This is a genomic window from Agrobacterium sp. LMR679 (assembly GCF_027157905.1).
Taxonomy (GTDB): Bacteria; Pseudomonadota; Alphaproteobacteria; order Rhizobiales; family Rhizobiaceae; genus Agrobacterium; species Agrobacterium leguminum.
The window spans coordinates 1,724,216-2,628,796 of record NZ_JAPVOJ010000002.1; the positions used below are offsets into that span (position 1 = coordinate 1,724,216).

At 60.6% G+C, this 904,581-nt stretch carries 864 protein-coding genes, 10 tRNA genes, 21 pseudogenes, 2 riboswitches and 1 other annotated feature (2 of these 898 only partly in view); of the genes and pseudogenes, 498 read left to right on the plus strand and 397 right to left on the minus strand.

Annotated elements, in window-relative coordinates:
• From O3W47_RS19025 to O3W47_RS19080, 12 genes and pseudogenes are all read left to right on the plus strand, one after another.
• Window positions 1-307 carry the final stretch of a tRNA1(Val) (adenine(37)-N6)-methyltransferase gene (locus O3W47_RS19025; RefSeq protein WP_137002925.1) on the plus strand. The gene continues 494 nt to the left of window position 1, outside the view, so the window shows 307 of its 801 coding nt (coding positions 495-801); its start codon lies beyond the left edge, outside the window; it ends in the stop codon at window positions 305-307.
• Window positions 308-398: 91 nt separating this feature from the next.
• Window positions 399-1,265: a S49 family peptidase gene (locus O3W47_RS19030; RefSeq protein WP_020813605.1), complete on the plus strand. Its 867-nt coding sequence runs from the start codon at window positions 399-401 to the stop codon at window positions 1,263-1,265.
• Window positions 1,266-1,285: 20 nt separating this feature from the next.
• Entirely contained in the window at window positions 1,286-1,480 is a 195-nt protein-coding gene (locus O3W47_RS19035) for an NfeD family protein (protein ID WP_020813606.1), read from the plus strand.
• A 52-nt stretch (window positions 1,481-1,532) separates the two neighbouring features.
• Window positions 1,533-1,763 carry an AbrB/MazE/SpoVT family DNA-binding domain-containing protein gene (locus O3W47_RS19040; protein ID WP_137452344.1) on the plus strand — a complete coding sequence of 77 codons (231 nt, stop codon included), beginning with the start codon at window positions 1,533-1,535 and terminating at the stop codon, window positions 1,761-1,763.
• Window positions 1,760-2,176: a PIN domain-containing protein gene (locus O3W47_RS19045; protein ID WP_137452343.1), complete on the plus strand. Its 417-nt coding sequence runs from the start codon at window positions 1,760-1,762 to the stop codon at window positions 2,174-2,176. The genes O3W47_RS19040 and O3W47_RS19045 overlap by 4 nt, the downstream gene beginning before the upstream one ends.
• An 80-nt stretch (window positions 2,177-2,256) precedes the next feature.
• The gene (locus O3W47_RS19050) at window positions 2,257-3,219 is read left to right on the plus strand and encodes a glycine--tRNA ligase subunit alpha (protein ID WP_020813609.1); all 963 of its coding nucleotides are present in this window, start codon (window positions 2,257-2,259) and stop codon (window positions 3,217-3,219) included.
• A 110-nt stretch (window positions 3,220-3,329) separates the two neighbouring features.
• Window positions 3,330-3,710 carry a hypothetical protein gene (locus O3W47_RS19055; RefSeq protein ID WP_269314376.1) on the plus strand — a complete coding sequence of 127 codons (381 nt, stop codon included), beginning with the start codon at window positions 3,330-3,332 and terminating at the stop codon, window positions 3,708-3,710.
• Between the two features lie 119 nt (window positions 3,711-3,829).
• Window positions 3,830-4,381, plus strand: coding sequence for a LemA family protein (locus O3W47_RS19060; RefSeq protein WP_269314377.1), 552 nt, complete (start codon window positions 3,830-3,832; stop codon window positions 4,379-4,381).
• Between the two features lie 87 nt (window positions 4,382-4,468).
• Window positions 4,469-5,746 (plus strand): 3-phosphoshikimate 1-carboxyvinyltransferase, encoded by a 1,278-nt coding sequence (locus tag O3W47_RS19065; RefSeq protein WP_269314378.1) that lies wholly within the window; start codon window positions 4,469-4,471, stop codon window positions 5,744-5,746.
• Window positions 5,747-5,767: 21 nt separating this feature from the next.
• Window positions 5,768-7,705, plus strand: coding sequence for a DUF2207 domain-containing protein (locus O3W47_RS19070; RefSeq protein WP_269314379.1), 1,938 nt, complete (start codon window positions 5,768-5,770; stop codon window positions 7,703-7,705).
• A 125-nt stretch (window positions 7,706-7,830) separates the two neighbouring features.
• Complete coding sequence (gene glyS / locus O3W47_RS19075) at window positions 7,831-9,984, plus strand: glycine--tRNA ligase subunit beta (protein WP_269314380.1); 2,154 nt, start codon at window positions 7,831-7,833, stop codon at window positions 9,982-9,984.
• 229 nt (window positions 9,985-10,213) lie between these two features.
• A pseudogene (locus O3W47_RS19080) lies at window positions 10,214-10,709 on the plus strand (DUF523 domain-containing protein).
• Here O3W47_RS19080 and O3W47_RS19085 read toward each other — a convergent pair.
• The 4 genes from O3W47_RS19085 to purD all read right to left on the minus strand — a co-directional run bounded on the left by O3W47_RS19085 (window position 10,668) and on the right by purD (window position 14,957).
• Window positions 10,668-10,850, minus strand: a complete 183-nt coding sequence (locus O3W47_RS19085; protein ID WP_269314889.1) for a hypothetical protein — start codon at window positions 10,848-10,850, stop codon at window positions 10,668-10,670. The pseudogene O3W47_RS19080 and the gene O3W47_RS19085 sit on opposite strands and share 42 nt — an antisense overlap.
• An 18-nt stretch (window positions 10,851-10,868) precedes the next feature.
• The gene (locus O3W47_RS19090) at window positions 10,869-12,692 is read right to left on the minus strand and encodes a methyl-accepting chemotaxis protein (RefSeq protein ID WP_269314381.1); all 1,824 of its coding nucleotides are present in this window, start codon (window positions 12,690-12,692) and stop codon (window positions 10,869-10,871) included.
• Window positions 12,693-13,018: 326 nt separating this feature from the next.
• Window positions 13,019-13,528, minus strand: a complete 510-nt coding sequence (locus tag O3W47_RS19095) for a plant virulence effector HPE1-like domain-containing protein (RefSeq protein ID WP_137452338.1) — start codon at window positions 13,526-13,528, stop codon at window positions 13,019-13,021.
• Between the two features lie 157 nt (window positions 13,529-13,685).
• A complete protein-coding gene (purD, locus tag O3W47_RS19100) occupies window positions 13,686-14,957 on the minus strand; it encodes a phosphoribosylamine--glycine ligase (RefSeq protein WP_137452337.1) in 1,272 nt (423 codons plus the stop codon).
• Window positions 14,958-15,170: 213 nt separating this feature from the next.
• Between purD and O3W47_RS19105 the strand changes: the two are divergent.
• The 4 genes and pseudogenes from O3W47_RS19105 (at window position 15,171) to ubiA (ending at window position 21,047) form a co-directional block, all read left to right on the plus strand.
• A pseudogene (locus O3W47_RS19105) lies at window positions 15,171-17,488 on the plus strand (Tex family protein).
• A 168-nt stretch (window positions 17,489-17,656) separates the two neighbouring features.
• Entirely contained in the window at window positions 17,657-18,913 is a 1,257-nt protein-coding gene (locus tag O3W47_RS19110) for an SAM-dependent methyltransferase (RefSeq protein ID WP_269314382.1), read from the plus strand.
• Between the two features lie 258 nt (window positions 18,914-19,171).
• Window positions 19,172-19,972, plus strand: a complete 801-nt coding sequence (locus O3W47_RS19115; RefSeq protein ID WP_031234593.1) for a MipA/OmpV family protein — start codon at window positions 19,172-19,174, stop codon at window positions 19,970-19,972.
• Between the two features lie 121 nt (window positions 19,973-20,093).
• Complete coding sequence (ubiA, locus tag O3W47_RS19120; protein WP_269314383.1) at window positions 20,094-21,047, plus strand: 4-hydroxybenzoate octaprenyltransferase; 954 nt, start codon at window positions 20,094-20,096, stop codon at window positions 21,045-21,047.
• A 78-nt stretch (window positions 21,048-21,125) separates the two neighbouring features.
• Here the strand turns inward: ubiA and O3W47_RS19125 are convergent, their stop codons facing one another.
• Window positions 21,126-21,692, minus strand: coding sequence for a DUF6101 family protein (locus tag O3W47_RS19125; RefSeq protein WP_003503226.1), 567 nt, complete (start codon window positions 21,690-21,692; stop codon window positions 21,126-21,128).
• A gap of 366 nt (window positions 21,693-22,058) precedes the next feature.
• Here O3W47_RS19125 and O3W47_RS19130 point away from each other — a divergent pair, with 366 nt between their 5' ends.
• Window positions 22,059-24,497, plus strand: coding sequence for a DUF1217 domain-containing protein (locus O3W47_RS19130; protein ID WP_269314384.1), 2,439 nt, complete (start codon window positions 22,059-22,061; stop codon window positions 24,495-24,497).
• Window positions 24,498-24,604: 107 nt separating this feature from the next.
• On the opposite strand, the gene O3W47_RS19135 is transcribed toward O3W47_RS19130, so the two are convergent.
• Complete coding sequence (locus tag O3W47_RS19135) at window positions 24,605-25,555, minus strand: LysR substrate-binding domain-containing protein (protein ID WP_080817741.1); 951 nt, start codon at window positions 25,553-25,555, stop codon at window positions 24,605-24,607.
• A 203-nt stretch (window positions 25,556-25,758) separates the two neighbouring features.
• Between O3W47_RS19135 and O3W47_RS19140 the strand changes: the two genes are divergently transcribed.
• Complete coding sequence (locus O3W47_RS19140; protein WP_127756322.1) at window positions 25,759-26,052, plus strand: DUF1127 domain-containing protein; 294 nt, start codon at window positions 25,759-25,761, stop codon at window positions 26,050-26,052.
• 212 nt (window positions 26,053-26,264) lie between these two features.
• Here the strand turns inward: O3W47_RS19140 and O3W47_RS19145 are convergent, their stop codons facing one another.
• The 7 genes and pseudogenes from O3W47_RS19145 to O3W47_RS19175 all read right to left on the minus strand — a co-directional run bounded on the left by O3W47_RS19145 (window position 26,265) and on the right by O3W47_RS19175 (window position 33,885).
• Complete coding sequence (locus O3W47_RS19145) at window positions 26,265-27,638, minus strand: glutamate--cysteine ligase (protein WP_127756321.1); 1,374 nt, start codon at window positions 27,636-27,638, stop codon at window positions 26,265-26,267.
• A 118-nt stretch (window positions 27,639-27,756) separates the two neighbouring features.
• Window positions 27,757-28,494 (minus strand): 16S rRNA (uracil(1498)-N(3))-methyltransferase, encoded by a 738-nt coding sequence (locus tag O3W47_RS19150; protein ID WP_269314385.1) that lies wholly within the window; start codon window positions 28,492-28,494, stop codon window positions 27,757-27,759.
• A gap of 17 nt (window positions 28,495-28,511) precedes the next feature.
• Complete coding sequence (locus O3W47_RS19155) at window positions 28,512-30,017, minus strand: inorganic phosphate transporter (RefSeq protein WP_080817734.1); 1,506 nt, start codon at window positions 30,015-30,017, stop codon at window positions 28,512-28,514.
• Between the two features lie 162 nt (window positions 30,018-30,179).
• Window positions 30,180-30,619, minus strand: a pseudogene (locus tag O3W47_RS19160) (NUDIX hydrolase).
• Window positions 30,620-30,918: 299 nt separating this feature from the next.
• Window positions 30,919-31,665 (minus strand): HAD family hydrolase, encoded by a 747-nt coding sequence (locus tag O3W47_RS19165; RefSeq protein WP_269314386.1) that lies wholly within the window; start codon window positions 31,663-31,665, stop codon window positions 30,919-30,921.
• Window positions 31,662-33,008: a glycosyltransferase family 4 protein gene (locus O3W47_RS19170; RefSeq protein ID WP_269314387.1), complete on the minus strand. Its 1,347-nt coding sequence runs from the start codon at window positions 33,006-33,008 to the stop codon at window positions 31,662-31,664. The genes O3W47_RS19165 and O3W47_RS19170 overlap by 4 nt, the downstream gene beginning before the upstream one ends.
• Before the next feature lie 103 nt (window positions 33,009-33,111).
• Window positions 33,112-33,885 carry a FadR/GntR family transcriptional regulator gene (locus O3W47_RS19175; protein ID WP_269314388.1) on the minus strand — a complete coding sequence of 258 codons (774 nt, stop codon included), beginning with the start codon at window positions 33,883-33,885 and terminating at the stop codon, window positions 33,112-33,114.
• Between the two features lie 295 nt (window positions 33,886-34,180).
• Here O3W47_RS19175 and O3W47_RS19180 point away from each other — a divergent pair, with 295 nt between their 5' ends.
• Entirely contained in the window at window positions 34,181-35,455 is a 1,275-nt protein-coding gene (locus O3W47_RS19180) for a DUF3422 family protein (protein ID WP_080817722.1), read from the plus strand.
• A gap of 179 nt (window positions 35,456-35,634) precedes the next feature.
• Here O3W47_RS19180 and O3W47_RS19185 read toward each other — a convergent pair whose 3' ends face one another.
• Window positions 35,635-36,534 carry a LysR family transcriptional regulator gene (locus O3W47_RS19185; RefSeq protein ID WP_137002943.1) on the minus strand — a complete coding sequence of 300 codons (900 nt, stop codon included), beginning with the start codon at window positions 36,532-36,534 and terminating at the stop codon, window positions 35,635-35,637.
• 110 nt (window positions 36,535-36,644) lie between these two features.
• Here O3W47_RS19185 and O3W47_RS19190 point away from each other — a divergent pair.
• From O3W47_RS19190 to glcF, 3 genes and pseudogenes are all read left to right on the plus strand, one after another.
• Window positions 36,645-38,069 (plus strand): annotated as a pseudogene (locus tag O3W47_RS19190) (FAD-binding oxidoreductase); the annotation flags it as partial.
• A 246-nt stretch (window positions 38,070-38,315) separates the two neighbouring features.
• Complete coding sequence (gene glcE, locus O3W47_RS19195; protein WP_269314389.1) at window positions 38,316-39,530, plus strand: glycolate oxidase subunit GlcE; 1,215 nt, start codon at window positions 38,316-38,318, stop codon at window positions 39,528-39,530.
• 3 nt (window positions 39,531-39,533) lie between these two features.
• Window positions 39,534-40,835, plus strand: a complete 1,302-nt coding sequence (glcF, locus tag O3W47_RS19200) for a glycolate oxidase subunit GlcF (protein WP_269314390.1) — start codon at window positions 39,534-39,536, stop codon at window positions 40,833-40,835.
• Between the two features lie 225 nt (window positions 40,836-41,060).
• On the opposite strand, the gene O3W47_RS19205 is transcribed toward glcF, so the two are convergent.
• Both O3W47_RS19205 and O3W47_RS19210 read right to left on the minus strand, forming a co-directional pair.
• Window positions 41,061-41,720, minus strand: a complete 660-nt coding sequence (locus tag O3W47_RS19205; protein WP_269314391.1) for an outer membrane beta-barrel protein — start codon at window positions 41,718-41,720, stop codon at window positions 41,061-41,063.
• Between the two features lie 263 nt (window positions 41,721-41,983).
• Window positions 41,984-42,760, minus strand: coding sequence for a L,D-transpeptidase (locus O3W47_RS19210; protein ID WP_262534847.1), 777 nt, complete (start codon window positions 42,758-42,760; stop codon window positions 41,984-41,986).
• A gap of 236 nt (window positions 42,761-42,996) precedes the next feature.
• Here O3W47_RS19210 and O3W47_RS19215 point away from each other — a divergent pair, with 236 nt between their 5' ends.
• Together O3W47_RS19215 and O3W47_RS19220 are read left to right on the plus strand one after the other, a co-directional pair.
• Window positions 42,997-43,626, plus strand: a complete 630-nt coding sequence (locus O3W47_RS19215) for a DNA-3-methyladenine glycosylase I (RefSeq protein WP_137452320.1) — start codon at window positions 42,997-42,999, stop codon at window positions 43,624-43,626.
• Complete coding sequence (locus O3W47_RS19220; RefSeq protein ID WP_137452319.1) at window positions 43,623-44,066, plus strand: hypothetical protein; 444 nt, start codon at window positions 43,623-43,625, stop codon at window positions 44,064-44,066. Before O3W47_RS19215 ends, O3W47_RS19220 begins: the two co-directional genes overlap by 4 nt.
• Window positions 44,067-44,081: 15 nt before the next feature.
• On the opposite strand, the gene O3W47_RS19225 is transcribed toward O3W47_RS19220, so the two are convergent.
• Window positions 44,082-45,125, minus strand: coding sequence for a YeiH family protein (locus O3W47_RS19225; RefSeq protein WP_137452318.1), 1,044 nt, complete (start codon window positions 45,123-45,125; stop codon window positions 44,082-44,084).
• Between the two features lie 81 nt (window positions 45,126-45,206).
• Between O3W47_RS19225 and O3W47_RS19230 the strand changes: the two genes are divergently transcribed.
• Window positions 45,207-46,124: a LysR substrate-binding domain-containing protein gene (locus tag O3W47_RS19230; protein ID WP_020812649.1), complete on the plus strand. Its 918-nt coding sequence runs from the start codon at window positions 45,207-45,209 to the stop codon at window positions 46,122-46,124.
• 51 nt (window positions 46,125-46,175) lie between these two features.
• Here O3W47_RS19230 and copM read toward each other — a convergent pair whose 3' ends face one another.
• The 5 genes from copM to relB all read right to left on the minus strand — a co-directional run bounded on the left by copM (window position 46,176) and on the right by relB (window position 48,300).
• On the minus strand, window positions 46,176-46,550 hold the full coding sequence (gene copM, locus O3W47_RS19235) for a CopM family metallochaperone (protein WP_127756309.1): 375 nt from the start codon (window positions 46,548-46,550) through the stop codon (window positions 46,176-46,178).
• 58 nt (window positions 46,551-46,608) lie between these two features.
• Window positions 46,609-46,911 carry a hypothetical protein gene (locus O3W47_RS19240; protein ID WP_233284723.1) on the minus strand — a complete coding sequence of 101 codons (303 nt, stop codon included), beginning with the start codon at window positions 46,909-46,911 and terminating at the stop codon, window positions 46,609-46,611.
• 137 nt (window positions 46,912-47,048) lie between these two features.
• On the minus strand, window positions 47,049-47,813 hold the full coding sequence (locus tag O3W47_RS19245; RefSeq protein ID WP_127756307.1) for a hypothetical protein: 765 nt from the start codon (window positions 47,811-47,813) through the stop codon (window positions 47,049-47,051).
• 6 nt (window positions 47,814-47,819) lie between these two features.
• Window positions 47,820-48,089 carry a type II toxin-antitoxin system RelE family toxin gene (locus tag O3W47_RS19250; RefSeq protein WP_111781272.1) on the minus strand — a complete coding sequence of 90 codons (270 nt, stop codon included), beginning with the start codon at window positions 48,087-48,089 and terminating at the stop codon, window positions 47,820-47,822.
• On the minus strand, window positions 48,073-48,300 hold the full coding sequence (gene relB / locus O3W47_RS19255; RefSeq protein WP_013635548.1) for a type II toxin-antitoxin system RelB family antitoxin: 228 nt from the start codon (window positions 48,298-48,300) through the stop codon (window positions 48,073-48,075). Before relB ends, O3W47_RS19250 begins: the two co-directional genes overlap by 17 nt.
• 156 nt (window positions 48,301-48,456) lie before the next feature.
• Here relB and hisS point away from each other — a divergent pair, with 156 nt between their 5' ends.
• The 4 genes from hisS to hisG are packed head-to-tail and all read left to right on the plus strand — an operon-like array spanning window position 48,457 to window position 52,186.
• On the plus strand, window positions 48,457-49,980 hold the full coding sequence (gene hisS, locus O3W47_RS19260) for a histidine--tRNA ligase (protein ID WP_269314392.1): 1,524 nt from the start codon (window positions 48,457-48,459) through the stop codon (window positions 49,978-49,980).
• Window positions 49,981-49,984: 4 nt separating this feature from the next.
• Window positions 49,985-50,353: a VOC family protein gene (locus O3W47_RS19265; RefSeq protein ID WP_269314393.1), complete on the plus strand. Its 369-nt coding sequence runs from the start codon at window positions 49,985-49,987 to the stop codon at window positions 50,351-50,353.
• 16 nt (window positions 50,354-50,369) lie between these two features.
• Entirely contained in the window at window positions 50,370-51,497 is a 1,128-nt protein-coding gene (locus O3W47_RS19270) for an ATP phosphoribosyltransferase regulatory subunit (protein WP_137452312.1), read from the plus strand.
• Complete coding sequence (gene hisG, locus O3W47_RS19275) at window positions 51,494-52,186, plus strand: ATP phosphoribosyltransferase (protein ID WP_065654370.1); 693 nt, start codon at window positions 51,494-51,496, stop codon at window positions 52,184-52,186. Before O3W47_RS19270 ends, hisG begins: the two co-directional genes overlap by 4 nt.
• 62 nt (window positions 52,187-52,248) lie before the next feature.
• On the opposite strand, the gene O3W47_RS19280 is transcribed toward hisG, so the two are convergent.
• From O3W47_RS19280 to groES, 4 genes are all read right to left on the minus strand, one after another.
• On the minus strand, window positions 52,249-52,695 hold the full coding sequence (locus tag O3W47_RS19280) for a DoxX family protein (protein WP_127756301.1): 447 nt from the start codon (window positions 52,693-52,695) through the stop codon (window positions 52,249-52,251).
• Between the two features lie 151 nt (window positions 52,696-52,846).
• Window positions 52,847-53,281 carry a hypothetical protein gene (locus tag O3W47_RS19285; RefSeq protein ID WP_080817653.1) on the minus strand — a complete coding sequence of 145 codons (435 nt, stop codon included), beginning with the start codon at window positions 53,279-53,281 and terminating at the stop codon, window positions 52,847-52,849.
• 845 nt (window positions 53,282-54,126) lie between these two features.
• The gene (gene groL, locus O3W47_RS19290; RefSeq protein ID WP_063947704.1) at window positions 54,127-55,761 is read right to left on the minus strand and encodes a chaperonin GroEL; all 1,635 of its coding nucleotides are present in this window, start codon (window positions 55,759-55,761) and stop codon (window positions 54,127-54,129) included.
• Between the two features lie 74 nt (window positions 55,762-55,835).
• Window positions 55,836-56,132: a co-chaperone GroES gene (gene groES, locus O3W47_RS19295; RefSeq protein ID WP_003522946.1), complete on the minus strand. Its 297-nt coding sequence runs from the start codon at window positions 56,130-56,132 to the stop codon at window positions 55,836-55,838.
• A 369-nt stretch (window positions 56,133-56,501) separates the two neighbouring features.
• On the opposite strand from groES, the gene O3W47_RS19300 reads away from it, so the two are divergent.
• The 4 genes from O3W47_RS19300 (at window position 56,502) to O3W47_RS19315 (ending at window position 62,361) form a co-directional block, all read left to right on the plus strand.
• Window positions 56,502-57,350: a TIGR01459 family HAD-type hydrolase gene (locus O3W47_RS19300; protein WP_080817642.1), complete on the plus strand. Its 849-nt coding sequence runs from the start codon at window positions 56,502-56,504 to the stop codon at window positions 57,348-57,350.
• Between the two features lie 47 nt (window positions 57,351-57,397).
• Window positions 57,398-58,378, plus strand: coding sequence for a bifunctional riboflavin kinase/FAD synthetase (locus O3W47_RS19305; RefSeq protein ID WP_269314394.1), 981 nt, complete (start codon window positions 57,398-57,400; stop codon window positions 58,376-58,378).
• Window positions 58,379-58,658: 280 nt separating this feature from the next.
• Window positions 58,659-61,562, plus strand: coding sequence for an isoleucine--tRNA ligase (ileS, locus tag O3W47_RS19310; protein WP_269314395.1), 2,904 nt, complete (start codon window positions 58,659-58,661; stop codon window positions 61,560-61,562).
• Window positions 61,563-61,716: 154 nt separating this feature from the next.
• Window positions 61,717-62,361 (plus strand): hypothetical protein, encoded by a 645-nt coding sequence (locus O3W47_RS19315; protein ID WP_269314396.1) that lies wholly within the window; start codon window positions 61,717-61,719, stop codon window positions 62,359-62,361.
• A gap of 50 nt (window positions 62,362-62,411) precedes the next feature.
• Here O3W47_RS19315 and O3W47_RS19320 read toward each other — a convergent pair whose 3' ends face one another.
• Window positions 62,412-62,870 (minus strand): nucleoside deaminase, encoded by a 459-nt coding sequence (locus O3W47_RS19320; protein ID WP_137452309.1) that lies wholly within the window; start codon window positions 62,868-62,870, stop codon window positions 62,412-62,414.
• 71 nt (window positions 62,871-62,941) lie between these two features.
• On the opposite strand from O3W47_RS19320, the gene O3W47_RS19325 reads away from it, so the two are divergent.
• The 3 genes from O3W47_RS19325 to O3W47_RS19335 all read left to right on the plus strand — a co-directional run bounded on the left by O3W47_RS19325 (window position 62,942) and on the right by O3W47_RS19335 (window position 66,516).
• Entirely contained in the window at window positions 62,942-64,864 is a 1,923-nt protein-coding gene (locus O3W47_RS19325; protein WP_269314397.1) for a pseudouridine synthase, read from the plus strand.
• The gene (rsmD, locus tag O3W47_RS19330) at window positions 64,845-65,402 is read left to right on the plus strand and encodes a 16S rRNA (guanine(966)-N(2))-methyltransferase RsmD (RefSeq protein ID WP_269314398.1); all 558 of its coding nucleotides are present in this window, start codon (window positions 64,845-64,847) and stop codon (window positions 65,400-65,402) included. Before O3W47_RS19325 ends, rsmD begins: the two co-directional genes overlap by 20 nt.
• 187 nt (window positions 65,403-65,589) lie before the next feature.
• Complete coding sequence (locus O3W47_RS19335; RefSeq protein WP_269314399.1) at window positions 65,590-66,516, plus strand: patatin-like phospholipase family protein; 927 nt, start codon at window positions 65,590-65,592, stop codon at window positions 66,514-66,516.
• Between the two features lie 176 nt (window positions 66,517-66,692).
• On the opposite strand, the gene O3W47_RS19340 is transcribed toward O3W47_RS19335, so the two are convergent.
• On the minus strand, window positions 66,693-68,522 hold the full coding sequence (locus O3W47_RS19340) for a monovalent cation:proton antiporter-2 (CPA2) family protein (RefSeq protein WP_269314400.1): 1,830 nt from the start codon (window positions 68,520-68,522) through the stop codon (window positions 66,693-66,695).
• Between the two features lie 116 nt (window positions 68,523-68,638).
• Here O3W47_RS19340 and O3W47_RS19345 point away from each other — a divergent pair, with 116 nt between their 5' ends.
• The 6 genes from O3W47_RS19345 (at window position 68,639) to lpxK (ending at window position 74,652) form a co-directional block, all read left to right on the plus strand.
• Window positions 68,639-69,985 (plus strand): TldD/PmbA family protein, encoded by a 1,347-nt coding sequence (locus O3W47_RS19345; protein ID WP_269314401.1) that lies wholly within the window; start codon window positions 68,639-68,641, stop codon window positions 69,983-69,985.
• Window positions 69,986-70,078: 93 nt separating this feature from the next.
• Window positions 70,079-70,885: a 3'(2'),5'-bisphosphate nucleotidase CysQ gene (locus O3W47_RS19350; protein ID WP_269314402.1), complete on the plus strand. Its 807-nt coding sequence runs from the start codon at window positions 70,079-70,081 to the stop codon at window positions 70,883-70,885.
• A gap of 61 nt (window positions 70,886-70,946) precedes the next feature.
• On the plus strand, window positions 70,947-71,186 hold the full coding sequence (locus tag O3W47_RS19355; RefSeq protein WP_003521023.1) for a DUF4170 domain-containing protein: 240 nt from the start codon (window positions 70,947-70,949) through the stop codon (window positions 71,184-71,186).
• A gap of 216 nt (window positions 71,187-71,402) precedes the next feature.
• Window positions 71,403-72,725 (plus strand): lipid IV(A) 3-deoxy-D-manno-octulosonic acid transferase, encoded by a 1,323-nt coding sequence (waaA, locus tag O3W47_RS19360; RefSeq protein WP_003521024.1) that lies wholly within the window; start codon window positions 71,403-71,405, stop codon window positions 72,723-72,725.
• Window positions 72,719-73,456 carry an HAD family hydrolase gene (locus O3W47_RS19365; protein WP_269314403.1) on the plus strand — a complete coding sequence of 246 codons (738 nt, stop codon included), beginning with the start codon at window positions 72,719-72,721 and terminating at the stop codon, window positions 73,454-73,456. The genes waaA and O3W47_RS19365 overlap by 7 nt, the downstream gene beginning before the upstream one ends.
• Before the next feature lie 149 nt (window positions 73,457-73,605).
• Window positions 73,606-74,652 carry a tetraacyldisaccharide 4'-kinase gene (gene lpxK, locus O3W47_RS19370; protein ID WP_269314404.1) on the plus strand — a complete coding sequence of 349 codons (1,047 nt, stop codon included), beginning with the start codon at window positions 73,606-73,608 and terminating at the stop codon, window positions 74,650-74,652.
• Between the two features lie 193 nt (window positions 74,653-74,845).
• Here the strand turns inward: lpxK and O3W47_RS19375 are convergent, their stop codons facing one another.
• Together O3W47_RS19375 and mutL are read right to left on the minus strand one after the other, a co-directional pair.
• On the minus strand, window positions 74,846-75,067 hold the full coding sequence (locus O3W47_RS19375; RefSeq protein ID WP_269314405.1) for a DUF2093 domain-containing protein: 222 nt from the start codon (window positions 75,065-75,067) through the stop codon (window positions 74,846-74,848).
• Window positions 75,068-75,206: 139 nt separating this feature from the next.
• Complete coding sequence (gene mutL, locus O3W47_RS19380; RefSeq protein WP_269314859.1) at window positions 75,207-77,039, minus strand: DNA mismatch repair endonuclease MutL; 1,833 nt, start codon at window positions 77,037-77,039, stop codon at window positions 75,207-75,209.
• A gap of 409 nt (window positions 77,040-77,448) precedes the next feature.
• On the opposite strand from mutL, the gene O3W47_RS19385 reads away from it, so the two are divergent.
• Both O3W47_RS19385 and O3W47_RS19390 read left to right on the plus strand, forming a co-directional pair.
• Window positions 77,449-79,068, plus strand: a complete 1,620-nt coding sequence (locus tag O3W47_RS19385) for a response regulator (RefSeq protein WP_331283568.1) — start codon at window positions 77,449-77,451, stop codon at window positions 79,066-79,068.
• A gap of 86 nt (window positions 79,069-79,154) precedes the next feature.
• Entirely contained in the window at window positions 79,155-80,507 is a 1,353-nt protein-coding gene (locus tag O3W47_RS19390; protein WP_269314407.1) for a putative bifunctional diguanylate cyclase/phosphodiesterase, read from the plus strand.
• Between the two features lie 267 nt (window positions 80,508-80,774).
• Here O3W47_RS19390 and O3W47_RS19395 read toward each other — a convergent pair whose 3' ends face one another.
• From O3W47_RS19395 to O3W47_RS19410, 4 genes are read right to left on the minus strand one after another with little or no spacing between them, the layout of a single operon-like run.
• Entirely contained in the window at window positions 80,775-81,662 is an 888-nt protein-coding gene (locus tag O3W47_RS19395) for an SMP-30/gluconolactonase/LRE family protein (protein WP_269314408.1), read from the minus strand.
• Between the two features lie 4 nt (window positions 81,663-81,666).
• Complete coding sequence (locus O3W47_RS19400; RefSeq protein ID WP_003521032.1) at window positions 81,667-82,296, minus strand: 2-dehydro-3-deoxy-6-phosphogalactonate aldolase; 630 nt, start codon at window positions 82,294-82,296, stop codon at window positions 81,667-81,669.
• Window positions 82,297-82,311: 15 nt separating this feature from the next.
• The gene (locus tag O3W47_RS19405) at window positions 82,312-83,226 is read right to left on the minus strand and encodes a 2-dehydro-3-deoxygalactonokinase (RefSeq protein ID WP_262534867.1); all 915 of its coding nucleotides are present in this window, start codon (window positions 83,224-83,226) and stop codon (window positions 82,312-82,314) included.
• Complete coding sequence (locus O3W47_RS19410; RefSeq protein WP_269314409.1) at window positions 83,226-84,008, minus strand: SDR family NAD(P)-dependent oxidoreductase; 783 nt, start codon at window positions 84,006-84,008, stop codon at window positions 83,226-83,228. The genes O3W47_RS19405 and O3W47_RS19410 overlap by 1 nt, the downstream gene beginning before the upstream one ends.
• A gap of 71 nt (window positions 84,009-84,079) precedes the next feature.
• Here O3W47_RS19410 and O3W47_RS19415 point away from each other — a divergent pair, with 71 nt between their 5' ends.
• From O3W47_RS19415 to O3W47_RS19470, 12 genes are all read left to right on the plus strand, one after another.
• A complete protein-coding gene (locus O3W47_RS19415; RefSeq protein WP_269314410.1) occupies window positions 84,080-84,949 on the plus strand; it encodes an IclR family transcriptional regulator in 870 nt (289 codons plus the stop codon).
• Window positions 84,950-85,160: 211 nt separating this feature from the next.
• Window positions 85,161-85,901 carry a helix-turn-helix transcriptional regulator gene (locus O3W47_RS19420; protein WP_080817594.1) on the plus strand — a complete coding sequence of 247 codons (741 nt, stop codon included), beginning with the start codon at window positions 85,161-85,163 and terminating at the stop codon, window positions 85,899-85,901.
• 78 nt (window positions 85,902-85,979) lie between these two features.
• On the plus strand, window positions 85,980-87,203 hold the full coding sequence (locus tag O3W47_RS19425; protein ID WP_269314411.1) for a CmpA/NrtA family ABC transporter substrate-binding protein: 1,224 nt from the start codon (window positions 85,980-85,982) through the stop codon (window positions 87,201-87,203).
• 119 nt (window positions 87,204-87,322) lie between these two features.
• A complete protein-coding gene (locus tag O3W47_RS19430) occupies window positions 87,323-88,456 on the plus strand; it encodes an Mrp/NBP35 family ATP-binding protein (RefSeq protein ID WP_269314412.1) in 1,134 nt (377 codons plus the stop codon).
• Between the two features lie 340 nt (window positions 88,457-88,796).
• Window positions 88,797-89,774, plus strand: coding sequence for a magnesium transporter CorA family protein (locus O3W47_RS19435; protein ID WP_003521041.1), 978 nt, complete (start codon window positions 88,797-88,799; stop codon window positions 89,772-89,774).
• Between the two features lie 15 nt (window positions 89,775-89,789).
• A complete protein-coding gene (locus O3W47_RS19440) occupies window positions 89,790-91,709 on the plus strand; it encodes a potassium transporter Kup (protein WP_269314413.1) in 1,920 nt (639 codons plus the stop codon).
• Window positions 91,710-92,075: 366 nt separating this feature from the next.
• Window positions 92,076-93,239: a cell wall hydrolase gene (locus tag O3W47_RS19445; protein WP_162936715.1), complete on the plus strand. Its 1,164-nt coding sequence runs from the start codon at window positions 92,076-92,078 to the stop codon at window positions 93,237-93,239.
• Window positions 93,240-93,509: 270 nt separating this feature from the next.
• Window positions 93,510-93,875, plus strand: a complete 366-nt coding sequence (locus O3W47_RS19450; protein WP_269314414.1) for an AtpZ/AtpI family protein — start codon at window positions 93,510-93,512, stop codon at window positions 93,873-93,875.
• A gap of 60 nt (window positions 93,876-93,935) precedes the next feature.
• Window positions 93,936-94,685 carry a F0F1 ATP synthase subunit A gene (locus tag O3W47_RS19455; RefSeq protein WP_003521045.1) on the plus strand — a complete coding sequence of 250 codons (750 nt, stop codon included), beginning with the start codon at window positions 93,936-93,938 and terminating at the stop codon, window positions 94,683-94,685.
• A 72-nt stretch (window positions 94,686-94,757) separates the two neighbouring features.
• Window positions 94,758-94,985 (plus strand): F0F1 ATP synthase subunit C, encoded by a 228-nt coding sequence (locus O3W47_RS19460; RefSeq protein ID WP_003494147.1) that lies wholly within the window; start codon window positions 94,758-94,760, stop codon window positions 94,983-94,985.
• 79 nt (window positions 94,986-95,064) lie between these two features.
• The gene (locus O3W47_RS19465; protein WP_059760786.1) at window positions 95,065-95,706 is read left to right on the plus strand and encodes a F0F1 ATP synthase subunit B; all 642 of its coding nucleotides are present in this window, start codon (window positions 95,065-95,067) and stop codon (window positions 95,704-95,706) included.
• Between the two features lies 1 nt (window position 95,707).
• Window positions 95,708-96,193 (plus strand): F0F1 ATP synthase subunit B, encoded by a 486-nt coding sequence (locus tag O3W47_RS19470; RefSeq protein ID WP_020810758.1) that lies wholly within the window; start codon window positions 95,708-95,710, stop codon window positions 96,191-96,193.
• Between the two features lie 331 nt (window positions 96,194-96,524).
• Here O3W47_RS19470 and O3W47_RS19475 read toward each other — a convergent pair whose 3' ends face one another.
• The 3 genes from O3W47_RS19475 to O3W47_RS19485 all read right to left on the minus strand — a co-directional run bounded on the left by O3W47_RS19475 (window position 96,525) and on the right by O3W47_RS19485 (window position 99,930).
• Window positions 96,525-97,700: a peptidase S41 gene (locus O3W47_RS19475; RefSeq protein ID WP_269314415.1), complete on the minus strand. Its 1,176-nt coding sequence runs from the start codon at window positions 97,698-97,700 to the stop codon at window positions 96,525-96,527.
• A gap of 82 nt (window positions 97,701-97,782) precedes the next feature.
• Entirely contained in the window at window positions 97,783-98,436 is a 654-nt protein-coding gene (locus tag O3W47_RS19480; RefSeq protein WP_269314860.1) for a ribonuclease HII, read from the minus strand.
• A gap of 336 nt (window positions 98,437-98,772) precedes the next feature.
• Window positions 98,773-99,930: a PA0069 family radical SAM protein gene (locus O3W47_RS19485; protein ID WP_003521053.1), complete on the minus strand. Its 1,158-nt coding sequence runs from the start codon at window positions 99,928-99,930 to the stop codon at window positions 98,773-98,775.
• Window positions 99,931-100,220: 290 nt separating this feature from the next.
• On the opposite strand from O3W47_RS19485, the gene O3W47_RS19490 reads away from it, so the two are divergent.
• Window positions 100,221-100,739 carry a hypothetical protein gene (locus O3W47_RS19490; protein WP_003521054.1) on the plus strand — a complete coding sequence of 173 codons (519 nt, stop codon included), beginning with the start codon at window positions 100,221-100,223 and terminating at the stop codon, window positions 100,737-100,739.
• Between the two features lie 13 nt (window positions 100,740-100,752).
• Here O3W47_RS19490 and O3W47_RS19495 read toward each other — a convergent pair whose 3' ends face one another.
• Genes O3W47_RS19495 through O3W47_RS19505 form a run of 3 tightly spaced genes read right to left on the minus strand, consistent with a single transcriptional unit; the run spans window position 100,753 to window position 103,876 of the window.
• Window positions 100,753-102,186, minus strand: coding sequence for an FAD-binding oxidoreductase (locus tag O3W47_RS19495; protein WP_269314416.1), 1,434 nt, complete (start codon window positions 102,184-102,186; stop codon window positions 100,753-100,755).
• 50 nt (window positions 102,187-102,236) lie between these two features.
• Window positions 102,237-103,214, minus strand: a complete 978-nt coding sequence (locus O3W47_RS19500; RefSeq protein WP_269314417.1) for an L-threonylcarbamoyladenylate synthase — start codon at window positions 103,212-103,214, stop codon at window positions 102,237-102,239.
• A gap of 53 nt (window positions 103,215-103,267) precedes the next feature.
• On the minus strand, window positions 103,268-103,876 hold the full coding sequence (locus O3W47_RS19505; protein ID WP_035262032.1) for a DUF6656 family protein: 609 nt from the start codon (window positions 103,874-103,876) through the stop codon (window positions 103,268-103,270).
• 332 nt (window positions 103,877-104,208) lie between these two features.
• Here O3W47_RS19505 and O3W47_RS19510 point away from each other — a divergent pair, with 332 nt between their 5' ends.
• From O3W47_RS19510 to O3W47_RS19525, 4 genes are all read left to right on the plus strand, one after another.
• Entirely contained in the window at window positions 104,209-105,453 is a 1,245-nt protein-coding gene (locus O3W47_RS19510; RefSeq protein WP_078051484.1) for an aromatic ring-hydroxylating oxygenase subunit alpha, read from the plus strand.
• 7 nt (window positions 105,454-105,460) lie between these two features.
• Window positions 105,461-106,543 carry a hybrid-cluster NAD(P)-dependent oxidoreductase gene (locus O3W47_RS19515; RefSeq protein WP_035237666.1) on the plus strand — a complete coding sequence of 361 codons (1,083 nt, stop codon included), beginning with the start codon at window positions 105,461-105,463 and terminating at the stop codon, window positions 106,541-106,543.
• A gap of 186 nt (window positions 106,544-106,729) precedes the next feature.
• Window positions 106,730-107,194, plus strand: coding sequence for a BA14K family protein (locus tag O3W47_RS19520; RefSeq protein WP_080817564.1), 465 nt, complete (start codon window positions 106,730-106,732; stop codon window positions 107,192-107,194).
• A gap of 223 nt (window positions 107,195-107,417) precedes the next feature.
• Window positions 107,418-107,933 carry a BA14K family protein gene (locus O3W47_RS19525; RefSeq protein WP_269314418.1) on the plus strand — a complete coding sequence of 172 codons (516 nt, stop codon included), beginning with the start codon at window positions 107,418-107,420 and terminating at the stop codon, window positions 107,931-107,933.
• Between the two features lie 57 nt (window positions 107,934-107,990).
• Here O3W47_RS19525 and O3W47_RS19530 read toward each other — a convergent pair whose 3' ends face one another.
• A complete protein-coding gene (locus tag O3W47_RS19530; protein WP_269314419.1) occupies window positions 107,991-108,986 on the minus strand; it encodes a transporter in 996 nt (331 codons plus the stop codon).
• A 220-nt stretch (window positions 108,987-109,206) separates the two neighbouring features.
• Between O3W47_RS19530 and O3W47_RS19535 the strand changes: the two genes are divergently transcribed.
• The 3 genes from O3W47_RS19535 to O3W47_RS19545 all read left to right on the plus strand — a co-directional run bounded on the left by O3W47_RS19535 (window position 109,207) and on the right by O3W47_RS19545 (window position 112,173).
• On the plus strand, window positions 109,207-110,991 hold the full coding sequence (locus O3W47_RS19535; protein ID WP_269314420.1) for an acyl-CoA dehydrogenase: 1,785 nt from the start codon (window positions 109,207-109,209) through the stop codon (window positions 110,989-110,991).
• A 10-nt stretch (window positions 110,992-111,001) separates the two neighbouring features.
• Window positions 111,002-111,760 (plus strand): crotonase/enoyl-CoA hydratase family protein, encoded by a 759-nt coding sequence (locus O3W47_RS19540; RefSeq protein WP_269314421.1) that lies wholly within the window; start codon window positions 111,002-111,004, stop codon window positions 111,758-111,760.
• 89 nt (window positions 111,761-111,849) lie between these two features.
• Window positions 111,850-112,173 (plus strand): hypothetical protein, encoded by a 324-nt coding sequence (locus O3W47_RS19545; protein WP_065654334.1) that lies wholly within the window; start codon window positions 111,850-111,852, stop codon window positions 112,171-112,173.
• On the opposite strand, the gene O3W47_RS19550 is transcribed toward O3W47_RS19545, so the two are convergent.
• Window positions 112,174-113,424 carry a class I SAM-dependent RNA methyltransferase gene (locus O3W47_RS19550; protein WP_269314422.1) on the minus strand — a complete coding sequence of 417 codons (1,251 nt, stop codon included), beginning with the start codon at window positions 113,422-113,424 and terminating at the stop codon, window positions 112,174-112,176.
• The gene (locus tag O3W47_RS19555) at window positions 113,421-114,173 is read right to left on the minus strand and encodes a TlyA family RNA methyltransferase (RefSeq protein ID WP_080817532.1); all 753 of its coding nucleotides are present in this window, start codon (window positions 114,171-114,173) and stop codon (window positions 113,421-113,423) included. The genes O3W47_RS19550 and O3W47_RS19555 overlap by 4 nt, the downstream gene beginning before the upstream one ends.
• Before the next feature lie 268 nt (window positions 114,174-114,441).
• Here O3W47_RS19555 and O3W47_RS19560 point away from each other — a divergent pair, with 268 nt between their 5' ends.
• Window positions 114,442-116,463, plus strand: coding sequence for a methyl-accepting chemotaxis protein (locus O3W47_RS19560; RefSeq protein ID WP_269314423.1), 2,022 nt, complete (start codon window positions 114,442-114,444; stop codon window positions 116,461-116,463).
• Window positions 116,464-116,645: 182 nt separating this feature from the next.
• Here the strand turns inward: O3W47_RS19560 and O3W47_RS19565 are convergent, their stop codons facing one another.
• Window positions 116,646-117,608, minus strand: a complete 963-nt coding sequence (locus O3W47_RS19565) for a nucleoside recognition domain-containing protein (RefSeq protein WP_269314424.1) — start codon at window positions 117,606-117,608, stop codon at window positions 116,646-116,648.
• Window positions 117,609-117,727: 119 nt separating this feature from the next.
• On the opposite strand from O3W47_RS19565, the gene O3W47_RS19570 reads away from it, so the two are divergent.
• Both O3W47_RS19570 and O3W47_RS19575 read left to right on the plus strand, forming a co-directional pair.
• A complete protein-coding gene (locus O3W47_RS19570; protein ID WP_137004298.1) occupies window positions 117,728-118,180 on the plus strand; it encodes an Lrp/AsnC family transcriptional regulator in 453 nt (150 codons plus the stop codon).
• A gap of 75 nt (window positions 118,181-118,255) precedes the next feature.
• Complete coding sequence (locus tag O3W47_RS19575; RefSeq protein ID WP_269314425.1) at window positions 118,256-118,627, plus strand: nuclear transport factor 2 family protein; 372 nt, start codon at window positions 118,256-118,258, stop codon at window positions 118,625-118,627.
• A 45-nt stretch (window positions 118,628-118,672) separates the two neighbouring features.
• Here O3W47_RS19575 and O3W47_RS19580 read toward each other — a convergent pair whose 3' ends face one another.
• Window positions 118,673-118,981, minus strand: coding sequence for a putative quinol monooxygenase (locus O3W47_RS19580; RefSeq protein ID WP_269314426.1), 309 nt, complete (start codon window positions 118,979-118,981; stop codon window positions 118,673-118,675).
• Window positions 118,982-118,986: 5 nt separating this feature from the next.
• Complete coding sequence (locus O3W47_RS19585; protein WP_269314427.1) at window positions 118,987-119,781, minus strand: helix-turn-helix domain-containing protein; 795 nt, start codon at window positions 119,779-119,781, stop codon at window positions 118,987-118,989.
• A gap of 107 nt (window positions 119,782-119,888) precedes the next feature.
• On the opposite strand from O3W47_RS19585, the gene O3W47_RS19590 reads away from it, so the two are divergent.
• The gene (locus O3W47_RS19590; RefSeq protein ID WP_065115026.1) at window positions 119,889-120,251 is read left to right on the plus strand and encodes a nuclear transport factor 2 family protein; all 363 of its coding nucleotides are present in this window, start codon (window positions 119,889-119,891) and stop codon (window positions 120,249-120,251) included.
• Window positions 120,252-120,293: 42 nt separating this feature from the next.
• Here O3W47_RS19590 and dxs read toward each other — a convergent pair whose 3' ends face one another.
• The 7 genes and pseudogenes from dxs to O3W47_RS19625 form a co-directional block, all read right to left on the minus strand.
• Window positions 120,294-122,213: a 1-deoxy-D-xylulose-5-phosphate synthase gene (gene dxs / locus O3W47_RS19595; protein WP_262534887.1), complete on the minus strand. Its 1,920-nt coding sequence runs from the start codon at window positions 122,211-122,213 to the stop codon at window positions 120,294-120,296.
• 99 nt (window positions 122,214-122,312) lie between these two features.
• Complete coding sequence (locus tag O3W47_RS19600; protein WP_269314428.1) at window positions 122,313-123,236, minus strand: pirin family protein; 924 nt, start codon at window positions 123,234-123,236, stop codon at window positions 122,313-122,315.
• 259 nt (window positions 123,237-123,495) lie between these two features.
• A complete protein-coding gene (locus O3W47_RS19605; protein ID WP_003503059.1) occupies window positions 123,496-123,750 on the minus strand; it encodes an exodeoxyribonuclease VII small subunit in 255 nt (84 codons plus the stop codon).
• A 2-nt stretch (window positions 123,751-123,752) separates the two neighbouring features.
• Window positions 123,753-124,688 (minus strand): histone deacetylase family protein, encoded by a 936-nt coding sequence (locus O3W47_RS19610; RefSeq protein WP_137452279.1) that lies wholly within the window; start codon window positions 124,686-124,688, stop codon window positions 123,753-123,755.
• A 25-nt stretch (window positions 124,689-124,713) separates the two neighbouring features.
• Window positions 124,714-125,278 (minus strand): annotated as a pseudogene (locus O3W47_RS19615) (biotin transporter BioY).
• Between the two features lie 5 nt (window positions 125,279-125,283).
• Window positions 125,284-125,916 (minus strand): energy-coupling factor transporter transmembrane component T family protein, encoded by a 633-nt coding sequence (locus O3W47_RS19620; protein ID WP_174022358.1) that lies wholly within the window; start codon window positions 125,914-125,916, stop codon window positions 125,284-125,286.
• Window positions 125,913-126,593, minus strand: a complete 681-nt coding sequence (locus tag O3W47_RS19625; RefSeq protein WP_137452276.1) for an energy-coupling factor ABC transporter ATP-binding protein — start codon at window positions 126,591-126,593, stop codon at window positions 125,913-125,915. The genes O3W47_RS19620 and O3W47_RS19625 overlap by 4 nt, the downstream gene beginning before the upstream one ends.
• A gap of 112 nt (window positions 126,594-126,705) precedes the next feature.
• On the opposite strand from O3W47_RS19625, the gene O3W47_RS19630 reads away from it, so the two are divergent.
• Entirely contained in the window at window positions 126,706-127,902 is a 1,197-nt protein-coding gene (locus O3W47_RS19630; protein ID WP_137452275.1) for a winged helix-turn-helix domain-containing protein, read from the plus strand.
• 261 nt (window positions 127,903-128,163) lie between these two features.
• Here the strand turns inward: O3W47_RS19630 and ribB are convergent, their stop codons facing one another.
• The 3 genes from ribB to O3W47_RS19645 all read right to left on the minus strand — a co-directional run bounded on the left by ribB (window position 128,164) and on the right by O3W47_RS19645 (window position 130,844).
• Window positions 128,164-129,264 (minus strand): 3,4-dihydroxy-2-butanone-4-phosphate synthase, encoded by a 1,101-nt coding sequence (gene ribB / locus O3W47_RS19635; protein ID WP_137002995.1) that lies wholly within the window; start codon window positions 129,262-129,264, stop codon window positions 128,164-128,166.
• Window positions 129,265-129,354: 90 nt separating this feature from the next.
• Window positions 129,355-130,449: a chorismate synthase gene (gene aroC, locus O3W47_RS19640; protein ID WP_137452274.1), complete on the minus strand. Its 1,095-nt coding sequence runs from the start codon at window positions 130,447-130,449 to the stop codon at window positions 129,355-129,357.
• 5 nt (window positions 130,450-130,454) lie between these two features.
• Window positions 130,455-130,844, minus strand: a complete 390-nt coding sequence (locus O3W47_RS19645; RefSeq protein WP_170985760.1) for a hypothetical protein — start codon at window positions 130,842-130,844, stop codon at window positions 130,455-130,457.
• Between the two features lie 40 nt (window positions 130,845-130,884).
• Here O3W47_RS19645 and O3W47_RS19650 point away from each other — a divergent pair, with 40 nt between their 5' ends.
• Entirely contained in the window at window positions 130,885-131,145 is a 261-nt protein-coding gene (locus tag O3W47_RS19650) for a DUF1344 domain-containing protein (RefSeq protein ID WP_162520615.1), read from the plus strand.
• Window positions 131,146-131,406: 261 nt separating this feature from the next.
• On the opposite strand, the gene O3W47_RS19655 is transcribed toward O3W47_RS19650, so the two are convergent.
• The 4 genes from O3W47_RS19655 to O3W47_RS19670 all read right to left on the minus strand — a co-directional run bounded on the left by O3W47_RS19655 (window position 131,407) and on the right by O3W47_RS19670 (window position 134,733).
• Window positions 131,407-132,000: a histidine phosphatase family protein gene (locus tag O3W47_RS19655; RefSeq protein WP_080817496.1), complete on the minus strand. Its 594-nt coding sequence runs from the start codon at window positions 131,998-132,000 to the stop codon at window positions 131,407-131,409.
• A gap of 30 nt (window positions 132,001-132,030) precedes the next feature.
• Entirely contained in the window at window positions 132,031-132,849 is an 819-nt protein-coding gene (fabI, locus tag O3W47_RS19660) for an enoyl-ACP reductase FabI (protein ID WP_003521090.1), read from the minus strand.
• A 131-nt stretch (window positions 132,850-132,980) separates the two neighbouring features.
• The gene (locus tag O3W47_RS19665; protein WP_269314429.1) at window positions 132,981-134,072 is read right to left on the minus strand and encodes a DnaJ C-terminal domain-containing protein; all 1,092 of its coding nucleotides are present in this window, start codon (window positions 134,070-134,072) and stop codon (window positions 132,981-132,983) included.
• A 211-nt stretch (window positions 134,073-134,283) separates the two neighbouring features.
• Window positions 134,284-134,733 carry an RT0821/Lpp0805 family surface protein gene (locus tag O3W47_RS19670; protein ID WP_127756408.1) on the minus strand — a complete coding sequence of 150 codons (450 nt, stop codon included), beginning with the start codon at window positions 134,731-134,733 and terminating at the stop codon, window positions 134,284-134,286.
• A 56-nt stretch (window positions 134,734-134,789) separates the two neighbouring features.
• Between O3W47_RS19670 and pdxH the strand changes: the two genes are divergently transcribed.
• On the plus strand, window positions 134,790-135,410 hold the full coding sequence (pdxH, locus tag O3W47_RS19675) for a pyridoxamine 5'-phosphate oxidase (protein WP_269314430.1): 621 nt from the start codon (window positions 134,790-134,792) through the stop codon (window positions 135,408-135,410).
• A gap of 31 nt (window positions 135,411-135,441) precedes the next feature.
• On the opposite strand, the gene O3W47_RS19680 is transcribed toward pdxH, so the two are convergent.
• Window positions 135,442-136,221: a sulfite exporter TauE/SafE family protein gene (locus tag O3W47_RS19680; protein WP_269314431.1), complete on the minus strand. Its 780-nt coding sequence runs from the start codon at window positions 136,219-136,221 to the stop codon at window positions 135,442-135,444.
• Between the two features lie 154 nt (window positions 136,222-136,375).
• Here O3W47_RS19680 and O3W47_RS19685 point away from each other — a divergent pair, with 154 nt between their 5' ends.
• The gene (locus tag O3W47_RS19685; protein WP_065654313.1) at window positions 136,376-136,684 is read left to right on the plus strand and encodes a MazG nucleotide pyrophosphohydrolase domain-containing protein; all 309 of its coding nucleotides are present in this window, start codon (window positions 136,376-136,378) and stop codon (window positions 136,682-136,684) included.
• Here the strand turns inward: O3W47_RS19685 and O3W47_RS19690 are convergent.
• The 4 genes from O3W47_RS19690 to O3W47_RS19705 all read right to left on the minus strand — a co-directional run bounded on the left by O3W47_RS19690 (window position 136,673) and on the right by O3W47_RS19705 (window position 140,013).
• Window positions 136,673-137,347, minus strand: a complete 675-nt coding sequence (locus tag O3W47_RS19690; RefSeq protein ID WP_269314432.1) for an HAD family hydrolase — start codon at window positions 137,345-137,347, stop codon at window positions 136,673-136,675. The genes O3W47_RS19685 and O3W47_RS19690 overlap by 12 nt on opposite strands.
• A 3-nt stretch (window positions 137,348-137,350) precedes the next feature.
• Window positions 137,351-137,788, minus strand: coding sequence for a bleomycin resistance protein (locus O3W47_RS19695; protein ID WP_269314433.1), 438 nt, complete (start codon window positions 137,786-137,788; stop codon window positions 137,351-137,353).
• A gap of 202 nt (window positions 137,789-137,990) precedes the next feature.
• Window positions 137,991-139,406, minus strand: coding sequence for a metalloprotease TldD (gene tldD / locus O3W47_RS19700; RefSeq protein ID WP_127756251.1), 1,416 nt, complete (start codon window positions 139,404-139,406; stop codon window positions 137,991-137,993).
• An 82-nt stretch (window positions 139,407-139,488) separates the two neighbouring features.
• Window positions 139,489-140,013, minus strand: coding sequence for an invasion associated locus B family protein (locus O3W47_RS19705; protein ID WP_003521101.1), 525 nt, complete (start codon window positions 140,011-140,013; stop codon window positions 139,489-139,491).
• Between the two features lie 443 nt (window positions 140,014-140,456).
• On the opposite strand from O3W47_RS19705, the gene coxB reads away from it, so the two are divergent.
• The 12 genes from coxB to O3W47_RS19765 all read left to right on the plus strand — a co-directional run bounded on the left by coxB (window position 140,457) and on the right by O3W47_RS19765 (window position 150,538).
• The gene (gene coxB / locus O3W47_RS19710) at window positions 140,457-141,320 is read left to right on the plus strand and encodes a cytochrome c oxidase subunit II (protein WP_080817491.1); all 864 of its coding nucleotides are present in this window, start codon (window positions 140,457-140,459) and stop codon (window positions 141,318-141,320) included.
• 16 nt (window positions 141,321-141,336) lie between these two features.
• Window positions 141,337-143,037, plus strand: coding sequence for a cytochrome c oxidase subunit I (gene ctaD, locus O3W47_RS19715; protein WP_003521103.1), 1,701 nt, complete (start codon window positions 141,337-141,339; stop codon window positions 143,035-143,037).
• A 386-nt stretch (window positions 143,038-143,423) separates the two neighbouring features.
• The gene (cyoE, locus tag O3W47_RS19720) at window positions 143,424-144,377 is read left to right on the plus strand and encodes a heme o synthase (RefSeq protein ID WP_003521104.1); all 954 of its coding nucleotides are present in this window, start codon (window positions 143,424-143,426) and stop codon (window positions 144,375-144,377) included.
• On the plus strand, window positions 144,377-144,508 hold the full coding sequence (locus tag O3W47_RS19725) for a hypothetical protein (RefSeq protein WP_269314434.1): 132 nt from the start codon (window positions 144,377-144,379) through the stop codon (window positions 144,506-144,508). The genes cyoE and O3W47_RS19725 overlap by 1 nt, the downstream gene beginning before the upstream one ends.
• A 29-nt stretch (window positions 144,509-144,537) precedes the next feature.
• The gene (locus O3W47_RS19730; RefSeq protein ID WP_003521106.1) at window positions 144,538-145,155 is read left to right on the plus strand and encodes a cytochrome c oxidase assembly protein; all 618 of its coding nucleotides are present in this window, start codon (window positions 144,538-144,540) and stop codon (window positions 145,153-145,155) included.
• Window positions 145,156-145,216: 61 nt separating this feature from the next.
• Window positions 145,217-146,092, plus strand: a complete 876-nt coding sequence (locus tag O3W47_RS19735; protein WP_080817490.1) for a cytochrome c oxidase subunit 3 — start codon at window positions 145,217-145,219, stop codon at window positions 146,090-146,092.
• Window positions 146,093-146,340: 248 nt separating this feature from the next.
• The gene (locus O3W47_RS19740) at window positions 146,341-146,727 is read left to right on the plus strand and encodes a DUF983 domain-containing protein (protein ID WP_003521108.1); all 387 of its coding nucleotides are present in this window, start codon (window positions 146,341-146,343) and stop codon (window positions 146,725-146,727) included.
• A 10-nt stretch (window positions 146,728-146,737) separates the two neighbouring features.
• Window positions 146,738-147,472, plus strand: a complete 735-nt coding sequence (locus tag O3W47_RS19745; protein WP_269314861.1) for an SURF1 family protein — start codon at window positions 146,738-146,740, stop codon at window positions 147,470-147,472.
• Between the two features lie 77 nt (window positions 147,473-147,549).
• The gene (ispH, locus tag O3W47_RS19750) at window positions 147,550-148,596 is read left to right on the plus strand and encodes a 4-hydroxy-3-methylbut-2-enyl diphosphate reductase (protein WP_003521111.1); all 1,047 of its coding nucleotides are present in this window, start codon (window positions 147,550-147,552) and stop codon (window positions 148,594-148,596) included.
• A 92-nt stretch (window positions 148,597-148,688) separates the two neighbouring features.
• Window positions 148,689-149,657 (plus strand): homoserine kinase, encoded by a 969-nt coding sequence (locus tag O3W47_RS19755; RefSeq protein ID WP_125144717.1) that lies wholly within the window; start codon window positions 148,689-148,691, stop codon window positions 149,655-149,657.
• On the plus strand, window positions 149,654-150,094 hold the full coding sequence (gene rnhA, locus O3W47_RS19760; RefSeq protein WP_065654308.1) for a ribonuclease HI: 441 nt from the start codon (window positions 149,654-149,656) through the stop codon (window positions 150,092-150,094). The genes O3W47_RS19755 and rnhA overlap by 4 nt, the downstream gene beginning before the upstream one ends.
• Before the next feature lie 135 nt (window positions 150,095-150,229).
• Window positions 150,230-150,538: a Dabb family protein gene (locus O3W47_RS19765; protein WP_269314435.1), complete on the plus strand. Its 309-nt coding sequence runs from the start codon at window positions 150,230-150,232 to the stop codon at window positions 150,536-150,538.
• A gap of 147 nt (window positions 150,539-150,685) precedes the next feature.
• Here O3W47_RS19765 and O3W47_RS19770 read toward each other — a convergent pair whose 3' ends face one another.
• Both O3W47_RS19770 and O3W47_RS19775 read right to left on the minus strand, forming a co-directional pair.
• Window positions 150,686-151,171, minus strand: coding sequence for a peroxiredoxin (locus tag O3W47_RS19770; protein WP_003521115.1), 486 nt, complete (start codon window positions 151,169-151,171; stop codon window positions 150,686-150,688).
• Between the two features lie 199 nt (window positions 151,172-151,370).
• Window positions 151,371-152,219 carry a protein-disulfide reductase DsbD domain-containing protein gene (locus tag O3W47_RS19775; protein WP_137003003.1) on the minus strand — a complete coding sequence of 283 codons (849 nt, stop codon included), beginning with the start codon at window positions 152,217-152,219 and terminating at the stop codon, window positions 151,371-151,373.
• Between the two features lie 160 nt (window positions 152,220-152,379).
• Here O3W47_RS19775 and O3W47_RS19780 point away from each other — a divergent pair, with 160 nt between their 5' ends.
• From O3W47_RS19780 to O3W47_RS19790, 3 genes are all read left to right on the plus strand, one after another.
• Window positions 152,380-152,985: a YqgE/AlgH family protein gene (locus O3W47_RS19780; protein ID WP_003521117.1), complete on the plus strand. Its 606-nt coding sequence runs from the start codon at window positions 152,380-152,382 to the stop codon at window positions 152,983-152,985.
• Window positions 152,986-153,093: 108 nt separating this feature from the next.
• The gene (locus O3W47_RS19785; protein ID WP_003521119.1) at window positions 153,094-153,285 is read left to right on the plus strand and encodes a CsbD family protein; all 192 of its coding nucleotides are present in this window, start codon (window positions 153,094-153,096) and stop codon (window positions 153,283-153,285) included.
• A gap of 433 nt (window positions 153,286-153,718) precedes the next feature.
• Window positions 153,719-154,825, plus strand: a complete 1,107-nt coding sequence (locus O3W47_RS19790) for a zinc-binding metallopeptidase family protein (protein ID WP_269314436.1) — start codon at window positions 153,719-153,721, stop codon at window positions 154,823-154,825.
• A gap of 252 nt (window positions 154,826-155,077) precedes the next feature.
• On the opposite strand, the gene O3W47_RS19795 is transcribed toward O3W47_RS19790, so the two are convergent.
• The 4 genes from O3W47_RS19795 to thrC all read right to left on the minus strand — a co-directional run bounded on the left by O3W47_RS19795 (window position 155,078) and on the right by thrC (window position 161,400).
• The gene (locus tag O3W47_RS19795; protein ID WP_269314437.1) at window positions 155,078-157,993 is read right to left on the minus strand and encodes a sensor domain-containing phosphodiesterase; all 2,916 of its coding nucleotides are present in this window, start codon (window positions 157,991-157,993) and stop codon (window positions 155,078-155,080) included.
• Window positions 157,990-158,589 carry a GNAT family N-acetyltransferase gene (locus tag O3W47_RS19800; RefSeq protein ID WP_269314438.1) on the minus strand — a complete coding sequence of 200 codons (600 nt, stop codon included), beginning with the start codon at window positions 158,587-158,589 and terminating at the stop codon, window positions 157,990-157,992. The genes O3W47_RS19795 and O3W47_RS19800 overlap by 4 nt, the downstream gene beginning before the upstream one ends.
• A gap of 93 nt (window positions 158,590-158,682) precedes the next feature.
• Complete coding sequence (locus O3W47_RS19805; protein ID WP_003520499.1) at window positions 158,683-159,981, minus strand: M16 family metallopeptidase; 1,299 nt, start codon at window positions 159,979-159,981, stop codon at window positions 158,683-158,685.
• A 21-nt stretch (window positions 159,982-160,002) separates the two neighbouring features.
• Window positions 160,003-161,400, minus strand: coding sequence for a threonine synthase (gene thrC, locus O3W47_RS19810; RefSeq protein WP_003520498.1), 1,398 nt, complete (start codon window positions 161,398-161,400; stop codon window positions 160,003-160,005).
• Window positions 161,401-161,665: 265 nt separating this feature from the next.
• On the opposite strand from thrC, the gene O3W47_RS19815 reads away from it, so the two are divergent.
• Window positions 161,666-162,205, plus strand: coding sequence for a PilZ domain-containing protein (locus O3W47_RS19815; protein ID WP_162936788.1), 540 nt, complete (start codon window positions 161,666-161,668; stop codon window positions 162,203-162,205).
• 197 nt (window positions 162,206-162,402) lie between these two features.
• Here O3W47_RS19815 and O3W47_RS19820 read toward each other — a convergent pair whose 3' ends face one another.
• Window positions 162,403-163,092, minus strand: a complete 690-nt coding sequence (locus O3W47_RS19820; RefSeq protein ID WP_137452263.1) for an HAD family hydrolase — start codon at window positions 163,090-163,092, stop codon at window positions 162,403-162,405.
• A gap of 222 nt (window positions 163,093-163,314) precedes the next feature.
• Between O3W47_RS19820 and O3W47_RS19825 the strand changes: the two genes are divergently transcribed.
• Together O3W47_RS19825 and O3W47_RS19830 are read left to right on the plus strand one after the other, a co-directional pair.
• Complete coding sequence (locus O3W47_RS19825) at window positions 163,315-163,995, plus strand: GntR family transcriptional regulator (RefSeq protein ID WP_137452262.1); 681 nt, start codon at window positions 163,315-163,317, stop codon at window positions 163,993-163,995.
• A 45-nt stretch (window positions 163,996-164,040) separates the two neighbouring features.
• The gene (locus tag O3W47_RS19830; RefSeq protein ID WP_269314862.1) at window positions 164,041-164,502 is read left to right on the plus strand and encodes a DUF1284 domain-containing protein; all 462 of its coding nucleotides are present in this window, start codon (window positions 164,041-164,043) and stop codon (window positions 164,500-164,502) included.
• Here O3W47_RS19830 and O3W47_RS19835 read toward each other — a convergent pair.
• Window positions 164,462-165,562, minus strand: a complete 1,101-nt coding sequence (locus O3W47_RS19835; RefSeq protein WP_269314439.1) for a hypothetical protein — start codon at window positions 165,560-165,562, stop codon at window positions 164,462-164,464. The genes O3W47_RS19830 and O3W47_RS19835 overlap by 41 nt on opposite strands.
• Before the next feature lie 237 nt (window positions 165,563-165,799).
• Here O3W47_RS19835 and O3W47_RS19840 point away from each other — a divergent pair, with 237 nt between their 5' ends.
• The 3 genes from O3W47_RS19840 to O3W47_RS19850 all read left to right on the plus strand — a co-directional run bounded on the left by O3W47_RS19840 (window position 165,800) and on the right by O3W47_RS19850 (window position 167,865).
• Entirely contained in the window at window positions 165,800-166,945 is a 1,146-nt protein-coding gene (locus tag O3W47_RS19840; RefSeq protein WP_127756241.1) for a site-specific DNA-methyltransferase, read from the plus strand.
• 375 nt (window positions 166,946-167,320) lie between these two features.
• Window positions 167,321-167,572 carry a type II toxin-antitoxin system ParD family antitoxin gene (locus O3W47_RS19845; protein WP_127756240.1) on the plus strand — a complete coding sequence of 84 codons (252 nt, stop codon included), beginning with the start codon at window positions 167,321-167,323 and terminating at the stop codon, window positions 167,570-167,572.
• Between the two features lie 2 nt (window positions 167,573-167,574).
• Window positions 167,575-167,865, plus strand: coding sequence for a type II toxin-antitoxin system RelE/ParE family toxin (locus tag O3W47_RS19850; protein ID WP_162936787.1), 291 nt, complete (start codon window positions 167,575-167,577; stop codon window positions 167,863-167,865).
• Between the two features lie 37 nt (window positions 167,866-167,902).
• Here O3W47_RS19850 and O3W47_RS19855 read toward each other — a convergent pair whose 3' ends face one another.
• Window positions 167,903-168,514 (minus strand): HAD family hydrolase, encoded by a 612-nt coding sequence (locus tag O3W47_RS19855; RefSeq protein WP_137452258.1) that lies wholly within the window; start codon window positions 168,512-168,514, stop codon window positions 167,903-167,905.
• A 46-nt stretch (window positions 168,515-168,560) separates the two neighbouring features.
• Complete coding sequence (gene mutY, locus O3W47_RS19860) at window positions 168,561-169,706, minus strand: A/G-specific adenine glycosylase (RefSeq protein ID WP_269314440.1); 1,146 nt, start codon at window positions 169,704-169,706, stop codon at window positions 168,561-168,563.
• Between mutY and O3W47_RS19865 the strand changes: the two genes are divergently transcribed.
• The 5 genes from O3W47_RS19865 to O3W47_RS19885 all read left to right on the plus strand — a co-directional run bounded on the left by O3W47_RS19865 (window position 169,619) and on the right by O3W47_RS19885 (window position 175,208).
• Window positions 169,619-169,855 (plus strand): hypothetical protein, encoded by a 237-nt coding sequence (locus O3W47_RS19865; RefSeq protein ID WP_269314890.1) that lies wholly within the window; start codon window positions 169,619-169,621, stop codon window positions 169,853-169,855. The genes mutY and O3W47_RS19865 overlap by 88 nt on opposite strands.
• Window positions 169,833-170,297 (plus strand): hypothetical protein, encoded by a 465-nt coding sequence (locus tag O3W47_RS19870; protein WP_269314441.1) that lies wholly within the window; start codon window positions 169,833-169,835, stop codon window positions 170,295-170,297. Before O3W47_RS19865 ends, O3W47_RS19870 begins: the two co-directional genes overlap by 23 nt.
• A 27-nt stretch (window positions 170,298-170,324) precedes the next feature.
• Complete coding sequence (locus tag O3W47_RS19875) at window positions 170,325-170,846, plus strand: DUF721 domain-containing protein (protein ID WP_127756237.1); 522 nt, start codon at window positions 170,325-170,327, stop codon at window positions 170,844-170,846.
• A 129-nt stretch (window positions 170,847-170,975) separates the two neighbouring features.
• Window positions 170,976-171,656 carry a DsbA family protein gene (locus tag O3W47_RS19880; RefSeq protein WP_072494057.1) on the plus strand — a complete coding sequence of 227 codons (681 nt, stop codon included), beginning with the start codon at window positions 170,976-170,978 and terminating at the stop codon, window positions 171,654-171,656.
• Between the two features lie 84 nt (window positions 171,657-171,740).
• Window positions 171,741-175,208: a chromosome segregation SMC family protein gene (locus O3W47_RS19885; RefSeq protein ID WP_269314442.1), complete on the plus strand. Its 3,468-nt coding sequence runs from the start codon at window positions 171,741-171,743 to the stop codon at window positions 175,206-175,208.
• Between the two features lie 424 nt (window positions 175,209-175,632).
• Here the strand turns inward: O3W47_RS19885 and O3W47_RS19890 are convergent, their stop codons facing one another.
• Window positions 175,633-176,610, minus strand: coding sequence for a VOC family protein (locus O3W47_RS19890; RefSeq protein WP_269314443.1), 978 nt, complete (start codon window positions 176,608-176,610; stop codon window positions 175,633-175,635).
• A gap of 228 nt (window positions 176,611-176,838) precedes the next feature.
• Here O3W47_RS19890 and ppdK point away from each other — a divergent pair, with 228 nt between their 5' ends.
• Window positions 176,839-179,565 carry a pyruvate, phosphate dikinase gene (ppdK, locus tag O3W47_RS19895; protein WP_269314444.1) on the plus strand — a complete coding sequence of 909 codons (2,727 nt, stop codon included), beginning with the start codon at window positions 176,839-176,841 and terminating at the stop codon, window positions 179,563-179,565.
• Here ppdK and O3W47_RS19900 read toward each other — a convergent pair.
• The 3 genes from O3W47_RS19900 to O3W47_RS19910 form a co-directional block, all read right to left on the minus strand.
• Window positions 179,543-179,815, minus strand: coding sequence for a hypothetical protein (locus tag O3W47_RS19900; protein ID WP_035260597.1), 273 nt, complete (start codon window positions 179,813-179,815; stop codon window positions 179,543-179,545). The genes ppdK and O3W47_RS19900 overlap by 23 nt on opposite strands.
• 191 nt (window positions 179,816-180,006) lie before the next feature.
• Complete coding sequence (locus tag O3W47_RS19905; protein ID WP_137452254.1) at window positions 180,007-180,405, minus strand: hypothetical protein; 399 nt, start codon at window positions 180,403-180,405, stop codon at window positions 180,007-180,009.
• A 152-nt stretch (window positions 180,406-180,557) separates the two neighbouring features.
• Window positions 180,558-181,922: a dicarboxylate/amino acid:cation symporter gene (locus O3W47_RS19910; RefSeq protein WP_269314445.1), complete on the minus strand. Its 1,365-nt coding sequence runs from the start codon at window positions 181,920-181,922 to the stop codon at window positions 180,558-180,560.
• Window positions 181,923-182,441: 519 nt separating this feature from the next.
• Between O3W47_RS19910 and O3W47_RS19915 the strand changes: the two genes are divergently transcribed.
• Complete coding sequence (locus O3W47_RS19915; RefSeq protein WP_269314446.1) at window positions 182,442-183,362, plus strand: DUF1499 domain-containing protein; 921 nt, start codon at window positions 182,442-182,444, stop codon at window positions 183,360-183,362.
• A gap of 203 nt (window positions 183,363-183,565) precedes the next feature.
• Here the strand turns inward: O3W47_RS19915 and O3W47_RS19920 are convergent, their stop codons facing one another.
• Window positions 183,566-184,474: an MBL fold metallo-hydrolase gene (locus O3W47_RS19920; protein ID WP_269314447.1), complete on the minus strand. Its 909-nt coding sequence runs from the start codon at window positions 184,472-184,474 to the stop codon at window positions 183,566-183,568.
• A gap of 202 nt (window positions 184,475-184,676) precedes the next feature.
• On the opposite strand from O3W47_RS19920, the gene O3W47_RS19925 reads away from it, so the two are divergent.
• Window positions 184,677-184,751: transfer RNA gene (locus tag O3W47_RS19925), tRNA-Gln, on the plus strand.
• 12 nt (window positions 184,752-184,763) lie between these two features.
• Here O3W47_RS19925 and O3W47_RS19930 read toward each other — a convergent pair.
• From O3W47_RS19930 to O3W47_RS19945, 4 genes are all read right to left on the minus strand, one after another.
• Window positions 184,764-185,075: a type II toxin-antitoxin system RelE/ParE family toxin gene (locus O3W47_RS19930; RefSeq protein ID WP_080817464.1), complete on the minus strand. Its 312-nt coding sequence runs from the start codon at window positions 185,073-185,075 to the stop codon at window positions 184,764-184,766.
• A complete protein-coding gene (locus tag O3W47_RS19935; RefSeq protein ID WP_035259884.1) occupies window positions 185,065-185,346 on the minus strand; it encodes a type II toxin-antitoxin system ParD family antitoxin in 282 nt (93 codons plus the stop codon). The genes O3W47_RS19930 and O3W47_RS19935 overlap by 11 nt, the downstream gene beginning before the upstream one ends.
• 182 nt (window positions 185,347-185,528) lie before the next feature.
• Window positions 185,529-187,262: a malate dehydrogenase (quinone) gene (gene mqo, locus O3W47_RS19940; protein WP_065654289.1), complete on the minus strand. Its 1,734-nt coding sequence runs from the start codon at window positions 187,260-187,262 to the stop codon at window positions 185,529-185,531.
• Window positions 187,263-187,650: 388 nt separating this feature from the next.
• Window positions 187,651-188,073: a hypothetical protein gene (locus tag O3W47_RS19945; protein ID WP_003520473.1), complete on the minus strand. Its 423-nt coding sequence runs from the start codon at window positions 188,071-188,073 to the stop codon at window positions 187,651-187,653.
• Window positions 188,074-188,337: 264 nt separating this feature from the next.
• Between O3W47_RS19945 and O3W47_RS19950 the strand changes: the two genes are divergently transcribed.
• Window positions 188,338-188,414, plus strand: a tRNA-Pro gene (locus tag O3W47_RS19950).
• Between the two features lie 848 nt (window positions 188,415-189,262).
• Here O3W47_RS19950 and cysN read toward each other — a convergent pair.
• The 3 genes and pseudogenes from cysN to O3W47_RS19965 all read right to left on the minus strand — a co-directional run bounded on the left by cysN (window position 189,263) and on the right by O3W47_RS19965 (window position 192,509).
• A pseudogene (gene cysN / locus O3W47_RS19955) lies at window positions 189,263-190,746 on the minus strand (sulfate adenylyltransferase subunit CysN).
• A complete protein-coding gene (cysD, locus tag O3W47_RS19960) occupies window positions 190,746-191,699 on the minus strand; it encodes a sulfate adenylyltransferase subunit CysD (RefSeq protein ID WP_003520470.1) in 954 nt (317 codons plus the stop codon). Before cysD ends, cysN begins: the two are co-directional and overlap by 1 nt.
• 27 nt (window positions 191,700-191,726) lie before the next feature.
• Window positions 191,727-192,509 carry a phosphoadenylyl-sulfate reductase gene (locus O3W47_RS19965; RefSeq protein WP_269314448.1) on the minus strand — a complete coding sequence of 261 codons (783 nt, stop codon included), beginning with the start codon at window positions 192,507-192,509 and terminating at the stop codon, window positions 191,727-191,729.
• A 206-nt stretch (window positions 192,510-192,715) separates the two neighbouring features.
• On the opposite strand from O3W47_RS19965, the gene O3W47_RS19970 reads away from it, so the two are divergent.
• From O3W47_RS19970 to O3W47_RS19990, 5 genes are all read left to right on the plus strand, one after another.
• Window positions 192,716-193,156, plus strand: a complete 441-nt coding sequence (locus tag O3W47_RS19970; RefSeq protein ID WP_003520468.1) for an RrF2 family transcriptional regulator — start codon at window positions 192,716-192,718, stop codon at window positions 193,154-193,156.
• Window positions 193,157-193,614: 458 nt separating this feature from the next.
• Window positions 193,615-194,640 (plus strand): sulfate ABC transporter substrate-binding protein, encoded by a 1,026-nt coding sequence (locus O3W47_RS19975; RefSeq protein ID WP_035262358.1) that lies wholly within the window; start codon window positions 193,615-193,617, stop codon window positions 194,638-194,640.
• 198 nt (window positions 194,641-194,838) lie between these two features.
• A complete protein-coding gene (gene cysT, locus O3W47_RS19980) occupies window positions 194,839-195,696 on the plus strand; it encodes a sulfate ABC transporter permease subunit CysT (protein WP_269314449.1) in 858 nt (285 codons plus the stop codon).
• Window positions 195,689-196,561: a sulfate ABC transporter permease subunit CysW gene (gene cysW, locus O3W47_RS19985; RefSeq protein ID WP_269314450.1), complete on the plus strand. Its 873-nt coding sequence runs from the start codon at window positions 195,689-195,691 to the stop codon at window positions 196,559-196,561. Before cysT ends, cysW begins: the two co-directional genes overlap by 8 nt.
• A gap of 11 nt (window positions 196,562-196,572) precedes the next feature.
• On the plus strand, window positions 196,573-197,613 hold the full coding sequence (locus O3W47_RS19990) for a sulfate/molybdate ABC transporter ATP-binding protein (protein WP_003520463.1): 1,041 nt from the start codon (window positions 196,573-196,575) through the stop codon (window positions 197,611-197,613).
• A gap of 519 nt (window positions 197,614-198,132) precedes the next feature.
• Here the strand turns inward: O3W47_RS19990 and O3W47_RS19995 are convergent.
• The 5 genes from O3W47_RS19995 to O3W47_RS20015 form a co-directional block, all read right to left on the minus strand.
• Window positions 198,133-198,498 (minus strand): HVO_A0114 family putative DNA-binding protein, encoded by a 366-nt coding sequence (locus O3W47_RS19995; protein WP_269314451.1) that lies wholly within the window; start codon window positions 198,496-198,498, stop codon window positions 198,133-198,135.
• Window positions 198,495-198,776 carry a toxin-antitoxin system TumE family protein gene (locus O3W47_RS20000; protein ID WP_269314452.1) on the minus strand — a complete coding sequence of 94 codons (282 nt, stop codon included), beginning with the start codon at window positions 198,774-198,776 and terminating at the stop codon, window positions 198,495-198,497. The genes O3W47_RS19995 and O3W47_RS20000 overlap by 4 nt, the downstream gene beginning before the upstream one ends.
• 62 nt (window positions 198,777-198,838) lie before the next feature.
• Complete coding sequence (locus O3W47_RS20005) at window positions 198,839-199,852, minus strand: NAD(P)H-quinone oxidoreductase (RefSeq protein ID WP_269314863.1); 1,014 nt, start codon at window positions 199,850-199,852, stop codon at window positions 198,839-198,841.
• 88 nt (window positions 199,853-199,940) lie between these two features.
• Entirely contained in the window at window positions 199,941-201,743 is a 1,803-nt protein-coding gene (locus O3W47_RS20010) for a GGDEF domain-containing protein (protein ID WP_020812512.1), read from the minus strand.
• Window positions 201,744-201,926: 183 nt separating this feature from the next.
• Entirely contained in the window at window positions 201,927-202,163 is a 237-nt protein-coding gene (locus O3W47_RS20015) for a ribbon-helix-helix domain-containing protein (RefSeq protein WP_035236784.1), read from the minus strand.
• A gap of 363 nt (window positions 202,164-202,526) precedes the next feature.
• Between O3W47_RS20015 and betI the strand changes: the two genes are divergently transcribed.
• The 3 genes from betI (at window position 202,527) to betA (ending at window position 206,517) form a co-directional block, all read left to right on the plus strand.
• Complete coding sequence (betI, locus tag O3W47_RS20020) at window positions 202,527-203,147, plus strand: transcriptional regulator BetI (protein WP_065115089.1); 621 nt, start codon at window positions 202,527-202,529, stop codon at window positions 203,145-203,147.
• A 12-nt stretch (window positions 203,148-203,159) separates the two neighbouring features.
• Window positions 203,160-204,641, plus strand: coding sequence for a betaine-aldehyde dehydrogenase (betB, locus tag O3W47_RS20025; protein WP_269314453.1), 1,482 nt, complete (start codon window positions 203,160-203,162; stop codon window positions 204,639-204,641).
• A gap of 226 nt (window positions 204,642-204,867) precedes the next feature.
• Window positions 204,868-206,517 (plus strand): choline dehydrogenase, encoded by a 1,650-nt coding sequence (betA, locus tag O3W47_RS20030; protein WP_269314454.1) that lies wholly within the window; start codon window positions 204,868-204,870, stop codon window positions 206,515-206,517.
• Window positions 206,518-206,520: 3 nt separating this feature from the next.
• On the opposite strand, the gene O3W47_RS20035 is transcribed toward betA, so the two are convergent.
• Together O3W47_RS20035 and O3W47_RS20040 are read right to left on the minus strand one after the other, a co-directional pair.
• A complete protein-coding gene (locus tag O3W47_RS20035) occupies window positions 206,521-206,820 on the minus strand; it encodes a type II toxin-antitoxin system RelE/ParE family toxin (protein WP_078051124.1) in 300 nt (99 codons plus the stop codon).
• The gene (locus O3W47_RS20040) at window positions 206,817-207,089 is read right to left on the minus strand and encodes a YlcI/YnfO family protein (RefSeq protein ID WP_127756223.1); all 273 of its coding nucleotides are present in this window, start codon (window positions 207,087-207,089) and stop codon (window positions 206,817-206,819) included. The genes O3W47_RS20035 and O3W47_RS20040 overlap by 4 nt, the downstream gene beginning before the upstream one ends.
• Window positions 207,090-207,239: 150 nt before the next feature.
• Between O3W47_RS20040 and O3W47_RS20045 the strand changes: the two genes are divergently transcribed.
• The gene (locus O3W47_RS20045) at window positions 207,240-208,583 is read left to right on the plus strand and encodes a chloride channel protein (protein ID WP_269314455.1); all 1,344 of its coding nucleotides are present in this window, start codon (window positions 207,240-207,242) and stop codon (window positions 208,581-208,583) included.
• Window positions 208,584-208,587: 4 nt separating this feature from the next.
• On the opposite strand, the gene O3W47_RS20050 is transcribed toward O3W47_RS20045, so the two are convergent.
• On the minus strand, window positions 208,588-209,340 hold the full coding sequence (locus O3W47_RS20050; protein ID WP_162936708.1) for a DUF3750 domain-containing protein: 753 nt from the start codon (window positions 209,338-209,340) through the stop codon (window positions 208,588-208,590).
• Between the two features lie 73 nt (window positions 209,341-209,413).
• Here O3W47_RS20050 and O3W47_RS20055 point away from each other — a divergent pair, with 73 nt between their 5' ends.
• Complete coding sequence (locus O3W47_RS20055; protein WP_269314456.1) at window positions 209,414-210,412, plus strand: asparaginase; 999 nt, start codon at window positions 209,414-209,416, stop codon at window positions 210,410-210,412.
• A 134-nt stretch (window positions 210,413-210,546) separates the two neighbouring features.
• The gene (locus O3W47_RS20060; protein ID WP_269314457.1) at window positions 210,547-211,167 is read left to right on the plus strand and encodes a glutathione S-transferase family protein; all 621 of its coding nucleotides are present in this window, start codon (window positions 210,547-210,549) and stop codon (window positions 211,165-211,167) included.
• 150 nt (window positions 211,168-211,317) lie between these two features.
• Here O3W47_RS20060 and O3W47_RS20065 read toward each other — a convergent pair whose 3' ends face one another.
• Window positions 211,318-211,977 (minus strand): glutathione S-transferase family protein, encoded by a 660-nt coding sequence (locus tag O3W47_RS20065; protein ID WP_269314458.1) that lies wholly within the window; start codon window positions 211,975-211,977, stop codon window positions 211,318-211,320.
• A gap of 82 nt (window positions 211,978-212,059) precedes the next feature.
• The gene (locus O3W47_RS20070) at window positions 212,060-212,575 is read right to left on the minus strand and encodes a MarR family winged helix-turn-helix transcriptional regulator (RefSeq protein ID WP_003522221.1); all 516 of its coding nucleotides are present in this window, start codon (window positions 212,573-212,575) and stop codon (window positions 212,060-212,062) included.
• 141 nt (window positions 212,576-212,716) lie between these two features.
• Here O3W47_RS20070 and O3W47_RS20075 point away from each other — a divergent pair, with 141 nt between their 5' ends.
• The 4 genes from O3W47_RS20075 to O3W47_RS20090 all read left to right on the plus strand — a co-directional run bounded on the left by O3W47_RS20075 (window position 212,717) and on the right by O3W47_RS20090 (window position 218,336).
• Entirely contained in the window at window positions 212,717-214,246 is a 1,530-nt protein-coding gene (locus O3W47_RS20075) for an MDR family MFS transporter (RefSeq protein WP_269314459.1), read from the plus strand.
• A gap of 308 nt (window positions 214,247-214,554) precedes the next feature.
• On the plus strand, window positions 214,555-215,571 hold the full coding sequence (locus O3W47_RS20080) for a ligase-associated DNA damage response exonuclease (RefSeq protein ID WP_269314460.1): 1,017 nt from the start codon (window positions 214,555-214,557) through the stop codon (window positions 215,569-215,571).
• A gap of 1 nt (window position 215,572) precedes the next feature.
• Window positions 215,573-217,198 (plus strand): cisplatin damage response ATP-dependent DNA ligase, encoded by a 1,626-nt coding sequence (locus tag O3W47_RS20085; protein ID WP_269314461.1) that lies wholly within the window; start codon window positions 215,573-215,575, stop codon window positions 217,196-217,198.
• A gap of 172 nt (window positions 217,199-217,370) precedes the next feature.
• Window positions 217,371-218,336, plus strand: a complete 966-nt coding sequence (locus O3W47_RS20090) for an alpha/beta hydrolase family protein (protein ID WP_269314462.1) — start codon at window positions 217,371-217,373, stop codon at window positions 218,334-218,336.
• 85 nt (window positions 218,337-218,421) lie between these two features.
• Here O3W47_RS20090 and O3W47_RS20095 read toward each other — a convergent pair whose 3' ends face one another.
• A complete protein-coding gene (locus O3W47_RS20095) occupies window positions 218,422-219,204 on the minus strand; it encodes a glycosyltransferase family 32 protein (protein WP_020812494.1) in 783 nt (260 codons plus the stop codon).
• Between the two features lie 153 nt (window positions 219,205-219,357).
• Window positions 219,358-222,088, minus strand: a pseudogene (locus O3W47_RS20100) (heavy metal translocating P-type ATPase).
• Window positions 222,089-222,255: 167 nt separating this feature from the next.
• Between O3W47_RS20100 and O3W47_RS20105 the strand changes: the two are divergent.
• Window positions 222,256-223,164, plus strand: coding sequence for a L,D-transpeptidase (locus O3W47_RS20105; protein WP_137003037.1), 909 nt, complete (start codon window positions 222,256-222,258; stop codon window positions 223,162-223,164).
• A gap of 155 nt (window positions 223,165-223,319) precedes the next feature.
• Complete coding sequence (locus O3W47_RS20110) at window positions 223,320-224,045, plus strand: L,D-transpeptidase (protein WP_065654265.1); 726 nt, start codon at window positions 223,320-223,322, stop codon at window positions 224,043-224,045.
• 197 nt (window positions 224,046-224,242) lie between these two features.
• On the opposite strand, the gene O3W47_RS20115 is transcribed toward O3W47_RS20110, so the two are convergent.
• Window positions 224,243-224,701 carry a MarR family winged helix-turn-helix transcriptional regulator gene (locus O3W47_RS20115; RefSeq protein WP_020009598.1) on the minus strand — a complete coding sequence of 153 codons (459 nt, stop codon included), beginning with the start codon at window positions 224,699-224,701 and terminating at the stop codon, window positions 224,243-224,245.
• A 192-nt stretch (window positions 224,702-224,893) separates the two neighbouring features.
• On the opposite strand from O3W47_RS20115, the gene O3W47_RS20120 reads away from it, so the two are divergent.
• The 3 genes from O3W47_RS20120 (at window position 224,894) to O3W47_RS20130 (ending at window position 226,529) form a co-directional block, all read left to right on the plus strand.
• Window positions 224,894-225,316: an organic hydroperoxide resistance protein gene (locus O3W47_RS20120; protein ID WP_003509379.1), complete on the plus strand. Its 423-nt coding sequence runs from the start codon at window positions 224,894-224,896 to the stop codon at window positions 225,314-225,316.
• Between the two features lie 108 nt (window positions 225,317-225,424).
• The gene (locus O3W47_RS20125; protein ID WP_003522231.1) at window positions 225,425-225,808 is read left to right on the plus strand and encodes an MbcA/ParS/Xre antitoxin family protein; all 384 of its coding nucleotides are present in this window, start codon (window positions 225,425-225,427) and stop codon (window positions 225,806-225,808) included.
• Window positions 225,768-226,529: an RES family NAD+ phosphorylase gene (locus O3W47_RS20130; protein ID WP_059754004.1), complete on the plus strand. Its 762-nt coding sequence runs from the start codon at window positions 225,768-225,770 to the stop codon at window positions 226,527-226,529. Before O3W47_RS20125 ends, O3W47_RS20130 begins: the two co-directional genes overlap by 41 nt.
• Before the next feature lie 23 nt (window positions 226,530-226,552).
• Here the strand turns inward: O3W47_RS20130 and O3W47_RS20135 are convergent, their stop codons facing one another.
• The 3 genes from O3W47_RS20135 to O3W47_RS20145 form a co-directional block, all read right to left on the minus strand.
• Window positions 226,553-228,067 (minus strand): ABC-F family ATP-binding cassette domain-containing protein, encoded by a 1,515-nt coding sequence (locus O3W47_RS20135; protein WP_269314463.1) that lies wholly within the window; start codon window positions 228,065-228,067, stop codon window positions 226,553-226,555.
• 384 nt (window positions 228,068-228,451) lie between these two features.
• On the minus strand, window positions 228,452-228,874 hold the full coding sequence (locus O3W47_RS20140) for a YciI family protein (RefSeq protein WP_080818783.1): 423 nt from the start codon (window positions 228,872-228,874) through the stop codon (window positions 228,452-228,454).
• Between the two features lie 102 nt (window positions 228,875-228,976).
• Window positions 228,977-229,423 (minus strand): MarR family winged helix-turn-helix transcriptional regulator, encoded by a 447-nt coding sequence (locus O3W47_RS20145; protein ID WP_269314464.1) that lies wholly within the window; start codon window positions 229,421-229,423, stop codon window positions 228,977-228,979.
• A 149-nt stretch (window positions 229,424-229,572) separates the two neighbouring features.
• Here O3W47_RS20145 and O3W47_RS20150 point away from each other — a divergent pair, with 149 nt between their 5' ends.
• From O3W47_RS20150 to O3W47_RS20160, 3 genes are all read left to right on the plus strand, one after another.
• Complete coding sequence (locus O3W47_RS20150; protein ID WP_262534933.1) at window positions 229,573-230,301, plus strand: DUF899 domain-containing protein; 729 nt, start codon at window positions 229,573-229,575, stop codon at window positions 230,299-230,301.
• Window positions 230,302-230,328: 27 nt separating this feature from the next.
• Entirely contained in the window at window positions 230,329-230,823 is a 495-nt protein-coding gene (locus O3W47_RS20155; RefSeq protein WP_080817446.1) for a DUF1579 domain-containing protein, read from the plus strand.
• Window positions 230,824-230,922: 99 nt separating this feature from the next.
• On the plus strand, window positions 230,923-231,702 hold the full coding sequence (locus O3W47_RS20160; protein WP_137452236.1) for a VOC family protein: 780 nt from the start codon (window positions 230,923-230,925) through the stop codon (window positions 231,700-231,702).
• A 40-nt stretch (window positions 231,703-231,742) separates the two neighbouring features.
• Here the strand turns inward: O3W47_RS20160 and O3W47_RS20165 are convergent, their stop codons facing one another.
• The gene (locus O3W47_RS20165) at window positions 231,743-232,639 is read right to left on the minus strand and encodes a LysR family transcriptional regulator (protein WP_269314465.1); all 897 of its coding nucleotides are present in this window, start codon (window positions 232,637-232,639) and stop codon (window positions 231,743-231,745) included.
• A 121-nt stretch (window positions 232,640-232,760) separates the two neighbouring features.
• On the opposite strand from O3W47_RS20165, the gene O3W47_RS20170 reads away from it, so the two are divergent.
• Window positions 232,761-233,483 (plus strand): SDR family oxidoreductase, encoded by a 723-nt coding sequence (locus O3W47_RS20170; RefSeq protein WP_137003041.1) that lies wholly within the window; start codon window positions 232,761-232,763, stop codon window positions 233,481-233,483.
• A gap of 12 nt (window positions 233,484-233,495) precedes the next feature.
• Complete coding sequence (locus O3W47_RS20175) at window positions 233,496-233,846, plus strand: Atu4866 domain-containing protein (protein WP_127756208.1); 351 nt, start codon at window positions 233,496-233,498, stop codon at window positions 233,844-233,846.
• Between the two features lie 56 nt (window positions 233,847-233,902).
• Here the strand turns inward: O3W47_RS20175 and O3W47_RS20180 are convergent, their stop codons facing one another.
• A complete protein-coding gene (locus O3W47_RS20180; protein WP_127756207.1) occupies window positions 233,903-235,474 on the minus strand; it encodes a helicase HerA-like C-terminal domain-containing protein in 1,572 nt (523 codons plus the stop codon).
• Between the two features lie 314 nt (window positions 235,475-235,788).
• On the opposite strand from O3W47_RS20180, the gene O3W47_RS20185 reads away from it, so the two are divergent.
• Window positions 235,789-236,181: a DUF937 domain-containing protein gene (locus tag O3W47_RS20185; RefSeq protein ID WP_080817440.1), complete on the plus strand. Its 393-nt coding sequence runs from the start codon at window positions 235,789-235,791 to the stop codon at window positions 236,179-236,181.
• Between the two features lie 7 nt (window positions 236,182-236,188).
• On the opposite strand, the gene O3W47_RS20190 is transcribed toward O3W47_RS20185, so the two are convergent.
• Entirely contained in the window at window positions 236,189-236,620 is a 432-nt protein-coding gene (locus O3W47_RS20190; protein ID WP_269314864.1) for a winged helix-turn-helix transcriptional regulator, read from the minus strand.
• Between the two features lie 103 nt (window positions 236,621-236,723).
• Between O3W47_RS20190 and O3W47_RS20195 the strand changes: the two genes are divergently transcribed.
• The 3 genes from O3W47_RS20195 (at window position 236,724) to O3W47_RS20205 (ending at window position 239,263) form a co-directional block, all read left to right on the plus strand.
• On the plus strand, window positions 236,724-237,482 hold the full coding sequence (locus tag O3W47_RS20195; protein ID WP_080817438.1) for an SDR family oxidoreductase: 759 nt from the start codon (window positions 236,724-236,726) through the stop codon (window positions 237,480-237,482).
• A 70-nt stretch (window positions 237,483-237,552) separates the two neighbouring features.
• A complete protein-coding gene (locus O3W47_RS20200) occupies window positions 237,553-238,359 on the plus strand; it encodes an AraC family transcriptional regulator (RefSeq protein WP_269314466.1) in 807 nt (268 codons plus the stop codon).
• A gap of 292 nt (window positions 238,360-238,651) precedes the next feature.
• Window positions 238,652-239,263 carry a LysE family translocator gene (locus O3W47_RS20205; protein ID WP_269314467.1) on the plus strand — a complete coding sequence of 204 codons (612 nt, stop codon included), beginning with the start codon at window positions 238,652-238,654 and terminating at the stop codon, window positions 239,261-239,263.
• 24 nt (window positions 239,264-239,287) lie between these two features.
• Here the strand turns inward: O3W47_RS20205 and O3W47_RS20210 are convergent, their stop codons facing one another.
• Together O3W47_RS20210 and O3W47_RS20215 are read right to left on the minus strand one after the other, a co-directional pair.
• On the minus strand, window positions 239,288-240,115 hold the full coding sequence (locus tag O3W47_RS20210; protein WP_262534940.1) for an aldo/keto reductase: 828 nt from the start codon (window positions 240,113-240,115) through the stop codon (window positions 239,288-239,290).
• A gap of 112 nt (window positions 240,116-240,227) precedes the next feature.
• Window positions 240,228-241,154 carry a bestrophin family protein gene (locus tag O3W47_RS20215; RefSeq protein WP_269314468.1) on the minus strand — a complete coding sequence of 309 codons (927 nt, stop codon included), beginning with the start codon at window positions 241,152-241,154 and terminating at the stop codon, window positions 240,228-240,230.
• Window positions 241,155-241,341: 187 nt separating this feature from the next.
• Here O3W47_RS20215 and O3W47_RS20220 point away from each other — a divergent pair, with 187 nt between their 5' ends.
• Both O3W47_RS20220 and O3W47_RS20225 read left to right on the plus strand, forming a co-directional pair.
• On the plus strand, window positions 241,342-242,049 hold the full coding sequence (locus O3W47_RS20220) for a helix-turn-helix transcriptional regulator (RefSeq protein WP_059753971.1): 708 nt from the start codon (window positions 241,342-241,344) through the stop codon (window positions 242,047-242,049).
• Between the two features lie 48 nt (window positions 242,050-242,097).
• Window positions 242,098-242,466, plus strand: a complete 369-nt coding sequence (locus O3W47_RS20225; protein WP_137003048.1) for a VOC family protein — start codon at window positions 242,098-242,100, stop codon at window positions 242,464-242,466.
• Between the two features lie 2 nt (window positions 242,467-242,468).
• Here the strand turns inward: O3W47_RS20225 and tam are convergent, their stop codons facing one another.
• Window positions 242,469-243,239 (minus strand): trans-aconitate 2-methyltransferase, encoded by a 771-nt coding sequence (gene tam / locus O3W47_RS20230; RefSeq protein WP_269314469.1) that lies wholly within the window; start codon window positions 243,237-243,239, stop codon window positions 242,469-242,471.
• 338 nt (window positions 243,240-243,577) lie between these two features.
• Here tam and O3W47_RS20235 point away from each other — a divergent pair, with 338 nt between their 5' ends.
• Both O3W47_RS20235 and O3W47_RS20240 read left to right on the plus strand, forming a co-directional pair.
• Window positions 243,578-244,459, plus strand: coding sequence for a branched-chain amino acid aminotransferase (locus O3W47_RS20235; protein ID WP_059753963.1), 882 nt, complete (start codon window positions 243,578-243,580; stop codon window positions 244,457-244,459).
• Between the two features lie 171 nt (window positions 244,460-244,630).
• Complete coding sequence (locus tag O3W47_RS20240; RefSeq protein WP_269314470.1) at window positions 244,631-246,988, plus strand: methyl-accepting chemotaxis protein; 2,358 nt, start codon at window positions 244,631-244,633, stop codon at window positions 246,986-246,988.
• A 408-nt stretch (window positions 246,989-247,396) separates the two neighbouring features.
• On the opposite strand, the gene O3W47_RS20245 is transcribed toward O3W47_RS20240, so the two are convergent.
• Window positions 247,397-248,284 carry a LysR family transcriptional regulator gene (locus tag O3W47_RS20245; protein WP_269314471.1) on the minus strand — a complete coding sequence of 296 codons (888 nt, stop codon included), beginning with the start codon at window positions 248,282-248,284 and terminating at the stop codon, window positions 247,397-247,399.
• A 96-nt stretch (window positions 248,285-248,380) separates the two neighbouring features.
• Here O3W47_RS20245 and O3W47_RS20250 point away from each other — a divergent pair, with 96 nt between their 5' ends.
• Window positions 248,381-248,923: a GNAT family N-acetyltransferase gene (locus tag O3W47_RS20250; RefSeq protein ID WP_137003052.1), complete on the plus strand. Its 543-nt coding sequence runs from the start codon at window positions 248,381-248,383 to the stop codon at window positions 248,921-248,923.
• Between the two features lie 4 nt (window positions 248,924-248,927).
• On the opposite strand, the gene O3W47_RS20255 is transcribed toward O3W47_RS20250, so the two are convergent.
• Entirely contained in the window at window positions 248,928-249,266 is a 339-nt protein-coding gene (locus O3W47_RS20255) for a hypothetical protein (RefSeq protein ID WP_269314865.1), read from the minus strand.
• Between the two features lie 245 nt (window positions 249,267-249,511).
• On the opposite strand from O3W47_RS20255, the gene O3W47_RS20260 reads away from it, so the two are divergent.
• Both O3W47_RS20260 and O3W47_RS20265 read left to right on the plus strand, forming a co-directional pair.
• Window positions 249,512-250,114: a superoxide dismutase gene (locus O3W47_RS20260; protein ID WP_080817427.1), complete on the plus strand. Its 603-nt coding sequence runs from the start codon at window positions 249,512-249,514 to the stop codon at window positions 250,112-250,114.
• A gap of 129 nt (window positions 250,115-250,243) precedes the next feature.
• Window positions 250,244-251,113, plus strand: a complete 870-nt coding sequence (locus O3W47_RS20265; protein WP_269314472.1) for a metallophosphoesterase — start codon at window positions 250,244-250,246, stop codon at window positions 251,111-251,113.
• Window positions 251,114-251,291: 178 nt separating this feature from the next.
• Here O3W47_RS20265 and O3W47_RS20270 read toward each other — a convergent pair whose 3' ends face one another.
• Window positions 251,292-251,993: a helix-turn-helix transcriptional regulator gene (locus O3W47_RS20270; protein WP_262534946.1), complete on the minus strand. Its 702-nt coding sequence runs from the start codon at window positions 251,991-251,993 to the stop codon at window positions 251,292-251,294.
• A 133-nt stretch (window positions 251,994-252,126) separates the two neighbouring features.
• On the opposite strand from O3W47_RS20270, the gene O3W47_RS20275 reads away from it, so the two are divergent.
• The 6 genes from O3W47_RS20275 to O3W47_RS20300 all read left to right on the plus strand — a co-directional run bounded on the left by O3W47_RS20275 (window position 252,127) and on the right by O3W47_RS20300 (window position 256,127).
• Window positions 252,127-252,756: a LysE family translocator gene (locus tag O3W47_RS20275; RefSeq protein WP_269314473.1), complete on the plus strand. Its 630-nt coding sequence runs from the start codon at window positions 252,127-252,129 to the stop codon at window positions 252,754-252,756.
• Between the two features lie 118 nt (window positions 252,757-252,874).
• Window positions 252,875-253,309: a c-type cytochrome gene (locus O3W47_RS20280; RefSeq protein WP_262534947.1), complete on the plus strand. Its 435-nt coding sequence runs from the start codon at window positions 252,875-252,877 to the stop codon at window positions 253,307-253,309.
• A gap of 90 nt (window positions 253,310-253,399) precedes the next feature.
• Window positions 253,400-254,320 carry a c-type cytochrome gene (locus O3W47_RS20285; RefSeq protein WP_262534948.1) on the plus strand — a complete coding sequence of 307 codons (921 nt, stop codon included), beginning with the start codon at window positions 253,400-253,402 and terminating at the stop codon, window positions 254,318-254,320.
• Between the two features lie 185 nt (window positions 254,321-254,505).
• Window positions 254,506-254,742: riboswitch (cobalamin riboswitch) on the plus strand.
• A gap of 161 nt (window positions 254,743-254,903) precedes the next feature.
• On the plus strand, window positions 254,904-255,086 hold the full coding sequence (locus O3W47_RS20290) for a CbtB domain-containing protein (protein ID WP_003522264.1): 183 nt from the start codon (window positions 254,904-254,906) through the stop codon (window positions 255,084-255,086).
• 11 nt (window positions 255,087-255,097) lie between these two features.
• Window positions 255,098-255,808 carry a CbtA family protein gene (locus O3W47_RS20295; RefSeq protein ID WP_269314474.1) on the plus strand — a complete coding sequence of 237 codons (711 nt, stop codon included), beginning with the start codon at window positions 255,098-255,100 and terminating at the stop codon, window positions 255,806-255,808.
• 4 nt (window positions 255,809-255,812) lie between these two features.
• The gene (locus O3W47_RS20300; protein ID WP_269314475.1) at window positions 255,813-256,127 is read left to right on the plus strand and encodes a hypothetical protein; all 315 of its coding nucleotides are present in this window, start codon (window positions 255,813-255,815) and stop codon (window positions 256,125-256,127) included.
• Window positions 256,128-256,205: 78 nt separating this feature from the next.
• Here O3W47_RS20300 and O3W47_RS20305 read toward each other — a convergent pair whose 3' ends face one another.
• The 4 genes from O3W47_RS20305 to O3W47_RS20320 form a co-directional block, all read right to left on the minus strand.
• Window positions 256,206-256,772, minus strand: coding sequence for a type 1 glutamine amidotransferase family protein (locus O3W47_RS20305; protein ID WP_269314476.1), 567 nt, complete (start codon window positions 256,770-256,772; stop codon window positions 256,206-256,208).
• 21 nt (window positions 256,773-256,793) lie between these two features.
• Window positions 256,794-257,282 (minus strand): GNAT family N-acetyltransferase, encoded by a 489-nt coding sequence (locus tag O3W47_RS20310; protein WP_003509304.1) that lies wholly within the window; start codon window positions 257,280-257,282, stop codon window positions 256,794-256,796.
• 204 nt (window positions 257,283-257,486) lie between these two features.
• Window positions 257,487-257,900 (minus strand): MerR family transcriptional regulator, encoded by a 414-nt coding sequence (locus O3W47_RS20315; protein WP_003522268.1) that lies wholly within the window; start codon window positions 257,898-257,900, stop codon window positions 257,487-257,489.
• Window positions 257,901-258,012: 112 nt separating this feature from the next.
• Window positions 258,013-258,375 (minus strand): hypothetical protein, encoded by a 363-nt coding sequence (locus O3W47_RS20320; RefSeq protein WP_269314477.1) that lies wholly within the window; start codon window positions 258,373-258,375, stop codon window positions 258,013-258,015.
• Between the two features lie 127 nt (window positions 258,376-258,502).
• On the opposite strand from O3W47_RS20320, the gene dmeR reads away from it, so the two are divergent.
• Together dmeR and dmeF are read left to right on the plus strand one after the other, a co-directional pair.
• Window positions 258,503-258,775 carry a Ni(II)/Co(II)-sensing transcriptional repressor DmeR gene (gene dmeR, locus O3W47_RS20325; protein WP_003509296.1) on the plus strand — a complete coding sequence of 91 codons (273 nt, stop codon included), beginning with the start codon at window positions 258,503-258,505 and terminating at the stop codon, window positions 258,773-258,775.
• Between the two features lie 20 nt (window positions 258,776-258,795).
• Window positions 258,796-259,815 carry a CDF family Co(II)/Ni(II) efflux transporter DmeF gene (dmeF, locus tag O3W47_RS20330; protein ID WP_269314478.1) on the plus strand — a complete coding sequence of 340 codons (1,020 nt, stop codon included), beginning with the start codon at window positions 258,796-258,798 and terminating at the stop codon, window positions 259,813-259,815.
• Between the two features lie 10 nt (window positions 259,816-259,825).
• On the opposite strand, the gene O3W47_RS20335 is transcribed toward dmeF, so the two are convergent.
• The 5 genes and pseudogenes from O3W47_RS20335 to O3W47_RS20355 all read right to left on the minus strand — a co-directional run bounded on the left by O3W47_RS20335 (window position 259,826) and on the right by O3W47_RS20355 (window position 266,338).
• Window positions 259,826-260,113: a hypothetical protein gene (locus tag O3W47_RS20335; RefSeq protein ID WP_080817417.1), complete on the minus strand. Its 288-nt coding sequence runs from the start codon at window positions 260,111-260,113 to the stop codon at window positions 259,826-259,828.
• 375 nt (window positions 260,114-260,488) lie between these two features.
• Window positions 260,489-261,594: pseudogene (locus O3W47_RS20340) on the minus strand (quaternary amine ABC transporter ATP-binding protein).
• Window positions 261,587-262,495: an ABC transporter permease gene (locus O3W47_RS20345; RefSeq protein WP_065115145.1), complete on the minus strand. Its 909-nt coding sequence runs from the start codon at window positions 262,493-262,495 to the stop codon at window positions 261,587-261,589. Before O3W47_RS20345 ends, O3W47_RS20340 begins: the two are co-directional and overlap by 8 nt.
• Before the next feature lie 237 nt (window positions 262,496-262,732).
• Window positions 262,733-263,743, minus strand: coding sequence for an ABC transporter substrate-binding protein (locus O3W47_RS20350; protein WP_174022218.1), 1,011 nt, complete (start codon window positions 263,741-263,743; stop codon window positions 262,733-262,735).
• Window positions 263,744-264,238: 495 nt separating this feature from the next.
• On the minus strand, window positions 264,239-266,338 hold the full coding sequence (locus tag O3W47_RS20355; RefSeq protein WP_269314479.1) for a S9 family peptidase: 2,100 nt from the start codon (window positions 266,336-266,338) through the stop codon (window positions 264,239-264,241).
• Window positions 266,339-266,574: 236 nt separating this feature from the next.
• Here O3W47_RS20355 and O3W47_RS20360 point away from each other — a divergent pair, with 236 nt between their 5' ends.
• From O3W47_RS20360 to O3W47_RS20375, 4 genes are all read left to right on the plus strand, one after another.
• Window positions 266,575-266,976: a DUF930 domain-containing protein gene (locus O3W47_RS20360; RefSeq protein ID WP_003494410.1), complete on the plus strand. Its 402-nt coding sequence runs from the start codon at window positions 266,575-266,577 to the stop codon at window positions 266,974-266,976.
• 105 nt (window positions 266,977-267,081) lie between these two features.
• Window positions 267,082-267,990, plus strand: a complete 909-nt coding sequence (locus O3W47_RS20365; RefSeq protein ID WP_269314480.1) for a dihydrodipicolinate synthase family protein — start codon at window positions 267,082-267,084, stop codon at window positions 267,988-267,990.
• 53 nt (window positions 267,991-268,043) lie between these two features.
• On the plus strand, window positions 268,044-268,769 hold the full coding sequence (locus O3W47_RS20370; protein WP_269314481.1) for a polysaccharide deacetylase family protein: 726 nt from the start codon (window positions 268,044-268,046) through the stop codon (window positions 268,767-268,769).
• Window positions 268,770-269,024: 255 nt separating this feature from the next.
• Window positions 269,025-270,104, plus strand: coding sequence for a bifunctional transcriptional activator/DNA repair enzyme AdaA (locus tag O3W47_RS20375; RefSeq protein WP_269314482.1), 1,080 nt, complete (start codon window positions 269,025-269,027; stop codon window positions 270,102-270,104).
• A gap of 247 nt (window positions 270,105-270,351) precedes the next feature.
• Here the strand turns inward: O3W47_RS20375 and O3W47_RS20380 are convergent.
• A pseudogene (locus tag O3W47_RS20380) lies at window positions 270,352-271,550 on the minus strand (AI-2E family transporter).
• Between the two features lie 86 nt (window positions 271,551-271,636).
• Entirely contained in the window at window positions 271,637-272,497 is an 861-nt protein-coding gene (locus O3W47_RS20385; RefSeq protein WP_080818781.1) for a VOC family protein, read from the minus strand.
• On the opposite strand from O3W47_RS20385, the gene O3W47_RS20390 reads away from it, so the two are divergent.
• The 5 genes from O3W47_RS20390 (at window position 272,480) to O3W47_RS20410 (ending at window position 275,211) form a co-directional block, all read left to right on the plus strand.
• Window positions 272,480-272,728: a hypothetical protein gene (locus tag O3W47_RS20390; RefSeq protein ID WP_003522283.1), complete on the plus strand. Its 249-nt coding sequence runs from the start codon at window positions 272,480-272,482 to the stop codon at window positions 272,726-272,728. The genes O3W47_RS20385 and O3W47_RS20390 overlap by 18 nt on opposite strands.
• 47 nt (window positions 272,729-272,775) lie before the next feature.
• Complete coding sequence (locus O3W47_RS20395; RefSeq protein WP_003522284.1) at window positions 272,776-273,186, plus strand: universal stress protein; 411 nt, start codon at window positions 272,776-272,778, stop codon at window positions 273,184-273,186.
• Window positions 273,187-273,306: 120 nt separating this feature from the next.
• Window positions 273,307-273,627 carry a TraR/DksA family transcriptional regulator gene (locus O3W47_RS20400; RefSeq protein WP_035260908.1) on the plus strand — a complete coding sequence of 107 codons (321 nt, stop codon included), beginning with the start codon at window positions 273,307-273,309 and terminating at the stop codon, window positions 273,625-273,627.
• A gap of 300 nt (window positions 273,628-273,927) precedes the next feature.
• Window positions 273,928-274,596, plus strand: a complete 669-nt coding sequence (gene trhA / locus O3W47_RS20405; protein ID WP_080817408.1) for a PAQR family membrane homeostasis protein TrhA — start codon at window positions 273,928-273,930, stop codon at window positions 274,594-274,596.
• A gap of 117 nt (window positions 274,597-274,713) precedes the next feature.
• The gene (locus tag O3W47_RS20410; RefSeq protein ID WP_269314484.1) at window positions 274,714-275,211 is read left to right on the plus strand and encodes a GNAT family N-acetyltransferase; all 498 of its coding nucleotides are present in this window, start codon (window positions 274,714-274,716) and stop codon (window positions 275,209-275,211) included.
• A 184-nt stretch (window positions 275,212-275,395) separates the two neighbouring features.
• Here O3W47_RS20410 and msrB read toward each other — a convergent pair whose 3' ends face one another.
• The gene (gene msrB, locus O3W47_RS20415) at window positions 275,396-275,803 is read right to left on the minus strand and encodes a peptide-methionine (R)-S-oxide reductase MsrB (RefSeq protein WP_137003087.1); all 408 of its coding nucleotides are present in this window, start codon (window positions 275,801-275,803) and stop codon (window positions 275,396-275,398) included.
• 200 nt (window positions 275,804-276,003) lie between these two features.
• Here msrB and O3W47_RS20420 point away from each other — a divergent pair, with 200 nt between their 5' ends.
• The 10 genes from O3W47_RS20420 to O3W47_RS20465 all read left to right on the plus strand — a co-directional run bounded on the left by O3W47_RS20420 (window position 276,004) and on the right by O3W47_RS20465 (window position 284,447).
• Complete coding sequence (locus O3W47_RS20420) at window positions 276,004-278,373, plus strand: putative monovalent cation/H+ antiporter subunit A (RefSeq protein WP_269314485.1); 2,370 nt, start codon at window positions 276,004-276,006, stop codon at window positions 278,371-278,373.
• Window positions 278,370-278,789: a Na+/H+ antiporter subunit B gene (locus O3W47_RS20425; protein ID WP_059753875.1), complete on the plus strand. Its 420-nt coding sequence runs from the start codon at window positions 278,370-278,372 to the stop codon at window positions 278,787-278,789. Before O3W47_RS20420 ends, O3W47_RS20425 begins: the two co-directional genes overlap by 4 nt.
• Window positions 278,789-279,166 carry a Na+/H+ antiporter subunit C gene (locus O3W47_RS20430; protein WP_003509263.1) on the plus strand — a complete coding sequence of 126 codons (378 nt, stop codon included), beginning with the start codon at window positions 278,789-278,791 and terminating at the stop codon, window positions 279,164-279,166. The genes O3W47_RS20425 and O3W47_RS20430 overlap by 1 nt, the downstream gene beginning before the upstream one ends.
• A 19-nt stretch (window positions 279,167-279,185) precedes the next feature.
• Window positions 279,186-280,763 (plus strand): Na+/H+ antiporter subunit D, encoded by a 1,578-nt coding sequence (locus O3W47_RS20435; protein WP_269314486.1) that lies wholly within the window; start codon window positions 279,186-279,188, stop codon window positions 280,761-280,763.
• Entirely contained in the window at window positions 280,760-281,239 is a 480-nt protein-coding gene (locus tag O3W47_RS20440) for a Na+/H+ antiporter subunit E (protein ID WP_137003092.1), read from the plus strand. The genes O3W47_RS20435 and O3W47_RS20440 overlap by 4 nt, the downstream gene beginning before the upstream one ends.
• Window positions 281,236-281,622 (plus strand): cation:proton antiporter, encoded by a 387-nt coding sequence (locus O3W47_RS20445; protein WP_080817403.1) that lies wholly within the window; start codon window positions 281,236-281,238, stop codon window positions 281,620-281,622. The genes O3W47_RS20440 and O3W47_RS20445 overlap by 4 nt, the downstream gene beginning before the upstream one ends.
• Window positions 281,619-281,951 carry a monovalent cation/H(+) antiporter subunit G gene (gene mnhG, locus O3W47_RS20450; protein ID WP_059753870.1) on the plus strand — a complete coding sequence of 111 codons (333 nt, stop codon included), beginning with the start codon at window positions 281,619-281,621 and terminating at the stop codon, window positions 281,949-281,951. Before O3W47_RS20445 ends, mnhG begins: the two co-directional genes overlap by 4 nt.
• A gap of 433 nt (window positions 281,952-282,384) precedes the next feature.
• Complete coding sequence (ros, locus tag O3W47_RS20455; protein WP_003509257.1) at window positions 282,385-282,813, plus strand: MucR family transcriptional regulator Ros; 429 nt, start codon at window positions 282,385-282,387, stop codon at window positions 282,811-282,813.
• A 391-nt stretch (window positions 282,814-283,204) separates the two neighbouring features.
• The gene (locus O3W47_RS20460) at window positions 283,205-283,627 is read left to right on the plus strand and encodes a helix-turn-helix domain-containing protein (protein ID WP_269314487.1); all 423 of its coding nucleotides are present in this window, start codon (window positions 283,205-283,207) and stop codon (window positions 283,625-283,627) included.
• A complete protein-coding gene (locus tag O3W47_RS20465) occupies window positions 283,620-284,447 on the plus strand; it encodes a DUF6456 domain-containing protein (RefSeq protein WP_269314488.1) in 828 nt (275 codons plus the stop codon). Before O3W47_RS20460 ends, O3W47_RS20465 begins: the two co-directional genes overlap by 8 nt.
• A gap of 3 nt (window positions 284,448-284,450) precedes the next feature.
• Here O3W47_RS20465 and O3W47_RS20470 read toward each other — a convergent pair whose 3' ends face one another.
• Together O3W47_RS20470 and O3W47_RS20475 are read right to left on the minus strand one after the other, a co-directional pair.
• Window positions 284,451-284,867, minus strand: coding sequence for a SufE family protein (locus tag O3W47_RS20470; protein WP_080817400.1), 417 nt, complete (start codon window positions 284,865-284,867; stop codon window positions 284,451-284,453).
• Window positions 284,868-285,048: 181 nt separating this feature from the next.
• Entirely contained in the window at window positions 285,049-285,474 is a 426-nt protein-coding gene (locus O3W47_RS20475; RefSeq protein ID WP_269314489.1) for a DUF5330 domain-containing protein, read from the minus strand.
• Window positions 285,475-285,962: 488 nt separating this feature from the next.
• On the opposite strand from O3W47_RS20475, the gene O3W47_RS20480 reads away from it, so the two are divergent.
• The 3 genes from O3W47_RS20480 (at window position 285,963) to O3W47_RS20490 (ending at window position 288,979) form a co-directional block, all read left to right on the plus strand.
• A complete protein-coding gene (locus tag O3W47_RS20480) occupies window positions 285,963-287,495 on the plus strand; it encodes a sensor histidine kinase (RefSeq protein WP_269314490.1) in 1,533 nt (510 codons plus the stop codon).
• Window positions 287,467-288,366, plus strand: coding sequence for a peptidoglycan-binding domain-containing protein (locus O3W47_RS20485; RefSeq protein ID WP_269314491.1), 900 nt, complete (start codon window positions 287,467-287,469; stop codon window positions 288,364-288,366). Before O3W47_RS20480 ends, O3W47_RS20485 begins: the two co-directional genes overlap by 29 nt.
• 259 nt (window positions 288,367-288,625) lie before the next feature.
• Window positions 288,626-288,979, plus strand: a complete 354-nt coding sequence (locus O3W47_RS20490; protein WP_269314492.1) for a DUF1491 family protein — start codon at window positions 288,626-288,628, stop codon at window positions 288,977-288,979.
• Between the two features lie 56 nt (window positions 288,980-289,035).
• Here O3W47_RS20490 and O3W47_RS20495 read toward each other — a convergent pair whose 3' ends face one another.
• Window positions 289,036-289,971, minus strand: coding sequence for a DUF2336 domain-containing protein (locus tag O3W47_RS20495; RefSeq protein ID WP_269314866.1), 936 nt, complete (start codon window positions 289,969-289,971; stop codon window positions 289,036-289,038).
• A 561-nt stretch (window positions 289,972-290,532) separates the two neighbouring features.
• Here O3W47_RS20495 and O3W47_RS20500 point away from each other — a divergent pair.
• The gene (locus tag O3W47_RS20500; RefSeq protein ID WP_035261156.1) at window positions 290,533-290,721 is read left to right on the plus strand and encodes a hypothetical protein; all 189 of its coding nucleotides are present in this window, start codon (window positions 290,533-290,535) and stop codon (window positions 290,719-290,721) included.
• Window positions 290,722-290,740: 19 nt separating this feature from the next.
• Here O3W47_RS20500 and O3W47_RS20505 read toward each other — a convergent pair whose 3' ends face one another.
• Entirely contained in the window at window positions 290,741-291,289 is a 549-nt protein-coding gene (locus tag O3W47_RS20505; RefSeq protein ID WP_080817394.1) for a DUF1254 domain-containing protein, read from the minus strand.
• On the minus strand, window positions 291,282-291,869 hold the full coding sequence (locus tag O3W47_RS20510) for a DUF1214 domain-containing protein (protein WP_003522305.1): 588 nt from the start codon (window positions 291,867-291,869) through the stop codon (window positions 291,282-291,284). The genes O3W47_RS20505 and O3W47_RS20510 overlap by 8 nt, the downstream gene beginning before the upstream one ends.
• A gap of 111 nt (window positions 291,870-291,980) precedes the next feature.
• On the opposite strand from O3W47_RS20510, the gene O3W47_RS20515 reads away from it, so the two are divergent.
• Window positions 291,981-293,369 (plus strand): M20 family metallopeptidase, encoded by a 1,389-nt coding sequence (locus tag O3W47_RS20515; RefSeq protein WP_269314493.1) that lies wholly within the window; start codon window positions 291,981-291,983, stop codon window positions 293,367-293,369.
• Here the strand turns inward: O3W47_RS20515 and O3W47_RS20520 are convergent.
• Window positions 293,366-293,974 (minus strand): LysE/ArgO family amino acid transporter, encoded by a 609-nt coding sequence (locus O3W47_RS20520; RefSeq protein WP_269314494.1) that lies wholly within the window; start codon window positions 293,972-293,974, stop codon window positions 293,366-293,368. The two genes, O3W47_RS20515 and O3W47_RS20520, sit on opposite strands and share 4 nt — an antisense overlap.
• A 377-nt stretch (window positions 293,975-294,351) precedes the next feature.
• On the opposite strand from O3W47_RS20520, the gene O3W47_RS20525 reads away from it, so the two are divergent.
• Window positions 294,352-295,251 (plus strand): LysR family transcriptional regulator ArgP, encoded by a 900-nt coding sequence (locus O3W47_RS20525; RefSeq protein WP_269314495.1) that lies wholly within the window; start codon window positions 294,352-294,354, stop codon window positions 295,249-295,251.
• Between the two features lie 228 nt (window positions 295,252-295,479).
• On the opposite strand, the gene O3W47_RS20530 is transcribed toward O3W47_RS20525, so the two are convergent.
• On the minus strand, window positions 295,480-297,672 hold the full coding sequence (locus O3W47_RS20530) for a transglycosylase domain-containing protein (RefSeq protein WP_269314496.1): 2,193 nt from the start codon (window positions 297,670-297,672) through the stop codon (window positions 295,480-295,482).
• A 267-nt stretch (window positions 297,673-297,939) separates the two neighbouring features.
• Between O3W47_RS20530 and O3W47_RS20535 the strand changes: the two genes are divergently transcribed.
• The 9 genes from O3W47_RS20535 to O3W47_RS20575 all read left to right on the plus strand — a co-directional run bounded on the left by O3W47_RS20535 (window position 297,940) and on the right by O3W47_RS20575 (window position 304,416).
• Entirely contained in the window at window positions 297,940-298,419 is a 480-nt protein-coding gene (locus tag O3W47_RS20535) for a YcgN family cysteine cluster protein (protein ID WP_065654208.1), read from the plus strand.
• A gap of 170 nt (window positions 298,420-298,589) precedes the next feature.
• Complete coding sequence (blaOXA, locus tag O3W47_RS20540) at window positions 298,590-299,414, plus strand: class D beta-lactamase (RefSeq protein ID WP_080817388.1); 825 nt, start codon at window positions 298,590-298,592, stop codon at window positions 299,412-299,414.
• A 358-nt stretch (window positions 299,415-299,772) separates the two neighbouring features.
• Window positions 299,773-302,355 (plus strand): heavy metal translocating P-type ATPase, encoded by a 2,583-nt coding sequence (locus O3W47_RS20545; RefSeq protein WP_269314497.1) that lies wholly within the window; start codon window positions 299,773-299,775, stop codon window positions 302,353-302,355.
• Window positions 302,352-302,774 carry a Cu(I)-responsive transcriptional regulator gene (gene cueR, locus O3W47_RS20550; RefSeq protein WP_127758198.1) on the plus strand — a complete coding sequence of 141 codons (423 nt, stop codon included), beginning with the start codon at window positions 302,352-302,354 and terminating at the stop codon, window positions 302,772-302,774. Before O3W47_RS20545 ends, cueR (O3W47_RS20550) begins: the two co-directional genes overlap by 4 nt.
• A 53-nt stretch (window positions 302,775-302,827) precedes the next feature.
• Window positions 302,828-303,028, plus strand: coding sequence for a heavy-metal-associated domain-containing protein (locus tag O3W47_RS20555; protein ID WP_137452188.1), 201 nt, complete (start codon window positions 302,828-302,830; stop codon window positions 303,026-303,028).
• 68 nt (window positions 303,029-303,096) lie between these two features.
• Entirely contained in the window at window positions 303,097-303,363 is a 267-nt protein-coding gene (locus O3W47_RS20560) for an AbrB/MazE/SpoVT family DNA-binding domain-containing protein (RefSeq protein WP_059753836.1), read from the plus strand.
• Window positions 303,363-303,722, plus strand: a complete 360-nt coding sequence (locus tag O3W47_RS20565; RefSeq protein ID WP_137003111.1) for a type II toxin-antitoxin system PemK/MazF family toxin — start codon at window positions 303,363-303,365, stop codon at window positions 303,720-303,722. The genes O3W47_RS20560 and O3W47_RS20565 overlap by 1 nt, the downstream gene beginning before the upstream one ends.
• A gap of 69 nt (window positions 303,723-303,791) precedes the next feature.
• Window positions 303,792-304,061: a ribbon-helix-helix domain-containing protein gene (locus tag O3W47_RS20570; RefSeq protein WP_262534972.1), complete on the plus strand. Its 270-nt coding sequence runs from the start codon at window positions 303,792-303,794 to the stop codon at window positions 304,059-304,061.
• A complete protein-coding gene (locus O3W47_RS20575) occupies window positions 304,051-304,416 on the plus strand; it encodes a type II toxin-antitoxin system RelE/ParE family toxin (protein WP_262534973.1) in 366 nt (121 codons plus the stop codon). The genes O3W47_RS20570 and O3W47_RS20575 overlap by 11 nt, the downstream gene beginning before the upstream one ends.
• On the opposite strand, the gene O3W47_RS20580 is transcribed toward O3W47_RS20575, so the two are convergent.
• Complete coding sequence (locus O3W47_RS20580) at window positions 304,413-304,661, minus strand: hypothetical protein (RefSeq protein WP_137003116.1); 249 nt, start codon at window positions 304,659-304,661, stop codon at window positions 304,413-304,415. The genes O3W47_RS20575 and O3W47_RS20580 overlap by 4 nt on opposite strands.
• A 191-nt stretch (window positions 304,662-304,852) precedes the next feature.
• On the opposite strand from O3W47_RS20580, the gene O3W47_RS20585 reads away from it, so the two are divergent.
• Complete coding sequence (locus O3W47_RS20585; protein WP_269314867.1) at window positions 304,853-306,241, plus strand: MFS transporter; 1,389 nt, start codon at window positions 304,853-304,855, stop codon at window positions 306,239-306,241.
• A 76-nt stretch (window positions 306,242-306,317) separates the two neighbouring features.
• Here O3W47_RS20585 and O3W47_RS20590 read toward each other — a convergent pair whose 3' ends face one another.
• Together O3W47_RS20590 and O3W47_RS20595 are read right to left on the minus strand one after the other, a co-directional pair.
• On the minus strand, window positions 306,318-306,491 hold the full coding sequence (locus O3W47_RS20590) for a hypothetical protein (protein ID WP_078051557.1): 174 nt from the start codon (window positions 306,489-306,491) through the stop codon (window positions 306,318-306,320).
• A gap of 68 nt (window positions 306,492-306,559) precedes the next feature.
• The gene (locus tag O3W47_RS20595) at window positions 306,560-308,275 is read right to left on the minus strand and encodes a glycoside hydrolase family 32 protein (RefSeq protein WP_269314498.1); all 1,716 of its coding nucleotides are present in this window, start codon (window positions 308,273-308,275) and stop codon (window positions 306,560-306,562) included.
• 168 nt (window positions 308,276-308,443) lie between these two features.
• Between O3W47_RS20595 and O3W47_RS20600 the strand changes: the two genes are divergently transcribed.
• Together O3W47_RS20600 and O3W47_RS20605 are read left to right on the plus strand one after the other, a co-directional pair.
• Window positions 308,444-309,904, plus strand: coding sequence for a protein adenylyltransferase SelO (locus tag O3W47_RS20600; RefSeq protein ID WP_269314868.1), 1,461 nt, complete (start codon window positions 308,444-308,446; stop codon window positions 309,902-309,904).
• A 91-nt stretch (window positions 309,905-309,995) separates the two neighbouring features.
• Window positions 309,996-310,457 (plus strand): hypothetical protein, encoded by a 462-nt coding sequence (locus tag O3W47_RS20605; protein WP_269314499.1) that lies wholly within the window; start codon window positions 309,996-309,998, stop codon window positions 310,455-310,457.
• Window positions 310,458-310,596: 139 nt separating this feature from the next.
• On the opposite strand, the gene O3W47_RS20610 is transcribed toward O3W47_RS20605, so the two are convergent.
• Window positions 310,597-311,697 (minus strand): saccharopine dehydrogenase family protein, encoded by a 1,101-nt coding sequence (locus tag O3W47_RS20610; RefSeq protein WP_269314500.1) that lies wholly within the window; start codon window positions 311,695-311,697, stop codon window positions 310,597-310,599.
• Between the two features lie 144 nt (window positions 311,698-311,841).
• On the opposite strand from O3W47_RS20610, the gene O3W47_RS20615 reads away from it, so the two are divergent.
• Window positions 311,842-312,273, plus strand: a complete 432-nt coding sequence (locus O3W47_RS20615; RefSeq protein WP_052817598.1) for an Lrp/AsnC family transcriptional regulator — start codon at window positions 311,842-311,844, stop codon at window positions 312,271-312,273.
• Window positions 312,274-312,505: 232 nt separating this feature from the next.
• On the opposite strand, the gene O3W47_RS20620 is transcribed toward O3W47_RS20615, so the two are convergent.
• Window positions 312,506-312,874: a winged helix-turn-helix transcriptional regulator gene (locus tag O3W47_RS20620; protein ID WP_003509204.1), complete on the minus strand. Its 369-nt coding sequence runs from the start codon at window positions 312,872-312,874 to the stop codon at window positions 312,506-312,508.
• Between the two features lie 142 nt (window positions 312,875-313,016).
• On the opposite strand from O3W47_RS20620, the gene O3W47_RS20625 reads away from it, so the two are divergent.
• A complete protein-coding gene (locus O3W47_RS20625) occupies window positions 313,017-313,856 on the plus strand; it encodes an SDR family oxidoreductase (RefSeq protein WP_269314501.1) in 840 nt (279 codons plus the stop codon).
• Between the two features lie 23 nt (window positions 313,857-313,879).
• Here the strand turns inward: O3W47_RS20625 and O3W47_RS20630 are convergent, their stop codons facing one another.
• Window positions 313,880-315,520: an alpha/beta hydrolase gene (locus O3W47_RS20630; RefSeq protein ID WP_269314869.1), complete on the minus strand. Its 1,641-nt coding sequence runs from the start codon at window positions 315,518-315,520 to the stop codon at window positions 313,880-313,882.
• Window positions 315,521-315,948: 428 nt separating this feature from the next.
• Here O3W47_RS20630 and O3W47_RS20635 point away from each other — a divergent pair, with 428 nt between their 5' ends.
• The 11 genes from O3W47_RS20635 to O3W47_RS20685 all read left to right on the plus strand — a co-directional run bounded on the left by O3W47_RS20635 (window position 315,949) and on the right by O3W47_RS20685 (window position 324,664).
• Complete coding sequence (locus O3W47_RS20635) at window positions 315,949-316,476, plus strand: hypothetical protein (RefSeq protein WP_137452177.1); 528 nt, start codon at window positions 315,949-315,951, stop codon at window positions 316,474-316,476.
• Window positions 316,473-317,732, plus strand: coding sequence for a DNA-packaging protein (locus tag O3W47_RS20640; RefSeq protein ID WP_170985751.1), 1,260 nt, complete (start codon window positions 316,473-316,475; stop codon window positions 317,730-317,732). Before O3W47_RS20635 ends, O3W47_RS20640 begins: the two co-directional genes overlap by 4 nt.
• A gap of 588 nt (window positions 317,733-318,320) precedes the next feature.
• Window positions 318,321-318,959 carry a hypothetical protein gene (locus O3W47_RS20645; protein WP_137452176.1) on the plus strand — a complete coding sequence of 213 codons (639 nt, stop codon included), beginning with the start codon at window positions 318,321-318,323 and terminating at the stop codon, window positions 318,957-318,959.
• 43 nt (window positions 318,960-319,002) lie between these two features.
• The gene (locus tag O3W47_RS20650) at window positions 319,003-319,326 is read left to right on the plus strand and encodes a Dabb family protein (RefSeq protein WP_236774931.1); all 324 of its coding nucleotides are present in this window, start codon (window positions 319,003-319,005) and stop codon (window positions 319,324-319,326) included.
• A gap of 254 nt (window positions 319,327-319,580) precedes the next feature.
• Window positions 319,581-320,747, plus strand: a complete 1,167-nt coding sequence (locus O3W47_RS20655) for a phage portal protein (RefSeq protein WP_174023962.1) — start codon at window positions 319,581-319,583, stop codon at window positions 320,745-320,747.
• A gap of 196 nt (window positions 320,748-320,943) precedes the next feature.
• Complete coding sequence (locus tag O3W47_RS20660; protein ID WP_020808622.1) at window positions 320,944-321,264, plus strand: DUF6107 family protein; 321 nt, start codon at window positions 320,944-320,946, stop codon at window positions 321,262-321,264.
• Window positions 321,265-321,292: 28 nt separating this feature from the next.
• Window positions 321,293-321,865, plus strand: a complete 573-nt coding sequence (locus O3W47_RS20665) for an HK97 family phage prohead protease (protein ID WP_269314502.1) — start codon at window positions 321,293-321,295, stop codon at window positions 321,863-321,865.
• A 30-nt stretch (window positions 321,866-321,895) separates the two neighbouring features.
• Entirely contained in the window at window positions 321,896-323,164 is a 1,269-nt protein-coding gene (locus O3W47_RS20670) for a phage major capsid protein (protein ID WP_137003130.1), read from the plus strand.
• A 199-nt stretch (window positions 323,165-323,363) separates the two neighbouring features.
• Window positions 323,364-323,933, plus strand: a complete 570-nt coding sequence (locus tag O3W47_RS20675; RefSeq protein ID WP_127758214.1) for a head-tail connector protein — start codon at window positions 323,364-323,366, stop codon at window positions 323,931-323,933.
• A 3-nt stretch (window positions 323,934-323,936) separates the two neighbouring features.
• On the plus strand, window positions 323,937-324,272 hold the full coding sequence (locus tag O3W47_RS20680; RefSeq protein ID WP_127758215.1) for a phage head closure protein: 336 nt from the start codon (window positions 323,937-323,939) through the stop codon (window positions 324,270-324,272).
• Window positions 324,269-324,664, plus strand: a complete 396-nt coding sequence (locus O3W47_RS20685; RefSeq protein WP_127758216.1) for a DUF3168 domain-containing protein — start codon at window positions 324,269-324,271, stop codon at window positions 324,662-324,664. Before O3W47_RS20680 ends, O3W47_RS20685 begins: the two co-directional genes overlap by 4 nt.
• 7 nt (window positions 324,665-324,671) lie before the next feature.
• Here O3W47_RS20685 and O3W47_RS20690 read toward each other — a convergent pair whose 3' ends face one another.
• The gene (locus O3W47_RS20690) at window positions 324,672-325,871 is read right to left on the minus strand and encodes an MFS transporter (RefSeq protein ID WP_269314503.1); all 1,200 of its coding nucleotides are present in this window, start codon (window positions 325,869-325,871) and stop codon (window positions 324,672-324,674) included.
• A gap of 90 nt (window positions 325,872-325,961) precedes the next feature.
• Here O3W47_RS20690 and O3W47_RS20695 point away from each other — a divergent pair, with 90 nt between their 5' ends.
• The 22 genes and pseudogenes from O3W47_RS20695 to O3W47_RS20800 all read left to right on the plus strand — a co-directional run bounded on the left by O3W47_RS20695 (window position 325,962) and on the right by O3W47_RS20800 (window position 347,842).
• Window positions 325,962-326,369: a phage major tail protein, TP901-1 family gene (locus O3W47_RS20695; RefSeq protein ID WP_142846187.1), complete on the plus strand. Its 408-nt coding sequence runs from the start codon at window positions 325,962-325,964 to the stop codon at window positions 326,367-326,369.
• Window positions 326,369-326,728: a gene transfer agent family protein gene (locus O3W47_RS20700; RefSeq protein ID WP_269314504.1), complete on the plus strand. Its 360-nt coding sequence runs from the start codon at window positions 326,369-326,371 to the stop codon at window positions 326,726-326,728. The genes O3W47_RS20695 and O3W47_RS20700 overlap by 1 nt, the downstream gene beginning before the upstream one ends.
• The gene (locus tag O3W47_RS20705) at window positions 326,725-326,934 is read left to right on the plus strand and encodes a rcc01693 family protein (RefSeq protein WP_080856124.1); all 210 of its coding nucleotides are present in this window, start codon (window positions 326,725-326,727) and stop codon (window positions 326,932-326,934) included. Before O3W47_RS20700 ends, O3W47_RS20705 begins: the two co-directional genes overlap by 4 nt.
• Window positions 326,935-327,004: 70 nt before the next feature.
• Window positions 327,005-327,586: a phage tail tape measure protein gene (locus O3W47_RS20710; RefSeq protein WP_125144628.1), complete on the plus strand. Its 582-nt coding sequence runs from the start codon at window positions 327,005-327,007 to the stop codon at window positions 327,584-327,586.
• 56 nt (window positions 327,587-327,642) lie between these two features.
• Window positions 327,643-328,282, plus strand: a pseudogene (locus O3W47_RS20715) (phage distal tail protein, Rcc01695 family).
• The gene (locus tag O3W47_RS20720; RefSeq protein ID WP_269314505.1) at window positions 328,279-329,163 is read left to right on the plus strand and encodes a DUF2163 domain-containing protein; all 885 of its coding nucleotides are present in this window, start codon (window positions 328,279-328,281) and stop codon (window positions 329,161-329,163) included. Before O3W47_RS20715 ends, O3W47_RS20720 begins: the two are co-directional and overlap by 4 nt.
• A complete protein-coding gene (locus tag O3W47_RS20725; protein WP_142778920.1) occupies window positions 329,160-329,594 on the plus strand; it encodes a C40 family peptidase in 435 nt (144 codons plus the stop codon). Before O3W47_RS20720 ends, O3W47_RS20725 begins: the two co-directional genes overlap by 4 nt.
• A gap of 15 nt (window positions 329,595-329,609) precedes the next feature.
• Window positions 329,610-333,410, plus strand: coding sequence for a baseplate multidomain protein megatron (locus O3W47_RS20730; RefSeq protein ID WP_269314506.1), 3,801 nt, complete (start codon window positions 329,610-329,612; stop codon window positions 333,408-333,410).
• Between the two features lie 34 nt (window positions 333,411-333,444).
• Window positions 333,445-333,651, plus strand: a complete 207-nt coding sequence (locus O3W47_RS20735; RefSeq protein ID WP_035262738.1) for a hypothetical protein — start codon at window positions 333,445-333,447, stop codon at window positions 333,649-333,651.
• Window positions 333,652-333,787: 136 nt separating this feature from the next.
• Window positions 333,788-334,042: a hypothetical protein gene (locus tag O3W47_RS20740; RefSeq protein WP_003497070.1), complete on the plus strand. Its 255-nt coding sequence runs from the start codon at window positions 333,788-333,790 to the stop codon at window positions 334,040-334,042.
• Window positions 334,043-334,136: 94 nt separating this feature from the next.
• Complete coding sequence (locus tag O3W47_RS20745) at window positions 334,137-334,808, plus strand: response regulator transcription factor (protein WP_003509815.1); 672 nt, start codon at window positions 334,137-334,139, stop codon at window positions 334,806-334,808.
• Window positions 334,798-336,198 (plus strand): sensor histidine kinase, encoded by a 1,401-nt coding sequence (locus tag O3W47_RS20750; protein WP_269314507.1) that lies wholly within the window; start codon window positions 334,798-334,800, stop codon window positions 336,196-336,198. The genes O3W47_RS20745 and O3W47_RS20750 overlap by 11 nt, the downstream gene beginning before the upstream one ends.
• Window positions 336,199-336,303: 105 nt before the next feature.
• Window positions 336,304-336,732 carry a hypothetical protein gene (locus O3W47_RS20755; RefSeq protein WP_080818775.1) on the plus strand — a complete coding sequence of 143 codons (429 nt, stop codon included), beginning with the start codon at window positions 336,304-336,306 and terminating at the stop codon, window positions 336,730-336,732.
• 161 nt (window positions 336,733-336,893) lie between these two features.
• Window positions 336,894-338,057, plus strand: a complete 1,164-nt coding sequence (ccmI, locus tag O3W47_RS20760; protein ID WP_269314508.1) for a c-type cytochrome biogenesis protein CcmI — start codon at window positions 336,894-336,896, stop codon at window positions 338,055-338,057.
• A complete protein-coding gene (gene ccmE, locus O3W47_RS20765; RefSeq protein WP_080817359.1) occupies window positions 338,054-338,566 on the plus strand; it encodes a cytochrome c maturation protein CcmE in 513 nt (170 codons plus the stop codon). Before ccmI ends, ccmE begins: the two co-directional genes overlap by 4 nt.
• A complete protein-coding gene (locus tag O3W47_RS20770; protein WP_137452160.1) occupies window positions 338,563-340,554 on the plus strand; it encodes a heme lyase CcmF/NrfE family subunit in 1,992 nt (663 codons plus the stop codon). The genes ccmE and O3W47_RS20770 overlap by 4 nt, the downstream gene beginning before the upstream one ends.
• Before the next feature lie 125 nt (window positions 340,555-340,679).
• Window positions 340,680-341,147: a cytochrome c-type biogenesis protein gene (locus O3W47_RS20775; RefSeq protein WP_269314509.1), complete on the plus strand. Its 468-nt coding sequence runs from the start codon at window positions 340,680-340,682 to the stop codon at window positions 341,145-341,147.
• Between the two features lie 158 nt (window positions 341,148-341,305).
• Window positions 341,306-342,874, plus strand: a complete 1,569-nt coding sequence (locus tag O3W47_RS20780) for a Do family serine endopeptidase (RefSeq protein WP_269314510.1) — start codon at window positions 341,306-341,308, stop codon at window positions 342,872-342,874.
• A gap of 301 nt (window positions 342,875-343,175) precedes the next feature.
• Complete coding sequence (locus O3W47_RS20785) at window positions 343,176-343,934, plus strand: response regulator transcription factor (RefSeq protein ID WP_269314511.1); 759 nt, start codon at window positions 343,176-343,178, stop codon at window positions 343,932-343,934.
• Window positions 343,935-343,943: 9 nt separating this feature from the next.
• Window positions 343,944-345,353, plus strand: a complete 1,410-nt coding sequence (locus O3W47_RS20790) for a sensor histidine kinase (RefSeq protein ID WP_269314870.1) — start codon at window positions 343,944-343,946, stop codon at window positions 345,351-345,353.
• Window positions 345,354-345,633: 280 nt separating this feature from the next.
• Entirely contained in the window at window positions 345,634-346,059 is a 426-nt protein-coding gene (locus tag O3W47_RS20795; RefSeq protein ID WP_174023931.1) for a thiol-disulfide oxidoreductase DCC family protein, read from the plus strand.
• A gap of 61 nt (window positions 346,060-346,120) precedes the next feature.
• Window positions 346,121-347,842 (plus strand): SDR family oxidoreductase, encoded by a 1,722-nt coding sequence (locus O3W47_RS20800; protein ID WP_269314512.1) that lies wholly within the window; start codon window positions 346,121-346,123, stop codon window positions 347,840-347,842.
• A gap of 75 nt (window positions 347,843-347,917) precedes the next feature.
• Here O3W47_RS20800 and O3W47_RS20805 read toward each other — a convergent pair whose 3' ends face one another.
• The gene (locus O3W47_RS20805; RefSeq protein WP_269314513.1) at window positions 347,918-348,781 is read right to left on the minus strand and encodes a MipA/OmpV family protein; all 864 of its coding nucleotides are present in this window, start codon (window positions 348,779-348,781) and stop codon (window positions 347,918-347,920) included.
• A gap of 287 nt (window positions 348,782-349,068) precedes the next feature.
• On the opposite strand from O3W47_RS20805, the gene O3W47_RS20810 reads away from it, so the two are divergent.
• On the plus strand, window positions 349,069-352,038 hold the full coding sequence (locus tag O3W47_RS20810) for a bifunctional [glutamine synthetase] adenylyltransferase/[glutamine synthetase]-adenylyl-L-tyrosine phosphorylase (RefSeq protein ID WP_269314514.1): 2,970 nt from the start codon (window positions 349,069-349,071) through the stop codon (window positions 352,036-352,038).
• A 212-nt stretch (window positions 352,039-352,250) separates the two neighbouring features.
• Here the strand turns inward: O3W47_RS20810 and O3W47_RS20815 are convergent, their stop codons facing one another.
• From O3W47_RS20815 to pepN, 3 genes are all read right to left on the minus strand, one after another.
• Window positions 352,251-354,587 carry a PAS domain-containing sensor histidine kinase gene (locus O3W47_RS20815; RefSeq protein WP_174023923.1) on the minus strand — a complete coding sequence of 779 codons (2,337 nt, stop codon included), beginning with the start codon at window positions 354,585-354,587 and terminating at the stop codon, window positions 352,251-352,253.
• A gap of 237 nt (window positions 354,588-354,824) precedes the next feature.
• Window positions 354,825-355,145 (minus strand): carboxymuconolactone decarboxylase family protein, encoded by a 321-nt coding sequence (locus tag O3W47_RS20820; protein ID WP_080856146.1) that lies wholly within the window; start codon window positions 355,143-355,145, stop codon window positions 354,825-354,827.
• Window positions 355,146-355,273: 128 nt separating this feature from the next.
• Window positions 355,274-357,922 (minus strand): aminopeptidase N, encoded by a 2,649-nt coding sequence (pepN, locus tag O3W47_RS20825; RefSeq protein WP_269314515.1) that lies wholly within the window; start codon window positions 357,920-357,922, stop codon window positions 355,274-355,276.
• Window positions 357,923-358,362: 440 nt separating this feature from the next.
• Between pepN and O3W47_RS20830 the strand changes: the two genes are divergently transcribed.
• Window positions 358,363-359,298: a DMT family transporter gene (locus O3W47_RS20830; protein WP_269314516.1), complete on the plus strand. Its 936-nt coding sequence runs from the start codon at window positions 358,363-358,365 to the stop codon at window positions 359,296-359,298.
• A gap of 432 nt (window positions 359,299-359,730) precedes the next feature.
• On the opposite strand, the gene O3W47_RS20835 is transcribed toward O3W47_RS20830, so the two are convergent.
• The 3 genes from O3W47_RS20835 to O3W47_RS20845 form a co-directional block, all read right to left on the minus strand.
• On the minus strand, window positions 359,731-359,922 hold the full coding sequence (locus O3W47_RS20835) for a hypothetical protein (protein ID WP_003509784.1): 192 nt from the start codon (window positions 359,920-359,922) through the stop codon (window positions 359,731-359,733).
• Between the two features lie 151 nt (window positions 359,923-360,073).
• Window positions 360,074-360,973, minus strand: coding sequence for a uracil-DNA glycosylase (locus tag O3W47_RS20840; protein WP_269314519.1), 900 nt, complete (start codon window positions 360,971-360,973; stop codon window positions 360,074-360,076).
• A 43-nt stretch (window positions 360,974-361,016) separates the two neighbouring features.
• On the minus strand, window positions 361,017-362,315 hold the full coding sequence (locus tag O3W47_RS20845; RefSeq protein WP_269314520.1) for an Hsp70 family protein: 1,299 nt from the start codon (window positions 362,313-362,315) through the stop codon (window positions 361,017-361,019).
• Between the two features lie 407 nt (window positions 362,316-362,722).
• Here O3W47_RS20845 and O3W47_RS20850 point away from each other — a divergent pair, with 407 nt between their 5' ends.
• The gene (locus O3W47_RS20850) at window positions 362,723-363,700 is read left to right on the plus strand and encodes a sensor domain-containing diguanylate cyclase (RefSeq protein ID WP_269314521.1); all 978 of its coding nucleotides are present in this window, start codon (window positions 362,723-362,725) and stop codon (window positions 363,698-363,700) included.
• An 18-nt stretch (window positions 363,701-363,718) separates the two neighbouring features.
• Here O3W47_RS20850 and O3W47_RS20855 read toward each other — a convergent pair whose 3' ends face one another.
• A complete protein-coding gene (locus O3W47_RS20855; RefSeq protein WP_142846221.1) occupies window positions 363,719-364,507 on the minus strand; it encodes an SDR family oxidoreductase in 789 nt (262 codons plus the stop codon).
• Between the two features lie 182 nt (window positions 364,508-364,689).
• Between O3W47_RS20855 and O3W47_RS20860 the strand changes: the two genes are divergently transcribed.
• On the plus strand, window positions 364,690-365,610 hold the full coding sequence (locus O3W47_RS20860) for a cation diffusion facilitator family transporter (RefSeq protein WP_269314522.1): 921 nt from the start codon (window positions 364,690-364,692) through the stop codon (window positions 365,608-365,610).
• Window positions 365,611-365,668: 58 nt separating this feature from the next.
• Here O3W47_RS20860 and O3W47_RS20865 read toward each other — a convergent pair whose 3' ends face one another.
• Window positions 365,669-366,481: a hypothetical protein gene (locus O3W47_RS20865; protein ID WP_269314523.1), complete on the minus strand. Its 813-nt coding sequence runs from the start codon at window positions 366,479-366,481 to the stop codon at window positions 365,669-365,671.
• 253 nt (window positions 366,482-366,734) lie between these two features.
• On the opposite strand from O3W47_RS20865, the gene O3W47_RS20870 reads away from it, so the two are divergent.
• From O3W47_RS20870 to O3W47_RS20880, 3 genes are all read left to right on the plus strand, one after another.
• On the plus strand, window positions 366,735-367,448 hold the full coding sequence (locus tag O3W47_RS20870) for a DNA helicase (protein ID WP_127758288.1): 714 nt from the start codon (window positions 366,735-366,737) through the stop codon (window positions 367,446-367,448).
• A gap of 449 nt (window positions 367,449-367,897) precedes the next feature.
• Window positions 367,898-369,562: an electron transfer flavoprotein-ubiquinone oxidoreductase gene (locus O3W47_RS20875; RefSeq protein ID WP_269314524.1), complete on the plus strand. Its 1,665-nt coding sequence runs from the start codon at window positions 367,898-367,900 to the stop codon at window positions 369,560-369,562.
• Window positions 369,563-369,993: 431 nt separating this feature from the next.
• A complete protein-coding gene (locus tag O3W47_RS20880; RefSeq protein WP_059753741.1) occupies window positions 369,994-370,734 on the plus strand; it encodes a pentapeptide repeat-containing protein in 741 nt (246 codons plus the stop codon).
• Between the two features lie 87 nt (window positions 370,735-370,821).
• On the opposite strand, the gene O3W47_RS20885 is transcribed toward O3W47_RS20880, so the two are convergent.
• Complete coding sequence (locus O3W47_RS20885; protein ID WP_269314525.1) at window positions 370,822-371,838, minus strand: zinc-binding alcohol dehydrogenase family protein; 1,017 nt, start codon at window positions 371,836-371,838, stop codon at window positions 370,822-370,824.
• A gap of 103 nt (window positions 371,839-371,941) precedes the next feature.
• Between O3W47_RS20885 and O3W47_RS20890 the strand changes: the two genes are divergently transcribed.
• Window positions 371,942-372,331 (plus strand): winged helix-turn-helix transcriptional regulator, encoded by a 390-nt coding sequence (locus O3W47_RS20890; RefSeq protein ID WP_078054238.1) that lies wholly within the window; start codon window positions 371,942-371,944, stop codon window positions 372,329-372,331.
• Window positions 372,332-372,451: 120 nt separating this feature from the next.
• A complete protein-coding gene (locus O3W47_RS20895) occupies window positions 372,452-373,288 on the plus strand; it encodes an undecaprenyl-diphosphate phosphatase (protein ID WP_080817340.1) in 837 nt (278 codons plus the stop codon).
• A 227-nt stretch (window positions 373,289-373,515) separates the two neighbouring features.
• Here the strand turns inward: O3W47_RS20895 and mgtE are convergent.
• Together mgtE and O3W47_RS20905 are read right to left on the minus strand one after the other, a co-directional pair.
• Window positions 373,516-374,890: pseudogene (gene mgtE, locus O3W47_RS20900) on the minus strand (magnesium transporter).
• Window positions 374,891-375,138: 248 nt separating this feature from the next.
• Window positions 375,139-376,383 (minus strand): MFS transporter, encoded by a 1,245-nt coding sequence (locus tag O3W47_RS20905; protein ID WP_269314526.1) that lies wholly within the window; start codon window positions 376,381-376,383, stop codon window positions 375,139-375,141.
• A gap of 235 nt (window positions 376,384-376,618) precedes the next feature.
• On the opposite strand from O3W47_RS20905, the gene O3W47_RS20910 reads away from it, so the two are divergent.
• From O3W47_RS20910 to O3W47_RS20920, 3 genes are all read left to right on the plus strand, one after another.
• A complete protein-coding gene (locus O3W47_RS20910) occupies window positions 376,619-377,536 on the plus strand; it encodes a diacylglycerol/lipid kinase family protein (RefSeq protein ID WP_080817338.1) in 918 nt (305 codons plus the stop codon).
• A 274-nt stretch (window positions 377,537-377,810) separates the two neighbouring features.
• Window positions 377,811-379,187, plus strand: a complete 1,377-nt coding sequence (locus O3W47_RS20915) for an aspartate aminotransferase family protein (RefSeq protein WP_269314527.1) — start codon at window positions 377,811-377,813, stop codon at window positions 379,185-379,187.
• 59 nt (window positions 379,188-379,246) lie between these two features.
• Window positions 379,247-379,717, plus strand: coding sequence for an OsmC family protein (locus O3W47_RS20920; RefSeq protein WP_080817336.1), 471 nt, complete (start codon window positions 379,247-379,249; stop codon window positions 379,715-379,717).
• 3 nt (window positions 379,718-379,720) lie between these two features.
• On the opposite strand, the gene vapC (O3W47_RS20925) is transcribed toward O3W47_RS20920, so the two are convergent.
• The 7 genes from vapC (O3W47_RS20925) to O3W47_RS20955 all read right to left on the minus strand — a co-directional run bounded on the left by vapC (O3W47_RS20925) (window position 379,721) and on the right by O3W47_RS20955 (window position 383,640).
• Window positions 379,721-380,110: a type II toxin-antitoxin system VapC family toxin gene (gene vapC, locus O3W47_RS20925; protein WP_269314528.1), complete on the minus strand. Its 390-nt coding sequence runs from the start codon at window positions 380,108-380,110 to the stop codon at window positions 379,721-379,723.
• A complete protein-coding gene (locus O3W47_RS20930) occupies window positions 380,107-380,337 on the minus strand; it encodes a type II toxin-antitoxin system VapB family antitoxin (protein WP_080818769.1) in 231 nt (76 codons plus the stop codon). The genes vapC (O3W47_RS20925) and O3W47_RS20930 overlap by 4 nt, the downstream gene beginning before the upstream one ends.
• Window positions 380,338-380,403: 66 nt before the next feature.
• The gene (amn, locus tag O3W47_RS20935; protein ID WP_080817335.1) at window positions 380,404-381,909 is read right to left on the minus strand and encodes an AMP nucleosidase; all 1,506 of its coding nucleotides are present in this window, start codon (window positions 381,907-381,909) and stop codon (window positions 380,404-380,406) included.
• A gap of 105 nt (window positions 381,910-382,014) precedes the next feature.
• The gene (locus O3W47_RS20940; RefSeq protein WP_003509979.1) at window positions 382,015-382,188 is read right to left on the minus strand and encodes a hypothetical protein; all 174 of its coding nucleotides are present in this window, start codon (window positions 382,186-382,188) and stop codon (window positions 382,015-382,017) included.
• A 10-nt stretch (window positions 382,189-382,198) separates the two neighbouring features.
• Entirely contained in the window at window positions 382,199-382,381 is a 183-nt protein-coding gene (locus tag O3W47_RS20945; RefSeq protein WP_020809511.1) for a hypothetical protein, read from the minus strand.
• An 87-nt stretch (window positions 382,382-382,468) separates the two neighbouring features.
• Entirely contained in the window at window positions 382,469-383,140 is a 672-nt protein-coding gene (locus O3W47_RS20950) for a hypothetical protein (RefSeq protein WP_269314529.1), read from the minus strand.
• Between the two features lie 161 nt (window positions 383,141-383,301).
• Window positions 383,302-383,640, minus strand: a complete 339-nt coding sequence (locus tag O3W47_RS20955) for a DUF2147 domain-containing protein (protein ID WP_080817333.1) — start codon at window positions 383,638-383,640, stop codon at window positions 383,302-383,304.
• Window positions 383,641-384,239: 599 nt separating this feature from the next.
• Between O3W47_RS20955 and O3W47_RS20960 the strand changes: the two genes are divergently transcribed.
• Window positions 384,240-384,503, plus strand: a complete 264-nt coding sequence (locus tag O3W47_RS20960) for an SEL1-like repeat protein (RefSeq protein WP_003524109.1) — start codon at window positions 384,240-384,242, stop codon at window positions 384,501-384,503.
• A 436-nt stretch (window positions 384,504-384,939) separates the two neighbouring features.
• Here the strand turns inward: O3W47_RS20960 and O3W47_RS20965 are convergent, their stop codons facing one another.
• Both O3W47_RS20965 and O3W47_RS20970 read right to left on the minus strand, forming a co-directional pair.
• The gene (locus O3W47_RS20965) at window positions 384,940-386,052 is read right to left on the minus strand and encodes a pyridoxal phosphate-dependent aminotransferase (protein WP_269314530.1); all 1,113 of its coding nucleotides are present in this window, start codon (window positions 386,050-386,052) and stop codon (window positions 384,940-384,942) included.
• A 157-nt stretch (window positions 386,053-386,209) separates the two neighbouring features.
• The gene (locus tag O3W47_RS20970) at window positions 386,210-386,557 is read right to left on the minus strand and encodes a hypothetical protein (protein ID WP_035240153.1); all 348 of its coding nucleotides are present in this window, start codon (window positions 386,555-386,557) and stop codon (window positions 386,210-386,212) included.
• Between the two features lie 306 nt (window positions 386,558-386,863).
• Between O3W47_RS20970 and O3W47_RS20975 the strand changes: the two genes are divergently transcribed.
• On the plus strand, window positions 386,864-388,081 hold the full coding sequence (locus tag O3W47_RS20975; RefSeq protein ID WP_269314531.1) for an NAD(P)/FAD-dependent oxidoreductase: 1,218 nt from the start codon (window positions 386,864-386,866) through the stop codon (window positions 388,079-388,081).
• A 7-nt stretch (window positions 388,082-388,088) separates the two neighbouring features.
• Window positions 388,089-388,889 carry an aldolase/citrate lyase family protein gene (locus O3W47_RS20980; RefSeq protein ID WP_080852413.1) on the plus strand — a complete coding sequence of 267 codons (801 nt, stop codon included), beginning with the start codon at window positions 388,089-388,091 and terminating at the stop codon, window positions 388,887-388,889.
• A gap of 1 nt (window position 388,890) precedes the next feature.
• Here O3W47_RS20980 and O3W47_RS20985 read toward each other — a convergent pair whose 3' ends face one another.
• Entirely contained in the window at window positions 388,891-389,067 is a 177-nt protein-coding gene (locus O3W47_RS20985) for a hypothetical protein (RefSeq protein WP_162936695.1), read from the minus strand.
• A gap of 89 nt (window positions 389,068-389,156) precedes the next feature.
• Complete coding sequence (locus tag O3W47_RS20990; RefSeq protein ID WP_127758297.1) at window positions 389,157-389,498, minus strand: hypothetical protein; 342 nt, start codon at window positions 389,496-389,498, stop codon at window positions 389,157-389,159.
• 162 nt (window positions 389,499-389,660) lie between these two features.
• Between O3W47_RS20990 and O3W47_RS20995 the strand changes: the two genes are divergently transcribed.
• From O3W47_RS20995 to O3W47_RS21010, 4 genes are all read left to right on the plus strand, one after another.
• Window positions 389,661-389,751 (plus strand) — tRNA-Ser (locus O3W47_RS20995).
• 363 nt (window positions 389,752-390,114) lie between these two features.
• The gene (locus tag O3W47_RS21000) at window positions 390,115-390,423 is read left to right on the plus strand and encodes a hypothetical protein (RefSeq protein ID WP_269314532.1); all 309 of its coding nucleotides are present in this window, start codon (window positions 390,115-390,117) and stop codon (window positions 390,421-390,423) included.
• Between the two features lie 688 nt (window positions 390,424-391,111).
• A complete protein-coding gene (locus tag O3W47_RS21005; RefSeq protein WP_127758299.1) occupies window positions 391,112-392,179 on the plus strand; it encodes a porin in 1,068 nt (355 codons plus the stop codon).
• A 604-nt stretch (window positions 392,180-392,783) separates the two neighbouring features.
• A complete protein-coding gene (locus tag O3W47_RS21010) occupies window positions 392,784-393,848 on the plus strand; it encodes a porin (protein ID WP_269314533.1) in 1,065 nt (354 codons plus the stop codon).
• A gap of 174 nt (window positions 393,849-394,022) precedes the next feature.
• On the opposite strand, the gene O3W47_RS21015 is transcribed toward O3W47_RS21010, so the two are convergent.
• Window positions 394,023-396,095, minus strand: coding sequence for a lytic transglycosylase domain-containing protein (locus tag O3W47_RS21015; protein ID WP_269314534.1), 2,073 nt, complete (start codon window positions 396,093-396,095; stop codon window positions 394,023-394,025).
• 362 nt (window positions 396,096-396,457) lie between these two features.
• Between O3W47_RS21015 and dapA the strand changes: the two genes are divergently transcribed.
• Complete coding sequence (gene dapA / locus O3W47_RS21020) at window positions 396,458-397,342, plus strand: 4-hydroxy-tetrahydrodipicolinate synthase (protein ID WP_003524121.1); 885 nt, start codon at window positions 396,458-396,460, stop codon at window positions 397,340-397,342.
• A 161-nt stretch (window positions 397,343-397,503) separates the two neighbouring features.
• On the plus strand, window positions 397,504-397,986 hold the full coding sequence (gene smpB, locus O3W47_RS21025; RefSeq protein WP_003524122.1) for an SsrA-binding protein SmpB: 483 nt from the start codon (window positions 397,504-397,506) through the stop codon (window positions 397,984-397,986).
• Between the two features lie 193 nt (window positions 397,987-398,179).
• Here smpB and O3W47_RS21030 read toward each other — a convergent pair whose 3' ends face one another.
• Window positions 398,180-399,679, minus strand: coding sequence for a globin-coupled sensor protein (locus tag O3W47_RS21030; protein WP_269314535.1), 1,500 nt, complete (start codon window positions 399,677-399,679; stop codon window positions 398,180-398,182).
• Window positions 399,680-399,896: 217 nt separating this feature from the next.
• Window positions 399,897-400,466: a LabA-like NYN domain-containing protein gene (locus O3W47_RS21035; protein WP_003521125.1), complete on the minus strand. Its 570-nt coding sequence runs from the start codon at window positions 400,464-400,466 to the stop codon at window positions 399,897-399,899.
• Between the two features lie 392 nt (window positions 400,467-400,858).
• Here O3W47_RS21035 and rpoZ point away from each other — a divergent pair, with 392 nt between their 5' ends.
• From rpoZ to recO, 11 genes and pseudogenes are all read left to right on the plus strand, one after another.
• On the plus strand, window positions 400,859-401,248 hold the full coding sequence (gene rpoZ / locus O3W47_RS21040; protein ID WP_003521126.1) for a DNA-directed RNA polymerase subunit omega: 390 nt from the start codon (window positions 400,859-400,861) through the stop codon (window positions 401,246-401,248).
• A 132-nt stretch (window positions 401,249-401,380) separates the two neighbouring features.
• Complete coding sequence (locus tag O3W47_RS21045; RefSeq protein WP_003521127.1) at window positions 401,381-403,615, plus strand: RelA/SpoT family protein; 2,235 nt, start codon at window positions 401,381-401,383, stop codon at window positions 403,613-403,615.
• Between the two features lie 197 nt (window positions 403,616-403,812).
• Window positions 403,813-403,959, plus strand: coding sequence for a DUF3563 domain-containing protein (locus tag O3W47_RS21050; RefSeq protein ID WP_162180472.1), 147 nt, complete (start codon window positions 403,813-403,815; stop codon window positions 403,957-403,959).
• Between the two features lie 442 nt (window positions 403,960-404,401).
• Window positions 404,402-405,070 (plus strand): DUF2062 domain-containing protein, encoded by a 669-nt coding sequence (locus O3W47_RS21055; RefSeq protein ID WP_269314536.1) that lies wholly within the window; start codon window positions 404,402-404,404, stop codon window positions 405,068-405,070.
• Between the two features lie 16 nt (window positions 405,071-405,086).
• Window positions 405,087-405,491, plus strand: coding sequence for a holo-ACP synthase (gene acpS / locus O3W47_RS21060; RefSeq protein ID WP_003521129.1), 405 nt, complete (start codon window positions 405,087-405,089; stop codon window positions 405,489-405,491).
• A gap of 208 nt (window positions 405,492-405,699) precedes the next feature.
• A complete protein-coding gene (gene lepB, locus O3W47_RS21065) occupies window positions 405,700-406,446 on the plus strand; it encodes a signal peptidase I (RefSeq protein ID WP_003496938.1) in 747 nt (248 codons plus the stop codon).
• On the plus strand, window positions 406,443-407,162 hold the full coding sequence (gene rnc, locus O3W47_RS21070) for a ribonuclease III (protein ID WP_078054122.1): 720 nt from the start codon (window positions 406,443-406,445) through the stop codon (window positions 407,160-407,162). Before lepB ends, rnc begins: the two co-directional genes overlap by 4 nt.
• A gap of 77 nt (window positions 407,163-407,239) precedes the next feature.
• Window positions 407,240-408,190 (plus strand): GTPase Era, encoded by a 951-nt coding sequence (gene era / locus O3W47_RS21075; protein ID WP_162936692.1) that lies wholly within the window; start codon window positions 407,240-407,242, stop codon window positions 408,188-408,190.
• Between the two features lie 343 nt (window positions 408,191-408,533).
• Window positions 408,534-409,285, plus strand: a pseudogene (locus O3W47_RS21080) (Crp/Fnr family transcriptional regulator).
• Between the two features lie 138 nt (window positions 409,286-409,423).
• A complete protein-coding gene (locus O3W47_RS21085) occupies window positions 409,424-409,801 on the plus strand; it encodes a response regulator (RefSeq protein WP_080817320.1) in 378 nt (125 codons plus the stop codon).
• Between the two features lie 69 nt (window positions 409,802-409,870).
• A complete protein-coding gene (gene recO / locus O3W47_RS21090; protein ID WP_269314537.1) occupies window positions 409,871-410,650 on the plus strand; it encodes a DNA repair protein RecO in 780 nt (259 codons plus the stop codon).
• Here the strand turns inward: recO and O3W47_RS21095 are convergent, their stop codons facing one another.
• Window positions 410,651-411,865, minus strand: coding sequence for an MFS transporter (locus O3W47_RS21095; protein WP_162934057.1), 1,215 nt, complete (start codon window positions 411,863-411,865; stop codon window positions 410,651-410,653). It lies immediately after the preceding gene.
• 182 nt (window positions 411,866-412,047) lie between these two features.
• Here O3W47_RS21095 and O3W47_RS21100 point away from each other — a divergent pair, with 182 nt between their 5' ends.
• The gene (locus O3W47_RS21100) at window positions 412,048-412,782 is read left to right on the plus strand and encodes a class I SAM-dependent methyltransferase (protein WP_269314539.1); all 735 of its coding nucleotides are present in this window, start codon (window positions 412,048-412,050) and stop codon (window positions 412,780-412,782) included.
• A 120-nt stretch (window positions 412,783-412,902) separates the two neighbouring features.
• Here the strand turns inward: O3W47_RS21100 and O3W47_RS21105 are convergent, their stop codons facing one another.
• The 4 genes from O3W47_RS21105 to O3W47_RS21120 form a co-directional block, all read right to left on the minus strand.
• Window positions 412,903-413,745 carry an MOSC domain-containing protein gene (locus O3W47_RS21105; protein WP_269314540.1) on the minus strand — a complete coding sequence of 281 codons (843 nt, stop codon included), beginning with the start codon at window positions 413,743-413,745 and terminating at the stop codon, window positions 412,903-412,905.
• Between the two features lie 11 nt (window positions 413,746-413,756).
• Entirely contained in the window at window positions 413,757-414,401 is a 645-nt protein-coding gene (locus tag O3W47_RS21110; protein WP_269314541.1) for an HD domain-containing protein, read from the minus strand.
• Complete coding sequence (locus tag O3W47_RS21115; RefSeq protein ID WP_269314542.1) at window positions 414,398-417,169, minus strand: DUF2339 domain-containing protein; 2,772 nt, start codon at window positions 417,167-417,169, stop codon at window positions 414,398-414,400. The genes O3W47_RS21110 and O3W47_RS21115 overlap by 4 nt, the downstream gene beginning before the upstream one ends.
• Before the next feature lie 195 nt (window positions 417,170-417,364).
• Complete coding sequence (locus O3W47_RS21120) at window positions 417,365-418,924, minus strand: VOC family protein (RefSeq protein ID WP_269314543.1); 1,560 nt, start codon at window positions 418,922-418,924, stop codon at window positions 417,365-417,367.
• A 290-nt stretch (window positions 418,925-419,214) separates the two neighbouring features.
• Between O3W47_RS21120 and O3W47_RS21125 the strand changes: the two are divergent.
• The 3 genes and pseudogenes from O3W47_RS21125 to O3W47_RS21135 all read left to right on the plus strand — a co-directional run bounded on the left by O3W47_RS21125 (window position 419,215) and on the right by O3W47_RS21135 (window position 422,069).
• A pseudogene (locus O3W47_RS21125) lies at window positions 419,215-420,257 on the plus strand (ABC transporter substrate-binding protein).
• A gap of 208 nt (window positions 420,258-420,465) precedes the next feature.
• Window positions 420,466-421,254, plus strand: coding sequence for an ABC transporter ATP-binding protein (locus O3W47_RS21130; RefSeq protein ID WP_162936689.1), 789 nt, complete (start codon window positions 420,466-420,468; stop codon window positions 421,252-421,254).
• Complete coding sequence (locus O3W47_RS21135; RefSeq protein WP_003520664.1) at window positions 421,251-422,069, plus strand: ABC transporter permease; 819 nt, start codon at window positions 421,251-421,253, stop codon at window positions 422,067-422,069. The genes O3W47_RS21130 and O3W47_RS21135 overlap by 4 nt, the downstream gene beginning before the upstream one ends.
• A gap of 52 nt (window positions 422,070-422,121) precedes the next feature.
• Here O3W47_RS21135 and O3W47_RS21140 read toward each other — a convergent pair whose 3' ends face one another.
• The 9 genes from O3W47_RS21140 to O3W47_RS21180 all read right to left on the minus strand — a co-directional run bounded on the left by O3W47_RS21140 (window position 422,122) and on the right by O3W47_RS21180 (window position 428,096).
• On the minus strand, window positions 422,122-422,808 hold the full coding sequence (locus tag O3W47_RS21140; RefSeq protein WP_127757634.1) for a metal-binding protein ZinT: 687 nt from the start codon (window positions 422,806-422,808) through the stop codon (window positions 422,122-422,124).
• A 166-nt stretch (window positions 422,809-422,974) separates the two neighbouring features.
• On the minus strand, window positions 422,975-423,796 hold the full coding sequence (locus O3W47_RS21145; RefSeq protein ID WP_078054114.1) for a mechanosensitive ion channel family protein: 822 nt from the start codon (window positions 423,794-423,796) through the stop codon (window positions 422,975-422,977).
• A gap of 75 nt (window positions 423,797-423,871) precedes the next feature.
• Window positions 423,872-424,390, minus strand: coding sequence for a tyrosine phosphatase family protein (locus tag O3W47_RS21150; RefSeq protein WP_269314544.1), 519 nt, complete (start codon window positions 424,388-424,390; stop codon window positions 423,872-423,874).
• Window positions 424,387-425,010 carry a YfbR-like 5'-deoxynucleotidase gene (locus O3W47_RS21155; protein WP_162690384.1) on the minus strand — a complete coding sequence of 208 codons (624 nt, stop codon included), beginning with the start codon at window positions 425,008-425,010 and terminating at the stop codon, window positions 424,387-424,389. Before O3W47_RS21155 ends, O3W47_RS21150 begins: the two co-directional genes overlap by 4 nt.
• Window positions 425,011-425,012: 2 nt before the next feature.
• A complete protein-coding gene (ygfZ, locus tag O3W47_RS21160) occupies window positions 425,013-425,861 on the minus strand; it encodes a CAF17-like 4Fe-4S cluster assembly/insertion protein YgfZ (protein WP_269314545.1) in 849 nt (282 codons plus the stop codon).
• A gap of 122 nt (window positions 425,862-425,983) precedes the next feature.
• Window positions 425,984-426,751 carry a hypothetical protein gene (locus O3W47_RS21165; protein ID WP_269314546.1) on the minus strand — a complete coding sequence of 256 codons (768 nt, stop codon included), beginning with the start codon at window positions 426,749-426,751 and terminating at the stop codon, window positions 425,984-425,986.
• Window positions 426,752-426,765: 14 nt separating this feature from the next.
• Window positions 426,766-427,023 (minus strand): hypothetical protein, encoded by a 258-nt coding sequence (locus O3W47_RS21170; RefSeq protein WP_003501987.1) that lies wholly within the window; start codon window positions 427,021-427,023, stop codon window positions 426,766-426,768.
• 105 nt (window positions 427,024-427,128) lie between these two features.
• Window positions 427,129-427,566 carry a TIGR02301 family protein gene (locus tag O3W47_RS21175; RefSeq protein WP_080817307.1) on the minus strand — a complete coding sequence of 146 codons (438 nt, stop codon included), beginning with the start codon at window positions 427,564-427,566 and terminating at the stop codon, window positions 427,129-427,131.
• 113 nt (window positions 427,567-427,679) lie between these two features.
• A complete protein-coding gene (locus O3W47_RS21180) occupies window positions 427,680-428,096 on the minus strand; it encodes an NUDIX hydrolase (RefSeq protein ID WP_003520673.1) in 417 nt (138 codons plus the stop codon).
• A 132-nt stretch (window positions 428,097-428,228) separates the two neighbouring features.
• On the opposite strand from O3W47_RS21180, the gene O3W47_RS21185 reads away from it, so the two are divergent.
• Window positions 428,229-428,552: a YnfA family protein gene (locus O3W47_RS21185; RefSeq protein WP_137452125.1), complete on the plus strand. Its 324-nt coding sequence runs from the start codon at window positions 428,229-428,231 to the stop codon at window positions 428,550-428,552.
• 10 nt (window positions 428,553-428,562) lie between these two features.
• Complete coding sequence (locus O3W47_RS21190) at window positions 428,563-429,324, plus strand: SOS response-associated peptidase (RefSeq protein ID WP_020811514.1); 762 nt, start codon at window positions 428,563-428,565, stop codon at window positions 429,322-429,324.
• A gap of 15 nt (window positions 429,325-429,339) precedes the next feature.
• Here the strand turns inward: O3W47_RS21190 and O3W47_RS21195 are convergent, their stop codons facing one another.
• The 6 genes from O3W47_RS21195 to O3W47_RS21220 all read right to left on the minus strand — a co-directional run bounded on the left by O3W47_RS21195 (window position 429,340) and on the right by O3W47_RS21220 (window position 437,183).
• A complete protein-coding gene (locus O3W47_RS21195) occupies window positions 429,340-430,632 on the minus strand; it encodes a GGDEF domain-containing response regulator (protein WP_137452124.1) in 1,293 nt (430 codons plus the stop codon).
• 388 nt (window positions 430,633-431,020) lie between these two features.
• Window positions 431,021-431,152 carry a hypothetical protein gene (locus O3W47_RS21200; protein WP_003496883.1) on the minus strand — a complete coding sequence of 44 codons (132 nt, stop codon included), beginning with the start codon at window positions 431,150-431,152 and terminating at the stop codon, window positions 431,021-431,023.
• A 172-nt stretch (window positions 431,153-431,324) separates the two neighbouring features.
• Window positions 431,325-432,194 carry a CDP-diacylglycerol--serine O-phosphatidyltransferase gene (pssA, locus tag O3W47_RS21205; protein WP_035237101.1) on the minus strand — a complete coding sequence of 290 codons (870 nt, stop codon included), beginning with the start codon at window positions 432,192-432,194 and terminating at the stop codon, window positions 431,325-431,327.
• 22 nt (window positions 432,195-432,216) lie between these two features.
• Window positions 432,217-432,915: a phosphatidylserine decarboxylase gene (locus tag O3W47_RS21210; protein ID WP_003520681.1), complete on the minus strand. Its 699-nt coding sequence runs from the start codon at window positions 432,913-432,915 to the stop codon at window positions 432,217-432,219.
• 264 nt (window positions 432,916-433,179) lie between these two features.
• Window positions 433,180-435,066 (minus strand): ABCB family ABC transporter ATP-binding protein/permease, encoded by a 1,887-nt coding sequence (locus O3W47_RS21215; RefSeq protein ID WP_269314547.1) that lies wholly within the window; start codon window positions 435,064-435,066, stop codon window positions 433,180-433,182.
• Window positions 435,067-435,176: 110 nt separating this feature from the next.
• Window positions 435,177-437,183: a LysM peptidoglycan-binding domain-containing protein gene (locus O3W47_RS21220; RefSeq protein ID WP_269314548.1), complete on the minus strand. Its 2,007-nt coding sequence runs from the start codon at window positions 437,181-437,183 to the stop codon at window positions 435,177-435,179.
• 156 nt (window positions 437,184-437,339) lie between these two features.
• Here O3W47_RS21220 and O3W47_RS21225 point away from each other — a divergent pair, with 156 nt between their 5' ends.
• Window positions 437,340-437,960: a TIGR00730 family Rossman fold protein gene (locus O3W47_RS21225; RefSeq protein WP_080817300.1), complete on the plus strand. Its 621-nt coding sequence runs from the start codon at window positions 437,340-437,342 to the stop codon at window positions 437,958-437,960.
• Between the two features lie 188 nt (window positions 437,961-438,148).
• Window positions 438,149-439,909: a peptidoglycan D,D-transpeptidase FtsI family protein gene (locus O3W47_RS21230; RefSeq protein ID WP_080817299.1), complete on the plus strand. Its 1,761-nt coding sequence runs from the start codon at window positions 438,149-438,151 to the stop codon at window positions 439,907-439,909.
• Between the two features lie 54 nt (window positions 439,910-439,963).
• On the opposite strand, the gene rarD is transcribed toward O3W47_RS21230, so the two are convergent.
• The 14 genes from rarD to alr form a co-directional block, all read right to left on the minus strand.
• Complete coding sequence (gene rarD, locus O3W47_RS21235) at window positions 439,964-440,872, minus strand: EamA family transporter RarD (protein WP_080817298.1); 909 nt, start codon at window positions 440,870-440,872, stop codon at window positions 439,964-439,966.
• Between the two features lie 216 nt (window positions 440,873-441,088).
• Window positions 441,089-442,045, minus strand: coding sequence for a prolyl aminopeptidase (gene pip, locus O3W47_RS21240; protein ID WP_137003231.1), 957 nt, complete (start codon window positions 442,043-442,045; stop codon window positions 441,089-441,091).
• On the minus strand, window positions 442,042-442,527 hold the full coding sequence (locus O3W47_RS21245; protein WP_269314549.1) for a GFA family protein: 486 nt from the start codon (window positions 442,525-442,527) through the stop codon (window positions 442,042-442,044). The genes pip and O3W47_RS21245 overlap by 4 nt, the downstream gene beginning before the upstream one ends.
• Complete coding sequence (locus O3W47_RS21250; RefSeq protein ID WP_137003234.1) at window positions 442,524-442,988, minus strand: GFA family protein; 465 nt, start codon at window positions 442,986-442,988, stop codon at window positions 442,524-442,526. Before O3W47_RS21250 ends, O3W47_RS21245 begins: the two co-directional genes overlap by 4 nt.
• On the minus strand, window positions 442,988-443,461 hold the full coding sequence (locus O3W47_RS21255; RefSeq protein WP_137003236.1) for a GFA family protein: 474 nt from the start codon (window positions 443,459-443,461) through the stop codon (window positions 442,988-442,990). Before O3W47_RS21255 ends, O3W47_RS21250 begins: the two co-directional genes overlap by 1 nt.
• Window positions 443,458-443,826 carry an endonuclease domain-containing protein gene (locus O3W47_RS21260; protein WP_269314550.1) on the minus strand — a complete coding sequence of 123 codons (369 nt, stop codon included), beginning with the start codon at window positions 443,824-443,826 and terminating at the stop codon, window positions 443,458-443,460. The genes O3W47_RS21255 and O3W47_RS21260 overlap by 4 nt, the downstream gene beginning before the upstream one ends.
• 249 nt (window positions 443,827-444,075) lie before the next feature.
• Window positions 444,076-445,461 (minus strand): cysteine--tRNA ligase, encoded by a 1,386-nt coding sequence (gene cysS, locus O3W47_RS21265; protein ID WP_269314551.1) that lies wholly within the window; start codon window positions 445,459-445,461, stop codon window positions 444,076-444,078.
• A gap of 217 nt (window positions 445,462-445,678) precedes the next feature.
• Window positions 445,679-446,437, minus strand: coding sequence for an SDR family NAD(P)-dependent oxidoreductase (locus O3W47_RS21270; RefSeq protein ID WP_262535071.1), 759 nt, complete (start codon window positions 446,435-446,437; stop codon window positions 445,679-445,681).
• A 145-nt stretch (window positions 446,438-446,582) separates the two neighbouring features.
• The gene (purF, locus tag O3W47_RS21275) at window positions 446,583-448,091 is read right to left on the minus strand and encodes an amidophosphoribosyltransferase (protein ID WP_269314552.1); all 1,509 of its coding nucleotides are present in this window, start codon (window positions 448,089-448,091) and stop codon (window positions 446,583-446,585) included.
• A gap of 139 nt (window positions 448,092-448,230) precedes the next feature.
• On the minus strand, window positions 448,231-448,818 hold the full coding sequence (locus O3W47_RS21280; protein ID WP_035261832.1) for a CvpA family protein: 588 nt from the start codon (window positions 448,816-448,818) through the stop codon (window positions 448,231-448,233).
• Between the two features lie 89 nt (window positions 448,819-448,907).
• Complete coding sequence (gene radA / locus O3W47_RS21285) at window positions 448,908-450,314, minus strand: DNA repair protein RadA (protein ID WP_003520708.1); 1,407 nt, start codon at window positions 450,312-450,314, stop codon at window positions 448,908-448,910.
• A gap of 6 nt (window positions 450,315-450,320) precedes the next feature.
• The gene (locus O3W47_RS21290) at window positions 450,321-450,662 is read right to left on the minus strand and encodes a type II toxin-antitoxin system RelE/ParE family toxin (RefSeq protein WP_236774926.1); all 342 of its coding nucleotides are present in this window, start codon (window positions 450,660-450,662) and stop codon (window positions 450,321-450,323) included.
• Window positions 450,628-450,897, minus strand: coding sequence for a type II toxin-antitoxin system ParD family antitoxin (locus O3W47_RS21295; RefSeq protein WP_127757618.1), 270 nt, complete (start codon window positions 450,895-450,897; stop codon window positions 450,628-450,630). Before O3W47_RS21295 ends, O3W47_RS21290 begins: the two co-directional genes overlap by 35 nt.
• Before the next feature lie 65 nt (window positions 450,898-450,962).
• A complete protein-coding gene (alr, locus tag O3W47_RS21300; protein WP_127757617.1) occupies window positions 450,963-452,138 on the minus strand; it encodes an alanine racemase in 1,176 nt (391 codons plus the stop codon).
• 86 nt (window positions 452,139-452,224) lie between these two features.
• Between alr and O3W47_RS21305 the strand changes: the two genes are divergently transcribed.
• From O3W47_RS21305 to O3W47_RS21320, 4 genes are all read left to right on the plus strand, one after another.
• Window positions 452,225-453,082 carry an AraC family transcriptional regulator gene (locus O3W47_RS21305; protein WP_167857034.1) on the plus strand — a complete coding sequence of 286 codons (858 nt, stop codon included), beginning with the start codon at window positions 452,225-452,227 and terminating at the stop codon, window positions 453,080-453,082.
• Window positions 453,083-453,219: 137 nt separating this feature from the next.
• Window positions 453,220-453,924: an AzlC family ABC transporter permease gene (locus O3W47_RS21310; protein ID WP_127757616.1), complete on the plus strand. Its 705-nt coding sequence runs from the start codon at window positions 453,220-453,222 to the stop codon at window positions 453,922-453,924.
• A complete protein-coding gene (locus tag O3W47_RS21315; RefSeq protein ID WP_127757615.1) occupies window positions 453,921-454,223 on the plus strand; it encodes an AzlD family protein in 303 nt (100 codons plus the stop codon). Before O3W47_RS21310 ends, O3W47_RS21315 begins: the two co-directional genes overlap by 4 nt.
• Window positions 454,224-454,411: 188 nt before the next feature.
• On the plus strand, window positions 454,412-456,106 hold the full coding sequence (locus tag O3W47_RS21320) for an ABC transporter ATP-binding protein (protein ID WP_174023862.1): 1,695 nt from the start codon (window positions 454,412-454,414) through the stop codon (window positions 456,104-456,106).
• 66 nt (window positions 456,107-456,172) lie between these two features.
• Here the strand turns inward: O3W47_RS21320 and O3W47_RS21325 are convergent, their stop codons facing one another.
• On the minus strand, window positions 456,173-457,669 hold the full coding sequence (locus tag O3W47_RS21325; protein WP_003520716.1) for a replicative DNA helicase: 1,497 nt from the start codon (window positions 457,667-457,669) through the stop codon (window positions 456,173-456,175).
• Window positions 457,670-457,981: 312 nt separating this feature from the next.
• Between O3W47_RS21325 and O3W47_RS21330 the strand changes: the two genes are divergently transcribed.
• Genes O3W47_RS21330 through O3W47_RS21340 form a run of 3 tightly spaced genes read left to right on the plus strand, consistent with a single transcriptional unit; the run spans window position 457,982 to window position 461,269 of the window.
• On the plus strand, window positions 457,982-458,437 hold the full coding sequence (locus O3W47_RS21330) for a MarR family winged helix-turn-helix transcriptional regulator (protein WP_003520717.1): 456 nt from the start codon (window positions 457,982-457,984) through the stop codon (window positions 458,435-458,437).
• The gene (locus O3W47_RS21335; RefSeq protein WP_269314553.1) at window positions 458,434-460,182 is read left to right on the plus strand and encodes an MFS transporter; all 1,749 of its coding nucleotides are present in this window, start codon (window positions 458,434-458,436) and stop codon (window positions 460,180-460,182) included. Before O3W47_RS21330 ends, O3W47_RS21335 begins: the two co-directional genes overlap by 4 nt.
• 19 nt (window positions 460,183-460,201) lie before the next feature.
• On the plus strand, window positions 460,202-461,269 hold the full coding sequence (locus tag O3W47_RS21340) for an HlyD family secretion protein (RefSeq protein WP_269314554.1): 1,068 nt from the start codon (window positions 460,202-460,204) through the stop codon (window positions 461,267-461,269).
• A gap of 252 nt (window positions 461,270-461,521) precedes the next feature.
• Here the strand turns inward: O3W47_RS21340 and rplI are convergent, their stop codons facing one another.
• The 5 genes from rplI to O3W47_RS21365 all read right to left on the minus strand — a co-directional run bounded on the left by rplI (window position 461,522) and on the right by O3W47_RS21365 (window position 465,338).
• Window positions 461,522-462,097 carry a 50S ribosomal protein L9 gene (rplI, locus tag O3W47_RS21345; RefSeq protein WP_003520720.1) on the minus strand — a complete coding sequence of 192 codons (576 nt, stop codon included), beginning with the start codon at window positions 462,095-462,097 and terminating at the stop codon, window positions 461,522-461,524.
• A gap of 14 nt (window positions 462,098-462,111) precedes the next feature.
• A complete protein-coding gene (locus tag O3W47_RS21350; protein WP_080852341.1) occupies window positions 462,112-463,086 on the minus strand; it encodes a DUF2232 domain-containing protein in 975 nt (324 codons plus the stop codon).
• A 189-nt stretch (window positions 463,087-463,275) separates the two neighbouring features.
• Entirely contained in the window at window positions 463,276-463,524 is a 249-nt protein-coding gene (gene rpsR, locus O3W47_RS21355; protein ID WP_003502063.1) for a 30S ribosomal protein S18, read from the minus strand.
• Window positions 463,525-463,540: 16 nt separating this feature from the next.
• The gene (rpsF, locus tag O3W47_RS21360; protein WP_269314555.1) at window positions 463,541-464,002 is read right to left on the minus strand and encodes a 30S ribosomal protein S6; all 462 of its coding nucleotides are present in this window, start codon (window positions 464,000-464,002) and stop codon (window positions 463,541-463,543) included.
• A gap of 292 nt (window positions 464,003-464,294) precedes the next feature.
• The gene (locus tag O3W47_RS21365; RefSeq protein ID WP_269314556.1) at window positions 464,295-465,338 is read right to left on the minus strand and encodes an aldo/keto reductase; all 1,044 of its coding nucleotides are present in this window, start codon (window positions 465,336-465,338) and stop codon (window positions 464,295-464,297) included.
• A gap of 224 nt (window positions 465,339-465,562) precedes the next feature.
• On the opposite strand from O3W47_RS21365, the gene fabD reads away from it, so the two are divergent.
• From fabD to vapC (O3W47_RS21410), 9 genes are all read left to right on the plus strand, one after another.
• Entirely contained in the window at window positions 465,563-466,507 is a 945-nt protein-coding gene (gene fabD, locus O3W47_RS21370; RefSeq protein WP_137003252.1) for an ACP S-malonyltransferase, read from the plus strand.
• Window positions 466,508-466,589: 82 nt separating this feature from the next.
• On the plus strand, window positions 466,590-467,327 hold the full coding sequence (gene fabG / locus O3W47_RS21375; protein WP_003520726.1) for a 3-oxoacyl-[acyl-carrier-protein] reductase: 738 nt from the start codon (window positions 466,590-466,592) through the stop codon (window positions 467,325-467,327).
• Between the two features lie 350 nt (window positions 467,328-467,677).
• A complete protein-coding gene (locus tag O3W47_RS21380; RefSeq protein WP_003502080.1) occupies window positions 467,678-467,914 on the plus strand; it encodes an acyl carrier protein in 237 nt (78 codons plus the stop codon).
• Between the two features lie 249 nt (window positions 467,915-468,163).
• A complete protein-coding gene (fabF, locus tag O3W47_RS21385; protein WP_003520727.1) occupies window positions 468,164-469,426 on the plus strand; it encodes a beta-ketoacyl-ACP synthase II in 1,263 nt (420 codons plus the stop codon).
• Between the two features lie 329 nt (window positions 469,427-469,755).
• A complete protein-coding gene (mltG, locus tag O3W47_RS21390; protein ID WP_269314557.1) occupies window positions 469,756-470,976 on the plus strand; it encodes an endolytic transglycosylase MltG in 1,221 nt (406 codons plus the stop codon).
• Between the two features lie 68 nt (window positions 470,977-471,044).
• Complete coding sequence (locus O3W47_RS21395; RefSeq protein ID WP_125145877.1) at window positions 471,045-471,932, plus strand: YicC/YloC family endoribonuclease; 888 nt, start codon at window positions 471,045-471,047, stop codon at window positions 471,930-471,932.
• Between the two features lie 5 nt (window positions 471,933-471,937).
• Window positions 471,938-472,600 carry a guanylate kinase gene (gmk, locus tag O3W47_RS21400; RefSeq protein ID WP_080817281.1) on the plus strand — a complete coding sequence of 221 codons (663 nt, stop codon included), beginning with the start codon at window positions 471,938-471,940 and terminating at the stop codon, window positions 472,598-472,600.
• A gap of 93 nt (window positions 472,601-472,693) precedes the next feature.
• Window positions 472,694-472,927, plus strand: a complete 234-nt coding sequence (vapB, locus tag O3W47_RS21405) for a type II toxin-antitoxin system VapB family antitoxin (RefSeq protein ID WP_031233980.1) — start codon at window positions 472,694-472,696, stop codon at window positions 472,925-472,927.
• A complete protein-coding gene (gene vapC, locus O3W47_RS21410; RefSeq protein ID WP_269314558.1) occupies window positions 472,927-473,325 on the plus strand; it encodes a type II toxin-antitoxin system tRNA(fMet)-specific endonuclease VapC in 399 nt (132 codons plus the stop codon). The genes vapB and vapC (O3W47_RS21410) overlap by 1 nt, the downstream gene beginning before the upstream one ends.
• A 32-nt stretch (window positions 473,326-473,357) precedes the next feature.
• Here the strand turns inward: vapC (O3W47_RS21410) and O3W47_RS21415 are convergent, their stop codons facing one another.
• From O3W47_RS21415 to O3W47_RS21445, 7 genes are all read right to left on the minus strand, one after another.
• Entirely contained in the window at window positions 473,358-474,008 is a 651-nt protein-coding gene (locus O3W47_RS21415) for an alpha/beta hydrolase (RefSeq protein WP_269314559.1), read from the minus strand.
• A gap of 73 nt (window positions 474,009-474,081) precedes the next feature.
• Entirely contained in the window at window positions 474,082-474,912 is an 831-nt protein-coding gene (gene rsmA, locus O3W47_RS21420) for a 16S rRNA (adenine(1518)-N(6)/adenine(1519)-N(6))-dimethyltransferase RsmA (RefSeq protein ID WP_020810685.1), read from the minus strand.
• Window positions 474,912-475,934 (minus strand): 4-hydroxythreonine-4-phosphate dehydrogenase PdxA, encoded by a 1,023-nt coding sequence (gene pdxA / locus O3W47_RS21425; RefSeq protein WP_269314560.1) that lies wholly within the window; start codon window positions 475,932-475,934, stop codon window positions 474,912-474,914. Before pdxA ends, rsmA begins: the two co-directional genes overlap by 1 nt.
• Window positions 475,935-475,960: 26 nt before the next feature.
• A complete protein-coding gene (locus O3W47_RS21430) occupies window positions 475,961-476,908 on the minus strand; it encodes a SurA N-terminal domain-containing protein (protein ID WP_003520739.1) in 948 nt (315 codons plus the stop codon).
• A 297-nt stretch (window positions 476,909-477,205) separates the two neighbouring features.
• Window positions 477,206-479,587, minus strand: coding sequence for an LPS-assembly protein LptD (locus tag O3W47_RS21435; RefSeq protein WP_065654082.1), 2,382 nt, complete (start codon window positions 479,585-479,587; stop codon window positions 477,206-477,208).
• The gene (gene lptG, locus O3W47_RS21440; RefSeq protein ID WP_003520741.1) at window positions 479,587-480,675 is read right to left on the minus strand and encodes an LPS export ABC transporter permease LptG; all 1,089 of its coding nucleotides are present in this window, start codon (window positions 480,673-480,675) and stop codon (window positions 479,587-479,589) included. The genes O3W47_RS21435 and lptG overlap by 1 nt, the downstream gene beginning before the upstream one ends.
• Window positions 480,672-481,841 carry an LptF/LptG family permease gene (locus O3W47_RS21445; protein WP_269314561.1) on the minus strand — a complete coding sequence of 390 codons (1,170 nt, stop codon included), beginning with the start codon at window positions 481,839-481,841 and terminating at the stop codon, window positions 480,672-480,674. Before O3W47_RS21445 ends, lptG begins: the two co-directional genes overlap by 4 nt.
• Window positions 481,842-482,139: 298 nt before the next feature.
• On the opposite strand from O3W47_RS21445, the gene O3W47_RS21450 reads away from it, so the two are divergent.
• The 3 genes from O3W47_RS21450 to O3W47_RS21460 all read left to right on the plus strand — a co-directional run bounded on the left by O3W47_RS21450 (window position 482,140) and on the right by O3W47_RS21460 (window position 485,336).
• Window positions 482,140-483,633 (plus strand): leucyl aminopeptidase, encoded by a 1,494-nt coding sequence (locus O3W47_RS21450; RefSeq protein WP_269314871.1) that lies wholly within the window; start codon window positions 482,140-482,142, stop codon window positions 483,631-483,633.
• A gap of 25 nt (window positions 483,634-483,658) precedes the next feature.
• A complete protein-coding gene (locus tag O3W47_RS21455; protein WP_003520745.1) occupies window positions 483,659-484,108 on the plus strand; it encodes a DNA polymerase III subunit chi in 450 nt (149 codons plus the stop codon).
• Between the two features lie 199 nt (window positions 484,109-484,307).
• Window positions 484,308-485,336, plus strand: a complete 1,029-nt coding sequence (locus O3W47_RS21460) for a sensor domain-containing diguanylate cyclase (protein ID WP_080818757.1) — start codon at window positions 484,308-484,310, stop codon at window positions 485,334-485,336.
• 31 nt (window positions 485,337-485,367) lie between these two features.
• On the opposite strand, the gene O3W47_RS21465 is transcribed toward O3W47_RS21460, so the two are convergent.
• Complete coding sequence (locus tag O3W47_RS21465; protein ID WP_269314562.1) at window positions 485,368-486,294, minus strand: Gfo/Idh/MocA family protein; 927 nt, start codon at window positions 486,292-486,294, stop codon at window positions 485,368-485,370.
• Between the two features lie 744 nt (window positions 486,295-487,038).
• Between O3W47_RS21465 and O3W47_RS21470 the strand changes: the two genes are divergently transcribed.
• The 4 genes and pseudogenes from O3W47_RS21470 (at window position 487,039) to O3W47_RS21485 (ending at window position 491,960) form a co-directional block, all read left to right on the plus strand.
• On the plus strand, window positions 487,039-488,979 hold the full coding sequence (locus O3W47_RS21470) for an EAL domain-containing protein (protein WP_080818756.1): 1,941 nt from the start codon (window positions 487,039-487,041) through the stop codon (window positions 488,977-488,979).
• A gap of 96 nt (window positions 488,980-489,075) precedes the next feature.
• Window positions 489,076-490,783, plus strand: a pseudogene (locus O3W47_RS21475) (sensor histidine kinase).
• A complete protein-coding gene (locus O3W47_RS21480; protein WP_080817271.1) occupies window positions 490,780-491,388 on the plus strand; it encodes a response regulator transcription factor in 609 nt (202 codons plus the stop codon). Before O3W47_RS21475 ends, O3W47_RS21480 begins: the two are co-directional and overlap by 4 nt.
• Before the next feature lie 89 nt (window positions 491,389-491,477).
• On the plus strand, window positions 491,478-491,960 hold the full coding sequence (locus O3W47_RS21485; RefSeq protein WP_080817270.1) for a GlcG/HbpS family heme-binding protein: 483 nt from the start codon (window positions 491,478-491,480) through the stop codon (window positions 491,958-491,960).
• A 141-nt stretch (window positions 491,961-492,101) separates the two neighbouring features.
• On the opposite strand, the gene abc-f is transcribed toward O3W47_RS21485, so the two are convergent.
• Complete coding sequence (gene abc-f, locus O3W47_RS21490) at window positions 492,102-493,985, minus strand: ribosomal protection-like ABC-F family protein (RefSeq protein WP_269314872.1); 1,884 nt, start codon at window positions 493,983-493,985, stop codon at window positions 492,102-492,104.
• A 69-nt stretch (window positions 493,986-494,054) separates the two neighbouring features.
• Window positions 494,055-495,101 carry a GGDEF domain-containing protein gene (locus tag O3W47_RS21495; RefSeq protein WP_164865481.1) on the minus strand — a complete coding sequence of 349 codons (1,047 nt, stop codon included), beginning with the start codon at window positions 495,099-495,101 and terminating at the stop codon, window positions 494,055-494,057.
• A gap of 258 nt (window positions 495,102-495,359) precedes the next feature.
• On the opposite strand from O3W47_RS21495, the gene O3W47_RS21500 reads away from it, so the two are divergent.
• Complete coding sequence (locus O3W47_RS21500; protein WP_020813408.1) at window positions 495,360-496,055, plus strand: glutathione S-transferase family protein; 696 nt, start codon at window positions 495,360-495,362, stop codon at window positions 496,053-496,055.
• Window positions 496,056-496,158: 103 nt separating this feature from the next.
• Window positions 496,159-496,581, plus strand: a complete 423-nt coding sequence (gene ndk / locus O3W47_RS21505; protein WP_003496769.1) for a nucleoside-diphosphate kinase — start codon at window positions 496,159-496,161, stop codon at window positions 496,579-496,581.
• 98 nt (window positions 496,582-496,679) lie between these two features.
• Here the strand turns inward: ndk and O3W47_RS21510 are convergent, their stop codons facing one another.
• Together O3W47_RS21510 and O3W47_RS21515 are read right to left on the minus strand one after the other, a co-directional pair.
• Window positions 496,680-497,192: a lipoprotein gene (locus O3W47_RS21510; RefSeq protein WP_269314563.1), complete on the minus strand. Its 513-nt coding sequence runs from the start codon at window positions 497,190-497,192 to the stop codon at window positions 496,680-496,682.
• The gene (locus tag O3W47_RS21515; RefSeq protein ID WP_269314564.1) at window positions 497,189-497,749 is read right to left on the minus strand and encodes a CGNR zinc finger domain-containing protein; all 561 of its coding nucleotides are present in this window, start codon (window positions 497,747-497,749) and stop codon (window positions 497,189-497,191) included. The genes O3W47_RS21510 and O3W47_RS21515 overlap by 4 nt, the downstream gene beginning before the upstream one ends.
• A 52-nt stretch (window positions 497,750-497,801) precedes the next feature.
• Between O3W47_RS21515 and O3W47_RS21520 the strand changes: the two genes are divergently transcribed.
• A complete protein-coding gene (locus O3W47_RS21520) occupies window positions 497,802-498,698 on the plus strand; it encodes a branched-chain amino acid ABC transporter permease (protein WP_269314565.1) in 897 nt (298 codons plus the stop codon).
• A gap of 9 nt (window positions 498,699-498,707) precedes the next feature.
• On the opposite strand, the gene O3W47_RS21525 is transcribed toward O3W47_RS21520, so the two are convergent.
• From O3W47_RS21525 to O3W47_RS21545, 5 genes are all read right to left on the minus strand, one after another.
• Window positions 498,708-499,163, minus strand: coding sequence for a molybdenum cofactor biosynthesis protein MoaE (locus O3W47_RS21525; protein ID WP_137003271.1), 456 nt, complete (start codon window positions 499,161-499,163; stop codon window positions 498,708-498,710).
• A 4-nt stretch (window positions 499,164-499,167) separates the two neighbouring features.
• Window positions 499,168-499,422, minus strand: a complete 255-nt coding sequence (gene moaD / locus O3W47_RS21530; RefSeq protein WP_078054084.1) for a molybdopterin converting factor subunit 1 — start codon at window positions 499,420-499,422, stop codon at window positions 499,168-499,170.
• Window positions 499,422-500,009, minus strand: coding sequence for a CDP-diacylglycerol--glycerol-3-phosphate 3-phosphatidyltransferase (pgsA, locus tag O3W47_RS21535; RefSeq protein WP_003520759.1), 588 nt, complete (start codon window positions 500,007-500,009; stop codon window positions 499,422-499,424). The genes moaD and pgsA overlap by 1 nt, the downstream gene beginning before the upstream one ends.
• 103 nt (window positions 500,010-500,112) lie before the next feature.
• A complete protein-coding gene (uvrC, locus tag O3W47_RS21540; RefSeq protein ID WP_269314566.1) occupies window positions 500,113-502,164 on the minus strand; it encodes an excinuclease ABC subunit UvrC in 2,052 nt (683 codons plus the stop codon).
• A complete protein-coding gene (locus O3W47_RS21545; protein WP_080817265.1) occupies window positions 502,161-502,949 on the minus strand; it encodes an SDR family oxidoreductase in 789 nt (262 codons plus the stop codon). The genes uvrC and O3W47_RS21545 overlap by 4 nt, the downstream gene beginning before the upstream one ends.
• Window positions 502,950-503,298: 349 nt before the next feature.
• Between O3W47_RS21545 and O3W47_RS21550 the strand changes: the two genes are divergently transcribed.
• Window positions 503,299-503,955, plus strand: coding sequence for an outer membrane protein (locus O3W47_RS21550; RefSeq protein ID WP_035261664.1), 657 nt, complete (start codon window positions 503,299-503,301; stop codon window positions 503,953-503,955).
• Window positions 503,956-504,071: 116 nt separating this feature from the next.
• On the opposite strand, the gene O3W47_RS21555 is transcribed toward O3W47_RS21550, so the two are convergent.
• Together O3W47_RS21555 and O3W47_RS21560 are read right to left on the minus strand one after the other, a co-directional pair.
• Window positions 504,072-504,668, minus strand: coding sequence for a glutathione S-transferase (locus O3W47_RS21555; RefSeq protein ID WP_080817264.1), 597 nt, complete (start codon window positions 504,666-504,668; stop codon window positions 504,072-504,074).
• A 112-nt stretch (window positions 504,669-504,780) separates the two neighbouring features.
• Window positions 504,781-505,554 carry a ribonuclease T2 family protein gene (locus O3W47_RS21560; RefSeq protein WP_269314567.1) on the minus strand — a complete coding sequence of 258 codons (774 nt, stop codon included), beginning with the start codon at window positions 505,552-505,554 and terminating at the stop codon, window positions 504,781-504,783.
• A gap of 207 nt (window positions 505,555-505,761) precedes the next feature.
• Between O3W47_RS21560 and O3W47_RS21565 the strand changes: the two genes are divergently transcribed.
• Entirely contained in the window at window positions 505,762-506,709 is a 948-nt protein-coding gene (locus O3W47_RS21565; protein WP_003520764.1) for a lysylphosphatidylglycerol synthase domain-containing protein, read from the plus strand.
• 5 nt (window positions 506,710-506,714) lie between these two features.
• Here O3W47_RS21565 and O3W47_RS21570 read toward each other — a convergent pair whose 3' ends face one another.
• Window positions 506,715-507,578: a 23S rRNA (adenine(2030)-N(6))-methyltransferase RlmJ gene (locus O3W47_RS21570; RefSeq protein ID WP_269314568.1), complete on the minus strand. Its 864-nt coding sequence runs from the start codon at window positions 507,576-507,578 to the stop codon at window positions 506,715-506,717.
• A gap of 41 nt (window positions 507,579-507,619) precedes the next feature.
• Between O3W47_RS21570 and O3W47_RS21575 the strand changes: the two genes are divergently transcribed.
• A complete protein-coding gene (locus O3W47_RS21575) occupies window positions 507,620-509,842 on the plus strand; it encodes a molybdopterin-containing oxidoreductase family protein (RefSeq protein WP_269314569.1) in 2,223 nt (740 codons plus the stop codon).
• 55 nt (window positions 509,843-509,897) lie between these two features.
• Window positions 509,898-510,521 carry an NUDIX domain-containing protein gene (locus O3W47_RS21580; protein ID WP_269314570.1) on the plus strand — a complete coding sequence of 208 codons (624 nt, stop codon included), beginning with the start codon at window positions 509,898-509,900 and terminating at the stop codon, window positions 510,519-510,521.
• A gap of 277 nt (window positions 510,522-510,798) precedes the next feature.
• On the opposite strand, the gene O3W47_RS21585 is transcribed toward O3W47_RS21580, so the two are convergent.
• The 4 genes from O3W47_RS21585 to O3W47_RS21600 form a co-directional block, all read right to left on the minus strand.
• Entirely contained in the window at window positions 510,799-511,734 is a 936-nt protein-coding gene (locus O3W47_RS21585; RefSeq protein WP_269314571.1) for an omptin family outer membrane protease, read from the minus strand.
• 131 nt (window positions 511,735-511,865) lie between these two features.
• Window positions 511,866-512,540, minus strand: coding sequence for a phosphoribosylglycinamide formyltransferase (purN, locus tag O3W47_RS21590; RefSeq protein ID WP_269314572.1), 675 nt, complete (start codon window positions 512,538-512,540; stop codon window positions 511,866-511,868).
• Entirely contained in the window at window positions 512,537-513,610 is a 1,074-nt protein-coding gene (purM, locus tag O3W47_RS21595; protein ID WP_269314573.1) for a phosphoribosylformylglycinamidine cyclo-ligase, read from the minus strand. Before purM ends, purN begins: the two co-directional genes overlap by 4 nt.
• 123 nt (window positions 513,611-513,733) lie before the next feature.
• Window positions 513,734-514,528, minus strand: coding sequence for a class I SAM-dependent DNA methyltransferase (locus O3W47_RS21600; protein WP_020811533.1), 795 nt, complete (start codon window positions 514,526-514,528; stop codon window positions 513,734-513,736).
• 243 nt (window positions 514,529-514,771) lie between these two features.
• Here O3W47_RS21600 and O3W47_RS21605 point away from each other — a divergent pair, with 243 nt between their 5' ends.
• From O3W47_RS21605 to ppx, 4 genes are read left to right on the plus strand one after another with little or no spacing between them, the layout of a single operon-like run.
• Window positions 514,772-515,929, plus strand: coding sequence for an AI-2E family transporter (locus tag O3W47_RS21605; protein WP_080818751.1), 1,158 nt, complete (start codon window positions 514,772-514,774; stop codon window positions 515,927-515,929).
• Window positions 515,930-515,931: 2 nt separating this feature from the next.
• Window positions 515,932-516,660 (plus strand): DnaA regulatory inactivator HdaA, encoded by a 729-nt coding sequence (hdaA, locus tag O3W47_RS21610; RefSeq protein WP_269314574.1) that lies wholly within the window; start codon window positions 515,932-515,934, stop codon window positions 516,658-516,660.
• Window positions 516,657-518,960 carry an RNA degradosome polyphosphate kinase gene (locus O3W47_RS21615; protein WP_400155516.1) on the plus strand — a complete coding sequence of 768 codons (2,304 nt, stop codon included), beginning with the start codon at window positions 516,657-516,659 and terminating at the stop codon, window positions 518,958-518,960. Before hdaA ends, O3W47_RS21615 begins: the two co-directional genes overlap by 4 nt.
• Window positions 518,957-520,480: an exopolyphosphatase gene (gene ppx / locus O3W47_RS21620; RefSeq protein WP_127757583.1), complete on the plus strand. Its 1,524-nt coding sequence runs from the start codon at window positions 518,957-518,959 to the stop codon at window positions 520,478-520,480. Before O3W47_RS21615 ends, ppx begins: the two co-directional genes overlap by 4 nt.
• 45 nt (window positions 520,481-520,525) lie before the next feature.
• Here ppx and O3W47_RS21625 read toward each other — a convergent pair whose 3' ends face one another.
• The 8 genes from O3W47_RS21625 to O3W47_RS21660 form a co-directional block, all read right to left on the minus strand.
• Window positions 520,526-521,158, minus strand: coding sequence for a DapH/DapD/GlmU-related protein (locus tag O3W47_RS21625; RefSeq protein WP_269314575.1), 633 nt, complete (start codon window positions 521,156-521,158; stop codon window positions 520,526-520,528).
• A gap of 155 nt (window positions 521,159-521,313) precedes the next feature.
• Window positions 521,314-521,661, minus strand: a complete 348-nt coding sequence (locus O3W47_RS21630; RefSeq protein WP_269314576.1) for a hypothetical protein — start codon at window positions 521,659-521,661, stop codon at window positions 521,314-521,316.
• A 174-nt stretch (window positions 521,662-521,835) separates the two neighbouring features.
• Window positions 521,836-522,183, minus strand: a complete 348-nt coding sequence (locus tag O3W47_RS21635; protein ID WP_020808978.1) for a YunG family protein — start codon at window positions 522,181-522,183, stop codon at window positions 521,836-521,838.
• 240 nt (window positions 522,184-522,423) lie between these two features.
• Window positions 522,424-523,782 carry an esterase-like activity of phytase family protein gene (locus O3W47_RS21640; protein ID WP_269314577.1) on the minus strand — a complete coding sequence of 453 codons (1,359 nt, stop codon included), beginning with the start codon at window positions 523,780-523,782 and terminating at the stop codon, window positions 522,424-522,426.
• Window positions 523,783-523,935: 153 nt separating this feature from the next.
• A complete protein-coding gene (locus tag O3W47_RS21645) occupies window positions 523,936-524,964 on the minus strand; it encodes an adenylate/guanylate cyclase domain-containing protein (protein ID WP_080817252.1) in 1,029 nt (342 codons plus the stop codon).
• A 207-nt stretch (window positions 524,965-525,171) separates the two neighbouring features.
• Window positions 525,172-525,777 carry a hypothetical protein gene (locus O3W47_RS21650; protein ID WP_269314578.1) on the minus strand — a complete coding sequence of 202 codons (606 nt, stop codon included), beginning with the start codon at window positions 525,775-525,777 and terminating at the stop codon, window positions 525,172-525,174.
• Window positions 525,778-525,859: 82 nt separating this feature from the next.
• Window positions 525,860-527,020, minus strand: coding sequence for a ribonuclease D (rnd, locus tag O3W47_RS21655; RefSeq protein WP_125145899.1), 1,161 nt, complete (start codon window positions 527,018-527,020; stop codon window positions 525,860-525,862).
• 82 nt (window positions 527,021-527,102) lie between these two features.
• Complete coding sequence (locus O3W47_RS21660) at window positions 527,103-528,374, minus strand: MFS transporter (protein WP_269314579.1); 1,272 nt, start codon at window positions 528,372-528,374, stop codon at window positions 527,103-527,105.
• Between the two features lie 191 nt (window positions 528,375-528,565).
• On the opposite strand from O3W47_RS21660, the gene aspS reads away from it, so the two are divergent.
• From aspS to O3W47_RS21680, 4 genes are all read left to right on the plus strand, one after another.
• Window positions 528,566-530,353 carry an aspartate--tRNA ligase gene (aspS, locus tag O3W47_RS21665; RefSeq protein WP_137452090.1) on the plus strand — a complete coding sequence of 596 codons (1,788 nt, stop codon included), beginning with the start codon at window positions 528,566-528,568 and terminating at the stop codon, window positions 530,351-530,353.
• 256 nt (window positions 530,354-530,609) lie between these two features.
• A complete protein-coding gene (gene creD / locus O3W47_RS21670) occupies window positions 530,610-532,055 on the plus strand; it encodes a cell envelope integrity protein CreD (RefSeq protein WP_269314580.1) in 1,446 nt (481 codons plus the stop codon).
• Between the two features lie 311 nt (window positions 532,056-532,366).
• Complete coding sequence (locus O3W47_RS21675) at window positions 532,367-534,472, plus strand: methyl-accepting chemotaxis protein (protein ID WP_269314581.1); 2,106 nt, start codon at window positions 532,367-532,369, stop codon at window positions 534,470-534,472.
• Window positions 534,473-534,550: 78 nt separating this feature from the next.
• Window positions 534,551-534,606 (plus strand) — a sequence feature (sul1 is cis-regulatory element that is thought to sense ions involved in sulfur or methionine metabolism; They are found in Alphaproteobacteria).
• Between the two features lie 74 nt (window positions 534,607-534,680).
• Window positions 534,681-536,162, plus strand: coding sequence for a SulP family inorganic anion transporter (locus O3W47_RS21680; protein WP_127757575.1), 1,482 nt, complete (start codon window positions 534,681-534,683; stop codon window positions 536,160-536,162).
• A 42-nt stretch (window positions 536,163-536,204) separates the two neighbouring features.
• Here the strand turns inward: O3W47_RS21680 and O3W47_RS21685 are convergent, their stop codons facing one another.
• Window positions 536,205-537,395, minus strand: a complete 1,191-nt coding sequence (locus tag O3W47_RS21685) for a hypothetical protein (RefSeq protein ID WP_127757574.1) — start codon at window positions 537,393-537,395, stop codon at window positions 536,205-536,207.
• A gap of 229 nt (window positions 537,396-537,624) precedes the next feature.
• Between O3W47_RS21685 and parC the strand changes: the two genes are divergently transcribed.
• Window positions 537,625-539,877 (plus strand): DNA topoisomerase IV subunit A, encoded by a 2,253-nt coding sequence (parC, locus tag O3W47_RS21690; RefSeq protein ID WP_269314582.1) that lies wholly within the window; start codon window positions 537,625-537,627, stop codon window positions 539,875-539,877.
• Window positions 539,878-539,943: 66 nt separating this feature from the next.
• Here parC and O3W47_RS21695 read toward each other — a convergent pair whose 3' ends face one another.
• The 5 genes from O3W47_RS21695 to hemB all read right to left on the minus strand — a co-directional run bounded on the left by O3W47_RS21695 (window position 539,944) and on the right by hemB (window position 543,158).
• Window positions 539,944-540,333 (minus strand): type II toxin-antitoxin system death-on-curing family toxin, encoded by a 390-nt coding sequence (locus tag O3W47_RS21695; RefSeq protein WP_059752524.1) that lies wholly within the window; start codon window positions 540,331-540,333, stop codon window positions 539,944-539,946.
• Complete coding sequence (locus O3W47_RS21700; RefSeq protein WP_059752528.1) at window positions 540,330-540,551, minus strand: AbrB/MazE/SpoVT family DNA-binding domain-containing protein; 222 nt, start codon at window positions 540,549-540,551, stop codon at window positions 540,330-540,332. The genes O3W47_RS21695 and O3W47_RS21700 overlap by 4 nt, the downstream gene beginning before the upstream one ends.
• 99 nt (window positions 540,552-540,650) lie before the next feature.
• Window positions 540,651-541,409 carry an arginyltransferase gene (locus O3W47_RS21705; RefSeq protein ID WP_003520795.1) on the minus strand — a complete coding sequence of 253 codons (759 nt, stop codon included), beginning with the start codon at window positions 541,407-541,409 and terminating at the stop codon, window positions 540,651-540,653.
• Window positions 541,410-541,587: 178 nt separating this feature from the next.
• Window positions 541,588-542,046, minus strand: coding sequence for an RDD family protein (locus O3W47_RS21710; RefSeq protein ID WP_269314583.1), 459 nt, complete (start codon window positions 542,044-542,046; stop codon window positions 541,588-541,590).
• Window positions 542,047-542,144: 98 nt separating this feature from the next.
• On the minus strand, window positions 542,145-543,158 hold the full coding sequence (gene hemB / locus O3W47_RS21715) for a porphobilinogen synthase (protein WP_269314584.1): 1,014 nt from the start codon (window positions 543,156-543,158) through the stop codon (window positions 542,145-542,147).
• A 174-nt stretch (window positions 543,159-543,332) separates the two neighbouring features.
• On the opposite strand from hemB, the gene O3W47_RS21720 reads away from it, so the two are divergent.
• From O3W47_RS21720 to O3W47_RS21775, 12 genes and pseudogenes are all read left to right on the plus strand, one after another.
• Window positions 543,333-543,770, plus strand: a complete 438-nt coding sequence (locus O3W47_RS21720) for a DUF6163 family protein (protein WP_003496683.1) — start codon at window positions 543,333-543,335, stop codon at window positions 543,768-543,770.
• A gap of 234 nt (window positions 543,771-544,004) precedes the next feature.
• Entirely contained in the window at window positions 544,005-544,514 is a 510-nt protein-coding gene (ldtR, locus tag O3W47_RS21725) for a transcriptional regulator LdtR (protein ID WP_269314873.1), read from the plus strand.
• Between the two features lie 366 nt (window positions 544,515-544,880).
• Window positions 544,881-546,212, plus strand: a complete 1,332-nt coding sequence (locus O3W47_RS21730) for a L,D-transpeptidase family protein (protein ID WP_269314585.1) — start codon at window positions 544,881-544,883, stop codon at window positions 546,210-546,212.
• A 389-nt stretch (window positions 546,213-546,601) separates the two neighbouring features.
• A complete protein-coding gene (gene glyA / locus O3W47_RS21735) occupies window positions 546,602-547,891 on the plus strand; it encodes a serine hydroxymethyltransferase (protein WP_269314586.1) in 1,290 nt (429 codons plus the stop codon).
• Window positions 547,892-547,905: 14 nt separating this feature from the next.
• A complete protein-coding gene (gene nrdR / locus O3W47_RS21740) occupies window positions 547,906-548,385 on the plus strand; it encodes a transcriptional regulator NrdR (protein WP_003496675.1) in 480 nt (159 codons plus the stop codon).
• Window positions 548,386-548,387: 2 nt separating this feature from the next.
• Window positions 548,388-549,628, plus strand: a pseudogene (ribD, locus tag O3W47_RS21745) (bifunctional diaminohydroxyphosphoribosylaminopyrimidine deaminase/5-amino-6-(5-phosphoribosylamino)uracil reductase RibD).
• Entirely contained in the window at window positions 549,628-550,239 is a 612-nt protein-coding gene (locus tag O3W47_RS21750; protein WP_137452080.1) for a riboflavin synthase, read from the plus strand. Before ribD ends, O3W47_RS21750 begins: the two are co-directional and overlap by 1 nt.
• A 284-nt stretch (window positions 550,240-550,523) precedes the next feature.
• Entirely contained in the window at window positions 550,524-551,156 is a 633-nt protein-coding gene (locus tag O3W47_RS21755; RefSeq protein WP_137452079.1) for a LysE family translocator, read from the plus strand.
• Between the two features lie 131 nt (window positions 551,157-551,287).
• A complete protein-coding gene (locus O3W47_RS21760; RefSeq protein ID WP_003520804.1) occupies window positions 551,288-551,767 on the plus strand; it encodes a 6,7-dimethyl-8-ribityllumazine synthase in 480 nt (159 codons plus the stop codon).
• A 4-nt stretch (window positions 551,768-551,771) separates the two neighbouring features.
• Window positions 551,772-552,269: a transcription antitermination factor NusB gene (gene nusB / locus O3W47_RS21765; protein WP_004441180.1), complete on the plus strand. Its 498-nt coding sequence runs from the start codon at window positions 551,772-551,774 to the stop codon at window positions 552,267-552,269.
• A 21-nt stretch (window positions 552,270-552,290) separates the two neighbouring features.
• The gene (locus O3W47_RS21770) at window positions 552,291-553,514 is read left to right on the plus strand and encodes an MFS transporter (RefSeq protein ID WP_174023809.1); all 1,224 of its coding nucleotides are present in this window, start codon (window positions 552,291-552,293) and stop codon (window positions 553,512-553,514) included.
• A gap of 218 nt (window positions 553,515-553,732) precedes the next feature.
• Complete coding sequence (locus tag O3W47_RS21775) at window positions 553,733-555,871, plus strand: sodium-translocating pyrophosphatase (protein ID WP_127757565.1); 2,139 nt, start codon at window positions 553,733-553,735, stop codon at window positions 555,869-555,871.
• 76 nt (window positions 555,872-555,947) lie between these two features.
• Here O3W47_RS21775 and O3W47_RS21780 read toward each other — a convergent pair whose 3' ends face one another.
• Window positions 555,948-556,478 (minus strand): outer membrane protein assembly factor BamE, encoded by a 531-nt coding sequence (locus O3W47_RS21780; protein WP_269314587.1) that lies wholly within the window; start codon window positions 556,476-556,478, stop codon window positions 555,948-555,950.
• A gap of 271 nt (window positions 556,479-556,749) precedes the next feature.
• Here O3W47_RS21780 and O3W47_RS21785 point away from each other — a divergent pair, with 271 nt between their 5' ends.
• The 8 genes from O3W47_RS21785 to O3W47_RS21820 all read left to right on the plus strand — a co-directional run bounded on the left by O3W47_RS21785 (window position 556,750) and on the right by O3W47_RS21820 (window position 562,499).
• The gene (locus tag O3W47_RS21785; protein WP_269314588.1) at window positions 556,750-557,289 is read left to right on the plus strand and encodes a ubiquinol-cytochrome C chaperone family protein; all 540 of its coding nucleotides are present in this window, start codon (window positions 556,750-556,752) and stop codon (window positions 557,287-557,289) included.
• An 8-nt stretch (window positions 557,290-557,297) separates the two neighbouring features.
• Window positions 557,298-557,861 (plus strand): YceD family protein, encoded by a 564-nt coding sequence (locus O3W47_RS21790; RefSeq protein WP_080818748.1) that lies wholly within the window; start codon window positions 557,298-557,300, stop codon window positions 557,859-557,861.
• Window positions 557,862-557,959: 98 nt separating this feature from the next.
• Window positions 557,960-559,021, plus strand: a complete 1,062-nt coding sequence (gene plsX / locus O3W47_RS21795) for a phosphate acyltransferase PlsX (RefSeq protein WP_080817235.1) — start codon at window positions 557,960-557,962, stop codon at window positions 559,019-559,021.
• 4 nt (window positions 559,022-559,025) lie between these two features.
• Window positions 559,026-559,997 (plus strand): beta-ketoacyl-ACP synthase III, encoded by a 972-nt coding sequence (locus O3W47_RS21800; RefSeq protein WP_080817234.1) that lies wholly within the window; start codon window positions 559,026-559,028, stop codon window positions 559,995-559,997.
• 244 nt (window positions 559,998-560,241) lie between these two features.
• Window positions 560,242-560,580 carry an integration host factor subunit alpha gene (locus tag O3W47_RS21805; RefSeq protein WP_003502236.1) on the plus strand — a complete coding sequence of 113 codons (339 nt, stop codon included), beginning with the start codon at window positions 560,242-560,244 and terminating at the stop codon, window positions 560,578-560,580.
• Window positions 560,581-560,854: 274 nt separating this feature from the next.
• Window positions 560,855-561,388 carry a MerR family transcriptional regulator gene (locus O3W47_RS21810; protein ID WP_003520813.1) on the plus strand — a complete coding sequence of 178 codons (534 nt, stop codon included), beginning with the start codon at window positions 560,855-560,857 and terminating at the stop codon, window positions 561,386-561,388.
• Between the two features lie 163 nt (window positions 561,389-561,551).
• Window positions 561,552-562,280, plus strand: a complete 729-nt coding sequence (locus O3W47_RS21815) for a nuclease (protein WP_269314589.1) — start codon at window positions 561,552-561,554, stop codon at window positions 562,278-562,280.
• 133 nt (window positions 562,281-562,413) lie between these two features.
• A tRNA-Leu gene (locus tag O3W47_RS21820) sits at window positions 562,414-562,499 on the plus strand.
• A gap of 10 nt (window positions 562,500-562,509) precedes the next feature.
• Here O3W47_RS21820 and O3W47_RS21825 read toward each other — a convergent pair.
• Window positions 562,510-563,040 (minus strand): DUF4142 domain-containing protein, encoded by a 531-nt coding sequence (locus O3W47_RS21825; protein ID WP_080856223.1) that lies wholly within the window; start codon window positions 563,038-563,040, stop codon window positions 562,510-562,512.
• Between the two features lie 253 nt (window positions 563,041-563,293).
• On the opposite strand from O3W47_RS21825, the gene O3W47_RS21830 reads away from it, so the two are divergent.
• From O3W47_RS21830 to O3W47_RS21865, 8 genes are all read left to right on the plus strand, one after another.
• Window positions 563,294-565,798: a heavy metal translocating P-type ATPase gene (locus tag O3W47_RS21830; RefSeq protein ID WP_269314590.1), complete on the plus strand. Its 2,505-nt coding sequence runs from the start codon at window positions 563,294-563,296 to the stop codon at window positions 565,796-565,798.
• Window positions 565,799-565,810: 12 nt separating this feature from the next.
• On the plus strand, window positions 565,811-566,821 hold the full coding sequence (locus O3W47_RS21835) for a 2Fe-2S iron-sulfur cluster-binding protein (protein WP_269314874.1): 1,011 nt from the start codon (window positions 565,811-565,813) through the stop codon (window positions 566,819-566,821).
• A gap of 11 nt (window positions 566,822-566,832) precedes the next feature.
• Complete coding sequence (gene cueR / locus O3W47_RS21840) at window positions 566,833-567,321, plus strand: Cu(I)-responsive transcriptional regulator (RefSeq protein WP_065654034.1); 489 nt, start codon at window positions 566,833-566,835, stop codon at window positions 567,319-567,321.
• Between the two features lie 72 nt (window positions 567,322-567,393).
• On the plus strand, window positions 567,394-568,338 hold the full coding sequence (locus tag O3W47_RS21845) for an ABC transporter permease (RefSeq protein WP_269314591.1): 945 nt from the start codon (window positions 567,394-567,396) through the stop codon (window positions 568,336-568,338).
• On the plus strand, window positions 568,328-569,233 hold the full coding sequence (locus O3W47_RS21850) for an ABC transporter permease (protein WP_003520821.1): 906 nt from the start codon (window positions 568,328-568,330) through the stop codon (window positions 569,231-569,233). The genes O3W47_RS21845 and O3W47_RS21850 overlap by 11 nt, the downstream gene beginning before the upstream one ends.
• Window positions 569,234-569,372: 139 nt before the next feature.
• Window positions 569,373-570,470, plus strand: coding sequence for an ABC transporter ATP-binding protein (locus O3W47_RS21855; RefSeq protein ID WP_269314592.1), 1,098 nt, complete (start codon window positions 569,373-569,375; stop codon window positions 570,468-570,470).
• Window positions 570,471-570,482: 12 nt separating this feature from the next.
• Window positions 570,483-571,493, plus strand: coding sequence for an ABC transporter ATP-binding protein (locus tag O3W47_RS21860; RefSeq protein ID WP_080817228.1), 1,011 nt, complete (start codon window positions 570,483-570,485; stop codon window positions 571,491-571,493).
• A 230-nt stretch (window positions 571,494-571,723) separates the two neighbouring features.
• The gene (locus tag O3W47_RS21865; RefSeq protein WP_269314593.1) at window positions 571,724-573,217 is read left to right on the plus strand and encodes an ABC transporter substrate-binding protein; all 1,494 of its coding nucleotides are present in this window, start codon (window positions 571,724-571,726) and stop codon (window positions 573,215-573,217) included.
• A gap of 393 nt (window positions 573,218-573,610) precedes the next feature.
• On the opposite strand, the gene O3W47_RS21870 is transcribed toward O3W47_RS21865, so the two are convergent.
• On the minus strand, window positions 573,611-573,865 hold the full coding sequence (locus O3W47_RS21870; protein ID WP_127756169.1) for a heavy-metal-associated domain-containing protein: 255 nt from the start codon (window positions 573,863-573,865) through the stop codon (window positions 573,611-573,613).
• A 106-nt stretch (window positions 573,866-573,971) separates the two neighbouring features.
• Window positions 573,972-575,429 (minus strand): TrkH family potassium uptake protein, encoded by a 1,458-nt coding sequence (locus O3W47_RS21875; RefSeq protein WP_065654029.1) that lies wholly within the window; start codon window positions 575,427-575,429, stop codon window positions 573,972-573,974.
• A gap of 80 nt (window positions 575,430-575,509) precedes the next feature.
• Here O3W47_RS21875 and ilvA point away from each other — a divergent pair, with 80 nt between their 5' ends.
• From ilvA to O3W47_RS21890, 3 genes are all read left to right on the plus strand, one after another.
• The gene (gene ilvA / locus O3W47_RS21880; RefSeq protein WP_065654028.1) at window positions 575,510-576,784 is read left to right on the plus strand and encodes a threonine ammonia-lyase; all 1,275 of its coding nucleotides are present in this window, start codon (window positions 575,510-575,512) and stop codon (window positions 576,782-576,784) included.
• Between the two features lie 73 nt (window positions 576,785-576,857).
• Window positions 576,858-577,169: an HlyU family transcriptional regulator gene (locus O3W47_RS21885; protein ID WP_020811123.1), complete on the plus strand. Its 312-nt coding sequence runs from the start codon at window positions 576,858-576,860 to the stop codon at window positions 577,167-577,169.
• Window positions 577,170-577,286: 117 nt separating this feature from the next.
• A complete protein-coding gene (locus O3W47_RS21890; protein ID WP_269314594.1) occupies window positions 577,287-578,552 on the plus strand; it encodes a GGDEF domain-containing protein in 1,266 nt (421 codons plus the stop codon).
• 43 nt (window positions 578,553-578,595) lie between these two features.
• Here the strand turns inward: O3W47_RS21890 and O3W47_RS21895 are convergent, their stop codons facing one another.
• The gene (locus O3W47_RS21895; RefSeq protein WP_003521585.1) at window positions 578,596-579,213 is read right to left on the minus strand and encodes an FMN-dependent NADH-azoreductase; all 618 of its coding nucleotides are present in this window, start codon (window positions 579,211-579,213) and stop codon (window positions 578,596-578,598) included.
• Window positions 579,214-579,362: 149 nt separating this feature from the next.
• On the opposite strand from O3W47_RS21895, the gene O3W47_RS21900 reads away from it, so the two are divergent.
• Both O3W47_RS21900 and O3W47_RS21905 read left to right on the plus strand, forming a co-directional pair.
• Window positions 579,363-580,331, plus strand: coding sequence for a LysR family transcriptional regulator (locus tag O3W47_RS21900; RefSeq protein WP_080852258.1), 969 nt, complete (start codon window positions 579,363-579,365; stop codon window positions 580,329-580,331).
• Between the two features lie 272 nt (window positions 580,332-580,603).
• Entirely contained in the window at window positions 580,604-581,146 is a 543-nt protein-coding gene (locus O3W47_RS21905; protein WP_269314595.1) for a DUF2087 domain-containing protein, read from the plus strand.
• A gap of 174 nt (window positions 581,147-581,320) precedes the next feature.
• Here O3W47_RS21905 and O3W47_RS21910 read toward each other — a convergent pair whose 3' ends face one another.
• The 3 genes from O3W47_RS21910 to O3W47_RS21920 form a co-directional block, all read right to left on the minus strand.
• Complete coding sequence (locus tag O3W47_RS21910) at window positions 581,321-583,309, minus strand: bifunctional 2',3'-cyclic-nucleotide 2'-phosphodiesterase/3'-nucleotidase (protein WP_059752563.1); 1,989 nt, start codon at window positions 583,307-583,309, stop codon at window positions 581,321-581,323.
• A 207-nt stretch (window positions 583,310-583,516) separates the two neighbouring features.
• Window positions 583,517-583,852 carry a PilZ domain-containing protein gene (locus tag O3W47_RS21915; protein ID WP_003502271.1) on the minus strand — a complete coding sequence of 112 codons (336 nt, stop codon included), beginning with the start codon at window positions 583,850-583,852 and terminating at the stop codon, window positions 583,517-583,519.
• 97 nt (window positions 583,853-583,949) lie between these two features.
• Window positions 583,950-584,417, minus strand: a complete 468-nt coding sequence (locus O3W47_RS21920) for a DUF1203 domain-containing protein (protein ID WP_269314596.1) — start codon at window positions 584,415-584,417, stop codon at window positions 583,950-583,952.
• A gap of 164 nt (window positions 584,418-584,581) precedes the next feature.
• Between O3W47_RS21920 and O3W47_RS21925 the strand changes: the two genes are divergently transcribed.
• Complete coding sequence (locus tag O3W47_RS21925; protein WP_269314597.1) at window positions 584,582-585,469, plus strand: DUF4344 domain-containing metallopeptidase; 888 nt, start codon at window positions 584,582-584,584, stop codon at window positions 585,467-585,469.
• 291 nt (window positions 585,470-585,760) lie between these two features.
• On the opposite strand, the gene sseA is transcribed toward O3W47_RS21925, so the two are convergent.
• The 4 genes from sseA to O3W47_RS21945 form a co-directional block, all read right to left on the minus strand.
• Window positions 585,761-587,182 carry a 3-mercaptopyruvate sulfurtransferase gene (gene sseA, locus O3W47_RS21930; protein ID WP_137003330.1) on the minus strand — a complete coding sequence of 474 codons (1,422 nt, stop codon included), beginning with the start codon at window positions 587,180-587,182 and terminating at the stop codon, window positions 585,761-585,763.
• A gap of 16 nt (window positions 587,183-587,198) precedes the next feature.
• Window positions 587,199-587,936, minus strand: a complete 738-nt coding sequence (locus O3W47_RS21935; RefSeq protein ID WP_269314598.1) for an alanyl-tRNA editing protein — start codon at window positions 587,934-587,936, stop codon at window positions 587,199-587,201.
• A 12-nt stretch (window positions 587,937-587,948) separates the two neighbouring features.
• Complete coding sequence (locus O3W47_RS21940; RefSeq protein ID WP_020810800.1) at window positions 587,949-588,986, minus strand: cysteine synthase A; 1,038 nt, start codon at window positions 588,984-588,986, stop codon at window positions 587,949-587,951.
• A gap of 122 nt (window positions 588,987-589,108) precedes the next feature.
• On the minus strand, window positions 589,109-590,548 hold the full coding sequence (locus O3W47_RS21945) for a cryptochrome/photolyase family protein (protein ID WP_269314599.1): 1,440 nt from the start codon (window positions 590,546-590,548) through the stop codon (window positions 589,109-589,111).
• Window positions 590,549-590,737: 189 nt separating this feature from the next.
• Between O3W47_RS21945 and O3W47_RS21950 the strand changes: the two genes are divergently transcribed.
• From O3W47_RS21950 to O3W47_RS21960, 3 genes are all read left to right on the plus strand, one after another.
• Window positions 590,738-591,007 (plus strand): DUF982 domain-containing protein, encoded by a 270-nt coding sequence (locus O3W47_RS21950; protein WP_162936678.1) that lies wholly within the window; start codon window positions 590,738-590,740, stop codon window positions 591,005-591,007.
• Between the two features lie 135 nt (window positions 591,008-591,142).
• Entirely contained in the window at window positions 591,143-591,700 is a 558-nt protein-coding gene (locus tag O3W47_RS21955) for a methylated-DNA--[protein]-cysteine S-methyltransferase (RefSeq protein WP_078054041.1), read from the plus strand.
• Window positions 591,701-591,813: 113 nt separating this feature from the next.
• The gene (locus O3W47_RS21960; RefSeq protein WP_080817213.1) at window positions 591,814-592,257 is read left to right on the plus strand and encodes a TIGR02594 family protein; all 444 of its coding nucleotides are present in this window, start codon (window positions 591,814-591,816) and stop codon (window positions 592,255-592,257) included.
• Between the two features lie 69 nt (window positions 592,258-592,326).
• On the opposite strand, the gene O3W47_RS21965 is transcribed toward O3W47_RS21960, so the two are convergent.
• Window positions 592,327-592,566, minus strand: a complete 240-nt coding sequence (locus tag O3W47_RS21965) for a hypothetical protein (RefSeq protein WP_080817212.1) — start codon at window positions 592,564-592,566, stop codon at window positions 592,327-592,329.
• 170 nt (window positions 592,567-592,736) lie between these two features.
• Between O3W47_RS21965 and O3W47_RS21970 the strand changes: the two genes are divergently transcribed.
• On the plus strand, window positions 592,737-593,126 hold the full coding sequence (locus tag O3W47_RS21970) for a DUF2934 domain-containing protein (protein ID WP_137003339.1): 390 nt from the start codon (window positions 592,737-592,739) through the stop codon (window positions 593,124-593,126).
• A gap of 101 nt (window positions 593,127-593,227) precedes the next feature.
• On the opposite strand, the gene O3W47_RS21975 is transcribed toward O3W47_RS21970, so the two are convergent.
• A tRNA-Asn gene (locus O3W47_RS21975) sits at window positions 593,228-593,302 on the minus strand.
• A 176-nt stretch (window positions 593,303-593,478) separates the two neighbouring features.
• Here O3W47_RS21975 and O3W47_RS21980 point away from each other — a divergent pair.
• The gene (locus O3W47_RS21980) at window positions 593,479-593,757 is read left to right on the plus strand and encodes a hypothetical protein (RefSeq protein ID WP_080817210.1); all 279 of its coding nucleotides are present in this window, start codon (window positions 593,479-593,481) and stop codon (window positions 593,755-593,757) included.
• Window positions 593,758-593,760: 3 nt separating this feature from the next.
• On the opposite strand, the gene O3W47_RS21985 is transcribed toward O3W47_RS21980, so the two are convergent.
• On the minus strand, window positions 593,761-594,405 hold the full coding sequence (locus O3W47_RS21985) for an exopolysaccharide biosynthesis protein (RefSeq protein ID WP_003521567.1): 645 nt from the start codon (window positions 594,403-594,405) through the stop codon (window positions 593,761-593,763).
• 511 nt (window positions 594,406-594,916) lie between these two features.
• Between O3W47_RS21985 and O3W47_RS21990 the strand changes: the two genes are divergently transcribed.
• Both O3W47_RS21990 and O3W47_RS21995 read left to right on the plus strand, forming a co-directional pair.
• On the plus strand, window positions 594,917-595,504 hold the full coding sequence (locus tag O3W47_RS21990; RefSeq protein ID WP_269314600.1) for a YqaA family protein: 588 nt from the start codon (window positions 594,917-594,919) through the stop codon (window positions 595,502-595,504).
• 138 nt (window positions 595,505-595,642) lie between these two features.
• Entirely contained in the window at window positions 595,643-596,197 is a 555-nt protein-coding gene (locus O3W47_RS21995) for a dual specificity protein phosphatase family protein (RefSeq protein WP_162936677.1), read from the plus strand.
• A 202-nt stretch (window positions 596,198-596,399) separates the two neighbouring features.
• Here O3W47_RS21995 and O3W47_RS22000 read toward each other — a convergent pair whose 3' ends face one another.
• From O3W47_RS22000 to O3W47_RS22010, 3 genes are all read right to left on the minus strand, one after another.
• Window positions 596,400-596,603, minus strand: coding sequence for a hypothetical protein (locus tag O3W47_RS22000; protein WP_080817208.1), 204 nt, complete (start codon window positions 596,601-596,603; stop codon window positions 596,400-596,402).
• 103 nt (window positions 596,604-596,706) lie between these two features.
• A complete protein-coding gene (locus O3W47_RS22005; protein ID WP_020811146.1) occupies window positions 596,707-596,967 on the minus strand; it encodes a hypothetical protein in 261 nt (86 codons plus the stop codon).
• A gap of 137 nt (window positions 596,968-597,104) precedes the next feature.
• Window positions 597,105-597,181: transfer RNA gene (locus tag O3W47_RS22010), tRNA-Pro, on the minus strand.
• Window positions 597,182-597,399: 218 nt separating this feature from the next.
• Here O3W47_RS22010 and O3W47_RS22015 point away from each other — a divergent pair.
• Complete coding sequence (locus O3W47_RS22015) at window positions 597,400-597,936, plus strand: DUF1269 domain-containing protein (protein WP_003521556.1); 537 nt, start codon at window positions 597,400-597,402, stop codon at window positions 597,934-597,936.
• Window positions 597,937-598,007: 71 nt separating this feature from the next.
• Here the strand turns inward: O3W47_RS22015 and O3W47_RS22020 are convergent, their stop codons facing one another.
• The 6 genes from O3W47_RS22020 to uppC form a co-directional block, all read right to left on the minus strand.
• Entirely contained in the window at window positions 598,008-598,661 is a 654-nt protein-coding gene (locus tag O3W47_RS22020; protein WP_269314601.1) for a hypothetical protein, read from the minus strand.
• Window positions 598,662-598,833: 172 nt separating this feature from the next.
• Window positions 598,834-598,983: a hypothetical protein gene (locus O3W47_RS22025; RefSeq protein WP_003521552.1), complete on the minus strand. Its 150-nt coding sequence runs from the start codon at window positions 598,981-598,983 to the stop codon at window positions 598,834-598,836.
• A gap of 79 nt (window positions 598,984-599,062) precedes the next feature.
• The gene (gene uppF / locus O3W47_RS22030; RefSeq protein WP_174024986.1) at window positions 599,063-600,304 is read right to left on the minus strand and encodes a polysaccharide biosynthesis O-antigen ligase family protein UppF; all 1,242 of its coding nucleotides are present in this window, start codon (window positions 600,302-600,304) and stop codon (window positions 599,063-599,065) included.
• Entirely contained in the window at window positions 600,301-601,854 is a 1,554-nt protein-coding gene (gene uppE, locus O3W47_RS22035; RefSeq protein WP_080852228.1) for a polysaccharide biosynthesis glycosyltransferase UppE, read from the minus strand. The genes uppF and uppE overlap by 4 nt, the downstream gene beginning before the upstream one ends.
• 224 nt (window positions 601,855-602,078) lie before the next feature.
• A complete protein-coding gene (gene uppD, locus O3W47_RS22040) occupies window positions 602,079-603,221 on the minus strand; it encodes a polysaccharide biosynthesis type 4 glycosyltransferase UppD (protein WP_174024981.1) in 1,143 nt (380 codons plus the stop codon).
• A gap of 16 nt (window positions 603,222-603,237) precedes the next feature.
• Entirely contained in the window at window positions 603,238-603,810 is a 573-nt protein-coding gene (uppC, locus tag O3W47_RS22045; protein ID WP_003502309.1) for a polysaccharide export protein UppC, read from the minus strand.
• A gap of 210 nt (window positions 603,811-604,020) precedes the next feature.
• Between uppC and uppB the strand changes: the two genes are divergently transcribed.
• A complete protein-coding gene (uppB, locus tag O3W47_RS22050) occupies window positions 604,021-606,291 on the plus strand; it encodes a polysaccharide biosynthesis protein UppB (RefSeq protein ID WP_269314602.1) in 2,271 nt (756 codons plus the stop codon).
• 18 nt (window positions 606,292-606,309) lie between these two features.
• On the opposite strand, the gene uppA is transcribed toward uppB, so the two are convergent.
• Both uppA and O3W47_RS22060 read right to left on the minus strand, forming a co-directional pair.
• Window positions 606,310-607,536, minus strand: a complete 1,227-nt coding sequence (gene uppA, locus O3W47_RS22055) for a polysaccharide biosynthesis GNAT family N-acetyltransferase UppA (RefSeq protein ID WP_080817203.1) — start codon at window positions 607,534-607,536, stop codon at window positions 606,310-606,312.
• A gap of 97 nt (window positions 607,537-607,633) precedes the next feature.
• Entirely contained in the window at window positions 607,634-607,846 is a 213-nt protein-coding gene (locus O3W47_RS22060) for a DUF2842 domain-containing protein (protein ID WP_020811154.1), read from the minus strand.
• 143 nt (window positions 607,847-607,989) lie between these two features.
• Here O3W47_RS22060 and O3W47_RS22065 point away from each other — a divergent pair, with 143 nt between their 5' ends.
• Window positions 607,990-609,093 carry a COX15/CtaA family protein gene (locus tag O3W47_RS22065; protein WP_269314875.1) on the plus strand — a complete coding sequence of 368 codons (1,104 nt, stop codon included), beginning with the start codon at window positions 607,990-607,992 and terminating at the stop codon, window positions 609,091-609,093.
• Between the two features lie 6 nt (window positions 609,094-609,099).
• On the opposite strand, the gene O3W47_RS22070 is transcribed toward O3W47_RS22065, so the two are convergent.
• The 6 genes from O3W47_RS22070 to O3W47_RS22095 all read right to left on the minus strand — a co-directional run bounded on the left by O3W47_RS22070 (window position 609,100) and on the right by O3W47_RS22095 (window position 614,068).
• Window positions 609,100-609,945: an aminoglycoside phosphotransferase family protein gene (locus tag O3W47_RS22070; protein WP_269314603.1), complete on the minus strand. Its 846-nt coding sequence runs from the start codon at window positions 609,943-609,945 to the stop codon at window positions 609,100-609,102.
• A gap of 10 nt (window positions 609,946-609,955) precedes the next feature.
• On the minus strand, window positions 609,956-610,888 hold the full coding sequence (gene argC / locus O3W47_RS22075; RefSeq protein WP_035217708.1) for an N-acetyl-gamma-glutamyl-phosphate reductase: 933 nt from the start codon (window positions 610,886-610,888) through the stop codon (window positions 609,956-609,958).
• A 70-nt stretch (window positions 610,889-610,958) separates the two neighbouring features.
• A complete protein-coding gene (gene speB / locus O3W47_RS22080; protein ID WP_269314604.1) occupies window positions 610,959-611,912 on the minus strand; it encodes an agmatinase in 954 nt (317 codons plus the stop codon).
• A gap of 131 nt (window positions 611,913-612,043) precedes the next feature.
• A complete protein-coding gene (rpsI, locus tag O3W47_RS22085) occupies window positions 612,044-612,511 on the minus strand; it encodes a 30S ribosomal protein S9 (protein ID WP_003521540.1) in 468 nt (155 codons plus the stop codon).
• A 2-nt stretch (window positions 612,512-612,513) separates the two neighbouring features.
• A complete protein-coding gene (gene rplM / locus O3W47_RS22090; protein WP_004441288.1) occupies window positions 612,514-612,978 on the minus strand; it encodes a 50S ribosomal protein L13 in 465 nt (154 codons plus the stop codon).
• A gap of 253 nt (window positions 612,979-613,231) precedes the next feature.
• Entirely contained in the window at window positions 613,232-614,068 is an 837-nt protein-coding gene (locus O3W47_RS22095; RefSeq protein ID WP_080856254.1) for an EamA family transporter, read from the minus strand.
• Window positions 614,069-614,974: 906 nt separating this feature from the next.
• Here O3W47_RS22095 and O3W47_RS22100 point away from each other — a divergent pair.
• From O3W47_RS22100 to O3W47_RS22115, 4 genes are all read left to right on the plus strand, one after another.
• A complete protein-coding gene (locus O3W47_RS22100; protein ID WP_080817198.1) occupies window positions 614,975-615,409 on the plus strand; it encodes a CoA-binding protein in 435 nt (144 codons plus the stop codon).
• Window positions 615,410-615,483: 74 nt separating this feature from the next.
• Window positions 615,484-616,767, plus strand: a complete 1,284-nt coding sequence (locus O3W47_RS22105) for an O-acetylhomoserine aminocarboxypropyltransferase (protein WP_269314605.1) — start codon at window positions 615,484-615,486, stop codon at window positions 616,765-616,767.
• A 146-nt stretch (window positions 616,768-616,913) separates the two neighbouring features.
• Window positions 616,914-617,426 (plus strand): hypothetical protein, encoded by a 513-nt coding sequence (locus O3W47_RS22110; protein WP_269314606.1) that lies wholly within the window; start codon window positions 616,914-616,916, stop codon window positions 617,424-617,426.
• Between the two features lie 114 nt (window positions 617,427-617,540).
• The gene (locus O3W47_RS22115; RefSeq protein ID WP_080817196.1) at window positions 617,541-617,882 is read left to right on the plus strand and encodes a cupin domain-containing protein; all 342 of its coding nucleotides are present in this window, start codon (window positions 617,541-617,543) and stop codon (window positions 617,880-617,882) included.
• A gap of 7 nt (window positions 617,883-617,889) precedes the next feature.
• Here O3W47_RS22115 and O3W47_RS22120 read toward each other — a convergent pair whose 3' ends face one another.
• From O3W47_RS22120 to O3W47_RS22135, 4 genes and pseudogenes are all read right to left on the minus strand, one after another.
• Complete coding sequence (locus tag O3W47_RS22120; protein ID WP_269314607.1) at window positions 617,890-618,210, minus strand: type II toxin-antitoxin system VapC family toxin; 321 nt, start codon at window positions 618,208-618,210, stop codon at window positions 617,890-617,892.
• Between the two features lie 39 nt (window positions 618,211-618,249).
• The gene (locus O3W47_RS22125; protein WP_137452053.1) at window positions 618,250-618,501 is read right to left on the minus strand and encodes a hypothetical protein; all 252 of its coding nucleotides are present in this window, start codon (window positions 618,499-618,501) and stop codon (window positions 618,250-618,252) included.
• A gap of 65 nt (window positions 618,502-618,566) precedes the next feature.
• A pseudogene (locus O3W47_RS22130) lies at window positions 618,567-619,819 on the minus strand (cytochrome P450).
• 83 nt (window positions 619,820-619,902) lie between these two features.
• A complete protein-coding gene (locus tag O3W47_RS22135; protein ID WP_065653992.1) occupies window positions 619,903-621,150 on the minus strand; it encodes a GGDEF domain-containing protein in 1,248 nt (415 codons plus the stop codon).
• Window positions 621,151-621,602: 452 nt separating this feature from the next.
• On the opposite strand from O3W47_RS22135, the gene clpP reads away from it, so the two are divergent.
• The 5 genes from clpP to O3W47_RS22160 all read left to right on the plus strand — a co-directional run bounded on the left by clpP (window position 621,603) and on the right by O3W47_RS22160 (window position 629,755).
• Window positions 621,603-622,235 (plus strand): ATP-dependent Clp endopeptidase proteolytic subunit ClpP, encoded by a 633-nt coding sequence (clpP, locus tag O3W47_RS22140; protein WP_003521529.1) that lies wholly within the window; start codon window positions 621,603-621,605, stop codon window positions 622,233-622,235.
• A 293-nt stretch (window positions 622,236-622,528) separates the two neighbouring features.
• Window positions 622,529-623,806: an ATP-dependent Clp protease ATP-binding subunit ClpX gene (gene clpX / locus O3W47_RS22145; protein ID WP_059752638.1), complete on the plus strand. Its 1,278-nt coding sequence runs from the start codon at window positions 622,529-622,531 to the stop codon at window positions 623,804-623,806.
• A gap of 415 nt (window positions 623,807-624,221) precedes the next feature.
• Window positions 624,222-626,639: an endopeptidase La gene (gene lon, locus O3W47_RS22150; RefSeq protein WP_003521527.1), complete on the plus strand. Its 2,418-nt coding sequence runs from the start codon at window positions 624,222-624,224 to the stop codon at window positions 626,637-626,639.
• Between the two features lie 288 nt (window positions 626,640-626,927).
• Complete coding sequence (gene hupB, locus O3W47_RS22155) at window positions 626,928-627,203, plus strand: DNA-binding protein HupB (protein WP_003502360.1); 276 nt, start codon at window positions 626,928-626,930, stop codon at window positions 627,201-627,203.
• A 353-nt stretch (window positions 627,204-627,556) separates the two neighbouring features.
• A complete protein-coding gene (locus O3W47_RS22160) occupies window positions 627,557-629,755 on the plus strand; it encodes an esterase-like activity of phytase family protein (protein ID WP_269314608.1) in 2,199 nt (732 codons plus the stop codon).
• 206 nt (window positions 629,756-629,961) lie between these two features.
• On the opposite strand, the gene O3W47_RS22165 is transcribed toward O3W47_RS22160, so the two are convergent.
• Window positions 629,962-630,087: a hypothetical protein gene (locus tag O3W47_RS22165; RefSeq protein ID WP_256364472.1), complete on the minus strand. Its 126-nt coding sequence runs from the start codon at window positions 630,085-630,087 to the stop codon at window positions 629,962-629,964.
• Between the two features lie 330 nt (window positions 630,088-630,417).
• Window positions 630,418-630,493: transfer RNA gene (locus O3W47_RS22170), tRNA-Val, on the minus strand.
• A 445-nt stretch (window positions 630,494-630,938) separates the two neighbouring features.
• Here O3W47_RS22170 and O3W47_RS22175 point away from each other — a divergent pair.
• From O3W47_RS22175 to dnaE, 25 genes are all read left to right on the plus strand, one after another.
• A tRNA-Asp gene (locus O3W47_RS22175) sits at window positions 630,939-631,015 on the plus strand.
• 39 nt (window positions 631,016-631,054) lie between these two features.
• Window positions 631,055-631,131, plus strand: a tRNA-Asp gene (locus tag O3W47_RS22180).
• Between the two features lie 436 nt (window positions 631,132-631,567).
• Entirely contained in the window at window positions 631,568-631,933 is a 366-nt protein-coding gene (locus tag O3W47_RS22185) for an NADH-quinone oxidoreductase subunit A (RefSeq protein WP_035259670.1), read from the plus strand.
• Window positions 631,924-632,508, plus strand: coding sequence for a NuoB/complex I 20 kDa subunit family protein (locus O3W47_RS22190; protein ID WP_003521524.1), 585 nt, complete (start codon window positions 631,924-631,926; stop codon window positions 632,506-632,508). The genes O3W47_RS22185 and O3W47_RS22190 overlap by 10 nt, the downstream gene beginning before the upstream one ends.
• Before the next feature lie 20 nt (window positions 632,509-632,528).
• Window positions 632,529-633,131, plus strand: coding sequence for an NADH-quinone oxidoreductase subunit C (locus tag O3W47_RS22195; RefSeq protein WP_003496465.1), 603 nt, complete (start codon window positions 632,529-632,531; stop codon window positions 633,129-633,131).
• Window positions 633,128-633,556, plus strand: a complete 429-nt coding sequence (locus O3W47_RS22200; RefSeq protein WP_080817176.1) for a GFA family protein — start codon at window positions 633,128-633,130, stop codon at window positions 633,554-633,556. The genes O3W47_RS22195 and O3W47_RS22200 overlap by 4 nt, the downstream gene beginning before the upstream one ends.
• A gap of 1 nt (window position 633,557) precedes the next feature.
• Window positions 633,558-634,748, plus strand: coding sequence for an NADH-quinone oxidoreductase subunit D (locus O3W47_RS22205; RefSeq protein WP_269314609.1), 1,191 nt, complete (start codon window positions 633,558-633,560; stop codon window positions 634,746-634,748).
• Window positions 634,748-635,008 carry a hypothetical protein gene (locus O3W47_RS22210; RefSeq protein WP_003521522.1) on the plus strand — a complete coding sequence of 87 codons (261 nt, stop codon included), beginning with the start codon at window positions 634,748-634,750 and terminating at the stop codon, window positions 635,006-635,008. Before O3W47_RS22205 ends, O3W47_RS22210 begins: the two co-directional genes overlap by 1 nt.
• 16 nt (window positions 635,009-635,024) lie before the next feature.
• Window positions 635,025-636,122 (plus strand): NADH-quinone oxidoreductase subunit E, encoded by a 1,098-nt coding sequence (locus O3W47_RS22215; RefSeq protein WP_174024963.1) that lies wholly within the window; start codon window positions 635,025-635,027, stop codon window positions 636,120-636,122.
• Between the two features lie 10 nt (window positions 636,123-636,132).
• A complete protein-coding gene (nuoF, locus tag O3W47_RS22220) occupies window positions 636,133-637,437 on the plus strand; it encodes an NADH-quinone oxidoreductase subunit NuoF (RefSeq protein ID WP_020012329.1) in 1,305 nt (434 codons plus the stop codon).
• Window positions 637,438-637,586: 149 nt separating this feature from the next.
• A complete protein-coding gene (gene nuoG, locus O3W47_RS22225) occupies window positions 637,587-639,668 on the plus strand; it encodes an NADH-quinone oxidoreductase subunit NuoG (RefSeq protein WP_269314610.1) in 2,082 nt (693 codons plus the stop codon).
• 13 nt (window positions 639,669-639,681) lie between these two features.
• The gene (gene nuoH / locus O3W47_RS22230; protein WP_003521518.1) at window positions 639,682-640,728 is read left to right on the plus strand and encodes an NADH-quinone oxidoreductase subunit NuoH; all 1,047 of its coding nucleotides are present in this window, start codon (window positions 639,682-639,684) and stop codon (window positions 640,726-640,728) included.
• A gap of 36 nt (window positions 640,729-640,764) precedes the next feature.
• On the plus strand, window positions 640,765-641,256 hold the full coding sequence (gene nuoI, locus O3W47_RS22235; RefSeq protein WP_003496449.1) for an NADH-quinone oxidoreductase subunit NuoI: 492 nt from the start codon (window positions 640,765-640,767) through the stop codon (window positions 641,254-641,256).
• Between the two features lie 136 nt (window positions 641,257-641,392).
• Entirely contained in the window at window positions 641,393-642,007 is a 615-nt protein-coding gene (locus tag O3W47_RS22240; RefSeq protein ID WP_003521517.1) for an NADH-quinone oxidoreductase subunit J, read from the plus strand.
• Window positions 642,008-642,035: 28 nt separating this feature from the next.
• The gene (gene nuoK, locus O3W47_RS22245) at window positions 642,036-642,344 is read left to right on the plus strand and encodes an NADH-quinone oxidoreductase subunit NuoK (protein WP_003521516.1); all 309 of its coding nucleotides are present in this window, start codon (window positions 642,036-642,038) and stop codon (window positions 642,342-642,344) included.
• 7 nt (window positions 642,345-642,351) lie between these two features.
• Entirely contained in the window at window positions 642,352-644,349 is a 1,998-nt protein-coding gene (gene nuoL / locus O3W47_RS22250) for an NADH-quinone oxidoreductase subunit L (RefSeq protein ID WP_269314611.1), read from the plus strand.
• The gene (locus O3W47_RS22255) at window positions 644,349-645,860 is read left to right on the plus strand and encodes an NADH-quinone oxidoreductase subunit M (protein ID WP_080817171.1); all 1,512 of its coding nucleotides are present in this window, start codon (window positions 644,349-644,351) and stop codon (window positions 645,858-645,860) included. Before nuoL ends, O3W47_RS22255 begins: the two co-directional genes overlap by 1 nt.
• Before the next feature lie 18 nt (window positions 645,861-645,878).
• On the plus strand, window positions 645,879-647,321 hold the full coding sequence (gene nuoN, locus O3W47_RS22260) for an NADH-quinone oxidoreductase subunit NuoN (protein WP_003521512.1): 1,443 nt from the start codon (window positions 645,879-645,881) through the stop codon (window positions 647,319-647,321).
• 26 nt (window positions 647,322-647,347) lie between these two features.
• Window positions 647,348-648,088 carry a biotin--[acetyl-CoA-carboxylase] ligase gene (locus tag O3W47_RS22265; RefSeq protein ID WP_161987840.1) on the plus strand — a complete coding sequence of 247 codons (741 nt, stop codon included), beginning with the start codon at window positions 647,348-647,350 and terminating at the stop codon, window positions 648,086-648,088.
• Window positions 648,089-648,291: 203 nt separating this feature from the next.
• Window positions 648,292-649,959, plus strand: a complete 1,668-nt coding sequence (locus O3W47_RS22270) for a ribonuclease J (protein WP_127756135.1) — start codon at window positions 648,292-648,294, stop codon at window positions 649,957-649,959.
• Between the two features lie 132 nt (window positions 649,960-650,091).
• Window positions 650,092-650,397, plus strand: a complete 306-nt coding sequence (locus O3W47_RS22275) for a DUF1467 family protein (protein WP_162936669.1) — start codon at window positions 650,092-650,094, stop codon at window positions 650,395-650,397.
• Window positions 650,398-651,052: 655 nt separating this feature from the next.
• Window positions 651,053-652,375 (plus strand): proline--tRNA ligase, encoded by a 1,323-nt coding sequence (proS, locus tag O3W47_RS22280; RefSeq protein WP_269314612.1) that lies wholly within the window; start codon window positions 651,053-651,055, stop codon window positions 652,373-652,375.
• Between the two features lie 124 nt (window positions 652,376-652,499).
• Window positions 652,500-653,807, plus strand: a complete 1,308-nt coding sequence (locus O3W47_RS22285; protein WP_003521507.1) for a lipoprotein-releasing ABC transporter permease subunit — start codon at window positions 652,500-652,502, stop codon at window positions 653,805-653,807.
• Window positions 653,808-653,822: 15 nt separating this feature from the next.
• The gene (locus tag O3W47_RS22290; RefSeq protein ID WP_003521506.1) at window positions 653,823-654,506 is read left to right on the plus strand and encodes an ABC transporter ATP-binding protein; all 684 of its coding nucleotides are present in this window, start codon (window positions 653,823-653,825) and stop codon (window positions 654,504-654,506) included.
• A 434-nt stretch (window positions 654,507-654,940) separates the two neighbouring features.
• A complete protein-coding gene (gene dnaE / locus O3W47_RS22295) occupies window positions 654,941-658,441 on the plus strand; it encodes a DNA polymerase III subunit alpha (RefSeq protein WP_269314613.1) in 3,501 nt (1,166 codons plus the stop codon).
• 22 nt (window positions 658,442-658,463) lie between these two features.
• Here the strand turns inward: dnaE and O3W47_RS22300 are convergent, their stop codons facing one another.
• From O3W47_RS22300 to O3W47_RS22310, 3 genes are all read right to left on the minus strand, one after another.
• Window positions 658,464-659,702 (minus strand): L,D-transpeptidase family protein, encoded by a 1,239-nt coding sequence (locus tag O3W47_RS22300; protein WP_269314614.1) that lies wholly within the window; start codon window positions 659,700-659,702, stop codon window positions 658,464-658,466.
• A 169-nt stretch (window positions 659,703-659,871) separates the two neighbouring features.
• Window positions 659,872-661,155 carry a DNA polymerase IV gene (locus O3W47_RS22305; RefSeq protein ID WP_127756132.1) on the minus strand — a complete coding sequence of 428 codons (1,284 nt, stop codon included), beginning with the start codon at window positions 661,153-661,155 and terminating at the stop codon, window positions 659,872-659,874.
• Window positions 661,156-661,225: 70 nt separating this feature from the next.
• Window positions 661,226-661,534 carry a DUF3572 domain-containing protein gene (locus O3W47_RS22310; protein ID WP_003521499.1) on the minus strand — a complete coding sequence of 103 codons (309 nt, stop codon included), beginning with the start codon at window positions 661,532-661,534 and terminating at the stop codon, window positions 661,226-661,228.
• A 131-nt stretch (window positions 661,535-661,665) separates the two neighbouring features.
• On the opposite strand from O3W47_RS22310, the gene O3W47_RS22315 reads away from it, so the two are divergent.
• Window positions 661,666-662,037 carry a response regulator gene (locus tag O3W47_RS22315; RefSeq protein WP_003521498.1) on the plus strand — a complete coding sequence of 124 codons (372 nt, stop codon included), beginning with the start codon at window positions 661,666-661,668 and terminating at the stop codon, window positions 662,035-662,037.
• Between the two features lie 18 nt (window positions 662,038-662,055).
• The gene (locus tag O3W47_RS22320) at window positions 662,056-663,426 is read left to right on the plus strand and encodes a PleD family two-component system response regulator (protein WP_269314615.1); all 1,371 of its coding nucleotides are present in this window, start codon (window positions 662,056-662,058) and stop codon (window positions 663,424-663,426) included.
• Window positions 663,427-664,322: 896 nt separating this feature from the next.
• Here O3W47_RS22320 and rpmG read toward each other — a convergent pair.
• The 6 genes and pseudogenes from rpmG to topA all read right to left on the minus strand — a co-directional run bounded on the left by rpmG (window position 664,323) and on the right by topA (window position 671,975).
• On the minus strand, window positions 664,323-664,490 hold the full coding sequence (rpmG, locus tag O3W47_RS22325) for a 50S ribosomal protein L33 (protein ID WP_003496403.1): 168 nt from the start codon (window positions 664,488-664,490) through the stop codon (window positions 664,323-664,325).
• Window positions 664,491-664,579: 89 nt separating this feature from the next.
• The gene (locus tag O3W47_RS22330; RefSeq protein ID WP_269314876.1) at window positions 664,580-665,746 is read right to left on the minus strand and encodes an MFS transporter; all 1,167 of its coding nucleotides are present in this window, start codon (window positions 665,744-665,746) and stop codon (window positions 664,580-664,582) included.
• 17 nt (window positions 665,747-665,763) lie between these two features.
• A pseudogene (locus O3W47_RS22335) lies at window positions 665,764-666,389 on the minus strand (NUDIX hydrolase).
• Window positions 666,390-666,451: 62 nt separating this feature from the next.
• Window positions 666,452-666,895: a DUF983 domain-containing protein gene (locus O3W47_RS22340; RefSeq protein WP_059752697.1), complete on the minus strand. Its 444-nt coding sequence runs from the start codon at window positions 666,893-666,895 to the stop codon at window positions 666,452-666,454.
• A gap of 44 nt (window positions 666,896-666,939) precedes the next feature.
• Window positions 666,940-669,294, minus strand: coding sequence for a ribonuclease R (rnr, locus tag O3W47_RS22345; protein ID WP_269314616.1), 2,355 nt, complete (start codon window positions 669,292-669,294; stop codon window positions 666,940-666,942).
• On the minus strand, window positions 669,291-671,975 hold the full coding sequence (gene topA / locus O3W47_RS22350) for a type I DNA topoisomerase (RefSeq protein ID WP_137003385.1): 2,685 nt from the start codon (window positions 671,973-671,975) through the stop codon (window positions 669,291-669,293). Before topA ends, rnr begins: the two co-directional genes overlap by 4 nt.
• A 258-nt stretch (window positions 671,976-672,233) precedes the next feature.
• Here topA and O3W47_RS22355 point away from each other — a divergent pair, with 258 nt between their 5' ends.
• Window positions 672,234-672,467 (plus strand): hypothetical protein, encoded by a 234-nt coding sequence (locus O3W47_RS22355; RefSeq protein WP_003521491.1) that lies wholly within the window; start codon window positions 672,234-672,236, stop codon window positions 672,465-672,467.
• On the opposite strand, the gene dprA is transcribed toward O3W47_RS22355, so the two are convergent.
• The 5 genes from dprA to O3W47_RS22380 all read right to left on the minus strand — a co-directional run bounded on the left by dprA (window position 672,420) and on the right by O3W47_RS22380 (window position 677,149).
• Window positions 672,420-673,562, minus strand: coding sequence for a DNA-processing protein DprA (gene dprA / locus O3W47_RS22360; protein WP_137452041.1), 1,143 nt, complete (start codon window positions 673,560-673,562; stop codon window positions 672,420-672,422). The genes O3W47_RS22355 and dprA overlap by 48 nt on opposite strands.
• 20 nt (window positions 673,563-673,582) lie before the next feature.
• The gene (plsY, locus tag O3W47_RS22365) at window positions 673,583-674,200 is read right to left on the minus strand and encodes a glycerol-3-phosphate 1-O-acyltransferase PlsY (protein WP_020808929.1); all 618 of its coding nucleotides are present in this window, start codon (window positions 674,198-674,200) and stop codon (window positions 673,583-673,585) included.
• 48 nt (window positions 674,201-674,248) lie between these two features.
• On the minus strand, window positions 674,249-675,541 hold the full coding sequence (locus O3W47_RS22370; protein WP_137452040.1) for a dihydroorotase: 1,293 nt from the start codon (window positions 675,539-675,541) through the stop codon (window positions 674,249-674,251).
• Window positions 675,538-676,479: an aspartate carbamoyltransferase catalytic subunit gene (locus O3W47_RS22375; protein ID WP_003521487.1), complete on the minus strand. Its 942-nt coding sequence runs from the start codon at window positions 676,477-676,479 to the stop codon at window positions 675,538-675,540. The genes O3W47_RS22370 and O3W47_RS22375 overlap by 4 nt, the downstream gene beginning before the upstream one ends.
• Before the next feature lie 238 nt (window positions 676,480-676,717).
• The gene (locus O3W47_RS22380; RefSeq protein WP_080818742.1) at window positions 676,718-677,149 is read right to left on the minus strand and encodes a DUF6841 family protein; all 432 of its coding nucleotides are present in this window, start codon (window positions 677,147-677,149) and stop codon (window positions 676,718-676,720) included.
• 324 nt (window positions 677,150-677,473) lie between these two features.
• Here O3W47_RS22380 and O3W47_RS22385 point away from each other — a divergent pair, with 324 nt between their 5' ends.
• Both O3W47_RS22385 and O3W47_RS22390 read left to right on the plus strand, forming a co-directional pair.
• Window positions 677,474-679,126: an acyl-CoA dehydrogenase family protein gene (locus O3W47_RS22385; RefSeq protein WP_020808932.1), complete on the plus strand. Its 1,653-nt coding sequence runs from the start codon at window positions 677,474-677,476 to the stop codon at window positions 679,124-679,126.
• Window positions 679,127-679,263: 137 nt separating this feature from the next.
• Window positions 679,264-679,875, plus strand: a complete 612-nt coding sequence (locus O3W47_RS22390) for a GNAT family N-acetyltransferase (RefSeq protein ID WP_080817156.1) — start codon at window positions 679,264-679,266, stop codon at window positions 679,873-679,875.
• 1 nt (window position 679,876) lies between these two features.
• Here the strand turns inward: O3W47_RS22390 and O3W47_RS22395 are convergent, their stop codons facing one another.
• Window positions 679,877-680,299, minus strand: a complete 423-nt coding sequence (locus O3W47_RS22395) for a type II toxin-antitoxin system PemK/MazF family toxin (RefSeq protein WP_137452039.1) — start codon at window positions 680,297-680,299, stop codon at window positions 679,877-679,879.
• Window positions 680,299-680,574 (minus strand): type II toxin-antitoxin system prevent-host-death family antitoxin, encoded by a 276-nt coding sequence (locus tag O3W47_RS22400; RefSeq protein WP_137452038.1) that lies wholly within the window; start codon window positions 680,572-680,574, stop codon window positions 680,299-680,301. The genes O3W47_RS22395 and O3W47_RS22400 overlap by 1 nt, the downstream gene beginning before the upstream one ends.
• Before the next feature lie 186 nt (window positions 680,575-680,760).
• Here O3W47_RS22400 and O3W47_RS22405 point away from each other — a divergent pair, with 186 nt between their 5' ends.
• The 3 genes from O3W47_RS22405 (at window position 680,761) to O3W47_RS22415 (ending at window position 682,128) form a co-directional block, all read left to right on the plus strand.
• Window positions 680,761-681,405 (plus strand): TetR/AcrR family transcriptional regulator, encoded by a 645-nt coding sequence (locus O3W47_RS22405; RefSeq protein ID WP_137452037.1) that lies wholly within the window; start codon window positions 680,761-680,763, stop codon window positions 681,403-681,405.
• Window positions 681,406-681,682: 277 nt separating this feature from the next.
• A complete protein-coding gene (locus O3W47_RS22410) occupies window positions 681,683-681,814 on the plus strand; it encodes a hypothetical protein (protein ID WP_269314891.1) in 132 nt (43 codons plus the stop codon).
• On the plus strand, window positions 681,811-682,128 hold the full coding sequence (locus tag O3W47_RS22415) for a DUF6105 family protein (protein WP_137452036.1): 318 nt from the start codon (window positions 681,811-681,813) through the stop codon (window positions 682,126-682,128). Before O3W47_RS22410 ends, O3W47_RS22415 begins: the two co-directional genes overlap by 4 nt.
• On the opposite strand, the gene ruvX is transcribed toward O3W47_RS22415, so the two are convergent.
• Both ruvX and O3W47_RS22425 read right to left on the minus strand, forming a co-directional pair.
• Complete coding sequence (gene ruvX, locus O3W47_RS22420; RefSeq protein WP_003521476.1) at window positions 682,080-682,559, minus strand: Holliday junction resolvase RuvX; 480 nt, start codon at window positions 682,557-682,559, stop codon at window positions 682,080-682,082. The genes O3W47_RS22415 and ruvX overlap by 49 nt on opposite strands.
• Window positions 682,560-682,573: 14 nt before the next feature.
• Window positions 682,574-682,876, minus strand: coding sequence for an alkylphosphonate utilization protein (locus O3W47_RS22425; protein WP_080817152.1), 303 nt, complete (start codon window positions 682,874-682,876; stop codon window positions 682,574-682,576).
• 84 nt (window positions 682,877-682,960) lie between these two features.
• Here O3W47_RS22425 and O3W47_RS22430 point away from each other — a divergent pair, with 84 nt between their 5' ends.
• The 4 genes from O3W47_RS22430 to O3W47_RS22445 all read left to right on the plus strand — a co-directional run bounded on the left by O3W47_RS22430 (window position 682,961) and on the right by O3W47_RS22445 (window position 686,101).
• Window positions 682,961-683,665, plus strand: coding sequence for a metal-dependent hydrolase (locus tag O3W47_RS22430; protein WP_127756118.1), 705 nt, complete (start codon window positions 682,961-682,963; stop codon window positions 683,663-683,665).
• A gap of 124 nt (window positions 683,666-683,789) precedes the next feature.
• Window positions 683,790-684,077: an Asp-tRNA(Asn)/Glu-tRNA(Gln) amidotransferase subunit GatC gene (gatC, locus tag O3W47_RS22435; RefSeq protein WP_003521472.1), complete on the plus strand. Its 288-nt coding sequence runs from the start codon at window positions 683,790-683,792 to the stop codon at window positions 684,075-684,077.
• A 54-nt stretch (window positions 684,078-684,131) separates the two neighbouring features.
• Entirely contained in the window at window positions 684,132-685,613 is a 1,482-nt protein-coding gene (gene gatA / locus O3W47_RS22440) for an Asp-tRNA(Asn)/Glu-tRNA(Gln) amidotransferase subunit GatA (protein WP_003521471.1), read from the plus strand.
• Entirely contained in the window at window positions 685,604-686,101 is a 498-nt protein-coding gene (locus O3W47_RS22445; RefSeq protein ID WP_269314617.1) for a GNAT family N-acetyltransferase, read from the plus strand. Before gatA ends, O3W47_RS22445 begins: the two co-directional genes overlap by 10 nt.
• 69 nt (window positions 686,102-686,170) lie before the next feature.
• Here the strand turns inward: O3W47_RS22445 and O3W47_RS22450 are convergent, their stop codons facing one another.
• Window positions 686,171-686,428: a YjhX family toxin gene (locus tag O3W47_RS22450; RefSeq protein ID WP_003521470.1), complete on the minus strand. Its 258-nt coding sequence runs from the start codon at window positions 686,426-686,428 to the stop codon at window positions 686,171-686,173.
• A 274-nt stretch (window positions 686,429-686,702) separates the two neighbouring features.
• Here O3W47_RS22450 and O3W47_RS22455 point away from each other — a divergent pair, with 274 nt between their 5' ends.
• On the plus strand, window positions 686,703-687,212 hold the full coding sequence (locus O3W47_RS22455) for a GNAT family N-acetyltransferase (protein ID WP_262535175.1): 510 nt from the start codon (window positions 686,703-686,705) through the stop codon (window positions 687,210-687,212).
• On the opposite strand, the gene O3W47_RS22460 is transcribed toward O3W47_RS22455, so the two are convergent.
• Window positions 687,209-687,526 carry a DUF1294 domain-containing protein gene (locus O3W47_RS22460; protein ID WP_269314618.1) on the minus strand — a complete coding sequence of 106 codons (318 nt, stop codon included), beginning with the start codon at window positions 687,524-687,526 and terminating at the stop codon, window positions 687,209-687,211. The genes O3W47_RS22455 and O3W47_RS22460 overlap by 4 nt on opposite strands.
• Window positions 687,527-687,677: 151 nt before the next feature.
• Here O3W47_RS22460 and gatB point away from each other — a divergent pair, with 151 nt between their 5' ends.
• The 5 genes from gatB (at window position 687,678) to O3W47_RS22485 (ending at window position 691,436) form a co-directional block, all read left to right on the plus strand.
• The gene (gene gatB, locus O3W47_RS22465) at window positions 687,678-689,183 is read left to right on the plus strand and encodes an Asp-tRNA(Asn)/Glu-tRNA(Gln) amidotransferase subunit GatB (RefSeq protein ID WP_003521466.1); all 1,506 of its coding nucleotides are present in this window, start codon (window positions 687,678-687,680) and stop codon (window positions 689,181-689,183) included.
• A 207-nt stretch (window positions 689,184-689,390) separates the two neighbouring features.
• Entirely contained in the window at window positions 689,391-689,888 is a 498-nt protein-coding gene (locus tag O3W47_RS22470) for a GNAT family N-acetyltransferase (RefSeq protein ID WP_003521465.1), read from the plus strand.
• Window positions 689,885-690,358, plus strand: coding sequence for a GNAT family N-acetyltransferase (locus O3W47_RS22475; RefSeq protein ID WP_269314619.1), 474 nt, complete (start codon window positions 689,885-689,887; stop codon window positions 690,356-690,358). The genes O3W47_RS22470 and O3W47_RS22475 overlap by 4 nt, the downstream gene beginning before the upstream one ends.
• 109 nt (window positions 690,359-690,467) lie before the next feature.
• Window positions 690,468-690,866, plus strand: a complete 399-nt coding sequence (locus O3W47_RS22480) for an NADH:ubiquinone oxidoreductase subunit NDUFA12 (RefSeq protein ID WP_003521463.1) — start codon at window positions 690,468-690,470, stop codon at window positions 690,864-690,866.
• 132 nt (window positions 690,867-690,998) lie between these two features.
• Window positions 690,999-691,436 carry a DUF2155 domain-containing protein gene (locus O3W47_RS22485; protein WP_003521462.1) on the plus strand — a complete coding sequence of 146 codons (438 nt, stop codon included), beginning with the start codon at window positions 690,999-691,001 and terminating at the stop codon, window positions 691,434-691,436.
• A 17-nt stretch (window positions 691,437-691,453) separates the two neighbouring features.
• Here O3W47_RS22485 and O3W47_RS22490 read toward each other — a convergent pair whose 3' ends face one another.
• The 6 genes from O3W47_RS22490 to O3W47_RS22515 form a co-directional block, all read right to left on the minus strand.
• On the minus strand, window positions 691,454-691,897 hold the full coding sequence (locus O3W47_RS22490) for a hypothetical protein (protein WP_269314620.1): 444 nt from the start codon (window positions 691,895-691,897) through the stop codon (window positions 691,454-691,456).
• A gap of 79 nt (window positions 691,898-691,976) precedes the next feature.
• Entirely contained in the window at window positions 691,977-692,621 is a 645-nt protein-coding gene (gene aat / locus O3W47_RS22495) for a leucyl/phenylalanyl-tRNA--protein transferase (protein WP_269314621.1), read from the minus strand.
• 6 nt (window positions 692,622-692,627) lie between these two features.
• A complete protein-coding gene (gene accC / locus O3W47_RS22500; RefSeq protein WP_174024939.1) occupies window positions 692,628-693,974 on the minus strand; it encodes an acetyl-CoA carboxylase biotin carboxylase subunit in 1,347 nt (448 codons plus the stop codon).
• 12 nt (window positions 693,975-693,986) lie between these two features.
• Window positions 693,987-694,478 carry an acetyl-CoA carboxylase biotin carboxyl carrier protein gene (gene accB / locus O3W47_RS22505; RefSeq protein ID WP_137003401.1) on the minus strand — a complete coding sequence of 164 codons (492 nt, stop codon included), beginning with the start codon at window positions 694,476-694,478 and terminating at the stop codon, window positions 693,987-693,989.
• Between the two features lie 25 nt (window positions 694,479-694,503).
• Window positions 694,504-694,941, minus strand: a complete 438-nt coding sequence (aroQ, locus tag O3W47_RS22510; protein ID WP_077982408.1) for a type II 3-dehydroquinate dehydratase — start codon at window positions 694,939-694,941, stop codon at window positions 694,504-694,506.
• Window positions 694,942-695,066: 125 nt separating this feature from the next.
• Window positions 695,067-695,834, minus strand: a complete 768-nt coding sequence (locus O3W47_RS22515) for a DsbA family protein (protein ID WP_003521455.1) — start codon at window positions 695,832-695,834, stop codon at window positions 695,067-695,069.
• 173 nt (window positions 695,835-696,007) lie between these two features.
• On the opposite strand from O3W47_RS22515, the gene O3W47_RS22520 reads away from it, so the two are divergent.
• Window positions 696,008-697,165 (plus strand): pyridoxal phosphate-dependent aminotransferase, encoded by a 1,158-nt coding sequence (locus tag O3W47_RS22520; RefSeq protein WP_170985876.1) that lies wholly within the window; start codon window positions 696,008-696,010, stop codon window positions 697,163-697,165.
• Between the two features lie 38 nt (window positions 697,166-697,203).
• Here O3W47_RS22520 and O3W47_RS22525 read toward each other — a convergent pair whose 3' ends face one another.
• A complete protein-coding gene (locus O3W47_RS22525) occupies window positions 697,204-697,887 on the minus strand; it encodes an ArsR/SmtB family transcription factor (protein WP_059752744.1) in 684 nt (227 codons plus the stop codon).
• 74 nt (window positions 697,888-697,961) lie between these two features.
• On the opposite strand from O3W47_RS22525, the gene O3W47_RS22530 reads away from it, so the two are divergent.
• The 3 genes from O3W47_RS22530 (at window position 697,962) to O3W47_RS22540 (ending at window position 699,478) form a co-directional block, all read left to right on the plus strand.
• Window positions 697,962-698,288 carry an NIPSNAP family protein gene (locus tag O3W47_RS22530; protein WP_269314622.1) on the plus strand — a complete coding sequence of 109 codons (327 nt, stop codon included), beginning with the start codon at window positions 697,962-697,964 and terminating at the stop codon, window positions 698,286-698,288.
• The gene (locus tag O3W47_RS22535) at window positions 698,285-698,650 is read left to right on the plus strand and encodes an antibiotic biosynthesis monooxygenase family protein (RefSeq protein WP_269314623.1); all 366 of its coding nucleotides are present in this window, start codon (window positions 698,285-698,287) and stop codon (window positions 698,648-698,650) included. Before O3W47_RS22530 ends, O3W47_RS22535 begins: the two co-directional genes overlap by 4 nt.
• Window positions 698,651-698,773: 123 nt before the next feature.
• Window positions 698,774-699,478 carry an SDR family oxidoreductase gene (locus tag O3W47_RS22540; RefSeq protein ID WP_262535185.1) on the plus strand — a complete coding sequence of 235 codons (705 nt, stop codon included), beginning with the start codon at window positions 698,774-698,776 and terminating at the stop codon, window positions 699,476-699,478.
• Between the two features lie 149 nt (window positions 699,479-699,627).
• Here the strand turns inward: O3W47_RS22540 and O3W47_RS22545 are convergent, their stop codons facing one another.
• The gene (locus tag O3W47_RS22545; protein ID WP_269314624.1) at window positions 699,628-702,522 is read right to left on the minus strand and encodes an Rne/Rng family ribonuclease; all 2,895 of its coding nucleotides are present in this window, start codon (window positions 702,520-702,522) and stop codon (window positions 699,628-699,630) included.
• A 645-nt stretch (window positions 702,523-703,167) separates the two neighbouring features.
• Here O3W47_RS22545 and O3W47_RS22550 point away from each other — a divergent pair.
• The 4 genes from O3W47_RS22550 (at window position 703,168) to O3W47_RS22565 (ending at window position 708,977) form a co-directional block, all read left to right on the plus strand.
• Entirely contained in the window at window positions 703,168-704,427 is a 1,260-nt protein-coding gene (locus tag O3W47_RS22550) for an N-acetylmuramoyl-L-alanine amidase (protein WP_080817139.1), read from the plus strand.
• Window positions 704,428-704,755: 328 nt separating this feature from the next.
• The gene (locus O3W47_RS22555; RefSeq protein WP_080817138.1) at window positions 704,756-707,203 is read left to right on the plus strand and encodes a penicillin-binding protein 1A; all 2,448 of its coding nucleotides are present in this window, start codon (window positions 704,756-704,758) and stop codon (window positions 707,201-707,203) included.
• 98 nt (window positions 707,204-707,301) lie between these two features.
• Window positions 707,302-708,433, plus strand: a protein-coding gene (prfB, locus tag O3W47_RS22560; protein WP_161987956.1) for a peptide chain release factor 2 whose coding sequence is annotated in 2 segments (ribosomal slippage) — window positions 707,302-707,370 and window positions 707,372-708,433 — 1,131 coding nt in all. Because the reading frame shifts where the segments join, the coding sequence is not laid out codon by codon here.
• Window positions 708,434-708,506: 73 nt separating this feature from the next.
• Window positions 708,507-708,977, plus strand: a complete 471-nt coding sequence (locus O3W47_RS22565) for a cysteine hydrolase family protein (protein ID WP_269314625.1) — start codon at window positions 708,507-708,509, stop codon at window positions 708,975-708,977.
• 27 nt (window positions 708,978-709,004) lie between these two features.
• On the opposite strand, the gene O3W47_RS22570 is transcribed toward O3W47_RS22565, so the two are convergent.
• Window positions 709,005-709,505 carry a hypothetical protein gene (locus O3W47_RS22570; RefSeq protein ID WP_262535188.1) on the minus strand — a complete coding sequence of 167 codons (501 nt, stop codon included), beginning with the start codon at window positions 709,503-709,505 and terminating at the stop codon, window positions 709,005-709,007.
• 21 nt (window positions 709,506-709,526) lie between these two features.
• Window positions 709,527-710,300 carry an NAD kinase gene (locus O3W47_RS22575; protein ID WP_020810264.1) on the minus strand — a complete coding sequence of 258 codons (774 nt, stop codon included), beginning with the start codon at window positions 710,298-710,300 and terminating at the stop codon, window positions 709,527-709,529.
• A gap of 304 nt (window positions 710,301-710,604) precedes the next feature.
• Between O3W47_RS22575 and O3W47_RS22580 the strand changes: the two genes are divergently transcribed.
• Complete coding sequence (locus O3W47_RS22580; protein ID WP_080817136.1) at window positions 710,605-711,522, plus strand: PhzF family phenazine biosynthesis protein; 918 nt, start codon at window positions 710,605-710,607, stop codon at window positions 711,520-711,522.
• A gap of 93 nt (window positions 711,523-711,615) precedes the next feature.
• Here O3W47_RS22580 and O3W47_RS25400 read toward each other — a convergent pair whose 3' ends face one another.
• A complete protein-coding gene (locus tag O3W47_RS25400; RefSeq protein ID WP_442864629.1) occupies window positions 711,616-711,957 on the minus strand; it encodes a hypothetical protein in 342 nt (113 codons plus the stop codon).
• A complete protein-coding gene (locus O3W47_RS22585; RefSeq protein WP_442864630.1) occupies window positions 711,942-717,968 on the minus strand; it encodes a hypothetical protein in 6,027 nt (2,008 codons plus the stop codon). The genes O3W47_RS25400 and O3W47_RS22585 overlap by 16 nt, the downstream gene beginning before the upstream one ends.
• Window positions 717,969-718,447: 479 nt before the next feature.
• On the opposite strand from O3W47_RS22585, the gene O3W47_RS22590 reads away from it, so the two are divergent.
• Both O3W47_RS22590 and O3W47_RS22595 read left to right on the plus strand, forming a co-directional pair.
• Window positions 718,448-718,816 (plus strand): Hpt domain-containing protein, encoded by a 369-nt coding sequence (locus O3W47_RS22590; RefSeq protein WP_127756104.1) that lies wholly within the window; start codon window positions 718,448-718,450, stop codon window positions 718,814-718,816.
• A gap of 130 nt (window positions 718,817-718,946) precedes the next feature.
• Window positions 718,947-719,267 (plus strand): 2Fe-2S iron-sulfur cluster-binding protein, encoded by a 321-nt coding sequence (locus O3W47_RS22595; protein WP_003502527.1) that lies wholly within the window; start codon window positions 718,947-718,949, stop codon window positions 719,265-719,267.
• 303 nt (window positions 719,268-719,570) lie between these two features.
• On the opposite strand, the gene O3W47_RS22600 is transcribed toward O3W47_RS22595, so the two are convergent.
• A complete protein-coding gene (locus tag O3W47_RS22600) occupies window positions 719,571-720,197 on the minus strand; it encodes a DUF922 domain-containing Zn-dependent protease (protein ID WP_080817134.1) in 627 nt (208 codons plus the stop codon).
• Between the two features lie 179 nt (window positions 720,198-720,376).
• On the opposite strand from O3W47_RS22600, the gene folP reads away from it, so the two are divergent.
• The 3 genes from folP (at window position 720,377) to folK (ending at window position 722,126) form a co-directional block, all read left to right on the plus strand.
• The gene (folP, locus tag O3W47_RS22605) at window positions 720,377-721,162 is read left to right on the plus strand and encodes a dihydropteroate synthase (protein WP_269314626.1); all 786 of its coding nucleotides are present in this window, start codon (window positions 720,377-720,379) and stop codon (window positions 721,160-721,162) included.
• Window positions 721,163-721,240: 78 nt separating this feature from the next.
• On the plus strand, window positions 721,241-721,606 hold the full coding sequence (gene folB / locus O3W47_RS22610; protein ID WP_003502532.1) for a dihydroneopterin aldolase: 366 nt from the start codon (window positions 721,241-721,243) through the stop codon (window positions 721,604-721,606).
• Window positions 721,607-721,610: 4 nt separating this feature from the next.
• Complete coding sequence (folK, locus tag O3W47_RS22615) at window positions 721,611-722,126, plus strand: 2-amino-4-hydroxy-6-hydroxymethyldihydropteridine diphosphokinase (protein WP_269314877.1); 516 nt, start codon at window positions 721,611-721,613, stop codon at window positions 722,124-722,126.
• Window positions 722,127-722,140: 14 nt separating this feature from the next.
• Here the strand turns inward: folK and O3W47_RS22620 are convergent, their stop codons facing one another.
• From O3W47_RS22620 to O3W47_RS22635, 4 genes are all read right to left on the minus strand, one after another.
• Complete coding sequence (locus O3W47_RS22620; RefSeq protein ID WP_003521427.1) at window positions 722,141-722,701, minus strand: hypothetical protein; 561 nt, start codon at window positions 722,699-722,701, stop codon at window positions 722,141-722,143.
• Between the two features lie 129 nt (window positions 722,702-722,830).
• Window positions 722,831-723,910: a YcjF family protein gene (locus O3W47_RS22625; protein WP_020810822.1), complete on the minus strand. Its 1,080-nt coding sequence runs from the start codon at window positions 723,908-723,910 to the stop codon at window positions 722,831-722,833.
• Window positions 723,907-725,385, minus strand: a complete 1,479-nt coding sequence (locus O3W47_RS22630; protein WP_269314627.1) for a YcjX family protein — start codon at window positions 725,383-725,385, stop codon at window positions 723,907-723,909. The genes O3W47_RS22625 and O3W47_RS22630 overlap by 4 nt, the downstream gene beginning before the upstream one ends.
• Before the next feature lie 127 nt (window positions 725,386-725,512).
• On the minus strand, window positions 725,513-725,989 hold the full coding sequence (locus O3W47_RS22635) for a SixA phosphatase family protein (RefSeq protein WP_269314878.1): 477 nt from the start codon (window positions 725,987-725,989) through the stop codon (window positions 725,513-725,515).
• Window positions 725,990-726,291: 302 nt separating this feature from the next.
• Between O3W47_RS22635 and dksA the strand changes: the two genes are divergently transcribed.
• Window positions 726,292-726,711, plus strand: a complete 420-nt coding sequence (gene dksA, locus O3W47_RS22640) for an RNA polymerase-binding protein DksA (protein ID WP_003496274.1) — start codon at window positions 726,292-726,294, stop codon at window positions 726,709-726,711.
• Between the two features lie 109 nt (window positions 726,712-726,820).
• Here the strand turns inward: dksA and O3W47_RS22645 are convergent, their stop codons facing one another.
• The gene (locus tag O3W47_RS22645) at window positions 726,821-728,071 is read right to left on the minus strand and encodes a flagellar biosynthetic protein FliO (RefSeq protein WP_269314628.1); all 1,251 of its coding nucleotides are present in this window, start codon (window positions 728,069-728,071) and stop codon (window positions 726,821-726,823) included.
• Window positions 728,072-728,306: 235 nt separating this feature from the next.
• Between O3W47_RS22645 and O3W47_RS22650 the strand changes: the two genes are divergently transcribed.
• From O3W47_RS22650 to O3W47_RS22675, 6 genes are all read left to right on the plus strand, one after another.
• Entirely contained in the window at window positions 728,307-728,585 is a 279-nt protein-coding gene (locus O3W47_RS22650; RefSeq protein WP_269314629.1) for a hypothetical protein, read from the plus strand.
• Window positions 728,586-728,759: 174 nt separating this feature from the next.
• Window positions 728,760-731,345 (plus strand): cell cycle histidine kinase CckA, encoded by a 2,586-nt coding sequence (gene cckA, locus O3W47_RS22655; protein WP_262535195.1) that lies wholly within the window; start codon window positions 728,760-728,762, stop codon window positions 731,343-731,345.
• A gap of 283 nt (window positions 731,346-731,628) precedes the next feature.
• Window positions 731,629-731,985, plus strand: coding sequence for an ATP-dependent Clp protease adapter ClpS (gene clpS, locus O3W47_RS22660; protein WP_003502541.1), 357 nt, complete (start codon window positions 731,629-731,631; stop codon window positions 731,983-731,985).
• Window positions 731,986-731,995: 10 nt separating this feature from the next.
• A complete protein-coding gene (clpA, locus tag O3W47_RS22665; protein ID WP_269314630.1) occupies window positions 731,996-734,509 on the plus strand; it encodes an ATP-dependent Clp protease ATP-binding subunit ClpA in 2,514 nt (837 codons plus the stop codon).
• A 170-nt stretch (window positions 734,510-734,679) separates the two neighbouring features.
• On the plus strand, window positions 734,680-735,438 hold the full coding sequence (locus O3W47_RS22670; protein ID WP_003521418.1) for an AzlC family ABC transporter permease: 759 nt from the start codon (window positions 734,680-734,682) through the stop codon (window positions 735,436-735,438).
• A complete protein-coding gene (locus O3W47_RS22675) occupies window positions 735,435-735,779 on the plus strand; it encodes an AzlD domain-containing protein (protein WP_164865316.1) in 345 nt (114 codons plus the stop codon). The genes O3W47_RS22670 and O3W47_RS22675 overlap by 4 nt, the downstream gene beginning before the upstream one ends.
• Before the next feature lie 16 nt (window positions 735,780-735,795).
• On the opposite strand, the gene O3W47_RS22680 is transcribed toward O3W47_RS22675, so the two are convergent.
• Window positions 735,796-736,659: a LysR substrate-binding domain-containing protein gene (locus O3W47_RS22680; protein WP_269314631.1), complete on the minus strand. Its 864-nt coding sequence runs from the start codon at window positions 736,657-736,659 to the stop codon at window positions 735,796-735,798.
• Between the two features lie 110 nt (window positions 736,660-736,769).
• On the opposite strand from O3W47_RS22680, the gene O3W47_RS22685 reads away from it, so the two are divergent.
• Window positions 736,770-737,621 carry an urea carboxylase-associated family protein gene (locus O3W47_RS22685; protein ID WP_137452015.1) on the plus strand — a complete coding sequence of 284 codons (852 nt, stop codon included), beginning with the start codon at window positions 736,770-736,772 and terminating at the stop codon, window positions 737,619-737,621.
• A 177-nt stretch (window positions 737,622-737,798) separates the two neighbouring features.
• Here the strand turns inward: O3W47_RS22685 and O3W47_RS22690 are convergent, their stop codons facing one another.
• The 4 genes from O3W47_RS22690 to O3W47_RS22705 are packed head-to-tail and all read right to left on the minus strand — an operon-like array spanning window position 737,799 to window position 740,650.
• Window positions 737,799-738,230, minus strand: coding sequence for an HIT family protein (locus O3W47_RS22690; protein ID WP_080818737.1), 432 nt, complete (start codon window positions 738,228-738,230; stop codon window positions 737,799-737,801).
• 22 nt (window positions 738,231-738,252) lie between these two features.
• A complete protein-coding gene (locus tag O3W47_RS22695) occupies window positions 738,253-739,446 on the minus strand; it encodes a GNAT family N-acetyltransferase (protein WP_080817124.1) in 1,194 nt (397 codons plus the stop codon).
• Window positions 739,443-740,183, minus strand: coding sequence for a glycerophosphodiester phosphodiesterase (locus O3W47_RS22700; protein ID WP_269314632.1), 741 nt, complete (start codon window positions 740,181-740,183; stop codon window positions 739,443-739,445). Before O3W47_RS22700 ends, O3W47_RS22695 begins: the two co-directional genes overlap by 4 nt.
• The gene (locus tag O3W47_RS22705) at window positions 740,180-740,650 is read right to left on the minus strand and encodes a RidA family protein (protein ID WP_269314633.1); all 471 of its coding nucleotides are present in this window, start codon (window positions 740,648-740,650) and stop codon (window positions 740,180-740,182) included. The genes O3W47_RS22700 and O3W47_RS22705 overlap by 4 nt, the downstream gene beginning before the upstream one ends.
• A gap of 116 nt (window positions 740,651-740,766) precedes the next feature.
• Between O3W47_RS22705 and O3W47_RS22710 the strand changes: the two genes are divergently transcribed.
• The 19 genes and pseudogenes from O3W47_RS22710 (at window position 740,767) to O3W47_RS22800 (ending at window position 758,874) form a co-directional block, all read left to right on the plus strand.
• On the plus strand, window positions 740,767-741,609 hold the full coding sequence (locus O3W47_RS22710) for a cell envelope integrity EipB family protein (protein ID WP_080817122.1): 843 nt from the start codon (window positions 740,767-740,769) through the stop codon (window positions 741,607-741,609).
• Between the two features lie 192 nt (window positions 741,610-741,801).
• Window positions 741,802-742,569, plus strand: a complete 768-nt coding sequence (gene rpsB, locus O3W47_RS22715) for a 30S ribosomal protein S2 (RefSeq protein WP_003496241.1) — start codon at window positions 741,802-741,804, stop codon at window positions 742,567-742,569.
• 359 nt (window positions 742,570-742,928) lie between these two features.
• Window positions 742,929-743,855 carry a translation elongation factor Ts gene (gene tsf, locus O3W47_RS22720; protein WP_003521408.1) on the plus strand — a complete coding sequence of 309 codons (927 nt, stop codon included), beginning with the start codon at window positions 742,929-742,931 and terminating at the stop codon, window positions 743,853-743,855.
• Between the two features lie 97 nt (window positions 743,856-743,952).
• The gene (gene pyrH, locus O3W47_RS22725) at window positions 743,953-744,675 is read left to right on the plus strand and encodes a UMP kinase (RefSeq protein ID WP_003502561.1); all 723 of its coding nucleotides are present in this window, start codon (window positions 743,953-743,955) and stop codon (window positions 744,673-744,675) included.
• A gap of 63 nt (window positions 744,676-744,738) precedes the next feature.
• Window positions 744,739-745,296 carry a ribosome recycling factor gene (gene frr / locus O3W47_RS22730; RefSeq protein ID WP_003521407.1) on the plus strand — a complete coding sequence of 186 codons (558 nt, stop codon included), beginning with the start codon at window positions 744,739-744,741 and terminating at the stop codon, window positions 745,294-745,296.
• Window positions 745,297-745,361: 65 nt separating this feature from the next.
• Complete coding sequence (locus O3W47_RS22735) at window positions 745,362-746,105, plus strand: isoprenyl transferase (protein WP_127756093.1); 744 nt, start codon at window positions 745,362-745,364, stop codon at window positions 746,103-746,105.
• Window positions 746,105-746,938 (plus strand): phosphatidate cytidylyltransferase, encoded by an 834-nt coding sequence (locus O3W47_RS22740; RefSeq protein ID WP_269314634.1) that lies wholly within the window; start codon window positions 746,105-746,107, stop codon window positions 746,936-746,938. Before O3W47_RS22735 ends, O3W47_RS22740 begins: the two co-directional genes overlap by 1 nt.
• Before the next feature lie 49 nt (window positions 746,939-746,987).
• Entirely contained in the window at window positions 746,988-748,109 is a 1,122-nt protein-coding gene (rseP, locus tag O3W47_RS22745; protein WP_269314879.1) for an RIP metalloprotease RseP, read from the plus strand.
• Between the two features lie 199 nt (window positions 748,110-748,308).
• Window positions 748,309-750,633 (plus strand): outer membrane protein assembly factor BamA, encoded by a 2,325-nt coding sequence (gene bamA, locus O3W47_RS22750; RefSeq protein ID WP_080817119.1) that lies wholly within the window; start codon window positions 748,309-748,311, stop codon window positions 750,631-750,633.
• 49 nt (window positions 750,634-750,682) lie between these two features.
• Complete coding sequence (gene lpxD, locus O3W47_RS22755; protein WP_003521402.1) at window positions 750,683-751,750, plus strand: UDP-3-O-(3-hydroxymyristoyl)glucosamine N-acyltransferase; 1,068 nt, start codon at window positions 750,683-750,685, stop codon at window positions 751,748-751,750.
• On the plus strand, window positions 751,743-752,210 hold the full coding sequence (gene fabZ / locus O3W47_RS22760) for a 3-hydroxyacyl-ACP dehydratase FabZ (protein WP_003521400.1): 468 nt from the start codon (window positions 751,743-751,745) through the stop codon (window positions 752,208-752,210). The genes lpxD and fabZ overlap by 8 nt, the downstream gene beginning before the upstream one ends.
• Window positions 752,207-753,022 carry an acyl-ACP--UDP-N-acetylglucosamine O-acyltransferase gene (gene lpxA, locus O3W47_RS22765; RefSeq protein ID WP_080817118.1) on the plus strand — a complete coding sequence of 272 codons (816 nt, stop codon included), beginning with the start codon at window positions 752,207-752,209 and terminating at the stop codon, window positions 753,020-753,022. Before fabZ ends, lpxA begins: the two co-directional genes overlap by 4 nt.
• A gap of 3 nt (window positions 753,023-753,025) precedes the next feature.
• Window positions 753,026-753,897, plus strand: a pseudogene (locus tag O3W47_RS22770) (LpxI family protein).
• Window positions 753,898-753,901: 4 nt separating this feature from the next.
• Window positions 753,902-755,086, plus strand: coding sequence for a lipid-A-disaccharide synthase (gene lpxB, locus O3W47_RS22775; protein WP_269314635.1), 1,185 nt, complete (start codon window positions 753,902-753,904; stop codon window positions 755,084-755,086).
• Window positions 755,087-755,249: 163 nt separating this feature from the next.
• Window positions 755,250-755,960 carry a GntR family transcriptional regulator gene (locus O3W47_RS22780; protein WP_269314636.1) on the plus strand — a complete coding sequence of 237 codons (711 nt, stop codon included), beginning with the start codon at window positions 755,250-755,252 and terminating at the stop codon, window positions 755,958-755,960.
• A 6-nt stretch (window positions 755,961-755,966) separates the two neighbouring features.
• Window positions 755,967-756,752 (plus strand): transporter substrate-binding domain-containing protein, encoded by a 786-nt coding sequence (locus O3W47_RS22785; protein ID WP_269314637.1) that lies wholly within the window; start codon window positions 755,967-755,969, stop codon window positions 756,750-756,752.
• 82 nt (window positions 756,753-756,834) lie between these two features.
• On the plus strand, window positions 756,835-757,506 hold the full coding sequence (locus O3W47_RS22790) for an amino acid ABC transporter permease (RefSeq protein WP_269314638.1): 672 nt from the start codon (window positions 756,835-756,837) through the stop codon (window positions 757,504-757,506).
• Entirely contained in the window at window positions 757,503-758,162 is a 660-nt protein-coding gene (locus O3W47_RS22795) for an amino acid ABC transporter permease (protein ID WP_059752809.1), read from the plus strand. The genes O3W47_RS22790 and O3W47_RS22795 overlap by 4 nt, the downstream gene beginning before the upstream one ends.
• The gene (locus O3W47_RS22800) at window positions 758,140-758,874 is read left to right on the plus strand and encodes an amino acid ABC transporter ATP-binding protein (RefSeq protein WP_269314639.1); all 735 of its coding nucleotides are present in this window, start codon (window positions 758,140-758,142) and stop codon (window positions 758,872-758,874) included. Before O3W47_RS22795 ends, O3W47_RS22800 begins: the two co-directional genes overlap by 23 nt.
• A 76-nt stretch (window positions 758,875-758,950) precedes the next feature.
• Here the strand turns inward: O3W47_RS22800 and gltA are convergent, their stop codons facing one another.
• Window positions 758,951-760,240: a citrate synthase gene (gltA, locus tag O3W47_RS22805; protein ID WP_003502585.1), complete on the minus strand. Its 1,290-nt coding sequence runs from the start codon at window positions 760,238-760,240 to the stop codon at window positions 758,951-758,953.
• Window positions 760,241-760,547: 307 nt separating this feature from the next.
• Here gltA and O3W47_RS22810 point away from each other — a divergent pair, with 307 nt between their 5' ends.
• Window positions 760,548-762,977, plus strand: a complete 2,430-nt coding sequence (locus O3W47_RS22810; protein WP_269314880.1) for a ComEC/Rec2 family competence protein — start codon at window positions 760,548-760,550, stop codon at window positions 762,975-762,977.
• Window positions 762,978-762,997: 20 nt separating this feature from the next.
• Here O3W47_RS22810 and O3W47_RS22815 read toward each other — a convergent pair whose 3' ends face one another.
• Both O3W47_RS22815 and lexA read right to left on the minus strand, forming a co-directional pair.
• The gene (locus O3W47_RS22815) at window positions 762,998-763,675 is read right to left on the minus strand and encodes a glutathione S-transferase family protein (RefSeq protein ID WP_127756086.1); all 678 of its coding nucleotides are present in this window, start codon (window positions 763,673-763,675) and stop codon (window positions 762,998-763,000) included.
• Window positions 763,676-764,115: 440 nt separating this feature from the next.
• Complete coding sequence (gene lexA, locus O3W47_RS22820) at window positions 764,116-764,838, minus strand: transcriptional repressor LexA (RefSeq protein ID WP_080817110.1); 723 nt, start codon at window positions 764,836-764,838, stop codon at window positions 764,116-764,118.
• 350 nt (window positions 764,839-765,188) lie between these two features.
• Here lexA and O3W47_RS22825 point away from each other — a divergent pair, with 350 nt between their 5' ends.
• The 11 genes from O3W47_RS22825 to lipA all read left to right on the plus strand — a co-directional run bounded on the left by O3W47_RS22825 (window position 765,189) and on the right by lipA (window position 776,587).
• Window positions 765,189-766,070, plus strand: coding sequence for a VOC family protein (locus tag O3W47_RS22825; RefSeq protein ID WP_269314640.1), 882 nt, complete (start codon window positions 765,189-765,191; stop codon window positions 766,068-766,070).
• Window positions 766,070-766,915 (plus strand): 3-deoxy-8-phosphooctulonate synthase, encoded by an 846-nt coding sequence (gene kdsA, locus O3W47_RS22830; RefSeq protein ID WP_078053958.1) that lies wholly within the window; start codon window positions 766,070-766,072, stop codon window positions 766,913-766,915. The genes O3W47_RS22825 and kdsA overlap by 1 nt, the downstream gene beginning before the upstream one ends.
• Window positions 766,916-767,064: 149 nt before the next feature.
• Window positions 767,065-768,339: a phosphopyruvate hydratase gene (gene eno / locus O3W47_RS22835; RefSeq protein ID WP_059752841.1), complete on the plus strand. Its 1,275-nt coding sequence runs from the start codon at window positions 767,065-767,067 to the stop codon at window positions 768,337-768,339.
• A gap of 340 nt (window positions 768,340-768,679) precedes the next feature.
• Window positions 768,680-768,997, plus strand: a complete 318-nt coding sequence (locus O3W47_RS22840) for an FtsB family cell division protein (protein WP_003502598.1) — start codon at window positions 768,680-768,682, stop codon at window positions 768,995-768,997.
• Window positions 768,998-769,150: 153 nt separating this feature from the next.
• On the plus strand, window positions 769,151-770,194 hold the full coding sequence (pdhA, locus tag O3W47_RS22845; protein ID WP_077982350.1) for a pyruvate dehydrogenase (acetyl-transferring) E1 component subunit alpha: 1,044 nt from the start codon (window positions 769,151-769,153) through the stop codon (window positions 770,192-770,194).
• Between the two features lie 17 nt (window positions 770,195-770,211).
• Window positions 770,212-771,633, plus strand: a complete 1,422-nt coding sequence (locus O3W47_RS22850) for a pyruvate dehydrogenase complex E1 component subunit beta (RefSeq protein WP_080817107.1) — start codon at window positions 770,212-770,214, stop codon at window positions 771,631-771,633.
• A gap of 14 nt (window positions 771,634-771,647) precedes the next feature.
• Complete coding sequence (locus O3W47_RS22855) at window positions 771,648-773,006, plus strand: pyruvate dehydrogenase complex dihydrolipoamide acetyltransferase (RefSeq protein WP_269314641.1); 1,359 nt, start codon at window positions 771,648-771,650, stop codon at window positions 773,004-773,006.
• A gap of 12 nt (window positions 773,007-773,018) precedes the next feature.
• Window positions 773,019-773,663: an SGNH/GDSL hydrolase family protein gene (locus O3W47_RS22860; RefSeq protein ID WP_080817105.1), complete on the plus strand. Its 645-nt coding sequence runs from the start codon at window positions 773,019-773,021 to the stop codon at window positions 773,661-773,663.
• 57 nt (window positions 773,664-773,720) lie between these two features.
• Entirely contained in the window at window positions 773,721-775,166 is a 1,446-nt protein-coding gene (gene lpdA, locus O3W47_RS22865; RefSeq protein ID WP_269314642.1) for a dihydrolipoyl dehydrogenase, read from the plus strand.
• Between the two features lie 96 nt (window positions 775,167-775,262).
• Window positions 775,263-775,511: a GlsB/YeaQ/YmgE family stress response membrane protein gene (locus O3W47_RS22870; RefSeq protein ID WP_003521362.1), complete on the plus strand. Its 249-nt coding sequence runs from the start codon at window positions 775,263-775,265 to the stop codon at window positions 775,509-775,511.
• Between the two features lie 104 nt (window positions 775,512-775,615).
• Window positions 775,616-776,587, plus strand: coding sequence for a lipoyl synthase (gene lipA / locus O3W47_RS22875; RefSeq protein ID WP_269314643.1), 972 nt, complete (start codon window positions 775,616-775,618; stop codon window positions 776,585-776,587).
• Window positions 776,588-776,788: 201 nt separating this feature from the next.
• Here the strand turns inward: lipA and O3W47_RS22880 are convergent, their stop codons facing one another.
• The 3 genes from O3W47_RS22880 to O3W47_RS22890 all read right to left on the minus strand — a co-directional run bounded on the left by O3W47_RS22880 (window position 776,789) and on the right by O3W47_RS22890 (window position 778,851).
• Entirely contained in the window at window positions 776,789-777,718 is a 930-nt protein-coding gene (locus tag O3W47_RS22880) for a DMT family transporter (RefSeq protein WP_269314644.1), read from the minus strand.
• 93 nt (window positions 777,719-777,811) lie between these two features.
• Window positions 777,812-778,546, minus strand: a complete 735-nt coding sequence (locus tag O3W47_RS22885) for a helix-turn-helix transcriptional regulator (RefSeq protein ID WP_269314645.1) — start codon at window positions 778,544-778,546, stop codon at window positions 777,812-777,814.
• A 128-nt stretch (window positions 778,547-778,674) separates the two neighbouring features.
• A complete protein-coding gene (locus O3W47_RS22890; RefSeq protein WP_269314646.1) occupies window positions 778,675-778,851 on the minus strand; it encodes a hypothetical protein in 177 nt (58 codons plus the stop codon).
• A 239-nt stretch (window positions 778,852-779,090) separates the two neighbouring features.
• Here O3W47_RS22890 and O3W47_RS22895 point away from each other — a divergent pair, with 239 nt between their 5' ends.
• Together O3W47_RS22895 and O3W47_RS22900 are read left to right on the plus strand one after the other, a co-directional pair.
• Entirely contained in the window at window positions 779,091-779,660 is a 570-nt protein-coding gene (locus tag O3W47_RS22895) for an AAA family ATPase (protein WP_262535220.1), read from the plus strand.
• 9 nt (window positions 779,661-779,669) lie between these two features.
• Complete coding sequence (locus tag O3W47_RS22900) at window positions 779,670-780,125, plus strand: type II toxin-antitoxin system RatA family toxin (protein ID WP_269314647.1); 456 nt, start codon at window positions 779,670-779,672, stop codon at window positions 780,123-780,125.
• On the opposite strand, the gene O3W47_RS22905 is transcribed toward O3W47_RS22900, so the two are convergent.
• Both O3W47_RS22905 and O3W47_RS22910 read right to left on the minus strand, forming a co-directional pair.
• Window positions 780,107-780,616, minus strand: coding sequence for a CinA family protein (locus O3W47_RS22905; RefSeq protein WP_269314648.1), 510 nt, complete (start codon window positions 780,614-780,616; stop codon window positions 780,107-780,109). The genes O3W47_RS22900 and O3W47_RS22905 overlap by 19 nt on opposite strands.
• Window positions 780,613-781,800, minus strand: a complete 1,188-nt coding sequence (locus tag O3W47_RS22910) for a bifunctional 2-C-methyl-D-erythritol 4-phosphate cytidylyltransferase/2-C-methyl-D-erythritol 2,4-cyclodiphosphate synthase (protein ID WP_269314649.1) — start codon at window positions 781,798-781,800, stop codon at window positions 780,613-780,615. The genes O3W47_RS22905 and O3W47_RS22910 overlap by 4 nt, the downstream gene beginning before the upstream one ends.
• A gap of 276 nt (window positions 781,801-782,076) precedes the next feature.
• Between O3W47_RS22910 and dusB the strand changes: the two genes are divergently transcribed.
• The 8 genes from dusB to hflX all read left to right on the plus strand — a co-directional run bounded on the left by dusB (window position 782,077) and on the right by hflX (window position 792,833).
• Window positions 782,077-783,093 carry a tRNA dihydrouridine synthase DusB gene (gene dusB, locus O3W47_RS22915; protein WP_127756074.1) on the plus strand — a complete coding sequence of 339 codons (1,017 nt, stop codon included), beginning with the start codon at window positions 782,077-782,079 and terminating at the stop codon, window positions 783,091-783,093.
• Window positions 783,090-784,238: a two-component system sensor histidine kinase NtrB gene (locus O3W47_RS22920; protein ID WP_269314650.1), complete on the plus strand. Its 1,149-nt coding sequence runs from the start codon at window positions 783,090-783,092 to the stop codon at window positions 784,236-784,238. The genes dusB and O3W47_RS22920 overlap by 4 nt, the downstream gene beginning before the upstream one ends.
• Window positions 784,235-785,686 carry a nitrogen regulation protein NR(I) gene (gene ntrC / locus O3W47_RS22925; protein WP_003521350.1) on the plus strand — a complete coding sequence of 484 codons (1,452 nt, stop codon included), beginning with the start codon at window positions 784,235-784,237 and terminating at the stop codon, window positions 785,684-785,686. Before O3W47_RS22920 ends, ntrC begins: the two co-directional genes overlap by 4 nt.
• A gap of 150 nt (window positions 785,687-785,836) precedes the next feature.
• Complete coding sequence (locus O3W47_RS22930) at window positions 785,837-788,098, plus strand: sensor histidine kinase NtrY-like (protein ID WP_269314651.1); 2,262 nt, start codon at window positions 785,837-785,839, stop codon at window positions 788,096-788,098.
• Complete coding sequence (gene ntrX / locus O3W47_RS22935; protein ID WP_003521348.1) at window positions 788,088-789,452, plus strand: nitrogen assimilation response regulator NtrX; 1,365 nt, start codon at window positions 788,088-788,090, stop codon at window positions 789,450-789,452. The genes O3W47_RS22930 and ntrX overlap by 11 nt, the downstream gene beginning before the upstream one ends.
• Window positions 789,453-789,500: 48 nt before the next feature.
• The gene (gene trkA, locus O3W47_RS22940; RefSeq protein ID WP_127756071.1) at window positions 789,501-790,877 is read left to right on the plus strand and encodes a Trk system potassium transporter TrkA; all 1,377 of its coding nucleotides are present in this window, start codon (window positions 789,501-789,503) and stop codon (window positions 790,875-790,877) included.
• 184 nt (window positions 790,878-791,061) lie between these two features.
• Entirely contained in the window at window positions 791,062-791,304 is a 243-nt protein-coding gene (hfq, locus tag O3W47_RS22945; protein WP_003496145.1) for an RNA chaperone Hfq, read from the plus strand.
• Window positions 791,305-791,396: 92 nt separating this feature from the next.
• Window positions 791,397-792,833: a GTPase HflX gene (gene hflX / locus O3W47_RS22950; RefSeq protein WP_269314652.1), complete on the plus strand. Its 1,437-nt coding sequence runs from the start codon at window positions 791,397-791,399 to the stop codon at window positions 792,831-792,833.
• A 160-nt stretch (window positions 792,834-792,993) separates the two neighbouring features.
• Here hflX and mazG read toward each other — a convergent pair whose 3' ends face one another.
• On the minus strand, window positions 792,994-793,839 hold the full coding sequence (mazG, locus tag O3W47_RS22955) for a nucleoside triphosphate pyrophosphohydrolase (protein ID WP_269314653.1): 846 nt from the start codon (window positions 793,837-793,839) through the stop codon (window positions 792,994-792,996).
• Window positions 793,840-793,916: 77 nt separating this feature from the next.
• On the minus strand, window positions 793,917-794,549 hold the full coding sequence (locus tag O3W47_RS22960) for a deaminase (protein WP_442864631.1): 633 nt from the start codon (window positions 794,547-794,549) through the stop codon (window positions 793,917-793,919).
• Between the two features lie 218 nt (window positions 794,550-794,767).
• Between O3W47_RS22960 and cysG the strand changes: the two genes are divergently transcribed.
• From cysG to O3W47_RS22990, 6 genes are all read left to right on the plus strand, one after another.
• The gene (cysG, locus tag O3W47_RS22965) at window positions 794,768-796,231 is read left to right on the plus strand and encodes a siroheme synthase CysG (RefSeq protein WP_269314655.1); all 1,464 of its coding nucleotides are present in this window, start codon (window positions 794,768-794,770) and stop codon (window positions 796,229-796,231) included.
• Window positions 796,224-796,538 (plus strand): DUF2849 domain-containing protein, encoded by a 315-nt coding sequence (locus O3W47_RS22970; RefSeq protein ID WP_003521341.1) that lies wholly within the window; start codon window positions 796,224-796,226, stop codon window positions 796,536-796,538. Before cysG ends, O3W47_RS22970 begins: the two co-directional genes overlap by 8 nt.
• A gap of 8 nt (window positions 796,539-796,546) precedes the next feature.
• Window positions 796,547-798,217, plus strand: a complete 1,671-nt coding sequence (locus tag O3W47_RS22975) for a nitrite/sulfite reductase (RefSeq protein ID WP_003521340.1) — start codon at window positions 796,547-796,549, stop codon at window positions 798,215-798,217.
• Between the two features lie 10 nt (window positions 798,218-798,227).
• Window positions 798,228-798,734 (plus strand): DUF934 domain-containing protein, encoded by a 507-nt coding sequence (locus tag O3W47_RS22980; protein WP_080817093.1) that lies wholly within the window; start codon window positions 798,228-798,230, stop codon window positions 798,732-798,734.
• Window positions 798,735-798,880: 146 nt separating this feature from the next.
• Window positions 798,881-799,693 (plus strand): ferredoxin--NADP reductase, encoded by an 813-nt coding sequence (locus O3W47_RS22985; RefSeq protein ID WP_080817092.1) that lies wholly within the window; start codon window positions 798,881-798,883, stop codon window positions 799,691-799,693.
• Window positions 799,694-799,872: 179 nt separating this feature from the next.
• The gene (locus O3W47_RS22990; RefSeq protein WP_120947584.1) at window positions 799,873-800,364 is read left to right on the plus strand and encodes a hypothetical protein; all 492 of its coding nucleotides are present in this window, start codon (window positions 799,873-799,875) and stop codon (window positions 800,362-800,364) included.
• Between the two features lie 28 nt (window positions 800,365-800,392).
• Here the strand turns inward: O3W47_RS22990 and O3W47_RS22995 are convergent, their stop codons facing one another.
• From O3W47_RS22995 to O3W47_RS23015, 5 genes are all read right to left on the minus strand, one after another.
• Entirely contained in the window at window positions 800,393-801,196 is an 804-nt protein-coding gene (locus tag O3W47_RS22995; protein WP_269314656.1) for an endonuclease/exonuclease/phosphatase family protein, read from the minus strand.
• A 154-nt stretch (window positions 801,197-801,350) separates the two neighbouring features.
• Complete coding sequence (gcvP, locus tag O3W47_RS23000) at window positions 801,351-804,215, minus strand: aminomethyl-transferring glycine dehydrogenase (RefSeq protein WP_269314657.1); 2,865 nt, start codon at window positions 804,213-804,215, stop codon at window positions 801,351-801,353.
• Entirely contained in the window at window positions 804,215-804,577 is a 363-nt protein-coding gene (gene gcvH / locus O3W47_RS23005) for a glycine cleavage system protein GcvH (RefSeq protein WP_046800190.1), read from the minus strand. Before gcvH ends, gcvP begins: the two co-directional genes overlap by 1 nt.
• A 28-nt stretch (window positions 804,578-804,605) precedes the next feature.
• On the minus strand, window positions 804,606-805,745 hold the full coding sequence (gcvT, locus tag O3W47_RS23010) for a glycine cleavage system aminomethyltransferase GcvT (RefSeq protein WP_269314658.1): 1,140 nt from the start codon (window positions 805,743-805,745) through the stop codon (window positions 804,606-804,608).
• A gap of 154 nt (window positions 805,746-805,899) precedes the next feature.
• A riboswitch (glycine riboswitch) is annotated at window positions 805,900-805,987 on the minus strand.
• A 124-nt stretch (window positions 805,988-806,111) separates the two neighbouring features.
• On the minus strand, window positions 806,112-806,297 hold the full coding sequence (locus O3W47_RS23015; RefSeq protein ID WP_065655407.1) for a DUF3008 family protein: 186 nt from the start codon (window positions 806,295-806,297) through the stop codon (window positions 806,112-806,114).
• 174 nt (window positions 806,298-806,471) lie between these two features.
• Here O3W47_RS23015 and O3W47_RS23020 point away from each other — a divergent pair, with 174 nt between their 5' ends.
• Both O3W47_RS23020 and O3W47_RS23025 read left to right on the plus strand, forming a co-directional pair.
• Window positions 806,472-806,852: a hypothetical protein gene (locus O3W47_RS23020; protein WP_269314659.1), complete on the plus strand. Its 381-nt coding sequence runs from the start codon at window positions 806,472-806,474 to the stop codon at window positions 806,850-806,852.
• An 87-nt stretch (window positions 806,853-806,939) separates the two neighbouring features.
• Window positions 806,940-807,912: pseudogene (locus O3W47_RS23025) on the plus strand (copper chaperone PCu(A)C).
• Window positions 807,913-808,149: 237 nt separating this feature from the next.
• Here O3W47_RS23025 and O3W47_RS23030 read toward each other — a convergent pair.
• A complete protein-coding gene (locus O3W47_RS23030) occupies window positions 808,150-808,452 on the minus strand; it encodes a hypothetical protein (protein ID WP_035239747.1) in 303 nt (100 codons plus the stop codon).
• A 204-nt stretch (window positions 808,453-808,656) separates the two neighbouring features.
• Between O3W47_RS23030 and crcB the strand changes: the two genes are divergently transcribed.
• The 6 genes from crcB (at window position 808,657) to O3W47_RS23060 (ending at window position 812,774) form a co-directional block, all read left to right on the plus strand.
• Window positions 808,657-809,034, plus strand: a complete 378-nt coding sequence (crcB, locus tag O3W47_RS23035) for a fluoride efflux transporter CrcB (RefSeq protein ID WP_269314660.1) — start codon at window positions 808,657-808,659, stop codon at window positions 809,032-809,034.
• 66 nt (window positions 809,035-809,100) lie between these two features.
• Entirely contained in the window at window positions 809,101-810,090 is a 990-nt protein-coding gene (locus tag O3W47_RS23040) for an RluA family pseudouridine synthase (RefSeq protein ID WP_269314661.1), read from the plus strand.
• Between the two features lie 6 nt (window positions 810,091-810,096).
• Window positions 810,097-810,765 carry an HAD family hydrolase gene (locus O3W47_RS23045; protein WP_269314662.1) on the plus strand — a complete coding sequence of 223 codons (669 nt, stop codon included), beginning with the start codon at window positions 810,097-810,099 and terminating at the stop codon, window positions 810,763-810,765.
• A gap of 29 nt (window positions 810,766-810,794) precedes the next feature.
• The gene (locus tag O3W47_RS23050) at window positions 810,795-811,589 is read left to right on the plus strand and encodes an ATP12 family chaperone protein (RefSeq protein ID WP_269314663.1); all 795 of its coding nucleotides are present in this window, start codon (window positions 810,795-810,797) and stop codon (window positions 811,587-811,589) included.
• Between the two features lie 60 nt (window positions 811,590-811,649).
• Window positions 811,650-812,138: a hypothetical protein gene (locus O3W47_RS23055; protein WP_080817084.1), complete on the plus strand. Its 489-nt coding sequence runs from the start codon at window positions 811,650-811,652 to the stop codon at window positions 812,136-812,138.
• Between the two features lie 246 nt (window positions 812,139-812,384).
• On the plus strand, window positions 812,385-812,774 hold the full coding sequence (locus O3W47_RS23060; RefSeq protein ID WP_080817083.1) for a RidA family protein: 390 nt from the start codon (window positions 812,385-812,387) through the stop codon (window positions 812,772-812,774).
• 60 nt (window positions 812,775-812,834) lie between these two features.
• Here O3W47_RS23060 and fghA read toward each other — a convergent pair whose 3' ends face one another.
• From fghA to O3W47_RS23075, 3 genes are read right to left on the minus strand one after another with little or no spacing between them, the layout of a single operon-like run.
• Complete coding sequence (gene fghA / locus O3W47_RS23065; RefSeq protein ID WP_137451986.1) at window positions 812,835-813,668, minus strand: S-formylglutathione hydrolase; 834 nt, start codon at window positions 813,666-813,668, stop codon at window positions 812,835-812,837.
• 28 nt (window positions 813,669-813,696) lie between these two features.
• Window positions 813,697-814,356 (minus strand): DUF1345 domain-containing protein, encoded by a 660-nt coding sequence (locus O3W47_RS23070; protein WP_127756056.1) that lies wholly within the window; start codon window positions 814,354-814,356, stop codon window positions 813,697-813,699.
• Between the two features lie 25 nt (window positions 814,357-814,381).
• Entirely contained in the window at window positions 814,382-814,837 is a 456-nt protein-coding gene (locus O3W47_RS23075; RefSeq protein ID WP_003502698.1) for a YaiI/YqxD family protein, read from the minus strand.
• A 167-nt stretch (window positions 814,838-815,004) separates the two neighbouring features.
• Between O3W47_RS23075 and O3W47_RS23080 the strand changes: the two genes are divergently transcribed.
• Together O3W47_RS23080 and O3W47_RS23085 are read left to right on the plus strand one after the other, a co-directional pair.
• Window positions 815,005-815,457 (plus strand): DUF5680 domain-containing protein, encoded by a 453-nt coding sequence (locus O3W47_RS23080; protein ID WP_174024872.1) that lies wholly within the window; start codon window positions 815,005-815,007, stop codon window positions 815,455-815,457.
• A gap of 31 nt (window positions 815,458-815,488) precedes the next feature.
• Window positions 815,489-816,292: a hypothetical protein gene (locus O3W47_RS23085; RefSeq protein WP_269314664.1), complete on the plus strand. Its 804-nt coding sequence runs from the start codon at window positions 815,489-815,491 to the stop codon at window positions 816,290-816,292.
• Between the two features lie 65 nt (window positions 816,293-816,357).
• Here the strand turns inward: O3W47_RS23085 and O3W47_RS23090 are convergent, their stop codons facing one another.
• Window positions 816,358-817,014 (minus strand): peroxiredoxin, encoded by a 657-nt coding sequence (locus O3W47_RS23090; RefSeq protein WP_269314665.1) that lies wholly within the window; start codon window positions 817,012-817,014, stop codon window positions 816,358-816,360.
• A gap of 245 nt (window positions 817,015-817,259) precedes the next feature.
• On the opposite strand from O3W47_RS23090, the gene O3W47_RS23095 reads away from it, so the two are divergent.
• Entirely contained in the window at window positions 817,260-818,471 is a 1,212-nt protein-coding gene (locus O3W47_RS23095) for an MFS transporter (protein WP_269314666.1), read from the plus strand.
• Window positions 818,472-818,577: 106 nt separating this feature from the next.
• The gene (locus O3W47_RS23100; RefSeq protein ID WP_269314667.1) at window positions 818,578-819,228 is read left to right on the plus strand and encodes a glutathione S-transferase family protein; all 651 of its coding nucleotides are present in this window, start codon (window positions 818,578-818,580) and stop codon (window positions 819,226-819,228) included.
• Window positions 819,229-819,270: 42 nt separating this feature from the next.
• Here the strand turns inward: O3W47_RS23100 and O3W47_RS23105 are convergent, their stop codons facing one another.
• Window positions 819,271-819,708 (minus strand): GNAT family N-acetyltransferase, encoded by a 438-nt coding sequence (locus O3W47_RS23105; protein WP_080817076.1) that lies wholly within the window; start codon window positions 819,706-819,708, stop codon window positions 819,271-819,273.
• A gap of 148 nt (window positions 819,709-819,856) precedes the next feature.
• Window positions 819,857-819,997 (minus strand): DUF1127 domain-containing protein, encoded by a 141-nt coding sequence (locus O3W47_RS23110; protein WP_080853169.1) that lies wholly within the window; start codon window positions 819,995-819,997, stop codon window positions 819,857-819,859.
• 298 nt (window positions 819,998-820,295) lie between these two features.
• On the opposite strand from O3W47_RS23110, the gene O3W47_RS23115 reads away from it, so the two are divergent.
• The 11 genes from O3W47_RS23115 (at window position 820,296) to O3W47_RS23165 (ending at window position 832,942) form a co-directional block, all read left to right on the plus strand.
• The gene (locus O3W47_RS23115; protein ID WP_269314668.1) at window positions 820,296-821,486 is read left to right on the plus strand and encodes an ABC transporter substrate-binding protein; all 1,191 of its coding nucleotides are present in this window, start codon (window positions 820,296-820,298) and stop codon (window positions 821,484-821,486) included.
• 21 nt (window positions 821,487-821,507) lie between these two features.
• Window positions 821,508-822,380, plus strand: a complete 873-nt coding sequence (locus O3W47_RS23120; RefSeq protein ID WP_035217353.1) for a branched-chain amino acid ABC transporter permease — start codon at window positions 821,508-821,510, stop codon at window positions 822,378-822,380.
• A 143-nt stretch (window positions 822,381-822,523) separates the two neighbouring features.
• The gene (locus tag O3W47_RS23125) at window positions 822,524-823,510 is read left to right on the plus strand and encodes a branched-chain amino acid ABC transporter permease (RefSeq protein WP_080817073.1); all 987 of its coding nucleotides are present in this window, start codon (window positions 822,524-822,526) and stop codon (window positions 823,508-823,510) included.
• A complete protein-coding gene (locus O3W47_RS23130; protein ID WP_080817072.1) occupies window positions 823,507-824,280 on the plus strand; it encodes an ABC transporter ATP-binding protein in 774 nt (257 codons plus the stop codon). Before O3W47_RS23125 ends, O3W47_RS23130 begins: the two co-directional genes overlap by 4 nt.
• Window positions 824,270-825,013, plus strand: a complete 744-nt coding sequence (locus O3W47_RS23135) for a branched-chain amino acid ABC transporter ATP-binding protein (RefSeq protein ID WP_003523645.1) — start codon at window positions 824,270-824,272, stop codon at window positions 825,011-825,013. Before O3W47_RS23130 ends, O3W47_RS23135 begins: the two co-directional genes overlap by 11 nt.
• Before the next feature lie 36 nt (window positions 825,014-825,049).
• Entirely contained in the window at window positions 825,050-826,258 is a 1,209-nt protein-coding gene (locus O3W47_RS23140) for an aspartate transaminase (protein WP_269314669.1), read from the plus strand.
• 321 nt (window positions 826,259-826,579) lie between these two features.
• Entirely contained in the window at window positions 826,580-827,518 is a 939-nt protein-coding gene (gene nac / locus O3W47_RS23145; RefSeq protein ID WP_269314670.1) for a nitrogen assimilation transcriptional regulator NAC, read from the plus strand.
• Between the two features lie 145 nt (window positions 827,519-827,663).
• Window positions 827,664-829,727, plus strand: coding sequence for a hydantoinase/oxoprolinase family protein (locus O3W47_RS23150; protein WP_269314671.1), 2,064 nt, complete (start codon window positions 827,664-827,666; stop codon window positions 829,725-829,727).
• An 11-nt stretch (window positions 829,728-829,738) separates the two neighbouring features.
• Window positions 829,739-831,415 carry a hydantoinase B/oxoprolinase family protein gene (locus O3W47_RS23155; RefSeq protein ID WP_269314672.1) on the plus strand — a complete coding sequence of 559 codons (1,677 nt, stop codon included), beginning with the start codon at window positions 829,739-829,741 and terminating at the stop codon, window positions 831,413-831,415.
• Window positions 831,416-831,424: 9 nt separating this feature from the next.
• A complete protein-coding gene (locus O3W47_RS23160; RefSeq protein ID WP_080817066.1) occupies window positions 831,425-832,231 on the plus strand; it encodes an SDR family oxidoreductase in 807 nt (268 codons plus the stop codon).
• A 12-nt stretch (window positions 832,232-832,243) separates the two neighbouring features.
• Entirely contained in the window at window positions 832,244-832,942 is a 699-nt protein-coding gene (locus O3W47_RS23165; RefSeq protein ID WP_137451972.1) for an HpcH/HpaI aldolase family protein, read from the plus strand.
• Between the two features lie 73 nt (window positions 832,943-833,015).
• Here O3W47_RS23165 and O3W47_RS23170 read toward each other — a convergent pair whose 3' ends face one another.
• From O3W47_RS23170 to O3W47_RS23370, 41 genes and pseudogenes are all read right to left on the minus strand, one after another.
• Entirely contained in the window at window positions 833,016-833,645 is a 630-nt protein-coding gene (locus O3W47_RS23170; RefSeq protein ID WP_080817064.1) for a DUF1062 domain-containing protein, read from the minus strand.
• 467 nt (window positions 833,646-834,112) lie between these two features.
• Window positions 834,113-834,757, minus strand: a complete 645-nt coding sequence (locus O3W47_RS23175) for a cytochrome b (protein ID WP_269314674.1) — start codon at window positions 834,755-834,757, stop codon at window positions 834,113-834,115.
• Window positions 834,758-834,760: 3 nt separating this feature from the next.
• Entirely contained in the window at window positions 834,761-835,540 is a 780-nt protein-coding gene (locus O3W47_RS23180) for an anti-sigma factor family protein (RefSeq protein WP_269314675.1), read from the minus strand.
• Window positions 835,537-836,043: a sigma-70 family RNA polymerase sigma factor gene (locus O3W47_RS23185; RefSeq protein ID WP_269314676.1), complete on the minus strand. Its 507-nt coding sequence runs from the start codon at window positions 836,041-836,043 to the stop codon at window positions 835,537-835,539. The genes O3W47_RS23180 and O3W47_RS23185 overlap by 4 nt, the downstream gene beginning before the upstream one ends.
• A 5-nt stretch (window positions 836,044-836,048) precedes the next feature.
• Window positions 836,049-836,438: a COG4315 family predicted lipoprotein gene (locus tag O3W47_RS23190; RefSeq protein ID WP_269314677.1), complete on the minus strand. Its 390-nt coding sequence runs from the start codon at window positions 836,436-836,438 to the stop codon at window positions 836,049-836,051.
• Between the two features lie 111 nt (window positions 836,439-836,549).
• A complete protein-coding gene (locus O3W47_RS23195) occupies window positions 836,550-837,116 on the minus strand; it encodes a YceI family protein (RefSeq protein WP_269314678.1) in 567 nt (188 codons plus the stop codon).
• 691 nt (window positions 837,117-837,807) lie between these two features.
• Window positions 837,808-838,884: a rolling circle replication-associated protein gene (locus O3W47_RS23200; RefSeq protein WP_269314679.1), complete on the minus strand. Its 1,077-nt coding sequence runs from the start codon at window positions 838,882-838,884 to the stop codon at window positions 837,808-837,810.
• A gap of 169 nt (window positions 838,885-839,053) precedes the next feature.
• Window positions 839,054-839,548 carry a M15 family metallopeptidase gene (locus O3W47_RS23205; protein WP_162695763.1) on the minus strand — a complete coding sequence of 165 codons (495 nt, stop codon included), beginning with the start codon at window positions 839,546-839,548 and terminating at the stop codon, window positions 839,054-839,056.
• A complete protein-coding gene (locus O3W47_RS23210) occupies window positions 839,514-840,155 on the minus strand; it encodes a hypothetical protein (protein ID WP_269314680.1) in 642 nt (213 codons plus the stop codon). The genes O3W47_RS23205 and O3W47_RS23210 overlap by 35 nt, the downstream gene beginning before the upstream one ends.
• Before the next feature lie 3 nt (window positions 840,156-840,158).
• Entirely contained in the window at window positions 840,159-841,580 is a 1,422-nt protein-coding gene (locus O3W47_RS23215) for a hypothetical protein (RefSeq protein ID WP_269314681.1), read from the minus strand.
• 414 nt (window positions 841,581-841,994) lie between these two features.
• Window positions 841,995-842,567 carry a hypothetical protein gene (locus O3W47_RS23220; RefSeq protein ID WP_269314682.1) on the minus strand — a complete coding sequence of 191 codons (573 nt, stop codon included), beginning with the start codon at window positions 842,565-842,567 and terminating at the stop codon, window positions 841,995-841,997.
• 50 nt (window positions 842,568-842,617) lie between these two features.
• A complete protein-coding gene (locus tag O3W47_RS23225; protein ID WP_269314683.1) occupies window positions 842,618-842,902 on the minus strand; it encodes a hypothetical protein in 285 nt (94 codons plus the stop codon).
• Between the two features lie 107 nt (window positions 842,903-843,009).
• Window positions 843,010-843,207 (minus strand): hypothetical protein, encoded by a 198-nt coding sequence (locus tag O3W47_RS23230; RefSeq protein ID WP_153775524.1) that lies wholly within the window; start codon window positions 843,205-843,207, stop codon window positions 843,010-843,012.
• A 145-nt stretch (window positions 843,208-843,352) separates the two neighbouring features.
• Window positions 843,353-844,081 carry an arsenical resistance protein ArsH gene (gene arsH, locus O3W47_RS23235; RefSeq protein WP_269314881.1) on the minus strand — a complete coding sequence of 243 codons (729 nt, stop codon included), beginning with the start codon at window positions 844,079-844,081 and terminating at the stop codon, window positions 843,353-843,355.
• Window positions 844,056-844,478 carry an arsenate reductase (glutaredoxin) gene (gene arsC / locus O3W47_RS23240; protein ID WP_269314684.1) on the minus strand — a complete coding sequence of 141 codons (423 nt, stop codon included), beginning with the start codon at window positions 844,476-844,478 and terminating at the stop codon, window positions 844,056-844,058. Before arsC ends, arsH begins: the two co-directional genes overlap by 26 nt.
• Before the next feature lie 2 nt (window positions 844,479-844,480).
• On the minus strand, window positions 844,481-844,840 hold the full coding sequence (locus O3W47_RS23245; protein ID WP_269314685.1) for an ArsR/SmtB family transcription factor: 360 nt from the start codon (window positions 844,838-844,840) through the stop codon (window positions 844,481-844,483).
• A 101-nt stretch (window positions 844,841-844,941) separates the two neighbouring features.
• Complete coding sequence (locus tag O3W47_RS23250) at window positions 844,942-846,171, minus strand: thioester reductase domain-containing protein (RefSeq protein WP_174024854.1); 1,230 nt, start codon at window positions 846,169-846,171, stop codon at window positions 844,942-844,944.
• A gap of 13 nt (window positions 846,172-846,184) precedes the next feature.
• Complete coding sequence (locus tag O3W47_RS23255; RefSeq protein WP_269314686.1) at window positions 846,185-846,952, minus strand: SDR family NAD(P)-dependent oxidoreductase; 768 nt, start codon at window positions 846,950-846,952, stop codon at window positions 846,185-846,187.
• A complete protein-coding gene (locus tag O3W47_RS23260) occupies window positions 846,949-848,313 on the minus strand; it encodes an aspartate aminotransferase family protein (RefSeq protein WP_205529895.1) in 1,365 nt (454 codons plus the stop codon). The genes O3W47_RS23255 and O3W47_RS23260 overlap by 4 nt, the downstream gene beginning before the upstream one ends.
• A gap of 26 nt (window positions 848,314-848,339) precedes the next feature.
• Window positions 848,340-849,824, minus strand: a complete 1,485-nt coding sequence (locus tag O3W47_RS23265; protein ID WP_269314687.1) for a PfaD family polyunsaturated fatty acid/polyketide biosynthesis protein — start codon at window positions 849,822-849,824, stop codon at window positions 848,340-848,342.
• A 175-nt stretch (window positions 849,825-849,999) separates the two neighbouring features.
• The gene (locus O3W47_RS23270) at window positions 850,000-850,854 is read right to left on the minus strand and encodes a hypothetical protein (RefSeq protein WP_269314688.1); all 855 of its coding nucleotides are present in this window, start codon (window positions 850,852-850,854) and stop codon (window positions 850,000-850,002) included.
• The gene (locus O3W47_RS23275; RefSeq protein ID WP_269314689.1) at window positions 850,760-852,844 is read right to left on the minus strand and encodes a beta-ketoacyl synthase N-terminal-like domain-containing protein; all 2,085 of its coding nucleotides are present in this window, start codon (window positions 852,842-852,844) and stop codon (window positions 850,760-850,762) included. Before O3W47_RS23275 ends, O3W47_RS23270 begins: the two co-directional genes overlap by 95 nt.
• 163 nt (window positions 852,845-853,007) lie before the next feature.
• A pseudogene (locus O3W47_RS23280) lies at window positions 853,008-854,165 on the minus strand (polyketide synthase); the annotation flags it as partial.
• A 143-nt stretch (window positions 854,166-854,308) separates the two neighbouring features.
• Complete coding sequence (locus O3W47_RS23285) at window positions 854,309-855,220, minus strand: polyketide synthase dehydratase domain-containing protein (protein WP_269314690.1); 912 nt, start codon at window positions 855,218-855,220, stop codon at window positions 854,309-854,311.
• Complete coding sequence (locus O3W47_RS23290; protein ID WP_269314691.1) at window positions 855,196-856,767, minus strand: SDR family NAD(P)-dependent oxidoreductase; 1,572 nt, start codon at window positions 856,765-856,767, stop codon at window positions 855,196-855,198. The genes O3W47_RS23285 and O3W47_RS23290 overlap by 25 nt, the downstream gene beginning before the upstream one ends.
• Entirely contained in the window at window positions 856,707-861,395 is a 4,689-nt protein-coding gene (locus O3W47_RS23295) for a type I polyketide synthase (RefSeq protein WP_269314692.1), read from the minus strand. The genes O3W47_RS23290 and O3W47_RS23295 overlap by 61 nt, the downstream gene beginning before the upstream one ends.
• Before the next feature lie 390 nt (window positions 861,396-861,785).
• Window positions 861,786-862,460: a TetR/AcrR family transcriptional regulator gene (locus O3W47_RS23300; RefSeq protein ID WP_269314693.1), complete on the minus strand. Its 675-nt coding sequence runs from the start codon at window positions 862,458-862,460 to the stop codon at window positions 861,786-861,788.
• A gap of 136 nt (window positions 862,461-862,596) precedes the next feature.
• On the minus strand, window positions 862,597-863,376 hold the full coding sequence (locus O3W47_RS23305; RefSeq protein WP_269314694.1) for an amidohydrolase: 780 nt from the start codon (window positions 863,374-863,376) through the stop codon (window positions 862,597-862,599).
• A gap of 24 nt (window positions 863,377-863,400) precedes the next feature.
• Window positions 863,401-864,165, minus strand: coding sequence for a 4'-phosphopantetheinyl transferase family protein (locus O3W47_RS23310; protein WP_269314695.1), 765 nt, complete (start codon window positions 864,163-864,165; stop codon window positions 863,401-863,403).
• Window positions 864,165-865,013: an efflux RND transporter permease subunit gene (locus tag O3W47_RS23315; protein ID WP_269314696.1), complete on the minus strand. Its 849-nt coding sequence runs from the start codon at window positions 865,011-865,013 to the stop codon at window positions 864,165-864,167. Before O3W47_RS23315 ends, O3W47_RS23310 begins: the two co-directional genes overlap by 1 nt.
• Window positions 864,974-867,286 carry an efflux RND transporter permease subunit gene (locus O3W47_RS23320; RefSeq protein ID WP_269314697.1) on the minus strand — a complete coding sequence of 771 codons (2,313 nt, stop codon included), beginning with the start codon at window positions 867,284-867,286 and terminating at the stop codon, window positions 864,974-864,976. Before O3W47_RS23320 ends, O3W47_RS23315 begins: the two co-directional genes overlap by 40 nt.
• Before the next feature lie 100 nt (window positions 867,287-867,386).
• Window positions 867,387-868,361 carry an efflux RND transporter periplasmic adaptor subunit gene (locus O3W47_RS23325; protein ID WP_269314698.1) on the minus strand — a complete coding sequence of 325 codons (975 nt, stop codon included), beginning with the start codon at window positions 868,359-868,361 and terminating at the stop codon, window positions 867,387-867,389.
• Between the two features lie 268 nt (window positions 868,362-868,629).
• Window positions 868,630-869,931 (minus strand): MFS transporter, encoded by a 1,302-nt coding sequence (locus O3W47_RS23330; RefSeq protein ID WP_269314699.1) that lies wholly within the window; start codon window positions 869,929-869,931, stop codon window positions 868,630-868,632.
• Between the two features lie 496 nt (window positions 869,932-870,427).
• On the minus strand, window positions 870,428-872,209 hold the full coding sequence (locus O3W47_RS23335) for a chloride channel protein (RefSeq protein WP_080817044.1): 1,782 nt from the start codon (window positions 872,207-872,209) through the stop codon (window positions 870,428-870,430).
• Between the two features lie 21 nt (window positions 872,210-872,230).
• On the minus strand, window positions 872,231-873,055 hold the full coding sequence (locus tag O3W47_RS23340; protein WP_262535277.1) for an MBL fold metallo-hydrolase: 825 nt from the start codon (window positions 873,053-873,055) through the stop codon (window positions 872,231-872,233).
• A gap of 2 nt (window positions 873,056-873,057) precedes the next feature.
• On the minus strand, window positions 873,058-873,840 hold the full coding sequence (locus O3W47_RS23345) for a TatD family hydrolase (RefSeq protein WP_137451957.1): 783 nt from the start codon (window positions 873,838-873,840) through the stop codon (window positions 873,058-873,060).
• An 11-nt stretch (window positions 873,841-873,851) separates the two neighbouring features.
• Window positions 873,852-875,402, minus strand: a complete 1,551-nt coding sequence (gene metG / locus O3W47_RS23350; RefSeq protein WP_262535280.1) for a methionine--tRNA ligase — start codon at window positions 875,400-875,402, stop codon at window positions 873,852-873,854.
• 303 nt (window positions 875,403-875,705) lie between these two features.
• On the minus strand, window positions 875,706-876,731 hold the full coding sequence (locus O3W47_RS23355) for a DNA polymerase III subunit delta' (protein WP_137003524.1): 1,026 nt from the start codon (window positions 876,729-876,731) through the stop codon (window positions 875,706-875,708).
• Window positions 876,724-877,398, minus strand: a complete 675-nt coding sequence (gene tmk, locus O3W47_RS23360; RefSeq protein ID WP_269314700.1) for a dTMP kinase — start codon at window positions 877,396-877,398, stop codon at window positions 876,724-876,726. Before tmk ends, O3W47_RS23355 begins: the two co-directional genes overlap by 8 nt.
• Before the next feature lie 137 nt (window positions 877,399-877,535).
• Complete coding sequence (locus tag O3W47_RS23365; RefSeq protein WP_137451954.1) at window positions 877,536-878,708, minus strand: D-alanyl-D-alanine carboxypeptidase family protein; 1,173 nt, start codon at window positions 878,706-878,708, stop codon at window positions 877,536-877,538.
• Window positions 878,709-878,783: 75 nt separating this feature from the next.
• A complete protein-coding gene (locus O3W47_RS23370; protein ID WP_121490272.1) occupies window positions 878,784-879,872 on the minus strand; it encodes a septal ring lytic transglycosylase RlpA family protein in 1,089 nt (362 codons plus the stop codon).
• A gap of 318 nt (window positions 879,873-880,190) precedes the next feature.
• Between O3W47_RS23370 and O3W47_RS23375 the strand changes: the two genes are divergently transcribed.
• Complete coding sequence (locus tag O3W47_RS23375) at window positions 880,191-880,529, plus strand: hypothetical protein (RefSeq protein WP_080817038.1); 339 nt, start codon at window positions 880,191-880,193, stop codon at window positions 880,527-880,529.
• Between the two features lie 132 nt (window positions 880,530-880,661).
• Here the strand turns inward: O3W47_RS23375 and O3W47_RS23380 are convergent.
• From O3W47_RS23380 to O3W47_RS23395, 4 genes are all read right to left on the minus strand, one after another.
• Window positions 880,662-880,751 (minus strand) — tRNA-Ser (locus O3W47_RS23380).
• Window positions 880,752-880,838: 87 nt separating this feature from the next.
• Entirely contained in the window at window positions 880,839-880,991 is a 153-nt protein-coding gene (locus O3W47_RS23385) for a hypothetical protein (protein WP_164865308.1), read from the minus strand.
• Between the two features lie 339 nt (window positions 880,992-881,330).
• The gene (locus O3W47_RS23390; protein ID WP_035261278.1) at window positions 881,331-881,558 is read right to left on the minus strand and encodes a hypothetical protein; all 228 of its coding nucleotides are present in this window, start codon (window positions 881,556-881,558) and stop codon (window positions 881,331-881,333) included.
• 15 nt (window positions 881,559-881,573) lie between these two features.
• Window positions 881,574-881,837, minus strand: a complete 264-nt coding sequence (locus tag O3W47_RS23395) for a hypothetical protein (RefSeq protein ID WP_035261275.1) — start codon at window positions 881,835-881,837, stop codon at window positions 881,574-881,576.
• A gap of 137 nt (window positions 881,838-881,974) precedes the next feature.
• Here O3W47_RS23395 and O3W47_RS23400 point away from each other — a divergent pair, with 137 nt between their 5' ends.
• From O3W47_RS23400 to O3W47_RS23410, 3 genes are all read left to right on the plus strand, one after another.
• Entirely contained in the window at window positions 881,975-882,694 is a 720-nt protein-coding gene (locus tag O3W47_RS23400) for a hypothetical protein (RefSeq protein WP_269314701.1), read from the plus strand.
• 138 nt (window positions 882,695-882,832) lie between these two features.
• Window positions 882,833-884,326 carry a D-alanyl-D-alanine carboxypeptidase family protein gene (locus tag O3W47_RS23405; protein ID WP_269314702.1) on the plus strand — a complete coding sequence of 498 codons (1,494 nt, stop codon included), beginning with the start codon at window positions 882,833-882,835 and terminating at the stop codon, window positions 884,324-884,326.
• Between the two features lie 83 nt (window positions 884,327-884,409).
• A complete protein-coding gene (locus O3W47_RS23410) occupies window positions 884,410-884,670 on the plus strand; it encodes a hypothetical protein (RefSeq protein ID WP_003502750.1) in 261 nt (86 codons plus the stop codon).
• Between the two features lie 96 nt (window positions 884,671-884,766).
• On the opposite strand, the gene gyrA is transcribed toward O3W47_RS23410, so the two are convergent.
• On the minus strand, window positions 884,767-887,559 hold the full coding sequence (gene gyrA / locus O3W47_RS23415) for a DNA gyrase subunit A (protein ID WP_269314703.1): 2,793 nt from the start codon (window positions 887,557-887,559) through the stop codon (window positions 884,767-884,769).
• A 217-nt stretch (window positions 887,560-887,776) separates the two neighbouring features.
• Between gyrA and O3W47_RS23420 the strand changes: the two genes are divergently transcribed.
• Window positions 887,777-888,406, plus strand: coding sequence for a MarC family protein (locus tag O3W47_RS23420; RefSeq protein ID WP_174024834.1), 630 nt, complete (start codon window positions 887,777-887,779; stop codon window positions 888,404-888,406).
• Window positions 888,407-888,538: 132 nt separating this feature from the next.
• Window positions 888,539-889,687 carry an HPP family protein gene (locus O3W47_RS23425; RefSeq protein ID WP_269314704.1) on the plus strand — a complete coding sequence of 383 codons (1,149 nt, stop codon included), beginning with the start codon at window positions 888,539-888,541 and terminating at the stop codon, window positions 889,685-889,687.
• 70 nt (window positions 889,688-889,757) lie between these two features.
• Here O3W47_RS23425 and O3W47_RS23430 read toward each other — a convergent pair whose 3' ends face one another.
• Complete coding sequence (locus O3W47_RS23430; protein WP_269314705.1) at window positions 889,758-890,333, minus strand: single-stranded DNA-binding protein; 576 nt, start codon at window positions 890,331-890,333, stop codon at window positions 889,758-889,760.
• Between the two features lie 264 nt (window positions 890,334-890,597).
• Here O3W47_RS23430 and uvrA point away from each other — a divergent pair, with 264 nt between their 5' ends.
• Window positions 890,598-893,519 (plus strand): excinuclease ABC subunit UvrA, encoded by a 2,922-nt coding sequence (gene uvrA, locus O3W47_RS23435; protein ID WP_020809937.1) that lies wholly within the window; start codon window positions 890,598-890,600, stop codon window positions 893,517-893,519.
• 56 nt (window positions 893,520-893,575) lie between these two features.
• A complete protein-coding gene (locus O3W47_RS23440; RefSeq protein WP_137451949.1) occupies window positions 893,576-894,376 on the plus strand; it encodes a DUF72 domain-containing protein in 801 nt (266 codons plus the stop codon).
• Window positions 894,377-894,382: 6 nt separating this feature from the next.
• Here O3W47_RS23440 and dusA read toward each other — a convergent pair whose 3' ends face one another.
• Complete coding sequence (gene dusA / locus O3W47_RS23445; protein WP_269314706.1) at window positions 894,383-895,393, minus strand: tRNA dihydrouridine(20/20a) synthase DusA; 1,011 nt, start codon at window positions 895,391-895,393, stop codon at window positions 894,383-894,385.
• Between the two features lie 137 nt (window positions 895,394-895,530).
• Here dusA and O3W47_RS23450 point away from each other — a divergent pair, with 137 nt between their 5' ends.
• Window positions 895,531-896,220 carry a fumarylacetoacetate hydrolase family protein gene (locus O3W47_RS23450; protein ID WP_174024828.1) on the plus strand — a complete coding sequence of 230 codons (690 nt, stop codon included), beginning with the start codon at window positions 895,531-895,533 and terminating at the stop codon, window positions 896,218-896,220.
• Between the two features lie 33 nt (window positions 896,221-896,253).
• Window positions 896,254-896,787 carry a gamma carbonic anhydrase family protein gene (locus O3W47_RS23455; protein ID WP_080816990.1) on the plus strand — a complete coding sequence of 178 codons (534 nt, stop codon included), beginning with the start codon at window positions 896,254-896,256 and terminating at the stop codon, window positions 896,785-896,787.
• Between the two features lie 36 nt (window positions 896,788-896,823).
• On the opposite strand, the gene zur is transcribed toward O3W47_RS23455, so the two are convergent.
• From zur to znuC, 3 genes are read right to left on the minus strand one after another with little or no spacing between them, the layout of a single operon-like run.
• Entirely contained in the window at window positions 896,824-897,237 is a 414-nt protein-coding gene (gene zur, locus O3W47_RS23460) for a zinc uptake transcriptional repressor Zur (RefSeq protein WP_020809932.1), read from the minus strand.
• Window positions 897,234-898,052, minus strand: a complete 819-nt coding sequence (znuB, locus tag O3W47_RS23465; RefSeq protein WP_137451945.1) for a zinc ABC transporter permease subunit ZnuB — start codon at window positions 898,050-898,052, stop codon at window positions 897,234-897,236. Before znuB ends, zur begins: the two co-directional genes overlap by 4 nt.
• Window positions 898,045-898,959, minus strand: coding sequence for a zinc ABC transporter ATP-binding protein ZnuC (gene znuC / locus O3W47_RS23470; protein ID WP_269314707.1), 915 nt, complete (start codon window positions 898,957-898,959; stop codon window positions 898,045-898,047). The genes znuB and znuC overlap by 8 nt, the downstream gene beginning before the upstream one ends.
• Window positions 898,960-899,063: 104 nt before the next feature.
• Here znuC and znuA point away from each other — a divergent pair, with 104 nt between their 5' ends.
• Window positions 899,064-900,056, plus strand: a complete 993-nt coding sequence (gene znuA / locus O3W47_RS23475) for a zinc ABC transporter substrate-binding protein ZnuA (protein ID WP_269314708.1) — start codon at window positions 899,064-899,066, stop codon at window positions 900,054-900,056.
• Between the two features lie 189 nt (window positions 900,057-900,245).
• On the opposite strand, the gene O3W47_RS23480 is transcribed toward znuA, so the two are convergent.
• Window positions 900,246-901,298 (minus strand): LacI family transcriptional regulator, encoded by a 1,053-nt coding sequence (locus tag O3W47_RS23480; RefSeq protein ID WP_170985721.1) that lies wholly within the window; start codon window positions 901,296-901,298, stop codon window positions 900,246-900,248.
• A gap of 489 nt (window positions 901,299-901,787) precedes the next feature.
• Between O3W47_RS23480 and O3W47_RS23485 the strand changes: the two are divergent.
• Both O3W47_RS23485 and mgrA read left to right on the plus strand, forming a co-directional pair.
• Window positions 901,788-904,287, plus strand: a pseudogene (locus O3W47_RS23485) (beta-mannosidase).
• A gap of 103 nt (window positions 904,288-904,390) precedes the next feature.
• Window positions 904,391-904,581 carry the 5' end (the start) of an L-glyceraldehyde 3-phosphate reductase gene (mgrA, locus tag O3W47_RS23490; protein ID WP_127756005.1) on the plus strand. Its footprint extends 841 nt past the window's final position, so 191 of the gene's 1,032 nt are visible here — the first part of the coding sequence; its start codon is at window positions 904,391-904,393; the stop codon falls past the right edge of the window.

The window sequence follows — 904,581 nt, forward strand, 5'->3', positions numbered from 1 at the left end:
CGCGATCATGGTGCCGGGCGGGCAGCTTTCCCTGATTTCAAGGCCGCAATCGGTGGCGGAGATCATCGCCGCCTGTGGCAGCCGTTTCGGCGGCATCGAAATCACCCTCATTCATCCGCGCCCTGGCGAGGACGCGGTGCGCATGCTCGTCACCGCCATCAAGGGTTCGCGGGCGCGGCTGTCGTTCCGCGCGCCGCTCATCATGCATGAGACCGGCAGCCATGCCTTCACCCCCTTCGTGGATGACCTGAACAATGGCCGCGCCGCCTATTCGCGTAATGTAAGGGCAATCCGGACCGCATCATAAATATCGCCGTTCCGCCGGCCGCAAACCATTGTGTTTTCCGGGGCGATACATACATCCGTGACGAACGGATAAATGCTGCGAGGATTGAGTAGTGGGTTTTCTGAAGTATCTGGTGCCGAAACGCTTTCGTAAAAAAGAGCTCGTCATCCCGGTGGTGCGCATGCACGGTGCGATCATGGCCGGCGGCAACCAGTTCCGCCCCGCCCTCAATCTCGCCTCCTATGCGCCGCTTCTGGAAAAGGCCTTCGCCGTCAAGGATGCCCCGGCCGTCGCCATTTCGCTCAACTCGCCCGGCGGTTCGCCGGTGCAGGCGCGGATGATCTATAACCGCATCCGCCAGCTCGCCGAGGAAAAGGAAAAGAAGGTCCTGATCTTCGTGGAAGACGTTGCAGCCTCCGGCGGCTACATGATCGCGCTTGCCGGTGATGAAATCATCGCGGATCCCACCTCCATCGTCGGTTCCATCGGCGTCGTTTCCGGCGGTTTCGGTTTTCCGGAAATGCTGAAGAAGATCGGCGTGGAGCGCCGTGTCTATACGGCCGGCGAGAACAAGGTCATCCTCGATCCCTTCCAGCCGGAAAAGGAAGGCGATATCGATTACCTGAAGTCGCTTCAGGTCGAAATCCACAATGTTTTCATTGATATGGTCAAGATGCGTCGCGGCTCGAAACTGAAGGGCGACGAGGCGATCTTCTCCGGCCTGTTCTGGACCGGCATGCGCGGCCTCGACCTCGGCCTGATCGACGGGCTGGGCGACATGCGCGAGGTTCTGCGCCGCCGTTACGGTGAGAAGGTCAAGCTCCAGCTCGTCAGCGGCGGGCGCACTCTATTCGGCAAAAAGGTGCCGGGCGTCAATGCTGCTCTGGACGTGAATGCCGAAAGGCTGGCCGCAGGCGCCGTCTCGGGGCTTGCGGAGGTCGCCGAAGAAAAGGCATTGTGGTCGCGTTTCGGTCTATGATGTCTCGGGAATAAAGCCTTATGGCGCAGCTCATTACAATTCTTCTTCTGGTGGTGGGATCCGTCATCCTTTACCGCCGCTTCGTCCGCGATGCGGAAAAGCTTTCCGCGAAATCGAAACAGCGCGAGAAGGAGCGCGAGACCGGCGCCATCGGCACGCTGATCAAGGACCCGGAAACCGGCGAATACCGCGTGAAGCGCGAGGATGAGACATAATTTTTCTGTAACGCAGAATTTGCTATAGTCGCTCTCGAGTAAGGAGGCTGTCATGCGTGTCACGAAATGGGGCGATAGTCTTGCGGTCCGCATTCCGGCGGATGTCGCGGAAGCCTTGCACATCAAGGAAGGCGATGAGGTGGATGTTTCTGTACCCGTACAGGAACCGTCTGCTTCCATTTCGCAGGAGGAGCGCGAAAAGATACTATTGTATATTCGCGCTCAGCGATGGCAGCTGCCGCCGGGCTGGAAATTTGACCGCGAAGAGGCAAATGAGCGTTGAGCCATTTGCCCTTTCTCGATACGAATATCTTCATCTACGCCTTTCTGGATGACGAACGGTCATCCAAGGCCCAAGAGATCGTTTCGAAACCTTATGTGACGAGCGTTCAGGCATTTAATGAATTTGCGAGTGTTGTCCGGCGGAAGTGGCCACAAAAATGGGGCGAAATCCACAGATCGCTGGATGGTCTCCGCCGAATGGCCGTGACGGTCGTCGAACTCGATGTGCAGTTAAATGCGAGCGCTATTGATCTTGTCGATCAATATAACTTCGCCTTCTATGACGCATTGATGGTAGCAGCAGCTCTGGAGGCTGAAAGCACCGTCTTCCTCTCGGAAGACATGCATGACGGTCTTGCCGTTGACGGACGGATGAAGATCGTCAACCCGTTCACTGCCCGTCTCCACGCATAAAACCTTGACCCTCAGGCCATGCCGTGGCACGTGTCCGCATCCGAAGTAAGTCAATGCTTACTTGTCCTCCTAACGCCGCGATGACTGCAATGACCGATGTTCCCGACCATATGAACCCGAAGCGTTCCTTTCAGGCGCTGATCCTGACGCTGCACAATTACTGGGCCGACAAGGGCTGCGCGGTGCTGCAGCCCTACGATATGGAAGTGGGCGCTGGTACGTTTCATCCGGCGACGACGCTGCGCGCGCTTGGTCCCAAGCCGTGGAAGGCCGCTTATGTGCAGCCCTCGCGCCGCCCGTCCGACGGCCGTTACGGTGAAAACCCCAACCGCCTGCAGCATTATTACCAGTATCAGGTCATCCTGAAGCCCAACCCTTCGAACCTCCAGGAACTCTATCTCGGTTCGCTGAAGGCGATCGGCCTCGATCCGCTGCTGCACGATGTGCGCTTCGTCGAAGATGACTGGGAAAGCCCGACGCTCGGCGCCTGGGGTCTCGGCTGGGAATGCTGGTGCGACGGCATGGAAGTCTCGCAGTTCACCTACTTCCAGCAGGTCTGCGGCATCGAATGCTCGCCGGTCGCGGGCGAACTGACCTATGGTCTGGAGCGTCTTGCCATGTATGTTCAGGGCGTCGACAATGTCTATGACCTGAATTTCAACGGCCGCGAGGGCGAAGAGAAGATTTCTTATGGCGACGTCTTCCTGCAGGCCGAGCAGGAATATTCCCGTCACAACTTCGAATTTGCCGATACGGCCATGCTGCATCGCCATTTCATCGACGCCGAAAAGGAATGCCAGGCGCTTCTCGCCGCCGGTGCGCCCGGTGATAACGACAATCAGCGCCTGCACAAATGCGTGTTCCCGGCCTATGACCAGTGCATCAAGGCAAGCCACGTCTTCAACCTTCTGGATGCGCGCGGCGTAATTTCGGTCACGGAACGCCAGAGCTATATCCTGCGCGTGCGCACGCTGGCGAAAGCCTGCGGCGAAGCCTTCCTGCTGACGGATGCGGGCGGGCTGAACTGGAACAGGGCCGCCTGATTTTTGAAGGCAGATTTAAGCCGAAGCTTCTAATGAATTTGAAAGGCCGTTCTTGACGGCCTTTTATTTTGTGTTGATTGGTTATGTGAAACATCGTGGTGGATTTGATTATGAATATTAGAAGTTTAGGTTTTTTTCCTGCATTGATGCTTACATGTTTCCTCGGCAACGCCGCAGCTGCCGAAACGACTGAATGGATGAGCGGCAATGATGCCTTTCGCCGAGCAGACAAGCTGCGTAGTTTCGGAATGATCGTCACCCGCATGGATTGCAAGGACAGCGGCCAACGGACGCTCGATGTCGGTAGCGCGCTTGTCCGCATGCACTACACGCAGAACTCGAAAATGCTCGACTGGAGAATAGACGGCTGGAATCATTTGGGTGAGAACAAGGACTATTGGGCCGAGCGCGGCTACAGGCTTGCCTCGCACACCGTTTTTGTAAGGAAAACATCCGGTCTGAGATTATACTGCACCGTTTACAATAAATGACGCGCAGCACTGGTCGCGGTTTTGTCCCCCTGGCAAAAACCGACAGAATGAGCGAAGCCTCATGACTTTGCGGCGATGAGCGGCTATCGTGCGCGCATCGAAGCTGGGAATCGCAATTCATGTTCATCACGCTGGCAATCATCGCGGCAATCGCGCTTTATGTCGTCTTCATCTATAACGGCCTCGTCAAGGCGCGGCAGATGAAGGAAGAGGCGTGGTCGGGCATCGACGTGCAGCTGAAACGCCGCGCCGATCTCATCCCCAACCTCATCGAGACCGTGAAGGGTTACGCGGTGCATGAAAAGAGCACCTTCGAGGAGGTGATCGCCATGCGCAACCGGGCGCAGGCTGTGCCGGCGGGCGATGTCGAGGGTCGCGCTCAGGCGGAAGGGCTGCTGTCGCAGGCGCTCGGTAAGCTTTTCGCGCTTGCCGAAGCCTATCCCGATCTCAAGGCCAATACGAATTTTCTGGAATTGCAGCGCTCGCTCGAAACCATCGAAGGCGAGCTCCAGATGTCGCGCCGTTATTACAATGGCGCTGCCCGCGATCTCAACGTCAAGGTGGAAAGCTTTCCATCCAATCTGGTCGCAGGCCAGTTCGGCTTCGCCAAGGCGCCCTATTTCGAGATCGAGAACCCGGCCGACCGCGCCGTGCCGACAGTGAAATTCTAAGGGCACTGTTCCCCCGGCGGCTTAAGACCTCCCGTTCAAATTCCGATAATCCGGCTCTTCGCCGCATTCTTTGACAAGACGACAATCATGATCGAACTGACCATCACCCCGCCCGACCATCCGCTTTCCGGCAAGGTCGAGCCGCCCGGCTCCAAATCCATCACCAACCGCGCGCTTCTGCTCGCCGGCCTTGCCAAAGGCAAAAGCCGTCTGACCGGTGCGCTGAAGAGCGACGACACGCTTTATATGGCCGAAGCCCTGCGCGAGATGGGCGTCAAGGTAACCGAGCCTGATGCCACCACCTTCGTGGTGGAAGGCACGGGCGTTTTGCAACAGCCGGAAAAGCCGCTTTTCCTCGGCAATGCCGGCACCGCCACGCGCTTCCTCACCGCCGCTGCCGCACTTGTCGATGGCGCGGTCATCATCGATGGTGACGAGCATATGCGCAAACGCCCGATCATGCCGCTGGTGGAAGCCCTGCGCTCCCTCGGTGTCGAGGCGGAAGCGCCGACCGGCTGCCCGCCCGTCACCGTCTGCGGCAAGGGCACAGGGTTCCCGAAGGGCAGCGTCACCATCGACGCCAACCTTTCCAGCCAATATGTGTCCGCACTTCTGATGGCGGCCGCCTGCGGCGACAAGCCGGTCGATATCATCCTCAAGGGCGAGGAAATCGGCGCGAAGGGCTATATCGACCTCACCACATCGGCCATGGAAGCCTTCGGTGCGAAGATTGAGCGGGTCAGCAACGCCATCTGGCGCGTGCATCCGACGGGCTATACGGCGACTGATTTCCACATCGAACCGGATGCTTCCGCCGCCACCTATCTCTGGGGTGCGGAACTGCTGACCGGCGGCGCAATCGATATCGGCACGCCCGCCGATAAATTCACCCAGCCGGATGCCAAGGCCTACGACGTCATGGCCAAGTTTCCGCACCTGCCCGCCGAAATCGACGGTTCGCAGATGCAGGACGCCATTCCGACCATCGCGGTCCTCGCTGCCTTCAACGAGACGCCGGTGCGTTTCGTCGGCATCGCCAATCTGCGCGTCAAGGAATGCGACCGTATCCGTGCCGTCTCGCTCGGCCTCAACGAAATCCGCAATGGTCTGGCGCATGAAGAGGGCGACGACCTGATCGTGCATTCCGATCCGGCTCTTGCGGGCCAGACGGTCAAGGCCTCAATCGATACTTTTGCCGACCACCGCATCGCGATGAGCTTTGCGCTGGCAGCGCTGAAGGTCGGCGGCATTGCCATCCAGAATCCGGCCTGCGTCGGCAAGACCTATCCCGGTTACTGGAAGGCGCTCGCTTCGCTCGGCGTCGACTATACCGAAAAGGAAAGCGCTGCCGAGCCGCAGCACTGAGCCATTGAGGAGGGACCGCCCGTGAAGACCATCGCCGCAAGACTTCTCGCGCTGTTCGTCTTCCTGGGCGCGGCCTTCCCGGCCTTCGCGGAGGAATTCATCCGCTCCTACCATTCCGTCGTCGAGGTGGCGGCGGATGGCAAGCTGGCGGTGACGGAAACCATCACCGCGCGCGCGGAAGGGCAGAACATCAAGCGCGGCATCTTCCGCGATTTCCCGCTTTATGCGCTCGATGCGAATAACCGCCGTACCAAGGTGGATTTCAACGTCGTTTCGGTGGAGCGCGATGGCGCGCCGGAAAACTGGCGCACCGAGAATATCGATGGCGGCATCCGCATCTATACCGGCAGCGCCAACCGGTTTCTGCCGACCGGCGAGCATATCTTCCAGATCACCTACACCACCGCCCGGCAAATCCGCTATTTCAGCGATTACGACGAGCTGACCTGGAATGTCACCGGCAATGGCTGGCAATTCCCGATGGGCGAGATTTCCGCGACCATCACTTTGCCGCAGGGTGTCAGGGCCACCGACACCGCCGTCTTCACCGGTCCTCTGGGTGCGAAGGGCAAGGATGCGCGCATTCTGAACGAAGGCAACGAGGTGTTCTTCGCCTCCACCCGCCCGTTTATGGTTGGCGAGGGCATGACGGTCGCCGTCAAGCTGCCCAAGGGCGCGATTGCCGCGCCTGACACCTCGCAGGAGGCGGGCTGGTGGCTGCGGGATAATCTCGCCATTCTGCTTTCGGGTGGCGGGCTTTTCGCCGTGCTGCTTTATTACCTGCGGGCCTGGTTCGCCGTCGGCCGCGATCCGGCGAAGGGCGTGGTCGTGCCGCGCTGGGATGCGCCGGAGGGGCTTTCGCCGGCTCTGGTCAACTATGTCGATAACAGGGGTTTTTCGGGCGCCGGCTGGACGGCGCTTTCTGCCTCGGCCCTTGATCTTGCGGTGAAGGGTTATGTCGTTCTGGAGGATTTGAAGAACGCCATCGTCATTCGCCGTACCGAAAAGGCAACCGCTGTCGATCTGCCGACCGGCCAGAAGACGCTGCTTGCCTCCATCGGCGGTCCGGGCGAGACTTTGACCATCGACAAGGCCCATGGGGCGGAGGTGGAAAAGGTCGGAAAACAGTTCCGCGCGGCGATAGAGAAAGAACATCGCGGCAAATATTACCGCAGCAATGCCGGTTATACCGTCTTCGGCATCTTCCTCAGCATCGCCCTCATCGTCGCGACGTTGATCTTCGGCGATCTGGATGAAAGCGCCATTGCCGCCGTGCTGGTCTTTGGCTTTTTCGCCTTCTTCTTCAGCATCCTGTCGATCGGCATCGGCCGGCAATTCTCCCGCGGCGCGCCGCTGCGCAAGCGCATTGGCGGCATCGTCATGCTGGCTTTTGCCGGTTTCGTGGCATTTTCCGCCATTGGCGGCATTGCCACACAAATCCTGCTGGATGTGACGCATGACACCAAGTCGCTGGCACTGGCGGCGATTGGCGGCATCGTGCTCACCAATGCGCTGTTCCTGTTCCTGATGGGCGCGCCGACGCCGCTCGGCCGCAAGCTGATGGATGGCATTGAAGGCCTCCGAACCTATCTGACGCTGGCGGAAAAAGACCGGATGAACATGGCCGGCGCGCCCGCCATGTCGCCGCAGCATTTCGAGACATTGCTGCCCTATGCCGTGGCGCTCGGCGTCGAAAAACCGTGGAGCCGCACCTTCGAGGCCTGGCTTGCAACGGCCGCTGCCGGTGCCGCTGCTGCAAGTTATGCGCCCGGCTGGTATGCGGGCAGCAATTACGGCAGCTTTGGCGACAGGATCGGCGGCTTTTCCACCTCCATGGCCAATACCATTGCCTCCACCATTCCCCAGCCCGTCAGTTCTTCCGGCTCCAGCTTTTCGGGCGGTGGCGGCGGCGGTTTTTCCGGCTCCGGTGGCGGCGGCGGTGGCGGCGGCGGCTGGTAACGCCCGCCGGCGGTAATTTAACCGAATGCCTTGGTGACTTTTGCCGCGTTGCTTGCTAAGCCGACCTGTCGTTTTTCACGGCATACATCGTCCGACAAAAGATACAAAGATAAAGTCCTGATCCCATGCCCGATCTTCTGCTTGAACTTCGCTCCGAGGAAATCCCCGCCCGCATGCAGCGCAAGGCGGCGGGCGATCTGAAGAAACTCGTCACCGATGCCTTGGTGGAGAGAGGGCTGACCTATGAGGGCGCGCGCGAATATTGGACGCCGCGCCGCCTGACGCTGGATATTCGCGGCCTCAACGCCCGCTCCGCCGATGTGCGTGAGGAAAAGAAGGGCCCGCGCACCGACGCCAATGAAAAGGCCATCGAGGGCTTTCTGCGCGGCGCCGGCCTCAACGACATTTCGGAAGCGCAGGTCGTTTCCGACCCGAAGAAGGGCGATTTCTACGTCGCCGTCATCAACAAGCCCGGCCGCCCGGCGGAAGAGATCATCGCCGAGGTGATGCCCGGCATCATCCGCTCCTTCCCCTGGCCGAAATCCATGCGCTCCGGCCCGGCCTCCATGCCGAAGGGTTCCAGCTATGCCGGTATCGAAGGCAAGGGCTCGGAAAGCCTGCGCTGGGTGCGGCCGCTGCAATCCATCGTCTGCCTGTTCGGCCCCGAACATGACGAAACCCAGGTCATTCCTTTCGTGATTGACGGCATCGTCGCCGGCAACGTCACCTATGGCCACCGTTTCCATGCGCCGGGCCCGATTACCGTGCGCCGTTTCGAGGATTATGTCTCGAGCCTCGAAAAGGCGAAGGTCATTCTCAATGCCGAGCGCCGCAAGGATATCATCCTGCACGACGCCAAGGATCTCGCTTTCGCTAACGGTCTCGAACTGGTGGAAGATGAAGGCCTGCTGGAAGAAGTCTCCGGCCTCGTCGAATGGCCGCAGGTGTTGATGGGCACCTTCGAGGAAGATTACCTGCAGATCCCGGCGGAAATCATCCGCCTCACCATCAAAACCAACCAGAAATGTTTCGTCACCCGCAATCAGGGTGCGGAAGAAGGTCTTTCCAACCGTTTCATCCTGATCTCGAACATCGAGGCAAGCGATGGCGGCAAGGAAATCATCCATGGCAATGGCAAGGTCGTTCGCGCCCGCCTGTCGGATGCCCGCCACTTCTGGAACCGCGATCAGGGCGATCTGCCCGACCTGGAAACGCTGAAAGATTCGGCTGCGAAATTCGGCCTCGATCTCAAGAAGCCGCTCGACCAGCGCATGGCCAAGCTCGATGCGCTCAATGTCACCTTCCATGCCAAGCTCGGCACACAGGGTGAGCGCGTGGCCCGTATTCGCGAACTGGCGAAGGCGCTGGCCCCGGTTGTGGGCGCCGATGCCGATCTGGTGGACCGCGCCGTGGTGCTGGCCAAGGCCGACCTGCGCACCGAAGCCGTCGGTGAATTCCCAGAGCTTCAGGGCCTGATGGGCCGTAAATATGCGACGCTGCAGGGCGAAAACGAAAGTGTGGCCGCCGCCATCGAAGATCATTACAAGCCGCAGGGCCCCTCCGACCGCCTGCCGGCCGACAAGGTGGCGATCACGGTCGCTCTGGCCGACAAGCTCGATACACTCGTCGGTTTCTGGGCCATCGACGAGAAGCCGACAGGTTCGAAGGATCCCTTCGCGCTGCGCCGTGCGGCGCTGGGCGTGGTGCGCATTCTGCTTGAGAAAAACGTGCGGCTTCCATTGCTGAGCGTTGCGAAGGACCCGGACCTTCTATCCTTCTTCCATGATCGCCTGAAGGTCTATCTGCGCGATCTCGGCGCGCGTTACGATCTGATCGACGCCGTCCTGACGCCGGAATCCGACGATCTGTTGATGATCGCCCGCCGTGTCGAGGCGCTCACCGCCTTCATCACCGGCGAAGATGGCCGCAACCTTCTGGCAGGCGCCAAGCGCGCCACCCAGCTTCTGGCTGCCGAGGAAAAGAAGGGTACCGTGGTCGCCGATGGCGTTTCGGAAGAGCTGCTGAAGCTCGATGCCGAAAAGGCGCTTTATGCGGCGATCAAGACGGCTTCTGCCGACGCTGCGAAGGCCGTTGCGGGTGAGGATTTCCGCTCCGCCATGCAGGCGCTGTCGACGCTGCGCGCGCCTGTCGATAAGTTCTTCGAGGATGTGCTTGTCAATGACGAGGATGCAGCCATCCGTGCCAACCGTCTGGCGCTGCTGAAGGCCATCCGCGAAGCGACTGGAACGGTTGCGGATTTCTCGAAGATCACGGGGTGAGGGGCGTTGGGGTAGCCGTACATGTCAGTGTGCGCGGTTCACCCCCCTCTGTCCTGCCGGACATCTCCCCTCAAGGGGGAGATCGAATTGTGGCAGCCTCTCGATCACCTCTAGTGTCGCGAATTTTTGCGGGGAGCCTTCCTCTTGCCGATCTCCCCCTTGAGGGGGAGATGCCCGGCAGGGCAGAGGGGGGTATTTTCGGCTTCCACGCTTGCCGGGATCGTTTTAGATTGATCGACATGCCCCCAAAATCCTCATCAGCGCCTGCCTCCTCGGCCAACCTGTCCGTTACGACGGCAGAGGCAAACCCTTCTCGCACCCGGCGATAGACCGCTGGCGGCAGGAGGGCATGCTGGTGACGATCTGTCCGGAGATGGCGGGAGGCATGCCCGTGCCGCGCCCGCCGGCGGAAATCGAAAATGGCGCCTCCGGTCTCGATGTGCTGGAGGGCCGCGCCCGCGTGCTGGAAGTGACCGGCGGCGACGTCACGGCGCAATTTATCGCCCGGCGCGGAAAGGGCGCTGGCCTTCGCCAGGGCCAGTGGCTGCACATACGCGCTTCTGATCGACGGTAGCCCGTCCTGTGGGTCGGTTGCGATCTATGACGGTTCGTTTTCTGGCGTTAAACACGCGGGCAATGGGGTTACGGCGGCACTGCTTGAAAAAGCCGGCATCGCCGTATTTTCACCTGCCGATATCGACCGGCTGGATGCGCTGACCCGTTAGAGTTTTTTCGCTTTTCTTCGAATCGCGAAAACACTCTAACTCTTTGTTTTGGCGCATTTCCGGACGGAAAACCGGGGTCCACTTTTCCTGGAAATGCTCTAAAAGAAAAGCGCCGGAGTTTCCCCCGGCGCCTGTATTCATCGATAGCTCTCGGGCGCATCACCCCGCCATGCGCATCTCATGCGCCATCGCATGCAGCTGGTGGCCGGAAGAGACGCGGAAACCGCGGATGAGGTTCAGCAGTTCCTCGGTGTCGACGGCCAGCGCTTCCGCCGAAGCGGTGGTTTCTTCCGCCATCGCCGCATTGTGCTGGGTGGCGACATCGAGTTGGTTGAGCGACGAGGAGATCGAGCGCAATGTCGTATCCTGTTCGGCGGCCGAATGGGCGATCTTGCTGACGATTTCGTTGGCGGATTTGATCTGGTCCGAAATCCGTTTCAGCGCATCGCCGGCCTCGCCGACAAGGCGCACGCCGTTTTCCACCTGGGCGGAAGAGCGGGCGATCTGGTCCTTGATCTCCTTGGCGGCGGCCGCGGATTTCTGCGCCAGTTCGCGCACTTCCTGCGCCACCACGGCGAAACCCTTGCCGGCCTCACCCGCACGCGCCGCTTCCACACCGGCATTCAGCGCCAGAAGGTTGGTCTGGAAGGCGATGTCGTCGATCACGCCGATGATGTTGGAAATCTGGTCGGAAGACTGTTCGATACCACTCATCGCGGTAATCGCTTCTTCCACCACCCGGTCGCTGCGGATGGCTTCGGAGCTGACGGTGGTGACGCGCTTGGCGGCGTCGGCCGCCCCTTCCGCCGTCTGGCGCACCGCAACCGTCAATTCATCGAGCGCGGCCGAGGTTTCTTCCAGATTGGCAGCCTGCCGTTCGGTGCGCTGCGAAAGCTCGTTGGAGGCCTTGCGGATTTCCTCCTTGGAGCCACCGATGTCGATGCTCTTGGAGTTCACCTTGGCCATGGCGGCGTCGAGATGGATCAGGGCCTCGTTGAAATTGTCGCGCAGCGCCGCATAGCGATTGCCGAGATCGCCGCAACGCACGGTCAGATCGCCGCCCGCCAGCTTTTCCAGCGCCTCGCCGATGGTGGTGACGACACGCGCCTGCAACTCCGCCTCGTCGCGCTGCATGTCGAGATTGTTCTGGCGCTCCGCATTGAGCTGCCGCTGCTGTTCTTCCTCACGGCGCTGCATGGCATGGCGCTCGCGCACCTTGTCCTGAAGCGAGGCGGTGGCCTTCGCCATCATGCCCACCTCGTTGGTCAGGCCGGTATGTGGAATGGCGAGCGAGACGTTTTCATTGGCCACTTCACCAAGCGCACGGTGAATATCGCCAAGCGGCTTCGAGATACCACGGATGACGTAGAAGGCTGCGGCAAGCGCCAGCACGAAGATCAGCGCGCCGATCGACAGCGCCTTCATCACATCGCCGCGAACCTGCGCGTTCAGATCATCGATGTAAACGCCGGTCACGACGACCACCTGCCAGGGCTCAAAGGCAAGGGCATAGGAGCTCTTGGCGTAGTCATTGCCTTCCATGCCGGGCTTCGGACCGTAAAAATCCGTCTGGCCGCCGCCGTTGCGGCCAAGCCGCACCAGCTCGTCACGATAGGCGAAACCCTTGCTGTCCGGCTTGCCCTTGAAGCTTTCGCCAACGCGCTTGGCGTCGGGATGGAACTTCATCGTCACGTCGTAGTCGTAACCAAACAGATAGCCGTCCGGCGTGAAGCGCATGGCGCTGACGGTGGCGTAAGCCTGTTTCATGGCCTCGTCGCGCGAAAGCGTTCCGGCCTTTTCCTTGTCGTGGAAGGATTGCAAGATGGAGATCGCCGATTGCACCTGCGTCCGCAGCATGCCGTAGCGTTCCTCATAGATCGCGTCGGTGGCGGATTTCAGCTGGTAAAACGTCGCCACGGCGAAGGCGGCCATCAGGGCCACCACGAGAACGATCAACTGGCGGGAAATGGAAAGGTTCTTCATGGGCGCTCACAAGCGTTTGGGATCGCGCGCCTGAAAACGCCGCGCGGTACCGATGTTTCGGAGAAGGGAGAGGCGCATGATGCGCGATAAAAGGGCCCAAAAGCGCGTGTCCGCGCCGTGGCCTCATTCTGTGCTGCATCGCACTATAGACGCACTTAGCGGCTAAAAATTTGAATAAATATTTAATTAGCGAAAGCTTTATCAGGCCCGACAGGCAGAATAAGCGGGAGAAAAAGCAACATTCCCCGCATGGTTGCGGCGCCATTTCCGGAATGCAGCGATGACGCGATTATTTGACCTTCGTCATGAAATGCGTCATCGGCCGGTCAATTGCCGCGCAATTGGAAATCCGGGAACTGGGGGGCATCGATCACCGAGGCGCTGGCCGGTTCGGCTGCGTTTTCGGTGGAAATTTCCTTGACGGCTGCCGTGGTCGTCGTCACGTCGATGCCGGCCGATGTCGAAACCGTCTCAGCGGGATGTGCCACGGGTTCTGCGTCGTCATAGGTCGCGATGGCCGTGCTCGGGGTTTCCGCCATCCATGCGGGATTGGTGCTGACGAAGGTGACGGGCGCGCCGCCAAGCCAGGCTTCGGTGCGCAGCAGGGTGCGCTTGCCGTCGACTTCGCGCATTTCCGTGTGCTGCGTGCCCGGCTCAATGGAGGGAACGGCATAACCCTGCGCCACGGCTTTGCCCTTCATGGGCTTGCAGTCCGCGCAATCGCGACGAATGAAGCTGCCGTTGGCGACATGCACGCCGTTTATATATTCGATGGAAGACGCCATCGCCGACCCGCCGGTCAGCGCGACAATCGCTGTCAGAAAAAGACGACGCATCGAAAAACCCCCGAAATGACGGCGCGGCCTCGTGATCGAGACACGGTGCGCCATTCAATGTTCCGGCAAGTATTACCGATGTTTCGTTTCCATCGGGTCAGCAAACTTGGTAAAAATTGAACGAAATATTCGCGTCCAATCCCGTTTGCCTTAAGGATCAGGCCTTTTCTCGGGCGACGGCCTGCCAGCCGATATCGCGGCGGCAGAAGCCGTTTTCCCACTCCACCTTGTCGGCCAACGCATAGGCGCGGGACTGCGCTTCCGTGACGGTCTTTCCAAGGGCGGTAACGTTCAGCACGCGTCCGCCCGTCGCCACCAGCCCGCCGTCCTTCAGCGCGGTTCCGGCATGGAACACCTTCGCCTCTTCGCTGGCCTCGGGAATATGGGCGATCGGCGTGTTCTTGTTGTAAGCGCCGGGATAACCCTTCGAGGCGAGAACGACAGTCAGCGCCGCATCGTCGCGCCATTCCGCCTCAACCTTGTCCAGCGTGCCGGTGGCGGTGGCATAGAGGATCGGCAGCAGATCGCTTTTCAGGCGCATCATCAGCACTTGGCATTCGGGATCGCCGAAACGCACGTTATATTCGATGAGTTCAGGGCCCTTGGCGGTAATCATCAACCCGGCGAAGAACACGCCGGAGAAGGGATTGCCATCCTTGGCCATGCCCGAAATCGTCGGCTCGATGATCTCCTTCATGGTGCGCTCCACCATGGCCGATGTCATGACAGGGGCGGGGGAATAGGCACCCATGCCGCCGGTATTCGGACCGGTATCGCCATCGCCGACGCGCTTGTGATCCTGCGCGGTGGCGAGCGCCAGCGCGGTCTTGCCATCGGAAAGGCAGAAGAAGCTCGCTTCCTCGCCGTCGAGAAAGGCCTCCACCACCACTTCGGCGCCGGCCGCGCCGAAAGCGCCGTCGAAGCAGTCGTCAATCGCGGCAAGCGCTTCCGCTTCCGTCATGGCCACGGTCACGCCCTTGCCGGCGGCAAGCCCGTCCGCCTTGATGACGATGGGTGCGCCCTGCGCACGAACATAGTCCTTGGCCGGCTCTGCGGATTTGAAACGCTGGTAAGCGCCGGTCGGAATATCGTAGCGCGCGCAGAGATCCTTGGTGAAGCCCTTGGAACCCTCAAGCTGGGCGGCGGCTTTCGAGGGGCCGAAAGTGGCGATGCCGGCGGCACGCAGGTCATCCGCAAGACCGGCAACCAGCGGCGCTTCCGGGCCGACCACGACGAAGTCGATTGCCTTTTCCTTCGCAAAGGCGATGACGGCTGCGTGGTCTTCCACATCAAGCGCCACCAGCGTCGCATGGTCGGCGATGCCGGGATTGCCAGGGGCGGCATAAAGCTCATCGAGCAGGGGAGACTGGGCAATTTTCCACGCCAGCGCATGTTCGCGTCCGCCGGAACCGATCAACAGAACTTTCATGGTCAATACCCCTGCAAATTCGCCAGTAACCTTGTGTCAGGGGCGTTAAGGGCAGGGGGGCGAAAGGTCAAGGAGAAAGCGCCGCAAATGCCCGTCTTTCCCTTGAACGCCGCCTTTCCTGTGGAATCGTTGCCGCCTCTTGTTGTCACGCCACAATCAGACATTATGTTCGCCGCTCCAGACGTGAAAGCAGAGAACCCCCAAGAGTCCCCTATGACCGCAGACAATGCCCGCCTCGCCTCGCTCATCGCCACCGAAATCAACGCCCGCGCCGATCAGGTAAAGGCGGCGGTGGCCCTGCTGGACGAGGGTGCGACCGTTCCCTTCATCGCCCGTTACCGCAAGGAAGTGACGGGAGGGCTGGACGACACCCAGCTTCGCACGCTTTCGGAACGTCTCGTTTATCTGCGCGAACTCAATGCGCGGCGCGCCTCCATTGTCGATTCCATCACCGGTCAGGGCAAGATGACCGATGAATTGATGGTCAAGATCATGCAGGCGGGCACCAAGGCGGAGCTGGAAGATCTCTACCTGCCCTACAAGCCGAAGCGCCGCACCCGCGCGGAAATCGCCCGCGAACGCGGTCTCGGCCCGCTGGCAGATGCCATCTGGGAAAACCGCGCCGCCGATCCGGCGAAGCTGGCGGAAGCTTATGTTCAGGGCGAGGTGGCCGATGTGAAGGCGGCACTGGAGGGCGCTCGCGACATCGTGGCGGAAACCATGACGGAAAATGCCGATCTTCTCGGCCGCCTGCGCGATTACATGCGCCAGAACGCCACCTTCCGCGCCAAGGTCGTGGATGGCAAGCAGGCATCGGGTGAGAAATTCTCCGACTATTTCGATCATTTCGAGCGCTGGGCGACGGTGCCGGGCCACCGGGCGCTGGCCATGCTGCGCGGCTGGAACGAGGAAGTGCTGACGCTGACAATCGATGTCGATGCGGACGATCCCTCACCGGTCAAGCCCGCACAGCGCACCATCGCCGCCGCCTTCGATATCCGCAATGCCGGCCCCGCCGATCAATGGCTGATGGAAGTGGCTGGCTGGACGTGGCGGGTGAAGCTTTCCATGTCGCTCTCGCTCGATCTGATGCGCGAATTGCGCGAGCGCGCCGAAGAAGAGGCGATCCATGTTTTCGCCCGCAATCTCAAGGATCTGCTGCTGGCAGCCCCTGCCGGCTCCCGCGCCACCATGGGGCTCGATCCGGGCATCCGCACCGGCGTCAAGGTGGCTGTGGTGGATGGCACCGGCAAATTGCTTGATACCACGACGGTCTATCCCTTCCCGCCTAAGAACGATGTGCGCGGCACGCAGGCGGAACTTGCTGTCCTCATCCGCAAGCACAATGTTGAGCTGATCGCTATCGGCAATGGCACCGGCAGCCGCGAGACGGAAAAGCTGGTCGCCGATCTTCTGGCGCAGATGCCGGCTTCGGGGCAAAGCCCACCAAGGTCATCGTCTCGGAGGCGGGCGCTTCGGTCTATTCCGCCTCGGAACGGGCCGCCGCCGAATTCCCCAATCTCGATGTCTCGCTGCGCGGCGCGGTCTCCATCGCCCGCCGCCTTCAGGATCCGCTGGCGGAACTGGTGAAGATCGAGCCGAAATCCATCGGTGTCGGCCAGTACCAGCATGACGTCGATCAGGGCCGTCTCAGCCGTTCGCTCGATGCTGTCGTGGAAGATGCGGTGAACGCCGTCGGCGTCGATCTCAATACCGCCTCTTCGCCGCTTCTGGCGCGGGTGTCCGGTCTTGGCAGTTCGATTGCCGATGCCATCGTCGCCCATCGCGACCAGACCGGCCCCTTCGCCAGCCGCAAGGAATTGCTGAAGGTGCCGCGCCTCGGCCAGCGCACCTTCGAGCAATGCGCCGGCTTCCTGCGCATCCCGAACGGCAAGGAGCCGCTGGATGCTTCCTCGGTTCACCCGGAAGCCTATGGCGTGGCGAAGAAGATCGTCGCCGCCTGCGGCCGCGATCTGCGCTCGCTGATGGGCGACAGCGCCGCGTTGAAGGCGCTCGATCCGAAGAAGTTCATCGATGAGCAATTCGGCCTGCCGACCGTAAAAGACATCATCGCCGAACTGGAAAAGCCCGGCCGCGACCCGCGCCCGAGCTTCAAGACCGCGACCTTCGCCGAGGGTGTGGACGAGATCACCGATCTGAAACCGGGAATGCTGCTGGAAGGCACCGTCACCAATGTCGCCGCCTTCGGCGCTTTCGTGGATATCGGCGTGCATCAGGACGGGCTGGTGCATGTCTCGCAGCTCGCCGACCGTTTCGTGAAAGACCCGCATGAGGTCGTCAAGGCGGGCGATGTGGTCAAGGTGCGGGTCGTGGAAGTGGATGTGAAGCGCAAGCGCATCGGTCTCACCATGCGCAAGGATGGCGGCGAGGCAGCGCCGCAGCCGATGCGCGAGAAGGGCAATGCCAGCGCCATGCGGCATGCGACAGCCAAGCCGAAAGAGCGCAACGAGGGGTCGCAAACCGGTGGTGCGCTGGCCGCCGCTCTGGCTGAAGCCATGAAGCGACGCTGACCTGCGGTTGAAATGATTTTTTACCAAAAAGCCCCGCCATATACCCTGGAGGGGCTTTTTGCTTGATGAAATCGTTCAATTTTTTTGAAATAAGACTATCTTGAAACTTGTGCCGAAAGGAATACGGTCAGGAAAATTGATAAGTGAGACTTAGCAATTGGGGGTGCCATGGCGTCGTCTCTGCATGTTCTTCTCGAAAAGATAATCAAGACCGGTGATCTCACCGTCAACAGCCCGGGCGGCAGCCGCACATTCGGCAACGGCGCGGGAAAAAAGGTGGTTCTGAACTTCACCGACGAAGCCGCCATGCAGGAGATCGCCGCTGATCCGGCGCTGAAGCTGGCTGAAATGTATATGGAAGGCCGGGCGAAGGTCGCGGAAGGCGACATCTACGATTTTCTGGCGCTGGTCAAAGGCAATACGCTAAGCGAGGCCCTGTCCTTCGGCATGATCTGGCGCGGCATGGCGCGCATCATCGCCGCCCGCATCAAGATGCATCTGCCGGTCAACCACAACAAGAGCAACGTTGCCCATCATTACGATCTGAGCGCCAAGCTGTTCGATCTCTTCCTCGATGAGGACTGGCAATATTCCTGCGCCTATTTCAATCCGCCCGGCATCAGCCTCTATGAAGCGCAGGTTGCCAAAAAACGGCACATTGCCGCCAAGCTGAGGACCGAGCCGGGTCAGAGCGTGCTGGAAATCGGCTCCGGCTGGGGCGGCATGGCGATGTATATTGCCGAAAGCGCCGGTGCGGATGTGACCGGCATCACGCTCAGCGAAGAACAGCTGCGCGTTTCCCGCGACCGCGCCGCCAAACGGGGCCTTGCGGCCAATGTCCGTTTCGAATTGCAGGACTACCGCTACCTGCCGGCTTCGAAAAAATACGATCGCATCGTCTCCGTCGGCATGTTCGAACATGTCGGGCCGACCCATTATCGCGATTATTTCGACAAGGTGGCGGAGGTGCTGGACGACAGGGGTGTGATGGTGCTGCATTCCATCGGCCAGCCCTATCCGGCGCTCGCGACCAATCCCTTCATCGAAAAATATATTTTCCCCGGCGGTTATATTCCCTCGCTTGCCGAGGTGCTGCCGGCCATCGAAAAATCGCGGCTGCTGGTGAAGGATATCGAAATCCTGCCCATGCATTATGCCCATACGCTTCGCCACTGGCGCGAACGTTTCGTGGCGCGCAGGGCCGAAGCGGTGGCGCTTTATGACGAACGCTTCTTCCGCATGTGGGAGTTTTATCTGGCGGGTTCGGAAATGGCCTTTACCCACGAAAACTTCCACATTTTCCAGATTCAGATCGCCAAGGATCGCGATGCCGTGCCGCATAGTCGCGACTACATTGCGCGGAACGAGGCGAAGCTGCTGGAATTCGAAAAGACGCGCGCGCCGCTGGAGAAGGTGACATTCTGACCACGGCCGAATGACGAACGTTTCCGCACACGCGGCGTCATCCTCGGGCTTTCTTGTCCGAGGATCTATCCACGTTGCGTAAAGTCCTTCGGTCGCAGATGCTCGGGACAGGCCCGAGCATGACGGAGGTGAGGTTTTGAGGCCTTATCGCCACCCTCCGCAGGAGGCGAATTTCAACCCGCGCTGGTTAATGAAATGGAAAGACAATCCCTCTAATTCTACGGACACCTGTCTGTATTGCGTTTCTGGGGTTCTTTCATGTTCAAGCCATCAGCGGCAGCCGCCGCCTGTGTCCTGTCGCTTTTTGCCGTGGGCAATGCCCATGCAGAAGGCTGGTTTTCCGGCGACTGGTATCTGAAGCTCGGCGGCGCGGGTTTCACCGCACCGAAATATCAGGGCGACAACAAGAATGAATTCGGCTTCTCGCCCATCATTTCGCTCGGCCGCCAGGGCCAGGGCGCGCGTTTCACCTCGCGTAACGACAGCGCCTCGATTTCGCTTCTGGACAACGGCCCGATCAGCATGGGTCTTGCCGGAAAGCTGGTGTCCCCGCGCGACGAGGGCGACTCGTCCGATCTGAAGGGCATGACCCGCATCAAGCGCGGCGGCGAGCTCGGCGGTTTCGCCGAGGCCTATCCGACCGACTGGCTGCGCGTTCGCGGCGAAGTCCGTCAGGGCATTCGCAGCCATAGCGGCGTGGTCGGCGATGTTGCCGTCGATGCCTTCACCGATATCGCCCCCGGCATCCAGATTTCCGCCGGTCCGCGCGCGACATGGGTGAGCAGCAAATACAATGAGCGTTATTACGGCGTAAGTGCCGCACAGACGGCTGCCGGCGCGCCATCGCCCTATAGCCCGGGCGGCGGCCTGCATTCCGCCGGCATCGGCGCCGCCATCACCTGGAAAGTCACCGAAAACGCCGAGGTCGGCTCGTTTGCGGAATATCGCCGCCTGACCGGTGACGCCGCCGACAGTTCGCTGGTGCGCGAACGCGGCTCGAAGAACCAGTTCATCATCGGCGTTCAGGCGAGCTACAAGTTCAATTTCTCGCTGCCCTGATAAATAGCGGCGATACGGTCCTGCAAAGCCCCGTGGCGAAACCGCTGCGGGGCTTTTCCGCGTGTGCGGCCGGGTGCTGAAATCCATTCCGATTTTCCCGCCGATGCTGTAGAACCATCCCATGGTTCACCACAGCGATTTTTCAGATCGCGTCTCCGACGCGCCATCCAATAACTGGGTCTATCGGATTTTGCCGAGGCCCCTCTGGCCCTATGCGCAGCTGGCACGGTGGGATCGCCCCATCGGCTGGCAATTGCTGATGTGGCCATGTTTCTGGTCCGCAGCCCTTGCGGCAAATGTCGCGATGACGAGCGGCGGCTTTTCCTGGGCGACGCTGATCTGGCATCTGGTGCTGTTCTTCGTCGGATCGGTGGCGATGCGCGGCGCGGGTTGCACCTATAATGATCTGGCCGACCACAAGATCGACATGGCCGTGGCGCGCACCCGTTCGCGGCCGCTGCCTTCCGGCCGCGTGAGCCGGTCGCAGGCCAAGTTCTTCATCGTCCTGCAGGCGCTAGCGGGGCTTGTCGTGCTCCTGCAGTTCAACAGTTTCGCAATCGCCACCGGCATATTCTCGCTGATCTTCGTGGCGATCTATCCCTTCGCCAAGCGCTTCACCAACTGGCCGCAATTTTTCCTCGGCCTTGCCTTTTCCTGGGGTGCGCCGATGGGCTGGGCGGGACAGTTCGGATCGATCGCCTGGCCGGCTGTCCTGCTTTATGTCGGCTCCATCGCCTGGACGATCGGTTATGATACAATCTACGCCCATCAGGACAAGGAAGACGACACCGCCGTGGGCATCGGTTCAACCGCCCTGCTGTTTGGTGAGAACACACATCGCTGGCTGGTTTTCCTTTATGGCACAGCCCTTGTCATGATGTTCCTGTCGTTCTGGGTCGCGGGTGTTAACGTCATTGCCTATAGTGGCCTTGCCGCTGCGGCCATCATGCTGTTCCGGCAGGTCTGGGTGCTCGATATCGATGATGTCGATCAGTGCCTCGTGCTGTTCAAATCCAACAACCGCGTCGGCGTGCTGATTTTCGCGGGCCTCATCCTGCCGCTCCTGCTGGCGTAAGCCTGCGAAAACACGGAATGAAAAAGCCCGGCCGCGTCATCCGCGCCGGGCTTTTTTGATTTGTCTGGCTGAAGATTATCAGCTGCGGGCGATGATTTCCTTGCCCTCGATCTTCATGCTCATGCCCAGCGAACCGGTGGAGCGGCGAACGAGGAAGCGCGGGCGACGCTCCGCGAAATAGGAATGGCGGCGGCGCGGGCGGGTATTCTGGGTGCGCACCTTGCCGAGATGTTCTTCCAGCGGACGGGCGACGCCATCGGCTTCCACCATCAGCATGGGAATACGGTAGGCCTCGGACCAGCTGCGCCAGTCGGCGGCGATGTCGCAGAGATCGTGGGCAACGAGAAGCGGAACGCAGAGGTCCGGATCGTCGTGGTGCAGCTCCAGCGTCACCGTTACCTGTCCATCGCCATGGTCGATGGCACGGGCGGCAACGCCCTTGAAGGCACGGGCTGGCAAAGCGAAGGACAAAGGCAGGCCGGAAGAGGACAGAACCTTTCTCAGAACGGCGCCCCGTTCATCGAGAGTGACGGCGACATCGGTCGCGCCATTGCCTTTTCCATAGGTGACCTGTTGCGGAAAACGTGCCGGGTCGAGTCTGAGAGTGGCGACGGCCCAGTCGGGCTTCAGAACGGTCTTGGTCATGTTTATTCTACCCTTGTTTTACCTGAGAGCCGGTTTCCGGTCTTCTCATCGGGACTTTTCGTCCTCTGATGTCGGGAGAATATCCGCCGCATGTTCGAGACTGCTTAAAAATCGCGGTTAAGAAAACTTTGCATTCCCAAATGGTTAGCAAAACACACTGTGGCATGGTTTCGCTTAGGTAAAAGAGATCGGGACAATGCGGTTTTTATCCCGGACGAAATTGTGCTCTTTCAAGCTCCGGGCAAGGCGTCTCCCGCATAGTCAGGCAAAGGCTTGCCGTGCGTCCCGATGGAGGCGCGATGGGTGGATTGAAAACCGGAGCATTCGGCGTCTGAAGCGACGCGCGGGTCTCCAGGGGGCATTCGGATGGTATCGACTTATCTCAGCTACGACCTCATCAACCGCGATATGAAGGCAAGCCTGTCGCGTGTGTCGCAGCAGGGGCTCATCGAGCGGCAGACGACATATTACAAGGAAAACATCGGCAATGTGAAAAGCGTCGATGAGTTCCTCGACGATTACCAGCTCTATTCCTATGCCATGGATGCCTTCGGTCTCGGCGAGATGACCTATGCCAAGGCCTTCATGAAAAAGGTGCTGGAAAGCGATCTGAACGACCAGAACAGCTTCGCCAACAAGCTCACCGATGAGCGGTATAGGGAATTCGCGGCAGCCTTCAACTTCACCACATCGACGAAGACCGTTCAGACGGAAGCGCAGCTCGACAAGATGATCGGGCTTTACGATACGTCGATAACCGATCTCGATGACAGCCTCGCGGAAGAGACCCGTTATTACAAGGCGATTGTCGGCACGGTGACCAATGTCGACCAGCTGCTGCGCAACGACCGCACCCGCGCCTATATCTTTCAGGTCTTCGGCATCGATGAGAAGACCTATTCCTATGCCCATATCAAGGGATTGATGACGAGCGACATCAACGATCCCGACAGCTACATCAACCAGAAATACGGCACGGCCTATAATGACGCGGTCGAAAAACTGACGATGAAGGGCAATATCGAACTGCACGCGCAGGTCACCGCCCGGATTACCGCAATCGACACCGAACTCGCCGGCACCGGTTTGACGGCGGAGGAGCGCACGCAACTGGAGGCGGAAAAAGTGACGCGCCAGGACCAGCTGACGCAGCTTGAGGCGGTGTTGCCGCCACAGGATGAGTGGGAAGCGAAGCTCGCCGCCATCAAGGCCGAGCAGACGACGCTCACCAGCACCGTCACGCAATATAACAAGATGGCGCAGCTCGCCACCGCCTTCGAGTTCAAGAACGACGGCACGGTGACCGCCGGTCAGGCGCAGACGGCGGATAATCTAAAGGCCCTGACGGATGCCTATATCGGCAGCGCCCCGCGCGTGACGCCAACCGTCGCCACACTGAACCGGGATTATTTCGAATCGAAGATCGGTTCGATCAAGACCGTAACGGAACTGACCTCGGATACCCGGCTTCTCAACTATATCAGGACCGCATTCGACCTTAACGACCTCACAGTCGTCACGGCAACGATCCAGAATATCCTGACCAGCGATCTGAGCGATCCGAACAACTACATCGCGACCGTCGGCAAGAACGACAAGCGTTATATCGCCTTGAGAAATGCCTTCAATTTCCAGACCGACGGAACGCTGGCAGACGGCACGACACCCCAGACGACGGCACAGACCGCGACCACCACCAGCGGTTATATGACCTATTATAACGACAAGGATGACGCCGCCGACGAGAAGGCGCTGAAGCTGTTCAAGAGCGATATAGCCAGCGTCACATCCGTCAAGGATTTCATCGACAGCAGCGCGGTCTATACCTATGCGCTGAAAGCCGTCGGCCTCGATCCGACCAAGGTGAATTCCGCCGATATCCGCAAGGTCCTCACCAGCGATCTGCAGGATAAAAAGAGCTTCGTCTACACGCTCAAAGACGAGCGTTATGTCAAGCTGGCGGAGCTGTTCAACTTCGCCTCCGATGGTAGCGTCGGTACACCGGTTCTGGCGCAGTCGGAAATCGAGATGCAGACCATGTCGGCCGACTACATCAAGAAAAAATCGGCGTTCGGCACGGAAAAGGACAAGGAAACGGCGACGAAGGAATCGGAATATTTCACGGCCGAGATGCAGAAGATCAAAACGCTCAAGGAATTCCTGAGCAATGATCGCCTGACGAAGTTCGCGATGGAGTCGCTCGGCATCGATCCCGAAAGCGTGACCAAGGAACAGCTCGAAAAGGCCTTCACCTCGAAGCTCGATGACAAGGACAGCTACGTCAACAAGGAGATGGACCCGGTCTTCCGCCGCCTCGTCACCGCCTTCAATTTCAATACCGACGGCACGCTTCTTCACGAGGACCGCAGCCTGATCCAGACGCGGCGCGGCCTTTACGAGACGCTGGACAATTATCTCACCCAGACGCTGGAAACGCAGGCGGGCGAAGAAAATGCCGGTGTGCGCCTGGCGCTCTATTTCAAGCGCATGGCGGCCGGAACGACGTCCTATTACTCGATCCTCGCCGACACGGCGCTCCAGAGCTTCATCAACACCACCTTCGGGATTCCGGACGAACTCGCCAATGCCGAGGTCGATACGCAGGTGACGATGATGAAGAAATATTTCGACATCGAGGACTTTCAGGATCCGGAAAAGGTCAAGAAGCTGGTCGCCCGTTTCACCATCATGTACGACAATCAGCAGAACACCACCGATCCGATCATGACGCTCTTCAACGGCAGCGGTTCGGTGGGCATAAGCGCCGATACGCTGCTGGCGGTTGCCACGCTGCGCGCGCGGTAACAGAGAAAGCGCGGAGGAGCGACGGGAGGATCTGGGTTAGACGGCTTGCGGCCGATGACAAAGCCTCCCGCATACGCGACGCCATCCCTGGGATTTATACTATCCTCTTACCACCCCGGCAGCATGTGCCCGGCGCGCAGGCGCGGCATCTTGGGGTAGGTCTTCACATCGCTGTCCATTTCGTCGGCAACGCTCATCGGCGAGATATTGTCGAGGCAGGCGGTTATGTGATCGGTGATGGCGTTCACCAGCGAGGGGGAGAGGCCCGGCCGTTTCATAAGGCCGATCTGCACCGGCGGCAGGGGCGGGAAGCCGTCCGCGGCGGTCAGAACCTTCATGCCGGTGCGCAGCGCCGATTCCGGCAGCACCGAGACGGCCATGCCCGCCAGTACGGCGGCGGCGACCACGGTGGAAGACCAGCTCGTGAACAGAACCTGATAATCCCGCCCATCGGCATCGAGCGCCGAACAGGCAAGCTGGCGCCAGTGGCAATCGCGCCGCCCGACGGCGAGCGGCACGGGTGCATCGTCCTTCAGCGGATGATTGGCGGAGGCGACCCAGCAGAGCGGTTCGGTGCGCACCACATCCGAGGAGCGCGCGCGCGGATTATGGGTGACGAGCGCGATATCCAGCTCGCCGCGCGCCATTTTTTCGGCAAGGCTGACCGAAGGTTCACAGACGATATAAAGCTCGACATTGGGATGGGTCTTGGCGAAGCGCCCGATGATCTCCGGCATGTAGCGGTCGGCATAGTCATCGGGCGTGCCGATGCGCAGCGTGCCTTCCAGCCGGTTGTCGTCGAAGGCGGCGATCGCCTCATTATTGAGGCGGATAATGCGGCGGGCGTAATTCATCAGCTTTTCGCCCTCCGCCGTCAGGCGGTTGCCACGCCCGTCCTTGGCGAAAAGCTGCTTGCCGATCCGTTCTTCCAGCCGTCGCATCTGCATGGAAACGGCGGATTGCGTCTTGAAAACGCGGTCTGCGGCCTTGGTGAAGCTGCCCGTATCGACGATGGCGATGAAGGTATGCAGCTGGTCTATGTCGAGAGGTGCGGACATGGATGGCCATCCATCAGAATGATTGATGTCTCACATTAGAAACATTCGTTGGACTGATCAATAGTCTTGCGACATTTTGACACCCAGCAAATCAATATCAACCCCGGGCCGGCGAAACGTCAGGCCCCCAACCCGAGGCAGCTTCTCGCGCGTGGTGCGCCGGGGGCGGTGCCGCATCGTGCCGTTACGAAAGGATAAGTGTCATGCGCACGGCAGAACGGAGAATGGAACTGGAACTCGCAACCTCGCGGCAGAACGATACGCTTCGTCGTGTCGCTGTCCTCTTTGCTTTCCGCGTCAAAACGTTCTTGCAGCGCATCTACAATCGTATCGTGGCCAATGGCCTCACGGAACTCGATGACCGCCTTCTGGCCGATATCGGTCTGGCGCGCTCGGATGTGAGGGATGCGCTCAATACCGGCCTGCTCGAGGATCCGACCGCCCATCTGACCCGCGCCGCACGCAACCGCGCGGTGACCCGGTTCAAGACCGTTTAAAGCATTTCCAGGAAAAACGGGCCCCGGTTTTCCGTCCGGAAATGCACCAAAACGTTCCAGAATGTTCGGGCAATTCCGGCAGACCTCCAGCCGCCGGAATTGCCTTCGAACGGAAAAGTTTTCCCCGCAGGGTGATTTGCCAATAGCCCTGCCTTTGCCCGGTGTCAGGCCCCTCGGCCGCGCCGGGCTTTTTTAATGGCGTCGCAATTTTCTCAATACTGATATTCTTCGAATACCGGCAGCACGGAGCCGCCCCAGCGACCGTTGTAAAGCGCAAGCAGGTCTTCGGCGAGCGTAGTCTTCTTGGCCAGAACTTCATCCAGCGACGACAGGAACACGGTTTCGTCCTGCCCTTCGCCGTTCAGGCGCTTGCGGTTTTTGAGGCCGGTGCGGGAAATGTCGAGCACCTCGCGGGCGAGACCGAGAAGCGGCTTGCCGGCGATCTCGGCGGAAAGACCCCTGGCCGGAACGGCATCGCGAAGGGCGATGACCTCATCGAAACTCCAGCCGGCGGTCAGCGCATCGGCAGCGGTCAGCGCCTCGTCATCGTAAAGAAGGCCGACCCAGAAAGCGGGAAGGGCGCAGATGCGCCTCCACGGGCCGCCATCCGCACCGCGCATTTCCAGAAAGCGCTTCAGGCGCACGTCGGGGAACAGGGTGGAAAGATGGTTCGTCCAATCGCCCATGGTCGGCTGCCAGTCGGCGATTTCACCCTTCAGCGCACCGTTCATGAACTGGCGGAAAGTGACATGGGTGCAATCATGATATTTGCCGTCGCGCACGATGAAATACATCGGCACGTCGAGCGCCCATTCCACATAGTCCTTGAAGCCGAAATCATCGCTGAAGGTGAAGGGCAGCACGCCCGAGCGGCGGTTGTCGGTGTCGCGCCAGATATCGCCGCGCCAGGAAAGAAGACCGTTCGGCTTGCCTTCGGTGAAGGGCGAGGAGGCGAAGAGCGCTGTCGCCAGCGATTGCAGCTTCATGGAAACGCGCATCTTCCGGCGCATGTCCGCTTCGGAGGAGAAATCGAGATTAACCTGAATGGTGCAGGTGCGGTACATCATGTCGAGCCCCTTGGTCCCGACCTTCGGCATATAGCGCGTCATGATCGCGTAACGCGATTTCGGCATGCGCGGCGTTTCGTCGTAGCTCCACAGCGGGCTGCCGCCAATGCCGAGGAAACGGATGCCCATCGGCTCAGCCACTTCGCGCAGCGTCGCCAGATGCTGGTTGGATTCCTTGCAGGTCTGGTGCAGGTTTTCGAGCGGCGCGCCCGATAACTCGAACTGGCCGCCCGGCTCGATGGAGATGGCACCCATGCCGTGCTGCTCGCCAAGGCCGATGATGTTTCCGCCGTCCATGATCGGCTCCCAGCCGAGCTTTTCCTGCATGCCCTTCAAAAGCGCTGAAATGCTGGCTTCGCCGAAATAGGGAACGGGACTGTTATCCTCGCGGAAAAACGCGAATTTTTCATGTTCGGTGCCGATGCGGAAGTCGGCTTCAGCTTTGCAACCGCCCGCCAGATAATCTGTAAGCTCCGTGACGGAGGAGAGGGGGGTCTGGTCGGTCGTGTCGCGTGCCATGGCTTACCTTGTTATGACGTCTCTGTTGCGGCGAGGCATATGATTGGCAGATAGGGCCGGATCGTATCCGGAGGCAAATGAATTTCTTTTAAAGATGCATCAAGCGCAATGGGGCCATTCAATTCCAGTCGCCGATCGCCGCCTGAATGACCGCGAGCGCGGCGACGGCGGCCGTATCGGCCCTCAGGATACGCGGCCCCAGCGGAATGGGGGTAACGAAGGCAAGGCCGCGCAGAAGCTCCCTTTCTTCCTCGGAAAACCCGCCTTCCGGGCCGACCAGCAGGGCAAGTTTGCGCTCCGTGACGGCTTGCAGGATCGGCAGCGGATTTTGCCCCGCATCGCCCTCGTCGCAATAGATGATGCGCCGGTCGTGGGGCCAGCTCTCGAGCATGTCCTTCAGTTTCACCGGCTCGGCCACCTCGGGCAGAGACAGTATGCCGCACTGCTCGGCGGCTTCGATGGCGTTGGCGCGCAGTTTTTCGGTATTGTGGATCTTGCCCTGAACATGCTGCGTCATCACCGGCTGCAACAGGCCGGCGCCCATCTCCACCGCCTTCTGCACCAGATAATCCATGCGCCCGACTTTCAGCGGCGCGAAAAGATAATGCAGGTCCGGGGTGTTCGGCTGGGGCCGTGTCTGCTCGAGGGGGACGAGCACGATCTTCTTGCGGCTCGGAAAGGCAAGTTTCGCTTTCCATTCGCCGTCGCGACCGTTGAACAGCAGAATTTCCGCACCGTCGGTCATGCGCAGCACATTGGCGAGATAGTTGAACTGCTCGGCTGTCGCCTCCTGCGCGACGCCTTCGGCAAGGCTGGCTTCGATATACAGGCGTTGCATCCGGAAATTGGCGCGCATGGGATTCTGTTTCAGGTTCAGAGAAAGAGGGAGGACATGAGCCAGTAGAGCAGCGCCGCAAGCGTTGCGCTGGAAGGAACGGTGACCAGCCAGGCGGCGATGATCGTCATGAAGTGCGAGCGGCGGACGAGATAACGGCGGCGTATCTCGGAAGGATTGTCGGCATATCTTTCAGACCGGCGGGGCCTGCCGTCACCAGCCTGAACGAGCTCCTGCCGCCGCCGCGACGATTGGGTGTACCATTCGCGGAAGAAACCGACGCCGAACACTGCACCGATTGCCGTGTGGGTGGTGCTGACCGGCAGGCCGAAGCGTGAGGCAACGAGCACGGTGAGCGCCGTGGCCACGGAAACGCAGAAGGCGCGCATCGGATTGAGTTTGGTGATCTGCTCACCGACGAGGCGGATGAGGCGCGGGCCATAAAGAAGAATACCGCAGGAAAGCCCGAAGGCGCCGACCAGCATTACCCACATCGGTGCACGGGCGGAGGTGCTCACCGCCTCGTCATGCAGGGCCCGCACGATGGCCACGACGGGCCCGATGGCGTTCGAAACGTCATTCGCCCCATGAGCGAAGGACATCAGGCCGGCGGCGAGAACCAGCGGCCACTGGAACAGGATTCGAAGCGACTGGTTGCGGTTTTCCAATCCTTCCGATTGTTTGCGGATGATCGGCACGCAGAGCCGCCAGACCACGAGCCCGGTCACCAGCCCGGTGAGGCTGGCATGGCCAAGCGACACATGCATCAGCTGCCGCAATCCGACCCAGATGAGATAGGCCATGAAGACGCCCGCCATCAAACCGATGAGAACCGGAACCCACAGCCGGGCGGAGGTGAGCTTGTCCTCGCGGTAAATGATGAATTCCTTGATGAAAGCAAGGATGGCGACGGCGATGATGGCGCTGATGAAGGGCGCCAGTACCCATGCGAAGGCAATGCTGCCGAGCGAAAACCAGTCGACCGCCTTCGCCCCATAGGCGGCCATTCCCGCGCCCGCAACCCCGCCCACCACCGTATGGGTGGTGGAAATCGGCGCTCTCGTCCAGGTCGAGATATTGACGAGAAGGCCGGCGGCGAGAAGCGCCGAGAGCATCGCCCATGAAAAGGCGGTCCTGTCGGGAATGGTCTCGATGTTGATGATGCCGCTGGAAATGGTCTCGACGACGTTGCCGCCGGTGATCAGCGCGCCGGCAATCTCGCAGATGGCGGCGATGATGAGGGCGGCGGCAAGCGGCATGGCCTTGGCCCCAACCGCCGGGCCGACATTGTTCGTGACGTCGTTCGCGCCGATATTGATCGCCATATAGGCGCCGATGGCGACGGCGGCGATGATGATGACCGAGCCCGCGGTGCCGGTGACGAAGACGCCGGCGAAGATGGCCGCCAGGACAACGAACATGAACCCCGCGCCAAGGCCGGCAAGCTGCTGCGTGACATGCAGCGTCGCCTCTTCGACACGGGTAATTTTGTCGAGATCCTTGTCGAGCGTCGGTTTCATATTCGATGGCGGCTTGATTGCCATTCAGACCTCGTTTGCCAGCATTCCCTTTCGTCCGGCAGTGTCGCAGGTTGAAGGCAATTTTACAGAAAGACTGTTACATCTCGCACATCTTTCCAAAAGGAAAGACGATAAAAGCCATGTTGGAAAAACAAACTGCACATTGTCACGTTCGGGGCGGGCGCGCTATTTCGAATGCGTCATCCGCTTGTCGAAAGCGAGCATCAGCGCTTTCAGTTCCGGCTCGTTGACCCGCGTGGTCGCCTCCTGGGGGCTGACCCATTCCAGCCGTCTCGAGTCCCTTTCGGGAAAGCTTTCCTGCATTTCGGAAACTTCGAGCAGATGCACCTGAACGCGGCACGGCACATTGATGCCGCTGTTCAGTTTTTTTCATATTCATAATAACCGAAGGGAGCCTTCTCCACCGTGCCTTTGACGCCGGCTTCCTCATAAGCTTCCTGTTCGGCCACCGCATGGGCCTTCTTGTTGGCCATCGGCCAGCCCTTGGGAATGACCCACCGTCCCGTATCCCTGCTGGTCAGCAGCAGGACTTCCGGCTCCGGATGCTTTTTGGACAATCGATAGCACAGCGCCGCATATTGCTGTCGCGGCGGTCTGCGCAACATCAAGCCAACGTCTGTCGCCAATCGATTCAAAATCTTCAATCCGGATTGATCCTTCTTTGCCGGGTAGTGATAATTGCTAATATAGAGATGCCGTAAGTTCCGCCAATCCCCCTTCACCTATAACCCACTACTGTCTTCACGCTGATGAAGCCTGCGGGCAAAGATGGACATGGTGGATATGCGAACAAAGCTTCGACCGGGTGGTTCCCCGGCCGGACAGCCGATGCGGTAATACTCTCTCCGCCCGCCTTCAAGCATACTGAATGCAAAGCCGCTATGAATTGTAGCCGGGGCTGGTTTTAGTCCGGAGTTAATCCCCAGTGCCGGAGACCTTCGACCACACCGTCCGCTTCCTTCGCAGCCGAGTGAAAGAAGCGCATATCATGATATGCCAGCGAGACGAGCTCCGGCAGGGCATTGCCCACGATCACGCCGCGAATATTCTTTAGCTCAAACATCGCCCGATCGTTGCCAGTATCGCCCGCAACCACTGATTCGTCGAGGCCGATGCGTAGTTGTCCACATAGCCATGTCAGCGCTGCGCCCTTGTCGGCGGCTTTCGGCAAGATGTCGAGGTCGCGGTCGCTGGAATAGACGATACGGGCATCGATATCCGCCGCCACAAGCGCGGCCTCAATCTCTTCGAGCGCGGCGTCATCGGCGTCATGCAGGAACCAGCTCGATTTCAAGCCGTGCTGGTAACGCTCTTCCTGCATCGTCACACCGGGAATTCCGGCCATGACCTCGGCAATCTTCTGGGGGTCGAAACCGGTGCCCAGGGACTGTGTATAGGCGCTTGCCAGCCCGCTTCGCTTTTTGGCATGCAGCATGGTGCCGACTCCGCCGATGATGTAGTCGGGCTGCGGCAGCGGCACCTCTTCGAGAAGCGCAAGCTGGTCGTCGATCAGCCGGCCGCTGTTGAAAACGAGAAGAGGACGTTGACCGTCCGGCAACGAATGCCAGAAATCGCGGAACCGGCGCGTGGCGTCGTTATCGCCGACGACGGTTCCGTCGAGATCGGTGGAAAAAAGGCGAAGCGGTCTCAATCGCCGTCGTTCCATGGTTCGGCCCAATCGGCTTCTTCCAGAACCGGCATCATGGTCCTGCCCTCCACAAGGGCGAGAAGCTGCTGGGCAATGCCGGTCCATGTGAACAGGCTGCGCGCCTTGTGCGCCCCCATGCGGGAAAGCCGCCCGTAAAGCCGCTCATGCTTGAACGGCTTCATCATGGTGATGCCAAGGTCTTCCTTGTCGAAAGGATCGGCAAACAGCGCATGGCGGCCATAGCTCACGGCCCGGAACAACCCGCCATGGATGGTGACGACGGTGGGCGTGCCGCTCGCCATCGCCTCGATCGCGGTCATGCCGAAGGGCTCGTAACGGCTGGAAAGCACGAAAAGATCGGCGGCGCGATAGATGTCCGGCAGGTCTTCATCCGCGACATAACCGGAAAACGCCACCCTGCCTTCGAGACCGAGCGCTTTCACCCGCTCCTTCAACTGGTTGAGGATCGTGGTTTCCTGCTCGTCCATATTCTCGCCGCCGACGGCCAGATGCAGCCGGGCTTCCGGTTCGCGCTCGGCAAGCACGGAAAAACCGTCGATCAGCAGGTCATAACCCTTGTTGGTCGCAAGCCGTCCAAGCGCCAGCACCGTCTTGCCCTCGAAACCGAAACGCTGCCGGATCATCTGCCGCGTCGCATCGGAAACCGGGAAGAAACGGTTGTCGTCATAACCCGGCGGGATCATGTGGATGTGCTTGCGCTTCAGACCGTAATCCTCGATCAGCACGTCCAGCTGCACCGGTGTTGTGGCGATCACCATGTCGCAGCTGCGGTAGATGATCAGCTCATGCTGGATACGTTCCCGGAAGTTGAATTCCAGTTCGAACGTATCGGCCTTTTCCGGATAGTCGGTTTCCATCTGGCGCTTTTTCCAGATGCCGAGCGAATGCGGCGTGTGCAGATGCGGGATTTTCAGCGCTTCGGATAGCCGCTGCCCGGCGACGCCGGCATCCCAGTAATGGCTGTTGATGAAAGAATAGTTCAGGTCGTTTTTCTTGATGAAACGCAGCGCATTTTCGCACCATTCCATCAGGTGGCGGTGCAGATATTCCTTGGGAATGAAATCCCGTCCGCCGCAGGGAATGCGCACCACGCGGACGCGCTCATCGACCTCATCGAATTCCGGCTGGTCTTCGAAGCGGCGGGTATAAAGATCGACGGTATAACCGAGCTGGCCGAGTTTGCGTGCAAGCTCAAGCACATAAACCACCTGTCCACCGGTATCGGCCGCGCCCAGTGGCGGGTGCGCGGCGACATAGCCATGCGTCGATATGAGAGCTATCCGCGGATAGCGTTCAGTTTCGCTCGTGGTCGTCATGGGTCCCATCTTGGTAAATTTTTCCAATTAACCCGATAAAAAGACCAAAGAGCACAAAAGGTTCCATCAAAACCTGAATAAAAGAGATGCCGTATTGCGCCGGATGTCGTTTTCAGGGGCCGCGCTGCTGCTGCCTCAGACGCGAAATCCGGTCCCATTCCCGCGCCTGGTGCGCCTTGGATGTCGTCTCCACGATGAAGTCGATATGGGCCTCCGCCGCCGCCCTTGCCGCGGCCGCATCGCCGGCGACAATCGCATCGTGGATGGCGATATGTTGCCTCAACACCTCGTCATGGGCGCCCGCGACAGTGAAGATGAGATGGCGATTGTAAAAGATGTCGTCGCTCAGAAGCCGGTAGCAGGAGCGCAACGTGTGCATCAGCACGATATTATGCGCCGCCTCGCCAATGGCGTTGTGAAATTCCACATCGCCCGCAAGCTCCTCTTCGAAACGGCCCGCCTCATGCGCTTCCCGCATTCTGTCCACGATGGCGGCGAGGTTGCGCCTGTCCGGCTCCGTCGCTCGCTGCGCGGCAAGTTCGGCGGTCATGCCTTCGATATAGCGGCGATATTCGAGGAAATCCCGCGTCGCCCGGCTGTGGCGGGTAATCAGCGCGCTCAAGGGATCGGAAAAGACCGGGCCGACAATATCGGCGACATAGGTGCCGCCGCCATGCCGGCTCACCAGAAGGCCACGGGTTTCAAGTTCCTTCAGCGCTTCCCGCAGGATAGGCCGCGAGACATCGAGGCGTTGCGCCAGTTCGCGCTCGCCGGGCAGCCTGTCGCCATCGCGCAATATGCCGTCGAGGATCAGTTCCTCGAAACGTAAGATCACCTCCTGCGATGTGCGGCTGTGCTCGATGCGCGCAAAAAGCGTTTCGTCCATCGCAGAAGTCTCCGGCGAAATCCGCCCCGTATTTCGATGGGGGCAAATTATCAGCGAAGCATCGCACTGGTCAAATATTCTATCCAGTTCCGCGCGAGTGGCGTCTTGTGTACCTGCGGCAACTCGGCATCTGCCTTTCCAAACTGGCTTTTGTTAAAGCAGGCTTGGGGCAGGGTGACGATGGCGGATTTTTGTCGTCAGATGGATCAAAACAATTACATCGGCTTCGATTGCGATGTTTTCATTGTGATCGATGTTTTAGAAATCCGGGATAGGAAGCGGGGACGAAATCGCAATGGCCAAGGGTAGATTTGCTTTCGCAAGCGCGCCGGAAAGATCGCTGGCGCTCGGGGAGGTTCATGCGCGGCCGACGGTGCTTCTCGCACCCTCGCGCATCATCGTCCAGCTCGCCTTCATGATGGATGGCGGTTCGGCCGTGCATCACTCGGTCATCGCGGAAATGTCGCGCAGCCGGGGTGTTGCGCCGCCGGAGCGCGATGCCCGCCACCATGCCATGCCCTGGGGGCAGGGGACCTTGCGCTGGGAGCGGCATACCGAATTTTCGACCTGGTTTTGGGATGGCCCCGCGCCGGAAAAATTCGGCGGCGAGATTGCCGGCGATCCCTTCGGCGACGGCTTTTCGCCGCCCGGCTCGCTGATCTCGGGCGTGCGGCTGGAAATCCGCCCGGAAAATGGCGTGGCGTCTCAGGCAGAGACGATCTTCGAGCCGACCAGCCTCTGTCACAGCGATGTGCGCGACGGTCAGGCGGCGATCCTCACCGATTTCCGGCAGGATCGCGACGGGCTGACGCAGATATTGGTGATCGACCGGGGCCTTACCGATTACAGCCGTGGCGCGCTGGTGCAGCGGCTTCTCGATATCGAGACCTATCGCACCCTTGCCATGCTCGGCCTGCCGATGGCGCAGACGCTTTCGCCCGAAATCCGCCGCATCGAGGATGGCCTGACCGGTATCACCCAGCGCATGAAAAACGGTGCGCGCGACGAGGCCGATGCGCTGCTGGCGGAAATGACCCGGCTTGCGGCCGAACTGGAGGCCAATGCCGCGCTCAGCCTCTATCGTTTCGGCGCCAGCCGCGCCTATGACGGCATCGTGCGCGAACGTATCCGGGCGCTTGCGGAAACCCCGGTGCAGGGCCACGAAACCATGGGCAGCTTTCTGGAACGGCGCATGGCGCCGGCCATGCGCACCTGTCAGTCGGTGGAGGAGCGGCAGGCCAATCTGTCGCGCAAGCTCTATCGCGCCACGGCGCTCGTCCGAAGCTGGATCGATGTGGAACTGGAGCGGCAGAATACGGTGTTGCTGAACACCATGAACAAGCGCGCCGCCATGCAGCTTCGCCTGCAGCAGACGGTCGAAGGCCTCTCGGTCGCCGCCATTTCCTATTATGTCGTCGGCCTCATCGGTTATCTAACCAAGGCGATCAGCCATGATGTGCTGCCGCTGGACCCCGCGGTGGTCACCGGCATCTCAGTTCCCTTCGCGGTTCTCGGCGTCTGGTGGGTGGTGCGCCGCATCCGCCGCTCCCATGCCGAGGGCGGGCACTGAGGGCCAAGTTTCCCTCATTCCTGTTCCCCGGAACGAGCCCGAGGATGTCACAGGAATCCAGCCGACGCGCGTCCGCGTGGCGGGAAGGACTCCTTTCAGCCCAAGGACTTGGGCTGGCTGGATCCCTGTGACAGGCACAGGGATGAGGGAGGATAGGTGGTGCCGACGCGACGCCTGCCTCAACCCTGCTCCCAATAGGGTGAAGGCCCATAGAGCCCGGCCAGATAATCGATGAACAGTCGAACCTTCGCAGGCAGGAACTGCCGGCTCGGATAAACCGCCGAGAGCGTGACGTTTCGGGATCCCTCATAACCCGGTAGAACCTGCACCAGCTTGCCGCTGCGCAATTCATGGCCGATATCCCAGGTGGAGCGCAGCGCAATGCCGAGCCCTGATATCACCGCCTCGCGGATCACCTCGCTGGAATTGGTGATTAGCATCCCTTCCGGGCGAATGCTCATCGCGCCGCCCGGTCCTTCCAGCCGCCAGACATCGTTATTATGGGCCGGCAGGCAGCGGTGCTTTTTCAGATCCTCGATTGTCGCGGGCATACCATGGGCCGCAACATATTCCGCCGAAGCGCAGAGCACGCGGCGCACTGGCGCCAGCCTGCGGGCCACGAGGCTGGAGGAATTGAGATCGGCGATACGGATGGCCAGATCGTAACCACCCTCGATGATGTCGATGAATTCGTCGCTCAGCACCAGATTGACCGAAAGATCAGGATGCCGCTCCATGAAACCCTTCAGATGCGGCGCGATATGCATGCGCCCGAAGGAGGTCGGCGCGGAAATCTTCAGCGTGCCGTTGACCGTATTGGCGCGGCCGGACACGAAATCCTCGGCCTCCTCCAGCCCTTCCAGCACGGCAAGCACCCGCTCGTAAAAGCCCTGTCCCGCTTCGGTCAGCGAGATTTGCCGTGTGGTGCGCTGGAAAAGCCGCGCGCCGAGCTTTTCTTCCAGCCGCTTGATGCGCTTGGAAATGACGGCGGGCGAATAACCAAGCTCCCTTGCGGCCAGCGACATGCTGCCGGAGGCGGCAACGCTTGCGAAGACTTCCAGATCGCCCAGATTCGTCATAGTTGTCCTCGATTGTTTCCAGAATGGAAAAAATCCATAACATTTGATTGCGCCGTTTCAAAGTGGTAAAGAAAGAATACCAGTTGGGAAAATGGCAGGGAGGAGGCGCGGTGACGCAGCCGATCAAGTTTCTGGAGCCGCGCGCGAAAGTCGTCGCCGGCCGCGCCCGCATCATAGCGGACCTCAAGGATATTCTGCCGGCGGACTGTCTTGTGCACGAACCGCGCGAACTTGTGCCTTTTGAAACCGACGCCTTCGTCTCCTATCGCCGCCTGCCGCTGGCCGTGGCGTTGCCGAAAACGACGGAAGAGGTGGCGGCGGTAATGAAATATTGCCACCACTACGGCATTCCCGTCGTGCCGCGCGGGGCTGGCACCTCGCTCTCCGGCGGCGCGATCCCGCAGGAGGATGCGGTGGTGATCGGCCTTTCCAAGATGGCCTCGATCCTCGAACTGGATTTTTATAACCGTACGGCGCGGGTGCAGGCGGGCGTCACCAATCTTTCCATTTCCGATGCGGCCGGCGCGGAAGGTTTCTTCTATGCGCCGGACCCCAGCTCGCAGCTTGCCTGCACCATCGGCGGCAATATCGGCATGAATTCCGGCGGCGCGCATTGCCTGAAATACGGCGTCACCACCAATAATCTGCTCGGTGTGAAAATGGTGCTGGTGGATGGCACGGTGCTGGAACTGGGCGGCAAGCACCTCGATGCTGCCGGCTACGATCTGCTCGCCCTCGTCTGCGGCTCGGAAGGCCAGCTCGGTATCGTGACGGAAGCGACAGTGCGGCTGATCGCCAGGCCGGAAGGTGCGCGACCGGTACTGTTCGGCTTCGAGACGTCGGAGGAGGCTGGCTCCTGCGTGGCCGATATCATCGGCGCGGGTATCATCCCGGTCGCCATCGAATTCATGGACAAGCCGGCCATCGAAATCTGCGAGGCCTTCGCCAAGGCGGGTTATCCGCTGGATGTCGGCGCGCTGCTGATCGTCGAGGTCGAAGGCTCCGAGGCGGAAATGGACGCCATGCTGGCCGACATCGTGGCGATTGCCCGAAAACATGGCGTGAAGACGGTGAAGGAATGCCAGTCGGCCATGGAAGCGGCGGCGATCTGGAAAGGCCGCAAATCCGCCTTCGGCGCAACCGGCCGCATCGCGGATTACATCTGCATGGACGGCACCGTGCCGCTCTCCCAGCTTTCCTACGTGTTGAAAAAGACGAGCGAAATCACCGACCGCCTCGGCCTTCGCGTCGCCAATGTCTTCCATGCCGGCGATGGCAACATGCATCCGCTCATCCTGTTCAACGCCAATGATCCGGAGGATGCGGCCCGCGCGGAAGAGGCAGGCAATGAAATATTGAAGCTCTGCGTCGATGCCGGCGGCTGTTTGACCGGCGAACATGGTGTGGGCATCGAAAAACGCGATCTGATGCGCCACCAGTATGGTGAGGCCGATCTTGCCCAGCAGATGGCGGTGCGGGCGGCTTTCGATGAGGGCTGGCTGATGAACCCTTCGAAGGTGTTTCCGCTGGAGGGAGGGGATGATGGGTGTGAATTTTGTGACGATGGTGGGTGTGGCTTACCCCCTCTGCCCTCCCGGGCATCTCCCCCTCAAGGGGGAGATCGACTCGCGGCGACCTCCCGCTCAATTCTCGAACGGTGCAATTGAAACGATGTGCCAGCCTCTTGCCGATCTCCCCCTTGAGGGGGAGATGCCCGGCAGGGCAGAGGGGGGTATCCCTCGCGCAAACGTCGCTATCCCATGCCCGGAGCCCGCCGCCCCATGCTGACCCCCTACGCAGAAACCCAGGTCGCCGACATCATCCGCGATCACGCCGCGCGTAAAAGCGCGCTGAAAATCATCGGCGGCAACACCCGCTCCGGTTTCGGCAATGCTGTCGCAGCAGATGAAGCACTCTCCTCCCGCGCGATGAACGGCATTGTCTCCTACCTGCCCGCCGAAATGGTCATGACCGTCAAGGCCGGAACCCCGCTCGCCACCGTCGAAGCGGCTCTCGCTGAAAACCGCCAGATGATGGCCTTCGAGCCGATGGATCACCGCCCGATCATGGGCACCGAAGGTGAACCGACCATCGGCGGCGTCTTCGCCGCCAATGTTTCCGGCCCCCGCCGTTATGTGGCCGGTGCGGCCCGCGACAGCCTGCTCGGCATACGTTTCGTCAACGGCAGCGGTGAGGTCATCAAGGCCGGCGGCCGGGTGATGAAGAATGTCACCGGGCTCGATCTGTCGAAGTTCCTCGCCGGATCGTTCGGCACACTCGGTTTCCTCACCGAAGTCACCTTCCGTGTCCTGCCGAAACCGCCTGCGGAAAAAACCGTGGTCGTTTCCGGTCTCGACGATGAAGCGGCGACGCGCATCATGGCGGCGGCAATGGCGATGAGCGTGGAGGTTTCCGGCGCGGCGCATCTGCCGGAAAGCGTTCGTTCCCGTTTCATCGATGGCGGATTGCCGGATGGCCCGGCGACCATCCTGCGGCTGGAAGGGCTTTCCGCCTCGGTGGAGGCGCGCACGGCCAAACTCCTTTCCGTCATGGATCGGGTCGGGCCGTGGGCGCTGCTGGAGGGCGAGGAGAGCGGGCTTTTGTGGCGTCAGGTGCGGGATGTCGCGCCCTATGCCGGACAGGCGGCGAAGCCCTTGTGGAAAGTATCGGTCGCGCCTTCGGTGGGTCATCAGCTTGTCGCGGCGCTGCGCATGGAAGCGGGCATCGACGCCTTTTACGACTGGCAGGGCGGCCTTGTCTGGATGCAGATGGAGGCGGACCCCGAGGCGGATTTGCTGCGCGGCGCGATCCGGGCGCTCGGCGGCGGCCACGCAACGTTGGTGAGGGCGAGCGATGCGGCGCGCGCCACGGTCGCTGCCTTCGAACCCCGCCCGGCGGCGGAAGCCATCCTGTCGTCGCGCATCAGGGAAAAGCTCGATCCGGCGGGCATCTTCAATCCCGGCAAGATGGCCGTGACGATGGAAAGGGCCGTCTGAACCATGCAAACATCCTTCACGCCCGAACAGCTGGCCGATCCGCATGTGGCGGAATCCGAAAAAATCCTGCGCAAATGTGTGCATTGCGGTTTCTGCACGGCCACCTGTCCCACCTATGTCACGCTCGGCAACGAGCTGGACAGCCCGCGCGGCCGCATCTACCTCATCAAGGACATGCTGGAAAACAGCCGCCCGGCCGACCGCGAAGTCGTCACCCATATCGACCGCTGTCTTTCCTGCCTTGCCTGCACCACCACCTGTCCCTCCGGCGTGGATTACATGCATCTGGTGGATCATGCCCGCGCCCATATCGAACAGACATACAAGCGCCCCTTCATGGATAGGCTGATCCGCAATCTTCTGGTTGCCGTCCTGCCTCATCCAGCCCGTTTCCGGCTGGCCCTGCATCTGGCCCGGCTGGCGCGGCCTTTCTCCGGCCTGCTTGCCAAAGTTCCGGCGCTGAAGCCGCTGCAATCCATGCTCGCTCTCGCTCCCGCCGCCGTGCCCGCGGCCTCCGCGTCAACCCGTCCGGGAGAGCGGCCGGCCGAAGGCGAGAAGCGTGGGCGCGTCGCCATCCTCACCGGCTGCGCCCAGCCGGTGCTCGATCCCGGTATCAACGAGGCGACGTTGCGCCTGCTGGCACGGCTCGGCATCGAGGTCGTGGTGCCGAAGGGGGAGGGCTGCTGCGGTTCGCTGGTGCATCATATGGGCCGGGAGGAAGAGGCGCTCGCCTCGGCAAGGCGCAATGTCGATGTCTGGACGCGTGAGATGGAGAGCGGCGGTCTCGACGCCATCATCATCACCGCTTCCGGCTGCGGCACCACCATCAAGGATTACGGCCACATGCTGCGGCTCGATCCGGCCTATGCCGAAAAAGCCGCGCGGGTCTCGGCGCTCGCAAAGGACATCACCGAATATCTCGCCACCCTCAATCTGCCGCAAGGGCAAAATCAGGGTCTCACGGTCGCCTATCATTCGGCCTGCTCCATGCAGCATGGCCAGAAGATCACGCTTGCGCCGAAACAACTCCTGAAGGCGGCGGGTTTTACCGTTCGCGATCCGGCGGAAGGGCATCTCTGCTGCGGCTCGGCCGGAACCTACAACATCCTGCAGCCGGAGATTTCCGCCATGCTCAAGGCGCGCAAGGTGAAGAATATCGAGGCCACCCGGGCGGATGTCATCGCCACCGGAAATATCGGCTGCATCACGCAGATCGGAACCGCCACGGATATGCCGATCCTGCACACGGTGGAGCTGCTGGACTGGGCCTATGGCGGGCCGAAACCGGCGAGGCTTTCGGTTTAGAAACGTCCCGTGGTACTTTCGACTGCGCAGTACCCGAGGCAGCTTTCGCGCACGCACTTTCGGCATCCGTCATGCCGGGCTTGACCCGGCATCCAGCCGGCGCGCGTCGGCGCGACGAGAAGAGTCTTTCCAGCCCAATGACTTGGGCTGACTGGATTCCGGCTCATGGCCGGAATGACGAAGAAAGAGAGCGTCGTCCACGCGGCACGCTCTGGGCCATATCTTTTAGAACTTATAAGCCACACCGAAATTCACCGCATTGGTGATGATATCGGTCTTCAACGAGCCGCCATTGTCGATATCGACGTCGACGAAGGAATAGGTGCCCTTATATTCCACGAAGGTCGACCAATTGTCGGTGATGCGGTAGCTGAGGCCGGCCTGCGCCTGCAGGGTTGCGCCGCCGAACTGGTATTCGAAGGTCCTGCCTGACGGGCGATATACTTCCACATGCGGCACGTTGATGCCGACGCCGGCGCCCACGTAAGGGGTGATCGGCAGCGATTCCAGCGGAAAACGGTAGAGCGCGTTGAGCGTCAGCAGGTTCAGGCCGTCGGTGAATTCGAAATGCGACCAGCCCGAGCGGGCAAGCGTCTGGTCGTCGGCATAGACCTTGTCATGGGTGAAATCGAGCGAAATACCGAAATTCCGCAGCTGGCCCTCATCGAACCAGTAGGTGCCGCGCACGCCCCAGTAAGGCGGGTTGGAAAACGACTTGCCTTCCCATCCGGCCCGGAAATCCGGCCCGTCGGAAACCTTCACATCGCTGTGCGGCGCGCTTTGCCAGCCGCCATAACCGGAAATTTCAAATTCGCCCGCGATTGCGGCAGAGAAGGAAACGCCGCTGAACAGCAGGGCGCAAACAAATAAAGTATGGCGCGGCATGAAGTGAATCCAGATTGATATCAGTAATTCACCAAAGCGTTTTTTGATAACATTTGAATGACAGAAACGAAAAACGGGCGGCCGATTGACCACCCGTTTTAAGGCCGTTCCATCATCCCCCTGAGAGAGGTTCGGCTCCTGGCGTCCCCCGCCAAGTTTCATTCCATTGAATTGAGCCGGATTGTACCGCCGCAAGGCGGCAATTCAAGCGGATACGCCGCCACACCGGCCCTGAAGCGGCCGGAAAGGCTGAACCGTTGCTGTCATATCACAATGACCTTGGTTCCGACGTTGACGCGCTCGTAAAGATCGGTGACATCCTCGTTGCGCATGCGGATGCAGCCGGAGGAATTGTTGCTGCCGATCGTCCACGGCTGGTTGGTGCCGTGGATGCGATAAAGCGTCGAGCCGAGATACATGGCGCGCGCGCCCATCGGATTGGCCGGGCCGCCTTCCATGAAGGCCGGCAGGTAGTGTCCCTTCCTCGCCTCGCGGCTGATCATTTCCTTCGGCGGGGTCCAGCTCGGCCATTCCGCCTTGCGGGTCACCTTGTGGGTGCCGGCCCATTCGAAACCGGGCTTGCCGACGCCGACGCCATACCGCCGGGCCTTGCCATCCGCGAGAACGAGATAAAGGAAACGGTTCGGCGTATCGATGACGATGGTGCCGGGGTTTTCATTGGTCGGGTAGGTGACGATCTGCGGCAGGAATTGCGGCGCGATCTGGGTGCGCACCGGCGCATTGGGGCGGACGGCGGCATTCTGCACCCGTGCCGGGCGCTGCGATGTGACGCCGGAGCTGGGGCGCTGCGGCATCGCGGCCTGGCGCTGCTGGAAGAACGGCTGGCGTGCGGCAGGCGCGCGCGGATAAACCACGGGCCGCACATTGCCGCGACCGCCGAGCTGGGTGACCCAGGGGGCGGAAAGATCCGGGCTGACGACGACGGGCGGGCGCTCGCGATAACGCTCATTGGCCATGGCGGCCGGGGCGGTAAAGGTGGAAACGAGGCTCAGCGCCAGAAAAACGGACTTCATCGTCATCGGGTGGACTCTCTCTGCGGGATGTCGCAACTATGGATTTGCGGGACTGTTCGCCCGCTTTGCCGGACACGTTCGCACCTCGACGCCAGCGAATCGTAAATGGCTGTTCATTAAAAAGCGCTTGATTAGGAAAAGCTGGATTTAAGGTTAGCACCCGGTTTTGAAACGTGGTGAATGAGTGGTAAGTGCGCGGTCTGAACCGGTCACGGGCGGGAGCGGAGAAGGGTGGTTGCGGAATGAGTGAAGCGGGACTTGAAACGGGCGCGGATGGCCTTGTGCGGTGTTTCTGGCAGCAGGGGCTTGCGGATTACAGCCGATATCACGACGAGGAATGGGGTTATCCCGTCACCGATGATCGCCGCCTTTTCGAGAAGATCTGTCTGGAAGGTTTCCAGTCCGGCCTTTCCTGGCTGACGGTTCTGCGCAAGCGCGAGGCGTTCCGTCTTGCCTTCGCCAATTTCGAATTCGAAAAAGTGGCGGAATTCGGTGAGGCCGATATTGAGCGCTGCCTTGCCGACAAGGGCATCATCCGCCATCGCGGCAAAATCGTCTCGACCATCAACAATGCCCGCCGCGCCATGGAGCTGCGCGATGAATTCGGTTCGCTCGCCCGTTATTTCTGGGGTTTCGAACCGGCCGCCGCAGAAAGGCCGCAAAGGCTGGACTATGCGACGTTAAGGGCCAACCCCACCAGCGCCGCCTCCATCCGTCTTTCCAAGGACCTGAAGAAGCGGGGCTGGAGTTTCGTCGGCCCGACGACCGTCTATGCATTCATGCAGGCCATGGGTATGGTCAACGACCATATCGAAGGCTGTCATTGCCGCCAGCCGATAGAGGCCAAGCGGCGGGAGTTTGTACGTCCATGAAGATAACCTCCCTTCTTCTGGCTCTCACCATGACTGTCACCGCCGTGCCGCATGCCTCCTTCGCGGAAGGCCGCAATGTCGACGGTATCTGGCTCGATGACGGCGAAAGGCTGAAGGAAGTGGCGCTGCCGCCGGCGGGGCCGCTGAAGCTTGACGGCTGGACGCGGCGCGGGCGCGGCGATGTCTATCGCCTGAAGGTAAAGGCCGGGCAGACGGTGAAGATCGAGCTTGCCGCCTCCAGCGAATTCGTGCTGATGGCGGTCTTCGATTTTTCAACGCCGGATGAGGACGCGATCTTCTTCAGCGATTCCGAAGGCAAGGTCGCAACCCTGACGCCGAAGGCGGATACGGAGTGGCTGATCCGCCCGACGCTCATCCTGGGATCGCCACGCCGCGGTCTCGGCGCGCATTACACGCTGACGGTCAGCACCGGGACATAACAGCCCACCCTTTGCTTAGGCCGCCTGGGTCAGCACAATCAGGCCGAAACTCAGAACACCAAGCAGCACGAGCGACAGGCTGGCGGCGACGATGACCTTGCCGCCGGCATGGCGAAGGCTGCGAATATCGACCGAAAGGCCCAGCGCCGCCATCGACATGATGGTGAGGATATTGGAAAGCGAGGCGACAGGGCCGATCAGAACCTCGGGAATGAGGCCGAAGGACCGGGCCATGATCATCAGCACGAAGGCGATGATGAACCACGGAACCATCTGCTGCAATCTCAGGCGTTCCGTGCCGGACTGGCCATGGATGACGGAGAGGGCGGCGATGACCGGCCCCAGCATCAGCACGCGGATGAGCTTGACGATGGTGCCGGTCTGCACGGCAATCGCACCGAGCGGGGCGGTTGCGGCCAGAACCTGCGGCACGGCATAAACCGTCAGGCCGGCGAAAATACCATATTGGGTGGCGTCGAGACCCAGAAGCTGCGGCAGAAACGGCATCAGCAGCACGGCCGCGACGCCGAGAACGGCGGTAAACGCAATCGAGGCGGCGACATCTTCCGGCTTGGCGCCGATGGCGGGCGCGGCGGCGGCGATGGCGGAGTTGCCGCAGATGGAATTGCCGCAGGCGATCAGCGTCGCAAGCTTGGGCGGCAGACCGAGCATCCGCCCGGCGGCATAGCTGACGACCAGCGACAGCGCGACGATCAGCGCAATGCCGCCGATCAGCAAACCGCCGGCGCCCTTGAGGATGGAAAGGCTCAGAGATGCACCAAGAAGCGCCACCGCGATTTCGAGCAGGGTCTTGGCGCTGAATTTGATGCCGGCCGAGGCGACGGCGGGCAGCGATACCACCGAACGCAGCAGCGTACCGATCAGAATGGCGAGCACGAGATCGCCGAGCCATGCGTGGCCTGCAAGCCGCACCTGAAAGCGCTCCGCCAGAATGGCGGCGCAGCTGACGGCCGCGCAGATGAGAATGCCCGGCAGAAGCGGGGTAAGCCAGCGGAGCGAAAACTGAAAGGGATGGGTAAGGGTGCGATGGTGTGCCATGGCCAGACAATGCCGTAGCCGCCTGTTTTATTCTATCAAATAATATGGCATATATTATTCGATAAAATCGAATGAAAAGCCATGACCTTCGAACAGCTTCGCATCTTCATCGCCGTAGCCGAACGCGAGCACCTCACGAGGGCCGCCGAAGCCATCGGCCTGACCGCCTCCGCCGTCAGTTCCGCCATCAAGAATCTCGAGGCCTTTTATAATGTCGAGCTGTTCCATCGCGTCGGCCGCAACATTGAACTTACCGAAAGCGGCCGGGTATTTCTGGGCGAAGCGAAGGCGACGCTGGCGCGTGTGCGTAATGCGGAATTGATTCTCTCCGAAATGGGCGGGCTGACGCGCGGCGAAATCACCGTTTGCGCCAGCCAGACGATTGCAAGCTACTGGCTGCCGCCGATCCTGATGCAGTTCAAAAAACTTTATCCGGGCGTGACCGTGCGGCTCGATATCGGCAATACGAAAACGGTGACCCAGGCCGTGCTCGACGGTCTGGCGGAGGTCGGTTTCATCGAAGGCAGGATCGACGAGCCGGCCTTGATGGTGCAGCCCGTCGTCTCCGACAAGCTGCTGGTCGTCACCGGTTCGGCCCATCCTTTCGCCGATGGCCGTTATCTCACTGCGCTCGATATGCTCTACGGCACTTCATGGGTTCTGCGTGAACAGGGTTCCGGCACCCGCTCCGCCTTCGAGGCGGCGGTGCGGCAGATGGGGGTGGACCCGGGCGAGCTTTCCGTCATGCTCGAACTGCCCTCCAACGAGGCGGTGGTGATGGCGGCGCGCTCCGGCGGCGCGGCCACGGCGGTTTCCGCCTCCGTCGCCTCGCTGTTTCTGCGGCAGGGATTGCTTGTCCGAGCCGGCATCGATCTGCCTGCCCGAAACTTCGCTTTGCTGCGCCACAAGGAACGCCATACCAGCCGGGCGGCCATGGAACTGGAGCGCCTTAGCCGTGCGGCTTCGGAGGACTATAAGGCCGGTCTCGCGGGGTTGTAACCTTGTGGGGGGGAGCGCCAGCCGGCGCTCCCCGTTTGACAATTGCATCAATCACTTGCCCTTGGACTTCAGCCAGGCCTTCATCATGGCGATCTCGCCTTCCTGCGCCTTGATGACCTCTTCGGCCAGCTTGCGGATTTCCGGGTCCTTGCCGTATTCGAGCTGGACCCTGGCCATATCGATTGCGCCCTGATGGTGCGGGATCATGCCGCGCACGAAATCGACATCGGCATCGCCGCTATAATCGATGGCCATATCGCCATGCATTTTCTTGCTGGCTTCCATGAACGCCTTGGTGGAAGCGCTGTCGCTCATGGTGCCTTTTGACATATCGTGTCCGGCATGGCCGCCCGCTTCCTGTGCGAAAAGCGGCACGGCGAAGACGGTTGCGAAAGCAGCGGCGAGAGTGATGGTCTTGATAGACATGGATTATCCTTCCTGTGTCTGGCGGATTTTTCGAAGATGGGTCTGAAAAAATCTGGGGTCAGGCGCGGGGAGGCGGCAGCGGCGGCGCGAAGGCCTTGCCGTCAAAGACGATGCCGCGTTGCGGCTTGGGATAGGCGAATGCCACCCGGCCGCTATCGGCGAAGATCGTTCGGGGAACCACGATCAGGCAGGCAGCGCAGGAGCCGGGATGTGCGGCATCGCCACCATGCGGGCAGCAACCGCCCGTGCCGGCTCCATGAGCCCCATTCTCCGCATGCGCTTTAGACCCGTCATCGCGATCAGCGGCTCTATGCGAATGGGCATCGTCATGTTTCATCGGCGACTGTGAGGAAGCTGCCATGCCCGTAGCCGTCGGCATGCTCATCGCCATCTGCGCCGGCATTGCGCCGTATAACAGGCAGGCAAGGAACATCAATGTGCGGACCACCTGGGACATGGTGTGAATTTACCGCCGCAATTATGGAATAAGCATGACGATCAGGTCAGTTCACGCGCGATGACGTGATGCACGATGCGGTAATCCCTGCTTTCCTCGCCAAACGGGGCAAGCGGCCATTCCCATGCGGCGGCGGGGGCAGGAAGCTCGATGCCATGCAGCAGGTCTTCGTGCTGGTGCAGGTTGCCGTCCTTGCCGATGATGTCGAAGGAGGTGTCCGTTATCAGGCAGGCCTTGCAGGGCAGGCCAGCCAGCGCTTCCAGATGGGTGTGAATGAGCTTCGGCAGAAGGTCGTCCGGGGTATCTGCGATCTTTTCCCGCTCCAGCCGGTAGCGTGCGCCGGTGCCGATCTGTGACAGGAGATTGGCCGATACCACGAGATCGAGATAGGGCACCCGCCGCAGGAAATCGAGCGGTTCCGCCGGCCGGCCGGCGAGAACATCGTCAAAGCCGGAAAGATCGCGGTTGGCGATGCGGACATTCTTTTTGGCATTGAGGCGCAGCTTCACCTGCACGCTGGCAAGATGCACCAGATCGACCAGCACGACGGTATCGAACATCGCCACCAGCGCATCATAGGGCACATCGCGCAACAGGCCAGACCCCAGTACGACGGCCGTTCGCCGCTGCTTCAGCTTTCTCGCCGATTGCAGAACGAATTGCCGGCTGTTGTTTTCATGCTCCGCCCAGGCTTTGGCGCAGCGGTTGGCGCGCGCCCACAGGTTGACGGAATAGCGGATATGCGGCCGGAATTCTTTCGGCGTGACCGCGCGCGTGGCGGCATATTGCAGGGCTTCGAGGATCATGAATGCCTATCGGTAGATTTCACGGCGATGGCCGATTTCGACCACCAGCACGACGAGCTTGTGATCCTGTATATCGCAGATGATGCGGTAATCGCCCACCCGGTAGCGCCAGAAATTTCCGAGCTCGGAGCCTTGCAGGGCGGCGCCGGTCTGCCGTGGATCATCCAGTGCCGCCAGTCGTTCATGGAGAAAGCTACGGATACGCCGGCGCGTTTCCGGATTTATCTTGCGCATCTCTTTCTGGACAAGCGTGTGATATTCAATTGTCCAGATCACGCCAGAACTCCTCGGCGCTTACAACCTTCGATTCTCCACGCTGAATGCGCCGCGTTGCCTCTTCAGCAAGATAGAGATCCTCCATATCCTCGATATGTTTCTCGATCGCCTCGCGGATGTAATAAGCGGATGTGCGGCCGGTGCGCTCGGACAGCGCTTTCAGCCGCTCATAGGTTTCATCAGGCAGGCGTATGGCCGTCTGTTTGCTCATGGGTCGCGTCCTTCCCGATCCGAATTGGGATACATGTATCCCATATAGCCCGCTTGGCCGCAGCGGCCAGTAAAACCGGAGCCTTTGCGGCTTGCCGCACCGGGCTTCATCCTCTAATACACCGGCTTGATTTCAGGAAAATATCGGATCGGCCCCATGAGCGAAAAAGCAAAAAAGCCTCAGAAACTGAAAGCCCGCCTGCCGCGCGGCTTCGTGGATCGCTCGGTTGCCGATATTCATGCCACCAATGAGATGATCGAGAAGATCCGCAGGGTCTATGAGCTTTATGGCTTCGATCCGGTGGAAACCCCGCTGTTCGAATATACCGATGCGCTCGGCAAGTTTCTGCCGGATAGCGACCGGCCGAACGAAGGCGTGTTTTCGCTGCAGGACGATGACGACCAGTGGGTGAGCCTGCGCTACGATCTGACCGCGCCGCTCGCCCGTCATGTCGCGGAAAATTTCAACGAAATCCAGCTGCCCTACCGTACCTATCGCGCCGGTTACGTGTTCCGCAATGAAAAGCCCGGCCCCGGCCGCTTCCGGCAGTTCATGCAGTTCGATGCCGATACCGTGGGCGCCGCCGGCGTGCAGGCAGATGCCGAAATGTGCATGATGATGGCCGATACGCTGGAAGCGCTCGGAATTCAGCGCGGCGACTATGTCATTCGCGTCAACAACCGCAAGGTGCTCGACGGCGTCATGGAAGCCATCGGTCTCGGCGGCGAGGACAATGCCGGCCGTCGTCTCAACGTGCTGCGCGCCATCGACAAGCTCGACAAGTTCGGTCCTGAAGGCGTGAAGCTGCTGCTCGGCCCCGGCCGCAAGGATGAATCCGGCGATTTCACCAAGGGTGCTGGTCTTGGCGAGGAGCAGATCGAAAAGGTGCTGTTTTTCGTCGGCATCAAGGATTATGCGGCAAGCGCCGACGATCTGGCCAAACTGGTCGCGGGCACCTCGAAAGGCGAGGAAGGCGTTGAGGAACTGAACATCATCGGCGCTCTGGTCACCAGTGCCGGTTACGATGCGACGCGCATCAAGATCGACCCCTCGGTCGTTCGCGGCCTCGAATATTACACCGGCCCGGTCTATGAAGCCGAGCTGAGCTTCGACGTCACCAATGAAAAGGGCGAAAAAGTCGTATTCGGCTCTGTCGGCGGCGGCGGCCGTTATGACGGCCTCGTTTCGCGCTTCATGGGCCAGCCGGTTCCGGCCACGGGCTTCTCCATCGGCGTTTCGCGCCTGATGACGGCTTTGAAGAACCTCGGCAAGCTCGGTCAGGTCAAGCCGCTTGCACCGGTTCTGATCACCGTCATGGACGGCGATGTGGAAAGCATGGGCCGTTACCAGCGCTTCACGCAGGCGCTGCGCGCCGAGGGCATCCGCGCTGAGATGTACCAGGGCAACTGGAAGAAATTCGGCAACCAGCTGAAATATGCCGACCGTCTCGGCTCCCCCATCGCCATCATCCAGGGCGGTGATGAGCGTGCCGAAGGTGTGGTGCAGATCAAGGATCTGATCGAAGGCAAGCGCCTTTCCGGCGAGATCGAGGACAATGCCAGCTGGCGCGAGGCGCGTGTGGCGCAGGTCAGCGTACCGGAGGCCGATCTGGTGGCGAAGGTTCGCGAGATTCTGGAGCATCAGGCAGAGGACGTTCGCCGCGCCGCCGAAGGGCGCTGAAGCCATGGCGATCCTTGCGCTCGGCCATGTTCAACTGGCGATGCCGGCTGGCCGCGAAGATGAGGCGCGCGCTTTCTATGGCGGCCTGCTCGGCTTTGCGGAGCAGGCAAAACCCGCCAATCTGGCCGCGCGCGGCGGGTGCTGGTTCAGCCGGGGTTCGATAAAACTGCATCTCGGCGTCGAGCAGGATTTTCGCCCGGCGAAGAAAGCCCATCCGGCCTTTCTGGTCGATGATATGGCAACCTTGCGAAAAACACTTGAAACAGCAGGCTGCCATGTGGTTGAGGATGAGCCGCTGGAAGGGTATCACCGGTTTTATGTCCATGATCCCTTCGGAAACCGCATCGAAATGATGCAGCCGCTCGAACCGTGACGAAAAGTACCGCTCCATGCCCCTGATCGACATGCCGGAATTTTCCGGAGAGCTACTGGAAGAATTCGCCGCGCGCCGCACGAGCCGTGTGAACACGCCGGTCATCCAGCCCGCCGAACCGTTTCTGGATATGGCTGGCGAGGATTTGCGCCGCCGTATCTTCATGACGGAGAGCGAAACGGGTGAGAGCCTGTGCCTGCGCCCCGAATTCACCATCCCGGTCTGCCTGCGCCATATCGAGACGGCGACCGGCACGCCGAAGCGTTATTCCTATCTCGGCGAAGTCTTCCGCCAGCGCCGCGAGGGTGCCAACGAGTTTTATCAGGCCGGCATCGAGGATCTCGGCGATACCGATATCGCCGCCGCCGATGCTCGTGCCGTCATTGACGCCACCGGCATTCTGCAGCGCCTGCTGCCGGGCCGGGCGCTTGCCGTCACGCTGGGCGACCAGCAGGTGTTCGAGGCGGTGGTTGCCGCCCTTGGCCTGCCGCTTGGCTGGCAGAAGCGGCTGGTGCAGGCCTTCGGCGATATGGCGCAGCTCGACGCGCTGCTGGAAAGCCTTGTGCATCCCAAGCCGATGACCGGGCTGGATGCCCGCGTCGCTGGCCTGCTGGCGACGGGCGACGAGACAGTGCTGGTCGATTATCTCGATACGGTGATGCAGGAGACCGGCTATTCCACCAATGCTAGCCGCTCGCCGCAGGAAATCGCCCGCCGCCTGCGGGAAAAACTGGCGCTTGCCGCCACGCGCCTGCCGGATGAAAGCTTCGCGCTGCTCAAGCAGTTCCTGGCCCTGAAGGCGCCCCTGCCGCAGGCCTCGCAGGTTCTTGCCGATTTTGCCGCAAAGGCGAAGCTGAAACTGGACGGCGCACTTTCGGCCTTCGATAAACGCGTCGCAGCGCTTGCCAATGCCGGTGTCGATCTCGAAACCGTCACCTATGGCGCGGCCTTCGGTCGTCCGCTCGATTATTATACCGGCCTTGTCTTCGAGGTGGTGGAAGCGGGTGGAGACAGCGTTCTGGCCGGCGGCGGCCGTTTCGACCGGCTGCTGACCCTGCTCGGCGCACAGGAAAAAATCCCGGCCGTGGGCTTTTCGCTCTGGCTGGATCGCATCGAAGCGGTGCGCGGGAGCAACAGGCCATGATCACCATCGCATTGCCCTCCAAGGGCCGGATGAAGGAAGATGCCTCCGCCGTTCTGGAACGCGCCGGGCTGAAAGTCGCGGCTGTCGGCAATGACCGCTCCTATCGCGGCCGCATCGAAGGACGCGACGATATCGAAATCGCCTATCTGTCGGCTTCCGAGATCGCCCGCGAGATCGGCGCCGGCACAGTGGATTTCGGCGTGACGGGTGAGGACCTTGTGCGCGAGGGACTGACCAATGCCGATGCGCAGGTTGAATTCTGCGCCCGCCTCGGTTTCGGCCATGCCGACGTCGTGGTCGCGGTGCCGGAAATCTGGCTGGATGTGGACAGCATGGCCGATCTTGGCGATGTCGCTTCGGAATTCCGCGCCCGTCATGGCCGCAGGCTCGCCATCGCCACCAAATATTGGCGGCTGACGCAGCAGTTCTTTTCGCGCCAGCACGGCATTCAGCTTTATCGTATCGTCGAAAGCCTTGGCGCGACCGAGGGTGCGCCGGCCGCAGGGCAGGCGGATATCATCGTCGATATCACCTCAACCGGCTCGACGCTGAAGGCCAACCACCTGAAAATCCTCTCCGATGGCATCATTGTCCGTTCGGAAGCCTGCTTTGTGCGCGCTCGCAAGCCGGAGCATGACGGCGACGCGGCGGTTCAGGAAATCGCCTCGCGCATCAGGGCTGCGGTCTGACGACGTAAACAAAAAGCCGCCGGAGCGATCCGGCGGCTTTTTTATTGGTCGATCTGTCTGGCTCAGGCGTGGGCCACAGCCGTGCCGCGCTTAGCGTCGACGGAATAGGCGCCGGGGCCGAAGGCGGCAAGCAGGATGTAAGCGCCGGCAAGGGTGATGTTCTTCACCATCATGATGCCGTTCAGTGTGTTGATCCAGCCAAGAGCCGGCTCAGGCCAGCCGGGAACGGCAACGGTACCGCTGTGGAAAACCAGACCGGTGAAGACGCAGAAGACGGCAAGCGCCCAGGCAGCGATTTTGGTCTGGAAACCAGCGAGAATGGCAAGACCGGCAACGAGTTCGAACAGGCCTGCGATATAGGCAAGCGCGGTTGCGGCGGGCAGGCCGGCGCCCGTGATCATGCCGGCCGTACCGGCCGGATCGACGAGCTTGCTGAAGCCCGACGTGATGAAGATGAAAGAAAGCAGAATACGGGCGATGAGAACGAGAACGTTCTGGCTGCTGGACATGGATATCTCCGGTAAATAATCGGCGTGTCGCCGGTTGAACTGCAATGTCTGAAGATATCAATGACCGAAAATCATTCGCGCCGAAAGATGAACAATAGGAGACGAATTGTCTTCATATGGTGAACGAACATCCTGGGTCCGTTGGCTATGTTCAGGCGGCGAAGCGAATATCCTCAAGGCGCGGAAACAGGAAAAGCCCTGATATGCGCCCTTGCTGCCCGTCTTCGAAGCCGGAAGATTCACCCATGCAGATGACCGGCTGGCGCATCGCCGGCAAGATGGAGAGGCCGGTTGAAAAACAGAAACGTGAGGGTGCAGTGGAGACCTGCTCGAAAAGTTCCAGAACGCGGGCGTGGTCAGCGCGGTCGTAACAGCGGACAAGGCTGAGCAACCCGCACTCGCCCGGCGGCAGGCCATGCATGAACGACGCGTGTTCGCCGAGCCGGATGACGCCACTGGAAAGATCGCTGCTCCACTCCTCCGACATGAAGAAATGCGACAGGGTCCGGGGATCGGGCGTGGTCGTCAGCGCCGCAGGCAGAGCATCGTTGCGTCTTGATATTTCAAACAAATCGCGCCCCCGCATGAACACGTGCCAGCGCCGCCACTTCAAGCGCCACTGCCAGGTTGAACCTTTACCGCCACCCGCAGTCGAACGTGTTTGCCAGGCATCGAAACCCCTTCGATGCTGGCCGCCCCGTCGCGGAACCCTTACGGGGGGTGACTTATAGTTTATTTTCCCCTACCTACAACAACCAGCCAGTGAGAAAATCAAAAATATTATGTATTTCTTCTTCAAAATCGCGAGACTTGCGAAAAAGCACAACTAGATAGCGCACTTATAAGCCGGTCTGAGTGGAAGCCGGCCCCGTATTGGGTGGTGATTCGCTCTTGAACGTGCCCCATTATTGCATAGGGCCGCAAAAAATAGCCGGATAAAATCATGCCTGTTCCAAAACGGGACAATACACGAACCCTTCCGCTTTCGGCCTTCAGAATTGTGCAACCTGTTGATTTCATGAAGCATCTCTCGCGAGAGCGCTGACGTCATCCTTGGGCCTGTCCCACTGCCGTCCGATTTAAATTCCGGACGGGCGGCAGCCTTTTTAAACGTAATGGAGGGTCAACATTCCCTCGACGTCAACCTCGGCCCTGTGCCGAGGATCTAATCACGTCGAATAAAATCAATCGGTTGCAGATCCTCGGGACAAGCCCGAGGATGACGTCGGCATGATTGGCTTCGGCACGGCATGCCCGAAATAATAGAACCAATGACACCTGACTTCTTCGAGAAATTTAAACCGGACAGCAGTGGGCCTATCCCAAGGACGAGGCCGATAAGATGCGCCGCCTTCCGTCAATCACGCATGGGCGGCAAAGAAAAAGGGCGGTCCGAAGACCGCCCTTTCCTTATTCCGGTGACAGGACTGATTAGAAGTCCATGCCGCCCATGCCGCCGCCCGGCATTGCCGGCATCGGAGCGTCCTTCTTCGGAAGCTCGGCGATCATGGCTTCGGTGGTGATCAGCAGCGAAGCAACCGAAGCTGCGTTCTGCAGAGCCGTACGAACAACCTTGACCGGGTCGACGATGCCGAGCTGGATCAGGTCGCCATATTCGCCGGTCTGGGCGTTGTAGCCGTAGTTGTCTTCGTTCTTCTCGAGGATCTTGCCGACAACGATGGAAGCTTCGTCACCTGCGTTGTCTGCGATCTGGCGAACCAGAGCCTGCAGGGCGCGGCGGATGATGTTGATACCGGCTTCCTGGTCGTCGTTTTCACCCTTTGCGGTGATCTTCGTGGACGAACGCAGCAGGGCAACGCCGCCGCCCGGTACGATGCCTTCCTGAACGGCAGCGCGCGTCGCGTTGAGAGCGTCGTCGATGCGGTCCTTCTTTTCCTTCACTTCGACTTCCGTCGAACCGCCGACGCGGATAACGGCAACGCCGCCAGCGAGCTTGGCAAGACGTTCCTGCAGCTTTTCGCGGTCGTAGTCGGAGGTGGTTTCTTCGATCTGGGCCTTGATCTGGGCAACACGGCCTTCGATGTCGGACTTCTGGCCGGCGCCGTCAACGATCGTGGTGTTTTCCTTGGAGATCGAAACCTTCTTCGACTTGCCGAGCATGTCGAGGGTAACGTTTTCGAGCTTGATGCCGAGGTCTTCGGAAATGACGGTACCACCGGTCAGGATGGCGATGTCTTCCAGCATGGCCTTGCGGCGGTCGCCGAAGCCCGGAGCCTTGACGGCAGCGATCTTGAGGCCGCCACGCAGCTTGTTGACGACGAGCGTTGCAAGAGCTTCGCCTTCGACGTCTTCAGCGATGATGACGAGCGGCTTGCCGGTCTGAACGACAGCTTCGAGAACCGGCAGCATGGCCTGGAGGTTCGAGAGCTTCTTTTCGTGCAGGAGGATGTATGCGTCTTCGAGGTCCGCAACCATCTTTTCCGGGTTGGTCACGAAGTAGGGCGACAGGTAGCCGCGGTCGAACTGCATGCCTTCGACGACTTCGAGTTCGGTTTCAGCGGTCTTGGCTTCTTCAACGGTGATGACGCCTTCGTTGCCGACCTTCTGCATTGCTTCAGCAATGTCGAGACCGATCTGACGCTCGCCGTTTGCGGAGATCGTGCCGACCTGCGCAACTTCTTCAGACGTGTTGATCTTCTTGGCCTTGGCCTGAAGGTCCTTGACGACTTCAGCAACGGCCAGATCGATACCGCGCTTCAGGTCCATCGGGTTCATGCCGGCAGCAACCGCCTTGGAACCTTCGCGAACGATGGCCTGGGCCAGAACGGTCGCGGTGGTGGTGCCGTCACCGGCGATGTCGTTGGTCTTGGAGGCAACTTCGCGAACGAGCTGTGCGCCCATGTTCTCGAACTTGTCTTCCAGTTCGATTTCCTTGGCGACGGAAACGCCGTCCTTGGTGATGCGCGGAGCGCCGAAGGACTTGTCGATAACGACGTTACGACCCTTCGGGCCGAGGGTTACCTTCACTGCATCAGCAAGAACGTCGACGCCCTTGAGCATCTTTTCGCGTGCTGTGCGGCCGAATTTTACTTCTTTGGCTGCCATGTTCAAAACTCCTGGTTTCGAATGGCCGGAACGGGTCCGGCTTGAAATTTAAGGAAAGGATGGGTTGGCCGAAATCAGCCGATGATGCCCATGATGTCGGCTTCCTTCATGATCAGAAGGTCTTCGCCGTTGAGCTTGACTTCGGTGCCCGACCACTTGCCGAACAGAACGCGGTCACCAGCCTTGACGTCGAGAGCGACGACCTTGCCGGACTCATCGCGTGCGCCGGAACCGACGGCGACGATTTCGCCTTCCTGCGGCTTTTCCTTGGCGGTATCGGGAATGATGATGCCGCCCTTGGTCTTGGCTTCGGATTCAACGCGACGAACGACGACGCGATCGTGAAGCGGGCGGAAATTGGTGCTTGTCATTGCCTAATCCCTCGATCAAATGACTTCATGAACCTTCGCAGGCTCGCGTGATGGGTGTTAGCACTCTTCTTGTTTGAGTGCCAGCGGAACCGAGATAAGGAGGGCTTCTTCCTGAGTCAAGAACGCCCTGTCTGAAAAATTTCATGGCTTATGGTTATCAGCGTTCCATGACAGAAATTTCCCATGCGCGGACAGGCGCGGCGACGTCGTTCTTTTCGCGCGTTGCGGCCGCATCGCATCTAAGGGGCATTTGTGTTCATGCTGCGTCAGGCGGGCCAAAGACCGGTCTGGCAGCGCTTTTTTCCTTGCCATCGGCGTCCCGCTTTGCGATGTGACGCTCACCCTCTTCTCGCATCCGGAAAGCATCTCATGGCCCATCGCATTCTCACTCTCGGCGAAATTACGGCTGGGTTCGACGTTATTCTTTCGGATGTCTGGGGCGTGCTGCACAATGGCGTCAGCGCCTTTCCGGATGCGGCGGTTGCCCTGCGGGAAGCGCGCAACGCCGGCAAGACGGTGGTGCTGATCACCAATTCGCCGCGCCCCGCTCCCGGCGTCATCGCCCAGCTTCGCGTTCTCGGCGTGCCGGATGAGGCCTATGACCGTATCATCACGTCCGGCGACGTCACCCGCGGCCTGATCGCGGAAGGTCCGAAAAAGGTCTTCCTGCTCGGCCCGGAACGGGACATGCCGCTGCTGGAAGGTCTCGATGTCGAATGTGTCGGCGAGGCGGAAACGGAATCCGTGGTCTGCACCGGCTTCTTCGACGACGAGACGGAAACGCCCGAAGACTATACCGAAATGCTCAAGGGCTTCATTGCCCGCAACGTGCCGATGATCTGCGCCAATCCCGATCTGGTGGTGGAGCGCGGCGAGCGCATCATTCCCTGCGCCGGCGCCATGGCCGCCTATTACGAACAGCTCGGCGGCGAGGTCCGCATTGCCGGCAAGCCGCATGCGCCGATCTATGAAGCCTGCCTTGCGGCGGCCAAGGAGGTGCGCGGCGCCTTCGCCAAGGATCGCGTGCTCGCCATCGGCGACGGCATGCCGACGGATGTGAAGGGCGCGATTGCGAGCGGCCTCAACCTTCTTTATATCAGCGGCGGCATTCACGCCGCCGAATATACGCTGAACGGCCAGACGGACGAGGCGCTTCTCAACGCCTATCTCAAGGGGCAGGGCGCGGCTCCCGGCTGGTGGATGCCCCGTCTCGCCTGAGGACGTCTTGCCTGAGGAATAGCTGGCGCAGGAATGGATCGATTGCCATGACCGTTTTTCACCGCAATGAAAAAAAGGAGCCGCTGCCGGAAGCTCTTCGCGGCGGCGTCATCGCCATCGGCAATTTCGACGGCGTGCATCGCGGCCACCGGGCTGTGCTGGATCGTGCTCTGGAACTGGCGGAAGCCCGTGGCGTTCCCGCGCTGGTGCTGACCTTCGAGCCGCATCCCCGTTCTGTCTTCCGTCCCGATACGCCGGTCTTTCGCCTCACGCCCGCGCCCGTGAAGGCGCGCATCCTTGAGGCCATCGGTTTCCGCTCCGTCATCGAATATCCCTTCGACCGGGAATTTTCGCAGCGCTCGGCGGAGGAATTCGTCCAGTCCATTCTGGTCGACTGGCTTCACGCGAGCGCCGTCGTCACCGGCTTCGATTTCCATTTCGGCAAGGGCCGCGAGGGCGGCCCGGCATTTCTGATGGAGGCCGGCAAGCGCCATGGCTTCGACGTGACGCTGGTGGATGCCTTCCGCGACGAAGGCGCGGATGTCGTCTCCTCCAGCCGGATCCGCTCGCTTCTGTGCGAAGGCGATGTGGCGGGCGCCGCAGGCCTGCTCGGTTATCGCTTCACGGTGGAAAGCGAAGTCATCGGCGGCCAGAAGCTCGGTCGCACGCTGGGTTATCCCACCGCCAACATGGCGCTGGCGCCGGAAACGGAACTGAAGGCGGGCATCTATGCCGTGCGGTTCCGCCGCCCGGACGGTTCGATCCGCGATGGCGTCGCAAGCTTCGGTTACCGCCCGACCGTTACCGAAAACGGTGCGGCGCTGCTCGAAACATTCGTCTTCGATTTTTCCGGCGATCTTTATGGCGAGGTCTGTTCGGTCTCTTTCTTCGGGCACCTGCGCGATGAATTAAAATTCGACGGCCTCGATCCGCTCGTCGCCCAGATCAGGCGCGATGAAGAAGAGGCAAGGGCAATGCTGTCAGGCGTGCGGCCGCTGAGCGAACTGGACGCCAAGATCGCCTTTTGAGCTGAAAGGGTCGACAGACCCTTATTCCGGCCCTGTTTGCTGTCGCTTTTCTCTTCCTTTTTACTGGAAAACCGCATAAACAATCCGCCATGTCCCAATACCGGTTGATGTTTAAAACTCAGATTGGCCGAATTATTGGCCCGGCTTTCCGCCCGCTCTGACGAGCCGGAAGGTCCGGGATTTTGGCGCTTGTCATGACATTTGTCATGGCGCTTTCCGTATTTGCCCTGTTTTGAATTGAGACGGCGCGACCGCCACGGCGCGCAACAACGGTACGATTATGAGCGACACCGCAGAAAAACTCGACTATTCCGCCACCCTCTATCTGCCGCAGACGGATTTTCCGATGCGCGCCGGCCTGCCGCAAAAAGAACCGGAAACGGTGAAGCGCTGGCAGGAGATGGGCCTTTACAAACGCCTGCGCGCCTCCGCCGCCGGCCGCGAAAAATTCGTGCTGCATGACGGCCCACCCTATGCCAACGGCAATATCCACATCGGCCACGCGCTGAACAAGATCCTGAAAGACGTCATCACCCGCTCGTTCCAGATGCGCGGTTACGACGCCAATTACGTGCCGGGCTGGGATTGCCACGGCCTGCCGATCGAATGGAAGATCGAGGAAGCCTATCGCGCCAGGGGCAAGAACAAGGACGAGGTTCCGGTCAACGAATTCCGCAAGGAATGCCGTGACTTCGCGGCCGGCTGGATCAAGGTTCAGTCGGAAGAGTTCAAACGCCTCGGCATCGAGGGCGACTTTGAAAACCCCTACACCACGATGAACTTCCACGCAGAAGCCCGCATCGCCGGCGAACTCCTGAAGATCGCCCGCACCGGCCAGCTTTATCGCGGCTCGAAGCCCATCATGTGGTCGGTGGTCGAGCGCACTGCGCTGGCGGAAGCCGAAGTCGAATATGCCGATGTCGAGAGCGACATGATCTGGGTGAAGTTCCCGGTTGTGCAGGCGGCTCCTGTTCTTTCCGGCGCTTCCGTCGTCATCTGGACGACCACGCCGTGGACCATCCCCGGCAACCGCGCCATCGCGTTTTCTTCGCGGGTCGAATACGGCCTGTTCGAAGTCGAAAGCACCCAGAACGATTTCGGCCCGCAGCCGGGCGAAAAGCTGATCTTCGCCAAGAAGCTCGCCGATGAGGCCGCAGCCAAGGCGAAGCTGACCTTCAAGCTCGTTCGCGATGTCAAAACCGAAGAACTGGCCGCCATCACCTGCGCCCATCCTTTGGCGTCGCTCGGCTACGATTTCCCGGTTCCGCTTCTCGAAGGCGATCACGTCACCGACGATGCCGGTACGGGTTTCGTGCACACCGCGCCGAGCCATGGCCGTGAGGACTTTGATGTCTGGACCGCGCATCAGCGTGAGCTGGAAGCGCGCGGCGTTTCGTCGGCCATCCCGTTCCCGGTTGGCGATGACGGTTTCTACACCGAAGACGCCCCCGGTTTCGGCCCGTCTGCCGAAGGCGGCGCTGCCCGCGTCATGGACGACAACGGCAAGAAGGGCGATGCCAACGACCGCGTCATCAAGGCGCTGATCGCGGAAAACAACCTGTTTGCCCGTGGCCGCCTGAAGCACAGCTATCCGCATAGCTGGCGCTCCAAGAAGCCGGTCATCTTCCGCAACACGCCGCAATGGTTCGTCTATATGGACAAGGAACTGGGCGACGGCACGACGCTGCGTTCGCGTTCGCTGAACGCCATCGATGAGACGCGTTTCGTTCCGGCCTCCGGCCAGAACCGCCTGCGCGCCATGATCGAAGGCCGGCCCGACTGGGTTCTGTCGCGCCAGCGCAGCTGGGGCGTGCCGATCGCCGTCTTCGCCGATGAGAAGGGTGAAGTCCTGATCGATGAGGCCGTCAACGCCCGCATCATCGAGGCCTTCGAGGCCGAAGGTGCGGATGCCTGGTTCGCCGAAGGCGCCAAGGAACGTTTCCTCGGCAATGACCACGACCATGCCCGTTGGCAGCAGGTCATGGACATTCTCGACGTCTGGTTCGACAGCGGCTGCACCCACACCTTCACGCTGGAAGACCGCCCGGACATGAAGTGGCCGGCGGACGTCTATCTCGAAGGTTCCGACCAGCATCGCGGCTGGTTCCATTCGTCGCTGCTGGAAAGCTGCGCGACGCGTGGCCGTGCGCCTTACAACGCCGTTGTCACCCATGGTTTCACCATGGATGAGAAGGGCGAGAAGATGTCCAAGTCCAAGGGCAACGTGGTCTCGCCACAGGAAGTCATGAAGGACGCCGGCGCCGATATCCTGCGCCTGTGGGTCATGACAACGGACTACTGGGATGACCAGCGCCTCGGCAAGGCCATCATCCAGACCAATGTCGATGCCTATCGCAAGCTGCGTAACACCATCCGCTGGATGCTCGGCACGCTCGCCCATTATGAGGGCGAGGAGATCGCCTATGACGATCTGCCGGAGCTGGAGAAGCTGGTGCTGCACCGCCTGTCCGAACTGGATGGCGTCGTGCGTGAAGGTTATGACGGCTTCGAGTTCAAGAAGATCGCCCGCGCGCTGGTGGATTTCGCCAATGTCGAGCTTTCGGCCTTCTATTTCGATATCCGCAAGGACACGCTTTATTGCGACGCGCCGTCTTCGCTGAAGCGCCGGGCGGCCCTGTCGGTCATCGCCAAACTGTTCGATTGCCTCGTCTCGTGGCTCGCGCCCATGCTGCCCTTCACCACCGAAGAGGCGTGGCTTTCGCGCTACCCGGATGCGGAATCGGTGCATCTCGTCCAGTTCCCGGAAATCCCGGCGGAATGGAAGAACGATGCGCTGGAAGCGAAGTGGGAAAAAATCCGCAAGGTCCGCACGGTCGTCACCGGCGCGCTGGAAGTGGAACGCCGTGAAAAGCGTATCGGCTCCTCGCTGGAAGCTGCCCCTGTCGTCCACATCGCCGACGCCGATCTTCTGGCGGCGCTGAAGGGGCAGGATTTCGCCGAAATCTGCATCACTTCGGCCATCTCGGTGGTGGGCGATGAAGGCCCGGCCGATGGCTTCCGCCTGCCGGAAGTGGCGAAGGTCGTGGTCGAGCAGAAGCTGGCGGAAGGCACAAAATGCGCCCGTTCCTGGCGCATCACCACCGATGTCGGCTCCGATCCGGCCTATCCGGAGGTTTCCGCCCGTGATGCGGCCGCGCTGCGAGAGCTTGCAGCCCTCGGATGATCCGATGCGCGATGAAAATGACCGGATGAATTGCGCTTTGCCTCTTCATCCGGTACACCTGCCTGAAAATGGCCGGATTTGCACGGCAATGCGGGCTGCCGCCTGCCGAAAGACGATGTCTGGCGAAGTGGGACGGACGGCTGGAAGGGTTTCAATGAAGACGATGCAGGGTAATGCGCAGGGTTTGGGCATGTTTCGCACGGTTGTTGGCGTCACGACGATAGGCGTGCTGCTGGGCGCCTGCACGAGCCCGACCTACGGTACGGGCAAGACGGCGGCGGAACAGCTTGTCGACGATCTCGGCAACGCGACCTCGATCACCGGCAACGATCAGGAAAAGCGCAACCTGAAATACAGCCCGCGCCCCGGCCTCGTCGTTCCCGCCCAGGCCCGTGCCGAACAGCTGGCAGAGCCGCAGCAGAACATGGCAAGCCGCGAAAACAATCCGCAATGGGTCGAATCGCCGGAAGAAACCCGCGAACGCCTGCGCGAAGAGGCGGATGCCAACAAGAACAACCCGCATTATCGCTCGCCGCTGCTGGCAGGCAACGGCACCGCCGGCCAGATGACCGAAACCCAGAAATGGGAAGCCTTCCGCAAGGCCAAGGCCGAAGCCCAGGGCGGCTCCGTCGTCAACGCCCAGCGCAAGTTCCTCACCGATCCGCCGGCCGAATATCGCAGCGTCCCGCAGGATCAGCTGACCGATCTCGGCGAGCCGGAACAGAAGAAGGAAAAGCGCCGCAAGAAAGAAGCGGCCGTGGCAAACACCGGCAAGAGCTGGTGGAACCCCTTCCAGTAATAACGAATGGCTGATGGCCTGCGGGAAAGCTTGCGCCTCCCGCCGGTCGCTCAATCGTCTAGACGTTTCTCGCGGAAAAATTGCCGCAGGATTTCCGCACTTTCGCTTTCCGCCAGTCCCGAATAGACATCCGGCGCATGGTGGCATGTCGGCTGGCTGAAGAAACGCACGCCACTCTCCACTGCGCCGCCCTTCGGGTCTCGCGCGCCGTAATAGAGCCGGCGGATACGGGCGAATGAAATCGCCGCCGCGCACATGGTGCAGGGCTCCAGTGTCACGTAGAGATCGGCGCCGGGCAGGCGTTCCTGCTCCAGCGCTTCGCAGGCCATGCGGATCACGGCGATTTCGGCGTGAGCCGTCACATCGTTCAATTCACGGGTGCGATTGCCGGAACGGGCGATGACGCGGCCGTCCAGAACCAGTACGGCGCCGATCGGAACCTCCTGCCGCTCAGCCGCGGCACGGGCTTCCGAAAGCGCCAGTTCCATGAAATGCGTCCTTTCGGCCATTGCGTTTCAATTTCCTCTTAACCCTTGTGCTTGGACCTGATAGGACAGCCCAAACAACAGGCAAACAGCAAATGACTTTTAAAGACAAGCCGAAGCGTGACGGCGGCAAGACATTTAGCCGCGACAGGAAGCCGAAAGGCCCCGGCAAGCCCGCCGCAGAGCGCGAAAAGAAACCGACCGAGGCAAAGGTCGCCCCGGTGCCGGAAACCGTTGGCGCTTCCAAGCCCGAGCGCATTTCCAAGATCATGGCGCGCGCCGGTGTGGCCTCGCGCCGCGATGTCGAGCGCATGATCATGGAAGGCCGCGTGTCGCTGAACGGCGTCAGGCTGGATACGCCGGTGGTGAACGCCACGCTGTCCGACAAGATCGAAGTCGACGGCATGCCGATTCGCGGCGCTGAGCGCACGCGCCTGTGGCTTTACCACAAGCCCGCCGGTCTGGTGACGACCAATTCCGACCCGGAAGGCCGCCCGACCGTTTTCGACAATCTACCGGGTGAACTGCCGCGTGTGCTCTCCATCGGCCGCCTTGATATCAATACCGAAGGCCTGCTGCTGCTCACCAATGATGGCGGTCTTTCCCGCGTGCTGGAACTGCCGACCACCGGCTGGCTGCGCCGCTACCGCGTGCGCGCCCATGGCGAGGTCGATCAGGCCGCGCTCGACAAGCTGAAGGAAGGCATTGCCGTCGACGGCGTGCTCTACGGTGCAATCGATGCCACGCTCGACCGCACCCAGGGCCACAATGTCTGGATCAGCATGGGTCTGCGTGAAGGCAAGAACCGCGAGATCAAGAACGTGCTCGGCGCGCTCGGTCTCGAGGTCAACCGCCTGATCCGCGTTTCCTACGGTCCGTTCCAGCTCGGCGATCTCGCTGAAGGCAAGGTACTGGAAGTGCGCGGCCGCATGCTGCGCGACCAGCTCGGCCCGCGTCTGATCGAACAGGCCGGCGCCAATTTCGACGCGCCGATCTACAATGCGCCCGTTGAGGATGAAGAAGACGACACGCCGAAGCGGCCCGTGAAATCCGAATGGGCGAAGAGCGATGCGCCGGAAGGCAAGCCGCGCTTCGAAAAGAGCGGCAAGCCCGAGGATCGTCGTGAAAAGGCGCTCGGCCGTCTCGATACCAAGCGCGGCGACAAGCCGCCCGGCAAGTTCGGCTCCAAGCCCGCCGGGAAATTTGGCGCCAAGGGCCGCAGCGAGGATGAGGGCGACGACCGCCGCCCCCGCCAGCCCGCCGGCACCAGCCGCACGGCCAATGTCTGGATGGCGCCCGGTGCAAGGCCCACCCGTGACGGCAAGGAACGCAAGTCTTCCGCCCGCGCGGAAGCTGAAAACCTCTTCAAGAAGCCTTCCGCCCAGGATGAAGCGCGACGCAACGTCGTGCGGCATGCCGATGCAGAGGGCGAGTGGATCCGCTCAGATTCCCCCCGCGAAGAAGAAGCTGGTCGCGGACGCGGCGACCGTCCGCGTGGCGAAAAGAGCTTTGGTGATCGTGGTGGACGCGGCGGAAAGCCGTTCGGCGACCGGCCATTCCGCGACAAGCCGCGTGAAGAAGGTGATCGCCCGCGTGGCGACCGTCCGCGCGGTGAAAAGAGCTTCGGTGACCGCCCGGCACGCGGCGGCAAACCGTTCGGCGACCGGCCGTTCCGTGACAAGCCGCGCGAAGAGGGTGACCGCCCGCGCAGCGACAGCCCACGTGGCGAAAAACCTTTCGGTGACCGTCCGTTCCGCGACAGGCCCCGCGAAGACGGTGACCGCCCGCGCGGCGAGCGCCCTGCGGCAGACAAGCCCCGTGGCGGCAAGCCGGCCGGTAAACCCGGCTTCGGCAAGCCATCTTTCGGAAAATCGGGCGAGCGTAGCGAACGTTCGGGTTTCTCAGGCAAGAGCAAAGGCCCCGGTGGTCCCGGCGGCGGCAAGCCGGGCGGCAAAGGCCCGGGTGGCAAACCTTCTGGAGGCAGGGGAATGACACGTAATGCGGATCGTAGGCGGTGAGTTCCGCGGCCGGAGTTTGGCCGCGCCGAAATCGAATTCCATTCGTCCGACCATCGACAGGACGCGGGAAAGCCTCTTCAATATTCTAAGCCATGCCTATTCGGAAAGTCTGGATGGCACGCGCGTTCTGGACGTTTTCGCCGGAACCGGTGCGGTCGGTCTGGAGGCGCTTTCGCGCGGCTGTCGCGTGGCGCTCTTCGTCGAAAACGGCGTGGAGGGCAGGGGGCTGCTCTGGGAAAATATCGATGCGCTGGGTCTGCATGGCCGCGCCCGCATTTTGCGGCGTGACGCCACCAAGCTCGGCGGCGTCAACAATATCGAGCCCTTCGATCTTCTCTTCGCCGATCCGCCCTATGGCTATGGCCATGGCGAGAAGGCTTTCGCGGCCGCCCATGGCGGCGGCTGGCTGAACCCCGGCGCGCTCGCCATTCTCGAAGAGCGCGGCGATGTGACGGTCAAGGTCGATCCGGTTTTCAAGCCGCTCGAAAGCCGCATCTTCGGCGATACGAAAATGCATTTCTACCGTTACGAGCCCTAAAGCATTTCCAGCAAAAGTGGAGCCCGGTTTTCCGTCCGGAAATGCGACATAACAAAGAGTTAGAGTGTTTTCGCGATTCGAAGAAAAGCGAAAATGCTCTAACAGGAGCGTTTCCCGTCACGCCACGGTCTTGTCTTGTTTGCGCAATAGGCAGAGTCTTTGCCGTGGAAAGAATTTGGGTATTCGCATGGAGCAGGGTGTAAACGAGAGCATAACGATTGTCCGCGCCGGGGAAGAGGTTCTCGAAGGCGACGGCTCGAGTGGCCACGAGCCGACTTTCGGACTGGCGCTTGGCGGCGGCGGCGCACGCGGCATCTGCCACATCAACGTCATCGAGGCGCTGGACGAACTCGGCATCCGGCCCGTTGCGATTTCCGGTTCGTCCATCGGCTCCATCATCGGCGCGGGCATGGCGGCCGGCATGACCGGCCGGGAAATCCGTGAATACACGCTTGAACTGATGGGACGAAAAGGCTCGGTCGCCAACCGGCTCTGGAGCCTCGGCCCGGCATCGATGCGCCATGCGGTGGACGGTTTTCGCCTCGGGCAGTTCAACCTCGAACTCATCCTGCACGCCCTGATGCCGCAGGCTCTGCCGAAGGATTTTTCCGAGCTTGCCATTCCGCTCAAAGTGATAGCCACGGATTATTACGCCCAGACCGAAGTGGTGGTGGAACGCGGCGAGATCATCCAGGCGCTGGCCGCATCTGCCGCCATTCCCGCATTGTTCATGCCGGTGCGTATCGATGGCCGCATCATGATCGACGGCGGCATTTTTAATCCGGTGCCCTATGAGCATCTGCTCGATCACGCCGATATCGTCATCGGCGTCGATGTCGTCGGCGGCCCGGAAGGTGACGGAACCACAATGCCGAACCGGCTGGACAGCCTGTTCGGCGCCAGCCAGCTGATGATGCAGGCGGCGATTGCCCTGAAACTGAGGTTACGTCCGCCGCATATTTTCCTGCGCCCGCCCGTGCACCGTTTCGGTGTGCTGGATTTCCTGAAGTCCGAAGAGGTGCTGAACGCATCGGCCGGCATCAAGGACGATCTGAAGCGGCAGATCGACATGCAGGTGGAGCTGTTTCACCGCGGGCAGGGTGTGGAGGCGTGACAAGTGAGGCGAGTTTTCTTCTCCCCGAGGGGGAGAAGGTGGCCCGAAGGGCCGGATGAGGGGGGTACCCTCTCCGAATATCGCTACTCTTGCCCCCTCATCCCGCTGCCGCGGACTTCTCCCCGGCGGGGAGAAGAAACAAGTGGCGCTCTCCCAGTCACTAAGTTGAACTCAATTCAAAGCGAAACTTCTGTCTCGCTGTCCTCCGCATCCTCTTCTTCTTCCCACTTTTCCGCCTTGGTCTTCGGCTTCATCAGCGGTTCGGGCTTCACCTCGCGCACCGGCTTGTTGTGCAGCATCTGCCGGCCGGCGGCGAGGCCTTCCACGGCCTGCAGTTGAAGCCGCTCCTCGTCGCGTTCGCGAATGTCGTCAGCAATCGCCAGCGCCCTCTCGCCGTCCATATCCAGCCCCTCCAGAATGCGCCTGCCAAACAGGAGGCCCGATTCCAGCGTTTCGCGGATTTCATATTCCACGCCCTTTTTCCTGAGGTCGAGGGAATGCACGCGGTCATAGGAGCGGGCATAGATGCGCACGCTCGGAAATTCCGACTGGATCATGTCGATGATACGGTCGGTCACCTCCTTCTTGTGGGTGCAGACCGCAACGAGATCGGCCCGCTCGATGCCGGCGGCGATCAGCACGTCCTTGCGGGTGCCATCGCCGAAAAAGATGCGGAAGCCGAAACGGGCTGCCTGCCGCACGCGGTCGGCCGAGCTGTCGATGACGGTCACGTCGCGCCCGCCGGCGAGAAGGATCTGCGAGGCGATCTGGCCGAAGCGGGAAAAGCCGATCATCAGCACATCCGCGCCTGCCCCGTCGAAATCCTCTTCCAGCTTGTCCTCTTCCGCATCTTCCGCCGTCAGCCGGCGTGAAATCACCGCCAGAAGCGGCGTCAGCGCCATGGAGAGCGTGACGACGGCAACGAGGATCGAGGCCGTCGCCTGCGGAAACAGCCCGGAGGCGGCAGCCGTGGTGAAGAGCACGAAGCCGAATTCGCCGCCCTGCGCCAGAAGCAGCGCGATGCGGCTCGATGCATAACGCGACGAGCCGGCGATGCGGCAAAGGCCATAGATCAGCGCCGCCTTCACCGCCATCATCGCCGGCACGGCGATCAGGATGAGCAGAATATGCTCATAGACGATATGAATATGCAGCGACATGCCGACCGCCATGAAGAACAGCGCCAGAAACAGACCACGAAACGGCTCGATATCGGCTTCCAGCTCGTGTCGGTAGGAGGATTCCGACAGCATCAGCCCCGCCAGCAGCGCCCCCATGCCCATCGACAAGCCCACCGCCTCCATGATGGCGGCGGCGCCGATGACGACGAAGAGGGCGGCGGCGATCATCACTTCCCTCGCACCGGTGCGGGCGATGATCTGGAACATCGGCGTCAGAAGATACCGCCCGGCCAGCACCATGCCGGCCACGGCAACGACGGAGGCGATGAGATCGGACACCATCGAATCCGTCGGCACATCCGGCCGGTTGGAAAGAATGGTGACGAGGGCGAGAAGCGGCACGATGGCGAGGTCCTGAAACAGCAGGATCGAGAAGGACCGGTTGCCGTGCCGCGTATTCATGTCGCCGTCATCGGCAAGGATTTGCAGCGCAAAGGCGGTGGAGGAAAGCGCAAGGCCGAAACCGGCGATGAGGCTGCCGCGCCAGTCGATCAGCCCCGCCCACCAGGCAATCGCCGCCAGAACGCTGCCCGTCACCAGCACCTGCGCCATCCCCAGCCCTAAAATATCGCGCCGCATCTGCCAGATGCGCGACGGCTTCAGTTCCAGCCCGATGATGAAGAGCAGGAAAACGACGCCCAGTTCCGAGACGTTGAAGATGTCCTTCGCATCCGTGACCAGATGCAGGAACGGCCCGATGATGATGCCCGCCACCAGATAACCGAGCACGGTGCCGAGCCCCAGCTTGCGGAAAACCGAGGCCGCGATGACCGCGCCGGCCAGAAGCAGCAGGGGTTCGGAAAAGAGAGCGTCGTGCTCGGTCATGCGGGCGGACTTTCGAATAGGGTGGCGACAATACCGTCCGAATGGAGAAAGCGGCGTTTCGCCCTTGATGCGGGGTTCCTGGCACAATAAATGGAACAGGAATGAAAGGCCAACTCATGTCCTCAGAAATAGATTCTTCCAAACTTCTCGATCGCGCCAGCCAGCTTGTCGATCTTGCCCGCGCCGCCGGTGCGGATGAGGCGGATGCCGTTGTCGTGCGCTCCCGCTCGCAATCGGTCGGCGTGCGGCTCGGCAAGGTGGAAAGCACCGAATCCTCCGAAAGCGACGATTTTTCCCTGCGCGTCTTCGTTGGCCGCCGGGTGGCGAGCGTTTCGGCCAATCCGGGCTTCGACCTGAAGACCTTGGCGGAACGGGCCGTGGCCATGGCGAAGGTCTCGCCGGAAGACCCCTTTGCCTGCCTTGCGGACAAGGAACGGCTGGCTACTTCCTATGACGATCTAGAGCTTTTCGACGCGACGGAAGTGTCGGCCGATCAGCTGCGTGAGGCAGCCCTTGCTTCGGAAGAGGCAGCACTCGGCGTCAAGGGCGTCAGCAATTCCTCAGGCGCCGGCGCATCGAGCGGCATGGGCGGCCTCGTGCTTGCCACATCCCACGGTTTTTCCGGCAGCTATATGGGCAGCCGTTTCAGCCGCTCCGTCAGCGTCATTGCCGGCGAAGGCACGAAGATGGAGCGCGACTACGATTTCGACAGCCGCCTTTATTATGCCGATCTCGATGCCGCCGAAGAAATCGGCCGGCGCGCCGGTGAAAAAGTCGTGCGCCGCGTCGGCCCGCGTCAGGTCGATACCGGCAGCAACATCACCGTGGTTTTCGATCCGCGCATCGCCCGCGGCTTTGTCGGTGCGATTGCCGGCGCCATCAACGGCGCGTCGGTTGCCCGCAAGACCAGCTTCCTGCGCGACAAGATGGGCCAGCAGGTTCTGAAAAAGGGCCTTTATCTCACCGACGATCCGCAGATCGTGCGCGGCCCGTCCTCCCGTCCCTTCGATGGCGAGGGCGTGCGCGGCGGGAAGATGACGATGATCGAGGACGGAGTTCTCAAGCACTGGTTCCTGTCCACCTCGGCGGCGCGGGAACTCGGCCTTGAAACCAACGGTCGCGGCGTGCGCGGCGGCACGGCGGTTTCACCGGCCTCCACCAATCTGGCGCTCGAGCCGGGCGATCTCTCGCCGGAGGACCTGCTGAGACAGGTCGGAACCGGCTTTTACGTCACCGAGCTGATCGGTCACGGCGCCAATATGATCACGGGTGAATATAGCTGCGGGGCGAGCGGTTTCTGGATCGAGAACGGCGAAAAGACCTTCGCGGTTTCCGAGGTCACCATCGCCTCGAACCTGAAGGACATGTTCATGCGGGTTACGCCGGCCAATGATATCGATCGTAAATACGGCGTCGCCGCCCCGACGCTCGCCATTGAAGGCATGACGATCGCGGGCAAGTGAGACGGCCCGCGGGTTGTTTTCGCCAGCACTTTGTGTGCAAGTGCGAAAAGAAAAACGGGCGCGCCGTGTGAGGCGCGCGGAAAAGACGGCAAAATGAACGATATGGCTGAGGCCCGCTGGGCCTCCGATCTGAGGCTGGTGCTTGAAGCCGCCCGCAAGGCGGGCGAGACGGCCCTCGGTTTCTTCCGCAAGGATCCCGAGGTCTGGTGGAAGAATGGCGGGCTTTCGCCGGTCAGCGCGGCCGACTACGCCGCCAATGAAATTCTCGAAACCATCCTGCGCTCCGCCCGGCCGGATTACGGCTGGCTTTCCGAAGAGACGGATGACGATACGGACAGGCTTTCCCGTTCCACCGTCTTCGTCGTCGATCCCATCGATGGCACCCGCGCCTTCATCGGCGGCCGGGATACCTGGTGCGTCAGCGTCGCGGTGGTGCATGAAGGGCGGCCGGTGGTCGCGGCCCTTGTCGCCCCGGTGCTTGCCGAGGAGTTCACCGCATTTGAAGGCGGCGAAGCGCTGAAAAACGGGACGCCGGTTTTTGCCGCGCGCGAAAACGCCGGCATCTTCCATCTGGCGGCGCCCGAAGACGTGATCACGCATCTGCCGGAAGAGGTGCGGGGCACCGTCAAGCGCATTCCGCACGTGCCCTCGCTCGCCTACCGGCTGGCCATGGTGGCGGATGGCCGCATCGACGGAACGCTGGTCAAGGCCAACTCGCACGAGTGGGATCTCGCCGCCGCCGACCTCATTCTGGAGAAGGCCGGCGGCCGGCTGGTCGGGCTCGATGGAAAACCTCTGATGTATAATCGCCGGCAGGTGAACCACCCCGCATTGTGCGCCGCAGCAGATTATGCGCTGCCTGCACTTTTGAAAGCGTTTTCACATCTGTCTGACAGTTGACGTTTGCCGGGAAATCCCGCAGATGAATGCCTCTCTCAGAGTTTAAGAAAGAGACAAAGACATGACGGAATCTGGCAAACAGAAACAGCTGCTGCACCTCGTATTCGGCGGCGAACTGGAAAACCTTCAGGATGTTCAGTTCCGGGATTTGAAGGCGCTCGATATCGTCGGTATCTATCCGGACTATGCTTCCGCGCTCACCGCATGGAAGTCCAAGGCGCAGATGACTGTCGATAACGCCCATATGCGTTATTTTATCGTGCATATGCACCGTCTTCTCAATCCGGACGACAAAATTTGAGTCCTTTTGCCCTTGCGTTGTAATACTATTGGGTGAAAGCGAGTTTTCCCGTGATTCCTGCGCGAGCGGCGCAGGCCGGGAATACCGGGGCGAGAAAATGTGATCGCGCTTTCGTTTCCGATGACAAAAAATGACGCAATTTGAGAAGAAGTAGGCGGCGATAACAACCAAAAACAGGGGAAGGGCATTGCGCGGAATGATCAAGGGCAGAATGTCATGAGCAGCCGTATCGCACGTTTCGCTCTTTCCGGTTACCGCATTGCCGGTATCGCCGCTTACCCGTTCGCGAAGCCCTATCTTTCCTATCGGGCGGCGAAGGGCAAGGAAGACAAGCGCCGTCGGCTCGAACGTTTCGGTTATGCCAGCGCCGAGCGCCCGCGCGGGCCGCTGGTCTGGTTCCATGCCGCAAGCGTCGGCGAAACGCTGGCGCTTATTCCGCTGATCCGCGAAATCCGCAAGCGCGATATCTTCGTGCTTTTGACCACCGGCACCGTCACATCGGCCGAACTGACCCGCACGCGGCTCGGCGACGATGTGATCCACCAATATGTGCCGCTCGATATCAAGATCGCGGTCAACCGTTTCCTGACCTACTGGGCGCCGGATGCCGCCATCACCGCTGAATCGGAAATCTGGCCGGTGACGATGATGGAGCTGGAACGCCGGCACATTCCGCAGATCCGGGTCAATGCACGTCTCTCCGACCGTTCCTTCGACCGCTGGAAAGCCCGGCATGACATTGCTGAATCGCTGTTTTCCAAGCTGGCGCTGGTGGTTGCGCAATCCGATCTCGATGCCGAACGTTTCCGCGATCTCGGCTCCTGGCCGGTGGTGATTTCAGGCAACCTCAAGGGCGACACCGACCCGCCGCCCTGCGACGAGGCGCTGCTGGAGAGCTATCGCAAGCAGGTCGGCAATCGCAAGACATGGGCCGCCATCTCCACTTTCGACGGCGAAGAGAAGGCTGCCGCCACCGTGCATGCGGCGATCAAGTCGCGCAATGGGCAACTGACCATCATCGTACCGCGCCATCCCGAGCGCGGCGACGATGTCGAGGCGATGCTGAAGGGCATGAATCTTTCGGTCGCCCGCCGCAGCAGGAATGACGTGATCACCCCGGAAACCGATATTTTCCTCGGCGATTCCATCGGCGAAATGGGGCTTTACCTGCGGCTGACCGAGCTTGCCTTCGTTGGCCGCTCCCTGACTGCCGAGGGCGGGCAGAACCCGCTGGAACCGGCGATGCTCGGCTGCGCCGTCCTGTCTGGCGCGCATGTGCAGAATTTCCGCGAGGCCTATCAGAAACTGATCCGTGCCGGCGGCGGTCGCATCATCCGCGATGTGGAGATGCTGGCCAAGGCGGTGCATTATCTGCTGGTCAACGACAATGAGCGTTACAAGATGATCGATGCGGGCAACCGGGTCATTCAGGATATGCGCGGCGCGCTGTCCTCCACCGTCAAGGCGCTGGAACCCTATATCAATCCGCTTACCGTTTCCGCCAAGCTGCAACCGCGGAGCGCCATCGGTTCATGGTAGCGGATATCGAACTCAACGCGGCGCAATCGATCGCCGCAGTCCTTTTCGACAAGGACGGCACGCTTCTGGGTTATGACGCCAGCTGGGGTCCGGTGAACCGCGAGCTTGCGGCGATTGCCGCCAAGGGCGATCCCGTTCTTGCCGACCGGCTTCTTTCCGTCTGCGGCATGGACCCCGTTACCGGTCATGTGGTACCGGACAGCCTTCTGGCCGCCGGCAATACGGCGGAAATCGCCACGGGTCTGGTCGCCGCCGGCTCGCCCTGCGATGTCGGGGAACTGACGGCGCGCCTCGACCGACTGTTCACCGAGGCGGCGGATAAATCCGTGCCCGTCACCGATCTCAAGGCGTTTTTCGCAAGGCTGAAGGCGCGCGGCTACAAGCTCGGCATCGCCTCCAGCGATAACGAAAACTCCATCCGCCAGACGGCCATCCGCTTCGGTTTCGAAAAGGACGTCGATTTTGTCGCGGGATATGACAGCGGTTACGGCACCAAGCCGCAGCCCGGCATGGTTCTCGGTTTCTGCGAGGCAATAGGCTTCCCGCCGGAACGCGTGGCGGTGGTCGGCGACAATAACCACGATCTGCATATGGCGAAGAATGCCGGAGCCGGTCTGCGCATCGCCGTTCTGACGGGAACAGGCTCACGCGAAAGCCTCGGCGCGGATGCCGATTTTTGTTTCGACGACATCACCGCGCTTGAAGCGCTTTTGCCGGAACGGGCTCTCTGAACCCGGTGGAATTTCCGCCGGGCCGGGTGCGGCTCCATCAAACCCGTTTATTCCATTTTTGCAAATTACGGTTTTTTCTGGCAAACAACCTCCTGACATGTGACGGGCGAACGGAATGCCGTGGGCGACGCGGCCGGGAGCGGGAATAGATGGTTTCTGAAGCGCCGCCGTTCTGGTGGCAGAAAGCGGGATGGCAGGCGTGGCTCCTGTCTCCTTTCTCGCTTCTTTACGGCAAGATCGCCGGCCGGCGAATGCGAACGGCGAAGAGGGCGAGCGTTGCCGTTCCGGTTATCTGCATCGGCAACTTCACCGTGGGCGGCGCCGGCAAGACACCGACGGCGATGGCAATTGCGAGAGCCGCCGTCGCAAAGGGCCTGAGACCCGGATTTCTCAGCCGCGGTTACGGCGGCACGCTCGACGTCACCACCCTTGTCGATCCCGGACAGCACCGCTCGGCCGATGTCGGCGACGAGCCGTTGCTCCTGGCGCGGGAGGCGGTCACGGTCATTTCCCGCAAGCGCGTGGAAGGCGCACACCGGCTGGTGAAGGAAGGCGTCGATCTCATCATCATGGATGACGGTTTCCAGAGCGCACGCCTGACGCTGGACTACGCGCTTGTCGTCATCGATACGATGCGCGGCATCGGCAATGGCCATCTTGTGCCGGGCGGTCCGGTGAGGGCGCCGCTTGCCGAACAGATGCGGCATATGACCGGGCTCCTGAAGGTCGGCAATGGCCATGCGGCCGATGCCCTGGTCCGGCAGGCGGCAAAGGCCGCCAAACCCGTCTTTGTGGCGGCGATCACGCCGCAGGAGCCACAGGATTTCAGGGGAAGGCGCGTGCTGGCCTATGCGGGCATCGCCGACCCGGCCAAGTTCTATCGAACCGTCGAGGCGCTCGGCGGCGACATCGTGCTGCAGCGCTCTTTCCCGGATCATCACCACTTCAGCGACGACGAGATCGCCGATCTTCTGCAGGACGCCGGTAAAGACAACCTGCAGCTGGTGACGACGGCCAAGGACGCCGTGCGGCTCAACGGGCACCACGGCCGGGCGGAAGAATTGCTGTGGAACAGTTTGGTGATCGAAATCGACATGGTGTTCGACGACCCCAACGCGGCCGCGACGATCATCGATACGGCGGTGAGGAACTGCCGTGCGCGCCTGCTGCGGGACAATGCGCGGACGTCGCTCTAGAGTACTGAAGAAGATAAACCGCCGTGCACCCACTTCCCCTCATTCCTGTGCTTGTCACAGGAATCCAGTCGACGCGCGTCTGCGCGGCGGGGAGAGTTCTTTCAGCCCAAGGACTTGGGCTGGCTGGATCCCTGTGACAAGCACAGGGATGAGGGGAGGCACACGCGCTATACTCAACGCGCCGCTTCCCAACTCATGCCGGCAAATTGCCAGCCTTCTTTTCGGCCTCCAGCGAAGCCGCCGCATCCACATAGGCCTCCTGCCGCGCCACGTTCCAGTAGCGCAGTTCATCGAGCGGAATGCTTTTGCCGGTAATGGCGCAGATGACGTGCGAGCCGGTCTGGACGATGCGGAAGTCACCGTCGAGATATTCGATGACGGCGAGGCGGTTGCCGCCTCCTTCAAATCTGTTCATCCGTTTTCGTCTCCTGCTCTGTCCCGTCAGGGCACCCAGTCCGAAACGGCGCAGCGTTTTCCTGAACAATTGGGTGCTCCAATATCTCAAATTTATATAGCCCGGCGCGGCGTAAGGCCAGTCCCGCCTGCTTGCGGCGTCAGCTACGGCCGAAGAGCCGTTCTATATCGGAAAGTTTCAATTCGATATAGGTCGGCCGGCCGTGATTGCACTGGCCGGAACCCGGCGTGTTTTCCATTTGCCGCAGAAGCGCGTTCATCTCCTCCGGCCGCATGCGCCGGCCGGAACGCACGGAGCCGTGGCAGGCCATGGTGGCCGCGACATATTCCAGCTTGTTGGCAAGCGTGGAGGCCGCGTCCCATTCGGCGATCTCGTCGGCAAGCTGGCGCACCAGCCCCTGCACGTTGACCTCGCCCAGCATGGCCGGTGTTTCCCGGACGGCGACCGCGCCCGGCCCGAAACGCTCGATGACGAGCCCCAGCGCATCGAAACCGGCGGCATGATCCATCAGCCGGTCGCAATCCTCTTCCGGCAGGTCGATGATTTCGGGGATGAGCAACACCTGCGAAGGCGGCCGCCTGGAATGCAGCGCATTGCGCATCTGTTCGAACACCAGCCGCTCATGCGCGGCATGCTGGTCGACGATGACGAGGCCGTTTTCCGTCTGCGCGATGATGTAGTTCTCGTGCAGCTGCGCCCGCGCGGCTCCGAGAGGATAAAGCACAGGTTCCGGCGAGGGGCTTGCGGCGGTCTCGTCAGTGTACCGAGGTTCGGCCCGCGCCGTCGGCATGGTGATGTCGGAAAAGCGTGACTGCACGGCCTCCGCAAATTGCATGTCCCCTGAAACCGCAAGCGGCCGCGAGGGCGAGGTGGCGGCGGACCATGGCGCGGGGGCTGCCATGGAAGGCGAGGGCCGGAGGCCGGACGGGCTGTAGCCGGGGCGGAAGGCGTTCATCATCTGGCTCGCACCCGTCGTTGCGGCCCTGTCGCCGTCACGCGTCAGCGCCTGCCGGATCGCGCCGACGATCAGCCCGCGAATGAGGCCGGGATCGCGGAAACGCACGTCGGATTTTGCCGGGTGCACGTTCACATCCACAAAGGCGGGATCGAGCGTGATGGACAGCACCGCGACCGGATATCGCCCATGCGGCACGGTTTCGGCATAGGCGCCGCGAATGGCGGATAAAAGCAGCTTGTCCTGCACCGGGCGGCCGTTGACGAAAACATATTGATGCGCCGAGTTACCGCGATTGAAGGTCGGCACACCGGCAAAACCGGTGAGCGTCACATCCTCGCGCCCGGCATCGATCTCGATGGCGTTGTCCTTGAACTCGGCACCGAGGATTTGCGCCATGCGGGCGAGATGATCGTCGCCCGTCGAAGGGATTTCGAGCGTCGAGCGGTCGGTGCCGGAGAGCACGAAACGAATATGCGGAAAGGCGATTGCCATCCGTTTGACGACCTCGGTGATGGCCGCCGCCTCGGCGCGTTCCGTCTTCAGGAATTTCAGCCGCGCCGGCGTGGCGAAGAACAGGTCGCGCACCTCGACGATGGTGCCGGCATTCGAGGCGGCGGGCCGCACATCGGACACCTTGCCGCCGGTGACGGAAATCACCGAACCCTGTTCCGCGCCCTGTTGGCGGCTGGTGATTGTCAGCTTGGCGACCGAGCCGATGGAGGGCAGCGCCTCGCCGCGAAACCCGAGCGTGCGGATATCATCAAGCGTATCGGAAATCTTCGAGGTGCAGTGACGCCTGACCGCCAGCTCCAGATCGGCAGGCGACATGCCGCAGCCGTTGTCGGTGATCCGCACCAGCCCCTTGCCGCCGCCCGCCGTGGCGATCTCGATCCGGGTCGCGCCGGCGTCGATGGCGTTTTCCACCAGTTCCTTCGTGGCGCTGGAGGGTCTTTCGATGACCTCGCCGGCGGCGATCTGATTGATGAGGGTTTCTGAAAGCTGCTTGATGGCCATGATCGTCATTTTCGCGGATTCGCCGTGGCTTCGAAAGCAAAAAACTCGAACTGCGGAAATTTGCACATGTTTTGCGGCCTGTCCGGCATTCGATCATTTCCGTCAACTTGGCGTTAAGCGTTAATCCGCCTTTAATCGGCCTTGATTATGGTGAGGCGGCTTGAAATGACCGCAGGAACGGGGCCGCCTTCGCCGGGCGGTGTGTGACGTCGACTATGGGTGAGCGTCATCTTCCCCTCAAGACTGCTTCAAGTTGCAAACCCTGATGTCTCTTTTTCGGAATTTTTCGTTTCATCCCGGCATCTGCCCTGGACGATTCCACTAGAAACATAAGCCTGACCCCTGAAAAACAGGCGGGAGTTTGCAGTTGAGTGATTTGGCGTCCTCTGGCGCGGGCGTTCATACGGTGATGCTTGATGCCCTTTGCGACGCGCTTGGCGCGGCGATCGTCGTTTACGACCGGAACGATCACATTATTTTCGCAAGCCGGAAACTCTTGAGCTTTTTTCCGCTGGAAGAGGCCGTCATCGGCCCGGGCGCGCGGCTGCGCGACTATCTGAGCGCGCTTTACGATTGTTATCTGCTCGAGGCGGAAAGCCTCTCCGCCAATGCCCGCCCGCTCGGCCGGGAGGAGTGGATCGGCGAGCGGCTGGCGCTGCACTGGAAGGAAAGATCGGAAAAAACCGAACGGCTGAAGGGCGAACGTTTCCTGCGCTTCGTCATGAACCGCCTGCCGTCCGGCCTCGGCATCAGCGTGGTTGCCGATATTTCCGAACAGAAGAAGCGCGAAGAGCAATGGCGCATTGACCTCGAGCGCGTGCAGCTCATCGAGGATATTCTCGACAATCTGCCGTTTCCCGTCTTCGTCAAGGACCGGAACATGGCCTATGCCGCCGTCAACAAATCCGCCTGCGCCCTCGTCGAAACCAGCCCCGAGAGCATTCTCGGCCGCACCGTTTTCGATCTCCACTCGCGCAAGGTCGCCGGACGGATCGATATTGCCGATCGTATGGTGCTGGATAGCGGCACGCCGAGCGTCATTCCCGAAAGGGTGCGGCGGCTGAGCGGCGAAGAGGTGCTGACCATCACCCGCAAGCAGCGTGTGGGCAGGCCCGGCCGATATTTCCTGGTGACGACGATGGAGGACGTGACCGCTCTCGCCACCATCGATGCCAACGGCATGCCCGTCATTCCCTCGCTGGAACATGTCCCTTTTGTCGCCTCCACTTACGGCAGGGATGAGGAAACGGACAATCGCGGCGGGGTTTTAAAGAGCAAGGCGGTGCTGATCGTCTCTGAAAACGGACGCTTTGCGCAAGCCGCCGGTCGCCGGCTGACAGCGGGCGGCATGGACCATGCCGCGGTGACGAGCGAGGACGAGCAGCGTGCCTTCATCGATGTCGCGGCTTCCGCCGGCGTGAGTATCGATGTGGTCGTTGTCGACGCCCAGATGAGCGTCGCCTGCCTCGATATTGCCGCCGCGCATGATCTGCCCGTCGTCACCATCGAGGAAGAGGAGATTGACGCTTCGCTGCTGCATTATCTTGCGGCCGGGCTGCAATCGTCCCCGAAGGAGAAAACCGCTGACGAGGACTGGGAGATCATGACGGAGGACCTGCCTGAAATCCTCAAGACCGGCGGTGTCTGCGATATACTTCTCGTCGAGGATAACAGGGTCAACCAGATCGTCTTTTCGCAGATACTCGAGGGTCTCGGGCTTTCCTGGCGGCTTGCCACTTCGGGCGAGGAAGCCCTGCGTCTCTTTGCCGAACAGCCGCCTTCCGCCGTCCTGCTCGACACGACGCTGGGCGATATCGACGGCTTCGAAGTCGCGCGCCGCATGCGCGGCCTTTGCGGCGAAAAGCACATTCCCATCGTCGGTGTCATCACCCACGCTTTCGAGGGCGATCTCGATAAATGCCGGGCGTCCGGCATGGACGACATGCTGCTGAAGCCCGTCAGCCCGGATATGGTCGAGGCGGTTTTCCTGCGGCTTTTCGGCAAGGATGTCCTGCGGCTGCAGGCATGACGTAGCCTTTGTCAGGAGGCTATGGCTTTTTTAATACTTGCCCTGCATTGTGAGCGCGGTCGACACAGGATTCACGAGATGCAGGAATGAAACGGGCAGAGCCGCAAACGTTGCAGGTCAGCCAGAACGAGCTGCAGGCGATGGCCTACAGCGACCCGCTGACGGGGCTCGGCAACCGCTACCGTCTGCGGGACAAGATTCGCATGCTTGCCAGCGAGCGCTCCAGCGATCCCGCGCCCTTCACGGTCGGCATCGCCAATATAGACGGCTTCAAACCCATCAACGATCTGTTCGGCGTGCAGGCGGGCGATGAAATCCTCTGCCAGGTCGCGCACCGGCTGAAGGCCTGCATTCCCGATGGCGCGGTCGTGACGCGCCATGACGGCGACGAATTCGCCTTCGTGCTGCCGCTGGTGTTCGAGCGCACGGGCGCCGAGCGCATCGGCAACATGATCAAGGACGTGCTTTCTGCCCCTTACGATCTCGGCGACCGCAATGTCCGCCTGTCCTCCTCCTTCGGTTTTGCCATCTATCCCTTCGCCGGCGATGAATTCGAGGATTTGCTGAAAAGCGCCGAGACGGCGCTCTATCGCTCCAAGAGACGTGGCCGCGGCCAGATCACGATCTATTCGCGCGAAATCGCGCAGGAAATGAAGCGGGCCACGCAACTGGAACAGGCGCTCAGAAACGCCATCATCACCGATGCCATCGATGTGCATTTCCAGCCCATCGTCAGGCTGGAAGAGGCCAAGGTCATCGGTTTCGAGGCGCTGGCCCGCTGGAACGATCCGGACCTCGGTTTCGTATCGCCCGCCGTTTTCGTGCCGCTTGCCGAAGAGCGCGGTTTCATCGATGCGCTGTCGGAAGCTCTGCTCCGAAAGGCGGCGGAGGCAGCCCTGTTCTGGCCGCGTGAGCTTTTCCTGTCCTTCAACCTCTCTTCCGCGCAATTGATGGACCCCAGCACGGCGGACAATATTCTCTCCATCCTCTCGCGTGTCGGTCTCGATCCGCACCGGCTGGAGCTTGAAATCACCGAAACGGCTGTGATGACTTCCGCAGATACTGCCCAGCGCATCATCAGCGAATTGCAGAGCGCCGGCGTTCGCATTTCGCTGGATGATTTCGGCACCGGCCAGTCGAGCCTCGGCCGCCTGCGCGATTTCACCTTCGACAAGGTAAAGATCGACCGCGCCTTCGTCTCGCGCATCAGCAGCGACCGCCCTTCCGAACATATCATCAAGGCCATCGTCGCCATGTGCGAAGGGCTCGATCTCGAAGTCGTGGCGGAAGGGATCGAAGAACGGGCGGAAGAGGAAAAGCTGCGCGCGCTCGGCTGCGCCATGGGGCAGGGCTATTTCTACGGCCGCCCCGCCGATGCCGCCGCGACCCAGCGGTATCTGCACGAGAACTATCGCGAGATATTGTCGGATATTTCCTGAGGCGGTACGGCTTGGTCGTGACGCTTGTTGGAGAAAACACTATCTCAGCCAAGCTTGTGCGCGCCGGCGCATCCCCGCCCCCTCATTCCTGTGCTTGTCACAGGAATCCAGCCGACGCGCGTCTGCGCGGCGAAACGACTCCTTCCAGCCCAAGGACTTGGGCTGGCTAGATTCCTGTGACAAGCACAGGAATGAGGGAGGTCGTTTCGGGAGCAGCCCTTGCCAGAAGGCGCTCCGCGTTTTGTTGCGGGCGGCCTACGCCGCGCTTCACAACCGATAAAGCGGCTCGAACCGGCCCTTCACCTCGACCCCCAGCTCGAACGTCAACCCATGCTGCGGATTGGCGGCAATGGCGTCATCATCGAGATGTTCGCGTGCCGAGGTGACGAGAAGGCGCGATGCGTCGGGGCCGATGAAGGCCGGGCAGGTCGTCTGTCCGCCCGGCACCTCATATCGGGCGATGTGATTGCCGTCGGTATCGTAACGATCCACGGCACCCACGCCCCAGCGGGCGTTCCAGATATGCCCTTCGGCATCGCAGACCGACCCGTCGATGCCGCCTTTGACACCGGTGGAATCGATGAAGACTTCAGCCTTGCCTGCGGGAAGGCCGGTCTCGGCATCGAGCGGCACCCGCATCAGCTTGTTCACCTTGGTATCGACGTAATATCCCGTCGCGCCATCGGGCGAGAAGCAGATCGAATTCGGAATGCTGATCTCGGCAAACAGCTTCGTCACGGTGCCCTTCGCGACATGATAGATGCTGCCCGCGCCGGTCTCCGCCTTACGGCCCATGGTGCCGATCCACAACGCGCCGGAGGGGTGCATGCGCCCGTCATTGGAGCGGTTGCCGGGCAAGTCCTTTTCCAGCTCCGCATGCAGCGTCAGCACACCGGTTGCCGTGTCGCGCAGGAAAAGCCCGTCATCGGAGGCGATCAGCTGCTTGCTGTCGCTGACCTTGGCGAGCGCACTACCCATGAAGGGCAAAGCGTGCACGGTCTTGCGGCCGGAGGCGAGATGCAGCTCATGCAGTTCCCGCTCAAGAATATTGAACCACCAGGCGGTGCCGGTCGCAGGGTCGAAGGTCGGGCCTTCGCCGAGCAGCATCGGCGTCTCGTCCAGAACACGTCCGGCAAAGGGAAAAACAGTCGCCAAGCTCTTATCCTCCGATGGCTGCATCATAGGCTGAAAGTGTGACAGTGGCGCGTTCGCGCACCTCCGCCGCCGTCATGCCCGGCTTGTAAAGGCTGGTGCCAAGGCCGAAAGCCACGATACCGGCCGAGGTATATTCGGCAAAATTCTTGTCCGAGACGCCGCCGACGGCGGCGATCACCAGATCCTTCGGCAGGATCGTCCGGATCGCATTGATGCCGGCGGGGCCGATGATGCTGGCGGGGAAGAATTTCAGCCCCGTCGCGCCGGCCTTTGCGGCCACCAGCGCCTCGGTGGGGGTCAGAACACCCGGCATCGTCACCATGCCCTTGACGCGCGCGGCAACGATCACATCGGCATCGGCATTGGGGCTCACCATCAGCTTGCCGCCGGCCGCATCCAGCGAGGCCACGTCTTCCACGCTGAGCACGGTGCCCGCGCCGATCAGGCAATCGGCGGGCGCCATCTTCGCGGCGATCTCGATGGAACGGAACGGATCGGGCGAATTGAGCGGAATTTCAATCGCGCGGAAGCCGGTTTCGATCAGCGCGCCGACGACGCCTTCGGTTTCCTCGGGTTTCAGACCGCGCAGGATGGCGATCAGCGGATATTTGATGGAAGGGAAGGGAATACGCATGGTCGATCTTTCTTCTTATGGCCAGATGGCATTTGCAGCGGCCAGCAGTCCGCGCCGCACGGCCTCGTCTGCATCGATGACCGTATAGTGGATATCAAGGGCGGTGAAGGCGCCTTCGTAAAGCGCGCCGAGCGCACCCGAACCGATCAGCACCACCGGCGTCTCGCGCCGGGCGGTGGAATGCGCGCCGGCGATTTCCAGCCCGATCATGATGCCGGAGAGCTTGGCCTTGGCGTCGGTGGCGGTGAGGCCGTGCAGCAATTGGCCGGAGCGAAGGGTGAAAAAGCGATTGGTCGCAAGCTGCGGATTGGCATAGATGTCGCGCACCGCCGCCGTAAAAGCCGCATGTTCGCCGGTAAAGGCTTCGGCCTCGGCCACCGCATGGGAAAGGATCGTCTGTTTCGAGACGACTTCGAAGAGTTCGCCGGTCATGAAAGTGGCAAAGCCGGTCACGCCGCCATCCTTCACGGTCACCCATTTGGAATGCGTGCCGGGCATGCAGACGAGCTTTTCACCGGCCTCCGAGGAGGCGAGAGCGCCGAGCAACTGCGTTTCCTCGCCGCGCATCACGTCGGGCGCGTTTTGATCCCGCTGCGCCAGCCCCGGCAGAATCCGCACATCCCGCACCTGGCCCGGCACGCGAACCGCGCCGTCGAGAACCGCCGAAAGCGATGCCGGCACGTCGATATAACCCGCCTCGACCCAACCCTGCCGCGCGCCTGCCATGCCGCAGACGAGAACCGGCAAACCTTCCGGCGCGCCGATGGCGTCGAGATGCGATTGCAGCACATCGGCGAAACCGGTCCGCATGGCGGTGGTCATGCCTTCCGTGCTTCTGCGTTCCGCCAGCACCGCGCCCGATCGGCTCATGAGCCAGAGCCGGAAACTGGTCGTACCCCAGTCGACGGCGATGAAAGCGGGTTCAGACATTATAGGAGGCCTCCGTCTACGATTATGGATTGCGCCGTAATGGCGCTCGATGCCGATGATGCGAGAAACAGGCACGGCCCCGCCAGATCGGCGGCGACGAGCGTGCGCTTCAGACATTGCCGCGCGGTGGTGGCGGCAATGCCCTCATCCGTCAGCCATAGTTCCTTCTGCCGCTCCGTCACGATCATGCCGGGCAGCAGCGTGTTGACGCGGATATTTTCCGGCCCCAGCCGTCCGGCAAGGCTTTTCGTCAGCCCGATGATGCCGGCCTTGGCCGCCGCATAGGAGGGTAGTTCGCCCATGTTGAGCAGAAACGAGATGGACGAGAAATTGACGATGGACGCATCTTTCGCCTGCCGCAGATAGGGCAGGGATGCCTGAACCGTGAAGAACATCTGCTTGAGATTGACCGCCTGATTGGCGTCCCAATAGGCTTCCGTCACCGTGTCTATGTCGTGGCGGTCGTCCCAGGCGGCGTTGTTGACCAGCACCTTGATGCCGCCGGTGGCGGAAGCCGCGGCCGCCACCGTTTTTCCGATCGCCGCAATATCGCGAAGGTCGGTCTTGAAGAAGTGGACCGGATGCGGCGCCGTCGTTGCAAGCCGCTTGACGAGCGCCAGGCTCGGCTCTTCGGCGATATCGATGAACGAAACCTTCGCGCCCTGCATCGCAAGGGCTTCCACCAGCGATGCCCCGATGCCGGAACCGCCGCCGGTGACGAGCACGCCCGCATCCTTGAGGTCCGGAAATTGGGCTTGCGTCATCGGCGTCATCTCGTCCATGAAAGGCTTGATTGTTCCATTATTTGGAACTAGATTTTACTAAATGGAATTATTCTCTTGGCGTCACGCTTATGTCAAGGCAGATGATGGTGGATGTTGCCATGCCCGATAATAAAAAGCCCAATGGGCGAAAGCCTGATGCGGTTCCGGTGACGCAACGGAAAACCGGAGTTGAGACGGGCACGCTCGGCAAGGCCGTCTCGCTGCTGGAGCTGATCGCCTTTGCTGAAAAACCGATGCGCTTTACCGATGTGGTCGAAGCCTGCGGCCAGCCGCGGGGCACGGTTCACCGCCAGCTCGCCCATCTTGTCGCCGAAGGCCTTGTCGATCACGCTGCCGATCAGACCTATGCCGTGGGACTGAGGTTGCTGCAACTGGCCGCGAAAGCCTGGAGCGGCAACGACCTGCGCAGCGTCGCGGCCCCCCATCTGGCGGCGCTGCAGGAGATGACGCAGGAGTCGGTACATCTCGCCGTGCTGAACGGCAGGCAGGTCACCTATCTCGACAAGATGGAGGGCCGGCATACATTACGCATGCATTCGCAGGTCGGCAAAACCTCGCCAGCCTATTGCACCGGGGTGGGCAAGGCGGCGCTGTCGTTGCTCTCTGCCGACGATCTGGCGCAGCTGGCTGGGGAACTGGATTTTCATCGCTTCACGGAAAGCACGGTCACGACGCCGGAAGCGCTGATGGCGGAGGTGGCGACCATTCGCGACAACGGCTACGGGTTCGACCTTCAGGAGCACGAGATCGGAATTCACTGTGTCGCCGCGCCGGTCCGGGCGCCTGGGCGCAATTTTCGCGCGGCGATTTCCGTCACCGGCCCGGCCTATCGCGTGGATGTGGAACAGCTCCGCAAATGGGGGCCGCTCGTGCGCGAGACCGCCGACAGGATTTCCGACGATCTTGCCTGCAGATTATCCCCGGTTGCGGATGGTTGAAGAAAACAGGGCGCGCAGTCCCTGGATTTTCCCGTGCAGAAAGGCCGGCCATGCACCCATTCAGATGCGTTCGATATTATTTTCGACTATTCTGAATTAAGTTTTCAACTTTTGTTTGCATGAATCGTTTTGGTGAGTAACATCCGCAACAATTTCCGGGCAAGGGCGGGCCTTTGCGGCGGCATTTTCTCATTCTCGAAGAACAGCTTTGATGCAGAAAACAGAGACGGCCGCCGTTCAGTCGATTGGTGTTGATTGCGTTCGCGAGATCGCCGATCTCAACACGCAATTCGATATATTCCGGTTTTTGAAACGGCTGACGGAGGCCTGGGAATTCAGGGCTTTCATGGTGCTCGACCTGTCTTCGGAAGTGGCGAGCGAACTGTCGCAATATACGATCATCACCAGCTGGCCGGCCGAGCTTCTGCAGCGTTACGATGAAGAGGGCATGCTGCAGACCAGCCGGGTGATGGCGCAGTTGAAAAAATCGACCGTCCCCTTTTCCGTCTCCATGGATTTTCTGGTCAGGGGCGACGGAGAAATCGCCAAAAAAACCGTGATCAACCTTTTCGAACGATTCGAGATGATCAATTCGGTCTGGTTCCCCGTTCACGACATCACCATGCGGCGCGGCGCGGTATCTTTTTCCGGCAACAAGACTGCTGTGCCCGCCAGCCGGCTTGCGGAGCTTTTTTACATTTCCAGCCATGTCTTTGCCCGGCTATCTGAAATCCGTCGCCTCGATCTCAGGGTTCCCGAAACCCTGAGCGAGCGGGAGATCGACTGCCTGAACTGGACCGCCGCCGGCAAGACCAGCGCCGAAATCGCCGAAATCATGATGCTGTCGGAACATACCATCAATCATTACCTGAACCGTGCGACGAAAAAACTCGACACGGTCAACCGCACCCAGGCCGTCGCAAAAGCGCTGCGGGTCGGCCTGATAAAATAGCGAAATCTTAATTTTATCATTGTGATAAACCGCTTCCTGGGCGATCCTCTTTTCGAATCACCGGAAAGGAGAAATCGTTTGCCGGAACGGCATAAGGTAAAAGCAGGATTTTCTCCGACTATCGATTGCGCCGTGCTGATAGCCGCTGCCGAAAAAGGCTTTGCTGCCGATGAAGGCATAGAACTCGAACTTTTCCGAAAACAGTCCGCCCGCGCCGTGCTTGCGACGCTCGGCGAGGATGGCGTTCACGTCGCACATCTGCCCGCCCCGGTTCCGGTCGGCTCCGCTGTCGGCCTGGACGATCTGCCGGCCGATATTGTCGGCGTTTTCACGCTTTCCCTCGGTGGATCGGCGACGACCGTTTCCCACGGATTTTATGACGAGCTCTACCGCGAAGGGCTGAAGCTGCCGGACCCGGCGGCTTTTGGACGCGCCATGGCCCGTGTCTGCGCCGCGCGCCGGGCGGCGGGCGGAAATCCGCCGGTCTTTGCGGTCGAGGATATCGTCTCCACGCCGTTTTATGCGCTGCGTTACCTGCTCGGAAGCTGCGGCGTGCTGCTCGGCCGCGATATGGAAATCGTCGAGGCCCTGCCGAAGGCGATGCCGGGGCTCCTGGAAAGCGGCAAGGTCGATGCGCTCTGTACCGCCGAACCGGCGGGCAGCGCCGTGGTGCTCGGCGGCGCCGGCCGGATCGTCACCACCGGGGCGTTGATCTGGCACAACGCGCCGGAAAAGATACTGGCCGCGAAGAAGCGGTGGACGGAGGACAACCCAGCCCTTCTCGAAGGGCTGCTGCGCGCCCTTTACCGCGCTGGCGAATGGTGCGCCAATGCCGCCAATATCGAGGAACTTGCGGGCATTCTCGCCGCCCCTCAATATATGGATGAGAACGGCGAATTCCTGCTGCCGGCGCTGACGGGCTATATTTCCACCTCGCAGCGGGACATGCAGCGCTTTCAGGAGTTTTTCGTGACCAGCGCCAAGGCCGCCAATTTCCCATGGCAGAGCCAGGCCCTGTGGTTCTTCAGCCAGATGTTGCGCTGGGGCGAGGTTTCCGCCGATTGCCGGTTCGATCCCGCAGTGGTGGAGGCGGCCCGCAACGCCTACCGGCCGGATATTTTCCGCAAGGCGATGAAGCCGCTTTTCGTGCCGGTGCCGGGTGCTAATCTGAAACTCGAGGGCACGCTGCGCGAGCCTGTTCATGTCGGCGCATCGCGCACGGGTCTGGTGCTCGGCCCCGACTGTTTTTTCGACGGCCATGTTTTCGATCCGGAAACGCTGGCGATGGACGACGAAATCTGAAACCGCAGCGTTAAATCGTCGCGAATGCCTGACTGTCGCGCTTTGGCATTGGCGAAGCGCTCCGGCTTGTCTATGGATGGCACGCAATACCCGGTCGGATGATGAAGCGGAGCAGGAATATGGCAGAGGTCAGCAGGAGCCAGGTGGAAAAGGCGCTGGAAACGGTGATCTATCCCGGTAGCGGCAAGAGCATCGTCGCACTCGGCATGGTCTCGGAAATCTTCATCGCCGATGCGAAGGCCTATTTTTCGATCACTGTCCCGGCCGACAAGGCTGCGGAGATGGAGCCGTTGCGGCTTGCCGCCGAACGGGCGGCCAAAAGTGTGGAAGGCATCGTCGGCGCGGTCGTGGCGCTGACGGCCGACCGCAAGCCCGGCCAGCAGCAACCCGCACCCGCCGCGCGCCCCGCCGCCGCAACCGGCCGGCCGGCCCAACAGCCCGGCTCCTCAAAGGTGGGCGTTCCGGGTGTGCGGGCCATCATCGCCGTGGCCTCGGGCAAGGGCGGAGTGGGCAAGTCGACCACCGCGGTCAATCTGGCGCTCGGCCTCCAGTCGCTCGGCCTCAAGGTCGGTATGCTCGATGCCGATATTTACGGCCCTTCGCTGCCGCGACTGCTGAAAATTTCCGGCCGCCCGCAGCAGCAGGAAGACCGCATCATCCTTCCCATGGAAAATTACGGGCTGAAGGTCATGTCCATGGGCTTTCTGGTGGATGAGGAAGCCGCGATGATCTGGCGCGGGCCGATGGTGCAGTCCGCCCTCATGCAGATGCTGCGCGAGGTGGCCTGGGGCGAACTGGATGTGCTGGTGCTGGACATGCCGCCCGGCACCGGCGATGCGCAGCTTACCATCGCCCAGCAGGTGCCGCTCGCCGGCGCCGTCATCGTTTCCACGCCGCAGGATCTGGCGCTGATCGATGCGCGCAAGGGCATCACCATGTTCCGCAAGGTGGAGGTTCCGTTGCTCGGCGTCATCGAGAATATGAGCTATTTCATCGCGCCCGATACCGGCGCGCGTTACGATATTTTCGGCCATGGCGGCGCGAAGGCCGAAGCCGAGCGGATCGGCGTGCCCTTCCTCGGCGAAGTGCCGCTCACCATCTCCATCCGCGAAATGTCGGATGCCGGAACGCCGGTCGTCGCTGCCGAGCCCAATGGCCCGCAGGCCGCGATCTATCGCGATATTGCCGAAAAAGTCTGGGCGCGCATCGGTGCGGGCGAGAGAAAAGCGGCGCCGAAGATCGTTTTCGAGTAGCGCGGCAATCATGAACGGAAAATCGGGCAGGTCTCTGCCCGCTTTGAATAATCTTTTGAAAACAGAAGATTAATCGCCAGTATCGCGCAGGCTTTCCGGATTTGAACTCCAGAAATGCTTCGCCTGCAATGCTGTCGAGAAAAAATATTGCTTGATTGCATCTCGCTTTGGGCGCATACGCCTGCGCCGTTTGGCTCTTGGTCCATCGGGCTGGCGAGATTGTGAAAATCCCGCTCGTTCCGACGTTCCCTGAAGTGTCGTCCAAGGGTTTGCCGAGCGCAAACAGGATATGTTAAGCAGCGTTGCGGCTGAAGCCTGCAATGTGGAGCGGAGAAACGGATTGATAAAAGCCTATCGCGCCAATTGCGAGGCGATCAGCCTGTCGTCAGACGACGGCTCCGGACAGATTCCCGACGACATCGTCTGGATCGATCTCGTCAATCCGGACAGGGCGGAAGAGCAGCATGTGGAAAAGCTGCTGGGGCTCGATCTGCCCACCCGCGAGGATCTGAAGGATATCGAACCCTCCAGCCGGCTTTATATGGAAGACGGCAATGTCTTCATGACCGCGTCCCTGGTGTGGAAGGCGGATTCGGACGATCCCCGTCTCACAGACGTCGCCTTCATCCTTGCCGGCAAGCGTCTGGTGACGATCCGTTACGCCGAGCCGAAATCCTTCCATCTCTTCATTGCCGCCATCACCCGCGTTCCGCACGAGATGCGCAGCGGCGCGGCGCTGCTCCTGAAGCTGCTGGAAACCATCGTCGACCGCACGGCGGAAATCCTCGAAAACTCGGTTACGGGGATCGACAATCTCGCCGCCGACATTCTCGGCAGCCAGGCTCGTTCCAAACGCAAGGCGCCGCGCTATCTAGAAGACCGCCTCGGCAACATCGCCGCCTATCACCGGCTGATATCGAAGGTCCGCGTGAGCCTTGCATCTCTGGCGCGTCTTCAGACCTTTCTGTCCACCAGCGATCAGGTTCGCGAGGACAAGGGCGCGCGGGAGCAGGGCAAGTCGATCGGGCGCGATATTCAGTCGCTGAACGAACATGCCTCCTTCGTTTCCGGCAATCTGACCTTCCTGCTGGACGCCTCGCTTGGTATCATCAACATCGAGCAGAACAGCATCATCAAGATTTTTTCCATTGCTTCGGTGGTGTTCCTGCCGCCGACGCTGGTGGCCTCTGTTTATGGAATGAACTTTCAGCTCATGCCGGAGTTGAACTGGACATTCGGTTACCCACTCGCGCTCATCGTCATGCTGATGTCCGCCATCATCCCGTTTCTCTTTTTTCGTTGGAAGGGCTGGCTCTGAGGAGCCAGGATCATCATGTCCCAGATCGCTGACAAGGATGTTGCCGAGAAACCGGATGCGGATGACGAGCACAGGAACAAGGGGCTTTATGCCGCGATCCTTGGTTCCATCGGCGTCGTCTATGGCGATATCGGCACCAGCCCGCTCTACGCCTTCCGCGAGGCGCTGCGGCCCATCGCCTATGACGGCGTGACGCAGGAAGAAGTCATCGGCCTCACATCGCTGATGATCTGGTCTTTGACGATCATCGTCACCTTCAAATACATTACCCTGCTGCTGCGCGCCGACAATGACGGCGAGGGCGGCACGCTGTCGCTGCTGGCGCTGCTGATGAAGACGGCGGGCACCCACCGCAGCGTCCTCATCGTGCTCGGCCTCATCGGTGCGGCGCTGTTTCTGGGCGATGCCATGATTACGCCGGCGCTTTCGGTGCTTTCGGCGGTGGAGGGCCTGAAGCTCGTCACGCCGGAAATGGACGCCTTCATCATCCCGATTTCCGTCGGCATTCTCATCGGCCTCTTCGCCATCCAGTCCCACGGCACGGGCACGGTGGCGAAATTCTTCGGGCCGATCACCGCCGTCTGGTTCATCGTCATGGGTCTGGCCGGTCTCCTCCATATCGCCGATGATTTCAGCATCCTCTTCGCCTTCAACCCGTGGCATGCGGTGGAGTTTCTGGCCAGTGAAGGCTTCTACGGCATCGTCGTGCTCGGCGCGGTCTTCCTGACGATCACCGGGGCGGAAGCGCTTTACGCCGATCTCGGCCATTTCGGCCGCCGTCCCATCCAGTGGGCGTGGTTCTGTCTGGTTTTCCCGGCATTGACGCTGAACTATCTCGGGCAGGGCGCGTTGGTGCTGAAAGACCCGGCGGCGATGTCCAATCCCTTCTATCTGATGTTCCCGCAATGGGCGATCCTGCCGGCCGTCATTCTGGCGACCGCCGCCACCATCATCGCCAGCCAGGCGGTCATAACCGGCGCGTTTTCGCTCGTGCGTCAGGCGATCCATCTCGGTTATCTGCCGCGCATGGAAATCCTCTTCACCTCGGAAACCAATACCGGGCAGATTTACCTGCCGGCCGTCAACACCATCCTGCTGTTCGGCGTCGTCGCTCTCGTGCTCACCTTCAAGAGTTCCGATGCGCTGGCCACCGCTTATGGTATCTCGGTTACCGGCGCGATGGTCGTCACCAGCCTGATGTTCTTCGAATTCGTGCGCAAGCGCTGGCAATGGTCGGTCTGGCTGGCAATTGCCGTGCTGGCCCCGCTTCTGGCGCTGGAGCTGATCTTCCTCGGCGCGAACCTGCTGAAGATTCACGATGGCGGTTATGTGCCGGTGCTGCTGGCAATCGCCTTCACCGTCATCATGACCACCTGGCAGCGCGGTTCGAGAATCCTCTTCGCCAAGACCCGCCGCATCGATGTGCCACTGAAGGCTTTCATCGCCTCGGTGGAAAAGGAAAGCGCCCATGCGCCGGTGCGCGTGCCCGGCACGGCCATCTTCCTAACCGGCGATCCGGAAACGGCGCCGGCGGCCCTGCTGCATAACCTCAAGCACAATCACGTCCTTCACGACAAGAACGTCATCCTGACGATCCGCACCGAAGACCAGCCGCGCGTTCACCCCGAAGATCGTTATACGCTGACGAAGATGAGCGACCGTTTCGCCGTGGTCGAACTGCATTTCGGCTTCATGGAAACCCAGAACGTCACCCAGGCGCTGGGGTATCTGAGGCGCACCGGCTACAAGTTCGATATCATGTCGACCTCGTTTTATCTCGGCCGCCGCAAGCTGGTGCCGGATCCGAAATCGGGCATGCCGGGCTGGCAGAACCGCCTGTTCATCGCGCTCGCCGAAACCGCCGCCGATCCGTCCGATTATTTCCGCCTGCCGGCCAACCGCGTGGTGGAACTGGGTTCGCACGTCGTCGTCTGATGAAGTGGGCATGCCCTTAATGTAGCTGGGCGATCTCCTTCTTTCCGCCCTACCGGCCTTGAGCCGGTATCCAGCCAGCCCAATTCCCTGGGCTGAAAGAGTTTTTATGCCGCGCCGACGCGCGTCGGCTGGATTCCGGCTCGAGGCCGGAATGACGGATGTGGAGATGCCGTGCGGGACAGTTATGATCGGCACATGCGAACTCGACTCCACGCCACGCGCATTAGAATGTGGTTACACATTAACGTGAAGCCGCGTCCGCGCGCGGCGTTAACCAAGCATCAAGGTTAATAAGAGATTCTCGAACACCTGTAGCAAATATGGTTGTCGGTGTTCGGAGTGCTGGTTTTGCGTTCGAAAAGAGTAATGCGTCGTCGGTCCCCCGTGTCCCTTCAGGGGTGGGCGTCCAAATGGACCTCGCCCGTCGTCTTCGGCCTTGCCGCCTGGCTCGTTTTTCCCTCCCTCGCTGCGCGCGCGGACCTGGCCTCGCTTCTGGCCGGTCTGGACAATGGCGGCGAGCAATGGCGCATGGTGCTGACGGCCTCTCCGGCGGGCTCGGTGCACAATGCCTCGCTCACCTTCAACGATGCGGCAGGGGAGGCGGCGCTGCAAGGCGGCGGCATGACCCTGCCCAATGGCAGCAAGGTCGCCTTCGTCACCAACAAGAAGGGCGAGGCAACGACGCCCGACAGCGAGCGCGTCAACCGCGCCGCCAAGAAGGGCCGCATCGTCGCCACCGAAATCATGCAGCCGCCCAAGGCCTTCACCGCCGGTTCCGTTCTGCAGCGCACCAGCATGCTGGATATCGAGCCGCTGAAGCGCAAGGATCGCACCGCTTTCGTCAAGCCGAAGCGCGGCAAGGATGTGGAACTCGCCTCCTTCTATTTCCGCCGCGAGGAAAAGAAGGCGGACAGAAGCGTCTCGCCGATGCTGGCCGAGCTCATCACCAATCGCACGCCGGATATTCTCGCCACGGCCTATGCGCCGGCCGAACCGGATTTCGCCCGCGAGTCGCCCTTCGACGCCATTCTCAAAAAGCCCGAGGCCGGCCGTTTCGTGCCGCAGATCGCCGAGGACGACCACGCCTGGGCGGCCACCCCGCTGCCCGCCGCCGTGTTCTCCGCAGCCGAACAGCAATGCCTCGCCTCCGGCATCTATTTCGAGGCGCGCGGAGAATCGGTGAAGGGGCAGGCGGCGGTGGCGCAGGTCATCCTCAACCGCGTGCGCAATCCCGCTTATCCGAAAACCATTTGCGGCGTCGTCTATCAAAACAAGGACTGGCGCAACCGCTGCCAGTTTTCCTTCGCCTGCGACAATATCAAGGACCGCGTGAATTCCGAACGCCACTGGAAAATGGCGCGCGAAGTGGCCATGGCCACCACCGCCGGCAAAATCTGGTTGAAGGAAGTGGGTTCGGCAACCCATTATCACGCCGTTTATGTGCGTCCCGCCTGGGGCCGCACCATGAAGAAGGTCGGCAGAATCGGATTGCACGTCTTTTACCGTACCTATGGTGGCGGCTGGAGCTGATACCACCGCCGATTTATCGCATTTTGCGTGTCAAAAATGCCGATTCCCTGGTGAAACATCGCCGCCAAACTGCGATTTGATGTCAAGCTGTTGTTTTTGCATGATTAATTTGTGTCAAAACAACCGCTCGCAGTGCCTTGACTAGAGAAGCCCCTAAAACTATGTTGCGCGCGACTTCAGAGCGGGCTGGAACAGGCTTAATCCGTCACCGTTTACAACTCCAAAGGGTTCTGGCATGGCTGGAACGGAGAGAACGGGTGGGATTTTAAGATGACTGGCAACCGTGACGATAGTCTGGACGAGCGCCGCAAGCGCCTTGCTGACGAGTTGGCCAAGGTGAAGGCGGAGGATGAGGCGGAAGTGAGGGCGGAGACCAACGCTGCGGAAAGCCGGAAGGGCTTTGCGATGGCGGTTAAGCTCTCATCGGAGTTCATCTCGGCCATCGTGGTCGGCGCTATGCTGGGTTATCTTCTGGACTATTTTGCCGGCACGACGCCGTGGGGGATGATCGTTCTTCTTCTTCTCGGTTTCTGCGCAGGCGTATTGAATGTGTTGCGCTCGACCGGCGCGGTGGCCAGGCCGCCGCTGCTGGAGAAGGCGGACAGGCGAGACGAGGGTGGAAAAGGCGGCGTTTAAGCTGTTTTTTCTTGCAGTTGAGATGCCGCGACAGGCGGCGACAGGTAAAGAGGGCAGCCGGTGGCAAACGATCCGACCCATCAGTTCTTGGTGCAGCCGATCATTCCGATCGAAATTGGCGGCGTCGATTTTTCCTTCACCAATGCGTCGCTCTTCATGGTCGCGACCGTGGCTGCCGCTTCCGGTTTCCTTTATTTCGCAACGTCGAACCGCGGTCTGATCCCGACCCGCATGCAGTCCGTTGCTGAAATGTCCTATGAATTCATCGCCTCCATGCTGCGCGAAGGCGCCGGCAAGAAGGGCATGGTGTTCTTCCCCTTCGTATTCTCGCTGTTCATGTTCGTGCTGACGGCCAATCTTCTCGGCATGTTCCCGTATTTCTTCACGGTCACCAGCCAGATCATCGTCACCTTCGCGCTCGCCTGCCTCGTCATCGGTACGGTCCTGGTTTACGGTTTCTGGAAGCATGGCCTGCATTTCTTCGGCATCTTCGCGCCCTCGGGCGTGCCCAAGGCGCTTTTGCCGCTTGTGGCCTCGATTGAAATGATCTCGTTCCTGTCGCGCCCGATCAGCCTTTCGGTTCGTCTTTTCGCGAACATGCTGGCCGGCCACATCACGCTCAAGGTTTTCGCAGGCTTCGTCGCCTCCATGAGCGCGCTCGGCGCGCTCGGTGTCGGCGGTGCTGTCCTGCCTCTCATCATGACGGTCGCCATGACCGCTCTCGAATTTCTCGTTGCCTTCCTGCAGGCTTATGTCTTCGCGGTACTGACTTGCATGTACCTGAACGACGCCGTGCATGGTGGTCACTGAGAAGTAAAGTCGCTGGCCCCGGCAACGGGCGTCAAAAACAGCCGCAACAACCAATATCTCAAGGAGTCTCACATGGAAGCGGAAGCAGCAAAGTACATCGGCGCAGGTCTCGCATGCCTCGGCATGGCTGGTACGTCCCTCGCACTCGGCCGTATCTTCGGTGATTACCTGTCCGGCGCACTGCGCAACCCCTCTGCTGCCGACAGCCAGTTCGGCCGTCTGGTATTCGGCTTCGCCGTTACGGAAGCTCTGGGCATCTTCTCGCTGCTCGTTGCTCTCCTTCTCCTGTTCGCTGTTTAATATCGGCATCAGGTCTGGATCACGGCCCGCAAATGGCGTGCCGTGATCCTTCGCATTTGCAGTACCCCTGGAGGTGAGCATGTTCGTGACCGAGGCTTATGCCCAGTCAGCACCGACCGTAGGTGAAACGCATACGGAAACTCCGGCTGTCGGCCAGCCGCAACCGGAAGCCACGCACACGGAAACCGGTGTGGCGCACGGCGCCGAACACGGCGCTTCCGGCGTATTCCCGCCGTTCGACCAGTCTACTTATGCATCGCAGGTTCTCTGGCTGGCGATCACGTTCGGCCTTTTCTACCTGCTCATGCAGAAGGTCATCGTTCCGCGCGTCGGCGGCATTCTCGAAAACCGCCATGGACGCATCGCACAGGATCTCGATGAAGCGGCACGGCTGAAAAGTGAAGCCGACGCTGCCGTCGAAACCTATGAAAAAGAACTCGCGGCAGCCCGCGCCAAGGCAGGCTCCATCGGCGCTGCGGCCCGTGACGCCGCAAAGGCGAAGGCCGATGCCGACCGCGCCGCTATCGAAGCCGGTCTTGCCGAAAAGCTCGCCGCCGCCGAAAAGCGCATTGCCGGCATCAAGGAACAGGCATTCGCCGATGTCGGCGCAATCGCCGAAGAAACCGCGACCGCGATTGTCGACCAGCTGGTCGGCGCCAAGGTCAAGGACACGGACGTCAAGGCAGCGATTGCCGCCGCTTCGAACGTGAAGGGAGCCTGATATGGCATTTGATGCATCATTTTTCGCTCTCGTCGGTCTCGTTCTCTTCTTCGTTCTGGTCGCCTATCTCAAGGTTCCCGGCATGCTCGCCAAGTCTCTGGACGAGCGCGCCCAGAACATCCAGGACGAGCTGGCCGAAGCCAAGCGCCTGCGCGAAGAGGCTCAGCATCTGCTGGCCGAATATCAGCGCAAGCGTAAGGAAGCCGAGGCGGAAGCCGCAGGTATCGTTGCCGCCGCCGAGCGCGAGGCCGCAGCCCTGACGGAAGAAGCCAAGCAGAAGACGGAAGAATTCGTCGCCCGCCGCACGGCCCTTTCGGAACAGAAGATCAAGCAGGCCGAAGACGACGCCATCGGCGCCGTCCGCGCCGCCGCCGTGGATATCGCCATTGCCGCTTCCGAGAAGCTCATTGCCGAAAAGACCACCGCCGCCGCAAAGGCTAAGCTTTTCACCGCCACGATCGGCGAAGTGAAGTCGAAGCTGAACTGAGATTTATCTCGGTATTGTTCAAAACCCCTCCGGCGCAAGCCGTGAGGGGTTTTTCGTTTGAGGTGGTGAAGCTGGTTCCGGATGTGGTGAAGCCTGAACTGTGGAAATGCGGCATTCGCTCCAGCAGGCCTCCCTCGGAGGTGGCGGTGATCGGCTTTAGTGTTTTTGATGCGGAATGTCGGATTGCGCTTCCGCTTTGCGCCAGAAGCGGATGGATGAAGTGTGCGTCGCCTGATTGCCGCGGCGCCGAAAGCGAAAGCGGCCATTCCATACCTGGCGCAGCATTTTCCGAGGTTCGACCGTCAGCAGTGTGGGCTGAGCCGCCGCTCGTCTAATCGTTCAGACTCTTTAGAACTTGTTGATAGAACGCGCCTTGTGCATTCTCAGCAGTAGACCTTACGACCCCTTCCCAATCCAAATTCAGTTTTCCTGCCGGGACCATTTGCTGCGCGATTTCAGCCGGTGTGGTTTCGTTGCTGGTTCCGTTCTCCCAGTCGTGAAAGGCTGATGAGTATCGAACGACCGCTCCGCTAGTCGGCAAATCGAGCAACCCTCCCTCGGCAAAAAAATTCAACCCGTCGCCCATTTCTTCCCCGATGAGTTTGAGCCTATGTCCCAAACGATGTTTGAGGATGGCTACAAACACTATCGCTGCGGAAAACGTGAATTTGTCGACAAGCACAGCAACCTGCCTGCCTGCGTTTTCAGAGATGGCGTCGATCAAGGGCATCGTTTGAAGGAAGTCGCCACCCGTGTTTCCGCGAACGTCAATCAAGAGTTTTTTGTTCGGGCAGGTGCTTACATGCTCCGCTGCACCGGAGATGGCTTTCGGCAGCGCAGTTTCGCCTGGGTCGAAGAAACTTGGCAATGATATTGAAAGCCCAAGCCCCTGCCAGTCCTTGATCTTCACAAATCTCTCGGGCTTCCAGGCCGGATCAGCCTTGCCATGCTCGTTTCTCGGGTAGAGCATCGATGCAGGAACCGTATGCCCGTTCTCCACTTTCAAATCGGTTATCCGCCCATTCTCGTCTTTCACGCGATATTCAGTCGTATTCTCTTTTGAAGAAAAACCGAGGTGGGCCAATGCATACGGCCATGCGAGAAGAATCGGACCGATGACCCGTTTCCTCTGGCGCGTTCCCGCCAGAAATTTCTCTGCGGAGGCTTCAATTTGTCCCAAAGGTGTGCCGTTGACTGCTATCAGCTCTCCTCTTGGCGCAGTTGTTTCCAGTGCCGCGTCAGTTAACTGCACCACCGTCCCGACGCTCACAAACCTCAGCGGGAGCACCGCGATGGAATCGTTCGGGATCAGCCGTGTGTGTCCGTTGTCGGGAAGTGCGAGCAGGCGCATTGCGGAGAACAGAAAGGCCTCTTTGGAGCCCTCCACAGCGTATCGTCGAGTGTCACAAATGCAGCTGTCCATCGTCGCCTGCTCGATCCGCCGAAAGCTGGGATCGGTTGGCAGGACAATTTCCAGAATTTTCTCGAGGTCTTGCGTCAGGGACATGATTTACGGTGCGCATAGTTGCTCGTCGATGTCCAGATTGGGCCGATAGCGGAGGTTCTGGTTGGAACTCCAATACTTGTCATCACTCCCGCTTCAGTGGCCTGAAACTCATCCGGTGCAGAGCGCAAGGCCCGTGGCTTTCGATGGCGCGCAGGTGGGCTGGTGTGCCGTAACCGGCATGGCCTTCAAAGCCGTAGGATGTGTGCACCACACCCGCGCGTTCCATCATCCGGTCGCGTGTCACCTTGGCGATGATAGAGGCTGCGGCGATGGAGAGGGAGCGGGAATCGCCCTTGATGACGGCTTTGGCTTCGCAGGCGATGCCGGGCGGGCGGTCGCGGCCGTCGGCCAGCACGAGGGCAGGGGAGATTTCGAGACCGAGCACGGCGCGGCGCATGGCGTCGAGGCTGGCCCGCAGGATATTCATGCTGTCGATCAGGCTGGGGCCGGAAGAGGCGACGGATACGATCGAGGTTTCCATGATCTGTACGAACAGGCTTTCCCGTTTCTGCTTCGTCAGCTTCTTGGAATCGTCCATCCCCTTGGGAATATTGTCCGGATCGAGAATGACGGCTGCCGCGACCACCGGTCCGGCCAGAGGTCCCCGGCCTGCCTCATCCGTGCCGGCCACGGGCCAGAGGCCCTTCTTTTTCGCTTCCAGTTCGAAGGAAAAATCCGGACCGGTATCGACGAGATCAAAAAGAGCAGGAGAATCGGGTGTGGCCGTGCGTTTCATGCGGCGAAACTGGCACACACACCCGATCTCCTGCAAGCCCCCGGAAGCGGGCGATGACAGGCGCGGTGAGCCGGGGTCAAGGGGCGTGGCTCACCGTGCCCCGAAGGTCGTCATGACCTTTGATCCTCCAACGGGGCGGCGGAGGAAAAACGATCGCACGCGAGGCGGCGGTTCCGGGGGCGATGTCCGGCGGGCCAGGGAAAACCCGTCGGGCATTTCGTGGGAGCGTGGCCGATCTAAAAGAGAGGCCGCCGCTCCCTGTCATATTCCGCCTGATATCGCCGCACGTTCCGTATGGTGCTTCGATCAGGCGGGATTGTTTTCAGCGTCGGTCTTTCAAAGCAGCGACAATTGCACGCCTGCACCGCCCGGCGGCACGAAGAGATCGTCGCGCAGGTGGATGCCGCGGCGGATGAGGCCGAGCCTTTTTGTCGCCATCTCGAAACGCCTGCCGATCTGCCAGGCATAGGGGCCGGCGCCCTTCATGCGTTTTCCGAATTCCGCGTCGTAATCCTTGCCGTCGCGCATGGAACGCACCAGCGACATGACATGACGGTAGCGGTCCGGATAGTTGCGCAGCAGCCAGTCGCGGAACAGCGGGCTCACCTCCAGCGGCAGACGCAAAAGCACATAAGACGCTTCTGTCGCTCCCGCTGCCTTGCCGGCCTCGAGAATACGCTCGATCTCATGATCGTTGAGCGCCGGAATGACAGGCGCCATCATCACGGCCACGGGAATGCCGGCCTCGGTCAGCGCCTTGACCGCTTCCAGCCGCTTCTCCGGCGTGGCGGCACGCGGTTCCATGTTGCGTGCGAGCTTACGGTCCAGCGTGGTGACGGAAATACCGACCTTGGCGAGCCCCTTTTTGGCCATGGGCGCGAGAATATCGATATCCCGCTTGATCAGCGCCGATTTGGTGACAATGGCGACGGGGTGATCGGCCTTGGCCAGCACTTCCAGTATCTGCCGCATGATGCGCCATTCGCGCTCGATCGGCTGATAGGGATCGGTATTGGTGCCGATGGCGATCACCCGCGGCTTGTAGCCCGGCTTCGCCAGCTCCCGTTCCAGCAGCTTCGCCGCATCCGGCTTGGCGAAGAGCTTGGCTTCGAAATCCAGCCCGGCGGAAAGCCCCATATAGCTGTGCGTGGGACGGGCAAAACAATAGATGCAGCCATGTTCGCAGCCGCGATAGGGATTGATGGAGCGGTCGAAGGGGATGTCGGGCGATTCATTGCGGGTGATGATGCTGCGCGGCTTTTCCACCTGCACCTCGGTGCGGAATTCCGGCATGTCCTCGAGAGTTTGCCAGCCATCGTCGAAAACCTCGCGCTGCAGGGTCTCGAAGCGTCCATCCGGGTTCAGCCCGGCGCCACGGCCGCGACGGCGGTCGATCTCAATGCGCAGGCCGGATGCATCGGCCAGCGCATTGGCAATATCCGGCATATGGCTCGGCTGGAAGGCAGCCTGCCCCGAAAGCGTATGGTTTCTCATCTGGATGCTCCCAGGACGCCGCACGCCTCTCAAGGCAGGCTCAACGCCCTAAACCGTTTCCGTCCGGACAGGCTTTCAACCGCCTTCCGAATGATTAAATTCCTACATCAGGAATGAGAACAATACAAGAACAAAATTGCAAATTCGGCGCGTTCTCCAGAGATGGATGAGTGACCGCGACAGGCACGGCCACGTCAGGAGACTGTGCGGTCGGTGGGCAAGGAGAGCCTTGGATTTTACAGCGATGAGCATAGTGGCAATTTATTGTGCGATGCGTTAGAGCTATGCAGATGTTGACAGTCATAATGGAATGCCGGGATCACGAGCCGGAACTGGCGCACACATTGTCTGCGCTTGTAACCGGGGCCGTGGAAGGGCTTGTAAGCGATGTTGTGATTCTCGATCACGGTTCGCGCGATGGATCGTCGCGCGTCGCCGATGCCGCCGGCTGCCGTTTTTATGGGCAGTGGGATATCGAAGACGTGGTGAAGTCCGCACGCGGCGGCTGGCTGCTTCTGATCGAGCCGGGCGCGCGCCCGCAGGCGGGCTGGATCGACGAGATTCTCGAATATGTGGCGATCTGCGCGCAGCCGGCGCGTTTCTCGCCCTCGCGCTATCACCGGCGCAATGTCTTCAGTCGTATGCTGCGGCGTATTCCGCCATTGGAACACGGATATCTTCTGCCAAAGAAGCATGCGGTGTCGATCGCGAAATCGGGCATGAGCCTGACGCAATTTGTCGGCGCGCAGAAACCGCGCCGGCTGAATGCGGAAATGGTGCCCGCCTGGGCGCTGCGGGCCTCGGCCTAACCTCGGGGCGGCTTTACCCGGCCAGAACCTTGCCGGGGTTCATGATGCCGGCGGGGTCGAAAGCGTGCTTGATGCGCCGCATCAGTTCCATTTCGATGCCGGGGCGGATGGCGGCCAGTTCGTCGCGCTTCAATTGCCCGATGCCGTGTTCAGCCGAAATGGAACCGCCGAGCGACAGCACGATGCCGTGCACGATCTCGTTCATGTCCCGCCAGCGGCCAATGAATTCGGCCTTGTCGGCACCCACCGGCTGGGAAATATTGTAATGAATATTGCCGTCGCCCAGATGTCCGAAGGCGCAGACGCGGGCGCCGGGTATGGCGGCAAGAACCGCCTTTTCCGCCGTCGCCATGAATTCCGGTATTTTTGAAACCGGAACGGAAACATCGTGCTTGATCGAGCCGCCTTCGGGTTTCTGCGCCTCCGACATGCTTTCGCGCATGTGCCAGAGCGCCTGCCGCTGCGCTTCGGACGCGGCGATCACCGCATCCTGAACCAGCCCGGCCTCAAAACCGCGCTCCATCAGCGATTGCATCATGCTGTCCGCCGTTTCGGCCGAGTCGGAGGTGGAAATATCGATGAGCGCGTACCACTCATGCGGCTGTTCCAGGGGATCGCGCACGCCGGGAATATGCCGGGCGGTGAATTCGACGCCGATTCGCGGCATGAGTTCGAAACCGGTGAGTGCCGTGCCGCAGAGATTGGAGGCCATCTCGAACAGTTTCAGTGCATCCTCGGTGGAGGTGAGCCCCGCAAAGGCCACCTGATGGCCGAGCGGTTTCGGGAAGAGCTTCAGCACCGCGCCGGTGATGACGCCAAGCGTGCCTTCGGAACCGATGAAGAGATCGCGCAGATCGTAACCCGTATTGTCCTTTTTCAGCCGGCGCAGCCCGTTCCAGATTTCGCCGGTCGGCAGCACCACTTCCAGCCCAAGGCAAAGCTGGCGCATGTTGCCATAGGCGAGCACCGCCGTGCCGCCGGCATTGGTGGCGAGATTGCCGCCGATGCGGCAGGACCCTTGAGAGCCGAGCGACAGCGGGAACATCCGCTCCACGGAATCGGCAGCCTTGTGGATGTCGTCGAGAATGCAGCCGGCATCGGCGACGATGATGTTGGCAACGGGATCGATATCGCGAACGCGGTTCATGCGCTCCAGCGACAGGATGATGTCCGTTCCTTCGGCACGCGGTGTCTGGCCGCCCACGAGGCCGGTATTGCCGGTCTGCGGCACGATGGGGGTGCCGGTCTCGCTGGCGAGCTTCAGGATGGCGGCAACCTCTTCGACCGAACCGGGCTTGATGAGCAGCGGCGAGGCGCCGCGATAAAGCCCGCGATTTTCCACGAGGCGCGGCGCCATCTCCGCCGGGTCGCGGACCGCGTTTTTTTCGCCGACAATGGCGGTAAAGCGGTCGAGGATGTCGGCGGAGGGGATGGCAGTGGTCGTCATGGGCGGCGTCTCGCTGTCTTTTGAAACATGGGCGAAAGGATTGGGTGCCGTCAGCCTCGCGGCGCGGCGGCGCGGGAAAGGCGGTCGTTGATCGCCTCTCCGAGACCATGGGTGGGAATGGCGGTGATGGCGATCATGTCTGCGCCGCTCGCATCGGCGGCTTTGAGATAATCGAAGAGATTGGCGGCGGCCTCGGAAAGATCGCCGGAAGGGCTGAGATCGAGCACGGTGCGCGCCGTCGCTTCGCCGGCAATGGCGATGCCGCCGAAGCGGATCAGCGCTTCGCCCGGCAGAACCGATGTGGCGTGAAGGCGCACGGCAGCTCCCGGCGCGTAATGCGAGGCCAGCATTCCCGGCGCTTCAATGGCGGCGGCGGCTTTTTTCGGCCGTTCGAGCCGTTTGCCGGCAATGCGCTCTATGTCCGCGGTGACGATGCCGCCGGGACGAAGCAGCCGCACCCGGCCATCCTCTTCCACCTTGACGATGGTGGATTCGACGCCGACGGCGGCCGCGCCGCCATCGAGAATGAGATTGATCTTCTGTCCGAGATCCGCCTCCACATGGGAGGCACTTGTGGGGCTGATCTTGCCGGAACTATTGGCGCTGGGGGCGGCGAGCGGCCTGTCGAAGCGTCGGATCAGATCGCCGGCAAAACCCTGCGGCACACGAATGCCGACCGTATCGAGACCGGCTGTCGCCAGCGAATGAATGTCGCTTGCCGGTTTCAGCGGCAGCACCAGCGTCAGCGGGCCGGGCCAGAAGGCCTCGGCGAGCTTCAGCGATATCGGGTCGAAGACGGCGTAACGTTCGGCCATGGCGATATCGGCCATGTGGCAGATCAGGGGGTTGAACTGCGGCCGGCCTTTTGTCTCGTAAATGCGGGTAATCGCCGCCGGATTGGTGGCGTCGGCGGCAAGGCCGTAGACCGTTTCCGTCGGCAGGGCGATGGGCTGGCCGGCGGCAAGCTCCGCCACGGATGCCTGCAGGGCCGTTTCCCGCTCTTTGTCTATATCGATATGACGCGCCATGATGCTGCCTTTCAGGGCGGTCAATAGCGTATTTCAGAGGCCTATGGAAAGTTTTATATCGCCTTGATGATCCTGCGCATCTCCTCGGACCGCGCGCCGAGCATGAGCACGTTTTTCAGCGCCACGCGCGGATCGTGAGTCTGGAACAGCAGGCCGCCGCGGTGCACGGAGGTATCGACGGCGATTTCCTGATCGGGAAGCGCGTTGATGGCGACGGCGAAATACATCCGCGAATAGCGCGCATCGATATTTTCGAAGAAGTTTTCGGCCCCGCTCAATTCGGCGAAGAAATTCGCGAAATAGAAGGACCAGAGCACATGGCGCTCGGCATCGAAGCTGGTTTTCGCCGCCGTGACGTGACAATAGCCGAGATGCGGCCGGTCATTGAGCAGATGGTGGAAAACCATCTTCGGAAAACGGATGGACTGGTGAAAGCCGTTCAGACGGCTGTGGGTGGCATCGGCGGCAGCTTCCAGCTTTCGCCCGGTCAGCGCAGCCACTTCGTCATGGCTGTAATAGACGCGTTCTTTCGGCAGCCATCGCTCTTCATAACGGCTGATACGCCCTGTCCGCAGGAAATCGGAATGCGCGGTCTTCGAGCGTATCGGTGTGACCGAATGCCTGCTCGCATCGAAATAGCGTATGCGTGTCGCCTTCTCCACCGGGAACACCCTCGTTGCTGTCGATCCGGCAAGATAATTTAGGGCGCGTTAATACTCCGTTGCGCCGCATCCCCCGTTTTTTAATGGGTGGGGAGCAGGACGCGCGCCATCATGCGTCATATTGCGACGTCATTTCCGTCATTGAATAGCTGTCGGATTTCCCAACGGAATGGGCTGAGAGGGCGAATTGCGCATGTCGCAATTTGTCGCCAATGCGGAAGGTAATGTCGCTGTTTGTGCTGCCGCAAATGAGCGCCGGTGTTTAGATGAGGACATGCTTCCGCAACCCCGCAAATGGTGTCGGGCAGGGCGGTTTGATCGAGGATTTGGCCATGGAATTGCGTGATACCGTATTGCGCCAGCTGAAAAACCGCCGCGAAGGCTTCAGCCTGGAACAGCCCTTCTACACGGACCCGGATTATTTCAAGCTGGATATGGAAACGATCTGGTATCGCGACTGGCTGTTTGTCGGCCATGATTGCGAAGTGCAGAAGTCCGGCAGCTATTTCACCGTGCAGGTCGGCGCCTATTCCGTGGTCATCGTTCGTGGCCGTGACGGGCAGATCCGCGCCTTCCACAATTCCTGCCGCCATCGCGGCTCGCGCGTCTGCACCACGCAGAAGGGCCAGTCGGCCCGCCTCGTCTGTCCCTATCATCAGTGGACCTACGATCTCGACGGCAAGCTGCTTTTTGCACGTCACATGGGAGAAGAGTTCGACAAGGGCGATTTCGGCCTGAAGCCGGTCGCCTGCGAAACCGTCGCCGGTTACGTCTTCATCTGCCTTGCCGATCAGCCGGCCGATTTCGAGCCCATGCGCAAGGAAGTCGAGAGCTACATGGCGCCGCACCGCATCTGGGAGGCGAAGGTCGCGCATGAGAGCACCATCATCGAAAAGGGCAACTGGAAGCTCGTCTGGGAAAATAACCGCGAGTGCTACCATTGCGCCGCCAACCACCCGGAACTCTGCCGCACCTATCCCGAAAACCCGAGCGTGACGGGAACGGACGGCGGTGCGAGCGATCCCGAGATCGGCGGCCATTGGGCGCGCTGCGAGGCCGCCGGCCTGCCGAGCCGTTTCAAGATCGACCCCAAGGGCCAGTTCCGCGTCGCCCGCATGCCGCTGATCGGCGAAGCGGAAAGCTACACCATGTCCGGCAAGCGCGCCGTGCGCCGGCCGCTGTCTGACGATGTCAGCATCAGCCATATCGGCGCGCTGCTCCTGTTCCATTATCCGACGACCTGGAACCACTTCCTCGGCGATCACACCATTTCCTTCCGGGTGCTGCCGCTCAGCGCCACGGAAACCATGGTCACCACCAAATGGCTGGTGCACAAGGATGCCGTCGAAGGCGTGGACTATGATCTCGAAGACCTCACTCACGTCTGGAACGAGACCAACGACCAGGACCGCCGCATCGTCGAGGAAAATGCCTTCGGCATTCGTTCCCCCGCCTACGAGCCCGGCCCCTATTCCATGGAGGACGAGGGCGGCGTGATGCAGTTCGTCAACTGGTACTCCGATTTCATGGTCGACCGGCTCTCGGGCGATAAGGCCCGGCTTTCGGCTGTAGCGTGATGCGAAGATGAATATGGTTGTGACCTATAAGCATATTGACGAGATGAAGCCATGGAGCGACAAGCTCCAGCTTCTGGAGTGCATCTCGGTGACGCCCGAGACGCCTGATGTGATGACGTTCCTGTTCCGCTCGGAGGATCAGAACTGGTTCCGTTATCTGCCGGGGCAGTTCGTCACGCTGGAATTGCCGGTGGGCAAGGAGCCGCTTTACCGCACCTACACATTGTCCTCCAGCCCGTCGCGGCCCTATGCGCTGTCGGTCACGGTCAAGGCGCAGGCCAACAGCATCGGCACGCGCTGGATGTTCGACAACCTGAAGCCCGGCATGAAAATCCGGGCGCTCGGGCCGCTCGGCGACTTTTCCTACGTCAAGCATCCCGGCGACAAATATCTGTTCATCTCGGCAGGATCCGGCGTTACGCCGATGATGTCGATGGTGCGCGACATGAGCGACCGCGCGCCGCAGAGCGATATTGCCTTCATCAATTGTTCGCGCACACCCGGCGATATCGTTTTCCGTCACGAGCTGGAATATCTCGCCCGGTTCATGCCGAACCTGTCTCTCGGCTTCATTGTCGAGAAATGCGGCCGCACCGATCTGTGGTCGGGCCTGAAGGGCATGGTCGACAAGGCCAAGATCGCGCTGCTCGCGCATGACTTCATGGAGCGCACCGTCTTCTGCTGCGGGCCGGAGCCGTTCATGGCCGCCGTCCGCTCGATGCTCGATGCCTCCGGCTTCGACATGAGCCGCTATCATCAGGAAAGTTTCGCACCGGCCGCGCCGGTCACCGTTGGTGAAACTGTCCTCACCGGGGCGGATGGCGAGGCGCTGTCGATGGTGGGTTTCACCCTTTCCGGCAAAGAAATGCCCTGCCAGCCCGGCCAGACGGTTCTGATGACGGCGCGCGCCGCCGGGGTCCGTATCGGGGCGGCCTGCGAATCGGGAATTTGCGGCACCTGCCGGGTGCTGAAGCTTTCCGGTGAGGTGGAGATGAACCACAATGGCGGCATTCTCGATGAGGAAATCGAGGAAGGCTATATTCTCGCCTGCTGCTCACGTCCGTTGACCGATGTAAAGGTGGAAGCCTGACACGAGCAGGCGTTTCATTTTATCGGTCTTTCACCGGATGGTTGTCTTGGAACCAAATTTCTCTAAACTCGTTTGCACGTCATCGAATTCTTTTCGGGCATGAAACGGGGCTGTCCCATATCTCCGACAAGAGCGAGTGGGTGAAAAGGCGCGGGTGCAACGCGCTGAAGCAAACGGAGGAAGATCATGATGAATTTCCGGACAACGAGTGTCGCCACTGCGATGATCGTGTTCCTCACCAGCTTTACGCCGTCGCAGGCGTTCCAGGTCCCTGTTCCGATGCCCAAGCCGGCGGTTTCGACCGACAATGTCGTGCCGGTGCAGTACCGTGAATGGGATCGCCGATACGACCGCAGGCACGGCGACCGCATGTATCGCCCGCGCCCGCCGCGTGACGGCTGGTATAATGGTCACCGTGGTTATCGCGATCGCCGCCCCGGTTACCGTTATCACAATGGTTACTGGTTCCCGCTGGCAGCCTTCGCGGCAGGCGCGATCATCGGCGGCGCCATGCAGCAGCCGCGCCCGGCCTATGGCGGCAGCCATGTTTCCTGGTGCCAGAACCGCTGGCGGTCCTACCGCGCTTACGACAATACCTATCAGCCAAACAGCGGTCCGCGCCGCATATGCGTATCGCCTTACAGCCGCTGACAGGATTTTCGAAAGCCCGGATTTTGATCCGGGCTTTTGTTTTCCGGCTGCCGGATCGGGTAAACGAAGCGTGATGGGATCGTTAATGCTGGGTTCAGGCGAAAACGCCTAGCCTGCAACCTGCAATGTTACAGCCAGACCGAAAAACTGGCCGAATGAGAATAAAAAAGTGTTATTATTCACGGAGAACGGCCTGTTGACCGTCGTGAATGGAGGAAGTCAGATGAGAAGCTATATGAAGAATATCCTGGCTGTCGGTCTTTCTGCGATTGTGGTTGCGGGAGCGATTGTTCCGGCGGAAGCAGCAATGCCTTTGCCGATCGCGCCGAAGAGCGTTGAGACCGCCGGCAATGATGCAAGCCGGAATGTCGTTAATGTCCAATATTGGCGTGATCGCGACGGCTGGGGCGATCGTCGCGGCTGGTATCGCGGCCACCGTGGTTATCGCGATTACCGCCCGGGCTATCGTCACCATGACGGTTACTGGTTCCCGCTCGCAGCCTTTGCGACGGGCGCGATCATCGGCGGCGCACTCTCGCAGCCGCGTGAAGTCTACCGCCCGGTACCGGAATATCGTCCGCGCCCGGTCTATCGCGAATATCGCCCGGTCCGCCGCGGCGGGCTGAGCCAGGCGCATGTGAACTGGTGCTATGGCCGCTATCGTTCCTACGATGCCTATAGCAACACGTTCCAGCCTTACCATGGTCCGCGCCAGCCCTGCTATTCGCCTTACAGCTGATAGAATACAGGCTGAAATTGAAAGAGCCGTCCGGTCATTGCCGGGCGGCTCTTTGCGTTACAGGATCTGCGCGCGCTTCAGCACGAACCAGGCGAGAGCAACCGAAATCGCGATGAAGATGCTGGCCGACAATGTGCCGCCCGTGCCGACGGTAAACGGCAGTTCATCCGTATTCATGCCGAAAAAGCCGGTGACCAGCGAGGGCGGCAGCAGGAATGCGGTCATCAGCGACAGAATATAAAGGTGCCGGTTGGTTTCCGACGAGAGTTTGGAATCGATTTCTTCATGCAGCAGCCTTGCCCGCTCCTGCAGGGCGTAGACGTCGTGGTCGACAGCCTCCAGACGGCCCATCAGGCGTGAGGCGACATCCTCAAAACCATTCGGCATCTCGTCATCATCGGCGGCCGAAGCTCGCCGCATCAGGGTCAGCACGGTGCGCAGATGCCGGTGCAGGCGAACCACGGTGCGGCGCAGCGGGGCAAGACGCCGCCGTTCGTCACGGTTCTCGCTGTCATAGACCATATCCTCGATGGCGTTCAGTTCTTCCGTCGTCTCCATCACCAGATTGATGAGCGAACGCTGGAATTCCGCCACCAGCCCCTCGAAGACATGCGACGGCGTGAGGTAACGGTTGGAATTCTTGTCGACCGCCGCCTTCAGCCGGTCCACCGAATGCAGCGGCTGCAGGCGGGTGGTGATGATGAAACGGTCGCTCACCGAAAAATGCAGCCAGCCGAAATCGCGCGTTTCCTTGTCGAATTCCCGCTGGAAATCGACAAGCGTGCCGTAAAGCGATTTTTCATCGACCACGATGGACGGATGCGTCTCATGGGTGGTGAGGCTTGCTCGTGCTGCCGGATCGAGACCGTCGATGGTCTCGAGAAAACCCGCCACGCGCTGATCGGCGAGGTTGAGGTGCAACCAGAAGAACCCTTCGCACTCCGCCATTTCCTGAAAGCCGGCATCGGGCGCGAGCCGTCGGCAGGGGGCTGTACCGGGATGAAATTGATAGGCCCAGACAAGGCCGGGAATAACGGGCGTTACGAGATCCATCGTGGCAGTCCTGACCGGCTGGATGGGAGGGGGGAGGCGTTCGTCGTTCCGGTGTGGGAGCGGCGGCGGCGAGGCGCCTTTCAGCGCATGCTGAGCAAATTCATATGACAGTTTTATAACAATCCCGCCGAAATGACGGGAATTTTCAAATTGACGTTTACGTAAAAATCATTTAGCCCGAAGGCAGTAGCAAGATGCCAGAGCTTCGGGAGGAGGCAGCATGTATAGCGCGCCGGTGGACGATATCGCCTTTACACTCAAACATGTAGCGGGTCTTGAAGACGCGCTGTCGACGGGTGCGCTGGGAGAGCTTGGGGAAGATCTGGTCGATGCCATTCTGCACGAAGCCGGCCGTTTCGCCACCGCAGAGGTCGCGCCGCTCGCCGACATTGGCGACCGCCAGGGCGCAAAGCTTGCCGACGGCAAGGTGACGACACCGGATGGCTGGGCCGATCTTTACCGCCGCTGGGCGCAAGCGGGCTGGAACAGCCTGACGGCGCCGGAAGAATTCGGCGGGCAGAACCTGCCGCATATGCTGAATGTCGCCGCACTCGAAATGTGGAATTCCGGCTCCATGGCCTTTGCGCTGGCGCCGACGTTGACGATGGGCGCGGTGGAAGCCCTTGTCGCCCACGGCAGCGATGACCTCAGGCGCACCTATCTGCCGAAACTCGTCTCCGGCGAATGGACAGGCACGATGAACCTCACCGAGCCGCATGCGGGTTCCGATCTTGGTGTCCTGAAGACCCGGGCGGAGCGCAATGGTAACGGTACCTATCGCATCTTCGGCCAGAAGATTTTCATCACCTGGGGCGAACACGACGCGGCGGACAATATCATCCACCTCGTTCTCGCCCGCCTGCCGGATGCGCCGGCCGGCACGCGCGGCATCTCGCTGTTCCTCGTCCCGAAATTCCTGCCCGATGAAAACGGCGCGCCGGGCAGCCGCAACGATCTGTTTTGCCATTCGCTCGAACACAAGCTCGGCATTCATGGTTCGCCCACCTGCACGATGATCTTCGGTGACGGCAAATTCGGGGAAGGGAAGGGCGCGCTTGGCTGGCTGATCGGCGAGGAGAACAAGGGTCTTGCCTGCATGTTCACCATGATGAACAACGCCCGCCTTGCCGTCGGCATGCAGGGCGTGGCGATCTGCGAAGCCGCGACCCAGAAAGCTATCGAATATGCCAGGGAGCGCACGCAGGGCAAGGCGCCCGGCTGGCAGGGCTCCGGCATGAGCCCGATCATCGAACATCCTGACATCGCCAGAACGCTTCTGACGATGAAGGCGCTGACGCAAGGATCGCGGGCGATTTCCTTCAGCTGCGCGCACGCCATCGACATGGCGCATGCGAGCGAAGACGCCCGGCAGCGCGCTCACTGGCAGGAGCGCGCTGCCCTTTTGACACCCATCGCCAAATCCTTCTCCACCGATGCCGGCGTCGATGTCGCCTCCATGGGCATTCAGGTGCATGGCGGTATGGGCTTCATCGAGGAAACCGGCGCGGCGCGTTATCTGCGCGATGCCCGCATCGCGCCGATCTATGAAGGCACCAACGGCATTCAGGCCATCGATCTGGTGCTGCGCAAGCTGCCGCTTTCCGAAGGCGCGCAGGTGCGCGGTTTCATCGCCGAACTGCGCGAGATCGCCGCCCGCACAGCCGCGTCGAACCGCGACGATCTCGGCGAGACGACCCGCTATCTCGAAGCCAGCCTCGCCGATCTGGAAACCGCGACCGACTGGCTGCTGGATCGCATCAAGGCAGGCGAAACCGAAACCGCGCTCGCCGGCGCGACGCCCTATCAGCGACTCTTCGGCCTGGCGCTCACCGGCGCCTATCTCGCCAAGGGTGCATTGGCCGCCGTCGATGATGGCAAGAGCGGGCATCGCGCAGCCCTTTGCCGTTTCGCGGCGGAAAATCTGCTGGCGGAAACGGCGGCGCTGAAGGATCGCGTTATTGCCGGCGCGGCAAGCCTTGCCGCCGCCCGCACCGTATTGGCTTGAGGAGGCTCAGATGTCGGACGAACACATTCTCGTCGAGCGCGTCGGCCATGCGCCGGAAGTCTTGACCATCCGCTTCAACCGGCCGGACAAGAAAAACGCCATCACCGATGCCATGTATCTGCGCATGGCAGACGCCCTGCATGCCGCCAATGCGGCCCCGGAAATTCGCGTCGTCGCCTTTCTCGGCACGGAAGGCTGCTTCTCCGCCGGTAACGACATGGCCGATTTCCTCGCCTTCGCCATGTCGGGCGGCAAGGGCAAGCTTGCCGCGCTTGAGCTTCTGAAAGCGCTCGTCGCCTTCGAAAAGCCGATGGTATCCGGCGTCGACGGGCTCGCCATCGGCATCGGCACGACGCTGAACCTGCATTGCGACCTGACGGTCGCCTCCAGCCGCAGCCTGTTCAAGACCCCATTCGTGGATTTGGCGCTGGTGCCGGAAGCGGCCTCCAGCCTGCTCGTGCCGAAACTCATGGGACATCAGCGCGCCTTTGCGCTGCTTGCTATGGGCGAAGGTTTTTCCGCCGAGCAGGCATTGCAGGCCGGAATGATCTGGAAAGTTGTCGCCCCTGAACATGTGGAGAGCGAAACGCTGGCGCTCGCCACCCGGCTTGCGGCCAAACCGCAGCAGGCGCTGAAGATCGCCCGCGATCTGGTTCGCGGCAATCCGGCCGACCTTCTCGCCCGCATCGAAGAGGAAGGCCGTCATTTCATCGCGCAACTGCAAAGCGCCGAGGCGCGCGCCGCCTTCGAGGCATTCATGCGTCGTTAAGCGTTCCGGCAGGAATTCCTTGCGGTTAAGCAACCGGGCAATATGGGTTGGGTTACATAATGCAACGTCATCGCCCGAAAGCCACCCGCATGCGTCACGTCGTTTTCGCCCTGTCCGTCTTCCTCTGCGCCGCCACTGTCACTGAAGCGGCGGCGATAACGCGCCCTCCGGCGGCTTCGGCCGGCAATATCATTCTGGCGCAATCCGTCATTACCGAAGACGATGGCTCGGATTATTATTCCGGCCGCAACCGCGACCGCCAGCGCCGCGCCCGTTTCGTCTGCGTCATCACCCCGCCGGAGAGCGCCAATCGCCGCCGGCCCTATGTCTGCCCCATCGAGCGGGGCCGCGTGGGCGGCGCCTGCCGCTGCTCGGGCGTGGTCGGTAACGGCACGGTCGATACGGCCTGGTGATTATTTCTCCAGCGTCGCCACCGCTTCCACATGCGGCGACCACAGGAACTGGTCGACCGGCGTGACACGGGTGATGCGATAGCCGCCTTCCGTGAGAATGGTAAGATCGCGCGCGAGCGTCAGCGGATTGCAGCTCACCGCAACGATCTTCTTCACCGTGCTGCGGGCCAGTTCCTTGCACTGGAATTCCGCACCGGCGCGTGGCGGATCGAACACGACAGCATCGTAATTCTTCAGTTCGCTTGTCATCAGCGGCCGGCGGAAGAGGTCGCGTTTCTCGACGCTCACCGGCTTCAGGCCCTGCGTGTTGCGGGCGGCGAAGTCCAGGGCCTTTAGCGGCTTGTCTTCCGCTTCCACCGCATGCACCTTGCCGATGCGCGCGAGCCTCAGCGCGAAAGTGCCGGAACCGCAGAAGAGATCGGCAATGCGCTTGGATTTACCGATATGGGCAAGCACCAGCTCGGCCATGGCGTCTTCCGCCTGCTTCGTCGCCTGCGTGAAACTGCCGGCCGGCGGGGAAACCGCAACGCCGCCGAATTCGATGATCGGCTTTTGCGGTTCGATCAGAATTTCACCCGAGAGCGAAACACGGGCAATGCCGCGCATGGCAAGCACCGTTTCGGTGAGTGTGCGCCGCTGCTTGTCGCTGACCGACTTGATGCCCTCGACCGAAATATCGAGACCCGAGAGCGTTTCGAGAACGGTGATGCGGAACGGTTCGGCATTCGCCACCATGGAAAGCCCGATGGCGCGGATGGCATCCAGCCGCGAAACGATGCCGGGCGAGGTGACGGGACATTCCTCGATGGCGACGATGTGATGGCTGTTCGCCTGGCTGAAACCGAGCAGCAGGCCCTTTTCCGTCTTGCGGGCGGCAAACACCGCGCGGCGGCGCTCGCCGGGGCGACAGATGACGAGATCGTCGACCGGCGGCGTCAGGCCTTTCGATTTCAGCGCCGAAACCACTAGCTCCCGCTTGTAGGCATGGTAAGGCTGGTCGGACAGATGTTGCAGCGAACAGCCGCCGCAGGTGCCGTTCTTGCCATCGGGACCGAAATGGCGGCAGGCCGGTTCACGGCGCTCCGGCGAGGCTTCGGCAATGGACATGACCGTGCCGTGATCCTTGAGCTTGGCGATGGCGACCGTTTCGCCGGGCAGCGCGAAGGGCACATAGACCGGGCCATCGGGACAGTGCGCGATGCCGTCGCCCTGCGCGCCGAGGCTCTTGATGGTGACGGTCTGTGTGCTCATGGCTTTTCGCCTCCGAGAAGAAATTCGATATTGCCGTCGCCGCCGGAAATTGGCGAGGGAATGAGGCCGAGGCTTTTCCAGCCCATGTCCTCGGTCAGCCAGCGTTCCAGCTCGGCGGCCACGGCAGGTGCCGTTTCCGGTTCTTTCAACAGCCCGGCCTTGCTGATGGCGTCGCGCCCCGCCTCGAATTGCGGCTTCACCAGCAGAACCGCCAGCGCGCCCGCTTCCGCAAGCTCGAGTGCCGGCGCAAGCGCGAGCTTCAGCGAAATGAAGGACACGTCGGAGACGATGAAGCCGATGGGCCGGTCATCGATATCGTCCGCCGTCAGGAAACGCGCATTCAGCCCTTCCAGATTGGTCACGCGCGGATCGTTCTCTATCCTTGCATGCATCTGCCCGTGGCCGACATCGATGGCGGTGACGTGTTTTGCGCCACGCTCCAGCAGCACCTCGGTGAAACCGCCGGTCGATGCGCCGACATCGAGACAGTCATGGCCCGACGGGTCGAGCCGGAAATGATCCAGCGCGGCCACGAGCTTCAGCGCTGCGCGCGAAACATAGGCCTGCGCGGGATCGCTGATGGCGATTTCGGCGTCGCCGGCGACGGTCTGGCTCGGTTTGGTGACGATTTTACCGTTGACGCTCACGGTGCCGCGCGCAACCGCGTCGCGCGCACGCGAGCGACTGGCGAAGTGGCCGAGCGACACGAGAAGCTGGTCAAGCCGTTCATTTTCAGATGTTTTGGACATGGTCCCGTGTCAATGACCGCCAAACCCCGCCGATGCAAGCGATTTATCGCTGAAACGGGCCGGCGATGCCCGCTGTCGCCCATTGATGTTGCACCGCAAAGTCAGAATGTTCGATTAATCCAATATAAAGGCTTGTATTGCACTTTGTGCACAAGGCCCGTGCGGCCACCGGAACCTGCCATGACGGCATCTCCTCCCATCCACAAAATTGCGGCCGTTGCAACGCAGACGCTTGCTTCGAGGCATCGGGTCGCCGAGAGAGTTTGCGATGTCGCTTAAAAACCTCCCCATCAATCTGAAGCTCATAGCCACCTTCTGTGCCTTGATGAGCGTGTGCCTGCTCGCTTCCGCGGTCGTATTCTGGCAGACGCTGGGGAGCGAGCGTGTCACGATCGAAAACAACCGCACGAAGGATATCATCCAGGCCGTGGATGGCGCGACGGCCGCCATGCTGGAACAGGCCGTCAACCAGCGCGGCTTCCTGCTGTTTCGCAGCGACAGCACCTATAATGACGTCTTCGCTCAGCGCGACCTGATGCTGAAGAAGCTGGACGAAGCCCGCGCGCTGGCCGTCGGCCGGCCGGACATTCTGACATCCATCGATGACATGCAGAAATCCGCCACCGTGTTCTTCAAGGAACTGGCGGAACCGCAGATCGCCGCACGCAAGACGACCGAAGCGCCGATTTCCGAAATCATCGAGATCGGCCGCAATCAGGCCAAGGGCCAGCTCGACGGCTTCCGCGCCTCCGCCGCCAAGATCAAGGAACAGTTGAACAGCCTGTCCGCCGCTTACGCGGCAGAACAGCAGGCAGCCGCACTGAACCTCAAATATGCGCTTCTGGGTGGCGGTGCCGTTGCCGGTCTTCTGGCCGTTGCCCTCATCTGGGCGCTGTCGCGCTCCATCGTCACGCCCATCGTCGGCATGACGGCGGCGATGAGCCGGCTCGCCGATGGCGATCTGACAACGGAAGTTCCGGCCACGGATCGTGGCGACGAAGTCGGCAAGATGGCGAAGGCCGTTCTGGTCTTCAAGGAAGCCGGGCTGGAAAAATCCCGCCTTGCCGGCGAGACCGATCGCATGCGCTCCGCGACGGAGGCTGAACGCCGCCGCAACGAGGAAGAAAAGGCCAAGGACGAAGCCGCCAGCTCTTTCGCCAGCGCCGAGCTTGGCAAGGGCCTTGCCGCTCTTGCGGATGGCGATCTCTCCTATCGCATCGAGACGCCTTTTGCGCCCGCCATTGATCCGGTTCGTGTGAATTTCAACAGCGCCGTCGAAAAACTCCAGCAGGCGCTGCGCACCGTCGGTGAGAACGCAGCCGCGATCAATGCCGGTGCTTCGGAAATGCTCTCCGCCGCCGACGACCTGTCGCGCCGCACCGAACAACAGGCGGCCTCCATCGAAGAAACCGCCGCAGCTCTGGAAGAAGTCACAACCACGGTGCGCGATAGCGCCCGCGGCGCGGAAGATGCCGGCAATCTGGTCCAGCGCGCCCGCGCCGGCGCGGAAAAGTCCGGCGTCGTGGTCCGCAAGGCGGTTGCCGCCATGCGCGAAATCGAGAAGTCCTCGGGCGAAATCGGCAACATCATCGGTGTCATCGACGATATCGCCTTCCAGACCAACCTGCTGGCGCTGAACGCCGGCGTTGAAGCCGCACGCGCCGGTGATGCCGGCAAGGGCTTTGCAGTGGTTGCTCAGGAAGTCCGTGAGCTTGCCCAGCGTTCCGCCAATGCCGCCAAGGAAATCAAGACGCTGATCGGCGCTTCCAGCCAGCAGGTGGAAAACGGCGTCAATCTGGTAGACGAGACCGGCAAGGCTCTGGAACTCATCGTGGCGGAAGTCGAGGAGATCAATGCCCATGTCAGCGCCATCGTCGTCGCTTCCCGCGAACAGGCGACCGGCCTGCAGGAAATCAACACGGCGGTAAACACCATGGATCAGGGCACGCAGCAGAATGCCGCCATGGTGGAACAGCAGACCGCCGCCAGCCATTCGCTGGCCCGCGAAGCGGAAGCGCTGAACAGCCTGCTCGGCCAGTTCAGAATGGATGGCGCACGCGCTGCCGTTGCGAGTGCCGGCGGCTATTCCGCGCCGCGCCAGTCTTCCGCCAGACCCGCCTTCCAGCCCGCGCCGGCCGCACCGGCCCGCAAGGCGCCGGTAAAATCGGCCTCCGCAACCGCAAGGCCTGTCGCCTCGCCGGCCCGTGCGCTTGGCCAGAGCCTCGCCCGCGCCTTCGGCGGTGCTGCGGAAGCACCGGCTGCCAAGGATCAGGACTGGACGGAGTTCTGAGCCGGGCTTTCAGATCGAACCTATGGATTGGGGGCCGAAAGGCCCCCTTTGCATCGGTCTTTTCAGATTGGGAACGCCGCTTAGAGTTTTTTCGCTTTTCTTCGAATCGCGAAAACACTCCAACTCTTTGTTTTGGCGCATTTCCTTACGGAAAACCGGGGTCCACTTTTCCTGGAAATGCTCTATGTGCCCTGTAGCCGGAACATCCGCGCAAAGAACAGCTCATCCGACAGACGGTGAAGCAGGGCGGCAATGCCGGCGGTCGCGGCAATGGCGAAAACAAGTCGCCCGGCCAGAACGCCATAGACATCCGCGCCAAGCGACATCACCACGAGCGTGTCTTCGATCACGCTATGGGCAAAACCCATGAACACGCAGGACAGAAACACCTGACGCGGCGAGATCGTCCCCGATTGCGCCTCGCGGATCAGGAAGCCGGCGCCGTAGGAAATGCCGAGAAACAAGCCGATGGCGGTGAGATGTTCAGCCTCGCCGCGAATGCCCGCAAGACGCAGCAGGGGCGAGAGCGCTTTCATCATCAGCGCCAGAAGGCCGGTCAGCCTGAGGATTTCAAGGCAAAGGGAAAGTGCCAGGAGGATGATGAGCATCCAGACCATGGTTTCCCCGAGGCCGAGGAAATAGGCGGTCCATTCAGGCGTGGCGCTCATCGCAATCCAGGCGGGGTTTACCGGCGCGGACAGCCATCCCATCGCCTCCAGAACGTGATGCAGCATGAAGGCATACAGCAATCCGCCGCCGACGCGCAACGCCGTGGTGACGATCATGCCCGGTCCCGCCTTTTCAATGATCTTCTGTTCGATGGGCAGGCCATGGGCGAACAGGATGAGTGCCGAAAAAACGGTGATATCCGCAACGGTCAGAGAGGATGCGGGCACAAGCGTGAAGATGAGCGGCACCGCACCCCATATGCCGACCAGCATCGCGGTCAGCCAGGCAAGACCAAGCTCCGGCGGCAGGCCGATGAGGTTCATGACCGGCGCAAAGGCAGGCGCCACCGCCTCGATCGCGCCCATCCTCGACAACAGCTCTGTCAGAATGGCGATGGGAACCGTGATCCGCACAAGCACCCAGTAGATTGCAAGCGTTTCCCGCGTTTTTTGCCAGACGGGCAGGAAAAGTGACATGTGAGACTCCATGAAGGTTGTTCCCATTCACTAATCCCGGCTCCTTCGCATTTGCGGTCAAAGATTGCAGTTTCATGCAATTTTATTGCAAATATGGCGGCGCGCGATATGCTGCCGGCATGGATCGGATCGACCGGAAACTTCTGAACCTTTTGCAGAACGATGCGTCGCGCACCAATGTGGATATGGCCGATGAAGTCGGGCTGTCTCCATCCAGTTGCCTGCGCCGCCTGCAGCGGCTGCACAGGTCTGGCGTGATCGACCGCATCGTGGCGATCCTCAACCCCGCAAAGGCGGGGCGGGTGATCAAGGCTCTGGTGACGGTGGAGCTGAAATTGCACGGCGAGCAGCATATGCGCCGCTTTCTGGATATTGCGAGTGCCGAAGAGGCCGTATCGCAGGCCTATGCCGTGACAGGCGCAAGCGATGTCGTGCTGATGCTGCGCCTGCGGGATATGGAAGAATTCGACGCCCTGTGCGACCGGCTCTTCCGCGACCAGCACAATGTCGCGCGCTTTGTCACCATGGTCGTCATCAAGACGGCGAAAGAGGAAACGGCCATCAGGCTTTAACCGGAGCCCTTCAACGCGGGACATTCCCTCGTCTAGGAACCCGTTTCGCCACGACGTTTTTTGGAGAGGTGTGTTTTGAATAGTGAAATCGAACTGCCGGTACAAAAGCAGCTTGAGGCGTACAATGCCCGTGACATCGATGCCTTCATGCTCTGGTGGGCGGATGATTGTCAGTATTACGCTTTCCCGGCGACGCTTCTGGCAGGAAGCGCGGCAGAGATTCGGGAGCGTCATATCCAGCGCTTCAAGGAACCGGATCTTTACGGGAAACTGCTGAAGCGCATTGTCGTTGGCAATGTCGTCATCGACCATGAAACGGTCACCCGAAACTTTCCGGAAGGAAAGGGAGAGGTCGACGTTGCCTGCATCTATGAAGTTGAGAGCGGCAGGATCGCCAAGGCCTGGTTCAAAATTGGTGAGCCGCGGATATTGTCGCGAAAATCCTAGCGCGTGCAAAGGGTGCTTGCGTGGGATTCCTTATGATCCATGTCGCTATGCGGCGTGATCGGCCCGCATGGGATGCCAGACGGAGATATCCCGTGGGGCTTCCAGAAGCTCGGGCAGGGCATCATGCCATGCCTGACGATAGGGGCGATGAATCTGGACATCGATGACGTCCTGATGGTCGCTCCAGGTCTCATGCAGCAGGAAGCGGTTCTCGTCTTCAACGTCCCGATGCAGGGTGGCATTCACGAAGGTCTTTTCGTGCCGCATGGCGTCGAGAAGCGCATTCAGCAATTCAAGAAAGCGCTCGCGCTGGCCGGGCCGGACCTGGAAGCCGATGAGATAGGTGGTGTGCACGGGTCTTACTCCTTTGCGCCTGGCATCAGGGCGGCGCGGGTTGCCGCATCGGCGGGGTAGAAACATTCCAGCACCAGTTCGGACAGCGTGACATCGGTTGCGGTTCCGAAAACCGTGGTGGTGGAGATGAAGCTCAGAACGGCGCCCGAGGCCGGATCGCGCAGTTGCAGCGGTATGGCCAGTGGATCGGCCCCGGCGGCATGGGGTGAGGCCTTCGGCGCGGGATAGGCCGAAAGTTCCGCATGCAAGCGGCAAAGCACCTCGTCTCCCGTTTCCTCGACCTGACGGCGCAGGCGTTCCAGCAGGTGATGCCGCCATTCGGCGAGGTTGGCGATGCGCGAACTCAAGCCCTGCGGGTGCAGGCTGAGCCGCAGGGCGTTGAGCGGCGGGTAAAGCAGCTCTTCGGAAACACCGGCCAGAAGCGATGTGATCGCCTCATTGGCGAGAACGACGTTCCAGTGCCGGTCGACGGCAAGGGCGGGAAAGGGCATGTGGCCCTGCACCACCGTTTCGACGGCCTGCCGGGCCGCCGCCATGTCGGGCGCATCCAGCGAGCGTTCGGAATGAACAGGCGCATAACCCGCCGCCAGCATCAGCCGGTTGGCGGCGCGGGCGGGCATGGAAAGCTGCTCCGCCAGTTTCGCGAGCATCTCGCGGCTGGGGGATGAACGCCCGCTTTCCACAAAGCTCAGATGCCGCGCCGATATGTCCGCCTCTATCGCCAGATCGAGCTGGCTCAACCTGCGGCGGGCACGCCATTCCTTCAGCACCTGGCCGACATGTTCTCGATGATGTGTCATGCCCCGCAGCCTAGCAGAACATATCGGCAATGCGATTACCTCCGAGGTAATTGTTCCGCTTCCGGACCGCCGGCATGTTTGGGCCGTCAACCAGAAGGAACGCAATCATGACGCAACATCTCACAATCGCCCAGACCTATCTCGCAGCCTGGAATGAAGAGGACAATGAACGCCGCAGGCATCTCGTCGGTCAGGCATGGGCAGAAAATACGCGCTACGTCGATCCGCTGATGCAGGGCGAAGGCCAGCAGGGGATTGCCGCGATGATCGAGGCGGCGCGGCAGAAATTTCCGGGATATCGCTTCGTTCTTGCCGGCACCCCTGATGGTCACGGCAACTTCACCCGTTTCTCATGGCGTCTCATTTCGCCTGATGGGGACGATGTCGCTGGCGGAACCGATGTCGTCAGCCTGAATGCCGAGGGGCGGATCGAAAATGTCGTCGGTTTTCTTGATGGCGCGGCATCCTGAGAAAGAGGCGGGATGGTCCCGCCTCCTGTCCCGGCAATCTCGTCAGCCGGCGAAACCGACGCCGGCCTGACGCTGGCCGAGCGCATTGAACACGGTGGAAACGATGCCGGCCCGGTCAAGGCCGGCATTGGCATACATGGTTTCGGGTTTGGCCTGCTCCACCCACTGGTCGGGCAGGGTCAGGGTCCGGACCTTGGGGCCATGGTCAAGCAGGCCGGCGCTGGCCATGAAATGCAGCACATGCGCGCCGAAACCGCCGACAGAACCTTCTTCGATGGTCACCAGAACCTCGTGATGGCTGGCCAGCTGGCGGATAAGGTCGAGATCGAGCGGCTTGGCGAAGCGCGCATCGGCAACCGTGGTGGAAAGGCCGGCCGCTTCAAGGTCTTCCGCCGCCGCCAGGCATTCAGCCAGCCGCGTGCCGAAGGAGAGCAGCGCAACCTTGGTGCCTTCCTTGATGATGCGACCCTTGCCTATCTGGAGAATCTCACCACGCGCGGGCATTTCGACACCCACGCCTTCACCGCGCGGGTAACGGAAGGAAATCGGGCCTTCATCATAGGCCGCTGCCGTGCGCACCATATGTTTCAGCTCCGCCTCATCCGAGGCCGCCATCACCACCATGCCGGGCAGGGTGGCGAGGAAAGTCGTGTCGAACGAACCGGCATGGGTCGGCCCGTCAGCACCGACAAAACCGGCGCGGTCGATGGGAAAACGCACGGGCAGGCTCTGGATGGCCACATCATGCACCAGCTGGTCGTAACCGCGTTGCAGGAAGGTGGAATAAAGCGCGCAGAACGGCTTGTAACCGTCAGCCGCAAGCCCCGCCGCAAAGGTGACGGCATGCTGCTCGGCAATGCCGACATCGAAGGTGCGGGACGGGAAAAGCTCGGCCATCTTGTCGAGGCCCGTGCCATTCGGCATGGCGGCCGTCACACCGATGATCTTTTCGTCGAGCGTCGCTTCCTGGATCAGGGCTTCGGCAAAGACGCTGGTATAGCTCGGCGCATTCGGCTTGGCTTTCGCCTGCGCGCCGGTGATGACGTCGAACTTGTTGACGCCGTGATATTTGTCGGCTGCGGCTTCCGCCGGCGCATAACCCTTGCCCTTCTGCGTTACCACATGGATGAGGACGGGGCCTTTCTGGTTGTCGCGCACATTGCGCAGCACCGGCAGGAGGTGCTCGAAGGAATGACCGTCGATCGGGCCGATGTGATAAAAGCCAAGCTCTTCGAACAGCGTGCCGCCGGTCACATAACCGCGCGCATGGGTCACGGCGCGGGTAATGGCGCGGTCGATGGTTTTGCCGAGATAGGCGGTCAGTTTCTTGCCGAAATCGCGGAAGCCCATATAGGTGCGACCGGAAGCCAGCCGCGCCAGATAGGCGCTCATCGCGCCCGTCGGCGGCGCAATCGACATATCGTTGTCGTTGAGGATGACGATCAGCCGCGCATCGAGCGCGCCGGCATTGTTCAATGCCTCAAACGCCATGCCCGCCGACATCGAGCCGTCGCCGATGATGGCTACGACCTTGCGGTCGCTGCCATCAAGACCCGCCGCCACCGCCATGCCGAGACCGGCGGAAATGGAGGTGGAGGAATGGCCGGCGCCGAAATCATCATATTCGCTTTCGGCCCGCCGGGTGAAACCGGAAAGCCCGTCTTCCTGCCGTAGCGTGCGGATGCGATCACGCCGGCCGGTCAGGATCTTGTGCGGATAACATTGATGGCCGACATCGAAGATCAGCCGGTCTTCGGGCGTGTTGAACACCTTGTGGATGGCAATCGTCAGTTCCACCACGCCAAGGCCGGCACCCAGATGGCCACCGGTCTTCGACACGGCGTCAATCATCTCGTCGCGCAGTTCCCGTGCCAGTTCCGGCAGGTCGCGATCATCGATCTCCTTGAGATCGGAGGGAAAATTCACCCGGTCGAGCAATGGTGTCTGTGGCATTCCGGTCAATCGTTCGGCCTTTTCTTGTCGTCAGCAGGGCGTGCCAGAGCGTCTTTCATGTCGAAAGCCGACGGTGCAGCCCTGCATGTCGTACACTTCTATAGAATTTCAACCTTCCGGCAAAGGGACAAACTCTTCTTCGTCGCCGGGAACGATGTCGAAGCGTCCGGTTCTCCACTCCTGTTTGGCCTGTTCTATGCGTTCTTTTGATGACGAAACGAAGTTCCACCAGATGTAACGGCGCTCATTCAGCGCCGCCCCGCCGAAGATCATGATGTGACAGCCATTGCTGCCGGCCTGCAGCGTGATGTCGTCACCCGGCCGGAAGACGAGCAGCTGGTCGGCGGCGAAGATATCACCGGCAACATCCAGCGAACCGGACAGAATATAGATCGCCCGCTCTTCATGATCGGCGGAGAAGGGGAATTTTACCCCCGGCTCCAGCGAAAGATCGACATAAAGCGTATCGGTAAAGGCCGAAACCGGGGAGGTGAGGCCTTCGAATTCGCCGATCACCACCCGGCCGGTCGCGCCCTTGAGATCGATCAGCGGCATGTCTTCCTTGGCCGTGTGGGCAAAGGCGGGGGCGACTTCTTCCATATGGTCTGGCAGGGCAAGCCAGGTCTGCAGGCCAGACATGGAAAGCGGATGGCCACGCAGGTTTTCCGGCGTGCGTTCCGAATGCACGATGCCGCGCCCGGCCGTCATCAGGTTGATGTCGCCGGGGCGGATGACAAGCTCGGTGCCGAGACTGTCCCGGTGCTTGATTTCGCCGTCGAACAGATAGGTAACAGTCGAAAGCCCGATATGCGGATGCGGCTTGACGTCGAGCGCCTCACCGGCCTTCAGGATAGCCGGGCCCATACGATCGAAAAAGATGAACGGCCCCACAAGCCGCCGCTGCCGGGTCGGCAGGGCGCGGCGCACTGCAAAGCCGCCAATATCGCTGGTGCGGGGAATGATCAGGTTCTCGATGGCATCGCAGGCAAAAGCATCACCCGCGACGGGATCGTTGCCGGGAAAGAAGGACATCGCAAGCTCCTCGTATCGTCTGGCGGGAGTTTAGCATAACGGATGGCGAGCGGGAGTGTCGGGATGTCGAACGCTGTGTTTGTGCATTGCCACCGGATGCGAGGGGGCGATTGATCGTTGCCTCCCAACCTCCCTCATTCCTGTGCTCGTCACAGGAATCCAGCCGACGCGTGTCCACGCGGCGAGAGGAGTCTTTTCAGCCCAAGGACTTGGGCTGGCTAGATTCCTGTGACGAGCACAGGAATGAGGGAGAGAGAAATCACTCCCCGTCCAGCGGCTCCACACCCTGCGGCTTGCCCGCACGATCGAGGCGGATTTTCTCGATTCGCTTTTCGGCAGCGTTCAACAGCGTCTCGCAGTGTTTCTTCAGGGCTTCGCCGCGCTCATAGATGGCGATTGATTCGTCCAGCGCCACGTCTCCGCGTTCCAGGCGTGCGACAATGCTTTCCAGCTCGGCGACGGCCTTTTCGAAGGAATAACCGCTGACATCGGCTGTGTTGGCATTTTCCGTCATGTTCAACCCTTCATCATTCTCAAAATATGCATGGCTGCCGATTCCGCCAGCCCTTCCAGATCATAACCACCTTCAAGCAGGCTGACGACCCGGTTCGATGCGTATTTGTCGGCCATTTCCAGAAGCCGGCCCGTGGCCCAGTCGAAATCCTCTCCCACCAGATTGATCTGCGCCAGCGGATCGCGGTGATGCGCGTCGAAACCGGCGGAGATGAGGATGAGATCAGGCGAAAAATCGGCAATCGCCGGCAGCACGCGGGATTTGAAGGCCTCACGAAAATGGTCGCTGCCGGTGTTGGGCGAAAGCGGCGCGTTGACGATGTTGTTCTTCGCGCCGGTTTCGTTTTTATCGCCGCTCCACGGGTAAAGCGGCATCTGGTGGGTGGAACAGAACAGCACGGAAGTGTCGTTCCAGAAGATGTCCTGCGTGCCGTTGCCGTGATGCACGTCCCAGTCGATGATGGCGACGCGCTCTGCCCCATGTTTTTTCTGGGCATGGCGGGCGGCAATCGCCACATTGTTGAAAAGACAGAAACCCATGGCCTTGGCGGTTTCCGCATGGTGGCCGGGCGGGCGGGCGGCGACGAAGACATTGTCGGCAGCGCCGGTAAACACGTCATCCACCGCAGCCATTGCCGCACCGATGCCGGTCAGCGCCGCCTGCAGGCTTTTCGGCGAGGCATAGGTATCCGCCTCGATGCGGTTGATCTCGCCATCCTCTTGCGGGATCTGCCGCATGACGGCAAGCAGATGCTCTTCCGGATGCGCCAGCAGCACCGCATCCTCATTGGCCTGCGGCGCTTCTTTCCGCTCCAGCCGCTCGAAATTCGGATGTTCAAGCGCGATGTTCAGCGACCGCAGGCGGTCCGGTCGCTCCGGGTGGCCTTCGGGCGTGATATGCTCGAGGAAGATCGGGTGTTCGTATAAACGCGTCGCCATGCTTTTCCTCCCGAAGAAAGTCTGTTCAGGCGCGCTGCGGCAGAAGCGGATAACCGGCCATCACGGCACGGCCGGCCAGTGCGGCAAGCACGGCCTTCAGCGCATCGCCGGGAATGAAGGCGAGGGAACCCATGAAGGCCTTTTTCGAAACCAAGCCCGACAACCAGCGCCAGATAGGTGATGCCGAAAGCATAAAGCACCACTACGCCACCGATGAGGCTGGCGACGAAGAAACCGATGCCCTGCGCCAGAGCGGACTGGCTGCGATTGACGAGTTTTTCCGAGAGCGTGCCGGTGACGAAGACAGCTGCGATCCAGCCGATCAGGAAGCCCGTTGTCGGCGTGGTGAAAATCGAAAGACCACCGCGTCCGCCCGAGAGGACCGGCAGGCCGATGGCGGCAATCAGAATCGTCAGCAGAACCGCGAGCGTGCCGCGCTTCGCGCCCAGCACGACGCCGGCCAGCATGACGCCGAGCGACTGCGCGGTGATCGGCACGGGAACGAAACCGAGCGTGATCGGCGGCAGAAGCCCAAGTGCGATGATGATGGCGGAAAACAGCGAAATCAGCACAAGGTCGCGGGTCGTCATGGCGCTCAAAACTCCGGATGGTTATCTGGCGCCAAGCTTTGGCCTCTGAAACCGCGCGCGTCAATGGCGTCGGCAATGGCATCGGCATCCTTCAACGTCATAATGACGAGTGGCACGATGATGGTCGCCATCCGCACGGGCAGGCCGCGAGCCCGGTGTGCGTCACGCACCGCATGATACCGGTTGACGATCTCGGGCACGAAACGCACGACGAGCCCGACCGCAAGCCCGATATCGGCAGCCTTGACCAGCCCCAGCCTTTCGAGAGAGGCGGCGGCAAGCGTGATCTCATCCATGAACTGCGAGATGCTGACGGTGATGGTGACGGCGGTGGCAAGCAGCGCCAGCGCCGTCAGCCGCAAAAGATTGACTGTCGCATCATGGGCCGGGAGCAAAAGATAGCTGAAAGCCGCGACGAGGAAAATGGTCAGCATCACCGGCCGCAGCCGCAGGCCGATCTCCCGCAAGGATAGCCGCGTCTCGCGCAGGATGATGGCCGCCAAAGTCAAGGCGCATCCCAGCAACAAAAGATCGCGGGTAAGGAACAATGCGATGCTGAAGCCCATCAGCGTCAGGAGCTTGAGGCGCGGCGAGACGCGGTAGAGCCAGCCCGTGCCTTCAACGTGCAGCGATTTCATCGCGCCACCGCCGCGAGATATTGCGCCACGGCCTCTTCAGGCGCGGCGTCCGCAATCAACGCGCCGCCGTGGAAAACCAGCACACGGTCGAAGCCCTCAAGCAGCGGCAGATCATGGGTGATGACGATGAGCGATTGCGACAGCGTCGCCATGGTCTTTTCCACGACAGCCCGGTTTTTGAGATCAAGCTGGTTGGTCGGCTCGTCGAGAATAAGGATGTGCGGTTCGGTAACCAGAAGCGCAGCCAGCGCCGCAAGCTGCAGCTCTCCGCCGGAAAGCTCATGCGCGCGCCGTTCTTCAAGATGGGAAATGCCAAGCCGGGCAAGCACGGCTTTCACCCGGGCTTCGGTTTCCGCCTTGCCGAGACCGAGCCGTTTCAGCCCGAAGGCGACATCGTCGCGCACGATCGGCAGGATGATCTGGTTCTGCGGATTCTGGAAGATGAAACCGACCGTCTGCAAGACAGCCTTGGCATCCGTCACGGTGTCGAGACCATTCACCGCAACCTTGCCCTCGCTCGGCTTGTTCAGTCCGTTGATCAGCCGCGCAAAGGTGGTCTTGCCGGAACCATTAAGGCCGATCACGCCGATACGCCGTTCCGTCAATGTCAGAGACAGCGGCTGAAGGGCCTGCCGGCCCTCGAAAGCGACACCGGCGGCGTCGAAACGGATTTCCAAGCTTACATCCTCGCGCTCGTTTTCCGGTTCTATACCCCGTCATCAACAGAAGTGAAACAAGGAACAAAAAAGAACATTGCAATCCTGAAAAAGCCGTCATACCTTCTGCTTCATGGTGATCAAGGTTTCAAACGAAGCGGCAAGACGAATTTTTCTGGCGCGGCAGGGGCTTTCCTCGCCGCCCGGCAAGGCGCTTTCCAAGAGCGACCTGCTGCAGCTGATAACCGATATCGGTTTTGTGCAGGTGGACAGCATCGGCACGGTGGAGCGCGCCCACCATCAGATCATCTTCTCCCGCAACCAGACCTACAGGCGTGATCATCTGACCACGCTGCTGGAAAAGGACCGCGCGCTGTTCGAGCACTGGACACATGACGCTTCCATCGTGCCGACGGAATTTTATCCCTATTGGAAACACCGCTTCCGCCGCCGCGAGCCGATCATTCAGGAGCGCTGGCGCAAATGGCACGGCGAGGGTTTCGACGCCGCTTTCGGTGAAACGCTGGAGCGCATTGCGGCAACCGGGCCGGTTCTGGCGCGGGAGTTGAAAGAGGAGGGGCACCAGTCCGGCGGCTGGTGGAACTGGCATCCGTCCAAGACCGCGCTCGAATATCTCTGGCACACCGGCAAGCTGGCGATTGCCGGCCGGGTGAATTTCCAGAAGGTCTATGACCTCGCCGAACGGGTCATTCCCGGCGAGCATCACGAAACCGAGGTGGAACATGCGGAATTCGTCGACTGGGCCTGCCGGCAGGCGCTGAAACGGCTGGGTTTCGCCACCCATGGTGAAATCGCCGCCTTTTTCGATCTCGTCACCTCGCAGGAGGCGAGGGACTGGGTCAAAAGCCATCGCGATGAACTCTGCGAGGTTTCGCTTCTTGCAAGTGACGGGGACACTGCTCGCCCGTCCTATGCCTTTGCCGATTTCACCGCCGACCTGACCGACGTGCCGGAACCGTCATCCCGCGTCCGCGTCCTCAGCCCCTTCGATCCGCTGTTGCGTGACCGCAATCGCACGGAGCGGCTGTTCGGCTTCTATTACCGCATCGAGGTCTTTGTGCCGGAGCCGAAAAGGCAATATGGCTATTATGTCTTCCCGCTTCTGGAGGGCGACCGCGTGATCGGTCGTATCGACATGAAGGCGGATCGCAAGCGCAGCACGCTGGATGTTCGGCGCCTGTGGCTGGAACCGGGCGTGCGTGCCTCGGCGGGTAGGCTGGAGAAGCTTGACGCCGAACTGGCGCGGCTCGCGAAATTTACGGGTGTTGAGAGCGTGAATTATCTGGAGGGCTGGCGGGAGGAAAGCTGAGGTCGGTCGCTCAAGGATATTTTTGAGACGGCTTCGCCCCATGCGAATATCGCCCTTGATGAAGCACGGCGTCGCCACCTGTTTCTTCTCCCCGCGGGGGAGAAGGTGGCCCGAAGGGTCGGATGAGGGGGCAAGCTCTCCGAAATCCGGCAAGGGCGCCCCCTCACCCCGCTGCCGCGGACTTCTCCCCCTCGGGGAGAAGAAACAAGGGGCACCCACTCGCTTCACGATTGCCCTGGAAAACCAAGGCAAACCCCAAAATCAGCAGATATCCGTCGCCGAAATCTGGATGCCGAAGCCTTCAAGCCCGACATAATGCCGTTCGCGGGTGGTCAGCAGCTTGATGGAGCTGATGCCGAGATCCTTGAGGATCTGCGCGCCGAGGCCGATTTCCAGCCATTCGTTTTCGCGCGAACGGGCCTGGGCATGCGCTTCGTCCGGGTCACGCGCCTTGCGTCGTCCGGCAACCTGGCCAACGCCAACGGAGCCTTCGCGCAGATAGACGATGACACCGCGTCCTTCCTCGGCGATCTTCTGCATATAATGCCGCACCGGCTGGCGGTCACCGAACACGTCGTCGGCGACGTTTTCGGGGTGCAGGCGAACGGGAATGTCAATGCCATCGCGGATATCGCCGAAAATCACCGCCATGTGCTGCATCGGATCCCAGGGCAGGGAATAGGTCTGCGCCTTGGCCGGCCCGAAGGGCGTTTCGATGGTGAAGGAGGATTCCATCTCCACCAGTGTTTCCTTGCGCTGGCGATAGGCGATGAGATCGGCGACCGAAACGTGCTTCATGCCGTGTTTTTCGGCGAAATCCAGCACCTGCGGTCCGCGCATCACCGTGCCGTCGTCGTTCACCAGCTCGCTGATGACGCCGATGGGCGGCAGGCCGGCGAGACGGCAGAGATCGACCGCTGCTTCGGTATGGCCGGAGCGCATCAGCACGCCGCCCTCGCGGGAAATCAGCGGGAAGATGTGACCCGGCCGGGTGAAATCGGAAGCGCCGACATTGGGATTGGCAAGATTGCGCACCGTCAGGGTGCGGTCATCGGCGGAGATGCCCGTCGTTGTGCCGTGCTTGAAATCGACGCTGACGGTGAAGGCCGTCGTATGCGCGCTGTCATTTTCCGCCACCATGGCGTTGAGGTTCAGCCGCTTGGCCTCCTCGCGCGGCATTGGCGCGCAGACGATGCCGGAAGTATGGCGCACGATCAGCGCCATTTTTTCCGGCGTGCAATGAACCGCCGAAATGATCAGATCACCTTCATTTTCGCGGTCGTCATCGTCGGTCACAACGACGATTTCACCGGCTTCGAAAGCGCGGATGGCGTCGACAACGCGTTTCTGGTCATAGGCCATGGCGATATCCCTCACTTCAGAGCAACGGTTCGTTGCTCTTTTTGTTTCTTTAGCGGATTGTCCGAAAACCGCTTCACACTTTTCGGTCCGCTAAAGCCGGCCGGTCTGGCCGCGGTCCCTCAGATAATGGTCGGCAACGGTGCAGGCCACCATCGCCTCGCCAATCGGCACGGCGCGAATGCCGACGCAGGGGTCGTGGCGGCCCTTGGTGCGCACATCGACATTGTTGCCGTCGGTATCGATCGACAGGCGCTCCGTCAGAATGGAGGAGGTGGGCTTGATGGCGAAGCGGGCAACCACCGGCTCACCGGTCGCAATACCGCCCAGAATGCCGCCGGCATGGTTGGACAGGAAAATCGGCTTGCCGTCATTGCCCATGCGCATCTGGTCGGCATTTTCCTCGCCGGAAAGCTCGGCCGAGGCGAAACCTTCGCCGATTTCCACGCCCTTGACGGCGTTGATCGACATCAGGCTGGAGGCGATATCCTGATCGAGCTTGGCATAAATGGGCGCGCCGATGCCCGCCGGAACGCCTTCCGCCACCACTTCCACGACCGCGCCAATCGAGGAGCCTGCCTTGCGAATGCTGTCCAGATACTCTTCCCAGACCGGCACCATCGCCGCATCCGGGCAGAAGAACGGGTTCTGGTCGACCTGATCCCAATCCCAGTTATCGCGGTTGATCTTGTGTTTGCCGATCTGCACCAGGGCGCCGCGCACATTGAGGCTTGGCACCACCTTGCGGGCGATAGCGCCAGCAGCGACACGCGCTGCGGTCTCGCGCGCGGAAGAACGCCCGCCGCCGCGATAGTCGCGAATGCCGTATTTCAGGTCATAGGTGAAATCCGCATGGCCCGGGCGGAACCGTTTGGCGATCTCGCCATAATCCTTCGAACGCTGGTCGGTGTTTTCGATCAGCATGGAAATCGGCGTGCCTGTCGTTATCATCGTCTCGCCGTCCTCATCCAGCATCACGCCGGAGAGAACCTTGACGATGTCGTCCTCGCGACGCTGGGTGACGAAACGGCTCTGGCCGGGTTTGCGCTTGTCCATCCAGTGCTGCACTTCGGCGAGGGTAAAGCGCAGGCCGGGCGGGCAGCCATCCACCACGCAGCCAAGTGCCGGCCCATGGCTTTCTCCCCAGGTGGTAACGCGAAAAAGATGACCGAAGCTGTTATGCGACATAGTTCTCAAAACCGGAAAACAGGGCGCCTGCGGGTAGCGCCGTTTAAAACAAGCGGATTTGTCTTAGTGTAAATCCCGACAAGGCAAAAGCCTTTCTTTCGCTGCGGCAGGATAAGTGCCGAACACGACATCGACAGGCGTCTTCCCCATCCCGGCAACAGGCGCCGGGATGAGAGTGGGCGGCGATTCGGGCCGGCGAGCGCGGTTTTTCGAGATGACGGAAATGTAAATGCGCCGCCGTTTTCCACGTTTATCCGGAGTTTTCCAATATTGCCGCGAAATGCGGTGTAAAAATCACTAACGGCTTGAACACGATCCCAAATCCGTTCATCAATTGGGCCGAAAATGTCATGGTTGCGGGCAATTTCCGCCACATTCGAAAGGCAATTCTTCATGCATGTAAGGTTTTCACGCAAATCCACGAAAGCTAGATCGATGCGTATGATGATTGCCGCCCTTCTGGCTACCGCCAACCTCCTGATGCCCATCAACGGCTACGCCCAGAGCGTCGACGTGGAAGGCACGATCAGCAAGATCGATGCGAATGGGCTGAGCATTACGCTCAATGACGGCAAGACCTATCGCGTGCCGGAAGAGTTCAATTTCGAAGGTCTGAAAGCGGGCGTGAAGGTCGTGGTTTTCTACACGGAAGTGGATGGGAAACGCGTGGTGGACGATCTTCAGGTCGTTGAGTAAGGCTGTGTCCCCTTTACTCAGCCCTCGTGCCAAAACGTCCGTTGTGAAACGGGCGTCTGCATCCCTTTCTTCCCTCCTCCGGGGAGAAGTCCGCGGCGGCGGGATGAGGGGGCGAGGGTAGAGATATTCGGAGAGGGCACCCCCTCATCCGACCCTTCGCGCCACCTTCTCCCCGGCGGGGAGAAGAAACAAGCCGCGACGTCTCGCCACTCATGGGAAACACCTGACGGACCATCCAGAGACTTGCTCTCTGTCAGCCCCTCACCAAATCCACTCCGCACTGTTCCTGTCGATCTCGACCTTCAAAATCCGGTCCTGCGGGATTTGCGTGCGTGACGCCTCGTCCTTGTCCATGCCGGAGACCAGCCGGAAGATCGAGCGGATGACGCCGCCGTGGCAGACGCATATCGTCGGAACCTCGACAGAGGAAAGCCATGCGCCGATGCGCCAGGAGAGGATTTCATAGCTTTCGGCATCCTGACCGGGGGGAATGAAATCCCACTTGTTGGCCTTGCGGGCCTTCACCCGGTCCGGGAACTCTTTTTTCAGCTCCGGCAGGGTTTGCCCTTCCCAGTCGCCGAAGGAAACTTCGATCAGGCGATCGTCGGTACGATAGGCCTTGGGATCGAGGCCCATGGCGCCGCGCATCAGTTCCATGGTCTCGCGCGTGCGCCCGAGCGGGCTTGCCACATAGTCGAAATCCGTGGCCTGTTCTCCCAGCAGATGCGCAAGCAGTTTGCCGTTACCGACCGCCTGCTGGCGGCCGAAATCGTTGAGCGGAATGTCTTTCTGGCCCTGAAGCCGGCGTATCGCATTCCAGTCCGTTTGTCCGTGCCGGATCACATAGACGAGCAAGGCGATACCCCGTTCTTACAACTTGCAGGCTTAGTCCTTCACCACCGAAATGTCAGGCGCATCCACCGCCTTCATGCCGATGGTGTGGTAACCGGAATCGACATGGTGGATTTCCCCGGTCACGCCGGTCGAAAGGTCGGACAGCAGGTAAAGCGCCGACTTGCCGACTTCCTCGATGGAAACGGTGCGCTTCAGCGGCGCATTGTATTCGTTCCATTTCAGAATGTAGCGGAAGTCGCCGATGCCGGAGGCTGCAAGCGTCTTGATCGGGCCGGCGGAAACGGCGTTGACGCGGATGCCGCGATTGCCGAGGTCGACGGCGAGGTAGCGCACGCTGGCCTCGAGAGCAGCCTTGGCCACGCCCATCACGTTGTAGTTCGGCATGACCTTTTCCGCGCCGTAATAGGTCAGCGTGATGATCGAGCCGCCATCATTCATGACCGGCTCGGCGCGCTTGGCAACGGCGGCCAGCGAGAAGACGGAAATGTCCATGGTGCGGTTGAAATTGTCGCGGCTGGTATCGAGGTAACGGCCGGTCAGCTCATCCTTGTCGGAAAAGGCGATGGCGTGCACGACGAAGTCGATCTTGCCCCAGTGCTTTTCCAGCCCGGCAAAAACCGCATCGATCGTCTCGAGATCGGTCACATCGCAGTGACCGGCCATGAAGGCGCCCAGTTCCTGCGCCAGCGGCTCGACACGCTTCTTCAGCGCGTCGCCCTGCCAGGTCAGCGCAACTTCCGCGCCCGCGTCGGCACAGGCCTTGGCGATGCCCCAAGCGATGGAACGATTATTGGCGACACCCATGATGAGGCCGCGTTTGCCAGCCATGAGGCCGGATGCCTGAGCCATTTTATGCTCCCTAGTACTTTTGATCGGTCCTGCCTATGGCATAGGCTGCAATCCTGTTCAAGATTGCCAAAGATCATCAACTGTTAGGGAGCGTAACAAAGGGTGCGTTGTCCCGGCTATTCGCAAAACTTTCACAAATAAAGGCCTTCGCGCATGTGCCGCATCAGGTCGGTCACCTTTTCATCCGGCTTTTCCAAGAGAACGATGCGCAATTCGATGACGAGATCGCCCTGTCCGCCCTTGCCGTCGGTAAGGCCCTTGCCGGTAAGCCTCAGCACACGGTCCGAGCCGGACCAGGCCGGAATGGTGATGTTTTCCTCACCGAGCGGTGTCGCGACTTTCGTTTCACACCCCAGAACCGCGTCGCTGAGCGAGATCGGCAGCGTCGTGTGAATATCGAAGCCACGAAGGGAAAACGCGTCCTCACGGGCGGTCAGCAACGTCACGGCAAGATCGCCGCGCGCCATGTTGGGAAGCTTCAGCCCCTGTCCCTTCAGTCGCACCACGTGTCCGTCGCTCATGCCGGCTTCGAGCTGGAAACGAACCTCGCGCTCGTCGGCAAGCGATACGGTAATCCACCTGTGTTCCAGCAGATCGGCGACCGTGACGGTGGCTTCCGCAGTGATGTCCGGCGCTTTTTCGGCAGCCGGCTGCTGCGTGCGGAACCGGCGCACCAGAGCGCTGAAAAGATTGGCGGCGAGCGATGCGGGTGCTGTCCTGTCATCGCCGGCACCCGGAATATCGCTTTTGGCAGCGCCCGCGGCAGCCTTTGCCGCTTCCGCCGCCTGCTGCACCTTGGGGTCGTTCTGCGCTTCCGCGCCAAAAATCCGTTCGACGATATCTTCGGCGGTTTCCGCCTTGGCGTCGGTTTTCTGGCCAGTCTGCGCCCGGTTGCGGGCGTCGGCGCGGGCCAGTTCCTCCATCAGCTTTTCGGCGGCCTTGGCGCGCTCGGCAGCCTCGCGCGCGGCTTCCCGCTGCTGCATGATGGTTTCGCCGCGCTGTTTCTTTTCGGCAGCCCTGCGGGCCTGATCGTAGAGATCGCGCTTTTTCGGGTCTTTGAGAAGATCGTATGCCTGCCCGATCTCGGCGAATCGCGCCGAGGCGTCGGGATCGTCGCGATTGGCGTCCGGATGGACGGTTTTCGCCTTCGTGCGCCAGGCGGCCTTGATTTCCTCGTGGCGGGCGTCACGTTTTACGCCGAGGATCGAATATGGATCGCGCATGCGAAACACCAGTTACGTTGGCTCAGGCGCTGCCGCCCTTCATGGCGCAATCCTGAAACTAACCCCTCCGAAAAGGGATGCCCGCGATCATTCGCCTGCACGCCCTCGGTTTAATCAACGTCGACTGTTGCAATAAGTTGCTAATCACTCCTTTACGGAGGAAGCGCGCCGCACCCGGGCCGGCTCTATTCCATATTTAAGGGTAAACAGATTATTTCTGCTCGAAGCGGGTCAGCAGCCATTCGCCGGTTTCCGACAGGCAGGCCTGTCCCGAATAGCTCGCAACGCCCTCGAAGGAGTGGCGCGTGGTCCTGAAATCGCGGCAGACGAAGCCGCTTGATTTGTCTTCGTGAATGGCGGTGACGACGCCGGCGCTGCCGGTTGAGGCATTGGCCCAGGGCAGCGGCTGGTCGGCAAGCTTGGCAAGATCGGCCGACGTTACCGCATTGCGGATCGTCGCATCGTCCGTCTGCGGCGCATTGTTCGGCTGGTTGGGAATGGAGGCCGTGGAAAGCGAGCGGTCGACCTTGTCGCCGCCGAACAGATCGAGGCTGACGCAACCGCTCAGCACCACAAGCATTGACACGACGGCGGAAACTTCCGCTACCGACGAAAGGAGGCTCTTTGTTCGACTGTTCGACTTTGCTATGACGGTCACCATCTTCCACCAGAGATCATCTCTGGGGTCCAAATCAGCTCGGGAGCATTTTAGTCAATATGTCGGAAACGGGGTTAACATCCAGTGACTTCACGGAAGAAAATGAACCGTTCACGCTTTTTGCCGAATGGCTGAGGGATGCAACGGCTTCCGAAATCAACGATCCGAACGCGGTAGCGCTCGCCACCGTGGACGAAAATGGCCTGCCGAATGTGCGCATGGTGCTGCTGAAAGGCGTCGACGACCGCGGCTTTGTTTTCTACACGAATTTCGAAAGCCAGAAGGGCCAGGAGATTCTCGGCCAGAAAAAAGCGGCCATGTGTTTCCACTGGAAAAGCCTGCGGCGTCAGGTGCGCCTGCGCGGCGAGGTGGAGATCGTCAGCGACGAGGAGGCGGATGTCTATTACGCCTCGCGCCCGCGCGGCAGCCGCATCGGCGCCTGGGCCTCCAGGCAGTCTCGTCCGCTGGAAGGCCGTTTCGCGCTGGAGAAGGCCGTGGCGGAATACACCGCCAGATATGCCATCGGCGATATTCCGCGCCCTTCCTATTGGTCCGGCTTCCGCATCCGACCGCTCAGCATCGAATTCTGGCACGACCGCAAGTTCCGCCTGCATGATCGCATCGAATTCCGCCGCGAGACGCCTGACGGTGCATGGTCCAAGGTCCGCATGTATCCGTAAGGGCGGTCAGGGCAGGCCATTTACGGCCTGCCTATTTCAGCAGCGAATCGAACAGCGGCAGGCCGATGACGGCGGATATGGCGATCAGCCCATAGCAGATGCGCCGGAACGCCGCTTCGTCGGCAAGCCCGTGCAGTCGCGCGCCGGCATAAAGTCCGGCCCCGTAAAAGGGCAGGGCGAGCAGGAAAAAGACGAAGACATCGGCGGTGAACAGGCCGCTGACGAAATAGCTGCCGGTGGAGATCACGGTCGAAATCGCGAAATATAAGATGACATTGGCGCGCACGAAGGCGCCTTTGAGCGCGCCGCCGAGCCAGTAGGCGACGACCGGCGGACCGCCCAGTTGCGCAGCACCCGAAAACAGCCCGGCCAGAAACCCGGTGAAGAGGGTCAGCGGCGTCTTCGGCCGGCCGCTGTAACGCCAGCCGGAAAGCAGAAACAACAGTAGCATCACGACGACGGCGGAGATGATCCAGCGCAGCGTCAGCGGATCGCCGTTGGAAAGCAGCATGGTTCCAAGCGGCACGCCGACAAAGGCGCCGGCCGCCATGATGAAGACTTCGCGCCGGTCCGCCATGCGCCATGCGGGCGGTATCATGCCGAGCGTCAGCACGGCGTCCAGCACCAGCAGCACTGCCGAGGCGACACGCGGCCCGACGATGGCGCTTGCGAGCGGGATGAAGATGAGTGCCGCACCGAAACCGGAAAAGCCGCGGGCAAGGCCGGCGAGAAAGGCGGCGCCCGCGAACATGGCGAGCAGCGTCGGACTATGTGCGGTGATGAGGGACGAGAAAAAATCGAGGTGGGACATGGGCGATGGCACCATTGTTCGAATATGTTTTCTCTATCCCGCTTGCATGTACATGTCGCGGAAATTTCAGTTCATGGCGGCGTGACGCCCTGACGGGTCGACGCCGTCAGAGAATCATGATTAGAGTTGTAGCGCATGAACAAAGGATGAACAAATGTTTGCTGATATGATGCCTCGGTTTGAAGAGGCCTCGCAAAAATATGCCGCTGAAAACGGAATATTCCGCGACCCGGACTGGTACATGCTGAAGCTTCAGGAAGAGGTTGGCGAGGTCACACAGGCCTGGAATCGGCTGACAGGACGGGGGCGCATTAAGGGCAGGAGCAAAGAGGAGATGAAGCGGGATCTGGCCGATGAAGCCGCCGATCTGCTCGGCCATGTGCTGTTGCTGGCCCATTATAACGGTCTCGATATTGAAGGAGCGATCGAGCGTAAGTGGCGCTTTACGCCGTCAAAACCCTGAAGACTCCAGCTTTTCCAACATGGCCGCCACCGCATGCAGGTCGCTTGCAACGGCAATGCACTTCTTCCGCATTTCCTCGGTCGGCGGCGCCACGTCCGGCACCATGATCGTCATCATGCCCGCCGATGTCGCCGAGCGCACGCCTGAGTACGAGTCTTCCAGCGCAAGGCAGCGGCCCGGATCGAGCGAAAGCCGTCGGGCTGCGGTGAGATAGGGCATGGGTGCGGGTTTCGGTTCGGTATAGTCGCCGCGTGCGACGATGGTGTCGAAACGTTTGAGAAGATCGTGGGGCCCGAGATGGCGCGTCACCGAATCGTGCCGCGACGAGGTGGCGATGGCGCGGCGGATATCGAGCCGGTCGAGCAGATCGAGAATGTCGATGACGCCCGGCTTCAGCGCCACGCCCTCCGCCATCATCATGCCAAGATGCCGGAGCCAGGCGTCGCGGAAGCTGTCGATGGGAAAATCCGCACCATAGTCGGCAAAGATGGTGCCGGTGATGACGTCCCACGGGCTGCCGCAGACCTTCTGATAGGTCTCGACCTTCATGCCATGGCCGCCTTCATCCGAGGCAGCCAGAAATGAATCGCGATAGAGCCTCTCGCTCTCGATCAGCAATCCGTCCATGTCGAAAACCACGGCCTGCGGAAGAAAAGGCAGCATGGCTTAACCGAACCGGAAGGGGCGTTCACCGAGGCTCTCGAACGGGCGGATCAGATAACCGTCCGGATCGGCGACGATGAATTGCCGGTTGCCCACTTCGACCGTGCCGCGTCTGTACCATTTTTCCTCCAGCAGCATGATGAGGTCGATGGAGGATCGCTCCAGCCGGGAGAGAATGGGTTGCAGGGAGGGGACGGCAAGTTGCAGGTTCATGCCGCGGCCGAGCGGAAATTCGAGCGCGGCATTGTCCGTCACGAATGTCCGGGTCGCGCCGATCTGGTCGATCATCAGCTGGGCATCCCCCAGCGCCAGATAGGTGAAACCCTCCTCGGGGCGCTCATAGACCACATGAAAACCGATCAGGTCGCAATAAAAGGCGCGGCTTTTCTGCCAGTCGCTGACGGCGAGTTCAGGAACGAGGGCATTTCGTATGATGGTCATGGTCTCCTTTGCCGCGCAGGCCCGGGGTGGGAGGAGGGGCCTGCCATGAGGGATGATCTTACCGCCTTCCCGGCCGCATGCCAGAGGAAACCTCATCATGGCAGCCATGTGTGGGGTTAGGGGCTGACGGGATGGCGACGCTGCGGGCGAGGGCTGTCACGGCAGTTTCGACATTTTCCGCGACCGCGCATGCGCCGCGGAACTAAGCCTTCGTACCGCCGACGGTGATCTGGTCCATGCGCAGATGCGGCTGGCCGACGCCGACCGGCACCCATTGTCCGGCCTTGCCGCAATTGCCGATGCCGGTATCGAGCTTGGAATCGTTGCCGATCATCGAGACGCGCTTCATCGCATCCGGCCCGTTGCCGATCAGCATCGCGCCCTTTACCGGCGCGCCGATCCTGCCGTTTTCGATGAGGTAGGCCTCGGTGCAGCCGAACACGAATTTGCCGGAGGTGATATCCACCTGGCCCCCGCCGAAGGAAACGGCATAGATGCCCTTCTTCACGGAGGCGATGATCTCTTCCGGCGTCTTGTCGCCCGACAGCATATAGGTATTGGTCATGCGCGGCATCGGCACATAGGCGTAGCCCTGCCGGCGGCCGTTGCCGGTGGGCTTGGCGCCCATCAACCGGGCGTTCTGCCGGTCCTGCATGTAACCGACCAGCCTGCCGTTCTCGATCAGCACATTATAGCCGGAAGGCGTACCTTCATCGTCGATCGTCAGCGAGCCGCGGCGGCTGTCGATGGTGCCGTCATCCACCACGGTCACGCCGGGGGCGGCAACCATTTCGCCCATCAGGCCGGCAAAGGCCGAGGTTTTCTTGCGGTTGAAATCGCCTTCCAGACCGTGGCCCACCGCCTCGTGCAGCATGACGCCCGGCCAGCCGGAACCGAGCACCACATCCATGGTGCCGGCCGGCGCGTCTATGGCGGTGAGGTTGACGAGCGCCTGGCGCAGCGCTTCATCCGCACCGCGCTGCCAGTTTTCCGTGGTGATGAAATCGCTGAAACCGACGCGTCCGCCAATGCCGTAGGAGCCGCTTTCCTGCCGGTCGCCTTCGCCCGCCACGACGGAAACATTGATGCGGGTCATCGGCCGGATATCGCTGACGCGATGGCCGTCGGCCCGCAGGATGTCCACCACCTGCCAGCTTGCGGAAATGGTCGCCGTCACCTGCCGGACCTTGTCGTCCTTGTCACGCAGATAGGCGTCGATATCGGTGAGAAGCTTCACCTTCTCCTCGAAGCTCGGGCTGCCGATAGGGTTCTCGTCGCCGTAAAGCTTCTTGTTGGTGCGCTGCGGTGCGGCGGCATAGGAGCCGGAATAACCCTTGGTCACCGCACCCACCGCATCGGAAGCACGTTTCAGCGCGCCCTGCGACAGCTCGCCCGCATGGGCATAGCCCACCGTTTCGCCTGCGACGGCGCGCAGGCCGAAACCCTGATCGGTGTTGAAGGAACCGCCCTTCAGCCGGCCATTATCGAAAGTCAGCGATTCGGCCTGGGCATGTTCGATGAACAGCTCGCCGTCGTCAGCGCCGGCAAGCGCCTCGCCGACGAGCTTGCGCAATTGCGTTTCGTCGCAATCGAAGAGTTTTACAAGATCGTCGGTCATGGGAGGCTCCAGTCATTATCGTTCAATGACCGATTTAGGCACTGGAGCCGACGGACGCAAGGCTGTCTGGCAATGGCAGGCTTTAAGGAAGCGCGTCGTAGCCCTCGGCAAAGCCGGAAAGTTCGATCGGAATGCCGACGCGATCCTGATCCACGGCTTCGCGCAGCGCGAAAACCGCATTCTTGCCGGCGCGCAGAACCTTCAGCAGCTCGTCGTCGATATCCACTTCCACATAGCAGCCTTCGGAGAAGCAGCGGGTGAAATAGGCGCGGCCGATATTATTATTGTCGATATAAAGCTCCATGCCATCCTTCAAAAGCACGCCGAGCGGCGCGAGGATGCGCAGGATGCGCGACTTGCGGTCGGCCGTCTTCAGCACCACCACCGAAAGCCCAACTTCCGGGCGGTCATCGGCGATCACGTTCTGCATCAGCGCGCATTGTTCTTCGGAAGCGCCCGCCGGCTTGTCGCAGATGACAGACCATGCTCCGTGCGTCGACTTCGGCGTGCCGGGCGGCTGCTGTTGCGCCAGCGCCGCAGCGGCGGGAGCGATGATGGCAAGACCGGCGGCGGCAAGAAAAGTGCGCGCGAGCGGGGAAAGACGCATGGATACCTCTGGGATTCGAATCAGTGCGGCTATTTTGACGCCATAATCCGGAAAAAAAAGCCTCAGGCCTTCAATTCCAGCGGAGTTGGGCGGAAATAGGACCTGTCTTCCGGTATGGGCGTCTGATTTGCCCGGCGCGACATTCATTATCCGGCGATGAAACTGGCGGCAAGACCGGCTGTGAGAAGGGGCTTTGTCGCATTTGGGCTGTTTGAAACCGCGTTCTGCCGGTCCGGTGAGACATGGGGTGAGAGAAAGTCGCCGTGGATTGACCAATGGCAAAATTGGGGCGCATCCGTGTCCCGACGCATATTGCGGCAGAGGACAAACTGTGGTTTGAAGTTAGTACCATAAGCATGGATTCTGCGTCTGTGATTGATCTAGATCAGACGCGTGAGGGAGAGGGTACCGTGACGAATAGGATTTACGCAGCACTGGCGGGGATGACCTGTCTGCTCACGGCTGTCGGCGCCCACGCCGATCAGCCGGTGCATTGGCAAATGGGCATGCAGGAGGCCGCCACGCCGATCATGCACGAAATACGCTGGTTCGAACATTATACGCTCTGGTTCATTGTTCCGGTCACGCTTTTCGTTCTTGCGCTGCTCATCATCGTCGCCCTGAAATTCCGCGCCGCGAAAAATCCGGTGGCTTCCAAGACCAGCCATAACACGGCGATCGAGGTGGTCTGGACGCTGGCGCCGGTTCTTATTCTCCTGTTCCTTGCTTTCCCGTCGTTCAATCTCTTGAACGCGCAGCTCACGCAGCCGGAAAACCCCGACGTGACGCTGAAGGCGACCGCCACGCAATGGCTGTGGAGCTATGAATATACGGCCGCCGAAGGCGCCGAGCCGCTCTCCTTCGACAGCTACATGCTGAAGGACCAGGATCGCGCCGCCGCAGGCAAGGAAGACAGGGCCCGTTATCCGCGTCTTCTGGCGGTAGACAATGAAATGGTGGTTCCGGTCGGCAAGACCGTTCGCCTGCTCGTCACCGCCGCGCCGACGGATGTGATCCATTCCTTCGCCATGCCGGCTTTCGGCGTCAAGATCGACGCCGTTCCCGGCCGCCTGAACGAAACCTGGTTCAAGGCGGAAAAAGAGGGCCTTTATTACGGTCAGTGTTCCGAGCTTTGCGGCAAGGACCATGCCTTCATGCCGATCGCCATTCGGGTGGTTTCCGAACAGCAGTACAACACCTGGCTCACCGCCGCCGCCTCTGACCTGAGCGGCGCGAACCGGGCGCTGATGGCCTCTGTCGATGGCGCTCCGCGCACCGTCGACGTTGCCGCCAACGAAACCAACTGACTCTGGAGTGAGGACAATGGCTGGACCTTCCGCACACGACGATCATCACTCGCATGGTCATTCCGCACATGACGATCACTCGCATGATGCGCATCATTCCCATACGCCGGGCTTCTTCGCCCGCTGGTTCCTGTCGACCAACCACAAGGACATCGGCACGCTCTACCTGATCTTCGCGATCATCGCCGGCATCGTCGGCGGCGGGCTTTCCGTCGTCATGCGCATGGAGCTTCAGGAGCCGGGCATCCAGATCTTCCACGGTCTGGCGTCCATGGTCTACGGCTTCGAGGGCGACGCCGCCATCGATGGCGGCAAGCACATGTTCAACGTGTTCACCACCGCGCACGCGCTGATCATGATCTTCTTCATGGTCATGCCGGCGCTGATCGGCGGCTTCGCCAACTGGATGATCCCGATCATGATCGGCGCTCCGGACATGGCTTTCCCGCGCCTGAACAACATCTCCTTCTGGCTGATCGTTCCGGCTTTCATCCTTCTCATTCTCTCGCTCTTCGTCGAGGGCCCTGCGGGCGCCTACGGTGTCGGTGGCGGCTGGACCATGTATCCGCCTCTATCGACCAGCGGCATGCCGGGACCGGCGGTGGATCTGGCGATCTTCGCGCTGCACGTTTCGGGCGCGTCGTCGATCCTCGGTGCGATCAACTTCATCACCACCATCCTCAACATGCGCGCCCCGGGCATGACGCTGCACAAGATGCCGCTCTTCGCCTGGTCGGTCCTCGTCACCGCATTCCTGCTGCTGCTTTCGCTGCCGGTTCTGGCGGGTGGCATCACCATGCTTCTGACCGACCGCAACTTCGGCACGGCATTCTTCTCGCCGGAAGGCGGTGGTGACCCGATCCTTTACCAGCACCTGTTCTGGTTCTTCGGCCATCCGGAAGTCTACATCCTGATCCTGCCCGGTTTCGGCATCATCAGCCACATCGTGTCCACCTTCTCCAAGAAGCCGGTCTTCGGTTACCTCGGCATGGCCTATGCCATGGTCGCCATCGGCGCCGTCGGCTTCATCGTCTGGGCCCACCACATGTACACGGTCGGCCTGTCGCTCGAAGCGCAGCGTTACTTCGTCTTCGCCACCATGGTCATCGCGGTGCCGACGGGTATCAAGATATTCTCGTGGATCGCGACGATGTGGGGCGGTTCGCTGACCTTCTCGACCCCGATGGTCTGGGCGATCGGCTTCATCTTCCTGTTCACGGTCGGCGGCGTCACCGGCGTCCAGCTCGCCAATGCCGGTCTCGACCGTTCGCTGCACGACACCTATTACGTGGTGGCGCACTTCCACTACGTTCTGTCGCTCGGCGCTGTCTTCGCGATCTTTGCCGGCTGGTATTACTGGTTCCCGAAGATCACCGGCTACATGTACAGCGAGTTCCTCGGCAAGCTGCATTTCTGGGTCATGTTCGTGGGCGTGAACCTCGTGTTCTTCCCGCAGCACTTCCTCGGTCTTGCCGGCATGCCGCGCCGCTATATCGATTATCCCGATGCCTATGCCGGCTGGAACATGGTATCCTCCTACGGTTCCTACATCTCGGCCGTCGGCGTGCTGATCTTCCTCTTCTGCGTCTGGGAAGCCTTCGCAAAGAAGCGGATCGCCGGCAACAACCCCTGGGGTGAAGGTGCGACGACGCTCGAATGGCAGCTGTCTTCGCCGCCGCCCTACCACCAGTGGGAACAGCTGCCGCGCATTCGCTGATGCGCGGGCCGGAAGGCGCGGGCAGGGCTCGCAAATTCCGGGCGCTGAAAATGAGGGACGGCGCGGTTCGGTCCGTGCCGTTTCCCGAACGGGCAGTCTCTCCTGCCGCGTGACATTTTGTCCAAGCGATGCCTGCCGTCCGACGTGATACATGCCCCGGACGTGATAAATGCCAAATCTGGCCTTTATGAAATGCAAGCGCAGACGAATGGCGGCAGGGTGCGGCGAAAAGCCGGAAAATGGCATCGGTTTTGCCCGGCGCCGCTTATGCCAGGACGTTCGGGGCCCATGAATTGACGCATCGAGCATGCCGGAAATCACATTCGTTTTCGGGCCGGTGCAGGGGACGTCGCTTCACGCGGCGTTCGAAGGAAACAGGACAGGAAATGAGCATTATCGACAATCGCGACATGCTGGGCGTGAAGGGCTCCGAACTTTCGGAAGCCGGCGCGCGCGATTATTTCGAATTGCTGAAGCCGCGCGTCATGTCGCTCGTCGTCTTCACGGCCTTTGCGGGTCTCGTGCTGGCGCCGGGTGAAATCAACCCGGTGCTCGGCATTATCGCCATTCTCTGCATCGCCGTCGGCGCCGGCGCATCCGGTGCGCTCAACATGTGGTACGATGCCGATATCGACGCCGTGATGAGCCGGACCGCCCGGCGGCCGATCCCGTCCGGCCGTATCGCGCCGCGCGAGGCGCTGGCCTTCGGGCTGACGCTTTCGGCCTTTTCGGTGGTCATTCTCGGCCTTGCGGTCAACTGGTTCTCGGCCGGCCTGCTCGCCTTCACTATCTTCTTTTACGCCGTCATCTATACGATGTGGCTGAAACGCTCGACGCCGCAGAACATCGTCATCGGCGGCGCCGCCGGCGCTTTCCCGCCCATGCTCGGCTGGGCCTGCGTCACCGGCGGCGTGTCGCTGGACAGCATCATCCTGTTCCTCATCATCTTCCTGTGGACACCGGCGCATTTCTGGGCGCTGGCGCTGTTCAAGATGCGCGATTACGGCGCCGTCGGCATTCCGATGATGCCGAACGTGGTCGGCGAACGCTCGACCAAGAACCAGATGATCGTTTATGCGGTGCTGACCGCGGCTGCGGCCGTCGCACCTTATTTCACCGGCCTTGCGAGCGCCGGCTACGGCATTTTCGCAGCCGTTCTGAGCGCGATCTTCGTCTACTGTTCGCTCGATGTCCGGCGGATGCCTGAGGGCGACGAGAAGATGCTGCCGGCCAAGAAGATGTTCGCCTATTCGGTGCTTTACCTTTTTGCGATTTTCTCCGGCCTTCTGGCCGATCATTTCGCGCCGGCCCTGAAGGCCGTCATGTCGGGAGTCCTGTGATGGAAACGGTGGAACTGAGCGCGGCGCAGAAAAAATCGAGACGCGGGCGCAACATCGCGCTCGGCGTTTTGCTCGCCGCCCTGGTGGTGCTGTTCTACATCATCACCATCATCAAGATCGGCTCGCACTGACGCGCTGATTGAGGGGAGAGGAGGAGGAGATGGCGAATATGGAAGCGCAGACGGCAGGGACCGGCAGGCAGCGGGTGAGCAATCGCTCCATCCTCGTGCTTTGTCTCGTGTTTTTCTGCGCCATGATCGGCATGGCCTATGCCGCCGTGCCGCTTTATACGCTGTTCTGCCGCGTCACCGGCTATAACGGCACCACCCAGCGCGTCGAGCAATATTCCGACGTCATCCTCGACAAGACCATCAACGTCACCTTCGACGCCAACACCTCGAACGGCCTCAACTGGGATTTCCAGCCGGTCGACAAAAAGGTCACGCCGAAGATCGGCGAAACGGTGCAGGTGACATTCAAGGCGACGAACCGTTCACCCGTGGCGACCACGGGCACGGCGGTCTTCAACGTCACGCCGATGGAAGCGGGCGCCTATTTCAACAAGGTGGAGTGCTTCTGCTTCACCGAAACGACGCTGCAGCCGGGTGAAACGCTGGAGATGCCGGTGGTATTCTTCGTCGATCCTGACATCGCCACGGCGCGCGAAACCAAGAGCATTCATACTTTAACGCTGTCCTATACGTTTTATCCGGCCAAAACCGAAAAACCGGTTGCGTCCTTGCCGGTAAAGACTTCATCTGGCGAAAGCAAATTGTGAGAGGAGATCTGGCCTTTTATCTAAGGCCGGATCAGGGAAGAGACATTCGGGGATTGTCGCAATGGCAGATACGCATCAAAAGAACCACGACTACCACATCATCGATCCAAGCCCCTGGCCGCTTCTGGCCTCGATCGGCGCCTTCATCCTGACCTTCGGCGGCGTCTGTTACATGCGTTACCTGTCGGGCGGCTCCTTCAAGCTGTTCGGCGCGGAACTGGCCAATCCCTGGCTGTTCTATATCGGCCTCGTCATCGTGCTTTACACCATGTACGCATGGTGGTCCGACACGATCAAGGAAGCTCATGAGGGCAATCACACCCGCGTCGTCTCGCTTCACCTGCGTTACGGCATGATCATGTTCATCGCCTCGGAGGTGATGTTCTTCGTGGCGTGGTTCTGGGCCTATTTCGATGCCAGCCTCTTCCCGCACGAGGCCATTCAGGCGTCGCGCCTCGAATATACCGGCGGGCAATGGCCGCCCAAGGGCATCGAGGTGATCGATCCCTGGCACCTGCCGCTCTACAACACCGTCATCCTGCTTCTGTCGGGCACCTGCGTCACCTGGGCGCACCATGCCCTGCTGCACAATGACCGCAAGGGCCTGATCACCGGTCTGTTGCTCACTGTCGCGCTCGGCGTCCTGTTCTCCACCGTGCAGGTTTACGAATACATGCACGCGCCTTTCGACTTCAAGAATTCGATCTACGGCGCGACCTTCTTCATGGCCACCGGTTTCCACGGTTTCCACGTCTTCGTCGGCACGGTCTTCCTGCTGGTGTGCCTGTTCCGCGCCATTGGCGGCGGTTTCACGCCCCAGCAGCATTTCGGTTTCGAAGCGGCTGCCTGGTACTGGCACTTCGTTGACGTCGTCTGGCTGTTCCTGTTCTTCGCCATCTATATCTGGGGTGGCTGGGGTGCGCCGCTGCACGGCTGATTGCACCGATAATGGAGGGGCGGCAAGTCGCCGCCCTGATGTCCAGGGCGAGCTTCCCGCACGCCCGGCGCCATTCCCGGGCTCAACCCGGGAATCCAGATCGGTAGTGTGCAAATCCTCGGGTCAAGCCCGGGGATGACGGAGGAGGGAGATTAGGCCTCCGTCGACACTTCACGGGCAGCGGTTGCTGCCCTCGTGCCTGAACCCTCTCCAACAGGGCGGTTTGCAGGCGGAAGCGGGAGGTCGTCATGTCTGAACCATCAAACGGCAATTTCGCGCCGGTCGATCCCATCAAGGTGGGCTTGAAAGGCTGCTGCCCGCGCTGCGGCAACGGACGGCTGTTCGACGGCTTTCTGACCATAAAACCCGCCTGCAGCGCCTGCGGACTGGATTATGGTTTTGCCGATGCGGGCGACGGCCCGGCGGTTTTCGTCATGCTGATCGTCGGTTTTCTGGTCGTCGGGCTGGCGCTCTGGTTCGATCAGCGTTTTGCGCCGCCGGTCTGGGTGCATGTCATGCTGTGGTTGCCGTTTACGGTGATTGTCTCCCTCGTGCTGCTGCGCAAGCTGAAAGGGATCATGATTGCGCTGCAATACCGCAACAATGCAAGCGAAGGCAGGCTTGATCGTGAATGACGTTTCCCACATGAAGGCGGCGGAAAGGCGGGTCTGGTTCGCCGCGCCGCTTGTGCTGCTGGCGCTTGCCATTCTTCTCGGGCTTGGCACCTGGCAGGTGAAGCGTCTCTACTGGAAAGAGGCGCTGATTGCCGATATCGAGGAGCGGCGGAGCGCGAGCCCGGTGCCGCTCTCCGACATAGAGGCGATCGCGAAAAGCGGCGGTGATATCGAATATCGCACGGTCATCCTTTCCGGCACCTTCGATCATGCCCGCGAGCGGCATTTCTTCGCCACCCATCAGGGGCAAACCGGCTATTACATCTATACGCCGCTGACACTCGCCGATGGCCGCATTCTCTTCGTCAATCGCGGCTTCGTGCCCTTCGAGATGAAGGAACCGGCTAAACGGCCCGACGGACAGGTTGCCGGCGAGGTAACGATCACCGGGCTTTCGCGCGCGCCGCTGGTTGCCAAACCGTCCTCGCTGCTGCCCGATAACGATATCGCCAAAAACATCTTCTACTGGAAGGATCTGGCGGCCATGGCCTCCAGCGCCGATATCCCGCCCGACCGGCTGGTCCATCTCTTCGTGGATGCTGACAACGCGCCTAACCCGGGCGGCTGGCCGCAGGGCGGCGTGACGTTGATAGATTTGCCCAACAATCACCTGCAATATGCGATAACGTGGTATGGGTTGGCGGCGGCCCTTGTCATCGTCGCCGGTTTTGCCTATTTCCGGAACGGTAAGGCGCAGGGTGAATAAAGCGCAGCCCGTCCGGTAAGGCAGCTTGTCGGGCAAGGCCATGAAGCACGGCCCAAGCAGCAGGCCAAGGAGCTGGAATGAACATCGCCGTTTCCAAACCCCCTTTGACGATAAGGCTGTGCGGACCGCGCGGCTTTTGCGCGGGCGTGGACCGGGCGATCCAGATCGTCGTGCTGGCGCTGAAGGCCTATGGCGCACCCGTCTATGTCCGCCACGAAATCGTGCATAACCGTTATGTGGTGGAAGGGCTGGAAGCCAAGGGCGCGGTTTTCGTCGAGGAACTGCATGAAATTCCGGCCGAGCACCGCGAGCAGCCGGTGGTTTTCTCGGCCCACGGCGTGCCGAAATCCGTGCCGGAGGATGCGCAGGCGCGTAATCTGTTCTATCTCGATGCCACTTGCCCGCTGGTCTCCAAGGTCCACAAGCAGGCCATGCGCCACCAGCGCCTTGGCCGCCATGTGGTGCTGATTGGCCATGCCGGCCACCCCGAGGTCATCGGCACCATGGGCCAGCTTCCGGAAGGAACGGTCTCGCTGATCGAGACGGTGGAAGATGCCGGGCGCTATGAACCGGCGGACCGCGAAAATCTCGGCTTCGTCACCCAGACGACACTTTCGGTCGATGACACGGCCGGCGTCATCGCCAGGCTGCAGGAACGTTTCCCGGCCATTCAGGCGCCCGCCGCCGACAGCATCTGTTACGCAACCACCAACCGGCAGGATGCGGTGAAGCAGGCGGCCCCCGGCTGCGACCTCTTCATCGTCGTTGGCGCCCCCAATTCCTCCAATTCCAAGCGGCTTGTGGAAGTGGCTCTGCGGGCCGGTGCACAGCGCTCCGTGCTGGTGCAGCGGGCCTCGGAAATCGACTGGAATGAAATCGGCGATATCCGCACCGTCGGCCTTTCGGCCGGCGCATCCGCGCCGGAGGTCATCGTCGATGAGATCATCGAAGCCTTCAAGGCGCGTTTCGATACGACGCTCGATCTCGCCGTGACGGTGGAGGAAACGGAACATTTCCTCGTCAATCGCGAGCTGCGCAGCATCGAGCTGACGACGGACGACATGGCTTTCGTGAACGGCAACGCCAATGATGCGCTGCCGCCGAAAACCGCCGCCGGCATCTGAAGCGGCATGGCGCTGAATGCGGGCGGTTTCCGTCCCACCTGCGTCATCTCCACCCGAGATTTCCACTCCATCCTTCATCAAGAGATTTGAAATTGGCAGTTTATACGGACATCACCGAAGATGATCTGAGGAATTTCCTCACGCAATATGACGTCGGCAGCCTCACCTCCTACAAGGGCATTGCCGAAGGCGTCGAAAACTCCAATTTCCTGCTGCATACCACCAAGGATCCGCTGATTCTCACGCTTTATGAAAAGCGCGTGGAGAAATCCGATCTGCCCTTCTTCCTCGGCCTCATGCAGCATCTGGCCGCCAAGGGCCTGTCCTGCCCCCTGCCGCTGCCGCGCAAGGATGGCGAGTTGCTGGGAGAGCTATCGGGCCGGCCGGCGGCGCTCATTTCCTTTCTCGAGGGCATGTGGCTGAGAAAGCCGGAAGCGAAACATTGCCGTGAAGTCGGCAAGGCGCTGGCCGCCATGCATCTGGCGGGTGAAGGCTTCGAAATCAAGCGGCCGAACGCGCTTTCCGTCGAAGGCTGGAAGGTGCTTTGGGACAAGTCCGAAGCGCGAGCCGACGAGGTGGAGAAGGGTCTGAAAGACGAGATTCGCCCGGAAATCGATTATCTCGCCGCCCATTGGCCGAAAGATTTGCCGGCCGGAGTCATCCATGCGGATCTGTTCCAGGACAATGTGTTCTTCCTTGGCGATGAACTGTCCGGCCTGATCGATTTTTATTTCGCCTGCAATGACCTGCTGGCTTATGACGTGTCGATCTGCCTCAATGCCTGGTGCTTCGAAAAGGATGGCGCTTACAACGTCACCAAGGGCAAGGCGCTGCTGGAAGGTTACCAGTCGGTGCGCCCATTGAGCGCAGCGGAGCTTGAGGCCCTGCCGCTTCTGGCGCGCGGTTCGGCGCTGCGTTTCTTCCTCACCCGCCTTTATGACTGGCTGACGACGCCGGAAGGCGCGCTGGTGGTGAAGAAAGACCCGCTGGAATATCTGCGCAAACTGCGGTTCCACCGTTCCATCGCCACTGTTGCCGAATATGGGCTGGCGGGCGAATGAAACATGTCGACATTTTCACCGATGGCGCCTGCTCCGGCAATCCCGGCCCCGGCGGCTGGGGCGCCGTGCTGCGTTACGGTGAGGTGGAGAAGGAACTCTTGGGCGGCGAGGCCGAGACCACCAATAACCGCATGGAATTGATGGCGGCGATTTCGGCGCTCAATGCGCTGAAAAGCCCCTGCGAGGTCGATCTTTATACCGACAGCGCCTATGTGAAGGACGGCATCACCAAGTGGATTTTCGGCTGGAAAAAGAAGGGCTGGAAAACCGCCGATAACAAGCCGGTCAAGAATGTTGAACTATGGCAGGCGCTGGAAGCGGCGCAGCAGCGCCATAAGGTTACCTTGCACTGGGTCAAGGGCCATGCCGGCCACCCGGAAAACGAACGCGCCGACGAATTGGCGCGAAAGGGCATGGAGCCCTTCAAACGGCGGTAATGGAAGCCTGCTCTATTTCAGGCCGGGCAAATCCGAGCCGGCGACCCCGTTATCGGGGGTTGTGAAAACCGAAACCCGACCTATCTTGTCGTCAAGGGGCGCTCCGGTAGCGCTCAACGGAGGAGAGAAATCCGGATGATCCTGCATTGTGTATTTCTACGCTTCAAGGCTGCAACGGCCGCTTCTGAAAAACACGCAATATTCGAGGCGATTGCCGCCCTGAAGGATGCGATACCCGGCATCATCGATGTGAAATACGGCCAGAATGTCTCACCCGAGGGGCTGAATGGCGGTTTTGTCGACGGTTTCATCGTGACGCTGGAAAGCCCCGAGGCCCGCGACGACTATCTCGCCCATCCCAAGCACATGGAAGTGGGGGAACGTCTCGTGTCGCTCACCGATGGCGGTCTGGCCGGGCTTCTGGTGTTCGATATGAATGTTTGAGAGAGCGGCTTCTCGTCGCTCTCTTCCGTCATGCTCGGGCTTGTCCCGAGCATCTGCAACGTCTCGATTGAATTGGACGTGGTTAGATCCTCGGCACAGGGCCGAGGATGACGTCTTATCTAGGGCCAAGAGGCCTTCTTCTTAACGTCAAAGCTGCTCGATCATCGCCGCAGCGGCAGAGACCGTCGCCTGGCCGGGGTTCTCTTCCACGTTGAGCGACTTCACCACGCCGTCTTCCACCAGCATCGAATAACGCTTGGAGCGCACGCCGAGGCCGCCGGCGGAAAGATCGGCGTCGAGGCCGAGCGCCTTGGTGAAGGCGGCGTCCCAGTCGGCGAGGAAGTGGATTTTGCCCTGACCGCCGGAGGATTGCGCCCATGCGCCCATCACGTGCCAGTCGTTGACGGCGACAACGGCGATATCGTCAACGCCCTTGGAAAGAATGGTGTCGCGGTTTTCGAGATAACCCGGCAGGTGGTTCAGCGAGCAGGTGGGGGTGAAGGCGCCGGGAACGGCGAAGAGAACCACCTTCTTGCCGCCGAAAAGCGCGTCCGTGGTGGTTTCCACCGGGCCGTCGGCCGTCTTTTCCTTGAAGGTTGCGGAAGGCAGTTTTTCGCCGATCTTGATGGTCATGTCCGTGCTCCTGTAGCCGTTTGGTTCGCGCGACTATAGAGTTTGGCAGGGAAAAGTGGAACCCGGTTTTCCCGGGAAGACAAACGAAAACAAGGCGTCCGCATCCTGTCAGATTCAGAGTGAAGCTGACAGGATGCGGAGCACGGAAATGAAATCTGCCATGCGGTTTTCGAGCTAATTTCCAGCGCAGAAACGCTGCTCAGGGTTTCGGGAAATTCAGCATCGTTTCCATGGCCCGATCGCCGGATTTGACCAGGATAGGCCAGCTATTGCCCTGCACCTGATAGGTTTTCGGCAGGCCCTTGATGTTCATGTAGAAGGAGAGCTTGCGCTTGTCGCGCACCAGGTTCTGCGGCTCGTAATAGGCAAAGCCCGAGGGACCGGCGATGAAGATTTCGGTTTCCTTCGGCGCGTTTTCCGGAAGCTGCAATTGCACGCCGAGCATGGTCTTGTCGGGTGTGATGTGGAAATCGATCACCTTGAAATCGTCGGATGCCGCCTCGGGCAGCGTTTCGCGCGCCTCCTCTAGCAATCGCCGTTCCTCGCGGTCGTCATCGCCCGCATTACCGCGCTCGATTGAAAACTTCGCCTCGAAGGGAATGCAGATATTCTGGCACACGCCGATAAAGGCGGTGAGATCGATCTTCCCGCCTGCCGCCGGGTCGGCGGCTTTCAGCTGGAACGGAAGGCTGACGGCGTGGTCATAGCCGATATCGGTGATGTCGCCGTTTTCGATCAGCTTCGGAACCGGATAGGCCATGGTGGTGAGCGCCGCGCCGCTTGCCGGATCGGGCGTGATCTGCGGCGGTATCCCTGCTTCGCCCGGTTCGCGCCAATAGGTGATCCAGCCGTCCTTCGGCTCGATCTGCAGCACGCCGCGCACCACGCCGTCGGCATCCATGGCAAGGCTCGCCACGCGCATCTGGCCGCCTTCGCTTCTCGCCCAGTCGGTAATCTCGGCCCGGGCGGCTTCAGCACCGCCAAGTAGGGCGGCAAATGCCGCTGCAAAACGGAAATGTGAAAATCGAAAGAATATTCTGGCGCTCATGCTTTCCGTCTAACCCAACATCGCCCGGCGGACCAGTTACGAATTCGTGCGGTTCATCATTTTCGGTTGATTGATCGGGCGCGATGCCGCATCCTGTCCTTTGTCGAAGTGCGAACGCCGTTTCCGTTAAACGACGGAATGCGGTCTGCTGGAGGCGCCGGTGAGCTTTTCAACCCTGATGGACAAACGCGAACGTGGCTTTCTCGATGGTCAGTTCCTTATCGCGATGCCGGGGCTGGACGACGGCAATTTTGCCCGTTCGGTGATATATATCTGCGCCCATTCGGATGCCGGCGCCATGGGCTTCATCATCAACCGCCCGCAGCAGATCACCTTCACCGATATTCTGCTGCACCTGAAACTGGTGGACAGCAACGACGCCATCATGCTGCCCAACCGGACCCGCGAATTTCCGATCCAGTGCGGCGGCCCGGTGGAATCCGGCCGGGGTTTCGTGCTGCATTCGGATGATTATCTAAGCGAATCCAGCATTCCGGTCAGCGATGACATTTCGCTGACGGCAACGCTCGATATCGTTCGCGCGATCTCCAACGGCCGCGGCCCGCAAAGGGCGACGATGATGCTCGGTTATGCCGGCTGGGGTCCGGGCCAGCTGGAAAACGAGATCGCCAATAATGGCTGGCTGAATTGCCCCGCTGCGGAAGAGCTGATTTTCGACCGCGGGCTGGACAATAAATACGAGCGGGCGCTGGCGCTCATGGGCGTCGATGCGCGCATGCTCTCCACCGATGCCGGGCACGCCTGAGCCCCCGTGCATATTCCCGCCCGTTTTGGCTGGAACCAAATCCTGAGCCCTGACGTTACTCACCCGGAAAGCCGGACAGACAGTACGGCTCAACGAGGGAGTAGTATTATGGGTAGCACATCTGACAAGATCGCCGGTAAAGCCAATGAAGTTGCTGGCAAAGTGAAGAAGAACGTCGGCGAAGCGACGGGCAATAATGAATTGCGCGCCAAGGGTGCTGCCCAGGAAGCCAAGGGCAAGGTACAGACCAGCGTTGGCAAGGCGAAAGACGCCGTCAAGGGCGCCGTCGACCGCATGTAATCTCGCCTGACGGTCTCGCGCCTCTTTCGATGCGGCGCTTCGGAGCGCATGTGTTGGCCGCACATGCGCTCCTGTCGTCTGGGATGTTCCGAAGGCGGCCGCCTGTTACGCCCTTCATAGTGGCCACCGCAGGCGACCGTTGCCAATCATTGGTGCTCCTGCGCTCCGGGCTTACCCCCCTCTGTCCTGCCGGACATCTCCCCCTCAAGGGGGGAGATCGACCTGAGGCGAGGTCTCGCCCATCTCAATGCTTGAGAATGGAGTGGTGGAAGAGCGTCTTGCCGATCTCCCCCCTTGAGGGGGAGATGCCCGGCAGGGCAGAGGGGGTAAGCCCGGAGCGCATGAGCGTCAATGATTTTCAGCTGTCGTCTACGGTGCATGTTGGCATCGTATGTTTCCTCCATCCACCCGATCCATCGCAAGGGTTTCATCGATGAAGCTTTTTTCCTGCGCATCCTGCGGCCAGCCGGTCCATTTCGACAATCGTTTCTGCGTTTCCTGCGGTCATCGTCTGGCCTTCGTGCCGGAGCGGCTTTCCATGGAGGCGCTGGCGCCTGCGGGTGAGCCGAACTGGCAGATCGTCGCGGACCCGCAAAAACAGGTGCGGTTTTGTGCCAATGAAGTGAACGATATCTGCAACTGGTCAGTGCCGGCGCAAAGCGACAGCGCCTTCTGCCCGGCCTGCAGCCACAACCGTCTGGTGCCGGATATCGCGACGGATGAGGGCATCGCCCAATGGCGTCGCATCAGCCAGGCGCAGCGGCATCTGTTTTATTCGATCCTGCGGCTCGGCCTGCCGCATCCCAATCGCGATGCCGATCCGGCTGGCGGCCTCGTCTTCGACTTTCTGGTGGACGAGGTGGCGCCTGATGGTTCCGTCATTCCCGCCATGACCGGTCACGATGAGGGCCTGATCGCCATCCGCGCCGCGGAAGCCGACGATGTCACCCGCGAGCAGGTCCGCGCCAACATGAACGAGCCGTACCGCACCATGCTCGGCCATTTCCGCCACGAGGTGGGTCACTTCATCTGGAACAAGCTGGTGCGGGATGAGAACCGCCTGCAGGCCTGCCGCGCCGTCTTCGGCGACGACAGCGAGGATTATGGCGCCGCGTTGCAACGCAATTACGAAGAGGGACCGCGTCCCGACTGGCAGGAAAGCTTCATAAGCTCTTACGCCTCAGTCCACCCGTGGGAAGATTTCGCCGAATGTTTCGCCCATTACCTGCATATCGTCGATACGCTGGAGACCGCCCGCGCCTTCGGCGTCGCAATCGATCCGGACGGACATGAGGAGATGGCGGCCGAGGTGACGTTTGATCCTTACAAAGCCCGCAGCGCCGCGCAGCTGGTCAAGGCGTGGATTCCGCTCAGTGTCGCCATCAATTCCATCCAGCGCAGCATGGGGGAGGCGGACCTCTATCCCTTCGTGCTGACGCCGCCGGTGGTGGCGAAGATGGAGTTCATTCATGACCTGCTGCATGGGAAGGTGGCGGCGGATGAGTCGCCGATGGCCGAGCAGAATGCGGTAGTGCAGTGAATGTGCGGCAGGCGGAGTGTCCTGATCAGAGGAAGCGCGGTTTTCTTCTCCCGTCATACCGGCCTTGAGCCGGTATCCAGCCAGCCCAAGTCCTTGGGCTGAAGGGAGCCTTTCCGCCGGGCAGACGCCCGTTGACTGGATTCCGGCTCAAGGCGGGAATGACGGAACGGGGTTTTTCGTCAAGAGGAACAGTCTGACCTTCGAGGAGAGGAGCATCGCTGCGCCCCTCGCTTCCATGTGTCCCGATATCCCTCACGAAGCTCGCTTCGTCGGCTGGAAGCGTTCCCGCAGGAGCTTGAGCGCCGCATCGCCCGAAACCGGCGTGCCGAACAGGAAGCTCTGGCCGAAATGGCAGTTCATGCGCGCCAGTTCGGCCGCATCCTCGGGCGTTTCTATGCCTTCCGCCACCACCTGCATGTCGAGCGCCCGCGCCATGGCGATGACGGAGCGCAGCAGGACGTTGCGCTTGTCGCTGGTATTGGCCACCAGCGCCTTGTCGAGCTTGATGGTGTCGAAGGGGAAGCGGGTGAGATAGGCGAGCGACGAATAGCCCGTGCCGAAATCGTCCATGGCGAGGCTCAAGCCCGTTTCCTTGAGCTTGGAAAGCACCAGCCGCGCCTGTTCGGGGTTCTCCATAACCACGGATTCCGTCAGTTCCAGCTTCAGCTGCTGCGGATTGCAGCGCGTGCGGGTCAGCATGCCGCGCACGTCATTGTACAATTCGTTGTTCAGCAATTGCGCGCTGGAAATATTGACGGAAATGAAGATCGGCATCTTCTCGATGGCGTGTTGCCAGTCCATCAGATCGGTCGCAGCCCGTTCCAGCGCGAACATGCCGAGCGGCTCGATCAGGCCGGAGGCCTCCGCAATCGGAATGAACTCGCTCGGCGGAATATTGCCGCGTTTGGGGTGCTCCCACCGCATCAGCGCTTCGAAACCGGCCAGCTCGCCATCGTCGAGCTTGACGATCGGCTGGTAGGCCAGCGACAGCTCCTTGCGCTCGATGGCGCGGCGAAGGTCGCTCTCCATCTGCAGCCGGTCGGTGCCCGACGTGCGGAAGGCGGGGCGGAAGGGCTCGACGCGATTGCCGCCAGCGCGCTTGGCGCGGTACATGGCAAGCTCCGCATCGCTGAGCAGACCGGCCGCACTTTCCTGCTGGTCGATCCACGAAACGAGGCCGATGGAAGCGGTGAGGATGATTTCGCGGTTGGCGAAATTGATCGGCACCATGATCGCCTTGTTCACCGCGTCGGCGAAATCCGCCACACGCTGCGGATCGCGCTCCGAGGTCAGGATCAGGCCGAACTCATCGCCGCCAAGACGCGCCAGCGTATCCTGCGGTTTCAAAAGACGGCGCAGACGACGGGTCAGCGCAATGAGGATGTTGTCACCGGCAGCAATGCCGAGCGTATCGTTGACCAGCTTGTAACGGTCGATATCGATCGCCATCACGGTCGGACGCACGCCCTCGCTATCGGGCGAGAGATTGAGGATCGATTGCAGGCGATCAAGGAAGACCTGCCGGTTCGGAAGCCCGGTCAGATTGTCGTTCATCGCATCCTGAAGCAGTCGCTCGACGGAGTTCCTCTGCTCGGTAATATCGGTGATGGTGCCGACGCAGCGGATGATTTCGCCGTTCGAGCCAAGCACAGGCCGCGCGCGGATTTGCAGCCAGTGGAAATGGCCATCCTCAGCGCGAATACGGAACTCGTGGTTGAGGCGGCCTTTGCGGTGGTCGAGCAGCACGTCGAGCGTCGCCTTGAACCGGTCGCGATCGTCAGGGTGCAGGCGCGGCAGCCAGTTGCGTGCCGCACCGTGCATGGCGCCGGGTTCCAGCCCCAGCCGGTTGGAAATATCGGGCGTGGTGACGATGCGGTCGCGCGTCACATCCCAGTCCCAGACCGTATCGCCGCTGCCCGTCAGCGCCAGCGATTGCCGCTCGAGATCGGAGAAGAGACCCTGCTGATAGGCGCTGCCGGCAAAGGCGTGCTGGATAACGGTGAAGCCGATCAGAAGCACGATCAGTACCAGCCCGCCGCCGAGCGCCGGCTGCACGATGTCGTTGTCCAGTTGTCCCGTCACCGTCAGCCAGCTGCCGAACAGCCAGACGAGGATAAGCGCCCAGGAGGGAACCAGCAAAATGGCCCGGTCATATTTGTTGAAACCGAGATAGACGATAAGCGCGATGCCGACCGTTGCGGTGAGCGCGAAGGACACGCGGGCAATGCCGGAGGCGACCGAGGGATCGTAGATCGCCACACCGAACAGCAGCGCCAGACCCACCACCCAGGCAAAGGTCGCATAACCCAGATGCGCATGCCATCGGTTGAGATTGAGATAGGTGAACAGGAAGACCACGAAGCTGGAGGCGAGCGCGACTTCCGCGCCCGCCCTCCATATTCGCTGATCGCTTGAGGTGACGGTGATGAGCTTTTCAAGGAAACCGAAATCCACGCATATATAGGCGAGCACCGCCCATGCGAGCGCGGCCGAGGCCGGCAGAACGGAGGTTCCCTTGACCACGAACAGGATGGTCAGAAGCACGGCGAGCAGGCCGGCAATGCCAAGCACGATGCCGCGATAGAGCGTAAACGCGTTGATCGTGTCCTTGTAGGCCTCCGGTTCCCACAGATAAAGCTGCGGCAGCTGCGGTGTGGAAAGCTCGGCGACGAAGGTGATGACGGAGCCGGGATTGAGGGTGATGCGGAACACGTCGGCGTCAGGGCTCGGCTGCCGGTCAAGCGCAAAGCCCTCACTCGGCGTGATCGCCATGATGCGCTGCGAGCCGAGATCGGGCCAGAACAGCTTGGAATTCACGAGGCGGAAATGCGGCGCGACGATGACGCGCTCCAGCTGTTCTTCCGAAACGTTGGCAAGTGCGAAAACCGCCCAGTCGCCCTGATGGTCGGTGGAGCTGGCGCGCACTTCGATACGGCGGCGAATGCCATCGGGGCCGGGCGCGGTCGAGACCTGAAAGGCTTCGCCCTGGTTGGCATAGATATCGGTGGTGGCCGTCAGGTCGAGCGCCGTGTCGTCACGGGAAATCTTCACCGGCTCGAAGGCGTAGGAATAGGAAGAGAAAAGCAGGAAAAGCAGGAAAAACGGCGCAGCCAGCGCGATTGCCGCCAGACGTTTCGCAAGGCAAGGCGCAGTGTGATTATAGGTCATGTATCGTACTTCGTTCCGCCGGAGCTTTGCTTGTCGGCAAGAAGGGAAAACATCATATGATCCCGCCATTGGCCATTGATTTTCAGATATTCCCGCAGGAGGCCTTCCCGCTGGAACCCGGCATTTTCGAGAAGCCGGATGCTTTTGAAGTTTTCCGGAATACAGGCTGCCTCGATACGGTGCAACTGAAGTCCGTTAAAGATGTATGGTATTACCAATTTTAATGCGGCAGACATATGGCCTTGGGCGGCGTAGCGCTCGCCGATCCAGTAGCCGATCATGCAGCTTTGCGCCGCACCCCGGCGGATGTAGCCGATGGTGATACCACCGACCAGCAGCGTCTCTTTCTCGAATAGCAGGAAGGAAACGGCGGTGCCGGAGGAAAATTCCTGGCCGTTGCGCACCACGCGCATGCGGAAGGCGCCTTCCGTCAGCTCGTCCGGCCGCCAGGTCGGCTCCCAGGGCTGGAGAAACTGCCGGCTTTCGGAGCGCAGCACGTGCCATTGCTTGAAATCACCGTAGCGCGGCAGTCTGAGAAGGTGATTGGCGCTGCGCAGTTCTGGCGTGTCGCTATGTCGGGAAAGAAAACGCAGCATTCACGATCCCTGTGCGGCAGACATCGCCATCCGCGAGCGGGATGGCGAAAAAGATGAGCGGTCTTTGCCTTTAAATCCCGCTCTCATATCGGTTTATCCGTTCGCCTTTATCCTTGCGGGCTGCTGCGCGGAAAGCGCTGCAGTGATGTCGGAAAGAGGCGGCAGATGTTCGAGCGGGCCAATTGCGGACAATGTCGGAACTGTATCGAAAAACAGCCGTCCCGCAAGATCGGTCAGGCGCGCGCGGGTGATGTCGCCCAGCCTCTCCATCATCTCCTCATTGGGGATGGGCCGGCCGTAAAGCATCATCTGCCGGGCCATCTGGCCGGCGCGGGCGGCCGGGCTTTCCTGGCCCATCAGCAATTGCGCGCGGATTTGCGCGCGGGCGCGGTCGATTTCTTCCTGATGGATGGTCTGCGAGGACTTGCGAAGTTCCTCCAGAATGACGGGCACCAGTTCCGGCAGGTCGTTGCCGCCGGTGGCGGCATGCACGCCGAAGATGCCGGTATCGGAAAAGCCCCAGTGGAATGCATAGACGGAATAGCAGAGGCCGCGATATTCGCGCACTTCCTGGAACAGGCGGGAGGACATGCCGCCGCCCAGTATATTGGCGAGAATCTGCGAACAATAGAAATCGCGCGCATGATAGGCCTTGCCCTCGAAGCCGAGGAGCACCTGCGCATCCATCAGGTCGCGGGTCTCGCGGATTTCCCCGCCGGTATAGATAGCCTTTTCGAGAACCGGTGTGGCGATGGGCAGCTGCGGCAGCGAGGCGAAACGTTCTTCCACCTGCTTCACGAAGCTCTCGTGATCGACAGCGCCTGCCGCCACGACGAAAATGCGGTCCGTCGTGTAGTTGCGGGCGAGATAATGCCTGATCTGGCCGGTGGTGAAGGATTGAACGGTGTCCGGCGTGCCGAGGATCGGACGGCCGATGGTCTGGTCGCGATAGGCGACGCCGGAGAAATTGTCGAAGATCACGTCGTCGGGCGTATCGGTCGCCGCGCCGATTTCCTGCAGGATGACGTTTTTCTCCCGCTCCAGCTCGTCTTCGTCGAACAGCGATTCCGTCAGGATGTCGGCAAGGATATCGACGGCGAGGGGGACGTGGTCTTTCAGGACGCGGGCGTAGTAGGAGGTCGTTTCCGTCGATGTCGCAGCGTTGACTTCGCCACCGACATTTTCGATTTCTTCGGCGATCTGCCGGGCGGTGCGGCGCGCCGTGCCCTTGAAGGCCATATGTTCGAGAAGATGGGCGATGCCGTGTTCGGCAGTCGTCTCGTTGCGGGAGCCGGATTTGATCCACACCCCAAGAGCGACGCTTTCGAGATGCGGCATTTTTTCCGTCACAACGGTCAACCCGGACGAAAGCCGGGTCACATTTACTCTCATACTCAACGTCTTTCCGCGTCTCTATTTGCCGGCGCGTGCGTGTTTGCCGATGAAAGTTTCCACGGCTTTGAGCTCCGCATCCAGAATGTCGAAACGCTCCTCCCGGTTCATAATGTCAGCTAACCATACTGGAAGCGCAGGCTCGATTGCGCAAGCGGATTTTACAGCGGCCGGGAATTTAGCCGGGTGGGCGGTAGACAGAACCACCATCGGGCTTGAGGCCTTTTCGTGCTTTTCAGCCACGAAAACACCGGTCGCCGTATGCGGGTCGATCAGGTAACCGGTTTTCTCAAGCGTATCGCGGATCGTTGCCGCCACCTGCTTTTCGGTGGCGCGGCCGGCGCGGAAATCCTTCTTTATGAATTTCAGCGCGTGCGGCGGAATTTCAAAGGATCCCGACTGCTTGAGGCCGTCCATGGACGCCTTTACCGCAGCGGAATCACGGCCATAGGCTTCGAACAACAGGCGCTCGAAATTGGACGAGATCTGGATGTCCATGGAGGGCGAGGTGGTCGGCTTGACGCCGCGCATCTCATAACGGCCGGTCTTCAGCGTGCGCGCCAGAATGTCGTTGTCATTAGTGGCGATGACGAGCTTGTCGATCGGCAGGCCCATCTTCTTGGCGACGTAACCGGCGAATATATCGCCGAAATTGCCGGTCGGAACGGTGAAGGAAATCTTCCGGTCGGGGCCGCCGAGCGAGAGAGACGCGGTGAAATAATAGACCACCTGCGCCATGATGCGCGCCCAGTTGATGGAGTTGACGCCGGAAAGCTTCACGCCGTCGCGGAACTTCACGTCGTTGAACATCTCCTTCACCAGCGTCTGGCAATCGTCGAAATTGCCGTTGATCGCCAGCGCATGCACGTTGGAAGCGGTCGAGGTCGTCATCTGGCGCTGCTGCACCGGAGAGACCTTGCCGTTCGGGAAAAGGATGAAGATATCGGTGCGCTCGCGGCCGGCAAAGGCATCGATGGCCGCGCCGCCGGTATCGCCCGAGGTGGCGCCGACAATGGTGGCGCGCTCGCCGCGTTCGGAAAGCGTATAGTCCATCAGGCGGGCGAGAAGCTGCATCGCCACGTCCTTGAAGGCGAGCGTGGTGCCGTGGAAAAGCTCGAGAACGAAGGTGTTCGGCCCGGTCTGCGTCAGCGGCACGACGGCAGGATGCCGGAAGGTCGCATAGGCGTCGTCGATCATCGCCTTGAACTTGTCTGCCGGAATTTCGCCGCCGGTGAAACGGTAGAGAACCTCGAAGGCGACATCCTGATAGGACTTGCCGCGCAGGTTGCGGATTTCCTTCTTCGACATGGAAGGCCATTTGCGCGGAACATAAAGCCCGCCGTCACGGCCAAGGCCCGCCAGAAGCGCGTCGCAAAAACCAAGCGAAGGGGCCGCACCCCTGGTCGATACATATTCCACGAGATAGTCCCTTATCCGTTACCGATGCGATCGGCGTCTTTGTCCGCAGCGTCTCACCGGAATGAGGCGATTGGCGAGCTAATGAAGGGCTTTTCTGAAAATTCAAGCAAAACCGAACATGCCAATCGATTTTTTCCGGCGTCGCTGCTATAGACCATCGCCAACCTGGGTGAAAGGTCAATAAACAGCGTCTCCGGTTCTGTTCCGGGACAATGGAGAGGGAATTAGAAGAGTGTCAGGGAATTTCTTGCGTTTGTCCGCCGCGATGTCGCTTCTCGTCGTTGTTGCAGGATGCAATTCCTCCAACCCGTCGGACTCGCTTGCCGTCAACCCGCCGGCGGCGCAGGCCGCACCGACGGCTGCCGTGGTTCAGGCCAATTGCCCGGCCGTGACGGTTCTCGATGCCAACGCCGTTCATCGCGTCTATGCCGGCGGCGCCAAGGACGATCCGCAGAAACTCGCCTATCAGGTCTCGCTGTCCGATACGACGCGTTCGTGCACCGCCAATGAATCGACGCTCACCGTCAACGTGCTGGCCCAGGGCCGCCTCGTTCCCGGCCCGATGGCCAAGCCCGGCCGCGTGACCGTGCCGATCCGTGTGACGGTGAAGGACGGCGACGGCGAGATCTACGGCGAAACCACCGCCTTCGCCATCGATGTTCCGGCAGGCGGGGCCGGCACGCAGTTCATCTTCAACAACGACCACGTCGCCATCCCCAACGGACCGGGCGGCGCACCGAAGTCGGTCAGCGTCTTCATCGGCTTCGCCGAGCAGGGCGCAAAGGCCAAGACCAAGCGCCGGTGATTTGACGGGCGAAATGTCAGAAAACCGGAGGCTGCTTTTGCGGGCTCCGGTCAGGTCGCGGACAAGCCATTCCTCACACGCGACGTCATCCTCGGGCTTGTCCCGAGGATTCAAACACGTATCGTAAAATCAAACCGTTGCAGATGCTCGGGACAGGCCCGAGCATGACGAAGTGGCGTTTGTGACAAAGCCACAGATTAAAAAGCGCCTTCCCACTCCGCCATCGCCGCAATCACGGCCGGCAGGTCCTGCATGCGCGAGATCACCGTTTCGGCACCCGCGTCGGTCAGCCGGTCGGCGTGGCTCGGATAGGTGTGGGATGCGCCGGTGAAGCCGATGACGCGCATGCCGGCGGCTCTTGCGCCATGGATGCCGTGCACGGAATCCTCGACCACGACCACGCGGTCGGGGGAAACGCCGAATTGCGCCGCGCCATGCAGGAAGATGTCGGGCTTCGGCTTCACGCGGTCGGCTCCAAGGTCCTTGGCGGAATAGACATGCGGCGCGAAATAGGGCTTCAGGCCCACTTTCGTCAGCATCATGTCGAGGCGGTGGCTCGATGAGTTCGAGCAGATGCAACGCGGCGTGGTCAGGCGCGACAGCGCGAATTTGACGCCATCGATGATCTTCACGTCGCGTTCCAGCCGCATGTCGAGCAGCTTTTCCGATTTGTCGAGCAGCGAGGCGGAGAGCGGAATGCTGGCTTCGCTTTCCACCTGCAGAAGAATGTTCTTCCAGGTCATGCCGGCGAAACGCTCGCCCATTTCCTCGACGGAGATCGGATATCCGGCTTCGGTCAAGAGGCGGGATTCCACCTGCGCTGCGATGATTTCGGAATCGACCAGAACGCCGTCACAGTCGAAAATAATGAGGTCGAAGCCGCTCATGGGCGCTCCCTGTATCGGATTTGGCTGGAAGAAAATGATGCCGGGCTTTTAGACCATGTCCGCGCCAAGCTCAACCGGCTCATCCGCAAAGGTCGGTCCCATCCGGCTCATAGCTCGGTCGGCCTGTGTAAGCGACTGTGCCGCCTCGAATATTTGGTTTGGCGTCCCTCTTTCGCGCAAAAACCGCTACACACGGCCGCGCCATATGCGTTATGGGATGTTATGCCCAAGACAGTGAAAAGCACGCCCGAAGACACCATTGCCGCGCGCATCAGCCGCACGCTCGCCGACCGCATCGTTCGCGGCGAGTTGTCGCCGGGCGAAAGGTTGCGGCAGGATCACATCGCCGCCGAATTCGGCGCGTCGCATGTGCCGGTGCGCGAGGCATTCCGCCGGCTGGAAGCGCAGGGGCTTGCCGCCAGCATTCCGCGCCGGGGTGTCCGGGTGGCGGATTTCGGCCTTGACGATGTGCGCGAGGTGGCGGAAATGCGCGCCGCCCTTGAAGTTCTGGCGCTGCGCCACGCCATTCCCAACATGACGCCCGCCATTCTCGACCAGGCGGAGGCGGCAACGCTCGAGGGCGACAGCGCCGTCGACGTGCAGCATTGGGAGGAGGCCAACCGCCGCTTCCATCGTCTCATCACCGCGCCCTGCAACATGCCGCGTTTGATGGAGGCAATCGACGGGTTGCATGCGGCGAGCGCCCGTTTCCTGTTTTCCGCCTGGCGCGCCGGCTGGGAGCGCCGCACCGATACCGATCACCGCGCGATCATCGACGCGCTGCGCGGCGGCCGCGCCGAAGAGGCGGTGCGTATCCTCGACGGACACGTGCAATGGATCGGCCGCAAGGCGATCCGCACCTCGTCCGGCTCGGTGCGCGACGCCTTCGCCATCGTTGGATAGGGCGGGCCCGTGACCGTCCGCCTCCGGCCCCACCATCTTCTCTGTATGCTCACCTATGTGGGCAAGGGATATACGTCCGGCTTCGTCGAAAATTACGACCGTGTCGCCGCCCGCCTGAATGCCGGTGAGGAAGATATCGAGCTGGTGGATGGCCCGGACGATATTTGCGAGGGCCTGTTGTGTGAAAGCCATGCCCACTGTTTCAACGAAGGCGTGGTGCAGCGGGATGAGACAGCCCGCCTTTCGGTGTCGGCGCTTTTGGGCGAGGCACTGACTGCCGGCAAGCGGTTGCAGGCGACGCCCGACTTTCTTGCGAAGATGCGTCTGGCTTTCGCCGCAGGCGAGATCAGGCCGGCCTGTCGAGGCTGTCAGTGGATAAGGCTGTGCGACCGTATCGCGGCATCAGGGTTCTCGGGCGTGAAAGTCGGCGAACGTCCGGAGCCTCCGGCCGGGCGGCGGCCGAGGCCTACTCCGGCACATCCGTCTCGGTTCTCTCGGCGGCCTTGACCGTCGCCTTGATCTCCTTCGGCTCGCGGCCGGATTTCTTGTCGTAGCTCACCTTCACCGAATATTCCCCGGGATGCAGGGTTTCCTGATGCTGCGTGCCGTAACGGCCGGAAATCTCCTTCTGCGTGCCCTGAAGATCCCTGGTGGTTTCAACGATATCGATCCGTTCTGCACCGGGCGCCTTGATGGCGAGAACGCCCGCATCGAGATCGAGGGTGATTTCGGTTCGTTTTCCGGCAGTCACGGTAAATGGTTGTTCCACCGTCACCTTGCCCAGACGCGCGCGCATGACGAAGTCACCAGCGGGCATTTCCATGATCTTGCCGGTGCCGTAAATGCCGTTGATGGTCTCACGCGTGCCGTCCAGCGTTTCCTTGGCAGACATCGCTTCGAAGCGGATATCGTCCGTTTCCACCGCCCGGCCGCCTTCCGCATAAACGGCCTTGGCGATCACCACGCCGCTTGGAATGACCAGCTCGTGGCTGATCTTCTCGCCCGCCTTGATGGCAAGCGTCTCCTCAGCCCGCGCCGGGCCGATGCTACCGGTGAGGACGACGTCTCCGGTCGGCACGAAGACGGTATTCTGGCCATAGACGCTGTCCTTGAAATCGTCCTTGGTGATTTCCGTCTTCGCCTGCGTTTCCACATCGCCGCCGGCGCTGCGCTTCGGCACGACGGTCAATTCCGCCGCATCAAAATTCACCTTCGGCCTCGCGATGCTTCCGTCCTTCACCTCGAACGACACTTCGCGGGTCACATTGCCCAGCGCCGCCACCCCGACATATTTGCCCGCCGGCAGTTTCGCCTCGAAGGTGGCGTCATAGGAGCCGCCGGCATTGTCGTCCGTACGCCCGCCGGAGCGGTCCGCCTTGTAGAAATCCCACCGCACCCTGTCGCTGTTGCCGAGCGAAGGGCCGCCATCGAACAGGACCGCATCGGTGACGACGTTATATTGCGGGGCCGGTTGCTGCGCCTGCGACAGCGCTGGCAGCGCCGTTGCGAAAAGTGCGGCGCAGACGACATTCATGGAAAAAGAAGCCATTTTCATCACGGACCCCATTGCGGATTACCCCCTGCCATTATGGCTCTTCCTGTCGCGCCGATATGCGGGGACAGAAGAACCCGTTGTGCACAACGTTTTCGCCCGACTTCAGGTTCCCCCGCCGGCCGCCGCAAATCGCGCCTGCGTGCCGCGACAGCCATTTATTTCGCATTTTCCGTGACTTGTTCAGGCTTTGATAACCATCTTCGGTAACCATAAGCATCAGTAGAGAGTAAGCGTATGGAGCGAGTACCAATGGCAGCAGTTTTTCCGCTGGCCGATTTTCGGCGTGCCGGTTTTGATCGTGCGGGCGAGAGCGACGCCTGGAAAGACAGCATCATCAAAGGTGATTGTGTCGCTGCCTTGGATGCCCTCCCGAGCCAGTCGGTCGATGCGATTTTCGCCGATCCACCCTATAATCTCCAGCTTGGCGGCACGCTGCACCGTCCCGATCAGTCGCTGGTCGATGCCGTCGATGACGAATGGGACCAGTTCGCCTCCTTCGAGGCCTATGACGCCTTCACCCGCGCCTGGCTGCTCGCCTGCCGCCGTGTGCTGAAACCGAACGGCACCATCTGGGTCATCGGCTCCTACCACAATATCTTCCGCGTCGGCTCCATGCTCCAGAACCTCGATTTCTGGATCCTGAACGACATCGTCTGGCGCAAGACCAACCCCATGCCCAATTTCAAGGGCCGCCGGTTCCAGAACGCCCATGAGACGATGATCTGGGCCAGCCGCGATCCGAAAGCCAAGAACTATACCTTCAACTACGATGCGCTGAAGGCCTCCAACGACGATGTGCAGATGCGCTCCGACTGGCTGTTCCCGATCTGCAGCGGCCATGAGCGGCTGAAGGGCGACGACGGCAAGAAGGTGCATCCCACCCAGAAGCCGGAAGCGCTGCTGGCGCGCATCATCATGGCCTCCACCAAGCCGGGCGATATCGTGCTCGACCCGTTCTTCGGCTCCGGCACCACGGGTGCCGTTGCAAAACGTCTCGGCCGTCACTTCGTCGGCATCGAGCGCGAACAGGATTACATCGATGCGGCATCCGCCCGCATCGCCGCCGTCGAGCCGCTCGGCAAGGCGGAACTGACCGTCATGACCGGCAAGAAGGCCGAACCGCGCGTTGCCTTCAATACCCTGCTGGAAAGCGGCCTTGTCCGCCCCGGCCAGGTGCTGACGGATGCACGACGCCGTTATAGCGCCATTATTCGTGCCGATGGTACGGTTGCATCCGGCGGGACCGCCGGCTCCATTCACCGCCTCGGCGCGAAGGTGCAGGGTCTCGACGCATGCAACGGATGGACGTTCTGGCATTTCGAAGACGGCGACGCGCTGAAGCCGATCGACGATCTGAGAGCGATCATCCGCAGTGAACTGGCAAAGGCCGAATAGTCAAAGCCCAAAAGGCTTAGACGCAACGATCCACCGCCCGCCCTTGTCAGCCTATGTCTCCGTCCGGTTTAGTACCTTCAGTCCCGGATGGAGAACGACCAACGCCCGGCACTTCGGTGTCGGGCGTTGGTGTTTTCGAGTATACTATTTTAGCAAGACAAGTTTCGCGCAAGAGATCGGCAATACTGTCTCAAATCAGAGCAGTGGTTGTGAAAATCCGGTTCGGAAAAATCACAAAAACATTGCGTCCGATGCCGCTTGCGGCAGGACTGGCGCAGGCCGGAGACCGCCATTTCCGCCTGCGCCAATTTCTTTTCCCGATCTGTTTTGACAAACTTTGCCAAATTCTGCACTCTTCCATCAAAGGAGATGGATATGGCGACCATGAACATATCGCTGCCTGCACCCATGAAAGAATGGGTCGAGGCCCAATCCAGGACGGGCCGTTACTCCAATGCGAGTGACTACGTGCGAGACCTGATCCGGAAGGACCAGGAACGAGGCGAAAAAATCGCGGCGATGCAGCGTTTTGTGGATGAGGGACTGCAGAGTGGCGTCGGGCATCGCTCGCAGGAGGCCCTGTTCGCCGAGGCTGAAGCCCGCTCCATGAAACGCAAAATCGGTTGATCATGGGCTTTCGCCTGTCTCTGCTTGCGGAAGAGGACGTCATTCGCATAGTCGAAGAAGGTATAGTCTTATTCGGACTGGCGCAGGCGCAAAAATATCACCGGGAACTCTATGAGATATTTGAGCTGATATCTCTCAACCCACGAATGGCACGAGAGCGGCATGAGTTGTTACCGCCGTTGCGTATCCATCGGTTCAGGGCGCATCTGGTTGTTTATGCCGTGGGAACGGACGATGACGTCCTGATCGTCCGCATCCGCCACGCGCATGAAGACTGGGTCAACGAGTCGTAGCCGGGCGTCCACGTCACCGTTTTGCCCGGCAGCCAGCTTACGCTTCCACCCCATAAGCCCGCAAATCCTGCCGCAGCTTTTCCGCGCCGGTGAAGTGCACGGCCTGCCAACCCGCCGCTTTCGCACCTTCGACATTCACGAGCGTATCGTCGATGAAGAGGCTGGCGGCCGGATTGAGGCCGAATTCCCTGGCGTGCAGATCGTAGATCGCCACATCGGGCTTCAACAGCTTCACATCGCCGGAAACGGTGACGCCGCGCGGCAAAGTGAGGAAGGGGAACATTTTCTGCGCCTCGCGGAAGGTGTCGGAGGCGAAGTTGGTCAGCATCGTCACGTCATGGCCGCTGTCGATCAGGGCAACCATGATGGCGACGCTGTCGTCATAGGAATGCGAGACCATCTCGTGCCAGAACTTGCGGAAGGAACGGATGTGCTCTTCCCGCTCCGGAAACTGCTCCACCAGCAGCGCTTCGGCATCCTCCCAGCGGCGTCCGCGATCCTGTTCGAGGTTCCAGTCATGGGTGCAGACATTCTCGAAGAACCATTGGCGCTCATCGGCATCGGGAATGAGGCGGCTATAGGGAATATGCGGATCGTAATGGATCAGCACCTTGCCGATATCGAATACGATATGCTCAATCTTGGTCATCGAAATTTCCTGCTTTCATCGAACGTTAGAGCGTCCGAAAGACGCTCTAAATCTTTGAGTTGCGCATCGTTCCTGTCGAAAATCGACTGCGATTTTCGGGCCGATGCGTGGATGGAATAGCCTGTGCGATGACTTTTTTCATCACCGTTGGCAGCGCCTGCGCGTCAAGATTTGTAACCGGCTCCCACCATCCGTCATCCGGCCCGGTGTGCAGTCCATCCGGCACCTGCGCGCGATAGACGGTGAGCCTGAGTTCGAAATGGGTGAAGACATGCGTAATGACGCCCGCCGCCTGCCAGCCGGCGGCAAAGGGCGCATGGCTCGCCTCCGTGCCGCCGTCCATGCGGGCGGTCCATGCCGTTGTCGGCACTTCGGTCATGCCGCCGAGAAGCCCGCTTTCGATGCGCCGCCGGAGCAGGATTTCGCCGCTCGCATTCACCGCCACGAAGGCGGCCCCAAGCCGCACCGGCTTTGCTTTCTTCGCCGCCTTGACCGGAAAACGCTCCGGCTCGTCATGGGCAAGCGCAAGACAGTGGCCGTTGAACGGACAGAGCGCGCAGGCCGGCCGCTTCGGCGTACAGATCGTAGCACCCAGGTCCATCATCGCCTGGGCAAAATCGCCGGGCCGGTCGGAAGGGGTAAGCTCGGCCACCTTCGCTTTCATGGCGGGCTTTGAGCCGGGCAGGGGCGCGTCTATGGAAAAGAGGCGGGAGATGACGCGCTCCACATTGCCGTCCATCACCGCCGCCTGCCGGTTGAACGCGATGGCCGCCACGGCGGCGGCGGTGTAGTCGCCGATGCCGGGCAGTTGCTTCAGGCCGTCTTCGCTGTCCGGAAAGATGCCGTCATGCTCGCGCGCCACGGCTTCGGCGCATTTTTTAAGGTTGCGGGCACGGGCGTAATAACCGAGCCCCGCCCAGGCCGCCATGACATCCTCGACCGGAGCCGCGGCCAGATCGCTGACGCTTGGCCAGGCGGCGAGAAACTTCAGGAAATAAGGCTTTACCGCCTGCACCGTCGTCTGCTGCAGCATCACCTCCGACAGCCAGACGTGATAGGGATCGGCGCGTTTTCCCCGTGCCGCCATGGCCGGAGACGTGCGCCATGGCAGTTCGCGATGGTGCCGGTCGTACCATGCGAGAAGTTGTTCCGCTGTCGGATGTGATATGTGTTGCCGCGTATGTGTGTTCATCGCCGCTGAACATAGACACGGCACGGCAATCTGCAACAGCAGCCTGCGGCGGGGGCGTGGAAAACCGCATCCGGCAACGAATGCCCGACATCGAAACCCATGATCCGATTCTGGAGGAAGAGCCTCATGCTGAATGCGCTGCTGGATAATATACCCCAACCGCTGCTTTATGTTATCGGGGTTCTGTTGGCCCTGTGCCTGATTGGAAGCCTGTTGAACCATATTGGCCGGCTGTGTTTCGGGCGGCACAACTGCGTGGCCTTTGTGGTTTCCCGCCTGATCGGCGAAGTCCGTGAACTGGAGAAGATGAGAGGCAAGCCCTCGTACCGCTTTCGAATTATCGAATCCGGTTTCTGGGCGATTTTTTGCCATGGCCTGTGGATATACCTCTCCATCGTGCTCACCTGCATGTTGGTGATTGCCGTTATGTCGGATAAGCCGGGAATATCGCATCTGAAGTTTTTGGCTGGGGCCTATTTCCTCTTTGGATGTTTGGTGGCGGGAATGATACGCTTGGGCGCCTGCCGGGACTGGCGACGATTCCGCGCATTGTTGGGCGGCGAAGAAGATGACGACGGCGCGACCGCTTGAGGCCGCTTGGCCTCTGTCGAGGAGAGCATGAAGAAACCCGCAGATTCATTCCGCAAAGGCGTCGTGCAGATCGCCGAAGTCGCCAATGGCATCATGGACCCCGTGCTGTCGAAACGGGCGGGCATCAACACGGCGCTGCTCGGCTCCTGGGACGAGATCGCCGGCGAGGACTTTGCCGATTGCACCCGGCCGGAAAAGATCACCTGGCCGCGCCGCGACGAGGGGCCGGATCGCGGCGGTTATCAGCCGGGCGTGCTGACGATTGCCTGCGAAGGCGCGCGCGCCCTGTTTCTCACCCATGCGCAGGGCGAACTGATTGCCCGCATCAACGGCTTTTTCGGCTTTCCGGCGGTGCGCCAGATCAGGATCGTGCAGAAGCCGGTATCCCAAACCATCACCCGCCGGCGCAAACCGCAACCCCTGCGCGGCGATGCGGCAAAACGTCTCGATGACATGATGGACGGCATCGAGAGCGAGGCGCTGCGCAAGGCGGTGGAGAGGCTGGGCACGGCGGTATTGCAGAAAAAGCCGCGCGGCAGGACGATTTGATGTGCACGGGCTGTCCTTGACTGGTCACAATTCTTTGACAAGAAGAGTTCAAAACCCCGCTTGTGATGAACAGGCCGTAGCTATATCGGAATCAACGGACAATAGAGTCTATTACCAACAGGTGCTTTCATGCATTTTCCCGAACTGACCATTTCCCGTCGCAGCCTCCTCGGCGGCGTTGCTCTTGCCGCCGTTGCCACGGCCCTGCCGTTTGCCTTCACGCCCGGTATCGCCGAGGCGCAGGAATTGCCTGAATCCACCGGCGATGTGGATATGGCTGCGGTGATGAAGCCCGGCCCGCTGCCGGAAGCCGCGCTCGGCGATGCCAACGCACCCGTCAAGATCGTCGAATACATGTCGATGACCTGCCCGCACTGCGCCAACTTCCACAACAAGACCTTCGAAGAGATCAAGAAGAAGTACATCGATACCGGCAAGGTCTATTTCGTGCTGCGCGAATTCCCGTTCGATCCGCGCGCTGCTGCCGCCTTCATGCTGGCGCGCTGCGCACCGGAAGGTCAGTATTTCCCCTTCGTTTCCATGCTGTTCAAGCAGCAGCAGAGCTGGGCTGTCGCGCAGGATGCACGCGCCGCCCTGCTGCAAATGTCGAAAATGGCCGGTTTCTCACAGGAGTCTTTCGAGGCCTGCTTGACGAACCAGAAACTTCTGGATGATGTGAACGCAACGATGCAACGCGGTGCGACGGAATTCGGCGTCAACTCCACGCCGACTTTCATCATCAACGGCAAGAAATACGCAGGAGACATGTCGGTTGAAACCATGTCGGCTGTCATCGACAAGCTGCTCTGATCGCCGGACCCTGAAAGAAACGGGCGGCGGATATTTCCGCACGCCCGTTTTTTATTGCCCGTTTTCTTGCCGGGGCGTGACGGCATGAAGTTCAACAAGCTCCGTCTCGTCGGTTTCAAGTCCTTCGTCGAACCTTCCGAATTCATCATCGAGCCGGGGCTTACCGGTGTCGTCGGGCCGAATGGCTGCGGCAAGTCCAATCTGGTCGAAGCGCTGCGCTGGGTGATGGGCGAGAATTCCTACAAGAACATGCGCGCCTCCGGCATGGATGACGTCATCTTCTCCGGCTCCGGCAATCGCCCGGCCCGCAACACCGCCGAAGTCGGCCTTTATCTCGACAATTCCGACCGCACCGCCCCCGCCGCCTTCAACGATGCTGATGAAATTCAGGTCACACGCCGCATCGAGCGCGAAAACGGTTCGGTCTACCGCATCAACGGCAAGGAAGCCCGCGCCAAGGATGTGCAGCTTCTGTTTGCCGACGCCTCCACCGGCGCGCGCTCGCCCTCCATGGTGGGGCAGGGGCGTATCGGCGAACTCATCAACGCCAAGCCGCAGGCCCGCCGCCAGTTGCTGGAAGAGGCGGCCGGCATTTCCGGCCTGCATTCCCGCCGCCACGAGGCCGAGCTTCGCCTGCGGGCCGCCGAGACCAATCTGGAGCGGCTGGAAGACGTCACCGCCCAGCTGGAAAGCCAGATCGAAAGCCTGAAACGGCAGGCGCGTCAGGCCAACCGTTTCAAGATGCTGTCGGCCGATATCCGCGCCCGCGAGGCGACCCTGTTGCACATCCGCTGGGTCGAGGCGAGGGAAGCCGAGGGCGAGGCGGAGAGCGCGCTCAATCAGGCCACGAATATCGTCGCCGAGAAGGCGCAGGCGCAGATGGAGGCGGCCAAGCAGCAGGGCATCGCCAGCCTGAAACTGCCGGAACTGCGCGAGGACGAGGCCCGTGTCGCCGCCGCCCTGCAACGCCTGCAAATTGCCCGCACCCAGCTGGACGACGAGGCCAACCGCCTGCTGCGCCGCCGCGACGAGCTGGCCCGCCGCCTGTCGCAGCTTGGCGAGGATATTATCCGCGAGGAACGGCTGGTCTCCGATAATGCCCAGATACTGGCGCGGCTCGATGAGGAAGAGGCCGAACTTCTGGAAATCCTCTCCGATTCCGGCCGCCATGCGGAAGAGATGCGCGAAGCCTTCGAAGCCGCCGCTGTCAAGCTGGCGGAAAGCGAAGCCATCTTCACCGCGATTACCGCCGAACGGGCCGAGGCATCCGCCGCCCGCCAGCAGTTGGAGCGGGCGATCCGCGATCTTTCCGACCGCAAGCTGAGGCTGGAACGGCAGTCGCAGGAGGCATCGGCGGAGATCGATGCCATCGACGAAAAACTCTCCGGCCTTCCCGATCCTTCCGAACGGCGCGAAGCGGTCGAGGCGGCGGAGATCGCGGTCGAGGATGCTCTGATCGTGGTGGAGGAAGCCGAAGCTGCCGTTGCCGAAGCGCGTTCCGCCGAAGCGCTGGCGCGCGCGCCGCTGGAAACGGCGCGGAACCGGCTGAACGCGCTGGATACTGAAGCACGCACCATCACCAAAATCCTTGCCTCCAGTGCCGCCGCCAATGGCAGCTTTACGCCGGTGGCGGAAGAAATGACGGTGGAGCGCGGTTTCGAGGCGGCATTGGGTGCCGCCCTCGGCGACGATCTCGAAAGCCCGCTCGATCCCGCCGCGCCCGCCTATTGGGCCGGCAATGGCGATGGCGCGGATGATCCCGCGCTGCCGCAGGGCGCGACGCCGCTTCTGGATTATGCGCAGGCGCCGGAAGCCCTGCGCCGCGCTTTGGCGCAGATCGGTGTCGTCGCCAACACTGCGGAAGCCCTGCGCCTGCTGCCGCATTTGAAGGCCGGCCAGCGGCTGGTGACGCGCGAAGGCGCGCTGTTGCGCTGGGACGGTCACATCGCCAGCGCCGATGCGCCGGGTGCCGCAGCGCTTCGCCTGTCGCAGAAGAACCGCCTTGCTGAAATCGAGACAGAACTGGATGAAGCCCGCTCCATTCTGGACGAGGCCGAAGACCAGCTTGCCGCGAAAACCGAAGATATCCGCAGCAGCGAATTGCGGCTCTCTGAAGTGCGCGACAGAAGCCGTCTTGCGACCCGCCATCTTGCCGAGGCGCGCGAGGCACTGACCGCCGCCGAAAGGGCCTCGGGCGATCTGCTGCGCCGTCGCGATATCGTGTCCGAAGCACTGAACCAGATCGGTGCGCAGATCGATGAGATTGCCGTTCAGGAGGAAAACGCCCGCATCGAAATGGAAGACGCGCCCGATCTGTCCGAGCTGGATCTGCGGCTGCGCGAAAGCCAGCTCGAAGTCGCGACCGACCGCGGCCTTCTGGCGGAGGCCCGTGCCCGCCATGAGGGTGTGAGCCGCGAGGCGGAAAGCCGCCAGCGCAGAATTCAGGCGATAGGGCAGGAGCGCTCCACCTGGCAATCGCGCGCGGCCAGTGCGGCCGATCACATCGCGACATTACGCGAACGCGAGGAAGAGGCGCGCGAGGAAATTGCCGAGCTGGACATAGCGCCGGAGGAGTTCGACGAGAAACGCCGCAACCTCCTCAATGAATTGCAGAAGACCGAAGACGCCCGCCGCGAGGCCGCCGACCGGCTGGCCGAGGCGGAAAACCTGCAGCGCGCCGCCGACCGGGTGGCGGCAACGGCGCTTTCCGAACTGGCCGAAGCCCGCGAAAAGCGCGGCCGCGCCGAAGAGCGACTGGTCTCCGCCCGCGAAAAGCGGCAGGAAACCGAACACCGCATCCGCGAAACGCTGAATACCGAGCCGCATATGGCGTTCCGCCTGACCGGCCTCGGTCCGGACCAGCCGAAGCCGGACATTCGCGACGTCGAGCGCGATCTCGACCGGCTGAAGATCGAGCGCGAAAGGCTGGGCGCGGTCAATCTGCGCGCCGAGGAAGAGCAGGCCGAGCTTTCCGCCAAGCTCGAAGCGCTGATCAAGGAACGCGACGACATCATCGACGCCGTGCGCAAGCTGCGCGCCGGCATCCAGAACCTCAACCGCGAAGGCCGCGAACGGCTGATCGCCGCTTTCGATGTGGTCAATTCGCAGTTCCAGCGGCTGTTCACCCATCTCTTCGGCGGCGGCACGGCGGAATTGCAGCTGATCGAATCCGACGATCCGCTGGAAGCGGGACTGGAAATCCTCGCCCGTCCGCCGGGCAAGAAACCGCAGACCATGACGCTGCTTTCCGGCGGCGAACAGGCGCTGACGGCCATGGCGCTGATCTTCGCGGTCTTCCTCACCAATCCCGCGCCCATCTGCGTGCTGGACGAGGTGGACGCGCCGCTCGACGACCACAATGTCGAGCGTTATTGCAACCTGATGGACGAGATGGTGGCCTCCACCGAAACCCGCTTCGTCATCATCACCCACAATCCCATCACCATGGCGCGCATGAACCGCCTCTTCGGCGTCACCATGGCCGAACAGGGCGTGTCGCAGCTCGTCTCCGTGGATTTGCAGACCGCCGAGCAGTTGCGCGAAGCCGTCTGAGGCTTCTTTTCCCGTTCGCCCTTCATTACGAATTTATCTGGCGGTATCACCCATTCGGGTGAGCGACAATGCGCGGTGTTTTGCTATGTTTTACGCAAGGGCCAAAGGGCTCGTCACAGACCCCACCATCCGGTTTCCTGTACCGGATGGAATGCCTTGCGAGGCCGCTGCCGTGGCCTCGCAAGGCTTTCTTTTTCGGCTGAAGAATACGGGCGGGCTCCCTCATTCCTGTGCTTGTCACAGGAATCCAGCCAGCCCAAGTCCTTGGGCTGAAAAGAGTCTCCCGCCGCGCAGACGCGCGTCGACTGGATTCCTGTGACAAGCACAGGAATGAGGAAGGGGGGCGGCGAGGCTCTGTAGTGTTCGGACGAAGTTGTGTGAGCATTTTTTGTGACACCCGCTTCGTATCGAGCGTATGGACCATTCACCCCGGCACCAGCCGCAGCCGCGTGCCCCAGGGGTCTATCGCTTCCACGACGTTATTCTCCATCTCCACCAGCACATAACCGGCGGCCCGCAGCCGCGTTTTCTGCGCCTCCAGATCGGCGGGGTTGCGAACGGTGAGAGAAAACCAGTCGAGGCCGGTTTCCATGGCGTTGCGTTCCTTCGCGCCACGGCTGTTCCATGTATTCACCGCCAGGTGATGATGATATCCGCCGGAAGAGAGAAACGAGGCATCGGAGCGCGCGTCCTGCGTCGGTTGCAGGCCGACGGCCGTTTCGTAAAATGCGCGGGCGGCGGCGATTTCGCCGACCCGCAGGTGAACATGCCCGATGCGCATTCCCGGCGGGGCAGCCTCATAATCGCTTTTTTTGGTATCGGTCAGCTTCACCAGATCGTCGACATCGAGCGGTTCGGTGCCCATTTTCACCACCCGTCCGCTCCAGACCCATGTGTCCTTCGGCCGGTCGCTGTAAACCTCGATGCCGTTGCCTTCGGGATCGTTGAGATAGATCGCTTCGCTGACATTGTGGTCGGCAAAACCGGAAAGCGGCACCTGCTTCAGCGCCGCATGCACCAGCCAGCGCGCCAGATCCTTGCGGGAAGGCATCAGATAGGCGATGTGGAACAGACCGGCGGAGGTGGGACTTTCGAAATCCGCGGCCGGCTTGTGCACCAGATCGAGCAGCGGCACGGTGCCGACGCCGAGCGTTACGCCTCTGGCCGTGCGCTCCACCTCGTTCATGCCCAGCACTGAACGGTAATACTCGATCATCTGGTCGAGATCGCGCACGCGCAGCGCGGCCTGGCCGATATGCATCGGCGTCGTCAGTGCGAAGGGAAGGGCGGAGGCGGCGCCTGTGACGGGCACTGCGCCTTCGGCTCTGAGCGCCCCGGCAAGCGCGCTGGCGGCACAGGAAATTCCGGCAAATTTAAGCGTATGGCGGCGGGTAAATTGCATGAATAATCTCTTTGTCGGCGATTTGAATGGCTTAGGCAACACTCCAGTTCTGCGCACTACACGAATGCGTCAATCATGGCGTTATTCGGCCTTTGCGGCAATTCTTGCGCGCAATTTGCCGCAATTATGCTGCACTGCGATGTAAACTGCACGTTGCGGCGTTTCCAACGTGCCGCCAATGCTGTAGATGATAGAAAAATGACAACGCTTCTGGGTGGAGAGCGTGGAATGAAAAAATGGGTTTATACCTTCGGCAACGGTGCTGCCGAAGGCAGGGCAGGTGACGTTGCGATATTGGGCGGCAAGGGCGCGAACCTTGCCGAAATGGCAAGTCTCGGCCTTCCCGTTCCCCCCGGCCTCACCATCATAACCGATGCCTGCGCCCTTTATCACAAGAACGGCCGCGATCTTCCCGAAGAGCTGAAGCTGCAGGTCATGGCCGGCCTGCACGGCATGGAAACCGTGACCGGCAAGACCTTCGGCGGCAGCCACTCGCCGCTACTCATCTCCGTCCGCTCCGGCGCGCGCGCCTCCATGCCCGGCATGATGGATACCGTGCTGAACTTGGGTCTCAACGACCGCACCGTCGAGGCGCTGGGCCACGATGCGGGCGACGCCCGTTTTGCCTGGGACAGCTACCGCCGCTTCATCCAGATGTATGCCGATGTGGTCATGGGCCTCGATCATGAGCTGTTCGAGGAAATTCTCGAGGACGAGAAAGGCCGCCTCGGCCACGAATACGACACCGACATGTCGGCGGTCGAATGGCAGCATGTCGTTTCGCTCTATAAAAAGCTGATCGAAGATGAGCTGGACGAAGCCTTCCCGCAGGACTGTCATGTCCAGCTTTGGGGTGCAATCGGCGCGGTCTTCGCCAGCTGGACCAACCACCGCGCCGTGACCTATCGGCATTTGCACAATATTCCGGGTGACTGGGGCACGGCGGTCAACGTTCAGGCCATGGTCTTCGGCAATCTCGGCTCGTCCTCGGCAACCGGCGTCGCCTTTACCCGCAACCCCTCGACGGGCGAGACGGAGCTTTACGGCGAATTCCTCGTCAACGCTCAGGGCGAAGATGTGGTGGCGGGCATCCGCACGCCGCAATCCATCACCGAGGCCGCGCGTCTTGCCTCCGGCTCCGACAAGCCTTCCATGGAAAAGCTGATGCCGGAGGCGTTCAGCGAATTTCTGGCGATCTGCAAGCGGCTGGAAAACCACTATCGCGACATGCAGGATCTGGAATTCACCATCGAGCGCGGCAAGCTCTGGATGTTGCAGACCCGCTCCGGCAAGCGCACCACCCGCGCGGCGATGAAGATCGCCGTCGATATGGTGGAAGAGGGGCTGATTTCGCAGGAGGAAGCCGTCTGCCGCATCGAGCCCTCGTCGCTCGACCAGCTGCTTCACCCCACCATCGACCCCGGCACATCGCGCCCCATCATCGGCTCCGGCCTGCCGGCCTCTCCGGGGGCGGCGACGGGCGAAATCGTCTTTACCGCCGAAGAGGCGGTTGCGGCGGAAGCCGAAGGCCGCCGCGTCATTCTGGTGCGCATCGAAACCAGCCCGGAAGATATTCACGGCATGCACGCAGCCGAAGGCATTCTGACCACGCGCGGCGGCATGACCAGCCACGCGGCCGTGGTGGCGCGCGGCATGGGCATTCCCTGCGTCACCGGCGCCGGCTCCATGCGTGTCGACATGCGCAACAAGGTGCTGATCGGCGTCGGCTGCATGTTGAAGCGCGGCGATGTCATCACCATCGACGGTTCCTCCGGCCGGGTGCTGAAGGGCGAGGTGCCGATGACGCAGCCGGAACTCTCGGGCGATTTCGGCAAGCTGATGGAGTGGGCAGACAGCCTGCGCCGCATGACCGTGCGCACCAATGCCGACACACCCGCCGACGCCCGCGCCGCCCGCGCCTTCGGCGCGGAAGGCATTGGCCTCTGCCGCACCGAACATATGTTCTTCGAGGGCGACCGCATCCATGTGATGCGCGAGATGATACTCGCCGAAAGCGAAAAGGGCAGGCGGGCGGCGCTCGATGAGCTTCTGCCGATGCAGCGCTCGGATTTCACCGAACTTTTCCAGATCATGCACGGCCTGCCGGTGACGATCCGCCTGCTCGATCCGCCGCTGCACGAATTCCTGCCGAAGACCGATGGCGAAATCGTCGAGGTGGCGGCCGCCATGGGCATGCCGCAGACGGTGTTCCGCCAGCGGCTGGATGCGCTACACGAGTTCAACCCCATGCTCGGCCATCGTGGCTGCCGCCTTGCCATTTCCTATCCGGAAATCGCCGAAATGCAGGCCCGCGCCATTTTCGAGGCCGCCGTTGCGGCAGCTCGCATCACCGGCGCGCCGGTCGTGCCCGAAATCATGGTGCCGCTGGTCGGGCTTCGCTCGGAACTGGATTACGTCACCGAAGTCATCGACGGGGTCGCCGCTGCGGTAGCGCAGGAGACCGGCATGGAGATCGAATATCTGACCGGCACCATGATCGAGCTGCCGCGCGCTGCACTGCGCGCCCATGTGATTGCGGAAGCGGCGGAATTTTTCTCCTTCGGCACCAACGACCTGACGCAGACCACCTTCGGCATTTCCCGTGACGATGCGGCGCGTTTCATCAATACCTATCAGCGCAAGGGCATCATCGAGCGCGACCCGTTCATCTCGCTCGATTTCGACGGTGTGGGAGAATTGATCCGCATCGCCGCCGAACGCGGCCGCCAGACGCGGCCGGAACTGAAACTCGGCATCTGCGGCGAACATGGCGGCGATCCGGCCTCGATCCACTTCTGCGAGGATGCCGATCTCGACTACGTGTCCTGCTCGCCCTTCCGCGTGCCCATCGCCCGCCTGGCTGCAGCGCAGGCAACGCTGGCGGCGAAGAGGGATGAGGGCAGGGTGGCGAGCAATGTCGCCTTCATTCCCGTCAGGGGTTCTGTTGGACGATGATGCGCCGCTCCACCACCACGGGGCGGTAGAACATGTCGCGGTTCATCTGCGCCTGCCAGGCGCGGTTGTCGGCGCGGCGGTCCATTTCCAGATCGAGAAGGCAACCGGCCATCGGGTCCGTGCCGGGGCGGAAACCATAACCCCGGCAAGTCGCCTCATCCCGCGCCCGGCGCTCTTCCGGCGTCAGCGTCTGGCAGGCGGTGAGCGCCAGCATGGCGGCAAGCGCACCGAAGACGATGGAAACGCGCATTTTGTTTCTCCCTTAACATGACTGCCGTACGGCACTTTTATTGCCGCGATTGATACGCCTGTTTTCATGTGGGGAAAAGCCGCGTTGGGGCGGAAAGTTGCATCAATCCGTCATGGAGAATGGCTTGGCAGGCGGCGGCGATAGCGTTGTCAGGCGGAGTGGCGTCGTAAAATCCGACATACTCCCCTTGCTCAGGAATCACGCAGAAAAGACGGCGGGAACAAACCCTGTTGAATGAGCCAGTCGCCGAGCAGAACCGTGAGGATGGCGATGAGGACGATGCCGCCGATAAATGCGAGGAGGCCGAGCGTGGCGCGCGTCCACCGGCGGGTTTGATAGAGGTAAATCGCAAGCCCGATAGGTGCGAGCAGAACGGTGGTGATTTTGGCGGCGGAGCTGCGCCGGAGGTTCCGCTTTTCGGCATCCTCTATCTGCCACCAGGCAAATAGTGTGATGATGCCGATCATCTGCACCAGATCGTTTGCGGTAAAGGAGGTTGGAGGCCCGGCAGGCCAGACGGCCGCGTCTATCAGAAGCCCAAGCGAGATGAAAGCGAGCAGGCCGACATAGATCCAGTTACGTTTCGCCATGCACAGTTTCCGCTCAAAGTTGCGCTCTTGTCCGTGCCGCTATCGCTATCGATGAAATTATCACCGTCAACCCCAAACTATCAGGGAGCAACGGAAATGGTCCGCATGGGGCGTTTCCTTTTTTCACCGGAAACACCCCATGATTATCGCTGTCAGGCCGGCGCTGCTTCCCGGTCGTCGAGTGCGTCGATATCCTTGGCGTTGTTATAGACGGCCTCATCGAGAATGCCCTCGCGCTTGGCGACGATGGTGGGCACCAGCGCCTGGCCGGCGACGTTGACCGCCGTGCGGCCCATGTCGAGGATCGGGTCGATGGCGAGCAGCAGGCCCACACCTTCAAGCGGCAGGCCGAGCGTGGAGAGCGTCAGCGTCAGCATCACCACGGCGCCCGTGAGGCCTGCCGTTGCGGCGGAACCGAGCACGGAGACGAAGACGATCAGCACATATTCCTGAATGCCGAGCGGCACCTGGAAGAACTGTGCGATGAAGATCGCCGAAATCGCCGGATAGATGGCGGCGCAGCCGTCCATCTTGGTGGTGGCGCCGAGCGGCACGGAGAAGGCGGCATATTCGCGCGGCACGCCGAGGCTCTTTTCCGTCACGGTTTCGGTGACGGGAAGCGTGCCGATGGAGGAACGCGACACGAAGGCCAGCTGGATGGCCGGCCACGCGCCCGCAAAGAAGCGCGACGGCTTCAGGCCATGGGCGATCAACAGCGCCGGATAGACCACAAAGAGCACCAGTGCGAGACCGATATAAACGGCCGCCGCATACCAGCCGAGCTGCGACAGCGTTGTCCAGCCATATTGATCGACCGCGCGGCCGAGCAGGCCGATAGTGCCGATGGGGGTGAGGCGGATGACCCACCACAGGATTTTCCGCACGATGGCGAGCAGCGACTGGTTGAAGGCGAGGAACGGCTCCGCCGCCTTGCCTGCTTTCAATGCGGCCACACCAAAGACAATCGACACCACGAGTAGCTGCAGCACATTGAAATTCAACGAGGTGCTGCCGGCGCCGTTGGTGATTTTGGTCGAGGCTTCGAGGCCGAAGACGTTGGCCGGGACGAGGCCCTTCAGGAAGTCGAGCCAGGAGCCGGTGGAGGAGGGCGCCGCTGCTGCCGTATTGGCAATGGCCGTATTGACGCCCGGCTGGATAACGAGGCCGAGCACGATGCCAATGACGACGGCGATCAGCGCGGTGATGGCGAACCACAGAAGCGTCTGCCAGACGAGCTTCGCCGCATTGGAGAGGTTCTTGAGATTGGCGATGGAGGCGACGATGGCCGTGAAGATCAGCGGCGGAACCAGCGCGCGCAAAAGCTGCACGAAAATGCTGCCGATGGTTTGCAGCGTCACCGAAAGCCAGTTCGGGCTGCCGGCGGCATCGGGACCGATGTTGCGCGCAACGAGCCCGAGCAGCAGGCCGATGACCATGGCGATCAGAACCTGAAAGCCGAAATTGCGATAAAAGGGTTTAGGCCCGGAGGGGCCGGCGGACGTCGTTGCCTGTGACATGACATGTCTCTTTATTGTGCAAGAAAACGAGAATGTTGCACTTTTTACACGCATTCTCGAGGGAGGTCGCCGAGAATACGCCGATTTCCTCAGCAATTAAGGGATGAACGTGCGTATTTGTTGCGTTGCCGGGGAATAATTCTCTTTAGGTGAGGCAATGCGGAAAAATATTCCGCTCCTTCGTCGCCTTCGACGTCAGAGTCTTAAAACCTATAGTTTGGCAGTGTCATAGCCTGATATTCCGTCACCCCGGACCTGATCCGGGGTCAAGCGCGATCAAGTCCTTGATCGCAAAAGACTCATTCCTCACGGCGCAGCATGGCTGGATGCCGGATCATCCTCGGGCTTGTTCCGGGGACCGGCATGACGGAGACGTTCGCGCGCTTTAGCGTACGGATCGCCTCCTCCTTTGTTTTCCTCGCCGCAAATCCGGTCTATGACATCATATGCAGGTGATTCCCTGCCAGAATTCGGGTGCAACGCTTTTTAGCCAATGCGATCTAACGGATATCCGCTTTCATGACTGTGCGTTTCGTCCGGCCTTTTTCGGTTGCAGCCTATCTTTCCCGCTATCTCGGTCTTGCGGCGCTTGTGCTGTTTCTCATCGCCGCCGGCATCCACCGTTTCGGGCCGCTGACGATGCCCGATCTGGTCGGTCTCATCATCATCGCTGCCGGCATTGCTCTCGCGGCCGTGCTTCTGGCGTTGATCGGGCTTGAGCGGCTGTGGACCAGGGCCGCGCGCGGCGGCCTTTCGGCGCTTGCGGCGCTGCTCCTCTCGGCCCTGCCGCTCGGCGTGGTCGGTTACGGCGCTTTCCTTTATTGGCAACAGCCGAAGATTTACGACATCTCCACCGATCTGACCGACGTGCCGGAATGGCTGGTGACGCCCGCGGCCAACCAGCAATGGCTGGTGCGGCCCGCGACTATCACCAAGACCGACCGCGATGCGCAGATGGAGGCTTATGCCAGTCTCGCCGGCCGCCGTTATGAAGGCGCAATCGACCGCATCTATGCCGCCGCCAAAAAAATGGCCGCCGCCCAGAATATCCGCATCGTCCACACGAAGGGGGTGATCGGGGCGGAAGATGCGCCCTCCGCCGGCGTTCCGGAGCAGGACAGGACGCAGCCTGCGGAAGAGGGGCCGGTCGAAGATCTGCCCTCCATCGTGCCGGTGCCCATGGCCCGCCCGACCGATGCGCCGTTGCCCACTTTCTTTAACGGTAGCGGTGTGGTGCTGATGCAGGGCGAAACGCGCACGCGCATCTGGGGCCTGCGTTTCGATATCCTCATCCGCCTCAAGGAAGAGGCCGAAACCACCATCGTCGATGTCCGCGTCGCCTCCCGTTACGGCCCGCACGATCTCGGTATGGGTGCGGCGATTGCGGAGGCCTATCTCGATGCGCTGGATGCGGAGATGCAGGGGTTGAACGACAATTGAGGGCCTTTGGAGGGTGAAGACTGACGAAGTCGCCCCGAAACCTCTTTCCCGTCATGCTCGGGCTTGTCCCGAGCATCTGCTACGCCGCGATTGAATGAGACGTAATTGGATCCGCGGGACAAGCCCGAGGATGACGTCGCGGGTGAGAGGCTGCATATTTGGGCCTCACAGGCTCGAAGACTTGTTGCGTGCCTGTCGTTTCTTTACGCCGGAAAATACTCACCCAGCAGCGAAGGCGCGCCGTCCGTCTGCACCTCGCCCTTTTCGATCAGGTCTTCGATATGCGCGAGCACGGAAAGTGCGGCCGCGCCATGCAGGCGCTTGTCGGTGCTGGCATAGATCACCTTCACCATCTCGGCGATCAGCCGGTCGCCTTCACGGATACGCTTCAGAACCGCCTTTTCGCGCATGCGGCGGTGGGCGCGCAAGCCCCGCATGAAGGCGGCGGGATCGGTGACCGGGCCGCCATGGCCGGGCAGGAACAGCCGGTCGTCGCGGGTGAGCAGCCGTTCCAGCGAGGCCATGTAATCGCTCATCGCCCCATCCGGCGGCGCGACGATGGTGGTGGCCCAGGCCATGACGTGATCGGCGGAAAAGACGATGTCGCTGCCCTCGAGCGCGAAGGCGGCGTGGTTGGCCGTGTGTCCCGGCGTATGCAGCGCGGTAAGCCGCCACCCGTCGCCGGAAAGGCTTTGGCCGTCGCCAAGCGCGATATCGGGTAGAAAAGCCGTATCGGAACTTTCGGCAAAGGGGTTTGTCTCGCCCACGTGCAGCGGGCGCGCGGCACGGTGTGGACCTTCGGCCACCGTTATCGCCCCCGTCGCCTCCTTCAGCCGGCGGGCAAGCGGCGAGTGATCGCGATGGGTATGGCTGACGAAGATATGGGTGACCTCGCGGCCCTTCAGCGCCGCCATCAGCGCCTGAAAATGCGCCTCATCCTCCGGACCGGGATCGATGACGGCGACGGAACGGTCGCCGACGATATAGGAGTTGGTGCCATGGAAGGTGAAGGCGGAAGGATTGTTGACGGTGATGCGCTGGATCAGCGGAGCGACGGGAACCGCCGCGCCATAGGCCGGCTGGAAATCGAGATCGAATGCCGGGTCCGCCATCGAGACCTCCTGAAAAATGCCATGCCAGCTTGAGCCGCAGCCTCAACCGCGCCATCGCCAAGCCCTAACATGCGAACTTCGCCACGGCACCCAAAAAGCTTGAATTTTGTGAAAAAATAAGTCGCCGGGTCATTGCCGGGCCGGGCAGGCTTTGCTAATCAGGCGCGGTTCAGGCAGCGGCGTTTCGCCTTCGCTGCCCTGTTGGGGCGTCGCCAAGCGGTAAGGCACCGGTTTTTGGTACCGGCATTCCCAGGTTCGAATCCTGGCGCCCCAGCCATCTCTTCCAAAGTCAGAACAACATTCGCAGGTCCCGGCGACCATCGATCACGCGGACGATTTCCACGGAATATATTTCGCCGTCATCGGTATCCGGAACGGTTTCGTAGAGAATGACATAAGGTGCTTCAACGAGCATACGGGCAGACGGAAAAATTTCCGGATGGCGTTCGCCAAGGTGAGGATGGTTGACCAAGCGCTCCGCTTTGGCGCGGAACCGGGCGAAATATCGCTCTGCGGCAAGAGGCTGTGATTTGCCGATATCGATATAGATTTTCTTCACATCGCTACGCGCGCGGGGCGTCCAGACAAGCTTAGTGGTCACGATTTTTCAACGAGGCCAGTTCTGCACGCGCTTCATTGAGCGCCTCGTCAAAATCCACTTCGGTTGAGCCGCCACTGGCTTTGCCCTCAGCCCACAATGCGCGCAGCTTGGCGATGTCGTCGCGTCGCTGAACCCATTTTGCCGACCAGTCTCGCATCGCCTCACGGATGACTTCGCTGCTGCTGGCATAAGCACCGCTTTCCACGGCGTCACGCAAAATCTCGGCGTGCTGCGGCGTCATCGAAACGCTGATCTTTTCAACGTTGGCCATGTCATTTCTCCATGGGTATTGGTAGGAATTATTACCACCAACTGGTTTTTAGCGCGAGATATTTTTTCGACGGCTAGTGGGAATGCACCGGAAGATGCCGGTGCGGGTGGAGAAGCCATCTCCAACAAAAACGCCGCGCATCCAGAGACACGCGGTGTCAATCTTAAATCTCGCGAGATGCCTTAAAGCGCGATATCCGGCACCTTCTTCACCGGCGCACCCGCAGGCGCCGCACCGGCGCCCTTCAGCGCCTCGAGGTCGATCTGCGGCGGGGTTGGCAGTTGCAGGTGTTCGGCCGTATAGGCCCATTCCTGCTGCACCTTTTCCGGGTCGTCATTGAGCTTCGTACCATAGCTCGGCACGATCTGGCGGATCTTGGCCTGCCATTCAGGCGTCGCCACCTTGTCCTTGAACACCTTTTCCAGAACGCTGAGCATGATCGGCGCGGCCGTGGAAGCGCCTGGCGAAGCGCCGAGCAGGCCGGCGATGCTGCCGTCCTTGGCGGCGACGACTTCGGTGCCGAGCCGCAGAACGCCGCCCTTTTCTTCGTCGCGCTTGATGATCTGCACGCGCTGGCCGGCCTGCCACAGGCGCCATTCGCCCTGCTTGGCATTCGGGAAATATTCCTTCAGCGCGGCAAAACGGTCGTCATCCGACATCATCAGCTGGCCGGCGAGATATTCCACCAGCGGATATTCATCGATGCCCACACGCACCATCGGCCAGGCATTGCTGGTGGTGACGGAGGAGACGAGATCGAAATAGGAACCTTCCTTCAGGAACTTGGTGGAGAAGGTGGCGAAAGGTCCGAACAGGATGACGCGCTTGCCGCCCAGCACGCGGGTATCGAGATGCGGCACCGACATGGGCGGCGAGCCGACCGAGGCCTTGCCGTAAGCCTTGGCAAGATGCTGCATCGTCACGTCGGGGTTCTCGTTGATGAGGAATGAGCCGCCCACCGGGAAGCCGGCATAATCGTCCGCTTCCGGAATGCCGGACATCTGCAACAGATGCAGCGCGCCGCCGCCGGCGCCGATGAACACGAATTTTGCATCCACCACCTGTTCGGCATCGGTCTTGGTGTTGGTGTAGGTCACGCGCCAGCTGCCATCGGCATTGCGCTGGATGTCAGAGACTTCGCTATTGACCTGCAGGTCGAAATTCTGGTCGCCCTGCAGATGGGAGACGAATTGCCGGGTGATTTCGCCGAATTCCATGTCGGTGCCGAGCGGCGACCACGTCGCGCCGATCTTCTGGGAAGGATCGCGGCCTTCCATCATCAGCGGCACCCACTTCTTGATCTGCTCGGGATCGGTGGAATATTCCATGCCGGCGAAAAGCGGGCTGGCCTTCAGCGCCTGATAGCGCTTTTCCAGATAAGCGACGTTCTCGTCACCCCAGACGAAGCTCATATGCGGCGTGTGGTTGATGAAGGAGCGCGGGTTCTTCAAAACGCCGTTGCGCACCTGCCAGGCCCAGAACTGCCGGGAAATCTGGAAGGATTCGTTGATGTTGACGGCCTGGGTGATCTTGATGTTGCCGTTGTCGTCTTCCGGCGTGTAGTTGAGCTCGGCAAGCGCCGAATGGCCGGTGCCGGCATTGTTCCAGCCGTTCGAGCTTTCAAGCGCCACGCCATCCAGCCGCTCCAGCATCTGCATCGACCAGGTGGGCTCTAGTTCACGCAGCCAAACACCGAGCGTCGCGCTCATGATGCCGCCGCCGATCAAAAGCACATCGACCTTCTTGGCAGCCGTATTGGCGAGAAGAGGTGTAACTGGCAGCGCCGCTGCGGCAATGCCGGCAAGCGCGCCGCCCAGAACCTGTCGGCGGTTCATGGGAAATGCGTTGGAAAGGGATGTTTCCTGCGAAAGATCAGTGAGCTGGGATTTGTCTTGATCGATGGGAGTCACGGCCATACCTGATTCTTGTTTTGTGTTAAAAACATTCCTCCCGTTCGCCCCGTTACAGCAAAGCGCAAACCGGCACAACCCGGACTCTTTCACTCCAGTTCAAGCAGTTTTGCAGGGATTTTGCAGGGACATATGGTCGCAACGGCCAATTTTGCGGTTTTGTCGATCGTCATTTTTATGACGGCGAAGATTTGCCGACGCTTTCAAACGGTTGAAAGGGTTCTGTGAGCGGGATATCGCGCAAAGGCGGATATGACGCTGTTTTCGGCGCGTCCCGGGTCGCGGGGTGCGGCTATAGGCAAAATTTTTTTCAGAAAAATGACAATAATCCCGAAAAAGTGAAAAGGCCCGCCGGTTCGGGCGGGCCTTGCTGCGTCTGGCCTGTGGCCGAAGATCAGTCTGCGGCAAGGAATTCCGCGCAATAGCTCGGGCCGTTGATGCCGGGGCGGTCGGAAACCGTGCGCACGGCGGTAATCTTGTAATCGCTGGAAACGACGAGCTGCACCGTGCAGGAGAGCGAGGCGGTGCGGGCGGGCGAGATCTGGCGACCCTTCTTGCCATCCTTGCCTTCTTCGAACCTGGCCGGAATGGTGGCCTTCCTGTAGCCGCCGCGCCAGTTATAGACGGTGGAGCTGCCGGTTTCCGTATCGCTGAGCGGCGGGCCGAATTTCGCGAAGAAAATGCCTGCGGACTGGCCGACCCAGCGGGTCTCAACGGGGCTCTTCTGGGTAAAAGAGGGAGTGGAGCCGCCCGTGGAAGTGGTGCAGGCCGAGAGCGCAATGGCAAACGCTGCAAGCGTTACGCTGCGAGATAGCATGGTGAAATGTCCTTTGTGCCGTGTCCGGCTTCCCGCCGGTCATTCCGTTCCCCTAGCAGATTTGGAGACGGCGGGCAGGGGAGGTGTGCGGCTCGATGAAAATTTCCTGCCACAATTGCTTTTTTGTAACGTTTTGAGGCCTTCCAGCCCGTGCCGCAGGCTCCTGGCAGGGTTGTTTCAACAGATGGGAAAAACTTGTCACAAAAAATGCAATAAGCCGCTTGTCGAATGCCGGAGGCTGGTCTATAGAAGCGCCGCTGGTCACGGAGTGTAGCGCAGTCTGGTAGCGCACCACGTTCGGGACGTGGGGGTCGGAGGTTCGAATCCTCTCACTCCGACCAGCTTGAAGCCCAATAGTTACAGCGGCTTGCAACTCATCCCGAAAATTCCAATATCGAAATCTCGCACCGAAACCGGACCTGTGAAAACCTGTTCCGGCTGGACTGCATTCGCCGCTCGCGTCTGAAAATCAGGGCGAAGGCGCGAATAAGTGCGTTCAAATTGCCGTTCTTCAATCGGTATCCGCTTTGAGAGGGCGTGTTTCTTTCCACATTCCCTCACGGATGCGAATCGTCGCCGTCAAACAGGGGATGAATCGCTTCGGCGGACTCTTCTTGTCGCCACCCGGCGTCCCAACAAAAGAGGCCCGTCGCTCCGCCAAGCGCCAGGCCTCAATGTCGCGGCCTGTTTCAGGGGACGCGCGACAGGAATCGTCTTAGAAGCCTCAATTCTTCTTCACAATCCAAGAAGTTATCCATCACCGTCGGGGGCCCTGAATTTCAGGGGCATCGTCGCGATCAACTTATCGCGATCAAAAAGAGGCCCGCTGCTTTTTCAAACAACGAGCCTCTATTGGGCCGCTTGGCGGAGCGACCGCATGCAAATTCGCCTTTCGTGCATGAACGTCGAATGAACAAACAGCTTTTTATGCCGCCGAGAAACAACCCGTAAAAATCAGGAGAGCGGCATGGATCGGAAAGCCGTCTCAGCCGTTATCTAACCATACAACAATGGAGGATAGCATGCTGAAGGGTATCGCATTGTGGGCTATGGGCGTTCCGATCTTCGTGATCATTCTGCTTTATATGTTCGTGTTTTAAGCCATCCGCAGTCTCTGACACGGAAAAGGCTCTGAAACGAAAAAGGCGACCGCTTTAACGGTCGCCTTTTGTTTGTCTGAGGGTGCCTGTCAGCCCAGATCGCCGATCAGCCGCGCGGCCGTTGCGCCGTCCGTGCGGCGGATGTCGATCTCATCGCGGTGCTTGGCGAGGAGCTCGCTGGCCAGCAGCTTTTCCGCAAGATCGGCGGGCAGCGAGAGAATGACCCGGTCGCCCTTTTCTTCCGTCGCACCAACGCTGCGCTTGCCGGCGATCATGCCGCCCGCAACCGTGTTGTTGGTGTCGGGGTCGATCAGAATGAAGGAACCGGTCGAGCGGTTCTGTTCATAGGGATCGAAGATCGCCGTCTCGTCGAAGGAAAGCCGCACCTTGCCGATGGCGTTCATCGGCAGCGAGGTTTCATGCGCCTGCCATTCGCCTTCCTTCAGGTTCAGCTGGCTGACAGGCTGTACGCTGACGCGCTGGCGGCGGCTGCCGCTTTTCAGCCAGTAGCGTTTGCCTGCCTCGATACCGCCCGGCTGCAACGCCACGATCTGGGCGTCGAAGGCAAGGCCCGTCTGCGGCTGCGCCTCGATGGAGACGATCATGTCGCCGCGCGACACATCCACCTGACGGTCGAGCACGAGCGTGACCGCATCGCCCGCCACGGCGGCGTTGCGCACCAGATCGAAGGTGACGATCTGCTTGACGTTCGCGACCATGCCGGAGGGCAGGACGACGACGCTGTCGCCCGGCTTTACCGAACCGCCGGCAACCGTGCCCTGATAACCGCGGAAGCTTTCACCGGGGCGCGAGACGCGCTGCACCGGCAGGCGGAAGCCGCCGGATTGCGCGGAGCGCACCGTGGCAAGCTCCAGCGTCTCCACCAGCGTCGGGCCTTCATACCAGGGCATGGAGGCCTTGCCGGAGAGAACGACGTTTTCACCCTTCAGCGCCGACATCGGAATGGCGGTGATCTGCTTGATGCCGAGATTGGACGCGAAATCGCGGAATTCATGGGCGATCAGCTCGAAACCGGCCTTGTCGTAATGCGTCAGGTCGATCTTGTTGACCGCCAGCACGAATTGCCGGATACCCATCAGCGCCGCAATGGTGGCGTGACGGCGCGTCTGTTCCAGAATGCCGGTGCGCGCATCGACGAGCAGCACGGCGAGATCGGCGGTGGAAGCGCCGGTCGCCATGTTGCGGGTATATTGCTCATGGCCGGGCGTGTCGGCCACGATGAAGGCGCGACGGTCGGTGGCGAAATAGCGATAGGCGACATCGATGGTGATGCCCTGTTCGCGCTCCGCCTGAAGACCGTCGAGCAGCAGCGCAAAATCGGGCAGGCCGAGATCGTTCTGCTTGCCGCTGTCGCGATGCAGTGTTGCGGCCTGGTCTTCCTTGACAGCCTTGGTGTCCCAGAGAAGACGGCCGATCAGGGTCGACTTGCCGTCATCGACGCTGCCGCAGGTGATGAGACGTAAAGGGCGCGTATCGCGCGCTGCCTTCGAATGCTCGGCAAAGGGCAGAATGGTTGCGGAAGGGAGGGGGTGTTGGCGGCGGCAGTGCTCATCAGAAATACCCCTCGCGCTTCTTCTTCTCCATTGAGCCGGACTGGTCGCGGTCAATCGCGCGGCCCTGCCGTTCGGAAACGGTGGCGATTTCGAGTTCCGCGATGACTTCCTGAAGCGTCGCCGCCTCGGACCGGATCGCCCCGGTCAGCGGGAAGCAGCCGAGCGTGCGGAAGCGGATCGAGCCGTGCTTGATCTCTTCGCCGGGCAACAGCTCCAGCCGCTCGTCTTCAGCAAGGATCATCATGCCGTCGCGTTCGACATAGGGGCGCTCGGCGGCGTAATAGAGCGGCACCAGCGGAATGTTTTCCGCCTCGATGTAACGCCAGATATCCACTTCGGTCCAGTTGGAGAGCGGGAAGGCGCGCACGCTTTCGCCCTTGCGGACCATGCCGTTATAGATGTTCCACAGTTCCGGGCGCTGGTTGCGCGGGTCCCATTTATGGTCGGGCGTGCGGAAGGAATAGATGCGTTCCTTGGCGCGGCTCGCCTCCTCGTCACGGCGCGCGCCGCCGAAGGCCGCATCGAACTGGCCGGCATCGAGCGCCTGGCGCAGCGCTTCGGTCTTCATGATGTCGGTGTAAAGCGCCGAACCGTGGGTGAAGGGCGTTACGTTTTCGCTCGCACCGCGCGGGTTGGTGTAGGAAATCAGGTCGAGATCGTATTCCTTGACGATATTGTCGCGGAATTCGATCATTTCCTTGAACTTCCAGCCGGTATTGACGTGCAGCAGCGGGAAGGGAATGCGGCCGGGGAAAAACGCCTTGCGCGCCAGATGCAGCAGCACGGAACTATCCTTGCCGATGGAATAGAGCATCACGGGCTTGTCGAATTCGGCGGCGACTTCGCGGAAGATGTGAATGGCTTCGTTTTCAAGCGCCTTCAGATGGGGATCGAGCGGCGGCTTGGATGCGACAGTATTCTTGCTGTCCGTCTCGTGGACTGCGTTGGACATTGTGAACTCCGGGAATGTACTGAATGATTATCGTTGCGGGATGGCGGAAATGGCGGATGTCTGCTCCGCACCGGCGACGTGAAGACCGCATTCGCGCTTCTCGTCGTTTTCCCACCACCATCGTCCGGCGCGCTCAGGCTCGCCGGGCTTGATGGCGCGCGTACACGGCTCACAGCCGATGGAGGGGTAACCACGCTGATGCAACGGGTTGACGGGGATGTTTTCCCTGGCGACATGCGCCCGGATAAGGTCGATATCCCAGTCAGCCAAAGGATTGATCTTGATGAGATTGCGATCCGCATCAAATTCGGCGAACGGCGTCGTGGCGCGATTGCCGGACTGGCCGCGGCGAAGGCCGGTGATCCAGAAGGCGGCGCCTTCCAGCGCCTTGCCGAGCGGGATCAGCTTTCTGACATGACAGCAGGCGTGACGGGCTTCGACGCTTTCGTAAAAACCGTTCAGGCCGTATTTTTCGGCATAGGCGTCGATATCGTCCTGCTCCGGGCGGAAGCGGCGGATTTCGATGCCGAAACGCTCTTCGGTTTCATCGATGAGATCGACGGTTTCCTTAAACAGCCGGCCGGTTTCGAGCGTCACGACGTCGATCGGCAGGCGATGCGTGCCGATGGCGGCCGTAATGACCTGATCCTCGATGCCGAGGCTGGTGGTGAAGACCGCCCGCCCGCCGAGGCCGGCGATAAACGAAAGCCGACCCGCCAGATCGAGCCCGGCAAGCGTGGCATCGAGGGAAGCGGCATCGGCAGAGGCATTTGCTGAATTGATCGTCATTGTCACGTCCGGGATTTCCATGGCCGATTATTGTTGAAATCCGGTTATCCGCGAACAGAAATGACAGTCTTTGTGCGCTGCACTTGAGAGCAAAAATGCCTCACGCGCGCAGGGTATGAGCAAAAGATACCCGTTCACCTTCTTCGCAGCTTGGATTTGAATTGTGACAACTTCTGCGCTAAGCCGGAATTGCCGGGTTTCCGGGCTTGTGGTCTACTGGTTTTACGATGATTTCGCAGAAGGCAAAATATGCGCTGAGGGCGCTCCTTTCGCTGGCCAAGGCCGACGGGGCCTGTCCTGTGCAGATTTCCGACATCGCCCGCGAACAGGCCATTCCGAAAAAGTTTCTGGAGCAGATCCTTCTCGAAATGAAGAAGGAACGTCTCGTCGAAAGCCGGCGTGGCAAGCAGGGCGGTTATCTTCTGGCGCGCCCGGCCGCAGACATCACCTTCGGCGAGGTGCTGCGCCTCATCGACGGGCCGCTTGCCCCCTTGCCCTGCCTGTCGCAGACCGCCTATCGCCGCTGCGAGGATTGCGACGGTGAAAAGCAGTGCGAAATCCGCCACGTCTTTGCCCGCGTGGCCGATGCGACGCGCAACATCCTTTTCAACACCACCATCGCCGATGCGGTGGCGGGTGTCGAAGTGCCCGAGCTTTTGACGGCCTGACACTCGTCTTTTTCACGTTTCGCTGTCGAGAATTTGCAATGACGGCCCTCAACCTGTCCGTCATTCCGGCCTTGAGCCGGAATCCAGCCGACGCGCGTCTGCGCGGCGAAACGACTCCTTCAGCCCAAGTCCTTGGGCTGGCCGGATTCCGGCTCAGGGCCGGAATGACGGATGAGGAGATTGTAATGATCCCCCTGCCTCGTTCCTTCCAAACGAAAAAATCGTCTAAAACCCCATAATATTTTTCGCCGTCAGCGCAAAAAATCGTCAAAAATGTGAAACGGTTTTGCATTCAGCAAAGTTTTACACGACGCTTGTTGCGCCTTTCGCTTATGCTGCGCTGTATTTGTTGCCCGGGAAAACGCTCTCGGGAAACACTTTTTCGATCGTATTCGGCCTCATTGACCAACTCTACTCAACCGGTAGAGTTAAGCCATCGCAATCAGGAGGGAATACCGATGTCCAAGCTTCTGTCCGGTTTGAGCGTTGTTGCGCTTAGCCTCTCACTGGCACTTGGCGGCGCTGGCTCGGCCGCCGCGCAGACCAAGCTGCTCAACGTGTCCTACGATCCGACCCGTGAACTCTACAAGGACTTCAACGAAGCCTTTGCCAAGAAGTGGAAGGCCGATACGGGTGAGGACGTCACGATCCAGCAGTCTCATGGCGGCTCCGGCAAGCAGGCGCGTTCGGTCATTGACGGTCTGGAAGCGGACGTCGTGACGCTGGCGCTGCAGAGCGATATCGATGCCATCGTCCAGAACTCCGGCAAGATCAACAAGGACTGGCGCACCCGCCTGCCGCATAATTCCTCGCCTTACACCTCCACCATCGTTTTCCTGGTGCGCAAGGGTAACCCGAAGGGCATCCATAATTGGGGCGATCTGGTGAAGGGTGACGTGCAGATCGTCACGCCGAACCCGAAGACCTCGGGCGGTGCGCGCTGGAACTATCTGGCGGCCTGGGCCTGGGCAAACGAAGAATTCAAGGGCGATCAGGACAAGATCAAGGCCTATGTCGGCGAGCTCTACAAGCGCGCCCCGGTTCTCGACACCGGCGCCCGCGGCTCCACGGTGACCTTCGCCCAGCGCCAGATCGGCGACGTGCTGCTCGCCTGGGAAAACGAAGCCTATCTCGCCGGCCAGGAATTCGGCGCTGACGCCTTCGATATCGTCGTGCCGCCGATCTCGATCCTTGCCGAACCGCCGGTTGCCGTGGTTGACGCCAATGTCGACGCCAAGGGCACCCGCAAGGCGGCGGAAGCCTATCTGCAGTATCTCTATTCCGACGAGGGCCAGAATATTGCGGCGAAGCACTTCTACCGTCCGTCCAACCCGGCTGTCGTCTCCAAGGATCTGCTCAAGCAGCTGCCCGACATCAAGCTCGTCACCATTGACGACCCGCAGTTTGGCGGTTGGGCCAAGGCGCAGCCTGAACATTTTGGTGACGGCGGCATCTTCGACCAGATTTACAAGCCCGCAAAGTAAGCGGATGATGGGCTGAAAAGAGATCGCCCGCGTCCGCACGGACAACAGAAAACAAAACCCGATCGACCGGACACCGTGCCGGTCGATACTTTATAATAAACGCCGGGGAACACCGGCTCCCAGAGAGCATTTCCAGGAAAAGCGGACCCCGGTTTCCTGTCCGGAAATGCGCCAAACTAAAGATTATCCGGAGCCTTGATGAGCAATAATACTTCCGGAAACAGGTGGAAATGGCGGCAGTCGAGCGTCATACCGGGCTTCGGCCTGACGCTTGGTTACACAGTGACCTATCTGTTTCTCATCATTCTTATTCCGCTTGGCGGCCTTGTCTGGTCCACGGCGAAACTGGGTTTTTCAGATTTCATTGCGATTGTCACGGATAGCCGCACGCTGAATGCGCTGCGTGTCAGTTTCGGAACGGCATTTCTTGCCGCGCTGGTCAACGCGGTCTTCGGCGTCATCGTCGCCTGGGTGCTGACGCGTTACCGTTTTCCCGGCCGCCGTTTCGTCGATGCCATCGTCGATCTGCCTTTTGCCCTGCCGACGGCGGTCGCCGGTATCGCGCTGACCACGCTTTACGCCAATCGCGGCTGGGTCGGTTCGCTGTTCGAACCCTTCGGCATCAAGATCGCGTTCACGCCGACCGGCATTGTCATCGCGCTGATCTTCATCGGCCTGCCATTCGTGGTCCGCACCGTGCAGCCGGTCATGGAAGAAATCGACCGGCAGGTGGAGGAGGTGGCCGCCACGCTTGGCGCGAACCGTTTCCAGACCATCACCCGCGTTCTGCTGCCGAGCCTGACACCCGCGATCCTTACGGGTTTCGCGCTCGCCTTCGCACGCGGCGTCGGGGAATACGGTTCGGTCATCTTCATCGCCGGCAATATTCCCTACGTCTCGGAAATCGCGCCGCTCCTCATCGTCATCCGGCTGGAAGAATTCAATTATGCGGCCGCGACCGGCATCGCCACCATCATGCTGATCATCTCGTTCGCCATGCTGTTCCTCATCAATCTCATTCAGGCCTGGAGCCGCAAGAGGTACGGTTATGTCTGAGACCGCTTCCCGCACGTCCCCCCGGCCGTTCCGCGACCCCGCCAGCGAGAGCTTTCCCGCCCGGCTGGCGTTGATCGCGATAGCCTTCCTCTTCCTCGCCGCCTTTCTGGTTCTGCCGTTGGTCTCGGTCTTCTTCGAAGCCTTCCGCAAGGGTGCGGAAAGCTTCTGGGAGGCGATTGTCGAACCGGACGCGCTCTCCGCCATCCGCCTGACCCTGCTCGTCGCCGCCATTTCCGTGCCGCTCAACCTCATCTTCGGGGTGATGGCCGCCTGGGCGATTGCGAAATTCGAGTTCAAGGGCAAGGCATTCCTGATCACGCTCATCGACCTGCCGTTCTCGATCTCGCCGGTCATATCGGGCCTCGTCTATGTCATCCTGTTCTCGTCCCACAGCGTTCTGGGGCCATGGCTGAAGAGCTATGGCATCGAGATCCTCTTCGCCGTGCCGGGCATCGTGCTCGCCACCATCTTCGTCACCTTTCCTTTCGTCGCGCGCGAACTGATCCCGCTGATGCAGGATCAGGGCAATGGCGACGAGGAGGCGGCGATTTCGCTCGGTGCTTCGGGCTGGCAGACCTTCTGGTATGTCACGCTGCCGAATATCAAATGGGGCCTGCTTTACGGGGTGCTGCTCTGCAACGCCCGCGCCATGGGCGAGTTCGGCGCCGTCTCGGTGGTCTCGGGCCATATTCGCGGCGAAACCAACACCATGCCGCTGCATGTCGAGATACTCTACAATGAGTACAATATGGGCGCGGCCTTTGCGGTGGCGACGCTGCTCGCCGGTCTGGCGCTCGTGACGCTCATTCTCAAAACCATTCTCGAAATACGCTTTGGCGCGGGCAACGCAGCCGGCAAGCATTGAAAGGCATCTTCATGGAAGTGAAAGTTTCCGGCATCACCAAGCAGTTCGACCGCTTTCCGGCGCTGAACGACGTGTCGCTCGACATTCGTTCCGGCGAGCTGATCGCGCTGCTCGGTCCTTCCGGCTCCGGCAAGACGACGCTGCTGCGTCTCATCGCCGGTCTCGAACAGCCGACGACCGGCCAGATTTTCTTCGGCAACGAGGATGCCTCGCATCGCACGGTGCAGGAGCGCAATGTCGGTTTCGTGTTCCAGCACTACGCCCTGTTCCGCCATATGACGGTGGCCGACAATATCGCCTTTGGCCTGAAGGTCCGGCCCTCCGCCAAGCGTCCGCCGAAGGCCGAAATCCGCAGGCGGGTCTCCGAACTTCTCGACATGGTGCATCTCTCCGGTCTTGAGAAGCGCTACCCCTCGCAGCTTTCAGGCGGTCAGCGCCAGCGCGTGGCGCTTGCCCGCGCTGTGGCCATCGAGCCGAAGGTGCTGCTCCTCGATGAACCTTTCGGCGCGCTCGACGCCAAGGTGCGCAAGGAGCTGCGCCGCTGGCTGCGCGAATTCCACGATCGCACCGGCCACACCACCGTCTTCGTCACCCACGATCAGGAAGAGGCGCTGGAACTGGCAGACCGCGTCGTCGTCATGAGCCAGGGCAAGATCGAACAGGTCGGCACGGCGGACGATGTCTACGACACGCCCAACTCTCCCTTCGTTTTCTCCTTCATCGGCGAATCCTCCAGCCTGCCGGTGACGATCCGCGACGGCCATGTGCTGTTCCAGGGCGAAAGCATCGGCATCGACGAGAGCGGCTCTGGCGAGGGCGAGCTTTTCTTCCGCCCGGAAGATGTGGTGCTGACGCAAGAGAAGGACGCGCTTTATGGCAAGGTCACCACCTGTCGCCGCCTGGCCGGCACCCGCATCGCCGAAATCGACATCGCCAATAACGGCCATGAGCCCTATCACCTCGAAATCGAAGTGCCGCTCAACGCCGCCGTGGCGGTAGGGGCGGAACTGCGCTTCCGGCCGACGCGGTGGAAGGTGTTCGGGAAGAAATAGGAGAGAAGTGACCGCAATTGACGGTCGCTGATCCGGCGCTCTCCCCAGTTCGCCGTCATACCGGCCTCGAGCCGGTATCCAGCCAGCCCAAGTCTTTGGGCTGAAAGGAGTCCTCTCGTCGCGCAGACGCGCGCCGGCTGGATGCCGGGTCAAGCCCGGCATGACGGAAGAGGTGTGTCACGAGTAGCCTCGAGCATCGAGCTTGCCGCGCCGGCACTCGAGGCACAGATTTCCCCAATCGTCGAAGTAATACGCAAAAACGGAAAAGGGCCGCCAAAGCGACCCTTCCATGAGTTTGGTCCTGTTTACAGACCCGGGACTGTTTCTCAACGTTCCGAAGGCAAGAGGTTTTACAACGAGGGCTGCCCCGTCGAAAACACACCCTTTCCATTGCCTGCACCAGAGACCGAAATCTCACTAGACATTGGATCACCTCCTTCCGATACGTTGAACATAACTAGAAGGTAGTACGATTCGTCAGTAATGCAAGAGGGATTACTTCCTGGGGACGCCCGGCACCTATGCCGCATCTGCGGCCTTTACGTCGAATTCGAAGTGGATGCTGTCATAGGCAAACTCGAGGCCAGCCTCGTTCCGGTCGATGACGCCCGCATGGAGGAGCGACGTCACATCGCGATGAACGGCCTGTACGTCCCGTCCGACCCGACGGGCAACCTCCCGGATAGAAAGCGGTCCCTGTCCGGCCAGAGCTTTGACGATGGCAAGGCGAAGCGGCGCGAGAATGCGGTGCAGGTCCTCATAGCTTGAAAATTCGACGGATGGTTTCGCCTCCACCGGCTTTCCGGACATGGCCAGATTACCGGCGGCAACAAAGCGGCTCTTGATATCCTTGATCGTGCTGAGACGGACGGTGAGTGCGGTCATGACAAAATCCTTTCCATATCCACCTGAAAAGCATCGAACAGGGCTTCGAGCGTCGTGAAGGCGATGGTGTCTTCACGCCCGTCCATATGACGATGATCGCCTTTGCCGCGCTCATTGTCATAACGCAGAACACATTCCCCTTTGATCACCAGCGCCAGCCGATATTTGAACGGGTGGAGACTGCCGGGAACAGGCTCAGGCAGATGCCACAGGACAACCTCGAAGAAGGCCGTCTCGTCGATCACTTTGCGCGTCTTTTCGAGCAGAATAGCCTTCATGTTGTTATTTGTGACAACACTTTAGTGTGTTGTCAATGAAAACAACGATGGCGCTCAGAGCATCACGACACCCGCATCACAATCTTGCCGATATGATTGCTGCTTTCCATCAGCCGGTGCGCTTCCACGACCTCGTCCAGCGTAAAGACCCGGTTGATGACAGGCGCGAGCTGGCCGCTTTCGATGAGCGGCCAGACCTCTGCGACGAGGTCGTCGCGGATGGCGCGTTTTTCGTCGGCCGTGCGGGGGCGCATGGTGGAGCCGGTGACGGTGAGGCGCTTGACCATGATGGGGGTGAGGTTGACCTTCTCGGCGACCGCGCCGCCCAGAAAGGCGATGATGGACAGGCAGCCGTCCTTGGCGAGTGCGGCAAGGTTCTTTTCGAAATAGGCCGCACCGATCATGTCGAGAACGACATCGACGCCCTTGCCGCCGGTTTCGGATTTAACGACTTCGGCGAAATCCTCCTCGCGATAGTTGATCGCCCGTCTGGCGCCGAGCTTCACGCAGGCTTCGCATTTTTCCGCCGAGCCTGCCGTGGCATAGACTTCCGCGCCGAAAGCTCTGGCGAGCTGGATCGCCGTCGTGCCGATGCCGCTGGTGCCGCCATGGATGAGCACGCTTTCCCCTTCGGTGAGGCCGGCCATCTGGAAGAGATTGGCCCAGACGGTGAAGAAGGTTTCCGGCAAGGCGGCCGCTTTGACCGCATCGTAACCCTTGGGGAAGGGAAGGGCCTGCCCGGCCGGCACGGTGCAATATTGCGCATAACCGCCACCATTGGCGAGCGCGCAGACCTTGTCGCCCAGCTTGAATTCGGTAACGCCTTCGCCCAGCGCAACCACCTCGCCGGCGATTTCAAGGCCGAGGATCGGGCTCGCATCCTTCGGCGGCGGATAAGTGCCCTGCCGCTGCGCCACATCCGGCCGGTTGACGCCCGCCGCCTCGACCTTCACGAGAACCTCGCCTTTCGCGGGCTTCGGCAAAGGCGCTTGCGAAAGCCGCATCACCTCCGGGCCGCCATGGGAGGGAAGGTCGATGAAGCGCATTGTTTCGGGCAGGGTCTTGGTGTCGGGCATGGTCAAGGGCAACTCCTCACGTGTCGGCGTCGCCTGAAGATGTAGGTCAGATGCACCGCTTAGGGAAGGAGGCCGTTTGTCACGAGTGTCAATTTGTCTCGCCGAAGACCCGGACGACGAGACCGCCTTCGTTTTCCTTCGCAGCCGCCTTCACACCCGCAATCTCGCTGCCGATCCGCTCGGGATTGGCGATGATAAGACCTTTCGGCAAAGTGAGGACGCCGATGGAGCAGCGCAGCAGCGCGAAGTCCCGCTCATTGCCATGGCGGTCCTGGCCTTTCATGCAGCCGGCGGCGCGGTCCTCGTCCGAATAGAGTTCGGCGACATCGTCGTGGAAATCGCTGAGCAGCCGCTCGAGGATTTCCGTCAGCTCCTCCACCGTCCAGTCACGCACGCCGATGAAGAAATCGTCGCCACCGATATGGCCGAGGAAACAATCGCCGGCGAAGAAGTAACGGCGCATCAGCGCCGAAAACAGGGTGATGGCGTGGTCGCCGGCGTTGAAGCCGTATTTGTCGTTGAAGGGTTTGAAATTGTCGAAGTCGCAATAGCAGAAGAAGCGCGCCTCGTCGCCATCGCTGCAACGGTCGGCAATGAAGCCGCCAATCGCGCGGTTGCCGGGCAGCGCCGTCAGCGGGTTCTGGTCCTGCGCCATCTTCAGCTGTTTTTCGTTGATGACCTTGATGAGCGAAGCGGCGGAAACAATGCCGGCATAACGCATGTTTTCGGTGAGAATGATGCAGGCGCTGCCGCCCATGCTGGCGAACATGTTCATCAGCTGATCGGCGTCGGCATCGAGACCGACAATCGGCGCGGGATCGACGAAATGGGAAATGGTGCGCTCGTAGATCTTGTTCTTGAGCAGGTCGCGGCCGAAGGGTCGGTAGATATATTCCTTGAGGTGATATTCGTTGATGACGCCGCGCGGTTCGCCATTGGCGTTGAGAACCGGGAAAAACGCCTGCTGCGGATTTCTGCGGAACAGTTCGAAAACGCTGTCGACGCTGTCATGCTCGAAGACGGTGGGAAGGCGCTCTATTTCGCGGCGAATGAGAATTTCATCCAGCGTCTGGCTGCTGCGCCGCGCCACGCCGATGCGGTTGATGTGGGGAAAGCTCTCCGGCAGCTCGCTGGTGAAGACCGTGGGCCTCGCGATCAGCCAGCCCTGGACCAGATCGACGCCGAATTCGCGGCAGGTCAGAAACTCCGCTTCGGTTTCGATGCCTTCCGCAATGACCCGCACACCGAGAACATGGGCGATGTTGACGATGTTGCGCACAAGGTGCTGCTTGCGCGGCAATTGGTCGACGCCAGTGATGAAATGCCGGTCGATCTTCAGGTAATCCAGCGGGAAATCACACAGCAGCTTCATCTCGCCATGGCCGGCGCCGAAATCGTCGATGGCCAGCTTGAAGCCTTCCTTGCGCATGCGGGCAATCAGCGCCGTGAATTCCGGCACGCTGGTATTGTCGAAACGTTCGGAAAGCTCAAAGCAGATGGAGGAGGCGGGAATGCCCGCCCGCGCCAGATGACCGACAAGCTTGTCGAGAATGGCGTCGCCATGCGGGATCAGCCGCACATCGAGATTGAGGAACAGGGTGGCGGAGGAAAAATCGGGCAGGGTGGAAAATTTCGCCAGCGCCCGGCTTGCCAGCATCTGCTCGAAGGCCTTCAACTCGCCATCCGCGGCAGCCTGGTCGAGAAGCGCCAGCGGATTGGAAAAACCAAGCCGGTCATGGCCGCGCATCAGCGATTCATAACCGAAAATCGTGCCTGTCGTCGCCTCGACAATCGGCTGAAACGCCGTTTCGAGCACCAGTTTCGCCATGGGAAACATGTGCCCGGAGGCAAAACGCCTTATGACATCGTTCTCCAGCGTGACGGCCTGCATTTCTATTTCTCCGCTATTGCCGGTCCCCTTGGTGGCGCGCCGTGTGGAATGCGCCATCGGGAACCCGTCTCTTTTGCGGCGAACAATCGCAGATTACAGGTCAACAAAAGCTTTCACGACTGTGAAGCTTTGATGAACGTTTTGTTACAACCCTTTCCATATGGAAGGTTGTTACGCCGGGCCTTATGCCCGGCGGATGTGCCCGGTGTGCGCGGCATAAAGTTCCGCAACGTTCATGCGTTCCCGGTCCGCTTCCACAGGCTGCGTGGACTTTGCGCCGACGCCATGTTCGGCGGAGGCCGCCCATAGTCTCAGCGCTGCCCTGACGACCTCGCTGCCGGATGCGTAAGCGCCGCAATTCACGGCCTCGCGCATTCTTGCTGCCTGTTCCGGGGAAATCGATACTGTCACCATTGGCATGATATCACTCCCTTCTTTAAACGCTGCGAGCGGTTCTTCGATGTCCGGGATCGGATGCCGTCGTGGTCTATGGCGGGCGTTTTTATCGTCTTTCGTCTGGCGCCGCTTCCAGCGAAATTTGTATCATCTGCGATATTAGCACGAAACGCGTTCCATTCCCAATTCGCAGTAAATCACGGTTTAGTTTTTCCGGCGTGAGCCGAACGGCGGCATGGGGTTCGCCACACTGGCCGATGAGCGGGAAACTACCACGCGCCGGCGGTGGAAAATATGATCCATCGCAAATCAGCGACATAAAATGGCGCGTTTTTTATTGATTGATCGATCAATCAAGAATAATTTGCCTCCGTCAAGGAGACCCCTATGCCCAAGATCGGAATGGAGCCTTTGCGTCGCAAGGCGCTGGTGGATGCGGCGCTTCGCACCATAGGCCACCATGGTTCGCTGAATGTGACGATGTCGGATATAGCCCGGGAAGCGGGCGTGTCGGCGGCGCTCGCGCATCATTATTTCGGCAGCAAGCAACAGCTTCTGCTGGAAACCATTCGCAGCCTGCTGCGCGATCTCAGGCGCGATGCCGTGGCAGCGTTGACCCGCGCTTCCGGTCCGCGCGAAAGGCTGAGCGCCATCGTGCATGTCTCCTTCCAGAGCGACCAGTTCACGCCCGAAACGGTGGCGGCATGGCTCGCCTTTTATGTCGAAGCGCAGCGCTCGGAAGAAACCCGCCGCCTGCTGGTGCTTTATTCCCGTCGTCTCAGGTCCAACCTCATGGCAAGCCTCAACCGGCTCTGCCCGCCGGACGATGCCGCGCGCATCGCGGAAGGGGCGGCGGCGCTCATCGACGGGCTTTATATTCGCCACAGCCTGCGCTCGGCGCCGCTCGGCATTGCCTCCGCACCGGCGCTTGTCGAGGATTATTTCGACATGCAGCTCAAATCATTTCCCGATGGACAGCGCCAAAAGCCGTCCATCCGCGTTCTTTAAGGAGACTTCGACATGACCATCGCGACGCCGCTCAAGGCGCAGCCGAAAGCCTCGCATTTCATCGACGGGGTGTATGTCGAAGACACGGCCGGCACGCAGTTCGAGAGCATCTTTCCGGCCACCGGCGAGGTGATCGCGAGGCTGCATGCGGCAACGCCTGCCATCGTTGAGCGCGCCATCGCCTCGGCCAAACATGCGCAGAAGGAATGGGCGGCGATGAGCCCGATGGCCCGCGGCCGCATCCTCAAACGCGCCGCCGATATCATGCGCGAGCGCAACGATGCGCTGTCCACGCTGGAGACGCTGGATACCGGCAAGCCCATTCAGGAAACCATCGTCGCAGACCCGACGTCCGGCGCGGATGCCTTCGAATTTTTCGGCGGCATCGCCCCTTCGGCGCTGAACGGCGATTACATCCCCCTCGGCGGCGATTTCGCTTATACCAAGCGCGTGCCGCTCGGTGTCTGCGTCGGCATCGGCGCGTGGAACTATCCGCAGCAGATCGCCTGCTGGAAAGCGGCGCCCGCGCTGGTCGCCGGCAACGCCATGGTTTTCAAGCCCTCGGAAAACACCCCGCTCGGCGCCTTGAAGATCGCCGAAATCCTCATTGAAGCCGGTCTGCCCAAGGGCCTGTTCAACGTCATTCAGGGCGATCGCGGTACCGGCCCGCTGCTGGTCAACCACCCGGATGTGGCCAAGGTCTCGCTCACCGGCTCAGTCCCGACCGGCCGCAAGGTGGCCGCCGCCGCTGCCGGGCATCTGAAGCATGTGACCATGGAACTCGGCGGCAAGTCGCCGCTGATCGTCTTCGACGACGCCGATATCGAAAGCGCTGTCGGCGGGGCCATGCTCGGCAACTTCTATTCCTCCGGCCAGGTCTGCTCCAACGGCACCCGCGTCTTCGTGCAGAAAAAGGCGAAGGAGCGTTTCCTCGACAATCTGAAGCGCCGCACCGAGGCGATGATCCTCGGCGATCCGCTCGATTACGCCACCCATCTCGGCCCGCTGGTCTCCAGGGCCCAGCAGGAGAAAGTCCTTTCCTATATCGAAAAGGGCAAGGCAGAGGGCGCGACGCTCATCACCGGCGGCGGCATTCCCAACAACGTCTCGGGCGAGGGCGCTTATGTGCAGCCGACCGTCTTCGCCGATGTGACCGACGACATGACCATCGCCCGCGAGGAAATCTTCGGGCCCGTCATGTGCGTGCTGGATTTCGATGATGAGGACGAGGTTCTCGCTCGCGCGAACGCCACCGAATTCGGTCTCGCCGGCGGTGTCTTCACCGCCGATCTCGCCCGCGCCCATCGCGTGGTCGATCAGCTGGAGGCGGGCACGTTGTGGATCAACACCTATAATCTCTGCCCGGTCGAAATCCCTTTCGGCGGCTCCAAGCAATCCGGCTTCGGGCGCGAGAATTCGGCGGCGGCGCTGGAGCATTATAGTGAGCTGAAGACGGTTTATGTGAGCACGGGGAAGGTGGACGCGCCTTATTGATGGGCGGTGCGTGGGGCTTACCCCCTCTGCCCTGCCGGGCATCTCCCCCTCAAAGGGGAGATCGGCAAGCGGCGCCACCGCCACTTCATTCGCTGACGTCGAGATGGGCGCGACCTCGCCGCATATCGATCTCCCCCTTGAGGGGGAGATGCCCGGCAGGGCAGAGGGGGTAGGCCCCACCCGCCAACAATCAATCGGAACCAACGCTCACCGGAGAGAGCAAATCATGCAAGCAGACTACGTCATCGTCGGTTCGGGTTCCGCAGGTTCCGCCATCGCCTATCGCCTGTCGGAAGACGGGCGTTATTCGGTGATCGTCATCGAGGCAGGCGGTTCGGATTTCGGCCCCTTCATCCAGATGCCGGCCGCACTCGCATGGCCGATGAGCATGAAGCGCTATAATTGGGGTTATCTCTCCGAACCCGAGCCGAACCTCGACAACCGCAGGATTACGGCGCCGCGCGGAAAAGTCATCGGCGGCTCGTCCTCCATCAACGGCCTTGTTTACGTCCGCGGCCATGCCGAGGATTTCAACCGCTGGGAAGAGCTTGGCGCGCATGGCTGGGCCTATGCGGATGTGCTGCCTTACTTCAAGCGGATGGAACACAGCCATGGCGGCGAGGAGGGCTGGCGCGGCACGGATGGGCCGCTGCATGTGCAGCGCGGCCCGGTCAACAATCCGCTGTTCCACGCCTTCATTCAGGCCGGCGCGCAGGCCGGTTTCGAACTGACCGACGATTACAACGGCTCCAAGCAGGAGGGTTTCGGCCTGATGGAGCAGACCATCCACAATGGTCGCCGCTGGTCCGCCGCCAATGCCTATCTGAAACCGGCGCTGAAGCGCGGCAATGTCACGCTGGTCAACGGTTTCGCCCGCAAGATCGTCATCGAGAACGGTCGCGCGGTTGGCGTCGAGATCGAGCGCAAGGGCATGGTGGAAACCATCGCGGCCAATCGCGAGGTCATCGTCTCGGCATCCTCCTTCAATTCACCGAAGCTGCTGATGCTCTCAGGCATCGGCCCCGCAGCCCATCTGAAAGACATGGGGATCGAGGTGAAGGCGGATCGTCCGGGCGTGGGCGCAAATCTTCAGGACCATATGGAGTTTTATTTCCAGCAGGTCTCCACCAAGCCGGTCTCGCTCTATTCCTGGCTGCCATGGTTCTGGCAGGGCGTTGCAGGTGCGCAATGGCTGCTGTCGAAAGGCGGGCTTGGCGCTTCCAACCAGTTCGAGGCCTGCGCCTTCCTGCGCTCAGCACCCGGTCTGAAGCAGCCGGATATCCAGTATCATTTCCTGCCGGTCGCCATTTCCTATGACGGCAAGGCGGCGGCGAAAAGCCATGGTTTTCAGGTGCATGTCGGCTACAACCTGTCGAAATCGCGCGGCAATGTCACATTGCGCTCGGCCGATCCGAAGGACGATCCCGTCATCCGCTTCAACTATATGAGCCACCCGGAAGACTGGGAGAAGTTCCGCCATTGCGTGCGCCTGACGCGCGACATCTTCAGCCAGAAAGCCTTTGACGATTTTCGCGGGCCGGAAATCCAGCCCGGCGAAAATGTGGAGACGGATGAGGAGATCGACGCCTTTTTGCGGGAGCATCTGGAAAGCGCCTATCACCCCTGCGGCACCTGCCGGATGGGTGACAGGGACGACCCGATGACCGTCGTCGATCCCGAATGCCGGGTCATCGGCGTGGAGGGTTTGCGGGTGGCGGACAGCTCGATCTTCCCGCATGTGACCTATGGCAACCTCAACGGCCCGTCGATCATGACTGGCGAAAAGGCGGCGGACCACATTCTCGGCAAAACCCCGCTGCCGCGTTCCAATCAGGAACCGTGGGTAAACCCGCGCGCGGCCGTCAGCGACCGGTAAGGATCAATGGTAATCGTCCTCGCGTTGGTGGCGGATCGCGAGGATGGACACGGTTTCCGCATCTTCGATTTGAATGAGGACGATGTAACCGGAAGATCCGAACGGAACGATCAGTTCTCGTAAGAGTGCGTTGTCCCCAGGCGCCTTGCGCGTTGCGAAAGGAAATTCGCTCAGTCCCTCAATCGTCGAAATGATTCGGTCCACGGCTTTTTCCGCCGTCGAAAAATCCTTTTCCAGCAGAAAATCATATAGCCGGGTTATGTCCGCTCGGGCTGCAATCGTGTACCGGAGATTGAAGGTCACTCGCCACGCTCAGCTTTCTTGGCGGCGAGCATCGCCCGCAATTCCCCATGCACCTCTTCGGCCGAATAAAAAATCCCCGTCCGTTTGGATTCTTCGAGCGAGGCCAGCCCGCGCGCAATGAACTCTGCCTGTGATTTACGGATTTCCACCTGCCTGCGCACGGAATCCTCAACGAAGGAAGAAAGCGTCTCGCCTTCCTTCAGCACGCTTTCAGCAGCCTCGCGAAAATCCGCCGTTACCCGCAGCGAAGGGATCGTTGCCGTTTTCATGTTGGGTCTCCGTGCGTTGCAATTGCGATGCAGAGAATGCGCCGATACGATCCACCTGTCAAATGCAAAACCTTGCAATCCCCGCCCGAGAGGCGGATAAACGGGCTTCCCGCCTGATGACGAACATCAAAATCACCGATCTGGACCGCCATGCCTGTCGACTACAAAAAGCTGAAGATGCTCCGCCGTTCCCGTGTCGTTTGGGGTTCGTGGCGGGTGTGGAGGCCGAGGGCGGTTTTCTGGATTGGCGCGATTGCGGTCGGCCTTATCAGCGTCGGCTTTGCATGGCTTGCGGATCGAGCCCAGCACCTTTTCTTCGCGGCAACCTCATCGGGCGAATGGGCGTTTCTGCTGCCGCTCATCATCACGCCGCTTGGCTTCACGCTCTGCGCATGGCTCGCGATCACGGTTTTCCCCAATGCCGGCGGCAGCGGCATTCCGCAGGCGATCGCCGCGCGGCACCTGCGGGAAGATGCGGACCGTTCGCGGCTTCTGTCGCTGAAACTCGCCTTCGGCAAGGTGGTGCTGACGGTGGCCGGGCTTTTGTCCGGCGCCTCCATCGGCCGTGAAGGCCCGACCGTTCAGGTTGGCGCCTCGATCATGCTGCAGGCCGCCCGCTGGGGCGGCATGGCGCAGGCGAAAGGTCTCATTCTCGCTGGCTCGGCGGCGGGCATCGCGGCGGCTTTCAACACGCCGCTGGCCGGTATCGTCTTCGCCATCGAGGAGATGAGCAAGACTTATGAATCCCGCGCCAATGGCCTCGTTCTCACTGCCGTCATCCTGTCGGGCCTCGCTTCGCTGGCGCTGGTCGGCAGCTATACCTATTTCGGCACCAGTTCGGTGATGGCGAAAACGGCCATGGACTGGCTGCTGGTTCTGGTCTGCGGCGTTGGCGGCGGTGCGTTCGGTGCGCTGTTCAGCGCCGGTGCCCTGAGGCTCTCGGCACGTATCCGCCGTTTTGCCCAGACCATGCCGCTGAAGCGAATGCTGGCGGTCGCAGCCGCCTGCGGCCTTGCTTCCGCCGTCCTCGGCATTGCGACTGGCGGCGCGACCTTCGGCACCGGTTACGAACAGGCACGCGCGGCAATCGAGGGCGAGGCCGCGCCGACATTCTTTTTCATCGAAAAACTGGCGGCGACGTTCTTGGCCATGATGTCGGGCATTCCGGGCGGCATTTTCGCACCGTCTTTGTCGGTGGGCGCGGGTTTCGGCAGCACCATGGCAAGCCTGCTCGGCACCAGCATCGGCCTTGGCGCCATCGTCGGCATGGCGGGTTATTTTGCGGGCGTGGTGCAGGCGCCGATGACGGCCTTTGTCATCATCCTTGAAATGACCGGCAATCACGAAGGCGTCATGCCCATCATGGCCGCATCGATGCTGGGATATCTGACGTCGCGGCTTTTCTCCCGCGAGCCGCTTTACCACGGCCTGTCGCGGGTCTTCATCGCCCAGAGCATCCGCGCCAGACGCGCCGCTCAGGCCAGCGAAACGTAACCGCTTACGCGCGGATGCCCGCCACGCCGAAATACCCAAGCCCCGGTATCTTTACGCCCGGTCGGCTGAAATCGATGCCGGCGACAAGACCGAGAAAATTGATCTCGAAACCGCTGCGCGCACCGGCCGAAATGCCGAACAGGCCGCCGAGCGAAACGCTTGCATCCTTCCAGTCATCGGCGATGTGGTAAAACGCGCCGTCCGGCAGATAATCGCGACCCACGGCATCCGGCGGCAGCACGACGCCGAGTTCCGGCACGCTGCGCAGCACATGGGCGACGAAGGTGTTGGAGTTTGGACCGGGATAAATGCGATAGCCGCCCGGCCGGCCATAGGGGTAATCGGCAATCGCCTTTTCGATCTTCGGGATGAGCTTTTCCGCCTCCGCGCCGTGAATGGCCACCACCTGGCGCGGCATGTTGGAATACCAGTAGGCATCCGCCGCATAGCCATTGTGGCGGATCGGCGTGCCCCAGCCCACTTTGTCATAACGGTCATAGGTCGCAGCACCCGGCTTTTTCAGCACGACCCAGGCGTGGCTGGCGACGGAGCCCTTGAAACCGCCGGTCATGGCGGAAAAGACGTAAACGGCGGCTTCGCCGTTGCCGGACGCCGCCGGCAGCATGCCGGAGGACGACCATCTGGCGGCGTTCCAGCCGCGCGGATGGTCTTTCATGGCCCACAGCCCGGCCGATGCCAGCGCGGGAAGCAGATAGATAACGGCAATCGCCAGCAGCAGACGTTTTGCAAATTTCACGAACAGCCCCGTGCATCGAAAAATCAATTGCGGTATCAACCATATGAAATCAGAATTTTTTGAGGCTGCGAAAATGAACAATTCCGTTACCGTCGAAGTCACCCGCGGCAACCTCGTGGAAAGCCGCCATCAGGGCCTTGCCGTGGTGGTGGATGGCGATGGCGGCGTGCTGTTTTCGGCTGGCGATATCGAGCACGGCATCTTCCCGCGTTCCGCCTGCAAGGCCATGCAGGCGCTGCCGCTGGTGGAAAGCGGTGCTGCGGATGCCTATCAGTTCGGCAACCGCGAACTGGCGCTTGCATGCTCCTCCCATTCCGGCGAGGACGCGCATGTGGAGCTCGCCGCTTCGATGCTGGCGAAGGCGGGCAGGGATGTGGATACGCTGGAATGCGGCGCGCACTGGTCTTCCGACCAGAAAACCATCATCCATCAGGCCCGCACGCTGGAAAAGCCGACGGCGCTTCACAATAATTGCTCCGGCAAACACTCCGGTTTCATCTGCGCCTGCTGCCACACCGGCACTGATCCTCAGGGCTATGTCGGTTACGATCATCCGCTGCAGCAGGAAATCCGCGCCACGATGGCAAGCCTGACGGGTGCTGCTCTCGGCCAGGACAATTGTGGCGTGGATGGCTGCTCCATCCCCACCTATGCCGTTCCGCTCAAAGGGCTGGCGCACGGTTTCGCAAAGATGGCGACGGGCAGAGGGGTGGAAGCAGGCCGTGCGAAAGCCTCGCGCCGTCTCGTCGAGGCCTGCATGGCAGAGCCCTTTTACGTGGCGGGCACCGGCCGCGCCTGCACGAAACTGATGCAGATCGCACCGGGACAAATCTTCGCAAAGACCGGCGCTGAAGGCGTCTTCGTCGCCGCCCTGCCGGAAAAGGGCGTTGCCATGGCGGTGAAATGCGAAGACGGCACGACGCGGGCGGCGGAAGCCATGGTCTCGGCACTGCTTGCGCGTTATTTCGATGAAGGCAGCGCCGAGCAGCAGGCTTTGAGCGGCATGGCGAACCGGCAGATGCGCAACTGGAACGGCATCCATGTCGGCGACATCCGCGTCGTCGGGCTTTAAATAACCTTTGACGCGGCCGGTTGCGGGCACGATGATGACGTGCCCTGCGTGCGACGGTCATTCCATGGCCGCCGAGGGGCGGCGTCCGCATGAGGAAGAAACGGGCGCTTCATTGCTTTGGAGGTCGCATATCCATGTTCACACTGTTTTTCTCCCCCGGTTCCTGCTCCCGCGCCAGCCATATCGTGCTTGAGGAATCCGGCCTGCCTTACAAGGCCCACCGCGTCAATTTCGCGGAGGGCGAGCAACGCTCCGAGGCATTTTTAAAGATCAATCCGAAGGGCCGCGTGCCCGCATTGGCCACGGCAAGCGGCGTGCTGACGGAGACGCCCGCCATCCTCGCCTTCGTCGCCCAGATGGCGCCGGAAAAGAAGCTCGCACCGCTCGACGATCCCTTCGAATTCGCCCTGATGCAGTCCTTCAACGCCTTCATTTCCTCCACCGTGCATGTCGCCCACGCGCATGGCCGGCGCGGCAGTCGCTGGGCGAATGAGAATAGTTCGCTGGCCGATATGAAAGCCAAGGTGCCGCAGACCATGGGCGAGTGCTTCGAACTGATCGAGCACGGCATGCTGCACGGTCCCTGGGTTCTTGGCACCGCCTATTCCGTTGCCGATCCCTATCTTTTCGTCATGTCCGGCTGGCTGGAAAGCGATGGGGTGGATATTGCCCGCTTCCCGAAAGTGCACGACCACTTCCGCCGCATGAACGACCGCCCGGCGGTGCAGCGGGCGCTGGAGGGAGAGAGGGGCTGAGAGGCTCAGTATTTCCGTCATTCCGGCCCTGAGCCGGAATCCAGCCGACGCGCGTCTGCGCGGCGGGAAGACTCCTCTCAGCCCAAGGACTTGGGCTGGCTGGATGCCGGATCAGGTCCTGCATCACGGAGGGGTAAGGGGCTTAACCGCTCAGGCCGCCTCGGCGGAGCGGCTGTCCCACATCGTCTTGAACGCCGTGCGGGCCTGGCAACGATCCAGCCAGGCTTTCAGCGCCGGATGGGCGTCGAACAGCGGCTTGTGGCCCTGCGCATAACGAACGATTTCCGCCGCGTTGAGATCGGCCACGGTGAAACGGTCGCCGACAAGATAGTCATGGCTGGAAAGATGCTGCTCCAGCACCCGGAAGGGGCGCTTCAGCAGCCGGGCGGCGACATCGATCACGGCCTTGCCGCTATCGCTTTCCGACAGGCCTTCGGCGATGGCGGAGGAAATCTTCAGCGAATTGGTTTCGACTTCGGTGGCGGCGAAGAAGGACCATTGCAGCATCGCCGCATCTTCCTTCAGATCGACGGGAGCGAGCGGCCCGCCATATTTGCGGGCAAGGTAGAGATTGATGGCCATGGATTCGTAGAGCACCATGCCGTCATCCTCGATGCAGGGAATGGTGCCCATCGGGTTGACGGCCAGGAAGGCCGGAGACAGCGTGTTGAGCGGCGCATCCGCAGCCAGCGGATCGGCAAGGCGGCGGGCCTGTATCACGGGCACATGTTTGAATTCTATGCCCAGTTCACCCGCAAGCCACAGCGTGCGCGTGGCACGGGAACGGTAGACACCGTAAATCGTCAACATCGAAGTTACCCCTTGGCCAGTTAGATGCGCGGCACGTTACGGTCTCACCCTCTTAAAGTGAAGTTGCAGATCGCCGGGGCAACTATGATTTTTTCTGATCCGTGAAGAAGTCCGTATCCGGCGACAGGCGATATTCGAAACGGTCGATAAAGCGTTCGAACAGGCGTGCGAATGTCTCCACATCCTCCGCGGGCCATCCATCCATCACATCCTCGATGACGCTCATCTTCGTCCGGCGCATCTCCTGCAAAAGACTGGTGCCGAGCGGCGTGATTTCGACGATGCTCCGGCGGCCGTCTTCCTGGGAAACGCCGCGTTTCAGCAGGCCGCGTCCCACCATATCCGCCACCACCCGGCTGCCGCGTGAGGGGTCGATGCGCATGCCCTCGGCAATCGCACCCACGGTCACATCGCCTTCCGCCCGGCGCAGAATATCGAGAACGTCGATATGGGAGAGTTCGAGACCCGGAGCGAGCTTTGCAAGCGCCATGCGGCCGATGATGCGGCGGCCGATCATGATGCGCATACGCGTCATCGTATTGCCGATCCGCTTGATGTCCTCGGGCAGATCCTCGTTCCAGTTTTCCTCAGTCGCCACGCTTCATCGTCCCTTTCGATGCTGTTTTCCGATCACATTTAGCGGCATTAGCACAGATGTCAAAAACTTGCCATTGACATATATATGCTGATAGCACACAAATTGTCGCAGCAAAACCGCCGGAAGCCAACGAGATTTTTCATGGATATGTCCACCGCCCCCGTGGCGCCGCTTGTGTCGGATCATCGGCGCAGGCTCATCGTCTTTCTGTTCCTGATGCTGGCCATGTTCATGGCGACCCTCGATAACCAGATCGTATCGACAGCATTGCCCACCATCGTCGGTGAGTTCGGCGCGCTGGAGCGTTTCGGCTGGATCGGCTCGGCCTATCTTCTGGCGACCAGCGCGGTCATGCCGGTTTATGGCAAGCTCGGCGATCTGTTCGGCCGCAAATATGTGATGATCGCGGCAGTCGTCATCTTCACGCTCGGCTCGCTCGCCTGCGGTCTGGCATGGTCGATGGATTCGCTGATTGCCGCCCGCGTGTTGCAGGGCCTTGGCGGCGGTGGCATCATGGTGTCGATCTTTTCCGTCAATGCGGACCTGTTCGAACCGCGCGAACGCGCCCGCTACCAGAGCTATTCCAGCCTCACCATCATGGCGTCAGGCAGTGTCGGCCCGATCCTCGGCGGCACGATGAGTGATCTGTTCGGCTGGCGGTCGATCTTCCTTATCAACCTGCCACTCGGTATTATCGTGATTGCAGGGCTGGCGCTGATGCTGCCCTATCGCCGTCCGGCCCGCCAGCCGAAGATCGATTATCTCGGCGCGGTGCTCTTGGCGGCCACCATTGCCAGCGTGGTCTTCTGGGCCGACAGCAGCGAATTGTTCGGCTCGCTCATCGCAGCCCCCAGCCTCGGCATCATTGCTTTCGCCGTCATCGCCGCCTTTCTCTGGGTGCTGGTGGAACGCCGCGCGCCGGAACCGGTCGTGCCGCTGCGTCTCTTCAAGGACAGCACCTTTCCGCTGTTGATGATCGTGTCGCTGACCAGCGGCGGCATCGGTATCGGCATGGTCAATTATTATGCCCTGTTCCTGCAGACCACGACCGGGCTTTCGCCCTCCCATGCCGGCCTGTTCTTCATCGCCGTCACCGGCGGCATCGTCATGGGCTCGCTTTCGGCGGGACGGCTGATTTCGATCACCGGCGTCTACAAGCCCTTCTCGGTGGCGGGTCTCTCCATCAACGTCATCGCCATGCTGCTCTTCACGCAGATGCATGCGGGAACGCCGCTTTGGGTGATTGCGGTCCTCATGTTGGCACAAGGCTTTGCGGTCGGCCTCGGCCAGCAGGCGCCGATCATCGGCGTGCAGAATTCCGCGCCCAAGGCGGATATCGGTGCGGCGAGCGGCGCGGTGACGCTGACCCGCATGGGTGGCGCTGCCATTGCCATTTCGGTCTATGGCGCCATCGTGTCATCGAGCCTCAAGGGCGTGGCGGTCGACATTCCCGGCGTCGGCAAGATCGAGGAACTGACGCCGAAAATGCTCTCCGAACTCCCGGCGGCCTCGCAAGCCGCCGTCGCCTCGCTCTATTCGGATGCGTTTACGCCGCTCTTCTTCGCCGCAGCCGCAACCGCCGCCATCGGCCTTGCGGCGGCGCTGATGCTGAAACCGGTGCGACTGCCGGCGGCGGCGCAGGCGAAGCCGGCCGAAGGGGCGGGGGAGTAAGAGCTGTCACCTAAGACGGTGCGATGGGATTGACGCACCTTGTTCACGTTACTCACCATACCCTCATCCCTGTGCTTGTCACAGGGATCCAGCCAGCCCAAGTCCTTGGGCTGAAAAGACTCTTCCCACCGCGCGGACGCGCGTTGGCTGGATTCCTGTGACGAGCACAGGAATGAGGGAAAGGAGGGGTCGTGCAATGTGTCTCACCACTATGGTCCCGTAAAACAAAAACACCGCCGCTGGAAATTTAACGCCCGTTCCGCGTTATGCTCGCAGCACTTTACATTCGCGCGGGCGGCCCTATCTCAATGAATATGAAGCCGGAACAGCTCCTGAATTCCACGCCCAAGGGCCTTTATTGCCCGGCGGGCGATTTTTATATCGATCCCGTGCGCCCGGTGGCGCGGGCGCTCATCACCCATGGCCATTCCGATCACGCCCGCGCCGGCCATGGCGCGGTGCTGGCCACGCGCCAGACGCTGGATATCATGCGTATCCGTCACGGTGAGGACTTCTGCGGCAGCGAGCAGGCGGTGGCATTCGGCGAGACGGTGGAGGTGAACGGCGTCACCGCCGGTTTCCATCCCGCCGGCCATGTGCTGGGTTCGGCGCAAATCTCGGTGGAAATGAACGGCCTGCGCATCGTCGCATCGGGCGATTACAAGCGCGGCGTCGACCCCACCTGCGCACCCTTCGAGATCGTTCCCTGCGATGTCTTCATCACCGAGGCCACCTTCGGCCTGCCGGTGTTTCACCATCCGTTGCCGCGCGTGGAAATCGGCAAGCTGCTCACCTCCATCAAACAGTTTCCCGAGCGGACGCACCTTGTCGGCGCCTATTCGCTGGGCAAGGCGCAGCGCGTCATCCGGCTTTTGCGGGACAACGGTTATTCCGATCCCATCTATATTCACGGCGCGCTGGCGCGGCTTTGCGATTATTACGTCTCGCAGGGCATCGATCTCGGTGATCTGCGCCCGGCAACGCTCGAAAAAAGCGATCCTTCCGCCTTCAAGGGCGCCATCGTCGTCGGTCCACCCTCGGCTTTTCAGGAACGCTGGGCGCGACGCTTCAATGAACCGCTCATCGCTTTCGCGTCCGGCTGGATGATGGTGCGGCAGAGGGCAAAGCAGGGCGGAGTTGAACTGCCGCTCGTCATATCAGACCATTGCGACTGGCCGGAACTGCTGGAGACGATCAAGGAAATCTCGCCGCAGGCCGTCTGGGTCACCCATGGCCGTGAGGAGGCGTTGGTGCGCTGGTGCGAGTTGCAGGGCATTGCCGCCAAGCCGCTGCATCTTGTCGGTTACGAGGATGAGGGGGATTGAGATGAAAGCCTTCGCCACGCTGCTCGACCGCCTCGTTCTCACCCCTTCGCGCAACGGCAAACTGAAGCTGCTGACAGATTATTTCCGCGATACGCCCGATCCAGACCGAGGCTACGGGCTGGCGGCGATTGCCGGCACGCTGGACTTGAAAAGCGTCAAACCCGCCCTGCTGCGCGAGCTCGTGCTGGAGCGGATGGACGAGGTGCTGTTCCGTTACTCCTATGATTATGTCGGCGATCTGGCCGAAACCATTTCGCTGGTCTGGGGCAATATCGGCGGAGCGGATGATTCCGAGGCGCAGGACCCGCGCCTCGGCGACGTCGTGACACTGATGAATTCACTCGGCCGCACGGAGGTACGCGGCGCGGTGCGCGATCTTCTCGACCGGCTCGATACATCCTCGCGTTTCGCTTTCATCAAACTCGCCACCGGCAGCCTGCGCATCGGCGTTTCGGCCCGGCTGGCACGGCAGGCGCTGGCGGATTTCGCCGGGAAAGACATCACCGAAATCGAGACCCTCTGGCACGGGCTGACGCCGCCCTATACGCCGCTTTTCGCTTGGCTGGAGGGCAAGTCCGATCGTCCGGTACTGGCGACGCCCGCCATCTTCCACTCGGTGATGCTGGCAACGCCGGTGGCGGATGGCGACCTCGATGCGCTGGACCCGGCCGATTACGCCGCCGAATGGAAATGGGACGGCATTCGCGTGCAATTGTCCCGCGCAGGCGCCACGCGAAAACTCTACTCCCGCTCCGGCGACGATATTTCCGGCGCCTTTCCCGATGTTCTGGAGGCGATCGATTTCGAAGGCGTGATGGATGGTGAGTTGCTGATCGGCGGCACAGCGCGCTCCAACAATCTCACCCGCACCTTTTCCGACCTGCAGCAGCGGCTGAACCGCAAGTCGGTGACAGCGAAGATGCTGGATGACTATCCAGCCTTCATCCGCGCCTATGACCTGCTGTTCGATGGAGAGAGCGATATTCGCGCCGAAAGCTACATGGAGCGCCGCGGCCGCCTGTCGAATATCATCGAGCACGCGCCGCATGATCGTTTCGACCTCTCGCCGCTGATCGGCTTTTCCAGCTGGCAGGAACTCGACACGCTGCGCGCCGCCCCTCCCGATCCGGTGATCGAGGGCGTGATGATCAAGCGCCGCGACAGCGCCTATCAGGCCGGCCGCGCCAAGGGGCCATGGTTCAAGTGGAAACGCGATCCCTATAATATCGACGCCGTGATGATGTATGCGCAGCGCGGCCACGGCAAAAGGTCGAGCTATTACTCCGATTTCACCTTCGGCGTCTGGGCGGAAGGCGAGGATGGCGAGCAGCTGGTGCCTGTCGGAAAGGCCTATTTCGGCTTCACCGATGCGGAGCTGGAGGTGCTGGACAAGTTCGTGCGCGACAACACGGTCGAGCGTTTCGGCCCGGTGCGGGCGGTGCGCGCCACACCGGATTTCGGCTTCGTGCTGGAGGTGGCCTTCGAGGGCATCAACCGTTCCACCCGCCACAAATCCGGCGTTGCCATGCGCTTCCCGCGCATTGCGCGGCTGCGTGCTGACAAGCTGCCGGCGGAGGCGGACAGGCTTTCGACGCTGGTAGCGATGATCGATGGCGTGGAAGTGTAGGGTGCCTTGGCCGCCCCCTCATCCTTCGTGGCAGGCACGGAAACGGGGAAGACGCTGTCCAGAAATTGCCATGATGGCTGCGAATACATTGTTGTCATTCGCGAATCCGTGATTGGACAGCCTCCCGCCGCAGTGTTGAACTGCTGTTACAACCATCCCTTCAGGTGACCATATGGCAAACAAACGCTTTCTTTCCTCAGCCTTCGGACAGGAAGAGAGCGGCACCGTCTTGCCGAGCCTGACCCGGCGAAGCCTTCTGGTCTGCGCCATGGGGCTGTCAGCGGCTGCATTTTTGCCGCTGCGCGCGAAAGCGGGCGTTGCCGCGCCAGAGGTGTTGCCGCTGGAGCGGCAGGATTATGCGGAGGCGCGCAAACGGTTCCACACCCATCTCTTGCGAAAAATGGCTGCGCCGGAAAAATCCTCGGCGCTCGGCACGCCGCCCGGGGCGGAACGGGTCACCTATCCCGGCGGGCCGGATGGCTCCATCGAACTTGTCGCTTGGCTCTCCCATTACCAGCCGTCAAAAACGCTGAAGCCCGCCGTACTTTTTCTTCATGGCGGCAACGCCACCGGAGACGGCCATTGGGCGCTGATGAAGCCCTATTGGGAAGCGGGCTATGTCGTGCTTCTGCCGTCCTTCCGTGGTGAAAACGGCCAGAGCGGCAATTATTCCGGTTTCTATGACGAAACGGCGGATGCGCTGGCGGCGGCCACCTATCTGGAAAACCTTCCCGGTATCGACAGAAACCGCTTCTTCATCGCCGGCCATTCCAATGGCGGCACGCTGACGCTTCTGGCCGCCATGAGCCGCAGGTTCCGCGCCGCGGCCCCCATCTCCGCCGGCGTCAATTCCTGGCGTTATTTCAACCGCTATAGCGACGAGATCTGTTTCGACGAGACCGACGAGCGCGAATTCATCATGCGCTCCTCCGTCTGTTTCGGCCCCAGCCTCAAATGTCCGGCGCTGCTTCTACGCGGCACGGAGGAGCGGCCTTTCGATGCCGATCACCAGCTTTTCGTGGATCGCGCCCTGACATCCGGCTTCAAGGTTGACAGGAAGCTGTTGCCCGGCACCCATAACGGCGTGGTGCCGCATGCGGTCGAGGAAAGCATCCGCCTTTTCAACGCCTTCGTCTGAAATGCGAACTGTGCCGCTGTCTAGGAACGTCTGAGGTTCAGGAGCATGTCCGGTAAAACCGCTTCGCACGTTTACCGCAGATGCCCTAGTTCTTGACGATGGACGTCTTTGCCTGCTCCGCCCACCATGCGCCGTCTTTTTTGTCGGCATATTGGGCGCGCTTATTGGTGAACTGCCCCTGGGTGCACATTTCGCGGTAATTGCGGACCGGCAGGCCGAGCTCCTTGACGACGGCATGCACCACCGTCGGGCCGGTCATGTCATAGACGCTGGCGAGTGTTCCGTCTTCGATATTCTGGGAAATACGGTCGGCCATCAGCCTGAGCGCCGGGTGGCCGGGCCTGGAGGCCATGAAGTAATTCGTGATCTCGCCGCTTTTCATGGCGATGAAAACGGCCTCTTCCTGCGGGCCGATCACATCCTCGGGGCGGGCCGCAAAATTGGAATCGATATCGAGATAGATGCCGCCTTCCTGCAGCAGCACCAGAATACGCCAGAAATCCGCCTTGGCGGCGCCCACCTGCAGGCGACGGAAGGCGTCGGCGTAACGTCCGGGAAAATGCCGGTCGATATAGGTCTGGCACGCTTCGTCATCATGGTAGCGATATTCGAATTCCGGCGTCAGCCAACGGTTGAACAGGAAATTCGCATAGATCGGCGTCGTTACCCGGTTGGAGTAATTCGTCTGCCAGATGATGCGGGGAATGGCCTTTTCCGATTTCGGGCTGCGTCTGGCTGGCTGATATTGCGGAAGCGTTTTTCTTCTGCCGGGCCGGATGAACAAATCGATGGAAAAGATGACCTTGGCGATGTTTCCACCGATCTTGATCGCGCGGTACGCGATGCGGTTATAGCCATGCTTTGCCAAGTTCAGCGCTCCTGCGCGTGGAATCGATTGTCACGCACGTGGAAACGGCGGTACGCGGTATTTATTGGACGCAATTAGTTTGTCAATATGCCGTAAATGAGACGGCCGGGCCTCGATTGACGAGACCCGGCCGTCTTGCATGCGAATGGAATGTCAGCCCTTGTTGCGGTTGAAATAGCCGAGCAGCCGCATGGCGTTGGCGGTCACCAGAACCGTCGCGCCGGTATCGGCGAAGACGGCGAGCCACAGGCCCGAAACGCCGGTGACGGTGGTGACAAGGAAGACCGCCTTCAGGCCGAGCGCGATGGTCACGTTCTGGCGGATATTGCTCATGGTGGCGCGCGACAGGCCGATCAGGCGGGCGGCGTCGCCGACATTGTTGCGCATCAGCGCCGCATCCGCAGCTTCCATCGCCACGTCAGTGCCCGAACCGATGGCGACGCCGACGCTGGCCGCCGCAAGGGCCGGCGCATCGTTGATGCCATCGCCCACCATCACCACGGTCTTCTTTTCGGCAAGCTTGCGGATTTCCTCGACCTTGTTCTGCGGCAAGAGTTCACCGCGCGCCTCAAGGCCCAGCTTGTTGCCGATGGCGCGCGCCGTGCGGGCATTGTCGCCCGACAGCATCAGCGAGGAAATGCCCATTTCCTTCAGCGCTTTCACGCCTTCGGCCGCATCCTTGCGCGGCTCATCGCGCATGGCGAAGAGGCCGCTTGCCGCGCCGCCGGTCATCACGACCGCCACCGTCTTGCCTTCGCTTTCCAGCGCGGAAATACGGTCGGCAAGATCCTTCGAGAGGGTGCCGACCTCCGTCGCAAAACGCGGTGCGCCGATGAACAGGTCTTTCCCACCGACATTGCCCTGCATGCCGCGACCGGAAATCGCCTTGATGTTGGAGCCGGGCAGGGGCTTCACGCCCAGCTTTTCGGCATGATTGACGATGGCGCGGGCGAGCGGATGGCTCGATTCGTGCTCGATGGTTGCGGCCTGCGCAATCAGCTCTGCGTCGTTGCCGTCAAGCGCCACCACGTCGGTCACGACAGGTTCGCCGAGCGTCAGCGTGCCGGTCTTGTCGAAGGCGACGGTTTCGGTGCGCGCCAGCATTTCGATGACCGCGCCGCCCTTCACCAGCATGCCATGGCGTGCCGCTGCCGAAAGGCTGGAGGCGATGGCGGCGGGAACCGAAATGACCAGCGCGCAGGGGCAACCGATCAGCAGCAGGGCGAGACCGCGATAAATCCACGTATCCCAGTCGCCGAGGCCGACAAGCGGCGGCACGATGATGGTGAGCACCGAGATCGCCACGATCAGCGGCATGTAATAACGCGAGAAGCTCTGGATGAAACGCTCGGTCGGCGCACGCGCATCCTGCGCTTCCTCGACGAGCGTGATGATGCGGGCAATGGTGTTGTCTTCCGGTGCGCGGTCGACGCGGATGCGCAGCGAGCCGTCGTGGTTGATCGAGCCGGCAAAGACGCGTGCGCCCTTTTCCTTGGCGACGGGAATGCTCTCGCCGGTCATCGGCGATTCATCGACGCTCGACTGGCCTTCCATGACAACGCCATCGGCGGCGATGCGGTCGCCGGGACGCGCCACGACCACCTGGCCGATGCGCACCTGATCGGCCGCGACCTGTCGCAGCGCGCCGTTTTCCTCCACCAGAGCCGTTTTCGGCAGGAGCGAACCGAGCGCCTTGATGCCCGAGCGGGCGCGGGCAGCCGCGAAACCTTCCAGCAATTCGCCGATGGAGAAAAGCAGCACGACGATGGCCGCCTCTTCCGCCTCGCCGATGATGATCGCGCCGATGGCGGCAATCGTCATCAGCATTTCGATGGTGAAGACCGCGCCGAAACGGGCGGCGTTGAAGGCGTTCTTCGCGATCGGGAACAGCGTGACAAGCGTGGCGATGATGAAGGCGTAACCGCCCCATGCCGGGAAGCTCAGTTCCGCTGCATAGGCGATGGCGACGAGAACGGTGCCGGTGAAGGTGTTGCGCGCCTTTGCGGTGCGCCACCACGCGCCTTTTTCATCCGCGCCATGGGCATGTCCCACTTCCGCGCTCTGGGCTGCGGCCACGGGTGCGGAACCATGTGAATGTTTTGCGTGGTCGTGACCGGAATGGTCATGTTTGGAATGGTCGTGGTCACTATGGTCATGCCCGTCGCAGGAATGGTGCTCGTGCCCGGAATGGTCATGTCCGGAATGATCGTGCGCATGGTCATGGTCGTGGTGATGGCCACTGCACGACCCATGGTCATGGTCGTGAGTGATCCGCGACTTTTTCGCGCGCGGTCTTTTCCTGCGGCAGCAGGGCTGGTTTGAAACCGAGCTTGCGCAGCGTGTCCTCGATTTTTTCGACCGGGGTTTTGCTCTCGGCCAGCGAAAGGTTCAGCCTTTCGCGTGCAACGGAAACCTTGACGTCGGCAACGCCGGGCAGGCGGGAGAGCGCGGTCTCGATCTTGGCCGCACAGCTGCCGCAATCCATGCCGCCGACCGAAAAGGTCAGCGCATTGCTGTTGTCGGCGCTCGTTCCGGTATCGGCATGGTGGCCGCCGCAGGACGAATGATCGTGATCATCATGGTCGTGGCCGTGACGATCCGCCTCGACTTTTGCGCGGGAGACTTTTTCCTGCGGCAGCAAAGCGGGTTTGAATCCGAGCTTGCGCAGCGTGTCTTCGATTTTTTCGACCGAGGTTTTGCTTTCGGCGAGCGAAAGGTTCAGCCTTTCGCGCGCAACGGAAACCTTGACGTCGGCAACGCCCGGCAGGCGGGAAAGCGCGGTTTCGATTTTCGCCGCGCAGCTGCCGCAATCCATGCCGCCAACGGAGAAGGTCAGTTGCTCGTCGTCTTTGCCCTTGATGTTTATGCCTGTCGAAATATTCATGGTTTCCGCTCCTGAATTCCAGTCGACAGCCAATCTGGCACCTCTAGCAACTAGAGCTTCAAGAGGAAAAATGCGGTTTTTCGATTTTTTTTGAAAAACCGACGCCAGCTTCGCGCCAGCCGCACGGTTCATCATGCCGGCAGATTGGATTCCATGAAGCGGTTCAGATGATAGCACTCCTTTTGAAAAACGGTCGCCGGGCGGCCTCTCTGGCGGGGCTCGCCCTGCTGCCTCTCATGAGCGGCTGCCTTTTCGTGACGGATACGACCCGGATGGACCCGGATGTCTTCGTCAGGGAAACGGCGCCGGTGTTCAATTTCAACTCCGTCAGCTCCAATCGCCAGCCGGAACTGCCGCCGCAGCCGGGCCAGCTTTCGACGCGCCCGCCGGATCTGTTCAGAACCCGCTTCCATCAGGAATACGGTCCGCCGGTGCGCGGGCAGGGTCTGCAAGCCCCGCAGGTGCAGGGTTCTAACGCGCCGCAGCCGCAGGGTCAGGCGATGGCCTATGGCCTGCCGGTCTCCAATCCGCTGCACCGGGTCATGTATGGCCCGATCCGCGATGAGGACCGCTCGCTGCCGGCCATTCCCTATGGCCGCATCGATCCGCGTTATCTCAGGCAGGAAGTGAGCTACCAGACGGCGGAAGCCCCCGGCACCATTATCGTCGATACCAGACAGCATTTTCTCTATCTCGTGCAGTCCGGCGGCAAGGCGATCCGTTACGGCGTTGGCCTTGGGCGCGACGGTTATGCCTGGTCGGGCCGCGGCAAGATCCAGTGGAAGGCGAAATGGCCGCGCTGGACGCCGCCCGATGAAATGGTCAAGCGCCAGCCGGAACTCGCCTCCATCTCCGCCGCCAATGGCGGCATGACGCCCGGTCTCAACAACCCGCTCGGCGCGCGTGCGCTTTATATCTTCAAGGATGGCAAGGACACGCTTTACCGCGTGCATGGCACGCCGGACTGGCAATCCGTCGGCAAGGCGACGTCCTCCGGCTGCGTGCGCATGCTCAATCAGGATGTGATCGATCTCTACGAGCGTGTGCCGCAAGGGGCGCAGATTGTGGTTATCTGAACACGTTCTAAAAGAAAGAGATATTGGACCCATTCCGCCAGCGCCTTGTGACTGGCTTTTAGCGGTCGGTTAACTATTTTCGCAATACGCATGACACGGAACAAATGACGTACAACGGCGATATAGCCGTTCGAAATGTGGGACAAACCGGCCTTATGACAAGCACCGACACAGATCTTTCCAGACGCACCTTCCTTTCCCTTCTCGGCATCTCCTCCGCTTCGCTTCTCGCAGGCTGCGCCTCGTCGGGCACGGGAGACGCCATTCGCCAGCAGGCAAGCGCCATCGGCAGCGATTTCCGGCAGATGTTCTCGCCGGGCGTCAGCGATGCGGAACTGGCCGTCATGTACGGCTCGGTTGAGGATGGCGGTTACGTCATTCCCGCCGTCCCCTATCAGAAAATCGACCGCCGTTATTATCGCCAGCGGGTCGTCGACCCGACCGGCGAACGCCCCGGCACCGTGGTTGTCGATACGCGCTCGCGCTTCCTTTATGTCGTGGAGCAGGGCGGCAGCGCCATGCGTTACGGCGTCGGCATCGGCCGCGAAGGTTTCGCCTGGTCGGGCGAGGGCGTCATCCAGTGGCGTCAGAAGTGGCCGAAATGGACCCCGCCGGACGAAATGGTCGCCCGCCAGCCGGAACTGGTCAAATATTCCTCCAAGAACGGCGGCATGCCGCCGGGCCTGAAGAACCCGCTCGGCGCACGCGCCCTTTATATCTTCCAGAACGGCAAGGACACGCTCTACCGCCTGCACGGTTCGCCGGAATGGAACTCCATCGGCAAGGCCGTCTCTTCCGGCTGCGTGCGCCTGATGAACCAGGACGTCATCGATCTTTACGACCGCGTGCCGCAGAAGGCGCGTGTGGTGGTCTGGCAGTAAGCCGAGCCTCCTTTGCATAAAAAGGCGGCCCTGTGCCGCCTTTAATTTAAGGAAAACCTGTCCCCATACTCGACGTCATCCTCGGGCTCGTCCCGAGGATCTAATCACGTCGCACTAAATCAATACGTTGCAGATGCTCGGGACAGGCCCGAGCATGACGGAAGAGAGATTGTCAGCCCTTGTGACTTGCCGGAGGGTTACGGACGGCTGAGACTGTCCTTCAGCGCATTCACCCGGTCGCGAATCTGCACCAGCTCCTCCAGCCCGCAGCCGGTGGCGCTGCCGATTGCCGCCATGATCTTCACGCCCTCTTTCTTGAGGTTCGCGCCCTTCGGCGTCAGGGCCACCAGCACCTGCCGCTCATCCACCGTGCCGCGCTTGCGGGTAATCAGCCCCGCATGTTCGAGCCTTTTCAGCAACGGCGACAGCGTGCCCGAATCGAGGCCCAGCATTTCGCCGAGCGCCTTGACGGTGGATGTCTCCTTTTCCCACAGCGCCATCATCACCAGATATTGCGGATAGGTCAGCCCAATCGGGTCGAGCAGCGGCTTATAGGCGCGCGTGAAGGCGTGTGCCGCGCCATAAAGGGCAAAACATATCTGCTGGTCCAGCCTCAACAGGCTTTCCATCTTCTTCTCGTCGCCCTCTGCGTCCATTTTCCTGCTCCAAAATCAACCGGGAAGGGAACAATCAGCCCCCGCTTTCGGTTCCTGCCGCATGGATGCGCGGCGAAATTTCGTGAAAATTATCGCAAAAAACAAAATTTCATTCAATGTGCAAAACTATATTGCGCACAATTTAATTGTGCGTTATAAGATGCCCAACACCAACCCGAAGGAGTAAATGTCATGCCCATTCTCTACACGACCAAAGCATCCGCCACCGGTGGCCGCGCCGGCAACGCCAAGTCGGAAGACGGCGTTCTCGACGTGACGCTGACCGTTCCGAAGGAGCTGGGCGGCGATGGCGCCCGTGGCACCAATCCGGAGCAGCTTTTCGCAGCCGGTTATTCCGCCTGCTTCCTGGGCGCGCTGAAATTTGTCGCCGGCAAGGAAAAGGTAAAGATTCCTGAAGACACGACTGTGACGGCAACCGTTGGCATCGGCCCGCGCGAAGATGGCGGCGGCTTCGGCATCGAAGTGTCGCTGAAGGCCAATATTCCGGGCGTCGAGCGCGAAGTCGCCGAAAAGCTGGTTGCCGCCGCTCACATCGTCTGCCCGTACAGCCACGCCATGCGCACCTCCACGGAAGTGCCGGTCTCGGTGGCCTGATCCAATTCGCGTGAGCAAGCTATCTGAACAATGAGGCCGGGTTCATCCCGGCCTTCTTGTTTTCAGAAAGAAAAATGCTATATTCTTTCCAAGGAAAGGATATGCGCCATGAATATTCACGCCAGGAGCGCCATGGATCCCGCCTCGCAGGGCAGGGTCGTCACCAAGGCCGTTATCGCCGCCGCCGAGCGGCTGGGCCTGAATGCCGCACGCACGGCCGATATTCTCGGCGTTTCGGCCCCCACCGTGTCGCGCATGAAACGGCTCGATTTCCTGCTGGAGCCGGGCGCCAAATCCTTCGAGCTTGCGGTGCTGCTGATCCGGGTTTTCCGCTCGCTGGATGCGATTGCCGGCGGCGATGAGGCCGTGGCGAAAAACTGGCTGCGCAATCACAATGTCGCGCTGAACGCCGTGCCTGCCGACAAACTGACCACCATTACCGGATTGATCGATGTCCTCTCCTATCTGGACGCCCGACGCGCTCCTGTCTGAAAAACGCGCCGTATCGGGAAAATACTGGCGGCTGGTGGAAGCGCAGCATCAGGTTTCCACCATGAAACTGGTGGATACGGTGGAGGAGCAATCGCTGCTGGAAGATATTCTGGAGACGAGCAAGCGGCCGTTTCCACCGGAATGCGCCGGTTTCGACTATCTTCTCGCCACGCCCTTCCGATATGGAGCCGCCTATCCGCATGGTTCGCGCTTCCGCCGCGCGGGCTATACCGAAGGCGTTTATTACGCCGCCCAGAAGGTGGAGACGGCGCTCGCCGAAATGGCCTTTTACCGGCTGCTGTTTTATGCTGAGTCGCCGGGCACGCCGCTGCCCGCCAATCCCGCCGACTATTCCGCCTTCGCCGCCCGTATCGCCACCGATGCGGCGCTCAACCTGACGAAACCGGAACTGAGCCGGGATGCTCGCCTGTGGACCGATCTGCAGAATTACGAGCCATGCCAGGCGCTGGCCGATCAGGCGCGTCTGGCGAAGATCGAGGCTATCCTCTATCGCTCGGTACGCGACCCCGCCGGCGGCCTCAACATCGCGGTTCTGTCGCCGAAGGCTTTTGCCGCGAAGACACCGGTGGAACGGATGAGCTGGCGTATCCACCTGTCGAAAACAGGGGTGCAGGCGCTCTGCGAATTTCCGATGCGCAGAACGGGTTTTGCAGTTTTGGATTTCGCCGGCGATCCACGCCTCGCCAGCCTTTTGGGCTGACGGGCGTTTGCTTTTCAAGACCATCAGGCCGAGGCGAAAAACCCTTCCGGATCGTCGACTTCCACCAGCCTGCGCTTGTCGATCAGCCAGAAGCGGGTTCCGACAGCCCGCACGAAACTCCTGTCATGCGAGACGAACACGCAGCTGGCTTCGCGGCTGATGATTTCCGTCTCCAGCGCTTCCTGCCCCTCAATATCCAGATGGTTGGTGGGCTCGTCCAGCAGGTAGAAATTCGGCTCCGCCAGCCGCAGCGCCAGCATGGCAAGCCGGGCCTTCTGCCCACCGGAAAGGGCGGCGATGCGGCGTTTCTGCATTTCCATGTCGATCCCGGCGCCCGCAAGCAGGCCGTGGATGAGCTGGTCGCCAATGTCGAAGCGGCGGGACAGCAGTGAAACGGGCGTGCTGTCATCATCGATCTCGGCGAGCGACTGGTCGACATATCCGGCCACCAGCGAGGGCGTGGCCTTGATGCCGTCCTGTATCTGGCCCGCGCCCGATACGGCCGCCTGCAGAAGCGACATCAGCCGTGTCTTGCCGACGCCGTTGCGGCCGAGAATGACGATGCGGTCCCCCTGACGGACAAATTGCCGGCCGGTGCGAAACAGCACCGTTCCGTCCGGCGTCGAGACCGGCGCATCTTCCAGAGTGACCAGAACCCTGGCATGGGTGCCGCGATTGGCGAGCTGGATCTTGCCGGCGGATCGCTCGATATGGGCGGGCCGCGCCTTCTCCTCGATCTTTTCCGCACGCTCACGCAACTGCTTGGTCTTGACGGTCAGAAGATCGCTGCCGGAATTGATGCCGATATTGTTGAGCTTGGCGGCCTGCCGGCGCAATTGCTGGGCGGTTTTCATGTCGCGCTGGAAACGCCGCTCATCGGCGGCATCCTCTTCTTCCAGCACCGCCCGTGCATGGCCATAGGGCAACCGGAACAGCGCCGAATTTTCAGGCCGCAGGAACAGCGTGCTCCTGGTGACATTGTCGAGAAAGGCGCGGTCATGGCTGACGATGATGACAGCCGTATCGCGCGGCAATTCACCGAGCCAGTTTTCCAGCACATTGATCTTTTCGAGGTCGAGATGGTTGGTCGGCTCGTCGAGCAGCAGCACATCCGGCTCGGTGATCCACGCCCGCGCCAGCATGGCAAGCCTCTGCCAGCCGCCGCTCAGCTCTTTCAGGCGGCGCTCGCGGAACGGCTCCGGCACCAGCATGGCGTCGAAAATAATGTCGGCACGCCAGCTCTCGCTGTCGATCGTGTCCGCCGGCAGGGCGGAAAGCACGGCGTCCCGCATCGTCCGGTCCATCAGCGGGGCGGGCAGATGCTGGTGGACGATGGACTGCGTCAGCCCGCGCAGCCGGGTGATATCGCCGCTGGTGGGCTCCATGTCCCCGGAAAGGCAATGGAGAAGGGTGGATTTGCCGCAGCCATTGGCGGCGACGATGCCGATGCGGTCTCCCGCATTCACCGTGAGGCTGAGATTGGAAAAAAGCGGCTTGCCCAGAATGATTCCGAGGTTTCGAAGCGTGATGATGGTCATGAAGTCGTCTCTGGCAAGACGGACCCGTGACGAACCGTGGTCTGCTACAGGCAGTACGGGGTTTCGGTTCGGGGTGATCCGTCGTGAAAACATGCGCAACGGCAGACAAGCTGCATTCTGCGCGGCCTTTTGGGCAAACCAGAGTGTTGGTGTTCCGGTCAGCCCTGCAAACGTGTCTGCAGGGCAAAAAGGTGGCAGAGCTGACGATTGCGCCAGAAGCAGGAAATATCCATGCGAAGCCTCCTTTCTTGAAACGGGTTGAACCGCTTCACCATTAACAGCGGCGATTGTTCGAGGCAACGGCTTTTGCAACGGCAGGCGGGGCGGAAGAATGCGGCAAGCCCGCACCCTCCCATTCTAATCCGGCGCTCGCCTGAGCGGCCTTTATTGCTTCGCGACACGCGCGCGCAGTTCTTCCACATGCGCGGCGATTTCCGGCGTTACGGCGTCGCCGAAGTCTTCCATTTCAAACATCGGGCGGATTTCGATTTCGCTGCGCTCCAGCATCGGGTTCGGGCAGCGCTTCACCCAGGCCACGGCCTCGTCCATGTCCTTCACAGTCCAGATCCAGAAGCCGGCGACCAGCTCGTTGGTGTGCGGGAAGGGGCCGTCGATCACCGTGCGGCTGTCACCGTCGAACACAACCCTCTTGCCCCTGGAAGAGGGGTGCAGGCCGTCGCCGGATTGCATGATGCCGGCATTGACCAGCTCTTCATTGTATTTCCCCATCGCCTCGATCAGCTCGGTCGTGGGCATGACGCCGTCTTCGCTGCTTTTGGTGGCTTTTACAAAAACGATTGCACGCATGATCATTCCTCCTTGATTGCGCTTTCTTCGTAGTTTCGCTCCCCGGCACGACGGCCGGATGACATTGTCGCCGACAAAAGTGGCGTCATGCCGTCAATCCTGTCAGCCGAGGTCGATAAGGTCACGGCGCAGCCGGTCGGGGTCGCCGCTGCCGATGCGGGCTTCGATTTCGGCATGGGTCTGTTCCCAGATGGGGAAGGCGGCGGCGAGCAATGCCATGCCGTCCGCCGTCAGCCGCAGCCGCTTGCCGCGCTTGTCCTTCGGGTCCTGCTCGATGCTGACCAGCCCGCGCCGCTCCAGCGGCTTCAGCGCCGCCGTCAGCGTCGTGCGGTCCATGGCCAGAAGATTGGCGACCGGTCCCATCGGCGGCGGCTCGGGCCGGTTGAGCGACATCAGCAGCGAAAATTGTCCATTGGTAATGCCGACCGGCTTCAGCGCATTGTCGAACAACCGCGCCAAAGCCCGTGCGGCGCGCTGCGCATGCAGGCACAGACAGGCATCCCGCACGAAAAGAGTTGTCGAAAAAGGAATCGCGCTGGCGTTTGACATAAGATAAATATGTTGATATCAACCTAATTAGTCAAGCGGAACTTGATGCCCCGCAGACTGTTTATTGACTTTCAGCACAGAAATAGCCGGTGCCCACCGTAAAAGCGGGGCGGCGCCGTGGTGAAAGACGGATCCAAGGAGGAAAGATCATGTCTCATCCCGTCGTTTCGAAAGAGGAGTGGCTTGCGGCCCGCCGCGATCTGCTGGTGAAGGAAAAGGAAATGACCCGCGCCCGCGACAGGCTGAACGAGGCCCGGCGTGCGCTGCCCTGGGAAGAAGTGACGAAGGATTATATCTTCGATGCCCCTTCCGGCCCCAAATCGCTGAAAGAACTGTTCGGCACCTGCAGCCAGCTCATCGTCTATCACTTCATGCTGGCGCCGGACTGGGAGGAGGGCTGCGTCGGTTGCTCATTCTTTGCCGATCATGTCGATGGCGCGCTGATCCACCTCAAGCATGGCGATGCGGGCTTCGTTGCCGTGTCGCGCGCGCCGCTTGAGAAGATCGAAAACTACAGGAACCGCATGGGCTGGAAATTCCCGTGGGTTTCGGCCGAAAGCAGCGATTTCAACTACGATTATCAGGCCTCCTTCCGCGACGAGGACATGGCCAAAGGTGAAATCACCTATAATTACCGTGACATGGCGCCCTATGGCGACCTGAAGGACCTGCACGGCATCAGCGTTTTCGCCAAGGGCGATGACGGCAAGATTTACCACACCTATTCCACTTACGCCCGCGGCGCGGAACAGACGCTCGGCACGCTGATGCTGCTCGATCTGGTGCCAAAAGGCCGTAACGAGGAGGAGGTAATGGATTGGGTGCGCCGCCACGACCAGTATGAGGACGCGCCGAAGGCGGCAGCCTGCTGCCACTGAAAACTGACGAATGAGGAGGAAACAACAATGGAAATGGAAATCGCCAAGCCGCAGAAGGAACATGAGTTCCTGAAAAGGATCGTCGGAGACTGGGTCATGACCTCCAGTTCCGGCCATGAGGACTACAATGCCGACGACCCGTCGCAGCAATTCACCGAGACCGTCCGCTCCGTCGGCGGCTTGTGGATCATCGGCAACGGCACCGGCAAGATGCCTGACGGCACGGATATGACGGCTGTGATCACGGTCGGTTTCGACCCGGCCAAGGGCAATTTCGTCGGCACCTGGGTGGGGTCGATGATGACCAATCTCTGGGTCTACAAGGGCTGGCTGGAAGAGGACGGCAAGACCCTGACGCTGGAAGCGGAAGGCCCCGCCTTCGACGGTTCCGGCGGCACCGCTACCTATCACGACGTGCTGGTGCTGCATGACGACAATCACCGCAGCTTTTCCGGCAGCGTCAGGCAGCCGGACGGCACATTCAAAACCTTCATGACATCGGAATTCCGCCGTAAGGCCTGAGGTCCTGCGAAAATTTCACCCGAAAACCACCGGCGCCGCCGCATCCTGCGGCGGGCGCTTGCCGAAACACACCCGCCAAACCCTCCATAGGAGACGACAATGTCCGATACACATGGAAAATTCATCTGGGTCGAGCTGATGACGCCCGACATGGAAGCGGCAGCCCGCTTTTATGGTCATGTCGTCGGCTGGCAGACCAAGGATTTCGGCTCGCCGGAAATGCCCTATCTGGTGCTGGAGGCCGATGGCAAGGGCATGGGCGGCGTCATGGAGCTGACCGACGAGCACAAGGGCCAGGGCATTCCCCCGAACTGGACCGCCTATGTCGATGTCGACGATGTGGACGCGACGGCGAAACAATTCGCTGAAAAGGGCGGTGCGGTCAGACGTCCGCCGCAGGATATTCCCGAAATCGGCCGCTTCGCCGTGGTCGCCGATCCCTTCGGTGCGGTGCTCTGCATCATGACGCCGCAGCCGATGGAAACAGGCGGCTTCCCGGAGGATATGCAGGAAAAGCAGGGCCATGTCGGCTGGCACGAGCTCTTCACCGATAATGTCGACGAGGCCATGGCCTTTTACGGCGATGTTTTCGGCTGGACCAAGGACCATGATTTCGACATGGGCGACATGGGCCCGTACCGCATCTTCGCCTACAGGGGCAAGGCCGTCGGCGGCATGATGAAACGCATGCCGCAGGTCCCCGTCTGTCACTGGGGTTATTACTTCAATGTGGACGGTATCGATGAAGCTATCACCCGCGTCAGCACCGGTGGCGGCAAGGTCGTCAACGGTCCGATGGAGGTTCCCGGCGGAAGCTGGATCGTCAATTGCGTCGATCCGCAGGGCGCTTATTTCTCGCTGGTTTCGCAGAGGAAATAGCCCTGTTTTCTAACGGTCTGCCGGGGCTCGCTCCGGCAGACTACCGCTCTCTCGACAGGCGGACGTGATCGATGAAGGCGCGCAGCTTCGGCGCAAGATTGCGACGGTTGGGATAATAGAGATAAAATCCCGCGAAGGTCGGGGAGTGGTCTTCCAGCATCGAAACGAGCTGCCCGCTCTCCAGATAGGGGCGGAACGTTTCTTCCATGCCGAATGTGATGCCCGCACCGGCGCAGGCCAGCTTGATCATCAGCTGCATGTCGTTGGTGGTGAAGGCCGGTTCCACCGCCACCGCGAATTCGCGGCCGTTTTCCGCAAATTCCCACCTGTATGGCGCCACACCCGGACGGGGTCGCCAGCCGATACACCTGTGCCCTATCAATTCGCGGGGCTGCGCCGGCAGGCCGAAGCGGTCCCGATAGTGCGGCGAGCAGACGGCGAGCTGCCGCTGCGGCGCGGAAACCGGGACCGCAATCATGTCCTGCGCGATCAGCTCTCCAAGACGCACGCCGGCATCGTAGTGCTCGGCGACGATATCGAATTCCTCGTCCGTCACGACGATATCGAGCTGCACTTCGGGATGTATTTCCGCAAAGCGCGCAAGCAATGGCCCGGATAAAAAGCGCTCGGCTATCGAGGAAACCGCAAGCCGCAACTGCCCGCGCACGGCGCCGCTCAGGGACGATGCGGCATTGGCAGCCGCAACAAGATTGCCGATGGATGGCGACACATCCGCATAAAGCTGCTGTCCCGCTTCCGTCAGGCTGACGCTGCGCGTCGTGCGTTGCACCAGCGCTATTCCCATTGTCTCTTCAAGTTTGCGGATGGTCTGGCTGACGGCGGAGCGGGTTACGCCGAGCCTGTCGGCAACGGCGCGGAAGTTGCGTTCCTCGGCAACCATGCAGAATGTCGAAAGCGCGTTGAGATCGATGTTCATTGGTTAGAAATTCTACCCATTGAGGTTATGATTGAGGCGGTTATCACGACAATGCCCAAGCTTTATCTTCTCCGCAACGGTCGCTTCCAGAAAAGCCGGCCGTAACACCAAGGAGAAAGCCATGACATTGAACAAAGTCGTTCTCATCACAGGTGCATCGAGCGGGATCGGTGAGGGTATCGCAAGGGAACTGGCCGCCGCCGGGGCGAAGCTGGTGCTGGGCGCGCGCCGCATGGACCGCTTGCAGGCGCTTGCCGAAGAATTGCGCGGGAAGGGCGCCGAGGTCGTCATCCAGCCGCTGAACGTGACCGACAGACAGAGCGTCGAGGCCTTTGCGGAGGCAGGGCGCAAGGCGTTCGGGCAGGTCGACGTCATCGTCAACAATGCCGGCATCATGCCGCTGTCGCTGATGTCGTCCCTGAAGGTCGATGAATGGGACCGCATGATCGACGTCAACATCAAGGGCGTGCTTTATGGCGTCGCCGCCGTTCTGCCCGAGATGACCGCCCGCGCTTCCGGCCATATCATCAACATCGCCTCCATCGGTGCGCTCGCCGTTTCGCCTACGGCTGCCGTCTATTGCGCGACGAAATTTGCGGTGCGGGCGATTTCGGACGGGCTGCGGCAGGAAAACCGCGACCTGCGGGTCACCTGCATTCACCCCGGCGTGGTGGAAAGCGAACTTGCCCACACCATCACCGATCCCGCCGCCGCGGAACTGATGCAGACCTATCGGGCCATCGCCCTGAAGCCCGACGCCATCGGCCGCGCGGTGCGTTACGCCATCGAGCAGCCCGACAATGTGGACGTCAATGAAATCGTCGTCCGTCCGACCGCGGCTTAAGGAGGATTGGCAATGAACATTGTTTCGACATCCGTTGCGCTTCTGCTTGCAACGGCTTCCGCCGATACGGGTTCCCGCAAAGCGAGCAACGCCATGGACGTGAATATGACCGAAACGGTTCAAACCCGGAACCACCCCTATATCGGCATGTGGGTCACAGGCGATGGCCACATTCGCCAGGAACTTCTGCCGAATGGCCGGTATGACGAGGCGCGGGGCAACCGCAAAAGCGCCTATCAGGGACGGTATGAGGTGAGGGGAAACCATATCGACTATTGGGACGACACCGGCTTCACCGCCGACGGCGAATTCGTCGACGATGTGCTTTATCACGGCGGCATGATCTTCTATCGCCAGAAGTAAGCCTTGACGCCAATCAAGCGCCGCCCGCCCCATCGAGGGTGGGCGGCGTATCTGTTTTATCGCTTCAAACTACCGAGAATCCCGCGCACGATGGCGCGGCCGACCGAGGTGGCAACCGAGCGGGCAGCACTTTTCATCGCCGCCTCGATTACCGTTTCGCGCTGGTATCCGGTCTTGCGTGCGCCGCCATTGCGCGAGCCGGTGGAGGCCGGTGCGGGTTCTTCATCGCCGAAGCCGGGCAGGCGCCAGCGGCCGGAAGCGCTCTCGGACTGGCTGGCGGCGTTTTCTTCTTCCGCACGTCTGGCGGCTTCTGCATCGGCAGCCTTCTGGGCGCGGGCTGCGAGGATTTCGAAGGCCGATTCCCGGTCCATATCCTGGTCATATTGCCCGGCGACGGGGCTCACATCGATCAGGGACTTGCGCTCCGCATCGGTGAGCGGCCCGACACGGCCGGATGGCGGACGTACCAGCGTGCGCTCGACGATGGAAGGTGCGCCCTTGTCGTGCAGGGTGGAAATCAGCGCCTCACCGGTGCCGAGCGTGGTGATGGTGTCGGCGGTGTTGAAGGCAGGGTTCTGGCGGAAGGTGTCGGCCGCGGTGCGCACCGCCTTCTGCTCACGCGGCGTATAGGCGCGAAGCGCGTGCTGCACGCGGTTGCCGAGCTGGGCGAGAACGGTTTCCGGCACGTCGAGCGGGTTCTGCGTCACGAAATAAACGCCCACGCCCTTGGAGCGGATGAGCCGCACGACCTGTTCCACGCGCTCCACCAGCACCCGCGGCGCGTCGTTGAAGAGCAGATGTGCCTCGTCGAAGAAGAACACCAGACGCGGCTTTTCCGGATCGCCCACTTCCGGCAGCTCTTCGAACAGTTCCGAAAGCATCCAGAGCAGGAAGGTGGCGTAAAGGCGCGGGTTCATCATCAGCCGGTCGGCGGCGAGAACCGAAATCGTGCCAACCCCATCCGTGCCCACACGCATGATGTCGGCGATTTTCAGCGCCGGTTCGCCGAAGAAATTCGCCGCACCCTGCTGTTCCAGAACCAGCAGCCCGCGCTGCAGCGAACCGACCGAAGCCTTGGAAATCAGGCCGAACTGGTTGGAAAGCTCGGTTGCGTTTTCGCCCATATAGTTCAGGAGCGATTGCAGGTCTTTCAGATCGAGCAGCGGCAGCCCGCCCTGATCGGCGATCTTGAAGGCGATGTTGAGCACGCCTTCCTGCGCTTCCGAGGCATCCATCAGCCGGGCAAGCAGCAGCGGCCCCATCTCGGCGATGGTGGCGCGCACACGATGGCCTTTTTCACCGTAGAGATCCCAGAAGATCACTGGCGATTTGCCATAGGCAAAATCGGTGAAGCCGATCTGTTCGGCGCGTTTCTGCACCCAGTCCTTGGCTTCGCCCTGTGCGGCGATGCCGGAAAGATCGCCCTTGATGTCGGCGCAGAAAACCGGCACGCCGGCCTTGGAAAAACCTTCGGCCAGAACCTGCAACGTCACGGTCTTGCCCGTTCCCGTCGCGCCGGTGATGAGGCCGTGGCGGTTGCCGAATTTCAGTTCCAGATATTCGCCCTTGTTCAGGCTGTCGTCCGGATTGCGGCTGGTGCCGATATAGAGCTGTCCGTCCTGCAACATCGACCATTTTCTCCTGCGGCTGGTGCATGACCCTTAAAATCGCGGTGGATTTTGCAAAAGTCATGTCCGAATTTAAAGCGTCACTACCATGTTGTGGCCACTTCTGACGATAGCGGCCTTTTCATAGTTTGGTTGTGATGATCTTATAAGGACAGTTTCAAGGCGCAACAACTGCTTGATGGCGATGAAGAAAAACCGCTTGATGAAAGTTGCCGCACCTGACCGTCGCTGCTTGAATGCGGCATGATATTGTTTTACGTTGACGTTAACGTCAGTTATTCGATGTTGGCGTCGTTTTTCAACAGGAGGCAAGAATGAACGAAGTCGTGAGCCAGATCGCCGAGAAGGCGGGAATAAGCCCGGATCTGGCCGAAAAAGCCATTGGCATGATTCTCGGTTTTCTTCAGCGTGAGGCGGAAGACGGCCCGATCGCCCGCATGATCGAAGCCATTCCCGGCGCCAGCGAACTGGTGGCGCAGTATAATGGCGAAGGCGCCGGCGGCGGCGGTCTGCTTGGGGGCCTGATGAGCGCGATCGGCGGCGGCGGCATCATGGGGCTGGGCCAGCAGCTGATGAGCCAGGGCCTCGGCATGAGCGAGATTTCCACGCTCGCCAAGGAAACCATCTCCGTTGCCCGCCAGCATGCGGGCGATGAGGTTGTCGATCAGGTGATCGCCTCGGTTCCGGGCCTCAGCCAGTTCGCCTGAGGCGAAACTACTCCACAGCGGGGCGCGGCGGCTGTTCGTTGAACAGACGCCGCGCCTCTTCTATTTCGGCATGGTGCGTTTCCGCCCATATCCACACGCCGCAAAAGGCGCTGCCCAGCGTGCGGCCGAGGTTCGTCAGGCCGTAATCCACATGCGGCGGGATGACGGGATGGACGGTGCGGCGCACCAGCCCGTCGCTTTCCATCTGCCGCAGCGTTTTCGTCAGCATCTTCTGGCTGATATTCCCGACCAGCCTGCCGATCTGCGTGAAGCGCAGCGTGCCATGCTCTTCCAGCACTTCCAGAATGAGCATCGTCCATTTGTCGGCCACTTTGGAAATGATGTCCTGAACCAGCGCCTCTATTGCCGGATCGGTATCCGTGGGAGGCGGAACCTTGCGCCGGCTCTCGATGGCCGGGTCGGCGGCGTGCCGTTTCATCATACACTCTCCTTTGGGTAAGTATAAATCTTTTGGGTGCCTACTTTCGATTGGAGAGTATCATAGCTAACTTCCTTTCAGCCAACAAGCAAAGGATGTTCCAATGAAAATCGCTGATAACACCATTCTCATCACCGGCGGCGGTTCCGGCATCGGCAGGGCGCTGGCGGAAGCGTTTCACAAGGCCGGCAACCGGGTGATCATTTCCGGCCGTCGCAAGGCCGTGCTCGACGAGGTGACGGCCGCCAATCCCGGCATGGCCTCGATGGTGATGGACGCGACGGACGCCGCAGGCATCCGCGCGTTTGCCGAAGCTCTGGTGAAGGCCCACCCGACCCTCAACGCCGTCATCAACAATGCCGGCATCATGCGGCCGGAAGACATCGCCGCAGCACCGGATTATCTCGATACGGCGGAAGAAACCATCGCCACCAATCTTCTCGCGCCCATTCGCCTGACGGCGGCGCTTCTGCCGCATTTCCTGAAACAGCCTGCCGCCACGGTTCTGACGGTTTCCTCCGGCCTCGCCTTCGTGCCCATGGTGCTGACCCCCACCTACAGCGCCACCAAATCGGCCATCCACGCCTATTCGGTCGCGCTGCGCGAGCAACTAAAAGAGACGCCGGTGGAGGTCATCGAAATCGTGCCGCCCTATGTGCAGACGACGTTGATGGGCGAGGGGCAGGCGAGCGACGAAAGGGCCATGCCGCTCGACGCCTTCATTTCCGAGGTGATGGATATTCTTGAAAATCGCCCGGATGCGAAGGAAGTGGTGGTGGAACGCTGCAAGCCGCTGCGTTTCGCCGCGCAGAACGGCAATTTCGATCAGGTCTTCGCCATGATCAACCATATGCATCCCTAAACGGCCGCGTCTGTCACATGGGGCCATCTTGTGATAGCGTCGCGCTCTAATCTGCGGAGCGCGCGCTTTCATGGCCCAAGGCCGGTTCCTGATGCCGAAAACCATTCTGCCCGGCGTCGTCGCCGTGGCGGCGGATAGCGACCGTTGCTTTCCGCGCCACATGCACGATCAGTTCGGCATCGGTCTCATCGAACGCGGCGCGCAGAAATCGCTCTCCGGCCGTGGCATGGTGGAAGCGGGCGCCGGTCATCTCATCACCGTCAATCCGGGCGAGGTGCATGACGGTGTTCCGCTCGGGGACGGCGGCCGCGCCTGGCGGATGCTCTATCTCGACATCGATATCGTCCGCGACGCCGTTGCCGATATCGGCGAGAAGGATCGCGGCGCGTTCGAATTCGCCTATCCCGTCGATATCAGGCCCCTGGCAAAGCCATTCAACGCTGTCTTTGCAGCCATGACGGCAAGGGAGGGGCCGGGCGAAACCCTTCATAGCGAAGAGACCCTGCTGACGCTTCTGGCGGGCGCGATGGAGACGGCGGCGAAGCCGGGCGAAATCGCCGCACCCGAGAATATAAAGCGGGCGAAAAGCCGCATCGACGACGAGCCATCCCGGCCATTCCGCCTTGCCGATCTCGCCGCGGAAGCCGGCATGAGCCAGTTCCGCTTCCTGCGCGCTTTCGCCAAAGCAACCGGCCTGACACCGCACAGCTATCTTCTCCAACGGCGCGTCCATGTGGCACGCCATGCACTGGCCAGAGGCGCGCGGCCCGCCGAGGCGGCCTTTGCCGCCGGTTTTGCCGACCAGAGCCATCTGAACCGGTTCTTCGTGCGGCAATTCGGGGTTACGCCGGCGGTTTACCGGGCGGCGCTTTCGTAAGGCAGGTTACTCCAAAAGGGAAAGGTCTGTGCGGCAGTCTTGCGTTTCGGGGAGTGCAGGACGTACCCCTTTTCCCTCATTCCTGTGCTTGTCACAGGAATCCAGCCAGCCCAAGTCTTTGGGCTGAAAGGACTCCTCCGCCGCGCAGACGCGCGTCGACTGGATTCCTGTGACAAGCACAGGAATGAGGGGGAAGGAGCCTCCGGACATCAACCCTGCAATTTCATCCAAGACACCCACCCCCCGCACCATCATGCTCCCGTCCTCCACCCCAACAGGACACACCCACATCATGACACCCGAATTCCTCATCACATCCTTCATCGTCGCCGCTTCTCCCGGAACCGGCGTGGTCTACACGCTCGCCGCCGGTCTTTCTCAGGGGGCAAGGGCGAGCGTCGTTGCGGCCTTCGGCTGCACGCTTGGCATCGTGCCGCATCTGCTCGCCGCCATCACCGGCCTTGCCGCCATCCTGCACACCAGCGCGCTCGCCTTCGGCATCGTCAAATATCTGGGGGTCGCCTATCTCCTCTACATGGCGTGGAACACGCTGCGGGAGGATGGTGCGCTGAAGATCGACGATACGAGGGAGCCCCGGAAGGCCGCCCGCATCATCGGCGAGGCGATCCTCATCAATCTGCTGAACCCGAAACTGTCGATCTTCTTTTTCGCCTTCCTGCCGCAGTTCATCGCGCCGGATGAGGCTTTGCCGGCATGGCGCATGGTCGATCTCGGGCTGATCTTCATGGCCATGACGTTTCTGGTCTTTGCGCTTTATGGCTGTTTCGCCGCCTCGGTCCGGCGTCAGGTGGTGTCGCGCCCGGCGGTCCTCGCCTGGCTGCGGCGCAGCTTCGCGGCCGCTTTCGTGGCGCTGGGTGCGAAGCTGGCCCTGACCGAGAGATAAACGGGACCGGATGGCCCCGTCGCCTCAGTCGTCCCAGTCGGGCGCGAGGTGGCCGGGATTGACGATGCGGCCATTCGGCTTTGCAAGCGCGTGGATCGCCCGCATTTCCTCTTCCGTCAGCGCAAAATCGAAAACATCGAAATTCTCTTTCAGGCGGCTTTCCGTCGCCGTCTTGGAAAGTGCCACGATATCCGGCTGCTGCACCGCCCAGCGCAGGGTCACCTGCGCGGCGGTCTTTCCGTGTTTTGCGCCGATATCCTTCAGCACGGGATCGTTCGGCACCTTGCCATCGGCCATCAGATAATAGGCCGTCACTGACATCCCGTGCTTGCGCGCCGCCGAAATCACCTTCGTCTGGTCTAGATAGGGGTGATATTCGATCTGATTGGTGGCAAGCGGTGTGTCGGAAAGCTTCACCGCCTCTTCGGTCAGCGCCACGTTGAAGTTGGAAATACCGATATTGCGCGCCTTTCCGGCCTTGCGCACCGCGTTCAACGCGCCCATGCGTTCGGCAAGCGGCACATCGCTCTTCGGCCAGTGCAGCAGCAGCAGATCGACATAGTCGGTCTTCAGCTTCGTAAGGCTTTCGTCGACGGAAGCGAGAAAATCGTCGTGGCGGAAGCGGTCCACCCAGACCTTGGTGGTGAGAAATATATCATGGCGGGAAATACCTGACTGAGCGATGACCTCACCGACTGCGCCTTCGTTCTTGTAGATCTGGGCGGTATCGACATGGCGGAAACCGAGTTTCAGCGCCTCCGGCAGAATGCGCCTGATATCGTCTTCCGGAATGCGGAAGGTGCCGAAACCGAGGGCGGGAATATTCGCGCCATTCGCGCTGACGTCATACATGGGATGTCTCTCCTGTTTGCTGAAAACATGGCCGGCGCGGGATGCCGGGCGGGGGAAGCCGTCTTTCATTAACTGGTGTCCGCGCGATCGGTTTCAACCCGGCAGGACGATATCACATCAGCACGTAATCCACCGGGCGCGGATCGGCCGGCAGATCGGTCTCGCCCATAGCCTCGCGCAGATTGATCTCGATTGTGGTGGCGAGCGAATTGATCGGCAGCGCATTGAGGCCGGTGCCGAAGGGGTCCTCCAGCTCGTCGGACAGCGCATCGAGACCGAAGAACGTATAGGCGATGAGCGTGCTGGTAAACGGCGTGGCCCAGCCGAGCAGATCGGTGAAACCGAACGGCAACAGCAGGCAGAACAGATGCGCGGTGCGGTGAAGCAGCAGCGAGTAACCGAAGGGAACCGGCGTTTGGCGGATGCGCTCGCACGAAGCCTGCGCCGCCCCCATCTGCTGCACGGTGGCATCCAGCATCTGTAGCTGGATATCGCTGATCTGCCCCTTGCCATGGGCGGAGACGACGGCGTCGGATATTTCGCGCAGCAGCATGTCCGGCCGGTTGCGGCTGCGGTCGTAAATATCCCTGAGATCATCCGGAACGAGGCTGGCCGCAGTGGCGGTCGCATCCCCGGGGCGCAGATGCGAGACCAGCGCGTGGCAGAAGGCGATGGCAAGATCGGTGATCCGCCGGCGGGTGACGGGATCGGCGACATCCTGCCGGCTATCGAGCATGAGGCTCTGGCGTGAAAGCGCGCGGGCGACGGTAATCAGCGCACCCCATTGCTTGCGGGCTTCCCACCAGCGGTCGTAACAGGCATTGGCGCGAAAACCGAGAAACACCGAAAGCGCGATGCCGAGCAGCGAAAAGGGCGCTCCGTTTAACGCCTGCACCAGATCCGGCCTGTCCTTGTGCGCCCAGACAACCAGCGTCGACAGCAGGAAAACCGCAAGCACCTGCGGAAAGATGCGGACGATGATGGAGCCGCGCACGATGAGGAAAAGCTGCAGCAGGTTCGGTTTTGGACGAACGATCATGGCGGAAACTCGAAATGCCTGTGGCGGATGGGAGGGGCGTGAAAGAGCCTCACCCTATCTACATGCTGGCGAGGCGGCCTTGTCCACCCTTTTTTGCATGGTTGCACCCGGCGGCCGGCGGCGCTACGCGTCTATCGCCGGGATCGTCAACGCCACGGTCCGGCTATGCGGCGGAAGGGAATATCGCGTGTCACGCTCACAACGGCTTCTCGATCTGTTGCAGATCCTGCGCTCCCACCGCATGCCGGTTAGCGGCGCGGCCCTTGCCGCGCAAACCGGCGTCAGCCTGCGTACGCTTTACCGCGATATAGCGACGCTTCAGGCGCAGGGCGCGGATATCGAAGGGGAAGCGGGCGTGGGTTATGTGCTGCGCCCCGGTTTCCTGTTGCCGCCGCTGATGTTTTCGCAGCAGGAAATCGAGGCGCTGGTGCTCGGCTCGCGCTGGGTGGCGGGCCGTGCCGATGCGGGATTGGCGGAGGCCGCCCGCGCCGCGCTCGTCAAGATCGGCGCCGTGCTTCCCGATGCCCTGCGTGAGGAACTCGATCATTCCACCCTGCTTGTCGGGCCGGGGCAGGGCCTTGCCGCCATCCATGTCGATCTGGCGGCCATTCGCGATACTATCCGTAAGGAAAGCAGGGTCGTCATCACCTATCGCGATGAAAAGGGAGAGGTGACGGAACGGGTGATCTGGCCCTTCGCGCTCGCCTTTTTCGATCTGGTGCGGGTGGTGCTTGGCTGGTGCGAGACACGGCAGGACTACCGCAGTTTCCGGGCCGACCGCATCGAAGATTTCCGTCCCCTCGACAGCCGTTATCCGCGCCGCCGCCAGGCGCTGCTGAAAGAATGGCGCGAACGGGAAAAACAGCGGCGGCGGCATCATGCTGACAAAAACTGACAACAGCGGGGTCTAGAAACCGTTCATCCGCAACACAGGAGAACAGCCATGACCCACCCCGATTTCACCATCCTTTACGTCGACAACACGCCGGCCAGCACCGAATTTTACCGGGCCCTGCTGGGCGCGGAGCCGGTCGAAGCCTCGCCGACATTCTCGCTCTTCGTGCTTCAGAACGGCATGAAGCTCGGCCTCTGGTCGCGGCACACCGTGGAACCGAAGGCATCCGTTACGGGCGGCGGCGGCGAGCTTGCCTTCCGCGTTGAAAACGATGCGCGGGTGGACGAGATTTTTGCGGATTGGAAGGCGAAGGGCATCGACATGCTGCAGCAGCCGGCGGGCATGGAATTCGGCTACACCTTTACCGCCGCCGACCCCGACAAGCACCGTCTCAGGGTCTATGCTTTCGCGGGCTGAAGCTACTTCTTCACCGCCACCACAAAAAGGCGGGGAAAGCGCAGAAGCAGGCGGCCGTCCGCCATCGGCGGATAGGCCTCCCTGATGCGCCGCGTATAGTCGGCGAGGAAGGCTTCGCGGTTTTCCTCGCCGGCGGCGGTGAGATAGGGACGCAGCCCCGTGCCCTTGACCCATTCGACGATGCTTTCCGCATCCTTCATCGGATGATTATAGATGGTGTGCCACACATCCACCCGCGCGGATTTCGGCACCAGCGCATCGAAATAGTCCGAAGGCGCGGGCAGGGGTTTGCGGCGCAGCCTGCCATCTGCGAACGTGTCCTTCCAGGAACCGTTCGCTCCGGTTTCCTCCATGGCGCGATGCGTCGGCTCCTGCAGATTGTCGGGCATCTGCACGGCCAGAACGCCGCCGCTTTCCAGCTGGTCCATCAGTTGCGAAAGAACGGTGAGATGATCCGGCACCCATTGGAACACGGCATTGGCATAAAGCAGGTCTGCCTTCTGCGCCGGCTTCCACTGGGAAAGATCGGCCTTGCCGAAGCGCGTGGTCGGCAGCCGGTCCGCCGCCTTTTCCAGCATGTCGTCATCGCTGTCGATGCCGGTAATGACATTGACGCCGTAACGGTCGGTCAGAAGCTCGGTGGAATTGCCGGGACCACAGCCGAGGTCATAGCCGTTCAGCACCCGCTCCAGCGGCACCTGCGCCAGAAGATCCCGTGCGGGACGCGTCCGCTCGTCTTCGAATTTCAGATATTGGTGGGCGGACCATGCCATGATTTTCCTCCTGCAAAATGCCGTCAGATCGCCAGCATCGCATGGGGCAAATCACGCCGCCATCATCCGATGCATGAATTATTGTGATGAATCTATTCATCAACCTTTTGTTTCACCTCATAAAACGTGCTTGCGGGGCCGTCGCTTTGTTATTTTCCATCAAATTCAGAAATCGCTGCAATTAAAACTTGACCTCGTCAGGGGAGAGGCATTCACTCCGGCCGATTTCCAGCACATGCCCCGTTGAGAGCGCGCAGCGCTCTTCATCCGGCAATGCATCAGAACAAAAAAGACGGAGCGTTTTCACCGAACGAAAACGCTTGAGACAGGAGACCATCATGAGCGTCGATACCGCACCCCGATCAACCACCTGGACCTATGTTGACGGTCAATGGCTGCCCGGCAATCCGCCGCTCATCGGCCCGACCTCGCATGCCATGTGGCTGGCTTCCACGGTGTTCGACGGTGCGCGCTGGTTCGATGGTGTGGCGCCTGATCTCGATCTGCACTGCCAGCGCGTCAATCGCTCCGCCGTCAATATGGGCATGAAGCCAACCATGACGGCCGAGGAGATCGAGTCCCTGGCGCTGGAAGGCGTCAAGAAATTCGACGGCAAGATGGCGATCTACATCAAGCCCATGTATTGGGCCGAGCACGGCATGCCCGGCAGCGTCGTGGCGCCCGATGCCGGCTCCACCCGTTTTGCGCTTTGCCTTTTCGAAGCGCCGATGGATGCCGGCAAGCCGCTGACGCTCACCGTTTCGCCGCTGCGCCGCCCTTCGCCGGAAACCGCCATGACCGACGCCAAGGCCGGCAGCCTCTATCCCAATAGCGGCCGCGCCATTCTGGAAGCGCGCTCGCGCGGCTTCGACAATGCCCTGATGCGCGACATGAACGGCAATGTCGCCGAATCCGCCTCCGCCAACATCTTCATGGTCAAGGACGGGGTCGTCCTTACCCCGGTTCCGAACCGCACTTTCCTTGCCGGCATCACCCGTTCGCGCGTGATCGGCCTTCTGCGCCAGGCCGGTTTCGACGTGCGTGAAGCGACGCTTTCGGTCGAGGATTTCCGCGAGGCCGATGAAATCTTCTGCTCCGGCAATTATTCCAAGGTTTCGCCCGTCGTGAAGCTCGATGATCGCGAATTGCAGGCAGGCCCCGTCGCCCGCAAGGCGCTCGATCTCTATATGGACTGGGCGCGTCTCGGCGCGGACGTTTAAGGTCGGGTAAAACCCTTAGTTTCAAAAGGCCGCGGCAGGCTCATCCCTGCCGCGGCCTTTTGTTTTGAACCGCATTATTTCCCATGAAAATTCAGGGGGAATTTAATCCAATTTTAGAGGACCACACGCTAGCGTGCGGCATTACCGATCCGGGCTAGTGGGGGCCGTCAAATGTCTTTCAGCATACGCAATATACTTGTGGGATTTTTTCTGCTCGTCGGCATCGCGCTGGCAGGCTTCGTGGGCAACGGCATGTTGCAGTCCGTGCAGCGCGCCCGCAGTTTTTCGGAGGTGGCGCAGCTCGTTTCGCTGGACAGGCTGCTTTTCAACGCCTTGCTGAATTTTCGCAGTGAACGCGGCAACAGCGCCTCGGCGCTGACGGTCGATCCGGCGAAGACGGCCAACACCATCGCCAGCGTGCAGGCGTCGCGCCAGAAGGTGGATGCCGCCATGGGCGCCTTTCTCGAACAGTCCGCCGCGCTCGATCAGGCTGGCCTCAAGGCTCCGCTTGCCCGCGTGAAGGATATCTACACGCAATTCCTGGAGCTGCGTAAAAAGGTTGACGCCAACGTCACCCTGCCGCTCGACCGTCGTGAAAACGGGCTGGACAAGACCGTGCTGACGCTCGGTCAGGATTTCCTGACGGCGCTCGAAGCGGGATCGACGGCGGTGGAAGGTGAGGTTCGCTCGCTGGACCAGAGCCTGACCGGCCTCATCCAGTTGCGGTCCTATGGCTGGTCGGCGCGAGCGCTGGGCGGCAGCGCCACCGTTGTCATCAATGCGGTCGTGGCCCAGCAGCGGCCGCTGACCCCGCAGGAAACCCAGCAGCTTGGCAATTTCGATGCCGGCGCGGCCTTTGCCTGGAAAGCCACCGGCGACCTCGTCGCGCATGAATCGACGCCGAAGGCGCTGAAAGACATCTATGCCGTTGCCGACAGGACCTATTTCAAGGGTGATTTCGTCACGCAGCGCGCAAAGCTGATCGACGATCTGAACAATGGCCGCACGCCTGCCTTCACCATCGATACATGGCGCAATACGGTCACCGAAAGCCTCGATACGGTCGCGAAAATCGCCTCCGAAGCGATGGATGTTCTCAATGCCAATGCCGAAAAGGCCAGACAGGACGCCTTTATCGGCGCGATGATTTATCTCGCCGCGTTCATCCTCACACTTGGCGTCTGCATTCTCTGCCTTGCGGTCATCGTCGGCCGCGTCACCCGTCCCATCAGCCGCCTGACCAAGGCGATGATGGAATTGTCCACCGGCAACCTGGCGATCGATGTGCCCGGCGCAAAACGCGGCGACGAGATCGGCGAGATGGCCCGCGCCGTGGAAATCTTCCGCGAAGCGGCCATTCGTAACCGCCAGCTTGAGGACGAAGCCGTCGGCAGCCGCGAGCAGGCCGAACGCGACCGTATCGAGCTGCAGCAGCGCGCCGAGGCCGAGGCGGAAGAGCGTCTCAATCAGGCCACGGGGTCGCTGGCTGGCGGTCTTCGCCAGCTTGCCTCCGGTGATATGGTCTGCGAGATCGCCACGCCGTTTTCGCCGCAATTCGAGACGCTGCGGCACGATTTCAACAGCTCCGTGCACCAGCTGCGCGAAGCGCTCACCAGCGTCGGCCAGTCCGTGCAGACCGTGAACGGCGGCGCTCACGAGGTGTCGTCGGCATCCGACGATCTTTCCCGCCGCACCGAACAGCAGGCCGCTTCTCTCGAAGAAACCGCTGCAGCGCTGGAAGAGATCACCGCCAATGTTTCCGCCACCTCCAAACGGGCGAGCGATGCGCGCGATACGGTGCGTGAGGCAAGGACAAAGGCCGATCTTTCCGGCAAGGTGGTGCGCGATGCCGTCGCCGCCATGGAGCGCATCGAACATTCCTCGCGCCAGATCGGCCAGATCATCGGCGTCATCGACGAAATCGCCTTCCAGACCAACCTTCTGGCGCTGAATGCCGGCGTCGAGGCGGCAAGGGCGGGCGATGCGGGCAAGGGCTTTGCCGTCGTCGCACAGGAAGTGCGCGAACTGGCGCAGCGCTCCGCCAATGCCGCCAAGGAAATCAAGCAGCTCATCACCGCGTCAGCCGTTGCGGTGGGTGAAGGCGTGAAGCTGGTGGCCGATACCGGCGTCGGGCTTTCCGAGATCGAGCAGCTGGTGCTTTCCGTCAACACCCATATGGACGCCATCGCCACGGCGGCGCAGGAGCAGTCGGCCGGGCTTTCCGAGGTCAACACCGCCGTCAACCACATGGATCAGGCCACGCAGCAGAATGCCGCCATGGTCGAGGAAATGAATGCGGCCGGTGCGGGGCTTGCACAGGAATGCACCAACCTTCACGCCCTGCTTGCGCAATTCCAGCTGGGCCAGCAGACCTCCGCATTGCGGGAGACGGCACGTCATATGCAGCGCGCCGCAAGCCCGGTCCACGCGCCCGCCCCACCGGTCGCACCGGCACCGAAGGCCCGCCCCGTCGCCGTACGCGGCAATGCGGCGATGGCCGTGAAGGGGGATGAGTGGACGGAGTTTTGAGTTTTGCAAGCGTTGCTCGCGCCACCGGATGGCGCGGGCAATGCTGGTGACGAAGCATCCGACACACTCAACGTCATGCTCGGGCTCGCCGCCCCGAACCGGACACCAAAGAAAAATAGCGTCGTCAGATGGGAAGGCAAGTCGGGCAACCACGCCGACGTCATCCTCGGGCTTGTCCCGAGGATCTGCAACGTATTGATTTTATTCGACGTGTTTAGATCCTCGGGACAAGCCCGAGGATGACGTCGAGAGAATGTTGACCCTCCACGATTGACTTCAAAGGGGGCTTCGGGTCGTCCGGAATTTAAACCGGACAGCAGTGGGACAAGCCCAAGGATGATGCTGAGGCGGGCGCACTATTCGCCATCGGAGGCGATGGCTGGCCCGCCCTTGCAACGGGCGCGAGCTTCACCTTTTCCCCACATCCGGCAGCGCAGCGGCAAGCGCCCGCAGCGGCGCGGTCATATGTTTGTCGCGCCGCATTGCCAGCGCGATCCGCCGTTCAAGCGGCGGTTCGAGCGAGCGCCATTCGAGCCCGGATGCCGCCCCTTCATGCTCCATCGCCATGCGCGGCACGATGGCAAGGCCAAGGCCCGCACCTGCGAGCTTCTTGATCGCCTCGACGCTGCCCAGTTCCATGGCGGGCTGCACGGTGCGGCCGCTTGCCGAAAACCATTGATCCACCAGCCGGCGCGTATTGCCGCCCTCGTAAAGCAGCAGCGACCGCGCCGAAAGCGTCTCGGCGTTGAGCACCGTTGTGTCAGAAACGGAGCCTTGCGGGAAAACCGCGACCAGCTCGTCGAGATGGATATCGCTGATATCGAGGCTGCGGCCGCTGGCGGGCAGGGCCACCACCGCCGCATCGATGGTATTGGCCTCCAGAAGCCGGAGGATGTCGTGGGCATTGCCGGTCTGCACGACGATCTCGATACCGGGCATGGCCTGCCGGATTTTGCCCAGCACCGACGGCAGCAGATAGATGCAGGCGGTGGCTCCCGTGCCGATGCGCAGGCGTCCCGTCACCCCGCTGCGATGCGGCGCAACGGTATCGATGGCATGCGCCACTTCTTCGGCAATCCGCCTTGCATGGATGAGAAAGTCGCGCCCCGCCGCCGTCGGCTGCGCGCGCCTGCCGACCCTTTCGATCAGCCGCACGCCGAGCTGTTTTTCAAGCAGCCTTATATGCAGGCTGATGGCCGGCTGCGTCAGCCCCGCCTTGTCGGCGGCGGCGGAAAAACTGCCGAGATCGGCCACATCCATGAAGCTGCGCAGCTGCCGCAGGTCGAGGTCCATCATCAAAGAAAACCTTATCGTTTGTATAAGACAGATAATCTTTATTTTGGCTGCGCCGCAATGCACAATGACGGCGTGAATGATCCGCAGGACAAGAGAATGACCCTTTCCACCGTTTCCAGCCTTACCATCCGCCCTTGCGAAGAGGCGGATATTCCAGCCATTGCCGAAATCTACAGGGACGCCGTGCTGCACGGCCGCGCGAGCTTCGAGATCGATCCGCCAAGCGCGGAGACGATGCTCGAGCGCCGTCGCCTTCTGGTGGAGGGCAATTACCCCTATATCGTCGCCGAATGCGATGGAAAGATAGCCGGATATGCCTATGCCGGCGCCTATCGCCCGCGCCCGGCCTATGGCGCGGCGGTGGAGAATTCCGTTTATATCGATCCAGCCATGAAGGGCATGGGCATCGGCCGCAAGCTGCTCGATGCGTTGATAGAGGCGGCGACGGCGCGCGGCTTCCGGCAGATGATCGCCGTCATCGGCGATTCGGCCAACGCCGCCTCGATCGGCGTGCACCGCGCCGCCGGTTTCGAACATGTCGGCACCTTCAAATCCATCGGCTGGAAACATGGCCAATGGCTGGATACGGTGCTGATGCAGCGTGCGCTGGGCGAGGGTGACACCACACCGCGCTTTTGAACGATCAGGGCTTGGTGGAGCCGGGTATTTCCACCTTCAGCGTATCGCCGGCAAGCTCGCTGCCCAGCTCCACGGCCTTGGTCTTCTTGTCGTAGACGCAGATATGGCTGACGGTGGCATCCGCGCTCCCACTCTTCCCGGTGAGTTTGGCCTTGCCGGTGAGGATGGCGAGGCCGTAATTCTCGCTGCCGACCGGATCGACCACGGCCTTCGCGTCCTCGATCATGTCTTTGGCGCCGGCAAGGCAGGCCGTCTGCACATCCGCGACGAACTCCTTCCAGGCGTCATCCGACGATGCGGCGGCAGGCAAGGTGAGCGACGAGAAGGCCGCAAGGAGGAGGATGGAGCGGGGGGATCGGACGGGTCATGGAATTTCCTTCCTGCAATCTCGGTAAAAGCGAACCGATAGGGTGGAAAACGGTACGCCAGGGTTGTGAAACAAATGTGGTGGCGGCCGCAAGGAGAGGAATTTTCTCTTTTGTCGGAACATTTTGATATTTCGCAGGTTGCCCAAACAGAGGTTCGCTCCTATGGTCCGCTCACACGGTTTCTAGGAGCGGTAACCCGCTGCAAAAAGGAGTAAAAACCATGGCCTTCGAACTTCCCGAACTCCCCTACGACTACGACGCGCTTGCACCCTACATGTCGCGCGAGACGCTCGAGTTCCATCACGACAAGCACCACAAGGCATATGTCGACAACGGCAACAAGCTGGCGGCCGAAGCAGGTCTTTCCGACCTGTCGCTCGAAGAAGTCGTGAAGAAGTCCTTTGGCACCAATGCCGGTCTCTTCAACAATGCTGCCCAGCATTACAACCACGTCCATTTTTGGAAGTGGATGAAGAAGGGCGGCGGCGGCAACAAGCTGCCGGGCAAGCTCGAGCAGGCATTCGCCTCCGATCTCGGCGGTTACGACAAGTTCAAGGCCGATTTCATCGCTGCCGGCACCACGCAGTTCGGCTCCGGCTGGGCATGGCTCTCCGTCAAGAACGGCAAGCTTGAAATCTCCAAGACCCCGAACGGCGAAAACCCGCTGGTTCACGGTGCAGAGCCGATCCTCGGCGTCGACGTCTGGGAACACTCCTACTACATCGACTACCGCAACCTGCGTCCGAAGTACCTCGAAGCCTTCGTCGACAACCTCATCAACTGGGACTACGTCCTAGAGCGTTACGAAGCCGCCGCCAAGTAAGGCTTGCGGAACGGATTTTTCGAACACCCGGCCTCTGTGCCGGGTGTTCTGCTTTTGTGATATGGCGATACGGCCTGTCGGGTTTTATTGTCACAAGCCTGTCATCCGCCGGGTTTATCGCGGCGCATCATGACTGAAAAAAACACGCCTCTCTTCTCCTTCGGCATTGTCGCCGATCCCCAATATGCCGATGCCGATCCGCGCCCCGAGATGGGTCGTTATTACGCCGAGAGCCCGAAAAAGCTCGCAGACGCGATCGACGCCTTCAACCGCGAGGAACTGGCCTTCGTGGTGACGCTCGGCGATATCATCGACCGCGGCTTCGACAATTTCGATGCGATCCTTGCCGTTTACGACGGGCTTCGCCACCGCTCGGTCCTGCTGCCGGGCAACCACGATTTCGCCGTCGCCGCCGAGCATTTGCCGGCTATCCACGCCCGCCTCGGCATGTCCGCCCCCTGGCATGATTTTTCCATCGGCGACATCCGTTTCGTCGTGCTTGACGGCAACGAGGTCAGCCTTTTCGCCCCGCCGCCCGGCGATCCGCGTCGGGCGCTCGCCGCAGACCGGCTGAAGCGTCTGGCGGATGCCGGTGCAATCAATGCGCAGGACTGGAACGCCTCGCTCAGCGACGAACAGTTCGAATGGCTGCGGGCCGTTCTGCAAAAGGCGGATGCGGCAGGCGAAAAAGTGATCGTTCTCTGCCACTATCCTGTCTATCCCGAAAACGCCCACAACATGTGGGACGCGCCGCGTATCCTTGAGCTCCTTACCTCCCACCCCTCGGTCGTCGCGTGGTTCAATGGCCATAATCACGAGGGCAATTACGGCCTGTTGGGCAATACCCACTTCGTGAATTTCAAGGGCATGGTCGATACGCCCGACCAGAACACCTTCGCCATCGCCGATGTCTTTGCTGACAGAATCGTCATTCGCGGTTTCGGGCGCGAGGAGGATCGCCTGCTGGAGTATTTGCAGCAGAACGCTGCCGTGCTTTGAGGCCAGACGACCCCCGCCCTCATTCCTGTGCTCGTCACAGGAATCCAGCCAGCCCAAGTCCTTGGGCTGAAAAGAGTCCTCTCGCCGCGCAGACGCGCGTCGACTGGATTCCTGTGACAAGCACAGGAATGAGGGCGGAGAAGGGTGCTCCGACACATAGCAGAGGCTGCGAGCTGCACTAAATTCTGTTTCCCAACTGGTTGCTCTGCCAGCCGCTCATCCACAATTGTCGCAGCTTTTCGCCTTCCAGCTTGAAGAAACTGCCGGTCGTTTCGCAGCTCAGCACCCGGTCCGAGCGGAAATTGCGGATCGCCTGCCGCAATTCGCACCAGGCGACGATATTCACCGTCTCCGAATAATAGATCACCGCAATCGGCCGAACCCGCCGCTGCGTTTCCGCGCCGGCCTCATCGCGATAGGTGATCTCCAGCTTCTCCTCGTCGCGCACCGCCCGCCGGACCGTCGCAAGATCGACGCCGGCGGGGGAGGGGGCGATGCTGCCCCAGGCGTGCAGGGCATTGGCGGAGAGGGTTTTCGACAGGGGTTCGGGCAGGGATGCGGCGATCTTGTCGCTGACCTGCCTTGCCGCCTGCCGCAACCCGCTATCGCCGGTGCGGGCGACCATGGCGAGAGCCAGCACGATCGCCTCCGTCTCTTCGATGGAAAACATCAGTGGCGGCAGGTTGAAGCCGGGACGCAGGATATAACCGACACCGCGTTCCCCTTCGATGGGCACGCGCATGGTCTGAAGCGCTGCTATGTCGCGATAGACCGAGCGCACCGTCACTTCCAGCGCCTCGGCAATCGTCTGCGCGGTGACAGGCCTGCGCGCCACCCGCAGAATCTGGATGATCTCGAACAGTCTCGACGCCTTGCGCATTGCCGTTTTCCCGGTGGATTTCCCCACGCAACTGACACAACGCTGTCAGTTGGCCTTTCCTATAAACGAAAAAACACATTGAGAAACATGGGATTTCCTGAATGTGTCGTGAACCGTTTTGGGAGATACTGACATGAGTTACGCCGAAAATCTCTGGCTTTTCTTTCTGGTCCTGTTCGGCATCATCATCCTGCCGGGCATGGATATGCTGTTCGTGCTGGCAAGCGCGCTGACGGGCGGCAAGAGAACGGGTCTTTCCGCCGCAAGCGGCATGAGCGCCGGCGGCATCGTGCATTCGCTTTACGGCGCCCTGGGCGTCGGCATGCTTGCCGCCTGGATGCCGTCGCTGTTCCTGCCGCTTCTGGTTTTCGGCGCCGCCTATATGATCTGGATCGGCATCGGCCTGATGCGCAGCGCGATTGTCGTGAACGGCGATGAGGCGCAGGCGAGCGCTTCGGTCAGAAAGGCCTTCTGGCGGGCGGTGCTGACCTGCCTTTCCAATCCGAAGGCCTATCTGTTCATGATGGCGATCTATCCGCAATTTCTCAAACCGGCCTATGGCCCGATCTGGATGCAGGGGCTGGTGATGGGCGCGATGGTGGCGGTCACGCAGTTTACGGTCTATGGCGCGCTGGCGCTGACGGCGGATAGAAGCCGGGCATGGCTGGTTTCTTCGCCCGCCGCCACGATCTTCATCGGCCGCGCCGCCGGTTTCATGCTGATTGCCGCAGCGCTGCTGACACTGTGGGAGGCCCTGTCTTAGGCTTCTGTTTTCACGATGGAATTCACCGCAATGTGACTTCTTTTCGCCATCCGGAAAGGGCATCCTCGCGCCGTTCCATCAAGCGTCCGGTGTCCCGGCCGGAATCAAGGAGAGTTGCATGAAACTGAAAACCATCACCGCGGCCATGCTGTTCGGCTGTCTTTGCGCCGGAGCGGTCTACGCTGCCGGCGAAGTCGAAAAACGTGAAGGCATGATGAAGCAGATCGGTGGGGCCATGGGTTCGCTCGCCGCCATCTCCAAGGGCGAAAAGCCCTTTGACGCCGATACCGTCAAGACTGCCGTAGCCACCATCGGCACCAATGCGAAGGCTTTCCCGGACCAGTTCCCCGCCGGCACCGAGACCGGCAGCGCCGCTGCCCCCGCCATCTGGGAAAATTTCGACGACTTCAAGGCCAAGGCCGCCAAGCTCGGCACGGATGCGGACATGGTTCTCGCCAATCTTCCCACCGATCAGGCGGGCGTCGCGACCGCCATGAAGACGCTCGGCGCCGATTGCGGCACCTGCCACCAGACCTATCGTCTGAAGAAGTAATCGCAGCACTTTGGAAACGCCGCTTCCCGGCGGCGTTTTCTCAGGCACGAAAGACATCTGACCGGGTCAGGTGAGAATGGGGAGAGGGGCATGTCCTCCATCTGGACGAAACTCGCGGGCGGAGCCGTCGTCGCGGCCATTGCGGGCTACGGCATATTCGCCTGGGTTACGGCGCCTGAGCGGCAGGCGCCCAGCCACTGGGTCAGCCTGGGCGAACCGGATCTGGCCAATGGCGAAACGCTGTTCTGGGCGGGCGGCTGCGCAAGCTGTCATGCCGCACCCGATGCGAAAGGCGAGGCGCTGTTGACGCTTTCGGGCGGGCAGGCGCTGAAAAGCCCGTTCGGCACCTTCCATGTCCCCAATATTTCCTCTGATCCGCAGCATGGCATCGGCGGCTGGACGCTGGCGGAATTCGGCGATGCGATGACGCGCGGTGTGGGCAGGAACGGCGAGCATCTCTACCCGTCCTTTCCCTATGCCTCCTATGCCCGCATGACGCAGAAGGACATCAACGATCTCTTCGGTTATCTGAAAGCCCTGCCGGCCAGCCAGAACGATGCGCCGGATCACGAGTTGCCGTTCCCCTTCAATCTGCGCATGGCGCTGGGCGGCTGGAAATTCCTTTACTTCGACCCCTCGGCGCGGCCCCGCGTGGAGCTTGCCAATGCCAATGCCGAATTGCTGCGCGGCCAATATCTGGTGGAAGGGCCGGGCCATTGCGGCGAATGCCACACGCCGCGCAACGCGCTTGGCGGTTTCGTGAAAGACAAGTGGCTGGCCGGCGGGCCCAACCCGGAAGGCGAGGGCCGTATTCCCGACATCACCCCCGGTTCGCAAAGCATCGGCAGCTGGGCCGAGGCCGATATTGCCAGCTATCTGGAAAACGGGTTTACCCCGGAATTCGACAGCGTCGGCGGCTCCATGGTCAAGGTGCAGCAGAATATGGCGCATCTGACGGCCGAAGACCGCGATGCGATTGCCGCCTATCTGAAGGCCATACCGTCGCGGTAACTCTCAGCCATCATGCCGGACTGGATCCGGCATCCAGCCACGGCGCGTCTGCGCCGTGAGAAGAGTCTCTTGCGATCAAGGACTTGATCGCGCTGGACCCCGGATCTAGTCGGGGGTGACGGAGGTGGAGGCAACGGCGTGCAGTTCGAAATCAGGCCCACCATTGACTCCCGCCGCCGCCCATCGGATAACAATCCTGTGATGGTTCCTTCCGGGCGTTCCGGAAGGTGAAAAGGGAACACGATAGGGAGAACTCCTCATTCGTGGCTGCCCCCGCAACTGTGAGCGGAGAGCCTGAAACGAAATGCCACTGGCAAGCCATCTCGCCGGGAACTGAAGGGTTTCCAGAGAGGGTGACGCCGGGAAGGTGTTTCAGGTTTTGACCCGTAAGCCAGGAGACCTGCCATCGCGGAAATATCCATGCCGGCGGGGTGTCCGGAAGAGCGGAATTTCAGGGTGGCGGGATCGACGCCTCCCTGTGTCAGTCTCGTATCCCCGTGGTGAAGTGTATTGTAGCGGCTCGACGGCCCTTTGCCGTCCGGCCGCGTCCAAAGGCGCGGGGTCGCGCCGGAGAGGGGTCACCATGTCCATCAACCAGAATACGGCCAACGCCGCCGTTTCCGCAAAAACAACCAGCTTTGCGCAATCGCTGACGGCGATCGTGCTTGGCCTGTTCGTTGTCGGTTTTGTCGGCTTTTCCCATGTGGAAGCCGTTCACAATGCCGCGCATGACACGCGTCATGCCAACGCCTTCCCCTGCCATTGAGGGGAAACGGCATGTCGTCTTTTCGCAATATCGTCTTTACCGCCGTTCTCGCCGGCATTCTTGGCGGTTTCGCCGTCTCGGCCATGCAGGCTGTCGGTACCACGCCGCTCATTCTTCAGGCGGAAACCTATGAAAGCGCCGGCGAAGCGCCCCACAGCCATGATGCGCCGGCGCCCGGTGCTGCCGTTCCCGCCCATGAGCATAACGATGAAGCCTGGGCTCCGGCCGATGGTTTCGAGCGCACCGCCTATACGGTTGCCGCCAATGTGCTGACCGCCATCGGTTATGCGCTGGTGCTGACCGGCCTCATTTCGCTGCGTGGCACGAATGGCGGCTGGCGTGAAGGCCTTCTCTGGGGCGTTGCCGGTTTTGCCGCCGTCATGCTGGCCCCGATGATCGGCCTGCCGCCGGAACTGCCGGGCAGCCCGGCCGCCGCACTTGAGGCGCGGCAGATCTGGTGGCTTGCGACGGTTGCCGCAACCGCGGGCGGCATTGCGCTGATCGCCTTCCGCCGCGAACCCTGGGCCATCGTATTGGCGCTGGTGCTGATCGTCGCGCCGCATGTGGTCGGCGCACCCCTGCCGCCGGAAGGCGAACATGCGCTGGCGCCGCTGCCGCTGGAGCGTCAGTTCATCGTCGCCGCCACCATCACGAGCTTCGTTTTCTGGGCTTTGCTTGGAACATTGAGCGCGTTTTTCCTGAAGCGCTTCCAGTCGGCTTGAGACTATGCAGGACGCGGCCGAATGGAGTGAGGAACTCGATGCGCTGCGTTTTGCCGTTCACGGTCACGGCGCTTTCTGCGCCGTGCACCGTCTTGCCTTCAAGGCTGTCCTTGGGGCAGCCCCGGATCGCGAGGCGGCTCTCGCCTGTTTTCATGAACACGAGGCCGCTTTTATCGCTGCGGCGCTCAGCAAGATAAAACGCTCGAAGTTACCCGCCGGCCGCAGCCTGCATCTGAACAGCCGCGATATTCGCCGTGCGATTGCCGGGGAAGGCGAGGAGCCAGCGGCGCGCATATGCCGGGTGCTGGATCGGCGATAATCCTCGCTGTTCTCACCGCCGTCATTCCGGCTCAAGGCCGGAATGACGGTGAGTGCAAACAACCGAGACGGCTATGCCTCAGCGATGCTCCGCCGCAAAAACCTGAAGTTCCGCCTCGGCTTCCGGACCAAAGAGGCCGAGGTGTTTCAGGATTTCCACAGCGAAACTGACCGGCGCGCTGCCGGCGGCCGTGATGATGCCGCGATCGCTGACCGCTTTCGGCTGGTCGCGGTAAAGCGCCTCGCCGCTATAGACGGCATAAGCCTTGTGGGACGCCAGCGAATTGCCGGTATGGGCGACATCGTTCAGGACGCCCGTGCCGCCGAGCGCGCTTACCGCCGCGCAGATGCCGGCAACCAGCCGGTCCCTGTCGCGAAACCGGTGCACCAGCCCGCCAAGATCGACAGCGGTTCCCTTTTCCCAGCTCAAACCGCCGGGAATGACCAGCGCGTCGATGCCGGCCGGATCAAGCGCACCATAGGACGTGTCAGGCGTCACATTCAGCCCGCCCATGGACGTCACCGGCCCACCATCAGGGGTAGCGTAGACGATCTCGACGCCGAGATAGCTGCGGGCTGCGGCAGCAAGCAGCGCCGGTTCCCAGTCCGCAAAATCCTGCGCCAGCGCAATGGCGATCCGTGTCATGGCCGTCTCCGTGGTTTTTAATCAGGCGATGGACTGCATGTAGCGCATGCCGGTAACCGGCCGGGGCGCGAAATCCATGTTTTCGTAGAAACGATGCGCCGCCACATTGCCGGTCGTGGCGCTGACGGAAAGATAGTCGCAGCCGAGGCGCTTGGCGATATCGCGGGCGCGGGAAACCAGATGCTGGCCGGTGCCATGGCCGCGATGCCCGTCACGCACGAAGAGATGATGCAGCTCAAGCCCGCGCCGGCCTTCCTGCGCCCTGTAGAGCGGCAGAAGCAGGGCGTAACCGATCAGCGCGCCATCGGCCTCGGCCACCAGGCCATGTACCCAGGGCAGCGGGCCGAACAGGTCGCGTTCCAGTTTCGCCGGGGTGATCGCCGCCGCATCGCCGTGGTAGGAGGCAAGCAGGGTGATCATCTCGTTAAGCTCGGGCAAATCCGTCTTGCGTGCGCCACGAATGATGACGACGGGCGGTCTTTCCAGTGTAAGGGAGCTATCTTCGGTCATTTTTTCGGTCCTTTGGTCTTATCGGTGCCGTCAGGACGCTTGAGAAACAACAAAGCCGCCTGACGGCGGCTTGTTGACAATATGATCTGTCGAGCCGCCCTTAGAGGTAGGCCCAAAAGTACGAGCAGGAGATGGGTGCGCGTTCGTTGATCATGGGACATGCAATGCGCCCGAATCCGCAATCTGTCAAGCCCGGTTTTCCGATCAATGTTCACCCTCGCACATGCCGTGATTGGAAAGCGCGCGGATGACGTAGCAATCCTCTATCGAATGGCCGTGGCAATGGGAGACGATGCGCTCCAGCTCGTGCTCCAGCTTCTTCAGGCTGGCGATCTTTTCGCGCACATGGGCGAGGTGTTCGGCGGCGATGCGGTCCGCGCCTTCGCAGGGCATCTGCCGGTGCTGGCTAAGCGCGATCAGTTCGCGGATGGCGTCGATGTTCAGCCCGAGATCGCGCGCATGGCGGATGAAGGCCAGTCTTTCGAGGTCGGTCTTTTCGTAACGGCGCTGGTTGCCGTCCGAACGGTCGGCTTCGCGGATGAGGCCCATCTGCTCGTAATAACGGATAGTCGGCACCTTGACGCCGGTGCGTTTGGACAGTTCACCGATGGACAGCATCTTTTTCTCCATATCTCGGGTGCAGCGACGGCAGAACGGGCGGCTCCACCGGTCCGGGTGCGATGCTCTAGTCTCTAGAGATATGGCTTTTCCGCCTGCCGTTCAATGGGTCTCAGGCGGCTTCATCCACACCAAGCGCCTGGGCGAGCGCCTTGAGGACATCGTTCTCGATGCTGGATGCGGTTTCCGGCTGTGCCGATGCGGCCATGTCGCCCATGTCCAGAGCGGGTGCGGTCGTCGTGGAAGCGCCGCTGTCGAGGTTCCAGAGCGCTGCGGCAAGGCCGGTGGAAACGCTGGCGGCGGCCGGCGCGACGGCCGTGGCGGTGCTTTCGACGCTTGAAATGGTGCGATGCGCGGCGCGCGTCAGCTCCAGCAGGGCTTCGGTGGTGGAGTGGGTTTCCTTGCCCTTTGCCGGCTCAATGCTCCGGATCGGAGTGGGATGATAGCTGCTGATGGTTGCTGCAATAGTCGTCATGACTGAGTCCCCTAAGTTTCATGGGGTATTTTTAATGGCCGAAACATTCGCGAGGATTGCGTCGCACGGGGCTTGAACGGAAAAACTCACTCATATAGTATACCCCCCTATAGTATATGAGGTGCCCATGTCCCATACGATCCGCAACAAGGAGAAGCTTCTCGCCCGCATCCGCCGTCTGAAAGGGCAGATGGAGGCGGTGGAGCGCGCACTGGACGATGCCAAGCCCTGTGGCGAGGTGCTGCAATTGCTCGCTTCGGTGCGCGGCGCGCTTTCCGGCCTGACCGGGGAGGTGATGCAGGAGCATCTGCACGAGCATGTGGTGCATGCCGAAAACGAAGACGAGCGGGCGCGGGCGGCGGAAGAACTGGCCCAGGTGCTGAAGACCTACATCCGGTAAAATCGAACAGGATTAGCGACATGACGACGACATCCGAACACCGTGCAGCAGCCGGTCACGACCATGTTTTCCTTGGCCAGAACCATGAGCGCAATGAAAGGCGCGTCTGGATGGTCATTGCGCTGACCGCGGCCATGATGGTGGCGGAAATCGTTGCCGGCCACTGGTATGGCTCCATGGCGCTGACTGCGGATGGCTGGCACATGTCCACCCATGCCGGCGCGATGCTGATTTCGGCGCTCGCCTATCTTTATGCCCGCCGCGAGGCGCGCAATCCGCGCTTCACCTTCGGCACCGGCAAGTTCGGCGATCTGGCGGGTTTTGCCAGCGCCATCGTGCTGGCGGTGGTGGCGCTGCTGATTGCCGTCGAAAGCGCGATGCGCCTCGTCAATCCCGTCGAAATCGATTTCAATCAGGCTATCCTCGTCGCCATCATCGGCCTTGCCGTCAATCTCCTCAGCGCCGTGCTTTTGAAGGATGACCATCACCACGATCGTGGACATGGGCATGGCCACGCCCACGGTTCGCATGCCCATCATGGCCATGGCAGCCACGCCCATCACGATCACGGCTCCCATGCCGGTCACCATGCGGACCACGGCGCAAAGGGCGGGCGGGACAATAATCTGCGCGCGGCCTATCTGCATGTGCTGGCGGATGCGTTGACTTCGGTTCTCGCCATCGTCGCGCTGCTGCTCGGCAAGTGGAACGGCTGGTCGTTTCTTGATCCGGCCATGGGCATCGTTGGCGGTCTGGTCATCGCCCGCTGGTCATGGGGGCTGATCCGCTCCACGGCGACGACCCTGCTCGACGCGCTGCCGCCGGCGGAGGATTTGCCGCAGGAAATCCGGGAAAGCGTGGAGACGGAAGAGGATCGCATCACCGACCTGCATGTCTGGCAGGTCGGGCCGGGGCATCACGCCGCCATCGTGGCGATCCATTCGCAGGCGCCGAAAGCGCCGGCTTTTTATAAGCAGAAACTTGCCGCCATACATGAACTCTCGCATGTGACGGTGGAAGTGAGCCCAGCAAGGGCCTGATTGGAATCGCTTATTCGGTATATTCCGAATAGGCGCTGCGCACCCATTCCACCTCGGCTTCCGCCTTGTCCTCGGGGGAAGCCGCGGCCGCATCCTGATAAGCGGGCGCGCTGCCATTGCCGACGGCCCACAGAACATTGGCCAGCGACTGGGAAAGAATGGTGCTGGAAACGGTGGGGTTGCCGGGGCCGCGTTTTACCGCCTGCTCCTCCGGCGCGCTTTGAGCGCTGCCAGCTTTTTCGATGTCGCGGATGCGACCCTGATAGTTATATCCGCCAATATTGCTTTCGATCTGCATGTCGGTGATTCCGCGTTCAAAAGTTAACGAATGGTTAACGGCGGCGACTTGTCCGAAACTTGCGCTTGCTGCGCTGCAGCGACCGCCGAGGGTTGACAGCCGGCGAAGTAGTGCTTCGTTTTTGCATAGTGAAGACGGGGCAGGAGGCGATTGCCAGCTTTGTCCCTCGCGGCATTGCAGTCCGGTTTAAATTTCTGGCGCCGTGAATACCTCACTCCCGTCATTCCGGCCTTGAGCCGGAATCCAGCCGACGCGCGTCTGCGCGGCGGGAGAGTCCTTTCAGCCCAAGGACTTGGGCTGGCTGGATACCGGCTCAAGGCCGGTATGACGGAAAGAGGAAATCTCGCGGACGCGGCCAATCCGTCCGGTGCCGGATTACGCCGTTTCCTTCTCCACCGGCACAACCGTTTCCTGGAGCTTTTCCGGCTCCTCCGCCGTTTCACCTCCGCCTCAACCTCCTGCGGCGCGGGTGTCACCATCGCAGCCACCAGCGTATCGAGGCCGATGCTGCCGACCGGCTTGCCGTCCTCGTCCACCACATGCGCGGTGGTCTCGTTGGCTTCCGACATGTCGCGGGCAATGGTTTCCAGCGTCGCGGTTTCCGGCACGGGCATGCCCTCGGGGCGGCTTTCCAGCGGCTCCATCACCGTGGTCGCCTGCAGCACGCGGCCGCGATTGACGTCGCGCACGAACTCGGTGACGTAACCATCGGCCGGGGAGAGAATGATGCTCTGGCCGTCGCCCTGCTGCACCACTTCGCCGTCTTTGAGAATGGCGATGTGGTCGCCGAGCCTGAGCGCCTCGTCGAGATCATGGGTGATGAACACCACGGTCTTCTTCAGCTCCTGCTGCAGATCGAGCAGCATGGTCTGCATATCGACACGGATCAGCGGATCGAGCGCCGAATAGGCCTCGTCCATCAGCAGAATATCGGCGTCATTGGCAAGCGCCCGGGCAAGGCCCACCCGCTGCTGCATGCCGCCTGAGAGCTGGTTCGGATAATAATCCTCGTAACCGGCAAGGCCGACCCGCTCCAGCCAGTAGCGGCCCTTTTCTTCGCTTTCCTTGCGCGGTACGCCCTGGATGTCGAGGCCGTAGACGCTGTTTTCCAGCACCGTGCGATGCGGCAGCAGCCCGAATTTCTGGAACACCATTGCCGTCTTGTGACGGCGGAACTTCCTGAGCGCCGAGGTGCTCATGCCGCAAATATCTTCGCCGTCATAAAGAACCTCGCCGGCGGTCGGGTCGATCAGCCGGTTGATGTGGCGGATGAGCGTCGACTTGCCGGAGCCGGAAAGGCCCATGACGACGGTGATCTTGCCGCCCGGCATGGTGATGTTGATGTTGTTGAGGCCAAGCACGTGGTTGTGTTTGTCGTTCAGCTCCACCTTGTCCATGCCCGACCGCACCGCTTCGAGATATTTCTCGGGATGCTTGCCGAAGATCTTGTAAAGATTCTTGATTTCGATGCTTTTAGCCATGGGAGACCTCGCGGTATTTCTGCAGGCGCTTGCCAAAAGCCTGGCTCGCCCGGTCGAACATGATGGCGATGGCGACCAGAGCGAAACCGTTCAGGAAGCCCACCGTGAAGAACTGGTTGTTGATGGCCTGCAGCACGTTCTTGCCGAGCCCACCGACACCGACCATGGAGGCGACGACGACCATGGCGAGCGCCATCATGATGGTCTGGTTGATGCCGGTCATGATGGTGGGCAGTGCCAGCGGCAGCTGCACGTTGAACAGCTTCTGGCCATTGGAGGAGCCGAAGGCATCGGCCGCCTCAAGCACTTCCCGGTCCACAAGGCGAATGCCGAGGCTGGTGAGCCGGATGACCGGCGGAATGGCATAGATCACCACTGCGATCAGGCCCGGAACCTTGCCGATGCCGAAAATCACCACCACGGGGATGAGATAAACGAAGCTGGGCAGGGTCTGCATCACGTCGAGCACGGGATTGATGAGGCGTTGCAGGCGTTCGGAACGACCCATCAGGATGCCGAGCGGCAGGCCGATGACGATGGCGATCAGGGTGGCGATGGCGACGATGGACAGCGTCGTCATGGCGTCTCGCCAGAGGCCGACCGCGCCGATCATCAGCAGGGAAATGGCGGTGCCGCCGGTGATCTTGAAGCTGCGCCCGGCCAGATGCACGATGGCGAGAATGACCAGCATCGTGATGATCCACGGCGTCTGGATGAACAGCCGCTCCGAGGAATTGAGGAAGAGCTGCAGCGGATGCACGACGACATCGATTGCATCGCCGTAATTGCGCACGATATCGCGAAAACCATCGTCGATGGTCTTGCGTGCCACACGCATCGTGGAGTTATCGATTGCCGGGAACTTGCAGAGCAGGTCCGGCAGGTAATTGCAGAGGGCCATTATTGTTGTTTTCCCTTTGGGTTTTGAGGATGGTGCGGCGGGCGACGGAGGCTGGGATACCCCCTCTGTCCTGCCGGACATCTCCCCCTCAAGGGGGAGATCAGCAGGGCGCACCCTTTTCCAATTCTCAACGTTTGTGATGGGCGATACCCCGCCGCAGGTCGATCTCCCCCTTGAGGGGGAGATGCCCGGCAGGGCAGAGGGGGGGTAAGCGGCTTGCGCCAACCCCGCCTGCAATCACATCGAAGCCTTGATCTTCTCCGCCACCTCGGCCGGAACCCACTTCGTCCAGATTTCCTCATGGTTCTCGAGGAAATATTCCGCGCCATCCTCGTTGGTGCCCTGGTTCTCATCCATCCAGGCAAGGATTTCGGCGACCATCTTGTTGTCCCAGTTGCGGGCCTTGATGTAGTCCATCGTCACCCCGGCCTTGCCTTCGAAATCCTTGGTGATGACGGTAAAGACATCGGCCACCGGATAGGCGTTGACCTTGGGGTCGGCGCAATCGACCTTGGCCGTGCACTCGTCGAAATGGGCGCGGTCGAGTTCGACGCCGTCATCCAGCTTCACCATCTCGTATTTGCCGAGAATGGCGGTGGGCGACCAGTAATAGCCGAGCCAGCCCTGCTTCTTTTCGAATGCATTGGCGATCGAACCGTCGAGGCCGGCGGCGGAGCCGGTATCGACCAGCGTGAAGCCCTTCTTGTCGCCTTCGCGTGCCTTGTAGAGATTGGTGGTGGTCACCTGGCAGTTCCAGCCGGAGGGGCAATTGTGCACGGCGCCCTTGCTGGCGTCCTCCGGGGCGGGGAAGAGCTCGGGATGTTTCAGCGCATCCTCGACGGTCTTGATATCGGGGTGTTCATCGGCGATGAATTTCGGGATCCACCAGCCTTCGATACCGCCTTCGGAAAGAATTTTCGATGCTTCGATCATGCGGCCATCCTTGACGGCGGCGTCGAGCGGCTCGCGCACGGCATTCACCCACAATTCGGGCGCCATGTCCGGCTGGCCCTTTTCGTTCATGGAGGCGAAGGTCGGCATGGTATCGCCGCTGACGACATTGACCGTGCAGTCATAGCCGTTTTCCATGATGAACTTGTCGACATAAGCCGCGACACCGGCGGATGCCCAGTTCATTTCGGCGATGGAGATGCTGCCGCACTCTTCGGCGGCATTGGCGGAATTTGCTGCACCGGCAGCGATGATGAAGCCCGTTACGAGAATGGTCGAGGCGAGGAGTTTCTTCATGTGTAAGACCCCCAAGTCTGATGCAGTGTTTTCAATTGGCAAAGCGGGAGCACTGCAAAGCCCGGATTGCCAAGGGCGAACTGACATGGCGCATGGGAAAGCCGAAAAAACCGGCATCAAGAATATCCGCAAGACGTGCTGCAGGATTGCCGCGAGAAACGCGGCGGAAAGGCGCATGAATATGTCAACGACCGGCATAATACGGCCAAAAAGTGATATTGCAACGAAAAATGGCGCATCGCAGCCATGCATTCGATTTTCGGAACATTTTTTCAGGTGGCGTAATACATGAAATATATTTGGAATTTACTGAAGTTTATTATGATTTTTAGTAATACGAAATAAAAATCCACGCATCAGCAAAGTGAAGTTAAAGGAAAAGCAAGCGATGCGTTTTTGTGGAAAAAATATTCAGAAAGAGGTTTTTTGAAGGTATTTTCATACTGTTTTGGCTCGGGCGGCGGCTCCGTCGCCGCCCGTTTCGCAATCAAGGTCTCACACGGCGTCCCTGCCGGCCACTTTCAGCGCGAAGGCATACTCGAAGGCGATTTCTTCCAGCCGCTGGAAACGGCCGGACTTGCCGCCATGGCCCGCCGCCATGTTGGTCTTGAGCAGGATCGGCGCTTCCCCCGTCGTCTTTTCGCGCAGCTTCGCCACCCATTTGGTCGGCTCCCAATAGGTCACACGCGGGTCGGTGAGGCCGGAAAGCGCCAGCAGCGGCGGATAGGGTTTTTCGCTGACATTGTCATAGGGACTATAGGCGGCGATCCAGCCATATTCCTCTGCCGATTCCAGCGGATTGCCCCATTCCGGCCATTCCGGCGGGGTCAGCGGCAGCGTGTCGTCAAGCATGGTGGTCAGCACGTCCACGAAGGGAACGGCGGCGATGATGCCGGCGAATTTTTCCGGCGCCATATTGGCGACAGCCCCCATCAGCATGCCGCCGGCCGAGCCGCCTTCGGCGATGATGCGGTCATAGGAGGTGAAACCCTCCTGAACCAGATGATCGGCAGCGGCGATGAAGTCCTTGAAGGTGTTCTGCTTGTCTTCCATCTTGCCGGTTTCGTACCATTCGAAACCCTTGTCCTTGCCGCCGCGAATATGTGCGATGGCATAGATGAAACCACGGTCGGCGAGCGACAGTGTGGTGGTGGAGAAGGAGGCGGGAATGGTGATGCCGTAAGCGCCATAACCATAAAGCAGGCAGGGGGCGGAACCGTTAAGCGCCACATCCTTGCGGTAAAGCAGCGAGACCGGCACCAGCTCGCCGTCATGGGCAGGAGCCATGATGCGGCGCGTGATGTAATCATCAGGATTGTGGCCGGAGGGTACCTCCTGCGTCTTCAGAAGCGTTCGCTCGCGCGTCACCATGTCGTAATCGAACAGCTGGCTCGGCGTCGTCATCGAGGAATAGGAAAAGCGGATGACGTCGGTGTCATATTCCGCCGCGCCATGCAGGCCAAGCGAATAGGCCTCTTCGGCAAAGGCGATGGAATGTTCCTCGCCCGTGCGACGATCGCGGATGACGATGCGCGGCAGGCCGTCGCGGCGCTCAAGCCAGAGCAGGTGACGGGCATAGGCATCGACGGAAAGAATGAGACGGCCCGGCTCATGCGGGACGATCTCTTTCCAGTTCTCTTTGCCCGGTGCTGTGACCGGCGCTTCCACGATGCGGAAATCCTTGGCGTCGCCGTCATTGGTGAGGATGAAGAAGACATCGCCGCCTTCGCACATCGAATATTCGATGCCCTCTTCGCGCTCTGCCACGATAGCAGGCTCGGCCGTCAGGTCGCTGGTGGAGAGAAGGCGATATTCGCTGGTTTCATGGTCGTGAATGTCGATGAAGATGAAATCGTCGAGAACCGACGCGCCGACGCCCATGAAGAAGCCGGGATCCTTTTCCTCATAGACCAGACGGTCTGCCGATTGCGGCTGGCCGATAATATGGTGGAAAACCTTGGAGGGACGGTGGTTCTCGTCCTGCAGCGTATAAAAGAAGCTCTTGCCATCAGGCGCCCAGGCCCCGCCGCCGCCGGTGTTTTCGACGATATCGGCAAGATCTTCGCCGGTTTCGAGGTTGCGGATGCGCAGCGTGAAATATTCCGAGCCCTTGTCGTCGTAACCCCAAATGCCGTGGCTGTGATCGGAGGACTGGTCGAGGCCGGCAAGCCGGAAATAATCCTTGCCCTCGGCCTCCTTGTCACCATCAAGCAGCACATGTTTTTCGCCGCCGCCGCGCGGGGTGCGGAAATAATGCGGCTGCTCGCCGCCGGTCACGAACAATGTCCCGTAAGCATAAGGCCCGTCATTGACGGGCACGGAGGAATCGTCCTGCTTGATGCGGCCCTTCATCTCCTCGAACAGCTTTTCCTGAAGTGCCTTGGTGTCACCCATGGCCGCTTCCATATAGGCGTTTTCCGCCTCCAGATGGGCGCGGATGGCCGGGTCGAGCAGGGTGGGGTCCTTGAACATGGCCTGCCAGTTATCGGCCCGGAACCATGCGTAATCATCGGTGCGGGTAATGCCGTGATGCGTGTCCTGAACGGGCCGTTTTTCGGCGGTCGGAGCGGCGGGCAGGTTCTTGAAAATCGGCAAGGGAAACTCGCTTTCCTGTAAAAATCCATGGGCGATACCAGGGTGTGGCACCAAGATGTAGAGTGACCCTACCGGCCGATCAAGTTTCAAATCTCCACAGACGTTATGCGGCTTGGGCACAATTTGGTCAGCTTTCGATCACATTTTGGCAATATCCGGCAAATCAGCGATGATGGATGCAGGCCACCCGGCCTGCCGCCCACCACAAAAACAAACGAAAAAACTGACAGGATCCCATGCGAAAGCTTCTTCCCGCTGCCCTCTCTGCCTTTTTCCTTGGCTTGCAGGCCTTTACTCCCGCTTTCGCGATCGACGCCAGCGTCATGCGGCAGCTGAATGCGCTCGCTCCGGAAGAGCGCCTGGAACAGCGTTGCGATATCGAGGCGATGGAGAGGATAGCGACGGAGCAGAAGGGCATGCGGCCGGACAAGGTCATCGCCTATACTTTCGGCGATCCGGAAGTGGGGAAGAACTCCATCAAGGCGCCGGGCGCGGTCTTTAGAAGTTCCGGCGAATGGTACAAGCTCAAATACAAGTGCCAGCTGAAGAGCGACAGCCTCAGCATCCAGTCCTTCGATTACCGCGTTGGCGACAGGATTCCCGAGGAGCAGTGGAAGAAGTTGTATCTTTATGACTAAGCAAGGATTTTTTCTGTTGCGGGCAGGGGTTTAGCCGCCGCTTTTCTTGCCGCTCCGCCACCGGCTCTGTAACCCTGCTTGCCGATCAAAGCGAGGGAGACGGGCATGGCGACACGATTCAAGGGACTTTCGGCTTTTCCGATCACGCCGGCCGATGAGGCCGGGCGGGTGGACACGCAGGCCTTCTCCGCGCTGATCGAGCGGCTGGATGCGGCGGAGGTCGATTCCGTCGGCATTCTCGGCAGCACCGGCATCTATATGTATCTCACGCGGGAAGAAAGACGCCGCGCCATCGAGGCGGCAGCGGCGATCCTCAGGGGCAAGCGCATATTGATGGCTGGCGTCGGCGCCTTGCGCACCGATGAGGCCGTGGCGCTGGCCAGGGATGCGGAAGCCGCCGGCGCCGATGCGCTGCTGCTCGCACCCGTCTCCTACACGCCGCTGACGCAGGAAGAGGCCTATCACCATTTCGCCGCCGTGGCGGGCGCAACGGCCCTGCCGCTCGCCATCTACAACAACCCGACGACAACGCGCTTTACCTTCAGCGACGAACTTCTGGTGCGGCTTGCCTATATCCCCAATATCCGCGCCATCAAGATGCCGCTGCCGGCCGATTCCGATTATGCCGGCGAGCTTGCGCGGCTGAGACCGAAGCTGTCGGATGATTTCGCCATCGGGTACAGCGGTGACTGGGGCTGCGCCGAGGCCACGCTTGCCGGCGGCGACACCTGGTACAGCGTGGTTGCCGGCCTGCTGCCGGTTCCAGCCCTGCAATTGATGCGGGCGGCTCAGGCCAAGAATGTGGAAGAGGCAAAGAGGATCGATGCGGCCTTCCAGCCGCTCTGGGCGCTGTTCAAGGAATTCGGCAGCATCCGCGTGGTTTACGCCGCCGCCAACATTCTGCAACTGACGGCGTGCGAACCGCCCCGGCCGATCCTGCCGCTCACCAGCGCGGAACGCCAGCGGGTGGAAGAGGCGCTGGACGCCCTGTCCGCGCTGGAAACCGCGCCATAATTCGGGCGCTTTGCGGGCGGATTGCCACGTCCTTACACTTCGGAAAACCAAAAATGCTGCGTCGCCTCTTCATTGCCGCCCTGTTCGTCTCTGCTTCATCCGCCGCGTTCGCGGGCACCGGCCTTGTCGAGCCGACGCTGAAGTTGACGCCGCAGCATGACGGCAAGGTGCGGGTGGCAATGACGCTGGACGCCTGCATGGGCAAGACCGATCACCGCATTCTCGATACGCTGGTGAAGGAGCGCATTCCGGCAACGATCTTCGTTACCGCCCGCTGGCTGAAACACAATGGCGAGGCGCTCGCCGTCCTCATGGCGCATCCGGATCTGTTCGAGATCGAAAACCACGGCGAAAACCATGTGCCGGCGGTGGACAAGCCGGTTTCCATCTACGGCATCGCCGCCGCCGGTTCGGAAGCGGCGGTCGAGCAGGAAGTGGAGGGCGGCCGCCAGGCCATCGTCGCCGCCACCGGCCTGCAACCGCAATGGTTCCGTGGTGCGACGGCCAAATATACCAGGTCCTCCATGGCCACCATCAACCGGCTCGGCATGCGGGTGGCCGGTTATTCCGTCAATGGCGATGGCGGTTCGCTGCTGGGTGCGGCCATGACGGCAAAACACATCGCCTCGGCAAAAGATGGCGACGTCATCATCTCCCACATCAACCAGCCCACCCATGAAGCGGGCGAGGGCGTGGTGAAAGGCCTTCTGGCGCTGAAAGCCCACGGCGTCATCTTCGCCCGGCTGGACGACCCATCCTTTGCACCGCCGGGGAACTGACCCGCAAGGTTGTCGCCCGTTTCTTCTCCCCGCCGGGGAGAAGATGCCCGAAGGGCAGATGAGGGGGCAAGCTTCCCGCATCTCTCCACCGTCGCCCCCTCATCCGGCGCTGCGCGCCACCTTCCCCTGCGGGGAGAAGAAATATGCCGCACCGGCTTGGCCAAGCGGCGCGGACGAAACGAGCCGACAACATCCCCCACATCCATGCCCGTTTTTCGGCGGCGTGCCGCTTAAATTTGCGCTAGCATCCTCCCCATGATGCTGTTCAAACGCCCCGACACCGAAACGCTCTATTCCGCCCTTGTGAACAAGGACCCCGCCTATGAGGGCGTGGCCTATGTGTGTGTGACGTCGACGAAGATTTTCTGCCGCTTCACCTGCACGGCGCGAAAGCCGAAGATCGAAAACTGCCGGTTCCGCGAGACCATCGCCGAATGTCTGGAGGCCGGTTTCCGTCCCTGCAAACGCTGCAAGCCGATGCTCGCCTATGGCTCTGCCGATGAGACTGTGACGTCGCTGCTGACGGCGCTGGAAAACGAACCGGCGCGGCGCTGGCGCGAGGAGGATGTGGTGGCGATGGGCCATGATCCTTCCACCGTGCGCCGCACCTTCAAGCGCCGTTTCGGCATGAGCTTTCTGGAAATCGCCAGATTGCGACGGGTCGGCGGCGCGGCGGAAAGCCTCGCTTCCGGCGAAGCGGTGATCGGCGCGCAGATCGATGCCGGTTACGAATCCGGCAGCGGTTTCCGCGCCGCCATCAACCAGTTCTTCGGCTCTTCGCCCGCCGCCATGAAAGGCAAGGGTTTTTTGAAGGGCGACTGGATCGATACGCCGATTGGCCCGATGCTTGCCGTTGCCGACGATCACGCCCTGCATCTCCTCGAATTCGCCGACCGGCCGGCGCTTCCGGCCGAGCTGAAGCGGCTGAAGACGCGCACCGGCGCGGATATGGTGCTCGGCCGGACGGCCGTGACCGGGCAGATCGAAGCGGAACTCAGGGCCTATTTCGCCGGGCATTCGGCCGCCTTTGAAACCCGGCTTGCCGGCCATGGCACGCCCTTCGAGCGCGATGTCTGGCGCAACCTGCGGGAAATTCCGGCGGGTGAGATCGTCAGCTATTCCTCGCTCGCAACCGCCATGGACAGGTCATCCGCCGTGCGCGCAGTGGCCCGCGCCAATGGTGCGAACCAGATTGCGATTGTCGTGCCGTGCCACCGTGTACTGGGCGCGGATGGCAGCCTGACCGGCTATGGCGGCGGGCTGTGGCGGAAGAAATGGCTGATCGAGCACGAGCGCCGCATGGCGAGCGCGCAGGGAATGCCGCTCGCTTCCTGAGCGGTCTGGCTGCTGGTTTTCAGGAGGTTGTTGATTGACGCTCGGCGCGTGGGGTTTACCCCCCTCTGCCCTGCCGGGCATCTCCCCCTCAAGGGGGAGATCGATCTGCGGCGAGGTTTCGCCCATCTCAACGTTGAGAATGAAATGACGGTAGCGCCTCCTGCCGATCTCCCCCTTGAGGGGGAGATGCCCGGCAGGGCAGAGGGGGGTAAACCCCACGCGCCCGCGCCTGCCGTTGAAGCCGTGCTTAATCCGGCAATTTCGGCACCACCCGGCGCGAGGGGAAGAGTTCCCGCGTCACCGTCATGACGATCAGCGACAGCGGCAGCGCCAGCATGGCCCCGGCCGCGCCCCACATCCACGTCCAGAAGATGATCATCACGAAGACGAGGAAGGGGTTTATCTCCATGTTGCGGCCCACTACCGCCGGAAAGGCGAGGTTTTCCATCAACAGGTGAATGGTGAAGAAGATCGCCGCCGGCAGCAGCGCCAGAATGATGTTGTCATGGGTGATGATGCCCGCCACCGTCAGCGAAATCGTCATGGCGGTGATGCCGAGAAACGGCACGAAGCTGGAGAGAAAGGCGAACAGCCCCCACAGAAGCGGCATGGCCAGTCCGCCGAAATAGGCGATGACCACCATCGTCACGCCAAGCCCGGCATAGATCAGCGCCGCCGTGGCGAAATAGGTGCCGAGCACCTCTTCCACCGAACCGATGATGCGGATGGTGCGCAGCCGCTGGTGGCGGGCCGGAAAGGCCATGATGATCGCCTTGCGCAGCCGCAACCGGCTATAGAGAAACATCAGCAGCGCGGCGAGGAAGATCAGGCCCTGAATGACCGCGGGGGTGACGTTGGCGCCGAGCAGCGAGATGATTTCGCCGCTGCGGGAAATCAGCGACTCCATCGACATCGATCCCATGCTGAAACTCGCCGCCGAAATATTCAGCCATCTGAGGCTTTGCAGATAGGGCAGGAAACGGTCGATGCTGCGCTCCACCAGCGCCGGGCCTTCCGAAGCAAGGAGCGAGAGCGGTTCGGTGAGTGAATTGATGACGAAGAACATCACCGCCGCCACGAGGCTCGAAAGAATGAGCGCGACGCCAAAGCCGGGAATGCCGTAGGAACCGAGCTTTTCGGCGGCGATGCCGAGGATCATGCCCACCACGATGGCCATAACCACCGGAATGAGGATGAGCGACAATTCATGGATGACCGCCATCAGCATGATGAGGAATATGCCGATCACCGACCAGGCGACAACCACATCCAGCGCTTCGCGGCCAAGCGGCTGCTGGCTGCGCGCATCGTCACGCCGTGAGCCGGATGCCGGCACTTCCAGCGGGTCCGCTCTTGTTGCTAGAGCGGTTGCGGCCGTCGTGCCGCAGCGGTTGCCGCGGTGTTGACCAAGCTGCCGGTCTTGTCCGGCCTGGCATTTTCATTCATCGAACGGTCCCCCAATAAGGGGACAAACGTTCGAAAAATGTGGCGGTTCCGGGGCGGCAGAAATTTCTGCCGCCGCTTTTTTGTGTTTATGCGGAAAGCTTTAGGCCGATCCCCCACGGATCTTTGAGGACAATGCCGTCACTTTGCCGTTCGGTGGCGATTTCCAGCCGGTCGAGGGCGGCAATCGCCGTCTCAAGCGCGGCCGGCTCGTTGAAGGTCAGCGAATAGCCGGAAAGGCCGGTCATATTGTCCTTGCGGGCCGCAGCACCCCGGCTGTTCCAGATATTGGCGGCGACGTGGTGGTGATAGGCCCCGGAACCGAAGAAGCTCGCGCCGGGATAACGCGCCATGATCTTCAGCCCCAGCACATCCTGATAAAATTCATCCGCCTGCGGAATGTTGCCGACCTGCAGGTGGATATGGCCGATGGCTGTTCCTTCCGCCGCCCCGGTAAAGGCCGTCTTCGGCGCGCTGTCGTAAAGCGCCTGAAGGTTGAGGCCGAGGGTGGCCATCTCCACCGTGCCGTCCTGCTGGTAGGTCCATTCATCCGGCGAACGGTCGCGATAGACTTCGATGCCGTTGCCTTCCGGGTCGGCAAGATAGATCGCCTCGCTGACCAGATGGTCGGACGCGCCCTGAAACTGGACATTGTTATGGGCGGCATGCGCCAGCCAATGGGCCAGATCGTTCCGGCTCGGCATCAGGAAGGCGGTGTGGAACAGGCCCGCCGCGTTGCGCGGCGCGCGTTCCGCCGTGCCGGAGGTGGAAAGCGTGAGCAGCGGCTGGCCGCCGACACCCAGCACTTCACCGCTCGGGTTCTTTTCAAGCACGGAAAGACCGATGATCTTCTGATAAAAATCCGAAACGCGCGGCAGATCGTGAACGACGAGATGCGCCTGGCCGACATAGGCCGGCCGCGTCAGGGCGAATTGTTTGATTTCACTCATCATGATCTCCATATTGAATCCGAAGCGCCCTGGGGCGGATCGGTCGCCGAAACCATCGGCCGACGCCGCTTTGCGGCGTTTGTCGAAGGCGAATATGGGCTGGTTTCGTCGTTCAGCAAAGATCGTCGTCTGGCGATTGACCGTCCACTATTCGTTGACAATGCCCCGTTCCGGCCCGGCTCCGGCTTTGACTTCGATCAAGGTGAAGGCCCTGCCGAAGGGGAAATATAAGCCTAGCCCGACACGCTAAACGGCGGATCAAGCCAAAGGAGACAGCCATGTACAAGAAGATCATCGTACCGGTAGACCTCAGCGCCACCGACAAGGGGGAAAAGATTCTCGAAAAGGCCAAGGCGCTTCTGGACCCGGACGGCGAGATCGTTCTCATCAATGTTGTCGAGGAACTGCCGGGCTATATGGCGATCGATCTGCCTGTCGACCTGATCGAAAACGCCATCAAGGACGCCAAGACCAAGCTTTCGGACATCAAGACCAGGGCCGGTTTCAAGGGCAGCCAGGAAATCAGAAGCGGCGCGCCCGCGCGTGAAATCATCGCCGCCGCCGAGGAGCACAAGGCCGACCTCATCATCATCGCGTCGCACACGCCGGATTTCAGCAATTATTTCATCGGCGCCACCGCCGACCGCGTGGTGCGCCATGCCAAATGCTCGGTGCTGGTGGACCGATAAAAGCCTGACGTTTGAGGGTTGCGGGCGGGTTTTCCGCCCCCAAGCATTCCCAGGAAAAGTGGAATCCGGTTTTCCGTCTGGGAATGCGGCGATACAAGAAGATGGGCTGGAGGAAAAAACATGAATGTCGAAAGTTACGAGAAAATCCTGCGTGACCGCCAGCGCGAGCTTTATCGCCGCCTGCACAAAATCGAGGCCGATTTCGAAGAGCCTCGCAATCCCGATGACGAGGATCGCGCCACCGAACGCAGCAATGACGAGGTGCTGGACGAGCTGGGGCAGGTGGGTCAGGACGAGCTGCGCGCCATCGACGCAGCTCTCGACCGTATCGCCAGCGGCACCTTCGGCACCTGCGTCAAATGCGGCAAGCGGATTTCGGAGGATCGGCTGAAGGCGGTGCCCTATACGCCGTTTTGCCAGGAATGCGCTGCGGCGTTGTGAGGGCAGGGGAAAGCGTGACTGGGTTTCTTCTCCCCGCCGGGGAGAAGGTGGCCCGAAGGGCCGGATGAGGGGGCAAGCTCTCCGAACACGTCTACCCTGCCGCGGACTTCTCCCCGGCGGGGAGAAGAAACAAGCGTCTACCGCTTACTCTACAGGCAATTGTTCGGCCGAAGGGCAACCTGCACCTCTCTTTTCGCAACAGCCTCGAACGCAATTTGATTGCCGTTAACCGGGCGCTGTCTTGTTCCTGTCTAATATTGTCTCCATGCTTTGATGAAAGCACGCAGACGGGATTGGACTATGAGCGATTTATGGCGGTTCGGGCGCCAGTATGATTTTCACGAGATTGTCGCCGATGGCATCGTCCACGGTGTCGGCATCGTGTTTGCCCTTATCGGCGCCACGGCGCTGATCTTTTACGCGATGGTCTGGGGGACGCTCAGCGCGATCGCCGCCGCGTGGATTTACGGTCTCGGCCTCGTCGCCTGTCTTTCCGTGTCTTTCACCTACAATATCTGGCCGCACTCGAACGTAAAATGGTTCCTGCGCCGGCTGGATCATTCGGCGATCTTCATCCTCATCGCCGCCACCTACACGCCCTTTCTGATGCGCGGCATCCACGATCCGCTGATTGCGGCCATGCTGGGGCTGATCTGGCTTGCGGCGCTGTGCGGCATCCTGCTCAAATGCCTGTTCCCCGGCCGTTACGACCGGGTCGCCATCGGCCTTTATCTCGCCATGGGCTGGAGCGGCGTCATGGTGGTCGGGCCGCTGTCGTCGCATCTCGCCCCCGTCACGCTCTGGCTGATCGTTGCCGGCGGCGTCATCTATTCGCTCGGCGTCATCTTCCATGTCTGGGAAAAGCTGCGCTTCCAGAATGCCATCTGGCACGCTTTCGTGGTCGCCGCCGCCGCCGTTCATTATTTCGCCGTGGTCACCTCCTTCAGCCTCGTGCCGCTGGCATCCTGAAGAATGCGCTCCGATGGCGGCATGGGTACTGGACAGCCATTCGCATCATCGCCTAATCCTCGTGCAGATGGCGGCCGAAAATACCGCCGCTGCAAGCAGGAAAAAGGGTGAACGACAATGAGCGTGCAACTGCGCGACGCGACCGTGGACGATCTCTCCGGCATCATGGAGATTTACAATGATGCGGTGCTGAACACGACCGCGATCTGGAACGACGTGCTGGTCGATCTGGAAAACCGCAAGGAATGGTTCGCCGCCCGCAAGTCACGCGGCTTTCCGGTCATCGTCGCAATCCTTGAAGGCAAGGTCGCAGGTTATGCTTCCTATGGCGACTGGCGCGCTTTCGACGGTTATCGCCACACCCGCGAACATTCGGTCTATGTGCATAAGGATGCGCGCGGCCACGGTATCGGCAAAAAGCTGATGCAGGCGTTGATCGATCATGCCTCGGGCAACGATGTGCATGTGCTGATCGCCGCCATCGAGGCGGAAAACACCGCCTCCATCCGCCTGCATGAAAGCCTCGGTTTCAGGGTCGTCGGTCGGTTTTCGGAAGTCGGCACCAAGTTCGGCCGCTGGCTGGATTTGACGTGTATGGAGCTGAAATTAGGCTGAGAGACTAAAGGCAATCTGTGGAACGGGCGGGTACCACTTGTTTCTTCTCCCCGCGGGGGAGAAGTCCGCGGCAACGGGATGAGGGGGCAAGCTCTCCGAAATCCGGCAACGTCGCCCCCTCATCCGACCCTTCGGGCCACCTTCTCCCCGGCGGGAGAAGAAATTCGCGGCACGGTTTTGCCAATCAAATCGGCTCGAACACCATCGAATGGCCGTTGATGCAGTAACGCAGGCCGGTGGGCTTCGGGCCGTCCGGGAAGACGTGGCCGAGATGGCCGCCGCAATTGGCGCAGCGGATTTCCGTGCGCACCATGCCGTAGCTGGCGTCGCGATGTTCCGTCACGGCGCCCGGCTTTACCGGCTCGAAATAGCTCGGCCATCCGCAGCCGGCATCGAATTTCGTATCCGAGAGGAACAGCGGCTCGTCGCAGGCCGCACAGCGATAGAGGCCTTTCTGGAATGTATCCCAATAGGGCCCGGTGAAGGCGCGCTCGGTGCCGTGTTCGCGCAGGATGCGATATTGCTCCGGCGTCAGCTGCTCACGCCATTCGGCATCGGTCTTGTTGACTTTGGGGGATGTCAGATCGCTCATGGAATGATCCTTTCTGTTCCCGCCTCAAATAGTCATCGCCGCCGCAGATTGAAAGGGGCGACGCCTCATAACGCGTTCGTTATGGGTCGGGAGTGTCGATTTGGGTTGAGATGGCTTTGTCTATGCCTTAACTGGAAAAATCGATTTTAAAGAACGCCATTATTGGCGCGCAGGGGTGGGGGACATCCCGGGAGATGTGAATGACATCCGATGTCACGCCGCTGACATTCCTGTCGCTGTTTCTGCCGTTTCTGGCAGCGCTTGCCGCACCCGTCCTGGTTAAAAGGTTCGGTCACAATGCGGCGTGGGTCCTGGCGATTGCGCCTGCTCTCGCTTTTGCGCATTTTGCATTGATGCTGCCGGATATCGCGGCAGGCGGGGTGGTGACCGGCGGTTATGCCTGGGTGCCGAGCTTCAATCTCAGCTTCTCCTGGTTCATCGACGGCCTGTCGCTGACCTTTGCGCTGCTGATCACCGGCATCGGCCTGCTGATCGTGCTTTATGCGGGCGGTTATATGAAAGGCCACCCGCAGCAGGGCCGGTTCCTGTCCTTCCTGCTGCTCTTCATGGGGGCGATGCTGGGCGTCGTGGTTTCCGACAGCCTGCTGATGCTGTTCGTTTTCTGGGAACTCACCTCCATCACCTCCTTCCTGCTGATCGGCTTCGACCATGAGCGCGCCGCCTCGCGCCGCGCCGCGCTGCAGGCGCTGGTGGTGACGGGCGGCGGCGGTCTGCTGCTGCTCGCCGGGCTGATTTTCATCTGGGATATCAGCGGCATGACGCAACTGTCGATGCTGGTGCGCGGCGGCGATGTCTTGCGCGACAGCCCGTTTTATCTGGCCGCGCTGCTTCTTGTTCTCGGCGGCGCCTTCACCAAATCGGCGCAGTTTCCCTTCCATTTCTGGCTGCCCAACGCCATGGAAGCGCCAACCCCGGTCTCCGCCTATCTGCATTCGGCAACCATGGTGAAGGCCGGCGTCTATCTTCTGATGCGGCTCAACCCGGTTCTCGGCGATACCGCCGCCTGGCAGATCCTGCTGCCCTTTTTCGGCGGGCTGACCATGCTCACCGGCGCGCTGCTGGCCGTGCGCCAGACCGATCTCAAGCTGATGCTCGCCTATACCACGGTGTCGTCGCTCGGCCTGCTGGTCATGCTGACGGGTTTCGGCTCCGACCATGCCATCGAGGCGGCGGTGCTTTATCTGGTGGCGCATTCGCTGTTCAAGGGCACGCTGTTCATGGTCGCCGGCATCATCGACCATGAGACCGGCACCCGCGACGTGACGAAGCTCGGCGGCCTGCGAAAAGCCATGCCGATCACCTTCGCGGCGGCGCTGGCGGCTGCGATTTCCATGGCCGGCCTGCCGCCCTTCTTCGGTTTTCTCGCCAAGGAAGAGATTTATTACGCGCTGGCGCACGGCAATCCACGCGCCGTGCTGTTTACCGGCATCGCCATCCTCGGCAACGGACTGATGTTCGCCGTCGCCTTTGCGGTGGCGCTGAAACCCTTCCTCGGCAAGCCGGTGAAGACCCCGAAACACGCGCATGAGGGCCTGCTGCTGCTCTGGCTCGGCCCGGCGCTTCTGGCGCTGAAGGGGCTGACGATCGCGCTCTTTTCCGGCATCGCGCATTTCTACATCTCCACCCCGATGGCAAGCGCCATTGCCGGCGAGGCGCGCCCGGTGGAAATCTCGCTCATCCCCCATGTCGGCGTGCCGCTCGGCCTGTCGCTGCTCACCATCGCGCTCGGCATCGTCCTTTATACGCAGCTTTCCGTCGTCCGTGGACTGATCGACCGCACCTTCAAGGCGCTGGGGGCGGGGCCGGACAGGGGCTTTGACGTGTTCATCGACATGCTGGTGAAAGTCTCGTTCCATATCACCCGGCTCATTCAGCCGGGAAGGCTGGAATTTTACGTTACCGCCACCTTCGCCGTCATCGCCGCCGTACTTCTGGTGCCGCTGTTCCTTTATGGCGAATTGCCGTCCATGCCGTCCTGGCCGCGCGATATGCCGGTCCATGAGCTGACTTTCATCGCCATTGCCGTGGCGGGGCTCATCGCAGTGCTGACGGCGTCGAGCCGGCTCACCGCCATCATCGCGCTCGGCATTCAGGGCTTTGCGGTGGCGGTCATCTTCCTGCTCTTCGGCGCGCCCGATCTGTCCTTCACGCAATTCATGGTCGAGACGCTGTCGGTGGTCATTCTGACGCTGGTGATGACGCGGCTTCGCCTGTCGCCGTCAGACCATCGCGGCCTTGGCCAGAAGCTGCTGGACAGCACCATCGCCATCGCCTGCGGAACGGGCTTCGCTTTGTTCCTGATGCGCGCGACGCAGGCGAGCTTCGACAACCGCCTGACGGACTTCTACAACACCTATTCCAAGGTCATCGCCCACGGCGCCAATGTGGTCAACGTCATCATCGTTGACTTCCGCGGCACGGATACGCTCGGTGAAATCGCTGTCGTGATGATAACGGGTCTTGCCATTCTCGCGCTGATCCGCATCCGCCCGGCTGCTGCCGTCAAGGGATCGGCCAAAACCGCGAAGAAGAAAGGAGCGCAGGCATGAACACGCTCATTCTGCGCACCGTCGCCCCTGTCGTCACCAGCCTCATGGTGCTGTTTTCCATCTTCGTGCTGCTGCGCGGCCATAACGAGCCGGGCGGCGGCTTCATCGGCGGCCTGATCGCCGTCTCGGCGCTGGCGATCTATGGCATCGCTTATGGCGTTACCGCAGTCAGGCGCGCCATCATGTTTCATCCGCTCGCCATCGCCGGGGCGGGGCTGCTGCTGTCCATGCTTTCCGGCCTCGTTTCCATCGCCGCCGGCGTGCCCTTCATGACCGGGCTCTGGGTCTATCCGAACCTGTTCGGCGTCGAAATACCGCTCTCCACCGTCATGTCCTTCGATATCGGTGTCTATCTCGTCGTGGTCGGCGCCATCACCTCCATTGCGCTGGCGCTGGAAGAAAGGGAAAGCGACTGATGGAAGCGGTCTTCTCCATTCTCGTCGGCATCTTCTTTTCGGTGGCGATCTATCTCATGCTGTCGCGCCACAGCATCCGCATGCTGCTCGGCATCGCCATTCTCGGCAATGCGGTGAACCTTCTGCTGTTCACGGCAGGACGGCTGACGCGCGAAGTGCCGCCGATCATTCCGCCCGGCATGGACACGCTGCCCGCCGGTGCGGCTAATCCGCTGCCGCAGGCGCTCATCCTCACGGCCATCGTCATTTCCTTTTCCTTCTTCTGTTTCCTTCTGGTGCTGACCTGGCGTGCGTTTCAGGAACTGCAGACCGACGATACGGACGAAATGCGCACCGCAGAACCCGCCGGCGAGCCCTTGCCGCCGCTCGGTTATTGAGCGGCGAGGCTGAGACACCATGGCATCCTCCACCACATCCGCAGTTACCGACCTTTCCGCAGCGCTCGTCACGACGCCCGTGCCGCTCACCGACTGGCTGATCATTCTCCCCATCGCGCTCTGCATTGGCGCAGGCGCGGTGCTGATGATGATGCGCCACGCCATCCGCCACCATGCGGCCGTCGCCATCGCGGCGCTGTTCCTGCTGGTGCTGCTCGATGCCGCGCTTTTGTGGAAGGTCGCCACTGATGGCCCGTTCACCATGGTCATGGGCCGTTGGCTGCCGCCCTTCGGCATTGCCTTTACCGCCGACCTGACGGGCGCGCTGCTGTCACTTGCCGCCGCCATCGTCGCACTTGCGGGCGCCATCCATGCCGGCGCGGATATCGACGCCAGCGGCAGGCGGTACGGTTTTTATCCCTTCCTGATGCTCTTGATGGCCGGTGTCACCGGCGCTTTCCTGACCGGCGACATCTTCAACCTCTATGTCTGGTTCGAGGTGCTGCTGATCTCGTCCTTCGGCCTGATCGTGCTCGGCTCGACGCGCGAGCAGATCGACGGCGCGCTGAAATACGCCATTCTGAACCTCATCGGCACAACGCTGTTCCTGATAACTGTGGGTTATCTCTACGCCATCTTCGGCACGCTCAACATGGCCGATATCGCCCAGAAGGCGACAGCGCTGCGCGGCTCGGCGCCGCTGATGACGCTTGCGAGCCTGTTCGCGCTCGCCTTCGCCATGAAGGCCGCAGCCTTCCCGGTGAACTTCTGGCTGCCCGCTTCCTATCACACGCCGCGCATCGTCGTTTCCGCCCTGTTTGGCGGCTTGCTCACCAAGGTCGGCATCTATTCGCTGCTGCGTGTCATGGTCATGCTGTTTCCGGTCGAGCGGGAAGAACTCAGCATCGTCATCGCCATCTCGGCGGCCTTGACCATGGTGCTCGGAGCCATGGGCGCGCTCGCCCAGAACGATATCCGCCGCATGCTCGGCTATATCGTCATATCGGGTATCGGCTACATGATGGCCGGCATCGCCATCGGAACGCCGTCGGGTGTCACCGGCGCCATTTTTTACGCGCTGCATTCCATGGTGCTGATGACGGCGCTTTATCTCGCCGCCGGCCATGCCGCCCGCCTCGGCGGCGATTTCAGCCTCACCTCGCTCAGAGGCCTTTACCAGCAGGCTCCGTGGTTTTCGGCGCTGGCGCTGGCGCTGTTTTTCGCCGGTTCCGGCCTGCCGCCCTTTTCCGGCTTCTGGCCGAAGGCGGTGCTGGTCAAGTCGGCGATCGATATCGGCGCATGGTGGCTCGCCGGCGCCATCCTCGCCTCCGGCTTCATCGCCACCATCGCTTTCGGGCGGATCTTTCTTTTGTGTTTCTGGCGTCCCGTTGCGGCATCCACCGGTCAGCCTTCCCTGCCGCAGGCGTCGCCCTCGGCAGCGCCGTCCTTCGCGCCGCTGGTGGGGCTGACGTTGCTGGTGGTATTCTTCGGCCTGTTTCCGGAAAGCCTGCTCAATCTCAGCCAGCAGGCGGCCGCAGGTCTCGCTAATCCGCAGGCCTATATCCAGTCGGTCTTTACCGAAGGGGGCAAACCATGAGCCTCTATCTCGTACAATTGCTTTTCGTTGCCGTATGGCTCGCCGTGACGGGCAGTGTCACCCTCGCGAACATCATTTTCGCCCTTGTTGTTTCGACGCTGGCGCTCGGCATCATCCGCCACCAGCTTCCGGGCGGGCGTAACCACTGGCTCAGGCTTGCCCGCGTGCTGTCGCTGGTGCTGCTGTTCTTCAAGGAGCTGGCGCTTTCCGCATGGAAGGTCGCCGTGCTGGTGACGCGGCCGAAGCTCGACGTGCAGCCCGGCATTTTCGCCTATCCGCTGACGGTGACGACGGATTTCGAGATCACGCTGCTCGCCAATCTCATCACGCTCACCCCCGGCACGCTTTCGGTCGATGTTTCGGCGGACAGGAAAACGCTTTACGTGCACGCGATCGACTGCAGCGATATCGAGGCCACGAAAAACGACATCCGCAACGGCTTTGAAAGAAAGATCATGGAGGCGTTTCAGATATGACGCCGGAACAGATAGTTTCATTTGCAACTATACTTGCAACGGTTGTTCTGTCGGCCGCCTTTTTGCTGACAGTATACCGCGTCGTCGTCGGCCCCACCTTGCCGGACCGTATCGTTGCGCTCGACATGCTGGTGGGCATCGCCATCGGCTTCATCGCGGTCATCGCCATCCGCACCGGCTTCAATCTTTATGTCGATATTGCGATTGCGCTCGGTCTGGTCGGGTTTCTGGCAACGGTGGCCTTCGCCCGCTTCGTGCTGTCGCGCGGCCCGGACGGCCGGCGCAGGCCGGCGGCGGTTCTCGATGGCGAAAGGGCATCGGAAGCCATTGAAAAAAATATGGAAAAAGGTGTCGCCAACAGAAAAGGAAAGGGCAGGCGATGATGGCTTGGATCGTGGCTATTCTCGTTGCGGCGCTGTTGATCTCTGGCGCCATTTTCTCGCTGATCGCGGCAATCGGGCTCAATCGGCTGCCGGATGTCTATACCCGCATGCATGCGGCTTCCAAGGCGGGAACGGTGGGGTCCGGCCTGCTGCTTCTGGCTGTCGGCATCCATTCCATGGAAATATCGACGCTGGCGCGGGCGCTGGCCGGTTTCTTCTTCTTCGTCCTTACCGCGCCGGTCTCGGCACATCTTCTTGCCATGGCCGCTCACAAGGCAGGTTATCCGCTTGCCGTTAAATCGGTAGTTGATGACATCAAGAAAATTTGAAGTTGAAAATCCCCCTAATAATTGGGGGTATTCATTTTCAATTACTACTTGGCATAGTATTTTATTACCCGTAATTTTTTGTATTCCGATTAGACTGTTTTGAACTGAAAAATTCACAATAGGAATTTGACTTTTGCTGTTTTGCTGTTATCCAAATTAAGTGTAAAGTTGCTAATCGCGATTTGCATCTAGCCTCTTCATAGTCGGCATAGGCATTTTATTAATGTCTAATCTATGGCCCATCGGACCATTGCTGCCCATGTCGCGGGCCATAAGTTGAATCTCGGACCAATTCGTTTCCGGTTTTCGCTCGAAATCTAGGGGTAGGTTTCATGTTGGTTTCAACAAGGCGAAGGTGGGGCACCGGGTAACTTCACATCGCTCGATGCGGCGTTCGCCCGCGTCAGGGGATCAATAAACAGGAGATACTTAAATGACGGAAACTGCATACGGTAACGCCCAGGATCTGCTGGTCGAACTGACTGCGGATATTGTGGCTGCCTATGTTAGCAACCACGTCGTTCCGGTAACTGAGCTTCCCGGCCTTATTTCGGATGTTCACACGGCACTTAGCGGAACATCGGCACCGGCATCGGTGGCGGTCAATGTCGAAAAGCAGAAGCCTGCCGTCTCCGTCCGCAAGTCGGTTCAGGATGACCACATCGTCTGTTTGGAATGTGGCGGCTCGTTCAAGTCGCTCAAGCGGCATCTTACGACGCATCACAGCATGACGCCGGAAGAATATCGCGAAAAATGGGACCTGCCGGTCGATTATCCGATGGTTGCGCCCGCCTATGCCGAAGCCCGCTCGCGGCTCGCCAAGGAAATGGGTCTCGGTCAGCGCCGCAAGGCCAGCCGCTGATTTTAAAGACGGTCCGGCTGCTGTCCTGACAGATAGCCGGAAGTCGCAGGGCAATACGGCCGGTCCTTTGACCGGCCGATTTCGTTTCTGGGGTTCGAAAATCTCACCTCCATCCTGCCGGCCCATATCCGGCATCCAGTTACGGCGCGTCTGCGCCGTGAGAGGGGCCTCTCGCGATCGAGAACTGCATCGCACCAGACCCGCGAGCCGTTCCCTCGACAGGCTTTTATGTCGCGCAAAATTTCGATTGAGGAAAAAAATCCTTTATCGCACACATCAATTCTGCAAAAATAAAGCCGTATCAATCGCATAATCTTCCCTGTCAAATTTGCGCTTCCCCACGATTGCTCTCAGGTGTATGAATTAATTCCTATTCGTAGAGGAGTTGCATATGCCGTCGGATACTGTGTTTCTGCCTGCCGCCGCGCGGCCTTGTGCGCGGGTCGGTGATCGTCCCTTTCGTCATTGGCCGTCTGCGGCCGGGCGGGATGAGATTTCCCGTCTTTGCCGTCTGGTACGGCAGCTCACCGGCGAGATGGTGCAATTGACGGGCGACCGAACGCTGGTGCGCCGCGACAGCCGGCGCATGGAATGCCACATCCGCCAGATCGCCATGTATGTGTGCCATGTGCAGCTCGGCATTCCCATGTCGGATATCGGGCCGTGTTTCGGCCGGGACAGGACGACGGTGGGCCATGCCTGCCAGGTGGTGGAGGACCGGCGCGACGAACCGGCATTCGACGAGTTCGTCGCCGTGCTGGAGCGGCTCACCGGCAGTATCTTCAACGCGATGAAAGGCGCCCGGGATGAGTGAGGAAAAAAGCATCCCGGTTGCCTCCCCGAACCCTCATCTCCTGCGGCTGCTGCGTTGCATCGCCGCGGGCGCGGCCGAGATGTCGCAGGAGGGCGGCGATATCGTCCTGCGCCGGGCGCGGGCAGGCCACACGGCGCTGCGGTTTCCGGCCGCGACGGTGCGGTTCGCCATTTCCTCCGGGCTGGTCGAGCAGCGGGACAACACCCTTTCTGCCGCACCGCCGCTCGCCTCCTGCTTGAAACGTGCAATGGCAAAAGACCGGGACGAGGTTTTTCAGGAACAGCACCGGCATATGCAGACGGTTATTGTGGATGTCGGCGATGCGAAGCAGCAGGCCCGGCGCAATCTCAACACCTCTCCCCTGACCAACCTTGCAAGGCTGAAGGAACGGGACGGTGCGGCGTTTTTCCCGGCGGATGCTCTGGAGGCAGGCGAACGTCTCGCCGCCGATTTTCATCGCGGCCATCTTAACCCGAAGGTAACGGCGACATGGGAGCCGAGAATAGCGAACCGCACAAAAGGCGAGGCGGGAGGCGCGCTCGATCTCACCGAGGCGGCAATGGCCGCAAGAACGCGGTTTTCCCGCGCGGCCGATGCGATGGGGCCTGAACTGTCGGGCGTCGCCATCGACATCTGCTGCTTCGAAAAGGGGCTGGAGACGGTGGAGCGCGAAAGGCAATGGCCGGCGCGTTCGGCAAAACTGCTGCTGCGCGCAGCACTGCTGGCGCTTGCCCGCCACTATGCGCCGCCTGCGGCCCACGCCGGCAGGCAGGAACACCATTGGGGCGATGCGGATTATCGCCCGTCGATGACGAGGTGAAGGTCAGGCGGCCAGCAGCCGGGCTTCCTCACGGATGCGCTTGATCATGGAGCGCAGGCCGTTGGCGCGCTGCGACGACAGATGTTCCACCAGCCCGATCCTGTCGAATACCTCAATCGCGTCGAGACCGGCGATTTCGGAGGCTCTCTTGCCGGAATAGACGGCGAGCACGATGGCGACGAGGCCGCGCACGATATGCGCGTCCGAATCGCCTTCGAAGGTCAGGAGAGGGTCTTCCGCACCATCGCTGTGGCTGACGAGCCAGACCTGGCTTGCGCAGCCATGCACCTTGTTCTCGGCCGTGCGCTTGTCTTCCGGCAGGTCGGGAAGTGCCTTGCCGAGTTCGATGACATAACGATAACGATCCTCCCAGTCGTCGAGGAAGGCGAAGTCGTCAAGGATCGTTTCGAGAGAGGCCATTTGCGCGCCGTATCATCCATTATTGCAGGTCTTTGCTAGGATATAGGCGAAGTGCGGCCGGTTTTGAACCATGGGCCATGAAAAAGCCCACGGAAAACAGGTTTCCGTGGGCAAGTTTGGCAGGCAGTCGGCGGGCGGAAATCTCCGCTCGCAAAAAGTGCGGCGCGGTGGCCGGCATAGATCAGGGGGCCGGGCGCTTCTGCGGCAGGGGAATGACGGTGCCGGTCTTCAGCATGTCGGCATCCTTCGGAAATTCGACGCTGACGACCGGGGCTTCGGCCAGTTTTTCGGTCTCGGCCGCAAGTTCATTGGCGGGGGCGGGCTTGTCACCGGAAGCAAGCTGCTTGTCCAGCAGTTCATAGGCCACTTTTGCGCCTTCCTTTGCCCGCTCGCCGAGCGCATGGAAGGTTTCGGCGCCCTTGACGCAGACATCGGGCTTTTCAATGCAGATGGCGCTGACATAACGATAGGCTTCACCGGCGGCCGAAACGGCGCTGGGAATATCGAAGGCCGAAGGTTCCTTGGCCGGATCGTTGCTGCTGCCGAAATAGGACAGCGCCACCAGCACCAGCGAAAACCAGAATGTTCCCTTGATCAGAAACCACATTGTCAGACTACCCTGCCAGATGATCTTTGTTTTCTAAAGCCCCGCCCGGTTTCGGGTCATCGGCCTTTGTCCCGTTTTTCGGGCTTGTGAAGAAGCTACACGCGACCGGCGAACAGCCGATTGCAAAAAGCGGCGCAATTTAATTCAAATTGTATCTATTCTCCTCGTATCGGGACGCCTGCCACCAATTCATTCGCATTTTAACAGTCCATGTTAAGCATAATTGCGACAGAGGCCGCGCGTTCCGGGGCAAAGCGGCGCAAAGCCTTGCCACAAAAGTTAACGCGATGGCAAAAATGAAGCGAAATCCGTCGCTTACCCGTCATTAACCATGATTGGCAAAGCTTCGAAGAAATGCCCCGTAATGGGACTGCGAGGCATTTGAGGGGCCTTTGAGGCCATTCTTTTTATCCATTCCTTAAGCCGCCGCCTTCTATTGTCGGAGCCGTTAGAACCGCCTCAGGGATTCGGTGTTGGTATTGCGTAATATGAGAGAAAAAGCGGTCGCATTGGTCGACCATGCCGCAGGCAGATGGCTTGCGCGCATGGAAGAGGACGCCGAAAGGCGCGCCGGAACCGTTGCGCGCCTGCGCCGGCTGATCGCCTTCAGCACGGTCGGACTTCTGGTGGTACCAGCCCTCTTCAGCCTCGTCTTCAGCCCCGCCATTGCGCTGCCCATCGGCGCTGCCCTGGTGCTGGCGCTGTTTCTGGCCGCCGCAGCATTGCTGATTGCCTTTTCGCGCCCCGCGCGCGGCGCCTCCTCCTTTTCCGCCGCGTCTGGCGATAACGACCTGATCGCCGCTTCGCAGGTGCCGGGCCTTGTGCTCATGATCGGTGAAACCGGCTTCGTCGAACACGTCTCCGGCCGCGATCTTATGACCTTCCCCGCCGATCTGCAGGCCAGCAAGGGTCATTCCCTCGTTGAATATGTCTATGTCTCGGACCGTATCGAACTGATGCAGGCCTTCGACCTGCTGCGGCAGGGCGAGGACAGAGCAACCGCCGAACTTCGCTTCGAGACCGGTGCAAAGTCGCGTCAGGCGCAGTTCATGCATGCGCGTATCGAGATGACGGCGATCCGCAGCGCCAGTGGCCGGCTGCGCCGTATCGTCGCCCAGCTTTCCGATATCACCGAGATGGAACGCCTGCGCCGCGATGTCGCCCGCAAGGCGGCCGAGGCGGAATCGGCCAATGATGCGAAATCGCGCTTTCTCGCCGCCGTCAGCCACGAGTTGCGCACGCCGCTCAATGCCGTCCTCGGTTTTTCCGATATTCTGGCCGGCGAATATTTCGGCCGGCTGGAGAACGACCGCCAGCGGGAATATGTCGGCCTGATCCGCCAGTCCGGCGCGCATCTTCTCTCTGTCGTCAACACCATGCTTGACATGAGCAAGCTGGAAGCCGGCCGTTACGAGCTGATGATGGAAAGCTTCCCGATTGCCGAGACCATCTCGTCCTGCGAAGCCATGCTCGGCCTGCAGGCGAAGGAAAAAGGCCTGACTTTGACCAGCCGCATCCAGCGCGGTATCGGCGAAATCTCGGCCGATCAGCGCGCCATCCGGCAGGTTCTCATCAATCTTGCCGGCAACGCCATAAAATTCACCGATGCCGGTGGTGTGGTGTCGATCGACGCCGCGCGTGAGGGTGCGATGCTGAAGCTGACGGTGAGCGATACCGGCATCGGCATCGCTTCCGACAAGATCGAGCTCCTGGGCCAGCCTTTCATGCAGGTTCAGAATGAATATACCCGTCGCTATGAGGGCACGGGTCTGGGATTGTCCCTGGTCAAGGGGCTTGTGGCACTGCATGGCGGCACTTTCGCCATCGCCAGCAAGCCCGGCGAGGGAACGGTCGTAACGATCACCCTGCCTGCCGACGGTTCCGGCATGGCGGGTGAGGGCCAAAGCGCCGAAGCCGAAAGCATGGTGGAATTTCCGCCGCGCATCCGGCAGCTCGGCGATATGGCTGCAATGATGAAAAAGGATGGTGACGATGGCCCCGCGAAAGCGAAAATCGCCTAAGAAAACAACGGCCCAGATTGGCGCCGGGATTGTTTCCTTGGTGGTTTCGGCCATCGGGCGCGAAATCCTGCGCCATCCGAAACTGGTCGGCAGCTGCGGCGCCTTCGCGGTCGTCTTCGGTTTTGTCGCCGCCAATGCGCTCTGGTATCAGCCGGGCGTGCACCCGTCGCCCTTCCTGCGCACGCGCGATGCGGAAAACCCGAACGGCATTGCCGGTTATCGCCCAGCCGAGCCGCTCGGCACGCAGGGCAATGTCACCACCTTCCGCATAGAACGACCGGCGGAGCCACAAAACGCGCAGCAGCCGGCGGCCGAAACGCCGGTGCAACCCGTTGCCGAAAGCCAGAAACCGCAGCAGATCGTTGCCGATATTCAGGCCGAACTGAAGAAGCGCGGGCTTTACGAAGGCGAGGCGGATGGCCGCATGGGCCCACGCACCGCCGCCGCCATCATGTTCTTCGAAGAAACGCTCGGCATGGAACAGACCGGCGAGCCGACGACCCGCGTGCTGGCGGCGCTGCGGATAGACGGCGCGACGGTTGCCGCGATCCCCAGGGACCGGCCTGCCGATAGCAGCGGCGGCGTCGAGATCGACCCGGTCGCCGCCGCCATCCGCAAGGCGGAGGCGCCGCGCCCGAAGGCCGAACCGGCCTCCCTCAACAGTGCTGTCAAACCGGCAAGCCGCGATTTGATCGCCAAGATCCAGCAGGGGCTGATCAATATCGCCTATGCGGACGTGAAGGTGGACGGCGTGGCCGGCCAGCAGACCCGCAACGCCATCCGCGCCTTTGAGAAACACTATCGCCTGCCGGAAACCGGTGAGCCGAGCGAGGCCGTGCTGAAGAAGCTGAAGTCGATCGGGGCGCTTTAGATTTTGACAGCGGCTGAGGTGCGTGGGGCTTTACCCCCTCTGCCCTGCCGGGCATCTCCCCCTCAAGGGGGAGATCGGCAGGAGGCGCTACCACCACTTCACTCGCAAATGTTGAGATGGGCGAGACTTATCCGCGAGTCGATCTCCCCCTTGAGGGGGAGATGCCCGGCAGGGCAGAGGGGGGTAAGCCCCACGCACCTTCGCCCGCCTAAAACCAACATTGCGAAGCACGCCCACCATTTCCATCGAAAGCACCCCCATGCGCCTCAAATCCGAAATGTTCGTCTCAGCCCTCATCCGCCGCGTCTTCGCCGCTGGCGGATTTGCGGCTGTCGAAAAGAAGGGGGCGGAGGAGGCGGGGGCGATTTTCATTCGTCAGCGCCTGCGCGATGGCCGCGAAAATCTCTATGGACCCGCGCCGCAGAGCTTTGTCGATGACGAGGAAGTCCGCGCCGAGCGCCGTTTCGAAACGCGCCTTGCCGGTGCGGATGGCGAGGAAAGCGCCGCTCTTCTTGAGAGGGAACGACGCTTCGACAGCGACCTGTGGGTGGTGGAGATCGAAACCGACGAGATCGGGACCCTGTTGACGCTGGTGGATCAGCCCAGGGGCTAGAATCGTCCGGCAATGGCCCGCTTCTTCAATCCGTGCAGATGCAAGGCCAGCCGCGCTTACCCTTGCGTCCCTGTTCTCTGCGCAGCCGGTGCGCTGCGGCCCGGCCTTTCGCGGCCATGCGTATAGCTGTCGGCCCGCCGCCAGCTTTCCAGCCGCTCTTCGCATTCCACGATGTCGAGACGGTCGAGCAGGGCTTCGGCACGGCTCATATCGCCTTCGGCGGCGGAAAGATGCGGATAGAAGCACTGCAGCACGAAAGCCGCCTCGGAAAATTCCATGCCAAGGCCGGTCAGCGTCGTTGCAAGCTGTGCGCCTGATATATCGAGCATGATGCGCTCCGACAGCCAGTAGCTGGAGGAGAGAGAATCCGCCAGCGCGACCGCGAATTGCCGGGCATTGCGCTCGCGGGCGAAACGCACCAGCAGCGCTTCCTGCACCTCGCTCAACCGGCGAAGGCCGAGAACGTCGCTTTCCGGGCGGTTGAGGTGATGCGCCATCTGCTTGATGCGCTGGCGCATTTCCTCTTCGAGCGCGGAAGCGGCGGCGATGTTGTCCGTCTTTTCTTCCGCTTTCGGCTCTTCGGGGCTTTCCGCCGCCTGCGGTTCGGCAGCCGCCGTCTCTTCATCCGGCCGCTTCAGATCTTCGGCGTGACGCAGCCCGACAAGCGCATCGATGACGGTGGGGGAGAGGTCTTCGCGGCGCACGATGGCGCGCGCATGCGCCGCCCCTTGCGTGCGGGCAATGGTGATCAGCGTGTCGTCATCGAGGCATTTGGAGGCGATGAGGAAGGGCGCCGCAAGCGAAATCGGCTGGCAGGCGATGAAGAAGGCGACAGCCGAAGGCACGCTCGGATGCTGGGAGAGCGCGGCGATGGCCTCCCGCTTGGCTTCGTCGGTGGAAGCGATGAAAAGCGGCATGAAAAGTTCGGCGAACTGCCGAAGGTCCGTTTTTGACGGATGGGAGACATTCTCGAAATTCGTCACGGTGGCCATCAGCACCACATCTTTCTTCCTCACGGCTCTTGGCCTCTCAAGTTCTCGAAACCGGTCGGTCAACGCACTACCCAACAAACGCAAACACAATATCGGCTCAAAATAGAGCAAATGCGTTGACGTCCTGTTAACTATGGGGGGTGGCAAGAGAGAATCCGCCTCTATCAACAAGGAAATTTTAAAACCTTGATGACGGATGAAATGCCGTGGAACTTTACCGCATCGCCTTTGTTTTCAAGGGGTGCGGCTCCGGCCGGAATAAGTTGGGGTCCGGCAATTAAGGTTAACGGATCATTAACCTCTGTCTGTTTGTAATTTCATGGGCAGTATTAGGATTCCATGTTATTCTTATCGACGGAATAAATACAAAAATGGCATGCGAAGCCTGAATCTGCGCACGATCCCCTTATAAGAATCGCTTTGGATTTTTGGATCGTGCGAAAACCAGTCTGTGGACTGGCCTATGCGCAATGTGATGGTGATGAAATTCCCGACGCAAGACGAGGCTTGCGCGGTTCCCATGGGCAACATTGACAATCATGTCCCGAAGAGGAGATGAGCATGGCAGAGATTATTCCAATCGGCGACGCCCGACGAAGCCTGCGCCCCGCCGGCGCGGTGGCAACGGTGATCGGCCCGGCGAAAGTCGTGCTGTTTACCGGCGTGCGCTATGAAAAACGCGATACCGAGCCGACCGGCAAAGTCGCGCGCAAGGGCAAATCCGCAGCGGAAACCGCCCTCAAATCCTGACTACAGAGAATAACCGACGTTATTTCCACGCCGTCGGCTGGCATTTCGCCTCGTTCAGGAACCGTTCCGCCTCTTCGCCGAAACTCGGCTGCGGCACCATGGTTCGCAACACCACATACCCTTCCGTCTGATCCGATTCCGCCAGAATGGCCTGCGACAGCGCGGGTGGCTGCGCCTTGCGGATGGCGGCGATCTGCACCGCATCCGCCACCAGAATATCCATCACCCCGCCGGCGGACGTGCGGTCATTCATGCTGAAAACCTCATTCGAGGCCTTGTCGTAAACCGCGACCGACCAGAAGGGCACGGCTCCGATGGCGCTGAGCCTGACCGGCTTGTCCTCGATATCGAAGGTGCAGACCGCGACCCGCATGAAGGGATCGCCGCTGCCAAGCGTCTTTTTCTCCGTCGTCTCTTCGAGCAGATGAAACTGATGCGGCTTTCCCTCCGCCACCGCGCGCGTATAGGCGTCGCGATTGCTGAAATGCGGTATCGCCAGAAGAATGATGACATGCAGCACGGCAGCAGCGACGAGACCGGTGAGGATGGCGAGCAGGACCCTAAGCATTGCCACACCCCAGCTTGCGGATTTGCGGCATGGAGATGTCGATCAGACCGGAACTGCCCGCGACGGGCGTGTCGAGCAGGGTCATGACCAGCCTGAAGGTCTGGCCCTGCGGCACCGACAGCCAGTTATAGGTCTGGGCGTCAGCGGCGATGGTGATGTCGATGCCGCCATCGGCGCTGCGCAAAAGCGTGCGGGAATTCAGCGCGAAGGGCCGCCCCGCATCCTCCGCCAGCACATTGCCCTGCTGGTCGGCGGTGTAGATCGTCCAGAAACGCGCGGGCGGCACGGCGCCGGCCAGCCGGTATCGGCACTCGCCGCTCAGGCGTTGTCCATCGCTGTCGACGGAGGCGGTAAAAGCCAGCCCTTCCGCGGTTCCGTAAAGCAGCTTGCCGGCGTCGGCGCGGTGCGATTTGGCGTAAGGATCGGCCTCGATCGTCTGCGCTTCGGGAAACGCATCCCAGGAGCCGATGCGGATCGATCCAAAGCCGGATGTCGCCTCAAGGGCTGCCAGCGTCGCGGCAATACCGCCGCCAAAGGCGATCAGAAGGGCGATGCCGACAAGGAATGGAACTCGGAACACGCTGTTTTCCCGTTTATGAACAGGTCGAGGACTATCACTGATTCCCTGTTTGGAAAATGGCGCGGCTTGTTTAGTCTCCGTGAAAATGATCACAACCGGGGATATTCCATCATGTCGAGACAATCCGCAATCGATCGTGCCGCCGCCTGTTTCGACGATGGCAGCTTCGAGCGGGATTTGTCGCGACGCGTTTTACGACGGACCGAAAGCCAGAATGAGGAGCAGGGCGAGGAGCTGACGCTGTATCTGGAACAGGAAATGCTGCCCGTTTTCGCCGCCATGGGTTTCTCCTGCACCATCCTGCGTGACCCGGCGGCGGATCTGCCGTTTTTGATCGCCGAGCGTTTCGAAGGCGACACGCTGCCGACCGTGCTGGGATATGGCCACGGAGATGTGGTGCGCGGTCAGGACGAGGGCTGGGCCGAGGGGCTTTCGCCCTTTGTGATGTCTGAGCGCAATGGCAGGTGGTATGGGCGCGGCACCGCCGACAACAAGGGGCAGCATTCGGTCAATATGGCGGCGCTGAAGGCCGTGCTCGAGACACGCGGCAGGCTTGGTTTCAACGCCAAATATCTGATCGAGATGGGCGAGGAGAGGGGCTCCCCCGGTCTGCGGGAGATTTGCCGGAACCATGGCGAGCGGCTGAAAGCCGATCTTCTGATCGCCTCCGACGGCCCACGCCTGAATGCGGAACGGCCGACGGTTTTTCTCGGCGCGCGCGGCGGCATCACCTTCGATCTGGTGATCGAGGCGCGTGAGGGTGGCCATCATTCCGGTAATTGGGGCGGGGCATTGTCCAATCCCGGCGTGCAGCTGGCCCATGCCGTCGCAAGCCTCGTCGGCCCGACCGGCCAGATCCGTGTGCCGGAACTGGTGCCGGAGGAATTGCCGAAAGCGGTGCGTGAGGCCCTTGCCGATTGTGAAATCGATGGCGGGCCGGACGGCCCGAAGATCGATCCGGACTGGGGCGAGCCCGGCCTTTCCACCGCCGAGCGGGTTTTCGGCTGGTGTGCGCTGGAAGTGCTGGCTTTCGAGACCGGCAATCCGCGTGCGCCGGTCAACGCCATTCCGCCACGGGCATGGGCGCGGCTGCAATTGCGCTTCGTGGTCGGCATCGATCCGCAAGCGGTTCTGCCCGCCGTGCGGCGTCACCTCGACCGGCAGGGTTTCGCCATGGTGGAAATCGCGCCTGCCGGCGACGAGATTTTCCGCGCCACCCGGCTCGATCCGCAGGATCCATGGGTGGATTTCACGCTGCGCTCCATTGCCCGCACAACGGGAAGAAAACCGGCGCTTCTGCCCAATCTCGGCGGTTCGCTGCCCAACGATATCTTTGCCGATATCCTCAAGCTGCGCACCATCTGGGTGCCGCATTCCTATCCCGGCTGCTCGCAGCATGCGCCGAACGAACATCTGCCGAAGGAGATCGCCCGCGAGGCGCTTACCCTTATGGCCGGGCTCTATTGGGATATCGGAGAGGGGGATACGCCGCCGCTTTAGGCGCCCATGATGAGCTTGAAGGCGATGGCCCACATGGTGACGGCGATGACGCCTTCAAGAATGCGCCAGGCGGAGGGTTTTTCGAAGATCGGCCGCAGCCAGCGCGCGCCGTAACCCAGCGAAAAGAAGAACAGCAGGGAGCCGGTGGCCGCGCCCGCCGCGAAGGTTTTTTCGAAGCCGGGAAACTGCGTGGAAATGGTGCCGAGCAGCACGACGGTATCGAGATAGACATGCGGATTGAGAAAGGTCAGCGCGAGGCAGATGGCCAGCGTCTGCCACAGGCTCGCCTCCTGCCGCTCCGCCACCGAAAGCGCCTCGGAGGAGCGCAGCGCCGAATGCAGGCTTTTGGCGCCATACCAGATGAGGAAGGCGGCCCCGGCATAACGCATGATGGGATCGAGCGCCGGCATGATGGCGCTGATCCGCTGAAAACCGAAAACCCCGACGGTGATCAGCAGCGCATCGGCAATGGCGCAGGTGGCGCAGACGGCAAACACATGCGAGCGCGCCAGCCCCTGCTTCAGAACGAAGGCATTCTGCGCGCCGATGGCGACGATGAGGCTGAGGCCCATCGTCAGGCCAGTGAAGAAAATCTGGATGTCCATGCGCGTCGCGGCCCCTGCCTCTGTCCATTGTGGAATGGCCGAAGGCGTTGCTTCCGGACCGAGTGCTTGGATATTTCCGCCAGATAGTTTAATCCAGTTAAATAAACTCAATCCAGATAAGCTGAGCTAATGTACCGTAACGCTATTCCACGGACGGATATCATGAGCGCTTTCCTCACCTCCACCCTCATTCCTGTGCTTGTCACAGGAATCCAGCCGACGCGCGTCTGCGCGACGGATGAGTCTTTTCAGCCCAAGGACTTGGGCTTGCTGGATTCCTGTGACAAGCACAGGAATGAGGGCGGGGAGGATCGCTGCAGATGGTCCGAGTCCTTACATGTGCTGTGTCAAACCCAGCCTTCACAGCGGGTATCATAATGCTCGACTATCCCTCCATGCGGGCCGTGGCGCTCGTGGCTCAAACGGGCAGTTTCGAAAAGGCGGCGCAGGTGCTGTGCGTCACGCCGTCGGCCGTCTCCCAGCGCATCAAGCAACTGGAGGAGCGGCTGGGCGTGGTGCTGATCGTGCGCGGCAATCCCTGCGTGGCGACGGAAAAGGGCGAATGGCTCTGCCGTCACATGGATCATGTCGGCATGCTGGAAAGCGAATTGTTCCGACAGCTTCCGGCGCTGGCGGAAGCGGGCGCAGCGCAGGAGCGCGTGACGCTCAACATCGCCACAAACGCCGACAGTCTCGGCACATGGTTTCTGGATGCGGTTTCGAAATTCACCGGCGGCAGCGACTATCTCGTCAATATCGCAGTGGACGATCAGGACCACACGGTGGAATGGCTGCGCGGCGGCAGGGTGCTTGCCGCCGTCACCGCCCATGCCAAGCCCGTGCAGGGCTGCCGGGTCCTGCCCCTTGGCGTGCTGCGCTATCACGCCACCGCCAGCCCGGATTTCATGGCCCGCCATTTCGCCGGGGGTGTCACACCCGCCGCCCTTGCCCGCGCGCCAGGACTCACCTTCAACCAGAAGGACAGGCTGCAGGCGAGCTGGGTCAGGAAGGTGTTGGGCGAGGATATCGCCTATCCCACCCACTGGCTGCCTTCGACGGACGGTTTCGTGAAGGCGAGCCTTTCCGGCATGGGCTGGGGGCTCAATCCCGTGCAGCTTGTGGGGGATCACCTCAAGGCGGGCAGGCTGGTGGAGGTCGTTCCCGGCACGCCGCTCGATATTCCGCTTTACTGGCAGGTCAACCGGCTCGCGGCGGAGCGGCTTGGGGTGTTGACGTCGCAGGTGGTGGAGACGGCGAGGGGGGTGTTGTTGCGCTAAGTTGCAAACGGTGGCGACGGAGTGCTTGGCTTACCCCTCTGCCCTGCCGGGCATCTCCCCCTCAAGGGGGAGATCGGCTGGTGGCTCTCCCACCACTTCATCCTTTAACCTTGAGATGGGCGAAACTTCGCCGCAGATCGATCTCCCCCCTTGAGGGGGAGATGCCCGGCAGGGCAGAGGGGGGTGAGCCACACACTCCGACAGAATCTTCAGGCAATGCGCCGCACCTCACCGCCGCGCCGCATCCTCCGCGCCCTCGCGCAACGATGCATCCGCCACCTTCTGCGTCGTCACACTCAAGGCCGAAGCGTCCTTCATCTTCTTGGCGATGGAGCGGATCACACGCGTTGCCTCGGCCGAGAGCGAGCGCGGGCGGGTGAGCGCCGGCAAAGCGGGTGTGCTGGTGGCTGCGGCCGCCACTTCCGCAGAAGGTTGCGGGCGTGCGCCTGTCGGCAGCGGGTTCTGGATGCCGGGAATGGGGCGCAGCTCCATGCCCTGATGGGCGTAGTCCATCAGCCGCTTGAAGGCCATGGCGGGAAGCGCGCCGCCGGTCATGTTGTTCATCGGCGTGAAATCGTCGTTCCCGAACCAGACGGCCGTGGTGTAATTGCCGGTGAAACCCACATACCAGGCGTCGCGATAGGCCTGCGAGGTGCCGGTCTTGCCGCCGGAAACGATGCCGTTGTCCAGCGCGCCGCGCCTTGCCGTGCCCATGACCGGGATGGTCACCAGCATCTGGTTCATCTTCGAATTGGCGTCTTCGGAAAGCACCCGTTTGGCGGGCGCTTCGTTGTGGCTGAAATCGTAGAGAACATTGCCCTCGTAATCCAGCACCTGCTCGATGCCGTGGCGGCGCGACTGCATGCCGTCGGCCGGGAAAACGGCATAGGCGGTGGCCTGATCGAGAACCGTCACTTCCGATGTGCCGAGCGGAATGGTCTTGTCGCTGCGCAGCGGTGTGGCGACACCCATGGCCTTGGCGGTATCGACGATGACCTGCGTGCCAAGCACGTCCTTGGCGAGGCGCACAGGCACGGTATTGTAGGATTTGGCGAGCGCCATCTGCAGCGTCACCTTGCCGGCATAGGAGCGGCCGTAATTCTGCGGCGACCAGCCGCGCCAGGTCACCGGCGCGTCGGAGATCAGCGTCTCCGGCTTCATGCCCTTTTCCATGGCGGCCGAGTAAGTATAGACCTTGAAGGAGGAGCCCGGCTGGCGCAGCGCCGCCGTGGCGCGGTTGAACTGGCTTTCGCCATAGTCGCGCCCGCCGACCATGGCGCGCACGCCGCCGCCGTTCTCGATCATCACCATCGCGCCCTGCTTGACGCGGTAACCTTCGCCATATTCGCGCAGGCCCATTTCCATCGCCTGTTCGGCCGCCTGCTGCAGGCCGGTATCGATGGTGGTGCGCACGACGACGGTATGGTCCTTGAACTTGCCTTCGGCGGCCAGCCGCTGCACTTCGTCGAAAGCCCAGTCGAGGAAATAGTCCGGCGCCTTCACATCGGCGCGGTCGATGACGGTGGCCGGGTTGCGCCGCGCGCCGATCACCTGGCCCTCGGTCATCAACCCGCTCTGCACCAGGTTGGAAAGCACGGTGTTGGCGCGGGCGCGCGCCGCCGGCAGGTTGACATGCGGCGCATATTTGGCCGGCGCCTTGAACAGGCCGGCCAGAATGGCGGATTCGGCGAGCGTCACATCGGTGAGGTTCTTGCCGAAATAAAATTGCGCCGCCGCAGCAGCACCGAAGGTGCCGCCGCCCATATAGGCGCGGTCGAGATAAAGGCTGAGGATTTCCTTCTTCGACATGTTGGTCTCGAGCCACAGCGCGAGGAAGGCTTCCTTGATCTTGCGCTCCAGCGAGCGCTCATTGGTGAGGAACAGGTTCTTGGCGAGCTGCTGCGTCAGCGTCGAACCGCCCTGCACCACGCCGCCGGCGCGGGCGTTTTCGCTCATGGCGCGGGCAAGGCCGATGAAATCGATGCCGAAATGGTCGAAGAAGCGCCGGTCCTCGGTCGCCAGCACCGCCTTGATGAAATGATCCGGCATCTGGTCGATCGGGACGGAATCCTCATGAATGATGCCGCGATGGCCGATGGTATTGCCGTAGCGATCGAGGAAGGTGACGGCGAAATCGCCGCGATAGCGCCAGTCCTTCTTGGTCTCTTCGAAAGCGGGCATGGCGAGCGCCAGAAGCACGACGAACCCTGCCGTTCCGAAGGTCAGCGCGTCGCAGGTGAGGTTGACGAGAAGTTTCTTCCAGCCGCGCACATGCAGCTTGCGCGAGGCGATGGTGACGTCTTCCCAGAAATCCACCAGCCTTGCCGCAGCCGTCCACAGGCCGGAGTCGATGAAGCTATCGATCCGGAGCAGGATGTGCCGTTTTTTACGGCCTTTTTTATCGTCTTTTTCTTCCTGCACCTGGCGATGTTTTCCTGTTCAACGCAACGCTGCCATCGATATGTCTGCCTGATATTCTACGCTTCAACCCATTCCCGACGCAAAACCGTGGCATGGTTATGTCGGAAGTGCTTGACGCGGCGGCCTTTCGCGGGCCAATGACCCCTCTGCCGCCTGCCAATATGCTAAAATATCGTACAAACCAGCCCTTGGCGATACGATATAAAGGATTAGGGACCGGTTAAACACTCCCGTCCAAGAGATCAAAATGAAACGGAAATGTTAACGATGAATGACGCGCCGTTCTGGAAAACCAAATCACTCACGGAGATGACCGGCGAGGAATGGGAAAGCCTGTGCGACGGCTGCGGCCTGTGCTGTCTCAATAAGCTGGAGGACTGGGACACCGGCGAAGTGGTGTTCACCTCGGTTCGCTGTGTGCTGCTTGACGGTGAAAGCTGTCGATGCTCCGATTACGAAAACCGCCGCGCCACCGTGCCGGACTGTATCCAGCTGGACCTGAAGAAGGTGCATGAGATCGGCTGGCTGCCGCCCACCTGCGCCTATGCGCTGGTGCGCGACGGCAAGGATCTCTACTGGTGGCACTATCTCGTTTCCGGCGATACGGAAACGGTGCATCAGGCCGGCATTTCCGCCCGCGGCCGCACCGTCAGCGAGGCCGATGTGGATGTTGACGACTTCGAGGATTATGTGGTCGACTGGCCCCTGACAGTGGGTGAGAGGGCGGGCGAAAAGGAAAGGATGTGACGGAAAACGTCGATTTTCGTTTTGGTCCTATTCCTGCCCCATCGTTCCCTTAAGGCAGTGTCGCCCGAAAGCGTGTCACGGTTTCGGGTTACGACTTGTCTGAAATCAAAGACAACTTCCGGCCATTCCGGCAAATGATCCGCAAAAGCGGACGAGGGACATCAAAACGCATGCGCTATCGGCTGCCCGCCATCGTTCTTTCATGCCTCGCCCTACCGGGGCTCCTGCCGTTTTCCGCTGACGCCCAGCAACAGCCCCAGGCCTTCGAATGCACGCTGGTCACCTCCATCGAGACCGGCGCCATCATCAACCAGCAGGGCGCCTGCGACCAGCGCGTGGCGCCGGCCTCCACCTTCAAGGTGCCGCTGGCGCTGATCGGTTACGACGCCGGCATTCTTCAGGATGAAAAGACGCCCGCCTGGGACTGGAAACCCGGCACGGAGGCGCGCGCCTCCGACCGCAAGACGGTCGATCCGACCATATGGGAGCAGGATTCGGTGCTGTGGTATTCGCGTGAAATTACCCGCCGCCTCGGCCCGGAAAAATTCGCCGCCTATGTGAAGCGCCTCGGTTATGGCAATGCCGATGTTTCCGGCGAGCCGGGCAAGAATAACGGGCTCACCCATTCCTGGCTCGGATCGTCGCTGACGGTTTCGCCGGTGGAACAGGTCGGCTTTCTCCGCCGCCTTCTGGCCGGCAATCTGCCGGTCTCGCGCGATGCGCAGGCGAAGACCAGGGCAATCGTGCCGGTCTTCGATGCGCCGGAAAGCTGGGCCGTGCATGGCAAGACCGGCACCGGCTACATGCGCGATGAAAAGGGCAATCCCGACCGCAACCGCCCCTTCGGCTGGTTCGTCGGCTGGGCGGAGCGTGAAGGCCAGCACATCGTCTTCGCAAGACTGCGCGTTTCCGACAAACCGTCCGACGAGCCGCTCGGCCCCGCCGTGCGCGACGCCTTCCTGCGCGATATTCCCCGGCTGGCCGTGCACCGGTAGCCGCACGCATCTAATAAAAGCGTAGTTTTTGCGACGTGCTCCTTCCCTCATCCCTGTGCTTGTCACAGGGATCTAGCCAGCCCAAGTCCTTGGGCTGAAAGAACTCTCCCCGCCGCGCAGACGCGCGTCGACTGGATTCCTGTGACAAGCACAGGAATGAGGGTGATATCTTGGCGCATGGAAATGCGAACGCTGTGGACCGAGATAGCGCGGTCAGTAGGTATCCGTCAGATTGCCGCGCAGGCGCCGACAGCAAGCCCGGCCGCACTCACGATTGTGTGTTCAACAAAAAGTTTCCGCTTCCCTTGACCTTCCCATCATGGGAATCTCTACATAGGGTCTCGAAAGGGGATTTCCCATGAACGAGGCAGTCAAACACGCCCATCGACATGAACCGGTTTCCATCCCCGTGGAAGGCATGACCTGCGCTTCCTGCGTGCGCCGGGTGGAAACGGCCGCGGCCAAGGTGCCGGGTGTCATGTCGAGTTCCGTGAACTTCGCCACGAAGAAGCTCACCGTCGAGCCGGCCGAGGGTTTTTCGGCCAGAACGCTTGGCGCCGCCATCAAGAAGGTCGGTTACGATATCGCGCCGGAGCGTCACGAATTTGCGGTGGAAGGCTTGCGGGGCGAGGCTGAGGCCGAGCGGCTGAAGGCCGTTCTGGAAGCGGTCGCCACCACAATCGCCGTCAAGGTCGACGCTGCCTCCGGCAAGGCCTCCGTGGAAACGATTGGCGGCCGGCGCGAACGGGATGCGCTTGTGGAAACGGCAAAGCTTGCCGGGTTCGCGCTGAAGACGCCGAAACCGCACGACCATTCCGCCCATAACGGTCACAGCCAGCACCACGGACATCATCAGGGCCACGGCCAGATGGCGGCGGGCGAGACCGGCGGCCACGACCATATGCAGCATGCGGGCGAAGAGGGCGCGCTCAAACGCGACCTGACGATTGCCGCGATCCTGACCGCGCCGCTTTTCGTGCTGGAAATGGGCGGCCATCTCTATGAGCCGATGCATCACTGGCTGATGGGCATCATCGACACGCAGAACCTCTATTACATCTATTTCGCGCTGGCGACGGCGGTGATCTTCGGGCCGGGCCTGCGTTTCCTCAAGACCGGTTTCCCGGCCCTGCTGCGCGGCGCGCCGGAAATGAACTCGCTGGTGGCGCTGGGCGTCACGGCCGCCTATCTCTATTCGGTGGTGGCGACCTTCGCGCCCGACCTGCTGCCGGAAGAGGCGCAGTTCGTCTATTATGAAGCCGCAACCGTCATCGTCACGCTGATCCTGACCGGACGGCTTCTCGAAGCCCGCGCCAGCGGCCGCACCGGAGACGCCATCCGCAAGCTGATGAGCCTGCAGGCGAAGACCGCCCGGGTGGAGCGCGATGGTTCCACAATCGATATCTCCCCCGAAGACCTCGTGGCCGGCGATATCGTCGTCATCCGTCCCGGCGAAAGGCTGGCGGTGGATGGCGAAGTCGTCGAAGGCTCCTCCTATGTCGATGAATCGATGATCTCCGGCGAGCCGGTGCCGGTGGAAAAGACGGTCGGCGCAACGGTCGTCGGCGGCACCATCAACAAGACCGGCGCTTTCAAGTTCAAGGCGACCAAGGTCGGCGCGGATACCATGCTGTCGCAGATCATCCGCATGGTGGAGGAGGCTCAAGGATCCAAGCTTCCCATTCAGCTGCTGGTGGACCGCGTCACCGCGCTCTTCGTGCCTGTTGTCATCGCCATTGCGGTGCTGACCTTCATCGTCTGGGCGATCTTCGGTCCCGAGCCTGCCTATACTTTCGCGCTGGTCAATGCCGTGGCGGTGCTCATCATTGCGTGCCCCTGCGCCATGGGTCTCGCCACGCCGACATCCATCATGGTCGGCACGGGCCGGGCGGCGGAGCTGGGCGTGCTGTTCCGCAAGGGACAGGCGCTGCAGGAACTGCGCTCGGCTGAAATTGTCGTGGTCGACAAGACCGGTACGGTGACCAAGGGCCGCCCGGAACTGACCGATCTGGTGGTTGCGGAAGGGTTTGCCGATAACGAGGTTCTGACGCTGGTCGCCGCCGTCGAGGGCCGTTCGGAACATCCGATTGCCGAAGCCATCGTCCGGGCTGCGGAAGAAAAGAAGGTTGCGACCCCTGCAGGACTCGAACCCGCGACCGTCGAAAACTTCGAAAGCGTGACGGGTTACGGCATCGCCGCCACCGTCAATGGCCGCAGGGTCGAAGTCGGCGCGGATCGTTACATGGCGAAACTCGGCCATTCGGTCGATATCTTCGCTGAGGCCGCCGCAAGGCTGGGTGACGAGGGCAAGACGCCGCTTTATGCCGCCATCGACGGCAGGCTGGCGGCTGCGATTGCCGTCGCCGATCCGCTGAAACCGTCAAGTGTCACCGCCATCAGGGCGTTGCAGGCGATGGGCATCGAAGTGGCGATGGTGACGGGCGACAATGAACGCACGGCGAATGCAATCGCCCGGCAGGTCGGCATTTCCCGCGTGGTGGCCGAAGTGCTGCCCGAGGGCAAGGTGAAGGCGATCCACGAGATGCGCGCGGGCGGCAAGGTGCTGGCCTTCGTGGGCGACGGCATCAACGATGCGCCGGCGCTGGCTGAAGCCGATATCGGCATCGCCGTCGGCACCGGCACGGATGTCGCCATTGAAAGCGCCGATGTGGTGCTGGTCGGCGGCGATCTTCTCGGTGCGGTCAACGCTATCGAGATGAGCCGGGCGACCATCCGCAACATCAAGGAAAACCTGTTCTGGGCTTTCGGTTACAATGTGGCGTTGATACCTGTTGCGGCGGGCGTGCTTTATCCCGCCTTCGGCATCACGCTATCGCCGATGATCGGCGCGGGCGCCATGGCGCTGTCCAGCGTCTTCGTTCTCGCCAATGCGCTGCGGTTGAAACGGGCGAAGGTGGCCCATCGGGAGGTGACGTCATGAATATCGGCCAGGCATCGGAAGCATCGGGTGTTTCCGCCAAGATGATCCGCTATTACGAGCAGATCGGCCTCATCACGCCGGCCGCCCGCACCGGCAATAATTACCGGGTCTATGGCGAGCAGGACGTGCACAATCTGCGCTTCATCAAGCGGGCGCGCACGCTCGGTTTCTCGCTGGAAGAAACCGAGACGCTGCTGAAACTCTGGCAGGACAAGAGCCGTGAGAGTTCGGCGGTGAAGGAAATCGCGCTCGTCCACATCGCCGATCTCGAGCAGAAGATCGCCGAGATGAAGAGCATGGTGAAGACGCTCTCCCATCTCGCCCATTGCTGCGGCGGCGACCACCGGCCCGACTGCCCCATCCTCGACGATCTCGCGGGCGCAGATAAGGCCGACGCCAGGCACGCGCGAACCCACTGACCTTTAATGACAGCCGGCGCGACAATATCGCGACCGGCCAGAAGGAGAAAACCATGAGTGCAACCACCTTCCTCATTCCGGACATGACCTGCGGCCATTGCGAAAAGACGCTGCGCGGCGCTCTCACGGAGGCTCTTCCCGGCGCATCCGTCAGCATCGACCTCGATGCTCACAGGCTGACCGTGACGGGCGACGCCGCAACCGCGGAAGCGGCGATCCGCGACGCCGGTTATTCGCCGGAACGGGCGGGTTGAGAGACGGCTTCCGTTTGCACAGGTCCCAAAATGTGCTACATATGTTGCACAAAATGGAGCGTAGACGGATGACCGTAACGACGAGAATAAGACGTCAGGGCGGTGCGGCGGTGATGACCATCCCGCCCGCTCTTTTGAAGATGCTGGGGCTGGAAATCGGTGAACAACTGACGCTTGAGGTCGACAACGGCGCACTGGTCGCCAGCCCGGTTCGGCAGGAAAAGAAGCGCTTCACGCTTGCCGAACTGCTGGAGGGTGCGGATGAAGTCGCCGCCCTCAATGCCAGCGCGCGGGAGTGGGACGAAGCGCCGCCAGTTGGCAAAGAAGCCCTTTGATGGTCCGTAGCCAGGTTCCAAAACGTGGCGACGTTTATCTGGTCGACCTCAATCCTGTCATCGGCAGCGAAATCAGGGACGAGCATCGTTGTATCGTCATCACCCCCAGAGAAATCAATGCGGTTGGACTGTGCCTTGTCGTTCCCGTGACGACGGGCGGAGTATTCACACGCAGGGCAGGGCTTGCCGTGAACATATCGGGGCCTAGGACAACGGGTGTCGCACTATGCAATCAGGTGAGAAGCATGGACATTGTTGCCCGTGTCGCCCAGAAGAAAGCGAAATATATCGAAACCCTTGACGATGCGACGATCGACGAAATCGCCGGACGTGTCATCAGCATGATCGATCCCGCCTGAGAACGCCCATTGGAGTAGTGGGCGAAATATGCTACTGAGTAGCATCTCTTTTGAACCGGGATAGCCACAATGTCCGTCAAGGCGTCAGTTTCCATCTCCGATCAGCAGGACAGTTTCGCCCGCAGGCTGGTGGAGGAAGGGCGTTATGCCAGCCTCAGTGCCGTCGTCCAGCGTGGGCTGGAACTGCTGCGGCAGGAAACGGAACTGAAGGACGCCGAACTTGCCGCGCTTCGCGATTTGCTGGTCGAGCGCGGGCAGGGCGACTTCGTCTCCGTGGAAGACGGCAAAGAAAGAACGGCAGAGATGATCGCAGCCAAGAAGGCCGGCTATGGCCTTTAGGGTCCTGCGTTCGACACAGACGGATCAGGACCTCGGCCTCATTCTCGACCATCTCATCCAGTCCTATCTCGACCTCGGTGACGCCTTGCCGGGGGCTTTCGCGCGCGCTGCGCGACGGGTGGGGTCAATCGAGGCGGATATGGAAGCGCTTCACAAAGCGCCTTTTCAGGGGACATTATTGCCCGAAATATTGCCCAGCCTTCGCCGGGTGACGAAAAATCAGGCTGTCTTTTATTTCGATGTCGATGAGGGTGAAAAGACCGTGCGTATTCTTGCGGTCTTTTTCGGCGGGCAGGATCATCTGCGCCATATGCTCACGCGCCTCGTGTCCCGTCGCGCCCTGAATCTTCCCTAAACCTCGTCGAAAGTCCCGCCTTCCCGCGAAGGGTTGCGGTCGATCACTCTTTCCTCGGCATCGTCGGGCAGGGCCTCGTCGCTTTCCTGATAGGGATCGTCCTCGCTCTCCGCCTCTTCTTCCTCGATTTCCTGTTCGATGGATTGCGGAATTTCTCCCTTGGCGGGAAGGGCGTCCATATCGAGATCGAGCAGGTCCTCGTCCATGGCGTCTTCGTTGCGGGGCAGGATTTTTTCGCGGTCCATGACGGTGTCCTTTCTGTCCGTTCATTCGACAAACGGCCCGGAGGCGCTAAGGGTTCCTGCCGCCGTTGAATTCCGTCACTGAATTCCGTCAGGCCGGATTGCGTGAAAAAGCCGTCTTGACCTCAATGGCGCTTGAGGTTCTAGTTTGCCCGCCGTATCGCAAGAATGGAAAGGATACGGCTTTGTCGAGTATGGAAATGACGGAGAAAAACGGCTGGAGCGAATTGCTGAGCGGGGCGAATCTCTCGCTTCTGACCGTCATCTCCTCCGGTATCGGCCTGCACGCTTTCAACCAGTTCGCGGTGGTGACGGCCTTGCCCGTGGCCGTCAACGAAATCGGCGGCGCGGCCTTCTATAGCTGGGCCTATAGTCTCTATTTCGTCGGTTCCGTGGCGGGCGGCGTCACCGCCGTCCTGTTTCGCGAGCGTTTTGGCGCACGCGTCGTTTTGCTTCTCTGCTGCCTGATCTTTTCTTTCGGTTCGGTCCTCTCGGCAATCGCCGGCGACTTTTTGTGGGTCGTCGTCGGCCGCGCCCTGCAGGGTCTGGCGGACGGGCTGATCGTGGCCGTGTGCTACAGCCTCATTCCCGCCGGTTTCCGCTCCGGCCTTCTGCCGAAGGTCTTCGCCATCGAGGCGGCGATCTGGGCGGTCGCCTCCTTCATCGGCCCGCTGACCGGCGGTTTCGCCACCGAACACATCTCCTGGCGCGCCACCTTCCTCTTGTCGGCGCCGCTGATCCTGCTGCTTCTGGCCTATACCGCCATTGCCGTCTCCGCCGAGCGGCCGGTGGCGGCGACGCGTAAACCGCTGGTGCCGCTGCTTCTGTGCCTTGTCGGCGCATTGGCGTTTTCCGCGCCTTCCGCCTTCGAGGATGCGAGCCTGCGCGCCCTTTCCCTGCTGGTGGGCGCGGCGCTGCTGTGGGCCTCGCTGCGCGCGGGCACCCGGCCTTCAATCGGTCTTTTCCCCAAGGATTCCTTTCGGCTGAAGACGGTGCTCGGCAGCGGTTTCTGGGTGCTGTTCCTGATGTCCTATGCCCATGCGCTGGGCAGCGTCTATCTCGCTTATGTCGCCATCAATCTCTGGCGGCATGAACCGACCTTTGCCGGTTTCATCGTGGTGACGATGCCGCTTGCCTGGAGCTTCGTGGCGATGCTGATCGGCAGCCTGCGTTCTGCCCGCCTTCGGGAGATTTGCCTGCATTACGGTCCTTACCAGATGGTGCCGGGCTGCGCGCTGCTGGGGCTCGGGCTTGCGACCGGCAACTGGGGAGAAATGCTTGTCGGGCAAATTCTGATAGGCTCTGCCTTCGGCATGTCATGGGCTGGCATCAGCCAGGCCGCCATGGAGGCCGCGCCGGAAGAGGAACGCAAGATGACGGGGGCGCTTCTGCCGACGGTCGCGACGCTGGGCGCCGCCGCCGGTGCGGGCGCCAGCGGCACCGTCGCCGCTGCGACCGATCTGGTGGGGCAGATCGAGCGGGCGGATGTGACGATGCCGATGGTTTACCTCTATGGGCTGGGTGTAGTCGTATCGCTGCTGGCGATCATGACCGCCAGCGGGTTGCGGGGCGAACGGCACTAGAGCATTTCCAGGAAAAGTGGACCCCGGTTTTCCGTCCGGAAATGCGACCAAGCGAAAGGCGGCTCCTCCGCCGCCGTCAGGACTGAGTGGTGGCGATGGTGATCGCCGCCAGATAGACGACGAAGGCCATGATCGCGATCGCGCCAATGATGACGACGATGCCCTTGCCGGCGCGTTTTTTCTCGGCCTTGTTTTCATTGGCTTCGGTCGGAAACAGGATCGGATCGCTGGTGTCGCGGATTTTGGTCATGCCGTTTCTCCTTGTCCGTGGAATGGACGGTTTCGGTCTATCAACCGCCCAATCCGTCAAAAGGTTCCTCACGGTTTCAGCGCCCAGCTGGTGGCATGCACCACCGCGCCGGGGGCGGCCTTCAGCAGCGCTGAGCGTACCGGTTCGAAACCTTCGAGGCGCTTGGTGCCCACATATCGGCCGCGATTAGCGAAAACTTCGATGGAGCCGTAATCGAGAAAGATGCGGATACGGGATGCTCTCGCTCCTTTGGCGATATAATGCGGCGAGGGGCCGTCACGCCCGTCCTCGTGGCGGATCCACAGGCCCGTTTCATCGGAAACGACACCCAGTCTGACCGCCGGATGATCGAGCACCAGTTCGAAGGGCGCGCCGGGTGAGGCGAGCTCGAACAATATTTCCACCGCCCCGTTGATGAAGGTAACGCCTTCGCCGGCGGCCAGCCGCGTGCGGTCGAGAATATGGCTGCGCAGGCTTTCCGCCGCACCGATGGGCGGGGTCAGAAGCTCGCCGTTTGCATAGTGAATCCGGCGCGGCAGCGTCATGGAGGTGGGGAAATCGATCTCCGGATTGGCATCCGCCCAATTGGCCAGCCAGCCCATGCCGATGATGCTGTCGCCATCCAGAAAGGCCTGGAAGGCGTAATTGTCGGTGCCGAAATCCAGCTCCTGCCCGGATTCCTTGGTGAAGACCTTGCCGTCAAACCAGCCGACATCGGCCATGGTCAGGTTCTTGCGGCCGGTCTCGGGGTCCTCCGAGTGCATCAGCCCGTAAATCAATACCCAGCGGGTGGAACGGGCATTGGCCGGGCCGTCGAGCGGCAGCAGGCAGGGGCATTCGATGGCCGTGGTTTTATAGCGCGTTTCCACCCACAGCTTGCCCACATAGGTCCAGCCCGATGCGGCGGTGGGGTCCAGCGTCTCGTAGAGCAGGATGACGCCGCCGCCGTCGCTCTGGCTGCCGAGCACCATTTTCCACAGGCCGTCGGGACCGCGAAAGACGTAAGGATCGCGGAAATCCGGCGTCAGCCCCTGTCCGTCCGGACGAGTGCCGAGAATGACCTCGGCCTGCCCGGCCATGATGAGATCGGAGGAGGTGGCGGTCAGCTGTATCTGCTGTTCGGGAATGCGATCCTGCACCTGCTCGGTGAAGAAGACGCGGATACCCGTTCCTTCAACCAGCGGAATGGTGGAACCGGAATAAGCGCCGCCGCGCTTGTCCGGCCGCGTCGTCAGATCCTCGGAAGGGAAAAGGAAGATCGGCAGGTGCCGCCAGCGCAGATAATCCGACGAGACGGCATGGCCCCAATGCATGGTGTTCCAGCGGAGCCCGTGCGAATAATGCTGATAGAACAGGTGCGGCCGCCCCTCGAAACGACCGAAACCGTTCGGGTCGTTCATCCAGCCGAAGGGCGGGCGGAAGTGATAGCTGCCGGGAAGTTCGGGTGCGGCATTGTCCGGCTTGGTATGGACGACGGTGATGCCGGTTTCGAGCACATCCGACGCCGTGAACCAGTAGATGACGGAAACTGCGGTCGTGACCGTGTCGTAACTCAGCTCCACATGGCCGCCGCCGAAAACCTGATAGATCTGAAAACCGAACTCTTCCGTGTTGACGCTTGAAACCTCAGCGAATTTTCCGTTCTGATTGGAAAAGGAGACGGCACCGGGCTCGGCGTCTTTCTTCGCTTTCAGCCAGACATGGAAGGTGGCGTTGACGGGCAGATCGGTATGAATGGTGCGGATGGCGCTTTCCGGTTCGGCTACGGCTTCAACGACGGTCATTGCTTTTCCTTTCCTTCGGCATTCTGCGGGTCAAGCATAGGAACGATGATGGCGCGGGAAAGTTCATTGCGCAAAATTGAATGAAGCGATGGAGGAGGTTGGGCATTTATCGCTCGCATCCGCCGCCTTCCGGCCCCATATAGGGGCAAAGCAGGGAGTTTATCCGTGATGAAATTCGACAATTCCTATGCCCGCCTGCCGGAACGGTTCAGCGCCGCCGTGTTGCCGACGCCGGTGAAGGCGCCGCGGCTCATCGCCTTCAATCGTGGGCTCGCCGATGAACTCCTTCTCGATGTGGCCGGCCTTGACGATGAAAGGCTGGCGGCGATCTTTTCCGGCAATGTCGTGCCGCAGGGGGCCGAGCCGCTGGCCATGGCCTATGCCGGCCACCAGTTCGGCGGTTTCGTGCCGCAGCTGGGCGATGGCCGCGCCATTCTGCTGGGCGAGGTGATCGACAGGAACGGCAAACGCCGCGATATCCAGCTCAAGGGCTCCGGCCCGACGCCGTTTTCGCGCCGGGGCGATGGGCGCGCAGCCCTTGGCCCGGTGCTGCGCGAATATATCGTGTCGGAGGCGATGTTTGCGCTCGGCATTCCCGCCACACGGGCGCTGGCGGCCGTCCTTTCCGGCGAAAGGGTGCAGCGCGAAGTCGGTCTGCCGGGCGGTGTTTTCACCCGCGTTGCGGCAAGCCATATTCGGGTCGGCACCTTCCAGTTTTTCGCCGCCCGCGAGGATGACGAGGCGATCAGGAACCTTGCGGACTATGTGATCGACCGTCACTATCCCGAGGCGAAAGGCGCTGATAATCCTTACCTCGCCCTGCTGCAAGGCATAGCGCAACGGCAATGCGACCTCATCGCCCGCTGGATGATGGTGGGCTTCATTCATGGCGTGATGAATACCGACAATATGGCGGTGTCAGGCGAAACCATCGATTTCGGCCCCTGCGCCTTCCTTGACGAATATCACCCCAACAAGGTCTTCTCCTCCATCGATGCACAGGGCCGCTATGCCTTCAACAACCAGCCGGGCATCGCGCAATGGAACATTGCAAGGCTGGCGGAATGCCTGTTGCCGCTGCTCGATCCGCAGGTGGAGAAAGCCGCCGAACTCGCCAATGCCGTTCTCGCCGATTTCGCCGCCGCCTTTCCCAAACGCTGGCTTTCCGGCATGCGCGAAAAGCTTGGCCTGACGGCGGAGGAAGAGGGCGACATCGATCTGGTGCAGGCGCTGCTGGCGCTGATGCAGGCATCGGAGGCGGATTATACGCTGACCTTCAGGCGTCTTTCCCATGCGGCCAATGGCGATGCCGAACCGTTTCGCGGCATGTTCATCGATATTGCGGGGGCGGACGAATTTCTGGCGCGCTGGCGGGAAAGAGCCGGTCGCGAGGCGATTTCCGATTCCGAACGATCAGCGGCGATGCTGGCCGCCAATCCGGCCATCATCCCCCGCAACCATCGCATCGAGGAGTTGATCGAAGCAGCGGTGGAAGAGGGGGATTTCGAGCCCTTCCACGCCATGCTGACGGCGATTGCAACGCCCTTCGATGAACGGCCGGACAATTTCGTCTATATGCAGCCGCCGATGAGCCATGAACGGGTCTTCAGGACGTTTTGCGGGACGTAAGCGAAAGACTGATCCGTAGCGCCGGAGCGAGCGGGCAAGTCTCGAGATATCAGGCGAGCCAGGCGGTAACTCACGAGGGAAGCCACGAAGAATGAATTACGCATCGAAGCTTGTTTGCCTGCTTGGTCTGACCATGACGTTTACGTCGCCAAACCTGGCGGCTGCGGATCCCGGTCATGGCGAACTGACTGTCCTGGTGACGGCCGAAAATGGGGCGCTTACGCTCCAATACCACGAGCGGGGCAAGGGTCTTGAAGGGGATACTTCAACGCAATGCGCCGTCGGCGACAAAATCACGTTGCCCGCGGGCGGGGTCGTGAATCTGCAATTCATCTCGGCAGATGTGCCTTACAGTTTCGAGATAGCAGGTTACGTGGAGAAGCTGGATATTGTGCCCGGTCTCGTGAGCTACAGCGAGATTGTCACGCCCGCCGAAGCCGGGCAGGTCAGCGCCGTGCTGCAAACGCACGCAGAGGGTTCGAAAAAGGTCGTGGCGGTGCGCTTCCGTTCAGATTTGAACGCCTTCGACAGCCGCATGTTCTGCGCGCCCTAGCGCATTGCAGTGAACTGCGGAGAATCGTTGTTGGTCAGTGGCGCCCGACCTGGCATCTCATCTGCCCCCTCGGGCCATCTTCTCCCGAGCGGGGAGAAGACATGCGCGGCGACGCCGCGCCCCGATGGATACCCTTGAGTTACCCTACCTTTGCCAGCGGTTCATGCGAGCCATAATACCGGCCAAACCGGTTTTCGAGGAATTTCGGCAGGGCCACTTCCTCCTGTCGCACGAAGCCCTTCTGCGGCAGGGCGCCTTCGGCGAGCAGATCGAGAACCGTGCAGATGCCGGCGGCGGTGGTGATCTGGATGGCGCTCATCATCCGGCCGGAAACCGGACCGGCATAGACCTTGTTGGCATAGGTTTCCTGCAGGAAGCGGCCATTGCGGGTGCCGCAGACGGTGACGAAGACGATGACCACATCCTGCATGGTGCCGGGCAGGGCGTTTTCGAACAGGTCCTTCAGCACATCGCGGCGATTGCGCAGGTTGAGGTCGTTCAGAAGCGCCTTCATGATCGCGACATGGCCGGGGTAACGGATGGTGCGGTAATTCATCGTGCGCACCTTGCCTTCCAGCGTGGCGCAGAGCGTGCCGAGACCGCCCGAGGTGTTGAAGGCCTCGTAAGTAACGCCGTCGAGCGAAAATTCCTCACGTTCTTCAAGGGCAGGAACGGCGGTAAGGCGGCCTTCGACGATCGCTTCGCAGGGCTCGATATATTCGTTGATCAGCCCGTCCGTGCTCCAGGTGAGGTTGTAGTTGAGCGCATTGGACGGATATTGCGGCAGAGCGCCGACACGCATGCGCACGCTGTCCAGCTTGTCGAACTTGGCGGCAAGATCGGCGGCGACGATGGAGATGAAGCCGGGGGCAAGGCCGCATTGCGGGATGAGCGCCGTCCCGGCCGTTTCTGCCAAGGCCTTGACCTTGCGGGTGGATCCGACGTCTTCGGTGAGATCGAGATAATGCGTGCCGACGGTAACGGCCGCTTCGGCAATGCCTGCCGTCAGGTGGAAGGGGGCGGCGGAAAGCACGGCGAATTTGCCTTTCAGCAGTGCTTCCAGAGCGGGACGGTCGGTGATGTCGACGATTTCGGTGTCGACCCGTTCATGCGCCGGCACATTGGCCAGCTGATCGGCCGAACGGTCGGCGACGGTGATGCGATAATCGCCGGTGGCGGCCAGCATCCAGGCGATGGCCGAACCGATATTGCCCGCGCCGATGACGACAATGTTTTTCATGTTTTTGTTCCCCGCAGTGAATGCAAATGTGTCAGCGCAGATGCGCTTCGAGAACAGAATGCCAGTTTTTATTGACGATTCGCAGCTTCACTATGTGCGGATAGCGGGTTAATATTGAGCAATAAGACGATAGGATTGGTCACTATGACGATTGCCGACAAGGACCGGGCGCTGCTCGCCCTGCTTTCCGAAAATGCCCGCATGCCGGTGGCGGAACTGGCGCGCAAGCTCGGCCTTTCACGCACCACGGTGCAGGCCCGTATCGAGCGGCTGGAGGCGGACGGGGTGATCGCGGGTTATGGCCTCAGGCTTTCGGAAAGCTATCTTTCCGGGCTGGTGCGCGCCCATGTGCTGATTACCATCGCACCGAAGGCTCTGCCCGGCGTCACGGCGGCGCTTGCCGCCATCAAGGAGGTGACGACGCTGCATTCGGTGAGCGGCACCTTCGACCTCATCGCCATTCTGGCCGCGCCTTCGATCCTCGATCTCGACCGGTTGATCGACCGGATCGGCGCGCTTGACGGCGTGGAGCGCACGCTGTCGTCGATCATTCTGTCGACGCGGATTTCGCGGTAGGAGCGTTTGAGGGAGTGGAAGATACGCGAAACCCACTTCCGTCATGCCGGACTTGATCCGGCATCCAGCCGACGCGCGTCTGCGCGGCGAACAGAGTCTTTTCAGCCCAAGGACTTGGGCTGGCTGGATACCGGATCAAGTCCGGTATGACGGAAGCGATGGTCTGCAAAACGAAACAACAAAGGAGCTTGCCGCTCCCATGCTTCCGTCGCTACGCGGGCGCGAAGACCGTCTAAACCACCGCCCGCTCATCATAAGCCCTCTGCGCCGCCATCACCGCGTCGATATTTCCCTCCGCCCAATGGGCAAGCGCCGCCACCGTGTCGGTCAGCGTCCGCCCCAGCGGCGTCAGCGAATATTCGACCGTCACCGGCACTGTCGGGAACACCTGCCTCGAAATCAGCCCATCGCGCTCGAGCTTCTTGAGCGTCTGCGACAGGACCTTCTGCGAAATGCCCTTGATCTCCCGCCGCAGCAGATTGAAGCGCACCGCTTCCACCCGCAGCCGGTCGAGGATCAGCAGCGCCCATTTGTCGGCGATCCTGTCCAGCACCATGCGGGTGGGGCAGCGGTCTTCATAGACGTCATAGATACGTTCCATGGGTTTGTTCCGTCGTTTCAGGGCCATGCCGGTTTCCGCAAGGAAACCAGATAACCGAAAAGTGCTCTCTTTTCATGATTTCGCAAACGCAGTACCTGTGTTTTTGAAACATGGTTTCCATTAGATACTAAGGAGATTTCAGATGACAGGCAAGATACTCGTGATCGGTTCCACCGGCACCATCGGCACGCCGCTGGTGAAAGCGCTGCTTTCGAAGGGCGAAAGCGTGAAGGCCGCCTCGCGCAGCGGCAACGCCACGGACGGCGCGGAAGGGGTACGTTTCGATTATACCGACGCATCGACTTATGCGGATGCCTTCGACGGTGTCGACCGTCTGTTCCTTATCCTCGCGGGCGGGCGGCTGGATGCCATCGACGCGCTGACGCCCGTTGTCGAGGAGGCGGCGCGCCGCAGGGTGAAGGTCGTGTTCCTCAGCGTCCTCGGCGTCGATGCCGATGATTCCATCCCCTATCGCCAGATCGAGCTGAAGATCATCGCTTCGGGCACGCCTTACGTCATCCTGCGCCCCAACTGGTTTGCCGATAATTTCCACAGCTACTGGAAGGCCGGCATCGACCACGGCCAGATCGCCGTGCCGGCCGGCGAGGGCAAGTCGAGCTTCATCGACGTGCGCGATATCGCCGACAGCGCCGCCGCAGCCCTGACCTCTGACGCCTTTAACGGCAAGGCTTTCAACCTGACGGGTCCGAAGGCCTTCGGTTACGGCGAAGCGGCCGCGCTGATAGCGCAGGCGATCGGCAAGCCGGTGTCCTACGCTGCCGTTTCGGATGAGGTCTTCATCGGCATCCTCACCGGTGCGGGCGTGCCGCAGGACTATGCCTCGTTCCTCGCCTCGATCTTTTATCCCGTGCGCGAAGGCTGGACAGCGGTGGTGACCGGCGATGTCGAGACGCTGACCGGCCATGCGCCGCGTTCACTGGAGACCTATATCGCCGACAATCTGGACCGGCTGAAGGGCTGAGGCTCAAAGCGAGCCCGCCGCGCTCACGCCGGATCGGTGGAGCCGCGGCGGGCCTTGAAGAACATCTTCAGCCGCTGGATATCCTCCGCGTTCCAGCCGCTTGGTGCAGTTACTTCCGTCCATGCATCGATATAATGTTCCGGCGCATAGACGTGGCCATAACCGATGGGCGCGGTGGTGGCGGCGGCGACATCGAGGCCGAGCTGCAGCAGCGTCACCACCGGGAACCAGCGGAAGGATGTGGAAACGTCGGGCCCGTGATGCGCCATCCATTGCGGGCGGCGGTAAAGCGAGGCGGCTTCGAAGAAGGTGATCGGGTCGCTGGCATATTGCAGATAGACGATCCGCATCGGCCCCCATTCCGCATCGGGCATATGCGCGGTGGTATATTGGTTGGCGAAGCGGATGACGGAGGAATCGCGGAAACGCGGCAGCCATTCCGGCGTGCCCTTCACCCGGCCATTGGTGGCCATGCGCCATGTCGGGCTGGAAAAGGGCGGACCGCTCCACAGCGCACCCTGGAACGGGTCGGAGAGCACATCGTAAAGATCCGAGGATTTCTGCGAGTTGAGCGAACCGAGGCTGAGGCCATGCAGGTAAAGCTTCGGCCGCGTTTCCTTCGGCAGCGTGGTCCAGTAGCCATAGACGGCCTCGAACAGGGCGCGCGCCGTCTCGACACCGTAATCCGGCTCCGTCAGCAGCGCGATCCAGCTGGAGAGATAGGAATATTGCACGGCGACGCTGGCGATATCGCCATCATGCAGATATTCGACCGTATCGAGCGCCTCCGGGTCGATCCAGCCGGTGCCGGTGGGAATGACCACCAGAAGCACCTTGCGCTCGAAGCCGCCGACCCGTTTCAGCTCCTCCAGCGCCAAGGCCGCTCTTTCTTCCGGCGTCGAAGCCGAGTTGAGGCCCGCATAGACCCTGAGCGGCTCCTTTGCCGGGCGATGGGTGAAGGCGGATATCTCTGCGCTCGCCGGGCCTTCGGCGACGAATTCGCGCCCGCGCCGGCCGAGCGATTCCCATGTCATCAGCGAAGCGCTGCTGCCGGTCTTGAGCGCATCTGACGGGCGCGGCACGTCGGGCTCGATCAGCGCATCCACCTGTTTCAGCGAGGAATCGGCAAATCTGAGGCCGATATCGAAGATCAGGCCGTTGAGCAGCATCCATGAGAGGATGATTGCCACCGCGATGCCCAGCACATTGGCAAGGCGGCGCGGCAGGAAATGGCGGCTGCGCGCGGCAAAGAACCGGCGGATAAGCTGAAACAGCCGGCCCGCGCCGATGAGGATGGCGGCGACCAGCACCGCAAGGCCGCCGGTCTTGGTGGGGTGGGCGCTCGGCAGCGGATCGAGCTCCATCAGCACGCGGATGGAATTCTGCCAGTCCCTCGCCTGCCATAAAAACGCGATGGCCGTAATGGCGGCGGCAAGTGCGATGAGAAAACGAATGCCGCGCGCATTATGGCGCGAGGGTTCGGGCAGCTCCAGATAGGCCCAGATGGCGTGCAGGGCGACACCGATCAGATAACCGATGGCGAAGGAAAAGCCGCACAGCACGCCCTGCATCAGCCAGGTGCGCGGCAGGAGCGAGGGCGTGAGTGAAGCGCAGAACAGGATAGTGCCGAAGACGATGCCGGTTGCCGAAAGACCTGCAAACAACCGCTCAACCCATTGTTTCACCAACTTGACTCGCCCCTTGTGCTCACCGCTTGGCGCTGAGTGTAATATGTGACGGACGAGGGTGCAAATCCTGCGATCAGGATAAAAATCACAAAGATAGGAAAATAATCCTTTACAGCGTGACGGTGGTTTGGTAGTGTTTGGCTACAGTCGGAGATTTGCGGCTGAACGGCAATGGTTGTCCTTGGGATTGCCCGTGGCGCTTTCTTCACTACCTCATTCCTGTGCTTGTCACAGGAATCCAGCCAGCCCAAGTCTTTGGGCTGAAAGAAAGTCCCTCCGTCGCGCAGACGCGCGCCGACTGAATTCCTGTGACAAGCACAGGAATGAGGGTGAGTGAGGTGCATGCAAATGTGCCTTGTTCCCACGCTCGTCTTTATTTGTTCTTTCTCTCGCAGGCCAATCCCATGACAATGTCCAGCAATTGCGATCCGGCGCTCTACGGCGTCTGGCCGGAAACGCCCGCCTATGCGGGTGAAGACATGCCGGGAGCCGCGCCGGAGACGAAGTCTCGCGCCGACAGGCTGGCTGCCGAAGATGCGGCGCGCAACGGCAGCCTGCGGCAATTGCTGAACGAGCTGACGGAGGAGATGCGCGAGCAGTTCTGCATGTACCGCAATCTCCGGCAGGCAAGCGAAGCGGCCTTTCTGGCGACGGCGGAAGACGCTTCGGGCAAGCTGGCGCGCGCCGATGTGAAGGCTGCGACGGACCAGCTTTCGCTGATCGTGCGCACGCTGGAGCGGATCGACGCCCTGCAACGGGTGCTGGCGGAAGAAAGGGAAGCTCTTTTCAGCGAAGACGAAACCGAGGCCGGGGATTACGAAGCGGCGGTGGCGCATTTCCTCAACCGCATCGACGAACTGGCTGAACAGAAATGCCGCGCGAAGATGGCGGCCTATCCGGCCCGCAGCCCCTCCACAGAAGCCGACACATGACGGATATGCCGACCGGACCCCATCTGCCGGCGCAGGTCTTCAATCTTCTGCGCGACTGGCGTTTCATCGGCAACCTGCCGCAGCAGCCGCCGCAAGGCGACTGGCGGACATGGCTTTTGATCGGCGGGCGCGGTTCCGGCAAGACGCGTGCCGGGGCGGAATGGGTGCATCGTGTCGCATCCGCCGGCAAGCAGTCGGATTTGCGCATCGCGCTCGTGGCCGAAACGCTGGGCGACGCCCGCGAGGTGATGATCGACGGCATTTCCGGCATCTGCCGTATTGCCCGCCGCCATCGCCCCGCCTTCGAGGTCTCGCGCCGGCGGCTCCTGTGGCCGAACGGCGCGATGGCGCAGGTGTTTTCCTCGGAAGACCCGGAAAGCCTGCGCGGCCCGCAATTCCACATGGCCTGGGCGGATGAGCTGGGCAAATGGAAATATCCGCAGGAAACCTGGGATATGCTGCAATTCGGCCTGCGTCTGGGTGAAACGCCCCGGCAACTGGTGACCACCACGCCGCGGCCCATTCCGCTTTTAAAGGCGCTTCTCGCCGATCCGACGACACGGGTGGCGCGGATGCCGACCGCCATGAATGCGCGCAACCTCTCGCCCGGTTTTCTCAAAGCCATGCAGGACCGCTATGGCGGCACCCGGCTGGGGCGTCAGGAAATCGGCGGTGAATTGATCGACGAGCGCGAAGGCGCGCTGTGGAAACGCGCCGATCTGGAAGCGATAATCGAAGCGGCGCATGAGCCGCTCACGCGGATCGTGGTGGCGGTAGACCCGCCCGCCGGCGTGGGTGAACATTCCTGCTGCGGCATTGTCGTGGCGGGGCTCGGCATGTCCGGGTGTCTTAACGTGCTTGCGGATTGTTCGGTGGAAGGCGAAACGCCGGCCGGCTGGGCCCGCGCCGTGGTTGCCGCCTTTCGCCGCCACGAGGCGGACCGGGTGGTGGCGGAGGTCAATCAGGGCGGCGAGATGGTGCGCGCCATGCTGCAGAGCATCGACGCCAACCTGCCGCTGACGCTGGTGCGGGCGAGCCGCGGCAAATTCACCCGCGCCGAGCCGGTCGCCGCACTCTATGAGCAGGGCAGGGTGCGACATGCCGCACGGTTTGAAAAGCTGGAAGACCAGATGACGGATTTCGGGCCGGATGGTCTTTCGTCGGGGCGCTCGCCGGATCGGCTAGATGCGCTCGTCTGGGCGATAACCGCGCTGACGACGATGGTGGTGAGTGAACCGAAGGTGCGGGGGATGTAACTTCGTGGGTGATTGGCTCAGGTGAATGCATGCCAATTGCAGGCCGAGCGGATACCGCCTGTTTCTTCTCCCGGCGGGGAGAAGGTGGCGCGCAGCGCCGGATGAGGGGGCCACGGTCAAGATGCGCTGGGAGAGTAAAGAGAATGCGCTGAGAGAATAGAGAGAGGCGGAAAGCTTTCCCCCTTATCTGACCCTTCGGGCCATCTTCTCCCCGGCGGGGAGAAGAAATTGGCTGAGCCATAGTCGCCGAATTCAGACGTCTGGCGGATATTATTTCTTCGGGGATTGCGCCGGTTTCGGCTGGGAGCCGGTTTCACGCATCTGGCGCCACTCGTTTTCGAGACGGTCATAAACGGTCTGGGGGATTGTCGCTGTCATGGTGGCATTCCTCCTTGAATGGTTAACGCTGCGGGATTGCGCGGTGAATGGAGTTAGCGCGCTAAGGTTCCGGAATTCAAGGAATTTTTTACCCCAAAACCCCGGGGCGCGGATTAAAATCGATTAAGGTTTTTTCAAATCGATTTAGTTCCGGCGGCCTGCATGTGGAAAAACCGGGCGTCGTATCGCCCATTATTTTCAGGAGCCATCATGGCCTATGACGAGGCGCGATTCTTCGCGTCGGCGCGGATTTCCATTTTTGGCGGTCGCCCGCGCGCGGCCCAGCTTGCCGGCACGAAAACGATGCTGGCAGGGTTCGAAAAGTCGATGCCGGGCGGCGATCCGCGCTGGCTCGCCTATATGCTGGCGACGGCCTTTCACGAGACGGCGGCGACCATGCAGCCCGTGCGCGAGACATTGGCGGCAAGCGATGCCGAGGCGATGGCAAGGCTCGACCGCGCCTTTGCGGCGGGCAGGCTGCCGATGGTGCGCAAACCCTATTGGCGGCCGGATACGGAGGGTAAAAGCTGGCTGGGGCGCGGCTTCGTGCAACTGACGCACCGGCGCAATTACGAGGCCATGTCGGCGCTGACCGGCGTCGATCTCCTGGAGCGGCCGGAACGGGCCATGGAGGCGGAGGTGGCCACCGCTATCCTGATCCACGGCATGGCGGGCGGCGGCTTCACCGGCCGCAGGCTCGCCGATTTCTTCAGCGACGGGCGCGAGGATTGGGACGGCGCCCGCGCCATCATCAATGGCAGCGACCGGGCGCGGCTGGTGGGTGGTTACGGGCGCGCATTTCATCGCGCGCTTGTCGCCGCGCGGATTGAACCGGGGCGGGCCAGATGATAACCCGTTACCCGGTGCCGAAAAGGCCGTCTTTTAAGTTTGCATGACAGGTGACACCGTGATCCGCCATATCGTCTTTTTCACCGTTCCCGAGGAAAACCGCGACGCCGTGCGCAGGGGGCTTTCGGGCCTCACCGCGATACCGCATTCGCTGAAGCTGGAAATCGGCGAGAACGTGAAGAAGGACCAATGGGGCAACTCGGTCGATTTCATCGTTTATGGCGAGTTCGAAAACGAGGCGGCGCTGGCCGCTTACAAGGCCGATCCCGCTTATGATCTTTCGACCCGCACGGTAAAGCCGCTGCGCGAGACCCGCGTTGCCGCCGATTTCGACAGCGATAAGGCGGTGAAAGCGCCGATCCGGTAACGAGCCGTTTCGGCAGCGAAAGTGACGTGCATCCGTACGTAGTCTGCTGAGAACGGGAGAAGCCTTTCCTCCGTCGTAGGTGCTGAGGCCCCATCTCCCTCATTCCTGTGCTTGTCACAGGAATCCAGCCGGCGCGCGTCTGCGCGGCGGAGGGAGTCTTTTCAGCCCAAGGACTTGGGCTGGCTGGATCCCTGTGACAGGCACAGGGATGAGGGCATCGGCGCCTGAGCCGCCATCAAAACAAGGACAACTCCATGCGATTTCCCTTTTCCCTGCCGTGGCTGCGCCCGGCGGATGGCAGAGCCGTGCCTGAAAGCCGGAAAATGGCCGATGGCTTCATGGCGGTTGCCGTGCAGGGCGGGCAGGCCTTCTGGTCGGGCCGGTCCTATGCCGCACTTGCCCGCGAGGGCTTCATGAAAAACCCGGTGGCGCACCGGGCCGCCCGCATGGTGGCGGAGACCTCGGCTTCCGTCAGCTGGCTACTTTATGATGGCGAAGAGGAACTCGCCGATCACCCGCTCCTGGCGCTGCTCTCAAAACCGGGCGCCCATATGGGCGGGCCGGATTTTTTCGAGGCGCTTTATGGTCACCTCATGCTCGCCGGAAACGCCTATATCGAACCGTTGACGGTGGGCGGGCGGCTGCGAGAGCTGCATCTGCTGCGGCCCGACCGGGTCAGCATCGTCGAAGGGCCGGATGGTTGGCCGGTGGCCTATGATTACCGCGCCGAGGGCCGCGCCTCCCGGCGCATCGCCGCCGAGCGCGACGGGCTGGGGCTGCTGCATCTGAAACTTTTTCATCCGCTGGATGACCGGGCGGGTTTTGCGCCGCTCGCCTCCGCAGGGGCCGCGCTCGATCTGCACAATGCCGCAAGCCAGTGGAACAAGCGCCTGCTCGACAATTCCGCCCGGCCATCCGGCGCGCTGGTCTACCAGCCGAAGGAGGGCGGCAATCTCTCCACCGAACAATATGAGCGGCTGAAGCGCGAGCTGGAGGAAGGTTATCAGGGGGCGATGAATGCCGGCCGCCCGCTGCTGCTGGAAGGCGGGCTCGACTGGAAGGCCATGGGTCTTTCCCCGCGCGACATGGATTTTCTCGAGGCCCGCAACGGGGCGGCGCGCGATATCGCGCTTTCGCTCGGCGTGCCGCCGATGCTGATCGGCATTCCCGGCGACAATACCTATGCCAATTACCAGGAGGCGAACCGCGCCTTTTATCGTTTGACCGTCCTGCCGCTCGTTTATCGCACGGCGGCGAGGCTCTGCGGCTGGCTTTCTCCGGTCTTCGGCTCTGGGCTGAGGCTCGAACCCGATCTCGACAAAATTGCCGGGCTTGCCGGCGAGCGCGATGCGCTCTGGTCCCGCATCGGCGCGGCCTCGTTCCTGAGCGACGAGGAAAAGCGCGAAGCGGTCGGCTACTGAGAAGAAAGAACGGCGCTCTCGAAACGGGCGGCGTCAGCTGAATCATTTTCTGAAGAAGCGGAATCTCCCTGTGAGGTATTCCGCCCAAGCTTCTCCGAAGATTCGCAAAATCACCCGGCGCAGGCGCGCAAAAAACGCCTGCGTGCGACGCGCCGCGTCCGCCCGATGACCACATCCTAGAACGGAATGATTACCCATGTCTGAATTCGCCAATGAGGCCGGCATCTGGGCCGCCCGCATCACCGGCGCCGTGGCGGGCGCGGGTGTGTCGCTCGTTTATCTGCTGCCGAAAAGCAAACGCGAGGCCGCGAGCCGTTTCATCACCGGCGTTTCCTGCGGCATGATCTTCGGCGGGCCTATCGGCCTGTGGATCGTGCAGCAGCTCGATATCGCCGGCGCGCTTTCGGGCCGGGAAATCATGGTGGCGGGTTCCGCCGCCGCCAGCATGGGCGCGTGGTGGGGGCTGGGCGTGCTGGTGCGCATCGCCGACCGTTACGGCGCGCGCCCGCGCGCCTGACACTTCCTTCACATCGCAGGAGTTTTCCATGCACGTTTATCGCGGGCCGCGCCCCGCCACGCGCAAATTCGCCAATCTGGAACTGCGCGGCATTGCCAGCGACGGCACCTTTTCCGGTTATGCCAGCGTTTTCGGCGAGGTCGATCTCGGTCAGGATGTCATCGAGCGCGGCGCTTTCCGCCGCTCCATCGAGGAGCGGGGCGCAGCCGGCATCCGCATGCTCTACCAGCACGATCCGGCCGAGCCCATCGGCGCCTGGCGCACCGTCCGCGAGGACGAGCGCGGCCTTTATGTCGAGGGCGTTCTCGCCCCCGGCGTCGCCCGCTCCCGCGAGGTGCATTCGCTGATGAAGACCGGGGCGCTGGACGGGCTGTCCATCGGCTTTCGCACCGTACGTTCCGGCAAGGCGGCCAGCCAAGGTGTCCGGCGCATCCTGGAGGCCGATCTGTGGGAAATCTCGGTCGTGACCTTCCCGATGCTGCCCTCGGCGCGCGTTTCCGACGTCAAGCATGCCCGCTTCTTCCGCGACCGCGAGACCGAGCTGGTGCGCAGCATGCGCCGCGCCGCCCGCTCGCTGTTCGACACGACTTTCAAACGCTGACCTCAGGCCAATCACCAACAAGGAAACGACATGACAGACCAGATGACGAAACCGGCCCCGATGACCGTCGCGCCGCAGGTGAAGGCCGTGCCCGACACGGTGACAGCGGCCTTCGACGAGTTCATGGAGGCCTTCGAGGCCTTTCGCGAGACCAACGACCAGCGGCTTGCCGATATCGAACGCAAGATGGGCGCGGATGTCGTGACGCGCGACAAGCTCGACCGCATCGACAGGGCGCTCGACGACAACCGCCGGATCATGGACGATCTGGCGCTCAAGAAAGCGCGTCCCGCGCTTGGCCGCAAGGATGCGCTTTCCCACGATGCCGAAGAGCACAAGGCTGCTTTCGAGGCCTATATCCGTCGCGGCGAGGAGGGCGCGCTGCGCGATCTGGAGGCCAAGGCTTTTGCCGGTTCGACCGGTGCCGATGGCGGTTTTCTGCTGCCGAACGAGACGGATGGCGAAATCGGCCGGCGCATGACGGCGATTTCGCCGATCCGTGCGCTGGCGACCGTCCGGCAGGTTTCCGCCGCCGTACTGAAAAAACCCTTTTCGCCCGGCGGCATGACAACCGGCTGGGTCTCCGAGACGGCGGCGCGCCCGCAGACGGCAACGCCGCAGCTTGCCGAGCTTTCCTTCCCCACGATGGAGCTTTACGCCATGCCGGCGGCGACACAGGGCCTGCTGGATGATGCGGCCGTCGATATCGAAGCCTGGATCGCTTCCGAAGTGGATATCGCTTTCGCCGAACAGGAGGCCGCCGCCTTCATCGCCGGCGATGGCGTCAACAAACCCAGGGGGTTCCTTTCCTATACCGCCGTCGCCAATGATGGCTGGAGCTGGGGCAATATCGGTTATGTCGCAACCGGCGTTTCGGCGGGTTTCGCCTCGGCCGGGCCGATGGATGTGCTGCTCGATGCCGTTTATGCGCTGAAGGCCGGCCACCGCCAGAACGGAACCTTCCTGATGAACCGCAAGACGCAAGGGGCGCTGCGCCGCTTCAAGGATACCAGCGGCGCCTATCTGTGGCACCCGCCCGCCGCCGCCGGCCAGCCGGCCTCCTTGATGGGCTTTCCGGTGACGGAGGCGGAGGACATGCCGAATGTGGCGGCCAACAGCTTCGCCATCGCCTTTGGCGATTTCCGTGCCGGCTATCTCGTCGTCGACCGTACCGGGGTGCGCATCCTGCGCGATCCCTATTCGGCCAAACCCTATGTGCTGTTCTACACCACCAAACGCGTGGGCGGCGGCGTGCAGAATTTCGAGGCGATCAAGCTGGTGAAATTTGGGGTGAATTGAACCTCGACGGTGCCGCTCCTTTCTTCTCCCCGGACGGGGAGAAGGTGGCCCGAAGGGCCGGATGAGGGGGCTACGTTGCCGGATATCTTTACCCTTGCCCCCTCATCCCGCTGCCGCGGACTTCTCCCCCATGGGGAGAAGAAATTCGTTGCACCCGCTCGCTCATCCAGCCTGTAATTGCCGTCATCCCGGAGACCCCATGACCTATGCCCTCATTCATCCGCCGCAGGCGGAGCCGCTGACGCTTGCCGAGGTGAAGGCGCATCTGCGTCTCGACAGCGGCGATGAGGATGCGCTTCTTGCCGCGCTCATCCGCACCGCCCGCGAGCATCTGGAACGCACGACTGGACTTTGCCTCATCCGTCAGACCTGGCGGCTTTATCTCGACCGGTGGCCTGAGAACGGCGTGATTCCGATTGCCAGGACACCGGTGCAAGCCATCGAGACTATACTGGTTTTTGACGGTGAGGGGCGCTCGGCGGATATCACCGCCGGGGAAAAATTGCTCGATGGCGCGGCGCGGCCGGCAAGGCTGTGGCTGCGCGATCTTCCCGCTCCGGGACGGGCGATGAACGGCATCGAGATCGATTTCATTGCCGGCTATGGCGAAGCGGGAACGGATGTGCCCGACACGCTGAAACGCGCCATGCTGGTGCATGTGGCGCAGATGTTTGCCTTTCGCGGCGCGGTTGCCCCGGAAAACCAGCCCGCCGCTATTCCCGCCGGCTACGAGCGGCTGGTGGCGCCTTTCTGCCGTCTGGGGCTTTGAGACATGAACCTTGTTTTTCTCGATCCCGGCAAGTTGACGGCGCGGCTGGAACTGGAGGTGCGGACCGAAACGCCGGACGGGCAGGGCGGTGCTGCCGAAAGCTGGAATTTCCTGCGGTCGCTCTGGGCTGCGATCGAACCCGTTTCGGAGGCGTCGCATGAACGGGCCTCGGCCGAGGGCGTGACGATCACCCACCGCGTCTGGCTGGCTTACCGCGGCGACATCGCCGCCGGCCTGCGCTTTCGCAGGGGCCGCCGCATTCTGGCGATCCGGGCGGTGATGGACCCGGATGAGACCCGCCGCTTCATTGTCTGCCGCTGCGAGGAGGAAAGCCGATGAGCGCCGCAAACCTGCTTCTGCAGGCAATTTTCGCAAGGCTCGGCAGCGATGCGGCACTGACAGCGCTCATCCCCGGCGGCATCGTCGACCGGCTTCTGCCGCGCGTGGCTCTGCCATGCATCGTTATCGACGATCTCGAAAGCCGGGACTATTCGACGGCGACGGAAAAGGCCGAGGAGCATTTCCTGTCGCTGCAGATATGGAGCGACGCCAATGGCCGCAGGGGTGCCGGCGAAATCGTCGACCGGGTGAAGATCCTGCTCGATGATGCCGCACTGCCGATTGCCGGCGTCTCTCTCGTCAATCTGCATCTTCTTTCCAGCCGTTCGCGGCGCGAGGCGAAGACACGGAATTTCATCGCGGAAATGCGCTTCAGGGCGGTGACGGAGTAGCGCCGTTTCAGGAACCGTGCCTGCGTACGGTTTTCCACAGAACGATCAGCAGCAGAAACGAAATGCCGATCAGCACGGAGGCGATGGTGAGCATGGCGGATACGCCGCCGCGATCGAGCGCCAGGGTGAAGACGACCGGCGCCACGGCAATGGCGAGGTTCTGCGGCAGGGAGATGCGCGCGGCCTGAAGCCCATATTCTTCCGGGGAAAATACCGCGAGCGGCAACACGGCCCGGCTGACGGTGAGCACGCCGGCGCCGAAGCCGAAGAAAACGATGAAGCCGATGAAGGCAGGCATGGCCGGGGCAAAAAAGAGCAACAGCAGCAGGGAGAAGAGCAGCAGACAGAAGCCGATCATGGCGGTGAGGAAGGGATTTCCGTGCTTCCCGAGCAGGAAATCCAGCCCGCGCGCCGTAATCGCAAGGACGCTGCGTGCGGATGCCAGTTGCACCGCAAGCGATTGCGTCGCGCCGGCCTGAACCAGAAGCAGCGGCAGGAGCGGTGACAGGCCGAAGGTCGTGAACGCGCTGATCGTCGTCATGGCGGCCAGCAGCACGAAGGCGCGCCGCGTATCGACCGGTGAGGGCGACATCGCCGTTGCTTCTTTCGGCTTTGCCTCTTTTCGGGCCGGCCGGCCGGGAAGCACGAAAAGATAGAGCGGCAGCAGGATGAAGATTTGCAGACAGGCATAGGCGGCAAGCGTGCCGCGCCAGCCGAGATGCTGATCGGCAATGGTGGTGACCGGCAGGAAAACCGCCGCCGAAAGCCCGGTGAACAGCATCAGCAGCGTCAGCAGCCGGCCGCTTTCCGCGCCCACGCGTTCCACCACGGCCGCATGGGCCGCCGTCGTCAGGCCGCAGGTTGCGGCAAAACCCATCACGGCCCAGCCGAAGAGATAGCTCACCGCCCCGCCCGCGAGGGCGAGCACGGCAAAGCCGGCCGCGAAGAATACCGAACCGGCCGCCAGCACCGGCGCCGCGCCGTGGCGCATCAGCATTCGTCCAAGCAATGGGCCGCACAGGGCGCTGATGGTCATCATGATCGTGAGGCCGGCGAAAACCACGCCGTTGGTGATGGCCAGTTCCTTACCGATCCGTGGCCCGAGGACGGCCAGCATATCGAAACCGCTACCCCAGCTCACGATCTGCCCGACCGCAAGCACGCCGATAAGGCGCGCGCGAGACGTCATGGGGGCAGCGTCGGACATGGTGAGATCGCGGGGTGCGAGGTGCAGGAACGCTTTTGGTAGCAGGCCCGTCGCAGCCCCGCAACATCAATCGAGACGAAAGGAAACAACATGGTGGCGCAGAAGGGCAAGGACCTGCTGCTGAAGATCGACAATGCCGGTTCCTATGCAACCGTCGCGGGGCTGAGGACAAAGCGGCTGGCCTTCAATGCCCAGGCGGTCGACGTGACGGATGCCGAAAGCGCGGGGCGCTGGCGGGAGCTTCTTGCCGGCGCCGGTGTGCAACGGGCGTCGCTCACGGCCTCCGGCATCTTCAAGGATCAGGCAAGCGATGCGCTGGTGCGCGGCGCATTTTTTGCGGGCAGCATTTCCGGCTGGCAGATCGTCATTCCCGGTTTCGGCATCGTTACCGGGCCGTTCCAGATCGTGGCGCTCGAATATTCCGGCCGTCACGATGGCGAGGTGCAATTCGAGATCGCGCTGGAATCGGCCGGTCTTCTCGCATTCGGAGAGCTGTGATGGCTGAGCGTTTGCGTTACGGGCGGGCGAACCGCCATCGCGGCGAGATCGAAGCGCTGATCGACGGCGAAAGGCGCGTTCTCTGCCTGACGCTCGGCGCTCTCGCCGAACTCGAAACCGCCTTTGCAGCCGACGACCTCACCGCGCTCGCCGAACGTTTCGCGAGCGGCCGCATGAAGGCGGTCGACATGATAAGGGTGATCGGCGCGGGCCTGCGCGGTGCGGGCAATGTCTTTTCCGACGAGGATGTGGCCGCCGCCACGGTGGAAGGCGGCATTGCCGGCCATGCCGCCATCGTCGCCGATCTTCTGACCGCCACCTTCGGCGGCCTGAAAGGCGAGACGCCAACGGACCCTTGAGCGCCGCAGCAGGCGAGGCGACGCCGCGCCCGTTCCCCTGGGAGGCGGCGATCCATGCCGGCTTCTGCCTGCTGCGGCTCTCCTCCGAAACCTTCTGGCGGCTGACCCCGCGAGAATTCTTCGCGATGACGGGTGGCAACGCCGTCCACCGCGGCCCCGACCGTCAGTCGATGGAAGCGATGATGCGGCGGTTTCCGGATGGGTAAGTTGATCCCCTAAAACGATCAAGCATTTCAAAAATTTATGGTTCCGATTTGAATCAGAAAGGCAAGCGCGATGGCGGGCGAAGGATCGATGGCGGAGAACCGGGAAGAGGCGGAGGCGCTGTCCGAGGTGATGGGCGATCTCGAGCGCCGATCCGAGCGGTTCGGCGCGGCCCTGACCTCGGCCCTGCAGGCGGCGACGGCGGGCGGCAAAGGGCTGGACGATGTGTTGCGCGGGTTGGGACAGCGGCTGTCCGGCATCGCACTCTCGGCCGGTCTGAAACCGCTTGAGGGCATGATCGGCAATGCCGTCAGCGGGCTTTTGAACGGCGGCGGTTCGCTGTTCGCTTTTGCCGACGGCGGTGTGCCGGGACGCAGCATCACGCCCTTTGCCGATGGCGGCGTCGTTTCCAGCCCCGCCTTTTTTCCGATGGGTGGCGGGCTTGGCCTGATGGGCGAGGCGGGGGCGGAAGCGATCCTGCCGCTGAAGCGCGGTTCGGATGGCGCTCTCGGCGTTGCTGCACCGTCCGGCGGCGGCGGGGCGCAGATCGTTTTTAACGTGACGGCGACGGACGCTGCGAGCTTTCGGAAAAGCGAAGGTCAGATCGCCGCCATGCTGGCGCGCAGCGTCGGGCGCGGCCAGCGCGGATTGTGACGCACGCGCGTCCTCCCACGGTTCAAGACCATCGAAAAGAATCCAGGAACAACGACATGGCGGCATTTCATGAAGTGCGGTTTCCGCTGCGGCTCGCGCTCGGGGTGAGCGGCGGGCCGGTGCGGCGGACGGACATCGTCAACCTGTCCAATGGCCGCGAAAGCCGCAACCAGCGCTGGAGGAACGCCAGACGTAGCTATGATGCCGGATCCGGTATCCGCTCCGTCGCCGATCTTTATGAGGTGCTCGCCTTTTTCGAGGCGCGGCGCGGCGAGCTTTACGGCTTTCGCTTTCGCGATCCGGTGGATTTCAAATCCTGCCCGCCGGGAGAGACGCCCGCCGCGACCGATCAGAGGATCGGCGCCGGGCGACGGCGTGACAGCGGGTTTTCAGTTGCGGAAGACCTATGCCGACGCGGGCGGCTCCTTCGTGCGGCGGATCGAGAAACCGGTCGAAGGCTCGGTCATGGTTTCGGTCGAGGGGGTAAAGGTCGAAGCAGCTGATGTGGCGGTCGATCATGTAACCGGAATGATCGTGTTCCGTGCGGGGCGGGTGCCGCCGGCCGGCGCCGCGATCCGCGCCGGTTTCGAATTCGACGTGCCGGTCCGCTTCGGGATCGACCGTATCGACGTGAACCTGACCGCTTTCGAGGCGGGCCGCATTCCCTCCATTCCACTGATGGAAATCCTGCCATGAAAACCATTCCTGCCGCCCTTGCCGGGCATCTCGGGCAAGATGCGACGACCACATGCCATTGCTGGAAGGTGACGCTGAAGGACGGTGCGGTGATCGGTTTTACCGATCATGACGAGGCAATATCACTCGGTGGTCTGTCCTACCTCGCCGCCAGCGGCTTTTCTGCCAGCGATAGGGACGGCGAAACGGGACTGGGTGCCGGCGCCGGGGAGGTGGCGGGCGGTTTTTCGAGCGAGGCGATTGCGGAGGGCGATCTGGCCGCCGGGCGTTTCGATGGGGCGAGGGTGGAGCTTTTCCTCGTCAACTGGCAGGCGCCTGACCAGCATGTGCTGCTGAACAGGCGCGAAATTGGCGAGGTGACGCGGGCAGGCGGGGCATTTCGCGCCGAGCTGCGCAGCCTTGCCCATCGCCTCGGCCAGCCGCAGGGCAGGGTCTATGGGCGGCGCTGCGACGCCGCCCTTGGCGACAGGCGTTGCGGTGTCGATCTGGCCCGCTTTACCGGGCATGGCAGCGTGGCGGCGGTGGATGCTTCGGGCGGCCTGCTCGTTTCCGGGCTCGATGCCTTTGCCGATGGTTTTTTCAGCCGGGGAAAGTTGCGTTTTCTGACCGGTCCGCTCGCCGGCAAGGGGTTTGATCTCGACGGGCAGGAGCGGCGTGACGGCGGGGTGCTTCTGTCCTTCTGGCTGCTGCCGGAACAGCCGCCTTTGCCGGGAGATACGTTCTCCGTCACCGCCGGCTGCGACAAGAGTTTTTCCACCTGCCGGGCGAAATTCGCCAATCATCTGAATTTCCGGGGCTTTCCGCATCTGCCGGGGGCGGATTTTGCCTATTCCTATGCGGCGGGCGGCGAGAGCCACGACGGCGGGGCGCTGTTTTCATGAGCGATCCCGGCGAAAGAGTGCTGGCGCTCGCCGAAGGCTGGATCGGCACCCCCTATCGGCATCAGGCCTCGTTGAAGGGTGTCGGCTGCGATTGCCTCGGCCTCATTCGCGGCATCTGGCGCGACCTTTACGGCCACGAACCGGAATTGCCGCCGCCCTATGCGCCCGATTGGGCCGAACGCGGCGGCGAGGACCGGCTGATGGCGGCGGCAAAACGCCATTTTCCGGCGGTGGCGGGCCTGGAAGAGGCAAGGCCGGGAGACCTGCTGCTGTTCCGCTGGCGGGCCGATGCGGCGGCCAAGCATCTGGGCATTCTGGCCGGTCCGCAGCATTTCATCCATGCCTATGAACAGGCGGCGGTGGTGCGTTCGGCGCTGGTGCCGGGCTGGCGGCGGCGCATCGCCGGCGTCTTCCGTTTTCCCGATCCCTGATTTTTCGAGGCAAGCATGGCGACAATCGTTTTTCAGGCGGCGGGCGCGGCACTCGGCGGCATTTTCGGTCCTTTGGGCGCGGTAATCGGCCGGGCGGCTGGGGCGCTGGCGGGCAATGCCATCGACCGCACGCTGCTTTCGAACGGACGAACGGTAACGGGCGCGCGGCTCTCCACGGCGCGCATTCCGGGGGCGGATGAGGGAGCGGCGATCAACCGGCTTTACGGCGCAGCACGGATCGGCGGCACGCTGATCTGGGCGACGCGTTTCGAAGAAAGCGTGGAGGTGCAGCGGCGTGGCGGCAAGGGCAATCGTGGTCCGAAAGTGGAGACCTTTCGGTATTTCGCCAACGTCGCCATCGGCCTGTGCGAAGGCGAGGCGGCAAGGGTGCGGCGCGTCTGGGCCGATGGGCGGGAGGTGGACCTGAGTGCCGTGGAGATGCGCTTTTATCCCGGCAGCGAGACGCAAATGCCCGACCCGCTGATCGAGGCGAAGCAGGGGGCGGGCAATGCGCCGGCCTTTCGCGGGCTGGCCTATGTGGTGTTCGAACGCCTGCCGCTCGACGGTTTCGGCAACCGTATTCCGCTCATGCAGTTCGAAGTGGTGCGGCCGGTCGGCCGGCTGGAAAAATCCATCCGCGCCATCACCGTCATTCCGGGCGCCACCGAGCACGGTTACGCCACTGCGCAGGTTTGCGAAAGGACGGGGATCGGCCAAAGCCGCATCATGAACCGCAACGGCCTGACCGCCGCGACCGACTGGGATGCTGCGATCGACGAGTTGCTGGATCTATGCCCCAATCTTGAGAGCGTGGCGCTGGTGGTGAGCTGGTTCGGCACGGATATGCGGGCGGGGGAATGCCGCATTCTGCCGGGCGTGGAAGTGGCCGGCCGAGACGGGGAAACCACGCCATGGTCCGTCGCCGGCCTGTCGCGCGATGAGGCGCATCCTGTCAGCCATCATGGCGGCGGCCCGGCCTATGGCGGCACGCCGAACGACGAAAGCGTGTTGCAGGCGATCGCCGATCTCAGGGCGCGCGGCCTTCGGGTGTGCCTTTACCCCTTCGTGATGATGGATGTTCCCATCGGCAATAGTCTGCCGGACCCCTATGGCAAAAGCGAGCAGGACGCCTATGCCTGGCGTGGGCGCATCACCTGCTTTCCCGCACCCGGCAGGGCCGGCTCCGCGGATCGCAGCACGGGCGCACGGGCGCAGGTTTCCGCCTTCTGCAACCGCGATGAAGGCTATCGCCGTATGGTGCTGCATTATGCGGCGCTGGCGGCCCGGGCGGGGGGAGTGGATGCCTTCCTGATCGGCTCGGAGCTGCGCGGGCTGACGTCGCTCAGGGACGAGAACCATGCCTTTCCCTTTGTCGGGGAATTGCTGCGGCTGGCGGGCGATGTGCGGGCGATATTGGGGCCGGCGGTGAAGCTGACCTATGCGGCGGACTGGAGCGAATATTTCGGCCACCAGCCGGCGGACGGCTCGGGCGACGTGTTCTTCCATCTCGATCCGCTCTGGGCGAGCCCGAATATCGACGCCGTCGGCATCGACAATTACATGCCGCTTTCCGACTGGCGCGACGAGGATACCGCAAACGGCAATCCGGACGGCATGACCGGCCCGGACGATGCCGAAGGTTTCCGCCGCGCCATTGCGGCGGGAGAGGGTTTCGACTGGTATTATGCCAGCGATGCAGACCGGACGGCGCGGCGGCGCACGCCGATTACCGACGGGATGCGAGGCAAGCCATGGGTGTTCCGTTACAAGGACCTGCGCAACTGGTGGGGAAACCTCCATTTCGACCGGGTGCGGGGAACCGAGAAAGCCATGCCGACGGCATGGGCGCCGCGCTCGAAGCCCATCTGGTTCACCGAACTCGGCTGCCCGGCGGTGGACAAGAGCGCGACGCGACCCAATGTCTTTCCCGATCCAAAATCGGCGGAAAACGCCTTTCCCTATTTTTCCCGCCGCAACCGCGCCGACAGCCAGCAGCGACGGTTTCTGGAGGCGCATCTCGACCATTGGGGAAAGGGCGATGCGGCGATGGTCGATGCAAACCGGGTCTATCTGTGGACCTGGGATGCACGGCCTTTCCCTGCCTTTCCGCAGAATGGCGCGGCTTGGAGCGATGGCGGCAACTGGCGCACCGGCCACTGGCTGAACGGTAGGCTGGGAACGGCCACACTTGCCGATACCATCGCCGCCATCCTCACCGATCACGGCTTTTCCGACTTCGATGTTTCCGCCGTCAGCGGCGATCTGGGAGGTTATGTGCAGGGCGACGTGACCTCGGCCCGCAACCTCTTGGAGCCGCTGATGGCGGCGTTTCAGGTGGATGTGGCGGAAGATGGCGGAACCCTGCGCTTCCGCTCCCGCAATACGGCGGTCTTGCCGGTGCGGGATATTGCCGTGCTGGCAGATCTGGAGGACGAGCCGCTCTGGTCGGAAAATCGCGGCCATGACAGCGATTTCGCCGCTGAAGCCGTGCTGACGTCTTTCAACCCGGCGCTGGACTACGAGCAGGCAAGCGCAAGGTCCCGCCGCATCGACAATGCCGGCAGCCGGGTGATGCGGCTCGATCTTAACGCTGCCCTGCCTGCGGAAACGGCGGAAGCCGCCGTCGAGGCGTTGTTGCGCGACAACCGGCAGGCGCGGCGCAGCCTGCGCTTTGCTCTGCCGCCTTGCGATATCGCGCTTGAACCGGGTGATTGTATCCGCCTGCCGGAAGGGGCTTTTCCGCAGGCGCCGGCAGGGCGGTTTCTGGTTAGCCGGATCGAGGACGGCGCAGTGCGGCAGGTGGAGGCGCGGGCCTTTTCTGCTGCCTTTCCGGTCTTTGCCGGCGGTGCGGAGGAACGGCGCAGCAGCGGCGCAAGCGGAGCCGAAGGTTTCGCGCCCGAAGTGCTGTTTCTCGATCTGCCCTACCATGACGGCACCGCGCCGGAGGATTCGGCGCGGATTGCGGCGCTTGCAAAGCCCTGGCGGCCAATCATCATTTCCGCGTCGCCGGGCAGGGAAGGTTACCGGCAGCGCGTGCTGCTGGACCAGCCGGCGATGATCGGCGCGCTGGCAATGCCGCTGACATCGGGCCCTTCCGGCCGCTTTGATCGGAAAAACACCGTTGTCGTCGATCTGCCCTTCGGCGAGGTATCGTCGGCCGGGGAGCTTTCGGTGCTGAACGGCGAGAACCGTCTCGCCATCAAGGCGGCGAACGGCGTGTGGGAAATCGTCGCTTTCGTAAAAGCCGAGGAAATCGCACCCGCACGCTGGCGGCTCTCCTCTCTCCTGCGGGGGCTCGCCGGCACGGAAGACGCGCTCGCCGCAGGCGCGCCGAAAGGTGCGCCGGTGGTGGTTCTGGATGCGGCGGTGCAGCCGCTCGGTCTTGCCGCGAGCGAGCGCGGACGCCGCCTGAACTGGATTGCGGAAGCCGCCGGAATGGTGGGCGCGCCGAGCGGTCCTTTTGCCTTCGAGGGCGGCCTGCGGGCGCTGACACCGCTCGCGCCGGTGCATCTTGCCGCCGAGCGGCGCGGCGACGGCGTTTTCATCAGGTGGAAACGCCGGGGCCGGGTGGAGGCCGACGGCTGGGATGCGAGCGACATTCCGCTGGACGAGCCCTTCGAGCTTTATCGCATCGAGGTGCTGGACGGCGAGACCGTGCGGCGCATGGCGGAGGTTTCGCAACCCTTCTGGTTTTACCCCGCCGCGGACGAACTCACAGATTTCCCGGCATTGCGGGATCACATTTCCGTGCGTGTCCGAATGCTCGGCCGCGCGGTGCCCCCGGGCGTGGTGGCTGAGGCCACCCTCCCCATCTGACATGTGCCTGAAAAACAACGCAAAGGATGAGACTATGGACAGCACCAAAGCATGGTATCAATCGCGCACGATCTGGGGCGCCCTGGTCGCGGTTTTCGCACCGCTTTTCAGCATCGCCGGCCTCGATCTGCCCGCCGGTCTGCAAGGAGAACTTGCGGACGGGCTGGTGACGGTTGCGGGCGGAATCGGTGGTCTGGTCGCACTTTACGGCCGCCTTTCCGCGACTAGCGCCATTCGCTGACAGCGCCCGCGACCACGCCGTTCCCGCCTTGCGCCCATGCGGCGGGGGCGGCATTCATTTGCCATTCAGACGCTTTGCGCTACATATTCGGTCACAATACGGTTCGAGACGCACCCGGTTTTTGGAAGTTTGTAGAATGGCATCACCTCTCATCATCGCGACGCTTGCAGCCGGGCTTTCCGGTTTCACGGCGCCCGAGGCTGATCTGCAGGGCCATTACATTCTGGCGGCGAGCGATTGCGGCGCAGCCGTCGCCCGCGTCGTGCGCGAAACCGGCGGTCAGCTGCTTTCGGTCTATCCTTCCGGTGACGGTCAGTCCTGTGTCGTCACCGTTCTCGTCCAGGGCAACGGCGAACGCCCGCGCAAGGTGACGATGCGCGTGCCGATGTAGCTTGCCCGCATCGCCGAAATATCGGAAAACAATCCGACACATTTAGCATGACCGGCGACGCGCCTGCGAGCCGGGACACAGGAAAGGGCGGACAATGCGTATTCTCGTTGTTGAGGACGATGCCAATCTCAATCGTCAGCTGACCGATGCGCTGAAAGAAGCCGGTTATGTCGTCGATCAGGCATTCGACGGCGAGGAAGGCCATTATCTCGGCGATACCGAGCCCTATGACGCCATCGTCCTCGATATCGGCCTGCCGCAGCTGGACGGCATCACCGTCGTTGAAAAATGGCGTGCGGCCGGCAAGGCCATGCCGGTGCTCATCCTCACCGCCCGCGACCGCTGGAGCGACAAGGTCGCCGGCATCGACGCCGGCGCCGATGACTATGTGACGAAGCCTTTCCATGTCGAAGAAGTGCTTGCCCGCGTGCGCGCGCTCATCCGCCGCGCCGCCGGCCACGCCTCTTCCGAACTGGTGTGCGGCCCGGTCCGGCTCGACACCAAATCCTCCAAGGCCACCGTCAACGGCACGACGCTGAAGCTCACCTCGCACGAATTCCGGCTGCTATCCTATCTGATGCACCACATGGGCGAGGTCGTCTCCCGCACGGAGCTGGTCGAACACATGTACGATCAGGATTTCGACCGCGATTCAAACACCATCGAGGTGTTTGTCGGCCGTCTGCGCAAGAAGCTCGGGGTTGATCTGATCGAGACGATCCGTGGTCTCGGTTACCGGATGCAAGCGCCGGCAGATGCGAAGTAATTCCCTCACCGCCCGCGTTCTGCTGCTCGCCTCGCTCTGGTCGGTGCTGGCGCTGGTGGTGATCGCCGTCGTGATCTCGACGCTTTACCGGCAGGGGGTGGAGCGCAGCTTCACCGATCTTCTGAGGGCGCAGCTTTATAACGTCATCAATTCCGTGACGATTTCCAATGAGAACACGCTGGCGGGCAGCCCGCAGCTCGGCGATCTGCGCTTTTCGCAGCCCGATACCGGCTGGTACTGGGTTGTCGAGCCGCTCGGCAATTTCCAGACCGCGCCGCTGGTGTCATCGTCGCTCGGCGTCTCCACTTTGCCGGTGCCGAGCATTCTCGATGCGCCCTTCGACAACCGGTATGAGCGCTTTTATGCCGTCACCGACGAGGCCGGCAATCAGGTGCGCGTGGCGGAAACCGAAGTGGTGCTGGACGGTGAGGGCCGGGCGGCCCGTTTCCGTGTCTCCGGCAATCTGAACGTCGTGGAAGACGATGTGCGCGATTTCTCCAACAGCCTTTATCTGGCGCTCGCCGTTTTCGGTGTCGGCAGTCTGGTCGTCAACGGCCTTGCCATTCTCTACAGTCTCAGACCGCTCGATCAGGCACGCGTGGCGCTCGGCAAGATCAGGGGCGGGGAGGCGGAAAGCCTGGAAGGTGAATTCCCGCGTGAAATCCAGCCGCTCGCCAATGAGGTCAATGCGCTGATCGACAGCAATCGCCGCCTCGTGGAGCGCGCCCGCATGCAGGTCGGCAATCTCGCGCATTCGTTGAAGACGCCGATCGCCGTACTTTTGAACGAGGCCCGCACGCTGGAGCCGCAGCACGGCGATCTGGTGCGCGCACAGGCGGACGCCATGCAGGCGCAGGTGCAATCCTATCTCTCCCGCGCCCGCATCGCCGCCCAGCGCGGCTCGATCCTTGCCCGCGTGGAAGCGGAGCCGGCGCTGGAACGGCTGGTGCGGGTGATGCGCCGCCTGAACCCCGAAAAGCAGTTCGTGCTGAATTTCGAGCAACCCGGCGCGGTGCTCGGCATGGAGCAGCAGGATCTGGAAGAGGTCGTCGGCAATCTTCTCGAAAATGCCGCGCGTTTTGCGCAGACGCGCGTGGTCATCACGCTTGCGACCGGCACGCACCCATCCTCCGATGCGGAAATCGCCCGTCGCTCCTGGGTGGAGCTGACGGTGGAGGACGACGGGCCGGGGCTTGAGCCGGAACAGATCAGCGAAGCGATGAAGCGCGGGCGGCGGCTGGACGAGAGCCGGCCGGGCACGGGCCTCGGCCTGTCGATCGTTTCCGAGGTGGTGTCAGAGTACCATGGCCGCTTTTCGCTGTCGCGCAGCGCCATTGGCGGCCTGAAAGCCGATCTGATTTTGCCGGGCCTTTCGAAAGAGCTTGCGTGAGGCAAGAAAAAAGGCAAGAAATTCAATGGCGATATATTAGGTGCAATGCGGTAGGAAAGAGGACAGGGTTTGGTTGACGTGTATGATGGCTGCCGCTCCGTGACAATGCGCTCGCTGGTGTCACGCCCGGCACTTCTCTCGATCCTGTGCGTATCGATGCTGAGCGCCTGCACCACCACGGGCACCCGCCCGGCGGGCGGCGGCCTGTTCGGTCGTTCGTCACAGCCCTCGACGCCGTTCCTTGCCAACCTGGAAGGCGGCATTGTCGGGCGAAGCGGCGTGCAGCTCGACAGGGGTGACCAGACCAAGGCGCTGGAAGCCGAATACAAGGCGCTGGAAACGGCCCCCGTCGGCACGCCGGTTTCCTGGACCGGCGATGACGCCAAGGGACAGGTGGTCGCCAATGCGCCCTATCAGGTCGGCAACCAGAATTGCCGGCAATATTCGCACACCCTGACGGTCGACGGACGCGAAACCAGGGCGCGCGGTGCGGCCTGCCGCAATGCCGATGGAAGCTGGTCGCCGCTGACTTGAAATAGTTTGACGTAAATCAAGGTCACGGGCCTTTTGCGATGACAAGAAGGGGCATGGCGGTGCAGCCGGGAGATGGCCTGCGGTGCGGCGTGATGTCTCAAATTCACGTCATCCCCGCGCTTCATGTTTCCATGTGCCGCGCATTCGAGTAATTGAGCCTTATGTTCTGGATTGTCGTTGCGATATTGACGGCGGCTGTCGCCATCGTCCTGATGTACCCGCTGATGCGGAAGACCGAGGCGCCGCAGACGCGCCGCGACGGTGAGGTCGCCGTTTATCGCGATCAGCTCGCCGAACTGGACCGCGAACGCGCCGCCGGCCTCATCGGCGACACCGAGGCGGATTATGCCCGCGCCGAAATCGGCCGTCGGCTTCTCGCCGCCGCCGAAGCGGAAGAGCAATCCGGCAAAGAAACCCGGCCGCGCCGGCACAATCTCGCCGCCAGCCTCATTACGGTTCTGTTGCCCGCGCTCGGTCTCTGTCTTTACATCTGGAACGGCAGTCCGGAGGTGCCGGACATGCCGCTCGAGGCGCGTCTTGAAAAGCCCGGCAACGACATGAACCTGCTGGTCGCCCGGGCGGAACGGCATCTGGCGCAGAACCCGGAAGACGGCGCCGGCTGGGATATCCTCGCGCCGATCTATTTCAAGACATTGCGGCTTGGCGACGCCGAGCTTGCCTATCGCAATGCGCTTCGTATTCTGGGACCGAGCCCGGAACGGCTGACGGGCCTTGGCGAAACGCTGGTGGCCGGCAATGACGGCATCGTCATCGAGGCCGCGCGGGATGCGTTTGCTGAGGCCGAAGAGCTGAAGCCCGGCAATCCGCGCGCCCGCTTCTATCTGGCGCTGTCGCTGGAACAGGCCGGCAAGGCCGAGGAAGCACGCGCCGCCTTCACCGCGCTGGCGGCCGATGCACCGGCCGGTGCGCCGTGGCTGCCGCTGGTGCGCGAGCATATCGCCCGGACCGGCGGCGCGGCGACCCCTGCCGCACCCGGCCCGACCGCTGAGGACATGGCGGCGGCAAAAGACATGACGGCGACCGACCGGCAGGCAATGATCGAGGGCATGGTGGCGAGCCTCGACGCCAAGCTGAAGGAAAACCCGGCCGATTTTGAAGGGTGGATGCGTCTCGTTCGCGCCTATTCCGTGCTGAAGAACGAAGCCAAGGCCGGAGAAGCGCTGCGGGCGGGGCTGAAGGCCTTCCCGCCGGAGGGCGAGCAGGGCAGGCAGCTTCTGGCGCTGGCGAAGGAACTGGGCGTTTCGGCCGGACCGATCCGCATGAACGGGCAGCAGGATGCCGCGCCGCAGGGAGTGACGCAATGACCCGCAAACAGAAACGCCTAGTGATCATCGGCGGCGGCATGAGCTTCATCGTTGCAGCGGTGCTGCTGGTCATGTTCGCCTTCGGCCAGTCCATCGCCTATTTCTACATGCCGGCCGATCTGGAGAAGACCCCTGTCAATCCCGGCACCCGCATCCGCCTTGGCGGGCTGGTGGCGGAAGGCTCGATCAAGCGCGGCGAGGGCCGCACGGTGAGCTTCACGGTGACCGACGGTGAAGCGAACGTGCCGGTCAGCTATACCGGCATCCTGCCCGATCTTTTCCGCGAAGGGCAGGGCGTGGTGACCGAAGGCATGTTCGATGCCGCGACCCACGGTTTCGTGGCCGACAGCGTTCTGGCCAAGCACGACGAAAACTACATGCCGAAGGAAGTGGCCGACCGGCTGAAGGACAAGGGCCTGTGGCAGCATGCCGGAGACGGCGAGGAACCAGCCGCCGCAACGCCAGCGGCCAGCGCACCTTCTTCCGACAAGACCGGAGCGACCAGATGATCAACGAGATCGGCCATTATGTTCTGGTTCTGGCGCTCGGTGTGGGGCTGATCGTCTCGACGCTGCCGGTCATCGGCGCGCGCCGCAACGACCGGGCGCTGATGGATGTCGCCTCGCTCGGCTCGGTCCTGATGTTCCTGCTGGTCGCCTTCTCCTTCGCGGCGCTGACGCGGGCTTATGCTGTCTCGGATTTTTCCGTGCGCAATGTCTGGGAAAACTCCCATTCGCTGATGCCGATGATCTACAAGCTCACCGGCGTTTGGGGCAACCACGAAGGCTCCATGCTGCTGTGGCTGCTCATCCTGGTGTTTTTCAGCGCGCTTGTCGCCGCCTTCGGCCGCAACCTGCCGGAAACGCTCAAAGCCAATGTTCTTGCGGTGCAGGCATGGATTTCGGTCGCCTTCCTGCTGTTCATCCTGCTCACCTCCAACCCGTTCCTGCGGCTGGAGCCGGTTCCCGCCGAGGGGCAGGACCTCAATCCCATTCTTCAGGACTTCGGCCTCGCCATTCATCCGCCGCTGCTCTATCTCGGTTATGTCGGCTTTTCCGTCTGCTTCTCCTTTGCCGTTGCGGCGCTGCTGGAAGGACGCATCGACGCCGCCTGGGCGCGCTGGGTGCGGCCATGGACACTCGCCGCATGGACCTTCCTGACCGCCGGCATCTCCATGGGCTCCTACTGGGCCTATTACGAACTCGGCTGGGGCGGCTGGTGGTTCTGGGACCCGGTGGAAAACGCTTCCTTCATGCCATGGCTTGCCGGAACGGCGCTGCTGCATTCGGCGCTCGTCATGGAAAAGCGCGAGGCGCTGAAGATCTGGACCGTGCTTCTGGCGATCATGACCTTTTCGCTGTCGCTGCTCGGCACCTTCCTCGTCCGCTCCGGCGTGCTGACCTCGGTCCACGCCTTCGCCACCGATCCCAGCCGCGGCATCTTCATTCTCGGCATTCTGACCGTCTTCATCGGCGGCGCCTTCGCGCTTTTCGCATGGCGTGCACCTTCCCTGAAGGCCGGCGGCCTGTTTGCGCCGATCTCGCGCGAAGGGTCGCTTGTCCTCAACAACCTCATCCTGACGGTCTCGACCGCGACCGTGCTGATCGGCACGCTCTATCCGCTCATTCTGGAAACGCTGACGGGCGAAAAAATCTCGGTCGGCGCGCCTTTCTTCAACCTCACCTTCGGTCTGCTGATGATCCCGATCCTGCTCGTCACGCCTTTCGGGCCGATGCTCGCCTGGAAGCGCGGCGATCTTCTCGGAGCCTTCCAGCGGCTTTATGTGGCGGCAGCGCTTGCGGCCCTTGCCGGGCTGACGCTCTGGTACATCGAAAATGGCGGTCCGGTGCTGGCCGCACTCGGCATCGCCGCTGGTTTCTGGCTGATCTTCGGCGCTTTCGCCGATCTCTGGTATCGCGCCAATTTCGGCAAGCTTGCCTTCGGTATCGCGTTTCGCCGCCTGAAGGGCCTGCCGCGTTCGGCCTTCGGCACGGCGCTGGCGCATATGGGGCTCGGCATCACCGTGCTCGGCATCGTCATCGTCACCACTTTCGAGACCGAGACGGTCCTGGAAATGAAAGAGGGCATGGCGGCGGAAGCGGGCGGTTACAGCCTGACCTTCGATGGCGTCCGCCACGCCGTCGGCCCGAATTTCACCGAGGATCGCGGCCATTTCACCGTGCGCAAGGCGGGGGTGGAGGTGGCCGATGTCTGGTCGTCCAAGCGGCTCTATACCGCGCGGCGCATGCCGACGACGGAAGCCGGCATCCTGACCTTCGGCCTCAGCCAGCTTTATGTCTCGTTGGGTGACCCCATGGCCGATGGCGGCATGGTGGTGCGCATCTGGTGGAAACCCTTCATCCTGTGCATCTGGGGCGGCACGCTGTTCATGATGGCGGGCGGTTTCATCTCGCTCTCGGACAGGCGTTTGCGGGTCGGAGCGCCGAATCGCAAGGCGAAACCGGTGCGGGCTGCAATGCCGGAGGCGGCGGAATGAGTGTGGTCTTGCTCCCCTCATTCCTGTGCTTGTCACAGGAATCCAGCCGACGCGCGTCTGCGCGGCGAAGGACTCCTCTCAGCCCAAGGACTTGGGCTGGCTGGATTCCTGTGACAAGCACAGGAATGAGGGAGAGAGTGGCAAGGCTTGCTCTTCTTCTCACCCTCGTCTTCGCTGCAGCCTCTCCGGCCTTCGCCTTCAACCCGGATGAAGTCCTCAAAGACTCCGTGCTGGAGCAGCGCGCCCGCAACCTCACGTCTCAGCTCCGCTGCATGGTCTGCCAGAACCAGTCCATCGACGACAGCAATGCGGAGCTCGCGCGTGACCTTCGGGTTCTGGTGCGCGAACGGCTGGTCGAGGGTGACAGCGACAAGGCCGTCATCGATTATGTCGTGTCGCGTTACGGCGAGTTCGTGCTCCTGAAACCGCGTCTCAGCCTGCGCACCGTGCTTTTGTGGGGCGCGCCCATCGGTCTCACCCTTGCGGGAATTTTCGCCGTCTTCGTGTTTTCGCGCCGTCGCGCAAGCCAGGAACAGCCGCAGAAACTGAGCGCGGACGAAGAGATGAGAATTCGCAATCTCATTGAAAAATAACCGTTTTTCATTTTTCCCCACGGTTCTTTTTCAACATTACGGATTTTTCATTCGTCAGACACTTCGCCGTAAGGTGTCGCCTCCTATATCTTCATCATCCACCGCTTCTCCCCCGGTCAAACGGGCTCCAGTCTGAATGGGAAGAAAGAAGGTACACCATGTCTCATTCGCAAAACGGCCATTCCTCGCTGAAGACGGCCTCGCTGAAGACGGCTTTGAAGGCCACGACCGTTGGCGGCCTTGCGGCGCTGATGCTTTCCACCGGCATCGCCGCACCGATCCTCCATTCGTTTGCCGCCCCCGTCGAGGTGACTGCGCCGCAGGTTCCGAGTTTCGCCAATGTGGTCGATGCGGTATCGCCTGCCGTCGTCTCCGTTCGCGTGCAGTCCAACGTGCAGCCCGCTTCCGATGATAGCAGCAATTTCTCCTTCAATTTCGGCGGCCGTGGCCTCGACCAGCTGCCGGACGACCATCCGCTGAAGCGCTTCTTCAAGGAATTCGGCGGCCCCAACCAGGATCGCTCCGACCGTGGCCCGAACCGCCACCGTGACGGCAAGGGTCCGCTGCGCCCCGTCGCTCAGGGCTCCGGCTTCTTCATTTCCGAAGACGGTTACATCGTCACCAACAACCACGTCGTCGATGACGGCTCCGCCTATACGATCGTGATGAATGACGGCACCGAACTCGACGCCAAGCTCGTCGGCCGCGATCCGCGCACCGATCTGGCGCTGCTGAAGGTCGATGTGAACCGCAAGTTCACCTATGTCAAATTCGCCGATGACAGCAAGATCCGCGTCGGTGACTGGGTCGTCGCCGTCGGCAACCCCTTCGGCCTCGGCGGTACGGTGACATCGGGCATTATCTCGGCCCGCGGCCGCGATATCGGCTCCGGCCCCTATGACGATTACCTGCAGATCGACGCCGCCGTGAACCGTGGTAACTCGGGCGGTCCCGCCTTCAACCTCAACGGCGAAGTCGTCGGCATCAACACCGCCATCTTCTCGCCTTCCGGTGGCAATGTCGGCATCGCCTTCGCCATTCCGGCCTCGGTCGCCAAGGACGTCATTGCGGACCTGCAGAAGGACGGCAAGGTCGAACGTGGCTGGCTCGGCGTACAGATCCAGCCCGTCAGCAAGGATATCGCTGAATCGCTCGGCCTTTCCGAAGCCAGCGGCGCGCTCGTCGTTTCGCCGCAGGCCGGCTCGCCGGGCGACAAGGCCGGTATCAAGCAGGGCGACATCATCACCGCCGTCAATGGCGAGCCCGTCAAGGATGCCCGCGACCTGTCGCGCCGCATCGGCGGCATGGCGCCCAACACCAAGGTTGAAATCTCGCTGTGGCGCGGCGGCAAGTCGCAGCCTGTCACGGTAACGCTCGGCGATCTCGCCAGCGACGATGCTTCCAAGGCGACGCCGAGCCAGAACGACGACAAGGGCGGCCAGTCCTCCAGCGAGAAGGTGCTCTCCAGCCTCGGCCTGACGGTTGCGCCCGCCGATGACGGCAACGGCCTTGCCATCACCGATGTCGACCCCGACAGCGATGCCGCTGCCCGTGGCCTGAAGACGGGTGAGAAGATCACCTCGGTCAACAACCAGCAGGTGGCTTCCGCCGCCGATATCGAGAAGATCCTCGAACAGGCCAAGAAGGACGGACGCTCCAAGGCGCTGTTCCAGATCCAGACGGACGATGGCAGCCGCTTCATCGCTCTGGATATCGACCAGGGTTGATAACTCGAATGGCGATGCCGGTTCTTTCGGGAGCCGGCGTCGCATCCCGCTCCTGAGACGGGGCGGCTGGGTACGGCAGGGCGTTGCGGCCCTTTTCTTCTCCCCGGCGGGGAGAAGGTGGCCCGAAGGGTCGGATGAGGGGGTAACCTCCCGGTAAATCTCTGGCCTTGCCCCTTCATCCCGCTGCCGCGACCTTCTCCCCGGGCGGGGAGAAGAAACAAGCGGCGCCCGCCTGATCCATAGGCGATTGTTCCGCCTGGAAGCGCGATGGTGCTCAAGGCCGATCTTCGGAGGAAATTCCATGGAAAACAAGGTTCAGGAAGTCTCTCCCGCATCTGTTTCCGGTTGTGCGGAAAAGGGCGAGGGCGCTATTGTCCCGCACATGAAGATTCTTGTCATTGAAGACGACCTCGAGGCTGCGGCCTATATGACCAAGGCGTTCCGCGAAGCCGGGATCGTCGCCGACCATGCGAGCGACGGTGAGAGCGGCCTGTTCATGGGCTGCGAGAACGCTTACGACGTGATGGTGATCGACCGCATGTTGCCGCGCCGCGACGGACTTTCCGTCATCAGCGAGCTGCGCCGCCGCGGCATCGAGACGCCGGTTCTGATCCTTTCCGCGCTGGGGCAGGTGGATGACCGCGTCACCGGCCTGCGCGCCGGCGGTGACGATTATCTGCCGAAACCCTATGCCTTTTCCGAATTGCTCGCCCGCATCGAGGTACTGGGCCGCCGCAAGGGCAAGCCCGAGCAGGACATGATCTACCGGGTCGGCGATCTCGAACTCGACCGGCTCTCCCACGATGTCCGCCGGGGCGGCAAGGAAATCCTGCTGCAGCCGCGCGAATTCCGCCTGCTCGAATATCTGATGAAGAATGCCGGTCAGGTCGTGACCCGTACCATGCTTCTGGAAAATGTCTGGGACTATCATTTCGACCCGCAGACCAATGTCATCGACGTGCATGTCTCCCGCCTGCGCTCGAAGATCGAGAAGGATTTCGAGAAGCCGCTGCTGAAGACCATTCGCGGCGCTGGCTACATGATGAAGGACGAGGGCTGATTGGCGAAAATGGCCCGCCTCAGAATAGTGTTCCGGTCGACAGCGGTGCGCCTTTCGGCGCTCTATATCCTGCTGTTTGCGCTCTGCGCCGCCTTCCTGGTCTTCTATGTCACCGCCCTTTCCGAACGGCTGCTGAACCAGCAGACGCGCGATGCCGTCTTGCAGGAAGTTTCGGATGTGCAGCGCATCTATAATCGCGGCGGCATCAACCCGCTGCTGCGGATGATGGAACGCCGCGCCCGCCAGCCCGGGGCGAGCCTTTACGTCATCGCCGGGCCGAATGGCGAAATCCTTGCCGGCAACGTCGCTTCGGTGCAGCCGGGCGTTTTCGACAAGGAAGGCTGGACCGGTTTTCCTTTCCGTTACGAGCGTTACTCCGAAAGCGGCGACAGCGTGCAGCATCTGGCCACCGCCAATGTCTTCATGCTGGACAATGGCCTGCGCATCCTGATCGGGCGCGACCTCGGCGAACCCACCAAGTTCCGGGCGCTGGTGCGCAACGCGCTGATGGTGGCGCTCGCCATCATGGGCGGCGGCGCGCTGCTCATCTGGTTCGGCATTGGCCGCAATGCGCTGAAACGCATCGACCGCATGTCGGCGGCGACCAAGAAGATCATGGCCGGCGACCTTTCGCAGCGCCTGCCGCAGGGCCGCTCCGGCGACGAATTCGACCGCCTGTCCGGCTCGCTCAACGCCATGCTCGGCCGCATCGAAAAGCTGAATGAAGGCCTGCGGCAGGTCTCCGACAATATCGCCCATGATCTGAAGACGCCGCTGACGCGGCTGCGCAACAAGGCCGCCGCAGCGCTTGACGACAATGACGAGACGAAACGGCGCGCAGCGCTTGAAGGCATCATCGCCGAATCCGACCAGCTTATCCGCACCTTCAACGCGCTGCTGATGATTTCCCGCGTCGAGGCAGGCTCAATTGCCGCCGAAATGACCGATATGGATGTCTCGGCGATTGCCGCCGACAGCGCCGAACTCTACGAGCCGGTGGCCGAGGATGCCGGGCTTGCGCTGGAGGCCGAAATAGAGGCTGACCTGTCGGTAAAGGGCAACCGCGAGCTGATCGGCCAGGCGCTCTCCAACCTCATCGACAACGCCATGAAATATGCCTGCGAGGGCGAAGGCGACAAAAAACTCGTTGTGCGTCTGGCAAGGGAACCGGAGGCCATCGTGCTCTCCGTCGCCGATAACGGCCCCGGTATTCCCGCCGACAAACGCGGCGAGGTGTTGAAACGCTTCGTCAGGCTGGATGAAAGCCGCTCGAAACCCGGAACCGGGCTCGGCCTGTCGTTGGTGGAGGCCGTGATGGAGCTGCATGGCGGATCGTTGATGCTGGCGGACACGGATGCCACGAATACCGCCTGCCCGGGGCTGACCGTTTCGATGGTGTTTCCCCTTCCGAAACCCTGATGCGTTTCGTACGAACCCCGGCATGGTACACAACAGTCAAACCGCGCCGGTAAAACAGGGTCGAATTTTGCAGGCATTCGTGGCGTCAGAGACGCCTGCAATCTGTCCTGTGACGCAAGCGTTCGTAACCACTGGTGATCACCGATGTTTGCGCGGAAACTCCTCGAAAAATAACTGTCTTTTGCGATTGAATTGACAGATGATCGGAAGAATATTCGTCTGGATTATTGCTGAACTTCATAGGTCGGTTTGATGTGATCGACAAAAGGACTTGCGACGGATGGCAGGCACAATTCCCTTGGCCGGCGACCGGCATCACCCGATCATCCTCTTCGATGCCGAATGTGTGCTGTGTTCCGTGAATGCGCAATTCGTTCTGCGGCATGACAGGCGGGGATACTTCCGGCTCGCATCCATGCAGGGAGAAGCGGGGGCGGAAATCTATCGGCGTCATGGCATGGACCCGAAAAATCCGGTCAGCCTGCTGGTCGTGGATGGCGACAGGGTGCGGCAGGATAGCGACGCCGTTCTGAGCATCTATGAAGCGCTCGGCATGCCCTGGCGGCTGCTGGGCGTCCTGCGCATCGTTCCCGCATTTTTGCGCGATCCCGCCTATCGTTATGTCGCCCGCAATCGCTACCGCTGGTTCGGAAAACGCGAAGAATGCTGGGTGGCACCGCCGGAGTACCGGGAGAGAATCCTTTGACCTTGGCGATGGCCACACGTTCAGGCAAACCGGGCACCGGCACAGAGGCGGCGGCAGGGCAATGAAAATATTGATCCTCGGCGGTTATGGCGTGTTCGGCGGCCGGCTGGCGGAACTGCTTGCCGATATGTCCAACCTTGAAATTCTCGTCTGCGGCCGCAGCCTCGCACGGGCGGAGGCCTTTTGCGCAGCCTGGCGCGGACAGGCGCAATTGCGCCCGCTTATGCTCGATCGCGGCGATATCGCAGACGCCCTGCGCATCCACAAGCCCGATCTTGTCGTCGATGCGTCCGGGCCGTTCCAGACCTATGGCAGCGCATGTTACTGCGTGATAACGGCATGCATCGACGCCGGGATAGACTATCTCGATTTTGCCGATGCCGCCGATTTCGTTTTCTGCGTCAGCCAATTCGACGAGCGGGCAAAAGCCGCCGGTGTTTTCGTCCTGTCGGGCGTCAGCAGTTTCCCCGTCCTGACGGCCGCCGTCCTGCGCGAAATGGAAAGGACCATGGTCATTCTCACCGTCGAGGGCGGAATAGCGCCGTCTCCTTATGCCGGGATCGGCCTCAACGTCATGCGGGCGGTGGTGGGTTATGCCGGCGCGCCGGTCAAGCTCTGGCGGCATGGCGGGCCGGCGCATGGCGTCGGCCTTGCGGAAAGCAGGCGCTTCACCGTTGCCGTGCCCGGCAGGCTGCCGTTGCGCAATATTCACTTTTCGCTGGTCGATGTGCCGGATTTGCAGGTGATTCCACCGGAACACCCGTCGATGACCGATATATGGATGGGGGCCGGCCCCGTGCCGGAGTTTCTGCACCGTATGTTGAACCTTCTGGCGAAAGCGCGGGCGCGGTTCGGCCTTCCCTCATTCGCGCCGCTATCGCCGCTGTTTCATGCCGTGCTGAACAGGATGCGCTTTGGCGAACATCGCGGCGGCATGTTCGTCCGCACGCAGGGGCGTGCAGCGGGCATGCCGATTGAAATGAGCTGGCATTTGCTGGCCGAAGGCGATGACGGCCCCTATATCCCCTCCATGGCGATCGAGGCCCTTGTCCGCAAGATGATGAGCGGCGAGCGCCCGCTGCCCGGCGCACGCGCCGGCACGGATGCGCTGAACCTTGCCGATTACGACCGGCTTTTCCGCAGCAGGACGATCTACACGGGGTTCCGCCGCGAGGAACCCGACGTCCCGCTGTTCCGCCAGCTTCTCGGCCCGGCCTTCGATGACTTGCCGCCGCGCCTGCGGGAACTGCACGACAGCAAGGACGCACGGCAATGGAACGGGGTTGCCGAGATACGCCGCGGGCAGGGCATGCTGGCCCGCATGGTTTCCGCGCTCGTCGGCTTTCCGCAGGCGGGAAAGCAGGTTCCCGTCAGCGTCACCTTCACGCCGGAAAAGGGTAAAGAGCGCTGGACGCGGAATTTCGGCGGGCGGCGCTTCTCGTCCACACAGTCGGCCGGCATGGGCAAGGATCGATATCTGCTGGCGGAGCGCTTCGGCATCGTTACCGTCGCTCTGGCGCTGGTGCTCGATGGTGGCCGGCTGGCTCTCATCCCCCGGCGATGGCATGTTCTGGGCGTACCGCTGCCCGGCTTTCTTCTGCCGAAGGGTGAGAGTTTCGAGTTCGAGGAAAGCGGCCGGTTCTGCTTCGATGTGGAAATTTCTCTGCCCTTCGTCGGTCTCGTCGTCGCTTACAAGGGCACGCTGGAACCGGCCGCCGGTTCTGCGAAACATCGCGGCCCCGATGAAACGCCTTGCGGCGTTTCATCGGGTGAGGAGGCGTGAGGGCAGGGACGCCTTTCCTCATTGGGGAGGTGCCGGAGCGCGCATCCGTGGCCGCGCGTCGCTCCTGCTCGCGGACTAGAACTTGTAAGCGACGCCCACCATCGCAAACGGCTGAATATCCTTCTTCGACAGGGGGCTGTCCTTGGCATCGCCCAGCAGGAAACCGACGCCGCCGGTGCCCGTGATCGACCAGTTCTCGGTCATAAGGTAAGTGACGGAGGCGCTGGCGTCGACGCGCTTGAAGCCCGATTTCGCGTCGAAGCGGCGCAGGCCCGAGCGGGCGGACTGGGCCGAGGTGACGCCGAAATAGGATTTCATGTGCTTGTCGTCCGCCCAGGTGGCGGAGAGGTCGGCGCCAAGGATGAACTGATCGACCTTGTGCGAGACGCTGGCGCCGATGGTCGCGGTCAGGCCTTCGCTGCCGTCGATGGTCTTGTCCACCTTGGCGTAGATTTCGAAGGGGTCCACGCCATAGGCGATGACGCCGCCGACCACGCCGGCCGCCTTGATATCGCCCATCCCGCGCAGGTTTTTCCTGTCGTCCTTTTCCTTGCGCCCGGCTTCCCAGCCGCCCTTCACACCCAGCCTGAAGCCGTTGTGGTTCAAGAGGTTGACGGTGACGCCGCTGAAATCGATGCTGAGCGTATCTCCATACGCGACGGAAACCAGCGGCACGGCGCCTGCTTCCAGCTTGTCGGAACCCTCATATTTCGGGGCGTAGGCAGCACCGACACCGAGCGTGATCTTCCAGTCGCTGGAGCTGCTGTAGCGGGCATTGTCGAAATTGCCCTGCGGATCGGCCACCCGGTCCGATTTGCCGATATCGGCGGCAAAAACGGGTGTGCAGACGGCCTGCGCCATGGGCAGCGCCGTCAGGCAAAGGGCCATCGCGCGCAGGTTCTTTTGCAATTTCGCTGTAAAAATCTGTTTCATGATCATATCCGTTGCAACATCGAGCGTTGGAAAACCGGGGAGTCGGGTTTCGTTGAGGCTGACGCTACGCGGGCACAATTGCGGAGACATTACGGGGTACGGCGCTTTGGAAAACATCGCCATCGGCGGTTTTATGATCGCAAAGCGGCCTGCATTTGTTACAACGCCAGATGCATGCGCCGGGAGGATTCTAAGAGGTGCGGCGGCAGGGATGTTTCGGGTGCGGCGCATCCGGTCCTGAAAGCCGCATGTCAGGGAACGGCGAGAGGATAGTCGGAAGAGGGAGAGACACAGTGACGAAACGGGAAACCGCCGAAAGGCGGCTGAGCGAGGTTCTGCCGGGCGTGATCCGCCCCTATACGCAGACGGAACTGAAATCCGTTCTTTCGACGCTGAAGGATATCGGCAAAAGCGAGCCGGCGGTGGCCGCGCTGCTTGCCGGGGAAGGCCCGCTGAAGGATTTTATCGCCGCGGCTTTCACGCTGTCCCCCTATCTGCGTGACATGGCGTCTGCGGATGAGGGGCTTTTGTCGCTGGCGATGTCGAAACCGCTCGAGCCGCTGCTGGCGGGTCTCGTCCATGAGGCGCGCGATTGCTGGAAGCCGGGCGAAGAAGGCGGGGTGCCGAGCGAAAACGAGGTGATGTCGCGGCTGAGGGTAGCCAAGCGGCGGCTCTCTTTCATCGCAGCACTTGCCGATCTGGCGCGCATCTTCACCGCGCGCGATACGACACGCTGGCTGAGCGACATGGCGGATGCATCGCTTTCCGCCGCCATCGATCACCTGCTGCTATCAGCCCATGAGAGCGGCAAGCTGAAGCTGAAGAATGTCGCAGCCCCGAGCGACGGGTCGGGCCTCATCGTGCTCGGCATGGGCAAGCTCGGCGCGCGCGAACTGAACTATTCCTCTGACATTGACGCCGTGGTGTTCTTCGAACCCTCAGCCGGCATCATGGACGATCCCTATGATGCGACGGAGAATTTCGGCCGGATGATGCGCCGTCTCGTGCGCATCATGCAGGAGCGCACGGCCGATGGTTACGTCTTCCGCACCGATCTGCGGCTGCGGCCCGATCCCGGCTCGACGCCGCTCGCCATTCCCGTGGAGGCGGCGCTGCTTTATTATGAGGGCAGGGGCCAGAACTGGGAACGCGCCGCCTATATCAAGGCGCGGCCGGTAGCCGGCGATATCAAGGCGGGTGAGAATTTCCTGCGCGAGCTGACGCCCTTCATCTTCCGCAAATATCTCGATTATGCGGCGATTGCCGATATTCACTCCATCAAGCGACAGATCCACGCCCATAAGGGCCATGGCGCGATTGCGGTGAAGGGCCACAATGTCAAGCTCGGGCGCGGCGGCATCCGCGAGATCGAATTCTTCGCGCAGACGCAGCAGCTGACCGCCGGCGGCCGTATGCCGGCGCTCAGGGTGCGCGCAACGCAGGAGGCGCTTGCAGCGCTGACCGAGGCGAAATGGATCGACGCCGAAACGCGTGACAGCCTGACGGAGGCCTATTGGTTCCTGCGCGAAGTGGAGCACCGCATCCAGATGGTGCGCGACGAGCAGACCCATGTGCTGCCTGACACCGAAGCCGAACTGAAGCGCATCGCCTTCATGCTCGGTTTCGAGGACACCAAAGCCTTTTCGGAAAAGCTGGAACAGGTGCTGCGGCTGGTGGAGCGGCGTTATTCGGCGCTGTTCGAGCAGGAGGTGAAGCTGTCAGGCGAGGCCGGCAATCTGGTCTTCACCGGCCAGAAGGACGATCCCGATACGTTAAAAACGCTCTCCACCCTCGGCTTCGAGCGGCCGGAGGATATTTCCCGCGTCATCCGCACCTGGCATAATGGCCGTTACCGGGCAACGCAATCGGTGGAGGCGCGCGAGCGGCTGACGGAGCTGACGCCGGACCTGCTCAGGGCCTTCGGCGAAAGCAAGCGGGCGGATGAGGCGCTGCTGCGTTTCGACAATTTCCTCTCCGGCCTGCCGGCCGGCATCCAGCTCTTTTCGCTGCTCGGAAACAACCCGGCGCTGCTCGACCTGCTGGTAATGATCATGTCGTCCGCACCGCGCCTTGCCGAAATCATCGCCGCCCGTCCGCATGTCTTCGACGGCATGCTTGACCCGGCTTTGATGAGCGACGTGCCGACGCGCGATTATCTCGCCCACCGTATGGGAAGCTTTCTCTCCAATGCCCGGCATTATGAGGATATTCTCGACCGGCTGCGCATTTTCGCCGCCGAACAGCGTTTCCTGATCGGCGTGCGGCTGCTGACCGGCGCAATCCGCGGCGAGGTGGCCGCCCGCGCTTTCACCCATCTTGCCGATCTTGTCATCGAGGCGGCGCTGAATGCGGTTCTGGCGGAGATGGAAGCGGCGCATGGGCCTTATCCCGGCGGGCGCGTGGCTGTCATGGGCATGGGCAAGCTCGGCTCCTTCGAGCTGACCGCCGGTTCGGATGTCGATCTTATCCTGCTCTACGACTACGACGATGCCGCCCATGAATCGACCGGCGCAAAACCGCTCGATGTCGTGCGTTATTTCACCCGCGTCACGCAAAGGCTGATTGCCGCGCTTTCCGCGCCGACGGCGGAGGGCGTGCTTTACGAAGTGGACATGCGGCTTCGCCCCTCCGGCAACAAGGGCCCGGTGGCGACCCGCATTTCCGCCTTTGAGAAATACCAGCGCGAGGAGGCCTGGACCTGGGAACATATGGCGCTCTCCCGCGCCCGCCTGATCTGCGGCGATGCCTCGCTGACGGAGGACGCGCGCCGCATCATCGCCTCCATCCTGTCGCAAAAGCGCGATGTAGCCAAGGTCTCGGCCGATGTGCTGGAGATGCGCAGCCTCATCGAGCAGGAAAAGCCACCGGAAAACAACTGGGATTTCAAGCTCATCAATGGCGGGCTGATCGACCTGGAATTCATCGCCCAATATCTGGCGCTGGTGGGACCGGTGAAGGGGCTTGCCGCGCATGAACCGGGGCGCAACACGGCCGAGGCGCTGCAGGCGCTCGCCGCCCCGGTGATGGAGCGCCAAGCCTTTGATGACTGCATGGCGGCGATGGCGCTCTACACCGAAATCTCGCAAATCGTGCGGCTATGCATCGACGGCGCCTTCAACCCGAAGGAAGCGCCGGCGGGCCTCACCGATCTCGTCTGCCGGGCGGGGGATTGCCCTGATATTCCCACACTGGAGGGGGAGGTGAAGCGGCTGGCGAAGGCGGTGCGGAAGGCGTTTGTGGCGACGGTGAAGAATGGTGGGTGAGGCTTCACCCCCTCTGCCCTGCCGGGCATCTCCCCCTCAAGGGGGAGATCAGCTGGGAGCCAACGCTCGCTCATTCGCAACATTAAAGATGGGCTGAAGACTGCCGCATATAGATCTCCCCCTTGAGGGGGAGATGCCCGGCAGGGCAGAGGGGGGTAATCGCGCACTCGACCTGTACATATTGCAGGACAGTCAGCGCATCCGACGCCAACTCAATGCACCGTCCCACAGCACCCCGCCGCATGCGGAATGATGATCGTCACCACCGTCCCACGGCCCTCACACGAGCGTATCTTCATCGTCCCGCCATGCAGCTTGACGAGCGAGCGGGAAATCGCAAGCCCGAGGCCGGAGCCGCCCTGGCTCTTGGCATATTGGCTCTGCACCTGTTCGAAAGGCTGGCCGATCTTGTTGAGCGCCTGGGCGGGAATGCCGATGCCGGTGTCTGCGATAGTGAGGATCATCGCGGCCTGATGCACATGGGTGCGCAGCGCGATGCGACCGCCGTCGCCGGTGAATTTCACGGCGTTGGAGAGCAGGTTGAGCATGATCTGCTTCATGGCGCGGCGGTCGCCCTGCATGGTGAGCCCAGCGCAGACCTTCTGCTGCACGGTGATGTTCTTTTGCTCGGCCTGAATGGCAGTCAGCCGCAGGGTTTCCTCGATAAGCGGCGCGAGATCGATGGTCTCGCGGTTGATGCGCATATGGCCTGCCTCGATCTTCGACATGTCGAGAATATCGTTGATGACGTTGAGCAGGTGTTTGCCGCTATCGTGAATATCGCGGGCATATTCGGAATATTTCGGCGAGCCGACCGGTCCGAACATCTCGTTTTGCAGGATGTCGGAAAAGCCGAGGATGGCATTGAGCGGCGTGCGCAGCTCATGGCTCATATTGGCGAGGAATTCGGATTTCGCCCGGTTGGCGGCCTGCGCGCGCTCTTTTTCGGCGAGATAATTGGCGTTGGCGTCGGAAAGCTCGGTCTTCTGCCGCTCCAGCTTGTGCTGCGAGGCGGAGAGATCGCCGATGGTGGCCATCAGCCGGCGCTCGGAATCGCGCAGCCGTTCCTGATGGCGCTTCAGAAGGGTGATATCGGTGCCGACCGAGACGAGGCCGCCATCGCGGGTGCGGCGTTCGTTGATCTGCAGCCAGCGGTCATCGGCAAGCTGCACTTCCGTGGTGCGCGACAGGCCGGACTGGTCCGGGTCGGCAACGCGACGCTCAACGACGGGGCGAGCGGCTGCGGCATGGACGGTGCTTTTTTCCGTGCCTGCCACCAGCACGCTGTCCGGCAGGCCATAGGCCTTCTGGTAATGGGTGTTGCACATCACCAGACGGTCGTTCTTGTCCCACAGGACGAAGGCTTCCGAGGTGGATTCGATGGCGTCGGCAAGGCGCTGGTCGGCTTCGGCGTAGCGTTGCGCAAGGCGGTGCTGTTCGGTGACATCCATGGCGATGCCGATGACGCGCGGGCCGTTATTGGTGCGGATGACCTGGGCGCGGGCGCGCAGCCAGACATAATGGCCCCTGGCATGGCGCATGCGGAAGATTTGATCGATCTGGCGCAGGTTGCCGCAGCCGACAGCGCGGGCAAGCTCATAGAGATTGCCGTCTTCGGAATGCATCATCCGCGCCGCGTCGGAAAAGGAAAGCGGTGCGGCCTTCGGCGGCAGCCCGAGAATTTCGTAAAGCGAACCGGACCAGAACATGCGCCGGGTGGAAAGATCGAAATCCCACAAGCCGCAGCGGCCGCGCGACAGTGCGGTTTCGACCCGCAGGTTGGATTCGGCGAAGATGTCGTCGGCGTCGCGGGCGCGCTTCACCTGCATGTAATAGGCATAGAGCACGACCAGCAGGATCGAGGAGATGCCGGCAAACAGCGTCACGTTCATGGCGATTTCGCTGCGCCAGAAGGAACGGATCGGCTGTAGCGAGCGGGCCGCGATCACCATCGCGCCATCGTCGCCGAAGGGGATCATCGTCGCATAATGCTGCTGGCCGTCAATATTGGTCTCGATGGTGCCGGGTGCGCCGGGGAAGCGCTGCACGATGGCGATTTCGGGAAGCAAAGCCGGCAGCGACGTGCCGATATAAAGCATCGCTTCCTTGCCGGCGCCGGCGAAAATGCGGCCATTGCTGCCCGAAAGAAGCACCATGGTACCGTCGGCAAGGCTGCCCGACGGCAGCGCCGCGACGAGGTTGGCTTCGGCGCGGGCACGGTCCTGCGCGGTGAAAACGGTATCGTTGTTGAGAAGGGCTGCTTTGGCCGTCAGCGCCGTCAGCGCCGTGGAGTGGCGGGCGGCCTCTTCCATGCGGCTATATTCGGCGACAATGCCCAGCATGCGCGAGGCCGCGACGACGACGAGGAAGGCGAGGATGAGAATGGGAATGAGACGTTTCAGCAGGGTCTCGACCTGCGGCATGGGGCGGTCGGAGCCATTCATCAAACCCATCAGGTCGCTGGAAAGCCTTTCGCCCCAGGCCGCAAGATCAGAAAATTTGGCATACGGCCGCTCATCGCCCGCAGTCGCCCGCCGCACGTTCGTCATTGTCCCGCCTTCAAGATGTCCCCAGTGATTCGAAGCGCCGCCGCTCGAATATGACTAGTGAATCAAATGCGATTCGCCGTGTCCAGAGGCAAAAGTTAAAAGAAATTTAACTCCTTGAACCGACTCCGTATTTTTTCGGGACGGTCTGTTTCCGCTTTGGTGAAGGCGGGAATTATGAACGAAATCAGTGAGCCGGCAATCTGATCCGGTCTTTGCGGAGCGCCGCTGGAACAGGCGTCAGGCTCCATCGAAGGCCTCGAGAGCGGGGCCAAGCGCGCTGATCACGCCATTGCCCGCAGCGGGAAGACCGGTCAACACCGCACTGATGATATCGTCGCGGCTTGCGCCCCGCACCTTGGCTTCCATCACGTGAAAGGCGAGACCGCTTTCCAGACGCAGGGCGGCAAGAATGCCGATATAGATCAGGCTCTGTGTCTTCGCATCGAGCGTGGACGCCGCCCCGAGACCCTGTACGGCCTGAAACCATGCCGCCTTGTGGGCCGGAGCATCGGTCATGAAGCGCTGAAACGAAGCGCTGGTCCTGGACATGTCGGTCATCTCAAATTCCTTTCCGGTCTTCAGCCGTTCCCGGCCTCTCGCGCACCATCATGCCGCGCAACGCAATACGCCGCCTTGATGGTGATCAAGACGGCGTATTGGCATTGTCCGGAGTTTTGGCGGGGCGATCAGCCCTTCAGGATGCGCCCGACGATGTCGCTTACATCCGTCGACAGGCCCTTGGCGTCGGCGATCGTCGAAAGCGCCGCCTTGGCGTGTTCGGCACGGCTTGCCTCCAGCGACCGCCAGGAGCGCATGGATGTGAGAATGCGGGCGGCAAGCTGCGGATTGCGCTTGTCGATGGCGATGATCTGCTCGGCCAGGAACCGGTAGGCGGCGCCATCGGCACGGTGGAAGCCGGTGGGGTTGGCGAAGGCAAGCGTGCCCACGAGCGAGCGGACCCGGTTCGGATTGGTGGCGATGAAATGTTTCGATTTCATCAGCGCCTTGATCCGGTCGAGCGCGCCGTCGCCCGGAATGGCTGCCTGCAGCGAGAACCACTTGTCGAGCACCAGCGCATTGTCGGCAAAGCGCTTTTCGAAGGCGGCAAGCGCTTCCTTTGTCTCCGTGCTTTTCGGGAAGCGCTGGGTCAGCACGCTGAGCGCATGGGCGAGATCGGTCATGTTGGTGGCGTCGGCGAAAGCCCTCGCTGCGCGGGCCGGCGTCTCCTCGGCAAAGGCGAGGAAGGTCAGCGCACCGTTGCGCAGCGAACGGCGTCCCGCACTTGCCGCATCCGGGCTATAGGCCTCGCCGTCAGCCGTGCTGTCGGCAAGCCGCCGCAGCGTTTCGAGCCCGGCCGTCGCAATGGCCTTGATGGTGGCGTTGCGCGCCTTGTGGATGGCGTCCGGATCGTTGTCGCCGCCCATTTCACGGGCGATATCCGTTTCGCTCGGCAAGGCCAGCGCCTGCGCCCGGAAGGCGGGCTCAAGTGCGTCGTTGCCGATGATTTCGATGAGCGTTGCGGTCAGCTCCGCATCCGTTTGAACGTCCTTGCCATTCTGCACGGCCCTGGTGGCGGCAATCAGCGCCGGCAGGGCAAGATCGGTCAGCGCCTGGAAGCGCGCGAACATGTCCGTCTCATGCCGGGCGATCTGCACCAGATCGGCCGCAGTCTGCTCGAAATCCAGATTGATCGGCGCCGAGAAGCTGCGGTTGATCGACAGCACCGGCCGCGAGGAAATGCCGGAGAAGGAGAAGGTCTGGTTGCGTTCGGTCAGGTGCAGCACGCCGTCGCGATACTCGCCGCCTTCGACGGCCTGCGGTTCGGCGATCTGGCCGTTATCGAGGATCAGCGCCAGCGACAGCGGAATGTGACGCGGCTGTTTCACCGGCTGGCCGGGTGTCGGCGCGGTCGTCTGTTCCAGCGTGAGCTTGAATGTGGACTTGCCCGCATCATAAGCCGATGAGACGGAGACAAGCGGCGTGCCCGCTTCGGTGTACCACAGCGAAAACTGCGAAAGGTCACGGCCGCTGGCGTCAGCGAAGCTCCTGACGAAATCCTCGACGGTTGCGGCTTCGCCGTCATGGCGCTCGAAATAGAGGTCCATGCCCTTCTTGAAGTCGTCCGGCCCCAGGATCGTGGCGATCATGCGGGTGACTTCGGCGCCCTTTTCATAAACGGTCGTCGTGTAGAAATTGTTGATTTCGCGATAGGTGTCGGGGCGCGGCGGATGCGCCAGCGGGCCGGAATCCTCGGGAAACTGCTCCGATTTCAGGTGACGCACATCGGCAATGCGCTTGACCGGGCGTGAGCGCATGTCGGCGGAAAATTCCTGATCGCGATAGACCGTCAGGCCTTCCTTCAGGCACAGCTGGAACCAGTCGCGGCAGGTGATGCGGTTGCCCGTCCAGTTGTGGAAATATTCATGCGCGATGATGCGCTCGATATTGGCGTAATCCGCGTCGGAGGCGGTTTCCGGGTCGGCCAGCACGAATTTATCGTTGAAGACGTTGAGCCCCTTGTTCTCCATCGCCCCCATGTTGAAATCGGATACGGCGACGATCATGAAGATATCGAGGTCGTATTCGCGGCCGAAGCGCTCTTCGTCCCATTTCATCGAACGCTTCAGCGCGTCCATGGCATAGGCCGCACGCGGCTCCTTGCCATGCTCGACGTAAATCTTCAGCGCCACATCGCGGCCGGACATGGTGGTGAATGTGTCTTCGACCACGCCGAGATCACCGGCGACAAGCGCGAAGAGATAGCTGGGCTTCGGATGCGGATCGAACCACGCCGCGAAGTGACGGCCTTCATCGTAATTGCCGCCGCCGAGGAAATTGCCGTTCGAAAGCAGCAGGGGATTGCCTTCCTTCGCCGCGATGATCGTCACCGTATAGGGCGCCAGAACATCCGGTCGGTCGGGGAAATAGGTGATGCGGCGGAAACCTTCCGCCTCGCATTGGGTGCAATAAACGCCGTTGGTGCGGTAAAGCCCCATAAGCTGCGTATTGACCTGCGGATTGATGTAATTGGTGACGCAGATTTCGAAGGGCGCCTCCGCCGGCAGGTCACGGATGGTCAGGCTCTCCGGCGTCGCCTCATATTGACCGGCGGGAAGTTCCACCTGGTCGAGCAGCAGGCTGGAAAGCTTCAGCTCGTCGCCATCCAGAACCAGCGGCGCCTGCCGCTCAGCGCCTTCGCGCCGGTGAAAGATCAGACGGGCTTCGACCTTGGTATTCTTGGGGTCGAGTTCGAAGGTGAGATCCACCCGCTCCAGAACGAAATCGGTGGGGCGGTAATCTGCCAGGTGAACGATCTGGCCCGTGTCTGTTCGCATGACTGTCCCTGAATAACTTTGCGTGGTCTTCCCGGCATCATGTCGTCATAAGGCCCGGATGTAAAATGGGTAGAATATTCGTCACGTTCATGTGCGCGTCGGAGGACGTTCTGTCCCGCCATGGAAGGCTTTGCCGGCCATGCAGACAATCCTCCCGCCGCCGGACCTGTGGACCATGGCAGCAAATGTTGAACGATTGCTGAAATTATATTTTATTTTCTTCAAATTTTAGCGCGCGTCGCTTTTGGTTTGCATCACTTCCGCAGCCGCGAAAACAATCCTTCCCCAAATCGACGGAATTCACGGGTAAATCACATTTTTTGTTGTAAAGCGCCGGAGGAATGCTCTAGCCTTGCATAAATCCAATTCCCCTGCGTCGTCCTCCCCGCATGAAAAATCTCCCGATGGCGTGTTTGCGCAGCCGATATGAGTAGTTGCCAATGAACGCCGAACCGATGAATCCCTTTCGCGGGATTAGCCTGAAGCTGATTTCGGTCGGCTTTTTTCTTGTCATGCAGACCTGTATCAAGGCCGCGGGCGATGTGCCTGCCGGCCAGATCACCTTCTTCCGCTCCGCTTTCGCCATTCTTCCGATTGTCGTCTATCTGGCGTGGCTGCATTCGCTGACGAGCGCCCTGCACACCAATAATCTTTTCGGCCATTTCAAGCGCGGGTTTCTGGGCATCCTGTCCATGGCCTGCGGCTTTTACGGGCTGACCATGCTGCCGCTGCCGGAATTCATCGCCATCGGTTATGCCTCGCCGCTTCTCGCGGTCGTTTTTGCCGCCGTCATCCTGCATGAAAAGGTGCGCATCTATCGCTGGAGCGCGGTCTTCGTCGGCATGACGGGGGTGCTGGTGATTCTCTGGCCGAAGATGACGCTTCTGAGGGAAGGCGGTTTCGCCGCCGGTGAGGGGCTGGGGGCCATTGCCGTGTTGTGCGGTGCGGCGCTCGGCGGTCTGGCGATGATCCAGGTGCGGCAACTGGTGGAGACGGAAAAGACGCCGACCATCGTGCTCTATTTTTCGCTCACCGCCACGCTGCTGTCGCTCGTCAGCGTGCATTTCGGCTGGAGCGCGCTGAGCATGACGCAAGCCATGCTGCTGATCACCAGCGGCATTTGCGGCGGGGTTGCGCAAATCTTCCTGACGGAGAGTTATCGGCACGCCGAAGTCTCGGTCATCGCGCCCTTCGAATACAGCTCCATCATCTTCGGAATCGCGGTTTCCTACATTCTGTTCGGAGATATTCCCACGGTGACGATGCTGATCGGCACGGCGATCGTTATCCTCGCCGGCATCTTCATCATCTTTCGTGAGCATCAACTGGGTTTGGCAAGACGGGCGGCGCGCAAGGCCTCGACGCCGCAAGGGTGAGGGAACCCAAATCTGCGCGTCTTGCCTGTTTCCAGGACAAGCGCGCGGCATTCTCAACCACCGAATTTCACGAAAAATGATTCTCCTCCGTCATCCCGGCCTTGAGCCGGGATCCAGCCGGCGCGGCTCTCACGCGGCGAGAAGAGTCTTTTCAGCCCAAGGACTTGGGCTGGCTGGATTCCGGCTCAAGGCCGGAATGACGGATTGGATGACGCATGGTGGAAGACAAGATTGAGAGTGCCGTTTTTCGTCTCAACCGGTGTTAACGGAAGAAGGGACGGCTGGGCGCGCACTACAACCTTGTGACTCGGTTCAAGACTTCGTCGCAGCCTTTCGAAAAAAACCACGCAAAAGCAAAAGGCGCCTTCCCGAAGAAAGACGCCAGCGCGCAATCATATCTGTGGACCAGCGCTAGACTGGCCTGAATGCTTCTCAGCGCTCGCGGAAATCCGCGAAGACTGCCGAGGGACGCGTCACGCGGACCTGCTGCATGGCAGCGCGTGCGGTCATCTGTTCGTTTGCGGCTGCGCCGAAACGATGGTAGCCCTGACTGGAGCGAGGGCCGAGGCCCGCCAGGCGGAGCGTTTCAAAGCCGGAATGTACCGGACGGAAGCGAGTGGTCATTGCCTTGGTTCCTTAAACCTATTCCTCCCAAGACATGGGGCCTATATCGCAGCGCAGCATGGATTCGGCAAGTTGAGCAAATGCGCCGCTGTTATGCGCATTGTGCATGGCTTTTTTCATAATTCATTTACATTGAGCAAGAATAAGGCAATCAGCCTTCGGCAATCCTTGCCTGAAAAGCCAATAAATCCTGCCATGCCAATGACTTGCTGGCGGGCGCATTCAAAAGTTCCTGCGGATGCAGGCTGGCCAAAGCCGGCAAAATCAGGTGTCCGGCTGCGACATCACGCCACTGTCCGCGCAGCGTATGGATCGTGCCGGTGCCGCCAAAGAAGAAACGTGCGGTAAAGTTGCCGAGAAGCAACAGGTGTTTCGGCTCCGCAAGGGCGATCTGACGCTCGATGAAGGGGCGGCAGATATCCATTTCGGCTTGAGTCGGCGGGCGGTTGCCCGGCGGCCGCCAGGGCACGACATTGCCGAGCATGATGGCGCCGCGTTCAAGGCCGATTGCCGAAAGCATGCGGTCGAGCAACAGCCCGGTCTTGCCGGCGAAGGGCAGGCCTTCGCGGTCGTCATCGGCATCCGGCATCGGGCCGATGACCATGATGGCGGAAGCGGGGTCGCCTTCGGTAAAGATCGTATTGCGAGCGCTGTTCTTGAGGTTGCAGCCGCTGAAACCGTCGAGCGCGGTTTTCAGCTCGGCGAGCGACCGCGCGCTTTCGGCCGCAAAACGCGCGGCCGCCACGGCCTGCTCGTCCGGCATGGCGACATTCTGCTGAATGGCGGGGGCGGCCGCTGCGCCGCGCGCCGGGGCGCTGCGCGTCGCCGCCTGCCGCTGAGGCGCATCGGCACGGCGGTCCGCCGGCCTTTCCATCTGCCGTGAAGCTGCTGCGGCCTCCTGCGCAGGCGCGGATCGGGCCGGGCGGGCGGCGGCAAATTCGGCGAAACGATCGACCGGGGTCTCTTCCAGCAACCAGTCCACGCCCGCATCCGCATGGAAATGCAGGAGGGCGGCGAGTTCGGCCGGGGAGAGGTCGTGAGCGGCGATCATGGGCGGAAATTACCCCATGTTCCCCGCCCGGGAAACCCGCAAATCACACTGTCCAGCGCTGAATGTCGCCGCTTTCGCCGATCATGGCCAGACCATGGGCAATCGAGAGCAACTCGCCGCCGCTTTCGATGCGGTCTGCGTCGAAACGGCGGGTGAAAAGCTCCCGAACCGCCGGCACGAAGGAGGTGCCGCCGGTCAGGAACACCTTGTCGATGGCTTCGGGCGCGACTTTCGTTTTTTCCAGAACCTCGTCGAGCGCTTCCTCTATCTTGGCGAGGTCTTCGGTGATCCAGTTGTTGAAATCGCTGCGCTTCACCATCTTGCGGCCGGCCTTGCCCAATGGTGCGAAGTTGAATTCCGCTTCTTCCGCCGAGGAGAGCGCCATCTTGGTGGCGGAAATCGCCTGATAGAGCGGGTAACCCTCGTCATGTTCGACCAGATCGATGAAGAGTTCGAGCTTTTCCGGCTCCAGCGCCGAGCGCACCAGCGATTTGAGGTCGGTGAATTCCTTCGAGGTCTTGAAGATCGACAGCTGGTTCCAGCGGCCGAAATTCACGTAATAGCCGGAGGGCACGTCCAGCACCTTGTCGAAGCTCTTGAACTTGCTGCCCTTGCCGATTTCCGGCGAGACCAGATTGTCGATCATGCGGAAGTCGAAATGATCGCCCGCCACGCCGACGCCGGAATGGCCGATGGGGGTGGCGGAAAGCTTGCCGGCATGGGTTTCGAAACGGATCAGCGAATAGTCCGTCGTGCCGCCGCCGAAATCCGCCACCAGCACATTGGCGTCCTTCTTCAGGCTCTGGGCGAAATAATAGGCGGCCGCCACCGGCTCGTAGACATAGTGGATTTCCGGGAAACCGGCGCGGGTGAGCGCCTCGTTGTAACGGGCGAGCGCCAGCGTTTCATTCGGATTGCTGCCGGCGAAACGCACCGGCCGGCCGGCGATGACGGTGGAGACGTCCCCCGGCCATTCCTCGCCCGCATAGGCCTTCAGCTTGCGCAGGAACACGTCCATCAGATCTTCGAAACTCTGGCGCTTGGCGAAGATCAACGTGCCCTGAAACAGCGGCGAGGCCGCGAATGTCTTGATCGACTGCAGGAAACGGCAGTCGCCGGCATTGTCGATGAATTGCCGGATGGCGGCATGGCCGGCTTCCACATGCAGGGCGGCCGCACCAAGGCCGGCATCCTTCATGAAGGAGAGCGCCGTGCGCATGCTGTCATCCGTGCCCGCGCTGCTGGTGAAGCGCATGGAACGGCTGGCGCCGCCCGTGTCGGAAAGAGCCATGACCGTGTTGGTCGTGCCGAAATCGAGGCCGAGAGCCCGCTTTTGCGTCATCGCCATATCCTTGTAGCCGATAGAAACACCCGCCCGGCCTGAAAGGCGGCCCGGCGTGAAAATAAGGGATGCCTTTGGCGCCCCGATGTCAGAGGAGGGCGGTTGATTGCACAGGCCCGATGGAATGGCAAGCTTTTCCCCCACCGTTTTTCGCAGATTGACGGCTGCGTCTGCCGGGTAGGGAAGATGGTAAACGATCTGCCTGCGCACTCGTGAAAGAGCGCGGCAGTTTTTTGACAATGTTCTTAGGGGTTTGCGGCTATGCTGGTACGAAGCCGCTGCCGTGGAACAGCGCTATGGCGGCCGGCGCGCATGCATTGTTTTTTGTACTGGCGGAGCCTGACGATAAGGGTTTAACTCAACGCTCCCTTCGGTTTTGCCTGCCGCTTTGTCATCTGGAAAATTCAATGCCCCGCAAGACGACCGGTCCCAACTTCGACAATGTATCGCCGGACCATCCCGGCCTCGTTCGGGGCGATGCCGACGTTTTCAACCGTCAGCTCATGAACCTTCTTGAGGCATCGCAGCAGGGCTATGCGCTGTTCGATGGCGAGGACAGGCTGTGTTTTGCGAATGCGACCTTCCGCAAGGCGCTGGATGTCGCGCCGGATGAATTTCCAAGCTGGGTCGAGTTGATGCGCAGCGGCTACGGCAACTCCACCGGCACCGCAATCGAGACTTCCGACTTCGAAGTCTGGTTGCGTTCCGCCAGGACGAGGCGTGGCAAGCTGCCCTTCCGCACCATCGAGACCAGCCTCAATGACGGGCGCTGGATATTGACGACGGAAACGACTTTGCCGGGCGGCTGGATGCTGTGTGTCATCACCGATATTTCCGAACTCGGTATAGAGCTTCGCGACCTCAGGCAGGAGCGCGACAGCGCGCTGAAATCCGCCCTCAGCGACGAGTTGACGGGTCTCGGCAATCGCCGTTACGTGATGGACAATCTGGGCCACAGCCTCGGTCCCCACAAGGCGCAGGCGCTGGCACTGGTGCTGCTCGATATCGATCATTTCAAGGGTATCAACGATCGCTTCGGCCATGCATCGGGCGACAGGGTGCTGAAACATTTCGCCGAAAAACTATGCGCCGCCGCCGGCCGAGACGACCTCATCGGGCGTATCGGCGGCGAGGAGTTTCTGCTGGGGCTGAGCGGCGCGCGAATGCACAACGCCGAAAGCGTCGTCGAAGCCCTGTTTGCGTCGCTGCGGGAGGCCTCGCCGCTCGAACAGGTCCCGGATTTCCGTTACACCTGTTCGGCGGGCATTGCCTTCGTGCGCCCGGGCGATTGCGCCGAGGAAGCCCTGCGTCGGGCGGATACGGCGCTTTATCGGGCCAAGAATACGGGGCGCAACCGCTTCGTCATCCACGATGCACCCGTTTGATAACGCGCCGTCGCGGCCTTAATTTGACTTCGCCGCGCCGCCATCTACCCTGAGCATCGTGCCGGTGATGTAGCTTGCCGGAACCGAGCAGAGGAAAGCGCCGGCGGCGGCGAATTCCTCCACCGTGCCGAGGCGGCCGGCCGGAATGCTCTTGACGGAAGCCTCGCGAATTTCCTCGACGCTTTTGCCCAGACGCTTGGCGTTGGCGCCATCGAGTTCATCGATGCGGTCGGTGTGGATACGGCCGGGCAGCAGCAGGTTGGAGGTGATGCCGAAGGAGGCCACTTCGGAGGACAGCGTCTTGCTCCAGCCGACCAGTGCGCCACGCAGCGTATTGGACAGCGCCAGATTGGCGATCGGCTCGAACACGCCGGAGGAGGCGACGGTCAGGATGCGGCCGAAACCCTGTTCCTTCATCTGCGGCAGCAGCGCATTGGTAAGCGTGATGACGCGCAGCACCATCGACTGGAAGAAGGTATCCAGCTTGTCGGCCGTCATCTCCTGCGCAAGGCCCGGCGTCGGGCCGCCGGTATTGTTGACGAGAATATCGATGCCGCCGAGCTTTTCCCTGACGGCCTGAACCATGGCCTCGACGAAATTGTCCTCGGCCAGATCGCCCCAGACCCAGTCGGCCTTGCCCTTGCCAAGCGCATTGATCGCCTTGCAATTCGCCTCCAGCTTCTCGCCGCTTCTGCCGACAAGAAGGACATGTGCGCCTTCCTTCGCCAGCGCGGTGGCAATGCCCAGCCCAAGGCCGCGAGAGGAGGCGAGAACGAGGGCGCGCTTGCCGGAAATGCCGAGATCCATGGGTTTTGTCCTGTCTTGTGAGTGCTCAATGTGCTGTTTATAGAGCATTTCCAGGAAATGTGGACCCCGGTTTTCCGTCTGGAAATGCTACAAAACAAAGAGTTAGAGCGTTTTCTCGATTCGAGGAAAAGAGAAGGCGCTCCAGCAAGGCGGCGTCCGGTTTTGAAGGTGAAATACACGTCATGACAGAACAATCCCTGCTCAAATTCTCCATTGCCGTCACGGTTCTGCTGGCGCTCTTCGGCATCGGCGCAGGCCTGTTCTCCGGCTCCTTCGCCGTGGTTTTCGATGGTGTCTATGCGCTGACGGATGCTTTCATGACGGTGCTGGCATTGCTTGTCGCGCGGCTGATCGCCGCTTCCGCCACGCCCAAGCCCGGCGGCCGGCTGGTGGAGCGTTTCACCATGGGCTTCTGGCATCTGGAGCCGATGGTGCTCGGGCTTAACGGCACGCTCCTGATGGGGGCGGCGATCTACGCCCTTATCAATGCCGTCGACAGCCTGATGGATGGCGGCAGATCGATCGAGTTCGATTACGCCATCGTCGTCACCTTCGTCAGCTTCGCCGTTTCGCTCGCCATGGCATGGTTCGTCAAACGGCAGAACCGCCGGCTGAAATCCGCCTTCGTGGCGCTGGACGCCAAAAGCTGGCTGATGAGCGCGCTCCTGAGCATGGCCCTCTTCGTCGCCTTCGCCGTGGGTTACGGGCTGACGGGAACGGCGCAGGCATGGCTTTCACCCTATATCGACCCGGCCGTGCTGGCGCTGGTCTGCCTCGTCATCATTCCCATGCCGCTCGGCAATGTGAAACAGGCGCTGACGGACATTCTTCTGGTGACGCCGCTGGAATTCAAGCAGCATGTGGACCGGGTGGCGGCTGAGACGGTGGATAAATTCGGCTTCTCCTCGCACTATTCCTATGTCGCCCGCGTTGGCCGCGGCCGTCAGATCGAACTCTTCTTCATCGTGCCGAAAAACTGGCCGCCCCGGCGTCTGGAGGAATGGGACGCGATCCGCGACGAGATTGGCGATGCGCTGGGCGGCGAGGGGAGCGACCGCTGGCTGACGATCGTGTTCACGACGGATGAGGAATGGGCGGTTTGAGCCGGCAGGTCTGAGGGGCGGGGTTGCAGCCTCTTTGCGTCAACCGGGTATTGAACGGCTACTGATCCATGGCGCAAAGCCCGCCGCAATTCTGGTTCATGAAGAGCGATTTCAGCGCCTGCGCCTTTTCGCGTTCAAGCCCGGACAGTTCCGGCAAAATCGTGTCGATCTGGGTGGCCATGGCGGTTCGGTCGGCAAGGGAGGTCGCGGCGACCACGGGAATGGCGCTGGCATTGAAGGCGTTCAGCAAAATAAGTCGGTTCTCGGACCGCAAATTCGGGGAGCGCAGCATAAGGGTCAGTCCGGTAAACTGCTCCATGATACCAAGGCGCATCTGGCGCAGGCCATCGCGGCGCGCCTTGTTCATCTGATCGGCAGGAAGCACGGCGATAAAATCGGTAATCGCCTCCAGCTGAGCCGCATGGACATGTAATAGATAGGCTCCGGCGCGTGCGATTTCGTCCTGATATTTGAACGTATTTGCCGCTGTGTCCGGCAGACTGCCGTTCTGTGGGGTAAACAGTGCATAGGTTTTAAGAACGGCGCCCGCATTCGCGCCGATGGCGATGAGCGCTGGAACATCGGCGGACCGGTATGGCTGCCTGCCCAGGGTTGCCTCCACATTCCAGAGCCGGTCCAGCACCTTCGCATGAGCGGGGTTGGACAATCGCGGTAAATCCCCCTGCGCGCGCGTTTCCCGCGCGAGCGTGTCGAGGCCCTGAAATGCTGCGGCCGATCTGTTTTGATTGGCGGAAGAGACATCGGCCTTTGCCACCAAGGGCATCGCGCCAAACCACGACAATAGCAGCAGCGCGGGAATCAATCGCTTCAAGGTGGCGTTCTCCTCAATTGAACTGACGTTCTTTTTCACGGTGCATGACAGGTTTTATGGTGCCCGCAATCCGAGCGCAACATCAGGTAGCAATTCCGACTACCTGCCGAATGGCTTGCGCCCCTTGCTGCGAATCGCGCAACCCGCTAGCTTTCAACCACAGGCTAGACCCAAGCCTCCCCCCTCCTTTCGGGAAAGCATCGCACATGCAGGGTGACGCCAAATCATCGAACCATCTGTTCGAGCATCGCATAAGGAGGGGTTGCGTTTCGGCTCGCAATGGAGGTCTTTGATGAAACTTTCTGCACCGATATTTCAGCTTAAACGCCGTGCAAAGCTGATGGCGCGAAACAATGATGTTCCGCTGAATGAAGCGCTGGATCAGATCGCGCAACAAGAGGGCTTTGCAAGGTGGAGCATGCTGTCGTCCCGGATGTCTTCCGGGCCACTTTCCGAAACGGTACTTTCCCGTCTCGATGCCGGCGACCTGTTATTGCTCGCTGGCCGGCCGGGGCAGGGCAAGACCATGCTTGGTCTTCAGCTTCTGATCGATGCGGCCCGGGACGGCCGCAAGGCGTTTCTGTTTACGTTGGAATTGACCGAAAAACAGGCGGGAAAATATCTCCAATCGCTTGAAAAAGAGACTGACGGCTTCGCCAACCAAGTTCAGATTGTCACTTCCGATGAAATTAGTGCGGACTACATCATCGATCGGATGTCGGGGTCGCGACAGGGAACAGTCGCGGTGATCGACTATCTCCAGGCGCTCGATCAACAGCGGAGCAAGCCCGCTCTTTCCGAGCAGCTACGAGCCCTCGGTGATTTTGCGCGACGGACAGGTTGCGTTCTGGGCTTCATTTCGCAAATCGACAGATCGTTCGATCCGGAAAGCAAGCGGCTTCCCGACATCCGCGATATTCGCCTTCCAAACTTCGTCGATCTCGGCCTTTTTAACAGGGCGTGCTTCCTCCACAACGGCGAAGCGCAACTTCAGGACGTCACCTGATTGCCTGCCGCGACTTGACGGGTCGCGGCAGTCACACTCCTGAAATCTGGTTTCGACATAGCGCGGATACGCGCCTGAAACCGCGTGAGAAGGCAGCGGAAAGCGCCACGCAGCTGCGGAGATAGGGCCGCCACAACCTTCCCACCGTCACCACCTTCTTCAGTATCCCGACTTTAACAACCCTTGACGCCCGTGCGCGTCAATCCTATTCTTTAATTTACGTGAACGTAAAAGTAATACATCAATCATCAGGTTGTCTGACAATTGACTGGCGTGCGACATGTTTTGCCGCTATAGAAGCTCGACAAAGGCGTCCTGCTTTGCGAAGACAGGCGCTGGTGGATGCGGTGTCGCGGATGGTTTTTTGACCGGCGCAGGCGATGTGCCGGGAATGCCGGAAAACGGATATAACAACAGCCGGATGGGACCGGCGATGCGGAGAGGATGAGATGACGGAAGCGATGGAACTGCCCGAACGCGAAGCGATGGAATTCGACGTTGTGATCGTTGGCGCGGGTCCTGCGGGCCTTGCCGCCGCGATCCGGCTGAAGCAGGTGGAGCCGGAGCTTTCGGTTGTCGTTCTCGAAAAGGGCGCCGAAGTCGGCGCGCATATTCTCTCCGGCGCCGTGGTCGATCCCATCGGGATAGACAGGCTGCTGCCGGGCTGGCGCGAAGAGGAGGGGCATCCCTTCAAGACCGAGGTCAAGGACGACCAGTTTCTGTTCTTAGGCCCGGCCGGCTCCATCCGCCTGCCGAATTTCATGATGCCGCCGCTGATGAACAATCACGGCAATTACATCGTCTCGCTCGGGCTGGTCTGTCGCTGGCTGGCGGAAAAGGCGGAAGGGCTCGGGGTCGAGATCTATCCGGGCTTTGCCGCAACGGAAGTGCTCTATAACGATGAGGGTGCGGTGATCGGTGTCGCCACCGGCGATATGGGCATCGAGAAGAACGGCGAGCCGGGTCCGAACTTCACCCGCGGCATGGAGCTGCACGGAAAATATGTGCTGATCGGCGAGGGCGTGCGCGGTTCGCTCGCCAAGCAGCTGATTTCCAAATTCGACCTGTCCCGGGATCGCGAGCCGCAGAAATTCGGCATCGGCATCAAGGAACTCTGGCAGGTCAAGCCGGAGAAGCACAAACAGGGTCTCGTGCAGCATTCCTTCGGCTGGCCGCTCGGTTTCAAGACCGGCGGCGGTTCCTTCCTCTATCATCTCGAGGATAACCTCGTCGCCGTCGGCTTCGTGGTGCACCTCAACTACAAGAACCCCTATCTTTACCCCTTCGAGGAATTCCAGCGCTTCAAGACGCATCCGGCCATCCGCGAGACCTTCGAGGGCGGCAAGCGCATTTCCTATGGCGCGCGCGCCATCACCGAAGGCGGCTACCAGTCGGTGCCGAAGCTCACCTTCCCCGGCGGCGCGCTGATCGGCTGTTCCGCCGGTTTCGTCAATGTGCCGCGCATCAAGGGCAGCCATAATGCGGTGCTGTCGGGCATGCTGGCGGCGGAGAAGATCGCCGCGGCGATTTCCGCCGGTCGCGCCCATGACGAGGTGGCGGAGATCGAGGCCGAATGGCGCGACGGCGATATCGGCAAGGATTTGAAGCGGGTCAGGAACGTCAAGCCGCTGTGGTCGAAGTTCGGCACGCTCATCGGCGTCGGTCTCGGCGGTCTCGACATGTGGACGAACCAGCTCTTCGGCTTCTCCTTCTTCGGCACGCTGAAGCACGGCAAGACGGATGCGGAGAGCCTTGAGCCGGCCGCAAAGCACAAGCCGATCGCCTATCCGAAGCCGGATGGCGTGTTGACCTTCGACCGGCTGTCCTCGGTGTTCCTGTCCTCCACCAACCATGAGGAAGACCAGCCGGTGCATCTTCAGGTGAAGGACATGGCGCTGCAAAAATCGTCCGAGCACGACGTCTTTGCCGGACCTTCGACGCGTTATTGTCCAGCCGGCGTTTACGAATGGGTGGAGAAGGACGGCGAAGAAGTCTACGTCATCAACGCCCAGAACTGCGTGCACTGCAAGACCTGCGATATCAAGGACCCGAACCGGAACATCAACTGGGTGCCGCCGCAGGGTGGCGAGGGGCCGGTTTACGCCAATATGTGATGGCGATTACGGCCGAAGCCCTCTCCTCCGTCATGCTCGGGCCTGTCCCGAGCATCTGCAACGGATTGATTTTACGATACGTGGATAGATCCTCGGGACAGGCCCGAGGATGACGTCGAGCGTGGCAAGACCGCTCGCAAGCACTCTGAGCCATTGTGTCATGCGGCCGAGAGTGACGGCATTTGCGGAGCGGGGCAGACCTCTGATTGAAGGACTCATTTCCCACGATGCAGACGCCGTGACTGGATGCCGGCAGCGTCCACCGCCCGTCTCCCCGTCAGTATTTGTGGATTGCTCTTCGATTTCTTACATATAGGATGTTGGGGTGTTGCATGGTCGCGTGGCCCGTGGATTGTGGTTCAGCGATGCGGTAACGCCTTGAACGTGCATATGGTCCTAGGTGTCGTCGCCCGACGACAGGGAGTGAAAGAATGTCCGGCTTTCAAAGGCTGAATATCGTGCGGAAGACAGGGTTCGTTGCCGGTGTGGCGACGCTTGCGATGATTGCCGTTTCTTTCAGCGGCGGTCCGCTGGTGGCCGCAAGCTGCCGTACCGACGCCATGGCCGGTATCGACTGGCGCGAATGCAACAAGCGCCTGCTGATGCTGGGCGGCAGCAATCTCGATTCGGCAATGCTTTACGGCACGGATTTCACCTATACCGACCTGCGCGGTTCGTCTCTGAAGGGCGCCAATCTCGAGAAGGCCAAGCTCATCCGCACGGCCCTTGGCGAAGCGAACCTGCAGGGCGCCAATCTGACCAAGGTGGAAGCCTATCGCAGCGATTTTTCCGCCGCCGACGCCACCAACGCCAAATTCGTCAATGCTGAAATGCAGCGGACCAAATTCGAAAACACCAAGCTGGACGGTACGGATTTCACCAAGGCCGAACTCGGCCGCGCCGATTTCGAGGGCGCGACGCTGAACGGCTCGAAATTCTCCCTGACCAATCTGTCACGCGCCCGTTTCGGCGGCGCCAAGCTCGGCGGTCCGGTGGATTTCACCAGCGCATTCCTGCTGCTGACGAGGATCGAAGGGCTCGATCTTTCCATGGCTACCGGCCTTGATCAGAAGCAGATCGACATTGCCTGCGGCGACGCCAAGACCAAATTGCCGAACGGCCTCACCGCGCCGGCCTCCTGGCCGTGCCCGGAAGATCCGGACGACGATTGACAGGTATAGCCGCGCGGTTTTGCGCCCGGCCCAAACATCTCCATAAGCGGAAGAGAAGCGTCCGCGATGCGGACGCCTCACCGGCGATCAGAAGCCCGAAAGCACGATCTTGCCCTTGGCCCTGTTGCTCTCGATCAGCGCATGCGCCTTGATGAGATTTGCGGCATTGATGGTGCCGAAAACCTCGGTCAGCGTCGTCTTGATCTTGCCGGCATCGACAAGCCCGGCCACATGGTTCAGCAGCCTGTGCTGCTCGATCATGTCAGGCGTCTGGAAGACGGCGCGGGCGAACATCATTTCCCAATGGATCGATACGCATTTGCGCTTGAAGGCCATGACGTCGAAACCGCCGGCCGGATCGTCGATCAGCGCGAAACGGCCCTGCGGCGCGATGGCCGCCACGCTGTCGGCGGCATGAATGTCGCTATGGGTGGTGGAGAAGACAAAGCCCGGCGCACCGAGCCCAAGCGCTTCCACCTGCGGGGCGATCGGCTTGCTGTGATCGATGACGTGATGCGCGCCGAGTTCCTTCACCCACGCAATCGTCTCGGGCCGTGAAGCGGTGGCAATGACGGTGAGGTCGGTGAGCGCCCGCAGAAGCTGGACGGCGATGGAGCCGACGCCGCCCGCGCCGCCGATGACCAGAACGGCGTTGGCCGCGCCCGGAACCGGTTCCTTCACCCGCAGCCGGTCAAACAGCGTCTCGTAAGCGGTGATGGCGGTCAGCGGCAGCGCGGCTGCCTCCTCGAAATTCAGGGACTTCGGCTTTGCACCGACGATGCGTTCATCGACCAGATGGAACTCGCTGTTGGAGCCGGGGCGGTTGATGACACCGGCATAAAATACCTCGTCGCCGGGCTTGAACAGCGAGACCTTGTCGCCGACGGCCTTTACCACGCCCGCCGCATCGAAGCCGAGCACGCGCGGTTCGCCGTTTTCAGGCGACTGGTTGCGGCGCACCTTGGTATCGACGGGGTTCACCGAAACGGCCTTCACTTCCACCAGAATATCATGCCCTTTCGCTTCCGGCTGGCGCAGGTCGATATCGACGAGGGCGTCTTTCGCGGTGATGGGCTGGCTGGTCCTGTAACCGATGGCGCGCATGAGCAGTCTCCTTTGCTTGTTTGCGTGCCTCTTACTTGATACATATGAACACCAATCGCAAGAATGCACATTTTGTGATGATACATACAAAAAGGATACTGTGATGTCGCGACCGCGCGCCAAGCTCACCGGCAACTTTCCCGGCTGCCCGGTGGAATCGGCCTTGAGTTTCCTCGATGGCAAATGGAAGGGCGTGATCCTCTATCACCTCATCAATGAGGGTACGCTGCGCTTCAACGAGCTGCGCCGCCACATTCCAAGCGTCACCCAGCGCATGCTGACGAAGCAGCTGCGCGAACTGGAAGAGGCCGGCCTGATTTCCCGCACCGTCTTTCCGGTGGTGCCGCCGCGCGTGGATTATGCGCTGACGCCGCTCGGCGAGACGATGATACCGGTGATTTCGGCGCTGAAAAGCTGGGGCGACGCCCATGTCGTGTGCAGGAACGGCGCGAAATATACCCGCCTTCCCGAGGCGAAGGAAAAGGCCGCCTGAAAAATCACGGGTAAAAGCGCACCCCTTCGCGCGCCTTTTTCATGGTGCGATGCAACATGTATTTGCCCCGATTGATGCATAATGCTGCGATCTCGATTCGCAGCAGGGACATCAGGACACATGAGCATCGGTTGGTTGGAGGCCGCATTTCTCGGCTTTTTGCAAGGGCTTACGGAATTTCTTCCGATTTCTTCAAGCGCGCATCTCAGGATCGCCGGGGAGTTCCTGCCCTCCGGCGCGGATCCGGGAGCCGCCTTCACCGCGATTACGCAGATCGGCACCGAAGCGGCCGTGCTGGTCTATTTCTGGTCGGATATCATGCGCATTGCCATCGCCTGGCTCCGGCAGAACTTCCGCCTCGGCGAGTATAACAAGGCCGATGCCCGGCTCGGCTGGCTCATCATCATCGGTTCCGTGCCGATCGTCTTTCTTGGCCTGTTCTTCAAGGATGCAATCGAGCACTCGCTGCGCAACCTTTATATCACCGCCGTAATGCTGATCGTCTTCGGCATCGTTCTCGGCGTTGCCGATAAAATCGGTGAGAAGCGTTACAAGCTGAACCAGCTTATCTGGCGCGATGGCATCCTGTTCGGTTTCGCGCAGGCCATGGCGCTCATCCCCGGCGTTTCGCGCTCGGGCGGCACCATCAGCGCCGGCCTGCTGCTCGGCTACACCCGCGAGGCGGCGGCGCGTTATTCCTTCCTGCTCGCCGTTCCCGCCGTCTTCGGCTCCGGCTTCTACCAGCTCTTCAAGAGCATCGGCGAGGACAATCCGGTCGGCTGGGGCCCGACGGGGCTCGCGACACTGATCGCCTTCGTGGTCGGCTATGCGGTAATCGTCGTGTTCCTCAAGCTCGTCTCCACCAAGAGCTACATGCCCTTCGTCTGGTACCGCGTGGTCATTGGCGTCATTCTTTTGGGGCTGCTGGGAACGGGCGTGATCAACGCGGGTGGGTGAGGGGCTTTCCAGGAACCATGCTTTTGGCAAAGTTGCATCATCCGCACGCCGTCACCCCGGACTAGATCCGGGGTCCAGCGCGATCAAGTCCTTGATCGCAAGAGACTCTTCTCACGGCGCAGACGCGCCGTGGCTGGATGCCGGATCAAGTCCGGCATGACGGAGGAGAGATTATGACGTGCCGCGAAATGTAGAAGGCCCGCTCTTTCGAACGGGCCTTTCGTCTTTCAAAGCAACGTACCGCTCAAGATCACCAGCGCCACAGAGAAATAGATGACGAGGCCGCTGACATCCACCAGCGTCGCGACGAAGGGGGCAGATGCGCTGGCGGGATCGAGCCGCAGGCGCTGCAGCACGAAGGGCAGCATGGAGCCGGCGAGCGAACCGAAGGTGACGATGCCGACGAGGGCCGCAAAGACGGTTGCCCCCACCAGCAGCCAGTGCTCGCCATAATCGTAAAACCCGGCCTGCTGCCAGAGGCTCAGACGCAGGAAGCCGATGGCGCCCAGAATGCAGCCGAGCGTCAGGCCTGTCGGGATTTCCCGCAGAAGCACCCGCCACCAGTCGGAAAGCTTCAGTTCACCGAGCGCCAGCGCCCGGATGATGAGCGAGGTAGCCTGCGAACCGGAGTTGCCGCCCGAAGACATGATGAGCGGAATGAACAGCGTCAGCACCACGGCCTTTTCCAGCTCGCCCTCGAAATGCTGCATGGCGCTGGCCGTCAGCATTTCACCGAGAAAGAGCGCTGCGAGCCAGCCGGCGCGCTTGCGGATCATGTCCGGAAAGCCGATCGTCATATAGGGCTTGCCGAGCGCTTCCATACCACCGAACTTGTGGGCGTCTTCCGTCGTGTCGGCGATCATGGTGTCGATCACGTCGTCAACGGTGACGATGCCGAGAATATGCGAGCGGTCATCGACAACGGGCAGCGCCAGAAGGTCGTGCTTGCGGATCAGCCGGGCGACATCCTCCTGCGACATCAGGGGGCTGGCGCAGACGATGCCTTCCTTCGATGCGACGGAGAGGATGGACGCACCGGCTTCGCCGGTCAGCAGGCGGCGCAGCGTCACGACGGTGGAAAGCGTCCCGTCCTGCGCCAGCACATAGATGGCATAGACCGTTTCACGCGACCGCTCGACGACGCGGATGTGCGAAAGGGTCTGTTCCACCGTCCAGTCATCAGGCACGCTGACGAATTCCGTGGTCATGATCGAGCCGGCCGTGCGCGGCGGATAACCCATCAGGTGCTGGATGGAGAGCGCCGTCGTGCGGTCCAGCCGGGAAAACAGCTTTGCGCGCGGTTCTTCGGCCATTTCCGCCATGACGTCGGCAACGCGGTCGTCAGACATCAGATTGACGAAGCGGGCAGCCTGTTCGACAGGAATATGGGCGATGATGGCGGCTGCGCCGTGCAGTTCGGGCCGGTCGAGAATGGCGACGGCTTTTGCCTGCGGCATGGCGAGCAGGGCGGTTGCGGCTTCGCCGACATCAAGCGTGTTGAGGTGCTCGACGCGTTCGGCAATGGTGGTGGAGGCCGGCATTTCCGCTACGAAGAAGACGTGCGGCCTTGCTGGCCCTCTGGGAGAGGTTGTGGAAGTTCATGATTGCTCACCTTTCCGTCGATTCGCCGATAACGGCGAACGCGGTGGTGAGCCGACAGCGGTCGGATCAGTTCACGTTCGCCGGTCTCGGCAAAGGCAATCGACTGCTACTGTCGCTAGACATCTAATGATGCTCCGTTGAAATCCGCGCCGTGCTGATTGGCCTGCGCGTAAGGCCGTGTTGCGCCTGAAACCGAAAAGAGTCAAGCGCCCGATTGTGAAATTTCCGTAAGCTGCGATAGGGCCGGCTCAGGCCGCCTTTTCGCGCCGTTCGACGGTGACGGAAACAAGGAAAACGCCAAGCCCGAGAAGGGAAAGAACCGCGCCGACATAACCGGTGGAGGCGTAACCGAAACCCATGGCGATGACGAGGCCGCCGAGCCAGGCGCCGAGCGCATTGGCGATGTTGAAGGCGGAGTGATTGGAGGCGGCGGCCAGCGTCTGCGCATCCTGCGCCACATCCATCAGCCGCGTCTGCACGGCCGGACAGGCGGCGAAACCGCAGCCGATCAGGAACACGCAGAGGCAGAGCATGAAGGGATTATCCGCCGTCATGCCGAACACGGTCATGACAAGCACGTTGAAGGCGAGCATGCCACCAATCGTGCCGTTGAGCGAGATATCGGCCAGCCGCGAGCCGACCACATTGCCGACATTCATGCCGATGCCGAATAGCGCCAGCACCATGGAGACGGTGGAAACCGGCATCATCGCCACATCAGTGGTGGTCTTGGCGATATAGCTGAACACCGAGAACATGCCGCCGAAACCGACGGCGGCGATGGCGAGCGTCAGCCACACCTGCACACGACGGAAAGCGCTGAGTTCGCGCCACACGCTGGCGCCTTCCTCCACCCGGTCACGCGGCTGGAAGAACCAGAGCAGGGCCACCGTCAAAAGCGCGATGCCGCCGACCAGCATGAAGGCGGCGCGCCAGGAAAGCAGCTGGCCGAAGAAGGTGGCGAGCGGCGTGCCGAGCAGGGTGGCGATGGTGAGGCCGAGCATGACTCGGCCAACGGCGCGGGCGCGCTTGTGGATCGGCGCCATCGAGGCCGCCACCAGCGCCGCAACCCCGAAATAAGCCCCATGCGGCAGGCCGGTGATGAAGCGCAGAACGGTGAAGCTCAGGAAATCCGGTGCGACGGCGCTCAGGATATTGCCGGCCGCAAAAAGCCCCATCAGGCCGAGAAGCAGGGTGCGGCGCGTCATGCGCGCGGCAAGAACCGCGATGATCGGCGCGCCGATGACGACGCCGAGCGCATAGGCGGTAATGACATAACCAGCCTGCGGAACGGTGACGCCATAGGTCGTGGCGACGTCAGGCAACAGGCCCATGATGGCGAATTCGCCGGTGCCGATGCCGAAGCCGCCGGCGGCCAGCGCCAGTTCGATGAGCGCGATGGCAAGCGGGGAGAGGGCCACGGCAGGGGCGGCCGTGTAAACGGTTTCATTCTCCGCGCCAGGGCGGGCTTCGGAAATATTCGACTGGCTCATCGTGACCTGAAAAGCGGGAAGGGCCCACAGAAAAAAGGGCAAGACCGTATGGGAGCGGTCTGCCCTGACTGGAGATGCGCGGTCATGAAAATGACCTTAAGTGATCCCTAACATGAAATGATGCGTTGCGGTAGAGCGATTCTCGGCAAAAGAGCATCTTCACGCGATGGTGTTCGGAACCCTATATAGGGTCAGGCATTTACGCGCGGCTGCCTTACTGAATCGGGTTGGAAACATGAAGCTCATTGCAATTTTCAATCGTGACGGCGGCACGTTTCGCACCACTGACATGGAGGCCTATTGCGACCATGCCCGCGAGGTCTTCACCCGCGCCGGCCACGCCATCGATTGCCGTCTGGTCTCGGGAAAGGATATCGTCGAGGAAATGGAACGCGCCGCCGATGAGCCGGGCATTGAAGGCATCATTGCCGGCGGCGGCGATGGCACGATTTCCGCAGCAGCCGCCATCGCCTGGAAACACGGCATCGCGCTCGGCATCGTTCCGGCCGGCACAATGAACCTGTTCTCCCGCTCGCTGAAGCTGCCGCTCGATATTCGCCAGGTGCTGGAAACGCTGGCGAATGGCGAGATTGCCAGTGTCGACATCGCCAGCGCCAATGGTCGTATCTTTGTCCATCAGTTTTCCGCGGGCCTGCATTCGCGCATGGTACGCTATCGCAACAATCTGGCTTTTGCTTCCCGGCTCGGCAAGATCAAGGCGAGCATCCGCGCCGCCATCAGCGTCATTCTCAACCCGCCGGTCTTCGAGGTGCAATATACCGTCAACGGCAAAACGCAGCACCGCAAGGTCTCGGCGATTTCCGTTTCCAATAATGAATTCGGCCAGAATTCGCTGCTGGTGGCGGATAATGTCTCGGGCGGTCATCTCGGTTTCTATCTCACCGATCCGCTGCGTCCGTCCGGCGTTGCAAGGCTTGCCTTCGACATTCTGCGCGGCAGGCTGAAGGAAAACGCCGCCGTGACCGCCATGACCGTGACGGATGTGGAGTTGCATTTTCCCAAGAAACGCCATGACCTGCGCTGCGTCATCGATGGCGAATTGCTGCCGATGGAGCGGGACGTGGCGCTGGAGGTTCACGCCGGCGAATTGAAGGTGCTGGTGGGGCGGTCGTTTTTCGCACAGCGCAACTGACTGCGAATTGGCGGTTGCCGCTTGTTTCTTCTCCCCGCCGGGGAGAAGTCCGCGGCAGCGGGACGAGGGGCAAGCTCTCCGCCTGTCTCCGCGCTTGCCCCTCATCCGACCCTTCGGGCCACCTTCTCCCCGGTGGGGAGAAGAAACCCGGCCGCCTCCGCTTGTCCAAGCCGCCCCCTAAAAAACGCCAGTCTTGCCAAACCGAGGCCGCCCGGCCATGTTCGGCAGGCGCGGTGGCGTGAGCGCCGTCGCCTTTATGGGAGTGCGATCTGTCATGAATGAAATCTCCAAGCCGATGTCCAATCTCGCCGCCATCGATGCCGCCCATCACCTCCACCCCTTTTCCGACATGGGCAAGCTGAACGCCGCCGGCACCCGCATCATCGAGCGTGCCGAAGGGGTGTTCATCTATGACAGCACCGGCAAGAAATATCTCGACGCCTTTGCCGGCCTCTGGTGCGTGAATATCGGTTATGGACGCCGCGAGATCGCCGATGTCGTGCAGCACCAGATGAACGAGCTGCCCTATTACAACGCCTTTTTCGGCACCACCACGCCGCCCGCGACGCTTCTGGCGCAGAAGATCGCGTCGCGCGCCGGGCCGAAGATGAACCATGTCTTCTTCACCAATTCCGGCTCGGAAGCGACCGATACCTGGTTCCGCATGGCGCGCGTCTACTGGAAAGCGCTCGGCCATCCGACGAAGACCAGGGTAATCGCAAGACGCAACGGCTATCACGGCTCGACGGTCGCCGGTGCTTCGCTTGGCGGCATGAAATGGATGCACGAGCAGGGCAACCTGCCGATCGAGGGCGTGGCCCATATCGGCCAGCCCTATTGGTATGCCGAGGGCGGCGATCTTTCGCCAGCCGAATTCGGCCTGAAGGTGGCGCGCGAACTGGAAGCGAAGATCGATGAACTCGGCGAGGAAAATGTCGCCGCTTTCGTGGCCGAACCCATTCAAGGGGCGGGCGGTGTCATCGTGCCGCCGGAAACCTACTGGCCGGAAATCGCCCGCATCTGCGAGGCGCGCAACATCCTGCTCGTCTCCGATGAGGTGATTTGCGGTTTCGGCCGTCTCGGCTCCTGGTTCGGTTATCAGCATTTTGGCGTGGAGCCGGATTTTGCGCCCGTCGCCAAGGGCCTGTCTTCCGGTTACCTGCCGATTGGCGGCGTCATCGTCTCGGATCGGGTGGCGGAGGTGATGTTGTCTGAGGTCGGTGACTTCAACCACGGTTTCACCTATTCCGGCCATCCCGTCTGCGCCGCCGCCGCCCTGGAAAACCTCCGCATCATCGAGGAGGAGGGACTGGTGGAACGGGTGCGCGACGATATCGGCCCTTATTTTTCTGAAGGCTGGAAAAGCCTGACGGATCACGAACTGGTCGGCGAGGCGGTGAATGTCGGCCTGATGGGTGGCCTGCAGATGACGGCCGACAAGGCGACGCGCCGGCGTTTCGCCAAGCCGGACGACATCGGAACCGCCGTGCGCAACCATTGCTTGGCAAACGGCCTTGTGATGCGCGCCACCGGCGACCGCATGCTGGCCTCACCGGCGCTGACGATCAGCCGCTCGGAAGTGGATGAGATCATGGAAACGCTGCGCAAGGGGCTCGACCACCTGCGCGATACGCGGGAGCATTTCCAGTAAAAGTGCGTAGCGGTTTTACGTCCGGAAAATGCGACGAAAAACTCTTAGGGAGGACTAAAATGGCAGGACAGGAACATCATTACGCCGTTCAGGTGAAATGGACGGGCAATCGCGGCAAGGGGACTTCGGGCTATCGCGACTATGAACGCGACTATACGATTTCCACGGCGGGAAAGGCTGACATAGCCGGCTCCTCCGACCCCGCCTTCCGCGGCGATCCCGCCCGCTGGAACCCGGAAGATCTGCTGGTCGCCTCGCTCTCGGCCTGCCACAAGCTGTGGTACCTCCATTTCTGCTCGGTTAACGGCATCATCGTTGAAGACTATGTCGACAATGCTGAGGGCACGCTGGTGATGGAGAAGGATGGCGCGGGGCAATTCAGCGAAGTGGTGCTGAAACCGGTCATCACCATTTCGAAAGGCGATCCGGCCAGAGCGGATGAGCTGCACCATGATGCACACGAGAAATGCTTCATCGCACGCTCGGTGAATTTTCCCATCCGCGTGGAGGGGACGGTGAAGGTGGTTTGAGGCTCACGCCAGTCGCAGACCGAGATGATCGGCCATCGGCTGAAAGTCTCGGTCGTTTTGCAACAGCTTTTGCCCGTGCTCGATACAGTAGGTACCGATAATGAGGTCGTTGCTTTTTCTGATCGTATAGCCGCGCTCCCGCAGGAAGCGGTAATTGGCGGCGGCTTTGATGGCGAGCTGGGGCGACATCATCGCGACGCAGGGAAATTCGCCCAGCATCTGCTCAAGGCGGCGCGCATGATGACCGTCACGCGCGCCTCTAAGCACCTCAAGAAGAATGATATCGCCGATCAGAATTTCGCCCTGCGTCATTAAGGCGCGAAACTTGGCGGAGAGGGTAGGCGCGTCTTTTCGAATAAATGAAATCCAGGCAGAGCTATCTGCTACGATCATTTGGCTTTCTTCACATCCCAGTCCGTCTCAGCATCCCAATCCGTCCGCATCTCGTCCAGATCACCTTCCCAGCCCATGCCCTCCAACGCATCGAGGGCGCGCATCTGACGATGAATGCGCACCAGATCGCGCAACGCCTTTTCCACTGTCGCCTTTTTTGTCGAAAGACCGGTGATTTCCATCGCCTCGGCGAGCAAGGCGTCATCTAGTTCAATGTTGGTGCGCATCGAAAAATCCTTGGTGTATCGATTTTCGAAACGATACACCAACGACGCTTTCCGCGATATCTGTTTTTACTGGAACGCCGTCTCGTAAAAGCTTCTGAGCTTGCGCGAATGCAGCGTTTCCGTCGGCATGGCGGCAAGCTTCTGCACGGCGCGGATGCCGATCTGCAGATGCTGCGCGACCTGCGTGCGGTAAAACTCCGTCGCCATGCCCGGCAGCTTCAATTCGCCATGCAGCGGCTTGTCGGAGACGCAGAGCAGGGTGCCGTAGGGCACGCGGAAGCGGAAACCGTTGGCCGCGATGGTGGCCGATTCCATGTCGAGTGCTATGGCGCGCGATTGCGACAGGCGCTTGACGGGGCCGGCCTGATCACGAAGCTCCCAGTTGCGGTTGTCGATGGTGGCGACGGTGCCGGTGCGCATGATGCGCTTCAGCTCGAAGCCCTCGTAGCCGGTGACTTCCGCAACAGCACCTTCCAGCGCCAGCTGCACTTCGGCAAGCGCCGGGATCGGCACCCAGACGGGCAGATCGTCGTCAAGCACGTGATCTTCGCGCACATAGGCATGGGCCAGAACATAGTCGCCCAGCCGCTGGCTGTTGCGCAGGCCGGCGCAATGGCCGACCATCAGCCAGGCATGCGGGCGCAGTACGGCGATGTGGTCGGTGATCGTCTTGGCGTTGGAGGGGCCGACGCCGATATTGACGAGCGTGATGCCGGCATGGCCCTTCTTCTTCAGGTGATAGGCGGGCATCTGCGGCAGGCGCGCGAGAACGGCATCCGTTTCCGGCTTGTCGCAACCGGCAGGGGTGACGATATTGCCCGGCTCCACGAAAGCCGTGTAACCCTCGCCGCCATTCTTCATCAACTGCCGCGCCCATGCGGCGAATTCATCGATATAGAACTGGTAGTTGGTGAACAGCACGAAGTTCTGGAAATGGCTGGCGCTGGTTGCCGTATAGTGGCTGAGGCGGGCCAGCGAATAATCGATGCGCTGCGCGGTAAAGGGTGCGAGCGGCGCGGGTTCGCCCGGCACCTGGTCATATTCGCCATTGGCGATGAGATCGTCGGTATTGTTGAGGTCGGGCGTATCGAAGAGATCGCGCAGCGGCACGTCGGACAGCGAGGAGGCCGCCGCCGCCTCGACATAGGCGCCTTCGCCGAAGGCGAAATGCAGCGGAATGGGCGTGGCCGATTCCGACACCGTGACCGGAACGCCGTGGTTCTTCATCAGAAGCCCAAGCTGTTCCTTGAGGTAATGGCGGAACAGCTCCGGCCGGGTGATGGTCGTCGTGTAAACGCCGGGGGCGGTGACATGGCCGTAGGAGAGACGCGAATCGACATGGCCGAAGGTGGCGGTCTCAAGGCTGACCTGCGGATAGCAGGCGCGGTAGCGCCCGGCAATCGGCGCTCCCTTGGCAAGCTCGGTGAAGGAATCGATCAGGAACGCCGTATTGCGTTCGTAAAGCGCGGTCAAAGCCGCCACAGCCTGTTTCGGGTCCGTGAAAGACTGCGGCGCGAAAGGCTCGGGGCTGATGAAGGTGAGGGGCGGAATCGTTCGTTTTGCTATTGTCATGGCCCATTATAAGAGGCCAATTTCGACAGGCAAGCGACAGAAATACGAAGAAACTGAAAAGAAACGCAAAAAGGCCGTTCGAATAACAGCGGGTCGGCGGAAATTTCAGCCGAGCGCGCCACGCTGCAGGCTCATCAAAAGCACGAAGCCGGCGCCCTTGGAGGCGGGGCGGGGATCGGCCTTGTAAACGGCAAGTCCGGCGACCGGACCGAGAAAGATCGAGGCCATCAGCACCAGCCGCAGCGCGGAAAACAGGCCGTTGGAAAAACTCGTCGTCATCGGCCTGTCCTCACAATACGACGGGGCAATTGGCGGCGGGCGAGGGGCTGTGCTGGCAGGCGATTGCCGCGCCGGCATTCACCCGCTGGAAACTGCGGTTCGGATTAACGACGAGCGAGGCGAAGGACATGGCGAAGATCGCCATGAGAAACGCGAAGATTGCCAGTCGGCTGATCAGCTTTGCCATGTCCATTCCCCTTATTGGAGTTGATGGACAGAGTTTTGCCACACTCGGACTGAACGGACCCTGAGACCCCGGTTCATATGGCATTCAGGGATGTTAACGGGCGGTGACATGACAGATTGACGCCACAATGGCGCCGGGCATCTCGCGGGCCACCCGCTTTTCGATCAGGACAGAGGGCTGCTTCTTCGCGCGCGTCGCAAGATTGGTCACCAGGGTCTCGAATGCCTGAAGCTCAGTCACATCGACAACCGGCACGCGGTGCTCCTGCGCGGATGCCAGCATGTCCGTGTTTTCCCGCAACGAACGCTCGATGAAGGCGTCGATGATCTGCCGTTTCTCAGCCGTTGCATCTTCATAGCGGGCGTGAGAGCGCATTCTCTCCAGCAGAAAATCATTGCCGGCATGGAGAAAGACACCGGCGACCGTGCCGCCAAGCAGGGGCGAAATGAATTCTGGCCGCAGGGCCGCGCCCTCGAAGATTGTGGGAGTGCCGATGGCCGACCTGCTGTCGATCATCGTGCGGATCAGCGGCCAGATGTTCTGATGATGTATCTTCAGGAACCAGTGGATCGTTTCCACCGAGAGCCGTGCGTAATATTCTTCCACCGGTGCCGGAATGGCCGGCCATGGCCTTCCCGGATGGCGGGCGAGGCTGTCGGTCGATATTGCCTCGCAGCGCAGCCTTTCGCTCAACAGGCCGGCAAGGGTGCTTTTGCCGACATGCGAGGTGCCCGCAATCAGGATTGTCGAAAGGGTGGGGCGCATGCGTCGCTCTCGTTGGTGTTGGGCGCAACGATACATCAACGGATATATGGCTTCCATGCGGCGTGCGTCCGCAGTCTCAGGCGAAATCCTGGGCGGTGCACCGCGCCGTCAGGCGGGAGACCGCAGGCGGCAGGACAGAAGCCCGCCCGCCGCCTTGTCGATTACAGCCGCGTCCAGGTCTGCGATTTGCACAGAACCTTCAGCACGCAGCCCTTCATGCTCAGCGAGTTGCCGGAAACGGTGCCGGAGCCGCTATAGGTCTTGTCATTGGCGGGATCGGTGATTTCACCCGAATAGCTGTTTCCCTTGCCGGAAAGCTTGCCGATCTGTTTTCCGGCGTGTTTGCCGGTCTTCAGCGTCACGCAGAAAGCGCCGCCGCAGGGGCCGATCACGGCGGTTTCGCCACTGGCGGTCTTCCAGTTGCCCTCGATTGCCTCGGCGGCGACGGCAAGGTTGCCGCTCAGCATGAGGGCGGCGGCAATCGTCATTATACGCTTCATAAAATTCCTCCCGAAATTCGCGCAGGCTTTCTCGAGCCGGCGGCCCAAAGACGCGATGCGCAGATCAAACCCTTTTGGCGTGCGAATGCGCCATCTCTGGCCCAAGCCGCCTGCGGCGCAACGATTGCTCCTTGCACCGCGCTATCCTGTGCCCGTTTCATCCTCATGACGGGCAGGGCGGATAGTATTTGACGTTCACGTAAAAGGAAACAGAAATTTGCGGCCTTGGTGCTGCATTTGCAGCAGCGGGAGGAGCGAAAGAGGCAGAATTCGAAAATCGCTGTTTTGATCGTGGTGAAGGAAGGGTTTAAATCCAATTCTAAACTTTTTGTAAAATTCGCCGCAAAGTCCTTAATTTCCGCGGCTCGTGATATTTAACGAAAACCCAATTTTACCAATCGTTTGCAGTTTGTTTGCGGCCCATTAATCATGCCTTTTAAGCGACCGTTGAAGGCCCCGTGGCATAGTGAACTCATCAAAAGCGCAGGGAAAACCTGCCGGACGAAAGGACAAAAAAGCCGCAAAAGACGGCAGGTCCGGACGATGGCCTCGACAAGAAGGCGAATGATGAAACAGGCAGAAGGACAGGGATTAAAACAATGGCACGCTTTGAAATTCGCGATATCGAAATGGCTGCCGGTGGCGAAACCCGCGCCGACACTCTTTGCAATCTCGGCCTGGTCTATGCGACCGGCCGGGGCTGCAAGGTGGACCTGATCGCCGCCCATAAATGGCTCAACATCGCCGCGATCCGCGGATCGGAAAGAGCCGCTTCGCTGCGCGCCGATCTCGCCCGCAACATGACGAAATCGGAACTGGCCGAAGCGCTGCGCGCCGCCCGCGACTGGATGACGATGCACTGATCGACCCAAGCCATTATTGAGATTGCCGGTCCGGTTCCCTCCAGTCCCGATGACCGGCGCAAAGGAAAGTAAACCCGAAGGGGAACGCGGCGAGGGCTTTGAGAAGGGCTTTTGCGCTGACACATCAAACCGCGACCGGCAGGAACAAGGCCGGCGCGGTTTTCTTATGTTTGGCGATGTCTCTTCGCCGGAAAACGATTCTGCGGGCAGGGGCTTGCGAGAGGATGTTGAATCGCATTCGCATCACCCTGTGATGAGGATGAAACCGCTACGGCAGGCATGACAGGTGCGGTTTTCGAATCGCTTCCTTCTTTCGTCATGCCGGACCTGATCCGGCATCCAGCCACGCCGCGTCTGCGGCGTGAAAGGGTTTTTCGCGATCAAGGACTTGATCGCGCTGGATTCCGGCTCAAGGCCGGAATGACGGCACTCGATATCAGCCCAGCGCCTTGAGCACCTTCGGCAGCGCCTGCTCGAACAGATCGAGCTTGTCACCCGGCCCCACGCTCACGCGAATGCAGCGGTTGAGCGGGGCGACGCCCGGCATGCGGATGAAGACGCCATGTTCCATCAGCCCATCGACGATGGCGCGGGCATAAGCCCCGTCGCGATGGCAATCGATGGTGACGAAATTGGTGGCGGAGGGGAGCGGTGAAAGGCCGTTATTACGGGCGATTGCCGAAATCCGCTCACGGGCGTCAGAAATTTTACCAACGACTTCATGCAGATAGGCCTGATCTTTCAGGGCCGCCAAAGCGCCGGCGACCGAAATGCGCGCCATGCCGAAATGGTTGCGGATCTTGTCGAAGGCTTCGACATTGCCGAGCGTGCCGATGGCGTAACCCACGCGCGCACCCGCCAGCCCATAGGCTTTCGAGAAGGTGCGCATGCGCAGAATGTTCGGCTGGCCGATCAGCGCGTCGATGGCCGGCACGGCGCTTTCGGGCGCGGTTTCGCAATAGGCCTCATCCAGAATGAGCAGGCAGGTTTCCGGCAATGCGCGGGCAAAGGCGACGACTTCGCTCGCTTCCCACCAGCTTCCCATCGGATTGTCGGGATTGGCGAAATAAACGAGCGGCGCATTTTCCCGGATGACGAGATCGAGAAGCCCGTCAAGGTCTTCGTGATCGTCGACATAGGGCGTGGTCACGAGTTTCCCGCCAAAACCGTTCACATGGTAATTGAAGGTGGGGTAGCCGCCAAAAGAGGTGACGACAGGCGTTCCCGGCTCGACGATCAGCCGCGCGATCTCGCCCAGCAGCCCATCGACGCCGCTGCCGATGGCGATATTGCCGCGTGCAACGCCATGGTGGATGGCAAGCGCTTCTTTCAACTCGTAGTTTTCCGGATCGCTGTACATCCATGTCTCCGCCGCCGCATCGCGCATGGCCAGAAGCACGGAAGGGGCGGGGCCGAAGCCGCTCTCATTGGCGCCGATACGCGCTTCAACCTTCAGGCCACGGTTGCGCTCGATGGCTTCGGGGCCGACGAAGGGAACGGTTGAGGGAAGCGAGGCGGCAAGCGGCGTGAGGCGGGAAAAGGCTGACATTGGCTGAGAGTTCCGGTACCGTGTGTTTAAAACCCGGCTCACAATAGGTGCAAAAAAACCGGACGCAAGGCGCAGCCGGTTGCGGCACGACTGTTTTGGAACAGAATTTTACGTCCCGGCGAGGAGACGGAATAGCCATCGGCCTGTCATGTCGGGGTCACGCGTTGGTCTCGAAGCTCAGGCGTCGCACATGGTGCAGGAACTCCGCATCGATCAGCATATTGAAGCCGATCGTCACTTTTTCCTCTTCGCGGCGGATCAGCGTGCAGCCGATCTCATCGCGGATACCGAGAATTTCCAGATAGAAATTGGCCGGCATTTCCAGATCGGGACTGACATCCAGTTCCGCGCCGTAAAGGGAAATAGTCCGCACCAAGCAGCGCATGGTGTCCTTGGCGCTGAGATGATGCCCGATGAAGGTGATCTTGCCGGGCCGGTCGATCTGAAATTTCTCGTACATCTCGTCCTGGGGGACGTTCTGACGGGGATCCATATGCAAAGCCATGACAACCTCCCGGATTGCCTCTTTTGATGCCGATTTTAACGCCGCTTCCTTGCCAGGGCATGAAGGAAATGCGCGCAATTGTCTGTACTCTGTCTCGATCTCGACCAATCTTCCCTTCGGAAGCCGATGTTTCCGCTATGGAAATGCGTTCGGTCCCATCCGGTTGCAGCCTGTGCTGATACTGCGTCACGCTTGCACGGGGCTGGTGTTGACTGGGGCCGTACTTGGCGTTACGCCTGAGCCTTGCAATATCGCATCGCGAGGCCCGGCAGGACCGGCGCTTCGTGATTCTTCTGGGAGTGGACTGTGACGGGAAGGCTGGTAATCGTCGGGGCGGGGCAGGCCGCTTTCGCGCTGGCGTCGAAGCTTCGGGCGCTGAAGGACGAGCGCCCCGTCACCATCGTCGGTTCCGAGGATGCCTATCCTTACCAGCGGCCGCCGCTCTCCAAAAAATACCTTCTCGGCGAGATGAGCTTCGACCGGCTGATGTTCCGTCCGGAGGAATGGTACGCCGAAAACAATGTCGATATCCGGCTTTCCACCTGGGTCGAGGAGATAGATCGCGCCGCCAAATCCCTGCGCATGCAGGACGGCAGCACGCTTTCCTATGACAGGCTGGTGCTGGCGACCGGGGCTGCTCCCCGCCTGCTGCCCGCCAGCATTGGCGGCGATCTGGAAGGCGTTCTGACCGTTCGCGACAAGCGCGATGCCGACCGGCTTGTGGAGGAGATGAAGCCGGGCCGCAGGCTGCTGGTGATCGGCGGCGGTTATATCGGTCTCGAAGCAGCGGCCGTCGCCCGCAAGCTCGGCCTCGAAGTGACCTTGATCGAAATGGCTGACCGCATTCTCCAGCGTGTGGCGGCGAAGGAAACCGCCGATATCATGCGCGGCATCCATCAGGCCCACGGCGTTTCCATTCGCGAAAAGACCGGCCTTGTGCGCCTTGTCGGCATGGATGGCCGGGTGGCCGCAGCCGAACTCTCCGACGGCTCGACGCTGGATGTGGACTTTGTGATTGTCGGCATCGGCGTCACGCCGAATGACCGCCTCGCTCGCGAATCGGGCCTCAATGTCGGCAATGGCATCGTGGTGGACGACCATACCCGCACCTCCGACAGCGCCATTCATGCGGTGGGCGATTGCGCGCTGCTGCCGTGGCGCGGCCAGCATGTGCGTCTCGAATCGGTACAGAACGCAGTCGATCAGGCCGAAGCGGCCGCTGCCGTGCTTACCGGGGCTGAAGCCGCCTATGATCCGAAGCCATGGTTCTGGTCGGATCAATATGACGCCAAGCTGCAGATCGCCGGCTTCAACCTCGGTTACGACGAGACGATGCTGAGGCAGGGCGCGCGTGAGGGCAGCTGGTCAGTCTGGTATTTCCGCGAGGGGCGATTCGTGGCGGTGGATGCCGTCAACGATGCCAAGGCCTATGTCGCGGGCAAGAAACTGCTCGATACCGGCGCAGAGCCGGATCGCGCCATCCTGGCGGATGCTTCCGCCGATCTGAAATTACTGCTTTCCTGAGGACATCATGCCTGCTCCCGAAAACCGTTTCAAAACCGCCATCCATGCCGGCAAGCCGCAGATCGGCCTCTGGCTCGATATGGGCGAGGCCATCACGGCGGAAATCGCCGGTACGGCGGGGTTCGACTGGCTGGTGATCGACGGCGAGCATGGGCCGAACGATCTGCGCAGCATCATCGATCAGCTGCGCGCCCTTGCCACATCGTCTGCGGAGCCCGTGGTGCGCGTGCCGGTCGGCGAAAGCTGGATGATCAAGCAGCTTCTGGATGCGGGTGCGCGCACGCTTCTGGTGCCGATGGTCGATTCGGCTGATCAGGCGAAGGATCTGGTCAGCGCCATGCATTATCCGCCGCGCGGCATTCGCGGCATGGGTGCTGCCGTTGCCCGCGCTTCCGCCTTCAACACGATAACCGACTATGCCGACAGCGCCTCGGACAGCGTCTGCCTGCTGGTGCAGGCCGAAACGCGGGCGGCGATCAACGATCTCGACAATATTCTTGCGGTGGAGGGTGTGGACGGCGTCTTCATCGGCCCGGCGGATCTGGCCGCCGATATGGGTTATCTCGGCAGGATAGACGAGCCGGAAGTGCAGGCGGTGATCGAGGCGGCGATCGTCAAGATCGTCAAGGCGGGCAAGGCCGCCGGCATTCTCACCTTCAATGAAACCTATAATCGCCGCTATCTCGAACTCGGCGCGTCCTTCGTGGCCGTTGGTGCGGATGTCACCGAATTCGCCAGCACCCTGCGTGCGCTCTCTGCCCGTTACAAGGGCGGAGCAGCTCCTGCGCCATCACGGTCCGGCTATTAATTCAGTCGTCGTTGCTGGCGTTCAGCTTTTCCGGCGGAATGCCTTCTTCGCCGGAGGCGAGATAACCGGTGTTGATAAGGGCGGCGCGAATGATACGCTGGATGGCCTCATCCCTGTCTATGCCGTGATCCCTTGCAAAATCCGACAAAGCCGTTTCAAGATCGTCGCTGAACCGCATATCCGCCCCCATTCATCACATTTCAAACCAATACGGAAAGGCAAGGCAGGATTGACCCGCCTTGCCTCAATTTTAAGTCCATGCGGCGATTAGCGCCAGCGATAAAGGCTGCTGTTCGACGAGTTCTGCTGCGTGCTTGTGCCGACCGCATAACCGATGGCAAAACCGAGTGCGCCAACGATCGTCAGCAGGGAGGTCGCCGTGCCGGGATTTTCCTTGACGGCTTCCACGACATTCTGGCCCTGAGCGCGGACATTATGCGCGGCCTTGCGCACGCGCCCGCGCGCCTCATCCAGAAATTCGGACGCATCCTCGCTCACACCTTCCGCGCGGGCGGATACGGATTTGGAGAGGGACGAAATCTGCGAACGCAGCTCCGCAATCTGGTTTTCGATCGTGTCTTCGACAACATTCAGTTTGGTCTGAGCCATTAGAACACCTCTTTTGTTACCGAAGGCAGAACGTGCCGGCTTTAAAGAAGTTCCCGAATTGCCCGCAAAGTTTCGCCGGGCGATGTTCAGCCAACAGGTTTTTGTGCTTCTTGGCGAAAAAGCCTTGCAATCATTTTTTTTACGCAATAATCAGGCCGCACCGGAGAGGTGGCCGAGTGGTCGAAGGCGCTCCCCTGCTAAGGGAGTATACGTCAAAAGCGTATCGTGGGTTCGAATCCCATCCTCTCCGCCATCAGTTTCTGCTGAGATTTATATGAGAAGCAGAGCAAGCGCTGGCTTCTTTATCTATTTCATACCCATTGCAGGCAAAATGGCTGTGAACCTTAGCGGATCGCGGCATTACCTGGCCATCGTCGGTTGCCTCTTGCCTGGCGGCTCATCCCCTTCTGCTGACATTCATTGAGCGTCGGGATTGAGCCGGTGCCATTAAATCGCGGACGCAGCAATATTCCCGGAGAACGACTCGGGCGGCCGCCTGATCGATCACGCATATTTTAGGAATTCGGTCGGGTCTTTTGCGTGGATCGTCACGGATGCATCTCGTTCTTTGAAAAAGAGCGACTATCTAGATTCTCAGCCAGACGAAGGAGATTTAATGATCGACGAATACGGCCCCTACGTGCAGATGGGCACGCTTGCAGAGCAGATGGCCTCCCACTACCAGATGGACGCGAATCTTGAGCTGGGGTCGCACCTGTCGCATTACATGGAAGAGGTTGAGATCAACATATCTGCCGACAGCTTTGATCATGTTGGGTTCATGAGCAAGATTCGCGCGCGACTGACAATGACACTGGCAAAAACCGCCGCGCCCCGGCGTCGAGAGTTCCTGCAAGCTGTGGTAGTCGCGCTTCAGGAGCGTATCGATCGATATTCACTCAACGTGGCTCTGGACGGCAGCTAGGTTGCTGCCAGCGGACGAGCGCCGAGGGGGCCCGGGCAACCATCATGTCCAGTAGCGGCGTTCTTCCTACCGCGCGACGATGGTTCAGTGTGCCGGCATTAAACATCTTTGTGATTCTCGATGTCGAGCGAGTTCGCAAGTTCGTGCCTGCAAACCTGCGTCGTGTCAGTAAGCGCAGCCCGCCCGAAGGCAAATCAGTTTGTCCAGCCGCCGGATGTCCGGCCGCTCGAATCGTTGGCCGGTGAATCAGTCTTGAGCGGGGTGGTGTTATCTCGCTTTCCCCATGCGTATCGGTTACGGGCTTCGCGACAGGGGCGATTGAAGCAAAAAAATCCCGGGATCCAAGACCGGCCGAGTAGGGAATGGCCGAAAAAGCCGGTAGTTTAGAAAGACCTTGTTAACCTCGCTAACTAACGGATTTTCAAGAAAATTCTTAACGTACTGTAAAAGCGGTAATCGGCCGCCTGCGCACTGTGTGTTGTTTCCGCAACAAACCGAAATGAAGCATATACGTAAATGCTATTTATCGGATGTTGGCGATTGCAAGCGGCGAAACCTTTTGTATTTTCACCACCAGAAGCGAGGCGGTGGATCGTTTGGCTTCTAAGAACACGGGAATGGGGCAGGGAATGCTGTCCTTCAGCGAAAGTACCCAGACCCACTTAAAAACTTTGACTGGAGGTCAACCATGAACATCAAGAGCCTTCTGATCGGCTCCGCTGCGGCTCTCGCAGCAGTATCCGGCGCTCACGCTGCCGACGCTATCGTCGCTGCTGAGCCTGAGCCCCTGGAATACGTTCGCGTTTGCGACGCTTTCGGCACCGGCTTCTTCTACATCCCCGGCACCGAAACCTGCCTGAAGTTCGACGGTTACATCCGTTTCCAGACCGACTTCGGCCGTAACAAGTCCGGCACGTCTGACTGGGATTCGTTCACGCGCGCTCAGTTCAACATCGACACCCGCACCGACACCGAGCTGGGCGCTCTGCGCGGTTACATCGGCTTCCGCGGCCAGGCCGACAACGACAGCAACCGTGGCGTTGTTGTTGACCAGGCTTTCATCGAACTCGGCGGCCTGAAGGTCGGTTACTACTACAACTGGTGGGATGACGGTCTCTCCGGCGAAGTTGACAGCCTCAGCTCGAACCAGACTCGTCTGAACGCTATCCGTTACACGTACGACGCTGGCTCGTTCTACGTTGGCGTTGCAGTTGAAGAACTCGAAGCTGCTCGCGGCGGTTCCAACATCTCTGACGACTTCGTAAAGGGCGGTTCGTTCGAAGGCCCGAACAACGTTGGTATCTCCGCTATCATCGGCGCTAAGTTCGGCGGCGTAAACGCTAACCTGCTCGGCGGCTACGACACCGACGCAGAAGAAGGCGCAATCCGCGGTATCGTCACGGCTGACATCGGCCCGGGCACGCTTGGCCTCTCCGGCGTTTGGGCTTCTGGCGCGAACAAGTACTACGAAGAGTCCGAGTGGACTGTTGCTGCTGAATACGCAATCAAGGCAACCGACAAGCTGACCATCACCCCCGGCGTTCAGTACTTCGGTACGATCGACATCGGTGCTGACAACCAGTTCGTTGGCGACCGCGATGCATGGCGCGCTGGTGTAGCTGTTGGCTACAAGATCACCCAGGGCCTCTCTACGCTCGTTTCGGTTAACTACCAGGACGTCGACGGCACCGAAGGTGTTGACACCGGCGCTGGCGACAGCTGGGTTGGTTTCGTTCGCCTTCAGCGCACGTTCTAATCTGATCTGACATTGTCAGTGATGGAAAGCCCGGCTCTCGAGCCGGGCTTTTTGTTTGAATGGCATCTTGATTGGGTGGGCATCGCGGCGGGCGGTGAGATCGTGACGGCGTTTCGATTTTCTGCAGCTTTATCCTCAGAGCCGACCGCTATGCATGTCCATCGATTCGTTCGGTATTGGGGAGACTTGAGTCGGTTAAGGAATCCGAAGCTGCGGGCTTTTGCTTTTCGGTCAGTTTTTTCTTGCAGAAGTAGGGTCCTCTGCACATTGCAATCGTCTTTTGAACAATTTTCAGTGGCCTGATCGTGTCCAGATTCAGGTGATCTCGTGGGTTTTCTCAGGACGGATTTTTCGAGCCTCTTGTTAAGTTACTGAAAAGCATAAGTTATTAACGTTTTTTTAACGAATGGGGTCCCGTCGGTTAGAATTGTAGCTATTTCGCAACAATGAAAAACTAAGGACACCTTACTGTCTTCCTTCTGTCATGATTAGGATTGCCTGTGCGGCCGGTTTTGGCTCTAATCATCTCCATAAGCGGCACGCATTTCTGAAGTGCTTTCCCACCCGCTGCTTAGAAGATTAAGCGTTTGACTGGAGGTCAACCATGAACATCAAGAGCCTTCTCATCGGCTCCGCTGCAGCTCTCGCAGCAGTATCCGGCGCACAGGCCGCTGACGCTATCGTCGCTGCCGAGCCCGAGCCCCTGGAATACGTTCGCGTTTGCGACGCTTTCGGCACCGGCTTCTTCTACATTCCCGGCACCGAAACCTGCCTGAAGTTCGGCGGTTACATCCGTTTCCAGACCGACTTCGGTCGTAACGAATCCGGCACGTCTGACTGGGATTCGTTCACGCGCGCTCAGTTCGAAATTGACACCCGTACCGACACCGAGCTCGGCGCTCTGCGCGGCTTCATCGGTTTCCGTGGCGAAGCTGACAACGACAGCAACCGTGGCGTCAACGTCGACCAGGCTTTCATCGAACTCGGCGGCCTGAAGGTCGGTTACATGTACACCTGGTGGGATGACGATCTCTCCGGCGAAACCGACATCCTGTCTTCGAACTCCACCCGTGCAAACGCTCTGCGTTACACCTACGATGCCGGCTCCTTCTACGCTGGTATTTCGGTTGAAGAGCTGGAAACCCCGCTTGACGACGTTTCGAACCTCGGCATTGCCAAGGGCGGCTTCATCGAAGGCCCGAACAACGTTGGTATCAGCGGTATCATCGGTGCCAAGTTCGGCGTAGTTAGCGCAAACCTGCTCGGCTCCTACGACACCGACCAGGAAAACGGTGCAATCCGTGCAATCGTCACGGCTGACATCGGTCCGGGCACGTTCGGTCTCTCTGGTGCATGGGCTTCCGGCGCAAACTCTTACTACGAAGAGTCTGAGTGGACTGTTGCTGCTGAATACGCAATCAAGGCAACCGACAAGCTGACCATCACCCCCGGCGCTCAGTACTTCGGTACGGTTGACATCGGTGCTGACAACGACTTCACCGGCGACCGCGACGCATGGCGCGCTGGCGTAACGTTCGACTACCAGATCACGCAGGGCCTCGCTACCAAGGTTGCTGTTAACTACCAGGACGTTGACGGCACCGAAGGTGTTGACAACGGCGCTGGCGACCAGTGGACTGGTTTCGTTCGCCTTCAGCGTTCGTTCTAATCTGATCTGACGCAAGTCAGTGATGGAAACCCCGGCAGAAATGCCGGGGTTTTTCGTTTGACGGAGTTTGGCGCAACGGAGCGTTAATTCGGACGCGGAAAACAAAAAAGCACCGGGCGAACCGATGCTTGAATATCTTTAAAATCGTCAGCGGCTGGGGAAAGAATACCGCCTTTACCCCGCGCGCCCATGGCGCAGGTCGTCAACGATATCGGCCTGTTGCCCGAGCCTCGTCTTGTAGACCTGATAATTCTCCATCACCCGCTGCACGTAATTGCGGGTTTCGGGGAAGGGGATGCGCTCGATCCAGTCGACCACCTCGTCGATTGGCTTGCCGCGCGGGTCGCCATAACGGGCGATCCATTCCGGCACGCGCTTGGGCCCGGCATTATAGGCGATGAAGGTGAGGATATAGGAGCCGCCGAAACTGTCGATCTGCTCACCGAGATAATGCGCGCCGAGCGTGGCGTTGTAGCCCGCATCTGTGGTCAGCCGAGCCTGGGTGTAGGGCAGGCCATGGCGTCCAGCCACGCCCTTGGCGGTTCCAGGCAGCAGTTGCAGCAGGCCGCGCGCATTGGCGGCGGAAACGGCGGCCGGGTTGAAGGCGCTTTCCTGCCGGGCAATTGCATAGGCAAGCGCCTTGCCGGAGCCGGCAATATTGGCGCTGGCAGGAATGACACCGAGCGGATAGGCGAGAGCTGCGGCATCGATGCCGCGGCTGAAGGCCGTCTTGCCGATTTGCAGCGAGACCTGATGATTGCCGTTTCCTTCCGCCCGCGCCGCCAGAATGGCGAGTTCGCCGGGGCTGTCGAGTTGTTCCGCCAGCGAACGATAAAGGCTGTCGGCCCGCCAACCGTAACCGGCCGCTTCCAGCCGGTCGATGGCGCGCACGGCTTCGCGGCCGGCGAAACGTTCGCGGTCACCGCTGCTGGGGCTCGGATAGGTGACGTTTAGTGTTTTTGCACCGATTCGCGCGGCGGCAAGCTGGCCATAAAACGTGCCGGAATGAGCGGCGGCTTTGGTGAAGAAGTCGCGGGCATCCCCCGGTCCGCCGGCTTCCGCCGCCCGCCCGAGCCAATAATAGGCGCGCGACGCCGAAAGCGGCCGGTTCGAAGTCTGAAGCAGCGTGTTGAAGTGGCGCGAAGCCGTGGCCGGATCGCGCAGCGCTCTTAGCGCATACCAGCCGGCATGGAATTCCGCATCGGCAACATCGACGGCGGAGGTGGCGGAATGATTGGCGACGATGCGATAGGCCTCGGCGAAATCGCCGAGATCCGCGACGCCGCGCGCAATGATGCGCCGCTCGTTCCACCATTCGCCCGGATTGACGAGCTTGGCCGTTTCCTTCGGGGCCTGCCGCAAAAGCACGGCGGCTTCGGGATATTTCTGCTGGTTGCGCAGGTTTTCCACCCGCGCGAAAAGATAGGCGGGGTCGCTGCGCCAGGAGGCATCGACCTTGCCGATGAGCGCAGTCGCAGTAGTGGATCGCTGCAGCACGGCTGCCCAGGCATTGTAAAGTGACTGCGCCTTGCCGAGATCGCCGAAACGCTTCGCCTGACCGATGCGGCTGCGATACATCAGGTAATCCATGCGCGCTTTATGATCGGCGGGCGTGAGATAGGTGGGAAACTCGGCAAGAACACGGTCTTCCATGTCCTTGTCCATACCTTCGCTGACCCAGAGCTGGCGAATGAGACGCTGCGATTCCGCACCCTTGCCGGAGGAGGCGAGCGCCTTGGCGAGCACCACGCTGCCTTCCGCGGTTTCCGGCCGGCTGTTGCCGAAGGCGGCAAGCACCTCCGACGCCGGCGGATCTTCTCGGTAAAGCGCTTTTTCGGAATTGGCGCGCAGGGTGGCAGCCCCCGGCCAGCCGGAGAGCTCGCGCTGCGCGGCGGCGATTTCGGCGGAGGCGACGTCCTTCTGGCCGGAAACGGCGATTGCCCAGGTAAGGATATGGCGGTCGAGGCTGCCGGTCGGCATGGTGTTGCGCAACGCAATCGCGCGGGCCGCATCGCGGCTGGAAAGCGCGTCGAGACCGGCCTTCAACTGACTTGCATCGTCGGGGCGGTCGAGGCGCGGAATGGCGCCGGTGATCTCGGGCGAGGCCGGCATGAAGGCCGGAACGGTCGGCGCATTCGGCTTGACATAGGGAAGCGGGGCCGCACCTTCCGGCAGCGGCCCGGCCAATGCGTTCCAAACGGTTGCGGCAAGGCCCGCCGCCATCAATCCCCAGACTGTCTTTTTCATGCCGTTCTTCATCGTGTAACGGAATTGCCGACTTTCTTGTAATATCGCTACATTGCAACGGGATTGCCGAAAACGGTCTGATGTCCCACCCGGAAATCTTGGGATTTCAGGCTTAATGAAATGTTAATCGCCGCCCTGCAATTCAATCAACTTTTATTCACCGGCCCGCGAGCCACGTTTCTTTTCGGCGCCTGCTTTTTCTGCTCGCCGATCACGGCCCGGAGACTGTCACACTTCCGACAATTTCGGACAAAATAGGCTTCCTTTGCGCTTGTCGGCGCCAAGGGCTGGCACTAATGTGTGCCGGTTTTAACCATCGAATGCGGCCGAAGCATGAACCGGCTCGGCGCCAGGAGCTTTGCATGTTCAAGGGATCAATTCCCGCCCTCATTACCCCGTTCACGGACAATGGCGCCGTGGACGAACAGGCATTTGCCGCCCATGTGGAATGGCAGATCGCCGAAGGCAGCAACGGACTTGTGCCCGTGGGCACGACGGGGGAATCTCCAACCCTCTCCCACGACGAGCACAAACGTGTCGTCGAGCTGTGCATCGAGGTAGCGGCGAAACGGGTTCCGGTCATTGCGGGCGCTGGCTCCAACAATACCGATGAGGCGATCGAGCTTGCGCTGCACGCGCAGGAAGCCGGCGCGGATGCGCTCTTGGTTGTCACTCCCTATTACAACAAGCCGACCCAGAAGGGCCTGTTCGCGCATTTTTCCGCTGTCGCCGAAGCGGTGAAGCTGCCTATCGTCATCTACAATATCCCGCCGCGCTCGGTGGTGGATATGTCGCCCGAAACCATGGGCGCGCTGGTCAAGGCGCACAGGAACATCGTCGGCGTCAAGGATGCGACCGGCAAGATCGACCGCGTTTCCGAACAGCGCATCTCCTGCGGCAAGGATTTCATCCAGCTTTCGGGTGAGGATGGCACGGCGCTCGGTTTCAACGCCCATGGTGGCGTCGGCTGCATTTCCGTCACCGCCAATGTCGCGCCGCGCCTCTGTTCGGAGTTCCAGGCGGCGATGCTCGCCGGCGATTATGCCAAGGCGCTGGATTATCAGGATCGCCTGATGCCGCTGCACAAGGCGATCTTCATGGAGCCCGGCGTCTGCGGCACCAAATATGCGCTGTCGAAGACGCGCGGCGGCAATCGCCGGGTCCGTTCGCCCTTGATGAGTACGCTGGAACCGGCAACGGAGGCGGCCATCGATGCGGCGCTGAAGCACGCCGGCCTGATGAACTGAGACAGGTCCGAAAGCGTTTAAGGCGCGCCATGAACCGCTTCGCAACAGAAGCCGTTCGGCGCGCCTTTTCTTTTCGCGGCGACAACATTAAATAGGGGTTCGAAAACCGCTCTCGGCGGTAAGCCGAAGGCGCAATAAGAAAAACAAGGGATTGAAATATCATGGCCCCCAAAGGCAGCCAGCGCGTGGTGAACAAGATCGTTGCGGAAAACCGCAAGGCTCGCTTCAACTACGAAATCATCGACACCTATGAGGCAGGGCTCGTGCTGACTGGCACCGAGGTCAAGTCGCTGCGCGAAGGCAAGGCGAATATCGCCGAATCCTACGCATCGGACGAGGGCGATGAAATCTGGCTCATCAATTCCCACCTGCCGGAATATCTGCAGGCCAACCGCTTCAACCACGAGCCGCGCCGTCGCCGCAAGCTGCTTTTGAGCAAGCGCGAGATCAACCGTCTGCGCGCCGGCATCAACCGTGAAGGCATGACGCTGGTGCCCTTGAAGATCTATTTCAATGACAGGGGCCGTGCGAAGCTGGAACTGGCGCTCGCCAAGGGCAAGAAACTGCACGACAAGCGCGAGACGGAGAAGGAGCGCGACTGGAACCGGCAGAAATCGCGGTTGCTGAAGGGTGGCAATGCCTGAGCGGCAGGAAATTTAGCGGTGTAGAGGGTGGCGGCCTTTCGCCACTTGTCTTCCGTCATGCCGGACTTGATCCAACATCCAGCCATGGCGCGTCTGCGCCGTGGAAAGAGTCCTTTCAGCCCAGGTACTTGGGCTGGCGGGATCCCGGCTCAAGGCCGGGATGACGGGAGTGTGTTGCTGCCCGCTGCTCCCGTCACGCCGCCCGGTACGTCCGCTCCACATGCGCCTTCGTCGTCGAAACGCTGAACCGGCTGACAAGCGCGGCGAGATTGGCGCTGACATCGCTCAGATTATGCGTCGCCGCATTCGTCTCTTCCACCATGGCCGCATTCTTCTGGGTCAGGTTGTCCATGCTGTTGATGGCGGCATTGATTTCCTGAATGCCGACGGACTGTTCCTGCGCCGCCTTGGTCAGCGAGGCGATATGTTCCTGGATGTGATCCACCTTGTTGCCGATCGTATTCAAGGATTCGCCCGTCTTGTTGACCAGTGAAACACCCTGCATCACGTCTTCGGAAGACTTGGCGATCAGCGTCTTGATTTCCTTCGCGGCGGTGGCGGAGCGCTGTGCGAGTTCACGCACTTCCTGGGCGACGACGGCGAAACCCTTGCCGGCCTCGCCGGCGCGCGCGGCTTCCACACCGGCATTCAGCGCCAGAAGATTGGTCTGGAACGAAATCTCGTCGATGACGGAGATGATCTGGGTGATCTTCTGCGATGAGTCCTCGATGGCCCCCATTGCTTTCACCGCTTCCGTCACCACATCGCGCGAGCGCGCGGCTTCAACGGCCGAGCTTTCGACAATAGCCTTCGCCTCTTCGGAACGCTGTGCCGACAATTTGGAAATGGTGGTGATTTCCTCGACGGCGGCGGCGGTTTCCTCAAGGGCGGCGGCCTGCTGCTCCGTCCGGCGGGCCATATCGTCGGTCGCGGAAGTCAGCTCGCGCGTATTGCCGGAAATCTTGTTCGCTTCTTCGACGATCTGCGCAAATGCGCCGGAGAGATTGCCGACCGCAGCGTTGAAATTGGCGACAAGCCCTTCGAATTGCGGTGCGGTCTTTTCGCCGATGCTGGAGGTGAGGTCGCCATTCGCCAGCCTGTCGAGGGCGCTGTTGAGCAGTGCGAGAACGTGCTCCTGCTCCTTCTTCATCTGCGCCTGCTCGGCTTCCACCTTCTGCCGCTCGGCGGCCAGCACGTCGAGATAGACGGAAATCGAATAATCCATGTCGAGAAGGGCGGCCTTGATGGTGGCCGACAAGGCGTCCTTCACCTTCTTGGCCTTCTTTTCCATGAAAAAGCCCTTCAATTCGGACTCGACCAAGGCCTTGACGATGCCGTCGAGCATCAGGGCATAACCGCCGATGTACCATCTCGGCTCCAGCCCCAGTCTCGCATGGGTGCGGCCGATGGCGGTTACGGCATCGGTATAATCCGCATTGAATGTGCCGGAAGCGATCCTTGCCCAGTGTTTGAGCTGCATGCCCTTGGCGTGCTGCATATGCGCGTCGTTGGCGAAAAATTTCGCCGTCTCCGGCACTGAGCGAACCTTCGCGTAAAAACGATCCAGAGATGCATCGAGAGAGCCGGTGATGACGCCCTTCATGTCTGAAAGATTTTGCCGCTGCTCGTGGCCGAACCCCAGAAAATTCAGTCTTTCATCGAGCTGTCGGTCGGTTTTTGTCTGGCCATGCATGTCTAGTCATCCTGCTTTGACACCCAAATCACGTCGCTGGTGCCGTTGCGTGATTTAGACACGTCTAAAATTAACCAAGATATAATTTCGACTGGTCGGATTTGACGGTTGTTAATTCAAAGGGGAATTTTTGCCCTGCCGGCAGGGTGTCAAACAAAAACGCGCCCGTCTTTGCGACGGGCGCGTTTCTGAAATATCGGCCATGCGAAAGCCGGGATCAGATCGTTTCCGGGCTTTCGGCGTGCCGGGCAGGGCGCTCGTTCGGGTCGCGCCCTATCTCGGCCTTCAGCGTCATCAGATCGATGAAGTGATCGGCCTGGCGACGCAGGTCATCGGCGATCATGGCGGGCTGCGTGGCCATGGTGGAAACCACGGAAACCTTGCGGCCCTTGCGCTGCAGCGCGTCCACCAGCGTGGTGAAATCGCCATCGCCGGAGAAGAGCACCAGATGATCGACCGTCTCGGACTGTTCCATGGCATCGACTGCCAGTTCGATATCCATGTTGCCCTTGATCTTGCGGCGGCCGAGAGCGTCGGTGAATTCCTTCGCCGGCTTCGTCACGACCTTGTAGCCGTTATAATCCAGCCAGTCGATCAGCGGGCGGATCGAGGAATATTCCTGATCTTCGATGAGCGCGGTGTAATAATAGGCGCGCAGCAGATATCCACGCTTTTGAAACGCCTTCAGGAGCTTGCGGTAGTCGATATCGAATCCCAGGCTTTTCGATGCTGCATAAAGATTGGCTCCGTCTATGAAGAGCGCAATTTTCTCCCGTGGATCGAACATTCCATCCCATTCCTTTTTTTGGAAAGGCCATTATCTGGCTTTTATATCCGGTCGATAACGCAAAAAAACATGTCGTATCAACGAGCTTTGCGTATCGCCGTTGCGTTTTAAGTAAGCTACCTTCCCCCTTATTCCAAGACAATTCTTCTAGACATTTTGTTCATCAGACGCCAAAGGTGGGCAATAAGGTGCCAAAAGACGCCAAAGACAGGAAAAACTTGAATTCCGCGGCCAATGGCTGTATCGGAAGCTGGAAAGCATCGTCGCGAGAAATCTTGAATGTTTTTCGCAAGGCACGAAGCGCAGATTCAATAGGTTAGAGCAACCCTTGTGCACCCCGAACATCGCACGGCGCTCTGATCCACGACATTACGACCCGCAAAGGACAGGCAATGGCCCGCGTCACAGTTGAAGATTGCATTGATAAAGTAGACAACCGTTTCGAGCTGGTGCTTCTCGCCAGCCACCGTGCGCGCCAGATTTCTCAAGGCTCCTCCATCACGGTTGACCGCGACAACGACAAGAACCCGGTTGTGGCGCTGCGCGAAATCGCCGACGAGACGCTGTCGCCTGACGACCTGAAGGAAGACCTGATCCATTCGCTGCAGAAGCATGTGGAAGTGGACGAGCCCGAGCCCGATCCGGTCACGCTCGCCGCTGCCGCTGCCGACAGCGAGGAAGACGACCAGCCGGAAACCGTTACTTTCGACCAGATGTCGGAAGAAGAACTGCTGGCCGGCATCGAAGGCCTTGTGCCGCCGGAAAAAAATGACGACTATTGATAGGATTTTATGATGCCTTTGGCAGGCGGCGGTTACCGTCTGTCAATAGTTGCCGTCATAATCTGATCCCTATTGATGCAGCATTGTGCGCCGACCCTCAGGTTGGCGCGCTTTCTTTTTGTGGAATATCGCATGATGCGGCAATACGAACTCGTCGAGCGGGTTCAAAAATATAAACCGGATGCGAATGAGGCCCTGCTGAACAAGGCCTATGTTTACGCCATGCAGAAACACGGCCAGCAGAAGCGGGCCAATGGCGACCCCTATATTTCGCATCCGCTCGAAGTTGCCGCGATCCTCACCGAAATGCATCTCGACGAATCGACCATCGCGGTGGCGTTGCTGCACGATACGATCGAGGACACCACGGCCACCCGCGCCGAAATCGACGAGCTCTTCGGTGAAGACATCGGCCGGCTGGTGGAAGGGCTGACCAAGCTTAAGAAACTCGATCTCGTCACCCGCAAGGCCAAGCAGGCCGAAAACCTGCGCAAGCTGCTGCTTGCCATTTCCGATGACGTGCGTGTTCTCCTGGTCAAGCTCGCCGACCGCCTGCACAATATGCGCACCATGGAATATATGCCGGCCGACAAGCGCAGCCGCATTTCCGAGGAGACGATGGAAATCTATGCGCCGCTCGCCGGCCGCATGGGCATGCAGGATATGCGCGACGAGCTGGAGGACTTGTCCTTCCGCTATCTCAACCCGGAAGCCTACGAGACGGTGACCAACCGCCTTCAGGAGCTGGAAACGCGCAATGAAGGGCTGATCAAGAAGATCGAGGACGAGTTGCGCGAGCTTCTCGTGGCGAACGGCCTCATCGGGGCCAACGTCAAAGGGCGTCAGAAGAAGCCCTATTCGGTGTTCCGCAAGATGCAGTCGAAGTCGCTCTCCTTCGAGCAGCTTTCCGATGTTTACGGTTTCCGCATTCTGGTGGACGACATTCCCTCCTGCTACCGGGCGCTGGGCATCGTGCACACCCGCTGGCGCGTGGTGCCGGGCCGCTTCAAGGATTACATCTCCACCCCGAAGCAGAACGATTATCGCTCCATCCACACCACCATCGTCGGCCCGTCGCGCCAGCGTATCGAGCTGCAGATCCGCACCAAGCGCATGCATGAGATCGCTGAATTCGGCATCGCCGCCCATGCGCTTTACAAGGATGGTGAAAACGGGGAGGGCGATCTGCTCTCGCCGGAATCGAATGCCTATTCCTGGCTGCGCCACACCATCGAATCGCTGGCCGAAGGCGACAGCCCGGAAGAATTCCTCGAGCACACCAAGCTCGAACTCTTCCAGGATCAGGTGTTCTGCTTCACGCCCAAGGGCAAGCTGATTGCGCTTCCGCGCGGCGCGACGCCCATCGATTTCGCCTATGCGGTGCACACCAATATCGGTGACACCACGGTTGGCGCGAAGATCAACGGCCGGATCATGCCGCTCGTCACCCGTCTCAACAATGGCGACGAGGTGGAGATCATCCGCTCCGGCGTGCAGGTGCCGCCTGCCGCATGGGAAGAGGTAGTGGTGACGGGCAAAGCCCGTTCGGCCATTCGCCGCGCCACCCGCATGGCCATTCGCAAGCAATATTCCGGCCTCGGTTACCGTATTCTCGAGCGCACCTTCGAGCGCGCCGGCAAGGCCTTCTCGAGGGAAGCCCTGAAGCCCGTGCTGCATCGCCTGGCGCAGAAGGATGTCGAAGACGCCATCGCCGCCGTCGGTCGCGGTGAGGTCTCTTCGCTCGATGTACTGCGGGCGGTCTATCCGGACTATCAGGATGAGCGCGTCACGGTGAAGATGACCGGCGACGATGGCTGGTTCAACATGCGCAGCGCCTCCGGCATGGTCTTCAAGATCCCCGGCAAGTCGCGTTCGGTGCTTGAGGACGATGGCGCGGCCGAAATGCTGGATGGACCGGACCCGCTGCCCATCCGTGGCCTTTCCGGCAATGTCGACGTGCATTTCGGTGCCGCCGGCGCCGTTCCGGGTGACCGCATCGTCGGCATCATGGAAAAAGGCAAGGGCATCACCATCTATCCCATTCAGGCGCCGGCGCTGCAACGCTTCGACGACGAGCCGGAGCGCTGGATCGATGTCCGCTGGGATCTCGATGAGGCCAACAAGTCTCGCTTCATGGCGCGGGTGATGATCAATGCGCTGAACGAGCCGGGCACGCTCGCCTCGGTGGCGCAGTCGATTGCAACGCTGGACGTCAATATTCGCGGCCTCAACATGGTCCGCATCGGCACGGATTTCTCCGAGCTGGCGCTGGATGTCGAAGTCTGGGATCTCAGGCAGCTGAACCAGCTTCTGTCGCAGCTCAAGGATCTCGATTGCGTCTCGACCGTGACGCGTGCCTTCGATTGAGGCATTTTTGATCCTTTGCAAATACTAAAAGGCCGCTGTTATGCGTTTTGTGCATGGCAGCGGCCTTTTCCTGTCTCTGGTGGTGGAGGCGGTTTGCGACTATTTTCTTCTCAGAAATTGAAGAGAAGGAAACGCGGCGTGCCGGTGGATGAACACCGATGAGAAACGCCAGTTCCAAACCGAAAGGACCGAAAATCATGTTTACTCCGCTTCGCAAGATCGCCCGTGCCGTTCGTGGCAAGACCACCCAGGAACGCGAATTCGAATATCTCAGCGCTTCCGTATCGAATGTCGACCTGGAATTCCGCCAGCGCGAAATCGACCGCGGCCTGTTCCGCCGGTAATGCACACAGCGCATGGCAGCCCGTCGCCATGCGTATGAGATTCGGAGGGTGCGCGGCCGTTGTTGGCGCGCTCGCCCCTGTATCCTGCAAAACTATGTGAATGCGCGCTTCAAGCGGTTGTCCCAAACTGGTTGACCAATACGCCGCAAAAAATCCCGGTTCAGTCCCCTGTCGCAATAGACGACACTAAACTGGGACTGATATCGAAGGCTCGCTATTCACTGTATTCGTGACATCCCGCGTCCGTCATGCCGGACTTGATCCGGCATCCAGGCAGCCCAAGTCCTTGGGCTGGAAAGAGTCTTCTCGCCGCGCAGACGCACGTCGGCTGGATTCCGGCTCAAGGCCGGAATGACGGAAGCGGAGAATACACCTGCAAAAGAAATCCCTGCGTCATCTATGATGCTCTTGGCGTGGCCGGGGGATGAAATAGACTACCCCCATGCCGTTTCGCCGCCGTGAACCCGTTGGTTTTTCAGAGAAGATTCGCGACCTCTTCTGGCCGCGCACGGGTTTTTCCCGTTCGTTGCGCTATATGAAGCTGCGCCTTCTGCGGCTTTCCGCCTCTCCGCATTCGGTTGCCGCCGGTGTCGCTCTCGGTGTCGGCGTGGCGTGGACGCCGTTTCTCGGCGTACATATCATCATCGCCATGGCGCTCGGTTTTCTCATGCGCGTCAATCTCGTGGCGGCGGCGCTCGGCACCACCTTCGCCAATCCGCTGACATTTCCCTTCATCTGGGCTTCCACCTGGGAGCTGGGGCACTTCATCCTCGGCCGGCAGAAGACGGAAAGCGCTGCGCATGTGGATTTCGTGGCGCTGTTCAGCCATCTCGAGTTCCGGCAGATATGGACGCCGGTGCTGGAACCCATGACCATCGGCGCGCTGCTTCCTGCCGTTATCAGCGCGGTCATCGCCTATATCGCCGTTTATGGTCTCATCAGCGGTTTCCAGCGCCGCAAGATGGAAAATCTCGCGCACCGCGCCGCCAACAAGAATGCTTCTCTAGAGCGGGATGGCGAAAAGTGTGAGCGGTTTTCGCCTGAAATCCCGCTCCAACTATGTAACGAGATCAAAACGATTTCAGGTCTATGCGACCTGAAATCGTTTTGATCGAGGAGATGCTGAAATGATCATTGGATTGGGTAGCGACCTGATCGACATCCGCCGCGTTGAAAAATCGATCGAACGTTTCGGCGAGCGCTTCACCCATCGCTGTTTCACCGATATCGAGCGCGCCAAATCCGATGGCCGCAAGAACCGCGCGGCCTCCTATGCCAAGCGTTTCGCCGCTAAGGAAGCCTGTTCCAAGGCGCTGGGGACCGGCCTTGCGAACGGCGTTTTCTGGAAGGATATGGGCGTCGTCAATCTGCCGGGCGGCAAGCCCACCATGGTGTTGACCAATGGGGCAGGGGAAAGGCTGGCGGCGCTGCTGCCCGCCGGCCACCGCGCCAATATTCACCTGACGATCACGGACGATTTTCCTTACGCTCAGGCATTCGTGATTATCGAGGCGCTTCCCGTGAACGGGTAAGACCCGGTGAAGCCGCATTGGCGTCCTATTTACGGACGTGTCACAGAAGCGCTTCCCTTCGGGCTGGAAAGGTTCTAGAGAAGTCGCAGAAATATGAAAGCGTTGCCGGCTGCGTGAAACCGCTTCACCCGCCGCAGGCGCGACAAACAACGGCCCGGAAGCCTTCGTGAAGCCGAAGAAGCCGGGAAACAATCAGGCAGGTCTTTAAGTGTCGGAAAAAGCTGAAAAGAAGCAGAACGCCCTCTGGGAGAACGTCAAGGTCATCATTCAGGCGCTGCTGCTGGCCATGGTCATCCGCACCGTGCTGTTTCAGCCCTTCACGATCCCGTCCGGCTCGATGATGCCGACGCTTCTGGTTGGCGACTATCTTTTCGTCAACAAGTTCTCCTACGGCTATTCGAAATATTCGCTGCCTTTCTCGCCGAACCTGTTTTCGGGCCGTATTCTGGAATTCAGCAAGCCCAAGCGCGGCGATGTCGTGGTCTTCCGCCTGCCGCCCAATCCTGAAGTGGATTACATCAAGCGTCTCGTCGGCCTGCCGGGCGACCGTATCCAGGTGACGAACGGCGTGCTGTTCATCAACGGCCAGCCGGTGCCGAAGCAGCCCGATGGCACCTTCACCTCCGATTACCGCGCCGATCCGGGCGCCAATGTGCCGGTCTTCCGTGAGACGCTGGATAACGGCGTCACCTATGACACGCTCGACCAGTCGCCCGACTCGCGCGGCGACAACACCCGCGAATTCGTGGTGCCGGAAGGCCACTATTTCATGATGGGCGACAATCGCGACAATTCGCTCGACAGCCGTTTCGATGTCGGTTTCGTGCCGGAAGAAAACCTGATCGGCCGCGCCAGCGTCATCTTCTTCTCGCTCGGCAATGACACGCCGTTCAGCCGCATTTGGGAATGGCCGGCCAACATGCGTTGGGACCGCCTCTTCAAGGTTGTGGAATGAGCAAGACCAAGCCGCTTTCGGCGGACGAGATTTCGCGTCTGGAAGCGTTGATCGGATATGAATTCAAGGAAAAGGCCCGGCTGGACCGGGCCTTGACCCATGCCAGCGCGCGCTCCGCCGCCGCCGGCAATTACGAACGGCTGGAATTTTTAGGGGACCGTGTTCTCGGCCTCTGTGTCGCCGAATTGCTGTTCTCCACCTTCCGCAATGCCACCGAAGGCGAGCTTTCGGTTCGTCTGAACCAGCTCGTCAGCGCCGAATCCTGCGCCGCGATCGGCGACGAGATGGGCCTGCATAATTTCATCCGCACCGGCTCGGATGTGAAGAAGCTGACCGGCAAGGCGATGCTGAACGTGCGCGCCGATGTCGTCGAAAGCCTGATCGCCACCATCTATCTGGATGGCGGGCTGGAGGCCTCGCGCAAATTCATTCTGAAATATTGGCAGGGCCGCGCAACCAGCGTGGATGCCGGGCGACGCGACGCCAAGACCGAGTTGCAGGAATGGGCGCATGCCAGATTTGCGGTGACGCCCTCTTACCGGGTTGACGATCGCTCCGGACCGGATCACGATCCCCGCTTTACGGTGACTGTCGAAATTCCCGGCGTAAAGCCGGAAACCGGCGTCGAGCGCTCCAAGCGCGCGGCCGAACAGGTGGCGGCAACAAGATTGCTGGAACGCGAAGGCGTCTGGCAGAAGACCTCCACCCGGAACTGAGCGCCCGGCGAACCGGGTGCTGAACATCGAGCGCATGGCGGACCCTTTGGCCGCATGTTGAATACCTCTGACCTTGAATGGATATCATGACCGATCACGAAAACCCCGCCATGACTGGCGAAGATGCAGCCCTTCCGACCCGCTCCGGCTTTGTGGCCCTCATCGGCCCCACAAATGCCGGCAAGTCGACGCTGGTGAACCGGCTGGTGGGCGCCAAGGTTTCGATCGTCAGCCACAAGGTGCAGACGACGCGCGCCGTGATGCGCGGCATCGCCATTCACGACAACGCCCAGATCGTTTTCATGGACACGCCCGGCATCTTCAAGCCGCGCCGCCGGCTGGACCGCGCCATGGTCACCTCCGCCTGGGGCGGCGCGAAGGATGCCGATCTCATCCTGCTGCTGATCGACAGCGAACGCGGCCTGAAAGGCGATGCGGAGACCATCCTCGAAGGTCTGAAGGATGTCCCGCAGAAGAAAATCCTCTGCCTCAACAAGATCGACCAGGTGAAGCGCGAAGACCTGCTGAAGCTTGCCGCCGCCGCCAATGAGACGGTCGCCTTCGACCGCACCTTCATGATCTCGGCGACCAACGGTTCGGGTTGCGAGGACCTGATGAACTATCTGGCCGCCGAACTGCCGGAAGGCCCGTGGTATTATCCGGAAGACCAGATTTCCGATCTGCCGATGCGCCAGCTCGCCGCCGAAATCACCCGCGAAAAACTGTTCCTGCGCCTGCACCAGGAGCTTCCCTACGCCTCGCATGTCGAGACCGAAAAGTGGGAAGAACGCAAGGACGGCTCCGTGCGCATCGAGCAGGTGATCTATGTCGAGCGCGACAGCCAGAAGAAGATCGCGCTCGGCAAGAACGGCGATGCGATCAAGGCCATCTCCACCGCCTCGCGCAAGGAGCTGTCGGAAATCCTCGAACAGCCGGTGCATCTCTTCCTGTTCGTCAAGGTGCGCGAGAACTGGGGCGACGACCCCGAGCGCTTCCGTGAAATGGGACTGGAGTTCCCGCGGGGGTAACGCGCAGGCGCGATATGCGCGGCGCGAAACCACACCCGCTTCCGTCATCCGGCCTTGAGCCGGAATCCAGCCAGCCCAAGTCCTTGGGCTGAAAAGAGGGTCTCTCGCCGCGCCGACGCGCGTCGACTGGATTCCGGCTCAAGGCCGGAATGACGGGCGGGAAATGTCGCGAACCAACGCGAACGTCGAGATTGCCCAAGCCCTTCGCTTTTGTGTGTTCGAGGCGGGGCGCGACGCAATCCTGGAACGAACTGAATATCTTCACCCACCATCGGGAACCGAATAGGTCCGGGCGGGTTGTTCCAAAACAATTGGGCGCAACCTTTTTCGATGACGGATATTCATGTCGCCAAAAAAACCGAACGGAATTTCCACCACCCCGTGCCAGCAATGTCCCCTGCGCGACCTGCCGCATTTCCGGGATTTTTCCTCTTCCGAGCTGGATTTCGTCTCGCGTTTCAAAACCGGGGAACTTGCGGTGGAAAGCGGCTCCGTCATCCTGATGGAAGGCTCGCACAGCGCCCATCTTTACACCGTTTTGCAGGGCTGGGCTTTCCGCTACAAGACGCTCGAGGACGGCCGGCGGCAAATCCTCAACTATGTCATGCCCGGCGATCTCGTCGGTCTTCAGGGCACGGTGATGGGGGAAATGCAGCATTCGGTGGAGGCGCTGTCGCCGGTAACGCTGTGCGTTTTCGAGCGCTCCCGCCTCAACAACCTCTTCACGGATCATCCGACGCTTGCCTATGACCTGACGTGGATCGCGGCGAGCGAGGAACGCATGCTCGACAGCCACCTCCTCAGCATCGGGCGGCGCACGGCGCTGGAGCGCGCTGCCTATCTGATAGTTTTCCTCTACAGCAAGGCAAAGGCGGTCAACCTCATAAGGGGGAAACGCCGATCCCGGTCACCCAGCAGCATGTGGCCGACACACTCGGCCTTTCCATCGTTCACACCAACAAGACCTTGAGAAAGCTGGTCGATCGCGGTCTCATCCGCTGGACGGACAAGGGCTGTCTGGTGCTGGACGATGCCGGCTTGAGCAACCTGGCGGGTTGGGAAAGCGATGAAAAGCGGCAAAGACCCTTCATCTGATCTTCCTTTGACATGTCTTTTTTAAATGACGGTGGAGCCGTAATTTGCGACTCCTGTCGTGATATCTCACGGGAGAATCGTGTCGGAGACCGCAGCTTCGAGCCGTGCGGTCCTATTTTTTTAGGAAGAAGAAAACATATGGTGCCACAACGGGTTATCATCGTTGAGGATGAATATCTGGTGGCGCTCGATGTCGAAGCGGTTCTCCAGTCCATGGGGGTGGAATCCGTTGCCATCGCCACCACGCTTGCGCAGGCGAGGCAGGCCGTCGAAGAGGGCGGCGCCGATTGCGTGCTTCTCGATGTCAGCCTGACCGATGGCAAGAGTTACGATTTCGCGCGCGGGCTGCGCGATGCGGGCATTCCCTTCGGTTTCGTCAGCGGTTATGGCGACACGACGGGTTTTCCGGATGATCTCATGCACGCGCCATTGCTCGGCAAGCCCTTCGGGGAAAACGAAATTGTCGATTTCGTTCTCAACCTCGTCGGCGTGGTCGACGATGCCGTAAAAGAATAACGTTTTGCCGCCAGATCGGGTATGATCGGTCCTGAATCGAAATCCTGAATCGAAATTCGGACGCGTTTCATGCAGTGGCAGGAAGAGGCAATCATTCTCGGCGTCAAACGCCATGGCGAGACGAGTGTCATCGCCGAGGTGATGACTCCTTCGCGTGGCCGCCATCTGGGGCTGGTGCGTTCCGGCCGTTCCCGCAGCATGCAGCCGGTGCTACAGGCAGGCAACCGGGTTGATGTGATCTGGCGGGCGCGCCTTCACGATCATCTGGGTGAATTCCGCATCGAGCCGCTGCAATTGCGCGCTGCGCAGCTGATGGAAACGGCGACCGCCGTTTACGGCGTGCAGGCCATGGGCGCCTTGCTCAGGCTTCTGCCGGAGCGCGATCCGCACCCGCATCTTTATCAGGCGCTGGATATCATTCTCGACAATCTGCATGACCCCGTCGATGCCGGGGAATTGTTCGTGCGCTTCGAACTGGCGGTGCTGAACGAACTCGGTTTCGGGCTCGATCTTAGCGAATGCGCGGCGACGGGGCTGCGCACCGACCTCATCTATGTATCGCCGAAAACGGGCAGGGCGGTTTGCCGCACGGCAGGTGCGCCCTATGCGGAGCGGATGCTGTCGCTTCCGGCCTTCTTAAGCGAAGGCCAGTCGAAGGCCGCCGATCCTGACAGCCTTGCGGCTGCTTTCCGCCTCACCGCCCATTTCCTCAACCGGCATGTCTACGATCCGCGTGGGCTCAACGAAAACGCCGCCCGCGACGGTTTCGTGCAGGCGGCGCTGAAGGCGCTGGAAGGCCGGGTGATCGAGGGTAGGGCGATGCCGCCCGCCCTCGATAAGGCTGTCTGACTAGGCCATTGCAGGCCGCGGAGCCGGCCGTTCCTGAATGGGCCAATGCACGATGGCCGCGAAAATCCCCATGCCGACGCCCAGCCACCAGACGAGATCATAGGAGCCCAGCCTGTCGTAAAGGAAGCCGCCGAGCCAGACGCCGAGGAACGAGCCGATCTGGTGCGACAGGAACACGACGCCGCCGAGCATGCCGAGATGGCGCGTGCCGAACATGATCGCCACCAGCGCATTAGTCGGCGGCACGGTGGAAAGCCAGAGAATGCCCATCACGGCGGCGAAGATGATGACCGAAAGCGGCGATTGCGGCAGAAGCAGGAAAGCGGTGACAGCAACCGAACGGGCGAGATAGATATAGGCCAGCAGATAGGGTTTCGAATAACGCTGGGCGATGACGCCGGCGGCAAGCGAGCCGATGATGTTGAAGAAGCCGATCAGCGCCATGGCGATGACGGCGTAGCGCGGTTCGATGCCGATATCGCCGAGATAGGCCGGGAAATGCGCGGTGATGAAGGCCACCTGAAAACCGCAGACGAAAAAGCCCGTGGTCAAAAGCAGGTAGCTTTTATGGCCGAGCGCCTCCTTCAGCGCTTCGCCCGCCGTCTGCTGGAACTGCGCCTGCGACTGGCTGCCGGAAGAGGAATTGCCGCGCATCGGAAAGGCGAGCAGCGGCACGAGCATCATCATCGCGGCAAGCCAGACGAGGCTGTCCGACCAGCCATAGGTGGAAATCAGGCCCTGGCTGATCGGCGCGAACAGGAACATGCCGGCCGAACCCGCCGCGGTGCCGATGCCGAAGGCGAGCGAGCGCTGCTGTGGCGTGACATGGCGCGCAAAGGCCGAAAGGATGACGCTGAAGGAGCCGGCGGCAATGCCGAGCCCGACGAGAACGCCGCCGCCGAAATGCAGCCAGAAGGGCGAGGTGCCGAAGGACATGCAGATGAGGCCGGCGGCATAAAGCAGGCCGGAAAGCACGAGCACGCGGCCCGTGCCGTATTTATCGGCAATGGCGCCGAAGAAGGGCTGGCCGAGTCCCCAGAAGAGGTTCTGCAGGGCCATGGCGAGACCGAAGGTGGAGCGGTCCCAGCCGGTATCGGCGAGCATCGGCAGCTGGAAAAAGCCCATGGCCGAACGGGGCCCGAAGGTCATGACCGCGATCAGCGAGCCGGCGGCGATAATCAGCCAGGGCATGGTCTGGCGTGTGGCTTGCGACATGAATATTCCCCCATCGCGGCGCCTCGTCCCAAAAAAAATAGGGACATGGCTTGCCGCGGATTCCGCTACGATGGGATGAATATTATCTTTTGTCAGCCGGTCCCACTAGCGACTTTTCTTGACGGCCACTATTCATGGGATTGATGGAACGCCCTCGCATGCCGGCCACCGGAGAGATGACGATGAAACAGAATATCTACGACGATCCCGGGTTTTTCGAGCGTTACAGCGCCATGCCGCGCTCCGTGGAAGGTCTGCGTCAGGCCGGCGAGTGGCATGAATTGCGCGCTATGTTGCCGGATCTGAAAGGCACGGATTTTCTCGATCTCGGCTGTGGTTTCGGCTGGCATTGTCGTTATGCCGCAGAGCAGGAGGCGGCCCATATCGTTGGCGTCGATCTGTCGGAGAATATGCTGCACCGCGCCGCCGAGATAAATGGCGGGCCCGGCATCGAATACCGTCGCGCCGCTATCGAAGACATCGATTTTCCGCAGGAAAGTTTCGATGTGGTGCTGAGTTCTCTCGCCCTGCATTACGTCCGCGATCTCGACATGGCATTCGAAAAGATTTTCGCCGTGCTGAAATCCGGCGGCGATTTCATCTTTTCCATCGAACATCCCGTTTTCACGGCGCTGGAAAAACAGGACTGGTTTTATGGCGAGGATGGTGAAATCCTGCACTGGCCGCTCGATAATTATCAAAGCGAGGGCGTGCGCCATTCCAACTGGATGGCGGACGATGTGGTCAAATATCACCGCACGGTGTCAGGCATTCTCAACGGTCTCCTGGCCGCCGGATTCGTTTTGAAGCGGCTGGCGGAACCGAGGCCGGATCCCGCTTTGATGGCCGAGCGGCCGGAACTCAGGCACGAAGATCGCCGCCCGATTTTTCTGATCGTCGGGGCGCGCAAGCCGTGAGGCGATGAACCCTCTGTCTACTCATTCCTGTGACGAGGACAGGAATGAGGGAGAGAGGGTGCGCCAGCCTATGAAACTTTTCGCCGTGGGCTGTGGGTTCGGTTTGACCGAACCAGTCGCTTACCGCCGCTTGATCGCCCAGCCTTCCGGCCTTTCCTCGATCACCTTCGCCACATCGCCAACCGACAGCCTGCCTTCGCCACGCGGCGTCACGTTCCAGCCGAACAGCGGGCCGGGCACGCGACGGTCTCCGGACATGCGGATACGGCCCATGGCTTTCATGGGGGAGGGCACATCGCGGGAGCCGGTCGTCTGGTCCTGTGTGGTCATGATGCAGCGGGCGCAGGGTTTGACGAGATCGAAGCGAATGCCGCCGATCTCGATGGCCGCCCAGCGGTCCTCGGCCCATGGCTCGTCCGTATCAAGCACGATATTGGGCCGGAAGCGTTCCATGCCGACCGCGTCCTCACCATTGGCGCGCATATTGTCGTTCAGCGCGGCAAGCGAGGCGGTGGTGGTGACGAGGATCTGGTAACCGTCCGCAAAGGTGACGGGCGTTTCGTTGCCGGTCCATTCGAGGCTTGCAATGCGTTTCGAGGCGTCGTCGAAGAACACCAGCTTCACCTCGCGCCCCAGCCATGCCGAGAGCGTGTCGTTGGTCTCGCCATCGGCGATATTGGCGCTGACGATCGATTTCCACACCGCCACATCCATGCGCTCTCCGGAAGGTCTTGCGAGAACCTCGCCGCCCTTTTCCCGAGAAAGCGCCATGCCGCCATCCTCATGCCGGGCCAGAACCGTGGCAATGGCCGGCAATTCGCGCTGGGTGATGAAATGGCCGGTGGGATCGATGAGCATGGCGCGACGGTCGCCCGGCAGGCCTTCCGCCGAAACAGTGCTTTCGGAGAGGGGAATGCCGCGCGCGCTTTTCAGCGGATAGATGTTGAGTTCGGTCACACGCATCTCGGGTCTCCTCAAATCTCGTCGAGAAACAGGTCCAGCACCTGTTTCAGCCGCTCATGGCGGGCCTTGGCCATCTGCCGGCCCGTCTCGGTGCGAAAGCCGTCGGCCAGCTTGAACAGCTTGGTTTCGAAATGGTCGATGGCAAAGGCGCGGTCGTCAAGCGGCCGCTCCTTCGCCAGCGGGTCGACCGGGTCGTAGAGAGCCGAGCCCATTCGTCCGGCAATATAAAAGCAGCGCGCCGCCCCCACCATACCGATGGCGTCCAGCCGGTCGGCGTCCTGAAGGATTTTTGCCTCCAGTGTCTGCGGCTCTATATTGGCTGAAAAGCTATGGGTGGTGATGGCATGGGCGGCGGCGTCGATATCCTGCCGTTGCCAGCCGAGCGCCTCGAGAATGCCTGAGGCTTTTTCCGCCGCGAGCCGTGAGGCCTGCGCGCGGAGCGGCGAGTTCTTCTCCACCGCCACGCAATCATGCAACAGCACGCTGGCGGCCAGCACGGTGCCATCGCCGCCTTCGCCCGCATGGATGCGCATGGCGTTGCGGAAGACGCGGTGAATATGGGCAAGATCATGCGAGCCGTCGCCCGCATCGGCGGCGTGCGGTATCAAATCCTGCGCAAGCGCCGCATAGGGCGCGAAAGCCTCGGCCGCGATCATGCCTGCGGCTTCCGGGTGAGAATTTTCTGGTAGAACAGGCCGATGCCGATCAGCACCGCGCCGAGCCCGATGAAGGACAGGGCTCTCAGCACGCCTTCAAGGTTGCTCATGTCGATCAGGAAGGCCTTGGCGACGGAGATCAGCACGAAGGCGGCCGATGCCAGACGCAGGCTGCGGGCATTAAAGCGCGAGCCGAGCACCAGCAGCAACACGCCGATCAGCAGCCAGACCACCGAATAGCTATAGGTCTCTCCCTGCAGGAAGCCCTTCCAGTCGGCGATGTTCTCGCCCTGCCAGAAGCGGCGCACGGAAAGCGTCGCCCAGGCAAAACCGAGTGCCGCACCTGCCACCGCCAGCATGCTGACATAGGGCGGCGGACGTTTTCCGCGCGCATAATAGGCAAGGCCGCCATAGGCGAGCGCCGGCAACAGGTAACCGATCAGGAGCAGGTTGAGGAATGGGATGCTGCCGGTATTTTCGCCGGTGAAATAGGGGTTGAGCGTGAAGAAATGCATCGTCAGCACGTTGATGACGGCGATCACGCCGGCAATCATCGAGCCATAGCGGAAGACGGGGCTGGGGCTCTTCAGATCAAGTGTCATCAGCACGCCCGAGAAGCCGATAGTCAGCAGCGTATAGATCGACTGTTCGCCAAGTGTCGGCACGCTGTCATCCAGCGTGCCGCCATTCATCGCGTGGCGGATGAGGATGGCGACGGCGAGAAGCCCCATGACGCTGGCAATCGCCTGCAGGAAGTTCTTCGCCCTGACCCCCGGCCAGTCGCGCAGCAGCCAGGCCGAGGCGACGGCCAGCAGTGCGGGAATGCCGTAACCCGGCAGAAGCGCATTGAAGACCGGCGTGAGCCCAAGATTTTGCGGCCCGACAATGGTGGGTTCCCAGGCGATGCGGCCGAGAACGGCAACGCTTGCCACGGCCATCACCCAGGGCAGCACATCCCAGTTGCGGTAACGGCTTGCCAGCACATAGATGAAACCGATGACCGAAAGCAGAACAGTTGTCACCAGCCCTTCCGTCAGCGTGTGCAGGCTGAGCGCGAAGGCGGCGAAGGAGCCGAGGACTAGAATATTCAGCGGCTTGCGATAGGCCTCGTCGTTCTGTCGGTGCAGCCACTCGGCGCCTGCAAGCAATACCAGTCCGAGGCCGACGCCATAGGCGGCGTGCAGCCAGTCGCGGCCGAGATTGCCGAAAAGGACAAAGCTCGTCGTGCCGATCCAGACCGGGAACAGTGCGATGAGGAACGCCCACAACTTCGCGAAGCTTTGGTCTGCCGGACCTTTTCTTTTGATGAAAGAAAATCCGCACAGCACCAGAATGGCGCCAAATGAAAGGCTCGCGGCGACGTTCGGGCTCGTGCCGATACTCACGGGTGGCAAAGTAACCACGGCGCTTCCATCGAGTAACGGATCGAAGCCGAAAAACCGTTGCCCGAGAAGCGAGATGCCGGTCTGTGCCGTCAGGGCCGCGAAAATTGCCGGCCAGACGGCAAAATGGCGGCTCGCACCGAGTGCAGCGAGCGCGGCAAGGAGTGCTATCATCGCGAATGCGGGATGGATACTCACCCCACCGCTGGAAAGTAGGATGGCGACTGCCGGTAGTGCAGCGGCAAGCGATACGGTGAGACTGATCGCCAGGGACGGCCTCGCAAAAAGGTGTATCAGCCGCATCGCGGTCGTTTCGGCTTTTGCCTCTTCCAGCGCGTAGATTTCGCGGTTGGTTTTATCAAACGTATCTCCCGGCCAAAGCCAGATCGTCCCGGCAATCATGAGGAGCAGGGAAAGAACGACAGGCTCGACATTCACCGTTTCGGAAAAGCCGATATATCCCAGCGCCCAGAGGCCGAGGCCGGCATTGGCCAGCGACGGAACCACGGTCCAGCCCTGCCTGCGCGCCGCGGCCGCTGTTGCCAGCCAGGAGATGGTGAGGAACAGGAAGAGCGCCCAGATATTCGGCGTTTCGGTGGAAATCAGCGCCGGCGTCAGCATCGAACCGAGAAGGCCGAGACCGGCCAGCGCCTGCCCGTGCAGCAGCGAAAGCCCGATGGTGGCGAAGGCGACGAGCCCGAGCAGGCTGAAAGCCGTGCCGGGGCCGATATAGTCGTAAATGCCATAGGCCGCATAAACCACGCCGAACAGCGTCAAGGCGCCGGCCGCCGTCAGCACGCCCGGTATCATGGCGTTGGAATAGGTGGCGGCGATGCCCGGCACCGCCTTGCGGCGGACAGCCTCTCCGGCAAGCCCGAGGGCGAGGCCGAAAATGGCGGCGAGAGACAGCCTGACCGCCGGGCTGAGCAGCCCCGATTCGATCGAATATTTGACGAGGAAAATACCGCCAAGCGCCAACGCCAGCCCACCGGCCCAAACGGCCCAGCGCGCGCCGAGCAGGCTTTCGAAGCTTTCCTTCGTTGCCGGTGATTCGACAGTCGTTGCGACAGGTGCGGGCTGTGCTTCTTCGCGCGCGACCTCTTCCGTGGCTGCGGCTTCTTCTGGCTCGGATGCGTATTCAGCTTGGAAGGCTGTTGCTCCCGGCGCGGTTTCGCTTTCCGTTTCCGCTGCGAAGTCTGGTTTTTCCGTGGATTCCGCGCTTTCCGCCTGCGCCGCCACAGGAGACGTCACGCCCGCAGCCATCAGCCGCTTGAGACTGAGAACTTCCCGTTCCAGCGACTTGATTCGACTTGAATTGCGGATGCTCGCGACCAGCGTGTAGATGAAGGCCGCGACGAGGGCGAGGATAAACAGCGGGATTTCCAAACGGACTCTCCAATTACGAAGCTGTTTTTAAAGCCCTTTTGGTGAATTTATGCAAGGCCCGGTTGATGACGGATGCGGCTGGCGAGGGAGTAAGCCGCTTGTTTCTTCTCCCCGCCGTCCGCGGCAGCTGGATGAGGGGGCAAGCTCTCAGTTTATCGCTGCGTCGCCCCTCGGCTCATGCGTATCGCTCGAAAATCAGGAAGCAGCCGCCAGCCAGTGCCGTGCCGTTTCGATATCGGCAAGCCCGAGCTCATGCCCGTCCTCGACCGTTTCCATTTCGGCTCTTGCACCGCTCGCCGCCAGCCGGCCCTGCAATTTGTGCGCCTTGTCGAGATATTTGTCCCGTTCTCCCGCCACAAGCAGGAAATTGCGGCCGGAAAGATCGGTCTGCGGCCATGTTTCCAGAACCGGCATCGGGCGATAGAGCAGGGCGTCTCCGGCAAGTTCGGGATAAAGCGCGGCAAAGGCCGCGTAGAAATTTGCGCCATTGGAATGGCCGATAAACCGCAGTTTCGAACGGTCGAGACCATAGGACCGTATCGCTCCCTCCACGAAGTCGGCGAAGGCTTCCGCTTCCGAGGCGATATCCTTCTGGTCGAAGCTGAAATCGGGATAACGGCGGAACCAGCGGGCGATGTCTTCCTCCGTGCTGCGGCCGCGCACGCCGAGAAGGGTGGCGCGCGGCGCTGCCCGGTGCGCCAGCGGCATCAGGCTGGTTTCGCTGCCACCGGAACCGTGCAGCAGGATGATGGTGCTGCCATCCGGCTCCTCGGGCGTGTAGAAACGGTGCACGAAAGGCAGATCGCGATAGACGATGCGCTCTTCGCCCGGCATTGCAAATTGCGGCAGGGCGACACGCACATCCGCCTCATCCTTCATGAAGAGCGGCGGGATGAACAGTTTTTCCCCGAGCGATTCCAGCGGTTCGTCCACCGTCATGCCCGGCCCGTCGGTCGCCATTTCGATCAGCACGCCGCCCGGTTCGCGGACATAGAGCGAGTGGAAATATTTACGGTCATGCGCATTGGTGGTGCTGGAATTCAGCGATTTCAGCCCGGTATGAACCGCGTTCAGCTCATCCATGTCCTTCGCCCGGAAGGCGATATGATCGACGGTGCCGGTGCCCGGCGCACTGGACCAGAAGCCGGTGGCGTCGCGCACATCGATAATGTCGCCGCTTTCGGAAACGAGCCGGCGGATTGCGCCCGCCTGGCTTTCCTGCCGGTAACCGAAATGTTTCTCCAGAAACGCCACGGTTTCTTCCGGCACTTCGCTCAGCACCGTCGCGCCATAGATTCGGCGAATGGCGTCCTCCGCGGAAATATCGTCCGTCACATGCGGCGTGGCATCGGCAAAGGCATGGGTGCCGACCAGCTTGACGATCAGGCCGTCGGGATCCTTCAGCCGGATGACCGGAGCGCCGAACTCATCGGAGGGGCCTTCCGCCCGGATGCCGAATTTCAGCGCCCGCGTCAGCCAGAAGCCGATGGCGGCGGGATCGATGGCCACGGAAATCTCCAGCGTCTGGCCATAACCGACACGGCCCTGGCCGCCATCTTCCCAGACGAGAAAGGTGAGAAGCGAGCCGGGCGAGGCGATATCGTCGCCATAAAGCAGGTGCAGCTGCATGGCGTCTTCGAAGCCGGCCGTGCGCTTGGCCAGCCTCAGGCCCAGAAAGCCGGCGTAAAAATCCACATTCGCCTGCACCTTCCGGGTAATCATGGTGATGTGGTGTATGCCCAGTGCAGAATTCATCTTGCCGTCCCGCTGTTTCGCCTGCTGTTCGTGGCCCTATTTGTCGCACGCTGCCCCTGATCCGCAACCCCGGCAAATGAGAACGCTGTGTTCTCTGCGTGAACGATCCCGCTTTCGCTTCGTTGCATGCGCGATGGGCAAAATGCCGGCTTTTTGCCTGCCCTGTGCGCGTTTGTGCATATAAAATAAGCATACAAAATAACGGCTATTTTGTATGCAATTTTATCTTGCCTTGAGGGCTGGAATTGGGTCTTATGCAACCAATCCAACAAAACCATCAGGGGGAATAGATGATTTTAACGCGCAGGTTGTTGACCAGGGCTCTGGCCATTGCCGCCATCGGTGTAACCGCTGGTTTTTCGCTGCCGGTCGCCGAGGGGCGGGCCGAAACGCCGGTGAAATTCACGCTCGACTGGAAGTTCGAAGGCCCCGCCGCCGGTTTCCTGCTGGCGCTCGACAAGGGTTACTTCAAGGCTGAAGGCCTCGATGTCACCATCGATAGCGGCAACGGCTCGGTGGAAGCCATTCCGCGCGTGGCGACCGGCGCCTATCAGATGGGTTTCGGCGACATCAACTCGGTGATGAAGTTCCTCGACGAAGATCCGAGCCAGAAGATCAAGGCCGTTTATATGGTCTATGAGCGTCCGACCTTTGCCGTGGTGGGCCGCAAGTCGCTCGGTGTCACCGGCGATCCGAAGTCGCTGGAAGGCAAGAAGCTCGGCGCGCCGCCGCCGGATGGCGCTTTTGCGCAATGGCCTGCCTTCAAGCAGGTGGCGGGTCTCGATGACAGCAAGATCAAGATCGAATCGATCGGTTTTCCGGTGCGTGAACCCATGCTCGCCAAGGGCGATGTCGACGCCGTTTTCGGCTTTGCCTTTTCGGTGATCCTCAACCTCAAGAAACAGGGCATTGCCGATGACGATATCTCGACCATCCTGATGGCCGAACACGGCTTGAATCTCTATGGCAATGCGGTGCTGGTAAACACTGATTTCGCAGAGAAAAACCCGGATGCCGTGAAGGGCTTCCTGAAGGCGCTGGCCAAGGGCTTCGCCGATTCCGTCAAGAACCCCGAAGAGGGTGTGGCGGCCGTGCTCAAGCGTAACGAGACGCTCGACAGCGCCATCGAGCTTGAACGTCTCAACATGGCCAATAGCATGAATATCAGGACGCCCTATGTGGTGGAAAACGGCATGGGCGGCGTCGATCCGGCCCGGCTCGCGGCCTCGCTGGAGACGCTCAAGGTGTCCATGGGCCTGAAGGGCAACGTCAAGGCGGAGCAGGTGTTCGACGCGACTTATCTGCCGCCAAGGAAGAACGCATGCTTCCGTAATGGACGAAGTGAGCGGGTGCGGCATGCTCCTTCTCCCCGCCGGGGAGAAGTCCGCGGCAGCGGGATGAGGGGGCAAGCTCTCGGTCTATCGCTGGCGCTGCCCCCTCATCCGACCCTTCGGGCCACCTTCTCCCCGGCGGGGAGAAGAAACAAGCCGCAACGCTGCAGGGTTCAACCGCCCGATCAGCAACTTAAAACGGGAACAGCAATGTCACATCTCGTGGAAATAGACAGCGTCGACATGCGCTATGGCGGCTCCGCCGGCACGCTGGCCGTCTCCGGTTTGAACCTGACGGTCGACAAGGGTGAATTCGCGGCCGTGGTCGGCCCGTCCGGCTGCGGCAAGTCGACCCTGATGAAGCTGGTAACGGGACTGCATATTCCGCAGAAGGGCAATGTCATCGTTGCCGGGCGGCAGGTCACGGAGCCGGTCTCCATCGTTGGTATGGCGTTTCAGAACCCGACGATGCTGCCCTGGCGCACCACGCTTGAGAACATCCTGCTGCCGCTGGAGATCGTCGAGAAACATCGTCGACGCCTGCGCGCCCACAAGGCGGAATATGTCGCGAAAGCCGAGCGTCTCCTGGAAATCGTCGGCCTGAAGGGTTTTGGTTCGAAGTATCCGTGGCAGCTTTCCGGCGGCATGCAGCAGCGCGCCAATCTTTGCCGGGCCTTGATCCACGAACCGGAACTGCTGATGCTGGACGAGCCTTTCGGCGCGCTCGATGCCTTCACCCGCGAGGAATTATGGTGCGTCATCCGCGACCTGCACGCCGCGCAGCGCGTCACCATCATCCTCGTGACCCATGATCTGCGTGAGGCGACATTTCTGGCCGACAAGATTTTCGTGATGAGCGCAAGGCCGGGCCGGGTGCTGGCGGAACACCGCGTGCCGTTTGCCCGCCCGCGCCAGCTCGATATCATGTATGACAAGGGTTTCAACGACATGGTGCAGGCACTGCATGGCGAGATCGCGCAGGCGAGGGTGGCGGCATGAGCGCGATCATGGAAGGCACCGTTGCGGCCGAGCCGCGCAAGCCGCTGATTGCCCGCGTCAACTGGGTGAAAGCCGCCCCCTGGCTTTATACGCTGGCGCTTTTCGTGTTGTGGGAACTGCTGGTCTACGCGCTGAAAATGCCGCCCACCATTCTGCCGTCACCGGTGAGGGTCGGACAGGCCATCGTGCAATATTGGTCGCCGATCTGGAAGAATTCGCTGCAGACGCTTTATACCACGACGCTGGGTTTCGCCATTGCGGTGGCCGCCGGCCTCGCTATCGGCCTTTTCATCGGCTGGTCCAAAACCATCTATGCCGGGCTTTATCCGCTGATGATCGGCTTCAACGCCATCCCGAAAGTGGCGCTGGTGCCGATCCTCGTCATCTGGTTCGGCATCGGCACGGTCCCTGCTGTGTTGACCGCCTTCCTGATCTCTTTCTTCCCCATCGTCGTCAATGTCGCGACCGGGCTTGCCACCATAGAGCCGGAAACGGAAGATGTGCTGCGGGCGCTTGGCGCAAAGAAGATGGACATCATGCTGAAGGTCGGCATTCCGCGCTCCATGCCCTATTTCTTCGGCTCGCTGAAAATCGCCATCACGCTCGCCTTTGTCGGCTCGGTCGTGTCGGAAACCGTCGCCTCCAATTACGGCCTCGGCAACATGATGAGTTCGGCGCAGAGCCAGTTCAACGTGCCGCTCGTCTTTGCCGGCCTCTTGATGCTCGCGGTGGAAGGCATCGTCATGTATGCGATCATGGCCTGGCTTGAAAAGCGCATGACCGGCTGGGCGCATCGCTCCACCATGGGGCAGTAAGGAATGCAGCACGGGCATGAAGAATATGCCCGTGCTGGAATGTCGTGCGAAGTTAATGCGCCGCCATTTCTTCCACGATATCGCCGCCGTCCATCAGGAACGGGTAATAGGTCGGCCAATTGGTCACTTCGTCCAGCAATGCCTTGCGGTCGTTGCCCCAGTAGAGATGGTAATGGCCCGCCTTGACCGGGGCGATGGAGTGATCGCTGAACTGGATGAATTGCGGTGCGGCCTCATCTCCGCCGGTTTTCTTGAAAATGTAGCGGACACCGCGATTGCCCTTCTTGTAGGTCAGGATTTCATGGCCATCGCTGACATAGGTGCCTTCAGCGGGCTTGCCGTCTTTATAAAACACCACGCTGTCGCTCTTGATGACGATGCGGTTCACATCGGTCTTGTAGCCGACTTCGTAATAGGCGCGGTATTCGGCGGCGGTCTTATCGCCATGGGCCGCCTTTTCGGCCATGACGGAATCGAGTGAGCCGTTCAGCAGGTAGGGATAGACCGACTGCCAGTCGCCTTCCCAGTCGGAAAGCGTGCGTGTCTTCACCTGCGCATCCTCGAAATAACCCTTGTAGATCTGCTTTTCAGCCTCGGTCATCTGGTGGCCGTGATCGTGCCCATGGTCGTGGCTGTGGGCTGCGGATTTGTCGCCACCGGCAGCCATTGCAGCGGTCGCCGCCAGCAGCATGGAACCAAGCGCGACTGCGCCGGTGACGCGGGTGAGTATCTTCTGCATTGTTTCGGCCCTCTCATATCGATAAAGATAGTTACGTAATAACATTACGTATCGACCTATAGAGGCCACATTCGCGGGATGCAAGTGTGCGCTCCAATGTGACGCAACGAAAAAGCGCGATGGCTGTTGCAGCCACCGCGCTTGAAAAAGGGGGAGACGTGAGGTCTCAGGCCGGCTGGGCGCTCACTTCCGCCTTGCGCTCGTCGAAGGCAAGTTTCATGGCTTTCGTCACATCGCGGGTCGTCGCGAAATAAGTGTCGCTGCGCACCCAGTAGCGCAATTTGACGGTGGCGCTGTCGGCGCTGACCGAATCGACGAAGGTGACGGGGGCGGGGTCCAGCAAAACCCGGCTCTCCGAGCGCACGACTTTCATCAGCATATCCTGTGCAGCCGCCAGGTCCTCGTCATTCTTGACTGTCAGGCTGAGTTCGTGACGGCGCGAGGGAAAGCGGCTGTAATTGGTGATCGGCACGTTCCAGAGCGTGGAGTTGGGCGCGAGACGGTAAAGTCCGTCGCTGGTCTTCAGCTCGGTCGCAAACAGCCCGATCTCGATCACCGTGCCGCTGACCGTGCTGGTCTCGATATATTCGCCGACGCGGAAGGGGCGCAGCACCAGAAGCATGATGCCGGCGGCAATATTCTGCAGCGTGCCCTGCAACGCAAGGCCGATGGCCAGACCGGCGGCGCCAAGGGCGGCCAGAATGGAGGCCGTCTGCACCCCGAACTGGCCAAGCACCATGACCAGCACCAGAATGAGAACCACATAGCGGATGGCGCCGGCGAAGAAACCGGCGAGTGTCGCATCGAAACCGCGAATGCGCGAGAGGCCCTGAAATGCCCAGCGTTGCAGGAAGGTGGCGGCCAGCCAGCCGATGATCAGCAGCAGAAGCGCACCGACTACCGAGAAGGAATATTGCACCGCAAGCGCGCTTGCCTGCTGCAACGCCGCCTGCGATGCGACGATGATATCCGTTGCCTGTTGTTCCATGAATCATCCCGTGATTTTCATTGCTCTTCAGGGTTGGTAACGACTGGACGCCGTGAGGGTTCCGTCAAAACGGCCTCAGCCGCCAAGCGGCAGCACGAAGGGCACGTTACCATCCGTATCCGCGCCCCTGCCGATTTTTTTGATCGCCGCCACCAACCGGCCATCGCGCCCGAGCAGACGGTCGCCGATGGCGATGATGCGGGCATTGGGCGTGGCATAGGGCGAGACGGCGCGCAGGCGCAGCGCAAGTTCCATCTCATCCTGATCCGGATAAAGGCTGAGCGCGGCGATGACGGCGGCGGCGGGTGAGCGGGAGACGCCCATCCAGCAATGGATGAGCAGCGGCGCGGACTGGTCCCATTGCCGGGCGAAATCGATCAGCTTCAGCACATGTGCATCGTCAGGCGCGATGAGATCGGCGTTGCCCTTGAATGCGATGTCGTTCATGGCAAGCGTCAGATGCCGGTCCGCGGCAATGACGGCGGGACGGTGAAAGGACTGCTCTTTGGCGATCAGCGTCACCATTTCGCGGGCCTTGTGTTTGACGGCCATCTCCGCGATCCGCGACAGCGGCGATACGACAATGGCCGTCATGTCGCGCTCCCCGTCTTGACCGCACGCAGCGCCTCGATGGCTTCGAAACGTTCGATGAACAGCTTTTGGGCTTCGGTTGAGGGCAGGGGCGTCATGTCGAACATGTCGCGGGTAATGCCGCGCGGCAGGCCGAAGAATTTCTGCGCCTCGGCGGTGGAAAAACCGGCAAGCTCCGTCGCCTCGAAAAAGGCGGCGACCGTATCGGCCTTCTTGATGCGGTCCTTCAAGTCTCGCGATGCATGCGGCGGCAGGCCGAAACGAAGATGCACGGCGGCTTCCAGCCGTTTTTCCACGGTCTTGTAACCACCGCCGACCACGGATTTGAACGGTGAGATCATGTCGCCGATGACATATTCCGGCGCATCGTGCAGAAGCGCCATCTGCATGTCATCAGGCGTCGCGCCTGTGCACATGCGGCAGAAGATGGTTTCGACGATGAGGCAATGCTGGGCGACGGAAAAGGCATGGTCGCCGCGCGTCTGGCCGTTCCAGCGGGCAACGCGGGCAAGGCCATGGGCGATATCGGCGATTTCCACATCGAGCGGCGAAGGATCGAGCAGATCGAGCCGCCGGCCGGACAGCATGCGCTGCCAGGCGCGCGGGCTTTTTGCAGGCGTCACTCTCAGTCCTCCGCCCGCGCCGCCGGATCGGCCGCCGGGAAGGAAAGGCCGCTCCAGGCGGGCAGGGCCACGGTCACGGGAACAGTCTCCGCCAGAAGCGGCGTGCCGGATGCGAGCGCATCGGCAATGCGGTCGATCCGAACGATGGCAAGCGCCCTGTTGCCGCAAACGGTTCCGAGCGTGCCGACCGGTTTTCCATCGGCGGTAATCTCCGTCCCACTGGCGGCAAGCGCGCTTTCGGCCGAAACGGTGACGACGCGGCGTCTTGCCGTGCCGCGATGTTTCATGCGCGAGACGACTTCCTGACCGACAAAGCAGCCCTTCTTAAAGGAAACGCCGTCATTCACATCCATCAGCACGTCATGGGGAAAAGCATCCTGCAGCGCATAATCCCGACCGGATTCGGCAATGCCATGCTCGATACGGAGCGCATCATAGCCCGCGCTGTCGCCGGATGCGGACGCGCCCGGTATACGGTAAAGATCGATGCCGGCCTTGCCGAAACGACCATCCCGGATGCCTGCCGTCGGCGCAGTCTCGTTCCAGAAAACGCTCACGCCTTCGACCGTCTCGGCTTTGAGATCGACCGGTGCGCGCAGCTTGTACATGGTCAGGCGGCGCAGCAGCGCGTCCTGTTCGGCGGCGCCCGTTTCGATCAGATAATCCCCGCCATCGCGCCAGATCAGGAAATCGAACAGGATCTTGCCCTGCGGCGTCAGAAGGGCTGCGGCCCGTGCTTCGCCTTCCGGCAGGTTTTCAACGTCTGCGGTGATGAGGTTGTTCAGAAATTCCTCAGCGCCGGTGCCGGAAACCCGGATCAGGCGGCGGTCGGCAAGAAGGGCGGAAGGCATGGCGTCACCGTTCGGTTCGTCGAGACTCTGTGATCTCCGGCAAAAAACAGATGCGCTTTGCCGGAATGCTCATTCCGCACAGTTAGGATTTTTGCCAGAGAACGGCAAGCACCGCGATGCGATCAATCGCCGGCGGTGAAGAACTTCCACTTGCCATCGGGCGAAATGCCGACCCGGTAGAAGCTGTAATTGCCATATTCCTGCATGTCCGCCAGATCGCCCGCCGTGATGATGCGCAGAAGCTCCACCTTTTCCGGCGCAGTCAGCGTATTCAGCGGCTTTCCGGCGAAATAGGGGAAAACATAGGCTTCGTCGGGTGTGCCGGCATCGATATGGGCATAACCGGTCGACAGCAGGTCGATGATGATCGCCAGCACTTCCAGCCCGTCAGGATCGCCGGAATAGCTTTTCAGCGCCGCAATCGGGTCTTCGCCGTCATTGCCGTCGATGCGGAATTCCTTCTGGCCGGCGGCGATGAAGGGCCGCAGCTTTTCGATATCGCCGGAGGCGGCGGCTTCGATGATCTGCTGGCGCAGCTTGCGCACGGGTTCCGGCGCCTTGGAAATGTCGTGCTCGATCACGACTGACATTTCAGGCGTGTTGTCGGGCTTGGTGGATTGCTGGTTTGCCTGATTGGCGGAACGGTCCACCAGCGGGTCGGGCAGGGGAATGCCTTCCGAATCGCCTTCGATCTCGTCCGGCTCGGCGGGCTGGGCCTGCTGCGGCTCACTGCCATTTTCGGCCTTCGGCTCGCTTTCGGTGTTCTGCGCCGGCTTCAGTTCGGAAAGGGCAAAGGCGCGGCCTGGCATGCCAATCGGCCCGGCGGTCAGGGCAAGCAGGATGGACAGCAGGGCGGAAGAGCGCAAAAGCCCCTTGCTCAGGCAAGACATGATAGACCCCGGCTTTACTGTATTACCCGCTGCGGCGAAAATTCGCCCTGAAGCATGCGCTGGCGCAGCGATTCCAGCATTGCTTCAGCGCCGGCCTCGCCATGGATACGGATGGTTTCGCGCATGGCCAGAGCGATGGCGGCATCGGCGATGATCTCCGGCTCGATGCCGTCGGCCATGCCGTCAGCCCATGCCTCGTTCTGGTGTTCCAGAGCGACCTGCATCTTTTCATGCACGATCATATCGTCGATTTCGTTACGGCTTGTCTGCATCTTTCATCCTCGACAGGGCGGGCAAGTCCTTACCACCCTGTTAACAACACTAGCAGCCTTTTATCAAAACGGCACGGCCTGCGGCGAAAAGAGGTTAATAAACCTTTAATTTCCGAACCTGGACGCGATTTCCTGCGCGAGTGTTGCCCCTTCGTTACGGTAGTTCTCTTCTGCCATGATGGCGGCACGTGTGCAACTGGTGTGGATGGCCGCAAAAGAGCGATATCCACGGTTGAATGCAGCCGTCATGCGCTGACGTCGTTCAGGTTCACTGGCCGTGTCCGCAGCCAGAAGATCGCTCATCGATCTGCGCCAGTCCTCCGGTCCGGAAGAAGGGCACAGGGTTCTGAGATATTGCACCGCGCCCAGTATCTCCGACAGCCGTGCGAGCTTGTCGTCATAAGGGGCGGGTTTGGGCGGCGCGGCTTCCGCCGGGCGCACCTCGGCACCGGGTTTTGAAGGTTGCGCATAAGCGATGCCCTCATGCCCGGCAGTGGCAAGCATTGTCAGAAAAAGAGACAGGAAGATGGTTGGCCGTATCAAAATTCTATTCTGCCCCACACATACTCGTGAACTATTGGCTCGTGAACTATTGGCTCGTGACCATCCGGCGGGCGGATCGGCCCTAGATAATAGCGATTCTGGCTGGCTGGCAATCATGCTAGCAGGCGCTCGGCGCATTCCACGACGCTTTCCGGCGCCGGCAGAAGGCGGATTTCCGCCAATGTGTACCAGCCCGCATCCGCCGCATCGTCGCCGACAGTCACGAGCGGATCGGCATCCGTTTCCACGGTGAAGACTGACAGGAAATAGTGGCTCGTCAGCACTCCTTCAGCGTCGCGGGAGGGAAGATCGTATGTCGCGAAAAGCTGCGGCCTGCGCGCCACGATGCCGGTTTCCTCGTGCAATTCGCGCAGCGCCGTTTCGGCCGGCGTTTCGCCGTCTTCGCCGCGACCGCCCGGAAAGGCGAACATGTCCTTGGAGGGCGGGTTGATGCGGCGCACGAGAAGCAGCCGGTCGCCGTTCCTGACGATGGCGGAGGAGGCGGGGCGGGGCTTGATACGGAGGGTCATGAATGGTTTCGCTTGTTTCGGCCGTCGCCGGCCTGTCTATAGTTGTACGTGGCTCGGAAAAATCGATTCCGGTTTCCGTGCCGATGCTTATAGTCCGGAACTGGCGCGATTGTGCATGCTAAAGACGGTGGAATGAAGGTCTATCTTATCTATGTCCTGGCGGCTCTTGCCGAAATTGCCGGCTGCTTTTCCTTCTGGGCCTGGCTGAAACTCGGCAAGACCGGGTGGGTACTGCTGCCCGGCATGGTGGCGCTGGCCGCTTTCGCGTGGCTTCTGACGCTGGTTCCGACAGAGGCGGCGGGCAGGGCCTATGCCGCCTATGGCGGGATTTACATTGCTGCTTCGCTCTTCTGGCTCTGGGGCGTGGAAGGGCATGTGCCGGACCGGTGGGACATTGCCGGCGGCGCCATCTGCCTTGCCGGCACCGCCATCATCCTGTTCGGACCAAGGGGTTGAGGAGAAAAGCATGTGCGGACGTTTCGTGCTGAAGGCGACGCCCGAGGAGATCGCCGATTATCTCGATCTGATCGGCCTTGAGGATTTTCCCGCCCGTTTCAACATCGCGCCGACGCAGCCCATTCTGGTCGTGATGGAGGGGGAGCGGCAGGAGCGCGGCAGCAACCTGCCCAATCGCCGGGCCGTGCTGGTCCGTTGGGGTTTTCTGCCGGGCTGGGTGAAGGACCCGAAGGATTTTCCGCTGCTCATCAATGCGCGGTCGGAAACCGCCATCGGCAAGGCCTCCTTCCGCGCCGCCATGCGCCATCGCCGCGTTCTCGTTCCGGCCACCGGCTTTTACGAATGGCGACGCCCGCCGAAGGAGGAGGGCGGCAAACCGCAGCCCTATTTCATTCGCCCGAAAAGCGGCGGCATCGTCGCCTTCGCCGGTCTCATGGAAACCTGGTCTTCCGCCGATGGCTCGGAGGTCGATACCGGCGCGATCCTCACCACCGCCGCCAATGCCGCGATCGGCCGTATTCACGACCGCATGCCTGTTGTCATCGCGCCCGAGGATTTCAGCCGCTGGCTGGATTGCAAGACCCAGGAGCCGCGCGAGGTCGCCGATCTGATGCGGCCGGTTCAGGATGATTTTTTCGAGATGATCCCGGTATCGGACAAGGTCAACAAGGTCGCCAATGTCGGCGCGGATCTCATCGAACCGGTGCCGGAAAGCGCGCCGCTGGCGAAGATCAAGCCGGCGAAGGACGAAGGGCAGATGTCGCTGTTTTGACGGCACCCGAGAGAATCAGCCGTTCCGCCCGATCTTCTGCAGGCCTTCCTGGATCATGATGTCGGAATAAACGCGGTTACGGCCATTCGCCTTGGCGAGATAGAGCAGCTGGTCCGCGGCATTCAGCTGGTTGTCGAAGGGTTCGCCCTTTTCGATCTCCACGACGCCGAGCGAAATCGTCAGGGCGAGGCTGCTGCCGCTCAGCTGCCGGCCGTTCTTTTCCACCTGTCCGCGCAGCTCCTCGCAGAACTGATAGGCGGCGCGCGCATCCAGCCCGCGCAGGAACACGGCAAATTCCTCGCCGCCGAGGCGGGCGGGAATGTGGCGCTGCTCGCCGCACATGTCATGCAGCAGTTCTGCCAGTTTTTTCAGCGCCCTGTCGCCGGCGTCGTGGCCCAGCGTGTCGTTGATCTTCTTGAAATGGTCGATGTCGAGAATGGCAACGGCGCCGCTCTCGTCATTGCCGTTGATGACATCCATCAGCGCGCGCGTGCGCTCGAAGAAGGAGCGGCGGTTCGGCAGGCCGGTGAGATGGTCGCGTTCGGCCAGTTCGCGCAGGCGTTTGAGCTGTTTCAACGTCTCGATATTGTTATCGATACGGCACTGCAATTCTTCCGGCACGAAGGGGCGGTAGACGAAATCCGAAGCGCCGGCCTTCAGGAAGCTTGCCGAAAGCAACCGGTCTGTGGAGGACGAGATGCCGATCACCCGCAAATCTTCGGATGAGCGGCTGTCGCGGATGCGGCGCGTCAGCTCATAACCGTCCATGTCGGGCATATGGTAGTCGGTGATGACAAGCTGGATCGTCGGGTCTTGCGACAGAATTTCCAGCGCCTGCTTGCCCGAATGGGCCTCGCTGACCCTGAAATTTTGCCGCTCCAGAATTTCCACGAGACCGGAACGGGCTGTGCGCACATCATCCACGACCAGAACGGAGAAGAGCTTGTTGCTCAAAATCCGCTGGACGGTTCTGACCACCGCATCGACGGTGCGATGACCGTCCTTGACGATGTAATCGATGATCTTCTTTTCGGCGTAGCGCTTGCGCGCCTCCTCATCCACCGTGGCGGTGAAAACGATGGCCGGCACCTTGCGCTCGGATAAAAGTGCGAGGATTTCGCCCTTCGGTGCATCGGGCAGGTTGAGGCCCGTCAGCGCCAGCGTGAAATCATGGGCCTGCATGAGGGTATCGGCCGCGGCCATGCTGTCGCAATGGACGACCTCGGCTTCCGTTTCTTCCGAAAGCCGCGTCTTCAGCAGCATGGAAAGAGCAACGGAATCTTCAATCAGAAGGATTTTATCCTGCATGGCCGTCCCAAGCCCCCCTGGCCTGTCTTCACAATCTTCCCTCAACGCCGAATATTCGTCATCCGCATGTCTGCGGATCTGAAAACCGGCTTATGCATTGTTGTGGAAAAAAATGCGGAATAGAAAAGTTCTTTTGTATTCACTAATCTATACGTCGGTGTTCGTATAGCCTTCTTGTGGAAGGCGAGCTTTTTACTACACTTTCGTTGCAGCTTCGTTACAGAAGGCTGCCGATTTTATGAAAGACTGACGCTCTGCAGTTTAGCGGCAGTGCTTGAAACAAAAACGGCGCCCGGAAAAGGCGCCGCGTGATTGACGATTTTCCGTTGGGAACGTTCCGTTTTCCGGGCAGTCCGCAAAATTCGAAAAATCAAAAAATCGAATATTTTCAGGCGGTTTTGGCGGCAGGCTTGCGCTTCAGCATCAGGGCTGCGGCCGCAACGGCCTTCAGTCCGAGCGGGCGGTAGTGGCTGTTGAGGTCGGGCTTCGCCTGCGGCTGCGCCTTCGTCTCGTTCGTCATTTCTCTCTCTCCACAATTCACGCCAATCGCCGTTGCGATGCGTGTGAGCCACTTCTTTCGCGGCTAATCTTGACGGATTCGAGGCGAAGAAAAACGAAGCCGGCTTTTCAGGCTGCGACATTTTGCGTCACATCCTGCGCCGGCTTGTGCGAGAAAAAATAAACCTGCGGTTTTAAATGCCGCGATCGAGGCCGTTGCCGCCATTGGCGTCGTCATGCACGTCTTCCTCGATCGTCAGCGTGCCGTAGCGGCGATGCCAGAGGCGGGCGCTGATGGGAATGAAGACGAGATAGGCGGCAACCGTCAGAACCAGCACTTCCCAGGTGAAGCTCATCAGCATCGCTACATAGAGCACGACGACGAGGATCATCGGCAGCACCAGATCGCGGCGAATGCGGCTGGTGCCCGATTTCCCCGACCAGACCGGCAGGCGGCTGATGAGGAGATAACCGATCAGCACGGTATAGGCGGCGGCGACATAAGCGAAGGGCTTGTCCGGCTCGACGCCGAGGAAACCGAGATAAACCGGCAGCAGCACCAGCATGGCGCCCATCGGGGCGGGAACGCCCACGAAGAACTCATTCTGCCAAGGCGCCTTCACCGGCCGCTCGATCATGACGTTGAAACGCGCCAAGCGCAGGCCGGCGGCGATGACGTAAATCAGGGCGGCGATCCAGCCGATGGAGCGCGCCTGGTCGAGAAGGTAGGCATAGACCACCAGCGCAGGGGCGACACCGAAATTGACGATATCTGCCAGCGAATCCATCTGCTCGCCGAATTTGGATGTCGCCTTCATCATGCGGGCGATGCGCCCGTCTATGCCGTCGAGAAAGGCGGCCAGCAGCACCATGCCGACGGCCAGCTCGAAGCGGCCCTCGATGGCGAGACGCACGCCGCTCAGGCCCGCACAGATGGCCAGAACGGTGATGAGATTGGGAACGACGAGGCGAAAGGGAATTTCCCTCAGCCGCGGTCCACGGCCGCTGTCGCTGCGGCCCTCTGGTTTGCCGTTCTGTTGCGGCTCGGCGATCGGCGTTTCCATGCGCATGCCCTTCCTGTTTCCGTCAGCCGCGGCGGCTGACGACCGGACCCTTGGCGGAGCCGAATTCGGCAAGCACGGTTTCACCGGCAATCGCCGTCTGGCCGACCGATACACGCGGCTCGAAACCTGCGGGAAGGAAGATATCGAGACGCGAACCGAAACGGATAAGACCGAAACGCTCACCGGCATCGACTGGTTCATTCGGCTTTACCCAGCAGACGATGCGGCGTGCAACCATGCCGGCGATCTGCACCACGCCGACCTTGCCGTGCGACGTCTCGATGACGAGGCCGTTGCGCTCATTGTCTTCGGAAGCCTTGTCCACTTCGGCATTGAGGAAGAGGCCGGGACGGTAGGCGACATTGACGATACGGCCGCGCACCGGCGAACGGTTCACATGGCAGTTGAACACGTTCATGAACACCGAGATGCGCACCAGCGGCTCCTTGCCGAGTTCCAGCTCCAGCGGGGGAACGACGCTCTGCACGGCGGAAACCTTGCCATCGGCCGGGCTGATGATGAGGTCGTCATCCTGCGGCGTGACGCGCTCGGGATCGCGGAAGAAATAGGCGCACCAGGCCGTCAGCACCAGACCGACCCAGAACAGCGGTTCGGCGATCCAGCCGAGCACCAGCGATGCGACGAAGAAGGCCGCCACAAAGACATAACCTTCCTTGTGGATCGGTACGATGGTGTTGCGAATGGTGTCGAACAGATTCATGAGATTCCTTGCTCCGGTTTCCGTCTGTCGCGTCTATATGTGGTCGTGACACGACACGATCCACACGGCAATGCGACAAATTTTGCCTGATGCATATCGTGTGAAAAGGGTTCACGCGATATGCATCAGGTCTTTATTCGTGCATGTCGTTATCCCGAAACCGCTCGCACACTTTCAGACGACATGCATGCTGGTTACAGCCAAAAGGGCCGCCCGGCAATGGTGGGGTTCGCCCATCGGCCCTGTTACCCCGGGGTACAGCCATCAATGGGCGGGTTCCCCGCGGTCGATGACACCCAGATCGTCGGTTTCGCGGACATGGCGCAGCATTTCCTCCGCCCGGATCGCCTCGCGCTGGCGGCTCCACATCGAAGCGTAGAGGCCGTTCTGCCCCATCAGCGAGCTGTGCGTGCCGCGTTCGGCGATCTGCCCTTCCTTCAGCACGATGATCTCATCCGCGCCGATGACTGTGGAAAGGCGGTGGGCGATAACCAGTGTCGTGCGGTTCTTCGAGACGATGTCGAGCGCGCTCTGGATTTCCTGTTCCGTATGCGTGTCGAGCGCCGAGGTGGCCTCGTCGAGAATGAGGATCGGCGGCGCCTTGAGGATCGTGCGGGCAATCGCCACGCGCTGTTTTTCCCCGCCGGAAAGCTTCAGACCGCGTTCACCCACCATGGTGGCATAACCTTCCGGCAGCTTGCCGATGAAGGCGCTGATCTGCGCCGCATCCGCCGCCGCCCTCAGTTCCTCGTCGGTGGCCGAGGGACGGCCATAACGGATGTTGTAGGCGAGCGTGTCATTGAAAAGCACCGTATCCTGCGGCACCATGCCGATCACCGAGCGCAGGCTCTTCTGCGTCACATCGCGAATATCCTGCCCGTCGACGGTGACGGAGCCTTCCTGAATATCGTAAAAACGATAAAGCAGCCGCGAGATCGTCGATTTTCCCGCACCCGAAGGGCCGACGATGGCTACCGTCTTGCCGGCCGGCACGTCGAAGGAAACGCCCTTCAGGATCGGTCGTTCGGGGTCATAGGCGAAATGCACGTCGCGGAAGGAGATCGCGCCGGGTCCGGCTGCGAGCGGTTTTGCATCCGGCCTGTCGGTGACTTCCGCCTCCACTTCCAGAAGATCGAACATCTGCTCGATGTCGGTCAGGCCCTGGCGGATTTCGCGATAGACGAAACCGATGAAATTGAGCGGCACCGAAAGCTGCAGCAGCAACGCATTGACGAAGACGAAATCGCCGATGGTTTGTTCGCCGCGCTGCACGGCAAGCGCCGACATTACCATCATGACGGTGGAGCCGATGCCGAAGATCACGCCCTGGCCGAAGTTCAGCCAGCCGAGCGAGGTCCAGATCGAAATCGCCGATTTTTCGTAACGCTCCATGGCGACGTCGAAACGCCGCGCCTCCATCTCCTCGTTGCCGAAATATTTGACGGTTTCGAAATTCAGAAGCGAGTCGATCGCCTTGGTATTGGCGTCGGTGTCGCTGTCGTTCATGGCCCGGCGAATGCCGATACGCCAGTTGCTGGCCCGCACGGTGAACCAGATATAGGCCCAGACCGTGATGACCGTGACGAGCACATAGGAAAAACCGTAAGAGGCCCAGAAAATGATCGCCGTCAGCAGGAATTCGATAAAGGTCGGCGCGGTGTTGAGAATGGTGAAGCGGACAATGGTTTCGATGCCCTTGGTGCCACGCTCGATGACCCGCGACAGCCCGCCGGTCTTGCGCTCCAGATGGAACCGCAACGAAAGCCGGTGCATGTGCACGAAGGTCCTGTAGGCGAGCTGGCGCACCGCATGCTGGCCGACGCTGGCGAAAAGCGAATCGCGAAGCTGGTTGAGCCCCACCTGTATCAGCCGCGTCAGATTATAGGCGATCACCAGCGCGACGGCGCCGAGCAGGAAGGCGGGAACAAGCCCGGCCATGTCCAGCCGGCCGTTCAGCGCATCGGTCGCCCATTTAAAGAAATAGGGAACGGAGATCAGCACCAGCTTGGCGACGACCAGGTATACGGTGGCCCAGATCACCCGCATCTTCAGGTCCCACCGTCCCTCCGGCCACATATAGGGCCAGAGATTGATCAGCGTCTGGGTGGGATTGCTGGAATCCGCCGAAATGGTTTTTTTCTTCGTGGCCATCATTCGCTCCGGTCACTGCCGGAAGCCGACAGCAGGGCGGCGGCTTTGGTCAAGCCGCCGCGCGTGTCACAGATAGGGTCGTTGCGGGTTCACCGCAACGCTTCAAATGCTCAGGAGCCGCTCTTCAGCCGCTTGCGGTGAAGTTCCTCCGCATTCGGTAGCGCCTCTTTCGGCACGCCGAAAATCTGGCCGGGCTCGATCAGATCGGGGTTTTTGATCTGATCTTCGTTGGCAAGGTAGATCGTGGTGTAACGAACGCCCTGACCATAAACGCGACGGGAAATCTGCCAGAGCGTATCGCCACGGCGGATGATGACGCTGTTCTGGCTCTCGGCCAGCGGCGCCTGCTCGAAGGTCTGCGGGCCGGCGGGCGCCTGTGGCGCGGGAGCAGCGGGTGCCGTGATGTGGAGTTCCGCCAACCGGCTTGCCAGCGAGGCGATACCCCTGCCGATTGCCGCCACATCGTTCGGCCATGCTTCAACCGATGTCAGCAACTGGCGCGCCTTGGCGGTGATATCGCCTGCAAAGGCGGTGAAGGCGGGCTCGGTCGCGGCTGCGGTGCGGAATTCCGAAAGCGACTTGAGGCCGATGACGACGGCGGAGCGACCGGCAATGGCCTGATCGAGCGCCGGCGTGGCCTGATCCTTGTAGAGATTGGAAAGAATGCCGAAGGCCTTGGCGACATCGGTGCGCAGCTTTTCGAAAGCGGCGCGGTCGCTTGCCGTGCTCTGGTTTTCGGCCGGCGCTGCGGTCGCGGTCGCTGACGACGAAGCGGACGGCGTCTGCATGGCGACGGTTGCCTGATCGGTCTGCGGCCGCTCGAAGGGAACGCGCACGCGCACCTTGACGGCGCCGTCGGCATTCAGTTCCTCGACGGTGATGATGTGGCTGCCGACACTAAGATCGACATCGCCTTCGACGACGAAATGACCGGAGGCTTCCGTGATGCTCTTGCCGATTTCCCTGTCATCGACCAGCGCGCGCACCGTCGAACCGGCGGGCGCGGAACCCGCGACGAAAATCTTCGATCCCTCGAACTCGACGGCAGTGACCTGGACGCTCGATGTCAGCGGGGCCGCAGCGGACGGAGCCGCAGTACCGGCGAGCGGCGCGGAAGCGGTGTTGGCGCTGGTTTCGGACGTCGTCGCAGGCTGTTGCGATGGCGCGGCTTGCGGCTGAAGCGCCGGAGGAGCCGCCTCCGGCATGGCCAGCACGCGGCTTGCCTTGCCGGGCTTGGAAACCATGGCCAGAAGCTCGCCCGTCTTGCCGTCAGGCACGGAAACCGTTGCCACTTCTTCGGATTGCGTCGCCTTGCCGCCGGCATCGGTCGAACGCAGCACCAGCTCGTGATCGCCCGGGGGAAGCGGATTGTCGAAAACGGCGGCGAAGTCGCCGGTGCCGTCGATGGTCGTCTGGGCGACCACCTTGCCATTGCTCAAGATTTCGAGCTTTGCGCCGGGCTGTGCCTTGCCGGCAATCACGGCCGAACCGTCCGGCTCGACGCGCAGCACGTCGAAAGTCGGCGTGGCGGAAGAAGATTGTGCCGCGTCGGCGGGTGCGGCGGCCGGTTTTGCCGGTTCGGGCGCGCCATCGTCGGTGCCGGCGAAAACGCCTGCCAGACGACGCACCTGTGCCGCCGCCGCCGCCGCATTGTCGGGCAGGCCGCGCAGGAACGCCGTGGTGCGCTCGGCGGCCGTGCGGGCGGTGGTGATGAGCCGCGACGTCGTTTCGTCCAGCGACTCTGGAATTTCGATATTCGTCAGTTCCTTGAGCGAGGTCTCGACCTTCTTGCGCGCCGCCGCGAAATCGGCGTCGGAGGGAACCTTGCTATCGGCGAAAAGCGTCGTCAGATCCTTGATCGACTGGGTGGCGGAAGCCGCCCGCCGCCCGACCTTGTCGGCGATATTGGCGGTTTCCTCGGCGGCGTCGGAGAGAATGTCGCCCGCCTTGTCGGCGCCCATTTCAACGCTGTTCTTCACGGCGTTGCCGGCTTCGTTGATGGCGTCGCCGATCGGTTTGCCGTCATTTGAAATCCGCGGCAGGACGAAAAAGATCATGAGCAGGGACGCAACGCCCAGCACGATCAGCGCCAGCAAACCGGCCTTATTGTTTTTCATCCTGGATGCTCCGGGTATTTCAAGCTTTTCACACGAGTTGAGATTGCTAGCGTCTTACCTTCGCCCAGACAAGCGGCGAGTGGCCGAAAGGCCATATTTGCAAGGGATTTCCCAAATTTTCTTGACGTGCCGCATCGCACATAGTTCCTTCCCTTCATGACGGACAAAAATACAGCGATTCGATCCATCTGCGTTTATTGCGGCTCCCAGCCCGGACGTGATCCGGCCCATATGGAAGCGGGCCGCGCGCTTGGGAAATCCATTGCCGAAAACGGCATTCGCCTCGTCTATGGCGGCGGCACCAAGGGCATCATGGGCGCGGTTGCCAGCGGCGTTCTTTCCAATGGCGGCGAAGTGACCGGCATCATACCGGAATTTCTGGTCGATATGGAGGCGACGCGCCATTCTCTCGGACAATTGAACGAGCTTGTCATCACCAAGGACATGCATGAGCGCAAACATATGATGTTCGAGCGCTCCGATGCCTTCGTGACATTGCCGGGCGGTGTAGGCACGCTGGAGGAGATCGTCGAGATCATGACCTGGGCGCAGCTTGGCCGCCATGCCAAGCCGATGGTCTTCGCCAATATCAACGGTTTCTGGAACCCGATGCTGGAACTGGTGCAGCACATGCGCGACCAGGGTTTCATCCACCGCGCCCATCTTCTCAACCCGCTCATCGTCGACGAAGTGAAGGATATCGTGCCCGCCATCATCGACCGGGCGCTCGCGCAGCAGAACCCGGAAGGCGATCCTTCGGTGATTTCCCGCCTCTAGGTCTGCCGTTTGTTAACGGCCGCCCGGGCGGCTCGTTACAATTTTAAGTGTATATTAATGCAGATTTAACGGCGGCATCGCTCCGCCCTCTCTTTTCATGGCCCCGCGACTGATCCTGTGCCAGCCTCAATAAGGCGTTGGTGTCGCGAAATTCGTTTCGCCGCCATGAGAGTGGGTGTCATCGGGAAATGATTGCTTTTGTGGTGCGGCTCAAAAGCCGGGCGCATTTTATTGTTCAGAGAAATTCCGCGCGGGGCAGGGAGGCGCTCCTCGGTTCCGCCGCCCGCCGCAGGGTCGATGCGCGCATGAGGCTCGGCATCGTGATCGCCGTCTTCGCTGTCATCTATGGCGTCGTCGCCGCGCGTCTCGTCCAATACGGTCTTGCCGAACCGGTGGCGACCGCATGGATCAATACCGGCGCCAACGCCGTCGCCTCCCGGCCGGATATTGTCGATCGCAACGGCACGCTTCTGGCGACCGATCTCAACATGGTCTCGCTCTATGCGGATCCGCGACGGATCGTCGATCCGGATGAGGTGGTGGAGAAACTCGCGACCGTCATTCCCAATCTCGACTGGCGTGAAACGCACCGCCGGTTGCGCTCCGATACCGGTTTTCAATGGCTGCGACGCCAGCTGACACCCCGGCAGCAGGCGGATATTCTCAATCTCGGCATACCGGGCATCGGCTTCCGGCCGGAAAAACGAAGGTTTTATCCGGGTGGTCCCACCGCTTCGCATATTATCGGCCACGTCAATGTCGACAATCAGGGGCTTGCCGGTATGGAGCGTTACCTCGACCAGCAGGGTCTGGCCGATCTTCGCGCCGTGGGTCTTGCCAGCGGCGGGCCGCTGGAGCCGGTGCGGCTCTCCATCGATCTCAGGGTACAGAACATCGTCCGCGAAGTGGTCGTGAAGGCGAAAAGTGCCTATCAGGCCGAAGCGGCAGGCTCTGTGATCCTCGATGTGGAGACGGGCGAGGTGCTGGCCATGGCCTCCGTGCCGGATTACGATCCGAACGAACCTTCCCGCACCCTTGCCGATGGCAGGATCGACAAGGAGTACGAAAAGGGCTGGTTCAACCGGATGAGCAACGCCACCTTCGAAATGGGCTCCACCTTCAAGAGCTTCACGCTCGCCATGGGGCTGGATGCCGGGGCGATCACGCTGGGTTCGGTGGTGGATGCGTCGCGGCCGATCCGCATGGGCGGCTTCACCATCAAGGATTTCAAGGGCCGGAACCGACCGCTCTCCATTCCGGAAGTGTTTCAATATTCATCGAATATCGGCACGGCGGCGGTGGCCGACAGGGTCGGCGTCGAAGGCCATCAGCAGTTCCTGACGAAGCTCGGACTTCTCACCCGGATGGACACGGAAATGCCGGGCGTTGCCACGCCCACCCAGCCGAGAAACTGGAAGAAGATCAATTCCGTCACCATCTCCTTCGGCCACGGCGTCGCCACCACCCCGTTGCAGACGGCGGTGGCCGCTGCCGCGCTGATCAATGGCGGCAACCTGATTTCGCCGACCTTCCTGCCGCGTTCGAAAGAAGCTGCCGCATCGCTCGCGCGCACCGTCATCAACGACAGGACGAGCGCCGATATGCGTTACCTGTTCAACTGGAACGGCATAAAGGGTTCCGGCCGTGGCGCGCAGGTGGAAGGATTTCATGTGGGCGGCAAAACCGGAACCGCCGACAAGGTGATCAATGGCCGTTACGCCAAGGATATCAATTTCAACGCTTTCGTGGCCGGTTTTCCAATGCACAAGCCGAAATATGTCGTGCTGACGATGATCGACGCCCCGAGAACCGGCGTGAACGGCGGGCGAACGGCGGCCTCCACCGCGGCCCCCATGACCCGCGAAATCATCGCCCAGACGGCGGGCCTTCTCGGCGTCAAACCACGTTTCGGCTATGATGCCAACCCGCATTTGCTGGTGGATTATTGACGCCACTTCTCCCCATTCCCGTGATGCGTAAAGGAATGAGGGAAGCAGCCCGGATTACCGCTTGAGCCGCAGCAGGCTGGAGCCGGTATAGATCGCCAGCGCCACCCAGATCATCGCAAAGGCCGCCATGCGCACCATGTCGAACGGCTCCTTGAAGATGAAGATGGCGATGAGGAAGATCATCGTCGGCGCGATATATTGCATGATGCCGATGGTCGACAGCCGCAGCAGTTTCGCGCCATTGCCATAGAGGATGAGCGGCACGGCCGTGATGAGCCCGCTTGCCGCCAGAAGCCAGGTATCGGCGGAATTGCCGCCCATGAAATGCGCCTGTCCGTTGAAGGCAAGCCAGATCATCACCAGCACGGCGGGAATGGACAGAAGCATGACTTCCAGCAGGAAGCCCTGCGTCGCGCCAATCGGCAAGGTCTTGCGGAAAAAGGCGTAAAAACCCCAGGACACGGTGAGTGCGATGGACACCCAGGGCAGGCTGCCCGCATGCCAGGTGAGGATGGCCACCGCCAGCGCCACGAGGCCGATGGCGGCGATCTGGGCCGGATAAAGCTTTTCCTTGAGGAGAACCGCACCAAGGAAAATGCTGAACAGCGGATTAATGAAATAGCCAAGCGCGGCATCGAGCGCGCGGCCTGCGCCGATCGCCCAGATATAGACACCCCAGTTGATGCTGATGAGGATGGCCGTCAGGCTGGCCATGGCCAGCATCTTGGGGGTTCTGAGCGCGGTTCTGATTTCCGCCGTGCGTCCGAGCGCAATCAGCACGACCGCCGCAATCGGCACCGACCAGACGACGCGATGGACGATGACCTCGATCGGCGAAATATGCGCAACCGCCTTCATGTAAAAGGGAAGGAACCCCCAGAGCAGATAAGCGGAAAGCGCGAAAGCGAAACCGCGCGCGCTGTCGCCGCCCTCCTGGGCCGGGAGCGATTTGTCGAGTGCCATGGGGAGTACCGCCAATTGTTCGGATGGGGATTTATAACGGATCGCCACAGCAGCGGCCAATTCATTTCCGTGAAGGGTTCATGAGAAAAACTGCATGAATAAAAGGCGCGCTGCCCTTGAAATGGGCTGCCCCGCGACGGGAGGAAATGATCCGCGCAGGAAGCCCTGCGTGAATCATTGTCTTATCCGTCCGTTACAAGGCGCTGAAAGGACTGGTTATTTCCCGGCGAAACGGTCGTTGGCGCGAATCAGTCGGTCAAGAATGCCCGGCTCGCTCATCGCATGTCCGGCCGCCTCGATGATGTGGAAATCCGCCTTCGGCCAGGCCTTGGCCAGTTGCCAGGCATATTTCAGCGGGCAGGGCATGTCATAGCGCCCATGCACGATGACGCCGGGGATATCCCGGAGTTTGCCGGCGTCTCGCAGCAATTGCTCTTCCTCCAGCCAGCCGCCATTGACGAAGAAGTGGTTCTCGATGCGGGCGAAAGCGATGGCGTATTTGTCCTCGCCAAAATCCTCGATCCGGTCGGGATCGCTAACGAGCGAGATGGTCGCCCCTTCCCACTGGCTCCATGCCTTGGCGCATTCGAGCTTCTTCGCCTCGTCGGTGCCGGTGAGATAGCGGTTATAGGCCTGCATCATCTCGCCGCGTTCGGCTTGCGGGATGGGCGCGATGAATTTTTCCCACTGATCCGGATACATTTCGGAAACGCCGAACTGGTAATACCAGTCCAGTTCCGGCCTGGTGACAGTATAAATGCCGCGCAGAACCAGCTCGCTGACACGCTCGGGATGGGTCTCGGCATAGGCGAGCGCCAGCGTCGAGCCCCAGGAGCCGCCGAAAACCAGCCATTTTTCGAAACCGCAAAGTTCACGCAGCCTTTCGATATCGGCAACCAGATGCCATGTGGTGTTGGCTTCAAGCTCCGCATGCGGCGTGGAGCGACCGCAGCCGCGCTGATCGAACAGGATGACATCGTAAAGGGCCGGATCGAAAACACGGCGATGCGTGGGATTGACGCCGCCGCCGGGGCCACCATGCAGAAAGACTGCAGGCTTTGCACCGCGTGTGCCCACTCGTTCCCAATAGATCGTGTGGCCGTCGCCGACATCGAGCATGCCGGTCTCGAAAGGTTCGATCTCGGGGTAAAGGCCGCGCAATTCTTCGGTCATGGGTCATCATCCTTCGCTGGCCATTCGGCCGTATCATGGTCCGGGTGCTGGTAATTGTTCACCCGAGGGGGAGGGCTATCCGTTGCAGGTTCCGGCTCGACCGGCAAGCCATCGAGTGCGCCGAACCAGTGCATTTTGCCGGTGAGATTGGATTGCGCCTCGGGCCTTACCCGCTGCGGCTCGTCCAGCGAACCGAGGGCGATATTGATGAAGTCGGCACCCGGCATGTCGTAGAACAGCGGCGTGCCGCATCGGCCGCAGAAGCCGCGACGCACGTGATCGGAGGACTGGAACCACGCCGCTTCGCCGCGGGTCATTTCAAACTGCGTAAGCGCGCTTGCGGCAAGCGGCATGAAATAATTGCCCGATGCCTTCTGGCACATGCGGCAATGGCATAGATGCGGATAACGAAGACCGCCCCCTATCCGATACCGCGCTGCGCCGCATTGGCATCCGCCGCTGAAACCCTCGGTTTCGCTCATGCGCGACCGTCTTCCGGCGGCCAGACCTGCGTGTCGTGATCCGGGTGCTGATAGGAGGTGATCTCCGCCTCGTCCACGCCCTGTTCCACGGCCGGTTTGCCGAACAGCTGCTCGATCCACGGCATCCGCTTGTGGAAATTGACCTGCACCTGCGGTTCGATCAGCTCGGGCTCATCGAAAGCACCGATGGCGATCTCCACGCCGCCGGGATAATGATAGGTCAGCGGCGTGCCGCATTTGTTGCAGAAACCGCGATGGATTTTTGCCGAGGAGCGGAAGAGGGCAGGCTGGCCGCGCGTCCAGGTCAGATGCGCCTGATCGGCGCTGACCAGCGCGCCGAAGAAATTGCCGAAATGTTTCTGGCACATGCGGCAATGGCAGATGGAGGCCCGGCCGAGCTTGCCCGCATGGAAACGCACGGCGCCGCACTGGCAACCGCCGGAAAATCCCGCTTCGCTCATCATCTGTTCTCCGGTGGCCAGTTTTCGGTGTCGTGGTCGGGATGCTGGTAGGAAACCAGATCTGCGAGATAGTCCACCTGCGTCAGGTCGTCCTCGGTGGCAACGGCAGGCAGCGTGTGAAGCGTGTCGACGAAATCGATCTTGCGTTCAACGCCCCACTGAATGGTCGGCGGCAACGCGGCCGGATCGTCAAAAGCCCCCGCCGCCACCGCCACACCGTCAGGCGCTTCATAGGTGAGCGGCGTTCCGCACTCGGGACAGAAACCGCGCTTGACGACGCTGGATGACTGGAAACGTTTCGGCTCTCCCCGGGTCCATTCAAACTGCACGCCGCGCACCGAAACCAGTGGCGCGTAATAGGCCCCGAAAGCCTTCTGACACATGCGGCAATGGCAGATGGAACTGTCTTTCAGTTCGCCGATAGCGCGAAAACGGATCGCGCCGCACTGGCATCCGCCTGTATATGTCGTCATGGTCGGTCCTCCTTCACCGTTCGGATAATGTGGAGACAGACATTGTCTATGTCTCTGAGGATATCCTCGTTCCAGAAACGGAGGACTGTCCAGCCGAGTTCCTTAAACGTGCGTGTTCTCTCTTGGTCATAGGCTGCCGCAGCGTCGTCCGCGTGCTGAAACCCGTCCAGTTCGACAATGATCTTATGCGAGGGGCAAGCGAAATCAACGATATATCCGGCGACCGGCAGCTGGCGTCTGAAAGACATGCCGTCAAGGCGGTGAGCGCGGACGGCGTTCCAGAACTTCAGCTCTGCGTCGGTCATGGCCTTTCGCATCTGCCGGGCATACGCGCGGTGTTTTAGCTCAACCTTGGCATGGGGCATGAGGATGCTCGCGGCTTGAAGGGGTGCCGTGAGATTGGGGCATGGTGTGGGTGAAAGCAAGGGCGTGTCGTGGGGTTTACCCCCTCTGCCCTGCCGGGCATCTCCCCCTCAAGGGGGAGATCGATCTGTGGCGCGGCCTTTGCCCATCTCGACGCTGAAGAGTGAAGTTAAGGTAGCGCCTCCTGCCGATCTCCCCCTTGAGGGGGAGATGCCCGGCAGGGCAGAGGGGGTGAGCCTCGAATGCGGAGCCTACCGCTTCAACTCCCACGTCGTCGTCCGCTCGCCCGTCTCCTTGTCCTTGCCATCCTTCAGCTGAATGCCCTTCTCGGAAAGCTCGTCGCGAACACGATCCGCCTCCGCAAAGTTCTTCGCCTTCAGCATCTCGAGCCGCAATTGCACCAGCGCATCGACGGCCGAAACGATGGCCTCATCCATTTCCGCCTTCTTCGGCAGGACACCCAGCAGGGCGGCACTCGCCGCAAAGGCGGGCAGCCTCGATGGGTCCAGATTGGCGGCGTGGGCCAGCGCGTGCAGCGCCTGCACGGCGGCAACCGTGTTGAGATCGTCGGCAAGCACTTCGAGCACGGTTTCATCCGGCGCAGCATCGGAGGCTTCCGCCGCCGGCCATTTGGCAAGCAGACGTTCGGCCTCTTCCAGACGCTTCACCGAAAAATCGATCGGCTCGCGATAATGCGTCATCAGCATGGCAAGGCGCAGAACCTCGCCCGGCCATTTCCGGCCGCCGAATTTCTCCGTGTGCAGCAATTCGTAGATCGTCACGAAGTTACCCTCGGACTTCGACATCTTGCGGCCTTCCACCTGCACGAAGCCGTTATGCATCCACACATTGGCCATGACATGCGTGCCGTTGGCGCAGCGCGATTGCGCGATTTCGTTCTCATGGTGCGGGAAAATGAGGTCGAGCCCGCCGCCATGAATATCGAAGACCTCGCCGAGATATCGGCCGGACATGGCCGAGCATTCGATGTGCCAGCCCGGACGGCCGCGACCCCAGGGGCTTTCCCAGCCCGGTTCGTTGTCCGAGGACAGTTTCCACAGCACGAAATCGCCAGGGTTCTTCTTGTGGGCTTCCACCGCCACGCGCGCGCCCGCCTGCTGCTCGTCCAGCGGCCGCTTGGAAAGCTGGCCGTAATCGGCCATCGAGCGGGTATCGAACAGCACCTCTCCGCCGGCCGTATAGGCATGGCCGCGGGCGATCAGCTTCTCGATGAGGTCGATCATCTCCGCGATGTAGTCGGTGGCGCGCGGTTCGACGGTCGGCGGAAGGCAGCCGAGCGTGGCCACATCCTCATGGAACTGGTCTGCGGTCTTTTTCGTCACCGCGTGAATGGCGTCATTCAGCGGCAGATGCGGATAATCCCTCAGCGCCCGCGCGTTGATCTTGTCGTCGAGATCCGTGATGTTGCGGGCATAGGTCACATGGGTCTCGCCATAGACGTGGCGCAGCAGCCGGTAGAGAACATCGAACACGATGACCGGGCGCGCATTGCCGATATGGGCAAAATCATAGACCGTCGGACCGCAGACATACATGCGCACATTGTCAGCGTCGATCGGCGCAAATTCCGCTTTTTCGCGTGTGAGTGTATTGTGAAATTTCAGGCGCAAGGACATGCGGCAGTTCCCTAAAGGCAGAATATTATCCTGGCCGGAACGTTTATCTTTCTTGACCTTGCGGGAGACGAAAACGATCTGGCCGGTGGCGAACCAGCAAAAAAAATCTCAGCAGCAGGTGCAGATCATCGTTCTCATGTCTTGCTTTATGGCGCGGCGGTGCGGCCCGGTCAAGAGCAACCGTGGTGGCCGCACCGCCGCTCCGAGCGGAAAATATTCACTCCGGCTGGCGGTAATCCACGAATTTTCCCTCGCGCACGAGGAAGAGTTTGCCGGTTTCGGTCAGATCGGGCGAGGCGAGCGGAAGAATGGCTGCGGCCACCTCCGATGGATGCGGCACGGTGGCCGGGTCTTCGCCGGGCATGGCCTGCGCACGCATCGCCGTGCGTGTCGCACCGGGATTGATGCTGTTGACGCGAAGCGCGCTCTTCTGCGTTTCCGCTGCCCAGGTGCGGGCCAGCGCTTCGACTGCCGCCTTAGAGGTGGAATAGACACCCCAGAAGGGGCGACAGCTATGGGCGGCGCCCGAAGACAGGATCAGTGCGCGGCCGGCATCCGATTTCAGAAGCAGCGGCTCGACCGAACGGATCAGCCGCCAGGTGGCGGTGACGTTGATGTTCATGACCCTTTCGAAGACTTTCGCCTCGATATGGCCAACCGGCGAGATGACGCCGAGAACGCCGGCATTGGCAACCAGAATATCGAGCTTGCCCCAGCGCTCGAAGATATTCGCGCCCAGCGCATCGATGGCTTTCATGTCGGAGAGATCGAAGGGAACCAGCGTCGCCGTGCCGCCGACAGCCTTGATGGCGTCGTCCAGCTCCTCAAGGCCGCCCACCGTGCGGGCGCAGGCGATGACATGCGCGCCGGCCCTGGCGAGTTCCAGCGCCGTGAAATAGCCGATGCCGCGCGAAGCGCCGGTAACGAGAGCGATGCGGCCCTTGAGATTGATGGTCCCCTTCAGATCGATAGTCATTGTCTCCCCCGAAATGATTGCGCTTCCTTCTACGAAGCGCCGCTGGCCTTTCGCAAGCGATCATATCGTCGCATGCGAGGGCCTGAACAAAAGGCAAGAAAAAAGCGGCCACCGGAAGCCGGATGGCCGCTTTGTGTAAGGCGTATCAGCCGTTGCTAGCCAGCATGGAAATCTTGCTGCCCATCGCCTCGCCATTCTGGTCGAGAAGGCGGGTCGGATAGTCGCCGGTGAAATAATGGTCGGTGAATTGCGGACGGGCCGGGTTGCGGTTTTCGCCGCCCACCGCACGGTAAAGCCCGTCGATGGACAGGAAGGCCAGCGAATCGGCACCGATATATTTCGCCATCGCCTCGACATCGGCGTATTGGTTGGCGAGCAGCTTGTCTGCGTCCGGCGTGTCGATGCCGTAGAAATCCGGATGGAAGATCATCGGGCTGGCGACGCGGATATGAACTTCCTTGGCGCCCGCCTCGCGGATCATCTGCACGATCTTCACCGAGGTCGTGCCGCGCACGATGGAATCGTCCACCAGCACCACACGCTTGCCTTCGATCATCGCCCGGTTGGCCGAATGCTTCAGCTTGACGCCGAAAGCGCAGATCTGCTGTGTCGGCTCGATGAAGGTGCGGCCGACATAATGGTTGCGGATGATGCCGTATTCGAAAGGAATACCGCTTTCCTGCGCAAAACCGAGTGCTGCCGGCGTGCCGCCATCGGGAACCGGGACAACGACGTCGGCTTCCAGCGGCGCTTCCTTGGCAAGGTTCATGCCCATGTTCTTGCGCGTCGTGTAGACGTTGCGGCCGCCGACGACGGAATCGGGGCGGGCGAAATAGACATATTCGAACAGGCAGAGGCGCTCCGGCTGCGGCTTCGAAGGCTTGCGCGCATCGATGGTGATCGAACCGTCCGGCTGGATTTCGCAGATGATGACTTCGCCGTTTTCAACGTCGCGGACGAACTTCGCACCGATGATGTCGAGAGCGCAGGTTTCCGAGCAGAAGATCGGCTTGCCATCAAGCTCGCCCATGACCAGCGGGCGGATGCCGATAGGATCGCGGGCGGCGATCAGCTTGGTGCGGGTCATCGCCAGCATCGAATAACCGCCTTCCATCTGGCGGATGGCGTCGATGAAGCGATCGGCGGTGGAGGAGTGGCGCGAGCGGGCGATGAGGTGAAGGACGACTTCGGTATCCGACGTCGACTGACAGATGGCGCCGGTGGCGATGATCTGGCGGCGCAGCGTCAGGCCATTGGTGAAATTGCCGTTATGGGCAATGGAAATGCCGCCTTCTTCCAGCTCGGCAAACAGCGGCTGCACGTTGCGCATCGCCACTTCGCCTGTCGTCGAATAACGGGTGTGGCCAATGGCGATGGAGCCGGGCAGGCGGGCAAGGGTTGCCGGATCGGTATAATGATCGCCGACGAGGCCCATATGGCGTTCCTGATGGAAGCGCTTGCCATCGAAGGAGACGATGCCCGCCGCTTCCTGGCCGCGATGCTGAAGCGCATGCAGGCCGAGAGCGGTCAGCGCCGAGGCGTCGGCATGGCCGAGAATGCCGAACACGCCGCATTCTTCATGCAGCGTGTCGCCGTCGATCTCTTCCTTGAAAGTGGCCCCAGGGAACGGGGAATGCGAAAGCGGCTCAATCATCCGGCTTGCCCTTGCTCTCTACCGAGAAAAAAAGAAAGACCTCTCCGGTGAGTATTTCCCCCGGTCGGTCCGTCTGTGTCGTGCTTGATATTTAGCACAAATAGCGCGCCTTGCATGCATTGCAAGGCGCACCCTCGTGTCAATTATTCGTTGCCGGCGGATTTGTTGCCGGCACATCTTCCGCAGGCGCCTGCGTGGCTGCCGGCTCCTGTGGTTTTCCGAGGATGCGGGCGCGGATCTGCGGCTCGATATCGTCAGGCAGAACCGCTTCCAGCTTGCCCACCAGCCCGTCGAGGAAGGGCTTGGACTTTGCCTGTGTGACCCATTCCGGCTGCGTCTTCACATCCACCAGCCAGTTCCAGAAGGCGACCGCGACGACCAAAAGCAGAATGCCGCGCGCCGCGCCGAACAGGAAACCGAGCGTGCGATCCAGCGCGCCGATGCGGCTGTCGATGATGAAATCGGCAATGCGCGAGGTGATGAAGGAAATCACGATCAGCGAAACGAGGAAGACCACGCCTGCCGAACCGGCAATGGCGATCTTGTCGTCATCGGTATAGTTGCGCGCATAGGGCAGCAGGACCGGATAGAGATAATAGGCGGCGGCGACCGAACCGCCCCAGCTCGCAATCGACAGAATCTCGCGTGAAAAACCGCGCACCATTGCAAGAAGGGCGGAGAAAAGAACAACGGCGATGACGATGCCGTCGAAAATTGTAATGGGCATATACCAACTCCGGAGGTGCGACGCCTTGTCAGACGCTGCCTTGCCAATTTTGCGATCCTCTTACACCACTGTTTCCCTTGGCGAAAGGATCAATATTCGTCGTCCTCAACCTGTTTGAACCGGTTGCCGGAGCCGGCGATGCGGGCCACGAGGTCCGGAAGGCTTTCGATTTCCGTCCAGCGCCCCTTGCCGCCTTTCGGCAATTCAGCCGAAGCAGAAGGCAGAAGTGCGGCGGAAAAGCCGAGTTTTTCAGCTTCTTTCAATCGCTGGCCCGTATGCGAGACCGGCCGCACCGCGCCCGACAGGCTGATTTCGCCGAAATAAACACAATCGGCGGGCAGGGCAAGACCGGCAAGCGAGGAAACGAGCGCCGAGGCAATCGCCATATCGGCGGCCGGTTCGGAAATACGGTAGCCGCCGGCAACATTCAGATAGACATCATGCTGGCCGAGCTTCACGCCGCAATGGGCCTCCAGTACGGCCAGAATCATGGCAAGGCGGGAACTGTCCCAGCCGACCACGGCACGACGCGGCGTACCCAGCGAAGTGGCGGCGACCAGCGCCTGCACCTCGACAAGCACGGGCCGCGTGCCCTCGATGCCGGCAAAAACCGCAGCACCCGGCGACTTTTCGTTGCGCTCGCCGAGAAACAGTTCGGAGGGGTTGGAGACTTCCCGTAGACCGCGATCCGACATTTCGAAAACGCCGATTTCATCAGTTGGCCCGAAGCGATTCTTGACGGTGCGCAGGATGCGATGGTGATGTCCGCGGTCGCCTTCGAAGTAAAGCACGGCATCGACCATGTGCTCGACCACGCGTGGACCGGCGATCTGGCCCTCCTTGGTGACGTGGCCGACGAGCACCATGGTCGCCCCGGTCTGTTTGGCAAACCGGATCATCGCCTGCACGCCGGTGCGCACCTGTGTCACCGTGCCGGGGGCGGAATCGGCCGTATCGCTCCACAGCGTCTGGATGGAATCGATGATGACGAGATCGGGCCGTTTGCCTTCGGAGATCGTCGCCAGAATATCCTCGACATTGGTTTCCGCCGCCAGCAGCACATCGGTTTCCGCAGCCCCGAGACGCTGCGCGCGCAGACGCACCTGCGCCACCGCCTCTTCGCCCGAGACATAGATGATGCGATGCCCGCGCCGCGAAAGGGCCGCTGCGGCCTGCATGAGGAGCGTCGACTTGCCGATGCCCGGATCACCGCCGATCAGAACCGCCGAACCGCGCACGAAACCGCCGCCGGTCGCCCGGTCCAGCTCGCTGATACCGGTCGGGATACGCGGCGCCTCCTCGATTTCACCGGAAAGCGAGGTGAGCGTGACGGGCCGGCCCTTCTTGGGCGTCTTGCCCGGCCCGGAGCCGATGCCGCCCATCGGGTCTTCCTCGACGATGGTATTCCATTCGCCGCAGCCTTCGCATTTTCCCGCCCAGCGGGTGTGAACCGTGCCGCAGTTCTGGCACACGAATTGGGTCTTGGCTTTTGCCATCTTCTATCAGTTTTCTTCTTGTTTGAAATGGTCGGCGGAGATGTCTTGGTGGCCGTGAAGCACGCGCATCACAGTAAGCTCGCTATCGCTGACACGAAAGAAAATCACGCGCTCCCGGTACGCAATACTACGAATTCCAACGCCGTATCCGCTTCTTGAAACGCCGGTCAAACCAAGTGCCGCCGTCGATTCAATTTTATTGTAGATATCAAGAACGAGGCGATCGGCAGCAAGGGGATTTTCAGCCTCGATATAGGCATGATCGTCAACGAGATCGCGCCTTGCCCTCGTGGTCCATACAGGGATCCGAATCTTAATGATCGATCCCCGTTTTTTGTTGCGCAGCAACGCGTTTGATATCGCTCAGGAAGTCGTCCTGGGAGGCATAACGGTGAACCCGTCCGGCTTCTGCATCATCAATGCCCTCCTGAATCAGCAATTTAAGTGCGGCTCTTTTGCCTTCATCACTGCTCAACAATTGCAGGCTCGCATGAATAACCGCGTCCGCATCGCTGTAGATGCCCGCCGCCACCTGCTCCTCGATGAACTTCTCGTCCTGCTCGCTCAAATGGATTTCGGGCATTTCGATCTCCTTTTGTTCTCTTCTAGCACAGGTCACCGCAGCTTTCCAAGGGCTAAAGGCGCGGCTCAGTCGTCGGCCATCAGATATTGCCGTTCGTAACGCAGGCCAAGCCCCGTCAGCATCTCGTAGCCGATGGTGCCGGCCGCCCGCGCGGTCTCGTCGACGGGCACACTGGGACCGAAAAGCTCGATATAGTCGCCAGCACGGATGGCATTGGCCGGAACATCCGTCACGTCGAAAATGGTGAGGTCCATGGTCACGCGGCCGGCTACCGGCACCCTGTGGCCGTTGACGACGCCATAAGCGCCGCCATGGCCCATTTCGCGCAGCGGAATGCCGGAACCGGAAAGCGAACGCTGGTATCCATCCGCATAACCCACGGAAGCGATGGCAAGGCGGCTGGCGCGCTTCAGCAGGAAAGTGCCGCCATAACTCACGGTCTGGCCTTCGCCCGCTTCGCGAATCTGGATGATCCGCGCTTCGGCCGTGGCGACGGGACGCATCGGGTTTGCCATGCCGTTGACCGCTTCGCCCCCATAAAGGGCGATGCCGGGGCGAGTGAGATCGAAATGATAGTCCGAGCCGAGGAAGATACCGGCGGAAGCCGACAGGCTTGATTCGATGCCTTCGAAAGCGGCGCTAACCTTTCGGAATGATTCGAGCTGGACCCTGTTCATCGGCGAGGAGGGTGTGTCGGCGCAGGCGAGGTGCGACAGCACCAGAACCGGGTCGAAACTTGCCGGCCGCGTCACGTCGTCAGCCAGAAACAGCGCGTCGTCGAGGGGCAGACCGAGGCGGTTGAAGCCCGTATCCACATGCAGCGCGCAGGGGTGATCGCCCCGCTCGGCAACCGTCGCCATCCAGAAGGACAGCTGTTCCTCGGAGGCCAGAACCGGCACCAGATCATTGTCGAAAACCTGGCGTTCCTGGCCCTGCCATATGCCTGACAGCACGAAGATACGCGCTTCCGGGGCATAGGAACGCAGGGTCGCACCCTCGGCCACAGTCGCCACGAAGAAATCGCGCGCGCCGGCATGGTAAAGCGTCGCCCCGCAATCCTCGATACCGAGACCATAGGCATCGGCCTTGACGACAGCCGCCGTCCGCGCCCTGCCGGAACGCCTCTTCATGTCCCGCCAATTATCGGCGAGCGCGCCGAGATCGACGGTCAGCCTCAGCGGTGCGTGCTCGAAAATGTCGGTTTCGTTTTCGGGAAAGCTGTCTTCGAAGTCGTCTGTCATGCCATGCGTCCGGTTGATCTTGAACCGGTTTGGACCCTAGCACTTTTGTTCAAGACGGTAAGGATGGAATGTTTTAAACTCACGCTATGCACAATGTTTCGCAGGAACAGGCCATAGATGTCATGCCGATTGCGACGACGGAAACCACCCGTTTCTGGCGTGACAGGCGTTTTGGCGGCATGGAGTGCCTGAGCGCGACTTTTCTGACCCATGAATATTCGCCGCATGCGCATGACACCTTCTCGATCGGCGCCATCGAAAGCGGTTCGCAGATTTCCACCATTCAGGGCACCACCGAGCAGACGGGGCCGGGGCATCTTTATCTCATCAACCCGGATGAGGTTCACGATGGCGCACCGGGTGGCGGCGGTTATCGCTATCGGATGATCTATCCCGATATCGTCTTGCTGCGCGATATTATCGAGGATGTGACGGGCAGGGCCTTTCACGGCACGCCGTCCTTCCCAAGATTTCTGCCGCGCGATCCGCAGATGGCGGCCGCCTTCCAGATGGCGCATCGGCGGCTGGAGGAGAAATCCGGCGCTCTGGAGGCGGATGAGGGCATGTTCTCGGTTCTCGCCGCCCTGTTCGGCAGGCACGGCAGCGCCATTATCCTGCCCGTCGAAACACGGGAGAAAACGGCGGTTTATACCGCCCGCGACTATCTTTCCGACAATTACGAGACCGATATCGGCCTGGAGGAACTGGCCTCCATCGCCGGTCTCAGCCGCGCGCACCTCATCCGCGCTTTCAGGAAAGAGTTTCACATCACCCCGCATGCCTATCTGACGGATGTGCGCGTCCGCAGGGCGCGCCGGCTTCTGCGCGCCGGCGAGATGCCGGCCGAGGTAGCGGCAATGTGCGGTTTTGCCGACCAGGCGCATTTCACCCGGCATTTCAAGGCCCGCACCGGTGTCACACCGGGGCAGTTCCGGGTGGCCTGAGTTCAAAGCCCGCATTTCCGTTCGGAAATGCGACAAAAGAAAAGCGACGCTTCAGCAGAAAACCGCCTGACGTCACTTTCGTTCAAGACCGAATAATGTCGCAAGCGTAATCCCTCTCCTTCGAAAGGGAGAACGCGATGTCGATATCGGGAAAAGGCGCGGAATTCAGCGCGGGATTGCGGGCCGCCGCGCCATTGCTGGTCGCCATGGTGCCGATTGGCGTGGTGTTCGGCGCTGTCGCCATCGGCAAGGGCCTGTCGCCGCTCGAAGCCTCGCTGATGTCGTTGCTGGTCTTTGCCGGCGGCTCGCAATTCGTGGCGATGGATTTATGGACGCATCCGGCAAGCTGGAGCGCGCTCGGCTTTGCGGCGCTGCTGGTCAATCTGCGCCATGTGCTGATGAGCGCCTCCATAGCCGGCAAGCTGGAGGATTTCAGGGGCTGGCGCAAATGTGCCGCCATGCTGGTGCTGACGGATGAATCCTGGGCATTGTCCGAATTCCGCGTCATCGCCGGCAGGCTGACGGCGGCCTTTTTCACCGGTGCTGCGCTGTCGATCTATCTCGTCTGGAACCTTGCAACTCTTGCCGGCGCGCTGCTCGGTTCGGTGGTGGGGGATATGTCGGTCATCGGTCTGGATTTCGCCTTTCCCGCCGTCTTCATCGTGCTGCTCATGGGGTTCTGGAAGGGCAGGGAAACCGGCTTCGTGCTTCTGGCAAGCGCCGCCGCCGCCTGTCTCACCCACGCACTGGTTCCCGGCGCCTGGTATATCGCCGCCGGCGCGCTGGCGGGTCTCGCCGTCGCCGCCTTTGGCCACGAGGAACAGGCGGAGCAGCCGGCATGACGCTCGACCCGAATACGCTGCTGACAATTCTTGCCATGATGGCGGCAACCGTCGCCACGCGCCTTGGCGGCCTGTTGCTGGTCACTCATTTTACGCTGACACCACGCCTGAAAAAGGCGCTCGGCGTGGTGCCGCCCGCCGTCCTGATGGCCGTGGTGACGCCGACGGCGCTCGCCAGCGGACCGGCGGAAACCATCGCCTGCGCGGTAACCGCCATCGCGGCGCTGCGCCTCAGCCTCCTGCCAGCCGCAACGCTCGGTGTTGCTGCCGTGGCGCTGCTGCGCGGAATCGGATTGTGAGACAATCCGGTCAAACCGTTGAAAAGACTCCTCCCTTGGGAACAGAACGGGCGGGACAGGGCGAAAACCCGTTCCATGCGCACTATTGAATGTGAACTGAGGACGATAGTCCGGACTTGAGCAAGCGCTTCCAAGCCGTTATCCAGTGCCTGCCGTATCTTTCAAGCAGCGCCGGGCGGGAGAGAGTGATGACAGGCAATCGCGAAGTTGCATTCGGACCGCTTTCCCGAATCTATGCCGAAGACCTGAAGACGTCATGGCCATCCATCACCTTTTTGCTGCTGACGATCCTGCTCGGGTCTGTTCTCGCCACCGCCGGGCCTTACGTGTTTTCCCGCCTGATCGACGATCTGCCGGATGCGCCGCTGCAATGGATGCTCGGTTTTTCGCTCTATGCGGGCCTGACGGCGCTGGCGACGGGTATTCAGCGCTCCACGCAATATATGTCGGTCATCCATTCGGAGCGGCTGGAATATGTCGCGACCACGCGCTTCTTCGAGCGCATCGTCCATAAAAAACCGTCGTTCTTCAACGATCACAACCCGGCGGAAATTCAGGCTGCGCAGACAAGGGGCGCTTCGGCCGCCTCGGCGATCATGCAGATCGGCCTTATTTATTTCGTGCCGGGCATCGCCACGTTCCTGTTCAGCACCCTGTTGCTGGGAACGGTCCTCAGTGCGGATCTGGTCGCCATCGTCGTTGTTTACGGCGCGGCCTTCATCGCGCTCACGCTCGCTTCGAACCGCCTGACCACGCCTTTTCTGGAAAAGGCTATCGAAGCCGGGCAGGAGAATGCCGGTTTTGTCGGAAACGCCATCGGCATGATCGAGCCTTTGCGGCACACGGGCAGCACGGCGTGGATGAAGCGTCGCTTTGCGGATAATGCGGGCTCTATCTATCGCAACTGGCGGCTTTATTCCCTGCGCCGGATCGGCTTCGTCTTCACCATCTCGCTCGCACTCGCCATGCAGATGGTCATCGGCTTTTATCTCCTGTTGCCACGTTACGAGGCGGGAGCCCTGTCGATAGGCGATATCGTTCTCTTCAACACGCTTCTGCTTCAGCTCAACATGCCTTTTGAACTGATCGGGCAATCGATCAGCGAGGCGGTCCGATCCTTCGCCCACTTCGCGCCCTATGCCCGCATGTGGAATGCGCCGGAAGAGGAGGAACCGCCCCATGCCAACCCGCTGCGGCTATCGGGCAAAGCGATAGAATTCGACGATGTGGGGTTTCGCTACGAAAACGCTCGCGGCGTCGAAGGCGTTTCTTTCACTGCAACGCCGGGGCGTCTGACCTTCATTACCGGCGAGACGGGTTCCGGCAAATCGACACTCTTCCGGCTTCTGCAGAAAACCATGGCGCCGCAATCGGGTCGTATCACCATCGATGGCACCGATCTGACCGCAATCGGCCGCGACGACTGGTTTGCCGTTGCCGGCATCGTTCCGCAGGAGGTGCAATTGCTGAACGATACGTTGCGCAGCAATGTCGTGCTCGGGCGGGTGCTGGATGAGGAAAAACTGCGCCGCTCGGCCGAGCGCGCCGCGATACTCGACAGGATAGAGGCGATGCCGGAGGGTTTCGACACGATTGTCGGGGAAAGGGGCCTGAAGCTTTCCGGCGGCGAGCGTCAGCGGGTTGCGATTGCCCGTGCGCTTTACGGTGAACCGTCCATTCTGCTGCTTGATGAGGCAAGCTCGGCGCTGGACGAGGAGACGGAGCGGGAAATCATGGACCAGTTAAGACGGGTCGACAGCGATATCACCATCATCGCCATCACCCACCGCCAGAGCAGCATCCGCGCCGGCGATCAGGTCATTGCATTGCCGAGCGGTACAATCGATGAATCGGCTTCTGAGGTGTCAGTCCCAAGCCATTGAAAAGATTCCGCCCCATCCTGAAGCAGGACGGGGCGTTTTTTTATCGATAGCCGGCGTTGCTGCGCCTCAATGTTCTTCGTACTGGCTGAAGCTCGGATCGGCCAGATCCGTAAAGCGGGTGAATTCGGACTGGAAGGCGAGCTTCACCGTGCCGGTCGGTCCGTGACGCTGCTTGGCGATGATGACGTCGGCCGTGCCTTTCACCTTGTCGAACAGGGCTTCCCATTCGGCATATTTGGGATCGGAAATATCGCGCGGCTCCATGTTCTTGACGTAATATTCCTCGCGGAACACGAAAAGCACCACGTCGGCGTCCTGCTCGATGGAGCCGGATTCACGCAGGTCGGAAAGCTGCGGGCGTTTGTCTTCGCGGCTTTCCACCGCACGGGAGAGCTGTGACAGTGCGATGATCGGAACGTTGAGTTCCTTGCCGAGCGCTTTCAGACCCGTGGTGATCTGGGTGATTTCCTGTACGCGGTTTTCGCCGCTCTTGCCGGAGCCGGTCATCAGCTGAACGTAGTCGACCACCAGAACATCGAGGCCGCGCTGGCGCTTCAGGCGGCGGGCGCGGGCGGAAAGCTGCGCAATCGAGATACCACCGGTCTGGTCGATGTAGAGCGGCACCTTCTGCATCATCTGGGAGCAGGCGACGAGCTTTTCGAAATCGGCCTCGGTAATGTCACCGCGGCGGATTTTCGAGGAAGACACTTCGGTCTGCTCGGAAATGATACGGGTGGCGAGCTGTTCGGACGACATTTCGAGCGAGTAGAAGCCGACGACGCCGCCGTTTTTCGCCTTGTACGACCCGTCCGGCTGCACTTCCTGCTCATAGGATGCGGCGATATTGTAGGCGATGTTGGTCGCAAGCGAGGTCTTGCCCATACCCGGACGACCGGCAAGCACGATAAGGTCGGAACGCTGCAACCCGCCCATGCGGGCGTCGAGCGAATGAATGCCGGTGGAAATGCCGGAGAGATTGCCGTCGCGTTCGAAGGCGGCGCCCGCCATGTCGATCGCCAGCGCTACGGCATCGTTGAACGACTGGAAGCCGCCATCGTAACGGCCGGTTTCCGCCAGCTCGAACAGGCGGCGTTCGGTGTCCTCGATCTGCGCCTGCGGCGGCATGTCGAGCGGCGCGTCATAGGCGATGTTGACGACATCCTCGCCGATCTGGATCAGCGCGCGGCGCAGCGCCAGATCGTAGATCGCGCGGCCGTAATCTTCCGCGTTGATGATCGATACGGCTTCCGCCGCCAGACGTGCGAGATACTGCGCCACCGTCAGATCGCCGATCTTGTCGTCGGCGGGCAGGAAGGTCTTGATCGTCACCGGATTGGCGGTCTTGCCCATGCGGATGATATCGCCCGCCACCTCGAAAATCTTGCGGTGCAGCGGTTCGTAAAGATGCACGGGCTTCAGAAAGTCCGACACGCGGTAATAGGCGTCGTTATTGACGAGGATGGCGCCGAGCAGCGCCTGTTCGGCCTCGATGTTGTTCGGCGCTTCGCGGTAGTGCGGTTCCGCCGGTTGCGCGGGGGTGATCTTTCTCACAGCGTCGTTCATGGTTTGCGCGATCTCCCTTTGCCTTTGTCCTTGAACCTCGGGTTTGGCTTCCTGGGGCATGGCAGTCAATGATAATGTTGCAACACTCTATGGCAGGCTGACGTCCGCTCTGCGAAGCTCGATCACTTCTTCAGTTGTCCCCAGCAATCCACAGGCGGGTTGAGGACAAGGCGCCGGATCCCTCCGGCAAGGTGATTCGCTGCCATGAGTTTATCGCATGGCAGACCCGGCGTGAAAGAAACTTGAAAATCGTCAGTCTTACGAATAAATAGGCAGAAAATAAGTAGTGTGCTAATTATAAGGCTTGCTGACATGTCCCGCGAGACCGACAAGGAACAGCTTCTGGATGAAGTCTCCGCCTTCACCCGCAAACTGCGCGCGTTTTTCGATGCGCGGGTGGGGGAGAGCGGGCTGACGCTTGCACGGGCGCGCGCTCTTTTTGCGCTCTCGCGTCGTGGACCGCTGACGCAGACCGAGCTTGCCGAGGAAATGGAAATCGAAACGCCGACGCTGGTGCGGGTGCTCGATGGCATGGAGAAACAGAACCTCATCGAACGCCGTTCCGATGAGAACGACCGCCGCGCCAAACGCATCCACATGACGGCGGAAGGGGAAAAAACCTCCGAGACGGTGCAGGCGATGGCGAAATCGCTGCGCTCCGAGATTGCCGCCGATATTTCCTCGCAGGAACTGGCCATGGCGCTTGATGTCATGCGCCGGCTTTCGGCAAATCTGCAAAATCTGGCGGCGGGGAGGGCGCAATCGTGAGCACCCTCATACCGCAAACCGCTGACAAGGCCGTTTCCCAGGATGCCGAAGGGACCGCCAAACCCGCCGACCTTCCGGAAGAGGCAGCGACGCCGATGAGCGCTTCCGGCACGGGCGAAGCCGTGTCGGAACCTGCCGCTGCCGCCGCACCTCAGCCCGTTGAGCGGCCGCTCTGGTTGCGGCTGTGTTTCATCTTCGCTGGCCTGTCGTTCTTCATCACGCAAGGCCTGGGCATGAACCTCGTCATGGCCAATATCTACCAGTTGCAGGGCGAGTTTTCCGCCACCGTGGCCGAGGTCGCCTGGCTCTCCGCCGCCTATATGGCGCCCTATGCCACCTTTTCCATCGCGTTGTTCAAGGTCCGGGCGCAATATGGCCTGCGGCCCTTTGCCGAAGTTTCGATTATCGTGTTTGTCGTCGCTTCCTGTCTCAACCTGTTCGTGACAGACCTGCATTCGGCAATCGTTATCCGTTTTGTCAGCGGCATGGCAGCCGCACCGATCTCGTCGCTCGGCTTTCTCTATATTCTGGAGGCCTTTCCGCCTGCGCGGAAATTCTCGCTCGGTTTCAGCATAGCGCTGACGGGCACGTTGCTGTCAGCGCCGCTCGCGCGCATCGTCTCGCCATCCCTCTTGGAAATCGACGGCTGGAATGCGCTCTATTCCATGGAAGTGGGATTCGCGCTGATCGCTTTCGCCATGATCTATGTGCTGAAAGTCACCCCGCCGCCGCGCGCGAAAGTTATCGAGCGCATGGATATTCTGAGCTATCTCTTGTTTGCAGGTGGTCTCGGCTGTCTGGCGGTCATGCTCACGCTCGGCCGGTTCTACTGGTGGTTCGAAACCTGGTGGCTGGGCGTCCTTCTGGCGACGTCGATCGCACTTCTGACCCTCATGGCTTTCATCGAATTGCCGCGCAAGAACCCGCTGCTGGACCTGCGCTGGATTTTCTCGAAAACCAACCTGCACATTATTGCGGTCCTGCTCGTCTACCGTGCGGTTTCCTCCGAGCAATCTTCAACGGCGGTCAGCTTTTACCAGCAACTCGGCCTGCTGAACGAACAGACGACGACACTTTATGCACTTGTGCTGTTGGCGACTATTCTCGGCGGTGCGGCCTGTGCGTGGCTGATGCTCACGAAATACGTCGATACCGCCCACGTGATTGCGCTGGCGCTGATCGCTGCCGGTTCGTTCATGGATAGCCAGTCCAACAATCTGACGCGGCCGGGTGAGATGTATCTCAGCCAGATGATGATTGCCTTTGGCGCGGCCATGTTCCTGCCGCCCGTCATGGCCAAGGGTTTTGCCGCCGCTCTGGCCCGGGGTGCGCCCTATCTGGTGAATTTCATTACCATCTTCCTGTTCACGCAGATTACCGGTTCGATGCTGATGACCGGCCTGCTCGGCAGTTTCGTGACGCTGCGGGAGAAATTCCACTCCAATATTCTGGTGGAAAATATCCTGCTCACCAATCCCGTGGTCGCCCAGCGCGTCTCGCAGCTTTCCGGCGCTTACAGCCATGTCATCACCGATCCGGCATTGCTGAAGGCCGAGGGGCTGTCGCTGCTTGGCCAGCAGGTCAGCAGGGAGGCCTATGTGCTTGCCTATAATGACACGTTCCTGCTGATCTCCGTCGTCTCTGCGCTGGCGCTGGCCACGCTTTTGATCCACCTTGCATGGCTGCGCATCCGCCCTTTCCTTTTCCGGGAAGAAATCGATGCCGCACCGGCACCACAGTCTTGAACATTCCAAGAGTGACAAAATGCTGAAGAAGTTTTTTACCCCCGTTTCCATTCTCGTGCTGCTCGGCGGTCTCGCCGGCGTGGCGCTGGTGCTTTACGCCTGGCGGCTGCCGCCGTTCCTTTCCACCGTCGAAATGACCGACAACGCCTTCGTGCGTGGTTATGTCACGACGATGAGCCCGCAGGTGAGCGGCTATGTGGTGGACGTGCCGGTGAAGGACTATCAGGAGGTCAGCCAAGGTGCGCTGCTGGCGAAGATCGATGACCGCATCTACCGCCAGAAGCAGGCGCAGGCGGAAGCAACGCTCGATACGCAGAAGGCGGCACTCGATAATTCCCGCCAGCAGGAAAATGCGGCCAATGCCAATATTCTTTCCAGCCAGGCGGCGGTCGACAGCGCCCAGGCCTCGCTGAAACAGGCGCAGCTCGCATCCGACCGTCAGGATAATCTCATCAAGAGCGGTGTGGGAACCTCCAGCCTCCAGGAAGAGGCCCATGCCGCGCTCGAAAAGGCGCGGGCGTCGCTCTCGCAGGCCAAGGCGGCGCTTGAGGTTTCGCGGCAGGATCTGCAAACCATCATCGTCAACCGCAGCTCGCTGCAGGCGGCCGTCGCCAATGCTGAAGCGTCGGTCGAACTTGCCCGGATCGACCTTGCCAATACCGAAATCCACGCGCCCGTGGATGGCAGGCTCGGCGAAGTCGGCGTCCGCACCGGCCAATATGTCACCGCCGGAACGCAACTGATGGCTGTCGTGCCGCATGATGTCTGGGTCATCGCCAATTTCAAGGAAACCCAGCTTGCGGGCATGCAGGTGGGCCAGCCGGTGACGATCTCCGTGGATGCCCTGCATCGCCGCAAGCTTACCGGCCATGTGGAACGGTTCTCGCCCGCCACCGGCTCGGAATTCGCCGTCATCAAGCCGGATAATGCGACGGGCAATTTCGTAAAGATCGCCCAGCGCCTCGGCGTGCGGATCGCCATCGATGCCGATCAGCCGCTGACGGCGGAGCTTTCGCCGGGCATGTCGGTGGTGGTGCATGTGGACAAGAGCGTGGCGCCGGAGGGGGCGGAGACGGCGGCGAAGTAGGTTAGGATTGGACGGGCGTGGCTCACCCCCTCTGTCCTGCCGGACATCTCCCCCCAAGGGGGAGATCGGCAAGGCGGGCTTACATCGCCATAATCGCAACGTTGAGATGGCCGAACGGTAGCCACGATTCGATCTCCCCCTTGAGGGGGAGATGCCCGGCAGGGCAGAGGGGGTATTCCTCCGCGAATTCAACCCAACAAAAAACCCCGGATGTCTCCATCCGGGGTTTTCCTTTGACCGTTAAGCCAAATCTTATTCGTCGTCGCCGTCGCGATCGGCTTCCGGATCGAAGAAGTCTTCCGGACGCAGCGCGTCTTCGTCAACGCCGTAGATGGCGTCAGCGGAGGTGAGGCTTTCGCCCTTGGCCTGACGCTCAGCTTCTTCAGCCGAACGGGCAACGTTCAGCTCAACCTGAAGCTCGACTTCGGCATGCAGGTGAAGGGTAACGTTGTGCAGGCCGATGGTCTTGATCGGCGTGTTCAGTTCAACCTGGTTACGGCCGATGTTGAAGCCTTCTGCGCCGAGGATTTCAACGACGTCGCGAGCGGCGACAGAGCCGTAGAGCTGGCCGGTTTCGCCAGCCGAACGGACGACGATGAAGGACTTGCCTTCCAGAGCCTCGGCAACCTTCTGGGCTTCCGACTTGCGCTCGAGGTTACGGGCTTCGAGCGTTGCGCGCTCGGTTTCGAAACGTGCCTTGTTGGCGGCATTGGCGCGCAGCGCCTTGCCCTGCGGCAGCAGGAAGTTACGGGCGTAGCCGTCGCGAACCTTTACGGTTTCGCCCATCTGGCCGAGCTTGTTGATGCGTTCGAGAAGAATGACGTCCATCTTCTTGATCCTTTCTATGGTTTGGTTTCGTTCGTATTGTCGGTTTTCCGCGTCGGAGTAAGAGAGATCGTGCTGCGCACGTCGCTCAGGCCGAACACGAGAATGATGAACAGCGGAAAGACAAAGACCGCCGAGAGATAAGCGAGGATGAGAACCGGCAGCCGCCAGTCCTTTCCACGCGCTCGTTTGTGCAGCGAGGCGTAACCCGCCATCAGGAAGCCCGCGCCGAAGGTGCCGCAGATGACCGCGCCGACCATGGCCGCGACACCGCCGAGGAACATGGCGACGATACCGGCCAGAAAAATGAAGATGGCGTTGCGGTGCATGCGCAGCGCGGAGGCAATATCCTCGCGCGGGCGAAGGCCCTTGCCGAAGGAGCCGACCAGACGCGTCGCGAAATAATAGGCCGCAAACAGAAGGATGACCCACAGACCGCCCTGCACGATCGGCAGCATCAGCACCAGCAGCGATTTCGTCTGGGCGAGCGCCTCGGCATTGGGTTCGAACAGCGGCTCGCGGTTCTGCACCGAGGTCATCATGATATCGACCATGCGGGCGACGAGATCGGGACCGTAACCGATCATCCAGCCGAGAATGACGACGGCGATGGAGACCAGAATGCACAGGTGCAGGACGATGCCGGAGAGCGGATACCAGGCGAGCAGATCATCCGGGCCGCCGAGTTCGGAAGCCGGGCGCGCCAGATTGGCGAGATGCGAAAGCCAGCCCGCCGGGATCAGCGTGAAGATCGCGATGGTCAGCGCAAACAGCGGCGACATGACGAGAGCGCCGATGATGGCCGTGGTGATGATCGCGACGATGGCGGCGCGATTGCCCCAGCCCATGCCGGCGATCAGGATCGGCATGGCGGAACCGGCATAGAGCAGGAAGGAAAAGGACGACTGTGCCGTTGCGCCAAGCGTCAAAAACGCGGCGCATATGCCGGCGAGAACGCCGGTGATCAGCACTGTCTGGTTCAACTTTTGCACTTCGCTGTCCTGCTGAAACGAAAGCAGTTAGAGGATCGCTCCATGGAGCCTCATCCCCAACATGGGTTTTACGGTATCGATCCGCGCCCAACGCGGAAGGATTTGAACTCGCAACCTACTGATTAAAAGTCAGTTGCTTCAAAGGAGATAAAACGAGGCCGCGCCGAGACGCGGCCTCGCTTCAATTCATTACGCTACGACGTAGGGCAGCAGGCCGAGGAAGCGGGCGCGCTTGATCGCCTGGGCGAGTTCGCGCTGCTTCTTCTGGGAAACGGCCGTGATGCGGGACGGAACGATCTTGCCGCGCTCGGAAATGTAGCGCTGCAGCAGACGTACGTCCTTGTAGTCGATCTTCGGAGCGTTGGCGCCGGAGAAGGGGCACGTCTTGCGACGGCGGTGGAACGGGCGGCGTGCCTGGGAAGAGGATGCGTCAGCCATTGGTCAAAACTCCTTCTTATGCACGGTCTTCGCGCGGACGGCGCGGACGGTCTTCGCGGTCGCCGAAGCCACCTTCGCGCGGTGCGCGCGGGCCACGATCTTCACGCGGGCCACGGTCCGGACGGTCGCCATCGCGGCGCGGACGGTCGTCACGGTCGCGCTTCTGCATCATCGCGGACGGGCCTTCTTCGTGGGCTTCGACGGCGATGGTCATGTAGCGAAGAACGTCTTCGTTGATGCGCATCTGGCGCTCGACTTCATGGATGGCGGCCGCCGGAGCGTCGATGTCCATGAGAGCGTAGTGAGCCTTGCGGTTCTTCTTGATGCGGTAGGTGAGGGACTTCAGACCCCAGTTCTCGATGCGTCCGACTTTGCCGCCGAACGATCCGATAACGCCCTTGTACTGCTCGACAAGTGCGTCGACCTGCTGGGCAGAAATATCCTGCCGGGCAAGGAAGATGTGTTCGTAAAGAGCCATTTAAGCTTTGCCTTTCTTGCGTTTCGTCCTTCACCCGGCAACGGCGCTAAGCCTCAACGACTGCTCTTGGGTAAGGCGGTAAGGCCTTGAAGCAAGAAAAGCGTTGTTCGAGACGGTCGAGAGCGGAGACACGGGAGGCCGGAAAAACCTTATGGTTCCTGCTGTTCCGTTACCGGAACCAGCCCTCCGTTCAGCCACCAGCCAATTGGACCGGGTGTTGTGAACAGCGCGCTTATACGCAATTTTGCCCGGAATGCAAGGGCAAGCGGTGAAAAAGCGCGCCGTAGAGCCGTCAGATCGCCATCGGATATTGGCGATGGATCGCCGCAATCCCTTTTAGTACCTCTTCCGACAACGTCACATCCGCAGCCGCAATATCCACCTTCAACTGTTCGATCGTCGTCGCGCCGATGATGGCCGAGGCCATGAAGGGACGTGTCAGGCAGAAGGCGATGGCGAGCTTTGCCGGATCGATTCCATGCTGTGCGGCGAGCTCCAGATAGGCCTTGACCGGCGCTTCCTGAAGCGGCTGCAGGCGGCCGCCGAGGTCTCTGTTGATGGTGCCGCGCGATCCCGCCGGGCGCGCGCCATTCTGGTATTTGCCGGTCAGAAGACCCGCCGCCAGCGGCGAATAGGCGAGCAGGCCGACATCCTCGTGATGGGCGACTTCCGCCATATCGAGATCGAAACTGCGGTAGAGCAGGTTATATTCGTTCTGGATCGTGGCGACGCGCGGCAGGCCGTTGGCCTTGGCGATGTCGATATATTTCTGCGTGCCCCAGGCGCTCTCGTTGGAAAGGCCGATGGCGCGGATCTTGCCGGCCTTCACCAGTTCGCCAAGCGTTTCGAGCTTTTCGGTGATTTCGGCGAGCGTGCGCTGCTTTTCCTGACCGGAGGCGTCGAAGCTCCAGACGCCGCGGAAATGATAGGTGCCGCGGTTCGGCCAGTGAATCTGGTAGAGGTCGATGTAATCCGTCTTCAGGCGCTTGAGGCTGGTATCCACCGCCTCGCGGATGGCGGCAGCGTCGATATCGCGACCGCCGCGAATATAATCGCGTCCCGAACCGGCGACCTTGGTGGCGAGCACGACCTGATCGCGCTTGCCGGTCTTTTCGAACCATGTGCCGATATAATCTTCCGTTCGGCCCTGGGTCTCGGCGGAAACGGGGGTGGTGGGGTAGAGTTCTGCCGTATCGAAGAAATTGACGCCGTTTTCGACGGCGTAATCCATCTGCGCATGCGCGTCGGCTTCGGTGTTCTGCGTGCCCCACGTCATCGTGCCGAGGCAGATTTCAGACACGGAAATATCCGTGCGGCCCAATAGTCTCTGTTTCATGGAAATGTCCCGGTGCTTGGCCAGATAGTTTGGAAGGTGGTGTGAAAGTAATGGGGAATTGCCGCAGTGCAAGAAAAAATATGATGAAAAGAAAGGGGAAAACAGGACGGCAAAACCCCTGACATGGGCCTGCCATGGGGCTTCAAGCCTTGACTTCGCTGGCGGGAATGTGAATGGAAGTCCGAAAGAATAAAGGCAAGGCCAGACAAGAAGGACGACATCCCATGGGTATTGCATTCACATTTCCCGGACAGGGAAGCCAGGCCGTCGGCATGGGCAAGGAGCTGGCGGATACCTATCCGGAAGCGCGCGCCGTGTTTCAGGAAGTCGACGAGGCGCTCGACCAGAAGCTTTCCGATATCATGTGGAACGGCCCGGAAGAGACGCTGACGCTGACCGCCAACGCCCAGCCGGCCCTCATGGCGGTGTCCATGGCGGTCATGCGGGTTCTCGAAGCGCGCGGCTTCAAACTGTCCGATACGGTTTCTTATGTCGCCGGCCATTCGCTCGGCGAATATTCGGCGCTCTGTGCCGCCGGCACCTTCTCGGTTGCCGATACCGCCCGTCTTCTGCGCATCCGCGGCAACGCCATGCAGGCCGCCGTGCCGGTGGGCGAGGGCGCCATGGCGGCGATCATCGGGCTCGAGCACGATGCCGTTTCCGCCATCTGCGGGGAAGCCGGCATTCTCGGCGTCTGCCAGATCGCCAACGACAATGGCGGCGGTCAGCTCGTCATCTCCGGCGGCAAGGCCGCCGTCGAGAAGGCGGCGGCGATCGCTTCCGAAAAGGGCGCCAAGCGCGCCATCATGCTGCCGGTTTCCGCCCCCTTCCACTCCGCGCTGATGGCGCCGGCGGCGGAAGCCATGCGCGAGGCGCTGGCGGCCGTGGAAAAGCACAATCCGGTCGTGCCGGTTATCGCCAATGTGCGCGCCGCCCCCGTTTCCGATGCCAATGAGATCGCCGCTTTGCTGGTCGAGCAGGTGACGGGTCAGGTGCGCTGGCGCGAGACGGTGGAATGGTTCGCCGCCAACAATGTCACGCAGCTTTACGAGATCGGCTCCGGCAAGGTGCTGACGGGCCTTGCCCGCCGCATCGACAAGACGGTGAACGGCGTTGCCGTCAACGGCGCTGCCGATATCGACCAGCTTCTTGCCACCCTCATCGGCTGAGACGGACATTCCGGCTGCCGCATTCATCGGGCGCAACTGCGCTGAACATTTTCAGTCCGAAGCTCTAAAGAAGGAATAGGACATGTTTGATCTGACAGGCCGCAAGGCTCTCGTAACCGGCGCGACCGGCGGCATCGGCGAAGAAATCGCCCGCCTTCTGCACAGCCAGGGCGCAACCGTCGGCCTGCACGGCACCCGCGTTGAAAAGCTCGAAGCGCTGGCGGCGGAACTTGGCGAACGCGTCAAGATTTTCCCGGCTAACCTTGCCGACCGCGCCGAGGTCAAGGCGCTCGGCGAAAAGGCCGAAGCCGAGCTGGAAGGCGTCGATATCCTCGTCAACAATGCCGGGATCACCAAGGACGGCCTCTTCGTGCGCATGAGCGACGAGGACTGGGACAACGTCATCGAAGTGAACCTGACGGCGATGTTCCGCCTGACGCGCGAGCTGACGCATCCGATGATGCGCCGCCGTTTCGGCCGCATCATCAACATCACCTCCATCGTCGGCGTTACCGGCAATCCCGGCCAGGCCAACTACTGCGCCTCCAAGGCCGGCATGATCGGTTTTTCGAAGTCGCTGGCCCAGGAAATCGCCACCCGCAACGTCACCGTCAACTGCGTGGCGCCGGGCTTCATCGAAAGCGCGATGACCGGCAAGCTGAACGACAAGCAGAAAGACGCCATCATGGGCGCCATTCCCATGAAGCGCATGGGAACCGGTGCCGAAGTCGCCTCGGCCGTTCTTTATCTCGCCTCCAACGAGGCGGGCTACATGACCGGCCAGACACTGCACGTCAACGGCGGCATGGCGATGATCTGACGGCGCCTGAGGCCGTCATGAAAAGGATTGCGGCGCTGTTTAAGCACCTTCTTGGGTAGCTGGCGCCGCAAGGCCCCGCCGACTGGTTTTCGGCGAAATTGCCTGTCATACGCTGTGCTTAGCGCGTTTTCAGGCTTTTCGACCGATTGAAACCATGTTAAGCGGGCCAAGACTGTGAACAGTCGTCCCGGAGAGACAGGAAGCCGTTGCGATTTTGCGTGACGATGTCTAGCTTGGACCGGGTTGAACGGGTTTGCCAGCAGTGCCGGATTTGAACGGCGCATGAGGGCTTCTAACAGGGCAGGGTGCCGCAAGGCATTCCCTTCAAAATAAAGGTCGAGGAAACCGACATGAGCGATATCGCAGAACGCGTAAAGAAAATTGTAATTGATCATCTTGGCGTTGACGCCGACAAGGTTGTCGAAGGCGCCAGCTTCATTGACGATCTGGGCGCTGATTCGCTCGACACCGTTGAACTGGTCATGGCTTTCGAAGAAGAATTCGGCGTTGAAATCCCCGACGACGCAGCTGACTCGATCCTGACCGTCGGCGACGCCGTAAAGTTCATCGAGAAGGCCCAGGCCTGATCGACCTTGATGGGGGAGGTGCAATATCCTCCCGTCCTTGGCCCGGCTCGTCCGGGCCAATGTTTTATAGGCAGACGGTAACATGCCCGCTGACGGTGTGTGTTCCGGGCAATGCATGGGGTCGCGGGCCGGAAACGGCGCTCACAACCGTCATGCTGAGATTTGAAATACTGCAGCATCCGATGAACATCTCCTGATGTCCGGCGTTGCATGAAGACCGATGATTTGGATAAGGGCGGAGCATTGGCGATGAGGCGTGTCGTTATCACCGGTACCGGCATGGTATCTCCTCTTGGATGTGGGACGGAAGTGACCTGGGAGCGGCTGCTGGCCGGCCAGAACGGCGCCCGTCTCGTGACTGAATTCGAAGTCGAAGACCTTCCGGCAAAGATCGCCTGCCGTATTCCTGTGGGCGATGGTTCCAACGGCACCTTCAATGCCGATGACTGGATGGAACCCAAGGAACAGCGCAAGATCGATCCTTTCATCCTGTACGGCATGGCTGCCGCCGACATGGCGCTTGCCGACGCGGACTGGCATCCGGAAACGGACGAGGACCAGATCGCCACCGGCGTTCTGATCGGCTCCGGCATCGGCGGCCTGGAAGGCATTGTCGAGGCGGGCTATACGCTGCGCGACAAGGGCCCGCGGCGCATTTCTCCATTCTTCATTCCCGGCCGCCTGATCAACCTCGTATCCGGCCAGGTTTCCATCCGCCACAAGCTGCGCGGACCGAACCATGCCGTGGTGACGGCCTGCTCGACCGGCGCGCACGCCATTGGCGACGCCGCCCGTCTGATCGCGCTCGGCGATGCCGACGTCATGGTCGCCGGTGGCGCCGAGTCGCCGGTCTGCCGCATCGCGCTTGCCGGCTTCGCCGCCTGCAAGGCGCTCTCCACCCAGCATAACGACAATCCGGAAAAGGCCTCGCGCCCCTATGACCGTGACCGCGATGGTTTCGTCATGGGCGAGGGTGCGGGCATCGTCGTTCTGGAAGAACTGGAACATGCCAAGGCGCGCGGCGCGAAGATTTATGCGGAAGTCGTCGGTTATGGCCTTTCGGGTGATGCCTATCACATCACCGCACCGTCCGAGGACGGTGAAGGCGCCTATCGCTGCATGTCGATGGCGCTGAAGCGCGCGGGTCTCACGCCTGACGATATCGATTACATCAATGCTCACGGCACCTCGACCATGGCCGATACCATCGAGCTTGGCGCGGTCGAGCGGCTTGTCGGCGAATCGGCCTCGAAGATCTCCATGTCTTCCACCAAGTCGGCCACGGGCCATCTTCTCGGTGCGGCGGGCGCTATCGAGGCAATCTTCGCGACGCTTGCGATCCGCGACAACATCGTTCCGCCGACGCTGAACCTCGACAATCCCGATGTGGAGACGAAGATCGATCTCGTGCCGCACAAGGCGCGCAAGCGGCAGGTCGATGTGGCGCTCTCGAACTCCTTCGGCTTCGGCGGCACCAACGCCTCCCTCGTGCTGCGTCGTTACGAAGCATAATTGCGGCGGCGGCTCTGCCGCCGCTGGCGCCCTTCCACCGGGTGCTAACAAAGGACGTTCTTTCCTTTGAAGAACGCATTGCGGCTTGCGAAAGCCATTCCGGTTTTCGCGCCGATATTGTAGTCGTTTATGGGAAGCGTTTGCCGGTTCGGGGTAATTTCCGGCCGCAAGCTGCTTCCTCCATCGGCTTTGTCCGAAACGATGTTCGTGAAGCGGAATAGCAAGGCTTCACGATATCTCTATGTGGTGCAGGAAGACATTCCGAACCTGTTTTTGCCGCATTACCTGCGCAAAAAGCGCTGACAACGCCGAACTGAAAAGGACCGACGGTGAGCGACACGAACCAGAACAGCCAGGGACCATACGGACAAAACGGCGCGGGCGAAGGCAATCGCGGCCCGATCATTCCGAAATCCCCGACGGAAGCACTGCGGCCGGAAAAAGTGCCGGCTCCGCCCAAGCGCTCCCGCAAGGCCCATGGCCAGCTTGTGATCTTTCTGAATTTTCTGATGACGCTTGCGGTTGCCGTCTGTGTGCTGGCGATTGCCGCTTTCTATTACATGATCGATGCGTTCCAGGAGCCCGGTCCGCTTCAGACGAACACGCATTTCACGGTGCGCAACGGCGCCGGCATTATCGAGATCGCCAATAATCTCGAGCGTAACGAGGTCATCTCCAACGCCCGTGTCTTCCGCCTGATGACCGGCAGCTACCTGCAAAAGGACCAGACGCTGAAGGCCGGCGAATATGAGATCAAGGCCGGCGCATCGATGAAGGACATCATGATGCTGCTGGAGTCCGGCAAGTCGATCCTTTATTCCGTGTCGTTGCCGGAAGGCCTGACCGTGAAGCAGATGTTCGCGCGCCTTGGAGCGGATGAAGTGCTGGATGGCGAATTGCCCTCGGCCCTGCCGCCGGAAGGCAGCCTGCGCCCCGATACCTACCGCTTCACCCGCGGCACCAAGCGCGAAGAAATCATCAACCAGATGAGCGCGGCGCAGGACAAGCTGATCAATATGATCTGGGAACGGCGCGATCCGGACCTTCCGATCAAGACCATCGAGGAATTCGTGACGCTCGCCTCGATTGTCGAGAAGGAAACCGGCAAGGATGACGAGCGCGCCCATGTCGCTTCGGTGTTCTACAACCGTCTGAAGAAGGGCATGCGCCTGCAATCCGACCCGACGATCATCTACGGCCTGTTCGGTGGCGACGGCAAACCGTCGGACCGCCCGATCTATCAGTCGGACCTGCAAAAGCAGACGCCGTTCAACACCTATGTCATCAAGGGCCTGCCGCCGTCGCCCATCGCCAATCCGGGTCGGGCGGCGCTTGAGGCCGTGGCCAATCCATGGCGCACGGATGACCTTTATTTCGTTGCCGATGGCACCGGCGGCCATGTGTTTGCAAAGACGCTTGAAGAACATAACGCCAATGTGCGCCGCTGGCGCAAGATTGAGGCCGAAAAGGCGGCCTCCGGCGCCAATCCCGATGTTGTCGTGGATGGTCAGCCGGGCGGGGCCGAGGCGGAAAAGCCGGCCAATAATTGATAATCCTGACCGGGCCCTGCGATCCGCACGGGCCCGGTTTTGCACAGCATGACGGGGGGCTTCCAGATATGACATTGCAATCGATGACCGGCTTCGCACGCAGCGAAGGAACCTCCGGCCGTTACCGCTGGGCGTGGGAATTGCGCTCTGTGAACGGCAAGGGGCTCGATGTGCGCCTGCGTCTGCCCACCGGTCTTGAAGCGCTGGAAACGGCCCTGCGCGAAATCGCAGGCGAGCATCTTTCCCGCGGCAATATCCAGGCGGGTCTGACGCTGGCGATTGCGGAAAACCGGCTGGAGGCGGTGATCAACCGCGATGCTCTGGCGGCGGTTCTGGCGCTGAAGAAGGAGCTTGGCGATGTGGTGGAAGACAAGCCGCTGAGTTTCGACACGCTGCTCACGCTGCGCGGGCTCGTCGATTTTCGCGAGGCGGAAGATGACGCGGAGGCGCAGGCCGCACGCAACGGCGATGTGCTTGCCGGCTTCGCTGCCGCCGTCGAGAAGCTGAAGGATATGCGCGAACGGGAAGGGGCGTCGCTGTTTGCGATCCTGTCCGGTCATATCAACCGGATCGAGCAGCTCGCGGACATCATTGAAAACGATCCTTCCCGCCAGCCGGAACAGATCGCGGCACGGCTCGCCCAGCAGATCGCCCTCATCGGCGACGGCTTGCATGGTCTCGACCGTGACCGGCTGCATGCCGAGGCGGCGCTGCTCGCGACCAAGGCAGATCTGCGCGAAGAGATCGACCGGCTGCACGCCCATGTTCAGGCGTCGCGGGAGCTTTTGGCCAATGGCGGGCCGGTAGGGCGCAAGCTCGATTTTCTTGCACAGGAATTTAACCGCGAGTCGAATACAATCTGTTCCAAATCGAACGCCAGTGCGGTAACCGCAGCAGGCATAGAGCTGAAAGTGGTGATCGACCAGTTCCGCGAGCAGGTCCAAAATCTGGAGTAGACCCCATGGTCCCGGTGAATAATTCTCCCGTCACGATTGCCCGCAGAGGGTTGATGCTGGTGATTTCTTCGCCATCGGGCGCGGGCAAATCCACGATTGCGCGCAACCTGCTCGACAAGGACAAGAATATAGGTCTGTCTGTCAGCGTCACGACGCGTCCGCGTCGCCAGAGCGAGATTGACGGCATTCACTACCATTTCATTTCCACGCGTGAATTCGAGCGCCTGCGCGATAGCGATGCGCTGCTGGAATGGGCAGAGGTTCACGGCAATTTTTACGGCACGCCGCGTGGGCCGGTGGAAGATGCCATGGCTGCCGGTCGCGACATGCTGTTCGATATTGACTGGCAGGGCGCCGAGCAGCTTCAGGACAAGATGAAGGCGGACGTCGTTTCGATCTTCATCCTGCCGCCGACCATGACCGAACTTCAATCGCGCCTGCATCGCCGCGCCGAAGACACCGAAGAGGTCATCAAGACCCGGCTCCTCAATTCCCGTGCCGAGATCGAGCACTGGCGCGACTATGACTATGTCATCCTCAATGACGACCTGCAGGCCGCCTTCGAGGCCGTCGAAGCCATCGTGAAGGCCGAACGCGTCCGCCGCGACCGCCGCCATGGCATGTTCGATTTCGTGCGGGCGTTGCTCGAGGAAGAGCCGAAGCTCTGATGGAGGGTAGCGTCTGGCTACCGGCCCCAAAATCTTGAAATCGAAGCGGTTAGGCGTTATGTATATCCCGGCAGGATATACGAGGCTCCGACAATGGCAACGTCAACGGTTTTTATAAGCAATCGCAGTCAAGCTGTAAGGCTACCGAAGGCCGTGGCTTTTCCTGATGACGTGCATAAGGTCGATGTTCTGAAAATCGGTCTCGCGCGTGTTATAGTGCCGCAGGGAAAGCGCTGGGACGATCTCTTTCTGACCGGACCACGCGCAACGGATGATTTTCTTTCCGTTCGCGAAGAGCCTGCATTGGATGAGCGCGAGCCCTTCTGATGCTCACATATATGCTCGATACCAACATATGTATCTATGTGATGAAGACTTATCCTCCGGAGCTGCGGGAGAAATTCAACGCGCTGGCAGATCAACTGTGTATTTCGAGCATCACACTTGGCGAGCTTTATTATGGTGCTGAAAAATCCGTCCGGCGCCAGGAAAACATCAACGCCATTGAAAATTTTACCGCGCGTTTGGACGTTCTGCCTTTCGCCGACAAAGGCGCCGCACATTACGGCCAGATCAGGGCCGAACTTGCCAAGGTTGGAACGCCGTGCGGCGTTCATGATATGCAGATTGGTGGTCACGCCCGTAGCGAGGGACTGATCGTCGTAACCAATAATATGCGCGAATTCATCCGTATGCCGGGCTTGCGAGTTGAAAACTGGGTTTAGTCCTCGGCCTCGCCCTGTTCCAAAACGTTCGGCTAACCGATGGGAGTCGCTGCTGTTATCTGGGTGATAGGTTCACTTGCCGCCCATTGGCGAGATAGCCGCTCGTCTGCGGCGTCTTCAGCCCAGCCGTGGCCCGTATCAACTGTTTGCAGAACAACATCCGCACCGGCCGATGCCAGTTGGTTGGCCAAATGCGGCGCATCGGTGGGGTGACGCCTTTCGTCGTAGGCGCCGGCGAGCAGGAGTATGGGGTATCCTGAGAGGTTTGGGAGAGCTTGATCCGTTCTTGGAGAAAGCGGGCGAAGCAGAATGGCTCCCCTCGACAAATTCCGATTCAGACATATGGTTTCAGCCGCTATGATCGCGCCGTTCGAATATCCAACGAGGAGGGGTCTCTGCCCGGTCTCATGAAATACAAAGTCGATGAACTGGCAGAGGCTGGTCGCTCGATGTTTGAGGTCGTCAATATCGAGCTGTCTGTCTGGTTTTCTGCGAAAAAATGCGAAGCCATTTTCCCAGGGAACGGCGCCTCTCGGCGCGTATAAGACACCGTTAGGAAAGACGGCACGTCCAAAAGAAATGAGGTCGTCTTCCGTTCGTCCCGATCCATGCAGCAAGACAACCGCGCAGTCGGGCGTTTTAGCGGGAATGTCGAGCTTGTAATGAAAACCGGCACTCTCCACGCACTTCTTCCTTTATTCGCAGCCTCCACGAACGCGTGTCCCGCTACTCGGAATGGCACATTCCACGACGGATTTACAGGCAGTTCGCCAAAGTGACGAATTCCTCCACCGACAGCGTTTCCGCTCGCCGCGTGGGATCGATCCCCGCTTTTTCCAGAAGCGTTTCGCCGCCAAGGCTTTTCACGCTCTGGCGCAGCATCTTGCGACGCTGGCCGAAGGCGGCTTCCGTCACCTTTTCAAGCTTGGCGACATCGCAGGGCAGCGGCTTGTCCTTCGGCAGCAGGTGCACGACCGTGGAGGTCACTTTTGGCGGCGGGCTGAAGGCCTGTGGCGGAACGTCGAAGGCCATTTCGGAAACTGTGCGCCAGCCGGCGAGAACGCCCAGCCGGCCATAATGGTTATCGCCTTCTTCGGCCACGATGCGCTGGCCGACTTCCTTCTGGAACATGAGCGTCATGGAGAGCCAGAAGGGCGGCCATTGTTTCGGCAGCAGCCAGTTGACCAGCAATTGCGTGCCGACATTGTAGGGCAGGTTGGCGATGATCCGCACCGGTTCGCCGGCGGGAACCAGAGCCTCGAAATCGGTCTTGAGGGCGTCGCCCTCTATGACCTCGAGCCGTCCGGGATAATGCGCTTCGATTTCCGCCAGCGCCGGCAGGCAGCGGCTGTCGCGTTCGACGGCGATGACCTTTTTTGCCCCCAGCGAAAGAATGGCGCGGGTGAGGCCGCCGGGACCGGGGCCGACCTCTATCACCGTCACGCCGTCTAGCGGTCCTGCTGTCCTTGCGATCTTCTGGGTGAGGTTGAGGTCGAACAGGAAGTTCTGGCCGAGCGATTTCTTCGCGTCGAGCCCGTGGCGCTGGATGACATCGCGCAGCGGCGGCAGTCCGTCGATGGCCGCCATTATGCGTTGGCCCGGCTGCGGAGGGAAATCTCCGCCGCCATCTTCAGCGCCGCCACAAGGCTCGCCTCATTGGCTATGCCCTGGCCGGCAATGCCGAAGGCGGTGCCATGGTCGGGCGAGGTGCGGATGAAGGGCAGGCCGAGCGTGACATTGACGGAATCGTCGAAGCCGAGCGCCTTGGCCGGAATGAGCGCCTGATCGTGATACATGCACACCGCCACGTCATATCGCTTGCGGGCGGCATCGTGGAACATGGTGTCGGCGGGCAGGGGGCCGAAGGCATCGATCCCGTCCTTCCGCAACCGCATGGTCGCCGGGTGAACGATATCACGATCCTCAGTGCCGAGTGCGCCATCTTCACCCGCATGCGGGTTGAGGCCGGCAACCGCCAGACGCGGCGCCTCGATGCCGAATTTCTGCCGGAGATCGGCATCGATGATCCGGCAGGTCGTGACGATCAAATCTTCGGTGAGAGCGGCCGGTACGTCTTTCACAGGGATATGGATCGTCACCGGGACGACGCGGACCTTGGGGCCGGCAATCATCATCACCGGGATGACGTGCTCGCCGGTCTGGCGCAGGGCGAGATCAGCCAGAAATTCCGTATGGCCGGGGAAGCCGAAACCCGCCTCATAAAGCACCGATTTCGCGATCGGATTGGTGACGACGGCCGCAGCCTTGCCCTCGACCGTGAGGGAAACGGCGGTCTCGATGGCCTTGATCGTCGCGTGCGCCGCTCCGACATGCGGCTGACCCGCCTGCACTTCGAAGCCGACAGGAAGGGGGAGGATGGGGAAAGCCTGTTCGAACAGGCCGACGGCGCTTTCCGCATCGCAGGTCTCGATATTGACCGGCACGCCGATCAGCGCCGCACGGCTCGCCACCACATCGGGATCGCCGATGAAGATGAAGGGCGGCACGCCGTTCTCCCGGCGCTTAGCCCAGGCGGTGATGGCGATGTCGGGGCCGATACCGGCTGGATCTCCCTGTGTCAGGGCAAGCGGCAGGGATGCATATGTCACGGAAAGACCCGGCTCTCGTATCAATATCAGGTGTTGACAATCTGCGCCTTCTTGCGCAGCTCATCCATATATTTCTTTTCGTTCGGGTTTTCGCCGTCCTTGGCCTTCATCAGGTCTTCGGACTTGAACACCATTTCCGCCGCATAGTCGTCGGAAACCTGGCGCTGCTTGCAAATGGCCAGATATTCGACGCCCTTTTCGGTGACGCGGGTACCGGTGGTGCCGCCTTCCTTGGTCTTCTCCACCAGCGCCTTCCAGTCTTCCGGCAGCTCCGGCGCCAGAATGCGGCCAAGGTCCTTGATCGCCACATCACGCATGGTCGCGGCGAAGCTCATGGCCTGGTCGCAGCCGGGGTAACGCTTGCGCGAGGCTTCAGCCTCGGCCTTGCGCTTGCCGGTAATGGCGTTGCGTTTCGATTCCGGGATAACGAAGATGACCTGCTGCAGGAAATATTCCGTGGTGACGGGCTTGTCGCCGCGTTCCTTCAGTCGGGTAACGAGATCCTGCGTCGACATCTTGCCACGTGCGCCATAACGGGCGTTGACAAGGCGCGGCCAGCTCATCTGAACGGCGATGAAGGCCTTGAAATGATCGGCTCCGACACCCGCCTGCGCAAGCACCTTCGTCAATTGCTGCGGGGTCATCTTGTTGTTGCCGGCAAAGCGTGCGAAGGCCGCATCGACATCGTCGGTGCTGACCGACATCTTAACGCGGCCGATTTCCTCGCGCTTCAGCGCTTCGTCGACAAGCTGCTCACGCGCCTTTTCGTTGAGATTGCCGGACTGGCGCTGCAACTTGAGGAAGGCGACGCGCTTGGCAATATCGTCATTGGTGATGGGGGTCTTGTTGACGACGATCTTGACGGTGCTATCGGCGAAGGCCTGGCCGGCATAGGGCACAACGGCCATGGGAACGGCGAATATCGCAAAGGCGAAAGCAGCGCCACGCAAAGCCGTCTTTCCGAAATTCATCATATCCTTCTCCCTTTCGTCGGGCAGGGTCCTGTTGCCCTGTCCCGCCAATCTGTTCTGCCTGATGAGGGGAATATTGAACTCTCCCGCTTTTCAGACCTGCAACTGTGCATCCGCACCGCGAATTTGCCACGTATATATCATCGCGATCCGCAAGACGGCAATGTGTCGGTTTGTTGAAAGAAAACCCGATAGGTTCCATGCGCGGCCGACATTGGCGTGTTGTTGCGGCGAAACCGTGGCTTTACTGGCCAAATGGTAAAAAGGCAGGTCACGATGCTGCGTAACCTGCCTCTAAACTCAGTAGTTGTTTGGCTTCCAGCCAATATCCATGTCGTTCCAGTCCTCATTGGCTGAACCGACGCTGATATCGCCGAGCGTACGGAAGGCCAGACGGGCATTGATCGACCAGTCATTGGCGGCCTGACGGCTGGAATTGATATTGCCTTCGTCGGAATAGCTGACCGTCAGGATCGTGCACTCATCCTGATAGGCAATGCCGATGCGGCGTTCGGCGGCAAACTTCCCGTTGAGATCGTAATTGATCGAACCGAACAGCGACCAGTTGTCGTCCATGCGCAGCGAACCGGACGCCTGGATGATATCGCGGTCTTCGTTATAGCCGTATTTCGGCTGTGCCTTGACCTGCGTATAGCTGAGCTTGCCGGTAAGGCGACGGTCCGAATAGCTGATGCCGGTTTCCGAGCGGTTGATGTCGAAATCGTCCTTGTCGAGACGCAGGCTCGACGACAGCGAAAGTCCGATCGGCGCATCGAAAGCGGCCATGGCGACGTAATCCGAACGGTCGGATTCGAGGCCCGAATTGGCGCCTGCATTGACTAGATCGTAGGAGGCGAAGGAATTGTCGCCCGCCAGATGGAAGGACTGGCCGGCAATGGCGCGAACGCCGTAGCCATTGTCGAACGTACCGTTATAGCGGAAGCCGATATTGGCGCGCGTGCCGCCTTCGATCCGGTCGAAACCGGAGAATTTGTCGCGTTCGAACAGGTTGGTCGCGTCGAAGACGAATGCCTGTGCATCCTCGTTCGGAAGGCGGCCGGCATATTGTTCGTTCGGGCGCACGAAAATCTGTGCGATTGGCTCGATCACGTGGCTGCTGTTGAGCGCGGTGAACAGCCAGGGGTAACGCACTTCCAGACCGCCGGTGACCATGCCGCGGAAAGCCGCGCCGTCATGCATCATGCCCTCATAGGCATAGGAGGTCCCACCCGAGGTGAAGGCTGCGGGAGACATGTCCGTCCAGAGCGCGTCGCCGCGCGCGGCAAGGATCGGCGTGATCTGCAGGCCGCTGTCCATCGTGAAGGTGCGCTTCCACTCGGCTTCGGTGGAAAGGCGCGTATAGTCACCCTCAAGCCCGCTGAAACGCGGATAACCGCCAAGCGCGTAAGCATCCTGCCGCAGGCGCGTGATGCTCGTCAGGTTGGTGGTCAGCGAAAGTTCGCCGCCATAAACCGGATCCGGCACGAAATAACGATAGTCGACAACCGGGTGGACGATTGCCTGTTTGCGTTCCTTGGCTTCGGTATTGTCCGTATCCTGAACGTTGAAATAATAACCGCGGGCTTCGAAGCTGTTACGCTCGCTCGCACCGTTCAGATAAATCTGGTTGGTCTGAACGTCGTTTTTATAACCCTTCAGCCCATAGGTGCGCGAAAAGTTATTGTCGGTCTGCACCATGGCATCCCAGCCGAACGCCCAGCGCGGGTTGATCGAGAAATCACCCTTGCTTGCGATCATGCCGCGATTGTCGTTGAGGGCGTCGCTGGTGCCGGCCGTGAAGGTTTCGGACTTCTGCTGGCTGATGCCCGCGATCGTGACCGTGTGCATGCCGGTTTCGAAGCGCTGGCGCAATTCCGCCTGCAGCAGCAGACCCTGCGTCGTGTAATAGGTCGGCGTGACGGTCACGTCCGAAGTGTCGGACAGGACGTGGAAATAGGGGACACCGATACCGAAACCGAGATTGTCGGTAATGCTCATCTGCGGGAACAGGAAGCCGGATTTACGCTTTACCGTATTGTCCGGAACCGTAAGGAACGGCAGATAGGCGATCGAATGGCCGAAAAGCTGCAGGCGGGCCTTTTCCAAGCGCACCGTATGGGTCTTGCCGTCCTGAACGACGCGCTCGGCCTTGACCTGCCACAGCGGCGCCTTTTCGGGCCGCTCGGCGCAGGGCAGACACGCGGTGTAGACACCGTTGTTGAGCACCATGAGGTCGCCTTCGAGGCGCTCGGCGCTTTCACCGGCAATACGGGTATTGTCCGTGGTCTCGACGCGCAGCGCATTGACGAAGCCCTGACCGAAATCGTCGGTCACGTCCATCTCGTCGGCATAGATCTTGTTGCCGCCCGGCTCGATCAGCTCGATGTTGCCATGGGCGATCACGCGGCCGGTCTGCTGGTTATATTCCACTTGCTGGGCCACCATGCGGTAGCCCGAATATTTCATGCGAACCACGCCCTTCGCGATCACACGCTGGGAATCGCGATTATAGGTAAGTTCATTTGCTGTAAGCAGGAGTTTCGAATCGTCTTGGCTTGCCGACGCAAGCAAACCATCCTGGCCGATAGCGACCGGGCTGGATGCCAAATACGCGCACACAGCGGCACCTGTCAGAAGGGCCGTCCAAAGCCGCCTGATATTCCCGCGGTCATATACCGCCACTAGCCGTCCTCCTGATGAAGCAGAATGGTTGCCCCCAAAGCCAACGCCACGATGACTGGAACCCAGACCGCGACGGTGGGAGGGACAACGCCACCACTCCCGAATGCCCTTACAAGCACGGTTACTACATAAAGCACGAAGCCGGAAACGATTCCACCCAGAATCACGGAGCGCGATTGGGCGAAGCGGCTGAACTTTAATGAAACGGTCGCGGCGATCAAGGTCATCGCGACCAGAAGCAGGGGCGTCGATAGCAGGAAATGATACTGCGTCTCAAGCGCCTTCGAAGATAGTCCAAAGGACTTTGCAACTTCGATCTTGTGAGAAAGGTCAAAGAAAGCAACGGTTTCCGTCTGCGTCATGCGCTCCTGGACGAATTCCCGTCTCAGATTGGTACTGATCCGCGTGCTTTCTTGCCGAACTGGCACATGCCCGGCGCGCGTTTCCGAAACGCCGTTAAGAAGCCAGTAACCATCTTCCAATTTAGCCGACTTCGCATCCTTACGGGAGACGATGTTTCCGTCCTTGTCGATGTCGATCAGAACCACGTCGAGAAGCAGCGTTCCATTGTCCTCGAAGCTCTTGGCGCCGATGATCGTATCCTGGCCGCCGCTTGACTGGCGCATCCACGGAACGATCTCCTGCTGGCGGCCGCCGCCTGCTTCGTTGCGCAGGCCGGCTTCCATCGCCAGCGACTTGTTCTGACCCCATGCCGCGATGGGGTTGAGGATGGTGACCGACAGGATGCCGATGAACACCGCGCCGAGCACGAAGGGAAGGATGAACTGCCAGGCGGAAATGCCGGCGGCGCGCGTCACCACCAGTTCGTAACGCCGGTTGAGCGAGATCAGCGTCGTCATGCCGACGAAAAGCGCAATGAAGGGCACGGTCTGTTGCAGGATCAGCGGCAGGCGAAGCGCCGTCAGGCCAAGGGCGGCCGGAACGGAATAGCCGGGCAGGCCTGACATGCGCCGTGCCGTTTCGCTGAAGTCGGCAAGGTAAATGATCGAGGATACGCCGAGCACGAACCAGATGGCGGTGATCAGATATCGCTTCAGGAAATACCGGGAGAGCGTGTTGAAAATCATGCGTTGCCGCTCCCAGAGCTTTTCGTCATCCGGCTGGAGAAGAGACGGCGCAGACGACCCATCGCATCGGCGATGGCTTTCGGCATTTTCGGCTTGCGGCCGGTCAGCAGAATGAAGGCGGCGGCGCCGCCGCTGAGGCCCGGAACGGCATAGACGAGCGGAATGAAGGCCGCGCTCTGCTTGATCTGATTGGTGACGTAAAAACCAAGCCACCGCAGCATGAAGGCCGTCACCAGCGCGGCCACCATCGGATGCAGGCGCGCCTCGCGGTGAGAACGGGCATCGGCGGCGATGACCAGCGAAATCAGCGCGAAGGAGAAAGCGAACATCCAGTCCGACAGGCGCTTGTGCAGCTCGCTGCGGAAGGCTTCCGGCGAGCGCTTGTAGCTCGCATTGTTCTCGTCGGGCGAGAGAAGGAAACCGAGGCTGGCATCGCCCGGAGAGAGCGACGGCTCGGAATCCTGCTTTTCCGACATGGTCGAAAGGTCGAAGGCATAGGACAGGAACTTGACGATCGAGACCTTGCCGTCCGGCGTCTTCTGCTGCACTTCGCCGTCGCGCATGGTCAGCGACGTGCCGCTTTCGTCGATCATGCCTTCCTTGGCATAATAGATGAGATCGAAATTCGGATCGCGGCGGTCGGCGACGAACAGGCCCTTGAGGATACGGCCCTGCCGCTGGGCGATCTGCACGTAAAGGCCGTCCTGAATGGTGCGGAACGTCTTTTCCTCGATCACCGAGGACAGAAGGTCGGCATAGGCGGCGGCCACCATCTGCCGGGCGGAGCTGCGGGCGGGCGGCTCGATGAAATTGGTGATGGTGAAGGAAAACACGCTCAGAATGGCGGCCAGAATGAGAACCGGGCGATACATGATCGACCGGGGCGATCCGGCCGCATCGATGATGGCAAGCTCGGAATCGTTGTTCATCGTCGTGAAGATCTGGGTGATGCCGATCACCAGCGCGAAAGGCAGGACGACCGGGATCAGCGTCGGCAGGATCATCGTCGCGAGCGCCATGAAGGAACCCATCGACTGGCCCGTATCGGTAACGAGATTGATTCTCTGGAGAACCTGGATGGTCCAGATGATGGCCAGCACCGGCAGCAGCGCGACCAGAAACATCTGCGTTGTCCGCCGCAGGATATAGTTCTCGAGAAGCTTCATACGGCCCTGTTCGACATTGTTTTTCCGTGCGATCGCTCGCCGAATTTCCGCCTATCTAATCGCATCGTTTGCAATTGGCTATTCCGGCGTGCTCACAAATATGTTTTGCGCGATGATTTTTCCATCGCCTGTGTCTTTTTGTGGAACAAGCTGTCGGTTTCATGACGCGATTTCGCATTCCACAAAAATGCCTTTCCTTTAACGGCTGTAGGCCTTTAAAGAATGCGGGGTTGCGCCCGGGGCCGAAAAGGCCATGATCATGCGCATCGTGCAAGTCGTAGAAGAAGAGCAGGAAAACATGTCCGCCAAATTCGATATTTCTTTCGCCAATTCCGCCGCGCTTGAAAACGCGCTCGCCGTTGTGCTGCAGGCTTCGGGTGAGGCGCAGGCCGTCGCCGGCGCCTCCGAGGCCGATCCGGGCGGTGTGATCGAAAGGGCGGCGAAGATTTCGGGCTTTTCCGCAAAGTCCATGACGACGCTCGACGTGATCGCCCCGCAGGGTTCCGCCGCCGACCGGCTGCTTGTCATCGGCCTGGGCAAACCGTCGAAGCTGGTCGCCCATGACTGGCTGCGGGCCGGCGGCACCGCCGCCGCCAGTTTCAAGAAGGCGGACAGGGTCGTCATCTATCTCGATGCGCCGGGCATAGAGGTCGGTGCGCAGGCGGCTGCGGATTTCGCGCTTGGCCTGCTGCTGCGCGCCTATAGCTTCGATACCTACAAGACCAAGAAAAAGTCCGACGAAGAGAGGACGCCGAAGAAGGTGGAGATCGTCATCGTTACGGCCGCCCATCAGGAAGCGGAAAAGGCTTTTGCCGTCTCCGAGGCCGTTGCGGGCGGTGTTACCCTGGCGCGCGATCTCGTCAACCTGCCGCCGAATGCTCTCGGCCCCGTCGAATTTGCAGAGAAGGCGGAGGAGCTGCGCAAGCTCGGCGTCGAGGTGGAAGTCCTCGGCGAGAAGGAGCTGAAGAAGCTCGGAATGAATGCGCTTCTCGGCGTGGCGCAGGGGTCGGCGCGCCCGCCCAGACTTGCGGTGATGCAGTGGAACGGCGGCAACAAGAAGGATGAACCGATTGCCTTCGTCGGCAAGGGCGTCGTTTTCGATACCGGCGGCATTTCGCTGAAGCCCGGCCTCAATATGGAGGACATGAAGGGCGACATGGGCGGGGCCGCCGCCGTGACCGGCCTGATGCATGCGCTCGCCGCCCGCAAGGCCAGGGCGAATGTGATCGGCGTCATCGGCCTCGTGGAAAACATGCCTGACGGCAACGCCCAGCGTCCGGGCGATATCGTCACCTCCATGTCCGGCCAGACCATCGAGATCATCAATACCGATGCCGAAGGCCGGCTGGTTCTGGCCGATGCGCTCTGGTACACCAAGGATCGCTTCAACCCGAAATTCATGGTGAACCTCGCCACGCTGACGGGCGCGATCACGGTGGCGCTCGGCAATCTGCAGGCCGGCCTTTTCTCCAATGACGACGAGCTTGCGGCGCGTCTTGCGCAGGCGGGCGATGTGACGGCCGAAAAACTGTGGCGCATGCCGCTCGGCAAGGATTACGACAAGATCATCGATTCCAAATTCGCCGACATGAAGAACAGCTCGGGCCGTCTGGCGGGCTCCGTCACCGCCGCGCAGTTCCTCAAGCGTTTCGTGGGCGAAACCTCCTGGGCGCATCTCGATATCGCCGGCACCGCGATGGGTTCGCCGCTGACCGAGATCAACCAGTCATGGGGATCGGGCTACGGCGTCAGGCTGCTGAACGAACTCGTTCGTGCCCATTACGAAGATTGAAGCGAGCGGAGCGGCACGTCTGCGGATGACTGAAATTCTGTTTTACCATCTGACGGAATCGAAGCTGGAGGATGCGTTGCCGCCCTTGCTCGAGAAATCGCTGGAACGCGGCTGGAAAGTCGCGATCCAGACGGTGGGCGAGGAGCGCCGTGATTTCCTCGACACGCATCTGTGGACCTTTCGTGACGACAGTTTCCTGCCGCACGCCACCGATACTTCGCCCGCACCGCAAAACCAGCCGATTCTCCTGACGGCGTCCGACGAGAACGCCAATGCGGCAAGTGTCCGCTTTCTCGTCGATGGCGCCGAGCCGCCGGCGGTCGAGGCTTATGAACGTATCGTATTCATGTTCGACGGATACGATGCCTACCAGCTCGAAATGGCGCGGAATCACTGGAAAAGACTGAAAACAGAGGGACATTCCCTGACCTACTGGCAGCAGTCGCCTGAGGGCCGCTGGCAGAAGAAGGCCTGATCGCACCGCCGATTGGGCATCCCCACGATTGGTTCCATACGCAAACAGACCGGCAAAAATTCGCACGTGGCGTCAATTGCCGGTTTTTGCATTATGCGCCCGAAGGAAAGCTCCGAAACAGGCGTGGGCTTTCGTGGGGCGGGTCATTTGATCCGGTCAAAGGCGGGCGCCGCAGACGAAACAGCAGAAGGACATGAGCATGGGGCAGGCGATTTCACGGCCGGACGGGGAAATGGAGCGTCTGGTCGCGGTGCGGTCGATCATGTCTTTCAAGAATGCCGAAATGCCGGAACTGAAGGTGCTGTCGCAATTGGGGCAGGGCGTTTTCGGTGTGCCCCGGGCGGCCGTCCATATCATTGACGAGGACTGGCTTCACATCGCCGAACAGGCGGGAATGGAGCTCTCGGAATGCCCGCGTGATCTTTCGATCTGCAACCGGGTCATTACCAGGCAGGATGTGGTGGTCATCTCCGATCTGACCGCGCATCCGGATTTCCGTTTCATGCCCTATGTAAAGGGCGGGCCGGAATTGCGTTCCTATGCCGGTGCGCCGATCGAGCTGGAGCCGGGCCTCATCGTCGGCGCTTTCTGCCTGGTCGATACGGCGCCGAGAAAATTCTCCGTTACGGAAATCGACAGCCTAAGGCGTTTTGCGTTGCTGGCTGCCGCGCTTTTACGGCTTCAGAAGGCCAATTTCACCATGAGTCTGGCGGAACGCGAATTGCGGGATGCGGCCATGACCGATCCGTTGACCGGTTTTTATAATCGCAAGGCTCTGGAAGCGATTGTCGATAACCAGCTTGGCGCGGCCCTGCGTGCAAACGAGGCCTTCGGTGTCCTTTATCTCGATCTGGATGGTTTCAAGACGATCAATGATACTTTCGGCCATCCGGCGGGTGACCGTGTTCTGACCGAAGCTGCGGGACGCATCCGCAATGCGGTCCGCGGCGAGGATATCGTGGTGCGCATGGGCGGCGATGAATTCGCTATTTTCATACCCCGGCCGGGCACCGCCGAGGTGCTGAACGGACAGGCGGATCAGCTGCTTGCCGCCTTTCGCAAACCTTTCGATGTCGACGGGCAGGAGGTCAGCGCCCGTCTCAGCATAGGTGGCGCACTTGCCCCGCAGGCTGGTGCGGACCGCGCGACGCTTCTGCGGAGTGTCGACGAAGCGCTGTATCAGGCCAAAAAATCAGGGCGCGACCGTTTCGTCAGCCGCGCCCTTTGAGGCATTGTCCTTCGGGAAGCGTTTCTGCCTCTCAGTCGTAGAAGGAATCTACGAATTTGTGGCGGCCGAGCAGGAAGGCGTCGGCTACGTGGGTCAGCGGCGCGAGATCGACATCGGAACGGCCAGCCTTGATGATTTCCGAGAAACGCTCGTAAAGGGCAGGATATTCCCGCTCCGGCTGTGAGAGTTTTTCTTCGCCATTGATGGCAAGCTTTGCGCCGCCTTCCGAAAGCACCATCCGTCCCGATGCCGTCTCGGCAACGATATCCCAGCTCTGCTTGCCGGTCTGGCGCCAGTCGAATTCGGCATGGACGGGCGTTTTCGTCACATCGGAAAAATGCAGGTCGGCGGCGATCGGGGCGTCGCGGTTTTCCGGGAATTCGAGCGTGGCCTTGGTCAGGAACAGCGCGCGCGGCAGGATATGGGTGATGATCGAAAGCGCGTTGATGCCGGGGTCGAACACGCCGAGACCGCCCGCCTGCCAGATCCAGGCCTGGTTCGGGTGCCAGTGGCGCACGTCCTCTTTCCAGATGACATGCACGCTGTCGATTTTCGTGGAAGCCAGGAACGCCTTCGCAGCCTCGACCGCCGGCGCATAACGCGAATGCCAGCTTGCAAACAGCGAAAGGCCCTTCTTGTCCGCCAGCCGGATGAGATCCTGCACTTCCGAAAGGGTAGCGCCCGGCGGCTTTTCGAGGAAGACGTGCTTGCCGGCATTCAGCGCCGAATAAGCCGCCTCGTAACGATATTGCGGCGGCATGCACAGCGATACCGCATCGATATCGGGCACAGCCTCCAGCATGGCCTCGATGGTGCCATAGGAAGCGACGCCGTCCACAGTGCCGTGGCGGCTTGCGGTGCAGATCAATTCAAAATCCGGATTGCCTGCAATGGCGGGAAGATGCTGGTCGCGAACGATTTTGCCGACGCCGACGATGGCAAGCTTGGTGGCTGACATGAAGTGGAACCCGTGTGAGTGCTGCAGGGGATAAAGTGTGATTTTTACAAGTTTTTAGCAGAAACGACCGAAGGAGCAAGGTGATCGTTTCCACGCCGCGCGTCTTTTTTCAAACTGTAATGTCATAACAAAATTTTGGTATGTACATTCGTGGGTTGGGTAGCATTTGAGAATAGAAACTATTTTCTGAATTTTAAAGTGTTGTTTTTTGTGAATAAGCAGTTTTAATGTCGATTTTTTCCGGTATATTCGCAGAATATTCGTATTAATTTTAGATTTCGCTTTAATAGATTTTTTAAGAGCAGGTGCATGGCGGTTTTACTTGAAGATGGTCGTTCGTCTGGCTCCGTTCGCAAAGTCGATGACAGCAGCCATCCATTCAATGCACATGCATTGGTTTTCGGTGTCATGAGCTGGCCGTATGCTGCCCGTCGCTATGCCCGGTTCGCGGGCTGCTTCGGCATTCCGGTTCCCGATGACGGCAGGGAAATCACATAGGGGATGGTGAACCGGGCCGATGCGGCGCTTTGGAAGGCGAAGCACCGTGGCCGGTGCTGGCCTCCGTGTATATGGGGCCAATTGTCGGGGGTCAGCGAAGCTTTACAGCGTCGAAGCCGCAATGGCGGCATAGGACACTGAAGGCCTGGTGATTGTGTTATAAATTCTGTCCTGCACGAAGCAGGATTTGTGAAGGCCATATGCCGGAATGCCGGCGCCAGAACAAATAATAATCGGGGAATGCAGATGATGGAATTGATCGCCGCACAAGCGGCAGCATCGGCTGCCGAACTTCCGTTTCTGCTGCTTCAGGCGGCTGCTGTCGTTGGCATGGTGTCTGTGCTGATCCTTCTGCGGCGAAACATCGCCCTCGAGGATCCACGCTATAAAATCTATTACGGCATCGTGTTCGGGGCGACTGGCTTTCTGCTGACATTGCTGGTTTCCGAATTCATCAAGCTGCCCTCCAAACCCTATATCCGCTCCGACCTGCTGTTTCTGGCCGGGGTGCTGGGATCCTGGCAGGGCGGGCTGATCAGCCTTGCCCTCGTGGCGGCCGGGCGTTTCGTGTTCGGCGGTCCCGTGCTGTTTTTTGCGGCCCTGCAGGACATGGTCGTCATTTCGGCCTGCGGCATCATCATGTATGGCTGGATGCGCAAGCGCCGCCTCGCCGATCTGGGAATTCGGGATATCCTTACTGTCTTCGCGGTCAGGTTCATTGCCGTGCTGCTTGCGATCTCTGTCTCATTCGCGCTCGGGCTGGTCGACCAGACGCTGTTTTTGAGCGCAATAGGCCGCCGAACCCTGGGCGCGGTCGCCGTCGGCCTGCCGATGATCGTCTGCCTGTTCATCCTGCTGCGCAGCGAGGCGCGGGCGCGGGAAGAGACAAGGAAACGCGAGGTGGCGGCGCGGACGGATTCATTGACCGGCCTGCCCAACAGACGCGCCCTCAAGGACCATATCGAAGCGGCGATGCGGCAGGAGCCGGCCGTTCCGCACGCCCTCATTCTGATCGAGATCGTCAATATTGCCGATGTCGCCGCCTGCGAGGGCGAGGACTGGAGCGATCTTTTCTGGCCGAGGTTGGCGCGGGAAATCTGCGACCGGGAAGACGGCTTATTGTGCAGATCCAATACGCCCTGCAGCTTCATGTTCGGCGATACGACACTTGCGGTCGTCATGCGGGGGATTTCGCTGGAGAAGTCCGAAAGTGCGAAACTCATGATGCATCTGCATGACGGGTTGAGCGCATTTTGCCGCTCGGCGGAGGCGGGGCCGGTGCCGCATCTCAAGATCGGTGCGGCGAATCTGGACAGGCTTTCCCGGCAGAACGTCGCCTCCTTCCTCAGGCACCTCAGCCTCGCGCTGAAGGGAAGCGATCATCCGGTGCAGATTTTCCCCTTCTCCTTTGCCGAAAAAGCGACACGGGACGAGGCCGTGCGGCAGATGCTGGTCAACTGGATCAAATCCGGCACGCCGCCCATTTGTTACCAGCCGAAATACGAAATGCGCAATCGCCGCATGATCGGCGCCGAAGCGCTCCTGCGCGCGGTCGATGCGCGGGGGCAGGCGCTTTCGCCCTATTATGTGCTGGAGATCGCCGAACGCCATCGGCTGCTGGTGGAATTCGAATGGTCGACGATCGAAGCCGTCGTGCGCGATCTTCGCGACCTGCACGGCCTCGATGCGGATTTTCATCTGGCGGTGAATATTTCCGCTTCGTCTTTTGCGAGTGCGCATTTCGCAGACCGGGTCGTGGTGTTGCTGCACGAAATGGCAGTGCCGGCGCATCGCCTCTCGATCGAAGTGACGGAGATGAGCAGGATACCGACCACCGATGTCGTGCAGCAGAATTTCGATACGCTGATTGCCGCGGGCATCCGGCTGGCGCTCGATGATTTCGGCACCGGTTATGCGGCCCTCACTTTGCTTGCGCGGTTCCCGTTCGAAGAGGTCAAGATCGACCACTGGATGACGTCGAGGCTCGACCAGTCGCGGTTCAGGGACGCCATCGCGCTCGCCTTCGAGAGTGCGGAGCGTTACGGCGCAAAGCTGGTAACGGAAGGTATAGAAACGGAAGAGCAGAGCCGGCTTCTCATGCAGATGGGCATACGCTTCGGGCAGGGCTATCTTTATTCCCCCGCCGTGCCGCTCGACCGATTGCAGGCCCGCAGGGCGTGCGCCTAGCGCGGCGGCCAAGCACGGTCAGGGGCAAATTCGGCGACCGCTGCATTGAATGTTTTCCCGGTCTGTGCTGAGAAACGCCTTTGATGAGCGAATGTTATGACCCTTTTTGCAGGTCATGCGGGCGAGCCGATGCTGGAAAACAACGATGCATGGAACGAGGTGCCCGGAAAGCCGGCCGAGCACCTGCCGAATGAGGCGGCCAGGGGCGCGGACAGCGCCGGCCGCTCGCTTCGCGCAGCCGCCCATGCCGTATCAGGCGACAGACACACGACGGACAATCCGCGGCCGCTGACAGGATGGAGTTTTCTCAGCCTGTTTCTGGCCTGGGCATTGCTCATGGCGGCCGTCATTTCCGCTCTGGCGGCTTATCAATATGTCAGCCTGCTCGGCGAGCTGGGGCGGCAAAGTGATGCGTTGCAGGCCGAGGCATCCCGCCGGGCCGATCAGCATGATGCCCATGTGACGGCGCTTTCGGCGGTGGCCCAGGCGGAGCAGGGGGCGGATTACGGCCTGTTGCTCGATGTCGCGGCACCCATTCTGCAATTTTACCCGCGCATCGACGAGGTTCAGTTGGTTTCCCTCGATGAGGCGGGGCCTGTTATCGGCACCCGGCCGCTGGAAAACGAGCTGGCAGCAGCGATCCGCAGGGCGGCGTCAGTCTTTACCGGACGGCCCGCCCTGGTGGCGAGCGATCTCAGGCCCGGCCACTACATGATCGTCAAGCGCAGCCCCAATAGCGAGACGGCCTCGAAAGTACTGGTGCTTGCCGTCGATGCCGCGCGGCTTCTGGCGTCCGATGCTCCGTTCTGGTCGGCGAAACAGGCGGTGATCCGCCTCAAAATGCCTGACGGTACAGTCCTGTTCGGTCCGCCCTCTCTACCGGAAGCGCCGCAATATGTCCGGCAGCTGAGCAGCGCCACCCAGCCGCTCATGCTTGAGGTCGCGCTCTCGATCACCTGGCGCGATCTCTTGCCGGGCCGGGCCCTGTTGGCGGGCATGGCTGGGGCGAGCATCGTTTTCCTGCTCGGCACCGTCATGGCAAGACAGAGGACGCGTATGCGCGCCGCCGAAAGACGGGCCGAGCTGAGCGGCATGGAGGCGAGGCTCACCCATGCTTCGCGGGTCAATGCCCTCGGAGAGATGGCAAGCGGCCTTGCCCATGAACTGACCCAGCCTCTGACGGCGATATTGGCGCAGGCGCAGGCCGGGCGGCGGCTGCTTGCCCGTCAGGATGTCGCGGCCCTTTCCGGTGCCCTCGACGATATGATCGATCAGGCGCGATGCGCCGCCAATATGCTCGACCGGTTTCGCAACTGGTCGCTGCCGCACCGCCAGCCGGTGGCGGCGCATGATCTGCGTGCCGCTCTGCGCAACGTCGATGCGCTGCTTGCCGGGCGAAGCGGCCCGGCATGAGGCCAGCATCGACATCGAGATGCCTGATGCTCCGCTCCTGGTGCGGGTCGATCCCGTTGAAATAGAGCAGGTCATGTTCAATCTGCTGCGCAACGCGCTCGATGCGCTCACTGCCATCGAAGGCAGACGCGCGATTACCGCCAGATTAAGCCGGAGCGGTGATTTCGCCCTTCTCGAAGTTGCCGATAACGGCCCCGGTGTCGCACCCGGCCTGCGCGACCGGCTGTTTACGCCCTTTGCCACCACGAAAACGAACGGCATGGGGCTGGGACTTGCCCTCAGCCAGCGGCTGGTGGAGCGCGCAGGCGGCGAAATCCGCTATATCGAGGGTGAGAATGGGGCGCTTTTCCGCGTTGTCCTGCCGATTGCAGCGGAGGCGCAGAACCCATGACGCTGCCCGTCTATCTCGTCGATGACGATGACGCCGTGCGCAAGGCGCTGATCCTGCTTCTGTCCACCGTCGGCATCAAGGCGAAGGGCTTTGCCGATCCGGTGGTATTTCTCGGCCAGCTATCCGGGCTCGAACCGGGTTGCCTGATCTTCGATATCCGCATGCCGGCCATTACCGGATTGAAACTGCAGGAAAAGCTGACGGAAGAGGGGATCGACTGGCCTGTCATCATCATTTCCGGTCACGGCAATATCGAAGCCTGCCGCAGGGCCTTTCACAATGGCGCGGTGGATTTTCTCTCCAAGCCCATAGATGAGCAGGATCTCATCGACGCGATCCAGAAGGCGCATCGGATATTGGCCCGCACGCTCGATGCAAAAGCGCTGCACGCGGAAACGATGGCGCTTTTGTCGCTGCTGACCGCACGGGAGAGGGAGATACTCGAACGCATCGCCCTCGGTTTTACCACGCGCCAGATCGCAGACGGGCTTGGCCTGTCGCCGCGCACGGTGGACAGCCATCGCGCCGCCATCGGTCTCAAGCTCGGCACCACCTCGCAGGCGGAAATGACAAGGCTCTGGCTGGAAGCCGGCGCGGATCGGTAGAACTACCGAGCCGCCGGCAAGTCTTACGGATTCGCTATGGAACGCCGTCCGCTTAAGCTGCAGTCCTCATCAAGCAAGAGGACCTCTCAATGATCCGCACCCTTCTCATCGCTTCCGCCCTGATCGCTCCTTCGGCCGCATTGGCGCAGACGCTGCCGACCGCGCCCTATCTGCCGCTCGAAATGGCGGAAAAGGCGGCCAAGGCTGCGCTTCAGGCCTGCTCGACCAAGGGCAACGCCGTCACCGTTGCCATCGTCACCCGCGACGGCGCCACCAAGACGGTGTTGAAGGCGGACGGCTCCGGCCCGCACACGGTCTCCAGCGCAACCGGCAAGGCCTTTGCTGCCGCATCGCTCGGTCGCGACACCGGCGAAATTGCCGAATTCGTCGCCTCCAAGCCCGCCAATGAAGGGCTGCGCACCATGGATGACCGTCTGGTCGTTCAGGCTGGCGGTCTGCCCATCAAGATCGGCGAAGCGCTGGTCGGCGGCATCGGTGTCGGCGGCGCGCCGTCGGGCGCGATCGACACCGAATGCGCCCGTGAAGGCCTCAACGCCATCGGCGCGAAGTAAGATTGTCAATAAGGTCCGGCGGCTTCATGGGAGGTCGCCGTATGCCTTGGGTTGTCCATCTCCGTCATTCCGGCTCAAGGCCGGAATGACGGAGATGGGTTTCCCTTCACAAGGTGCCGAAAACCACGTCACCGCCGCGCATCACCCCGCCATTGCTTCCTCATACTCGCTGGAAAGCAGCAGCCATTGCTCCTCCGCGTCGGAAAGTTTGCTGGCGGCCTCACCGCGTTCTTTCACTTTCTGCGCGGCCTTGGCGGGGGCTTTTTCATATAGGGCAGGGTCGGCAAGTTCCGTGTCGAGCGACTGAATCAGTTTCTCAAGCTTTGCCGTCAGGGATCCGATTTCGTTGATCTTTTTCTTGAGCGGCGCAAGCTGGGCGCGCTTTTCCGCACTGGCCTTGCGCTGATCTGCCTTTGAGGCCTGATCGGCCGCGGCGTCGGTCTTGTCTTCCTTTTTCTTACCGGAGGAAACGACGAGATCGCGATATTCCTCCATGTCGCCTTCGAAGGTCTTGACCGTGCCGTCAGCCACCAGCCACAGCCTGTCCACTGTCGCCTCGATGAGATGGCGGTCGTGCGAGATGAGGATGACCGCGCCGCTGTAATCGTTCAGCGCCTCGATCAGCGCACGGCGGCTGTCGATATCGAGATGGTTGGTCGGTTCGTCGAGGATGAGCAGGTTCGGCGCATGGAAGGCCGCAAGTCCCATCAGGAGCCGGGCCTTTTCGCCACCGGAAAGGTCCTTTGCCGCCGTCGCCATCTTTTCCGTCGCGAGACCCATCTGCGCCACGCGGGAGCGCACCTGCGCCTCCGGGGCCAGCGGCATCAGTTTGCGTACATGTTCGACCGGCGTTTCATCCGGCACGAGGTCATCGAGCTGATGCTGCGCGAAGAAACCGATCTTCAGGCCAGGGGCGACGCGAAGATCGCCCGCCTGCGGCGCAAGCCGGCCGGAGATGAATTTCGCGAAGGTGGATTTGCCGTTGCCGTTGGAACCGAGCAGCGCAATGCGGTCGTCATTGTCGATCCTGAGATTGAGCTGCTTCAGGATCGATTTGCCCGGCTCGTAACCCACAGCGCCGCCATTGATGGCGACGATGGGGGAGGCGGGCTGCTTTTCCGGCTCCGGGAAGGTGATCGGCTGGACGTGATCCTCGATCACGGCGGCGACGGTGCCCATGCGCTCCAGCGCCTTGATGCGGCTCTGCGCCTGCCGCGCCTTGGTGGCCTTGGCGCGGAAACGGTCGATGAAGCTTTGCAGGTGCTTGCGCGCGGCATCGTTTTTCGCCTTCGCCTTCATCTGCAATTCGTCGGCCTCGGCCTTCTGCCGCTCGAACTGGTCGTAACCGCCGCGATAGAAGGTCAGCTTCTTCTGGTCCAGATGCACGATGGAGTTGACGGCATTGTTGAGAAGATCGCGGTCGTGGCTGATGATGATGACGGTGTGCGGATAACGCCGGATATAATCCTCCAACCAGAGCGTGCCTTCGAGGTCGAGATAGTTGGTCGGCTCATCGAGCAGCAGCAGGTCGGGCTCTGCGAACAGCACGGAGGCGAGCGCCACGCGCATGCGCCAGCCGCCGGAAAAGGAGGAGGCCGGGCGAAGCTGCGCCTCGTGATCGAAACCGAGACCGGCAAGAATGCTGGAGGCGCGCGCTTCCGCCGAATGGGCGTCGATATCGACAAGCCGCACCTGGATTTCCGCGATACGGTGCGGATCGGTCGCGGTTTCCGCCTCGGCCAGAAGCGCGCTGCGCTCCTTGTCGGCCGAAAGCACGATGGAAATCAGCGATTCTTCGGTACCCGGCGCTTCCTGCGCCACCTGGCCGATGCGTGCCTGTTTCGGGATTGTCACCGAACCGCTTTCCGCCGAGAAATCGCCGGTGATGACCCGGAACAGGGTGGATTTGCCGGCGCCGTTGCGGCCGACAAGGCCCGCCTTCACACCGGCGGGAAGCGTCACGCTGGCATGGTCGAGAAGCAGACGCCCGGCGATACGGGCGGAAAGATCGGTAATCGTAATCATGGCGCCGTTTTGGCCGAACTGTCTGGCCAAGGCAAGAGCGCCCGCGCCACATCGGGCGAGATTAAACTGTCAATCGCCGAGCTGCGCCAGATAGCTGCTGCGGCTATGCTGCGCCACCTCCCGCGAATAACCGACGACGCAGTTGCGCGTGCCGCAGCGGGCCGAAAGCAGAGCGAGTTCGGCATGGCTGAAAAACTCGGCCGGCGTCGCGGTTCCATCCACTTCCGCGACGCCGATCGACACGGTCAGATGTTCGCCATCGCCGCCAGTGGTCGCGAAGCGCAATGCCTCCACGCTCTGCCGCAACCGCTCGGCAATGGCCTCGGCCGTGTTTTGCGGCACGCCTGCAAACAGAAAGGCAAACTCATCACCCCCGATGCGAGCGACGAAATCGTCCTTCTTGATGGTCTTGCGAAACAGGGCGGCGAGACGTCGCAACGCCTTGTTGCCGGCAGACGAGCCATATTTGCCGTTGATTTCGCGGAAATGGTCAATATCCAGCAGCACCAGCGAGGTGGCTGAGGCCGCCCGGTCCCGTGCAAAAAGAGCGCCAAGCTTTTCGAGAAAGGCGGCCCGGTTTGGCAGGGCCGTCAGCGCATCGCGAAGCGAGGCGGCCTGAAGCTCCGCGCGGTTTCTTTCAACCTCGCGGATTTTCACCAGCCCCATGGCGATGAAATGCCGAAGGCTCGTCTGTTCTTCATGGATATCGCCCAGCAACTCCACGAAGCGCTCCGTTGCGGGCGGCTCGCCATCCTCATCCTGCTCAAGGCTGGCCAGGAAAGTCTGGGTACGCTGAAGGCTTGCATCCAGGCGCGCGGAAATCTGCGTCAGTGTATCGAAGGCCTCGCTTGCCATCTGTTCGGCTTCGATGCGCGAAAAGCCGGGCAGATTGTGCCGCTGGCCTATGAGGTCGATTTCATGCTGCTGCGGCGCATTGCCGAGCGCGAGAATGTCACGGCCCATGGCCGGATTGTGTCCGGACAATATTTCATAGATCAATTCATAATTGCGCGGCAAAGGTGCAATGTTCATCTTGGCGATGAACTGCGTGATCTTGGTAACGACAAGAGCGCTTCTTGCCTGTTCGCGTTTTTTATCGCCCGCCGATGTCGTCACTGACAGCCCCAATAGCAATGGATTATTATGAATGGACCGGCGATAACCGATTGTTGAACGGCGTTATTCTTACAAGCGACGGTTTAAAATAGAATAAATCCACAAAGAAATTTGCCGTCACGAAGCATAAATTCCGCGTTGTGGAAGGCGGGTGTGCCTGAGGCGTTCCTTGATCGATAATATGACAAATCCTGATTTGATTTCGGGCGGCGACCGTTTTTATATCGCTCCATCGATGTTGCAGAAGAGGGGCAGCCCATGACGACTTCCAGAACGCTCTATTCGCTATGCGGAAGCGATACTTCCCGGCCATTTTCTCCCCATTGCTGGAAAACCGTGCTTTCGCTGGCGCATAAGGGGCTGGATTTCGAGGAACGGCCTTTACCCTTCACGGTGATCCCGACGGTGGAGGACGGGTTTTCGAAGACCGTGCCGATCCTGCGCGACGGCGACGAGCTGGTGAGCGACAGTTTTGAAATCGCGCTTTACTTGGACGAAGCCTATCCGGAGCGCCCGTCGCTGTTCAACGGCGAGGGCGGCAAGGCCATGGCCCGTTTCGTAGAAAGCTGGTCTCAGACGGTGCTTCACCCGGCCATCGTGCGTATTGCCGTGCTCGATATCCACAATATGCTGGACGAGCCGGACCGCCGTTATTTCCGCGACAGCCGCACGAAAGCGCTCGGCCGTCCGCTGGAGGATGTGGTGGCGAACCGCGAGGCGGAAATCGCAGCCTTTCCGGCATTGCTTGCGCCGATCCGGCGTATGTTGAGCTTTCAGCCTTTCATCGGCGGCACATCGCCGCTCTTTGCGGATTACATCGTGTTCGGCGCGCTGCAATGGGCGCGGATCACCACCGGGGCGGATTTGTTCGCCGATAACGACCCCGTGCGGGACTGGTTCGAAGGCTGCCTCGATCTCTACGATGCGAGAGGCCGCAGTGTGACAGCGGCGTGAAATGTCTGGCATCATCGTCGCAATCTCGTCGATCCCCCTTGTTTTCGGGCCTTTGGGCGGGTAAAGACCGCCCACTTTCTCTGAAGGAAAAGGAAACGGACATATGGCGATTGAACGCACATTTTCGATGATCAAGCCGGACGCAACCAAGCGTAACCTGACGGGCGCGATCACCAAGGTATTTGAAGACAACGGCCTGCGCGTCGTCGCCTCCAAGCGCGTCTGGATGAGCAAGCGCGAAGCCGAAGGCTTCTACGCCGTTCACAAAGAGCGTCCCTTCTTCGGCGAACTCGTTGAAGGCATGACTTCCGGCCCGACCATCGTTCAGGTTCTGGAAGGCGAAAACGCCATCCTCAAGAACCGCGAAATCATGGGCGCCACCAACCCGGCCCAGGCCGCTGAAGGCACCATCCGCAAGACCTTCGCGCTCTCCATCGGCGAAAACTCCGTTCACGGTTCCGACGCCCCGGAAACCGCCGCACAGGAAATCGCCTACTGGTTCGCCGAAACCGAAATCGTCGGCTGATTCAAAATCTCAACGGCTTGAATCGCTGTTGCAGGCGATTGCACGAAGCTGCTGAAAAGACTCGAAGAAACGGAGCCGAAAGGCTCCGTTTTTTTGTTTTAGGACGCCGGACACCCCTGAACCGGTCGCATATCCGTCGTGCCATCGGGTCTGAACACTTCCGGATTGGGCGTATAAAGCGGGCCGACCACCAGCGGCTTGGCGGGAAGAAGCGACTGGTCGGTGTCCGAGCGGATCGTGGTTTCGATGGTCTGGAGAATGTCGCCTTCCGGCCCCTTGATGCGGATGGTGACCTTGTAGGGCTTGTCCTGCTTCACGCATTCCACCGGTGGGCTCTGAACCGTGATCTTTTCGTCTTTCGGGAAAATCTTCTCGCGGCTGGTGAGGTCTGGACCGCCGCGCGGGTTTTCGAACGTCGCTTCCACCGTGCTGCCATCGCGAACGGGGGCGATGCGCTGAAGCGTCACCAGATAGGTGGCGATAGCGACGCGATAATTGAAAACGAACATCCGACCGGAAACCTTGGCCACTTCGCGCGGTTCGTCCCGCTGGCATCCGGAAAGAGCGAGCATTGCCGCAATCGCCAGCAAGGGGAGGGCAATTCTTCTCATGATCGCACTTCCTTCTTCCGGTGATAGTGCCGGCTGGCTTTCTGCCGGTTGCCGCACACAGCCATATCGCACCAGATACGGCTTCTGTTCTTGCTGCGGTCGATGAAAAGCCAGCCACAATTGCCGCAGATCCGCAGCCGCTCCCGTGTCTCGCCGGCAAGCAGCGAGAGGGCGGAATGGGCGGTGGCGTTGCCGAGGTTTTCGGCAAGCGGAAACGTCCGCAGCGCCGTGCCGCAGGCGAAGAGAAACCCGGCCAGCCTGCCGTCGTCATCGTCGTCGCCGGAAATGGCGGCGCGGAAATAATCGTCGACAGCCTCGCGAAGATCGAGAAAAACCACCTGCTTTTCCGCCTCGGGCGCAATGAGCGTGGGAAACCTGTCACGTTCCGCACCGAGCCTTGTGGCCGCTTCGGCAAAGGCCGCGATCTGCGCCGGCACGGCAAAACGATCGACTGATTTTGCCGCATCCGAGCGCAGGGTCACGCTATTGGCGACATCCAGCGCCAATGCGCCGCCTGCGAAACGATGTTCTGTCCAGCGAAAGGTCATGCTGCACATTATAACTATCAAAATGAGTTTTAACAGTTATAATCATGACGGGAGGACGCGCTTGGCCTATTTCCTGCAACAATTGCTGAATGCCGTGCCGGTCGCCTCGCTCTATGCGGTTCTGGCCTTTGGTTATGCCATCGCCTTTTCGGTCACCAAACGCGCCGATGTCACCTATGGCGCCATATTCGCCTTTGCCGGCCAGACCTGCCTGTTATTTGCCGATTTCGGCTGGAACCGGCTTTGGCTGGTTCTGCCGGCAACATTGGCGCTCGGAGCAGGGGCAGGCCTGTTCGGTGGCCTGTGGGCGGCGGGTTTTGTCGGCAGGGCGGTGATGCGGCCGCTGGCGAAAGCCTCTCCCAATGCGGTGACCGTCGCCTCCGTCGGCGTGCTGATCGCGCTGACCGAAAGCGCGAGGCTGGCCGCCGACACAAGGCAATTATGGCTGCCGCCGCTTTTATCTCAGCCGGTGCGCTTCTGGGCCGGTGGCGGCTTTGCCGTGACCCTGACGCCGATGCAGATGCTGAACACGGCGGCCTTCTGCCTGCTCATTCTCGCAGGGTCGCTTTATCTTGGCCGTTCCGCTTTCGGCAGGCGCTGGAAGGCCGTCTCGGACGATGCTTTCGCCGCCGCTTTATGCGGGGTGAATGCCGGCCGGATATTTCTCGTCTCCTATTGCGCAGCGGGCCTCGTGGCCGCCATCGCCGGCGTGCTGGCCACATTCTATTACGGCACCATGGATTTCGGCGCTGGTCTGGTCTTTGGCCTGAAGGTGGTGCTGATTTCGGCGGCGGGCGGTTATGCCAGTCCGCTCATCTGCGGCCTTGGGGCCGCCGCCGTCGGCTTTGCGGAAACTTTCTGGGTCGGTTACGGACCGGCCGCCTGGCGCGATGCGGTGGTTCTGGCGATGCTGGTCGGCTGGCTGATTGTCATGCGCAGCAGGGTGGGAGCGCCCTGAGTCTGGCCCCTATCGCCACTTGTCCTTGGCCGTATCGTCGGTTGTTTTTGCCGCAACCCAGTCGCCCGCCGAGCCATCCTTGCCATGTTCCTTTTTCCAGAACGGGGCGGATGTCTTGAGATAATCCATCACGAAATTGGCGCCATCGAAGGCGGCCTGTCGGTGCGATGAAGCTGCGATGACGAGGACGATATTTTCGCCGGTGGCGATTTTGCCGTGGCGGTGGATGGCGGTGAGGCCAAGAAGGCCGAAACGCTCCATGGCAAGCTTGGCGATGCGGTTTATTTCCGCCTCCGCCATGCCGGGATAGTGTTCCAGTTCCAGCGCCGCAAGCGTGCCGCCATCATCCCGGCAGAGCCCGGTGAAGGCCACGACCGCGCCGATGCTCCTGTCCCCTTCCGTCAGCCGACGGGTTTCTTCCGCAGCGTCGAAATCCTCTGCCTGCACGCGGACCGTCGGCTGCATCCGGTCATCCCCCCGTCATCGGCGGGAAGATGCCGATCTCGCGCGCGCCGAGGATGCTTTCATCATGCTCGACATGTTCCTGATTGACGGCGACGCGGATCACATTGGGGAATTCGAAGGCGGCTTCATAATTTTCACCGCGCGTCGCAAGCCAGGCGATCAGCTCGCCGGCGGTGGTGACGGAGGAGGGGATGTCCAGCTCTTCCTCGTCCGTGCCGATCTTCTCGCGAACCCAGGCGAAATAAACGATCCGTGTCATCAGTCTTCGTCCACGATGTGCTTCAGGCCAGCCTTGAAGTAATCATAGCCGGTATACATGGTCAGCGCCGCCGCGATCCACAGCAGGGTGATGCCCATTTCGGTCGTGTAGGGCAGCACCTTGTCGCCCGCAGGACCCGCGAGCAGGAAGGCGATGGCGACCATCTGGATTGTGGTCTTCCACTTGGCGATGCGGGTGACGGGAACGCTGACCTTCAGCGCCGCCAGATATTCGCGCAGGCCCGAGACCAGAATTTCACGGCAGAGAATGGTGATGGCCGCCCAGAGCGACCAGCCGGCAATGGTGCCGTCCGCCGCCATCAGAAGCAGCACTGAGGCGACCAGCAGCTTGTCGGCGATCGGGTCCAGCATGCGGCCGATATTCGACGTTTGGTTCCAGATACGCGCCAGATAACCATCGAGGAAATCGGTCAGCGAGGCGATGATGAACAGCCACAATGCCGTCCAGCGCGCGAAATCCGAGCTTTCCAGTTTCCCTTCGATGTAAAAGCACAAAACGATGACAGGAACCGCGAGGATGCGGCCATAGGTGAGTAGGTTGGGAATGCTGTATGCGCGCGAAGCCATGGGAAACCTGTCAGTCTAAGATTAGCTGCCTTGATGCCGCCGCCAGGGCATAGCGTCAACATGTGATTATGTTTTTTTAGCAGTTCACCACGACGGCGCGGCATCAATCGCTGCCGCTCTCGTGGAAGTGATTGTAGATTTGCCGCGCAACCGTCTCCGAAATGCCGCTGACAGCCATCAGATCGTTGAGGCCGGCGCGGGAAACCGCTTTGGCCGTGCCGAAATGCTGCAGCAGGGAGCGCTTGCGGCCCGGACCGATTCCCGAAATTTCGTCGAGCGGATTGCGCACCATTTCCTTCTTGCGCCGCGCCCGGTGCGAGCCGATGGCGAAGCGGTGCGCTTCGTCGCGCATGCGCTGAATGAAATAGAGCACCGGATCGCGCGGCGGCAGCGAAAAATCGCTGCGCCCATCCGCAAAGAAGCGTTCGCGGCCCGCCTCACGGTCCACGCCCTTGGCGACGCCGATGGCGGTCACACAGTCGCGAATGCCGAGTTCGTCGAGAATGGCCCGTACCGCCGTCATCTGGCCCTGGCCGCCATCGATCAGGATCACGTCGGGCCAGGCGGGGAAAGGCATGTCGGCCGCTTCTTCCGGTGTCTGCGTCTGCGTCTGCCCACGGTAGGGCTTTCCCTCTTCCTTCAACAGACGCGAGAAGCGACGGGTCATCACCTCGCGCATCATGCCGAAGTCGTCGCCGGGAGTGATGTCGGTCGATTTGATGTTGAACTTGCGGTACTGGTTCTTCACGAAACCTTCCGGCCCCGCCACCACCATGCCGCCGACGGCATTGGTGCCCATGATATGGGAGTTATCGTAAATCTCGATCCGGCGCGGCACATATGAAAGACCGAAGGTTTCCGCAAAACCCTTCAGCAGCCGCGCCTGAGACGAGGTTTCCGCCAGCTTGCGGCCATGCGCCTCGCGGGCGTTGGCAAGCACGTGGTCGGTGATGTCCTTCTTCTCGCCGCGCTGCGGCACGCTGATGGTAACCTTGTGCCCGGCTTTTTCGCCGAGTGCCGCGGCCAGCAGCTCCTGCTCCTCCACCGTTTCGGAAAGCAGGATCTGTTTCGGCACCGGCTTGTCGTCGTAAAACTGCGCCAGGAATGCGTTGAGAATTTCCGAGCCGGCGAGCGATGGGTCGGCCTTGGGGAAATAGGCGCGGTTGCCCCAGTTCTGGCCGGTGCGGAAAAAGAACACCTGAATGCAGGAGATGCCGCCTTCGTGGTGGATGGCGAAGACATCCGCCTCCTCGATGCCGGCGGGATTGATGCCCTGATGGCTCTGGACATGCGAAAGTGCGGCCAGCCGGTCGCGATAGACGGCGGCGCGCTCGAAATCGAGGTCCTCGGCCGCCTCGTTCATCTGCCGCGCAATCGCGGTCTTGACGCTCTGGCTCTTGCCGGACAGGAAATCCTTGGCTTCCTTGACGAGTTCTTCATACCCCTGATCGCTGATCTCATGCGTGCAGGGGCCGGAACAGCGCTTGATCTGGTAAAGAAGACAGGGGCGCGTGCGGGTTTCGAACACGCTGTCGGTGCAGGTGCGGATCAAAAAGGCGCGTTGCAGCGAATTGATCGTGCGCCCGACCGCGCCGGCCGATGCAAAGGGGCCGAAATAATCGCCCTTGCGTGCCCGCGCTCCACGGTGTTTGAAAATCGCCGGCGCGCGGTTGTCTGCGGTAATGAGAATATAGGGGAAGGATTTGTCGTCGCGCAAAAGCACATTAAAGCGCGGCCGCAAGCGCTTGATGAGATTCGCTTCCAGCAGAAGCGCTTCGGTCTCCGTGCGGGTGGTGACGAATTCCATATGGGTGGTGAAACGCACCATCTGGGCAATGCGGTTGGAATGCACGCGGCCCTGGGCATAATTGCCGACGCGCTTCTTCAGCGAGCGCGCCTTGCCAACGTAAAGCACGTCGCCCGCCTCGTTGAACATGCGATAGACACCCGGCGAGTTGGGCAGGTGTTTTACGAATTCGGCGATGAGGTCCATGCCCTTCAGGCCGGATTCGTTCTTCCAGCCCGCATTCCAGTCCATGCCAACGACATCGCGCGAAGCCTCTGCCGTTTCCGTTGGGGCAAGGCTTGCATCGTCATCTTCGTCGTCGGTGTCATCGAAGAGAATACCGCCATCAGGCAGCTTCTTTCCGTTCATTCATTTATCTCCGCCACGTCAGGGGTTTCCCAGCCAAGATGCTGGCCGCCGTCGAGCGCGATCATTTGTCCGGTGACCGACGGCGTGTCGTAAAGAAAGCGAATCGTCCGCCCGAACTCGTCCGGTGCGGGACCACGCTTTAATATAAGGCCGTCGATCTGCGCCTGAAAGTCCTCGGGCGCCTGTCTTTCGCTTTTGAAGGTGGGGCCCGGCCCGATGGCGTTGACCCGCACACGCGGCGCAAAGCTCTGCGCCATCGTCCGCGTGGCCGTCCAGAGTGCAGATTTCGAAAGCGTGTAGGAATAAAACCGTGGTGTGAGCGCAAGCACACGCTGGTCGATGATATTGACGATCAGCCCGGATTTGTCGGCAGGCAGCTGCTCGACAAAGGCGGCGGCGATGAGGGAGGGCGCCCGCACATGCACGGCGAAATGCGCGTCGAAGATCGCCGGATCGGGCTTGTCCGCCGAGTCGTCGAGAAAAACCGACGCATTGTTGATAACGACGCCGATAGGCCCCAGCACTGACGCAGCCTGTTCGATGAGCCCCGAAGCAGGCCCGGATTGTGTCAGATCCGCCTGAACGGCAACGGCCTTGCCACCTTTTTGCCTTATTTCGTTAGCGAATTCCTCGGCGCTGGCCATGGATGCGTTGGCATGGACGGCGATGGCGAAGCCATGGGCGGCCAGATCGGTGGCGATTGCCCGCCCGAGCCGGCGGGCGGCTCCCGTTATCAAGACTGTCTTTTGTATATTTTCTTTCACGGCTGACCTGCATTTGCTCATATCCGTCCTATTTGCTGGATATAAATGCAAATCGCAAGCTGTCCATCGGCCCCAAAAGAATTGGGCGATTTTTTATTCGCAATGCAATTTCGGTTTAATTTGAATATAACTAAGTTTAAAGGCGATCTATTGCTGGTTAGGCTTCTATTAGGGTTAATAAACCCCTTGTGGCAATTAGGCAACGTCTAATTCTAGTCACGTCGCTGCCCCAAACAATTCACATTTTGGCTCTTTGATCTCCGCATTCTCCTATCAAATTCAGTTTCCAGAGGGGCGATTAACCCGACGAGTTTACACCGCGTCTGAGAACAATGTTTTGAGTACAGAGCGGTCCTGAAAGGAGAATAGCATGCGTATTTTCGTAGCAACCCTTATGGCTTCGACCATGGCAGCCGCCGGCTTTTCGGCTGCTCACGCCGCTGACGCCGTAAATGAAGTGCCGCAGGCACCTGTTTCCTACGACCAGCCCGCGCCGGTCAAGGATTGGTCCGGCGCCTACCTCGGTGGTACGGTCAATTACGATTGGGGCCGTTTCAGCTCCAGCAACGACGGTCGTGACGCCAAGGGCGCTGGCGGCGGTCTCTACGGCGGTTACAACTGGCAGAACGGCCAGCTGGTTTACGGTGCGGAAGCAGACGTCAACCTCGGCGACGAGCGCGGTTCCGCCGGTACGGTCGCAGGTCGCGCCGTCGAAGGCAAGCAGGGCGTCAACGGCTCGCTGCGTGGCCGCGTCGGTTACGACATGAACCCGTTCCTGCTCTATGGTACGGCCGGTCTCGCCGTTTCCGACAACAAGGTTCGTGACGGCGTCAACAAGGACAGCGCCACGGCTCTCGGTTACACGGTTGGTGCCGGTGTTGAAGCCATGGTTACCGACAACATCACCGCTCGTCTGGAATATCGCTACAGCGACTACCAGAAGAAGGACTACACGCTCGGCAACGACGCCTTCTCGCGTGGTTATGACGACCACTCCGTCAAGGCCGGTATCGGCGTCAAGTTCTGATCCCACAAGGATCGCTATTGGAAAAGCCGGGGTTTCGCCCCGGCTTTTTTGTTTTTCGGTCTTAAGTGTCGGCATGAATGCCCGGTCTTCCGGCCGGGCGTCCTTCTTTATCCGCCTCAGGCGGCGGCTTTCATTTCCGCATAGGCTTCGAAACGCTTGCCGAAGGTTTCCGGCCAGGCGGCCAGCGCATCGCGCCCTTCGGCCCATTCGCCGGCGAAACGCAGGTCGAGATAACCGATCATCGCGGCCAGGGCGAAATGGCCGCCATGCAGCTTCTTGCCGGTTTTCGGCAGGTTGGTGTTGAGATAATCAAGCCCGCGGACCACCTTGCTCCACTGCTTGTCGATCCATGGCTGGTGGATCTTGTCTTCCGGGCGGTAACGGCGCTCGTAAACGATGGCCAGCAGGCAATCCATGATGCCGTCGCACAGCGCTTCGAGAATTTCCACATCCGTGCGCTTGCCGTTCTTTTTCGGGTAGAGCTTGCCGCCCGAAAGACGGTCGAGATAATGCATGATCGCCACGCTGTCATAGACCGAGCCGCCTTCATCCAGAAGCAGGACCGGAATCTTGCCGAGCGGATTGTTGTCCATCAGCGTTGCGGGCTCGGCATTGGTATCGACACGCACGGAGGTAATGTCGATGCCGAGATGGCGCGCGGCCATACGTACCTTGGCGGAGTAGGGGGAGGCGGGCGAGTAGAGCAGTTCCATGGTCGTGTCCTGTGGGTTGTCGTCTGGGGACTGGATTAGTCAATAAAGCTGCATAGCGGTTTTATGTCTGGAAAATGTGTAGAAGAGCGCAACAGGGAACATTCAATGCGCTCTAGCGAATGGGGATGATTTCCGTGGCGTTGGCGCGGCAGCCCTTGCGGTCAAGCTCGGGGCAGTCGCGGAATGTCATGTCCCTGTTGAGGCAGATGCGCACTTCCTCAAGGCGCCTGCCGTCGCAGCTGATAGAGATGCCGCGTTTCGACAGGCCGGGATTGGCGTCGGTGAAAGCAGTTTCTATGGCGTCGGCGGAGAGAGTGGCGGCTTCGGCGCCGGAGGCGATCTTTCCCGGCAGCCGGATGGCTTCGAAGGCGGCCCGTGTCGCCGAGAAATAATCCCTCTGCGACAGGCCGGAGCAGGAGCCGTGCTTGCGCCACTGGTGGCCGATCAGGCCCATGGACGGCATGATATCGAACATGGTGCGGCCAATCGCGTCCGGAACACGGTCGGGCTCGCCGCTCTGGCAGAATTCCGGATAGCCGTTTTCGTTCTGCGGCCACAGCCCGTGCACCACGAAACCGTAACGCCTGTCGCTGCCGCATTGCTGGCGGTTGCCCGAGCCTTCGGAACTGGCGCAGAATGCCGGTGACCAGGAGAGCGACAGCACGTAAAAATCGAACCCGTTTCCGCGGGGCGCAGGGTTCTTGCCCGTCTCCTGTCGGGAAACGTCGCGCCCTGGGGCGTCCGGCCGGGAATTGCCGGCGGACTGCGATTGGGATTGCGTCTGCCGGTTACCGGCGGGATCGGTCGGAGCCGGATTTTCCCGCGCGAACCACAATGCGCCGAGCGACAGAAGGCCCAGGGCGATGAAACCGGCATAACGCTTCATTCCGTGTACGTTCTCTGGAAAGTGGACGACCTCACATCGCCGGCGGGCGACGATCCGGTCTTACATCAACTTGTGAACGGGGCAAACCGCCAATCTTTGATGAAAAGGTTGAAAGCTTTGCCGCATAACGAATAAAGTCGAACGAATCTTCCGCAAAGACGGAACAGGGCTGGGGTGAGGCTGGAGGAAATAGGCGGGCATGACCGCATGAAATTCAAGAAATATATCTGGCCCGTCGTTGGCTTCGCGACGATCGGTTTTTCCGCATGGTTGCTCTTTCACGAACTGCGCGGCCTGTCGCTCGATGATCTCTGGGACAGTCTGAAAGCCATTCGCGTGCGGGACTGGCTGTGTTCGGGCCTTGCAACCCTGCTGGCCTATGCCGCGCTCGCCGGTTACGACCGCATCGCGTTGCAGCATCTTGGCCGCAAAGTGAACTGGTTCTTCATCACGCTCACCTCTTTCACCACCTATGCGCTGTCCCACAATGTTGGGGCCTCGGTATTCTCGGGCGCCGTGGTGCGATATCGGGCCTATACGTCCAAGGGGCTGAGTGTGGCGGAAGTGGGCGTGCTCGTCGGCCTCTGCTCCTTCACCTTCCTCATCGGCACGATCATGCTGATCGGGCTGGTGCTGCTTTACGAGCCTGACATCACCGAACGGTTTACCGGCATTCTGCCCGTCGAAGCCTCCACCACGACAGGCGTGCTGCTGCTCCTTTTCGTCGGCCTTTATATTCTTGGCAGCCTGCTCAGGCTGAAACCCCTGAAAATCGGTTCCTTCGTGCTGCCGTACCCCGCGCCGAAGCTTGTTGCGCAGCAACTCGTCATCGGCCCGATAGAGCTGATCGGCGCGGCGGGCATCATCTATTTCGCGCTGCCGGAAGCCGGAAATCCCGGTTATATGGTCATTCTCGGCATATTTCTGGTTTCCTTCTCGGCGGCGCTCATCTCGCACGCGCCGGGCGGCCTGGGGGTGCTGGAGCTGGTCTTCGTCACCGGCCTGCCGGACATGAACCCGGCGGACGTCATCGCGGCGCTTCTGGTCTTCCGGCTGTTCTACCTCATCATTCCCTTCATCATGGCCCTGTTCGTGATCCTGTTCTTCGAACGGTCACAGCTTGCGCAGGCGCAGAGGCGGGAAGGGCTGAGATAGCCCCATCAATTATCTTCCGATTTTTCCTCGCCGCGCAGCCAGAAGGCGCGCTGCGAGGCGAACCTGTCCTGCGCCAGCATTGTCTTCAGGTAGGGCAGCAGCGTATGCAACTCGTCCTTCAGCGTATAGGGCGGATTGACGATGATGAGGCCGGAGCCGCTCAGGCCATCCAGCCGGTCGCTTCTGACGGAAAGTTCCGCGCACAGCATCTTCGGAATGTCGAAGGATTGCAGCCGCTCGTGGAAGTCCTTGATCGGTGCGCCTTTCTTCAGGGGATACCACAGGCAATAGGTGCCGGTGGAAAAACGCCGATAGGCCTTGTTCAAGCCATCGGCCAGACGCTGATATTCATTCTCAAGCTCGAAAGGCGGATCGACGAGGATCAGGCCGCGCTTTTCCTTCGGCGGCAGATGCGCGCCGAGCGACAGCCACCCATCCAGCTCGGTAACACGCACCTGATAGTCACCCTCGAACAGGCGTGCGAGCGCCCGGCTGTCATCCGGATGCAGTTCCATGGCCGAAAGCCGGTCCTGCGGGCGAAACAGCATGCGCGCGAGTTTCGGTGAGCCAGGGTAGAATTTCACGCCACCTTCCGGATTGAGCTCCTTCACGGCATCAAGATAGGGCTCCAGCAGTTCGGCGATGGGGGCGGGCAGATCGGCCTCCGTCAGCTTGCCGATACCGGTCTGCCATTCGCCGGTTTTCTGCGCTTCTTCCGAGGTGAGGTCGTAAAGCCCGATGCCGGCATGGGTGTCCAGCACACGAAAGGCCTTGTCCTTGTTCTGCAGGTAACGCACGAGGCGGGCGAGAACGGCATGTTTGAGGACATCCGCGAAATTGCCGGCGTGATAGATGTGGCGGTAGTTCATGGATGTGTCTCGCTTGCCGTTTATCCGGATGAATGGTCAGGATGAATATTCTTGATGGACGTCACTTCGGCCTTTTTGCCGCATCGTTGATGCAATATACAAAAGACATGAACGTTGCGACCCCGATTTCCGCTGAAAAAGCCGCCCCGAAGTCCGAAGTCCGTATCGGACACACGGTCTGCCCGCATGACTGTCCGAGCGCCTGCGCGCTCGAGGTCGACATCAATGCCGATGGCCGCATCGGCCGCGTACGCGGTGCGAATGCCAATACTTATACCGCCGGCGTGATCTGCGCCAAGGTGGCGCGTTACTCCGAGCGCATCTATCATCCCGGCCGTCTTCTGACCCCGAAGCGCCGCAAGGGCGCGAAGGGCGCCGGCGACTGGCAGGAGATTTCTTGGGAAGCGGCTCTGGACGAGGTGGCGGACGCCTTCGTCAAGGCCGAGGCGCGGCATGGTGCTGAGGCGATATGGCCGTATTTCTACGCCGGCACCATGGGACAGGTGCAGCGGGATTCCATCGAACGGCTGCGCCACGCCAAGAAATATTCCGGCTTTTTCGGTTCGATCTGCACCAACATGGCCTGGACCGGTTATGTGATGGGCACCGGCGCGCTGCGTGGCCCGGATCCGCGCGAGATCGCCAAGGCCGATGTCGTGGTCATCTGGGGCACCAATGCGGTCGCCACGCAGGTCAATGTCATGACCCATGCGGTGAAAGCCCGCAAGGAACGCGGCGCGAAGATCGTCGTCGTCGATATCTACGACAATCCGACCATGAAGCAGGCGGATATGCGCCTCGTCGTCCGCCCCGGCACGGATGCCGCGCTTGCCTGCGCCGTCATGCACATCGCCTTCCGCGACGGTTACGCCGACCGTGATTATATGGCGCGCTTCGCCGACGATCCGGCCGGGCTCGAGGCGCATCTGAAGACGAAGACGCCGCAATGGGCATCCGAAATCACCGGCCTTTCCGTCGACGAGATCGAGGATTTCGCAAGGCTTGTCGGCACCACGAAGAAGACCTTCTTCCGGCTCGGATATGGTTTTGCCCGCCAGCGCAACGGCGCGGTCGCCATGCATGCGGCGCTTTCCATCGCAACGGTTCTCGGCTCCTGGCAATATGAGGGCGGCGGCGCGTTCCACAATAATGGCGACATCTTCCGGCTCAACAAGGCGGAACTGATGGGCAGTTCTTACGCCGACCCCGAGGTGCGTCAGCTCGACCAGTCGCAGATCGGCCGCGTGCTGACGGGGGACGCCGAGGCGCTGCGCCACGGCGGCCCGGTGACGGCGCTGCTCATCCAGAACACCAATCCCGTCAATGTCGCGCCCGAACAGCGGCTGGTGAAACAGGGCTTCCTGCGCGACGATCTCTTTGTCGCCGTGCATGAGCAGTTCATGACCGAGACGGCTGATGTGGCCGATATCGTGCTGCCTGCGACCATGTTCCTCGAACATGACGACATCTACCGCGCCGGCGGCCAGAACCATATTCTGCTTGGGCCCAAGCTGGTGGAACCGCCGGAAACGGTGCGTACCAATCTCTTCGTCATCGAGGAACTGGCAAAACGCCTCGGTGTCGACCATATGCCAGGCTTCGGCCTTTCGGCCCGCGATCATGTTGACCGTATGCTCAAAGTCAGCGGCTGGGGCGATTTCGACACGCTGGCTGAAGAGAAGTGGATCGATGCGCAACCCTCCTTCGAGGTGGCGCATTATCTCGAAGGCTTCGGTTACGGCGATGGCAAATTCCGCTTCAGCCCCGAATGGGCGACTGGACCGTCTCCGAACAAACCGCCGAAAAATATCGGTGTGATGGGGCCTGTTGCGCAATTTCCGAAATTCCCGGATCAGGTCGACGTTATCGAAACCGTGGACGGTGACCATCCTTTCCGGCTGGCGACATCGCCGGCACGCAACTTCCTGAACTCCACCTTCGCGGAAACGAAGACCTCCGTGCAGAAGGAAGGCCGCCCGGAAGTGATGATCTGTCCCGAGGATGCGAGCGGCAACGGCATCGCCGATGGCGACATCGTCCGCATCGGCAATGCGCGCGGCGAAGTGAGACTCCATGCGAAAATCGTGGAGGGTGCAAGACCGGGTGTGCTGATCGCCGAAGGGCTGTGGCCAAACAGGGCGCATCTGGATGGCGAAGGCATCAATGTGCTGACCGGCGCCGATGCCGTCGCCCCCTATGGCGGTGCGGCTTTTCACGACAACAAGGTGTGGCTCCGCCGCGATGACGGGGCTCGCGAGGCTTGATATTGCGCCGCAACACGGGCAGGCTGAAATCCCACGACAGGCAAGGACATATCCGGTGACACAGACGCAGGCGAAAAACATTCCGGCCGACACGGATGCGGGCAGAATCCGGCTGGTGGAAAAAGAAACCGTCTGGAAGGGCTTCGTGCATATGCAGAAGCTCGTTTTCGACCAGCGCATGCCGGATGGCAAAACCATCCGTATCGTCCGGGAAGTCCACGACCATGGCAGCGCCGCCGCCATTCTCCTTTATGACCCGAAGCGCGACAGCGTGGTGATGGTGCGCCAGTTCCGCCCCGCCGCCTTCGTGAACGGCGATCAAAGCTTCATGATCGAGGTGCCGGCGGGGCTTCTCGACGACGACGACGCGGCCGTCGCCATTCGCCGTGAGGCAATGGAAGAATCCGGCTACGCCGTCGAAAAGGTCAATTATCTGTTCGATATGTATGCCAGCCCCGGCACGCTGACGGAAAAGGTCAGCCTCTTCGTCGCCCGCATCGATCTTGACGTGCAGGCCGGCAGCGGCGGTGGACTGGAGGACGAAGGCGAGGATCTGGAGGTTCTGACCTACCGGCTGGATGAAGCCTTCGCGATGATCGCATCGGGTGAAATCACCGATGCCAAGACGATCATTCTGCTGCAATGGGCGATGTTAAATCGCGCCGGACTCGGAAAGTGACGGTCAAGGCCTTCGTAGTGGACGCGGTTACTTGCGCCCTACATTTTTCCATTTAGTGACCTGATCCGCAGTTGCTTGTTTTCGTTGTGCCCGCTCTTTCCTTATCTTGGCGATGAGACTTCGCCGGGCTTGGGAATGAATTGTCTTCACAACACGCACGGCGACCTCCTTTCCAAGTATGATATAATTGCAGCTCAGCCTCGCCTATATTTTTACGAGAATAGGAGAGGGAGTTGGCTTGGTCACTGGGCTTATTACCACGAATGGCACTGCCGAATCAAAACCTGCCTCTCACACCCATCCCCACGAAAATCGACTGCAAGTCACCGCCTCCGGCATTCTTTTCCGATGACAGGTCGCCGGCGCCGGCGCCGCTGTAGTGGGTGTCTCCGCGCCCGAGGCTGGTATAGTCATATGCGCCGTCGAGATAGATCGAGGCATTCTCGGTCAGGTCATAGGCGACGCCGGCCTTCACCCCGAACATGCCGGCGACGTCGAATTTGTCGGTAAAGCGCATGTCGCGCAGCCAGTGATCGTCCGTCGCCTTGCCGTAGACCATGGCGCCGCCTTCGAGGCCCAGATTGAGCGACCAGTTGCCGAACCTCTGGCCGCCCGTCAGGTTGCCGTAGAAAACCGGGATTTGCTGGCGATAGGTGATCCCCTTGAGGCCATCCTTGAATTTGCCGGAGAAATCGCGGGGGGAGAAAACGCTGTAAACGGCGTTGCCGCCATAAGCGGACCATTGAACATCCGTATAACGAAAACCGACGCCGGCGCTGAGATATTGCTGCGGATCGTCCAGCAACATGCGGTTGAGTTCGAGGTTTCCCGAAAAATAATGGTCGAGCCGCGTATCGTCATGCTGGGAACGGTGGCTCCAATTGTCCTTGGAGCTATCTCTGGAAAAAGGCCAAACCCAGTCATAGTCGGTCATGTAGCCGTCGCCCTCGAAGCCGACGCGGCCTTCCGCCTTGACGCGCCAGCCGGGCGCAAGTTCAAGCCCGAGCGAGCCGCGCAATGCCACGGCGTTTTTGGTTTCCCATTCGAGTTCGCTCAGCTTGCGACCACCGATATGGACGGTTTCGGTCGCTCGAAGATTGAGAACGCCGGCATCCACTGAGGCTGTAATGCCGCTTTGCTCAGCCGCGACGGGCAGACTGGCACCCGCCAGCAGAACAACAGAAAGCGGCAGGGAAAATCTCGAAAATGGCATAATCGCTCCTGAATGACCGGAGGGCCCGAAATAAGGGCCGTTGCGGGCATTAAAGATGACTATGGTAAACGATCGGTTTATTTTCCCAAAAATACCACTATGGGTGTTTTTGTACTTTAGTTATAGCTTTATCAGGAGGCGGAGATGAGGTTGGAATACTCAGTACTACTTTCGTCATCCGTAGAGACGGCCTTGCCGTCTTTCATCCTAACCTTGCCTTCGGCAAGCCGCTTCAGGGTAAGCGGATAGAGCTGATGCTCGACTGTCAGGATCCGCGCCGCCAGAGTTTCAGCCGTATCGCCGGAAACGACCGGCACCGCACCCTGCGCGATTGTCGGGCCTTCATCCATGCCTTCGGTGACGAAATGCACGGTGCAGCCGGAAATCTTCATGCCGCTGTCGATGGCGCGCTGATGGGTGTTGAGGCCGGGGAAAAGCGGCAGCAGGGACGGATGGATATTGATGATGCGCCCTTCATAGGGAGCAATGAAATCCCCCGATATCAGCCGCATGTAGCCGGCAAGACAAATGATATCGGGCGCGATTTCACCAAGTGCGGCCAGAATGGCGCCCTCATGCTCGGCCTTGCTGGCATAGGTCTTGCGTTCGAAGACCAGCGTGGGAATGCCCATGCCCCGTGCCTTTTCCAGCCCGCCCGCAGACGCCTTGTCCGAGATGACGCAGACGATTTCCGCCGGAAAATCCGCCGCCTGACAGGCCTTGGCCAGCGACACCATGTTGGAGCCGCTGCCGGAAATGAAAACGACGACGCGTTTGCGGCCGGACGGGAAGGCGGCGCTCATCATAGGCCGAGAGCGCCCTTGTAGATGGTGCCATGCGCGCCTTCTTCGCGGGCGACCATGCGGCCGAGCGGGAAGACGGTTTCACCTTCGGCAGTCAGAACCTCGGTGACCTTTTCGGCATTTTCAGCCGAAACGACGACGATCATGCCGACGCCGCAATTGAAGGTGCGCAGCATTTCCTTCGCTTCAACGCCGCCGGTTTTCGCCAGCCACGAGAAGACGGCGGGAACCTTGATCGCGTCGAGATCGATCTCGGCGGCGAGATGCTTGGGCAGAACGCGGGGAATATTCTCCGGGAAACCGCCGCCGGTAATATGCGCCAGCGCCTTCAGCGCACCGGTCTCGCGGATCGCCTTCAAAAGCGGCTTCACATAGATGCGGGTCGGCGTCAGCAGCGCTTCGCCGAGCTTCTTGCCGTCCGAGAAGGGGGCAGGCGCGCTCCAGTCGAGACCGGAGATCGACACGATCTTGCGCACCAGCGAAAAGCCGTTGGAGTGAACACCGGAAGAGGAAAGGCCGAGAATGACGTCGCCTTCGGAAATATCGCCGGCCGGCAGAAGCTGGCCGCGTTCGGCAGCACCCACGGCAAAGCCCGCGAGATCGTAATCGCCATCGGAATACATGCCGGGCATTTCGGCGGTTTCACCGCCGATCAGCGCACAGCCGGATTCGCGGCAGCCGGCGGCAATGCCGGAAACGATGGCTGCACCCTGGTCCGGGTCCAGCTTGCCGGTGGCGAAATAATCGAGGAAGAACAGCGGTTCTGCGCCCTGGACGACGAGATCGTTGACGCACATGGCGACGAGATCGATACCGACAGTATCATGATAGTCAGCATCGATGGCGATCTTCAGCTTGGTGCCGACGCCGTCATTGGCGGCCACCAGAACCGGATCGGTGAAGCCCGCGGCTTTCAGATCGAACAGGCCGCCGAAGCCGCCGATTTCGCCATCCGCGCCGGGACGCCGCGTGGAGCGCACCGCCGGTTTGATCTTTTCGACCATCAGGTTGCCGGCGTCGATATCCACACCTGCATCACTATAGGTAAGACCGTTCTTGCCCGACTGGCTCATGGCTCTCGTCTCCGCTGGTTCCTTTGGCGTCGCCATTCGCACGTGACGGGGCCTGATGCAAGGGTTTGAGTGGCAAAAGCTCCGGTTTTTAACGGCTTTGGCGGGGCTTGTCGGATTGGGTGCTCACGATGGCTGCGGCGCGGCGCGACAGACGAGATTGAGCAGGCCGTCATTGGACGTATCGGAATTTTCCTCTATCGGCCGTCCGTTCTCGCCATAACGCGCGGCGATCTCAAAGCCCGCCGCTTCCAGCTGGCGGGTCTGGGCGGCAAGGTCGATGAAATAAAACAGGCCGCTCCAGCGATGCGCCTGATCCGCGAGAATGGCATATTCCGGTGTGCGCCGTGTCGAAGGTTGCAGTCGCAGATAGTTGATCCAGCTTTGCGGATGCAGCGAATTCACCACCTCGCGCGGGTGCCAGGAGCGGCGGTGCAGCGGCATGCCGCCGGCCCGTTTCCATTGGCGATTGTGAAACGAAAAGATGAAATATCCGCCAGGTGCGAGGATGCTTCGCACGGCATGGATGATGGCAAGCCGGTCCTCGTGGTCGAAGGCGCTTAGAATCGCGAGCGCGCCGAGCACGCAATCGAAACGTTCCGCGCCGAACTGGCCGATCGCCCGCACATCCATGTCGAGAAACGTGGCGGCTGGAAAATTGCGCCGCGCCAGCGCAAGCATCGGCTGCGAACGGTCAATGCCGATATAGTCTCCCACCAGCGGCAGAAGCGGCTTCGTCGTTCGTCCCGTGCCGACGCCGAGGTCAAGCAGCCGCTTGCCCGCATAGGCATGGCGGAACTGGTCGAGAATGATGCGTTCGGCCGGGTAAAGCTGCTGGTTGTCATACCATTCGGCAACTTCGGGATTATCGAAGAGACCGGCATTATATTCCGCGATGCCATTTTCACTGGTGCTTTGCATCGTGCCCCCCGGCCGCCGGACATGAAGGAGCGTCGTTGGCCCGCCCGGCAATGTTTGATAGTTGTCTAATATTTACCGCCGGTCAACCTGCCGTTGCGAGGGGTTGGCCGGAAATGAGGGATTTTACCGCTGTGCGGGCAGTCTCCTTCTGCCCACGCGCGAAAGCGCCGGTCTTGACCATGTGCATATGCGCATCCTATCTCCATCATGGGCGGTGACGGTGCGGCGATAAAGGATGAACGGATGCAACCCCATGTAAGCGGTACGAGCCTGCGCCGGCAGGTGTTTTTCTGGATCGGCGTGCTTGCCGTCTTTGTCCTTTTCCTGATGGTCTTCAGCTCCATTCTCCTGCCTTTCGTGGCGGGCATGGCGCTTGCCTATTTTCTCGACCCGGTTGCCGACTGGCTGGAACGGCGTGGCCTCAGCCGGTTGATGGCGACCGTCGTCATCCTCGTCTCCTTCGTGCTGATCTTTGCGCTGTCGCTCATCATCATCATTCCGCTGATCGCCGCCCAGGCCTCGGAATTCATCACGCGCATCCCGCAATATATCTCGTCGCTACAGCAGCTGATTGCCGGCGCCGACACCAATCTCCTGCCGGATTGGGTCAGCAGCCAGATCGACGCCGTGAAGGAGAATTTTTCGAAGCTTTTGACCGAAGGCGCGGGTTTCATCGGCACGCTGCTGACGCAGATATGGAATTCCGGCAAATCGCTGGTCGATGTCATGTCGCTTCTGGTCGTCACGCCCGTGGTCGCCTTCTATCTGTTGCTCGACTGGGACCGGATGATCGACAAGGTCGATAGCTGGATACCGCGCGATTATGTCCATACCGTCCGCCAGATCGCCCGCGACATGGACAAGACCATTGCCGGTTTCGTGCGCGGGCAGGGGTCGCTCTGCATCATTCTCGGCGTTTATTACGCCGTCGGCCTGTCGCTGGTGGGCTTGAATTTCGGCCTGCTGATCGGCCTTTTCTCAGGCCTCATCAGCTTCATTCCCTATATCGGCTCCATGGTCGGCCTCATCCTCGCCGTCGGCGTCGCCATAGTGCAGTTCTGGCCGGATTACATCTATGTGTTCCTGACGCTTGTGGTGTTCTTCTCCGGCCAGTTCATCGAAGGCAACATCCTGCAGCCGAAGCTTGTCGGCAAAAGCGTCGGCCTGCATCCGGTCTGGCTGATGTTCGCCCTTTTCGCCTTCGGTGCGCTTTTCGGTTTCGTCGGGCTTCTCGTCGCGGTGCCGGCGGCGGCGGCGGTCGGCGTGCTTGTCCGCTTCGCCCTGTCGCGGTATCTTGAAAGCGATCTTTACCACGGGCATGCCGCCAACCTTCCCTGGGACACAAACCCTGCCCTGGAAGAAGGGGAAACGTCCTCCGGCAAGGTTGACTCTCAGAGCTGACGATGACTGACCAAATCAAAACCGACAACGCCCGGTCGAAGGCCGAGCAGCTGCCGCTCGCATTCTCGCACCAGTCCGCTTCCGGCAGGGATGATCTCCTCGTCTCCGCCTCGCTTGCGGCTGCCGTCAGCCTCATCGATGAATGGCCGAACTGGCGCTCGCCCGTCGTCGTGCTGGCCGGGCCGCCGGGTTCGGGAAAATCGCATCTCGCCAATATCTGGAAAAATATCAGCGACGCGCGCGACATTCACCCCGAGACGGGCTCGGATGCCGCGCGTGCGGCCGAAACGGGACCGGTTCTTTTCGAGGACGCCGACCGGCGCGGTTTTGACGAGACCGAACTTTTCCATGTCATCAACAGCGTGCGCCAGCACGGCACCACGCTTTTGATGACGAGCCGGCAATGGCCGGCCGCGTGGCCGGTGACGCTGCCCGATCTGCGCTCGCGCCTCAAAGCCGTAACGGTGGTGGAAACCGGCGAGCCGGACGAGGGGCTTTTGGCGCAGGTGCTGGTGAAACTCTTCGCCGACCGGCAGCTTTATATGGATGACAAACTCATAGGTTACATCGTCAATAGAATGGAGCGTTCGCTCGATACGGCGCAGACGATCGTGGACCGGATCGACCGGCTGGCGCTCGCACGTGGAACGAGAATTACACGGCCGCTGGTGGCGGAGGTCCTCAATGCGATGGACAACGCAGCGGCGGGCAGCGGACTGGACGTCGATTGACTGTCACAGTTCCGTCGTCAAACTGTTATACGGGCAAGAAGGACGATCGCGCGATGCAGCAGGATCACGGAACGGAAATCGGTCAGGGGATGGAACAGGGAATGGACGCTATCGCGCAGGAAGACTTCAACAAGGTTCAGCCCGTGACCGAAGGCGAGAGCCTTTGGGACAGCCCGGCGCGTTTCATCAACCGCGAATTCTCCTGGCTCCAGTTCAACCGCCGCGTTCTCGAAGAAACGCTGAACACGGATCATCCGCTCTTGGAGCGGCTGCGCTTCCTCTCCATCTCGGCCGCCAATCTCGATGAATTTTTCATGGTCCGCGTCGCCGGCCTTGAAGGGCAGGTGCGCCAGAAGATCACCGTCAGGACGCCGGACGGCAAGACGCCGGCCGAACAACTTGAAGATATTCTGAAGGAAATCGACAATCTGCAGATGGAGCAGCAGGCCTCGCTTGCCGTTCTGCAGCAGTACCTTGCCAAGGAAGAAATCTTCATCGTGCGGCCCGCCGCACTTTCGGATGCGGACCGCACCTGGCTGGAAACGGAGTTCGAGGAACGCATGTTCCCCGTTCTGACGCCGCTCTCCATCGACCCGGCGCACCCGTTCCCCTTCATTCCCAATCTCGGCTTTTCCATGGGCCTGCAGCTCGACAGCGTCAACGGCCGCGAGCCGATGACGGCGCTGTTGCGCCTGCCGCCTGCGCTCGACCGTTTCGTGCGGCTTCCGGACGAAAAGAACGCCATCCGCTACATCACGCTTGAAGATGTGGTCGGCCTGTTCATCCACCGGCTCTATCCCGGTTATACCGTGCGCGGTTCCGGTACGTTCCGCATCATCCGCGACAGCGATATCGAGGTGGAGGAAGAGGCGGAAGATCTGGTCCGTTTCTTCGAGAGCGCGCTGAAGCGCCGCCGCCGCGGTTCCGTCATCCGCATCGAGACCGACAGTGAAATGCCGCAGTCGCTCAGGCAGTTCGTGGTGCATGAGCTTGGCGTGCCGGATAACCGCGTCGCCGTTCTGCCCGGTCTTCTCGCGCTCAACACCATCTCGGAAATCGTCCGCGCGCCGCGCGACGATCTGAAATTCGAACCCTATAACGCCCGTTTCCCCGAGCGTGTGCGCGAACATGCCGGCGATTGCCTCGCCGCCATCCGCGAAAAGGACATGGTGGTTCACCATCCCTATGAGAGCTTCGATGTTGTCGTGCAGTTCCTGCTGCAGGCCGCGCGCGATCCCGATGTGCTCGCCATCAAGCAGACGCTCTACCGCACCTCCAATGACAGCCCGATCGTTCGTGCGCTGATCGATGCGGCCGAAGCCGGCAAATCCGTCACCGCGCTGGTCGAGCTGAAGGCGCGCTTCGACGAAGAGGCGAATATTCGCTGGGCGCGCGACCTGGAGCGCGCCGGCGTGCAGGTCGTCTTCGGCTTCATCGAACTCAAGACCCACGCGAAGATGTCGATGGTTGTGCGCCGCGAGGATGGCAAGCTCAGAACCTATTGCCACCTCGGCACCGGCAACTATCACCCGATCACCGCCAAGATTTATACCGACCTGTCCTTCTTCACCTGCAACCCGAAGATCGCCCATGACATGGCGAATATCTTCAACTTCATCACGGGTTACGGCGAACCGGAAGAGGGCATGAAGCTGGCCGTCTCGCCCTATACGCTGCGCGCCCGCATCGTGAAGCACATCAACGAAGAGATCGAGCATGCCAAGCGCGGTGCGCCGGCGGCGATCTGGATGAAGATGAATTCGCTGGTCGATCCTGAAATCATCGATTCCCTTTACCGCGCCAGCGCCGCTGGCGTGGAGGTCGATCTTGTCGTGCGCGGCATCTGCTGCCTGCGCCCGCAGGTGCCGGGCCTCTCGGACAATATCCGCGTCAAATCCATCGTCGGCCGCTTCCTCGAACACAGCCGCATCTTCTGCTTCGGCAATGGTTTCGGCCTGCCGTCGGACAAGGCGCTGGTCTATATCGGCTCGGCCGACATGATGCCGCGCAACCTTGATCGGCGTGTGGAAACGCTGGTTCCGCTCACCAATCCCACCGTGCATGAGCAGGTTCTTTCACAGATTATGCTGGGCAATCTCATTGACAACCAGCAGAGCTACGAGATACTTGCGGACGGAACGTCGAGGCGCATCGAGGTGCGTAAAGGCGAAGAACCGTTCAACGCGCAGCACTATTTCATGACCAATCCCAGCCTTTCCGGACGTGGTGAAGCCTTGAAATCCAGTGCGCCCAAATTGATTGCCGGGTTGATTTCGTCCCGCAAGAAACAGGCTGAATGACTCGATCAGAAGCACAGGGGCGGCTGACCGGCCTTGCCCCCGTTTCCGTCATAGATATTGGTTCGAACTCCGTTCGTCTCGTCGTATATGAAGGTCTTTCCCGCGCGCCTGCGGTGCTGTTCAATGAAAAGGTCCTGTGCGGCCTTGGCAAGGGACTGGCGCTGACGGGCCGCATGCATGAGGAAGGCGTCAGCCGGGCGCTGATGGCGCTTCGGCGTTTTCATGTCCTTTCCGAGCAGGCGCAGGCGCAGAAGCTCTATGTGCTGGCGACGGCCGCGGCGCGTGAGGCGGAAAACGGCCCGGATTTCATCCGCGAGGCTGAAGCCATTCTCGGCTGCGAGATCGAGGTGCTGTCAGGCGAAAAGGAAGCGCTTTATTCCGCCTATGGCGTGATCAGCGGTTTCCATGATCCAGACGGCATCGCCGGTGACCTGGGCGGCGGTTCGCTCGAACTCATCGACATCAAGGGCAAGAGCTGCGGCGAGGGCATAACCCTGCCGCTCGGCGGCCTGCGGCTGTCGGAGCAGTCGGACGGCTCGCTGGAAAAAGCGGCGACGATTGCCAGAAAACACGTCAAATCCTTCGCCAGGCTTCTGGCGGCGGGTGAGGGGCGCACCTTTTACGCGGTGGGCGGCACCTGGCGAAACATCGCCAAGCTGCATATGGAGATATCGGGCTATCCGCTGCATATGATGCAGGGCTACGAATTGCCGCTGGAGGAAATGCTGAATTTTCTCGAGGAGGTCATCGTCTCCCGGGATAGCAAGGATCCGGCCTGGCAGGCGGTCTCCAAGAACCGCCGCTCGCTTCTGCCCTTCGGCGCCATCGCCATGCGCGAAGTTCTGAAAATGATGAAGCCGGCCAGGATCGCCTTCTCGGCGCAGGGCGTGCGCGAAGGTTATCTCTATTCGCTGTTGACGGAAGAAGAGCGGGATTCCGATCCGCTGCTGGTTGCCGCTGATGAACTTGCCATTCTGCGCGCCCGCTCGCCGGAACATGCGCGCGAACTGGCGGACTGGAGCGGCCGCACCTTCCCGGTCTTCGGCGTTGACGAGACCGAAGAGGAGAGCCGTTACCGGCAGGCGGCCTGCCTTCTCGCCGATATCAGCTGGCGCGCCCATCCCGATTATCGCGGATTGCAGGCGCTCAACATCATCGCCCATTCCTCTTTCGTGGCGATCACCCATCCCGGCCGAGCCTATATTGCGCTTGCCAATTATTATCGCTTCGAAGGTCTGAACGACAACGGCACCACGCAGCCGCTCGCCGCCATGGCGGGCGACCGGTTGCAGGAGCTTGGCAAATTGCTCGGCGGCCTGCTGCGCGTCGTCTATCTCTTCTCGGCTTCGATGCCGGGCGTCGTCGATCACCTCAAATTCCGCAAATCCGGCAATCCCGATCTCGATCTGGAATTCGTCGTGCCGCACGATTATTGCGATTTCGCCGGCGAGCGGCTGGACGGGCGTTTGCAGCAACTGGCGAAGCTGACGGGCAAGCGGCTGGCGTTCGTGTTCGAGTAACGAACGGCGCGCTTCTGTTTCGCGACAGGACGCTCCTGGCCTCCACTATGACCAGCGCTCGCAAAAGGCTTCGATATCGCTCGACTGAAAGTCGGAAAGCCGTGCCATGATCGTTTCGAATGGCCAGTCCCACCATGCGATTGATGCAAGCTTTTCCGCGAGGGTCCGCGAAAATCGTTCGCGAATGATCTTTGCGGGAACGCCGCCGACGATGGTATAGGGCGGCACATCTTTGGTGACGACCGCGCCGGCGGCGAGCACTGCCCCGTCTCCAACCGTGACACCCGGCAAGACGATAACCCCGTGACCGATCCAGACATCGTGACCGATGACGGCGCGGTCCTCCCTGCGCCGGTCGAAAAAGGCGTCATCGCGCACGGCATCCGCAGAATAATATTCAGGGCAATAGCTGAAACGGTGCATGGATGGCCGGTCCATCGGATGGTTCGGGGCACCTATCCTGACCTCTGCGGCGATTGCGCAGAATTTTCCGATCGTTGCATCGCCCACCATGCAACGGGGGCCAAGATAGGAGTAATTGCCGAGGTCGACGCTGTGCAGGGAGGTGTCAGCCAGAATTTCGCAGCATTCGCCGATATTGGAATCTCTTATGCTCGCCGTCGCATGGATAACGGTCTCTGCGATTTTCGGGCGCTTGATCTGTGCGGTCGAATCCATTCCTGCCTCCGGATTTGCGCCTGCTTAACCGGCGATGATGAAGGTGCTGTGACGTGGAATGGCCATAGGAGCCCGGCCGGGCCGGGCATCCTTTCTAAAACGCAGATCGCGCGCGATGCCGCGTGACGCGAAATCCTGTCTTCACGCGGAATGTATCACTTGTCCGGGACATCCGCCGCGGCAGGCGTTTTCTTCCAGTAGTGGTCGGATATGTTTTGCGCGTTCCGAATGATGTGGCCGGCGATTTCGGGGTCTCCGCCCTCGAAGGTTTTCGGGTCGGCTCCGCACAACATCAGGAAGAGCTGCTGATGGGCGACAGCGGCAAAATAGTCGCGGGGCGGCGGCTGCATGTCTGAATCGACGGCCCGGAATGCCTCATCGACCTCTTTGCCGGCACGTTCGAGCGCTGCGTGAATGGTGGCCATCATCGCTGCTTCCGTGCGCTCCAATATGGCCTGTACCTGCCGTTCCGCCGGTGTCAGGACCGGGCAACTTTCACTCATCGAATATCTCTCCTGTCGGTCCAACCATTCCACCGGGCGATATTATCGCAAGGATTGTGTCCGCTTTGCGGGGAAGATTGACATCGTGGTCTTGAAACGCAACAGCCTGGCTGGCCACCGTGCCGCGATGCGCGGATCCAAACGGCAATGGCCTGGCACTGCTTTGCAAATGGCTCAGCCGTGCCCGAGCGCCTTGCGGATGCAGGCGCTGAGATAGGCATATTGCAGCGGCGTTATCGTCGCCATGGCTTCGGTGCGGCTGGCAAGCCTGTCCTGATAGCCGACCGGAATATCGAACTGGCTGAAGGTGAAATCCCAGCGGGTGCCTTCGACGATATTGTAAAAATGGTCGGTACCGCTGACAGCGGTTTTGGCAAGCTCTCCGCCGAAAATATCCTGCACCACCAGCGCGGTGACGCTGCCTTGGCCCTTGGCGGGGTTTTCGCGCGACCAGAGGCCGCTCGTCTCGCCCGACCAGCTTTTCTTCAGGGCGTAATAAAGTCTTTCTGCATGGTCCTGCATGAAACGTCTTCTTTTCCGCAAGCATGTTTCGGTTAAAGCATTTCCAGCGAAAGTGCGCTCGGTTTTGCGTCCGGAAATGCATAAAAACAAAGAGTTAGAGCAATGGAGGTGAACCGGCGTTCACCGAAATTGCTCCAGCTCTGGAAAATCGGAACGGAGCGCCATGCAGACATTTGTGTCTGCCGGGCGCTCCGTCCGGATCATTCGCGGCCGTCAAAGCAAGTGACAGCAGCCTTGGCCTTATTTCGCCTCGAGCAGGTCCTTGACGTCGAGCAGGACGAATTCGTTGTCGTCAGCCTTGTCCAGCGCACGGCCGGCCGAGAAGGGCAGGTTGTTGTCGTTGCCGACGACGATATGGGTGGCATCGACGCGGTCGACATTCTCGATGGTGACGAAAGGCATGTCGTAATAGCCGTTGCCGTCGCCCTGACGCTTCTTGTTGTCCGGGTCGGAAATCTTCATCAGGTCGATATAGCCGATCTTGCGGGCGGCCTTGCCGACATTGGTGTCGTTGAATTCGATCTTGTAGATGCGCTTCAGCTTGGCAGGGCGGGCGAAGCAGTCCGCAGCCGGAGCCTTGGGGTCGGCGCAGGCCTTGTCGGCCGTGCCGGCGCCATTGTCGCGCTCGATGACGAGGGCGGTGGTGTCATCCAGCATGTTGAAGTCGCCGATTGCCTCGCCGCCTTCCGCCAGCGGATAAAGCCAGCTGCGGCCGGTCCATGCCTTTTTGGCGGTGTCGAGTTCGATAATGCGCAGCGCGGTCGCGCCGTCTTCGGTTTTTTCCACCTGGCCGTCGGCCATGTAGAGCGGGCCTTCCAGCAGGCCGTAGAGCTTCGAGCCGTCCCTGGAGAGCGCCATGCCCTCATAACCGCCGGAGCGCTTCAGGTTGAAAGCGGGCATTTTCTGTGTCGGGTTGCCGGGCAGGGCAAGAGCCGGATGGTCGGGAGACTTCACCTCGATGTCGCCGGCCTTGGTCGAGATCACGTCGGTCAGCTTGCCGTCGCGGGTGAATTTCAGAATGTAGGGGCCGAATTCCTCGCCGACCCAGAAACCGTCAGCGACCGGCTGAATGGATTCGACGTCGAAATCCGCACCCGTCAGGTAACGCTTGCTCGAGCCTTCCAGAACGATGGGGAAGGGCGCCTTCATGTCGGGATCGGAGAGGAACACGGTTTCAAGAGCGTTGACCTTGCCGGCGTCCCAGTCGAACTTCAGATGGTGAAGCATCAGCATGGCGTCGCTGGAATTGAGCTTGGAACCGAAACCGTTGTCGGAAAGGCTCCAGAAGCTGCCGTCCGGCATCGCCCGGATGCCGGAAAAGCCCTGCATCGGCTGACCGTTGAACGGCATGGAAAGGCCGGTCAGGCGCACGCCGTCCTTGCCGGGCACGGTGCCGAGGCCCTCGGCGCGCTTGCGGTCGGCCGTGGTGAATTTGGCGGAGGTCTTGAGGTGCTCCGGCGCATCGGCAGGCGCGGCGATCATGGTGTTGGCAGGCAGAATGGCGTGCGAAACGAGCTTTGCCGGAAACTCCTTTTCCGCCGCATGCGCCGCGGCGGCGAGCGCGAGAACCGCGAAAGGTGCGAAAAGAATGTGCTTCATGATGGAGACCCCTCTCAATACCTGTTGAAGACAGGATTGACGCGATAGGGTCGTCGCATGACAGGCAGGTGATTGCCGTTTGAAGCTTTGATGAATTTTGATGACGGCCATCGTCGGCAGATGGGCCGCACGGCTTTTTTGCGCCGGTGGCCCCTATTCGGCGGGCGCCTGATATTGGCTGAGCGTGCAGACGCCCAGCGTCTGGCCACGGCCCTTCACCGCATGTTCGCCCAGATATTCGCTGCGCACGCCCTTGGGAAGCACCAGCTGATGGGCGAGATCGGCGGAAATCAGCACCGGATGGCCGAGCATCTTGCTCAGCGATTCGAGCCGCGAGGTCGTGTTCACCGTATCGCCGAAATAGGTGATCTTGTGGTGATCGACGCCGATTTCCGCGGTGATGACCGGCCCGCCATGGATGGCGAAGCGCAGGCGCGGCACCTCTCCGAAGCGGGAAAGCCACATGTCGCGGGTGTTTTCAATGGTCGCCTGAATATCGAAGACGCAGCGCACGCAGGCCGCCCGCCGGATCGCCATGTGATAGGGCCAGGTGATGATGGCGGCATCGCCGATATAGTCGTCGATGACACCGCCGTGTTTCCTGACCGGTGCGGCATAGCTTGCAAAGATTTCGCCGAGAAATTCCTGGGCCTTCAGGTCGCCATGGGTTTCGGCGAAGGAGGTGGAACCGACGAGATCGATGAAGATGAAGACGCGGTCTTCGCTGACCGGCCGGCGATAACGCCCCAGGATGAGGTCGATGAAGATATCGCGGCCGAGAAGCTCGCGCACCCGCATGATGAAGACGATGATGCCGCAGACAATCAGGGTGAAGATCAGCGTCTGCACCTCGGCATGGACGGCGCGTTTCCAGGTGCCGGGAAATATCCCGCTCAACCACAGGATCGTGCCGCCGAGCCCGAAGCCGCAAAAGACGAGAATGGCATAGATGATGAGGCCGACGGCGATGTAGGCCGGCGTCGGCAGGGCGCTCACCTGCCGCGACAGGCCGGGCATGATGTAACCGCGCTCGAAGGCGAGGATGGGTGCGCAGGCAAACAGCGCATAGGTCGCGCCGATCAATGCGCCGCCGCCATATTCCAGAAAGGCGTAGGCCACGCCGCTGCCGGCCACGGCAACGAAGAGCACCACGTAATCCAGAATGGGCAGCAATTTTCTCATGTCGGTTCTTGGGTCTCGGGAAGGGAAGGCTTTGGTCTTGGCAAAGAAGGGCAGGCCGCTCCCTTCGGGCGAAGCTTCTGTTCAGGTCATATGCGACATTAATGTGGAAAAAGCGCCGCAAAAAGTGACCAATCGGTAAGGTTGCATGAAGGATTGGTAAGGCTGTTGCGCCGTTGCCGCAAAATCGGCTTTGCCGCCGTTCTACGCCTAATAGGATGTTCTGTAATAGACGGTTTCAAGCGGGGATTGCGGCCGATCGTCCGGCGAGCGGTTCGACCATTTGACGGGGAAGGCGGCAAAACGCAGCCGGTTGCCGTCGATCCAGGCCCGGTCGAACAGGGTTTCTCCCTTGCGGGCGAAGGTGATGGCGGCGCAGGTGTGGCCGTCAACGTCGAAGGGAATGTTCTCCTTCCAGCCGCTCAGGCCGCAGCCCATGCCTTTCGGGTCGCGATTATAGCGGTCGACGACGTCGCCGTCATTCGGCGTCATGGTGATCGCGGTGACGGTATGGGCAAAGAGCAGGCTGTCGCGATCTTTCAGGCCGCCATCCAGCGTGCCTTCATACCGCACCTGCACCGTCGGCTGCTGGCAGCCGTTTTGGGCATAGAGCTGCGACACCGCATGCATGCGATTGTCGCGAACGGTGATGCGGGTGACGACGCCGTGCCTGTCGTTCTTGCCGATCTTCAGGCAGTCGGTCGTCCATTCGCCCTGGAGATCGACCCTGTTCTCGGCGGCTCCGGCGGGAAGGGAGGGGAGAATACCTGCCGCCGCCAGAAGGGCAGCGAGCAGCGGAATGCGGGCAGGTTTCATGGCAAGACCCTTAAATCGCACGACCATCGGCAAAGAGATGGGACGCGATGCGGGCAAAATTGGGGTGGAAAGCGGCGGGCCGTTACGGCTCGCCTGCTGCAACCTCCACCGCCTCGACCTTCTTGCCAGCGAAACGTAGCGCGACTTCGCCATTGATGAGCTTCAGGGCCACATCGCCGAAGAGTTCCCGCCGCCAGCCGGTCAGCGCCGCCACGGTCGCCTTTTCGCCCTCGGCGGCGATCTTGTCGAGATCGTCGCTGTTGGCGATGACCTTGGCGGCGACGCCGTGCTTGTCCGCCGTCAGCTTCAGCAGAACTTTCAAAAGTTCCACGGCAGCGCCGGAGCCTTCCGGTGCGTGGCTGTGACGCGGCGCCTTCGGCATTTCCTCTTTCGGCAGCGCCAGCGCCGCATTCACCGTTTCGACGATGGCGGTGCCGGAGGCGGAGCGCTCCCAGCCCTTGGGAATGGTGCGAAGCCGCGACAGCGCCTCGGCGTCCTTCGGCTGCTGCTGCGCGATTTCGAAGATCGCATCGTCCTTCAGGACGCGCGAGCGCGGCACGTTGCGGGAGCGCGCCTCACGCTCGCGCCAGGCGGCGATGAATTTGAGGATCGCAAGTTCCGTCGGCTTGCGCAGGCGCGATTTCAGCCTGAGCCAGGCATCGTCGGGATGCATGTCATAGGTGTCGCGAGACTCGAGAATATCCATCTCTTCGGTCAGCCATAGCGAGCGGCCTTCGCGCTCGAGCTGGGCTTTCAGCGAGAGATAGACATCGCGCAGATGGGTCACATCGGCCAGCGCGTAATCCAGCTGCTTTTCGGTCAGCGGACGGCGGCTCCAGTCGGTGAAACGCGAGGATTTGTCGATCTGGACGTTTTTGATCTTCTGCACCAGCTGGTCGTAGGAGATCGAATCGCCGAAACCGCAGACCATGGCGGCAACCTGCGTGTCGAAGATCGGGTGCGGAATAAGCCCGCCGAGATGGTAGATGATCTCGATATCCTGCCGCGCCGCGTGGAAAACCTTCACGACATCGGGATTGGCCATCAGTTCGAAAAGCGGGGTCAGGTCGAGACCCTTGGCCAGCGGATCGACCAGCACTTCGAGCGTCGGGCTTGCCATCTGCACCAGGCAGAGTTCCGGCCAGAAGGTCGTTTCCCGCAGAAATTCGGTGTCGATGGTGATGAATTCCGATTTCGCCAGTTCCGTGCAGGCTTCGGCGAGGGCGGCAGTCGTTTCAATCATTGTTATTGGCCAATCGTGAAAATTATCCGTCTTACTTTCCCTTTGCCGGGCGCATGTCAATACAAAGCCCGCTTTTGAAGGCTCAAGGATCGTTTTTCTCGGGCGGATGGGGCTCCGCTTCATCCTTTTTGGGTGGCGGAGACGCGGCGAGCTTCTGGAAATAGGCTGACGTGCGCAAAAGCGAGCTGAACCGCCAGTTCCGCTCCTCCACGGGCACAGCTTCGCGCACCTGCAGCCGGTAGATGGTATAGGCGATGAAAACGATCTGGATCGCGGCTGTATAGCTGAACAACGCCTTCGGGCCGAACTGGTCGATCAGCACGGAGGCGAGCAGCGGCCCGACGGTTGCGCCCACCGACCAGAAGAACAGCAGTCCAGCCGACATCATCGCGTGTTCGCCTTCCCTGGCATGGTCGTTGCCATGGGCGGAACTCAGCGAATAGAGCGGCAGGGCGAAGGCGCCGAAGATGAAGACGCCGATGATGTTGCTCCATTCATCCGTGCCGGCGAAGAAGGCGAGAAACAGGCCGACGACGACGGAGCCCGCCGTGGTGGCGAGAATGATGATGCGCCGGTCATAACGGTCGGAATAGACGCCGAGCGGATATTGCAGCACCACGCCGCCGATGATGCCGGCGCTCATGAAGGTGGCGATGGCGGTGACGGAAAGGCCGATCTGTTCGGCATAGATCGGGCCGATATTGCGAAACGCCGCCATGCTGAGGCCGACGGCCACGCAGCCGACCACGGCAAGCGGCGAGATGCGCCAGACCGCGAAGAGATTGAAGGGTATCTGTTTCGGCGGCGCAGGGTTGGATTTGTCGGCAAGCGAGATCGGCACCAGCGACAGCGTCAGCGCCATGGCGATCAGCGAAAACACCACAGGCCCGTCGATGCCGGCGACAGGAATGATATATTGTGCGAGCGTGACGGAGCCGAGATCGACGAAACGATAGATGGAGAGCGTGCGCGCCCGATTGGAATTGGTGACCTGCGCGTTGATCCAGCTTTCGATGGCCGCGAAAAGACAGGCGACGGCAATGCCGGTGACGAAGCGCATCAGCATCCAGAACAGGGGATGGATGAGGAGCGGCATGGCGATCGCTGCGGCGGATGCGACGGCCGCCATGGTGGCGAAGGTGCGGATATGGCCGATCTTGCGCAGAAGCCGCGTCACCGAAATGCAGCCAAGCGCGAAACCGAAGCTGTAGGCGGCGCTGATGAGGCCGATGGTGCTGGCGGAAAACCCTTCGGAGAGACCGCGCAGCGCTATATAGGTTCCCTGCAGACCGTTGCCGCCGATGAGGATACCGGCGGTGACGAGAAGCGGGATAAGAGGTCTGATCTGGCTCATTGCGGGCCGACTCGGTTTGGCGGGCTGGATTAGCCCTATCTAAAGCGAAGGCAGGGGAAAGGACAGGCTGAAGGCGACATTGTTGTGCTTTGCCTTGACAAATCAGGCTGGCCATGCGCTTTTCCGGCAAATTTCGACAGTGCCGCCCATCTGGCCTCCATCAGGCCCACGACACGTTCCAGGATAAAAAAATGCATCGTTACCGCAGCCACACCTGTGCCGCTCTCCGCAAGTCCGACGTCGGCGAAACCGTTCGCCTTTCCGGTTGGGTTCATCGCGTGCGAGATCATGGCGGCGTTCTCTTCATCGACCTTCGCGACCATTACGGCATCACCCAGGTCGTCGCCGATCCTGATAGCCCGGCCTTCAAGGTTGCCGAGACGGTTCGCGGCGAATGGGTCATCCGCATCGACGGCCTCGTCAAGGCGCGTTCGGAAGACACCGTCAACAAGGGCATGGCGACCGGTGAGATCGAGCTTTACGCGCAGGAAATCGAGGTTCTCGGCGTTGCCAAGGAACTGCCGCTGCCGGTCTTCGGCGAGCCTGACTATCCTGAAGACGTTCGCCTGAAATACCGCTTCCTCGATCTTCGCCGCGAAACGCTGCACAAGAACATCGTCAAGCGCACGCAGATCATTTCCGCCATGCGCACCGGCATGGCCGATGCCGGCTTTGCCGAATATACGACGCCGATCCTCACCGCTTCCTCGCCGGAAGGCGCGCGCGACTTCCTCGTGCCTTCGCGTATCCATGAAGGCAAGTTCTTCGCCCTGCCGCAGGCGCCGCAGCAGTACAAGCAGCTTCTGATGGTGGCCGGTTTCGACCGTTATTTCCAGATCGCGCCGTGCTTCCGCGATGAAGACCCGCGCGCCGACCGTCTGCCGGGCGAATTCTACCAGCTCGACGTCGAAATGAGCTTCGTGACCCAGGAAGATGTCTGGACCACGATGGAGCCGATGATGACGGCCGTGTTCGAGAAATTCGCCGAAGGCAAGCCGGTTACCAAAGAGTGGCCGCGCATTCCCTATGACGAGGCGATCCGCAAATATGGTTCCGACAAGCCGGACCTGCGCAACCCGATCGTCATGGAAGCCGTGACCGAGCACTTCGACGGTTCGGGCTTCAAGGTCTTCGCGAACATGATCGCTTCCAACCCCAAGGTTCAGGTCTGGGCCATCCCGGCCAAGACCGGCGGTTCGCGCGCTTTCTGCGACCGCATGAACGCCTGGGCACAGTCTCAGGGCCAGCCCGGCCTCGGCTACATCTTCTGGAAGGAAGAGGACGGCAAGGTCGGCGGTTCCGGTCCGCTCGCCAAGAACATCGGCGAGGAACGCACAGAGGCGCTGCGCACGCAGCTCGGCCTCGAGGCGGGCGACGCCTGCTTCTTCGTCGCCGGCGATCCGGCCAAGTTCTACAAGTTTGCCGGTGAAGCGCGCACCCGCGCTGCCGACGAGCTGAACCTGATAGACCGCGACCGTTTCGAAATGTGCTGGATCGTCGATTTCCCCTTCTTCGAATATAACGAGGAAGAAAAGAAGATCGACTTCGCCCACAACCCCTTCTCCATGCCGCAGGGCGGCCTGGAAGCGCTGGAAGGGCAGGATCCGCTCTCCATCAAGGCGTTCCAGTATGACGCGGTCTGCAACGGCTTCGAAATCGCCTCCGGCTCGATCCGTAACCAGTCTCCCGAGCTGATGGTCAAGGCCTTCGAAAAGGTGGGCCTCAGCCAGACGGACGTGGAAGAGCGCTTCGGCGGTCTCTACCGCGCCTTCCAGTACGGCGCGCCTCCGCATGGCGGTTGCGCATTCGGCATCGACCGCGTCGTCATGCTGCTGGTTGGCGCGAAGAACCTGCGCGAAATCACGCTGTTCCCGATGAACCAGCAGGCGCAGGACCTCCTGATGAACGCGCCGTCGCCGGCAACGCCGACCCAGCTTCGTGAGCTGGCGCTGCGCGTCGTTCCGTCGAAGAAGGACTGATCTGGAACCATTCAGGTTTCGAACAAAGGGCTGGCGGCAACGCCGGCCCTTTGCGTTTTTTACAACGAACGCGGCAAAGCCACAATTTTACCGCGAGTCGAACCGAATTCCGCACATAATCAGCCGAAATCCGATCCCAGTATAGGTCCCGCGTTCACTTGGGGGACGCAAGACTATCAGGGGTTTTAAACTTGGGACAGCGCCGGCCGAACTTCGCTTTCGGTTCCGGTGCGATCATATTTAGAAGGATTTCAGAATGGTACATGAAACGGGAAAAGATACTGCCCCGGCGGGCGGGCAGGTTCCTCCAGCCCATCCGCGCGGCAATTTCGCTGTCAGTCTGCGCTCGCCGGGCGCAAAGTTCCTGATGATCGGCTTCATATCGATGGTTCTGCTCGTGCCGCTCCTGCTGGTCTGGGGGCTGACGGAAGAGCGTGCCTCGCGGGCGGAAGAGGTTTCCGGACGGATCGCGAATGGCTGGGGCGGCGATCAGGTGGTGAACGGTCCCTATCTTGCCGTGCCCTTCGATGTGGAGCGCCGCCGGGAGGTGGACGGTCGCAGCATCGTCGACCGCATCACCGAGTGGGTGCTGGTGATGCCGGAAACGCTTGATGTCACGGCCGACCTGAAGACGGAGGAGAAGCAACTGTCGATCTACAGCCTGCCGGTCTATAACGGCAACATCGCGCTGAAAGGCCGCTTCGGTTCCGGCATCCAGCAGGACCTTGCGCGTTTCTCCGGCACGCCACGACTGGACAACGCCATTCTCGTCCTCAGCATACAGGATATTACCGGCATCCGCTCCAGCGCCGGCGTCAAGATCGATGGCGGCCCGGTTCTGCCTTTTGACCCCGGCATGCGTGATATTTCGGTCATGACCAACCGCGCCGGTCCGGAGATATCGATCCGGTCCGACGCCGGTATGCACAGGCCTATTGAGAAAAACCTCATCGAAACGGGCTTCGCCTTCGACATCGCCTTTTCCCTGAATGGTTCGGGCAGTTTCGCCGTTGCGCCGGCGGGCCAGACGACGAGTTTTGCAGCAAACGCCGATTGGCCACATCCGGGCTTCGAAGGCCTGTTCCTGCCCGAGCAAAAGACTGTCACCGCCACGGATTTCAAGGCCAGCTGGACAATTCCCTATCTAGCAAGGGGCATAGATCGCGTGGTGGAGGGTACGCGCCTGCCGCTGTCGGGCAGCCTGATGACGATCAATCTCGTCGAACCCGTCAAGTTCTACCAGATCATCGCGCGGACGCTGAAATATTCGATCGGTTTTATCTCGCTGGTTTTCCTCGCCGTCTTCATCGTCGAACTCAAGGGCGGTAATGTCGTGCACTGGATACAATACGTGCTGACGGGGCTGGCCCTGGTCATATTCTATGTTCTGCTGCTTGCACTTTCCGAGCATACGGGCTTTACGATCGCCTATGCCGCGGCATCGATGTCGACGGCGGCGCTGATCGCCTCCTATCTCGGAAGCGCAACCAATAGTCGCAGAAGTGGCGTAGCGCTGTTTACGGTTCTCGCGGTCGCCTATGGCGTCATGTATCTGGTTTTGAATGAAGATGAATATGCGCTGCTGGCCGGTGCGGTGATTTCCTTCATTGCCATTGCAGCAACCATGTACGCCACCAGGCAGGTGGACTGGTCGGGCACCGGATCCTCACGCGCAGGCAATAGCTCGGACAATATGGCATAGTTTCCGTTCGCTTCGAAGGGACCGTCCGGACGGCCAGAACGCCGGCTTTTCCTTATCCGGCTCGGCATCCGGCGTGAAGAACGGGGAAATGGGGTGAGACGGGAAAGCACCGCTTTCCCGTCTCTTATCCGTTCTTTTCTATTGCAGACATCTTGCTCGTGCAGGCCTGTTGCTTGCAGGTGCCGTAAGCCTCTTCCATTTGATCTGTGGATTGTCATAAAAACTTAATCGAACTGACAAATCCGGTAGAGGACTTCTTAAGTCTTGTCGATCATTCATCGCCCTCATGAAATTTCACAAACGAGGGTTGAATGTTTTCGCTGGTCTCGACGTTCAAAATAGCGCATCGCGTGTCCATGCTGGCGCTGGCCGCGCTGTGCGGTATCGCCGTCATCGCGGGCATGCTGCTCTGGCAAAGACAGATGGAGGCGCGTTATCGCGTCGCTGAAGATGCATTGATCCAGAGGGACGGCGTGTTGACCACACTGGTGGATGCCCTGCATGAAAGCCGCCTGAACCAGAAGGATTTCCTGCTGTCGAGAGATATGAATTCCGTCGCGCAGTTCGACCAGACGATGGGGAAGGTCGAGCAATCCGTCGCTTCCCTTGACAGCGGTGCCGCACCGCAGACGCGTGCGAAACTCGAGGCGCTCGCGCAGGGTGTCGTTGCCTATGGCGATCGCATGAAGGCGCTGGTCGCCAAGAACGCGGAACTGGGTCTCACGCCTGCCGAGGGCCTTGAGGGCGCCATGCGCAATGGCGTGCATTCCATCGAAAAACTCATCGACGTCGTCGCCAATGCCGAAATCCGCGCCAGCATGCTGATGATGCGCCGGCACGAAAAGGATTTCATCCTGCGGCGGGATGGGGCCTATGTCGCAAAACATGCCGCCGAGGTAGAGACCTTCAAGGCGCTGGTGAAGCTGGAATATCGGCCGGGCGCGGAGCGTCAGCGCATCATGGATGCACTGGAAATATATACCGCCTCCTTCCGCTTTTATGCTCAGGCCGTGCTGGAGGAGGAGAAGGCGCGCGAAACCGTCGCCTCCGCCTATAATGCGCTGCTGCCCGTCGTCGCAGAGATTTCCACCATTTACCGGCAGGAGCGGGAGGCAAGCGCTCTCGAGAACAGCGCTGCGGCGGATAGAACGGTTTCGATCGTCGTCGCCCTTATCGCGCTCACCGTCGCAAGCCTTTTCGCCGGGGTCTATTTCATCGGCCGTTCGATAACCCGCCCGGCGACCGCGATTACCGGAGCGATGCGCCGTCTGGCCGAGGGCGAAACGGAATTCGCCGTTCCCGGTCTGCGCCGCCGGGACGAATTCGGCGCCATGGCCCATGCGCTGGAAATTTTCCGGCAGGCGGCCATCGCAAAAATCGAACTGGAGACGCAGGCGCTCGCAGCCCGGCAGCAGGCCGAAGCCGAAAAGGCGCGTTTCCAGCGCGAGGCGGAAACCGAAGCGCAGGCAAGGCTGATGCAGGCGACGACCGGCCTTGCGGCCGCACTTCGCCGCCTTGCCGACGGCGATCTCTCTTTCGAACTGAACGAGCCTTTCGCCCCGGATTTCGAACCCCTGCGTCACGATCTCAACCGGACGATCCGCCAGCTCGATGCCGCCATGTCCGGCGTCGTGCAGTCGAGCGTGGCCATCGATGGCGGCAGTCAGGAAATCAGCCAGAGTGCCGCCGATCTCGCCCGCCGCACCGAGCAGCAGGCCGCCTCGCTGGAGGAAACCGCCGCCGCGCTGGATGAGCTGACGGCGAATATCCGCATATCGGCGGAGCGTGCGGTGGAAGCCCGTGCGGTCGCCCATTCGGCCGACGAGGACGCCAACCGCACGGCCGACCTCGTTGTCGATACGATCATGGCAATGGAAAAGATCGAGCAATCGTCAGGCCGGATCGGCAATATCATCGGCGTCATCGACGAGATTGCCTTCCAGACCAACCTTCTTGCGCTCAATGCCGGCGTGGAGGCGGCGCGCGCAGGCCAGGCGGGGCGCGGTTTCGCCGTCGTCGCGCAGGAGGTCAGGGAGCTGGCGCAACGCTCCGCGAAGGCCGCCGCCGAAATCAAGCTGCTTATCCATGCCTCCGGTACAGAGGTGAAGGACGGCGCGCGCTTCGTGCGGGAAACCGGCGCGGCCCTGTCGCGCATTGGCGGCTCGGTGAAGACGATCAACGACCATATCGAAGCCATCGCCGCCGCGACGAACGAGCAGTCGCTGGGGCTCTCCGAGATCAACACCGCGGTCAATCATCTCGATCAGGGCACGCAGCAGAACGCCGCCATGGTCGAGGAAAACAATGCCGCCAGCGCCATGCTGGCGGGCGAGACGGCGCGTCTCAAGCAACTGGTCCATCAATTCCGTCTGGGCGATGCGGAAATGCGGGAGTATGGCGGGCGCGAAGCGGCCTGAGGCATACGATCGCAGACATCGAAAGCGGGCGCGCAACTTGCGGCCCGCTTTTTTGCTGTTTATAGGTGAGTTACTCACCACGGACCCGGTGAAATTCCGGGTGGCTCTTCTGGCCGCCGATCCGCCAGACAACGCAAAGCACCGACATTTCATTTCAATCTACCGGACATGGCTCCGGCCGGTGCGTCATTCTTTGCGAAAAAATCAGATGAACAGATTTCAGACTTACAGACGTGAGTGGTTTTCCAATATTCGCGGCGATCTCCTTTCCGGCATCGTCGTGGCGCTCGCCCTCATTCCCGAAGCCATCGGCTTTTCCGTCATCGCCGGCGTCGATCCGAAGGTGGGATTGTTTGCCTCCTTCGCCATCGCCTGCGTTTCCGCCTTCACCGGCGGCAGACCCGGCATGATCTCGGCGGCAACCGCCGCCACCGCCGTCCTGATGGTTACGCTCGTCAAGGAACACGGGCTGCAATATCTATTCGCCGCCACCATTCTCATGGGCGTGCTGCAAATTCTGGCGGGCCTTGTGAAACTCGGCCGGGTGATGCGCTTCGTCTCGCGCTCGGTCATGACCGGCTTCGTCAATGCGCTGGCGATCCTGATCTTCATGGCGCAATTGCCCGAACTGATCGGCGTGCCGGTCGAGACCTACGTCATGATCGCGGCCGGTCTTGCGATCATCTATCTCTTCCCGCTGGTCACCAAAATCGTGCCGTCGCCGCTGGTCGCCATCATCGTTCTCACCTGTGTCGCCGTCTTCTCCGGCATGGATATCCGAACGGTCGGCGATCTCGGTGAGTTGCCCTCAACACTGCCGATATTCGCCCTGCCGCAGGTGCCGCTGACCTTCGAGACGCTGCAGATCATCTTTCCCTATTCCGTCGCGCTCGCCGCCGTCGGTCTTTTGGAATCGCTGCTGACGGCGCAGATCGTCGACGACATGACGGATACGGGAAGTAACAAGAGCCGGGAATGCATCGGGCAGGGGACGAGCAACATCGCGTCTGCCCTCATCGGCGGCATGGGCGGCTGCGCCATGATCGGTCAGTCCGTCATCAATGTCAGTTCCGGCGGTCGTGGCCGCTTGTCCACTTTCGTCGCGGGCGCGTTCCTGCTCTTCCTCATTCTGGTGCTGGATGATCTTGTGCGCATCATTCCCATGGCCGCGCTGGTGGCGGTGATGATCATGGTCTCCATCGGCACCTTCTCGTGGCGCTCCATTCTCGATCTGCGCCGCAACCCGCCATCCTCCAGCATCGTCATGCTGGTCACGGTCGGCACGGTGCTTGCCACCCACGATCTCGCAAAGGGCGTGCTGGCCGGCGTCCTTCTCTCCGGTGTGTTTTTCGCAGGCAAGGTGTCGAAACTCTTCCATGTCCGGCCGGAGCTTTCGGCCGATGGTCGGGAGCGGATTTATCGCGTCGATGGCCAGATTTTCTTCGCCTCGACGGAAAGCTTCATCGCCGCCTTCGATTTCGCCGAGGAGGTCGAGGCGGTGACAATCGATGTCACGCAGGCGCATCTGTGGGATATTTCCGCGGTCGGCGCTCTGGACAAGGTGGTCCTGAAATTCCGCAAGGCCGGCAAGCGGGTCGAGGTGATCGGCGTCAACGAGGCGAGCGCCCACATGATCGACCGCTTCGCCCTGCACGATAAACAGGATGGTGCTGCCGCGCCGCTGCACTGAGCGCAAAAGAAAAGCCCCGGCATGACCGGGGCTTTTTTAGTTTTATTCGTTTGCCGTCACCGTGACGCCGAGCATTTTCGGCAGGGTGTTCGGCGCGCCCATCGCAGCGCCCATGATCATCGGGAACGGAACCGGCTTTTCCGGCTCCGCCGTGATCGAGAAGTTCTTCGGATTGTCGATATAGGCGTTGACGGCCGCCGACACCATGTTCTGCAGTTCCGGCACGTTGAGCGAGGCCATCATGATCGGGGCCATGCCCTTGATGGTCTGGGCAAGCTGATCGCCCGTCATGCCCTGCTGGCTTGCAGCATAGTCGATGGCGCGCTTGGTGATGCTGGCGTCTTCGAAGCTGATTTCAGCGTTGATGAAGGAGAGCTGCTGCATCAGGCCGAGCATGGCAAGGCTTGCCGCCTGATCCGCCTGTTCCTTGTTCGGATTGGCGGCCTGCGCCTTCACCGTCTCCTGCATCGACTTGATGAAGTCGAGCGTGTAGCCGGAGAAACCGAACGACATGTTCAGGCGGCCGACATCATCGAGGTCGATGGCGTATTCTTCAACATCGATAGTACCGGAGGCCACTTCCCAGCTGCCGCTCATGGTCATGTCGCCGGAGAGCGCCTGCAGCTTCAGCTTTTCGATCGCGTCCTTCGTGCCCGGATCGGTCACTTCGCTGAGATCGGCCTTGAAGCCGGATGCGTCGAGTTCGAAGCCGATCGAGGCCTTGTCGTCGCTGACGGACATGGTTGCGGTGCTTTCTTCGAGCGAGAAAGCCGGCTTGCCGTCGATGGAAACGGAAACCGGGCCGCTATGTGCTTCGTCGTAGAACATCAGCGCATCGACGGTGCCGGTGGTGGAGTCTGCGGGAATGACGAGGCCGGACATGTAGATGTCGCTTGCCTTGATCTCCACGTTTTCCTGTTTGTAATCGATATTGTCGAAGCGGGCGTTCTTGATCTTGTAGCCGCCGTTGTTTTCCTCGACGCCTTCGAGCGTCACATTACCGACCGGGATCTTCTTGGCCGGATCGGCGACTGCGTTGAAGGTCACGCTGTTCAGGGTCACCGTCGAGCCGTTGACGGCGACGGAACCGGCAGCGATCTCGCCGCCCTGTGCGGCATAGGCCGCATTGATCTTCTTCAGCACATCCCCGCCATCCAGCGCGAAGGCCGGCGCGGAAAGCGTAAGAAGCGCGGCGCTCGCGAAAAGAACCTGCCGGGTGGATTTCAGTCTCATGATGTTTCTTCCCTCAACGTACGGCTGTGCACCGTGTTCGAATTCGAATGCTGATACTTATATTCGCGATTATTCAAAGGTCTATAGGATTTAGATCGATTCCCATGACGGCGGCATTGCGGCATTTGCAACGCGGTTAACAAAAAATCGCATGAAAGGGTTGCTTTCATCCACAGGTGCGACCCCCGAATTTCTTGCCGGGAATCGGCATTTCCGCTAGTCAAGCACCATGGGAAAAAATCTTGTACCTCCGTCCGGCGGAGACGATAACATTCATCCGGTCGATTTGAAGGCGGCGCTTGAAGAGCGCTACCTCGCTTACGCCTTGTCCACGATCATGCATCGTGCGCTGCCGGATGTGCGCGACGGCCTGAAGCCGGTTCACCGCCGCATCATTCACGCCATGAGCGAAATGGGCATCCGCCCCAACTCGGCCTTCAAGAAATGCGCCCGTATCGTCGGTGACGTGATCGGTAAATTCCACCCGCATGGCGACCAGTCCGTCTATGACGCGCTGGTGCGTCTCGCGCAGGATTTCTCGCAGCGTTATCCGATCGTCGACGGGCAGGGCAATTTCGGCAATATCGATGGCGACGGCGCTGCCGCCTATCGTTACACCGAAGCGCGCATGACCGAGGTTGCGGCGCTGCTGCTCGAGGGCATCGGCGAGGATGCGGTGGATTTCCGCGCCACCTATAACGAGGAAGACGAGGAGCCGGTCGTCCTGCCGGGCGCTTTCCCCAATCTGCTCGCCAACGGCGCCTCTGGCATCGCGGTGGGTATGGCGACGTCGATCCCGCCGCACAACGCCCATGAGATTTGCGACGCGGCGCTTTACCTCATCAAGCATCCCGACGCGACGGTGGAAAAGCTGGTGGAATTCATTCCCGGCCCCGACCTTCCGACCGGCGGCGTGATTGTCGAAAGCCGCGAGAATATTCTCGATGCCTACAAGACCGGTCGTGGCGGTTTCCGCGTGCGCGCCAAATGGGAAACGGAAGATCTCGGCCGCGGCGGTTACCAGATCGTCATCACCGAAATTCCTTTCCAGGTGCAGAAATCGCGCCTGATCGAGAAGATCGCCGAGTTGCTGATTGCCCGCAAGCTGCCGCTGCTTGAGGATATTCGCGATGAATCGGCCGAAGACGTGCGCATCGTGCTGGTGCCCAAGAGCCGCACCGTCGATGCGACGCTGCTGATGGAATCGCTGTTCCGCCTGTCCGACCTCGAAAGCCGCCTGCCGCTCAATATGAACGTACTGTCGCTCGGCAAGGTGCCGAAGGTGATGGCGCTGAACGAGGTGCTGAGCGAGTGGCTGGCCCACCGCAAGGATGTGCTGGTCCGCCGTTCCCGCCACCGTCTGGCGGCCATCGACCGCAGGCTGGAAATTCTGGGCGGCCTGCTCGTCGCCTATCTCAATCTCGATGAGGTCATCCGCATCATCCGCGAGGAGGATGAGCCGAAACAGGTGATGATGGCCAAGTGGTCGCTCACCGACAACCAGGCCGAAGCCATCCTCAACATGCGGCTGCGCAACCTGCGCAAGCTCGAGGAATTCGAAATCCGTAAGGAGTTCGACGACCTCAGCAATGAGAAGGCCGAGATCGAGGCGCTGCTCGCTTCCGATGACAAGCAATGGCAGACCGTCGCCTGGGAAATCGGCGAGGTCAAAAAGAAATATGCCAAGGCAACCGAAATCGGCCGCCGCCGCACGCAGTTCGCGGATGCGCCGGACGCCGATATCGAGGCCATCCAGCAGGCGATGATCGAGAAGGAACCGGTCACCATCGTCATCTCGCAGAAGGGCTGGATCCGGGCGCTGAAGGGGCACATGTCCGATACCTCGTCGCTCACCTTCAAGGAAGGCGATGGCCCGAAGCTGGCCTTCCCGGCGCAGACGACTGACAAGCTGTTGCTGCTGACGACAGGCGGCAAGGCCTATACGCTCGGCGCCGACAAGCTGCCGGGCGGTCGCGGCCATGGCGAGCCGATCCGCATCATGGTCGATATGGAGAACGATCAGGACATCCTGACCGCCTTCGTGCATGATCCGTCACGCAAACTGCTGCTCGTCTCCACGGCCGGCAACGGTTTCATCGTACCCGAGAGCGAAATGGTCGCGAATACCCGCAAGGGCAAGCAGATCATGAATGTCTCGATGCCGGATGAAGCCAAGCTCGCCGTGCCGGTCACGGGCGACCATGTCGCTGTCGTCGGCGAGAACCGCAAGCTCCTGGCCTTCCCGCTAGCGCAGATGCCGGAAATGTCGCGCGGCAAGGGCGTGCGCCTGCAGCGCTACAAGGATGGTGGCGTCGTTGACGTTAAATGTTTCGCGCTTGCCGAAGGCTTGTCCTGGTCCGACACGGCCGGGCGTCTCTTCAACAAGGTGGGTGAAGAACTGCGCGAATGGCTGGCCGACCGCGCAACGGCGGGCCGCACCGTGCCGAAGGGCTTTCCGCGCAGCGGGAAATTTGGCGGGTAAAGCCGTCCGGTATTGACAGGTTATCGATGAAACGCCGCGTATCGAAACGATATGCGGCGTTTCTGTTCAATGGAGCGGGATAGTGTGATCTTTGAGAAAACGGTATGCGCCGTCCTCATCGATCTCACCTGCAGCGACATCAAGAACAAAAGCCACGATGTCCGCTTGCTCGGCAACGACTTCAAGTCCGTTGATAAAAAGGAAGGTGTAGGCGGCGAGAAAAGCCGTGCGTTTGTTACCGTCGGAAAAGGGATGGTTGCGCGCTATACCGTAAAGATAAGCGGCGGCGAGTTTCAGCGGTTCCTCTTCTCCATAGGCAGCTTTGTGCAATGGACGCGCCAAAGCTGCCTCGAGTGCGTTTTCATCCTTGAGACCCGGCAAGCCACCGTGTTCGGCTAATTGCTCTTGATGTATAACTTCGATGGCGACACGGGAGAGCCACTTTATATTGCTCACTTGGCGAGTTCTCTCAGAGCTGTATGGTATTTTTTCATACCACGCCGGGCGGCTTCAAGCTGTTCTCTCAGTTCCGCATGCTCGGGAACGAGTTCGATATTGCCGGCAGTTTCTCTGAGTTCCAGCGCGTCGCCGGCCTTGAGACCCATGCGATCCAGAACTTCCTTCGGAATGATGATGCCTTCGGAATTGCCGATTTTGCGGATCGTAATGTTCATGGTGGTAACTCCTGTTATAACAGTCGTTATAACATGGCTGAAATTCGTACACAATGTACGATTTCCGGAGGTTATCGTTATGACACTTCCAAACGGGAGTTACTTTTCTTCCGGCGTATAAACTTCCCACCCGCGCGGTGTCAGATGTTCCTGCGGATGGTAGCGGGTCTTGTAACCCATCTTTTCCGAACCATCGACCCAGTAGCCGAGATAGACATGCGGCAGGCCAAGGGCGCGGGTGCGGGTGATGTGATCGATGATCATGAAGGTGCCGAGCGAGCGTTTTTCCAGATCGGGATTGAAGAAGGAATAGACCATCGACAGGCCATCGCTCATCACGTCGCTGAGCGCCACGGCCAGCAATTCGCCGCGCTTGCTGGAATCGATGCCGGAGCCGGGCTCGCGCACGCGATATTCGATGATGCGGGTGTTCACATGCGTGTCTTCCACCATGATCGCATAGTCCAGCGCCGACATGTCGGACATGCCGCCAGACTGGTGGCGGTGGTCGAGATAGCGGCGAAACAGGGCGAATTGTTCAGTGGAGGGCTCGGCGGCGTGAACGGTGGCGACGACATCCCTGTTGGCGGCAAGAACGCGCCGCATCGATTTCGTCGGCTGGAACTGTTCGGTCAGGATGCGCACGGAGACGCAGGCGCGGCAGTTTTCGCAGGCCGGGCGATAGGCGATGTTCTGCGAGCGCCTGAAACCGCCCTGGGTCAGAAGATCGTTCATTTCCGAAGCGCGCGGGCCGACCAGATGGGTGAAGACCTTCCGCTCCATCTGGTTCGGCAGATAGGGGCAGGTGGCCGGCGCCGTAAGATAGAATTGGGGAGAGGGCGTCGCCTGCGTGTTCATCGAACCGTGATCGCCTCCTGCGTCTGTTATGAAAGCGCGCCGCGATTTCACGGGGTTGGCGGCGGCGCTTCAAGCGACATGCATAATGTCACAGAATGGCAAAATGCCGGAAAACGTCAACTGCGAGATGCGGCATTTGCGGGGTTTGAAAGCCACGTTTGCGTGGCTTTCCGCAATATCAGCGCGTTCTGACGATGACGGTGCCGAGCAGGAAGTCGTGAACGAGGCGCGAGCGCTCGGTAAACAGGCCTGCAAGCAGGATCAGCGGCGTCAAAACCGAGTTGATGACCCAGAAAAGCACGATGTGAACGGTCGACAGCAGGAAATCGATTCGCCGCCCGTCCATCCGCGCCATGGCGATCCCCATCGCTCGCATGCCGGGGGTCGCCTGCGAGGGGCCGCCGAGCGTCATGCCGAAATAAAGCACGGCAACGATGACGAACAGCGCCGGATAGAGGAACCAGCCAAGGCCGAGGGTAATCACGCCAAGAAAGAAGACGATGACCGCGGCGGGAATGCACAGCAGGAGAACGATCGCATAATCGATCAGGAACGCGAAGACCCGCCGGCTCAGGACGCCGCTATAGGCGCGCCAGTCATCCGGTGCGGCATAAGTGGGGTTCTGGTCGAGGCTCATCGGTCGTTTTCTCCTGAGAGGGTATGACAGCGCGGCATGAGTGCCGTGTCAGCAGACAATATGGGAAGAAAACGACCGAATACAATAAGTGCGAGGCCTCAGCCCTTTGCGAGTTTGCGTGCGGCCTCGATGGCGAAATAGGTCAGAACGCCGTCGCAACCGGCACGCTTGAAACAGAGAAGCGTTTCCATCATCACGCGCTCGCCGTCGATCCAGCCGTTCATGGCGGCAGCCTTGATCTGGGTATATTCGCCGGAGACCTGATAGGCGAAGGTCGGCAGGCCGAAATTCTCCTTCAGTCGCCAGCAGATGTCGAGATAGGGCAGGCCGGGCTTGACCATCAGCATATCCGCACCTTCCTCCACGTCGAGCGCCGCGTCGCGGATTGCCTCCATGCCGTTGGCAGGGCTGATGTAATAGCTGTTCTTGTCGCCCTTCAGCAGGCCGGCCGTGGAGATGGCCTCGCGATAGGGACCGTAATAGCCGGAAGCGAATTTCGTCGCATAGGACATGATGCCGATATTCTGGTGCCCGGCGGCATCGAGACCGCGACGGATGGCGCCGATACGGCCATCCATCATCTCCGACGGAGAAATAATGTCCGATCCGGCTTCCGCCTGAAGGATCGCCGCCTTGACGACCTGTTCTACCGTCTCGTCATTGACGATCTCGTCGCCGCGCAGAATGCCGTCATGCCCGTGGCTGGTGAAGGGATCGAGCGCGACATCGGTGATCATGCCGATATTGGGAACGGCTTTCTTGACGGCGATGGTTGCCTGATTGATGAGATTATTCGCCTCGAGCGCGTTGGAACCGGTCGCGTCGCGAAGCTCCATTTCGATGTTCGGGAAGGTCGCGATTGCCGGGATGCCGAGATCGGCGGCCTCTTTCGCGGCTTCCACCAGTTTGTCGACGCTCATGCGGTTGACGCCTGGCATCGCCGGAATGGGATCGAGAATATTGCTGCCCGGCACGATGAAGACCGGCCAGATGAGATCGTCGACGGTGAGGCGGCTTTCCTGCACCAGACGGCGCGTCCAATCCGCCTTGCGATTGCGGCGCATGCGGCGATGGCCGGTGATCTCGTCGACCAGATGCGTTTTGTCCTGCATGTAAGAATGTCCTTCGATCAAATTTGGAAAGCTGCATAGCATGAAGCGCGGCCCATGCGAATGCGACAATCTTCCCTCATCGGCGTCCTGCGATGACGATGATGCTTTGACAAGGCAGGCGGCGGGATTCAATATGGGCTGGTCGCCCGTTCGTCGAGACCGTATCTTCCGGCCATGGAACCTGATTCTCAACCTCTGCCGAAACGCCCGCTTACGGAAATCCTCTTTCTGGTCTTCATGAGGCTGGTCGCGGTTTCCTGTTTCTGGTTCGGCCTGCAATATTGGGCGATGTTGACGGGCTATTCGCTTGGGGGCCATGGGCGTTTCGATATGCTGAACCTGCCCTGGCGCGTGGCCGGCAGCGCGCTGGCCGTTATTTTCCCTGTCGCAGCACTCGGCCTCTGGCTCGGGGCCTCCTGGGGCGCGGTCATGTGGGTCATGGGCGCAGGCGCGCAGATCGCCATGTATAAGGTGTGGCCGCACATCTTCGGCGCCAACACGCTGGTGCCCGTCATGCATGGCCTCGTGGCAACCATTTATATACTATTCCTGGTCGCTTTCTGGCTGGATCAGCGCCAGAATGAAGAACGCGCAAGAATTGATTTACCATAAGAATAAAGCAATTCGGCCTGGTTTTGGGCCGCATTTCCTGGTTAAGTCATTGATTTGTAATAGATGACCCCGGACCATTCCCGCTTCGCCACAAGTTGGGCCCTCCGGGGAAAATGCAGGTAACCATTTGTTAATCGTAGCTTTTAAGTAGAATTTTATGCGCATTGATTAGGTTCTCACTCAAGGCGGGAGACAAACAAACACACCGCCAAACAAAACAGTGAGGCAGTCATGATCAATAGCAAAGTTAAGCCCCAGGCCGTTGTTGCCGATGCACATGAAGATACCATCCGCTCGCTCTACATGGAGTCGCTGCACCTGGTGGAACGTCTCCACCGCCGCCTCCTCGATGTCATCAAGGATGAGTTCGACCGTCAGGGTCGTGATGACGTCAACGCCGTTCAGGCCCTGCTGCTGTTCAACATCGGCAATTCCGAACTGACGGCCAGCGAGCTTCGTTCGCGTGGTTATTACCTCGGCTCGAACGTCTCCTACAACGTCAAGAAGCTGGTCGATCTCGGTCTCATCAACCACCAGCGCTCGCGTGTCGACCGCCGCTCGGTTCGCATCAGCCTGACGGAAAAGGGCCAGGAAATCGCCGAAACGGTTGCCCGCCTTTATGAACGCCACGTTGGCTCGATCGAAAAGGTCGGCGGCATCGGCACCGGCGAGTTCTCCGAAATGAACAAGCTGCTGCAGCGCCTCGATCGCTTCTGGAACGACTCGATCGCTTACCGCCTGTAATAGCGCGACGGTTTCACTGTTTAAGCCGGGGGCATGTTTTTGCTCCCGGCTTGCGGATTCCGCGCCGGGCGTTTTTGCCTGTCAAGCCCAGCCCTTCTTCGAGCCTTCGCCCGGTTTCTCAGGCGAACAAAGCTTCGTGAGGTGAGGCCCGTGACACGAATCGGCCATATTGATATGGGACCGGCAAGGGTGAAGGAGCCGGCTGTTTCTCCTGCTGTCGCGGCAAGTCCCGACCGTTCTGCCAGACAATGGCGCCTAATGGGTGGGTGTTGAGTATTACCAGCCGGCAGACACGTTGTACGTGTTTGTTAATCATATTGATTTAGGCATTGTTGAGAATGCCGAAGAGAGTGGCTGGTAGGTAGAATGACAAAGAAATCCGTTTCCGATTCCGTATCGCGCCGCGCGCTTCTGCGTTCGGCCGTTTCCGTTGGCGCCGCCGCGCTTGCCGCGCCGGCCTTTGCGCAGAACGCGCTCAACGATCTCATGGGCTCTTCGCGCCGCGGTAACTGGGATGACCAGTTCGACGCCAATACGTCGCGTTCGGCCGTGGGCGTCGTTTCCAACAATCCGGTTCTCGGACGCGAAGCGCCGGTCTACATGCAGCAGGCGATCATGCAATATCAGCAGATCGTGCAGAATGGCGGCTGGCCGGAAGTGCCCGCGTCCCAGCAGCGTCTCCAGATCGGCGTCTCCGATCCTTCCGTACAGGCGCTACGCCAGCGACTGATGGTGTCCGGCGACCTGCCGCGCGAAGCCGGCATTTCTAGCGCCTTCGATAGCTACGTCGATGGCGCGCTGAAGCGTTTCCAGGCCCGTCATGGCCTTCCGGCTGACGGCGTCAGCGGCGAATACACCACGAAGGCGCTCAATGTTTCCGCGCAGATTCGTCTGGCGCAGCTGCAGACCAACCTCGTGCGCATCCAGTCCATGTCGGGCGATCTCGGCCAGCGTCACCTGATGGTGAACATTCCTGCCGCCGCCATCGAAGCCGTTGAAAATGAACGCGTCGTGCTGCGCAACACGGCCGTCGTCGGCCGCGCCAGCCGCCCGACCCATGTGATCAATTCCAAGATTTACGAGGTCATCCTCAACCCTTACTGGACCGCGCCGCGCTCGATCGTCGAAAAGGACATCGTGCCGCTGATGCAAAAGGACCCGACCTATCTGGAGCGGAACAATATCCGCCTCATCGACGGCAAGGGACAGGAAGTTTCGCCGACGGCAGTCGACTGGTTCGCCCCGAAGGCTCCGAACCTGATGTTCCGCCAGGACCCCGGCAAGATCAACGCCATGTCGTCCACGAAGATCAACTTCCACAATCCGAACAACGAATATATGCACGACACGCCGCAGCAGGGCCTGTTCAACAAGCTGATGCGTTTCGGATCCTCCGGCTGCGTGCGCGTGCAGAACGTGCGCGACCTGACGAGCTGGCTGCTGCGCGACACGCCCGGCTGGTCGCGTCAGGAAATGGAGCGCGTCATCGCCACCCGCGTCAACACGCCGATCAAGCTGGCGCAGGAAATCCCGGTCTATTTCGTCTACATCACCGCGTGGTCGGCGAAGGACGGCGTGGTGCAGTTCCGCGACGACATCTATGAAAAGGACGGCAATGCCGAACTGGCGCTCAACACCACGAGCGGCATGGAACAGCCCGCCGGTCCGGTGGATGACGATCTGTTGCCGCGCAACTGATCCGGCTTTGCTGTCAGTTTCTTACCGCGAATGAAGGCCGCGCTTCGCCGGGTGCGGCGTAGCCCTCATACGCCGTCACCCCGGACCTGATCCGGGGTCCAGTGCGATCAAGTCCTTGATCGCGAGAGATCCTTTCACGGCGCAGACGCGCCGTGGCTGGATGCCGGATCCAGTCCGGCATGACGGGAGGAAAGCTTGTCGCCTTTCCTCACAAGTCTGATCCTCTCCGCTACGTGCGGCTTTTTCTCCTCTCGCCGCTACTTTAAAAAAACCTCTGTCGTTTTTTGTCGCAACGTCGCAGTTTGACGGGCAAATCTCGCTGCCCGTATTGCTCTTGTCGGGGCAGGGCGCTAAGACGCCATCGCATTACTGTTTCAGGAGCCTTCACCATGTCGAACACAGATGCTTTCTTCTCCCGTCCGCTTGCCGATGTCGATCCGGAAATTTTCGGCGCGATCGAGAAGGAACTGGGTCGCCAGCGCCACGAGATCGAACTGATCGCCTCGGAAAACATCGTTTCCCGCGCCGTGCTCGAAGCGCAGGGTTCGATCATGACCAACAAATATGCGGAAGGTTATCCGGGCAAGCGTTATTACGGCGGCTGCCAGTTCGTCGACATCGCTGAAGAACTCGCCATCGAACGCGCCAAGAAGCTGTTCGGCGTCAACTTCGCCAACGTCCAGCCGAATTCCGGTTCGCAGATGAACCAGGCCGTGTTCCTCGCACTGCTTCAGCCGGGCGATACCTTCATGGGCCTCGATCTGAACTCGGGAGGCCACCTGACGCACGGTTCGCCGGTCAACATGTCCGGCAAGTGGTTCAACGTGGTGTCTTACGGCGTGCGCGAAGGCGACAACCTGCTCGACATGGACGAGGTGGAGCGCAAGGCCAAGGAAACCCGGCCGAAGCTGATCCTCGCCGGCGGCACCGCCTATTCGCGTGTCTGGGACTGGAAGCGCTTCCGCGAGATCGCCGATGAAGTCGGCGCCTATCTGATGGTTGACATGGCCCACATCGCCGGTCTCGTCGCGGGTGGCCAGCATCCGTCGCCGTTCCCGCACTGCCATGTCGCCACCACCACCACGCACAAATCGCTGCGCGGCCCGCGCGGCGGCATGATCCTTACCAATGACGAGGATCTTGCGAAGAAGTTCAACTCGGCGGTATTCCCCGGCCTGCAGGGCGGCCCGCTGATGCATGTCATCGCCGCGAAGGCCGTTGCCTTCGGTGAAGCGCTGCAGCCGGAGTTCAAGGACTATGCCGCACAGGTCGTCAAGAACGCCAAGGCGCTGGCCGAAACGCTGGTCGAAGGCGGTCTGGATGTCGTCTCCGGCGGCACCGATAACCACCTGATGCTGGTCGATCTTCGCAAGAAGAACGCCACCGGCAAGCGCGCGGAAGCCGCACTTGGCCGCGCCTACATCACCTGCAACAAGAACGGCATTCCTTTCGATCCGGAAAAGCCCTTCGTCACCTCCGGTGTCCGTCTCGGCACGCCGGCCGGCACGACGCGCGGTTTCAAGGAAGCGGAATTCCGCGAAATCGGCAAGCTGATCGTCGAGGTTCTCGATGGTCTGAAGGTTGCCAATTCGGATGAGGGCAACGCCGCCGTCGAGGCTGCGGTGCGTGAAAAGGTCGTCGGCCTGACGGACCGTTTCCCCATGTATCCGTACATGTAAGAGAAAGGACGAAGATGCGCTGCCCTTTTTGCGGTTCTGAAGACACGCAGGTCAAGGACTCGCGTCCGGCGGAGGACAATACCTCCATCCGCCGGCGGCGCATCTGCCCCGATTGCGGCGGCCGCTTCACGACCTATGAGCGCGTGCAACTGCGCGAGCTGATGGTCATCAAGAAAAGCGGCCGCAAGCTGCCCTTCGACCGGGAAAAGCTGGTGCGGTCCTTCGAGATCGCGCTGCGCAAGCGTCCGGTCGACCGGGACCGGATCGAGCGCGCCGTCTCCGGCATCGTCCGCCGCCTGGAAAGTTCGGGCGAGACGGAAATTCCTTCGGAAGAAATCGGCCTGCAGGTTCTCGAGGCGCTGAAGAGCCTCGATGATGTGGCCTTCGTGCGTTACGCCTCGGTCTATCGCGATTTCAGCCATGCCGAGGATTTTGAGAACGTGATTGCCGAAATCAACGCCAAGATCGCCCGCGATACGGACGCCGGAGTGTAACCGTGACCACCCGTGCCGATGACGAAAGATTCATGGCAAGGGCAATCGAGGTGTCGCTTCGCCATCAGGGCCAGACGCTCACCAATCCCTCCGTCGGCTGTGTGCTCGTCAAAGACGGGCGAATCATCGCCGAAGCCGTCACCGCCATTGGCGGCCGCCCGCATGCCGAACGGCAGGCGCTGGAAATCGCCGGCGAGGCGGCGCGCGGCGCGACCGCCTATGTGACGCTCGAACCCTGCTCGCACTGGGGCAAGACCCCGCCCTGCGCCAATGCCCTGGTGGAATACGGCGTCGCCCGCGTCGTGGTGGCGGTGGATGATCCGGACGAGCGTGTTTCCGGCCGTGGTTATACGATTTTACGCGATGCCGGTATTGTCGTGGAAACCGGCCTGTTGCGGGATGAGGGTAAGAGAGCGCTTGCCGGTTACCTCACGCGTCAGGTGAAAAAACGCCCGCATGTGATTCTGAAGCTTGCCGTTTCCGCCGATGGCATGATCGGCAGGAAAGGCGAGGGGCAAGTGGCGATTACCGGTCCCGAGGCGCGCCATGCCGTGCATGAATTGCGCGCGCGTTGCGATTGTATTCTCGTTGGTATTCGTACCGCTATTGCGGATGACCCGGAACTGACGGTGCGCATTGCCGGCATGGAGGAGCGCTCGCCGGTGCGGATCGTGCTGGACCGGCAGTTTGAGTTGCCGCTGACGTCGAAGCTGGTGAAGACAGTGCGGGAGGTGCCGGTGATCGTTGCGGCGTTACCCCCTCTGCCCTGCCGGGCATCTCCCCCTCAAGGGGAGATCGGCAAGGGGCTGGCCGCTCGCTCAAATTTCGACTCCACCTCTCATTCGTCAACCTTCAAGGTCGGGCAAGGCAGCGCCCCATCGATCTCCCCCTTGAGGGGGAGATGCCCGGCAGGGCAGAGGGGGGTAGCCGCGACCACCGACGTCAACTTCTCACCGACGCCGGCGTCCAGATCCTCGAAGCCCCAACGCTCGAAAACCTCCTCCACATCCTCGCCGAAAGCGGCATGTCGGAACTTCTGGTCGAAGGCGGTGCCTTTGCCGCAAAATCATTCCTTGAAGCGGGGCTGGTGGACCGTATCATGCTGTTCGAAAGCCCGGTGGTGATCGGTGAGGGCGGCATTGAAACGCCGCTCAAACGTGCCGATATTCCGGGCGACTATGCTCTGGTCAGCGAGACCGCCTATGGGCGGGATCGTTGCTTCGATTATGAAAGGCCGATTTGATGTTTACCGGAATTGTCACCGACGTCGGAACCGTTTCCGAGCTGGAAGCCCTGGCCGAAGGCGTGCGTCTGCGGGTGGCGACAAATTACGACCCCAAAACCATCGATATGGGCGCGTCCATCTCCCATGGCGGCGTCTGCCTGACGGTGACGAGACTGCCGGAAAACGGCAGCAATGAGCGCTGGTACGAGGTCGAGGCATGGGAAGAGGCGCTGCGCCTGACGACGATTGCCGGCTGGCAAAAGGGTACCCACGTCAATCTGGAGCGGGCGCTCAAGATTGGAGATGAACTTGGCGGCCACATCGTTTCCGGCCATGTCGATGGCAGGGCGGAAATCCTTTCGGTGGAGCCGGAAGGCGAGGCGGTGCGCATTCGCCTGCGCGCGCCGGAGCATCTGGCGAAATTCGTGGCGCCCAAGGGTTCCGTGGCGCTCGACGGCACCTCGCTCACCGTCAACGCCGTCGAAGGTACCGATTTCGACGTGCTGCTGATCCGCCACACGCTGACCGTCACCACATGGGGCGAGCGCCAGCCGGGCGATTTCGTCAATTTCGAAGTCGATACCATGGCGCGTTACGCCGCAAGGCTTGCGGAATTTCCGTCGGCATGAGCTGGAGTGCTGGCTCGGTGGTTTGTTATCGCTGACACCTCTTCGTCTCGTCATTCCGGCCTTGAGCCGGAATCCAGCCAGCCCAAGTCCTTGGGCTGAAAAGAGTTTTCCCGCCGTGCAGACGCACGTCGACTGGATTCCGGCTCAAGGCCGGAATGACGGAAGGGCTTTATCGTCGTCCGACATTGCGACAGATCAATTCTTGTCCGACACTCCCGCTTCCGGTTGACGCGCAAACGTTATAAAGACGTCTTTAGGCCCAAACGGGGTAGGGGAAATACATCATGCCGTCTTTCGAACTGCTGACAGCCTTTTTCATAACCACCGCCTTGTTCGCCTATATTCCCGGTCCGGCCATGCTTTATGCGGCGGCGCAGACCATGGCGCGCGGACGGTTTGCCGGGCTGATGGCGGTGCTTGGAATCCATGTCGGCTGCTATTTCCACATCTTTGCCTCTGCCGCAGGTCTTTCGGTGCTGTTTCAGGCCGTGCCGTGGCTTTATCTGGCGGTAAAGCTGTGCGGTGCGCTGTATCTCATCTGGCTCGGCTTCTCGATGCTGCGCAGCAAGCTCGAAGGTGAGGCCGTCAATCTGACCATTGAACCGAAATCGGCGCGCCGCGCCTTTATCGACAGCATCATCGTCGATGTGCTCAATCCGAAGACGGCGCTGTTCTTTCTGGCCTTCCTGCCGCAATTCGTGGACCCTGCAGCGGCCTTTCCGGTCTGGCTGCAACTGCTGATCCTCGGCATCGCCGTCAATTTCATTTTTTCTTCGGCCGATCTTGTCGGCGTGCTTCTTGCGGGCGCCATGGTCGGCCGTTTGAAGCGTTCCAGCGCGGTGCAGGTGCTCGCCCGCCGCGTTGCCGGAACGGTGCTGATGGGGCTTGGCGTCCATCTCGCCTTCCAGAAAACCTGATTGTCGCGGAGCCGGGCCGGGTGGTGTAAAACCTGGCCAAATGCCTTACAGACGCGGCCCCTTGCGCCGCTGACACATGAAATTACTTGCCAAAAACGGCCAGCCGTGGTTTGACCGCCGCAAAAGCCGGTATGATCCGGCATCAAGCTTTTCAGGAAAATATCATGTCCAAACCCCATCTTCTTATCGTGGAAGCACGTTTTTACGACGATATGGCGGATGCCCTTCTCGAAGGCGCGAAATTCGCGCTCGATGAAGCCGGCGCCACCTATGACGTCATCACCGTTCCCGGCGCGCTGGAAATCCCCGCCGCCATCGCCATGGCGCTTGACGGTGCTGACAATGACGGCACGGAATATGACGGTTTCGTTGCGCTCGGCATGGTCATTCGCGGCGAGACCTACCACTTCGACATCGTCTCCAATGAATCTTCCCGCGCCCTGATGGATCTTGCCGTCAGCGAATCGCTGCCGATCGGCAACGGCATCCTCACCGTTGAGAATGACGAGCAGGCATGGGCACGCGTGCGCCGTTCCGACAAGGACAAGGGCGGTTTTGCGGCGCGTGCGGCGCTGACGATGATCGAGCTGAAGAAAAAACTGGGTGGCTGAACGCATGTCGAATGTTGAAAATGGCGGCGAACCGCGCCAGCCTTCGGTAAAGCCCGCCAACCAGCGCGGCGCGGCCCGCCTTGCCGCCGTGCAGGCGCTCTACCAGATGGATGTCGGCGGAACCGGCGTCATGGAAGTCGTGGCCGAATACGAGGCGCACCGTCTCGGGCAGGAAGTCGACGGCGATACCTATCTGAAGGCCGATCCTTCATGGTTCCGTTCCATCGTTTCCGGTGTCGTCCGCGATCAGACGAAGATCGACCCGCTGGTGCGCTCCGCCCTTCTGGAAGACTGGCCGCTGTCGCGTCTCGATGCCACCGTGCGCGCCATCCTGCGTGCCGGCACTTTCGAGATTCTGGAGCGCAAGGACGTGCCGGTCGCCGTCATCGTCACGGAATATGTCGAAATCGCCCGTGCTTTCTTCGAGCATGACGAGCCCAAGCTGGTGAATGCGGTTCTGGACCGCATTGCCAAGCAGGTGCGCGGCGAGGCAAAACGCTGAAATAAAAGAGGTGAGGAAGAGATGAGCGCGGTTTCCGTCCCCGGACTTGAAGTTCAACTGGACGAGGCGAAGCGCAACGTCTTCCTCCTCACCATCGCGCAGGCGATCATGGGATCGGCTGCGCCCTTAAGCTTTTCGGTCGGCGCGCTTGCCGGCTATCAGCTGCTCGGCGCGGACAAGTCGCTCGCAACCGCGCCTCTCACCGGCTTCAATATCGGCGTTGCGCTCGGCGCGATCTGCGTGGCGGCTGCATCCCGCTTCCTCGGCCGCAAGACAGGCTTCATGGTCGGCGCGCTGATGTGCTCCATCGGCGGCGGCATTGCCGCCGTGGCGCTCTTCCGTTCGGACTTCTGGCTGTTTGCCGTCGGCCTGCTGATGATCGGCATTTCCGGCGGTTTTACCCAGAAGATCCGCTTCGCCGCAGCCGACGCCTCTCCATCCTTTTACAAGCCGAAGGCGATCTCCTGGATTCTGGCGGGCGGCATCATTTCCGCCATCGTCGGGCCGCAACTCGCCATCTTCGGCAAGGACCTGCTTGCGCCGGTCACCTTTGCCGGCGCTTTTCTGGCGCTCGTTCCGCTCGGCCTCGTTTCGATCGCCATTCTGGCGTTTCTGAAACTGCCCGACCCCAAGGCGGCCGCCGCCCATGTCGAATCGGTAAGGCCGCTGTCGGAAATCGTCCGCACGCAGCGTTTCGTCGCCGGCATGATCTGCGGTATCGGCTCTTATGCCTTGATGACCTTCATGATGACCGGCGCACCGCTCGCCATGGTGGTCGGCTGCGGTTTCCCCACCGAACTCGCCACGCTCGGCATCCAGTGGCACGTTCTCGCCATGTTCGGCCCCAGCTTCTTCACCGGCATGCTGATTTCCCGATTCGGCGCGGAAAAAATCGTGGCAGTCGGCCTCATCGTGCTGATGGCCTGCGCCATCGTCGCCCATATGGGCATAGAGCTGTGGAATTTCTGGGCGGCGCTCATCCTGCTCGGTCTCGGCTGGAATTTCGGCTTCATCGGCGCAACCGCCATCATCACCTCCAGCTACCGCCCGCATGAGGCGGACAAGGTGCAGGGTTTCCACGATATCGTGCTGTTTGGCACCGTGGCGCTGTCATCCTTCTCTTCCGGCAAGGTGTTTACGGCCTGGGGCTGGTCGGTGATGAACCTCGTCATCTGGCCGGTTGCCGGGCTTTGCCTTCTGCTTGTCCTGTCGCTCGTCCTGACAAGCCGCAAAAAAGCAGCCTGAGTCGCGCGCCGCACTCTACTCCTTTCAAGTTTCAGGCAAATTTGTGGGCTTGACGCGGCACCTCGCGCCAACGCAATCTCCGCTCCGAGGACATTTTTCCTTGGGAGGGGAACAAATGCCCAAGACGGGATTTGGGACAGGCCGTCCGCATCTCCCTGCACAAGGTTTCGCCACGCCGGGGAGGGAGTGAGACCCGGCCTTTTGGGAGGTAAGTGCGCATGACCGTAATACCCATAGTAATTTTATGTGGTGTCCTGTCCGTGGTTTACGCGGTATGGGCCACCAAGAGCGTTCTCGATGCCGATCAGGGCAACGAGCGTATGCGTGAAATAGCAGGTTTTATCCGTGAAGGTGCGCAGGCTTATCTCACCCGTCAATATCTCACCATCGCCATCGTCGGACTGATTGTCGCCATTCTGGCCTGGTATCTTCTGTCGTCCATGGCAGCCATCGGCTTCCTCGTCGGCGCGGTGCTTTCAGGCGTCGCCGGCTTCGTCGGCATGCATGTCTCCGTGCGCGCCAACCTGCGCACCGCGCAGGCCGCCTCGCACAGCCTTTCCGCCGGTCTCGACATCGCCTTCAAGTCGGGCGCCATCACCGGCATGCTGGTTGCCGGTCTCGCGCTGCTCGGCGTTTCCATCTATTATTTCATCCTGACCTCGGTGATGGGTCATCCGGCCGGATCGCGTGAGGTGATCGATGCGCTGGTGTCGCTCGGCTTCGGCGCATCGCTGATCTCCATCTTCGCCCGCCTCGGCGGCGGCATCTTCACCAAGGGTGCGGATGTCGGCGGCGATCTCGTCGGCAAGGTCGAGGCCGGTATTCCCGAGGACGATCCGCGCAACCCGGCAACCATTGCCGACAATGTCGGCGACAACGTCGGCGATTGCGCCGGCATGGCGGCTGACCTCTTCGAGACCTATGCCGTCTCTGTCGTCGCGACCATGGTTCTCGCCGCAATCTTCTTTGCCGGAACGCCGATACTGGAAAGCGCCATGGTCTATCCGCTGGCGATCTGCGGCGCCTGCATCCTGACCTCGATTGCCGGCACCTTCTTCGTGAAGCTCGGCACCAACAATTCCATCATGGGCGCACTCTACAAAGGCCTCATCGCCACCGGCGTGTTCTCGGTCGCGGGTCTTGCGGTCGCCACTCATGCGACGGTTGGCTGGGGCACGGTGGGCACGGTGGCCGGCATGGAAATCACCGGCACCAACCTCTTCTTCTGCGGGTTGGTCGGTCTTGTCGTGACGGCGCTGATCGTCGTCATTACCGAATACTACACCGGCACCAACAAGCGCCCGGTCAATTCCATCGCGCAGGCGTCGGTCACCGGTCACGGCACCAATGTCATCCAGGGCCTTGCGGTCTCGCTGGAATCGACGGCGCTGCCGGCCATCGTCATCGTTGGCGGCATCATCGGCACCTACCAGCTCGGCGGCCTGTTCGGCACCGGCATCGCGGTTACCGCCATGCTGGGTCTGGCGGGCATGATCGTGGCGCTCGACGCCTTCGGCCCGGTCACGGACAATGCCGGTGGTATTGCTGAAATGGCCGGTCTCGATCCTGACGTGCGCAAGGCGACCGATGCGCTGGACGCCGTCGGCAACACCACCAAGGCCGTCACCAAGGGTTATGCCATCGGCTCTGCCGGTCTCGGCGCACTGGTGCTGTTCGCCGCCTATGCCAATGACCTCTCGTACTTCGCCGCCAATGGCGATACCTATCCCTACTTCAAGGATATGGGCGAGATTTCCTTCAGCCTCGCCAATCCTTACGTGGTCGCCGGCCTGCTGTTCGGCGGTCTCATCCCCTATCTCTTCGGCGGCATCGCCATGACGGCGGTGGGCAAGGCGGCAAGCTCGATCGTCGAGGAAGTGCGCCGCCAGTTCCGCGAAAAGCCGGGCATCATGGCCGGAACGGAAAAGCCTGATTACGGCAAGGCTGTGGACCTGCTGACACGGGCGGCGATCAAGGAAATGGTCATCCCGTCGCTCCTGCCGGTTCTGGCGCCGCTCGTCGTTTATTTCGGCGTGCTGGCCATTTCCGGCTCCAAGGCGTCGGCCTTCGCGGCACTTGGCGCATCGCTGCTCGGTGTCATCATCAACGGCCTGTTCGTGGCGATTTCCATGACCTCCGGTGGCGGCGCATGGGACAATGCCAAGAAGAGCTTCGAAGATGGTTTCATCGACAAGGACGGCGTGCGCCACGTCAAGGGTTCGGACGCCCACAAGGCGTCGGTGACGGGCGATACGGTCGGCGATCCCTACAAGGATACCGCCGGTCCCGCCGTCAACCCGGCGATCAAGATCACTAATATCGTGGCCCTGCTGCTGCTTGCGGTTCTTGCCCACTGAGGGCCTATGTTCCGACAAATGAAAAAGGCCCGGGGAGCGATCCCCGGGCCTTTGAATTTTCCGTTTCTTCTTCCGATCAGGGGGTGTTGTTGCCCTGACCGAGAATGCTCTTGGCGATATTGGCGCCCGAGGTGCCACCGGAGAGCAGCTGCTGCAGGAAGGTGAGGTCCTTGCCGCCGGTCGGCGTGGTGCGCGAAATCGTGTCGAAGACCTTGCCGTCCTGCAGCGTATAGTTGGCCTTGCGCTCGATCACGCCGTCCTTGTTGAAATAGAGCGCGAGAATGTTCTGCTCCACCAGCGCCGGCTTCATGAAGGCCGCGCGGCGCACGCGCTTCTGCGAGATGTAATAGAAAACCTCGTTGCCGAAGGTCGCGGTGGTGGAGGGCGTGCCCATGGTCAGCAGGACCTGCTCCCGGCTCGAACCTTCCGGGATCAGCTGCAGCGACTGCTCGTCCATCACGTAGCCGTTATGGAACACATCGGTCGTGCTGCTGCAGGCGGAAAGCAGGCCGGATGCGAGCACGATTGCGATGGCGGTCTTGCTCAGAACATTGCCGTGACTTGCGGATTTCTGCTTGCTCAACTGCTTTTCCCCGACTGCGATCATGAATGGCACCTTCCGGCATTGCGTGGTGCACAGTGTCTGTGCACATGATTGTGTCAATCCGGGGACGGAAAATCCCGGTCACTCCCCAAATTCAATGCTTTCCCGGTCTTTTGGAACTCCTCCGGTTCTCTTCGACTGTTTCAGGCGAAAGACGAACGTGACCGCGACAGCATTGCAATTCGTGGATGCTTCGGTAAACCAGCTTTGACGATCATGCAACAAGTGCGATGGGCGGTAAGCGAATTCACCCGTCCCGTTCGGAAAAAAAACGATGATATTCGGGCTGTTCAAGAAGAAAAACAACAATCGCGCCATTGTCGACCGGCAATATGCGACCTTGACCGCCGCTGCCCGCACGCCCGCTTTCTATCTCGATCTCGGTGTTCCCGATACGGTCATGGGTCGCTTCGAGATGCTGTCGGTCATCATGATTCTCTATTTCCGCCGCACCAAATCCTCCGATGTCAGCGGGCAGGAGATCGCCCAGGAGATCGTCGACGCCTTTTTTCAGGATCTCGATCATTCCATTCGCGAACTGGGAATCGGCGATCAGGGCGTGCCGAAGCGCATGAAGAAATTCGCCGGCATGTTCTATGGGCGGCTCGGATCCTATGCGGCGGCGCTGGATGCTTCCGACCGCGTTGCCCTTGCCGCCGCGCTCCGGCGCAATATATATCCGCAGGTAGATGAGAAGGCGCCCGATATGGAGGGGCTGGCAGGCTGGATGATGGACGCATCCACGCAACTTGCCGCCCAGTCCGAAGACACAATAGCAACCGGAAGCCTGACGCTGCCCTTGCCTGGACGATGAGGTTCACGATGAACGCGCGACACCCTGCAAATGACGACCTGCCTTTTTCCTATCCCGTAAAGGTAGGCCATATTTCCGCCAATCCGGTCAGGATTGGTCTCGAAGCCAGTGCCGAGGAACTGAAGGCGCTGGCGAAATTCTGGAATGTGGTTTCCGTCGAATATCTGAAGGCGGAGCTGCAGGTTTCCCGCTGGAAGAAGGATGGCGTGAAGATCAAGGGCGAAGTGCATGCCGCGGTAACGCAATCCTGCGTCGTCACGCTGGAGCCGATCTCGAGCAAGATCGACGAGGCCGTCGAGCAGATTTTCGTTCCGGAAGGTTCGAAACTGGCGCGGATGGTGACCAATGAGGAAGGCGAGATCGTGCTCGACCCCGACGGCCCGGATATTCCCGACCAGTTCACCGGCGACAGCATCGATGTTGGCGCCGTGGTTGCCGAATTCGCGGCGCTCGCGATCGATCCCTATCCGCGCAAACCGGATGCGGAATTTCCCGAAACGGCCGACAGGCAGCCTGAGGAAGAGAAGCGTCCGTCGCCTTTTGCCGTGCTGAAAGATTGGAAAAAAGACTGAATGGCCCAGCCGGGCTGAAATAATTTTATTGTAACAAAAGCCGGAAAAGGTATTTTCGCGCAAAACCGCTGAGTGGCGGTTAGAAGGATAAGGGACGAGTGATCAGAATTGCGATTGACGTCATGGGTGGCGATTTCGGCCCAGATGTTGCCATACCCGGTGCCGCCAAGGCGCTCGAACGGCACAACGATGTAACTTTTCTGCTCTACGGGCAGAAGAGCAAGTGCGACCCCATTCTGGCACAATATCCCGCACTTCGGGAAAAGTCGGTCTTCCACGATTGTGAAGTCTCGGTCAGCATGGATGAGAAGCCGAGCCAGGCGCTGCGCCGCGGCCGCTACGTCTCCAGCATGTGGCGCGCCATCGAGGCCGTGAAGCTCGGCGAGGCGGATGTCGCCGTTTCCGCCGGCAATACCGGCGCGTTGATGGCCATGGCGAAATTCTGTTTGCGCACCATGGCGCGGGTGGAACGCCCGGCAATCGCCGGCATCTGGCCGACGCTGAAGGGCGAAAGCATCGTGCTCGATATCGGCGCGACCATCGGCGCCGATTCCCAGCAACTGCTGGATTTCGCCCTGATGGGCGGCGCCATGGCGCGTGCGCTTTTCGATATCGACCGTCCGACCGTCGGCCTGCTCAATGTCGGCGTCGAGGAGGTCAAGGGTCAGGAAGAGGTGCGTGAGGCCGGACGGCTGATCCGCGAGGCCGATCTCGCCACCATCGATTATCGCGGTTTCGTCGAAGGCGACGATATCGGCAAGGGCACGGTGGATGTGGTGGTGACCGAAGGTTTCACCGGCAATATCGCGCTCAAAGCCGCCGAAGGCACTGCACGCCAGATTACGACGCTGCTGCGCGAAGCGATCTCCCGCAGCTTCTTCGCCAAGATCGGTTATGTCCTGGCGAAAAGCGCCTTTGACGTGCTTCGTGAAAAGATGGACCCGCGCAAGGTCAATGGCGGCGTGTTTCTCGGCCTGAACGGCATTGTCATCAAGAGCCATGGAGGCACGGATGCCATCGGTTTTGCCTCCGCCGTGGATGTCGGCTACGACATGGTTCACAACGGCCTGACGGCCAAGATTGAAAATGATCTGAAAATTTACCACGCAAGACGGCTTCCGCCCCCGGCGCCCGAAGCTCTCGTGGCTGACGAGGAATAAGGGAATGATCCGCTCTATAGTCCGTGGTTTCGGGGCAGCGCTTCCGAAGCGTGTCATGACCAACAGCGAAATCGAAGGGGTCGTCGAGACCTCCGACGAATGGATCGTGCAGCGCACGGGCATCAAGCAGCGCTATATCGCGGGCGAAGGTGAAACCACAGCGTCCCTCGGCGAAGCGGCGGCGCGCGCCGCGCTCGACAATGCCGGGCTGACGCCCGACGATATCGACCTCATCATTCTGGCCACCTCGACCCCGGATAACACCTTTCCGGCAACGGCGGTGAACATCCAGAACCGTCTCGGCATGACCCATGGTTTCGCCTTCGACATGCAGGCCGTCTGCTCGGGTTTCGTTTATGCCGTATCGACCGCCGATCTTTATATTCGCGGCGGCATGGCCAAGCGCGTTCTGGTGATCGGTTCCGAAACCTTCTCGCGCATCCTCGACTGGAAGGACCGCACCACCTGCGTTCTCTTCGGCGACGGCGCCGGCGCGCTTGTTCTGGAAGCTGGTGAAGGCGAGGGCACTTCTGCCGATCGCGGCGTTCTGACGGCGCAGCTTCGCTCCGACGGTTCGCACAAGGAAAAGCTCTATGTCGATGGCGGACCTTCCACCACAGGCACGGTCGGCCATCTGCGCATGGAAGGCCGGGAAGTGTTCAAGCACGCCGTCGGCATGATCACCGACGTCATCGAACAGGCCTTCGAGGCGACGGGCACGACGTCCGACGATCTCGACTGGCTGGTTCCGCACCAGGCCAACAAGCGCATCATCGACGGTTCGGCAAAGAAGCTCAACATCGACCCTGAAAAGGTCGTGATCACCGTCGATCAGCACGGCAATACCTCGGCCGCCTCCATTCCGCTGGCGCTCGCGGTTGCCGCCGGTGACGGGCGCATCAAGAAGGGCGATCTGGTCATGCTGGAGGCCATGGGCGGCGGCTTCACCTGGGGCGCGGTGCTGCTGCGCTGGTAAAGGCGTAATTTCCGAGTTTGACGGGGCGATGGCTCGAAATCGGTTGTGATTTTCGCGCTCACGCCCCGATCGGAAGCGCCGGAGCGGCCCGAGCCTGTGTCAAAACCGTATCAGTCGCTCTAAGCCCTTGCACTGATTGCCGAAAGCCTCAAATGAATCTGGAACAATCCCTTGACCGGTCGCCACAAGGGAAATAATCTCGGCGGCTCCTAGAGAAGAGTTCAGACACGGTTTGCGGGGAAAAATGGCCGGGAAGACAGTGACACGCGCAGATCTTGCAGAATCTGTGTTTCGTAAAGTCGGGCTGTCCCGCACCGAATCCGCCGAACTGGTCGAAACGATCATCGACGAAATATGCAACGCGATCACGCGCGGCGAAGTCGTCAAGCTCTCTTCCTTCGCGACATTCCAGATCCGGGAAAAGAACGAGCGTATCGGTCGCAACCCGAAGACGGGTGAGGAAGTTCCGATTTCCCCACGTCGCGTCATGACTTTCAAGGCCTCGAACGTGCTGAAGCAGCGCATTCTGAAGGCCCATACGGCCCGCAAGGCCAAGCAGAAGGGCCAGAAGGCCGGGGCGTAATCCCTCTCTCAAGGTCCAGGCGACACGCCTTTTTTGCCGTATCGCAAGCCCTTTTCCCCATTCTTCTTGTGAACATACTTGAATTTCAACGTGCAAGCCGTTGAAATCCGGTCGACTCACATCATAATCAATTTTAGTGATTTGTATCTTGCCGCAACGGCGTCGGCGCGGGGTCGTAACCGACTTTGCGCGGTGTTTGACCGGCGGGTGAAAAGCGTTCTCGTTCAGTGTCCGGCCGGATGCATGGCGCTCCGGTTCGGATGGGAGTGGAAATTTGGATAAAAGCCCCGACGCGTTTCGGACGATCAGTGAAGTGGCGGATGAGCTGAACCTGCCGCAGCATGTGCTGCGTTTCTGGGAAACACGCTTTCCGCAGATCAAGCCGATGAAACGGGGCGGGGGCCGCCGTTATTACCGCCCTGACGATATCGATCTCCTGAAGGGCATTCGTCACCTTCTTTATGACCACGGCTACACCATCAAGGGCGTACAGAAGCTGCTGAAAGCCAATGGCAACCGCTTCGTGGCGGCCATCGCTTCCGGTGATCTCGCCACCATGGAGGCCATCATGGCGGCGAGCGGTGAAAAGGAAGTCGCCGAACCGCGTGTCGTCGATACCGATGGGGACGAGGTCGTCGGTCGCCCGAAGGCCAAGCCAAGCGGCCGTTTTTTCGGCTTCGGCGGTGGCGGCGGCGATGCGGAAATATCGGTCGGCAAGTCGAGCATCGGCAAGGACGATCAGGCGCTTTTGCAGGAAGCACTGTTCGATCTCCTCGAATGCAAGCGACTTCTCGATCAGGTTCGCTGAGGGTTTATCCACAGCTCATTTGCGTGCGTTCCATTCGGGAAATCGAAAAAACAAGGGGTTAGGTCGTTTTCCCGATTCTCCGAAAAACGAAAACACCCGGCAATGCCAACCTTTCGGAAACTCCTTTGCCCGATAATGCGGCTCCGTAAAAAGGAGTCCGATCGTGAGCAATCGAAAATCGACAGCACGACGCCGCACGGCGAAGAAATCGGGTGGCGGCAGCGTTTGGCCATGGGTGCTGATGCTGGGCGTCGTTACCGGCGGCATTCAGGCTTACGAACATCGCGACAGCCTTTTGCCGCAACGGCATGTTGCAAAGGCGACATCCCCGGTCACGAGTTCTCCGAAAGTCGCGACGGCGGCCAAGCGAGATTCCGTCACGCCGGAGAAAGTGGCGTCCATTCGCCCCGCATCGCCGGCTCTGCCCGGCAACGGCCCGGTGCCGCCGCGCCCGATCGCCATGCCATCCGCCTCGCAGCCGAGCCAGGTTGCCGCTATCCTGCCGGAAACGCGCCCTTCGGTCGAAAAAATCTCGCTCGGTGAAAAAAGCGGTACTTTTGCCTTTTGCGGTCGTTCCGGCCTCAACAATTGCGTGGCTGATGGCAACACGTTCTGGATGAAGGGTGTGAAGATGCAGATCGCCGGCATCGACGTTCCGCAAATCGACCGAGCGCGCTGTATGGAAGAACGCCAGCGTGGTTTCATTGCAAAGGTCAGGCTTCGCGATATGCTGAACGCCGGCGCCTTCGATGTGGCGTCGTCCACTGCTGCAGACGGACAAGCCACGGAACGCAAACGGCTTTCGCGTTCGGGCGTATCCTTCGCCGATCAGCTAATACGGGAGGGGCTGGCGCATCCGATCTCCGCAAAAAATCAGTCCTGGTGTGGCTAAGGCCCCGTTGACCGAAACCGCCCGGCCTGTGTAGATGAGGCTCCCGTCGCGTTTGGGATCGGCCGTTGGGCCGACTGCCGTGGAGACGACGGATTTTTACAGCGCTTGCCTGCAAGGTGTAAGGCGCGGTAATGCGGACGTGGCGAAATCGGTAGACGCAGCAGACTTAAAATCTGCCGACCATTGGTCTTGCGGGTTCAACTCCCGCCGTCCGCACCAACTCTCATCCTTACTTCTTATCCAGACCTTGGGCCATTTCCAGGTGGTGTTGCAGTGCCGGCAGGGTTTTTGCCGCCCATGCCTTGAGCTCGACATTGTCGCCGCCGTCAGCGTATCGTTTGAAAAGATCCACCGCATCCTCGTGCGCATCGACCTGATCATCGACGTATTCCTCGTTGAATTCCGCGCCGTTGAGTTTGGCCAGATCGTCGATTTCTTCCTTGTGATCGTCAGTCAGAGCGGTCGTGGGCGTTCCCGTTACTTTGCCGCCGGAGAGAAGAGCCTTTAACTCCGCGCTGGTCTTTTCATGTTCGGTGATCATCTGCTGCGCGAAAGCCTTGATAGCCTCATCGCCTTTGGTCAGTGCAAGCTTGCTCGATTCGATTTCAAAGAGATCGCTTGCGGAAACCTGCAGGATGAAGTCTTCGGTTTTGGGCGCAACGCCGAGCGCGGAATTAACGCCCGTGGACTCCGTTGCGGACTGTGCCATGGCGGTGCTGGCGACCAGCGCGAGCGCTAACGAGAAAATGGTGTTCTTCATCAATCTGCCTCCTGATGGTTAGAGGCATTTCCAACCGAGGTACGGAAGGATTGTTCCCGCATGGCGCCAAAGAAACCTTCCGTCGCAGCCTTTTCTCTTTGGAATACTTCCATTTTTCCATCATTGCGGGCAGGAAAACGCCCGTTCACGCGCGCTGAATCGTCACCTGAAAATCATCAAAAAGAACCTATTGACCTTGCCACGATGGGAAGCCCTATCTTTTTTTTAACACAAGAAAAGAGGGGTCATACGCATGTCACAAATGGAGATCCGGGCTAGCCATCAGATTGCGATCGATGGCATGACATGCGCCTCCTGTGTCGGCCGCGTTGAAAAGGCGATTGCCAAGGTCCCGGGCGTTCTGAAAGCTTCGGTCAATCTGGCAACGGAACGTGCCGACATTTCCTTTTCCGGGCCGCCGGATGTGCCGGCCGTTATCGAGGCGGTGCGGCAGGCCGGTTACACCGTCGAAGAGAAAACCATCGAACTCGATATTGAGGGCATGACCTGCGCCTCCTGCGTCGGACGTGTCGAAAAGGCGTTGAAGGCCGTTTCCGGTGTTTCCGGTGCAAGCGTCAATCTGGCGACGGAACGCGCCACCGTCCGCGTCGCCGGCAACGCCGCCTCTGCGGCCAATCTGGCGGGCGCCATCCAGCGGGCGGGCTATAAGGCGAACGAGGTTGTTGCCGACAAAGCCAGAGATGGAGAGCAGGACAAGCGCGAGGCGGAACTGCGCAGCCTCAAAATCAGCCTCGCCGTCGCCGTTGTTCTGACGCTACCCGTTTTCGTGCTGGAAATGGGGTCGCATCTGGTGCCCGCCATCCATGATTTCGTGATGGAAACGGTCGGCATGCAGGAAAGCTGGTATCTGCAATTTGCGCTGACGACGCTGGTTCTGTTCGGGCCCGGCCTGCGCTTCTTCAAAAAGGGCATACCCGCACTTCTGCGGTTGGCGCCGGACATGAATTCGCTCGTCGTGCTGGGCACTGCCGCTGCCTGGGGATTTTCGGTTGTCGCAACCTTCATGCCAAAAATCCTGCCGAGCGGCACGGCCAATGTCTATTACGAGGCGGCGGCGGTCATCGTCACGCTCATCCTTCTCGGACGTTTTCTGGAAGCGCGCGCCAAAGGCCGCACCAGCGAGGCGATAAAGCGGCTGGTCGGCCTGCAGGCCAAGTCCGCCCGCGTGCTGCGCGATGGCGAAACCATCGATGTGCCGTTGCAGGATGTGCGCACCGGCGATGTGATCGTCGTTCGCCCCGGCGAGAAAGTACCGGTCGATGGGCTGGTCCTCAGCGGCTCTTCCTATGTCGATGAATCGATGATCACGGGCGAACCGGTGCCGGTCACCAAGGCGGCGGGTTCCGAAGTCGTCGGCGGCACGGTCAACCGCAACGGTTCTTTCACCTTCCGCGCCACCAAGGTCGGCGCCGATACGCTGATCGCCCAGATCATCCGCATGGTCGAGGAGGCGCAGGCCGACAAGCTGCCCATCCAGGCGCTGGTGGACAAGGTAACCAACTGGTTCGTGCCGGCGGTGATGCTGGCAGCGCTCGCCACCTTCATCATCTGGTTCATGTTCGGGCCCGATCCGGCCTTGACCTTTGCGCTCGTCAATGCGGTTGCGGTGCTCATCATCGCCTGTCCCTGCGCCATGGGCCTTGCCACGCCGACCTCGATCATGGTCGGCACCGGCCGCGCCGCCGAAATGGGCGTGCTGTTCCGCCGCGGCGATGCGCTCCAGACGCTCCGGGATGCCGATGTGATCGCCGTCGACAAGACCGGCACCCTGACGCTCGGCAAGCCGAAACTGGTGCATTTTACCACGACAGAGGGCTTCGATGCGGATGAGGTGTTGCGCCTCGTCGCCTCGCTGGAGAACCATTCCGAACATCCGATTGCCGAAGCGATCGTCGAGGCTGCAAAACATGGCGGCCTGACGCTTGCCGATGCGGAAGGCTTCGAGGCGACCCCCGGTTTTGGTGTTGCGGCAACGGTTGACGGCCGCAGGGTGGAAGCGGGCGCGGACCGGTTCATGGCCAAGCTCGGTTACGATGTCGCGATGTTCGCAGACGATGCCGAGCGGCTGGGCAGGGAAGGGCAGTCGCCGCTTTACGCCGCCGTCGATGGCAGGCTGGCCGTGATCATTGCCGTTGCCGATCCGGTCAAGCAGACGACCCCGGAGGCGATTGCGGCGCTGCATGCGCTCGGCCTCAAGGTCACGATGATCACGGGTGACAATCGCCGCACCGCTGAAGCCATAGCCCGTCGGCTCGGCATTGACGAGGTGGTGGCGGAAGTTCTGCCCGACGGCAAGGTGGAGGCCGTCAAGAGGCTTGCTGCCGGCGGGCGACGTGTCGCCTTTGTCGGCGATGGCATCAACGATGCGCCGGCGCTGGCCGCCGCTGATGTCGGCCTTGCCATCGGCACGGGCACGGATGTCGCCATTGAAAGCGCCGATGTGGTGCTGATGTCCGGCGATTTGCGCGGCGTCGCCAACGCCATCGCGCTCTCCAAGGCCACGATCCGCAATATCGGCCAGAATCTGTTCTGGGCCTTCGCTTACAATGCCGCTCTCGTTCCCGTGGCGGCCGGAATATTGTATCCTGTCAACGGCGTTCTGCTGTCGCCTGTCCTTGCCGCCGGAGCTATGGCGCTTTCCAGCGTCTTCGTCTTGACGAATGCGCTGCGCCTGAAAAGCTTCCGCGCGCCGCTGGTGGACAGATCGTCCGGCATGCAGCTCGCAGCGGCCGAATAGGAGGCGGATATGATGACGCCCGGCAACACAATCTATCTGCCGCAGATCGGACGCAGCATCATGGCGGCGCAGGGTGAGACCGTGCTTCAGGCCGCATTGGCGGCAGGGGTTCCTTATCCGCATGGTTGTCGCATGGGCCGCTGCGGCGCCTGCAAGTCGCATCTCATTTCCGGCGAAATCGATCTCCTCAAGCATACGCCCTTCTCCCTGACCGAAGAGGAGAAAGCCGATGGCCTGACGCTCGCCTGCCGGGCCGTGCCGTTGAGCGACATGACGATTAGCTGGCTCGACGGGGCGGATGAGATCGCCGATATTCCGACCGGCCGCTTTGAGGGCGTGGTTGCGGAAGCGCTGGATGTGACGCACGATATCAAGCTCATCCGCATCCGGCTTGACGATCGCGGGCAGTTTACGTTCAAACCCGGACAATATGTGCGCCTGCTTTATCCCGATTGCTCGCCGCGCGATTATTCCATTGCCAGCAGGGTGGATGAGGAACTGATTGAATTCCACATCCGGCATGTTCCCGGCGGCTTGACGAGCGGCCGCATCTTTTCGCTCGCAAGCGCGGGTGACCCCGTCACGATAGTCGGGCCTTTCGGCTCTTCGTTCCTGCGGGAAAAACATTGCGGGCCGATCCTCGGCATTGCCGGCGGTTCGGGGCTCGCTCCCGTCAAGGCCGTTGTAGAGGCGGCGCTCGCAACGGGCCGCGAACGACCGGTTCATGTCTATTTCGGCGCGCGCGCCGAGCGTGATCTCTATATGCTCGACCGCTTCGGCGATCTTGCCGCGCGGCATGGCAATCTGAGTTTCGTTCCGGTTCTCTCGCATGAGGAACATGCCAATATCCGGTGCGGTTATGTCGGTGCGGCCGTGGCGGATGATTTCGACGATCTCGATGGCTGGAAAGCCTATATTGCAGGCCCGCCGGCCATGATCGAGGCGACGGTGCCGCAGCTTCTGGCGCGCGGCATGCGCACCGCCGACATTCATGCAGACGTGTTTTTCACCCCGGAAAGATAGGAGCAGGATCGATGAATATTGGCACAGCCGCCACCGCATCCGGTGTTTCTGCGAAGATGATCAGGCATTACGAGACAATCGGTCTGATCAAATCGGCAAACCGCACGGAGTCCGGATACAGGGTCTATACGGCCAATGATCTGGAAACGCTGCGTTTCATCCGGCGCGGACGCGATCTCGGTTTTTCCATCGAAAAGATCAGGCAGCTCATGACGCTCTGGCGCGATCCGGGCGGCGCCTCCTGCGATGTCAAACGCATCGTCATGGAACATGTCGTCGATCTGGAAGCGAAGATGCATACGCTTCGCGAGATGGCCGACACGCTGCGGAATCTCGCAAACTATTGCCCTGACAATGGTGAGCCGGATTGCCCGATCATCCATGATCTCGCCCATGCCGAAGATATCGATTTTACGACCGTGGCCATCGTGCCCAAGCGCACCGGAATGCTGAAGGGCACCTCCGGTCCGGTGATGGATCTACAGCGCCCGGTGAAATAAGCGGCCGTTTTCCTTTGGGAAACGGGCGTGGATTGCAGTGCAGACGCCAATTGTGGTGAAGGAGACCAAGCCATGTGGATACAGATAATACAGCGCTTCCTTATTCTGTGCCTGATGCTGGCGATCGTGTCCGTCATCGCGTTTCTTTTGCCCTATATGGCGGGCGGCGATCCGGCCCGCACCATTCTCATGTCGCGCATGCGAGATACGGCGCTCGATCCGCATGCGGTCGAGGCGCTCAGGGTCAGCCTCGGACTGGACCGCCCGCTCTATGTGCAATATTTCGCCTGGTTGTCGGGCGCGCTGCGGGGCGATCTCGGATTTTCCTTCACCAGCAGCCAGCCGGTCGCCGCCGAGCTTTTGCGGTCGCTCTGGGTGTCGGTGACGCTGGCGCTGACGGCGCTGGCGGTCGCGGTGGCTGTCGCCCTGCCGCTCGGCACTCTGGCGGCGATGCGTCCCGGCGGTCGGCTGGACAATTTCGCGACGCTGATGATCCAGACCTTCGTTGCAACGCCCGAATACTGGTTTGCGCCGATGTCGGCGCTGGTCTTCGCGCTCTATCTCGGCTGGCTGCCCTCGGCCGGATGGGATAGCTGGCGTTCGCTGGTGCTTCCTGCGCTGACCCTGACGCTGCGGCCGCTTGCCTATTTCACCCAGGTGACGCGTGCGGCAATGGCCGAAGTTCTGCGCGCGCCCTATATCACGGCGGCCCGCAGCCGCGGTCTCGGCATGCATGGCACGGTCATGCGCCACGGCATCCGCAACGGCTCGCTGCCGGTGGTCACCTTCTTCGCCCTGTGGCTTGCCGGCCTGCTTGGCGGATCGGTGGTCGTGGAAGTGATCTTCGCCATTCCCGGCATGGGCCGGCTTCTCTACGACGCCGTGGTCAATCGCGACATTCCGATGCTGCAGGGCGGTTTCATCTGCATCGTGGCGCTCTCCATCCTGATCAATACCCTGGCCGACAGCTTTTATGTCCTGATCAATCCAGCAATGCGAGGTCACCATGACCATTAGCCACTTCCCGAGCGCGCCTGCCGCCGCCATGCCGATGACCACGCCCAAGCGCCCTTCGAACCTCGCCCGGTTCACGGATTTCATCCGCCGCCGGCACTGGACCTTCTATGCGGGATCGGCGATTTTTCTCGTCATCATCCTGCTGCTGGTGATCGCGCCGTGGATTTCGCCCTATGATCCGGCAAAGCAGAGCCTTCGGCTCAGGCTCAATGCGCCGAGCGCCGCCTATTGGCTGGGGACGGACCATCTCGGGCGCGATGTCTTGAGCCGGCTGTTGATCGGCGGCCGCTTCACGGTCACGATTGCCGCCATCACCGTCATTCTGTCGGTGGTGATCGGAACCTTCATCGGCATCATCAGCGGCCGCAGCCGTGGCATTCTCGACGAAGTGCTGATGCGCATCGTGGACCTGCTCATCGCCATACCGGACGTGGTGATCGCGATTTTCCTCGTCGCCATTTTCGGTCCGGGATATGGCACGCTGATCGCGTCGCTGACCATCGTTGGCTGGACACCTTTTGCGCGGCTGGCGCGGGGACTGACGCTCTCGATCAATTCCCGCGAATATATCCGCGCGGCAGAGGTGCTCGGTTGCACACGGCGCTTCATCATCTTCCGGCATATCATTCCCAACACGATCTGGCCCATTGCGGCCGTGGCGTTCCTGCGCTTTGGCCACAAGCTGATCACGGTGGGCGGATTGTCGTTTCTGGGCCTCGGCGTACAGCCGCCGGCCGCCGACTGGGCGCTGATGCTGGCCGATGCGCAGGCCTACGCGGAGCGGATGCCCGTTCTCGTCATCGCACCGGGTCTGGCGATTTTCCTGGCGGCGCTGAGCGTGACGTGGATCGGCCATGGCCTGAACCTGGAAACGAAGAAAACCAACGGTCATTGACGCCTGGAAACGGGCAATGGTCGATTTGACGATTGTCAAACATAGATGACGCAACGGAACCGGAAGGAGAGTAATATCGTCTGAAGCCGCATGAAGAATACGCAATGCCTCCGATTCAATAAAAATAAGGGGAACTCTTATGAATATCGAAGGACAAACGCTTGCCAAAACGGCCATGTCCCCTGAATGCGCACCGCTTCTGGAGATAGAGGACCTGCACGTTTCCGTGCCGGCGCAAAATGGCCGCAAGTTTGTTATTTCGGGCCTGACGCTTTCCGTCAACGCCGGAGAAGTCGTCGCTCTCGTCGGCGAATCCGGGTCGGGCAAGAGCATGACGGCGCTGTCGCTGATGCGGCTTTTGCCGCAGGGTGCTGAAATCAATTCCGGCCGCATTTCCTTTGCCGGGCGCGACATTCTCGCTCTTTCATCTTCCGAACTCGATGCGCTGCGCGGCGCCGATATCAGCATGCTGTTCCAGCAGCCGCAGGCCATGCTCGACCCGACCAGCCGCGTGAGGACGCAGGTGGCGGAGCCGCTCTGGATTCACCGTAAAATGAGCCGGCACGCCGCACTTAACCGGGTCGTCGGCCTTCTGTCGGATGTCGGCATTCCCGATCCGTCGGCGCGGGCGCAGTGCTTCGCGCATGAGCTTTCCGGCGGCATGGCGCAACGTGTGATGATTGCGGCCGCACTCTCCGGCAATCCGCAGCTGCTGATCGCCGACGAACCGACGACGGCGCTTGATGTCACCGTTCAGGCACAAATCCTGCGCCTGCTCGACGACGAACGCCGCAAGCGCCGGCTTGCCACGCTGCTCATCACCCACGACCTCTCGGTCGTCGCCGCCTTCGCCGACCGGATCGCGGTCATGTATGCCGGCCGCATCGTCGAGGAAGGGCCGACCCAGGCGATCCTCAAGGCGCCGCAGCACCCCTATACCAAGGCGCTCATCAGCTGTTCGCTTTTGACCACCGACAGCGAGGGACAGTTGCTGACGATCCCCGGCTCCAGTGCGCAGGCCCATGACATGTCCTGCGGCTGCAGGTTTCATCCGCGCTGCGCTCTTGCCAATTCGGCAGGCATGAGCGGCCGCTGCATGGCCTCGGAACCGGATCTGAATGCCTTGCCCGAAGGGCGCAAGGCGCGGTGCTGGGCGGTTGGCCACGACCATGCCAACCACGATTATACCGGGCACGATCACACCGGTCACGATCATGCCAGCCACACGGTCTGCTGAGGGAGGGCGACGATGCTAGCGACAGCGACGACACAGACCCCGCCATCGGCGGAAAACGTCAAGCGGCCCTTTGTGGTCGCGAAGAATCTCTGCAAATATTATCCCATATCGGGCTTCGGTCACCGTGTGGTGAAATCCGTCGACGATGTTTCCCTGACGATCGGCGAGGGGGAAGTGCTCGGTCTCGTCGGTGAATCCGGATGCGGCAAAAGCACGGTTGCCGGGCTGATTACGCGGCTGACCCACGCAACGAAAGGCGAGGTCAGCATCGGGCAGAACGATATGCTGCACATGCAGGGCGAGGCGCTCCGGCGTATGCGCCGGGTCGTGCAACTGGTGTTTCAGGACCCTTATTCCGCACTCGATCCGCGCATGCGTATCGGCCAGAGCATGGAGGCGCCGCTTGCCCAGCATGGCATCGGCACGCGCGAGGAGCGCACGGCCCGGGTTTTCCGGATGCTGGAAGAGGTCGGCCTCGACGGCTCGTTTTACGATCGGTATCCGAGCCAGTGTTCCGGCGGCCAGTTGCAGCGCGTCGTCATCGGCCGCGCGCTGCTTCTCAATCCGAGCTTCCTTGTCTGCGACGAGCCGACATCGGCGCTCGACGCCTCGATGCGCACGCAGATACTGAACCTTCTGATGGACATGAAGCGCCGTCACGGTTTGACGGTTCTGATGATTTCCCACGATCTGCGCGTGGTGCGTTATCTCTGCGATCGCATCGCGGTGATGTATCTCGGACGTGTCGTTGAAATCGCCGACCGGGAGGAGCTTTTCCGGGCGCCGAAGCATCCCTATACCAAGGCTCTCATAGCATCGTCGATGCTGGACGAGACGGGGTTATATGCACCGGAGATGCTTCTGGACGGCGATCTGCCGAGCCCTCTCAATCCTCCCAACGGCTGCAAATTCCACACCCGCTGCAAATATGCGACCGGGATATGCGGCGAGGTGGAACCCGCTCTGGAAGGCGTGTCCGGCGAGCATTTCGCGCGCTGCCATCGCTGGCGGGAATGGGGCTGACGGACAACGCAGTTACAGTTTTCTGTTGCCGTAAAAACAGATGAATTGTGTGTTTGCGGATTAATATCGGAATAAAATTCCGAGTACAAAACGTAAAATAAATAATATTCGAATGGATTATCGAGAGATATCCATAGGGTATTCTTATTGCCTTTGTAATGATTGAGCGAAATTTCGTGAAAATATACGAATTGTGAGCGTTGTCACCAAAAATAAAAGGGGAATATTCTATGATGAAGCACGCACTTTTGGCGTCATACGCCATTGTGGTTTCGTTTGGAACGCATGCGGCAGAGGCCGCCACGATTACCTATGACGATAATTTCGGTGTGAAGACCGGCTGGCAGATGGCTTCCGACGATGCCTATCTCGGCTCGCGTGCGGGTTGTTTCGAAAGCCTGGTGCGTGTCGGTTATGACATGAAGCTGGAGCCAAGCCTCGCCGAGTCCTGGAAGCAGTCTGATCCCAAGGTGTGGGAATTCAAGCTGCGCAAGGGCGTCAAGTTCCAGAACGGCGAACCGCTCGATGCCAAGGCCGCGGTCAATGCACTCAGTAATCTCTTAAAAGCACCCGTGCCCGCCCGTGCCTTCTCTCCAAAGCTGATTGCCGCCGTCGAAGCTGGCGGCGATGACGTGGTGAAGATCACGACGATCGAACCCTCCGTGCTGCTGCCGGCGCAGATGGCAAGCCCCGCCACCTCCATCCTCGCTCCATCCGCCTATAAGGACGGCAAGGTCGATCCCATCGGAACCTGCACCGGACCTTTCAAGATCACCGAGGTCGATCCCAGCCAGCATATGGTTCTGACGGCCAATCACGACTATTGGGGCGGCATGCCGAAACTTTCCGGCGGCCGTGTCAATTTCGTGCCCGATGCCGACACACGCGCCACCCAGGTCCGAACCGGGGAAGCGCAGGTTTCGCGGCTCGTGCCGCCATGGACGGTCAAGACCATCGAATCCACCGATGGCGTCAAGGTCGCGCCAATCCCATCGCCGCGTATCACCGAGTTGCTGCTGAACAATTCAAAGCCGCCTTTTAACAATATCAAGGTGCGCCAGGCGATCCAGGCCGCTATCGATACGGGTGGTATCGCCGAGAGTATCTATGAAGGCGTGGTCAAGGGCGCGACCATGCCTTTTGCGGCCGGCGAACCGTGGGCTGCAAAGGAAACCAAACCCGCCTATGACGTGGAAAAAGCCAAGGATCTTCTGAAAGAGGCCGGCGTTGCACCCGGCAGCCTTAAGGTGACGCTCCTTGCCTACACCGCAAAGACCGAACTCAAGGACGTCGCGGCGATCATCCAGGCGCAGTTGCAGGAAATCGGCATCAAGGCCGATGTCCGCGTTGCCGATTACAGCGCCATCGAGCCCGACATGCTGGCCGGCAACTTCGACATGGCGCTGCTGTCTCGCGGTTACGCCACCGATGTCGCCGAACCGGCCGGTTTCCTGAATGCCGACTACACCTGCGGCGGCAGCTACAACATCTCGCATTATTGCAATGCGGAGACGGACAAGCTGATCAAATCCGCCTATTCGGCCAATGAACCCGTCAAGCGTTACGCCATTTACGGCGAAGCAGCGAAGAAGATCTATGACGAAGCCGTCTCCGTCTTCCTCATCCACGAAACCGTGTTCGATGCCTATTCGGCCAAGCTCGAAAATTACAAGCCGCATCCGCTGAACTATTTTGTCATGACCAAGGATCTGGCGACAAAGTAAGTTGGTGCGATGGTGCTGATTGAGAGGGACCCGGCTCGCGAGAGCCGGGTCTTTTTTGTGATGAGGCCCTTGAACCTCTCCTTCGTCATTCCGGCCCAAGGCCCGAATGACGGTGGAGGGGAGCATCACGAATACAATAAATATCGTGCCTAGACCCACCGGAAGGGGTCAGACAGGTTCACGAGGCCGGTGTGACGGCAGGTGGATGATTCGCTTCATTAAACTGGAAAAATCTCCTCCGTCATCCCTGATTGAAAGGGATAGGGCGTTCGCCATCGGGGAGGAAAGAGGGACGGATGCCGTCCAAAACCCGTCACATAATGTAGCGTGAAGCGGGGCAGATGGGGCGATCCGGCGGCTGCAGGGATGAAGCGCCGCCGGTATCTCTTCGGATCAGGCGCGCGCTTCCGGCGTATAGCCCGCAGCGGTGATGATTTCAGCAATACGTGCCGCATCGGAGACGCCGCCAACCACGACCGTGCGGCTTGCCGGATCGGCATGCACGGCAGCGCCGGGAACGGTCTTTTCGATCGCGCCCTTGATCACTCCGGCGCAGTGACCGCAGGTCATGTCTTCAACGTGAAAAGAAAGGTCTGCATCAACCGGTACCGTGGTGGTTTCGGCGTGATGCTGGTGAGCGGTGCACATAGGCGGTTCTCCATGGTTTGGAATTCTAACAGGAGGAGCCTGGACTATTCCAACGTGGGAAGGTCAAGCGCTTTATTCGCCGGCGCTCAACAAGTATGCCGCGACATCAGCTGCGCCAGAAGATCGGCATCAGCAGCACCAGAACCGTCAGGATTTCCAGACGTCCGAGCAGCATCAGGACAGAGAGGAGATAAAGCGCGGGATCGCTGATGGTGGAGAAATTGCCCGCCGGGCCGATGATCGGGCCGATGCCGGGTCCGACATTGGCGAGCGAGGTCGCAACGGCCGAGGTGGCAGTCAGGAAATCGTAACCCATCAGGCTCATGGCGAGGCTGCCGGCGATCCACAGCGCGATGAAGCAGCTGACGAACAGGAAGATCGTCCGGATGGTATCGGGATCGACCACCTGCTGGCCGTAACGCACCGAATAGACCGCGTTCGGATAGATCAGCTTCTTCAGCCCGGCGCGCACCACGTTGAACATGATGAGAAAACGATAGGCCTTGATACCGCCCGCCGTCGAGCCGGAACAGCCGCCCATGAAGGTGGCGAAAAAGGCGACGACGACGACGAAAGGCCCCCAGAGCGTATAATCGTCGCTGGCAAAGCCGCCGGTCGAAAGGATCGAGGTCATATTGAAGAAGGAATGGCTGAGCGCGTCATCCAGCGGCACACCGTTCCTGAAATGATGGTAGACTCCAACCGCAATCGAGATCGCACAGAGATAACCGAGGAAAACGGCGATCTGCGGGTCGCGCAGCGTCTCCAGCCGCCGGCGTACGGCCAGCAGGATCATGACCGAGAAGGGCAGGCTGCCGAAGATCAGAAAGATGGTGGCGATCCACAGCAGCGCCGTATTGTTGAAATAGGCGAACGACGCGTCATGGGTGGAAAAACCGCCGGTCGCGACCGTCGACATGGCATGGTTCAGCGCATCGAAATGCGACATGCCGGCAAAATCGTAAGCGATCGTACAGGCAAGCGTCATGATGATGTAAATGGCCACAAAAGCCCGGGTGAAGCTCGCGAGCCGCGCAAAAGGCCGGTCGTTGCCGGTGTCGGAAGATTCCATGCGGAAGAAGGTCATGCCGCCGACACGCAGCAGCGGCAGGATGAAGAGGCCCAGCGCCACGATACCGATACCGCCAAGCCAGCACAGCAGCGAACGCCACAGAAGGATGCCCTGCGGCGCGTTGTCGAGACCGGCAATGGCTGTAGACCCCGTCGTCGTAATCGCGGAAACGGATTCGAACAGCGCCTGGCCGAGCGTCAGGTTGAGTTCGGACAGGTAAAGCGGAACCGCGCCGACAATGGAAAACACCAGCCAGAGCAGGTTGACGAGCAGAAAGCCGAAACGTTTGTTGAAGGCCGCAATCGGACCGCGCGTCGCCAGCGCGCAGGCAAGCGCAAAGCCCCCGCACATGAAACCCGACAGCGCAAACACCATCCAGTCGTCATTGCCGTAATAAAGATCGGTGAGCGCCGGCAGGAACATGGCCGTCGCCATGTAAAGCCCGAAGATGGACGCCACATATATGACCGAGCGCAGAAGGTTGCTGTTCAAGAAATGAAACCCGGAGTTTGTTGCCGCGCTGAAATGAGTCTTTGTCTCGGACGTCTTCCTATGGCATAGCGGGTGCCATTATGAATTTCAATGGATTGACTATCGTGGACAAGCAGCTTGTGGAAGCAGCGCGGCGAGAAGTGCGGGAAATATTCCCGGAAACGCCGTTGCAGTTGAATGAACATCTCAGCCGTCGATATGGCGCGTCGATTTGGCTGAAGCGTGAGGATCTGTCCCCGGTTCGTTCCTACAAGATTAGAGGCGCATTCAACTTCCTGCGCAAGGCGGTGGCCAAGGCCGGCAAAGGCAAGGTTTTCGTCTGCGCTTCGGCCGGAAACCATGCGCAGGGCTTTGCTTTCGCCTGCCGTCATTTCGGTGTTCAAGGCGTTGTTTTCATGCCGGTGACGACACCGCAGCAGAAGATCGAAAAGACCCGCATCTTCGGCGGCGAATTCATCAGCATCCGTCTGGTGGGCGATATATTCGACCAGTGTTATGCCGCCGCCCGCAAATATGTTGAGGACAATGACGGCTACATGGTGCCGCCCTTCGACCATGAGGACATCATCGAAGGCCAGGCGACGGTCGCCGCGGAAATCATGGATCAGCTTCCGGAAGGCACGAAGCCGGATATCGTCGTCATGCCCGTTGGCGGCGGCGGTCTTTCTGCCGGTCTATCGGGCTTTCTGGCCGGCACGGTCCGCAAGGAGAACTTCGTGTTCTGCGAGCCGGAAGGGGCGCCGAGCCTGAAGAAAAGCCTCGAACGCGGCGAACCGGTGACGCTGAACAAGGTCGATAATTTCGTCGACGGCGCCGCCGTTGCCCGCATCGGCGACCTGAACTTCAAGGCCCTGAAGGATTTTCCGGCCGAGCAGGTCATGCTCATCCCGGAAAACGCCATCTGCGTGACGATCATCGAGATGCTGAATCTCGAAGGCGTGGTGCTGGAGCCGGCCGGCGCGCTGGCAATTACCGCACTGGAAAAGCTCGGCCGCGAGAGGCTGGAAGGCAAGACGGTCATCGCCGTGGTTTCCGGCGGCAATTTCGATTTCGAGCGCCTGCCGGATGTGAAGGAACGCGCCATGCGTTATACGGGCGTGAAGAAATACTTCATTCTGCGCCTGCCGCAGCGCCCCGGCGCGCTGCGCGATTTCCTCAACCTGCTCGGTCCGGATGACGATATCGCCCGTTTCGAATATCTGAAGAAATCGGCCCGCAATTTCGGTTCGATCCTGATCGGTATCGAAACCAGCGCGAAGGAGAATTTCGCCGGCCTGCTGGAACGTTTCGAAGCCGCTGGTCTCGGTTATGAGGACATCACCGAAAACGACATCCTGTCGAACCTGATCATCTGATCGGGGGAAGAGGCAGGGAAGGGCGGATCACCTCCGCCCTTCAAAACTGACATAGATTGAGGGAGTGAAAGCCATGGCATCGTTTTTTTCCAAAATCCTCTCGGCCTTCGGCTCCGGCCAGCCGTCCTCCGACGCGCCGCAGAAGACGGCCCAGGCGGAGCCGCATGCACATGGCGACTATCTGATCTATGCGACGCCGATCAAGGAAGGCGGCCAGTTCCGCCTGGCGGGCCGCATCGAAAAAAAGGCCGGCGATGAAGTGCTGGTGCATGAATTCGTGCGCGCCGACGTCTTCACCAGCATGGACGATGCGGTTGAGTTCACGATCCGCAAGGCAAAGCTCATCATCGACCAGAACGGCGCATCGCTTTTCCCAGGAAAATGATGACGCATTCTTGCCGCGGATATTAAGATTCCATTGTTTGCTTCGGCCTATCGTCTCTAGAGAGCATGGAGTCGCGCCAATCAACCCGCGCGATATGGATCGATAGGGCATGTGCCGATGCAATGGGCAAATCTGGCCCTCTTTCTGACGGAGGCCATCGTCTATTTTTCGGTAATGACGGCATTCCTTCATTACCGGCATATTCTCGGCATCGGTGTTTTTCTCACCGCGCTGGGCGTCATGCATTTTCTGGAGACCTATCTGGCGGCCGTCTTTTACGTGCAGCTGCCTTTCGGTGTGGCGTCGCCCGGCTCCTCGATCCTTTTTGCCGGCAAGCTGATGATGATCCTCATGCTCTATATGCGGGAGGACGCGGCGGTCGTTCGACAGCCGATCTACGGCCTGTTTCTCGGCAATATAGTGACCGTCATCATGGCGCAGATCATCCGTTTCCATCAGACGGTGGCGATCGTTCCCGGGCAGTCGGTCAGCACCGCATTTCTGGATGACATGGGCGTGTTGATGGTCTGGGGAACCAGCCTGCTTTATATAGACGCCATCGCCATCATCCTGTTTTACGAAAAACTGGGGCGTTATCTGCAGCGCCATATCGTACTGCGCTTTGCGATCTGCGGTGTCGTTATCCTGAGCTTCGATCAGGCGGGTTTTTATGGGGCGCTGCGATTGTTGTTCAACGCCCCTCTCGATGTCTTTTACGACGGCTGGAAGGCGAAGATGGCGGCAGTCGGCATCTATTCGCTGCTGTTTGCCACCTATCTCTGGCTGACATCGGCCAAGGGCCGCTTTCTGACACGCCGCAGCGTTGCCGATGTCTTTAACGATCTCACCTTCAGGGAACGTTACGAGGAGCTTCTGTCCCGCTCCGGACGCGATATGTTGACGGGCGTATCGGACCGCGCCCGCATGGAGCTCGATGCGCCCTCCGTCGTCGTTGAATGCCTGGAGAAAAAGCGGCCGGTCAGCGTGCTGATCGTCGATATCGATCATTTCAAGACCGTCAACGATACGTTCGGACACCTGCAGGGCGATGAGATCTTGCGGGAATTCGCCGCCGTCCTGAAGCGCGCCGTGCAGCCGCTGGGACATCTCTACCGCTTCGGCGGCGAGGAATTCGTGGCCCTCCTGCCGGCGATGACGCATGAAACGGCGCTGGCATTTTCGGATGGTCTCCGGGCCGCGATCCTTGCGGACCTGCAGCGGCCGGACGGTTCGCCGCTGACCGTCAGTATCGGCGTCGCCACCGCTTTCGAGGATGGACAGCTTTTCCGTGCGCTCCTATCGGAGGCCGACGCACGGCTCTATGCGGCAAAAAATAACGGCCGGGACCAGGTCCACGGCCGTTACGGAATGTGGGTCGGCTGATACCGGCAACCCTGGCCGGCATCGCCCAGACATTCGATGTGCCTCAGGCGGCCTGCGCCAGCTCGGCAACCTTGGCTTCAGCGGCAGCCACAGCCTTTTCGACGGCTTCCGGACCGAATGCCAGGCCTTCGACATAGATGACTTCCACATCGGTCATGCCCATGAAGCCGAGAACGGTCTTCAGGTAAGGAACGGCATGGTTCATCGAGACCGCCGGGCCTTCGGAGTAAACGCCGGCGGCAGCCAGAACGATGTAGACCTTCTTGCCGGTGGCGAGGCCGACCGGGCCGGTTTCGGTGTATTTGAAGGTCTGGCCGGCGCGGGCGACATTGTCGATCCACGACTTCAGGCCGGAATAAATGTTAAAATTGATGAGGCCGGTACCGATGACGACGGTATCGGCGGCCAGAAGCTCGGTCACCAGCTTGTCGGAATAATCGGCGGCAACCGCTTCTTCGGCGGTGCGCTGGTCGGGCGCCTTGCGGATGGCGGCGGTCTTGACGGTGTCGAGATGCGGGATCGGGTCAGCTGCGAGATCGCGGTGGACAAGGGTGTTGGAAGCCGACTTCGCCTTCAGCTTGTTTGCGAGTTCACCGGCAAACTTGTTGGAAACCGATTCGTCGCCACGCGGGCTGGAGGTGATGAGAAGAATGTTGGACATGGTCTTTCCTTGCATATGCGATGAATTGACGGGCGCCTTGGGAGGGCGGGAGAGCACGATGCCCTTCCTTTGCGCTCTATATGAAAAATTACTGCCATCAAGAAAACTGTGATAATGTGGAAGCAATCTATCGATGAAATGGATGGGACATGGACGCGAACCCGACCCTCGATCAATTGCAGGTGTTTTTGACGGTTGCCGAGACCGGCAGTTTTTCCGCCGCGTCACGGGCGCTCAATCGTGCCCAGTCGGTGGTCAGCTACACCATCGCCAATCTCGAGGCGCAGCTTGAAGTGACGCTGTTCGAGCGCAGCGGCGTGCGCCAGCCGAAGCTGACGGATGAAGGCCGCGCCATGCTGGAGGATGCAAGGCGCATCGTCGCCGGCCTGCAGGAGATGCGCGCCCGCGCCAAGGGGCTGAAGCAGGGGCTCGAGGCGGAACTCTCGGTCGCCATCAGCACCATGGTGCCGGCGGAGGCCATGGTGGCCGTGCTGAGGGATTTTCGCCAGCAATTCCCAACCGTCACCCTCAGCCTCAATGTCGGCGAGCTGGGCATGGTCATGGAGATGGTGCTCTCCCGCAAGGCAGGTATTGGCATCGGTGGGGCGATGCTGCGACAGGACGATGAACTCGTCGTCGAAAAGGTCGGCCATTCCTTCATGTTGCCGGTCGTTGCGTCGGATCACCCGCTCGCGCAGATCGAGCGGCCGCTGGGCCTTGCCGATGTGCGCGAGGAGGTTCAGCTTGTCGTCACCGATGCATCCGGCCTGACCAAGGGCCGCGATTTTAATGTCCTTTCCTACAAGACATGGCGGGTCAGCGACATCGCCACGAAATACCAGCTCATCAAGGGCGGTCTGGGTTGGGGCGGTCTGCCCGCATCGATCGTCCGTAACGACATCACCAATGGCAGCCTCAAGGCGCTTGAGCTCGAGGCCTATGAACAGGGCGAATATCCGCTCTTTGCGCTGCGGCGGGTCGATTCACCCGCTGGCCCCGCCGGCCAATGGCTTGCCGAAGCATTTCAGCAACGCCTCTCTGCCTGTCCGAACCATAAGGATTTCAACGGGATGCTTGCGGCGCACAAGCAGAGGACCATTTCTGTCGCCGCTGAGTGACATTGTCTAATTATATCTGGACCGAGCGGAGCCACCTTTCCCCGGGCGGGGAGAAGAAACGCGCGGCAACCTCGGCGCTATGCCAGCAAGGCCAATTGACGTGGGCGGGTCGCCTGCCTATACCTAAATCACGGTCAGCAGTTCACCGAGGCATCGCCGTCCCGCAAGGGAAGCTAAACCTGCATTTTTAAAGTTTGACAGCACTTATCCCGTGCCATGTCGGAAGCCGGCGATCAGCGACACCTTTTCGGAATGGCACTTGAGGTTAAGTCATGCCACGTTCGATCCTTTCCATTGATATCGCCGACCTCTCGACTTTCGCCAAATCCGTCCGCGAACAGATCGGCAGGCTGGACCGAAAGCCAAGCCATGTGGAGATGCTCAATCTTCTGAGCCGGGCTGCCGGGTTCCGAAATTTCCAGCATTTGCGAGCCTCACGCGAGCCATCCGATGACAGCGGACCTTCCCGGCCAGAGATGCTGCCGGCAGCTAATGAGGGCCGGGTGCTGAAGACCGTTCGTGTCTTCGATGCCGCCGGCCGCCTGACGCAATGGCCGGCCCGCCGCTCGCAGCAGGAACTGTGCCTCTGGTATCTATGGGCGAAAATTCCCGCCGGGCGGAGCTTTTCAGAGCGCGAATTCAGCAGCTTTCTGGATAGCCTGCACCTGTTCGGGGATGCGGCCATGCTGAGGCGCGACATGGTCGGCCTGAGGCTCATCCGCCGTAACCGCGATGGCAGCGATTATCGGCGCATCGAGCAGAAACCGCCATTGGAACTACCGCTTCTGCTGCGAGCGCTCGGTGGGCGCGATTGAGGGGATAGCCGTCGGTATTGCCGATAGTTTCCATCAAACTCGGCGTCATCCTCGGGCTTGTCCCGAGGATCTGCTACGGATTGATTTTGTTGACGTGGTTAGATCCTTGGGACAAGCCCAAGGATGACGGCAGAGCTTCACCCTGCCGCCAACAGCCGAAGGAGGCCGCAGCCCTCAAAGAACCAGACGGAACTTCGCGAAACCTTCCGCACCGTCGCCGGCATCCTCGATCTTTGCGCCCTTGATATCGGCCGCATAGTGGCGGCCCTTGGGGCCGGTCTCGAAGATCGCCGTGGTATCGGCCACCGGCGCGAAGGACCAGTTGGCATCCGCAGACGGGTTGATGGTGCCCTGATCGATGATATAGCGCACGATCACATCGCGGTTGGTGTCGGGGGCCACGAAGATCACCTTGTCGCCGGCGATATCGGGGAATTTGCCGCCGCCGCTGGCCCGGTAATTATTGGTCGCCACCACGAATTTCTGCTCGGGATCGATCGGCTTGCCTTCAAATTGCAGGTTGACGATGCGGTTGCTGTCCGGGTTGACGGCCTTGCCATCCTTGTCGAATTTCGCCGGTTTGGAAATGTCGATCTGATAGGTCACGCCGTCGATGACATCGAAATTATAGGACGGGAAGTCCGCATTCAGCAGCGGCGCATCCTTTGCGCCGGCCTCGACCGTGTTGAACATGCCGGCCGACATTTCCAGCCAGTTCTTCACCTGCGCGCCGTTGATCAGCACCGCCTGCACCGTGTTGGGGTAGAGGTAAAGATCGGCGACATTCTTGATGGCGATGTCACCGGCGGGGACATCGGTATAATAATCCGCACCGCCGCGACCGCCGGACTTGAAGGGGGCTGCCGCCGAAAGCACGGGCAGATCCTTGTATTGCCCTTCCTTCAGCATGTCCTTGATGTACCAGGTCTGGGCATTGGAGACGATCTGCACGGAAGGATCGTCGGCCACCAGCGCGAAATAGGAATAGAGCGGCGCGGAGGTCTTGCCGACGGGACGGCGCACATAGGCAAGGGCCGCCTCGTGATCGGCCTTGGCGGCGGCGAGGACTTCCGCCTTGTCCGTGAAATCGGCGACGACCTTGCGGTTTTCGTCGCGGTGGTAGATCGGCCGGGCTTCGGAGGTGAAGTCGACGATCTTCCAGCTCTTGCCGTCCTTTTCGAGCAGCAGGTCGATGAGACCCATATGCGAGCCCCAGAAACCGGCCATGACCGCCGGCTTGCCCATCAGCGTGCCCTTGACGGCATCCGCACCCTCGATGCCGTCCCAGGTCTTCGGACCGGGGAAAACCAGATGCTGGTGGCCGGTGAAGATCGCGTCGATGCCTTCGACACCCGCCAGATAAAGCGAGGCGTTTTCCATGCGCTCGGTCTGGCCCTTGCCGTCGATACCGGAATGGGAAAGGGCGATGACGATATCCGCACCTTCCTCCTTCATGACCGGAACCCAGGCTTTTGCCGCCTCGACGATATCGCGCGTCTGCGCCTTGCCCTCGAGGTTCTTGGAATCCCACATCATGATCTGCGGCGGCACGAAGCCGATAATGCCGACCTTGACCGGGCTCGTCACGCCGCCGCCGTCGCGGATCTGCTTTTCCAGAATGACATAGGGCTTGAAGAACAGCTCGTCGTTCTTCGGATCGGAAGCAAGCTGCCCCTTGGTGAGGTTGGCGCAAACATATGGGAAACCCGCACCCGCCAGCGTGTTCGACATATAGTCGAGACCGTAATTGAATTCGTGGTTGCCGAGCGTGCCGCAATCGTAACCCAGCACGTTCATGGCGTTGATCACGGGGTGCTTGTCGCCAGCCTTCATGCCGCGCTCATAGGCGATATAGTCGCCGAGCGGATTGCCCTGCAGGAAGTCGCCATTGTCCACCAGCATCGAGTTTCCGGCTTCGGCGCGGATGGTGTCTATGATCGAGGCGGTGCGCGCCAGTCCCATCGTGTCGTTCGGCTTGTCGGCGTAATAATCATAGGGAAAGACGTGAACATGGATATCGGTCGTTTCCATGATGCGCAGATGCGCCTGGTTGGCCGCCGCACGCGCAGCAAAAGGGTGCAGCATCACCAGCGCCGAGGAGGCTGCGATGCCGCCCAGAAGCGAACGCCGGGTAATGGGATGGAGAGCGAGAAGCGACGACATGGGAACTCCTTCGGATGAAGCTTGCTCTGTCTTGAAAATTGACAGGGTAGAAGCAATCGCAGAGGAGTCCATCACCAAAATGACAGGCCCGTGACAGATGGGCCGGTTTTCAACCGTTTGATAAATTTTTTATCACGGGAGTGCGGCGCAGGTGTCGCCGCACCGGAGAATGCGCATCCTACGTTCTGTGCATTGCTGCGCTCAGGATCAGCGGGCCAGCGTCGGTTTCACTTCCTCGTGGAAGAAGCGGAAATAGGAGGAGAGCTGCGCCAGCGTGTTGGTGGAAAGCTTGAGCTGCAGGCCGAGGCGGTTCATGTGCTGCCATTGCACGACGCCCTCGATGAAGCCGAGATCCTCACTCTGCACCTTGACCCGGCTGCCCTTGGCGGCGGCGAAAGGCCCATCCAGCTCGAGCGCCATTCCGGTGGCGGAAAGATCGACCACACGCCCTCTGGTCGACTGGCTGAAATAATGCACGGTCGCAAAAATCCTGGTCTTGCTGCGGGGCGCGGTCCGTGTCGCCATATTGAGGTTGTTTGTCATTTTGCTGCTCAAATCAATTGTTTCCGATACCTGCATCATGGCGCGGAAAACTTGAGAGCCATTTAGTTCTTCTCTTAAAATTGCATGTAATTGCCGATTATGCTGTGTCGATACGGCACTGATAGCAATTATTGCGGGCGGAGCGCACATGCACATAAGCGACATCCGCGCGTTCCAGAAGGTGTCGCGCGCGCGAAACGATCTCGTCTGTCGCCGTTACCGCGCCGGTGCCGTAGACGATGCGGTCATCGGCTCCATAACCGCGCACGATGTAATCGGGACTGTCCAGCATCGGCGGAATGGCCTGCGTCTGCGGGTAGCGCTCACAGGCGTCGGCATGCAGAAACACCGGCCCCGTTTCCGCATAGGGCTGCAGCGAGGGAAAGGGCCGGTAGGCGAGGATCAGCATCCGTTCGCCTTCGCCGATCTGACGCAGGCAGTGGCGACAGGGCATGTCGCCGGGAGAAACGGCCTTTTCCGGCGGATTGCCATAGGCGTCGGCGGCTCCCGCCCGGTAGGCTTCGGCTTGCCTGGCCGGCATTGCAGTGAAAACGAGATCGTTCATGGTAGAGACCTCCTGGGTTGGGATCGGCGTTGCTTCTTTGCAGCTATGGTCCCGAAACGGATCACTATCCACCCGATTCTTGACAGGCGATGCAACCAGCCCATTGCGTGACTCGTTAGCTTCGGGAATCAGTGACGCTCCTCGTTCCCGGAAGGTCTGATTTTATGTTCCGTCGTTTTCTGGCCGCCGTTCCGCTGGCTTTCGTTTCGTTGACGGCTCCGCTTGAGGCCGAGGCGCAGGTCGCCTCCGGTCTCGATGGTCTGTCCGACGAACAGCTTCAGCAGGCGGTCAATTTCGTCATCGGCAACGCGATCTTCTCGCTTTATCACGAGGGCGCGCGCATGCTGATCTCGGATTTCGGAGCGGCGGAGACGGCAAGTGTGCAGGCCCCGGCCGATCAACTGGCTGGCACGCTCATCCTCCAGGCCAACGAGGAATGGCTCGACACCGCGCTCGTCAATGCCACGGACAGCTGGTATCTGGCGCGTGAGGCGGAGACCTTGCCTGAGCATGAAGCCCCGGTCTTCTCCGCGCTGGTGCCCGACAGGAGCCGCGATCGCAACATGGCCTGCCTGATGGTCGGCCGCGACAAGGACGGTTATGGCGATCTGGCCGCCATGATGGGGCTCAACAATGCCGAATTCGACAAATGCGCCGCCGCCTATCCGGGAGTCGCTTCGGCCTGGGAGAATTTTCTGAGCTCCCACCGCAGCCAGACGCCTTCCAGATTCTCCGTCAGCTACGTGCCGCCGCGCGACCCGGAGCTTGAGCCCTACGCCATCATGATCAAGGAATCGAAGGTTCTCGATCTCATCAGCCGCAGTTTTAGCAGCTATGGCCTGAAGGGGGACGTCAAGTTGACGGCCAAATCCTGCGGCCGTCCCGACGTCTACTGGTCGGCGGAAAAGCGCGAGATCACCTATTGCTATGAACTCGGCAAGTTCCAGGCGGAACTGATTGCCGATCACCTGCTGAACACCGTCACGGAAGACAAGGGCGCTGCCGGCGGGCAAATCCCCACGGCCGCCGTCAATCTGGAACGGGAAATCTGAGGGCCGGACTGCCGGACGCTGGTAATCTGGCTTGCCGATATGGGAGGAGAGTGCCGTGCCGAAGATTGTCGTTCGCAATTTCGCCATCTCGCCTGACGGATACGGCGCGGGGCGAGAAGAGAGCAACTTTTCGAAGGGATGGGTTTGCCTGCACTTGGTTATCTCTGCACGGGAACCGTGGCCGGCGAGGGCGCTACCCATCTGACTATCGACAAAGCGTGAGTGCTGCGTCCCCTTCCGCCGTCATTTCTGTGAACAAGCACGGGAATGAGGCTAGTGAACCGGCGCCCCTCAGTTGCGCAGCGATATCTCCAGAAGCTCGGTATCGGCAAGCGGCTCCACCCAGGCCTCATAGGTGCCGACGGGCGAAAAGCCCATCATCTGGTAAAGCTGCAGCGCGCGCGGATGGTCGAGCGTGTTGGTGGTCACCGTCACCCGTTGCGGATTGTCCTGCCAGGCGGCGTAAAGCGCCTGCAACAGGAACCACTTGCCGACGCCTGCACCGATCGCCTCTTCCAGCAGCCCGAAATAGGACAGCTCGGTCACCTCGTCGCTCGCCTTGTTCAGTTCGAAGAAACCGGCGGGCGCACCGTTCATATAAAGAACCGTGACGCTGTTTTTCGGATCGCGCAGGATGGCGGAAAGCTCGGCATCGCTCATGCGCATGCGCTTTTGCCAGTGCCAGCGTTTCCCCACCCGCCAGTAAAGATAGCGGTAGAAATGCAGGGGAATATTGTTGACCCGCATCAGCGCTGTCTGGATGTTCACGGGAATCGGCAGGCTGACCTTCGGCGGAGCCGTCATTTCGAGCTGCGTAACATGCGCCTTCAGCGGTCCGTGCGACAGTGTGGGGATTGCATCCGCCGGACCGGTAACCACCGGCGTATCCTGCAATCCGCCCCATTCCGACCATGAGCCGTCGTAAAGCGAATTATCCTTGTGACCGAGCGATTCCAGCGCAAGCGTAATAACGGCGGCGGTGACGCCCGAGCCGCAACTGGTGACGACGGGCTTCGAAAGATCGATGCCGGCATCGGTCACCATCTTGCGGATGGCGGTGAGGTCCTTGAAATGGCCGTTTTCGGAAAAGGCCGTCGCAGGCAGGCTGCGCGCACCCGGCATGTGCCCGGAACGCATGCCGGCACGCGGCTCGGCCTCGTCGCCGGTAAAGCGTCCGGCGCCACGGGCATCGGCAATCTGTTTTTCGCCGCTGTCGACAATGCCCCGCATGGCGTCAAGCGAGGTTACGCGCTTTTCGTTGAAATCAGGCGTAAAGGTTGCCGGCTCGATTTCCGGCGTACCGGTTTCAAGCGGCCGGCCTTCGCGTTTCCAGCCATCAAGGCCGCCATCTAGCACATAGGCCTTGCGCACACCCATCACCCGCAGCATCCACCACACGCGCGGCGCGGAAAAGAAGCCGGGGCCATCGTAAACCACGATCGTATCGGTGTCGCTGAGGCCGAGCGCGCCTGCCTGTTCCGCGAAGAATTCCGGCGAGGGCAGGGAATGCGGCAGGCCGGTGGCATGATCGGCGATCTTGTCCTGATCGAAGAACACGGCGCCGGGCAGGTGACCCGCCGCATATTCTTCCGCACCGTTGCGCTTGTGCGCCGGCAGATACCAGGAGGCATCAACGACACGAAACCCGGCCGTGCCGAGCTGTTTTTCCACCCAGTCCGCCGAAACGACGAAACGGCTCTTATCCGTGCTCACGATGTCTCTCCCAATCTCAGGCAACAGCTTCAGGCGCGCCGAAACGAATGCGGAACCGCCTGTTCTCCTTGCCCTTCTTTTCTATCTTGGCAATGTGAATATCGCCCACTTCCTGCGTTTCGGAAACATGGGTGCCGCCGCAGGGTTGGCTGTCGATGCTGGAATTTTCGCCGATGCAGACGAGGCTGACGCGGCCGAGGCCCATCGGCGGGCGCACATTCTTGGATTTGACGATACCCGGATTGGCATGCAGTTCCTCGTCGGTGATCCATTGCAGGAAGACGGGATGGTTGGCTTTTACCAGCTCCATCAGCTTTGCCGTCACCTCATCCTTGTCGATGGTTTCCGACATGTCGAAATCGACACGCGATTCATCCTCGCCGACCGCCGCACCGGTAATCGGCCACTGGCAGACGACAGAGAGCAGATGACAGGCCGTGTGCATTCGCATCAGCTTGTAACGACGCGGCCAGTCCACATGCAGGGTGAGTTTTTCGCCGATATCAGGGGAAGGCTGGCCTTCGAGCGGCACATGGACGATCACGCTCTTGTCGGCACCGTTTCTAGTGATGCCGAGTTCGATGCGCGAACCATCGGCCCGCTCGAGAAACCCGCTATCGCCCGGCTGTCCGCCGGAGGTGGCGTAAAAGCAGGTCTGGTCCAGCTCTATGCCGCCATCCTCATGCACCGCCGTGACGATCGCTTCTGCGGTGGAAAGATAAAAATCGTCACGGAACAGGGCATTCACAGGCATTTCGGCATGTCCTCAAACGGTTTCGTACGGAACCGCAATCTCGCTTTTCGTCGCCAGCCACTGCGGGATCGGAAGTCCCTTGGAACGCAGGAAGTCCGGATTGAAAAGCTTCGACTGATAACGATTGCCGTAGTCGCACAGTATCGTCACGATTGTATGCCCCGGACCGAGCTCGCGGGCAAGGCGGATTGCGCCGGCGATGTTGATGCCGGAGGAGCCGCCGAGGCAAAGCCCTTCCTTCGTCACCAGATCGAACAGAACCGGCAGCGCCTCCGCATCGGAGACGCGGTAGGAAAAGTCAGGCGTAAAGCCTTCCAGATTGGCGGTGATGCGGCCCTGCCCAATGCCCTCGGTGATGGAAGAACCTTCGGACTTCAGGACGCCGTGCTTGTAGAATTCGTAAAGGGCCGCACCTTCAGGGTCGGCAAGGCCGATCTTGATGTCGGGGTTGAAATCGCGCAGGCCATCGGCCACGCCCGCAAGCGTCCCGCCGGAACCGACGGAGCATATGAAGCCGTCGACCTTGCCATCCGTCTGGTCCCAGATCTCCGGGGCAGTCGTTTCGATATGGGCCTGACGGTTGGCGATATTGTCGAACTGGTTGGCCCAGATCGCGCCGTTCTCATCCGTCGCGGCAAGCTGTTTGGCCAGCCGGCCGGAAACCTTCACGTAATTATTCGGGTTGGAATAGGGGGCGGCCGGAACTTCGACCAGCTTGGCGCCGAGAAGCTTCAGCGCATCCTTCTTTTCCTGGCTCTGCGTCTCGGGAATGACGATGACTGTCTTGTAGCCGAGTGCATTGGCGACCAGCGACAGACCGATGCCGGTATTGCCCGCAGTACCCTCCACGATGGTGCCGCCAGGTCGCAGCTGCCCGCGCCGTTCGGCGTCGCGGATGATATAGAGCGCGGCCCGATCCTTCACCGACTGGCCGGGATTGAGGAACTCCGCCTTGCCGAGGATTTCACACCCCGTCGCTTCAGAGGCGGCTTTCAGACGGATGAGCGGCGTGTTGCCGATGGCACTGAGCGCAGAGGAGTGAATGGTCATGATTGAGCCTTCTTGTCTGAGCGGAAATTAGGTGCCGTTATGTCCCGTTACAACCGCTTCAAGGCAAGAAATTATCTTCCCGGCTTTGGCTTAGCCACGCAAAATTTTGCCGATACCCAATTTTATGCGTTCTTCTTGACGTCGGCATAGGCCGCAAGCGCTCTTTCCCGCGCCTTTCCGTGGTCGATGATCGGCAGCGGATAGGTCTTGCCAAGTTCGATGCCCGCTTTCTTCAGCGCCTCTTTCGGTGCTTCGAACGGCTTGTGGATGTATTTCCGCTCGAGCTTTTCCAGCTCCGGTACGAAATGGCGCACATAATCGCCATCGGCGTCGAATTTTTCGCCCTGCAATATGGGGTTGAAGATGCGGAAAAACGGCGAGGCGTCCGCGCCCGAACCCGCCATCCATTGCCAGTTGGCGGCATTGGAGGCCGGGTCCGCATCGACAAGCGTGTCGCGGAACCATTTCTCGCCCTTGCGCCAGTCGATCAGCAGATGTTTGATGAGGAAGGACGCCACGATCATGCGCACCCGGTTGTGCATGGTGCCGTGTTTCCACAATTGCCGCATGCCGGCATCGACGATCGGATATCCCGTCATCCCACGGGTCCACGCCGTGAAGGATTTTTCATCGTCTCGCCAGCGGAAGGCGTCGAAACTGTCGTTCCAGTTCTTCTCGTCCAGTTCGGGAAAGTGAAACAGCAGGTGATAGCAGAATTCCCGCCAGACGATTTCCTTGCGAAAACGGCTGATATCGTTTGAGGCGATGTGTCGGGAAAGCCCCTTCGTCGCATGCCAGACGGTATAAGGCGATATTTCGCCGGACGCGAGATGCGGCGAAAGCAAAGAGGTTGCGTCCTTTGCCGGAAAGTCGCGGCCTTCTTCATAGCCCTTCAAAGCGCCATCGATGAAATCGTCGAGTTTTTCCCGCGCACCGCCTTCGCCGGGAGACCAAATGTCGCCGAAGTGTTTCGCCCAGTCCGGCTTGGTGGGTAAGAGTTTCCAATCGCCAGGCTTTTCCGATTTCGGCCACGTCTTCGGCGCCTTCAGACGCTTCGGTGCATCCGCCGGCGCATGCGGCTCCTCGCCGCCCTCCAGCGCCCGCCAGAAGGGCGTATAGACCCGGTAGGGACCGCCGGATTTCGTCTGCAGCCTCGATGGCTCATGCAGCAGATGGCCGGAAAAGCTGCGGACCGTCAGACCGTCATCCCGAAGCGTCTGTTTCAGCGTCCTGTCCGTCGCCATGCCGGCGGGATCGTATCGGCGGTTCCAGAATGCTGCCTCCGCACCGGTTTCCGATATCAGATGGCGCAACGTCTCGCCGGCGTCGCCGCTGAGAAGCACGAGGCGACTGCCGATTTTCTCCAGTGCGGCGGCGAGGGAGGTGAGGGAGTGATGAAGCCACCATTCCTGTGCGCCGCCCAGCGGGCCGCATGATTTTTCCCTGATATAGACGGGGATGACGGGGCCGCCATGTTCCACGGCGGCAAGCAGGGCGAGATTGTCCGAAAGGCGCAGGTCCTTGCGGAACCAGACGATGACGGGGGAGGCTGTTGTCGGCATGAAAGGACCCGGTTCACTTCCGCTTGAACGAGTGTTGAAACGCTTTGTTCCGCAAATCGGCTAGAATGGAAAGATGGAGGTGCATGGTTTTTCGAGGGTTATTTTTTCGCCCTTGAAACCGCTGATAAAGGGAACCAACTGGAGGAGCCGGCGTTTGTCGCGGGTTAATAGAGCATGGAAGTGCAATCAATGTTGCTGAATGACGTTAAGTGGGAAAAGCCCGTTACCATCTCCCTTGAAAACGGTGCTCCCCGGATTTTCAATGGCGTTTACGAAGCCTTCGATTTTCTCCAGCACGAATGGCCTGAGCGTGGCGACAAGGTGCATGAACAGGCGCTGCGCCTGTGCCGCGCCTCGCTGATGGGCGACGTGGCGGGGGAAATTGCCCGCACGGCCTTCGTTGCCGCCAGCCGGCAGGCGCAGTGCCTTGTGGAAGAGCCGGACAAAATCGCGTCCTGAACGGATTTTCGGAACTGATGTGTATAAGGCCACCCGCCAAAAACGGGTGGCCTTGTTTGTTGAGGAGCAGGAAACGGGTTGTTTCGAATGCGGGATATGGCATCGTGCATGCGAAAAAGCGGATGAGCGACGGCAATGAGCAACCACTACGGCTATATTGTTTTTCCCACAGCCCTCGGCCATTGCGGCCTTGCATGGGCGGGGCGGGGCATCGTGCGTTTGCAATTGCCCGGTTCTGATGCCGGCGAGACCGAAAAACTTCTCCAGAAGCGCCTGCCATCCGCCTCCATCGCCGTTCCCGAAACCCGCACGCGTGAGGTGATTGCAATGATCACCCGTTATTTCGGCGGCGAGGAGATCGATTTTACCGCCGTCGAACTCGATCTCGCCGGGCAGGAGCGGTTTTTCCTCGATGTTTACGCCGTTGCGCGGCAGATCGGCTGGGGCGACACGACGACCTATGGCGGCATCGTAAAAACGCTTGGTCTCGGCATGGAAAAGGCACGCGATGTCGGTCAGGCCATGGCGAAAAATCCGGTGCCGCTGATCATTCCCTGCCACCGGGTTCTCGCCGCCGGCGGCAGGCTTGGCGGCTTCTCCGCACCGGGAGGCACCACCACCAAATTGCGTATGCTGGATCTCGAAAATGCCGGCCGCAGCCGCACTGACGAGGCGCAGGGCAGCCTGTTTTGAAGCAATGACAGATCAGCGCACAGGAATAGGCGTCTGATTTCTGCCCATTTCTCGTCAAATTGTCGCTAAATTGTCACAATACACGGGCGCCCTCTAACATAAGGGCGAGACGTTTGAGAGTATCCGCGTTAATTCTATCGGTTGCCTTGTCTTTTACAGTCGTTGCATCGGCCTCCGCCGGCATGCTGAACCAGGCAGAAAAATACACCGGACTGCATGAGTCCAAGAACAACAAGAGCCTCAAGAACATTCTTGGCGCAAATCCCCGCAGCACCCCATGGTGCGGCCTTTTCCTGCATGCGGTCGCCAGCAAGGCCGGCCGGCAATCTCCCAAATCCTATGGATTTGCGAAGTCGTGGACATCCTTCGGTTATGCCGTGCCCGTCAGTCAAGCGAAGCCCGGCGATGTCGTCGTCATTCGCAACGGCCGTGGTTACCACGCCGGCATTTTGAAGAGCATGAGCGGCAAGACCGCCCAGATCCTCGGCGGCAACCAGTCCGGCCGGGTGCAGGTGTCGAACTTCAACCGCAAGGCCATCGTTTCGGTCCGCCGATAAATCCTCTGACATTTTTGACGGCATTTTTTGATAAAGGCGGGCTTTGACCCGCCTTTTCCATTTTTGGGCCTAGGGTTGCTCTCTGGTGCCAGGTGCTGCGTCGCGCTGGTCGTCGTCCTCAAGGTCTGTGGCGACGATGAAAGCGTCCTCGTGCTGCCTTGCAGCCTGCCGGCGCGCACGCAGGCTCATGCTCTCGTCCGGGTAAATCTCGCCATCTTTGGCTTTCAGCTCGCTGTCTGTTTCGAAACGCGCGACATCATCGTCCTCAATATCAAGCGGTTTGGTTTTCGGCTTCTGCGGGGTGGTCATGAAGCGATCTCCTGCTGGTTTCTGCAGGCCAAACGATCGGCGGACGATGACGGTTCCCTTTCTCGCGGAAATGCTCATTCGTCGCAGGCCAAGGCGGAACTAACTCTGGCTTTTTTTGTTTTTTCAATGGCACAATCAAAACCGGTGCAACGTAAACAGGGAGGTCCGTTATGAGCCATGACCGCGAAGCCGCAATCCGTGAAAAAGCGCGCGCAATATGGGAGAGGGAAGGAAGACCCGACGGGCATCATGAAAGACACTGGATCGAGGCGGAACGGGAGCTTTCCGCAGATGCGGAAGCGGCAAAGTCCAAAAGCGGAAATGGCGTGAAGAAGTCTGCTGCCGAAAAGGCGCCTGCGAAGAAGACGCCAGCGAAAAAGGCAACTCCGGCAAAGGCCAAATCGCCCGCGGTAAAATCGCTTGAGAAAGAGCGGAAATCTACGGACAAGAACAAGGAAGACGATCTCACCGAGAGCCTTGAGGAAAGTTTTCCGGCAAGCGATCCTCCGGCGCTGACCAACGCCACGAAGGCGACGAAGCGGGCGGTCAAGAAGAGCTGATCATTTGACGGCCGGATGATGGGGAAGTCACGACAATCCCCGAGAAGAACGGGGCGAATTGCAGCTGCACTTCGCTCTTCAAAACATGTTTTTGAGAGAAATGGCTCCCCGGGCCGGATTCGAACCGGCGACCTGTCGATTAACAGTCGAATGCTCTACCGCTGAGCTACCAGGGAACGTGCGCTGCTTGGCGCGGTGTGAGCGGGGTAATACAAATGCTTTTCCGATTTGCCAAGCGGTTTTTTCAAAAAAAACGCATTCCTCTTGTTTTATCCCTCCAGAGTCCCGATTTTCCGGGCTTATCGCCGGTGAAAAAATTATCCACAGGCCAGATGCAAAAGGGCAAGATGGAATGAAATTCGGTATCGACCACAGAACGCACCGCCTCCATGTCGGAAAATGGAGCCTTGCCATGCCGCGTTCGCGCGTCGGCAGGATTGCGACGGGCTCGGCGCTGGTGGTGGGCGGAACGCTGGGTTTCCTGCCCGTTCTCGGCTTCTGGATGATTCCACTCGGTCTTATCGTGCTTTCCCACGATTTGCCGGCGGTTCGCCGCCAGCGGCGACGGCTGGCGGTCTGGTGGGCATCGCGGCAGAACCGTCGCGACACCCGCAATGGCGGCGGGCAATAGGCCTTATGCGCCGATGGAGCTGCTGATGCCCTGGCCAGCCCAGAAGGCCGCATAGGCGAGCGCTGCGAAATAAATCGCCGTCAGGCCCAGAAACAGGTAGCCGCCAAGCACGGTGACGCCATCCCTCTGAATCATCCCGGCTGAAAAAAGCAGGATCGCGACGCCTGGAAGGGTGTTGGAGAAGGGAATGAAGCCGAGCGGCATCATCAGCAATACGCCCGCCGTCATCAGCGCAAGCCCGTTTATGCGGTTGGCGATGATGCCGGTCGTCAGCGCGGGAATGCGCGGGCGAATGAAACCGTCGAGCTTGGAGACGATGGCGACGCCTTTTTGAAGGGCTGGAACGAGCTTTGCCGTCTCCATCTGCCGGTCGAGGATTTTCGCCGGCAGCCATGGCAGGCGGTTGAGGGTGATTGCCAGGCTGACAAGGATGATCGCCGCACCAAAGACAGTGCTGACGCCGGGAATGGAAACCGGAATGAGAAAGGGCAGGGAGGCGATTGCGCAGATAAGCAAAAGGCCCTGTTCACCGATCGCTTCCATCAACTCGCGCAACGTGATCGTCTGACCCTGCAGCTTTCCTATCAGCTTCTCAAGCGTCGTGCTGAGCTTTTCAGACGTATCAGTGAATGCGAATTCGTTCGTCATGCGGCTTCCCGGAAGTTGTTTAACTCCGGGATTGATAACATCCATCCGGCCCGATGCCTATCGCCGATAGAAAAGGACCCTCATCACATTTGGTCGCGCGGTTTGCCTGGATCAGTGCGAAACCCAGTTGCTGTAGGCGCCCGCAAGAAGAACCACCAGCAGAATGACAAGTATGACCGGATTGATCGATGTAACGAAGTTTACATAGTCCATGATAACTTCCTCCTCTTTCCTCCACCTTTTATTCTACAGCAAAAAGGCGAGTTCATCTACCGCAGGGTGAAATTTCGCATTGCAACAACCGCCTTGCGGTGAGGGCTGGAAATGCTCGCCTTTATGATTTTTTGCGATGCAAAAATAAATTTTCCAACATTTGCCATTCTCTTGCGTTGTCTCTAATCCTCATTCGGGGTCGGTCTATCCGGCCCGCCGGCAACCGCATGAATCACCGCCGATATGCCTTGGCTCCCGCCTGCCTTCACTCCGCAACACTCTTCCCCGGAGACACGACATGCTGAAAAACATCTATGCCTGGACGATGGCGCTCGCCGCGCGCAAAACCGCCGTGTGGTGGCTGGCAATCGTGGCTTTCGTGGAAAGCTCCATCTTCGTCGTGCCTGCCGATGTGCTTTTCCTGCCCATGGTGCTGGCCAGGCCGAAAAAGGCGATGTTTTATGCGCTTGTGGCAACTGTCGCCTCGGTTCTCGGCGGCATCGCCGGCTGGTTCCTCGGCCACTATGCCTTTGAAAGCATCGCGCGGCCCATTCTCGAATTTTACGGCAAGCTCGACACCTTCGAGCATCTGAAGAACTCCGTGGATTACGAGACCATCGTTCTCCTGTTGGTGACATCGGGGCTCGCGCATCTGCCGCCGATCAAGGTCGTGACGATTCTTTCCGGCGCGGCCAATATCAGCCTTGGCCTGTTCATTCTTTCGGCGGTCGTCACGCGCGGCGCGCGCTTTTTCATCCTTGCCGGATTGCTGCAGAAATACGGGGAATCGGTGCGCCATTTCATCGAAAAACGCCTTGGCGCCATCACCGCGGCAGCGGCCGCCGCACTCATCGCGGTCTATGCGGTTTACGTTTTCGTGCGTTGATCAAGCGCAAATTTTCTACTCTTACAATACTGTCGCATAACTTTCAGCTTACTGTCAGAATCCGCCTGTATCGGTTCTCTCGTCGAATGAGGGAACCGTTTTATTATGACAAGATTCTGGAAGTGCTCCTTTTGGGGCATGGGTATTGCTGTGCTTGCGGCAGGCGGTTATCTCTACGCAATTCAGCTCCTGGGCAATTTTCACGAGGTTGTCGCGGGGCAGCTCTATCGCTCCAACCAGCCGAGCAATGAGCAGCTCGTCCGCTATACCAGGGACCACGGTATCAGGACGGTCATCAATCTGCGCGGCGCGAACGAATCCAAGGCCTGGTATCGCGATGAGGTCGAAACCGCCCGCGAGCTGGGACTTAATCATATCGATTTCGGCATGTCGGCAAGCCAGGAGCTCGACATGAACAGGGTCAACGAACTGGTCGCCATCATGCGCGATGCGCCGAAGCCCATTCTCATTCATTGCAAGGCAGGTGCGGACAGGACAGGCCTCGCCACCGCGCTCTATCTCAGCCGCGTGGCAAAGCTTGACGAGGAACAGGCGGAAAGCCAGCTGTCCTTCCGCTTCGGCCATATCGGCATTCCCTATCTCTCGGAAACTTACGCCATGGACCGGACCTGGGAGAACGCGGAAAAGATGCCCGTCGTCGACGATTTCGCTATCGCCTCCAATGAATATTGAGCAAAGGCTTCGAGCGGATGGTGTAGGCAACGGATGCCGGCGCCGCCTTTGTCTGGACATCCAGCGGGGCCTTAAGCTTGTCGCTTTGCCTTGGCAGCCTTTAGCCGACACGGTGTGGGGTGCCTTGTGCCTGAAGACCTAATCGATCATCTGGCTTGCCAGCATGTGTCAAGGTGCCCAAAAGACGGTGGCAGAGACAATTCTAATTCGGTCCCCCGCCCGGCGTCCATCCGCGCGTATATCCCTTTCCCATAATGGCGACCGCCAGGGAAAGCTGTTCCTGCAGATGCTCGATTTCGCCGAGAAGGGCTTCGACAGCCGCTTTCGCATCGCCGTCATGACACTGGATGACATATCCGGCTATGTCGTCAGGCCGTATGGGGGTGATTTTTTCAGCGTCGGACATATTGGATGACCTCTCTTTTGTTCACTAAATGTTCTAATTTTAGCGGAGAGTCAACAACGTAATGGACGTCGCCCTTTACAGTCCGGCACTGCGGAGTTGAACGTTAGTGGACAGAGGGATCCTCGCCATCCAGAAAGCTGCGAATCCCGTCTTTCTCACACGTGGCCAGGAATTCTTCCCAGGCGTCTTTGTCGGTCGCGAAGGGTTCGTCCCAGGTGGTGACATCGTCATGCTCGCTGATGACTTCGAGCGTCCAATCCTGCTGGGTGCCAGCGGGCCGGTAGATATCAACCAGAACCGTGATACCATCGTCTTCAAACTCGCCCGAGAATTCTGAGTGTTCTATTTTCGTTTTTTTGGCCATCTCGGCACACCTCATTCTCAGGCCTGGACAAACGTACAGCCGAATCCGGTCTTTTTAATTCGCGCATGGCGCGGTTACCAGATAGCTGAAACAAATATAGCCAGCTCTGGGGGAACTGGCTATCTATCTGATTTTAATGGTCGGAGCGGCGGGATTCGAACCCACGACCCCTTGACCCCCAGTCAAGTGCGCTACCGGGCTGCGCTACGCTCCGAACCTGAAAGCCGTTTATATATAAGCCTGTTAGGGCGCAAGCGGAAAATGGTCTTTTCATAAAAAAAGGAGCAAAGGGTGTGGATGGCGCATAGGGGCCGAAGCGGCCCGGATGGGCGGCCGTCAAACGCATGACACATCCTCTTTTCATCATTGCCGGAACAAGCCGCCCGCTTCGGCGTTCAATCGCAGCGGAATTGAAACTCAGGGAGACGAACTATGTCTGAACTCGTCGTTGTTGGTTTTGACGGAACGGAAGTGGCCGACAGGGTGCTTCTGAAGCTTGCAGGCCTCAAAAAGGAATATCTGGTCGATCTGGAAGATGCCGTGGTTGTCGTTCGCGACGAAGATGGCAAGGTGCATCTGAAACAGAGCGTCAATCTGACGGCGATCGGCGCAAGCTCCGGTTTCCTGTCCGGCGGTCTCTGGGGCGGCCTCGTCGGCCTGCTGTTCCTCAATCCGCTGGCGGGATTTGCCATCGGCGGCGCCATCGGTGCCGGCACGGGCGCTCTTGCGGGTTCGCTGACGGATTTCGGTATCGATGACGATTTCATCAAATCGCTCGGCGAGACCATTCCCAACGGTTCTTCGGCGCTGTTCGTGCTGATCCGCAAGGTGCAGCCGGAAAAGGTGCTGGCGGAATTCGAAGGCCTGCGCGGGCGGGTCATCAAGACGTCGCTGTCGCCGGCGCAGGAAGCGCAGTTGCAGAAGGCGCTTTCCGGCGGAGCCGAACCGGCTGCCGCGCCTGCCGTCTGAGCAGACGATGAAAGCGAGGCTGCGGCATGTTCCATGTCGCAGCCATCCGTTCAAGCATCGGGGAATTCGGCTTATACGGTCAAAGTGCCGTTTTTCGCCTGCGGCCAGGTGAGATAATAATAGCGGCTGCCGACGCTGCCGAAAAACGCGTTGTCGCCGGAAATGGTATCGACATAGGCGCCGGCTTCGCTTCTCGCATAGGCCGAGCCGTCGCGCTTGAGATGGTCTTTCAGAAAGTCGCTCCATCCCGTCATGGCTATATCCGTGGCCGGTCTGGAGGTGGTTTCTGTATCGGAGGCCACATCCCAGGCCTTGATTTGCGCACCCTCGGCGGGATCGGAGACGGTCAGCGTGCCGGCCGTCAAAGCCTCCAGCATGGCCTTGGCCTGCGAAGCCTTGTCCGGATCCGTGGTCAGTTCTTCCAGCGTCTCCTTCAGCTCCTTCATGAAATCGGCCCTGGTAATATCGCCGGAAGAAAGCTGGGTATCCGTGTCGTCGGTCTGCGTATCCTCGCTCTCGGTCTGGGCATATTGCGCCAGAAGCTGCGTGAGCCGCGTGTTGGTGGAAGACGAGGAGGAAGAGGTGTCCAGCCCGTAGGAATCGAGGAGAGACGTCCGCGTCGAGGAGGAGGATGTGGCGGCGGAATTGTCTTCCTGCTCCTTGATGGCCTTGAGGGCCAGTCTGGTGGCGGTGAGGCGTGTGGACAGGTCGATGGAGGAGACCATTGCGCTAGCTGTTTCCTTGATCGGGCGATACGCATCATTCGTATCGAACCGGCTCGGCGGGCATCGATCCCGCTTTTCGTCTCCTCTCATAAGAAGACCGGGCGAATCCCGGCCATGTTCGGCTTGGGATGCACCCGGTCTTAATGGCCGGACTTTGCGCGACGCTTGCGGATTAGTTCTCCTGAACGGAGACGCCGTTGGGGCCGATATTCATCTCGATCCCCTTCGGCTTGCTTTCCTCGTGCCAGACATAGATGCCAAGGCCTGCGATGACCACGATGAGCGCGCCGATGATGAGATAGAGATTATTGGTCTGCGTCATTAAGATGTCTCCCCGTTTGACAATCAGAATCCGGGGCTAAACGCATGAAATGGCGTAAGGTTCCGTAAGGGCAAGCGTTTTAGGCGGCACGCGTGCGGCGGCGCAGGCTTTCGCGTTTTTCAAGCGCCATGCATCCCCACAATATGCCGAGCAGCAGGAAGAAATGTCGCCAGTGGTCGGTATCGATGACGGCGCCGATCATCACATGCCCGACGAAGGTTACCCAGGAAATGATGAGGAACGGCTGCCAGGGCCGTGGCCGCAGCAGATGCCTGAAACCGGCGGCGATGGTCCAGCAGATCAACACGAGATAGATCACGAAACCGAACCAGCCATGCGTCGTCAGGCTCTTCAGCCAGATATTATGTTCGGCGGCGGGAAAGATATTGTCGAACACCATGGGGCCGATGCCGAGCGGGTGTTCCATGGCGAGCAGAAAACCGAGATAGTGGCGGGCAAAACGCCCGAGATGGCCGCCATCATAAGATTGTACCGCCGAAGCGCGGCTGGAGAACAGATCCGCCACCTGCTTGAACTGCAGCGCAATGATGACCGCCGCGACCATCAGCCCGGCGGCGACGAGAAACAGCACGAGAATCTTCAGGCGAAACGCAGCCGTGCGCTCCTTCAGCAGCATCACGAAGACGAGGAGGATGGTGGCGAACAGAAACAGGCCCCAGGCCGCGCGCGAGAACGACAGGAACACGGCAAGCGACAGAATGAGCAGCCCGGCGATCCGCCAGGGCGCATGCATCGCCTTGCCGGTGAGAAGGCCGTAAATGAGGTAAAGCGAGGGCGTCACCAGAAACGGGCCGAAAACATTCGGGTCCTGAAAGGCGCCCTTAGCGCGGTCGTAAAGGGTGAAGACCTCGAAACCCGGAATGGCGTGGAAATATCCGATGATGCCGAGCAGGGCGGTGATCAGCGCCGCCGCAAGCCAGGCCCGGAAAATCAAAAGCAGCCGCTGGTATTTGTCCTCGATGATCGCCGCATAAAAAACCGAGGTCAGCGCCAGAAAGGTCGAGACGGCGAGATAAAGCGGCCCCTCATCCAGATCGGCCATGGTGGTGAGCGAAAGATAACCGCCGACATTGAAGGCAAGCAGCAGGCACAGAAGCAGGACGACGGTGCGCGAAAGGCGGAGGCCGAGCAGGAACCACAGGGCCACCTGTCCCACCATCATCAGCTCATAGGGCGCCGGCTCGGAAATGACGAAACCGGAAAGGAACACGCCGAATGCGATGAAGAACGAACCGACGAGCCGCATGGCGGCCAGCGGCGCGTCGAAATCCGGTGCGTGCTGGTAGCCGGTGTGGGTCAATAGGCGTTTTCCGATTTCAACAGCCGTATCGGCGTGAGGAACAGGATTTTCAGATCGAGGAACAGCGACCAGTTCTCGATGTAGTAGAGATCGTATTCGGTGCGGAACTTGATCTTGTCGCCATGGTCGATCTCGCCGCGCCAGCCGTTGATCTGCGCCCAGCCGGTGACACCGGGCTTGACCTTGTGGCGCGCGAAATAGTGCTCCACCACCTCGGTATATTTCAGGTCGCCCGTCTGGGCATGAACGGCATGCGGACGCGGCCCGACGAGAGAAAGATCGCCATAAAGAACGTTGAAAAGCTGCGGCAGCTCGTCCATCGAGGATTTGCGCAGGAAGCGGCCGACGGGCGTGACGCGCGGGTCATTCTTCGTCACGGCCTTTTTCGCGGTCGGATCGCTGAGTTCCGTATACATGGAACGGAACTTCCAGACGTTGATCGTCTCATTGTTGAAACCGTGGCGCTTCTGCTTGAAAAGGACAGGGCCTTTCGAGGTTGTTTTCACGGCAATTCCCGCGCCCACCATCACCGGCCACAAAAGGGCGATGCCGATGAGGCTGAAGGTGATGTCGAACACCCGTTTCGCCACTGAATCCCAGTCGCGGATCGGCTTGTCGAACACATCGAGCATCGGCACCTTGCCGACATGGGAATAGGCGCGGGGGCGGAAACGCAATTTATTGGCATGCGCCGCGATGCGGATATCGACCGGCAGCACCCACAGCTTACGCAGAAGCTGGAGAATGCGCGCCTCGGCGCTGAGCGGCAGGGCGATGATCAGCATGTCCAGCTTCGTCAGGCGGGCAAATTCCACCAGCTCCGCGAAGGTGCCAAGCTTGGGATAACCGGCGACAACTTCGGGAGAACGGGCGCTTTTCCGGTCATCGAAGATCCCGCAGATGCGGATATCGTTATCGGACTGCTGCTCCAGCGAGCGGATGAGGTCCTTGGCGGTATCGCCGCCGCCGACGATGACGGCACGGCGTTCCATGACGCCGTTGCGGCCCCAGTGGCGAATGGCGAAGCCGAGGATCAGCCGTCCGGCGAAGATCGCCACCGCACCCGTTGCATACCAGATGCCGAAGGCCTGCCAGGAATGCAGCGCATCGGGAAAGAAGAGGAGAAGGAAACAGGCAATTCCCACGAAGGAGAGGCAGACGGCGCCCTGAATGCGGGCGAACATCTTCAGCGGCGTGCGCAGCGTCGGAAGCTGATAGCAGTCACCGGCCTGCAACAGAAACACGCAGAGCGCCGCCCCCAGCACGCCGCCGCCGAAAACCGACAGGAAGGTTTCGAGACCGCGATCGGCTGCTATGCCGTTGACGATGGCGGCGATGACGACGAGCATCGTGAATTCGAGAAGCCGCAATTGCCCGATCACCATGTTGGGCGAATGGTTGCCGGCGCGAAGCTGGTTGGCGATCTGCCGTGCAAGCGGATTGAGAACGACGGTTTCTGAGGCCGAAGCCCCGCCGGCTTCATGGTCGGAGAGTTTCTTGCGCAATGACGCCAGATCAAATTGCAGTCTGTCCTTGTCAGTCTTGGTCATTGCCTTGGTCCGCACCCTCCAGCGCATCGGCCTTAAAATCGCATTGGATTTTCGACCGGAACGATGCGCAACCTCAAAGTGGTAGAGCGCCCTTTGTGCATCCGAATGGACGCGCGGCGCTCTACGAGCAGAAAACTAGCCGAAACATGCTAAGAAACGTTTATGATGAGTTTCTACAGGACGGCCGGAATATACAATTAAAAATCGTGTTTTCGAAATGACTATCAGGTCGATAACAGGTCGCGATAGAGTTTCATCATCTCATCCGCCATGACCGGGGTTGAAAATTTCGCCTTGAAACTGTCCGGGCGAGGCATGATCCGCTGCGCCCAGCCGGCATCCTCGGCATCCTTGACCATGATCCGGGCCAGCGCATCGGCGTCGCCAGCCGGTACGAGCGCCTCGCTGTCTTCTCCAAGGACTTCGGGAATGCCGCCGACATGCGAGGCAATGACCGTTTTTCCCGCCGCAAGCGCTTCGAGCACGATATAGGGCATGGCTTCGGCGCGCGACGGCACCACCACTGTCGTTGCCAGTTCGAAGGCCTGCCTGGCGGGCATGGCCGCATGCATGGAAATCCGTCGGGAAAGCCCTGCCTTGTCGATCATAGCCGCATATTTGTCCCTGTCCGGTCCGTCGCCGACGATCACGCCGGTCATCGGCTGGCCGATGCTGCGTTCCATTTTTGCAAATGCCCTGATGAAGACATCCGGTCCCTTGAGGTCGCGCAACATGCCGATATAGAGAAAACGGGCGGCATCTTCGCGGGCGGGTACGGTCTCGAACTCGCTTTCCTGCACGCCGTTATAGATCATCGCGGTGCGGGTGCGTGGCCTGCCGACCTTGGCTTCGTAAGTCGCCTGCTCGAAATTGCAGACGAAACAGAGCGCATCGGTGAAGTGCTCCTGAAACCGCTCCAGCCGCAGGAAAAGCTGCCCCTTCAGGCTGTTTCGGGCGTAATGCAGGCTGCCGCCATGCGGTGAATAGAGGCGGGCTACGCGATACCTGTTCGCCCGCAGGAGTGAGCCGATCAGCCGGGCAAGAGCGCCACCCTTGGCGCTGTGCCCGTGCAGAATGTCCGGCCGCAAACTTTTGATGTGCCTGTATGACTTGTAGAGCGCCGGCAGATCGCCGGGGCTGATGGACCGCCGGATGGGCAGGCGGATGAGGCCAAGCTCCAGCATCGGGGTGATCTGTGCGAAAAGCCGTTCCTCATGCGCGCCGCCGGTGGAGCTGTCGCAGACGATGCCGACCTTGTGGCCCTGTTTCACATGTTCTTCGATGAGGTCGCGCACATGGCGGAAGACACCGCCCACGGGAGAGCGGAAGCAGTGAATGATGCGCAGGGGAGGGCCGTCATCCGACACGTTCGCCACTCCGTTTTCAGAAGAAGCGTTCACGCACATAGACGGTATCGCCGGCCAGAATGGGCGCGGTGATACCGATCCGGCCGGTCATCACCTCGGCATTGATCTTGCGGGTGATGTCGACATCGGCCTGATTGGCGCGCGGGGTGAAGCCGCCGGCAATGGCGATGGCGTTTTGCACGGTCATGCCCGGCACGTAGGAATATTGGCCGGGACGGCCGACTTCGCCCATGATGAAGACCGGGCGATAACGGTCGATCTCGATCGTCACGTCCGGATCGCGAAGATAACCCTGGCGCAGCTTGGCGGCGATGGCGGCTTCGAGCTGCGGCAGGGTCTTGCCGCGTGCCGGAACCTGGCCGACGAGCGGGAAGGCGACATAGCCGGCCTGATCGACCGTATAGGTATTGGTCAGCCCGGCCTGCTCGAACACGTTGATGCGCAGCCTGTCGCCGCTATCGACATGATAGGGTTGCAGGGCGGCCTCGTTGAAGGACCTCGGAGCGGGTTGATATGCCGCGCAGCCGGAAAGGGCCGTCAGAACGGCGAGCGTCAGTGCGGTGACATGTCGTGATCCGGCGAGCGGCATCTCATCTGGCTCCGAGTCGAACTTTGATCATTCTTATCGTTCTGTTAGGGTTAATGTGCGGTAAACGAGCAGCGCGAGCGTTGGTAATATCGGCTTTATTTCGTCGGATTCGCCGGGATTAACTGTTGTGTTACCGGCAAGACTTAAACTTCGCGAAAATTGACCATCTATATTTGAGCGCCCGAGGTTTGTCTCGGTTACGGAGCCCGCATGAACGGCGATCGCATTGACGACAGGGATGTGGATATCGATCTTGCGCAGCTTGCCGCGGCCATATGGCAGCGCAAGGGCCGGATTGCGGCGATCACGCTTCTGGCGGGAGGCGCCGCCTTCGTGATCTCAAGCATGATGTCGCCCGCCTACAAGGGCGAGGCGCGCGTGCTGATCGAATCCCGTGCGGCCTCCTTCGGCGCCTCGCAGCAGTCCAATGCGCCCGCTGAACCCGTGCTCGATGAATTGACCGTTTCCAGCCAGGTGCAGATTCTGCAATCGGTCGACCTTATCAAGCAGGTCGCCAAAGACATGAAGCTCTACGAGCTGGATGAGTTCGATCCGGAAGCCCATCCTTCGCTCATCTCGCAGCTCCTGGTCGCCGTCGGCGTCAAGAAGGACCCGCTTCAGGTGCTGCCCGAAGAGCGGGTGCTGAAGGCCTTCCGGGAAAAGCTGCAGGTCTATCAGGTCGAAAGCTCGCGCGTCATCACGGTCGAATTTTCCTCGCAGGATCCGAAACTCGCCGCCGCCATCCCCAATGAGATGATGAAGGCCTATATCGCCCTGCAAAGCGGCGCGAAGCTGGATACAAGCACGGAAGCGGCGCGCTGGCTGGAGCCGGAAATCGCCAATCTGCGCGAAAAGGTGCGCGAGGCCGACAGGAAGGTCGCGGATTACCGCGCCTCCTCCGATCTTCTCTCGGCGGGGCAGGGCGAAACGCTTGCCACCCGCCAGCTCGGCGATATCTCCACCGAACTCGGCCGTATCCGCGGAGAGCGCGCCAATGCGGAGGCGCGGGCGGAAGGCGTGCGCAGCGCGCTTGCAAGCGGCCGCCCGCTCGATACTTTTCCCGATGTCGTCAGTTCCCCGACGATCCAGAGGCTGAAGGAAAACGAAACGACGATCCGCAGCCAGATTTCCGATCTCTCGTCCTCGCTGCTGGAAGGCCATCCGCGCATCCGCGCGCTGCGCAACCAGCTCGACGGCATACAGCGGCAGATTCAGGAAGAAACCCGCAAGGTGCTGGCAAGTCTCGAAAACGAGGCCAATGTTTCGCGCCTGCGGGAACGGCAGCTGGTCCAGCAGCTGAACATGCTGAAATCGGAAAGCGTGCGTGCGGGCGAACAGCAGGTCGGTCTCAACGATCTGGAGCGGGAAGCCTCGGCGCAAAGGCAGCTTCTGGAAACCTATCTTGCCCGTTACCGCGAAGCAACATCGCGCGCCGGCTCGGTGGATTCCACGCCGGCCGATGCACGCGTCATCTCGACGGCGGTGGAGCCGCGCGAACCCTATTTCCCGAAGACCGGCGCTATCACCATCGTCGTGACGCTGGCGGCCTTTCTTCTGTCCTGCATCGTCGTCATGCTGGTGGAGCTTTTCACCGGCCGGGCTTTGAAGCCGATGGGCAGAAACCAGGTTTCGCCGCTCTCCGATCCGCCATCTCCTTCGCGCGCTCCAGCCGATCCGGACAAGACCACGGAGGTGCCGGAACAGCCTGTAGCGGCGCGCCATGAAACCATGCAGCCTGCTGCGCGGGCCATGCCGGTTGCGGCATACCAGCCCGTTGCCGAAGAGGAAGAACGGCATGTACCGGCCGTTGCCGCTGCTGCTGCCATACCGGCCTTGCCGGTGGAGGATGTCGCGGCTGCGAAAGAGGAGGCAGTGGAAGAGGAAGTCGACACCGATGACGATTTCTCCATCGACGCGGTCGCAGGTTTCCTCGCCACCCGTGTTGCCAAACCGGTCGCCGCAATCGTGTCGCCGGCCGGTGATAGCGGCTCGACCACGTCCGTCATGCTGGCGCGCGCTTTGTCCGAAATGGGCCGTTCGGTCGTTCTCGTCGACATGACGGCATCTGCCTGTCCGACGCGTTTGATGGCGCCGGAAGCCGGGCTTCCCGGTGTCATGGACCTTCTGGCGGGCGCGGCCGCCTTCGGTGAAACCATTCACGGCGACCGCCTGTCCGACGCCCATATCGTGCCGCGCGGCAATGCGCAGCCGCGTGAGGCCATGCGTGCGATAGACCGTTTGACGATGATCCTCGGCGCACTCTCCGACGCTTATGATACCGTCCTCGTCGAATGCGGCGCGGTGCAGATTTCGAGCCTCGGGAAAATGCTGCGCAACCTGCCGGCGGAAATCATCGTCTCGGTTCCCGGCAAGGATAGCGAATTGTTGGAAAAGACGCTCGGTGACCTGGTTGCTGAGGGCTATGAACAGGCATTGCCGATGACCGGCATGCGCAAGCCGGACCATCTGAGCGCGGCCTGAGGTGCGGCAAGACCCTGCTCAGTCGGTGGCGGTGTCCATCTTCGAGCGTCCGGCGCGAAAACGCTGAATCAGCGCATAAAGCGCCGGATTGGATTTGATCAGGCTCTTCGTCCGGGCGATGGCGACATAGGCCGAGGCCGCAACACGACCCTTCAACGTCACCGGCAGGAATATATCGTGCTGCACGGTGAAAAGCGGGCACCAGCTGCGTTTGTAGAGCTGGTCGCCGACGCCGAAATCGAAGATTGCCGCCTTTTCGCGGCATGCCCTTTCGATCATTAGCCAGAACAGCAATTCACCGGGGCTGAGTTCCGAAACGGATTCATCGATCGAACCGAACTGGCAGATGATGTGATCCTGCTTGCGCGAAAGGCCGGCTATCGCGGCGATGACGCCCTCGCTTTCGCCATGCAGGCGAATGGCATGCAACTCCAGCAGACTGTCCGTGCCCGTCTCGGGAAAATTGGCCAGATCGTAGAAGAAATCCCGCACCGATTGATCCCGAAACACATCCGGAATGCCCTGCGAGGCGAAACGGGCTGCTTTCTGGCGGAAAAATGCCTGCAACAATTCGCATTTTTCCTGTGGCGACCGTGCGATCACATGGCTGTAACCGCCCATTTCCTCTGCCCTTCGGCTCTGGATGCGGAATTTCTTCCGTCGCCTCTTGGCATTGACCTGCCGAAGCGTGGCCTCGAAACTTTCGAACAGGGGAAGCTGGAAGGCCGGATTCTGGTTTTCGACGGAAGCAAGATGCGAGAGGGGATTGGTCCTGTCGCGCCACGTCAGGGGTATGTTCTGCAACGCCAGAATATCGGCCCGGCCATGCAGCAGCTTCCGCGCTTCGCGGGCAATCGCTGCTGCGATTTCCTGTCCGGCCTGTTCGGCAAAGGAAGGGTCGAAAAGCCCCGTATTGATATTGTTGAAACGGCCGCCGGGAAAACGCGCCTTGCGGATACCGCCTTCCAGTACGATTTCGAGCGGCAGCAGAAAGATCGTCTTGCCGCCCTGCCGGCCGCGAAGCGTCAGGAGCGCGCTATCCTGCGTTTGCGCCCAGATGGAGCACCAGCCGAAACCCTGATGCAGTGAGTTGAGCGGGTCGTTTTCCAGCCGCTCCCAGTCGGCACGGATGGTGGAGGCGTCATCGACCAGATCGATCAACAGACGATCAGCGCCCCGCCGCTCGTTTTGCACGGCGGTCGGTGCTTGCTCGTCGCTGACAAAGACCGGCCCCTCAGCCGCCATCCACTCTCTCCGGTTGTTTCGGTCGGACTATATCGCTGAGCGGCAAACAATCGGTTTATAAAATTGCGACCTCAGGGTGTCATGCAATGGTCGGCGCTTAACCCTGCTTTTTGGGTCCGGCCATCCATTTGATGATCAGCATCGCCGGCAGAACCCACAGGATTCCGGTCAGCACGAAATAAGCGAGATGCACCCACCAGGGCGATTGCGCCAGCGCCGCCGATGCAATGGCCGTCGCCACCACGGCGTAAACGACGACGAGGCAGATGATGACGATGGTGCCGATAAGCGATCTGAGGCGAGGGTGCATGAAGTCTTCCGTCATTGAGTATCTGCGAGGGACTATAGCGCCGCGACCGGATGCCGCAAACCCTGAGGCCTTGTTTTGTGGTGCCGGTTGGGGCTAATCAACATGACTGTATGATGGAGACCTGAAAGATGCGTTCGAGCGGCATGACGATGGCAAATGGTTCTGCGGAAATGGTGGTGGAGGCTGCCCTGCAGAAACAGGAGAAGGACCGCCGCCTGCTGCGCATCTGGCTGCGCGTCGTGCTCTTCACGCTCTTCTGTCTGGTCCTCGTCGGCGGCGCCACGCGGCTTACCGAATCCGGCCTGTCGATTACCGAATGGAAGCCGATCCACGGCGCCATTCCGCCGCTTTCCGTCGCCGAATGGGAAGAGGAGTTCCAGCTTTACAAGCGCATTCCCCAATATCAGGAAATCAACAAGGGCATGTCGCTCGACGAGTTCAAGACGATTTTCTGGTGGGAATGGGCGCATCGCCTGCTTGCCCGCACCATCGGCCTCATCTTCGCTTTGCCGCTTGCTTTCTTCTGGCTCACCGGCCGCGTCGAAAAGCGCCAGCGCCTGCCGCTGGTCGGCCTTCTGGCGCTTGGCGGCTTTCAGGGCTTCATCGGCTGGTGGATGGTCTCTTCCGGTCTCGTCAACCGCACGGATGTTTCGCAATATCGCCTTGCCACGCATCTGACCATCGCCTGCCTCATCTTTGCGGGCTGCATGTGGATTTTGCGCGGATTGTCGCATCATTCCCCCGAGGCCGCCGACGAAAAGACGGGTAGGGGTTTTGCCGCGATGCTGACGGTGCTCTGTCTCTTCCAGATCTATCTCGGCGCATTGGTGGCGGGGCTGAATGCCGGCCTTTCCTATAATACCTGGCCGCTGATGGATGGCTCGCTGGTGCCGGGCGATCTCTTCCTGCAACAGCCGTGGTGGATCAACCTCTTTGAGAACCCCAAGACGGTGCAATTCGTCCACCGCCTCGGCGCCTACACGCTGTTTGCCGCCACGCTGTGGCATATGGTGTCTATGGCGCGCGCCTTGCCCAATACACCGCATGCTCGCCGCGCCGTGCTGTTCTTCGTGCTCGTCTCCATTCAGGCGGCGCTCGGCATCACCACGCTGCTCATGCATGTGGATATTCACGTCGCGCTCGCCCATCAGGGCATGGCGCTGATCGTGCTCGGTTTCGCCGTTGCCCACTGGCGCGGTTTCATCGGCGAATATCCGGCGCCCGTTGCGGTCGAAGTCAGGGACTGAAGCGGCTTAGAACTGCCCGAGCACCGTTTTGATGGTGGCCGCGACGGCGAGTTCGTTGTCGCGTTCCTCCGCATTGCCGTCCTCTTCGTGCCACGCGGCAGAAAGGCAGCCATAGGCGAAGGCATATTGCAGCAATAGCCGTTCGTCCCGTTGCAGCGCCTTCGCAAAAATCGCCGCCATGGAGGCGATGCGCGCCTCGCTGCGGGTGAGGTCGAAACGGTCGAGCGGATTGGAGAACATGTTGGCGACATCGAGCGCCGCATCGCCGATCAGGCCGGCCGGGTCGATGATGATCCAGCCGCGTTCACTGCGCATGATGTTTTCATGGTGCAGGTCGCCGTGCAGCGGCTTCACATCCCGCTGCCGGTCGATCAGTGCCTGCGCCAGCGTGGCCGCCTCGATATAGGGGCTGTCCATGCCGTCGGTACGGTCCTGTTCGGCCTTGCGGAACAGGCTCTCGAAATAGAGCGGCAGTGTCAGCAGGCTTGAAGGCGGCTGTTGCTGCGATGGTTGATGATATCTGAGCAGGACATCGGCGGCGATTTCCGTGGTGGCGTCGTCATTGCCGTCACGGAACAGCACGTCGCGCAGGGTCTCCGTGCCGGCATGTTCCATTAGCAGAATATCGTCGGAGCGGTCGAGCAGTTCCACGCAACCGATGCCGGCGCGCCATTTAATGAAATCCGCGCCGCGAAGGCTGTCCTTCAGCACTTTCTTTTTCAGAACCTTGGCGACGGCAAGGGAACCGTCGCCGCGCGTAAGCTCGTAGACCACCCCGGCCGGCGTATCGGCAATAGGTTTCGCGGCCTCGATATTCCACGAGGCCGGAAAAGAGGGCGGGGCAATGTTCATGAGAAAAGTCTCATGCGGAAAGCATCAGTTCCATGTTCTGCACGGCAGCACCGGATGCGCCCTTGCCGAGATTATCGAGCAACGCGACGAGGTTGATGTGTTCGCCGCCCGGCGTACCGAAGACGAAGAGCTTCATCGTGTCCTTGCCTGCCAGTTCCTCGGCGTCGATGCGCGCGAGCCCCTTGCTTTCGGCAAGCGGCACCACGTTGACGATGTCCTGTCCCGCATAGTGGGCGGTCAGCGCCGCATGGATCGTTTCGACGGTCGCGCCTTCCTTCAGGTCGGCGGCAAACAGCGGAACCTGCACGATCATGCCCTGAGGGAAACGACCGACGGAAGGCGAAAACAACGGTGCGCGGTCGAGCTGGCCGTGAATGGTCATTTCCGGCACGTGCTTGTGCTTGAGCGTCAGGCCATAAAGGAAATTATTGGCGCTGATCGCGTCATCGCGGCTCTGGTCTTCCATCTGGGCGATCATCTGCTTGCCGCCGCCGGTGTAGCCGGAAACCGCGTTGACGCTGACCGGATAACCGTCCGGCAGCAGGCCTGCGGCGCGCAGCGGGCGCAGAAGCGCGATCGCGCCGGTCGGGTAGCAGCCAGGATTGGCGACGAGACGGGCGGAACGAACCTTCTCGCCCTGTTCCTTATCCATTTCTGCAAAGCCATAGGCCCAGTCCTGATGGACGCGATAGGCGGTCGAGGTATCGATGATGCGGACATTGTTGTTGCCGGCCACCATGGAGACCGCTTCCCGGGAAGCATCGTCCGGCAGGCAGAGGATCGAAATGTCGGCATTGTTGAGCATATCCTCGCGCATCGCCGCATTGCGGCGCTCGGCCTCGGGTATGGACAGCAGCTCGATATCGCGGCGACCGGCAAGGCGCGTGCGGATCTGCAGACCCGTGGTGCCGTGTTCGCCATCGATGAAGATCTTCGCTGTCATGTCCTTGTCCTGACTTTTCAAAGGGTTGCGAGGGTAATCGGAATCAGTTTGGCAAGCGCCGGTTTCTTTGTCAGCCGGCCTTGGCCAGCCGTTCGGCGCGCAGGCCAAGCATATACATTGCAACGGTGGCTCCGGCAATGGCGGTAATGTCAGCATGGTCGTATGCGGGCGCGACTTCCACCACGTCCGAACCGCGAATATCGAGCTGGCCAAGCCCGCGCAGAACGGAGAGAATTTTGGCGCTGGTCGGCCCGCCGGCCACCGGCGTTCCGGTTCCCGGCGCGAAGGCGGGATCGAGGCAATCGATATCGAAGGTCAGATAAGCGGGCATGCCGGCCGTGTGTTTGACGATCAGCGAGGCGATGTCGCCCGCCCGCATCTCCTCCACCTCGTAACCGTGGAGAATGCGGATGCCGAAATCGTCAGGCGCATGGGTGCGGATGCCGATCTGGATGGACCGGTCAGGATCGATCAGGCCATCGCGGACGGCGCGCGCCACGAAGGAGCCATGGTCGATGCGCTTGCCGTCATCGAACCAGGTGTCCTGATGCGCATCGAACTGCACCAGCGCCAACGGTCCATGTTTGGCCACATGCGCCTTCAAAAGCGGCCATGTAATGAAGTGATCGCCGCCAAGCGTCAGCAGGTAATCCGTCTTGGAAATGATCCGGCGCGCTTCCTTTTCGATCGTATCAGGCGTTTTCCAGTGATTGCCGTAGTCGAGCAGACAGTCGCCATAGTCGATGGTCGGCATATGGGCGAAAAGATCGCGCGCGAAGGGATATTGCGGATCGTTGTCGAAGATCGCCGAGGCCCGGCGGATCGCCTGCGGCCCGAAGCGTGCGCCCGGCCGATTGGAGGTGGCCGCATCGAAGGGAATGCCCCAGACGGCCGTCGATACGCCCTTGAGGTTCTTGGTGTATTTGCGCCGCAGGAAGGAGAGGACGCCCGCATGGGTCGGGTCGGTGGCGGCCGATGTCAGGGTCGTTGCGGTGAAGGCATGGTCGATGGTTTTGGACGGCATTGAACACCCCATTGCGGTTTGCGCCGAGGTTGCTGTCTTCCTGTTGAAAAAACAAGGGAGGAGACCATGAAAAAAAGGCGGAGCCGAAGCCCCGCCTTTCGAAGTTCTGAACGAACCGTTCGTAGAAGCGATTAGCGCTTCGAGAACTGGAACGAACGGCGGGCCTTGGCCTTACCGTACTTCTTACGCTCGACGACGCGGCTGTCGCGGGTCAGGAAGCCGCCCTTCTTCAGAACGGAGCGCAGGCCCGGTTCGAAGTAGGTGAGGGCCTTGGACAGACCGTGACGAACGGCGCCGGCCTGACCGGACAGACCACCACCGGCAACGGTGGCGATGATGTCGAACTGACCCGTGCGGGCAGCGGCGACGATCGGCTGCTGAAGGATCATCTGCAGAACCGGACGTGCGAAATACGTGGTGAAATCGCGGCCGTTGATGATGATCTTGCCAGAACCGGCCTTGACCCATACGCGGGCTACGGCGTTCTTGCGCTTGCCGGTCGCGTAGGAGCGGCCGAGGGTGTCAACCTTGCGGACATGCACGGGAGCCGAAGCTTCCGAAGCCGGGGCGAGGTCTTTCAGAGAGGAAAGATCGGCCATTATCAGGCGCTCCTTACGTTCTTCTTGTTGAGCGCGGCAACGTCGAGAACGACCGGCTGCTGTGCTTCGTGCGGGTGGTTGGAACCGGCGTAAACGCGCAGGTTCTTCATCTGGCGACGGCCGAGCGGGCCGCGCGGGATCATGCGCTCGACGGCCTTTTCAACGACGCGCTCCGGGAAGCGGCCTTCGATGATCTGGCGAGCCGTACGCTCCTTGATGCCACCCGGGTGACCGGTGTGCCAGTAGTACTTCTTGTCGGAATACTTCTTGCCGGTGAGGGCAACCTTTTCCGCGTTGATGACGATGACGTTGTCGCCATCATCGACGTGGGGGGTGTAGGTAGCCTTGTGCTTGCCGCGCAGGCGGGTTGCAACGATGGTGGCGAGGCGACCAACAACGAGGCCTTCGGCATCGATGATGACCCACTTCTTCTCCACCTCAGCGGGCTTCTGAACGAAAGTAGACATGGATTTCACTTTCTAACGTGGACCCGTCATCCTCTTTTAAATAAGAGCATACGGGCGTTTCTTGTTGCTTGGTTTGGTTGCCATCAGGGGCAACCGCAAATGACCCTATTCCGGCTGGAATCCGATCTGGCGCGCTTATACGGTGCGCGAGCGAAAGCGTCAATATGACGGATTCTGGAGGGCGTAAAAATAATATAGCAAAAACAATGACTTGATAATGGGGTATTATTTTACCTCATTGAACGGTCCCGTTTTACCCCAGTCGCATCACCAGAACGCCCGCTGCAATGATGCCTCCGGCAAGATAACGCCAGATGCTGGCGCGTTCTTTGAGGATCACCACGGAGATCACCAGCGCAAAGAGAATGGAGGTTTCCCGCAGCGCCGCGACGACGGCGACGGGCGCCTTGGTCATGGCGTAGAGCGCCAGCCCATAGGAGAGAATGGAGCCGCCGCCGCCAATCAGGCCGCGCCACCAGTTGCGCCGGACATGGTCCGCGACCGGGCCCACACCGCGCTGATAAAAGGCAAAGCCGAAAAGCAGCACGGGCGGCAGAAGCGACATCCACAGCGTATAGGAGATGGCGTTGCCGGAAAGCCTTGCGCCGACACCGTCGACGAAGGTGTAGGATGCGATCACGAAGGCGTTGAGCAAGGCGACCATGATCGCCTTTCCGCCACCGCGCCGCGCCTCGAAAGCGAGCGTCAGGATGCCGCCGGAGATGACGGCGATGCCGGCAAGGGCCAGCGGGCTTAAAATCTCGCTCAGGAACAGGCTGCTCGTCGCCGCGACGATCAGGGGCGCCACGCCGCGCATGACGGGATAGACAAGACCGATGTCGCCGATCGTATAAGCGGCGGCGACAAGCCGAAAATAGGCGAATTGCAGAACGGCCGAAGCGATCAGGAAAGGAATGGCGACCGGCGCTGGAAATGGCAGGAAAGGCAGAAACGGCAGCGAACAGGCCGCAGCGCCCGCCGCGATCAGCGAGGCGTCCAGCGATTTGTCGGATCCGGCTTTGACCAGCGCATTCCATCCGGCATGCAGCATCGCGCCCAGGAGCACCAGAAGAAGAATGTCAAATGTCACAATAGAGACTCGCTCGCGGGCTACTTTGGGCAACCTACAGCATCGGCTTGAAAACCGGAATCGATTTTCGGCGAGGGCGGTAAGCCTTTCCCGATTGTTCGAGCACGCGTTTTGCGCCCGGGAAGCCGCCCGCAAGCGGCATGTGGTCACCGCGGAAACTGCAACGCGCGTAAAATTTATGCTTTGTGCATGTCATGGCGCCGGGGAATGATTTTGCGCCGGGATCATATGACGTTCTGCTCATGATTTCATCCGTCAGACAGAGGCATGAGCGTCCGACGCACAGCTTATGGTTTCGCCTCGGGCCGAATTTTCACTTAAAATACTACCAATTTTGTCAAATATTATTGCCCGGTGCGCCATGGTGCTTCGGGCGTAAAGTGTATCAATCGGGCGAAGGTGCGCATGAAAAGAAATTTCATATCTTTCATGAATCGGCAACTGTAACGTTGTAGATTTGTATATAGATTGATTTGCAGAATAACTTTCTGAAAATTAGATATCTCTAATTTTCTTGTGAACGGAATGAAAACAAACAGGAGACGAAGAGCGCATGAATTGCACGCTAATGTTGTTTGAGCCCTTATTTGCAGCAATTCGCGTCATTTTGAAAACTGGACAAAAATAGTCCATACACCCGCCATTCCCGCGCTCTGGTGAAATCATTTTGCGTCAGGGAAAATGTGCCACTGCGCGACGAGGAGACTGCCGCAATGGCAATTTTCAGCCGGGCAGGGGTTCAAGAGAGCGAAGAACCTTCCTAGATGGAAGGGCGGGCGCAATCGGCAGCGTCAGGAACGCGTCAGTGGAATTATGCAGGAGACGCTATGCTCGCGGCGCTTTCGAATGGCGCACCTGCATTGGTATCCTTCAAACCATGCGACGCTCCAGAAGGGATAAGTTGACATGCAGCATGATAGTTACGAGCCCGATTACCTCAGAAAAATTCTGACCGATGTCAAAACCATCGCCCTGCTCGGTGCTTCGCCCAACCCGGACAGGCCAAGCCACGGCGTGATGCGCTTCCTGCTGTCCAGGGGTTATCGTGTGTTTCCGGTCAATCCCGGCCAGGCAGGCAAGGAGATATTGGGGCAGAAGGTCTATGCCAGACTCGCCGATATTCCCGAGCCGGTGGACATGATCGACGTTTTCCGGGCGCCGGAATATTTGTCGGCAATCGTCGAGGAGGCGATATTGCTGCCGGAGCGGCCATCGGTAATCTGGGGCCAGCTTTCCGTTCGCGATGACAATGCCGCCGCCAAGGCGGAAGCCTACGGTATGGAAGTCGTGATGGACCGTTGTCCTGCAATTGAGTATCCGCGTCTCAATATTGTGCGATAGTTGGTACGGATCGGACTTACCATTTGGCGGCAAGGCATTATGATCCCTCCGAAATTCCAATTGGAGGAAACATCATGCCGAGCAGCAATCCCGGGTTTTCGACGCTTGCCGTTCATGCGGGCGCGCAACCCGATCCGACCACCGGCGCGCGTGCCACGCCCATTTATCAGACCACGGCTTATGCTTTCCGCGACGCCGATCACGCCGCCGCCCTGTTCGGACTGAAAGAGTTCGGCAATATCTACACCCGCATCATGAACCCCACCCAGGCGGTTCTGGAAGAGCGTGTGGCAGCACTTGAGGGCGGCACGGCTGCGCTTGCCGTCGCGTCCGGCCATGCCGCGCAATTGCTGGTCTTCCATACACTGCTGCAATCCGGTGACAATTTCGTCGCCGCCCGCCAGCTCTATGGCGGCTCGATCAACCAGTTCGGGCACGCTTTCAAGGGTTTCGACTGGCAGGTCCGCTGGGCCGACGCCACCGATCCGGCCAGCTTCGAGGCGCAGATCGATGATCGCACCCGTGCCGTCTTCATCGAAAGCCTTGCCAATCCCGGCGGTACTTTCGTGGATATCGCCGCAATCGCCGATGTCGCCCATCGGCACGGTCTGCCGCTGATCGTTGATAACACCATGGCGAGCCCCTATCTGCTGCGGCCGCTGGAACACGGCGCTGACATCGTGCTGCATTCGCTGACGAAGTTCCTCGGAGGCCACGGCAATTCCATGGGTGGCATCATCGTTGACGGAGGGACCTTCGACTGGTCTGCGACGGACCGATATCCGGCGCTGTCACAGCCCCGGCCGGAATATTCCGGCGTCGTGCTGCACCAAACCTTCGGCAATTTCGCCTTCGCCATCGCCTGCCGCGTGCTGGGATTGCGCGACCTCGGTCCGGCGATCTCGCCCTTCAACGCCTTCCTCATCCTGACCGGCATAGAAACCCTGCCTTTGCGCGTTCAGCGCCATTCCGACAATGCGCTTGCCGTCGCGAAATGGCTGAAGGCGCATCCCAAGGTTGGCTGGGTGCATTATGCGGGGCTGGAAGACAGCGACAATCACGCCATCCAGCAGCATTATTCGCCAAAGGGGGCGGGCTCCGTCTTCACCTTCGGCGTCAAGGGCGGTTATGCGGCCGGCAAGGCGCTGGTGGAAGGGCTGCAGCTCTTCTCCCATCTGGCCAATATCGGCGACACGCGCTCGCTCGTCATCCACCCTGCCTCCACCACCCATGCGCAGTTGACACCGGAACAGCAGACAGCCGCCGGCGCCGGGCCGGATGTGGTTCGCGTGTCGGTCGGCATCGAGGACGTCAAGGACATCATCGCCGATCTCGAGCAATCGCTCGCCAAGGTTTGATCTGGTGGCTCACGCGCTGCCCGCGTGACACCCAATGGTATTTTAGTTTGATTGAGCGGCCGCCGGAAAACCATGGAACAATGTGTTTTCGGCGGCAGCGGATTTAAGTGTAGGCCCCTGCAGTCCCGTCGCGAAAGATACGCCATATGAAAAACCGAACCGGAATACTCCGTATTGTCACCCTTCTCCTTGCAATCGGGGTCGCGGGTATGGCTGATATACCGGTCGTAGCTTCGGTTTCGCCGGCAAAGGCCGAGGCGGAATATTTCCCGACGCAGCAGGATTTTGTCGGAAAATGGAAGCTCACCGGCGCGACCAGCCGCCCGCCGCGCGATATGAAGACTGCGCCGACCTCTCAGCAGGAAGCGGATGCGACACTGTTCCAGGAGACGGTGACGACATTTTACTCCGCGTTTGATTATCTGGAGATCACGGCGGACGGTCGTTACAATTTCCATCAACCCGGCGATCCCTCAGGTTCATGCGTCTGGTGCGGCACATGGTCCTTTGACAAGAGTTCGCTGTGGCTGAAGCTGGATACCGCGCCCCGGCTCGATATATATGCGAAGGACGGCGATATACAGATGACGTACACGGCCGAACCCGACAAGAAGTCGAAATACACCTGGCTGGTTTTCGGCTGGACGAAGATGGAGTAGGCACGGCGTTTCATCGGCGGCAACGCCCAACCGGGACACCCAGGACTATTTGACGAAGAGCCCACAATTGAGCAAAGCTGTATTGCCAACCATATTTGACGGACAGGGGACGTCATGACGAATTTTCTGTCCTTAGATGATGTTACCGAGCTGGAATACGGTGCGCCCGCGCCGGAAAGACTGATTTCCGGCGATCCCAAATTCACCACATGGAATATCGAGGAAGCTCCCGGCGGCATTTATGCCGGCATCTGGCAGTCCACGCCCGGCAAATGGCGGGTGGTCTATGACGAATGGGAATATTTCAACATCCTCGAAGGCCATTCCATCCTGACCGAAGACGGCGGTGCGCCGCGCGATCTGAGACCGGGCGACCGCGTTATCCTGCGTCCTGGCTTTACGGGCACGTGGGAGGTCGTGGAAACGACGCGCAAGGACTACGTCATCCGGCTTTGATGGCGCGCTACCAGCGTGTCATGACGCCGAGTGATGGAATTTTCTCGTCGATAGATATCAATGCCATGTTTTCCAAAATAGATTGAGCCGCAAGAATTCGATCGAACGGATCGCGGTGTTCGCCCGGCAGCATGGCGCTTCGAACCATATGAGCGCTGTTGATGGGAAGTTCGAGAAAGCCTTCCTGTTCAATCACACCCGCAAAATCGGGAAGTATGAGCGATGCACCGGGCAAACGGCCTCGTGCGAATTTCGTGGCAATTTCCCATGCTGAGGCCGCGCTCGCTGATGATCTCGCGCGCATCCGGCGAAAGCCGGTCATGGTCATTCAGCCACCAAAGCAGTGCATGGGTATCCAGTAGATATTTCATTCGGTCGCGAACTCTTTAAGTTCGTCTTCCGTCAGCGGTTCGAAGAACTCAGGTCCGACCACGAGCACGCCCTTAAAGCGGCCCGGAACACGTCGGCGTTTTTCGTGTGGAACAGCGCCCGACTTACTCTCCGAAAGACCCACCGCATCCAATTGACGCGATAGTCTCTCAAGATGCGCCGCCAGTTCGGTAAAAACGACCGAAGGGGGCGTCGTCATATCCGTTTTTTTCTTCGACTTGGTTGCCAAGGCATTTGCCTCATCACTATTGGACGAAAATACCATAACGCATCGGGGACGATAAAAAAACTACTTCACCAACTGAGATCGAGCCGCTCCAGACCATGGAAATGATAGACATCCTTGACCCTGGGCGGCTCGGCGATCTTCAGGCCCGGCAGGCGTTTGAAAAGCAGGGGCAGGGCAAGATTGAGCTCCAGCCTTGCCAGCGGCGCGCCGATGCAGAAATGGATGCCGGCGCCGAAGGAGACGTTGGCGCCCTCGTTGCGGTCCGGCCGGAAGGTCAGCGGATCGGAAAATTTTGCCGGATCGAGATTGGCGGCGGCGAGGATGAGGCTGACCTTGTCGCCGCGCTTGAACGCGACGCCGTCGATTTCGACGGGCTCCAGAACCCAGCGCTGGAAAATATGCACCGGCGCGCAGATGCGCAGGGTTTCTTCCACCGTGCGTTCCGTGGCGGCATCGTCGTTAAACAGCGTCTCGGGGAGATGCCGCTTTCCAGAATGATGCGCACGGAATTGCCGATCTGGTGCACGGTCGCCTCGTGCCCGGCATTCAGCAGCACGATGGTGGTGGAGATGAGCTCGTCGTCGGTCAGATACTGACCCTTGTGCTCCGTATGGATCATGTGGCTCAGCAGATCGTCCTTCGGCTCCGCCCGCCGCTCGGCGATCACGCTGCGCACATAGTCTGAAAACTCATGCGCGGCCCTGTCGGCCAGCAGCTCATCTTCCGGCGTGCGCTTGAACATATACATGCCGACATAGGCATGCGACCATTTCAGAAGCTGCGGCCCCATCTCCTCGGGAATGCCGATCATGCGGGCGATCATCGTCACCGGAATGATATCGGCATAGGAAGAGAGCAGTTCCGTCTCGCCCTTGCTTTCGAAGGCGTCGATCAGACGGTTGGCGAGTTCCTCGATTTCCGGCTTCATCTTGTCGACATGCCGCGACACGAAGGCGCGGTTGATGAGCGTGCGCAGCCGCGTGTGCTCCGGCGGTTCCAGTTCCAGAAGCGAATGCTGCTCGGCAGCATCGAAATGCTTCACATGTTCGAGCGGCTCCGCCAGGCCGATCTCTTCGCGGCTTGCCACATGCAGGATCTGCCGCCCGAAGCGGCGGTCGCGCAACAGCGCGCTCACGTGGTCGTATCCGGTGAAAAACCATTGCCGCTGTTCTTCCCAGTAGAAGGTGGGACATTCAGCGTGCAGGGCCGCATAGACCGGGTTCGGATCGCTGTAGAAAGCCGGGTCGCGGGCATCAAGGGAAATGCGGCGGGTGGCGGGATCGATTTTTAGAAACGGAAATGTCGCTGTCATGCCCATGGTCTATTCCGCGCGCGGCGCTTTGGGAAGGGAGGGAAATCCCTTCCGGATACCTCTATGCCTGTCACTGGGTGGTTACATCGTCACCGGCTGGCGATGGCGGCTATCCGGTTCAGCGCCGCGACCTGGCGGTCGGCATTGTTGTCCATCGGATTTTCGTCACGGTCCGAGGCGGGCACGACGACATTGGCCGAATTGACATGGATGACCGTCCGGTTGCGCCCGGCCTTCTTGGCGGCATAAAGCGCGCGGTCGGCTTCCGTCATCATCGTGTTGAGGTCGGCGTCCTTGATCATGGCTTCCGATATGCCGACGCTGGTGGTCACCTCGATGGCTTCACCGCGCGAACTGATCTTCGAAAGGCGCAGATTGCTGCGGATGGCTTCCGCAAGCGTCGCCGTGCTGGAAGGGCTTTCGACTTCGGCAACCAGCGCGAATTCCTCGCCTCCCATCCTGACGAAAAGGCCGCGATCGCCGATTGCGCGCTGGGCGATATTGCAAAAATGCACGAGGACCGCATCGCCGGACTGGTGGCCGTATCTGTCGTTGATCTTCTTGAAATGGTCGATATCGAACAGCACCAGAGCCACGTAACGGCTGGAGGCCGGCGACCTTTTCTTGATACGCTCGAACTCCTCCAGCAGGCCGCGCCGGTTGAGAACGCCGGTCAGATGATCGGTCATGGCGAGGCGATGGAGGCGGCTTTCCGTATCCTCCATGATGATCTTGGCGCTGATCATGATGATGGCCGTGAAGCCGAGCATGCCGGAGAGGGCAAGCGCCGATGTCATGGGAATGGCGTTGGGGATGGCGGCATTGACGGGGATGACGATGGATGCGACGAACGCCCCGGCAAAAGCCTGCAGGATCAGGATCGCGGCCAGAACCCGGCGGCTGCGTGAGGCGCGCGCCTTGCTGGCCAGAAGGACGCCGGCGAGCATGAAATAACCGGTGGCCGCACTGGCGTGATAAAGCAGGATGCGGGCCACCATGTTTTCACGCACGGGCGGCAGGAACATTCCGGCGATCCACAGGAGAGCCGGAATGGCGACCCAGCCGCCGATTTTCCGCTGTTCGAAGCACAGCAGGCCCGCAAGCCAGAAACCGAAGGCGGAAAGTGCGAGCGTATTGCCGACCTGGATGGACAGAAAACTGGAAATATCCCCGCGAAACGCCACCATGACAGCGCCGAAGCCCGTGGCGAGGAAACCGGCGGCGAAAAAGAGATTATGCCGGCGGGAAGGGCGGTGCAGCCACAGCGTTCCCAAAAGCACGGCAAGGGTGAACGTTTCCGCCGCCCACAGTAGCGTGCTCGTCTTTGCATCCAGCATTGCAAAATCCTATCTGCGCCATAATGCGGTAAAAGCGGGCCCTCTCGCACAAGGTGCGTTATGCCCGCTGGAATTGTTGAGCTGCCATTTTGCCCGGATGGGCCCATTCCCCAACGGGAACCGGAAATTCGCTGGCCAGTATCGGCAGCAAATACTAACGAGTTCTTGCCGGTGAGAAGTTATATCTGTGCATGGCGGGCAATTTTTGCCTTCGTCGACTGCCATAGTAAAAAAATGGTCGCAGCGGGGGAAAGAGGCCCGGCTGGCGCCGCCCCGTCCTAAAGCCCTGTCAGCCTCGGCCCAAAAGGCCTGCAAACGCTGTTGAGCCGTTAAGGATATGCGGCTTCGTGTCTTGAAGTACGGGGCAGGGACACTCTATGTAGGGAGTATGAAGGTTAGAAGTGATTCCGGAGCGGCTTTCCGCGAAGGGCAGAGTTTGACAAAGGACGGACATGAAAAATCCAGTTGATACCGCCATGGCTCTGGTGCCGATGGTCGTTGAGCAGACCAATCGCGGCGAACGCTCCTACGACATATTTTCCCGTCTTCTCAAGGAACGCATCATTTTCCTCACCGGCCCGGTGGAAGACCAGATGGCTTCGCTCGTCTGCGCGCAGCTGCTTTTCCTCGAGGCTGAAAACCCGAAGAAGGAAATCGCGCTTTACATCAATTCGCCAGGTGGCGTCGTGACCGCCGGCATGGCGATCTACGATACGATGCAGTTCATTCGCCCTGCGGTGTCCACGCTCTGCGTCGGCCAGGCCGCATCCATGGGCTCGCTGCTTCTGGCTGCCGGTGAAAAGGGAATGCGTTTCGCAACCCCGAACGCCCGCATCATGGTGCACCAGCCTTCCGGCGGTTTCCAGGGTCAGGCATCGGATATCGAGCGTCACGCCCGTGACATCATCAAGATGAAGCGTCGTCTTAATGAAGTCTACGTGAAGCACACCGGCCGCACGCTCGAAGAGGTTGAAAAAACCCTTGATCGCGACCACTTCATGGATGCAGACGAGGCGAAGGACTGGGGCGTGATCGACAAGATCCTGACCTCGCGCCAGGAAATCGAAGGCGCCGCCGCGAATTGAGGCGCGCCGCTTTTTGACGTTTGTTTGAACCCGCAAAAGTAATTTCGGGGCTTTCAACCGCAACAGAAAGCGATATTAGTATATATAAAGGCTATGTTGAATTTTTATGACGTGGCCTTTGGTTTGATGGGGAATTCGTTGCAGCCGGTTGTCAGCTCATGTATCTGATATCGGTTAGTACCCCGGGAAACGAGGCGGATACGGCGATGCACCCCAAGGGCTGCCGTATCGGCGGGCGGTAAGTTGACCGCGATCCGTTTGGCGGACCTGCGGCGTGCTGGAAGGAAAGAGATATGAGCAAAGTCAGCGGCAGCAACGGCGGCGACTCTAAGAATACACTCTATTGTTCATTCTGCGGCAAGAGCCAGCACGAAGTCCGGAAACTCATTGCCGGACCGACGGTATTCATCTGCGATGAATGCGTCGAATTGTGCATGGACATCATCCGCGAGGAGAACAAGACGTCGATGGTGAAGTCGCGCGAGGGTGTTCCCACCCCGCAGGATATCATCAAGATCCTCGACGAATACGTCATCGGCCAGAAGCAGGCGAAGAAGATCCTGTCTGTTGCCGTTCACAACCACTACAAGCGCCTCGCGCACGCCTCCAAGAACGGCGATGTCGAGCTTGCGAAGTCGAACATCATGCTCGTCGGTCCGACAGGCTGCGGCAAGACCTATCTTGCCCAGACGCTCGCCCGCATCATCGACGTTCCCTTCACCATGGCGGACGCAACGACGCTGACCGAAGCCGGTTATGTCGGCGAGGACGTGGAAAACATCATCCTGAAGCTGTTGCAGGCTGCGGATTACAATGTCGAGCGCGCCCAGCGCGGCATCGTCTATATCGACGAAGTCGACAAGATTTCCCGCAAGTCGGACAACCCGTCCATCACGCGTGACGTGTCGGGCGAGGGCGTTCAGCAGGCGCTTCTGAAGATCATGGAAGGCACGGTCGCTTCCGTTCCGCCGCAGGGTGGCCGCAAGCATCCGCAGCAGGAATTCCTGCAGGTGGATACGACCAACATCCTGTTCATCTGCGGCGGCGCCTTTGCCGGCCTCGACAAGATCATCTCGGCCCGTGGTGAAAAGACCTCGATCGGCTTCGGTGCGACCGTCAAGGCGGAAGATGATCGCCGCGTGGGCGAGGTTCTGCGCGAGCTGGAGCCGGAAGATTTGGTGAAGTTCGGTCTCATTCCGGAGTTCATCGGCCGTCTGCCGGTTCTCGCCACGCTGGAAGACCTCGACGAGGATGCGCTGATCCAGATTCTGTCCGAGCCGAAGAACGCTCTGGTCAAGCAGTACCAGCGCCTGTTCGAGATGGAAGATGTGGAACTGACCTTCCACGAGGACGCCCTTCGTGAGATCGCGCGTAAGGCGATCACCCGCAAGACCGGCGCCCGCGGCCTGCGTTCGATCATGGAAAAGATTTTGCTCGACACCATGTTCGAACTGCCGACGCTGGAAGGCGTGCGCGAAGTGGTCATTTCCGACGAGGTCGTCAGCGGCCTTGCACGTCCGCTCTACATCTATGCGGACCGTCAGGAAGAAAAGACCAACGTTTCGGCCTGATCGGCCGGTCCGGTGCTTTAATAAAGTCAGAAGGCCCGCCTCCGTGCGGGCCTTTTCTGTTGTCCCCGGGTGTGAAACTTGCGCCTAACTTGGCGAAGCCCGATTTTGCGTTTGGAGCGGATTGCGCTTTGCTGATAAAGTCTTACAACTGATTTGCAGCGCGATATGACGGAAATGTGAATTCCCGTCGGCGACCCGGTTCCCATGTCCTTCGGGATAACCGGAAATGTCGGGAGTACTAGCCGGCGCTGGGTTTTGTTGAATTTCACGGTCTTGCCGCTTAGCGGGACCGTCTGTTCCGGCGACTTGAAATCGGTGTTTCGAAACTCCACTTTCAGTCTCGAGAAATGAATGTGCCGGATGCCCCAAGCTGTCCGGCAAAGTGTCCCGAAAGGGACCATGGAAAGGAAATGATATGACGAACATCACGTCTGCGGCATCTGGCGGTACCTATCCGGTACTTCCCCTGCGCGACATTGTCGTTTTCCCGCATATGATCGTTCCCCTGTTCGTCGGGCGGGAAAAATCCATTCGTGCGCTCGAGGAAGTCATGGGTTCGGACAAGCAGATCATGCTTGTTACCCAGATCAACGCCAGCGATGACGATCCGGCCCCGGAGGCCATCCATAAGGTCGGCACGGTCGCCAATGTCCTGCAGCTTCTGAAGTTGCCCGACGGCACCGTGAAGGTGCTGGTGGAAGGCAAGGGCCGCGCCCAGATCGATAGCTACACCGGCCGCGAGGATTTCTATGAAGCCACTGCGACGCCGTTGCAGGAGCCTGCCGAAGATCCGGTCGAGATCGAGGCGCTGTCGCGCTCGGTCGTGTCTGAATTCGAGAGCTATGTGAAGCTCAACAAGAAGATTTCGCCCGAGGTTGTCGGCGCTGCCGGCCAGATCGACGATTATTCGAAGCTTGCCGATACGGTCGCTTCGCACCTGTCGATCAAGATTACCGAAAAGCAGGAAATGCTGGAAACCGTCAGCGTGAAGCAGCGGCTTGAAAAGGCGCTCGGCTTCATGGAAGGTGAAATTTCCGTGCTGCAGGTGGAAAAGCGCATCCGCTCGCGCGTCAAGCGCCAGATGGAAAAGACCCAGCGCGAATATTATCTGAACGAACAGATGAAGGCGATCCAGAAGGAACTCGGCGACGGCGAAGATGGCCGTGACGAGATGGCCGAGCTGGAAGAGCGCATCGCCAAGACCAAGCTTTCCAAGGAGGCCAAGGAAAAGGCCGAGGCGGAAATGAAGAAGCTTCGCCAGATGAGCCCGATGTCCGCGGAAGCGACCGTGGTGCGCAACTATCTGGACTGGCTGCTTGGCCTGCCATGGGGCAAGAAGTCGAAGATCAAGACCGACCTCAACGCCGCCGAGACGATCCTCGATCAGGATCATTTCGGTCTGGACAAGGTCAAGGAACGCATCGTCGAGTATCTCGCCGTGCAGGCGCGCGCCTCGAAGATCCGTGGCCCGATCCTGTGCCTCGTCGGCCCTCCCGGCGTCGGCAAGACCTCACTCGCCAAGTCGATCGCCAAGGCGACCGGCCGCGAATATGTGCGCATGGCGCTTGGCGGCGTTCGTGACGAAGCGGAAATCCGCGGTCACCGCCGTACCTATATCGGCTCCATGCCGGGCAAGATCGTTCAGTCGATGAAGAAGGCCAAGAAGGCGAATCCGCTCTTCCTGCTCGACGAAATCGACAAGATGGGCATGGATTTCCGTGGCGACCCGTCATCCGCACTGCTCGAGGTGCTCGATCCGGAACAGAACTCCACCTTCATGGACCACTACCTTGAAGTGGAATACGACCTGTCCGATGTGATGTTCGTGACCACGGCCAACACGCTGAACATTCCCGGCCCGCTGATGGACCGCATGGAAGTGATCCGCATCGCCGGTTACACGGAAGACGAAAAGCGCGAAATCGCCAAGCGTCACCTGTTGCCGAAGGCGATCAAGGAACATGCCCTGCGTCCGGAAGAATTCTCGGTTACCGATGATGCCCTGATGGTCGTCATTCAGCAGTACACCCGCGAGGCGGGCGTGCGCAGCTTCGAACGCGAGCTGATGAAGCTGGCGCGCAAGGCTGTCACCGAGATCATCAAGGGCAAGGTCAAGTCCGTGGAAGTCACCGCTGCCAACGTTCCAGATTATCTGGGCGTTCCGCGGTTCCGCCATGGCGAGGCCGAGCGCGAGGATCAGGTCGGCGTCGTCACGGGTCTTGCCTGGACGGAAGTTGGCGGTGAGCTGCTCACCATCGAAGGCGTGATGATGCCGGGCAAGGGCCGCATGACGGTTACCGGCAACCTCAAGGAAGTGATGAAGGAATCCATTTCCGCGGCGGCATCCTATGTCCGTTCGCGCGCCGTGGACTTCGGCATCGAGCCGCCGCGCTTCGACAAGAGCGACATCCACGTGCACGTTCCGGAAGGTGCGACCCCGAAGGACGGACCGTCCGCCGGCGTTGCCATGGCGACCGCCATCGTCTCCATCATGACCGGCATCCCGGTCTCGAAGGATGTGGCGATGACGGGTGAGATCACGCTTCGCGGTCGCGTGCTGCCGATCGGCGGCCTGAAGGAAAAGCTGCTTGCGGCCCTTCGCGGCGGCATCAAGAAGGTGCTGATCCCGGAAGAAAACGCCAAGGACCTGGCGGAGATTCCGGACAATGTGAAGAACGAGATGGAAATCATCCCGGTGTCGCGCATGGGCGAGGTCATCAAGCACGCCCTTATACGTCAGCCGGAGCCCATCGAGTGGGACGGCAGCATCGAGACGCCGGTGATCGCAACCGTCGAAGGCGTCGACGACGGCAGCCAGACCATCGCGCATTGATCATGCATCGTCGCGAGGGGCGGGAATCGCCTTTCGCGACGGGTGCTGCATAGATTCAATGTGTTAGGTGTCTGACGGCGCATGTGGCGTAAAGCTGCGCACAAGTGATGCGAATTTGGCACGAATATGTGGAAGGCCGGCAGAAATGTCGGCCTTTTTTGTGAAAAAAAACGCAGACCCCTTGTTTTTCAGGCGATTCCAGCGCTTTTGGGTTGCTGCGCGCGGATGCGAACGTATTCTGCGCCGGCTTAATTTGAGTCGTTTCAAACCATTGAAAGGGGTGGAAACATGAACAAGAACGAGCTCGTCTCTGCTGTTGCCGAAAAGGCTGGTCTCACGAAGGCAGATGCTGCTTCCGCTGTTGATGCTGTATTCGAAACTGTACAGAGCGAACTGAAGAACGGTGGCGACATTCGCCTGGCCGGCTTCGGCAGCTTCTCCGTCAGCCGTCGTGAAGCCTCCAAGGGCCGTAACCCTTCCACGGGTGCTGAAGTCGATATCCCGGCTCGCAACGTACCGAAGTTTTCCGCAGGCAAGGGCCTGAAGGACGCCGTCAACTCGTAAGGTTTCCGGAAAGCCGTAACGCCCGGCGGCGGGCGGGCGGCTTTTCAGGTTCACGAGGAAACATGTTTTGACGCCCTGACGCCGTCACATCGCCGCCAAAAGCGGGTGGTGTTTCGAAAAGCTCTTTTCGGACAGGCCGGGTCTTCCCGGTCAAGATGTGAATGAAAGCAGGGAAGCGCCTGTGTAGCTTCCATCCGGACACACGGCGTTTTTCTACGCGGAATGTGGGCATAAACACGAAAGCCCGGCCTTTCAGGCCGGGCTTTTTGATTCAGCGGTCAGGAAGTGTCATGCCACTGTCATGTCTGTAACGCAGAAGCCTTGGGGTATTTCTGGACCCAAGGGGGATTAAAATGGCGTTCCGATTTTCTCAAATGGCTTTGACTGCTGCGCTGCTCACGTCCGCAGCCATCCCGGCCGCTGCCGAGCCGGTTTTCAACCGCATCGCATCTTTCCCGGTGGCGAAAAACCTTCCCGCGGACAAGGACGCCAAATCCGTCACCTCGGCTGAAATCATCACCGCCAGCGAAGACGGCAAGACGCTGATCTATTCGGACAGCCCGCTTGGCGGCATCGGTTTCATCGACATCACCGACGCCAAGGCTCCCAAGGCCGGCGGCGCGCTGTTGCTCGAAGGTGAGCCGACCTCCGTTGCCGTTGCAGGCGTCAAGGTTCTGGCCGGCGTCAACACGTCGGAAAATCGCGCCAAGCCCTCCGGCAAGCTGGTGACGGTCGATATTGCTACCAGGAAGATCGAAGCAAGCTGTGATCTCGGCGGCCAGCCCGATTCCGTCGCCGTTTCCCCGGACAAGACCTTCGCCGCCATCGCCATCGAAAACGAGCGCGATGAAGAGGTGAACGAAGGCGCCCTGCCGCAGATGCCCGCCGGTTATCTGGTAACGGTCGGTCTGAAGGACGGCGTTGCCGATTGCGCGACGCTGAAGAAGATCGAGCTCACCGGCCTTGCCGAAATTTCCCCTGAGGATCCGGAGCCGGAATTCGTGTCGATCAACGCCAATGGCGAGATCGCGCTGACGCTTCAGGAAAACAATCATATCGTCATTCTCGACGGCAAGACCGGCACGGTGAAGACGCATTTCTCTGCCGGCAAGGTTGATCTTGAAGGCATCGATACGAAGACCGACGGCCAGCTGAAGTTCACCGACAAGCAGGAAGGCCGCAAGCGCGAACCGGACGCCGTGAAGTGGCTGGACAATGACCGCATCGTCATCGCCAATGAGGGCGACTGGCAGGGCGGTTCGCGTGGCTTCACCATCTTCGACAAGACCGGCAAGCTCGTCTACGAATCCGGCTCTTCGCTCGAACACGCAGTTGCGGCCATCGGCCACTATCCGGAAAAGCGTTCCAAGGCAAAGGGCATCGAGCCTGAAGGTCTGGAAGCGGCGACTTTCGGCGACCAGAAATATTTCTTCGTGCTGTCCGAACGTGCCTCTGTCGTCGCTGTCTACAAGGACACCGGCAAGGAGCCGGAACTGACGCAGCTCCTGCCTTCGGGCGTGTCGCCGGAAGGCGCTGTCGCCATCCCGTCGCGCAACCTCCTTGCCACGGCCAATGAGGTCGATCTGATCGAAGACGGCGGCGTGCGCTCGCACGTCATGCTCTATGAACGCGGCGAAGGTGAAGCAGCCTATCCGCAGCTCGTTTCCGCCACCGTCGATGGTGCACCGATCGGCTGGGGCGCTCTTTCGGGTCTGGTCGGCGATGCAGAAAAGCCCGGCATTCTCTATGCCGTGTCCGACTCGGTCTATGGCAACCAGCCGTCGATCTTCACCATCGATGCGACGAAAAAGCCCGCCATCATCACGAGCGTACTGCGCGTCAAGCGTGACGGCATCGCCGCTCAGAAGCTCGACATCGAAGGCATCACGCTGGACGGCAAGGGCGGTTTCTGGCTGGCTTCTGAAGGCGACAGCGCCAAGCTCGTTCCCCACGCGCTCTATAACGTCAACGCCAAGGGCGAGATCAAGGCGGAGATCGCATTGCCGAAGGAACTTCTCGCCGGCGACACCCGCTTCGGTTTCGAAGGCGTGACGATGATCGGCAAGGGCGACGACGCGACGCTGTGGATGGCCGTGCAGCGCGAATGGGGCACGGACGAGAAGGGCTTCGTCAAGCTCGTCTCCTACAATCCGAAGTCCAAGGAATGGGGCGCCGTGCGTTACCCGCTCGACAAGACCGATGCAGGCTGGATCGGCCTCTCCGAAATCACCGCACAGGGCGACTATGTCTATATCGTCGAGCGCGACAACCAGATCGGCGACAAGGCCAAGATCAAGAAGCTCTACCGCGTTGCAATCGCCGACTTGAAGCCGGGCAAGATCGGCGGCGAACTGCCGCTGGTGGCCAAGCAGGAAGCCCATGACTTCCTGCCCGATCTCAAGGCCCAGACCAATGGTTACGTCGTCGACAAGCTGGAAGGCTTCACCTTCGACAAGGCGGGAACGGCCTATGCCGTGACCGACAATGACGGCGTGGACGATTCTTCCGGCGAAACGCTGTTCTTCACCGTCAATATGAAGGCGATCAACTGATCGGGCCGATTGGCGCCGCAAATGAGAAAAGCCGGGCTATGCCCGGCTTTTTTGTACGGCGAGGGGCCCCTTGGCCGGGTTCCCCGATCTTGCACGATGCCTGACGACGCAAGCCGTTAAAATCGGCATTGCTACTTCGATATCGGATTGTGAAGGATTTCGTCCTGAGGCCATCCGGGAAAATGCTGCGGATCGATCGTAACGGATCACCGCCCCAGGGAGTTCTTGCTTTTGGGAGTATCTTGTTTTTCCGAGTCCTGCTGGACCCAGCGGAAAAAAATATAAACAGGCAGCGCAATAAGCGCGAGTGTTACAAACGCGTCGATCGACATGGTTTCATCCATCAGTTCAACCGTTCATCATGAAACGGTGCGCAAACAATGCCTGAAATCTCTTTAGAAAGTCTGAATCTTCCTTATTTTCCGGTATGTTGCGGGGTGATACAGGGGGCGGTGAAGCTGTCGGAATATGGAACAGCAGTGCCGATTTGGCATGGCGTAACTGGAGAAAAGCGATTCCAGCGGTTGGGAATCATGACGACGCTTCACCGACCGCAGTAAGGGCAGGGGTGATAATTCCGAATACTCGAGGGCTTGTCGCATAGCGAAAGCAAACACGAAGAATCTCGGTTTGACGGATGATATTTAAATCTTCTGGGAAAATGGTGGGCGATGAGAGACTCGAACTCCCGACATCCTCGGTGTAAACGAGGCGCTCTACCAACTGAGCTAATCGCCCTTCGCGTGTCTCGGATCATGTCCGCCGCGTCGGTGGCCGTGATGTATTCGGATCGGAAAAAAACCGCAAGGGCTTTTGTGAAGTTTTTTTGTTTTTTTTGCCGAGAGAATTTTCTGTCACGGGGAGGCGAGGGCAAAAAGCCGGGAGCTGCGGGCTTTTTGCGGGAAACAGGACCCGAAGACGCCTTGATGGCCGTGTGGAAATCCCGTTAGGGAAGCCTGCGGCTGTGGACAAGTTTTTTGTTTTCGTTGGGAAAAGCCCGCAAAACACGGCGTTTGCCGCAATCGCGCTCCGAGGCCTTCCGGTTTTTCCCGATCAAAATGAAGAAGCTTATTCTTTTGTCGTGAAACCTGCTTGACACCCCCGCACGAACGCCGTAGTTAGCCGCTCATCGAACAGCCGAGGCTGGTTCGAGCGACGGGACTGGCTCCTGTCGTCAGGAGATGCGGGTGTAGCTCAGTCGGTTAGAGTGCCGGCCTGTCACGCCGGAGGTCGCGGGTTCGAGCCCCGTCACTCGCGCCATCCTGTCCCTCGGAAAACGCAGATGAATGTCTGTGGTGCGCGGGTGTAGCTCAGTCGGTTAGAGTGCCGGCCTGTCACGCCGGAGGTCGCGGGTTCGAGCCCCGTCACTCGCGCCATTTCTTTTTCCTGAAATGTCTCCTCAAAAACAGATCGACGCGCGATTTGCGCGCTCGTCTATTGACGATTCCGGGGCCTGATTCCGGGCTTTTTAAACGCGATTTTTCCTGCATTTTTTAGTCAAGTTTCGATTCCCGAATATCGTCACTTCACCGCCATCCGGACGTAAAATTCGTGTGACTTTTTTGCGGTTGCGTCGTTCAATCGATTATTATTGTATTTGAGGGGCTTAGGCCGGAATTGTGGCCCAAATTTGCGTCAATTCCGGCAATATTGTTGCCAATCAATGCGGCAGGTGTCTTGAAATGGTGCCTAAACTCTTGCAGAGAGAGCGCGGCTGCGCTAACGACTTTGGCGTTGCAACATATTTGTGCGCTCTTTGAGACTTCGGGTCACAAAGGCAGGTCCGGCACCCGGCCGGGCAGGGAAGAGACCATGACTGAACTCCTCAGTTCCTACATTCCGATCGCAATCTTCATCGGTATCGCTCTCGTCATCGGCCTGGCGCTTCTCATTGCGCCGTTTGCTGTCGCCTACAAGGCGCCGGACCCGGAAAAGCTCTCTGCTTTCGAGTGCGGTTTCAACGCCTTCGACGACGCCCGCATGAAGTTCGATATCCGCTTTTATCTGGTATCGATTCTGTTCATTATCTTCGATCTGGAAGTCGCCTTCCTGTTCCCATGGGCGGTGTCTTTCGGCGAGATGGGCTGGTTCGGTTTCTGGTCGATGATGGTGTTCCTCATCGTTCTCACCATCGGCTTTATCTATGAGTGGAAGAAGGGAGCGCTGGAATGGGCATGAGCCAGAACAACACCACGCTCGTTGCGCCGCAGCCGAAGGGGATCATCGATCCCTCGACCGGCAAGCCCGTTGGCAGTAACGACGCCTACTTCACGGAAATCAATGACGAGCTGGCCGACAAGGGTTTTCTCGTCACCTCGACCGACGAGCTGATCACCTGGGCGCGCACCGGCTCCCTGATGTGGATGCAGTTCGGTCTTGCCTGCTGCGCCGTCGAAGGCCTGATGCAGGCTTCCGGTCCGCGTTATGACATGGAGCGCTTCGGCGTTGCACCGCGCGCCTCACCGCGCCAGTCGGACGTGATGATCGTCGCCGGCACGCTGACCAACAAGATGGCGCCCGCTCTGCGCAAGGTCTATGACCAGATGCCCGAGCCGCGTTACGTCATCTCCATGGGCTCCTGCGCCAATGGCGGCGGTTATTACCATTATTCCTACGCCGTGGTGCGCGGCTGCGACCGCGTCGTCCCGGTGGACATCTATGTCCCGGGCTGTCCCCCCACGGCGGAGGCGCTGCTTTACGGCGTGCTTCTGCTGCAGAAGAAGATTCGTCGTACCGGTACGATCGAGCGCTAAGGGCAAAGGACGGATTAAGAATGAGCGAAGCTCTCAACGATCTTGCTGCTTACGTTAAGGAAGCGCGCGGTTCCCTCGTGGTGTCGGCTGATATCGCCTATGGCGAGCTGACGCTGAACACGACGCCTGAAAGCGTGATCGCGCTTTTGACCTTCCTGCGTGACGACGTGCAGTGCGGTTTCGTCAACATCATCGATATTTGCGGTGTGGACTGGCCGCAGCGAGAAAAGCGTTTCGATGTCGTCTATCACCTGCTGTCGCCGCGCCAGAACCTGCGCGTGCGCGTCAAGCTGCAGGTGGCGGAAGACGAGGGCGTGCCGTCTTCGACCTCCGTTTACATGGGCGCGGAATGGTTCGAGCGCGAAGCCTGGGACATGTATGGCATTCCGTTCGAAGGCCATAAGGATCTTCGCCGCATCCTCACGGATTACGGTTTCGAAGGCCATCCGCTGCGTAAGGATTTTCCGGTTACCGGCTTTGTGGAAGTGCGTTACGATGACGTGCTGAAACGGGTTCTTTATGAACCGGTCGAATTGAAACAGGAATTCCGCAACTTCGATTTCCTCTCCCCGTGGGAAGGAACCGAATATGTTCTCCCGGGTGACGAAAAGGCCAAGCAATGAGCCAAGCCCCCGCGACAGAGCATGCGCAATGTCTTTGCGGCGCCGTCGGCCTCAATGCCGTCATCGGTGCCCGCGAATTCGGCGTTTGCCATTGCTCCATGTGCCGCCGCTGGTCCGGCGGTGCGTTTATGGCTGTCGAATGCGCGGATATCTCCGTTGAAAACGAAGATAGTCTCGGCGTCTATTCCTCGTCGGAATGGGGTGAGCGCTGCTTCTGCAAGAATTGCGGCAGCACGCTGATGTGGCGCTCGAAGGACGGCAAGCATGTCGCCGTTTCGCTGCAGGCTTTCGACAACCCTTCCAGCTTCAGGTTTGCGTCGCAGATTTTCACGGATGAGAAGCCTTCGAGCTATTCCTTCGCGGAAACCACGCAGAACATGACCGGCCCCGAATTCATCGCCATGATCACCTCGGCGGAGCACTAGAATGACTGAGCATAACGTCCGCAATTTCACGATCAACTTCGGTCCGGAACATCCGTCCGCGCACGGCGTGCTGCGTCTGGTTCTGGAACTGGACGGCGAAATCGTCGAGCGCGTCGATCCGCATATCGGTCTTCTGCATCGCGGCACCGAAAAGCTGATCGAGACCAAGACCTATCTGCAGGCCGTTCCTTACTTCGACCGTCTCGACTACGTCGCGCCGATGAACCAGGAACATGCTTTCGCGCTCGCCGTCGAAAAGCTGCTCGGTCTCGAAATCCCGATGCGCGGCCAGCTGATCCGCGTGCTTTATTCGGAAATCGGCCGCATCCTGTCGCACATCATGAACGTGACGACACAGGCCATGGACGTCGGCGCGATGACGCCGCCGGTCTGGGGCTTCGAAGAGCGCGAAAAGCTGATGGTGTTCTATGAGCGCGCCTGCGGCGCCCGCATGCACTCGGCTTACGTTCGTCCGGGCGGCGTGCATCAGGACCTGCCGCCGGAACTGGTCGAAGATATCGGCAAGTGGTGCGACCCGTTCCTGACCGTTCTCGACAATATCGAGGGCCTGCTGACCGACAACCGCATCTACAAGCAGCGTAACGTCGATATCGGCGTCGTCTCGCTTGAAGACGCCTTCGCCTGGGGTTTCACGGGCGTGATGGTGCGCGGCTCCGGCGCTGCCTGGGATTTGCGCCGCGCGCAGCCCTATGAGTGCTATTCCGATCTCGAATTCGACATTCCCGTCGGCAAGAACGGCGACTGCTACGATCGTTACCTGATCCGCATGCAGGAAATGCGCGAATCCGTGAAGATCATGAAGCAGTGCGTCGATCTTCTGTCCGGCAAGCACCGCATCGGCCCGGTCTCCTCGCTGGACGGCAAGGTGGTTCCGCCGAAGCGCGGCGAGATGAAGCGTTCGATGGAAGCTTTGATCCACCACTTCAAGCTTTACACCGAAGGTTACCACGTTCCGGCCGGCGAAGTTTACGCCGCCGTCGAAGCGCCGAAGGGCGAATTCGGCGTCTATGTGGTCGCGGACGGTTCGAACAAGCCCTATCGCTGCAAGATCCGCGCGCCGGGCTACGCACACCTGCAGGCCATGGATTTCCTGTGCAAGGGCCATCAGCTTGCTGACGTTACAGCCGTGCTCGGCTCCCTCGACATCGTGTTCGGGGAGGTCGACCGCTGATGCGTCTGCCGCTGGCCATACCGGCTTTTCTCGCTGCGATGTCTGCCCCCGCTCTCGCCCAGACGGCGACGGACGAGGGCGGCATATCGCTGTCGAGCGGCGGCTCTTCGACCATCAAGCAGCTTCTGTCGTCGGGATACGAGATCAAGGCCTCGGTTCCCAATGGCAGCAAGTTCATCGTGTTCATGCAGAAAGACAAGGCGGCTTATGCCTGCGAATTCGTCACGGTGGCGAGATCGCGGTGTGAGACGTTAAACTGAAAAGGCGTGAGGAAGTATGTCCGTTCGTCGACTAGCCGAAGATCAGTTCCAGCCCGTGGCGTTTGCCTTCAATGCGGAAAATACCGCATGGGCTGAAAAGACGATCAAGAAATATCCCGAGGGACGCCAGCAATCGGCGGTCATCCCGCTGCTCATGCGTGCGCAGGAGCAGGACGGCTGGGTTACCCGCGCCGCCATCGAAAAGATCGCCGACATGCTGGATATGGCCTATATCCGCGTCATGGAAGTGGCGACCTTCTATACCCAGTTCCAGCTGAAGCCGGTCGGCACGCGCGCCCACGTTCAGGTTTGCGGCACCACGCCCTGCATGCTGCGTGGCTCGGAAGCGCTGATGGATGTCTGCCGCAAGAAGATCCACCACGATCCGCTGCACACCAATGAGAGCGGCACGCTCTCCTGGGAAGAAGTGGAATGTCAGGGCGCCTGCGTCAACGCGCCGATGGTCATCATCTTCAAGGATGCCTATGAGGACCTGACGCCCGAGCGTCTGGAAGAGATCATCGATACGTTCGAGGCAGGCAAGGGCGACACGGTCAAGACCGGCCCGCAGATCGACCGTCACCAGTCGGTTCCAGTCGGTGGATTGACGACGCTGACGGAAGAGATCAAGCCGGATCGCTCCAATCTCGACAAGCCGGCTGAAGTGGCTGCGGACGCCGCACCGGTTCCGCCTTCCAACGCCGCCAAGCCGAAGACGGACGCGCCGGAAACCGATCCGAAGCTGAAGACGCCGGCGACCGCGCCGAAGGCTGCCGAAGCCAATGTGAAGACCGCTGAAAAGGAAGCTTCGGGCTCCGCGAAGCCGTCGCTTGATTCGAAGGATCGTCCGGCCGGTATCGAAAAGCCCGCAACGCCCGACGACCTGAAGCTCATTTCCGGCGTTGGTCCGAAGATCGAAGGCACCCTGCACGAGCTCGGCATCTTCACCTATGCGCAGATCGCCGGCTGGAAAAAGGCCGAATGCGACTGGGTTGACGGTTATCTGAATTTCAAGGGCCGCATCGAACGCGACGAGTGGATCAAGCAGGCCGAGGCGCTCGCCAAGGGTGGCGAAGCCGAGTATATCAGGGTCTTCGGCAAGAAGCCGCGGTAAGAGGTGAAGCATGTTAAAAGATCAGGATCGCATCTTTACCAATCTCTACGGCCTCAAGGACAAGTCCCTGAAGGGCGTGAGAGCGCGCGGCCACTGGGATGGCACCAAACAGATCATCGAAAAGGGCCGTGACTGGATCATTAACGAGATGAAGGCTTCCGGCCTTCGCGGTCGCGGCGGCGCTGGCTTCCCGACAGGTCTCAAATGGTCCTTCATGCCGAAGGAAAATGACGGCCGTCCGCATTACCTCGTCGTCAACGCCGACGAATCCGAACCCGGCACCTGCAAGGACCGCGAAATCCTGCGCAACGATCCGCATACGCTGATCGAAGGCTGCGTGATCGCCGGTTTCGCCATGGGCGCGCATACCGCCTATATCTACGTTCGCGGCGAATATATGCGCGAGCGTGAGGCGCTGCAGGCGGCCATCGACGAGTGCTACGATGCCGGCCTGCTCGGCAAGAACAACAAGAACGGCTGGGATTTCGACATCTACGTCCATCACGGCGCGGGTGCCTATATCTGCGGCGAAGAGACGGCTCTGCTCGAAAGCCTTGAAGGCAAGAAGGGCCAGCCGCGCCTCAAGCCCCCGTTCCCGGCCAATATGGGTCTTTATGGCTGCCCGACGACGGTCAACAACGTCGAATCCATCGCTGTTGCGCCGACCATTCTGCGCCGTGGCGCGGCCTGGTTCTCGTCCATCGGCCGTCCGAACAATGTCGGCACCAAGCTGTTCATGGTCTCCGGCCATGTCGAGCGTCCGTGCACCTTCGAAGACGCGCTGGGTCTGTCCTTCCGCGAGCTGATCGAACACCATTGCGGTGGCATTCGCGGCGGCTGGGACAATCTGCTCGGCGTCATCCCCGGCGGCGCATCCTGCCCCATCGTTCGCGGTGAGGACATGAAGGACGCCATCATGGACTTTGACGGCATGCGCGAAGTGAAGTCTTCCTTCGGCACCGGCGGCATGATCGTCATGGACAAGTCCACCGACGTCATCAAGGCGATTGCCCGCATCGCGGCCTTCTTCAAGCATGAAAGCTGCGGCCAGTGCACGCCGTGCCGCGAAGGCACCGGCTGGATGTGGCGCGTGCTGGAGCGCATGGTCAAGGGTAACGCGCAGAAGCGCGAAATCGACATGCTGTTTGAAGTGACGAAGCAGATCGAAGGCCACACCATCTGTGCGCTTGGCGACGCCGCCGCATGGCCGGTACAGGCGCTGATCCGCAATTTCCGTCCGGAAATCGAAAAGCGCATCGACCAATATACCTACAGGGCCATGGATGATGGCGCTGTTCTGGAAGCCGCTGAATAAGCATTGAGGCTTCAGGCGGAGCCGGAGTTTTCCGGCCTCGCGACACCATGAAGCGCTTGGCAGACGATACGAGTGCCGGGCGTGATTAAGGATTTGTTGCGGACCGTGTGAGACATGGGACGAACAGGCAACAGGACGTAAGTAGAACCATGGCAAAGCTCAAGGTTGACGGTAAAGAGATCGAGGTTCCGGATCATTTCACGCTGTTGCAGGCGTGCGAGGAGGCTGGTGCCGAAGTTCCGCGCTTTTGTTTTCATGAGCGCTTGTCGGTCGCGGGTAACTGCCGCATGTGTCTCATCGAGGTGAAGGGCGGACCGCCCAAGCCCGCCGCTTCCTGCGCCATGGGCGTTCGCGACGTTCGCGGCGGCCCGAACGGCGAATTGCCTGAGGTTTTCACCAACACGCCGATGGTCAAGAAGGCCCGCGAAGGCGTGATGGAATTCCTGCTCATCAACCATCCGCTCGATTGCCCGATCTGCGACCAGGGCGGCGAATGCGACCTGCAGGACCAGGCCATGGCCTTCGGTATCGCCGGTTCGCGTTATGCGGAAAACAAGCGCGCGGTTGAAGACAAATATATCGGACCGCTCGTCAAGACGGTCATGAACCGTTGCATCCACTGCACGCGCTGCGTCCGTTTCACCACGGAAGTGGCCGGCATTGCCGAACTTGGCCTTATCGGCCGCGGCGAAGATGCCGAAATCACCACCTATCTCGAGCAGGCCATGACCTCGGAGCTGCAGGGCAACGTTGTTGACCTCTGCCCGGTCGGCGCGCTCACCTCCAAGCCTTTCGCCTTCACCGCCCGTCCGTGGGAACTGAACAAGACCGAAACCATCGACGTGATGGACGCGCTCGGTTCGGCCATCCGCGTCGATACCCGTGGCCGCGAAGTCATGCGCGTCATGCCGCGCGTCAACGAGGCGATCAACGAAGAGTGGATTTCCGACAAGAGCCGCTTCATCTGGGACGGCCTGAAGACGCAGCGCCTTGACCGGCCTTATGTGCGCAAGGATGGCCGCCTGCAGCCCGCCACCTGGGGCGAAGCCTTCGGTGCGATCAAGCAGGCTGTTGCCGCAACATCCGGCAACAAGATCGGCGCGATCGCCGGCGATCTGTCTTCCGTTGAAGAAATGTTCGCGCTGAAGTCGCTTCTCGCCTCGCTCGGTTCGGCCCATGTCGATTGCCGTCAGGATGGCGCAGCGCTTGATCCGTCTTTGGGTCGCGCCAGCTACATCTTCAATTCCACCATTGAAGGCATCGAGCAGGCAGACGCACTGCTGATCGTTGGCGCGAACCCGCGTTTCGAAGCGGCTGTCCTCAACGCCCGCATCCGCAAGCGCTGGCGTCGTGGCGGTTTCCCGATCGGCGTGATCGGCGAAGCTGGTGAACTGCGCTACAATTATGAATATCTCGGTTCGGGTGCGGAAACGCTCTCCGATCTGGCCAACGGCTCGCACAGCTTCGTTGACAAGCTTAAGTCCGCCAAGAACCCGCTGATCATCATCGGTCAGGGCGCTCTTGCCCGCGCCGATGGTGCCGCCGTTCTTGCGGCTGCTGCCAAGCTTGCGACGTCGGTTGGCGCTGTCACCGAAGAGTGGAACGGTTTCTCGGTTCTGCACACCGCCGCTGCCCGCGTCGGCGGTCTCGATATCGGCTTCGTGCCGGGCGAGGGCGGTGTTGCCGCTGCCGAAATGGTCGCCTCCATGGACGTGCTCTTCCTGCTCGGCGCCGATGAACTCGACCTCTCTAACAAGGGTGCCAAGTTCACCGTCTATATCGGCAGCCATGGCGATCAGGGCGCGATGAACGCCGACGTTATCCTTCCGGGTGCGGCCTATACCGAAAAATCCGGTATCTGGGTCAACACCGAAGGCCGTGTGCAGGTGGGCAACCGCGCCGGTTTCGCACCGGGCGAAGCCCGCGAAGACTGGGCGATCCTGCGTGCGCTGTCCGACGTTCTCGGCAAGAAGCTGCCGTTCGATTCGCTGTCGGCGCTCCGCGGCCAGCTCTTCGTCGCGCATCCGCATCTGGCGGAAACCGACGAGATCGTCGCCGGTAACGGCAAAGATATCGAAGCGTTGGCTGGCAAGACCGGCTCGCTCAACAAGTCGGCGTTTGCCTCGCCGGTAAAAGACTTTTATTTGACGAACCCGATTGCGCGCGCATCCGCCGTCATGGCCGAGTGCTCCGCATTGGCCCGCAACAATTTCCAGGCTGCGGCAGAGTAAGGGTAGGGGATTTATGGAACAGTTTTTCTGGAGCTACGTCTGGCCCGCGCTGATCATGGTCGGCCAGTCCCTGCTGCTTCTCGTTTGCCTTCTGGTGTCCATCGCGTTCCTGCTGCTTGCCGACCGCAAGGTCTGGGCGGCGGTGCAGCTGCGTCGTGGTCCGAACGTCGTTGGTCCCTTCGGTCTCTTCCAGTCCTTCGCCGACCTTTTGAAGTTCATCTTGAAGGAGCCTGTCATTCCGGCCGGCGCCAACAAGGCCGTTTTCCTTCTGGCGCCGCTGGTTGCGGTGACTCTGGCGCTCGCCACCTATGCCGTCATCCCCTTTAACGAAGGCTGGGTCGTCGCCAATATCAATGTCGGCATTCTCTACATCTTCGCGATTTCCTCGCTTGAAGTATACGGCATCATCATGGGCGGCTGGGCTTCGAACTCGAAGTACCCGTTCCTCGGCGCGCTGCGTTCTGCCGCGCAGATGGTGTCCTACGAAGTGTCGATCGGCCTCGTTATCGTCACCGTTCTGCTCTGCGTCGGTTCGCTGAACCTGACGGACATCGTTCTGGCCCAGAAGACCGGCCTCGGCACCATGCTCGGCCTGCCGGCCTCGTTCCTCGACTGGCACTGGCTGTCGTTGTTCCCGATGTTCATCGTGTTCTTCATTTCGGGCCTTGCCGAAACCAACCGTCCGCCCTTCGACCTTCCGGAAGCGGAATCGGAACTGGTTGCCGGTCACATGGTCGAATATGGCTCCACGCCTTACATGATGTTCATGCTCGGCGAATATGCTGCAATCGTGCTGATCTGCTGCCTGACGACGATCCTGTTCATGGGCGGCTGGCTGCCTATCGTGGATGTGTGGTTCCTCAACTGGGTTCCGGGCATTGTCTGGTTCGCGCTGAAGGGCTGCATGGTCTTCTTCATGATCGCGCTGACCAAGGCTTTCGTTCCGCGTTACCGTTATGACCAGCTCATGCGCCTCGGCTGGAAGGTGTTCCTGCCGCTGTCGCTCGCCATGGTCGTTATTGTTGCATTCGTATTGAAGCTGACGGGGTGGGCCGGTTGATGTCCGTACTCCTCGCTCAGAAATCTGGAGACTGAGATGGCAAGCCTCTCCCAAGCCGTCAATTCACTGTTCCTCAAGGAGTTCGTGGGCGCGATCCTGCTCACGATGCGCCACTTCTTCAAGCAGAAGGCAACGGTGAACTATCCTTTCGAAAAGGGCCCGGTCTCTCCGCGTTTCCGCGGCGAACATGCACTGCGCCGTTATCCCAACGGTGAAGAACGCTGCATCGCCTGCAAGCTGTGTGAAGCGATCTGTCCCGCTCAGGCGATCACCATCGAAGCCGGCCCGCGCCGCAATGACGGCACCCGCCGCACGGTGCGTTACGATATCGACATGGTGAAGTGCATCTATTGCGGTTTCTGCCAGGAAGCCTGCCCGGTGGATGCCATCGTCGAAGGCCCGAACTTCGAATTCGCGACGGAAACCCGCGAGGAGCTTTATTTCGACAAGCAGAAGCTTCTCGACAATGGCGACCGCTGGGAGCGTGAAATCGCACGCAACCTCGCACTGGATGCGCCTTACCGTTAAGGCGCAACCGTCTTTCCGGGGGAGACCCCGGAGAGCGATGAAAAGTAAAATGCCTGCGCGGTTTTCGCCGGCGGGGACGAAACGGGTGAGGGGCCTTCGAGCCATCTTTGCCCGATGAGGACAAGAAGGCACCAACATGGGTCTGCACGCTGTATTCTTTTATATATTCGCTTTCGTCGCCGTGGCGTCTGCGTTCATGGTCATCGCATCGAAGAACCCTGTTCATTCGGTGCTGTTTCTGATTTTGACCTTCTTCAACGCAGCCGCGCTGTTCCTGCTGACGGGCGCCGAGTTCCTCGGCATGATCCTGCTGGTGGTTTATGTCGGTGCCGTGGCGGTGCTCTTCCTCTTCGTCGTCATGATGCTGGATGTGGATTTCGCCGAGCTTCGCTCGGGCGTGCTGCAATATGCCCCGGTCGGCGCGCTGATCGGCGTCATCCTGGCGGCGGAGCTGATCGTCGTGGTCGGCGGCAGCATGCTGAACCCGATTGCGGCCAAATCCATCACCATGCCGATCCCGCCTGTCACCGAACGCACCAATACGGCCGCACTCGGCGATGTGCTCTATACCAATTACGTCTACTTCTTCCAGCTCGCCGGCCTCGTGCTGCTGGTGGCCATGATCGGCGCCATCGTGCTGACGCTGCGTCATCGCACCGACATCAAGCGGCAGGATATCTCCACGCAGGTCGGCCGTGACCCGAAGACCGCCGTCACCACGGTCAAGGTCAAGCCGGGCCAGGGCATCTGAGGCGCGAACGGATCCAAGGAAACAGAACATGGAAATCGGTCTTTCCCACTACCTGACGGTCAGCGCGATCCTCTTCACGATCGGCGTCTTTGGCATCTTCCTCAACCGGAAGAACGTCATCGTCATCCTCATGTCGATCGAACTCATCCTGCTTGCGGTCAACATCAACATGGTGGCCTTCTCGGCCTTCCTGAACGATATCGTCGGCCAGGTCTTCGCTTTGTTCATTCTGACCGTCGCAGCCGCCGAAGCGGCCATCGGTCTTGCAATACTCGTTGTCTTCTACCGCAACCGCGGATCGATCGCCGTCGAAGACGTCAATATGATGAAGGGCTGATAAGGCTATGATCTACAAGGCTATCGTCTTTCTTCCACTGATCGGCTTCCTGATCGCCGGCCTGTTCGGCCGCTCCATCGGCGCCAAGGCATCGGAATATGTCACCACCGGTCTGATGATCGTGGTCGCCATCCTGTCGTGGATCGTCTTCTTCACCGTGGCACTCGCCCATGGCGAGCCGGGTGAGGTGATCAAGGTTACTGTTTTGCGCTGGATCCAGTCCGGCGGCATCGACGTCGAATGGGCGTTCCGCATCGATACGCTGACTGCTGTCATGTTCGTCGTGGTCAACACGGTCTCGACGCTGGTGCATCTCTATTCGATCGGATACATGCACCACGATCCGCATCGTCCGCGCTTCTTTGCCTATCTGTCGCTCTTCACCTTCGCGATGTTGATGCTGGTGACTTCCGACAACCTGCTGCAGATGTTCTTCGGCTGGGAAGGCGTGGGTCTGGCGTCCTATCTGCTGATCGGCTTCTGGTTCAAGAAGCCTTCGGCCTCTGCTGCCGCCATGAAGGCCTTCATCGTCAACCGCGTCGGTGACTTCGGCTTCATTCTCGGCATTGGCGGCGTGTTCGTGCTGTTCGGCTCGATCAATTTCGAAACCATCTTCGCTGCCGCTGCGACCTATCTGCCGGCTGAAGGTGCGGCCTCCTCGGAAACCGTCATCAACCTGTTCGGTATGCATCTGGACAAGGCGAATGCGATGACGGGCGTCTGCCTTCTGCTCTTCATGGGCGCCATGGGTAAATCGGCGCAGTTCCTGCTGCACACCTGGCTGCCGGACGCGATGGAAGGCCCGACCCCGGTATCTGCCCTCATTCACGCCGCAACCATGGTTACCGCCGGCGTGTTCCTCGTCGCCCGCATGTCGCCGCTGTTCGAACTGTCGCATGATGCGCTGACCGTCGTGACGCTGATCGGTGCGATCACCGCCTTCTTCGCGGCAACCGTCGGCCTCGTGCAGAACGACATCAAGCGCGTCATCGCCTATTCGACCTGCTCGCAGCTCGGTTACATGTTCGTGGCGCTCGGCGTCGGCGCTTATGGCGCGGCCGTGTTCCACCTCTTCACGCACGCCTTCTTCAAGGCCCTGCTGTTCTTGTGCGCCGGCTCGGTCATCCATGCCGTCGATGGCGAGCAGGACATGCGTTACATGGGTGGCCTGCGCAAGCATATCCCCATCACCTTCTGGACCATGACCGTTGGCACGCTGGCGCTGACCGGCGTTGGTATTCCGGGCACGATGATCGGTTTTGCCGGCTTCTTCTCGAAGGACGTCATCATCGGATCCGCTTACGCGTCCCATTCGGTTCTGTCCGGTTTCGCCTTCACGCTGCTGGTCATCGCCGCGCTGTTCACCAGCTTCTATTCCTGGCGTCTGGCTTTCATGACCTTCTTCGGCAAGCCGCGCGCATCTGCCGACGTCATGCACCATGTGCATGAATCGCCGATGGTCATGCTGATCCCGCTTTTCATCCTCACGGTTGGCGCGATCTTTGCCGGTGTTGCCTTCGAAGGTTATTTCTTCGGCCACGAATATGCCGAGTTCTGGAAGGGCGCTCTGTTCACGCTTCCGGAAAATGAAATCCTCGAAGAGTTCCACCATGTTCCGCTGTGGGTGAAGTGGAGCCCGTTCTTCGCCATGGCTCTTGGTTTCGTGACCGCCTGGTACATGTACATCAAGTCGCCGGAAACGCCGAAGCGTCTGGCCGAGACCCATCGCGGCCTCTACCAGTTCCTCTTGAACAAGTGGTACTTCGACGAACTCTATGACTTCCTCTTTGTACGTTCCGCAAAGGCGCTCGGCCGCTTCCTGTGGAAGAAGGGCGACGTCGCCGTCATCGACCACTATGGACCGAACGGTATTGCAGCGCGTGTGGTTGATGTGACCAACCGCATGGTCCGCCTGCAATCCGGTTACCTCTATCACTATGCCTTTGCGATGCTGATCGGCATCGCGGCGCTTGTCACCTGGATGATGCTCGGGAGTGCCCTCTGATGACCGATTGGCCCATTCTTTCAACGGTCACCTTTCTGCCGCTCGTCGGCGTGGTGCTCCTGCTTCTGACGAATGAGAACGGCCCCTATGGTCGCCGCAACATTCTCAACGTCTCGCTGCTGACGACAGTCTTCACCTTCATCGTGTCGCTGTTCATCTGGATCGGTTTCGACAATTCGAACCCCGGTTTCCAGATGGTCGAGAAGCATCAGTGGTTCGGCAACATCGCCGCCTATCATCTCGGCGTCGACGGCATCTCCATGCTCTTCGTCATTCTCACCACCTTCCTCATGCCCTTCTGCGTGCTGGCAAGCTGGGATTCGATCGAGAAGCGCGTCAAGGAATACATGATCGCCTTCCTGCTTCTGGAAGTCGTCATGGTCGGCGTCTTCGTGGCGCTGGATACGGTTCTCTTCTACGTCTTCTTCGAAGCGACGCTGATCCCGATGTTCATCATCATCGGCGTCTGGGGCGGCAAGGATCGCGTTTACGCATCCTACAAATTCTTCCTCTACACGCTGCTCGGCTCGGTTCTGACCATGCTCGCCATCATGGCCATGTACTGGCAGGCCGGCACGACCGACATGACGGAACTGCTGAAATACGGCTTCCCGGCCGGCATGCAGACCTGGCTCTGGCTTGCCTGTTTTGCAGCCTTCTCGGTGAAGATGCCGATGTGGCCGGTACACACCTGGCTGCCCGACGCCCACGTTCAGGCACCGACCGCCGGTTCCGTCATCCTTGCCGGCGTCATGCTGAAGCTCGGCGGTTACGGTTTCATCCGCTTCTCGCTGTCGATGTTCCCCTTGGCGTCTGATTATTTCGCGCCCTTCGTCTTCACGCTGTCGGTACTCGCCATCATCTACACCTCGCTGGTGGCGATGATGCAGGACGATATCAAGAAGCTGATCGCCTATTCCTCCGTCGCCCATATGGGTTACGTGACCATGGGTATCTTCGCCGCCAACGTTCAGGGCGTGCAGGGCGCAATCTTCCAGATGCTGTCGCACGGTATAGTCTCGGGCGCGCTCTTCCTCTGCGTCGGCGTTGTCTACGACCGTCTCCACACCCGCGAAATCGCGGCCTATGGCGGCCTCGTCAACAACATGCCGAAATATGCCGTCGCCTTCATGATCTTCACCATGGCCAATGTCGGTCTGCCCGGCACCTCCGGCTTTGTCGGTGAATTCCTGACGCTGATCGGCGTATTCCGCGCCAACACGCTGGTCGCGCTGTTTGCGGCAACCGGCGTCATCCTCTCGGCCGCTTACGCGCTGTGGCTTTATCGCCGTGTGATCTTCGGTGCGCTGGAGAAGGAAAGCCTGAAATCGATGCTCGATCTGTCGACCCGCGAAAAGGTCATCCTTTATCCGCTGGTTGTGCTGACGATCTTCTTCGGCGTCTATCCGGCGCCGGTGTTCGATGCGACAGCCGCATCGGTCGATCTTCTGGTAAACAACTATTCGGCTGCATTGCAGGCGGCGCAAAATGTTGCGCTCTCTATGAATTGACGACAGGACCCGTTGGACATGACCGCTGAAATCCTTTTTGCCAGTCTGCACATTGCGACGCCCGAGCTGATCCTTGCGGTCGGCGCGCTGGCGCTGCTCATGATTGGCGTCTTCTCGGGCGACAAGTCGACAACGACGGTCACCGGCCTTGCCGTTGCCCTCCTGCTCGTCGTCGGTCTCTGGATCATTTTTGCCCCGGCATCGGGCGTTGCCTTCGGCGGCGTCTACATCGCCGATGCCTTCGGTAACTTCATGAAGGTACTGGCGCTGATCGGCTCCATCACCGCCATGATCCTCGCCGTCGGTCAGGGCCGTTTCGAACCCATCGGCCGTTTCGAATATCCGGTGCTGCTGGTCCTTGCGACGCTGGGCATCCTGCTGATGATCTCGGCCAACAACCTGATTTCGCTCTACATGGCGCTGGAACTGCAGTCGCTGGCGCTCTATGTCGTCTGCGCCATCAACCGTGAAAGCCTGCGCTCCACGGAAGCGGGCCTGAAGTATTTCGTGCTCGGCGCGCTGTCTTCCGGCATGCTGCTTTATGGCATGTCGCTGGTCTACGGCTTCACCGGCAATACCGGCTTTACCGAAATCGCCCAGGTTCTGGCCTCGGAAACCCGTTCGCTCGGTCTGGTCTTCGGCCTGGTCTTCGTTCTCGCCGGTCTCGCCTTCAAGATTTCGGCCGTGCCGTTCCACATGTGGACGCCGGACGTTTATGAAGGCGCGCCGACCCCGGTAACGGCGTTCCTGTCGGCTGCGCCGAAGATCGGCGCCATGGCGATCCTCGTTCGCATCGTCATCGAGGCGTTCCAGCCGGTCTTCGCCGACTGGCAGCAGATCGTCGTGTTCATTTCCATCGCCTCCATGCTGCTCGGCTCCTTTGCCGCAATCGGCCAGAAGAACATCAAGCGCCTGATGGCTTATTCCTCCATCGGCCACATGGGTTATGCGCTGGTCGGTCTTGCTGCGGGCACCGAAGCCGGTGTTGCCGGCGTCATCCTCTACATGACCGTTTATATGGTCATGACGCTCGGCACCTTCGCCTGCATTCTCTCCATGCGCCGCAAGGAAATCGGCAATGTCGAGACTGTCGAGGATCTGGCCGGTCTTTCGTCCTCCAACCCCTTCATGGCGGTTGTGCTGACGATCCTGATGTTCTCGCTTGCCGGTATCCCGCCGCTCGCCGGCTTCTTCGGCAAATATTACGTCTTCCTCGCAGCCATCGAGGCGAAGCTCTATCCGCTCGCCATCATCGGTGTGATCGGCTCGGTTGTCGGCGCCTATTATTATATCCGCGTCGTCAAGGTCATGTGGTTCGATGAAGCCAAGGACAAATTCGAGCGTCCCGCCGGCGAACTCAAGGTCGTTTATGCGCTTTCCGGCCTCTTCGTTGTCGCCTTCATCGTCTTCGGCGGTGCACTTGGCAACGCGGTGACAGTTGCGGCGAAGACCTTCTTTTGAGCAGCACGCACAAGCATACGGGCCGGATGTCCATCGATGACTTCCGGCACGAGGCGATGGCGGAAACGCCATCGACCAATCTGGAATGTTTCGCCCAGGCAAGGGCGGGCGATGGCGGCAATCTGTGGATCACCGCCATCCGCCAGACTGGCGGACGCGGCCGTCGCGGCCGTCCATGGGTCTCCGAACCCGGCAATCTCTACGCCTCGCTTCTTCTGATCGATCCCGCTCCGATGGACCGCATAGGGTCTCTGCCGCTTGCCTTCGCGCTGGCTGTTTATCGCGCCATCCGCGCAGTGCTGCCGACGGGTGGTGAGCCGCTCGAAATCAAATGGCCGAACGACGTTCTGATCGGACGCCGCAAGACCTGCGGCATTCTGATGGAGGCGGAGCTGCTGCCGGATGGCCGACGCGCCATCGTCATCGGCATCGGCATCAATATCGCCCATAAGCCGGAAAATCCGCTTTACCCCGTCACCATGCTCTCCGAACATGGTGCGTCCTGCTCGCCCGACGAATTGTTCGCCCATCTTTTCCGCGAGACGGCGGAGGTGCTGGGGGCTTGGGACGAGGGCAGGGGCGTTGCCGGCATCATGGCAGGCTGGCGTGCCGCCGCCTGCGGTATCGGCGAACATATCACCGTCAACTTTCCGGACCGTTCGATTGGCGGGCGTTTCGTCGGGATTGATGATAATGGTTATCTGCTGCTGGATGAGGATGAGGGCGCAAGGCGCTCGATTGCCGCTGGCGACGTGTTTTTCGGATGAGGTGAACGGCGCGGCCCGAAGGCCCGCGCCGAACCGCTTTCGACGGGTTGGAGCTTTCCTGCGGCTCATGAAAAGCAGGGTGACAAACCGGTTCCGCATCGGCCCGGTCGATCAGATGGTTCAACAGGTCCGATGCTTAAGAGCGCGGCGGGCGCGGCCAATTGCCGTCGCCTGCGTGCTTTCGTGAATGGATAAGAAAAACAATGGCTAAACAGGACGAACTGGTCTTTGTGCCGCTTGGCGGCGTGGGTGAAATCGGCATGAATCTGGCGCTTTACGGCTACGGGCCGGAAAGCAAGCGCCAATGGATCATGGTGGATTGCGGCGTGACCTTCGCCGGCCCGGACCTGCCGGGCGTCGATCTGGTGCTGCCGGACATCAGCTATATCGCCGAGCAGAAAAAGAACCTCAAGGGCATCATCATCACCCACGCCCATGAAGACCATTATGGTGCGCTTAACGATCTGTGGCCCGGCCTCAACGTGCCGGTCTATGCCTCGCCTTTCACGGCCGGCATGCTGGAAGCCAAGCGCGCCTATGAGGGCACGCGTGCCGAAATTCCGGTAACGATCTTCAAGGCGGGCGACCGCATCAATGTCGGCCCGTTCGAAATCGAGGCGGTCGGCGTCAACCACTCCATTCCGGAGCCGATGTCGCTGGTCATCCGCACGCCGCTCGGTAATGTCATCCACACCGGTGACTGGAAAATCGACGAAGCGCCGTCGCTCGGTCCGTTGACGGATGAAGCCCGTTTCCGTGCCATCGGCGAAGAGGGCGTGCTGGCGCTAATGTGCGACAGCACCAATTCGGTGCGAGATGGTGTGTCGCCCTCCGAACACGAGGTTTCCGAAGGCCTGCGGCAGATCATAGAAAACGCCGAGGGTCGTGTGGCCGTCACCACCTTCTCCTCCAATGTCGGGCGCATCCGCTCGATTGCGCAGGCCGCGGAAGCAGCCGGCCGCGAGGTGTTGCTGCTCGGCTCGTCGCTGAAGCGCGTCGTCAACGTCTCGCAGGACCTCGGCATCATGGAAGGCATCAAGCCGTTCCTCGCCGAAGACGAATATGGCTATATTCCGCGCGACCGGGTGGTGTTGATCCTGACCGGTTCGCAGGGCGAGCCGCGCGCCGCACTCGCCAAGCTCTCGCGTGACGAGATGCGCAATGTGGCGCTGGCTTCCGGCGATACGGTGGTGTTTTCCTCGCGCGCCATTCCCGGCAATGAGAAGGCGATCATCGACATCAAGAACGGCCTCATCGAGCAGGGCGTCCATATCGTCACCGACAATGAGGCGCTGGTACACGTCTCGGGCCATCCGCGCCGCAATGAACTTCTGAAGATGTATGAATGGACGAAGCCGCAGATCGTCGTGCCCGTCCACGGCGAGGCGGCGCATCTGGTGGCGCAGAAGGAACTGGCCGAACAGGCCGGCATCTCGCAGGTGCCGAAGGTGCGCAACGGCAATGTTCTGCGCCTTGCGCCAGGTCCGGCCGAAGTCGTCGACGACGTGCCGCATGGCCGCGTTTTCAAGGATGGCAACCTCGTCGGCGATATGGACGAGATGGGCATCAGCAACCGCCGCAAGCTGTCCTTCGCCGGCCATGTGGCCGTCAATGTCGTGCTGGATAGCCGTTACGATTTCCTCGGCGATCCCGATGTCGTGCCCTTCGGCCTGCCGGAATTCGATGACGAGGACGAGGCGATGGAAGACACGCTTTATGACGCCGTGCTCGGCGCCGTCGAAAGCATTCCGCGTGCCCGCCGCAAGGATCTGGATCTGCTGCGTGAAGCGGTGCGTCGCGCCGTGCGCGCCGCCGCCAACCAGAGCTGGGGCAAGAAGCCGATCGTGACGGTTTTCGTGACCAAGGTCTGAACCGGGACCTTCCCGGCAATCGGCCGGGGCGTCTGCCTCTTTCCCGTTGATTCCAGGGCCGTGCCGCAAAGCGCGGCCCTTCTGTTTTTCTTTAGGGTTTCTTGCGGAGAAGTGATTCCGATCTGCGGATGAATGCGTTACAAGAAGCCCATTGTGCAGGAGGATCACATGCCGCTTCTTTCGGCCTTCGCCGTTTATTTCATCGTCTGGTGGACGGTGCTTTTCATCGTGCTGCCGATTGGCCTGCGCACTCAGGATGAGGAGGGCGATGTGGCGCTGGGCACGGTCGCCAGTGCGCCATCAAGGTTCAGGGGCGGGCGGATCGTTTTGTGGACAACCCTGATTTCGGCCCTGATCTGTGGGCTGTGGTACGGCGGAACCTGGTGGTTCGGCGTCAGCCTCGATGACCTGCCGAGAATTATTCCCGTTTTCGATTGAAAAGCTGCGCGGGCGATCGCCGTTTGCGCGCATCTGCCCACTCAGACTGGCGGCGAGCCCATGGTCGCGGCAGTTTCCGGCGGATATGACCGGGATTCTGTCATATGGATGTCATATCTCTCGTGCACACAGCAGGAACGTACTGGGTGCCTGATTCACCGCCATAATTTTACCGGAATATAACGGCGGGGCGGGGTTCTTTGCGTAGAAGCAAAAAAAAACAAGGCCTTTCAGCCTTGTTTTCCAGGTTTCGCGTGATCTGTAACCGTTGCCGGGGCTGCGAACGAGCGCGCCTAAGATCTGATCCTCCCAAGACTGACCGCGAAAATGACAAGAATTTAAACTTCCTGCCTCTTTTGTAAGCTAAAGCTAGCCCAAAGCCCCATGCTTGTCATCTCATTTTTTGCATATTTGTTACAGTCGGCAAAAAATTCTCCGTGGTGCAATTTGTCGCACCGGATCAAGAATAATATTCCGATCAAAGCGTTTTGACGCGAATTAGCTATCGCGAAAATACCGTAAAATCGCGTTTAACGCTCTTTTCATGGCGGGTTTTCATCTCGGCCGGAAACGGCTATATCCGGCGCCAATATCCCTCTATTCGGGGCGATTCCCGTGCCTTTGCGCGCCGTCGTCCGCATCAATGGAAGCCGTCATGCGTCTCAGCCGTTATTTCATGCCCATCCTGAAGGAAAACCCCAAGGAAGCGGAGATCGTCTCCCACCGCCTCATGCTGCGCGCCGGCATGATCCGGCAGCAATCGGCTGGCATCTATTCCTGGCTGCCGCTCGGCAAGCGCGTGCTGGACAAGGTCAACAGGATCATCCGCCAGGAGCAGGATCGCTCGGGCGCCATCGAGCTTCTGATGCCGACGCTGCAATCGGCCGAGCTCTGGCAGGAGAGCGGCCGTTACGATGACTACGGCAAGGAAATGCTGCGCATCAAGGACCGTCAGGACCGCCAGATGCTCTATGGCCCCACCAATGAGGAGATGATCACCGACATCTTCCGTTCCTATGTGAAGTCCTACAAGAACCTGCCGTTGAACCTCTACCATATCCAGCTGAAGTTCCGCGACGAGGTGCGTCCGCGTTTCGGCACCATGCGTTCGCGTGAGTTTCTGATGAAGGACGCCTATTCCTTCGATTTGACGAAGGAAGACGCGATCCATTCCTATAACAAGATGTTCGTGGCTTACCTGCGCACCTTCGAGCGCCTTGGCCTGCGCGCCATTCCCATGCGTGCCGATACCGGCCCGATTGGTGGCAATCACAGCCATGAATTCATCATTCTGGCCGATACCGGCGAATCCGAAGTCTTCTGCCACAAGAGCTTCCTCGACCGCGCCATTCCCGCCGAAAACACCGACTTTGACGACGTCGCAGCCCTGCAGGGCGTTTTCAACGAGTGGACGGCCGACTATGCCGCCACGTCCGAAATGCATGACGAAGCCGCTTACAATGCCATTCCCGATGGCGAGCGCCTTTCCGCGCGCGGCATTGAAGTCGGCCACATCTTCTATTTCGGCACCAAATATTCCGAGCCGATGGGCGCGAAAGTGCAGGGTAAGGATGGCAAGGAACACCCTGTCCACATGGGTTCCTATGGTATCGGGCCGACACGCCTTGTTCCCGCCATCATTGAAGCATCGCATGACGAGAACGGAATCATCTGGCCGGCCTCGGTCGCTCCCTTCGATGTCGTGATCATCAACATGAAGGCTGGCGATGCTGCCTGTGATGCGGCTTGCGAAAAGCTGTATTACTCGCTCTCCAACGCCGGCAAGGATGTTCTTTACGACGACACGGACGACCGTGCAGGCCAGAAATTCGCCACCGCCGACCTGATCGGCGTGCCGCTGCAGATCATCGTCGGCCCGCGTTCGGTCGCGAATGGCGAAGTCGAAGTGAAGGATCGCAAGACCGGCGAGCGGGAGACCGTGACGATCGAGGCGGCGATGAACAGGGTGCTCGGCTAAGCACGAGTGAAAGACGGAGCGGCTTCACCCGAAGTCCGCTCCGGTTTCGTAACGCGGATGCCGCAGAAATATGGGCCGGTTTTCGGAAAAGACCGGCCTTGCAGTTTAAGATCAGGGAGACGACATGGCACAAGCCGAGGCTGACAAGGGTGCGGCTGTTTCCGCCGGGGCAAAGACTGCCCGGCCGTTTTCCGCTTTTGAACGCATGGTGGCCTGGCGTTATCTGCGGTCGCGGCGCAAGGAAGCGTTCATTTCCGTCATTGCCGGGTTTTCCTTTGTCGGCATCATGCTGGGCGTGGCGACGCTCATCATCGTCATGGCGGTGATGAACGGGTTCCGCACCGAGCTCATTTCGCGCATTCTCGGCATTAACGGCCATATGATCGTGCAGCCGATCGACCAGCCCTTCAATAATTATGATGAGCTGGCGAAGAAGTTCGCCGCCGTTCCCGGCGTCACCATGGCCCTGCCGCTGGTGGAAGGCCAGACGCTCGCCTCCGGCCGCGGCGGCGCGGGTTCCGGTGCGCTGGTGCGCGGCGTGCGCCAGGAGGATATCGACAAGGTCAAGGAAGTCGCTACCAACATCAAGACCGGCGATCTGGTCGGCTTCATGGCCGGAGATGGCGTTCTCGTCGGCTCAAGGCTCGCCGCCCAGCTCGGCGTAACGGCCGGTGACGACATTACCCTCATTTCCCCGGAAGGCGACGTGACGCCGATGGGCGTCAATCCGCGCGTCAAATCCTACAAGATATCCGGCGTCTTCGAGATCGGCATGTCGGAATATGACGCCTCGATGATCTATATGCCGCTGTCCGAAGCCCAGCTTTATTTCAACGCCGAAGGCCTCGTGCAGTCCATCGAGCTTTATGTCAGCCGCCCCGACGACGTTGACGGAATCCGCCCGCTGGTGGAACAGGCCGCCGAACGGCAGATCTATATCACCGACTGGAGGCAGCGGAACCAGACCTTCTTCTCCGCCCTGCAGGTGGAAAGAAACGTGATGTTCATGATCCTCACCCTCATCGTTCTGGTGGCGGCGCTGAACATCATTTCCGGCCTCATCATGCTGGTGAAGGACAAGGGCAGCGACATCGCCATTCTGCGCACCATGGGCGCAAGCTCCGGCTCGGTGATGCGCATCTTCTTCATGACCGGGGCGGCCATCGGCATGGTCGGCACCTTTGCCGGCGTGGCGCTCGGCGTCATCGTCTGCCTCAACGTGGAATCCATCCGGCAGTTCTTCTCCTGGATATCCGGCACGGTGCTGTTCGATCCGCAGCTTTATTTCCTGAGCCAGCTTCCGGCCGAAATGGATATCAGCGAGACCATTTCCGTTGTCATCATGGCGCTGACGCTCTCTTTCCTGGCAACGATCTTTCCAGCATGGCGGGCTTCCAAGCTCGATCCGGTGCAGGCCCTGCGTTACGAATAAGGACCGCTTCGCGATATGGCAAAAAAAACAGTGCTGCGGCTTACTGGCGTCGAGAGAACCTATGGTCAGGGCGAGACGTCGCTTTCCATTCTGCGCAAGGCTGATTTCGAATTGAAGAGCGGCGAGATGGTGGCGCTGGTCGCCCCTTCGGGAACCGGTAAATCCACGCTGCTGCATCTGGCGGGACTTCTCGAACATCCAGATGCCGGCGAGGTCTATATTAACGGTGCACCCTGCAATGACCTGCCGGATGAAACGCGAACCGCGATCCGCCGCAGCGATATTGGATTTGTCTACCAGTTCCATCATCTCCTGCCGGAATTCTCGGCGGTGGAAAATGTGATGATGCCGCAGCTCATCGCCGGTCTGACACAGGCCGAAGCGCACAAGCGCGCCAGTGCGCTGCTCGACTATATGCGGGTGGGGCATCGCGGTGAGCACCGCCCGGCGGAACTCTCCGGCGGTGAACAGCAGCGTGTCGCCATCGCCCGCGCCGTCGCCAACGCACCGCTGCTGCTGCTGGCTGACGAGCCGACCGGCAATCTCGATCCGGAAACAGCGCATTATGTTTTCGACGCGCTGGAGGCGCTGGTACGCCAATCCGGCCTCGCGGCGCTGATCGCCACCCACAATCATGAACTCGCCGCCCGCATGGACCGGCGCGTGACGCTGGCCGACGGCAAGATCGTCGATTTCTGAGCTGGTAAGTCGATCCGTCCGGTGCTCTCCAGAGAACGCCGGTTCTTCTCATTTGAATTTTTTCTGAACCCGGCGGTGTTTTTACCTCCGGGTTTTTTTCGTTTTGGAGTCAGTGGCTTGCTGTTCCCATACGGGAACCGAAGGCGATTCTGCGGCATTAGCAAGGGGAATATCAGCAAAACCCTGTTGACAATCGAACAAAATGAGAACAAAGTTGGAACATAACGAGTAAGGAGAGACCAATGACTGATTTCATCCGTGACGTTGCCGCTTTCGCCTCCATCGCTGTCTTCGTAGCCAGCTTTTCGGTGATCCTCACCGCCCTGTGAAGGGCACGCCGGCGCAGAAACCTGTATGGACGCCGCAAAGCGGTGGACTTTGAGCGCCGGAAATCGGAAAATCGCCCCCTCGATTCAGAATGACAGGATGATGATATGGGCGATGCGATTGTGCGTGGAGAGACCTCTGGCGAAACGCTGAAAACTCCCGGTTTCGTCCATTTACGGGTTCATTCCGCCTATTCCCTGCTTGAGGGGGCCTTGCCCCTCAAGAAAATCATGTCCAAGGCCGTCGCCGACGGTCAGCCGGCCATTGCCATTACCGATACCAACAACCTCTTTGTCGCGCTGGAATTTTCCGAAAAGGCGCGCGATGAAGGTTTGCAGCCGATCATCGGCTGCCAGCTGTCGATCGACATGCAGGATGCGGCGGAGGATCGCCGCAACCACAACAGCCATCTTCAAAAACTTCCCGCCATCGTTCTTCTGGCCGCCAATGCCGAAGGTTACGAGCGGCTGGTGGATCTCGTCAGCCGCGCCTATCTGGAAGGCGAGGGCAGCGGCCATTCCGTGCATATTACCCGTTCATGGCTGGAGGAAGCCTCCAATGCCGGCCTGATCGCGCTGACAGGCGCTTCCGGCGGTCCGGTAGATATGGCCTTGAAGGAGGGCCACACCGCCCAGGCGAAGGAACGGCTGCTGACGCTGAAGTCACTCTTCGGTGACAGGCTTTATATCGAATTGCAGCGCCAGTCCGGTTATGACCGTTCCCATGAGCGGCGCATGATCGGCCTTGCTTATGACCATGATATTCCGCTGGTTGCCACCAACGAGGCGTTTTTCCCTTCCAAGGCCGATTACGAGGCGCATGATGCGCTGATGGCGGTGGCGCATAACGCCATCGTCTCCGATGACAGCCGGTTCCGGCTCACGCCCGATCATTACCTCAAAAGTCGACAGGAAATGACGGCGCTGTTTGCCGATCTTCCCGAGGCGCTGGAAAACACCGTCGAGATCGCGCTGCGCTGCTCCTATGTGCTGAAGAAGCGCGGGCCGATCCTGCCGCGTTTCACCGGCGCCAGCGACGATCCGGAAGCAGCCGAGCGCGCCGAAACGGAGGAACTGCGCCGCCAGGCGGTGGAGGGGCTGGACCAGCGGCTCGCCGCGCTCGGTATGGCGCCCGGTTATACGGAGCAGGAGTATCGCGACAGGCTGGATTTCGAACTCGGCGTCATCTCGCGCATGAAATTCCCCGGTTACTTCCTGATCGTTGCCGACTTCATCAAATGGGCCAAGCAGCACGATATTCCTGTCGGGCCGGGCCGCGGTTCGGGTGCGGGCTCGCTTGTCGCTTATGCGCTCACGATTACCGATGTCGATCCTCTGCGCTTCTCGCTGCTGTTCGAGCGCTTCCTCAATCCCGAACGCGTTTCGATGCCCGACTTCGATATCGACTTCTGCCAGGATCGTCGCGAAGAGGTGATCCGTTACGTGCAGGCCAAATATGGCCGCGAGCAGGTGGCGCAGATCATCACCTTCGGTTCGCTGCAGGCGCGCGCCGCCTTGCGCGACGTCGGCCGCGTGCTGGAAATGCCCTATGGGCAGGTGGATAAGATCTGCAAGCTGGTGCCCAACAACCCGGCCAACCCGACACCGCTGTCAAAAGCGATTGAGGAAGAACCGCGCCTGCAGGAAGAGGCGGACAAGGAGCCGGTGGTCGCTCGCCTCCTGGATATCGCCCAGAAGATCGAGGGGCTTTACCGCCACGCCTCCACCCACGCCGCCGGTATCGTCATCGGTGACCGCCCGCTGTCGAAGCTGGTGCCGATGTATCGCGATCCGCGCTCGGATATGCCGGTCACCCAGTTCAACATGAAATGGGTGGAAAGCGCCGGCCTCGTCAAATTCGACTTCCTCGGCCTGAAGACGCTGACGGTGCTGAAGGTGGCCGTCGATTTCGTTGCCAAGCGCGGCATCAAGGTCGATCTGGCGGCGATTCCGCTCGATGACGCCAAAACCTACGAGATGCTCTCGCGCGGCGAAACCATCGGCGTGTTCCAGGTGGAAAGTGCCGGCATGCGCAAGGCGCTGATCGGCATGCGACCGGACTGCATCGAGGATATCATCGCGCTGGTGGCGCTTTATCGCCCCGGCCCGATGGAAAACATTCCGGTCTATAATGCCCGCAAACATGGCGAGGAGGAGCTGGAATCGATCCATCCGACCATCGACCATCTGCTCAAGGAAACGCAGGGCGTTATCGTCTATCAGGAACAGGTGATGCAGATCGCTCAGGTCCTGTCCGGTTATTCGCTCGGCGAAGCCGATCTTCTGCGCCGCGCCATGGGCAAGAAGATCAAGGAGGAGATGGACAAGCAGCGCGAGCGTTTCGTCGACGGCGCCATCGAGAACGGCGTGTCGAAGCCGCAGGCCAACACCATCTTCGATCTTCTGGCGAAATTTGCCAATTACGGCTTCAACAAGAGCCACGCCGCCGCCTACGCCATCGTGTCCTACCAGACCGCCTATATGAAGGCGCATTTTCCGGTGGAGTTCCTGGCGGCCTCCATGACGCTCGATATGGCGAACACGGAAAAGCTCAACGATTTCCGCCAGGATGCCGGCCGCCTTGGCATCGAGGTCGTCGCACCTTCGGTGCAGACTTCGTTCCGGCAATTCGAGACGGGCGAGAACCGCATCTATTATTCGCTGGCCGCCATCAAGGGCGTGGGCGAGGGCGCGGTGGAGCACATCGTTCAGGTACGCGACGGCAAGCCGTTCACGAGCCTTGAGGATTTCTGCCTGCGCATCGATCCCAAGCAGATCAACCGGCGTGTGCTGGAAAGCCTGATCAATGCCGGCGCCTTCGATTGTTTCGGCCGCGACCGCGCCGAACTGATCGGCGGGCTGGACCGCATCATCGGTTATGCACAGATGGCGCAGAACAACCGCACCATTGGACAATCGGACATGTTCGGCTCCGGTGGTGGAAGCGGCCCGGAAAAGCTCATCCTTCCCGCTTTCCAGCCGTGGCTTGCCTCCGAAAAGCTGCTGCGCGAATATCAGGTGCTCGGTTTTTACCTCACCGCCCATCCGCTCGATACCTATCGCCCCGTGCTGGAAAAGCTGCGGGTGCAGAATTTCGCCGATTTTTCAGCCGCCGTGAAACAGGGCGCGACTGCCGGGCGTCTGGCCGGCACGGTGACCGGCAAGCAGGAGCGCAAGACCCGCACCGGCAACAAGATGGGCATCGTCACCTTCTCGGACGCGTCGGGCCAATATGAGGCGGTGCTGTTTTCCGAAGGGCTCGGCCAGTTCCGCGATCTGCTCGAGGTCGGCAAATCGCTGGTCATCACCGTGCAGGCGGAAGAGCGCCCGGAAGGCATCGGCCTGCGTATCCAGACGGCACAGTCGCTGGAAGAAAAATCCGTGCAGATGCAGAAGGCGTTGCGTGTTTATGTGCGCGATTCCGGCCCGCTGAAAACGGTGGCCCGCCACCTCAATACGAAAGGCGATGGCTCGGTCTATTTCATCGTCATCAAGGATGAGGGCAGCCGCGAGATCGAGGTGGAACTGACGGAGAAATACCGCATCTCGCCGGAAATCGCCGCTGCGCTGCGGTCCGCACCCGGTGTCGTCGATGTGGAACTGGTGTGAGGCTTGAGGCCTCACCCGTCGCTCATACCGGCCCTTCTTTGGTCACGGTGATGAAGTCCGTTCCGGTGCCTGTCTCCAGCTGGTGACTGATATCGGAAACGGTAATCGAGCTGCCGCTTGAAAGCTCCTGCTCGATCCGGCTGCGTATTTCCGTCGGAATTTCGAGGCGGCCTAGTACGGCGCTCAATTGATCGAAGCCGCCCGGCGCTTCGGTAACGGAGATGCCGAGCCGCTTGCGGGCAGCCGCCGGCAGATGGTTTTCCAGCGTCACGCCGTTCCATTCGGCGGTTCCGGCGACCCGATCCACGGACACGGCTTCGAAGAAATGGGTTCCGAGCGCGACTTCCGGGTCCTTGATGTCGATGGCTGCTTCGAACAGCGGCTTGAAATCCCGCCGCACCATGATTTGGCCGGTCGGTGGGTGGTCTTCACCGGCGGAGGCATAAAGCGCCGTCACGAAGGCGTCGGTCAAAAGCGGGCCGGTGGTTTTCAGCCCCTTCCAGCGCTTGAAACCATTGATGGCGCTGATTGTCATCTCCCCGGCATAACCATCGGCTGAACCGGCATCGAAGCCGAGGAGGGTCAGCACGGTCTGAATATCCATCACCTTTTCCCGCTCGCCACGCCGGGTGATGAGAATGCGCAGGGGCGAGGGCTCCCTGGTCTTTGCCGGCGGCTTGAGGGCCTGGGTCTTTTCATTGACGGCAACCTCGACCGTCCCCAAGGCCGCATCGAAGGTCGCCGGGCGCAATTCCACATCCGAAAGAAGCAGCTTGCCGTCATCGGCATCGTCGCGCGGCTGAAACAGCGCCGGATGCTGCACAAAGCGCAGCGAGACCGGCCGGTCGGTGATGATGACATGCACGCCGGTCTTGGTGTCTCCAAAGAGAGACTTGGCGAATTTGGACGGCAGGCGCACGCAGCCATGCGAGGCTGGATAGTTCGGCACCTTGCCTTCGTGCAGCGCGATGCCGGACCATGTCAGCCGCTGCATGAAGGGCATGGGCGCGGCCGAGTAGATATTCGACTCGTGGTATTTCCGCTTTTCCAGAATCGAGAAGATGCCGCTCGGTGTCTCATGTCCGGCCTTGCCGGTGGAAACTTTCGAGGTGGCGACGATTTCACCGTTCTCATAAAGCGAGAGCGACTGGTCGCTTTGCGATACCAGTATTTGCAGGGACCTGCTGTCAGCGGCAAGCGCCGGAAAGGCAAGAATGCTGGCCGACAGCATGCCAGCCATAAGACGGAGGCGGAGGGACATGACGCAATACACCACATGTACAAAACTTGCCTCACTCAATCATGCGAAGTTTAATGAAGTTTAAGGGCGGGGCGACCGCAACATCACTAATTTGTGTAAAATCTAAAATATATCCGGTGCGAGGCGGCTAGGACAGGATTGCGCGACCTGTCGCACAATCCCGCAACTGTTATTTGCGCGTTCCGAACGTATAGCCCGTCTCGACGCTGCCCTTGCCGAACTTGTCGCGCAGCTTGTCCATCGCCGCTTCCGCCGCCGCCCGGCGCCCCGCCTGTTTGTCGACGAGATCGGGCGGATCGGCGAGGCCCGCATCGCGCAGATCGCTGACGCCGATGCCGATGAGGCGGAATTTGGTGCCGTCCGTTTCCTTTTCCAGCAGCGAGAGGCCGGTGCGGAAAATTCGGTCGGCAAGCTGGGTGGGGTCGTCCAGCCTGCGGTTGCGGGTGCGGCTCTTGAAGTCCGCCGTCTTCATCTTCAGCACCACCGTCTGGCCGGCAATGCCGCTCTTCTTCAGTCGCCAGGCAACCTTTTCGGAAAGCGAGCGCAGGATCGGCACCAGATCCTCATGGCGGGAAATATCGTTGAAGAAGGTGGTTTCGGAAGAGACGCTTTTGACGGGGTCGTTATTGTGCACATGCCGCTCGTCAATGCCGCGCGAGAGCCGGAAGAGGCGTTGTCCCATCACGCCATAACGGCGCATCAGCTCGCTTTCCTCCATCTCCTGCAGCTGCGCGATCATGCGGATACCGTCCGCCTCCAGCGTCGCCGCAAAGGCCTTGCCCACGCCCCAGATGGTGGTAACCGGTCGTGTCGCCAGAAAGGACAGCGCCTCCGTTTCGCCGATCACTGAAAAGCCGCGCGGCTTTTGCAGGTCGGACGCGACCTTGGCGAGAAATTTGCAATAGGAAAGCCCGGCTGAAACGGTCACGCCCACTTCCTTTTCCACGCGCCGGGCGAATTTCGCCAGCACACGGGCCGGTGGATCGTGATGCAGCTTCTCGGTGCCGGAAAGATCGAGAAACGCCTCGTCTATGGAAAGCGGCTGCACCAGCGGCGTCAATTCCTGCATCATCGCCCGGATTTCACGCCCGACACGGCTATATTTTTCCATATCCGGCTTGATGACGATTGCGTCAGGACAGGCTTCCAGCGCCTTGAACATGGGCATGGCGGAACGCACGCCGTGAATGCGGGCGATATAGCAGGCGGTGGAAACCACCCCGCGCTTGCCGCCGCCAACGATCACAGGCTTGTCGGCAAGCTCGGGATTGTCCCGTTTTTCAACGGAAGCATAAAAAGCGTCGCAGTCGATATGGGCGATGCTCAGATCGTAGAGTTCGGCATGATAAACAAGGCGCGGGCTGCCACAGGCGCGGCAACGCCTCAGCCCCTCTGGCTGGCCGGCCAGACAGTCGCGGCAAAAACCGGGATCATAGGGTTGCGACGTGAACATGGGCCGAAAACAAAACCAGAACGTTGCCGACCATACTCCGGCCGTGACAACGGCTCAAGGGGGCGACCCGTCAATACACGCCTGAATCCAGCCCCGGCCCGGAAAAGTGATGCCATGCGGCCGCCACTGTTTCGGGTGAAGTATCGGTCGCGGCGCAAAACGCCATCAGGTCCGGTTCATGGCTCATCAGAAAATCGGTGAGGCCGGCAAGAAAGCCGGGATCGTTGACGGCCTGGCGCAGCATATTGGCCTGCAACCCGCTCAGCGCCAGAAAACGCGCCAGCATTTCCGGTTCGTTTGCCAGCCAGCCAAGTATGGCGGCTGCCGTTTCTTGCGGATCCTGGCCGGCATTGCCTTTGTTTTTCGTATCGCGCAGCATTTCTTCCCCGAAGTTACCTATTTTGAAACCAAATCCCTCTAGCCTTGCGCAACAAATGGACGATGGAATCGGTTCTCTGGCAACTTATATGTCTGGATGAAGGTTTCAAAGCGAAACGGGGACTGCTCACCATGCCCAAGCAGGTCATGATAGTCGAAGACAACGAGCTGAACATGAAGCTCTTTCGCGACCTGATCGAGGCGTCCGGTTATACGACGATTCAGACGCGCAACGGCATGGAGGCGCTCGATCTCGCCCGCAAGCACCGCCCGGACCTCATCCTCATGGATATCCAGCTGCCGGAAGTCTCGGGGCTGGAGGTGACGAAGTGGCTGAAGGAAGATGACGAGCTGCATGTCATTCCGGTCATCGCGGTCACGGCTTTCGCCATGAAGGGCGACGAGGAACGCATTCGCCAGGGCGGATGCGAGGCCTATGTGTCGAAGCCGATTTCCGTTCCGAAGTTCATCGAAGTCATCAAGACTTATCTGGGCGATGCGTGAGGCGACTGGGGAACGGTTATGACGGCGAGAGTTCTGGTTGTTGACGATATTCCGGCCAATGTGAAGCTTCTGGAAGCCCGTCTTCTGGCGGAATATTTCGATGTCGTCACCGCCGAGGATGGTTTCAAGGCGCTGGCGATCTGTGACGAGGAGCAGGTCGATATCATCCTGCTCGATATCATGATGCCGGGCATGGACGGCTTCGAGGTCTGCGAAAGGCTGAAGGCCAATCCGAATACCGCACATATTCCGGTGGTTATGGTCACGGCACTCGATCAGCCGTCAGACCGCGTGCGCGGCCTCAAGGCCGGCGCCGACGATTTTCTCACCAAGCCGGTCAATGACCTTCAACTCATCGCCCGTGTCAAAAGCCTCGTGCGCCTCAAGGCCGTCAGCGACGAATTGCGGCTGCGCGCCGAAACCGCACGGCAGATCGGCATCGAGGAGATGCTGCGCAGCGATGGCCTGATGCAGACGCCCGGCCGCGTGCTGGTTGCGGATGGCCGCGCCAGCTCGCAGGAACGTATCGTGCGGGCGCTGAAGCCCGTTGCCGAGGTCGATGCCGTCACCGAGCCGCAGGCGGCGCTGCTCAAGGCCGCGGGCAATCCGTTCGAACTCGTCATCGTCAACTCTAATTTCGAGAATTACGATCCGCTGCGGCTGTGCTCGCAGCTTCGCTCGCTGGAACGCACCCGTTTCCTGCCGCTGCTTCTGGTGGCGGAACAGGGGGCGGACGATATGGTGGCGCGGGCGCTCGATCTCGGTGTGAATGATTACATTCTCCGCCCGATCGATCCGAACGAACTCGTCGCCCGGTCGCTGACGCAGATCAGGCGCAAGCGCTACAACGAACATCTGCGGCTCAATCTCCAGCATACGATGGAACTCGCCATTGTCGACGGGCTGACCGGCCTCAACAATCGCCGTTATCTCGACAACCACCTCAAGATACTCTTCGACCGTGCTGCCGTTCGCGGCCGTCCGATCTCAATCTGCATGACGGATATAGACCGCTTCAAGCTGGTCAACGATACCTATGGCCACGATGTCGGCGATGAGGTGCTGCGGGAATTTGCAGCACGCATCCGCAGCACGGTGCGCGGCGCGGATCTCGCCTGCCGTTATGGCGGGGAGGAGTTCGTCGTCGTCATGCCCGATACGCCGATGGAGCTTGCGGCAAGCGTCGCCGAGCGCCTGCGGGCGATAGTCGAGGACAAGCCTTTTTATGTTCGTTCCATCGACCGGGAATTGAGCATCACCGCCTCCCTCGGCATCGCCACCAGCAGCAGCGCCTTCGGCGCGCCGGACGAAATCCTGAAGCAGGCGGACAAGGCGCTCTACGAGGCGAAACACGCCGGCCGCAACCGCGTCGTTGCTGCCGCTGCCTGAGCGTCAGCGGCGGATTGCATAAGAATATTGCGCAATCTCTCCGTCATATCCCGGCGAAATAGTTGTTCGGGAATACGGGGCGGCCGTCGCAAGACTGCAAGGCATTGACCTTGGACGTATTTTATCGCTTTGCAATGAAAAGATGCAGATTGGCGATATAAATAGAGTTCAAGTTGAAAAATACGTTGAATTCAATCTCTCCGGCAACTATAGTGTGCCAGCTTTGTATACTTAACCATGTTTCCCAGGTGATGTATCTCTGGCTTAAGAATTTGTTGATTTTTATTTTACTTCTGCGCACACTCCCTATTGAGAGTAACAGTTCTTCCGGCGGTTTATCCGTCTTGTGATGATGAATGATAGCGGCTTTAGCCGTCGCGATTTCGCTCGTCAGGGGCTGGTATTGCGTAGTTTGAATGCCCCATGATGCTCAGGTCCGCCGCATCTCCTGAATCGTGGGGTCGGTCGGCTGACGATGTCCGAATCGGTTCCTCGTGCCGTAATCGCATCGTTGGCCGACCGCCTTCTTCCCGAAAAATGCCTATTCGTGGTGCGCGTGTCGCAGCGTAGCGGCTTGTGCGGTCGTCTTCGTTCACGTCATGTGCGAGGTTGTGATACGGGGCAGGGGCGGATGCGTAGCCCTTGGGATACTTTTTCCGAGCATCTGAATGATTGCGGCTGCGGATGGGGCGTCAGGCCATATCGTCGGACTTACCCATAGCTACTCGCGCGCTTTGCCGGTGACGGCGGCGATTTCCGGGGGCAGCGGGGAGGCGGGGCCTTATTGGCCGCCTGCAAAGCCTCTGGGCGCGACAAGGCTGGTGGCAGCCTCTTCCTTCGGCACAAACAAAAAACGCGCCCGTTGGGCGCGCTTTTGTCGGAGACCGATCAAGAAATTACTTGATCTTGGTTTCCTTGAATTCAACGTGCTTGCGTACAACCGGGTCATACTTCGTCTTCGTCATCTTGTCCGTGAACGTACGGCTGTTCTTGGTGGTGACGTAAAAGGTACCGGTGTCGGCTGTCGACAGCAGCTTGATCTTGATTGTTGTAGCTTTCGCCATGGTCGTCCTGCCTTTAAACAAAAGAGAAGCCGCAGGCGCTTCTCACCTCGGCTAAATCTGGCGCGAAACTACGTATCGCGCCTGAAAAGTCAAGCCTGTTTTGCCCGGAAAACAAAACGGACGATATAAAGCACCACGTAAAGCCCGAAAAATACCGCCAGCGACCAGGCAAAGCCATCGGTTCCGGCAAGGTCCATTGAAATGCCCACGGCCTGCGGCCCCGCAATCGTGCCCATGGCGTAACAGAAGATGAAGGCGGCATTGGCGGCGACCAGATCGGCGCCCTTCAGGCGCGATCCGAGATGGGTGAGGCCGACAGTATACATGCCCGAGACCAGCCCGCCCCAGAACAGCAGCAGGGCCGCCACCAGAAGCCAGCTTTCCACCAGGAAAGGCAGCGCCAGCGTGCCGCAGACGCCGGCAAAGGCCATCAGCCCCAGCATCGTCCGCCGGTCCTTCATCCGGTCCGAAAGCAGGCCGATCGGTATCTGGAAGACCATATTGCCGATGCCCATCACGGTGAGGAGAAGTGCCGCCTGCGATCCGTTGAAGCCTTCCCGCGTCGCATAGATCGGAAACAGCGAAAGGCCGCCGGCCTGCACCGAACCGAAGACGAAGGCCGCCGCGGACGCCATGGGCACCAGCCAGACATAACGGACGAAATGGTGGTTGGGCCGTTCGTCCAGCTCCGGGCTTTCGCCGCGCGCCATGAAGATCGGGATCGCTGCGAGCAGGATGATCGCCGCACCGACCAGAAACGGCAATATGCCTTCGCTGCCGACCACGGAAAACAGCAGCGGACCGACCGCGAAGCCGACCGCAAGGCCGGTGGCGTAGATGCCGAGAACCATGCCGCGCTTCCTGGGCGGCGCGGTCATGTTGATCCAGTATTCGGAGAGAATGAAAAGCGTGGTGGTGGCGCCGTGGAAAACGATTCGCAGCGGAAACCACATCCAGAAGGCCTCGGCGAAATAAAAACCGAGCGCGCTCAGCGCCGAAACGACGACTGCGAACAGCATGGTTCGCGCCACGCCGAAATCATGGGCGATCTTGGTGGTCACGGGGGCCGCCATCATCGCCGCGACGCCGGCCATGGCCGAATTCACCCCGATCATGGTGGAAGAGATGCCGCGCTTCTCAAGGATGATCGACAGGAGCGGAAGGCCAAGGCCGATGGCGACACCGACCGCACTGATGGCGGAAATGGCGGCGATCAGTGAGGGCCAGTGAATGGCGTCCGCTTCTTCGCATTTCATTTGTGACATGACGGCCTTTATACAAAGTCTCGAATGAACCGGCCGTGGCGCGTGACATAGAGCCGCGCGGGGCTTTCAAAGGGCAATGAGGGATCACCTATCATGAGTTTTGTGACATCTTCGAGAACCGTGCGCGTGATTTTCGGCATGTTCAGACCGGAAAGGTCTGTCATGTCAAGCCATTGCACATTGTGCAACTCCTCGGAATCACGGGTTAGCCGGGTATCCAGCCGCAATTCGTCGGCATAACAGCAGAAGAATCGCGTGTCGTAGCGCCGCACATTGCCGGGTGGGGTGATGGCGCGCGCCACATATCGGAAGCGGGAAAGATCGGGACCCCTGGTGCTCAAGCCGAGATCCACCCCGGTTTCCTCGAAAAGCTGCGCGCGGCGGCGAGCGCCAGTGCCCTTGCGCCGGCAGCGCTGAGCCGCCGCGCTGCGGAGGCGGTGAGGCTGTGGAGGACGGCGGGATGCAGATCGCCCGAAAAGGGCAGCGCATGGTCGCGCGGATCGCGTTTGCCGCCGGGAAACACATAAGCGCCCGGCATGAAGACATGGGCGCTGCTGCGCTGTCCCATCAGCACCCTGAGCTGCGAGCCGGAACGGTCGAACAGAATGATGGAGGCGGCGTCGCGCGGCCGCATGGGCGCGCTCGCCGTTTCGGCACGCCGGGGAAGCTGAGGCATGTGCAAAGTCCCGCCCGCCGTCAGTGAGACGAGCCGTCGATCTGCGCTTTTTGCTGTTTTCGGTCGAAGCCGTGCATCTTCAGCGCCCATTGCAGGCCGATGACACCGCCCTTGATGGGTTGCAGCGTCAAAAGTGCGGCGAGAATGGTGATCGGCACCCAGATGGCGAAATGCACCCACATGGGAACGGAAAACACCATATCGGTCATCATGAAACCGCCGACGGCGATATGGCCGATGATGACGATGGAAATATAGGGCGGCAGGTCATCGGACCGGTGGTGGTGCATTTCTTCGCCGCAGGCGGCACAGGCGTCCACCGGCTTCAGAAAGGCCCGGAACAGGCGTCCGCTGCCGCACGCGGGACAGCGATTGGCCATTCCCCGCATAATCGAGCGGCCAAGCGGCCGTTCCGCGCTATCGTCTCCGAAGGTGACTGTTTCCGAGCCCTGATGTGCACTCATCCTTAAGTCCTTCTCCCGTTTTTCAACCGCCTGACGCGGCCTTGTTATCGTCGCCTTCTGGGCGGCCGCGTTCCGGGCTTTGCGGCAGGACGCGATGTCCGCCGGCCTGCCTTGTGGAACGAGCGCGTGCCGACCGGCATCTTGCGCCCCGGGCTCAGCATATCGAAACGAAGCGCGCCTGCCAAAGGCACCGCTTCCGCAAGCCGCACCTGAACCGTGTCGCCAAGCTGGTATCCGAGGCCCGTCTTTTCTCCTGTCAGGGCCTGATGGGCCTCATCGTAAAGGAAATAGTCGGTTCCGAGTGTAGATATAGGAACAAAGCCGTCAGCGCCAAATTGCGGAAGCGCGACAAAAAGTCCCGCCTTGGTGACACCGGAGACGCGGCCCTCGAATTCTTCGCCCACCCGCTCGGAGAGATGATGCGCGATCAGCCGGTTGATGGTGTCGCGTTCGGCAGCCATGGCGCGGCGCTCGAAGGTCGAGATTTCGGCGGCGATATCGTCCAGCGTCGCCTCTTCCTGCGGCGTGATGCCGCCCTCGCCGAGGCCAAGCGACCCCACCAGCGCGCGATGCACGATGAGGTCGGCATAACGGCGGATCGGCGAGGTGAAATGCGCATATTTCATCAGGTTGAGGCCAAAATGGCCGATATTCTCCGGGCTGTAGATTGCCTGGCTCTGGCTGCGCAGCACCATCTCGTTGACCATGATCTGGTGCGGTGTATCGAGTGCGCGGGCCAGAATGCCGTTGAAGGAATTGGCGCGCATCGCCGCGCCCTTGGCCATTGAAATGCCGATGGTGCCGAGGAATTCGCGCAGCACCTCCTGCTTGGAGAGCGTGGGCGCATCGTGGACGCGATAGACCAGCGGCTGCTTCTTCTTCTCCAGCGTTTCTGCAGCGGCGACATTCGCCTGGATCATCATTTCCTCGATCAGCTTATGCGCGTCGAGGCGCTCGGGAATGACGACCTTGTCCACCGTACCGTCGGGCCTGAGCTGAATCTTGCGCTCCGGCATGTCGAGTTCCAGCGGCTGGCGGCGGTCGCGGCCGCGCTTCATCACCGCATAGGCGTGCCATAGCGGCTTAAGGATCGGTTCCAGCAGCGGGCCGGTCTTGTCGTCCGGCCGTCCATCGATGGCGGCCTGTGCCTGTTGATAGGAGAGCTTGGCAGCGCTCTTCATCATGATGCGGTGGAAGGTGTGGCCGGCCTTGCGGCCTTCCTTCGAAAAGATCATCCGCACCGCAAGGGCAGGGCGGTCGACGCCTTCCTTCAGCGAGCAGAGATCGTTGGAAATGCGCTCCGGCAGCATCGGCACGACGCGGTCGGGGAAATAGACGGAGTTGCCGCGCTTCAGCGCTTCGCGGTCCAGCGGCGAACCGGAACGCACATACCAGGAGACATCGGCAATGGCGACGGTGACGATGACACCGTCAGGATTGTCGGGCGACGTGTCGGGCTCGGCATAGACCGCGTCGTCATGGTCCTTGGCGTCGGCCGGATCGATGGTGATGAGTGGCAGGTCGCGCCAGTCCTCGCGGTGCGACATGCTGGCCGCCTTGGCGGCATCCGCCTCGGCCAGAACGTTCGAGGGGAAGATGTGCGGAATGCCGTGGGAATGGATCGCGATCATCGAGATCGCCTTTTCCGAGGCCACCGAGCCGATGACCGATAGCACCTTGGCGCGCGCCAGCCCGTAACGGCCGCTATTGCGCGAGGTTTCCACCTCGATCAGGTCGCCGTCTTTCGCATCGCCGACGCCATCGGGGTCGATGACCATTTCTTCGCCGCGCCGGTCGATCGGCATCAGGCGTCCACCGCCGCCTGCCGTCTCCTTGAACACGCCGAGCAGCGCGTTCTGGCGGCGGTCGATCAGCTTGACGACGCGGGCCGTATAGGCCGGGCCGGAGCTTTCCTTGGAGGGGAAGATTTTCGCCAGAATGCGGTCGCCGAGACCAGCGGCCGGTGCCTTCTTGCCGCGATCCTGCGATGACTGGCGGATGAGCACGGCCGGCGCCGCACCCATATCCTCCGGCCATTCGGCCGGGCGACCGATCAATTCGCCGTCCTTGTCGCGGGTGGTGATATCGAGAACCGTGACCGGCGGCAGGCCGCCCGGCCGCGTCAGCGACTTGCGGCTCTTCTGCACCATGCCGTCGGTTTCAAGCTCTTTCAGCAGCGCTTTGAGAACGACGCGGTTTTCACCCTTCAGCCCGAAAGCCTTGGCGATTTCCCGCTTGGAAGCCTGTTGCGGATGGTCGGCGATGAATTTCAGCAGCACCTCGCGGGAAGGCACCTCGCCATGGATGATGCCTTCACCTTCACTGACCCGCTTGCCGCGCCCGGTGCGTCCGAAACCGTCGCTGGCTGAACCCTGTCTCTGACGCGGCGCTTTGCTCACTCTGCTGCCTTCTTGGGTTTGGCCGCTGCCTTCGGCTTGGCGGCCGTCTTGCTCTTCGTTGCCGCCTTGGCCTTGGTCGCCTTCGGCTTTGCTGCGGCGTCACCATCGGCCTTCTTGGCAGCCGTCTTCCTGCCCTTGGCAGGCTTGCCGCCGGTGCCGGTCTTGGCGATGCGCTCGGCGATCAGCACCAGCGCCTCGTCCAGCGTCACCGAAGCCGGGTCCTGACCCTTCGGAATGGTGGCATTGACCTTGCCCCAGTTGACGTAAGCGCCATAACGCCCGTCGCGAACGGTGATCGAGCCGCCATCTGGATGGTCGCCCAGTTCCTTCAGCGCAGCCGGCGTGCCGCTGCGGCCGCGGCCCGGTCCCTTGCTCTGCTTTTCGGCAATCACGGTCACGGCGCGGTTGAGGCCGATGGAGAACACGTCCTCGATGCTTTCGAGATTCGCATAGGAACCGTCATGCAGCAGGAACGGCCCATAGCGGCCGAGGCCAGCGGAAATCATCTTGCCGGTTTCCGGGTGCTTGCCGATATCGCGCGGCAGGTTGATAAGCGCTAAGGCCTTTTCGTGGTCGATATCCTCAGGCTTCCAGCCCTTGGGCAGCGAGGAGCGCTTGGCCTCCTTGCCGTCGCCACGCTGGATATAGGGCCCGAAACGGCCGGAGCGTAGCGTCAGCTCCTCGCCGGTCATAGGATCGGCGCCCAGCGCCTTCGGCTCGTTCGAAGCCGCAGCTTCGGCTTCCGAACCGTCCGAGGTCAGCTGGCGTGTGTAGTTGCATTCCGGATAGTTGGAGCAACCGACGAAAGCGCCGTATTTGCCAAGCTTCAGCGAAAGATTGCCGGTGCCGCAAACCTGACAGATACGCGGATCGGAACCGTCCTCGCGCTTGGGGAAGACCAGCGGCGCCAGAACCTCGTTCAGCGCATCCAGAACGTTGGTGACACGCAGTTCCTTGGTGTCTTCGATCTGGGCGAAGAAATCCTTCCAGAAATCGCGCAGAACCTGCTTCCAGTCCAGTTCGCCGGCGGAAATCCGGTCGAGCTTTTCTTCAAGCGCGGCGGTGAAGTCGTATTCGACGTACTTGGTAAAGAAGCTTTCGAGGAAAGCCGTCACCAGCCGGCCGCGCGAATGCGGCACCAGCTTGCGCTTGTCGACGACGATATATTCACGGTCGCTCAGCGTCTTAAGCGTTGCCGCATAGGTGGAAGGACGGCCGATGCCGAGTTCTTCCATCTTCTTGATCAGCGAAGCTTCCGAATAACGCGGCGGCGGTTCGGTGAAGTGTTGGCTGGCGTTGATCTTCTGCTTGGCGAGGTTCTCGCGCTCGTTGATCGGCGGCAGACGACCTTCGTCGTCACCGTCATCGCTCTGTTCGCCATCTTCCTTCTGGTCGGTATAGGCGGCGATGAAACCGTCGAAGCGGATGACAGAGCCGACGGCGCGCAGGCCAGCCTTTTCGCCGCCATTGCTGGCGAGGATTTCCACCGTGGTCCGCTCGATTTCCGCCGAGGCCATCTGGCTCGCTATGCCGCGCTTCCAGATCAGGTCATAAAGACGCAGCTGATCGGGATCGAGGTAACGCTTCACCTGATCCGGCGTGCGATTGAAATCGGTCGGGCGGATCGCCTCGTGCGCCTCCTGGGCGTTTTTGGCTTTGGTGGAATAGAAACGCGCCTTTTCCGGCACATAACGGCCGCCGAACTGCTCGCCAATGGCGCGGCGGGCGGCATCGATCGCTTCCGGGGCCATCTGCACGCCATCGGTACGCATATAGGTGATCAAACCGACGGTCTCGCCGCCGATGTCGATGCCTTCGTAAAGCTTCTGCGCCACCTGCATGGTGCGCGAGGCGGAAAAGCCCATGCGCGAGGAGGCCGCCTGCTGCAGCGTCGAAGTGGTGAAGGGCGGGCCGGGATTGCGCTTGACGGGTTTCGCCTCGACGCTTTCGACCACATAGGTCGCGCCTTCCAGCAGCGCCTTCAGCCGGTTCGCATCGTCTCCGGTCTTGATCGAGCGGCTTTGCAGGCGCTTGCCATCGGCCGAAACCAGCTTGGCTTCGAACTCGTCACCGCGCGGTGTCTTCAGAAGCGCGCTGATGTTCCAGTATTCTTCCGAGACGAAACGCTCGATCTCGGATTCGCGGTCGCAGACGAGGCGCAGTGCAACCGACTGAACGCGGCCGGCGGAACGCGCGCCGGGCAGCTTGCGCCACAGCACCGGCGACAGGTTGAAGCCGACGAGATAATCCAGCGCGCGGCGGGCGAGATAGGCGTCGACCAGCGGCACGTCGATGTCGCGCGGGTTCGCCATGGCGTCCAGCACGGCCTTTTTGGTGATGGCGTTGAAGACCACGCGTTTTACCGGCTTGTCGCCGAGGACGCGCTTCTTCTTCAAAAGATCGAGAACGTGCCAGGAAATGGCCTCGCCTTCGCGATCCGGGTCGGTTGCGAGAATGAGGCCGTCGGAGGATTTTACCGCATCGGCAATATCCTTCATGCGCTTGGCGGATGCGCTGTCGACCTCCCAGGACATTTCGAAATCCTGGTCGGGCAGCACCGATCCGTCCTTGGCAGGAAGGTCTCTGACGTGGCCAAAGGATGCAAGAACCTTGTAGCCCGAGCCAAGATACTTGTTGATCGTCTTGGCTTTGGCAGGAGATTCTACAACGACGACATTCATATTGTTTTTCTCTGGAACTGGTCCGTTAACGTGGCCGGGTCACGGCGCAATGCCGCAATTCGCCTTCTTTATATTTCGACATGGACAGGTAATGCGCGCGGGTCAAGAGGCAAGGCCGATTTTATCGCTTCAAGGTGATTGCAACCTATGGATAATCTATTGTTGTATTGCAATCTTTGGTAAATTGGTTATGATGGGCAACATCATTTGAATCGACTTATTGCTCTTCGTTTCAGGCAAATTTTGCAGGATAGATATATGGTCCCCAACGCAACAAACAATAATGCCGATAATGAAGGGACCAGAGAGAACTTGGCTTACATTCGCCAGATGCTGGCGGAGCTGCGGCAGGTCGCAAGCCGTGAGGGGGCCGACATGCTGTGTTATCTGATCGAGATGGCCTATGTCGAAGTCGGCGATATCCAGAGCGGACGGCGCAAGCTGTCAATCCGCGATGAAGAGCGACACACGCCCCCCGGCATGCCGGTTTAGACGTCCGGCAATATCAAGCTCCAGCAGCACCAGGTGAACGGTTGCAGCGGAAAAACCTGTGTGACGGATGATATCGTCCGTTTCCACGGGCGAGGGACCGAGAGCGGCTGCGATGATGCTGCGCTCGTCGTCCCCCGGTGGTGACATCTCGGTGTCGGATCTCGGTTCCTCGATCTTGCGGCCATAAGGCAATTGCGGTTCCATCAGCGGCCGCAGCGCCTCCAGAATATCGGCCGCGCCCGTGGTCAGCATCGCGCCTTCCTTGATCAGCCGGTTGGTGCCCTCGCAGCGCGCATCCAGCGGGGAGCCGGGCACGGCGAAAACCAGCCGGCCCGCTTCCCCGGCAAGCCGTGCCGTAATCAGCGAACCGGAGCGCTCCGCCGCCTCGACGATGACGACACCGAGGGAGACACCGGCGATCAATCGGTTGCGGCGGGGAAAATCGCGGGCGCGCGGTTCCCAACCGAAGGGCATTTCGCTGATCGTCGCGCCGCCCTGATCGTATATCTCCTGCAAGAGCCCGAAGTTTTCCTGCGGGTAGGGGCGGTCGAGACCGCCGGCCAGCATGGCAACCGTGCCGGTTGCAAGGCTTGCCCGGTGTGCGGCCGCATCGATGCCGCGCGCCAGCCCCGAAGCGATGCTATAGCCGGCGCGGCCGCAATCACGCGCCAGCATGGCGGCGAATTTCGCGCCGTTGATGGAGGCGTTGCGCGAGCCGACGATGCCGACGCTCGGTCTTGTCGCGGTTGCTGCCGATCCTTTCATGGCGATCAGCGGCGGCGCGCCATCCAGCTGCCGCAGGGCAGGCGGGTAATCCGGCTCACCGATGCCGACGAAACGTGCGCCGAATTTCTCCGCGGTCTCGATCTCGCCTTCCGCCTCCGCCTGCGTGGCGATGCGTGGGCTGCGCGACGAGCCGCCGCGCCTTGAAAGCTCGGGCAGGGCATCGAGCGCCTTTTCGGCGCTGCCGAAATGATTGATGAGTTCGCGGAAGGTGACGGGACCGATATTGTCGCTGCGGATGAGCCTCAGCCACGCGACCCGCTGCCGCGCGGAAAGCTCAATGCCCTGCCGTGTCGTTTCCTCATGCGGCATGGCATATCCTTAAATGGGTCTCAGCCCTTTTGCCCGATCCTGCTTTCAGTGCCCGCCAGCAGGCGCGCGATGTTCTCGCGGTGCTTCCACCATGAAATCGCACTCAGCAGCGTCACCAGCAGCGCTGTCTTTTCAGGTCCGAGCACCCAGAGGGCCACGGGAATGACCAGCATGGCCAAAAGCGCCGAGAGCGACGAGTAGCGGGTAATGAACGCGGTCGCGAGCCAGATGAGCGCAAAGGCCAGCATCATCAGCGGTGCGGCCCCCAGGAGCACGCCGATATAGGTCGCCACACCCTTGCCGCCCTTGAAGCCGAGCCAAACCGGAAACAGGTGCCCGAGAAAGGCGAAGAAACCGGCGACCAGCGACGCTTCGTAACCCCAGAGCGCATTGGCGACCAGCACCGCCGCCGTGCCCTTAAGCGCGTCGAGCAGCAGGGTTGCGGCGGCGAGCTTCTTGTTGCCGGTACGCAGCACGTTGGTCGCGCCGATATTGCCGGAGCCGATCTTGCGCACGTCGCCCAGCCCCGCCATGCGGGTGAGAATGAGGCCGAAGGGAATGGAACCGAACAGATAGCCGATCAGCGCCGAAAGCGCGAGAAGGGCAGGCGCCGTCTGCCAGTCAGTCAAAGCACTCATTCAAACGTCCCCTCTGTCGCGCTGGCCGCGTGATCTCTGCTGGTGATCTTATGCCAAGGAATGAACGGCTTTGCCAGCCACATAAGTGGCAACCGCGCGGCCGCTGAAACGGGCATCCTCGAACGGGGTGTTCTTGGATTTGGAGACCAGCTGCTCCTTTGCCACGAGCCATGGCTCGTCGAGGTCGATCAGCGTGATATCGGCCTTCGCGCCCGCCTTCAGCGTTCCCGCATCGAGTCCGAAAATCTTGGCCGGGCGGGTGGAGAGCGCATCGATCAGCCGCATCAGCGGAACTTCGCCGCTATGGTGCAGGCGCAGCGCCGCCGCCAGCAGGGTTTCGAGCCCGACCGCGCCGCTCGCCGCATCCGAAAACGGCAGCCGTTTGGTGTCGACATCCTGCGGGTCGTGTGAGGAGACAATAATGTCGATGGTGCCGTCCTTCAGCGCCTCCACCATCGCCTTGCGGTCGTCTTCGGCGCGCAACGGCGGCGAAAGCTTGAAGAAGGTGCGGTATTCGCCGATATCGTTCTCGTTGAGCGTCAGATGGTTGATCGAGATGCCGCAGGTGGCCTTTACGCCCCGCTGCCGCGCAACGCGGATCGCTTCTGCCGATTCGGGCACGGAAATCTTGGCGGCGTGGTAGATCGCCTGTGTCAGCCCGGCAATGCGCAGGTCGCGCTCCAGCGGAATGATCTCGGCTTCCTTCGGAACGCCCGACAGCCCGAGCCAGCTCGCGAAAAGCCCCTCATTCATGTCACCGCCGCCGATATATTTGTCGCGCGTCTCGAGCGCAATCACCGCGCCCAGTTCGCGTGCATAGGTCATGGCGCGGCGCAGCACCAGCGTATCGGAAAGCGCCTTGCGGCCATTGGTGAAGGCCACCGCGCCGGCTTCCTTCAACATGCCGAATTCGGTCATTTCCTCGCCGTTCAGACCCTTGGTGAGTGCTGCTGCGGGATGCACATTGACGAGCGCTTTGTCGCGCGCCGTCTTTTTCACATATTCGACCAGTGCGATGTCATCGATGACGGGATCGGTATCGGGCATGACGATGATGCTGGTGACGCCGCCGGCCGCTGCCGTGCGCGAGGCGGATTCGATGGTTTCGCGGTGCTCTGCGCCGGGTTCGCCAACGAAAACACGGGCGTCCACCAGACCGGGAACCGCCAGCAGACCCTTGCAGTCGCGAACGGTCGCCCCTTCGGGAGCGCCCTGATTATGCGCGTCCTTGCCGGCCGCGAGAATGGTGCCGTCGGCGCCGATGATCACGCTGCCGGTCTCGTCAAGATCACGGGAAGGATCGACGATGCGGAGATTGTTGAGAACGGTAACGGCACTCATACGCGCTCACCCTGATTTTGCGAGACAAGCAGGGTTTCCATGACCGCCATGCGCACGGCAACCCCCATTTCCACCTGACTTTCGATCACGCTCTGCGGACCATCTGCCACATCGGAGGCGATTTCCACGCCGCGGTTCATCGGGCCGGGATGCATGACCAGCGCATCTTCCTTCGCCGCCTTCAGCTTTTCTGCATCGAGGCCGTAATAATGGAAATATTCGCGCACCGAAGGCACGAAGGAGCCGGACATGCGCTCGCGCTGCAGGCGCAGCATCATCACCACATCGGCATTCTTCAGCCCTTCCTTCATGTCGTGGAAGACTTCCACACTCATGTCGCGGATACCGGAGGGCAGCAGCGTGGCGGGGGCCACGACGCGAACGCGCGCACCCATCTGGTTGAGCAGGATGATGTTGGAGCGGGCAACGCGCGAATGCAGCACGTCGCCGCAGATCGCCACCGTGATGCCGGACAGTTCGCCCTTGGCGCGGCGGATGGTCAGCGCGTCGAGCAGCGCCTGCGTCGGGTGCTCATGCTGGCCGTCGCCGGCATTGACGACGGAGCAGGCGACCTTTTGCGCGAGCAGCGCGGCCGCACCGGCGGAGGAGTGGCGAACCACCAGCACATCCGGGCGCATGGCGTTCAGCGTCATCGCCGTATCGATCAGCGTCTCGCCCTTCTTCACCGAGGAATTGCCGACCGACATGTTCATCACGTCTGCGCCGAGACGCTTTCCGGCAAGCTCGAAGGAGGACTGCGTGCGCGTCGAGGCTTCGAAGAACAGGTTGATCTGCGTCAGGCCCCGAAGCGTCGAGGTCTTTTTCTCGCGCTGGCGGCTGATTTTCACCGCCTCGTCGGCTTTGTCGAGAAGCAGGGTAATATCCTGATGGGAAAGCCCCTTGATGCCGAGGAGATGGCGATGGGGGAAGAAGACCATGCGGTTTGCCTCCTGACGGGCGCCGCATTTTCCCGTGAAAATGCCCGGAACGCCCGAATGCTGATCCGTGCGCTCCCATTCGCTGTGAACACGCCTCAGGAGTGCGGCGGAATTCGGTCCTGCGCTCTATAGAGACTGCATGGTCGCGGGGCAAGCGCCCGCAACTCCTGAAATGAAAACATGGCGATGTTTCCCCAACCCTCAAGGGCAAACGGCCTGACGATGGAAGGCGCAGGCATCAGACGATGCCATGCTCCTTCAAAAGCGCCTGTTCGTCGCCTGACGCCCAGCCGAAAACTTTCGGCGCTCCGTCCAGCCTCTGGACGAAGTAATGAACATCGAAATCGATTGCGGCATCCGGTTGCCGTTTGCGGGCAAAGGTCGCCGTCCAGGCAACATGGGCAAGGCAATGATGTTCATCGATGGGCGAGATACGGATGTCGCGTATCCGCATCTCCTTCGTTCCGATCGTCCGGTAGCGCTCGTAACCCTTCATCATGACCTGCTTCAAGTGGTCATCGTTCTTTCCGGTCATCACCCCGGCGGGGGAGGCGGCGATGAAGTCTGAGGCGTAGAGGGAGGCGACCTCCTCCATATCCATGTCACCCTTGAGGGACCTGTTGAAAAATCGTTCATATCGCTCGAAGAGCTTTCTTACGCTGGCCTCCATGGTCTCCTCCCTGTGCAGCCGTTCAGCAAAGTCGCCAACCGAAAAAGCCTGCCGCAGGTTCCACATCAGGCTGCAGATTATGGAGAATGCGTTTATCCGCATGCCTGCCGGTCGTTGCCGCAACTTCTGCGCGGCTTTTTTGGGGACTGTCGTTGACCTTGCCGGAAACGTGTTTGGCATTCGCCGGGCCGGATACCTAAATCGGGATCACTCCCGAAAAATGCTGAAAGCGGCGGCTTAATCGTCTCAATCGCTTCCTGCGGGTGGAATTATGCAATATCACCCCACTATGCAACGCCAGTACAAAACAGCTAGAAGCAGCGGATGACCCAGAATTCCCGGACAGAAGAAACGCTCGCCGAACTGAACCAGCCAAGCCTCTGGTCCGGTATCAACGCCTATCGTTCCGATCCGCTGATCGTTGATCTCACCTCCGGCCTGTCGCGCAATCTGAGGGACGAGTTCGACCAGCTCGGCCGTTACGTCACGTCGCATGAGGCGCAGGAACTGGCGCGCATGGCCAATCAGGGCGTGCCGCAGCTGCATACCCACGGCCCGCGCGGCGAGCGTCTGGATCAGGTGGAGTTCCATCCGGCCTGGCATGCGCTGATGCGCCGTTCCATGTCGTCAGGCCTGCATTCCAGCGTCTGGGAAAATTCTCCCGATACGCGCGGCAATGAGCACAAGGCCCGCGCCACGAAATTCTACCTGACCTCGCAACTCGAGGCCGGGCATCTTTGCCCGCTGACCATGACCAGCGCCTCCGTCGCGGCCATTATGGCTTCGCCGCGTGTGCAGAAGGAATGGGCGCCGAAGATTCTCTCGCGCAAATATGATTCCTCGCAGAAACCGGCCCTGCAGAAAACCGCCGTCACCATTGGCATGGGCATGACGGAAAAGCAGGGCGGCACGGATGTGCGCGCCAACCGCACGACGGCCGAGCGGGTGGGAGAGGGCATCTATCGCCTGTCCGGTCACAAGTGGTTCCTGTCCGCGCCGATGAGCGACGGTTTCGTCATGCTCGCCCAGATGGGCGACGGCATGGGCTGCTTCCTCGTGCCGCGTTATCTGGAAGACGGTTCGAAGAACGGCCTGCACTTCCAGCGCCTGAAGGACAAGCTCGGCAATCGCTCCAACGCATCCGCCGAAGTCGAATTCACCGATGCCTTCGGTTATCTGCTGGGCGATCCCGGCAGCGGCATCCGTACAATCCTCGACATGGTGACGCTGACGCGGCTCGATTGCGCGCTTGCCTCCGCCGGCATGATGCGCGCCTCGCTTGCCGAAGCCGTACATTATGCCCGCGGCCGTTCTGTTTTCGGCAAGATGCTGGTCACACAGCCGATCATGACGCGCGTTCTTGCCGACATGGCGCTGGATGTGGCGGCGGCCACCGCGCTCTCCTTCCGGCTGGCGACCGCATTCGACGCCGCCCGCAACAATCCGGCCGAGGCCGCCTATGCGCGGGTGATGACGCCCATCGTCAAATACTGGTGCTGCAAAATTGCGCCGGCGCTTATCTATGAGGCCATGGAGTGCCTTGGCGGCAACGGTTACGTGGAAGAGCGACCGATTGCCCGCCACTATCGCGAAGCGCCCGTCAACGCCATCTGGGAAGGCTCCGGCAACGTCATGGCGCTGGATGTGCTGCGGGTTCTCCAGCGCGGCAAGGACCTGTTCGATCTCGTTTTCCAGACACTGGAGCGCGATCTCGGGGCAGCCGGCAAAAAGACCACCGACGTGCTGCGCGCCGCAATCGCCCTTGCCGAACGTGACGAGGGAGCGGCCCGCCTGCTGGTCGAGCAGTTCGCGCTTGCGGCCGCTGCCGCCGAGCTTTGCCGCCTCGGTGCCGGCAAGATCGCCGATGCCTTCCTCGAGACCCGTCTCGCAGGCGGCTGGCGGCATACTTACGGCATGCTCGATTCCCGCTTCGATCCGAATTATATAATCGATCTTCTTTATCCGCCTGCATCTTGACCGATGCTTGCGGATGAAGGTTTTGCAGTCCCGGCGGGAGGGGTCTCGGATTTGAAAAACAGCAATGGCGTAAAGCGTGTTCTGATCTGTCGTGACACTTTCGCGCATCGATGCGCGGCAAGGGAAGGCGGCTGCCAATGCTGACCTTCCGTTCCGCCCGCGCCGAGGATGAAGACGCGCTCTACGCCATAAGCCTCGCCACCGGCGATGCCGGGCAGGACGCCACCGCCCTTTACAATGATGGCCGCATGGTCGGGCATATCTACTCCGTGCCTTATCTGCATCTCTGGCCCGATGCCGTTTTCGTGGCGGAGGATGAAGAAGGTGTGTGCGGTTATATCGTCGGCGCACTCGATACGGCGGTGCACGAAGAACGGCTGGAGCGGGAATGGTGGCCGCATCTGCGCAGCCTTTACCCCGATCCCGGCGGCGACCAGCAGACATGGGACGCCGACCAGCGCCGCGCCCAGTTCATCCACCATCCACGCCGCACGCCCACCTGGCTTACCGACCCGTTTCCGGCCCATATCCACATGAACCTACTGCCGCGCACGCAGGGCAAGGGCGGCGGCACCCGGCTTCTGTCGCGCTGGCTCGATATGGCGAGACAGAACAACGTCTACGGCATCCATCTCGGCGCCAGCGAACGCAACCATGCGGGCATGCGCTTCTGGGAAACGCGTGGCTTCAAACGCCTCGAGAGTCACGAAACGCCCGGCAGCGTCTGGTTCGGCATGGCGTTGGAGTAATTCAGGTTCTGATGACCCGCGCTGCCCCCGCCGCTAGAAACGGTGCAAAGGCAGTGCGAATGTCTTCAAGAAATGTCTCGCTGAAACGCCCGATGGGCTGTTGAAGAACATTGAAATGGTATGATCGTTCGATCACGTCGTAATTGCATTCGCTGACGGTGACCCAGCCGCGATCATAGTCGGTTAGTTTTGCGCGCCGAAGCTCGAGCTTCGGTATTTCGATTGCCCGCTGCTGGCTGTCCTGCGGCGGTTTCGATGAAATGGGCAGCAGCAATATATGCGACAAGCCCTGCGCGTCCGTAATCGTCAGGATCATGCAGACGGGGCGATCTTTTTCCCCATGGTCACGCGTTGGATTAGCCGTAGACTGCCATCGCCACAAATAGGGATAGGAAACGATATCACCGCGTCTGAACTTGGACATTATCTGTCCTGCTCATCGCGGGATGTCCGATGTTCTTCGGAGTCTTTCTCCAGCTGGGTGTTGAACATGGCGGCCAATTCATCGGGCATTTCGCCGGCTGCGTAAGACCTTCGCGGATCGTCGCTTCCCAGCATTTTTTCGAAAAGTTCGACCGGCACCACCACGACAGAAGGTCGCCCATGCTTCGTCAGCAAAATGGGCGATTTCTGCGCTTCGTCATGGTAGCGACCGAAATGTCGCATAAACTCCGCCGTGGAAATGGATTTTCTTTTCATGAGGAATCCTCAAATCTGTATTTCCTGAATAATACAGAAAATACAGAAAATTTAAAGCCGTCGATTTTGGTCTGGCGGCCCGCTCATCCACAGGAACCTTCTCTTCATCCGCCCCGCCACGTTGTTCTTCCCTTCATGCTTTGTTAACCCGTTGAGGAAGGCCTTTCAGAAAACGGGTAGGGAATCATGCTGGCGACCGCAGAGGCGATTTCAGCCGACAGACCGGAAAAGCGCATCAAGGATCGCGCTCAGACGGAGAAGGCGATTTTTAATGCGGCGCGGTCGCTGCTTGCCGAAGAGGGATTTCAGGGTTTTGGCATCAATGCCGTTGCCCGCCGCGCCGGCTGCGACAAGCAGCTCATCTACCGTTATTTCGGCGGCCTCGATGGCCTGGTCGAGGCGATCGGCGAGGACCTCGGTTCCTGGGTGAAAGATCGCATTCCGGAAGATACCGGCGGCATGTTCCTTTTGACCTATGGCGACCTCATGGAAAAGCTGGCGCTTTATTTCATGGATGCGCTGCGCAGCGACCCTCTCGTCTGCAAGATCATCGCCTGGGAAGTGTCTGACGGTTCACCGCAGGTGCGCCAGCTGGCCGAAGCCCGCGCCAAGTCGCTCGGCAAATGGCTGGAGCGTATGCGAGGTTCGCTGGCGGCGCCGAAGGGTGTGGATACAGCGGCGGTCAATGCCGTATTGTTCGCCGCCATTCAGCACCTCGTCATTTCCGCTGCCACCAGCGGCCAGTTCGCGGGCGTACCGCTTAAATCGGACCGGGACTGGGACAAGATCGCCACTGCCGTCAAAAGGCTGGTGCGCGGCGTTTACGGCTGAACCGGTTTCCGCAGGCGCAAGGCAGTCGCGCCTGGACCTGCGCATTAAAGAAAAATCAGTCATGTTTTCATCGGGCCGGCAACCGCCCGACGCATCCGGCCGTTCACGCGATCACATTCTTTTCCACATGCCGGCCGCCGTCGTTAACCATAATGACAGCTTTCATTTGCCTCGCCATGGCTGCCGGTCCAGTGTGGGTTAACGAAATGTTAACCATGCGCAATGACTGCGCATAAGGGAGCCGCAAGTGAGCCGCTGGACAGCTTTAGGCGTCATGATGACGTTTTTTGTGATGCTGCCGTTGGATATCGACGCGCCGGCGCTGAACCTCTGCCTTATGGCCGTGGTGCGCTGGGCGGTGCTTGCCGGCGTTCCCGATACGATGTTTGTGCGGGGGCAGGCGGCATGAAGTGGTTTCTGATCCTCTGGGCCGGTCCCGTCGCGCTGCTGGGCAGCTGGTACTGGCTTTCCTATTACGACATGAGCTTCGGTTTCTACATGCTCACACGCCAGACCCATGATCTGGTGTTCGAGATTTACGGCAATATTCTCGGCCTGCCGCCGGAAAGCCTGCCGCCGCTGGTGGCGCGCGCCATCGCCGTCGACAGCCTGATCGTTTTTGCGATTCTGGCTTTCCGCAAGAGAAAGCAGATTGCGGCCTGGTGGCAGGGCCGTCAGTCGGCCGCGCGGGTGAGTGCGGAAAGCCTGTCCAGAGCGCCCTGAAGAATGAAGCTCGCGGCGGCCGAATCGATGCGTTCGGCGCGCTTTGCGCGTGAGACGTCCATTTCCAGCAATGCGCGCTCGGCCGCGACCGTCGAAAGCCGCTCATCCCAGAAAATGAAGGGCAGGGCGGTTTTTTCGCCCATTGTGCGCACGAAGGCGCGCGTCGCCTGCACGCGGGGACCGGCCGAACCATCCATGTTCATCGGCAGGCCGATGATGAAGGCGAAAACTTTTTCCTTTTCGGCGAAGGCCAGCAGTACTTCCGCATCCTGCGTGAATTTCACCCGTTTGATGACGGGGCGCGGCGTTGCGAAACGCCGCGACAGGTCCGACATGGCAAGCCCGATCGTCTTCGTGCCAAGGTCGAGGCCGGCAATCGCCTGTCCCGGCTGAAGCGCCTGCGCCAGTTCCTCAATGGTGAGTGTTGCCATGTCGCGTGTTGTCCTTATCGTTTGCGGACGAATTCGGTGCGCAGCACCAGACCCTTCACCGCATCATGTCTGCAATCGATCTCTTCCGGATTATCGGTCAGGCGGATCGACTTGATGACGGTACCCTGCTTGATGACCGTGCTGGTGCCCTTGACCTTCAAATCCTTGATGAGGGTGACGGAATCGCCATCCGCCAGCACATTGCCCGCCGCATCGCGCACTTCATTCGCACGCGCCGCTTCTGCAGCCAGTTCGGAGGCCGGTCGCCATTCACCGGTCGCCTCATCATACACGTACTCGTCATCATTTGCGGCCATGGTCGCCTCTCTTAAATATTGGTAGTGCGGTTGTTCAGGCCGTCCTATGTCATAATATACCGGCAATACAAAGGAGAACTTCCCATGAAAATCACCTGGCTCGGCCATTCCGCCTTCCGCCTCGAAAACGGCAGCGCGAAGATCCTCATCGATCCGTTCTTCACCGGCAACCCCGGTTTTGCAGGGCAGGATGGAAAGTCGGCAGCCGAAGGCGTCACCCATATTCTCCTGACCCACGGCCATGGTGACCATGTCGGCGATACAGTCCAGCTTGCCCGCGAAACCGGCGCGACCGTGCTGGCGAATGCCGATCTTGCCGCTTGGCTTTCCGCCAAGGGCGTCGCGAAGGTCGACATGGGCAATACCGGCGGCACGGTGCATTTCGACGGTTTTTCAGTCACCTTCACCAATGCGCTGCATTCCTCTGCCCAGATCACCGAAGACGGTGTTTCCCATTCGCTCGGCAATGCCAATGGCCTGATGCTGCATTTCGAAGACGGCCCGGCCGTCTATCACATGGGCGATACCGACATCTTCTCCGACATGAAACTCATCAATGAACTGCATCAGCCGGATATCGGCCTTGTGCCGATCGGTGACCGCTTCACCATGGGCGGAGCCGTCGCCGCGCTCGCCTGCCAGCGCTTCTTCAAGTTTGAGCATGTGCTTCCCTGCCATTACGGTTCCTTCCCGATCATCGACCAGACGCCGGAGAAGTTCGTGGCCGGCATGGAAGGGGCGGAAGCGCGCGTCCACACGCCGAAGGCCGGCGATACGCTGTCCTTCTGACATTTTGCCCGTGCATGTCGCGACCGCAAACCGCCATACAGTTTGGCGCGACATGCTTTCTACCGTTGCGAATGACGGACATGGTGATTATAGCGAATGGGAAATATCCCATCGGAGTAGAACCATGTCCGTCGATCTCGCCACCGTGAAGCGCGTTGCGCGCCTTGCCCGTATCGCAGTCAGCGAAGAAGAAGCACAGAATATGCTTGGCCAGCTGAACGGCATACTCGGTTTCGTGGAGCAGCTTTCGGAAGTGAATGTCGACGGCGTCGAGCCGATGACATCGGTGACCCCGGTGGACATGAAAAAACGCGCCGACGTGGTGACCGACGGCAACAAGGCGGAAGACATTGTCGCCAATGCGCCTGCGACCGACCGGGACTTCTTCATGGTCCCGAAAGTGGTCGAATAAGCCGACCGCCTCTGCCGCCCGATTTTTCCAAGATTTCGAAAGCCGTTGCCGACCATGACCGACCTGACGAGCCTGACCATTGCCGAAGCCCGCGAAAAGCTGAAGGCCAAAGAATTCTCCGCCCTCGAGCTGACCGACGCCTATCTCTCCGCCATCGATGCGGCCAACGGCGCGCTGAACGCCTATGTGGCGACGACGCCTGAAAAGGCGCGCGACATGGCAAAAGCCTCCGACGAACGCATCGCCGCCGGCAAGGCTGGCGAGCTGGAAGGCGTTCCGCTTGGCGTGAAGGACCTTTTCGCCACCCGCGACGTGCACACGCAGGCATGTTCGCATGTTCTCGATGGCTTCAAGCCGAAATATGAGTCCACCGTCACCCAGAACCTCTGGGATCAGGGCGCCGTCATGCTCGGCAAGCTCAACATGGACGAATTCGCCATGGGCTCGTCCAATGAAAGCTCCTGGTACGGCCCGGCCATCAACCCGTGGCGCGCCAATGGCTCCGACCAGAAGCTGGTCCCCGGCGGCTCCTCCGGCGGTTCCGCCGCAGCCGTGGCCGCGCATCTGTGCGCCGGCGCCACCGCGACCGACACCGGCGGCTCCATCCGCCAGCCGGCAGCCTTCACCGGCACCGTTGGCATCAAGCCCACCTATGGCCGCTGCTCGCGCTTCGGCATCGTCGCTTATGCCTCTTCGCTCGATCAGGCCGGCCCGATTGCCCGCGACGTGCGTGATGCCGCGATCCTGCTGAAGACCATGGCAAGCGTCGACGCCAAGGATACGACCTCCGTCGACCTGCCGGTGCCGGATTACGAAAAGGCCATCGGCCAGTCGCTCAAGGGCCTGAAGATCGGTATTCCGAAGGAGTATCGCGTCGATGGCATGCCGGAAGAAATCGAAAAGCTCTGGGCCAAGGGCGTCGAGTGGTTGCGCGATGCCGGTGCCGAAGTGGTCGATATTTCGCTGCCGCACACCAAATACGCGCTGCCTGCTTACTACATCGTCGCGCCGGCGGAAGCCTCGTCCAACCTTGCCCGTTATGACGGCGTTCGTTACGGCCTGCGCGTCGACGGCAAGGACATTGCCGACATGTACGAAAAGAGCCGCGCCGCCGGCTTCGGCAAGGAAGTGCAGCGCCGCATCATGGTTGGCACCTATGTGCTGTCCGCCGGTTATTACGACGCCTATTATCTGAAGGCGCAGAAGGTCCGCACCCTCATCAAGCGCGACTTCGAAAACGTCTTCCACGAAGGCGTCGACGCCATTCTGGCGCCGATCACCCCGTCTTCCGCCTTCGCAGTCGGTGACGAGGAACTCGCCTCCGATCCGGTGAAGATGTACCTGCAGGACGTCTTCACCATCACCGTCAACATGGCCGGTCTTCCGGGCCTCTCGGTTCCGGCCGGCCTTGACGGCAAGGGTCTGCCGCTCGGCCTCCAGCTTATCGGCAAGCCTTTCGAGGAAGAAACGCTGTTCAAGACGGCGCACGCCATCGAGCAGGCAGCCGGCAAGTTCACCCCCGCCAAATGGTGGTGAAAAGCCTCACGCTACGAGACATGAACGAAGCCGACCGCGATACGGTCGGCTTCGTCGGTTTTGCCGCCTGGCGTTCCGGTGACGCCTTCGACGACAGCTATCTCGATCCCGATGTCATCGAGCGGGTGAGGGGCGAATTCGAGAGTTTCGCCAAGTCTCCGACCGGTGATATTGTCGTCGCTGAAATGGACGGCGTTGTTGCCGGCTGGGGAGCGTGCGATACGGCGCCGCATCACATTTCCGATCTCTGGGTGGACCCGAACTGGCAGGGCAAGGGGATCGGCAAAGCCCTGATCCTTCATTTTCTCGACAGAATGCGTGCGCAAGGCCTGCCGCTGGCCACCATCGACACCCATGCCAGAAACCGCGCAGCCATCGGTCTTTACGAGCGTTGCGGTTTTGAGATCGTCTGGCGCGGCATGGAATGGTCCGACATCATGAAAGTCGAACTCGAGAAGGTGAAGCTGGAGCGCGGGCTCTCGCTATAACCCGCTCTTACGGCCGCAGCTGCTTCTCGGCGAAATGCCGGGCGACAGCGCTGCCGCCGCCCGGTTGATTTATCGATTGTCCAGCTCACCCCGCACGAGTTCCAACCCGCGCGTGGTGATGCGGTAGGGCTTGCCGCCCGAGGAGGCGATGGCTCTCTTCCGTTTCAGCTTGCGGAAAGTGAGGAGATCGAGGCCGCTGAAAATCCAGCCGTCACGCGTGTAGAGCGCTAGTTTTTCGATTTTGTGGGCGTCGTCTCGAACGAGTTCAATTCTGCCGCCCTGGGCGAGCAGGTGAAGAATGCGCTGTTCGGCGCGGGAAATGTCCATTTTTGGAAGTCCGGTCGGCGTCATATAGACGCGTGAAAGCAAATCCGGGTGCCGTTAAGGCATCCGGCTCGGTTTCAGCATGGCCCGGCGCGCAATAAACTTGCGGGCAGGGCCTTTACCGGGACTCCGATTGAGCGAACATAAAAACTCCGTTCTTGCTCCTTTTGGGTAGCGGGCAAAGCCGAGGCGGTCAAGTCCCGCCAGGCGCGAGAAAACCACGCTGGTCGAATCGCGCCGGCAATGGTTTAATTTCAACGGCCATGGAGGGCGCGGCTTGATCGTCATTCGCAATGCGCATGAGCAGGAAGCGGAGGTTCTGGCGGCCATCGGCCTCAGGGCATGGCGACAGGCAACCGCGGCTCTCGGCATCACCCCGACCCTTTACGACAATGCGGCCAGCGCCTTTTCCAATTTTACCCGCTCGTCATGGCTGGCGATCAGGGTGGCGGAGTTTGGCGGCTCGGTTGCCGGATGGGCGGCGCGGGAGCATTTCGACGAGACGATTTCCGATTTCTGGATCGATCCTGATTTTCAGCGCCGGCGGGTCGGCACCCACCTGTTGGGCGATGTCGAAAGGCTGATAGAGGACAGGGGGTTCGAGACCATCCGGCTTGAAACCCATGCCCAGAATGAGCCCGCCGTCGCCTTTTTCCGCCACCATGGCTATAGCGTCCGCTGGCTCTCCGTTTCCTATGCGCCGAAACTCGACCGCGAAGTGCAGTCGGTGGGCCTGCAGAAGCAATTGGTCGAGGTTGAGAGCGGTCTCTACGGGCCGGCTTTCTAAGGTGGAGTTTGCAGAGCCTCCACCAGCCATATCGGCCAATCAGGCATGATGGCGAGCGATGCGACAAGGCCTAGCTGCAATATCACAATCGATATCAGGATGCTGCGGAACGGTTCCTTGCGCGTTTTATGCCGCAGCAGCCGTTGTGCCGAGATCGCGCCCAGGCTGCCGCCGATGAGCGCAAGCGATAACAGCGTGCTTTCCCGGATGCGCCATGCGCCATTTCTCGCCGCTTCCTTGTCCCACCAATAGACAAGAAAGACGAAAAGATTGAAGGCGATATAGGTTATGAAACAGAGAGCGAGCGTCATCATGATGTGAATTGAAACCGGGAAGCGTAAAAAACGCGTATCCTGTATCGGTGAAAATCCCGGGCCTGGTGTGAGAGGGCGCAAGGTGTCTTGCGCCCGCGCTCCATTTGTTCTACCCACCAAGGCCAAAGAACCCGTATATCGTGAGCTTCAGATGACCCTTGTAGACGTGCGCACCCCCGACCCGAAACGCTTCATTCCCGGCGCCACCGGCGATTGGGAAATCGTGATCGGCATGGAGGTGCATGCGCAGGTTCTCTCCAATTCCAAGCTGTTTTCCGGTGCGTCGACCACCTTCGGCAATGCGCCGAATTCCAACGTGTCGCTGGTGGATGCCGCCATGCCCGGCATGCTGCCCGTCATCAACGAGGAATGCGTGAAGCAGGCGGTGCGCACTGGCCTCGGCCTGAAGGCGAAGATCAACCATCGCTCGATTTTCGACCGCAAGAACTACTTCTATCCGGACCTGCCGCAGGGCTACCAGATTTCGCAGTTCAAGGACCCGATCGTCGGTGAGGGCACCATCACCATTTCGCTCGGTCCGGATCGTCAGGGCAATTTCGAAGATATCGAGATCGGCATCGAGCGCCTGCATCTGGAGCAGGACGCCGGCAAGTCCATGCATGACCAGCACCCGACCATGTCCTTCGTGGACCTCAACCGTTCGGGCGTGGCGCTGATGGAAATCGTCTCCAAGCCGGACATGCGCTCGTCGGACGAGGCCAAGGCCTATCTCACCAAGCTGCGTTCCATCGTCCGTTATCTCGGTACCTGCGACGGCAACATGGATGAAGGCTCGATGCGCGCCGACGTCAACGTCTCCGTCCGCCGTCCGGGCGAAGGTTTCGGCACGCGCTGCGAAATCAAGAACGTCAACTCCATCCGCTTTGTCGGTCAGGCCATCGAATATGAAGCGCGCCGCCAGGTCGCCATTCTGGAAGATGGCGGCGTCATCGATCAGGAAACCCGCCTGTTCGATCCCGGCAAGGGCGAAACGCGGTCCATGCGCTCCAAGGAAGATGCGCATGATTACCGCTATTTCCCCGATCCGGACCTCTTGCCGCTCGAATTCGACGATGCCTTCGTCGAGGCGCTGAAGGTCGATCTGCCGGAACTACCCGATGACAAGAAGGCCCGTTTCGTGGCCGATCTTGGCCTGTCGGTCTATGACGCCTCGATCCTCGTTTCGGAAAAGGCGATTGCCGATTATTACGAGGCCGTGGCCGCCGGTCGCGATGCGAAGGCCGCCGCCAACTGGGTCATCAACGATCTGCTCGGCGCGCTGAACAAATCGGGCAAGGATATCGAGACGACGCCGGTTTCGCCGGAGCAGCTCGGCGGCATCATCGATCTCATCAAGGCCGAGACCATTTCCGGCAAGATCGCCAAGGACCTGTTCGAAATCGTCTGGAACGAGGGCGGCAACCCGGCTGAAATCGTCGAGGCCCGCGGCATGAAGCAGGTGACCGATACCGGCGCCATCGAAAAGGCCGTGGATGAGATCATCGCCGCCAACCCCGATCAGGTCGAGAAGGTGAAGGCAAAGCCGACGCTCGCCGGCTGGTTCGTCGGTCAGGTCATGAAGGCGACGGGCGGCAAGGCCAACCCGCAGGCGGTGCAGGCGCTGGTGAAGGCCAAGCTCGGTATCGAGGAAGAGTAAGCGGACGCTGCCTCGTGCCTAGAGGCATTGAGGCCGACAGCTCTCATCCGTCATCCTCGGGCTTGTCCCGAGGATCTAACGACCCACAAGGTCAAACGTGCTCAGATCCTCGGGACAAGCCCGAGGATGACGTCGAGTACGAACGACTGTCATCACTTTTGCCGGGATCAACGCCCGGCTTTTTCTATTCTGAGACGGAGCCAAATCATGTTCTTCATCCGCACGGCAAGCCTGCGTGACATCGAGCCGGTGCGCACCCTGCTCGCGACGACGTGGCACGCGACCTATGATGCGATCTATGGCGTGGACAAGGTGAACCAGTTGATTCTCGCATGGCATTCGCCGCAGGCCATGAAGGACCGTATCGAAAAAAAGGGCGGCGAGTTTCTGGTGGCTGACGACGGCAAGCGGATCGGCGGCATGGCCTATGGCTCCATGTCCACCAAAATGGCGAAAACGGCCCTGCTGCACCAGCTCTATGTCGCCCCCGATCTTCAGCGTCAGGGCATTGGCCGCGATCTCTTCGCCGAACTGGAAACCTGTTTTCCGGATGCGGAAATCATGCGGCTGGAAGTCGAGCCTAAAAATACTGTCGCAATCGCCTTTTATGAAGGCGTCGGATTTGTGGAGGTGGACCGAATCGAGCGCATGGCGGGCATCGAGGGGTTGCCCGGCATCGTTATGGAAAAGAGCCTGACCCGATGAATGAGACATTGCAGAAGCTGATCATCCGCACGGCGCGCGAAGACGATCTTCCGGCACTCGCCGCCATTTTTGCCGCCGACGAGATCGGCGGCCACGGGGATACGGCGGAAGAATCGGCGCAGCCGGATTATCTCGCCGCTTTCCGCGCCATCGAGGCATCGCCGAGCGAAACGCTCTATGTGGCCGAACTGGATAGCGAGGTGGTCGGCACCTTCCAGACGGCGATCCTGACCAAGCTCGTCGGGCGAGGGGCGAAGTCGATGGTGATCGAGGCGGTGCAGACACGCGCCGACATGCGCGGTCGCGGCATCGGTGCGGTGATGATCAATCATTGCCTGGAAGAAGCCCGCCGGCAGGGCCTGAACGCCGCGCAGCTGACGTCCAACATGGCCCGGCTGGACGCTCACCGCTTCTACGAGCGGCTGGGTTTCGAGAAGCGGCATTTAGGCTTCAGGATGAAGCTGAAATAGCGCGGATATATCTCGAAATGCTGGACAATTGCCGTGAGGGGCGGCATAAGCATGTCTTGTGCCGTGCACGGAAAATCGCTGCGGCGCATTCAAGCCCGAGGAACGTAGAATGAAGACTCTCCTGACGCAAATCTTCACCTGGTGGAACGGCCAGACGATCGGAACGCGGTTTCATACCTGGCGTTTCGGCAAGAAGGTGGGACAGGACGAGTTGGGCAACACCTATTACGAAGGCGGCACCACTTCCTGGGGCATGCCGCGCCGCTGGGTCATCTACAATGGTTATGCCGAAGCGTCGGCCATTCCGCCCGGCTGGCATGGCTGGATGCATTACCGCACCGACGTGCCGCCGAGCCAGGAAAGCTACGTTGCGCGCGACTGGCAGAAGCCGCATCAGCCGAACCTCACCGGTTCGTCCAAGGCCTATCGCCCGCAGGGATCGCTGGCCGTGGCCGGTGAGCGCCCGCGCGTGACTGGCGACTACGACGCGTGGACCCCGGGCAACTAAGCATCTTGCGATGCGCGGTGTTGTGCAAAACGCCGCGCTTGCATCCGGCCTCACCGGTTTTTGCCACATTCCGCCCTTAGGCGTTGATCCGGTCGGCGGTTCGACACAGGCAAATATTTGGAGACATATCGTATGAGGAAATTCACGCGAGATCGTTCTTTGCGTGCGCTGACAGTCTCGCTGTTTGCAGCGGTCTCTGCTGTCATCCTCATTTCGCCCGTCTCCGCCGCCCGTCTCGAAAACCGCGTGGCGGTGTTTTCCGGCATCGACAAGATCACCGGCCGCATCACTTCCTTCGATGTCTATATCGATGAGACCGTGCAGTTCGGCGCGCTTCAGGTGACGCCGAAAGTCTGTTATTCCCGCGACCAGACGGAAACCCAGAAGATCGACGCTTTTGTCGAGGTCGATGAAATCACGCTCGACCGCAAGATCAAGCGGATTTTCACGGGCTGGATGTTCGCCGACAGCCCTGGCCTAAACGCCGTGGAACACCCGATCTACGACGTGTGGCTGACGGGCTGCAAGCAGGACTCGGAAGTTCCCGCTCCCTCTACGGCAAGCAAGTAATTAACCCACGACCGCGCCTATTTCTGGCGTCTGAGCTTCTCGGCCAAATCGGCCAGGGCTTTGCTTTTGCTTTCCAGTTGTTCGATCATTTCCTCCCGCGTTAGTTCGGGCTCGATCACGATCGGAACGGTGAACTTGTTGGGCTGATCGCCGGCGGGAGGTGAGGGGAACCTGATTTCCGAGAACGCCCTCTTCACGGCCGTTCTTGTCTGATAGGTGCTATCCCTTATGTTTTTGACCTGAACAGCCTGCATCTTTCCCGCCGGGTCAACGCGGAAAGTCACAAGGAGCACCTGTTTCTTGTTCGTCCGCACGACCTTGAATTCCGGGCGGCCGGTTACGCCCGTCAAGGCTCGGGAAATTTCGCTTCGCCAGGCGGCCTGCGGGTTCGAGCGCTGTTCGGCAGCGGTGACATTCGCCGCCGGCGTCAACATCAATAACAAGGCCGCAATCCAGCGCATGACAATCCCCCGGTGAACCGTATATCATGATCGGATAGGTCATGTTTTTGAGGGTTGCAAGCAAAATCTCAGGTTGTTTTCAGTGTGGATTTTCTTGCGCCGACAATTTTTCGAAGGGCACATCCGGCCTGTCGACAGCCGCTTCAAGTATCGTGGCATATTCCGACTTTGGAATATCGATTGCCCCGAATGTCTTCAGATGTTCGGTCGTAAACTGCGTGTCGAGCAGCGTAAATCCCTGCTGCCGCAAACGCTCGACCAGATGCACGAGGCAAATCTTCGATGCATTGGTGCGGCGGGAAAACATGCTCTCGCCGAAGAAGGCAGCGCCCAACGAGACACCGTAGAGCCCACCGACAAGCTCCTCGCCCTCCCACGCCTCGACGCTATGGGCGTGGCCGATCTGGTGCAACTCGGTATAGAGCCTGCGGATGGTGGCGTTGATCCAGGTGCTTGGCCTGTCCGGCGCTTCCGCCGCACATCCGGCCATCACCGCTTCGAACGCGGTGTTGAAGCGAATCTCGAACGGCTTCCTGCGCATCGCCTTGGCGAGGCTTTTGGAAACGTGAAAACCATTGAGCGGGATGATTCCCCGAATTTCCGGTTCGACCCAGAAAAGCTCGGGATCGTCAGCCGAATCGGCCATTGGGAACATACCGGCGGAATAGGCGCGCAGCAGGATATCGACCGTTATGCCGTTATTTCTGCTGCGCCGCCCAACCATATCGTCTTAGTGAGACGCGTCACCGGCCAGATATTTTTCCAGCCAGTGAATGTCGTAATCGCCCTTCAGGATATCCTCGTTTTCGAGGAGGTCCTGGAAAAGCGGCAGCGTGGTCTTGATGCCGTCGACGACGAACTCATCCAGTGCACGACGCAGGCGGCGAATGCACTCGTCACGGTCGCGGCCGTGAACGATCAGCTTGCCGATCATGCTGTCGTAATAGGGCGGGATCTTGTAGCCCTGATAGGCGCCCGAATCGACGCGCACGCCAAGGCCGCCCGGCGTATGGAAATAGGTCAGCGTGCCAGGCGAGGGAACGAAGGTGCGCGGGTCCTCGGCATTGATACGGCATTCGATGGCATGGCCATGGAATTCGATATCCGCCTGCGTGACCGACAGGCCCTGGCCCGAAGCGACCCTGATCTGTTCCTGCACGAGATCCATGCCGGTGATGGCTTCCGTCACCGGATGCTCCACCTGCAGACGGGTGTTCATTTCGATGAAATAGAACTCGCCGTTTTCATAAAGGAACTCGATGGTGCCGGCGCCGCGATATTTCAGCTTGCGCATGGCGCTCGCGCAGATCTCGCCGATCTTCATGCGTTGTTCGACGGTCAGAGCCGGCGAATTGGCTTCTTCCAGCACCTTCTGGTGACGGCGCTGCAGCGAGCAATCGCGTTCGCCGAGGTGAACGGCATTGCCTTCGCCATCGCCGAAAACCTGCACTTCGATATGGCGCGGCTTGCCGAGGTATTTTTCCATGTAGACCGCGTCGTTGCCGAAGGCTGCCGCCGCTTCGGAGCGGGCCGTCGCAACGGCCTCTTCCAGATCGGCTTCGGTCTTCGCCACCTTCATGCCGCGGCCGCCGCCGCCCGCCGTCGCCTTGATGAGGACCGGGAAGCCGATCGTCCGGGCGATTTCGAGAGCGTTTTCAGGCTTCACTTCGCCATCGGAACCGGGAACCACGGGAATGCCGAGTTCCTGTGCCGTCTGCTTGGCGGTAATCTTGTCGCCCATGATGCGGATATGTTCGGCGGTCGGTCCGATGAAGGTGATGCCGTGCGCGTCGAGAATATCGGCGAACTTGGCATTTTCCGACAGGAAGCCGTAACCGGGGTGAACGGCGTCCGCACCGGTGATTTCGCAGGCCGCAACGATCTGGTGGATGTTGAGGTAGCTGTCACGCGAGGGCGGCGGGCCGATGCAGACGCTCTCGTCGGCAAGGCGCACATGCATGGCGTCCGCGTCGGCCGTGGAATGCACGGCCACCGTCGGAATGCCAAGCTCCTTGGCAGCGCGCAGGACGCGTAGCGCGATCTCGCCGCGGTTGGCTATGAGGATCTTCGAAACCATGCTGAACCGCCTTTATTCGATGACCACGAGGGCTTCGCCATACTCCACGGGCTGAGCGTCGTTGACGACGATTTCCACGACCTTGCCGGACTTGGGAGCCGGGATCTGGTTCATGGTCTTCATGGCTTCGACGATGAGGATGGTCTGGCCTTCCTTGACGGTCGCGCCCACTTCGATGAAGGGACGTGCGCCCGGGGCAGGCGAAAGATAGACCGTACCGACCATCGGCGAGGACACGGTGTTGGCCGGGTTACGGGCGGGTGCTGCGGCGGCTGCAGGGGCGGCCGGTGCTGCGATTGCCGGTGCGGCAGCGGGCGCTGCCGGCGCGGGCGCATAAGCGGCGGGCGCTGCAGCATAGACCGTGGCGGGAGCGGGAGCGGCGCGGGAGACGCGGATGCGCAGGTCTTCCTGCTCCACTTCGATTTCCGAAAGGTCGGTATCGTTGAGGATATTCGCGAGTTCGCGGATCAGTTCCTTGTCGATACCCTGTTTCTTTTCAGACATGACAAACCCTATTCTTTGTTTCTTTTTATGCCGTGATGTTTTTCAGCGCGTGAAGCGCCATGATGTATCCATATGGTCCGAAACCGCAGACCATGCCCTTTGCCGCGGGTGATACCATCGATTTGTGACGGAACTCTTCGCGGGCGTGGATGTTGGAAATGTGCACTTCCACGACGGGCGTGGAAATCGCGCGAATGGCGTCATGCAACGCGATGGATGTGTGGCTGTAGGCGCCGGGATTGATGACGACGCCTGCCGCCCGCTCGCCCGCCTCCTGCAACCAGTCCACCAGCACGCCTTCGTGGTTGGACTGGCGGAATTCCACTGCGAAACCGAGATCGGCACCGGCTTGAAGGCAATCATTTTCGATGTCCTTCAGCGTCTTGCCACCATAGATACCCGGTTCCCTTTTTCCCAGCATGTTGAGATTGGGGCCGTTGATGACGATGATGATGTTGCTCATTCACGTTTCCATAAGAAAATCAGCGACACCTATAGACTGCGCAGCGGTCAAGGAAAAGCCCCCGCAAGCCCTAAACCGGCCGCTTGGCAGGCATCTCACAGGGAATGCAGTGGCTTTTTTAGCAATCAGGAGCAGGTGGCTTTTCCACAGCTGCGCATATTGGCGATTTTTTCCTTCAGCGGGTCGGCGCCGACCGCACCGAAAACCGCCTCGTCGCCGACGATATAGGACGGCGTTCCGGTGATGCCGAGGCTGGTTGCCAGCTTGTAAGTTTCCTGCACCTGCTCGTCATTGGGGTTCTCCGCCATCGATTTGCGGATATCGGCTTCCTTGAGACCGAGCGAGGTCGCGACTTCCATGGCGCTGTCCTCATTCGCCCGTCCGCGGCCGCCGAGCAGCGTGCGCTGGAATTCGGGATACTTGGCCGGCGCAAGCAATTTCACGGCGTTGGAGACACGGTGGGCGGCAACCGATTCCGGTCCGAGGATCGGGAATTCCTTAAGGACGACACGCACCTTCTTGTCGCTCTTCAGGATATTGTCCATGTCGCCCATGGCGCGTTTGCAATAACCGCAATTGTAGTCGAAGAACTCGACCAGCGTGACGTCGCCATCCGGGTTGCCGAGCGCCAGATCGAATTTCGATTCGAAGATGGCCTTCTTGTTGTCGGCGACGGCTTCCGCCGCCTTGGCGTTGCGCGCCGCATATTGCTTGCGCTCAAGCGCATCCTGAACCTCGAGCATGATTTCCGGGTTCTCGATCAGATATTGCTTGATGAACTCGCCCATCTCCTTCTTCTGCTGCTCGTCGAGCGCGTGGGCGGGCAGGGAGGCGAATACCGTCGAAAGGGCCGTCACGCTGGCGAGAAGGGTGGAACGGAGAAAATGCGCCATATCGGTCCTCATTCTGTGCGGCCGGAGCCTCTTGAAATCTTATGAAGGCAATTACCTTACTTTAAGCCAAATGCCATACGGCAAAAATACTTGTCCGCATTATGATCGCATGATTGTGAAGATTGTGATTCTGCGGCAAGTCTCTGAAATACGGTTCAGGAAAGAGCATGCCCTTGATTACGATGTCGAAGCGGAGCGCAGTCGAACCCTTTCACGCCATGGACATCCTGGCGGAAGCGAATCGGCGCAGGCAGGCGGGCCGCCCCGTCATTTCCATGGCGGTCGGCCAGCCCTCCCATCCCGCACCCAAAGCCTCGCTGGAAGCGGCCGAGGCCGCGCTGAAGCATGGGCGGATCGGTTATACCGACGCGCTCGGCCTGCGTGAGCTGCGGGAGGCGATCGCCGGCCATTACCGGCTGCGCCACCAGGTCGCCATCGATCCGGCCCGCATCGCCGTGACGACGGGTTCGTCTGCGGCCTTCAATCTCGCTTTCCTCAGCCTTTTTGATGCGGGCGATTATGTCGCCATCGCAAGGCCCGGCTATCCGGCCTATCGCAATATTCTGAAGGCTCTCGGCCTTAATGTCGTGGAAGTGCCGGTCACGGCTGAAACCGGCTATACGCTGACCCCCGCAAGTCTGGAGCGGGCGGAGACGAAAGCCGGCTGCAAGCTGAAGGGCGTGCTTCTGGCAAGCCCGGCCAATCCAACCGGCACGGTTACCGGCCGCGAGGCGCTGAAGCGGCTCGCCAGCTATTGCGAAAGCCGCGACATGGCTTTCATTTCCGACGAGATCTATCACGGCCTTACCTTTGTCGGCGAAGAGACGAGCGCGCTCGAAATCACCGACAATGCCGTGATCATTAACTCCTTCTCCAAATATTATTGCATGACCGGCTGGCGCATCGGCTGGATGGTGCTGCCCGAAAATCTGGTCCGTCCGGTCGAGTGTCTGGCCCAGAGCCTTTATATTTCCGCGCCCGAACTGTCGCAGCTTGCGGCGACCGCAGCCTTTTCGGCGGCGGAGGAGCTGGATGTCTACCGGGAAAGCTATCGCACCAACCGCGATTTCCTGATGGCTCGCTTGCCGGAGATCGGCCTGCCGCTCGCATCCCCCATGGATGGCGCTTTTTACGCCTATGTCGATACCAGCCGCTTTTCCAACGACAGCATGGATTTTGCGAAACGCATGCTGGCGGAAATCGATGTGGCGGCGACGCCCGGCATGGATTTCGATCCCGAGGAAGGCCACAGGGCGCTGCGCATTTCCTATGCGGGTTCCGTGTCGGATATCGCCGAGGCTGTGGGTCGTATCGCCGGCTGGCTGAAATAAGCCGGGATCATCCGCTCAGGGAAATCAGGTAGGGGAAATCAGGCGGGCGTGCAGCCGAAGGTGCTGTTGAACGCCTTTTCACCCTTTGCAGTAAAGGTCAGCACACGGCCGTTTCCGCGCCGCAGCCAGTCCCGCTGCTGCATCGCTTCGAGAAGCGATGCGCCAAGCCCGCCGCCGAGGTGATGACGGCGTTCGCTCCAGTCCAGGCAATGCAGGCAGACCGGGCGACGGGCCTTTTCGAGCGGCGAAAGGTCGATGCCGAAGTTCGAGAAGAAGTCGCGTCCGCTCTCCGTAAGGGCAGGATCATCACCTAACGTCACGAGCCCTTTCGCGGTGATGGCGGCAAGCAGCGCCACGCCGCTCTCCCCGGCCAGATGATCGTAGCAGATGCGCGCTTCCCGCAGCGCCTTGTCCTTCGGTCCCGTGCGGACGCGGACCGCGCCCGTGCGTTGGGCCAGACCCATCAACGCTTCAAGAACATGCGCCACATCCTCATCGGAAAGACGGAAATAGCGGTGACGTCCCTGTTTTTCCGCTTTCAGGAGTTGCGCCTCGGAGAGCTTCGACAGATGCCCGCTGGCGGTCTGCAACGTCACGCCGGCGGCTTCGGCAAGCTCGCTTGCGGTCAGCGCACGTCCGTCCATCAGCGCCGTCAGGATGTTGGCGCGGGCAGGGTCGCCGATCAGGGCGGCGACATTGGCGATCAGGGGTCCGTCTTTCATGCTTCGATGATAGCCGAAGCATTGATGCAAGGCAATGGCGTAGAAGGGAGAGGCAAACCACGAGGAGACAAACGATGCTGACCTGTTTCATCCGCTACGAGATCGATCCTTTCAAGGTCGACGCTTTTGAACGATATGCCCGCACATGGGGTGAGGCGATACCGCGCTGCGGGGCCGATCTGATCGGCTATTACGCGCCGAAGGAAGGATCGAGCACCATTGCATACGGTGTCTACAACATCGAAAATCTCGCCGCTTACGAAGCCTACCGGGCACGGCTCGCCGCCGATCCTGCGGGGTGGGAAAATTACGAGTTCGCCCGCCGCGAACAGTTCATCCGTCGCGAGGACCGGCTTTTCCTGCGTCTCGCCTCCGCTCCGCGCGCCGGAGGCGGACAATGATCGCCGTTATCTTCGAGGTCTGGCCCGCTGAAGGCGAGAAGCAGCATTATCTCGACATCGCGGCAGGCCTGCGGGCAGAACTGGAAACCATCGACGGCTTCCTGTCCGTCGAGCGTTTTCAAAGCATCGGCAATCCGGACAAGATGCTGTCTCTGTCCTTTTTCCGGGACGAGGAAGCGGTGAGGGCATGGCGCAACACCGTGCCGCATCGCGCCGCGCAGTCGCTGGGCCGGTCCGGTGTTTTTTCCGATTACCGGCTGCGTATCGCGCAGGTGATCCGCGACTATGGCCTGGAGGAGAGGGAGGAAGCGCCGGCCGATAGCCGGAAAGCCCATCCGGCAGAGGAAAATGGCTTAGGCTGACATTTCCAGCATCAGTTTTTCTGCATGCCGCTGCAAGGCTTTCTGGTTCGAACTCGCCTTTGAAACCCGTTATAGATGAGCCAATGTGGTGCGAACGCTTAGGATTGGACAAGGAGAAAAGCGATGTCGACGGAAAAAGTAGCGATTGTAACGGCAGGCGGCAGCGGCATGGGGGCTGCCGTGGCGAAACGTCTGGCCGCGGATGGCTACAAACTCGCAATCCTGTCCTCTTCTGGCAAGGGAGAGGCGCTTGCGCAGGAGCTGGGCGGAATCGGCGTCACCGGCTCCAACCAGTCCAATGACGATCTCCAGCGGCTCTCGGATTTGACGCTCGAAAAATTCGGCCGCATCGATGTGCTGGTGAACAGCGCCGGCCATGGCCCGCGCGCCTCCATTCTCGATATTACCGACGAGCAATGGCACACCGGCCTCGATGTCTACCTTATGAACGTCATCCGCCCGACACGGATCGTTGCCCCCGTCATGGTGAAGCAGAAGGCGGGCGCCATCGTCAACATCTCTACCGCCTGGGCCTTCGAACCGAGCAGCATGTTCCCGACATCCGCCGTGTTCCGCGCCGGCCTTGCCTCCTACACCAAGATTTTCGCCGATACCTATGCGGCCGACAATGTGCGCATGAACAATGTTCTGCCCGGCTGGATCGACAGCCTGCCGGCGACGGAGGAACGCCGCGAGAGCGTGCCGATGCAGCGTTACGGCAAGAGCGAAGAAATCGCCGCCACCGTGGCATTCCTTGCCTCTGAGGGGGCCGGGTATATTACCGGTCAGAATATCCGCGTTGATGGCGGGCTGACGCGGTCTGTTTGACGGGTGGGCCTTTCCCACTCCTCATCCCTCTGACAAGCACAGGGATGAGGAAATGTCAGCGGCTCAAAAAAACGCCTGTTCTTTGCGCCGATAAAAGAAAACGCCCGCAACATCGTTGCGGGCGTCTTTTATTGAGGATGTGGCTTCTCTCAGAAGAAGCCCTTGCGCTGCCACCAGCCGCCCTTGCGGGGCTTCGGCTCGTCGCCATCGGCGGGGGTGGAGGAACCGGAAGAGGTGACCACCGGCTCCGAGCTCGAGACATTGCTGCCCCGGTTCGCGCGGACCTTTTCTTCCGTGGCCGGTGCTTCCGCTTCCGAAGCCAGATCGGCCGATGCCTCACCCGCTTCTTCAACTGCGACGTCGACGACGGTTTCTTCGACGATCACCGGCTCCACCGTTTCAACGGCCTCGGCCTTCGGCGCTTCCTCGGTTTCAGTCTTGGCCTTTGCCTTGCGGGTGCGGCGCGGCTTTTTCGGCACTTCGTCTTCCGCGACCTCGGCAACCGCACCTTCCACCACCTCTGCGGCGGTCGGCTCTTCGGTTACGGATGCTTCGGCGGAAGCCTCTTCGCTTTCACCTTCGGCTTCCGAGTCGGCAGCATCGAGCGCCTCGTCTTCCGCGCGGTTGCGACGTCCGCCGCGCTTGCCGCGACGGCGGCGCTTGCGCTTGCCGTCCTCTTCGGAGGTTACCGCTTCCGCTGCACCGTTTTCGGTTTCAGCATCGGCTTCATCGGTTTCGACGCCATCGTCGTCACCTTCGGCATCATCGCCTTCCGCATCGCCGGACTGGGCGTCGAGCGCGCCGTTCTGCTCGCCCTGACCGCCCTTGCCGCGACGGCGGCGGCGACGCTTGCGCTTGCGCTTGCCTTCCTCGCCATTGTCGCCCTGCTGCTGCTGGCGTGGCTCGGTGCTCTGGGCCTTGACGATTTCTTCCTCGTCTTCGTCCTCTTCCACCTCGGCGACGAAATCGTCTTCCTCTTCCACGAAGTTCGGCAGCATCTGGATGAGGCTTTCGATCTTCACCGGATTTTCGACGGCTTCACCGCGATCTATGGCGAAATGCTGCGCACCGACGCCGGCGTCAGCAGCGATGATGATCGACACGCCGAAGCGGCCTTCATAATCGACGATCGTGCCGCGCTTGTGGTTGAGCAGGTAGAGCGCCGTTTCCGGCGTGCAGCGCACCGTGATGTTGTGGGTGGTGTTGCGCAGCAGATATTCCTCGACGCCGCGCAGCACATGTAGCGCGATGGAGGATTCCGAGCGAACATGGCCCGTGCCACCGCAATGCTGGCAGACCTGCGTGGTCGATTCCAGCACCGAAGCGCGGATGCGCTGGCGCGACATTTCCAGAAGGCCGAAATGCGAGATACGGCCGACCTGGATGCGGGCGCGGTCGTTCTTCAGGCAATCCTTCAGCTTCTTCTCGACAGCGCGGTTGTTGCGCTTTTCTTCCATGTCGATGAAGTCGATGACGACAAGGCCGGCAAGGTCGCGCAGGCGCAGCTGACGCGCCACTTCTTCCGCCGCCTCCAGGTTCGTCGTCAGCGCGGTTTCCTCGATGGAATGCTCACGGGTCGAACGGCCCGAGTTGACGTCGATGGAAACCAGCGCTTCCGTCTGGTTGATGATGAGATAACCGCCGGACTTCAGCGTCACCTGCGGCTGCAGCATGCGGTCGAGCTGGGCTTCGATACCGGAGCGCGAGAAGATCGGGTGAATGTCGCGGTAAGGCTGAACCACCTTGGCGTGGCTCGGCATCAGCATCTTCATGAAGTCTTTCGCTTCACGATAGCCTTCTTCGCCGGAAACGATGATCTCGCCGATATCCTTGTTATAGAGATCGCGGATAGAGCGCTTGATCAGCGAACCTTCCTCGTAAACGAGGCAGGGGGCGGTGGAATTCAGCGTCAGCGTGCGGACATTTTCCCACAGGCGCATCAGATATTCGAAGTCGCGCTTGATTTCGACGCGGGTGCGGTTTGCGCCGGCGGTACGCAGAATGACGCCCATGCCCTGCGGAACTTCCAGATCGCGCGCGATTTCCTTCAGGCGCTTGCGGTCGGTCGGCTGGGTGATCTTGCGGGAAATACCGCCGCCACGCGCCGTATTCGGCATCAGAACGGAATAACGGCCGGCAAGCGACAGATAGGTGGTCAGCGCCGCGCCCTTGTTGCCGCGTTCTTCCTTGGCCACCTGGACCAGAAGGATCTGGCGGCGCTTGATGACTTCCTGGATGCGATACTGCTTGCGCGGCTTGCGGGCGACGCGGTCCGGAACCTCTTCCATGGCGTCTTCGGCGCCGACGGATTCGATCACTTCCTTTTCGTGGTGATCGTCATCGTCGTCGTCATCATCGTCATTGCCGCGGCGAAGACCTTCGACTTCCTCGGAAATCGTGTCGGTATCGACCATCGCGGCCATTTCGCCGCCGGCGCTCCCGTGGTCTTCGGAAGACGCTTCGGCGGCCTCGGCCGCTGCGGCTTCTTCTTCCGCTGTCTTCTTCTTGGCACGGGGGCGACGGGTGCGCTTCTTCGGCTTTTCTTCCTCTGCGGGCGCTTCTTCGGCTACGGCCTCGACGGCCGCTTCCCCGGAACCCTCTTCCGCGACAGGCGTAGCCTCTTCCACGACGACCGTTTCAGTGGTTTCGCTGGCGGAAACAATGCCGACATCCGGCTGATCCACCTGCGAAAGGTCGATCATGGGGGCGCCGGGCTCGGGTGCATCAGCGGATTCGAAATCGTCGCTGCGGCGATGATCCTCGGCTTCCGCTTTCAGGAGGGCCTGACGGTCGGCGAGCGGAATCTGGTAATAGTCCGGATGGATTTCCGCAAAAGCGAGAAAGCCGTGGCGGTTTCCACCGTAATCGACGAAGGCCGCCTGAAGCGAGGGTTCAACCCGCGTGACCTTGGCAAGGTAGATATTGCCGCGGATCTGTTTCTTGTGCTCCGATTCGAAATCGAATTCTTCGATCCGGTTCCCACGGACAACGACTACGCGTGTCTCCTCTTCGTGGGAGGCGTCGATAAGCATTTTGTCTGCCATGTAAGCTGTGCTCCTCGGCGCAGCCTTGTTTTATACGAGAACAGGCCCGCCACACGGACGAGCCTTTCATATGAGTGCAAGGATGTGCCGGAAATGAAGTCTCCTGCCGGGCGTCTGTAAACTGGCAGCATCCGGACCGACGGCGAGGCGCTTGGCCTGCTCCTGGTATCCGGTTCATGTGAAAACTGCTGCGACATCATTGGCCAGGCGGAACGACAATAATATATAGACCCCTTGGGATCCGATGAATTTGCTCTCCTCAGAGCGGCGGTGGCAGCGCCACCGGGTAGGTCTCCGGCCACGGCCGGAATTGATCGAGTTTCAGGATAAATGTAACGACGGCAGATGATTGCCCGATTTGCAGCGCCAGCGTCTTTTTCGATTGGCAGCCGGCGGGCATCTATCCCGTCAACACTTTTAACCCTCATCCGTGTTGTATGTTTTCTCTGTCATAATAGCAATAGGCTGGCTAAATATGCCATATTATTGGTGGAATTTCCGGGTTAACAATTGGTTCACCAAGGCCTGCGATTGTGGGGCGCAAACGCGCAAACTATCGTACGGCGTGGTTGAAACGGCACTGTTGCCGGCGTTTTTCCTCGCCGTTTATCGAAAATGACTGAAATACGGAATTTCTTGAAGACCATGAATTTCACGCGCAACGCAGCGATATTCGGTGGGAGAGGGCGGCTTGGCGCGCGAATCGCGCGGCTTGCGGCGGCCCTGGCATTTTCCGTCGCCGCCTCTGTTTCCGCCGCGCCGGCAGCCCATGCCGTGGAGCCGCTCGTCGTTCATCAGGCGCGGATCATCGGCGATGAGGCGCGCACGCGCATCGTTCTCGATTTCGCCGAAGAGCCGGAATTCGACGTTCACTATCTCGATTCGCCCGCCCGCATCGTCGTGGATTTTCCGGCGGTGAATTTCAGCTTTCCCGCATCCGACCTGAAGCCGACCGGTCTTTTTTCGGATATACGTTTCGGCAGCATGGGGCAGAACAGCGCCCGCATCGTGCTGACGGCGAAAAAACCGGTTCAGGTGGCGGTTGCCGAAACCAAAAAGACCGATAATGGCCAATCTTTCCATTTTGTGCTCGATACGGAAATCACCACCAAGGGCAAGTTCGCGGAACTGGTAAAGGATCAGCAGTGGCAGGCGCCGGCACCGGTGACGACTGCTGCAATCACGCCGGATGACAAGACGTCGCGGCCAGCGGAATTCGTCATCGCGGTCGATGCCGGCCATGGCGGCATCGACGCCGGCGCCACCGGCGGCACCACCGGCACCGAGGAAAAGGTCATCACGCTGACTTTCGCAAAGGAACTCGCCGAGCGGCTGAACCGCGAACCCGGTATCAAGGCTTTCCTGACGCGCGATTCAGATACCTTTCTCGCCTTGTCGGAACGGGTGACCATCGCCCGCCAGAACAATGCCAATCTCTTTATTTCCCTTCATGCGGATACGTTGAAGCAAAAGGGCATCCGGGGCGCGACCGTCTATACATTGTCGGACCGGGCATCGGACCGGCAGGCGCAGGAACTGGCGGAGCGCGAAAACAAGTCCGATCAGATCGCGGGTGTTGCCGCCTCCAGCGAGCCGCCGGAGGTCGCCGATATTCTTCTCGATTTCACCCGCCGTGAAACGCAGGCCTTTTCGGTGACGCTGGCTGAAAACATCGTCTCCTCCTTTGAGGGGCAGGTGGGGCTCATCAACAATCCGCACCGTTACGCCGGTTTCATGGTGCTGCGCGCCCATGATGTGCCGTCGGTGCTGCTGGAACTCGGTTTCCTCTCCAATCCGGAAGACGAAAAGCTGCTTCTCGATGGGGAATGGCGCAAGAAGGTGGCCGATACGCTGGCGACCGCCGTTGGGCGATACCGCGCCAAGGCCATGGCAAATGGCGGCTGAGAGGCCGGCCGGCGGAGCGGCAATGCTGTTGCCGCGCTGCCATTGACCGCCGAAAAGCTGTTCAATTCTTGGGTCTTGCGGACGATTACGAAGACGAAGCCCTATTTTACTCACATTCGCCGCGTTACTCGGAAAGCGGATTCGGTGGCGATCCGCAAAGCGTCCGCAGCGCGATTGCGGGCCTGCCGCCCGGTAACATATCAGCGAATGCTGCCGTATCCGGCTTGTCATCGAAGGTATGGTGTGCAAAACGGCACGCGATATGCAAGGATGCGCCCGTATATCGTCGGGCGTTGATGGTTACGATTCGAATTATCGGTAGCTTGGTATGATCAGACTGATTGGATATTTTTTCGGCTTGGCCAGCGTGCTCTTCCTGTGCGCCGCCGCCGCCGGTGCGATTTATTTGCACGGCGTGACGAAGGACCTGCCGGATTACGCAGTTCTGAGCACCTATGAGCCGCCGGTAACGACCCGCGTGCATGCCGGCAACGGTGCGCTGATGGCGGAATATGCCCATGAAAAGCGCCTGTTCCTGCCGATCCAGGCCATACCCGACCGTGTGAAGGCGGCCTTCCTTTCGGCGGAAGACAAGAATTTCTACAACCATCCGGGTGTGGATGTCTTCGGCCTCGGTCGTGCCATTCTAGTCAATATCCAGAATCTCGGCTCCGGCCGCCGTCCGGTCGGCGCCTCCACCATCACCCAGCAGGTGGCGAAGAACTTCCTTCTGACCAACGACCAGACCATTGACCGCAAGCTCAAGGAAGCCATTCTGTCCTTCCGCATCGAGCAGACCTATTCCAAGGACAAGATTCTCGAGCTTTATCTCAACGAGATTTTCTTCGGCCTGAATTCCTACGGCATTGCCGGCGCGGCGCTCACCTATTTCAACAAATCGGTGACGGAACTGACGATTGCGGAAACCGCCTATCTCGCATCGCTGCCGAAGGGGCCGGCCAATTACCATCCCATCCGCCGCGAAAAGGCGGCTCTTGAGCGCCGTGACTGGGTGATCGACCGCATGGCCGAAAACGGCTACATCACGGTCGCCGACGCCACGGACGCCAAAAAGCAGCCGCTTGGCGTCAATCTGCGTCGCGGTGGCGCGCATATCTTCGCATCCGATTATTTCGCCGAGGAAGTCCGTCGTCAGATCGTCGAGAAATATGGCGAGGAAGCGCTTCTCGAAGGCGGGCTTTCGGTCCGCACTTCTTTCGATCCGCAGATCCAGATGGAAGCACGCAAGGCGCTTCAGGACGGTCTGGTGCAATATGATGAGCGTCGCGGTTTCCGCGGACCCGTCGAAAAGATCGAGACTGCGGGTGACTGGACGGCGGCGCTCGCCAAGGTCAAGGGCCTGCGCGACGTTCCGGAATGGAAAGTCGCAGTCGTGCTCGCCGTCGCTGCCGATGGCGTCGATATTGGCGTGCAGCCGGATACGGAAACGGAAGATGGCGACAAGCGCACGCGCGGCCATATCTCCGCTGAAAACATGCGCTGGGCTTTCCGCGATGCGACCGGCAAGAAGGCCACCGCCAAGTCGCCGGTTGGCGTCCTCTCGGCCGGTGACGTCGTTTATGCGCAGCCGCTTGCCAATTCAGGTAACGAATATCGTCTGCGCCAGCCGCCGAAAGTGCAGGGCGGCATGGTGGTGATGGACCCGCATACCGGCCGTGTTCTGGCCATGGTCGGCGGCTTCTCCTATGCGCAGTCGGAATTCAACCGCTCCACGCAGGCGATGCGCCAGCCGGGATCCTCCTTCAAGCCGTTCATCTATGCGGCCGCGCTCGACAATGGTTATACCCCGGCATCGGTCATTCTCGATGCGCCGATTGAGGTCGTTTCCGGCAATCAGGTTTGGAAGCCGCAGAATTACGGCGGCGGTTCCGCCGGTCCGTCGACCCTGCGTCTCGGTATCGAGAAATCCCGTAACCTCATGACGGTGCGCCTGGCGCAGGACATGGGCATGAATCTGGTCGCGGAATATGCCGAACGCTTCGGCATCTACGACAAGATGCCGCCGCTTCTGTCCATGTCGCTCGGTTCGGGTGAAACGACCGTGATGCGTATGGTCTCGGCCTATTCGGTCATCGCCAATGGCGGCAAGCAGATCAAGCCGACACTGATCGACCGCATTCAGGACCGCTACGGCAAGACGATCTTCCGGCATGAGGAGCGCGCCTGCGAAGGCTGCAACGCCACCAGCTGGCAGAACCAGGATGAGCCCGTCATCGTCGACAATCGCGAACAGGTTCTCGACCCGATGACCGCCTATCAGACGACCTCGATGCTGGAAGGCGTCGTGCAGCGCGGCACGGCGGCGGGCAAGATCAAGGTCGATCTGCCGGTTGCCGGCAAGACGGGCACCACCAACGATGAAAAGGATGCCTGGTTCGTCGGTTACACACCGGACATGGTCGCCGGCCTTTATATCGGTTTCGATTCGCCCGCACCTCTCGGCCGCGGTGGCACCGGCGGCTCGCTGTCCGCGCCGATCTTCGGCGAGTTCATCTCCGATGCGGCCAAGCACATGGAGCCGAGCAAGTTCATCGTGCCTGCCGGCATGAATTTCGTCGCCGTCAACCGCAAGACGGGCATGGCGGCGGTCGAGGGCGAGCCGGACACCATCATGGAAGCCTTCAAGCCCGGCACGGGTCCTGCTTCCACCTTCTCTGTCATCGGCGATGACGGATACATGTCGCAGGAAGACATTCTGAAGACCTCGCCGCAGGCGCAGCAGGCCATCACCGGCGGTGGCGGCGGTCTTTATTGATATCACTCCTGACGTTTGGCGGGGGCGCGGGTCTTTACATCCGCGCCCCCCGCATTTATTTGAGCAACGAGTTTCAATGAAGGTGAAGAACCAGCGAAATGCGCAATGAAATCGTGAACGTAGTCGACGAAATCAAGCAGGCCATAAGCCTGCTGAGGAGGCATCTTTGACTGGGACCAGGCGATAAGACGACTGGACTGGTTGAATAACAAGGCAGAGGACCCGACCCTCTGGAACGATGCCACTGAAGCCCAGAAGCTGATGCGCGAACGCCAGCAGCTGGATGACAGCATCAATGGCGTCAAGGCGCTCGAGCAGCAGCTCAAGGACAATATCGAGCTGATCGAACTCGGCGAGATGGAAGGCGATGACGAGATCGTCAAGGACGCCGAAGACGCATTGAAAGCGTTGAAGAGCGAGGCGAACCGCCGTCAGGTGGAAGCGATGCTGTCAGGCGAAGCCGATACCAACGATACCTATCTCGAAGTGCATTCCGGCGCCGGCGGCACCGAAAGCCAGGACTGGGCGAACATGCTTCTGCGCATGTATACCCGCTGGGCCGACCGCGAAGGTTTCAAGGTCGAGGTGCTTGAAGTTCACGACGGCGAAGAAGCCGGCATCAAGTCCGCGACGATTCTCGTCAAGGGCCACAATGCCTTCGGCTGGCTGAAGACGGAATCGGGCGTGCATCGCCTCGTTCGTATTTCGCCCTATGACAGCAATGCGCGTCGCCACACATCGTTCTCTTCCGTCTGGGTTTACCCCGTCGTCGACGATTCGATCCAGATCGACATCAATGAGAGCGATTGCCGCATCGATACCTATCGCTCATCCGGCGCGGGCGGCCAGCACGTCAACACCACCGACTCGGCCGTGCGTATCACGCATATTCCGACCGGTATTGCGGTTGCCTGCCAGCAGGAGCGTTCCCAGCACAAGAACCGCGCCAAGGCGTGGGACATGCTGCGCGCCCGCCTCTACGAGGTGGAACTGCAGAAGCGGGAAGAGGCGGCAAACGCCCAGGCTGCCTCCAAGACCGATATCGGCTGGGGTCACCAGATCCGCTCCTACGTTCTCCAGCCCTACCAGCTGGTCAAGGACCTGCGCACCGGCGTGGAAAGCACCGCACCCGGCAACGTGCTGGACGGCGATCTGAACGAGTTCATGGAAGCCGCTCTTGCCCACCGCATCAGCGGTGGCGCGGATGTGGAAGTGGCGGATATCGACTGAGGCATCCGGCGCGTCGATTTGAAAATGACCCCCTCGCAACCCATTGCGAGGGGTTTTTCGTTGGAGGACACGCATGAAACAGGCGCTTTATATCGTTGACGTCCAGCCGAGCTTCAATCCGCCGGCTCGGTTGGTGGCGGAGATATCCGCGCTTGCGCTTACGATGCCCAGTATCGCCACCGTCGAGCGCCACGACGAAAGCGTGACACCCTTTGAGCGGCAACTCGGCTGGAAACCGGGCAGGGACGACGAGTCGCTTGTTGCGGCAGATCGCGTTTTCATCAAACACGGTTATGCGCCACCCCGGGAGGTCATCGACCATCTTCTGTCACTGAAACTCGACAGGGTGCTGGTCTGCGGCATTCAGGCCGATACCTGCGTGCTGGCCGCCGGTTTTGCCCTCTTCGATGCCGGGCTGCATCCCACCCTGTTGCCGTGGCTTACGGTGGGCTCCAGTCTCGACCGCAGTGGTGAACTCGGGACGAGATTGTGGAAACATCATTTCGGTGCGGTTCTTGCCGGACCGGAGGCACTGCAAGCGTGATCTTGCCCGGCCCGCGCATCGGGCCGATCAGTTGGACGCTTTCTCGATCTTCATCTCGCCCAGCTCGTCGATCAGGATCGTCCAGCTTTCCGCTTCCTTGCTCATCGGGTCCGTCTTCAGGTAGACGGTCACGAACAGGCCGGGCGAGGCGGGTGCGCCATTCGAGCTTTCGGGACGAATATCCGTGACATAGGACTTCATCTGGCTGAATTCTTCCAGCTCGATATTGTCCAGGAGATTCGGCCCGTCGGCGGTAAAGACGATGCGCTGCAGGTATATTTTCGCCGTGCCGTCGCCCTGGCGGATGGCGATGACCTTGTAATAGCCGCGCGTGGGCGAGGCAGGCGGCGGCCGCAGCTGTCCGTCCGGGCCTTTCACCGGTTCAAGATTGCGATCTTCCCACATGCCGCTGCTGACGACGAAGATTGCCGAGACCGGCAGCGCGTCTATCGCTTCCGTCTGCGCCCGCGCGGGAAGCACGGCGGCGGCGAAAAGAAAGGCAGCGAGGATAGGTCTTGTCAGTTGCATGGCCATTGTCGATTGTGGACGTCAATTGTTGAACTGTTCGGCGAGAACCCGGTCCGACCATGAACGATCCGGATCCGAGAGAATTCTGGCCGTCCTGTCCTGCGATTGTGCGATCCGAACGTGACGAACGGATTTCACCTCGGTGTGGTCGGCCACCGCATTCACCGGGCGCTTGTCGCGTTCGAGAACATGAATATCGACCGTTACCTTATTCGGCAAAAGCGCGCCGCGCCAGCGCCGCGGACGGAAAGCGCTGACGGGGGTGAGCGCAAGCAGCGGCGATTCCAGCGGCAGGATCGGTCCATGGGCGGAGAAATTGTAGGCTGTCGACCCTGCCGGGGTCGCCACCATCATGCCGTCGCAGATCAATTCTTCAAGCCGCACCTTGCCGTCCACCTCAACGCGAAGCTTGGCGGCCTGATGCGACTGGCGAAACAGGCTGACCTCGTTCATGGCAAGTGCCGTAAACTCGTCGCCGTCGGAATCCGTCGTCGTCATGCGCAGGGGATGGAAATCATTGCCGCTCGCCACCGCGATGCGCTCCAGCAGGCCATCCACCCGGTAGTCATTCATCAGGAAGCCGACGGACCCACGGTTCATGCCATAGACCCGCTTGCCGGAATTCATCGTCTCGTTGAGAATCTGCAGCATGAAGCCATCGCCGCCGAGCGCGACGATCACCTCCGCCTCTTCGAACGGCGTATCGCCGTAAATGCCTTTCAGCTCTTTCAGCGCCGTCTGCGCCTCCTCGGTTGCGGAGGCGACGAAGGACAGTGAATAGGTAGAATGCGACATCCGCTTCCCTCAACAACGGCGCGGACCGGAAACCGTCCACGCAAGGCGCTGTAACCCGTTGAAGCGGCTCGAAATCTTGAAACCTCGACAGGGAGGTCGATAACAAGCCGCCAGACGCATCCTTGGTACATGAAGACGGCGGCTGGCGACAAGGCCTTTCGAAGACGCAGGCGTTCCCTGACGGCGGACCGCACCGCTCCGGTCCACAGCTTCTTGATTTGCGCTCGCCGACAAGGGTTGCGATGCGGCACGGCCTGATGCAGTTTGCCAGGGCAGTCGGAATGACGAGTGGCAGGAGACGGATGTGGCGCTGAACTACGATATCTACGATGTCTTTACCGAGACGAAAATGGCGGGAAACCCGCTGGCGGTCATGTATGACGCCGATGATCTTCCCCAGGCCACGATGCAGGCGATCGCGCGGGAAATGAACCTCTCCGAGACGGTTTTCGTCAACCGATCCACCAACCCGGCGCATGCGGCCTCGCTGCGCATCTTCACGCCGTCGGGTGAATTGCCCTTCGCCGGCCATCCGACAGTCGGCGCGGCGGTGGCCATCGCCGAGCGAAATCGCGGCGAGGGCGATGACGATATCGATATGGTCTGCGTGCTGGAAGAGCAGGTGGGTCCGGTGCGTTGCGCGGTGAAGATGCGTGCCGGCGCGGTCAGCTTCGCGGAATTCGACCTGCCGCGCAAATCATCCCGCGTGGAACTACCGCTCGATCACACCGCGCTTGCCGATGCGTTGGGCGTCAGCGAAGGACATCTCGGCTTTGAAAACCATGTGCCGTCGATCTGGACGGCCGGGGTGCCGTTCCTGCTCGTACCCCTGCACAATATCGCCGCCATCAGGGATATGGATTTCGATGCCAATCTTTGGCTGCGCACCGCACCGCTGGTCGAAGGACGTCTGACGGCGGCCTATATCTACTGTCGCGGCGGCGTCAACCACGCTGCGAAGTTCCACGCCCGCATGTTCTCTCCGGATATGGGCATTTCGGAAGACCCTGCGACCGGTTCCGCCGCCGCCGCCCTTTCCGGCGCGATCCACCATTTCGACGGCCTGACCGACGGCCATTATCCGCTGCTCATCGAGCAGGGCGTGGAGATGGAACGACCGTCCCATATCCACCTGCGCATGGACATCAAGGACGGCGAGATCGCCCGCGCCCGCATCGGCGGCCACGCGGTGCGTGTTGCTTCGGGCACGTTCGAGATTTGATTTCAACGTTACCTGCTCAGTTCGACGCCATCGAAGAGCGATAAAGAAAAACCCCGGTCTTGACCGGGGTTTTGTCATTTCAGCGTCATCGGCTCAGTTGAACCGGCCCGCCGCATGGGCAAGCATCGTATAGACCTTGCCGGTATCGGAGGTGAGGTAGGACTGTGTCACGGTCCGGTCGCGGTCGGTGCGGGCCACGTCGGCGAGCAGCTTCTCGAAATCGGTGATGTAGCGGTCCACGGCGGTGCGGAATTCCGCTTCCCGCTCATATTTGCGCTTGATTTCATCGAAGGTCGTCTGACCTTTCAGCGTGTAGAGGCGACGGGTGAAGACGTCGCGCTCGCCGCGCTGGTAGCGCCGCCACAGCTCCACGGAGGCGTCGTGATCGATGGCGCGGGCGATATCGACCGAGAGCGAGTTCAGCGATTCCACCATGTGGCGCGGATTGCGGGTGTCGGCCGCACGGGTCGGCTGCTGTTCCGCGCCGGCGCGTGGTGCGGACGCCGCTGGCGTTTCCTGTGAGGCGCCGCGCAGCAAATCGCTGATCCAGCCGCCGCCTTCTTCGCGGCGTCCGGCCGGAGCACCCGGCTGGGCCGGGGCAGGCGCCTGACGGTTCTCGACCTGACGGTTTTCAAGCGGCAGGGTGCCGCGCAATGCGGCCGGTGCGGGAGCGGGAGGGGCTGGGCCGGGCGCTGCTGCTGAACCGGAGCCGGGGCTGCCGGCTGCGGACGCGTCTCGACACGGCGCTCGGCCGCCGGCTGGGTTGCGGCGATGGCGCGGGCAACCGGCTCGGAGACTTCCATCTGGTGGGTCGAACGTCCAACGAGCTGGGAAATATCCTGCAGAGCCTTGATTTGTTCGGAAACGGCGCGACGCATGGCGGCAGCGCTTTCCTTGGCTTCTTCCGGCAGGTCGAAGGCGCCGCGCTTCAGTTCCGCACGGGTCGCATCCAGTTCGCGGCGGATGTCGTGGCTGGAACGGCGGATTTCGTCCGTCGCGCCGGCGAATCGGCTGACGGCTTCTTCCACGGCCTGACGCAGCGTCTCCTTGAGGCTGGCTGCGGCGGCATTCGATTTTTCCGAGGCGCTGCCGAGAAGATTGTCGACTTCCGAAAGCGAGGATTCGACACCGCCGCGCAGGCGGTTGACCAGCTCGTCGGAATATTTCTGCGCGTCGGAGAGCGTGCTTTCAATCGAGCGGCTGGCATCCTGACCTGCGGAGAGCAGGGCGCCCCGCATGGTCTGTGCCGCCGAGCGGGCGCGCTGTTCGGTCTCATCGAGCGAACGGCCGATATCGGAGAAGGAGGCCTGCAGATTGTCGCGCAGATTGCCGGCGACGTTCTGCGAACGCTCCTCGGCCTCGTTGAGCGTGGTTTCCACCACGCCGATGACGTTGCGCATGGCGCTTTCGATTTCCTCGGAACGCTTGACGAGGCCGACCGACAGGCTGCGCAGCGCGTCCTGGCGCTCCTCCAGCGTGCCGACGAGGCTCGACTGTGCGGCATTGAGAAGCTCGGAAGCCTGGCTCAGCACCTTCGAATGTTCCTCGAAACGGCCGACGATGCCGGCAACCTGCGCCAGTGTCTGGCCGGAAATATTCGACAGGCGGTCGATCTTTCCTTCGAGCAGACGGCTGGAGCTGGACACCATGTCGGCGGCCTGCGAGGCGGATTCGGAGAAGCGGGTCGCCGAGGCGTTCAATGCCTCGTCTGCCGCGCCGAAGCCCTGTGCGGCGCGCTCGACGGCGGAGTTGAAGTTGGTTGCCGACTGTTCGACGATTTCCGCCATGCTGTTATGGGTCTGCGACAGCATATCCGTGCTCTGGCGGGTGGCGGCCACCAGCTTGTTGGCCGCATCGCTGCCAGCGCGGGCATATTTGTCGATGCCCTGTTCGACGGCGTCCGCCATGGCCGTATGCGTCTCCGACAGCATGTCGGTGCTCTGGCGGGTGGCGGCGACGAGCTTGCTTGCCGCATCCGTTCCGGCAGCGGCGTAATCGCTGATCGCCTGTTCCACCATACCGACCATGCCGCTGTTGCTCTGCGACAGAAGATCCGCGCTTTGCTGGGCTGCGGAAACGATCTTTTCGGCGGCTTCGCGGCCGATGGTGGCATATTCGTCGACGACAGGCTTGGCTTTCTCCTCGATCAGGCGCGAAAGCTCGGCGGAGCGGCTGGCCAGCATCGAGTTGAGTTCGCGGGTGCGGTTGTCCAGCGCCGAGCGGATGGATTCGCCGCGGGCGTCGAGGGCGGATTCGACGCCCGTCAGCGTTTCGGAGATGACGCCGACCTGAGAGCGAACGACGGCTTCAGCCTCGGCAACCTTGTTGACGATGATGTTGCCTGCCTCGGAGAAGGTCTGAGCCACGGCGGCGGCCTGACCGGAAAGGCGGGTCTGGGCATCCGAAATGCGGTTGACGATCTCGCCGGAGCGTTCCTCGATGGCCTTGGCGAAGGCCTCGTTCTGCGCCTGCACCTGTTCTGCGAATTCCGAACCGGACTTGGCGAGAAGGGAGGTGGAGCGCACGGCTTCTTCGCCGATGCTCTGGGTGGCAGAGGTGACCGCGCCGCGCAGGCTGACGGCGAGATCGCTCGCCTTGCCTTCAATGGTGCGGTTGACGTTTTCAAGACCGATGGTCAACGCCCGGTCCATGGTGCCGAGGCGTTCATCGATACGGGCAGTGCCGGTATCAAAGGTCTCTGCCAGGCGGCTGGTCCGGTTTTCGAACGTGTCTGCGACACGCGTGGTCTGTTCGTCCAGAATACCGGTGATGCGCTCGGCTGCCTCGTCGCTGGCGCGGGCGAAGACGGCCGTCTTGTCTTCCAGCGCTTCGGCAAAGCGGCGGCCGGCATCTTCGATCGAGGTGTTTACATTGGCCAGATCGCCGCCGACGCGTGCCTGCAGCGTATCGAGCGAGGTCTCGATACGGGCGCCGGTCTCGTCGAGACGGGTGGTGACATTGCCGATGGAGGTCTCGATTTTCGAGGACAGGGCATCCGTCGCGCCGCCGATTTCACGGGCGGCTTCGCCGATCTTGACGGCGATGTCGCCGGCGCTGTTGCGCAGGCGCTCTTCCAGCGTCTGCGCGCTGCCGTCGATCGCCTTCTGCAGCGTTTCCTGCTGGGTTTCGAGCGACAGTTCGAGCATGCTGGCGCTGGAGGCGACCGTGGTGCCGATCATCATCGCCTGTTCGGAGAGCATGTCGCCCATCTGGGTCGTGGCGGAGCTGAGCGTCGCGGCAAGATCCGCCTGGCGCTGATCGAGCGCGGTGCGAATATCCTCATGCGATTGCAACAGATTGCTTTCGAGGCGGGACACACCTTCTTCCACCGTCTGGGCAAAACGGGTGCTGCCGTCTTCAACGACGCTTTCGATGCGGTTGGCCGCACCCGAGACGCTCTGCTCGATCAGGCCGCTATTGCGCTCCAGCGATCCGGCAATGCGTTCAGCCTGCGAACCGAGCATGGTTTCGAGCCGCTCATGGCCGCTGGCAAGCGCGTTTTCAAGCGTGAATGCGGTGGCTTCGAGACGCTGGCCGACGCCGGCTGCCGCAAGCGAAAGCGACGATGCTCTGGCATCCATGGCCTCGGCAATACGGTCCTCGACGCCGGAAATCGCCATGTCGAGCGCCATGGTGCGGCTGTCGAGCGCGTCTGCGATGCGCTCCTCCGCACCGGAGACGATGCCCGACAGGGCCGCCGTACGGCTGTCGAGCGCGCCGGCAATGCGGTCTTCGACGCCGGAAACGGCATTCTGCAGCGCTGTGGTGCGCCCATCGAGAATATCGGCGATCTTTTCCTCGACACCGGAGAAGCTCATATCGAGCGCCATGGTGCGGCTGTCGAGCACATCGGTGATCCGCTCTTCCGCGCCGGAAACGACGGTCTTAAGCGACTCGGTTCGACTGTCGAGCGCCCCGGCAATACGGGTCTCGGCGCCGGCCACCAGCTCGCCAAGGGCTGCGGTGCGGGTGTCGAGCGCTTCTGTGATTTTTTCTTCCGCGCCGGAGAATGCCATGTCGAGCGCCATGGTACGGCTGTCGAGCGCATCGGCAATGCGTTCTTCGGCACCGGAGACCACGGCGTTGAGGGCTGCGGTGCGGCCATCCAGCGTTTCCGCGATACGGGTTTCAGCACCGGCGACCACGTCTCCGAAGGTGGCCGTGCGGCTGTCGAGCGCGCCGGCAATCTTTTCCTCAGCACTTGCGACAATGCCGGTGAGGGCAGAAGTGCGGTTGTCGAGCGTCTCGGACAGTCTTTCCTCGACATTGGCAAAGGTCATGTCGAGCGACAGCGTGCGGCTGTCCATCGTGTCGGCGATGCGTTCCTCGACGCCGGAAATGGCGCTGGAAAGCGCGGCCGTGCGGCCGTCAAGCGTATCGGCGATACGGCTCTCCGCGCCGGAGACGACGTCATGCAGGGCAGCCGTGCGGCTTTCCAGCGTGTCGGAAATGCGGTCCTCAATGCCGGAAACCGCGCCGGTGATGGCCGCCGCCCGGGTTTCGAGCGTTTCGGCAAGACGGCGCTCGACATCGGCGACGACGTTGTTGATTGCGGCGGCACGTTCGTCGAGCATGGCGGCGAGACGTTCGGCCGTGCCGGAGACGGAGCCGGTAATCGCCATCGAACGGCTGGCGAGCGCTTCGTCGAAACGGTTCTGGCTGGCCGAAAGCGCGCCGAACAGGGCATTGCTGCGTTCCGCCAGCACGGCGTCGATCTTCTCGTGCGAACTGGTGAAGGCATCGGTGATTTCGGCGGTACGCTGGCCAATTGCGTCGCTGAAGGCCTGCGTCCGGCTTTCAAGGGCGCTTTCCAGCATTTCCTGACCCGTGCCGAGCGCGGTTGCGAGCGCCAGCGATTGATCGGTCATGGTGGTGCCGATGCGCTCCAGACCGGCGCTCAGCATGGTGTCGAGCGCTTCGGAGCCGCCGGCAACGGTCTCGTTGATCCGGGCGAGGCTTTCCATCAGCTTGCTGTCGAGGCTGCCGGCGCGCTGGTCGAAGGCGCTGGCGAACTGCGCGACATGCTCGTCGAAGGCAGAGTTGACCTGGCCGACCGTCGCCTGCATCCGCTCTTCGTAGAGGCCGGAGCGAAGATCGAGATCCATGATCGCATCGTCCGCCGTGCTCTGCAGGCTCTGGCGGAAGGAGAGACCCTTTTCCTCAAGCGTCGTGGACAGCTTGTCGAGAACGGTATCCAGCGAACCGCCGATGATCTGCTGGCCGCGATCGATATTGCGGTTGAGTTCGAGCGTACGCGTGGACAGCGTTTCGTTGAGCTGGCGCGTGCGCTCCTCAAGCGCGCTGTTGAGGCTTTCCGCACCGCTATCCAGCGTCGAGGCATGGATCGCGAAACGCTCGAGCAGGACTTCACCGCGCTCATCCAGCGTCGAAGTGAGGTTGTGGAGGCGCATGTCGAATTCGTTGGACAGCGTCGCGCCGGAGGAATTCAACGCCTGAAGCAGATTTTCGGTCTTGGCGGCGATCAGGCTGCCCATCGCTTCGGTCGAGGCGCGCGATTTTTCCAAAAGCGCGGCCGAGCGGGTGTCGATCATCGAGGCGAAAGCCTCGCCGGTCGTGGCGATCCGCATCGAAAGCTCTTCACCGACGATGGAAAGCTCTTCCTTGATCTGTTCCTGCGCACCGACGATGGAGGAACGGATACGCTCGGCGTGATTGACGATGGCGTCACGCTCGGCGGTCAGTTCCTGCACGAGACTGCGCACGCGCAGTTCATTGTCGGCATAGCTGCGCTCAAGCGCGTTGACCTCGGAATGCACGAGGGTTTCGAGTTCCGTCGCGCGGGCGATTGTGCGCTCGATACCGTCATTCATGGCCGAGACTTCACGGCGAACCGCCTGGCCGACGGACATGATGCGGTCGGACGCGACCGTTTCCGGCTCGGCAAGGCGAAGGGCGACTTCGGCCATGGAGCGGGCGGCGTTGCGCAGATCGCGGGCGCGCGCCATCATGATCGCAAAGGCGAAGAACAGCATGATGGGAACGAGGATGCCAACGACGATAGCCATCAGGCCGGGGATCGCGGTGAGATCGGCCAGCGAGGCGATGTTCCACAGCGCGTTGCCATAAAGAAGATGAGCGATGCCAAGACCGCCGAGCGCCCAGATGACCGACATGATCGTGGCGTTGCGCAGCGCGCCGCCGATGGAGCCGCCTTCCAGCGATTTCAGGATCATGGCCGGGCTGCGCTTGGAGCCGTCATTGGCCGCTTCGAGATTGGGCGATCTGGGCGTCTGTTCGGCAGGCGCGCGGGCGGCCTCGGGAGCAGGGGTCTGTCTGCTTGCTTCCTTCAATCTGGCCTCCGGCTGCTTCGGCGCTGCAGTTTTCCGCGTCTCCGGCTTTTCTTCGAAAGCACCAAGCTGCAGGGCGTCTTCCAACGCCTGAAATGCAGTCTCGTCGACAGAGTCGCTGATCTTGTTATTCGCCATGCGGTTACGCCTCGTTACACATACGCCCGGCTTCATGCCGTTGACCACTTGCGTTCCGCAAGCGGACTGCCGCCATCATGCCAGCGGAACATTATCCCTCGAAGAGAGAACAATTCCGCCATTTACCAAATCCCGAAATGCTGGTGGTCCAGCTTTCGGGCGAAATTACATCACTGTGCCGCAATAACAAAGCTTGAGCTTAAGCCTCGTGGGAACGGCGGTACCGTAGTGACACATTTAGGTGTTCGAAACAATTAATGCGGATTTGCGGCGGTGGCGAAGTGTCGGCTTTTTAACAGTTTTTAAACCTGAGTTTCACGCTGAACGCCTTGTTTCGCATAAGTTTAACATAAATTAACCATAGCAGAAGATTTTCGCCCGCGTCACGCCGTAATTTAAGCCGATAGCAGCGGCCCGGATGCGTGAATACGACACAGATGTGACACGAAACAGGAAACGGCGAGACAGGAATTTCAGCCATGGCAGCGGTCAGTATTGCTTTCGAAGCTCCCGACAATTGCGGCGGTGCGCCCGCCGCCGGTAAAAAACCCATCGATTTCGATCATCTCGCCCGGCAGACGATGGGCGACAAGGATCTGGAGATTGAGGTACTGCAACTCTTCAGCCGCAACGCCCGCACCGCCCTGCATGAAATGGCAGGCGCCGACGACAAGGCGGTCATCGCGACGGCCCATCGTTTGAAGGGGTCTGCGCAGGCCGTCGGCGCCTCGGCCGTTTCTGCGGCCGCAGCCGTGGTGGAGGACAAGGGCAATGACAGCGCGGCGATAGCAAAACTCGCGGCGACCATCGTCGAGGCCGAAAATTTCATTCTCAAGCTCTGCCGCTGAGGCGCAACATATCAAATTTGGCATTTTGCAAGGCCGGTTGCGTCTGTGCGCCCTTGAAGCGGGTTGCCAAGGCGGACCGGCCTTTCTATGTGTTTAGAACAGTTCTTAGATCACATTTTGGATTTCCGGCATGACAAAACTGACCATCGTTGCCTTTGATGGCACGCCCCATGAACTCGACGTGAGCAACGGCTCCACCGTCATGGAGAATGCGGTGCGCAACTCCATTCCCGGCATCGATGCGGAATGCGGCGGCGCCTGTGCCTGTGCGACCTGTCATGTCTATGTCGACGACGCCTGGGCCGAGCGCGTCGGCGGCCCGGAACCGATGGAAGAGGATATGCTGGACTTCGCCTTTGACGTGCGCCCCACCTCGCGCCTTTCCTGTCAGATCAAGATGAACGACGAACTCGATGGTCTCGTCGTCCATGTTCCCGAACGTCAGGGCTGACATCTTTCGTCATCGCTGAACGCAGAAAAAGCCCCGCTCACCTGGTAGCGGGGAGCGGGGCGAGGCGGGTACGCAGCATGCAGGCGAGGGAGGAAACACCTGCGAGCCCTCAAGTGCGCACCGGGAGAACCGGAGACGGCTGGAGCCCTCAAGCCGCTTGGCCGAATGGTCCGATACCGTACGAAGAACGTACAATGAGTCTTGGCGACGGCACCATCACGAGAATTCACGGGTGATATCGGACATGACGTAACGTCATGTCCGTGCTTGATGTTAAGGGAATGAGATGGGGTGTAAGACCGCTCAGCGGCGGTTCTGGCCCTGCTCGAGCCGGTTTTTCAAAAGCCGTGTCATCCGGGCATCGAAATTTTTCGATTCCACGACGTCGAAGCGCATCTGATCCCGGTCGTGCTCGTCCATCACCGTCTGGGTGATCTTGCCGACCATTTCCTGCAGCGTCTCGCAGCTCTTCTGCGGGCGAAGCGACGTCAGCTGTCTTTCAAGCGAGCGGGCGTGAGTGCGGGCGATTTCCGCGTGGCGTTCCTCATGGCGCTTGATATCGGCAAGCAGCGTATCCCAGATGAAGGCCAGTTCCGCCGTGGTGCGGCGGCGGTTTTTCCATTGCGGCAGGAGAATGCGGGTATTCAGCACCACCTTGGCCGTTCCAACGCTGCAAAGGCCGTTTTTCTCGACATAGGTGAGCTCGCCGCCGAATTTGATTTCGGTGGCGCCGGGATGGCGCGCGCCGGTATTGCGCGTCAGCGGGCCGTGCCTGGAAAGCTGCTGGTCGAGGTCGGCGGCGGTTTTGCCGCTGATCGAAAAATAGGAATAGGTCTTGCGGACGATGGTTTCGGAAAAAGCCGATCCGGGTAGGGAAAGTGCCACTGCGGCCGCTAAAGCGGCGCAAAGAGCACGCGATGATTTGGTCATGACCCGGCCTTCCGGTTGAACTTGAAAAAGGTTTGCTGCATAGGCGGAGCGGAACTTATAAGAATTGGCATAACACTCCGTTATTCCCGAAAGGCGCGTGTTACGTGATAACAGCCGGCAGCAACGCGTGGCAAGCGGCCCATGGCCGCTCCCTGAAACTTGATGGGCGTGGCCGTATTATGGCCATCGTCAATGCAACGCCCGATTCCTTTTCCGATGGCGGCCGTTATCTCGCCGTCGATGCGGCTTTTTCCCATGCGCTGACCTGCGTGGAAGAGGGCGCTGACATCATCGATATCGGCGGCGAATCCACCCGGCCGGGTGCGGCCGCGGTGACGGAAGCCGAAGAACAGGACCGGGTGCTTCCCGTCATCGAAAAATTGCGCCGCGAGACGGATGTGCTGATTTCCGTCGACACCTATCGCGCCTCGACAGCGCGGCTGGCGGTCGGGGCAGGCGCACATATCGTCAATGATGTCTTCGGCCTGCAGAAAGACCCGGAGATGGCCGGTGTGGTCGCCGCCACCCGCGCCGGCGTATGCATCATGCATACCGGCCGCGACCGGCAGAAGCTTGCGGATGTCATCGCCGACCAGTTCGAATTCCTCAATCGCTCGCTGGAGATCGCCGCTGATGCGGGTATTGCCCGTGACGCCGTCGTGCTCGATCCCGGTTTCGGTTTCGCCAAGGACGAGAGCGAAAATGTCGCGCTGATGGCGCGTTTCGGCGAACTTGCCGCCTTCGGCCTGCCGGTTCTGGCCGGTACGTCGCGCAAGCGTTTCATCGGGTCGCTGACGGGCCGGGATGCGGCCCATGAACGGGATATCGGAACGGCTGCGACAACCGCGATACTGCGGCTTGCCGGCGCTTCGATTTTTCGCGTGCACAATGTCGCCGCGACCCGCGATGCGCTGGCAATCGCCGATGCGGTTCTTGCCAAAACGTCGGCAAAGGCCGATGCGTAAGTCAACGAGTGCCCGAATGCCGTGTCCGGAAGGTGGCGCGGCTTTTTGGCGAAACAGTCCTGCCATGGAGGCGATGCGATGAGCCGCTATACCATCATCCTGAAAAACTGTTCCTTTTTCGCCCGTCATGGTCTTCTCGAGCAGGAGGAGGTGCTTGGCCAGCGCTTTTTCGTCGATGCCGAGATGGAAGTCGAGGCCGGTGATGCGCTGGAAACCGACGATATCGAAAATACCGTCGATTATGGCGTGGCTTTCGCCGTCATCGAAAAAATCGTCGTCGGCCAGCGCCGTTATCTCATCGAGGCGCTGGCGAACGACATCGCCAAGGCGCTTCGCGCCCGTTATCCGCAGATCGTCTGGCTCAGGATAACGGTACGCAAACCCTCGGCGCCGGTTCCCGGCATTCTCGATTATGCGCAGGTGAGCGTTGAACATCGTGCCTGACAAGATGACCGTCGCCGCCTTGGGGCTCGGCGGCAATATCGGCGATCCTGCCGCAGCCATGTCAAGGGCTCTCCGCGAACTTGATGCGCGTGACGATTGCCGCCTTCTGGCCGTGTCCGGCCTTTACCGCACGCCGCCCTGGGGCAAGACGGATCAGGCGGATTTTTTCAATTGCTGCGCCTTGGTCGAAACCTCGCTTTCAGCGCCTGCGCTGCTGCAATTATGCCTCGACATCGAAAAGAGCATGAAGCGGGTGCGCACGGAGCGCTGGGGGCCGCGCAGCATCGATATCGATGTGCTGACCTATGGGAATGAATCTCTCGTAACGGAAAGCATCGAGGTGCCGCATCCGCGCATGACGGAGCGCGCTTTCGTGCTGATGCCGCTTGCCGATATCGCGCCCGACCTTGAGGTAAAAGGCAAGCCCGTGCGGCAATGGCTTCAGCAGGCGGACAAGACGGGCATTGTCAGAGCAAACGAAAAACGGGAGTGGTGGACACTCCCGCTTGGCGATGGCTGAGAAGAGTATGGCTTTTACGGCTTGATCGAACCGACGGCGAGCTGGTCGATATCGCGCGCCAGCGTCACGCCGATGACCGGGATCATCTGGTCGGCGACCTTGACCGAAATGGTAATGTTCATCGAATTGTCGTTCGAGACGCGGGCGACCATTGCACCGTTGAGCTTGGCACGGTTGATGCCGACGACGACCTTGTCGCCGCTGACCTGTCCGGAGGTGATGTCCAGTCCCTTGCCTTCAGCACCGTCGAGGAATTTGCCCTCGTAAGAGTTGCCCTTCTGGCTGATGACGGCAGACATCGGCTGGCTGAAGACGCCGACGCGGCAGGTGCCGCCGAGCTTGATGCCGGTCTGCTTGTCGTCGAGCGGCTCGCCCGTCAGATCGCAGGTGAACTTCGTGCCCTTGTATTTGCCGGCGACGATTTCGCCCGGGCCTTTCCACACCCCGGCCACGGAGCGGAAGAACACGTCGTCGCGATCGCGCGATGCGGCATGGACGTCAGACATGCCGAAACCGCCGCTGACGGACAATATGGCGGCAAGCCCGCCCACAAGCGAAAAGAAGCGCGAATACATGATACTTTCCCCGGCGAAGATGCCTGTTCGATAGGCTGCAATCTACCGGCGGAATGGTTAATGCTTGGTTTATTTCGCTTTCATTTGCGGCTTCGTTCGTAACCTTTTGAACCGCCCAGGCCCGGGTAATCAGGCTTTTTCACCGGTTTTTCCACCGCTTAAATCGGGTGTGAGGTCGGACATGAAATCGCCGATCCCCGGCCGCTTCACCGCCCTGAACGGCAGCGGACGGCACAGATCCATCGCGGCAATGCCGATTCGCGCCGTCATCAGGCCGTTGATGACGCCTTCGCCGAGTCGCGCCGAGAGTTTCGAGGCAAGACCGTGGCCGAGAACCTGCTGGGCGAGCCCGTCGCCAACGGCGATCGAGCCCGTGACGGCAAGATGGGCGACGACATCGCGCAGCAGCTTCAGCATGCCGAGTGTGCCGGGACGGCCGCCATAAAGCTCCGCCATGGCGCGCACCAGCCGCGTCACTTCAAACAACACATAAGCGAGATCGACCACCGCGCGCGGGCTGACGGCGGTGACGACAGAGACTCGCTTGGACGAATTGAGAATGAGGGCGCGGGCCTGCCTGTCGAGCGGAACGAGCAACTCACGTTCGGCAAGCTCGATCAGATGCGGGCCGTCGATCACATCGTTTTCCGTTTCCTTCAGCGCCGCACGCCCCTTGGCCGTTTCGGCCCGGTGGGAGAGAACGGCATTCAGGCGGGTGACTATGGCGCGTGCGGGTTTCGGGCTCTTGTCGAGGCTCGCCGTCTCGGCATCGGCCTTCAAGGATTGCACGGCGTTAAGCCGCATGATGCCGAAGACTTCCCGGCCGACGAGAACGAGAACGGCGAAAAGCGCCACAATAAGAGCGGTAGTGGCCGTGTAACCCAGCCAGTCGGAACGGGAGAACAGGTTGCGGATGAGCTGATCCGCCCAGAGCCCGAAGGCAAGCGAGAACAGGACGCCAAGCGCGCCGAGCGCAAGCTTGCCGAAGGAGAAGCGGCTTTTCTTCGGAGACGCCACCGGCAGCGCGGCGGCATCGATCTCCTCAGGCGCCAGAAACGGATCGTCCTCGTCGGGCGTCAGCGAAATCTCGGCGTCGAAGCTGCGCGGCGCGCGTTTCTGTGCGGCGGACGGTCGTGCCGTCTCTTCGGTTTCAAGCGTGAAAGCGGCCGGACGGCGCGCCTGCGGATCGTTTTGTGTGGGAAGCTTCATGCGAGCTTGTCTCCGAACAGGAACTGCATGGCGCGGTCGAGCCTGATATGGGGAACGGAAAGGCGGATGCCGCCGCTGCCCGGCTCGTCTATATTCGGCGGGCGGAAGCGCACGACATTGACGTCCGGCAGCGACGCCTTGTCGCCATCCCTGTCGATGCTGCGGAAAAGCGGCTCGGGATCTTCAGGCAGATCGCCGGGAAAGATCGCCGTCTTGCGATTGCCGTCGAAGGTCTCGCCATTGATGGTTTCACCGGCCATGGGCGTGCCGACGATAACGGGCAGCTCGTGGCCATCCTGTCGCACGCTCGCCTCTCTGGTGGCGCGCACGGAAGCGAGCGCCATGACCTCGATGCCGGCGCCATTCATGCCGATGGTGGTGATGGCGCGGTCCACCAGACGGCGGGTCAGGCGCTCCAGCCGGTCGTGGCTTTCGTGATGCAGATGATCGGCCTTGGTGGCGGCGATCAGCACCTTGTCGATACGCCGGCCGATCAGCGACGACAGCAGACTGTTGGTGCCGGGGCGGAAACAGGCAAGCACGTCGCCCAGCGCCCGCTCCAGATCCTGCACGGCTTCCGGGCCGCGATTGACCGCCTGCAACGTGTCGATCAGAACGATCTGCCGGTCGAGGCGGGCGAAATGCTCGCGGAAGAAGGGTTTGACCACAATCGACTTGTAGGCGTCATAGCGCCGTTCCATCATGGCGCGCAGCGAGCCTTTCGGCGCTTTCTCGTCCGTCAGGCCGGGAAGCGGTGCGAAGGTGAGCGCGGGCGATCCTTCCAGATCGCCGGGCATCAGAAAGCGGCCGGGCGGCAGGGTGGAAAGCGATCTTTCATCGGATTTGCAGGCCTTCAGATAGGCTGCGAAACTTTCGGCCAGACGTCGGGCCGTCATCTCGTCGGCCGGTGCGTTGATATCGAGCGAAGAGGCGATCGCCAGCCATTCCTGCGCCAGTTCGGCGCGGATGCCGTTTCCGGCAAGGGCGACGGTCGCGTCGCTGAACTGTTTATAGTCTTGCGACAGAAGCGGCAGGTCGAGCAGCCATTCGCCGGGATAATCGACGATATCGATGGAAAGCTTGCCGGCCGAAAACCATCGGCCCCAGCCGCTGGCGCTCTGGTAATCGAGCGTTATCCTGAGTTCCGAGATCGCCCGTGTCGAATCCGGCCACAGCCGGTCGCGCACCAGCGCCTGAATATGATCCTCATATTGAAAACGGGGAATGGCGTCATCCGGCTGCGGCTCCAGCCGCACATTAGAGACGCGTCCGGAGCGCATGGCCTCGAACAGCGGCAGCCGGCCGCCATTCAGAAGATTGTGGACGAGGGAGGAGATGAAAACCGTCTTGCCCGCCCGCGAAAGGCCGGTGACGCCAAGCCGCAATGTCGGGTGGGTGAGGTTGCTCGCACGGTCGGCCAGATTATCGAATGCGATAAGCGCGCTGTCTGTCAGGGACGTAAGAGAAGGCGGCAATGGCAGTTTCCTGGCTGTGTTTAACGGTCACGGCTGCAATATAGGAAGGTATGGCTGCCCAAAAAGAAGCGCTCCAGCGGATTTTCAGCGGGGCTTCTCTCCAGAATTTTTTGGCACGCCGCAGCGGTTACTTGCCCGGTGCGAGAAAATCGACCAGCCGCCAGCTATTTTTACCGTTTGCGGCGTTCTCATCGTGATCAAGCACGGCAAGACCAGAGGTGGGAAAGCCCGAGGGCAGGGCGGCATGCAGCAGATCCTCGCCGATCATCGCTTCCAGCGTCGCCTCCATGGTGGGGTTGTGGCCCACCAGCATCACCGACTGCGCCTGCGCCTGCGCGGCGATGAGGGAAAGGTAGGTTTCGCTGCGCGCATTATACATCTCATCTACGTAGAAGATGTCTATGCCTTCGTTGAACGCCCGCTGCCAGGCCTGTGTGGTCTGCCGGCAGCGCGCGGCCGTGGATGAGAGAAGCAGATCGGGGCGGTAATGCCGGTCTGCGGCAAGATCGGCGATGACCTCCGCCTCGGCAAAGCCCGCTTCGTTCAATCCCCGGTCGAAATCCCGTTCTCCCGGCGCCGCCCAGGCGGCCTTGGCGTGGCGCAGAAGATAAACTCGGCTCGGGGAAGATGCTGTCAAGGGCGGGGACCGGCGTTCGAATGTCAGGGCACGGTCTGAATGCTACAGGATAGGGTTGCAGGACCGCAAGTCCTCTTTCCTGTTGGTAAGTCGCGTTGAAGTGATTGAAGAAGAGTTCGCTTCAATACGAATAAAGGATAAAAATTAGTCATTTAGATGATTTTTGTGTCAGTTTTAAAAATGCCTGAAAACTGATCTGCAGACTTGAATCGGCCACTATCATTGGAGTATACACCGCCGCATTGAGATGTTCTTCGAGGAGAATCGCGTTGAGTGAGAAGATCGATCTTAGCAAATATGTGCTCTCGGAAGACGATGAGTTCATGAATGCCAGCCAGCGGGCTTACTTCCGCGCGAAGCTGGTCGCCTGGAAAAATGACATCCTGAGAGAAGCGCGCGAGACCCTCGGACATCTCGCCGAAGAAAGCGCCAACCACCCCGATCTCGCCGATCGGGCTTCTTCCGAAACGGACCGGGCGATCGAACTTCGCGCCCGCGACCGTCAGCGCAAGTTGATTTCAAAGATCGATGCGGCTCTTCAGCGGATCGAAGACGGCACTTACGGTTACTGTGAGGAAACGGGCGAGCCTATCGGCCTCAAGCGTCTGGACGCCCGCCCGATTGCAACGCTTTCCATCGAGGCGCAGGAGCGTCACGAGCGTCGCGAAAAAGTCTATCGCGACGAATAAGGCGCTGCGGCCGAGAGGTGGGCAAATCGCATGACAAATAATATGGGCACGGAAATCGCTTCCGTGCCCTTTTTCTATTTCGAATTTCTGGCCGGAAGACCCGCGCGCGTCAGCGGTCGCGGGTCACGGAAAGCTCTCCGAAGATGCGCGCCATTTCCTTCTGCATGTCTCCATCCGGTGAAGCGCCGGTGACAGGCGGGGAAGCTGGCTGTGTCTTGACCTGCTTTTCCGCGACAGGGGCGATGGACGGCTCATTATCCGCCTCCTTGCTTTTGGCGATCTCCGCCTCGAGGAAGCTTTCGAAATCGCTGGCGAGCTCATCGGAAAATTTCGGCTCGGCGTCGTTCGAAGCCACAGCCGGATTTTCAGGCTTGGGCGGGAAAGGCGCGGGCGGCGTTGTCTGTCCCGGCTTCAGGTCGGGAAGGACGCGCTCCCGTGCAGCGTCGAGAAAATCGGCGGCGATGGATTGGTCGATCACCGGCTCGCGCGCGGCAAAGACCGGCGGGGCGAATTCCGCAGTCCGTTCTTCCGCCTTTGCCTCTACTGGCGCCTGTGCAGGAATCGGCGGTGCGACCGGTGCCGGAGCCGGCACGACGGGCTCGGCACGCCTGGGTTCCGTTCGGGCCGCCGCCATGTCGAGCGATGCCGCCGCCATGGGCAAGACGGCAGCGACCGGAGCCGTTGCAACCGGTATCGGCGGCGGCGTGGGGCGCGCTGTCTCCCGCTCGGGGGCCGCCTGTCTTGCCGGCGGCGCGGTTTCGCGCGCCGTTACAGGCGTAGGCACGGGTTGCGGCGGGGTCGATGGCCGTGGCGGCACCTGAGCGGCGGCTGCTGCAACGGGTGCTGGACGCGGCGAGGGCACAGGTGCCGGCGGCTCTGGCCGCTGTGCTTGCTTCACGGGTTCTTCAGGCGCGGAAACGGGAACCGCAGCCACAACGGGCTGCTGTTGCGGCAGGGCGGGGCGACGTTCCTGCTGGATCGCCGGCTCGGCTCTCTTCTGCTCGCTTTCCTGGCGCGGCAGCGCTTTCAATTCCGGCTCCTGCACGTCCCTGACAATGGGGATAGCGCCTATACCGCTTTCGATGACGATATCCGTCGGACCGCCGATCATGACGAGATGCTCGACATTGTCACGGCGCACCAGCACCAGACGGCGGCGTGCGTCCACGGCCGTTGCATCGAGAACCTGCAGGCGCGGCTGCCGGTTGCGCCCGCCCCGGATGAAAGGGGCAGAGCCGCTGCGCCTGCGCAGAAGCCACAGCGCAATCGCCAGAACAAGCAGGGCCACACCCACACCGACGACCGCGACGATGAGACGGTTTCCATAAGCGCCGATAAAATCTTCCATCATGGAGATCATCCCTTCAGATTTTTTGGCTTTTTCGTTTCTTGGGCAATTAATATTGCCGTGGTTCTTATAAAGTGAACATCAAGCAGGAAAAGACGATTTTTTTGGGCACGATACAAGGTTTATTCATTTCACCCCACAGGATTGCCGCCTCAACCGCAACGACGCCACCAAAGCGCCATACCTCGTCCTTCAATGCTGAAAGACAGTGAAAGTTGCAATTCTTTTGCCGAAGGAGCGTTCCGGAATGTCCCAGTCATTGCGCATTGACGGCTTCCTCGCACGGCATGTGATGCGTGTTGTTTTGCTGTTGCCACCGTTTTTCGCGCTTCCACCTTCAATCGCGTGGGCCGAAGACAAGGTGCCGGATAACGCAGCGACCATGGCGGAATTCGTGCGCGACCATCCTTCCTGCATCGACTTCACGGACGGATGCTCGGTTTGTACCGTCGCTGACGGCAAGATCGTCTGTTCCGCGCCGCGCATTCAATGTCAGGTGAAGGAGCTGACCTGTACCAGGCCATAGTCTTTTAAGACTTTTATACACCTTTCAGGCCGTTTTCGCTGTGCGTTTTTAAGCCTTTGTGTCCTGGCGGAGCTTTTTGCCGGTCAAGCGAGTTGCTACAAGAAATTTTACTGCCCGATTCCGTCAAGGGAATAGGGCTGACCGAATGACGACCTGCACGACTGCGAGGCCAAGATGACACGGGTGCGCGAGACAAGCGACAACGACCTTCCGCTGGTGGACAGGCGCGCCCGTTCCGGCACGGTCTTGCGCATTCTGCTTCTGGCGCTGGTTCTGATCGCCGCCGCCGCCGCCTTCGTCTATTTCAAGGATTCGCTCGAAAACGAAATCGTGCTCGGCATTCTTGGCGTGCTGGCCATGATGGGCATCTTCTTTCTGGTCTCGTCGATTATCGGTTTCATCGAGGTCATGCCGCAGTCGCAATCCGACGGGCTTGCCCGCCGCTTTCTCTCGGCCCATCCCGAAGGCACGCTGATTACCGACGCCAAGGGGCATATGGTCTATGCCAACGCCACCTATTGCCGGATGAGCGGCACCACCAGGGCGAGCGATATCCAGAGTCTCGAAACGCTCCTGTCGCGCAGCCGGGAATCGACCGAAGCGCTTTACCGGCTCATCAACGTGCTGCGCGAAGGCCGCGACGGCTACGAAGAATTCCGCTTGCTCAAACCGCTGGGTGAGGACGCTAACACCGGGCCGCACTGGTACAGGCTGAAGGGCCGGGTGCTGAAGGATGCGGGCGGCGAGGGGCTGCATGTCTTCCAGATCGCCGACATCACACCCGAGCGCGAGGATCAGGAGCGCTTTTTCCGCGAATTGCAGAATGCCATCGATTACCTCGATCACGCCCCGGCCGGTTTCTTTTCCGCCGGGCGCAAGGGCGAGATCGTTTATCTGAACGCTACTTTGTCGGAATGGCTCGGCATCGATCTCGCGCAGTTTTCACCCGGCTCGATGACGGTTTCCGATATCGTCGCCGGCGAGGGCATGGCGCTGATCGAATCGGTGCATCCGCAGGGCACGGCGAAGCGTACCGAAATCCTCGATCTCGACATGCGACGGGTGAACGGCCAGAGCATGCCGGCCCGCCTCGTGCATCAGGTCACCGCGAAAGATGGCGCGCCCGGCGAGAGCCGCACCATCGTCCTGATGCGCCCAAAGGGGCAGGAGGATACGGAATCCTCCTCCGCCATGCGTTTCACCCGCTTTTTCAACAACACGCCGATGGCGATTGCCTCGCTCGATGGCGAAGGCCGCATCCTGCGGATCAACGCGCCCTTCCTGAAATTGTTCTCCGGCGTTGTCGGACGCGACGATATCGATCGTGGCGTGGCGCTTGAGACGGTCATCCATGACAATGAGAAGCCGCGGCTCGAACAGGCGCTGGCCGAAGCCAAGGACCGTCAGGGCGATATCGCGCCGTTCGATTCCCGCCATCCGAGCGACGAGGGCAGGCATTTCCGTTTCTACGTCAATGCCGTGATCGATCAGGATGATGAAGCCCCGGAAGAGGTGGCGATCGTTTACGCTATAGAGGTGACCGAGCAGAAGGCGCTCGAGACCCAGATGGCGCAGACGCAGAAGATGAATGCCGTTGGTACGCTGGCGGGCGGCATCGCCCACGATTTCAATAACGTTCTCACCGCCATCCTGCTGTCTTCGGACCATCTGCTGTTACAGGCGCGGCCCGCCGATCCGAGCTTCGCCGATCTCATGGAGATCAAGCGCAACGCCAACCGCGCGGCCGTGCTGGTGCGCCAGCTTCTGGCGTTCTCGCGCAAGCAGACCATGCGTCCGGCCATCCTCAACCTCACGGATGTGATCGGCGATCTGCGCATGCTGGTGGACAGGCTTATTTCCGGCACCAATGTCAAGCTGGAGGTCGATTACGGCCGCGATCTGTGGCCGGTGAAGACGGATCTGTCGCAATTCGAGCAGGTGCTCATCAATCTCTGCGTCAATGCACGCGACGCCATGCCCGACGGCGGCAAGATCACCATCAGGACGCGCAACGTCGACGCGAAGGAAATCGCAGCGCTTGGCCGTCCTGAATTCCCGGCCGAGGACATGGTGATGGTGGAAGTTGCCGATAACGGCACGGGTATTCCGCCGGAGATCATGGACAAGATTTTCGAGCCCTTCTTCACCACCAAGGAAGTCGGCAAGGGCACCGGCCTTGGCCTGTCTATGGTCTATGGCATCGTCAAACAGTCGGGCGGTTATATCTATCCCGAATCGGAAGTGGGCAAGGGAACCGCCTTCCGTATCTACCTGCCGCGCCATGTGGTGGAGGCCGCTCAGAGCAACGGGCAGCCCGGCGAGGCGGCGCTTGCTCCGGTCATCGCAGCCGAGCCGGTGAAGGAAGAGCCGCTGGACCTCACCGGCAAATCCGCCGTCGTGCTTCTGGTGGAGGACGAGGAGGCGGTGCGGCGTGGCGGCAAGCGCATGCTGGAAACACGCGGCTACACCGTGCACGAGGCCGGCTCCGGCACCGAGGCGCTGGAGGTGATGGAGGAACTGGAAGGCAAGGTCGACATCGTCGTTTCCGACGTCGTGATGCCGGAAATGGACGGTCCGTCGCTGCTGAGAGAACTGCGCAAATCCTATCCGGACCTGAAATTCATCTTCGTGTCAGGTTATGCCGAGGATGCTTTCGCAAAGAACCTGCCGGCGGATGCCAAGTTCGGTTTCCTGCCGAAACCCTTCTCGCTCAAGCAGCTCGCCATCGCCGTGCGCGAAATGCTCGACGACAAGGAATAAGGCCGGCGGCGGCGAACCGGATTCGGCTGCGCCGCGACCTGTCGCATCCATTTGCATCCGGCCTGAAAAATGCGGCGCTACTGCGGGTCCGTGTCTTCCGGCACCCTGGCTGCCCTCATATCCGCACTTTTCCCGAGGTTTGCCTCTTCGCAAACGCAATAGTGATTGCACCGTTTCGCAAGGGGCTTAAAATCGCGTCTTAACGACCTAGATATGAAGAGGCGAAGTTCTCCCTCCTGGCAAAGAACTGTCGGTTTGAGAACAGTTTGGAGAATGATGAAAGATGATCGCTAAGCCGATCTACATGCAGGGCGAGGGCGAAGGGGAAGACGGCGGCGGCACCAACCGCGGGACGTCTGTTATCACCCGCGTCAAGCCAAAAACAAAAAGACCGAATTTGTACCGTGTTCTTTTACTGAATGACGACTACACTCCCATGGAGTTCGTCATCCACATTCTGGAGCGTTTTTTCCAGAAGGATCGCGAAGCGGCAACCCGCATCATGCTGCACGTGCACCAGCACGGTGTGGGCGAATGCGGGGTGTTTACATATGAGGTCGCAGAGACGAAAGTAAGCCAGGTCATGGATTTCGCCCGACAGCACCAGCATCCGCTGCAATGCGTCATGGAAAAGAAATGAGGATCGCAACGTGCCAACTTTTTCCCCAAGTCTCGAGAAGGCGCTGCACCAGGCACTGACCTTTGCAAATGAGCGTCACCACGAATATGCGACGCTGGAACATCTCCTTCTGGCACTGATCGACGACGCGGATGCCGCAGCTGTCATGGGCGCCTGCAATGTCGATCTCGATGCGCTTCGCAAGACTGTCAGCGATTACGTCGACAATGAACTGACGAACCTCGTCACGGGTTACGACGAGGATTCCAAACCCACATCCGGCTTCCAGCGCGTCATCCAGCGGGCCGTCATCCATGTTCAATCGTCCGGCCGCGAGGAAGTGACCGGCGCGAACGTGCTTGTGGCCATTTTCGCCGAGCGCGAAAGCCACGCCGCCTATTTCCTGCAGGAGCAGGAGATGACCCGTTACGACGCGGTCAACTACATCTCCCACGGCATCGGCAAGCGCCCCGGCACGTCGCAGACGCGCACGCCGCGCGGTGCCGATGAACCGGAAAGCGAAAACAAGGCGAGCCGCAGCAATCCCGAGGAAGACGGATCGTCCGCCAAGAAGCAGCAGGATGCGCTGAAGGCCTATTGCATCAATCTCAATGAAAAGGCGAAAAACGGCAAGATCGACCCGCTGATCGGCCGTCACGACGAGGTCAACCGCACGATCCAGATTCTCTGCCGCCGCTCCAAGAACAACCCGCTTTATGTGGGCGATCCGGGCGTGGGCAAGACGGCGATTGCCGAAGGTCTCGCCAAGCGCATCGTGGAAGGCAAGGTGCCGGAAGCGCTCGCCAATGACACCATCTTCTCGCTCGACATGGGCACGCTTTTGGCCGGAACCCGCTATCGCGGCGATTTCGAAGAGCGGTTGAAGCAGGTCGTCAAGGAGCTCGAGGAGTATCCGGGTGCGGTTCTGTTCATCGATGAAATCCACACCGTCATCGGCGCCGGCGCAACGTCCGGCGGCGCGATGGATGCATCGAACCTGCTGAAACCGGCCCTGTCTTCTGGTGCGATCCGCTGCATCGGCTCGACCACCTATAAGGAATATCGGCAATTCTTCGAAAAAGATCGCGCGCTGGTGCGCCGTTTCCAGAAGATCGACGTCAACGAGCCGTCCATCGATGACGCCATCGCCATCATGAAGGGGCTGAAGCCCTATTTCGAGGATTACCACCACCTCCGATATTCCAATGAGGCAATCAAGGCTGCCGTGGAACTATCGGCCCGCTACATTTCCGACCGCAAGCTGCCGGACAAGGCGATCGATGTGATCGACGAGACCGGTGCGGCGCAGATGTTATTGCCGGCCTCCAAGCGCCGCAAGCTGATCACCGAACGGGAAATCGAGGCGACCATCGCGACCATGGCCCGCATTCCCCCGAAGACGGTCTCCAAGGACGACGAGATGGTTCTCGCCAATCTTGAAAAGGAACTGCGTTCCGTCGTCTACGGTCAGGATATCGCCATCGAGGCGCTTGCCACGGCCATCAAGCTGGCGCGTGCGGGCCTGCGCGAACCGAACAAGCCGATCGGCTCCTATGTCTTCTCCGGCCCGACGGGCGTCGGCAAGACGGAAGTGGCCAAGCAGCTTGCCGCCTCGCTCGGCGTCGAGATGCTGCGCTTCGACATGTCAGAATATATGGAACGTCATACCGTGTCGCGCCTGCTCGGCGCACCTCCCGGTTATGTCGGCTTCGATCAGGGCGGTCTTTTGACCGACGGCGTCGACCAGCACCCGCATTCCGTGGTGCTGCTGGACGAAATCGAAAAGGCGCATCCCGACATCTACAACATCCTGTTGCAGGTGATGGACCATGGCTCGCTGACCGACCATAACGGCAAGAAGATCGACTTCCGCAACGTGATCCTCATCATGACGACCAATGCGGGTGCATCCGAAATGGCGAAATCCGCCATCGGTTTCGGTTCTTCGCGGCGCACCGGCGAGGATGAAGAGGCGATCAACCGTCTGTTCACCCCGGAATTCCGCAACCGTCTGGATGCGATCATTCCGTTCTCGCCGCTGCCGACCGCCGTTATCCACAAGGTGGTGCAGAAGTTCGTCATGCAGCTGGAAACCCAGCTGTCCGAGCGCAACGTCACCTTCGATCTGCATGAAGATGCGATCTCGTGGCTTGCGGAGAAGGGTTACGACGAGAAGATGGGCGCCCGCCCGCTGTCGCGTGTGATCCAGGAAAACATCAAGAAGCCGCTCGCCAACGAAATCCTCTTTGGCAAGCTCAAGAAGGGCGGCGTCGTCAGCGTCACCGTCGGCAAGAAGGATGACGGATCCGACGGCCTTGTACTCGAGGTTCTGCCGGAGACCGCGCCCGTGAAGCCGCAGCCGGAGGCCGAACTGAAGGCGGCCAAATCGCCCGGCAAGGCAAAGGCCAAGACGAAACCTGCTTCCAAGGCGGCGAAGGCCAATGAAGAGGTGGATGTCCTTGTTGCCGAGGCCGACAAGTCGGACGAGGACAGCAAGCCGCGGCGCAAGACCAATGCGGTGCCGAAAGTGCCGAAGAAGAAATGATCGAGGTCTTCTACCGATAAATCGATGCCGGGCGAAAGCCCGGCATTTTCATGTATGAAGCGCGTCGCGTTTTTCCTGATACCTGCGGCGCGTTTCATTTTTTGTTTTATGCATGACGTTATCCCGGAGCCGCGGCACAGTTTCGGGTGACATGCACAAGTGGGTCAGCAATGCAGACTGCCGACAGCGATACCATCCCCCTGAGCGGCTGGTTTTTCCGGGGAATGCGGGGCATATTCTCGCTGCCCTCGCTCATTCTGATGACATCTTTCGTCGGTTTCAGCGCCTTCGCGCTGGAATCGGGTGTCGCGCGCGGCGAAGCCGTGTTCATGACGCTGATGATCTGGGCCCTGCCGGCCAAGATGATCCTGATCGGCTCCATGGTCGGCGGCGCCAATCTTGCCGCCTGCTTTCTGGCGGTGACGCTGTCGTCGGTCCGGATGATGCCGATGGTCGCCTCCATCGTTCCGGAAATGCGCGGCGCGAAGACGCCGACATGGATTTTGCTGTTCCTCTCGCATTTCGTCGCAATCACCGCCTGGGTCTTTGCCACGCAGAATCTCTCCAGGGTGCCGCGTGAAGCCCGCGCCGCCTGGTTTGCCGGTTTTGGCATGACGCTCACCGTGGTCAATGCCATCATCGTCGGCCTGTGTTACGGCGTTGTTGCTGCCTTTCCGCCGCTCGTCGCCGGCGTGCTGTTTTTTCTCACGCCGGTCTATTTCGTGGCATCGATCTGGGCTTCGGCCCGCCATTCCGTCGTCAAGGTCGCCTTCGTCATCGGCGTCATCGCCGGGCCTGCCTTCGCGGTCATCGCACCGGAATTCGATATTCTCTATGCCGGGATCGGCGGAGGCACTCTAGCATATGTGATTGACCGCCTCGTGTTCCGCCGCAGGATCAAACCCGTTTCACCGGAGAGCGAGCCATGATGACCGAAAACTGGTGGGCGCCCTATCTCTTCATCGCGATTGCCGGCTGGCTGGCGACCGATCTCTGGCGCTGGCTCGGTGTTCTTGCCGGCAACCGCCTGAAGGAGGATTCCGAAGCGCTGCACTGGGTAAGGGCAGTCGCCACCGCACTCGTCATGGCCGTCACCGCCAAGCTCATCGTCTTTCCAACCGGAACGCTCGAAGCCTCACCTCTCTGGCTGCGCATCGGCGCTGCCGCACTCGGTTTCATCGCTTTTCTGATGGCAGGCCAGCGGGTCATCGTCGGCGTGGCGGTGCCGATCCTGCTTCTGGCGGGTGGGTTGTTCGCGCTCGGTTTCTGAGATTGATTTATTCGAGTCAGAGATCGCTCTCTCGGGCTTCCGCAACAAGCCAATCCGCAAGAAGTCTAGCCGGTGCGGTCATCTCTTCGGCTTCCGTCAGCCAGTAATATTTCTCCGTATCGGCCGCCCGATCGAAGAGCACGGTCAGTTGACCAGCGGCGATCTCGTCGTGAAGAAGCGCTGTCGGGCAGAGGCCGATGCCTTGACCGGCTTTGAGAGCGGTCACGAGCAGATTGAAATCCGCGAAAACCGGACCGGCGTTATCGGGCAGGGATATTCCCCCGGCTGCGAACCAGTTCTGCCAGGCCGCCTCGGTGTCGTCATGCAGCAATTCCGCTCGTAACAGGCTGCCAACATTGTCGAAAGGACCGAATTTAGCGACATAGCCCGGCGCGCATGTCGGCCGTGTCTCTGCGCTGAAAAGCGCGACCGCATTTTCCCCGGAGGCGATGCCATGTCCTATTGTGAGATCGGCCGGTATTGCGTGATGCGCGCCGGAATAGCTGATGGATACCTGTATATCGGGGTAAAGCGCCCGAAAACGAGGCAGACGGGGCGTCAGAAAATACGCCACGACCGAGGGCAGGCTGGCAAGGCGAACGGTCATGCGGTCATGGCCCTGACGGATCCGGACGGCGCCAGAAGCGATCTGCCGTAGGGCGGTCGAAACCGTCGTGCCGAATTCCTTTCCGGCCGGGGTAAGCCTCACACCCCTCGCATACCGCTCGAACAGCGCCACACCGAGCCAGGCCTCCAGATTGCGCACATGCTGGCTGACGGCAGTTGCCGTCATGCCGAGTTCCTGTGCAGCCAGAGAAAAACTCGTTCTTCTGGCTGCGGCTTCGAATGCGCGGAGGGTGGTGAGCGGCGGTAATTTCATGGTGTCTCAAGGGTAAGTAAGACTTGGCCTGAGCGCAAGAAAAACCCGTCTTGTCAGGTGGGCACACATGGCGCAATTTCGCCTCGAGATTTTGATTGCCCGAGGATTTCATGACCCCCATGCCCGCCGCCGAACCCGTCGACGCCGCTGAACGCCGCGCCATCCGTCCTGTTGTCGTTTATCCGAACGGGACGCTTGAAATGCCAAACCTCGCGCGTCTGGAAGAAGCCAAACGAAGCATGGAAAAGATCGATGAGGTCATCGTGCCGCCGCGTGACGGCCGCACCTTTCATGTGCCGAAGGGGCATTTCTTTCGCATCGTAAGCGTTGAAGGTCCGCAGGTCGGAGACCTGAACCTCTGGAACGCCAATGATCTGACCGAGCGGTTTTTCAGCGGCAAGACTCGCGCCCTGCACGCCACCCATGTTTCGGTCGGCAACCGGCTGTGGAGCAACCTGCCGTCCCTGCGGCCGATGGCGACGATCACGCACGACACGCTGTCATGGTATGGCTTCGACGAAGACGGCGGCGGTGTGCATGACGTGATCGGTACACGCTGCGATCCCTACACCAACAAGCTCCTGAGTGGCGGCGACTACCACCATTGCTGCCATTCCAATCTGACCAATGCGCTGGCCTCCGCCAAGAGCCTGTCATTCCGGCAGGCGGAGCCGCATGTGCATGACGTCCTCAACGTCTTCATGTGCACGGGTTTCACCCGCGACACACACCAATATTTCATGAAGGCGAGCCCGGTGCGGCCGGGTGATTATCTGGAGCTTTTTGCCGAGATCGATCTTATCGGCGCGCTTTCCGCCTGCCCGGGCGGTGACTGCAGCGCCACGCATTCGAGCGATACGGCGGCCTGTTATCCGCTGAAGGTGGAAATATTCCGGCCCGATATGGCGGTGCTTGAAAGCTGGCCTTGGCCGGAACGGAATGCGTATCGGCCTGTGGAGTGAAAAAACACCATTTTCGTTATGCCGGACTGGATCCGGCATCCAGCCACGGCCCGTCTGTGCCGTAAGATGACTCTCTCGCGATCAATGACTTGATTGCACTGGACCCCGGACCAAGTCCGGGGTGATTGCGTGGAGATGTGCTACGGCTTTGCAGGATACGCGCCTGCTACGCAACCATCACGAAGCAAGTGCGGCCTTTATCTTCTCCGCATGGGCCTTCAACACCTCGCCATCGGCCATCACGCCGGAATGCGGCTTCAGCGGCTCACCTTCCTTGCGCGGAATGACGTGGAAATGCAGGTGGAAAACGGTCTGGCCAGCCGCCGGCTCGTTGAACTGCGCGATGAAGACGCCATCGGCATCGAAGGCTTCCTTGGCCGCCACGGCGAGTTTCTGCACCACGGGAATGGTCCTCGCCAGCACTTCCGGGTCGGCATCGAGCAGGTTGCGGGAGCCGGTCTTGGGAACCACGAGCAGATGGCCGGGGGCCTGCGGCATCACATCCATGAAAGCAAGCGTGTGCTCGTCCTCATAAAGCCTGTGGCTCGGAATTTCGCCGCGCAGGATTTTTGCGAAGATATTGTTGTCGTCATAGGCGCTGGCCGTCATCGTAGTCTCTCCTCATGGCGGACTATACGTCCGGTTCCTGTCTCTCGCCCTTGCGGAAGGGCGTGTGTTCATCAAGATAATCGCCGATATGCTCGACTTCCTCGCGCTCGCGCTGAAGATAATCGGCAATGGCGCGGCGCAGGCCCGGATGGACGATGAAATGCGCCGAATGGGTGGTGACCGGCACATAACCGCGCGCCAGCTTGTGTTCGCCCTGGGCGCCGGCTTCCACCCGTTTCAATCCCCTGGAAAGCGCGAAATCGATCGCCTGATGATAGCAGACTTCGAAATGCAGAAAGGGATGATCCTCGATGCAGCCCCAGTGGCGGCCATAAAGCGCATCCGAGCCGATGAAATTGATCGCACCGGCAATATAGCGCCCCTCGCGTTTCGCCATCACCAGCAGCACGTCATCGGCCATGCGCTCGCCGATCAGCGAATAAAATTCCCGCGTCAGATAAGGTCGGCCCCATTTGCGGCTGCCGGTATCCATGTAGAAGGCGAAGAACTGGTCCCAGATATCCTCGGTCAGGTCGCTTCCGGTCAGCCAGTCGATCTCGATGCCGTTTTCCAGCGCGGCACGGCGTTCTTTCTTCAGCCCCTTGCGCTTGCGCGAGGAAAGGGCGTCAAGAAAATCATCGTGGTCGCGATAACCGTCATTGATGAAGTGGAACTGCTGATCGGTCCTGTGCAGGAAATCGCGGGGCAGAAGGGCGGAGAGATCGTTTTCTTCCAGAAATGTGACATGTGCCGAAGAGACGCCGATCTTTTCCGTCACCTGCGCGAGACCGGAGGCCAGGAGCGTTTTGAAACGTGTCTCGTCCTCGTTTTCGCAGACGAGCAACCGTGGTCCGGTTGCCGGCGTGAAAGGAACCGAACATTGCAGTTTCGGATAATAATGACCGCCGGCCCGTTCGAAAGCATCCGCCCAGCCGTGGTCGAAGACATATTCGCCCTTGCTGTGGTTCTTCAGATAGGCCGGCACTGCGCCGACGAGAGCACCGGAGGCGTTTTCGAGAAGCAGATGGTGCCCGAGCCACCCGGTTTTAGCTGTCGCCGATCCCGATTCTTCCATGGATGATAAAAATTCATGGGAAATAAAGGGGTTGTAGATTTTTCCTGACGTATTGCGCGAGGTTCCGGAAAGCCGTTTCCAGCTTTCCGGATCGATATCCCTGAAGGATTGCGCAATGCTGATGGAATAGTCTTCTGTCATGCCGTGGCGGACGGGTTCTCTCTCGGGTCGAAACCTTCGAATGTCATCTGGTCCGCATATTTATAGGTAGTCTCGCGCGCATTTTCATCCCTGACTGTCCAGGTAATCACCGGAAGCCCGAGTTTTCTTTGCGCCTCGATGAAGCTGTTGGGCAGATGACCCCAATGATAGGAGATAAAATCGAGACCCATCTGCATCGCTTCGTCATGTTTGAAGAAGTCTTCCGGCTTGTCGCCCTCGGCAGTAAGACCCAGCGGCCAGGGCGAGCCGGCCGCCTTCAAATCCTTCAGCAGATGGTGGTCGAAGCTCATCAGCGCCACATGGCCCTTATAGCCTTCGAGGTCTTCCAGCACCGCCTCGGCAAAACCGTCGTCGAAGCCTTCATCGGCGCGGCCTTTCAGCTCGATGACCAGCGGCACCTTGCCGGCGCAGAGCGTGAGAAGCTGCTTGAGGGGAGGGACCCGGTCCCCGGTCTGGCCGACGGCAAGAAGCGAGAGCTCGGCTGATGTGCGTTCGCGCACATCGCCCTTGATGCCGGTCAGGCGGGCCATGTCGTCGTCGTGAAAGATCACCGGCACGCTGTCGGCGGCCAGCTGCACGTCGCATTCGATGGCGAAACCGGCTTCGATGGCACGGGAAAAGGCGGAAAGCGTGTTTTCCCAGACCGCCTTATTGAGATCGTGATAACCGCGATGGGCGACGGGCTGAGCCGTCAGCCAGGAGAGTTTCAGCGTCATACGTCGATTTCCACGATGGCGTCGATTTCGACGGCGGCATTGAAGGGCAGGCAGGCCATGCCGACGGCGGCGCGGGCATGTTTGCCGGCATCACCGAGAACATTGGCGAGAAGATTGGAGGCGCCGTTGATGACGAGGTGCTGTTCCACGAACTCCGGAACGGAGGCAACAAAGCCATTCAGCTTGATGACACGGCGGATTTTCGAGAGATCGCCATTCAAAGCGGCCTTGACCTGTGCGAGAATGTTGACGGCGCAAAGTTCGGCCGCGCGCTGGGCGCCTGGCACGTCGACATCGCGGCCAACGAGGCCCGTCACCGCAATCTTGCCCGATTCCATCGGCAGTTGACCCGATACATAAAGCAGATTGCCGCTGATGGTGAATGGAACGTAGTTTGCGGCTGGTGCTGCGGCTACGGGGAGCGTAAAGCCAAGTTCCTTGAGGCGGCCTTCGATGACGTCCGACATTTTCGTCTCCGGTTTTGTTGTAAATCCTTCAAGAATCCGGCATTCAGAAGATGTTGATCCAAAAGCCGGGCGGTTGCTTGTACAATATGAGCGGCGAGTCCAACAGGAGATATTGCATGTTTGTCAGGACGCTTGGTTTCGTTGCCGCAACAGGGCTTATGACCGGCCTGTCAAACGCTGCCAATGCCTTGCCGGTCACGGTTCCCGATCTCGTCGCCCACCGCGCCGTCTACGATCTCGAACTCAAGGATGCGTCCGATCGATCCGGCATCGAGGGCATGACGGGCCGCATGGTCTATGAGTTCACCGGCTCGGCCTGTCAGGGCTACAAGACGGATTTCCGTTTCGTGACGCAGATCAACACCGGCGATGCGGTGCGCATGACCGACCAGCAGACCACGACCTTCGAGGATCTGACGGCCAAGAAATTCACCTTCGAAACCAAGTCCTACACCGACGACAAGCTGGACAAGGAAGTGCAGGGCGCTGCGACCGACGGCACCGATGGCGTGAAGGTCGATCTGACCCGCCCGGATGCCCGCCAGGTCAGTCTCGTCGCCAGCGAATTCCCGACGCAGCACATGTTCCAGGTCATCGAACATGCGAAACAGGGAAAGCGCATCTTCGAATCCCGGATATTCGACGGTTCTGATGACGGCGATGAAAGCCTGATCACCTCCACCCTCGTCGGCAAGTCGCAGATGCCGAAGGATGGAGATGCCGACGCCGGCAAGGCGGGTGATTTCGCCAAGGCGGCATTCTGGCCGGTAACGATCGCCTATTACAACGACAAGACCGGCACGGACGCGCTGCCGATCTACCGCATGTCGTTCAAGCTCTACGAAAACGGAATCACCCGCGATCTGACGATGGATTACGGCGATTTCGTCCTGACGGGAAAGCTTGCGAAGCTTGATATTCTCAAGCCCGAAACCTGCGAAAACAAGCCAGTCCGCTGAAACGCGGCGGTTTCTGCGGTTTTTTCGCATAATCGCTTGCATTTTTGCGCAGGCGACTGTAAGCGGCTCACCATTCCACACGCGAAGCTTGGGATGTTCCGGGAGAAATCCGGTCCGTTCCGCCCGGTGGTATCGATGGAAATCGGTGCTGTTCGCTTCGCGGGGGTTAAACCGGAAAAGGAGTAACAAGGCATGGCATTGCCCGATTTTTCTATGCGCCAGCTTCTGGAAGCTGGTGTTCACTTCGGCCACCAGACGCACCGCTGGAACCCGAAGATGAAGCCGTACATCTTCGGCGACCGTAACAACATCCACATCATCGACCTGGCCCAGACCGTTCCGATGCTGTCGCGCGCCCTTCAGGTCGTGTCCGACACCGTTGCTCGCGGCGGCCGCGTTCTGTTCGTCGGCACCAAGCGTCAGGCGTCCGAAATCATCGCCGACAGCGCAAAGCGTTCGGCCCAGTACTACGTCAACTCCCGCTGGCTCGGCGGCATGATGACCAACTGGAAGACCATCTCCAACTCGATCCAGCGCCTGCGCAAGGTCGATGAGATTCTGAACTCGGAAGCTTCCGGCTACTCCAAGAAGGAACGCCTGAATCTCGAGCGCGAGCGCGAAAAGCTTGAAAAGGCTCTCGGCGGTATCCGCGATATGGGCGGCGTTCCGGATCTGATGTTCATCATTGACACCAACAAGGAAAAGATCGCGATCGAAGAAGCCAAGCGTCTTGGCATTCCGGTCGTTGCGATCATCGACAGCAACTGCGACCCGGACCACATCGACTACCCGATCCCGGGTAACGACGATGCTTCGCGCGCCATCTCGCTTTACTGCGACCTGATCGCCCGCGCTGCCATCGACGGTATCGCCCGTCAGCAGGGCGCTTCCGGCCGCGACATCGGCGCTTCGGAAGAAGCTCCGATCGAGCCCGCTCTCGAAGACGAGGCTGGCGCCTGATTTAGGCCCTGTCTGGCGGCGATTTCTTGTCGCCGTCTCCTCGACCAGGATATGACAAGGCCGTCAAAGACCTTCAATGGGTTGACGGCCTTGTTCGTTTCAAGCGCTCCGCCACGTTTTTATGAAATCGCTGGCGTCCGATGCGGTTGAAACGGAAGGCAGTCTTCATAACGCTGTCACACTTCGGCGGCACCCATCATTTCGATGCATGGAGACGCCGCAGCACTTGGGAATGCGCATGCCCCTTTCCTGAAATCCTCTCCGGTTTCAAAGGGTGTGCGGCCGGGTACAGTCATCACCCAGAACTTCGGCACGGCAAATTCCGCCGGCTGACCGATCGAACCGATAAGAGGCAAACAATGACCGAAATCACAGCCGCAATGGTGAAGGAACTGCGCGAAAAGTCTGGCGCAGGCATGATGGACTGCAAGAAGGCTCTTGCTGAGACCAATGGCGACATGGAAGCGGCGATCGACTGGCTGCGCGCCAAGGGCATCGCAAAGGCCGACAAGAAGTCTGGCCGCACGGCTGCCGAAGGTCTGGTCGGCGTTGCCACCATGGGTCACAAGGCTGTCGTCGTTGAGCTGAACTCCGAAACCGACTTCGTTGCCCGTAACGATGCGTTCCAGGACCTCATCCGCGGTATCGCCCAGGTTGCCCTCACTACCAACGGCACCGTTGACGCTGTTTCCGCTGCCACCTATCCGGCAACCGGCAAGTCCGTTGCCGACAGCATCAAGGACGCGATTGCCACCATCGGTGAGAACATGACGCTCCGCCGCTCGGCAGCGCTCGAAGTTCCGCACGGCGTTGTTGCGACCTACATCCACAACGCCGCCGGCGACGGCATCGGCAAGCTCGGCGTTCTCGTTGCCCTGAAGTCGGAAGGCGACAAGGCCGTTCTGAACTCCATCGGCCGCCAGGTTGCCATGCACATCGCTGCGACCAACCCGCTCGCCATCCGCGCTGAAGAAGTCGACGCCGCCGTTGCCGAGCGCGAGCGCAACGTCTTCATCGAACAGGCCCGCGAATCCGGCAAGCCGGAAGCCATCATCGAAAAGATGGTTGATGGCCGTATGCGCAAGTTCTTCGAAGAAGTCGCCCTTCTGTCGCAGGCTTTCGTCATCAACCCGGACCTGACCGTCGGCGCTGCCGTCAAGGAAGCCGAAAAGGAAGCCGGCGCTTCCATCGAAGTGACGGGCATGGTTCGCCTGCTGCTCGGCGATGGCGTCGAGAAGGAAGAAAGCGATTTCGCAGCCGAAGTCGCAGCTGTCGCCAAGGGCTGATTATATTTACCCAATCTTGGGAAAACGGGAGGGCATCGCGTGACAACGCGGTGCCCTTCGTGTATCCGCGTTTCGGTTACATTTCCGAGGAGTCATGATGTCTTCCAAGCCGATCTACAAACGCGTTCTTCTCAAGGCTTCCGGCGAAGCCCTCATGGGCGATCAGGGTTTCGGTATCGATGTGGCGGTGGCTGACCGCATTGCCTCCGATATCGCCGAGGCGAGGGCGATGGGCGTCGAAGTCGGCGTTGTCGTCGGCGGCGGCAATATTTTCCGCGGCGTTGCCGTGGCCTCCAAGGGCGGCGACCGCGTTACCGGCGACCATATGGGCATGCTGGCGACCGTCATCAACGCGCTGGCGCTCGCAACCTCGCTGCGCAAGCTCAGCATCGATACCGTCGTTCTGTCCGCAATCGCCATGCCTGAAATCTGTGAGAGCTTCTCGCAGCGTGCGGCGCTCCATCATCTCGCGCAGGGGCGTGTGGTGATTTTCGCCGGCGGCACCGGCAACCCCTTCTTCACCACTGATTCTGCCGCGGCCTTGCGCGCTGCGGAAATGGGCGCAGAAGCGATCTTCAAGGGCACGCAGGTGGACGGCATCTATTCCGCCGACCCGAAGAAGGACCCGACGGCGACCCGTTTCGACGAATTGACCCACAGCGAAGTGCTCGGCAAGGGACTGGCGGTCATGGATATCGCCGCCGTTGCGCTTGCCCGCGAAAACCACATTCCGATCATTGTTTTCTCGATCCACGAGAAGGGCGGTTTTGCGCAGATATTGACCGGCGGCGGCCGCAAGACCATCGTGCACGACAAATAATCAAAACGATGCCGCCTCAAGGGGCGATTACGGCCGGCCTGGCCGACAAGATGGAGTATCAAGATGAGTGGTGTTGACCTCAACGATATCAAGCGCCGTATGGACGGCGCCATCAATGCATTCAAGAGCGATATCGCATCGCTGCGCACCGGCCGCGCTTCGGCCAATATTCTCGATCCGGTGACCATCGAGGCTTATGGCTCGCGCGTTCCGCTGAACCAGGTTGCGAATATCACCGTTCCGGAGCCGCGCATGCTCGGCGTCAACATCTGGGACAAGTCGATGGTCAACGCCGTCGACCGTGCGATCCGCGAATCCAATCTCGGCCTCAACCCCATCGTCGACGGCCAGAACCTGCGTATCCCGCTGCCTGAGCTCAACGAGGAGCGCCGCAAATCGCTCGTCAAGGTCGCCCATGATTACGCCGAAAAGTCCAAGGTGGCGATTCGCCATGTGCGTCGCGATGGCATGGATGGTCTGAAAAAAGCCGAAAAGGACGGTGACATCGGTCAGGACGAAAGCCGTGGACAGTCGGAAAAGGTTCAGAAAATGACCGATGACACGATTTCGGAAATTGACCGCTTGCTTGCCGAGAAGGAAAAGGAAATCATGCAGGTCTGATATCGTTCGCGATAGACCTGTATTTTATTCGTTTTAATTCCGCGCTGCCCTGTTACTGGATCGATATGCCGACGACGACACGTTCCTCCATACCCGAGCACGTCGCCATCATCATGGATGGCAATGGACGCTGGGCAAAGCAGCGCGGTCTTCCGCGCGTGATGGGGCATCGCCGCGGTGTGGAGGCCGTGCGCGAGACCGTGCGCGCGGCCGGCGATTGCGGAATACGCTATCTCACGCTCTTTGCCTTCTCGTCGGAAAACTGGCGCAGACCCGAATCCGAGGTGAGCGATCTGATGGGGCTTTTGAAAGCCTTCATCCGGCGCGATCTTGCGGAACTGCACCGCGAAAATGTCCGCGTGCGGATCATCGGCGACCGGCAGGGGTTGAAGCATGACATACGCTCTCTCCTCGAAGAGGCGGAGCAGATGACGGCGGACAATACCAAGCTGACGCTGGTGATCGCCTTCAACTACGGAAGCCGCGACGAGATTGCGCGTGCGACAGCGGCGATTGCGCGCGATGTCGCCGACGGCAGGATTAATGCCGAATCCATTACGCCGGAGATGATTTCGGCCAGACTCGACACGTCGGGTATGCCCGATCCGGATCTCATCATCCGCACCAGCGGCGAAGAGCGCCTGTCGAACTTCCTGCTTTGGCAGGCCGCTTATTCCGAGTTCCTGTTCGTTCCCGAATATTGGCCGGACTTCGACCGCCAGCGATTCTTCTCCGCAATCGAGCAATATGCAACGCGTGACCGCCGCTTCGGTGCACTCACCGAGCAGGTTGCCGTGGCAGGCGCCTGATGAGCCGTGAACTCAGACTGCGGATCGTGTCCGCAATCGTCATGGCGGCGGTCATTCTGGCCGCGACCTGGTATGGCGGCATTCTGTTCCGCATCGTCGCGGGCCTTCTGGCGATCCTTATCTATTATGAATGGTCGACGATTACCCGGCTGTCGGAGACCAATTCGACCGGCAATGCCTGGGGCTGGTTCGCGGTCGCCGTCATCGCCGGCAACACGATATTCGGCGAATCCTCGCTCGATCTGCCGCTCTTATCCGGCTTTACGCTGACGGCGGCGCTGTTTCCGATTTTGCGCGGCAGGAACTGGTGGCTGGTGGGCGGCATTTTTTATGCGGGGCTGAGCGGCATATCGCTGGCGGCCATCCGTGGCGACGAGCTGACGGGCTTCGTGTCCATCCTGTTTATCTTCGCCGTCGTCTGGTCGACGGATATTCTCGCCTATTTCGTCGGACGCGCCATTGGCGGGCCGAAGCTTGCGCCTTCGATCTCGCCCGGCAAGACCTGGTCCGGCGCGATCGGCGGGGCGGTGGCGGCGGTGATCGGCGGCGGCGTCGTGTCCATGGCCTATCACGGCAGGATCAGCGTGCTGGTGCTGGGGCTCGCCCTGATCCTTTCGGTGTTCAGCCAGATCGGCGATCTCTTCGAATCCTTCGTGAAACGGCGTTTCCAGGTCAAGGATTCCAGTCATCTCATTCCGGGCCATGGCGGCTTCATGGACCGTGTCGACGGTCTTGTTTTCGCCTGCTTTACGGTATTCCTCATTGCTTTCGTGCATGCGGCGGCAACCGGCGACGTGCCCGGATCGGGCGGCGGTCTGTTGCCGGGTTTCTGAGCGGCGCGAAAGGTCACGACACAAAGGGCAGATTGTCATGAACACAGTAATGGCGGCGACCGGCTTTCTGACCGGCTATATCGTGCCCTTCATCCTGGTGCTGTCGCTGCTCGTTTTTGTCCATGAAATGGGCCATTATCTGGTCGGTCGCTGGTGCGGCATCCGCTCCACCGCATTTTCAATCGGTTTCGGCCCGGAGCTGATCGGTTTCACCGACAAACGCGGCACGCGATGGAAGATTTCGGCGATCCCGCTCGGCGGTTACGTCAAGTTCTTCGGCGATGAGGATGCGGCGAGCAAGCCGGATAGTTCCGGCCTGTCGCATATGTCGCTGGAGGAGAGGGCGCAGACGCTTTCCGGCGCAAAGCTGTGGAAAAGAGCGGCCACGGTTGCCGCGGGCCCGATCGCCAATTTCATTCTCGCCATTCTCATCTTCGCGGTGCTCTTCGGCATCTACGGCCGGATGATCGCTGATCCGGTCGTGGCGGAAGTCCGTGAAAACAGCGCGGCTGCCGCCGCGGGCGTGCAGCCCGGCGACCGGCTCATCGCGATCGATGGCGAAAAAGTGATGACCTTCGAGGATGTCCGCCGGTACGTCGGCATCCGGCCGGGCACGCCGATCACGGTGACGGTCGAAAGGGCGGGCGAGGAGCTGAAGCTGCCGATGGTCCCGACCCGCACCGAAACCACAGACCAGTTCGGCAACAAGCTGGAAATGGGCATTATCGGCATCGTCACCGACCAGACCAGCGGCAATTTCCGCCATATCGAATATTCGCTGTCCGAGGCGCTGGTCGAAGGCGTGCGCGAAACGGGTCACGTCATCACCGGCACATTCAACTATATCGGCAATCTCGTGACAGGGCGCATGAATGCCGATCAGCTTGGCGGTCCGGTGCGTGTGGCGCAGGCTTCCGGCCAGATGGCGACGCTCGGCATTTCCGCCGTTATCCAGCTTGCCGCCGTTCTTTCCGTCTCCATCGGTCTTTTGAACCTGATGCCTGTGCCGGTTCTGGACGGCGGGCATCTGGTGTTCTACGCCATCGAGGCCATTCGCGGCAGGCCGCTCGGCGCGGGCGCGCAGGAAGTCGCGTTCCGTATCGGGATGATGATGATTTTGGGTCTTATGGTTTTTGCAACATGGAATGATATCAGCAGCTTGATCGGCTGAGGATTGTGTTTTAACGGTTTTGTTAGTTATTTGTTTACCTTGTTTTTATGCCGAAGTGGCGAATGAGCCACTCTGGAGCACGAAGTAAACAGAATTTAACGTTCGCGCTTGCTTGTAGGGGAAAAGCAGGTAAAACGACGCACATGGCCGGAGTCGGGTTCCGCCCGCTGAGGGACAACGTAAAAAGGTAAGAATTGAAATGAAGGCTGGTTCAAGATTTTTGAACGCTGTGTCGGCGGTTGCTCTGTCTGCCGGTGTTGCTTCGGTTGCGGGCCTTGGCGTGCTTGCCTCTGCTGGCGCTGCAAATGCGGCCGTCATCAGCAGGATCGATGTTCGCGGGGCCGACCGGTCTGGTGCGGACTCCGTGCGTTCCAACATCACCATTGCGCCGGGTAAGAACTTTTCCAATTCGGACATCGATGAATCGGTGAAGCGTCTTTACGCCACCGGTTACTTCTCGAATGTTTCCATGCGCGTTTCCGGCAGCACGCTGGTCGTGACCGTCAATGAGAACCAGCTCGTCAACCAGGTGGTCTTCAACGGTAACCGCAAGATCAAGGACGACAAGCTCGCCGGCGTCGTGCAGACCCAGTCCCTCGGCCCGTTCAATCAGGCCATCGTGACGGCGGATATCGCCCGCATCAAGGAAGCTTACGCCGCCATCGGCCGTAGCGATGTTGAAGTCACCACGCAGACCGTTTCCGTCGGTCAGGGCCGTGTGAACATTGCTTTCGTCATCAATGAAGGCGAGCGCACGAAGATCGGCCGTATCGATTTCGTCGGCAACAATGCCTATAGCGATGGCCGTCTGGCCGCCGTTATCAATACCAAGAAGTCCAACATGCTGTCGTTCCTGACGCGTAAGGACGTCTACAACGAGGACAAGCTGCGCGCCGACGAAGAGGCGCTGCGCCAGTTCTACTACAACCGCGGTTATGCCGACTTCCGTGTCGTGTCCTCCGAGGCTGTGCTGGACGAGTCCAAGAACGAATACACCATCTCCATCACGGTCGATGAAGGTCAGCGTTACAACTTCGGCAACGTCGCGGTCGAATCGACCGTTCCGGGCGTCGACGGTTCGGAACTGCAGGGCCTCGTGGAAACCCATCAGGGCGGAAGCTACAGCGCCAAGGAAGTTCAGCAGAGCATGGAAGCGATTTCCAAGCGCGTGGCCGGCGAAGGTTATCCCTTTGCCCGCGTAACGCCGCGCGGCGACCGCGACATGGCTGGCAACACGATCGGTGTGACCTATATCGTCGACCAGGGCGAGCGCGCCTATGTCGAGCGTATCGAAATCCGCGGCAACACCCGTACGCGTGACTATGTCATTCGTCGCGAGTTCGATATTTCCGAAGGCGATGCGTTCAATCAGACGGTCATCACGGCTGCAAAGCGCCGTCTCGAAGCGCTCGGCTATTTCTCGAAGGTCAATATTTCGACCGCGGGCGGCAGCGCGCCCGACCGCGTCGTCATCGTTGTCGACGTGGAAGATCAGTCGACGGGTTCGTTCGGTATCGGTGCCGGCTATTCGCAGAACGACGGTGTGCTGCTCGAAGCCTCCATCGAAGAAAAGAACTTCCTTGGTCGCGGCCAGTACATCCGTCTCGCCGCCGGTGCGGGTGAAGATGATGCGCGCAGCTATACGCTGTCCTTCACGGAACCCTATTTCCTCGGCTACCGTCTTGCCGCAGGTTTCGACCTGTTCAAGAGCCAGAGCCGCAGCGAAGACTATTATGACTACGACGAGCAGGGCTTCTCGCTGCGCGTGACCGCGCCGATCACCGAGGACCTCTCGACGACGTTCAAGTACACCTACAAGCAGCTCAATTATGACGGTGAGGGCGACTGGGAAACCGGCAGCAACCTTGCTGCGCCCTACAAGGACTTGATCCGTGGCGGTGACTGGACGCAGTCCATCATTTCGAACACGCTGAACTACAATACGCTCGATGACCGCAACATGCCGCGCGAAGGCTGGCAGGCTGCTCTGACGAACGAATTTGCAGGTCTCGGCGGCGATTCCGAATATTACAAGATCTACGCCAAGGCTCGTTTCTTCTACACGCTGTCTGACGAATACGATGTCATCGGTTCGCTCACCGGTCAGGCTGGTCACGTGGTGCCGACGGGTGACAATCTGCTCGTCTTCGATCAGTTCAAGTTCGGCGGCCGTCAGGTTCGCGGCTTCAAGAACGATGGTATCGGTCCGCGCATCGGTTCCGACTCCATCGGCGGCACGACCTATTTTGCCGCTTCTGCTGAAGTCTCGGCCCCGATGCCTGGCGTTCCGGAAGATTTCGGCCTGCGTCTCGCTGGCTTCGTGGATGCCGGCACGCTCTATGGCAACAAGGTTGCCAACAGTGCAGGTGTGAAGGACGACAACTCCATTCGCGCATCCGCCGGTGTCGGCGTGATGTGGGCGTCGCCCTTCGGTCCGATCCGCGTCGACTACGCCGTGCCTTTCGCCAAGGAAGACTACGACGAGGAACAGCGTTTCCGGTTTGGCATGTCCAACACTTTCTGATATCGGCAGTCCAGAACTGCAACTTTGAACGTTCTGGAGTTTCCGGCTGATGGAATACAACGCCTTTTTTCCGCCCCACGAGGGACTGCGATTGAAAGATATCGCAGACCGTTTTGGGGCGGAACTGTCTGATGACGCGGCGGGAGAGCGGATCATTCGGTCCGTTGCGCCGGTCTACCGGGCAAAACCCGATCAGCTCTGCTATATTCTTTCGCGCAAGAACCGCGATGAGCTGCAGACCTGCGATGCTGGCGCCGTCATTTGTGACGCCGCACTTGTAGACATGCTTCCGTCTCACACCCCTGCGCTGATATCGAAAAACCCGCACACGCTTTTTGCGCAGGTTGGTGCCTTGCTGCATCCTTCCGCCATGCGGCCTGGTCCGATTGCGCGTATGGAAGCTGAAATTTCCCATGCTGCGCATGTCGATCCATCCGCGAAGCTGGAGGCGGGCGTCATCGTCGAGTCTCTTGCCGTGATTGGAGCTGGCGCCCATATCGGCGCGGGCACTCGGATCGGTCCCGGCGTCATCATCGGGCAGGACGTGCAGATCGGGCGCGATTGCACCATTGCCGGCGGCGCAAGCGTTCTTGCAGCCCTCATCGGCAATAATGTGATTATCCATAACGGCGCGCGCATCGGTCAGGACGGTTTCGGTTATGCGCCCGGTCCGCGCGGCATGCTGAAGATCGTGCAGATCGGCCGGGTCATCATTCAGGACAATGTCGAGATTGGCGCGAACACCACGATCGATCGCGGCACCATGGATGACACGGTCATCGGCGAAGGCACCAAGATCGACAATCAGGTCCAGATCGGCCACAACGTCCGCATCGGCCGCCATTGCGGCATCGTCAGCAAGGTCGGCATTGCGGGCAGCACCCGCATCGGCGACGGTGTGATGATTGGCGGCGCGGCCGGCATCAATGGCCATATCAACATTGGCGACGGCGTACAGATCGCGGCGATGAGCGGCGTTGTGGCGGACGTGCCGGCGGGCGCCCGTTATGGCGGCACGCCCGCGCGTCCGATGAAATATTTCCTGCGCGACATGGCCGAAATTCTGGCACGCGCTGAAGGGCGTGATAAAAAAACAGGAGAGAAAAACAATGACTGAAGAAACGAAGACGGCGCTGGGCGCGGCTGACATTCTGGAAGTCATGAAGCTTCTGCCGCATCGTTACCCATTCCTGCTGATCGACAAGATCATCGAGATCGACGGTAACAACTCGGCGATTGGCATCAAGAACGTGACGGTCAATGAACCGCATTTCACCGGTCACTTTCCGGACCGGCCGATCATGCCGGGCGTTCTGATCGTCGAGGCCATGGCCCAGACGGCAGGCGCAATCTGCGCTCGCAGCCAGGGTGAGGGCGGTCACCTGGTTTACTTCATGACAATCGACAATGCGCGGTTCCGCAAACCCGTGATTCCCGGCGATCGTCTGGAAATCCATGTCGTCAAGCAGCGCCAGCGCGGCAATGTCTTTAAATTCCATTGCGAAGCGAAGGTGGACGGCGCGCTGGTGGCGGAGGCCGATGTCGGCGCCATGATGATCCCCGAGGATCAGCAATGAGCACGATTGCCGCCTCGGCCAGAATTCATCCGAGCGCCGTGATCGAAGACGGTGCGGTGATCGGTGAAAATGTCGTCATCGGTGCGCTGAGCTATGTTGGCGCGAAAGTCACGCTGCATGACGATGTCCAGCTGCACAATCACGCCGTTGTTTCCGGCCTGACCGTGATCGGCCGTGGTTCGGTCGTCCATCCCATGGCGGTCATCGGCGGCACGCCGCAGGCAATTCGCCACGACGGTTCGGAAACGACCCTCGAGATCGGTGAGCGCTGCATCATGCGTGAAGGCGTGACGATGAACGCCGGCAGTTCCGATGGCAGCAGCAAGACCATTATCGGTGACGATAATCTCTTCCTCGCCAATTCGCATGTGGCGCATGATTGCCGCCTCGGCAGCCACATCGTCCTGTCCAACAATGTGATGCTGGCGGGCCATGTCACCATTGAGGACCGCGCTATTCTCGGCGGCGGCTGTGCCGTGCACCAGTTCACCCGCATCGGCCGCCAGGCCTTCATCGGCGGACTTTCGGCGGTCAATTACGATGTCATTCCCTATGGCATGCTGAATGGCAATCCCGGCATCCTCGGCGGCCTGAACGTCGTCGGCATGACCCGGGCCGGCATCGAGCGTGCCGATATCCACAAGGTCAGACGCGTCTACAAGGCGATTTTCGAGGCCGAAGGTACGATCCGCGGCAATGCGGCGGCAATCGACCGTAACGACTATCTGGATTGCCCGCAGGCGCTCGAAATCATCGATTTCATCGGCGCAGGCACCGACCGCGCGATCTCTTCGCCCAACCGGGGCAAGTGAGCCGTGACAGGCGGCGGGCGTCTCGCCATTGTGGCCGGCAGCGGCCAGCTGCCGCTTTATGTGGCGGCCGCCGCCCGTGAGATGGGCGAGAACCCTTTCATCGTGCGCCTGCGCGATGATTCCCGTTTCGACTGGAGCGGTTTCGACAATGCTGTCATCAGTGTCGGCGATGTTGCCGGGCTTGGTCGTCTGCTGCGTGAAAATCAGGTGGACCGCGTCGTGCTGTCCGGCGCCGTGGCGCGGCGGCCGGAATGGCGCGAGATCCGCCCTACAGTCGGCATCCTGCTCAAATTGCCTTCGATTGTCAGGACGCTGCTGTCGAGCGGCGACGACGCCGTTCTGCAGATGGTCATCAAGATCATCGGCACGCTTGGCGCAAAAGTCATCGGCGCTCATGAGATCGCCCCCGGCCTGCTGGCCGCGATAGGCCCCTTCGGTGCGCAAAAACCTGCCGAGGATGATCTGCGCGATATACGCAAGGCGGCTGAGGCAGCACTTGCACTCGGCAAGCTCGATGTGGGGCAGGGCGCCGTCGCCGTCGGCGGCCGTATCGTCGCGCTGGAAGGCGTCGAGGGCACGGATGCCATGCTGGCGCGCGTCGCGGCATTGCGCGCCGAAGGACGGATATCCCCGCGCCGCAGGGGGTGCTCGTAAAGCTGTGCAAGCCGCAGCAGGATGTACGCGCCGACCTGCCGACAATCGGTGTGGAAACGGTGGAGAATGCGCGAAAGGCCGGGCTGGCGGGTATCGCCGTCGAAGCCGGGCGGGCGCTGGTGCTCGATCGCGAGGCGATGTTGAAAGCGGCCGATGAGGCGGGCATATTCGTCTGCGGCATCGATACGTCACTCACTGGAGACATGATGGGGGAGACTTGATCGGATGACAGCGGCATTAAAAGTGGCGGTCATAGCCGGGGAAGTATCCGGCGATCTTCTGGGTGCGGATTTGATCCGCTCGCTCAAGGCCCGATATACGGGGCCCGTCGAGCTGGTTGGTGTCGGCGGCGAGGCGCTGGAAGCGCAGGGACTTGTTTCCCTGTTCGACTATTCCGAACTCTCCATCATGGGCTTCACGCAGGTTCTGAAAAAACTGCCGAAGCTCATTGCGCGGATCAACCAGACCGCTCAGGCAATCGCCGCCGCAAAGCCCGATATTCTGCTGATCATCGACAGCCCGGATTTCACCCATCGCGTTGCGAAAAAAGTCCGGCGGCAATTGCCGCATCTGCCGGTCGTCAATTACGTCTGCCCCAGCGTCTGGGCCTGGAAGGAATATCGCGCTACCGCGATGCTCTCCTATGTCGATCACGTGCTGGCTCTGCTGCCCTTCGAGCCGGAAGCCATGCGCCGTCTCGGCGGCCCGCCGACCACCTTTGTCGGTCATCGCCTCAGCGTCGATCCCGAGGTGCTGGCGGTACGTCAAAAGCGGGCGGAACGTTCTCTGCCGGCGGATGGCGAACCGAAGTCCATTCTCCTCCTGCCAGGGTCGCGCTCCACTGAAACGACGCGGCTGATGGAGCCGTTTCAGGCGGCGGCGAGAGCTTTTGTGGAGCGCAACGGTCCGACGCGGTTCCTGTTGCCCACCGTGCCGCGTCAGGAAAAACGCATCCGCGAACTGGCGGCGTCATGGCCGGAGGACATCAGGCCCGAAATCGGTATCGATTCCGCTTTCAAATGGAATGCCTTTGCTGAAGCCGATGCGGCCATCGCCGCTTCCGGCACGGTCATTCTGGAACTCGCACTAGCGGGCGTACCGACGATCTCGGTCTACAAGACCGACTGGATTTTCACCATGCTGAGCAAGCGCGTGAAGACCTGGACCGGCGCGCTGCCGAACCTGATTGCCGATTACGCCGTCGTGCCGGAATATTTCAATGAGGTGGTAAGGGCAGGTTCGATGCTGCGCTGGGCCGAGCGTCTGTCTTCCGATACCATTGAGCGGCAGGCGATGCTCGAAGGTTATGCGCTCGTGCAGCAGCGTTTGCATACGGATGTGCCTCCGGGCGAAACCGGTGCGCGCATTCTTCTGGATGTCCTGAAGAGCAAAGCTCGTCCATCGCAATAATCATATAAGCCCTCTCTCCCACGAGCTGCCGTCCTGCTGCCGATGCAGGCAGGCGAGGGCGCGATTTTACTGCATTTGATCGTTAGCGCGGCAAAGAGCCGACCGTCAGACGGCTCCCGGCCCATAAATTTCCGTCTGGCACACCTCTTGCTTTCAATCTTGTATGCAAGATAGCCATACATCCGAAAGCGCCCAGAGCGCGGTGGAAGACGCCATCATCTCCGGCATCCTTTCCGCGCGCATTCGTCCGGGAACCCGCCTCAGCGAGAACCAGCTCGCCAGCCTTTTCAACGTGTCGCGCACGCGCATTCGCGAAGCGATGATGCGGCTGGAGACGCGCGGTATCGTCACCGTCAGCCCGCGCCGGGGCTGGTTCGTGGTGGAACCTTCCGCCGAAGAATCCATCAAAGTCTATGAGGCGCGGCGCATCATCGAATATGGCCTCCTGCGCAATCTTTCCGGCGTCAGCGCCGAAGGTATCGCCATCCTCGCTGATCATCTCGATGAGGAGAAGGCGGCGATTGCCAAAGGAGACCGCCAGCGCCTGACCTGCCTGATGGGCGACTTCCACATTCGCATCGCTGAAATCGCCGGCAACGACATCATCGTCGAAACACTGCGCGACCTGACAGCCAGAACCATCCTCATCTCCATGCTCTATCAGTCCGATTTCCATGCGCAGCAATCGCATGACGGACATTGCCGCATCTTCGACGCGATCAAGGCGGCCGACTTCCATGGCGCCGCCGAACTCGCCATCCGCCATCTCGACGAAGTCGAAACCGGTCTCGATCTCACCCGCAGGCCGGACCCGCTCTACGAGCTTCGCAATTCCCTTTCACTTCAGCCTCTTTCCTCAAGCCCCAAGGAGTAATTCCCAATGTTTTCCAGACGTTCATTGCTTGCCATCGCCGCGATTTCCGCAACGCTCGGTTTTTCGCCCGCAGCCTTTGCAGATGCGCTCGGTGATATCACCTCCCGCGGCACGATCCGCGTTGCCGTCCCGCAGGATTTCCCGCCCTTCGGCAGCGTCGGCACGGATATGGCCCCGCAGGGCTGCGATATCGACGTCGCTAATCTGATCGGCGAGAAGCTGGGCGTGAAGGTCGAACTCGTGCCGGTAACCAGCGCCAACCGCGTTCCCTATCTGCAGACCAACAAGGTCGATCTCGTCATTTCGAGCCTCGGCAAGAACCCGGACCGTGAAAAGGTCATCGACTTCTCCACCGCCTATGCGCCTTTCTTCAACGGCGTGTTCGCTCCGGATTCGGTTGCCGTGGCCAAAGCGGAAGATTTGTCCGGCAAGACCATCGGTGTCACCCGTGGCGCCGTCGAGGATCTGGAGCTGACGAAGGTGGCGCCTGCCGATACGACGATCAAGCGTTATGAGGACAATAACGGCACGATCTCCGCCTTCCTCGCCGGTCAGGTGGAAGCCGTGGCCACGGGTAACGTCGTGGCCGCCGCCATTCTCGCCAAGAACCCGCCAAAGCGCCCCGAGCTGAAGTTCCTGATCAAGAATTCGCCCTGCTATATCGGCTTGAACAAGGAACAGCCGGCGCTGCTGGAGAAGGTCAACACCATCATCGCCACCGCAAAGACCGATGGTTCGCTGAACACGATCGCGCAGAAATGGTTGAAAACCGACCTGCCCAAGGATCTCTGAGCAACCCGGCAAAATACATGCCCCGGCCTCGCCTTAAGGCGGGACCGGCGCATGGTTTGTCCTCGCCGAAAGGAAGCATCGGGTGAAATACACATTCGATTTTGAATGGCTTCTCGACTATTATCCGCAGATCGCCAAGGGCATCGCCGTTACGCTGGAATTGATTGCCATCGGCGGCGTTCTCGGCATCGCACTCGGCATTGTCTGCGCCTGGGTGCGCGCGCTCGGGCCCAAATGGCTGCGGCCGCCAGTCGCGACCTATGTGGAGCTCATTCGCAATACGCCATTCCTCATACAATTGTTTTTTATCTTTTTCGGCCTGCCGTCGCTTGGCCTGCAATTATCGGAACTGACCGCCGCCAACATCGCCATGGTGGTCAATCTCGGGGCCTATAGTTGCGAGATCATCCGCGCGGGTATTCAGGCAACGCCGAAGGGACAGTTCGAGGCGGGGGCAAGCCTTGCCATGACCCGCTTCGAAACCTTCCGGCATGTGGTGCTGGTGCCGTCCCTGCAACGCATCTGGCCCGCTCTTTCATCGCAGGTGGTGATCGTCATGCTCGGCTCGTCGGTCGTCTCGCAGATCGCCGCCGAAGATTTGACCTTCGCGGCCAATTTCATCCAGTCGCGCACCTTCCGCGCCTTCGAGGCCTATATGGTCTCCACCGTCATCTATCTCGTGCTCGCCATCCTTCTCCGGCAGGTGCTGGTGATGGGCGGCAACCTCATCTTTCCGCGCAGGAGTGTCCGATGATCGAATTCTCCACCTGGGATATTCTCAGAAACCTGCTGCTCGCCACGCGCTGGACCGTGCTGCTGTCGCTTGTCTCCTTCGTCGGCGGCGGCATGGTGGCGCTGCTTCTGCTGTTCATGCGTATTTCCCGAAAAAAATCGATGCGGGTTTTTGCGCGCTATTATGTCGAGCTTTTTCAGGGCACGCCGCTTTTGATGCAGCTCTTCATCGCCTTTTTCGGCCTCGGCCTGTTCGGCATCGATGTGCCGGCCTGGCTGGCGGCGGGCCTGACGCTGATCCTGTGGGCAGCGGCCTTCCTCACCGAAATCTGGCGCGGCTGTGTCGAATCCGTCGCGAAAGGCCAGTGGGAGGCATCGGCAAGCCTTGCCATGGGACGCCTGCAGCAGATGCGTTACGTCATCCTGCCGCAGGCCATGCGGGTCGCCATTCCGCCGACCGTCGGTTTTTTCGTCCAGGTCATCAAGGGAACGGCCGTGACCTCGATCATCGGTTTTGTGGAACTGTCCAAGGCCGGCACGGTCGTCACCAACGCCACCTTCCAGCCCTTCACCGTTTATGGCCTCGTCGCCCTCATCTATTTCGCGCTGTGCTGGCCTCTGTCGAAGAGCAGCCAGATCCTCGAAAGGAAGCTCAATGTCGCTCATCGAAATCACTGAAGTTCGCAAAAGCTATGGCAGCAACGAGGTTCTGAAGGGCATCAACCTCGATGTGGAGCCGGGCGAGGTCATCGCCATCATCGGCAAGAGCGGATCGGGCAAATCGACCCTGCTTCGCTGCATCAACGGGCTGGAGACGATTTCGGCCGGTTCCATATCGGTCGCAGGCGCGCAGCTTCTGGAAGACGATCTGCATCTGAAGGCCCTGCGGCTGAAGGTCGGCATGATCTTCCAGCAGTTCAATCTCTTCCCGCACCAGACCGTCGGCGGCAACGTCATGCTGTCGCAGACCGTGGTGAAGAAGACGCCGAAGCCGGAAGCTGAAGCCGTTGCCCGCAAGATGCTGGAACGTGTCGGGCTGGCGCATAAATTCGATGCCTATCCCGATGAATTGTCCGGCGGCCAGCAGCAGCGCGTCGCCATTGCCCGTGCGCTTGCCATGCAGCCCATCGCGCTGCTGTGCGATGAGATCACCTCGGCTCTCGATCCCGAACTGGTTGCGGAAGTGCTGGCTGTCGTTCGTGAACTCGCCGTTGAAGGCATGACGCTCCTGATGGTGACGCATGAAATGAAATTTGCGCGCGACGTCTGCTCCCGCGTCGTTTTCATGCATGAGGGCAGGGTACATGAAATTGGCCCGCCGGAAGAGGTGTTTTCCAATCCCGCAACACCGGAGCTCAAGCAGTTCCTGGGCGTTGCTGCGCGTCACTGAGAACCATTCGGATGCCCAACAAAAAAGGCCGGCGGGTGAAAACCCGCCGGCCTTTGATCTTATAGGGTTTCGCGGCTTAGCGCTTGGAAACCGGAACGTAGTCGCGCTTGCCGGCGCCCGTGTAGAGCTGGCGCGGACGACCGATGCGCTGCTGCGGATCTTCGATCATTTCGTTCCACTGTGCGATCCAGCCGACGGTGCGGGCAAGAGCGAAGAGAACGGTGAACATGGTCGTGGGGAAGCCGAGCGCCTTCAGCGTGATGCCGGAATAGAAGTCGACATTCGGGTAAAGCTTCTTTTCGACGAAGTAGGGGTCGGAAAGGGCGATCTTTTCCAGTTCCAGCGCGACCTGCATGATCGGATCGTCGGAGTTGCCGGTGGCTTCCAGCACTTCGTACATCGTCTTCTGCATGATCTTGGCGCGTGGGTCGTAGTTCTTGTAGACGCGGTGGCCAAAGCCCATCAGGCGGAACGGGTCGTTCTTGTCCTTGGCGCGGGCGATATATTCCGGAATGCGATCAACCGTGCCGATTTCGTTGAGCATGTTGAGCGCCGCTTCGTTGGCGCCGCCGTGAGCCGGGCCCCAGAGGCAGGCGATGCCAGCCGCGATACAGGCGAACGGGTTCGCACCCGAAGAACCGGCAAGACGCACCGTGGAGGTGGAAGCGTTCTGCTCGTGATCGGCATGCAGGATGAAGATGCGGTCCATGGCGCGGGCCAGAACCGGGTCGACCTTGTAATCCTCGCAGGGCACGGCAAAGCACATGTGCAGGAAGTTGGAGGCGTAATCGAGGTCGTTCTTCGGGTAAACGAAGGGCTGGCCGATATGGTACTTGTACGCCATGGCGGCGATCGTCGGCATCTTGGCGATCATGCGCAGCGAAGCGACCATGCGCTGGTGCGGATCGGTAATGTCGGTCGAGTCGTGATAGAAGGCAGAGAGGGCGCCTACCGTGCCGCACATGACGGCCATCGGATGCGCATCGCGACGGTAGCCGGTGAAGAAGCGGCTCATCTGCTCATGCACCATGGTGTGGCGCGTGACGCGGGTGTCGAAGTCCTTCTTCTGAGCCGCGGTCGGCAGTTCGCCGTAAAGCAGCAGATAGCAGGTTTCCAGGAAGTCGCCCTGTTCGGCGAGCTGCTCGATGGGGAAGCCACGATGCAGCAGAACGCCCTCGTCACCGTCGATATAGGTGATCTTGGATTCGCAGGAGGCTGTCGACGTGAAACCCGGGTCATAAGTGAAAGAGCCCGTGTGCTTGTACAGCGTGGCGATATCGACGACGCTTGGTCCGATCGTGCCTTCCCTGACCGGGAGTTCGACCTGCTTTTCGCCAAGTGTCACTGTAGCGCTTTTTTCCGTCATACTGATCCTCCGAAAACATGCGGGTGGGGGCGTTGAGACACGCCCCGCGGTTAAGCGTCTACCGATTAGCTATATGATCCTTGCGCAGATGCCAAGCTATCCAAAGGTCAAATTGTGCATTGCGGCAAACGCAATTGCCTTGCTTTCATCTTTCCCGGCGATGGCAATTCAATCTCAGTCAACGCAGGGTTAAAGGAAAGGATTGCAATCCCTCGCATCCGCCTGCAAACCTGTTCCCGGTGCGGCAGGGGCGCGGCGCGGATTGCTCGGTCAAGGGGAAAAACAGCATTTCAGATATGCCGAAACGATGCAGGGCGATTTGCTCGGCACGGCGGAAATCCTTTATCCGCTTCGCAGAACCGGCGATATCGCGACATATGATACGCCCGCCCTTGCCGGCAAGCCGAACCTGCGGACTGTCGCCTCTCAAAAAATCGCCGCATGCTTTGCCGAGGAGCGCGCCTTCGGCCACGATTTTCTTTTCGTTCCGGTTTTCATCGGCGGCGGTGCGATCCTCTGGTTTTCCCTCGACACCTCGCCTTCATTCTCCGTTCTGGCGATCACATGTCTCATCGCCGCCGGTCTGGCGTTATTCGCGAAATATCGCTCGGGCTTCGCAGCGACGGCCTGCGGCCTTTTCGCGCTGCTTTCGCTGGGCATGCTTTTCGCCGGCGTCGAAACGTGGCGTGCGGGAACGGTGGTGCTGGATACGCCCGTCACCGCCACCATTACCGGCACGGTGACCCGCCGGGAGGTGGATGCGCGCGGGGACTGGCGATATGTGGTGCAACTCACCGCAACGGAAGCGCCGGCATTGTCACGGCCGCCGGGCAAGGTCTCGCTCCTGTCACGCGGGGGAGGCGAGCCCGCCGCACTCGGCGCGACCATTCGTGGCAAGGCGCGGCTCTCGCCGCCGTCCGGCCCGGCGTTGCCGGGGCTCAACGATTTCGCCTTCGCCTCCTATTTCAGGGGCATAGGCGCGACCGGATTCTTCTATAAGCCGCCACAGACGCTCACTTCACCCGGCATCGATGCGAAGACGGGCTGGCTGGAATGGGCCGACATGCGGCTCTATGGCCTTCGCACCGCCATTGCCGAACGCATCCGCAACACCATCGGTGGCGATGCGGGAGCCTTCGCCGCCTCCATCGTCACCGATGAGAGACAGGCCATATCCGCCGAAACGATGGAAGCGTTACGGCTCTCCGGCCTTGCCCATATCGTCGCCATATCCGGGCTCAACATGGCGCTGGCGTCGGGCATATTCTTTGTGGGGCTGAGGCTTGCCTTCAGCCTTTTTCCGGCATTTGCGCAGCGCTGGCCCGTGAAGAAGATTTCGGCTTTCGCCGCACTCCTGATGACGCTTGCCTATTACCTGATTTCAGGCTTCGCAGTTTCGGCTGAACGCGCCTGGCTGATGATGTCGGTGATGCTGATCGCGGTGCTGTTCGATCAACCCTCGCTCAGCCTCAGGAATGTCGCGCTTTCCGCTTTGGTCATTCTCGCTTTTTCGCCTTCGGAAATCATGGGCCCGAGCTTTCAGATGTCTTTTGCCGCGACCATCGCGCTCGTCGCCTCCTTTGCGGCCTGGAGCCGCTGGCGTGTCGACCGCGAGCGCCTGTTCATCGGGCGCAAACCGGCATGGATGACGGTGGCGCAAACGGCGGGCGCCATCATCGGAGGCGTCATCACGACGTCGCTGATCGGCGGTCTTTCGACGGCGATCTATTCGGTCGAGCATTTTCAGCGTGTCACCACCTATGGACTTTTCGCCAATCTGGCCGCCATGCCGCTGATGTCGCTGATTGTCATGCCTTTCGGCCTTGTCGCCATGCTGCTGATGCCTTTCGGGCTCGACGCTCCATTTCTGAAGGTCATGGGATACGGCATGGCCCTCGTCATCGAGGTTGCGCAGGAGGTGGCGTCCTGGGGCGGAAGCGCTGCGACGGGCCGGCCACACGGGTGGTTTCTGGGGCTCGCCTCGGCCGGTTTTCTGCTGCTGACATTGCTGCGCAGCCGGCTTGCGCTTCTGGGCATGCCGCTTCTGTTCCTCGCCTTCGGCCTGTCATCCGCCACGGCCTATCGCGATCCGCCCGACCTGCTTGTTCACGAGGATGGCGAGCTGGTGGCGCTGCTGGAGGACGGCAAAGCCTATACGACGAAGGCCCAGCCGCAGGGTTTCGTTTATGGCCAGTGGCAAAGGGCGCTGCTTTTGCCGGAACAGCCTGTGCCGCCAGTCTTTCTAAAGACGGAGGCCACGGCCAAAACCGTGGCTTTGGCCCCGAAGGCGAAGCTTGATCCGCAGGAGATGAGCGCGGTTGCACGGCAGATGACAGCGGCCCTGAGAGACGCCGAGCCCGGTGTTTTCACCTGCGGCAAAGGCATATGGTGCGTTGCGCGCGCGGGAAGCGGTGAATGGATCATCGTTCTGGAAGATGGCCGCTTTGCCGGAAAGGCTTGCGATATTGCCGATATCGTTATCGTCTCCCGCAGAACGTCCTTTTCCCAATGCCGTTCGGGCGCGCTTCTGCTGAACCGCGATATCTTGCGGCGGATCGGTTCGCTGGAAATGGACTTCGCCGGCAGCGATCAGGCAGGGGTGGTCGGCAGGCTGCGCGCCGCAATCGCCGGAATGGACAGGCCCTGGAGCGAACACCGCTACTACGACTGGAAAAGCGGACGTTTCGATCACGACGTGCCTGATGCCGTCATGCGGTTGCTAGCGGCATCGCAATAAAGTGCCGCCAGCATGGGTCGTCAGGCCTTGATGCGCAGATCCGCGGTCAATTCGCCGATCCCGCTAATTTCCTCTTCATGCGCCGCATCGCGCCAGACTTCCTTCAGCCCGGCCTCGTACCATTCGCGCATGGCGGGAAGGGAAAGCAGCCGGTCGCAATAGGCTTTCGCCGCAGGCGAAAGTTCCGCGCCATAGGTCTGGAAACGAAATGCCACCGGGCAGAAGAAGGCATCGACCGCCGTAAATTTCTGGCCGGCAAGAAAAGGCCCGCCGAATTTCGCAAGGCCTTCGCTCCACAGCGTATCGATGCGCTTTATATCGGCCGCAAGCCCGGTATCGCCACCCTTCGGTTTTACGCGAATACCGACCGACATCGGGTAGAGATTGCGCAGCGAGGAAAAGCCCGCATGCATTTCGCTCGCCGCCGACCGTGACCAGGCCCGTGCCTGCTTGTCGCTTGCCCAGACGCCCTGGTGTCTTTCCGCCAGATATTCGGCGATCGACAGCGATTCCCAAACCGTCACGCCCTCATCGACAAGGCAGGGCACTTTGCCGGTCGGCGAGAAGGTGGAGAAGGAAACGCCTTCGCCGAAGGGAACGAGTTTTTCATCGAAGGCGATGCCGAGCGTGCGCATCAATACCCAGGGCCGCAGCGACCATGAGGAGTAGTTCTTGTTGGCGATATAAAGATCGTACATGACGTGTTTCCCCGATATGACGCGCATTTCTATACCGACGGAGGTGCCTTGGAATATTGCAAATAATCCATGGCTCCCATAAGCCGCATTGATGAATGGGAAGGTGAGGAAAGGGAGAAAGAAGCAAACCCGCGTCACCGCCCGGAGACGAGAGCGGAACTCACCCAAACGAGACTGGTAACCTGCATCCCTGCTCAACGAAATGAAGGATGCTCATTTCCTTGGTTTCAACCAGCTCTCATTTTGCCGCAGTCTCCAGCGCAACGAAAACATCTTGCATGAAAGCCCAAACCAGATTTCACGACAAATATGTGCCCGTCCGCTGGACGATCTCTTTTCAGTTCCGCAGAGCCGCATTGTTCCAGGGAACAAGCCAAGATGCTTCAAACGGAGCGCCATCCTCTCGATGACGCCCCCAGCGAAAAAAGGCGGGCCGCCAATTAATGATAACGGCGGATCAGCCCAACCAGCTTGCCCTGGATTTTCACCCGGTCCGGTCCGAAGATGCGGGTCTCATAGGCGGGATTGGCCGCTTCCAGAGCGATGGAGGCTCCCTTGCGGCGGAAACGCTTCAGGGTCGCTTCTTCGTCATCCACCAGTGCTACGACGATATCGCCCGGATTGGCCGTATTACCGTTGCGGATGATAACGGTATCGCCATCAAAAATGCCGGCCTCGATCATCGAGTCGCCCTTGACTTCCAGAGCGTAATGTTCGCCCGAGCCGAGCATGTCGACCGGCACGGCCACATCATGGGTGTTGTTCTGGATGGCGGAAATCGGCACACCGGCGGCGATGCGGCCCATGACCGGCACGGTGGCGGCGCCGGCGAAATCATTGGCGGGCGCCTTCTGGGCAGGGGCCGGCTCCGGCGTCTTCGGCTTGCCGAGGCTGCCTTCGATGACGCTGGGCGAGAAGCCGCGCTGCGGCCTTGCACCCGGCGCATAGGCCTCGGGCAGCTTGATGACTTCCAGCGCCCGCGCCCTGTTAGGTAGCCGGCGAATGAAACCGCGCTCCTCGAGTGCGGTGATCAGCCGGTGGATGCCGGATTTGGAGGCAAGATCGAGTGCGTCCTTCATTTCATCGAAGGAGGGCGGCACGCCGGACTCTTTCATTCTTTCATGAATGAAGAGAAGCAATTCCTGCTGTTTGCGCGTGAGCATGAGGAAAACACCCTTGAGAATCGTCGTTGAAGTCGCGAAACAAATACAGAACGAACACTATATGTTCCATATGTGTTCCGCAATCCCCTAAAATTTCGTGAAGGGTGCATCGCAGATCGTGATTTGATCGTCGAAACCAGGAAGAGAGCAGATTTGACGAAGTGTCGCGGTAAATAAGCAAAATCGCCTGCACGTGAAGAATGGGCGAATGCTGACGCCGCTGACCCCTGAATGTCTCTCCGTCCGGTGTGTGCTAGGCTGATCATTTGCCTCGCTGGCGCTATTTGTGCTTTTGTCTGAGGGAGCCGGCTCGGCTAAACCGCCAGACAATGCAGCACAGGGTCTCGACAATGGCAAACCGATATAAAGTCGATCATCTCGTTTTGCCGGTACAGGCTCTCGCCGTAGCGAAAAATCGTCTTCAGTCTCTCGGCTTCACCGTTGCGCCGGAGGCCCTCCATCCTTTCGGCACGCAGAATGCCTGTGTTTTCTTCACCGACGGCACCTATCTGGAGCCCCTCGCGATTGCTGATCCGGCTAAATATCATGCCTCAGTGAAAAAGGGCGATGTCTTCACCGGTAGGGATCAGGCATTCCGGCAGCGTGACCGAGAAGAAGGTTTTTCGGCCCTTGTCGCGGCAACTGAAGATGCCCGTGCCGATCATGAGAGGTTTTCCGCCTCCGGCCTTTCGGCAGGCGATGCCTTCGAATTTTCACGACCTGTTCGGATGCCCGATGGATCGCAGAGCGAGGCCTCGTTTCGGCTCGCTTTTGCTGCCAGCGGTTCGGCTGCGGATTTCTTCCTGTTCAGCTGTCAGCGGCTGCAGGCCCTGCCGGGCGATCGCACCGCACTGGAACGGCACGCCAATCGTGCTTCGGGCCTCAAAGAGGTTGTCCTGTTTTCCGGAGACGATCCGAATGCGGCGCGCCTGATCGAAACGGTGTTCGGCTGTGAGGGTGAGATGTCTCCAGATGGGGATATGATCCTTGCAAGCGGCAATGCGCGCATCAGGTTGACCGGAAAACCAGCGTTCAGCGGGCAGGCTCTGAATGCGGCGGATCGGAGTGGCAGCGGATTGCGCGGCGCAGGCATCGTCTTTTCCGTTGACGATCTTGCCGTGACAGAAGCGGTGCTTGCTGCTAATGGCGTCTCCAGCGCAGAAGCGGGCGGCCGTCTGGTGGTGTCCGCCGCGCCCGGTCAGGGCGTTGCATTCGCCTTCGAGGAAAAATGATGAGCGTTACGAACAATCTCAAAGTCACCGCCGGCGACGGCGCCAATTCGGTTTCCTTTTCCAACAGCGAGCGATTTTCCCTGATCGCCGGCCCCTGCCAGATGGAAAGCCGGGAACATGCTTTCATGATCGCCGGTGTCCTGAAGGAGCTTTGCGACAAGCTGGGGATCGGGCTCGTTTACAAGTCGTCCTTCGACAAGGCGAACCGTACTTCGCTTTCCGGCAAGCGCGGCATCGGCCTTGAGAGCGCCATGCAGGTTTTCGCCGATCTCAAGAAGGAATTCGGCTTTCCGGTGTTGACCGACATTCACACCGAAGAACAGTGCGCCATCGTGTCCGAAGTGGTGGATGTCCTGCAAATCCCGGCCTTTCTCAGCCGCCAGACCGATCTTCTCGTCGCCGCCGCCAAAACCGGCCGCGTCATCAATGTCAAGAAGGGCCAGTTCCTTGCCCCCTGGGACATGAAGAACGTGCTGGCCAAGCTCAACGAGAGCGGCAATCCGAATGTGCTTCTGTGCGAGCGCGGCGCCTCCTTCGGTTACAACACGCTTGTTTCCGACATGCGCTCGCTGCCGATCATGGCTTCGCTCGGCGCGCCTGTTGTCTTTGACGCCACGCATTCGGTTCAGCAGCCGGGCGGGCAGGGCGGCTCCACGGGCGGCCAGCGCGAATTCGTCGAGACTCTGGCGCGGGCGGCGGTGGCCGTCGGCGTCGCCGGCCTCTTCATCGAGACCCATGAGGACCCGGACAATGCACCGTCCGACGGCCCCAACATGGTCCACCTGAAGGACATGCCGAAACTGCTCGAAAAGCTGCTTGCTTTCGACGCCATTACCAAAGCCTGAGGGGCGGGGGCGTTACGGCGGGCACTGTCTGTGCCAATCGATTTTAATGGCGGGCGGGTCGTTTCTGCCGCTCGCCGTCATTGTAATTTCTTCGCCATCGTCTAAGACAGGCGACGGAAAATATCTGTTCCATTCCCAAGGGAGAGACCATGACTGCCATTACCGATATCATCGCGCGCGAAATCCTCGACAGCCGCGGCAACCCGACCGTTGAAGTCGATGTTTACCTCGAAGACGGCTCCATGGGCCGCGCTGCCGTTCCTTCGGGCGCCTCCACCGGCGCGCATGAGGCGGTTGAGCTGCGCGATGGCGGCAAGCGTTATCTCGGCAAGGGCGTGGAAAAGGCAGTCGAAGCCGTCAATACGGAAATCTTCGACGCCATTGGCGGTTTTGACGCTGAAAACCAGATCCAGATCGACCAGACGATGATCGTGCTCGACGGCACGCCGAACAAGTCGCGCATCGGCGCCAACGCCATCCTCGGCGTATCGCTTGCCGTCGCCAAGGCCGCCGCCGAAGCCTCCGGCCTGCCGCTTTACCGTTATGTCGGCGGCCCGAACGCGCATCTGCTGCCGGTTCCGATGATGAACATCATCAATGGCGGCGCGCATGCCGATAACCCCATCGACTTCCAGGAATTCATGATCCTGCCGGTCGGCGCGGAAAACATCCGCGAAGCCGTGCGCATGGGTTCTGAAGTGTTCCATACGCTGAAGAAAGAACTGGCGGCACAGGGCCACAACACCAATGTCGGCGACGAGGGCGGTTTTGCACCGGGTCTCGAAAGCGCGCCGGCTGCACTCGATTTCATCATGAAGTCGATCGAAAAGGCTGGCTACCGTCCGGGCGACGACATGTTCATCGGTCTTGACTGTGCCGCGACCGAATTCTTCAAGAACGGCAACTACGTTTATGAAGGCGAAGGCAAGACCCGTTCGCCGATCGAGCAGGCCGAATATCTGGCTGAACTCGTTGCCAAGTATCCGATCATCTCCGTCGAAGACGGCATGGCGGAAGACGACTGGGATGGCTGGAAGGCTCTGACCGATCTCATCGGCAACAAGTGCCAGTTGGTCGGCGACGACCTCTTCGTCACCAACTCCGCTCGCCTTCGCGATGGTATCAAGATGGGTGTCGCAAACTCCATCCTCGTCAAGGTCAACCAGATCGGCTCGCTCTCCGAGACGCTCGATGCGGTTGAGACCGCGCACAAGGCTGGTTACACCGCCGTCATGTCGCACCGTTCGGGCGAGACGGAAGATTCCACCATCGCCGATCTCGCTGTTGCGACGAACTGCGGTCAGATCAAGACCGGCTCGCTTGCCCGTTCCGACCGGCTCGCAAAGTACAACCAGCTGATCCGCATTGAAGAAATGCTCGGTCCGCAGGCTGCTTACGCCGGCCGTTCGATCCTTCGCGGTTAATTCGCGTTCGGATTTCATGATGTGGCCCGCTGCCTGGCGGGCTCGTTTAAGGGGCGAGCGGTATAGTTCGCATTCCGTCACCCCGGACTTGATCCGGGGTCCAGCGTGATCAAGTCCTTGATCGCGAAAGACTCTCCCCACAGCGCAGACGCGCTGTGGCTGGATGCCCGATCAAGTCCGGCATGACGAGGGTCCTTTTGACGTCGCTGCCATTCTTAGCCCGCCCTCCGGCGGGCTTTTTTGCGCCTATTCGCCAAAGAGAATTTAAGGTCAACGGATAGTTAAACAATCCGCCTTAGTCTCGAGACTCACGTTATGCGTTTTAAGGCTTCTCTCCGGCATGTGGACCAGACATCATAAAAAGAGACGATTCGGCCGTTTGATCGTTCCGGCCATCACGATCGCTTTTCTTTCCTATTTCGGGTATCATTCCATCCATGGCGACTTCGGCCTGCAGGCGACGGAGCGGCTGGAACGGCAGCGTATCACCCGCACTGCGGAGCTTGCAAAGCTGACGCAGGCGCGTGTGGCGCTGGAGCGGCAGGTGGAATTGATGAGCGACGGCTCGCTTGAGCGGGACATGATCGACGAGATTTCCCGTTACCAGCTGAATATGTCCCGCACGGACGAAATCGTGATCATGAACACATATTTCTGATTAACCGAAATCGAGTTAATTTAACATTTCTGATTTATTCACAGCATCTTAGCGTGAATATGTGCCATGCGTTTAAAGCATTGCTGCATGGCATTTTCTTGCATATGGTACGCGCCACTCTATCCATTCAAATGGCAACTCAGGGAGGGATGAATGGCGCCGCGAAAACCAGCGACCGTATCCGGCCGCAAGACCACGGCAAAGGCTGCAACCGAATTCACCGGAAAGAACAGCCCCGACTTCTCCAAAGAAGACGAACTTCACGCTTACCGTGAAATGCTGCTCATCCGCCGTTTCGAAGAAAAGGCCGGCCAGCTCTACGGCATGGGCTTCATTGGTGGTTTCTGTCACCTCTACATCGGTCAGGAAGCCGTTGTTGTCGGCATGCAGATGTCGCAGAAGGAAGGCGATCAGGTCATCACCGCTTACCGCGACCACGGCCACATGCTGGCGCTCGGCATGAGCGCGCGTGGCGTCATGGCCGAATTGACCGGCCGCCGCGGCGGTCTGTCGAAGGGCAAGGGCGGCTCGATGCACATGTTCTCGAAAGAGAAGCACTTCTACGGCGGCCACGGCATCGTCGGCGCGCAGGTTTCCCTTGGAACCGGTCTCGCCTTCGCCAACAAATATCGAGGCAACGACAATGTCTCCGTAACCTATTTCGGTGACGGCGCCGCCAACCAGGGCCAGGTCTACGAGAGCTTCAACATGGCCGCTCTCTGGAAACTGCCGATTATCTATATCGTCGAGAACAACCGTTACGCCATGGGCACCTCGACCGCCCGCGCCACCGCCCAGTCGAACTACTCGCTGCGCGGCCAGTCCTTCGGCATTCCCGGCGTTCAGGTGGATGGCATGGATGTGCGCGCCGTCAAGGCCGCCGCCGATCAGGCGCTGGAACATTGCCGTTCCGGCAAGGGTCCGATCATTCTGGAGATGCTGACCTACCGTTACCGTGGTCACTCCATGTCCGACCCGGCGAAATACCGTTCGAAAGACGAAGTGCAGAAGATGCGCTCCGAACACGACCCGATCGAGCAGGTCAAGGCACGGCTGCTGGAGCAGGGCTGGGCAAGCGAAGACGAATTGAAGGCCATCGACAAGGATGTCCGTGATATCGTCGCCGACAGCGCCGACTTCGCCCAGAACGACCCAGAGCCGGATGTCTCCGAGCTCTACACCGACATTCTGCTCTGATCGGGAAAGGGAAACCCATGCCAGTAGAAATTCTTATGCCCGCCCTTTCCCCGACCATGGAGGAAGGCACGCTTTCCAAATGGCTTAAAAAGGAAGGCGACAAGGTCACCTCCGGCGACGTGATCGCCGAGATCGAGACCGACAAGGCGACCATGGAAGTGGAAGCCGTGGATGAAGGCGTCATCGGCAAGCTGCTGATCGAGGCCGGTACTGAAGGTGTGAAGGTCAACACGGCAATCGCCGTTCTCCTTCAGGATGGCGAAAGCGCCGACGACATTTCTTCTTCCGCCAAGAAGGAAGAGCCAAAGGCTGAAGCTGCAAATTCCGGTTCTGATGCCGCTGGCGGCAAGACCCGCGAAGCTGCCGAAGAGCCGAGCGCTGCCAAGGAAGCCGCCAAGGTTCCGGCAGCCCCGAAGATTGAAGCTGCAGCCGATCCGGATATTCCGGAAGGCACGGAAATGGTGATGACGACGGTGCGTGAAGCGCTGCGCGACGCCATGGCCGAAGAAATGCGCGCCGACGAAAAAGTCTTCGTCATGGGTGAAGAAGTCGCCGAATATCAGGGCGCCTACAAGATCACCCAGGGCCTGTTGCAGGAATTCGGCGAGCGTCGGGTCATCGACACCCCGATCACCGAGCATGGTTTTGCCGGTATCGGCGTCGGCGCTGCGATGACGGGCCTGCGCCCCATCGTCGAATTCATGACCTTCAACTTCGCCATGCAGGCGATTGACCAGATCGTCAACTCGGCGGCCAAGACGCTTTACATGTCGGGCGGCCAGATGGGCGCACCGATGGTGTTCCGTGGTCCGTCCGGTGCTGCTGCCCGCGTTGGCGCTCAGCATTCGCAATGTTACGCCGCATGGTACAGCCATATTCCGGGCCTCAAGGTCGTCATGCCTTACACGGCAGCCGACGCGAAGGGTCTGCTCAAGGCCGCCATCCGCGATCCGAACCCGGTCATTTTCCTGGAAAATGAAATCCTCTACGGCCAGAGCTTCGAAGTGCCGAAGCTAGATGATTTCGTGCTGCCGATTGGCAAGGCGCGCATTCACCGCAAGGGCAAGGATGCGACCATCGTTTCCTTCGGCATCGGCATGACCTATGCGATCAAGGCGGTTGCGGAACTCGAGAAGCTCGGCATTGACGTCGAACTGATCGATCTGCGCACCATCCGCCCGATGGACCTGCCTACCGTCATCGAATCGGTCAAGAAGACCGGTCGTCTTGTTACTGTTGAGGAAGGTTTCCCGCAGTCGTCGGTCGGTGACTTCATCGCCAACCAGGTCATGCGCGCGGCCTTCGATTATCTCGATGCGCCGATCCTGACGATCGCCGGCAAGGACGTTCCGATGCCTTATGCGGCGAACCTCGAAAAGCTGGCTCTGCCAAACGTCGATGAAGTCGTTCAGGCCGTCAAAACCGTCTGCTACAAGTAAGGGGAGGCGTTTCGATGCCGATAAACATCACCATGCCTGCCCTTTCTCCGACGATGGAAGAGGGCAATCTGGCCAAGTGGCTGGTCAAGGAAGGCGACAAGGTCGCACCCGGTGACGTGATCGCCGAGATCGAGACCGACAAGGCAACCATGGAAGTGGAAGCCGTGGACGAAGGTACGGTTGCCAAGCTCGTCGTTCCGGCAGGCACTGAAGCGGTCAAGGTCAATGCCCTGATCGCCATCCTTGCCGCCGATGGCGAGGATGTTGCCGAGGCGGCAAAGGGCGGCGATGCCGCTCCCGCCAAGGCCGAGGCTCCGAAGCAGGAAGCCGTTAAGGCCGAAGCGCCGAAGGAAGAAGCAGCACCTGCCAAGGCTGAAAAGCCGGCCGCCGATCAGGCGCCCGCGTCTTCCACGCCGGCCCCGGTTGCGAAGTCCGGTGAGCGCATCTTCGCTTCGCCGCTTGCCCGCCGTCTTGCCAAGGAAGCCGGTCTCGACCTTTCGGCCGTCTCCGGTTCCGGCCCGCATGGCCGCATCGTCAAGACCGACGTGGAAAAGGCTGCCGCTTCCGGCGGTGCAAAGGCTGCTCCCGCCGCTGCTGCATCGGCAGGCGCTCCGGCTCCGGCCCTTGCCAAGGGTCAGTCGGACGAGGCGGTTCTCAAGCTGTTCGAACAGGGCTCCTACGAGCTGGTGCCGCATGACGGCATGCGCAAGGTCATCGCCAAGCGTCTGGTCGAATCCAAGCAGACGGTTCCGCATTTCTACGTTTCCGTGGATTGCGAGCTCGATACGCTTCTGGCGCTGCGCGCACAGCTCAATGCGGCTGCTCCCGAAAAGGACGGCAAGCCGGCCTACAAGCTGTCGGTCAACGACATGGTCATCAAGGCGCTGGCTCTTTCGCTGCGTGATGTACCTGACGCCAACGTCTCCTGGACGGAAAGCGCCATGGTCAAGCACAAGCATTCGGATGTCGGCGTCGCCGTTTCCATTCCGGGTGGCCTGATCACGCCGATCATCCGCAAGGCGGAAGAAAAGTCGCTCTCCACCATCTCCAACGAGATGAAGGACTACGGCAAGCGCGCCAAGGAGCGCAAGCTGAAGCCCGAGGAGTATCAGGGCGGCACGACCGCCGTGTCCAATATGGGCATGATGGGCGTCAAGAGCTTCTCCGCCGTTATCAACCCGCCGCATGCCACCATTCTGGCCGTCGGCGCGGGTGAACAGCGGGCAGTCGTGAAGAACGGCGAGATCAAGATCGCCAACGTCATGACGGTCACGCTTTCCACCGACCACCGCTGCGTCGATGGCGCGCTCGGAGCCGAATTGATCGGCGCCTTCAAGCGCTACATCGAAAACCCGATGGGCATGCTGGTTTGATCGGAGAGTGACATGGTGAAGTCGGTCCTCTGCTTTGGCGATTCCCTCACATGGGGATCAAATGCGGAAACGGGTGGCCGGCACAGCCATGACGATCTTTGGCCGAGCGTCTTGCAAAAGGCGCTCGGGCCTGACGTGCATGTGATCCACGAAGGTCTGGGCGGCCGCACCACCGCCTATGACGATCTGACGGCCGATTGTGACCGCAATGGCGCAAGGCTTTTGCCGACGCTGTTGCACAGCCATGCGCCGCTTGATCTGGTCATCATCATGCTCGGCACCAACGACATGAAACCGTCGATCCATGGATCGGCCATTGTCGCCATGAAGGGTATCGAGCGGCTGGTAAAGCTAACGCGCAATCATGTCTGGCAGGTGCCCGACTGGGAAGCGCCTGACGTGTTGATCGTCGCGCCGCCGCAACTCAGCGAAACGGCCAATCCCGTCATGGGCGCGATCTTTCGCGATGCGATCGATGAATCGGCGATGCTGGCTTCCGTTTACCGGGACCTTGCCGACGAACTCGATTGCGGATTTTTCGATGCCGGCTCCGTCGCCCGCACGACGCCGGTGGACGGCGTTCATCTCGATGCTGAAAACACGCGGGCCATCGGGCGCGGGCTGGAGCCCGTCGTCCGCATGATGCTCGGACTTTAAGAACAATTCCCGGTCGTGGCGCTGCTCGCGACCCGATAGGACAAGGCAGGATTTCCAATGGCTCAATCTTATGACGTCATCATCATCGGTTCGGGACCGGGCGGTTATATTGCCGCGATCCGCGCCGCCCAGCTCGGCATGAAGGTTGCCGTCGTGGAGCGCGAGCACTTGGCCGGCATCTGCTCCAACTGGGGCTGCATTCCCACCAAGGCGCTGCTGCGCACCGCCGATGTCATGCACACCGCCACCCACGCCAAGGATTATGGCCTGACGCTGGAAGGTTCGATCAAGCCGGACGTGAAGGCAATCGTCGCGCGTTCGCGCGGCATTGCTGCGCGCATGAACAATGGCGTCGGTTTCCTGTTCAAGAAGAACAAGGTCGATATCATCTGGGGTGAAGCAAAAATCACCAAGCCGGGCGAGATCGTCGTCGGCAAGTCCACCAAGCCGGTGGTTCAGCCGCAGGGTCCGGTTCCGAAGAACACGCTGGGCGAGGGCACTTACACCGCCAAGCACATCATCGTCGCCACAGGCGCCCGCCCGCGCGCGCTGCCCGGCATCGAGCCGGATGGTAAGCTGATCTGGACCTATTTCGAGGCGATGAAGCCGGAAGAACTGCCGAAGTCGCTGCTCGTCATGGGTTCGGGCGCGATTGGCATCGAATTCGCCAGCTTCTACCGCACCATGGGCGTCGACGTCACCGTCGTCGAAATCATGAGCCAGGTCATGCCGGTCGAAGATGCGGAAATCTCCGCCTTCGCCAGGAAGCAGCTGGAAAAGCAGGGCATCAAGATTCATCTGGAAACCAAAGTTTCCAAGGTCGAGAAGGCTGCAAACTCCGTCACTGCGACGCTGGAGAAGAAGGAGGGCTCTTCCGAGAAGATCACCGCCGACCGGATGATTTCCGCCGTTGGCGTCGTGGCGAATGTCGAAGGCATCGGCCTTGAGGCCGTTGGCGTGAAGACCGATCGCGGCTTCATCGTCATCGACGGTTATGGCAAGACCAACGTACCGGGCATCTATGCCATCGGCGATGTCGCCGGCCCGCCGCTGCTCGCCCACAAGGCCGAGCATGAGGCTGTCATCTGCGTCGAAAAGATCGCCGGTCTGCCGAATGTTCATCCGATGGACAAGCTCAAGATTCCCGGCTGCACCTATTGCAACCCGCAGGTCGCCTCGGTCGGCCTCACCGAAGCCAAGGCCAAGGAACAGGGCCGCGACATCCGCGTCGGCCGCTTCTCCTTTGCGGCAAACGGCAAGGCCGTTGCGCTTGGCGAGGACCAGGGCATGGTCAAGACCATCTTCGACAAGAAGACCGGTGAGCTGCTTGGTGCGCATATGGTGGGTGCGGAAGTCACCGAACTCATTCAGGGCTTCGTCGTCGCCATGAATCTCGAGACGACCGAAGAAGATTTGATGCACACGATCTTCCCGCATCCGACCATTTCGGAATCGATGAAGGAAAGCGTGCTCGACGCCTATGGGCGTGTGCTGAACGCATAAGTGCCGCGTGATGCCCGGCATTGTCTAACCTTGCCGGGTGTCCCATATGTCTCAACGCCGGTTCCTCAACGGAACTGTTCTTCAGGGAGCGTGGGAATGGAAAGTGTAGGCTGGATTGCAGCAATCATCATCGGCGGTCTCGCCGGCTGGCTTGCGGGCAAGCTCATGGACATGCGCTTCGGCATTTTCATGAACATCATCCTCGGCATTGTCGGTTCGGTGGTTGCCGTTGCGGTGCTTCGAACCTTCGATGTTTTCGTGCAGGACAGCAGGCTCGGTTATTTCGTCACGTCGTTCATTGGCGCCAGCCTTTTGCTGTTTCTGGCGAAACTGGTGCGGCGCTGACAGGGCTTCGTGACCGGAAGGGGCTTACGCTTTTTCTGGAATTGTTCTAAAGCATCCGGCCAACAGATGTTTAGGTCGCCAGGGGCGATGGAAGCAGGTTTTTAATGGTCACTATTCTCGACAGGACGTCGTCCGACGAAAAGCGCATTCGCCACCCGGAAAAGGCGCATAAGCCCGATACCGAGGTCATGCGCAAGCCGGAATGGATCCGCGTCAAGGCGCCGACCTCCAAGGGCTATCACGAGACGCGTGAACTGGTGCGCAGCCACAAGCTGGTGACGGTGTGCGAGGAAGCCGGCTGTCCGAATATCGGCGAGTGCTGGGACAAGAAACACGCGACCTTCATGATCATGGGTGAGATCTGCACCCGCGCCTGCGCCTTTTGCAACGTCGCGACCGGCAAGCCCAATGCGCTTGACATGGACGAGCCTGAGAACGTCGCCAAGGCCGTCAAGCAGATGGGCCTTTCGCACGTCGTCATCACCTCGGTTGACCGCGACGATCTCGCCGATGGCGGCGCTGAACATTTCGAAAAGGTCATCTGGGCGATCCGTGCTGCGTCTCCGACGACGACCATCGAAATCCTGACCCCCGACTTCCTGAAGAAGCCCGGAGCGCTGGAGCGTGTCGTCGCCGCCAAGCCCGATGTCTTCAACCACAATATGGAAACCGTTCCGGGCAATTACCTCACGGTTCGCCCCGGCGCGCGCTATTTCCACTCCGTGCGCCTTCTGCAGCGGGTGAAGGAACTCGATCCCACCATGTTCACCAAGTCGGGCATCATGGTCGGCCTCGGCGAAGAGCGCAACGAAGTGCTGCAGCTGATGGACGATCTGCGCAGCGCCGACGTGGACTTCCTGACCATCGGTCAGTATCTGCAGCCGACCCGCAAGCACCACAAGGTCGAGGCCTTCGTGACGCCGGAAGAGTTCAAGTCCTACGAGACCGTGGCTTACACCAAGGGCTTCCTGATGGTGTCGTCGAGCCCGCTCACCCGCTCTTCCCACCATGCCGGCGACGATTTCGAACGCCTGCGCGCGGCCCGCGAAAAGAAGCTGCTGGCGGCTGCGGAGTAAGGGGCAAAGGTTCGGCAACATAGGTTGCTGCATCGGGCGATATACGCTCTCTCCACCGTCATGCTCGGGCTTGTCCCGAGCATCTGCAACCTATCAATTGTACGATACGTGATTGGATCCTCGGGACAGGCCCGAGGATGACGTGAGTAGGGGGCGAGGCTTGTGAAATGGCTCCGCCGCCTGTTCCCGGCCTTCAACCCATCACACCACAACCTTCTCCGGCCTATGCGCCCGCATGCACAAGATCACGCTCAGCACCACCGAACAGATCGCCACGATCTCGACAATGGTCGGCCCGCGTCCTTCCCATAAAAATCCGTAAAGCAGCGCAAACAGCGTTTCGAACAGGATCATCTGCCCGACCATGGTGAGCGGCAGCATGCGGCTCATGCGGTTCCAGAAGGCATTGCCGAGAATGGAGGCGGTGAAACCGAGCCCGGCGGCGATGGCGGCGAAATGCAACCAGTCTCCCGAGCTATGGCTTTCTCCGCCGAGTGCGAAGGCCGGGACGGCGAGCGCCAGTGCAAGCCCGCCCGTCACGACACCGGTCATCATGTTCCAGTCATCGGCGCTGACATCGTGAAGGCGGGAGAGCCAGCGGGCATTGCCGACCGCAAAAGCGGTCCAAGACGCCAGCGCACCGAGCGCACAGGCAAGCCCGATGACGCGAGAGACATCGAGCCCCGCATCGTTTTCCGTCAGCGACTGCCAGGAAATGCCGATAATCCCCATCGCGCCGAAGGCGAGCGACGGCCACAGCTTCTTCAGCGACACCGCGCCGTGATCGCGGCTGCCGATGATGGTGACGGCGACCGGCAGGAAACCGATGATGATCGAGGTGAATGCGACGCCGCTCAATTTCACTGCGGTCGATATGAAGACATAATAGGCGATATTGCCGATCATGCTCAGCCAACCGAGCGCTATCCACTCCCGCGCGCCAAAATGGGCCGACACGCGTTTCAGGCGCGGTCCGATGATGATGAGGGAAATCAGCCCATAGGTGAGATAACGCGCCGTAGACAGTTGCAGCGCGGAAAAATCCGGCACGAGTTTGGGGGCGAGAAAGATCGCACCCCAGAGCGCACCCGCCAGCATGCCGTAAAAAACACCGAGACCTGTTCTGTTCATGTCATGTCACATCCGCATTCACATTTGCCTGCGATGTGCCACAGCCCTCCGTGGCTGTCTTGACAAAAACTCCTGACTAATGCGCTGGCGGTTTTAATGAATCCCGTGGGTTCGACGGTAGGCTGCGGGCGTTTCACCCACTGCATTGCGCATGGCCCGCGTCAGTGCAGTCTGGTCGGAAAAACCGGCCCGTAAGGCAATCTCGGCAATCGGCAGGGTGGAATTGCCGAGCAATGCGCAGACCTTGTCCATGCGCAGCCCGGCCAGCCAGCGGTGAGGCGGCAGGCCGAATTCCTCGAGAAACAGCGCATGCAGGCGGCTGTCGCTGATCGTCACGCAGGAGGCGAGCATCTCGATGCTCCAGGGGAAGAACGGTTCCGCCCTGACAAGTGCAACGAGCCTGTGCACGCGTTGGCGTATGTCGGCTTTCTCATTGGCAAGGCTGTCGACCAAGAGCGGCGCCCACAGGCCGGCAATATCGTCGCGTCGCCCATCTGTTGTGATGACGCCGCGCATATAGGCGATCAATTGCCGTGTATCCTGCGCTATGTCGAGAAACGGCGCGCGACCGAATTTCTCGAGCGTTTGCTCGGGAAGGGCGCCTTCGTCGATATCGACCACCAGCGAGTGGTTGCTTGCCGTTGCTTCCTGGGTGTGCGGCGTGTCGCGATGGATGAACACGCCGCGTCCGGTCGACAATTCGTCCTGCCGTCCGGCCACATCGATCAGCAGACGCCCGGAGACCGGAAGAACGATCTGGACGAAGCCATGCCGTTCCTTCGGTCTTTCTTCCCTGTAGGTTCTGATATCGGCGGATGCGGGTGTCATGACGCTGTCGTTTCCATTGTGCAAAGAAATGGCCGCCTCGAAAAAGCGGCCAGTTTCATTGTTTGATTATGACATCGTCTTGAAGATTGGGCCAGTCGGCTTTATCGGTCGGCTCTGCGCGCCGGCAATTAACAGTCTTCCTTGGCGGTCGATTCGCCGCGTTTGCGTTTGCGCAGAACCGGCTTGTTCTCTCTCGCCTCGCATTTCGCGACGTCGATCAGATAGGCAAGCACCGGCATGCCGTTCATCGATGCGAGTTGCTTGGCGGATCTGAGAAGGTTGATGATGTTGGAAAAATCGTCCATCGGCTCACTCAGTGGCTCAAAGCGGTTATATGTCGGGTCTGAACCCAAGGATGAATACGCTGGGTGAAATCGGGAGCTTCCAGCGCCGTTGCATCCAGTGGGTGTAATATTAGTCGCAAATAAATAGCAATCCCTGCGACGGGGTTACAATAGTCAATTTTCCGTAACTGTCATGCGCGGCGAAGATATCGCTCCGGGGCGATGGCAGAAAAATCCAGCAGTCAGATGAGGTTTCTGAAATGCCAAACTATCTTCACAGGGTGGAAGATGCTGCTGCGATCATCGCCGGGGCGCAGCGAATCATGGTCGTGGGCTGTTCCGGCGGCGGCAAGTCGACGCTTTCGCAGAAGCTCGCGCGCAATTTCGGGCTTCGCTATATCTCCATGGATCGAGATGTTTTCTGGCTGCCCGGCTGGCAGGCGCGCCCGCGCGACGAGCAGCGAGAGAGGATAGCCACCATCATTGCCGGGGAGCGATGGCTGATGGATGGCAGCAATCCGTCGTCTTTCGATATAAGGCTACCGCGATCCCATATCGTTTTGTGGGTGCGCATGCCGCGCTGGCTCTGCCTGTGGGGCGCCGTCAGCCGGGCGATCAAGGGTTATGGCAAGGCCCGCCCGGAAATGGCGGAGGGGTGCCCCGAAAGAATAGACATCGAATTCCTGCGCTATATCTGGAATTTCGAGCGCCGCCATACGCCGATCTTCGAGCAGAATTTCGCGCTTTATGGTCCTGATGTGCCGGTATTCCAGCTGAAAAGCCGAAAACAGTTTCGCCGCCTTCTTGATCTTCTGCGTATCGAGGATTAACTGCCGCTCATGCCACAGTTCGAAACGCATCGCCACGTCAAACACTCGCCCGACCGCATGTACGACCTCGTCGCCGATGTGGAGAAATATCCGCAGTTTCTGCCCCTTTGCGAGGCGCTCACCGTCCGCTCGCGCAAGGAGCGCGATGGAAAGGTGCTGCTGGTGGCGGATATGACGGTGGGCTACAAGGCCATTCGCGAAACCTTCACCACACAGGTGCTGCTGAACCCGGCCGAGCGCGCCATCGACGTGAAATATATCGACGGCCCGTTCAAATATCTCGACAATCGCTGGCGTTTCGAGCCTGCCGACGATGGCGGCTCAGCCATTCATTTCTTCATCGATTACGAATTCAAGAACCGTCTGCTCGGCGCAGTCATGGGGTCGATGTTCGACCGGGCCTTCCGCATGTTCGCAGAAGCCTTCGAAACGCGTGCCGATAAAATCTATACGGACCCGGCCTGATTGAGGGCCGTCAGCATCTCTAGCGCTGTCCTCACCGTCGCAAGCCGGATTGCGGTGCGGCCAATCTCGCCATAACGCATTTCCCGATGCAGGATTTTACCGCTGCGCGCCTTGGCGGCCAGATGCACCAGCCCAACCGGCTTGTCGGGGGAACCGCCGCCCGGACCGGCAATGCCGGTTACCGCCACGGCGAAATCCGCGCGGGAGCGGAAGAGGGCGCCATGCGCCATCTGCAGCGCCGTCTGCCGGGAGACCGCGCCGAAATTCGCCAGCGTCTCGGCGCCAACGCCCAGCATGTCCATCTTGGCTTCATTGGTATAGGTGACAAAACCACGATCGACGACAGCGGAGGAGCCGGCAATCTCCGTCAGTGCACCGGCGATCAGGCCGCCCGTGCAGCTTTCCGCGGTCGAGACCATGAAACCATGCGCGGTGAAATCGATAATGATCTGCCCGGCCAGCTCTTCCATGTCAGCGGGAAAAAGGTTCATAAAGGTCTGCCCCTGTAGACGACGGTAGCGGTGGCGATTGCAGCGATGCCTTCCCGGCGGCCGACGAAACCGATGGTCTCATTGGTCGTCGCCTTCACCGAGCAGCGCTCCAGCGCGATGCCCAGCATGTCCGAGAGTGCCTCGCGCATGGCCTGGCGGTGCGGGCCGATGCGCGGCGCTTCCGCAATCAGCGAGACATCGGCATTCATGATCGTGCCGCCATTGTCGCGAACCACTTTGGCCGCATGTTCGAGGAAGATGCGCGAGGCCGCTCCCTTCCATTGCGGATCGGAAGGCGGGAAGTGATCGCCGATATCGCCAGCACCGCAGGTGGCGAGCAGCGCATCCGTCAGCGCATGCAAAGCCACATCCGCATCTGAATGACCTTTGAGTTTCTGGTCGTGTTCGATGAAGACGCCACACAACGTCACGCCGTCGCCGGCCTCCAGCTGGTGCACGTCGTAACCATTGCCGGTGCGCACGTCCGGCAATCCGTGGGAGAGCTTTTCATCGGCCATGGCGATATCCCGCTTGAGAGTGAGTTTTACATTGTCGACCGAACCCTCGGTCAGCGTCACCGTCAGGCCCGCCCATTCGGCAATCGAAGCATCATCGGTGAAATCGGATTTTCCGGAGGCGGCAGCGGCGCGGTGCGCGGCGAGAATATCGCCGTAGCCGAAACTCTGTGGCGTCTGCGCCGCATAAAGCCCCTGCCGGGAAACCGTTTCCACGACAAGATCGTCAGATCCGCGTTTCAGCGTGTCGGTGACGGGCAGGGCAGGCAGGACGCCGCTGGCACCGGCCCGCTGCAGGGCGATAATGCGTTCCAGCATGTCCACGGCGACGAAAGGCCGCACGGCATCATGGATCATCACATGCGTCAGCTCTTCCGAGGCGAGCGCTTCCAGCCCGGCAAGCACCGATTGCTGGCGTGTCGCACCGCCCGTGACGGTAACGATCCGCTCGCCGGCATCAAGCCGCTGGAGGATCGGCGACAGCAGTGCCGCATCGTCTGCATGACTGACGATCACGATGGGGGAGGCCTGATCCCAGGCAAGGAAGGTCGACAATGTATGCTCGATCACGGCCCTGCCGCCGATAGGGCGATATTGTTTCGGCCCTTCTTCGGGAGAGCCCGCTCTTTCTCCGCGTCCGGCGGCGACGATGACGATGCCGAGTTTCATAGTACTTTCCTGCATTGGTCTTATGCTTTGCGCGCAACCCTTAGCGGTTGACAGTCCTGCTCTAGCGTTTCAAAACCCGGATGGCCAGCCCGATAAGACGCGCATTCGCCCCTGCATGTCGCAGGATCGAGGGTCATTGCGCCTTTGAACCTGCACAAATTGCTGCCGACAGCAAAACAGGCAGGCAGTCGCCCAGCAAATAAAAGGTGCAACCCTCTAAAAGTGCTTGGCAACTGCACAAACACTGTCTAAAAATAATGCAAATAACCCTTCTGCATGAAAGATCATCAATTGCATCTTCCGGAGTTGTCAGAACCGTTCAGCATCGGCTCAGTCACGATCCGTAATCGTGCCGTGCTGGCGCCCATGTCGGGCGTGACGGATCTGCCGTTCCGGCAGCTCGCCTGGCGTTATGGCGCGGGCCTTGTCGTTACGGAAATGGTGGCAAGCCGTGAGCTCGTCGCCAACCGGGGCGAATCCTGGGCGCGGCTGAAAAATGCCGGCATGGTGCCGCATATGGTGCAGCTTGCCGGACGCGAGGCGCATTTCATGGCCGAGGCAGCGAAGATCGCGGCCGATAATGGCGCCGGCATCATCGACATCAACATGGGCTGTCCAGCCAAGAAGGTGACGGGTGGTTATTCCGGCTCCGCTTTGATGCGCGATCCCGATCATGCTCTCTCGCTCATCGAGACGACGGTCAATGCAGTCGACGTGCCCGTGACGCTGAAGATGCGGCTCGGCTGGGACGAAAACACCATCAATGCGCCGGAGATCGCCCGCCGTGCCGAAGCCGCTGGCGTTCAGCTCATTACCATTCACGGCCGCACCCGCATGCAGTTTTACGAGGGACGGGCGGACTGGGATGCCATCCGCGCCGTGCGTGAGGTGATTTCCGTGCCGCTGATCGCCAATGGCGACGTTGAAACGGCCGATGATGCGCGCGAAATCCTGCGCCGCTCGGGTGCGGATGCCGTCATGGTCGGGCGCGGCGCGCAGGGGCAACCCTGGCTGCCGGCGGTGCTTGCCGGACATTCAGCGCCGCACCGCGACGATATTCCCGCCATCGCCATCGAACATTACGAGATGATGCTGGAATTTTATGGAAGGGAAGCCGGCCTCCGGCACGCCCGCAAACATCTTGGCTGGTATCTCGACCGTTTTGCGCCGGAGATCGCCACGACTGACAAGGCTGAAATCATGACATCGCGTGACACGGCGGAAGTGGCGGACCTGCTGCGCTCCGCCCTTAGCGAAAATGCGGGCGAAGACGCCGCAAGGAAGGCCGCATGAGCGCTGACAAACACAGCCCGGCAGATGGAAACCCGCTTGCCATGGCGGTTCTGAACGCGGTGCAGAACCCCGTCATTCTGGTGGATGCCGAAGGTTTCATCGCCTTTGCCAACTGGGAAGCCGAAGCCTTTTTCGGGGCGAGCGCCTCCCATCTCGCGCGCTATCGCGTTTCCACCTTCATTCCCTTCGGCAGCCCGTTGCTTGCACTGATCGATCAGGTGCGGGAGCGCCGCGCGCCGGTCAACGAATATCGCGTCGATCTGAGTTCGCCGCGTCTTGGCCAGGACAAGCTGGTCGATCTTTATGTCGCGCCCGTTGTCAGCGAGCCGGGATCGGTGGTCGTCGTCTTCCAGGAAAGGTCGATGGCCGACAAGATCGACCGGCAACTGACGCATCGCGCTGCGGCGCGCTCTGTCACAGGCCTTGCCTCCATGCTCGCCCATGAAATCAAGAATCCGCTGTCCGGCATTCGCGGCGCTGCCCAGCTGCTTGAGACATCGGTTGCCGATGAAGACCGGGCGCTGACGCGGCTGATCTGCGACGAGACCGACCGCATCGTCTCGCTGGTCGACCGCATGGAGGTATTTTCCGACGAGCGGCCGGTGGATCGCGTGCCGGTCAACATCCATTCCGTGCTCGATCATGTGAAGGCCATTGCCAAGGCCGGCTTTGCCCGCAATATGAAGATTTCAGAGAACTACGACCCGTCGCTGCCACCTGTTTATGCCAATCGCGACCAGCTGGTGCAGGTGTTTCTCAATCTGGTGAAGAATGCTGCGGAAGCCGTGGGCAACCAGCCGGATGGCGAGATCATCCTCACCACCGCCTATCGCCCCGGCATGCGGCTTTCGGTCGCCGGCAGCCGCGAGCGCATCTCGCTGCCGCTCGAATTCTGCGTGCATGACAATGGCCCGGGCGTTCCGGCCGATCTTTTGCCGCATCTTTTCGATCCTTTCATCACCACCAAGACGAATGGTTCGGGCCTCGGGCTGGCGCTTGTCGCCAAGCTGATCGGCGCCCATGGCGGCATTGTCGAATGCGACAGCCAGAACCACCGCACGACTTTCCGCGTATTGATGCCCGTCTCGCCGGAAGTGGCGCTCGACGACCGCTCTTTGCCGAACACGACAGGAAATGACCAATGACAGCTACGATCCTCGTCGCCGATGATGATGCCGCAATCCGCACGGTGCTGAACCAGGCGCTGAGCCGCGCCGGCTACGACGTGCGCATCACCTCCAATGCCGCCACGCTCTGGCGCTGGGTTTCGGCGGGTGAGGGCGATCTTGTCGTGACCGATGTCGTGATGCCGGATGAAAACGCCTTCGATCTTCTGCCGCGCATCAAGAAGGCCCGCCCGGACCTGCCGGTTCTTGTCATGAGTGCGCAGAACACCTTCATGACGGCCATCAAGGCCTCGGAAAAAGGCGCTTATGACTACCTGCCGAAGCCCTTCGACCTGACGGAACTGATCGCCATCATCGGCCGCGCCCTGTCGGAACCGAAGCGCAAGCCGGCGAAGCTCGATGACGACATGCAGGACGGCATGCCGCTCGTCGGCCGCTCGGCGGCGATGCAGGAAATCTACCGCGTTCTCGCCCGCCTGATGCAGACGGACCTGACGCTGATGATCACCGGTGAATCCGGCACCGGCAAGGAACTGGTGGCGCGCGCGTTGCATGATTACGGCAAGCGCCGCAACGGCCCCTTCGTCGCCATCAACATGGCGGCAATCCCGCGCGACCTGATCGAATCCGAACTCTTCGGCCATGAGAAGGGTGCCTTTACCGGCGCGCAGAACCGCTCCACCGGCCGTTTCGAACAGGCCGAGGGCGGCACGCTGTTCCTCGACGAAATCGGTGACATGCCCATGGATGCCCAGACACGCCTGCTGCGCGTCTTGCAGCAGGGCGAATATACCACGGTGGGCGGTCGCACGCCGATCCGCACCGATGTCCGCATCGTCGCCGCCACCAACAAGGACCTGAAGCAGTCGATCAATCAGGGCCTTTTCCGCGAAGACCTCTATTACCGCCTGAACGTCGTGCCGCTGCGGCTGCCGCCGTTGCGTGACCGCGCCGAGGATATTCCCGATCTGGTGCGCCATTTCATCCAGCAGGGCGAAAAGGAAGGTCTGGAAGGCAAGCGTTTCGAGAGCGAGGCGCTGGAGGTCATGAAGGCCTATGCGTGGCCGGGCAACGTGCGCGAGCTGGAAAACCTGATCCGCCGCCTGATGGCGCTTTATCCGCAGGAAGTCATCACCCGCGAGATCATCGAGCAGGAACTGCAATCGGATGTGCCCGACAGCCCGCTCGACAAGATGGCGGTTCGCACCGGTTCGCTCACCATTTCGCAGGCGGTGGAAGAAAATATGCGGGATTATTTCGCCAGTTTCGGCGATGGCCTGCCGCCGCCCGGCCTTTACGACCGCGTTCTGCGCGAACTCGAATATCCGCTGATTCTCGCGGCTCTGACCGCGACGCGCGGTAACCAGATCAAGGCCGCCGATCTTCTCGGCCTGAACCGCAATACGCTGCGCAAGAAAATCCGCGAGCTTGGCGTTTCCGTTTATCGCAGCTCCCGCCCAACCTGAGAATGTTGACAAGGCCGCATTTGTCGTTGCACTTTCGCCACATTGTGTTGCTTGAAAAACACTAGGAAGGAAAGAGATTCGCCGGTCTGAGGCGCGTCTTACCTGACTTCAGAAATGTGGTGCTGGCTGGCCAGCGATTGGGAGTAGTGCATGCGGAAACCCGCCGCCGAAAACGCCGTTGCCGATGAAGCAGCGGGCATGGTGGTTGCCGATCGCAGGATGTCTTTCGCTTTGCCGGGGCTGGTGCTCGCCGGCGTCGCTCTCGTTTGCGCCATCCTCACCCTGTTCGTGCTTCTGGGCGTCACCCCAATCGCGCCGACATCGAACGTCGTCATCGCCTCCGTCGTCATCAATTCGATCTTCGTGATCGGCCTGATCTTCCTCATCGGGCGCGAAATCAACCGGCTGCTGAAGGCGCGTAAAAAGGGCAGGGCGGCGGCGCGTCTGCACGTGCGCATCGTCGTGCTTTTCTCCATCGTGGCGATTACGCCCGCGGTGCTCGTCGCCATCTTCGCCAGTCTGACGCTGAATGTCGGCCTCGACCGCTGGTTTTCGCTGCGCACGCAGTCGATCGTCGATTCATCGAGCAATATCGCCCAGGCCTATATGATGGAGAATGCCGGTTATCTTCAGGGTCAGACCCTGTCGATGGCGACCGACCTCGACCGCAACCGTGCGCTTTTTTATCTGGATCGCACCGGCTTCGTCGATCTGATGACCCGTCAGGCCAAGGGGCGCGGCCTTCTCGGCGCGTTTCTGGTGCAGGAGGACGGCGACGCCGTTGCCCAGGCCGACATCAAAACCGAAAAACCGCTTCCCGCCATCCCGCATGACGCGCTTGAAAAGGCGGCCGCCGGCCAGCCGACGCTGATACCGCCCGGTATCACCAACCTCGTCGGCGCCATTATCAAGCTCGAAGGCATCAGCGGCACCTTCCTTTACACGGTGCGCGCCGTCGATCCCAAGGTAATGAGCGCGATGCGGCTGATGGAAGAGAACCGCGCCGAATACAAGGCGATGGAGGCGGGCCGCGCGCCGCTGCAGATCGCCTTTGCGATCCTCTATCTCGGTTTCGCACTGATCGTGCTTCTCGCCGCCATCTGGACGGCGATTGCGGTGGCCGACCGTATCGTGCGGCCTATCCGTCTTCTCATCAGTGCGGCAGACAGTGTCGCCACCGGCAACATGCATGTGCTGGTTCCCGTCCGCGCGGTCGATGGCGACGTCGGGCGGCTGTCGCGCACCTTCAACAAGATGGTCTCGGAACTGCGCAGCCAGCAGGAACAGATCATTGAGGCCAAGGACGATATCGACGACCGCCGCCGCTTCATCGAGGCCGTGCTGTCAGGTGTCACCGCCGCCGTCATCGGTGTCGATGAGAACCGCAGGATCACCATCGTCAATCCGTCGGGTGAAGAATTCCTGGCGCAGACATCCGAGCAGCTTATCGGCGCGCAACTGTCGGAGATCGCGCCCGAAATCGAACAGGTCGTCAACGAGGCCAATACCTGGTCACGCGGCAATTTCCGCAAGCAGATCAACATCATGCGGCGCGGCAAGGAGCGGACGCTGAATGTGCAGGTGACCCGTGAGGACGCCCGCGACAGCCGTGACAGCTACGTCATCACCCTCGACGACATCACCGATCTCGTCATCGCCCAGCGTTCGACCGCATGGTCGGATGTGGCGCGCCGCATCGCGCATGAGATCAAGAACCCGCTGACGCCGATCCAGCTTTCCGCCGAGCGTATCAAACGCCGTTTCGGCAAGCAGATCGACGAGAGCGACCGCGCCGTCTTCGACCAGTGTACGGACACCATCGTCCGGCAGGTCGGCGATATCGGCCGGATGGTGGATGAATTCTCCGCCTTTGCGCGCATGCCGAAGCCGACGAAGGAAAAGTCGGATCTGCGGGCGATCCTGAAGGATGCGGCGTTCCTCAGGGAAATCAGCGCTGCCGACACCAAGTTTGCGACGGAACTCGGCGATATCCCGCTCGAGGGCATGTTCGATGCCCGCATGCTGGGTCAGGCCTTCGGCAACCTCATCAAGAATGCGACGGAAGCCATCGAGGCGGTGGAAGGCGAAAAACGGCCGGGTAAGATTCTGGTGCGCGCCACTTACGACGAAGCCAATTCGCGTTTCGTGGCTGACATCATCGACAATGGCCGCGGCCTTCCCGTCGAGAACCGTCACCGCATTCTCGAACCCTATATGACGATGCGGGACAAGGGCACGGGCCTCGGCCTCGCCATCGTCAAGAAAATCATCGAAGAGCATGGCGGGTATCTGGAACTCCACGATGCCCCGCCGGAGTTCGATCACGGCCACGGCGCCATGATCAGAGTGCTGCTGCCCTATATCGAGGCGGTCGGCGGCGAAAATAACAAGGAAGCAGCATATGGCGTCTGATATTCTGGTCGTGGATGACGAGGCGGACATTCGCGAAATCGTAGCGGGCATTCTGTCCGACGAGGGCCACGAGACCCGCATGGCGTTCGACAGCGACAGCGCGCTGGCCGCCATTTCGGAGCGCGTGCCGCGTCTGATCTTTCTCGACATCTGGATGCAGGGCTCCAAGCTCGACGGTCTGGCGCTGCTGGATGAGATCAAGAGCCGCCACCCCGAAATCCCCGTGGTCATGATTTCCGGTCACGGCAATATCGAAACCGCCGTCAACGCCATAAAGCGCGGCGCTTTCGACTTTATCGAGAAGCCGTTCAAGGCCGACCGGCTCATTCTGATCGCTGAGCGGGCGCTGGAAAACTCCAAGCTGAAGCGCGAGGTTCAGGAGCTCAAGAAGCGTACCGGTGATGCGGTTGAACTCGTCGGCGCGTCGCTTGCGGTGTCGCAGCTTCGTCAGACCATCGACCGGGTTGCGCCCACCAACAGCCGCATCATGATCCTCGGCCCCTCCGGTTCCGGCAAGGAACTTGTGGCGCGCATGGTGCACAAGAAGTCCTCGCGTGCGAGCGGACCTTTCGTGGCGCTCAACGCCGCGACGATCACGCCGGACCGCATGGAAATTGCGCTTTTCGGCACGGAAGGCCTGCCTGGGCAGCCGCGCAAGGTCGGCGCTCTGGAAGAAGCCCATCGCGGCGTGCTTTATCTCGATGAAGTCGGCGAAATGCCGCGCGAGACGCAGAACAAGATACTGCGCGTGCTGGTCGATCAGCAGTTCGAGCGCGTCGGCGGCGGCAAGCGGGTGAAGGTGGATGTGCGCATCATTTCCTCGACCGCCCATCACCTCGAAAGCCTGATCGCCGAAGGCCAGTTCCGTGAAGACCTCTATCATCGCCTCGCCGTCGTGCCGGTGAAGGTGCCGGCGCTCTCCGAACGGCGCGAGGATATTCCTTTCCTCGTCGATATGTTCATGCGCCAGATTTCCGAGCAGGCCGGCATCCGTCCGCGCAAGATCGGCGACGACGCCATGGCCGTTCTCCAGACGCATGACTGGCCGGGCAATATCCGCCAGCTGCGCAACAATATCGAGCGGCTGATGATTCTCGCCCGTCCAGAAGGCGGCGAAGCGCCGATCTCGGCCGACATGCTGCCGTCGGATATTGGCGACATGCTGCCGAAGATTTCGGCGCAGGGCGATCAGCACATCATGACCCTGCCGTTGCGCGAGGCGCGTGAAATGTTCGAGCGCGACTACCTGATGGCGCAGATCAATCGCTTCGGCGGCAATATTTCGCGAACAGCGGAATTTGTCGGCATGGAACGGTCTGCACTGCATCGCAAACTGAAATCTCTCGGCGTATAAGGAAAGAAGGCGCTTCGCCGTAACCGATTATTCCGTCAGAGAGACAGCATGAAAGTCATCATTTGCGGCGCAGGGCAGGTGGGTTACGGCATCGCCGAACAATTGTCGCGGGAGGATAATGAGGTATCGGTCATCGATACCGCCGCACCGCTCATCACCGCCATTACCGAGACGCTGGATGTGCGTGGCTATGTCGGCCATGGCGCGCATCCTGACATGCTGGCCAAGGCCGGCGCTGATCAGGCCGACATGATCATCGCCGTGACTTTGCATGACGAGATCAACATCGTCGCCTGCGAGGTGGCGCATGCCCTGTTCAGCGTGCCGACCAAGATCGCCCGCATCCGCGACCAGAGCTATCTGAAGCCGGAATATGCCGATCTCTTCAGCCGCGAGAACATGTCCATCGACGTGACGATTTCGCCGGAAGTCGAAGTCGGCAAGATGGTGCTCCGGCGCATCGCCTTTCCGGGTGCAACGGATGTGGTGCGTTTCGCCGACGACACGATCTACATGCTGGCCATCGAATGCATGGAGGATTGCCCGGTCATCAACACGCCGCTGCAGCAGCTCTCCAGCCTCTTTCCGGACCTCATCGCCACGGTGGTGGGTGTTTATCGGGATGGTATCCTCAAGGTGGCGCATTCTTCGGAACAGTTGCGGGTGGGCGACCTTGCCTATGTCATCTGCCAGCGCCAGCACGCCCGCCGCACCTTAAGCCTTTTTGGCCATGAGGAGCAGGAAGCGCAGCGCATCGTGATTGCCGGCGCCGGCAATATCGGCCACTTCGTCGCCCGCAAGATCGAGGAAATGCAGCCGAAAACGCGGGTAAAGATCATCGAGGCGGACCGCGACAGGGCGGTTGCCGCATCCGAACAGCTCAGCAATACCATCGTCATGCACGGCTCGGCGCTCGACCAGAAAATCCTGATGCAGGCGGATATTCAGGATGCCGATCTGATCGTCACGCTCACCAATAACGATCAGACCAATATTCTGGCCGCGGTGATTGCCAAGCAGCTCGGCTGCAAATCGAATCTGGCGCTTTTGAACAGTACGTCGTTCCACGACGTCGCCCGCTCTCTGGGGCTCGATGCCTATATCAACCCGCGGGCCGTGACGATCTCCCGCGTGCTTCAGCACGTGCGCAAGGGCCGCATCCGCTCAGTCTATGCCGTCCAGCGCGGCTCGGCGGAGGTGATCGAGGCGGAAGCGCTGGAGACGTCGCCGCTGGTCGGCCAGTCCTTCCGCGACATCGATATGCCCGACGGTGTGCGCATTGGGGCGATCTATCGCGACGGCGTGGTGATCCGCCCGGACGGCAGCACGAAAATCAAGGCGAAGGACCGGGTCGTGCTGTTTGCATCCGCCGATGCGGTGCGCGACGTGGAACAACTTTTCCGTGTTTCGATACAATATTTTTGACTGTCCCGAATTGAAAATGTGGGTCAATACTCGTACTCATTCGGCTGTTTTGACCGTTGCGGAACGGAACACGATTTGATACCAGAGTTTGAGGTCGGCCAAGCGGGGGACAAGACTCGGCCGGCTTATTATTGATTGATTATTTTCCGGTATCCCTGCCGGCAAAAAAGAAAGAAGCGGCGCCATGGCGGAACGTTCTCAAAACCTTCAGGATCTCTTCCTCAATACCGTTCGTAAGCAAAAGATTTCGCTCACGATTTTCCTGATCAACGGCGTCAAGCTGACGGGCGTTGTCACCTCCTTCGACAATTTCTGCGTGCTTCTGCGCCGTGACGGTCATTCGCAGCTTGTTTACAAGCATGCGATCTCCACCATCATGCCCGGCCAGCCGATGCAGATGTTCGAAAGCGAAGAAGGCGCTGCCTGATCGGGCTCCCTCGACGGATATTCGATATAGACTGACCCGGAGCGGGAACATTTCCCGTGCCGTCAGGTTAATCCCCATGGCCGCCCGCGCGGATGCGGTCGGCCGCAATCCTCTTTCTGGACAAGGCTGAACCCATTTCAACGCGCGACACCTCGAACGAATCGATTATTCCGGAGCAGGAAAAGCGCCGCGACGACATGCGTGCGGTCGTCCTCGTGCCGGTCCTCAAGCAGCGCGAAACCCGCGATGCGGCTGCCGGCCCGGCTGCCCCCGGCCGTTCGGTCGAAGCCAAGCTTGAGGAAGCAAAGGGGCTGGCGCTCGCCATCGATCTGGAAGTGACGCAGGGTCTCATCGTTTCGGTAAACCAGCCGCGCCCCGCCACGCTGTTCGGAACCGGCAAGATCGAAGAAATCGGCCATCTTCTCGACGAGACCGATTCCGGCCTGGTGATCGTCGATCATCCGCTGACCCCGGTGCAGCAGCGCAATCTCGAAAAGCAGTGGAATTGCAAGGTCATCGACCGCACGGGCCTGATCCTTGAAATCTTCGGTCGCCGCGCCTCCACAAAGGAAGGCACGCTGCAGGTCGATCTTGCGCATCTGAACTACCAGAAGGGCCGCCTCGTCCGAAGCTGGACCCACCTTGAACGCCAGCGCGGCGGTGCGGGCTTCATGGGCGGCCCGGGTGAAACCCAAATCGAAGCCGACCGTCGGCTTTTGCAGGAACGCATCGTGAAGCTGGAGCGCGAGCTGGAGCAGGTGGTGCGCACCCGCCAGCTACACCGCGCCAAGCGCCGCAAGGTGCCGCATCCGATCGTCGCTCTCGTCGGTTACACCAATGCCGGTAAATCCACGCTGTTCAATCGCATCACCGGCGCCGGCGTTCTGGCGGAGGATATGCTGTTCGCCACGCTCGACCCGACCTTGCGCCGCATGAAGCTGCCGCATGGCCGCACCGTCATCCTGTCCGATACGGTCGGTTTCATTTCCGATCTTCCGACGCATCTGGTCGCCGCTTTCCGCGCCACTCTGGAAGAGGTGCTGGAAGCCGATCTCGTTCTGCATGTGCGCGATATGTCCGATCCGGACAATGCCGCCCAGTCTGCGGATGTGCTGCGTATTCTCGGCGACCTCGGCATTGACGAAAAGGAAGCGGAAAAGCGCATCATCGAGGTCTGGAACAAGGTCGACCGTCTCGAGCCGGAAGCGCATGACGCCATCATGCAGCGCGCCGAAGGTCGTTTGGATATCCGCGCCGTTTCGGCCATCACGGGTGAGGGCGTCGATGCCCTGATGGACGAGATTTCAAAGCGTCTTTCCGGTGTGCTGACGGAGACGACGGTGTTGCTTTCCGTCGAACAATTGCCGTTGATCTCGTGGGTCTATAGCAATTCCATTGTCGACGGTCGTGAAGACCATGAGGATGGATCGGTTGCGCTTGATGTGCGCCTGTCGGAAGCACAGGCGGCCGAACTGGAGCGGAAGCTTGGTAAAGCGACGGTCCGCGAACGCGAGGACTGGGAGCGCTAAGCGCTCCGAAAAGGGTGACAAACTCCGAAAATCTCTCTTTCGTCATGCCGGACTTGATCCGGCATCCAGCCACGACGCGTCTGCGTCGTGAAAAATGAGTCTTTTGCGATCAAGGACTTGATCGCACTGGACCCCGGACTAAATCCGGGGTGACGGTGGGCTAGGACGAAACCGTATCAAGCGAACGTTCGATGCGTTTCGCCGCCTGCCAGAGATCTTCCATTCTCTCGAGGCTCGCTTCTTCCAGCGTTTCGCCATTTTGGGTGAGCGACGTTTCGATGTGATTGAAACGCCTGCGGAATTTCGTGTTCGTACCGCGCAGCGCATCTTCCGGATCGGCTTTGACATGCCGGCCGATATTGACGAGCGCAAAAATGAGATCGCCGAGTTCGTCCGACACCTTCTCCGGTTTTCCCTCCGCCAGCGCCTCACGCAATTCAGCGATTTCCTCCTCAATCTTGTCGAGAATGGGAGCGGGGTTCGACCAGTCGAAACCGGCACGCGCTGCCTGTTCCTGTAGCTTCAGGGCTTCGGTCAGCGCCGGCTGGCTGCGCTGTACGCCGCCCAGAAAGCCGGCCTTGAAATCCTCGGTGATGCCGCGTCGCGCGCGTCGCTCTGCACGCTCGCGTTTTTCTTCCGCCTTGATGCGATCCCATTGCAGTTTGACGCCGTCCGGCGTATCGGCGTCGGATACGGCGAAGACATGGGGATGACGGCGGATCATCTTCGAGGTCACGGCCTGCACCACGTCGCCAAAGGCGAATTCGCCCATCTCTTCGGCAATCCGTGCATGGAAAACCACCTGCAGCAGAAGGTCGCCCAGCTCCTCGCAAAGATCGTCCATATCCTTGCGCTCGATGGCGTCAGCGACTTCATAAGCCTCTTCAATGGTATAGGGCTTGATCGTCTCGAAAGTCTGCACGACATCCCAAGGGCAACCGGTTTCCGGCTGCCGTAGGGCTTCCATGATCTCGATCAGGCGGGAAATATCCTTCGAGGCTTCCATAGTGTCTCAAACCTTCGTTTTTTGTTTCCGCGCATCGCCGGGACGGAAAACCGCCACGCACGTCCTGCGGAAGTGCTCTAGTTCAATGGAATGTCGTTGCCGCTCTTGGACGACTGGTAGCTGGTGGAAAGATCGTCATAAGCGGCCTTGATGCGGGCCGTCTGCGCCTTCAACGTGGTCTTCAGCGGGTCCTCTTCACCCTCCACCAGATCGGCGATGAAATACGAATTCCAGAAGGCATTGTTGCGGCGATAGCCGCCCGGTTCCAGTCCGAAAACTTCCTTGAGGATTTTCAGGTCGTGAGGGATCGCGAAAGCGTCGCGGGAATCCTCGTGGCTGAAGAACGAGTAGAAATTATCGAAGCCGGCCCAGGTGATGGCGGACATGCACATGGTGCAGGGTTCGTGGGTGGAGAGAAAAATCAGCTCCTTCGTGTTGGGCTTTTCGCCCAGCTCGTAAAACCGCTTCAGCGTGTGCACTTCACCATGCCAGAGCGGATTTTCGAGTTCGTTATTGGTCTCGGCGACCACCAGCGACAGGTCCGATTTGCGCAGGATCGCCGCACCGAAAACCTTGTTGCCAAGGCTGACGCCACGCGCCGTCAAGGGCAGGATATCGTGTTCGATGACGTCGAGAAGGCGGGCGGCGAGGGTGGAGCTGGTCAAGGGTCTGATCCTTCGTGCCGCTTTAAGGAAAAGCGGTCTTCGCATGGGGAAATCGACAGTCGATTGTCGCTCCTTGTTCGGCGCGGGGACCCGCTTTGTCAAGGGATTGCGAGGGGATTCTCAGGGCTTGCGCAGGTGTGGAAAAGCATCGCCGGTTTGTTTTCCTCCAAAACCGGGGTCTTCGAGAAATAAAAATCCAGGTGTCGGAAAGGCTTGAATTTCTGTTTCTTCAATCTTGCACTGCAATGCGGGATATATGTCCAATGCACAACGAACATGATTTTTCCGCTGCTGGCGACCGCCTTTCAACCTTCCCCGCTTTCTTCCGGGTCGAGGGGCGGCAGGTCGTTGTTTTCGGTAATGGCGATGAAGCCTTCGCGAAGGTAAGGCTTCTCGCCAATACCAACGCGCATATCGTTGCCTATGCCGATCAGCCGGAAGCCGATTTTGCCCGTTATATCAGCGAAAATGGCATCGATCGTCGGGCTTTGCCTTTCGCCGGTGCGTTGATCGAAGATGCCACGCTGGTCTTCGCCGCTACCGGTGATGAGGCGCTGGACCGTGAGATCGTCACCGTCGCGCGCGCCGCGAAAATCCCCGCCAATGCGGTGGATCAGCCGGAATTCTGCGATTTCTTCACCCCCGCGCTCGTCGCCCGCGCGCCCGTCGCCGTGGCTATCGGCACGGAAGGGGCAGGGCCGGTTCTTGCCCAGATGATCCGCGCCCGTATCGATCAGATGCTGTCGCCGTCGCTTGGCAAACTTGCGCGCCTTGCGGTGCAGTATCGCGATGCGGCCGAGGAGAACGTACCGAAGGGCGCCTTGCGGCGCAATTTCTGGCGGCGGTTCTTTTCAGGCGCGGTGGCGGATGCCGTTGCCGTTGGCGACACGCTCTCCGCCCGTCAGGCCGTCGACCGCCTGCTGCAATCGCCCGAACGCAGTGAAGGCCGTATCTGGCTTGTCGGCGCAGGACCGGGCGCTGAAGATCTGCTGACTCTGCGCGCGCAGCGCGTATTGATGGAAGCCGATGTGATCGTTTACGACGCGCTTGTGCCGCAGGCGATTGTCGATATGGGCCGCCGCGACGCCGAGCGCCTCTCCGTCGGCAAGCGCAAGGGCTGCCACAGCAAGTCGCAGGATGAGATCAACCGCCTGCTGGTGCGCCTCGGCAAAGATGGCAAGCGCGTCGTGCGCCTCAAATCCGGCGATCCGCTGGTCTATGGCCGGGCGGGCGAAGAAATGGCGGCGCTGCGCGAGGCGGGTATTGCCTATGAGATCGTGCCCGGCATCACGTCGGCCTTCGCCGCCGCTGCGGATTTCGAATTGCCGCTGACGCTGCGCGGTGTCGCTTCCTCGCTGATTTTCACCACCGGCCACGATCTGGCTGGCGATGTCCTGCCCGATTGGGCCCGGCTTGCCGTTTCCGGCGCCACTATCGCCGTCTATATGGGCCGCAGTGTTGCTGCTTCGGTCGCGAAGCGGCTGATCGACGCCGGGTTGGGTGTGGAAACCACGGTTGCCGTCATCGAAAACGCCAGCCGCGCGGATCGCCGCCTGCTGCATGGCACACTGAACGATCTGCCCGAGCTCGAACATCGCGATGAACTGACCGGCCCGGTCATGGTCATCATCGGCGATGCGGTGGCGGGCGCCAATTTTGACAGGTCCGAGGCGCTTGCATCGTCAGTGCGGCCGGTGGATTTCAAACGGGAGTATATAAATGGCTGACAAGGTTTTGACCGCCAACCGCCTGAGCGATGGCATCGCTGTCTGGCTCGATGCCAACGGGGAGTGGACGGAGAACCTGCAGGGCGCAATCGTTGCCCGCCATGCGGAGGCCGTCGCCTCGTTCGAGGAAATCGGCAAGCGGGATTTCTCCGCCAACAAGGTCGTCGATGTCGCCGTCATCGATGTCATCGAGGAGAACGGCAAGCTCTGGCCGACGCGTCTTCGCGAACGCATTCGCGCCGCCGGCCCCACCGTGCACTATGCCACCGGCTTCAAGCCGGCCGATGCAGCATTCATCGCAGTCTGAGGAAGAATATGTACCGTTACGACGAGTTCGATCACGCATTTGTTGAAGGCCGCGTGGCGCAGTTTCGCGATCAGGTCGAGCGCCGCCTTTCCGGCGAACTGGCCGAGGATGCGTTCAAGCCGCTGCGCCTGATGAACGGCGTCTATCTTCAGCTGCACGCCTATATGCTGCGCGTCGCCATTCCTTACGGCACGCTGAATTCGAAGCAGATGCGGATGCTGGCTCACATCGCCCGCAAATATGACCGGGGTTATGGCCACTTCACCACCCGTCAGAACATCCAGTACAACTGGCCGCGCCTTTCCGATACGCCGGATATCCTGTCCGAACTGGCGAGCGTGGAAATGCACGCGCTTCAGACGTCCGGCAACTGCATTCGCAACGTCACCGCCGATCATTTCGCGGGTGCGGCCGCCGATGAGGTCGCCGATCCGCGTCCCTATGCGGAAATCCTGCGTCAGTGGTCTTCCGTACACCCGGAATTCTCCTTCCTGCCGCGCAAGTTCAAGATCGCCGTCACCGGCGCCGAGCGCGACCGTGCCGCCATTCAGGTGCACGATATCGGCCTGCATCTGAAAAAGAACGACAAGGGTGAGATCGGGTTCGCCGTCTATGTCGGCGGCGGGCAGGGCCGCACGCCGATGATCGCCAAGAAAATCCGCGACTTCCTGCCGGAAGAGGACCTCTTGTCCTACACGACGGCGATCATGCGGGTTTATAACCTGCACGGCCGCCGCGACAATAAATACAAGGCGCGCATCAAGATTCTCGTGCATGAGACCGGTGCGGAAGAACTGGCCCGCCAGGTCGAGGTCGAATTCGCCGAACTCAAGAACACCGAGTTGAAGCTTCCGGATGCCGATATCGCGGCAATCACCGCTTACTTCGCGCCGCCGGCACTGAAGGACCGGCCGGAAGGCTGGGAAAGTCTGGCGCGCTGGAAGCGGGCCGATGAAGGCTTTGCCCGTTTTGTCGAGCAGAACGTCGCACCGCACAAGCATCCCGACTACGGCATGGTTACGATCTCGCTGAAGCCGATCGGTGGCATTCCGGGCGATGCGACGGACGAGCAGATGGAACTCGTCGCCGATATCGCCGCGGAATATGCCTTCGACGAAATCCGTATCAGCCATGAGCAGAACATCATCCTGCCGCATGTGGCGCTGGCCGATCTCGAGCCGGTTTATCGCGCGCTGGTAGGCGCTGGCCTCGCAACCGCCAATGCCGGGCTGATCACCGATATCATTGCCTGTCCCGGGCTGGACTATTGCGCGCTCGCCAATGCGCGCTCCATTCCGGTGGCGCAGGAAATTTCCACCCGCTTCGGTTCGCCCGAGCGTCAGGCGGAAATCGGTGAGTTGAAGATCAAGATTTCCGGCTGCATCAATGCCTGCGGCCACCACCATGTCGGCCATATCGGCCTGCTGGGTGTGGAAAAGAAGGGCGCGGAACTCTACCAGATCACGCTCGGCGGATCCGGCGATGAGAACACTTCGATCGGTGAAATCATCGGCCGTGGCTTCGAGCCGGAAAAAGTCACCGACGCCATCGAAACCATCGTCGACACCTATCTCGGGCTTCGCCTTTCGAAGGAAGAAATTTTCCTCGAAGCCTATCGCCGTGTTGGACCGCAGCCGTTCAAGGACGCGCTCTACGGTTCCGCTGCAGAAGCCGCCTGAGGAGAATGCCATGACGAAAATCTGGAACCGTGACGGCTTCGTGGAAAACGATCCCTGGGTGATCGAAACGGAAGAAGTGAAAGCGACGGCGGAGCAGAAGCCGGTGCTGCCGCTTGCCGATTTTCTGGTTCGCGCCGCCGAAAGCAACGATATCGGCCTCGGCGTTCTGATCACGCCCGCCGACGATGTGACGCGGCTCGGACCCTATCTCGACCGTATCGACCTTGTCGCCATAAGCTTCCCGGCCTTCAATGACGGTCGCGGGTTCAGCCACGCCTCGCTGCTGCGCAGCCGTCTCGGTTTTGCGGGCGAGGTGAGGGCGGTTGGCGACGTCCTGATCGATCAGGTGCCGCTGATGCTGCGCACCGGCTTCACCAGCTTTGCGGTGACGAACGGCACGGCCATCCGCCGCCTGTCCGAAAATCGCCTGCCGGAAATCCCGGTTTATTACCAGCCGACAGCCAAGCCGGCGAGCGGCGGCGAGGCCTATAGCTGGCGTCGCCGTGCGTCTCTATGACACGTTGCGTGGAAATATGAGTTTTTGATACATATTTCCTACGCACATGGCAGTATTGACATTCTCATGCCTTCAAACCGGAGCAAAAATGGTATAATTGCCCGGTCGGAGAATGTCGCATCGAATAAGAATGGACGGAACCTGAAATGAACGCGCCAGCCAAGACGGAAGATTTCGCGATCAAGATACCTGACGGTGTTTACGCCGAGACGGTTTTATCGGTGGAACACTATACCGACCACCTGTTCCGTTTCCGCATGACGCGCCCGGCCGGTTTCCGTTTCCGTTCCGGCGAATTCGCCATGATCGGCCTTATGGTCGGCGACAAGCCGATCTACCGCGCCTATTCCATCGCCAGCCCCGCCTGGGACGAGGAACTGGAATTCTTCTCGATCAAGGTTCCGAACGGTCCGCTGACATCGCATCTTCAGGCAATCAAGCCCGGCGATACCGTCCTGATGCGCAAGAAGCCGACAGGCACGCTGGTTCTGGATGCGCTGACGCCCGGCAGACGGCTTTACATGTTCTCCACCGGCACCGGCATCGCGCCTTTCGCGAGCCTTATCCGTGACCCGGAAACCTATGAGAAGTTCGAGGAAGTCATCCTCACCCATACCTGCCGCGACGTGGCCGAGCTGAAATACGGCTTCGATCTGGTCGAGGAAATCAAGAACCACGAATTTCTGAACGAGATCGTCGGCGACAAGCTCAAGCATTATGCGACCGTGACCCGCGAAGACTATCCTTTCAAGGGCCGCATCACCACGTTGATCGAAAATGGCAAGCTGTTTGCCGACCTCGGCGTTCCGGCCCTCGATCCCGCCATTGATCGTGGCATGATCTGCGGTTCCTCGGCCATGCTGAAGGACACCAAGGAGCTTCTGGAAAAGGCAGGTCTCAACGAAGGCGCCAACAACAAGCCCGCTGAATTCGTGATCGAGCGCGCTTTCGTCGGCTGACGCCGAATTTCCGATACAACCGAACAAGACAGGGGGCCGCGAGGCCTCCTTTTTGTTTTTAAGACGGGTTGAACGCTCCGGAACGGCAGAGCTGGAACATCCGGAGGCGATGGTGCGTTAGCGTTCGAACGAAACCAAATCGGCGAAATCGTCCAATGGAAAACAGAGAAACAATTCGCATGGCAATGATCGCCGTCACGGCAGGTTTTTTCGCGGCGATGCCCGCAGCGGCCGACGAAAGCACCTTTCTGTCGTCGCTGGAAGGTACGTGGACCGGTAAGGGAACGGTCATCACCCGGATCGGCATGCCGCCGATCAACGTGAATTGCACGCTCAACTCCGATGCGCAGGCGACGGCCTTACGCATGTCCGGCACATGCCGCGGACTTGTCGTGGTAAAACGCGCTATCGCCGCCGATCTCGCCGCCAGCGGCGCGCGTTACAGCGGCACCTATACCGGCCCTTCCGGCCGCCCTTCGGCGCTGGCGGGGAATCGCCGGGGAAACGCGATCAACCTCACGGTCCGTTGGAACCGTGAAATCAATGGTGACCGCGTCGCCGCGATGACCATTGAAAAAGTCGGCGATAACGGCTTGCGGCTGCGCACCACCGACAAGGACGGCAAAACCGGCAAGACGGTGGTGACGAGCGATATCCGGCTGGTGCGCTGACGGGTGGCGATGATACGGCGGCGGCGCTTCAGCTGAATTCCAGCAGCAATGGGCAATGATCCGAGACTTCAGGCTGTCTCACGACGTCGAAGTGATCGACCTTCACAGCCGGATTGACCAGCAGGTAATCCGCATATCTGTTCGGTTTGGCATAATGCGACGTCCGGGTATCAGTGAAACCGCGAGACGTAACGAGCTCAACAAGATTGAGCTCATTCAACACGGCGAAAGTCCTGCTGTCAGGCAGAACATTAAAATCGCCGCAGACGATGACCCGGTCGCCATCCTCCGCAATGTTTTTGACCAGTTGCACAAGACGTTTTGCCTGTTCCAGCCGGGCAGGCGTATCATGCTTGCCGTCGAGGTCGCGTAGCCCATGCATATGGGCAATGACGACAGGCTGACCGGCCGTGAAGTCGAAAACCCTGATGGCGTGGCCCGTGCGTGATCGCGGATGGTCGCCATATCCGTCAGCCGAAAAGACTCCGTGTACGAAACCCTGCGCCTGCGCAATGACGGGAATGGATTTGCGAACGAAGGTGGCGAGCCCCCATTGGGAAGAATATCGTGTCTCGCCCTGCCAGAGGTCGCCCCGCGCCGCGGGGCAAAATATCGCCACATGATCCGGCAAGGCCTCCGTGACATCGCGGAAAAAGTTCGCCCGCTGCGGCAGCTCTATGCCGTGATCGCGATAGCTCAGCCAATCCTGCGTGGCGGCCGGTGTGTGCACCACCTCCTGAAGGCATAAAATATCGGGGTCGGATGAGGCAATATAAGGAACGAGCTCGTCATGAAGCTTTCCGCCCCAACCATTCAGGCAAATCAGGCGCATTCCCACTCCATCCTCTTAACCGCCTCGACCTGTTTAGCATGGAGCGTGTGCGGATCAATCCTGCGCGGGAGTCGACCGCGCGGTTGCAAAGCTGACCGTAATGAAAAAGGCCCGGATCGCTCCGGGCCTTCCTATGTCGGTTTGCACCGATGTCTTACTCCGCCGCTTCGGCGTAAGCCTCCATCGGCGGGCAGGTGCAGATGAGGTTGCGGTCGCCATAGACATTGTCGATGCGGTTGACCGGCGACCAATATTTGTCGATGCGGAAGGCGCCGGGCGGGAAGCAGCCCTTTTCACGGCTATAGGGACGATCCCATTCGCCGACGAGGTCTTCCACCGTGTGCGGCGCGTTCTTCAGCGGGTTGTTGGTCTTGTCCGCACGGCCTTCCTCGATGTCGCGGGCTTCCTCGCGGATCGCCAGCATGGCATCGCAGAAACGGTCGATCTCCGCCTTGGTCTCGGATTCCGTCGGCTCGATCATCAGCGTGCCGGCCACCGGCCAGCTCATGGTCGGCGCGTGGAAACCGCAATCGACGAGGCGCTTCGCCACATCGTCCACCGTCACACCGCAGCTGTCAGCCAGCGGGCGGGTGTCGATGATGCATTCATGCGCCACGCGACCGGTCTCGGACTTGTAGAGCACGTCGTAAGCACCCTTCAGCCGCTCGGCGATATAGTTGGCGTTGAGGATCGCCACCTTGGTCGCCTGCGTCAGCCCTTCGCCACCCATCATCAGGCAGTAGCTCCAGGAAATCGGCAGGATCGACGGCGAACCGAAAGGAGCTGCAGACACCGCACCCTCACGACCGTCCGTCGCCGGATGGCCAGGCAGGTGAGGCGCCAGATGCGCCTTGACGCCGATCGGGCCCATGCCCGGACCGCCGCCGCCATGCGGAATGCAGAAGGTCTTGTGCAGGTTGAGATGCGAAACGTCGGAGCCGATATCACCGGGACGGGCGAGGCCGACCATGGCGTTCATGTTGGCGCCATCGAGATAGACCTGACCGCCATGTTTGTGGGTGATCTCGCAGATCTCGCGAACCGTCTCCTCGAACACGCCGTGGGTGGACGGATAGGTGATCATGCAGCACGAGAGGTTTTCCGCATACTGCTCTGCTTTTGCACGAAAATCATCGATATCGACGTCGCCGTTGTCGCGTGCCTTCACCGGCACTACCTTCATGCCTGCCATCTGCGCCGAGGCCGGGTTGGTGCCATGCGCGGAAGTCGGGATGAGGCAGATGTCGCGATGCGTATCGCCATTGGCGAGGTGGTAGTTGCGGATGGTCAGAAGGCCTGCATATTCCCCCTGCGCACCGGAATTCGGCTGCATGGAAAACGCATCGTAACCGGTGACCGAGCACAGCTTTTCAGAAAGATCGTCGATCATCTCCTTGTAGCCGAGCGCCTGATTGGCCGGCACGAAGGGATGGATGTCGGAAAATTCCGGCCAGGTGATCGGCAGCATTTCCGCCGTGGCGTTCAGTTTCATGGTGCAGGAACCGAGCGGGATCATCGAACGGTCGAGCGCCAGATCGCGGTCCGAAAGACGACGGATGTAACGGGTCATCTCGCTTTCGGCACGGTTCATGTGGAAGATCGGATGCGTCATGTACTGGCTGGTGCGCAGCAATTCCTTCGGCAGACGATAGTCCGGCGTAAAATCCGAGATCGAGAAATTGCCGCCAAAAGCACGCCAGACGGCCTCGAGCGTTGCCGGGCGGGTACGCTCGTCAAGGCTCATGCCGATCTTGGTGGCGCCGACCTTGCGCAGATTGACACCTTCCGCCACGGCCGAGCGCAGGATAACGCCCTGCATGTGGCCGACTTCGACGGTGATCGTGTCGAAGAAGGTTTCCGGCTCGATGGTGTAGCCAAGCTTTTCCAGTCCCTTGGCCATCAGCACGGCCTTCTGGTGGGTCTGCTGCGCAATCGCCTTGATGCCCTGCGGGCCGTGGAAGACGCCATACATCGAAGCCATGACGGCAAGCAGCACCTGCGCGGTGCAGATGTTGGACGTCGCCTTTTCGCGGCGGATGTGCTGTTCGCGGGTCTGCAGTGACAGGCGGTAGGCGCGGTTGCCGCGCGCATCGACGGAAACGCCGACCAGACGGCCGGGCATGGAGCGCTTATGCGCGTCCTTGACGGCCATATAGGCTGCGTGCGGACCACCATAACCGACCGGAACGCCGAAACGCTGCGAGGTGCCGATGGCGATATCCGCGCCCATTTCGCCGGGAGATTTCAGAAGCGTCAGCGCCAGAAGATCGGCGGCGACGGCGGCAATCGCGCCTGTCTGGTGCAGACGGGAAATCAGGCCGGAGAAATCGCTGACATGGCCGTGGGTGCCCGGATACTGGAAGATCGCGCCGAACACGTCGACCGGATCGAGATCAGTGAACGGGTTGCCGACGATCACCTTCCAGCCGAGCGGGGCCGCGCGGGTCTCGATCAGCGCGATGGTCTGCGGATGGCAATTGGCGTCAACGAAGAAGGCGGTCGCCTTGGACTTGGCAACACGCTGGCACATGGCCATGGCTTCAGCGGCGGCCGTCGCTTCATCCAGCAACGATGCGTTGGCAACATCGAGACCGGTCAGATCGGACACCATGGTCTGGTAGTTCAGCAGCGCCTCGAGGCGACCCTGGCTGATTTCCGGCTGATAGGGCGTATAGGCCGTGTACCAGGCCGGGTTTTCCAGAATATTGCGCTGGATGACCGGCGGCGTGATGGTGCCGTAATAACCCTGGCCGATCAGCGAGGTCAGAACCTGGTTCTTGTTGGCCGTCTCGCGAAGACGGTCGAGCGCCTCGCGTTCGGTCAGCGCGGCCCCCCAGGTCAGCGGCACCTTCTGGCGGATGGAGGAGGGAACGGTGGCGTCGATGAGCGCGTCGAGGCTCTTATAGCCGACGACTTTCAGCATCTCGGCCATTTCCGACGGCGACGGCCCGATGTGACGCCGGTTGGCGAAATCATAGGGCTGATAGTCGGTGAAATGGAATTCGGTGGGCGTCGTCATTACGCGATCAGCTCCTTGTAGGCTGCTTCGTCGAGCAGCGTATCGGCATCTGCGGCGTTGGAAAGCTTGAGCTTGAAGAACCAGCCGGCGCCCTGTGGGTCGGAATTGACCAGCGAGGGATCGTCGACGATGGCCTGGTTGATTTCCACCACTTCGCCATCCAGCGGACAATAGACATCGGAAGCCGCCTTGACGGATTCAACGGTTGCAGCATCGCCATCCTTGGCAAAGGTTGCGCCCACTTCCGGCAATTCGACGAAGACGAGATCGCCAAGCTGTTCAGCGGCGTGGCTGGTGATGCCAACGGTGGCGATATCGCCTTCGAACTTCAGCCATTCGTGTTCTGCGGTAAATTTCAGCATCGTGTTCTCTCCGGAGATGGGATGAAGATTATCGTTTATAGGTGGGCTTGATGAAGGGCAGGGCGGCGACGGTGACGGGCAGATATTTGCCGCGCACTTCTGCAAAAACAGCCGTGCCGGGAGCGGCGTGGGAAACGGGGACGTAACCCATGGCGACGGGACCCTCAACCGAAGGGCCGAAACCACCCGAGGTCACTTCACCGATTTCCGTCTTGCCTTCAGCATCCGCGAACAGCTTCGAATGGCCACGCACCGGCGCCTTGCCCTCGGGCTTCAGGCCGACGCGGCGGCGCGATGTGCCGTCTTTCAGTTCGCCGAGAATGCGCTCTGCGCCGGGAAAACCGCCCTCGCGGTCACCGCCAGCGCGGCGCGCTTTCTGAATCGCCCATTCGAGCGAGGCTTCGATGGGGGACGTGGTGGTGTCGATATCGTTGCCGTAAAGACAAAGGCCGGCTTCCAGACGCAGGCTGTCGCGCGCGCCAAGTCCGATCGGATCGCAATCGGGATGCTCTAGCAGCGCCTTGGCGATCTCTTCCGCCTTGTCGGCGGGTACGGAGATTTCAAAGCCGTCTTCACCGGAATAACCGGAGCGGGAGACGATGCAGGGCACGTCGTGCAGCGGCACTTCCTGCACATCCATGAATTTCATTTCCGAGACGCCGGCCCAGAGTTCAGCCAGAACGGCCTCAGCGCGCGGTCCCTGAAGCGCGATGAGCGCCCGGTCATCGAGAAGCGTGATTTCGCAGGCGTCGGAAAGATGCGCCTTCATATGGGCGACGTCGGCATCCTTGCAGGCGGCGTTGACGACGACAAAAAGATGATCGCCGCGATTGGTGATCATCAGGTCATCGAGGATACCGCCGTTTTCGTCAGTGAAGAAGCCGTAACGCTGGCGGCCTTCCTTCAGGCCGAGAATATCCACCGGCACCAGCTTTTCCAGCGCGAGCGCGGCATCTTCATTGTTGCCGGATTTCGCCTTCACGATCACCTGGCCCATATGGGACACATCGAAAAGACCGGCGGAGGTGCGGGTCTGGAGATGTTCCTTCAGAACGCCGGCCGGATATTGCACCGGCATGTCGTAACCGGCAAAGGGCACCATGCGGGCGCCAAGCGAAATATGCAGGGAATTGAGCGGCGTGATTTGAAGCTCGGCGGTATCGTCCAAGGACGCCTCCAGGGTTGCGCGAAATATCGCGCGGGCTCAGGTCATGGCGCGAAAAACGCACCGGGTTCAAGAGCCCCCTCTGTCCTTGTCGCCTGAGATTGTTATCCCTTCGGCGAGCCGTCCTTATGAAAGGTGGCTTCTCTCCAGAGTTCCGTCGTCACCGCTGGTCCTTTTGCCTGAGAGTTTCCGGGGCGGTTGCTCCTTCGGCACCGCAGTGAAGCGGTTTCTCCCAACAGTGATGCGACGCTCATTATCTGCGAAGCCCCGCTGTTGGCAAGGACCAAATGACGCATCTGAACAGATTCTTGCTCCATCTGCGCCATCGGCGCAGCGATCCGCGGCGATAGATGGCCTCGGCGGCTTTCTTCAGTCGGATTTTTTCTCCGGCAGGCCCTTGCGTTTGGTCGATGCGAAATCCTCAAGTTCCTTTTCCGTCATGGACTTCTCCATGCTTTTTGAAGCACCTTTTAAACTGGATTTCTTCGTTTCTCCGCGTTTGGCCGCCAGTGCGGCGCCCGCCGCTTTCTGCTGGGCCTTGGATTTGGCTGGCATTGTCGGGCCTCCCTTGGAACAATGGTTCCGGCAGGAAAATGCCGCCTGACATCGATTGTTCCCTTGCGACGGTCTGGCCTGCGGCAAAATTCCCCTTTGAAATCGGAGAGAAACAGGGATATCGCCTAGAACATGGACGCAAATCGAAAAAGACGGCTGATGGGGATGGAGAAAATGCTTCGCATTTTCTGCGCGACCCTGATGTTGTCCCTCGGCTTTGCCCACAAGCCGGCACTTGCCGTAGCCCCTGCCGTTGCGCTGGATGAGAGTTACCGGCTGCCGGACGGCACCTTTGCGGAAATCTGCCTTGGCCATGGCAACGGCGTCAATGCTTCCCATACCAGGGAAGGCCCCGTCCATTCCGGCGACGCCATCCTGTTTTGCGAGGCCTGCCTGCTGGCCTCGTCCATTCTTCTGCCGATGCCCGATACGGCTGGCTGGCTGAAGACTGAATTTGCCTGGCTCGACAACCGCCTGCCTGCGGAATGGAGCTTCCGCTCCGTGCTGACGATCCAGAAGCCCGCCGCGCGCGGCCCGCCATCCCTGTCCGCCTGATTTTTCGTTTTACGGGATCATCGCCGCCTTTGGCGGCACGGAGCGGCTGCGCGGACCCAGAGGGATGGCAGCCGCAGGGACAAGCAAATGAAAACCACCAAAATCATCACCTGCAGCCTTTTCGTCGCCTCGGTTTCGACCGCGCAGGCTTTCGCCCACGCCACATTCGTTGACGGTTCGGCCGAACAGGAAAGCACCGTCGTTGCCGCCCTCCAGGTGCCGCATGGCTGCGAAGGCGGGCTCGCCACCACCGAAGTGCAGATCAAGCTGCCGGAAGGATTCATTTCCGCCAAGCCCCAGCCGAAGGCTGGCTGGGAACTGGAGGTCATCAAGGGAGACTACCAGAAGGCCTATAAGAACCACGGCAAGGAGATCAAAAGCGGACCGGTCGAAATCCGCTGGAAGGGCGGCAACCTGCCGGATGAATTCTACGACACCTTCGCCGTACAGGGAAAAATCTCCGGTATAGAGGCGGGGCAGGACCTGCCATTCAAGGTAACGCAGCTCTGCGGCGACAAGGGCAAGGTTTCCTGGGACGAAGTGGCAGCGGCAGGCGTCGATCCGCATTCCCTGAAAAGCCCCGCTCCCACCATTCGCGTTGCCGCAAAGGCTGCGCATGCCGGCGGCCACGATCACTCGGCCATGGATATGGATGTCGTAAAGGCCGGCAGCCTCGAAGTGTCGGGCGGCACGACCAAGGCCATGCTGCCGGGCCAGCCTGTCGGCGGTGGATACGTGACGATCAAGAATGCCGGCGATAGCGACGACAAGCTGATCGGTGTCAGAATCTTCGTCCGCCGGACGTGCGGAAATCCATGAGATGGCCATGGTCAACGACGTCATGAAAATGCGCAAGCTGGATGACGGCATCGTCATTCCCGCCGGCCAGACGGTGGAGCTGAAGCCCGGCGGCCTGCACATAATGTTCTTCGATGTGAAGAAGCCCTTTGCCGAAGGCGACAAGGTGCCGGTGACGCTCATCTTCGAAAAGGCCGGCAAGGTGGAGATCGTGCTGTCCGCAGGCGCAGCCAAGGGAGGCGGCGACCACCAGCATAATTGACCGATGAAAAACGGCTACCGGAACGCGTGACAGGTCCGGTAGCCGCAAATTTTTATCTATCGTGTTTGTTCTTCAGCGCCGTGGCGGAAAACCAGGGTGGCATTCGCCCACGTGATTTTCCGGAACTCGGTCGCAAATCTCTAGAAGATCAGTCTGACACCAGGCTGAATGCGGGGATACCCCTATAGGGCGATAAACCGAAGAAACGACATTAAAATATCTATATATCCACCTGATCTATAAGTTACTTTCAGATTTCGAGGTGAAGCTGTTTTCCTCGTAGGCCTCCACGGCCTGCTCCAGTGTCGCCTGCGGCTCCTGGCGCTGGCTGCTTGCTATCAGGAAATAGAGGGTGAGGGCCGGCGGCTTGATCGTCGTCATCAGGCCCCTGAGCTGGAAGTCATCCCCGTGTTCGGCCTTGCGCGCCAGTTCGTGAATGGCCTCTTCAACCTCGCTCTTGCGCGGCACGCGTTGCGGCGGCTTCATGGCCTCCAGCGCATAGGCCGCTGTATTCGCGGAAACGGAAAGAACCTGTGTCATCGAACCTCCGGCCATCTTCGCCGACCCTGAAAAACCGTAGATTAACAGTTGCCTATTGTTGGAAGGCTAAATCGCACAGCTGCAATTTAATCGTATTTTAACAGCTCAAAGCGCCGGGCAAAGGGGTTTCGCCGGCGGTTCCCATGGTCTAAAAATGTCCTGGACCGTCCGGTCCGACGATTTCTTCCGGAGACACAATTCCCCATGATCAATATCGCCCTTGTCGCTGCAGGCGGCGCAATCGGTTCCGTGTTCCGTTATCTGGTCGGGGTCTGGAGCGTGCGGTTGGCCGGACCGAATTTTCCCTGGGGAACCCTTGCCGTCAATGTGGTCGGATCTTTCCTGATCGGTCTGCTGGTCGAGCTTGTGGCGCGGCGGCTGAACGCTTCGATGGAAGTGCGCCTGTTTCTCGTTACCGGCGTGCTTGGCGGGTTCACCACATTCTCGTCCTTCTCGCTCGACGCGGTCGCGCTGTTCGAACGCGGCGCGCTCGGGCTTTCTGCCGTTTACGTGCTTGCAAGCCTTGCGGTTTCCATCGCAGCGGTTTTCGCCGGGCTGGCCTTGGGCCGCAGTTTGTTCTAAAGGCTTGGTCCAAACGGCGCGCCAGAGATGCGAGCGCGCGATCAGGACAGAAAGACTGGAAATTTCATGGTAGGTATCGAGCATATCAAGGTCGGGGCCGACGAGGCCGGTATGCGCCTCGATCGCTGGTTCAAGATTCATTATCCGGGACTTGGTTTCGGGCAGTTGCAGAAGCTTCTGCGCTCCGGCCAGGTGCGTGTGGATGGCGGCCGGGTGAAGACGGATGCACGCGTGCAGCCGGGACAGATGGTGCGCGTACCGCCGGTCGATTCCGATCTCAAGGTCAAGAGCGGCCCGATCGGATCGAAGGACCTCAAACATTCCGAAGATGGCGAGCTTCTGGCGCGCATGCTCTTGCATGAGGACGACAAGGTGTTCGTTTTCAACAAGCCGGCTGGCATTGCCGTGCAGGGCGGCTCCGGCGTCACCCGCCATATCGACGGGCTGCTGGAAGCCTGGACCAACCAGAAGGGCGAAAAGCCGCGTCTGGTGCACCGCCTCGACCGCGATACGTCGGGCGTGCTGGTGGTTGCCCGCACCCGCGGTGCAGCGCAGAAGCTGACCGCCGCCTTCCGCGAACGCGATACCAAGAAGACCTATTGGGCGCTGGTCAAGGGCGTGCCGCGCAAACATCAGGACAAGATTTCCACCTGGCTGGTCAAGGAACAGACCATGGATGGCGATCGCATGCGTATCGCCAAGCATGGCGAGGAGGGCGCCGATCACGCCGTTTCTTATTACCGCGTCATCGATACCGCCGCGCAGAACCTCGCCTGGCTGGAAATGGAACCCTATACCGGCCGCACCCATCAGCTTCGCGTGCACGCGCTGCATATGGGCCACCCGATCATCGGCGATCCGAAATATTATATCGAAGATCCGAACTGGGATTTCCCGGGCGGCATCCAGAAGCGCCTGCATCTTCACGCGCGCCATATCGACATTCCGCATCCGAATGGCGGCCGGCTTCGGGTCAGCGCACCCCTGCCGCCGCATATGGTACAGACCTGGAACCTGCTCGGTCTCGACGTGGCCGATGGCGATAGGGAAGACTGACAGCCCATGAAACTGGTTCTTTTCGATTGCGACGGCACGCTGGTGGATAGCGCCGGCCTGATCCATGCCGTCATGTCCGATACTTTCGCCGATTTCGGCAAACCGCGCCCCGATATCTCCGAAACCAAGGCGATCATCGGTCTGACGCTGGATATCGCCATCGCCCGCATGCTCGGCAAGCCGCATGTGGATGACGAAGCGAAAGCGATGACGGAACGTTACAGGGAAATCTATCATCCTCTGCGGGAGCGGCCGGAAATGACCGTGCCGCTTTTCGACGGTATCGCCACGCTGATCGATACGCTTTCGAAACGCGACGATGTGCTGATCGGCGCGGTGACAGGCAAGGGCCGGCGCGGTCTCACCCATATCCTCCAGACCCACGGCCTTGCCGATCACTTCATCGTTTCGCGCACGGCGGATGATTGCCCCTCCAAGCCGCATCCGGCCATGGTGATGGAATGCTGCCATGAAACCGGCATGGTTCCGGCCGATACTGTCGTTGTCGGCGATGCGATCTACGACATGCAGATGGCCAAGGCTGCGGGCGCGAAAGCAATAGGCGTCGCCTGGGGTTATGCCTCGGTCGACGATCTCTGGAAGGCGGGCGCCGATGCGGTCGTCAGCCACCCGCGCGAAATTCCGGCCTATGTTCCGGCCGATATTCTTGAATAACCTTTCTATCCGACTGACGAGGACGTGCCATGCGTGATCTCCTGAACGACCTTTCGGAGGGCCTGAGCCATCCCGACCCAATCCTGCGCGCGCAGATCCAGATGCAGAAACCTTTGCCGAAACGGTTCTACAAGGATGTCACCGTCGGCGAGGCGGAGGAGGGCGGTTTTACCATCCTTCTCGATGGCAAGCCGCTGCGCACTCCCGCCAAGAAGCCGCTGACCGTCCCGACGCGCGCGCTGGCGGAACTGCTTCGCGATGAATGGGATGCCCAGAAAGAAGTGGTGAATCCGGTGGTCATGCCCGTTTCTCGGCATGTGAACACGGCCATTGATGGCGTCGCCAACGATACGCAGGCTGTTTTTGAGGACATACTTCGATTTTCCTCTTCCGATCTCCTCTGCTATCGCGCCGGCGATCCGGAAGCGCTGGTTGCGCGCCAGACGGACCATTGGGATCCGGTTCTGGACTGGGCGGCCAATGTGCTCGGAGCGCGCTTCATTCTCGTCGAAGGCGTGATGCATCAGGACCAGCCGCGCGAGGCCATCGCGGCTTTTGCGGTAACGCTGAAGAAATACGACACACCGATTGCGCTTGCCGCTCTCCACACCATGACATCGCTGACCGGCTCCGCCATTTTGGCGCTGGCGCTGGCGGAAGGGGAACTGACGCTGGAGGAAGCCTGGGCGCTTGCCCATCTGGACGAGGACTGGACCGCCGAGCAATGGGGCGAGGACGAGGAGGCGCTGGAGCGCCGCGCCGTCAGGCTTGTCGACATGCGGGCGGCCCTCAATGTTCTGGAGTCCCTGAAGAGCGCTCCTTAACGCTTTTCTAACCCTGATGATCGAATATGCGGTTACCTCACGTTAGGGGAGCCGCTGATCATGACCACCTCGTTGAAACGCCTTGGCATTCTTGTGCTGGCGTGTTTCACGCTCATGTCTTTCAGGCTGGAACCGGAAGCGACCAATACTGACCGGCTGCTTTACGATGTGCGCGGCGCATTCGTCGCCGCACGCCCGGATGTCGCTCCGGCGCTGATGCAGTCCATTCACGCGCAGGTGCAGAATGCGATCAAAACCACGGCGCGTGGAGAAACCCGGCCGCGCGTGGTGCTGACCATCCGTCTCGCATCCGTTACACGCGGCCCGTTCCTGTTCGGGGAAAGGGCGTCAGCCAAGGTCATCGTCCGCGCCGCCGCCGTTGCGACGGGAGAGGTGATCGCGGAAGCCAAATTCACCGCCACCGTCGTCAGCTTCGACGACCAGTCGATAGAGCAGGAACTTGCCTATGGCGTCGCCGAACGCGTGATCCGCGAATTCAGGCTCAGCCGGCCTGGCCCGACGACGCTGGCGACGGCTCTATTTCCATAAGCAGGACACAGAAGGCCAGCGCGTGACGCCTATTCGTCCGCATTTCAGCTTCAGAAATATTTCAAGCTTCAATTACGCGCATCTCCGGTACCCTTAAGCTCACATACGTCGCGTATATGGAATTGACATGCGGCGCGTATGTAACTATCTGGCATACGTAACGTATGTAAATGGCCGTCCGAAGCCTCTTTTAAAGAGCAATGCTTCTCGGCGTCCATGACCAATCAGCCAAAAGAGAGATGCACAATGACCGCACGCGAAGCAATTTTCCCCGCTAACAGGCATGCGCTTTACGAGGAGCATGGCTATTCCGCAGCTATCCGATCCGGCGACCTTCTTTTCGTTTCCGGCCAGGTCGGCAGCCGTGCCGATGGAACGCCTGAACCTGATTTTGAACGTCAGGTCCGGCTGGCCTTTGAAAACCTGAAGGCCACGCTTGCGGCAGCGGGCTGCACCTTCGACGATATCGTGGATATAACGACGTTCCACACGGATCCGGAAAACCAGTTCGGAACGATCATGACCGTCAAGCAGGAGATTTTCAGCCAAAAGCCTTACCCGAACTGGACGGCTGTCGGCGTCAACTGGCTTGCCGGCTTCGATTTCGAGATCAAGGTCATTGCCCGCATCCCGTAATGTCAGGTTAAATCTGCAGCGGCGGCGCTTACAGGGCGCCGCCAGCTTGCCTCTCCGTTCTTAACCCAGCCGCTCCGCATGCCACTTCAAATGGTCATCCATGAAGGTGGAGATGAAATAATAGGAGTGGTCGTAGCGCTCATGCATGCGCAGCGTCAGGCCGATATCCGTGCCCTTGACCGCTTCTTCGAACAGCCAGGGGCGCAGGCCCTTTTCAAGGAAACTATCGGCCTTGCCCTGATCGATCAGGAACTCGGGAAAACGCGCACCGTCCTCGACCAGCGCACAGGCGTCGTATTGACGCCATGCGGCCTTATCCGCGCCGAGATATTTTTCCAGCGCCGGCTCGGACCAGTCGGCCGAAGAGGGCGCCACGATCGGCGCAAAGGCGGAGCAGCTCTTGAAACGCCCGGGATTCTTCAGCGCAATGGTCATCGCGCCGTGGCCGCCCATCGAATGGCCGAAAATGCCCTGGCGGCTCATATCCGCACGGAAATGCTGGCCGATGAGGGCGGGCAGTTCTTCCGTCACATAGCTGTACATCCGATAGTGCTCGGACCAGGGCTCCTCTGTGGCATCGAGATAAAATCCGGCGCCCTTGCCCATCTGCCAGTTGGTCAGTTCATCCGGCACATCATTGCCGCGCGGACTGGTATCCGGGCAGACGACGATCAGCCCGAGTTCGGAGGCCATGCGGCGATATTCGCCCTTTTCCATGACATTGGCGTGGGTGCAGGTGAGGCCGGAAAGATACCACAGGACAGGGCAGGGCTCGTGGATCGCCTTCGGCGGCACATAAACCGCAAAGCTCATCTCAGATTTCAGGGTTTCCGATGTGTGCGAAAATACGCCCTGCATGCCGCCAAAGGCCGTATTCTGCGAAATAATGTTCATGAAGCCATTCCTTGTGAAATTTCCCGGTTCAGCCCGCAAGCGAGACGGCTGCATTGACCGCCGCCGCCACCAGAACCGTGTTGAAGAAGAAAGAAACGATGGAGTGCAGCAGCGTGACCTTGCGCATGGCGGTCGTGGTTATCCCCACATCCGACGTCTGCGCCGTCATGCCGATCACCACGGCGAAATAGAGAAAGTCGTAACCGCAGGGTTCCTTCGTGCCCGGAAAATCCATGCCGCCGCGATGCTGGCGTTTGCCGTCCACCATGGCGGGCCGCCAGTAAAGATGGGCGTAGTGCAGGGCGGTCATGGTGTGGATGGTCAGCCAGCCGAAGATCACCGAGGCGAAGGCGATGAGCAGCGTCCAGACCGTTTCGCCCGTATGGTTGAGGGCCTGAAACAGCGATACTACCGCGACTGCAACGGCAAGCAGCGTAACGGCGATGATGGCGACCGCAGGCAGGTCGTCGCTATCGGCATGGGCCTTCAGATGCTGCGCCGTCAGGCCCGACAGACGAAAGGCGATAAGGGTGAGATAGGTCAGGAAGAACAGAACGGCCGCGATCTCTATCGCCAGCGGCGGCGCAAAAACCAGCGCCAGGCCAAGGCTCGCGGCGCCGACCAAAAAGGCAATGACGAAAGGTTGATGGCGGCGATAGCCGTTGCTTTTCATATTGGCCGGGGTCATGGGCGGCACCTTTCCGTTGGCGCTGTCATTTTTTGACACGGCGGCAGAAACGGTCAAGCGTCTCCAGAAAAGCGGATCGGTCACGCGGTGAAAAAGCCGCATTATATCCCTTGCTTTCACCGGTTTCGCGCAGATGCGCACCAAGATCGCGCATCGCCGTCGCCATCCCGATATTCGACTGGTCAAAAACGCGGCCTGTCGGCCCGGTCACCAGCGCCCCCTTGGCGACGCAGCGCCCGGCCAGTGGCACGTCGGCGGTGATGACGATATCGTTCTCACCGGCATGATCGGCGATCCAGTCGTCCGCGGCGTCGAAACCGGCGGATACGATGACGTTTTTCACCATGGGATCGCGCGACGGGCGCAGACCGGAATTGGCAACAAAGGTCACTTCCAGCCCATGCCGCTCCGCCACCTTGAGAATCTCCGGCTTCACGGGGCAGGCATCGGCATCGACATAGATTTGCGGGTTTTGCGGCATGGGCACTCTTTTTGAGATAATTCCTGCCACGCTTCTAAGCGCAAACGCCGCGATTACCAAGCCCGCCATTCTTGAAATGCGGGTTCGATGCCGGGCAGGGGCGGCACTTGCGACCACCCTGAAAATCGCCTATGTTCCCTTTATGTTCTTGTCCCGAAAGGTTTCCCATGCTGGAAGAGTTCATCGTGCAGGCGAAGTCCGCCACCTATGTCGGCGGCGGCAACAAATCCGCGACGCCCACGCGCAAGGGATCGCACGATCTCGGCTATCAGAGCGGCGACTGGCACTATCTCGACAGCTATTTCGGGGGAACCGATTTCATCGGCCAGGAGGTCGTCTGGCATGAGGGAACGGCGGTGTGGGCGATGAGTTATTACGGCCGCATCCTCCGGCCCGACATGATCGACGGCGCCACGGCTGGCATGGTCATTCAGCGATCGCTTTCCACGCTCTATCGTGAGGGTCGGTTCCTTGGCGGCTTCACCCACCCGGTGGAAAATCTGGTCTATGTCGATACGAATGAGGGTGAATTCCGGTCCTTCACCGGCATCGAGCGCATTTACCGGGGCCATGTCGAGACGTACCGGCTTGACTATCATGGCGGGATCATAAAGCCATAGCGCGCAGGAAATGCCATGGACGGGATTTGCGATGGCAAATGGCGACGCTCAATTTTTCAAGGCGACACTCTATTTCGACTGCGAACCCACCATCTCCGATTTGACGCTGACAGAAGCGTGGGGCGAGGAGGGATATGAATGTGAGCGGCTGGGCGAAAAGGGCGTGTTTGACGGCCTGCGCGGTTCGACCAGGGTTTTTGTCGGCACTCCCGAGCCGGTCTCAGCGGCGCCGGTTGCGCCGGCCCACTATCCGGCAGTCGCAGAGGCGAGGGTCGACTGGTCAAAGACCTTTTGCATCGATGCCAAAGCGGCATATGACGATTTCAGCCGCGCGACACATCAGTGCGAGTTCAGATTCCTGATCATAGCGGATGAGGACGATCCTGAAATCGCCCATAACGAGATCGCCTCAGCCCTGCTCGGCATTCATCAGGTCGCTCCCATGCTGGCCGTTGCATTGCATTATCTCGACATGATCGTCGGCCGCGCCAATCTCGATGACTATCTGAACTATGCAAACAGCCATCTGGACCAACCGCAGCAAATGGCGGCGATGCTGGCCTTCGGAACCTTCGTGATGGAGGAGGGGGAAAAGATCAGGGCCTGGACGACGGGTCTGGAACATTTCGGCCAGACGAATCTGCTTTTCGAAACCCCGGCCGGAGATGCGACGGAAGCGCTCCTCACCCTATTCGGCCTCGGGCATCTCGTCGTCAACGGGCGACGCTTCGCCGCCGGCGAAGCCATAACATCTTTAGACCTTCTTGCGCGTTTCACGCCCGCCGAACTCGATGCCCGGCCAATGCTGCGCGTTGTCAGGCAGGAAGCCGGCTAGAGCGCGCGGTCATACCTAAGGACGATGGGACGATGATGTTTCATCGCCCCATCAAAGGCTTCAAATCAGCCGGGCTGCTTGGTCTTGCGCAGATACGGAAGAACCGTGTCGTAAGAACCGAAACGGGCAATCGCATCCTCGTTGGAAACGGCGGCGGTGATGATGACATCCTCGCCCTGCTTCCAGTTGGCCGGGGTTGCCACCTGGTGTTTGGAGGTGAGCTGGATGGAATCGATGGCGCGAAGAATTTCCTCGAAGTTGCGGCCGGTGGTCATCGGGTAGGTGAGGACCAGCTTGATCTTCTTGTCGGGACCGATGACGAAGACGGAGCGCACGGTGGCGTTGTCGGCAGGCGTGCGGCCTTCGGAGCTGTCGCCAGCGCCGGCGGGCAGCATGTCGTAGAGCTTGGCGACCTTCAGGTCCTTGTCGCCGATCAGCGGATAATCGACGTTGAAACCGGTCGCGGTGCGAATATCGTTCTTCCATTTTTCATGGCTTTCGACGGGATCGACCGAAATCCCGATGATCTTGACGCCACGCTTTTCGAATTCCGGCTGCAGGCCGCCCATCGCGCCGAGTTCCGTCGTGCAGACCGGCGTGAAGTTTTTCGGATGCGAAAACAGGACGGCCCAGCCGTCGCCGATCCAGTCGTGAAAGCTCACCAGACCATGGGTGGTCTCGGCCGTGAAGTCGGGTGCTATGTCGTTGATACGCAGGCTCATCTGATGTTTTCTCCCTAATGATTTGAACTAAAAACTGATGGTTCTCGGCAATCCGTGTCCGGCGCTGGAGCTTAGAGTTTTTGCGTGAAATGGCCAGCCCTTTCATCGGGCTTAGGCGGTATTTGCTTCAGCCCCACAGAGATTTGATAACCCTGATTTTCCCTGTTTGTCGCGGTTTCACGATATCGGCCCGGTTGATTGTTTCAGGAGGACATGATTATTCCAGAGACGATCGGGGGGCCATCATGACGACTTCTTCTGCGCCTGCTTCTGCAACGGTCCGGGCACGCATTCCAGCGACGGTCTGGGTGCTGGGCATTGTTAGCCTTCTGATGGATATTTCTTCGGAAATGGTGCAGACGCTGCTGCCCTATTATCTCGTTTCCGGCCTCGGCGCTTCCGCGGTCACTGTCGGTTTCATCGAGGGCATGTCGGTTGCCATCGCCACCACAACCAAGCTGTTTTCCGGGATTATCGCGGACTGGACGAGGCGGCGGAAAATGCTCGCCGTGCTTGGATACGGTCTTGGCGCAATCTCGAAACTCGCTTTTCCCTTCGCCACCTCGCTCGGCTGGATCGTCGCCGCCAAGGCGGTGGACCGGGTCGGCAAGGGCATTCGCGGAACGCCGCGCGACGCCCTTATTGCCGATGTGACGCCGCCCGAAATTCGTGGCGCCGCATTCGGGCTCAGAAAGTCGCTCGATACGGTTGGCGGCTTCATCGGACCGCTGGCGGCCATCGGGCTGATGTTCGCGCTCAGCGAAAATGTACTCGCCATCTTCTGGATCGCCGTCATTCCCGCTTTCCTTGCGGTGTTCATTCTCATCGCCGGTGTGAAGGAACCGGATGCGCCCGCAAGACCAAAAGCCGAAAAGCCATTCCGGCTCGCCGATTTTGCGAAACTCAATCAGGCGGTCTGGATCGTCATCATCGCGGCGTCACTCCTGACCTTCGCGCGTTTCAGCGAAGCATTCCTGCTGCTGAAATCCGAAGAGGCGGGTTTCCGGCCGGCATGGATACCGATCACGATGGTCATCATGCATGTCGTCTATGGCCTGACTGCCTATCCCGCCGGCCGGCTTTCGGACAGGATCGGCCGCGCGGGAATTATCGCGGCGAGCGTGGCCGTGCTGGCGGCCTCTTATCTGACGCTCGCTTTTGCCAATTCCATTCCGCTGTTCCTGTTCGGCATTCTTCTGTGGGGGCTGCATATGGGCCTGTCGCAGGGGCTGCTCGCGGCCCTGATTGCGGAAACGGCGCCGCCACACCTCAAGGGAACGGCCTTCGGCGTTTTCAATCTGATGACAGGTCTGGCGGTGCTGGTGGGCAATGTCATCGCGGGCTTGCTGTGGGACATCCATGGTTCCTTCGGCACGTTCCTCGCGGGCGCCGCACTGTCTTTTACCGCCTTGCCGGTGTTGATCTGGGTGTCCCGTCGAAAGCGCACCGCCGCCTGAGCCTGTGCCGAAAACACGACGACGTTGTTTTCACTCATCCCAACGCATAGTGTGACTCAACGTCAGGCGACAGCATTCCGGGGGCGGGGAGTGATGGAGAACAGTAATGACAGTCACCATTACCGCTTTTGAACGTTCGCCCGATGGCGGCAAGGGTCTCGCCCGCGACATGCGCGTCCGCTGGGCACTCGAAGAAGTGGGCCAGCCCTATGACGTCCGCCTCCTTTCCTTCAAGGCGATGCGGGAACCGGCGCATCTCGCGCTTCAACCCTTCGGGCAGATCCCGACCTATGAGGAGGGCGATCTCGTCCTGTTCGAATCCGGTGCGATCATATTCCATATAGCCGAGCGCCATGCCGGCCTGTTGCCGCAGGATGCGAATGCGCGGGCGCGCGCGCTCATGTGGATGTTCGCCGCGCTCAGCACCATGGAACCGCCCATTGTCGAGCATTTTGTCACCGGCTTTCTTGAAAGGGACAAAAGCTGGCACGGCGAACGCCTGCAGATCGTACATGAACGTATTCGCAAGCGGCTCGGCGAATTGTCCAGTCGACTGGGGAAGGCCGAGTGGCTCGACGGCGCATTCAGCGCCGGTGATCTGTTGATGATATCGGTGCTGCAACGGATAAAAAGTTCGGGCATTCTCGATGAATACGCTAATCTCGCGGCCTATGTCGCCCGCGGTGAGGAGCGTCCCGCCTATAAACGCGCCTTTGCCGATCAGTTGGCGATTTTCAAAGCCGCATCGAGCGGCTGAACCACCTCAAGCTGAGGGACGCTCGCTGCGGACTGCCGGCGATCAGGCCGAGGTGCTGACGCGATAGGCCATTCCGAGCGACCTCGGCGCGGTCTCCCTGAAGCCGAATTTTTCGTATAGCCTGTTTGCCGGCACATCGGCAATCAGGCTGACATAGGCCGAAGCGGGAAATTCGCTCTTCACATGGCTCATCAGCGCCTCCATGACTGCCTTGCCCAGGCCCCGGCCCTGATGGGCGGGATCGACGGCAATGTCCACGACCTGAAAAAAGCAGCCGCCATCGCCGATCAGCCGGCCCATGCCGATGGCGGACCCTGCATGCAGAACCAGCACGGAGAAGACCGTGCCCCGCAAACCCTTCTCCGCCGCTTCCCGTGAGAAGGGGCTTAGCCCGGCCACGGCGCGAAGGCGCAGATAGTCTTCGACAGACGGAGTTCTCGCGACAATGGAATAGTCGGGGGAATAATCGGGTTGGTTCATTCGACTCTCCTCTTGGCCGCGCTCTGAAAGCGCCGCCCAATATGTGGAGAAGAGTTCTACAGGAGCTTTACCGATTCTGAGGCGCAATTTTCAGCGCCTGAAGATCGTGCTGCGCGCGGACGCCCATGAAGGCGACCGTTTGTGTCTGTTAGCGGCGGCCTTCCACGGCGGAACGGATATGCGAGCGGCTGACGCCGATATCGGAAAGGCTTCTGTCATCGAGCGCGCTCAGTTCGGCCACGGCGCGACGGTTGCGGAAATAGTTTCGAACGGTTTCGTGAAGTTTCATTTTCATGGTTTCCAGTGATGAAGTTGCATAAAATATGCCCATTCTGACGCGAAAAATACAGGCATTTGCCTGCATGGAAGACATGCAAAAATCGAAACCCGACGTCTGGATAGGGGGAAACAACTGCCGGCATAAGGAAACGCTATAGCGGCAGAAAGGACTTGTGTTGGCAAAATATCCGGCGATGAACCTACTCTGCCTGAAAGATTAGCATGACGTTGATCGACAAGAACCGCAAAAGCGGCAAAAGCTCGCCCGGCCAAAGCCGGAACAGATAAATCCGAAAAGGAGTGGGAACATGAAAAACGGTATTACTCGCAGACTTCTACTGGTTTCCGCAGCGGTCGCTCCGATCCTGAGCCTGTCACCGGCGCTCTCCGCCGCAGCTTATGCGGCCGACACGATAAGGCTCGGCCTCGTCGCGCCGATGAGCGGCCCGAATGCGCGCTACGGCGCTTTCTCCATGCATGGCGCGGAACTCGCGGTAAAGGACATCAACGCGGCCGGCGGCATCAACGGCCAGCAGATCGAACTTTTCAACGCCGATAGCCAGGGCACTCCGGTCGAAGGCGTTTCGGCCACCCGCCGCCTGATCGATCAGGATGAGGTGGATTTCGTCATCGGCGACGTTTCCAGCTCCGTGACGCTTGCGATGCAGCCTGTCGCCGAGGATGCCGAGGTTCTGCTGCTGAACGCGGCGTCCTCCAACCCGAAGATCACCTATCAGGCGGGTGTCGGCGGTTTCAAATGGACATTCCGCAATTATCCGACGGATGAGAACCGCGCGCTCGTCGTGGCTAAATACGCCGCCGAACAGCGAGGTTTCACGAAGTTCGCCGTCCTGTCGGTCGATAGCGACTACGGCCGCTCCGCCATCACCTTCACCAAGAAATATCTGCCGGACTTCAAGGGCGAAATTCTCAGCGAGGATTATTACAAGGAAGGCGAGGTCGACTTCCGCAGCGTGCTGGCGAAGATCCGCGATAACGGCGCGCAGGCGATCATCATGTATGGTCTGGCCGATACCACGCCAATCGTTGCCCGCCAGATGCTGGAACTCGGGCTTGCCGGCAAGGTCGTGCTGATCGGCAACGGAGAATTCAACACCGAAAAGACGATCAAATCCGCGCCGAAAGCCATGGAAGGTGCTGTTGAGGCCGCTGCCTGGCTGCCGCAGTTCGATAGTCCCGCCAGCAAAGCCTTCGTCGAGAAATTCACCGCGACATACAAGGAAGCGCCGAACAATCACGCCTATGTGCATTGGGATACCGTCAACCTGCTCGCCCACGCGATCAAGGAAGCCGGAAGCGCCGACCGCAACGCCGTCCGCGAAGCGCTCTCCAAGATCAAGTACAAGAGCCCGGTCGGCGAAGTGACCTTCGACGATCACAATCAGGCGCGCCTTCCGATGATCCTTCTCCAGATCGAGAACGGCAAGCCCAGCATCAAGGGCGCTTATACGGCGGAAATCCAGTACCCTGCGAACTGACAGACCGGGAGGGGTACAGCCATGTTCTCGACAATTCTCGAGCAAGTCGTAAACGGGATCGTCACCGGTTCCGTCTACGCGATCGTCGCCGTCGGCATGACCATGATTTTCGGGGTGCTGAGAGCCATCAACTTCGCTCATGGCGAATATTACATGCTCGGGACCTTCGGGGCGTGGTTCGCCATCGATTATCTCGGCCTTTCCTATGAGGCTTCGATCGTCGTCGGCGTGCTTTCGACCGTGGTCGTGGCCTATGTGGTCGGCCAGCTGGTGATGCGCAGAATGGTGGGAGCGCCGGCGGAGTCCGGCGTTCTCGCCACCCTCGGCATCGCGCTGATCCTGCAGAACACGATCATTTTCGTCTTCGGCGGCGGCTACAAGTTTTTCGCCGGCGGTTATATCGAGCCGATTTCCATTCTCGGCTTCACGCTGGCGCAGCAGCGCGTGCTCATCCTCGTCGTCTGCCTCATCGTCTTCGTCGGTCTGGAACTGATGGTCACCTATAGCCGTCTCGGCATGGCGATGCGGGCGGTCTCGCAGAATGTCGAATGCTGTGGCGTAGTCGGCATCGATGTCTCGCAGGTCGTGTTGCGTACCTTCATCCTGGGCGCCGCGCTCGCCGCACTTTCGGGCGTGCTGACCGCGCCGGTCAATGTCAGCGTCTATGGCGGCATGGGGGAACTCATCACCTTCAAGACCCTGCCGATCATCATCATGGGCGGTCTTGGCAATGTGCGCGGCACCTTCTTCGCGGCCATGATCCTCGGCATCGCCGAAAGCCTCGTCGCCACCTATGTCGGGCTGCAATTCCGCGACACGGTGGGCTTCGCAACGCTGATCCTGATGCTGATGTGGCGTCCGCACGGCCTGTTTTCGACGCAGGCGCGCTTCTAGAGCATTTCCAGGAAAAGTGGACCCGGTTTTCCGTCCGGAAATGCGGAAAAATAAAGAGTTAGAGCGCTTTGGCGATTCGAAGAAAAGCCAAAACGCTCTGGAAGCCGCGCCCGCCGAATTTACTCGAATTTTGAGGACTAGACATGTCTCTCACAGACACCGTTCCCCAGGCACGCCGCCGCGATCTGCGCATTCCGCTCGCCGCCGTCCTGATTGTCGTCGCGCTGGCCGCGCCCTTCATCGGCACGCGTTACGTCACCCATTCGCTCATCATCGCGCTCATCTTCATGCTGCCGGCGCATGGCCTCAACCTGCTTGTCGGCTATACCGGTCTGTTATCGCTGGCGCAGGCGGCTTTCTTCGGCATTGGCGCCTATACAGCCGGCCTGCTGGCGGTTCACTATGAAACGCCGTTTTATGTGAACCTCATTGCCGCCGGCCTTGTCTCCGGCGCGCTCGCCCTGCCGCTCGGCATTCCGGCTTTGCGTCTTCGCTCGACTTCTTTCGTCATGTGTACGCTCGGTTTCGTCATCATCGGCCAGGCAATCGCCAAGAACTGGATTTCGCTGACCCGTGGCGACATGGGCCTCTCCGGCATCCCGAAACCCTATTTCGAGCTTGGCCCGCTCTCCTTCACGGTCAGCGGAACCACCAGTTTCTATTATCTGGCTCTCGCCATCTGCGTGCTGGGAACGCTTGCCGCATGGGCAATCGTCCGCTCGCCAGCGGGCCGCAACATGGTCGCCATTCGCGAAAACGAAACGCTGGCGGAGTCTCTCGGCGTTCCGACCTGGCGTTACAAGCTGATCGTTTTCATGCTGAGCGCGGTCTTTGCCGGGGTAGGGGGCAGCCTCTATGCCCATTATCTCACGGTGGTCAGCCCGCTGACCTTCCAGATGTATTATTCCACGACGATGCTCATCATCGTCCTCGGCGGTGGTGCTGGCATGATTTCCGGAACCGTCTTCGGCAGCCTGCTTTTCGTCGGACTGACCGAGGCGCTGCGTGTGGCTCCTGAAGTGCGGATGATCGCCTATGGTTTCTGCCTTCTCGTTCTCGTCTTCTGGTTCAAGAAGGGTTTCGCTCCCTTGATCAATCGATTCTGGAACGCGATCGGAGGCTCGAAATGACGGCTCATCTTCCCATCCTCGAGATAAAGAACCTCAGCAAGTCCTATGGTGCGGTGAAGGCGGTCAACGATGTCAGCATGCACATCAATCGCGGCGAAATCGCCGGGCTGATCGGGCCCAACGGTTCCGGAAAATCCACCTTCTTCGATTGCAGCACCGGGCTTGCCCGGCCGGATACCGGCAAGGTGATCCTGGACGGGCAGGACATCACCGGCTGGTCGCTCAACCGCATCGCCCGCGAAGGCCGCATGCTGCGCTCGTTCCAGAAGACGGTCACCTTCAAGGCGCTCGATGTGGAGGAGAACCTCATCATCGCCGGCCAGATGTTCACCTTTCCCTCGCTCCTGTCGACATTCGGCCTCGGCGGCATGTCGCGTCGCCGCGTGGCCGGGTTGAGAGAGCGGGCGCGCGAGCTGATCAAAATGGCGGGGCTGTGGGACGTTCGCCACCAGCCCGCCGGCAACCTCTCCGGCGGCCAGCAGAAACTCATTCAGTTCGCTTCCATGCTGATGCCGGAACCGAAGCTCATCCTGCTCGACGAGCCGATGGCGGGCATCAACCCGAAGATCATCGAGCGCGTGGTGGAGACGATCCAATATGCGAATAAATCGCTCGGCGTGAGCTTCCTCGTCATCGAACATAATATCGATGTCGTCACCAGCATCTGCCAGCGTGTCGTCGTGCTCGATCAGGGAACGAAACTGGTCGAGGGACTGCCGCATGACATCATTCAGGACCAGCGTGTGAGGGAGGCCTATCTTGGCGGCTGACAGCAATCTTTCCATCAAGGGCCTGCGCGCGGGTTACGGCAATCTCGATATCCTGAACGGCGTCGATCTGGATGTGCCGGCCGGGCAGTTCGTGGCCCTCATGGGGCCGAACGGTGCGGGCAAATCCACCCTGCTCAAGACGCTCTATGGCATGACGACCATCAAGGAAGGCGGCATCGACTGGCGCGGCAGGAACATCGCCGGATTATCGTCGCGCGCCATTCTGGGCGAGGGCATATCCTTCGTGCCGCAGGGCCGTTGCAATTTCCCGGTCATGACCGTCGATGAAAACTTGCAAATGGCCGCCTATACCATTCGCGATGCGAAAGTGAAGGCGGACCGGGATTATGTCTACGACCTTTTCCCGATCCTGAAAACGCGGCGCTCGACGCTCGCGGGCAATATGTCGGGCGGCGAGCAGCAATTGCTCGAAGTGGCGATGGCGGTTCTGCAGCGGCCGAAGGTGCTACTGGTGGATGAGCCCTCGGTTGGCCTGTCGCCGGCCGCAATCGGCATCGTGTTCGATGAACTCCTGCGCCTGCATGCGAATGGCATGACCATCCTGCTGGTCGAGCAGAACACCAAAAAGGCCATGGAGGTGGCTGAGCGCGCCGTCATTCTCCGTCTCGGCAAGGTGATCTGGGACGGCACGCCGGCGGAGATCACCCATGACGAACTTGGCGAATTGTTCCTGACCGGAAAGATGCGCGGCGAACTCGAAGCCGCGCACTGACTGGTCCAAAGCTTTAGATTGAGACGAGGAAAGACCATGAGCACTTTCGTGCCAGCATCACGCGTGTCGAGAATAAAGGTATCGCCGAGCACGGCGGCGGCGGCCCGCGCCCGCGAATTGAAGGCCGCCGGCCGCGATATCGCCGACCTGACTGTGGGCGAGCCGGATTTCGATACGCCGGAAGGCGTCAAGGCCGCGGCGCATGCCGCCATCGACCGGGGCGAGACCAAATACACCGCTGTCAACGGCACGCCGGCGCTGCGCAAGGCGATCATCGGCGACTTCCAGAAACGTCTCGGCATCGCCTATGGCGATAGCGAAATCTGCGTCGGCGGCGGCGCCAAGCAGATCCTGTTTCTGGCGCTGATGGCAAGCGTGGAAAATGATGCGGAAGTGATTATTCCGGCTCCCTACTGGGTGTCTTATCCCGATATGGTCATCGCCAATGACGGCACGCCCGTCATCGTCGCATGCCCGGAGGAAACCGGGTTCAAACTGACGGCTGAAGCGCTGGAAGCGGCGATCACCCCGAAAACTCTGTGGCTGATCCTCAACGCCCCCTCGAACCCAACGGGTGCTGCCTATAGCGAAGCGGAGCTGAAGGCGCTGGGCGACGTATTGCTGCGCCATCCGCATGTCATGGTCCTTTCCGACGATATTTACGATCAGGTCTGGTTCAGGGACGAGCCGATGAAAACCCTCGTTGCCGTCGTTCCGGAACTGAAGGACCGCGTGCTTCTGACCAACGGCGTTTCAAAATCCTATGCCATGACGGGATGGCGGATCGGCTATGGGGCAGGGCCGGCAGCACTCGTCGCCGCCATCAACAAGTTGCAATCGCAAATGTCATCGTGCCCGTCCTCGGTCAGCCAGGCCGCCGCCGCCCATGCGCTTTCCGGCGACCAGACATTCGTGACGGAAAGTGTTGCGGTCTATAAACAGCGGCGAGACTACGCCTGCGCGCGTCTGAACGCGATCCCCGGCCTTTCCTGCATCGTTCCGGATGGGGCCTTTTACCTTTATCCGAGCTGCGCTGGCGTAATCGGCAAGAGGACGACGGAAGGCAAGTTGATCGAAAACGATCTCGACTTTGTCCTCTACCTTCTCGACAGCGTCGGCGTGGCGGCTCTTCAGGGCGCTGCCTATGGCCTCTCGCCCTATTTCCGCATTTCCTTCGCCACCTCCATGGAGGTGCTGGAGGATGCATGCGACCGCATCGAACGGGCGGTGGCTGCGCTAAGGTAGGGCAAATCGGACCCATAAACAGGCGCGCCTTTACAACGGTTCGTGACGCTTTTCACCTCCCGTCATTCCGGCCTTGAGCCGGAATCCAGCCAGCCCAAGTCCTTGGGCTGAAAAGACTCATCCCGCCGCGCAGACGCGCGTCGACTGGATTCCGCCTCGGGGCCGGAATGACGGAGGTGGGGATGTACGCGCAAAGCTGTGTCGTGCACCTGCACATATACCGAAGAACACCTATCCCATTGAAATTACGCACCCTCCTAGCAGAAATCCATTCCTGTTTCCGCATCAATGCGCTAGGATTTCTCCAAAAAGTGGGGACCGATGAGCGTCGATTTCAAAAAACTCAAGAGCTTCGTCAAGATCGTTGATACCGGCAGCGTTTCGCGTGCCGCCGGCATTCTTCGCGTAGCGCAGCCGGCGCTGTCGCAGCAGATCGCATCGCTGGAACAGCACTTCAAACATCAGCTGCTTTTGCGCAGCAATGTCGGCATCGCACCGACCGAGGCCGGGCTGATCCTCTATCGCCATGCGCAGATCATGCTGAAGCAGATCGAGCAGGCGCAGACCGATATCGACCGCTCGGCCCGCTCGGTCTCCGGCCGGGTTTCCATCGGGCTCGCCACCTATTCCTCGTCCAGCGCGCTGTCGCTGCCGCTCATCAAGGAGATGAGGGCGCGGTTTCCCGCCATTACGGTCCATATCAACGACAGTTTCGGCCATATCCTCAGCGAGCTGATCATGACCGGCAAGATGGACATGGCGCTGATCTACACCTCCGATCCCATCAAGGGCGTGACGCTGGAACCGCTGTTCCGGGAGGAGATGTTCCTCGTCTCGCCGGCCGATATGAAGCTGCCGACCGAACCCGGTCAGCCGCTTCCGCTCTCGGCACTCGATGGCCACGCGATGCTGCTGCCAAGCAAGTCGCATTTCCTTCGCCGGCTCATCGATGAAGGGCTTGCCCGGGCGCGGGCGCGGCCTGAAGTCATTTCAGAGCTGGAATCCGTGCCAGCGCTCGGGGCGGCGGTACTGGACGGCCTTGGCTCGACGATCCTGCCAGCCTCCGTTGTTCTGGAAACCCCGAGCTTCAGCGGCGCGCAGCTGCATCCGCTCACTACCCCCGTCATCGACGCCACGGTTTCGCTTTGCGTGTCCGATCATATGCCGCTTTCCGAGCCGGCGCTGGCGGCGCGCTCCGTGCTTCTAGAGATCGTCACAAAGCTCAAGAGCGGCCACCACCCCGGCATTCGCGCCATCTGAACTCGCTATAAGCAAACCCTATGGCGGCAGACCGAGGTTGTGTTGGTAAAGGCCGGCTGAAGGCTTCAATTTTCCCTCAGTGAACGGACCCAAATCGTGGGTCCAAAAGGCAGCCGGAGAGGCTGCATGGTCGCTCGAGGGAACAATGGCAAAACTGGCTTTCGATACTGGCGGTACCTTTACCGATTTCGCGCTTCTGGACGACAGCGGCGATCTTCACCTCCATAAAGTCCTGAGCACGCCGAAGAATCCGGCCGAGGCCGTTGTGCAGGGCGTATCGGAACTGCTCGAAAAACATGGCGATGCGATTGCGATCGAGAACCTGCAAGTGCTCGGCGCAACCACCGTCGTCACCAATGCCGTGCTGGAGCGTAAAGGCGTGGAGACCGGTTTCGTCACCACCGACGGTTTTCAGGACATGCTGCGCATCCGCAACGAGGGGCGTTACGATCTCTATGATCTGAACATCAAATATCCCGATCCGCTGGTCACCCGCGCCAACAGTTTTGGCGCCGAAGAACGCATCGCCGCCGATGGCGAGGTGATGACGGAACTGAAGGAAGAGACCGTCCGCAAGATTGCCGGACGTCTGAAGGAAAAGGGCATCCGCTCGGTGGCGGTCTGCCTGCTACACGCTTACAAATATCCGCAGCACGAGCAGCGCGTCGCCGCCCTTCTGCGCGAGGAAGACCCGGATATCTTCGTGTCCTTGTCTTCCGAAGTTTGCCCGGAAATGCGTGAATTCGACCGCGCTTCGACAACGGTGGTCAATGCCTATACCCGCCCGCAAATGTCCGGCCACGTCGCCCATCTGCAACGGGAATTCGCCGACAGGGGCATCGACCGGCAGGTGCTCTGGATGACCTCTTCGGGCGGGCTTGTCCCGAGCCGTCGCGCCGCCGAACTTCCCGTTCGCCTGATCGAATCCGGCCCCGCAGCAGGTGCTGTCGCCGCCGCCGAATTCGGCCGCACGGCGGGCGAAGCGAGCGTGCTTTCCTTCGACATGGGCGGCACCACCGCCAAGCTCTGCCTCATTCCCGATGGCGAACCGAATGTCGGCACCGATCTTGAAGTCGCGCATTACCAGCGCTTCCGCAAGGGCTCCGGTTTCCCTCTGAAAATCCAGTCGATCCAGATGATCGAGATCGGCGCTGGCGGCGGTTCCATCGCCGCGAAGAACCCGCTCGGTCTTCTCGATGTCGGCCCGCATTCCGCCGGCGCCATGCCGGGTCCGGCCGCCTATCAGCGCGGCGGAACAGAACCCACGGTGACCGACGCCGATATTCTGCTCGGTTATATGGGAACGGAATCCTTCGTCGGCGGCTCATTCAAGGTGTCCAAGGACGCCGCGCAGCAGGCGATGTCGAAACTGGCCGCTTCGCTCGATGTGTCGGTCGAGCGTTGTGCCTGGGGCATCCACGATCTCGTCAACGAATCCATGAGCAAGGCCGCCGCCATGCACGCGACCGATCTCGGCGTCGATCCGCGCTCGCTGCCGATGGTCGCTTTCGGTGGAGCCGGCCCGGTCCACGCCTACGGCATCGCCCGCAAGCTCGGCATTTCGCGCATCATCTGCCCGACCGGCGCGGGCGTCAGCTCCGCCATCGGCCTGCTGATCGCTCCAGTCGCCGTCGATCTCTCCGCAAGCCATCCGATGGCGCTCGACGCCTGGGATATCGATGCGATGAACCGCCTGCTCGACGATCTTTCCGCTCAGGGCGCGGAAGTGGTTTCTGCCGCCGGCGTTCCGAAGGAGACGATCACCAATCGTTATACCGTGGATATGCGCCATGTGGGGCAGGGACACGAAATCACGGTGGTCCTTCCTGACCGCAACCTGCCGAAGGACCTCTTCCTCGAAGAATTGCGCGGCAGTTTCTTCAAGCTCTACCGCGAATTGTTCGGCCGCACGGTGGCCGCACCGCTGGAAGTCATCACCTGGCGTCTGCGCGCCAGCGGCGAAAAGGATCAGGTCACCAGGCCGCATGAGACCGTCGTTGCCGAAGCCCGAAAGGGCAGCCGGCAGGTCTATTTTCAGGAGGCGGGCGGTTATGTCGAAACCTCGGTTTACGACCATTACAAGCTGCCGGTCGGCCACGAGGTGAAGGGGCCTGCCATTGTGGAGCAGCGTGAATCGACGGCCGTTGTCGGGCCGAGTGGCGCCTTCCATGTCGACGCCCACGGCAATCTCGTGATCAATATTCTCTAAGGGGCAGTCAGATGTCGAAACCCGCAACCGATTTCAACGATCCGATCAACCTTCAGGTCATGTGGAACCGCCTGATCTTCATCGCGGATCAGGCCGATAACGTGCTCGGCAAGACGGCGTTTTCGCCGATCGTGCGTGAGAACCATGATTACGTAACGGTACTTCTCGACAGTAAGGGCAGGGCGCTGGCGCAATGCACCTGGTCGATCCCGGTTTTCATAACCTCGCTGCCCGCAGCGGCGCAGAAATATTTCCTGCCGAAGTTTCCAGTCGGGATGCTGGAAGAGGGCGATGTTCTCGCCACCAACGACCCCGAAATCGGAACCGGCCATCTGCCTGACGTGACGATGATCACGCCGATCTTCAAGAACGGCAAGGTTGTCGCCTATGCGGGATCCATCGCCCATCTTCCCGATATTGGCGGTGCGCCGCTGCATTCGGAAGCCAGCGACATTTTCGCGGAAGGCATCCGTTTCCCCATCGTCAAGCTGCTCAAGGCCGGCGTTCCGAACGAGGACGTGTTCGATATCATCGCCGCCTCCGTCCGCCTTCCCACGGAAGTCCGCGGCGATCTGGAATCGATGATCGCCGCCAACAATGTCATGGGCCGCGAACTCGTCAAATTCCTCGATGAATACGGGCTGGACGATGTCGACGGGTTGGCGAACGCCATCCACACCCGCTCGGAGGCGCAGACGCGCAAGGCGATCCGCGAATGGCCGAACGGCACCTATTCCGCCGAAGTGCTGCTTGATGGTTACGACGTCGACGTCAAACTCAAAGCCTCGGTGATCGTCAGGGACGATTCCATCCATGTGGATTATACCGGCACGTCGGATCAGGTCCTGCACTCGATCAACTGCCGTACGAACTACCGTTACGCCCATTCTGTCTACGCATTGAAATGCCTGCTCGATGCCGAAACGCCCAATAATGAGGGCTGCATCGTCCCGATCACGGATGAAGCGCCTCTCGGCTGCATTCTCAATCCGCAGGAATGGACGGCAGGCAATTCGCGCAACCTCATCGGCCACGTCATTCCCTCGCTCATCTTCAAGGCGCTGGAAGGTATCGTGCCGGAAAAGGTGCTAGGCGATAGCGGCGGCGCGCCGATCTGGGCTGCCAATTGTGTGGGCCAGCGCAATGATGGAAGCCAATATGCCTCCGTGCAGAATTTCCATGGCGGGCAGGGCGCACGCGCCGAATTCGACGGGCTGGATACGCTGAGCTTCCCCTCCAACTGCAAGGTCACGGCTATCGAAATGTTCGAGGTCGCCGTTCCGGTCCTGACGGAACGCAAGGAACTCATTGCCGATTCCGGTGGCGCCGGCAAACATCGCGGCGGCCTTGGCCAGCGCGTCGTTCTGCGCAATCTCGGCAAAAACCCGATGAACATCTATCTGGCATCGGAACGCGTCCGCCATCCCTGCTTCGGTGTGGTGGAAGGCCAGAGCGGGTCCGCCGGCAAGGTGATGAAACAGGGCAGGTCGCATTTCCCCAAGGGCAAGGTGGTTCTTCAGACCGGCGAACGTCTCGAAGTCCAGACACCCGGCGGTGGCGGCTGGGGCAGGGCCAGCGAGCGTTCGCGCGCGCTGATCGAACAGGATATTTCCGAAGGTCTGGTAACCGCGAAGGCGGCGAAAGAAATCTTCGGCTATTCTGGCGCCATCGCTGCCGCAGCCGAATAGGAGATGAGAATGGGACTGCTGAACGGAAAAATTGCGCTGGTAACCGGCGCCGGTTCAGGCATCGGCCGCGAAACCGCAATTCTGCTGGCGAAAGAAGGGGCGACTGTCGTTCTGACCGGCCGCCGCCTCGATCCGCTGCGCGAGGTCGCGGAACTGATCGAGAAGAAAAAGGGCAAGGCGATTGCCCGCACGCTCGATATCGCCTCGCGCGAGGCGATCTTCGACACGGTCAAGTCTATCGGCGAGGCCGTCGGTCCCATCGATATTCTGGTGAACAATGCCGGTTCCGCCAGCAAGGTGCTCAACGCCCGCTTCATTGGCGAGGAGGAGTGGAACGCCACCATCAATGTCAATCTGACGGCCGTGTTCAACCTGACGCAGGCGGTGCTGCCGGAGATGATCGCAAAGGGTGAGGGGACCATCATCACCGTCTCCTCCCTCGCAGCCCTCAATCCCAATCTTCTGGGCGGCGTGGCCTATGGTGCGGCGAAGGCGGGTGTGAAGAACTTCATGACCTTCCTGCACAATACCTATCGCAACCAGGGTATCCGGGCGACGACCATTCTGCCGGGCGAGACGGATACGCCGATCATGAACAACCGCGCGCGTCCGCCTCTCAAGGAAGAACGCGCCGTGATGATGGATCCGCATGACGTGGCCCGCGCCATCCTGCTTTGCGCCAGCCTGAACAAAAGCGCAGTCATTCCGGAACTGCACATCTGCCCGACCCATATGCGTGACACATCGAAGGATATCGAAGTCGCGCGCTGGGTGGGCGCGCCGGACGACACGCCGGATATGCCGAAAAAGAACTAGGGAGAGACGTCCATGAATGGAGCAAAGCTGCGCGCCCGTCTTGCGGCGGGTGAGGCTATCAGCATGTTCACCCCGCACCATACGTCGTCGGGCCTTTCCGCCCGGCTGGTGGAGCTGGGCGCGGACGCGGTCTTCCTCGATTGCGAGCACGGCACATGGAGTTTCGAGGATGTGCGGGCGACCGGGCAGGTGGTACGCTCCGTTGGTGGTGCTGCCATCGTGCGACCGCATTCGCACGAGCGGCCGCTTGTCATTCGCTATCTGAATGCCGGCGCGGACGGGATCATGGTGCCCATGGTCGGCAATGCTGACGAGGCCCGCGCGATTGTCGATGCGGTGCGTTACGCCTTGCCGTCCGATTATGAAAAGCGGCTGGTCATCGCCATGATCGAGACCGTCGATGCGATCGATGCTCTGGACGAGATGCTGACGGTGGAGGGCATCGACGTCTTCTTCATCGGCCCCGGCGATCTTTCGCAGGACATGGGCTATCCGCCCGCGCCGCCATTCGGCGAACCGCGCCCGGACGTGGTGATGGAGAAGGTCGCCATCGCTGTCGACAAGATACGCGCAGCCGGAAAGATTGCGGGAACGCTCGCGACGCTGGATGAAATGCCGCACTGGCGGGAACGCGGCGTGCAATTCTTCTACGTCCATTCTGATCCGTTCCTGCGCCGTGGTCTCGCTGCGGTGAAGAAGGCGCTCGCCTGACTCGGGGCAGGAGATTTTCCGATTTAACGATGCCGCAAGCGAGGGCCTGAACCTTCAGGCCCTCGTTATGCCGTTAGAATTCCGCCGTGACGGGTTTCCACAGATGCTCCGGATCGAAGCCGTCGCAGCGCACAATCACAATCCGGGTGCCGTTTTTAACGCGCCGCCGCAAAAGATCGGAACGGTTGGACAGCGTCCGAAGCGAACCGTCATCTTGAAGCTTCTGCAGCATCGACCGCGAAAGCCCCAGTTCAGATGCCAGCAGACGGTCAAGGCGTATGCCGGCCTGAAACGGAACCGTGAGATCGATCTCCGCCATGACCCAGTCGGGAGGTTCATCCCGTATCTGTTTCACGATATCGAATTCGGGAAACTCGTCGACGCGCTGCGATTTACGTCTCAAGGCTTCGAGGTTGAATGTCTCCGCCCTTATCCATTGCGGATCGTTGGACTGCAGCGCTTCGAGAACGGCAGGGCTTATGTCCCGGACATTCTGCCGCTCGAAAATCGGCCTGTTCCAGCTCTTGTCGCAGATTATGCATCTATAGATAAGCCAGGCATCCAGCTTGCGACCATTGGCGTTAAGCCGGATCTTGCCGCTGGCCTGAAATGCCCTCAGGCCGCCGCATCCGCTGCATGCAAGCCAGGGCTGGGGCGCCGTTCGTGGCGTAATGGTCCATTGGACCCGAAGTAAGTTGCACATAGTCTCTTGGTCTTCCATTCGGAAGTCCACCAAGATGGTGCAGGAGAAAACCCTTACGGGAACGGCATGGCGGTGTTCTGGGGTGGTGAAGAGCTGAGACAGCGGCGCTGCGCAGGGCACATTGTAACAATGCCAGACCGGTCTCTTGCCACCACCCGATGAACATGATCATACGCCGACAGCCTGTGGCTATCCGGCAATACGGGTGAAACTGGATTGAGACCGGTATTTACTTAGGCAAAGTCTACCTCGATGCGCCAATGCTCTTCGGCGGCAACAATAACAAACGATCGCTCCGAAACAGAGTCATCCAGCGCGGCGAAGAGTCTGAAAGCCGTTGTGATGCGACTTTTATGCAACGTCAGGCGACCCGCCCATTCTTTCCGGTTCAAACGACGTTATCGGACTGACGCTGCATTTCGTAAAATAAACAAAAACTGATATTTAAATAAAAATGGCTCGTGCATTTATTCTTTAGAGGCGGCGGTTTTGCGCCTGTTATCTGCGGCTGTCGGAAACGGAAGCATACGTCGGAGAATCGCGTCCTTGCGGATGAAATGGTGCCATAACGCCGCCGCCACATGAAGCAATACGATGGCTGCGGCAAGGTAGGCGAGGGTGGCGTGAACCTCGCTCCAGAAGGCCTCCGCCTGATCGGAAATCCGCAGGGGCAATCCCGGCACGACAATGAGATCAAAGACGTAACTGGGGATTTGCAGAGGCGAGGTCGACGCAATCGCCCAGCCGGCGAGTGGAACGGTGAGCGTAAGGAACAGCAATGCGGCGTGAGCGACCCGCGCGGCGAACCTCGATGCCAGCCCTTCACCTTCAAGAGCCTGCGGCTTTCTGCTGAAAACCGACCACAGGAAACGCGGCACGGCGAGGGCCAGCACCAGAAATCCTATCGACTTGTGATATTGGAACAGGTCGAACTGAAGAACCGGGTCGATATTGTCGCGGCTCATCAGATATCCCAGCGCAAGCTGCGCCAGAAAAAGCACGGCGATTGTCCAGTGGAACGCTATCGCCACCAATCCATAGGATATTGGCGTATTACGCCACGGCCGTTCCCGCGTTGATACGCTATCGGAATGATCCTCGAAATATCTCATCGGCTAGCTCAATTGTTGATAGGTATCTTTCGCGATGGCGTCCATGCGGTCGGACGGCAGGTTGCCGACCAAAGCGCAGCGGATGGTTTCGTCGTCCCAGGAGATGGCCTCCAGTGAACCGACGCTGGAGCGCCGCATGGCGGTGTCGCTCGAATCGGCTGCAGCCACGATATAGAGAGTGACGCGCTGCCCGCTTTTATCTTCATACATCAGCTGCGCGGCGGCGCCTTCGGAGCTGGGAAGAACCCGGCCGCCGACAAGGGACAGACCGTGGCGGGTGAGATCGGGAATGTTCAGTTTGCGGTCCAGCCGCTTCGAAAGCCATTTCGGCAGGCTGGAAGCATTCTCCGCATCTGCCCGAATTTCGACGGGATGCAGAACCTCGCTCGCAAACAGCCTATGCGCCTGTGCTGCATCCGCCACGATAGAGTGCGCAGGTTCTGCGACCTGAGACACCATCCCGCGCCCGAACCAGCCGCCTGCCAAGCCAACGGCCAGAATGAGGATGGATGCCGCCGCCATGTTACGCCAATCGGCGCGCTGCGACCGCAGGCGCCGCTCGATGCGGTAGACATCGAGGCGCTCGGGCAGGGCGTCGGTATCAAGAGGGCCGTAGAGAGCCGTCAGCGTCGCATTCTGCTGCTGCCACATCGCAACCTTGCGTGCGTCGACCGGATTGGAGGCGAGGTGGGCACGAACGGTGTCTCGCCGCCGGTCTTCGAGCTGCCCGTCGACATAAGAGATCAGATCGGCTTCGGTTATCTGCGGCTCGCTGCCGGTCATTTTATCACCTTGAGATTTGGCTGGTCTTCCTGGGTCATCCGGGCGAGGGCCGTTCGGGCCCGGCCCAGACGGGACATCAGCGTGCCCAGCGGAATTTCAAGAACATTTGCCGCTTCCGCGTAACTGAGGCCCTCGACGACGACGAGGAGCAGGGCCTCGCGATGTTCGCCGGACAGTTTTTCAATGGCACGGGCCATTTCAGCAAGCGCAATCCTGCCCATCTGCGCCGCCGGCACGAACAGCTGCTCCGCAACATCATCGATCGGGATTTGCGAGGGCCGGCGATTTCGGCCGCGCAGATTGTTGCGGTAGACGTTGACAAGCACCCGGTACAACCATGGACGCAACGGCCCCTGCGGTTTCCACAGCGCCTTTTTACGGATGGCTCTTTCCAGACAGTCCTGGACGAGATCGTCAGCCGTGTCACGGTCGTGCGTGAGCGCATTCGCATAGCGGCGAAGCGCTGGTATGCAACTCGTCATCTCGTCCAGAAAATCCGGCATGGACACTATTCCTTGGCAATGTGCCAGACGCCGCCGACACCATCGCCCGTGACATCGCCGGGCTTGCTGTCCATCTGCCAGCGATAGAGCGGCTTCCCGTCATGCAACCATTGCATCGTACCATCTTTGCGGGAGATTGGTTTATAGTCGCCATCCGCCTTGTCGGTTTTCGAGGCGGCGAGGGGCGGCCATTTTTTTGCGCAGCCGTCGTAGCAGACCGATACGCCATTGGTATCCTTGTCGAATGTATAGAGTGTCATGCCCTTGGCGTCGGTCAGGATCGTGCCTTTGGCCGTTGCCTTTTCAACCACGGCGCCACCGGCATATGGTTCGGCAAGGGCGGCGGTGGCGGCAAGCGCTACTACGCCGGCCAGAACGAAATGACGTGCACGCATGACGATAGTCCTCTTAAGGGTGACGGATCGGACGACATGCCCGATATTAGACAAACACCCGCCCGCGGCATTTAATCCCACCGCCGCTCGATTTTTTGATGCCCCAGCGCTTTATCTGACGCCCTTCAAATCGATGTCGAATGCGACCGTATTCGAATAGAGCGGCACTCCGACACCCATGCCATAGGGCAGGCGTGCAACATTGCCGGTGACGTGGAGGGTGACGGATCCCTTCTGTTGTTCAACAAATGTCGCGTGAAACGTTTCGGATCTGGATATGCCTCTGGCTGTCAATATACCTTCAACCACCGCGCTGCGCGGTCCGTCCTGCGTAACGCGGCTGGAGCGAAACACGATCTGCGGATAGACGGCGATATTGAAAACCGCGCTGGATCGCAGGAAATTTTCCACACGTTCTTGCCCGGTCTGGACGCTGGAAGGGTTGAGACTGATTTCCACGTAAGATCTGGCCGGCTGGTCCGGGTCGATGTCGAAGCGGCCGGAAATATCGGGAATTGTGCCCTTGATCCCGGGACCGGCAACCTGCGCAATTGAGAAGCGGATGTGAGAGGCAGGATCGATACGATAGCGTCCGGCCGCCGACGAGAATGGATTGGCAGAGACCGGCGTGCAAACCAATGCCGCGATGAGGAAAGTGATGGAGTAGGAATATTTCACGGCGCAAGCTCCTTCATGAGTAGTCGCACTCAGGAGAACACCAAAGGAAGAGGTTTAATCCGCACCACGCCGGCGGACCCTCAAAATCCCGCCCATAGGAGAGACCGCCTTTGATTGTGCCGGGAAAACACCCATAAGGGAGATAGCTTCAATCCACAAACAATAATCGCATAAGATAGATTGTGGAATTTCAGGGGTTTAGTGACAGTGTATTTTCATACACTTGCGTAACTCACGTTACATAATCTGTGTGAACTGATTTGGGTTCACTCGTCAAGCATTATAATGAACTTCCCAAGACTTTATTAACACCACGGGACAAAGGATTTTCTACCTCCGCCGCCGCCCTTAGACCGGGCTGCTTTTTTGCTGTCTGGACGCTTTTTACACACTGGTAAATCGCGCGCCCTTTCGGACGACTTCCTTGCGTCAGGCTCAGGTGTGTGAGGCGCTAGGGACAGCATAGAGTGACGGCGGGGTTCCGTGGATACCTGTTTGGGCTTCCGAATGGTCGCCCGCTGCAACTTCTTGCCAGCTACAGGTTTATTGGGAGAGATAGGAGCGAGGGCAGGGGCTGCCCGCGCATGAGACGGCTTGACGTCCGAATAAATCGGCATCGTGTTTTTGCGCTTAGCCGTCACCGTAAACGGCGTCCGAGCAATCGGCCTCACCTGTAAGGCGACGGCAGGGCCTACAGGTCTATTGGGACTGTAGGAACGTGAGTTTGAAACCCGGCGAGACGCCACAGGCGTTCTGTCTCGTACGGGTTGTGACTTTTTGGCTTTATTTTTACGTGCCATCCGGCATCTCCCTCTTGATCGATTGAGAACCACAGCCGGACACCGGCAGTGGCGGTGAAGTAGCAGTTTGCTTTCTCGCAAAACTGCACAATTGCCCCTTCGAATGGCGGGGCGACGGGGACAGGCCCCTTGGAGCGTTGCTCCGAATAAAGGAATTCATCGTAAACCGGCGTAGCGCCGGTATCGAGAAAGTCCCAAATGATCTCCGACCGGGGAGGGAGATCACCATGCTTTTCATCCCAAATGTCGATGAAATATTGCAGGAAGTTTTCCGCCGTTTTCCCGGTCATGTGGAACTGAACCGGCTTGGCCGCTTCCCGAAACTGCTTATGCGTTTTGGCGCGAAGTGTCCTCGGGACACGGCGCACATCGGGAAAGCTGTACATGAGGTTTTGCGGAGACAAGCCCGCATCGAGATACTCATGCGCAAGGCGCTTGAAATACTCATGCCCAAGCGGCGGCTTCTTGGAAACCATCGGCCCCCAGCCTTGCTGTTCTTCGTCAGCGGCGTCTTTCAGGAGGTACTTGCAGGCATAGCGCACCGCTTCGGGTGTGCTTTTGTCCCAATAGGACCAGCCGTGCGGCCAATGTTTTTGCATGAAGTTTTCTCTCAACTGATGATCGGGGACAGGCCCCTGCCAGTAGAGAATGATGTGCCAATGAGCGCGGCCCTTCATGGAGCCGTATTCGCCAACGACGAAATACCGAACGGGAAACCCATCGGCGCGGAGATACTTCAGGTATTTTTGCACATCGGAGTAAGTCAGCACAGCAGCCCGAATATGATCGATATCGCCGGTTGAGCGATCCTGCCCGTAGGTCAGGGTTACGACATGCGAGGCTGTTGCCGTCTTACTTTCGGCAATGTTCCGTCCGACCCAATCGTCAACTTTGGTCTCCCGGCATTGCCAGCATTCGCGACAGGCCACGACGCCTACATCGCTTATTTTTACGGGGTTCAAACACATGAGTTTTCGTGTCCTGTCACTAAATGCACCTATTACCAAGGGGAAGGTGGAACGCCGCGCCTACCTACCTCCCTCCAAGCATTGACCCATTCCGGGAGGTAGGTAGGCACGGCTACGCGCCCGCCGAGCTAGCGGCGGACACGCTTTTCAGACGCCAAAGAGGCTTGAGTTACTTACGAGGCCCGATGTCCCGCCAGTTGGCGAGTTCCCAATGGGCCGGGTCGTAGAACGACCAGTCACCGCCCCACTCGACCTTAATTCCGAGGGAGGCCGCGACTTCCTTGCCGATATGGCCGACGAGGTCCCATTGCTTGCGCGTCAGGTCCCATGCCTTCGTGCCATGCACGATATCGACGGCGAGGCCGTAATTGTGGGCGGACTGCCCCGGCTTCGCCTTGCTCAGACCCTTCACGTATAAGCGCTGCTGCTCGACATCATCTCGATACACGCAGTGGGCAAACATTGGCACGCCAAGTTTTGCGAAACGCTTAATTAGCACCCGCTCAAATTCGAGCAGGGTAGGGTGACCACGGGACCGGTCAGCACGATTGTGCTGACCCTTGTGGCGTTCGCTCAGGAGGAATGACCGGTCGATCATCCCCCGAAGCTCAGAGGCGTATTTGTCGCCGTCAGGCGGCCGGACTGGTTCCGGTTTGTCCGCCACCTGCGCCTCCCTGCTGTTCGCCTGCATTCGAGGCAGGGGGAGTTTCGCCGGGTTCTTCACCTGTTGCGCCTTGTGCTGGTACTTGTGCGCCACCAGAGCCAGCAACCGTTCCCGGAGCGTCGGAGACGACGGTTTCAGCTGATCGGCCATTTTCTTCCTCCATGCGCCGACGTGCCAGCGCGGTTTCGAATTCGTCGGCCTGCTGCGCAAGGCGACGTTCAAGGTTCTGGTTCATCCGGAACATCATTTCTTCAAGTTCCGGGTTGCGATGGCGACGGTTCGCGATCTTGGTGAATATCACCGGATCAACCACTTCCGAGAACGTGGGTTCAAGGTCCGCGCTGACGTAATGCACAGCACCGGACCCGGCCTCCGCGTAAACGCTGAACGTTCCAGCCGCGCTGAACTCGATTGTTTCCTGTCCAGCAGGCAGGGCGCAGAGGAAGTTTTCCACGCCGTCGCGGTCAACGATGAAGAACGACGTTGCCGCTTCGAGGTTGAAATCGATGCGGACACGCCTTTCCGCGATGTCCGAACCGTCGAATACGATGGCCTGCGCGGGATCGAGCGCAGACCAGCGAGAGAGAGAATTAAGCTTCACGACCATTGATTAAGCCTCCTTTTCAATGCGGCCCTGCGGAGCCACCGCAAGCACCTTTTCGTAATCGTCCGTGGCCTCGACCAGATGGCCGCCGAACACGGTGTTTCCTTCGATGAAAACATCGCCCTGCGTGACGACTTCGAAGGGGTCCTGATTGGTCACGACGAACGGCTTGGTGTGCATGTTCGTGCACAGATAGAAGTCCGTCGAAAGCGTGGGGTTGATCGTCTCGACAGCCCAAATGCGCTGCCGGTCTTCATCGAAGCCCGTATTGACCGTAGGGCGGTAGAAACGCCCACCGACGCGGGGCGTGTCGATGTTCCAGCGCCCATTCAGAGGCTCATAACCGAACGTGGCGCTCGGCGTGGCGTGGGACGTGTCGATGCGGCTGTTTTTGACCACATCGACCTTTTCAGGATCGAGCGTGTCACGGAGGTACTGCGGCAGATCATCGACCACGAGGCTGTTAAGCCATGGGTCTTCCTGCCGCTCGAAAAGCTGATCGGGCGTAATTTCCGCCACGACCATGATGATGCCGCCCGTGTTGATGCGGGGAAGCTGGATCGACATATCCAGCCCGGTCATACCGTTGACCACGCTTTCCGTCAGGTTTCCGGCGTCCGAAGCATAACGCTTGGACATGCCGAAAATCGTCTTGCGATCGGACAGCAGCATGGGCTGCTTGAACGCCTGATCGGGAATAGAAATGGCATCCATCAGCAGATTGATGATGTGATCATCATGCATGTTGTACTGCTGGCGAAGCTTGGCGAAAGCCTGCGTTTTACGGGCCATTTCGATGTTGGACAGGGACACGGTAATGCCGTTCTCCTGCAACTCCGCGAACATGCCGGCCAGCGTGTAATGCTGGTTCTGGTTCGGCATGGTGCCGTTATTACTGGCGTTCACCACGGCACTATTCGGCGGCGTCATAAGGAGACGCTCAACACCGTCGATATCGCCCTTGATGCGGAAGCTGTCACCGCCGAAGCGGTCTTTAACCGGCATCACGGCGTTGACGACATTGAGCGGCACTTCGCCGTCAATGACTGCCTGATCAAAATCGGGGACGATATGCGCGAAACGCTCATGAGACCAGAAAGCCGGAGCGAGGCCGGTATCGAGCCGGTTGCGGAGCGTCAAATCCGGCGACCGGTTCTTTGCCCGGAAATTCCAGATTTGGTTGTACGCCTCGACATACGACGAGTTCACCATCTGATCAGCACGGCCATGAAGGCCGAGATAGCGGTAAATGTCGTTCGAGCCGTGAGCGCCGAAGGCGATCTGTTCGATGAACGGAACGACCTGTTCACCCTCAAGCGGCGGCTTGCCTTCATAGGAGAGGTTCAGCTGATCCATCGAACCGTTGAAACGTTCGAGAGCCAGCATAGGCACGAAATACGCCATACAACGAACGTTGATGGCATTCATGAGCACTTCCGCCGTTTCCATCATTTCGAACGAGAAACGGAGACGGCCGGAACGGACAGCGTCTTCACGGAGCACCGGAAAGGCGGCGAGGGGGACCATTTTGCCAGCGGGGAGGGACGTAATACCCCGCGCAGAATGGCGGCGCATCGTGCGGGGCGCGACAAGCGGCTCCGTCCGAGTGCGACTATTAGCAATTGAATTAGGTCCTGCCATTTTTTGGTCCTTTCTTGAACCGTTTGAAAAATTGCTTTAGCTTTGCGGCCCGCCGCATACAGGCGGAACACTTTTTACGTGAGGACATCGGATGACACCTATCGTGCAGTTGGCACTGAACGTCGCAGCCTTCATTTTCCTGATGGGTGTATTCGGCTCAGTACTGTTAGCGTTCTTCGGAATAATCGCGGGAATAATGAGTTAACGAGCCAAGCTCGGAACGCTCTCCCGGATATTCTTAAAGTATTCACGCCGCGCCTTTGCTGACGGCTTGGCGCTCGTATACTTACGAAACGCTTTGCCAACATCCTCACTCATCGACTTTCTATTGCGGTACGCCGAATATGCTCCGTCGATAAACATCTTGCCGACGCCATAAATAGCGCCGCCAACTTCGCCATAGTTATTCTCGAAGGTGTTGCCGTCCGGCGTCCACGGATTTTCAAACCATCCATACCGGCCATCGGTTGACCGCATACCGAGCGTGCTAATCGTCGGAGCATCACCAGCCTCAATAGGTTTGTAAAACCTGTCAGGATTAGTTGAAGACGGATCGAGAAGCCGATTACCGGCTGGCTTAGCAAGCGCGCCGCCGACACCGGACGGACGCCGTTCTGTTGTGCCAGAGGCAAACGACCCGGCACCACGAGGGACACCGGACAGAGCGCCAGAATTGAGCGCAGCAATCTGACTGGCAACCAGCTGATATTCCTGCTCTTTCTTCTGATCCGCGAAGGGATCGAAGTTTTCGAGGAAGTCCCCAACAGCCTGCATGGCGGTCGCAGTAGACGATCCGCCGACAGCCTGCTTCGAAGGGACATTCATCAGCTGGGGAGGGAGGAGAACGAGCGCGTGGCCGACAAGGGCGCAAGGCCCGCAGCGGCATTGTAAGACGACGCGCCACCACCGCGCAGTACCGTCAAGGGATTAAACCCAGCGGCTTGAGCATCCTCCGAAAGATGGCTCAAGACCTGACGACTATATGCGCGGGTGTCTTCAAGCTGTGCTTTATCATAAGCACGCGCTTCCTGTTCAACAGCGAAATCGTAAATGCGGTTCTCGGTCTTATCATCGAGATACCACTGCCGCTGTTGAACGGACGCAGCCATGTCATTGGCGTACTGAGAGTTCGCCTGAGCTTGGCCTGCCTTTTTGCTGAATTGCCCCCAATGAGGGATGCTCCCAACCCAAGGATCGGGAGCAGGAAATTCAGGAATTAACGAACCTCCTGTGTCTTGGACCTCAGGTAGCTGCCGACCAGATCGGCAGCAAGCAAGACACCGGCCAGAACCCACGCTTCAACGCGGGATGCAATCACCGGATCGGAGATTGCAAGGCCGGAAAGGGCACCAGCGGCGAGAGCGCCGAGACGTGCACCAATCGGTTTCACGAGAACGGAAACGATACCTTTCATGAACGATCCCTTTCAGATGTTCACGAAATTCCCCAATTAGATCGCATAAGATAGATTATGGAACTTATTTGATGATGTGGCTCCGGATTTATGCGGCTATTGCTCATTGCAATGCCCGCCGAAAGGTTGAACCAAACTCACCCTGTCAGATTGATTTAAGCGAAACACGTTTCTCAAGTTCATCTGCCAACTCTTTGCGTTCGCTATATCTATCTGTGAGATAGCTGGAAGCGTCACGCGTCAGCAGCGTGAATTTCACCAGTTCCTCGCAGACATCCACGACCCGGTCATAATAGGATGACGGCTTCATCCGTCCTTCCGCGTCGAATTCCTGATACGCCCTTGCCACCGAGGACTGGTTGGGAATGGTGATCATCCGCATCCATCTGCCGAGAATTCGCATCTGGTTCACGGCGTTGAAGGACTGGCTGCCGCCTGACACTTCCATGACGGCGAGCGTCTTACCCTGTGTCGGCCGTACAGAACCGATTGCAAGGGGAATCCAGTCGATCTGCGACTTCATGATGCCGGTCATCGCGCCATGGCGTTCGGGGCTTACCCAGACCTGTCCTTCCGACCATTCTGAAAGTTCACGCAGTTCCTGCACCTTGGCATGGCTGGCCGGCGCTTCATCGGGCAAAGGCAGGCCCTTCGGATCGAATATCCGAACCTCGCAACCGAGCCGTTCGAGCAGCCGCCCGGCCTCGAATGCCAGCAGACGGCTATAGGACACCTCGCGCAGCGAGCCATAAAGGATCAGGATGCGTGGTTTATGGGTCGAAAACGCCGGGCGCAGAGCCTCCGGGTCAATGTCGTGCAGGTGATGCGCCTGCAACGCGGGAAACCTGTCAGGCAATGCGCTTTCCTTCACTATCGAGGACCTGCTCGCCGTCCTCCTTGAAGAACGGTCCTTTGAAAGTGTCCGGCAGAATATCCAGCACGACCTCTGAAGGACGAGCGAGCCTGGTGCCGAGCGGTGTTACGACGAAGGGGCGATTGATGAGGATCGGTGTTTTCATCATCGCATCGAGCAACTGGTCCTCAGTCAGGTCCGGATTGTCGAGACCGAGCTCGGCATAAGGCGTCCCCTTCTCGCGCATGGCTTCGCGCACCGTCAGGCCCGCATCCGCAATCATTCCTGCGAGCTTTTCGCGTGTCGGCGGTTCCCGCAGATATTCGATCACGGTCGGCTCGATCCCTGCCGCGCGGATCAGCGCCAGCGTGTTGCGCGACGTCCCACAGGACGGGTTATGATAAATCGTGGCGTCCATTGTCATTGCCTTTCGGGCTTCGCCTGCGGGCTGCAGCAGGGCGTCAGCTCGGCAATCAACGGCGCGCAAAGCTCGGTCGAACCACCGCAGCAATCCTTCAGCAGAAACAGGGTCAGCAGACGCAACCCGTCAAGATCGGCGCGATAGATGATAGACCGGCTCTGCCGCTCACTCTTGACCAGACCGGCCCGGGAAAGCGAGGCGAGATGCGCCGACATCGTGTTCTGGGGAACGTCGACAAGACGCGCAAGCTCACCGGCCGGAATGCCATCCGGCTCGTGGCGCACGAGAAGCCGGAAAGTTTCCAGTCGGGTAGATTGGGCGAGCGCGCCAAGCGCGGTTATGGCACTAATGTTATCCATATATCCAGAATAATGGATATACTAAATGTGTCAAGCACCGGATATCGTCATGGTCGGCTGGCCAGGGCGAGGGAATTCCCTCGCCCTGGCCCTGAAAGCGCTTAAGCGAGCTTCGCGTCGTAAAGCCGCTCCATGAAACCGCGCGGCACGACGGTCCTCGAAATTTCAGCCAGCGGAAAGCCGCTACCGGCGAGCGGCAGAAAGCCTTTTTCGAAGGCATAGTCGAGATAGCGCATCATCAGCATGACATCGCATTCATGGCAGCTAATTCCGCTTCCCGCGAGCGCCTTCCGGGCGTTGGCGGTATCGTATTTACCGCTGTCGCGTACATAGTCGCCATTGCCCAGCATCGACAGCAGATCGGTGAAGACCGAGCTGTACGCCTTGCCCTCCCGCAGCATCCGGCCCTGATTGAGCGCATCGAAATAATTGTCGCGCGAGAGTTCGCGCACCACGTAACCGCAATCGCGCACCTGTTCCACGAGCGTGTTCCAGTCGATAGGCCTCGGGTTGACGAGATTGAAGGTGCGGCGGTTATGCGCGCGCCAGTTCATGGCGAGGTAAAGACTTGCCCGCGCCACGTAATCGACCGGCGTGATGTCGAAATCCTCATCCGATGCGAAGGTGAAGCCGGTTTCCACGACGGCGCGAACGGCCTCGTAATAAATGCCCTTCACCTTGGTCTGGGTCAGCGGATAGCGGCCGGTGCGGCTGTCGCCCCAGATATTGCCCGGCCGCACGATGATAAAATCGAGGCCCTTTTGCCCGGCGGCATGCATCAGCTTTTCCGATTCGAATTTGGAGCGTTCGTAATCCATGTCGGGAAAACGCTGACCGACATCGAGCGCATCCTCATAAAGCGTGAAATCCTCATAAAGCTTGTCGCCGATGACGCTGAAGCTCGATGTGTGCATCAGGGGAATTTTCCCCTCGAGGCAGAACTCCACCATATTGGCCGAACCGCCGACATTGACCGGCGCAATCTTGCTGTAGGAGGCGATCAGATTGACATTGGCCGCGCAATGCAGCGCAATATCCATCCTGGCGGCGAGGTCGCGCCACACCTGCCGTTGCAGGCCAAGATGAGACTTGGAAACATCGCCGAGAACCGGCACGATGCGTGCGGCAGCTTCCTGTTTGAGGCTGCGCTCCTCGTCGTAGCAGAACAGCACGCTCTCGATCTTGCTCGTCGCCTCCGCCATATCGGCCGCGCGCACGAGGCAATAAATCGTCGCTTTCGTCGCGCTCAATAATTCCTGCAGCAGACGGCCGCCCATCACACCGGTGGCGCCTGTCAGCAGGATATTTTCCACGTCGTTCTGATATGTCATCGCCGATCTCCGTTCACAGTGTTCCGACCCGCATGCCGCCATCCATGGGGATCACCGCGGCATTGAGATAATTGGTTTTGCAGGTGGCGAGGAAAGTCACGACTTCCGCCACATCCTCAGGCGTGCCCCAGCGCCCGACCGGCACGATGGAGCGCACCAGACGTTCATCGGCCACCGTGTCGTTGATGCCTTCCTGCTCGAAAGGCTTCGACATGTTGGTCTTGCAGATGCCCGGCGCAATCGCCGTGACGCTGATGTTGAACTGCCCGAGTTCCTGCGCCCAGGATTCCGAAGCCTTGATGAGACCGGCCTTGGAGGCGGCATAAGCCGCCCCGCCCCCTGCCCCCCAGATGCCCGCAATCGAGGCGATGTTGATGACGCGCCCGTAACGCTGGCGCACCATCGAGCGTGTGAAAACACCGGTGCAGTTGAACGCGCCCGCAAGGTTGACGTCGATGACCTTGCGGGACTGCGTCTGGCTGCGATCGTTGACGCAATAGGTGCGGTCGAGAATGCCGGCATTGTTGACCAGCACGGTCACCGGCAGTCCCATTTTATCGGCAATGGCGCCGGACGCCTGCTCGACGCTGCCATGGTCCGTCACATCCATGGCGAAAATGCCGAGGCGCTCGGAATTTCCCGTCTCCTGCGCGAGGCGTTGCAGCGCGGCGACGTCGATATCCGTCGCCGCCACCGCATAACCCACCTCCAGCAGGGATTGGGTAATGGCGGCGCCGAAGCCGCCAGAAGCACCGGTAACGACCGCGATTTGCTGGCTCACGCGACTTCCTCATCCTTGAAGGCGATTTCCATGACCTTGCGGGCATTGACGAGCGCATCGGAAATGCGCTCCTCGAAGAAATGCACGTCGTCCTGGTTCATCAGGAGGTTGGAATAGATGCGCGACAGCGGCGAGAACTGGATGCCGTGGCGCTTGCTCACCTCGCGGATGATGATGTCGCAGAATTTCACCTTGTGCGAATAGCCTTCGGAACGATCCACCGGCTCTTCCTGCGAGTGATAGACCAGCGCCGTCGGCATGCCCTGAATGACGAGCGGCATGCCGGCGGCCTTGGCCGCGCGAGTGAAAACGCCCGAAATCTGCTCGGTGTAGCGGCGCATCCGGTCGTAGCAACCGGGGTCCTTTTCGACGATATCGAAAGTCGCCTTGATTGCGGCGAGACCCAGCGGATAACCGTTGAAAGTGCCGGCATGGATGACCTTGCCGCGCGTATAAAGGTCCATGATATCGCGCCGGCCGGCGATGGCGGAAATCGGCATCGATCCGCCGCCGAGGGCCTTGCCGAAGGTGGCGAGATGCGGGGTGACGCCCAGAATATCCTGCGCGCCGCCGAGACCAAGACGCACGCCGGTGATGATCTCGTCGAAGATCAGCACGATATTATGCTCTTCGCACAGTTCCTTGGTCCGTTCCAGATACCCTTCGACCGGGAAGATGCCGCCGCCATTGATGCAGATCGGCTCCATAAGCACGGCGGCGATTTCGTTGCCGTAGCGGCGGATGGTGGCTTCCAGCGCGTCGATATCGTTCCACGGCAGCATGAAGCTCTGGCTTTCCAGCACGCCTTCGGCACGGCCGAGCGTATCGAGCATGTCGCCCTGGTATTTTTCCGGCACGGGAAAATCGAGATTGTCCTTCTTGCGGAAACCCATGACGTTGTCGGCATTGCCGTGATAATGGCCATGGAAGCGGATGAAACGGTTCTTGCCGGTAAAGCCGCGCGCCAGCCGCAGCGCATTCTGCACCGCCTCCGTGCCGCTCAGGCAAAAGCGCACCATCTCGGCGCAGGGAATATGCTTGATCATCAGTTCCGCCACCTCGATCTCCAGATCGCAGGTATCGACGGAGGTGACCTTTTCCATGTAGCGGATGAGCGCCTCATTATAAGCCTCGTTGTGGTGGCCGACGAAAAGCGCGCCGAATTTGCAGAACAGGTCCAGATGTTCGTTGCCGTCCAGATCCCATACACGGGAATTGCGGCCCTTGTTGAAAGGCACCACGAAGGCGCGCTCGGCATCGCCGAAATTGTAGTGGGTGCCGCCCGGCATCAGTTCCCAGAGGCGCTTGTAGAAATCGCGCGAAATCTTCAGCGTCAGCTTGCTGTCTGTATCCGTGATCATGGCTGTGCTTTCTCCAGTTAGGCCGGCTATGCTGCCGGGACGGTTCCGATTGGCAGGGAGGAATTGGCTGAGGACGGCATGAGGTGCGGCGCGAAATTGTCCGCCCAGGGCCGGTAGCGATAAAGCGCTTCTGGCACCGGCATGCCCGCATGTTTGAGGGCGGAAAGCCGCGCCAGATAGGCCGCATTGCGCATCAGAAGGTCGGCGATCACGACGACGGAGCGGCTTTCGACCGTCTCATAGGGACTGCCGCGCAGCCATTCGTTGATCGCGCCCATGGCGGGGCCGCACCAGATCTGATAGTCGACCGCGCGGGTTTTCTCGCCGGCAATGGCCCAGCGGGACGATTGGCCGAGATACCACTGGAAGACCAGCGCCATGCGCTTCTTCGGATGCGCTTCGGCCGCTTCCACAATTTTAGTGTTGCCGCGCGCCTTGAAAAACTGCCGTGTCTCCTCCCAGACCTGCGGCAGCGACTTCTGGAAAATCACGCTTTCCAGACTGGCGATCTCGGCGGCCGGAATATCTTCGAGGCCGTCATATTGCTTGTAGAGATTGTAGAGCTTCTGCGCCCGCATGGCATACATGGTGCCGCCCTTCAGCACCTGCACCCTGGCGCCGATCTCGAACATGTCGGCGGAGGGCGCCATCGCCACATCGTCCGTTTTCGCGCGTCCGAGCAGCGTCTTCACCTGCGGCGAGGTGCCTGCCTCCATGCAGGCCTGATTGATCGAACCGGTGCAGACATAGGCCGCACCCATGGCGAAGGTCGCGTAAACCGCCTGCGGATTGCCAATGCCGCCCGCCGCACCGATACGAATGCAGAAGGCTTCGCCGCGGGCTTCGGCGATCTCATCGCGCAGCGCCGCAATGGAAGGAAAGGCGCAGCTCAGCACGCCATTATCGGTATGGCCGCCGGAATTTGCCTCGACGGTGATGTCGTCGGCCATCGGCACCTCGCCCGCCATCGCCGCCTGTTCAGTGGAGATAACGCCGTCCTCAACCAGCCTCGCCAACATTTTTTCCGGAGCCGGATGGATGAAATGCTGCGCCACCTCGCGCCGCGAAACCTTGGCGATGATGCGGTGGCGGATGTCGATGCCCCCCTGCCCGTTTCGGAAAAGCCCGGACGCCCGCCAGTAAATGATGGCCGGCGACAGGTTCATATAGGCCGAGGCTTCCACCACCCTGACGCCATGGCGGATGCACAGGCGCACCACATCCATCTCCCATTCGGCATCGCCGGGATTGTGCAGGAGATTGACACCCCACGGACCCTGCGGCAGCGCTGAGCCGATACGCGCCAGCGCCGATGCGACACGCTCGCGGCCGAGCCCGCCCGCGCCGAGAAAGCCGAGAAGCCCCTGCCGCCAAGCGCGACCACCATGTCTTCGGAATTGATGCCATTCGCCATCGCGCCGGCGTAATAGGCCATGCGCACGCCGTAATCGTGAAGGAAAGCCGGATCGCCGAGCTGCTGCGGCTCCAGCGCCGGCACCATGCCCTCGCATGCCTCAGCGTCGACGCAGGCCGTTTCAAGCCCCAGCCGGTCGCCGGCATTCACCACATAGAGCCGCCGGCCGAGATCGGCGAGAAGCCGGCCGGTCGTCTCGATGGAAGCGGCGCTATCCGCGTGTTTTCGCCATGCCCGCAGAAGCGGTGTGGAATTGATGTGCAGGTTCTCGTTCATGCTGCGGCCACCCATGATGATTGGTCGTTGCGGCGACGGGAAAAACCGGCGCCGAGATTGTCGCAAATGCCGATGACATTATCCTTGTGGATGATCTCGGCGACGAAGACGAAGGATGCAGCCTCCAGTGTCACGCCGTCCTCGCCATAGGCGACGTCGATCGACTTGCAGGTCAGGCGGTAGCGCAGCGTATCGCGCTGCGGCTTCACCTCGCCGCGGAACTTGGCGCTGTACTGGTGATCGGTCAGCGTGTGGCCATCGAGGCCGGGAGCCGAATACAGCCCGAGATAGGCAAGATAGAATTTGAGGAGCTGTTCGCAGCCTTCCACCAGAAGCGTTCCGGGCACGCAGGGGTCGTTCTTGAAATGCGCCTTGAAGGCCCAGTGATCGGGATCGATATCCCGCTCGCCCACCACCACACCGAGGCCGAACGCCCCGCCTTTGGGATCGACGGACACCACGCGATCGAGCATTCTCGCCATCGGCGTCCACAATTTCGGCGGAACGGCGTCAGTCCTGTAGTCCGGGCCGAAGCAGCCGGCTGGATCGCCCGCACCCAGCGCCTCGACCTCGGCCTCGGCGAAATGCTGTTTCGCGCAGGTGAGAAGCGGCGTGAACGGGCTTCGCGCCGTGCCGTCATTCTTGAGGTAAGGCGCCGGATCGACCCCCTTGGAACGCTCCAGATCGCGCGGCAGGAAGAAGCCGGAATTCGCTTCCAGACGGAAGACGGGCCGCTCATCCGCAAGGCACCAATATTCATAGGAGACCAGAATATTGCGCCCCACCTTGAGGAAGGACTTGATATCCACCCGCCCGCGCAGCAATTCGCCCGGCGCGCGGCATTTCGCCATAAACGAAGGTGCGGCTGTCCACGGCGCGGTAGCGCAATTCGTCCCGGAAGAGCTGGTCGCAACCGATGAGCGTAAAGGCGACGATCATCGCATGGGAAGATTCCAGCGCCACGAAAGCCGGAACCTTGCCCTCGCACATGAACCAGGCATCGTCAGGCAGATCGAGTTCCCATTCGATGCGGCACGGCTCCAGCGCGCCGGCTTTCGCGGTCGTACCGGTGATGCGCGACGCGAACATATAGGGCGGCGACGGCATGCGCGTGCGGATCGCGTAGCTATCGGCCAGCGCATAATCCGGCCCGAGCACACGGCTCACCGAACCGTCGGTCAGCTCTATCAATTGCGCTTCGTTAAACAGGGCGGGACGCGCCGGTATAACCGTTTCACTGGCCATCGTATGGCGCAGGCGACGATAAAACGCCTGTTCGGTCTCCATGAACCGCAGATTGGTGCGGGCATTGCGGACCGCCTGCCGCTGCTGCCAGTCCAGCGGCAGGCGTTGGAGGCAGTCGGTGACCGGATTGGGGAAAGATTCGGCCACCACTGCCGGGGACGGCCGAAGCGGCGTCCCGAACCGTGATTTTTGAAAGAGAGCGATATTGGCGGGATCAAGAATGATCTCGGGGATGGTGCGTTCCCGTCCGGTGAAAACCCTGACCAGCAGCGGATCGGCCGCCGGCGTCTGCACCGATGGGCGCGTGGCATGCGGCCGCGCCACGGCCGGGCTTTCCAGCACGATATGCGCATAGGCCCGGTCGACACCCATGCCGCTGATGGCCGCCAGCTGCCGCTCGTTCGCGGATCGCGGCGACAGGCCATAATGCAGAACCAGCGCCGCATTGATGAGGCTGAGTATGCCGGACGCCGCACCGAGATGTCCGTAATTATTCTTGGAACTTCCCGTCGCAACGGCCGCGCCATAAACCTCTGCCAGCCCATCCGCCTCGACGCGCGCTTCCGCGTCATGCGCCATGCTGTAGCGCTCAATATAGCTGATATCCGCAGGCGCGACGTCGGCTTTTTGCAGGCAGGCCTCAGCCGTGCGGGCCACCGCATCCGCCGAGGGCCGGAAGGTCACGCCAGGGTTCGTATCGTGCTGGATTTCAAGCCCGCGCAGGCGCGCATAGGCCCGGCCAACCGCCCCGCTCCTGGCCTTTTCCAGCATCAGCACGCCGCAGCCCTCGCCCACGGGCTGGCTGCGATGGGGCGTGGCATAGACCATGTTTTCGAGCCCGCCATCGCAGGCGCTGCTCGCCAGAATGACCGCGTCGACCATATTTTCGGAAAGCATGTAGCGCGCCAGTTGCAGCCCCTTGAAAGCCGAGCTTTCATGCGAGCAGAGCGCGAAGGCCGGTCCGTCGAGCCGAAGATGCGCGGCGACGCGGCTTGCGACGATATTGCCGACCCCGCCGGTAATGCCTTCGGCGAAGGGTTCGGGGAACAGGCTGTCCTTGACGATGCCCTGCAGCGCCTGTATCTGCGCGGCAGAAAGTGCGACGCCGCAGCGCTCGAGGCTGTCGCGCAATTGCCAGCCGATCTCGTTACGCGCCTGATAGCGCAGGCAGCTATGATCGACATCCCTTGCGACGATCACCGCAATATTGCGTCTCTGCCCGTCCAGCGCATAACCCGCATCGAGAAACGCCCGCTCTGCCACGGGCAGCAGGAAGGCATGGGCGAGAAGATGATTGCCGATGACCTTGGGCGGCAGCTTGAAATGGCGGCAATCAAAATCGAAGCTCTCGATATAGCCGCCCTTCGGCGCTTCTTCCATGCCGCCGATGGCGAGAATATCGCGGCGCTGTTCGAGGCCGAGCCAGCGCGTGCGCGGCAGGGGCTGGAACCATTGGCGTCCGGTGGCGATGGTCTCGCGGAAGGTTTCCACATTGTCGGTCCCCGGCAGAGCCATGGCGATGCCGACAATATCCAGTTCGGCCGGGGCAGCAATCGGGGTGGTGGCAACTGCCGGAGCGGCTTCGCCCGGCAACATGTTCGCGCAGCACCATATGCCCGTTGACCCCGCCGAAACCGAAGGCGTTGATACCGGCGCGGCGCGGTTTCCCGCCCCTCGCCCAGGGCCGGTTTTCACGCACGATATGATCGCGGTTGACGAGGCCCTTCGGCGTGGCGACGAGGTTTTCGATGTCCAGCGTCGCCGGTATCAGGTCGTGGCGCATGGCCAGCAGCACTTTCAGAAGGCTCGCCATGCCCGACGCGGTGAGACTATGACCGTTATTGGCCTTGTTCGCGCCGAGAAGCGGCAGCGAGGTTTCGCCGAAGAAGCGCTCGATGGTGGAAAGTTCCACCTGATCGCCGGCCGGTGTGCCGGTCGCATGGCATTCCAGATAGTCGATCTCAGGCGAAATGCCGGCATAGGCGCGCTGTAGCGCCAGCATCTGCCCATGGGGGTCTGGCAGCAGCATATGTTTGGCGCCGCCATCGTTGGAAACGCCGATCGCCTCGATGACGCCGTAAATCCGGTCGCCGTCGCTGAGCGCATCCTCATAACGTTTCAGCGCCACGATGCCGGCGCCCTCCCCGGCCTTCAGCCCCTGGGAGGCCCGGTCGAAGGGAACCGAGCGCCCGTCGGACGGAAACGCCTGCAATACGTTGAAGCCGTGGTCGAGATAAATATGATCGGCATGGCAGACCGCGCCGGCCAGCATCATGTCGGCGCTGCCGTCGAGAAGATAGGAACTCGCGACCCGGATCGCGTAAAGCGCCGAGGAGCAGGCCGCATCGATGGCATAGGTCGGGCCATTCAGGCCGAGCGCCAGAGCCGCGATGGTGGCGTTGTGGCTGCCGGTCATGAGGTTGAGCCCGGAAAGACCCGAAGCATCCCAATAGGAGGCGAAAGCGAAATCCGGCCTGTCGAGCAATTCCCGCAGATAGGGTTCGAGAATGCGATGATAAAAACCCGACATCAGCCGTTTGCCCGAATGGGTCGGCATGCCGATATTACCGGCGATCAGGCCGCAGCGCTGCGGCGACGCGCCGCTATCCTCAAGCGCCTGCCGTGCGGCATGCATCGTCCAGTGAAACAGCGGGTCGAGCGCGCGAAGCTCATTTGCCGACAGCCGGTAACCCTCCGCATCGAAACGGAAGTCGCGCACATGTCCATTGCGGGTATAGCAGATGTGGTCTGGCGTTCCCGCCTCGGGATGATGATAAAGGGCGGGATCGACGCCCAGTTCGACGGCGGAAAGCAGGGAGGTGCAGTCCCTGCCCTCGACCAGATTTTGCCAGTAACGGTCAGGCGAATCCGCTCCGGGAAAAACGCATCCAAGACCCGTGATCGCTATCTGTCCCATCGCCGTCGTCCTTCGTCAAATTGTGCGCAGAAGAGAGCGTTTCCGGCCTCAACGACCAGATACGGAACGCGGAAACGCGTCTCTCTGCCTGTTGTTACGGGTGCCCCGGAAAGCCTTCGCTTTTCCGAAAAATTGTCGGGCGGCTATTCGGCCGCCTCGACCTTGTCTTCACGCCCCACCAGCCGCTCGCGCAATTGCCGGGAAACGGTGAACTGGACATCCGACAGCCGGAAATAAAGCTGCCCCACCTCGTCATGCACGGCGATATCCACCAGCAGGCTTGCCTGTGTGAGGGATTTGATCGTCATCGAGAGGAAGAACTTCTCACCGAAACCCAGCGTGGCGAAACGGTCGATGCGGCCGATGGCGGAAGGCAATCCGGCATAGTCGCTGCCGAGGATCAGCCACAACCAAGGCGCCTGCATGAAGACGTCACCGAGATAGGCGTTGAAGGATGTGGTGCGGAACTGCCCCTGCATCGCCTTTTCCACCGGCGTCAGCTCGCAGGCGAGCGTCAGGCCGTGGTCGCCGCCATTCAGCACCTCCCGCAGCCCCCGGAAACTCGGACCGTGGAACAAGAGCGGGCCTTCCTGTGGCGTGCCATAGAGCGGATATCCGAGCGGCTCGTCGTCCTTGTGCAGATCGAAGGAACCGAGGCGCGGGCGAAGGCTCATTTCACGGCTCAAGACCACGGTGCCGATATAGCGATTGTGACGTTCGGAGCCCGTCCGGCTAGCAACCGAGATCGTCAGCGCATGCCGGTCGCCGGCGGCAAGGCCATGGGTTTCCGCCGCCGGTTCGATCTGCGCTTCCAGCAGGCAGGTCTCCCCGCCCTCCAGGGCGACGCCCTTTAGAACCTTGAAGCCAAGCAGGGTCTCGAAACGGTAGCCAGGCAACATGTCTTCGGCGAGCTTCACCAGCCAGCTCGCCGCAGCCGTCGCCGGCAGGACGAACCGCCCGTCGACCATATGGTCGGCAAGGAAAGGCGCGGTCGTGAGATCGACGGCACGCTCGACGATGCGTGACGCCGTTACCGTCTTGACTGTCCGCGCCACCCTGTAACTGTCGCCGCCAAGAGGATTTGCGCGCCGTCGCCGGAGCCGAATTCGTCGGCGAAGAACCGGATGCCCGTCTCCACCGGAATGATCGCCAGCCCGCGCTCGCCATAGGCTTTCTTGAGCACGTCATTGACCATGCCGCTATCCCACGGACCCCAACCGATGCTGCGCACGAAGGCGTCCGGATACTGCGCCTTGAACATATGGGCGAACTTGTTCAGCGCCTCATTGGCCATGGCATAGTCGGTCTGCCCGGCATTGCCGAAGAAACCCGAGACGGAGGAAAACAGCACCAGATGCTTTATCGCCCCCGGCTGGAGCGCCTGCATGAGATTTTGCAGGCCGCGCACCTTGGTATCGAAAACCGCGGTGAAATCCTCAGCCGTCTTTTTCTCGATGCGCTTGTCGGCCAAAAGGCCAGCGCCATGGACGATGCCGGTAACCTTGCCGAGGGTTTCCTCGACGGCGGCGACCGTGCGCTCGACATCCTTGGCGTCAGCGATATCGCAGGCGAAATAAGCCGCCTTGCCGCCAAGTTCCTCGATCTTCGCCAGCGTCTGGCGAATATGTGCCGCATGGCGCAGGCCATTCAGCATTTTTTCCACTTTTACCGGCGTCGGCTGCTCGCCTTCGGCCTTTATGGCTGCAATCGCCGCCACTTTGAGGGCCTCATCGCCCTCGATGCCCTCGGCCCATTCGGGCAGCGGCGCATCGATATCGGTGCGTCCCAGCAAAGCGAAACGGACCGGATGACGTTCTGCCAGGCCGATCACGCAATCGGCGGTAATGCCGCGCGCGCCGCCGCTGACGAGCAGCACGCTGTCCGCATCGAGCCCGGTTTCCTGCCGGGCAGCGACCGGTTCGGCACGGCCCGAGAGCGTCATACGGGATCCTTCGGAACCGCGTCCCACCTCCACCAGCGCCGTCTGCGGGTCTTCCAGCTCCTCGATGATGAGGCCGGCCGTTTCTTCGGCCGTGAGGCCCGGATCGATATCCACCCAGCGGCAAAAGACGTCTTCCCACTCGACGGCGAGCGATTTCGCCAATCCGCCGACACTTGCCCCGGCCGCGTTAAAGAGACCCCTGCCCGCCGTTCCCAGCACACCGTCATATTGGCTGACGGCAAAGAAGGTGTTGCGTCCTTCCGCATTCGTCAGTCTCGGTTGCAGGACACCGGCCAGGGTGAAAAGCGTCGCGGCGGCGTCATAACCCGCCTCGGCAAAGACCTCGCCCATCGATGCCGCACCGGTTGCGGGCTGCAGATGGATGAAGCCGCCGACGGGGCCTTCCGCCTGCTCGATTTCGGCGATCAAAGCCTCGGTGGCCGCTTTGCTGCGGTCCTGAAGACTGTAATCCCTCACACCGTCGATAGCCGTTCCGGCAGCTTGCTTTCTTTTGCCCTTTGCCGGTTTGGCCGGTGCGGACAGATGGACGCGGACGACTTTCTGCCCCTGCGCCAGCAGGCGCGCGGCCAATATCTCGCTCAATCCCTTGCCGTCATCGACAAGCAGCCAGATGCGGCCGGCGGCAAGCGAAAGCGGCATTCTGTCCGGCCGCGCGAGGTCCTGGCGCACCACAAGGTGACGATAAACGGAGGGGGCGGCGATAACCGGCTGAGCAAGAGGCGCGAATGCATCCTGCTCAGCCAAAGCTTTTTTGGCTGGGAGTCCTCGTCGCCGACGTCGGAGAGCTTCGTGGATGTCACCACGCCGAGACGCTGAAGGGTCACGACGGAAGCGCCGGCCGAGGCAGGCGCGCTGGCGGGGGCAGCAGGCTTCGGCGTTTCCGTAACGGCGGTCACGGGCGACACGCCTTTGATATCGGCCAGCAATTCGCCGATGGTGCGTAAGAAGAACTGCGTCATCTTAGCGATATTGCTCATGGTTTCGATATCGAAATTCTCGTCGTTGCGGTTCTTGTCCGCATCTTCCAGAAGCCGCGTGCCATTCGACAGGCGGTCGAACATCGCCCCGAAAATTTCCAGGCGTTTGATGGAGTCGATGCCGAGATCGGCCTCGAGATCCATCTGATCGCCGATCATGTCGACCGGATATCCCGTGCGCTCGCTGACGATTTCCGTCAATTCTCGCACCAGCCGCTCTTCGGTGATTCCTTCAAGCATCGAAATTCGCGCCTGATCTTCGGCGCTGAGAGCCCGAGCCGGCGTTACGATTTCTGCGGCGGGTATGAAGGCGGGGGACGCGCCTTTGATACCGGCGAGCAATTCGTCGACCGTGCGCAGGAAGAACTGCGTCATCTTAGCGATATTGCTCATGGTTTCGATATCGAAATTCTCGTCGTTGCGGTTCTTGTCCGCATCTTCCAGAAGCCGCGTGCCATTCGACAGACGGTCGAACATCGCGCCAAAAATCTCCAGACGCTTGATGGAGTCGATGCCGAGATCGGCCTCGAGGTCCATCTGATCGCCGATCATGTCGACCGGATATCCCGTGCGCTCGCTGACGATTTCCGTCAATTCGCGGATCAGCCGCTCTTCGGTGATTGCTTCAAGAACAGCGATCCGTGACTGATCCTCGGCGCTGAGAACCGGAGCCGATATGGCGACTGGTGCGGGCGCTGGAACGGAGATGGCCGGCAAGACCGGTTTCGGAGCGGCAATCGCCTCGACCGGAGCGGCGAGAGGCTGCGGAGCCGGGACGATAGCGGGTTTTGCTACGGCCTGGGTTGCGGGCGCAAAACTCTGCTGATGCGGCAATGCCAGCGGCTCCGCCGGCTTCGGCATTTCCAGCGTGTTCGGCAGCAGGGCCGGCATATGCGGACGGCTGCGGACCGCCTCGCCGCTCATCAGCGACATCTGGTTATCGAAGTAGCGCTCATGGTTGAGATGGTAGAGTTCCTGATTGCGCTCCAGCAATTGCAGGCTGCGGGCCAGACTTGCGGTCATGCTCTCCATCTGCGGATGGCCGTGGAACTTCTCCAGCAGGCTGTGCTGCTTGCTGACCAGAGACCCCAGCATGTCGATATAATCTTTCTGGTTGGTCTGGAACTGCTGGTGCAGCTGGCTGAGCAAATTCTGGCTTTCGATCTGCCTGTCCATCTGGTCCGGCTTCGGAATATTCTCGGATTGGCGCGTCATTGCTATCTCGATCCTGTCAGTGGCATGGGAGGACGAAGTGGGGAGAACGGGTTTGGCAACCGATGGGAAAACCGGAATGTTCTGCGTCGGTTGAGGCTCGGCCTTGGGGCCCGGATAAACAATCGGGCCGGGCATGTTTCGTGCGGTGCGCTCGGCGAGGAATTTCTCCACCACGCGCGTATCGTGGCGCAGTGCATGTTCGCGCCGCTTGCGGTTCTTCTCGGTCAGGTAAAAGCCGCCCTGAAGGGTGAAGCTGGAAGCCTGTCTGGTCGGCCGCTCCTCCGGCGGGCGCTTGCGGGCATAGGGGTCGGCGTCAGAGAGGGCAACGCCCTCCACCACCAGCTTCGCCAGCGCCCGGCGCAATTGCAGCGCTTCTTCGCCATTGGCGCTCGGATTGAGCGAAACCACCGCATGCGGCTTGCCCTTCAGAATGTCGGCGGTCAGTTTGCCGAGAATACCCTTGGGGCCGATCTCGACGAACAGATAACCACCATCGGCGTAGAGCCGCTCGATCATTTCGCGAAAACGCACTGGCTGCACGAGTTGCCCAACCAGCGCATCGCGATAATGCGCAGGGTCTTCGCCATAGGGTTCAGCCGTTGCGCTGGAATAAAGCGCGCAGCGCGGTCTTGCGAATTCGACGCCGGCAATGCCTTCACGGTAGGGATCGGCCGCATGGCTGACATAGGATGTGTGGAAGGCTGTCGAAACCGGCAGGGTCTGGCTGCGGCGGCCACGCTGCGAAAGCCAGGCATGGGCGCGCGCAATCGCCTCGGTCGAGCCGCCGAAAACAAGCTGTTCCGGCGCATTGTCATTGGCGATCACGATATCCGGGACGGCGGCAAGCAATTCCCCCGCTTCCTCATGACGCATCTGCGCGGCGAGCATCGCACCCGGATCGGCAAGACCGCTCGGCATCTCGACTGCACGGCCGCGGGCAAGCGAGGCCCGGTGAAAATCCGTATCCGAAAGCACGCCCGCCGCCCAGAGCGCGGTCAACTCGCCATAGCTGTGCCCGGCGACGAAATCAGGCGCAAAACCGAGACGTTGCACCAGCCGGAAATAGCCGGCGCTCACCGCGCCGATGGCCGGCTGGGCATTGGCGGTGCGGGTCAGTTCACGGGCCTGCGCAAAAGTTTCCTCATCGGAAAAGGCCGGCGGCGGATAAATGACAGCCGACAAAGGCGGCAGGCCAACGTCGAGCGCCACGGCATCGGCATCTTCCACCGCCTGACGCAGCTCCGGATAATCGAGGGTCACGCCCGCGCCCATATTGACATATTGCGCGCCCTGCCCCGGGAAAAGCGCGACGATACGGCCCGCGACCGGCGCTGCCTCGGGCCGGTAATAGATACCCGCCGGATGTTCGAAACCCTTGTCGGTTCCGGATTGCAGCGTGGCCAAGGCCTTGGCCAGCAGCTCGCAGGCCTCTTCCGGCGTCGCTGCGGCGAAAGCGAGACGGGCGGAGGATGGCGCAGGTGCAAGCCTGCCGCTATCTGCCAGATGGGCTTCGAAAAACGCGGCCTTCGCCTCCCCGGAAAGCTGCGAAAGAGCATCGCGGCACGCCGCCTCCAACAAAGCGGGGGTCGGTGCATGAAACGCCAGAACCTGGGCCGACCGGCTGAGCCTGTAGGCCTCTTCGCGCATTTCCGGTTCGTATTCTTCCAGAATGACGTGGAAATTGGTGCCGCCGAAACCGAAGGCGCTGAGCGCCCCGCGCCGTAATTCGCCTGCCGGCGGGCGCATCCACGGCCGCGCCAGCGTATTGACGTAGAACGGCCGGGTCAGAACCTCTGTCGGTTCTTCGACATTGATCGTCGGCGGCAGAACCTTGTGGTAAAGGCCGAGCGCCACTTTCATCATCGCCACCGCGCCGGCCGCGCAGCGCGTATGGCCGATCTGCGATTTGATACTGCCGATGGCGATGGAATGGCTCCCATCGAGCCCCTGCTCCTCGGCCAGCCTGATGAGGCTTTTGATCTCGGTCTCGTCGCCGGATTCCGTGCCGGTGCCATGCGCCTCGATCAATTGAATATCGGCCAGCGTCAATCCCGCCTGGGCATAGGCGCGCTTCAGCGCCTTCACCTGACCTTCGGAACGCGGCGCGAAAATGCTCTTGGCGCGGCCGTCGCTGGAAGCGCCAAGCGCCCGGATCACCGCATAGATGCGGTCGCCGTCGCGCTCGGCGTCCGAAAGCCGCTTCAGCACCAGATAACCGACGCCATCTCCCAGCATCATGCCATCGGATTTCTTGTCGAATGGCCGTGAGCGGTTGCTTTTCGACAAAGCGGGCGTCTTGCTGAAACACAGGAACGAGAAGATCGAATTTTCGAGATTGACGCCGCCGGTCAACACAGCGTCGCAGCTGCCGTCCGTCAATTCGCCGATGGCGGCCTTGATGGCGGCGAGACTGCTCGCGCAGGCGGCATCGACCATATAGGACGTGCCGCCGAGATCGAAATAGCTGGCGATGCGGCCGCAGGCCACATTGCCGAGAAAGCCGGGAAAACTATCCTCGTTCCATTCCAGCGACAGGCCCTGCAACCGCTCGACCGCATCTTCCGCTACCTCCGCGGACAGGCCGCTATTGAGGAGGATATTGCGCAGGAACGGGATTTGCTGACGCACCGCCAGCGAAAACGCCGTATTGCCGTTGCCGGAGCCGCCCAGAATGACGCCGATCCGGTCGCGGTCGATCTTCTCGGCCACCGCCCCCAGCAGACCGGCATCCGCCATGGCCTGTTTCGCCACATGCAGCGCGAAAAGCTGCGCCGTGCTGATCGATTGCAGCATCAGCGGCGGCAGCTTGAAACCGACGGGATCGAAATCGATCGGCGGCACGAAGCCTGCCTTGCGGCCATAGACCTTGTCGGCAGCGCGCGGATCGGGATCGTAGAAATCCTCCGGCTTCCAATATTCGACCGGATCGACCGTATCGACGTCGCGGATCGCGTCGTGACCGTTCACGATATTGGACCAGAAATCATAAAGATCGGCCGCATCGGGAAAATGGCTGGCCATGCCGACGATAGCGATATCCAGAGGCGGCGGTGTGGGAGTGTGGTTCTGCAGCATCACAATAATAGTCCTTCCCTGGGGACGGAAAGCAACGCTCCCGTCAGAGACAAGAAAAATCAGGATGTAATTCGAAAATTCCGAGGTATTGCGCGGGCATAAGCATGAATAATATCCCGATATCGGAATATTAAGTCAGTATATTCTTCAGTTAAATTCGTGCTTAAGCGTCTGCGGACGTATAAAACATATATTCATTCACTTGAAAAGCATTAATATACTTTACGTTGAAATTTTCATAATTCAGACATCTTTGGTTGAGCTGGTGAAAACTGGCTGTCAAAATCCCCACATCAACGATCGGATTTCTCATAATACAAGCGAGCCTGCCGCCGCATGTCGGCGGCTGCCGGAGACATGAAATGAAAACCGCAGTCCGGTTTCCCGGGACTATTCGGTACGGGCCTCTGCCCCAGCCGTTGCCGGCGTCGGACATCGTCCGGTTTCATCCGCTGCATTGGAATATTGCCGTGCCGAAAGGAAGCGGCCTATGATCAGATGCATCATCTCGGTCTCTTTCAGGGGCCGGAAATCGGGATCGACCGCCAGACGCGAGAAAACACCGTCGATCAATGCGGCGATCCAGGTGGCGGCGCGCTCGGCGTCGAGATTGGCGTCGATCTGTCCCCGTTCCATTCCCTTGCGCACGAGATGGGCGATGCCCGCGCGAATTTCCTGGTCGGCGGTGCGTACAAGCGCATGAATGGCTGGATTGCGAATGGCTTCGGAAGCGATTTCCAGCACCAGTCGGGCATAGGTCGGATCGGTCGCAAGCTCCAGCGAGGCGTCAACGAAACCCAAAATCGCACCGAACTGATCGTCCGCCGCGCCGAGTTCGGCGAAATAGTCGGCGGTTTCCCGCCGCTCTTCGGCAACGATCGTTTCGATGATCGCTTCCTTGCTGTCGAAATAATGGAAGAGATTGCCGGAGCTCATGCCGACCGCCGCGCAAATCTGCGCCGTGGTGGTCTGGTGAAAGCCGTTTTGCGCGAAGCAGGTGATGGCGGCTTCGAGAATCTGCTGCCGCTTGGCTTCATGCTTGGCTGGATCCAGCTTGCGGGCCATGATTGCTCCCATAAATTAATTGAGCACTTAGTCCATTAATTATATCGCGCTCGCCTGTCAACCCGCCCTTACCCGTAAAAGGCGAATGGGGGCGGAGACGCACCCGCCCCGGCCGGATATTCGGCTGTCAGAGGTATCAGGCGGTCAATTCAAACCGCTCGCATTCGCGAAGAAAAGGCAGTTTTGCCCGCGTTTCATCCAGCAATTGGCGGGAGAGCCGCTGCTGATGCACGGTTGCCTTCACATTGGCGTGAAAACATATCTCGCCCACGGGGTCGATGACCATGCTGTCGCCGTCATAGGAGAGATCGTTGCCGTCGATACCCACACGGTTGACGCCGATGACATAGGACTGGTTTTCGATGGCCCGGGCCGGCAGCAGCGTTTTCCAGTGAGAAGCGCGGCGGGCGGGCCAGCTCGCTATATAGATCGCCGCGTCATATTGGCCGCGATTGCGCGACCAGACCGGGAAACGCAGATCGAAGCAGATGAAGGGAGCGATGCTCCAGCCCTTCAGCTCGATCAACTGCTGCGCCCGCCCCGGCGTATAATGCTCGTGCTCGCCCGCATAGGTGAACAGATGCCGCTTGTCGTAATGAATGAGCGTGCTGTCCGGGCGCGCCCAGATCAGCCGATTGAAATAACGCCCGTCCTCGGCAATCGCCACGCTGCCCACGATATCCGCGTCGTGCCGGCGCGCGGTCTCCAGCAGCCAGTTCACCGCCTGCCCGTCCATGGGGTCCGCCACGGCCTTCGGGTTCATGCTGAAACCCGTGGTGAACATCTCGGGCAGGACGATCAGATCCGTCGCCTCGATCTCATCGAGATGCCGGTCGAATTGCTGCAAATTCCGCTCGGTATTTTCCCAGGCCAGATCGGCCTGCACGAGCGTTACGCGAAGATCCTTGTCACTCATCAATATCTCCCTGAAAACATGGGTTTAACGACAAACAAGCCAGGTGCGGACAAAACTGCCCGTCACCGAAAAGCGGATGGAAAAACGGCGTCCCGCCGGAAGCGAGCGATGCAGCGGGCGCGTCAGTTCCAACAGCAATTCATCGCGGCCGGGTTTTTCGAAAAGACGCGCCGCATGGAAATCGAAATGGGGTCCAACCACCGGATAAAGCGCCTTGAACAGGGTCTCCTTCGCGGAAAACACCAGGAACGGCAGTATGCCTGCGTCACACTCCTCCCGGTCAGCAATCAGCCTGCGCTCCAGCGGCTCGAGGGCGCGCTTCAGGATGACCTCCGTTACCGCTCCCGGCTCGATTTTTTCGATATCGACACCAACCCTCACATCGCAGTTCTGCGTTACCATGCAGACGCAGATGCCGTGGGAATGGCTGATCGAGCCGCTTATGCCTGAAGGCCATACCGGCTCGCGCTTGTTGCCGATGCCGATCGGCTGAGGGTCGCGCCCGAAAAGCGTGAGCGCCGCCTGTCCCAGAAAACGGCCCGCGAGAAACTCCGCCTGCCGCTTGGGAACCGCTTCGGCCAGCAGTTTCGGCATCGCCACCTCCAGCCGGTCGAACAGGGCCGTCCGGTAGAATGGCAGATGATATTGCACCTCGAGCGCGATGACGTTTTCCGATCCGCTATCGAAAAAAACCGGACCAGAGAGGAAACCCTCGGATCGCCAGACGGCGGCGGCGATATGCTCGTGCATGGCGGGCGCCTTCAGGCCTGAGACCGGATAATCCGCCATCACCCCTGCCCCTGCACCGTTGCGGCCTCGCCTTCGGCTATCCGACGCTCCGCCCCTGCCCGGTCTGCGGCGGTCACGGAGGTGAGACGCTGCAGCCTGCGGCCGAGCCAGCCGCGCAGATCGTCCATATAAGTGAAGACCACGGGCACGAAGACGAGGCTCAGCAGGGTCGACGTAATCAGGCCGCCGATCACGGCAATCGCCATGGGCGCGCGGAAACCGGCATCCGCCCCTACCCCGAGCGCCGCCGGCATCATGCCGGCAACCATGGCAAGCGTGGTCATGATGATCGGCCGGGCGCGCTCGACGCCGGATTCGACCAGCGCCCGTTGGCGGCTCAGCCCGCCATTGCGCTTCTCGATGGCGAATTCCACCAGCAGAATGGAGTTCTTGGTGACGATACCCATCAGCATCAGCAGGCCGATAACCGCCGGCAGATCGAGCGCGCCGCCATAAAGCAGCAGGCCGACGATCGCGCCCCCCACCGAAAGCGGCAGTGCCACGAGGATGGTGATCGGCTGCAGAAAATCCTTGAAGAGAACGATCAGCACGGCCAGAACCATCATCAGGCCGAACAGCATGGCGGCGCTGAAGCTCTGGAACATCTCGCCGATATATTCGGCATCGCCATATTGCACCTGCCGCACGCCGGCCGGAAGCGAGGCCACGGCTTCGAGCGCATTGATACGCTCCAGCGCGACGCCAAGCGGAATGCCTGCGAGATCGGCGCTGACGGTCACCCGGCGCTGGCGGTCGAAGCGGTTGAGCTGCCCCGGCCCCTCCGAAACCGAAAGATCGGCGACCGACATCAGCGGCAGGCTGCCATTTGCCACCGACACCCGGAGCATGCCGAGCGTATCGAGATTGCTCTGCGCCCCCGGTCGATCATGACACGGATCGGCACCTGCCGGTCGCCGATGTTGAACTTGGCGGAATTGGCGTCCGTATCGCCCGTCGTGGCGATACGCGTGACGGCGGCGATGGATTGCGTGGAAACGCCGAGCCGGGCCGCCTCGTCAAAGCGCGGCCGGATCTGCAATTCCGTCCGCGGCAGGGGTTCGGTGGTCTGCACATTGGCGATGCCCTCGATGCCGCGCATGCCGGTTTCCACGGCAAGAGCCGCAATGGCGAGCTTCTCCGGCTCGTCACCGACGAGGATGATGGAAATATCGCGCGCCGCATTTTCATTCTGGAAGGCGAAGCGGATATTGGGTGTGCGGGCGATGAGGCCTGCTGCGCCAAGCTCAAACTGACGCTGGGACAGTGTGCGCTCGGAGGCCGGTACGAGGTTGACCAGCAGCGAGGCGCGGGCAACGTCGGGGCCGTCATCCGTCCTGCCGATGGAGGCGAAGACGCTTTTGACCTCCGGCATTTCCCGGAGCGCTGCTGTCACCGACTGCACGGCACTGTCGGTATCGCGCAACGTCGAGTCCGGCGGCAACTCGATCAGGATACGCGACAGGCTGCGGTCGTCGCTCGGCAGAAAGCCCGAGGGCAGAAGCGGCACCAGCAGGAAGGAACCAACCAGCACCAGAACGCCGATGCCGCAGGTCTTCAGCCGGTGGCGAAGCGCAAGCTCCAGAAGTGCGACATAACCCCGGCCCATGCGGGATTTCGGCGCGCCGTGATCTTCGTGTTTCACCGCCTTCGGTACGAGAATATAGGCGGCCATCAACGGCGTCACGAGACGCGCCACCAGCATGCTGGCGAGCACGGCAACCGACACGGTCAGTCCGAACTGCTTGAAATATTGTCCGATCACACCGCCGATGAAGCTGACCGGCAGAAACACCGCGACGATGGTTGCGGTGATGGCGAGAACCGCAAAACCGATCTGGTCAGCCGCATCGATCGACGCCTGAAACGGCCGTTTGCCCATATGCAGATGCCGGTCGATGTTCTCCACCTCGACGATGGCGTCATCCACCAGAATGCCGATCACCAGCGTCAGTGCCAGAAGCGTGATGCTGTTGAGGGTGAAATCGAACCAAAACATCACCGCGAAGGTGGGCAGGATCGAAAGCGGCATGGCTACGGCCGCGATCAATGTCGCGCGCCAGTCGCGCAAAAAGAGGAAAACGACGACGACGGTCAGCGCAGCACCTTCGATCAGCGTCTCCATGGCGACCTGATAGCTCGCCCGGGTATAATCGACGGTCGAGAGCACCCGGTCGATCTGGACACCCGGATAGGTGTCGACCAACCGCGCAATCGTGGCATTGACGGCGTCTTCGACCGCCGTATCGCTCGACCCCTTGGCGCGAAACACGGAAAAGCCGACCACCGGCTCGCCGTCGAGACGCGATAATTCGCGCGGCTCGGCCTCACCGTCCGTTACCTTGCCAAGCGTGGCGAGCGTTGTCCATTGGCCGTTCGGAAGGCTGATGGGCCGCTCCGCCAGTTCGGCGGCGGTGATCGCGCCGCCAACCGCGCGGATCGACTGTTCCTTCTCGTTAAGCCGACTTCTGCCGCCGGGCACATTGGTGTTGAAGGCCTGAACCTGATTGTTGATATCCTCGGCATTGATGCCGAAGGCGATCAGCTGGTCCGGATCGAGCTGGACGGTGATTTCGCGGCTCACACCGCCGATCCGCTGCACCCTCTGCACACCCTTGGTCGTCAGCAATTCGCGCGCGATGGTCTCGTCGACGAACCAGGAGAGATCGACGGGCGACATTTGCGGGGCGCGGACCGCGAAATAAAGGATCGCCCCGCCTTCGACATCGACGCTGGCGATGGTCGGCTCCTCGATATCGCGCGGCATTTCGGAGCGGATTTGCGAGACGGCCTGGCGCACATCGTTGGTGGCGCGGGCCGTATCGATGCCAAGCTGGAATTCCACCGTCGTGGTGGAAAGCCCATCGCCGATGGTCGACTGAATATGTCTTATGCCGGCAAGACCGGAAATCGCGCCTTCGACACGCCGTGTCACCTGCGTTTCAAGTTCCGCCGGGGCCGCACCCGCCTGAACGATGGAAACCGTGACAATCGGAAAATCGACGCGCGGATTGGCGTTGACCGGCAGCTTCATGAAGGACTGGATGCCGACAAGCGTCAAAAGCAGGAACAGGACGATGGTGGTGATGGGGCGGCGGATGGCCCAGGAGGAGATATTGGTCATCGGCGATCCGCCTCCTTCTGCGCGACTTCGCTGACGCCGACGATCTCATCCCCGTCGCGCAGGAAGGCGCTGGCGCTTTCCACGACGCGCTCTCCCGCGCTCAACCCTTCGAGTATTTCAACGACGCCATTCTGCGCCTGCCCCACCCGAACGGCGCGGCGCGCCACCCTGTTCTCACCATCGACCACCACAAGCTGGGCCGCACCTTCGCGGCGCAGCGCAGCGCGGCTTCAGGAACGGAAACGAGAAAACGGCGCTCGCCGAAATCGACCTTGCCGCGCGCAAAGGCGCCTGCCCTCAGATCGGCGGTCGGTGGAACGGCAATGCGCACGATGCCGAGACGGCTTTGCGTGTTGACCGCCGGTTCGACGACACGGATGGTCCCCTGAATGGCGCGGGCGACGCCATTGACCGCGATTGCCACGGATTGACCGGTCTGCAGGGACGGCAGCACCCGCTCCGGCGCTTCGGCCAGAAATTCCAGTTCCCCATCCTGCAACAGGCGAAACAGCGGCTCCGTACTATCCGGCATCGCACCGATGCGGGCATGGCGTTGCGTGATGACACCGGGTTTCGGCGAAAGGATCTCGGTCCGCTCCAGTTCGAGACGGTGCTGGGTCAGTTGCGCCTGCGCGCCCGCCAGTTCGGCACGGGCGCCCTCGATCTTGGCCTGCGCCATGGCCGCTGCGGCACGGCGCTGGCCAAGCTGTTCCTTGCTGACGCTGGAGCCGGAAAGCCCTTCGGCACGGCGCAGATTCTCGCTCGCCTCTATCTCCGCCGCCTCGGCCTCGGCAAGGGTGGCGCGGGCGCGGGCGACGGCCGCTTCCGTCTGCTCGATCTGGGCCGCGAGCGTCTTGCTTTCCAGCCGCGCCAGCAATTGCCCGGCCGCAACCGTATCGCCGACATCGACAAAAACCTCGACGATGCGCTGGCCAGTCACGGCCGTACCGATGGAAATATCGTTGCGGGCGGCGAGAAGGCCGGCAACGTCCTGCCCGGCGTTGAAACCATAAGGCGCTGAGGTGACGACGGACACATGCGGCCGCACCTTGACGAGCGTCATGGTCTGGCTCACGGCGGGCGTCTCCTTAACCGGCAGCATCAGCCAGACAGCGCCGCCTGCAAGTCCAATGGCGAGCAGCGCCCACCAGAACAGGCGTCGCGAAGGCCGTCGTGCGGTCGTTTGTCCGGGTAGTGGCCGAGGGTTTGCAGGCTGGGGATTTGGGAAAGAGGAATTCAGGTCGTTCATGGCAGGACGGGTCCGGGTTTGAACATCGGGTGCGGCAAAAACTGCGGCGCACGGGTGGTTGGATCGCATCTCGAAGGAACAGGTGGTCGCCCGCTCATGGCGGCGATTTCGCCAGCGCACGTGCGGCCGGACTGAGGAAAACCCAGAACACCAGCAGGCAGAGCGTGGCGCTGAGCCCCCACAAGAACCAGGCGGCGCCGGCGGCCTGGAGGCCGAAACCGGCGATCAGCACGGCAAGCGGCGTCGCCATCATCGCAATCGCCGCCGTGGTTCCAAGCACGCTGCCGCGGATCGCAGCCGGCGCGCGTTTCAGAAACATCGCATTGGCGAGCGGGCCGAGCGCCCCGGTGGAAAAACCGATCAGGGCGGCCGCGATGAGCAGCAAGGGACCGCTCTGAAGGAAAGCGATGAGGCCGATGGAAAACGTCGCGCCGGATATGCCGGCGAGCAGCACGGCCCGCCCGTTCCACGAGTGGCCGCGAATGGCGAAAATCACCGCCGACAAAGCCGCCCCTGCCCCGGAAACCGAGAGAAACAGCCCGAGGTCGAGGACATCCGCTCCGCTGGCCTTAAACAGTACCGGCAGGACAACGGCGTTGAGCGCCCCGAAAACCGCCAGCATCACCATGGCGACGACAAGCAGAAGACGCAAAAGCGGCTCCGTCAGCAGAAAGCGCAGACCTGCAAATGTCGCATCGCCGCGATCCGCACCGGCGGATTTACGCCTATGACGCGGCAAACAGATCGCGCCGATCACGGCAGCGAGCAGCGAACAGGCCGCCGTGATCAGCAGGGCATATTCCATCCCGAAAGCGGCAATGGCGATGCCCGCGACCGGCGGTCCGAAAATCATCGCCGCATTTTCAAGCAATTCATCTATCGAGGTGACCCGCTCGATTGGCATCCGGGCGATGCGGGCAAGTTCCGGCACCCTTGCATCATGGGCGATCATGCCCGGACCGTCGAGCAGCGCCCCGACCACGATCAGGCCGAGCAGAAGGCCGATATCCATCTGCCCCGCCATCATGAGAAAGGGTATAGCCGCGACGCTCAGGGCGCTGGCAAGATCGGCGGTCACCGCAACGACGCGCGAACCGAAACGGTCGACGACAGGGCCGCCGCAGAAAGCGCCGATAACCAGCGGCATCATGCCAGCCGCCGCCGCTATCCCCGTCCAGGCGGCATTGCCGGTCAGGGACAGTACGATCCACGGCAACGCGACGGCCGCCACCGCATTGCCGAAAAGCGACAGGCCTCCGGCAACGATGACGCCATAAAGCGGCGCACGGCGATGTGGAAGGCCGAGCCCGCGAAACCCGGACTCCGAAACCGTTTCGAGTTGGCCGCAGGACGTCGCAAGAGGCATCGTCTCAACCGTGCTGCTGTCTGAAGGCATAACACTCTCCAAGTTTCATCGGCTCACGGCGCTGCCGGTAAGGATGAAGGCAGTAAAATATCTGGCCACTCGGGCTTCGGGACCGGACGGATGCGAACATCTCCACCTCGCCTTCCCCGACTGGCTCTTTTCCGGCTCGGCGTTTTATTAATTAAGTAGTCAGTCTATTTATTGTGGCGAATGTTTTTTTGTCAAGCGGGCACTGAGGAAAATGACATGACGACGAAAAATGCCGTGCGGGATCACATGTTCAGTGCCGCCGGGGTGCTGGGCCAGAAGCTGACTTTGGTGGAGTTGTTGTGCATCACATACGCGACAAATTGGCTCCCCGGGGCGGAGTCGTTCCTCCGCCCATTCCTGTGCCGGTCACAGGAACCCGGCCGACACGCGTGTACGCGGCGAAAAAAACCGTTCCCGGACAAGGATTAAAGGCAATGAAAATACATTATAAAAACATAATTATATCAATAGATAAAACTGACAATCTAATGTAGTTTCAAAACTCACCTGACGCCTCCCGGCGTCTCAAATCCAGTTCTTCGCTATAGCGCCTCAGCGTATGGCTTTCGGTAAGCAATCCGACAGGACGATTTTCGATCTTGTCATTAACGACAACCAGCGCTTCGCTCTCCGCCGCATCGAAGGCTGCCGCCGCCTGGCGGGCATTCATGGTCGGCAGCAGCACATCGTTCTTGTATTGCAGATAGGTTTCTAGGCTGATCTTGCTGGGGTCGCGATCCATCGGGTCTGCGTAGATTTCCGGCACGAGGACGATGCCGGCATAACGTCCGTCATCATGGGTCATGATTACCCGTTGCGTCGAACCGAGCGGGAACTTCTCCTTGAAGGCCGGGAGGCCCATGCTGACATTGGCCTTGCGGATATCGGCGCGCATCATCCTGCCGACCGTCAGATCGCGGATCCAGCCGATATCATGGGCGCTGCGAATGCTCTCGCCACGCAGGTGAAAACGCCAGGTGGCGAAGGAGTAACCGAAGGTCGTGCGCACCACGAGCGAAGTGGTGATGACGGCGGCAAGCACCAGCGCCGTGATCTGGAAGTCGCCTGTCAGTTCCAGCGCCAGAAACGTCATCGTCAGCGGACCGCCGATGATGGCGGCGGCAAAGGCGCTCATGCCGATCACGGCATAGACGATGGGCGCTGTCGACCCATAACCGATATAGGGTGCGCAGAGCGCAAAAATCTTGCCGAGCAGCGAGCCCATGAACAGCGACGCGAAAAACAGGCCGCCACGGAAATTCGAGCCGATGGAAATGGCGCTCGCCGCCGCCTTCAGCAGGAACAGCCCGGCCACCCCGTATATCGTCAGTTCCGCATCGATATTGAGATGCAGCGCACCATGGCCGCTCGACAGCACCTGCGGTGAAATCAGCGCAAGCCCGCCCACCGCCACGCCGCCGATGGCAGGACGCAGCCAGCCCGGAATGGCGCTTTTGCGCGCCGTTTCTTCGATGAAGGACACCGCCTGCATCAGCACGATGCCGATGGCCGCACATACGACGCCGAGAAAGATGGCGGGCACATAATCCGCCGGTGTTACACGGCTGGCATCGACAATATCGATCGAGATGCCATGGCCGCCGATAATCCCGATGACCGTCGTCGCCACCAGCGCCGAGACGATGAGCGGCGCAAGCGTCACCACGGTATAGGTGCCGATGATGAGTTCGATGGCGTAGAACGCCCCGGTCAGCGGCGCGTTGAAGGCAGCTGCAATCGCACCCGCAGCGCCGCAGCCGACAAGGATACGCATGTCCCCTCGCCGCAGTTTCAGCTTGATGCCGATCTTCGAGGCGACACCGCTGGCGATCTGGGTGTAACCGGCCTCAAGCCCGACGGAGGCGCCAAAACCGTTGGAGACGATATTCTGCACGCAGACAATGATGCTGTCCGTCAGCGACAGCCGGCCGCCATGCAGCGCATTCGCCTCGATGGGGTCGACCATGGGTTTCTTGCGGGTCTTCGAAAGAATGAAGATGATCAGGCCGAGCACGATGCCGCCAATGATCGGGCCGGCAAGCACGATCCGTCCGGAAAGATCGCTGCTGCTCAACCGCTCGACGCCGAAAACCAGCATATGCAACGCCGTGCTCAAGGCGCCGATCAGCGCCACCAGAAGGCCCGCCGCAATGCCGATGAAGACGGCAAGGATAACCAGTCCCAGTTCGCCGCGCCGGAACATCGCCCGCAGGCGACTGGCGCGCAGATTGTCGAAGAAGCTCGCCATACTGGGTGCACGGAAAGGCTTGGTCGACATGCTGTTCCTTTTCAGGCGGCGTCAGGCTGCTTCGATCTCGATCTCGAAACGCATCTGATCATAAGCCGGTTCGACATGATCAGGCGTTTCCCGCATCACCGTCTCATAATCGAGCGGAATATGCATGTGGGTCAAGATCGCCCTTTTGGGTGCGAATCTTTCGATCCAGCCAAGCGCCTGTTCCAGCGAAAGATGGCTGGGGTGGTAACGGTGCTGCAGCGCGTCGATGACGAGGACATCGAGACCGGCAAGCTTCGGCAGGGTCTCAGTCGGAAAATCGCTGACATCGGTGCAATAGGCGACGTCACCAATGCGGAAGCCCAGCGAATGCACATCGCCATGCTGCTGCATGTGCACGTTGAATGGGATCGGCCCGCCTGCCCCATCGATGATCAAGGCCGCGTCGATATCGGCGATGATCCGCGGTTCGACGATGGGCGGATAGCTGCTGCCTGGCGGGGTCTCCAGGCAATAGGCGAAACCGTCCTTTATCCGCGCCATGGTGACGGGATCGGCATAGATCGGAATGCGGCTTTGCTGAAGGGCGAAATAGATGCGCAGATCGTCGATACCGTGCAGATGGTCGGCATGGGCGTGGGTGTAAAGCACCGCATCGACCGCCTCCACCTTCGCCGCGATCATCTGCTCGCGAAAATCCGGGCCGGTGTCGATGACGACGGTCGTCCTTCCGCCATCCGGGCCGATCTGTTCCACCATGAAGGCCGTTCGCGTGCGCCGGTTCTTCGGGTTGTCGGGGTCGCAGGCGCCCCAGTCGCCGTTGATGCGCGGCACGCCGGGCGACGACGCGCAACCGAGAACCGTGAAGCGACGACGGTAGATTGCCACACCTACACCCTTGTCATCTTGGAAAAGCAGCGGAAGGCGTTTTCGGTGGTGATTTCAGCCATGCGCTCATAGGAAACGCCGTGCACCTCGGCCAGAACCTCCGCGGTATTGACCACGTAGGACGGCTCGTTGCGCTTTCCCCGCCAGCGCTTCGGCGCAAGATAAGGCGCATCCGTTTCCACCAGCAGCCGGTCCAGCGGCACGGTGGCGGCGATATCGCGGATATCCTGCGATTTCGGGAAGGTCAGAATGCCGGAAAAGGAGACATAACCGCCAAGCTCGACACCGGTTTTCGCCAGCTCGGGACCGGCGGAAAAGCAGTGCAGGATGAACGGGAAGGCCCCCTTCCCGCTTTCGGCGCGCAAAATAGCGGCCATGTCGTCATCGGCGCTGCGGCTGTGAATGACAAGCGGCAGCTTCGTTCGTCTTGCCGCCTCGATGTGGCGGATAAGGCCGGTCTTCTGGTCTTCCGGCTTCTGCGTATCGTAGAAATAATCCAGACCCGCCTCGCCGATCGCCACGATCCTGTCATGGCTCTCCGCCAGCCGCACAAGCTCGTCGGCGGAAATATCCAGTTCCTCGTCGGCATTGTTCGGATGCGTGCCGACCGAACAGAAGACCGACGGATATTTTTCCGTGATCTTCAAAAGTTCGGGCAGACGACGCACCCGGGTCGAGATCGTCACCATCTGGCTCACACCCGAAGCATGGGCGCGGGCGATGATATCGTCGCGCTCAGCCTCGAAATCGGGAAAATCCAGATGGCAATGTGTATCGATCAGCATGGGTCTCGCCTTCACGCTTCCGGTGCGACGTAACGCGGGAAGACCGGCTTCGGCGCCTCAAGCGGCGTGCCCGGAACCAGACGGCCCGCTTCGCCGAGTGCTGCAAAATCACGTTTGTCGGCAGGTGCCGCAACGAGATCCAGCAGCTTGTCGCAGGATTCCGGCATGAACGGCTGCAGGAGAATGCCGATCTGGCGCACCACTTCCGCCGTAACGTAAAGCACGGTGCCCATGCGCTCGGGATCGGTCTTTTTCAGCGCCCACGGCTCCTGCGAGGCGAAATAGCGGTCGGTTTCCGAGACGACGGCGATGATGGCCGCAAGCGCGCGGTGGATGAGCTGCTTGCCCATTTCCTCGCGGCAGAGCGCCAGCAGCCCGTCGGCGGAAGCCAGCATCGCCTTGTCTTCTTCGGTGAACTCACCGGGCGTCGGGATCTGGCCATCGCAATTCTTGACGATCATCGACAGCGAACGGCTGGCGAGATTGCCGATACCGTTGGCAAGATCGGCATTGATGCGGGTGGCGATGCCCTCTTCGCTATAGCTGCCGTCCTGGCCGAAGGAGACTTCGCGCAGGAAGAAATAACGGACCTGATCGAGACCGAAATGGTTCACCAGATTGGCCGGATCGACGACGTTGCCGAGCGACTTCGACATCTTCTCGCCCTTGTTGAGCAGGAAGCCATGCGCATAGACCCGCTTGGGCAACGGCAGCTTCGCGCTCATCAGGAAAGCCGGCCAATAGACCGCGTGGAATCGGATGATATCCTTGCCGATGATATGCACGTCGGCGGGCCAATATTTCGCACGCGGGCCGTTTTTATCCTCGATGTAACCAGTCGCGGTGATGTAGTTGGTCAGCGCATCGACCCAGACATACATGACGTGTTTCGGATCGTTCGGAACCTTGATGCCCCAGTCGAAGGTGGTGCGCGAAATCGACAGGTCCTTGAGGCCTGATTTGACGAAGGAGATGATTTCGTTGCGGCGCTCCGCCGGACCGATGAACTCCGGATTTTCCTCATAGAGCTTCAGCAGCTTGTCCTGATATTCGGAAAGCTTGAAGAAGTAGCTCTCCTCTTCCACCCACTCGACCGGCGTGCCCTGCGGCCCGTAGCGAACGCCGTCAGCGCGCAGTTCCGTTTCGTCCTCGGCGTAATAGGCCTCGTCGCGCACGGAATACCAGCCGGCATAGCTGTCCTTGTAGATGTCGCCGCTATCGGCCATCAGGTTCCATATATTGCGCGAGGTCTCGTGGTGACGTTCTTCCGTGGTGCGGATGAAATCGTCGTTCGAGGCGTTGAGCAGCTTGCCCATCGCGCGGAACTGGTCCGAATTGCGCTCAGCCAGTTCTTCCGGCGAAATGCCTTCCGCCCGCGCCGTCTGCTGCATCTTCTGGCCGTGTTCGTCGGTGCCGGTCAGGAAGAACACATCCATTCCATCCAGGCGCTGAAAGCGTGCCATGGCGTCCGTCGCAATCAACTCATAGGCATGGCCGATATGCGGCTTGCCGTTAGGATAGGAGATCGCGGTGGTGATGTAGAATGGTGTCTTGTCTGTCATGACGGTCTATCGACTTTACAGGCTGTTTTTTGGATAGACCGCTCTTAAACCATTGTTCGCAGCAGCGAAAGGCAGAGCGTACGTTTTGTACGACAGCTTGCAGACAAAGCGGATTTGGCGAGCGCTTGGCTCCGCACTCCGTCACCCCGGACCTGATCCGGGGTCCAGCGCGATCAAGTCCTTGATCGCAAGAGACTCTCTTCACGGCACGGAGGCGCCGTGGCTGGATGCCGGATCAAGTCCGGCATGACGGAGGAGAATTTATCCACCGTCGAATCGTACATTTCGCACGATCCCTCGCCTTCAAACGCCGCGAATATCTTCCAGAATGGAAAGCACCATCTGCTTCTTGTCGAGATTATAGGCCTGCGCCACGGTGATGCGTTCCGAGAGCGTCGAGGAAAGCCGTGCATGTTTCTCCGCCGCCGCGATATCGCCCGCCATCGCCGCCGCCCGTGCGCGCTCGATAAGCTCTTCCGTCACATGCTCCATGAAGAAGCCGAGAACGATGTCGCCGTCCTTCTGTGCCAGAACCTCGGCGAGCTTATGCATCTGCTTGCGCACGCCGGGCCCTTCGGAAGCCATGACCTCCGCAAAGGCCTCGACGATATCGGAGCCGCCGTAATTCATCAGCTTCAGCGCCTGCGCGACGCTGCCCTTGGAGGCGGCGAGCAGGGCGTCGCGTTTTTCGCCTTCCGGGCTGATGCCGAGATGATCGAGGGACTGCACCATGGCTGCATCCGAAAGCGGCAGGAGCCTGAGCGGCATGCAGCGTGAGCGGATGGTCGGCAGCAATTTTCCCGGCGCGTGCGAGAGAACGAGGAACATCGCCCGTTTCGGCGGCTCCTCCAGTATTTTGAGGATCGCATTCGCGGCGTTGCGATTGAGATCGTCGGCAGGATCGATGATGACGATACGCCAGTTGCCGGTGCCGGAGGTCTGCGAAAAGAAGTGCCCTGCCCGCCGCACCTCGTCCACCGTAATGGCGGATTTCACGCGGCCGGTCTTTTCATCCACCGGACGGGTCAGATGCAGCAGATTATGCGAAGCGCCCGCGGTGATCTGCCGGCTGACCAGCGATTGCGGATCAGGATCGGCGAGAAAATCCGGCGCCAGCGACGGATCGGGATGGCTGAGCACATGATTGGCGAAACGGAAGGCAAGCGTCGCCTTGCCGATCCCCTCCGGCCCTTCGATCAGAATGGCATGATGGCCCTTGCCGGAGCGATAGGATTGCGCGAGGAAGGCTTCCGCTTCCTCATGTCCGAAAAGCTTCGTGTTCTGCTGCGGCGCGATCGCACCGTCGAGAACGCCCTGAACCTCACTCATGCGCCGCGCCCGCTGCTGTTTTCAGCTGTTCGAGCAAGGGATCGACAAAGGACATGACATCCTCCGCCACTTTTTCTTCCGGCTGGTCGGCGTTGACGATCCGGCAACGACGCGGCTCGGCAAGCGCAATATCCAGATAGGCTTCCCGCCGCTTCTCGTGAGTCTCGATTTCCTCTTTTTCAAAGCGGTCCGGCGCAGCGCCTTCATCCGCGCGCTTTCTGGCGCGGGCGAGCCCCTTTTCGGCGGCAATATCGAAAATCAGCGTCAGTTCCGGCACGACACCGTCAATCGCAATGCGTTGCAATGTCTCGATAAAATCCGGCTCCAGATTGCCGGTCGTGCCCTGATAGACGCGGGACGAATCGAGAAACCGGTCGCAGAGCACGATCTCGCCGCGCGCGAGCGCCGGGCGAATGACCTCTTCGACATGGTCGTTCCGCGCCGCCGCAAACAGGATCGCTTCCATGCGCACCCCGAAGGATTCCGCAGCGCCGGATAGAAGAACATGCCGAACGGCCTCCGCACCTGGCGAGCCGCCCGGCTCGCGCGTCACGACCACCTCGAAACCACGGCCGCGGAGCGCCTCGGCAAGCGTGCGGATCTGCGTCGACTTGCCGGCGCCTTCGCCGCCTTCGAAGCTGATGAACAATCCGGTCTTTTCGGCCAATGTCACGTCCTGCGAGGAATTCACGTCAATATTGAAATGCCTGTTTACAGCATCGAACCGAAATCTGTGAAGCGCTTTTCAGAAAATCCGGTGCCTGAACAAAAGCATAGGCACAAGGCCGCGCATGGAACAGGCTTTCAGAGCCAGAACAGCAGCAGTTCCTTCAGCGCGCCTGTCGCATTCTGGGTGAGCGACCCCTTGCCGACCGCCGCCTTCGTATAAAGCGGCACTTCCCGCAACAGGCGCTCGCCTGAAAAAATCTTGAGCGTTCCGGCATTCGCCCCGACGTCCAGCGGCGCATTCAGGGGCCAGCGATAGACGATACGGCCGGAAATACGATCCGGATTATTGACCGGCACCAGCACGCTGACATCTTCCTTCGGCGAAAGATCGATATGCGAAACATCGCCGCCATAAACGCTGACAGACCCGACGGCTTCGTCCTTGCTGAAGAGATGGCGTTTTTCGAAGGCGGTCAGGCCCCAGTCCACCACCCGGCGGGCCTCTTCCTGCCGCGTCTTGTCGTCCACGATGCCGGCAAGCGCCAGATAGACCCGGCGGCCTTCCCGCTCGGCCGAAACGACAGCGGCAAAACCGCTGCCTTCCGCAAAACCGAGGCCGAGACCGTCGATACCGCTGCCGGGCATCAGGAGCGTATTCTTGTTGCGCTGGAAAATCCGGTTCCATTCGAAATCCGGTTTGGTGAAAAGCCCGTAACGCTCGGGATAGGTATCACGCAGATGTTGCGCAAGACGCACCATGTCCCTCGCGGTCGTCCGGTTGCCGGGGTCGGGAAGCCCGGTCGAATTGGTGAAGGTGCTGCTGCTCATGCCCAGTTCGCCCGCCCGCGCCGTCATGCGCTTGGCGAAGGAGGCATCCGAACCCGCCATGCCTTCGGCAACGACGATGCAGCCGTCATTGGCGTTCTGCACGATGATGCCGGTCAAAAGATCGTTGATGCCGACGGAGGATTTCAGCGCCGCGAACATGGTCGAGGTGCGCGAGGGCGCGCCGCCCGTGCGCCAGGCATATTCCGAGACGGGGTAAGCCGTCTCTGCCGTCACCTGCCCCTTTGACAGCGCATCCAGCACCACTTCCACCGTCATCAGCTTGGCAAGCGAAGCGGGCGGAAAAGGCTGATTCTCGTTTTGCGAAAGAAGCACCGTGCCTGTTTCGGCATCGATCATATAGGCCTGTTCGGCCTTTGCGATGAAGGGGCCGGTCTGCGATTGCACCGGGCCCGCACTGAAAAACGCAAACGCTGCCGCTGCGACGACCGAACAATAGGAGCGATGAATGGCCTTGCGCATGAAACCGCCCAGTCCTGCCTGCCGTAACCGGCTGCCCGCGATAAAGGCGAGAGGCCGGCCGTATCCTTCAATCCGTCAGCGCGACTTCGCCTGCTGACGCTTCACATGGGCGAGTATCGATTGCTCGTTGAGCGCGCCACGGTCGACGAGCACGCTGTCGAAGGCGCTCGCGGTCCTGGAGACCGTAGCCGATTCTTCGGAATAGGCCGCCGCAAATTTGGAAGAAGGCGTCGGCACGCGCAGATAATTGCCGCCGGGCGCCGCCGGCTCACGCATGAAATTGCCTTCCGGACGCTCGGCCAGGATGGGGCCGATTTCCGGCAGGATCGCAAACTGCTCGAAAGCCGGCGCCGGGCCGTTGACCAGCGGCATGGCCTGAAGCGCCGCATTCTTCTTGGAACCGACGAGCGCCGTCTGTGCGGAGCCGCCATAATTCGGGTTGGACGCAGGAGCCGGAACGAAATTCGGCGAGGCCGAAGCCACCATCACGCCCGTCGCGATCTGCCCTTCGGGCGCTACACCCGGCGAACGCGAACCCTTCGGAATATAGGATGCCATCAGATAAGGCATGTCGTGACCATCGAGCGGTGCGCGGCCGGCATATTGTACCCGCACATTGGCCGTGCCGGTGGCCTTCATGTCGAGAAGATCGGCCGTTTTGCTGGAAACGTCGATCAGGCGGCCTTCATGGAACGGTCCGCGATCGTTGACGCGCACCAGAACCGAAGCGCCATTTTCCATGTTGGTGATGCGCGCGTAGCTCGGCAGGGGAAATGTCGGATGTGCGGCAGAAAGATGTTCCTTGTCGTAGACTTCGCCATTGGCGGTCAGGCGGCCATGGAAGGCGGAACCGTACCAGGAAGCAAGGCCGGTCTTGTTGTAGCCCGGCTCTTCCTTCGGGAAATAGCGGCGGCCCTTGACGGTATAGGCATTGCCGATCAGCTCGCGCCCGCCGCCCTTGGGAATGGCTTTGCCATCGGCCACGCGCGGGCTGGCTTTGACGCCATATTCGGATTCGGAAAAATATTCCTTGCTGCGCTTGGGCTTAGGCTTGGTCTCGGACGTCGTGGAACACGATGCGGTTGCGGCGCAAAGCACGGAAATTGCAAGCCACTTCACGCCCGACCTGGCGTTGATGCCGAGTTTCTTGACCGTAGAATTCAAATCGTCTGCCCCACGCTGCTATTGGCTCGGAGAACCGCACCCTCACTTGCCTCGATTATTTGCCCCTGCCATCGAAGCACCTAACAGTCGCTTAATCTTGTGCATAACGTGGCGAAAATGCGAACGACTTCTGCAAATTCGATAAAATTGTAACGAACGTGGTTAATGATTTCTATCTTTTAAGCCCGCCCATCGGGCCGGCTTTACCCGCCCCAGCATCTCCCGTTCACCGCACCCGCAAGGAACAAACGGACAGCAACCGCGTTCTCTCCCCGCAAACAAACGAGCTTTCCGCCGGTTTCGGCTGAGGGAGGAAACATGATCAAGCTTATGAAAACCACAGCTCTGGCGATGGGCGTCGCCCTGGTATCCTTCGCCGCGCCGATCCCCGCAGGCGCGCAGGACATGGAACTCAGAATCGGCCCCGACGGCGTTCGCCCCGTCATCCGCGATCGTGACCGGGACGTAGACCGCCGCGGCCCGCCCCGCATGCGTGGATGCAGCGAACGCGAAGCCCGCGCCGCCGCCCGTGAGGCAGGCCTGCGCGATCCCGAGGTCGTGCGCGTCACCCCGGGCCGTGTCGTCGTCGAAGGCTTCACGCGCCGGGGACCGGACCGCATCACATTTGCGAACGAACGGGGCTGCCCGGAAATCTGATTGGATCACCAATATGGAACCCGCCGCAAGGCGGGTTTCTCATTCGCGCTGAATTCGAGCGACTCAAAAGCCTAGCAACGCGATCGAAGCATCCCTCGTCCGCAGCAGTGTTAGAATATTTTTTGCGCTTGATGGCAGATGGGGTGGGATTCGAACCCACGGTACGCTCTCACGCACGCCGGTTTTCAAGACCGGTTCCTTAAACCACTCGGACACCCATCCATCGGTGGTGAGGCTTTATAGCGGTTTGGAAAAGGCCGTCAATCCCGCCCGGGCGAGCTGTATCGCCCTTCTCTTACGGTTGGCAGATCATTGCCCCGGGGTCGTTGCCGGCGGCAGGAGGGATCCGTCGCCTGAAGGGATCGAGGGCACCTGCTGAGCCGTCTCGAATAGCGTCAGGCTTAAAACGATTGCGACAAGCACCAGCAAAAGCGCCACGAAGAGGATTCCCGATTTATCCATGCGTCTGCTCATGTCACGTTATGTTAAAGGCGAATATGTGCAATTCGAGGCAATGCGAAGAATAAAGCGAAAGTCTGTCAAGTTGTCTTACAGATTGTCTAAACTCATCGTTCAAAAATCTGCGGATTGAGCGAAATTTATGCATAGGCGTACTGTTTGGGACGGAAATGGCCTATCGCGTCAGCACTATTGTCACTTATATCAAGCCATCGCTCCCGGGCATTGCCCAACTTTCCCCGAGCGATCAACCTGCCCCGCCTCTTTGCGGGGCTTTTTTCTTTTATGGCCCAGAAGATGAAGCGCGGCCAAAAGGCTCGCGGCTCTCCGACCGCCCTCGCCTCAAACGCCGATGCTCGGCCCGCCATTGCCATGCCGGCCGTCACCCCGGAGAATATCCTCAAACAGGTTCAGCAGCGCCGGCGGCAAGGTATCGGACAATTCCGCGATGATTTCGTTGGCGCGATTATAGGAATAGATGGCTGAAAGCGTCAGCACCAGAAGCACGATCCACGGCCAGATCGGCTTGCGCCTTTGCGGCGCTCCGTTCGGTTGTTGCGGTAAAGTCATGCCGGCACCTTCCCTTCAGGCCTTAACGCGCGGCTCGCCTCCGGGCGCATAGGCGGTTTTCTGCAGGAAACGGAATATATTGCCGCACTGGGCGCAGCGGATCATGAAATCCGTCGGATCACCCGAGGCGCGCTCCGCGCGAAATCCGCGCGGCATTTCATCGATGCGAAAATCGACGTCCCGGCGGCTCTTGTCATCCGATTCCGACGCTTCGGCAAAACCCTGATGACCGCATCTGGAACATTCGAGCTTCCGGGAATATCTGTCGCGCGCTGCCATATGCCGTCCTTTGCTTGGTTGGTATCAGGTAGCAGCGGCAAAACATCATTTCAATGCCGATCGCCTCGGGTTAAAGCTTTGCACGGCTATTTCCCGGCCGGAAACCCATCCGGCGGCCGGAACGAATATGGAAGCCCATGAACGACCAGAAACCCCTGCTTTCATCGTCACTCATGCTCCGGGCCGCTCTCATCGCCGGAATTCTTCTCGTCTTTCTCGGCGTCCTCAATGTCGGCATCAAATGGTATGGCGAGCGGATTCTCCAGGCGGGCCATACGACGGCCACCGAGGAGGTGGAGATCGTCATCGGCAACGACCGCCTGAAGCTTGCCCAAAACACCCTGCGGGCGCCTTCCGAACGCCTCGGCGGAGAACGCGAGCGCGTCGACCTTTATCTGAGCTGGCCTGACCTCAAGGGTTATGAGGAAGCGAATCGCGCCGTCTTCGACGATCCGGCGCAGGCGGCAGGGCTGATCTTCATCCAGCTTTCGCAAAGCACCATGTCCGAGGACATGTCCGGTCGTTTCGGGCCGATCTATGCGCGGCTGACGGAGGGAGAGCCGGTGCCGCTGAAGCACGGCCTGATGCTGCACCGCCTGCGCGCCGATTCCGGCTACGGCAAGGAAGTCATATTGACCGGCGAGCGCGAGGGCGAAAGCGCCTATGTGGTGCGCTGCCTCATGCCACAAACGCCGCAGGCGGCCACCGGCAGCGATTGTCAGAGGGATATTCACGCCGGACAGGACCTCAGCCTGTTCTACCGTTTCTCCTCCGCCCTGCTGCCGCAATGGCAAAAGCTGGACGGGGATGTGAAAAACTATATCGAGCGCCGCCTCGTAAAAGACGGAAATCGGTGAAACAGCACGGCACAGATTGCGTGCGAAAAGTCGCATTTTATGGAAGGCAGATACCTTTCATAAACCACTTGGTAACGCCATCCCGATAAAGTTTCTTCCCGGAGCATCGGGCGGGGCGTGTCCGAGCGGAACAGAAATATGCGATTGAAGAGTTCAGCAGTGTTGAAAAGTCTATCTGGGGCACATTCGCGCAAAGCGGGTGCGACGTCTTTCGTAAGGTTTATTGCGTTAACCCTTGCTGCGGCGTTCATAACCGCAACATCCGTTCAAACCGCAAAGGCCGATCCGAAATATGCGGGCATCGTCATCGATGCCAAGACCGGCAAGGTCCTTTATGGCGAGGATCCGGACGGGCTGCGTTATCCGGCTTCGCTGACGAAGATGATGACGCTTTATCTGACATTCGAGGCGCTCAATACCGGACGTATCTCGCTCGATTCCAAGGTGCCGGTGTCAGCCAACGCCGCCAAGGAGCCGCCATCCAAGCTTGGCGTGCGCGCCGGCGGCAGCATCACAGTGGAACAGGCTATCCTTGCACTCGTCACCCGGTCCGCAAATGACATGGCAACCGCGCTCGGCGAATATCTCGGCGGCTCGGAAGACCGTTTCGCCAGAATGATGACCGCCAAGGCCCGTGCACTCGGCATGACCCGCACGACCTATCGCAACGCCAACGGCCTGCCCAACACGGCGCAGATGACGACGGCGCGCGACCAGGCCCGCCTCGGCGTCGCGCTTCGTCAGCATTTCCCACAATATTACGGCTATTTCTCTACCCGCACCTTCAACTTCGGCAAGCAGGTTATCGGCAACCATAACCGCCTCGTCGGAACCGTGAAGGGTGTGGATGGCATCAAGACCGGTTATACCCGCGCAGCCGGCAGCAACCTTGCCACATCGGCGCAGCTCGACGGTCGCTCCATCGTCGCCGTCGTTCTTGGCGGCCGCTCCAGCGCTGCCCGTGACGCCACCATGCGCAAGCTTGTCGCAACCTATCTGCCGCAGGCATCGCGTGGCGGCAACAGCAACCTGATCGCGCAGACCCGCTCAGCGCCGGTCGAAGAGCCCGTCGCCGTGGCCGCTGCTGTTCCGTCCGTTGCAGTTGCAGCAACCGCAGCCGGCCTGCCCAATTCCGGTCCGGTGCCGCAGACCCGTTACGAAGAAGCGCCGGTTACCGCCTTTGCAGGCTCCTCTTCCAATGCAGCCCTCAAGGCCATGGAAGCCGCCACCTGGCAGAAGGGCAAGGATCCAATCAATCAGGCGCCCGCTGCGCCGGACCGCAAGTTGATCACCAACTCGACCAAGGTGGACAATATCGTCACAGCCTCCACCACGGCGCCTGTCGTCTCCGCCCCTTCGGTTTCGGCCAGGTCCGAGGCTCCGCAGGGCGGCTGGGTGATCCAGATCGGTGCATCTCCCGATGAGAACTCCGCGCGCGGCCTGTTGCAGAACGCGCAGGAAAAAGGCGGCGCGGCACTGCGCTCCGCAAAACCCTTCACAGTCGCCTTCAGCAAGGACGGCTCCCAGATCTACCGCGCCCGTTTCGGCGGTTTCGATGGCCAGAACGCCGCGGTGAATGCATGCAATGCATTGAAAAAGAAAGGCGTCAGCTGCTGGGCGTCACTCCAGTAACAGACGTTTCCGCAGGCGGTGCTTCATGGTCGAAACATCGCCTGTCTCCTCGAAGTTTGTAATGTGTAGCGAGGCTTTCCAAGATGGCAGTCAACGAGAATTATTCGGACATTGCGTCTGGCAACGGGCATGGCAGCCTGTCGGTTCTGCATCCCATTCACGAAGCGGCGATGCGTATCGCCGATCTCGGTCTCAATCGTTCCAAGGCGAAGACACGCGATCTCGTGGCGCTGCTTCTGTCGCACGGCGCCCGCGCCTGGCGCTCCAATCAACCGGAAGCGAACATCCACCTTCATGTCGCTAGCCGCTCGGGTCGCGCTCCGGTCCATATTCGCATTCGCTGAAAATCAAACGCAGTCGACAAGGCACAAACAAAAACCCCGCGGAGCCTGAGCGCCGCGGGGTTTTTCTTGACTGGTAACCGAAGATAACGAGGCGGCTTACGCCTCGTTTTCCGGTGCCTCCGGCGTATCCGGCAGATCGTCGGCGGCATCTTCGCCATTGCCGTTTTCCGCTTCGTCGTCGCCTTCAGGCTCGTTGATGCGCTCCACGGAAACCACCTTCTCATCCTTGGCGGTCGAGAAGATAGTCACACCCTTGGTGGCGCGGCTGGCGATGCGGATGCCGTTGACCGGCACGCGGATGAGCTGACCGCCATCGGAAACCAGCATGATCTGGTCGCCTTCTTCCACGGGGAAGGCCGCGACGAGTTCGCCGATTTCGTTGGTCTTCGAGGTATCGGTGGCACGGATGCCCTTGCCGCCGCGACCCGAGGTGCGGAAATCGTAAGAAGAGGAACGCTTGCCGAAGCCCTTCACGGAAACCGTCAGCACGAATTCTTCGCGTGCCTTCAGTTCCTGATAACGCTCTTCACTGAGTTCACCCTCTTCCGTCACCTCTTCGCCGACGAGCGCGATATCGTCCTCATCGACGCCTGCGGCACGCCGTTCGGTAGCCGAGCGCTTCAGATAGGCCGCACGCTCCCAAGGTTCAGCTTCCACATGGCCCACAATGGTCATGGAGATGATGCGGTCGCCCTCGGCCATGTTGATGCCGCGCACGCCGACGGAGTTGCGACCGGCAAAGACGCGCACATCGTCCACGGGGAAGCGGATGCACTGGCCGAGCGCGGTCGTCAGCAGCACGTCGTCGCGGTCCGTACAGGTTTCGACGGAGAGGATTTCATCGCCCTCCTCGTCCAGCTTCATGGCGATCTTGCCATTGCGGTTGACCTGCACGAAATCGCCGAGCTTGTTGCGGCGAACCGTGCCGCGCGTCGTCGAGAACATCACATCCAGCGTTTCCCAGGTCGTTTCGTCCTCGGGCAACGGCATGATGGTGGTGATGCGCTCGCCGGGCTCCAGCGGCAGCATGTTGATGAGAGCCTTGCCCTTGGACTGCGGCGTGCCGATCGGCAGGCGCCAGACCTTTTCCTTGTAGACGATGCCACGCGAGGAGAAGAACAGCACCGGCGTATGGGTGTTGGCAACGAAGAGACGGTTGACGAAATCCTCGTCACGCGTCGCCATGCCGGAACGGCCCTTGCCGCCGCGACGCTGCGCCCGGTACGTGGTCAGCGGCACGCGCTTGATGTAGCCGAGATGCGAAACGGTGACGACCATATCCTCACGGGCGATGAGGTCTTCATCGTCCATATCGGGACCGCCCTCGACGATCTCGGACCGGCGCGGCGTGCCGAACTCGTCGCGGATGGCGACAAGCTCGTCCTTGACGATCTGCTGGATGCGCAGGCGCGACGACAGGATTTCGAGGTACTCGGAAATTTCCGCACCGATCTTGTTCAGCTCGTCGCCGATTTCATCGCGGCCAAGCGCGGTGAGGCGGGCAAGACGCAGTTCGAGAATGGCGCGCGCCTGCTCTTCCGAGAGATTATAGGTGCCGTCTTCGTTGATGCGGTGGCGCGGATCGTCGATAAGACGGATCAGGCTTTCCACATCCTGCGCCGGCCAGCGCCGCGTCATCAGCTCTTCGCGGGCCGAAGCGGGATCGGGCGCATGACGGATAACCCGGATGACCTCGTCGATATTGGCAACCGCAATCGCCAGACCGACCAACACATGCGCGCGCTCGCGCCTCTTGCGCAGCAGATATTTCGTACGACGGCTGACGACATCCTCGCGGAAGGCCACGAAGGCGCGCAGCATGTCGATGAGCGTCATCTGCTCCGGCTTGCCGCCGTTCAGCGCCACCATGTTGCAGCCGAAGGAGGTCTGCAGCGGCGTGTAGCGGTAAAGCTGGTTCAGGATGACTTCGGCATTGGCGTCGCGTTTCAATTCGATGACGACGCGATAGCCCTGACGGTCGGATTCGTCGCGCAGGTCGGAAATGCCCTCGATGCGCTTTTCCTTGACCAGTTCGGCCATCTTTTCGATCATGTTCGCCTTGTTCACCTGATAGGGAACTTCGGTGATGATGATCTGTTCGCGGTCACCGCGCATCGGTTCGATGGTGGCGCGGCCGCGCATGATGACCGAGCCGCGGCCGGTCTCATAGGCCGAACGGATGCCGGAACGGCCCATGATCAGCGCGCCGGTCGGGAAGTCCGGGCCGGGAATGATCTGCATCAGTTCCGGCAGCTCGATCGCCGGATTGTCGATCATGGCGATACAGCCGTCGATGACTTCCGAAAGATTGTGCGGCGGAATATTGGTGGCCATGCCGACCGCGATGCCGCCTGCCCCGTTGACCAGAAGGTTCGGGAACTTCGCCGGAATGACGACCGGCTCCTGCAGGGTGCCGTCATAGTTGTCGCGGAAATCGACCGTTTCCTTGTCGAGATCGTCGAGCAGCGAATGGGCGGCCTTTTCCAGACGGCATTCGGTATAACGTTCTGCCGCCGGCGGATCGCCGTCGATGGAGCCGAAATTGCCCTGCCCGTCGATCAGCGGCAGGCGGAGCGACCAGTCCTGCGCCATACGCGCCAAAGCGTCATAGATCGCCGCATTGCCGTGCGGATGGAATTTACCCATCACGTCCCCGGTAACGCGGGCGCATTTGACGTATTTCTTGTTCCAGTCGATGCCGAGTTCGGACATGCCGTAAAGAATACGGCGATGAACCGGCTTCAGGCCGTCTCGCACATCGGGAAGCGCGCGGGACACGATGACGCTCATGGCGTAATCGAGATACGACCGCTGCATTTCCTCCATGATGGAAATCGGTTCAATGCCTGGCGGAAGTTTTCCGCCGCCGGGGGGGCTCTGGTCAGTCAAAACGGATCACATTCTCTGTTAAGAATCGGATGGATTTTTATAGCGGAAACAGCCACGTTACGCCAATTTCCCGGCGAGTTTTGAACAGGCTTTTGCGTCATTTGCAAGACGAACGCCGCTTTTCACGATTTAGCCCGGCAAAAGCGCCGCCGCTCCCTTTCAAAGTGCCGGCGACTTGCGTAGGCTCCGCCCTAAAAACAGATGAGACGGGGAAAGAATGGCCAGCAGCGAAACGCTCATCAACGCGCTTACCACACTTCTGGTCACGCTCGATCCGCCGGGCCTTGCCCCCGTCTTTCTGGCGCTGACCGCCGGTATGACGCGCGACCAGCGCAGCCAGGTGGCGCTGCGCGGCTCCATCATCGCCTTCGGCATTCTCGCCGTCTTCGCGCTCTTCGGCCTTGCCATCCTCAATCTTCTCGGCATCTCGCTCGGCGCTTTCCGCATCGCCGGCGGCCTGTTGCTGTTCTGGATTTCCTTCGAGATGATTTTCGAAAAACGCCAGGAGCGCAAGGAAAAGACCTCCGAGATCGCCATTACCAAGGACCATCTTCACAATCTGGCGGTCTTTCCGCTGGCGCTGCCGCTGATCGCCGGGCCAGGCGCCATTTCCGCGACCGTGCTACTTGCCGGCTCGATGAAAACCACCGTCGAGATGGTGGTGCTCATCCTGATCCTCGCTTTCGCCATGGCCCTCGTTTATGCCGCGTTGATCGTCTCGGAGCGGATGGACCGTTTTCTCGGCAATACCGGCCGCGCGATCCTCACCCGGCTGCTCGGCGTGCTGCTTGCCGCCCTTTCCGTGCAGTTCGTGGTCGACGGCATAAAATCGGCCTTCGCTTTTTGAAAAGCCGCCCCTTGGTGGCGCCAGCGCAATAAATTCCCGCCAACCGCTGAAATGCCGGAAAATCCTCCCTTTAAATCCGACCGCCGCTTCGGCTAAAAGACGCATGTTTTTTCGGATTCGAAAGTTATCTCCATGCGTTCCACGCTGCGTCGCCTCATCCCGGATGCCGCACCCGTCAGCAACAGGGAAAGGCTGCGCTCCGCAACCGGCGCCTTTGTCGGCATCCTGCTGACCGGCCTTCTGGGAAGTCTCGCTCTCAGTTTCGACCCCACGCTGCCCGCCATGATCGCGCCGATGGGCGCTTCGGCCGTGCTTCTGTTCGCCGTGCCTTCAAGCCCGCTGGCGCAGCCCTGGTCGATCCTCTGCGGTAACCTCGTTTCGGCCTTCGTGGGCGTGACAATCGCTCTGCTGGTTCCTGATCTATTTCTTGCCAGCGCGCTCGCCATCAGTCTTGCCATAGCCGCGATGATGGCCTTGCGCTGCCTGCACCCGCCAAGCGGTGCGGTGGCGCTGACCGCCGTTCTTGGCGGCCCTGCCGTGCACAGTCTGGGTTATGGCTTCCTGCTCTGGCCGGTCGCCGGAAATTCGCTGATCCTTCTTGCCCTGGCCCTCGCCTATAACAATGCCACCGGCCGCGCCTACCCTCATGGTCTGAAGCTTGGCAAGGCTGCCCACGGCACCACGGATCCGACCCCCATCCAGAAAATCGGTTTTTCCTCCAACGACCTCGACGAAGTGCTGAAGGAATATGACCAGGTCCTCGATATCGACCGTGACGAGCTCGAAACCATTTTACGCAAGACCGAACTGCGCTCCTGGCGTCGCCGTGCGCTGCATCTCGATTGCGCCAGCGTCATGTCGCGCGATGTGGTCGGTGTTGCGCCCGATGACAGTCTGCGACACGCCCATGCCCTGATGCACAGCCACCATTTAAAGGCATTGCCGGTCACCAACGATAAAGCGGAGATCGTTGGCATCGTCACCCAGACGGATTTTCTGGAAAAGGCAAGCTGGAGAAACGGCCGCCCCTCCATCGGTTTCCTGCAGCGGCTGCGCCTCATCCTCTCCGGCGCAAGCGCCCCCAACGATACCGTCAAGGACATCATGACATCGCCGGTCAGAACCGTACGGCCGGAAACGGCAATCGAGGAGGCCATCATCCGCTTTGCCGAAGAAGGACTGCATTACCTGCCGGTTATCGACGCCAGAGGCAAAATGGTGGGCATCGTGTCGCAATCCGATGTCATGGTCGCGATGCTGGCGGACAAGGTCGCGGCATAGGTCCTCGCAGCCTCAAAGCGGGCAGTCCGTGGTTTGCCCGGTGCCCGCCTCCTGTCAGTCGCTGTCCCGCTCAGAACGGAATATCGTCATCCATATCGTTGGAGAAGCCGCCGGAAGGCTGGCCGCCGCCACGGGAAGAGCCGCCGCGCGACGAGGACTGCTGGTCGTAACCGCCACCGTAACCCGAGCCGCCGCCGCTGCCATAATCATTGCCGCCGCCGAAATCGCCGCCGCTGCGGCCACCACCCTCACCGCGACCATCGAGCATCGTCAGCGTGGAGTTGAAGCCCTGCAGCACGATTTCGGTGGAGTAACGGTCGTTGCCGGTCTGGTCCTGCCATTTGCGCGTCTGCAGCTGGCCTTCAATATAGAGCTTGGCGCCCTTCTTGACATATTGCTCGACGACCTTGCACAGGCCTTCGTTGAAGACGACGACGGTGTGCCATTCGGTCTTTTCGCGGCGCTCGCCGCTGTTACGGTCCCGCCAGGTCTCCGAGGTGGCAATGCGCAGATTGGCGATGGGGCGGCCATCCTGCGTCCGGCGGATTTCGGGATCGGCGCCCACGTTCCCGATCAGAATTACCTTGTTTACGCTACCAGCCATCTCGTCATCCTGTCCGCCGGCCATCATGACCGGCAATTGCATTTCAAAAAATTCGCCACACAATAGCTGCCGCCGCCCGCAAAGGGCACCGCAAGCATGGAACTATCCACAAAGAATAATCTTAAGCTGCGGGAGCAGACATTCGCGCTTGCAATTCGTTCCTTTTTTGTTCTATTAAATCGCAGATTTCGAGTCAAGCATTCCGAAAAGCTGCGACCGATTGGGAATAGACCTCGACACATCCGGCTGCGTCACTACATAAGGACGCGCTGCCATCAAGCCTGTTATTTTTGTCCGAGCCTTGTCATGAGTGAACTGAAGACGATTTCCATCCGTGGCGCCCGCGAGCACAACCTCAAGGGCATCGATCTGGACCTGCCGCGCAACAAGCTGATCGTCATGACCGGCCTTTCCGGCTCGGGCAAGTCCTCGCTTGCCTTCGACACGATCTATGCCGAGGGCCAGCGCCGTTATGTCGAAAGCCTCTCGGCCTATGCGCGCCAGTTTCTGGAAATGATGCAAAAGCCGGATGTCGACCAGATCGACGGCCTGTCGCCGGCAATCTCCATCGAGCAGAAGACCACATCGCGCAATCCGCGTTCCACGGTCGGCACGGTCACCGAAATCTACGACTATATGCGCCTGCTGTTCGCGCGTGTCGGCGTCCCTTATTCGCCGGCCACGGGCCTGCCGATCGAAAGCCAGACGGTCAGCCAGATGGTCGACCGCATCCTCGCTTTCGAGGAAGGCACACGTCTTTATATTCTCGCGCCGATGGTGCGCGGCCGCAAAGGCGAATATAAAAAGGAACTCGCCGATCTGATGAAGAAGGGCTTCCAGCGCGTCAAGGTGGATGGCCAGTTCTACGAAATCGCCGACGTACCCGCCCTCGACAAGAAATACAAGCACGATATCGACGTGGTGGTCGACCGTGCGGTGGTGCGCCCGGATATGGCGGCGCGCCTTGCCGACAGTCTCGAGACCTGCCTCAAGCTCGCCGATGGTCTGGCGGTTGCCGAATTCGCCGACAAGCCCCTGCCGCCGGAAGAAACCGCCGCCGGCGGTTCCGCCAACAAGTCCCTCAACGAGACCCATGAGCGGGTGCTGTTTTCGGAAAAATTCGCCTGCCCCGTTTCAGGCTTTACCATTCCCGAAATCGAGCCAAGGCTGTTCTCCTTCAACAATCCCTTCGGCGCCTGCCCCAGCTGCGATGGCCTCGGTTCGCAGCAGAAGGTGGATGAAAACCTGATCGTGCCGGAGCCCGCCCGTACCCTGCGCGACGGCGCCATCGCTCCCTGGGCGAAATCCTCGTCGCCCTATTACAATCAGACGCTGGAAGCGCTCGGAAAGGCTTTCGGTTTCAAGCTGTCGAGCAAGTGGTCGGATCTTTCGAAAGAGGCGCAGCACGCCATCCTGCAGGGCACCGATGACAAGATCGAATTCAACTATCAGGACGGCGCCCGCTCCTACAAGACCGTGAAGAACTTCGAAGGCATCGTGCCCAATCTGGAGCGTCGCTGGAAAGAGACCGACAGCGCCTGGGCGCGCGAGGAAATCGAACGCTACATGTCGGCGGCCCCCTGCCCGGCCTGCGCCGGTTATCGCCTGAAGCCGGAAGCGCTCGCCGTCAAGATCAACAGGCTGCATATCGGTGAAGTCACCGAAATGTCGATCCGCACCGCGCGCGACTGGTTCGAGGTGCTGCCGGAAAGCCTCAACGCCAAGCAGAACGAGATCGCAGTCCGCATCCTCAAGGAAATCCGCGAACGCCTGCGCTTCCTCAACGATGTCGGGCTGGATTATCTCAGCCTGTCGCGCAATTCCGGTACGCTTTCCGGCGGTGAAAGCCAGCGCATCCGGCTGGCCTCGCAGATCGGTTCGGGCCTCACCGGCGTTCTCTATGTTCTCGACGAACCCTCGATCGGCCTGCACCAGCGCGATAATGCCCGGCTGCTGGATACGCTGAAACACCTGCGCGATATCGGCAATACCGTCATCGTGGTCGAACATGACGAGGACGCCATTCTGACGGCGGATTATGTGGTCGATATCGGCCCCGCCGCCGGCATTCATGGCGGTCAGGTGATTGCGGAGGGCTCGCCGCAGGAGGTGATGGCCAATCCGAAATCGCTGACCGGCAAATATCTCTCCGGCGAACTCGGCGTCGCCGTACCGGCAGAGCGCCGAAAGCCCAAGAAGGGCCGCGAGATCAAGGTTTTTGGTGCACGCGGCAATAACCTGAAGAATGTTACGGCCGCCGTGCCGCTCGGTGTTTTCACGGCCGTAACCGGCGTATCGGGCGGCGGCAAATCGACCTTCCTGATCGAGACGCTCTACAAGTCGGCGGCGCGCCGGGTGATGGGCGCGCGCGAAATCCCGGCCGAACACGACCGCATCGACGGGTTCGAATTCATCGACAAGGTCATCGATATCGACCAGTCGCCGATCGGCCGCACGCCACGTTCCAACCCGGCCACCTATACCGGCGCCTTCACGCCGATCCGTGACTGGTTCGCCGGTTTGCCGGAGGCCAAGGCGCGCGGTTATGCGCCGGGCCGTTTCTCCTTCAACGTCAAGGGCGGCCGCTGCGAGGCCTGCCAGGGCGATGGCGTCATCAAGATCGAGATGCACTTCCTGCCTGACGTTTACGTCACCTGCGATGTCTGCCACGGCAAGCGTTACAATCGCGAGACGCTCGATGTCACCTTCAAGGGCAAGTCCATAGCCGACGTGCTGGATATGACGGTGGAGGAAGGCGTGGAGTTCTTCGCCGCCGTGCCTGCGGTGCGCGACAAGCTGCAATCCCTGTTCGATGTCGGCCTCGGTTACATCAAGGTCGGCCAGCAGGCCAATACGCTCTCCGGCGGCGAGGCGCAGCGCGTCAAGCTCGCCAAGGAACTGTCGAAGCGCTCGACCGGCCGCACGCTCTATATTCTCGACGAACCGACGACGGGCCTGCATTTCCACGATGTCAACAAGCTCCTGGAAATGCTGCATGCTCTGGTCGAACAGGGCAATTCCGTCGTGGTGATCGAGCATAATCTCGAAGTCATCAAGACGGCTGACTGGATCATCGATATCGGGCCTGAAGGCGGCACGGGCGGCGGCGAAGTGGTCGCGACCGGCACACCGGAGGACATCGTCAAGGTCGAGCGTTCCTATACCGGTCACTTCCTGAAGGAGCTTCTGGAGCGCCGGCCGGCCGGAAAACGGGAGGCTGCGGAGTAATCCGCAGCTTTCGTCGCAAGGGTTCGATAGGCCGAAGGCCGGAGGAGGAACAGCATATGTCGACATCAGGCACGATCCGCACCGGTATCGGCGGCTGGACCTTCGAGCCATGGGAAGGTACGTTTTATCCGGAAAAACTGCCGAAGAAGCGCCAACTGGAGCATGCCAGCCGGCAGCTCACGGCCATCGAGGTGAACGGCACCTATTACAGCAGCCAGAAGCCGGAAACTTTTGCCAAATGGGCTTCCGAAGTGCCCGAGGATTTCGTCTTCTCGCTAAAGGCGAGCCGCTTCGTCACCAACCGCAGGGTTCTGGCCGAGGCCGGTGAATCGATGACGAAGTTTCTGACGCAGGGGCTGACGGAACTCGGGTCCCACCTCGGCCCGATCCTCTGGCAATTCGCGCCGACGAAAAAATTCGACGCGGAGGATTTTGGCGCATTTCTGTCCCTGTTGCCGCAGAAGCAGGACGGCATCCGTCTTCGCCATGTCGTCGAAGTGCGCAACGAGACATTTCAGGTTCCGGAATTCATCGAACTTCTCTCCAAACACAAGGTCGCCGTCGTCTGCGCCGACCATCATGACTATCCGATGCTGCCGGATGTGACGGCCGATTTCGTCTATTGCCGCCTGCAAAAGGGCGAGGACGATATCAAGACCTGTTACCCGAAAAAAGACATCGACCACTGGGCCGAGCGGGTAAACACATATGCGAAGGGTGGCGTGCCGGACGATCTGCCGCTGATAGCGCCGGATCGGAAAGTCGAAAAGACACCGCGCGATGTCTTCGCCTTCTTCATCACCGGCGGCAAGGTGAATGCGCCTGTTGGTGCACAGGAATTGCAAAAGGCGGTCTGAGCGCTTTCAGCCCGCCATGTCTTTCGTCGGGCTGAAATCGATGGCCGAAAAAGCGGCCTCGATCACCTCCGGGCCAGCGCCCGGCCGGGTGGCATCGCTGGAGAGGATTTGCCGGAAACGGCGCGCGCCGGGCATGCCCTGAAACAGCCCGACCATGTGGCGGGTGACGTGGTTGAGACGTCCGCCTGCGGCGATATAGTCGGCGGCATAGGCCATCATCGCGTCACGCAGCGCCATCCAGTCCGGCTGGCGAGCCTCTTCGCCATAGATACGATGGTCGACATCGGCAAGAATGGACGTGTTGTGATAAGCGGCGCGGCCAAGCATCACGCCATCCATATGCTGGAGATGCCCGCTCGCCTGATCGAGATCGGCGATACCGCCATTGATGCCGATAAAGACATCAGGGTTTTCCCGCTTCATGCGATAGACGAGATCATAATCGAGCGGCGGCACTTCGCGGTTTTCCTTTGGCGAAAGCCCCTGCAGCCAGGCTTTTCGCGCATGAACCCAGACCGCGTCCGCGCCTGCCGCAACAACCCATTTCAGAAAATCCGGCAGAACCGCTTCCGGCTGCTGATCGTCCACGCCGATCCGGCATTTCACCGTAACCGGCACGCTGGCGACAGCCTTCATTGCCGCGACACATTGCGCCACCACGTCCGGCTCGCGCATCAGGCAAGCACCGAAGGTGCCGGATTGCACGCGATCCGAGGGACAGCCGACATTGAGGTTGATCTCGTTATATCCGTAATCGCCGGCGATCCGCACCGCCTCGGCAAGTTTAGTCGGATCAGACCCGCCAAGCTGCAGCGCGACGGGATGTTCCTCAGGGTGATAACCGAGCAGCCTGTCGCGCTGGCCGTGGATGATGGCATCGGCGACGATCATTTCGGTATAAAGCAGCGCGCGCTTCGACAATTGCCGGTGCAGAAATCTGCAGCGGGTATCGGTCCAGTCGATCATGGGGGCCACGGCGAAGATTTTTTCGCCGCTTGCAAGCGCTTGTCTGTACATGGATTAACCTCTTTGCGCCGGCTTCTACAGCAAAGGACCGTAAAAAGCCAGTTTTGCAGCCGGGGTCATTTTGAACTGGAAATCGCTCCGGAATCGCGGGACAAGAATTGCACCGAAAAAGACGACAGGAAATCCACATGGCCGCCACCGTCATCCCCGCTCCGAAACCCGTTCTCCTGCCCGTGGAAGGCACGGACGATCTGTTCCCCGTACGGCGGGTCTATTGCGTCGGCCGCAATTATGCCGATCACGCCATTGAGATGGGCCACGACCCCTCGCGCGAGCCGCCCTTTTATTTCCAGAAGAACCCGGACAATCTGCTGCCCGCCGGTCAGGATTTCCCCTACCCGCCGCTGTCGTCGAATGTGCATTACGAAGTCGAGTGTGTCGTGGTTCTGAAAAGCGGCGGTGCCGATATCCCGGCATCCGAGGCGTTGGACCATGTCTGGGGTTATGCCGTCGGCATAGACATGACCCGCCGCGACCTGCAGGACGGCCTGAAGAAGATGGGCCGCTCCTGGGAAGGCGCGAAGGCTTTCGAATATTCCGCACCGGTCTCTCCCATCGTTCCCGCAGACAGGGTCGGCCACCCCGCCACGGGTGCGATCTGGCTCGACGTCAATGGCGAACGCAAGCAGACGGGTGATCTTGCCCAGATGATCTGGAAGGTGCCGGAAGTGATTGCCGAGCTTTCCAAGCTGTTCACGCTTGCCGCCGGTGACGTCATCATGACCGGCACACCGGCCGGCGTCGGCCCCATCGTACGTGGCGACCGCATCGAATGCGGCGTCGAGGGTGTCGGCACACTGGGCGTCACGGTTGCCTGAGGCCGTCGAAAAAACAAAAGGGAGGACACCACCATGCCGCTTTACCGCCTTGCCGACCGGGTGCCGCAGACCCCCGCCCCTGATCGCTACTGGGTGGCGCCCGATGCCAATGTCATCGGCTCGGTCACGCTCGGTGAAGATGTCGGCATCTGGTTCGGCGCGACGCTGCGCGGCGATAACGAGCCGATCAGCATCGGGCGCGGCACCAATATTCAGGAAGGCGTGATGGTGCATAGCGACCCCGGTTTTCCCGCCGTCATCGGCGAAATGTGCACCATCGGCCACCATGCCATCGTGCATGGCTGCACCATTGGCGACAATTCGCTCGTCGGCATGGGCGCGACGATCCTGAATGGCGCGAAGATCGGCCGCAACTGCCTCGTCGGCGCCAATGCGCTGGTGACGGAGGGCAAGGAATTTCCGGACAATTCCCTGATTGTCGGCTCGCCGGCGCGCGCGATCCGCACGCTGGATGATGAGGCCGCCGCGGGGCTGCGCCGCTCGGCGGAGAAATACATCGAAAACTGGAAGCGTTTTTCGAAAGATCTGGCGATCATCGAAGGATAGGAAACGGCGGGCATCCACGCCCGCCCTGCCATGAGATTAAGCCGAGCAGGCGGCGCAGAGGCCGCGAATTTCAATGGTGGTCTTTTCCGCCTTGAACTTGCTGTCCTTCACCCAGCGCTCCAGGCGGTGGTCGATTTCATGATCGTGGAATTCCGTCACCTGCCCGCAGGATTCGCAGATGGCGAAAGCCACCGTGCCATGGTGGTGCGAGCAGCACTCAGCCTGCGTGTGGGTGCAGGCAACGAAGGCGTTGAGGCTCTCGAGCCGGTGCACGAGACCAAACTCCACAAGCTTTTCCAGCGCCCGGTAAACCTGCAGCGGCGCACGAAAACCCTCATCCCGCAGCTTGTCGAGGATCATATAGGCGCTGAGCGGCTGATGCGCGTTTGAGAGGGCATTCATGACCAGCGACTGGTTCTTGGTGAGGTTCTGCTGGGTCTGCGCATTCATGATTTGCCTCCTTCATCCGCGGCGCGGGAAAAACCCGGCGCCGGCAACAGGCTTATAACGAAGAGGATCACCGCGGCAACCACGATGGATGGGCCGGACGGTGTATCGTAACTGAGCGAGCCGAACAGGCCGCCGACAACGGCGACCGTACCGATCAGCGAAGCCACCACCGCCATCACCTCGGGCGTGGCGGAAAAACGTCTGGCAGTCGCCGCCGGTATGATGAGCAACGACGTGATGAGCATGATGCCGACCACCTTCATGGCAATGGCGATCACCAGTGCCATCAATAGCGTGAAGATCAGCTTTGCACGCTCCGGGTTCAGCCCCTCGGCCTCGGCCAGCTCCGTATTGACGGTGGAGGCAAGCAGCGACCGCCACAGGAACACCATGGAGACGATGACCACCAGCCCGCCGCCCCAGATCAGGGCGATATCGCTGCGGGTGACGGCGAGAATATCGCCGAACAGGAACGAGACGAGATCAATGCGCACCCAGCTCATGAAAGCGACGATGACGAGACCGATCGCCAGCGCCGAATGGGACAGGATGCCAAGCAGCGCATCGGCGGAGAGCGCCTGACGCCGTTGCAAGAAGAGCAGCAGGATCGACACGGCCGACGCCACCAGAAAGACGCTGACAATGAGGTTGAGCTGTAACAGCAGCGACAGGGCGACGCCGAGCAGCGCCGAATGCGCCATCGTATCGCCGAAATAGGCCATGCGACGCCAGACAACGAAACAGCCGAGAGGACCGGCAGTGAGCGCAACGCCGATACCGGCGACCATGGCGCGAACGAAGAAATCGTCAAACATGGCGCTCTCCCTGTCGCTCGCTGGGAGGCGTATGGCCCTCATGCTCATGGCCGCAACCACACTCGTCATGGCTGTGGTGATGGTGGCCGTGGTCATGCATATGGTGGTGCCCATCCTCGGGGTGGCAATGATCGGTCACCGAACCATCCGCATGCTGGACCCGGCCATCGGGCAGATGGGTATGATCGTGATGGTGGCTATAGACAGCGAGCGCCTTGGCTGCGGCGCCGCCGAACAGCCGCATATATTCCGGGCTCTGGCTCACCGCCTGCGGCGTGCCACGGCAGCACACATGGCCGTTCAGGCATATGACGGTGTCGGTTTCGGCCATTACCACATGCAGGTCATGCGAGATTAACAGAATTCCGCAATTATTTGAATTTCTGATATTTTTTATCAGATCGTAGAGCGCGATCTCGCCGGAGAAATCGACACCCTGCACAGGCTCGTCAAGAACCAGCAGATCGGGCTTGCGGGCGATGGCGCGGGCGAGAAGCGCGCGCTGGAACTCGCCGCCGGAAAGGTGCTGCACTTCCGCATTGGCGAGATGCGCAATGCCCGTCGCATTCAGCGCCGCGTCGATTTCGCGGGCTGGCAGCGGCCCGGTCAGCGTCATCAGCCGCCGCACCGAAAGCGGCATGGTCCAGTCCACGGAAAGCTTCTGCGGCACATAACCGACCTTCAGACCGGCAATGCGCGAAACCTCGCCCTCGGTCGGCTTCACCACGCCGATCGCCATTTTCGCGCTGGTGGATTTGCCGGAACCGTTCGGGCCGATCAGCGTAACGATCTCGCCTTTGCTGACGGAAAATTCCACACCGCGCACCAGCCAGCGGCCGTTGCGCTGCACGCCGGCATTGGCAAGGGAAACCAGTATCTCTTTGCCCCGATGGGCGGAATGAAGCATGGGATTGTCCGTTCGGCGATGTTGCTTACCGCTATTGCATACGTTATAGAGTTACGCAATAAATGTAATAACATAACTATACTTCTTCAAGTGGAGTGCATTTCATGAAATCGTTTCTGATCCCGCTCATGGCATCGGTGGCAATAGCGGCCGCCGCTTCCGGCGCCACCGCTGCGCCCGATGTCGTGGTCTCGATCAAGCCCGTCCATTCCCTTGTCGCCGCCATCATGCAGGGCGTCGGCGAACCGCAGCTCATCGTCGACGGCGCGGCCTCACCGCACACCTATAATCTCAGACCGTCCAATGCGCGCAAGCTGGAAAAGGCCGATGTGGTCTTCTGGGTTGGGCCGGGACTGGAAGCATTCCTGGAAAAGCCGCTCGAAGCGCTTGCCAGCAAGGCAACCGTGGTGGAACTGGAAGACGCAAAGGGTCTGGAAAAGCTGCCCTTCCGCGAAGGCGGCCCGTTTGAAGCACATGGCCATGGCGATGAAGGTCATGAGGCGCATGACGGCCATGCTGAAGAGGAAGGCGCGCACGATCATGGACACGACCATGCGGAGGGGCACGAGGACCATGACCACGGCGCATACGATACCCATCTCTGGCTCGATCCCGCCAATGCCAAGGCGATGGCGCAGACGATAGAAACCGCGCTGATCGCCGCCGATGCCGGCAATGCCGCGACCTACCAGGCCAACACCAAAAAACTGATCGACGACCTCGATGCGCTCGATGCCGAACTCAAGGAAACGATCAGGCCGGTGAAGGACAAGCCCTTCATCGTTTTCCACGATGCCTATCAATATTTCGAGCATCGTTACGGCGTGAAGACGGCGGGGTCGATCACCGTCAGCCCCGAAACCCTGCCCGGTGCGGACCGCGTCAAGCAGATGCAGGAAAAGGTTCGCCAGCTCGGCGCAACCTGCGTTTTCGCTGAACCGCAATTCGAGCCGAAGCTGATTTCGGTTATCACCGAAGGCACCGCCGCAAAGTCGGCGACGCTCGATCCGGAGGCAGCGACACTGGAACCTGGCCCGGACCTCTATTTCAAGCTGATGCGTGGCATTGCAGGCTCGCTGAAGGATTGTCTGTCCTGATGCGCATTGCCGCCCCTAACGCCCCGGCTCCGTCATTCCGGCTTTGAACCGGAATACGGCCAAGGCGTGAGCGATCGAAAGAATACATATTTCAAAACAGTTACTTGCGCTTGAAATATAAAGTACTGGATAAGGAAATGAGGCGCGACAATCGCAGAGACGTCGCGCCATCAATCGCAAAGCGGCTCGTTACGGCTTCGGCGCCATCGAAGACCAGACAGGACTGCTGATGCTCTGCAGGGTTTCCGGCGGCGCGCCGTTGATGCGCGCCAGAAGGGCCTTCGCAAGCTCCCTGCCCGCCAGCTTGATATCCTCATTGACGGTGTGGATCTGCGGCTTGATCCAGTTCAGGAACTCGGCGGACTGTTTCGAAACGATATCGATATCTTCGCCGATTTTCACACCTGCCGCTTCGAAACCGGCCACCAGCGCAATGGTGCTGCTGCCGCTGATCGAAACGATGCCGTCGGGACGGTCATCGGATTGCATCAGCCGCTGGCCGAAATCGCGGATTTTTTCGAGCGGCGTTTCGATGGTGATGGCATCCAGCGGAAATTCGCTAAGGCCGAAATCCCTGATCGCCCGGTTGAAACCCTTGCGGGCGTGATCGTGGAACGAAAACCGCGATGGCGGCACGACGACGGCGATCCTTTTGCGTCCGCATTGCGCCAGCCGCTCGACCGCCTCATAGGCATAGGCCTCATTGTCGAAATCATGAAAGGCATGGTCGATGCCCATATCGGACCGCCCATGGGTGACGAAGGGCATGTTGCGCTCGGTCATGAAACGAACGCGCGGATCGTTGGGCTCGATTTTCGAAATAATGACACCATCCGCCGAACCGGTATCGAGAATATAGCGGATCGGCACCATGGAATCCTTGGCATGGATGTGAGGCGTCACGACCAGATGGTATTGCGTCGTGGAAAGAACCTCGGTGATGCCGAATACCATCTGGCTGGTGAAACCCATCAGTTCTTCATCGACGCTCAGCACAAGGGCGATCACATTGGTCTTGCCGGTGCGAAGGCGCACCCCGGCGCGGTTTGGCTGGTAGCCGATCTGCCGGGCGATCAGCCGCACGCGCTCCTTGGTTTCAGCACCGATATCGGGCGCATCCTTCAGCGCGCGCGAGACGGTGGTGATGCCAAGACCCGTCATATAGGCGATTGTCTTCAAGGTCGGACGCTCGCCCGTGGTCGCGGGTATGTCGTCCCTGCCGGATTTGCCAGTATCGTTCATGTCATTTCGCCACGCTTTACCGAACGATAATCATAGATAGCTTTTGCGCTGTTGCAAAGGCAAAGGTCGGCAGTCAAAGGCCAGTTCGTCCGACTATCCGCCAGTTCAGCTAAAACGATATAGGTCCGGAAAATATTTCCCGACTGCGACCCTATTCTTCCGGGGCCAAAAGTTCGGATATCATTGGATAAAAATCCTAATTATCCAGATTAGAAAACTGACATAAAATCATAATATAAAATAATAAAACTAACGAATTACTGAGCGAGACAACGTCATTATTAAGACCCGGCGTTCCCCGGCATTTTTCGTGTTAATGATTCCCACTCAAAGGAATGACGGAACGATTGTTTTACGGTAACGTTGCCGAAGGGAGGAAATCGCAAAGCCGGATAAATGTGAGGCAGCCGCTTTGCGAGCATCCATTCTCCCCAGATTCTGACACAAGCCTGCACCATGATGCAGGCCAGTCTTCTTCGAATTCATATTATGCAGGGTCCGATTATGATTTCTTCTTCCTCGCCCGAAACCCTCATCGATCTGGCCGGGTCCTGGCGCCTGACCTCGGTGGAAGGAGACCACGCCACCCAGCTTTCCGTCCCGGGCGATATTCACACCGCGCTCAAAAATGCGGGCATCATTCCAGATCCCTATCACGGCGCCAATGAGAAGGCGGTGCAATGGGTCGCGCAGCAGGACTGGATTCTCGAGCGCACATTCATTCTCGATGAGGCGGATGCCAGCTGGTATCTCGATATCGATTACCTCGACACCGTCGCCATCGTCTTCGTCAACGACATCCCGGTCCTGAGCGCCGACAATTGCTTCCGCCGTTACCGCCCCGATGTTTCGCGCGCAGTGCGGCCGGGTGAAAACACCATCCGCATCCATTTCCATTCCAACATCGTGGCCGGTGCGGAGCGTCAGGCGCGGCAGCCCTTCTATATTCCCTATCACCCCGGCAATTCACCGATCGCCAATGGCAACATGTTGCGCAAGCCACAATGCCATTTCGGCTGGGACTGGAACATCGCCATTGCGCCGCTTGGGCTTTACGGCAAAATCCTGCTGAAGCGCCTCGATACGGCCCGCATCGAGCATGTCATCACCTCGCAGCATCATGTCGAAGGCGGCGTTGAGTTACATGTGGCCGTGACGCTGTTTGCCGAAGGCCCGGCAAGCCTGCCGGTCTACCTCTCCCTCAACGATGAAAGACTGCGGCTCGATTGCGGCGTCGGTGCCGGGCGAAACGGTGGTGCGTCACGTCTTCTTCGTGGAAAATCCGGAGCTCTGGTGGCCGGCCGGCAGTGGTGAGCAGACGCTCTACAGGCTGACGGTGGAATTGCCCGATGAGACCGTGACCCGCCAGATCGGCTTCAGGACCATCGAACTACTGACGGACAAGGATGAAGCGGGCAGCCGTTTCGCTTTCCGCATCAACGGCCGGGAGATATTCTGCCGCGGCGCCAACTGGATTCCGGCAGATGCGCTCCATTCGCTGACCAGCCGGGAAAAGACCGAAGACCTCCTCTGCTCCGCGGTCGAGGCCAACATGAACATGATCCGTGTCTGGGGCGGCGGGTTCTATGAAGAAGACTGGTTCTACGATCTCTGCGATCGTCTCGGCCTTCTGGTCTGGCAGGATTTCATGTTCGCCTGCAATCTTTATCCCTGCAGCGAGGACTTTCTCGACAATGTCGAACACGAGGTCGATTACCAGGTGAAACGCCTGTCCTCGCATGCCTCCATCGCGCTGTGGTGCGGCGATAACGAGCTGGTGGGCGCGCTGACCTGGTTCGATGAATCCCGCAACAATCGCGACCGCTATCTCGTCGCCTATGATCGTCTGAACCGCACCATCGAACGGGCCCTGAAAAAAGCCGCCCCCGAAGCGCTCTGGTGGCCATCGAGCCCCGCGTCGGGTTATCTCGATTACGGCGATGCATGGCACGCGGATGGTTCCGGCGACATGCATTACTGGTCCGTCTGGCACGAGAATAAGTCGTTCGACAATTACCGGTCGGTCAAACCCCGTTTCTGCTCCGAATTCGGCTTCCAGTCCTATACATCCATGCCCGTCATCCGCACCTATGCAGAAGACAGGGACATGAACATCGCCTCGCCGGTCATCGAACTGCACCAGAAGAATGTCGGCGGCAATGAACGGATCGCCGGCACCATGTTCCGTTATTTCCGCTTCCCCAGGGATTTCGAGAACTTCGTCTATCTGAGCCAGGTCCAGCAGGCGCTGGCCATCCGCACGGCTGTCGATTACTGGCGCTCGCTGAAACCCCATTGCATGGGCACGCTTTATTGGCAGCTGAACGACACATGGCCAGTCGCCTCATGGTCGAGCCTCGATTATGGCGGCGGCTGGAAGGCGCTGCATTATGCCGCCCGACGGTTCTTCCAGCCGGTCACGGTCTCGGCCATTCCCTCCAGGGATGGACGACAGGTGAGCTTTTCCATGGTCAACGACACGGCGGAAGATGTCGAGATCGACATGAACGTCGTTGCGCTGACCATGGACGGCAACCGCGTGCCGCTGAAATCCGCCAACGGCACATGCGCGACGGATAAGGCCGCGACGCTGACCGAAATCGACATGGACAGCCTGCCGGATGGCGCCATCCTTGCGTGGAGCTTCATTGCCTCCAACGGCATGACCGGGGAAGGCCATCACGTGCGCGACACCTACAAGGCGTTGGAGCTTCAGCCCGCCGGGTTGGATCTGTCAGTCGGGCCGCTGAAGAACGGTCAGTTTGAAATCGATGTCACCGCCGCCGGTCTCGCCCTCTTCGTCATGCTGGAGGCGGACCAGCCGGGGCGATATTCGGACAATCTGTTCGATCTTTCCGCCGGTGAAACGCGCCGCATCATCTTCACCCCGAAGGCGGATGGCCCCCAGCCACATTTCCGCATCTTCGATCTTCATTCCTGCCAATCCCCGCCCAATCCCGGCATTGAAACGATGCGGAGAAAGGCATAACCATCCCTCTCGGGAATGACAGGTGCGCCCGCACCTGTTTCCATCGGTTCAAAGGGTTGCCGGGTTCTCCGGCAGCCAGTCATCAGCAAGTGGAGGAAGACCCATGGTTTGGCAACCGGCCGAAAACCGATACGCGTCCATGAAATACAATCATTGCGGCAAGACCGGCCTGAAACTGCCGGCGATTTCGCTGGGGCTCTGGCACAATTTCGGCAACGATACGCCGCACCAGACGAAACAGGCCATTTGCCGCCGTGCCTTCGATCTCGGCATCACCCATTTCGATCTCGCCAA

Excerpts from the sequence above, each read along its gene's own strand:
- O3W47_RS19035 (WP_020813606.1), top strand. The coding sequence starts at position 1,286 with ATGGCGCAGCTCATTACAATTCTTCTTCTGGTGGTGGGATCCGTCATC.
- O3W47_RS19040 (WP_137452344.1), top strand. The coding sequence starts at position 1,533 with ATGCGTGTCACGAAATGGGGCGATAGTCTTGCGGTCCGCATTCCGGCG.
- O3W47_RS19050 (WP_020813609.1), top strand. The coding sequence starts at position 2,257 with ATGACTGCAATGACCGATGTTCCCGACCATATGAACCCGAAGCGTTCC.
- O3W47_RS19055 (WP_269314376.1), top strand. The coding sequence starts at position 3,330 with ATGAATATTAGAAGTTTAGGTTTTTTTCCTGCATTGATGCTTACATGT.
- O3W47_RS19060 (WP_269314377.1), top strand. The coding sequence starts at position 3,830 with ATGTTCATCACGCTGGCAATCATCGCGGCAATCGCGCTTTATGTCGTC.
- O3W47_RS19065 (WP_269314378.1), top strand. The coding sequence starts at position 4,469 with ATGATCGAACTGACCATCACCCCGCCCGACCATCCGCTTTCCGGCAAG.
- glyS (WP_269314380.1), top strand. The coding sequence starts at position 7,831 with ATGCCCGATCTTCTGCTTGAACTTCGCTCCGAGGAAATCCCCGCCCGC.
- O3W47_RS19085 (WP_269314889.1), bottom strand. The coding sequence starts at position 10,850 with ATGAATACAGGCGCCGGGGGAAACTCCGGCGCTTTTCTTTTAGAGCAT.
- O3W47_RS19090 (WP_269314381.1), bottom strand. The coding sequence starts at position 12,692 with ATGAAGAACCTTTCCATTTCCCGCCAGTTGATCGTTCTCGTGGTGGCC.
- O3W47_RS19095 (WP_137452338.1), bottom strand. The coding sequence starts at position 13,528 with ATGCGTCGTCTTTTTCTGACAGCGATTGTCGCGCTGACCGGCGGGTCG.
- purD (WP_137452337.1), bottom strand. The coding sequence starts at position 14,957 with ATGAAAGTTCTGTTGATCGGTTCCGGCGGACGCGAACATGCGCTGGCG.
- O3W47_RS19110 (WP_269314382.1), top strand. The coding sequence starts at position 17,657 with ATGGCGTCGTCTCTGCATGTTCTTCTCGAAAAGATAATCAAGACCGGT.
- O3W47_RS19115 (WP_031234593.1), top strand. The coding sequence starts at position 19,172 with ATGTTCAAGCCATCAGCGGCAGCCGCCGCCTGTGTCCTGTCGCTTTTT.
- ubiA (WP_269314383.1), top strand. The coding sequence starts at position 20,094 with ATGGTTCACCACAGCGATTTTTCAGATCGCGTCTCCGACGCGCCATCC.
- O3W47_RS19125 (WP_003503226.1), bottom strand. The coding sequence starts at position 21,692 with ATGACCAAGACCGTTCTGAAGCCCGACTGGGCCGTCGCCACTCTCAGA.
- O3W47_RS19130 (WP_269314384.1), top strand. The coding sequence starts at position 22,059 with ATGGTATCGACTTATCTCAGCTACGACCTCATCAACCGCGATATGAAG.
- O3W47_RS19135 (WP_080817741.1), bottom strand. The coding sequence starts at position 25,555 with ATGTCCGCACCTCTCGACATAGACCAGCTGCATACCTTCATCGCCATC.
- O3W47_RS19140 (WP_127756322.1), top strand. The coding sequence starts at position 25,759 with ATGCGCACGGCAGAACGGAGAATGGAACTGGAACTCGCAACCTCGCGG.
- O3W47_RS19145 (WP_127756321.1), bottom strand. The coding sequence starts at position 27,638 with ATGGCACGCGACACGACCGACCAGACCCCCCTCTCCTCCGTCACGGAG.
- O3W47_RS19150 (WP_269314385.1), bottom strand. The coding sequence starts at position 28,494 with ATGCGCGCCAATTTCCGGATGCAACGCCTGTATATCGAAGCCAGCCTT.
- O3W47_RS19155 (WP_080817734.1), bottom strand. The coding sequence starts at position 30,017 with ATGGCAATCAAGCCGCCATCGAATATGAAACCGACGCTCGACAAGGAT.
- O3W47_RS19170 (WP_269314387.1), bottom strand. The coding sequence starts at position 33,008 with ATGGGACCCATGACGACCACGAGCGAAACTGAACGCTATCCGCGGATA.
- O3W47_RS19175 (WP_269314388.1), bottom strand. The coding sequence starts at position 33,885 with ATGGACGAAACGCTTTTTGCGCGCATCGAGCACAGCCGCACATCGCAG.
- O3W47_RS19180 (WP_080817722.1), top strand. The coding sequence starts at position 34,181 with ATGGCCAAGGGTAGATTTGCTTTCGCAAGCGCGCCGGAAAGATCGCTG.
- O3W47_RS19185 (WP_137002943.1), bottom strand. The coding sequence starts at position 36,534 with ATGACGAATCTGGGCGATCTGGAAGTCTTCGCAAGCGTTGCCGCCTCC.
- glcE (WP_269314389.1), top strand. The coding sequence starts at position 38,316 with ATGCTGACCCCCTACGCAGAAACCCAGGTCGCCGACATCATCCGCGAT.
- glcF (WP_269314390.1), top strand. The coding sequence starts at position 39,534 with ATGCAAACATCCTTCACGCCCGAACAGCTGGCCGATCCGCATGTGGCG.
- O3W47_RS19205 (WP_269314391.1), bottom strand. The coding sequence starts at position 41,720 with ATGCCGCGCCATACTTTATTTGTTTGCGCCCTGCTGTTCAGCGGCGTT.
- O3W47_RS19210 (WP_262534847.1), bottom strand. The coding sequence starts at position 42,760 with ATGACGATGAAGTCCGTTTTTCTGGCGCTGAGCCTCGTTTCCACCTTT.
- O3W47_RS19215 (WP_137452320.1), top strand. The coding sequence starts at position 42,997 with ATGAGTGAAGCGGGACTTGAAACGGGCGCGGATGGCCTTGTGCGGTGT.
- O3W47_RS19220 (WP_137452319.1), top strand. The coding sequence starts at position 43,623 with ATGAAGATAACCTCCCTTCTTCTGGCTCTCACCATGACTGTCACCGCC.
- O3W47_RS19225 (WP_137452318.1), bottom strand. The coding sequence starts at position 45,125 with ATGGCACACCATCGCACCCTTACCCATCCCTTTCAGTTTTCGCTCCGC.
- O3W47_RS19230 (WP_020812649.1), top strand. The coding sequence starts at position 45,207 with ATGACCTTCGAACAGCTTCGCATCTTCATCGCCGTAGCCGAACGCGAG.
- copM (WP_127756309.1), bottom strand. The coding sequence starts at position 46,550 with ATGTCTATCAAGACCATCACTCTCGCCGCTGCTTTCGCAACCGTCTTC.
- O3W47_RS19240 (WP_233284723.1), bottom strand. The coding sequence starts at position 46,911 with ATGGCAGCTTCCTCACAGTCGCCGATGAAACATGACGATGCCCATTCG.
- O3W47_RS19245 (WP_127756307.1), bottom strand. The coding sequence starts at position 47,813 with ATGATCCTCGAAGCCCTGCAATATGCCGCCACGCGCGCGGTCACGCCG.
- relB (WP_013635548.1), bottom strand. The coding sequence starts at position 48,300 with ATGAGCAAACAGACGGCCATACGCCTGCCTGATGAAACCTATGAGCGG.
- hisS (WP_269314392.1), top strand. The coding sequence starts at position 48,457 with ATGAGCGAAAAAGCAAAAAAGCCTCAGAAACTGAAAGCCCGCCTGCCG.
- O3W47_RS19265 (WP_269314393.1), top strand. The coding sequence starts at position 49,985 with ATGGCGATCCTTGCGCTCGGCCATGTTCAACTGGCGATGCCGGCTGGC.
- O3W47_RS19270 (WP_137452312.1), top strand. The coding sequence starts at position 50,370 with ATGCCCCTGATCGACATGCCGGAATTTTCCGGAGAGCTACTGGAAGAA.
- hisG (WP_065654370.1), top strand. The coding sequence starts at position 51,494 with ATGATCACCATCGCATTGCCCTCCAAGGGCCGGATGAAGGAAGATGCC.
- O3W47_RS19280 (WP_127756301.1), bottom strand. The coding sequence starts at position 52,695 with ATGTCCAGCAGCCAGAACGTTCTCGTTCTCATCGCCCGTATTCTGCTT.
- O3W47_RS19285 (WP_080817653.1), bottom strand. The coding sequence starts at position 53,281 with ATGCGGGGGCGCGATTTGTTTGAAATATCAAGACGCAACGATGCTCTG.
- groL (WP_063947704.1), bottom strand. The coding sequence starts at position 55,761 with ATGGCAGCCAAAGAAGTAAAATTCGGCCGCACAGCACGCGAAAAGATG.
- groES (WP_003522946.1), bottom strand. The coding sequence starts at position 56,132 with ATGACAAGCACCAATTTCCGCCCGCTTCACGATCGCGTCGTCGTTCGT.
- O3W47_RS19300 (WP_080817642.1), top strand. The coding sequence starts at position 56,502 with ATGGCCCATCGCATTCTCACTCTCGGCGAAATTACGGCTGGGTTCGAC.
- O3W47_RS19305 (WP_269314394.1), top strand. The coding sequence starts at position 57,398 with ATGACCGTTTTTCACCGCAATGAAAAAAAGGAGCCGCTGCCGGAAGCT.
- ileS (WP_269314395.1), top strand. The coding sequence starts at position 58,659 with ATGAGCGACACCGCAGAAAAACTCGACTATTCCGCCACCCTCTATCTG.
- O3W47_RS19315 (WP_269314396.1), top strand. The coding sequence starts at position 61,717 with ATGAAGACGATGCAGGGTAATGCGCAGGGTTTGGGCATGTTTCGCACG.
- O3W47_RS19320 (WP_137452309.1), bottom strand. The coding sequence starts at position 62,870 with ATGGCCGAAAGGACGCATTTCATGGAACTGGCGCTTTCGGAAGCCCGT.
- O3W47_RS19325 (WP_269314397.1), top strand. The coding sequence starts at position 62,942 with ATGACTTTTAAAGACAAGCCGAAGCGTGACGGCGGCAAGACATTTAGC.
- rsmD (WP_269314398.1), top strand. The coding sequence starts at position 64,845 with ATGCGGATCGTAGGCGGTGAGTTCCGCGGCCGGAGTTTGGCCGCGCCG.
- O3W47_RS19335 (WP_269314399.1), top strand. The coding sequence starts at position 65,590 with ATGGAGCAGGGTGTAAACGAGAGCATAACGATTGTCCGCGCCGGGGAA.
- O3W47_RS19340 (WP_269314400.1), bottom strand. The coding sequence starts at position 68,522 with ATGACCGAGCACGACGCTCTCTTTTCCGAACCCCTGCTGCTTCTGGCC.
- O3W47_RS19345 (WP_269314401.1), top strand. The coding sequence starts at position 68,639 with ATGTCCTCAGAAATAGATTCTTCCAAACTTCTCGATCGCGCCAGCCAG.
- O3W47_RS19350 (WP_269314402.1), top strand. The coding sequence starts at position 70,079 with ATGAACGATATGGCTGAGGCCCGCTGGGCCTCCGATCTGAGGCTGGTG.
- O3W47_RS19355 (WP_003521023.1), top strand. The coding sequence starts at position 70,947 with ATGACGGAATCTGGCAAACAGAAACAGCTGCTGCACCTCGTATTCGGC.
- waaA (WP_003521024.1), top strand. The coding sequence starts at position 71,403 with ATGAGCAGCCGTATCGCACGTTTCGCTCTTTCCGGTTACCGCATTGCC.
- O3W47_RS19365 (WP_269314403.1), top strand. The coding sequence starts at position 72,719 with ATGGTAGCGGATATCGAACTCAACGCGGCGCAATCGATCGCCGCAGTC.
- lpxK (WP_269314404.1), top strand. The coding sequence starts at position 73,606 with ATGGTTTCTGAAGCGCCGCCGTTCTGGTGGCAGAAAGCGGGATGGCAG.
- O3W47_RS19375 (WP_269314405.1), bottom strand. The coding sequence starts at position 75,067 with ATGAACAGATTTGAAGGAGGCGGCAACCGCCTCGCCGTCATCGAATAT.
- mutL (WP_269314859.1), bottom strand. The coding sequence starts at position 77,039 with ATGGCCATCAAGCAGCTTTCAGAAACCCTCATCAATCAGATCGCCGCC.
- O3W47_RS19385 (WP_331283568.1), top strand. The coding sequence starts at position 77,449 with ATGCTTGATGCCCTTTGCGACGCGCTTGGCGCGGCGATCGTCGTTTAC.
- O3W47_RS19390 (WP_269314407.1), top strand. The coding sequence starts at position 79,155 with ATGAAACGGGCAGAGCCGCAAACGTTGCAGGTCAGCCAGAACGAGCTG.
- O3W47_RS19400 (WP_003521032.1), bottom strand. The coding sequence starts at position 82,296 with ATGCGTATTCCCTTCCCTTCCATCAAATATCCGCTGATCGCCATCCTG.
- O3W47_RS19405 (WP_262534867.1), bottom strand. The coding sequence starts at position 83,226 with ATGTCTGAACCCGCTTTCATCGCCGTCGACTGGGGTACGACCAGTTTC.
- O3W47_RS19410 (WP_269314409.1), bottom strand. The coding sequence starts at position 84,008 with ATGGACGAGATGACGCCGATGACGCAAGCCCAATTTCCGGACCTCAAG.
- O3W47_RS19415 (WP_269314410.1), top strand. The coding sequence starts at position 84,080 with ATGTCAAGGCAGATGATGGTGGATGTTGCCATGCCCGATAATAAAAAG.
- O3W47_RS19420 (WP_080817594.1), top strand. The coding sequence starts at position 85,161 with ATGCAGAAAACAGAGACGGCCGCCGTTCAGTCGATTGGTGTTGATTGC.
- O3W47_RS19430 (WP_269314412.1), top strand. The coding sequence starts at position 87,323 with ATGGCAGAGGTCAGCAGGAGCCAGGTGGAAAAGGCGCTGGAAACGGTG.
- O3W47_RS19440 (WP_269314413.1), top strand. The coding sequence starts at position 89,790 with ATGTCCCAGATCGCTGACAAGGATGTTGCCGAGAAACCGGATGCGGAT.
- O3W47_RS19445 (WP_162936715.1), top strand. The coding sequence starts at position 92,076 with ATGCGTCGTCGGTCCCCCGTGTCCCTTCAGGGGTGGGCGTCCAAATGG.
- O3W47_RS19450 (WP_269314414.1), top strand. The coding sequence starts at position 93,510 with ATGACTGGCAACCGTGACGATAGTCTGGACGAGCGCCGCAAGCGCCTT.
- O3W47_RS19460 (WP_003494147.1), top strand. The coding sequence starts at position 94,758 with ATGGAAGCGGAAGCAGCAAAGTACATCGGCGCAGGTCTCGCATGCCTC.
- O3W47_RS19465 (WP_059760786.1), top strand. The coding sequence starts at position 95,065 with ATGTTCGTGACCGAGGCTTATGCCCAGTCAGCACCGACCGTAGGTGAA.
- O3W47_RS19470 (WP_020810758.1), top strand. The coding sequence starts at position 95,708 with ATGGCATTTGATGCATCATTTTTCGCTCTCGTCGGTCTCGTTCTCTTC.
- O3W47_RS19475 (WP_269314415.1), bottom strand. The coding sequence starts at position 97,700 with ATGTCCCTGACGCAAGACCTCGAGAAAATTCTGGAAATTGTCCTGCCA.
- O3W47_RS19480 (WP_269314860.1), bottom strand. The coding sequence starts at position 98,436 with ATGAAACGCACGGCCACACCCGATTCTCCTGCTCTTTTTGATCTCGTC.
- O3W47_RS19485 (WP_003521053.1), bottom strand. The coding sequence starts at position 99,930 with ATGAGAAACCATACGCTTTCGGGGCAGGCTGCCTTCCAGCCGAGCCAT.
- O3W47_RS19490 (WP_003521054.1), top strand. The coding sequence starts at position 100,221 with ATGTTGACAGTCATAATGGAATGCCGGGATCACGAGCCGGAACTGGCG.
- O3W47_RS19495 (WP_269314416.1), bottom strand. The coding sequence starts at position 102,186 with ATGACGACCACTGCCATCCCCTCCGCCGACATCCTCGACCGCTTTACC.
- O3W47_RS19500 (WP_269314417.1), bottom strand. The coding sequence starts at position 103,214 with ATGGCGCGTCATATCGATATAGACAAAGAGCGGGAAACGGCCCTGCAG.
- O3W47_RS19510 (WP_078051484.1), top strand. The coding sequence starts at position 104,209 with ATGGAATTGCGTGATACCGTATTGCGCCAGCTGAAAAACCGCCGCGAA.
- O3W47_RS19515 (WP_035237666.1), top strand. The coding sequence starts at position 105,461 with ATGAATATGGTTGTGACCTATAAGCATATTGACGAGATGAAGCCATGG.
- O3W47_RS19520 (WP_080817564.1), top strand. The coding sequence starts at position 106,730 with ATGATGAATTTCCGGACAACGAGTGTCGCCACTGCGATGATCGTGTTC.
- O3W47_RS19525 (WP_269314418.1), top strand. The coding sequence starts at position 107,418 with ATGAGAAGCTATATGAAGAATATCCTGGCTGTCGGTCTTTCTGCGATT.
- O3W47_RS19530 (WP_269314419.1), bottom strand. The coding sequence starts at position 108,986 with ATGGATCTCGTAACGCCCGTTATTCCCGGCCTTGTCTGGGCCTATCAA.
- O3W47_RS19535 (WP_269314420.1), top strand. The coding sequence starts at position 109,207 with ATGTATAGCGCGCCGGTGGACGATATCGCCTTTACACTCAAACATGTA.
- O3W47_RS19540 (WP_269314421.1), top strand. The coding sequence starts at position 111,002 with ATGTCGGACGAACACATTCTCGTCGAGCGCGTCGGCCATGCGCCGGAA.
- O3W47_RS19545 (WP_065654334.1), top strand. The coding sequence starts at position 111,850 with ATGCGTCACGTCGTTTTCGCCCTGTCCGTCTTCCTCTGCGCCGCCACT.
- O3W47_RS19550 (WP_269314422.1), bottom strand. The coding sequence starts at position 113,424 with ATGAGCACACAGACCGTCACCATCAAGAGCCTCGGCGCGCAGGGCGAC.
- O3W47_RS19555 (WP_080817532.1), bottom strand. The coding sequence starts at position 114,173 with ATGTCCAAAACATCTGAAAATGAACGGCTTGACCAGCTTCTCGTGTCG.
- O3W47_RS19560 (WP_269314423.1), top strand. The coding sequence starts at position 114,442 with ATGTCGCTTAAAAACCTCCCCATCAATCTGAAGCTCATAGCCACCTTC.
- O3W47_RS19565 (WP_269314424.1), bottom strand. The coding sequence starts at position 117,608 with ATGTCACTTTTCCTGCCCGTCTGGCAAAAAACGCGGGAAACGCTTGCA.
- O3W47_RS19570 (WP_137004298.1), top strand. The coding sequence starts at position 117,728 with ATGGATCGGATCGACCGGAAACTTCTGAACCTTTTGCAGAACGATGCG.
- O3W47_RS19585 (WP_269314427.1), bottom strand. The coding sequence starts at position 119,781 with ATGACACATCATCGAGAACATGTCGGCCAGGTGCTGAAGGAATGGCGT.
- O3W47_RS19590 (WP_065115026.1), top strand. The coding sequence starts at position 119,889 with ATGACGCAACATCTCACAATCGCCCAGACCTATCTCGCAGCCTGGAAT.
- O3W47_RS19600 (WP_269314428.1), bottom strand. The coding sequence starts at position 123,236 with ATGTCCTTCTTTCCCGGCAACGATCCCGTCGCGGGTGATGCTTTTGCC.
- O3W47_RS19605 (WP_003503059.1), bottom strand. The coding sequence starts at position 123,750 with ATGACGGAAAATGCCAACACAGCCGATGTCAGCGGTTATTCCTTCGAA.
- O3W47_RS19610 (WP_137452279.1), bottom strand. The coding sequence starts at position 124,688 with ATGGCGACGCGTTTATACGAACACCCGATCTTCCTCGAGCATATCACG.
- O3W47_RS19620 (WP_174022358.1), bottom strand. The coding sequence starts at position 125,916 with ATGAAATCGCTGCACGTTGAAGGCACGGGCTGGCTCTACCGCGTCTCG.
- O3W47_RS19630 (WP_137452275.1), top strand. The coding sequence starts at position 126,706 with ATGGTGATCAAGGTTTCAAACGAAGCGGCAAGACGAATTTTTCTGGCG.
- ribB (WP_137002995.1), bottom strand. The coding sequence starts at position 129,264 with ATGGCCTATGACCAGAAACGCGTTGTCGACGCCATCCGCGCTTTCGAA.
- aroC (WP_137452274.1), bottom strand. The coding sequence starts at position 130,449 with ATGTCGCATAACAGCTTCGGTCATCTTTTTCGCGTTACCACCTGGGGA.
- O3W47_RS19645 (WP_170985760.1), bottom strand. The coding sequence starts at position 130,844 with ATGAAGAATTGCCTTTCGAATGTGGCGGAAATTGCCCGCAACCATGAC.
- O3W47_RS19650 (WP_162520615.1), top strand. The coding sequence starts at position 130,885 with ATGCGTATGATGATTGCCGCCCTTCTGGCTACCGCCAACCTCCTGATG.
- fabI (WP_003521090.1), bottom strand. The coding sequence starts at position 132,849 with ATGGCTCAGGCATCCGGCCTCATGGCTGGCAAACGCGGCCTCATCATG.
- O3W47_RS19665 (WP_269314429.1), bottom strand. The coding sequence starts at position 134,072 with ATGCGCGATCCATATTCGATCCTCGGCGTAAAACGTGACGCCCGCCAC.
- O3W47_RS19670 (WP_127756408.1), bottom strand. The coding sequence starts at position 134,733 with ATGGTGACCGTCATAGCAAAGTCGAACAGTCGAACAAAGAGCCTCCTT.
- pdxH (WP_269314430.1), top strand. The coding sequence starts at position 134,790 with ATGTCGGAAACGGGGTTAACATCCAGTGACTTCACGGAAGAAAATGAA.
- O3W47_RS19680 (WP_269314431.1), bottom strand. The coding sequence starts at position 136,221 with ATGTCCCACCTCGATTTTTTCTCGTCCCTCATCACCGCACATAGTCCG.
- O3W47_RS19685 (WP_065654313.1), top strand. The coding sequence starts at position 136,376 with ATGTTTGCTGATATGATGCCTCGGTTTGAAGAGGCCTCGCAAAAATAT.
- O3W47_RS19690 (WP_269314432.1), bottom strand. The coding sequence starts at position 137,347 with ATGCTGCCTTTTCTTCCGCAGGCCGTGGTTTTCGACATGGACGGATTG.
- O3W47_RS19695 (WP_269314433.1), bottom strand. The coding sequence starts at position 137,788 with ATGACCATCATACGAAATGCCCTCGTTCCTGAACTCGCCGTCAGCGAC.
- tldD (WP_127756251.1), bottom strand. The coding sequence starts at position 139,406 with ATGACCGACGATCTTGTAAAACTCTTCGATTGCGACGAAACGCAATTG.
- O3W47_RS19705 (WP_003521101.1), bottom strand. The coding sequence starts at position 140,013 with ATGCGTCTTTCCCCGCTCGCGCGCACTTTTCTTGCCGCCGCCGGTCTT.
- coxB (WP_080817491.1), top strand. The coding sequence starts at position 140,457 with ATGACCTGTCTGCTCACGGCTGTCGGCGCCCACGCCGATCAGCCGGTG.
- ctaD (WP_003521103.1), top strand. The coding sequence starts at position 141,337 with ATGGCTGGACCTTCCGCACACGACGATCATCACTCGCATGGTCATTCC.
- cyoE (WP_003521104.1), top strand. The coding sequence starts at position 143,424 with ATGAGCATTATCGACAATCGCGACATGCTGGGCGTGAAGGGCTCCGAA.
- O3W47_RS19725 (WP_269314434.1), top strand. The coding sequence starts at position 144,377 with ATGGAAACGGTGGAACTGAGCGCGGCGCAGAAAAAATCGAGACGCGGG.
- O3W47_RS19730 (WP_003521106.1), top strand. The coding sequence starts at position 144,538 with ATGGCGAATATGGAAGCGCAGACGGCAGGGACCGGCAGGCAGCGGGTG.
- O3W47_RS19735 (WP_080817490.1), top strand. The coding sequence starts at position 145,217 with ATGGCAGATACGCATCAAAAGAACCACGACTACCACATCATCGATCCA.
- O3W47_RS19740 (WP_003521108.1), top strand. The coding sequence starts at position 146,341 with ATGTCTGAACCATCAAACGGCAATTTCGCGCCGGTCGATCCCATCAAG.
- O3W47_RS19745 (WP_269314861.1), top strand. The coding sequence starts at position 146,738 with ATGAAGGCGGCGGAAAGGCGGGTCTGGTTCGCCGCGCCGCTTGTGCTG.
- ispH (WP_003521111.1), top strand. The coding sequence starts at position 147,550 with ATGAACATCGCCGTTTCCAAACCCCCTTTGACGATAAGGCTGTGCGGA.
- rnhA (WP_065654308.1), top strand. The coding sequence starts at position 149,654 with ATGAAACATGTCGACATTTTCACCGATGGCGCCTGCTCCGGCAATCCC.
- O3W47_RS19765 (WP_269314435.1), top strand. The coding sequence starts at position 150,230 with ATGATCCTGCATTGTGTATTTCTACGCTTCAAGGCTGCAACGGCCGCT.
- O3W47_RS19770 (WP_003521115.1), bottom strand. The coding sequence starts at position 151,171 with ATGACCATCAAGATCGGCGAAAAACTGCCTTCCGCAACCTTCAAGGAA.
- O3W47_RS19775 (WP_137003003.1), bottom strand. The coding sequence starts at position 152,219 with ATGAGCGCCAGAATATTCTTTCGATTTTCACATTTCCGTTTTGCAGCG.
- O3W47_RS19785 (WP_003521119.1), top strand. The coding sequence starts at position 153,094 with ATGGGTAGCACATCTGACAAGATCGCCGGTAAAGCCAATGAAGTTGCT.
- O3W47_RS19790 (WP_269314436.1), top strand. The coding sequence starts at position 153,719 with ATGAAGCTTTTTTCCTGCGCATCCTGCGGCCAGCCGGTCCATTTCGAC.
- O3W47_RS19795 (WP_269314437.1), bottom strand. The coding sequence starts at position 157,993 with ATGACCTATAATCACACTGCGCCTTGCCTTGCGAAACGTCTGGCGGCA.
- O3W47_RS19800 (WP_269314438.1), bottom strand. The coding sequence starts at position 158,589 with ATGCTGCGTTTTCTTTCCCGACATAGCGACACGCCAGAACTGCGCAGC.
- O3W47_RS19805 (WP_003520499.1), bottom strand. The coding sequence starts at position 159,981 with ATGAGAGTAAATGTGACCCGGCTTTCGTCCGGGTTGACCGTTGTGACG.
- O3W47_RS19815 (WP_162936788.1), top strand. The coding sequence starts at position 161,666 with ATGTCGCTTCTCGTCGTTGTTGCAGGATGCAATTCCTCCAACCCGTCG.
- O3W47_RS19820 (WP_137452263.1), bottom strand. The coding sequence starts at position 163,092 with ATGAGCGGCTTCGACCTCATTATTTTCGACTGTGACGGCGTTCTGGTC.
- O3W47_RS19825 (WP_137452262.1), top strand. The coding sequence starts at position 163,315 with ATGCCCAAGACAGTGAAAAGCACGCCCGAAGACACCATTGCCGCGCGC.
- O3W47_RS19830 (WP_269314862.1), top strand. The coding sequence starts at position 164,041 with ATGCTCACCTATGTGGGCAAGGGATATACGTCCGGCTTCGTCGAAAAT.
- O3W47_RS19835 (WP_269314439.1), bottom strand. The coding sequence starts at position 165,562 with ATGGGGTCCGTGATGAAAATGGCTTCTTTTTCCATGAATGTCGTCTGC.
- O3W47_RS19840 (WP_127756241.1), top strand. The coding sequence starts at position 165,800 with ATGGCAGCAGTTTTTCCGCTGGCCGATTTTCGGCGTGCCGGTTTTGAT.
- O3W47_RS19845 (WP_127756240.1), top strand. The coding sequence starts at position 167,321 with ATGGCGACCATGAACATATCGCTGCCTGCACCCATGAAAGAATGGGTC.
- O3W47_RS19850 (WP_162936787.1), top strand. The coding sequence starts at position 167,575 with ATGGGCTTTCGCCTGTCTCTGCTTGCGGAAGAGGACGTCATTCGCATA.
- O3W47_RS19855 (WP_137452258.1), bottom strand. The coding sequence starts at position 168,514 with ATGACCAAGATTGAGCATATCGTATTCGATATCGGCAAGGTGCTGATC.
- O3W47_RS19865 (WP_269314890.1), top strand. The coding sequence starts at position 169,619 with ATGGCAGTTCGCGATGGTGCCGGTCGTACCATGCGAGAAGTTGTTCCG.
- mutY (WP_269314440.1), bottom strand. The coding sequence starts at position 169,706 with ATGAACACACATACGCGGCAACACATATCACATCCGACAGCGGAACAA.
- O3W47_RS19870 (WP_269314441.1), top strand. The coding sequence starts at position 169,833 with ATGCTGAATGCGCTGCTGGATAATATACCCCAACCGCTGCTTTATGTT.
- O3W47_RS19875 (WP_127756237.1), top strand. The coding sequence starts at position 170,325 with ATGAAGAAACCCGCAGATTCATTCCGCAAAGGCGTCGTGCAGATCGCC.
- O3W47_RS19880 (WP_072494057.1), top strand. The coding sequence starts at position 170,976 with ATGCATTTTCCCGAACTGACCATTTCCCGTCGCAGCCTCCTCGGCGGC.
- O3W47_RS19885 (WP_269314442.1), top strand. The coding sequence starts at position 171,741 with ATGAAGTTCAACAAGCTCCGTCTCGTCGGTTTCAAGTCCTTCGTCGAA.
- O3W47_RS19890 (WP_269314443.1), bottom strand. The coding sequence starts at position 176,610 with ATGCAATTTACCCGCCGCCATACGCTTAAATTTGCCGGAATTTCCTGT.
- ppdK (WP_269314444.1), top strand. The coding sequence starts at position 176,839 with ATGAAAAAATGGGTTTATACCTTCGGCAACGGTGCTGCCGAAGGCAGG.
- O3W47_RS19900 (WP_035260597.1), bottom strand. The coding sequence starts at position 179,815 with ATGCGCGTTTCCATCGTCTTCGGTGCGCTTGCCGCCATGCTGGCGCTC.
- O3W47_RS19905 (WP_137452254.1), bottom strand. The coding sequence starts at position 180,405 with ATGGCGAAACGTAACTGGATCTATGTCGGCCTGCTCGCTTTCATCTCG.
- O3W47_RS19910 (WP_269314445.1), bottom strand. The coding sequence starts at position 181,922 with ATGTCACAGGCAACGACGTCCGCCGGCCCCTCCGGGCCTAAACCCTTT.
- O3W47_RS19915 (WP_269314446.1), top strand. The coding sequence starts at position 182,442 with ATGACTGTGCGTTTCGTCCGGCCTTTTTCGGTTGCAGCCTATCTTTCC.
- O3W47_RS19920 (WP_269314447.1), bottom strand. The coding sequence starts at position 184,474 with ATGGCGGACCCGGCATTCGATCTCGATTTCCAGCCGGCCTATGGCGCG.
- O3W47_RS19935 (WP_035259884.1), bottom strand. The coding sequence starts at position 185,346 with ATGGCCAACGTTGAAAAGATCAGCGTTTCGATGACGCCGCAGCACGCC.
- mqo (WP_065654289.1), bottom strand. The coding sequence starts at position 187,262 with ATGGCCGTGACTCCCATCGATCAAGACAAATCCCAGCTCACTGATCTT.
- O3W47_RS19945 (WP_003520473.1), bottom strand. The coding sequence starts at position 188,073 with ATGCTATCTCGCAGCGTAACGCTTGCAGCGTTTGCCATTGCGCTCTCG.
- cysD (WP_003520470.1), bottom strand. The coding sequence starts at position 191,699 with ATGTCCAACGCAGTCCACGAGACGGACAGCAAGAATACTGTCGCATCC.
- O3W47_RS19965 (WP_269314448.1), bottom strand. The coding sequence starts at position 192,509 with ATGGAAATCCCGGACGTGACAATGACGATCAATTCAGCAAATGCCTCT.
- O3W47_RS19970 (WP_003520468.1), top strand. The coding sequence starts at position 192,716 with ATGATTTCGCAGAAGGCAAAATATGCGCTGAGGGCGCTCCTTTCGCTG.
- O3W47_RS19975 (WP_035262358.1), top strand. The coding sequence starts at position 193,615 with ATGTCCAAGCTTCTGTCCGGTTTGAGCGTTGTTGCGCTTAGCCTCTCA.
- cysT (WP_269314449.1), top strand. The coding sequence starts at position 194,839 with ATGAGCAATAATACTTCCGGAAACAGGTGGAAATGGCGGCAGTCGAGC.
- cysW (WP_269314450.1), top strand. The coding sequence starts at position 195,689 with ATGTCTGAGACCGCTTCCCGCACGTCCCCCCGGCCGTTCCGCGACCCC.
- O3W47_RS19990 (WP_003520463.1), top strand. The coding sequence starts at position 196,573 with ATGGAAGTGAAAGTTTCCGGCATCACCAAGCAGTTCGACCGCTTTCCG.
- O3W47_RS19995 (WP_269314451.1), bottom strand. The coding sequence starts at position 198,498 with ATGACCGCACTCACCGTCCGTCTCAGCACGATCAAGGATATCAAGAGC.
- O3W47_RS20000 (WP_269314452.1), bottom strand. The coding sequence starts at position 198,776 with ATGAAGGCTATTCTGCTCGAAAAGACGCGCAAAGTGATCGACGAGACG.
- O3W47_RS20005 (WP_269314863.1), bottom strand. The coding sequence starts at position 199,852 with ATGCCCGACACCAAGACCCTGCCCGAAACAATGCGCTTCATCGACCTT.
- O3W47_RS20010 (WP_020812512.1), bottom strand. The coding sequence starts at position 201,743 with ATGCAGGCCGTCACGCTGGAGAACGATGTCATAAGGCGTTTTGCCTCC.
- O3W47_RS20015 (WP_035236784.1), bottom strand. The coding sequence starts at position 202,163 with ATGCCAATGGTGACAGTATCGATTTCCCCGGAACAGGCAGCAAGAATG.
- betI (WP_065115089.1), top strand. The coding sequence starts at position 202,527 with ATGCCCAAGATCGGAATGGAGCCTTTGCGTCGCAAGGCGCTGGTGGAT.
- betB (WP_269314453.1), top strand. The coding sequence starts at position 203,160 with ATGACCATCGCGACGCCGCTCAAGGCGCAGCCGAAAGCCTCGCATTTC.
- betA (WP_269314454.1), top strand. The coding sequence starts at position 204,868 with ATGCAAGCAGACTACGTCATCGTCGGTTCGGGTTCCGCAGGTTCCGCC.
- O3W47_RS20040 (WP_127756223.1), bottom strand. The coding sequence starts at position 207,089 with ATGAAAACGGCAACGATCCCTTCGCTGCGGGTAACGGCGGATTTTCGC.
- O3W47_RS20045 (WP_269314455.1), top strand. The coding sequence starts at position 207,240 with ATGCCTGTCGACTACAAAAAGCTGAAGATGCTCCGCCGTTCCCGTGTC.
- O3W47_RS20055 (WP_269314456.1), top strand. The coding sequence starts at position 209,414 with ATGAACAATTCCGTTACCGTCGAAGTCACCCGCGGCAACCTCGTGGAA.
- O3W47_RS20060 (WP_269314457.1), top strand. The coding sequence starts at position 210,547 with ATGTTCACACTGTTTTTCTCCCCCGGTTCCTGCTCCCGCGCCAGCCAT.
- O3W47_RS20065 (WP_269314458.1), bottom strand. The coding sequence starts at position 211,977 with ATGTTGACGATTTACGGTGTCTACCGTTCCCGTGCCACGCGCACGCTG.
- O3W47_RS20075 (WP_269314459.1), top strand. The coding sequence starts at position 212,717 with ATGGATATGTCCACCGCCCCCGTGGCGCCGCTTGTGTCGGATCATCGG.
- O3W47_RS20080 (WP_269314460.1), top strand. The coding sequence starts at position 214,555 with ATGAATATGAAGCCGGAACAGCTCCTGAATTCCACGCCCAAGGGCCTT.
- O3W47_RS20085 (WP_269314461.1), top strand. The coding sequence starts at position 215,573 with ATGAAAGCCTTCGCCACGCTGCTCGACCGCCTCGTTCTCACCCCTTCG.
- O3W47_RS20090 (WP_269314462.1), top strand. The coding sequence starts at position 217,371 with ATGGCAAACAAACGCTTTCTTTCCTCAGCCTTCGGACAGGAAGAGAGC.
- O3W47_RS20105 (WP_137003037.1), top strand. The coding sequence starts at position 222,256 with ATGATAGCACTCCTTTTGAAAAACGGTCGCCGGGCGGCCTCTCTGGCG.
- O3W47_RS20110 (WP_065654265.1), top strand. The coding sequence starts at position 223,320 with ATGACAAGCACCGACACAGATCTTTCCAGACGCACCTTCCTTTCCCTT.
- O3W47_RS20115 (WP_020009598.1), bottom strand. The coding sequence starts at position 224,701 with ATGGACGCAGAGGGCGACGAGAAGAAGATGGAAAGCCTGTTGAGGCTG.
- O3W47_RS20120 (WP_003509379.1), top strand. The coding sequence starts at position 224,894 with ATGCCCATTCTCTACACGACCAAAGCATCCGCCACCGGTGGCCGCGCC.
- O3W47_RS20125 (WP_003522231.1), top strand. The coding sequence starts at position 225,425 with ATGAATATTCACGCCAGGAGCGCCATGGATCCCGCCTCGCAGGGCAGG.
- O3W47_RS20130 (WP_059754004.1), top strand. The coding sequence starts at position 225,768 with ATGTCCTCTCCTATCTGGACGCCCGACGCGCTCCTGTCTGAAAAACGC.
- O3W47_RS20135 (WP_269314463.1), bottom strand. The coding sequence starts at position 228,067 with ATGACCATCATCACGCTTCGAAACCTCGGAATCATTCTGGGCAAGCCG.
- O3W47_RS20140 (WP_080818783.1), bottom strand. The coding sequence starts at position 228,874 with ATGCGTGCAATCGTTTTTGTAAAAGCCACCAAAAGCAGCGAAGACGGC.
- O3W47_RS20145 (WP_269314464.1), bottom strand. The coding sequence starts at position 229,423 with ATGTCAAACGCCAGCGCGATTCCTTTTTCGACAACTCTTTTCGTGCGG.
- O3W47_RS20150 (WP_262534933.1), top strand. The coding sequence starts at position 229,573 with ATGTCTCATCCCGTCGTTTCGAAAGAGGAGTGGCTTGCGGCCCGCCGC.
- O3W47_RS20155 (WP_080817446.1), top strand. The coding sequence starts at position 230,329 with ATGGAAATGGAAATCGCCAAGCCGCAGAAGGAACATGAGTTCCTGAAA.
- O3W47_RS20160 (WP_137452236.1), top strand. The coding sequence starts at position 230,923 with ATGTCCGATACACATGGAAAATTCATCTGGGTCGAGCTGATGACGCCC.
- O3W47_RS20165 (WP_269314465.1), bottom strand. The coding sequence starts at position 232,639 with ATGAACATCGATCTCAACGCGCTTTCGACATTCTGCATGGTTGCCGAG.
- O3W47_RS20170 (WP_137003041.1), top strand. The coding sequence starts at position 232,761 with ATGACATTGAACAAAGTCGTTCTCATCACAGGTGCATCGAGCGGGATC.
- O3W47_RS20175 (WP_127756208.1), top strand. The coding sequence starts at position 233,496 with ATGAACATTGTTTCGACATCCGTTGCGCTTCTGCTTGCAACGGCTTCC.
- O3W47_RS20180 (WP_127756207.1), bottom strand. The coding sequence starts at position 235,474 with ATGTTGCAGGACGGACAGCTCTATATCGGCACCAGCCGCAATCCGGAC.
- O3W47_RS20185 (WP_080817440.1), top strand. The coding sequence starts at position 235,789 with ATGAACGAAGTCGTGAGCCAGATCGCCGAGAAGGCGGGAATAAGCCCG.
- O3W47_RS20190 (WP_269314864.1), bottom strand. The coding sequence starts at position 236,620 with ATGAAACGGCACGCCGCCGACCCGGCCATCGAGAGCCGGCGCAAGGTT.
- O3W47_RS20195 (WP_080817438.1), top strand. The coding sequence starts at position 236,724 with ATGAAAATCGCTGATAACACCATTCTCATCACCGGCGGCGGTTCCGGC.
- O3W47_RS20200 (WP_269314466.1), top strand. The coding sequence starts at position 237,553 with ATGGCCCAAGGCCGGTTCCTGATGCCGAAAACCATTCTGCCCGGCGTC.
- O3W47_RS20205 (WP_269314467.1), top strand. The coding sequence starts at position 238,652 with ATGACACCCGAATTCCTCATCACATCCTTCATCGTCGCCGCTTCTCCC.
- O3W47_RS20210 (WP_262534940.1), bottom strand. The coding sequence starts at position 240,115 with ATGTATGACGTCAGCGCGAATGGCGCGAATATTCCCGCCCTCGGTTTC.
- O3W47_RS20215 (WP_269314468.1), bottom strand. The coding sequence starts at position 241,154 with ATGATCGTTCGTCCAAAACCGAACCTGCTGCAGCTTTTCCTCATCGTG.
- O3W47_RS20225 (WP_137003048.1), top strand. The coding sequence starts at position 242,098 with ATGACCCACCCCGATTTCACCATCCTTTACGTCGACAACACGCCGGCC.
- tam (WP_269314469.1), bottom strand. The coding sequence starts at position 243,239 with ATGGCATGGTCCGCCCACCAATATCTGAAATTCGAAGACGAGCGGACG.
- O3W47_RS20235 (WP_059753963.1), top strand. The coding sequence starts at position 243,578 with ATGAGCGTCGATACCGCACCCCGATCAACCACCTGGACCTATGTTGAC.
- O3W47_RS20240 (WP_269314470.1), top strand. The coding sequence starts at position 244,631 with ATGTCTTTCAGCATACGCAATATACTTGTGGGATTTTTTCTGCTCGTC.
- O3W47_RS20245 (WP_269314471.1), bottom strand. The coding sequence starts at position 248,284 with ATGATGGACCTCGACCTGCGGCAGCTGCGCAGCTTCATGGATGTGGCC.
- O3W47_RS20250 (WP_137003052.1), top strand. The coding sequence starts at position 248,381 with ATGACCCTTTCCACCGTTTCCAGCCTTACCATCCGCCCTTGCGAAGAG.
- O3W47_RS20260 (WP_080817427.1), top strand. The coding sequence starts at position 249,512 with ATGGCCTTCGAACTTCCCGAACTCCCCTACGACTACGACGCGCTTGCA.
- O3W47_RS20265 (WP_269314472.1), top strand. The coding sequence starts at position 250,244 with ATGACTGAAAAAAACACGCCTCTCTTCTCCTTCGGCATTGTCGCCGAT.
- O3W47_RS20270 (WP_262534946.1), bottom strand. The coding sequence starts at position 251,993 with ATGCGCAAGGCGTCGAGACTGTTCGAGATCATCCAGATTCTGCGGGTG.
- O3W47_RS20275 (WP_269314473.1), top strand. The coding sequence starts at position 252,127 with ATGAGTTACGCCGAAAATCTCTGGCTTTTCTTTCTGGTCCTGTTCGGC.
- O3W47_RS20280 (WP_262534947.1), top strand. The coding sequence starts at position 252,875 with ATGAAACTGAAAACCATCACCGCGGCCATGCTGTTCGGCTGTCTTTGC.
- O3W47_RS20285 (WP_262534948.1), top strand. The coding sequence starts at position 253,400 with ATGTCCTCCATCTGGACGAAACTCGCGGGCGGAGCCGTCGTCGCGGCC.
- O3W47_RS20290 (WP_003522264.1), top strand. The coding sequence starts at position 254,904 with ATGTCCATCAACCAGAATACGGCCAACGCCGCCGTTTCCGCAAAAACA.
- O3W47_RS20295 (WP_269314474.1), top strand. The coding sequence starts at position 255,098 with ATGTCGTCTTTTCGCAATATCGTCTTTACCGCCGTTCTCGCCGGCATT.
- O3W47_RS20300 (WP_269314475.1), top strand. The coding sequence starts at position 255,813 with ATGCAGGACGCGGCCGAATGGAGTGAGGAACTCGATGCGCTGCGTTTT.
- O3W47_RS20305 (WP_269314476.1), bottom strand. The coding sequence starts at position 256,772 with ATGACACGGATCGCCATTGCGCTGGCGCAGGATTTTGCGGACTGGGAA.
- O3W47_RS20310 (WP_003509304.1), bottom strand. The coding sequence starts at position 257,282 with ATGACCGAAGATAGCTCCCTTACACTGGAAAGACCGCCCGTCGTCATC.
- O3W47_RS20315 (WP_003522268.1), bottom strand. The coding sequence starts at position 257,900 with ATGCTGTCCATCGGTGAACTGTCCAAACGCACCGGCGTCAAGGTGCCG.
- O3W47_RS20320 (WP_269314477.1), bottom strand. The coding sequence starts at position 258,375 with ATGACGACTATTGCAGCAACCATCAGCAGCTATCATCCCACTCCGATC.
- dmeR (WP_003509296.1), top strand. The coding sequence starts at position 258,503 with ATGTCCCATACGATCCGCAACAAGGAGAAGCTTCTCGCCCGCATCCGC.
- dmeF (WP_269314478.1), top strand. The coding sequence starts at position 258,796 with ATGACGACGACATCCGAACACCGTGCAGCAGCCGGTCACGACCATGTT.
- O3W47_RS20335 (WP_080817417.1), bottom strand. The coding sequence starts at position 260,113 with ATGCAGATCGAAAGCAATATTGGCGGATATAACTATCAGGGTCGCATC.
- O3W47_RS20345 (WP_065115145.1), bottom strand. The coding sequence starts at position 262,495 with ATGGCCCTCTGCAATTACCTGCCGGACCTGCTCTGCAAGTTCCCGGCA.
- O3W47_RS20350 (WP_174022218.1), bottom strand. The coding sequence starts at position 263,743 with ATGAAGAAACTCCTCGCCTCGACCATTCTCGTAACGGGCTTCATCATC.
- O3W47_RS20360 (WP_003494410.1), top strand. The coding sequence starts at position 266,575 with ATGCGAAAGCTTCTTCCCGCTGCCCTCTCTGCCTTTTTCCTTGGCTTG.
- O3W47_RS20365 (WP_269314480.1), top strand. The coding sequence starts at position 267,082 with ATGGCGACACGATTCAAGGGACTTTCGGCTTTTCCGATCACGCCGGCC.
- O3W47_RS20370 (WP_269314481.1), top strand. The coding sequence starts at position 268,044 with ATGCTGCGTCGCCTCTTCATTGCCGCCCTGTTCGTCTCTGCTTCATCC.
- O3W47_RS20375 (WP_269314482.1), top strand. The coding sequence starts at position 269,025 with ATGATGCTGTTCAAACGCCCCGACACCGAAACGCTCTATTCCGCCCTT.
- O3W47_RS20385 (WP_080818781.1), bottom strand. The coding sequence starts at position 272,497 with ATGAGTGAAATCAAACAATTCGCCCTGACGCGGCCGGCCTATGTCGGC.
- O3W47_RS20395 (WP_003522284.1), top strand. The coding sequence starts at position 272,776 with ATGTACAAGAAGATCATCGTACCGGTAGACCTCAGCGCCACCGACAAG.
- O3W47_RS20400 (WP_035260908.1), top strand. The coding sequence starts at position 273,307 with ATGAATGTCGAAAGTTACGAGAAAATCCTGCGTGACCGCCAGCGCGAG.
- trhA (WP_080817408.1), top strand. The coding sequence starts at position 273,928 with ATGAGCGATTTATGGCGGTTCGGGCGCCAGTATGATTTTCACGAGATT.
- O3W47_RS20410 (WP_269314484.1), top strand. The coding sequence starts at position 274,714 with ATGAGCGTGCAACTGCGCGACGCGACCGTGGACGATCTCTCCGGCATC.
- msrB (WP_137003087.1), bottom strand. The coding sequence starts at position 275,803 with ATGAGCGATCTGACATCCCCCAAAGTCAACAAGACCGATGCCGAATGG.
- O3W47_RS20420 (WP_269314485.1), top strand. The coding sequence starts at position 276,004 with ATGACATCCGATGTCACGCCGCTGACATTCCTGTCGCTGTTTCTGCCG.
- O3W47_RS20425 (WP_059753875.1), top strand. The coding sequence starts at position 278,370 with ATGAACACGCTCATTCTGCGCACCGTCGCCCCTGTCGTCACCAGCCTC.
- O3W47_RS20430 (WP_003509263.1), top strand. The coding sequence starts at position 278,789 with ATGGAAGCGGTCTTCTCCATTCTCGTCGGCATCTTCTTTTCGGTGGCG.
- O3W47_RS20435 (WP_269314486.1), top strand. The coding sequence starts at position 279,186 with ATGGCATCCTCCACCACATCCGCAGTTACCGACCTTTCCGCAGCGCTC.
- O3W47_RS20440 (WP_137003092.1), top strand. The coding sequence starts at position 280,760 with ATGAGCCTCTATCTCGTACAATTGCTTTTCGTTGCCGTATGGCTCGCC.
- O3W47_RS20445 (WP_080817403.1), top strand. The coding sequence starts at position 281,236 with ATGACGCCGGAACAGATAGTTTCATTTGCAACTATACTTGCAACGGTT.
- mnhG (WP_059753870.1), top strand. The coding sequence starts at position 281,619 with ATGATGGCTTGGATCGTGGCTATTCTCGTTGCGGCGCTGTTGATCTCT.
- ros (WP_003509257.1), top strand. The coding sequence starts at position 282,385 with ATGACGGAAACTGCATACGGTAACGCCCAGGATCTGCTGGTCGAACTG.
- O3W47_RS20460 (WP_269314487.1), top strand. The coding sequence starts at position 283,205 with ATGCCGTCGGATACTGTGTTTCTGCCTGCCGCCGCGCGGCCTTGTGCG.
- O3W47_RS20465 (WP_269314488.1), top strand. The coding sequence starts at position 283,620 with ATGAGTGAGGAAAAAAGCATCCCGGTTGCCTCCCCGAACCCTCATCTC.
- O3W47_RS20470 (WP_080817400.1), bottom strand. The coding sequence starts at position 284,867 with ATGGCCTCTCTCGAAACGATCCTTGACGACTTCGCCTTCCTCGACGAC.
- O3W47_RS20475 (WP_269314489.1), bottom strand. The coding sequence starts at position 285,474 with ATGTGGTTTCTGATCAAGGGAACATTCTGGTTTTCGCTGGTGCTGGTG.
- O3W47_RS20480 (WP_269314490.1), top strand. The coding sequence starts at position 285,963 with ATGAGAGAAAAAGCGGTCGCATTGGTCGACCATGCCGCAGGCAGATGG.
- O3W47_RS20485 (WP_269314491.1), top strand. The coding sequence starts at position 287,467 with ATGGCCCCGCGAAAGCGAAAATCGCCTAAGAAAACAACGGCCCAGATT.
- O3W47_RS20490 (WP_269314492.1), top strand. The coding sequence starts at position 288,626 with ATGCGCCTCAAATCCGAAATGTTCGTCTCAGCCCTCATCCGCCGCGTC.
- O3W47_RS20495 (WP_269314866.1), bottom strand. The coding sequence starts at position 289,971 with ATGGCCACCGTGACGAATTTCGAGAATGTCTCCCATCCGTCAAAAACG.
- O3W47_RS20500 (WP_035261156.1), top strand. The coding sequence starts at position 290,533 with ATGGCAGAGATTATTCCAATCGGCGACGCCCGACGAAGCCTGCGCCCC.
- O3W47_RS20505 (WP_080817394.1), bottom strand. The coding sequence starts at position 291,289 with ATGCTTAGGGTCCTGCTCGCCATCCTCACCGGTCTCGTCGCTGCTGCC.
- O3W47_RS20515 (WP_269314493.1), top strand. The coding sequence starts at position 291,981 with ATGTCGAGACAATCCGCAATCGATCGTGCCGCCGCCTGTTTCGACGAT.
- O3W47_RS20520 (WP_269314494.1), bottom strand. The coding sequence starts at position 293,974 with ATGGACATCCAGATTTTCTTCACTGGCCTGACGATGGGCCTCAGCCTC.
- O3W47_RS20525 (WP_269314495.1), top strand. The coding sequence starts at position 294,352 with ATGCTCGACTATCCCTCCATGCGGGCCGTGGCGCTCGTGGCTCAAACG.
- O3W47_RS20535 (WP_065654208.1), top strand. The coding sequence starts at position 297,940 with ATGAATGACGCGCCGTTCTGGAAAACCAAATCACTCACGGAGATGACC.
- blaOXA (WP_080817388.1), top strand. The coding sequence starts at position 298,590 with ATGCGCTATCGGCTGCCCGCCATCGTTCTTTCATGCCTCGCCCTACCG.
- O3W47_RS20545 (WP_269314497.1), top strand. The coding sequence starts at position 299,773 with ATGAACGAGGCAGTCAAACACGCCCATCGACATGAACCGGTTTCCATC.
- cueR (WP_127758198.1), top strand. The coding sequence starts at position 302,352 with ATGAATATCGGCCAGGCATCGGAAGCATCGGGTGTTTCCGCCAAGATG.
- O3W47_RS20555 (WP_137452188.1), top strand. The coding sequence starts at position 302,828 with ATGAGTGCAACCACCTTCCTCATTCCGGACATGACCTGCGGCCATTGC.
- O3W47_RS20560 (WP_059753836.1), top strand. The coding sequence starts at position 303,097 with ATGACCGTAACGACGAGAATAAGACGTCAGGGCGGTGCGGCGGTGATG.
- O3W47_RS20565 (WP_137003111.1), top strand. The coding sequence starts at position 303,363 with ATGGTCCGTAGCCAGGTTCCAAAACGTGGCGACGTTTATCTGGTCGAC.
- O3W47_RS20570 (WP_262534972.1), top strand. The coding sequence starts at position 303,792 with ATGTCCGTCAAGGCGTCAGTTTCCATCTCCGATCAGCAGGACAGTTTC.
- O3W47_RS20575 (WP_262534973.1), top strand. The coding sequence starts at position 304,051 with ATGGCCTTTAGGGTCCTGCGTTCGACACAGACGGATCAGGACCTCGGC.
- O3W47_RS20580 (WP_137003116.1), bottom strand. The coding sequence starts at position 304,661 with ATGGACCGCGAAAAAATCCTGCCCCGCAACGAAGACGCCATGGACGAG.
- O3W47_RS20585 (WP_269314867.1), top strand. The coding sequence starts at position 304,853 with ATGGAAATGACGGAGAAAAACGGCTGGAGCGAATTGCTGAGCGGGGCG.
- O3W47_RS20590 (WP_078051557.1), bottom strand. The coding sequence starts at position 306,491 with ATGACCAAAATCCGCGACACCAGCGATCCGATCCTGTTTCCGACCGAA.
- O3W47_RS20595 (WP_269314498.1), bottom strand. The coding sequence starts at position 308,275 with ATGACCGTCGTTGAAGCCGTAGCCGAACCGGAAAGCGCCATCCGCACC.
- O3W47_RS20600 (WP_269314868.1), top strand. The coding sequence starts at position 308,444 with ATGAAATTCGACAATTCCTATGCCCGCCTGCCGGAACGGTTCAGCGCC.
- O3W47_RS20605 (WP_269314499.1), top strand. The coding sequence starts at position 309,996 with ATGAATTACGCATCGAAGCTTGTTTGCCTGCTTGGTCTGACCATGACG.
- O3W47_RS20610 (WP_269314500.1), bottom strand. The coding sequence starts at position 311,697 with ATGAAAAACATTGTCGTCATCGGCGCGGGCAATATCGGTTCGGCCATC.
- O3W47_RS20615 (WP_052817598.1), top strand. The coding sequence starts at position 311,842 with ATGACGATTGCCGACAAGGACCGGGCGCTGCTCGCCCTGCTTTCCGAA.
- O3W47_RS20620 (WP_003509204.1), bottom strand. The coding sequence starts at position 312,874 with ATGGAACGTATCTATGACGTCTATGAAGACCGCTGCCCCACCCGCATG.
- O3W47_RS20625 (WP_269314501.1), top strand. The coding sequence starts at position 313,017 with ATGACAGGCAAGATACTCGTGATCGGTTCCACCGGCACCATCGGCACG.
- O3W47_RS20635 (WP_137452177.1), top strand. The coding sequence starts at position 315,949 with ATGACAATGTCCAGCAATTGCGATCCGGCGCTCTACGGCGTCTGGCCG.
- O3W47_RS20640 (WP_170985751.1), top strand. The coding sequence starts at position 316,473 with ATGACGGATATGCCGACCGGACCCCATCTGCCGGCGCAGGTCTTCAAT.
- O3W47_RS20645 (WP_137452176.1), top strand. The coding sequence starts at position 318,321 with ATGGCCTATGACGAGGCGCGATTCTTCGCGTCGGCGCGGATTTCCATT.
- O3W47_RS20650 (WP_236774931.1), top strand. The coding sequence starts at position 319,003 with ATGACAGGTGACACCGTGATCCGCCATATCGTCTTTTTCACCGTTCCC.
- O3W47_RS20655 (WP_174023962.1), top strand. The coding sequence starts at position 319,581 with ATGCGATTTCCCTTTTCCCTGCCGTGGCTGCGCCCGGCGGATGGCAGA.
- O3W47_RS20660 (WP_020808622.1), top strand. The coding sequence starts at position 320,944 with ATGTCTGAATTCGCCAATGAGGCCGGCATCTGGGCCGCCCGCATCACC.
- O3W47_RS20665 (WP_269314502.1), top strand. The coding sequence starts at position 321,293 with ATGCACGTTTATCGCGGGCCGCGCCCCGCCACGCGCAAATTCGCCAAT.
- O3W47_RS20670 (WP_137003130.1), top strand. The coding sequence starts at position 321,896 with ATGACAGACCAGATGACGAAACCGGCCCCGATGACCGTCGCGCCGCAG.
- O3W47_RS20675 (WP_127758214.1), top strand. The coding sequence starts at position 323,364 with ATGACCTATGCCCTCATTCATCCGCCGCAGGCGGAGCCGCTGACGCTT.
- O3W47_RS20680 (WP_127758215.1), top strand. The coding sequence starts at position 323,937 with ATGAACCTTGTTTTTCTCGATCCCGGCAAGTTGACGGCGCGGCTGGAA.
- O3W47_RS20685 (WP_127758216.1), top strand. The coding sequence starts at position 324,269 with ATGAGCGCCGCAAACCTGCTTCTGCAGGCAATTTTCGCAAGGCTCGGC.
- O3W47_RS20690 (WP_269314503.1), bottom strand. The coding sequence starts at position 325,871 with ATGTCCGACGCTGCCCCCATGACGTCTCGCGCGCGCCTTATCGGCGTG.
- O3W47_RS20695 (WP_142846187.1), top strand. The coding sequence starts at position 325,962 with ATGGTGGCGCAGAAGGGCAAGGACCTGCTGCTGAAGATCGACAATGCC.
- O3W47_RS20700 (WP_269314504.1), top strand. The coding sequence starts at position 326,369 with ATGGCTGAGCGTTTGCGTTACGGGCGGGCGAACCGCCATCGCGGCGAG.
- O3W47_RS20710 (WP_125144628.1), top strand. The coding sequence starts at position 327,005 with ATGGCGGGCGAAGGATCGATGGCGGAGAACCGGGAAGAGGCGGAGGCG.
- O3W47_RS20720 (WP_269314505.1), top strand. The coding sequence starts at position 328,279 with ATGAAAACCATTCCTGCCGCCCTTGCCGGGCATCTCGGGCAAGATGCG.
- O3W47_RS20725 (WP_142778920.1), top strand. The coding sequence starts at position 329,160 with ATGAGCGATCCCGGCGAAAGAGTGCTGGCGCTCGCCGAAGGCTGGATC.
- O3W47_RS20730 (WP_269314506.1), top strand. The coding sequence starts at position 329,610 with ATGGCGACAATCGTTTTTCAGGCGGCGGGCGCGGCACTCGGCGGCATT.
- O3W47_RS20735 (WP_035262738.1), top strand. The coding sequence starts at position 333,445 with ATGGACAGCACCAAAGCATGGTATCAATCGCGCACGATCTGGGGCGCC.
- O3W47_RS20740 (WP_003497070.1), top strand. The coding sequence starts at position 333,788 with ATGGCATCACCTCTCATCATCGCGACGCTTGCAGCCGGGCTTTCCGGT.
- O3W47_RS20745 (WP_003509815.1), top strand. The coding sequence starts at position 334,137 with ATGCGTATTCTCGTTGTTGAGGACGATGCCAATCTCAATCGTCAGCTG.
- O3W47_RS20750 (WP_269314507.1), top strand. The coding sequence starts at position 334,798 with ATGCGAAGTAATTCCCTCACCGCCCGCGTTCTGCTGCTCGCCTCGCTC.
- O3W47_RS20755 (WP_080818775.1), top strand. The coding sequence starts at position 336,304 with ATGCGCTCGCTGGTGTCACGCCCGGCACTTCTCTCGATCCTGTGCGTA.
- ccmI (WP_269314508.1), top strand. The coding sequence starts at position 336,894 with ATGTTCTGGATTGTCGTTGCGATATTGACGGCGGCTGTCGCCATCGTC.
- ccmE (WP_080817359.1), top strand. The coding sequence starts at position 338,054 with ATGACCCGCAAACAGAAACGCCTAGTGATCATCGGCGGCGGCATGAGC.
- O3W47_RS20770 (WP_137452160.1), top strand. The coding sequence starts at position 338,563 with ATGATCAACGAGATCGGCCATTATGTTCTGGTTCTGGCGCTCGGTGTG.
- O3W47_RS20775 (WP_269314509.1), top strand. The coding sequence starts at position 340,680 with ATGAGGGAGAGAGTGGCAAGGCTTGCTCTTCTTCTCACCCTCGTCTTC.
- O3W47_RS20780 (WP_269314510.1), top strand. The coding sequence starts at position 341,306 with ATGTCTCATTCGCAAAACGGCCATTCCTCGCTGAAGACGGCCTCGCTG.
- O3W47_RS20785 (WP_269314511.1), top strand. The coding sequence starts at position 343,176 with ATGGAAAACAAGGTTCAGGAAGTCTCTCCCGCATCTGTTTCCGGTTGT.
- O3W47_RS20790 (WP_269314870.1), top strand. The coding sequence starts at position 343,944 with ATGGCCCGCCTCAGAATAGTGTTCCGGTCGACAGCGGTGCGCCTTTCG.
- O3W47_RS20795 (WP_174023931.1), top strand. The coding sequence starts at position 345,634 with ATGGCAGGCACAATTCCCTTGGCCGGCGACCGGCATCACCCGATCATC.
- O3W47_RS20800 (WP_269314512.1), top strand. The coding sequence starts at position 346,121 with ATGAAAATATTGATCCTCGGCGGTTATGGCGTGTTCGGCGGCCGGCTG.
- O3W47_RS20805 (WP_269314513.1), bottom strand. The coding sequence starts at position 348,781 with ATGATCATGAAACAGATTTTTACAGCGAAATTGCAAAAGAACCTGCGC.
- O3W47_RS20815 (WP_174023923.1), bottom strand. The coding sequence starts at position 354,587 with ATGACGAACGTGCGGCGGGCGACTGCGGGCGATGAGCGGCCGTATGCC.
- O3W47_RS20820 (WP_080856146.1), bottom strand. The coding sequence starts at position 355,145 with ATGACCGACATGTCCAGGACCAGCGCTTCGTTTCAGCGCTTCATGACC.
- pepN (WP_269314515.1), bottom strand. The coding sequence starts at position 357,922 with ATGCGAACAGACACGGGCCAGATCGTTCACCTGGCAGATTACCGCCCC.
- O3W47_RS20830 (WP_269314516.1), top strand. The coding sequence starts at position 358,363 with ATGAACGCCGAACCGATGAATCCCTTTCGCGGGATTAGCCTGAAGCTG.
- O3W47_RS20835 (WP_003509784.1), bottom strand. The coding sequence starts at position 359,922 with ATGACCACTCGCTTCCGTCCGGTACATTCCGGCTTTGAAACGCTCCGC.
- O3W47_RS20840 (WP_269314519.1), bottom strand. The coding sequence starts at position 360,973 with ATGATCGCCGCTCACGACCTCTCCCCGGCCGAACTCGCCGCCCTCCTG.
- O3W47_RS20845 (WP_269314520.1), bottom strand. The coding sequence starts at position 362,315 with ATGACGCAAAAGCGGGCTCTCGGCCTCGATTTCGGCACGACCAACACG.
- O3W47_RS20850 (WP_269314521.1), top strand. The coding sequence starts at position 362,723 with ATGCCCCGCAAGACGACCGGTCCCAACTTCGACAATGTATCGCCGGAC.
- O3W47_RS20855 (WP_142846221.1), bottom strand. The coding sequence starts at position 364,507 with ATGGATCTCGGCATTTCCGGCAAGCGCGCCCTCGTTCTCGCCTCCTCT.
- O3W47_RS20860 (WP_269314522.1), top strand. The coding sequence starts at position 364,690 with ATGACAGAACAATCCCTGCTCAAATTCTCCATTGCCGTCACGGTTCTG.
- O3W47_RS20870 (WP_127758288.1), top strand. The coding sequence starts at position 366,735 with ATGAAACTTTCTGCACCGATATTTCAGCTTAAACGCCGTGCAAAGCTG.
- O3W47_RS20875 (WP_269314524.1), top strand. The coding sequence starts at position 367,898 with ATGACGGAAGCGATGGAACTGCCCGAACGCGAAGCGATGGAATTCGAC.
- O3W47_RS20880 (WP_059753741.1), top strand. The coding sequence starts at position 369,994 with ATGTCCGGCTTTCAAAGGCTGAATATCGTGCGGAAGACAGGGTTCGTT.
- O3W47_RS20885 (WP_269314525.1), bottom strand. The coding sequence starts at position 371,838 with ATGCGCGCCATCGGTTACAGGACCAGCCAGCCCATCACCGCGAAAGAC.
- O3W47_RS20890 (WP_078054238.1), top strand. The coding sequence starts at position 371,942 with ATGTCGCGACCGCGCGCCAAGCTCACCGGCAACTTTCCCGGCTGCCCG.
- O3W47_RS20895 (WP_080817340.1), top strand. The coding sequence starts at position 372,452 with ATGAGCATCGGTTGGTTGGAGGCCGCATTTCTCGGCTTTTTGCAAGGG.
- O3W47_RS20905 (WP_269314526.1), bottom strand. The coding sequence starts at position 376,383 with ATGAGCCAGTCGAATATTTCCGAAGCCCGCCCTGGCGCGGAGAATGAA.
- O3W47_RS20910 (WP_080817338.1), top strand. The coding sequence starts at position 376,619 with ATGAAGCTCATTGCAATTTTCAATCGTGACGGCGGCACGTTTCGCACC.
- O3W47_RS20915 (WP_269314527.1), top strand. The coding sequence starts at position 377,811 with ATGAATGAAATCTCCAAGCCGATGTCCAATCTCGCCGCCATCGATGCC.
- O3W47_RS20920 (WP_080817336.1), top strand. The coding sequence starts at position 379,247 with ATGGCAGGACAGGAACATCATTACGCCGTTCAGGTGAAATGGACGGGC.
- vapC (WP_269314528.1), bottom strand. The coding sequence starts at position 380,110 with ATGATCGTAGCAGATAGCTCTGCCTGGATTTCATTTATTCGAAAAGAC.
- O3W47_RS20930 (WP_080818769.1), bottom strand. The coding sequence starts at position 380,337 with ATGCGCACCAACATTGAACTAGATGACGCCTTGCTCGCCGAGGCGATG.
- amn (WP_080817335.1), bottom strand. The coding sequence starts at position 381,909 with ATGACAATAGCAAAACGAACGATTCCGCCCCTCACCTTCATCAGCCCC.
- O3W47_RS20940 (WP_003509979.1), bottom strand. The coding sequence starts at position 382,188 with ATGACGACGAGTTTTTCCAACGGCCTGTTTTCCGCGCTGCGGCTGGTG.
- O3W47_RS20945 (WP_020809511.1), bottom strand. The coding sequence starts at position 382,381 with ATGGACATGGCAAAGCTGATCAGCCGACTGGCAATCTTCGCGTTTCTC.
- O3W47_RS20950 (WP_269314529.1), bottom strand. The coding sequence starts at position 383,140 with ATGCGCCCCACCCTTTCGACAATCCTGATTGCGGGCACCTCGCATGTC.
- O3W47_RS20955 (WP_080817333.1), bottom strand. The coding sequence starts at position 383,640 with ATGAAGCGTATAATGACGATTGCCGCCGCCCTCATGCTGAGCGGCAAC.
- O3W47_RS20960 (WP_003524109.1), top strand. The coding sequence starts at position 384,240 with ATGGCACGCTTTGAAATTCGCGATATCGAAATGGCTGCCGGTGGCGAA.
- O3W47_RS20965 (WP_269314530.1), bottom strand. The coding sequence starts at position 386,052 with ATGTCAGCCTTTTCCCGCCTCACGCCGCTTGCCGCCTCGCTTCCCTCA.
- O3W47_RS20970 (WP_035240153.1), bottom strand. The coding sequence starts at position 386,557 with ATGGCTTTGCATATGGATCCCCGTCAGAACGTCCCCCAGGACGAGATG.
- O3W47_RS20980 (WP_080852413.1), top strand. The coding sequence starts at position 388,089 with ATGCCTGCTCCCGAAAACCGTTTCAAAACCGCCATCCATGCCGGCAAG.
- O3W47_RS20985 (WP_162936695.1), bottom strand. The coding sequence starts at position 389,067 with ATGCGGTTCAGCGACGATCTTGAAACGGCTTTGTCGGATTTTGCAAGG.
- O3W47_RS20990 (WP_127758297.1), bottom strand. The coding sequence starts at position 389,498 with ATGGCTCAGACCAAACTGAATGTTGTCGAAGACACGATCGAAAACCAG.
- O3W47_RS21000 (WP_269314532.1), top strand. The coding sequence starts at position 390,115 with ATGATCGACGAATACGGCCCCTACGTGCAGATGGGCACGCTTGCAGAG.
- O3W47_RS21005 (WP_127758299.1), top strand. The coding sequence starts at position 391,112 with ATGAACATCAAGAGCCTTCTGATCGGCTCCGCTGCGGCTCTCGCAGCA.
- O3W47_RS21010 (WP_269314533.1), top strand. The coding sequence starts at position 392,784 with ATGAACATCAAGAGCCTTCTCATCGGCTCCGCTGCAGCTCTCGCAGCA.
- O3W47_RS21015 (WP_269314534.1), bottom strand. The coding sequence starts at position 396,095 with ATGAAAAAGACAGTCTGGGGATTGATGGCGGCGGGCCTTGCCGCAACC.
- dapA (WP_003524121.1), top strand. The coding sequence starts at position 396,458 with ATGTTCAAGGGATCAATTCCCGCCCTCATTACCCCGTTCACGGACAAT.
- smpB (WP_003524122.1), top strand. The coding sequence starts at position 397,504 with ATGGCCCCCAAAGGCAGCCAGCGCGTGGTGAACAAGATCGTTGCGGAA.
- O3W47_RS21030 (WP_269314535.1), bottom strand. The coding sequence starts at position 399,679 with ATGCATGGCCAGACAAAAACCGACCGACAGCTCGATGAAAGACTGAAT.
- O3W47_RS21035 (WP_003521125.1), bottom strand. The coding sequence starts at position 400,466 with ATGTTCGATCCACGGGAGAAAATTGCGCTCTTCATAGACGGAGCCAAT.
- rpoZ (WP_003521126.1), top strand. The coding sequence starts at position 400,859 with ATGGCCCGCGTCACAGTTGAAGATTGCATTGATAAAGTAGACAACCGT.
- O3W47_RS21045 (WP_003521127.1), top strand. The coding sequence starts at position 401,381 with ATGATGCGGCAATACGAACTCGTCGAGCGGGTTCAAAAATATAAACCG.
- O3W47_RS21050 (WP_162180472.1), top strand. The coding sequence starts at position 403,813 with ATGTTTACTCCGCTTCGCAAGATCGCCCGTGCCGTTCGTGGCAAGACC.
- O3W47_RS21055 (WP_269314536.1), top strand. The coding sequence starts at position 404,402 with ATGCCGTTTCGCCGCCGTGAACCCGTTGGTTTTTCAGAGAAGATTCGC.
- acpS (WP_003521129.1), top strand. The coding sequence starts at position 405,087 with ATGATCATTGGATTGGGTAGCGACCTGATCGACATCCGCCGCGTTGAA.
- rnc (WP_078054122.1), top strand. The coding sequence starts at position 406,443 with ATGAGCAAGACCAAGCCGCTTTCGGCGGACGAGATTTCGCGTCTGGAA.
- era (WP_162936692.1), top strand. The coding sequence starts at position 407,240 with ATGGATATCATGACCGATCACGAAAACCCCGCCATGACTGGCGAAGAT.
- O3W47_RS21085 (WP_080817320.1), top strand. The coding sequence starts at position 409,424 with ATGGTGCCACAACGGGTTATCATCGTTGAGGATGAATATCTGGTGGCG.
- recO (WP_269314537.1), top strand. The coding sequence starts at position 409,871 with ATGCAGTGGCAGGAAGAGGCAATCATTCTCGGCGTCAAACGCCATGGC.
- O3W47_RS21095 (WP_162934057.1), bottom strand. The coding sequence starts at position 411,865 with ATGTCGCAAGCCACACGCCAGACCATGCCCTGGCTGATTATCGCCGCC.
- O3W47_RS21100 (WP_269314539.1), top strand. The coding sequence starts at position 412,048 with ATGAAACAGAATATCTACGACGATCCCGGGTTTTTCGAGCGTTACAGC.
- O3W47_RS21105 (WP_269314540.1), bottom strand. The coding sequence starts at position 413,745 with ATGCGTGTGACCGAACTCAACATCTATCCGCTGAAAAGCGCGCGCGGC.
- O3W47_RS21110 (WP_269314541.1), bottom strand. The coding sequence starts at position 414,401 with ATGATCGCGGCCGAGGCTTTCGCGCCCTATGCGGCGCTTGCGCAGGAT.
- O3W47_RS21120 (WP_269314543.1), bottom strand. The coding sequence starts at position 418,924 with ATGAATTCTGCACTGGGCATACACCACATCACCATGATTACCCGGAAG.
- O3W47_RS21130 (WP_162936689.1), top strand. The coding sequence starts at position 420,466 with ATGTCACATCTCGTGGAAATAGACAGCGTCGACATGCGCTATGGCGGC.
- O3W47_RS21135 (WP_003520664.1), top strand. The coding sequence starts at position 421,251 with ATGAGCGCGATCATGGAAGGCACCGTTGCGGCCGAGCCGCGCAAGCCG.
- O3W47_RS21140 (WP_127757634.1), bottom strand. The coding sequence starts at position 422,808 with ATGCAGAAGATACTCACCCGCGTCACCGGCGCAGTCGCGCTTGGTTCC.
- O3W47_RS21145 (WP_078054114.1), bottom strand. The coding sequence starts at position 423,796 with ATGGAACAACAGGCAACGGATATCATCGTCGCATCGCAGGCGGCGTTG.
- O3W47_RS21150 (WP_269314544.1), bottom strand. The coding sequence starts at position 424,390 with ATGACGGCCATTGTCGTATCGCCGCTGTCGCGGATCGCGGAGATGGCC.
- ygfZ (WP_269314545.1), bottom strand. The coding sequence starts at position 425,861 with ATGCCTTCCGCCCTTCTTGCCGACCGCCGCCTGATCCGGGTTTCCGGC.
- O3W47_RS21165 (WP_269314546.1), bottom strand. The coding sequence starts at position 426,751 with ATGTCTTGCCTGAGCAAGGGGCTTTTGCGCTCTTCCGCCCTGCTGTCC.
- O3W47_RS21170 (WP_003501987.1), bottom strand. The coding sequence starts at position 427,023 with ATGCAGACAAGCCGTAACGAAATCGACGATATGATCGTGCATGAAAAG.
- O3W47_RS21180 (WP_003520673.1), bottom strand. The coding sequence starts at position 428,096 with ATGACCCTCCGTATCAAGCCCCGCCCCGCCTCCTCCGCCATCGTCAGG.
- O3W47_RS21185 (WP_137452125.1), top strand. The coding sequence starts at position 428,229 with ATGAAGGTCTATCTTATCTATGTCCTGGCGGCTCTTGCCGAAATTGCC.
- O3W47_RS21190 (WP_020811514.1), top strand. The coding sequence starts at position 428,563 with ATGTGCGGACGTTTCGTGCTGAAGGCGACGCCCGAGGAGATCGCCGAT.
- O3W47_RS21195 (WP_137452124.1), bottom strand. The coding sequence starts at position 430,632 with ATGCAGGATAAAATCCTTCTGATTGAAGATTCCGTTGCTCTTTCCATG.
- O3W47_RS21200 (WP_003496883.1), bottom strand. The coding sequence starts at position 431,152 with ATGACGAACGAGACGAAGGCGCAGCCGCAGGCGAAGCCCGACCTCAAC.
- pssA (WP_035237101.1), bottom strand. The coding sequence starts at position 432,194 with ATGGAAACGCCGATCGCCGAGCCGCAACAGAACGGCAAACCAGAGGGC.
- O3W47_RS21210 (WP_003520681.1), bottom strand. The coding sequence starts at position 432,915 with ATGAATCTGTTCGACACCATTCGCAACACCATCGTACCGATCCACAAG.
- O3W47_RS21215 (WP_269314547.1), bottom strand. The coding sequence starts at position 435,066 with ATGGCCACGAAGAAAAAAACCATTTCGGCGGATTCCAGCAATCCCACC.
- O3W47_RS21220 (WP_269314548.1), bottom strand. The coding sequence starts at position 437,183 with ATGAAAAACAATAAGGCCGGTTTGCTGGCGCTGATCGTGCTGGGCGTT.
- O3W47_RS21225 (WP_080817300.1), top strand. The coding sequence starts at position 437,340 with ATGACGGACAAAAATACAGCGATTCGATCCATCTGCGTTTATTGCGGC.
- O3W47_RS21230 (WP_080817299.1), top strand. The coding sequence starts at position 438,149 with ATGATTGCTTTTGTGGTGCGGCTCAAAAGCCGGGCGCATTTTATTGTT.
- rarD (WP_080817298.1), bottom strand. The coding sequence starts at position 440,872 with ATGGCACTCGACAAATCGCTCCCGGCCCAGGAGGGCGGCGACAGCGCG.
- pip (WP_137003231.1), bottom strand. The coding sequence starts at position 442,045 with ATGACCGAAGAATTGCGCGGCCTTTACCCCGAGATCGAACCTTTCGAG.
- O3W47_RS21245 (WP_269314549.1), bottom strand. The coding sequence starts at position 442,527 with ATGAGCGAAACCGAGGGTTTCAGCGGCGGATGCCAATGCGGCGCAGCG.
- O3W47_RS21250 (WP_137003234.1), bottom strand. The coding sequence starts at position 442,988 with ATGAGCGAAGCGGGATTTTCCGGCGGTTGCCAGTGCGGCGCCGTGCGT.
- O3W47_RS21255 (WP_137003236.1), bottom strand. The coding sequence starts at position 443,461 with ATGACGACATATACAGGCGGATGCCAGTGCGGCGCGATCCGTTTTCGC.
- O3W47_RS21260 (WP_269314550.1), bottom strand. The coding sequence starts at position 443,826 with ATGCCCCATGCCAAGGTTGAGCTAAAACACCGCGCGTATGCCCGGCAG.
- cysS (WP_269314551.1), bottom strand. The coding sequence starts at position 445,461 with ATGTCCTTGCGCCTGAAATTTCACAATACACTCACACGCGAAAAAGCG.
- O3W47_RS21270 (WP_262535071.1), bottom strand. The coding sequence starts at position 446,437 with ATGACTATCGATCTGAAGGGGACCATCAATCTCAAGGGCCGCATCGCT.
- purF (WP_269314552.1), bottom strand. The coding sequence starts at position 448,091 with ATGATTGAGCCGCTTTCGCATTCCCCGTTCCCTGGGGCCACTTTCAAG.
- O3W47_RS21280 (WP_035261832.1), bottom strand. The coding sequence starts at position 448,818 with ATGCCCATTACAATTTTCGACGGCATCGTCATCGCCGTTGTTCTTTTC.
- radA (WP_003520708.1), bottom strand. The coding sequence starts at position 450,314 with ATGGCAAAAGCCAAGACCCAATTCGTGTGCCAGAACTGCGGCACGGTT.
- O3W47_RS21295 (WP_127757618.1), bottom strand. The coding sequence starts at position 450,897 with ATGCCCGAAATCCATTTGAGCGAGCAGGACGAGAAGTTCATCGAGGAG.
- alr (WP_127757617.1), bottom strand. The coding sequence starts at position 452,138 with ATGACAGACGACTTCGAAGACAGCTTTCCCGAAAACGAAACCGACATT.
- O3W47_RS21305 (WP_167857034.1), top strand. The coding sequence starts at position 452,225 with ATGCACAATGTTTCGCAGGAACAGGCCATAGATGTCATGCCGATTGCG.
- O3W47_RS21310 (WP_127757616.1), top strand. The coding sequence starts at position 453,220 with ATGTCGATATCGGGAAAAGGCGCGGAATTCAGCGCGGGATTGCGGGCC.
- O3W47_RS21315 (WP_127757615.1), top strand. The coding sequence starts at position 453,921 with ATGACGCTCGACCCGAATACGCTGCTGACAATTCTTGCCATGATGGCG.
- O3W47_RS21320 (WP_174023862.1), top strand. The coding sequence starts at position 454,412 with ATGACAGGCAATCGCGAAGTTGCATTCGGACCGCTTTCCCGAATCTAT.
- O3W47_RS21325 (WP_003520716.1), bottom strand. The coding sequence starts at position 457,669 with ATGAACGACGCTGTGAGAAAGATCACCCCCGCGCAACCGGCGGAACCG.
- O3W47_RS21330 (WP_003520717.1), top strand. The coding sequence starts at position 457,982 with ATGTCCCGCGAGACCGACAAGGAACAGCTTCTGGATGAAGTCTCCGCC.
- O3W47_RS21340 (WP_269314554.1), top strand. The coding sequence starts at position 460,202 with ATGCTGAAGAAGTTTTTTACCCCCGTTTCCATTCTCGTGCTGCTCGGC.
- rplI (WP_003520720.1), bottom strand. The coding sequence starts at position 462,097 with ATGGACGTCATTCTTCTCGAACGCATCAACAAGCTCGGCCAGATGGGC.
- rpsR (WP_003502063.1), bottom strand. The coding sequence starts at position 463,524 with ATGGCTGACGCATCCTCTTCCCAGGCACGCCGCCCGTTCCACCGCCGT.
- rpsF (WP_269314555.1), bottom strand. The coding sequence starts at position 464,002 with ATGGCTCTTTACGAACACATCTTCCTTGCCCGGCAGGATATTTCTGCC.
- O3W47_RS21365 (WP_269314556.1), bottom strand. The coding sequence starts at position 465,338 with ATGAAACAGAGACTATTGGGCCGCACGGATATTTCCGTGTCTGAAATC.
- fabD (WP_137003252.1), top strand. The coding sequence starts at position 465,563 with ATGGGTATTGCATTCACATTTCCCGGACAGGGAAGCCAGGCCGTCGGC.
- fabG (WP_003520726.1), top strand. The coding sequence starts at position 466,590 with ATGTTTGATCTGACAGGCCGCAAGGCTCTCGTAACCGGCGCGACCGGC.
- O3W47_RS21380 (WP_003502080.1), top strand. The coding sequence starts at position 467,678 with ATGAGCGATATCGCAGAACGCGTAAAGAAAATTGTAATTGATCATCTT.
- fabF (WP_003520727.1), top strand. The coding sequence starts at position 468,164 with ATGAGGCGTGTCGTTATCACCGGTACCGGCATGGTATCTCCTCTTGGA.
- O3W47_RS21395 (WP_125145877.1), top strand. The coding sequence starts at position 471,045 with ATGACATTGCAATCGATGACCGGCTTCGCACGCAGCGAAGGAACCTCC.
- gmk (WP_080817281.1), top strand. The coding sequence starts at position 471,938 with ATGGTCCCGGTGAATAATTCTCCCGTCACGATTGCCCGCAGAGGGTTG.
- vapB (WP_031233980.1), top strand. The coding sequence starts at position 472,694 with ATGGCAACGTCAACGGTTTTTATAAGCAATCGCAGTCAAGCTGTAAGG.
- vapC (WP_269314558.1), top strand. The coding sequence starts at position 472,927 with ATGCTCACATATATGCTCGATACCAACATATGTATCTATGTGATGAAG.
- rsmA (WP_020810685.1), bottom strand. The coding sequence starts at position 474,912 with ATGGCGGCCATCGACGGACTGCCGCCGCTGCGCGATGTCATCCAGCGC.
- O3W47_RS21430 (WP_003520739.1), bottom strand. The coding sequence starts at position 476,908 with ATGATGAATTTCGGAAAGACGGCTTTGCGTGGCGCTGCTTTCGCCTTT.
- lptG (WP_003520741.1), bottom strand. The coding sequence starts at position 480,675 with ATGATTTTCAACACGCTCTCCCGGTATTTCCTGAAGCGATATCTGATC.
- O3W47_RS21445 (WP_269314561.1), bottom strand. The coding sequence starts at position 481,841 with ATGAAGCTTCTCGAGAACTATATCCTGCGGCGGACAACGCAGATGTTT.
- O3W47_RS21450 (WP_269314871.1), top strand. The coding sequence starts at position 482,140 with ATGTCCGCCAAATTCGATATTTCTTTCGCCAATTCCGCCGCGCTTGAA.
- O3W47_RS21455 (WP_003520745.1), top strand. The coding sequence starts at position 483,659 with ATGACTGAAATTCTGTTTTACCATCTGACGGAATCGAAGCTGGAGGAT.
- O3W47_RS21460 (WP_080818757.1), top strand. The coding sequence starts at position 484,308 with ATGGGGCAGGCGATTTCACGGCCGGACGGGGAAATGGAGCGTCTGGTC.
- O3W47_RS21465 (WP_269314562.1), bottom strand. The coding sequence starts at position 486,294 with ATGTCAGCCACCAAGCTTGCCATCGTCGGCGTCGGCAAAATCGTTCGC.
- O3W47_RS21470 (WP_080818756.1), top strand. The coding sequence starts at position 487,039 with ATGATGGAATTGATCGCCGCACAAGCGGCAGCATCGGCTGCCGAACTT.
- O3W47_RS21480 (WP_080817271.1), top strand. The coding sequence starts at position 490,780 with ATGACGCTGCCCGTCTATCTCGTCGATGACGATGACGCCGTGCGCAAG.
- O3W47_RS21485 (WP_080817270.1), top strand. The coding sequence starts at position 491,478 with ATGATCCGCACCCTTCTCATCGCTTCCGCCCTGATCGCTCCTTCGGCC.
- abc-f (WP_269314872.1), bottom strand. The coding sequence starts at position 493,985 with ATGATTACGATTACCGATCTTTCCGCCCGTATCGCCGGGCGTCTGCTT.
- O3W47_RS21500 (WP_020813408.1), top strand. The coding sequence starts at position 495,360 with ATGACGACTTCCAGAACGCTCTATTCGCTATGCGGAAGCGATACTTCC.
- ndk (WP_003496769.1), top strand. The coding sequence starts at position 496,159 with ATGGCGATTGAACGCACATTTTCGATGATCAAGCCGGACGCAACCAAG.
- O3W47_RS21510 (WP_269314563.1), bottom strand. The coding sequence starts at position 497,192 with ATGAGAAGAATTGCCCTCCCCTTGCTGGCGATTGCGGCAATGCTCGCT.
- O3W47_RS21515 (WP_269314564.1), bottom strand. The coding sequence starts at position 497,749 with ATGTGCAGCATGACCTTTCGCTGGACAGAACATCGTTTCGCAGGCGGC.
- O3W47_RS21525 (WP_137003271.1), bottom strand. The coding sequence starts at position 499,163 with ATGCAGCCGACGGTCCGCGTGCAGGCAGAGGATTTCGACGCTGCGGAA.
- moaD (WP_078054084.1), bottom strand. The coding sequence starts at position 499,422 with ATGACACGGATCGTTTATTTCGCCTGGGTTCGCGAGAAGATCGGCACG.
- pgsA (WP_003520759.1), bottom strand. The coding sequence starts at position 500,009 with ATGGCTTCGCGCGCATACAGCATTCCCAACCTACTCACCTATGGCCGC.
- uvrC (WP_269314566.1), bottom strand. The coding sequence starts at position 502,164 with ATGAACGGAAAGAAGCTGCCTGATGGCGGTATTCTCTTCGATGACACC.
- O3W47_RS21545 (WP_080817265.1), bottom strand. The coding sequence starts at position 502,949 with ATGAGCAAATGCAGGTCAGCCGTGAAAGAAAATATACAAAAGACAGTC.
- O3W47_RS21550 (WP_035261664.1), top strand. The coding sequence starts at position 503,299 with ATGCGTATTTTCGTAGCAACCCTTATGGCTTCGACCATGGCAGCCGCC.
- O3W47_RS21555 (WP_080817264.1), bottom strand. The coding sequence starts at position 504,668 with ATGGAACTGCTCTACTCGCCCGCCTCCCCCTACTCCGCCAAGGTACGT.
- O3W47_RS21560 (WP_269314567.1), bottom strand. The coding sequence starts at position 505,554 with ATGAAGCGTTATGCCGGTTTCATCGCCCTGGGCCTTCTGTCGCTCGGC.
- O3W47_RS21565 (WP_003520764.1), top strand. The coding sequence starts at position 505,762 with ATGAAATTCAAGAAATATATCTGGCCCGTCGTTGGCTTCGCGACGATC.
- O3W47_RS21570 (WP_269314568.1), bottom strand. The coding sequence starts at position 507,578 with ATGAACTACCGCCACATCTATCACGCCGGCAATTTCGCGGATGTCCTC.
- O3W47_RS21575 (WP_269314569.1), top strand. The coding sequence starts at position 507,620 with ATGAATATTCTTGATGGACGTCACTTCGGCCTTTTTGCCGCATCGTTG.
- O3W47_RS21585 (WP_269314571.1), bottom strand. The coding sequence starts at position 511,734 with ATGCCATTTTCGAGATTTTCCCTGCCGCTTTCTGTTGTTCTGCTGGCG.
- purN (WP_269314572.1), bottom strand. The coding sequence starts at position 512,540 with ATGATGAGCGCCGCCTTCCCGTCCGGCCGCAAACGCGTCGTCGTTTTC.
- purM (WP_269314573.1), bottom strand. The coding sequence starts at position 513,610 with ATGAGCCAGTCGGGCAAGAACGGTCTTACCTATAGTGATGCAGGTGTG.
- O3W47_RS21600 (WP_020811533.1), bottom strand. The coding sequence starts at position 514,528 with ATGCAAAGCACCAGTGAAAATGGCATCGCGGAATATAATGCCGGTCTC.
- O3W47_RS21605 (WP_080818751.1), top strand. The coding sequence starts at position 514,772 with ATGCAACCCCATGTAAGCGGTACGAGCCTGCGCCGGCAGGTGTTTTTC.
- hdaA (WP_269314574.1), top strand. The coding sequence starts at position 515,932 with ATGACTGACCAAATCAAAACCGACAACGCCCGGTCGAAGGCCGAGCAG.
- ppx (WP_127757583.1), top strand. The coding sequence starts at position 518,957 with ATGACTCGATCAGAAGCACAGGGGCGGCTGACCGGCCTTGCCCCCGTT.
- O3W47_RS21625 (WP_269314575.1), bottom strand. The coding sequence starts at position 521,158 with ATGGATTCGACCGCACAGATCAAGCGCCCGAAAATCGCAGAGACCGTT.
- O3W47_RS21630 (WP_269314576.1), bottom strand. The coding sequence starts at position 521,661 with ATGAGTGAAAGTTGCCCGGTCCTGACACCGGCGGAACGGCAGGTACAG.
- O3W47_RS21635 (WP_020808978.1), bottom strand. The coding sequence starts at position 522,183 with ATGCAGGACCATGCAGAAAGACTTTATTACGCCCTGAAGAAAAGCTGG.
- O3W47_RS21640 (WP_269314577.1), bottom strand. The coding sequence starts at position 523,782 with ATGAAGCACATTCTTTTCGCACCTTTCGCGGTTCTCGCGCTCGCCGCC.
- O3W47_RS21645 (WP_080817252.1), bottom strand. The coding sequence starts at position 524,964 with ATGAGAAAATTGCTGCCCATTCTGGATTACGTGGTGCTCTTCGTTGCC.
- O3W47_RS21650 (WP_269314578.1), bottom strand. The coding sequence starts at position 525,777 with ATGAAACCTGCCCGCATTCCGCTGCTCGCTGCCCTTCTGGCGGCGGCA.
- rnd (WP_125145899.1), bottom strand. The coding sequence starts at position 527,020 with ATGATTGAAACGACTGCCGCCCTCGCCGAAGCCTGCACGGAACTGGCG.
- O3W47_RS21660 (WP_269314579.1), bottom strand. The coding sequence starts at position 528,374 with ATGAGCCAGATCAGACCTCTTATCCCGCTTCTCGTCACCGCCGGTATC.
- aspS (WP_137452090.1), top strand. The coding sequence starts at position 528,566 with ATGCATCGTTACCGCAGCCACACCTGTGCCGCTCTCCGCAAGTCCGAC.
- creD (WP_269314580.1), top strand. The coding sequence starts at position 530,610 with ATGGTACATGAAACGGGAAAAGATACTGCCCCGGCGGGCGGGCAGGTT.
- O3W47_RS21675 (WP_269314581.1), top strand. The coding sequence starts at position 532,367 with ATGTTTTCGCTGGTCTCGACGTTCAAAATAGCGCATCGCGTGTCCATG.
- O3W47_RS21680 (WP_127757575.1), top strand. The coding sequence starts at position 534,681 with ATGAACAGATTTCAGACTTACAGACGTGAGTGGTTTTCCAATATTCGC.
- O3W47_RS21685 (WP_127757574.1), bottom strand. The coding sequence starts at position 537,395 with ATGAGACTGAAATCCACCCGGCAGGTTCTTTTCGCGAGCGCCGCGCTT.
- parC (WP_269314582.1), top strand. The coding sequence starts at position 537,625 with ATGGGAAAAAATCTTGTACCTCCGTCCGGCGGAGACGATAACATTCAT.
- O3W47_RS21700 (WP_059752528.1), bottom strand. The coding sequence starts at position 540,551 with ATGAACATTACGATCCGCAAAATCGGCAATTCCGAAGGCATCATCATT.
- O3W47_RS21705 (WP_003520795.1), bottom strand. The coding sequence starts at position 541,409 with ATGAACACGCAGGCGACGCCCTCTCCCCAATTCTATCTTACGGCGCCG.
- O3W47_RS21710 (WP_269314583.1), bottom strand. The coding sequence starts at position 542,046 with ATGAGCCTCGACCAGAACCCCACTTATGCCGCACCGGATGACTGGCGC.
- hemB (WP_269314584.1), bottom strand. The coding sequence starts at position 543,158 with ATGCAGGACAAAACGCATCTGGTCGACGAGATCACCGGCCATCGCCGC.
- O3W47_RS21720 (WP_003496683.1), top strand. The coding sequence starts at position 543,333 with ATGGAACCTGATTCTCAACCTCTGCCGAAACGCCCGCTTACGGAAATC.
- O3W47_RS21730 (WP_269314585.1), top strand. The coding sequence starts at position 544,881 with ATGACAAAGAAATCCGTTTCCGATTCCGTATCGCGCCGCGCGCTTCTG.
- glyA (WP_269314586.1), top strand. The coding sequence starts at position 546,602 with ATGTCGAACACAGATGCTTTCTTCTCCCGTCCGCTTGCCGATGTCGAT.
- nrdR (WP_003496675.1), top strand. The coding sequence starts at position 547,906 with ATGCGCTGCCCTTTTTGCGGTTCTGAAGACACGCAGGTCAAGGACTCG.
- O3W47_RS21750 (WP_137452080.1), top strand. The coding sequence starts at position 549,628 with ATGTTTACCGGAATTGTCACCGACGTCGGAACCGTTTCCGAGCTGGAA.
- O3W47_RS21755 (WP_137452079.1), top strand. The coding sequence starts at position 550,524 with ATGCCGTCTTTCGAACTGCTGACAGCCTTTTTCATAACCACCGCCTTG.
- O3W47_RS21760 (WP_003520804.1), top strand. The coding sequence starts at position 551,288 with ATGATCCGGCATCAAGCTTTTCAGGAAAATATCATGTCCAAACCCCAT.
- nusB (WP_004441180.1), top strand. The coding sequence starts at position 551,772 with ATGTCGAATGTTGAAAATGGCGGCGAACCGCGCCAGCCTTCGGTAAAG.
- O3W47_RS21770 (WP_174023809.1), top strand. The coding sequence starts at position 552,291 with ATGAGCGCGGTTTCCGTCCCCGGACTTGAAGTTCAACTGGACGAGGCG.
- O3W47_RS21775 (WP_127757565.1), top strand. The coding sequence starts at position 553,733 with ATGACCGTAATACCCATAGTAATTTTATGTGGTGTCCTGTCCGTGGTT.
- O3W47_RS21780 (WP_269314587.1), bottom strand. The coding sequence starts at position 556,478 with ATGATCGCAGTCGGGGAAAAGCAGTTGAGCAAGCAGAAATCCGCAAGT.
- O3W47_RS21785 (WP_269314588.1), top strand. The coding sequence starts at position 556,750 with ATGATATTCGGGCTGTTCAAGAAGAAAAACAACAATCGCGCCATTGTC.
- O3W47_RS21790 (WP_080818748.1), top strand. The coding sequence starts at position 557,298 with ATGAACGCGCGACACCCTGCAAATGACGACCTGCCTTTTTCCTATCCC.
- O3W47_RS21800 (WP_080817234.1), top strand. The coding sequence starts at position 559,026 with ATGATCCGCTCTATAGTCCGTGGTTTCGGGGCAGCGCTTCCGAAGCGT.
- O3W47_RS21805 (WP_003502236.1), top strand. The coding sequence starts at position 560,242 with ATGGCCGGGAAGACAGTGACACGCGCAGATCTTGCAGAATCTGTGTTT.
- O3W47_RS21825 (WP_080856223.1), bottom strand. The coding sequence starts at position 563,040 with ATGAAGAACACCATTTTCTCGTTAGCGCTCGCGCTGGTCGCCAGCACC.
- O3W47_RS21830 (WP_269314590.1), top strand. The coding sequence starts at position 563,294 with ATGTCACAAATGGAGATCCGGGCTAGCCATCAGATTGCGATCGATGGC.
- O3W47_RS21835 (WP_269314874.1), top strand. The coding sequence starts at position 565,811 with ATGACGCCCGGCAACACAATCTATCTGCCGCAGATCGGACGCAGCATC.
- cueR (WP_065654034.1), top strand. The coding sequence starts at position 566,833 with ATGAATATTGGCACAGCCGCCACCGCATCCGGTGTTTCTGCGAAGATG.
- O3W47_RS21845 (WP_269314591.1), top strand. The coding sequence starts at position 567,394 with ATGTGGATACAGATAATACAGCGCTTCCTTATTCTGTGCCTGATGCTG.
- O3W47_RS21850 (WP_003520821.1), top strand. The coding sequence starts at position 568,328 with ATGACCATTAGCCACTTCCCGAGCGCGCCTGCCGCCGCCATGCCGATG.
- O3W47_RS21855 (WP_269314592.1), top strand. The coding sequence starts at position 569,373 with ATGAATATCGAAGGACAAACGCTTGCCAAAACGGCCATGTCCCCTGAA.
- O3W47_RS21860 (WP_080817228.1), top strand. The coding sequence starts at position 570,483 with ATGCTAGCGACAGCGACGACACAGACCCCGCCATCGGCGGAAAACGTC.
- O3W47_RS21865 (WP_269314593.1), top strand. The coding sequence starts at position 571,724 with ATGATGAAGCACGCACTTTTGGCGTCATACGCCATTGTGGTTTCGTTT.
- O3W47_RS21870 (WP_127756169.1), bottom strand. The coding sequence starts at position 573,865 with ATGTGCACCGCTCACCAGCATCACGCCGAAACCACCACGGTACCGGTT.
- ilvA (WP_065654028.1), top strand. The coding sequence starts at position 575,510 with ATGAATTTCAATGGATTGACTATCGTGGACAAGCAGCTTGTGGAAGCA.
- O3W47_RS21885 (WP_020811123.1), top strand. The coding sequence starts at position 576,858 with ATGGCATCGTTTTTTTCCAAAATCCTCTCGGCCTTCGGCTCCGGCCAG.
- O3W47_RS21890 (WP_269314594.1), top strand. The coding sequence starts at position 577,287 with ATGCAATGGGCAAATCTGGCCCTCTTTCTGACGGAGGCCATCGTCTAT.
- O3W47_RS21895 (WP_003521585.1), bottom strand. The coding sequence starts at position 579,213 with ATGTCCAACATTCTTCTCATCACCTCCAGCCCGCGTGGCGACGAATCG.
- O3W47_RS21900 (WP_080852258.1), top strand. The coding sequence starts at position 579,363 with ATGGACGCGAACCCGACCCTCGATCAATTGCAGGTGTTTTTGACGGTT.
- O3W47_RS21905 (WP_269314595.1), top strand. The coding sequence starts at position 580,604 with ATGCCACGTTCGATCCTTTCCATTGATATCGCCGACCTCTCGACTTTC.
- O3W47_RS21910 (WP_059752563.1), bottom strand. The coding sequence starts at position 583,309 with ATGTCGTCGCTTCTCGCTCTCCATCCCATTACCCGGCGTTCGCTTCTG.
- O3W47_RS21915 (WP_003502271.1), bottom strand. The coding sequence starts at position 583,852 with ATGACAAACAACCTCAATATGGCGACACGGACCGCGCCCCGCAGCAAG.
- O3W47_RS21920 (WP_269314596.1), bottom strand. The coding sequence starts at position 584,417 with ATGAACGATCTCGTTTTCACTGCAATGCCGGCCAGGCAAGCCGAAGCC.
- O3W47_RS21925 (WP_269314597.1), top strand. The coding sequence starts at position 584,582 with ATGTTCCGTCGTTTTCTGGCCGCCGTTCCGCTGGCTTTCGTTTCGTTG.
- O3W47_RS21935 (WP_269314598.1), bottom strand. The coding sequence starts at position 587,936 with ATGCCTGTGAATGCCCTGTTCCGTGACGATTTTTATCTTTCCACCGCA.
- O3W47_RS21940 (WP_020810800.1), bottom strand. The coding sequence starts at position 588,986 with ATGACCATTCACTCCTCTGCGCTCAGTGCCATCGGCAACACGCCGCTC.
- O3W47_RS21945 (WP_269314599.1), bottom strand. The coding sequence starts at position 590,548 with ATGCCGACAACAGCCTCCCCCGTCATCGTCTGGTTCCGCAAGGACCTG.
- O3W47_RS21950 (WP_162936678.1), top strand. The coding sequence starts at position 590,738 with ATGTTGCTGAATGACGTTAAGTGGGAAAAGCCCGTTACCATCTCCCTT.
- O3W47_RS21955 (WP_078054041.1), top strand. The coding sequence starts at position 591,143 with ATGAGCAACCACTACGGCTATATTGTTTTTCCCACAGCCCTCGGCCAT.
- O3W47_RS21965 (WP_080817212.1), bottom strand. The coding sequence starts at position 592,566 with ATGACCACCCCGCAGAAGCCGAAAACCAAACCGCTTGATATTGAGGAC.
- O3W47_RS21970 (WP_137003339.1), top strand. The coding sequence starts at position 592,737 with ATGAGCCATGACCGCGAAGCCGCAATCCGTGAAAAAGCGCGCGCAATA.
- O3W47_RS21980 (WP_080817210.1), top strand. The coding sequence starts at position 593,479 with ATGAAATTCGGTATCGACCACAGAACGCACCGCCTCCATGTCGGAAAA.
- O3W47_RS21985 (WP_003521567.1), bottom strand. The coding sequence starts at position 594,405 with ATGACGAACGAATTCGCATTCACTGATACGTCTGAAAAGCTCAGCACG.
- O3W47_RS21990 (WP_269314600.1), top strand. The coding sequence starts at position 594,917 with ATGCTGAAAAACATCTATGCCTGGACGATGGCGCTCGCCGCGCGCAAA.
- O3W47_RS21995 (WP_162936677.1), top strand. The coding sequence starts at position 595,643 with ATGGGTATTGCTGTGCTTGCGGCAGGCGGTTATCTCTACGCAATTCAG.
- O3W47_RS22000 (WP_080817208.1), bottom strand. The coding sequence starts at position 596,603 with ATGTCCGACGCTGAAAAAATCACCCCCATACGGCCTGACGACATAGCC.
- O3W47_RS22005 (WP_020811146.1), bottom strand. The coding sequence starts at position 596,967 with ATGGCCAAAAAAACGAAAATAGAACACTCAGAATTCTCGGGCGAGTTT.
- O3W47_RS22015 (WP_003521556.1), top strand. The coding sequence starts at position 597,400 with ATGTCTGAACTCGTCGTTGTTGGTTTTGACGGAACGGAAGTGGCCGAC.
- O3W47_RS22020 (WP_269314601.1), bottom strand. The coding sequence starts at position 598,661 with ATGGTCTCCTCCATCGACCTGTCCACACGCCTCACCGCCACCAGACTG.
- O3W47_RS22025 (WP_003521552.1), bottom strand. The coding sequence starts at position 598,983 with ATGACGCAGACCAATAATCTCTATCTCATCATCGGCGCGCTCATCGTG.
- uppE (WP_080852228.1), bottom strand. The coding sequence starts at position 601,854 with ATGACCAAGACTGACAAGGACAGACTGCAATTTGATCTGGCGTCATTG.
- uppC (WP_003502309.1), bottom strand. The coding sequence starts at position 603,810 with ATGCCGCTCGCCGGATCACGACATGTCACCGCACTGACGCTCGCCGTT.
- uppB (WP_269314602.1), top strand. The coding sequence starts at position 604,021 with ATGAACGGCGATCGCATTGACGACAGGGATGTGGATATCGATCTTGCG.
- uppA (WP_080817203.1), bottom strand. The coding sequence starts at position 607,536 with ATGGCGGCTGAGGGGCCGGTCTTTGTCAGCGACGAGCAAGCACCGACC.
- O3W47_RS22060 (WP_020811154.1), bottom strand. The coding sequence starts at position 607,846 with ATGCACCCTCGCCTCAGATCGCTTATCGGCACCATCGTCATCATCTGC.
- O3W47_RS22065 (WP_269314875.1), top strand. The coding sequence starts at position 607,990 with ATGACGATGGCAAATGGTTCTGCGGAAATGGTGGTGGAGGCTGCCCTG.
- O3W47_RS22070 (WP_269314603.1), bottom strand. The coding sequence starts at position 609,945 with ATGAACATTGCCCCGCCCTCTTTTCCGGCCTCGTGGAATATCGAGGCC.
- argC (WP_035217708.1), bottom strand. The coding sequence starts at position 610,888 with ATGACAGCGAAGATCTTCATCGATGGCGAACACGGCACCACGGGTCTG.
- speB (WP_269314604.1), bottom strand. The coding sequence starts at position 611,912 with ATGCCGTCCAAAACCATCGACCATGCCTTCACCGCAACGACCCTGACA.
- rpsI (WP_003521540.1), bottom strand. The coding sequence starts at position 612,511 with ATGGCCGATCTTTCCTCTCTGAAAGACCTCGCCCCGGCTTCGGAAGCT.
- rplM (WP_004441288.1), bottom strand. The coding sequence starts at position 612,978 with ATGTCTACTTTCGTTCAGAAGCCCGCTGAGGTGGAGAAGAAGTGGGTC.
- O3W47_RS22100 (WP_080817198.1), top strand. The coding sequence starts at position 614,975 with ATGCAGCATGATAGTTACGAGCCCGATTACCTCAGAAAAATTCTGACC.
- O3W47_RS22105 (WP_269314605.1), top strand. The coding sequence starts at position 615,484 with ATGCCGAGCAGCAATCCCGGGTTTTCGACGCTTGCCGTTCATGCGGGC.
- O3W47_RS22110 (WP_269314606.1), top strand. The coding sequence starts at position 616,914 with ATGAAAAACCGAACCGGAATACTCCGTATTGTCACCCTTCTCCTTGCA.
- O3W47_RS22115 (WP_080817196.1), top strand. The coding sequence starts at position 617,541 with ATGACGAATTTTCTGTCCTTAGATGATGTTACCGAGCTGGAATACGGT.
- O3W47_RS22120 (WP_269314607.1), bottom strand. The coding sequence starts at position 618,210 with ATGACCATGACCGGCTTTCGCCGGATGCGCGCGAGATCATCAGCGAGC.
- O3W47_RS22135 (WP_065653992.1), bottom strand. The coding sequence starts at position 621,150 with ATGCTGGATGCAAAGACGAGCACGCTACTGTGGGCGGCGGAAACGTTC.
- clpP (WP_003521529.1), top strand. The coding sequence starts at position 621,603 with ATGAAAAATCCAGTTGATACCGCCATGGCTCTGGTGCCGATGGTCGTT.
- clpX (WP_059752638.1), top strand. The coding sequence starts at position 622,529 with ATGAGCAAAGTCAGCGGCAGCAACGGCGGCGACTCTAAGAATACACTC.
- lon (WP_003521527.1), top strand. The coding sequence starts at position 624,222 with ATGACGAACATCACGTCTGCGGCATCTGGCGGTACCTATCCGGTACTT.
- hupB (WP_003502360.1), top strand. The coding sequence starts at position 626,928 with ATGAACAAGAACGAGCTCGTCTCTGCTGTTGCCGAAAAGGCTGGTCTC.
- O3W47_RS22160 (WP_269314608.1), top strand. The coding sequence starts at position 627,557 with ATGGCGTTCCGATTTTCTCAAATGGCTTTGACTGCTGCGCTGCTCACG.
- O3W47_RS22165 (WP_256364472.1), bottom strand. The coding sequence starts at position 630,087 with ATGTCGATCGACGCGTTTGTAACACTCGCGCTTATTGCGCTGCCTGTT.
- O3W47_RS22185 (WP_035259670.1), top strand. The coding sequence starts at position 631,568 with ATGACTGAACTCCTCAGTTCCTACATTCCGATCGCAATCTTCATCGGT.
- O3W47_RS22190 (WP_003521524.1), top strand. The coding sequence starts at position 631,924 with ATGGGCATGAGCCAGAACAACACCACGCTCGTTGCGCCGCAGCCGAAG.
- O3W47_RS22195 (WP_003496465.1), top strand. The coding sequence starts at position 632,529 with ATGAGCGAAGCTCTCAACGATCTTGCTGCTTACGTTAAGGAAGCGCGC.
- O3W47_RS22200 (WP_080817176.1), top strand. The coding sequence starts at position 633,128 with ATGAGCCAAGCCCCCGCGACAGAGCATGCGCAATGTCTTTGCGGCGCC.
- O3W47_RS22205 (WP_269314609.1), top strand. The coding sequence starts at position 633,558 with ATGACTGAGCATAACGTCCGCAATTTCACGATCAACTTCGGTCCGGAA.
- O3W47_RS22210 (WP_003521522.1), top strand. The coding sequence starts at position 634,748 with ATGCGTCTGCCGCTGGCCATACCGGCTTTTCTCGCTGCGATGTCTGCC.
- O3W47_RS22215 (WP_174024963.1), top strand. The coding sequence starts at position 635,025 with ATGTCCGTTCGTCGACTAGCCGAAGATCAGTTCCAGCCCGTGGCGTTT.
- nuoF (WP_020012329.1), top strand. The coding sequence starts at position 636,133 with ATGTTAAAAGATCAGGATCGCATCTTTACCAATCTCTACGGCCTCAAG.
- nuoG (WP_269314610.1), top strand. The coding sequence starts at position 637,587 with ATGGCAAAGCTCAAGGTTGACGGTAAAGAGATCGAGGTTCCGGATCAT.
- nuoH (WP_003521518.1), top strand. The coding sequence starts at position 639,682 with ATGGAACAGTTTTTCTGGAGCTACGTCTGGCCCGCGCTGATCATGGTC.
- nuoI (WP_003496449.1), top strand. The coding sequence starts at position 640,765 with ATGGCAAGCCTCTCCCAAGCCGTCAATTCACTGTTCCTCAAGGAGTTC.
- O3W47_RS22240 (WP_003521517.1), top strand. The coding sequence starts at position 641,393 with ATGGGTCTGCACGCTGTATTCTTTTATATATTCGCTTTCGTCGCCGTG.
- nuoK (WP_003521516.1), top strand. The coding sequence starts at position 642,036 with ATGGAAATCGGTCTTTCCCACTACCTGACGGTCAGCGCGATCCTCTTC.
- nuoL (WP_269314611.1), top strand. The coding sequence starts at position 642,352 with ATGATCTACAAGGCTATCGTCTTTCTTCCACTGATCGGCTTCCTGATC.
- O3W47_RS22255 (WP_080817171.1), top strand. The coding sequence starts at position 644,349 with ATGACCGATTGGCCCATTCTTTCAACGGTCACCTTTCTGCCGCTCGTC.
- nuoN (WP_003521512.1), top strand. The coding sequence starts at position 645,879 with ATGACCGCTGAAATCCTTTTTGCCAGTCTGCACATTGCGACGCCCGAG.
- O3W47_RS22265 (WP_161987840.1), top strand. The coding sequence starts at position 647,348 with ATGTCCATCGATGACTTCCGGCACGAGGCGATGGCGGAAACGCCATCG.
- O3W47_RS22270 (WP_127756135.1), top strand. The coding sequence starts at position 648,292 with ATGGCTAAACAGGACGAACTGGTCTTTGTGCCGCTTGGCGGCGTGGGT.
- O3W47_RS22275 (WP_162936669.1), top strand. The coding sequence starts at position 650,092 with ATGCGTTACAAGAAGCCCATTGTGCAGGAGGATCACATGCCGCTTCTT.
- proS (WP_269314612.1), top strand. The coding sequence starts at position 651,053 with ATGCGTCTCAGCCGTTATTTCATGCCCATCCTGAAGGAAAACCCCAAG.
- O3W47_RS22285 (WP_003521507.1), top strand. The coding sequence starts at position 652,500 with ATGGCACAAGCCGAGGCTGACAAGGGTGCGGCTGTTTCCGCCGGGGCA.
- O3W47_RS22290 (WP_003521506.1), top strand. The coding sequence starts at position 653,823 with ATGGCAAAAAAAACAGTGCTGCGGCTTACTGGCGTCGAGAGAACCTAT.
- dnaE (WP_269314613.1), top strand. The coding sequence starts at position 654,941 with ATGGGCGATGCGATTGTGCGTGGAGAGACCTCTGGCGAAACGCTGAAA.
- O3W47_RS22300 (WP_269314614.1), bottom strand. The coding sequence starts at position 659,702 with ATGTCCCTCCGCCTCCGTCTTATGGCTGGCATGCTGTCGGCCAGCATT.
- O3W47_RS22305 (WP_127756132.1), bottom strand. The coding sequence starts at position 661,155 with ATGTTCACGTCGCAACCCTATGATCCCGGTTTTTGCCGCGACTGTCTG.
- O3W47_RS22310 (WP_003521499.1), bottom strand. The coding sequence starts at position 661,534 with ATGCTGCGCGATACGAAAAACAAAGGCAATGCCGGCCAGGATCCGCAA.
- O3W47_RS22315 (WP_003521498.1), top strand. The coding sequence starts at position 661,666 with ATGCCCAAGCAGGTCATGATAGTCGAAGACAACGAGCTGAACATGAAG.
- O3W47_RS22320 (WP_269314615.1), top strand. The coding sequence starts at position 662,056 with ATGACGGCGAGAGTTCTGGTTGTTGACGATATTCCGGCCAATGTGAAG.
- rpmG (WP_003496403.1), bottom strand. The coding sequence starts at position 664,490 with ATGGCGAAAGCTACAACAATCAAGATCAAGCTGCTGTCGACAGCCGAC.
- O3W47_RS22330 (WP_269314876.1), bottom strand. The coding sequence starts at position 665,746 with ATGAAATGCGAAGAAGCGGACGCCATTCACTGGCCCTCACTGATCGCC.
- O3W47_RS22340 (WP_059752697.1), bottom strand. The coding sequence starts at position 666,895 with ATGAGTGCACATCAGGGCTCGGAAACAGTCACCTTCGGAGACGATAGC.
- topA (WP_137003385.1), bottom strand. The coding sequence starts at position 671,975 with ATGAATGTCGTCGTTGTAGAATCTCCTGCCAAAGCCAAGACGATCAAC.
- O3W47_RS22355 (WP_003521491.1), top strand. The coding sequence starts at position 672,234 with ATGGTCCCCAACGCAACAAACAATAATGCCGATAATGAAGGGACCAGA.
- dprA (WP_137452041.1), bottom strand. The coding sequence starts at position 673,562 with ATGCCGCATGAGGAAACGACACGGCAGGGCATTGAGCTTTCCGCGCGG.
- plsY (WP_020808929.1), bottom strand. The coding sequence starts at position 674,200 with ATGAGTGCTTTGACTGACTGGCAGACGGCGCCTGCCCTTCTCGCGCTT.
- O3W47_RS22370 (WP_137452040.1), bottom strand. The coding sequence starts at position 675,541 with ATGAGTGCCGTTACCGTTCTCAACAATCTCCGCATCGTCGATCCTTCC.
- O3W47_RS22375 (WP_003521487.1), bottom strand. The coding sequence starts at position 676,479 with ATGGTCTTCTTCCCCCATCGCCATCTCCTCGGCATCAAGGGGCTTTCC.
- O3W47_RS22380 (WP_080818742.1), bottom strand. The coding sequence starts at position 677,149 with ATGGAGGCCAGCGTAAGAAAGCTCTTCGAGCGATATGAACGATTTTTC.
- O3W47_RS22385 (WP_020808932.1), top strand. The coding sequence starts at position 677,474 with ATGACCCAGAATTCCCGGACAGAAGAAACGCTCGCCGAACTGAACCAG.
- O3W47_RS22390 (WP_080817156.1), top strand. The coding sequence starts at position 679,264 with ATGCTGACCTTCCGTTCCGCCCGCGCCGAGGATGAAGACGCGCTCTAC.
- O3W47_RS22395 (WP_137452039.1), bottom strand. The coding sequence starts at position 680,299 with ATGTCCAAGTTCAGACGCGGTGATATCGTTTCCTATCCCTATTTGTGG.
- O3W47_RS22400 (WP_137452038.1), bottom strand. The coding sequence starts at position 680,574 with ATGAAAAGAAAATCCATTTCCACGGCGGAGTTTATGCGACATTTCGGT.
- O3W47_RS22405 (WP_137452037.1), top strand. The coding sequence starts at position 680,761 with ATGCTGGCGACCGCAGAGGCGATTTCAGCCGACAGACCGGAAAAGCGC.
- O3W47_RS22410 (WP_269314891.1), top strand. The coding sequence starts at position 681,683 with ATGACGTTTTTTGTGATGCTGCCGTTGGATATCGACGCGCCGGCGCTG.
- O3W47_RS22415 (WP_137452036.1), top strand. The coding sequence starts at position 681,811 with ATGAAGTGGTTTCTGATCCTCTGGGCCGGTCCCGTCGCGCTGCTGGGC.
- ruvX (WP_003521476.1), bottom strand. The coding sequence starts at position 682,559 with ATGGCAACACTCACCATTGAGGAACTGGCGCAGGCGCTTCAGCCGGGA.
- O3W47_RS22425 (WP_080817152.1), bottom strand. The coding sequence starts at position 682,876 with ATGGCCGCAAATGATGACGAGTACGTGTATGATGAGGCGACCGGTGAA.
- O3W47_RS22430 (WP_127756118.1), top strand. The coding sequence starts at position 682,961 with ATGAAAATCACCTGGCTCGGCCATTCCGCCTTCCGCCTCGAAAACGGC.
- gatC (WP_003521472.1), top strand. The coding sequence starts at position 683,790 with ATGTCCGTCGATCTCGCCACCGTGAAGCGCGTTGCGCGCCTTGCCCGT.
- gatA (WP_003521471.1), top strand. The coding sequence starts at position 684,132 with ATGACCGACCTGACGAGCCTGACCATTGCCGAAGCCCGCGAAAAGCTG.
- O3W47_RS22445 (WP_269314617.1), top strand. The coding sequence starts at position 685,604 with ATGGTGGTGAAAAGCCTCACGCTACGAGACATGAACGAAGCCGACCGC.
- O3W47_RS22450 (WP_003521470.1), bottom strand. The coding sequence starts at position 686,428 with ATGGACATTTCCCGCGCCGAACAGCGCATTCTTCACCTGCTCGCCCAG.
- O3W47_RS22460 (WP_269314618.1), bottom strand. The coding sequence starts at position 687,526 with ATGATGACGCTCGCTCTCTGTTTCATAACCTATATCGCCTTCAATCTT.
- gatB (WP_003521466.1), top strand. The coding sequence starts at position 687,678 with ATGACCCTTGTAGACGTGCGCACCCCCGACCCGAAACGCTTCATTCCC.
- O3W47_RS22470 (WP_003521465.1), top strand. The coding sequence starts at position 689,391 with ATGTTCTTCATCCGCACGGCAAGCCTGCGTGACATCGAGCCGGTGCGC.
- O3W47_RS22475 (WP_269314619.1), top strand. The coding sequence starts at position 689,885 with ATGAATGAGACATTGCAGAAGCTGATCATCCGCACGGCGCGCGAAGAC.
- O3W47_RS22480 (WP_003521463.1), top strand. The coding sequence starts at position 690,468 with ATGAAGACTCTCCTGACGCAAATCTTCACCTGGTGGAACGGCCAGACG.
- O3W47_RS22485 (WP_003521462.1), top strand. The coding sequence starts at position 690,999 with ATGAGGAAATTCACGCGAGATCGTTCTTTGCGTGCGCTGACAGTCTCG.
- O3W47_RS22490 (WP_269314620.1), bottom strand. The coding sequence starts at position 691,897 with ATGCGCTGGATTGCGGCCTTGTTATTGATGTTGACGCCGGCGGCGAAT.
- aat (WP_269314621.1), bottom strand. The coding sequence starts at position 692,621 with ATGGTTGGGCGGCGCAGCAGAAATAACGGCATAACGGTCGATATCCTG.
- accC (WP_174024939.1), bottom strand. The coding sequence starts at position 693,974 with ATGGTTTCGAAGATCCTCATAGCCAACCGCGGCGAGATCGCGCTACGC.
- accB (WP_137003401.1), bottom strand. The coding sequence starts at position 694,478 with ATGTCTGAAAAGAAACAGGGTATCGACAAGGAACTGATCCGCGAACTC.
- aroQ (WP_077982408.1), bottom strand. The coding sequence starts at position 694,941 with ATGAGCAACATCATCATCGTCATCAACGGCCCCAATCTCAACATGCTG.
- O3W47_RS22515 (WP_003521455.1), bottom strand. The coding sequence starts at position 695,834 with ATGGCGCATTTTCTCCGTTCCACCCTTCTCGCCAGCGTGACGGCCCTT.
- O3W47_RS22525 (WP_059752744.1), bottom strand. The coding sequence starts at position 697,887 with ATGAAAGACGGACCCCTGATCGCCAATGTCGCCGCCCTGATCGGCGAC.
- O3W47_RS22530 (WP_269314622.1), top strand. The coding sequence starts at position 697,962 with ATGCTGACCTGTTTCATCCGCTACGAGATCGATCCTTTCAAGGTCGAC.
- O3W47_RS22535 (WP_269314623.1), top strand. The coding sequence starts at position 698,285 with ATGATCGCCGTTATCTTCGAGGTCTGGCCCGCTGAAGGCGAGAAGCAG.
- O3W47_RS22540 (WP_262535185.1), top strand. The coding sequence starts at position 698,774 with ATGTCGACGGAAAAAGTAGCGATTGTAACGGCAGGCGGCAGCGGCATG.
- O3W47_RS22545 (WP_269314624.1), bottom strand. The coding sequence starts at position 702,522 with ATGGCAGACAAAATGCTTATCGACGCCTCCCACGAAGAGGAGACACGC.
- O3W47_RS22550 (WP_080817139.1), top strand. The coding sequence starts at position 703,168 with ATGAATTTCACGCGCAACGCAGCGATATTCGGTGGGAGAGGGCGGCTT.
- O3W47_RS22555 (WP_080817138.1), top strand. The coding sequence starts at position 704,756 with ATGATCAGACTGATTGGATATTTTTTCGGCTTGGCCAGCGTGCTCTTC.
- O3W47_RS22565 (WP_269314625.1), top strand. The coding sequence starts at position 708,507 with ATGAAACAGGCGCTTTATATCGTTGACGTCCAGCCGAGCTTCAATCCG.
- O3W47_RS22570 (WP_262535188.1), bottom strand. The coding sequence starts at position 709,505 with ATGCAACTGACAAGACCTATCCTCGCTGCCTTTCTTTTCGCCGCCGCC.
- O3W47_RS22575 (WP_020810264.1), bottom strand. The coding sequence starts at position 710,300 with ATGTCGCATTCTACCTATTCACTGTCCTTCGTCGCCTCCGCAACCGAG.
- O3W47_RS25400 (WP_442864629.1), bottom strand. The coding sequence starts at position 711,957 with ATGGTGGAATCGCTGAACTCGCTCTCGGTCGATATCGCCCGCGCCATC.
- O3W47_RS22585 (WP_442864630.1), bottom strand. The coding sequence starts at position 717,968 with ATGGCGAATAACAAGATCAGCGACTCTGTCGACGAGACTGCATTTCAG.
- O3W47_RS22590 (WP_127756104.1), top strand. The coding sequence starts at position 718,448 with ATGGCAGCGGTCAGTATTGCTTTCGAAGCTCCCGACAATTGCGGCGGT.
- O3W47_RS22595 (WP_003502527.1), top strand. The coding sequence starts at position 718,947 with ATGACAAAACTGACCATCGTTGCCTTTGATGGCACGCCCCATGAACTC.
- O3W47_RS22600 (WP_080817134.1), bottom strand. The coding sequence starts at position 720,197 with ATGACCAAATCATCGCGTGCTCTTTGCGCCGCTTTAGCGGCCGCAGTG.
- folP (WP_269314626.1), top strand. The coding sequence starts at position 720,377 with ATGGCCATCGTCAATGCAACGCCCGATTCCTTTTCCGATGGCGGCCGT.
- folB (WP_003502532.1), top strand. The coding sequence starts at position 721,241 with ATGAGCCGCTATACCATCATCCTGAAAAACTGTTCCTTTTTCGCCCGT.
- folK (WP_269314877.1), top strand. The coding sequence starts at position 721,611 with ATGACCGTCGCCGCCTTGGGGCTCGGCGGCAATATCGGCGATCCTGCC.
- O3W47_RS22620 (WP_003521427.1), bottom strand. The coding sequence starts at position 722,701 with ATGTATTCGCGCTTCTTTTCGCTTGTGGGCGGGCTTGCCGCCATATTG.
- O3W47_RS22625 (WP_020810822.1), bottom strand. The coding sequence starts at position 723,910 with ATGAAGCTTCCCACACAAAACGATCCGCAGGCGCGCCGTCCGGCCGCT.
- O3W47_RS22645 (WP_269314628.1), bottom strand. The coding sequence starts at position 728,071 with ATGATCTCCATGATGGAAGATTTTATCGGCGCTTATGGAAACCGTCTC.
- O3W47_RS22650 (WP_269314629.1), top strand. The coding sequence starts at position 728,307 with ATGTCCCAGTCATTGCGCATTGACGGCTTCCTCGCACGGCATGTGATG.
- cckA (WP_262535195.1), top strand. The coding sequence starts at position 728,760 with ATGACACGGGTGCGCGAGACAAGCGACAACGACCTTCCGCTGGTGGAC.
- clpS (WP_003502541.1), top strand. The coding sequence starts at position 731,629 with ATGATCGCTAAGCCGATCTACATGCAGGGCGAGGGCGAAGGGGAAGAC.
- O3W47_RS22670 (WP_003521418.1), top strand. The coding sequence starts at position 734,680 with ATGCAGACTGCCGACAGCGATACCATCCCCCTGAGCGGCTGGTTTTTC.
- O3W47_RS22675 (WP_164865316.1), top strand. The coding sequence starts at position 735,435 with ATGATGACCGAAAACTGGTGGGCGCCCTATCTCTTCATCGCGATTGCC.
- O3W47_RS22680 (WP_269314631.1), bottom strand. The coding sequence starts at position 736,659 with ATGAAATTACCGCCGCTCACCACCCTCCGCGCATTCGAAGCCGCAGCC.
- O3W47_RS22685 (WP_137452015.1), top strand. The coding sequence starts at position 736,770 with ATGACCCCCATGCCCGCCGCCGAACCCGTCGACGCCGCTGAACGCCGC.
- O3W47_RS22690 (WP_080818737.1), bottom strand. The coding sequence starts at position 738,230 with ATGACGGCCAGCGCCTATGACGACAACAATATCTTCGCAAAAATCCTG.
- O3W47_RS22695 (WP_080817124.1), bottom strand. The coding sequence starts at position 739,446 with ATGACAGAAGACTATTCCATCAGCATTGCGCAATCCTTCAGGGATATC.
- O3W47_RS22700 (WP_269314632.1), bottom strand. The coding sequence starts at position 740,183 with ATGACGCTGAAACTCTCCTGGCTGACGGCTCAGCCCGTCGCCCATCGC.
- O3W47_RS22705 (WP_269314633.1), bottom strand. The coding sequence starts at position 740,650 with ATGTCGGACGTCATCGAAGGCCGCCTCAAGGAACTTGGCTTTACGCTC.
- O3W47_RS22710 (WP_080817122.1), top strand. The coding sequence starts at position 740,767 with ATGTTTGTCAGGACGCTTGGTTTCGTTGCCGCAACAGGGCTTATGACC.
- rpsB (WP_003496241.1), top strand. The coding sequence starts at position 741,802 with ATGGCATTGCCCGATTTTTCTATGCGCCAGCTTCTGGAAGCTGGTGTT.
- tsf (WP_003521408.1), top strand. The coding sequence starts at position 742,929 with ATGACCGAAATCACAGCCGCAATGGTGAAGGAACTGCGCGAAAAGTCT.
- pyrH (WP_003502561.1), top strand. The coding sequence starts at position 743,953 with ATGTCTTCCAAGCCGATCTACAAACGCGTTCTTCTCAAGGCTTCCGGC.
- frr (WP_003521407.1), top strand. The coding sequence starts at position 744,739 with ATGAGTGGTGTTGACCTCAACGATATCAAGCGCCGTATGGACGGCGCC.
- O3W47_RS22735 (WP_127756093.1), top strand. The coding sequence starts at position 745,362 with ATGCCGACGACGACACGTTCCTCCATACCCGAGCACGTCGCCATCATC.
- O3W47_RS22740 (WP_269314634.1), top strand. The coding sequence starts at position 746,105 with ATGAGCCGTGAACTCAGACTGCGGATCGTGTCCGCAATCGTCATGGCG.
- rseP (WP_269314879.1), top strand. The coding sequence starts at position 746,988 with ATGGCGGCGACCGGCTTTCTGACCGGCTATATCGTGCCCTTCATCCTG.
- bamA (WP_080817119.1), top strand. The coding sequence starts at position 748,309 with ATGAAGGCTGGTTCAAGATTTTTGAACGCTGTGTCGGCGGTTGCTCTG.
- lpxD (WP_003521402.1), top strand. The coding sequence starts at position 750,683 with ATGGAATACAACGCCTTTTTTCCGCCCCACGAGGGACTGCGATTGAAA.
- fabZ (WP_003521400.1), top strand. The coding sequence starts at position 751,743 with ATGACTGAAGAAACGAAGACGGCGCTGGGCGCGGCTGACATTCTGGAA.
- lpxA (WP_080817118.1), top strand. The coding sequence starts at position 752,207 with ATGAGCACGATTGCCGCCTCGGCCAGAATTCATCCGAGCGCCGTGATC.
- lpxB (WP_269314635.1), top strand. The coding sequence starts at position 753,902 with ATGACAGCGGCATTAAAAGTGGCGGTCATAGCCGGGGAAGTATCCGGC.
- O3W47_RS22780 (WP_269314636.1), top strand. The coding sequence starts at position 755,250 with ATGCAAGATAGCCATACATCCGAAAGCGCCCAGAGCGCGGTGGAAGAC.
- O3W47_RS22785 (WP_269314637.1), top strand. The coding sequence starts at position 755,967 with ATGTTTTCCAGACGTTCATTGCTTGCCATCGCCGCGATTTCCGCAACG.
- O3W47_RS22795 (WP_059752809.1), top strand. The coding sequence starts at position 757,503 with ATGATCGAATTCTCCACCTGGGATATTCTCAGAAACCTGCTGCTCGCC.
- O3W47_RS22800 (WP_269314639.1), top strand. The coding sequence starts at position 758,140 with ATGTCGCTCATCGAAATCACTGAAGTTCGCAAAAGCTATGGCAGCAAC.
- gltA (WP_003502585.1), bottom strand. The coding sequence starts at position 760,240 with ATGACGGAAAAAAGCGCTACAGTGACACTTGGCGAAAAGCAGGTCGAA.
- O3W47_RS22810 (WP_269314880.1), top strand. The coding sequence starts at position 760,548 with ATGCAGGGCGATTTGCTCGGCACGGCGGAAATCCTTTATCCGCTTCGC.
- O3W47_RS22815 (WP_127756086.1), bottom strand. The coding sequence starts at position 763,675 with ATGTACGATCTTTATATCGCCAACAAGAACTACTCCTCATGGTCGCTG.
- lexA (WP_080817110.1), bottom strand. The coding sequence starts at position 764,838 with ATGCTCACGCGCAAACAGCAGGAATTGCTTCTCTTCATTCATGAAAGA.
- O3W47_RS22825 (WP_269314640.1), top strand. The coding sequence starts at position 765,189 with ATGGCAAACCGATATAAAGTCGATCATCTCGTTTTGCCGGTACAGGCT.
- kdsA (WP_078053958.1), top strand. The coding sequence starts at position 766,070 with ATGAGCGTTACGAACAATCTCAAAGTCACCGCCGGCGACGGCGCCAAT.
- eno (WP_059752841.1), top strand. The coding sequence starts at position 767,065 with ATGACTGCCATTACCGATATCATCGCGCGCGAAATCCTCGACAGCCGC.
- O3W47_RS22840 (WP_003502598.1), top strand. The coding sequence starts at position 768,680 with ATGTGGACCAGACATCATAAAAAGAGACGATTCGGCCGTTTGATCGTT.
- pdhA (WP_077982350.1), top strand. The coding sequence starts at position 769,151 with ATGGCGCCGCGAAAACCAGCGACCGTATCCGGCCGCAAGACCACGGCA.
- O3W47_RS22850 (WP_080817107.1), top strand. The coding sequence starts at position 770,212 with ATGCCAGTAGAAATTCTTATGCCCGCCCTTTCCCCGACCATGGAGGAA.
- O3W47_RS22855 (WP_269314641.1), top strand. The coding sequence starts at position 771,648 with ATGCCGATAAACATCACCATGCCTGCCCTTTCTCCGACGATGGAAGAG.
- O3W47_RS22860 (WP_080817105.1), top strand. The coding sequence starts at position 773,019 with ATGGTGAAGTCGGTCCTCTGCTTTGGCGATTCCCTCACATGGGGATCA.
- lpdA (WP_269314642.1), top strand. The coding sequence starts at position 773,721 with ATGGCTCAATCTTATGACGTCATCATCATCGGTTCGGGACCGGGCGGT.
- O3W47_RS22870 (WP_003521362.1), top strand. The coding sequence starts at position 775,263 with ATGGAAAGTGTAGGCTGGATTGCAGCAATCATCATCGGCGGTCTCGCC.
- lipA (WP_269314643.1), top strand. The coding sequence starts at position 775,616 with ATGGTCACTATTCTCGACAGGACGTCGTCCGACGAAAAGCGCATTCGC.
- O3W47_RS22880 (WP_269314644.1), bottom strand. The coding sequence starts at position 777,718 with ATGAACAGAACAGGTCTCGGTGTTTTTTACGGCATGCTGGCGGGTGCG.
- O3W47_RS22885 (WP_269314645.1), bottom strand. The coding sequence starts at position 778,546 with ATGACACCCGCATCCGCCGATATCAGAACCTACAGGGAAGAAAGACCG.
- O3W47_RS22890 (WP_269314646.1), bottom strand. The coding sequence starts at position 778,851 with ATGGACGATTTTTCCAACATCATCAACCTTCTCAGATCCGCCAAGCAA.
- O3W47_RS22895 (WP_262535220.1), top strand. The coding sequence starts at position 779,091 with ATGCCAAACTATCTTCACAGGGTGGAAGATGCTGCTGCGATCATCGCC.
- O3W47_RS22900 (WP_269314647.1), top strand. The coding sequence starts at position 779,670 with ATGCCACAGTTCGAAACGCATCGCCACGTCAAACACTCGCCCGACCGC.
- O3W47_RS22905 (WP_269314648.1), bottom strand. The coding sequence starts at position 780,616 with ATGAACCTTTTTCCCGCTGACATGGAAGAGCTGGCCGGGCAGATCATT.
- O3W47_RS22910 (WP_269314649.1), bottom strand. The coding sequence starts at position 781,800 with ATGAAACTCGGCATCGTCATCGTCGCCGCCGGACGCGGAGAAAGAGCG.
- dusB (WP_127756074.1), top strand. The coding sequence starts at position 782,077 with ATGAAAGATCATCAATTGCATCTTCCGGAGTTGTCAGAACCGTTCAGC.
- O3W47_RS22920 (WP_269314650.1), top strand. The coding sequence starts at position 783,090 with ATGAGCGCTGACAAACACAGCCCGGCAGATGGAAACCCGCTTGCCATG.
- ntrC (WP_003521350.1), top strand. The coding sequence starts at position 784,235 with ATGACAGCTACGATCCTCGTCGCCGATGATGATGCCGCAATCCGCACG.
- O3W47_RS22930 (WP_269314651.1), top strand. The coding sequence starts at position 785,837 with ATGCGGAAACCCGCCGCCGAAAACGCCGTTGCCGATGAAGCAGCGGGC.
- ntrX (WP_003521348.1), top strand. The coding sequence starts at position 788,088 with ATGGCGTCTGATATTCTGGTCGTGGATGACGAGGCGGACATTCGCGAA.
- trkA (WP_127756071.1), top strand. The coding sequence starts at position 789,501 with ATGAAAGTCATCATTTGCGGCGCAGGGCAGGTGGGTTACGGCATCGCC.
- hfq (WP_003496145.1), top strand. The coding sequence starts at position 791,062 with ATGGCGGAACGTTCTCAAAACCTTCAGGATCTCTTCCTCAATACCGTT.
- hflX (WP_269314652.1), top strand. The coding sequence starts at position 791,397 with ATGCGGTCGGCCGCAATCCTCTTTCTGGACAAGGCTGAACCCATTTCA.
- mazG (WP_269314653.1), bottom strand. The coding sequence starts at position 793,839 with ATGGAAGCCTCGAAGGATATTTCCCGCCTGATCGAGATCATGGAAGCC.
- O3W47_RS22960 (WP_442864631.1), bottom strand. The coding sequence starts at position 794,549 with ATGCGAAGACCGCTTTTCCTTAAAGCGGCACGAAGGATCAGACCCTTG.
- cysG (WP_269314655.1), top strand. The coding sequence starts at position 794,768 with ATGCACAACGAACATGATTTTTCCGCTGCTGGCGACCGCCTTTCAACC.
- O3W47_RS22970 (WP_003521341.1), top strand. The coding sequence starts at position 796,224 with ATGGCTGACAAGGTTTTGACCGCCAACCGCCTGAGCGATGGCATCGCT.
- O3W47_RS22975 (WP_003521340.1), top strand. The coding sequence starts at position 796,547 with ATGTACCGTTACGACGAGTTCGATCACGCATTTGTTGAAGGCCGCGTG.
- O3W47_RS22980 (WP_080817093.1), top strand. The coding sequence starts at position 798,228 with ATGACGAAAATCTGGAACCGTGACGGCTTCGTGGAAAACGATCCCTGG.
- O3W47_RS22985 (WP_080817092.1), top strand. The coding sequence starts at position 798,881 with ATGAACGCGCCAGCCAAGACGGAAGATTTCGCGATCAAGATACCTGAC.
- O3W47_RS22990 (WP_120947584.1), top strand. The coding sequence starts at position 799,873 with ATGGCAATGATCGCCGTCACGGCAGGTTTTTTCGCGGCGATGCCCGCA.
- O3W47_RS22995 (WP_269314656.1), bottom strand. The coding sequence starts at position 801,196 with ATGCGCCTGATTTGCCTGAATGGTTGGGGCGGAAAGCTTCATGACGAG.
- gcvP (WP_269314657.1), bottom strand. The coding sequence starts at position 804,215 with ATGACGACGCCCACCGAATTCCATTTCACCGACTATCAGCCCTATGAT.
- gcvH (WP_046800190.1), bottom strand. The coding sequence starts at position 804,577 with ATGCTGAAATTTACCGCAGAACACGAATGGCTGAAGTTCGAAGGCGAT.
- O3W47_RS23015 (WP_065655407.1), bottom strand. The coding sequence starts at position 806,297 with ATGCCAGCCAAATCCAAGGCCCAGCAGAAAGCGGCGGGCGCCGCACTG.
- O3W47_RS23020 (WP_269314659.1), top strand. The coding sequence starts at position 806,472 with ATGCTTCGCATTTTCTGCGCGACCCTGATGTTGTCCCTCGGCTTTGCC.
- O3W47_RS23030 (WP_035239747.1), bottom strand. The coding sequence starts at position 808,452 with ATGACACAGGTTCTTTCCGTTTCCGCGAATACAGCGGCCTATGCGCTG.
- crcB (WP_269314660.1), top strand. The coding sequence starts at position 808,657 with ATGATCAATATCGCCCTTGTCGCTGCAGGCGGCGCAATCGGTTCCGTG.
- O3W47_RS23040 (WP_269314661.1), top strand. The coding sequence starts at position 809,101 with ATGGTAGGTATCGAGCATATCAAGGTCGGGGCCGACGAGGCCGGTATG.
- O3W47_RS23045 (WP_269314662.1), top strand. The coding sequence starts at position 810,097 with ATGAAACTGGTTCTTTTCGATTGCGACGGCACGCTGGTGGATAGCGCC.
- O3W47_RS23050 (WP_269314663.1), top strand. The coding sequence starts at position 810,795 with ATGCGTGATCTCCTGAACGACCTTTCGGAGGGCCTGAGCCATCCCGAC.
- O3W47_RS23055 (WP_080817084.1), top strand. The coding sequence starts at position 811,650 with ATGACCACCTCGTTGAAACGCCTTGGCATTCTTGTGCTGGCGTGTTTC.
- O3W47_RS23060 (WP_080817083.1), top strand. The coding sequence starts at position 812,385 with ATGACCGCACGCGAAGCAATTTTCCCCGCTAACAGGCATGCGCTTTAC.
- fghA (WP_137451986.1), bottom strand. The coding sequence starts at position 813,668 with ATGAACATTATTTCGCAGAATACGGCCTTTGGCGGCATGCAGGGCGTA.
- O3W47_RS23070 (WP_127756056.1), bottom strand. The coding sequence starts at position 814,356 with ATGACCCCGGCCAATATGAAAAGCAACGGCTATCGCCGCCATCAACCT.
- O3W47_RS23075 (WP_003502698.1), bottom strand. The coding sequence starts at position 814,837 with ATGCCGCAAAACCCGCAAATCTATGTCGATGCCGATGCCTGCCCCGTG.
- O3W47_RS23080 (WP_174024872.1), top strand. The coding sequence starts at position 815,005 with ATGCTGGAAGAGTTCATCGTGCAGGCGAAGTCCGCCACCTATGTCGGC.
- O3W47_RS23085 (WP_269314664.1), top strand. The coding sequence starts at position 815,489 with ATGGCAAATGGCGACGCTCAATTTTTCAAGGCGACACTCTATTTCGAC.
- O3W47_RS23090 (WP_269314665.1), bottom strand. The coding sequence starts at position 817,014 with ATGAGCCTGCGTATCAACGACATAGCACCCGACTTCACGGCCGAGACC.
- O3W47_RS23095 (WP_269314666.1), top strand. The coding sequence starts at position 817,260 with ATGACGACTTCTTCTGCGCCTGCTTCTGCAACGGTCCGGGCACGCATT.
- O3W47_RS23100 (WP_269314667.1), top strand. The coding sequence starts at position 818,578 with ATGACAGTCACCATTACCGCTTTTGAACGTTCGCCCGATGGCGGCAAG.
- O3W47_RS23105 (WP_080817076.1), bottom strand. The coding sequence starts at position 819,708 with ATGAACCAACCCGATTATTCCCCCGACTATTCCATTGTCGCGAGAACT.
- O3W47_RS23110 (WP_080853169.1), bottom strand. The coding sequence starts at position 819,997 with ATGAAACTTCACGAAACCGTTCGAAACTATTTCCGCAACCGTCGCGCC.
- O3W47_RS23115 (WP_269314668.1), top strand. The coding sequence starts at position 820,296 with ATGAAAAACGGTATTACTCGCAGACTTCTACTGGTTTCCGCAGCGGTC.
- O3W47_RS23120 (WP_035217353.1), top strand. The coding sequence starts at position 821,508 with ATGTTCTCGACAATTCTCGAGCAAGTCGTAAACGGGATCGTCACCGGT.
- O3W47_RS23125 (WP_080817073.1), top strand. The coding sequence starts at position 822,524 with ATGTCTCTCACAGACACCGTTCCCCAGGCACGCCGCCGCGATCTGCGC.
- O3W47_RS23130 (WP_080817072.1), top strand. The coding sequence starts at position 823,507 with ATGACGGCTCATCTTCCCATCCTCGAGATAAAGAACCTCAGCAAGTCC.
- O3W47_RS23140 (WP_269314669.1), top strand. The coding sequence starts at position 825,050 with ATGAGCACTTTCGTGCCAGCATCACGCGTGTCGAGAATAAAGGTATCG.
- nac (WP_269314670.1), top strand. The coding sequence starts at position 826,580 with ATGAGCGTCGATTTCAAAAAACTCAAGAGCTTCGTCAAGATCGTTGAT.
- O3W47_RS23150 (WP_269314671.1), top strand. The coding sequence starts at position 827,664 with ATGGCAAAACTGGCTTTCGATACTGGCGGTACCTTTACCGATTTCGCG.
- O3W47_RS23155 (WP_269314672.1), top strand. The coding sequence starts at position 829,739 with ATGTCGAAACCCGCAACCGATTTCAACGATCCGATCAACCTTCAGGTC.
- O3W47_RS23160 (WP_080817066.1), top strand. The coding sequence starts at position 831,425 with ATGGGACTGCTGAACGGAAAAATTGCGCTGGTAACCGGCGCCGGTTCA.
- O3W47_RS23165 (WP_137451972.1), top strand. The coding sequence starts at position 832,244 with ATGAATGGAGCAAAGCTGCGCGCCCGTCTTGCGGCGGGTGAGGCTATC.
- O3W47_RS23170 (WP_080817064.1), bottom strand. The coding sequence starts at position 833,645 with ATGTGCAACTTACTTCGGGTCCAATGGACCATTACGCCACGAACGGCG.
- O3W47_RS23175 (WP_269314674.1), bottom strand. The coding sequence starts at position 834,757 with ATGAGATATTTCGAGGATCATTCCGATAGCGTATCAACGCGGGAACGG.
- O3W47_RS23180 (WP_269314675.1), bottom strand. The coding sequence starts at position 835,540 with ATGACCGGCAGCGAGCCGCAGATAACCGAAGCCGATCTGATCTCTTAT.
- O3W47_RS23185 (WP_269314676.1), bottom strand. The coding sequence starts at position 836,043 with ATGCCGGATTTTCTGGACGAGATGACGAGTTGCATACCAGCGCTTCGC.
- O3W47_RS23190 (WP_269314677.1), bottom strand. The coding sequence starts at position 836,438 with ATGCGTGCACGTCATTTCGTTCTGGCCGGCGTAGTAGCGCTTGCCGCC.
- O3W47_RS23200 (WP_269314679.1), bottom strand. The coding sequence starts at position 838,884 with ATGTGTTTGAACCCCGTAAAAATAAGCGATGTAGGCGTCGTGGCCTGT.
- O3W47_RS23210 (WP_269314680.1), bottom strand. The coding sequence starts at position 840,155 with ATGGTCGTGAAGCTTAATTCTCTCTCTCGCTGGTCTGCGCTCGATCCC.
- O3W47_RS23215 (WP_269314681.1), bottom strand. The coding sequence starts at position 841,580 with ATGAATGCCATCAACGTTCGTTGTATGGCGTATTTCGTGCCTATGCTG.
- O3W47_RS23220 (WP_269314682.1), bottom strand. The coding sequence starts at position 842,567 with ATGCAGGCTGTTGGGGACTTCCTCGAAAACTTCGATCCCTTCGCGGAT.
- O3W47_RS23225 (WP_269314683.1), bottom strand. The coding sequence starts at position 842,902 with ATGGCTGCGTCCGTTCAACAGCGGCAGTGGTATCTCGATGATAAGACC.
- O3W47_RS23230 (WP_153775524.1), bottom strand. The coding sequence starts at position 843,207 with ATGAAAGGTATCGTTTCCGTTCTCGTGAAACCGATTGGTGCACGTCTC.
- arsC (WP_269314684.1), bottom strand. The coding sequence starts at position 844,478 with ATGGACGCCACGATTTATCATAACCCGTCCTGTGGGACGTCGCGCAAC.
- O3W47_RS23245 (WP_269314685.1), bottom strand. The coding sequence starts at position 844,840 with ATGGATAACATTAGTGCCATAACCGCGCTTGGCGCGCTCGCCCAATCT.
- O3W47_RS23250 (WP_174024854.1), bottom strand. The coding sequence starts at position 846,171 with ATGACATATCAGAACGACGTGGAAAATATCCTGCTGACAGGCGCCACC.
- O3W47_RS23260 (WP_205529895.1), bottom strand. The coding sequence starts at position 848,313 with ATGATCACGGATACAGACAGCAAGCTGACGCTGAAGATTTCGCGCGAT.
- O3W47_RS23265 (WP_269314687.1), bottom strand. The coding sequence starts at position 849,824 with ATGCGAGGGCATGGTGCCGGCGCTGGAGCCGCAGCAGCTCGGCGATCC.
- O3W47_RS23270 (WP_269314688.1), bottom strand. The coding sequence starts at position 850,854 with ATGGCGAAATGCCGCGCGCCGGGCGAATTGCTGCGCGGGCGGGTGGAT.
- O3W47_RS23275 (WP_269314689.1), bottom strand. The coding sequence starts at position 852,844 with ATGTTGCCGGGCGAAGCCGCTCCGGCAGTTGCCACCACCCCGATTGCT.
- O3W47_RS23290 (WP_269314691.1), bottom strand. The coding sequence starts at position 856,767 with ATGCCGCTTTCGCTTGCCGCCGGCCGCATCTGGCTGCTTGTCGATGAC.
- O3W47_RS23295 (WP_269314692.1), bottom strand. The coding sequence starts at position 861,395 with ATGCTGCAGAACCACACTCCCACACCGCCGCCTCTGGATATCGCTATC.
- O3W47_RS23300 (WP_269314693.1), bottom strand. The coding sequence starts at position 862,460 with ATGGCCCGCAAGCTGGATCCAGCCAAGCATGAAGCCAAGCGGCAGCAG.
- O3W47_RS23305 (WP_269314694.1), bottom strand. The coding sequence starts at position 863,376 with ATGAGTGACAAGGATCTTCGCGTAACGCTCGTGCAGGCCGATCTGGCC.
- O3W47_RS23310 (WP_269314695.1), bottom strand. The coding sequence starts at position 864,165 with ATGGCGGATTATCCGGTCTCAGGCCTGAAGGCGCCCGCCATGCACGAG.
- O3W47_RS23315 (WP_269314696.1), bottom strand. The coding sequence starts at position 865,013 with ATGCTCCGGGTGTCGGTGGCAAATGGCAGCCTGCCGCTGATGTCGGTC.
- O3W47_RS23320 (WP_269314697.1), bottom strand. The coding sequence starts at position 867,286 with ATGACCAATATCTCCTCCTGGGCCATCCGCCGCCCCATCACCACCATC.
- O3W47_RS23330 (WP_269314699.1), bottom strand. The coding sequence starts at position 869,931 with ATGCCTTCAGACAGCAGCACGGTTGAGACGATGCCTCTTGCGACGTCC.
- O3W47_RS23335 (WP_080817044.1), bottom strand. The coding sequence starts at position 872,209 with ATGTCGACCAAGCCTTTCCGTGCACCCAGTATGGCGAGCTTCTTCGAC.
- O3W47_RS23345 (WP_137451957.1), bottom strand. The coding sequence starts at position 873,840 with ATGCTGATCGATACACATTGCCATCTGGATTTTCCCGATTTCGAGGCT.
- metG (WP_262535280.1), bottom strand. The coding sequence starts at position 875,402 with ATGACAGACAAGACACCATTCTACATCACCACCGCGATCTCCTATCCT.
- O3W47_RS23355 (WP_137003524.1), bottom strand. The coding sequence starts at position 876,731 with ATGAGTGAGGTTCAGGGCGTTCTCGACGGTGCGATCGCGCCGCAGCAG.
- O3W47_RS23365 (WP_137451954.1), bottom strand. The coding sequence starts at position 878,708 with ATGCGCAAGGCCATTCATCGCTCCTATTGTTCGGTCGTCGCAGCGGCA.
- O3W47_RS23375 (WP_080817038.1), top strand. The coding sequence starts at position 880,191 with ATGATCAAGCTTATGAAAACCACAGCTCTGGCGATGGGCGTCGCCCTG.
- O3W47_RS23385 (WP_164865308.1), bottom strand. The coding sequence starts at position 880,991 with ATGGATAAATCGGGAATCCTCTTCGTGGCGCTTTTGCTGGTGCTTGTC.
- O3W47_RS23390 (WP_035261278.1), bottom strand. The coding sequence starts at position 881,558 with ATGACTTTACCGCAACAACCGAACGGAGCGCCGCAAAGGCGCAAGCCG.
- O3W47_RS23395 (WP_035261275.1), bottom strand. The coding sequence starts at position 881,837 with ATGGCAGCGCGCGACAGATATTCCCGGAAGCTCGAATGTTCCAGATGC.
- O3W47_RS23400 (WP_269314701.1), top strand. The coding sequence starts at position 881,975 with ATGAACGACCAGAAACCCCTGCTTTCATCGTCACTCATGCTCCGGGCC.
- O3W47_RS23405 (WP_269314702.1), top strand. The coding sequence starts at position 882,833 with ATGCGATTGAAGAGTTCAGCAGTGTTGAAAAGTCTATCTGGGGCACAT.
- O3W47_RS23410 (WP_003502750.1), top strand. The coding sequence starts at position 884,410 with ATGGCAGTCAACGAGAATTATTCGGACATTGCGTCTGGCAACGGGCAT.
- O3W47_RS23420 (WP_174024834.1), top strand. The coding sequence starts at position 887,777 with ATGGCCAGCAGCGAAACGCTCATCAACGCGCTTACCACACTTCTGGTC.
- O3W47_RS23425 (WP_269314704.1), top strand. The coding sequence starts at position 888,539 with ATGCGTTCCACGCTGCGTCGCCTCATCCCGGATGCCGCACCCGTCAGC.
- O3W47_RS23430 (WP_269314705.1), bottom strand. The coding sequence starts at position 890,333 with ATGCAATTGCCGGTCATGATGGCCGGCGGACAGGATGACGAGATGGCT.
- uvrA (WP_020809937.1), top strand. The coding sequence starts at position 890,598 with ATGAGTGAACTGAAGACGATTTCCATCCGTGGCGCCCGCGAGCACAAC.
- O3W47_RS23440 (WP_137451949.1), top strand. The coding sequence starts at position 893,576 with ATGTCGACATCAGGCACGATCCGCACCGGTATCGGCGGCTGGACCTTC.
- dusA (WP_269314706.1), bottom strand. The coding sequence starts at position 895,393 with ATGTACAGACAAGCGCTTGCAAGCGGCGAAAAAATCTTCGCCGTGGCC.
- O3W47_RS23450 (WP_174024828.1), top strand. The coding sequence starts at position 895,531 with ATGGCCGCCACCGTCATCCCCGCTCCGAAACCCGTTCTCCTGCCCGTG.
- O3W47_RS23455 (WP_080816990.1), top strand. The coding sequence starts at position 896,254 with ATGCCGCTTTACCGCCTTGCCGACCGGGTGCCGCAGACCCCCGCCCCT.
- zur (WP_020809932.1), bottom strand. The coding sequence starts at position 897,237 with ATGAATGCGCAGACCCAGCAGAACCTCACCAAGAACCAGTCGCTGGTC.
- znuB (WP_137451945.1), bottom strand. The coding sequence starts at position 898,052 with ATGTTTGACGATTTCTTCGTTCGCGCCATGGTCGCCGGTATCGGCGTT.
- znuC (WP_269314707.1), bottom strand. The coding sequence starts at position 898,959 with ATGCTTCATTCCGCCCATCGGGGCAAAGAGATACTGGTTTCCCTTGCC.
- znuA (WP_269314708.1), top strand. The coding sequence starts at position 899,064 with ATGAAATCGTTTCTGATCCCGCTCATGGCATCGGTGGCAATAGCGGCC.
- O3W47_RS23480 (WP_170985721.1), bottom strand. The coding sequence starts at position 901,298 with ATGAACGATACTGGCAAATCCGGCAGGGACGACATACCCGCGACCACG.